The sequence below is a fragment of the Streptomyces sp. NBC_01476 genome, from assembly GCF_036227265.1.
GTDB lineage: Bacteria > Actinomycetota > Actinomycetes > Streptomycetales > Streptomycetaceae > Actinacidiphila.
This window is the reverse complement of record NZ_CP109446.1, coordinates 6786657-7709402: the sequence shown is the minus strand read 5'-3', so window position 1 is coordinate 7709402 and position 922746 is coordinate 6786657. Positions and strand designations below refer to the sequence as shown.

The 922746-nt window shown below is 71.3% G+C and carries 701 protein-coding genes, 2 tRNA genes, 39 pseudogenes and 1 riboswitch (2 of these 743 running past the window's edge); of the genes and pseudogenes, 374 read left to right on the top strand and 368 right to left on the bottom strand.

Annotated features, from left to right (window positions below; translation table 11 throughout):
- The 4 genes from OG552_RS33405 to OG552_RS33390 all read right to left on the bottom strand — a co-directional run.
- A protein-coding gene (locus OG552_RS33405; protein WP_329139419.1) for an alpha-mannosidase crosses the window boundary here: on the bottom strand, positions 1-2831 show its 5' portion. 238 nt of this gene lie to the left of the window's left edge; only the first 2831 of its 3069 coding nucleotides appear in the window; it begins with the start codon at positions 2829-2831; its stop codon lies off the left edge, out of view.
- Between the two features lie 166 nt (positions 2832-2997).
- The gene (locus OG552_RS33400; RefSeq protein WP_329141333.1) at positions 2998-3996 is read right to left on the bottom strand and encodes a LacI family DNA-binding transcriptional regulator; all 999 of its coding nucleotides are present in this window, start codon (positions 3994-3996) and stop codon (positions 2998-3000) included.
- 74 nt (positions 3997-4070) lie between these two features.
- Entirely contained in the window at positions 4071-4988 is a 918-nt protein-coding gene (locus tag OG552_RS33395; RefSeq protein WP_329139417.1) for an ROK family protein, read from the bottom strand.
- Positions 4985-6709 (bottom strand): class I mannose-6-phosphate isomerase, encoded by a 1725-nt coding sequence (locus OG552_RS33390; protein WP_329139416.1) that lies wholly within the window; start codon positions 6707-6709, stop codon positions 4985-4987. Before OG552_RS33390 ends, OG552_RS33395 begins: the two co-directional genes overlap by 4 nt.
- 294 nt (positions 6710-7003) lie before the next feature.
- Between OG552_RS33390 and OG552_RS33385 the strand changes: the two genes are divergently transcribed.
- Genes OG552_RS33385 through OG552_RS33365 form a run of 5 tightly spaced genes read left to right on the top strand, consistent with a single transcriptional unit; the run spans position 7004 to position 14578 of the window.
- Positions 7004-8341 carry an ABC transporter substrate-binding protein gene (locus OG552_RS33385; protein ID WP_329139413.1) on the top strand — a complete coding sequence of 446 codons (1338 nt, stop codon included), beginning with the start codon at positions 7004-7006 and terminating at the stop codon, positions 8339-8341.
- Entirely contained in the window at positions 8338-9291 is a 954-nt protein-coding gene (locus OG552_RS33380) for a carbohydrate ABC transporter permease (RefSeq protein WP_329139412.1), read from the top strand. Before OG552_RS33385 ends, OG552_RS33380 begins: the two co-directional genes overlap by 4 nt.
- Position 9292: 1 nt before the next feature.
- Complete coding sequence (locus tag OG552_RS33375) at positions 9293-10102, top strand: carbohydrate ABC transporter permease (RefSeq protein WP_329139410.1); 810 nt, start codon at positions 9293-9295, stop codon at positions 10100-10102.
- Between the two features lie 14 nt (positions 10103-10116).
- Positions 10117-11322 (top strand): glycoside hydrolase family 76 protein, encoded by a 1206-nt coding sequence (locus OG552_RS33370; protein ID WP_329139408.1) that lies wholly within the window; start codon positions 10117-10119, stop codon positions 11320-11322.
- 55 nt (positions 11323-11377) lie between these two features.
- On the top strand, positions 11378-14578 hold the full coding sequence (locus OG552_RS33365) for an alpha-mannosidase (protein ID WP_329139406.1): 3201 nt from the start codon (positions 11378-11380) through the stop codon (positions 14576-14578).
- A gap of 2 nt (positions 14579-14580) precedes the next feature.
- Here OG552_RS33365 and OG552_RS33360 read toward each other — a convergent pair whose 3' ends face one another.
- From OG552_RS33360 to OG552_RS33350, 3 genes and pseudogenes are all read right to left on the bottom strand, one after another.
- The gene (locus tag OG552_RS33360; RefSeq protein ID WP_329139404.1) at positions 14581-15813 is read right to left on the bottom strand and encodes a hypothetical protein; all 1233 of its coding nucleotides are present in this window, start codon (positions 15811-15813) and stop codon (positions 14581-14583) included.
- A 156-nt stretch (positions 15814-15969) separates the two neighbouring features.
- Complete coding sequence (locus tag OG552_RS33355) at positions 15970-19941, bottom strand: GH92 family glycosyl hydrolase (RefSeq protein WP_329139401.1); 3972 nt, start codon at positions 19939-19941, stop codon at positions 15970-15972.
- Positions 19942-20958: 1017 nt separating this feature from the next.
- A pseudogene (locus tag OG552_RS33350) lies at positions 20959-23301 on the bottom strand (GH92 family glycosyl hydrolase); the annotation flags it as partial.
- 290 nt (positions 23302-23591) lie between these two features.
- Here OG552_RS33350 and OG552_RS33345 point away from each other — a divergent pair.
- A complete protein-coding gene (locus tag OG552_RS33345; RefSeq protein WP_329139399.1) occupies positions 23592-26276 on the top strand; it encodes a family 78 glycoside hydrolase catalytic domain in 2685 nt (894 codons plus the stop codon).
- Between the two features lie 93 nt (positions 26277-26369).
- Here OG552_RS33345 and OG552_RS33340 read toward each other — a convergent pair whose 3' ends face one another.
- Together OG552_RS33340 and OG552_RS33335 are read right to left on the bottom strand one after the other, a co-directional pair.
- A complete protein-coding gene (locus tag OG552_RS33340; protein ID WP_443071100.1) occupies positions 26370-29729 on the bottom strand; it encodes a GH92 family glycosyl hydrolase in 3360 nt (1119 codons plus the stop codon).
- Positions 29730-30739: 1010 nt separating this feature from the next.
- Positions 30740-31198, bottom strand: a complete 459-nt coding sequence (locus tag OG552_RS33335) for an ATP-binding protein (protein ID WP_329139397.1) — start codon at positions 31196-31198, stop codon at positions 30740-30742.
- 173 nt (positions 31199-31371) lie between these two features.
- Here OG552_RS33335 and OG552_RS33330 point away from each other — a divergent pair, with 173 nt between their 5' ends.
- The 4 genes from OG552_RS33330 to OG552_RS33310 all read left to right on the top strand — a co-directional run bounded on the left by OG552_RS33330 (position 31372) and on the right by OG552_RS33310 (position 35042).
- Complete coding sequence (locus OG552_RS33330; protein WP_329139394.1) at positions 31372-31785, top strand: hypothetical protein; 414 nt, start codon at positions 31372-31374, stop codon at positions 31783-31785.
- Positions 31786-31907: 122 nt separating this feature from the next.
- Complete coding sequence (locus OG552_RS33325) at positions 31908-32618, top strand: hypothetical protein (RefSeq protein WP_329139392.1); 711 nt, start codon at positions 31908-31910, stop codon at positions 32616-32618.
- Positions 32615-33187 carry a GNAT family N-acetyltransferase gene (locus OG552_RS33320; protein WP_329139390.1) on the top strand — a complete coding sequence of 191 codons (573 nt, stop codon included), beginning with the start codon at positions 32615-32617 and terminating at the stop codon, positions 33185-33187. The genes OG552_RS33325 and OG552_RS33320 overlap by 4 nt, the downstream gene beginning before the upstream one ends.
- A 358-nt stretch (positions 33188-33545) precedes the next feature.
- The gene (locus OG552_RS33310) at positions 33546-35042 is read left to right on the top strand and encodes a carboxyl transferase domain-containing protein (protein ID WP_329139388.1); all 1497 of its coding nucleotides are present in this window, start codon (positions 33546-33548) and stop codon (positions 35040-35042) included.
- Between the two features lie 117 nt (positions 35043-35159).
- Here the strand turns inward: OG552_RS33310 and OG552_RS33305 are convergent, their stop codons facing one another.
- Positions 35160-35681 (bottom strand): hypothetical protein, encoded by a 522-nt coding sequence (locus tag OG552_RS33305; RefSeq protein WP_329141329.1) that lies wholly within the window; start codon positions 35679-35681, stop codon positions 35160-35162.
- Positions 35682-35705: 24 nt separating this feature from the next.
- Positions 35706-36302: a hypothetical protein gene (locus OG552_RS33300; protein ID WP_329139386.1), complete on the bottom strand. Its 597-nt coding sequence runs from the start codon at positions 36300-36302 to the stop codon at positions 35706-35708.
- Positions 36303-36411: 109 nt separating this feature from the next.
- Between OG552_RS33300 and OG552_RS33295 the strand changes: the two genes are divergently transcribed.
- Positions 36412-37383, top strand: coding sequence for an aldo/keto reductase (locus OG552_RS33295; RefSeq protein ID WP_329139384.1), 972 nt, complete (start codon positions 36412-36414; stop codon positions 37381-37383).
- A gap of 87 nt (positions 37384-37470) precedes the next feature.
- On the opposite strand, the gene OG552_RS33290 is transcribed toward OG552_RS33295, so the two are convergent.
- From OG552_RS33290 to OG552_RS33265, 6 genes are all read right to left on the bottom strand, one after another.
- Entirely contained in the window at positions 37471-40605 is a 3135-nt protein-coding gene (locus OG552_RS33290) for a GH92 family glycosyl hydrolase (RefSeq protein WP_329139382.1), read from the bottom strand.
- 272 nt (positions 40606-40877) lie between these two features.
- Positions 40878-45038: a beta-galactosidase gene (locus tag OG552_RS33285; RefSeq protein WP_329139380.1), complete on the bottom strand. Its 4161-nt coding sequence runs from the start codon at positions 45036-45038 to the stop codon at positions 40878-40880.
- A 487-nt stretch (positions 45039-45525) separates the two neighbouring features.
- The gene (locus tag OG552_RS33280) at positions 45526-46548 is read right to left on the bottom strand and encodes an aldo/keto reductase (protein ID WP_329139378.1); all 1023 of its coding nucleotides are present in this window, start codon (positions 46546-46548) and stop codon (positions 45526-45528) included.
- A gap of 123 nt (positions 46549-46671) precedes the next feature.
- Positions 46672-47721 carry an AraC family transcriptional regulator gene (locus OG552_RS33275; RefSeq protein ID WP_329139376.1) on the bottom strand — a complete coding sequence of 350 codons (1050 nt, stop codon included), beginning with the start codon at positions 47719-47721 and terminating at the stop codon, positions 46672-46674.
- A 73-nt stretch (positions 47722-47794) separates the two neighbouring features.
- Positions 47795-49036, bottom strand: coding sequence for an alginate lyase family protein (locus OG552_RS33270; protein WP_329139374.1), 1242 nt, complete (start codon positions 49034-49036; stop codon positions 47795-47797).
- Positions 49037-49231: 195 nt separating this feature from the next.
- On the bottom strand, positions 49232-53302 hold the full coding sequence (locus OG552_RS33265; RefSeq protein ID WP_329139372.1) for a discoidin domain-containing protein: 4071 nt from the start codon (positions 53300-53302) through the stop codon (positions 49232-49234).
- A gap of 285 nt (positions 53303-53587) precedes the next feature.
- On the opposite strand from OG552_RS33265, the gene OG552_RS33260 reads away from it, so the two are divergent.
- From OG552_RS33260 to OG552_RS33250, 3 genes are all read left to right on the top strand, one after another.
- On the top strand, positions 53588-54748 hold the full coding sequence (locus OG552_RS33260) for a hypothetical protein (protein WP_329139370.1): 1161 nt from the start codon (positions 53588-53590) through the stop codon (positions 54746-54748).
- A 153-nt stretch (positions 54749-54901) separates the two neighbouring features.
- The gene (locus tag OG552_RS33255) at positions 54902-55423 is read left to right on the top strand and encodes a hypothetical protein (protein ID WP_329139369.1); all 522 of its coding nucleotides are present in this window, start codon (positions 54902-54904) and stop codon (positions 55421-55423) included.
- A 605-nt stretch (positions 55424-56028) separates the two neighbouring features.
- Complete coding sequence (locus OG552_RS33250; RefSeq protein WP_443071223.1) at positions 56029-56859, top strand: hypothetical protein; 831 nt, start codon at positions 56029-56031, stop codon at positions 56857-56859.
- A 51-nt stretch (positions 56860-56910) separates the two neighbouring features.
- Here OG552_RS33250 and OG552_RS33245 read toward each other — a convergent pair whose 3' ends face one another.
- The 4 genes from OG552_RS33245 to OG552_RS33230 all read right to left on the bottom strand — a co-directional run bounded on the left by OG552_RS33245 (position 56911) and on the right by OG552_RS33230 (position 65601).
- Positions 56911-60165 (bottom strand): hypothetical protein, encoded by a 3255-nt coding sequence (locus OG552_RS33245; RefSeq protein ID WP_329139365.1) that lies wholly within the window; start codon positions 60163-60165, stop codon positions 56911-56913.
- 362 nt (positions 60166-60527) lie between these two features.
- Positions 60528-63476 (bottom strand): hypothetical protein, encoded by a 2949-nt coding sequence (locus OG552_RS33240; RefSeq protein ID WP_329139363.1) that lies wholly within the window; start codon positions 63474-63476, stop codon positions 60528-60530.
- Positions 63476-63670: a hypothetical protein gene (locus OG552_RS33235; RefSeq protein WP_329139361.1), complete on the bottom strand. Its 195-nt coding sequence runs from the start codon at positions 63668-63670 to the stop codon at positions 63476-63478. Before OG552_RS33235 ends, OG552_RS33240 begins: the two co-directional genes overlap by 1 nt.
- Entirely contained in the window at positions 63667-65601 is a 1935-nt protein-coding gene (locus tag OG552_RS33230; protein ID WP_329139359.1) for an amidase, read from the bottom strand. The genes OG552_RS33235 and OG552_RS33230 overlap by 4 nt, the downstream gene beginning before the upstream one ends.
- 559 nt (positions 65602-66160) lie before the next feature.
- Here OG552_RS33230 and rpmG point away from each other — a divergent pair.
- The gene (gene rpmG / locus OG552_RS33225) at positions 66161-66325 is read left to right on the top strand and encodes a 50S ribosomal protein L33 (RefSeq protein WP_329139357.1); all 165 of its coding nucleotides are present in this window, start codon (positions 66161-66163) and stop codon (positions 66323-66325) included.
- 62 nt (positions 66326-66387) lie between these two features.
- Positions 66388-66639 carry a type B 50S ribosomal protein L31 gene (locus tag OG552_RS33220; protein WP_329139355.1) on the top strand — a complete coding sequence of 84 codons (252 nt, stop codon included), beginning with the start codon at positions 66388-66390 and terminating at the stop codon, positions 66637-66639.
- Positions 66640-66825: 186 nt separating this feature from the next.
- On the opposite strand, the gene OG552_RS33215 is transcribed toward OG552_RS33220, so the two are convergent.
- Complete coding sequence (locus OG552_RS33215) at positions 66826-67617, bottom strand: SDR family oxidoreductase (RefSeq protein ID WP_329139354.1); 792 nt, start codon at positions 67615-67617, stop codon at positions 66826-66828.
- Between the two features lie 128 nt (positions 67618-67745).
- Between OG552_RS33215 and OG552_RS33210 the strand changes: the two genes are divergently transcribed.
- From OG552_RS33210 to OG552_RS33180, 7 genes are all read left to right on the top strand, one after another.
- Positions 67746-68321, top strand: a complete 576-nt coding sequence (locus tag OG552_RS33210; protein ID WP_329139352.1) for a TetR/AcrR family transcriptional regulator — start codon at positions 67746-67748, stop codon at positions 68319-68321.
- A 93-nt stretch (positions 68322-68414) separates the two neighbouring features.
- Positions 68415-70259 (top strand): response regulator, encoded by a 1845-nt coding sequence (locus OG552_RS33205; protein ID WP_329139350.1) that lies wholly within the window; start codon positions 68415-68417, stop codon positions 70257-70259.
- Positions 70260-70391: 132 nt separating this feature from the next.
- Entirely contained in the window at positions 70392-71252 is an 861-nt protein-coding gene (locus OG552_RS33200) for a class II fructose-bisphosphate aldolase (RefSeq protein WP_329139348.1), read from the top strand.
- A 5-nt stretch (positions 71253-71257) separates the two neighbouring features.
- A complete protein-coding gene (locus OG552_RS33195; protein WP_329139346.1) occupies positions 71258-72052 on the top strand; it encodes an HAD-IA family hydrolase in 795 nt (264 codons plus the stop codon).
- 22 nt (positions 72053-72074) lie between these two features.
- Positions 72075-72737, top strand: coding sequence for a dihydroxyacetone kinase subunit DhaL (dhaL, locus tag OG552_RS33190; RefSeq protein WP_329139343.1), 663 nt, complete (start codon positions 72075-72077; stop codon positions 72735-72737).
- A 24-nt stretch (positions 72738-72761) separates the two neighbouring features.
- Positions 72762-73757 carry a dihydroxyacetone kinase subunit DhaK gene (dhaK, locus tag OG552_RS33185; RefSeq protein ID WP_329139341.1) on the top strand — a complete coding sequence of 332 codons (996 nt, stop codon included), beginning with the start codon at positions 72762-72764 and terminating at the stop codon, positions 73755-73757.
- Positions 73758-73865: 108 nt separating this feature from the next.
- Positions 73866-74882: an aldo/keto reductase gene (locus OG552_RS33180; RefSeq protein ID WP_329139340.1), complete on the top strand. Its 1017-nt coding sequence runs from the start codon at positions 73866-73868 to the stop codon at positions 74880-74882.
- A 230-nt stretch (positions 74883-75112) separates the two neighbouring features.
- On the opposite strand, the gene OG552_RS33175 is transcribed toward OG552_RS33180, so the two are convergent.
- On the bottom strand, positions 75113-75838 hold the full coding sequence (locus tag OG552_RS33175; protein WP_329139338.1) for a TetR/AcrR family transcriptional regulator: 726 nt from the start codon (positions 75836-75838) through the stop codon (positions 75113-75115).
- Between the two features lie 62 nt (positions 75839-75900).
- On the opposite strand from OG552_RS33175, the gene OG552_RS33170 reads away from it, so the two are divergent.
- The 7 genes from OG552_RS33170 to OG552_RS33140 all read left to right on the top strand — a co-directional run bounded on the left by OG552_RS33170 (position 75901) and on the right by OG552_RS33140 (position 86609).
- Positions 75901-76809: an oxidoreductase gene (locus OG552_RS33170; RefSeq protein ID WP_329139336.1), complete on the top strand. Its 909-nt coding sequence runs from the start codon at positions 75901-75903 to the stop codon at positions 76807-76809.
- Positions 76810-76910: 101 nt separating this feature from the next.
- Entirely contained in the window at positions 76911-77099 is a 189-nt protein-coding gene (locus OG552_RS33165) for a hypothetical protein (protein WP_329139334.1), read from the top strand.
- Positions 77100-77461: 362 nt separating this feature from the next.
- Complete coding sequence (locus OG552_RS33160; protein ID WP_329139332.1) at positions 77462-77959, top strand: universal stress protein; 498 nt, start codon at positions 77462-77464, stop codon at positions 77957-77959.
- Positions 77960-78078: 119 nt separating this feature from the next.
- Positions 78079-80511 carry a phosphoketolase family protein gene (locus OG552_RS33155; protein WP_329139330.1) on the top strand — a complete coding sequence of 811 codons (2433 nt, stop codon included), beginning with the start codon at positions 78079-78081 and terminating at the stop codon, positions 80509-80511.
- A gap of 428 nt (positions 80512-80939) precedes the next feature.
- Entirely contained in the window at positions 80940-82007 is a 1068-nt protein-coding gene (locus OG552_RS33150; protein WP_329141327.1) for a fatty acid desaturase family protein, read from the top strand.
- A 202-nt stretch (positions 82008-82209) separates the two neighbouring features.
- Complete coding sequence (locus OG552_RS33145; RefSeq protein WP_329139328.1) at positions 82210-84630, top strand: glycosyl hydrolase family 95 catalytic domain-containing protein; 2421 nt, start codon at positions 82210-82212, stop codon at positions 84628-84630.
- A 344-nt stretch (positions 84631-84974) separates the two neighbouring features.
- The gene (locus tag OG552_RS33140; protein WP_329139326.1) at positions 84975-86609 is read left to right on the top strand and encodes an ABC-F family ATP-binding cassette domain-containing protein; all 1635 of its coding nucleotides are present in this window, start codon (positions 84975-84977) and stop codon (positions 86607-86609) included.
- 128 nt (positions 86610-86737) lie between these two features.
- Here OG552_RS33140 and OG552_RS33135 read toward each other — a convergent pair whose 3' ends face one another.
- Positions 86738-88231, bottom strand: a complete 1494-nt coding sequence (locus OG552_RS33135) for an alkaline phosphatase family protein (protein ID WP_329139324.1) — start codon at positions 88229-88231, stop codon at positions 86738-86740.
- A 384-nt stretch (positions 88232-88615) separates the two neighbouring features.
- On the opposite strand from OG552_RS33135, the gene OG552_RS33130 reads away from it, so the two are divergent.
- Positions 88616-89008 carry a DUF6221 family protein gene (locus tag OG552_RS33130; RefSeq protein ID WP_329139322.1) on the top strand — a complete coding sequence of 131 codons (393 nt, stop codon included), beginning with the start codon at positions 88616-88618 and terminating at the stop codon, positions 89006-89008.
- A 118-nt stretch (positions 89009-89126) separates the two neighbouring features.
- On the top strand, positions 89127-89612 hold the full coding sequence (locus OG552_RS33125; protein WP_329139320.1) for a PGPGW domain-containing protein: 486 nt from the start codon (positions 89127-89129) through the stop codon (positions 89610-89612).
- Positions 89613-89867: 255 nt separating this feature from the next.
- Here OG552_RS33125 and OG552_RS33120 read toward each other — a convergent pair.
- From OG552_RS33120 to OG552_RS33090, 7 genes and pseudogenes are all read right to left on the bottom strand, one after another.
- A pseudogene (locus tag OG552_RS33120) lies at positions 89868-90137 on the bottom strand (DUF402 domain-containing protein); the annotation flags it as partial.
- A gap of 273 nt (positions 90138-90410) precedes the next feature.
- A pseudogene (locus tag OG552_RS36560) lies at positions 90411-90831 on the bottom strand (IS982 family transposase); the annotation flags it as partial.
- Positions 90832-90996: 165 nt separating this feature from the next.
- On the bottom strand, positions 90997-91491 hold the full coding sequence (locus OG552_RS33110; RefSeq protein ID WP_329139316.1) for a hypothetical protein: 495 nt from the start codon (positions 91489-91491) through the stop codon (positions 90997-90999).
- 724 nt (positions 91492-92215) lie between these two features.
- Positions 92216-92770 carry a hypothetical protein gene (locus OG552_RS33105; RefSeq protein ID WP_329139314.1) on the bottom strand — a complete coding sequence of 185 codons (555 nt, stop codon included), beginning with the start codon at positions 92768-92770 and terminating at the stop codon, positions 92216-92218.
- A gap of 29 nt (positions 92771-92799) precedes the next feature.
- A tRNA-Ala gene (locus tag OG552_RS33100) sits at positions 92800-92870 on the bottom strand.
- Between the two features lie 12 nt (positions 92871-92882).
- Positions 92883-92955: transfer RNA gene (locus OG552_RS33095), tRNA-Gly, on the bottom strand.
- A gap of 76 nt (positions 92956-93031) precedes the next feature.
- Entirely contained in the window at positions 93032-94195 is a 1164-nt protein-coding gene (locus OG552_RS33090; RefSeq protein ID WP_329139312.1) for a TetR/AcrR family transcriptional regulator, read from the bottom strand.
- A 177-nt stretch (positions 94196-94372) separates the two neighbouring features.
- Here OG552_RS33090 and clpX point away from each other — a divergent pair, with 177 nt between their 5' ends.
- Complete coding sequence (gene clpX, locus OG552_RS33085) at positions 94373-95647, top strand: ATP-dependent Clp protease ATP-binding subunit ClpX (protein WP_329139309.1); 1275 nt, start codon at positions 94373-94375, stop codon at positions 95645-95647.
- Between the two features lie 12 nt (positions 95648-95659).
- On the opposite strand, the gene OG552_RS33080 is transcribed toward clpX, so the two are convergent.
- Positions 95660-95851: a DUF6381 family protein gene (locus tag OG552_RS33080; protein WP_329139307.1), complete on the bottom strand. Its 192-nt coding sequence runs from the start codon at positions 95849-95851 to the stop codon at positions 95660-95662.
- A 243-nt stretch (positions 95852-96094) separates the two neighbouring features.
- Between OG552_RS33080 and OG552_RS33075 the strand changes: the two genes are divergently transcribed.
- Positions 96095-96889 carry an SDR family NAD(P)-dependent oxidoreductase gene (locus OG552_RS33075; RefSeq protein WP_329141325.1) on the top strand — a complete coding sequence of 265 codons (795 nt, stop codon included), beginning with the start codon at positions 96095-96097 and terminating at the stop codon, positions 96887-96889.
- A 62-nt stretch (positions 96890-96951) separates the two neighbouring features.
- Here the strand turns inward: OG552_RS33075 and OG552_RS33070 are convergent, their stop codons facing one another.
- The 3 genes and pseudogenes from OG552_RS33070 to OG552_RS36555 form a co-directional block, all read right to left on the bottom strand.
- A complete protein-coding gene (locus tag OG552_RS33070) occupies positions 96952-97830 on the bottom strand; it encodes a DNA-3-methyladenine glycosylase family protein (RefSeq protein WP_329139305.1) in 879 nt (292 codons plus the stop codon).
- Positions 97831-98142: 312 nt separating this feature from the next.
- Positions 98143-100374: pseudogene (locus tag OG552_RS33065) on the bottom strand (family 78 glycoside hydrolase catalytic domain); the annotation flags it as partial.
- A gap of 579 nt (positions 100375-100953) precedes the next feature.
- Positions 100954-101355: pseudogene (locus tag OG552_RS36555) on the bottom strand (glycoside hydrolase family 78 protein); the annotation flags it as partial.
- Positions 101356-101877: 522 nt separating this feature from the next.
- Between OG552_RS36555 and OG552_RS33060 the strand changes: the two are divergent.
- Positions 101878-104268, top strand: coding sequence for a carbohydrate-binding protein (locus tag OG552_RS33060; protein WP_329139301.1), 2391 nt, complete (start codon positions 101878-101880; stop codon positions 104266-104268).
- Between the two features lie 106 nt (positions 104269-104374).
- Here the strand turns inward: OG552_RS33060 and OG552_RS33055 are convergent, their stop codons facing one another.
- On the bottom strand, positions 104375-105715 hold the full coding sequence (locus tag OG552_RS33055) for a M1 family metallopeptidase (RefSeq protein ID WP_329141323.1): 1341 nt from the start codon (positions 105713-105715) through the stop codon (positions 104375-104377).
- A gap of 143 nt (positions 105716-105858) precedes the next feature.
- On the bottom strand, positions 105859-106869 hold the full coding sequence (locus OG552_RS33050; protein ID WP_329139299.1) for an N-acetylmuramoyl-L-alanine amidase: 1011 nt from the start codon (positions 106867-106869) through the stop codon (positions 105859-105861).
- Positions 106870-107154: 285 nt separating this feature from the next.
- Between OG552_RS33050 and OG552_RS33045 the strand changes: the two genes are divergently transcribed.
- Positions 107155-108021 carry an LLM class F420-dependent oxidoreductase gene (locus OG552_RS33045; RefSeq protein ID WP_329139297.1) on the top strand — a complete coding sequence of 289 codons (867 nt, stop codon included), beginning with the start codon at positions 107155-107157 and terminating at the stop codon, positions 108019-108021.
- 195 nt (positions 108022-108216) lie between these two features.
- A complete protein-coding gene (locus OG552_RS33040; RefSeq protein ID WP_329139295.1) occupies positions 108217-109116 on the top strand; it encodes a bifunctional helix-turn-helix transcriptional regulator/GNAT family N-acetyltransferase in 900 nt (299 codons plus the stop codon).
- A 26-nt stretch (positions 109117-109142) separates the two neighbouring features.
- On the opposite strand, the gene OG552_RS33035 is transcribed toward OG552_RS33040, so the two are convergent.
- On the bottom strand, positions 109143-109718 hold the full coding sequence (locus tag OG552_RS33035; protein ID WP_329139293.1) for a hypothetical protein: 576 nt from the start codon (positions 109716-109718) through the stop codon (positions 109143-109145).
- A gap of 143 nt (positions 109719-109861) precedes the next feature.
- The gene (locus OG552_RS33030) at positions 109862-110644 is read right to left on the bottom strand and encodes a D-Ala-D-Ala carboxypeptidase family metallohydrolase (protein ID WP_329139291.1); all 783 of its coding nucleotides are present in this window, start codon (positions 110642-110644) and stop codon (positions 109862-109864) included.
- A gap of 204 nt (positions 110645-110848) precedes the next feature.
- Here OG552_RS33030 and OG552_RS33025 point away from each other — a divergent pair, with 204 nt between their 5' ends.
- Entirely contained in the window at positions 110849-112444 is a 1596-nt protein-coding gene (locus OG552_RS33025) for a purple acid phosphatase family protein (RefSeq protein ID WP_329139289.1), read from the top strand.
- Positions 112445-112512: 68 nt separating this feature from the next.
- Here the strand turns inward: OG552_RS33025 and OG552_RS33020 are convergent, their stop codons facing one another.
- Positions 112513-113349, bottom strand: coding sequence for a glycoside hydrolase domain-containing protein (locus OG552_RS33020; protein ID WP_329139287.1), 837 nt, complete (start codon positions 113347-113349; stop codon positions 112513-112515).
- A gap of 353 nt (positions 113350-113702) precedes the next feature.
- Positions 113703-114119: a hypothetical protein gene (locus OG552_RS33015; protein WP_329139285.1), complete on the bottom strand. Its 417-nt coding sequence runs from the start codon at positions 114117-114119 to the stop codon at positions 113703-113705.
- A 279-nt stretch (positions 114120-114398) separates the two neighbouring features.
- On the opposite strand from OG552_RS33015, the gene OG552_RS33010 reads away from it, so the two are divergent.
- Positions 114399-115421: an alcohol dehydrogenase gene (locus OG552_RS33010; RefSeq protein ID WP_329139283.1), complete on the top strand. Its 1023-nt coding sequence runs from the start codon at positions 114399-114401 to the stop codon at positions 115419-115421.
- Between the two features lie 232 nt (positions 115422-115653).
- Positions 115654-116637 carry an SCO2400 family protein gene (locus OG552_RS33005; protein WP_329139281.1) on the top strand — a complete coding sequence of 328 codons (984 nt, stop codon included), beginning with the start codon at positions 115654-115656 and terminating at the stop codon, positions 116635-116637.
- 76 nt (positions 116638-116713) lie between these two features.
- Here OG552_RS33005 and OG552_RS33000 read toward each other — a convergent pair whose 3' ends face one another.
- The 3 genes from OG552_RS33000 to uvrA all read right to left on the bottom strand — a co-directional run bounded on the left by OG552_RS33000 (position 116714) and on the right by uvrA (position 121473).
- The gene (locus tag OG552_RS33000) at positions 116714-117616 is read right to left on the bottom strand and encodes an alpha/beta fold hydrolase (RefSeq protein WP_329139279.1); all 903 of its coding nucleotides are present in this window, start codon (positions 117614-117616) and stop codon (positions 116714-116716) included.
- A 186-nt stretch (positions 117617-117802) separates the two neighbouring features.
- Complete coding sequence (locus tag OG552_RS32995) at positions 117803-118756, bottom strand: RNA polymerase sigma factor (RefSeq protein WP_329139277.1); 954 nt, start codon at positions 118754-118756, stop codon at positions 117803-117805.
- 248 nt (positions 118757-119004) lie between these two features.
- Positions 119005-121473 carry an excinuclease ABC subunit UvrA gene (gene uvrA, locus OG552_RS32990; protein ID WP_329139275.1) on the bottom strand — a complete coding sequence of 823 codons (2469 nt, stop codon included), beginning with the start codon at positions 121471-121473 and terminating at the stop codon, positions 119005-119007.
- Between the two features lie 230 nt (positions 121474-121703).
- On the opposite strand from uvrA, the gene OG552_RS32985 reads away from it, so the two are divergent.
- A complete protein-coding gene (locus OG552_RS32985; RefSeq protein ID WP_329139273.1) occupies positions 121704-122087 on the top strand; it encodes a VOC family protein in 384 nt (127 codons plus the stop codon).
- A gap of 48 nt (positions 122088-122135) precedes the next feature.
- Here OG552_RS32985 and OG552_RS32980 read toward each other — a convergent pair whose 3' ends face one another.
- Positions 122136-122834 (bottom strand): helix-turn-helix transcriptional regulator, encoded by a 699-nt coding sequence (locus OG552_RS32980; RefSeq protein WP_329139271.1) that lies wholly within the window; start codon positions 122832-122834, stop codon positions 122136-122138.
- A 328-nt stretch (positions 122835-123162) separates the two neighbouring features.
- On the opposite strand from OG552_RS32980, the gene OG552_RS32975 reads away from it, so the two are divergent.
- The 6 genes from OG552_RS32975 to OG552_RS32950 all read left to right on the top strand — a co-directional run bounded on the left by OG552_RS32975 (position 123163) and on the right by OG552_RS32950 (position 129245).
- Positions 123163-123357 (top strand): hypothetical protein, encoded by a 195-nt coding sequence (locus OG552_RS32975; protein ID WP_329139269.1) that lies wholly within the window; start codon positions 123163-123165, stop codon positions 123355-123357.
- A gap of 2 nt (positions 123358-123359) precedes the next feature.
- The gene (locus OG552_RS32970; protein ID WP_329139268.1) at positions 123360-123719 is read left to right on the top strand and encodes an ArsR/SmtB family transcription factor; all 360 of its coding nucleotides are present in this window, start codon (positions 123360-123362) and stop codon (positions 123717-123719) included.
- Positions 123716-125446, top strand: coding sequence for a SulP family inorganic anion transporter (locus tag OG552_RS32965; RefSeq protein ID WP_329139266.1), 1731 nt, complete (start codon positions 123716-123718; stop codon positions 125444-125446). Before OG552_RS32970 ends, OG552_RS32965 begins: the two co-directional genes overlap by 4 nt.
- A 183-nt stretch (positions 125447-125629) precedes the next feature.
- On the top strand, positions 125630-126481 hold the full coding sequence (locus tag OG552_RS32960; protein WP_329139264.1) for an oxidoreductase: 852 nt from the start codon (positions 125630-125632) through the stop codon (positions 126479-126481).
- A gap of 44 nt (positions 126482-126525) precedes the next feature.
- Positions 126526-127155, top strand: a complete 630-nt coding sequence (locus tag OG552_RS32955) for a TetR/AcrR family transcriptional regulator (protein WP_329139262.1) — start codon at positions 126526-126528, stop codon at positions 127153-127155.
- 674 nt (positions 127156-127829) lie between these two features.
- Positions 127830-129245, top strand: coding sequence for a transcriptional regulator (locus OG552_RS32950; protein ID WP_329139260.1), 1416 nt, complete (start codon positions 127830-127832; stop codon positions 129243-129245).
- Between the two features lie 102 nt (positions 129246-129347).
- Here OG552_RS32950 and OG552_RS32945 read toward each other — a convergent pair whose 3' ends face one another.
- Genes OG552_RS32945 through OG552_RS32930 form a run of 4 tightly spaced genes read right to left on the bottom strand, consistent with a single transcriptional unit; the run spans position 129348 to position 140645 of the window.
- Positions 129348-130916 (bottom strand): acyl-CoA carboxylase subunit beta, encoded by a 1569-nt coding sequence (locus OG552_RS32945; protein ID WP_329139258.1) that lies wholly within the window; start codon positions 130914-130916, stop codon positions 129348-129350.
- The gene (locus OG552_RS32940) at positions 130913-131977 is read right to left on the bottom strand and encodes an alpha/beta hydrolase (RefSeq protein ID WP_329139256.1); all 1065 of its coding nucleotides are present in this window, start codon (positions 131975-131977) and stop codon (positions 130913-130915) included. The genes OG552_RS32945 and OG552_RS32940 overlap by 4 nt, the downstream gene beginning before the upstream one ends.
- Before the next feature lie 38 nt (positions 131978-132015).
- On the bottom strand, positions 132016-138855 hold the full coding sequence (locus OG552_RS32935) for an SDR family NAD(P)-dependent oxidoreductase (RefSeq protein ID WP_329139254.1): 6840 nt from the start codon (positions 138853-138855) through the stop codon (positions 132016-132018).
- Complete coding sequence (locus OG552_RS32930; RefSeq protein WP_329139252.1) at positions 138852-140645, bottom strand: fatty acyl-AMP ligase; 1794 nt, start codon at positions 140643-140645, stop codon at positions 138852-138854. Before OG552_RS32930 ends, OG552_RS32935 begins: the two co-directional genes overlap by 4 nt.
- Before the next feature lie 670 nt (positions 140646-141315).
- Between OG552_RS32930 and OG552_RS32925 the strand changes: the two genes are divergently transcribed.
- The 3 genes from OG552_RS32925 (at position 141316) to OG552_RS32915 (ending at position 143615) form a co-directional block, all read left to right on the top strand.
- Positions 141316-141978 (top strand): hypothetical protein, encoded by a 663-nt coding sequence (locus tag OG552_RS32925; RefSeq protein WP_329139250.1) that lies wholly within the window; start codon positions 141316-141318, stop codon positions 141976-141978.
- Positions 141979-142584: 606 nt separating this feature from the next.
- Positions 142585-142836, top strand: coding sequence for a hypothetical protein (locus OG552_RS32920; RefSeq protein ID WP_329139248.1), 252 nt, complete (start codon positions 142585-142587; stop codon positions 142834-142836).
- Between the two features lie 101 nt (positions 142837-142937).
- Positions 142938-143615, top strand: coding sequence for a DUF2637 domain-containing protein (locus OG552_RS32915; RefSeq protein WP_329139246.1), 678 nt, complete (start codon positions 142938-142940; stop codon positions 143613-143615).
- Positions 143616-143778: 163 nt separating this feature from the next.
- On the opposite strand, the gene OG552_RS32910 is transcribed toward OG552_RS32915, so the two are convergent.
- On the bottom strand, positions 143779-144018 hold the full coding sequence (locus OG552_RS32910; RefSeq protein WP_329139244.1) for a hypothetical protein: 240 nt from the start codon (positions 144016-144018) through the stop codon (positions 143779-143781).
- A 126-nt stretch (positions 144019-144144) separates the two neighbouring features.
- Between OG552_RS32910 and OG552_RS32905 the strand changes: the two genes are divergently transcribed.
- The 3 genes from OG552_RS32905 to OG552_RS32895 all read left to right on the top strand — a co-directional run bounded on the left by OG552_RS32905 (position 144145) and on the right by OG552_RS32895 (position 146842).
- Positions 144145-144399, top strand: a complete 255-nt coding sequence (locus OG552_RS32905; protein WP_329139242.1) for a hypothetical protein — start codon at positions 144145-144147, stop codon at positions 144397-144399.
- Positions 144396-145220 (top strand): LLM class F420-dependent oxidoreductase, encoded by an 825-nt coding sequence (locus tag OG552_RS32900; protein ID WP_329139240.1) that lies wholly within the window; start codon positions 144396-144398, stop codon positions 145218-145220. The genes OG552_RS32905 and OG552_RS32900 overlap by 4 nt, the downstream gene beginning before the upstream one ends.
- Positions 145221-145666: 446 nt before the next feature.
- On the top strand, positions 145667-146842 hold the full coding sequence (locus OG552_RS32895; RefSeq protein ID WP_329139238.1) for a type III polyketide synthase: 1176 nt from the start codon (positions 145667-145669) through the stop codon (positions 146840-146842).
- A 97-nt stretch (positions 146843-146939) separates the two neighbouring features.
- Here OG552_RS32895 and OG552_RS32890 read toward each other — a convergent pair whose 3' ends face one another.
- Positions 146940-149120 (bottom strand): ATP-binding SpoIIE family protein phosphatase, encoded by a 2181-nt coding sequence (locus OG552_RS32890; RefSeq protein WP_329139236.1) that lies wholly within the window; start codon positions 149118-149120, stop codon positions 146940-146942.
- A gap of 348 nt (positions 149121-149468) precedes the next feature.
- Positions 149469-149581, top strand: a riboswitch (SAM riboswitch).
- Between the two features lie 30 nt (positions 149582-149611).
- Between OG552_RS32890 and OG552_RS32885 the strand changes: the two genes are divergently transcribed.
- The 3 genes from OG552_RS32885 to OG552_RS32875 all read left to right on the top strand — a co-directional run bounded on the left by OG552_RS32885 (position 149612) and on the right by OG552_RS32875 (position 151664).
- Positions 149612-149740 carry a putative leader peptide gene (locus OG552_RS32885; RefSeq protein ID WP_329139234.1) on the top strand — a complete coding sequence of 43 codons (129 nt, stop codon included), beginning with the start codon at positions 149612-149614 and terminating at the stop codon, positions 149738-149740.
- A gap of 269 nt (positions 149741-150009) precedes the next feature.
- Positions 150010-151107 carry an LLM class flavin-dependent oxidoreductase gene (locus tag OG552_RS32880; RefSeq protein ID WP_329139232.1) on the top strand — a complete coding sequence of 366 codons (1098 nt, stop codon included), beginning with the start codon at positions 150010-150012 and terminating at the stop codon, positions 151105-151107.
- Positions 151104-151664 (top strand): GNAT family N-acetyltransferase, encoded by a 561-nt coding sequence (locus OG552_RS32875; RefSeq protein WP_329139231.1) that lies wholly within the window; start codon positions 151104-151106, stop codon positions 151662-151664. Before OG552_RS32880 ends, OG552_RS32875 begins: the two co-directional genes overlap by 4 nt.
- Positions 151665-151687: 23 nt before the next feature.
- Here OG552_RS32875 and OG552_RS32870 read toward each other — a convergent pair whose 3' ends face one another.
- Positions 151688-152479 (bottom strand): SDR family oxidoreductase, encoded by a 792-nt coding sequence (locus tag OG552_RS32870; protein ID WP_329139229.1) that lies wholly within the window; start codon positions 152477-152479, stop codon positions 151688-151690.
- A gap of 194 nt (positions 152480-152673) precedes the next feature.
- Between OG552_RS32870 and OG552_RS32865 the strand changes: the two genes are divergently transcribed.
- Positions 152674-153552 (top strand): helix-turn-helix transcriptional regulator, encoded by an 879-nt coding sequence (locus tag OG552_RS32865; protein WP_329139227.1) that lies wholly within the window; start codon positions 152674-152676, stop codon positions 153550-153552.
- A 311-nt stretch (positions 153553-153863) separates the two neighbouring features.
- Complete coding sequence (locus OG552_RS32860) at positions 153864-156656, top strand: serine/threonine-protein kinase (protein WP_329139225.1); 2793 nt, start codon at positions 153864-153866, stop codon at positions 156654-156656.
- Between the two features lie 74 nt (positions 156657-156730).
- Here OG552_RS32860 and OG552_RS32855 read toward each other — a convergent pair whose 3' ends face one another.
- The gene (locus OG552_RS32855; protein ID WP_329139223.1) at positions 156731-157765 is read right to left on the bottom strand and encodes a cytochrome d ubiquinol oxidase subunit II; all 1035 of its coding nucleotides are present in this window, start codon (positions 157763-157765) and stop codon (positions 156731-156733) included.
- Positions 157765-159111 carry a cytochrome ubiquinol oxidase subunit I gene (locus tag OG552_RS32850; protein ID WP_443071222.1) on the bottom strand — a complete coding sequence of 449 codons (1347 nt, stop codon included), beginning with the start codon at positions 159109-159111 and terminating at the stop codon, positions 157765-157767. Before OG552_RS32850 ends, OG552_RS32855 begins: the two co-directional genes overlap by 1 nt.
- Positions 159112-159463: 352 nt before the next feature.
- Between OG552_RS32850 and OG552_RS32845 the strand changes: the two genes are divergently transcribed.
- Entirely contained in the window at positions 159464-161767 is a 2304-nt protein-coding gene (locus tag OG552_RS32845) for an FdhF/YdeP family oxidoreductase (protein WP_329139220.1), read from the top strand.
- A 130-nt stretch (positions 161768-161897) separates the two neighbouring features.
- A complete protein-coding gene (locus tag OG552_RS32840; protein ID WP_329139219.1) occupies positions 161898-162689 on the top strand; it encodes a hypothetical protein in 792 nt (263 codons plus the stop codon).
- Between the two features lie 37 nt (positions 162690-162726).
- On the opposite strand, the gene OG552_RS32835 is transcribed toward OG552_RS32840, so the two are convergent.
- The 3 genes from OG552_RS32835 to OG552_RS36550 all read right to left on the bottom strand — a co-directional run bounded on the left by OG552_RS32835 (position 162727) and on the right by OG552_RS36550 (position 165800).
- A complete protein-coding gene (locus tag OG552_RS32835; RefSeq protein ID WP_329139218.1) occupies positions 162727-163875 on the bottom strand; it encodes an LLM class flavin-dependent oxidoreductase in 1149 nt (382 codons plus the stop codon).
- 198 nt (positions 163876-164073) lie between these two features.
- On the bottom strand, positions 164074-165261 hold the full coding sequence (locus OG552_RS32830; protein WP_329139216.1) for an SfnB family sulfur acquisition oxidoreductase: 1188 nt from the start codon (positions 165259-165261) through the stop codon (positions 164074-164076).
- Positions 165262-165716: 455 nt separating this feature from the next.
- Entirely contained in the window at positions 165717-165800 is an 84-nt protein-coding gene (locus tag OG552_RS36550; protein WP_443071221.1) for a putative leader peptide, read from the bottom strand.
- A 148-nt stretch (positions 165801-165948) separates the two neighbouring features.
- Between OG552_RS36550 and OG552_RS32825 the strand changes: the two genes are divergently transcribed.
- The gene (locus tag OG552_RS32825; protein ID WP_329139214.1) at positions 165949-166896 is read left to right on the top strand and encodes a LysR family transcriptional regulator; all 948 of its coding nucleotides are present in this window, start codon (positions 165949-165951) and stop codon (positions 166894-166896) included.
- 130 nt (positions 166897-167026) lie between these two features.
- On the opposite strand, the gene OG552_RS32820 is transcribed toward OG552_RS32825, so the two are convergent.
- Both OG552_RS32820 and OG552_RS32815 read right to left on the bottom strand, forming a co-directional pair.
- Entirely contained in the window at positions 167027-167524 is a 498-nt protein-coding gene (locus OG552_RS32820; protein WP_329139212.1) for a DUF1990 family protein, read from the bottom strand.
- 121 nt (positions 167525-167645) lie between these two features.
- Positions 167646-168257: a hypothetical protein gene (locus OG552_RS32815; protein ID WP_329139210.1), complete on the bottom strand. Its 612-nt coding sequence runs from the start codon at positions 168255-168257 to the stop codon at positions 167646-167648.
- Between the two features lie 335 nt (positions 168258-168592).
- Here OG552_RS32815 and OG552_RS32810 point away from each other — a divergent pair, with 335 nt between their 5' ends.
- From OG552_RS32810 to OG552_RS32785, 6 genes are all read left to right on the top strand, one after another.
- Positions 168593-169255 (top strand): pyridoxamine 5'-phosphate oxidase family protein, encoded by a 663-nt coding sequence (locus OG552_RS32810; protein ID WP_329139208.1) that lies wholly within the window; start codon positions 168593-168595, stop codon positions 169253-169255.
- Positions 169256-169323: 68 nt separating this feature from the next.
- A complete protein-coding gene (locus tag OG552_RS32805) occupies positions 169324-171693 on the top strand; it encodes a glycoside hydrolase family 65 protein (protein WP_329139206.1) in 2370 nt (789 codons plus the stop codon).
- A gap of 336 nt (positions 171694-172029) precedes the next feature.
- Complete coding sequence (locus OG552_RS32800) at positions 172030-173838, top strand: peptide ABC transporter substrate-binding protein (protein ID WP_329139204.1); 1809 nt, start codon at positions 172030-172032, stop codon at positions 173836-173838.
- Positions 173839-173848: 10 nt separating this feature from the next.
- Entirely contained in the window at positions 173849-174802 is a 954-nt protein-coding gene (locus OG552_RS32795) for an ABC transporter permease (protein ID WP_329139202.1), read from the top strand.
- On the top strand, positions 174789-175817 hold the full coding sequence (locus tag OG552_RS32790) for an ABC transporter permease subunit (protein ID WP_329139200.1): 1029 nt from the start codon (positions 174789-174791) through the stop codon (positions 175815-175817). The genes OG552_RS32795 and OG552_RS32790 overlap by 14 nt, the downstream gene beginning before the upstream one ends.
- A gap of 74 nt (positions 175818-175891) precedes the next feature.
- Positions 175892-177937: an ABC transporter ATP-binding protein gene (locus OG552_RS32785; protein ID WP_329139198.1), complete on the top strand. Its 2046-nt coding sequence runs from the start codon at positions 175892-175894 to the stop codon at positions 177935-177937.
- Here OG552_RS32785 and OG552_RS32780 read toward each other — a convergent pair.
- Entirely contained in the window at positions 177924-179222 is a 1299-nt protein-coding gene (locus tag OG552_RS32780; RefSeq protein ID WP_329139196.1) for an ATP-binding protein, read from the bottom strand. The genes OG552_RS32785 and OG552_RS32780 overlap by 14 nt on opposite strands.
- 273 nt (positions 179223-179495) lie before the next feature.
- On the opposite strand from OG552_RS32780, the gene tmpA reads away from it, so the two are divergent.
- A complete protein-coding gene (tmpA, locus tag OG552_RS32775; protein ID WP_329139195.1) occupies positions 179496-181160 on the top strand; it encodes a 2-trimethylaminoethylphosphonate dioxygenase in 1665 nt (554 codons plus the stop codon).
- Between the two features lie 65 nt (positions 181161-181225).
- Here tmpA and OG552_RS32770 read toward each other — a convergent pair whose 3' ends face one another.
- Positions 181226-181996, bottom strand: coding sequence for a GntR family transcriptional regulator (locus OG552_RS32770; RefSeq protein WP_329139193.1), 771 nt, complete (start codon positions 181994-181996; stop codon positions 181226-181228).
- 269 nt (positions 181997-182265) lie between these two features.
- On the opposite strand from OG552_RS32770, the gene OG552_RS32765 reads away from it, so the two are divergent.
- From OG552_RS32765 to OG552_RS32730, 8 genes are all read left to right on the top strand, one after another.
- The gene (locus tag OG552_RS32765) at positions 182266-183420 is read left to right on the top strand and encodes an ABC transporter substrate-binding protein (protein WP_329139191.1); all 1155 of its coding nucleotides are present in this window, start codon (positions 182266-182268) and stop codon (positions 183418-183420) included.
- A gap of 8 nt (positions 183421-183428) precedes the next feature.
- On the top strand, positions 183429-184385 hold the full coding sequence (locus tag OG552_RS32760; RefSeq protein ID WP_329139189.1) for an ABC transporter permease: 957 nt from the start codon (positions 183429-183431) through the stop codon (positions 184383-184385).
- Positions 184373-185296 carry an ABC transporter permease gene (locus OG552_RS32755; RefSeq protein WP_329139187.1) on the top strand — a complete coding sequence of 308 codons (924 nt, stop codon included), beginning with the start codon at positions 184373-184375 and terminating at the stop codon, positions 185294-185296. Before OG552_RS32760 ends, OG552_RS32755 begins: the two co-directional genes overlap by 13 nt.
- 17 nt (positions 185297-185313) lie before the next feature.
- Positions 185314-186384 carry an ABC transporter ATP-binding protein gene (locus OG552_RS32750; protein WP_329141321.1) on the top strand — a complete coding sequence of 357 codons (1071 nt, stop codon included), beginning with the start codon at positions 185314-185316 and terminating at the stop codon, positions 186382-186384.
- 146 nt (positions 186385-186530) lie between these two features.
- Entirely contained in the window at positions 186531-187217 is a 687-nt protein-coding gene (locus OG552_RS32745; protein WP_329139184.1) for an HAD family hydrolase, read from the top strand.
- Between the two features lie 25 nt (positions 187218-187242).
- On the top strand, positions 187243-187563 hold the full coding sequence (locus OG552_RS32740) for a DMT family transporter (protein WP_329139183.1): 321 nt from the start codon (positions 187243-187245) through the stop codon (positions 187561-187563).
- A 278-nt stretch (positions 187564-187841) separates the two neighbouring features.
- The gene (locus OG552_RS32735; protein ID WP_329139181.1) at positions 187842-189593 is read left to right on the top strand and encodes an endonuclease/exonuclease/phosphatase family protein; all 1752 of its coding nucleotides are present in this window, start codon (positions 187842-187844) and stop codon (positions 189591-189593) included.
- A 30-nt stretch (positions 189594-189623) separates the two neighbouring features.
- A complete protein-coding gene (locus OG552_RS32730) occupies positions 189624-191603 on the top strand; it encodes a phosphocholine-specific phospholipase C (RefSeq protein WP_329139179.1) in 1980 nt (659 codons plus the stop codon).
- Positions 191604-191658: 55 nt separating this feature from the next.
- On the opposite strand, the gene OG552_RS32725 is transcribed toward OG552_RS32730, so the two are convergent.
- Positions 191659-192510, bottom strand: coding sequence for an SDR family oxidoreductase (locus OG552_RS32725; protein ID WP_329139177.1), 852 nt, complete (start codon positions 192508-192510; stop codon positions 191659-191661).
- Positions 192511-192612: 102 nt separating this feature from the next.
- On the opposite strand from OG552_RS32725, the gene OG552_RS32720 reads away from it, so the two are divergent.
- Complete coding sequence (locus OG552_RS32720) at positions 192613-193188, top strand: TetR/AcrR family transcriptional regulator (protein WP_329139175.1); 576 nt, start codon at positions 192613-192615, stop codon at positions 193186-193188.
- A 344-nt stretch (positions 193189-193532) separates the two neighbouring features.
- Positions 193533-194150 carry a superoxide dismutase gene (locus tag OG552_RS32715; protein ID WP_329139173.1) on the top strand — a complete coding sequence of 206 codons (618 nt, stop codon included), beginning with the start codon at positions 193533-193535 and terminating at the stop codon, positions 194148-194150.
- A gap of 111 nt (positions 194151-194261) precedes the next feature.
- Here OG552_RS32715 and OG552_RS32710 read toward each other — a convergent pair.
- Positions 194262-194792, bottom strand: a pseudogene (locus OG552_RS32710) (GTP-binding protein); the annotation flags it as partial.
- 257 nt (positions 194793-195049) lie between these two features.
- Positions 195050-195559, bottom strand: coding sequence for a winged helix-turn-helix transcriptional regulator (locus tag OG552_RS32705; RefSeq protein ID WP_329139171.1), 510 nt, complete (start codon positions 195557-195559; stop codon positions 195050-195052).
- A gap of 107 nt (positions 195560-195666) precedes the next feature.
- Between OG552_RS32705 and OG552_RS32700 the strand changes: the two genes are divergently transcribed.
- Together OG552_RS32700 and OG552_RS32695 are read left to right on the top strand one after the other, a co-directional pair.
- Positions 195667-196452 (top strand): SDR family oxidoreductase, encoded by a 786-nt coding sequence (locus tag OG552_RS32700; protein WP_329139170.1) that lies wholly within the window; start codon positions 195667-195669, stop codon positions 196450-196452.
- Positions 196453-196630: 178 nt separating this feature from the next.
- Positions 196631-197824 (top strand): PP2C family protein-serine/threonine phosphatase, encoded by a 1194-nt coding sequence (locus tag OG552_RS32695; RefSeq protein ID WP_329139168.1) that lies wholly within the window; start codon positions 196631-196633, stop codon positions 197822-197824.
- A gap of 205 nt (positions 197825-198029) precedes the next feature.
- On the opposite strand, the gene OG552_RS32690 is transcribed toward OG552_RS32695, so the two are convergent.
- From OG552_RS32690 to OG552_RS32670, 5 genes are all read right to left on the bottom strand, one after another.
- The gene (locus OG552_RS32690) at positions 198030-198497 is read right to left on the bottom strand and encodes a lamin tail domain-containing protein (RefSeq protein ID WP_329139166.1); all 468 of its coding nucleotides are present in this window, start codon (positions 198495-198497) and stop codon (positions 198030-198032) included.
- 146 nt (positions 198498-198643) lie between these two features.
- Positions 198644-198907, bottom strand: a complete 264-nt coding sequence (locus OG552_RS32685) for a hypothetical protein (RefSeq protein WP_329139164.1) — start codon at positions 198905-198907, stop codon at positions 198644-198646.
- Positions 198908-199211: 304 nt separating this feature from the next.
- A complete protein-coding gene (locus OG552_RS32680; protein WP_329139163.1) occupies positions 199212-199598 on the bottom strand; it encodes a hypothetical protein in 387 nt (128 codons plus the stop codon).
- Between the two features lie 116 nt (positions 199599-199714).
- Entirely contained in the window at positions 199715-200521 is an 807-nt protein-coding gene (locus tag OG552_RS32675) for an SDR family NAD(P)-dependent oxidoreductase (protein WP_329139161.1), read from the bottom strand.
- A 74-nt stretch (positions 200522-200595) separates the two neighbouring features.
- Positions 200596-201615: an oxidoreductase gene (locus OG552_RS32670; RefSeq protein WP_329139159.1), complete on the bottom strand. Its 1020-nt coding sequence runs from the start codon at positions 201613-201615 to the stop codon at positions 200596-200598.
- Positions 201616-201648: 33 nt separating this feature from the next.
- Here OG552_RS32670 and OG552_RS32665 point away from each other — a divergent pair, with 33 nt between their 5' ends.
- Positions 201649-202290 carry a TetR/AcrR family transcriptional regulator gene (locus tag OG552_RS32665; RefSeq protein WP_329139157.1) on the top strand — a complete coding sequence of 214 codons (642 nt, stop codon included), beginning with the start codon at positions 201649-201651 and terminating at the stop codon, positions 202288-202290.
- 73 nt (positions 202291-202363) lie between these two features.
- On the opposite strand, the gene OG552_RS32660 is transcribed toward OG552_RS32665, so the two are convergent.
- Positions 202364-202999, bottom strand: coding sequence for a TetR/AcrR family transcriptional regulator (locus OG552_RS32660; RefSeq protein WP_329139155.1), 636 nt, complete (start codon positions 202997-202999; stop codon positions 202364-202366).
- A gap of 158 nt (positions 203000-203157) precedes the next feature.
- Between OG552_RS32660 and hpnH the strand changes: the two genes are divergently transcribed.
- The gene (gene hpnH / locus OG552_RS32655) at positions 203158-204162 is read left to right on the top strand and encodes an adenosyl-hopene transferase HpnH (protein ID WP_329139152.1); all 1005 of its coding nucleotides are present in this window, start codon (positions 203158-203160) and stop codon (positions 204160-204162) included.
- Between the two features lie 244 nt (positions 204163-204406).
- On the opposite strand, the gene OG552_RS32650 is transcribed toward hpnH, so the two are convergent.
- Positions 204407-205066, bottom strand: a complete 660-nt coding sequence (locus tag OG552_RS32650) for a response regulator transcription factor (RefSeq protein ID WP_329139150.1) — start codon at positions 205064-205066, stop codon at positions 204407-204409.
- Positions 205067-205109: 43 nt separating this feature from the next.
- Between OG552_RS32650 and OG552_RS32645 the strand changes: the two are divergent.
- Positions 205110-205535, top strand: a pseudogene (locus OG552_RS32645) (cation:proton antiporter domain-containing protein); the annotation flags it as partial.
- A gap of 76 nt (positions 205536-205611) precedes the next feature.
- Here OG552_RS32645 and OG552_RS32640 read toward each other — a convergent pair.
- Both OG552_RS32640 and OG552_RS32635 read right to left on the bottom strand, forming a co-directional pair.
- Positions 205612-207504 carry an arabinofuranosidase catalytic domain-containing protein gene (locus OG552_RS32640; RefSeq protein WP_329139146.1) on the bottom strand — a complete coding sequence of 631 codons (1893 nt, stop codon included), beginning with the start codon at positions 207502-207504 and terminating at the stop codon, positions 205612-205614.
- Between the two features lie 244 nt (positions 207505-207748).
- Entirely contained in the window at positions 207749-208414 is a 666-nt protein-coding gene (locus tag OG552_RS32635; RefSeq protein WP_329139143.1) for an LPXTG cell wall anchor domain-containing protein, read from the bottom strand.
- Between OG552_RS32635 and OG552_RS32630 the strand changes: the two genes are divergently transcribed.
- A complete protein-coding gene (locus OG552_RS32630) occupies positions 208395-208748 on the top strand; it encodes a hypothetical protein (protein ID WP_329139141.1) in 354 nt (117 codons plus the stop codon). The genes OG552_RS32635 and OG552_RS32630 overlap by 20 nt on opposite strands.
- A 192-nt stretch (positions 208749-208940) precedes the next feature.
- Here OG552_RS32630 and OG552_RS32625 read toward each other — a convergent pair whose 3' ends face one another.
- Complete coding sequence (locus OG552_RS32625; protein ID WP_329139139.1) at positions 208941-212393, bottom strand: AAWKG family protein; 3453 nt, start codon at positions 212391-212393, stop codon at positions 208941-208943.
- An 804-nt stretch (positions 212394-213197) separates the two neighbouring features.
- Here OG552_RS32625 and OG552_RS32620 point away from each other — a divergent pair.
- Both OG552_RS32620 and OG552_RS32615 read left to right on the top strand, forming a co-directional pair.
- On the top strand, positions 213198-213923 hold the full coding sequence (locus OG552_RS32620) for a GNAT family N-acetyltransferase (protein ID WP_329139137.1): 726 nt from the start codon (positions 213198-213200) through the stop codon (positions 213921-213923).
- The gene (locus OG552_RS32615; RefSeq protein WP_329139135.1) at positions 213920-214756 is read left to right on the top strand and encodes a lysophospholipid acyltransferase family protein; all 837 of its coding nucleotides are present in this window, start codon (positions 213920-213922) and stop codon (positions 214754-214756) included. The genes OG552_RS32620 and OG552_RS32615 overlap by 4 nt, the downstream gene beginning before the upstream one ends.
- Positions 214757-214802: 46 nt before the next feature.
- Here the strand turns inward: OG552_RS32615 and OG552_RS32610 are convergent, their stop codons facing one another.
- Positions 214803-216074, bottom strand: a complete 1272-nt coding sequence (locus OG552_RS32610; protein ID WP_329139133.1) for a PP2C family protein-serine/threonine phosphatase — start codon at positions 216072-216074, stop codon at positions 214803-214805.
- A 303-nt stretch (positions 216075-216377) separates the two neighbouring features.
- Here OG552_RS32610 and OG552_RS32605 point away from each other — a divergent pair, with 303 nt between their 5' ends.
- Together OG552_RS32605 and OG552_RS32600 are read left to right on the top strand one after the other, a co-directional pair.
- Positions 216378-216851 (top strand): MarR family winged helix-turn-helix transcriptional regulator, encoded by a 474-nt coding sequence (locus OG552_RS32605; RefSeq protein WP_329139130.1) that lies wholly within the window; start codon positions 216378-216380, stop codon positions 216849-216851.
- Positions 216852-216881: 30 nt separating this feature from the next.
- Positions 216882-218309: an MFS transporter gene (locus OG552_RS32600; RefSeq protein WP_329139128.1), complete on the top strand. Its 1428-nt coding sequence runs from the start codon at positions 216882-216884 to the stop codon at positions 218307-218309.
- A 58-nt stretch (positions 218310-218367) separates the two neighbouring features.
- Here the strand turns inward: OG552_RS32600 and OG552_RS32595 are convergent, their stop codons facing one another.
- The gene (locus tag OG552_RS32595) at positions 218368-220053 is read right to left on the bottom strand and encodes a beta-1,3-glucanase family protein (RefSeq protein WP_329139126.1); all 1686 of its coding nucleotides are present in this window, start codon (positions 220051-220053) and stop codon (positions 218368-218370) included.
- 445 nt (positions 220054-220498) lie between these two features.
- On the opposite strand from OG552_RS32595, the pseudogene OG552_RS32590 reads away from it, so the two are divergent.
- Positions 220499-220987, top strand: a pseudogene (locus OG552_RS32590) (NAD(P)-dependent oxidoreductase); the annotation flags it as partial.
- A complete protein-coding gene (locus OG552_RS32585; RefSeq protein WP_329141319.1) occupies positions 220961-221401 on the top strand; it encodes an NAD-binding protein in 441 nt (146 codons plus the stop codon). The pseudogene OG552_RS32590 and the gene OG552_RS32585, both read left to right, overlap by 27 nt.
- 46 nt (positions 221402-221447) lie before the next feature.
- On the opposite strand, the gene OG552_RS32580 is transcribed toward OG552_RS32585, so the two are convergent.
- The 5 genes from OG552_RS32580 to OG552_RS32560 all read right to left on the bottom strand — a co-directional run bounded on the left by OG552_RS32580 (position 221448) and on the right by OG552_RS32560 (position 227064).
- On the bottom strand, positions 221448-221795 hold the full coding sequence (locus tag OG552_RS32580; protein ID WP_329139124.1) for a VOC family protein: 348 nt from the start codon (positions 221793-221795) through the stop codon (positions 221448-221450).
- Positions 221796-221891: 96 nt separating this feature from the next.
- Positions 221892-222311, bottom strand: a complete 420-nt coding sequence (locus tag OG552_RS32575; protein ID WP_443071220.1) for a DUF742 domain-containing protein — start codon at positions 222309-222311, stop codon at positions 221892-221894.
- On the bottom strand, positions 222308-222730 hold the full coding sequence (locus OG552_RS32570; RefSeq protein WP_329139120.1) for a roadblock/LC7 domain-containing protein: 423 nt from the start codon (positions 222728-222730) through the stop codon (positions 222308-222310). The genes OG552_RS32575 and OG552_RS32570 overlap by 4 nt, the downstream gene beginning before the upstream one ends.
- Positions 222731-222797: 67 nt before the next feature.
- The gene (locus OG552_RS32565; RefSeq protein WP_329139118.1) at positions 222798-225563 is read right to left on the bottom strand and encodes a sensor histidine kinase; all 2766 of its coding nucleotides are present in this window, start codon (positions 225561-225563) and stop codon (positions 222798-222800) included.
- A 361-nt stretch (positions 225564-225924) separates the two neighbouring features.
- The gene (locus tag OG552_RS32560; protein WP_329139116.1) at positions 225925-227064 is read right to left on the bottom strand and encodes a transposase domain-containing protein; all 1140 of its coding nucleotides are present in this window, start codon (positions 227062-227064) and stop codon (positions 225925-225927) included.
- 452 nt (positions 227065-227516) lie between these two features.
- Here OG552_RS32560 and OG552_RS32555 point away from each other — a divergent pair, with 452 nt between their 5' ends.
- The 4 genes from OG552_RS32555 (at position 227517) to OG552_RS32540 (ending at position 232842) form a co-directional block, all read left to right on the top strand.
- Positions 227517-228299 carry an ABC transporter ATP-binding protein gene (locus OG552_RS32555; RefSeq protein ID WP_329139114.1) on the top strand — a complete coding sequence of 261 codons (783 nt, stop codon included), beginning with the start codon at positions 227517-227519 and terminating at the stop codon, positions 228297-228299.
- A 75-nt stretch (positions 228300-228374) separates the two neighbouring features.
- Complete coding sequence (locus tag OG552_RS32550) at positions 228375-229307, top strand: ABC transporter permease (protein ID WP_329139112.1); 933 nt, start codon at positions 228375-228377, stop codon at positions 229305-229307.
- Between the two features lie 109 nt (positions 229308-229416).
- Positions 229417-230472 carry an ABC transporter substrate-binding protein gene (locus tag OG552_RS32545; protein WP_329139109.1) on the top strand — a complete coding sequence of 352 codons (1056 nt, stop codon included), beginning with the start codon at positions 229417-229419 and terminating at the stop codon, positions 230470-230472.
- Between the two features lie 261 nt (positions 230473-230733).
- On the top strand, positions 230734-232842 hold the full coding sequence (locus OG552_RS32540; protein ID WP_329139107.1) for a glycoside hydrolase family 31 protein: 2109 nt from the start codon (positions 230734-230736) through the stop codon (positions 232840-232842).
- A 71-nt stretch (positions 232843-232913) separates the two neighbouring features.
- On the opposite strand, the gene OG552_RS32535 is transcribed toward OG552_RS32540, so the two are convergent.
- A complete protein-coding gene (locus OG552_RS32535; RefSeq protein WP_329139105.1) occupies positions 232914-234053 on the bottom strand; it encodes a serine hydrolase domain-containing protein in 1140 nt (379 codons plus the stop codon).
- A 124-nt stretch (positions 234054-234177) separates the two neighbouring features.
- Between OG552_RS32535 and OG552_RS32530 the strand changes: the two genes are divergently transcribed.
- The 3 genes from OG552_RS32530 (at position 234178) to OG552_RS32520 (ending at position 239807) form a co-directional block, all read left to right on the top strand.
- Complete coding sequence (locus OG552_RS32530) at positions 234178-234558, top strand: MerR family transcriptional regulator (protein WP_329139103.1); 381 nt, start codon at positions 234178-234180, stop codon at positions 234556-234558.
- Between the two features lie 117 nt (positions 234559-234675).
- Entirely contained in the window at positions 234676-236259 is a 1584-nt protein-coding gene (locus tag OG552_RS32525; RefSeq protein ID WP_443071096.1) for an FMN-binding glutamate synthase family protein, read from the top strand.
- Between the two features lie 263 nt (positions 236260-236522).
- Positions 236523-239807, top strand: a complete 3285-nt coding sequence (locus OG552_RS32520) for a TIM-barrel domain-containing protein (protein WP_329139099.1) — start codon at positions 236523-236525, stop codon at positions 239805-239807.
- 72 nt (positions 239808-239879) lie between these two features.
- Here the strand turns inward: OG552_RS32520 and OG552_RS32515 are convergent, their stop codons facing one another.
- The 4 genes from OG552_RS32515 to OG552_RS32500 form a co-directional block, all read right to left on the bottom strand.
- Positions 239880-240881, bottom strand: a complete 1002-nt coding sequence (locus OG552_RS32515) for a hypothetical protein (RefSeq protein WP_329139096.1) — start codon at positions 240879-240881, stop codon at positions 239880-239882.
- 42 nt (positions 240882-240923) lie between these two features.
- Entirely contained in the window at positions 240924-241829 is a 906-nt protein-coding gene (locus tag OG552_RS32510; RefSeq protein ID WP_329139094.1) for an SRPBCC family protein, read from the bottom strand.
- A gap of 6 nt (positions 241830-241835) precedes the next feature.
- Entirely contained in the window at positions 241836-242534 is a 699-nt protein-coding gene (locus tag OG552_RS32505) for a hypothetical protein (protein WP_329139092.1), read from the bottom strand.
- A 160-nt stretch (positions 242535-242694) separates the two neighbouring features.
- Positions 242695-244710: a tetratricopeptide repeat protein gene (locus OG552_RS32500; RefSeq protein WP_329139090.1), complete on the bottom strand. Its 2016-nt coding sequence runs from the start codon at positions 244708-244710 to the stop codon at positions 242695-242697.
- 212 nt (positions 244711-244922) lie between these two features.
- Between OG552_RS32500 and OG552_RS32495 the strand changes: the two genes are divergently transcribed.
- Entirely contained in the window at positions 244923-245051 is a 129-nt protein-coding gene (locus OG552_RS32495; RefSeq protein WP_329139088.1) for an LPFR motif small protein, read from the top strand.
- Positions 245052-245192: 141 nt separating this feature from the next.
- Here OG552_RS32495 and OG552_RS32490 read toward each other — a convergent pair whose 3' ends face one another.
- Complete coding sequence (locus OG552_RS32490) at positions 245193-245894, bottom strand: GntR family transcriptional regulator (protein WP_329139086.1); 702 nt, start codon at positions 245892-245894, stop codon at positions 245193-245195.
- Positions 245895-246108: 214 nt separating this feature from the next.
- Here OG552_RS32490 and OG552_RS32485 point away from each other — a divergent pair, with 214 nt between their 5' ends.
- Positions 246109-247260: a thiolase family protein gene (locus OG552_RS32485; protein WP_329139084.1), complete on the top strand. Its 1152-nt coding sequence runs from the start codon at positions 246109-246111 to the stop codon at positions 247258-247260.
- On the top strand, positions 247257-247664 hold the full coding sequence (locus OG552_RS32480; protein ID WP_329139082.1) for a Zn-ribbon domain-containing OB-fold protein: 408 nt from the start codon (positions 247257-247259) through the stop codon (positions 247662-247664). The genes OG552_RS32485 and OG552_RS32480 overlap by 4 nt, the downstream gene beginning before the upstream one ends.
- Before the next feature lie 59 nt (positions 247665-247723).
- Here the strand turns inward: OG552_RS32480 and OG552_RS32475 are convergent, their stop codons facing one another.
- From OG552_RS32475 to OG552_RS32360, 24 genes are all read right to left on the bottom strand, one after another.
- Complete coding sequence (locus OG552_RS32475) at positions 247724-248524, bottom strand: GntR family transcriptional regulator (RefSeq protein WP_329139080.1); 801 nt, start codon at positions 248522-248524, stop codon at positions 247724-247726.
- A 293-nt stretch (positions 248525-248817) separates the two neighbouring features.
- Positions 248818-249537 (bottom strand): ABC transporter ATP-binding protein, encoded by a 720-nt coding sequence (locus tag OG552_RS32470; protein WP_329139078.1) that lies wholly within the window; start codon positions 249535-249537, stop codon positions 248818-248820.
- The gene (locus OG552_RS32465; protein WP_329139076.1) at positions 249534-251390 is read right to left on the bottom strand and encodes a branched-chain amino acid ABC transporter ATP-binding protein/permease; all 1857 of its coding nucleotides are present in this window, start codon (positions 251388-251390) and stop codon (positions 249534-249536) included. The genes OG552_RS32470 and OG552_RS32465 overlap by 4 nt, the downstream gene beginning before the upstream one ends.
- 43 nt (positions 251391-251433) lie before the next feature.
- Positions 251434-252306, bottom strand: coding sequence for a branched-chain amino acid ABC transporter permease (locus OG552_RS32460; protein ID WP_329139074.1), 873 nt, complete (start codon positions 252304-252306; stop codon positions 251434-251436).
- A 90-nt stretch (positions 252307-252396) separates the two neighbouring features.
- Positions 252397-253626 (bottom strand): ABC transporter substrate-binding protein, encoded by a 1230-nt coding sequence (locus OG552_RS32455; RefSeq protein WP_329139072.1) that lies wholly within the window; start codon positions 253624-253626, stop codon positions 252397-252399.
- A gap of 150 nt (positions 253627-253776) precedes the next feature.
- Complete coding sequence (locus OG552_RS32450) at positions 253777-255021, bottom strand: PrpF domain-containing protein (RefSeq protein ID WP_329139070.1); 1245 nt, start codon at positions 255019-255021, stop codon at positions 253777-253779.
- 6 nt (positions 255022-255027) lie between these two features.
- Positions 255028-257424 (bottom strand): CaiB/BaiF CoA-transferase family protein, encoded by a 2397-nt coding sequence (locus OG552_RS32445; RefSeq protein ID WP_329139068.1) that lies wholly within the window; start codon positions 257422-257424, stop codon positions 255028-255030.
- Entirely contained in the window at positions 257421-258221 is an 801-nt protein-coding gene (locus tag OG552_RS32440; protein WP_329139066.1) for an enoyl-CoA hydratase/isomerase family protein, read from the bottom strand. The genes OG552_RS32445 and OG552_RS32440 overlap by 4 nt, the downstream gene beginning before the upstream one ends.
- Positions 258221-258994: a carboxymuconolactone decarboxylase family protein gene (locus tag OG552_RS32435; protein WP_329139064.1), complete on the bottom strand. Its 774-nt coding sequence runs from the start codon at positions 258992-258994 to the stop codon at positions 258221-258223. The genes OG552_RS32440 and OG552_RS32435 overlap by 1 nt, the downstream gene beginning before the upstream one ends.
- A 28-nt stretch (positions 258995-259022) precedes the next feature.
- On the bottom strand, positions 259023-259949 hold the full coding sequence (locus OG552_RS32430) for an NAD(P)-dependent oxidoreductase (protein ID WP_329139062.1): 927 nt from the start codon (positions 259947-259949) through the stop codon (positions 259023-259025).
- Positions 259942-260340, bottom strand: a complete 399-nt coding sequence (locus tag OG552_RS32425) for a carboxymuconolactone decarboxylase family protein (protein WP_329139060.1) — start codon at positions 260338-260340, stop codon at positions 259942-259944. Before OG552_RS32425 ends, OG552_RS32430 begins: the two co-directional genes overlap by 8 nt.
- Before the next feature lie 10 nt (positions 260341-260350).
- Positions 260351-260737: a cupin domain-containing protein gene (locus tag OG552_RS32420; RefSeq protein WP_329141317.1), complete on the bottom strand. Its 387-nt coding sequence runs from the start codon at positions 260735-260737 to the stop codon at positions 260351-260353.
- 5 nt (positions 260738-260742) lie between these two features.
- Positions 260743-261660: an NAD(P)-dependent oxidoreductase gene (locus tag OG552_RS32415; RefSeq protein WP_329139058.1), complete on the bottom strand. Its 918-nt coding sequence runs from the start codon at positions 261658-261660 to the stop codon at positions 260743-260745.
- Positions 261657-262526 (bottom strand): SDR family NAD(P)-dependent oxidoreductase, encoded by an 870-nt coding sequence (locus tag OG552_RS32410; protein ID WP_329139056.1) that lies wholly within the window; start codon positions 262524-262526, stop codon positions 261657-261659. Before OG552_RS32410 ends, OG552_RS32415 begins: the two co-directional genes overlap by 4 nt.
- Positions 262523-263326, bottom strand: coding sequence for an N-acyl homoserine lactonase family protein (locus tag OG552_RS32405; RefSeq protein ID WP_329139054.1), 804 nt, complete (start codon positions 263324-263326; stop codon positions 262523-262525). The genes OG552_RS32410 and OG552_RS32405 overlap by 4 nt, the downstream gene beginning before the upstream one ends.
- Before the next feature lie 471 nt (positions 263327-263797).
- A complete protein-coding gene (locus OG552_RS32400) occupies positions 263798-264403 on the bottom strand; it encodes a chloramphenicol phosphotransferase CPT family protein (RefSeq protein WP_329139052.1) in 606 nt (201 codons plus the stop codon).
- A 50-nt stretch (positions 264404-264453) separates the two neighbouring features.
- Positions 264454-264990 carry an RBBP9/YdeN family alpha/beta hydrolase gene (locus tag OG552_RS32395; RefSeq protein WP_329139050.1) on the bottom strand — a complete coding sequence of 179 codons (537 nt, stop codon included), beginning with the start codon at positions 264988-264990 and terminating at the stop codon, positions 264454-264456.
- 145 nt (positions 264991-265135) lie between these two features.
- On the bottom strand, positions 265136-266635 hold the full coding sequence (locus OG552_RS32390) for a CoA-acylating methylmalonate-semialdehyde dehydrogenase (RefSeq protein ID WP_329139048.1): 1500 nt from the start codon (positions 266633-266635) through the stop codon (positions 265136-265138).
- Positions 266628-268610 (bottom strand): 3D-(3,5/4)-trihydroxycyclohexane-1,2-dione acylhydrolase (decyclizing), encoded by a 1983-nt coding sequence (gene iolD / locus OG552_RS32385; RefSeq protein WP_329139046.1) that lies wholly within the window; start codon positions 268608-268610, stop codon positions 266628-266630. Before iolD ends, OG552_RS32390 begins: the two co-directional genes overlap by 8 nt.
- Positions 268607-269539 carry a 5-deoxy-glucuronate isomerase gene (gene iolB, locus OG552_RS32380; protein ID WP_329139044.1) on the bottom strand — a complete coding sequence of 311 codons (933 nt, stop codon included), beginning with the start codon at positions 269537-269539 and terminating at the stop codon, positions 268607-268609. The genes iolD and iolB overlap by 4 nt, the downstream gene beginning before the upstream one ends.
- Positions 269540-269545: 6 nt before the next feature.
- On the bottom strand, positions 269546-270424 hold the full coding sequence (locus OG552_RS32375) for a Cgl0159 family (beta/alpha)8-fold protein (RefSeq protein WP_329139042.1): 879 nt from the start codon (positions 270422-270424) through the stop codon (positions 269546-269548).
- On the bottom strand, positions 270424-271395 hold the full coding sequence (gene iolC / locus OG552_RS32370) for a 5-dehydro-2-deoxygluconokinase (protein WP_329139040.1): 972 nt from the start codon (positions 271393-271395) through the stop codon (positions 270424-270426). Before iolC ends, OG552_RS32375 begins: the two co-directional genes overlap by 1 nt.
- A 2-nt stretch (positions 271396-271397) precedes the next feature.
- On the bottom strand, positions 271398-272318 hold the full coding sequence (locus tag OG552_RS32365) for a TIM barrel protein (protein WP_329139038.1): 921 nt from the start codon (positions 272316-272318) through the stop codon (positions 271398-271400).
- Between the two features lie 305 nt (positions 272319-272623).
- Positions 272624-273415, bottom strand: coding sequence for a GntR family transcriptional regulator (locus OG552_RS32360; protein WP_443071095.1), 792 nt, complete (start codon positions 273413-273415; stop codon positions 272624-272626).
- Positions 273416-273528: 113 nt separating this feature from the next.
- Between OG552_RS32360 and OG552_RS32355 the strand changes: the two genes are divergently transcribed.
- Complete coding sequence (locus OG552_RS32355; RefSeq protein ID WP_329139033.1) at positions 273529-274524, top strand: Gfo/Idh/MocA family protein; 996 nt, start codon at positions 273529-273531, stop codon at positions 274522-274524.
- Between the two features lie 182 nt (positions 274525-274706).
- Here the strand turns inward: OG552_RS32355 and OG552_RS32350 are convergent, their stop codons facing one another.
- The 7 genes from OG552_RS32350 to OG552_RS32320 form a co-directional block, all read right to left on the bottom strand.
- On the bottom strand, positions 274707-277748 hold the full coding sequence (locus OG552_RS32350; RefSeq protein WP_329139031.1) for a glycoside hydrolase family 2 TIM barrel-domain containing protein: 3042 nt from the start codon (positions 277746-277748) through the stop codon (positions 274707-274709).
- A 106-nt stretch (positions 277749-277854) separates the two neighbouring features.
- The gene (locus OG552_RS32345) at positions 277855-280593 is read right to left on the bottom strand and encodes a glycosyl hydrolase-related protein (RefSeq protein WP_329139029.1); all 2739 of its coding nucleotides are present in this window, start codon (positions 280591-280593) and stop codon (positions 277855-277857) included.
- A 91-nt stretch (positions 280594-280684) separates the two neighbouring features.
- Complete coding sequence (locus OG552_RS32340; RefSeq protein WP_329141315.1) at positions 280685-281491, bottom strand: carbohydrate ABC transporter permease; 807 nt, start codon at positions 281489-281491, stop codon at positions 280685-280687.
- A 62-nt stretch (positions 281492-281553) separates the two neighbouring features.
- On the bottom strand, positions 281554-282504 hold the full coding sequence (locus OG552_RS32335) for a carbohydrate ABC transporter permease (protein ID WP_329139028.1): 951 nt from the start codon (positions 282502-282504) through the stop codon (positions 281554-281556).
- A gap of 7 nt (positions 282505-282511) precedes the next feature.
- Positions 282512-283846 carry an ABC transporter substrate-binding protein gene (locus OG552_RS32330; RefSeq protein WP_329139025.1) on the bottom strand — a complete coding sequence of 445 codons (1335 nt, stop codon included), beginning with the start codon at positions 283844-283846 and terminating at the stop codon, positions 282512-282514.
- Positions 283847-284110: 264 nt separating this feature from the next.
- The gene (locus OG552_RS32325; protein WP_329139023.1) at positions 284111-285115 is read right to left on the bottom strand and encodes a LacI family DNA-binding transcriptional regulator; all 1005 of its coding nucleotides are present in this window, start codon (positions 285113-285115) and stop codon (positions 284111-284113) included.
- Positions 285116-285810: 695 nt separating this feature from the next.
- Positions 285811-286437, bottom strand: coding sequence for a TetR/AcrR family transcriptional regulator (locus OG552_RS32320; RefSeq protein ID WP_329139021.1), 627 nt, complete (start codon positions 286435-286437; stop codon positions 285811-285813).
- Between the two features lie 83 nt (positions 286438-286520).
- On the opposite strand from OG552_RS32320, the gene OG552_RS32315 reads away from it, so the two are divergent.
- Entirely contained in the window at positions 286521-287462 is a 942-nt protein-coding gene (locus OG552_RS32315) for an aldo/keto reductase (protein ID WP_329139018.1), read from the top strand.
- A gap of 65 nt (positions 287463-287527) precedes the next feature.
- On the opposite strand, the gene OG552_RS32310 is transcribed toward OG552_RS32315, so the two are convergent.
- Entirely contained in the window at positions 287528-288946 is a 1419-nt protein-coding gene (locus OG552_RS32310; protein WP_329139016.1) for an ATP-binding SpoIIE family protein phosphatase, read from the bottom strand.
- A gap of 381 nt (positions 288947-289327) precedes the next feature.
- Here OG552_RS32310 and OG552_RS32305 point away from each other — a divergent pair, with 381 nt between their 5' ends.
- From OG552_RS32305 to OG552_RS32295, 3 genes are all read left to right on the top strand, one after another.
- Positions 289328-289903, top strand: a complete 576-nt coding sequence (locus OG552_RS32305) for a PadR family transcriptional regulator (protein WP_329139014.1) — start codon at positions 289328-289330, stop codon at positions 289901-289903.
- A gap of 75 nt (positions 289904-289978) precedes the next feature.
- Entirely contained in the window at positions 289979-291136 is a 1158-nt protein-coding gene (locus OG552_RS32300) for an epoxide hydrolase family protein (RefSeq protein ID WP_329139012.1), read from the top strand.
- A 60-nt stretch (positions 291137-291196) separates the two neighbouring features.
- On the top strand, positions 291197-291598 hold the full coding sequence (locus tag OG552_RS32295) for a TIGR03618 family F420-dependent PPOX class oxidoreductase (protein ID WP_329139010.1): 402 nt from the start codon (positions 291197-291199) through the stop codon (positions 291596-291598).
- Positions 291599-291749: 151 nt separating this feature from the next.
- Here the strand turns inward: OG552_RS32295 and OG552_RS32290 are convergent, their stop codons facing one another.
- Positions 291750-292013 carry an SDR family NAD(P)-dependent oxidoreductase gene (locus OG552_RS32290; protein ID WP_329141312.1) on the bottom strand — a complete coding sequence of 88 codons (264 nt, stop codon included), beginning with the start codon at positions 292011-292013 and terminating at the stop codon, positions 291750-291752.
- A 10-nt stretch (positions 292014-292023) separates the two neighbouring features.
- Between OG552_RS32290 and OG552_RS32285 the strand changes: the two genes are divergently transcribed.
- Complete coding sequence (locus OG552_RS32285; protein WP_329141410.1) at positions 292024-292260, top strand: hypothetical protein; 237 nt, start codon at positions 292024-292026, stop codon at positions 292258-292260.
- Between the two features lie 90 nt (positions 292261-292350).
- Here the strand turns inward: OG552_RS32285 and OG552_RS32280 are convergent, their stop codons facing one another.
- Complete coding sequence (locus tag OG552_RS32280) at positions 292351-293388, bottom strand: HEAT repeat domain-containing protein (RefSeq protein ID WP_329139009.1); 1038 nt, start codon at positions 293386-293388, stop codon at positions 292351-292353.
- Between the two features lie 229 nt (positions 293389-293617).
- On the opposite strand from OG552_RS32280, the gene OG552_RS32275 reads away from it, so the two are divergent.
- The gene (locus tag OG552_RS32275) at positions 293618-294238 is read left to right on the top strand and encodes an L-threonylcarbamoyladenylate synthase (RefSeq protein ID WP_329139007.1); all 621 of its coding nucleotides are present in this window, start codon (positions 293618-293620) and stop codon (positions 294236-294238) included.
- 165 nt (positions 294239-294403) lie between these two features.
- On the opposite strand, the gene OG552_RS32270 is transcribed toward OG552_RS32275, so the two are convergent.
- The 3 genes from OG552_RS32270 to OG552_RS32260 all read right to left on the bottom strand — a co-directional run bounded on the left by OG552_RS32270 (position 294404) and on the right by OG552_RS32260 (position 296195).
- Positions 294404-294877: a carboxymuconolactone decarboxylase family protein gene (locus OG552_RS32270; RefSeq protein WP_329139006.1), complete on the bottom strand. Its 474-nt coding sequence runs from the start codon at positions 294875-294877 to the stop codon at positions 294404-294406.
- 144 nt (positions 294878-295021) lie between these two features.
- Positions 295022-295492: a hypothetical protein gene (locus OG552_RS32265; RefSeq protein ID WP_329139004.1), complete on the bottom strand. Its 471-nt coding sequence runs from the start codon at positions 295490-295492 to the stop codon at positions 295022-295024.
- A 127-nt stretch (positions 295493-295619) separates the two neighbouring features.
- Complete coding sequence (locus OG552_RS32260; protein ID WP_329139002.1) at positions 295620-296195, bottom strand: TetR/AcrR family transcriptional regulator; 576 nt, start codon at positions 296193-296195, stop codon at positions 295620-295622.
- Positions 296196-296974: 779 nt separating this feature from the next.
- On the opposite strand from OG552_RS32260, the gene OG552_RS32255 reads away from it, so the two are divergent.
- A complete protein-coding gene (locus tag OG552_RS32255; RefSeq protein WP_329139000.1) occupies positions 296975-297796 on the top strand; it encodes an alpha/beta fold hydrolase in 822 nt (273 codons plus the stop codon).
- Between the two features lie 290 nt (positions 297797-298086).
- On the top strand, positions 298087-299586 hold the full coding sequence (locus OG552_RS32250) for a glutamate synthase subunit beta (RefSeq protein ID WP_329138998.1): 1500 nt from the start codon (positions 298087-298089) through the stop codon (positions 299584-299586).
- Positions 299587-299634: 48 nt separating this feature from the next.
- Here OG552_RS32250 and OG552_RS32245 read toward each other — a convergent pair whose 3' ends face one another.
- Positions 299635-300765: a peptidoglycan recognition protein family protein gene (locus OG552_RS32245; protein ID WP_329138995.1), complete on the bottom strand. Its 1131-nt coding sequence runs from the start codon at positions 300763-300765 to the stop codon at positions 299635-299637.
- A 258-nt stretch (positions 300766-301023) separates the two neighbouring features.
- Between OG552_RS32245 and OG552_RS32240 the strand changes: the two genes are divergently transcribed.
- On the top strand, positions 301024-302811 hold the full coding sequence (locus OG552_RS32240; protein ID WP_329138994.1) for a serine hydrolase: 1788 nt from the start codon (positions 301024-301026) through the stop codon (positions 302809-302811).
- A gap of 62 nt (positions 302812-302873) precedes the next feature.
- Positions 302874-303770 carry a MurR/RpiR family transcriptional regulator gene (locus tag OG552_RS32235; protein ID WP_329138992.1) on the top strand — a complete coding sequence of 299 codons (897 nt, stop codon included), beginning with the start codon at positions 302874-302876 and terminating at the stop codon, positions 303768-303770.
- Between the two features lie 45 nt (positions 303771-303815).
- Here OG552_RS32235 and OG552_RS32230 read toward each other — a convergent pair whose 3' ends face one another.
- The 7 genes and pseudogenes from OG552_RS32230 to OG552_RS32200 all read right to left on the bottom strand — a co-directional run bounded on the left by OG552_RS32230 (position 303816) and on the right by OG552_RS32200 (position 315090).
- Positions 303816-305252, bottom strand: a complete 1437-nt coding sequence (locus OG552_RS32230) for a nucleobase:cation symporter-2 family protein (protein ID WP_329138991.1) — start codon at positions 305250-305252, stop codon at positions 303816-303818.
- Positions 305253-305460: 208 nt separating this feature from the next.
- Positions 305461-308250: a molybdopterin-dependent oxidoreductase gene (locus tag OG552_RS32225; protein ID WP_329138989.1), complete on the bottom strand. Its 2790-nt coding sequence runs from the start codon at positions 308248-308250 to the stop codon at positions 305461-305463.
- Complete coding sequence (locus OG552_RS32220; protein WP_329138986.1) at positions 308247-309071, bottom strand: FAD binding domain-containing protein; 825 nt, start codon at positions 309069-309071, stop codon at positions 308247-308249. Before OG552_RS32220 ends, OG552_RS32225 begins: the two co-directional genes overlap by 4 nt.
- Positions 309072-309354: 283 nt before the next feature.
- Positions 309355-309498, bottom strand: a pseudogene (locus OG552_RS32215) (MerR family transcriptional regulator); the annotation flags it as partial.
- Positions 309499-309610: 112 nt separating this feature from the next.
- Positions 309611-310570, bottom strand: a complete 960-nt coding sequence (locus tag OG552_RS32210; protein ID WP_329138984.1) for an STM4015 family protein — start codon at positions 310568-310570, stop codon at positions 309611-309613.
- Positions 310571-310740: 170 nt separating this feature from the next.
- Positions 310741-313386: a S8 family peptidase gene (locus OG552_RS32205; protein WP_329138982.1), complete on the bottom strand. Its 2646-nt coding sequence runs from the start codon at positions 313384-313386 to the stop codon at positions 310741-310743.
- A gap of 399 nt (positions 313387-313785) precedes the next feature.
- Positions 313786-315090 (bottom strand): DUF6924 domain-containing protein, encoded by a 1305-nt coding sequence (locus tag OG552_RS32200; RefSeq protein ID WP_329138980.1) that lies wholly within the window; start codon positions 315088-315090, stop codon positions 313786-313788.
- A 152-nt stretch (positions 315091-315242) separates the two neighbouring features.
- Here OG552_RS32200 and OG552_RS32195 point away from each other — a divergent pair, with 152 nt between their 5' ends.
- Positions 315243-316085 (top strand): class I SAM-dependent methyltransferase, encoded by an 843-nt coding sequence (locus OG552_RS32195; protein ID WP_329138978.1) that lies wholly within the window; start codon positions 315243-315245, stop codon positions 316083-316085.
- A gap of 62 nt (positions 316086-316147) precedes the next feature.
- Here OG552_RS32195 and OG552_RS32190 read toward each other — a convergent pair whose 3' ends face one another.
- Positions 316148-317305 carry an aromatic ring-hydroxylating dioxygenase subunit alpha gene (locus OG552_RS32190; RefSeq protein WP_329138976.1) on the bottom strand — a complete coding sequence of 386 codons (1158 nt, stop codon included), beginning with the start codon at positions 317303-317305 and terminating at the stop codon, positions 316148-316150.
- A gap of 413 nt (positions 317306-317718) precedes the next feature.
- On the opposite strand from OG552_RS32190, the pseudogene OG552_RS32185 reads away from it, so the two are divergent.
- A pseudogene (locus OG552_RS32185) lies at positions 317719-317850 on the top strand (DUF899 domain-containing protein); the annotation flags it as partial.
- A gap of 39 nt (positions 317851-317889) precedes the next feature.
- Here the strand turns inward: OG552_RS32185 and OG552_RS32180 are convergent.
- Positions 317890-318834 (bottom strand): alpha/beta hydrolase family protein, encoded by a 945-nt coding sequence (locus OG552_RS32180; RefSeq protein WP_329138974.1) that lies wholly within the window; start codon positions 318832-318834, stop codon positions 317890-317892.
- A 203-nt stretch (positions 318835-319037) separates the two neighbouring features.
- Between OG552_RS32180 and OG552_RS32175 the strand changes: the two genes are divergently transcribed.
- Positions 319038-319628 (top strand): TetR/AcrR family transcriptional regulator, encoded by a 591-nt coding sequence (locus OG552_RS32175; RefSeq protein WP_329138972.1) that lies wholly within the window; start codon positions 319038-319040, stop codon positions 319626-319628.
- A gap of 30 nt (positions 319629-319658) precedes the next feature.
- Here the strand turns inward: OG552_RS32175 and OG552_RS32170 are convergent, their stop codons facing one another.
- The 3 genes from OG552_RS32170 to OG552_RS32160 all read right to left on the bottom strand — a co-directional run bounded on the left by OG552_RS32170 (position 319659) and on the right by OG552_RS32160 (position 326551).
- Positions 319659-322577 (bottom strand): SpoIIE family protein phosphatase, encoded by a 2919-nt coding sequence (locus tag OG552_RS32170; RefSeq protein WP_329138970.1) that lies wholly within the window; start codon positions 322575-322577, stop codon positions 319659-319661.
- Between the two features lie 250 nt (positions 322578-322827).
- Positions 322828-325248 carry a glycoside hydrolase family 32 protein gene (locus OG552_RS32165; protein ID WP_329138968.1) on the bottom strand — a complete coding sequence of 807 codons (2421 nt, stop codon included), beginning with the start codon at positions 325246-325248 and terminating at the stop codon, positions 322828-322830.
- 136 nt (positions 325249-325384) lie between these two features.
- Positions 325385-326551 carry a carbohydrate kinase family protein gene (locus OG552_RS32160; protein WP_443071219.1) on the bottom strand — a complete coding sequence of 389 codons (1167 nt, stop codon included), beginning with the start codon at positions 326549-326551 and terminating at the stop codon, positions 325385-325387.
- A 302-nt stretch (positions 326552-326853) separates the two neighbouring features.
- Here OG552_RS32160 and OG552_RS32155 point away from each other — a divergent pair, with 302 nt between their 5' ends.
- From OG552_RS32155 to OG552_RS32130, 6 genes are all read left to right on the top strand, one after another.
- Complete coding sequence (locus tag OG552_RS32155; RefSeq protein WP_329138966.1) at positions 326854-327882, top strand: sugar ABC transporter substrate-binding protein; 1029 nt, start codon at positions 326854-326856, stop codon at positions 327880-327882.
- A 44-nt stretch (positions 327883-327926) separates the two neighbouring features.
- Positions 327927-328922, top strand: a complete 996-nt coding sequence (locus OG552_RS32150; protein ID WP_329138964.1) for an ABC transporter permease — start codon at positions 327927-327929, stop codon at positions 328920-328922.
- Between the two features lie 143 nt (positions 328923-329065).
- Positions 329066-329902 carry an ATP-binding cassette domain-containing protein gene (locus OG552_RS32145; RefSeq protein ID WP_329141307.1) on the top strand — a complete coding sequence of 279 codons (837 nt, stop codon included), beginning with the start codon at positions 329066-329068 and terminating at the stop codon, positions 329900-329902.
- A 77-nt stretch (positions 329903-329979) separates the two neighbouring features.
- Positions 329980-331020: a LacI family DNA-binding transcriptional regulator gene (locus tag OG552_RS32140; RefSeq protein WP_329138962.1), complete on the top strand. Its 1041-nt coding sequence runs from the start codon at positions 329980-329982 to the stop codon at positions 331018-331020.
- An 876-nt stretch (positions 331021-331896) separates the two neighbouring features.
- Positions 331897-332325, top strand: coding sequence for a hypothetical protein (locus OG552_RS32135; RefSeq protein ID WP_329138961.1), 429 nt, complete (start codon positions 331897-331899; stop codon positions 332323-332325).
- A gap of 63 nt (positions 332326-332388) precedes the next feature.
- A complete protein-coding gene (locus tag OG552_RS32130) occupies positions 332389-333729 on the top strand; it encodes a VanZ family protein (protein ID WP_329138959.1) in 1341 nt (446 codons plus the stop codon).
- Between the two features lie 110 nt (positions 333730-333839).
- Here OG552_RS32130 and OG552_RS32125 read toward each other — a convergent pair whose 3' ends face one another.
- Both OG552_RS32125 and OG552_RS32120 read right to left on the bottom strand, forming a co-directional pair.
- On the bottom strand, positions 333840-334889 hold the full coding sequence (locus OG552_RS32125) for a S66 family peptidase (RefSeq protein ID WP_443071218.1): 1050 nt from the start codon (positions 334887-334889) through the stop codon (positions 333840-333842).
- Positions 334787-335398, bottom strand: a complete 612-nt coding sequence (locus tag OG552_RS32120; protein ID WP_329141305.1) for a TetR/AcrR family transcriptional regulator — start codon at positions 335396-335398, stop codon at positions 334787-334789. The genes OG552_RS32125 and OG552_RS32120 overlap by 103 nt, the downstream gene beginning before the upstream one ends.
- A 162-nt stretch (positions 335399-335560) precedes the next feature.
- Here OG552_RS32120 and OG552_RS32115 point away from each other — a divergent pair, with 162 nt between their 5' ends.
- Complete coding sequence (locus OG552_RS32115) at positions 335561-336589, top strand: aldo/keto reductase (protein WP_329138957.1); 1029 nt, start codon at positions 335561-335563, stop codon at positions 336587-336589.
- 101 nt (positions 336590-336690) lie between these two features.
- Here OG552_RS32115 and OG552_RS32110 read toward each other — a convergent pair whose 3' ends face one another.
- Positions 336691-337572 carry a LysR family transcriptional regulator gene (locus OG552_RS32110; RefSeq protein ID WP_329138955.1) on the bottom strand — a complete coding sequence of 294 codons (882 nt, stop codon included), beginning with the start codon at positions 337570-337572 and terminating at the stop codon, positions 336691-336693.
- 33 nt (positions 337573-337605) lie between these two features.
- Here OG552_RS32110 and OG552_RS32105 point away from each other — a divergent pair, with 33 nt between their 5' ends.
- Entirely contained in the window at positions 337606-337959 is a 354-nt protein-coding gene (locus tag OG552_RS32105; RefSeq protein WP_329138953.1) for a hypothetical protein, read from the top strand.
- 36 nt (positions 337960-337995) lie between these two features.
- Here OG552_RS32105 and OG552_RS32100 read toward each other — a convergent pair whose 3' ends face one another.
- The 3 genes from OG552_RS32100 to OG552_RS32090 all read right to left on the bottom strand — a co-directional run bounded on the left by OG552_RS32100 (position 337996) and on the right by OG552_RS32090 (position 340108).
- Complete coding sequence (locus OG552_RS32100; protein ID WP_329138951.1) at positions 337996-338367, bottom strand: fluoride efflux transporter FluC; 372 nt, start codon at positions 338365-338367, stop codon at positions 337996-337998.
- Positions 338364-338861: a fluoride efflux transporter CrcB gene (crcB, locus tag OG552_RS32095; RefSeq protein ID WP_329138949.1), complete on the bottom strand. Its 498-nt coding sequence runs from the start codon at positions 338859-338861 to the stop codon at positions 338364-338366. Before crcB ends, OG552_RS32100 begins: the two co-directional genes overlap by 4 nt.
- A gap of 320 nt (positions 338862-339181) precedes the next feature.
- A complete protein-coding gene (locus tag OG552_RS32090) occupies positions 339182-340108 on the bottom strand; it encodes a TIGR03620 family F420-dependent LLM class oxidoreductase (protein WP_329138947.1) in 927 nt (308 codons plus the stop codon).
- A gap of 411 nt (positions 340109-340519) precedes the next feature.
- Between OG552_RS32090 and OG552_RS32085 the strand changes: the two genes are divergently transcribed.
- The 3 genes from OG552_RS32085 to OG552_RS32075 all read left to right on the top strand — a co-directional run bounded on the left by OG552_RS32085 (position 340520) and on the right by OG552_RS32075 (position 343448).
- Positions 340520-342337 (top strand): ABC transporter ATP-binding protein, encoded by a 1818-nt coding sequence (locus OG552_RS32085; protein WP_329138944.1) that lies wholly within the window; start codon positions 340520-340522, stop codon positions 342335-342337.
- Positions 342338-342395: 58 nt separating this feature from the next.
- Positions 342396-342641 (top strand): hypothetical protein, encoded by a 246-nt coding sequence (locus tag OG552_RS32080; RefSeq protein WP_329138942.1) that lies wholly within the window; start codon positions 342396-342398, stop codon positions 342639-342641.
- Between the two features lie 261 nt (positions 342642-342902).
- Positions 342903-343448, top strand: coding sequence for a cysteine hydrolase family protein (locus tag OG552_RS32075; protein WP_329138940.1), 546 nt, complete (start codon positions 342903-342905; stop codon positions 343446-343448).
- A gap of 48 nt (positions 343449-343496) precedes the next feature.
- Here the strand turns inward: OG552_RS32075 and OG552_RS32070 are convergent, their stop codons facing one another.
- Complete coding sequence (locus OG552_RS32070; RefSeq protein ID WP_329138938.1) at positions 343497-344453, bottom strand: helix-turn-helix transcriptional regulator; 957 nt, start codon at positions 344451-344453, stop codon at positions 343497-343499.
- Positions 344454-344526: 73 nt separating this feature from the next.
- On the opposite strand from OG552_RS32070, the gene OG552_RS32065 reads away from it, so the two are divergent.
- The 3 genes from OG552_RS32065 (at position 344527) to OG552_RS32055 (ending at position 346684) form a co-directional block, all read left to right on the top strand.
- The gene (locus tag OG552_RS32065; RefSeq protein ID WP_329138936.1) at positions 344527-345300 is read left to right on the top strand and encodes an SDR family oxidoreductase; all 774 of its coding nucleotides are present in this window, start codon (positions 344527-344529) and stop codon (positions 345298-345300) included.
- Positions 345301-345414: 114 nt separating this feature from the next.
- Positions 345415-346443 (top strand): SDR family NAD(P)-dependent oxidoreductase, encoded by a 1029-nt coding sequence (locus OG552_RS32060; RefSeq protein WP_329138934.1) that lies wholly within the window; start codon positions 345415-345417, stop codon positions 346441-346443.
- A 94-nt stretch (positions 346444-346537) separates the two neighbouring features.
- Positions 346538-346684, top strand: a complete 147-nt coding sequence (locus tag OG552_RS32055) for a hypothetical protein (protein ID WP_329138932.1) — start codon at positions 346538-346540, stop codon at positions 346682-346684.
- A 184-nt stretch (positions 346685-346868) separates the two neighbouring features.
- On the opposite strand, the gene OG552_RS32050 is transcribed toward OG552_RS32055, so the two are convergent.
- Entirely contained in the window at positions 346869-348557 is a 1689-nt protein-coding gene (locus tag OG552_RS32050; RefSeq protein WP_329138931.1) for a phosphodiester glycosidase family protein, read from the bottom strand.
- A 311-nt stretch (positions 348558-348868) separates the two neighbouring features.
- Between OG552_RS32050 and OG552_RS32045 the strand changes: the two genes are divergently transcribed.
- Entirely contained in the window at positions 348869-349498 is a 630-nt protein-coding gene (locus tag OG552_RS32045) for a TetR/AcrR family transcriptional regulator (RefSeq protein ID WP_329138929.1), read from the top strand.
- A 161-nt stretch (positions 349499-349659) separates the two neighbouring features.
- On the opposite strand, the gene OG552_RS32040 is transcribed toward OG552_RS32045, so the two are convergent.
- Positions 349660-350361 carry a 2-phosphosulfolactate phosphatase gene (locus OG552_RS32040; RefSeq protein ID WP_329138927.1) on the bottom strand — a complete coding sequence of 234 codons (702 nt, stop codon included), beginning with the start codon at positions 350359-350361 and terminating at the stop codon, positions 349660-349662.
- Between the two features lie 383 nt (positions 350362-350744).
- Between OG552_RS32040 and OG552_RS32035 the strand changes: the two genes are divergently transcribed.
- From OG552_RS32035 to OG552_RS32000, 8 genes are read left to right on the top strand one after another with little or no spacing between them, the layout of a single operon-like run.
- Positions 350745-351095, top strand: a complete 351-nt coding sequence (locus OG552_RS32035; protein WP_329138925.1) for an NADH-quinone oxidoreductase subunit A — start codon at positions 350745-350747, stop codon at positions 351093-351095.
- Entirely contained in the window at positions 351086-352444 is a 1359-nt protein-coding gene (locus OG552_RS32030) for a hypothetical protein (protein WP_329138923.1), read from the top strand. Before OG552_RS32035 ends, OG552_RS32030 begins: the two co-directional genes overlap by 10 nt.
- Positions 352437-353366 (top strand): NADH-quinone oxidoreductase subunit H, encoded by a 930-nt coding sequence (locus OG552_RS32025; protein ID WP_329138921.1) that lies wholly within the window; start codon positions 352437-352439, stop codon positions 353364-353366. Before OG552_RS32030 ends, OG552_RS32025 begins: the two co-directional genes overlap by 8 nt.
- Before the next feature lie 11 nt (positions 353367-353377).
- The gene (locus OG552_RS32020) at positions 353378-353938 is read left to right on the top strand and encodes an NADH-quinone oxidoreductase subunit J (protein WP_329138919.1); all 561 of its coding nucleotides are present in this window, start codon (positions 353378-353380) and stop codon (positions 353936-353938) included.
- A complete protein-coding gene (locus OG552_RS32015) occupies positions 353935-354240 on the top strand; it encodes an NADH-quinone oxidoreductase subunit NuoK (protein ID WP_329138917.1) in 306 nt (101 codons plus the stop codon). Before OG552_RS32020 ends, OG552_RS32015 begins: the two co-directional genes overlap by 4 nt.
- Entirely contained in the window at positions 354237-356135 is a 1899-nt protein-coding gene (locus OG552_RS32010; protein ID WP_329138915.1) for an NADH-quinone oxidoreductase subunit 5 family protein, read from the top strand. Before OG552_RS32015 ends, OG552_RS32010 begins: the two co-directional genes overlap by 4 nt.
- 6 nt (positions 356136-356141) lie before the next feature.
- Positions 356142-357644, top strand: coding sequence for a complex I subunit 4 family protein (locus tag OG552_RS32005; protein ID WP_329138913.1), 1503 nt, complete (start codon positions 356142-356144; stop codon positions 357642-357644).
- Positions 357641-359071 (top strand): NADH-quinone oxidoreductase subunit N, encoded by a 1431-nt coding sequence (locus OG552_RS32000; protein ID WP_329138911.1) that lies wholly within the window; start codon positions 357641-357643, stop codon positions 359069-359071. The genes OG552_RS32005 and OG552_RS32000 overlap by 4 nt, the downstream gene beginning before the upstream one ends.
- Before the next feature lie 153 nt (positions 359072-359224).
- Here OG552_RS32000 and OG552_RS31995 read toward each other — a convergent pair whose 3' ends face one another.
- The 5 genes from OG552_RS31995 to OG552_RS31975 form a co-directional block, all read right to left on the bottom strand.
- Positions 359225-360136, bottom strand: coding sequence for a universal stress protein (locus OG552_RS31995; RefSeq protein WP_329138909.1), 912 nt, complete (start codon positions 360134-360136; stop codon positions 359225-359227).
- 149 nt (positions 360137-360285) lie between these two features.
- Positions 360286-360984, bottom strand: coding sequence for a response regulator transcription factor (locus OG552_RS31990; protein ID WP_329138907.1), 699 nt, complete (start codon positions 360982-360984; stop codon positions 360286-360288).
- Positions 360985-361153: 169 nt separating this feature from the next.
- Positions 361154-361621: a Crp/Fnr family transcriptional regulator gene (locus OG552_RS31985; protein WP_329138905.1), complete on the bottom strand. Its 468-nt coding sequence runs from the start codon at positions 361619-361621 to the stop codon at positions 361154-361156.
- Between the two features lie 20 nt (positions 361622-361641).
- Positions 361642-362355, bottom strand: coding sequence for a CBS domain-containing protein (locus tag OG552_RS31980; protein ID WP_329138903.1), 714 nt, complete (start codon positions 362353-362355; stop codon positions 361642-361644).
- Positions 362356-362385: 30 nt separating this feature from the next.
- Complete coding sequence (locus OG552_RS31975; RefSeq protein ID WP_329138901.1) at positions 362386-365094, bottom strand: bifunctional acetate--CoA ligase family protein/GNAT family N-acetyltransferase; 2709 nt, start codon at positions 365092-365094, stop codon at positions 362386-362388.
- 193 nt (positions 365095-365287) lie between these two features.
- On the opposite strand from OG552_RS31975, the gene OG552_RS31970 reads away from it, so the two are divergent.
- On the top strand, positions 365288-365932 hold the full coding sequence (locus OG552_RS31970) for a hypothetical protein (RefSeq protein ID WP_329138899.1): 645 nt from the start codon (positions 365288-365290) through the stop codon (positions 365930-365932).
- Positions 365933-366039: 107 nt separating this feature from the next.
- A complete protein-coding gene (gene gap, locus OG552_RS31965; RefSeq protein WP_329138897.1) occupies positions 366040-367059 on the top strand; it encodes a type I glyceraldehyde-3-phosphate dehydrogenase in 1020 nt (339 codons plus the stop codon).
- A 72-nt stretch (positions 367060-367131) separates the two neighbouring features.
- On the opposite strand, the gene OG552_RS31960 is transcribed toward gap, so the two are convergent.
- The 6 genes from OG552_RS31960 to OG552_RS31935 all read right to left on the bottom strand — a co-directional run bounded on the left by OG552_RS31960 (position 367132) and on the right by OG552_RS31935 (position 371877).
- Positions 367132-367968, bottom strand: a complete 837-nt coding sequence (locus tag OG552_RS31960; RefSeq protein WP_329138895.1) for a universal stress protein — start codon at positions 367966-367968, stop codon at positions 367132-367134.
- Between the two features lie 54 nt (positions 367969-368022).
- Entirely contained in the window at positions 368023-368643 is a 621-nt protein-coding gene (locus OG552_RS31955; RefSeq protein WP_329138893.1) for a CBS domain-containing protein, read from the bottom strand.
- Between the two features lie 89 nt (positions 368644-368732).
- Positions 368733-369248, bottom strand: coding sequence for a flavodoxin domain-containing protein (locus OG552_RS31950; RefSeq protein WP_329138891.1), 516 nt, complete (start codon positions 369246-369248; stop codon positions 368733-368735).
- Between the two features lie 74 nt (positions 369249-369322).
- Positions 369323-370009, bottom strand: a complete 687-nt coding sequence (locus tag OG552_RS31945; protein WP_329138889.1) for a CBS domain-containing protein — start codon at positions 370007-370009, stop codon at positions 369323-369325.
- Between the two features lie 99 nt (positions 370010-370108).
- Positions 370109-370771, bottom strand: coding sequence for a helix-turn-helix domain-containing protein (locus OG552_RS31940; RefSeq protein WP_329138887.1), 663 nt, complete (start codon positions 370769-370771; stop codon positions 370109-370111).
- A 5-nt stretch (positions 370772-370776) separates the two neighbouring features.
- A complete protein-coding gene (locus tag OG552_RS31935) occupies positions 370777-371877 on the bottom strand; it encodes a zinc-dependent alcohol dehydrogenase family protein (protein WP_329138885.1) in 1101 nt (366 codons plus the stop codon).
- Positions 371878-372218: 341 nt separating this feature from the next.
- Between OG552_RS31935 and OG552_RS31930 the strand changes: the two genes are divergently transcribed.
- On the top strand, positions 372219-373082 hold the full coding sequence (locus tag OG552_RS31930) for a universal stress protein (protein ID WP_329138883.1): 864 nt from the start codon (positions 372219-372221) through the stop codon (positions 373080-373082).
- 68 nt (positions 373083-373150) lie between these two features.
- On the opposite strand, the gene OG552_RS31925 is transcribed toward OG552_RS31930, so the two are convergent.
- Complete coding sequence (locus OG552_RS31925) at positions 373151-373912, bottom strand: enoyl-CoA hydratase/isomerase family protein (protein ID WP_329138881.1); 762 nt, start codon at positions 373910-373912, stop codon at positions 373151-373153.
- Positions 373913-374073: 161 nt separating this feature from the next.
- Here OG552_RS31925 and OG552_RS31920 point away from each other — a divergent pair, with 161 nt between their 5' ends.
- The 10 genes from OG552_RS31920 to OG552_RS31875 all read left to right on the top strand — a co-directional run bounded on the left by OG552_RS31920 (position 374074) and on the right by OG552_RS31875 (position 389252).
- Positions 374074-374973, top strand: a complete 900-nt coding sequence (locus OG552_RS31920) for a LysR family transcriptional regulator (RefSeq protein WP_329138880.1) — start codon at positions 374074-374076, stop codon at positions 374971-374973.
- A gap of 373 nt (positions 374974-375346) precedes the next feature.
- Positions 375347-376525 carry a heme/hemin ABC transporter substrate-binding protein gene (locus OG552_RS31915; protein WP_329138878.1) on the top strand — a complete coding sequence of 393 codons (1179 nt, stop codon included), beginning with the start codon at positions 375347-375349 and terminating at the stop codon, positions 376523-376525.
- On the top strand, positions 376522-377652 hold the full coding sequence (locus OG552_RS31910; protein ID WP_329138876.1) for a FecCD family ABC transporter permease: 1131 nt from the start codon (positions 376522-376524) through the stop codon (positions 377650-377652). The genes OG552_RS31915 and OG552_RS31910 overlap by 4 nt, the downstream gene beginning before the upstream one ends.
- Entirely contained in the window at positions 377649-378596 is a 948-nt protein-coding gene (locus OG552_RS31905) for a heme ABC transporter ATP-binding protein (protein ID WP_329138874.1), read from the top strand. The genes OG552_RS31910 and OG552_RS31905 overlap by 4 nt, the downstream gene beginning before the upstream one ends.
- A gap of 84 nt (positions 378597-378680) precedes the next feature.
- A complete protein-coding gene (locus OG552_RS31900) occupies positions 378681-379586 on the top strand; it encodes a hypothetical protein (RefSeq protein ID WP_329138872.1) in 906 nt (301 codons plus the stop codon).
- A gap of 38 nt (positions 379587-379624) precedes the next feature.
- Positions 379625-381517 (top strand): HtaA domain-containing protein, encoded by a 1893-nt coding sequence (locus OG552_RS31895; RefSeq protein ID WP_329138870.1) that lies wholly within the window; start codon positions 379625-379627, stop codon positions 381515-381517.
- Positions 381518-381655: 138 nt separating this feature from the next.
- Positions 381656-383509, top strand: coding sequence for a hypothetical protein (locus OG552_RS31890; RefSeq protein WP_329138868.1), 1854 nt, complete (start codon positions 381656-381658; stop codon positions 383507-383509).
- A 119-nt stretch (positions 383510-383628) separates the two neighbouring features.
- Positions 383629-384732: a WxL protein peptidoglycan domain-containing protein gene (locus tag OG552_RS31885; protein ID WP_329138866.1), complete on the top strand. Its 1104-nt coding sequence runs from the start codon at positions 383629-383631 to the stop codon at positions 384730-384732.
- Positions 384733-384987: 255 nt separating this feature from the next.
- Positions 384988-387984 carry a hypothetical protein gene (locus OG552_RS31880; RefSeq protein WP_329138864.1) on the top strand — a complete coding sequence of 999 codons (2997 nt, stop codon included), beginning with the start codon at positions 384988-384990 and terminating at the stop codon, positions 387982-387984.
- Positions 387985-388130: 146 nt separating this feature from the next.
- Positions 388131-389252 (top strand): WxL protein peptidoglycan domain-containing protein, encoded by a 1122-nt coding sequence (locus OG552_RS31875; protein ID WP_329138861.1) that lies wholly within the window; start codon positions 388131-388133, stop codon positions 389250-389252.
- Positions 389253-389262: 10 nt separating this feature from the next.
- Here OG552_RS31875 and OG552_RS31870 read toward each other — a convergent pair whose 3' ends face one another.
- The 3 genes from OG552_RS31870 to OG552_RS31860 all read right to left on the bottom strand — a co-directional run bounded on the left by OG552_RS31870 (position 389263) and on the right by OG552_RS31860 (position 391359).
- Positions 389263-390180: an aminoglycoside phosphotransferase family protein gene (locus OG552_RS31870; RefSeq protein WP_329138859.1), complete on the bottom strand. Its 918-nt coding sequence runs from the start codon at positions 390178-390180 to the stop codon at positions 389263-389265.
- Positions 390181-390221: 41 nt separating this feature from the next.
- The gene (locus tag OG552_RS31865; RefSeq protein WP_329138857.1) at positions 390222-390926 is read right to left on the bottom strand and encodes a DUF2470 domain-containing protein; all 705 of its coding nucleotides are present in this window, start codon (positions 390924-390926) and stop codon (positions 390222-390224) included.
- A gap of 91 nt (positions 390927-391017) precedes the next feature.
- On the bottom strand, positions 391018-391359 hold the full coding sequence (locus OG552_RS31860) for a hypothetical protein (protein ID WP_329138855.1): 342 nt from the start codon (positions 391357-391359) through the stop codon (positions 391018-391020).
- A 240-nt stretch (positions 391360-391599) separates the two neighbouring features.
- On the opposite strand from OG552_RS31860, the gene OG552_RS31855 reads away from it, so the two are divergent.
- Positions 391600-391986: a nuclear transport factor 2 family protein gene (locus tag OG552_RS31855; RefSeq protein WP_329138853.1), complete on the top strand. Its 387-nt coding sequence runs from the start codon at positions 391600-391602 to the stop codon at positions 391984-391986.
- A 547-nt stretch (positions 391987-392533) separates the two neighbouring features.
- Here OG552_RS31855 and OG552_RS31850 read toward each other — a convergent pair.
- A complete protein-coding gene (locus tag OG552_RS31850; RefSeq protein WP_329138851.1) occupies positions 392534-393478 on the bottom strand; it encodes a WD40 repeat domain-containing protein in 945 nt (314 codons plus the stop codon).
- A gap of 178 nt (positions 393479-393656) precedes the next feature.
- On the opposite strand from OG552_RS31850, the gene OG552_RS31845 reads away from it, so the two are divergent.
- Together OG552_RS31845 and OG552_RS31840 are read left to right on the top strand one after the other, a co-directional pair.
- Positions 393657-394535 (top strand): GNAT family N-acetyltransferase, encoded by an 879-nt coding sequence (locus OG552_RS31845; protein ID WP_329138849.1) that lies wholly within the window; start codon positions 393657-393659, stop codon positions 394533-394535.
- A 170-nt stretch (positions 394536-394705) separates the two neighbouring features.
- Positions 394706-395425, top strand: coding sequence for a DinB family protein (locus OG552_RS31840; protein WP_329138847.1), 720 nt, complete (start codon positions 394706-394708; stop codon positions 395423-395425).
- 335 nt (positions 395426-395760) lie between these two features.
- On the opposite strand, the gene OG552_RS31835 is transcribed toward OG552_RS31840, so the two are convergent.
- Entirely contained in the window at positions 395761-396690 is a 930-nt protein-coding gene (locus tag OG552_RS31835) for an alpha/beta hydrolase (RefSeq protein WP_443071093.1), read from the bottom strand.
- A gap of 186 nt (positions 396691-396876) precedes the next feature.
- On the opposite strand from OG552_RS31835, the gene OG552_RS31830 reads away from it, so the two are divergent.
- Positions 396877-397773, top strand: coding sequence for a helix-turn-helix transcriptional regulator (locus tag OG552_RS31830; RefSeq protein ID WP_329138845.1), 897 nt, complete (start codon positions 396877-396879; stop codon positions 397771-397773).
- Between the two features lie 23 nt (positions 397774-397796).
- Here the strand turns inward: OG552_RS31830 and OG552_RS31825 are convergent, their stop codons facing one another.
- From OG552_RS31825 to OG552_RS31810, 4 genes and pseudogenes are all read right to left on the bottom strand, one after another.
- Entirely contained in the window at positions 397797-398210 is a 414-nt protein-coding gene (locus OG552_RS31825; RefSeq protein ID WP_329138843.1) for a MarR family winged helix-turn-helix transcriptional regulator, read from the bottom strand.
- Between the two features lie 56 nt (positions 398211-398266).
- Positions 398267-398998, bottom strand: a complete 732-nt coding sequence (locus OG552_RS31820; RefSeq protein ID WP_329138841.1) for an SDR family NAD(P)-dependent oxidoreductase — start codon at positions 398996-398998, stop codon at positions 398267-398269.
- A 243-nt stretch (positions 398999-399241) separates the two neighbouring features.
- Entirely contained in the window at positions 399242-400285 is a 1044-nt protein-coding gene (locus tag OG552_RS31815) for an NAD(P)-dependent alcohol dehydrogenase (RefSeq protein WP_329138839.1), read from the bottom strand.
- 226 nt (positions 400286-400511) lie between these two features.
- Positions 400512-401419, bottom strand: a pseudogene (locus OG552_RS31810) (helix-turn-helix transcriptional regulator).
- Positions 401420-401770: 351 nt separating this feature from the next.
- Here OG552_RS31810 and OG552_RS31805 point away from each other — a divergent pair.
- Positions 401771-402703, top strand: coding sequence for an aminoglycoside phosphotransferase family protein (locus tag OG552_RS31805; protein WP_329138837.1), 933 nt, complete (start codon positions 401771-401773; stop codon positions 402701-402703).
- 164 nt (positions 402704-402867) lie between these two features.
- Here the strand turns inward: OG552_RS31805 and OG552_RS31800 are convergent, their stop codons facing one another.
- A complete protein-coding gene (locus OG552_RS31800; RefSeq protein ID WP_329138835.1) occupies positions 402868-403770 on the bottom strand; it encodes an aldo/keto reductase in 903 nt (300 codons plus the stop codon).
- Positions 403771-403859: 89 nt separating this feature from the next.
- Here OG552_RS31800 and OG552_RS31795 point away from each other — a divergent pair, with 89 nt between their 5' ends.
- From OG552_RS31795 to OG552_RS31780, 4 genes are all read left to right on the top strand, one after another.
- Positions 403860-404561: a TetR/AcrR family transcriptional regulator gene (locus OG552_RS31795; protein WP_329138833.1), complete on the top strand. Its 702-nt coding sequence runs from the start codon at positions 403860-403862 to the stop codon at positions 404559-404561.
- A 280-nt stretch (positions 404562-404841) separates the two neighbouring features.
- Positions 404842-405249, top strand: coding sequence for a hypothetical protein (locus OG552_RS31790; RefSeq protein WP_329138831.1), 408 nt, complete (start codon positions 404842-404844; stop codon positions 405247-405249).
- Between the two features lie 89 nt (positions 405250-405338).
- Complete coding sequence (locus OG552_RS31785) at positions 405339-405920, top strand: RNA polymerase sigma factor (protein WP_329138829.1); 582 nt, start codon at positions 405339-405341, stop codon at positions 405918-405920.
- 3 nt (positions 405921-405923) lie between these two features.
- The gene (locus OG552_RS31780) at positions 405924-406802 is read left to right on the top strand and encodes a hypothetical protein (protein ID WP_329138827.1); all 879 of its coding nucleotides are present in this window, start codon (positions 405924-405926) and stop codon (positions 406800-406802) included.
- Positions 406803-406899: 97 nt separating this feature from the next.
- Here OG552_RS31780 and OG552_RS31775 read toward each other — a convergent pair whose 3' ends face one another.
- The gene (locus OG552_RS31775) at positions 406900-408099 is read right to left on the bottom strand and encodes a S53 family peptidase (RefSeq protein WP_329138825.1); all 1200 of its coding nucleotides are present in this window, start codon (positions 408097-408099) and stop codon (positions 406900-406902) included.
- A 489-nt stretch (positions 408100-408588) separates the two neighbouring features.
- Positions 408589-408870, bottom strand: coding sequence for a hypothetical protein (locus OG552_RS31770; RefSeq protein ID WP_329138822.1), 282 nt, complete (start codon positions 408868-408870; stop codon positions 408589-408591).
- 900 nt (positions 408871-409770) lie between these two features.
- Here OG552_RS31770 and OG552_RS31765 point away from each other — a divergent pair.
- The 5 genes from OG552_RS31765 to OG552_RS31745 all read left to right on the top strand — a co-directional run bounded on the left by OG552_RS31765 (position 409771) and on the right by OG552_RS31745 (position 415987).
- Positions 409771-413337, top strand: a complete 3567-nt coding sequence (locus OG552_RS31765) for a ricin-type beta-trefoil lectin domain protein (protein ID WP_329138820.1) — start codon at positions 409771-409773, stop codon at positions 413335-413337.
- A 35-nt stretch (positions 413338-413372) separates the two neighbouring features.
- Entirely contained in the window at positions 413373-414821 is a 1449-nt protein-coding gene (locus tag OG552_RS31760) for a glycoside hydrolase family 76 protein (protein WP_443071092.1), read from the top strand.
- 232 nt (positions 414822-415053) lie between these two features.
- Positions 415054-415185, top strand: coding sequence for a hypothetical protein (locus OG552_RS31755; protein WP_329138818.1), 132 nt, complete (start codon positions 415054-415056; stop codon positions 415183-415185).
- 119 nt (positions 415186-415304) lie between these two features.
- The gene (locus OG552_RS31750; RefSeq protein ID WP_329138816.1) at positions 415305-415592 is read left to right on the top strand and encodes a hypothetical protein; all 288 of its coding nucleotides are present in this window, start codon (positions 415305-415307) and stop codon (positions 415590-415592) included.
- On the top strand, positions 415589-415987 hold the full coding sequence (locus OG552_RS31745) for a PIN domain-containing protein (RefSeq protein ID WP_329138814.1): 399 nt from the start codon (positions 415589-415591) through the stop codon (positions 415985-415987). The genes OG552_RS31750 and OG552_RS31745 overlap by 4 nt, the downstream gene beginning before the upstream one ends.
- A gap of 424 nt (positions 415988-416411) precedes the next feature.
- Here OG552_RS31745 and OG552_RS31740 read toward each other — a convergent pair whose 3' ends face one another.
- Positions 416412-417731 carry an MFS transporter gene (locus tag OG552_RS31740; protein WP_329138812.1) on the bottom strand — a complete coding sequence of 440 codons (1320 nt, stop codon included), beginning with the start codon at positions 417729-417731 and terminating at the stop codon, positions 416412-416414.
- Between the two features lie 113 nt (positions 417732-417844).
- On the opposite strand from OG552_RS31740, the gene OG552_RS31735 reads away from it, so the two are divergent.
- On the top strand, positions 417845-418762 hold the full coding sequence (locus tag OG552_RS31735; protein ID WP_329138811.1) for a LysR family transcriptional regulator: 918 nt from the start codon (positions 417845-417847) through the stop codon (positions 418760-418762).
- 43 nt (positions 418763-418805) lie between these two features.
- Here the strand turns inward: OG552_RS31735 and OG552_RS31730 are convergent, their stop codons facing one another.
- The gene (locus tag OG552_RS31730) at positions 418806-419783 is read right to left on the bottom strand and encodes a YihY/virulence factor BrkB family protein (protein ID WP_329138809.1); all 978 of its coding nucleotides are present in this window, start codon (positions 419781-419783) and stop codon (positions 418806-418808) included.
- Positions 419784-420237: 454 nt separating this feature from the next.
- Positions 420238-420450, bottom strand: coding sequence for a hypothetical protein (locus tag OG552_RS31725; protein WP_329138807.1), 213 nt, complete (start codon positions 420448-420450; stop codon positions 420238-420240).
- Between the two features lie 491 nt (positions 420451-420941).
- Between OG552_RS31725 and OG552_RS31720 the strand changes: the two genes are divergently transcribed.
- The gene (locus OG552_RS31720; RefSeq protein ID WP_329138804.1) at positions 420942-421256 is read left to right on the top strand and encodes a hypothetical protein; all 315 of its coding nucleotides are present in this window, start codon (positions 420942-420944) and stop codon (positions 421254-421256) included.
- 79 nt (positions 421257-421335) lie between these two features.
- Here OG552_RS31720 and OG552_RS31715 read toward each other — a convergent pair whose 3' ends face one another.
- A complete protein-coding gene (locus OG552_RS31715) occupies positions 421336-422355 on the bottom strand; it encodes a LacI family DNA-binding transcriptional regulator (protein ID WP_329141299.1) in 1020 nt (339 codons plus the stop codon).
- 274 nt (positions 422356-422629) lie between these two features.
- On the opposite strand from OG552_RS31715, the gene OG552_RS31710 reads away from it, so the two are divergent.
- The 5 genes from OG552_RS31710 to OG552_RS31690 all read left to right on the top strand — a co-directional run bounded on the left by OG552_RS31710 (position 422630) and on the right by OG552_RS31690 (position 429278).
- Entirely contained in the window at positions 422630-423553 is a 924-nt protein-coding gene (locus OG552_RS31710) for a carbohydrate ABC transporter permease (RefSeq protein WP_329138803.1), read from the top strand.
- A gap of 3 nt (positions 423554-423556) precedes the next feature.
- Positions 423557-424507, top strand: a complete 951-nt coding sequence (locus OG552_RS31705) for a carbohydrate ABC transporter permease (RefSeq protein WP_329138801.1) — start codon at positions 423557-423559, stop codon at positions 424505-424507.
- Positions 424508-424621: 114 nt separating this feature from the next.
- Entirely contained in the window at positions 424622-425971 is a 1350-nt protein-coding gene (locus OG552_RS31700; RefSeq protein ID WP_329138799.1) for an ABC transporter substrate-binding protein, read from the top strand.
- A 368-nt stretch (positions 425972-426339) separates the two neighbouring features.
- Positions 426340-427329: a LacI family DNA-binding transcriptional regulator gene (locus tag OG552_RS31695; protein WP_329141297.1), complete on the top strand. Its 990-nt coding sequence runs from the start codon at positions 426340-426342 to the stop codon at positions 427327-427329.
- Positions 427330-427511: 182 nt separating this feature from the next.
- Complete coding sequence (locus OG552_RS31690; RefSeq protein WP_329138798.1) at positions 427512-429278, top strand: glycoside hydrolase family 35 protein; 1767 nt, start codon at positions 427512-427514, stop codon at positions 429276-429278.
- Positions 429279-429304: 26 nt separating this feature from the next.
- Here the strand turns inward: OG552_RS31690 and OG552_RS31685 are convergent, their stop codons facing one another.
- Positions 429305-429862 (bottom strand): ABC transporter permease, encoded by a 558-nt coding sequence (locus OG552_RS31685; protein ID WP_329138796.1) that lies wholly within the window; start codon positions 429860-429862, stop codon positions 429305-429307.
- A 205-nt stretch (positions 429863-430067) separates the two neighbouring features.
- Positions 430068-430685 (bottom strand): DUF308 domain-containing protein, encoded by a 618-nt coding sequence (locus OG552_RS31680; protein WP_329138794.1) that lies wholly within the window; start codon positions 430683-430685, stop codon positions 430068-430070.
- 176 nt (positions 430686-430861) lie between these two features.
- Between OG552_RS31680 and OG552_RS31675 the strand changes: the two genes are divergently transcribed.
- Entirely contained in the window at positions 430862-432046 is a 1185-nt protein-coding gene (locus tag OG552_RS31675) for a sensor histidine kinase (RefSeq protein ID WP_329138792.1), read from the top strand.
- Positions 432043-432702 carry a response regulator transcription factor gene (locus tag OG552_RS31670; protein ID WP_329138791.1) on the top strand — a complete coding sequence of 220 codons (660 nt, stop codon included), beginning with the start codon at positions 432043-432045 and terminating at the stop codon, positions 432700-432702. The genes OG552_RS31675 and OG552_RS31670 overlap by 4 nt, the downstream gene beginning before the upstream one ends.
- A gap of 211 nt (positions 432703-432913) precedes the next feature.
- Here the strand turns inward: OG552_RS31670 and OG552_RS31665 are convergent, their stop codons facing one another.
- Positions 432914-433609, bottom strand: a complete 696-nt coding sequence (locus tag OG552_RS31665; RefSeq protein ID WP_329138790.1) for a type 1 glutamine amidotransferase domain-containing protein — start codon at positions 433607-433609, stop codon at positions 432914-432916.
- A 156-nt stretch (positions 433610-433765) separates the two neighbouring features.
- On the opposite strand from OG552_RS31665, the gene OG552_RS31660 reads away from it, so the two are divergent.
- From OG552_RS31660 to OG552_RS31650, 3 genes are all read left to right on the top strand, one after another.
- The gene (locus OG552_RS31660; protein WP_329138788.1) at positions 433766-434116 is read left to right on the top strand and encodes a winged helix-turn-helix transcriptional regulator; all 351 of its coding nucleotides are present in this window, start codon (positions 433766-433768) and stop codon (positions 434114-434116) included.
- Between the two features lie 35 nt (positions 434117-434151).
- Entirely contained in the window at positions 434152-434592 is a 441-nt protein-coding gene (locus OG552_RS31655; protein WP_329138785.1) for a TIGR03618 family F420-dependent PPOX class oxidoreductase, read from the top strand.
- Between the two features lie 311 nt (positions 434593-434903).
- Positions 434904-435659: an SDR family oxidoreductase gene (locus tag OG552_RS31650; protein ID WP_329138783.1), complete on the top strand. Its 756-nt coding sequence runs from the start codon at positions 434904-434906 to the stop codon at positions 435657-435659.
- A gap of 128 nt (positions 435660-435787) precedes the next feature.
- On the opposite strand, the gene OG552_RS31645 is transcribed toward OG552_RS31650, so the two are convergent.
- Positions 435788-438559, bottom strand: a complete 2772-nt coding sequence (locus OG552_RS31645; protein ID WP_443071091.1) for a SpoIIE family protein phosphatase — start codon at positions 438557-438559, stop codon at positions 435788-435790.
- 566 nt (positions 438560-439125) lie between these two features.
- On the opposite strand from OG552_RS31645, the gene OG552_RS31640 reads away from it, so the two are divergent.
- From OG552_RS31640 to OG552_RS31625, 4 genes are all read left to right on the top strand, one after another.
- Positions 439126-439479: a sortase-dependent protein gene (locus OG552_RS31640; protein WP_329138779.1), complete on the top strand. Its 354-nt coding sequence runs from the start codon at positions 439126-439128 to the stop codon at positions 439477-439479.
- On the top strand, positions 439476-440126 hold the full coding sequence (locus OG552_RS31635) for a class F sortase (protein ID WP_329138777.1): 651 nt from the start codon (positions 439476-439478) through the stop codon (positions 440124-440126). Before OG552_RS31640 ends, OG552_RS31635 begins: the two co-directional genes overlap by 4 nt.
- A gap of 84 nt (positions 440127-440210) precedes the next feature.
- A complete protein-coding gene (locus tag OG552_RS31630) occupies positions 440211-440699 on the top strand; it encodes an RNA polymerase sigma factor (RefSeq protein ID WP_329138775.1) in 489 nt (162 codons plus the stop codon).
- Complete coding sequence (locus tag OG552_RS31625; RefSeq protein WP_329138773.1) at positions 440683-441186, top strand: hypothetical protein; 504 nt, start codon at positions 440683-440685, stop codon at positions 441184-441186. The genes OG552_RS31630 and OG552_RS31625 overlap by 17 nt, the downstream gene beginning before the upstream one ends.
- Positions 441187-441225: 39 nt before the next feature.
- Here OG552_RS31625 and OG552_RS31620 read toward each other — a convergent pair whose 3' ends face one another.
- From OG552_RS31620 to OG552_RS31610, 3 genes are read right to left on the bottom strand one after another with little or no spacing between them, the layout of a single operon-like run.
- A complete protein-coding gene (locus tag OG552_RS31620) occupies positions 441226-441945 on the bottom strand; it encodes an FAD:protein FMN transferase (RefSeq protein ID WP_329141295.1) in 720 nt (239 codons plus the stop codon).
- Positions 441946-441979: 34 nt separating this feature from the next.
- On the bottom strand, positions 441980-442462 hold the full coding sequence (locus OG552_RS31615) for an FMN-binding protein (RefSeq protein WP_329138771.1): 483 nt from the start codon (positions 442460-442462) through the stop codon (positions 441980-441982).
- A gap of 7 nt (positions 442463-442469) precedes the next feature.
- Positions 442470-443834, bottom strand: a complete 1365-nt coding sequence (locus OG552_RS31610; protein WP_329138769.1) for a ferredoxin reductase family protein — start codon at positions 443832-443834, stop codon at positions 442470-442472.
- Positions 443835-443983: 149 nt separating this feature from the next.
- Between OG552_RS31610 and OG552_RS31605 the strand changes: the two genes are divergently transcribed.
- Positions 443984-444727, top strand: a complete 744-nt coding sequence (locus OG552_RS31605; protein ID WP_329138767.1) for a response regulator transcription factor — start codon at positions 443984-443986, stop codon at positions 444725-444727.
- Positions 444724-446166, top strand: coding sequence for a sensor histidine kinase (locus tag OG552_RS31600; protein WP_329138765.1), 1443 nt, complete (start codon positions 444724-444726; stop codon positions 446164-446166). Before OG552_RS31605 ends, OG552_RS31600 begins: the two co-directional genes overlap by 4 nt.
- A 31-nt stretch (positions 446167-446197) precedes the next feature.
- Here OG552_RS31600 and OG552_RS31595 read toward each other — a convergent pair whose 3' ends face one another.
- From OG552_RS31595 to OG552_RS31575, 5 genes are all read right to left on the bottom strand, one after another.
- Positions 446198-446728: a DUF2231 domain-containing protein gene (locus OG552_RS31595; protein ID WP_329138763.1), complete on the bottom strand. Its 531-nt coding sequence runs from the start codon at positions 446726-446728 to the stop codon at positions 446198-446200.
- 213 nt (positions 446729-446941) lie between these two features.
- A complete protein-coding gene (locus OG552_RS31590; RefSeq protein WP_443071089.1) occupies positions 446942-448918 on the bottom strand; it encodes a LamG-like jellyroll fold domain-containing protein in 1977 nt (658 codons plus the stop codon).
- A gap of 302 nt (positions 448919-449220) precedes the next feature.
- Positions 449221-453876: a caspase, EACC1-associated type gene (locus OG552_RS31585; RefSeq protein WP_329138758.1), complete on the bottom strand. Its 4656-nt coding sequence runs from the start codon at positions 453874-453876 to the stop codon at positions 449221-449223.
- Positions 453876-454259: an effector-associated constant component EACC1 gene (locus OG552_RS31580; protein WP_329138756.1), complete on the bottom strand. Its 384-nt coding sequence runs from the start codon at positions 454257-454259 to the stop codon at positions 453876-453878. The genes OG552_RS31585 and OG552_RS31580 overlap by 1 nt, the downstream gene beginning before the upstream one ends.
- A gap of 129 nt (positions 454260-454388) precedes the next feature.
- A complete protein-coding gene (locus tag OG552_RS31575; protein WP_329138754.1) occupies positions 454389-455006 on the bottom strand; it encodes a TOPRIM nucleotidyl transferase/hydrolase domain-containing protein in 618 nt (205 codons plus the stop codon).
- Positions 455007-455499: 493 nt separating this feature from the next.
- On the opposite strand from OG552_RS31575, the gene OG552_RS31570 reads away from it, so the two are divergent.
- From OG552_RS31570 to OG552_RS31540, 7 genes are all read left to right on the top strand, one after another.
- Positions 455500-456219 (top strand): GntR family transcriptional regulator, encoded by a 720-nt coding sequence (locus tag OG552_RS31570; protein WP_329138752.1) that lies wholly within the window; start codon positions 455500-455502, stop codon positions 456217-456219.
- Between the two features lie 66 nt (positions 456220-456285).
- Positions 456286-457401 carry an ABC transporter substrate-binding protein gene (locus tag OG552_RS31565; RefSeq protein WP_329138750.1) on the top strand — a complete coding sequence of 372 codons (1116 nt, stop codon included), beginning with the start codon at positions 456286-456288 and terminating at the stop codon, positions 457399-457401.
- A gap of 53 nt (positions 457402-457454) precedes the next feature.
- Positions 457455-459131, top strand: a complete 1677-nt coding sequence (locus OG552_RS31560) for an ABC transporter permease (protein WP_329138748.1) — start codon at positions 457455-457457, stop codon at positions 459129-459131.
- Positions 459124-460245 carry an ABC transporter ATP-binding protein gene (locus OG552_RS31555; RefSeq protein WP_329138746.1) on the top strand — a complete coding sequence of 374 codons (1122 nt, stop codon included), beginning with the start codon at positions 459124-459126 and terminating at the stop codon, positions 460243-460245. Before OG552_RS31560 ends, OG552_RS31555 begins: the two co-directional genes overlap by 8 nt.
- Positions 460229-461623 (top strand): acyclic terpene utilization AtuA family protein, encoded by a 1395-nt coding sequence (locus tag OG552_RS31550; protein ID WP_329138744.1) that lies wholly within the window; start codon positions 460229-460231, stop codon positions 461621-461623. The genes OG552_RS31555 and OG552_RS31550 overlap by 17 nt, the downstream gene beginning before the upstream one ends.
- Positions 461616-461996 (top strand): DUF4387 domain-containing protein, encoded by a 381-nt coding sequence (locus tag OG552_RS31545; RefSeq protein WP_329138743.1) that lies wholly within the window; start codon positions 461616-461618, stop codon positions 461994-461996. Before OG552_RS31550 ends, OG552_RS31545 begins: the two co-directional genes overlap by 8 nt.
- Complete coding sequence (locus OG552_RS31540) at positions 461989-462738, top strand: RraA family protein (protein ID WP_329138741.1); 750 nt, start codon at positions 461989-461991, stop codon at positions 462736-462738. The genes OG552_RS31545 and OG552_RS31540 overlap by 8 nt, the downstream gene beginning before the upstream one ends.
- A 34-nt stretch (positions 462739-462772) precedes the next feature.
- Here OG552_RS31540 and OG552_RS31535 read toward each other — a convergent pair whose 3' ends face one another.
- A complete protein-coding gene (locus OG552_RS31535) occupies positions 462773-463690 on the bottom strand; it encodes a UTP--glucose-1-phosphate uridylyltransferase (RefSeq protein WP_329138739.1) in 918 nt (305 codons plus the stop codon).
- Positions 463691-464127: 437 nt separating this feature from the next.
- On the opposite strand from OG552_RS31535, the gene OG552_RS31530 reads away from it, so the two are divergent.
- Positions 464128-464676, top strand: a complete 549-nt coding sequence (locus OG552_RS31530; RefSeq protein WP_329138737.1) for a DUF1062 domain-containing protein — start codon at positions 464128-464130, stop codon at positions 464674-464676.
- Positions 464677-464780: 104 nt separating this feature from the next.
- On the opposite strand, the gene OG552_RS31525 is transcribed toward OG552_RS31530, so the two are convergent.
- On the bottom strand, positions 464781-465155 hold the full coding sequence (locus tag OG552_RS31525; RefSeq protein ID WP_329138734.1) for a winged helix-turn-helix transcriptional regulator: 375 nt from the start codon (positions 465153-465155) through the stop codon (positions 464781-464783).
- Positions 465156-465400: 245 nt separating this feature from the next.
- On the opposite strand from OG552_RS31525, the gene OG552_RS31520 reads away from it, so the two are divergent.
- Both OG552_RS31520 and OG552_RS31515 read left to right on the top strand, forming a co-directional pair.
- Positions 465401-465556 carry a hypothetical protein gene (locus OG552_RS31520; RefSeq protein WP_329138733.1) on the top strand — a complete coding sequence of 52 codons (156 nt, stop codon included), beginning with the start codon at positions 465401-465403 and terminating at the stop codon, positions 465554-465556.
- Positions 465557-465639: 83 nt separating this feature from the next.
- Positions 465640-466380 (top strand): alpha/beta hydrolase, encoded by a 741-nt coding sequence (locus OG552_RS31515; protein ID WP_329138731.1) that lies wholly within the window; start codon positions 465640-465642, stop codon positions 466378-466380.
- Between the two features lie 11 nt (positions 466381-466391).
- On the opposite strand, the gene OG552_RS31510 is transcribed toward OG552_RS31515, so the two are convergent.
- From OG552_RS31510 to OG552_RS31495, 4 genes are all read right to left on the bottom strand, one after another.
- The gene (locus OG552_RS31510; RefSeq protein WP_329138730.1) at positions 466392-467297 is read right to left on the bottom strand and encodes an LLM class F420-dependent oxidoreductase; all 906 of its coding nucleotides are present in this window, start codon (positions 467295-467297) and stop codon (positions 466392-466394) included.
- A gap of 196 nt (positions 467298-467493) precedes the next feature.
- Positions 467494-468516 carry an AraC family transcriptional regulator gene (locus OG552_RS31505; RefSeq protein WP_329138729.1) on the bottom strand — a complete coding sequence of 341 codons (1023 nt, stop codon included), beginning with the start codon at positions 468514-468516 and terminating at the stop codon, positions 467494-467496.
- 97 nt (positions 468517-468613) lie between these two features.
- Positions 468614-469024: an SDR family NAD(P)-dependent oxidoreductase gene (locus OG552_RS31500; protein WP_329138728.1), complete on the bottom strand. Its 411-nt coding sequence runs from the start codon at positions 469022-469024 to the stop codon at positions 468614-468616.
- Positions 469025-469257: 233 nt separating this feature from the next.
- Positions 469258-470121 carry an SDR family oxidoreductase gene (locus tag OG552_RS31495; protein ID WP_329138726.1) on the bottom strand — a complete coding sequence of 288 codons (864 nt, stop codon included), beginning with the start codon at positions 470119-470121 and terminating at the stop codon, positions 469258-469260.
- Positions 470122-470200: 79 nt separating this feature from the next.
- On the opposite strand from OG552_RS31495, the gene OG552_RS31490 reads away from it, so the two are divergent.
- Positions 470201-470665: a MerR family transcriptional regulator gene (locus tag OG552_RS31490; protein ID WP_329138724.1), complete on the top strand. Its 465-nt coding sequence runs from the start codon at positions 470201-470203 to the stop codon at positions 470663-470665.
- A 134-nt stretch (positions 470666-470799) separates the two neighbouring features.
- On the opposite strand, the gene ku is transcribed toward OG552_RS31490, so the two are convergent.
- The 5 genes from ku to OG552_RS31465 all read right to left on the bottom strand — a co-directional run bounded on the left by ku (position 470800) and on the right by OG552_RS31465 (position 475746).
- A complete protein-coding gene (gene ku / locus OG552_RS31485; protein WP_329138722.1) occupies positions 470800-471714 on the bottom strand; it encodes a non-homologous end joining protein Ku in 915 nt (304 codons plus the stop codon).
- A 91-nt stretch (positions 471715-471805) separates the two neighbouring features.
- Positions 471806-472180: a fluoride efflux transporter FluC gene (locus tag OG552_RS31480; RefSeq protein WP_329138720.1), complete on the bottom strand. Its 375-nt coding sequence runs from the start codon at positions 472178-472180 to the stop codon at positions 471806-471808.
- Positions 472177-472695: a FluC/FEX family fluoride channel gene (locus tag OG552_RS31475; RefSeq protein WP_329138717.1), complete on the bottom strand. Its 519-nt coding sequence runs from the start codon at positions 472693-472695 to the stop codon at positions 472177-472179. The genes OG552_RS31480 and OG552_RS31475 overlap by 4 nt, the downstream gene beginning before the upstream one ends.
- A 239-nt stretch (positions 472696-472934) precedes the next feature.
- Positions 472935-473165: a hypothetical protein gene (locus OG552_RS31470; RefSeq protein ID WP_329138716.1), complete on the bottom strand. Its 231-nt coding sequence runs from the start codon at positions 473163-473165 to the stop codon at positions 472935-472937.
- A gap of 1024 nt (positions 473166-474189) precedes the next feature.
- Complete coding sequence (locus OG552_RS31465) at positions 474190-475746, bottom strand: glycosyltransferase family 39 protein (protein WP_329138714.1); 1557 nt, start codon at positions 475744-475746, stop codon at positions 474190-474192.
- Positions 475747-476425: 679 nt separating this feature from the next.
- Here OG552_RS31465 and OG552_RS31460 point away from each other — a divergent pair.
- The 4 genes and pseudogenes from OG552_RS31460 to OG552_RS31445 all read left to right on the top strand — a co-directional run bounded on the left by OG552_RS31460 (position 476426) and on the right by OG552_RS31445 (position 479962).
- Positions 476426-476827, top strand: a complete 402-nt coding sequence (locus tag OG552_RS31460; protein ID WP_329141293.1) for a GntR family transcriptional regulator — start codon at positions 476426-476428, stop codon at positions 476825-476827.
- Between the two features lie 13 nt (positions 476828-476840).
- Positions 476841-477818 (top strand): annotated as a pseudogene (locus OG552_RS31455) (ATP-binding cassette domain-containing protein); the annotation flags it as partial.
- Positions 477819-478048: 230 nt separating this feature from the next.
- Positions 478049-479134 carry a cell wall protein gene (locus OG552_RS31450; protein WP_329138712.1) on the top strand — a complete coding sequence of 362 codons (1086 nt, stop codon included), beginning with the start codon at positions 478049-478051 and terminating at the stop codon, positions 479132-479134.
- A 273-nt stretch (positions 479135-479407) separates the two neighbouring features.
- Positions 479408-479962, top strand: a complete 555-nt coding sequence (locus tag OG552_RS31445; protein ID WP_329138711.1) for a hypothetical protein — start codon at positions 479408-479410, stop codon at positions 479960-479962.
- Positions 479963-480095: 133 nt separating this feature from the next.
- Here OG552_RS31445 and OG552_RS31440 read toward each other — a convergent pair whose 3' ends face one another.
- The 4 genes from OG552_RS31440 to OG552_RS31425 all read right to left on the bottom strand — a co-directional run bounded on the left by OG552_RS31440 (position 480096) and on the right by OG552_RS31425 (position 483236).
- Positions 480096-480554 (bottom strand): hypothetical protein, encoded by a 459-nt coding sequence (locus tag OG552_RS31440; protein WP_329138709.1) that lies wholly within the window; start codon positions 480552-480554, stop codon positions 480096-480098.
- A 250-nt stretch (positions 480555-480804) separates the two neighbouring features.
- Positions 480805-481392, bottom strand: a complete 588-nt coding sequence (locus OG552_RS31435; RefSeq protein WP_329138707.1) for a DinB family protein — start codon at positions 481390-481392, stop codon at positions 480805-480807.
- 162 nt (positions 481393-481554) lie between these two features.
- A complete protein-coding gene (locus OG552_RS31430) occupies positions 481555-482319 on the bottom strand; it encodes an alpha/beta hydrolase (protein ID WP_329138705.1) in 765 nt (254 codons plus the stop codon).
- Positions 482320-482549: 230 nt separating this feature from the next.
- Positions 482550-483236 (bottom strand): TetR/AcrR family transcriptional regulator, encoded by a 687-nt coding sequence (locus OG552_RS31425; protein ID WP_329138703.1) that lies wholly within the window; start codon positions 483234-483236, stop codon positions 482550-482552.
- A 141-nt stretch (positions 483237-483377) separates the two neighbouring features.
- Here OG552_RS31425 and OG552_RS31420 point away from each other — a divergent pair, with 141 nt between their 5' ends.
- Positions 483378-484511 (top strand): FAD-dependent oxidoreductase, encoded by a 1134-nt coding sequence (locus OG552_RS31420; RefSeq protein ID WP_329138701.1) that lies wholly within the window; start codon positions 483378-483380, stop codon positions 484509-484511.
- Between the two features lie 48 nt (positions 484512-484559).
- Here OG552_RS31420 and OG552_RS31415 read toward each other — a convergent pair whose 3' ends face one another.
- From OG552_RS31415 to OG552_RS31395, 5 genes are all read right to left on the bottom strand, one after another.
- The gene (locus OG552_RS31415) at positions 484560-485171 is read right to left on the bottom strand and encodes a TetR/AcrR family transcriptional regulator (protein WP_329138699.1); all 612 of its coding nucleotides are present in this window, start codon (positions 485169-485171) and stop codon (positions 484560-484562) included.
- A 72-nt stretch (positions 485172-485243) separates the two neighbouring features.
- Positions 485244-485489 carry a hypothetical protein gene (locus OG552_RS31410; protein WP_329138697.1) on the bottom strand — a complete coding sequence of 82 codons (246 nt, stop codon included), beginning with the start codon at positions 485487-485489 and terminating at the stop codon, positions 485244-485246.
- Positions 485473-485724, bottom strand: coding sequence for a DUF6400 family protein (locus tag OG552_RS31405; RefSeq protein WP_329138695.1), 252 nt, complete (start codon positions 485722-485724; stop codon positions 485473-485475). The genes OG552_RS31410 and OG552_RS31405 overlap by 17 nt, the downstream gene beginning before the upstream one ends.
- Positions 485725-485941: 217 nt before the next feature.
- Positions 485942-487033, bottom strand: a complete 1092-nt coding sequence (locus tag OG552_RS31400) for a PP2C family protein-serine/threonine phosphatase (RefSeq protein WP_329138693.1) — start codon at positions 487031-487033, stop codon at positions 485942-485944.
- 238 nt (positions 487034-487271) lie between these two features.
- A complete protein-coding gene (locus tag OG552_RS31395; RefSeq protein ID WP_329138691.1) occupies positions 487272-487805 on the bottom strand; it encodes a hypothetical protein in 534 nt (177 codons plus the stop codon).
- Here OG552_RS31395 and OG552_RS31390 point away from each other — a divergent pair.
- Positions 487804-488979: an epoxide hydrolase family protein gene (locus tag OG552_RS31390; protein WP_329138689.1), complete on the top strand. Its 1176-nt coding sequence runs from the start codon at positions 487804-487806 to the stop codon at positions 488977-488979. The genes OG552_RS31395 and OG552_RS31390 overlap by 2 nt on opposite strands.
- Before the next feature lie 107 nt (positions 488980-489086).
- On the opposite strand, the gene OG552_RS31385 is transcribed toward OG552_RS31390, so the two are convergent.
- On the bottom strand, positions 489087-489434 hold the full coding sequence (locus tag OG552_RS31385) for a hypothetical protein (protein ID WP_329138687.1): 348 nt from the start codon (positions 489432-489434) through the stop codon (positions 489087-489089).
- Between OG552_RS31385 and OG552_RS31380 the strand changes: the two genes are divergently transcribed.
- Positions 489435-489563, top strand: coding sequence for a hypothetical protein (locus OG552_RS31380; RefSeq protein WP_329138685.1), 129 nt, complete (start codon positions 489435-489437; stop codon positions 489561-489563).
- A gap of 299 nt (positions 489564-489862) precedes the next feature.
- On the opposite strand, the gene OG552_RS31375 is transcribed toward OG552_RS31380, so the two are convergent.
- The gene (locus OG552_RS31375) at positions 489863-490237 is read right to left on the bottom strand and encodes a PH domain-containing protein (RefSeq protein ID WP_329138683.1); all 375 of its coding nucleotides are present in this window, start codon (positions 490235-490237) and stop codon (positions 489863-489865) included.
- Between the two features lie 671 nt (positions 490238-490908).
- On the opposite strand from OG552_RS31375, the gene OG552_RS31370 reads away from it, so the two are divergent.
- A complete protein-coding gene (locus tag OG552_RS31370) occupies positions 490909-491049 on the top strand; it encodes a hypothetical protein (protein ID WP_329138681.1) in 141 nt (46 codons plus the stop codon).
- 175 nt (positions 491050-491224) lie between these two features.
- Here the strand turns inward: OG552_RS31370 and OG552_RS31365 are convergent, their stop codons facing one another.
- Positions 491225-491575 (bottom strand): VOC family protein, encoded by a 351-nt coding sequence (locus OG552_RS31365; RefSeq protein WP_329138679.1) that lies wholly within the window; start codon positions 491573-491575, stop codon positions 491225-491227.
- A gap of 876 nt (positions 491576-492451) precedes the next feature.
- On the opposite strand from OG552_RS31365, the gene OG552_RS31360 reads away from it, so the two are divergent.
- Both OG552_RS31360 and OG552_RS31355 read left to right on the top strand, forming a co-directional pair.
- Positions 492452-493588 carry a DUF1996 domain-containing protein gene (locus tag OG552_RS31360; protein WP_443071086.1) on the top strand — a complete coding sequence of 379 codons (1137 nt, stop codon included), beginning with the start codon at positions 492452-492454 and terminating at the stop codon, positions 493586-493588.
- A gap of 137 nt (positions 493589-493725) precedes the next feature.
- A complete protein-coding gene (locus OG552_RS31355; RefSeq protein WP_329138677.1) occupies positions 493726-495483 on the top strand; it encodes a discoidin domain-containing protein in 1758 nt (585 codons plus the stop codon).
- 254 nt (positions 495484-495737) lie between these two features.
- On the opposite strand, the gene OG552_RS31350 is transcribed toward OG552_RS31355, so the two are convergent.
- A complete protein-coding gene (locus OG552_RS31350; RefSeq protein WP_329138675.1) occupies positions 495738-496586 on the bottom strand; it encodes a helix-turn-helix transcriptional regulator in 849 nt (282 codons plus the stop codon).
- A 223-nt stretch (positions 496587-496809) separates the two neighbouring features.
- On the opposite strand from OG552_RS31350, the gene OG552_RS31345 reads away from it, so the two are divergent.
- The 4 genes from OG552_RS31345 (at position 496810) to OG552_RS31330 (ending at position 499846) form a co-directional block, all read left to right on the top strand.
- Positions 496810-497823 (top strand): ATP-binding cassette domain-containing protein, encoded by a 1014-nt coding sequence (locus OG552_RS31345; protein WP_443071216.1) that lies wholly within the window; start codon positions 496810-496812, stop codon positions 497821-497823.
- Positions 497820-498683, top strand: coding sequence for an ABC transporter permease (locus OG552_RS31340; protein WP_329138671.1), 864 nt, complete (start codon positions 497820-497822; stop codon positions 498681-498683). Before OG552_RS31345 ends, OG552_RS31340 begins: the two co-directional genes overlap by 4 nt.
- A 43-nt stretch (positions 498684-498726) precedes the next feature.
- Entirely contained in the window at positions 498727-499461 is a 735-nt protein-coding gene (locus tag OG552_RS31335) for a siderophore-interacting protein (protein WP_329138669.1), read from the top strand.
- Positions 499462-499549: 88 nt separating this feature from the next.
- Positions 499550-499846 carry a hypothetical protein gene (locus OG552_RS31330; RefSeq protein ID WP_329138666.1) on the top strand — a complete coding sequence of 99 codons (297 nt, stop codon included), beginning with the start codon at positions 499550-499552 and terminating at the stop codon, positions 499844-499846.
- Between the two features lie 9 nt (positions 499847-499855).
- Here the strand turns inward: OG552_RS31330 and OG552_RS31325 are convergent, their stop codons facing one another.
- Complete coding sequence (locus tag OG552_RS31325; protein WP_329138665.1) at positions 499856-500605, bottom strand: SDR family NAD(P)-dependent oxidoreductase; 750 nt, start codon at positions 500603-500605, stop codon at positions 499856-499858.
- 167 nt (positions 500606-500772) lie between these two features.
- On the opposite strand from OG552_RS31325, the gene OG552_RS31320 reads away from it, so the two are divergent.
- Positions 500773-501243: a MarR family winged helix-turn-helix transcriptional regulator gene (locus tag OG552_RS31320; RefSeq protein WP_329138663.1), complete on the top strand. Its 471-nt coding sequence runs from the start codon at positions 500773-500775 to the stop codon at positions 501241-501243.
- A gap of 102 nt (positions 501244-501345) precedes the next feature.
- On the opposite strand, the gene OG552_RS31315 is transcribed toward OG552_RS31320, so the two are convergent.
- A complete protein-coding gene (locus OG552_RS31315) occupies positions 501346-502368 on the bottom strand; it encodes an aldo/keto reductase (RefSeq protein ID WP_329138661.1) in 1023 nt (340 codons plus the stop codon).
- A gap of 237 nt (positions 502369-502605) precedes the next feature.
- Between OG552_RS31315 and OG552_RS31310 the strand changes: the two genes are divergently transcribed.
- The 4 genes from OG552_RS31310 (at position 502606) to OG552_RS31295 (ending at position 507184) form a co-directional block, all read left to right on the top strand.
- Complete coding sequence (locus OG552_RS31310; protein WP_329138659.1) at positions 502606-503448, top strand: helix-turn-helix transcriptional regulator; 843 nt, start codon at positions 502606-502608, stop codon at positions 503446-503448.
- A gap of 79 nt (positions 503449-503527) precedes the next feature.
- Positions 503528-505411: an RHS repeat-associated core domain-containing protein gene (locus OG552_RS31305; RefSeq protein WP_329138657.1), complete on the top strand. Its 1884-nt coding sequence runs from the start codon at positions 503528-503530 to the stop codon at positions 505409-505411.
- Positions 505412-505425: 14 nt separating this feature from the next.
- Positions 505426-505893, top strand: a complete 468-nt coding sequence (locus OG552_RS31300) for a hypothetical protein (protein WP_329138655.1) — start codon at positions 505426-505428, stop codon at positions 505891-505893.
- Between the two features lie 259 nt (positions 505894-506152).
- Complete coding sequence (locus OG552_RS31295; RefSeq protein WP_329138653.1) at positions 506153-507184, top strand: DUF4331 family protein; 1032 nt, start codon at positions 506153-506155, stop codon at positions 507182-507184.
- Positions 507185-507227: 43 nt separating this feature from the next.
- On the opposite strand, the gene OG552_RS31290 is transcribed toward OG552_RS31295, so the two are convergent.
- Positions 507228-507572 (bottom strand): zinc-binding dehydrogenase, encoded by a 345-nt coding sequence (locus tag OG552_RS31290; protein ID WP_329138652.1) that lies wholly within the window; start codon positions 507570-507572, stop codon positions 507228-507230.
- Positions 507573-507915: 343 nt separating this feature from the next.
- Positions 507916-508968, bottom strand: a complete 1053-nt coding sequence (locus tag OG552_RS31285) for an NAD(P)-dependent alcohol dehydrogenase (protein WP_329138650.1) — start codon at positions 508966-508968, stop codon at positions 507916-507918.
- A 98-nt stretch (positions 508969-509066) separates the two neighbouring features.
- Between OG552_RS31285 and OG552_RS31280 the strand changes: the two genes are divergently transcribed.
- The gene (locus tag OG552_RS31280; RefSeq protein WP_329138648.1) at positions 509067-509645 is read left to right on the top strand and encodes a TetR/AcrR family transcriptional regulator; all 579 of its coding nucleotides are present in this window, start codon (positions 509067-509069) and stop codon (positions 509643-509645) included.
- Between the two features lie 368 nt (positions 509646-510013).
- A complete protein-coding gene (locus tag OG552_RS31275) occupies positions 510014-510367 on the top strand; it encodes a histone-like nucleoid-structuring protein Lsr2 (protein ID WP_329138646.1) in 354 nt (117 codons plus the stop codon).
- Positions 510368-510553: 186 nt separating this feature from the next.
- Here the strand turns inward: OG552_RS31275 and OG552_RS31270 are convergent, their stop codons facing one another.
- The 6 genes from OG552_RS31270 to OG552_RS31245 all read right to left on the bottom strand — a co-directional run bounded on the left by OG552_RS31270 (position 510554) and on the right by OG552_RS31245 (position 524450).
- Positions 510554-511342 (bottom strand): alpha/beta fold hydrolase, encoded by a 789-nt coding sequence (locus tag OG552_RS31270; protein ID WP_329138644.1) that lies wholly within the window; start codon positions 511340-511342, stop codon positions 510554-510556.
- A gap of 72 nt (positions 511343-511414) precedes the next feature.
- A complete protein-coding gene (locus tag OG552_RS31265; protein ID WP_329138642.1) occupies positions 511415-513862 on the bottom strand; it encodes an AAA family ATPase in 2448 nt (815 codons plus the stop codon).
- A gap of 215 nt (positions 513863-514077) precedes the next feature.
- A complete protein-coding gene (locus OG552_RS31260) occupies positions 514078-514404 on the bottom strand; it encodes a hypothetical protein (RefSeq protein WP_329138640.1) in 327 nt (108 codons plus the stop codon).
- Between the two features lie 175 nt (positions 514405-514579).
- The gene (locus OG552_RS31255) at positions 514580-521581 is read right to left on the bottom strand and encodes a glycoside hydrolase domain-containing protein (RefSeq protein ID WP_443071083.1); all 7002 of its coding nucleotides are present in this window, start codon (positions 521579-521581) and stop codon (positions 514580-514582) included.
- A 420-nt stretch (positions 521582-522001) separates the two neighbouring features.
- Positions 522002-523456 carry a lamin tail domain-containing protein gene (locus OG552_RS31250; RefSeq protein ID WP_329138636.1) on the bottom strand — a complete coding sequence of 485 codons (1455 nt, stop codon included), beginning with the start codon at positions 523454-523456 and terminating at the stop codon, positions 522002-522004.
- A gap of 427 nt (positions 523457-523883) precedes the next feature.
- Positions 523884-524450, bottom strand: a complete 567-nt coding sequence (locus tag OG552_RS31245) for a TetR/AcrR family transcriptional regulator (protein WP_329138634.1) — start codon at positions 524448-524450, stop codon at positions 523884-523886.
- Between the two features lie 88 nt (positions 524451-524538).
- Between OG552_RS31245 and OG552_RS31240 the strand changes: the two genes are divergently transcribed.
- The 3 genes and pseudogenes from OG552_RS31240 to OG552_RS31230 all read left to right on the top strand — a co-directional run.
- Positions 524539-525462: an NADP-dependent oxidoreductase gene (locus tag OG552_RS31240; RefSeq protein ID WP_329138632.1), complete on the top strand. Its 924-nt coding sequence runs from the start codon at positions 524539-524541 to the stop codon at positions 525460-525462.
- Between the two features lie 39 nt (positions 525463-525501).
- A complete protein-coding gene (locus OG552_RS31235; protein ID WP_329138631.1) occupies positions 525502-525735 on the top strand; it encodes a transposase domain-containing protein in 234 nt (77 codons plus the stop codon).
- A 189-nt stretch (positions 525736-525924) separates the two neighbouring features.
- A pseudogene (locus tag OG552_RS31230) lies at positions 525925-526353 on the top strand (transposase); the annotation flags it as partial.
- Positions 526354-526411: 58 nt separating this feature from the next.
- Here the strand turns inward: OG552_RS31230 and OG552_RS31225 are convergent.
- The 5 genes and pseudogenes from OG552_RS31225 to OG552_RS31205 form a co-directional block, all read right to left on the bottom strand.
- Positions 526412-526710, bottom strand: a pseudogene (locus tag OG552_RS31225) (site-specific integrase); the annotation flags it as partial.
- Positions 526710-526895: a helix-turn-helix domain-containing protein gene (locus OG552_RS31220; protein WP_329138629.1), complete on the bottom strand. Its 186-nt coding sequence runs from the start codon at positions 526893-526895 to the stop codon at positions 526710-526712. The pseudogene OG552_RS31225 and the gene OG552_RS31220, both read right to left, overlap by 1 nt.
- Positions 526888-528273 carry a replication initiator gene (locus tag OG552_RS31215; RefSeq protein ID WP_329138627.1) on the bottom strand — a complete coding sequence of 462 codons (1386 nt, stop codon included), beginning with the start codon at positions 528271-528273 and terminating at the stop codon, positions 526888-526890. The genes OG552_RS31220 and OG552_RS31215 overlap by 8 nt, the downstream gene beginning before the upstream one ends.
- A 167-nt stretch (positions 528274-528440) precedes the next feature.
- Positions 528441-529802, bottom strand: a complete 1362-nt coding sequence (locus tag OG552_RS31210; RefSeq protein WP_329138625.1) for an FtsK/SpoIIIE domain-containing protein — start codon at positions 529800-529802, stop codon at positions 528441-528443.
- Positions 529802-530182 carry an SCO3933 family regulatory protein gene (locus OG552_RS31205; protein WP_329138623.1) on the bottom strand — a complete coding sequence of 127 codons (381 nt, stop codon included), beginning with the start codon at positions 530180-530182 and terminating at the stop codon, positions 529802-529804. Before OG552_RS31205 ends, OG552_RS31210 begins: the two co-directional genes overlap by 1 nt.
- Positions 530183-530323: 141 nt before the next feature.
- On the opposite strand from OG552_RS31205, the gene OG552_RS31200 reads away from it, so the two are divergent.
- The 6 genes and pseudogenes from OG552_RS31200 to OG552_RS36545 all read left to right on the top strand — a co-directional run bounded on the left by OG552_RS31200 (position 530324) and on the right by OG552_RS36545 (position 534730).
- Positions 530324-530983: a GntR family transcriptional regulator gene (locus tag OG552_RS31200; protein WP_329138620.1), complete on the top strand. Its 660-nt coding sequence runs from the start codon at positions 530324-530326 to the stop codon at positions 530981-530983.
- Between the two features lie 830 nt (positions 530984-531813).
- Positions 531814-532197 (top strand): type II toxin-antitoxin system RelE/ParE family toxin, encoded by a 384-nt coding sequence (locus OG552_RS31195; RefSeq protein ID WP_329138618.1) that lies wholly within the window; start codon positions 531814-531816, stop codon positions 532195-532197.
- Positions 532194-532532, top strand: coding sequence for a helix-turn-helix domain-containing protein (locus OG552_RS31190; RefSeq protein WP_329138616.1), 339 nt, complete (start codon positions 532194-532196; stop codon positions 532530-532532). Before OG552_RS31195 ends, OG552_RS31190 begins: the two co-directional genes overlap by 4 nt.
- Positions 532533-532567: 35 nt before the next feature.
- Positions 532568-532783 (top strand): annotated as a pseudogene (locus tag OG552_RS31185) (helix-turn-helix domain-containing protein); the annotation flags it as partial.
- A gap of 534 nt (positions 532784-533317) precedes the next feature.
- Entirely contained in the window at positions 533318-533707 is a 390-nt protein-coding gene (locus OG552_RS31180) for a hypothetical protein (RefSeq protein WP_329138614.1), read from the top strand.
- A pseudogene (locus OG552_RS36545) lies at positions 533679-534730 on the top strand (IS630 family transposase). The gene OG552_RS31180 and the pseudogene OG552_RS36545 overlap by 29 nt, the downstream one beginning before the upstream one ends.
- On the opposite strand, the gene OG552_RS31165 reads toward OG552_RS36545, so the two are convergent.
- Positions 534657-535217, bottom strand: a complete 561-nt coding sequence (locus OG552_RS31165; protein WP_329138609.1) for a hypothetical protein — start codon at positions 535215-535217, stop codon at positions 534657-534659. The pseudogene OG552_RS36545 and the gene OG552_RS31165 overlap by 74 nt on opposite strands.
- Before the next feature lie 296 nt (positions 535218-535513).
- On the opposite strand from OG552_RS31165, the gene OG552_RS31160 reads away from it, so the two are divergent.
- Both OG552_RS31160 and OG552_RS31155 read left to right on the top strand, forming a co-directional pair.
- Positions 535514-535807 carry a hypothetical protein gene (locus OG552_RS31160; protein ID WP_329138606.1) on the top strand — a complete coding sequence of 98 codons (294 nt, stop codon included), beginning with the start codon at positions 535514-535516 and terminating at the stop codon, positions 535805-535807.
- A gap of 95 nt (positions 535808-535902) precedes the next feature.
- Positions 535903-536856 (top strand): aldo/keto reductase, encoded by a 954-nt coding sequence (locus OG552_RS31155; RefSeq protein ID WP_329138604.1) that lies wholly within the window; start codon positions 535903-535905, stop codon positions 536854-536856.
- Positions 536857-536910: 54 nt separating this feature from the next.
- On the opposite strand, the gene OG552_RS31150 is transcribed toward OG552_RS31155, so the two are convergent.
- The gene (locus OG552_RS31150) at positions 536911-537405 is read right to left on the bottom strand and encodes a hypothetical protein (protein WP_329138602.1); all 495 of its coding nucleotides are present in this window, start codon (positions 537403-537405) and stop codon (positions 536911-536913) included.
- A gap of 424 nt (positions 537406-537829) precedes the next feature.
- Here OG552_RS31150 and OG552_RS31145 point away from each other — a divergent pair, with 424 nt between their 5' ends.
- The 5 genes from OG552_RS31145 to amaP all read left to right on the top strand — a co-directional run bounded on the left by OG552_RS31145 (position 537830) and on the right by amaP (position 540282).
- Positions 537830-538324 carry an Asp23/Gls24 family envelope stress response protein gene (locus tag OG552_RS31145; RefSeq protein ID WP_329138601.1) on the top strand — a complete coding sequence of 165 codons (495 nt, stop codon included), beginning with the start codon at positions 537830-537832 and terminating at the stop codon, positions 538322-538324.
- Between the two features lie 81 nt (positions 538325-538405).
- A complete protein-coding gene (locus OG552_RS31140) occupies positions 538406-538612 on the top strand; it encodes a hypothetical protein (protein WP_329138599.1) in 207 nt (68 codons plus the stop codon).
- The gene (locus OG552_RS31135; RefSeq protein WP_329138597.1) at positions 538612-538983 is read left to right on the top strand and encodes an Asp23/Gls24 family envelope stress response protein; all 372 of its coding nucleotides are present in this window, start codon (positions 538612-538614) and stop codon (positions 538981-538983) included. Before OG552_RS31140 ends, OG552_RS31135 begins: the two co-directional genes overlap by 1 nt.
- Positions 538980-539666 carry a DUF6286 domain-containing protein gene (locus OG552_RS31130; protein ID WP_329138596.1) on the top strand — a complete coding sequence of 229 codons (687 nt, stop codon included), beginning with the start codon at positions 538980-538982 and terminating at the stop codon, positions 539664-539666. Before OG552_RS31135 ends, OG552_RS31130 begins: the two co-directional genes overlap by 4 nt.
- A 16-nt stretch (positions 539667-539682) precedes the next feature.
- Positions 539683-540282: an alkaline shock response membrane anchor protein AmaP gene (gene amaP / locus OG552_RS31125; RefSeq protein WP_329138594.1), complete on the top strand. Its 600-nt coding sequence runs from the start codon at positions 539683-539685 to the stop codon at positions 540280-540282.
- 162 nt (positions 540283-540444) lie between these two features.
- Here amaP and OG552_RS31120 read toward each other — a convergent pair whose 3' ends face one another.
- From OG552_RS31120 to OG552_RS31105, 4 genes are all read right to left on the bottom strand, one after another.
- Entirely contained in the window at positions 540445-540798 is a 354-nt protein-coding gene (locus OG552_RS31120) for an ArsR/SmtB family transcription factor (RefSeq protein ID WP_329138591.1), read from the bottom strand.
- Between the two features lie 218 nt (positions 540799-541016).
- The gene (locus OG552_RS31115) at positions 541017-541862 is read right to left on the bottom strand and encodes an NAD(P)H-binding protein (RefSeq protein WP_329138589.1); all 846 of its coding nucleotides are present in this window, start codon (positions 541860-541862) and stop codon (positions 541017-541019) included.
- 452 nt (positions 541863-542314) lie between these two features.
- Complete coding sequence (locus OG552_RS31110) at positions 542315-542698, bottom strand: RidA family protein (RefSeq protein WP_329138587.1); 384 nt, start codon at positions 542696-542698, stop codon at positions 542315-542317.
- Positions 542699-542942: 244 nt separating this feature from the next.
- Positions 542943-543692: an SDR family NAD(P)-dependent oxidoreductase gene (locus tag OG552_RS31105; protein ID WP_329138585.1), complete on the bottom strand. Its 750-nt coding sequence runs from the start codon at positions 543690-543692 to the stop codon at positions 542943-542945.
- Between the two features lie 211 nt (positions 543693-543903).
- Between OG552_RS31105 and OG552_RS31100 the strand changes: the two genes are divergently transcribed.
- Positions 543904-544413: a MarR family winged helix-turn-helix transcriptional regulator gene (locus tag OG552_RS31100; protein WP_329138583.1), complete on the top strand. Its 510-nt coding sequence runs from the start codon at positions 543904-543906 to the stop codon at positions 544411-544413.
- A gap of 193 nt (positions 544414-544606) precedes the next feature.
- Here the strand turns inward: OG552_RS31100 and OG552_RS31095 are convergent, their stop codons facing one another.
- The gene (locus OG552_RS31095; protein WP_329138582.1) at positions 544607-544798 is read right to left on the bottom strand and encodes a hypothetical protein; all 192 of its coding nucleotides are present in this window, start codon (positions 544796-544798) and stop codon (positions 544607-544609) included.
- A 169-nt stretch (positions 544799-544967) separates the two neighbouring features.
- Between OG552_RS31095 and OG552_RS31090 the strand changes: the two genes are divergently transcribed.
- The 3 genes from OG552_RS31090 to OG552_RS31080 are packed head-to-tail and all read left to right on the top strand — an operon-like array spanning position 544968 to position 547821.
- Positions 544968-545408 (top strand): MarR family winged helix-turn-helix transcriptional regulator, encoded by a 441-nt coding sequence (locus tag OG552_RS31090; RefSeq protein ID WP_329138580.1) that lies wholly within the window; start codon positions 544968-544970, stop codon positions 545406-545408.
- Between the two features lie 29 nt (positions 545409-545437).
- A complete protein-coding gene (locus tag OG552_RS31085; protein ID WP_329138578.1) occupies positions 545438-547189 on the top strand; it encodes an MFS transporter in 1752 nt (583 codons plus the stop codon).
- Positions 547190-547248: 59 nt separating this feature from the next.
- Positions 547249-547821 (top strand): YbhB/YbcL family Raf kinase inhibitor-like protein, encoded by a 573-nt coding sequence (locus tag OG552_RS31080; RefSeq protein WP_329138577.1) that lies wholly within the window; start codon positions 547249-547251, stop codon positions 547819-547821.
- A gap of 60 nt (positions 547822-547881) precedes the next feature.
- On the opposite strand, the gene OG552_RS31075 is transcribed toward OG552_RS31080, so the two are convergent.
- From OG552_RS31075 to OG552_RS31065, 3 genes are read right to left on the bottom strand one after another with little or no spacing between them, the layout of a single operon-like run.
- Positions 547882-548589: a siderophore-interacting protein gene (locus tag OG552_RS31075; RefSeq protein ID WP_329138574.1), complete on the bottom strand. Its 708-nt coding sequence runs from the start codon at positions 548587-548589 to the stop codon at positions 547882-547884.
- Positions 548586-550094: an MFS transporter gene (locus OG552_RS31070; protein WP_329138572.1), complete on the bottom strand. Its 1509-nt coding sequence runs from the start codon at positions 550092-550094 to the stop codon at positions 548586-548588. Before OG552_RS31070 ends, OG552_RS31075 begins: the two co-directional genes overlap by 4 nt.
- Positions 550091-550996 (bottom strand): SDR family oxidoreductase, encoded by a 906-nt coding sequence (locus tag OG552_RS31065; protein ID WP_329138569.1) that lies wholly within the window; start codon positions 550994-550996, stop codon positions 550091-550093. The genes OG552_RS31070 and OG552_RS31065 overlap by 4 nt, the downstream gene beginning before the upstream one ends.
- Before the next feature lie 228 nt (positions 550997-551224).
- Here OG552_RS31065 and OG552_RS31060 point away from each other — a divergent pair, with 228 nt between their 5' ends.
- On the top strand, positions 551225-551800 hold the full coding sequence (locus OG552_RS31060; protein ID WP_329138567.1) for a TetR/AcrR family transcriptional regulator: 576 nt from the start codon (positions 551225-551227) through the stop codon (positions 551798-551800).
- Positions 551801-551920: 120 nt separating this feature from the next.
- Here the strand turns inward: OG552_RS31060 and OG552_RS31055 are convergent, their stop codons facing one another.
- From OG552_RS31055 to OG552_RS31045, 3 genes are all read right to left on the bottom strand, one after another.
- Entirely contained in the window at positions 551921-552943 is a 1023-nt protein-coding gene (locus OG552_RS31055; RefSeq protein WP_329138566.1) for an LLM class flavin-dependent oxidoreductase, read from the bottom strand.
- A 189-nt stretch (positions 552944-553132) separates the two neighbouring features.
- Positions 553133-553729: a TetR/AcrR family transcriptional regulator gene (locus OG552_RS31050; protein ID WP_329138565.1), complete on the bottom strand. Its 597-nt coding sequence runs from the start codon at positions 553727-553729 to the stop codon at positions 553133-553135.
- Complete coding sequence (locus tag OG552_RS31045; RefSeq protein ID WP_329138563.1) at positions 553722-554558, bottom strand: alpha/beta fold hydrolase; 837 nt, start codon at positions 554556-554558, stop codon at positions 553722-553724. The genes OG552_RS31050 and OG552_RS31045 overlap by 8 nt, the downstream gene beginning before the upstream one ends.
- A 477-nt stretch (positions 554559-555035) precedes the next feature.
- On the opposite strand from OG552_RS31045, the gene OG552_RS31040 reads away from it, so the two are divergent.
- Positions 555036-555392 carry a DoxX family protein gene (locus OG552_RS31040; RefSeq protein WP_329138561.1) on the top strand — a complete coding sequence of 119 codons (357 nt, stop codon included), beginning with the start codon at positions 555036-555038 and terminating at the stop codon, positions 555390-555392.
- Between the two features lie 123 nt (positions 555393-555515).
- Here OG552_RS31040 and OG552_RS31035 read toward each other — a convergent pair whose 3' ends face one another.
- A complete protein-coding gene (locus tag OG552_RS31035; protein WP_329138559.1) occupies positions 555516-556220 on the bottom strand; it encodes an LAETG motif-containing sortase-dependent surface protein in 705 nt (234 codons plus the stop codon).
- Positions 556221-556533: 313 nt separating this feature from the next.
- Between OG552_RS31035 and secY the strand changes: the two genes are divergently transcribed.
- Complete coding sequence (gene secY / locus OG552_RS31030; protein ID WP_329138557.1) at positions 556534-557844, top strand: preprotein translocase subunit SecY; 1311 nt, start codon at positions 556534-556536, stop codon at positions 557842-557844.
- Between the two features lie 506 nt (positions 557845-558350).
- Positions 558351-559364: a DUF4331 family protein gene (locus tag OG552_RS31025; protein ID WP_329138554.1), complete on the top strand. Its 1014-nt coding sequence runs from the start codon at positions 558351-558353 to the stop codon at positions 559362-559364.
- A gap of 38 nt (positions 559365-559402) precedes the next feature.
- On the opposite strand, the gene OG552_RS31020 is transcribed toward OG552_RS31025, so the two are convergent.
- Both OG552_RS31020 and OG552_RS31015 read right to left on the bottom strand, forming a co-directional pair.
- Positions 559403-560227: an MIP/aquaporin family protein gene (locus tag OG552_RS31020; RefSeq protein WP_329138552.1), complete on the bottom strand. Its 825-nt coding sequence runs from the start codon at positions 560225-560227 to the stop codon at positions 559403-559405.
- A 259-nt stretch (positions 560228-560486) separates the two neighbouring features.
- On the bottom strand, positions 560487-561404 hold the full coding sequence (locus OG552_RS31015) for a LysR family transcriptional regulator (protein WP_329138550.1): 918 nt from the start codon (positions 561402-561404) through the stop codon (positions 560487-560489).
- Between the two features lie 532 nt (positions 561405-561936).
- On the opposite strand from OG552_RS31015, the gene OG552_RS31010 reads away from it, so the two are divergent.
- Complete coding sequence (locus OG552_RS31010; RefSeq protein ID WP_329138548.1) at positions 561937-562500, top strand: hypothetical protein; 564 nt, start codon at positions 561937-561939, stop codon at positions 562498-562500.
- 127 nt (positions 562501-562627) lie between these two features.
- Here OG552_RS31010 and OG552_RS31005 read toward each other — a convergent pair whose 3' ends face one another.
- Complete coding sequence (locus tag OG552_RS31005) at positions 562628-564463, bottom strand: adenylyl cyclase (RefSeq protein ID WP_329138546.1); 1836 nt, start codon at positions 564461-564463, stop codon at positions 562628-562630.
- 652 nt (positions 564464-565115) lie between these two features.
- Between OG552_RS31005 and OG552_RS31000 the strand changes: the two genes are divergently transcribed.
- Positions 565116-565601 carry an alpha/beta fold hydrolase gene (locus OG552_RS31000; protein ID WP_329138544.1) on the top strand — a complete coding sequence of 162 codons (486 nt, stop codon included), beginning with the start codon at positions 565116-565118 and terminating at the stop codon, positions 565599-565601.
- A 165-nt stretch (positions 565602-565766) separates the two neighbouring features.
- On the opposite strand, the gene OG552_RS30995 is transcribed toward OG552_RS31000, so the two are convergent.
- Positions 565767-566318, bottom strand: a complete 552-nt coding sequence (locus OG552_RS30995; protein ID WP_329138542.1) for a GNAT family N-acetyltransferase — start codon at positions 566316-566318, stop codon at positions 565767-565769.
- Positions 566319-566740: 422 nt separating this feature from the next.
- Complete coding sequence (locus OG552_RS30990; RefSeq protein ID WP_329138540.1) at positions 566741-567616, bottom strand: helix-turn-helix transcriptional regulator; 876 nt, start codon at positions 567614-567616, stop codon at positions 566741-566743.
- 130 nt (positions 567617-567746) lie between these two features.
- Here OG552_RS30990 and OG552_RS30985 point away from each other — a divergent pair, with 130 nt between their 5' ends.
- On the top strand, positions 567747-568685 hold the full coding sequence (locus OG552_RS30985; RefSeq protein ID WP_329138538.1) for an oxidoreductase: 939 nt from the start codon (positions 567747-567749) through the stop codon (positions 568683-568685).
- Positions 568686-568760: 75 nt separating this feature from the next.
- On the opposite strand, the gene OG552_RS30980 is transcribed toward OG552_RS30985, so the two are convergent.
- A complete protein-coding gene (locus OG552_RS30980; RefSeq protein ID WP_329138536.1) occupies positions 568761-569618 on the bottom strand; it encodes a helix-turn-helix domain-containing protein in 858 nt (285 codons plus the stop codon).
- Positions 569619-569838: 220 nt separating this feature from the next.
- Between OG552_RS30980 and OG552_RS30975 the strand changes: the two genes are divergently transcribed.
- On the top strand, positions 569839-570600 hold the full coding sequence (locus OG552_RS30975) for an SDR family oxidoreductase (RefSeq protein ID WP_329138534.1): 762 nt from the start codon (positions 569839-569841) through the stop codon (positions 570598-570600).
- Between the two features lie 68 nt (positions 570601-570668).
- The gene (locus OG552_RS30970) at positions 570669-571631 is read left to right on the top strand and encodes an acyltransferase domain-containing protein (protein WP_329138532.1); all 963 of its coding nucleotides are present in this window, start codon (positions 570669-570671) and stop codon (positions 571629-571631) included.
- 18 nt (positions 571632-571649) lie between these two features.
- On the opposite strand, the gene OG552_RS30965 is transcribed toward OG552_RS30970, so the two are convergent.
- Positions 571650-572018 (bottom strand): VOC family protein, encoded by a 369-nt coding sequence (locus OG552_RS30965; RefSeq protein ID WP_329138530.1) that lies wholly within the window; start codon positions 572016-572018, stop codon positions 571650-571652.
- 63 nt (positions 572019-572081) lie between these two features.
- On the opposite strand from OG552_RS30965, the gene OG552_RS30960 reads away from it, so the two are divergent.
- Positions 572082-572540, top strand: a complete 459-nt coding sequence (locus OG552_RS30960; protein ID WP_329138528.1) for a MarR family winged helix-turn-helix transcriptional regulator — start codon at positions 572082-572084, stop codon at positions 572538-572540.
- A gap of 348 nt (positions 572541-572888) precedes the next feature.
- Here OG552_RS30960 and OG552_RS30955 read toward each other — a convergent pair whose 3' ends face one another.
- From OG552_RS30955 to OG552_RS30935, 5 genes are read right to left on the bottom strand one after another with little or no spacing between them, the layout of a single operon-like run.
- On the bottom strand, positions 572889-574328 hold the full coding sequence (locus tag OG552_RS30955; protein WP_329138526.1) for an aldehyde dehydrogenase family protein: 1440 nt from the start codon (positions 574326-574328) through the stop codon (positions 572889-572891).
- 11 nt (positions 574329-574339) lie between these two features.
- The gene (locus OG552_RS30950; protein WP_329138524.1) at positions 574340-575509 is read right to left on the bottom strand and encodes an NAD(P)-dependent alcohol dehydrogenase; all 1170 of its coding nucleotides are present in this window, start codon (positions 575507-575509) and stop codon (positions 574340-574342) included.
- The gene (locus tag OG552_RS30945) at positions 575506-576411 is read right to left on the bottom strand and encodes a dioxygenase family protein (RefSeq protein ID WP_329138522.1); all 906 of its coding nucleotides are present in this window, start codon (positions 576409-576411) and stop codon (positions 575506-575508) included. Before OG552_RS30945 ends, OG552_RS30950 begins: the two co-directional genes overlap by 4 nt.
- The gene (locus tag OG552_RS30940) at positions 576408-577499 is read right to left on the bottom strand and encodes a maleylacetate reductase (protein WP_329138520.1); all 1092 of its coding nucleotides are present in this window, start codon (positions 577497-577499) and stop codon (positions 576408-576410) included. The genes OG552_RS30945 and OG552_RS30940 overlap by 4 nt, the downstream gene beginning before the upstream one ends.
- A gap of 16 nt (positions 577500-577515) precedes the next feature.
- Positions 577516-578148 (bottom strand): nuclear transport factor 2 family protein, encoded by a 633-nt coding sequence (locus OG552_RS30935; RefSeq protein ID WP_329138518.1) that lies wholly within the window; start codon positions 578146-578148, stop codon positions 577516-577518.
- A 159-nt stretch (positions 578149-578307) separates the two neighbouring features.
- On the opposite strand from OG552_RS30935, the gene OG552_RS30930 reads away from it, so the two are divergent.
- Positions 578308-579117, top strand: coding sequence for an IclR family transcriptional regulator (locus OG552_RS30930; RefSeq protein ID WP_329138516.1), 810 nt, complete (start codon positions 578308-578310; stop codon positions 579115-579117).
- 42 nt (positions 579118-579159) lie between these two features.
- Here OG552_RS30930 and OG552_RS30925 read toward each other — a convergent pair whose 3' ends face one another.
- From OG552_RS30925 to OG552_RS30905, 5 genes are read right to left on the bottom strand one after another with little or no spacing between them, the layout of a single operon-like run.
- Positions 579160-580179, bottom strand: a complete 1020-nt coding sequence (locus OG552_RS30925; protein ID WP_329138514.1) for an alcohol dehydrogenase catalytic domain-containing protein — start codon at positions 580177-580179, stop codon at positions 579160-579162.
- A complete protein-coding gene (locus OG552_RS30920; RefSeq protein WP_329138512.1) occupies positions 580176-581612 on the bottom strand; it encodes an amidohydrolase family protein in 1437 nt (478 codons plus the stop codon). The genes OG552_RS30925 and OG552_RS30920 overlap by 4 nt, the downstream gene beginning before the upstream one ends.
- Entirely contained in the window at positions 581612-582625 is a 1014-nt protein-coding gene (locus OG552_RS30915; RefSeq protein WP_329138511.1) for an ABC transporter permease, read from the bottom strand. Before OG552_RS30915 ends, OG552_RS30920 begins: the two co-directional genes overlap by 1 nt.
- Positions 582622-585174, bottom strand: a complete 2553-nt coding sequence (locus tag OG552_RS30910) for an ATP-binding cassette domain-containing protein (RefSeq protein ID WP_329138508.1) — start codon at positions 585172-585174, stop codon at positions 582622-582624. The genes OG552_RS30915 and OG552_RS30910 overlap by 4 nt, the downstream gene beginning before the upstream one ends.
- Positions 585171-586349, bottom strand: coding sequence for a substrate-binding domain-containing protein (locus tag OG552_RS30905; RefSeq protein ID WP_329138506.1), 1179 nt, complete (start codon positions 586347-586349; stop codon positions 585171-585173). The genes OG552_RS30910 and OG552_RS30905 overlap by 4 nt, the downstream gene beginning before the upstream one ends.
- A 364-nt stretch (positions 586350-586713) precedes the next feature.
- Between OG552_RS30905 and OG552_RS30900 the strand changes: the two genes are divergently transcribed.
- Positions 586714-587100, top strand: a complete 387-nt coding sequence (locus OG552_RS30900) for a nuclear transport factor 2 family protein (protein WP_329138504.1) — start codon at positions 586714-586716, stop codon at positions 587098-587100.
- 330 nt (positions 587101-587430) lie between these two features.
- Here the strand turns inward: OG552_RS30900 and OG552_RS30895 are convergent, their stop codons facing one another.
- Positions 587431-588021, bottom strand: coding sequence for an NADPH-dependent FMN reductase (locus OG552_RS30895; protein WP_329138501.1), 591 nt, complete (start codon positions 588019-588021; stop codon positions 587431-587433).
- Between the two features lie 134 nt (positions 588022-588155).
- On the opposite strand from OG552_RS30895, the gene OG552_RS30890 reads away from it, so the two are divergent.
- The gene (locus OG552_RS30890) at positions 588156-588554 is read left to right on the top strand and encodes a winged helix-turn-helix transcriptional regulator (protein WP_329138499.1); all 399 of its coding nucleotides are present in this window, start codon (positions 588156-588158) and stop codon (positions 588552-588554) included.
- Positions 588555-588653: 99 nt separating this feature from the next.
- Here OG552_RS30890 and OG552_RS30885 read toward each other — a convergent pair whose 3' ends face one another.
- Together OG552_RS30885 and OG552_RS30880 are read right to left on the bottom strand one after the other, a co-directional pair.
- Entirely contained in the window at positions 588654-589340 is a 687-nt protein-coding gene (locus tag OG552_RS30885; protein ID WP_329138498.1) for an SDR family NAD(P)-dependent oxidoreductase, read from the bottom strand.
- Between the two features lie 109 nt (positions 589341-589449).
- Positions 589450-589707: an ester cyclase gene (locus OG552_RS30880; protein WP_329138495.1), complete on the bottom strand. Its 258-nt coding sequence runs from the start codon at positions 589705-589707 to the stop codon at positions 589450-589452.
- A gap of 157 nt (positions 589708-589864) precedes the next feature.
- On the opposite strand from OG552_RS30880, the gene OG552_RS30875 reads away from it, so the two are divergent.
- The gene (locus tag OG552_RS30875; RefSeq protein WP_329138494.1) at positions 589865-590137 is read left to right on the top strand and encodes a GlsB/YeaQ/YmgE family stress response membrane protein; all 273 of its coding nucleotides are present in this window, start codon (positions 589865-589867) and stop codon (positions 590135-590137) included.
- A gap of 74 nt (positions 590138-590211) precedes the next feature.
- Here OG552_RS30875 and OG552_RS30870 read toward each other — a convergent pair whose 3' ends face one another.
- The 4 genes from OG552_RS30870 to OG552_RS30855 all read right to left on the bottom strand — a co-directional run bounded on the left by OG552_RS30870 (position 590212) and on the right by OG552_RS30855 (position 595570).
- Positions 590212-592494 carry a catalase gene (locus tag OG552_RS30870; protein WP_329138492.1) on the bottom strand — a complete coding sequence of 761 codons (2283 nt, stop codon included), beginning with the start codon at positions 592492-592494 and terminating at the stop codon, positions 590212-590214.
- 326 nt (positions 592495-592820) lie between these two features.
- Positions 592821-592988 (bottom strand): DUF5670 family protein, encoded by a 168-nt coding sequence (locus OG552_RS30865; protein WP_329138490.1) that lies wholly within the window; start codon positions 592986-592988, stop codon positions 592821-592823.
- Positions 592989-593171: 183 nt separating this feature from the next.
- Positions 593172-595397 (bottom strand): transketolase, encoded by a 2226-nt coding sequence (gene tkt, locus OG552_RS30860; protein ID WP_329138488.1) that lies wholly within the window; start codon positions 595395-595397, stop codon positions 593172-593174.
- Positions 595398-595432: 35 nt separating this feature from the next.
- On the bottom strand, positions 595433-595570 hold the full coding sequence (locus OG552_RS30855; protein ID WP_329138486.1) for a hypothetical protein: 138 nt from the start codon (positions 595568-595570) through the stop codon (positions 595433-595435).
- A gap of 506 nt (positions 595571-596076) precedes the next feature.
- Between OG552_RS30855 and OG552_RS30850 the strand changes: the two genes are divergently transcribed.
- Positions 596077-596208, top strand: a complete 132-nt coding sequence (locus tag OG552_RS30850) for a hypothetical protein (RefSeq protein WP_329138485.1) — start codon at positions 596077-596079, stop codon at positions 596206-596208.
- Between the two features lie 292 nt (positions 596209-596500).
- Complete coding sequence (locus tag OG552_RS30845; protein WP_329138483.1) at positions 596501-596701, top strand: hypothetical protein; 201 nt, start codon at positions 596501-596503, stop codon at positions 596699-596701.
- Positions 596702-596819: 118 nt separating this feature from the next.
- On the opposite strand, the gene OG552_RS30840 is transcribed toward OG552_RS30845, so the two are convergent.
- Complete coding sequence (locus OG552_RS30840) at positions 596820-597431, bottom strand: TetR/AcrR family transcriptional regulator C-terminal domain-containing protein (RefSeq protein WP_329138481.1); 612 nt, start codon at positions 597429-597431, stop codon at positions 596820-596822.
- Positions 597432-597669: 238 nt separating this feature from the next.
- Here OG552_RS30840 and OG552_RS30835 point away from each other — a divergent pair, with 238 nt between their 5' ends.
- Positions 597670-599046 carry an FAD-dependent monooxygenase gene (locus OG552_RS30835; protein ID WP_329138479.1) on the top strand — a complete coding sequence of 459 codons (1377 nt, stop codon included), beginning with the start codon at positions 597670-597672 and terminating at the stop codon, positions 599044-599046.
- Between the two features lie 30 nt (positions 599047-599076).
- On the opposite strand, the gene OG552_RS30830 is transcribed toward OG552_RS30835, so the two are convergent.
- The gene (locus OG552_RS30830; RefSeq protein ID WP_329138477.1) at positions 599077-599448 is read right to left on the bottom strand and encodes a hypothetical protein; all 372 of its coding nucleotides are present in this window, start codon (positions 599446-599448) and stop codon (positions 599077-599079) included.
- 126 nt (positions 599449-599574) lie between these two features.
- Here OG552_RS30830 and OG552_RS30825 point away from each other — a divergent pair, with 126 nt between their 5' ends.
- The gene (locus OG552_RS30825; RefSeq protein WP_329141408.1) at positions 599575-600288 is read left to right on the top strand and encodes a hypothetical protein; all 714 of its coding nucleotides are present in this window, start codon (positions 599575-599577) and stop codon (positions 600286-600288) included.
- A 186-nt stretch (positions 600289-600474) separates the two neighbouring features.
- On the opposite strand, the pseudogene OG552_RS30820 reads toward OG552_RS30825, so the two are convergent.
- The 7 genes and pseudogenes from OG552_RS30820 to OG552_RS30795 form a co-directional block, all read right to left on the bottom strand.
- Positions 600475-600627 (bottom strand): annotated as a pseudogene (locus OG552_RS30820) (NF041680 family putative transposase); the annotation flags it as partial.
- Between the two features lie 382 nt (positions 600628-601009).
- The gene (locus OG552_RS30815; protein ID WP_329138475.1) at positions 601010-601324 is read right to left on the bottom strand and encodes a hypothetical protein; all 315 of its coding nucleotides are present in this window, start codon (positions 601322-601324) and stop codon (positions 601010-601012) included.
- Positions 601325-601932: 608 nt separating this feature from the next.
- A pseudogene (locus OG552_RS30810) lies at positions 601933-602217 on the bottom strand (thiamine pyrophosphate-binding protein); the annotation flags it as partial.
- A 263-nt stretch (positions 602218-602480) separates the two neighbouring features.
- Positions 602481-602774, bottom strand: coding sequence for a TetR-like C-terminal domain-containing protein (locus OG552_RS30805; RefSeq protein WP_329138474.1), 294 nt, complete (start codon positions 602772-602774; stop codon positions 602481-602483).
- 152 nt (positions 602775-602926) lie between these two features.
- A pseudogene (locus tag OG552_RS36540) lies at positions 602927-603028 on the bottom strand (TetR family transcriptional regulator); the annotation flags it as partial.
- Between the two features lie 87 nt (positions 603029-603115).
- Positions 603116-603331 (bottom strand): hypothetical protein, encoded by a 216-nt coding sequence (locus tag OG552_RS30800; RefSeq protein WP_443071080.1) that lies wholly within the window; start codon positions 603329-603331, stop codon positions 603116-603118.
- 241 nt (positions 603332-603572) lie between these two features.
- Positions 603573-604172, bottom strand: coding sequence for a TetR/AcrR family transcriptional regulator (locus OG552_RS30795; protein ID WP_329138472.1), 600 nt, complete (start codon positions 604170-604172; stop codon positions 603573-603575).
- Between the two features lie 103 nt (positions 604173-604275).
- Here OG552_RS30795 and OG552_RS30790 point away from each other — a divergent pair, with 103 nt between their 5' ends.
- Positions 604276-605022: an SDR family NAD(P)-dependent oxidoreductase gene (locus OG552_RS30790; RefSeq protein WP_329138470.1), complete on the top strand. Its 747-nt coding sequence runs from the start codon at positions 604276-604278 to the stop codon at positions 605020-605022.
- Positions 605023-605090: 68 nt separating this feature from the next.
- On the top strand, positions 605091-605462 hold the full coding sequence (locus OG552_RS30785) for a DUF6896 domain-containing protein (RefSeq protein WP_329138468.1): 372 nt from the start codon (positions 605091-605093) through the stop codon (positions 605460-605462).
- Positions 605463-605491: 29 nt separating this feature from the next.
- Here OG552_RS30785 and OG552_RS30780 read toward each other — a convergent pair whose 3' ends face one another.
- On the bottom strand, positions 605492-606871 hold the full coding sequence (locus tag OG552_RS30780; protein ID WP_329138466.1) for an MDR family MFS transporter: 1380 nt from the start codon (positions 606869-606871) through the stop codon (positions 605492-605494).
- A 260-nt stretch (positions 606872-607131) separates the two neighbouring features.
- Here OG552_RS30780 and OG552_RS30775 point away from each other — a divergent pair, with 260 nt between their 5' ends.
- On the top strand, positions 607132-607896 hold the full coding sequence (locus OG552_RS30775; RefSeq protein ID WP_329138464.1) for a helix-turn-helix transcriptional regulator: 765 nt from the start codon (positions 607132-607134) through the stop codon (positions 607894-607896).
- Positions 607897-608018: 122 nt separating this feature from the next.
- Positions 608019-608342 carry a hypothetical protein gene (locus tag OG552_RS30770; protein WP_329138463.1) on the top strand — a complete coding sequence of 108 codons (324 nt, stop codon included), beginning with the start codon at positions 608019-608021 and terminating at the stop codon, positions 608340-608342.
- A 16-nt stretch (positions 608343-608358) separates the two neighbouring features.
- On the opposite strand, the gene OG552_RS30765 is transcribed toward OG552_RS30770, so the two are convergent.
- Positions 608359-609291 carry a helix-turn-helix domain-containing protein gene (locus OG552_RS30765; protein WP_329138461.1) on the bottom strand — a complete coding sequence of 311 codons (933 nt, stop codon included), beginning with the start codon at positions 609289-609291 and terminating at the stop codon, positions 608359-608361.
- 179 nt (positions 609292-609470) lie between these two features.
- Here OG552_RS30765 and OG552_RS30760 point away from each other — a divergent pair, with 179 nt between their 5' ends.
- The gene (locus tag OG552_RS30760) at positions 609471-610508 is read left to right on the top strand and encodes a zinc-binding dehydrogenase (RefSeq protein ID WP_329138459.1); all 1038 of its coding nucleotides are present in this window, start codon (positions 609471-609473) and stop codon (positions 610506-610508) included.
- Between the two features lie 133 nt (positions 610509-610641).
- Here the strand turns inward: OG552_RS30760 and OG552_RS30755 are convergent, their stop codons facing one another.
- The 7 genes from OG552_RS30755 to OG552_RS30725 all read right to left on the bottom strand — a co-directional run bounded on the left by OG552_RS30755 (position 610642) and on the right by OG552_RS30725 (position 618635).
- Entirely contained in the window at positions 610642-612318 is a 1677-nt protein-coding gene (locus OG552_RS30755; RefSeq protein WP_329138457.1) for a radical SAM protein, read from the bottom strand.
- Positions 612319-612356: 38 nt separating this feature from the next.
- Complete coding sequence (locus OG552_RS30750; protein WP_329138455.1) at positions 612357-613832, bottom strand: MFS transporter; 1476 nt, start codon at positions 613830-613832, stop codon at positions 612357-612359.
- The gene (locus tag OG552_RS30745; protein WP_329138453.1) at positions 613829-614563 is read right to left on the bottom strand and encodes a TIGR04283 family arsenosugar biosynthesis glycosyltransferase; all 735 of its coding nucleotides are present in this window, start codon (positions 614561-614563) and stop codon (positions 613829-613831) included. The genes OG552_RS30750 and OG552_RS30745 overlap by 4 nt, the downstream gene beginning before the upstream one ends.
- Entirely contained in the window at positions 614560-614898 is a 339-nt protein-coding gene (locus tag OG552_RS30740) for a hypothetical protein (RefSeq protein ID WP_329138451.1), read from the bottom strand. The genes OG552_RS30745 and OG552_RS30740 overlap by 4 nt, the downstream gene beginning before the upstream one ends.
- Positions 614895-615683 (bottom strand): MTAP family purine nucleoside phosphorylase, encoded by a 789-nt coding sequence (locus OG552_RS30735; RefSeq protein WP_329138449.1) that lies wholly within the window; start codon positions 615681-615683, stop codon positions 614895-614897. Before OG552_RS30735 ends, OG552_RS30740 begins: the two co-directional genes overlap by 4 nt.
- A gap of 3 nt (positions 615684-615686) precedes the next feature.
- Positions 615687-617111 carry a radical SAM domain-containing protein gene (locus tag OG552_RS30730; protein ID WP_329138447.1) on the bottom strand — a complete coding sequence of 475 codons (1425 nt, stop codon included), beginning with the start codon at positions 617109-617111 and terminating at the stop codon, positions 615687-615689.
- Between the two features lie 102 nt (positions 617112-617213).
- Complete coding sequence (locus OG552_RS30725) at positions 617214-618635, bottom strand: dihydrolipoyl dehydrogenase family protein (RefSeq protein ID WP_329138444.1); 1422 nt, start codon at positions 618633-618635, stop codon at positions 617214-617216.
- Positions 618636-618982: 347 nt separating this feature from the next.
- Between OG552_RS30725 and OG552_RS30720 the strand changes: the two genes are divergently transcribed.
- The 3 genes from OG552_RS30720 (at position 618983) to OG552_RS30710 (ending at position 622450) form a co-directional block, all read left to right on the top strand.
- Positions 618983-619243: a hypothetical protein gene (locus OG552_RS30720; protein WP_329138442.1), complete on the top strand. Its 261-nt coding sequence runs from the start codon at positions 618983-618985 to the stop codon at positions 619241-619243.
- Positions 619240-619740 (top strand): class I SAM-dependent methyltransferase, encoded by a 501-nt coding sequence (locus OG552_RS30715; RefSeq protein WP_329138440.1) that lies wholly within the window; start codon positions 619240-619242, stop codon positions 619738-619740. The genes OG552_RS30720 and OG552_RS30715 overlap by 4 nt, the downstream gene beginning before the upstream one ends.
- Positions 619741-620689: 949 nt before the next feature.
- The gene (locus OG552_RS30710; RefSeq protein ID WP_329138438.1) at positions 620690-622450 is read left to right on the top strand and encodes an IPT/TIG domain-containing protein; all 1761 of its coding nucleotides are present in this window, start codon (positions 620690-620692) and stop codon (positions 622448-622450) included.
- A 403-nt stretch (positions 622451-622853) separates the two neighbouring features.
- Here OG552_RS30710 and OG552_RS30705 read toward each other — a convergent pair whose 3' ends face one another.
- Both OG552_RS30705 and OG552_RS30700 read right to left on the bottom strand, forming a co-directional pair.
- Positions 622854-623675 (bottom strand): class I SAM-dependent methyltransferase, encoded by an 822-nt coding sequence (locus tag OG552_RS30705; RefSeq protein WP_329138436.1) that lies wholly within the window; start codon positions 623673-623675, stop codon positions 622854-622856.
- Positions 623676-624080: 405 nt separating this feature from the next.
- Positions 624081-624659 carry a TetR/AcrR family transcriptional regulator gene (locus OG552_RS30700; RefSeq protein WP_329138434.1) on the bottom strand — a complete coding sequence of 193 codons (579 nt, stop codon included), beginning with the start codon at positions 624657-624659 and terminating at the stop codon, positions 624081-624083.
- Positions 624660-624932: 273 nt separating this feature from the next.
- Between OG552_RS30700 and OG552_RS30695 the strand changes: the two genes are divergently transcribed.
- Positions 624933-626327: an MFS transporter gene (locus tag OG552_RS30695; protein WP_329141289.1), complete on the top strand. Its 1395-nt coding sequence runs from the start codon at positions 624933-624935 to the stop codon at positions 626325-626327.
- Positions 626328-626503: 176 nt separating this feature from the next.
- Here OG552_RS30695 and OG552_RS30690 read toward each other — a convergent pair whose 3' ends face one another.
- From OG552_RS30690 to dnaK, 9 genes are all read right to left on the bottom strand, one after another.
- On the bottom strand, positions 626504-626953 hold the full coding sequence (locus OG552_RS30690; protein ID WP_329138432.1) for a DUF1931 family protein: 450 nt from the start codon (positions 626951-626953) through the stop codon (positions 626504-626506).
- A gap of 61 nt (positions 626954-627014) precedes the next feature.
- Complete coding sequence (locus tag OG552_RS30685) at positions 627015-628745, bottom strand: FAD-dependent oxidoreductase (RefSeq protein ID WP_329138430.1); 1731 nt, start codon at positions 628743-628745, stop codon at positions 627015-627017.
- Between the two features lie 84 nt (positions 628746-628829).
- Positions 628830-629102, bottom strand: a complete 273-nt coding sequence (locus OG552_RS30680; RefSeq protein WP_329138428.1) for a UBP-type zinc finger domain-containing protein — start codon at positions 629100-629102, stop codon at positions 628830-628832.
- Positions 629099-629632, bottom strand: a complete 534-nt coding sequence (trxA, locus tag OG552_RS30675) for a thioredoxin (RefSeq protein ID WP_329138426.1) — start codon at positions 629630-629632, stop codon at positions 629099-629101. The genes OG552_RS30680 and trxA overlap by 4 nt, the downstream gene beginning before the upstream one ends.
- On the bottom strand, positions 629632-632256 hold the full coding sequence (gene clpB / locus OG552_RS30670) for an ATP-dependent chaperone ClpB (protein ID WP_329138424.1): 2625 nt from the start codon (positions 632254-632256) through the stop codon (positions 629632-629634). Before clpB ends, trxA begins: the two co-directional genes overlap by 1 nt.
- Positions 632247-632525 carry a chaperone modulator CbpM gene (locus tag OG552_RS30665; RefSeq protein WP_443071079.1) on the bottom strand — a complete coding sequence of 93 codons (279 nt, stop codon included), beginning with the start codon at positions 632523-632525 and terminating at the stop codon, positions 632247-632249. Before OG552_RS30665 ends, clpB begins: the two co-directional genes overlap by 10 nt.
- 104 nt (positions 632526-632629) lie before the next feature.
- A complete protein-coding gene (locus OG552_RS30660) occupies positions 632630-633607 on the bottom strand; it encodes a DnaJ C-terminal domain-containing protein (protein ID WP_329138422.1) in 978 nt (325 codons plus the stop codon).
- Positions 633608-633614: 7 nt separating this feature from the next.
- Entirely contained in the window at positions 633615-634193 is a 579-nt protein-coding gene (locus tag OG552_RS30655) for a nucleotide exchange factor GrpE (RefSeq protein ID WP_329138420.1), read from the bottom strand.
- 9 nt (positions 634194-634202) lie between these two features.
- The gene (gene dnaK / locus OG552_RS30650) at positions 634203-636113 is read right to left on the bottom strand and encodes a molecular chaperone DnaK (protein ID WP_329138418.1); all 1911 of its coding nucleotides are present in this window, start codon (positions 636111-636113) and stop codon (positions 634203-634205) included.
- Between the two features lie 249 nt (positions 636114-636362).
- Between dnaK and OG552_RS30645 the strand changes: the two genes are divergently transcribed.
- Positions 636363-638231, top strand: a complete 1869-nt coding sequence (locus OG552_RS30645; protein WP_329138416.1) for a PucR family transcriptional regulator — start codon at positions 636363-636365, stop codon at positions 638229-638231.
- A 53-nt stretch (positions 638232-638284) separates the two neighbouring features.
- On the opposite strand, the gene OG552_RS30640 is transcribed toward OG552_RS30645, so the two are convergent.
- Positions 638285-638719 (bottom strand): DUF2267 domain-containing protein, encoded by a 435-nt coding sequence (locus OG552_RS30640; RefSeq protein WP_329138415.1) that lies wholly within the window; start codon positions 638717-638719, stop codon positions 638285-638287.
- Positions 638720-638814: 95 nt separating this feature from the next.
- Positions 638815-640674 (bottom strand): MFS transporter, encoded by a 1860-nt coding sequence (locus OG552_RS30635; protein WP_329138413.1) that lies wholly within the window; start codon positions 640672-640674, stop codon positions 638815-638817.
- Positions 640675-640770: 96 nt separating this feature from the next.
- On the opposite strand from OG552_RS30635, the gene OG552_RS30630 reads away from it, so the two are divergent.
- Both OG552_RS30630 and glsA read left to right on the top strand, forming a co-directional pair.
- A complete protein-coding gene (locus OG552_RS30630) occupies positions 640771-641076 on the top strand; it encodes a hypothetical protein (protein WP_329138411.1) in 306 nt (101 codons plus the stop codon).
- Positions 641077-641189: 113 nt separating this feature from the next.
- Complete coding sequence (glsA, locus tag OG552_RS30625) at positions 641190-642242, top strand: glutaminase A (protein ID WP_329138409.1); 1053 nt, start codon at positions 641190-641192, stop codon at positions 642240-642242.
- On the opposite strand, the gene OG552_RS36535 is transcribed toward glsA, so the two are convergent.
- From OG552_RS36535 to OG552_RS30610, 3 genes are all read right to left on the bottom strand, one after another.
- A complete protein-coding gene (locus OG552_RS36535) occupies positions 642178-642546 on the bottom strand; it encodes an NAD(P)-binding domain-containing protein (RefSeq protein ID WP_443071078.1) in 369 nt (122 codons plus the stop codon). The genes glsA and OG552_RS36535 overlap by 65 nt on opposite strands.
- 33 nt (positions 642547-642579) lie before the next feature.
- Complete coding sequence (locus tag OG552_RS30615; protein ID WP_329138407.1) at positions 642580-643515, bottom strand: SDR family oxidoreductase; 936 nt, start codon at positions 643513-643515, stop codon at positions 642580-642582.
- Between the two features lie 91 nt (positions 643516-643606).
- Positions 643607-644230: an NADPH-dependent F420 reductase gene (locus OG552_RS30610; protein ID WP_329138405.1), complete on the bottom strand. Its 624-nt coding sequence runs from the start codon at positions 644228-644230 to the stop codon at positions 643607-643609.
- A gap of 280 nt (positions 644231-644510) precedes the next feature.
- Between OG552_RS30610 and OG552_RS30605 the strand changes: the two genes are divergently transcribed.
- A complete protein-coding gene (locus tag OG552_RS30605; RefSeq protein WP_329138403.1) occupies positions 644511-645395 on the top strand; it encodes a glutamate ligase domain-containing protein in 885 nt (294 codons plus the stop codon).
- Between the two features lie 108 nt (positions 645396-645503).
- On the opposite strand, the pseudogene OG552_RS30600 reads toward OG552_RS30605, so the two are convergent.
- Positions 645504-645923: pseudogene (locus OG552_RS30600) on the bottom strand (aldehyde dehydrogenase family protein); the annotation flags it as partial.
- A gap of 233 nt (positions 645924-646156) precedes the next feature.
- Between OG552_RS30600 and OG552_RS30595 the strand changes: the two are divergent.
- Together OG552_RS30595 and OG552_RS30590 are read left to right on the top strand one after the other, a co-directional pair.
- The gene (locus tag OG552_RS30595; protein ID WP_329138401.1) at positions 646157-647041 is read left to right on the top strand and encodes a universal stress protein; all 885 of its coding nucleotides are present in this window, start codon (positions 646157-646159) and stop codon (positions 647039-647041) included.
- 53 nt (positions 647042-647094) lie between these two features.
- Positions 647095-647925 carry a universal stress protein gene (locus tag OG552_RS30590; RefSeq protein WP_329138399.1) on the top strand — a complete coding sequence of 277 codons (831 nt, stop codon included), beginning with the start codon at positions 647095-647097 and terminating at the stop codon, positions 647923-647925.
- 126 nt (positions 647926-648051) lie between these two features.
- Here OG552_RS30590 and OG552_RS30585 read toward each other — a convergent pair whose 3' ends face one another.
- From OG552_RS30585 to OG552_RS30570, 4 genes are all read right to left on the bottom strand, one after another.
- Positions 648052-648816, bottom strand: coding sequence for an IS5 family transposase (locus OG552_RS30585; protein ID WP_443071215.1), 765 nt, complete (start codon positions 648814-648816; stop codon positions 648052-648054).
- Positions 648817-648919: 103 nt separating this feature from the next.
- Positions 648920-687340 carry a lonely Cys domain-containing protein gene (locus OG552_RS30580; RefSeq protein ID WP_329138395.1) on the bottom strand — a complete coding sequence of 12807 codons (38421 nt, stop codon included), beginning with the start codon at positions 687338-687340 and terminating at the stop codon, positions 648920-648922.
- 14 nt (positions 687341-687354) lie between these two features.
- Positions 687355-687801 carry a WXG100 family type VII secretion target gene (locus OG552_RS30575; protein ID WP_329138393.1) on the bottom strand — a complete coding sequence of 149 codons (447 nt, stop codon included), beginning with the start codon at positions 687799-687801 and terminating at the stop codon, positions 687355-687357.
- Between the two features lie 6 nt (positions 687802-687807).
- On the bottom strand, positions 687808-689424 hold the full coding sequence (locus OG552_RS30570; protein WP_329138391.1) for a WXG100 family type VII secretion target: 1617 nt from the start codon (positions 689422-689424) through the stop codon (positions 687808-687810).
- Positions 689425-689610: 186 nt separating this feature from the next.
- On the opposite strand from OG552_RS30570, the gene OG552_RS30565 reads away from it, so the two are divergent.
- On the top strand, positions 689611-690279 hold the full coding sequence (locus OG552_RS30565) for a hypothetical protein (protein ID WP_329138389.1): 669 nt from the start codon (positions 689611-689613) through the stop codon (positions 690277-690279).
- An 84-nt stretch (positions 690280-690363) separates the two neighbouring features.
- Here the strand turns inward: OG552_RS30565 and OG552_RS30560 are convergent, their stop codons facing one another.
- On the bottom strand, positions 690364-693069 hold the full coding sequence (locus tag OG552_RS30560) for a right-handed parallel beta-helix repeat-containing protein (RefSeq protein ID WP_329138387.1): 2706 nt from the start codon (positions 693067-693069) through the stop codon (positions 690364-690366).
- A complete protein-coding gene (locus OG552_RS30555) occupies positions 693066-693866 on the bottom strand; it encodes a hypothetical protein (RefSeq protein ID WP_329138385.1) in 801 nt (266 codons plus the stop codon). The genes OG552_RS30560 and OG552_RS30555 overlap by 4 nt, the downstream gene beginning before the upstream one ends.
- 230 nt (positions 693867-694096) lie before the next feature.
- Between OG552_RS30555 and OG552_RS30550 the strand changes: the two genes are divergently transcribed.
- Positions 694097-694765 carry a response regulator transcription factor gene (locus OG552_RS30550; RefSeq protein ID WP_329138383.1) on the top strand — a complete coding sequence of 223 codons (669 nt, stop codon included), beginning with the start codon at positions 694097-694099 and terminating at the stop codon, positions 694763-694765.
- Between the two features lie 22 nt (positions 694766-694787).
- On the opposite strand, the gene OG552_RS30545 is transcribed toward OG552_RS30550, so the two are convergent.
- From OG552_RS30545 to OG552_RS30535, 3 genes are read right to left on the bottom strand one after another with little or no spacing between them, the layout of a single operon-like run.
- Positions 694788-696182, bottom strand: a complete 1395-nt coding sequence (locus tag OG552_RS30545; protein ID WP_329138381.1) for an EsaB/YukD family protein — start codon at positions 696180-696182, stop codon at positions 694788-694790.
- 24 nt (positions 696183-696206) lie between these two features.
- Positions 696207-696524: a WXG100 family type VII secretion target gene (locus OG552_RS30540; protein ID WP_329138379.1), complete on the bottom strand. Its 318-nt coding sequence runs from the start codon at positions 696522-696524 to the stop codon at positions 696207-696209.
- A gap of 40 nt (positions 696525-696564) precedes the next feature.
- Positions 696565-696921, bottom strand: a complete 357-nt coding sequence (locus OG552_RS30535; RefSeq protein WP_329138377.1) for a WXG100 family type VII secretion target — start codon at positions 696919-696921, stop codon at positions 696565-696567.
- A 372-nt stretch (positions 696922-697293) separates the two neighbouring features.
- On the opposite strand from OG552_RS30535, the gene OG552_RS30530 reads away from it, so the two are divergent.
- Together OG552_RS30530 and OG552_RS30525 are read left to right on the top strand one after the other, a co-directional pair.
- Complete coding sequence (locus OG552_RS30530; RefSeq protein WP_329138375.1) at positions 697294-697926, top strand: sigma-70 family RNA polymerase sigma factor; 633 nt, start codon at positions 697294-697296, stop codon at positions 697924-697926.
- 105 nt (positions 697927-698031) lie between these two features.
- On the top strand, positions 698032-700947 hold the full coding sequence (locus tag OG552_RS30525) for a helix-turn-helix transcriptional regulator (protein WP_329138373.1): 2916 nt from the start codon (positions 698032-698034) through the stop codon (positions 700945-700947).
- A gap of 40 nt (positions 700948-700987) precedes the next feature.
- Here OG552_RS30525 and eccCa (OG552_RS30520) read toward each other — a convergent pair whose 3' ends face one another.
- Positions 700988-704983: a type VII secretion protein EccCa gene (eccCa, locus tag OG552_RS30520; RefSeq protein WP_329138371.1), complete on the bottom strand. Its 3996-nt coding sequence runs from the start codon at positions 704981-704983 to the stop codon at positions 700988-700990.
- A gap of 129 nt (positions 704984-705112) precedes the next feature.
- Positions 705113-705517 (bottom strand): YbaB/EbfC family nucleoid-associated protein, encoded by a 405-nt coding sequence (locus OG552_RS30515; RefSeq protein WP_329138369.1) that lies wholly within the window; start codon positions 705515-705517, stop codon positions 705113-705115.
- 282 nt (positions 705518-705799) lie between these two features.
- Between OG552_RS30515 and OG552_RS30510 the strand changes: the two genes are divergently transcribed.
- Positions 705800-707992 (top strand): hypothetical protein, encoded by a 2193-nt coding sequence (locus OG552_RS30510; RefSeq protein WP_329138367.1) that lies wholly within the window; start codon positions 705800-705802, stop codon positions 707990-707992.
- Positions 707993-708080: 88 nt separating this feature from the next.
- Here OG552_RS30510 and OG552_RS30505 read toward each other — a convergent pair whose 3' ends face one another.
- From OG552_RS30505 to OG552_RS30485, 5 genes are all read right to left on the bottom strand, one after another.
- Positions 708081-708953 carry a LamG domain-containing protein gene (locus OG552_RS30505; protein ID WP_329138365.1) on the bottom strand — a complete coding sequence of 291 codons (873 nt, stop codon included), beginning with the start codon at positions 708951-708953 and terminating at the stop codon, positions 708081-708083.
- Positions 708954-709247: 294 nt separating this feature from the next.
- Positions 709248-712046, bottom strand: coding sequence for a hypothetical protein (locus OG552_RS30500; RefSeq protein WP_329138363.1), 2799 nt, complete (start codon positions 712044-712046; stop codon positions 709248-709250).
- 429 nt (positions 712047-712475) lie between these two features.
- A complete protein-coding gene (locus OG552_RS30495; RefSeq protein WP_329138361.1) occupies positions 712476-713747 on the bottom strand; it encodes a nucleotide disphospho-sugar-binding domain-containing protein in 1272 nt (423 codons plus the stop codon).
- Between the two features lie 263 nt (positions 713748-714010).
- A complete protein-coding gene (locus tag OG552_RS30490) occupies positions 714011-715309 on the bottom strand; it encodes a hypothetical protein (RefSeq protein ID WP_329138359.1) in 1299 nt (432 codons plus the stop codon).
- 291 nt (positions 715310-715600) lie between these two features.
- Positions 715601-716512 carry a LysM peptidoglycan-binding domain-containing protein gene (locus OG552_RS30485; RefSeq protein ID WP_329138357.1) on the bottom strand — a complete coding sequence of 304 codons (912 nt, stop codon included), beginning with the start codon at positions 716510-716512 and terminating at the stop codon, positions 715601-715603.
- 722 nt (positions 716513-717234) lie between these two features.
- Between OG552_RS30485 and OG552_RS36530 the strand changes: the two genes are divergently transcribed.
- Positions 717235-717420 (top strand): sigma factor, encoded by a 186-nt coding sequence (locus OG552_RS36530; RefSeq protein WP_443071077.1) that lies wholly within the window; start codon positions 717235-717237, stop codon positions 717418-717420.
- Positions 717421-717453: 33 nt separating this feature from the next.
- On the opposite strand, the gene OG552_RS30480 is transcribed toward OG552_RS36530, so the two are convergent.
- Both OG552_RS30480 and OG552_RS30475 read right to left on the bottom strand, forming a co-directional pair.
- On the bottom strand, positions 717454-720294 hold the full coding sequence (locus OG552_RS30480) for an ATP-binding protein (protein WP_329138355.1): 2841 nt from the start codon (positions 720292-720294) through the stop codon (positions 717454-717456).
- 352 nt (positions 720295-720646) lie between these two features.
- On the bottom strand, positions 720647-721303 hold the full coding sequence (locus OG552_RS30475; RefSeq protein WP_329138353.1) for a hypothetical protein: 657 nt from the start codon (positions 721301-721303) through the stop codon (positions 720647-720649).
- Positions 721304-722047: 744 nt separating this feature from the next.
- Between OG552_RS30475 and OG552_RS30470 the strand changes: the two genes are divergently transcribed.
- From OG552_RS30470 to OG552_RS30455, 4 genes are all read left to right on the top strand, one after another.
- Complete coding sequence (locus tag OG552_RS30470; protein WP_329138351.1) at positions 722048-722914, top strand: DUF4132 domain-containing protein; 867 nt, start codon at positions 722048-722050, stop codon at positions 722912-722914.
- Positions 722911-726717: a DNA-binding protein gene (locus tag OG552_RS30465; RefSeq protein ID WP_329138350.1), complete on the top strand. Its 3807-nt coding sequence runs from the start codon at positions 722911-722913 to the stop codon at positions 726715-726717. The genes OG552_RS30470 and OG552_RS30465 overlap by 4 nt, the downstream gene beginning before the upstream one ends.
- A 168-nt stretch (positions 726718-726885) precedes the next feature.
- Entirely contained in the window at positions 726886-727146 is a 261-nt protein-coding gene (locus tag OG552_RS30460) for a hypothetical protein (protein WP_329138348.1), read from the top strand.
- A 333-nt stretch (positions 727147-727479) separates the two neighbouring features.
- On the top strand, positions 727480-729186 hold the full coding sequence (locus OG552_RS30455; protein ID WP_329138346.1) for a protein kinase domain-containing protein: 1707 nt from the start codon (positions 727480-727482) through the stop codon (positions 729184-729186).
- Between the two features lie 434 nt (positions 729187-729620).
- Here the strand turns inward: OG552_RS30455 and OG552_RS30450 are convergent, their stop codons facing one another.
- Both OG552_RS30450 and OG552_RS30445 read right to left on the bottom strand, forming a co-directional pair.
- Positions 729621-732335 carry an alpha-L-rhamnosidase-related protein gene (locus tag OG552_RS30450; protein ID WP_329138344.1) on the bottom strand — a complete coding sequence of 905 codons (2715 nt, stop codon included), beginning with the start codon at positions 732333-732335 and terminating at the stop codon, positions 729621-729623.
- A gap of 349 nt (positions 732336-732684) precedes the next feature.
- Complete coding sequence (locus OG552_RS30445; protein WP_329138342.1) at positions 732685-733659, bottom strand: EcsC family protein; 975 nt, start codon at positions 733657-733659, stop codon at positions 732685-732687.
- Between the two features lie 281 nt (positions 733660-733940).
- On the opposite strand from OG552_RS30445, the gene OG552_RS30440 reads away from it, so the two are divergent.
- Positions 733941-735161, top strand: coding sequence for an IS110 family transposase (locus OG552_RS30440; RefSeq protein WP_329138340.1), 1221 nt, complete (start codon positions 733941-733943; stop codon positions 735159-735161).
- 246 nt (positions 735162-735407) lie between these two features.
- Here OG552_RS30440 and OG552_RS30435 read toward each other — a convergent pair whose 3' ends face one another.
- The 3 genes and pseudogenes from OG552_RS30435 to OG552_RS30425 form a co-directional block, all read right to left on the bottom strand.
- Positions 735408-737063: a hypothetical protein gene (locus OG552_RS30435; RefSeq protein ID WP_329138338.1), complete on the bottom strand. Its 1656-nt coding sequence runs from the start codon at positions 737061-737063 to the stop codon at positions 735408-735410.
- Positions 737064-737097: 34 nt separating this feature from the next.
- Positions 737098-737754 carry a hypothetical protein gene (locus OG552_RS30430; RefSeq protein ID WP_329138336.1) on the bottom strand — a complete coding sequence of 219 codons (657 nt, stop codon included), beginning with the start codon at positions 737752-737754 and terminating at the stop codon, positions 737098-737100.
- 29 nt (positions 737755-737783) lie between these two features.
- A pseudogene (locus tag OG552_RS30425) lies at positions 737784-738017 on the bottom strand (helix-turn-helix domain-containing protein); the annotation flags it as partial.
- A 117-nt stretch (positions 738018-738134) separates the two neighbouring features.
- Here OG552_RS30425 and OG552_RS30420 point away from each other — a divergent pair.
- Positions 738135-739175 (top strand): annotated as a pseudogene (locus OG552_RS30420) (tyrosine-type recombinase/integrase); the annotation flags it as partial.
- A 153-nt stretch (positions 739176-739328) separates the two neighbouring features.
- Here the strand turns inward: OG552_RS30420 and OG552_RS30415 are convergent.
- The 3 genes from OG552_RS30415 to OG552_RS30405 all read right to left on the bottom strand — a co-directional run bounded on the left by OG552_RS30415 (position 739329) and on the right by OG552_RS30405 (position 741488).
- Positions 739329-739658: a hypothetical protein gene (locus OG552_RS30415; protein ID WP_329138334.1), complete on the bottom strand. Its 330-nt coding sequence runs from the start codon at positions 739656-739658 to the stop codon at positions 739329-739331.
- Positions 739659-740295: 637 nt separating this feature from the next.
- Positions 740296-740766 carry an NUDIX domain-containing protein gene (locus tag OG552_RS30410; protein ID WP_329138332.1) on the bottom strand — a complete coding sequence of 157 codons (471 nt, stop codon included), beginning with the start codon at positions 740764-740766 and terminating at the stop codon, positions 740296-740298.
- Between the two features lie 2 nt (positions 740767-740768).
- Positions 740769-741488, bottom strand: a complete 720-nt coding sequence (locus OG552_RS30405; protein ID WP_329138329.1) for an XRE family transcriptional regulator — start codon at positions 741486-741488, stop codon at positions 740769-740771.
- 282 nt (positions 741489-741770) lie between these two features.
- Here OG552_RS30405 and OG552_RS30400 point away from each other — a divergent pair, with 282 nt between their 5' ends.
- Complete coding sequence (locus OG552_RS30400; protein WP_443071214.1) at positions 741771-742013, top strand: hypothetical protein; 243 nt, start codon at positions 741771-741773, stop codon at positions 742011-742013.
- Positions 742001-742246, top strand: coding sequence for a DUF7848 domain-containing protein (locus OG552_RS30395; RefSeq protein ID WP_329138327.1), 246 nt, complete (start codon positions 742001-742003; stop codon positions 742244-742246). The genes OG552_RS30400 and OG552_RS30395 overlap by 13 nt, the downstream gene beginning before the upstream one ends.
- 748 nt (positions 742247-742994) lie before the next feature.
- Here the strand turns inward: OG552_RS30395 and OG552_RS30390 are convergent.
- The 3 genes from OG552_RS30390 to OG552_RS30380 all read right to left on the bottom strand — a co-directional run bounded on the left by OG552_RS30390 (position 742995) and on the right by OG552_RS30380 (position 744873).
- Positions 742995-743501 (bottom strand): hypothetical protein, encoded by a 507-nt coding sequence (locus OG552_RS30390; protein WP_329138326.1) that lies wholly within the window; start codon positions 743499-743501, stop codon positions 742995-742997.
- Positions 743498-743761, bottom strand: a complete 264-nt coding sequence (locus OG552_RS30385; protein ID WP_329138324.1) for a hypothetical protein — start codon at positions 743759-743761, stop codon at positions 743498-743500. Before OG552_RS30385 ends, OG552_RS30390 begins: the two co-directional genes overlap by 4 nt.
- A 722-nt stretch (positions 743762-744483) precedes the next feature.
- The gene (locus tag OG552_RS30380) at positions 744484-744873 is read right to left on the bottom strand and encodes a GntR family transcriptional regulator (protein ID WP_329141285.1); all 390 of its coding nucleotides are present in this window, start codon (positions 744871-744873) and stop codon (positions 744484-744486) included.
- Between the two features lie 367 nt (positions 744874-745240).
- Here OG552_RS30380 and OG552_RS30375 point away from each other — a divergent pair, with 367 nt between their 5' ends.
- From OG552_RS30375 to OG552_RS30365, 3 genes are read left to right on the top strand one after another with little or no spacing between them, the layout of a single operon-like run.
- Positions 745241-746878: a replication initiator gene (locus OG552_RS30375; RefSeq protein ID WP_329138322.1), complete on the top strand. Its 1638-nt coding sequence runs from the start codon at positions 745241-745243 to the stop codon at positions 746876-746878.
- Entirely contained in the window at positions 746875-747063 is a 189-nt protein-coding gene (locus OG552_RS30370; protein WP_329138321.1) for a helix-turn-helix domain-containing protein, read from the top strand. Before OG552_RS30375 ends, OG552_RS30370 begins: the two co-directional genes overlap by 4 nt.
- Complete coding sequence (locus tag OG552_RS30365; protein WP_329138319.1) at positions 747063-748370, top strand: tyrosine-type recombinase/integrase; 1308 nt, start codon at positions 747063-747065, stop codon at positions 748368-748370. Before OG552_RS30370 ends, OG552_RS30365 begins: the two co-directional genes overlap by 1 nt.
- Before the next feature lie 97 nt (positions 748371-748467).
- Here the strand turns inward: OG552_RS30365 and OG552_RS30360 are convergent, their stop codons facing one another.
- From OG552_RS30360 to OG552_RS30350, 3 genes are all read right to left on the bottom strand, one after another.
- Positions 748468-748767, bottom strand: coding sequence for an immunity protein TriTu family protein (locus OG552_RS30360; protein WP_329138317.1), 300 nt, complete (start codon positions 748765-748767; stop codon positions 748468-748470).
- An 8-nt stretch (positions 748768-748775) separates the two neighbouring features.
- Positions 748776-755708 (bottom strand): TreTu family toxin, encoded by a 6933-nt coding sequence (locus OG552_RS30355; RefSeq protein ID WP_329138315.1) that lies wholly within the window; start codon positions 755706-755708, stop codon positions 748776-748778.
- A gap of 145 nt (positions 755709-755853) precedes the next feature.
- The gene (locus tag OG552_RS30350) at positions 755854-760026 is read right to left on the bottom strand and encodes a LamG-like jellyroll fold domain-containing protein (protein WP_329138313.1); all 4173 of its coding nucleotides are present in this window, start codon (positions 760024-760026) and stop codon (positions 755854-755856) included.
- Positions 760027-760822: 796 nt separating this feature from the next.
- Between OG552_RS30350 and OG552_RS30345 the strand changes: the two genes are divergently transcribed.
- Positions 760823-761320, top strand: coding sequence for a GNAT family N-acetyltransferase (locus tag OG552_RS30345; RefSeq protein WP_329138311.1), 498 nt, complete (start codon positions 760823-760825; stop codon positions 761318-761320).
- Between the two features lie 4 nt (positions 761321-761324).
- Here the strand turns inward: OG552_RS30345 and OG552_RS30340 are convergent.
- Positions 761325-761865 (bottom strand): annotated as a pseudogene (locus tag OG552_RS30340) (transposase).
- 107 nt (positions 761866-761972) lie between these two features.
- Between OG552_RS30340 and OG552_RS30335 the strand changes: the two are divergent.
- From OG552_RS30335 to OG552_RS30320, 4 genes are all read left to right on the top strand, one after another.
- Entirely contained in the window at positions 761973-762470 is a 498-nt protein-coding gene (locus OG552_RS30335) for a hypothetical protein (RefSeq protein WP_329138310.1), read from the top strand.
- Between the two features lie 38 nt (positions 762471-762508).
- Positions 762509-762817 (top strand): transposase, encoded by a 309-nt coding sequence (locus tag OG552_RS30330; RefSeq protein ID WP_329128445.1) that lies wholly within the window; start codon positions 762509-762511, stop codon positions 762815-762817.
- Positions 762814-763734 (top strand): IS3 family transposase, encoded by a 921-nt coding sequence (locus tag OG552_RS30325; protein WP_329128447.1) that lies wholly within the window; start codon positions 762814-762816, stop codon positions 763732-763734. Before OG552_RS30330 ends, OG552_RS30325 begins: the two co-directional genes overlap by 4 nt.
- 101 nt (positions 763735-763835) lie before the next feature.
- On the top strand, positions 763836-764039 hold the full coding sequence (locus OG552_RS30320) for a hypothetical protein (protein WP_329141407.1): 204 nt from the start codon (positions 763836-763838) through the stop codon (positions 764037-764039).
- On the opposite strand, the pseudogene OG552_RS30315 reads toward OG552_RS30320, so the two are convergent.
- A pseudogene (locus tag OG552_RS30315) lies at positions 763938-765139 on the bottom strand (transposase). The gene OG552_RS30320 and the pseudogene OG552_RS30315 overlap by 102 nt on opposite strands.
- Before the next feature lie 235 nt (positions 765140-765374).
- On the opposite strand from OG552_RS30315, the gene OG552_RS30310 reads away from it, so the two are divergent.
- The 11 genes and pseudogenes from OG552_RS30310 (at position 765375) to OG552_RS30260 (ending at position 774316) form a co-directional block, all read left to right on the top strand.
- Entirely contained in the window at positions 765375-766136 is a 762-nt protein-coding gene (locus OG552_RS30310; RefSeq protein WP_329138307.1) for a GntR family transcriptional regulator, read from the top strand.
- A 158-nt stretch (positions 766137-766294) separates the two neighbouring features.
- Positions 766295-767542 carry an ABC transporter substrate-binding protein gene (locus tag OG552_RS30305; protein ID WP_329138305.1) on the top strand — a complete coding sequence of 416 codons (1248 nt, stop codon included), beginning with the start codon at positions 766295-766297 and terminating at the stop codon, positions 767540-767542.
- Between the two features lie 77 nt (positions 767543-767619).
- Positions 767620-768438, top strand: coding sequence for a carbohydrate ABC transporter permease (locus OG552_RS30300; protein ID WP_329138303.1), 819 nt, complete (start codon positions 767620-767622; stop codon positions 768436-768438).
- On the top strand, positions 768435-769313 hold the full coding sequence (locus OG552_RS30295; RefSeq protein WP_329138301.1) for a carbohydrate ABC transporter permease: 879 nt from the start codon (positions 768435-768437) through the stop codon (positions 769311-769313). Before OG552_RS30300 ends, OG552_RS30295 begins: the two co-directional genes overlap by 4 nt.
- A gap of 68 nt (positions 769314-769381) precedes the next feature.
- Positions 769382-770587: a mandelate racemase/muconate lactonizing enzyme family protein gene (locus OG552_RS30290; protein ID WP_329138299.1), complete on the top strand. Its 1206-nt coding sequence runs from the start codon at positions 769382-769384 to the stop codon at positions 770585-770587.
- A 3-nt stretch (positions 770588-770590) separates the two neighbouring features.
- On the top strand, positions 770591-771571 hold the full coding sequence (locus OG552_RS30285; RefSeq protein WP_329138297.1) for an aldo/keto reductase: 981 nt from the start codon (positions 770591-770593) through the stop codon (positions 771569-771571).
- Positions 771572-771624: 53 nt separating this feature from the next.
- Positions 771625-772656, top strand: coding sequence for a Gfo/Idh/MocA family protein (locus OG552_RS30280; protein ID WP_329138295.1), 1032 nt, complete (start codon positions 771625-771627; stop codon positions 772654-772656).
- 92 nt (positions 772657-772748) lie between these two features.
- Positions 772749-773132 (top strand): hypothetical protein, encoded by a 384-nt coding sequence (locus OG552_RS30275; protein ID WP_329138293.1) that lies wholly within the window; start codon positions 772749-772751, stop codon positions 773130-773132.
- Positions 773132-773266 carry a hypothetical protein gene (locus OG552_RS30270; protein WP_329138291.1) on the top strand — a complete coding sequence of 45 codons (135 nt, stop codon included), beginning with the start codon at positions 773132-773134 and terminating at the stop codon, positions 773264-773266. The genes OG552_RS30275 and OG552_RS30270 overlap by 1 nt, the downstream gene beginning before the upstream one ends.
- 42 nt (positions 773267-773308) lie before the next feature.
- A pseudogene (locus tag OG552_RS30265) lies at positions 773309-773607 on the top strand (FdhF/YdeP family oxidoreductase); the annotation flags it as partial.
- A gap of 172 nt (positions 773608-773779) precedes the next feature.
- Entirely contained in the window at positions 773780-774316 is a 537-nt protein-coding gene (locus OG552_RS30260) for a hypothetical protein (protein WP_329138289.1), read from the top strand.
- On the opposite strand, the gene OG552_RS30255 is transcribed toward OG552_RS30260, so the two are convergent.
- Positions 774273-774647, bottom strand: coding sequence for a transposase (locus OG552_RS30255; RefSeq protein ID WP_329138287.1), 375 nt, complete (start codon positions 774645-774647; stop codon positions 774273-774275). The two genes, OG552_RS30260 and OG552_RS30255, sit on opposite strands and share 44 nt — an antisense overlap.
- Between OG552_RS30255 and OG552_RS30250 the strand changes: the two genes are divergently transcribed.
- The 3 genes from OG552_RS30250 to OG552_RS30240 all read left to right on the top strand — a co-directional run bounded on the left by OG552_RS30250 (position 774646) and on the right by OG552_RS30240 (position 775622).
- Positions 774646-775080: a TniB family NTP-binding protein gene (locus tag OG552_RS30250; protein ID WP_329138285.1), complete on the top strand. Its 435-nt coding sequence runs from the start codon at positions 774646-774648 to the stop codon at positions 775078-775080. The genes OG552_RS30255 and OG552_RS30250 overlap by 2 nt on opposite strands.
- A complete protein-coding gene (locus OG552_RS30245) occupies positions 775044-775262 on the top strand; it encodes a hypothetical protein (RefSeq protein ID WP_329141404.1) in 219 nt (72 codons plus the stop codon). Before OG552_RS30250 ends, OG552_RS30245 begins: the two co-directional genes overlap by 37 nt.
- Positions 775263-775346: 84 nt before the next feature.
- Positions 775347-775622, top strand: coding sequence for a hypothetical protein (locus tag OG552_RS30240; RefSeq protein WP_329138283.1), 276 nt, complete (start codon positions 775347-775349; stop codon positions 775620-775622).
- On the opposite strand, the gene OG552_RS30235 is transcribed toward OG552_RS30240, so the two are convergent.
- Positions 775595-775864, bottom strand: a complete 270-nt coding sequence (locus OG552_RS30235) for a hypothetical protein (RefSeq protein WP_329141402.1) — start codon at positions 775862-775864, stop codon at positions 775595-775597. The genes OG552_RS30240 and OG552_RS30235 overlap by 28 nt on opposite strands.
- Here OG552_RS30235 and OG552_RS30230 point away from each other — a divergent pair.
- Positions 775789-776355, top strand: a complete 567-nt coding sequence (locus OG552_RS30230; protein ID WP_329141283.1) for a TniQ family protein — start codon at positions 775789-775791, stop codon at positions 776353-776355. The two genes, OG552_RS30235 and OG552_RS30230, sit on opposite strands and share 76 nt — an antisense overlap.
- A gap of 129 nt (positions 776356-776484) precedes the next feature.
- Here the strand turns inward: OG552_RS30230 and OG552_RS30225 are convergent, their stop codons facing one another.
- Positions 776485-778101 (bottom strand): GMC family oxidoreductase, encoded by a 1617-nt coding sequence (locus OG552_RS30225; RefSeq protein ID WP_329138280.1) that lies wholly within the window; start codon positions 778099-778101, stop codon positions 776485-776487.
- A 564-nt stretch (positions 778102-778665) separates the two neighbouring features.
- On the opposite strand from OG552_RS30225, the pseudogene OG552_RS30220 reads away from it, so the two are divergent.
- From OG552_RS30220 to OG552_RS30210, 3 pseudogenes are all read left to right on the top strand, one after another.
- A pseudogene (locus tag OG552_RS30220) lies at positions 778666-778839 on the top strand (TRIC cation channel family protein); the annotation flags it as partial.
- A 109-nt stretch (positions 778840-778948) separates the two neighbouring features.
- Positions 778949-779074 (top strand): annotated as a pseudogene (locus tag OG552_RS30215) (TRIC cation channel family protein); the annotation flags it as partial.
- A gap of 267 nt (positions 779075-779341) precedes the next feature.
- Positions 779342-780147 (top strand): annotated as a pseudogene (locus OG552_RS30210) (amidohydrolase); the annotation flags it as partial.
- A 234-nt stretch (positions 780148-780381) separates the two neighbouring features.
- On the opposite strand, the gene OG552_RS30205 reads toward OG552_RS30210, so the two are convergent.
- The 3 genes from OG552_RS30205 to OG552_RS30195 all read right to left on the bottom strand — a co-directional run bounded on the left by OG552_RS30205 (position 780382) and on the right by OG552_RS30195 (position 782164).
- Positions 780382-780747, bottom strand: coding sequence for a nuclear transport factor 2 family protein (locus OG552_RS30205; protein ID WP_329138278.1), 366 nt, complete (start codon positions 780745-780747; stop codon positions 780382-780384).
- 5 nt (positions 780748-780752) lie between these two features.
- Positions 780753-781469, bottom strand: a complete 717-nt coding sequence (locus tag OG552_RS30200; RefSeq protein ID WP_329138276.1) for an alpha/beta hydrolase — start codon at positions 781467-781469, stop codon at positions 780753-780755.
- A 65-nt stretch (positions 781470-781534) separates the two neighbouring features.
- A complete protein-coding gene (locus OG552_RS30195; RefSeq protein WP_329138275.1) occupies positions 781535-782164 on the bottom strand; it encodes an NADPH-dependent F420 reductase in 630 nt (209 codons plus the stop codon).
- Between the two features lie 88 nt (positions 782165-782252).
- On the opposite strand from OG552_RS30195, the gene OG552_RS30190 reads away from it, so the two are divergent.
- Positions 782253-782711, top strand: a complete 459-nt coding sequence (locus OG552_RS30190) for a MarR family winged helix-turn-helix transcriptional regulator (RefSeq protein WP_329138274.1) — start codon at positions 782253-782255, stop codon at positions 782709-782711.
- A 24-nt stretch (positions 782712-782735) separates the two neighbouring features.
- On the opposite strand, the gene OG552_RS30185 is transcribed toward OG552_RS30190, so the two are convergent.
- A complete protein-coding gene (locus OG552_RS30185; RefSeq protein ID WP_329138273.1) occupies positions 782736-783092 on the bottom strand; it encodes a PaaX family transcriptional regulator C-terminal domain-containing protein in 357 nt (118 codons plus the stop codon).
- 211 nt (positions 783093-783303) lie between these two features.
- Here OG552_RS30185 and OG552_RS36525 point away from each other — a divergent pair.
- Positions 783304-783618: pseudogene (locus OG552_RS36525) on the top strand (carboxypeptidase-like regulatory domain-containing protein); the annotation flags it as partial.
- A 111-nt stretch (positions 783619-783729) separates the two neighbouring features.
- Here OG552_RS36525 and OG552_RS30180 read toward each other — a convergent pair.
- Positions 783730-784710, bottom strand: coding sequence for an NADPH:quinone reductase (locus OG552_RS30180; RefSeq protein ID WP_329138271.1), 981 nt, complete (start codon positions 784708-784710; stop codon positions 783730-783732).
- Positions 784707-785159 (bottom strand): annotated as a pseudogene (locus tag OG552_RS30175) (PadR family transcriptional regulator); the annotation flags it as partial. The gene OG552_RS30180 and the pseudogene OG552_RS30175, both read right to left, overlap by 4 nt.
- 41 nt (positions 785160-785200) lie before the next feature.
- On the opposite strand from OG552_RS30175, the pseudogene OG552_RS36520 reads away from it, so the two are divergent.
- From OG552_RS36520 to OG552_RS30165, 3 genes and pseudogenes are all read left to right on the top strand, one after another.
- Positions 785201-785707 (top strand): annotated as a pseudogene (locus OG552_RS36520) (MFS transporter); the annotation flags it as partial.
- Between the two features lie 68 nt (positions 785708-785775).
- Positions 785776-786132 (top strand): hypothetical protein, encoded by a 357-nt coding sequence (locus tag OG552_RS30170; RefSeq protein WP_329138267.1) that lies wholly within the window; start codon positions 785776-785778, stop codon positions 786130-786132.
- Between the two features lie 459 nt (positions 786133-786591).
- Complete coding sequence (locus tag OG552_RS30165; protein ID WP_329138265.1) at positions 786592-787098, top strand: hypothetical protein; 507 nt, start codon at positions 786592-786594, stop codon at positions 787096-787098.
- A gap of 171 nt (positions 787099-787269) precedes the next feature.
- Here OG552_RS30165 and OG552_RS30160 read toward each other — a convergent pair whose 3' ends face one another.
- Positions 787270-788592: a HAMP domain-containing sensor histidine kinase gene (locus OG552_RS30160; RefSeq protein WP_329138264.1), complete on the bottom strand. Its 1323-nt coding sequence runs from the start codon at positions 788590-788592 to the stop codon at positions 787270-787272.
- Positions 788593-788633: 41 nt separating this feature from the next.
- Positions 788634-789326 (bottom strand): response regulator transcription factor, encoded by a 693-nt coding sequence (locus tag OG552_RS30155; RefSeq protein ID WP_329138262.1) that lies wholly within the window; start codon positions 789324-789326, stop codon positions 788634-788636.
- Positions 789327-789625: 299 nt separating this feature from the next.
- On the opposite strand from OG552_RS30155, the gene OG552_RS30150 reads away from it, so the two are divergent.
- The 3 genes and pseudogenes from OG552_RS30150 to OG552_RS30140 all read left to right on the top strand — a co-directional run.
- Entirely contained in the window at positions 789626-791029 is a 1404-nt protein-coding gene (locus OG552_RS30150; RefSeq protein WP_329138260.1) for a ferredoxin reductase family protein, read from the top strand.
- 39 nt (positions 791030-791068) lie between these two features.
- Complete coding sequence (locus OG552_RS30145) at positions 791069-791296, top strand: hypothetical protein (protein WP_329138258.1); 228 nt, start codon at positions 791069-791071, stop codon at positions 791294-791296.
- Positions 791297-791357: 61 nt separating this feature from the next.
- Positions 791358-791681: pseudogene (locus OG552_RS30140) on the top strand (DUF6884 domain-containing protein); the annotation flags it as partial.
- 20 nt (positions 791682-791701) lie between these two features.
- Here OG552_RS30140 and OG552_RS30135 read toward each other — a convergent pair.
- On the bottom strand, positions 791702-793063 hold the full coding sequence (locus OG552_RS30135; RefSeq protein WP_329141281.1) for an IS110 family transposase: 1362 nt from the start codon (positions 793061-793063) through the stop codon (positions 791702-791704).
- Positions 793064-793214: 151 nt separating this feature from the next.
- Here OG552_RS30135 and OG552_RS30130 point away from each other — a divergent pair, with 151 nt between their 5' ends.
- Positions 793215-793592: a helix-turn-helix domain-containing protein gene (locus OG552_RS30130; RefSeq protein WP_329138256.1), complete on the top strand. Its 378-nt coding sequence runs from the start codon at positions 793215-793217 to the stop codon at positions 793590-793592.
- Between the two features lie 464 nt (positions 793593-794056).
- On the opposite strand, the gene OG552_RS30125 is transcribed toward OG552_RS30130, so the two are convergent.
- Complete coding sequence (locus OG552_RS30125) at positions 794057-794434, bottom strand: transposase (RefSeq protein WP_329141279.1); 378 nt, start codon at positions 794432-794434, stop codon at positions 794057-794059.
- Positions 794435-794596: 162 nt separating this feature from the next.
- Entirely contained in the window at positions 794597-795259 is a 663-nt protein-coding gene (locus tag OG552_RS30120; protein WP_329138254.1) for a TetR/AcrR family transcriptional regulator, read from the bottom strand.
- Positions 795260-795355: 96 nt separating this feature from the next.
- Between OG552_RS30120 and OG552_RS30115 the strand changes: the two genes are divergently transcribed.
- From OG552_RS30115 to OG552_RS30105, 3 genes are all read left to right on the top strand, one after another.
- Positions 795356-796198: an NmrA family NAD(P)-binding protein gene (locus tag OG552_RS30115; RefSeq protein WP_329138252.1), complete on the top strand. Its 843-nt coding sequence runs from the start codon at positions 795356-795358 to the stop codon at positions 796196-796198.
- Positions 796199-796230: 32 nt separating this feature from the next.
- The gene (locus tag OG552_RS30110; protein WP_329138250.1) at positions 796231-796959 is read left to right on the top strand and encodes an SDR family NAD(P)-dependent oxidoreductase; all 729 of its coding nucleotides are present in this window, start codon (positions 796231-796233) and stop codon (positions 796957-796959) included.
- 363 nt (positions 796960-797322) lie between these two features.
- Positions 797323-798528: an IS256 family transposase gene (locus tag OG552_RS30105; RefSeq protein ID WP_329141277.1), complete on the top strand. Its 1206-nt coding sequence runs from the start codon at positions 797323-797325 to the stop codon at positions 798526-798528.
- 44 nt (positions 798529-798572) lie between these two features.
- On the opposite strand, the gene OG552_RS30100 is transcribed toward OG552_RS30105, so the two are convergent.
- From OG552_RS30100 to OG552_RS30080, 5 genes are all read right to left on the bottom strand, one after another.
- A complete protein-coding gene (locus OG552_RS30100) occupies positions 798573-799064 on the bottom strand; it encodes a hypothetical protein (protein WP_329138248.1) in 492 nt (163 codons plus the stop codon).
- Positions 799061-802564: an SGNH/GDSL hydrolase family protein gene (locus OG552_RS30095; RefSeq protein ID WP_329138246.1), complete on the bottom strand. Its 3504-nt coding sequence runs from the start codon at positions 802562-802564 to the stop codon at positions 799061-799063. The genes OG552_RS30100 and OG552_RS30095 overlap by 4 nt, the downstream gene beginning before the upstream one ends.
- Positions 802561-803115 (bottom strand): hypothetical protein, encoded by a 555-nt coding sequence (locus tag OG552_RS30090; protein WP_329138244.1) that lies wholly within the window; start codon positions 803113-803115, stop codon positions 802561-802563. Before OG552_RS30090 ends, OG552_RS30095 begins: the two co-directional genes overlap by 4 nt.
- 510 nt (positions 803116-803625) lie before the next feature.
- Positions 803626-804531 (bottom strand): ISAs1 family transposase, encoded by a 906-nt coding sequence (locus OG552_RS30085; RefSeq protein ID WP_329138242.1) that lies wholly within the window; start codon positions 804529-804531, stop codon positions 803626-803628.
- 73 nt (positions 804532-804604) lie between these two features.
- Positions 804605-804844 (bottom strand): transposase family protein, encoded by a 240-nt coding sequence (locus OG552_RS30080; RefSeq protein ID WP_329138240.1) that lies wholly within the window; start codon positions 804842-804844, stop codon positions 804605-804607.
- A 128-nt stretch (positions 804845-804972) separates the two neighbouring features.
- On the opposite strand from OG552_RS30080, the gene OG552_RS30075 reads away from it, so the two are divergent.
- The 3 genes from OG552_RS30075 (at position 804973) to OG552_RS30065 (ending at position 808121) form a co-directional block, all read left to right on the top strand.
- Positions 804973-806210, top strand: a protein-coding gene (locus OG552_RS30075; protein ID WP_443071213.1) for an IS3 family transposase whose coding sequence is annotated in 2 segments (ribosomal slippage) — positions 804973-805303 and positions 805303-806210 — 1239 coding nt in all. Because the reading frame shifts where the segments join, the coding sequence is not laid out codon by codon here.
- Positions 806211-806500: 290 nt separating this feature from the next.
- Positions 806501-806785 carry a helix-turn-helix transcriptional regulator gene (locus OG552_RS30070; RefSeq protein WP_329138237.1) on the top strand — a complete coding sequence of 95 codons (285 nt, stop codon included), beginning with the start codon at positions 806501-806503 and terminating at the stop codon, positions 806783-806785.
- Between the two features lie 139 nt (positions 806786-806924).
- Positions 806925-808121, top strand: a complete 1197-nt coding sequence (locus tag OG552_RS30065; RefSeq protein ID WP_329138235.1) for a site-specific integrase — start codon at positions 806925-806927, stop codon at positions 808119-808121.
- Between the two features lie 421 nt (positions 808122-808542).
- On the opposite strand, the gene OG552_RS30060 is transcribed toward OG552_RS30065, so the two are convergent.
- From OG552_RS30060 to OG552_RS30050, 3 genes are all read right to left on the bottom strand, one after another.
- Positions 808543-808683 (bottom strand): hypothetical protein, encoded by a 141-nt coding sequence (locus tag OG552_RS30060; protein ID WP_329138233.1) that lies wholly within the window; start codon positions 808681-808683, stop codon positions 808543-808545.
- 68 nt (positions 808684-808751) lie between these two features.
- Positions 808752-809072 (bottom strand): HIT domain-containing protein, encoded by a 321-nt coding sequence (locus tag OG552_RS30055; RefSeq protein WP_329141273.1) that lies wholly within the window; start codon positions 809070-809072, stop codon positions 808752-808754.
- Positions 809073-809175: 103 nt separating this feature from the next.
- A complete protein-coding gene (locus OG552_RS30050) occupies positions 809176-809463 on the bottom strand; it encodes a hypothetical protein (protein WP_329138232.1) in 288 nt (95 codons plus the stop codon).
- A 91-nt stretch (positions 809464-809554) separates the two neighbouring features.
- Here OG552_RS30050 and OG552_RS30045 point away from each other — a divergent pair, with 91 nt between their 5' ends.
- The 9 genes from OG552_RS30045 (at position 809555) to OG552_RS30005 (ending at position 817281) form a co-directional block, all read left to right on the top strand.
- Complete coding sequence (locus OG552_RS30045) at positions 809555-810211, top strand: helix-turn-helix domain-containing protein (protein ID WP_329138230.1); 657 nt, start codon at positions 809555-809557, stop codon at positions 810209-810211.
- Between the two features lie 98 nt (positions 810212-810309).
- On the top strand, positions 810310-810906 hold the full coding sequence (locus tag OG552_RS30040) for a hypothetical protein (protein ID WP_329138228.1): 597 nt from the start codon (positions 810310-810312) through the stop codon (positions 810904-810906).
- Positions 810907-811476: 570 nt separating this feature from the next.
- A complete protein-coding gene (locus OG552_RS36515) occupies positions 811477-811818 on the top strand; it encodes a tyrosine-type recombinase/integrase (RefSeq protein WP_443071075.1) in 342 nt (113 codons plus the stop codon).
- A gap of 55 nt (positions 811819-811873) precedes the next feature.
- A complete protein-coding gene (locus OG552_RS30030) occupies positions 811874-812044 on the top strand; it encodes a hypothetical protein (protein ID WP_329138227.1) in 171 nt (56 codons plus the stop codon).
- Positions 812045-812229: 185 nt separating this feature from the next.
- A complete protein-coding gene (locus OG552_RS30025) occupies positions 812230-813108 on the top strand; it encodes a TauD/TfdA family dioxygenase (RefSeq protein ID WP_329138225.1) in 879 nt (292 codons plus the stop codon).
- 321 nt (positions 813109-813429) lie between these two features.
- Entirely contained in the window at positions 813430-814557 is a 1128-nt protein-coding gene (locus tag OG552_RS30020; protein ID WP_329138223.1) for a HesA/MoeB/ThiF family protein, read from the top strand.
- Between the two features lie 942 nt (positions 814558-815499).
- The gene (locus OG552_RS30015) at positions 815500-816327 is read left to right on the top strand and encodes an alpha/beta fold hydrolase (protein ID WP_329138222.1); all 828 of its coding nucleotides are present in this window, start codon (positions 815500-815502) and stop codon (positions 816325-816327) included.
- The gene (locus tag OG552_RS30010; protein ID WP_329138220.1) at positions 816320-816916 is read left to right on the top strand and encodes a TetR/AcrR family transcriptional regulator; all 597 of its coding nucleotides are present in this window, start codon (positions 816320-816322) and stop codon (positions 816914-816916) included. The genes OG552_RS30015 and OG552_RS30010 overlap by 8 nt, the downstream gene beginning before the upstream one ends.
- Positions 816913-817281 (top strand): hypothetical protein, encoded by a 369-nt coding sequence (locus tag OG552_RS30005; protein ID WP_329138218.1) that lies wholly within the window; start codon positions 816913-816915, stop codon positions 817279-817281. The genes OG552_RS30010 and OG552_RS30005 overlap by 4 nt, the downstream gene beginning before the upstream one ends.
- A gap of 537 nt (positions 817282-817818) precedes the next feature.
- Here the strand turns inward: OG552_RS30005 and OG552_RS30000 are convergent.
- Positions 817819-817884 (bottom strand): annotated as a pseudogene (locus tag OG552_RS30000) (hypothetical protein); the annotation flags it as partial.
- Between the two features lie 534 nt (positions 817885-818418).
- On the opposite strand from OG552_RS30000, the pseudogene OG552_RS29995 reads away from it, so the two are divergent.
- From OG552_RS29995 to OG552_RS29950, 9 genes and pseudogenes are all read left to right on the top strand, one after another.
- Positions 818419-818775, top strand: a pseudogene (locus OG552_RS29995) (PadR family transcriptional regulator); the annotation flags it as partial.
- Between the two features lie 141 nt (positions 818776-818916).
- Positions 818917-820398: an ATP-binding cassette domain-containing protein gene (locus tag OG552_RS29990; RefSeq protein ID WP_329138216.1), complete on the top strand. Its 1482-nt coding sequence runs from the start codon at positions 818917-818919 to the stop codon at positions 820396-820398.
- 200 nt (positions 820399-820598) lie between these two features.
- The gene (locus OG552_RS29985) at positions 820599-821108 is read left to right on the top strand and encodes a GNAT family N-acetyltransferase (RefSeq protein WP_329138214.1); all 510 of its coding nucleotides are present in this window, start codon (positions 820599-820601) and stop codon (positions 821106-821108) included.
- 196 nt (positions 821109-821304) lie between these two features.
- Complete coding sequence (locus OG552_RS29980) at positions 821305-821907, top strand: helix-turn-helix transcriptional regulator (protein WP_329138212.1); 603 nt, start codon at positions 821305-821307, stop codon at positions 821905-821907.
- Between the two features lie 222 nt (positions 821908-822129).
- Positions 822130-824961: an AfsR/SARP family transcriptional regulator gene (locus OG552_RS29975; protein ID WP_329138211.1), complete on the top strand. Its 2832-nt coding sequence runs from the start codon at positions 822130-822132 to the stop codon at positions 824959-824961.
- A gap of 458 nt (positions 824962-825419) precedes the next feature.
- A complete protein-coding gene (locus OG552_RS29970; protein ID WP_329138209.1) occupies positions 825420-825719 on the top strand; it encodes a transposase in 300 nt (99 codons plus the stop codon).
- Positions 825716-826663, top strand: a complete 948-nt coding sequence (locus OG552_RS36510; RefSeq protein WP_443071074.1) for an IS3 family transposase — start codon at positions 825716-825718, stop codon at positions 826661-826663. The genes OG552_RS29970 and OG552_RS36510 overlap by 4 nt, the downstream gene beginning before the upstream one ends.
- A 336-nt stretch (positions 826664-826999) precedes the next feature.
- Positions 827000-828592: a glycoside hydrolase family 13 protein gene (locus OG552_RS29955; RefSeq protein ID WP_329141266.1), complete on the top strand. Its 1593-nt coding sequence runs from the start codon at positions 827000-827002 to the stop codon at positions 828590-828592.
- A 126-nt stretch (positions 828593-828718) separates the two neighbouring features.
- Positions 828719-828967 (top strand): annotated as a pseudogene (locus tag OG552_RS29950) (carbohydrate ABC transporter permease); the annotation flags it as partial.
- Between the two features lie 74 nt (positions 828968-829041).
- On the opposite strand, the gene OG552_RS29945 reads toward OG552_RS29950, so the two are convergent.
- Positions 829042-839670: a WXG100-like domain-containing protein gene (locus tag OG552_RS29945; protein WP_329138208.1), complete on the bottom strand. Its 10629-nt coding sequence runs from the start codon at positions 839668-839670 to the stop codon at positions 829042-829044.
- A gap of 1081 nt (positions 839671-840751) precedes the next feature.
- On the opposite strand from OG552_RS29945, the gene OG552_RS29940 reads away from it, so the two are divergent.
- The 4 genes from OG552_RS29940 to OG552_RS29925 all read left to right on the top strand — a co-directional run bounded on the left by OG552_RS29940 (position 840752) and on the right by OG552_RS29925 (position 844593).
- Complete coding sequence (locus OG552_RS29940) at positions 840752-841636, top strand: reverse transcriptase domain-containing protein (protein WP_329138206.1); 885 nt, start codon at positions 840752-840754, stop codon at positions 841634-841636.
- 105 nt (positions 841637-841741) lie between these two features.
- Positions 841742-842473, top strand: coding sequence for an HNH endonuclease (locus OG552_RS29935; RefSeq protein ID WP_329141264.1), 732 nt, complete (start codon positions 841742-841744; stop codon positions 842471-842473).
- Positions 842474-842914: 441 nt separating this feature from the next.
- A complete protein-coding gene (locus OG552_RS29930) occupies positions 842915-843094 on the top strand; it encodes a hypothetical protein (protein WP_329138203.1) in 180 nt (59 codons plus the stop codon).
- A gap of 122 nt (positions 843095-843216) precedes the next feature.
- Positions 843217-844593, top strand: coding sequence for an IS1380 family transposase (locus OG552_RS29925; protein WP_329138201.1), 1377 nt, complete (start codon positions 843217-843219; stop codon positions 844591-844593).
- Between the two features lie 163 nt (positions 844594-844756).
- On the opposite strand, the pseudogene OG552_RS29920 reads toward OG552_RS29925, so the two are convergent.
- Positions 844757-845404, bottom strand: a pseudogene (locus OG552_RS29920) (IS256 family transposase); the annotation flags it as partial.
- Here OG552_RS29920 and OG552_RS29915 point away from each other — a divergent pair.
- From OG552_RS29915 to OG552_RS29860, 12 genes are all read left to right on the top strand, one after another.
- Positions 845339-845668, top strand: coding sequence for a LysR substrate-binding domain-containing protein (locus tag OG552_RS29915; protein ID WP_329141262.1), 330 nt, complete (start codon positions 845339-845341; stop codon positions 845666-845668). The pseudogene OG552_RS29920 and the gene OG552_RS29915 overlap by 66 nt on opposite strands.
- A gap of 551 nt (positions 845669-846219) precedes the next feature.
- On the top strand, positions 846220-847137 hold the full coding sequence (locus OG552_RS29910) for a LuxR C-terminal-related transcriptional regulator (RefSeq protein ID WP_329138199.1): 918 nt from the start codon (positions 846220-846222) through the stop codon (positions 847135-847137).
- Positions 847138-847279: 142 nt separating this feature from the next.
- Positions 847280-851251 (top strand): type VII secretion protein EccCa, encoded by a 3972-nt coding sequence (gene eccCa / locus OG552_RS29905; RefSeq protein WP_329138197.1) that lies wholly within the window; start codon positions 847280-847282, stop codon positions 851249-851251.
- Between the two features lie 129 nt (positions 851252-851380).
- On the top strand, positions 851381-852769 hold the full coding sequence (gene eccD / locus OG552_RS29900; protein ID WP_329138196.1) for a type VII secretion integral membrane protein EccD: 1389 nt from the start codon (positions 851381-851383) through the stop codon (positions 852767-852769).
- Positions 852770-852784: 15 nt separating this feature from the next.
- Complete coding sequence (eccB, locus tag OG552_RS29895) at positions 852785-854356, top strand: type VII secretion protein EccB (protein WP_329138194.1); 1572 nt, start codon at positions 852785-852787, stop codon at positions 854354-854356.
- Complete coding sequence (locus OG552_RS29890) at positions 854353-857574, top strand: hypothetical protein (protein ID WP_329138192.1); 3222 nt, start codon at positions 854353-854355, stop codon at positions 857572-857574. Before eccB ends, OG552_RS29890 begins: the two co-directional genes overlap by 4 nt.
- A complete protein-coding gene (locus tag OG552_RS29885) occupies positions 857571-860873 on the top strand; it encodes a right-handed parallel beta-helix repeat-containing protein (protein WP_329138190.1) in 3303 nt (1100 codons plus the stop codon). The genes OG552_RS29890 and OG552_RS29885 overlap by 4 nt, the downstream gene beginning before the upstream one ends.
- Before the next feature lie 185 nt (positions 860874-861058).
- Positions 861059-861397: a WXG100 family type VII secretion target gene (locus tag OG552_RS29880; RefSeq protein WP_329138188.1), complete on the top strand. Its 339-nt coding sequence runs from the start codon at positions 861059-861061 to the stop codon at positions 861395-861397.
- Positions 861398-861514: 117 nt separating this feature from the next.
- Positions 861515-861805, top strand: a complete 291-nt coding sequence (locus OG552_RS29875) for a WXG100 family type VII secretion target (protein ID WP_329138186.1) — start codon at positions 861515-861517, stop codon at positions 861803-861805.
- A 135-nt stretch (positions 861806-861940) separates the two neighbouring features.
- Positions 861941-862366 (top strand): hypothetical protein, encoded by a 426-nt coding sequence (locus OG552_RS29870; RefSeq protein ID WP_329138184.1) that lies wholly within the window; start codon positions 861941-861943, stop codon positions 862364-862366.
- A gap of 78 nt (positions 862367-862444) precedes the next feature.
- On the top strand, positions 862445-865252 hold the full coding sequence (locus OG552_RS29865) for a hypothetical protein (RefSeq protein WP_329138182.1): 2808 nt from the start codon (positions 862445-862447) through the stop codon (positions 865250-865252).
- A gap of 207 nt (positions 865253-865459) precedes the next feature.
- Complete coding sequence (locus tag OG552_RS29860; protein WP_329138181.1) at positions 865460-865888, top strand: YbaB/EbfC family nucleoid-associated protein; 429 nt, start codon at positions 865460-865462, stop codon at positions 865886-865888.
- A 116-nt stretch (positions 865889-866004) separates the two neighbouring features.
- On the opposite strand, the gene OG552_RS29855 is transcribed toward OG552_RS29860, so the two are convergent.
- From OG552_RS29855 to OG552_RS29845, 3 genes are all read right to left on the bottom strand, one after another.
- On the bottom strand, positions 866005-867108 hold the full coding sequence (locus OG552_RS29855; RefSeq protein WP_329138179.1) for an FAD-dependent monooxygenase: 1104 nt from the start codon (positions 867106-867108) through the stop codon (positions 866005-866007).
- 113 nt (positions 867109-867221) lie between these two features.
- Positions 867222-868940 carry a hypothetical protein gene (locus tag OG552_RS29850; RefSeq protein ID WP_329138177.1) on the bottom strand — a complete coding sequence of 573 codons (1719 nt, stop codon included), beginning with the start codon at positions 868938-868940 and terminating at the stop codon, positions 867222-867224.
- 95 nt (positions 868941-869035) lie between these two features.
- Positions 869036-871063: a hypothetical protein gene (locus tag OG552_RS29845; RefSeq protein WP_329138175.1), complete on the bottom strand. Its 2028-nt coding sequence runs from the start codon at positions 871061-871063 to the stop codon at positions 869036-869038.
- Positions 871064-871593: 530 nt separating this feature from the next.
- On the opposite strand from OG552_RS29845, the gene OG552_RS29840 reads away from it, so the two are divergent.
- Together OG552_RS29840 and OG552_RS29835 are read left to right on the top strand one after the other, a co-directional pair.
- Positions 871594-871953 carry a hypothetical protein gene (locus tag OG552_RS29840; protein WP_329138173.1) on the top strand — a complete coding sequence of 120 codons (360 nt, stop codon included), beginning with the start codon at positions 871594-871596 and terminating at the stop codon, positions 871951-871953.
- Positions 871954-871982: 29 nt separating this feature from the next.
- Complete coding sequence (locus OG552_RS29835; protein ID WP_329138172.1) at positions 871983-894998, top strand: WXG100-like domain-containing protein; 23016 nt, start codon at positions 871983-871985, stop codon at positions 894996-894998.
- A 141-nt stretch (positions 894999-895139) separates the two neighbouring features.
- Here OG552_RS29835 and OG552_RS29830 read toward each other — a convergent pair whose 3' ends face one another.
- The gene (locus tag OG552_RS29830) at positions 895140-895529 is read right to left on the bottom strand and encodes a GMC oxidoreductase (RefSeq protein WP_329138170.1); all 390 of its coding nucleotides are present in this window, start codon (positions 895527-895529) and stop codon (positions 895140-895142) included.
- Positions 895530-895628: 99 nt separating this feature from the next.
- Positions 895629-895898, bottom strand: coding sequence for a hypothetical protein (locus tag OG552_RS29825; protein ID WP_329138168.1), 270 nt, complete (start codon positions 895896-895898; stop codon positions 895629-895631).
- Between the two features lie 214 nt (positions 895899-896112).
- Between OG552_RS29825 and OG552_RS29820 the strand changes: the two genes are divergently transcribed.
- The 4 genes and pseudogenes from OG552_RS29820 (at position 896113) to OG552_RS29800 (ending at position 899452) form a co-directional block, all read left to right on the top strand.
- Positions 896113-896457 carry a DUF317 domain-containing protein gene (locus OG552_RS29820; RefSeq protein WP_329138166.1) on the top strand — a complete coding sequence of 115 codons (345 nt, stop codon included), beginning with the start codon at positions 896113-896115 and terminating at the stop codon, positions 896455-896457.
- Positions 896458-896694: 237 nt separating this feature from the next.
- A pseudogene (locus tag OG552_RS29815) lies at positions 896695-896868 on the top strand (pentapeptide repeat-containing protein); the annotation flags it as partial.
- Between the two features lie 481 nt (positions 896869-897349).
- Positions 897350-898804 (top strand): annotated as a pseudogene (locus OG552_RS29805) (ISL3 family transposase); the annotation flags it as partial.
- A gap of 114 nt (positions 898805-898918) precedes the next feature.
- Positions 898919-899452 (top strand): hypothetical protein, encoded by a 534-nt coding sequence (locus OG552_RS29800; RefSeq protein ID WP_329138140.1) that lies wholly within the window; start codon positions 898919-898921, stop codon positions 899450-899452.
- Here OG552_RS29800 and OG552_RS29795 read toward each other — a convergent pair.
- The 5 genes and pseudogenes from OG552_RS29795 to OG552_RS29775 form a co-directional block, all read right to left on the bottom strand.
- Positions 899409-900200 (bottom strand): IS5 family transposase, encoded by a 792-nt coding sequence (locus OG552_RS29795; RefSeq protein ID WP_329138138.1) that lies wholly within the window; start codon positions 900198-900200, stop codon positions 899409-899411. The genes OG552_RS29800 and OG552_RS29795 overlap by 44 nt on opposite strands.
- Positions 900201-900609: 409 nt before the next feature.
- Positions 900610-900699, bottom strand: a pseudogene (locus tag OG552_RS29790) (DUF5655 domain-containing protein); the annotation flags it as partial.
- Between the two features lie 238 nt (positions 900700-900937).
- Positions 900938-901360, bottom strand: a complete 423-nt coding sequence (locus OG552_RS29785; protein ID WP_329138165.1) for a hypothetical protein — start codon at positions 901358-901360, stop codon at positions 900938-900940.
- A 107-nt stretch (positions 901361-901467) separates the two neighbouring features.
- Positions 901468-907950, bottom strand: coding sequence for an RHS repeat-associated core domain-containing protein (locus tag OG552_RS29780; RefSeq protein ID WP_329138164.1), 6483 nt, complete (start codon positions 907948-907950; stop codon positions 901468-901470).
- A 538-nt stretch (positions 907951-908488) separates the two neighbouring features.
- A protein-coding gene (locus OG552_RS29775; protein WP_329138163.1) for an IS3 family transposase occupies positions 908489-909681 on the bottom strand; the annotation gives its coding sequence in 2 pieces (ribosomal slippage) (positions 908489-909417 and positions 909417-909681; 1194 coding nt in all).
- A gap of 481 nt (positions 909682-910162) precedes the next feature.
- Here OG552_RS29775 and OG552_RS29770 point away from each other — a divergent pair.
- The 11 genes from OG552_RS29770 to OG552_RS29720 all read left to right on the top strand — a co-directional run bounded on the left by OG552_RS29770 (position 910163) and on the right by OG552_RS29720 (position 921388).
- Positions 910163-910288 (top strand): hypothetical protein, encoded by a 126-nt coding sequence (locus OG552_RS29770; protein WP_329138162.1) that lies wholly within the window; start codon positions 910163-910165, stop codon positions 910286-910288.
- Positions 910289-911056: 768 nt separating this feature from the next.
- On the top strand, positions 911057-912463 hold the full coding sequence (locus OG552_RS29765; RefSeq protein ID WP_329138159.1) for a helix-turn-helix domain-containing protein: 1407 nt from the start codon (positions 911057-911059) through the stop codon (positions 912461-912463).
- Positions 912463-913188 carry an HAD family hydrolase gene (locus tag OG552_RS29760; RefSeq protein WP_329141260.1) on the top strand — a complete coding sequence of 242 codons (726 nt, stop codon included), beginning with the start codon at positions 912463-912465 and terminating at the stop codon, positions 913186-913188. Before OG552_RS29765 ends, OG552_RS29760 begins: the two co-directional genes overlap by 1 nt.
- A gap of 765 nt (positions 913189-913953) precedes the next feature.
- Positions 913954-914331 carry a tetratricopeptide repeat protein gene (locus OG552_RS29755; protein ID WP_329138157.1) on the top strand — a complete coding sequence of 126 codons (378 nt, stop codon included), beginning with the start codon at positions 913954-913956 and terminating at the stop codon, positions 914329-914331.
- Between the two features lie 164 nt (positions 914332-914495).
- Positions 914496-915299, top strand: coding sequence for a hypothetical protein (locus OG552_RS29750; protein WP_329138155.1), 804 nt, complete (start codon positions 914496-914498; stop codon positions 915297-915299).
- A gap of 54 nt (positions 915300-915353) precedes the next feature.
- The gene (locus tag OG552_RS29745; RefSeq protein ID WP_329138153.1) at positions 915354-916328 is read left to right on the top strand and encodes a glycosyltransferase; all 975 of its coding nucleotides are present in this window, start codon (positions 915354-915356) and stop codon (positions 916326-916328) included.
- Position 916329: 1 nt separating this feature from the next.
- Complete coding sequence (locus OG552_RS29740; RefSeq protein WP_329141258.1) at positions 916330-917943, top strand: carbamoyltransferase family protein; 1614 nt, start codon at positions 916330-916332, stop codon at positions 917941-917943.
- The gene (locus OG552_RS29735) at positions 917936-920077 is read left to right on the top strand and encodes a phosphotransferase (RefSeq protein WP_329138150.1); all 2142 of its coding nucleotides are present in this window, start codon (positions 917936-917938) and stop codon (positions 920075-920077) included. Before OG552_RS29740 ends, OG552_RS29735 begins: the two co-directional genes overlap by 8 nt.
- Positions 920074-920703, top strand: coding sequence for a hypothetical protein (locus OG552_RS29730; RefSeq protein WP_329138148.1), 630 nt, complete (start codon positions 920074-920076; stop codon positions 920701-920703). Before OG552_RS29735 ends, OG552_RS29730 begins: the two co-directional genes overlap by 4 nt.
- Positions 920700-921095 carry a hypothetical protein gene (locus tag OG552_RS29725; RefSeq protein ID WP_329138146.1) on the top strand — a complete coding sequence of 132 codons (396 nt, stop codon included), beginning with the start codon at positions 920700-920702 and terminating at the stop codon, positions 921093-921095. The genes OG552_RS29730 and OG552_RS29725 overlap by 4 nt, the downstream gene beginning before the upstream one ends.
- Positions 921092-921388 (top strand): PTS glucose/sucrose transporter subunit IIB, encoded by a 297-nt coding sequence (locus tag OG552_RS29720; protein ID WP_329138144.1) that lies wholly within the window; start codon positions 921092-921094, stop codon positions 921386-921388. Before OG552_RS29725 ends, OG552_RS29720 begins: the two co-directional genes overlap by 4 nt.
- Before the next feature lie 29 nt (positions 921389-921417).
- Here the strand turns inward: OG552_RS29720 and OG552_RS29715 are convergent, their stop codons facing one another.
- A complete protein-coding gene (locus tag OG552_RS29715; RefSeq protein ID WP_329138142.1) occupies positions 921418-922350 on the bottom strand; it encodes a phosphotransferase in 933 nt (310 codons plus the stop codon).
- Positions 922351-922680: 330 nt separating this feature from the next.
- On the opposite strand from OG552_RS29715, the gene OG552_RS29710 reads away from it, so the two are divergent.
- Positions 922681-922746: the 5' end (the start) of a hypothetical protein gene (locus OG552_RS29710; RefSeq protein ID WP_329138140.1), read on the top strand. The gene runs 468 nt beyond the window's last position; 66 of the gene's 534 nt are visible here — the first part of the coding sequence; it begins with the start codon at positions 922681-922683; its stop codon lies beyond the right edge, outside the window.

The window sequence follows — 922746 nt, the reverse complement described above, 5'->3', positions numbered from 1 at the left end:
TCGGCGAGTTTGACCGCGCTGATCACCACGCCGGGCCGGTCCACCTCGACCAGGGGCACGACGGTGCCGGTGCCTTCGGTGCGGCGCGCGGGCAGATGGATGCGGTAGCCCTCGCGGACAGCGTCGGCGATGGTCGCGCCGGGGAGCAGCGCGTAGCCGAAGCGGTGCACGCCCTGGTCGGTTTCCGGGTCCGGGTAGCGGGGCGCGCGCAGCAGCGACAGCCGCACCGTGGTGGTGCCGCCGTGGTCGCTGTCGCGGGCGGGCCGGCTGACGTCGTGGCCGTAGGTGGAGTCGGTGACCAGGGCGACGCCCCAGCCGGGTTCCGCCAGGTGCAGGAAGCGGTGGTTGCACGCCTCGAAGCGGGCCGCGTCCCAGCTGGTGTTGGTGTGGGTCGGCCGGTAGACGTGGCCGAACTGCGTCTCGGCGGCGTACCGGTCGGCGTGCACATCCAGCGGGAAAGCCACCTTCAGGAACTTCTCCGTCTCGTGCCAGTCCACCTCGGTCTCGATGTCGAGGCCCCGCCGGCCGGCGGCGAGGGTGAGCACCTGCACCGCGTGCGACCGGCCGAAGGACCGCTCCACGCGCACGGACGCGGTCCGCGGTCCTTCGCCGGTCAGCTCGACGCTGTCCGCGGCGGTCAGGTCCGTGACGGTGTTGCGGTAGTAGGCGTCCACGTCCCAGGCGTCCCACATGGCGGGGAAGTCGGGGTGGAGCTGGAGCAGGTTGGCCGGCCGGCCCGGGGCGAGGGTTTCCCGGTCGGCGGCGAGATCGCGGACCGAGACCACCAGCCCGTGGGCGTCGATCTCCACCCGGAGCAGGCCGTTGTCGAGGATGTGGCCGCCGCCGGGGCGCGGGGCCGCGGTGACGGTGCCTTCCGCGTCGCCGCCGGCCGCCGGTCCGGCGCCGCCGGCCGGCACACCGGACCTTGCGTGCGGCGCCGCGTTGAAGACCAGGGTGCCGCTTTCCTCCCCCGACGCGGCTGCGGCCAGGGCGCGTTGGGCGGCCTCGATGAGAGCCAGCAGTTCCTCGGCGACGGCGGCGTAGGTGCGGCGGGCCTCGCGGTGGACCCAGGCGATGGACGAACCGGGCAGGATGTCGTGGAACTGGTGCAGCAGCACCGTCTTCCAGATCCGGTCCAACCGCTCGTACGGGTAGGGCAGTCCGGCGCGTACGGCGGCGGTGGCCGACCAGAGTTCGGCCTCGCGCAGCAGGTGCTCGCTGCGGCGGTTGCCCTGCTTGGTGCCGGCCTGGCTGGTGAGCGTGCCCCGGTGCAGTTCCAGGTACAGCTCCCCCACCCACACGGGCGGTTCGGGGTACTCGGCGCGGGCCTTGGCGAAGAAGCCGGCCGGGGACTCCCAGGTCACCCGGGCCGACCCCTCCAGGTCGCGCAGCCGGGCCGCTTTGGCCACCATCTCGCGGGTGGTGCCGCCCCCGCCGTCGCCGAGCCCGGTCGGTGCCAGCGACCGGCCGGCGGTCCCCTTCTCCCGGAAGTTCCGTGCCGCATGGGCGACTTCACGGCCGTGCAGGGTGGCGTTGTAGGTGTCCACCGGCGGGAAGTGGGTGAAGACCCGGCTGCCGTCGATGCCTTCCCAGCTGAAGGTGTGGTGCGGGAAGGAGTTGGTGCGGCTCCAGGAGATCTTCTGGGTCAGCAGCGAACTGGAACCTGCCGCCCGGATGATCTGCGGCAGTCCCGCGGCGAAGCCGAAGGTGTCCGGCAGCCACACCTCGTCGTTGTCGATGCCGAACTCGTCGAGGAAGAAGCGCTTGCCGTGCACGAACTGGCGGGCCATCGCCTCCGACCCGGGCATGTTGGTGTCCGACTCCACCCACATTCCGCCGGTGGGCACGAACCGGCCCTCGGCGACGGCCTCTTTGACCCGGGCGTAGACCTCGGGCCGGTGCTCCTTGATCCAGGCGTACTGCTGGGCCTGGGACATGGTGTAGACGAAGTCCGGTTCGTCGGCGAGCAGCGCGGTCATGTTGGCGGTGGTCCGTGCCACCTTCCGTACCGTCTCGCGCAGCGGCCACAGCCACGCCGAGTCGATGTGCGCGTGGCCCACCGCGCTGATCCGGTGAGCGGAGGCGTGGGCCGGGGAAGCCAGGACGCCGGTCAGCTGCTGCCGGGCGGCGCCGGCCGTGCCGTTCACGTCCTGCAGGTCGACGGCGTCCAGGGCGCGTTCGACGGCCCGCAGGATGTCCCAGCGGCGGGCAGAGTCCGCGGGCAGTTCCGGCATCAGCTCGCCGAGCACTTCGAGGTCCTGCACCAGCTCCCAGACCGTACGGTCGAAGACCGCCAGGTCCAGCCGGCCCAGGACGTACTGGGGCGCGCGGCCTGCCGTCTCCTTGTCGCCCAGCAGGGTCGGGACGAACGGCGGGTCGTCCAGCAGGATCGGGTTGGCTGCGGCCTCGATGTGCAGCAGCACCTCCTCGCCGCCGGCGACCGGGTCGCCGATCCGCACCCACTGGTTGCGCGGGTTGACTCCCTTGACCGGGCTGCCGTCCGCCCGGTGGACGAGACCTTCGCACTGGAAACCGGGGGTGTCCCGGTCGAACCCGAGGTCGAGCAGCGCCTCCACGGTCCGGCCCGCCCAGGCGGCGGGCACGGTGCCGGTGACGGTCAGCCAGCTGGTCCCCCAGGGCGGTCCCCACGGTGTGCCCGGCTCGATCGCCGTGCGGGGCGCGGCGATGCCGTCCGCGACCGGGACCGGCTCGTCCGGCGCGTTCCAGATCCCGGCGGTCAGCGGCACCCGGTCCGGGTACACCGCGGGCCTGATCCGCTCGTTCAGGACGCGGGTGAGCCGGGACTCGATGAGGTGACGGTCGTCGTGCATGTACGGGCTCCGGGCTCTGTCGATGCGCGTCGGGCGGGATGGGCGGGATGGGCAGGATGAACGGACTGGGCAGGACGGGCGGACGGGGCGGGCTCGGCGGGCTCGGTGAACTGGGCGGGCTCGGTGAACTGGGCGGGCTCGGCGGGCCGCTGACGGAACGGGCTGGTCACACCGGCGCCGGCCCCTGGTCCGCGCCGTGCGTGATGATCGAGGTGCGGACGACCACCCGGCGGGGCGGCAGCGCCCCGGTTGCGGGGTTGGCCAGCCGCTCCCCCAGCAGCTGGGCGGCGCGGCGGCCGATCTCGTCCGGGTCGTAATCGACCACCAGGACCGGGACGCTGAGCACGTCGGCGAGGTCGAAGTCGTCGAAGCCGGCGAGTGTCGCCCGCGTGTCGTGGTGCCGCAGCGCGCGGTAGGCGCCCAGCGTGTTGCGGTTGTTGGTGCAGAAGACCGCGGTGGGCGGCTGCGGCAGCGCGAGCAGCTCGGCCGCGGCGGTCTCGGCCGAGGTCAGATCCTCCTGGCCGCGTTTGACCAGGCTGTCGTCCGGGTCGAGGCCGGCCTCGTGCAGGGCGGCGCAGTAGCCCCGGTAGCGCTCGGAACCGGTGTAGACGGAAGGGGGGTTGCCGAGGAAACCGATTCTGCGGTGGCCGGCGGCGAGCAGCCGGCTGGTCGCGGTGTAGGCGCCGCCGAAGTCGTCGACCAGTACGCAGTCCGCTTCGTAGCCGGCGGGCGGCCGGGCCACCGTGACCACCGGCAGGCCGGTGGGCAGTTCCTCGGCGAGATACGCCTGGTCGGCGCCGGCCGGGACGAGGATCAGACCGTCGACCCGGCGGGCGGAGAAGTCGCGGACCGCGGCGCGCTCGCGGGCCGCGTCACCCGCCGTGTTGGTGATCATCACCCGCAGGCCGTCCTCGGCGACGGCCGCTTCGATACCGAGCGCGAGGCGGGCATAGAAGGGGTTGGCGAGGTTGGTGACGATCAGTCCGATGGTGCCGGTGCCCTGGCCGTGCCGGAAGTTGCGGGCCAGCGCGTTGGGCCGGTAGCCGAGCTGCCGGACCGCGGCCTCGACCCGGGCGCGCTTGTCCGCCGACACGCCGGTGTCCCCGCGCAGTACCCGTGACACGGTCATCGCGCTGACCTGGGCCAGCGTGGCGACCTGCTTCATCGTCGGTGGTGCGGTGGTGAGCGGCGCGCCGGCCACGGTGGCCTCCCTCAGGGCTCGTTGACTAGAGGATAGGGTCATCGCTCCTCCTGACCTGGCCCGGTGGCCGCGTACCAGGCCGCGCCGATCAGACCGGCCTCCTGCGGGCGCCGCGCGAGCACTGGCGGCGGGACGTCGGCGGTGAGCCCCTGGGTGAAGGGCGGTCCGATCAGGTCCCAGGAGCCGGTCATGGATCCGCCGACGACGAGCGCGCCGGCTTCGAAGCGGCGCAGCCAGGGGGCGAGGGTCCGACCCAGCAGACCGAAGGCGTCCGCCAGCACGCGGCCGGCCGCCGCGTCGCCGGTCCTGGCCGCGCCGGCGATCTCGCGTACGTCCAGCCGCCGCCCCGACGCCCGTTGGTAGCCGGCGATCAGCGCGCGCCGCGACACGCTGTCCTCCAGCGGGCCGCCGTCGCAGGTCAGCAGGTCGGCGCGGCCTTCCGGCGGTACGGTCGGGCCGCTGGTCACCGCGACGCCGCCGCGCAGGAAGGCGGAGCCGACGCCGGTCCCGAGGGTGATGCCGACGACCCGGGCGTGTCCGCGCCCGGCGCCCTCGGTCCACTCGCCGCGGACGAACGCCTCGGCGTCGTTGACGAAGGCGACACCCGTACAGCCGGGGAGCCCCGAGCGCAGCAGGGCGCCGAGGTCCAGGCCGTCGAGCGCGTCGAACTTGCCGACACCGTGGTAGCGGGCGATGCCCCGGGCGTAGTCGAAGGGGCCGGGCAGTGCGACGCCCCAGCGGGCCGGCCAGCCCGGCTGCAGCGACCGGCCGGCCCGCAGCAGGGCGGCGGTGACGGCGTCGGCGGTGCCGCCGCCGTCGAGGGGTTCACGGTGCGGTGCGGCCACCTCGGCCGGTCCTGACCCGATGCGGACCAGCGCCGCCGTGACATGGGTGCCGCCGATCTCCAGCACCGGGACCGCCCCGGGCCGCACCGCCTCCGCGCGCACCCCGCTCACTTCACGAACGCCTTGACGACCCGGCTCTCCCCCGTGCCGAGCCCGGTCACGGTGTACCCGCCGGCCGCGGCCGGGATCACCAGCGTCTCGGCGTATCCCAGGCGGTGTTCCGCACCGGCCTCGGTCCGTACCAGCACGCCGTCCCCCTCGACCACGTTGAGCACGTGGAACCGCCCGTCGGTGGTGTCCGGCGCGGCGGCCCCGGCCCGGACGGTCAGCCGGTGGACCACGAAGAACATCTCCGGCAGCTGCCCGAGCAGTTCCTCGCTCCAGCCGTCGTCCTTGCGGAGCGTCCGGGGCGACTGTACGAGATCGCGGACGACGGCGTCGCCGGTGCGGTGGGTGTCGAGGTTGCGGAAGGCGTGCTCCACGTGGACCGCGCGCTGCCGGTCCTGGGCGTCGCGGCGCAGCCAGTCGTAGAACCGCAGCGAGTAGAGGTACGGGGTGGCGCTGACCTCCAGGACGACATTGCCGGCGCCGCTGCCGTGCGGGGTGCCGCCGGGGATGAGGAAGAGCTGGTGCGCGGTGGCGGGGAAGGTCTGCACGAAGCGCTCGATCGGGAAGGCGGTGCCGGCGTGGTCCGCGTCGTGGGCGCTGCGGTGGAAGTCGGCCACGTCGGCGTCGCCGCGCAGGCCGAGGAAGACGGTGTTCTCCTCGCTGCCGACCATCAGGTAGTACGTCTCGTGCTGGGTGTACGGCCAGCCGAAGACGTCCTTCATGTAGTCCGGTTGCGGATGGCAGTGGACCGACAGATTGCCGCCGTTCACGGTGTCGAGGTAGTCGAAGCGGATCGGGAAGGAGGTGCCGAACATCTCGTGCACCCGCTCGCCCAGCACGAGTTCGGGGTGGAGGGCGACCAGCAGCTGGAACGGCAGCTCGACCTGGGCGGAGTCCGGGGAGCCGGGGCTGCCGATCAGGATGCCGGACTCGGGGGCGATCAGCTCGTAGCCCAGCGCGGTGTTCGGGCCCTCGGGGTTGAAGCCGAGTTCGCGGCGGGCCCACTGGCCGCCCCACGGTGTGGTGTTGAAGGTCGGCCGGCTGCGGAAGGGGCGGCGGGCGAGGTGCGCGGCGGTGGCACGCAGGGTCTCCCCGTCGAGTGACGCCGGGGCGGCCGGGTCCTGCAGGTCGAACCAGCGGTCGATCCGGCCGGCCAGGGCGTCGCGGTGACGGTCGAGTACCGGCCAGTCGATGTAGAAGAGCCGCCGGGTGCCTGCCGTACCGTCGGCCGGGCGCTGCCCGAGGTTGGTAACGGTACCTGCCGCGACCGCCGCTTCGGCGTACCGCTTGGGCAGATCCGCGTACCAGAGCACGTCGTGCGCGACCAGCGCGGCGCCCGGGCCGTACACGACGGTCAGCCGCTCCCCGGCGGCCGGCGGCGTCGGCACCGCCGGCAGCGAAGCGAAGAAGTCGGCGAGCGACGCCTGCGACAGCGCGGCGAAGTGCGGGTCACCGGCGAGCGCCCCGCCCTCGGTGCGCGCCTCGATCTCCGCCCATGACGCCAGGTGGGAGCGCATGTCCACCAGCCGGATGCCCGGTCGCGCCGCCGACAGCCCGGCGGACACCCCCTCCCAGTCCAGCGCCCAGGGGCCGTCCACGGCCAACACGCGGACCTGCTCAGGCAGTTCGGCCAGGGCCTCGGCCCAGCCGCACCGGACCGGCGCTCCGACCGCGTCGTAGCGCGGGTTGCGCTGGTAGGGCAGGCCACTGCCGTCGTGGTGCACGGGGACACCTTTCGTCGTTCTCGTCGTTTGCCGTCGTTGCCGTCGTTGCCGTCGTTCGGGAGAGCCGTATCCCGGCCCCGTTCGGCGGCCCATCGCCACTATTCGGTATCGATACCATAGCGCGCCACCAGGAGATGTCCATCGAAGCCCCAGCCAAAGTGCCGCCACCCCTGGCATTTTCTGGTTTCCGGCAGATGAACCCTTGCCACCCACTGTTGTTACCGTTACCTTCAAGGCGACCGCGCACCGGGCAGTCGTTTTCAGCCAGGGCGCACACGACGGAAGGACAGGTCGATGCAACCTGGCCGCGCTGATCACGGGGCGACGCCCGCCGGCTCGACGATCCCCGCAGACGGTCCCACCCGCCGCCGGCTGCTCGCCGGTCTCGGCGGTCTCACGGCCGCCGCGGCACTGGCCGGCTGCGCCCGCGGGAGTTCCACCACGAGCGTGCCCGGCGCGGTGAACCTCTACAACGACAACGCCACCTGGTCGGACGGGTACGAGAAGGCCGGAGCGGTGCTCAAGCGGCTGTGCGGTTTCGACCTGCGCCCGCTGTCGAACGCCTCCACCACCTCGTACCAGGAGGTCGTCCAGACCTCGGTGCAGACCAGCCGCGCCGCCGACGTCGTCAAGTGGGCGTCCGGCTATCCGCTCTACTCGCTGGCCCGCTCCGGCGGGCTCACCGAACTCGGCGCGGTGTGGAACGACGCGGTGGGGCGCGGCTGGGTCTCCCCCGAGCTGAAGCAGGCGGTCACCTTCGACGGCGGGGTCTACGGCATTCCGCTCTACCAGTCGTCGTACGTCTTCTTCTACGCCAAGCCGGTGTTCACCAAGTACGGGCTGCGCGAACCGGCCACCTGGGCGGAGTTCACGCACAACGCCGAGGTGCTGAAGAAGAACGGTGTGACACCGTTCCTCGCCACCCAGAACGGCGTCTGGCCGGCCTTCGAGTGGTTCGAGGAACTGGTCAGCAAGCTGGACCCGGACTTCTACACCCGGCTGGTGAGCGGACAGGCCAAGTACACCGACGACACCGCGACCGAGGCGATGACCATCTGGCGGGACTTCTACGCCAAGGGCTGGATGACCGCGCCCGACTTCGACGGCGCGGACGGCCCCGCCCGGATGAAGGCCGGCAAGCTGGCGATGTTCCTGCACGGCAGCTGGGAGTCGGCGGCCATCGCCGCGGCCGGCCTGAAGCCCGGCGTCGACTACGGCGCCTTCATCATGCCGACCGTGCACGCCGGCACCAAGCCGTCGGTGATCGCCGAGTCGGGCGTCTTCGCGGTGCCGAAGCGGGCCGCGAACCACGACGGCGGTATCGCGGCCGTCTCCACCTGGCTCGACCCGCGGGTGCAGCGGGTGTGGTCGGACTTCCTCCAGGACAGTTCGGCCAACCCGGCCGTACCGGCCGCCAATCCGGTGATCGAAGCCGTGCAGCAGGACATCAGGCGCAACCGGCGGACGCTGCTGACCCGCTACAACGAGGCCAGCCCGCCCAACCTCATGCAGGGGAACATCCTCGACCTGGGAAATTTCATGATCCATCCCACCGCGATCCGCTCCACGCTCAGCTCGATGCAAAAGCGCGCGGACAAGGAGTGGGACATCTGGCGGAAGGGCGGCTCATGAGTGTGACCACCGATTCGGTCCGGGGCCGGCGCGGCCTGCCGTCCGGCGCCCGGGGGACGCCACCGGCCGCCCGGCGGCGGGCCGGGGCGCAGTGGCGGGAGCGGGTGATGGCGGGCGGCTTCCTGCTGCCGGCCGCGATCATGGTCGCGGCCGTGCTGCTGGCGCCCTTCTGCTACACGCTCTACCGCAGCTTCTTCAGCGACTACACGCACTCCACCTTCAACGGCCTCGCCAACTACGGCGACTTCTTCACCGACCCCAACCTGCTGCGGTCCCTGGAGAACACGCTGATGTGGGTGGGCGGCGCGATCGTGCTGCCGACCGGGATGGGCCTGCTGATCGCGATGCTCACCAACGCCACCCGGTGGAGCCGCGCGGCCCGGCTCGCGGTGACCATCCCGTACGCGATCTCCGGCTCGGCGGTCGCGGTGGTGTGGAACTTCATGCTCACCAGTGACGGGGCGGTGAACGGCGCGCTCAAGGGCCTGCATCTGGGCGGACTCACCGGCAACTGGCTGCTCAACTGGCCGGGGAACACCATCGTGATGATCATCGCCAGCTCCTGGCAGGCCACCGGCGTCGCGGTGATCCTCTTCATGGTCGGACTGCAGGGCATCCCGCCGGACACCCTGGAGGCCGCCGCGCTGGACGGCGCCGGCCCCTGGGCGCGGTTCCGCTACATCGTCCTCCCGCAGCTGCGGCCGGTGTCGATCATCGTCATCGGGATGAGCCTGGTGAACGGCCTCAAGGCGTTCGACCTGATCTTCGTCCTCACCCAGGGCGGGCCGGGCCGGGCCACCGAGACGCTGGCGGTGTCCATGTACCAGGAGACGTTCCTCTTCCTGCGGCCGGGCGCGGGCGCCGCCATCGCGGTACTGCTGACGATCATCGTGCTGCTGGCGTCCTGGACGTATCTGCGCCGCCAGCTGCCGACCCAGGGCAAGGTGTGACATGAGCAGAGTCGTCCGGAACAGCGTGGTCGTCCTGGTGGCACTGCTGTGGTTCGTGCCCACCTATCTCCTGATCGTCAACGGGCTCACCTCGGTGGGCAGTTACTCGGGCAGTCCGCGCTGGTACCCCAACAGCTTCGGTCTGTTCGCCAACATCAAGGCGGCCTGGAAACTGGCGGATCTCGGTCCTGCCATGGCCAACAGCCTCTACTACTCGGTGGTCAGCTCGGCCGGCGCGGTGCTGCTGGCGTCCCTCGCCGCCTTCGCCGCCGCGATCATGCCGGTCCGGCGCCGCGCGCTGTGGTTCTGGCTGATCTACGCCGGCACCCTGCTGCCGCTCCAGGTCTTCCTGCGGCCGCTCTTCCTCGCCTACGCCAACACCGGCCTGTACGACACCCAGATCGGCCTGGTGATCATCTACATCGCGATCGCCATCCCGTTCGCCTTCTTCGTACTGCGGAACTTCGCCGCCACCTTGCCGTCCGAGGTGATCGAGGCGGCCCGGCTGGACGGCGCTTCGTGGTGGCGGCTGTTCTGGAGCATCTACGTGCCGCTGTCGAAGTCCGCGATGGCCGCCGCCTTCGTCTTCCAGTTCGTCGCGGTCTGGAACGACCTGCTCTTCGGCATCACGCTGGCCACCAGCCGCAACATCCGGCCGATCATGGCCGCGCTCGCCGATCTGCAGGGCAACTACTCCAACGTGGGTCCGCCGGTGGTGCTGGCCGGCGCGCTGGTGGTCTCGCTGCCCACGGTGGTCGTCTTCTTCCTCGCCCAGCGGTTCTTCGTCTCCAGCCTCAAACTCAACGTCTGACAGGGAGTCCTGCCATGGGAACAGCCCGCGCCACCCGCCGCGCCGGCCTGCTGCTGACCGCGCTGGCCACCGCCGCGGCCGGCCTGCTCGCGGCTCCCGCCGCCCAGGCCGCCGGCGCCCGCCCGGCCGACTGGGCGGCCCGCGCCGGGGCGAGCTACCAAGCGCTCCAGCGCGACCTCTACCTCGGCGCCGCCGGCCACGACCTGTACCGCGAGTCCGTCCCCGCCGCCGCGGGCGGCAACCCGTACTCCTACCTGTGGGAGTTCCGCGAGGCCACCCAGGCCACCGTCTACCTGCAGAACATCCCGCACAACGCCCGCCGGTACCGGGCCGACGTGGCCGACCGGTTCGCCGCGCTCTCCCAGTACGCCTCGACCGATCCCGCCCACCCCGGCTACGACTCCTACCTGCCGGCGCCGCTGGGCACCGGCGGTGACCTCTTCTTCGACGACAACGCGGTGGCCGGTCTGTCCTTCCTCACCCAGTACCGGGCCGCCGGTGACCGGACGATGCTGGCCAGGGCCCGCGCCGCCTTCGCCACCGACACCCGGGCCTGGGACGACGACCCCGCCAAGGCGTGCCCCGGCGGCATGCACTGGGTGGAGAGCGGCGCCAACACCATCCGGGCCGCGAACGTCACCGGTCTGTTCGCCCAACTGTCCGCCGGGCTCTACCAGATCACCCGGCAGCCGGCGTATCTCGGCTGGGCGCAGCGGGCGTACGACTGGAACCGCGACTGCCTGCGGCAGTCGGCCGGCCTCTACCAGAACGACCGGGACGACAACGGCAGCGTCAACACCACCTTGTGGACGTACAACTCGGGCGCGATGATCGGCACCGCAACCGAGCTGTACCGCGCCACCGGGGACCGCCGGTATCTCGACCAGGCCGTCGAGGACGCCAATGGAGCGCTGGCGTACTGGACCGCGGACGACCGCCTGTACAACCAGCCGGCCGTCTTCAACTCCTTCCTCTTCCAGGACCTGCTGCTGCTGGACTCCCAGCACCACGACCCGCGCTACCGCGCGGTGTTCAGCGCCTACGCGGAGCGGCTGTGGGCCGACAACCGCGACCCGGCCACCGGTCTCTTCCGCTTCCAGGCGAGCAACGGGGGCGCGCCCGACCCCACCCAGCCGGTCGGGACGCTCAACCAGGCCGCCGCCGTCCAGCTCTTCTCGCTGCTGGCGTGGGACCCCGAGGACTACGACCGCACCAGCTGAGCCGGCCCACCCCCGCCCGCAAAAAGCCCCGCCACGCAAGGAAACACGTATTCCGATGAGCGACCGCCACACCCGCCCCTCCTGGTGGGACTCCTCCCTCGCCCGCGACGCGCTGCGCGAGCGCGCCGTCACCGGCGTCCACCGGCACGGCGCGACCACCGTCCGGGTCTCCTTGGAGCCGCTGCTGCGGCGGACCCCCTCGGGCGGGCTGACCCAGTCGGTGCGCGTGGACGTCGAGCCTGCCCCGGCCCGGCAGGTCGGCTCCGCGGTGCTGCGGATGTCCGGCGGCGCGCCGATCGACTGCGAGGTGACCGACGGCCCCGCCGGTTCGGTACGGGTGCTCGTACCGGCGGTCGAGGAGGAGGTCAGCGCCGATCTCGACCTCCCGGACCTCGCGCTGCCGGAGCCGCTGCCGCTGCTGCTGCGCCCGCAGCGGCACTGGACGGTGCACCTGGTGCAGCACGCGCACCTGGACATCGGGTACACCGACCCGCAGGGCACCGTACTGGCCGAGGGACGCGCGGCGCTGGACACCGTCCTTGAGCTGATCCGGGCCACCGACGACTGGCCGGAGGCGGCGCGCTACCGCTGGTCGGTGGAGGGCCTTTCGACCTTCACCGACTGGACCGCGCACCGGCCGCCCAGCCAGGTCGCCGAGTTCGTCCGGCGGGTCCACGAGGGCCGGATCGAGCTGACCGCGCTGCCGTTCAACCTGCACAGCGAGACCTGCTCGGTGGACGAACTGCACGAACTCCTGCGGGACGCGGTCGCCGTCCGGGAGCGCTACGGCGTGCCGCTGACCACGGCCATGCAGACCGACGTGCCCGGCCAGGTCGTCGGCCTGCAGGACGTGCTGGCCGGGCACGGTGTGCGGCAGCTGTCGGTGGCGCACAACTGGGCCGGGCGGGCGGCACCGCACCTGGTCGGCGGAGCGCGGCTGCCGCGGCTGTTCCGCTGGCGCACCGCCGACGGCGGGTCGGTGCTGGTCTGGCGGACCGACACCCCGCACGGGCTGGCGTACATGGAGGGCTCGATCATCGGCTTCGACGAGTCGCACGCGGCCGTCGACGACCTCTTCCCGGCCTATCTGACCGCTCTCGCCGAGCACGCGGTGCCGCACCAGGGCAGGGGCATACCCGGTTATCCGGTCCTCGACGCCGCGTACGAGGCCGACCCCTACCCGTGGGACGTCCTGCACCTGCGGGTGCTGGGGACCTTCGCCGACAACGGACCGCCGCGTCTGGTCGCGGCCGAGACCGTACGCCGGTGGAACGAGACCTGGGCCTATCCGCAGCTGCGGCTCTCCCGGCACGAGGACTTCTTCACCGACGCCGAAGCGCGCGTCGGCGACCGGCTGGAGACCTTCGAGGGTGACTGGTCGGACTGGTGGGTGGACGGCGTCGGCGCGGGCGCCGCGCCGCTGGCGATGAACCGCACCGCCCAGTCCGCGCTCACCGACGCCCAGACCCTGGACGTACTCGCCGACCTGCGGGGCGCCGAGGGCGGGGCCGCCGGTGGCGGGGAGACCGGCGGCGTCTACCGCGCGGTGTCCCTCTTCAACGAGCACACCTGGGGGGCCGGCGACCCGTGGACGTACGGCTGCCGCGGCCACGGGTCGGGTGAGCAGCAGTGGCACTGGAAGTACGGGCAGGCGGTCCGCGCGCACGACGGGGCGCTCGCGCTGCTGGAGCGGGCCGCGCACCGGCTGGGTACGGCGCTGCCGCAGGCGCCCGGCGCGCGGGCGAGTTTCCATGTCGTCAACACCCGCAGCCGGGCGCGGACCGACGTCGTACGGTTCTTCCTGCCCGAGAGTGTGCTGCCGCTGGACGTCCCGGCGCGGGTGCTGGACGGCTGCACAGGCCGCGCGCTGCCGGTGACCGGCGAGCCGCAGACCAACCCGCTGCACCGGGCGGCCGGCCGCTTCCTGCACGTCACGGTCGCGGACGTGCCGCCGCTCGGCACCGTACGGCTGGATGTCTTCGCCGCGCAGGCCGCGCGGACAGCGCGGACCACGGGCGCGGCGGACACCGTGGATGCCGTGGACACCATGGATGCCGTGGACACCATGGTTGCGGTGGACCCGGCGCACGGGCCGGCCGGCCGGGGAGACCCGGTGCTGGAGAACGAGTTCCTGGCGGTGCGGGTCGACCTGCGCGGCAATCGCGTCGCGTCCATCGTGGACAAGTCCACCGGCACCGAACTCGTCGCCGCCGACGCGGTGTTCGGCTTCAACGGCTATGTCTACGACCGGTACGCGACGGCCGGCGGCTTCAACCACCAGTCGAGCAAGACGGTGGCCGACGACTCCATGCACCTGCTGGCCGGCCGCGAAGTGGCCCCGGCCGCGGTGCTGGTGGAGCGGACCTCGTCGGCGGTGGCCGAGACGCTGGTCTACGAGTGTGTGCCGCCCGGCGGCGCCAAGCTGCGCACCACGCTCACTCTGCCGCACGGCGTCGCCCGCCTCGACATCGCCAACCATCTCGCCAAACCGGCCACCATGACGAAGGAGAGCGCCTTCTTCGCCTTCCCCTTCGCGCTGCCCGATCCGGTGGTCAGGACGGAGGCGAGCGGCGGGGTGGTGGGCACCGGCCTGCCGCTGGTCCCCGGCTCGGCCCGGCACATGCGGGCGATCCGCCGCTGGGCCACCCTGACCGGCGGCGGGGTGTCCCTGGGCTGGGCCACCCACGACGCGCCGCTGGTCCAGCACGGCAACATCGCGATCCCGTACGTGCCTTACCCGCCGTCGGTGCCCGGCCAGGAGCCAGGCACCCTCTACTCCTGGGTGCACAACAACATCTGGGACACCAACTTCCCGAGCCGGCAGGCTTTCGAGCAGACGTTCCGCTACAGCGTGGCCGTCCGCCGGGACGGTGATCCGGTGGAATCCGCGGCGCTCGGCATGCGGGCGGCCGAGCCCGGCCACCCGCTGCACGCGGTGCGGGCGTACGGCACGCCGGACGCGTCCGCGGCGCCCGGTGGTGCGCCCGTGACCTCGCTGGTGACCGTGGACCGCCCGGACGTACGGGTGGTGGGGCTGGTGGCCGCGGAGCCGGGTGCGTTCCTGATCCGGCTGCAGTCCTTCGCCGACGAGCCGGTGGCCGCCGGGCTGCGGCTGGACGTGCCCTGCGCCGCCACGCTGCGCTGCTCCTTCCTGGGCGAGAACGGTGTCGCTCTCGCACCGGAGCCGGACGGCACCCTGCGGATGCCGCTGGCCGCGCGCGGGACGGCGGCGCTGCTGGTGCGAACGGTCGGCTGAGCTCAGCTGAGCGTGGACCCGGAGACGGCCGGCTTGCCCGAGCCGAGGAAGAAGATCCCGGGGTAGCCCGCGGTGGAGAAGCCGTGGCTGGGGTTGGCGCGCAGCGTCGAGGAGGCGATGCTCAGGGTGCCGGTGCGGTCGTTGCTGACGTAGAACAGGGCGCCGCCGCCTTCCTTCGCGTCGTTGTGGGAGATGTCGGATCCCTCGACGCGCACCGTGTACCGGTTGCCGTCGGTGTAGATCGCGCCGCCGCTGCCGCCGCCGGGAGTTCCGCCGCGGGCCGGGTTGGCGCCGCTGCCCACGGCGGAGTTGCCGGTCATGACGGTGTTGAGGACCACCCAGGAGACGCCGATGCTGCTGAGCGCCCCGCCGTTGGAGCAGCTGCCGCCGGTGAAGGTGCTGTCGGTGATGTACACCGGCAGGCCGTGGTACTGGTCGAGCACCCGGATCGCGGCGCCGCCGAGGTCGGGGCCGGTCGGATCGCAACGGTTGCCGGTGAAGCGGGTGTTGACCGCTTTGAACCGGCCGCCGCGCACCAGGACGGCGCCGCCACCGCCCCCTTCCGCGGTGTTCCCGGTGGAGTTGCCGTCGGCGAAGGTGAGGTTCTGGACGGTGAGTTCAGGCTCGGCCTGGTCCTGGCAGTGCGAGGTGGTCCAGCCCTGGGCCTGGTCGCAGGTGTCCATGGAGAGGATCCGCCGTGTGCCGCCGCCGCTCAGCGTGACCTTCCCGCCGCCGTCCAGCACGATCCGCGGGACGGCGTTGCGGACCTTGGCGGTCGCGGTCATGGTGATGACCACCGGCGCGGGGCCGCAGTCGAAGGTGATCACCCCGCCGGCCGCGACCGCGGCGACCACGGCCGCCGACGTACAGCCCGACGGGGTGCCGTCGCCCACCGTGCGGGCCGGGTGCGAGGTGTCCGCCGCCCGTGCCTCGGCGGGTACGGTCGCACCGCCCCGCGGGTTTCCGGCGGCGAGCGGGACGCCGGCGGCGGTCTTCGGCGGGTGCGGGCGGGACGTGGCCCCGGGCCGCGGCTTGCTGATGGGCTTGCCGATGCTGGGCGGGGTGGTGGTCGAAGCCGGACGGGGGCCGGACGGCGCCGCCGTCGCTGTGGGCGCCGTGCGGGACGGCGCCGGGCCGGACGCGTCCGCGGGTCCCTGGGATCCGGCGCAGCCCGCCAGCACGGCGCCGGCCAGCAGGCAGCCGACAACGGACCGCACCGCTCGCATGGTTGGCATCGCCCGATGCTAGGCCATGTCCGGCACCCGGCGCCGTCCGCCCGGGGGCGGGCGAGCTCCGCGGGGGCACAGCGAAGGGGGCGCGGCCGGCTGCCGCGCCCCCTTCCGTCCCTGCCGGTGAGTCACTGCCGCGGGCGGGTCACTGCCGCGGGTGGTTCAGTGCTGCGGGTGCCCGCTTCCCTGGGCCAGCAGTTCCACCTCGGCGAGCGTGGTGGCCGTCGTGCCGCCGGCCGTCACCACCAGGCGGTAGCCCGTGTAGCCACCGGGGTGCGCGATCTCGAAGGGGCGGGTCTGCAGCCGGCTGCTGAAGGTCTCGCCGCTCCGGGAGTCGAGCGTCTTCCAGTGCGTTCCGTCGCTGGTGCCCTCCAGGCGCCAGCTGCTGGGGTCCTGGCCCTCGGTGGCCCCGGAGGTCAGGGTGTAGAAGGTGGCCCGCTGCCCGGCCGGCTTCTTGGCGCCGGCGCCGGTGAAGGCGTACGTCACCGTCGGGGTGGCGGTCGGGAAGGTGACGGCGGTCTTCGAGGTGTTGTCGAAGAGCGCGGTGACATCGGTGCCGTCGGCCGCGGTCGCGGTGCCGAGGCCCGGTCCCGTGGTGTCGGCGAGCGGCTGCGGTGTGCTGCCGGCCGGGGTCAGGGACGTGGGCAGCGCGTCCTTGCCGGTGCCCCACTTCGACGGCTTGGCGCCCATGGTGAAGTCGAGCCGCGCACCGGCCGAGAGCTGACTCTGCGTCAGGTACGCCTTGTCGTACTTCTTGCCGTTGACCTTCAGCGACTGCACATAGATGTTGCTGCCGCTGTTGTCCGGTGCGTTGACGACGATGCTCCTGCCGTTGTCCAGGTGGATGGTGGCCTTGGTGAAGAGCGGGGAGCCGATCACGTAGTTCTCGCTGCCGACCTGGAGCGGGTAGAAGCCCAGCGCGCTGAAGATCTGCCAGGTAGAGGTGGCGCCGTTGTCCTCGTCACCCGGGTAGCCCTGGCCGATCGAGCTGCCGGTGAACAGCCGCCGCTGGATCTCCCGGACGGCCGCCTGGGTCTTGGCCGGGTCACCCGCGTAGTCGTACATGTACGGGATGCCGAACGACGGCTGGTTGCTCAGGCCGAGTTCGCCCATCCGGACGTCCCGGGCCTCCAGCATCTCGTGGATGGTGCCGCCGTAGCCGCCCGCGTCGCCGTCGGCGGTCTCCTGGGTGGCGAAGAAGGTGTCGAGCTTCTTCTCCAGGTTCTGCTTGCCGCCGTAGATCGCGGCGAGTCCCGCCGGGTCCTGCGGCACGGTGAAGGCGTAGTTCCAGGCATTGGTCTCGGTGTACTCGTTGCCCCAGTTCTGGGGGTCGTACTGGGCGTCCGGGACACGCCAGGAGCCGTCGGCGTTGCGGCCCTCGAAGAAGCCCACGTTCTGGTTGAAGATCGTGGTGTAGTTCTGGGCCCGGCCCAGGAAGTACGCCGACTCCTCCTGGTACCGCTGCCGGTCGGCCTTGGCGGTCTTCGGGTCCTTGGCGAGCTTGGCCGCCATGGTGCCGATGCCGTAGTCGTTGATGTAGCCGTCGAGCGACCAGGAGACGCTGCCGTCGACCGAGGTGTTGGTGTAGCCGTTGAAGACCGAGGTGTCCAGGCCCTTGCGGCCGACGCCGGAGGCGGTCGGGAAGACGGTCGCGTTCTTCACCGCGGCGTCGTAGGCCGCCTTGACGTCGAAGTCGGTGACGCCCTTGGCGAAGGCGTCGGCGAAGGCCACGTCGGAACTGGTGCCGGTCATCAGGTCGGCGTAGCCGGGTGAGGACCAGCGGGCGGTCCAGCCGCCGTCCTTGTACTGCTGGACGAAGCCGTTCGCGAGTTCGCCGGCGGTCCGCGACTCCAGCAGGGAGTACGCCGGCCACTCGGTGCGGTAGCTGTCCCAGAAGCCGTTGTTGACGTAGACCTTGCCGTCCACCACCTGGGCGCCGGTCTCGGTGGGCGAGCTCGGGCCCTGCTTGGAGAACGAGCTGGCGTACCGGTAGACCGGGTGCTGGGCGGTACCGGTGTTCTCCGAGGCGGAGTTGGGGTACAGGTTCATCCGGTACAGGTTCGAGTAGAGCGTGGTCAGCTGGTCGTCACTGGCGCCCTGCACCTCGACCTTGCCGAGGCGGCTGTTCCACTGCTGCGCCGCGCGGTGCTGCACGGTGGCGAACGAGGTGCCGGCCGGGATCTCCAGGTCCAGGTTCTTCTTCGCCTGGGCGGCGCTGATGAACGAGGTGGCGATGCGCATGGTCACCACCTTGCTGCCGGAGGTGTCGAACCGCGCGTAGCCGGTGACGTTGTCGCGGCCCTGGCCGGTGGTCTTGGCCGCGGTGGCGGGCGCCCGGTCGAACTCGGCGTGCACGAACATCCGGCTGGCGCCGGTGGACAGGCCGCTGCGGTGCTCCGACCAGCCGTCGAGGGTGCCGGCGGCGGCGTCGAAGGTGAGACCGCCGTTGTTGTCGATGTTGTCGAAGAGCAGGTCGCCGCTGTCGCCGGTGAAGGTGAAGCGGAACTCCGCGGCGTGGTCGGTGGGCGCCATCTCGGCCTTGATGCCGTTGGTGAAGGTGACGCCGTAGTAGTCGGGCCTGGCGGTCTCGTCGGCGTGCTCGAAGGGCAGCGCCCTGGCGGTGCGGTTGAGGTCCGGGGTCCCGGTGCCCCCGGACGGCATCACCTGGAAGAGGTCGCGATCCCCCATCCAGGGACTCGGCTCGTGGCTGATGCCGAGCGCCTGCAGGGTGGGCAGGTTGTCGGCGTTGTTCTGCGCCGCGTAGGCGTACTCCCAGGAGTCGGAGCCCGCGTCGGTGACCGGGGTGAAGAAGTTGAAGCCGTTCGGCACCGCGGTCAGCGGCAGGTTGTTGCCGCGGGAGAAGGAGCCGGAGGAGTTGGTGCCGCGCCGGGTGTCGACGTGGTCGACGTAGCTCGCCGCGGTGTCACGGGCCGGGGCGTCGCCGATGGTGATGTCGTCGATCCAGCCCTTGAACTGGGTCGCCGCACCCTGGGCGGCGGTGCCGGCCGGGTTGTCGTAGCCGAGCAGGATCCGGTCGATGGTCCGGCCCGCGGCCACCTTGCCGAGGTCGGCGGACACCGCGTTCCACTGCGAGGCGTAGAGGATCTTGGCCTTGCCCTGGCCCTGCGGGGTGAGCGCGACACCGTTCTGGTCCTGCGCGGGCCGCCGCAGTCCGCTGAGGTAACTGCCGTCGGTGAAGTGGAGGTCGACCGAGGCGTACGTGCTGGGGTAGGTCAGGTCGCCGCCGGTCAGCTCGGGGAAGATGTCGTACGACAGCCGGGTGTCGCGCCCGACCTTGATGTGCGTGTCGTAGAGCTTGTTGTACGCGTGCACCGACCCGTTCCGGGTGTGCGTTCCGGAGTACTCCAGTGCCTTGAGGCCGGTGAAGCCGACGCCCGGCTTGACGTTCGGGCCCGACGAGGGGCCGGCGCCGACGGTGGTGGTCATCCCCGCGACCGGCGCCGGGGCCGGCGAGCCGTCGGAGAGGATCAGGTCGGCCAGCTGCACGATGGTGCCACCGTGGTTGAGCGTGACGTTCAGCCGGTAGTAGCGGTACGCGCCGGGGGTGGCCACGTCGTAGACGTTGGACTTGAAGCGGCCTGCGAAGTCCTGTGCGGTGCGGGTGTCGACGGTGGTCCAGCCGGAGCCGTCCTCGGAGCCCTGGAGCTCGAAGTTCTCCGGGTCGCGCTCCGGGGAGTCGTTGGCCGCCGTGATGGCGTACTTCTTGACCGTGACGTCAGCGCTCAGCTGGTACTGCAGCCAGCCGGTGGGCGCGAAGGTCAGCCACTTGGTGTTCGGGTCCTCGTCGGCGGCCTTCGGCGCGGTCTCGTCCGGCGGGTTGTCGGAACTCGCGGTGACCGCGGTGACCGTGTCCTTGACGCTGCCCGGCAGGACCGGCAGGGTGCCCGCGGTCACTCCGGAGACCCACGGCTTGCCCCCGCGGGTCTCGGCGGTGCTGTCCGCGGGCTGTGCCTGACCCGGCTCGAACGAGGTCGTGAAGGCGGGGGCAGGGGCGCCGCCCGCGTGGCCGGTCGCGGCTTGCGCGAAGGCCGACGCGGGTACGGTCAGGGCCACTGATACCGCCGCCGCGACCAGGGATCTGGTGAGCGTTCTGCGGGCTCGGCCACTTCTCATGCGGTACTGCCTTTCTGGTCGCGGCTCCGGGTGGTGAGGCGTCCCGCCCGCCTTCGGCAGGAGGGCGGGACGCCCGTCGGTGGGTACGCCGGCTGCGTCGTCGGGTCAGGCGTTGCGGCCGCTCATCGCGTACAGCGCGAGCCGGGTCTCGTCGGGCAGGGTGAGCGAGACCGCGGTCCTGCCGCTGTCCAGGGGGACGGTGAGGTGCCAGAGGCTCACCGCCACGCCGTCGGGCACGCCCTGCCGGTCGTAGCGGCTGTCGGCGCGGACCGCGGTGTCCTCGCCGAGCCGCGGTGCGCCCGCCGCCCAGTCGGTGGCGGCAAGGGTGACCGGGGCGCTGCCGCCGTCGGCGTAGTGGACCGTGGCGGTGGCGGTGATGTCACCGTTGTGGGCGGCGAGCAGCACGTCGAGCGCGGAGTACGCGCGGGGCACCAGGGGCACCGTCTGCCCGTGGGCGGTGGCGAAGTTGGCCGCGCTGCCGGTGGTGTCGGGAAAGTCGTACGCCCGCCCGCCGAGCAGACCGGGGCCGGGCGCGGGCAGTTCCTCGGCCGGGTAGCTCGTCCCGGTGCCGTCGAAGTCGCCCCCGGTGGCGCCCGCCGCGCTCACCCCGTCCACGTCGTACTGCGCGGAGAGGTCCTGCGGGCAGAAGCCACTGGTCCCGGTGCAGGTGGAGGTGGTAACGGCGACCTGCACGGTCCGGGTCACGGCCGGCCCGCCGGCCTGCGCCACCTTGACGGTGAGCGGATAGCTGCCGTCGGGTGTGCCGGCCGGGGCGCTGAGGTGGACCGGCAGCACCCGGGTGGCGGGCACGGTGCCGGAGTCGAGCCGGAAGCTGCTGCGCGCCGGGTCTGCGGTGAGCGGCGCGGGCGCCGTGACGGTCAGCGTGCCGGAGACCTCGCCCGGTCCGGTGAGGACGGCGGACACGTCCACGTCGGTGGCCTTGCCGCCCGCGAGCACCCCGGGATCGGCCGGGGTGAGGGCCGCCGCGGTGTGCCGCCGGGTGTCGGGCACGTGGTCGAGCGCGGGCGGGGCGGCCGAGGCCGCGGTCCCCCAACGGGACGGCTGGGCGCCGACGGTGAGGGCGAGGTCCTTGCCGGCCCTGATGTCCTCGGTGGTGAGGTAGGTGGTGCGCAGCGCCTTGCCGCCGAGCCGCGCGGACTGGATGTAGCGGTCGGTGTCGCTGCTGCCGGGGGCGGTGACCGCCAGCCGGCCGTGCGGGTAGTACCGCTTGTCCAGGGTCAGGTCGACCCGGTCGAAGAGCGGTGTGGACACGCCCCACTGGTCGGTGCCGGGGGACATCGGGTAGATGCCGATGGCGGAGAGCACCTGCCAGGCGGACATGGTGCCGAGATCGTCGTTGCCGGTGACGCCGTTGGGCGCGTTGGTGAAGAGCGTCAGCGCGGCATGCACCACATCGGTGGTCTTCCACGGCTGGCCGGTGGAGAGGTAGGTGTACGGGGCGCTGAGGTCGGGTTCGTTCTGCGGGTTGTACTTGTCCTGGTTGTAGTACGAGTAGGGGCCGTTGACCCACACGTCACGGGCCGTCCCCGCCGGGTCCTGGAGCAGCTGGTCGTAGGCGAAGAAGGAGTCGAGCCGGGCGTTGGCGGCGGCGCTGCCGCCGATCAGGCCGACAAGACCCGGCAGGTCCTGCGGGACCAGCCACATGTACTGCCACGACGTGCCCTCGTGGAAGCCGGTACTGGCGGCCGGGTCGGTGGGTCCGACGAACATCCCGTCGTTGTCGCGGGCCCGGAAGAAGCCGGTGGAGGGGTCGAGGATGCTGCGGTAGTTCTGGCCGCGGGTCAGGTAAGCGCGGGCGTCGGAGGTGTGGCCGAGGTCCTTCGCCATCCCGCCGAGGGCGGCGTCGGCGAGCGCGTACTCCAGGGTCGCGGACGGGCCGTGCTGGAAGTCGTTGTCCCCTGGCTTGCCCGGCCGGGCCGGGTCGTAGGGCACATAGCCGTTCGCCAGGTACTCCTGGTCGGCCTGCCGGCCCGCGGCCGGCGAGGACGCCGGCGGGACAGTGTCGGCGTGCTTCTTCAGCGCCCGGTACGCCTCCTCCTCGTGGCCCTTGAGCAGGCCCTGGCGGTAGGCGTCGACGAGGAAGGGCGTGACCGGATCACCGGTCATGATGTTCGTCTCGACGGTGGCGTACCCCCAGCGCGGCAGCTGTCCGCTCTCGTCGGCGACCCGCAGCAGCGACAGGGCCATGTCGCGGGACTCACGCGGCGCCAGCAGCGACAGGAGTTGCTGCTGGGTGCGGTAGGTGTCCCACAGCGACCAGTTCTGGTAGTACGTGATCCCGTTCGCCGGGTGGACCTTCCCGTCCCAGCCGGTGTAGCGGCCGTCGACGTCGCCGCCGAGGTTGGGGGCGAGGAAGGAGCGGTAGAGCGAGGAGTAGAAGGTGCGCTGCTGCTCGTCGGTGCCGCCGCGCACCCTGATCTGTCCCAGCCGGTCCTGCCACAGCTTCGTGGCCGCCGCCCTGGTGCTGTCGAAGGTGCCGCGGCCCTCGGCTGCGAGGTTCTTCGCGGCGCCGTCGGCGCCCACCCAGGACAGGGCGGTGACAGCCGTGACGTCGTGGTCCTGCGTGGTGTCGAAGCGGACGTAGGCGCCGCCGAGCCCGGTGGAGGTGCTGGTGCGCCGGCCGGCCGTCACGGCGCCGCCGTTCCAGGTCCCGTAGGAGGCGAACGGACGGTCGAACCGGGTCTCGGTGTAGAGCGTGTACGGGGTGGTGTCCTGGCAGAAGCCGCTGCCGGTGATGGCGGTCAGCACGGTGCGGTCGTCCAGGACGGTGACGGTGCTGCTGGTGACCTTGTGCAGCGCCTGGCCGCTGTCGAGCAGCACATTGGCCTTGTCGGTGGCCGGGAAGGTGTACCGCTGCCAGCCGGTGCGGGCGGTGGCGGTCAGCTCCGCGGTGACGCCGGTGCCCAGCCGGACCCGGTAGAAACCGGGCGACGCGGTCTCGTCGGCATGGGTGAAGGGCGCCGCGTAGACCGCGTTGTCGGTGGCGGTGATGTCACCGGTCGTGGGCAGCACGGGCAGGTCGCCGCCGAGCCCGCAGCCCACGCCGGACAGGTGCACGGAGCTGAAGCCGCGGATGTGGTCCTGGTCGTAGTCGTAGCCGGTGTTGTGCCCGGTGTCGGGCGAGAGCTGCACCATGCCGAACGGCACCGCGGCACCGGGGTAGGTGTTGCCGTCGTTCTCGGTGCCGATGAACGGATTCACCAGATGGGTCAGGTCACCGGCCGCGGTTCCGCCGTGGGCCGGTGCCGCCTGGGCGGGCAGCGCGCCCGCTCCCGCCGCGACGAGCGCCACGGCCAGGGCGACCGCGGCCCCGTGCAGGCGCCGCATCCTTGAGGCCATTGCATCCTCCCCCGCTTGACAACGTTGTCAGCCAGTTGTGCACCCCTGCGCCCCCAGAGACTGAAGGTGCAGGACATGCCAAAGATGAGGGGAATCTTGGCAACGAAGGGCACGCACGTCAAGCATCCGGTGAACTGACGGTCCGTCACCCCGGCCCCGCCCGGGGGTCACTGATCGATTCAAACCGCGCTTCACCTGCCGAGCACATCCGGGATTCACCGCGTACGGTCCCTGGACGGAGCCTGGGGCTCCTTGTAGCCTCAAGCCGCAAAACGATATTGAATCGTTTCATGCCCACTCTCCATCGGGAGCCGCAGATGTCCAGCAACACCGCGGGGGAAGAGTCCCCCGTCCCCGGACCGCAGCGCCGCGCCGTCATCAGAGCCGGACTCGGCGGAGCCGCCGTCGCCGCCACCGGCATCACCCTCGGCGCCGCGGGGCCGGCCGTGGCGGCCGGCCCGTCGGCGGCGGCCGGAACCGCGGGACCGCCGGCGTCCCGCCACGCCGGCGGCAACTGGCAGCAATACGTACAGGGTCCGTCCAGCCGCACCGTGCGGCCCACCGGGGTGCACAGCGTCACCGGGCAGGTGACCCGCGCCGACGCGCTGCTGAAACCCGGTGGCCGGACCACCGTGCTCAAGCGCCCGCAGCCGCCCACACCGCCGAGCTGGCCGGCCGGCACGACCGCCGCCGCGTCCTCGTCGCACGCGCCGAACAACGGCAACGACGGCAGGCCCCGCACCTATGACGCGTCCAACGCGATCGACGGCGATCCGGACACCTTCTGGAACGACGACACGATCGCCGCGTACCCGGACACGCTGACCGTGACCACCACCGCTCCGCTCTCGCTGCCCGGCATCACCGTGCAGTCCAACGGGGACGGTTTTCCGGTGGACTTCACCGTGGAGACCTGGGACGGCAGCGCCTGGCAGCCCGCCGCTGCCGTCACCGGCAACACCACCGCCCGGCGGGCGGTGCCCTTCGCCGCGGCCGTCTCCACCACGCAGGTGCGGATCACGGTCACCGCCGACCAGAACACCCCCTCGGGCGAGTTCACCCGGATCAACGAGGTCTACCCGGGCGTGCTGCCGGCCGACGACGTGCCCCGGGTCGTGGTGGACTTCGGCAAGGTCGTGGTGGGTTACCCGCACATCCGCTTCGCCTCGGCCTCCGGCAACAGCCCCGGCGTGCGGCTGGCGTTCTCCGAGACGCTGGAATTCCTCACCGAGCGCAGCGACTTCACCCGCTCCGACCAGTCCGGGGTGCCCGCCCAGGGCACCGACCAGTACGCGGTGCCGGCCCGCGGCGCCGACTGGCAGGACGTCAAGGGATACCAGAGCGGCACCAAGGTCTACGCCGACGGCCTGCACGGCTTCCGCTATCTGCAGATCAGCCTGGACGCGCTGGCGGCCGACGCGCCGGCCGCACAGCCGTGGGGCGAGGTGGCCATCGACGCGGTGTGGCTGGACTTCACCGCCTACCTGGGCACTCCGGGTTCCTACCGCGGCTGGTTCCTGAGCTCCGACGACGACCTCAACCGCTACTGGTACGGCGCCGCTTACACCAACGAACTGGTCACCGACACCTTCCGCCCCGACGACATCGACCCGCGGGGCGCCGACTCACCGACCCTGGACGGCAAGCTGGTGCTCCAGGACGGCGCCAAGCGCGACCGCGACCCGTACGTCGGCGACCTCGCGGTGTCCGCCCGCACCCTCTACCTCACCCACGACGACGCGTCGGCCGCCGCCCGCAACGTGCTCGCCGACCTGGCCGACCACCAGCGCGCCGACGGCTGGATCCCGCCGGCCTCGATCAACGGCTACACCCTGCCGCTCTTCGACTACCCGCTGTGGTGGGTGACGTGCAGCTGGGACTACGTGCTCTACTCCGGCGACCGCGGCTACGCGAGCCGGTACTACCCGCAGCTGACCAAGGTGCTCGACACCTGGTACCCGTCGGTGACCGACGCGGACGGGCTGCTCAGCAAGGGCCTCAACGGCACCGGTGGGTACGGCGACTACGCCTTCCTGGACCGCACCGGCCGGATCACGTACTACAACGCCAACTATGTGCAGGCCCTCAACGACGCGGCGAGCCTGGCCCGTTACCTCGGGCACAGCGCGGACGCCGACCGCTGGGCGGCGCGGGCCGGCACGGTCGCGGACGCGGTCAACGCGCATCTGTGGGACGCCGGCGCGGGCGCCTATCTGGACTCCTCGACCGGCGCGGTCCGGCACGCGCAGGACGGCAACTCCATCGCCATCACCGCGGGGGTCGCCGACCCGGCAAGGGCCGCCTCGGCCCTCGCCCACCTGGACGCCACCACGGTGCTGCCGTACGGCAACGCCTTCATGGACAACGACACCATCTTCGGCGGCGCCTCGCAGCGGGTCTACGCCTTCACCTCCTACCCGGAGCTGCTGGCGCGGTTCCGCACCGGCCGGGCGGACTCCGCGCTCGACCAGATCCGGCGCACGTACGGCTGGATGGACCGCAACGACCCGGGGACGACGAACTGGGAGGGCATCGGCCCGGACGGCTCCGCCTACGAGGGCTCGTACACGAGCATGGCGCACGGCTGGTCCACCGGTGTACTGCCCGCGCTGACCAACGAGTTGCTCGGCATCCGGCCGACCGCCCCCGGCTTCGCCGCCTGGGAGGTGCGCCCGCACCCGGGGTCCGTCGCCTGGGCACGCGGCCAGGTGCCGACCCCGCACGGCCCGCTCAGCGCGGACTGGGAGCACACCGCGAAGGGGACCTTCACCCTCACCGTACGGGCCCCGCACGGCACCCGCGGCACCGTGGCGGTCCCGACCGACGGCCGCGGTGTCAGTGTGTACGTCGACCGGCGGCTCGCCTGGAGCGGCCGGAAGGCGACGGCGTACGGCGCCGCGGAGATTTCGGGTTACATCGTGCTCAGCGGCCTCGGCGCCGGCAGTCACACGGTGACCGTGCGGCCTGCCCGCTGACCGGCCGGCCTGCGGGCGGCAGGGCCCGGCGGCGCCCCCGGACCGGTTCGGTCCGGGGGCGCCGCCGGCGTTTCCGCCTCGTGAGCGGTCGCGTCAGGCGGTGGCGATGCCGAAGAGGTGCATGTCACCGCCGGTCGTGGTGGCCGGCAACGTCACCGTCGCCAGCTGCTTGCCGGCCTGCAGGGCGATCGGCACGGTGGCGAAGACATCGGTGCCGACCGGGTCGGTGGTGCCGCCGAGCACATCGCGGTAGGCGGTGTGCACGGCCACCACGTTGCCGAACGACGGCTGGCTTCCGCCGCCGCCCAGGGTCCAGTCACTGAAGCCGATCTGGGCCTGCTGGGTGGTCCCGTCGGTGTAGGTGAGGGTCACCGTGCCGCTGCTGTCGCCGAAGGCGGCACTGCCCAGCAGGCTGAGCTGCGTGTCGCCCGCGGAGGTCGCGGAGACGTCGAGGACCTGGTCGCCGCCGCCGACCACGATGTTGTCCGGCGCGCCGGGCTCCACATCGGGCCAGGTGAAGTCGAAGCCGGCCGCGGAGACCGTGGCGCCCGGCGTGACGCCGGCGTCGGCAAGCGCCTTGGCGGAGTAACTCCAGCCGCCGCCGTCGAAGTTGGCGGTCGGATTCTGGTCGTCGGGGGACGTGCCCGCGTTGTTGACGTACCAGGTGACGCTGCCCTGCACGCCGACGGTCACCGAGAGCCAGGTCTTCGGCACGGTCACGGTGCTGCCGTGCCGGCCGCCGGAGGAGGTGGTCAAGGTCAGCGGGACGGAGTAGACGCCCGCTTTGGTGTCGGCTCCGACCACGACCGAGAGCTTCGCGGTGGTGGCGCCGGCCTTGGGGATGGTGACGTCGCCGTGCGCGGGCTTCAGGGTGATGCCGGCCGGCGGGGCGGCGGTCCAGTGGACGCCGACCTTCTTGTCCTGCAGCGTGGAGAGCTTGATGGTGGTGTCCGCCGAACTGCCCGGCTCGACCTTGACCCGGGCGGGGTCGGTGGCGGCGAAGAACGGTGCCTCACCGTCGCGGAAGGACGGCGGCGCGTTCTTCGGCGAGCTGCCCCAGGAGGTGTTCGGGGTGCTGCCCAGGGTGTAGTCCAGGGTGCCGCCGCGGGTAACGAAGGACGCCGGGACCCAGGGCTGCCCGGAGCTGCGGCCGTTGGTCCGCAGGCTCTGCACGTAGATGTTCTGGGCCGATGCCCGGGGGGCGTTGACCGTGATGGTCTTCCCGAGCCCGGTGTGGACCACCGCGTGCGGGAAGAGCGGCGCGGTGAGCACCAGGTCCGCGCGGCTGGGAACCTGCGGGTACATCCCGAGCGCGGAGAAGACGTACCAGGACGACATGGTGCCGGCGTCGTCGTTGCCGGGGATGCCGCCGGGGGTGTTGGTCCACAGACCGTCCACCTCGGCGCGGACCGTCTCCTGGGTCTTGTACGGAGCGCCCAGGTAGTCGTAGAGGTAGGGCGCGTTGATGTCGGGCTCGTTGGTGGGGTCGTAGCGCGTCTGGTCGGCGGCGGAGAAGTCGAAGCTGCCGTCGGGTGCGCGGAAGAAGGCGTCGAGCCGGGCGATGGCCGCCTTGTTCCCGCCCATGGCCTGGGCCAGGCCGGCCACGTCGGAGTAGACCATCCAGGTGTAGCGGGCGCTGCTGCCCTCGACGAAGCCGTTGCCGGTGCTGGGGCTGAAGGTCGTACCGGCCCACGAGCCGTCGGAGTTGCGGTCGCGCATGTAGCCGCCCTGCGCGGTGGCGTTGGGGTCGAAGACGTTGGTCCAGTTGCCGCTGCGGTCGGCGAACGTCTGCTGGGTCTTCTGGTCGCCGAGCCGGCCGGCCAGTTCGGACAGGCCGAAGTCGGCCGCCGCGTCCTCCAGCGTCTCGGCGGCGCCGCCCCAGCAGTGGCAGTTGTCGGACGGCACGTAGCCGAGCGACAGGTACTTGTCCAGGGCCGGTCGCTGGCCGACGCATTCGACGTTGCAGCCGGCGCTGTCGTTGTCGTTGGCGGTGGGTACGGTGGCGGCCTTCACCAGCGAGGCGAGCGCGCCCTTGACGTCGAAGTCCCGTCCGCCGAAGGCGTAGATGCCGGCCAGCGCCGCGTCCGAGGGATCGCCGGACATGATGCTGGTCTTGCCGTTCTCCAGCAGCCAGCGGTCCCACTCACCGCCGCGCTGCTGGGCGTAGTTGAAGAGGGACTGGGCGTAGTCGCTGCCGGTCTTCGGCTGCAGCAGGGTGAGCAGCTGCACCTGCGCGCGGTACTGGTCCCAGCCGGAGAAGGTGCCGTACTGGGCGTGCTGGCCGCGGGCGAGCGAGTGTGTCTTGCGGTCACCGCCGAGATACTGGCCGTTGACGTCGCTGGTGAGGGTCGGCTCCAGCATCGAGTGGTAGAGCGCGGTGTAGAAGGTGCTCTGCTGGTCGGCGGAGCCGCCGGAGACCTGGATCTTGCCAAGGGCGGTGTTCCACGCGGCGGTTGCCTGGGCCCGGGTCGTGGCGAAGCTCTTGCTCGGCGGGTTCTCCGCGCGCAGGTTGGCCTCGGCGTTCTGCGGACTCACGTACGAGATGGCGACCTTGGCCTGCACCTGGTGGGTGCCGGGCGAGAAGGTCACATAGGCGCCGGAGCCCTTGCCCGCGGTGGCGTTGCCGCTGGAGTTGTAGCCAGTGCCGCCGGTGGCGGAGGTGGCGCCGGGGTTCAGCGTGCTGTCGGTCCAGGTGCCGGTCTTGGCGAAGGCCTGGTCGAAGTGGGCGGTGAAGTAAAGGGTGTAGACGTCGTGGCGGTTGTTGGCGCTCTGCGGGCCGCAGAAGTTGCCCGCGCTCACCGAGCCGGTGACCGTCCGGGTGGCGGCGTCCACGGCGACCGTGGCGGCGGCGCTGCCGCTCTCGGAGTTCGAGGTACGGAAGAGCATGCTGGCCGGCTGGTCGGCCGGGAAGCCGAACTCGCCGGTGCCGGTGCGGGCGGTGCTGGTCAGTTCGGCGCTGGCGCCGCTGTCCAGGGCGACCTTGTAATAGCCCGCCTGGGCCGTCTCGTTGGCGTGCGAGAAGGTGCTGGCGTACTTCGCGTCCTTGGTGTCGGCGCTGGGCGAGGAGTCGACGTCGCCCACGTACGGCATGATCGGGATGTCGCCGTTGGCGCCGGAACAGCCCACGCCGTTGAGGTGGGTGAGGCTGAAGCCGCGGATCCTGGTGGCGTCGTAACGGTAGCCGCCGGGCGCGGGGTTGGAGAACTGATTGCCCGTCGAGGTCTGCGGGCTCCAGGAGAGCATGCCGAAGGGCACGACCGTGCCGGGGTAGGTGTTACCGGCGTTGGAGGACCCGATCAGCGGATTGACGTACGACGCGGGGGCGCCGGACGTACTGTGCGCCGGCGCCGCGGTGGCGGGGCCGGCGCCGATTCCCATGCCGAGCACGGCGGTCGCCGCGGCGGCCAGCGCGGCGACGACGGTTCTGCGTTTCCCGCGACCGGGGTTCGTCATCCGGTACGAGGATCTGTTGTGCACCATTCCTGCCCTTCGGGAGTACGGAAGGAGACCGGCTGGGCCGGCGGCGCAACCACCACCGACAACGTTGTCAGAAATCCAGCAAGTGATGTTCCTCCTGGGGCCGGAGGGGTGTCAAGGGCCGGGCGGCGCCCCTGACGGGGGGTCACCGGGCGGCGGGGGTGGCCGGGCACCGGGCCGAGGCGGGGACGTACCGGGCCGCCGGCGCGCCCACCGGCCACCGGCGGAACCCGCCGGACCGAGGCACCGACCCACCGACGCGAACGCGAAGCCACCGGATCGAGGAACCGACCCACCGGCGGGACCGACCAGGAGGTAGGAGCAGCAGCGGCGCCTGCTGGACCGCGGGAGCACCGGCCGCCGGGCCGAGGCGGGGACGCGCCGACGCGGAACGCGAGGCCGCCGGCAGAACCGACCGGATCGGCGAACCGACGCATCGGCGAGACCGACCGGGAGGCAGGAGCGGCAGCGACCCCTGCCGGACCGCGGGAGCACCGGCCACCGGGCCGAGGCAGGGACGTACCGGACCACCAGCGCGCCCACCGGGCACCGGGCACCGGGCCGAGGCGCGCACACGCCGGGCCACAGATCCACCGGTAGGCCCGCCACTGCCGAGGCAACCCGCCGCCAGGAACCGGCCCACCAGGCTGGCGGAGGTGGGCAGTTCACCCGACCGGGCCTCCTGTACGGCGGCCCCACGCCGGGCACCACGTTCTCCTTCGAACCTGTCCACGTGAGAGCTCGGGGCACAGAAACCCGCCCCACGCCCGGGGGCGGGGCGGGCGGCTACCGGAGTTACCAATCCCTGCGTTCAGTGCGGCGGGTGATGATGCGGAGCTGCTGCGGCTCCCGCGCGATCCACTCGCCCGGCCCCCTCACCTGGCGCAGCAGGTGCGTTCCGTCGCTGTTGACGTCGCTGACGACCGCGTCCTGTCCGGTGAGGGGGTCGTGGACGAGGTCACCGACTCACGGCCCGGTGCGTTTCCTCACGCGGATGTCTTCCCCTTCAGCTCGCCCCAGACCTGTTTCCCCCAAGGCCGGGTCTCAGCTCCCCACCGCTCGGTCAGGGCATTGATCAGCGCGAGGCCACGACCACGCTCGTCTGTGACGCTGCTGCTCTGCATGGTCGGGAAGGTACGGGACCGGTCGGTGACAGCCACACGGATGAGGTCCGGGTCGGGACGGGTGATCGACACGCGCATCAGAGGGCTCTTGGTGTGCTGGGCCGCGTTCGCGACGAGTTCCGTCACAACGAGCGCCGTGTCATCGGCGAGGTCGTCCAGGCCCCAGGCGCCGGCAACCTCCCGGACGAACCGGCGGACGGGGGCGGCGTTCTCGATGCTGCACGGCATCGTCACCGAATAGCCTGGAGCACCCGTCGCGTTGGGAATCGTCCGGACGGCCATCAAGACCTCGATCGGCTCGGGAGATTTGTCAGGGGGCATGGCGCATCCTCGAAGCGGCCGGGCAAATGGGGGTCGACAGGGCGACCACGCATCAGTCAACGACCCACCGGTGGGGAGGAGGAGGACAAAGGCACCGGGCGTGGAATGCGGGCAACCGGAAATTTTCTGACGCGTCGGTACTACCTGCGGAGGCGTCTCGCTACGTTGAGTCAATGGAGGAGAACCAAGACCTCATCCGTGCGATGGTCCGCGCCGGGTTCACCCAGGCGGAACTTGCCGATGCCCTGAACAACCGTCTCCGCAGTCAGGGCTATGAGGGGACGGTCAGCGACCGTACGGTGCGGCACTGGCTCGCCGGAAAGACCCGATGGCCACACTCTCGGCAGAGGGAGGCGTTAGAGGCGGTGTTCAGTTGCCCTATCACTGACATGGGGTTCACACCCCGTAGTGCCCGAGAGGTCCCTGTGCTTCGCCGGAACTTCATCAACGCCTCAACCGGAGTAGCCCTGGCTGCTGCCACCTCGACTCCCGGGACCGAACGACGCATCGGGAGCAGTGACGTGGAACGGCTCCTCGCAAAGTTTGCCACGGTCATTGCGAGCGATCACCGCTACGGGGGCGGCTGACCATCGAGACGCAGGCCTCAGCGCTCGCGGGCGAGGCCCTGTCGTTGCAGTCGCGGGGGTCAGCAAGTCAGCGAGTGCGGGGAGCGCTGTACGGGTGCGCAGCTCTGTTCACGTCCTCGGCGATGTGGGCGGCGATCGACGGACGCCGGTTCGACAGTGCGCAGCGGCACTTCGACCGAGCGTCGAGTCTCGCGGTGATGTCGGGAAACCAGGCGATCCAGTTCCGGATCTGGTCCCACGCGGGAAGTCTGTACCGGCATCTCGGTCGCCCCACGGATGCCCTGGCGGCGAACGATGTGGCCCGGGGACTGCCCATCGCCCGGCGTGACCCGATGTTCGCGTCCCTCGGGCACGCGCGGCATGCTGCGATCCACGGCCTGACGGGTAACGTGCGGGCGGTCCGGCAGACCATCACGGCCGCGCAGGACGCGTTACTGAGGGCCGATCCGGGCATGGACCGCCCTGTGTGGTTCACCGCGTTTTATGATCAGGCGGAGTTGGAGAACCTCGCCCTGGCGGCACACCTCGCGTTGGGCAGCTACGCGGATGCCGAAGCACACGCACACCGCTCTTTGGCGCTGCTGCGGCCGGAGATGCACCGTACGAGGGCGATCACCACGGCGCGTCTGGCCCGCGCGCAACTCGGGCAGGGTGATCTCGAACCGGCCGTCACCACCGCGATGTCGATCCCCTCGGAATCCACGGCCAACCACCCGCGCATCACCGGGATGCTCGACGACTTCGGTACGACGATGCAGGTAATGGCCCCGCGCAGCCCGCTCGTTCAGACCTGGAACCAGTTCGCCCACGACTCTCGGAAGGATCCGCAGTGACTCACCCTGACATCGAACTGCGCCATGCCACGAACATCGAAGACGTGTGGAGTGTGCTGATCGAGGTCTATGCCGAGGTCCGGGCCGATCAGCTTCACATGCCGCACTACTCGGTGGAGCGGTTCGCGGAGCGCCTGTCCCGACATGGATCGGAACCCGGTTGGGAGGCCGTCGTCGGGTTCGACGGTGACGAACCCGTGGGGTACGCGTACGTCAACACGCTCCTCCCGGACGACCGGTGGTGGCAGCGGATGACGACTCCTGTCCCGGAAGGGTGCACGGACACCCCGACGGTGGCGTTGAAGGAGATCATGTTGCGCGTGCCGTGGCGGGGCACCGGCACGGCTCGGCGGATCCATGACGAACTGCTCGCCGGGCGGCCCGAACGGCAGGTCAGTCTTCTCGTGAACCCGTTGGCCGGCGGTGGCAAGGTGAAGGCGCTCTACGAGGGCTGGGGTTACGAGACGATCAGTTCGCAGCAGCCCTCTCTTGATGGCCCGGTGCTGACGGCGATGCTCCGTGCGGTCCGGGAGACAGCCTCGATGGATCAACTGATCGTCTCAGAATGAGCTCATTCCGCCTCGGCTCGTCGCGCGGTTACCGAGCGGGGGGGGAGCGCCTCCCCGGAGGGACGGCGTGCAGCAGCGGTATGAGGTGGGAGGTGGGTGACGTCGTGCTGGTCGCCGCCGGTCACCGAAACGGCGAGCGGTGTGCCGTGCCGGTCAACGGTCACATGGTGTCTGGCCCCGGGGCGGGGGCCGGGTGGGCGGTTCGTGGGGGTGACCTGCGGGGCGGGGACGCGTTGGAGCGCGGGTGGCGGGGTACGGAGGGAGGGGCCGCGGCGGGCCCGGGGCCCCGGGGCTGCGGCAGCGGCAGGGCACGCACGGGTCCCGGCGGAGAACCGTAGTCGACCGGCAGGAGATCGTGATGGCAGGACCCCGTCCGCGGCCCGGTGCGGTGGAGTTGATCGCGACCGTGCTGGATGACGGCTCGTTCCGCAGGTGGGACACCCCGCCGGACCGGGCGGGTGCCGAGGACGGCTACGCCCGGCAGTTGGCGGACGCCGCAGCCCGGGCCGGTACCGACGAGTCGGTGATCACCGGTGAGGGCCGGGTCCGTGGCCGGCGGGTCGCCGTCGCCGTCTGCGAGTTCCGGTTCCTGGGCGGCTCGATCGGCCGTGCCTCCGCGGCCCGGCTGACCGCCGCCATCGAGCGGGCGACCCGCGAGCGCCTCCCGATGCTGGCCGCGCCCGCCTCGGGCGGCACCCGGATGCAGGAGGGCACCGCGGCGTTCGTGCGGATGGTGACGGTCTGCGGCGCCGTCATCCGGCACAAGGCGGCCGGTTTGCCGTACCTCGTCTATCTGCGGCACCCCACCACCGGCGGAGTCCTGGCCTCATGGGGTTCGCTCGGCCATCTCACCATCGCCGAGCCCGGGGCGCTGCTCGGCTTCCTGGGGCCGCGGGTCTACGAGGCGCTGGGCGGCGAGCTGTTCCCCGAGGGCGTCCAGACCGCCGAGAACCTGTACGCACACGGCCTGATCGACGGTGTGGTGGCGCCGCGGCGGCTCCCCGAGGTCGTCGACCGCGCGCTCACCATCCTCACCGCGGGGCCCCCGGCCCCCTCCCCGGAACCCGTCTTCGAGGTCCCCGCACCGGTCGACGCCTGGGAGTCCGTCCTGCGTACCCGCTCGGCCGGCCGCCCCGGGGTACAGGCGTTCCTGGAGTACGCCGCCACCGATGTGATGCCGCTCAACGGCACCGGCGAGGGCGAGTCGGATCCCGGGGTGACGCTGGCGCTGGCCCGCTTCGAGGACGCGTCCTGCATCGTGCTCGGCCAGGACCGGCGGGGCCGGGGCGAGCGGCATCCGCTGGGCCCCGGCTCGCTGCGGGTGGCCCGGCGCGGTATGCAACTGGCCGGGCAGTTGCAGATGCCGCTGGTGAATGTGATCGACACCCCGGGCGGTGAACTGTCGGTCGCCGCCGAGGAGGGCGGTCTCGCCGCCGAGATCGCGCGCTGCCTGGCCGACCTGATGGCGCTGGACGCGCCCTCGGTCAGCATCCTGCTCGGCCAGGGCTCCGGCGGCGCGGCGCTGTCGCTGCTGCCGGCGAACCGGGTGATCGCCGCCCAGCACGCGTGGCTCTCCCCGCTGCCGCCGGAGGGGGCCTCGGCGATCGTGTACCGGACCACCGCGCGGGCCGACGAGATGGCGCGCCGTCAGGGCGTACGGGCGAGTGATCTGCTGGCCGCGGGCATCGTCGACCGGATCGTCCCGGAGCGGCCGGACGCGGCGGAGGAACCGGAGGAGTTCTGCCGCCGCCTCGGCCTGGTGCTGCGGCACGAACTCGGCCGGCTGGCGGCGCACCCGGGGTCCTACCGCTCGCAGCGGCTGGGCCGCTACGACCTGCTGACCGCGGGGATGTGATCGCGCGTCACCCTGACGGCACATCACGGTGACGGGGTTCCGGTCGCCACCCTGGCGGCGCGTCACCGTCACGGCCCCCGCCGCGCCCCACCGCCCAGAACGTCACCGCGCCGGCGCCTACCGCGCCGCCGCCCCGAGTTCCGCGGCCCACCCCCGCAGCGTCCGGAAGTCCTCGGTCCGCAGGCCGACCGCCGGGTGGATCCGGTGGAGCAGTGCGGGGCCTTGGTGGTGGCCTGCGACGTACGCGCGGTCCGGGGGGCCGATCTCGTCGTCCACCCAGGAGAAGGGGCGCCCGGCGGCGTAGTGGACGAGGTCACGGGTCTTGAAGTACATCCCGTCGTTCTGGTAGCCGACCGGTCCTGCCCAGCGTACGTACGGGAGCGGGGGCAGACCGATCTGCGGGGCGATCCACTCGTTGGCCTGGGCGCCCCAGGTGGTGGCCCACACCAGATCGAAGGGCAGCGCGGTGAGGGCGGCGCCGTGATCCGGGTTGAGCCACACCCGCAGGGGTTCGAGCCGGGGGTCGTCCCAGCCGGCCGGCCGCATCCGGTGGGCCACGTAACCGGCCGGCCCGCTCTCCGCTTGGGCCTCGAAGGGGTTCAGTGGGCCGTCCACGTCCAGGAAGAGCAGCGGTCGCACGGGCACGGTTCGTCCTCGGCAGAGTTAGTGGGCCATCGGGTGGGGTCGGTGGAGGCGGTGGCGTCGGTGGAGTCGGTGGAGTCCGTTGTGCCGCCCGTGGAGGCGGCGATCCGCCGCGCTCCGGAGCCGACGGCCCGGGTGCTTCCTGTGCGGGTGGTGCGGCGTGCAGCGCCCAGCTTTCCACGTGGGACCGGTGACCGGCAGCCCCGGCCAGGTCCACGGTGACACGGTCTCGGTGAGCTGGTCGGGCACGAGGTTGGCGCCCGCGTCGACGAAGAGGGTGTCGCCGGCCCTGATCCCGCTGCTGCCCGCCACCGGGAGGGCCGTGGTGCCGGCCGGCACCACGGTGGCCACGGCCGCGCCCTGCGCCTGGGCGTGGTGCAGGCCCGCGGTCAGGGTGAGGCCGGTGCCCTGGTCGACGGCGGTCGCCCCGGCGAGGTGGGCGCGGCCGAGCGCCTTGGTGAGGGTGATTCCGGTGCCGCCCGTGCCCGCGGTGCCGACGGCTGCCACGGTGCCGGTCTCCTGGCTCGGCCCGGTGCCGACGGTTAAGGTGTCGCCGACCGCCCAGCCGGTGACGCTCGCGACCTTGATGGTGGGCTCGGGACCCTCACGGACGCCCACTCGGGTGACCTCCCCGGGCCGGTCGCCACGGCGGTCGCCGGCCGGACTACCGTGATCACGCGGACGCCCACGGACGGACGTCCGCGCCGCTCACCGCAGGGAGCCACCCGTGCCAGGACGACCGCACCCCGCCCCCGCCGACCGCAGGATCGGGCTCGGTCTGGCCGCCGTCGGCCGGCCCGGCTACATCACGCTGGGCCGCGACCGCGACCTGCCGCCCGGCCGCGGGGTGGACGCGATGCGACGGCGGGTGCACGACCTGCTCGACGACGCCTACGCCCACGGCGTCCGCCACTTCGACGCGGCCCGCTCCTACGGCCGCTCCGAGGAATTCCTCGCCGAGTGGCTGGCCGCCGACGGCGACCGCGGCGGGGTGATCGTCTCCAGCAAGTGGGGCTACACCTACACCGGTGACTGGCGGGTCGACGCCGAGGTGCACGAGGTGAAGGACCACTCCGTCGCCGCGTACGACCGTCAGCTCGCCGAGACCCGGCAGCTGCTCGGCGACCATCTCGACATCTACCAGGTGCACTCGGTGACCCCGGAGAGCCCGGCGCTCACCGACGAGGTGCTGCACCGCCGGCTGGCCGCGCTGGCCGCCGAGGGCGTGACCGTCGGGCTCTCGGCGAGCGGACCCGCGCAGGGCGAGGCGATCCGTGCCGCGCTGGCCGTCACGGTGGACGGCGAACCCCTCTTCCGCAGCGTCCAGGCGACCTGGAACCCGCTGGAGCCGTCGGCCGGCACGGCGCTGGCCGAGGCGTACGACGCCGGCTGCGCGATCATCGTCAAGGAGGGTGTGGCCAACGGGCGTCTGGCACAGCCCGATCAGGACCTGGAGCGGGCACTGGCCCCGATCGCCGAGTCCACCGGGGCGTCCTACGACGCCATCGCGCTGGCCGCCGCCCTGCACCAGCCGTGGCCTGCCACCGTACTGTCCGGCGCGGCGACCACCGAGCAGCTCACCTCGAACCTGCGGGCCGCCACCGTCACCCTGACCCCCGGCGATCTCGACGCGCTGGCCGGGCTGGCCGAGCCGCCCGCGCAGTACTGGGCCCACCGCTCCCGGCTGCCCTGGACCTGAGCCGGGCCGCGGCCGCGGCAGGCCCGCGTGGAACGCCGGCCGCCGGGGTCCGTGCGGGACTCCCGGCGGCCGGCGGGCCGGGGTCGGTCAGTTGTCGTCGGGGCAGAGGTGCAGGGCCAGGACGTTGTCACCGGTGACGGAGACGTGCACCCGGCCGATGGTGCCGGTGTCGCCGTTGTTGGCGAGCCGGAAGTCGGTGCCGGCGTTCTCACCGTTGTGGAAGGCCGCGTCGTCCACCGTGAAGGTGGCCGTCTTCCAGGTGTCGGTGCCGGTCTTGGCGACCGACGGGGACTGCTTGTAGGCGCCGCTGGTGGAGTCGTACTGCATGCTCCAGCTGCCGGTGCCGTGGTCGTAGTAGTCGATGGTCACGGTCGCCCGGTAGTCGCCGCCGGGCACGATGGTGTTGTCGACGTCGAAGTACTCGTACGGCGAGCCGTCCGTGGTGGAGCGGCCGGAGCGGCCGCCGGCGGTGACCACCGCGGTGTGGCCGTCGCCGTTGTCCCGCAGCCGCAGCCCGCACTCGGTGTCGGTGGCGCCCAGCGTGTCGCAGGCGGTGGCGGCGCCGTCGGCGGCCGGTACGGTCACCACGACCGCGCCGCCGGGCAGCGTACGGCCGTCCGCGGCGCGGAAGGTGACCTTGACCGGGTGGTAGCCGGACGCGGTGCCGTCCGCGACCCGCACCGTGACCGGTGCGGTGGCGGTGGCCGCGCGGGAGAGGTCGAGCGTGCCGGACGACGGGGTCACCGTCACACCGGCCACGTCGGAGGCCGCCGTCCAGCGGACCTTCCCGGCGTGCCCGGCGAGAGTGGACGCGCCCACCGTGGCCGGCAGGCTGCTGCCGCCGGGGAGCACCTGGGTGCCGGTGGGGGTGAGGTAGCCGACCGCGGGCACCTCACCGGAGCGGTAGGACGGGGGCGCCGCGCCGGCGCCGGTGGCCCAGTGGGTGTCGGGGCGGGTGGAAAGGCTGAAGTCCAGCGCCCCGCCGCGGGTGGCGAAGGAGGCCGGCAGCGCGGTGGACTCGTACGGGCGGCCGTCCAGGCGCAGTCCGGTGACGTAGGGCGCGTCGCCGGCGGCGCGCGGGGCGTCGATGGTGATCGTGCGGCCGGTGCCGAGGCTGATCACGGCCCGCTTGAACAGGGGGCTGTTGAGCGCGAGCACCGGGGTGCCGGGGGTGGCCGGCATCATGCCGAGCGCGGCCCACACGTACTCCGAGGAGAGCGCGCCGTTGTCGTCGTTGCCGGGCAGGCCGTCCGGCGCGGTGGTGAACAGTTCCGTCTCGAAGCGGCGGGTGACCTCCTGGGTCTTCCACGGCTGACCCGCGTAGTCGTACGCCCACGGGGCCGTGGTGTCGATCTCGTTGCCGGCCCAGTCGTAGGGGGCGTTGCCGCCCGCGTTGAGTTGGCTGAAGAAGTCGTCCAGCCGCTGGGCGGCCTTCTCCTTGCCGCCCAGCGCGGCGATCAGGCCGGCCATGTCCTGCTGGACCGACCAGTTGTACTGGGCCGCGTTGCCCTCGTCGTAGCCGTCCTGGCCGAACGCCCCGGCCGGCGGGGTCTGGAAGCCGGGTCCTGCCGGGAAGGCGCCGTTGTCGTCGCGCGGGCGCAGGTAGCCGGTGCTCGGGTCGTAGATGTTCTGCCAGTTGTTGCCGCGCTCGGCGTACTCGGCCTCGGTCCTGTGGTCGCCGACGGAAGCGGCGAGCCGGGAGATGGCGAAGTCGTCGGTGGACCACTCCAGGGTCTCCGAGGCGCCCTGCAGGCCGTGGTCACCCTGGGAGGTGGCGTTGTTGGGCGCGTAACCGAGGCGGACGTAGTCCTCGACGCCGGGCCGCTCGGTCCAGCCCCAGCCGACGCTCTGCGACCGGGTGGCGCCCTTCTTCATGATGGGCAGCGCCGCGCGGACGTCCACGCCGGTCGCGCCATAGGCGACGTACTGGGCGAAGAGCGGTACGCCGTTGTCACCGTTCATCACATTGCCGGTCATGTTCTGCGAGGGCCACTTCGGCCACCAGCCGCCCTGCTGCTGGGCGTCGCGCAGCAGCGAGTTGGCCATGTCACCGGCCTTCTGCGGATAGATCATGGTCTGCAGCGGTGCCAGCGAGCGGTAGATGTCCCAGTCGGAGAAGGTCGCGTACTGGGTGTGTCCTGCGGGCACCGTGTGGATCACGTTGTCGAAGCCGATGTAGCGGCCGTCCACGTCGTTGAAGACGCTCGGCGACTGGAAGGAGCGGTACAGCGAGGTGTAGAAGGTGGTGAGTTCGGTGTCCGTGCCACCGCCGACACCGACCCTGCGCAGCACGTCGCGCCATGCGTCGCGGGTCTGCCGCTGTACGTGGCCGACGTTCCAGCCCGGGATCTCGGCGGCCAGGTTCCTGGCCGCGCCGCCGGTACTGACGTACGACATGCCGACCTTGGCGGTGACCGTGGTCCGCGCGGAGGTGTCGAAGGTCAGGTAGGCGCCCGAGCCGGCGCCGGTGGCGGCGGACGAGCCGGGGGTGACGGCGCCGCCCTGCCAGGTGCCGTGGGCGGTGAACGGCCGGTCGAAGGTGATGTCGAAGTACATCGTGTACTGGCTGTTGTTGCAGAGCCCGTGCGGGGTGGTGGTGCCGGCGAGTTCGTGGTCGTTGACGACGTGCACCTCGGCGGCCAGGTCACCGCCGAGGCTGGTGCCCGACTTCACCAGCACCTGCGCCTGGCTGCCGGCCGGGTACCGGAAGGAGGCGATCCCGGTCCTGGCGGTGGCGCCGAGGTCCACCTGCACCCCGGAGTCGGCCAGCTTCACGTCGTACGAGCCGGGCGCGGCCTGCTCGTCGTCGTGCGAGAAGTGTTCGGTGCGCCCGGCCGGGTCGGTCCCGACGGCGCCGGTGACCGGCAGGATCGGGATGTCGCCGAAGGACGAGCAGCCGCCGGAGAAGTGGTCGAGGCTGAAGCCCTTGATGGCGTCGTCACCGTAGGAGTAACCGGTGGGGCCGGACGCGGTGTCGGGGCTGAACTGCATCATGCCGAACGGCGCGGTGACCCCGGGGAAGGTGTTCTCCCAGTCCACGCCTTTCTGGGTGCCGATGAAGGGGTCGACGTACCCGGTCGGATCCGCCACCAGCGCGGTCCGGCCGCCGGGGCCGTGGTCCGGTGCGGCGCCGGCCGCCGCGGGGGTCACCATCACCGCCCCTGCGGCCAGCACCGTGGCCAGGACGCCGAATCTGCTCCATCTGCCGCTGTGTCGCAACACCTTGGACCTTTCCTCTCGCCGCGGACCCGGTCCGTCCCGACCGTGGGCGCGCGGTGTCAATTAAGTCCGCTGACATCGTTGTCAGTTCCGCGGTGGGCAGTCTTGTCCGCGGGGCAGGAGCACGTCAATAGATCGGACGTTTGCGGCTCCGGTCGGTGGACGGAAAAGCCCGGCCCGCGGCGAAACCACCGCCGCGGGCCGGGCCGTTGTCCGGGCCGTCGTCCAGGCCGTCGTCCAGGCCGTCGTCCAGGCCGTCCGCCGGGACGCGAGGATCAGGGCGTGCCGCAGGTCAGGGTCGGGTTCACCCAGTCGCCGTGGTCGTTCCCATTGCCGTCGCCGCCGTCGCCGACGACCAGGTCGAGCACCTGTCCCCCGGTCACGGGTACGTCGATGACGGCCGGCTGTGACTTTCCGTTGAGGGTGGGTGTGGTGGTGAGCACCGTGCCGTCGAGTGCGACGGAGAAGGTCACGGTGCCCGGGTCGCCGTTGTCGACGCCGACCGTGGCGGTGAACCTGCTGCACTGCGCGCCCAGGTAGATCTGCACGTCGCTGGGCGAGTTGGTGCCCAGCCCCTTGGCGTAGACGGTGCCGCCGAGCTTGAGCGGAGTGCCGTCGTTCGGCGAGGTGTTGCCGACACTCTGGTCGCGCTCGACGGGTCCCCATCCGTTGGTCGAGGAGAGGAACGGCAGATCACTGACCTGATCGGTTCCGGCGGCCGGCGGCGCGGGAATGGTGCCGGTCACCCGTTCGTCGGAGGCGGTGGCGGAGCGGTGGTCCTGGGTGAACTTCGCCGTCGCGGTGAGGGTGTTCACCTGCGCGAGGGTGGCCGGTGCGGTGACCGACCAGCTGTAGGTCGCCGACCTGCCGCCGCGGATCTCCCGGACCACGGGCGGGGTGGAGTGCGGACTGACGGTCCAGCCGGCCGGTGCCTTCAGTGCCGCGGTGACGTTCTGGGCGGTGGGCCCGCCCTGCGGTACGGCGACCGTCGCGGTGGCGGTGAACCGCTGCCCGGCGGCGACAGAACCGGGCACCTTCAGGTTGAGCGAGGACTTCGGGGCGGCCGGCATCGCGTACCGGAGACGGTCGTAGCCCGGGCTGCGGTTCTGGCCGACGGTGAGCGACGAGGCGTAGCTGCCGTAGTCGGTCAGCGCGACCTGGCCGAGTCCGCCGGTGCTGCCGTCGAGGTTCCACACCGCGATGGCGATGGTGTTCTTGCCGTGCGGGTCGAGGATGCCGTTCGGCACCGGGAAACTGTGCTGCGGGCCGAGGTAGTTGACGTAGTTGCCCATGTCCCAGCCGTTGACGTAGATCTCGGCGCGGTACTTGCGGGACGGGTCGTCGGTGATGGTGAGGCCGAGCGAGGTGTCCTGCCCCTTGGGCAGTCTCAGGCTGACGTCGGTGGTGTACCAGGAGACGCCGGGGGTGGTGTCGGTGGCCGGCAGCTTGACGTTCTGCCATCCCTTGGTGGGGTAGCCAGGCAGCATGTAGCCGGCCCGTTCGCCGTACAGGCCACCGGTGTTGAGCGGTCCGCGCACGGTGTCGACGGGCTGCTCGCCGCCGCGGGCGCCCTGCAGCCGCCAGGTGATCGAGGTGAGCGGGTTGCCGACGAGGGTGGCACTGGTCAGCCCGCGGGCCGCCTTGTTGCCGTTGGACTCGTTGTAGTCCTCCTCGTGGCCCATGTTCACGGTGAGCACCGAGACGATGTTGTCCGCGCCGTTCTTGAGGGTGCCGGGCGGGAAGGTGTAGGTCTTCGCTCCGTCGGCGGTGGCGCTGCCGAGGAAGGTGCCGTTGAGCCAGACCGAGGAGGCCGCTGCGCCGCCGCCGCTCTGCGCGGAGACGGTGATGCCGGTCTCCTTGCCGGTGCCGGTGAACCTGCCCCGGTACCAGGTGCTTCCGGTGTGGAAGCCGTAGTCGTCGGCGAAGAGCACCGGAAGGGTGCCGGGTGTGGTGGTGCTGTTGGTGGTGGTCTTGTCGGCCACCTGCCAGCCCGAGTCGTCGAAGCCGGGCTGTGCCTCCGGGGACTCCTCGGTGTGCTTCCAGTCGGTCAGCGCGGGAAGGGAGATGGCCGCCGCGGTGGCGATGGACCCGGTACGGCTGCCGGTCGGCGTCGGCTTGGTGCGGACGCTTGAGCCGTTCCAGCTGACGGAGGTGGCGCCGCTGAACACCTCGATCGCGGAGTCGGTACCGTTGTCGCCGGTCAGCTCCAGGGAGCGGCCGTGGCTCTGTGCGCCGCGCAGCAGATGGGTGCCGCGCACGATCACCGGGCCGGCCGATGTGTCGGCCCGCCAGAAGGTCTTGGCGGTGTCGGTGTCGGCGAGCAGCAGCAGGAGCGGGTGAGCGCCGCCGCTGATCTGGACCCGGGTCAGGCCGGTGTGGCTGTAGTTGAGCCGCAGGTCGCCGGTGGCCGGGTCCCAGGTGGAGGCGACCGTGCCGCCGGTGGTGGTGACGGTGGGACGGGTCTTGTAGTTCAGGACGGTCTCGCCGTCGGAGCCGTGGTCGCCGTAGAGCACCGCGACGTCGCGGCCGGCGATGGTGGCGTTGGTCATGATCTCCGAGGTGGAGTACTGCAGTTGGTTGCCGCCGAGGTTGTAGTCGGCGACGATGATCTTGGAGCTGCGGCCGTTCAGCGTGATGCCGGTGCCGGGCTGCTGCGGGACGGTGTAGACCGGCGCGGTCGAGGGGGAGCCGGTGGCGATGTCGATCGCGTCGATGGTGACGAAGGTGCCGGCCGAGGCGGCGGCCTTGGTGCCGGTCGCCACGATCTTCAGCGTGTGCGGTCCTGCGGCGAGCCCGCTCGCCTGATAGGCCACGTACTGGTTCTGCTTGGTGGCGCTGTAGAGGTCGACGGTCTTGACCTTGGCGCCGTCGAGGTAGACGTCGGCGGTGCCGTGGTTGCCGTCGAGGTTGCTGATCCACTTCACACCGGTGCCGGTGAAGTCGACGCTCGCGCTGTCACCGGCGGCGTCGGAGAAGGACTCGGTGTGCTGGTAGTCCCCGCCGGTGTAGTTCTGCTCCGCCCCGACGTGCGACCAGGTGCCGGTGTAGGTGACCGCCGGGTCCGGGTCGTCGTAGGTGTAACCGGGGTGGGCGCCGAGGTCGATCGTCAGATGGGCGCTGTCGGTGCTCGTCGCGGTGGAGTCGCTGTGCCGCAGGACGTGGAACTGCGTTCCGGTGTCGGGGTTGCGGCGTGCGGTGTCGACGATCTTCGGGTTGTCGGTGGCCACCGTCGGCAGCGCGTCGGTCTTGGTGAGCGGGGCGACCGCCTGGGTGAAGTAGCCGATCAGCTTGTCCTGGTCGTACTTCGGGTCCAGCTGCCGGGTCTCCCGGATCGCGGCGCCGTAGTCGTACGAGGTGTAGTTCTCCGGCATGCCGAGCCAGCCCCAGTTGGTGCCGCCGTAGGTCATGTAGAAGCTCTGCGAGGTCGCGCCGACCGCGATGTTCTGCTTGTAGAAGACGTCGGCGAACTGGTCGTTGATCAGCTGCGCGCACTTGTCGTAGCCGGGACCACCCCAGGGGTCGAAGGCGCCGCCCTGGAACTCGGCGGTGGCCAGCGGCTTTCCGGCGACATGGTCGTAGCTGATGTCCGGCACGCCGTTCCACTTCGCGGGGTTGCTGCAGTTGAAGCCCTGCGGGTAGGAGTCGGCGGCGTCCACGTCCAGGGCCCCGTCACCGGAGTTGAAGGTGCCGTTGTTGTTGCCGACCAGCGGCACCGTGATGCCGTCGGCGGTGGCCCGGTCCTCCAGGTGCCGCATGTACGCGCGGCCGGCCGCGTCGCCGTTGTAGTACTCGTTCTCGACCTGGTACTCGATCACCGAGCCGGTGCCGTTGGTGAGCTGGTGGCGGGCGATGATGCGGTCGATCTGCCGCTGCCACTCGTCGCTGTACTTCAGGTACTCCGGGTCGCCGGTACGGGTGTTGCCCGCCTTGGTGGAGAGCCAGCCGGGGAAGCCGCCGCCGTCCACCTCGGCGTTGATGTACGGGCCGGGGCGGGCGATCACGTAGATGCCGAGCCGGTCGGCCATGTCCAGCAGCTTGTCCACGTCCCGCACACCGGTGAAGTCGTATACCCCGGGCGCCGGCGAGTGGTAGCCCCAGTCGAAGTAGAGCGAGACCGCGTTGAAGCCGGCCGCCTTCATCTTCTGCAGGACGTCGAGCCACAGGTCCTGGCTGGGCAGCCGGTAGTAGTGGAACTCCCCGGACCACAGATAGGTACGCTTCCCGTCGACCTTGAAGGAGTAGCCGTCGTAGGTGACCGAGTGCGCCGCCGGCTGGTGCGCGCCGCTCTGCCGGGCGGCCGTACCGCTCACCGCCGTCGGAGGTGCCGCCCCCGCGGCGGACCCGATGCCGGTGCCCAGTCCGATGGCCAGGGCGAGGGTGACGCCGGCAGCCAGGCAGCGCTGGAGCATCCAGCGGCCGGTGCGGTGAAGAGCCATTCCTGCCTCCACGTCAGGTGCGGGAGAGATCGTGAACACTGCTGTCGCTCATGAACAGCCAGGAACCACCAGGCGAGCTGTGGTTATATGTTCGAAACAGTGGCTTAGCGTCCGGAAGTGTCGCAGCTCGCCCGGGGCGGCGCAACGGTTCGAACAGAACCCGGCGCAACTCCCGCTCCGCGGCCCGGAGCGGACCGGAGCGGTGGACGGGCCCGCACCGGCAGCCGGGGGGCGGCGGTCCGCCCCACCGCGGACATCTGGGCCTTCGGCATCGTCGCCCGTCAGGTGCTCACCGGCGGGCTTCACCCCTTTCCCGGAGCGGACGCGGGCCCGCGCGCCGGCCGCTCGGGCGTAAGCCCGCGGCAGCGAGCCGCCGCGGGTGGGACTCTCCCTGGCCTGACCAGTCGTGGCAGCCGTACTGAGGGAGGGCCGGCCGGCGCTCCTGACGGATGACAGGGTGCGGGCGGCCGGCGGGGGCGGGAGGGTGTCAGCCCTGGAGCGGGAGGCGGTTGCTGGGCGCGCTCTGCACATAGCCGGGGTAGGAGGGAGGCAGGGCGCCGGCCTCGTCGAGCTCCCTGAGGTCCTCCGCGGTGAGCTCCAGGTCGGCGGCGGCCAGCGTCTCGGTGAGCTGCCCCGGGCGGCGGGCGCCGACGATCGCGCTGGTGACACCGGGCTGGGCGAGCACCCAGGCGATGGCCACCCGGGGGACGCCCACGCCGTGCCGTTCGGCGACCGCACGCAGCGCGTCGACGATGTCGTAGGCGCGGTCCGGGTCGACCGGCGGGTTGTTCGCCTGGGCGCGGCGGGACTGCTCGTCGCTGCTGCCGTCGCGGTCGAACTTGCCGGTGAGGAAACCGCCGGCCAGCGGGCTGTAGACGAGCGTGGCCAGCTTGCGGTCGACCGCCAGCGGCAGGATCTCCCGCTCGATGTCGCGGCCGGCCAGCGAGTAGTAGACCTGCTGGGACACGAAGCGGCTCAGCCCGCCGAGGTCGGAGGCGCCGAGGTACTTCGCCATCTGCCAGGCCGCCAGGTTGGACGCGCCGATGTAGCGGATCTTGCCCTGCCGGACCGCGTCGTCGAGGGCGCCGAGCGTCTCCTCGACCGGGGTCAGCGGGTCGAAGCTGTGGATCTGGTACAGGTCGATGTGGTCGGTGCGCAGCCGCCGCAGGCTGTCCTCCAGCGCCTGGGTGACCCACAGCCGGGAGAGCCCGACCTGGTTGGGTCCCTTGCCCATCCGGACGAAGAGCTTGGTGGCCAGGACCACGTCCCGGCGGCGCGGCCCGAGCACCCGGCCGAGGATCTCCTCGCACTCGCCGCCGGCGTACATGTCGGCGGTGTCCACCAGGTTGACGCCGCCGTCGAGGGCGATGCCCACGATCTCGTCGGCGGCTTTCTCGTCCAGGCCGCCGATGACGTTCCACGGGGGCGTGCCGGCCCCGCCGAACGTCATCGTGCCCAGCGCGATCCGCGAGACGAAGGCACCGGTGGCGCCGAGCTGGTCGTACTGCATGTTCTGCCTTCCTTCGTACCGGGCCCGGAAGGTGCGCCGGGCCACGGCGGACGGCCGGCCGGCCGTCGTACCGCTGCTGTCGACGCTACGGCCGGGCCGCACGGCCCGGCCATGATCGTCCGTCTACGGAACTTGCGGCATCGTCTGGGGCGGGTGGGGCGGGTCGAGCGGCGGATGCGGCAGGAAGGACGCGGAGTGGCCGCCGGCCCTGCGCAGCGGGGGCGCCGCCGCCAGCGGATCGGCGCGGTAGCGGCCGGGCGACACCCCGGTGATCCGCTTGAAGGCCGCACTGAACGCCGCCTCCGAGGAGTAGCCCCACTCGGTGGCCACCGACGCCACCGTGCGGTCGCCGGCCAGCAGCTCGCGGCCGGCCGTCAGCACCCGCCAGCGCTGCAGGTACTCCAGCGGCGGCAGCCCGACCAGCTGCTTGAACCGGGCGGCGAAGCCGGCCCGGGACATCCCGACCGCGCCGCCGAGCGCGGCGACCGTCCAGCGGTGCTCCGGGGCGCGGTGCATCAGCAGCAGGGCGGCGCCGACCTGCCCGTCGGCCAGGGCGCCCAGCCAGCCGCGCAGCGGTGTTCCCTCCGGGTCCTGCTCGACCAGGGCGCGCATCGCCTGGATGAAGAGCATCTCGGTGAGCCGTCCGATCATCACCGGGGTGCCGAGCCGGGTCGCGTCCACCTCGTCGAGGCAGAGCCGCAGCAGCGGCTGGATGGCCCGGGCCGGGCCGGTGCCGGCCCGGATCGCGGTGACCGGCGGCAGTCCGTCGAGCAGCCGGGCCACGGTGGCGTCCAGGAAGTGGACGCTGCCGCCGATGACCAGGGTGCGCTCCTGCCCGGTGGCCGCCCCGGCCTCGTCCAGCCGGACGATCCGGGTCGTGGAGGCGCCGAAGACCTGGTCCCCGTCGGCCATCGGGACGCCCGGCTCGTCGCTGGACATCTCGAAGTGGTCCTGTGCGGCGAGCAGGAAGCAGTCGCCGGCTGCCAGCCGTACGGTGGGGCCGCCGTCCGCGCCCAGCCGGGCGGAGCCACTGAGCAGGGCGCCGATCTTGATGTGCTCGTGCACGCCGAACCGCAGCGCCCAGGGGCCGGCCGCGTCGAGCCCGGACAGGGATCCGGTGCGGACGCTCAGCGCCGCGAACACGTCCGACAGCGGGTCCAGCACTCGTTCCATACGCCGACACGTTAATCGGGTGCGCGGACCGGGGCGAAACACGACGCCCCGGTCCGCGGGTGGCCTGCCCCGGTCAGTTCGGGTTCTGGGCGTTGGTGAGGGTCTCCCAGGCCACGAAGAGGTTGTTCGACCCGGCGGGCCGCTGCTGCTCGGTGAGCGCCTGGGTGTTGGTCATGGCGACGCCGTGCAGCGTGTTGAGGTAGTTGAAGCCGACCTCGGTGATGGGCCCGAGGCCGCGTTTGACGGTGCCGCCGCACACGCTGGACGGCACGGTCGCGCCGAGTTCGTACTTGGACTGGAAGCCCAGCGCCTGCCGCAGCCGCTCACCGACCTGGGGGTAGAGGTCCTGGCCCTGGATGCGGGCGGTCTCCAGGACGTGCGAGATGGACGAGATGCCGTAACCGGTGTGGGTGAAGTCCCGGCAGGTCTCCTGGGTGATGCCGGTGGTGAAGGTGCTCGCTCCGAACCAGAAGCTGACGATCTGGTCGCGGGTGGTGAGGTGCTGGCTGGGCACGGTCTTGGGCAGCGCGCCGTCGGACGACAGGTAGACGAAGGCCGGCACGCGCTCCAGGTAGTGCCCGATGGCGGTGTCGTAGCTGGCGTGGTCGTCGAGGAAGACGGAGATGCTGACCGCCGCCTCCAGCATCGTCAGGTCCCAGTTGCCGGTGCGGTTCGAGCCGTTGACGACCAGCGGCAGGTAGACGGTGCGCAGCATGGTGGCGAACCGGCCGCTGTTGGCCCAGTTGCCGTGCACGGTCTTGATGATCTCGGCGGCCTTGGGCCACGAGGAGCCGGCCCAGCCGGTCTGCAGCGGCGCGTTGTCGTTGGTGTGGTTCTGGATCGTGGCGGACCAGGCGTCCATCAGCTGGATCGACTTCTGGGCGTAGCGGTCGTCACGGTTGATGTACCAGGCCAGCGCGTCGGTGTACGCCGCTATGGCGTCCTCCCGCTCGTCGGTGCACCCGTAGTTGGGGTTGGAGGTGGGCCCGCACTCGACGGTGGCGCGCGGTTTGGGGGTACGGGACAAGGAGGCGTACGAGCTGGCCATCATCTGGTCGTACGCGGCCTTCCACGGCTGCGCTGCCGCCTGGACCTTGCTGCGGACGAAGTCGAGCTGGGCGGTGTTGAGGTTCACCCCGGGGTGGGTGAAGACGGCGGGTGAGGGGGCGACGGCGGCGGCCGCGGCGGCTTTGACGGGCGCGGGTGCGGGCGCCGGGGCGGGACTGGCGGAGGCGGGCGCCATCAGTACCGCGGCCACCACACCGCCCAGCGCGGCGGAGAGTCCGAGGACCCTCGGGATGATTCCGAAATGCATGGGGGGATTGCCTTCCGGTCGGCGATCTCCACACCGCGATTCATGTCCATGAACGTCGGACGCGGTTGTGAAGCCTTGACCGAGGACCGTAAGGTCAATGCAGTGGACACGTCAAGGTCCGGACCAAGTCCCCGCGCGCGGGCAGCAGAAGGCGCCGGCCCCTCCAGCAGGACCGGCGCCGTTTCTGGGGGGCGGTCAGCCCCGTGCCACGGTACGCGGCACGTTGTACCCCTCGACCCGCAGGGCGGGCCGGCCCGAACGCAGCGCGCCGGTGGGCCAGGAGAGCGTGACGGACCGGGACTCGCCCGGCAGCAGCCAGAGGTAGTTGTCGCCGTACAGCGTCGGCAGCACCCTCTCGCCGCTGCGCTCGTCCAGCAGCGACAGCCGGACCATCGCCGCGACCGCCGAGCCCCGGTTGGTGACCGTTGCCGTCAGAGCGCTGCGCTCACCCGACCGGGTCACCCGGCCGGCGGAGGCCGCGACCTTCACCTGCCTGGCCTTGTTGAGCGCCTTCATGGCCGCCGTGTCGCGGTAGCGCCAGTAGGTGTTCTCCGACAGGACATGTCCCCGGCTGTCGGCCAGGCTCAGCCGCAGCAGGTGGAAGTCCGGCAGGCCGTTCGTCCAGCCGGCGGTGAACGCCTGCGTGGTGTCCGAGGAGGCGACGTCGAGCTTCTGCTGCCGGGTGGCGCCGAGCTGCTTGCCGTTCAGGTCGTACGCCCGCGCGGTCACGGTGACGCCCCGAAGCGCCTGCGGGGTGTGGTTGACCGCGATGACCTGCCAGTTGTCCGGGTCGGCCTGGACGTGCACGGCCTCGCACGCCTTGCGGGCCCCGTAATAGGTGCCGTTGACGTCGAAGTCGTAGTCGTACGTCTGCCAGACCGTGCTGTGCCACGCCGGGTGGGACATCCACAGCATCAGACCGCTGGCGTCGTCCCAGAGGTTGGCGTTCCACGCCTCGAACATCGCCCGGGTGTTCTCGTAGTTGACGAACTGCGCCTTGCGGGCGAAGTCGTCGAGCCCGGTGGCGCTGTCCAGCCGGGCCTCGATGGCGGCCTGGTAGTTCTGCGGCGCCTGATTCCCCCTGGTGCTCCAGTCGTGGTAGTACCAGGCCCCGCCGACCGGCCACTCCGGTTCGTCGCCGACGAGGTTGCGCATGCTCTCGGCGGTCGAGACCACCGGCATGCCGATCTCGGTGTGGAAGCCGAAGCTGCCGCTGCCGAAGGTGGTCGGGTCGTAGTAACGGGACGGCTCGACCCAGCCGTACGGGCCACCGCCGGTGATGATGCCGCCGGCCGAGTTGTTCTGGTAGAGGATGCCGGGGGCCTGCGACTGCACGGCGGTGCGCATGCCGTTGTCGATGGCGGCCGGCGGATTGCCCTCGTTGGCGCCGCACCAGACCACGACGCTCGGGTGGATGCGGTAGCGCAGCACGGTGTCCGCGGCGATGTCGTTGTACGCCTGGTGGTCCGGCGGGTCCATGCCCCACGCGTTGGGGAAGTCGTTCCACACCAGCAGACCGTGCTCGTCGCACTTGGCGAAGAACTCCTCACGGTTGCTGGAGGCCACCCAGTTGCGGATCATCGTGAAGTTCATGTCGCGGTGCATCCGCACCGCCGCGTCCATCCGCTCCAGCGGCATCCGGCGCAGCAGTTCGTCCCAGCCCCAGTTGCCGCCGCGGGCGAAGACCCGCACGCCGTTGACGCTGATCTTCAGCGGGACCGGCGTGTTGTCGACGCTCTTCACGTCGGTCCAGCTCTTCCCGTCGTCGGAGACCTGGATGGTGTACGTCTTCGGGAACGCCGCCTCCCACACGATGACGACCCGGTCGAAGGTCTGGGCGGAGCCCAGGTCGACCTGGATCCACTGGTTGTCCAGGTACTCCGAGGACCAGCGCGAGCCCGGGTTGCCGTCGGTGGCGTTCTTCGCCGGGTTCGACGGGTCCTCGGTGGAGGCGCTGACCGTCTTGTGCAGCGCCAGGTCGGTGCTGGGCAAGGAGCTGTCGATCACCGCGAGGCTCCACAGCGAGTTACCCCAACTGGTCGCCCGGGCGCCGCCGTTGATCCGCACATAGCGCGCGGTCCGGGCGGTGAAGTCCTCGGTCTGCAAGCTGGCGTCGCCGCTGTTGAAGGGCAGCGGGACCGCGGTGTTGTCGACCGCCTTCGCATCGGTCCAGGCCGAACCGTCGGCCGAGACCTGGACGATGTACGTCTGCGCGTACGCCTGCTCCCAGGTGAGGTCGACCCGGTCGAAGGAGACCGGCGCGCCCAGGTCCACCTGGATGTACTGGTCGTCGTCGAAGGACGAGGACCACCGGGTGTCCGGGTTGCCGTCGGTGGCGTTCTCCGGCCCGTGGTCGGACTCGTCGGTGGAAGAGGCGGTCGCCGTCTTGTGCAGAGCCAGGTCGGTGTCGGGCGCCGAGCTGTCGAAGACCGACAGGGTCCACAGCGAGGACCCCCACCCGGTCGCCCTGGTGAGGCACTTGATCCGCACGTACTGCGCCTGCCGCGCGCCCAGGTCCACCGACTGGGTGTACGCGTCGCTGCCGCTGGTGAACGGCAGCGGGGTGTCGTACTCGTAGCCGAACTGGCGGATGCCGAACCGGGTTTCGCGCCGGTCGCTCTGCCGTCCGTCCACCGTGGCGGTCAGCGTCAGGTCGTGCAGGTCCGGGCTGCCGTAGCCGTTGGGCCACCACAGCCTGGGGTTGCGGAGCTTGAGCTTGGTGTACGCGTCCGGGGCGAAGGTCACCTCGACGCTGGTGCCGGCCGGCACGGTGACGGTCTGCGAGACCTGCACCGCGTCGAAGGCGGCGGAGACGGTGACCTTGTGGTCGGCGGTGTCCGCGTTGCGCACCGGCACCACGATGGTCAGCTCGGCGCTGCTGGTGTCCGGCAGCTTCGGGAGGCTGGTGTCCACCCGGGGGTCGCCGATCACCGCGTGGCCGGTGGAGCGCAGCCGCACGTGGTTCCAGATGCCGGAGACGCGGTCGCGCACCGCGGGCATCCAGTCCCAGCCGGAAGCGGCAAGGTACGTGGGCGAGTTGAGGTTCATGATGTTGGCGCCGGCGTCGACGAACGACAGGCCCTCGGGGCCCTTGTCGCCGGGGGTGCCGGGGATCGGCATCGGGGTGATCTTCACCGCGAGCGCCTGCTCGCCGCCGGTCAGCAGCTTGGTGATGTCGTGCGCGGAGCGGGCGAAGGGGTAGGTCAGACCGCCGACCTGCTGACCGTTGAGCCAGATGTCGGCCTGGTGGTTGACCCCGTCGAACTCCAGCCAGATGTGGCGGCCGGAACCGGTGGCGAGGCCGTGCGGCAGGCGGAAGTCCCGCTTGTACCACCAGGAGTGGCGCGACAGCGCCTCCGGTATGTGCAGGTTGTTCATTCCGGTGACCGGGTCGGGCAGCTTGCCCTGGTCCACCAGTGAGGTCAGTACGGTGCCGGGGACGGTCGCGGGGAGCCAGCCGCTGGTGTCCACGGTGGGCTTGGACAGGTCGGCGCCCTCGCCGCCCGCCCAGTCGTCCATGGTCAGCGTCCAGCCGGACTCCAGCGGCACGGTGCCGTCGGCGGCGGTCTTGAGGTCCGGGGCGGTGTGGTGGTGCGTGCCCCAGTCGGTCCAGCCGGTGGCGTCCGGGCGGTGGCCGCGGGCGGTGCCGTAGACCTCGAAGCCGTTGAGGCCCAGCGGGTTGGTGTTCGACCGCTTGCGGACGGTCAGCCGGACCCAGCGGGCGGTGACCGGCTTGTCGAGCGTGATGTCGACGACGCCGCCGGTGCCTGAGGTGGTCCGGTACACGCTGGTCCAGGAGCGCTGGTCGCGGGAGGTCTCGACGACGAAGTCCACCGCGCAGCTGGAGAGGATCTCCTTGCCGGTGGTGCTGTCCCAGGGGTTGCCGCTGGTGGAGGGGACGAAGGGCGGGTCGTTGACGGTGGCTTCGAAGGTGAGGCGGACGGAGTCGACCTCGCAGTCGGCCTGCAGGTCGACCGAGATCCACTGCGGGTCGCCGGCGGCGGCCCGCCACCCGGAGCCCTTCACCCCGACCGAGCCGAGCTTGTCCACGGCGAACTCACCGGGGGTGGCCGCGTAGTCCGTGGAGGAGACCTGGATCGGCCGGTACGCGGCCAGCTCGCCGGGTGAAGTCGGCTTGCCCGGCCCTTTCTTGGGCTCGGCCGCGAAGCTGCTCCCCGGGAGCGCGACCCCCAGCCCGAAGCCGGCGAGCAGGGTCGAACCGGTGGCGACGACCGTTCGACGTGAGGGGTGAGACTGTTTTGGCATGTGCGTGGGTCCAATCCCAGGTGGGCGGCTCAACGGAGCGCGCGGGCCGGCTCGGGTCCGCATGACAACGTTGCCATAGGCTGTAATCCCGGCAGGCTTCTGTCAAGACCTGACGCGGATGTCCGTTTCTGATCGCGGGGGTTGGACACGGCGGGAGGGGGCCGGGTGGGCCGTCCGAGTGAGAACGCTCCGCGCAGGCGTCGGCGTCCGGCCGCAGTGGGATCTATCTGACCCGCGCCCCACTGTCCCCTGTCCCCTGTCCCCCTGCGATGGGAGCCCCGCCGTATGTCCCGTTTCACCGCAACGCTCAGCGCGTCGCTCGCCGCGGCAGTCGTCGCGGCCGTACCCGCCGCGGTTCTCGCGCCCGGCGCGGGAGCCACGGCGTACGTGCTGCAGAAGGTCACCGCCGACGACCTCGGGCCGTCCGGCCCCTGGCTGCGGCTGCAGGACGACCCGGGGAACGCGGGCCGGCCGCCGGGCGTCCAGGAGGTCGCGCCCTTCGCGGACCCGGTCAGGTTCAACGGGAGCCTGCACCTCGCGGTGGCCCCCGCCGCCCAGGCCCAGCAGGCGCAGGCCGCGCACTACTTCAACCGCAGGATCCCGCTGAGCTCCATCGCGGCCGGCTCGCCGTCGTACGACGTGTACGTGCGCGGCTGGACGTCCACCCCCGCGGCGATCCCCTACGGTGCGAGCCTGCAGCTCCCGCTCTTCTGCCAGGGTGCCTTCACCACGCTCAGCTTCCAGCCGCAGCTGGCGACGGACAGTCAGGGACGTACCGGCGCGGTGGCCGACACCTGGCGGCACTTCGTGGCCGGCGGCTCCTCGCAGTGGTCCACCTCGAACGCGGTCGCGTCGTTCGGCGCCGGGACCGACCACGCGCTGAGCGATTACGTGGCCGCCTGCGACGCGGCGGACGACGGCGTGATCGGTGTGATCGCCAACGCCGGGCGGCTCGGCGACGCCGGCCAGAGCGTGGACACGTATGTCGACAACCTCGCGGTGAACGGCACGGTCTACGAGTTCGGGGTGGGCAAGGACGCCCAGGGGACGATCGTCGTGGCCGGCGGGGCGAACGGCAAGACCGCGGCCGCCCCGCGCAGCGGCTACGTCACCTTCGCCAGTCCGCGTGGCGGCCCGGCCTACGCCTCGGTCGGCACCCGGCTGGTGTTCTCCCGGCCGGGCGGTCTCGCGGTGCGCGACCTCACGGTGACCGCGAACGGCAAGCCCGTCACGTTGACCGCCGGCTCCGGCGGCACGCTCTCCGCGGTGGTGACGCCGTCCGCCACCACGGACCTCGGCCCGAACGCCACCTATCGCACGCCGTTCACCGTCGCGTTCAAGAGCGCCTCGGCGAAGGCCGTCGCCCTGACCGCCACACTGCTCGCCCAGGGGTACCAGCCCCTCCAGCCGACCAGCATCCACGCGGACACCCAACTGCACCCATAACCCCCCGCCCCGGGGCCCCGCCGCCCCGCCCGGGGTCGCGGTGAAGCGGGGGGCGGGGGCGACCCGGCGGGGAGGGGTGGGGTTACGGGGAGATGGGGGGTGTATGGGGTTACATCGTGCCGGAGTGAAGCGTTCGGTACGAAAGGCGGCGCGGTGTCCCATATTGCCGGCGATCAATGGGTTCCCCAGCGGCGGGAAGAGCCGCTGCAGCGGCTGCTGTTCGGCGGGGTGTACGGCACCGTGCTCGCCAGCGCGCTGGCCGCAGCGCTCGACCAGGACGGCAGTGGGCCCTCCAACCCGGGCTACGACGCCCTGTGGGTGCTGGTGGCGTCCCTCGCGGGTGCCGCGTCGCACGGCTACGCGCACGCCATCGCCCACCGCACGGCAGGCGAGCAACGGGTCACCGCGAGGACCGTCAGGTCGGTGCTGACCGAGTGGCCGCTGGTCGCCGCCGCCGTACCCACCCTGGCGGCCCTGCTCGGCGCGGCGGCCGGCTGGTGGAGCGAGGTCGGCGGCATCAACGTCGCGCTGGGGATCAACACGGCGGCCCTCTTCGGATGGGGCCTGTGGGCGGCCCGGGTGGCGGGCCTCGCCTGGCCCGCGGCCTGCCGGGTCGGCTCCATGGACGTCCTGCTGGGGTTGTTCATCGTGGCCGCGAACATCCTGAGCCATTGAGCGCGCGGCGCGGTCCCCCGGCCCCCGGGCGAGCGGGGGGCCGCGACGCGATCTGCTGCCGTGCCCCGCCACGCGGTTCGCGACCCGGCGGTGGGCGGGTAGTCCGACGGCCGCCGGGCGGGAACAGGCCCTCGGCGGACGGCCCGTAAGTCCCGCACCGGCCCGCACCCGTCTCCCCGCCTGCCTCCCGCCATGCCTGGCCGCACCGGCCGCACCGGCCGCACCGACCCGGGCCAGGAGAGCCGGCCGGATCGCGCAGGCCCGCCGGGCTACGGGCCGCCAAGACCAGGGCGAACCGGGAGAGCCGGACGGGCCAAGCGGCCTGGGCAGGCCGGGCCAGAGGGCCAGCCGGATCACGCGGGCCGGCCGGACCGGGCGAGCCGGGGAGCGCCAGGCGGGCTGACCGAGCCGGAGAGCCTGCCGGCCCGGCGGCGGGCCGGCAGGGCCAGGGTAGTGAACCCCTCAGTGTTCAGGACGAGTTGGCCGCGGCCCCATGGTGAGGGTGATGACCGCGGGGCTAGGGTGCTTGCTGCCCTGGCCGCCGCCCGTGACGGGCGGCGGTCCTCTCACGCCTCCGGAGGGTCCCGTTGACCGCGTCATCCGCACTGCGCCGCCGCACCGCCGCTCTGCTGTTTGCCGTAACCGCGCTCGCCGCGGCGGGCACCGCCACCGCGCACGCCGACTCCCCCGGCGGCTGGACCAGGTCCGGCAGCTCGACGATCAGCTCACTGACCGGCGGCGAGGGCATCGCCACCCGCGCCGACGGCTCGACGCTGACCCGCGGCCTCGCCTCGATCCCGCTGGGCCTGCGCTTCGCCGGCTGGAACCACGTCGGCGACCCCGACATCGCAGCCGGTTACGTCTTCGACGACTACCAGGGCGGCGACGACGCGACCTCGAAGATGTTCGAGGTCACCACGCCCGGCGGGACCTCGTACGACTACGTCCACCCGCTGGACAGCGGCGAACTGCTCAACAACTCCTTCGCCGCGGTCTCCCCCGACGCCCAGTGGCTGGTGGCCGGCGAGTGGGGGACCATGAACCGGCTCCAGGTCTTCCCCGCGCCGCTCACCAACCCCAGCACCTCGCCGACCGGCGGCACCCTCGCCCAGGCGGGCCAGATCACGCTCAGCCAGAGCGTCACCGACATCCAGGGCTGCGACTTCGTCTCCGCCACCCGTCTGGTCTGCGCGTCCGACGACGACGCCAAGGACGTACTGCAGGTCGATCTGCCGCATGCTCTCGACGGCACCCCCGTCACCGGCCAGGTCAGCACGCTCTTCCAGGTGCCGCGCTCCAGCATCTGCTCGGGCACCTACGAGACCGAGGGCATCGACTACGACCCGGCCGCGAAGATCCTGCGGGTGGAGATCGTCCCGCCGAGCGTCTGCGCGGTGACCACCACGGTCTACTCCTACCGTCCGACCACCGGCTGACCGCGGCCGGTCGCACCGGTCACCGACCACGCCAGTCACCGGCCACACCGGTCACAGGTCGCGCGAGCGCCTCAACCCCGTGCTCAGGGCCGCTTCCGCCACATCCGGGTCCGGGTGGCCGAGCAGGACGTCGAGTACGGCGGGCCAGGGGTCGGCCCACGCCGTCCGCGGGCCCGCCGTCCCGGTCAGCCAATGAGCGATGAGGCCCGCCGCGGTCGTGGGGACGGCGGCCAGCGCACCGGCCACCGTGGCGAAGGCGGCCGGCAGGTGCTGTCCGCCGGCCACCTGGGGGCCCTGCCTCAGGTCCAGGCGGTGGGGACGGTCCGCCACCAGCGTGAGGCAGCGGTGCCACCGGTCCATCGAGCCGTCGCCGCGGACGAGCGCGGTGGCTGCCGCCTGGAAGGCCACGCGGGCGGCGGCTGCTCGCAGACCGGCGGCCTCCAGTGCGCCGGCGAGGACATCGTCCGCGCCCGGATCGCGGTCCGCCGTCCTCCGGCCGAGCCGCAGGAGCACCAGCGTCGGGTCGCCCTGCTCGCCGCGGGCCTGGGTGACGACCGCGGCGAGCGCGGTGCGGAATGCGTCCCGCGCGGTGCCGGGGAGGTCCTTGGCCATCAGGAGTTCGGCCGCGCCGGCCCGGACCAGGACCGGGCGTGCCGGGTCGGCGAGAGCGGCGGACAGTGCACGGGCGTGCCCGGCGCGGGTGTCGGCGCCCAGTTGCCCGAAGGCGCGGCAGGCCGCCATGGCCTGGTCGGCGGGTGCGCCACGGATCAGTCCGGCGAGGAAGGCGGCGTACGGCGGACGGGCGGCGGCGGGCAGCCTGTCCTGGCCTGCGGCGACGGCGTCCAGTACGGCCCTGTGCCGGAGCCCGCCGGTGAGCCGCGCTGCGACGTCCGGCTCCGCCACGTGGGCGAGCAACGGCCGGGCCAGCGCCGCCAGTACGTCGTGATGCTGCCCTGGCGCGTCCCACCCGGCGAGCAGCGCGCGACGGGCTTTGTCCCCGCCCGTCGCGTCGAGGGCGCGCACCGCCTCCTTCCGTGTGCCGACCGGGCCGCCGGTGTCCGCAAGCAGCGTCCCGAGCACCTTGACGGCCGCCGGTCCGTCGATGGCGCCCAGTGTCCGTCTGATCCCGGCCATCGCGGCCCGGCTCCGTACGCCTCCCGCGGCGGCGTACGGCAGCAGCACCCGCAGCGCTTCCTCCGTCGGCAGCACCCCGGGCTCGGCCAGCGCGGTGAGCGCCGCGGCGGCCACCGGCTGCGGCGCCCCGGTGCCCGGCCCCTCCCCCGCCAGTGACCGCAGTGCCGCCGGGTCGCGCAGCGCCGCCGCCGCGGTCGAGCGTTCCCGCAGCGGTGCGTCCTCGGCGGCGGCGATGACGGCCAACCGGTCGTCGAACGCCGTGCGTTGGGCGGGCAGCCAGCGGCCCCGGACCCAGGCGGTGAGCGGCGGCGTCCAGTTCGGCGGTACGCAGGGACCGGTGAGGGCACCGAGCAGGTCGGTGCGGCGGGTGACGACGGTGCGCAGCAGCGGCTCACCGGTGATCAAGGTTGGGCGGGCGGCGAGGAGTTCCCCGCAGCGGGCCTCGCGGGTGCGGGGGTCGCGCAGGAGGACGGCGGCGGCACGTCCGGCAAGCCGGTGGTCGCCGCCGGCGACGGTACGGGAGAGGAGTTCTTCCAGGCCGGGCAGCGACGCGGCGCGCACGGCGAGGAGTTCGGCCAGCGCGACCACCCGGTGCGGCCGAAGGCCGGCTGGTTCGGCGGCGGACCACAGGGCCGACGCCGTCGCGGGCCCGATCGGCAGGGGAGGCCGGCCGCCCCTGCGGCGTGGGTCGTTGGCGCATTCGGCGAGCAACAGGGCCACCGCCCGGCCGCGTTCAATGTCGCCGCGGGCAGCCGCGTTCAGCGCTGTGCGGCGCAGCCAGAGTTCAGCCGCGGCCAGGGTGGCGGCGGTGGAGTCGTGGGACTGGACGGCCGTCATCGCGGCGTCCCGCAGGACGCCGAGCGGGACCGCCGGGAGCAGCCGGGCCGGGGTGTGGCCGGCCTCGCGCAGGGCGGCCTCGCGGACCATCACCTGGTCGTGCCATGCCCGTTCGCAGGAGATGAGCACGCTGCCGTACCCGGCCGGGTCGCCGTGCAACTGGGCGCAGGCGATCAACTGCGGCCATGCGTTGGCCCGTTCGTGCACCAGGCCGGAGTCCGTCCCGGTGCGCAGCATCTCCTCGGCTTCGGGCAGGGGCAGCAGGGCGGCCGTCCGCCCGCGCCGGGAGTTCCGGAGCGAGCCCGGCAACCGGCGGAGCAGGGCGGCGCGGTCGGCGGCTTCCAGCGCGGCGACGGCGTGCGTCCGGCCGATCGGAACATGCTCGTCCGGTCCCAGCCGCTCGGTGACGATCCGCAGCCGCTCCGGCGCGGGCAGCAGGAGCAGCAGCGGTTCGGGTGCGGTGATCGGCCGGCCTCTCCTGCCCGTGGCAGGGGCGGTGCAGGCCGAGGCGAGCAGGGCGAGGTCCGGCGCGGGCAGCGCGCGCAGCCGCCGACGCACACGCCGCGGCAACGGCCGTACGCCCAGCGGAAGTTCGGCCTTCGCGGCACGCCGTACCGCGGCCAGCAGCTCCGCGGGGCGGCGCAGCAGGGCGAGTGTCGCCTCCTCGGTGAGCACCCAGGGCGCCCTTTCGGCCAGCACGGTCGCGGCGCGCGGATCACGCCGGGCCAGTACGGTCACCTGCCGCTCGCGGCCCGCCGACGCGCGGAACCGGTCCCATCCGTGGACGGATTCCAGGCAGCCGGCGAGGTAGTCGGCGAGCGGGCCCGGTGCGGTGCGGGCCAGCGGGCCCAGCGCCCCGGGCTGGGCGCCGTCGGCGCAGGCCGGCAGCCAGTTGGCCACCACCGCGTCGGAGCAGGCCGGGAGGAGCCGCAGCGCCTCGGCGGCGCCGTACCGCTCGTATGTCAACGGCAGCAGCCTGTCGGCGAGCGCCCGCCGGCGGGACCGCCGCAGCACGCGGTGGAGGTCCCGCCGCAGACCGGACACCGGTCCCAGGGCGAGCGCGGCGAGCGGTTCGTCGGGGACCGGCAGCCGGATCGCGGCGGCCAGCGCGGGGCGCCGCAGCAGCGGATCAGTGAGGGCGTCGGTCACCGCGGCGAGGTCGCGGCGGACGACGGCCAGGAACAGGGCGGTCCGGCGGTCGTCCGGGTCCCCGGCGTCGAGCCGGGCCCGAAGCGTCCGGTAACCGTCGGTGTCCAGGGCGCGGGCGTGCTCGGCGAGCGCGCGCATGCGGGCCGGGAACGGAAGGTCGTGCGGGAACGGAAAGGCAGCGGTCAAAGCTGCGGCTTCTTCTCTTTCGGCGGAGCGGCCGGCACGGAGTGCCGGCCTTCTTCCGGGCAACGTCCCGGGCGTCCTGGCGGAACGCACCGGCGGTGCGGGGGTTTCGGCTGCCGCCACGGGGGCGGGCTGGTTTCGGGGTGCGTCCGCTCCGGACGCTCGACGGTGGCTCATCGCGGTCAGCAGATGGTCGCGAGGCCGTCCTTCCGGTTCATCACGCGGGTGATCGTCCCAGCGCGCGGCCGGCCCGCGCAACCGCGTTTCCCGCCCGGGACCGTGGCCGCGGCCGGCAAAGGGCCCCCGCGGGTGCGTACCCGCGGGGGCCCTTCCCAGGTGAGGTCAGGTCAGGTCACTGGCCCTGCTCAGTGCCCTCCTCTGCCGTGGGGACGCTCGACCTTCAAGCCCGCCGTCGCCGTGCGGCCGGACCCGGCGCCCACCGCGGTGAGCGTGGTGGCGCCGTACGGCTGGCCGGCCGGGATCACGGCGTCGAAGCGCACCTCGCCGTGGGCGCTCGCCACGGCGGTACCCAGCGGCAGCGAGCCCAGGGTGAAGGCGACGCTCTCACCGCTGCGGTAGCCCGAGGCGCTGACCGGGACGGTCTCGCCGGGGGTGGGGCCGGCGTCGTGGACGCTCAGCCGGCCGGGGTGGGAGAGCGCCTGGTGTTCGGCGCAGACGTCACCCTGGACGCCGACCGGGGGCGCCGGGGTCACGGTTCCGGTGGTGCCGTCGTCCTCGCGGACGGTGACGGTACCGAAGTCGCCGCTGCCCAGCACCGCGTCGGTGGAGTCCGACACGCCGATCTTGTAGGAGGTGGTCGCGGTGGCACCTGGCAGGGTGTCACCGGTCAGCGGGATGCTCACCGCCCGGCAGGTCGCTCCCCGGGGGAAGGTGACCTGCTGCATGGCCAGTCCGACCTTGCCGGTCGCCGAGCCGATCACCGTCAGGTACGCGGTCACGGTCGTGCCGCTCGGCCGCGAGAGGTAGACCGCGACCTTCCCGGTGCCGGGCCCGGAGCCCTCCTCCACCGCGGTGGAGGCCACGTTGACCGTCGGCCGCGGGTGCACCTGCGGCGTGCCCAGGCTCTTGCTGTCGAAGCCCAGGTCGGAGAGGTACTCACCGCCCGTCGCCGTACCGTCCGCGCCGATGGCCGGGGTGAAGGTGACCTTGGCGAGACGGCTGAGGTCGAGGTGGGCCTTCTTGAGCGTGGCGGTCGGCACGTGCACCTGCTGGAGCACGATCTTGCCGAGGTTGGTGGAGGTGCTGGCCGGCATCCGGCTGACGCCCCAGGTGTTGAGGTCGGACACCGGGCTGCTCCAGGTGTGCCCGGAGCTGTCGGACACGCTCAGTGTCATGTCGGTGCCGGTGGCGACGCTCTCGTCCGGCGACATGTCGACGGTCATCTCGTCGTACCGCGACACATTGCGCTGGGCGGGCGGGACGGTGACGGTCACGCCGCCGCCGGTACCGGTCCAGGTGAGATGGGTCATCGGGTTGAGCGGGACGTTCGGCGCGAAGGAGGCGGGTGTCCAGTACGGCACCTGCTGGTTGGTGAGGGTGCTGCCCGGGTTGGTGCAGACCGGCAGCACCTCGGGAACCGTCCGCCCGTACTTGCTGGCGCAGACCGTCGCGGTCACCGCGCCGCTCGCCTTCACCAGCGGGGAGACTTCCTTGAAGGTGGTGATGTCGGTGCGCTCGGACGCGGGCTGCTGGGCGACGGTGCGTACGTCGGCGTAGCCGGCGACGGACGGCGGCTCCTGGCCGGAACCGTCGAACATGCCCTGGAAGCGGGTCTGTCCGCCGAGGGTGGCCTCGAAGAAGCCGGAGATGTACGCGGAGCCGACCTGGTACTCCTGGGCCGCGGTGAGCCGGATGTTCTGGCCGGACGCCTGGGCGGCGGCGCTGGTGCCGCAGACCGGGTCGTCGGCCTTCGACCAGTCGTCGGAGGCGCCCGGGTAGGGCGGTGTCCACGAGGAGTTGTAGAAGTCGTGGTCGGTGCCCATGACCCAGATGTCGGAGCGCTGCACGTCGTCGGAGAAGGTTCCGTCGCGCGAGTCGGCGTAGAAGTGCTGCCCCTGCTGGTCGGACACGTCACCGTCGCAGTACGGCAGCAGCGTGGTGGTCACGACGTCGGGCAGGGTGGGGCGGGTGAAGTCGATCGGGGCGAGCGCGAAGACCGACTTGATGTCCCACGGGTGCGCCAGGCCCTCGTTGAGGGTGCCGGTGGTGACGACGCCCTCGCCGCCGCGGGAGTGGCCCATCAGCCCGATGCGGCTGAAGTCCATGGTGCCCTTGAGGTCACGCGCGCGGAGCGTGCCGTCCGGGTAGGTGGTCCGGCCGGCCGCCAGCGCCTGGTCGAGGGTGCGGTCCTGGCCGGTGGCGGCGTCGTGGTACGTGACCTGGTGGCCGCTGTTCACCGACTTGAGCATGGTGAGGGTGTCGAGGACCAGCTGGCCGCGGGAGATGGCGCCGTCGTCCGGGGAGAGCTGGTTGTCGTTGGCGTTGATCGCGTTGGCGGAGATCGACACCACCGTGTAACCGGCCGCCGCCAGCGCCTCGCCGGCGCCGTCGTAGCCCGCGTAGCTGAGGATCGGGGAGGTGCCGGCCGGGCAGGGCCAGCCGCTGGCACCCTTGAGGGTGGTGGTGTTGTAGCAGGAGCTGTGCCGGCCGTGCAGGAAGATCACCAGCGGGTGCTCGCCGTGGCCGGCCGGCAGATAGACGCGGCCTTCGAGTTCGCCGCGGATGCCGCCGATGTCGGCCAGCGGGATCGACTGGGCGCCGAAGTCGTAGTCGGCGATGGTGTAGTGGCCGGTGCCGATGGTGGTCGGGTCGGCGGGGGCCGGCGCCGGGCCGCCCGGCTTCTTCGAGGTGTCCGGGGCGACCGACCGCTGCTGGGCCTTGGGCAGCGCGGACGGCAGTGTGGTCGGGCCGGTCGTGAGGTCGTCGCCGCCGCTGGACCACTGCCAGCTGATGGACTTGGCGGTGGCCACCGACGGGTCGGTGGTGGTCACCGTGAGGGTCTGGCCGTCGGCCGACTCGGCGGCCGGGCCCAGCGCCGCGCCGTCCGCCAGCAGGACCGGCATGTCGTCCTTGACGGGCAGTGCGGTGCCCAGGTCGAGCGAGACCAGATAGCCGCCCGCGGCCCGGGTCACCGTCCAGTCGGCGCCCGAGTCGACCACGGCGGTGCTCGGGTCGGGTGCCGCGGCGGCGGCCGGCAAGGTGGCGGCGGCCGTGGACGCCCCGAGGACGAGGAGTCCGGCGGCCACCGCGGTGAGCGGGCGCCGCAGCGTCCGCACCCGTATGTGTCTGTTCACTACTGCTTGCTCCCGCTCTCATGCGTGCGGCCGGCCGGGCCGGCGTCCGGGTCGTCGTCCGGATAGGGGTAGAAGGCGGTGCCGAGTTTGGGCAGCCAGCCGACGGTGGCCAGCGGCTCGGTGCCGTCGCCGGGGTGCTGCGGCGGGAGTCCGGCGTTGATCACCGGGCCCCAGCCGACGGTGAGGAAGCTCATCGCAGGGCCTCCTCGGCGATCAGCGGGTCGTTGGAGAGCTCCGGCGGGGTGGGCGGTTCGGCGACCAGCACCCGGGGCGCGATCTTCGGGGTGGTGGCGGCGACCGGGTCCGGCGGGGCCGCGTTGTGGTACTCGGGGTAGGCGGCCTGGTAGTCGATGGCGGCCTGGACGATGACCGGTTCGCTGAACCGCGGTCCCCAGAACTGGGCCGCGATCGGCAGCCCGAGGGTGCTGTCGTAGCCGATCGGGAAGGAAACCATCGGCCAGGTCAGGGCGTTGGGCAGCTGGTAGTAGGCGCGGTAGACCGGGAAGCCGGAGCCGGTGCGCAGGCCGATCTGCGCGCCCAGCGACAGCACGAGCATGAAGTCGACGCCCGCGGCGTCCAGCGCGGCCTGGTAGTTGGCCTGCAGGGTGCGGCGGCGGTGCTCGCCCTCGACCCGTACGGAGGCGGGGACCGCGCCGCCGAAGCGGGTGGCGGACTCGAAGGAGGCGGTGGCCTCGCCGGGGGCCTTCCGGCCGTACTGGGCCAGCAGGGCCGCGGCCTGGTCGGCGGGGCGGGTGGCGGCGAAGTCCTTCACCGCGTCCCAGTAGCGGATCTCGTACCGGTTGGGGCTGAGCACCGCGGAGGACGGCGAGACCGGGGAGCCGTCGACGGTGGCCAGCACGTCGGTGCTGTTGAAGTAGGGGTCGTTGGCCGGCACGGTGACGTCCAGGCCGGGGAACTCCTTCACCTTCGCGCCGAGCGCGGTGAGTTGCTGCTTGAGCCGGTTGAAGGCGGCGAGGTGGTCGGCGTCGTAGGTGTCCTGGGGCTTGGTGCCCGTCTGGACACCGCGGCTGGTGCGCATCCAGTCCGACAGCGGGATCCCGATGGTGGTGCCGGCCAGCGGCTTGCGGCCCGTGCGGGCGGTGAGCGGCATGGCGGGGAACGGGTCGGGGGCGGCGAGGGTCAGCGGGTCGTTGGCGGGGTCCGGGCCGTGGATGACCGACATGATCAAGGACGCGTCGCGTACCGAGCGGGCGATCGGACCGAGGACGTCGTATCCCGGGGAGAGCGGCATCAGTCCGGCCACCGAGTTGGTGCCCAGCGACGGCTTGATGCCGCTGGCGCCGTTGGCGGCCGACGGCATCATGATGGATCCGCCGGTCTCCTCGCCGATGCAGGCCGCCGCCAGCCGGGCGACCGGCGCGACACCGGAGCCCTGGCTGGAGCCGCCGGGGACGTACGCCTTGTTCCAGGCGTTGCCGGCGAAGGTGCCGGTGATGGAGCCGGAGAAGGCCGAGGCGATGGTGTGGCCGAGGATCACCGCGCCGGCCTCCCGCAGCCGGGCGACGACGGTGGCGTCCCGCAGGGCCGCGTTTCCGTCGAAGGCGTGGCTGCCGTCCTTCGCCTCCAGGCCCTTGACGGCGACCGAGTCCTTGATGCCGAACGGGATGCCGAGCAGCGGCGGCAGGTCCTCGTGCGAGTGCCGGGACCGGGCGAACTTCTGGTCGGCGGCTGCCGCCTGGGCCAGTGCCCCCGCCCGGTCGATCCGGACGAAGGCGTTGTAGAGGCCGTTGTCGCCGTAGGTCTCGAAGGGGCCGTTGAAGCGGTCGATACGGTCCAGGTACGCCTTGGTGACCTGGACCGCCGTGACCACCCGGGCCCGCATCAGCGCGGCGAGTTCGACCACTTCGTAGTCGACCAGCCGGTGCCGCTTCTTGATGCTGTTGACCGAGGGAAGAGCGCGCTCGAAGGCGGCGCTCGCCGACGCGGGAGAGTCCGCGGCGGCCGGCGACACGGCGGCGGCCGAGACGGCGGCCGCACCGGTCACGGCGGCGGCGCCGCCGAGTACGGCGCGGCGGCTGAGGCCGTGGCGGTTTCCCGGCGCGGCCGGGGCGGCCGACGGGTCGGCGACGGTGGGAGGCTGGGACGTGACACGTTCTGCTGGCATGTGCAGCTTTCCTGTCTTCGTTGGCGCATGGCGAAGGGAAAGAAGGGTGAACGTGGGGGGACGGCGGCTCCGTTGGGAGACTTTAGGGCGTCGCGAAGAGCCGGGGGAAGACCGTTTTGCGGGGGTCGGCGGACGCCCACGGGATTGTTTCCGCGGCGTTCCGGAAAGGTGAATTCCGGCGCCTTGGCAATGCCGCACGAATCCGGCGCAATCGACCGCCGGGGGCCCTCGGCACCCTTGGTGAGCTGCCGCTAAAGAGGTATTTGAAACCAAAACTAAACACATTGCGGGACCGTTCGCGGCGTTCATTTAACGCGGCGGAAGGCAGCGCGGACCGTCTTTGCGCAAAGCGCCGGAAAGCCTTTCTGGCACCCGCGGGGCGCACCCGCCGGGAGTCTGTGCGTGGGCTGTGGGCGGGACGCGGACAGGCTGGGGGCCGCCGGTGCGAGCGGGCCGCGGGCACGGGAATGCGGAGGGAGGGGGTGGCGTTGACAGAGACAGACCGAAAATGACAACCGTTCCACCCGGTGGGTGGGACCGCACGGAAGGGGCAGCGCCCATGGCCCGCAGCGAACTGCGACCGATCATCAAGCTGCGCTCCACGGCGGGGACGGGTTACACGTACGTCACCCGCAAGAGCCGCCGCAACGACCCCGACCGGCTGCAGCTGACCAAGTTCGACCCGGTCGCCGGCCGGCACGTGCTCTTCCGCGAAGAGCGCTGACCCGGGCGCAGACCCGGACCGCACCAGCACAGCACCGCTGTAGTACAGAGAGAGGGTTCACCGTGAAGCACGGCATCCACCCCGATTACCGCCCCGTCGTCTTCCGTGACAAGACCGCAGGGCTGACCTTCCTCACCCGCTCGACCGCCACCGGCGACAGCACGGTGGTGTGGGAGGACGGGGCCACGTACCCGGTCGTGGACGTCGAGATCTCATCGGCGAGCCACCCGTTCTACACCGGCTCCGCCCGCGTCGTGGACACCGCAGGACGCGTCGAGCGCTTCAACCAGCGCTACGGCCGCCGCGCCGCCTGACGCCCGCACGACACAGGCGCCCGCCGCCGACCACCAGGTCGGCGGCGGGCGCCGTGCTGCAAGCCGGGCTGTGACGCGGCGGGATCGGTCCGGGATCGGTCACCGGGCGACTGCCTCCGGGGCCGGGCGGACGTCCGTCCCGGCCCGCCGTTCGACCGCCGTTCGACCACGTTGCCGCGGGCGCGTCTACGCCTGTGCGGTGGGCCTGACCACGATCTCGTTCACGTCGATGTCCGCGGGCTGCTCGATCGCGTAGGCGACCGCGCGGGCCAGCGCGTCCGGGGAGATGGCGAGCGTCTTCATGGCGCGGGCCATCTCCGCCCGCACCCCGGGATCCGGCATGGAGTCGGTGAAGTTCGTCCGGGTGAAGCCGGGCGAGACGATCGTCACCCGCAGCTTGTCGCCCGCCTCCTGCCGCAGCCCCTCGGAGAGGGTGCGCACGGCGGTCTTGGTGGCCGCGTACACCGACTGGTTGGGCACCGTGCGGTAGGCCGCGGTGGAGGCGATGTTGACGAACTGCCCGGAGCCCTGCGCCCGGAAGACCGGCAGCGCGGCGGCGATCCCGTACAGCACGCCCTTGAGGTTGATGTCGATCATCGCCTCCCAGTCGTCCACCCGCAGGTCGTCCAGCGGGGAGATCGGCCCGATACCGGCGTTGCTCACCAGGACGTCCAGCCGGCCGAACCGGCTCTCCGCGAGCGCGACCAGCCGGTCCACGTCCGCCCGGCGCCGTACGTCGGTCGGGACGTGCGCGACCTCGGCGCCGCTCTTGGCGATCCGGGCGGCCACCGCCTCCAGGCGGTCGGGGCCGCGCGCACCGAGGACGAGTTTCGCGCCGCGCTCGGCGAGCAGCAGCGCGGTCGCCTCGCCGATGCCGCCGCTCGCGCCGGTGATGGCAACGACCTTGCCCTCGATGTCCCCGGTCTCCTTGACGCCGCCGGGTCCTTCGATTCCGCCGACGTTCCCGTTCTCTGACATGACCTGGAGCCTCTCGTCGCGTACCGTCTAACTGGACGGGTGTCCGGTACGTCTTCCACGCTACCGGACACATGTCCGCTAAGCAACGGCGGCCGGCTTCTGTGCCCGGCCGGAAAAAGGGAGGGAAGATGCCGGGACCAGCACGGTCTTCGATGCGCTCCGACGCCGAGCAGAACCGGGCGCGCATCCTGGAGGTCGCCCGCACCGCACTGACCGAGTCCGGCGACGCCTCGATGCAGTCGATCGCCAAGCGGGCCGGCGTCGGCCAGGGCACGCTCTACCGGCACTTCCCGACCCGCGAGGCGCTGCTGCTCACCGTCTACCGGCAGGACGTCCAGGAACTCGTCGCCACCGCTCCGGCACTGCTCGCGGCGCACCGGCCGTTCGACGCGCTGCGTCTGTGGTTCGACCGGCTCGCGTCGTACGGGCGGATCAAGCACGGCCTCGCGGACGCGCTGCAGGCCGCGACCAGGGCCGAGCTGGCCGGCGAACACTACGGGCCGGTGATCGGCGCCCTCACCCTGCTGCTCGACGCCTGCAAGCGGACCGGCGGCATGCGCCCGGACGTCGACGCCGACGAGGTGCTGGAGCTGGTCGGCTTCCTGTGGCGGACCGATCCGCGTCCTGACCGGGAGACGCGCGCGCAGCACATGCTGACCCTGGTGATCGACGGCATGCGCAGCCGCCCGGACAGCGGGCACTGACCAGGCCGGGCGGCGGCCCGGTACGCCGCTGACCGGAGCGCATCCGGCAGCCCGAAGTTATGCTGAAAAACATGCGGACCTGGTGGTCGTGCCATGGGTGAGGGACGTGCCTCCCGCGACAGGGCGGCCCGGCCGCAGAGCGGTGCGGGCAGCCGGGACAGCGCCGCCGCGGGCTGGCGGGCAGACCCGGACGCGCAGGTCGACGCGCTGAGCGGGGCCGTCGAGGACCTCGCAGGACAGTTCGCACTGCAGCCTCTGCTGCACCGCATCCTGCGCCGGGCGGTGAGCCTGCTGGGCGGCGGGGCCGGCTCGATCAGCACCGTGGACGAGAAGGCCGGGACCTACCGCAAAGAGGCCGACCTCGGCGTCGGCTGCCAGGAGGGAAGGGTCTTCCCGCTCGGCGAGGGTGCCACCGGAGCGGTGGTGGCGGCCCGGGGACCGCGGGTCTTCGACAGTTACGCCGACGTGCCCGGCGGCCATGTGGACCCCGCCGACCGCGAACGCCTGCACGCCACCGTCGCCGTACCGATCGAATGGCACGACGAGATCATCGGCGTGTGTGTCGTCTTCAGCACCGACCCCGCCACCCGCTTCGACAAGGGCGACGTCGAACTGCTGCACGTCTTCGCCCGGCACGCCGCCATCGCCATCGCCAACGCCCGCCTGCACCAGGAGGCCGAGGAGCGCGCCCGGCGGCTGGCGGTCAGCGCCGAGCGGGAGCGGGTGGTGCGCGACGTCCACGACACGGTGGCCCGCGCGCTCGGCTCGATCCTGCGCCATCTCGACGTGGACGGCCCGGCCGCCGCCCCGGCCGACCGCCTCGACGCGGCCCGCGCGGTGGCCCGCACCGCCCTGGCCGACACCCGGCGGACCGTGCTGGGCCTCGGCCCCTCCCTGCTGGAGCTGCACTCCCTGGACGACGCCATCGCGGTCGAGCTGGCCTGGGCGCACTCCACGGCGGGCCTGCGCACCGACCTGGTGGTCACCGGGGAACGCCCCCGGCTGGACGCGGAGGTCGGCGCGCACGCGCTGCGCCTGGTGCAGGAGACGCTGACCAATGTGGTCGTGCACGCCCACGCGGAACTCGTCAGGGTCGGCGTGATGTACGGGGACGACGAGGTCACGGTGGTCGTGGAGGACGACGGCCGCGGTTTCGACCCGGCGGACACCGCGGTACGCCGCGGCGGCCTGGGACTGACCGGCATCGTGGAGCGCGCCCATCAGCTCGGGGCGGATCTGCGGATCGAGTCCACCCCGGGCTGGGGCACCCGCATCCGGGCGCGTATCCCCTACCGCGCCGGCCACAGCCGCGAGCCCGCCGCGATGACGCCCTGGCGGGTCCTGGTGGTCGACCGGCGGCCGGTGGTACGGGCCGGTCTCGTCCGGCTGCTGGCCCAGGCCGGACCGGAGATCGAGGTGGTGGGCGAGGTCGCGGAGGCCCGCAGGACCGTCGAGGCGGTACGGGCGCTGGAGCCCGATGTGGTGCTGCTCGACCTGCGGATGCCGGGGCTCGACGGCGCCCGGCTGACCTCGTACGTCCGCTCCGCCAGCCCTGGCACCGCGGTGCTGATGCTGACCGACGACCTCGGCGACGAACTGCTCAAGGAAGCCGTGCACGCGGGTGCCCGCGGCTGCGTCGGCACCGATCTGGACGGTCCGGGGCTCGCCCGCGCCGTGCTCGCCGCGACCCGCAGGGACGCGCTGCTCACCGAACGTATCCTGCGCGGTTTCGCCGACCGCGACCGTCCGCCGCCCGATCCGCTCACCGACCGTGAGCGCGAGGTCCGCGCGCTGGTGGAGCGCGGGCTGCCGGACAAGCGGATCGCCGCCCTGCTGGCCATCTCCGTCAAGACCGTCGAGAAGCACGTCGGGGCGGTGCTGCGGAAGACCGGCGCCCCCAACCGCACCGTGCTGGCCCACCGCGCCGCCGGCCGCTGAGCACTCGCTGATTCCTGATCCGCCGGGGGTGGGGGAATTCCCACCCGGTGATGGGGGGAACCCCCGCTGACCGGGGGCGCCGCGCCGCCTAGCGTGGAATACGCCAGGGGGAACCCGAGCCCGGGAGTCGATGTGTCTGTCGTACCGCTGACCGGCATCCTGTCCGACGCCTACAAAGAACGCTACGGCGTACCCGCGATCAACATCGTCAACGACCTCACCCTGGAGGCGGTTCTCGCCGCCGCCGTGGAGAACTCGTCGCCACTGATCGTCCAGACCTCCGTGAAGACGGTCAAATCGATCGGCTACGACGTCCTCTACGCGATGTGGCAGTCGATGACGGCCGGCATCGAGGTGCCGGTGACCTTGCACCTGGACCACTGTCCGGAACGCGAGGTCATCACCGAATGCCTTCGCCACGGCTGGAACTCGGTGCTCTTCGACGCCTCGCAGCTGCCCGTCGAGGAGAACATGCGGCAGACCGTCGAGGTCGTCGCCGAGGCCCGGCGGTACGGCGCCCACGTCGAGGGCGAGATCGAGTCCATCACCGGCGTGGAGGACGGGATCGGCAGCGACAAGGCGGCCCAGCAGCAGAGCCTCGAAGTGGCGCTGGAATTCCTGCGGACCACCGGGGTGGATGTCTTCGCACCCGCCATCGGCAATGCGCATGGCAGCTACAAGCAGGCTCCCGTACTCGACGCGGAACGCGTCTCGGCGATTGTCGCGGCCTATCCGATACCGATCGCGCTGCACGGTGGCAGCGGTCTTTCCGACGAGCAGTTCCGCGACCTCATTTCCCGTGGGTGCGCGAAAGTCAATATCTCCACCGCGCTCAAAGAGACCTTCATGAAGTCGAACCTGGCGTTCCTGGAGACCGCCGCCCAGAAGCAGAAGTGGGATCCGCCGTCGCTTTTCACGGCGGTCCGCGGGGACGTCATGGAACTGGCGGGTTCGCTCATGCGGCTCTTCGGCAGCGCCGGCCGGGTGGGGTGACCGCGATGCCCGCTCTTGTCTTCGACTGCGACGGTGTCCTCGCCGACACCGAGCGCTACGGCCACCTGCCCGCCTTCAACCAGACCTTCGAGGAGTTCGGCCTGCCGGCCCACTGGAGTGACGCGGAGTACGCGGAGAAGGTCAAGGTCGGCGGCGGCAAGGAGCGCATGAAGACGCTCCTGACGCCGGAGTTCATCGCCAAGGCCGGACTGCCCAGCGACCAGGACGCGCTGAACACCGAGGTCGGCCGCTGGCACCGGCGCAAGACCGAGATCTACACCGGGATCATCGTCGGCGGCACCATTCCGCCGCGGCCCGGTGTACGGCGGATCGCCGAGGACGCCCGCACCGCGGGCTGGTCGCTCGCGGTCGCCTCCACCTCGGCGGAGCCTTCGGTGCGGGCCGTCCTGGAGCTGGCGATGGGCAGCGAACTCAGCTCGCGCTTCTCGGTGTTCGCCGGGGACGTCGTCCCCCGCAAGAAGCCCGCCCCGGACATCTACACGCACGCCGTCCACCAGCTGGGCGCGGACGCCGCCGATGTGATGGTGATCGAGGACAGCCGCAACGGCATGCTCGCCGCCCTGGCGGCCGGCCTGAGCTGCCTGGTGACCACGAGCGCCTACACCGGCGACGAGGACTTCACCGGTGCCGCACTGGTGGTGAACACACTCGGCGAACCGGAGCCCGACCCCGTCGTGACCGAGGTGCTCGCCGACCCGCTCGGCGTGCGACCGGGCCCGTACCTCACCCTCGGCGACCTCGGATTCCTGCTCACGGCCGCGACACCGCAGGCCGGTTGACGCCGCGACGGCAAGGAGAGTCATGTCAGAGCCATCGACACCATCCACCGACCTCGAATTCGTCGTGCGGACCATCGCCCGGACCGCGGTCGACAACGAACGGGAGTTCAGCGACCTGGACGCGGTCGTCGGCGACGGCGACTTCGGCTACTCGCTCGCCCGGGGCTTCGAGATCGTGCTCGCCGACTGGGAGAGCTTCGACCGCTCGACACCCTCGGCCTTCCTGAAGAAGGTCGCCCTGGTCATCTCACAGAGAGTGGGCGGCACTTCGGGACCACTGTGGGGTACGGCCTTCCTGCGGGCGGCGAGCGCGGTGAGCGCCAGGACCGAACTGGACGGGCTGACCGGCCAGGACGCCGTCGCCATGCTGCGCGCCGCCGCCGAGGGCATCAAGGTCCGCGGCAAGTCGGACCTGGGCGACAAGACACTGCTGGACGCGCTGATCCCGATGACCGACGCGTTGGAGAAGGAACTGGACGGCGGCGGCCGGGACGGCGCCGCCGGACTCGCGCGGACCACCGCGTCGGCGGCCAGAGCCGCCGCCGACGCCACCACCCCGATGCAGGCCATGCGGGGCCGGCCGAGCTACACCGGTGAGCGCAGCATCGGCTCACCGGACGCGGGCGCGGTCGCCGTCGCGGTGATGGCCGAACGCGTCGCCGACGAATGGGCCGCACGGGCCTGACGTGCCGACACAGGGAGTGACACCATGAAGAAGTTCGTCAACGACCCGAAAAACTACGTTCCGGAGATGCTGCAGGGGCTGGCGCTCGCCAACCCGGACACGCTGCGCTACGTACCGGAGTACAACCTGATCATGCGGGCCGACGCCCCCAACGACAACAAGATCTCGATCATCCAGGGATCGGGCTCCGGCCATGAGCCGGCCCACGTCATGACCGTCGGCAAGGGCATGCTCGACGCGGCTTGTCCTGGTGACGTCTTCTCCGCGCCGCCCACCGACTACGTACTGGAGACGATCAAGCGGGTCGCGTCCCCCAAGGGCGTGCTGCTGCTGGTGAACAACTACACCGGTGACCGGATGGCGTTCGAGATGGCACAGGAGTTCTCGGAGGCCGAGGGGACGAAGATCCGTACGCTCTTCATCGACGACGACGTGTCCGTGCAGGACTCGACGTACACCGTCGGCCGCCGCGGAGTGGCGGGCAACTTCTTCGTGATGAAGGCGGTCGGCGCCGCCGCCGAACGCGGCGCGGAACTCGACGAGGCGGTCCGGATCGGCGAGAAGGTCAACTCGGTCACCCGCACCATGGGGATGGCCCTCACCGCGTGCACGCCCCCCGCCAAGGGCTCCCCGCTCTTCGAACTGCCCGCGGACGAGGTCGAGATGGGCGTCGGCATCCACGGCGAGCCGGGCCGGCGCCGGGAGAAGCTGCAGAACGCCGACGCGATCGTCAAGGAACTCGTCGACGCCGTCGTCGAGGACCTGCCGTACACCTCGGGCGACAAGGTCGCCCTCATGGTCAACGGCCTGGGCGGCACACCGGTCAGTGAGCTGTACCTGGTCTACGGGATCGCGCACCGGCTGCTGGCCGACCGCGGTATCACCGTCGGCCGCAGCTACGTCGGCGAGTACTGCACCTCGCTCGACATGGCGGGTGCGTCCATCACGCTGGTGCGCCTCGACGACGAGATCACCGGACTGCTTGAGGACCCGGCGGAGACCGCGATCCGCGTCTTCTGACCGGGTGAGGGGGCCCACTGGGCCCCCTTTCGGTCCTCCGGCGCGGGCACCCGCGGTGGTTGGCTGGTCGGTGCGGGACCGATCGACCACGACAGCGGAGAACACTTCATGAAACGCAGAATCCTCGGCGGAACGGGCATGTCGGTGAGCGAGTTCGCGCTCGGCACGATGATGCTCGGCTCCATGGGCAACACCGACCACGACGAGTCGGTGGGCATGATCCACGCGGCGCTGGACGCGGGCATCAACTTCGTGGACACCGCCGACGTCTATTCCGGCGGTGAGTCGGAGGTGATCGTCGGCAAGGCGCTGAAGGGCCGGCGTGACGACGTCGTGCTGGCGACGAAGTTCTCGATGCCGATGGGTGCCGACGAGAACCAGCGGGGCGGCTCCCGGAAATGGATCATGCGGGCGGTGGAGGGCAGCCTCCAGCGGCTCGGCACCGACTACATCGACCTTTACCAGATGCACCGGTGGGACCCGCTGACCGACCCCGACGAGACGCTGTCCGCGCTCTCCGACCTGGTCCGGGCCGGCAAGGTGCGGGCGATCGGCTCGTCGCTCTTCCACCCGGAGCAGATCGTCGAGACGCAGTGGGTCGCCGAGCGGCGGGGCCACCAGCGCTTCCGCTCCGAGCAGCCGCCGTACAACATCCTGCTGCGCGGGATCGAGGGATCGCTGCTGCCGACCGCCCGGCGGTACGGCATGGGGGTGCTGACCTTCGGCCCGCTGGGTTCCGGCTGGCTCTCCGGCCGGGCCGATCCGACCGCCGGCCACCGCAACGCCGGCGCGGGCACCCGGCTCTTCGACCAGTCGGACCCGGCGAACCGTGCGAAGGCGGAGGCGGTACGGGAGCTGGGCAAGCTGGCGGACGACGCGGGGGTGAAACTCACCCATCTGTCGCTGGCTTTCGTGCTGACGCACCCGGCGATCACCTCGGTGCTGATCGGGCCGCGGACCCCCGGGCAGCTCACCGATCTGCTGGCCGGCGCGGAGGTCGAACTCAGTGAGGAGGTACTCGACCGGATCGACGAGATCGTGCCTCCGGGCGTCGATGTGAACACCAACGACATCATGTTCGTGCCGTCCGCACTCGGCGACAAGCGCAGCCGCCGGATCCGCTAGGCGCCGCCCTGGGTCAGGCCGGTTCCGCGCGGACGGACGCCTCCGGCGGTGCCGGAATCGGGCCGGGCCCGGCCGGGGCGGGACCCGCCGGGATCGGGCGGGGATGGGGCGGGACCTGACGGAATCGGCCCGGCCGGACCCCGCCGGAATCGGCCCGGCCGGACCCCGCCGGAATCGGCCCGGCCGGACCCCGCCGGAATCGGCCGGGACCCGGCGGAATCGGGCGGGGATCACGCGTCCGCCCGGCCGGCCCGTGGCCGCAGGCCCTCGACGAGGGTGCGGACCGCCCCGGAGACCAGCCGGGTGACATCACGGTCGCCGGTGATGCCGGTGGTGATCACCGTGGCCAGCCCCTGGAGCAGCGCGAGCACCGCCATGGCGACGCGGTCGGGGTCGTCCGCGACGACCTCACCGCTCGCCCTGGCCTCGGCGATCAGCCGCATGGGGGCCGCGAAGGCCCGGTTGTTCGCCTCGCGCAGTTCCCCGGCGCCGGGCCGGTCCTTGATGGTGTGCATCAGCCGCAGCAGCTCCGTGTGCCGGATCGCGAAGCTCACATACGCCTGGGCGAAGGTCTCCAGGCGGTCCGCGAAGGACCGGCCCGGCCCCGCCGTCTCCGCGTCCGCGGTCTCCCTTCCGGCCGTGCCCTCCCCGGCCGTCACCGCGTCCGTCATCACCGCGTCCGTCATCACCGCGTCCGTCATCGCCGCGTCCGTCATCGCCGCGTCCAGCTCGCCGCGGAGCCGTTCGAAGCCCTCCGCGGCCAAGGCGTCCAGCAGCGCTTGGCGGTCGGCGAAGTGCCGTCTCGGCGCGCCATGGCTGACACCGGCCGCGCGGGCGAGTTCCCGCAGCGACAGACCGTCCTGTCCGCTCTCGTCCAGCATCCGTTCGGCGTGGGCCAGCAGCTCCGCACGGAGATTCCCATGGTGGTAGGGCCGGTCGGCGGCGGAGGGCGTCATGGCCCGAAGGGTATCCAATGTTGTCGTTGACTACAATGTAGTCGGCGTCTACTTTGGGAGGCATGGACACCACCTTCGCTCTCCCGGCCCTCGCCCCCGGCGCCCAGTCCGGCCGTACCGTGGTCGTTACCGGCGCCAACAGCGGCCTCGGGCTGGTCACCGCCCGTACCTTCGCCGCGGCCGGCGCCCATGTCGTCCTCGCCGTCCGCGACCACGACCGGGGACAGCGGGCGGCACAGACGCTGCCGGGCTCCGTCGAGGTGCGCGAACTCGATCTCGCCGACCTGGCCTCGGTCCGCCGCTTCGCCGACGGCTGGGGCCGGCGCATCGACATCCTGATCAACAACGCCGGGGTCGCCAACGTCCCGCAGCGCCGTACCGCTGACGGCTTCGAACTCCAGATGGGCACCAACCACCTGGGCCACTTCGCGCTCACCAACGCACTGCTGCCGCACCTCACCGACCGCGTCGTCACCGTCGCCTCCAACGCCCACAAGGCGGCGGCGCTCGACCTGGACGACCTCAACTGGCAGCGCAGGCCGTACCGCCGAGGCGCCGCCTACGCCCAGTCCAAGCTGGCCAATCTCCTGTTCACCCTGGAACTGCAGCGCCGGCTGACCGAGGCAGACTCCCCGGTGCGCGCGCTGGCCGCCCATCCGGGCGCCGCCAGCACCGACCTCAACCGCCACCTGGGCCCGGTCATGTCCGCGGTCGCCGCCACCGTGGGACGGTTCGTCACGCAGTCCGAGGAGGCGGGGGCCGAGCCGACGCTGTGGGCGGCCACCGCGGAACTGCCCGGCGGCAGCTACGCCGGACCCGACGGGCGCGGGGAGCAGCGCGGCCACCCGACCCTGGTCGGCCGTACGCCGGCCGCGAGCGACCCCGCTCTCGCGCGCGACCTGTGGCGGGTCAGCGAGAACCTCACCGGCGCCGTCTGGCGCCCGCCCCACCGGACCGGCACCGCCGGCTGAGAGCCGGCGGCGCGGCGGCGCGGTGCTCGCCGCGAGGCCGCGCAAGAGGGCCTGGGCTGGGCGTATATCGGCTGCTTAGTAGCGGCCCATAGGTTCGGCGAATGTTCCCGACCCCGTCGGCCGACGGCGCCTGCCGCTCCGCGGCCGACATCAACCGTATGATCCGGCGCCTGTCGGCGGGCCGCGCCAGGTGGACGCCTGAGGCGCTGGGCGAGCTGGCGCGGCTGCGCGAGCAGTGGCGGGCCGCGGTCGACCGCGAGTCTGCCCCGCCCGGCGGGGACCCCCGCTGACGCCCTTCCCCGGTCCGTGTCCCCTCGGTCCCCTCGCGCCGCCCGCCCGCTGCGCGCCCCGCCGGACAACCACCGGGCACCTCCGGGGAATTCACCGCCCCCCGCCCCTGGTCGGACCGCACGGCCCAGAACCGGGGGCCCGGGCGGCGGTTGACGCCGGGCAGGGCGGCAAGCCGCACCATGAGGGGAGCCCGCCGGCACGCCGGGGCTATGTCCCCCGGGGAACCCGCTGACCACAGCAGCTCGGCCGGGCCCTTTGCCCTTGCGGTGACGACCGTCCGGGCCACGACCGAAGGCCCTTCGGCCCTGGCCGCCCGCGTGACCGCAGCGCCATCCTGAAGATATGCCGACTGGAGGACGCCATGTCCGAGAACACCGCTGAGCGACCGATCATCGTGGGAGTGAACGGATCACCCGCCTCCCTCGCGGCCCTGCACTGGGCCGCGACGCAGGCACAGCTGCTGCACGTGCCGGTGGTCACCGTCCAGACCTGGGAGCCTTCGGTCCGGCTGCGGGCCCCGTACGCGACCGAGGCGCCCCGCCGTACGCCCGCCGAGGACCGGGTCCAGGCGCAGCAGCGGCTGCGCCGTGCGGTGACCGAGGTCCGCGTGGCGCACCCGGACGCCGATGTACGGGCCGAACTGGTCGAGGGCGCGCCCGTGGTCGTGCTGCTGCGGTACGCCCGCCGGGCCCGGCTGCTGGCGCTGGGGCACGGCCTTCACGACAACGGCCTGCCCACCGAACTGGGCCCGGTCGCCCGTGACTGCCTGCGGGAGGCACGGTGCCCGGTGGTCACCATCCCGCCGGCCGCGGACCGCGAACCGCACGACGGGCCGCCCCGCCCGGGCGCCCAACCCTAGGGGCCCACCCGGCCCGCGCCCGCCCTGAACAGGCCCGGGCGCACACCGTCATTCCTCCCCCGGTACGCCGGGCCACCGCCGCACCCGGCCGACGGGGCGGCAGAAGCGGAGCACGCACGATGCCGACGAGTACCACGCCGCCAAGCGCAGGGCCGGACGCCGGGGCGGTGTACACCGCGACCGACCGCGAGCTGGACCTGCGATGGTGGGCGGCGGCGAACTACCTGACGGTCACCCAGATCTACCTCCGGTCCAACCCCCTGCTGCGCCGGCCGCTGACCGTCGAGGACATCAAGCCGCGGCTGCTCGGGCACTGGGGCACCAGCCCCGGCCTGTCGATGATCTACACGCTGCTGAACCGGCTCATCCGCACCACCGGTACGGACTGCCTGTACGTCACCGGCCCCGGCCACGGCGGTCCGGCCCTGGTGGCGAACGCGTATCTGGAGGGCACCTACAGCGAGGTCTACCCGCGCGTCGCGCCGGACCTGGACGGACTGACCGCGCTGGTACGGCAGTTCTCCACCCCGGGCGGCATTCCCAGCCACGTCAGCGTGCAGACCCCGGGCAGCATCCACGAGGGCGGTGAGCTGGGTTACGCGCTGGCACACGCCGCGGGCGCCGCCTTCGACCACCCCGAGCTGCTGGTCGCCTGTGTCGTCGGTGACGGCGAGGCCGAGACCGGGCCGCTGGCCGCGTCCTGGAAGATCCCCGCGTTCCTCAACGCGCGGCGGGACGGCGCGGTCCTGCCGATCCTCCATCTGAACGGCTACAAGATCTCCGGGCCCACGGTGCTCGGCCGGTCCGACGACGCCGATGTCGTCGGACTGCTCGCCGCCCAGGGCTGGGACCCGGTCGTGGTGGCCGGCGACGACCCGGCGGCCGTCTTCACCGCCCTGCACAGCGCGCTGACCGCCGCCCACGCCCGGATCCGCGCCATCCAGCAGGAGGCCCGCGGCGGCGCCGGCGGCGAGGAGTTCCGCCCGGTGCGCTGGCCGGCCGTCATCCTGCGTACCCCGAAGGGCTGGACCGGGCCCGGCGTGGTGGACGGGGTACAGATCGAGGGCACGTTCCGTTCCCACCAGGTCCCCCTCGCCCAGGTCCGGGAGAACCCCGCCCATCTGCGCCTCCTGGAGGAGTGGCTGCGCTCCTACCACCCGGAGACGCTCTTCGACGCCGACGGCCGGCTCGTCCCGGAGCTGGCGGCGCTGGCGCCGGACGGCGACAAGCGCATGGCGGCCACCCCGTACGCCAACGGGGGCCGGCTGCTGCGCGATCTGCCGCTGCCGGACCTGGAGCGGTACGCCCTGGCCGTCGACAAGCCGGGAGCGGTGGAGTACGAGAACACCCGGCCGCTGGGCGAACTGCTGCGGGACGTCTACGCCGCGACCATCCAGGAGTCGGACGGCGGCGGCACCTTCCGGCTGTTCAGCCCCGACGAGACGGCGAGCAACCGGCTCGCCGCGGTCTTCGACGTGACCGACCGCTGCCTGCAGGCCCCCGTCCTGCCCACCGACGACCATCTGTCGCCCGAGGGCCGGGTCATGGAAGTGCTCTCCGAGCACCTGTGCGAGGGCTGGCTTGAGGGCTATCTGCTCTCCGGCCGGCACGGGATGTTCGCCACCTACGAGGCGTTCGCGATGGTCTCCGCCTCGATGCTGATCCAGCACACCAAGTGGCTCCAGCACGCCGCCGAGCTGCCGTGGCGCGCGTCCGTGGCGTCGCTGAACGTGCTGCTCACCTCGACCTGCTGGCGCAACGACCACAACGGCTTCTCGCACCAGGGCCCGGGGCTGATCGACACCGCGATCCCGCTCGCGCCCTCGGTGGTACGGATCTGGCTGCCGCCGGACGCCAACACCACGCTCTCCATCGCCGACCACTGCCTGCGCAGCCGCGACCACGTCAACCTGATCGTGGTCGACAAGCAGCCGCACCTGCAGTACCTGAGCCGGGAGGAGGCGGACGCGCACTGCGCCGCGGGGGCGTCGGTCTGGGAGTGGGCCGGCACCGAGACGGACGACGCCGGTGAGGGCACCGGACCCGACGTGGTGCTCGCCGCGGCCGGGGACGTACCCACCCTGGAGACCCTGGCCGCCGCCGCCCTGCTCCGCGAGCGCGCCCCCGGCCTGCGGGTCCGGGTGGTGAACGTGGTCGACCTGATGGCGCTGCTGCCCGCCGCGGACCACCCGCACGGGTTCACCGACGAGAAGTTCGGCGAGCTCTTCACCGACAGCACCGACGTGGTCTTCGCCTTCCACGGCTACCCCAGGGCGGTGCACGAGCTGCTGCACGGCAGGACCGACCCCGGCCGGTTCCACGTCCGCGGCTTCAACGAGCAGGGCACCACCACGACACCCTTCGACATGGTCGTGCTCAACGGGATGAGCCGCTACCACCTGGTGCTGGAGGCGCTGCGCCGCTCCCGCCGGGTCCCGGAGGGCGCCGCCGGCCTCGCCGAGTACTGCCACGCCATGCTCGCCCGCCACCACGACTACATCCGTGCACACTTCGAGGACATGCCCGAGGTCGCGGGGTGGACCTGGTCCTGACACCGGGTCACCGCCCGCCCGGTACGCGCGTACCGGGCGGGCGGTCTGTACGAGCCGGACGGCCGGCGTTACTTTTGTACCAAGCCGTCCCAGACCCCGTCGGCGCTCCGCCCGAATCCCGGACCCGGTCCGGGTGCCCCTTCGGGCCCATCAAGCGCCCTCCGCCCCCTTCGCACCGCGGTAGCGGACCAGGAGCGTCTCCCGTGACACCACGGGCCCGCCCCGGGCGCGGCTACCCGATCCGACGTCTGCCGGTCACCGTGCCGCGTGCCCCTTGGGGCACCTCGCGGGGACGCTGCCGGGCGCGGGTCAGACGAGGACGCGGAACGGTGAGCACCACCGACGGAGAACACCCCCAGGCGACGACAGGCCGGGCAGAGGTCCTCGACCGCGGCCCGGTGACAGGGAAGCTGGAGCTGTCGAAGGTACTGCCGGCCGGGCCCGCCGCCCCGCCGCGCACCCGTGCCGCGGCCGGGCCGCACGGCGCCGGCAGCGACTTCGCCGAACTGTCCAGGAGAATCGCCCAGGCCGGCCTGCTGCGCCGCAGGCCCGGCTACTACACGGTGCGCATCACCGCTGTCGCGGTGCTCTTCGGCGCGGTCTGGACCGGGTTCGCCCTGCTCGGCGGCTCCCGCTGGCAGCTGCTGACCGCGGCCGTCCTGGGTCTGCTGTACGCGCAGATCGCCCTGGTCGCCCATGATGTGGCGCACCGTCAGGTCTTCCGGCTGCGGCGCGCCAGCGAACTGGCCGGCCGGCTGGCGGGCAACCTGTGCATCGGTATGAGCTACGGCTGGTGGCAGGACAAGCACACCCGCCACCACGCGAACCCCAACCATGAGGACCTGGATCCCGATGTGGCGCCGGACATCCTGGTCTGGTCCACCGGGCAGGCCCGCTCGGCCCGCGGACTGGCGAAGTGGGTCGGTGCCCGGCAGGCGTACCTCTTCTTCCCGCTGCTCACCCTGGAGGGCTTCAACCTGCATGTCTCCAGCGTTCGTTCGCTGTTCCGCCGGTCGAGCAGGCAGCGCGGCCTGGAAGCCGGGATGCTGGGCGCGCACACCGTCGTCTACGGGGCCGCGCTGCTGGTGGTCCTCTCACCGCTGCAGGCGCTGGCGTTCCTCGCGGTGCACCAGGCGGTGTTCGGTGTCTATCTGGGCTGCACCTTCGCGCCCAACCACAAAGGCATGCCGACACTGGCCGGCGACGACGAGCGGCCCGACTTCCTGCGGCGGCAGGTGCTCACCTCCCGCAACGTCCGCGGGAACTGGCTGCTCGACCTGGCGCTCGGCGGCCTCAATCACCAGATCGAGCACCACCTCTTCCCGAGCATGCCGACCCCGCATCTGCGCAAGGCCCGCCCCATCGTCAGGGACTACTGCGCCCAACTCGGCGTCGTCTACACCGAGACGGGCCTGACCGCCTCCTACCGCCAGGCCCTGCGGCATCTCCACCAGGCGGGCGCGCCGCTGCGCAGGCCCGCGGTGACCAGCCGGTAGGCCGCCCCACCCCGCGCCGCCCCTGCCTTCTGCGCCGGCGCACGGCCACGGTCCCGCGGACCCTCCGAGGGCGCCACACATCGGATGTTCTCGGCGATCGGGCGTGCACAGCTCTTGAATCAGTTAATTATGAGTTTTATGTTTCTCCTGCGCTTCAGGCCAGTAACCCGCACGGTCCGGACCCAGCAGGAGGAACAGCCCTATGACGTCTCGCCAGCCCTCCCCCGCCCAGCCTCACAGTCGTCGGAGCTTTCTCGCCCTCGCCGGAACAGGCACCCTGCTCGCGCTCGGCGGGACCCCGGCGTTCGCGGCCACCACCGCGGAGCCGGACCGGCCGGCCGCCGATCCCTCCGCCGGCGAGGCCGAGGCACTGCGGCTCTGGTACCCGGCGCCGGCCGCGCCGGACCGGATGATCCAGCAGGCGCTGCCGGCCGGCAACGGCCGGCTGGGCGCACTGGTGGGCGGCGACCCGGCACAGGAGACGCTCTTCGTCACCGACAGTTCCCTGTGGACCGGCGGGCTGAACACCGTACTCGACGCGGACGGCCAGTTCCCCTACGAGCGGGTCGAGTTCGGCTCGCTCACCCAACTCGTCCACCTGTCCGTGGAGATACCCGAGCACACCCTGGAGTCCGCCTCGGCGTACCGGCGGTGGCTCGACCTGAGCAACGGCGTGGTCGGCGCCTCGTACGTCCGGTCCGGCGTGACGTACCGGCGCGAGGTGTACGCCAGCCACCCGGACGACGTCGTGGTGGTCCACTTCTCCCAGAGCGGCGCGGGCACCTACACCGGCCGGATCGCCCTGGCGGGCACCCACGGGGAGACCGTCTCCGCGGCCGCCTCCGACACCACCTTGTCCATCGGGGCCGCCTTCGACAACGCGCTGCAGTACGGCGCCGCGGTCACCGCCGTCAGCCGTACCGGCACCGTACGGGTGACGGACGGCTCGGTGGAGTTCAGCGACTGCGCCGATCTGACGGTGGTGCTCAGCGGCGGGACGAACTACGCGCCCGACGCGTCCCGCGGCTACCGCGATCCGTCGGTCGAACCGCGGTCGCTGGCCCGGCGGAAGGTGCGGGCCGCCGTACGGCACGCACCGGACGTACTGCGGAACACCCATGTGGCCGACTACCGGCGGCTCTTCGACGCCCAGTCCGTGTCGTTCGGCACGTCGAGCCCGCAGCAGCGCCGGCTGGACACCTGGAGCAGGCTGCAGGCACGGGCCGCTGAAGGCGCCTCCCCCGACCCGGAGCTGGAGGCGTCGTATCTGCAGTTCGGCCGCTACCTGATGATCTGCGGCTCGCGGGACGGACTGCCGATGGGCCTGCAGGGCCCGTGGCTGGACGGCAACGACCCGGACTGGATGGGTGATTACCACACCGACATCAATGTCCAGATGAACTACTGGATGTCCGACCGGGCCGGACTGCCGGGCTGCTTCGACGCCTTCACCGACTACTGTCTGGCGCAGCTGCCCTCCTGGTCCGAGGCCACCCGGGAACTCTTCAACGACCCCCGCAACCGGTTCCGCAACTCCTCGGGAAAGGTGGCCGGCTGGGCGGTCGCCTTCTCCACCAACATCCACGGCGGCTCCGGCTGGTGGTGGCACCCCGCGGCCAACGCCTGGCTGGCCAACACGCTCTACTCCCACTACGAGTACACGCAGGACCGGCGCCTGCTGGCCCGTATCTACCCGCTGCTCAAGGGCGCCTGCGAGTTCTGGCAGGCGCGGCTGGTCACCACGACGGTGACTGACCCGGTGAGTGGGAAGAGCCGCGAGGTGCTGGTGGACGACAAGGACTGGTCGCCGGAGCAGGGGCCGCAGGACGCGCTCGGCAACACCTACTCGCAGGAGCTGGTCTGGGCCCTGTTCGGCAACTTCGCCGCCGCCGGCGAGGTGCTCGGCAAGGACGCCGGCTACCGGCGGACCATCGCCGCGCTGCGCGAGCGGCTCTACCTCCCGCAGGTCAGCCCGACCACCGGTTGGCTGGAGGAGTGGATGTCGCCGGACAACCTGGGCGAGACCGAGCACCGCCATCTCTCCCCGCTGATCGGCCTCTTCCCCGGCGACCGGATCCGCCCGGGCCACTCCCCCGCGGACATCCTGACCGGCGCGCGCAATCTGCTGGTGGCCCGTGGCATGGACAGCTACGGCTGGGCCAACGCCTGGCGCGCCCTGTGCTGGGCCCGGCTGAAGGACGGCGAGACCGCGTACCGCCTGATCACCACCAATCTCCGCCCGTCCACCGACAACACCAATGGCACGGCGGTCAATTTCTTCGACATCTACCAGGTCGAGGAGAACCGCAGCATCTTCCAGATCGACGCCAACTTCGGCACCCCGACCGCGATGGTGGAGACACTGGTCTACTCGCGCCCCGGTCACATCGAACTCCTGCCGGCCCTCCCCTCGGCCTGGGCCGCCTCCGGCCATATCAGCGGGGTCGGCGCCCGCGGCGGCTTCGTCGTCGACCTGACCTGGCAGCAGGGGCGGGTGGTGAGCGCGGTGCTGCGCAGCGTGGGCGGGCGTACGACGACGGTGACGGCGAGCGGCGTCACCCGTACCGTCCGCCTGTCGCCCGGCGGCTCCGTCACCCTGCACGGAGCCCGCCTGGCCGGCTGATCCCGGGCGGGCGGACCCCCGGTCCGCCCGCCCCGCTCCTGCGGGGAAACCGCAGCTCACGGCGGTGATGTCCGAGCTGGAGCCGGCCGCCCCCGGCGAATTCCGGCGACAGTCCGCGCTGTCGCCGGTAAACTGGGGAGCTGCGAGTGATCGGAAACAAGGTCGGAAACAAGGGAGACCAGCCGTGGCGGGTGACGACGATATCTCCGGGTGAGCCCGGAAGGTGACCGGCCACCGGCAGGCGCGCGGCAGCGCAGCCGCCATGGCCGTCCTCGTCGTTCCCTGACCCCCGTTCTCCCGCTGGGCGGCTCCGGCGCGCCCGCACGCACCCCCAGGGCTCTCGCATGTCCGACACCTTCATCATCTGCTCGAATCTCTCCTTCTCCTGGCCGGACGACACCCCGGTCTTCCAGGACCTGTCCTTCACCGTGGGCGGCGGCCGCACCGGCCTGGTCGCACCGAACGGAGCCGGCAAGAGCACTCTGCTCAAGCTGATCGCCGGTGAGTACCCGCCGGCCGCCGGCAGCGTCTCCGTCCGGGGAGTCCTCGGCTACCTGCCGCAGAGCCTGCCGCTCACCGGCGACCTGACCGTGGCCGAGGTGCTGGGGATCGCCGCGGTGATCAGGGCACTGGACGCGGTCGAGTCCGGCGACACCGGCGAGGAGCACTTCACCGCCATCGGCGACGACTGGGACATCGAGGAGCGCACCCGCGCCCAGCTGGACCGGCTCGGCCTGGTCGACATCTCCCTCGACCGGCCGCTGCACACCCTCAGCGGCGGGCAGGCCGTCTCGCTGGGACTGGCCGCGCAACTGCTGAAGCGGCCCGACGTGCTGCTGCTCGACGAGCCCACCAACAACCTCGACCTGGACGCGCGCCACCAGCTCTACGCCGTGCTGGAGGAGTGGAACGGCTGCCTCCTGCTGGTCAGCCACGACCGTGAGCTGCTGGACCGGATGGACCGCATCACCGAACTCGAACGGGGCGAGGTCCGCTCCTACGGCGGGAACTTCACCGCGTACCAGGAAGCGGTGCGGGCCGAGCGGCAGGTCGCCGAGAAGAACGTCCGCACCGCCGAGCAGGAGGTGAAGCGGGAGAAACGGGAACTGCAACAGGCCAGGGAACGGGCGGCCCGGCGAGCGGGAAACGCGTCGCGGAACCTCAAGAGCGCCGGCCTGCCGAAGATCTTCGCCGGGACGATGAAGCGCAACGCCCAGGAGTCGGCCGGCAGGTCCGACGGGACGCACGCGGCCCGGCTCGGTGACGCCAGGGCCCGGCTCGACGAGGCGGGCCGGGCGGTGCGCGACGAGGAGCGGATCGCGCTGGAACTGCCCCGCACCAACGTCCCGGCCGGCCGTACGGTCTTCCTCGGCGAGCGGATGCGGATCGGCTACGGGGAGCGGGAGCTGTTCGCGGGCGAGGGCGCCGACCTGACGATCCGCGGACCGGAGCGGATCGCGCTGACCGGCCCCAACGGCGCCGGAAAGTCCACCTTGCCGCGGCTGATCGCCGGTGAACTGACGCCCGCGGCCGGCGGCACGAAGCGCGCCGACGGCCGGGTCGCCCATCTGTCGCAGCGGCTGGACCTGCTGGATGCCGACCGTACGGTGGCGGAGAATCTCGCCACGTCCGCGCCCGGGATGGCTGCGGCGGAGCGGATGAATCTGCTGGCCCGCTTCCTCTTCCGCGGCTCCCGGGTCCATCTCCCGGTCGGTGCGCTCTCCGGCGGTGAGCGGCTGCGCGCCACGCTGGCCTGTGTGCTCTTCGCCGAACCGGCCCCGCAACTGCTCCTGCTGGACGAGCCGACCAACAATCTCGACCTGGTCAGCGTCGGCCGGTTGGAGAGCGCGCTCAACACCTACGAAGGGGCGTTCGTGGTGGTCGGCCACGACGAACGGTTCCTGGCGGTGATCCGGGTGACCCGCCGGCTCCGGCTCGCGGCGGGCCGGCTGCTGGAAACGGGCGAGCCGGTCCGGTAGGCGGGGGCTCCCCCAGGGGTCGAGGTGGGCCACGCCCGCCACCGACCCGCGCCCGCGCACCTCCCTCCGCCGGGGGGACGGAACCTTTCCGGAGGGAGGCCGCGCACGGTGGCGGTGTCCGCGGGGTGTTACGAGATGTGCGGGCGGCTGCCCGGCTCCTGACGCGGCATCCGCTGGTTCGAGGTGGGCGCGGCCGGCTTGGGCAGCTGGCTCACCTCGTACTGCGCCAGGCTGTACTGGCCGTTGGTGTCCGGCAGCGCCGGGGCCTTCCTGGTCCGGTCGCCGAAGCGGAACGCGGAGGTCAGGTCGCCGACGGTACGGCGGCGCCACTGGCTGATGTTGGTCTCCTTCACCCCGGTGACCGCCTCCAGGAAGCGGAGCTGCGAGGTGTGGTCGGCCACCTCGGAGCTCACCCAGCCGCCGACGGTCCACGGGGAGACGATGATGCAGGGCACCCGGAAGCCCAGGCCGACCGGCAGTCCGTTGCCGGCCACGCCGGTGACCGACGTCTTGGTGACGAACTCGTCGGCGGTGCCGGCTTTCGGGGTGGGCGGCAGCACATGGTCGAACATGCCGTCGTTCTCGTCGTAGGAGAGGATGAACGCGGTCTTGGCCCACACCTCGGGGTTGGCCGCGATCGCGTCGACGATGCCGGAGACGAACGTGGCCCCGGCGGCGGGCAGGTTGGCCGGGTGCTCGTCGAAGCCGCCCGGGGGGAAGATCCAGCTGACGGTCGGCAGCTGGTCGTTCATCGCGTCGTACTGGAACTGCCCGATGGGGGTGGGCTGGACGGTCCGCTGGTAGAGCTCCTGGTCCGGGGTGAGCGCCAGGTACTGCTTCATGTGGTGGATCTGGTCGACCCCGGTGCCGTCGGGCTGCTGGTGGTAGAACTTGAAGCTGACCCCGGCCTCCAGCAGCCGCTCCGGGTAGGTCTTCCAGGAGTAGGTGCCGTTGGGCGCCCCGTTGTCCAGACAGGGGCCGCCCGCCAGGCCGTTGGGGTCGACGGTGCCGCTCATCCACATGTAGCGGTTCGGGTGCGTGGGACCCATCACGCTGCAGTGGTAGCGGTCCAGCACGGTGAAGTTCTCGGCCAGCGCGAACTGGAACGGAATGTCGTCGCGGGTGTAGTAGCCCATCGTGTACGGGCCGTTGGCGCCGTCCGCGGCACGGTGCGCGGGCAGCCAGCTGTCCATCGTGCCGTTGTTCCACGCCTGGTGCTGCACCGACCAGGCGTGGCTGGTGGAGGGGATGGCCTGCGCCGAGGTGCTCTTGCTGTCCAGGTGGAACGGGAGCAGGTAGCCGTCCGGGCTCACCCCGTCGGGCTGCTTGAAGACCGGGTCCCCGTTGGGCAGCCGCATCGCCTTCGGGTCGCTGAAGCCGCGGACGCCGGACAGGGTGCCGAAGTAGTGGTCGAAGGAGCGGTTCTCCTGCATCAGCAGGACGACGTGCTTGATGTCACTGAGCTTCCCGCCGTGCGTGGCGCCGGCGGCGACCGCCTTGCGGATGTTGGAGGGCAGTGCCATGTCCACGGCCGCGATGGCGCCGACGGTGGCGGCCGATCCGAGAAGTCTGCGACGGGTCAGAGCGGAGCCCGAGTCCTGCGCTTCCGGAGTGTCAGTCATGACAGGTCCTCTCACTGGGTGGCACGTCGAATCGGGGCTCCACCAGAATCAGCGCGCCCGGTGCAGGACCCGCCTTTCGCCGAGTGGCCAGGGTCTGAAATTCCGCTGAAGACATAGCTGTACCGGCCAATAACACCCTTGAGGAAAACGGGAGTTGGGCCGTTCATCGCCCACCGGCCATGTGCCGGCGCGGATTCTCGCGTGAATACCGCTATCGCCGCTGAAAAACCGATGTCCCGCCCCGCACGGTGCATTTCCGCCCCGCCGCTCCTGCACCGCAATAGGGCCGCGAATCGGCATTTGTACGGCTGCCACCGGACCGTGGCGGCCACGCGTTCGAGCCATGGGGGGGTGATCACCGCGTCCGGTGGAAACACTGGAGTAATGGACGACCTGGTGGTGTTCCTCCGCGCACGCCTGGACGAAGAGGACCGGCTGGCCGCCGCCTGTGTGACCGCGGACGGCAGCTGGCAGGCCCGCGACGGCGATCTGGTGACCGACGACGGGACCCGGTTCAGCCTCGGGGAGGCGCTCGCCGGGCATGTGGCCCGGCACGACCCGGCGCAGACGATCCGCGGTGTCGCCGCGCGGCGCAGCCTGCTGGTGCTGCGCGAGTCGATCCAGCTGCGGATGGACCAGGCGGCGGCCGGCGACGACGGCGCGGCGTACTCCCTCGCCCGGGCCGAACTGCGCGTGGTGCACTTCGCGTTGCGCCTCGACGCGGCCACGTACAGTGCCCACCCGGACTACCGCCGCGGGTGGGCTCCCGGCCGCTGAGCGCGCCGGCCGGCGGCGGTTCCGCCCAGGTCACACGGTGCCGGGGTCACTCGTCCTGGTGTCACTCGTTCCGGTGTCGCGGCCTCCCGGCGGGCGGATCCGCGGCTACGGTGAGCCGATGAGCGGAGCACGGCGGTCCGGAAGCGGGGAACCCCAACCGGACGAGGAGTCCGAGAAGCAGACGGACGTACCCGAACTGGTGCGGCTGCACCCGGCGAAGCGGGTTCTCCTGGGTGCGGCGGGCGGCTTGCTGGTGCTGATCGGCGTGGCGCTGCTGGTGCTGCCCGGGCCTGGCCTCCTGCTGGTGCTGGCCGGACTCATCCTGCTCTCCCGCGCGATCCCCGCGGTGGCCCGCTACGTCGAGCCGGTCCGCGAGCGCGCCCTGCAGGGCGCGGAGGCCGGCGTGGCCTCACCCTGGCGGATCGCCGGCACGGCCCTGGCCGGCCTCGGCCTCATCGCGGCCGGCGTCATCTGCGGCCTGCGCGCGCTCTCCTGGCTCCCGTTCACCGGCTGGAGCACGGGTTCGAGCCTCATCCTCTCCGGCCTCATCATCTTCGCCCTCCTCATCTGGAGCTACCGCCGCGTCCACAGCCGCCACCCCTGACCCAACCACCCCGCCTTCCCAGCCCCCGGGCAACTCCGGCACCGGCCAGAGCGGGTCCCAGCGCCAGTCCCGCAGCCCGGCACCGTCCGCGAACGGACCCTCCCGGTTCTCGATCATCCCCAGCACCTGTCCCCGCGCTTCCTCGACGCCACGGTGATCGGACTCCCCCACCACCCCAAGGCGCCGCCCGTGGGCGTACTCGTCCTCGTCCTTCCACTCCCACCGTGCCAGGTCCGGTGCGACCACCAGGTCGAGCAGCAGGTCGAAGGTGTCAAACCCGCTCGCCGTGCGGCGCAGCGGACGCTGGAAGTTGACGTACCAGCGGTTCAGCCCGCAGTCACCGGCGAGGTCGTAGAAGGCGTTGACGCTGAAGTACGTCCCCGGCGGATTCCAGAGCAGCAGCACGGCGCTCTCCCACCGCCATGGGGCGAGCCGCCACCCGCCCGCCGCGAGGGAGCCCACCGCCCGCTCGCGAGGCGCGGCGTCCCCGGAGACCCGCGACGCGATCCAGTCGGTGGGAGCCATGCCCTCCGCCCCCGGACAACACGCGACCACGAGCGCTTCCGCCGTATCGCGCACCACCCGGAGCGCCTGCGCGCTCCACACCCGGCTGCCGAAGACGTCCCTGCGGACAGCGGTCACCTCCGCCTCGAAGAACAACCCCCCACCCCCGTCCGGCGCCCGTGCACCGCCGGTGTCAGGTTCCCACGACACACAGGCCGCAGCCCAGAGGTCGGCCGCCGCGGCGTCATGGGTCACCAGCCGATCGATTCCAAGGTGTTCAGTGGTCGTCGTTGGTCAGTGCGCGCATGACATGACCGGCCGGCCGGTGAGGTCGTTGTGCCAGATGACGGCGATGAGGGCGAGCATCCGCTGCGGGACGCGGACGGCCACGCCCCCGGGCGTGGGGCCGCGGTGCCGTTCGAGGTCGAGCTGACCCTTGAAGGTCTCGTTGACCCACAAGGTGTTGCTCGATCTCGCAGCCGAAGTAGTTCTTGTCCCCGATCAGTGTCCGGCCAGGACGCTCGCCTATGAGCTGCGGCTCGACGGCAACCAGATTCACCGGCGTCTCGCGTTCGTCGGCCTTGGCCCCGGTCAGCACGAAGGCCACAGGCAAACCCCGCAGGGTGCACACCAGGTGCAGCCGCAGCCCCACCGGCATGGAATCCACGACCCATACGTCATCGGTCCACAGCGTGGCGTCGACCGTGAGGAGCTGCGGCGAAACGCCCACCGTTGACCGCTACGGGCTGTGCTGCGGCGAGTCCTTCGGCACGTCATCGGTCTTCACGTTGAGTGCGGTCGCGAGGGTGCCCAAGTCGTCCGTCACAAAATGACTTTGGATGCCCCCGCGCCGTCTGTGCGGCCGAACCGGGAGACCCGATCACTCTCCTGAGCCGGCGACCGCACTCGGATTGATCGTGTCGAAGTAGACCCAGTCCGCACCCAGGTCGAAGTAGAACGCACCGGAATACGTCTCGCCCGTCACCTGCCCGTCGAAGGACCCGCTCCGGACCCACCTGGCGTTCTCGGGCATGAAACGCATGAGTTCTGCCGGCAGTCGGCTCGGCATCGCGGGCTGAAAACCGAGCTGCGATGCCCCCACAATGGAGGCGACGGCACCCGCTCTCAACTGGGCGAATCCCACCACACGAACATCAGTGGGACCCGGAACCCTGGAACCGGTACCCAGTACGACGCCAAGCCAATGTGCGTCGGAGAGCGGGCCGAGCGTGACGAACCGACGTTCAAGCGGCTCGGTGTCCGTACGGACTTCCTTGCTGTCTGTGCTTTTCGCAGTCGACGTACACCCCGCAAGTACCGTCGCCAAGCCCAGCGCGAGCGCGCCCCGACGTCGCAGACCCGCCAAGCCGACCATGAACGCCCTCCCCCGCAGCCAAAGCCCTGATCGTAGCGGTCCTCACAAAGCCGCTACCCCTTGGAATCGATCACCAGGGCGCCGGTCAGTGGGTGCCGGCGAAGGGCGCGGTCTGCGAGGAATCCTTCGACCGCGGTCACGCCTGCCCCCCGCCCAGGATGTCGACGCCGCGCACCGTGCAAGCGCGGCGTGGAGGGGGCGGATCTCGCGGGCGCTGGGGGCAAGGGGGCTCGTACGCTGTGGCGGTGACGGAGATGAGCCTCGATGTGCTGCTGGCGGCGGCCGAGCCGGACGACGCGCGGCGGGTGCGGGCGCGGCTGGGGATCGGGGAGCGCGCGGAGGACGCCGGGCCGCCCCCGCTGTGGAGCACGGTCCGGTGGATGGTAGGGGCCGAACCGCCCGCCTCCGCGGTGCTGTGGATGCTGGAGAGCGACCGTCCGGAGATCAACGAGATCGTCTTCCTGGCCTCCCGGGCGAGTACGACGCTGCGCCGGGACATCCGGCTCGGCCTGCCGTTCGGCGATCCGGCCGCCGGGCCGCTGCCGGTGTCCGCGCAGGTCCGTGCCGCCGCGGCACCGGCGCTGCGGGACCTCGGGCCGGCCGAGGTGGTCGGCGAACTGCGGCGGGTGACCACCATGCGGCAGGGCAGGGCGGCGGCCGCCCTGGTCCAGCGCGCGCACTGGGACGTGGTCGACGCCGCCGACCGGGGGCGTCCGCTGCCCGGCTACGCGCGCTGGGCACTGGCCATCCGGGTCGACTGCCCGCCGTACGTGCGGGACCGGCTGGGGATCGGCCAGCCGTCCTTCGCCCACCGGATGCGGCAGGCCGGGATCGTCGCGGAGCCGGGGGCGTACCTGCGCGAGTGGGGACCGGCGCGGACGGTGCTGCGGGTACTCGACGGCGGCCGGTGGGCCTTCCCCACCCGGTTCCCCGAAGCCGAGGCGGCGCTGCGGCCGCTGGTCCGCGACGGGCTCGGCGGGGACACCGAAGGGGCCGCGGGCGCGGTGGCCGCCGGCGGAGGTGCCAGCGGGGCGTCCTCACGCCGGTCCGGGTGGCCGGTCGCGGTGCCGGCCAGCACGGCGGCCGTGGCGTCGGCGCGTTCCTGCCCGCGGGCCCGTTTGCGCCGCTGCCGCCCGTCCCGGACGAAGGACGCGGCGACCTGCTCGGCCCGCAGGCGGACCGGGTCGTCGGCGGGCAGGGCGCGGAGCCGGCCGGCCGTACGGTGGAAGGCGGCCAGTTCCTCGTCCGTGATCCGCGCCTCGACGGGTGTTTCCCCCACCGCTCCCCCATCTCCCCCGCGTACCGCTGTGGCCCCGGCCGGAGTCGAACCGGCGTATCCGTCTTGCCAAGACGCGCGTCTGCCGCTGCGCTACGGGACCTGGAACTGCCTGCCCGGGCGGCCGGATTCGAACCGGCGTCCCACCTCTTGGCAAGAGGTTGCGTCTGCCGCTGCGCTACGTCCAGGCATTGCCGGTCATCGTACGGGGCGGTGGCCGGTACGGTGCGCCCGGGCCGCCCTCCGCGCGCGGCCGGTGAGGGGTCAGCGGCGCGCCCCGCGTGACACGCCGGTGTCCACCGAGGCGACCGCGTGGCAGGCTCCCCGCCCGTCCGCGCGGGCCACGATCCGGCCGCCCATGACGCGGATCGCGGTCTCCGTCGTGTCACCGGAGACCGTTATCCCCGCCGCCGCGGCGACCGCGCCGGACTCGTCGTGGACGACCGCGAGCCGGGGCCAGGCGGCGGGCGGGAACGCCACGCGGAGACAGCCGCAGAGGTCGGCGAGGATCAGGCGGGCCAGCGGGCCTGTCTCGCGCGGGTCGCCGCCGGCCAGGACGAGCGTGACCGTACTGCCGGGCGGCGCGGCCCGTACCGCCTCTTCGGCCGCGGCCGGCCGGTGCGGGCCCAGGAAGGCGACCACCCCGTCGTCGCCGAGCGGCGCCGGCCGCAGGCGTACCGCGTCGGTGCGGGCGGGCGGCGACCAGGGCGCGTCGTCGGGGACGGCCGGCGGGACCGCCTGCGGCGGTGCCCACCAGTCGTTCAGCCGCAGCCCGGCCAGCTTCTCCCCCAGGCCGACGAGGTCGAAGGGCTCGGCGAACCCGGGTGCGGCAAGGGCCAGTTGGCTCGCGCCGTGCAGCGTGGTCAGCAGGGTCCCGGCCAGCCGGACCAGGCGGGCCGGCGGGGCGCCGGGGACCACCGCGGGCGGGTCCAGGTTCTCAAGGGCGAGCGCGACCAGCAGCGCGTTGAGCTTCATCAGCTGGGCGAAGGCGAGCCGCAGCCCTTCGTCGGCGAGGAGTTCGGGCATCAGGTCCCGGTCGAGCCGGGCGGGCGGACCGCCACCTTCGCCGCCGGCCTCGTCACCACCTTCGCCGCCGCCCTCGTCACCACCTTCGCCGCCGGCCGGCAGCCGCGCCACCCACGCCTGGGCCAGCGCCCCCATCGCCTCGGCGGCGGACCGGCCGGCCGGGGCCGCGGGGCGGTTCCCCGCGGGCGCGGCGTCCTCGGCGAGGTCGGCGAGCACGGTGAGGTAAAGAGCGCGCTTGCCGGGGAAGTTGGAGTAGACCGCGCCCCGGGTGAGGCCGGCCCGCCCGGCTATGGCGTCGATCTTCGCGGCTCTGAAGCCCCGTTCGGCGAACTCGGCCCGGGCGGCGGCCAGTACGGCGCCACGGGTGCGCCGCTGGGTCTCCGACCTGCTCGTGCGGACCACAGCCTCGCGCCTCTTCCGTCCCGGTGCCGCCAACAGCCGTGCCCCACGGAGTTCCGCTGCGGTCCGCTGCGGCGTGCTGCGAACCCCCGCCGCGTACCTCCGTGTTCCGCGTACGTCCCAGGCAACTTACCGTAGCCTCGGGATGACGGGATCATCCGGATGAACAGAGCGAGGGCCATGGCACGCACCGGCGAGGACAGTCACCTGCTCACGTGCTCCTTCTGCGCCAAGACCCAGAAACAGGTCCGCAAGCTCATCGCGGGGCCCCTCGGCCTGTACATCTGCGACGAATGCGTCGAGCTCTGCAACGAGTTGATCGAGGAGGAGCTGGGCGGTCCCGACGGCACACCGCTGGAGGAGCTGCCGAAGCCGGCCGAGATCCACCGGTTCCTCGACCAGTACGTGATCGGGCAGGAGGCGGCGAAACGCTCGCTCGCGGTGGCGGTCCACAACCACTACAAGCGGGTCCGGGCGGCCGGCCGCGAGGACGACCCGGTGGAGGTCGCCAAGTCCAATGTGCTGCTGCTCGGCCCCACCGGCTGCGGCAAGACGTATCTCGCCCAGACGCTGGCCAGGATGCTGAAGGTGCCGTTCGCGATCGTGGACGCGACCGCGCTCACCGAGGCCGGATACGTCGGCGAGGACGTCGAGAACATCCTGCTGAAGCTGCTCCAGGCCGCCGACCACGACGTGCGGCGGGCGGAGCGGGGCATCGTCTACATCGACGAGATCGACAAGATCTCCCGCAAGAGCGAGAACCCCTCCATCACCCGGGACGTCTCCGGCGAGGGTGTGCAGCAGGCACTGCTGAAGATCCTGGAGGGCACGACCGCGTCCGTGCCACCGCAGGGCGGGCGGAAGCACCCGCACCAGGAGTTCATCCGGATCGACACGACGAACATCCTCTTCATCGTGGCCGGCGCCTTCGCCGGTCTGGAGCGGATCGTCGGCGACCGGACCGGCAGCGGCGGCATGGGCTTCGGGGCGGAGGTCCAGGCCAGGAACGCGGCTCCGCGGGGCGATGTCTTCGCGCAGGTCATGCCGGCCGACCTGATCACCTACGGGCTCATCCCGGAGTTCATCGGCCGGCTGCCGGTGCTCGCCCGGGTCACCGCCCTTGACGAGGCGGCGCTGCTGAGCACGCTCACCGAGCCGCGCAACGCGCTGGCCAAGCAGTATCAGCGGCTCTTCGCGCTGGACGGTGTCGAACTCGACTTCACCCCGGGGGCGCTCGCGGCCATCGTGGACAGCACGGTGCTCCGCGGGACGGGCGCGCGGGGGCTGCGGGCGATCGTGGAGCACGTGCTGCGGCCGATCATGTACGACATCCCCGACCGTACCGACGTGACGCGCGTGGTCGTCGACGAGGACACGGTCCGCGAGAACCTGAGCCCGATGCTCGTCACCCCGCAGCGGCCGGCCTACGAACCGCGTCAGGACAGGACCGCCTGAGCCGCGGGGCTCCTACTCGGTCGGATAGATGTCGCCTGCGGCCATCATGCTTTCCTGCTCGCAGTCGAACTCCAGCCGCCGGACCTCCTGCTGGAGCCGCCTGCGCTCCTCGGGGTCACCGGCCCGTTCGGCATCGGCCTCCACCTGCATGGCCTTCTCCCGCATCCGCTGGATGCGGCGGTGCGATTCGTCTGTCTCACTCATCATCGGACCTCGCTCCGTGCACAGAGAGCACTCCCTTCCAGCGAACCAGGCCCGGGACACCTCTGCCACCCGGGCGCCCCGGGCGTCGCACCGCGCGTCCGGCCGGCTGCGCCGCGTGCGCGGACGGCGTCACCCGTACGCCCCGGCGGAGCGGCCCCGGGGAAAAGGAGCCTCGCGCATAACGTGGGTCGCCGTGGGCATGTGGTTGACCCGCGGGACTTCCCAGCAGAAGGGTGTGTGGCAGTGCGAATCGACCTCTCCGGAAAGACCGCCCTGGTCACGGGTTCGTCGCAAGGCATCGGGCTGGCCATCGCCGAGGGCCTGGCCGCGGCCGGCGCACGCGTGGTCCTCACCGGACGCGACGCGGGGCGGCTCGACGAAGCGGCGGCCCGGGTCCGTACCGCCGGTCCCGGCACCGAGCCAGTGACGGTGGCAGCCGACATCACCTCCGACGAGGGCACCGCCCGGCTTGTCGCGGCCGTCCCCGACGCGGACATCCTGATCAACAACCTCGGCGTCTTCGGTGCCCGCCCGGCGCTGGAGATCTCCGACGACGAGTGGCGGCGCTACTTCGAGACGAACGTGCTGACCGCGGTCCGGCTGACCCGCCACTATCTGCCCGGTATGACCGGCCGGGGCTGGGGACGTGTGCAGTACATCGCCAGCGACTCCGCGGTCAGCATCCCGGTGGAGATGATCCACTACGGGATGACCAAGACCGCGCTGCTCGCCGTGGGCCGCGGTTTCGCCAAGGCGGCGGCCGGCACCGGGGTGACCGTCAACTCCGTCATCGCCGGCCCGACCCACACCGGCGGAGTCGAGGACTTCATCCGCCAGCTGGTGCCGGCCGGCCTGCCGTGGGACGAGGCGCAGCGCACGTTCATGCGGGAGCACCGGCCGCAGTCGCTGCTGCAACGCCTCATCGAACCCGAGGAGATCGCCGCCATGGTGGTCTACCTCAGCTCCCCCCAGGCATCCGCCACCACCGGCGGCGCCGTCCGGGTCGACGGCGGTTACGTGGACGCGATCCTGCCCTAGGTGCGGTGGCCGCCGCCCCGGCCGCCCTCGGTGGCGGACCGGGCGGGCGCCCCGCGCACCGGCTACGGCGGCGGCGCGGTGGCGGCGGAGCGCAGCAGGAAGGCGACCCACGACCGCAGGGGCCGCCAGGCGCCGGCGATGGTGGCGTACGTGTCGGGGCTCGCGTCGGACGGCAGCCGGTAGGCGGCGCGCATCCGCTCCAGCAGGCGGGGCTCGGTGGTGACGAAGACATCGGGCGCGGCGGCGCCCCGCACCAGGATCAGGCCGGCCGAGAAAGGTCCGACGCCGGGCAGTTCCTGGAGCCGGTCGAGGGCATCGGCGGCCGGCAGATCACGGAGGGTTTCCGCGTCGAGCAGCCCGTCGAGCGCGGCCCGCGCGATGCCCTGGATCCAGTCGAACTTCACCGGGTTCACCGAGGGCAGGGAGGGCGCCGCGAGCACCGCCTCCGGAGAGGGGAAAGCGGCCTGTTCGATGCCGCCGAGGACCACGCGCGGTCCGGTCCTTTCGGCGATGCGCTGTTTCACCACGCCCGCGCTGCGCATGGACGTGCGCTGGCAGAGCACCGCCCAGCAGGCGGCCTCCCAGGTGCTCCAGAAGTGCACCGGCCGGAGCCCGGGGGCTTCCCGGAGCCGTTCGGCGACCACCGGGTCGCGATCGGCGATGCCGGCCAGCGGGCTGCCGTCGACGTCCACCGCCAGGATGCGGGCCACGTCGTCGCGCAACGCTTGGGTGACGGGCTCTGACGCCTCGATGCGCAGCCGCCGGCCGCGGGCGGTCACCAGCACGGCGGTCGGGGTCCAGTCGGGCGGCGCGCAGTAGGTGAACCGCAGACCGTTCGCGTCGTCTCCCGGGTGACCGGCCGGCCACGCGTCGAGGAACGCCCGCGACTGGTCCAGGTCGAAGGCGCCGCGTACCGTCAGCTCGGCGTGCCGGGCCTTCATCGCGGCGCCCGCCCGCCGTCGGGACGGCCGGCGGCGCGGCGCGCGGTTGCCGTACTCATGGGGGACCTCCAGCCTTCGGCCACCGATGGTATCCAGGCCGGCTCCCGCCGGTGCGCACGCCGCCCGGCGAGGGCCACGCCCGGCTCCCGGTCCGGTCGGAAAGCCCGGCCGGAAGGTTCCGCGCCCACTCCCCGGTCCGGCCGGATGGCCCCGCGCCCAGCCCCCGGTCTGGCCCGAAGGCCCCGCCGGAAGGGCCCGCCGGAAGGCGGGTCTTCCGGTGCGGCGCCGGGAGCCGGGCGTGGCGCGGGTACCTCAGCGGTGACCGGTGACGGTGAACTCCCAGTGGCCGGACCCGACGGTGAAGACGCTCTCGTCGCCGCCGCCGTGCTGCCGCCGGGCGCCGGACGTGGCGCGGACGTCCACGTGACGCAGCCCGGCGTGCGGCACGTGGACGGTCGCGCTGCTGCCGACCGGGACGGTCACGTCGAGGGTGAAGCGGCTCCCGGTGTTCGTCCAGGAGGTGGCGACCGTGCCGCGCACGGTCGCGATGGACGCCGCCACGTGGTGCAGGCCCGGCGGGATCCGCGGGTCGACGGTCATCGTGCGGTAGCCGGGGCCGGTCGGCTGGATGCCGCCCAGCTGGGTGGAGAAGGAGGCGTTGATGCCGGCGAACATGGCGTGGTCGTGGGTCTCCATGCTGGACGCGTACGTCCACTCCTCCCAGGAGCTCGTCGCCCCCTGGCCGATCTCGTAGCCGAAGCCCGGGTAACTCCGGCTGTCGAGGACCTTCATCGCCACGTCGATCCGGCCGATGCCGGCGAGCGCGTCCATCAGATAGCGGGTGCCGAAGATCCCGGTGTCGAGGTGGCCGCCGTCCTTGATGAGGATGGTGTCGACGAGCTGGGCGCCGACCTTGGCGACGTCCCGCGCGGGGACCATGCCGAAGGCGAGCGGCAGCACGCTCGTCACCTGGCGGCCGTCACCGTAGGTGTCGCCGGCCGCGTTGCGGAACTCGGAGGTGAACGCCTGCTTGATGGCGTCGGCGAGCCGGCGGAAGTGCGCCGCGTCGTCGCGGTGGCCGAGTGCGGCCGCGGCCTTGGCGACGTCCACCGCCTGAAGGTACGACAGCGCGGTGTTCACCAGTGAGACCTCGCTGGTGCAGTTGCCGGCGTTCGGGCCGCCCAGGCCCCCGTTGGCGTTGGCGCTGCGATCGGGCGGGCACCAGTCGCCGAAGCCGCGGTCGGCGGGCCAGATGTGTCCGGGCACGTCGGTGGCGTTGGTGTCGACGAACTTCTTCATCAACGGGTACGCGGCGGCCAGGGTGGCACGGTCGCCGTACTGCTCGTACAGGGTCCAGGCGAGGGAGATCTGGTCGCCGCCCATGTCGGGCTGCTGGGCGTTGCCCGCGTCGTTGGGCAGTGCGGTGCCGGGCGGCATGTCCTGGAGGTAGTTGGCGTAGAAGCGGTCCATGCCGAACTCCCGGATGGACGCGTCGTGGTACGCCTGCACGTCCATGCCGGGCGGGGTCCGCTCGTCGCGGACGGGGTTGTCGGTGGGGACGCTCATCGAGTTGTTCAGCATGCTCCACCGGTTGTTCTGCCAGATCCGGTCGAGCAGCGGGTCGGAGGAGGAGAACGTGGCCGTGGACGTCACATCGGCGTGCACCACCCGGGCGTCGAGGCTCGTGAGGTCCGGGGTGCCCGGGAAGCCGGTGACCTCGACGTACCGGAACCCGTGGTAGGTGAACCGGGGTTCGTAGGTCTCGGTGCCGCGGGTGCCGGCCAGGGTGTAGTTGTCGGTGGCCGCCGCGGAGCGGTTGGTGGTGGTGTCGAGCATGCCGTCGGCGCCGGTCTCCTCGGCGGTCCGCATCCGTACGGTCGTGCCTGCCGGGCCTTTGACACGCAGGCGCTCCCAGCCGGCGATGTTCTGGCCGAAGTCGTAGACGTAGACGCCCGGCTCCGGCCTGGTGAGCTTCACCGGCGCGAGGGTGCCGGTGACCCGGACCGGCGGCTGGGTGGCGGCCGTCAGGGACTCTGCCGGGGCCTGCACGGTGCGCACCGGCTGCCAGCCCGCCGCGTCGAAGCCGGGTGTGTCCCAACCGGGCTGTGCCAGCAGGGCGTTGTAGGACTCACCGGCGTAGATCCCGTTGCTGGTGATCGGACCGGACGACCAACTCCATGTGTTGTCAGTGGTGATGGTCTGCCGGCGGCCGTCGGTGTAGGTGACGTCGAGCAGCATCACGGCCTGCTGCGGGCCGGTCCAGCGGAAGCCGTACGGGCTGAACCCCTCGTCGTAGCCGTTCCCGAGCCACAGTCCGACGGTGTTGGCGCCGCGCCTGAGGTCCTTGGTGACGTCGTAGGTCGTGTAGAGGTCGCGCTGGTCGTACGGGGTGTCGGCCGGGGCCAGCACCTGGTCGCCGACCTTGGCTCCGTTGAGGTGCAACTCGTAGAAGCCCAGGCCGAATACGTAGGCGCGGGCGCCGGCGATCTTCTTGCCGTCGAGGGAGAAGGTGCGGCGCAGCATCGGTGCGTCGGGCTCCGGGTCGAGCAGTGTCGGGTCGCCCCGCGGTTCGAGCCGGCCGTCGGTGACCGCGGCGCCGGGGAAGAGCGGATCGGGCGAGGTGCTGAAGTCGTCGGTGAAGAGCGTGGTGCCGTCGAGGCCGTGGACGGTGATGTTGTCGTACAGGGCGTCCTCGGCGACGCCGTTGGTCACCGAGCTGCGGAAGCCCAGGGTGCCCTGGGTGAAGGTGGTGTCGGTGCGGTCGTCGACCTGGGTGCCGTCGATCGAGGTGGTGATCCGGCTGCCGTCGGCGGTGATGGTGAGGTGGTGCGGGGCGTTGGCGTTCGCGGTGGTCAGCACCGGGTCGAGGTCCACCTCACCGAGGGTGGTGAACCGGCCGCCGGACTGGACGTGCGGGCGCAGCAGCACCTTTCCGGGGGTCTGGGCGGCGTTGATCTGCCACATGTAGTAGTCCTGCGCGTCCTTGACCCGGAACAGGACGCTCGCCGCGCCGCTCTTGATGGTGAAGTCCGTGTCGAGGGTGAAGTCCGACCAGGAGTCGGTGCTGCCGGTGTCGGGGCTGATCCACTGGGCGCCCTGCCAGTCCGCCGCGTTCAGCAGGCCGGTCTCCCAAGTCCCGGCCGGGCTCCACCGGGAGGCGCGGCCGTGCGCGTCCCAGACCCGCACGGTCCAGTAGTAGGCGCGCGCCGAGGTCAACTGCGGCCCGCCGTACGGCACGGCGACCGAGTCGGAGGCGCGGACCCGGCCGCTGTCCCAGATGTCGGCGTCCCGGGTGTTCAGCCGCTGCGGGCTGCTCGCGACCAGGATGCGGTACGCGGTCTGCCGGTCACCGCGGACCGGGGAGTGCATCTGCCAGCCGAGGCTGGGCCGGGTGTCGTCGGTCCCGAGCGGGCTCGCCGTGCCGTCCACGGTCAGGTGCCCGGCCGAGATGCCGCCGGACGAGGCGAGAGCGGCTCCCTGGCCGCCGGGCGACGCCCCGAGGGACACCGCGGCGGCGAGAACCATGACAGTGGTCCAACGGGTCGATTTCCAGCGCCAACGACCGAACACCGGGCCCCCATCCGGCCGCAGCAGCGCCGCTACGGCGAATTAGAACGATTCAATCATCAAGAGCGTTGGCAATATACGAGAGCGGCCCGCCGGGGTCAATGGATCGGACGAATCCGTGCCTTCGGTCGTACGCCTCGCCACTCGTTCCTTGAAACGATGCATCCACCCCGTCACGCTCACCGGCGCCGAAGCGGCGCCGGCGGGCCGCCAAGGGAATTGCCGGGCGCGAAAGCGGAACAATACGGGTGGCAGGTGCGGCGGGACAGCCGGGCTGCCTTGACGGTGGATAAGCGGAACTCTAGAGTTCTGGCTGGCCGCATGGAATGCGAACCCCCCACTTTCATCCGATCGGGACATTTTCCACAACGGATGACATTCCATTTCGTGACCGCCGCGACAGTACCCCGCCGCGCTGCCGAGCCTGCGGATGATGACGCGTAATCGTGGCGACCGCGAATCATCCAGAAAGGTACGCAGTTGACAGTCATAGCGAGGAACCCGCGCCGGCGCCGCACCGGCGCGGCGGTCGCGACCCTCTTTGTCGCCTCCGCCTTCGCGCTGGTCGGGGTACGGATGGCGGACGGCGCCACCCTGCCGGCCACTGCGCCCAAGGCGGCCCCACGGGCCGCCGCCGCCGACAGCGCCGGGGCCACCACCCCCTTCACCAGCTATGAAGGCGAGGCCGGCACCCTCGGCGGTGGCGCGCAGAGCGTGTCGCTGACCTCGGCGCCGACGACCCAGTACGCCAGCGCCGCCCTGGAGGCGTCCGGCCACGCCTACGCGCACCTGGCCGGCACCGGGCAGTCCGTGCAGTGGACGAACAATACCGGCGGACCGGTCAGCGCCATCAACCTGCGGGCCAGCATTCCGGACTCCGCGTCCGGCGGCGGAAACACCGCCACTCTCGACCTTTACGTCAACGGCGTACTGCGCCAGCCGCTGAATCTGAACTCGAAGCAGAGCTGGCTCTACGAGGGCAACAACAATTACAACGGAAACGACCAGAATCCGGCCGACGGCGACGGCCGCGACTTCTTCGACGAGTCGCGCGCGTTCATCACCGGAGCCCCGGTCGCGCCCGGCAGCACGATCTCCCTCAAAAAGGACGCCGGCAATGGCGCCGCGTTCTACGACATCGATTCCATCGACGTGGAGAACCCGCCGGCCCCGCTCCCCCAGCCCGCCAACTCGATCTCCATCACCAGCTGCGGCGCGGTGGCCGACAACACCCCGACCAACGGCGCCGCGGACAGCCAGTCCGCCGACAGCACCGGGGCGATCCAGAACTGCATCAACCAGGCGCAGTCCCAGGGCAGGATCCTGTGGATCCCGCAGGGCACCTTCTACCTGAAGGGCACCAACGGGCTGCAGGCGAGCGGCATCACCATCGCCGGCGCCGGACCCTGGTACAGCACCGTCTACCGGTCGGTGCCACTGCCCAACAACGTCGGCCTCGGCGCGGTCTTCTCCCTCACCTCGTGCACGGTGGAGAACTTCCACATCGACTCCAACGCGACCAGCCGCGCCACCGTCGACGGCGCGGGCGGGGCCATGGACACCACCGGCACCAACTGGGTGGCCGACAACATCTGGAGCCAGCACGTCGAGTCGGGCTTCTGGGCGTCGGGCAGCGGAGGGACGGTCAAGAACAGCCGGCTGACCGCGATCTGGGCGGACGGGATCAACCTCAACAACGTCTCGCTGAACGGCACCACCGGCACCAGCCTGACCGCGACCAACAACTTCGTCCGCGGCACCGGCGACGACGCGATGGCGATCAACTCCGTCGCCTACAACGACTTCGGCAACGGCAAGATCTACTACACCGCGATGTCCGGGGTGACGCTGACGCACAACAGCCTCATCGCTCCCTGGGGCGGCAAGGGCATCGGCGTTTACGGCGGCAGCGGGCACGTCGTGCAGGACAACTACATCAGCGACACGGCACGGTACATCGGGCTGGGCGCCGGCCGGTTCGGCGTGAACGGCAGCGATCTGCTCGGCGCGACCATCTCCGGCAACACGGTCCTGCGGTCCGGCGGCAACGCCTACAGCCAGGGGCAGCCGGCCCTGCAGATCGGCAATGGCGGAGACGGGCAGAACGTCGGCACGGTCAGCGATGTCAGCGTGACCGGCAATACGGTGGGCAGCGCGGTGTACGACGCGGTGGGTTTCTCGACGTCCACCGGCACGAAGCTGCAGAACAACACGATCACTTCGCCGTGGCGGAACGGCATCGTGATCTCACCGCCGTTCTACCCGGCGCCGACCGGCTCGGCGACCATCACCGGCAACAGTGTCACCGGGCTGCGGGCCGGGGCCTCGGCGTTCACCGACAACTCCGCCGGCTTCACCGCGACCACGAGCGGGAACAGCTGGCAGAACGCCTCGGGCGAGGCGCCGTACCAGGGGGTGGCGGCCGCGGTGCCGGGCACCGTCCAGGCCGAGAACTACGACACCGGCGGCCCGGGCGTCGCCTACTCGGTGGCCTCCACCAACGGCAGCGGCAACGGTTACCGCCCCGACGGCATCGACCTCGAAACGACCTCGGACTCCGGCGGCGGCTACGACCTCGGCTGGACCGGCGGCGCCCAGTGGTTCCGTTACACGGTCAACGTGGCGGCCGCGGGCTCGTACACGGTGAGTTTCCGCGTCGCGGCCCCCGCCGCCGCTCCGGACGCGTTCCACCTCGCGGACAGCAGCGGACGGAATCTGACCGGCGCGGTCAACCTCCCGGCGACCGGCGACTTCCAGAGCTGGACCGATGTCACCGCCACCGTGACCCTCCCGGCAGGACCCCAGGTCCTCACCCTCGCCGAGGACAACGGCGGCTGGAACGTCAACCGCCTCACCTTCACGGCGAGGTAGCCCGGCGCTCGTCCACGGTGGCGGTCACCCCCTGCGAGCAGGCGGGGGTGACCGCCACCGTCGTCCGCGGGCCGCCCCGCGCTGACGCTGCCGCCCGGTAACCGGGTTACGGCTGGGCGGGCTTGCCCGCGGTCCAGAGCCAGGTGTGGAAGAGGGACCCGAGGTTCCTGCCGGAGACCTTCTCGCTCAGCGCGATGAACTGGGCGGTGGTGCCGTTGCCGTAACGGTGGGCGCGGGCCCAGGACTTGAGGATGGTGAAGAAATGTGCGTCGCCGACCGCGGTGCGCAGTTCCTGCAGCGTCATCGCGCCCCGGGTGTAGACGGGTGAGGCGAAGATGTTCGCGCCCTCGCCGGGGTCGGCGGTGGGAAAGGCCCAGAGGCTGCTGGTGGCCGGGCGGGCGTAGTAGCCGTCGAACCGGGCCTGGGCGCTCTGCCCGCCGTGCTGCTCGTCCCAGAGCCACTCGGCGTAGGTGGCGAAGCCCTCGTTGAGCCAGATGTCCTGCCAGCTGGTCAGGCTCACCGAGTCGCCGTACCACTGGTGTGCCATTTCGTGGACGACGGTGCCGACGCCGGGCGCCCGGTCGTAGACCGGCCTGGTCTGGGTCTCCAGGGCGTAGCCGACGTCGGGGGCGTGGTCGACGATCGCCCCTGCCGCCGAGAAGGGGTAGGGACCGAAGGTCCTGGTCTCCCAGTCGAGGATCGCCGGAAGCTGCGCCAGCGCGGGAGCGGCGTCCGCCGCCTCGCGCGGGTCCACCGCGTTGTAGACCGGGATGCCCGAGGCGGTGGTGTACCGCTGGACGTCGAACTTCCCGATCGTCGCGGTCGCGAGGTAGGCGGCCATGGGCTGGGGCTGGTTCCAGCGGAAGGTGGTCTTTCCGCCTTTGCTGCGCTGCGAGGTCAGTACACCGTTGGCGACCGCGGTGTACCCGGTCGGCACGGTGATCCGGAACGCGTACGAGGCTTTGTCCAGCGGGTGGTTGTCGCCGGGGAACCACGACATCGCGCCCTGGGGTTCGCCCGCGACGAAGGCACCGTCGTCGGTGGCGATCCAGCCGTCCGGGGAGCCGTCGGGGTCGGTGACCTGCTGCGGCACCCCGCCGTAGGAGACCTCGACCCGGAAGCTCGCTCCTGCCCGCAGCGTCTCGCGGGGCGTGACGACGAGTTCCTGGCCGTCCCGCGTCCAGCGGGCCGTTCTGCCGTCGACCGTGACGCGGTGCACGGTCAGGCCGGACAGGTCCAGGTCGAAGGTCTTCAGGCGCTGCGTGGCCCGGGCGGTGATCTCCGCGGTGCCGTCGAGCCGCCGGGTCGCGGGGTCGTAGGAGAGGTCCAGGTCGTAATGCCGGGTGGTGTAACCGCCGTTCCCGGCGAGGGGGAAGTACGGATCGCCCTGGCCCGGCGCCCCGCGGCCTCCGGCGACCGCCGCCACGGCGGTGCCCTCGGTCGTCAGCGTGACGGCGGTGACCGCGAGCAGCGCCACCGCGGTCCCGAGGAATCCGGAGCGGAATCCGCGGCGCGGGCGGGCTGGGGGAACACCGGAACGGTCAGCGAGCACATGCACTCCTGGGACGAGGCGATGAATCCGAAAGGTGATCACACAAATCGCCCACACCCTAGGCCGCACCCACCCCACCGGCAAGACTGCCCCGCACACGCCACACCGGCGGTCCCCTCCACCGGGGCAGGTGACCACCGGCCGGGCCCGTCGGACGTGGCGCTGACGGTCCCGGTCCGCGCACTGACCGACGGCGCGGTCGGGAAGGTGGGACGCGCGGTGGCGGCGATGTCGGTGACCGCCGCGGACAGCGTGGTCTTGCCGGTGACGTGGGTCGCGCGGACCTGGATGTGGTGGGTGCCGCCGGCCAGCGTGACGGTGGCGCTGGTGCCGGTGGTGTGGGTGACCGCCTTGCCGTCCACGAGGAGGTCGTAGCCGGAGATGAGGGCGGCCGGGGTGGTGGCGGTCCAGCTGACGGTGGCGGAGGTGCCGGTGACGTACGAGGAGACCGGCTTCTGCGAGCCGTAGGGCCCCGCGACGCCGGTGATCGCGAGCCCGGTCACCGGTCCTGCCGCGTAGGAGCGGATGGCGGGCAGCGCGTTGTACAGCTGGTTTCCGGGGCAGTCCGTGGCGAAGCCGTTGCGGTGCCCGGAGACGGTACTGAGCGTGTAGGTCTTGTTGAGGGTGAAGCCGTGCGAGTCCGCGGCACCCTCCACCAGGGCGGCCGAACCGGTGGGACTCGCGCCGCTCATGCCGAGCTTCCATGCCGCCAGGCGCGCGATGGCGCCCTTCATGGCCGCCGTGGGGGCGGCGCCCTTGAAGGTGCTCGCGGTGGCGTCACCACCCGACAGGTCGGTGTACGTCCCGACCGCGGCGATCCCCAGGCTGTCGGTGTTGAAGCCGTAGGTCTGGGCGCCGACGACGGGCAGGTTCATGCCGCCGAAACGGCCTTCGAAGACGGTGCCGCACTTGTCGACCAGGAAGTTGTAGCCGATGTCACGCCAGCCCTGGTGCAGGTGCTCGGCGTAGATGCTGCGCACGATGGCGGGCGACTGGTCGCAGGTGTAGCTGTTGGTGGTGTCGGTGTGGTGGACGAAGACCACCTTCACGGAGGTGCCGTACAGCGGGTAGCCGGACTCGCGGGCGCCCTCGTCGGGTGAGGGTGGGCAGTTGGGACGGCCACGGGCTGGTCGTCGGTGACGGCGACCCGGACGGGGAAGAGGGCGACGCGCTCGCGCTGTCGGGGGGAGTGTCCGTGGCGGTGGGGGTGCCGTCCGGGAACGACGGGTCCGCGCTGGGCGCACGAGGGCCCGTCTGCGCGGCCGGCCGAAGCTTGCACAGGTTCACGCAAGCGACCTACATTCGTGAGAGCGAACTTTCATAAAGGAGCGATCATGGAAATCGGCCTGCACATCGCGGACTTCACCTATCCGAACGGTCCCGGCGCCCTTGCCGACGACCTCACGCGGATAGTGGTGGCCGCCGAGGACGCCGGGTTCGCGCGGGTCAGCGTCATGGACCACGTCTGGCAGATCGGTGTGGTGGGACCGCCCGAGCACGAGATGCTGGAGGCGTACACCACGCTCGGTTACCTCGCGGCCCGCACCTCCCGCGTTCAGCTGCTCGCGTGGGTGACGGCGGTCAGCTACCGGCAGCCGGGGATGCTCGCGAAGCTGGTGAGCACCCTCGACGTGCTCTCCAAGGGCCGTGCGTGGCTGGGCATCGGCGCCGCCTGGAACGGCGAGGAGGCCGCCGGACTGGGGCTGCCGTTCCCGGATACGGCCGAGCGGTTCGAGCGGCTGGAGGAGACGCTGCAGATCTGCCGGCAGATGTGGAGCGACGACGAGAGCCCGTACGAGGGCCGCCACTACCGGCTCGGGCGCACGCTCAACTCCCCGCAGCCGATCCGGCGCCCGCCGATCCTGATCGGCGGCGGCGGGGAGAAGAAGACGCTGCGCCTGGTCGCCCGTTACGCCCAGGCGTGCAACCTCTTCGCCGGCCCTGACCTCGAACGCAAGCTCGACGTCCTGCGCGCGCACTGTGCGGCCGAGGGGCGCGACTACGACGACATCGAGAAGACCGTCATGCTCTCCCTCGACACCGGCGAGAAGGGCGAGAAGACCGACGAGCTGCTGGCGCAGCTCGAAGGGCTCGCCGCGCTCGGCTTCACCGAGGCGCACGGCCGTGTGCCGCGGGTCTGGGAGCCGGACCGGCTCGCGCTGATCGGCCGCGAGATCGTACCGGCCGCCGCCGGCTTCTAGGACCAAGGGCCCGGCGGGCGGGGGGACTTGGGCGGCCCTGGAGACCGCAGGCGCCCACCCGCCCGGCCCGGGGACCCGGGACAGCCTGGGCCCGGCGACCGCGGACCGCCCGCGCCCACCGGGCCCGCCCCGCCCTCCTCCGACCCGCGCAGGCCCGGCTGGCACCGCACACCGTTACCTGACTAGAGTCAGACAATGGACGCTGCGCAGGTCGACCAGGTACGGCGGTTCAACCGCACCGTGACGGAGCGCGTGGGGGTGCTCCACGACCGCTATCTGGGCCGCGACCGGCCCGTCGGTGCGGCCAGGCTGCTCTGGGAGATCGGGGAACAGGGCCTGGACGTACGGCAGTTGCGGGAGCGCCTCGGACTCGATTCCGGGTACGTCAGCCGGTTGCTGCGCACCCTGGAGGCCGACGGCCTGGTGACGGTGGAGCCGCAGCCCCTGGACCGGCGGGTGCGGACCGTCCGGCTCACCGCGGCCGGCCGGGCGGAGCGGACCGCGCTCGACGGCCGCAGCGACGAGCTGGCCGGCTCCCTGCTGGCGCCGCTCAACACCGCCCAGCGCGAGCGGCTGGTCGCCGCGATGGCCGAGGTCGACCGGTTGCTCACCGCCGCGACCGTCACGCTGGAGGCCGTCGACCCGGGCCACCCCGACGCCGAACACTGCCTGCGGGCCTACTTCGCCGAGTTGCGGGAGCGCTTCGAGAGCGGCTTCGATCCGGCGCGGAGCCTGCTGCCGGACGCGGGTGAACTTCGCCCGCCGCGCGGCCTGTTCCTGGTCGCCCGGCTGCACGGCGAGCCAGCCGGGTGCGCCGGCCTGAAGCTGCCGCCCGGCGCTCCGGCCGAGATCAAACGCATGTGGGTCGCACCGCACGCCCGCCGGCTCGGCCTCGGCCGCCGGTTCCTGGCCGAACTGGAGGCACGGGCCGCCCGGCACGGCAGCGACGTCCTGCGGCTGGACACCAACAAGGCGCTCAGTGCGGCGATCGGCCTGTACCACTCCTGCGGCTTCCAGGAGGTCGCCCCCTTCAACGACGAGCCCTACGCCCACCACTGGTTCGAAAAGCGGATCGCCCCGGCGCCGTCCCGGTGAGGACGGCGCCGGAGCGCCCGACGGGGTCAGTGTCCGGGAAAGTGGGCGGTGAGCAGGGAGCCGGCCTCGGCCGGGCTCATGCCGAGGGCCTTTCCTGCGGCTTCCCAGGACACCTCGTCGGCCTCGGCGTTCCGGGCGGCGGCACGGCCGGCGCGCCTGGTGGCGCGCTCCAGTACGGCGACGGCCTTCAGCGCGGCCAGCGGTGCGTCGTCGGCGAGGGCGGTCAGCTGCTCGTCCACCTGCGCGAGCAGGCCCTCGAGTCCGCCGGGCAGGGGAACCGATCGTGCCTCGACGTCCCCGAGATGGTCCTTCCAGTCGGCGCGTGGCCCGGAGGTGTCCGCGTCGCCTGGTCCGTCGGCCACCAGTTCCCAGTCGATGAGGTAGGTGCGGGTACCGCGCCATCCGCACGAGCAGGCGCCCCGCAGCCGGGTCGCCCGCCGGGTTCCGAGCGTGCCGTCATAGACCCACCAGTCGGTGGTTGACGGCACATGGCCGCCGCTTCCGATGTCGAAATAGGCCGGCTCGGGCTCACTGCCGTCCGCGAGCAACGCCGCCGCCCTGCCCTCGTGGGACATCCCGAACTCCCCGGTCTGCCACCCCATGTGCTCCTCCGTCCACGTCGCCGATCGCGCTCCGACGGACGTGTCCCTACCCATCCGGAGCCATCGGCAGTGTCCCCCGGCAGCGGCCCGCACCGCACGCGCCGCACCGCACGCACGTCCCTGTGGCGCACCCGCGGCCGGCTTCAGACGGTACCGTCCTCCCACCACCAGGTCTGCGCCCCGTACGCGTACTCGACCCGGCTGTCCATGTGCTGCCAGGAGTGGGCGTAGGACTCCAGGCCGGAGAAGCCGCTGCGTTCGCCGATCTGGTAGAGCGTCTTGGTGGCCACCCCGGAGATCACGATGTCGGCCGCGATGCCGTACTGGTGCTGGGAGTTCGTCGCGTAGCCGTAGATGCTGGTGTTGTACGCGACGCTGCGGAAGCCGGAGTTGATGGTGACGGGGTGGTTGCCGGCCTTCTTGCGGACCGCCTCCAGCTTGTACATCAGCCGGCGCACGTTCTCCTTGACGGTGGCCGAGCCGACCTTGCCGCCGGACAGGCCCGACCCGTCGTGGCTGTAGAACTCGGAGAAGTCGAAGTGCACGGTCGAACCGTCGCTGTCCTCCAGGGAGTTGAGCACCGAGAAGGTCTGCGGCCCGGCGACCGCGTCCACGCCGAGCCCGTACGCGGACTGGAAGCGCCTGACGGCAGCGGCCGTTCCCGGCCCGAAGTCGCCGTCAACGGCCACATGGGTGTGCGCCGCGGAGTCCGCGGCCCAGCCGGCCACCCGGATCTGGAGTTCGGTCACCGCGGCGCCGGTGGAACCCTGCTGGAGCACGCTGGGCCAGCCGTACGCGGCGGCCGACTGCGCCGTCACGACGCCGGCGGCGGCCAGCCCGGCGGCGGTGACCGCGCCGGCGCCGAGGCGCAGCAGGGTGCGGCGGTCGAGGGAGGAATCGGGGTGTGCGGGGGTCGCGTCGCTCACGGGTGCTCCTGAGAGGGGTCGGAGGCCTACGTCCGGACCGTGCCTCCCCATTCTTGACGCGGACCGGTCATCCCATGCATCGCGCGTAGATGAACTTTGGGCCCGCCTCGGCGCCACCCGGACGGCCGAAGCAGGGTCCGCCGGTCATCGCCCGTTCACCCGTACGACGAGCCACGGTCGCCGGATGCTGTCACATTTCGCGCCATGGACACTCCCTACACGGGTATCGACGCCAGGCTCGCCGAGAAGATGAGCATGGCGGAGCAGCACGAGTATCTCCGGTCCAAGGTGACCCGCCGCCGCATGGTCTTCGGCGGGATCGCCACCGCCGGCACGGTCGCCGCGTCCGGGCTGCTCAGCGGGGTCGCGCAGGCGCAGACGCCCGGCCCGTCGCTGCTGACGCGGCCGGCCACCGGGCACCACGTGGACGGCGCGCTGGTCGCTCCGTTCGGCCGCCACCTCCAGTTCGGCGCCGACCCGAAGACGCAGTTCACCATCTCCTGGCAGGTCCCGCTGGCGGTCCGCAAGCCGTTCGTACGGATCGGCCTGCAGCCCTGGTCACTCAGCCACAAGATCGAGGCCGAGGTCCGGGACCTGCACACCCCGCAGTTGCTCAACAGCAGTCTGCCGCCCGTCGACCAGTACTACCTGCACGCGCGGCTCGGGGGCCTGCGTCCGGGCACCACGTACTACTACGGCGTGGGCCACGAGGGCTTCGACCCGGCGCAGGCCGCGGCCTTCGCCACCGTCGGCTCGTTCACCACCGCGCCCGCGCACAGCGAGCGCTTCACCTTCACCGCCTTCGGCGACCAGGGCGTCAGCTACCACGCCCTGGCCAACGACTCCCTGATCCTGGCGCAGAACCCGGCCTTCCACCTGCACGCCGGTGACATCTGCTACGCCGACCCGGACGGCTCCGGCCAGCAGAGCGACGCGGCCGACTACGACGCGCGCACCTGGGACTCCTTCCTGGCGCAGACCGAGTCGGTGTCGGCACGGGTGCCGTGGATGGTCACCACCGGCAACCACGACATGGAGGCGTGGTACTCGCCGAACGGCTACGGCGGCCAGGAGGCCCGCTGGTCGCTGCCCCGCACCGGCCACGACCCGAAGAACCAGCCGGGCGCGTACTCCTTCGTCTACGGCAACACCGCGGTGATCGCGCTGGACGCCAACGACGTGTCGTACGAGATCCCGGCCAACTACGGGATCACCGGCGGCAAGCAGACCGCGTGGCTCGACCGCACGCTGGCCGGCTACCGCAAGCAGCGCGGCATCGACTTCCTGGTGGTGTTCTTCCACCACTGCGCGTACTCCACCACCAACTCGCACGCCTCCGACGGCGGTGTGCAGGCCCAGTGGGTGCCGATCTTCGAGAAGCACCAGGTGGACCTGGTGATCAACGGTCACAACCACGTCTACGAGCGGACCGACGCGATCCGCAAGGGCGTGGTGTCGCACCAGGTGCCGATCGGGGACACCACCCGGCCCGCGACCGACGGCACGGTCTACATCACCGCGGGCGGCGCCGGCCGCAGCCTGTACGACTTCCCGGCGCCCGACACCTACGAGGGCAACGAGCACCGGGTCGACACGGTGACGACATGGCACTCGGCCCAGGGCGGCGGCAAGGTGGTGGACTCCGTGCACTGGTCGCGGGTCCGCTACACCGGCTATTCGTTCATCTCGATCGACGTCGATCCGGCGAAGCCGGGGCGCGAGTCGACGCTGACGGTCTCCGCGATCGCCGAGACGGGCAAGCGCATCGACCACTTCACGGTCGCACGGCGGGCAAGCTGAGGGCCCGCGCCGCCCGGTAGCAGGCACCACCGCTGGGGCGGCCCCGGACCCCGGGGCCGCCCTGGCGGCTACTTCGCGACGACCGCGACCGGCGCGTCCCAGGTGCTGCGGTCCACGGTCAGCGTGACACCGCCGTGTGTCTCCTTGCTGTTGACCAGGTACTGGTGACCCCGGCGGTGTCCGGTCCACAGCGTGGACGCGTACGGGAAGTCACTGGTGGTCGTATAGACCTGGTCGTAGAGCGCGTACCACAGGGCGTCGGGCAGGTCCGTGCGGTCCTTCGCGGTGGCGACCGGGGTCGCGCTGGTGCTCTTGAAGCCGTAGAACCCGGCCCAGTAGTTCTTGGCGTGCACGGCCTTGTCCCAGGCGCGGATGTAGGTCAGCACCGCATTGACGCAGGACGTGTCGGAGACGTTGTACGACTCCATGTCCAGGTAGACCGCGCTGCCTGCCTTCATCCCGAGCGCGGTCGCCTTCGCCACCGCGTCCGCGCCGTCTGTCGCGCCCAGCGAGGCGGCGCTCGCCGGCGTGATCTTCTCCGGGTTCCGGCTGGTCTGGCACGGCGGCTGCGCGCCCACGTACAGCGGGATCAGTTTCCAGCCGGCCGCGCTCACCGACTTCACCCACGACGCCGTCAGCTGCGGCTGCGCGCAGCCGCGGTTCTTGCCACCGATGTAGACGGCTCCTGCCCCGTAGAAGTTCGTCGCCTTCCATGTCTTCATGGCCGACAGCGACGGTGCCGTGCAGGTGTCGAAAGCCCGCCCTGAGTACACCGTCGGCGCGGGCCGCGCCGACCCCGACGACGTCGCGGCCTGCGCGGTCAGCGCGCCGCCCACCAGCAGGGCCGCTCCGGCGACCGACCACGCGACATACCGCCCCCGCCTGGACATCCGATGACTGGACATCTCCACCCCCAACGCAAAAGAAATGACTTCCTGGACACGGCGCGACGCCGGCCGCACGGCACGCGACCGCGAGGCGGGAGCACACCGTGCCGCCGGGGACGGCACCGCAGTGGGAAAGGTGTTCCGCCCGCCGGTACGGCGAGATGTCCCTGACCTCCGTCACAGCACCGGGTGGTCACCTTCCGCGGGCACACTACCGGTTCGCGCGGGGGCCTCCGGCACGTCCCGCCGGTCGGGGGCCGCCGCCCGGTGCCGGCGCACGCCGAGGCGGCCCTGCCGGGAGCGTGATGCTCCCGGCAGGGCCGCCCGGGGTGCGCGGATCGTACGTGATCCGGTGGGACTTCGGTGGAGCGTTACGCGGCCTTGGCGGCCGGCAGCACCGCGGTGGTCTCGGTGGCGCCGGCGGGCCGGATCTCGAGTTCGTGGACGACCCGCTCCGTGCTCAACTCATGGGCGGTGAGGTCGGCGAGAGCCACGAGGGCCAGCAGAAGGGCGTCGGCGAGGACCAGCCAGTGCAGCGTGGCCCCGGAGAAGACCAGGGCGGCCACCAGGGACCAGAGGCCGATCAGGGAGAGCGCCGAGTTGCCGAGCCGCCTGCTGTCGCTGCGGGCGAGGACTGCGGCGGCGCCCGCCACGACCGTCACCGCGGTGGAGACGGCGAAGCTGAGCCAGCCGGCCGTCGCGTTGCTGAACGTCATCGCCGACACGACCAGGAAACCGCCGGCCAGCACGGCCGTGGTGTCGAGCGCGTAGCGAGGGCTGAGAGCCATGGGTGAAGCACCTCCTCGGTACCGTGTTACGCGGCACCGCTGTGGAAACCAAGGAAGTGAGTCGTTGCCAGAGTGTGTCTCCACAACCGGGCGGCTCGCTTGCCTGCGATTCATTTGTCGCGAGGCGTCTTCTTCAACCCCGCCCCGGCGCCCGGCATTCCCGCGTCCCGCACCCGGTCCGGCTCTCCGCTCCCCCGCCCCGCTCGGCGCGCGCGATCCGGCCGGAGCTGGTCTGCTGGACGGGGGGCCGTCGCCGTGCCACTACCGGGAGAGAACGAGATGAGCACCTACCGAGTCGCCCAGGTCACCGCCGCCGGCGGGAGGTTCGAGGTCACCGAGCGTGAAGTGCCGCGGCCCGGCCCCGGCCACGTACGGATCGCTGTGGACGCCTGCGGGGTCTGTCACAGCGACGCGCTCTTCGTGAACGCCGGCGCGCCGGGCGTACGGTTCCCGCTCGTCCCCGGCCATGAGATCGCCGGGCGGATCGAGGAGGTCGGCGAGGGAACGTACAGCGGCTGGCGGGTGGGCGACCGGGTGGTGGTGGGCTGGTTCGGCGGCAGCTGCGGGCACTGCACGCCCTGCCGGCAGGGCGACTTCATCATGTGCGAGAACCTGAAGGTCCCCGGATGGGCGTACGACGGCGGTTACGCCGAGACGGTGATCGCGCCGGCCGACGCCCTGGCGCGGATCCCCGACGCCCTCGCGGCGCCCGACGCGGGGCCGCTGGCCTGCGCCGGGGTGACCGCGTACAACGGGCTGCGGCACAGTTCCGCCCGGCCGGGCGACCTGGTCGCCGTACTCGGCATCGGCGGCCTCGGCCATCTGGGGGTGATGTACGCGGCTGCGATGGGCTTCGAGACCGTGGCCATCGCCCGCGGCGCCGGCAAGGCCGACCTCGCCAAGCAGCTCGGCGCACACCACTATGTCGACAGCACCGCGGACACCTCCGTGGCGGACGCGCTGAAGGCGCTCGGGGGCGCCAGGGTCGTGCTGGGCACCGCCGCCAACGCCGCCGCCACCGCGGCCACCGTCGAAGGCATGACCCCGCGCGGCGAGTTGGTGATCATCGGCGCGGACACCGAACCGCTGGGGATCAGCCCGAGCCAGCTGCTCATGAGCGGCAAGATCATCCGTGGCCACCCGTCCGGTACGGCGCAGGACGTGCAGGACACCCTGGCGTTCAGCGCGCTGCAGGGGATCCGCCCGATGGTCGAGACCATGCCGCTGGACCAGGCCGACGAGGCGTACCAGCGGATGCTCTCCGGCGCCGCCCGCTTCCGGATGGTGCTCACCACCCACTGACGCGGGCGCGGCGGGGCGGAACACGGCCCGGGCGCGCGGCAGGTGTACGGCGCATGGTCGACCGGTTCGTGAGCTGCGTCACGGGCCGGCGACCAGGCTTTTCAAAAACCTCACAACTCGCTTGCAACCTCTGCCGTTTCGACTGCTACTTTCAGGCCGCTGCCCCTTCGCGGGGGACGTGGACATGCCAGCGGCCTCCCTGGGCTGCGAAGCCAGCACAGAAAGACCGCGAATGGACTACTGCTACACGTGCCGACGGACCCTCAACGGGGCGCTGGTGTGCCCAGGGTGCGGTGCCTGCGCCCCTGACGTCGACCTGCTCCCGGCCGCGCCCGGTGCGCGCGCCGACGCCACGTACCCGGCAGGGCACTACCTGCCCACCGGGCCGGGCGGGTTCACGGCCGCGGGCAGCGCGGGGCACGCCCTCGCCGGCCACGGCGCTCCGGCCGCGCTCGCCCCGTACCTGCCGGCGCCGGACGTCCCCGCTGGATTCGCCCCGGCCGCCGCGCCTGTGGCCGGCGAGGATCTGCCGGAGTCCGAGCTCGGCACCACGTCCATCGCCCCCACCCTGCACCGCGGCCGGGCCGCCCGGCGCCGTCAGCTGGAGCGGTGGAAGAAGAACCGGCGCCGCGCGGGCGTGGCCACCGCCTTCGCGCTGTTCGGCGGCGGCGTGACAGTGGCGTCGATGCAGTCCCACGGTTCCGGCAGGGGCGGTACGGCCGCCGCTTCGCCGTACGACACGGTGACGCCCGTGACACTGCGGATCGACACCTCGGCGGGAGACCCGTCCGTCCTGTCCCAGCAGGGCGCGCACACCCCCGGGAAGCACGCCGCCGCCGTGCCGCAGCAGCGCGCCGGAACGCCGTCCCTCCCGTCGGCGCAGGCCACACACCCGGTCACCGACAACGGCGGCACGGTGCCCATCTCCGCCGGCGGCCCCTCGTCCGTGCACACCACCCGCACCCAGCCCGCGCCGTCCACCACGACGGCGGCGGCCACCGGAAACCAGGACGCGAGCACGGGCAGCAGCGCGGGAACGGACCCCGGCAGCACGGACTCCGGCACGGACACGAGCGCCGGCGGTACGGACACAGGCGGTTCCACCACCGCGAACCCGGCGGCCGGCTCCCCCACCACCCCGCCCGCGACGACCTCGCCGACCACGACGCCGGCGCCCCACCAGGGTGTGTGCATCCTGGTCCTCTGCATCGGCTGACCGCCCGGCCGGCCGTGCGCGCCTCCCCGCGACGGGCGTTCCGTCGCGGGGACGCGTGCGGCCGGGCGGCGGCTGATCAGGCCGTGGCCGCCACGAGGCGGGCGACGGCCGCGGCGAAGAGCTCCGGCTCTTCGAGATGGCCGAAGTGCCCGCTGTCTTCGAGGATCACCAGCTCGGATCCGGGGATCAGTTTGTTCAGCTCCTGCGACCAGCGCACACCGCAGATGACGTCGTACCGGCCGACGATCACCAGCGTGGGCACGTCGAGGTCCCCCAGGGTTCCCCGGTCGTCGATGACCTCCGGCGTCAGGTCCTCGTCGAGGCCGGAGATGAAGGTGCCGCGCACCGCCGCCCTGAAAGGCGCCAGTTCCGCCTCGTGGCCCCAGTAGTCGGCGAAGTAGGCGGGCAGGAGACCGCGCGCCGCGTTGGTGACGCCCTCGTCGGTGGAGATACCGGACAGGGACTGGAACGCGCCCATGACCGCGGGCAGTTCGGGGTTGCCGGCGTTCCTCCGGGCGAACTCCTCCAGGTTGCGGACGGCTTCGGCGATGTGCTCGGGGCCGGTCACCGGCGCGCTGTCGTACAGGACGACGCCGGCGAGACGGCCGGGGTGGCGCAGGGCGAAGTGCTGCGCCACGAAGCCGCCGTGGGAGTGGCCGATGAGGTACACCGCGGGCACGCCGAGGTGGTCGAGGAGCCCGTCGAGGAACTGCGTGTACCGGGTGCGGGTGTACCCGTGGGGATGGCTCGCCAGGCGGCCGGAACCGCCGGTGCCGACCGGCTCCGGGTAGACGACGGTCATGTTCTTCTCCACGGACGGCATCCGCAGGTACTCCCAGAACATGCCGGGGCCGCCGGAGTGCGCCACACAGACCGGCCCGGTGCCGTGGACGTGGTAACGCAGGGTGATGCCGTCTGTCTCCACGGTGTGCGTGCCGGGTGCCAGCGGGTCGGCGGCGCCGGTGGCGTGGATGCCCATGGGGAACTCCTGTCGGACGGGTGTCGGTGGACACCCACAGGACGCGGAGGGGCAAGGGAAGTTCGATCCCTTCCGTGTGACGGTCGCCACACCGGCGGGGCGGGGCCTCCGGCGGGGCGGCAAGTCTCATGAAGTCAGGGAGGGACCCGGGCGGCAGGTCTCAGGCGGGGACCCGGGCGGCAGGTCTCAGACGGGAATTAGGGCCGGTGTCCGCGGTGCCGTCGGGGGGCGCGGATGGAACAGCCGCACCTGATGCACCCGGCCCTGCTCCAGCGTCATCAGCCAGGTCACGGCCGGCGGGCAGTGGTCGGGGGCGTCCGGCGGGTTGATGATGTCCATCTCCCAGATCGCCAGGTCCCGGCCGGCGACCACGTGGTTCAGGCGCTGGCGGACGCCTGCCGCGAGATCGTTCTCCATGCCCCTGATGAGCAGGTCCCGGCCGCCGACCGGGGCGCAGCCGTTCAGCAGCGTCACCCCGGGCGACCAGCGCTCGGTCACGAGTCCGGCGAAGTCGCCGCGTTCGGCGGCTGCCAGGGTCTCCCCGGCCTCCTTGCCACTGGCGGCCACCCGCCGCGCGGCGTCGCCGTGGGCCGTGTCCGCGGTCGCCCTCAGCGCGTCCGCCAGCTTGGCCCGCGCCTGGCTGAGCCGGCTGCGGACGGTGCCCACCGGCACGCCGGTGAGCTTCGCCAGCGCCTCGTACGACGTCGCGGTCGTGCTGAAGTGGCGCAGTACGAGCGTCATGCGCAGTGCCGGGGAGAGCTCCTCGATCGCGCGCCAGATCCAGTCCCGCAGCGCGTGGCGCTCCAGCGCCTGCTCGGGTATCGCCCCGGTGGACGGCAGCAGCAGGTCGTCGAAGGGCTCGGTGGGGGCGGCGGACCGCAGCCGGGTCCGGCAGGCGTTGCGGACGACCATGCGCAGCCACGGCCCCACCGCCGCCGGATCACGGACTCCGCCGATGCGCCGCAGGGCGACCAGGGCCGCGTCCTGGACGGCGTCCTCCGCGTCCGGTCCGTGTCCCAGCAGACTCAGCGCCACCGCCCGCATCCCCGCCCGGTGCCGCTCCAGCAGCAACCCCAGCGCGCCGATGTCGCCGGACTGCGCAGCGCGCGTGAGCTCGGCATCCGTGAGCTGTGTGCTCATCAAGGGCTTCCACCTCCTGCGACCTGGGAACGTTCGCCGTGGCCGCAATGATCCCACCCGGGCGCCACGGCCGTGACCGAGCGCCACCACCACCGCCGCCGGTCCGCCGATGTCGCCGGCCATGCCGCCGCCCATGCCGCCGCCCATGCCGCCGCACACGCAACGGCCGCTCGCGCGGCGTCGGTCGCGCCCCCGTACCGCCCGGGGCCGGCGCGCTCCCCCGTTCCCCGTTCAGGGCCGGTGCCTGCTCAGGGCCGCGCCAGCCGGACCGCGAGGTAGGGCGCGGTGGCGCTGCCCCCGGCCCTGGCGACAATGGCGGGCGGACCGGTGGCGACCACCCGGCCGCCCGCGTCGCCGCCGCCCGGACCGAGGTCGATGACCCAGTCCGCGGTGGCGATCGTGTCCAGGTCGTGCTCGACCAGGACGACGGTGTTGCCCGCGTCGACGAGCCGGTGCAACTGCCGCAGCAGCAGTGCGATGTCCGCGGGGTGCAGCCCGGCGGTCGGCTCGTCGAGGAGGTAGAGCGCGTGACCGCGGCGGGCCCGCTGCAGTTCGGTGGCCAGCTTGATGCGCTGCGCCTCACCGCCGCTGAGTTCCGTCGCGGGCCGGCCGAGCCGCAGGTATCCCAGGCCCACCTCCCGGAGTGTCTCCAGGCTCCGGGAAGCGGCCGGGACGTCGGCTAGGAAGGTCGCCGCCTCGTCCACGGACATCGCCAGCACGTCCGCGATGTTCTTGCCGCGGTGGGTCACCTCAAGGGTCTCGGCGTTGTACCGGGCGCCGTCGCAGGTCGGGCAGGGCGCGTACGTCCCGGGCAGGAAGAGCAGCTCGACCTCGACGAACCCCTCCCCCTGGCAGGTCTCGCAGCGCCCTTCCGGGACGTTGAAGGAGAACCGCCCGGCCGTGTAGCCGCGGGCCTTCGCCTCCTCGGTCGCCGCGAACAGCTTGCGCACCGCGTCGAACATCCCGGTGTACGTGGCCAGGTTGGACCGTGGCGTGCGGCCGATCGGCCGCTGGTCGACCCGTACCAGCCGGTCGAAGGACTCAAGACCCGACACCTGGGCCACCTCGACGTCGAGTTCCGCCTCGTCGGGTTCCTCCGCCGCCAGGCCGAGGTGGCGGCGCACGACCTCGGCGAGCACCTGGGTGACCAGCGTCGACTTTCCGGACCCGGACACCCCGGTCACCGCCGTCAGCACGCCGAGCGGTACCTCGACGGACACCTCACGCAGGTTGTGCCGGGTGACTCCGCTCAGGCGCAGCGACTCCCGCGGGGTGCGGAGTTGGTGGCCGAGCGGCTCGGCCCGGCCGAAGAGGTAGCGGCCGGTGGCCGACTCCACGACGTCTTCGAGGCCCGCCACCGGGCCGCTGTACAGCACCTGTCCGCCGCCCTCGCCCGCCCCGGGGCCGATGTCGACCACCCAGTCCGCCCGGCGTACGACGTCCAGGTCGTGTTCCACGACGAAGAGCGAGTTGCCGGACTCCTTCAGGCGGTCCAGCACGTCAAGCAGCGGTTCCGCGTCGGCCGGATGCAGGCCGGCGGACGGCTCGTCGAGCACGTAGACGACCCCGAAGAGGCCGGAGCGCAGCTGGGTGGCGATCCGCAGCCGCTGGGCCTCACCGGGCGAGAGCGTGGTGGAAAGGCGCCCGAGGCTGAGGTATCCCAGGCCGAGGCCGAGCAGCACCTCGACGCGCGCGACCACGTCGGCGCAGATCCGGACCGCCGCTTCGGTGGTCTCGCCGGACCGGGCGGTGGCTGTGGTGGCCGCGCCTCCGGGCAGCTCGGCGAAGGGTCGCAGCAGGGCCACGACCTCGGTGAGCGGCAGCGCGTTGAGCTCGGCGATGGAGTGTCCTGCGAAGGTCACCGCGAGCGCCTCGGGCCGCAGGCCGCTGCCGTGACAGACCGGGCAGGGCACGCTCCGCACGAAGCGCAGCGCCCGCTCGCGCATGCGGTCGCTCCGGGAGTCGGCGAGGACGTGCATGACGTGCTTGCGGGCGCTCCAGAACGTGCCGTAGTAGCCGTAGTCGACACGGTCGCGCTCGGGTTCGATGAGGACGGAGGGTTGTTCGTCGGTGTAGAGCAGCCAGTCGCGGTCCTTCTTCCTGAGCCTGCGCCACGGCCGGTCGATGTCGATCCCCAGACCGCTGACGACACTGCGCAGGTTGACGCCCTGCCAGGCGCCGGGCCAGGCCGCGATCGCGCCTTCCCGGATGCTCAGTGACGGGTCGGGTACGAGCAGGTCCTCGGCGACGTCGTGCACGACACCCAGTCCGTGGCACCGCGGGCAGGCGCCGGCCGCGGTGTTGGGCGAGAACGCCTCGGCCTCCAGCCGGGGGGCTCGCGGCGGGTAGCTGCCGGCCCGCGAGTAGAGCATCCGCACGAGGTTGGAGAGCGTGGTGATGGTCCCGACCGTCGAGCGCGAGCTGGGTGCCCCGCGGCGCTGCTGCAGGGCCACCGCCGGCGGCAGCCCGGTGATCTCCTCCACGTGCGGTGCGCCGACCTGCTGCAGCAGGCGGCGGGCGTAGGGCGCGACGGACTCGAAGTACCGGCGCTGGGCCTCGGCGTAGAGGGTGCCGAAGGCGAGCGAGGACTTGCCGGAACCGGAGACCCCGGTGAAGACGACCAGCGCGTCCCGCGGCACGTCGACGTCGACGTTCCGCAGATTGTTCTCGGTGGCGCCCCGGACGTGCACGAAACGGTCGGTCGCGTCGTTTTCCACGCCTTGTCCTTACCTCATGACGCGAGACCACTCCCGCGCACTGCCGCCGCCCGGCTGATGATCACTCCAATGACCAGGGGTTCCGGCACGCGCACCGCGGGGGGACGGTCCTGCCGGTGCCCGGGGGGGAAGGCCGCCGATCGCGCGTGAACACCGACAGGGGGCTGTCGCCGCCACCCCCGAGGGTGGGTCGTACCGGGAGACGCCCGGCGCACTACGAGAGGGACGACATGCCTGGATTCAACGGCATCGGCTGGTTCGAGATCGGCACCGACGACCCGGACGCCGCGGAGCGGTTCTACGGCGAGGTGTTCGGCTGGACGGTCGCGCACGACGACACCAAGAGCACGGACCCGGCGTACCGGATCCTCACCACGGGCGACCCCGAGGGGCTGCGCGGCGGACTCTTCGCGACGAAGGGCCAGCTCCCCGGCTACGCCGTCTTCACCGTGCTGGTCGAGGATGTCGAGGCCACGTGCCGGCGGGTCGAGGAGGCGGGCGGCCGGGTGCAGCGCGCCGCGCAGGTCAATCCGGTCGGGGTGACCTTCGCGCACCTGCTCGACCCGGCCGGGAACCACTTCGCGGTGTTCCGGCCGCCGTTCGTCCGGCCCTGATCCGCCCGCCGGGGCCGGGCGGTCGGATGCGCCCGGCCCGGGCGGCGGTCAGATCAGGCTGAGCCGGCGGACGGTCCCGTACGGGATGTCGAGGTCCTCGGTGCGCAGCGAACGGATCTCGGGCACCTCGGCGGTGGCCGAGACCGAGGTGATCCGGTCGGTGCGGAAGGCGCGCACGGCGCCGCGCAGCCGGCACCAGCCCACCAGATACCAGTGCGTCGCGGTGCCGACGTAGCCCAGCGGCTCGATCTCGCGCAGGGTGGCCGCGCCCGCGCGGTCGCCGTACCCGATGCGCAGGACGCGCCGGGTGGACAGGGCGTCGGCCACGATGCGCGGCACCGGCGGTGCGGCGCCGGGGTCGCCGAGGAGATGGATACGGCCGGCCAGGTCATGGGCCGCGGCGGCGTCGTCACCCTGCATCGCCGCCACCAGCTTGCGCAGCGCCGCGCCCGCGGTCACCTGGAACGGTGTGCCCCGCAGGCTCCGCAGCGCCAGCGCCATCGCGACGGCCTCCCCCGGCGTCAGATTGACCGGGGGCAGCGTGCGTGCCTTGTCGAGGCAGTAGCCGCCGGTGCGGCCGGTCTCGGCGTAGACCGGCACCCCCGACTGCTGCAACGCGCTGATGTCCCGTTCGACCGTGCGCACGCTGACCTCGAAGCGCCCGGCCAGCCAGCGGGCACTGCGCGGGCGGGGCGCGACGGCCCGCAGCTCCTCGACCAGGGCGTAGAGACGGTCGGTACGGTTCATGCCCGCCACGTTAGGCGCGGGGTACGACAACGGGCGGCGGACGAACCGCCTCGTTCCGCGACGCCGGCGTGCCCCGCCGTCCGGGGGGGTGGGCGACGGGGCACTAGGGGGGTAAGGGCAGCATCGCACCAGAACCGCCGGCGGGTGGTCGGAATGCGCCAGTTCGGGCCCTGGACGCCGTGGCGACCGAATCCGGCCGCCAGGGCACGGGCGAGCCGTGGTGGCAGACGCGGGCACGAATTGAAGATTTCTTCACTTGATGACATGGTGTCTGCCGTGCCCACCGGTTCCCCCCGGCGCGCACCCGGCCACTGCTGAGGGAGACGGGTTGGACGAGTCCGCCGTGCAGGTCATCGCCCGCGTCGAGGCGGCGCGGACCGCTCTGAGGGAGGCCGCCGCCGCCCGGGACCCGGTCGCGGTCCGGGTGGCGCTGGACGAATTGGAGGAGTCGCTGCGGCTGGCCCGCGCGAACGGGGTGCGGGTCCCCCCGGCCGGGGCGGCCGACGAACGGACAGGGAGTTGAGGATGGCGCCGGTTCCGCTGTACCAGGCCAAGGCGGAGTTCTTCAGAATGCTCGGGCATCCCGTGCGGATCCGGGTGCTGGAACTGCTGCAGGACGGCCCGATGCCGGTGCGCGACCTGCTGGCGAACATCGAGGTGGAGCGCTCCAACCTCTCCCAGCAACTCGCGGTGCTGCGGCGCTCCGGAATCGTCACCTCGTCCCGCGAGGCCGACACGGTCGTCTACGCGCTCGCCGGCGGCGATGTGGCGGAACTGATGCGGGCGGCCCGGCGGATCCTCACGGAACTGCTGGCCGGGCAGCAGGACCTGCTCGCGGAGCTGCGTGACGCCGACGCCGAAGCCACCGGGGGCCGGGTCGCATGAGGGCCGTCAGGCAAGCAGCCGCCGTGATCGGCGAGCGGGTCCGCGGGGTGCTGCCGAACCGCCGGATCCTGACCTCGATGGGCCGCTCCCCGCGCAGTGACCTCATCGCGGGGCTGACGGTGGCCATCGTCGCACTGCCGCTGGCCCTCGGCTTCGGGATCTCCTCCGGCGCGGGGGCGGAGGCCGGACTGGTCACCGCGGTCGTCGCCGGCGCGATCGCCGCCGTCTTCGGCGGCTCCAACCTCCAGGTCACCGGCCCGACCGGGGCGATGACCGTGGTACTCGTGCCGATCGTCCACCAGTACGGCATCCACGGTGTCATGACGGTGGGACTGCTCGCGGGCGCGCTCCTGGTCCTGCTCTCCCTGGCGCGGGCCGGACGGGCGATGGCGTATGTGCCGGTGCCGGTGGTGGAGGGCTTCACCCTCGGTATCGCCGCCGTGATCGGCCTCCAGCAGGTGCCCGCCGCGCTCGGCGTGACGTCCCCCTCGGGGGACAATCCGGCCGTCGTCGCGGCCAAGGCGGTGGGCGACTTCGCCGCCCATCCGCACGGGACCGCGATCGCGGTGGCGGCGGGCGTCGTCCTGGTGATGCTGCTGGGCACGCGCCTGCGGCCCGGGGTGCCGTTCTCCCTGGTGGCAGTGGTGCTGGCGACGGTGGTCTGCTGGGCCGGCGGGGTCGATGCGGCCACCATCGGCCATCTGCCCGCCGGTATCCCCGCGCCCTCGACGTCCTTCTTCCAGGCCGGCCACGTCCCGGCTCTGCTGCCCTCCGCGCTCGCGGTGGCGGTACTGGCGGCCCTGGAGTCGCTGATGTCGGCCTCGGCGGCCGACGCGATGAATGTCTCGGAGCGGCACGACAGCGACCGGGAGCTGTTCGGACAGGGCCTGGCGAATCTGGCCGTCCCGCTCTTCGGCGGTGTCGCCGCCACCGGCGCGATCGCCCGTACCGCCGTCAACGTCCGTACCGGCGCGGTCTCCCGGCTGGCGGCCCTGGTGCACGCCGGTGTCCTGGCGGTCATCGTCTTCGCCGCCGCGCCGCTGGTCGCCGGCATCCCGCTGGCCGCGCTCGCCGGGGTGCTGATCGCGACCGCGATCCGGATGGTCGAGGTCGGTTCCCTGCGCGCGCTGGCCCGCTCGGGCCGGGGCGAGGGCCTGGTGATGCTGCTGACCGCCGCCGCCACCTTGGCGTTCAACCTCGTCACCGCGGTCGTCGCCGGGCTGCTCCTGGCCGGTCTGCTGGCGCTGCGCCAGGTCGCGCGCGCCGCCCGGCTCGAACAGGTCCCCCTGCACGCGGACCTGCCCCCGGCGGACCACCACGAGGAGGAACGGGCGCTGCTGGACGAGCACATCGTGGCCTACCGCATCGACGGGCCGCTGTTGTTCGCCGCCGCACACCGGTTCCTGCTGGAACTCACCGAGACCAGCGAGGTCAAGGTCGTCATCCTGCGGATGTCACGTGTCAGCGCGATCGACGCCAGTGGTGCCCGCGTCCTCGGTGACGCCATCGGCAGGCTGGAACGCCGGGGCGCGCTGGTCCTGCTCTCCGGGATCCGCCCCGAGCACCAGCGTCCACTGGACGCCCTGGGCACCTTGAACGCACTGCGCGCCCAGGGCCGGGTCTTCCCCAGCACCCCGCAGGCCATCGCGTACGCCCACGCCCACCTGCACGGCTCCGGTGTGCTTCCCGACCCACCGCACGGCGCGCCCCTGGAGGCGGCGCACTGACCGCCGGGCCGGGGCGCTGACCGCCGGGCCGTGACACCGACCGCCGGGCCGGCACAGGGAGCGGAGCGCCGTCACCACGTCGGCTTTAGTTTGCGCAGTGGCGAGAAAAATCGACACGGCGTAGATTAGGAAGCCGGGGCCGGCACCACGGCCGGTGCCCGGAGCGTGAGTGAGGCGAGTTCGATGAAGACGTTCCTGATCACCGGAGTGAGCAGCGGCCTGGGACGGGCCTTCGCCCAGGGGGCCCTCGACGCCGGTCACACCGTGGTCGGCACCGTCCGCAGGCAGGCCGACCTGGCACCGTTCGAGGCGCTCGCGCCCGGGCGGGCGCACGCCCGCCCGCTGGACGTGACCGACGACGAAGCGGTGTCCTCCGTGGTCAAGGAGGTGGAATCCACCGTCGGTCCGATCGACGTGCTGATCGCCAACGCCGGTTACGGCCTGGAGGGCACCTTCGAGGAGACACCGCTGTCGGAAGTCCGCGCCCAGTTCGCGACCAATGTCTTCGGCGCCGCCGCCACCATCCAGGCGGTCCTGCCCGGTATGCGCGAGCGCCGCCGCGGCCACATCCTGGCGGTGACCTCCATGGGGGGTCTGATGGCGGTGCCCGGCATGTCGGCCTACTGCGGCAGCAAGTTCGCCCTGGAGGGCCTGCTCGAAAGCCTCGGCAAGGAGGTGGCCGCCTTCGGTGTCCATGTGACGGCGATCGAGCCGGGGTCCTTCCGCACCGACTGGGCGGGACGCTCCATGACCCGGTCCGCCCGTTCCATCAGTGACTACGACGCCTTGTTCGGGCCCATCCGCGAGGCCCGGCTCAAGGCCAGCGGCAATCAGCTCGGCAACCCCGAGAAGGCCGCTGCCGCCGTCCTGCGGATTCTCGACGTGCCCGAGCCGCCGGCCCACCTGGTCCTCGGCTCCGACGCGCTGCGCCTGATCGCCGCGGGCCGCCAGGCGGTGGATGCCGACATCCGGGAGTGGGAAACTCTCTCCCGCACCACCGACTTCCCCGACGGACACCAGATCGGCGCCAACTGACTGTTCGGCGCCGCCGCCGCTGATGCGCAGAAAGGGTGGGAGCAATGGGAACACCGGCCAGGCCGGCGAGGCGGCGCTCGACGGCCCCGCGCAAGGGGGACCTGCGGGAGCAGGCCATCCTGGACACCACCGAAGTGCTGCTGGGCCGGCTGGGCTTCGAGGCCATGACCATGGCGGACATCGCCGAGGCGGCCGGTCTGTCGCGCGGCGCGCTGTACTTCTACTTCGGCTCCAAGCACGAGGTGCTGACGGCGCTCGTGGCACGCACGGTGGAGGCCCTGCGGCAGAAGTCACGCGCCGCGGCCGCCGATCCGGCCACTCCCCGCGAGGCCATCGAGACGGTGATGCGCCGGACGGAAGCGCTCTGGCTCGACCACGGGCTCGTCATGCGGGCGGCCATCGACCTGTCCTCGTCCGTCCCGGAGGTCGATGCCCTGTGGACCGGGACGGCGGAGATCTTCATCAGTGCCATCGCCGACATCCTGGAACGGGCCGGCGTCCCTTCCGACGACGGCCCGGAGTCGGCCCCGGCGATGGCACAGGCCATCTGCTGGATGATCGAGCGCACTTTCTACCGGGCGTCGAGCGTCTCCGCCCAGGAACTCGAACGGGCCGGCGCCACCTGCCAGTTGATCTGGCTGCGCGCCGCCCGACTCGGCCACCTCGACCAGTGAGCCGGCGCGGCGGGGGCCCTGTCCCCCCCGCCGGGCCGGAGGCCGGTCGGACCCGCCGCGCCACCGAGTCGTTCCGCGCCGCGCCGCACCGCACCGGCCTCGCACACCGGGGAAGTCGATCGATCGGCAATTCGCTTTGCTAACCCATGGCCACCGCTTGAATACTCAGGGCAATGTCCCTAAACTGCTCGGCGGCGTTCATTCCATTTCAGCACAGCCCTTGCAACGAAAAGGAATTCCCTCCGTGAGGTTGCCCGCCCACGGAGGCGCCAAACCGGGTCCGCCCCGCGCCGTGAGTGTGTCCAGCTCCCGCGTACAAGGCGATGCCCTCTGACGACGCAGGCACCTGTGGATTGGTGAAGCCCACACCGCACACCCGGGAATTCCACCGAACAACCTTAGCCCTGGGGGGAGTCCACGCCGACGTTGACACGCCGGAAAGCAACGGACCCGATGGTTCCGCCGACCGCGAAGGGCACAGCCTTGCCGCCGTGCACCGACCGGTCCCCTTCTCACGCCGGCTGATCCACCAGAAGAGAAGAGCACGACCAGGCCGACCCATCTTCTTTTCTCTGAAATATGCCAGACGCATATCCTGGACGCCTTCGATCGCATCTCCACAGCGCACCCTAACGATTTCCTATTGTCATCACATGATTGCGAGGGAGCCGAAATTGGCTGCTCGGTCACTGGTAACGCGACAACCCAATGAGCGCCTGCAGATGCTCATCAACGAGGCGGGCTGCTCGAACGTCGGGTTGGCGCGGCGGGTCAATATGGAAGGCACCAACCGCGGACTCGACCTGCGGTACGACAAGACGTCGGTGAGCCGCTGGCTTCGGGGCCAGCAGCCGCGGGGCCTGACACCGGTGATCATCGCCGAGGTACTGAGCCAGAAACTCCGGCGCGCTGTGTCCATCGACGAGATCGGTATGACGAACAACCGGGAGCGGGAGACGTCGGGGACCGGCCTCACCTTCGCCCCGGCGCTCTCCGACGCCATCGACGAGGTGACGAAACTGTGGCGCAGCGATGCCAACCGGCGCAATCTGCACTCGGGTTCGCGGCTCGGGATCAGCACCCTGCTGGAACCCAGCCGCGACTGGCTCATCACCGAACCTGATGCCGGCGCCGAGCACAGCGGGGGGAGCCGGGTGGAACCCGCGGACATCGATCTGCTGAGCCGGGCCACCGAGCGCATCGCCGAACTGGACCACCGCTTCGGCAGCGGCCATGTCCGCCCGATCGCCGTGCACTACCTGGACAGCGTCGTCTCCGTTCTGCTCGAAGGCTCTTACGAGGGGGAGATCGGTTCCCAACTGTGCACCACAGCCGCCCGGTTGACGGAGCTGACCGGCTATATGGCAGTGGACGACGGGAAGACCGGCCTCGCCCAGCGCTACTACATCCAGGCGCTGCGCCTGGCTCAGGCGGCCGGTGACCGCGCTTTCGGCGGCTATGTGCTGGCCGCGGGGATGAGCCATCTGGCGGCGTCGCTCGGTTATCCGCGGGAGGTCACCCAACTCGCCCGCGCCGCACGGGAAGGAACCCGCGGCCAGGCCGGCCTCAGGACCCAGGCTTGCCTGTACGCGGCGGAGGCACGCGGATACGCGCTGGTCGGAGATGAACGGGCGTGCACGGTCGCCATGGGCAAGGCGACCGACGCCCTTGAACGGGCCGATCCCGACGGAGAACCCGACTGGATCACGCACTTCGACCGGGCGTATCTCGCCGACGAACTGGCGCACTGCTGCCTCGACCTGCACCAGCCGAAGTCCGCACTCCGCCATGCGCAGGAGGCGCTCGCCGGGCACCCCGAGCACCGGGTCCGCCGGCGGGCGATCGACTTGATGGTGCTGGCCACCGCCCAGATCGAGATCCGGGATGTCGACGAGGCGTGCGACACGGCGGGGCAGGCACTGCATCTGCTGGCCCGTCTGCGGTCGAAACTCGGGATCAGATATCTGAGCGACTTCCGGTCACGGCTGCGGCCGTTCGGGCGGGAGCCGTCGGTCCGCGACTTCGAGGCGCGGCTGCACGACGACGCCGGCCGCGCTGTCATCTGCCGCTCCGAGGACCAGCCGGCCTGAGCACCAACAGGCCCCGGACGGCCGCGGCACGGGGGTCCGCGGCACGGGCGGCCGGTGCGCCGGCCGCCCCCATCGCCGGGCGTTCCGCGCCCGGCGTTCCTGTCACAGCGGGATGTTCCCGTGCTTGCGCGGCATCCTGGTGACCCGCTTGGAGCGCAGCATCCGCAGGGCGTTCGCGATGTGCAGCCGGGTCTCCCGCGGCCGGATCACGGCGTCGATGTAGCCGTGCTCGGCGGCGACATACGGGTTGCAGAGGGCGTGTTCGTACTCCGTCCGCAGCTTCTCCCGCTCCGCGACCGGGTCCGCCGCGTGCCGCAGGGTGTCCCTGTGCAGCACGGTGACCGCGCTTTCGCTGCCCATGACGGCGATCTCCGCCGTGGGCCAGGCGAGATTGACATCGGTGCCCAGATGCTTGGACCCCATCACCCCGTAACCGCCCCCGTACGCCTTGCGCGTGACGACCGTGACCATCGGGACGGTGGCTTCGGCGTAGGCGTAGATCAGTTTGGCGCCGCGCCGGATGATGCCGGCCCGCTCCTGGTCGACGCCCGGCAGGAAGCCGGGTACGTCCACGAACGTCAGCACGGGGATGTGGAAGGCGTCGCACGTACGGATGAACCGGGCCGCCTTCTCACTGGCGTCGATGTCCAGCGCGCCGGCCGCGTACAGCGGCTGGTTGGCCACGACGCCCACGCTGCTGCCCTCGATCCGGCCGAAGCCGCAGATGATGTTGGGCGCGAACAGCGGCTGTACGTCGAGCAGTTCACCGTCGTCGAGGACGGCGGTCACCACGCCGCGCATGTCGTAGGGCTGCCGGGGGTCGTCGGGGATGACGCCGTCCAGGGCGGGCTCCACCGCCTGGGCTCCGTAGAGGCCGTCGGGGTAGGAGGGCGGGTCCTCCATGTTGTTCGAGGGCAGATAACCCAGCAGCGCCCGGGCGTAGTCGAAGGCGTCCTCCTCGCTGTGCGCCAGGTAGTGCGCGGCGCCGGAGACCGTGTTGTGGCCCTCCGCCCCGCCCAGTTCCTCCTGGCTCACCGACTGGCCGGTGATCACCCGCAGGACCTCGGGACCGGTGACGAACATGTGGGAGATGCCGTCGACCATGACGACGAAGTCGGTGATGGCGGGGGCGTAGACCGCGCCGCCGGCGCAGGGGCCCATCATCAGCGAGATCTGCGGGATGACGCCGGACGCCTGCACATGGCGCCGGACGATCTCCGCGTACAGGGCGAGCGATTCCACGCCCTCCTGGATGCGCGCGCCACCCGAGTCGTTCAGGCCCACCACGGGGCAGCCGGTGCGCAGCGCGAGGTCCATCACCTTGACGATCTTCTGCCCGTACATCTCGCCGAGGCTGCCGCCGAAGACCGTGAAGTCCTGGGCGAAGACGAAGACCCGCCGCTTGTCCACGGTGCCGTATCCGGTGATCACCCCGTCACCGAGCGGGCGGCGTTCCTGCATCCCGAAGTCGTGGCAGCGGTGGCGGACCATGGCGTCCAGTTCCACGAACGAGTCGGCGTCCAGGAACGCGGTGACGCGCTCCCGGGCGGTCAGCTTCCCCTTGGCGTGCTGCCGGTCGAAGGCTCCGGCGGTGAAGGGCGCGATCAGCGCCTCCTGCCGCCGTTCGAACTCCATCAGCCGCTCGCCCGTGGTCCACCACGGCACGCTCATGAGCGCCCTCGCAGCGCGCTGAGCACCGAGGGCCAGGCAAGGTGCAGCTCCCGCTGCCAGTTGGGCCAGGTGTGCGTCCCCGACAGGTGGAGGTCGACGGTCACGTCCACCCCCGCCGCGCGCAGCGCCTGGGCGAACTTCTGGGTGGGCACGTAGGTCGGTGCCTCCAGCAGCCCTGCCTCCGGCGGGGAGTCCACATCCAGCGGCCCCGGCATTCCGGTCGCGGCGGAGAGATAGACCTGGACGCCGCGGAACCGGTTCAGCAGCTGGGCCGGGTTGTGTGCCTCCCAGTTGTCCCGGTTCTTCTTCGGGTCGCCCCACAGCAGGAGCGGGTTCACTCCTTCGCGCAGACAGGTGAGAGTGATCCCGGCCCGCAGGCCCGGGTCGTCGAGGTCGACGACGCCGCTGAAGGAGCCGGCGAAGACGTACTCCCCGGGATGCCGGGCGGCGTAGTCCAGGGCGCCGAGTCCCCCCTCGGACAGGCCGATCACGGCGCGCCGGTCACCGGCCCCGAACGCGTCACTCATGAGCTGCGGCAGTTCCTCGGTGTGGAAGGTCTCCCACTGCGGACCGCCGGCACGGCCGTCGTTCCACCAGTTGGTGTAGAAACCGGCGCGTCCGCCGTCCGGCGTGACGACGAGGGCGTCCGTGGTCGCGGCGAGTTGCTCGATGTCGGTCTCCCGCGTCCAGGAGGTGTAGTTGTCGCTGGCCCCCTGGAGCAGGTACACCGTCGGGTAGGTGCGTCCCGAGTGCGGGGACCAGCCCGCAGGAGTGATCACCCGCACCGGCATCGTCGCCCCCATGGCCGGGGAGCGGATACCGAGATCGACGATGCGGGGGCCCAGTTGGGCGACTCCCGCGATGTACGCTCCGTCGGCGGCGCGGGCCCCGCTGACCGCCGGTCCCAGGCCCGCTGTTCCGCTGCTCGCGACCGCCCCGGGAGCCGAGGCCGCCAGCAGGCCCAGGAGAGCCGATGCCGCGCCGATGCCGCGGCCGATCGCGCGGCTCTTGCCGTGGCGCAGCCGGATACGTCGTTGGAGGGGTGTCCTTGGGGATGCCACGGTGTCTTCCTTGTGTCGGATGCGGTGTGCTCGCGAGGTCAGCCGTCGTTCACAGCGGTACGGAGGTGGCGGGCGATGACGTCCACGTGCGGGGGGTCGATGAGCGAGAGGTGGTCGCCCGGCACCGGCACCACTTCCAGCCGGGGACACAGCGGTGCCCAGCCGAGGTCGGCGTCGTCCCGCAGATAGCGGGGGTCGATGGCGGTGGTGAGCACCTGGGCCAGTTGCGCGCGGTAGAGCACCACGGGGTCCGGGTACGGGCGGGGCCGGTAGCGTTCCCCGATGCGGGCGTCGACGTACGAGGTGCGCTGGTGTTCCAGCACTCCCGGGCTCATGTCCAGCCCGGCGGCGACATGACGCATCAGCGTGTCGATCTGCTCCTGCTCGCCCATGCGTGCCATCTCCGCGTACGGCAGCCGCAGTTGCCGGCCGTAGGCGGTCTGCACGTACTCCGCGAAGCGGGCGAACCGCTCGATCAGCAGGTCCTCCGGCGGCGGACCGGGCAGCGCGGCGGGGAGGATCGTGTCGATCAGCCCGAGGTAGCCGACGGTCTCGCCGCGTTCCCGCAGCCGGCAGGCGGTCTCGTACGCCAGGCAGCCGCCGAAGGACCAGCCGAGCAGGTGGTACGGGCCTTCGGCCTGCACCTTGCGGATGACCGTGAGGTAGTGCTCGGCCTTCTCCTCCACCGTGCCCAGCGACTCCATCCGGTCGAGCCCGAGGACCGGCCGGCCGGGCGGCAGCAGACCCGCCAGCGGCTGGTAGACGCTGGTGGACCCGCCCGCGGGGTGGAAGACGAAGAGGGGGGGCCGGTCGGCCCGCAGGCCGGGGTCGCGCAGCACCCGCGGGGCCGAGCCGTCCGTCCCGCCCTCCAGCACCGGCCGGACGAGGTCGGCGACAGCCGAGACCGTCGGGTGCCGCCTGATCTGCTCCACGGTGGGCGAGGAGCGGTGGCCGCCGAGCCGCTCGCGGATGCCCGCCGCGAACGCGGTGGACAGCTCGGCGTTCTCCCGTACCTCGGGAAGTTCGGCGCGGACACCGTCCGGGTCCTGCCCCGACAGCTTGGCCCAGACCCCCGCCACCAGGCGTTCGGCGGCGTCCCTGGGCTGCACCGTCACCGGGACCGCAGGGGCCGGCCGGCCCGGGTCGTCCACGGGGGCCGCCGCGTCGTCCGGCGGGGCGGGCCGGTCCGCGGTCACGGTGTCGTGTGCCGCCGTGGTGCCGTCCACCGTGCCGTCCACCGGGGCCCGCTCGTCCGCCGGGTCCGAAGCGTCCGCCGGGGCCGCGCTGTCCGGGTCGAGCGCCGACAGCAGCGCGGCCACCACCTCGTCCAGGCTGCCGCCACGCAGCAGCAGGGTCTCCGGCAGCGTGATCCCGAAGTCCTGGGTGACGGCGTTGCGGATGCGTACGGCCATGAGCGAGTCAAGGCCGAGTTCGGTGAGCGGCGCCGAGGGGTCGATCTCCTGCTCGGCGAACCCCATCACCGCGGCCATCCGCGACGCGAGCCGCTGCCGTACCGCCGCCGGGTCCGACGACGCGGCCCCGCCCGGCCCGGGAGCGCCCCCGCCGGTCTCCTGCCGCTGGTCGTCCAGAAGACCGGCGAAGAAGGGGACCAGTTCGATGCCCGGGAACGCTCCGGCGACCCGCCGCGGGTCGAGCCGGACCACACCGGTGCAGGTCCGGCCGCCCGCGATGATCAGCTGGAGGGCGTCGAGCCCGTCGTCGAGGGTGATGGGGTCGAGTGCCAGCAGAGCGGTGTCCGGGGCGCCCCCGACCCCGCTCCACGGGCCCCAGGCGATGGACTGCCCGGCCGCGCCCCGAGCGCGCCGCCGGTGTACGAGGGAGTCGAGCCAGGCGTTGGCCGCGGCATAGGCGGCCTGTCCCGGGGAGCCGAGCAGGGCGGCGGCGGAGCTGAACACCAGCCACCAGTCGGGATCGTGGCCGGCCGTGGCCTCGTCCAGCAGACGGCCGCCGTCGACCTTGGGCCGGAACACCTGGTCCAGGTCCTGCGCGGTGAGTCCGTCGACGAGGCCGTCGCGCAGCACACCCGCGGCGTGGGCGACCCCGGCCAGCGTGTGCCCGCGCCGCAGCGCGGCGGCGACCAGGCGGTCGGCGGTGCCGGGTTCGGCGATGTCGCCGAGCACGACGTCGACCTCGGTGCCCAGCGCCCGTACGTGATCCAGCACCGCTTCCGCTTGCCCGTTCGGCGGGCGGCGTCCGTTCAGCACCAGGCGGCCCGCGCCGTGCTCGGCGAGCCGGCGTGCGGTGGCCAGGCCGAGGCCGCCGAGCCCGCCGGTGACGATGTACGCGCCGTCGGCGCGGGCGAACGGCACGTCCGCACTTCCCGCACCGGGGTCCACCCGGGACAGCCGTGCGGTGCGCCGCGTGCCCGCCCGCCAGGCGACGTGGTCGGCGCCGTCGTTGCCGAGCAGTTCACTGACGAGGTCGTCCGCCGCACCCGGTGACGGGTCGACATCGATCAGGCAGGGCCGCAGTTCCGGGTGTTCCAGGGCGAGCACCCGCAGCAGCCCGCGCAGCGCGCCCCCGTCGGGGTCGCCCTCCTCCTCGGCGCTGACCGGTGCGGCGCCTTCGGTGACCAGGAACAGCCGCGGGGAGCCGCTGTACCCGCCGGTCTTCGCGGCAGCGGTCAGCCGCTGCACCACGTCGGCTGCGGAGAGGATCTGCTCACGGGCGCCGAGCCGGCCCGCCGGTCCCGCGCACAGCACCACGGCCGCGGTCTGCGCCGCGTCGCCGAGGTTCGCCCGCCAGGCGGCCACCACCTGACCGCGGGTCTGCGAGTCGCCGCGGGCGGTGGAGACCCGGGCACCCGCCCGGGTCAGCGCGTCGTGCAGGGCGGTGGCGACACCGGTGCCGCTGCCCTGATCCGCCGGTGTCCCGGGCGCCTGGGCGGTGGCGGAAGGAGGCGGGCTCTGCGGTGTCGGCGGGGTCAGCAGCAGCCAGTCCGTCGGGGCGTCCTTCCGGCGCGCGGGACGCGGTCCTTGCTCCCAGACGGTGTCGTACGCCTGGTCGCCCAGCGGCAGCGGGAGCTCCCGCGCCTGGGGGACCCGCAGGACCACACCGTCGGCTTCGAGCAGGACGGCCCCGTCCGCGTTCTCCAGCCGGACCGACCAGCTCGGCGTCTCTCCTGCCGGTGCGGTGTCCGGCCGCACCCGGCAGCGCCCGGCGGGCCCGGCGGGCCGGCGGGCCCGCAGCACGCCGACGGTCACCGGCATGGCGCCGGCGGGGACGCCCGGGGCCGTGGACCGGTCGCCACGGGTTTCTCCGGCGTCTCGGGTGTCTCCGGTGTCTCCGGTGCTGCCGGTTTCCAGGCTCCGGGCCGCCACCTCCGGTGCGCGCAGGCAGGCGTCGAGCAGCGCGGGAGGGAACCGCCAGGGGGTGGACACGCCGTCCGGCTGGAGCGACGGGGGTACGGGGACGGTGATGCCGTCGCCGAGCGGCCCGGCGGGCTCCTCCCGGGCCCCCCTGCGGCGGACCTCGACGGTGGCGTCGGCCCGGCGCGTCCAGGTGCCGGCGGCCGACCGGGTATGGATGCCGGCCGTCACCCGGCCGGGGCCGGCCGGATCCAGCTGGGTGATCACCGGCGTGGAGCCGGCCAGTGGGAGCAGCCGGTTCAGTGTGAGGTCGCGGACGACGATGTCCTCGACCGGTGCGCCGAAGAGCTCGGCCGCCGCGGAGAGCACCAGTTCGGCGCAGACGGCCAGCGGCAGCACGGGTACGCCGTCCACGCGCTGGTCCACCTGGCACCAGCCGTCGGTGCCCACGTCGCCCTGCCAGAGCACGCGGCCCGTACCGGGGATGCCGACCCGGGTGCCCAGCAGCGGGTGTCCCACGCGGGTGGTGCGGGCACGGGGTTTGCTCTCCACCCAGTGCCGGGTGTGCCGCCACACCGGGGCGGGCAGCGATGTCCTGCCACCGGCCGGCCACAGCAGGTCGGGGCGCCGCTGGGCGCCGGCGAGGTGCAGTGCGGCGAGCGTGGTCCGCAGCGCGATCGGCTCGTCGCTGTCGCGCAGCAGGGTGGGCAGCACGTGGAACGTGCCGTCCACGATTTTGTCGAGGGTCTCGCGGGTGGGCAGGGCGGCGACCGGATGCGGTGAGATCTCCAGGAAGCTGCGGTGGCCGTCCTCGGCGGCGGCTGCCACGGCCTGCCGGAAGCGCACCGGACGGCGGGCGTTGGCACACCAGTAGTCGGCGTCGGCCCGCGGCGGGTGGCGCGGGTCGTCGTGCACCGTTCCGTACCAGGTGGTCCGTGCTTCCCGGGAGACGATGCCGGCGAGCGCGGACCGCAGGTCGGGGAGCACCGCGTCCACCGCCTCGGAGTGCCCGGCGCCGCCGACGTCCAGCATCCGGGCCGGGAGCTGCTGGGCGGTCAGTTCCGCGACCAGCCCTTCGACGGCTCCGAGGGGGCCGGCCACGGTGCAGCGCAGCGGGGAGGCGTCCACCGCGATACCGACGTCGCGGTGGCGTCCCAGCACCTCGTCCCGGTCCGCCAGGCCCATCTCCACCGCTGCCATCGCCCCGGCCCGCCGCGCGTCGACCGCGCCGAGGAGGGCCGAGCGGCGCAGTACGACGCGGAGCCCGTCGACGGGTCCGAGCGCTCCGGCCACCACCGCGGCGGCGACCTCGCCCACGGAGTGTCCGATGACGGCCGCGGGCTCGACGCCGTGGGCCCGCCAGGTCGCGGCGAGGGCGAGCTGGAGTCCGAAGAGCACCGGCTGGACCTGGGCGACGGCGGTCAGCGGCACCCCGTGGGAGAGCAGCCGGCTGAGGGGGCTGCCGGTCTCGTCGGCGAAGAGGGGGTCGAGTTCGTGGACCGCTGCGGCGAAGGTGCTGTCCTCGTGGAGGAGCGTGCGGCCCATGCCCGCCCACTGGCTGCCATGGCCGGAGAAGACGAACACCGGTCCCGCGCCGGGCGGTTCGGCCGTCTCGGGGGTCGCCAGCGGACCCACCACCCCCTTCGCCGCCCGGCGCAGTCCCAGCGCCCGCAGCCCGGCGACCAGGTCCGCCCGGTCCCTCCCGACCACCGCGGCGGACATCGCGCCGTACCGGCTGCTGCCGAGGGTGAACGCGATGTCCGCCAGGGGCACCTGCGAACCGACCGGGCCGGTGAGCCAGTCGGCGTACCCGCCGGCGGTGTCCGCCAGCCGCTCCGCCGAGCGCTCGGAGAGCACCAGGATCTGCGGTACGGGTGTGCCGCGTACCGACGACAGCGCGGGCGCGGTGTCCGCTTCCGGTGCCTCCGGTGGCGCCGGCCGCGTCCACTGTTCGAGGACGGCGTGGGCGTTGGTGCCGCCGAAGCCGAACGCCGAGACGCCGGCCCGTACCGGCCGCCCGTCGCGGTCCGGCCAGGAAACCGCCGTGTCCACCACACGCAGCCGGCCGCCGGCGAAGTCGATGTGCGGGTTCGGGGTCGTGAAGTGCAAGGTGGCGGGGATCCGCCCGTGGTGGAGGGAGAGCACGGTCTTGATCAGGCCGGTGATCCCGGCGGCGCCCTCCAGGTGGCCGAGGTTGCTCTTCACCGAGCCGATCAGCAGCGGCCGGTCGGCGGGGCGGTCCGCGGCCAGTACCGCGCTCAGCGCTCCCGCCTCGATCGGATCGCCGAGCAGGGTGCCGGTGCCGTGCGTCTCCACGTAGTCCAGTTCGCCCGGCGCGGTCCGCGCGTCCTGGAGTGCGGACCGCAGCAGTTCCTGCTGGGCGACGGGGTTCGGCGCCACCATCCCGGCCGAGCGGCCGTCGGAGTTCACCGCGGTGCCGCTGATCACGGCGAGCACCGGGTGGCCTTCCCGCACCGCGTCCGCGAGCCGCTTCAGCACCACGACGCCGCAGCCCTCGCCCCGGACGATGCCCCCGGCGGCGGCGTCGAACGGCTTGCACCTGCCGTCGGGGGCCAGCACGCCCGCCTCGCCGAAGCTCGCGGTGAGCATGGGCGAGAGCAGCACGTTGACGCCGGCCACCAGCGCCGTGTCGCACTCCGCCGACCGCAGGCCGCGGACCGCCTGATGGAGTGCCACCAGGGAAGAGGAGCAGGCGGTGTCGACGGTGAGGCTCGGACCGCGCAGGTCGAAGGCGTACGACATCCGGTTCGCCGCGATGCTCCCGGCCGATCCGGTGGCGGTCCACTCGGTGACCGAGCCCAGGTCGGCGGTGGTGAGGAATCCGTACTCCAGCGAGCTCAGGCCGACGTACACCCCGGTCCTGGTGCCCCGCAGGGTGGGTGCGGGCATGCCGGCGTGCTGGAGGGCTTCCCAGGCCACCTCCAGCAGCAACCGCTGCTGCGGGTCCATCAGTTGTGCCTCACGTGGCGTGATGCCGAAGAACTGGGCGTCGAACGCCGCCACGTCGTCCAGGAAGGCTCCCCGGCGGACGGCCTCGGGAAGGGCGGCGGCCGCCTCGACCGTGTCGGCGCCCCAGGTCTCCCAGCGCTCCGCCGGCACCTCGCCGATCGCGTCGCCACCGCGGAGCAGGAAGTCCCAGAAGGCGTCGGGACCGTTGACGCCGCCGGGCAGCCGGCAGCCGACGCCGACCACCGCGACGAGTCCCGGGTCGTCGGTGGGCGCGCCGACCGCGCTGTCCTGCGACGGCTCGGGGACACCTTCGGCGAGCCGCTGCACGAGCGCGGTCAGGCTGGGGGTCTCCCAGAGCAGCGTGGGCGGCAACTGGCTGCCCAGCGCCTCTTCGAGTTCACCGGCGATACCGACCGCGTCGCGCGAGGAGAGTCCGTAGTCGGTCAGCGGGCGGTCCGCCTCGATGTCCTCGGGGGGCATCCCGCACGCCTCCGCCACCAGGCGGCGTACCAGCGCCTGGATCCCGGACGCTCCCCGCGGAGCGTCCGGGTCCTGGGGGCGGCCGTCCGGCGCTGTCATTCCTCGCCTCCGGCCTCGGTCAGGTCGAACTGGGCCCGTCCTGGCCAGTCCCCGGCGAGGTAGCGGGTCCGGCAGGCGCCGCGTGCGACCTTGCCGCTGCTGGTGCGCGGCACGGTGCCGGGGGGCGCCAGCACGAAGTCGTGCAGGGTCGCGCCGTGTCCTGCCGCGATGGCCCGGCGGACCGCGCGGACGATCTCCTCGCGCGCCGGCTCGGGGTCGTCGATCCGGCTGGAGTGCTCCGCGACGACGACGAGACGCTCTCCGCTGCCGACCGTCAGGGAGAACGCCGCCACGTGGTTGGTGCGGATGAACGCGTGCGCTTCCTGGACGGTCGTCTCGATGTCCTGCGGGTAGTGGTTGACGCCGTCGATGATGACCAGGTCCTTGATGCGGCCGGTGACGTAGAGGCAGCCGTCGTACAGGGCGCCGAGGTCTCCGGTGCGCAGCCAGTGGCCGGCGTCCCTGCCGTCGGCCGGGGCGTCGGCCAGTTCGGCGCGGAAGGTGTCCACACTGCGGACCGGGCTGCGCCAGTAGCCGCGGGCCACGTTGGGGCCGCGGACCCAGATCTCCCCCACCGTGCCTTCCGGCAGGGCGTACCCGCCGTCGGGGTCCGCGATGGTGATCTCCTGGCCGACCGGTTCCCCGCAGGAGACGAGTTCTGTGCCGCTGCCGTCCGCCGCGCCCGGATCCGGGTGCAGCTTGCCCTTTTTGAACGACTCCCGGTCGAAGACGGTGACTTCCGGTGCCCGGCGGGCCCGCGAGGTGGAGACGAACACGGTGGCCTCGGCCAACCCGTACGAGGGACGCATGGTCTGGGGACGCAGACCGCAGGGCGCGAACGCCTGCTCGAAGCGGCTGAGGGTGGCGGCCCTGATCGGCTCGCTGCCGTTGATCATCACCGATACGCCGTGCAGCGCGAGATCGGTCCGGGCGGCTTCGGCCACCCGCCGCACGCAGTAGTCGTACGCGAAATTGGGGGCCGCGGTGACCGCGCCGGGATACTCGCCGAGCAACTCCAGCCAGCGCACTGGGTGCTGGATGAAGGCAGCGGGGTCCATGAGCACCGAGTGCACGGCACGCACGACCGGAATGGCGACCGCGAGGACGAGCCCCATGTCGTGGAAGAGCGGGAGCCACGACACCACATGGTTCTCTTCGCGGTCGACACCGAAAGCCTCCACGGACTGCCGCACATTGGCGACGACATTCGCGTGGGTGATTTCGACCCCGGTGGGTGTCCTGGTGGATCCGGAAGTGTATTGGAGATAGGCGCAATCGCTCGGATGCGCCGCGAAGTATTCGTAGCCGTCGGTCTCTCCCGGCGGGTCCTCGCCCGTCTGCGCGGCGTCGACCGCGATGATCCGGTCGGCGCCCGGCAGTCTGCGGGCGGAGCAGAACTCCAGCACCCCGGGCTTCGCCTCGGTCGTGGTGAGGAGGCAGACCGGTGCGGCGTCGACGAGCGCGGAGATGAGCCGTTGGTCATGGCCGGGCAGGTGCGGCGGGAAGAGCGGCACCGCCACGGCTCCGGCGCGCAGTGCCCCCAGGAAACCGACCACGTACGCGGGCCCCTGCGGGGCGACCACCGCCACCCGCTCGCCGGTGCACCCGGCCAGCTGGAGTGTCCTGGCCACGGCGTCCACCCTGCGACCGAGTTCGGCCCATGTCAGCGAGGTGCGGTGGCCCGCCGGATCGGCTGCGAAGTCGACAAAGGTGAAGGCGGGGCTGTCCGGATGTTCTCGCACGGCGCGCGCCAGGTGGCTGATCAAGGTGTCCTCGACGGCTTTCGGCATCCACGCCGTTCTTCGGCCGATGCGGGATACGGGAGCGGTCCCTTTCCATGGGTGAACGGTCATAGTCGCAACTCCGCACTGTGTTACTTCCCCGGCCCGGAAGCAAGCTCCGGGCCGGATGGGCGACGAAAAAGGAGGACGCCGTATTTTCCGCGCCGGAGAATGGCGATCCGGAGTTACCGGAGGCACGCCGAAGACTTCGCCGCGTACGCAGCGCCGGCGCCGGAAAAGTCGATCGCGCCCCGGGAACATAACAGGCCGGGGGCCCAAGAATCCATTCTGCGCGTTTTTCAGCCGCAGTTCAGGGAGCACCGGGGGGTCATGGCGTCGTCACAAAGAGGTGGTACATCCTAGCCCAAAGATTTTCGCTCCCCCCTTCAAGGCTAATACGACTAATTATCCCCACCTTGATTTTCCGTCCCCCTCGATGATTTGCTGTCCACATCCAAACCGGCGGGCCGCCCACCTCTCCCGGAGGAGTTACGACCAGGTGGTCCGTCCCCCGGCCGCATGGCCGACGGGAAGGTTTTCCAGCCACCGACGTCGTTGGGCAAGCTCCTCCACGGAGGGACATGGATCCACCAGTCGGTGTCAATCCAGGCATCGACTGGTGCGGCCCGCAAAGGCCAAAGGGAGTATTCACATGCGCGCTCCGCGCAGAATCTCAGCCATGCTCGGCACCGCGGCAGCTGTCGCGGGACTGTCCCTCGTCCCGACGACCGCGCACGCCGTCCAGCTCGTGGGGTGCAGCGAGAACGCACTCGTCGCCGCGGTCAACGCGGCGAACACCATCGGCGGCGACGATCTGGTGCTCTCCCCGTTCTGCACCTACACGCTCACATCGGCGCACGGCACCGGTGCCAACGGCCCGTCGGGGCTGCCGGTCATCACCACTCCGATCACCCTCAGCGGAGTCGGCACCGAGATCGTCCGCGCTCCTGGTGCGCCCGCCTTCCGCATCATCGAGGTCGACGGAGCCGCGAGTGTTCCCGCGGCCGGCGGTGCGCTCACCCTGACCGCGGTGACCCTCCGGGGCGGTCAGACGCCGGCCGGCGGCTCGGGCGGCGGCATCGCCAACTTCGGCGGGACCGTGTCGCTCAACTCCAGCACCCTGCGCGAGAACACCGCCGACACCGGTGGCGGTCTCTCCAACACCGCCGGCGCGGTCACCCTGGTGGGCAGCACCGTGGTCGGCAACACCGCGGTCACCCCCGGCGGCGGTGGCGGCATCCGGGACAACTCCGGCACGGTGACCCTGCTGGGCTCGCTGGTGCGGGGCAACTCCCCCGACAACTGCTCCCCGGTGGGAAGTGTGCCCTTCTGCGGCATCTGACCATCGCCCACCGGCTCCGTACGCACTGTCCGGAACCCACACCGACGGCACAGGAGGTATCCCATGATCGACTGTCCCCAACCGGGCCCGGCCAAGGGGAGGTTCCGCGTGACGGTCCTGCGCACCGACCTCGTCGGACCCAGTGCGGTGCGCTTCGGAGCCAGGCCGGCCGTCGCGGCGACGGCGGCCCCACCAACGGCCGGCGGCGTCCCTCCGCCGGTTCGGGGAAGGTGCCGACCACCGCCATGAGTGCGCCCTTCGGCGCGCACTCGGCGGCGCCGACGGTGGTCACCGACAGCCGGGCTGCACGGTCCCGGCCGAGCCGCCGGTCCGACGGACATGACGTCCTCGGTCCGGCGGGCTCCTGTCGACAGGTACCCGGCCCGTGGGCGCTCTGCCCACGGGCCGCCCCCAGAGCTGGGGGATGCGAGAGATCCCCCTGACACGGGCTCCGGCCGCGAGACCTCCCACGCGGCCGGAGCCCGCTCATCGCGTCCGGACCCTTTATCTCAAGCGCGGGCAAAAACGACGGACGGCACACCGCAAACGGCTCCAATTCACCCGAACGGCCGACCCCAGAAAGGGTCTGGCAGTCGTTATCGACACATGAATGAATTCTGTGCGACGGCGGTGCCGAAACCCTCCTCCGAGTCGGCCGGATACTGGCTCGGCGGATGGATTTTCATCCCGGCCTCCCTCGGGTCCGCCGCAGCCCCGCACCACGCGTACCTGGAACGCGACGGCGAGCGGATCCCCGTTCCGCACTGTTCACTGGATCTGGCACAGTTCGCAGAAGCCATGAAACGTATCGAGACGAAATTTTCCCAGCACTACGGCGAGCGCGGGACGCCCGTGTGACGGAACACCCCAGTCTCTGACGACGCTCGCCCACGGCCGGTCCGGACCGTCATCCCCGACCACCCACCGGCCTTCATTCCAGTGAAGGACACCCGTCTCGTATGCAAGAGACCTATCCCGACCAGATTATCGAGAACTTCGACACGACCCAGCCGTCCTTCTTCGACGAATGGCGCGACCTTGAGGTCACCGACCAGCACGAAGGTCTCACCGACCATTTCCGTACCGTAGGTCGGCACTGGACGTCGGATATCAGCGAGGACCGGCCGTTCCGGCGGCACCGGCACCGGCACCGGAAGGTGCAGCCGAAGGTGGTCCGGAAGGTCCCCCCGAAGCCCGAGCGGCGCCGGGCGAGCCGCGAGGAGAAGCTGAGCTTCGCCATGGGGGCGGCCACGCTCGTCATCATGGCGGTGGTCTGTGCGCTCGGCGGGAGGGTGACCCACGATCCGCTGCGAAGGCTGGCCGGGGCGGACGCACCCCGCCAGTTGGCGGACTGGTGGCCGCTCCTGGTCTACGGGCCGTGGACGGTTGCCTCCTTGTCCATCCTGCGGGCCGCTCTCCACCAGCGCCGCGCCCCGCACTCCTGGTGCGTGGTACTGATGTTCTCCATGTTCGCGATGGCGTTCTGCATCGACCAGGCGCCCCGCACGATCACCGGCGCGACCGTGGCAAGCCTTCCCACCATCGCGACGGTCTCCTGCTTCCACCAGCTGGTCCGCCAGATCACCCTCACCCGGCCGCCGCGGCGCGGTGGCGCCGGCCGTCGCGGCCCACTGTGAGCTCCCTGTGAGCGCACGGTGAGTCCGAGGTGTCTCCCCGGTCCGATGACGTCTTCCCCCTCGGCCTCGAAGGGGACTCGAAAAGGAACTCGCCCGGCCGATCGGCCGACCGGCACGATCGCCGCCGCCAGGACATCGCGCAGCGGCGTCGGCGGTCGGCCGATCAGCCGGGCGAGCTCCGGTTCGACCCGGCTGAACCCGCCCTGCCGGTCAGCGCGGGGGTCACGCCGTCGAAGGTCTCCTCGGCGAGGGTGATCGCGGCCGCCTCGGCCAGGTCGGCGTGGGCGGTCCAGGAGACCGGTCCGTCCTGCGGCGGGGCGAGTTCGCCCGTCTCCAGGGCGGCGCCCACCAGCATCACCGCTAGGGACGCGTGGAAGCCGTTGCGCAGCCAGGTGTACGCCATGCCGGCGTGGAGATCCTCCGCACATCCGCCGCATCGCCGAGGCCGGCCGGCTGCGCGTCGGGCGAGGAACGCGCTGGCGACCTGGTCCGGGCCGCAGGGTCTGGCACCAGCGTTACCCTGATCGGCATGCCCGAGGACCGCCGTGACCTGACGCTCTCGGTCCTCGCCCGTGAGGCGGTCATCGCCGCGATCACCACGGACACCCCGGCCGCGGCGGCTCCCGGACCGGTCGGCGCCGCGGTCGCGCTGGGCGCCGTCCTGCCGCGGACCACCGCCCTGAGCGGCCGGGAGCGGGCCTCATGGAGGAGTGGCTCGACCGCATCATCACCCGGACCGGGCACCCGGCACCCGGCGGGCAGCAGCGACGAAGGAGCCGTATGAAGTTCGGGATCTCCACCTTCATCACCGATCTGAGCATCCGGCCCGCCCCGCTCGGGCGGGCTCTCGAAGAGCGCGGATTCGACTCCGTGTTCATCGCGGAGCACAGCCACATCCCGGCCGCGCGCCAGTCGCCCTATCCCAGCGGCGGCGAACTGCCGGACAGGTACTACCGCACCCTGGATCCCTTCGTGGCGCTGACCGCGGTCGCCACGGTCACCGAGCGGCTGCTGGTGGGCACCGGCGTCGCCCTGATCTCGCAGCGCGACCCGATCCACACCGCGAAGGAGGTCGCCTCACTCGACCTGATCTCCGGGGGGCGGGCCCTCTTCGGTGTCGGTGTGGGCTGGAACCGGGAGGAGATGGCGAACCACGGCACCGACTTCACCACCAGGGGCCGGCTGGTCAACGAGCGGCTGCGGGCGATCACCGCGTTGTGGACCGAGGAGAAGGCCGAGTTCCACGGCGAGTTCGTCGACTTCGACCCCGTCTACGCCTGGCCCAAGCCGGTGCGCAAACCGCACCCGCCGATCTTCGTCGGCGGCGGCAGGCGCGCCTTTCCCCGGGTCGCCGAGTTCGGCGACGCCTGGCTCGCCAACTCCGTGCCGCCCGAGGCGCTGGGACCGCAGATCGAGGAGCTACGGGCCGTGGCGGGCCGGGACATCCCGGTGACGGTCTTCGCCGCGCCCGCCGAGCCCGGCGCGATCGAGGGCTACGCGGCACTCGGCGTCGAGCGTGTACTGCTCTACCTGCCGTCCGACCCCGAGCAGGAGGCGCTGGCGCATCTCGACCGGTTCGCCGGGATCGCGGCCCGCTTCCGCTGAGGCCCGGCCCGCCGGCGTCCGGGCCTTCCGGTGTCCTACGGCCCCCGTGGGGCGGTCGCCGGACCGTATGCACGGGGGGGACGGCCCCCTCCCGGGCGGGTTCGTGGTGATTCTCGTCACCGGCCGGACCGGGCGGCCGGAGATCCACCGGGCCGGCCCGGTCGCCGGTGACGTTCGCCGGGCCGGGCCGGCGCGACCGCCGCCGAATCGCCCCGAACCGGAACAGACCCAGGTCATCGCGGGCACGGCACCGCGACACCGTACGAAGGCACAGCCGGCCGGCAGTCCATGACCGGTCGGCGGGGCAGGGAATCGCCGCGCCGCCGCGGGCGGCGCCCGGCGCGAATCGGAGGGCGCCTCCGAAAATCCGTCCCGGACAATCGAGGCATACAGCATTCCGCTGCCTCACATCGGCCAAACCATGGCCGATCACCCTGGAGGGGCCTGTGCCTGCCTATGTCTTCCCCCCGGCCGTGGTGGCCGGGGAGCACGCCGTGGACACCGTCGACATCCTCGCGGAGGTGAAGGCCCGCCATCCGCAGGCGCCTTGGCTCTCCCGGATCGACGGAATCGCCGCCTCCACCGGGATCACGACCCGCCGGTGGATGCGCAGCCTGGAGGAGGCGGCCGCCCCGGCCGTCTCGGGTCTCCGGGTGCCGGACGAGCCCCTCGCCCGCGACGCGCTGGCCGCCGACGGGTTCGCCGACGGCGACGTCGACCGGATCGTGGCCGCGCTGGACGCCATCCCGGCGCCCCGCACGATCGAGGAGCGCAACGCACCCGCGTGGGAGGCGGTGCAGGAGTACGGCGAGCGGGCGGCCCGTCAGGCCCTGGCCACGGCCGGTCTGGAGCCGGCCGATGTGGACTGCCTGATCACCAGCCACTCCACCACCCCCGCCCTGCCCGGTCTGGACGTGGCCCTCGCCAACCGGCTGCCGCTGCGGGGCGACGTGCTGCTGCTTCCGGCGAGCCAGTGGGCCTGTATCGCCGGCACCCGCTCGCTGGCGCTGGCCGCCGATCTGGTGGCCGCCGACCCGGGCCGGAAGGTGCTGGTGGTCATATCGGAGGCGCTGAGCACCACCTACCAGTCGGGCGACCACACCCTGGAGTCCCTGATCACCCGGCTGCTCTTCGCGGACACCGCGGTCGCCGCGGTGGTGACGGGCAGCCCGGCGGACGGAGCGTGCCTGCGGCTGGACGCCGCCTGGCACCACACCCTGCCGGACACCATGGGCCTGCACCGGCTGGAGACCCGCCACGACGGCGTGCACTTCCTGATGGACCGGTCCGGGCCGCGGGCCGTGCAGCGCACCGTCCTGGCGATGTGGGAGTGGCTGCGCGGCCGGCACTCCGACCTGGGCTGGCACCCCGATCTGCTGCTGGCGCACCCCGGAGGGACCCGGGTGCTGGAGTACATGCAGCAGACCATGCCCGAGGGCTGGCCCGCCGGACTGCTGGAGCACAGCTGGGACAGCTACGGCACGGGCAACCGCGGCGGCGCCGCCGTGTTCGACATCCTGGAGCGCGCCCACCGCTCCGGCCAGAAGCCCGGTGCCCGCACCGTCCTGTACGCGGCGGCGCCCGGCCTGACCGCGACCGCCCTGGAAGGGGAGTGGCTGTAAGCTCCGCGAACCCCGGCTAGCCTGCGCCGTGGCTGTGTCTTGCACGCGTCCTGCCCGCCTCCTGCCTCGCCCGGCGTGCTTCGCCGCCGGCGCCCCGTCAGGCGGTCAGCTCGGCCCAGACGGTCTTCCCGCCGTCGTCGTTCCAGCGGACCCCCCACCGGTCGGCGACCGCGTGCACGACGAGCAGACCGCGTCCGTGCTCGTCCAGCGGATCGGCCCGGTGCTGCCACGGCCGGCCGTTGCCGGGATCGCTGACCTCGCACACGACGCTGCGGCTGCCGGTGCGGATCAGCCGCAGGGTGATCTCCCCCGCGCCGTGGCGCAGGGCATTGGTGACCAGTTCGCCCACCACGAGCGTGGCGTCGTAGGTCCGCTCGTGCAGCCCCCAGCGCCGCAGCCGGACGGCCGCGAGCGACCGTGCGCGGGGGACGATCCGTGGGTCGCCCACCGGCAGGGACACCGTGGCGACGTCCCCGCGGGGCCTGCCGACCATGCGCGCGATCATCAGCGTCACGTCGTCGCGCAGCCCGTGCCGGTGCGGGTCCAGTGCGCCGACCGTACGGGAGACCGCCTCCTTGAGGTCGTCGCCGGGGCGTATGCGTGCCAGCGCCCGCGACAGCGTGCCGATGCCCTCCTCGATCGACGCCGAGGTGCTCTCGACCAGCCCGTCGGTGTAGAGCGCCACCAGTGATCCGGGCTCCGCACCGAACTCCGTGGTCTCGAAGGGCTCATCGGAGACGAACGCGGTGCCGAGCCCCGGGTGGGCGCGCGGGGTGATGATCTCCACCCGGCCGCCGGGGTGCACGAGAACCGGGGGCAGGTGGCCGGCGCTGCTCATGGTGCAGCGGTTCTCCACGGGGTCGTAGCAGACGATGCAGCAGGTGCTGTTCAGCGCGCTGTAGCCGGCCGCGAGCCCCGTCTCGGAGTCGTCCAGGAGGGTCACCGTCTCGTCCAGCCGGGCCAGGACCTCGTCCGGCGGCAGGCCGGCCGACAGATGGGCCCGCGCTTCCATGCTGAGCTGGCCCATGGCCGCCGCCGCGCCGAGGCCGTGTCCGACGACGTCGCCGACCACCAGGGCGGTACGCCCGCCGGGCAGCGGAAAGCTGGAAACCCAGTCGCCGCCCACCCCCGCGCTGTCGGGGGTGGTGGGCTCGTAGGCGCTGGCGATCTCGATCGTGCTGGTCGGCGACGGCGGCAGCAGCCGTTGCTGGAGCGCGATGACCTGGGCGTGCTCGCGCTCGTGCCGGCGGGCGTTGTCGACGTGCCCGGCCGTTCTGGAGACCAGTTCCTGCATGTCGATCAGGTCTTCGCCGAAAGGCCCCAGCGGCCCGTCCGGGCGCCGCCACACCTCCGCGACGCCCAGCACGATCGGGGCCTCCCCGTCCGGCCCCTCCACGATCAGCGGAACGCCGGCCATGCACAGCGGCCCCTCCATGGGCACCAGGGCCCTCAGCAGCCTGGGGTCCCCGCCCAGCGCCCGCTCGATCGCGGCCCGGTCCGGCAGTACGACGGTGCCCTGGACGTCGTGGGCCTCCGTGTCCTGACCCAGGAACACGCGGGCCCGCTGGGGAAGGTCCTCGCCCGGTGTGAGGAAGCCGTCGGGCCAGGACCGCTCGGGGGCGAGGGCGGCGCGCCGCAGCCGGGTACGGTCCTCGACCTGCTCCCCCGTCCAGACGTTGTAGTCGAGCGAGACCGCCACGACGTCGCCCCAGGGCAGCAGCGAGGCGGCCAGCGCCCGGGCGGTCTCCCCGACGTCGAGGGTGGTGCCGATGGACGAGGCGGCGGCGTAGAGGTGGAAGCGCCGGGCCATGTCGATGAACGAGATGGTCAGGCCGTCGTCCGGCGGCGGGGACGGCAGAATGCTCAGCGAGACGATCAGTTCAGAGCCGTCCGGCTTGGGGATCCGCTGGACACGGGCCACATGGGGGTCGCGGGTCTCCACCACGCGCCGCAGCCGGCGGGTGACCGCCGGCACGTCGCTCGGCGGGAGCAGGTCCACGAAGGGTTCTCCCGGGACGGCGGTCAACCCGTCGAAGCACCGCGGGCCCAGATTGGAACTGACGATCCGCAGGTCGCGGTCGACCGTGATCGCGCCCAGGATCTGCTCCTTGTCCTTGGGCTCGACCGGCTTCTCCCCATCGCTGTGGCCGCTGTTCGCGGGGCGGCACGGCTGTGCACGTGACTGTGTGCCGGGCCTCGGGGTCAGACCCGCGAGCGCCTGGCTGACCACGTTCAAGTCGAGATCGGGGGTGTCGCCCGGCGGAAGGTAAGAGTCCATACGGTGCTCATTCGATCAGTGCCACAGGTCGCGCCGTCCGGCCGGTCCGAACCTGGGCAAGAATCACCCTAAAGCGGATAACAACAATCAAAACGGTATATCACACACACATCCGAGTCGACCGGGATCGGCGGAGTCCGGGGCCCTCAAAGAAGCTCGTTCAGCGAGCTTTGTGCGAGCCCTCTCCCGGAGCGCGCGAACGCGACCGCGCAGAACCGCGGCCCCCCGGTCCGGTGGATCCGTCAGGGGCCCGCGGACGCGGCCGGCGCTCGCTCCCTCGTACGGCGGCGGCTTCCGGCGCCCCGGAGGGCATTGCCCGGAAGCCGCCGAGGGGTTAGCGTGATCCACGGTTATGAGCGTCAGCACCAAGCCCTGGCTCGCTGACCGGCAACCCTCCGCCGCGGTGGGGTGCTCCAGGTGACGACCCGACAGGACAGCGAACTGTCCTGTAAGCGCGAGGCCCACGGGCCGGATGAGTGCGAGGTGATCACGTGCGGGTACGACCCTGCGACAGCGTGTGCCGCCCGTACGGGTCCTTCGAACTGCGCGTCGCGCGGCGCCATGTCGATCTGCTCCGGGTGAGCAGCGCGCTGTGTCCCCGGGTGCGCCCGGTCCGCTGAGACCGGTCCTCCGCCCCCCGTTTCGCCCCTCCCCCGCCGTATCCGCCGCACCGTCGCCATGACGGCCCGGCCGTGCGCCCCTCCTCCCTGTAGGCAGCCCACCGCCGCCGCGAGATCCCTCCTGATCTCCGACCCGAGCGGACCCCTGCGGTCCCGCTCCGGCGGGCCCGGTTCTGCCCTGTGACGCCCTGCCCGCGACCGGCGAAAGGGGACCGAGACCCCCACGAGCGCCCCCGACGCCACCACCCACCGCACCGAAAGGCCCCATCATGCCCATCGAATTCCTCGGGATCGCCGCCACCAACGACGGCTCCGAGACCAACCCGCGCAGCGGGGCGTCCTTCGACAAGGAGTACACGCTCAAGCTCGCCCGTGCCCATGAGGACCACGGCTGGGACCGGGTGCTGTTCGCCTACAGGTCGGGTTCGCCCGAACCCGGCACCGCCGCCGCGTACATCGCCGCGAACACCGCCCGGCTGCAGATCCTGCTGGCGCACCGGCCGAACGTCTCGTACCCGACCTTCGCGGCGAAGGAGTTCGCCACCCTCGACCAGATCAGCGAGGGCCGGCTCGCCGTCCACTTCATCACCGGCGGCAACGACCACGAACAGCAGCGCGAGGGCGACTTCCTCACCAAGGACGAGCGCTACGGCCGCACCCGCGAGTACATCGAGATCGTCAAGCGGGTGTGGACCGAGCACGAGGCCTTCGACCACGAGGGCGAGCACTACCGTTTCAACGACTTCGTCTCCGACGTCTTCCCGGTGCGGCAGCCCCACCCGGACGTCTCCTTCGGCGGCTCCTCCCCCGCCGCCTACGCGGCGGGCGGCGCCGTGGCCGACATCTACGCGCTGTGGGGCGAACCGCTGGCCGAGACCGCCCAGCAGATCGACGCCGTGAAGGCGGCGGCGCTCGCCGCCGGACGCGCCACCCCGCCACGTATCCAGGCGGCTTTCCGGCCGATCATCGCTCCTACCGAGGAACTGGCCTGGGAGAAGGCGCACCGCACGGTCGCCGCCATCCAGGAGCGCCGGGCGTCCGGGGCGTGGACGCGCCGCGGCGGCGACCAGCCGCAGAACTCCGGCTCGCAGCGGCTGATCGCGATCGCGGAGCAGGGCGAGCGCTTCGACCGTGCGCTGTGGACCCCCACCGCCGCCGCGACCGGCGGAGCGGGCAACTCCAACGCCCTGGTCGGCACCCCGGAGACGGTGGCACAGGCCCTGCTGGACTACTACGACATCGGCGTGGACATCATCTCCGCCCGCGGCTACGACCTGCTGGGGGACGCCATCGACTTCGGCCGCCATGTCATCCCGCTGGTCCGTGCGGAGGTCGCCAAGCGTGACGCGGAGGGGACCGGCCGGTGACCACCACCACACCGCGTTACGAGGTACGGACGGCGACGCTCACCGATCCGCTCACCCAGCCGCTGCTGCGGGAACTGGAGCACGAGTACAGCACCCGCTACCCCTCGCTCGGCGGCGCTGGACGGGAACTGGCGCGCTACCCTGCACAGGAGTTCGAACCGGAGCACGGCGGGCTGCTGCTCCTGCTGCTGCGGGACGGCGAACCGGTGGCCGGCGGGGCCTACCGCCGCTACGACGAACAGACCGCCGAGCTCAAAAGGATCTGGACGCACAGCGGCCACCGCCGCGAGGGGCTGGCCCGGCGGGTCGTCGCGGAGCTGGAGCGGGCCGCCACCGCGGCCGGCTACCAGCGAGTCTATCTCACCACCGGACCGCGCCAGCCGGAGGCCAGGGGGCTCTATCTGACGACCGGTTACACAGCGCTCTTCGACCTCACCGCCGACCCGGAGTCCCTGGGCGGGCCGCTGCCCTTCGCCAAACGGCTGGTGGGCGACGAGCCGCTGCGGGGGACGGAGTTCCGGCCGACCCCGCGGGTCGACTTCGGGCGCGCGCCCTGAGCGGGGCGCGCGCCGCGCGAGCGTCAGCCGGTCTGCCCGGTGGGCATGATGGTGACCTGCTGGAGGTTGACCCGGGGCGGCAGGGCGGCGATGAAGCCGATGGTCCTGGCGATGTCCTGCGGGGTGAGCCAGTCCACCGTCTCCTTCGACCCGTCGAGCCATTCCAGGGCGCCGGCGTCGGTGACGTGGCTCTGCAGTTCGGTGCCGACGATGCCCGGCTCGATCGCCGCGACCCGGACGTTCTTCGGTCCCAGCTCGGTCCGCAGGTGGCGGGAGAGGTGGGTCACGTACGCCTTGGTGCCGGAGTAGACCGCGAAGTTGGGAAAGATGTTCTGCGCGGCGATCGAGGAGGTGTTGATCAGGTCGGCCACACCGCGCTCGCCGGCGCTCGTGACCAGCTGCGGCACGAACGCGCCGATCACGTTCATCAGCCCGGTGATGTTCAGGTCGATCTGGTGCTGCCACTGGTCGGTGCGCAGCTCCTCGACCGGCGCCGGGAGCATGACGCCCGCGTTGTTGAACAGCAGGTCAGCGCCGCCGAGTTCGGCTGCCACCCGGTCGGCGGCGGCCCGCACGGCCGCGGTGTCGGTGACGTCGGCGGAGATCGCCAGCGCCCTGCCGCCGTTCTTCTCGATGCGGGCGACCAGGTCGGCCAGCCGGTCGGCGCGCCGGGCCAGGACGACGACCGTGGCGCCGAGTGACGCCAGATGCTCGGCGGACGCCTCACCGATGCCGCTGGAGGCTCCGGTGACGACGGCGATCCGGCCGTCGAGGGGGTTGGCGGAGGGGGCTGAAGGGGCGGAGGAAGTGGTCATGGGGATTCACCTTCCGGAAGGGAAAGCCGAGGGGGAGCTTGCGCCGGGGCGGCGGCGGGAGCCGCTCGTCCCTCATCCAGCACACCACCGCCCCGCACCCGTTTGGGGCGGCCGGACCTGCCCTGATGAGGCAGGTACCGCCAGGGCCACCCAGCGGGCACGCGCCACCGGCGGGCCCGGGTGAGACTAGGGGTATGGACCGCCGCAGTGAGACCGCCGACTTCCTGCGTACCCGCCGTGCCCGGATCACCCCGGAGCAGGCGGGTCTGCCCAGCGACGGGCGGCCCCGGCGGGTCCCGGGGCTGCGCCGGGAGGAGGCCGCCCGGCTGGCCGGGGTGAGCACGGAGTACTACACCCGCCTGGAGCAGGGCCGTGCCTCCAACCCCTCGCCGGAGGTCCTCGCCTCGCTCGCCGAGGCCCTGCGGCTGGACGCCACCGAACGCGAACACCTGGGCGATCTTCTCTCCCGGCCGGCCGCCGGCAGCCGGACCCCGGCGAGCCCCCAGCGGGTGCGGCCCGGCCTCTACCTGACGCTGCAGGCCCTCGACCACCGCCCGGCCTTCATCCTCGGCAGGCGCACCGACGTCCTGGCCTCCAACCACCTGGCCCGCGCGGTCCTCACCGACTTCGACGCCCTGCCGGTGCCCCAGCGCAACCTCGCCCGCTACTACCTCCTGGACCCCAAGGCCCGCGAACGCACCGGGGACTGGGAGCGCCTCGCCGCGGAGACCGTCGCCATACTGCGCCTGGAAGCAGGCCGTTACCCCCATGACCGGCGGCTCGCTGACCTGGTGGGTGAACTGACGCTGCGTTCGCCCGAGTTCACCACGTGGTGGAACGACCACCGGGTGCTGCGGCGCAGCCACGGCGCCAAGGTCTACCACCACCCGCTCGTCGGCGACCTGCACTTCGCCTACGAGTCCTTCCAACTCCCCGGCGACCCCGATCAGACCCTCTGCCTCTACAACGCAGAACCCGGCTCCCCCACCGCTTACTCCCTCCAGATCCTGGCCGGATGGAATGCCCCGCAGACCCCTGCGGCGGCCCTTCGGGGGCCCCACCAGGAAGGTTGAGCCCCGGGCAGGTCTGGAGCGCGGGCCCGGTGACGGGCAACTGCCGTTCAGGGGCGCCCCGATACCCCGGATCGGCTCGGTCACCAGTACCCTCTTGATCCTCACGGCTCCTCCTCTCCGGCCCCTGGGTGTTTCCCGGGCCCTGCCCGCGTCTTCGGCGCTCAGCCCTCTTGGGGGGAAGGTCCAGCGGATGCCGTGGGGCCCCGGCAGATCGGCCCGGCTGCCGGCGGAACCCGAGAGAACAGAACCGGGCGTCGAGGGGCTACGAACAGCGGCTTCTCCACAAGGGGCAGCGCGAGGGGCGGGATCAGGTGGACGACCACGACGGCACGGGCATACCCGGCGAGGACAACGCGACGGCCGCGGAGGGCCGGCCGGCCGGGCAGCAGCGCCCCGCGAAGCCGCGGGAGACCGCGGCCCAGTCTCCTGCGGAGGGCGGCCCGGCGGCCGACCCCCGGCCGACGACGGCGAAGGCGGCCCAGCGGTCCCCGGGCCGGCCGGGCACGCGAGCACGGAAGGCCGCGTCGGCACAGGACCCGACCGGGGCCGCCGAGTTGACGGCCGCCGAGGAGGCAGCCGCCACGCCGGCGGCGCCCAAGGAGCAAAAGCCCGCGGCGCGAGCAACCACGAAGCGGAAGACCACCGCGGCCAAACCCGCGACCACCTCCGCACACCCCGCCCCGGCGGCAGCCAAGCCTGAGCAGGCAGCGACACCGGCTGCCGCCGCGGTCAGCAACGCCACGCAGGTGCCGGCACCCGCCGGCGAACAGGCCGACGCCGCCGCAGCGAGCAGCGCGGCGCCGACTACCGCCGCAGGCAGCACGGCGGGACACACCCCGACAGCAACGGACGGACAAGCACCCGCGGCTGCGGCAGGCGGCAAAGCCGGAAAATCCGCTGCACCCACCGGCGGACAAGCACAGGCCGCAGCGACCGCAGGCCCGCGGGCCGCGAAGGCCGGCGAAGCGGCGCCGGCAGGCGGCGAAGCCACGCAGGGCCCGGCAGCCGACGGCGGGGAGGCGGGCGCTCCCGCAGCGGGTAACGGGACCGCGCAAGCCGCGGAACCGACTGCCCCCGCAGGCAGCAACGCCGGGCAGGCCCCGGCACCCGCCGACGGACAACCTGCCGCGGCAGCGAACGGCGAAACCGCACAGGCCGCAGCAACGACGGCCGCGAAGGCCGGCGGGGCTGGGCAGGTGCCGGCGGGCGCTGTCGCGCAAGCTGCTGCCGGGCCGGGGCGGAAGGGGGCGGGGGCCAGGAAGGCGGCTCCGGCGGCCGGGGGCGTGAAGGGGCGGAAGACCTCCGCGGTGGCGGCGAAGAAGGCGACGCCGGCGAAGGCCGCCGTCAAGGGGCGGAAGGCCGTCGCCCCGGCTCAGAAAGCCGTCGCCCCGGTGGGCGGCCCGTGGCAGGTCCCTGGCTACCGGCATGAGCGGGAAGTCGGCGCGGGTGCGTCCGGCCGGGTGGTGCGGGCGCGGCACGAGGAGAGCGGCACCGTCGTCGCGATCACGTACCTGTGGGCGGCGCTGCGCGAAGACCCGGCGTTCCGTGCGGCGTTCCGCGGCGAGGCCGAGTCGCTCACCGGCGTGGACTCGCCGTATGTCGCCCGGTTCCACGGTTACGTCGAGGACGGCCCGCACGCCGCGGTCGTGACGGAGCTGGTCGACGGGATCGGCCTCAACACCCTGCTGCGGGAGCGGGGCGCGACCGACCCCGTGTCCGCCCTCGCCGTACTGAAGGGATCGCTGCTCGGGCTCGCCGCCGCGCACGAGGCAGGTGTCGTCCACCGCGCCTACAAGCCGGCGAACGTCCTGGTCACCACCGAAGGCACCGTCAAGCTCGTCGACTTCGGCCTGACGGCACGCGGCGCGCAGGACGCGGCGCCCGCAGTGGACACCGCCCCGGACCTCTACGCGGCAGCGGCCACCTTCTACGAGTGCCTCACCGCCGAGGAGTTCGCGGTCCGCCCCGCCGAGGCGCAGGCACAGGCACAGGCACCGGCACCGGTTCCCGATGAGCGCGTCCCGGAGCCCGTACGGCCGCTGCTCGCCCGGGGGTTGGCCGAGGACCCGGCCGAACGCCCGCAGAGCGCGGCCGAGTTCGCCGCCGAGCTGGAGGCGGTGGCCGTCGCCGCCTACGGCGAGGACTGGGAGGAGCACGGACGGCTCCAACTCGCCGCGCTGGTCGCCCAGTTGTCGCAGCTGCTGCCGTCCGGCGCCGGCGACGCCGCGGACACGGCGCCCGCCGCATCCCCCGCCCCCGCCGCGCCGGCCGCCCTCCCCGCAGCGGCCACGGCACTCCCCGCCGCTGCCCCGGGCACCGGCGCCCCCGGTACTCCGCCGCGCCCTCCCGCTGGAAAGGCACCCGCCGGCGGCCCCGGCGCCGGCAAACCCCGGTTCGGGCGGCGCGCCAAGATCCTTGCCATCACCGCGGCAGCCGTGATCGTCGCGGGCGCCCTGGCCGTCACCGCCGTGGCGACCGGCAACGAGGACGACGCCGACGCCTCCGCGCAGCCCACCGCGGCACCGTCCACCTCGCTGAGTTCGGCCCCCGCTCCCACCACCGCCTCGCCCTCGGCGGCGGCCACCACGGCCTCCCCGACGGCCAGCCCCTCGGTGTCGCCCACGGCCACCCCGACCGTGGCAGGCGGCGCGCCCACCGTGACCGCCACGCCCACCGGGAGCACACCGGCCACCCCCACCGGGAAACCGGGCACGAGCCTCACCGCCGTACCGACCACCCCTTCGGCCGGTCCCACGAAGACCACCGGGTCGGCGCCCGGGCCGCACGTCTCGTCCGTCGCCGTCACCGGCTTCCAGTGCTCCACCGGCAACCGCACCGCGACCGCCACGGTGTTCGTGCAGTACGACGGCGCCGCGGCCGGGACGCTCCACCTCACCTGGTGGCGCAGCGCCAACGGCAAGCCGCAGGGGGCGGTGAAGATGGCCCCGCAGACCGCGACGTTCCCGAAGGGGGCGACGAGCTACACCTTCACCGACAAGCTCACCTACGCGGCCGACCAGAAGCACCCGTACGTCGGTCTGACCGTCTCCACCGACCCGGGCGCGGACTCCGGCAACGGTTCCTACGGGGTCGGCTGCCACTGACACGGTCGTCCCTCCGCCCGCGCACCGTCGCGGCCCGCCCCCGTCCGAGCGGCAGTCCGCCCGGGCGGGGGCGTTCAGTGGGCGCCGCCCGCCTCCGGGCTCGGTGAGGAGTCGAGGCGGCTGCGGTCGAAGAGACCGAAGAGCAGGATGAGCGAGGGCAGGATCAAGGCGCCGGCCGCGATCGCGACGGCGATGAGCACCCAGAGCGTCGGCCGCGGCGAGGCCGCCTCGTCGAGGGTGAGGTGCGTGCCCAGCAGAAACGGGTACTGGGCCACACCCCAGCCGCAGACGACCGCGGCGACGGCCGCCGCGGCGGTGGCGCGCAGCCCGCGGACCGCACGCGTCGCCGTTCCGGTCACCAGCAGGAAGACGCCCGCGACGCCGCACAGCCCGGCGATGATCAGCAGCGGCAGCCCGCGGTGGCTGAGCCGGTGGAAGAGCCTGGCGGCGTCGGAGTGCAGGACGAAGATGCCGCCGACGGTGACCGCCCCCGTGACGCCGGCCGCGAGCAGCGCGCGGTCGCGGTAGTACAGGCGCATGTCCTCCTCGCCTGTCCTGCGGGCGGCGTCGGTGAGGTAGACCGCGGCGAGGTAGGAGCAGACCAGGACGGCGAGCACGCCGCCGAGCACCGACGTCGGGTTGTTCCAGCTGGTGATCGCGTTGCCGTTGCCGCGGGAGGGGACCCGGCCGGAGGCGATGGCGCCGGCGACCGTGCCGAAGCAGTACGGCGTGACGACCGATGACACTGCGAACGCCGCACCGTACAGCCGCTGTTCGGGGGTGCGCAGGGAGACCTTGCGGAAGGCGAAGCCACTGCCGCGGACGACGATGCCGAGCGCGGCCAGGCCCAGCGGTACGTAGAGGGTGGTGGTGATGGCGGCGAAGGCCCGGGGGAAGCCGGTCCACAAGAAGACCAGGCAGTAGATCAGCCAGGTGTGGTTGGCCTCCCACAGCGGGCCGATCGAGACGTCGATGAGGTGCCGGGGCCGGCGGCCCCGTTCGGCGCCGCCGGCGGTCAGGTCCCACAGGCCGGCACCGAAGTCGGCGCCGCCGAGAACGGCGTAGGCGATCACCCCGGCGAACATCAGCGCCGCAATGACGTCCGTCATCAGGTCCGTCCCTCCGGGGTCCGTGGCTGGTCAGAGGGTTCGCGCGGGCCGTAGGGCACCCCGACCGTCTCGTCGCCCGACTCCCGCCACCTGCGCTGCATGCTCCGCAGCACCAGGAGGGCGGCGACGGCGACGGCGGCGTAGATGGCGAGGGCCGCGCTGAAGAACGGCCACAGATTCCCCTGGGTGGTCACCGCGTCGCGGGTCAGCAGCAGGCCCACCACGGTCCACGGCTGCCGGCCGACCTCGGTGACCACCCAGCCGCTCTCCAGGCTGACCACCGAGACCACGCCGCTGACGGCCGCGCAGCGCAGGAACCAGCGGTTGGCGGGCACTTCGCGGCGCCGCCAGTACAGCCACGCGAACCACAGGGCGAGGCCGAGCAGCAGGAAGGCGGTGCCGACCATGACGTCGAAGGCGAGGTGGACCACGCTGACCACGGCGTCGTCGGGCCGTTCGGCGGCCGGGATGGCGTTGAGTCCGCTGATCCGGGTGGACGGCCGGAAACCGGCCAGCAGGGAGGCGCCGTCGGGGATCCCGAGGCCGTAGCGCACCCTGCCGTCCAGGAGGATGCCGCCGAGGGTCTCCTGCACGTGGGTGTCGGTGCGCGGCAGCAGTTCGATGGCGGCGAACTTGCGCGGCTCCTTGTCGAAGACCCGCCGGGCGATGAGGTCACCGACGAAGATCTGCACCGGGATGGCGACCGCGGCGACGGAGAACCCGATGAGGAAGCCGGTGCGGTGGTAGCCGTCGCGGCGCTTGCGCAGCAGTCCGGCGGCGTAGACCCCGGCGACGGTGAAGCCGGCCACGATGTACGCGGCGAGCAGCATGTGGGCGGTCTCGTACCAGAAGGCCCCGTTGAAGAAGACCTCGGCGGGCCGCACCGCGACCACCTTGCCGTCCCGGAGGGTGATTCCGCCGGGCTGGTTCATCCAGCTGTTGGCGGCCACCACCGAGGCGGCGCCGCCGATGCCGGAGAGCGACACCGGGACCCCGGACCAGAAGTGCGCCCACGGCGGGAGCCGGTCCCAGCCGTAGATGTAGATCGAGACGAAGATCGCTTCGAGGAAGAAGAACAGGCCCTCGATGGCGAAGGGGAAGCCGAAGGCCGGGCCGTAGGTGCCCATCAGGCGCGGCCAGAGGATGCCGAGTTCGAAGGTGAGGACGGTGCCGGAGACGGCGCCGACCGCGAAGAGCACGGCGGCGACCTTGGACCAGCGGCGGGCCAGCAGCAGTGCGGTCCGGTCGCCGTGGCGCAGCCCCCGGTAGTTGGCGATCAGCATCAGTGTGGTCAGCGCGACGCCGAACGGCACCAGCACGATGTGGAAGCCGAGGGTGAAGGCCATCTGTTCGCGGGCCGGCAGGAGCTGCGAGGGGTCACCCGCGGCGGCCACCGGTTGGGCGGTGCGGATGAGCTGGTCCAGGAGGAGACGGGGCACACCCGCATCCTCCCGGCGGGACGGGGCGCGAACGGGGGACGTGGGCCCGGAGCGGTCGTACCTTCACCCGACCGGTCCAATCCGGTGGGGACGGCGGGGGCGGCGGGGCCGGCCGTGCACGGGGGGCGGGGGCCGCGGACAGGGCGCCGCGGACACGCGCCTCGCCGCGGCGGGCGCGCGGGACAGGCCGGAACCGGCCACCTGGCATGATGCGAAAGATCCGAAAGATCGTGATCAACCGTGAGCGAACGGCGGTGTGATGGACAAGAAACCGGTCCAGAAGAAGTACGGTCATCCGGCGGCGGGGTGGGGTGCCGCGCGCAGCGTCACCGAGGTCCTGGTGCGTGAGCGTGCCTTCGCGGACGGTCCTCGGGCCATTTTCAAGATGAACCATGAGAACGGCGGCTTCGACTGCCCCGGTTGCGCCTGGCCCGACGACACCAAGGGCCTGCGGCTCGACATCTGCGAGAACGGCATCAAGCATGTCACCTGGGAGATGACGCCGAAACGGGCCGGGCGGGAGTTCTTCGCCGCGCACACCGTCTCGGAGCTGGCGGACTGGTCGGACTTCGACCTGGAGGACCAGGGGCGGCTCACCGAGCCGCTGGCGTACGACGAGGCGTCCGACCGTTATCTGCCGATCACCTGGCAGGACGCGTTCGACCTGGTGGGCGGAACGCTGCGCGGTCTCGACAGCCCGGACGAGGCGGCCTTCTACACCTCCGGGCGGCTCGGCAACGAGGCGACGTTCCTCTATCAGCTGATGGCCCGTGAGTTCGGGACGAACAACCTGCCGGACTGTTCCAACATGTGCCACGAGGCATCGGGGCGGGCGCTGCAGGCCGCTCTCGGCACCGGGAAGGGCACCGCGGACCTCGCCGACTGGGAGAGTGCGGACGCCCTGTTCATCATGGGTGTCAACGCCGCCTCCAACGCGCCGCGGATGCTCACCGCGCTCGCCGACGCGTACCGCCGCGGCGCGCAGGTCGTGCACATCAACCCGCTGATCGAGGCAGCCGCGACGCGCACGATCGTGCCGCACGAGATCGCCGACATGGCACGGTTCAAGTCCACCCCGACGAGCACCCTCGACCTCCAGGTGCGGATCGGCGGGGACATGGCACTGCTGCGGGGGATCGCCAAGGCGGTGCTGGAGGAGTCAAGGACTGATCCCAGGGCACTGGACCGGGAGTTCATCGAGCGGCACACCTCCGGGTTCGAGGAGTACGCGAAGGTGTGCCAGGACACCCCGTGGGAGGAACTGGAGCGGCAGTCGGCCCTCACCCGGGCGGAGATCCTCAAGGCGGCGGAGGTCTACTCCCGCTCCGACCGGACGCTGATCAGCTGGTGCCTGGGGGTGAGCCAGCACGAGCACGGCGTGGACACCGTCCGGGAGATCGTCAACCTCTTGCTGCTGCGCGGCAATCTGGGCCGGGAAGGGGCAGGACCGTCCCCGGTGCGGGGGCACAGCAATGTGCAGGGCAACCGCACCTGCGGGATCGACCACCGGCCCACGGGTGAGTTTCTCGACCGGCTGGACGAGGTGTGCGGGATCACCGCCCCGCGGCACAACGGCCGTGACACGGTGGCCACGGTGCAGGGCATGCACGACGGGACGGTGAAGGTCTTCGTCGGTATGGGCGGCAACTTCGCGATGGCGGCACCCGACACCCCGTACACCGCCGAAGGGCTGCGCCGCTGCGAACTGACCGTGCACGTCAGCACCAAGCTCAACCGCAGCCATCTGGTCCACGGCCGCAAAGCGCTGATCCTGCCGTGCCTCGGCCGGACCGAGAAGGACCACCAGCGCCACGGGGTGCAGTCGACCTCCGTCGAGGACTCGATGAGCATGGTGCACCTGTCGGTCGGGATGCGGCGCCCGGCGTCGCCGCATCTGCTCTCCGAGCCGGTGATCATCGCGGGCATGGCGCGGGCGACCCTGCCGGAGAGCACCACACCGTGGGAGCACTACGTCGAGGACTACGACCGTATCCGCGACACCATGTCCCAAGTCCTCGACGGCTTCGAGGACTTCAACCGCCGTGTGCGGCTTCCGCTGGGTTTCCGCATCAAGCAGCCCGCCCGTGAACTGGTCTTCCTCACCCCGTCGGGGAAGGCGGAGTTCTCCGCGGCCCCGCTGCCGGACGTCGTGCCGGACGGCGACACCCTGGTCCTGCAGACGATGCGTTCGCACGACCAGTGGAACACCACCATCTACTCGGACAACGACCGCTACCGGGGTATCGAGAACCTCCGCACCCTGGTGTTCCTCAACCCCGACGACATGCGCGCCAGGCACCTGCGGCAGGGCGACGCCGTCGACATCACCAGCACCGCCAAGGACGGCTCCACCCGCGTGCTGAAGGGGTACACGGCGCTTCCCTACGACATCCCGCGCGGCTGCGCCGCCGGCTACATGCCGGAGATGAACGTCCTCATCGCCGCGGGGGACTACAGCCTGCAGAGCGACCAGCCGCTGATGAAGAGCGTCCGGGTGGTGATCGCACCGTCCGCCGGGGCGCAGGGAGCGCCCGGCGCCCCGGTGGCGGCGGGCACCGCCTGAGGAAGGGCAGCACCGGCGGGTCCGCCGCGGACAGCGGACCCGCTGGTGCCTCGGGGCCCGCCCGGGGCACCGCACAGGCGCGGTCACTACACTGCCGCCACCGTTCGCACGATGATCACAAGGTGGACCAGTGACCCGCTTTCCCGTACGCCGAGTTCTGCTCGCGCCGGCTCTCGTACTGACCATCGGCGCGACCGCGGCGTGCGGGGGCTCGCACCCCGCGGCGAAAGCGTCCGCCGCGCGGACGGTCACGGCCGCGCCCGCGCCCTCGAGTACTTCCGGCACTTCCGGCACGGCCTCGGCCACGCCGTCCGCGACGGGCCCGGCGCCGCTGACCGAGGCCCAGCTCACGCTCATCGCCACCGCCATCACCCAGGCCGGCGCCCCCGGGCTCAAGGAAGACACCTCGGACCAGAGCACCGGGGTGAACGACGAGAAGCAGAAGGCCGGTTCGGGCGGTGCGGCCTGCGAGACCTTCCTCAACGCCCTCCAGGCGTACTCGGGGACCTACGGCTCCTCCGCCGAGGTGGACCGCGGCTACGACGCCACCACCACGAACGGCCAGGAGCTCGTCCTCCTCTCCCTCGTCAGCCACACCTCCGCCGCCGCGGCGCGGCGCACGGTCGACGACGTCCGGAAGTCCGCGAAGGACTGCCCGCATCTCACCGCGGACCTGGGCGGCGAGACGGGACGGATGAATCTGGCCCCGCTCTCCCGGCCGGCCATGGGTGACGGCTCCGCCGTCGTCAGGATCGGCATGACCCAGGGCAGCACCAAGGAACTGATCACTACGGCGACCGCACAGGTCGGTTCGACCACCGTGAACGTCTTCGACATCTCGGGGAGCAGTTACGACTACGGGGCGGCCGAGCAGGTGACCAAGGAGGCGGTGACCCTGCTGCGGAACGAGTACCCCCAGTAGAAACCGCGGAGCCGCGGGAACGGGACCGGCGGCGGGGTCACCGCACCCCGGAGGCGAAGGGGATCCCCGCCGGGGCCGGCGGGCCGGCGACCGGGTGCGACCACAGACCCGCGCGGGCCAGCAGCGGCAGCACCCCCTCGCCGAACCAGTACGCCTCCTCCAGATGCGGGTGGCCGGACATCACGAACTCGTCGATGCCCAGGCGGTGGTACTCGGTGATGCGCTCGGCGACCTCGGTGTGGCTGCCGACCAGCGCGGTGCCGGCGCCGCCGCGGACCAGGCCGATTCCGGCCCACAGGTTCGGCGAGACCTCCAGGCGGTCGGCGCGGCCGCCGTGCAGCGCGAGCATCCGGCGCTGCCCCTCGGACTCGCTGCGGGCAAGGCCGTCCTGGACCGCCTCGACCGCCTCCGGCGAGAAGCCGTCGAGCAGTCGGCGGGCCTCTGCCCACGCCTGCTCCGCGGTGTCCCGGGTGATGACGTGCAGCCGGATGCCGAAGCGGACGGTACGGCCTTCCCTGCCGGCGAGTTCGCGGATCCAGGCGATCTTCTCCGCGACCTGTGCGGGCGGCTCGCCCCAGGTCAGGTAGACGTCACTGTGCCGGGCCGCGACGCCGCCCGCCGCCGGGGAGGACCCGCCGAAGTAGACCGGCGGCACCGGGTCCGGCACTCTCTCCAGCCGCGCGCCCTCCACCCGGAGGTGCTCGCCGGTCAGTGAGACCGACTCGCCTCGCCACAGGGCGCGGACCACGGTGAGGAACTCGTCGGTTCTGGCGTACCGGGCGTCCTTGCCGAGGAAGTCGCCGTACGCGCGCTGCTCGTGGCTCTCGCCGCCGGTGACCACATTGAGCAGCAGCCGGCCGGGCGCGTGCCGCTGGAAGGTCGCCGCCATCTGGGCGGCGAGGGTGGGCGAGACGAAGCCCGGGCGGAAGGCGACCAGGAACTTCAGCCGCTCGGTCAGGCCGGCCAGCATGGCGGTGGTGAGCCAGGCGTCCTCGCACCAGGCACCGGTCGGAGTGAGGGCACCCACGAATCCCAACTGCTCGGCGGCACGGCCGATCTGGGCGAGATAGCCGAGGTCCGCCGGACGCTGCCCGCCCGCGGCGCCCGCGGGCAGGCCGTGGCCGCCGCCGACGACATGGCGGCTGTCGCCGTAGGTGGGCAGGAACCAGTGGAAGGTGAGGCTCAAGGAACTCTCCAGACTCTCCGGCGGCGGGCGGGACGCGGTACGGGTGCGGGCGGGCGACACGGTGCGGGTGCGGTACGGGTGCGCGCGAGCGGGGTGCGGGCGACAGGGTGCGGGCGGGCGACGGGGACCTGGCGAGGCGACGGGCGCGGGCGGGGTGACGGGGTGCGGCGCACCCGCGCGGGGACGTACGAGGCCGCCTCAGAGGAGGCCGTGGCGCGGGGGGCGGGTGCCGCTGAGCACATAGCGGCCGATGTGCTGGATCTTCCAGCGCGCCGGGTCGTGCAGGGTGTGTGTCCGCGCGTCACGCCAGAAGCGGTTGAGGTTCAGGCTGTCCAGCGCCGAGCGGGTGCCGGCCAGCTCGAAGAGCGCGCTGCTGATCTCGACCGCGGCCGTCGCCGCCTGGACCTTGGCGGCCGCCACCGCGATGGACGCCTCGGCGGCGCTGTCGTCGGTCAGGTCGGCCGTGGCGGTGTCGACCGCCTCCGCCGCCGCGGCGAGCAGCGCGTCGGCGGCACGGGCGCAGAGCGCGAGTTCGCCGAACCGCTGGACCAGCAGCGGGTCCTCGGCTGCGGTCTCGAAGCCGCTCTCGAACCAGGGCCTGCTCTTGGTGCGGACGAACTCGGCGGCCTCCCGCAGCGCCGCCGACGCGATTCCGGCATCGATCGCGGCGTGCAGCAACTGGGCCACGGCGCCGTGCAGTTGGGGACCGGTGAAAGTGAGGTGGTGGGGCACGATCCGGTCGGCCGGCACCGCCACGCCGACCAGCCGCACGGTGCCGCTCGCGGTGGTGCGCTGGCCCATGCCGTCCCAGTCGTCCACCACGGTGACACCGGGGGCGCCGGCCTCGACGTAGGCGACATGCAGTTTGTCGTCGGCCGCCCGGGCCAGCACCGGGATCCAGTCGGCGAAGAGCGCTCCGGTGGAGTAGTGCTTCTCGCCGGTGAGCAGGTAGGAACCGTCGGGGCGGGGCTCCAGCCGGGTCCTGATGTCCTGGACGTGCTTGGTGCCCGCCTCGGACTGGGCGTTGCCGAACCGCCGGCCGGCGAGCACCTCGGCGAAGAAGAACTTCCGCTGCTCCGCGCTGCCTTGGCGGCGCAGCACATTGACGTACACGAAGTGGTTCTGCGGGATCTGGGACAGGCTCGCGTCCCCGGTGGCCAGCAGCCGGAAGACCTCAGCCAGGGTCCGGGCGGACACCTCCGCGCCGCCGTGGCCGCGCGGCACGGTGATGCCGAGCAGGCCGGACGCCGAGAGCCGGTCGAGTTCGGCGCGGGGCAGCAGCCGGCCGGCGTCGCGCTCGGCGGCCCCGGTGCGGAACTCCTCGGCGAACCGGGCGGCGACGGCGAGCGCCTCCGCGTCGTCGGCGATCACATGGGCGGATTTCATGCGGCAGCAGCCACCTTGGGGGCGGGGACGGTGGACAGGACGGGCGGGAAACGGCCGGCGCACCCGGCCGGCGCCGCCGAAGCGCCGGCGACAGCGCCCTCGGCCGGTGCGAACAGCCGTGCGGCAGCCGGCAGTTCCGGTCGCCCGGCGGCGGCTCCGAAGAGAGCCCCGGTGTGCGGCGCACGGACACCGGAAGGCGGCACGCGGTGGGCGTGTCCGGCGAACCGCCCGCCGGGACGGCACGGCGGACGGGCGGTGCGTGCATCGGGGGACGGAACGCCGGAAAGACAGCGGAGGATGGCCATGCGCATCACCTCGGGAAGCGCGGAATCGGCAGCGCGCGGAGAAATCCTGCGGGGCACACCGATAGCGCCGCCGGCCACCGGGAAGGAATTCCGCGGCAAGGCGTCAATTCCCCCGCGGGACAGGAGAAGGCGGCGTGCGGGAGCCGGTTTTCAGCCCGCCGGATGACACAGCGCGGAAGAGACGCGCACGAGATCGACGTGACGCCGAGAGGTCAGTTCCCACAGATCCCGCATCGGTTCGTCACCGCCCTCGGCAATACGTCGGCATTTCCTTCGGACCACTGGCTCAGCAGCGTACCCGCCCCCCGTGTCCGGGTACATTCGGTATCCGCGACCCGGTGATAGGGTTTCCCTCTCACCGGGAGGGAGAGGCGTACCGGCCATGCGCATCGAGCAGTTGGAGTACATCGAGGCGGTGACCCGGCTCGGCTCGCTGCGCCGGGCCGCCGAGGCGCTGCACCTCTCCCAGCCCGCACTGAGCGAAACCGTGCGCAACCTCGAACGCGAACTCGGCGTGGACCTGCTGGACCGCCGCCGCTCGGGGGCCAGGATCAGCACGCCGGGGCGGGAGTTGCTGCCGCACATCATCGGTGTCCTCGACGCGGTCGACAAACTGCGCCGGGCCGCCGACGACCAGCACCACACCAGCCGGATGATCCGCCTCGGTACGGTCAACGCGGCCACCGTTCCGCTGCTCATCCCGACCGTCCGGGACTTCCGTGCCGCCCACCCCGAGACGCAGATCGAAGTGGTCGGCGCCCAGCAGGACGAGATCCACCGCGGCCTGCTCGACGGGAGCTACGACCTCGGGCTGGTCAACTATCTGCAGGGCGACGACAAGCCGCCCGGGCTGCACTCCACCGAGCTGCTGCGCGGCCGGCCGGTGGCCTGTGTCCGCGCCGACAGCCCGCTCGCCGCCAAGGACCGGATCGGCGTCGCCGACCTGCTCGCCGCGCCGCTCATCGTCATGCGGGCCGGCTATGTGATGCACCGCTATGTGCACCGGTTGCTGGAGGGACGCAGCCCGCGCTTCTCCTACTCCACCGACGGCGCCGAGATGGGCAAACTGATGGTCGCCGAGGGCCTGGGCGCCACCGTGCTGCCCGATTTCAGCGTCCGGGACGACCCGCTGGAGCGCAGCGGTCTGATCACGTACCGCCCGATCGAAGGCGACGAAACCGAGGTGCTGCTGGTGATCCAGCGGCCCCTTTCCGGTTCGGTACCGGCGGCGACCCGGGCCCTGCACGCGATGCTGATGGCCACGGCCGAGGCGGACGACGGCGCGATCACCGGAAAACCCACGGACAAGCCCGTACCGCAAGCCAACTGACGCCAGATCAGGGTCGCGCGGGAATTCCCCCGGTCAACGTCCTCGCTCCTGCGACGCCCGCCGGTCCCTCCCGCTCCCCCGTCCCGGGACCGCCGGTGACCCGCTGGTCCGGGTCGACGAGGCCACGCGGCTACGCGGGGCGGGTCAGGCGCCGCAGGGCCCTTGCGTACTGGTGGGCGATGGCCCGCTGCGCCGAGCGCCCGCACGGGCCGGCCGCCCGCAGATACCAGGTGGCCGGCCGGCTGAAGGCGAGGACCGTGAAGCCGGCGGAGCCGTCCGGGTCGCGCCGCAGGACGAACGCCTCTTCACCGCACTCCGGGTGCCCCGGGAGCGTGCCGTACGCGAATCCGGTCCGGTTCTTCTCCTCGACCGTCCACACCACCTGGCATGGCGCCGTGACCGGCCCCATCCGCAGGAGCACCCGCACGCCGGGCGCGGCTTCCGGGACCTCCGCCGGCACGCGGAGAAACGGGGTGGCGCGATGCATCCGCCAGGTGAAGAGCGCCTCGACGGCACGCTCGTAGGTGCCCGCGCCCAACGGGACGCGCACCCGGAGCGCGTGGAATCCGGGCGGCGGTGCCTGGCCCGTCGCTGTCATACCCACGGTCGGGTAGGTGACCTCATTCATCCGCGCAACGCTAGCGCCGCCCGGACCCGGGCGGCGTGAACAGCACAGCGGGGCACCGCCGGTGTGGCGGTGCCCTGGGGGGTGCGGTGCCCTGGGGTGCGGGGTGGCTTGGGGGTGGGGGTCAGAGGAGCCAGCGGGTGCGGTGGACGAAGGGGATCTTGGCCCAGATGCGGCCGAGGCCCCAGGTGTTTCCGGCGTAGACGACCGCGAGGAGGATCATGACGAGGGCGTAGAGGAAGTGGTAGTCGACCAGGGGGTTGGAGGAGCCGCTGGGGTCGCCGTTGGACAGGTGCTGGGCGAGCGGCCATTCGGCGGCCCACATCATGGCCATGAGGATGGTGCCGCCGATGGCGGTGATGCGCAGGGCGACGCCGGTGATCAGGGCGATGCCGAGGCCGAGGAGGGCGAGCATGAACATCCAGTCGGTCCAGGTCTGGCCGGCGATGGTGTGGAAGAAGGACTGCAGGGGGCCGGCGGAGACGTTGGAGAGGAAGCCCTTGGTGGGGGAGCCGCCGTCGATCCAGCCCTTGCCGGTGGCGGTGGCGTAGTGCCAGCCGAAGAGCTTGTCGAGGAAGGCCCACAGGAAGATGAAGCCGGTGGCGATCCGGACGACGGCGGCGGCCTTGGCGGCTATGGGGGTCATGACGGCACCGTGGCGGGGGGCGGTCTGCGCGGCCTGGACGTCGGTGACCTGCATGCTCGGGTGGAGACGGTCTTCCTGGTGGACGGCCACGGCGGGCTCCTCGGTCGGTGGTGGTGTGTTCGTTCGGTGACACCATCACTGTCCCGCCCGGGGGGTGGTGGCCGCTGGGGGCCGACGTCCCGACCCCGGGGGGCCGAACGGCCCTGCGTTCCCACCCCACTTGGAAGCACACTGCACCTATGGCCACCGAACCCGGACGCCCACCACCGCCCCCCGTACCCGCAGCGGCTCGCGCCGGCCCGGTACGCGGGCGGTCCGGGCGCCACGACCAGGGGCACCGGAACGGGCCCGGCTCGCCTGGCGGCCCTCCGCCACCTGCGGAAGGCTGGGGAGCGGAGCACCCAGGACAGCAAGGAGGCCACGGCATGAACGACCACGCGCCGCAGCGGTCCGATCCTGCCACCGTCATCCGGCGGGTGCGGGAACGCCGCAAGCAGCTGGGGATGAGCGAGAACGCCCTGGCCACCGAAGCGGGCATGGCACCCCCCTACCTGCGGCGCCTGCTGGAATCCGACACCGACTTCGACCCTGGTGGCCTCGTCCGCGTCGCCGCCGCGCTCGGGCTGACCTACGAAGAGCTGCTCCGGGGGCGCAGCGACCCGCCGCCCGGTCAGACCGGGGCGGCGCCCCGGCCCGTCCTCATCCGGCTGGCCGAATCCGAGTGCTGGGACCGGCTGGGCGCCCACGGTGTGGGCCGGGTCGCGATCCCCGTCCGCCCGGGGCCCGCCGTGCTCCCGGTCAATTACGCGGTGGACGCCGGCACGATCGTCTACCGCACGGCCGCCCAGGGGGCGGCGGCCCCCGACACCGGCACCGCGGTGTCCTTCCAGGTGGACCGGATCGACGACCGGCTGAGCCAGGGGTGGAGCGTGCTCGTCACCGGGACGGCCGAGCGGATCAGCGACCCGGACACCGCAGGGCGCCTGGCCGCGGAACACGACGTCGAGCCCTGGGCGGGCGGCGACCGGCCGCTGTGGATGCGGATCCGGCCGGACGGCATCACGGGACGCCGCATCGGCACCATGTGAACCGGGCCGGCGGCCCGGCAGGCGGCCCCCGCGACGAGGAACGTCCCCCGGAGGGAGTGGCGTCCACCATGCCGGAGTGGACATGGACCTACGAGGGCTACGACCCGGAGCAGGAACCGCTGCGGGAGGCGCTGTGCACGCTCGGCAACGGGTACGTCGCCACCAGGGGCGCGGCGCCCGAGTGTGCGGCCGGACCTGTGCACTACCCGGGTACGTACGTGGCGGGCTGCTACAACCGGCTGACCTCGGTGGTGGGCGGTCGTACCGTCGAGAACGAGGACATCGTCAACCTGCCCGACTGGCTCCGGCTCCGGTTCCGCGCCGCCGGTGGCACGTGGTTCACCCCGGACGACGGGTCGGTGGTGCGGTACCGCCAGTCGCTCGATCTGCGGCACGGCACCCTCACCCGACGGATGCGGCTGCGGGACAGCGCGGGCCGGGAGCTGACCGTCACCCAGCAGCGGCTGGTGCACATGGGCGACCCCCATCTGGCGGCGCTGCGGACCGAGTTCACCGCGGAGGGCTGGTCGGGTGAACTGGACGTCGAGTCGGCGCTGGACGGGGACGTCACCAACAGCGGGGTGGCCCGCTACCGGGACCTCAACGGCCACCACCTCGCCGGCTGGGCCACTGGTGAGGCCGGTCCGGACACCGTGTGGCTGAGCTGCCGCACCTCCGCGTCCGGCATCCGCGTCGCCCTGGCCGCCCGCACACGCGCCGTGGAGGGCACGTCCGCGGCCATCCGGTCCCGGATCGGGGACCGGGTCGCCGCGCACCGCCTCACCGTGCCGGTCGAGGACGGGCGGACGGCCGTGATCGAGAAGACGGTGGCGCTGCACACCTCCCGCGACCCGGCGATCAGCGACCCGCTGCACGCCGCACTGGACCGGGTGGGGCGCGCGCCGGACTTCGGCGAGCTGCTGGCCTCGCACGGCGCCGCCTGGGAGCGGTTGTGGGCGAGCGCGGAGCTGGAAGTGCCGAACGAGGCGGGGCACGTCCTGCGGTTCCACCTCTTCCACGTGCTCCAGACGCTCTCCCCGCACACGACGGGTCTGGATGTCGGGGTGCCGGCCCGTGGGCTGCACGGTGAGGCGTACCGGGGGCATGTGTTCTGGGACGAGCTGTTCGTGCTGCCCTACCTCAACCTGCACCTGCCGGACGTGGCCAGGGCACTGCTCGACTACCGGTACCGTCGGCTGGAGGCCGCGTGCTGCGCCGCGGCCGGCGCCGGCCGGAGAGGGGCGATGTATCCCTGGCAGAGCGGCAGCGACGGGCGGGAGGAGACCCAGCGGCTGCATCTCAATCCGCGCTCGGGCCGCTGGCTGCCGGACCACTCCCACCTGCAGCACCATGTCGGCTCCGCGGTCGCGTACAACGTGTGGCAGTACGCGCAGGCGACCGGCGACCTGGAGTTCCTCTACACCTCGGGCGCCGAGATGCTGCTGCAGGTCGCCCGCTTCTGGGCGGACAGCGCGGTCTGGGACGGTGCCCGCGGCCGTTACCGGATCAGGGGTGTCATGGGTCCCGACGAGTACCACGACGCCTACCCCGGGGCCGCGACGCCCGGGCTGGACGACAACGCGTACACCAACGTGATGGCGTCCTGGGTGCTGGCCAGGGCACTGGCGGTGGTACGTGCGCTGCCCCGCCCGCACCGCCGGCAGCTCTTCGACCGGATCGGATTCGACCCGGCGGAACCCGAGCGGTGGGAGGACGTCTCCCGCCGGCTGCTGGTGCCCTTCCACGAGGGCGTCATCAGCCAGTTCGAGGGGTACGGGCGGCTCGCCGAGCTCGACTGGGCCGGGTACCGCGAACGCTACGGGGACATCCGCCGGCTGGACCGGATCCTGGAGGCAGAGGGCGACACCGTCAACCGCTACCAGGCGTCCAAGCAGGCCGATGTGCTGATGCTCGGTTACCTCTTCTCCCCCACCGAACTGGCCGCGCTCTTCTCGCACCTCGGTTACCACCTCGACGACGACCTGTGGCGCACCACGATCGACTACTACCTGCGGCGCACCAGCCACGGATCGACCCTCAGCGGGCTCGTCCACGGCTGGGTGCTGACCCGGTCGCGGCGGGCCGACGCGTGGCGTTACGTCCAGGAGGCGCTGGCCGGTGACGTGACGGACGTGCAGGGCGGTACGACGGCCGAGGGCATCCACCTGGGGGCCATGGCCGGCACGCTCGATCTCGTGCAGCGCGGGCTGACGGGTCTGGAGACGCGCGAGGACGCGCTGTGGTTCGACCCCGCGCCTCTCCCCGAGCTCTCCTCGTACGGTTTCGTCCTCCGCTACCGCCACCACTGGGGCATCCGCGTCACGGTCCGCCCCGACTGCCTGCGCATCGACGTACCCGCCTCCGAACGCGCCCCGATCCGCGTCATGCTCGCCAACCGTCCCGTCGACATCGCCCCGGGCACCTCCTGGACGTCCTGACCACCGGCCACTCACCGCCCGCCACCCGCCACAACGCCCCGGCACGGCGGTCGTGACATGTTCCCGTCGTACTCCCGCAACAACCGGCGGCCATGCTGGTGTTGATCACACAAACGCACGTGCCGGGCGATTGTCAGAGACAGTGGCCGGCCCCCGCATCGGATCGCTGGGGCCGGGGTAGATCCGTGAGGCTTGGGTAGTTCCTTGTGGCGGATCATTGTCGTGCACCTGACATCCATATGTGTGCGGTTATGCGCGATTTCGGTCGCGGTGGCGGGAAGACCGGGGAGGGCGAGGACACGCATGCGCGTGATACGGGCAACAAGAGGTGCCGCCGTGGCGATCGCGCTGGCGATGGCCGCTGTGGCGTGCACCAGCGGCGGCGGCAGCCACGAGAAGATCTCCGACGGCGGGAGCGCCTCCGCGTCCCACGGCCCGGCGAAGAAGGGCGGGACGGTCACCGTCGCCGCGGTGGCCGCGACCCCCGACTTCATCTTCCCCCTGGCCCCGGCGACCAACTCCAACGGCTACAACGTCAACCTCACCGAGGGACTGTGGCCGTTCCTGGTGTACGCCGGCGACGGTGCCAAGTCGGAGGTGAACAAGGAGAAGAGCCTGTTCACCTCCATCGACTACTCCAACGGCGACCAGCGGGTCACCATCCACCTGAAGAACTGGAACTGGTCGGACGGCAAGCCGGTCACCAGCCGGGACTTCACCTTCGTCCACAACCTGCTCAAGGCGAACGCCACGAACTGGCAGGCGCACCTGCCGGGACTCTTCCCCGAGGACGTCGCGAAGGTGTCCACCCCCGACGCCCACACGGTGGTGCTCGACCTCACCCAGGCGTACAACCCGGACTTCTACACCGACGACGTCCTCAGCACCATCCCGCTGCTCCCCCAGCACGCCTGGGACAAGACCTCCACCGCCGGTGCGGTCGGCGACTACGACACAACCGCCGCCGGCGCGAAGGCCGTTTACTCCTTCCTGCAGCAACAAGGCGCCAAGATCAGCACCTTCGCCACCAACCCGCTGTGGCAGGTGGTGGACGGCCCGTGGAAGCTCTCCGAGTTCCGCAGCAACGGCTACTACAGCTACGTGCCCAACCGGGCGTACTCCGGCACCGCGAAGCCGGCCATCGACAAGCTCGTCGAGGCTCCGTTCACCACCGACACCCCCGAGCTCAACGCCCTGCGCTCAGGCAGCTCGCTCGATGTGGCCGGGCTGCCGCTGAACGACATCAAGCAGGCGGAGGCGCTGCGGTCCAGCGGGTACTCGATCGCCTCCGTGCCGATCCCCGGCGTCGCCGAGATCGTGCCGAACCTGTACAACTCCACGGTCGGACCGCTGCTGCGCCAGCTCTACATCCGGCAGGCCCTGGAGTACCTGATCAACCGCCCGCAGATCGTCTCCAAGGTCTACAACGGGTACGCGGACCCGGGCAACGGGCCGGTGCCGGTCAAGGCCGCGGGGAACTGGGCCACCCCGCTGGAGAAGGCGGGCGGCCCCTACCCGTACTCCCCCGACAAGGCGAAGTCCCTTCTGCAGACGCACGGGTGGAACGTCACGCCGGGCGGCACCACGACCTGCCGGAGTCCCGGCAGCGGGCCCTCGCAGTGCGGCGCGGGGATCAAGGCCGGTCAGGCGCTGACCTTCCAGCTGATCTACTCCTCCGGCCGGGCCACCACCGACGAGCAGAACGCCGCCATCAAGTCCTCCGAGGCCCAGGCGGGCATCACCATCAATCTGAAGTCGGAGCCGTTCAACACGCTGGTCAGCACGATGGGTACGTGCACCGCGGCGTCCCACCCGGCGGCCGGTTGCGGCTGGCAGCTGGCGAGCTTCGGCTACGAGCCGTACCCGCTCTATCCCAACGGCGCCGGATTCTTCGACACCGGCGGCTCCGGGAACCTCGGAGGTTACTCCGACCCGACCATGGACCGGCTGATCAAGGCCACCGAATACGGCTCCTCCACCGAGACGTTCGCCGCCTACGAGGACTACGCGGCCCGCCAACTGCCCTGGCTCTGGGTGCCGTTGCGCAGCAGCATCCTGGTCTACCGGACAAAGCTGCAGGGCGTCGTACCGCTCAACCCGTTCTCCGGGGGGCTCAACTTCGAGGACTGGTACTACACCTCATGACGAGCACGCTGTGAGGGCCTACCTCCTTCGCCGCACGGGTCAGGCGATCGTGGTGGTGATCGGCGTCATGATCGTGACGTTCGCGCTGATCCACCTCGAACCGGGCAGCGCCGCCCGCGCCACGCTCGGCATCAAGGCCAACCCCGAGCGGATCGCGGTCTTCAACGCCGCCAACGGCCTCAACCGGCCGTTGGCGGCGCAGTTCGCGACCTTCGTCAAGCAGGCCGCCGAGGGGAACTTCGGCACGTCGTACTCACTCCACCAGCCGGTGTCCACACTGATCGGCCAGCGGCTGCCGCGCGACGCGGTGCTGCTCGGGCTCTCGCTCGTGGTCGCCCTTGCCGTCGCCCTGCCGATGGGCATCTACCAGGCGGTGCGGCGGGACCGCGCCGCGGACCATGTCCTCACCGTCATCTCCTTCGTGCTCTATTCGATGCCGGACTTCTTCTTCGCGCTGCTGCTCGTCGCGCTCTTCTCGGTGCAGCTGCACCTGCTGCCCTCGCAGGCGCCGCAGGCCGAGTCCGTCGGCGGCATCCTCGCCGACCCGCGGGCCCTGGTACTGCCGGTGGTGACGCTCTCCCTGGTCAGCGTGGCGGGCTTCAGCCGGTACATGCGGTCCTCGGCCATCACCACCCTCGCCCAGGACTACGTCCTGGTGGCCAGGTCCAAGGGGCTGCCCGGGCGGCTGGTCCTGCGCCGGCACGTGCTGCGCAACTCGCTGCTGCCGGTCATCACGGTGCTCGGGCTGGCGGCACCGGGCATCGTCACCGGCGCGGTGATCGCCGAGTCGGTCTTCAACTACCCAGGTATGGGGCTGCTGTTCTACCAGGCCGCCACCAGCAAGGACTATCCGGTGCTGCTCGGTTCGACCCTGGTGGTCGGCGTGGCCACCGTCGTCGGCAGCCTGCTCGCCGACATCGCCTACAGTCTCCTCGACCCACGGATCCGCTATGACCGCGCATGACCCGGGGCCGGTCACAGCCGGCCCCCCGGAACCGCCGGACGGCGCCGGGCAGTCCGGACCGCCCGCGGAACCCGAGCTGCCCGGGAAGCCCACGGAACCCGAGCCGCCCGGACAGTCCGGCGCCCCTGCCCCCGGCCGGCCGCCGGAAGCCGGCCGGCTGACCGCCGCAAGCGGCTCCGGGCGGCTGCTGGCCGCCGCTTTCGTCCGCAACCGGCGGGCCCTGGTCGGGATGGGCATCGTCGCGGTGATCGCCGTGTTCTGCTTCATCGGTCCGCTGCTGTACCGGACCGACCAGGTCACCGTCCATCTGGATCTCGCCGAACTGCCGCCCGGCGGCGGCCGTCCGCTCGGCACCGACGCCTCCGGCTACGACGTACTGGGACGGCTGATGACGGGCGGGCGGTCCTCCCTCGAACTCGGTTTCGCGGTGGCCGCCGCGACCACCGTCATCGGCACCCTCTACGGCGCCTTCGCCGGCTACGTCGGCGGCCTCGTCGACGCGGTCATGATGCGGGCCGTCGACACCTTCCTCGCCATCCCCGGGCTGGTGCTGCTGCTGATCGTGGTCAGCATGTTCACGCCCTCCCTCTGGCTGATCGTGGTGCTGCTCTCGCTGCTGTCCTGGCTCGCGGCGGCCCGCCTGGTCAGGGGCGAGGTCCTCACCCTGCGGACCCGGGAGTACGTCCAGGCGGCGCGGATGATGGGCGGGACCGGCCGGCGTGTGGTGCTGCGCCACCTCGTCCCGAACGCGGCCGGCGTCATCATCGTCAGCGCCACCTTCACCATCTCCGACGCGATCCTCACCCTGTCCACGCTGAGCTTCCTCGGACTCGGGCTGCCGCCCCCGCACGCCGACTGGGGCACCATGCTCTCCAAGGGCCTCGACTACCTGTACGACGGCTACTGGTGGCTGGTGTACCCGCCCGCGGTGATCCTGATCATCACCGTCGTGGCGTTCAACCTGATCGGTGACGCCGTCCATGACGCGCTGGACGTCCGTCTGCAACGCCCGTGACCGCCGGGACCTCCGCGGCCGCCGCCCGTACCCGGGCCGGCGGCCGCGGCGCCGGCGACGAATCGAGGAGCGGTATGCCTCCCCTGCTTGAGGTACGCGATCTCACCACCCACATCAGAACCAGCCGCGGCACCGTACGGGCGGTGGAGAACGTGTCCTTCACACTGGCGGCCGGTGAGACGCTGGGCCTGGTCGGCGAGTCCGGCTGCGGCAAGTCCATGACCGGCCTGTCCCTCATGGGGCTCCTGCCGCCCGGCGGCGCCCTGGTCGACGGCTCCTCGGTGCTGCTGGACGGGCGCGAGCTGGTGGGGCTCCCCGAGCGCGAACTGCGGCAGGTGCGCGGCAACGACATCGCGATGGTCTTCCAGGACCCGATGACCTCGCTCGACCCCACCAGGACCATCGGCCACCAGGTCGCAGAACCCGTCCTGCTGCACCGCGGATGCACCCGGGCGGAGGCGGCGGAACGGGCCGCCGAGATCCTCGGCCTGGTCGGCCTGCCCCACCCCCGCGAACGCCTCAAGGACTACCCGCACCAGCTCTCCGGCGGCCTGCGGCAGCGGGTGCTGATCGCCATGGCACTCGTCAACGAACCCCGGGTACTGATCGCCGACGAGCCCACCACCGCCCTCGACGTCACCATCCAGGCGCAGATCCTCGCCCTGCTGGACGGCCTGCGGGAGCGGCTCGGCATGGCGATGATCCTCATCACCCACGACATGGGTGTCACCGCGGGCCACGCCGACCGCGTCAACGTCATGTACGCGGGCCGCATCGCCGAGAGCGCCGCCACCGGCCACCTCTTCGCCGGCATGCGGCACCCGTACACCCAGAGCCTGCTGGCCTCCGTGCCCCGGCTCACCCAGGACCCCGCGCGGCAGCTGCCCACCATCCCGGGGCTGCCACCGGACCTCCTCGACCCGCCCGCCGGCTGCCGCTTCGCCGACCGCTGCTCGTACGCGACCGAGCGGTGCCGCGCCGAAGAGCCGCCGCTCACCGGCCCCGGCGAGCACCGGTACGCCTGCTGGCATCCGACCGGCGGCCCGCTGCCGGCCAGTGCCACCGCGGTGGTGCCGCGGCCCGCCGCCCCCGCGGCGCCGGCGGCGAGCGGGCCGCTGCTCGAAGCGCGCGCCCTGGTGAGGGAGTTCCCGGTACGCGGTGGCCGGTTGCCGGGCCGCGCCAAGCGGGTCGTGCACGCGGTCTCCGAGGTCTCCTTCACACTCGGCCACGGTGAGACCTTCGGCCTGGTCGGTGAGTCGGGGTGCGGCAAGACCACCCTCGGCCGGCTGCTGGTCGGCCTGGACCGCCCGGACTCCGGGACGGTCAGCCTGGACGGCACCGACCTCGGCGGTCTGCGCGGCGGTGAACTGCGCCGGCGCCGCCGCGACCTGCAGATGGTCTTCCAGGACCCCTTCTCCTCCCTCGACCCCCGGATGCGGGTCGGCAGCATCCTGCGCGAACCGCTCCAGATCCAGGGCATCGGCACCGCCCGCGAGCAGAAAGCCCGTGTCGCCGAACTGCTGGCCGAAGTCGGCCTGCCCGAGCGGGGCCTTGAGCTCTTCCCGCACGAGTTCTCCGGCGGCCAGCGCCAGCGGGTCGGCCTCGCCCGCGCCCTCGCCCTCACCCCGAAACTGATCGTCGCCGACGAGCCGGTCTCCGCGCTGGACGTCTCGGTACGGGCCCAGGTGCTCAATCTGATGAAGCGGCTGCAGGCGGCGCACCGCCTGTCGTACGTCGTCATCTCGCACGACCTCGCGGTGGTCCGCTATCTCGCCGACCGGATCGGGGTGATGTACCTGGGGCAGCTGGTCGAGGTCGGCAGCGCCGACGACATCCACCTGCGGGCCGCGCACCCCTACACCAGTGGCCTGCTGAAGGCCGTGCCCGTCCCGGACCCCGCGACGGAGCGGGCCAAGGAAGGCACCGGCGTCCGCGGCGAGCTGCCCAGCCCGGCCGCCCCGCCCTCGGGCTGCCGCTTCCGTACCCGCTGCCCCCTGGCCCGCGACCGCTGCGCCGAAGAGGCCCCCGCCCTGCGCGCCTTCGGCCCCGGCCACACCGCCGCCTGCCACTTCCCGCTGCGGCAGCCCCTGCCGGACCCGTTGCCCGTCACATGCGGGTGAACCGGTCGATGTCCTCGTGGAACTCGGTGAGGGCCTGAGCGGTGAGCGTGGGGCGCGTGTCGGTGATCGCGGCGAGATAGTCGTCGGTGTGGGGCGGGGTGCCCTGATGGGTGGTGACCTCGCGTTCGAAGGCGGTGTGGGCGCCCTTGCGGGCGGCGAACTCGATGTCGGCGGGGGTGAACATCTCGCTGGCCGCGACGAGGCGGTGGAGTTCGACGTCGTCGGCGGCCTGGCCGAGGTAGCGCTGCCAGATCGCGGCGCGGGCCACCGGGTCGGGGGGACCGACGGGGATGACGTAGTCGAAGCGGCCGGGGCGCAGGAAGGCGGGGTCCAGGGAGCGTACGGAGTTGGTGGCGCAGATCAGCAGCCGGTCCTCGTGGTCGCGGAAGCCGGGGATGAGCTTGAGGAGTTCGTTGGTGACACCGTGGCCGGGGTCGACGGCCAGGCCGGAGCGGACACCGGCGATCTCCTCGACCTCGTCGATGAAGAGCACGACGGTCTCCAGCTCGGCCAGATCGGCGAATGTGTCCCGCAGCGCGCCGGCCATGCTGGCAGCGTCGCCGGCCGCGAGCCGGGAGGGGAAGAGCTCCACGAACGGCCAGTCGAGCCGGGAGGCGACGGCCTTGGCGAAGCTGGTCTTGCCGGTGCCCGGCGGCCCGAAGAGGATCACCGCCTTCGGCGGCCTCACTCCGTAACGGTCGGCCAGCGCCGGCTCGGCGAGCGGCAGGACGATCCGCCGTTCGATGGCCTCCTTCTCCCGCTCCATGCCCGCGAGCGCCCCCCACAGGCCCTGGGGTTCCACCCGCCCGCCGAGCTCCGCGAGCAGTCCCGCGTCGCTCGCGCCGAGATGCTCGACCTTCTCGTAGAAGTTCAGCCCGGTGCGGGTCCGGTAGCCGGAGTGCTCCAGTGCGGCGGCGCCGGTGGCCTCCGGGGCGAGCAGCGCGCCGATCCTGCGGACACCCTGCGGACGCAGCCGCCGCTCCAGCTCGGCGATGAGCGCGCTGCCGATCCCGCGGTTGTGCCACATCGGGGCGAGGGCGACCAGGGTGATCCAGGCCCGCTCGCCCTGGGCCTGCGCCACCGCCATGCCCACCAGTTCGTCGCCGACCACGGCGACCACCGCGACCACGGCCCGTTCCGCGGACTCCCCGGTGCGGGCGGCGGCCATGACCTCCGAGAGGGCGAAGACCGGCGGCGAGGCGTCCGCCGGCCGGTCCTGGTCCCAGATCTGGATGGCACGGTCGAGATCGTCACCGTGGAAGTCCCGCAGTCGCCACGTCGGCATCGTCGTCACCTCGCCGGCATCGTCGTCACCGCGTCGCAGATCGCCACCGGAGCCGCCGTTCCTCATTGTGCGTGAGGATCGCCGCCCCGGCGACCGGAGCCCGGGCGGCGGGCCGGGCGCGGCTGGCCGGGGGTCCTGGGGGAAGCCGCCGGCGGCTCGCCCGTCTTCGCCTCCGCGTCACCTGGCGCTCGCCTTCTCCTCACCGACGGCGCTCAAAGTTGGCTGTACAACTTGCGGCACCTTGCACCACCCCGCACCACGAAGGAGAACGTCATGACGGCACAACCAGGGACCGAATCCCCCGACAGCACCCTGTCCGCGCGGGTCGCGGCGCTGCCGGCGGCCTGGCTGCGCGACAACTGCCCGTGCCCGCAGTGCCGGGACCCGCGGTCCGGCCAGAAGCTCTTTCAGATCACCGACCTGCCGTACGGGCTGTCCGTCACGGCGGTGACGGAGCTGAGCGGTCCCGCCGAGCCGACGGTGGAGGTGCGGTGGGAGCCCGACGGACACCGGTCGCCCTTCCCGGTGGCCTGGCTCGACGCCCACCGGCCCGCGGACCGCGTTGTCACCGGGGACGGCCGCACCGAGACGGACAAGGAGCTGTGGCGCGCGGCGGACCTGGCCGGGCGGCTGCCGGAGGCGGACTGGGCCGGCTATGTCGCCGCACCCGCCGAGCGGGCCCGGGTGCTCGAAGCCGTCCAGCGGCTCGGCTTCGCACTGCTGCGGAACGTACCCCGGCGCGACGGGCAGGTGCTGGCGGTCGCCGAGACCTTCGGCTTCGTCCGGGAGACCAACTACGGCAGGCTCTTCGACGTCCGGGTGGAGCCCGACCCCAACAACCTCGCCTTCACCTCCGCCCGGATCACCCCGCACACGGACAACCCGTACCGCGACCCGGTCCCCACCCTGCAGTTGCTGCACTGCCTGGAGAACACCGCGGCCGGCGGGGACTCCGGGCTCGTCGACGGCTTCGCCGCGGCGGCGCTGCTGCGGACCGAGGACCCGGAGGCGTTCGCGGTCCTGACCCGTACGCCTGTCCCCTTCGTCTTCCGCGACGGCCGCACCGCCTTGCGCGCGGACCGCCCGCTGATCGGCCTGGACCCGCGCGGGCGGATACGCGAGGTCCGCTTCAACAACCGGTCGACCGGCACTCTGCGGCTCCCCGCGGCGGAGCTGGACGCGTTCTACGCCGCCTACCGCGGCTTCGCCGAACTCCTGGTCAGGCCGGGGCTGCGGCTGGACTTCCGGCTCACCCCGGGCGACTGCCTGATCTTCGACAACACCCGGCTGCTGCACGCGCGTACCGCCTTCGAGCAGGCGGGAGGCCGGCACCTGCAGGGCGCGTACGCCGACCTGGACGGGCTGGCGAGCACCCTCGCCGTCCTGCGGCGGGCGGACACCCTCGACCCGCTGGCCGAGCTGTTCGACGGGCCAGGCTCGGCGGAGTACCTCGGCGAGGACGTCACCATGGCCGAGCACATGCTGCAGGCCGGCGCGCTGGCCGAGGCGGCGGGCGCCGCGCCGCACCTGGTGGCCGCCGCGCTCCTGCACGACGTCGGCCACTTCCGCGGACCCGTGACGGGCGCGGAACTCATGGCCGGCACCGACAACCGGCACAGCCACACGGGTGCGGACCTGCTGGCGCGCTGGTTCGGCCCGGAGGTCACCGAGCCCGTACGGCTGCACGTCGCCGCGAAGCGCTACCTCTGCGCGGTCGAGCCCGGCTACCGGGCGGGGCTGTCCGCCGCCTCCGAGCACACCCTCCAGGTGCAGGGCGGTCCGATGACCGGAGAGGAGGCGGCGGCCTTCGCCCGGCTGCCGCACGCCGCCGACGCCGTCGCAGTCCGCCGCTGGGACGAGCGGGCGAAGGAACCGCACGCCGGCCCGGTGGACTTCGCGCACTTCCTGCCGCTGCTCGGCTCGCTGCTGCCCGGGTAGGCGCCTCCGCCGGGACGTGCGCCGCGCCGTGCCCCCGGGCGCGGCGCCCTCTGCGGGAAGCGCGCTCAGGGCGTGCGGCGGTGGCGGCGCGAGAGCGCGGATCCGGCGATGGAGTTGTGGACGGTGAACGCGACCGTGCCGGGGAGGTAGCGGTCCTCCGACCACTCGACAGGCGCGCCGACCGGGTCGGTGGAGCGGCGGCGTTCGCGCAGCAGTGCCTCACCCGTTCGGCACTCCAGCAGACGGGCGTCGTCGGCGTCCGCCAGCACCAGGTCGATGGTGTGGTCGGCATCGGCGAAGACGACGCCCCGCTCCTGGAGCGGCTCGGTGTGCGAGACCGCGTCCGCGGGTATCGCGGCCACCAACTCCCCCACCCACACCGGGTAGACGCTCCGCTCCACCATCACCGGCCGGCCGGACAGCGTCCGTACCCGCAGTACGGCGACGACCTGCGCGCCGGGGTCCAGGCGCAGCTGCTCGCTCTCCCGCGCGTCGGCGGCGCGCCGCTCCAGCCGCTCCACCCGGCCCCCCGGCTCCTCGCCGACCGAGCGGGCCCAGCTGGTGAAGCTCACCAGCTCGGAGAAGCTCTGCACGCGGGTCGTGCCGAGCACCACCCGCCGGGTGCCGCGCCGGGAGGTGACCAGGCCGTCGGCCCGCAGGGCGGCGAGCGCCTGGCGGATGGTGCCGCGGGAGACCCCGTACCGCTCGGCCAGCGCGCTCTCCGCGGGAAGTTTGCCGCCCGACCCGTAGTCACCGGCCGCTATGGCCTCACGGAGGTCGGCCGCGACCTTGCGGTAGAGCGTGCCCTTCGCCGGCTCCGCGCTGTCACCCTGCAACGTCCCTCCTCGGTCACCGCACTCCGGTCGCGCGTTCTCCGCCCCGCCGGACCCTATCTGCTCTCTGTCACCAGGCGTCTCCGCCGGCCGGCCGGCCGCCGCCGGGGTCGTCGACATTCCGCCACCATCCCCCTGAAGTCGCCGGATTGTTCATCCGCCGGACACCGGCGTCGGGCGTACTGGTGAAAGTTGTACAGCCAACCCGGCGTTTTGTCGCCGGTCATCTGACAGTGCGCCGCTCGCACGTCGCTTCTCCAGGAGGAATCCCCGTGACAGTCCACCGTGTCCGCGCCGCCGCTGTGGCCGCCGGGCTCACCGTCGCCGCGCTCGCCCTGACCGGCTGCGGCTCCTCCTCCGGCAGCTCGTCGTCCGCCGCCGGCGGCGGCAAGAACGCGGCGACGGCCACCTCCGCCGCGGACTTCGGCGGGATGACCGCGCTGGTCGCCGCCGCCAAGAAGGAGGGAACGCTCAACGCCATCGCGCTTCCCCCGGACTGGGCCAACTACGGCGCCATCATCAGCGCCTTCGAGAAGAAGTACGGGATCAAGGTCGCCGACGAGAACCCCGACGGCGCCAGCCAGGACGAGATCACCGCGATCACCTCCCGCAAGGGACAAAACCGCGCCCCCGACGTGGTCGACCTGGGCAACTCCTTCGCGCTCAGCGCCGCCTCGCAGGGCATCCTGGCCCCTTACAAGGTCGCCACCTGGGACGACATCCCGGCCGCCCAGAAGGACCCGAACGGCCTGCGCTACGACGACTACGGCGGCTATGTCTCCATCGGCTGCGACGCCAAGGCCGTCAAGGAGTGCCCCACCACCTTCGCCGACCTGCTCAAGCCGCAGTACAAGGGCCAGGTCGCGATGAACGGCGACCCGACCAAGTCGGGTTCGGCGTTCGGCGGCGTCTACGCGGCGGCGCTGGCCAACGGCGGTTCGCTGGACAACATCCAGCCCGGCCTGGACTTCTTCCACAAGCTGAAGGCGAACGGCAACTTCAACCCGGTGGAGTCCACCCCGGCGACCGTCGAAAAGGGCGAGACGCCGATCAGCATCGACTGGGACTACCTCAACGCCGGCTACGCCAAGGAGTTCGCGGCCAAGGGCCTGAACTGGAAGGTCGCCGTGCCCGCCGACGGCCAGTACGCGCAGTACTACAGCCAGGCGATCAACAAGTACGCCCCGCACCCGGCCGCCGCCCGGCTGTGGGAGGAGTTCCTCTACAGCGCCGAGGGCCAGAACCTGTGGCTGCAGGGCTTCTCCCGTCCGGCCGAGCTGCCGGCCATGACGCAGAAGGGCACCGTGGACCAGGCGGCCGCCGCGAAGCTCCCGGCGGTCTCCGGCGCACCGCAGTTCCCGACCTCCGCCCAGGTCGACGCGGCCCAGAAGGCCGTGCTCGCCGGCTGGGCCAAGGCCGTGAGCTGACCGGCACCATGACCACGGCTCGCGCCGCGACGCCGTCCCCCGCCGCCGGCCCCTCTTCGCAGGAGGCCGGCGGCGGCGGGACCGCTTCCGCCCCCACTTCGCGCAAGGACAGCCTCCGCCGCCGGCCGCGCGCCGCCGGATGGCTCGCCGTCCTGCCCCTGATCGTCTTCGTCCTCGTGGTCTTCGGCCTGCCGGCCTTCGCGATCGTCACCAACGCCTTCAAGACCTCGGGGGGCACGCCCGGCGGCCGGCACTGGACCACCGGCAACCTCAGCCAGTCGGTGCACGGCGCCTACCTCACCGCACTGTGGGGCAGCGTCAAACTCTCCGCGCTCACCGCGGCGCTCGGTGTGCTGCTCGGACTGCCGCTCGCCCACGCCGTGGTGACCTCCCGCTTCCGGGCCCTGCGCGAAGGGGTACTGGCCGCTTCCGGCGTGCTGGCCAACTTCGGCGGGGTGCCGCTCGCGTTCGCCTTCGTCGCCACCCTCGGCAACTCCGGCGAGCTGACCCGCGCGCTGGACCTCGGCAAGCACGGCTGGAGCCTGTACTCCTTCACCGGCCTGACGATCGTCTACCTGTACTTCCTCGTGCCGCTGATGGTGCTCACCATCACGCCGGCGCTGGACGGCCTGCGGGTCCAGTGGCGCGAGGCGGCGCAGAACAACGGCGCGACCACCCGCCAGTACTGGCTGCACGTCGCGCTGCCCATCCTGGCTCCCTCGCTGCTGGGCGGCTTCGTCCTGCTCTTCGGGAGCGCGTTCGCCGCCTACGCCACCGCGGCGGCCATCGTCGGCAGCTCCGTACCGCTGATCACCCTGCAGATCGCCAACGCGCTGTCCGGCAACGTCCTTGCCGGACAGGGCAATGTGGCCCTGGCGCTGAGCCTGGACATGATCGTGATCGCGGGCGTGGTAATGGCCCTCTACATTCCCCTTCAGCGCAGGAGCGCACGATGGCTGCACTGACCCCGCCCGCCCCCACCGCCGTGCGGCCGGCTCCGGAACCCGCCGGACGCCGCCGCCGTCCGCGGGTGTGGCGCGGGGTCGTCGGGCTGATCGCGGCGCTGTACTTCCTCGGCCCGATGGTCTTCTCGGTGATCTTCACGGTGGACGTGCCGGGCGAGGGGCTCACCGCGAGTTCCTACAGCGGCATCTTCGGCGCCGAGGGTTTCTGGAGCAGCCTCCGGCTGACCCTCGAACTCGCCGCCGCGACCACGGCGGTGACACTGCTGCTGCTCGTGCCCGCGCTCATCGCGGTGCGCCTGACCGCCCCCCGGCTGCGGGTCCTGGTGGAGGTGCTCTGCTCGCTGCCCCTGGTGGTGCCCGCGGTGGCACTGACCGCGGGCATCAGTTCGGTGCTCCAGTGGGGTCCTGACGACTTCGCGGACACCCCGCTCTTCCAGACCTTCAACGCGATCCAGAACCCCGGCTTCCCGGTGATCCTGCTGCTCGCCTACGTCCTGATGGCGCTGCCGCTGGCGTACCGGACGCTGGACGCGGGGATGCGCGCCCTCGACCTCCCGACCCTGGTGGAGGCGGCCCGCAACTGCGGTGCCAACTGGCCGCGGACCGTTCTCCAGGTCGTGCTGCCGAATCTGCGCGGCGCCCTGCTGAACACCGGATTCATCACGCTGGCGCTGGTGCTCGGCGAGTACACCGTCGCGTCCATCCTCGGGTACCAGCCGTTCGCGGTGTGGATCGTCACCATCGGCGGCAGCAACGCACAGCTGTCGGTGTCCGTGTCGGTGCTCAGCCTCGTCCTCACCTGGGTCCTGCTGCTGGTGCTCGCCGCCGCCGGACGCGGGCGCTCGTCCCGCGCCCCGCGCAGGAGCCCCGGGAGCGCCGCCCCCGACCACACCGTCCTGGAGAACTCGTGACCGCCACCACCACAGGAATGTTCGCGTCCGTCCGCGGGACCGGCGGTGCCACCGTGGAATTCCGCGGGCTGCACCGCACGTTCGGCCCCACGGTGGCGCTGGACGGCCTGGACCTGACCGCGCACCCGGGTGAACTGCTGGCGCTGCTGGGGCCGTCCGGCTGCGGCAAGACCACCGCGCTGCGGATGCTGGCCGGCTTCGAGCACCCGGACGCCGGCGAAGTGCTGCTGGACGGCAAGGACATCACCGGCGTGCCCGCTCATCGGCGTGACGCCGGGATGGTGTTCCAGTCCTACAGCCTCTTCCCGCACCTGACCGCTGCCGAGAACGTCGCCTTCGGCATGCGGATGCGCGGCACCGGAAAGGCCGAACGGCTGAGTCTGGCCGGGGAGTTGCTCGACCTGGTGGGCCTGGCCCGGCTCGCCGACCGGTTCCCGCACCAGATGTCCGGCGGCCAGCAGCAACGCGTCGCGCTGGCCCGGGCGTTGGCGCTGCGGCCCCGGGTGCTGCTGCTGGACGAACCGCTGTCCGCACTCGACGCCAAGGTCCGCCTCGCGCTGCGCGAGGAGATCCGCCGGCTCCAGCAGGACCTGGGGATCACCACCTTGTTCGTGACCCACGACCAGGAGGAGGCCCTGTCGATGGCCGACCGGGTGGCCGTGCTGCGCGCCGGGCGGCTGGAACAGGTCGCGGTTCCCGCGGAGTTGTACGCGCGGCCCGCCACGGCGTTCGTCGCCGAGTTCGTCGGCACGATGAGCCGCATCCCCGCGGCCCGGGCCGCCGACGGCCGGCAGGTCGAGGTGCTGGGCGTCCGGCTGCCGGTGGAGGGCGAACTGCCCGCCGGCGGCGAACTGGACGCCCTGGTACGGCCGGAGGCGGTGCGGATCGCCGCCGACCCGCACGGCGGCGCCACAGTGGTGGCCGCCTCCTTCCTCGGCGCGATCACCCGGATCACGGTGCGCCTCACGGACGGCACCGAGGTCAAGGCCGACCTGCCGACCGAGACGGCGGCGGCCCTGGCGCTGGGCTCCGCGGCCACCCTGACGCTGCCCGAACGCCCCGTTCTGGTGGACCGCAGGGCCGTCTGACCCCTTTCCCTGCCGTGGCGCCCGGGTGCGTACCGTGACGTACGCGCTCCGGCGCCCGGCCCGGCATGCGCACCGGCCGGTACCGACCCGAATCGGTACCGACCCGAGTGCGGCCCCGTCCAGCTCCCCATCGAGGAAGGGCATTCGTGCACTCCCGTACCACCCCTGCCCGTCCTGTCCGTCCTGCCGCCGTCCTGTTCGACATGGACGGCACGCTCGTCGACACCGAACATCTGTGGTGGCGGGCCGTCACCGAGGTCGCGGACCGGCTCGGACACCGGCTGACCGACACCGACCTGCCGGAGGTGCTCGGCCGGCCGGTCGCGCACACCGCGGGCCATCTGCACCGGATCACCGGTGAGGCGGCGCCCGAGGACCGGATCGCCCGGGAACTCGACGACGCCTTCGCGGCACGTGTGGCCGGCGACGTGACTCCGCGGCCCGGCGCGCTGCGGCTGCTGGCCGAACTCCAGGACGCCGCGGTGCCCGCCGCCCTGGTCACCGCGTCCCCGCGGCGGATCGTCGACCTGGTGCTGCTGACGCTGGGGGCGGACTGGTTCGCGCTCACCGTGGCGGCCGAGGACACCGTCCGCACCAAGCCCGATCCGGCGCCTTACCGCACCGCGGCGGCCCGGCTCGGTGTCCCGCCGGAGGCCTGTGTCGCGGTGGAGGACAGCCCGCCCGGCCTCGCCTCGGCGCGGGCGGCCGGCTGCCAGGTGGTCGCGGTCCCGTCCACCGTGCCGATCGCCGCGGAGCCCGGTGTCGTGGTGGTCGGCAGCCTGGAGGCGGTCGATCTGGCGCTGCTGTCCACACTCGTCGCCGCCCGGGTCTGAGCCCGATCACCTTTCCGGAGTCACCGTGCCCTACCTGCTTCTCGGCCTCGCCATCGTCTCCGAGATCTGCGCCACCAGCTGTCTGAAGCTCACCGAGGGATACACCCGGCTGTTGCCCACGATCGGCGTGGCGATCGGCTACGTGCTGTCGTTCGTGCTGCTCGGACTGGCGCTCAAGCACATACCGGTGTCCATCGCGTACGCCATCTGGTCGGGGGTGGGTACCGCGGCGGTCGCCGCCATCGGGGCGGCCGCCTTCGGCGAGTCGCTGGGGTGGCACCAGTGGGCGGGCATCGCCCTGGTCATCGTCGGTGTCGTGGTCCTGAACATCCACAGCGCGCACTGACCGCGTCACCGCGTAACCCGGCGCGGCCTCGGCTCTTGCCCGGCACGAACCTGTCGGCCACCGCCCGGCCGCCCGCCATGTCCCGTTCACGGGCCATTCCCGAGCGAACCGCTTACTGGGCTGAGTTGTACAGCCAACTTGCCCCACCTCACCGCGGCAGCGTCCACCCCTGCCGCCGACACCCGGCGCCGGGCCCCACGGGAGCCCCGTCACCCAGCCCACTGATCCGGTCCCGGCCGCCCGCGCGCCCGGACCGGGCGGAGAGGATTCGTGCACCCATGCCACCCCTTCCCACCGTGGCGTCCTCGAGCAGCACCCTCACCCTCGCCTCACCGGCCGCCCCGCACGTGGGCGACAAACTGACGTTCAGCTGGACCACCGACACCCCCAACGCCAAGAACTGGATCGGCCTGTACGGCCCCGCCACCTCGCCGGGCAGCGGCTCCTCCTGGGTGTGGTCGTACGTCACGGCGGCGGCGTCGGGCAGCACCACCGTCAACACCTCGGCCCTGGCGGGCGGTCCGTACACCGCCTACCTGCTGTACGACGACGGCAATCAGATCCTCGCCCAGGCCGGCCCGATCACCTTCACCGAGTCCGGCGACAGCCTCGTCATCACCTCGCCGGCCGCCCCGCACGAGGGCGACAAGCTGACCTTCAGCTGGACCACGGCCTCCCCCAACGCCAAGAACTGGGTGGGCATCTACGACGGTGACCGGCAGCCCGGCAACGGCGCCTCCACCGTCTGGGCGTACTCCGCCGGCGGCTCCGGCACCCTCACCCTGGACACCTCCGGCCTGACCGGCGGCCCGTACACCGCCTACCTGCTCTACGACGACCTGTACCCGGTCCTCGCCAGGACCGCGCCCTTCAGCTTCACGCCCGTCGTGGCCCCGCACGAGGCCGTGGACGCCGTCACCGTGCCGGTCACCGCCGGCGACACGGTCGAAGTCCCGCTGGGGAACCTGTGGATCAGGCCGGACGGCAACCGGCCCGGCAGCCCGGCCTACCGGCGCCTGTCCGGCGACTCCTGGCTGTCGGTCACCGCCGACGGCACCGTCACCGGCACCGCGCCCGGCCGGGCGCCCAGGACGCCGGGCCGGATCGTGGTCGGCGTGCAGGACAGCGCGGTGGGCACCGACACCGTCACCGTCGAGGTGCCGGTGCGCTCCGCCAAGGACGAGCTCACCTTCAAGATCGCCTCCTTGAACCTCTGGGACGCCGGAACGCATGTCGAGGGCCCGCTGGAGAAGCAGGCGCGGGTGGTGCTCACCCAGGGCCTCGACATCGTCGCGCTGCAGGAGACCGGCGGCACCGCCGCCCGGACCCTCGGACAGGCACTGGGCTGGCACGCCTACCAGAGCGCCGGGAGCCTCGGCATCGTCAGCCGCTATCCGCTGAGCGACGTCACCGGCCCGACGGCGTCCCTGCCCGCGGCTTCCGCCACCGTACGGCTGCCGGGCGGCCACACCGTACGGCTGTGGGTGGCGCAGCTGGACGAGACCGGCTACGGGCCGTACGCGGTGGCCGCCGGCCTGAACGCGGCCCGCCTGGTGGCGGCGGAGAAGCAGACCGTCCGCTTCCAGCAGGCCCAGAAGCTGGCCGCCGCGATGCGGACCCACCTCAACTCCTCCACCCCGGTGGTGCTCGCGGCCGGCCTCGCCTCCCCCTCGCACCTCGACTGGACCTCCCGCACCGCTGCCGCCCACGGCGGCATCGGGGCCGTGGCCTGGCCGGTCACCGAGACCCTGCAGAAGGCCGGGCTCACCGACGCCTTCCGGGAGGCCAACCCCAACCCGGTCAAGGCCCCCGGCATCACCTGGTCACCGGTCCGCCCGGCGCACGACGGCGGCGGCGCCGAGCCCCAGGACCGCATCGACCAGATCCAGTACGCCGGCCGGCTGAAGGTCCTCCAGGCCCACAGCCTCACCACCGGCTGGCCGAAGCCGGTGCCCGGCACCGGCGCCAACGGCTGGCCCTCCGACCACGCCGCGGCAGTCGTCACCTTCGCCCTGCGCACCGCCCGCTGACTCCGCACGACCGCAAAGGACTCGCATCCCATGACCCCGATCAGCCGCCGTACCTTCGTCGGCACCGCAGCGGCGGCCGGAGCGACCGCCGCCATCGGACTGCCCGGCACGACCGGCACCGCCGAGGCCGCGACCCGCCACCACGGCAGCGTCGACGACGTGCAGCACGTCGTCGTCCTGATGCAGGAGAACCGGAGCTTCGACCACTACCTGGGCACCCTGAACGGCGTCCGCGGCTTCGGCGACAAGCAGGGCGTGGTCTTCCCCAACGGCAACCCGGTCTTCCGGCAGCCCGACGCCGGGCGCGCCGAGGGCTACTCCCTTCCGTTCAGGTTCGACACCGCCACGTTCAAGGCGCAGGACTTCGGCGGCCTCGACCACGGCTGGGACTCGGGCCACCAGGCGGTCAACAACGGCGCCCAGAACCAGTGGGTCGCCGCCAAGGGCCGTTACACCATGGGGTACTTCACCCGAGAGGACATCCCCTTCCAGTACGCCATGGCCGATGCCTTCACCGTCTGCGACCACTACTGCACCTCGCTCAACGGCCCCACCGATCCCAACCGCCTCTATCTGTGGACCGGCACCCCGGGTCCCGGCGTCGACGGCACCACCGGTCCCTTCACCGACAACTCGATCGTCACCGAGAACCCGGTGGGCGACTGGACGACCTATGCCGAACGGCTCCAGAAGGCGGGCGTGAGCTGGCGCGTCTACCACAACCCGAACGGCTCGGACGATGAGAACGGCGACTACGACGACAACGCGCTGTCGTACTTCGAGCAGTTCGCCAACGCGCCGAAGGACTCGCCGCTGTTCGTCAACGCGATGACCAAGTACGACCTGACGGCCTTCGACGCGGACTGCAGGAACAACACGCTGCCGACGGTCTCCTGGCTGGTGGCTCCCTTCAACTACTGCGAGCACCCGAGTGCCGGGCCCGACTGGGGTGCCTGGTGGGTCAACCGGGCACTGCGCTCGCTGATGTCCCGTCCCGAGGTCTGGAAGAGCACCGTCTTCCTCGTGATGTACGACGAGAACGACGGCTTCTTCGACCATGTCGTCCCGCCGTACGCGGAGGCCGGCACCAAGGACGAGTTCGTGGACGGCAAGCCGATCGGGCTGGGCAGCCGGGTGCCCATGTGGGTCTGCTCGCCGTGGTCGCGCGGCGGCTGGGTCAACTCCCAGGTGTTCGACCACACCTCGGTGCTGCGCTTCCTGGAGGTCGTCACCGGCGTCCACGAGCCCAACATCTCGCAGTGGCGCCGTACGGTCTGCGGTGACCTCACCACCTGCTTCGACTTCACCCGCCCCGACTACAGCATCCCCAGGCTACCGGACACCGACGAGCTCAAGGCGAGGGCGACCGCGCAGCACTCGCTGCCCGCGGTGCAGGCGCCCGCCGACGGCCGGCAGGTGATGCCCGTCCAGGAGCCCGGGGACCGGCCGCACCGCGACCTGCCCTACCGCCCGTGGGCGGACGTCTCGGTGGACCGGCGCACCGGCAAGGTGACCTGCACCCTGGCCAACGAGGGTTCCGTGGGCTACGTCTTCACCGTGCTGCCCAACATCCTGCGCCCCTTCAGCGGAACGCCGTTCCTGGTCACGCCGGGTGCCTCGCGCACGTATGTGTGGGACACCACCACGACCGACGGCCGTTACGACTTCTCGGTGTACGGCGCCGACGGCTTCGTGACGCGTTGCGCCGGCACGGTGGTGCCCGACGGCCAGACCGATGTGGCGCTCCCCTCGGTCACCGCCAGACTCGACGCCAGGCACCCGCAGGACGCATCGATCGACCTCAGACTCGCCAACGACGGTGACACCGAGGTCGCCTTCACCCTCTCCGCCAACGACTTCGGTACCGACACCCGCACGATTCGCGTCAAGCCCCGCTCCCGCACCACGGCCACCTGGCACACCGACCGCGGCCGGTACGACTTCACCGTCACCGCGGCCACCGGCACCCGCTTCGCCCAGCGCTATGCCGGCACCGTCCACCCCTCCTGACCCGCCTCAGGGGCGGGCCCCGACCAAGGGCTCGCCCCGGCTGAGGGGACCGGGGTCAGTCGGCGAAGGCGACGGATGCCGCGAGGTCCCGCTGGGATTCGAGTGCGGTGAGACGTTCGGTGAGTGCGGTGTGGACGGCCCCGTAGGTGTCGGAGCCGAGAGTGAGCCGCAGGGGCGGGACCGGAACGCGGGTGGTGTCGTAGATGGCGGCGGCGAGCCGGGCCGGGTCGCCGGTGAGGGAACTGTCGTCCGTGGCCTCCAGCGAGCGCCGCGTCTGTCCGACGGCGTTGTCGCGGTAGGGGGCCGTTTCTGTGGTGTAGCGCAGGGCGGAGAGGAAGCCGGTGCGAGTGCCGCCCGGTTCCACCAGCGTCAGGTGGACGTTGAAGTCGGCGACTTCGCGGCTGACGCTCTCGGTGAAGCCTTCCAGCCCCCACTTGCCCGCGTGATAGGCGCTGTGGGTGGGGATGCCGACCTGGCCGCCCATGCTGGAGATCTGGATGATCCGGCCGCCGCCCTGCTCCCGCATCGGTTTCAGGAAGGCGCGGGTGATCAGCATCGGAGCGAGCAGAAGGACCTCGATCTGGTCGCGGATCTGCTCGACCGTCATCTCCTCGGCGGCGCCCACGACCGCGTACCCGGCGTTGTTGACCACGATGTCCACCGGACCTGAGCGCAGCGTCCTGCCGACCACCCGGTCGATGTCGCCCGGCCGGGTCACGTCGAGGGTCTCGACGGCCAGCCGTTCGCCGTACCTCTCGCGGAGGTCGTCCAGTGCCGCGGGCCGGCGGACCGTGGCGGTGACGCGGTCGCCCTGCCGGAGGGCGTGCCCGGTGATGTGGCGGCCCAGGCCGCCGGAGGCGCCGGTGACGAACCAGTGGCGTACGGCCTTGTCGGCGGGAGTGGGCATGGGAAGCTCCTGGCGTAGAGTATTAACGGAATGCGTTCCGCTTACCAGTTAAGCGGAACGCATTCCGGAATGCAATCGGAGACCGGCCCCGGAGGAACCCGCATGCCCACCACCCCCCGCCGGACCAGGAGCGACGCGCGGCAGAACCGGGAACGGCTGCTGGAGGTCGCCGCACAGGTCTTCGCCGAGCAGGGGCTGGACACCGCGCCGGCCGCCATCGCCAAGCAGGCGGGCGTCGGGGTCGGCACGCTCTACCGGCACTTCCCCACCCGGGAGGCCCTCATCGACGCCGCCTACCAGCGGCGGCTCACCCTCGTCTGCGAGAAGGCGACCGACCTCCTCCCGGGACGCTCGGCCGCCGAGGCCACCCGGGCGTGGATGACGGACTTCCTCCACTACGCCACGGCCAAGAGCGGGATGTCCGAGGCGCTCAACGCGGTCATCGCCTCCGGAGTCGACCCCTACGCCGACAGCCACGCACTTCTCACCGGCGCCGTCGGCACCCTGCTCCGGGCCGGTGCCCAGGACGGCACCCTGCGCACCGACGTCACCTCCGACGACGTCCTCCTCCTGATGGGCGGCATCGCCTACTCCGTACGCCACGGCACCAAGGAGCAGGCCGGCCGGCTCGTCGACCTCCTCATGGACGCCCTGACCAAGGACCAAACCGCGAACTGAGCGACCCCCACACCGTCACGCGGATTCCCCGGCGAACGACCCGCCGCGCACGGCAGACCCGGCCATCGCACCGCCGTCACCCCCACGGCCGCACCCCGCGGCCCGGCGACGCGTGTGACAGCGGGCCGCGGGCCACCCTGGAACCGCCGGCGGGTGACGGAGCCGACCGGCCGGCCGGTTGCCGGGTGAAAGACGATCAGCGAGGAAGGACCTTCCGAAGCTGTCGGGCCGACTCCGTCGACACCATGCTGCTGCATCCATCATGCTGTTGCAAGTTATTCGCAATAGTGGCCTAAGGTGGGCGGCGGCACGTTGACGACCACTGGGGAAAGGGGCCGTGCCCGATGGGTACCTACGCTCTGCCGGACCTGCCGTACGACTACTCCGCCCTCGCACCGGCGATCACCGGCGAGATCCTGGAACTGCACCACGCCAAGCACCACGCCGCGTACGTGAAGGGCGCCAACGACTCGCTGGAGCAGATCGCGGAGGTCCGCGACAAGGACGCGATCACCCCGACCGGCCTGGTCGGTCTGGAGAAGACCTTCGCGTTCAACCTGTCGGGCCACGTACTGCACTCGATCTTCTGGCAGAACCTCTCCCCCGACGGCGGTGACCGCCCCGACGGCACGCTGGCCACCGCGATCGAGGAGCACCTCGGCGGCTTCGAGGCGTTCAAGAAGCAGCTCACCGTGGCCACATCCAGCGTCCAGGGCTCCGGCTGGGGTGTGCTGGCCTGGGAGCCGCTGGGCAGGCGGCTGATCGTCGAGCAGGTCTACGACCACCACGGCAACGTCGGCCAGGGCACCACCCCGCTGCTGGTCTTCGACGCCTGGGAGCACGCGTACTACCTGCAGTACAAGAACGTCCGCCCCGACTACGTCACCAAACTCTGGGACCTCGTCAACTGGGCGGACGTCCAGGCCCGTTACACCGCCGCGACCGCCGCCGTGGCCGGGTGAGCGAGCGGCGTCACGGCGGCGGGCCGGGCCGGAGGCCGGAGAACGGCTTCCGGCCCGTTCGCTCCGCCACGGAGCCGACCGGCGCACCGGCGGGCCTGCCGGCCGGCCGGATCAGGAAACCTGGTCGAGCAGTTCGTCGAAGGCCGCCGGAAGCTGCCGCCAGGCACGGGGCCCGCCGGCGTGTTCGGCATCGGTGAGCAGGCACGAGTCCAGGAGTTCGGTGAGCCCGTCCCGGTCGAGGCCGGGTGGGGTGAAGACCAAGTGCTGGCGGCGGTCGCCGCGTTCGGGGTCCCGGTCCAGCGCCGCCGCGGCCCTGCGGGTGCCGCTTTCCCGGTCCCATGCCGCGTCGGGAAGCGAGGCCAGCCAGCGTCCGGCGGCCTCGACGCACAAGGCGCCGCCCGCGGCCTCCCAGGACAGCAGCACATCGGGGCGGTCGGCGAGCCAGAAACGACCGCGGCTCCGCGCCGCCGCACACACCACGTCCTCCAGCGCGTCGAAGAGCCGCTCCGGGTGGAACGGGCGCCGGCGCCGCCAGACGAGGGTCGACACCCCCGCTCCGTCCGCGTCGTGCGGCAGGCGCGCCGAGGCGGGGTGCTGAGCCGCGGCGGCAGCGGCGACATCGAAACCGGCGAACGCCTCCGTCACGAGCGCGGGCGTGCCGGCCACCACCTGACGGTGGCGGGTGCTGCGCACGTCGCACATCGTGTCCACGCACCGGGATGCCCGCGAGGTCGAGTACTCACTGGTCGACGAACACGTGGCGCACATCGTCCTGGACGCCATCCGCCACTCCGCCGAGTAACCCGGCACCGCGGGCACCGCGGATATCGCGTTCTTTGCCCGCACACCCCTGGCCCACGCACCCTCCGCCCGCACACCCGGTGGCGGCTCGGCGGCGCCTACCGCTGCGGGCCGTCCCCTTCGGCAGCCGGGCGGTAGCGCTCGCGCATCGCCGGGCTCGCCGCCGGTCCCGCGGTGAACACATAGGCGTCGCTGTCGTCGAGTCGGCGGCCGGTCTTCGCGTCGACCACCACGGGTTCGACCTCTTCCCCGCTGCCGGCGTCGACGAGGATCATGCTGCGCTGCTCGGGCGTGAGACGGGAGTTGCCCCAGGCGGCCAGGGCGACGATCACCGGACGCAGGGAACGGCCCAGCTCGGTGAGGACGTACTCGTGGCGGACCGGGTTGGTTCGGTACGGGCGGCGCTCCAGGAGCCCGTCCTCGACCAGCGTCTTCAGACGTGTGGTCAGCATGCTGGAGGAGATGCCGAGGCTCTGCTGGAACTGGTCGAAGCGCGTATAGCCGTCGAAGGCGTCATGGAGCAGGAGCAGCGTCCACCACTCGCCGACGTGCTGCACGGTCGTGGACAGCGGGCACTCCCGGTCCTCCAGTCTGATCCGGCTCGCCACGGTGGCACTCCCCCTGGTTACTGCTAAAGTGAAAGTTACTTACTCCTATTTTAGCACTGACTATGGGGGCGGCGTCCGGCGTGCCCGCATCCCGGAACGGAACCATCATGAGCACCTTCCCCAGCGACTCCCTCGACGGCCGGCGCGCCCTGGTCACCGGCGGTTCCAAGGGCGCGGGCGCGGCCATCGCCCGCCGGCTGGCCGCGGCCGGGGCCACCGTGCTGGTGACGGCCCGCAAGCAACCGGACGACGTGGCCCCCGAAGGCTTCATCGCCGCCGATCTCGCCACCCCCGACGGGGCGGCCACCGTGGTCGCCGAAGCACACAGCCGCCTCGGCGGGGTGGACATCCTGGTCAACAACCTCGGCGGCTCCGAAGCACCCTCGGGCGGTTTCGCCGCGCTGGACGAGGACGACTGGAGCCGGGAACTGAGCACGAACCTGCTGGCCGCCGTCCGGCTGGACCGCGGCCTGCTGCCCGGCATGATCAAGGCGGGCAAGGGGGCCATCGTGCACGTCTCCTCGATCCAGCGCCGCATGCCCCTGTGGAACGGGACGCTCGCGTACGCCGCCGCCAAGGCCGCGCTGACCACGTACAGCAAGGGACTGGCCAACGAGGTCGCGCCGCACGGGGTGCGGGTCAACACCGTCTCGCCCGGCTTCGTGCAGACCACCTCCGCCGACGCCCTCGTCGCGCGGATCGCCGAGGAGGCCGGCATCACCGAGGAAGCGGCGCTGGACAAACTCATGGCCTCCCTCGGCGGCATCCCGCTGGGCCGCCCCAACCGGCCCGAGGAAGTCGGGGAACTGGTCGCCTTCCTCGTCTCCGACCGCGCTTCGTCCATCGTCGGCGCCGAGCATGTCATCGACGGCGGCACCACCCCCACCGTCTGAATCCCCGCACCGCGACGACCACCCGGGCCGGGCGGCCCGTGGGGACCGACCACCCCTCGGGCCGCCCGGCCCACCCCTCGGACCCCCCGGACCCCTCGGACCGGCACACGGACCGACGCTGCGGACATATCGGCCATTCCGACGAGAAGTGCAGGCCGGAGGGCGGTAGGTTGTTCGTATGGAATCGAGCGGCGCCGAGGGGCCGCCGCCCAGCCAGCGGCTGCTCAGGTCCCGGGCATGCCTGCTCGTGGCGGCGTTGCTGGGGATTGCCACTCTGCTGGCCGTTGACCTGGCAGGCGGTTCCGACATCCGGATCGGCGGGCTGATGGTCGCGGTGCCCGCGCTGTCGGCGGTTTTCCTGTGGCCCACCGGTGTCCTCGTGGTCTCCCTCGTCTCCATCGGCGGCATCGTGCTGACCTCGGCGGAGAACCGCACCCTCGACACCGCGAACTTCCCCGTCATCCTGGTCACCGGCGTCCTGGTCGGCGTCGCGTCGGTCACCGCCGCGGTCCTGCGCCGGCGGCGCGAACACCAGCTCGCGCAGGTCCGCAAGGTCGCCGCCGTCACCCAGCGCGCCCTGCTGCGGCCGCTGCCGCAGCGGCTCGGGCGGGTCACCATCTCCTCCATGTACCTCGCGGCCGACGAGGAGGCGGCGATCGGGGGTGACCTGTACGCGGCGGCGGTCACCGACCGGGACGCCACCCGGGTGCTCGTCGGCGACGTCCAGGGCAAGGGTCTGGCCGCGGTCGAAGTCACCGGGCTGATGCTCAGCGCCTTCCGCCGCGCGGTACGCGCCCGTATCCCGCTGGCCGCCCTGCCCGGCTTCCTCGACACGAACCTGCGCCAGGATCTGGTGGACATCGCGGAGGACGGCGATCCGGACTGCGCCTGGGACAAGAACGCGGAGCCCGGTCCGCGGCCGGCCGGCGACGACGGGCCGCCACCGCTCGAAGCCCACTTCCTGGAGCGGTTCGTGACCGCCGTGGTGATCGACATCGCCTCGGACGGCAGCACCGTGGAGGTCGTCAACTCCGGCCACCCACCGCCGCTGCTCATCCACGGCAGGGCCGTGCGAGCGCTCCTGCCCGACCGGCCCGAGCTGCCGCTGGGCCTGGGCGACCTCACCGGGCAGACGCAGCACGTCGACACCTACGGTCTCGACATCGGCGACATCATCCTGCTCTACACCGACGGCGTGATCGAGGCCCGCGACGCCAGGGGCACCTTCTACCCGCTCACCGAGCGGCTGGCCCGCTGGGCGCCGGACGGCCCCCAGTCGCTCCTCGAAACCATCAAGACCGACCTGTTCAGCTTCGTCGACACCCGCCTGGCCGACGACGTGGCCATGGTCGCCGTCCAGCGCGTCAGCTGACCCCCGCACACCGACGGGTTCGGCCGGCCCACGGGGAGCTGCGGCGCCGCGAGGATCCGGGCGGCCCACGGCGACCGGCGGCGACCGACCGCGACCGGCGGGAACCGAACGTCGACCGACGTCGACCGACGGAAAACGCCCGGCCGGGAGTCCCCGGCCGGGCGCCCGCGGCGACTGCTCGCCGCGGAGGTGTCACCGCGTGGTGTCAGCGGCGTCCGCCGCCGTGGCGGCGCCCCCAGGACTCACTGTCGACGACGCGGCCCCGCTGGTCGCGCAGGGTCGCGGTGTCCGTGTTGTCCCAGACGTGGACGCGCCGGTTCTGGTACACGTCATGGGCGGTGTCGCGGCCGGCCCCGGTGTGGACGCGTACCGACTGGCGCCCGCCCAGGCGCAGTTCGAAGGTGTACCTGGCGCCGTCGGCGTCCCTCAGCGTCCAGCCGCGCAGATTGACCGCGCTGCGGCTGGTGTTGGTGACGGTGACCCACTCCCCGTTCAGCGAACGGTTCGTGCGGTTGTCGGCACCGGGACTGTCGTACTGGACCTTGCCCAGCACCACGCTCGGGCGGGGCAGGTGACGGCGGTGGTCGGCGGCGGATGCCGGCATGGCTGCGGCGGCGACCAGGGCACCGGAGACCAGGACTCCGGCGGTCAGACGGGCGGCAATACGGGACACGAGGTTCCCCCATCATCTAGAGGCGGTTCCCGGCGAAGTGCCGAGGACGCAACTCTCTCCGACCCGCGCGCACATAGCGGGACCGACCCGACCTACGTTACGAAATCAGGACATACTCCTTGATGTCGGTTGGTGTTCCGCGGATGTCAGGCCGCCAGGAAATCCGCTGCGCGCCGGCCCCAACGACGCAGGTCATCAGTGGTCCTGGCGGTCTCGGCGACCGAGTCGGGGATGAGGGAGACCAGTTCGGCCGCCGTTGACAGGGGGTGTGCCGGGTCGTCGGCCCAGGGCAGGATCAGCACCGGCAGGCGCAGCCGGGCGATGAGTTGGCGGGCCGGCATGTCCGAGGAGCCCGCCCCGCGCAGCACCGCCGGCACCAGTGCTTCGTCCACGTCGACCGGCAGCGGCATGCCGGCCGCATCCTGGTGTGCGGGGCGGGACGGGCGCCGCACGCAGCAGCGCCTCCAGCGCCGCCGCACCGCGCTCCTCGACCAGGTCGGCCATCGACGCGTAGAGCGTGCCCTGGGGCGCCCTGGTCTCCCAGGCCGTGCCCGGGGCGGTCAGCACGAGCCGCTCGAAGCGGTCGGGAGCCAGTACGGCGGCGTGCAGCAGTGTCGCGGTGCCCAGCGACATGCCGATCCCGGCGACCATCGGGTAGCGGCGCGCCGCCCGCAGCCGCGGGGAGGGGACCGCCTCAGGTCGCGTACGGCTCCGTCACTGCCGGCCGCGCCTGAGGCGGTCCGTCCATCGGGGGCGTTCGTCCTCCCGCGGCGGGGACGGCGGACGCTCCTGGGTGCCCGCGCCGTCGGTGGGCGGGTGCAGGCCCTCCACGGTGTAGCGGGTCGTGGCGATCTGCTCCACGATCTGCTCGTCGGTGAAGTCCTCCGACCCCTCGACGTGCGGCACGAAACCGACGAGGACCCCGTCGCTGACGATCTCCGCCTCAAGGCCCGCGGTCCCGGCCAGGTCCCAGCGGGCTTCGAGCTTGCTGTCGAGGACCACGCGGATCCCGCATTCGTACACGCCTGTCCGGTCCAGATGCGCCATGACGTCGCGAGCCTGTAGCTGCGAGACCAGACGGCCGGCTCGATCCGCGTCCACCTGGAGCCCCTTTCACCAGCGGGTCCTCACGCGCGGGGCACGTCCCGCGGCCCGCGCGTCCTGGTTTCCAGGCTACTGCGGCCCCCCGGCGGCGGGCGGGACATGCGCGCCGGCCGTCATGCCTGGTCGGTCGGGCGGACGACCATTTCGTTGACGGCGCGGCGGCGCGGGCTGGTGGCGATGTACGCGACCGCGTCGGCGATGTCCTCGGGGTGCAGCTTCTCCACGCCGGCGAACATGGTGGCGGACTGCTCCTGGGCGTGCTGCTGCTGATGGCCGAAGAGCCCGGTGTCGACGGCGCCGGGCTCCACGACCGAGAAGCGCACATTGCTGCGGGTGTACTCCTGCCGCCACGACTCGGTCGCGGCCGTCACACCGAACTTGGTGGCGTTGTAGATCGCCACGGTCGGCGCCGCCGCCCGCCCGGCCACCGAGCTGATGTTGACCACGTCGCTGACCTGCCGGTCGCTGGTCTTGGCGGCGTCGAGAAGGTGCGGAAGGGCCGCCTTGGTCATGTACATCAGGCCCTTCAGATTGACGTCCACCATCGCGTCCCACTCGCGCAGCTCGGCCTGGAGTGTGTCGCCGTTGAGCATCACACCGGCGGCGTTCACGAGGATGTCGAGACGTCCGAACTCGCTGACGGCCGTCTCGACCGCGCGCGCCGCCGCGTCGGCGTCGGCGATGTCCAGCGCCGCGGTGACGGCCCGGCCGCCCTGGGCGGAGATCGCGTCGGCGACCTCGCCGATCTTGTCCTCGCGCCGGGCCACGAGCACCACGGCGGCACCCTCCTCCGCCAGCCGCAGCGCGGTGGCGCGGCCGATGCCGCTGCTGGCGCCCGTGACCACGGCGGTCGTTCCGTGCAGTCGTCCCTGTGATGCCGCCATCGGATGGCCCTTCTCCTGGTACGCACCGAAGCTCATGTACCGGTGCACTTACTTTAATGTAAGAAGCCACTCGCATTTGGTCAAACCAGGACTCCGGTCGCCGCGGCGGGCTACCGGGGGAAGCGGACGCCGGTCAGCTCTTCGGACAGAGCCCACAAGCGCTGCTGGGCACCGGTGTCGTGGGACTCGTCGTTCGAGCGGACGGCCTTGGGGTGGCCCTTGCTCTCCAGGAATCCGCCGGGCCCGTAGTACTGGCCCCCCGCCACCGCCGGGTCCGTCGCCGCACGCAGCAGCGGCCACGCGCCCTGCTCAGGACTCTGCATCAGCAACGGGCGGACCGCGAGGGCGAACACGGCGCGCCCCACCGGGCCTCGGGACGCCGTCGCGGCGCGCGAGCCCCCGGTGTCCGCCCCGCCGGGGTGGGCGGCGACCGCGATGGTCTCCGCCCGGCCGGCGAGCCTGCGCTGGAGTTCATAGGTGAACATCAGATTGGCCCGCTTGGAGTGCGCGTAGGCGGCGGTGGAGTCGTACGGGCGAGCGGTCCAGTCGACGTCGTCCAGATCCATGGGGCCACCTTGGCGGTGCCCGGCGCTGCTGACCGTGACGACACGGGAGCCGGGCACATCGAGCATCCGGTCGAGCAGCAGGCCGGTGAGGGCGAAGTGCCCCAGGTGGTTGGTGCCGAAGTGGAGTTCGAAGCCGTCCTGGGTCGTCCGCCGCGGGGCCTGCATCACGCCGGCGTTGTTGATCAGCAGATCGATCCTGGGGCAGCTCCCGCGCAGTTCGCCGGCGGCGGTCCGTACCGAGTCAAGCGAGCTCAGGTCGAGGCGCTGGACGCGCACCGCGGCGTCCGGCGTGGCGGCGGCGATCCCGGCCGCGGCCCGCTCGCCCTTGTCCGGGTCGCGCACCGCGAGGACGACGGACGCGCCGTGCAGGGCGAGCGCCTTGGCGGTCTCGAAGCCGATCCCGGTATTGGCTCCGGTGATCACGGCGGTACGGCCGCGCTGGTCGGGTACGTCGCGGGCGGTCCACCGCGTCGGATCGGGTCGGGGCACGGGATCTCCCTCAAGGTCGGCGACCTCGGCGGTCTGACGGCCGCCGAGCATGGTGAAGGCCATGGTGAATGCCATTCACCTGAGGTGAATAGTGTTAACCTCAGCGGCGTGACAGTCAACCGACGCCCCACCGGCAAGCACCACGGCGACCTGCGCAACGCGCTGGAGCAGGCCGCTCTCGCCCTGGTGGCGGAGCGGGGCCCGCACGGCTTCACCCTGGCCGAGGCATGCCGCAGGGCGGGGGTGAGCGTGTCCGCGCCCTACAAGCACTTCGCCGACCGCGATGCCCTGTTGGCCTCGCTGGCGCTGAAGGGGTACGAGGAGCAGCAGCGGCGCTACCGGGCCGCGACGGCCACCAGCACCGACCCCGCCGAGCAGTTGGCCGCGTACGCGGCGGCCTATGTGCGCTTCGCCGCGCAGGAGCGCGCGCTGTTCGACATCACCTTCCTGGCCGGCCTCGACAAGGGCCGCCATGAGGAACTGGCCCGGGCGGGCGCCGCCCTGCACGACCAGTTGCTGCCGGTGGCCCGCGCCGTCGTCCCCGACCGGGAGGCAGCCCTCGACCTGCTGATCCGGATCTCCGCCGCCGCGCACGGGCTGTCCCTGTTCCTGCAGCAGAACATGCTGCCTCGCGGCCGGGACACCCTGGCGGCTGTCGAGGACCAGGCCGCCCGTACCGCGTACGCCCTCATCGACCAGCAGACACAGACCTCAGGGCGCCGCCGCGCCGGCCCGGGACGGCAGCGGTGAACGGGGCGCCTCCCCTGCCGGCGAGGGCGGACACGCCGGTGCGGCCGTCTTCGGCGGGAACGGCCCGGGCGGGTCAGCGGGAGGGTCGTTCGAGGCCGGCCAGGATGCGGTCCAGGGCGCGGCCGGTGTCCTCGCGGGCGCGGGTCTGGTCCTCGGCGCGCGCGATGTAGAGACTCGCCTCGGAGATGAGCGCGGCCAGCATGCGGGTGAGCGGCTGGACCGCGAGTTCGTCGATGCTTCCCTGGCGCATCGCCTCGGTGAGCACGTCGGCCAGCAGGACATAGCCGTGCTGGTCGACGAGCGAGTCCCACACACTGTGGCCGAGCACCGCGGGGCCCTCGATCAGCACGATCCGCTGGAAGGAGGGGTCCGCGCAGGCGTCCAGGAAGGACTGGAAGCCCAGCCGGAGCGTGGTCCACGCGTCGTACTCGGGGTGCGCCCCGGCGCGGGCGGTCTCCTGCTCGATGAGGCGCTGGGCCATGTCCCGGGCGGAACGCTCCATCACCGCCCGGAAGAGATCGGCCTTGTCGCTGAAGTGGTGGTAGAGCGCGCCACGGGTCACCCGGGCGGCGGCCACGATGTCCTCGGTGCCGGTGGCCGCGTAGCCCCGCGCGGCGAAAAGCTCGCGCCCTGCCTCGACGAGCGCCTCGCGCGTATCGGCCATGTGGTCCGCTTTTCTGCGCCCCCGGGTGGGCTCGACTCGCTCCATACCTGCATCATCCCGCATACAGCCTGTATGTTGGATGCAGCGTGTATGCCGATGAGTACGACGCCCGGGATGCGGACCTCCGCGCCGCCGGACGCCCGCGAGCGGCAGCCGGACACGCAGGGGCCGGACCCCTGCGCCGAAAGACGGAGCAGTCGACCATGGCACTTCCGCTCAACCTGACCGTCAAGATCGGCAGCTATCTCCTGAAGCAGAAGCTGCGCGGACGCAAGAAGTTCCCCCTCATCGTGGAGATCGAACCGCTGTTCGCCTGCAATCTGGCGTGCAACGGCTGCGGCAAGATCCAGCACCCGGCCAGCGTCCTCAAGCAGCGCATGCCGGTCGACCAGGTGATCGGCGCGGTGGAGGAGTGCGGCGCCCCGATGGTCTCGCTGGCCGGCGGCGAGCCGCTGATGCACCCGCAGATCCACGTGATGACCGAACAGCTGCTCAAGCGGGGCAAGTTCGTCGTGCTGTGCACCAACGCGGTGCTGCTCCCCAAGCACCTCCACAAGTTCACCCCGCACCGCAACTTCGCCTGGATGGTGCACATCGACGGCCTGCGGGAGCGGCACGACGAGTCGGTGAGCAAGGAAGGCGTCTTTGACCAGGCAGTGGAGGCGATCCGGCAGGCCAAGGCGGCCGGTTTCACCGTCTACACCAACTCCACGTTCTTCAACAACGACAGCCCGCAGGACGTCATCGACGTGCTGGACTACCTCAACGACGACCTCAAGGTCGACATGCTGCAGATCTCCCCCGGTTACGCCTACGAGAAAGCGCCCGACCAGGAGCGCTTCCTCGGCGTCGAGCAGACCCGGCAGCTGTTCCGCAAGGCGTTCTCCGAGGGCCGCCGCAAGAAGTGGCGCTTCAACCACTCCGAGCTCTACCTGGACTTCCTTGAGGGCCGCGCCGACTTCGAGTGCACCCCCTGGGGCATCCCGTCGTACTCGCTCTCCGGCTGGCAGCGCCCCTGCTACCTGATGGCCGACGGTTACGCCGGCACGTACCAGGAACTCCTCGACACCACGGACTGGGACAAGTACGGCCGCGGCAAGGACCCCCGGTGCGACAACTGCATGGCACACTGCGGTTACGAGCCGACCGCCGTCCTCGCCACCATCGGCTCGCTCAAGCAGTCCCTGCGGGCGGTCGCGAGCCGCTGACCCGCAAGGCGCCGCGAGGGGCCGGACGCCCGGACCAGGTGGCTGGCCCGCAAGGCGCCGCGAGGCGGCCGCGGAGCACAGCCCGTCAGGGCGTCCCGGCCGCCCGCTCGTTGGCACGGTCGATCTCGGCCATGTGCTGCTCGGCCTCCTGGGCCCGTTCCTCTCGGCCTGACACCCGGGAGCACGACGAGACGGCGACCGGCCCCCGCGTCCGCCGACGCCCACCCGGAGCCGGCGTCCCGCCCTACGGTTCGATCAGCCCGACGCGGATCGCGTAACGGGTCAGCTCCAGCCGGTCCTTCATCCCCAGCTTCTCCAGCAGGTTGGCCCGGTGCCGCTCCACCGTCTTGACGCTGATGACCAGCAGGCCGGCGATCTCCTGCGAGGTGTGTCCCTCGGCCACCAGCTTGAGGATCTCCTCCTCACGGTCGGTGATGGCCTTGGCGGGGGGCGCGTCGCCCTCGCGGGCCCGGTCCAGGTCATGACGGATGAGCGCGTTGACAGCGCCGGGGTAGAGGAAGGGTTCGCCGCGCACCGTGGCACGGCAGGCCTCGACGAGGTCACGGTCGGCGACGGACTTCAGGACATAGCCGGAGGCGCCGGCGGCAAGGGCCTCGAAGAAGTACTGCTCGTTGTCGTACATGGTGAGCATGAGGATCCGCACTCCGGGCTGGACACGGGCCAGCTCACGGGCGGCCTGCAGCCCGGTCAGGCGGGGCATGGCGATGTCGAGGACGGCGAGGTCCGGATGGTGCTCGCGGGCCGCTTCGACGGCTTCGGCGCCGTCGCCCGCTTCGGCGACGACGGTGAGGTCCGGTTCGCTGTCGAGGATGAGGCGCACCCCGCGGCGGACCAGCTGGTGGTCGTCGGCGAGCAGGATGCGGGTCGGTGCCGCCTCGGTCATGTCAGTGACTCCGTGGGTGGGTGGGCACGGTCAGCCGCACTTCGCCGCCGCGCTGACCGTCGTCATGAACGTGGCCGCGGGGCTGCTCGTCGCGCGCCTGTACGGGTACGGACCGCGTTTCGCCGCGGAGATGGCCACCACGCTGCTCGCCCGGGGCGAGTTCGCGCTGATCCTGGCGGCCATGGCCACCGGCGCCGGGCTCGACGACCGTCTCGCGCCGTTCATCGCCGGCTACGTCCTCGTGCTCGCCGTCCTCGGCCCCGTGGCCGCCGGGCGTGCGGACCTGCCGGCCCGCGCGCTGCGGGCCGTGGGGGCGTGGCTGCCCAGCGCCCGCGCGCCGGCCGGCACCGCACCCGGCGACCGGGGCCGCGATGACCGGGCGGACCAGCCGGCACAGGCGGACCAAGCGGACCAGCCGGGGCGGCGCGACCGGGCCACGGTTTCCGGGTCGTCACGCAGTCCGCGCTGACCGTCTCCGCCGGCCGGGCGCGACGAGGGGGCGCGGGGAGGGATCCCCGCGCCCCCTTGCGGTGCGGCCGGGTGGGTCAGTTGAGGGTGAACTTCTGGGCCGCGGAGCCGTTGCAGTCGTAGATCTGCAGGCGGGTCCCGTTGGCCGTCGCACCGTTCGGCGCGTCCAGGCACCGGCCCGACTGCGGATTACGCAGCGAACCGTCCGCCTGCTGGGTCCACACCTGGCCACCGACACCGTTGCAGTCCCACAACTCGACCTGCGTACCGTTCGCCGTACCGTTGCCGTTGATGTCCAGGCAGCGGCCGAGCGTCTTCAGCGACCCGTCGGTCTGGTGGTACCAGTGCTGGTCGAGCGCGTAGTTCTGACAGTCCCACACCTGCACGGCCGTGCCGTTGACTCCGGTGTCGTCGGCGGCGACGTCGACGCACTTGCCGCCGGGGGCGGCGACCGGGCCGCCGGCGTTCACCGAGAACTTCTGGGCCGCGGAGCCGTTGCAGTCGTAGATCTGCAGGCGGGTCCCGTTGCCGGTCGCGCCGCTCGGTGAGTCCAGGCAGCGGCCCGACTGCGGATTACGCAGCGAACCGTCCGCCTGCTGGATCCAGACCTGCCCACCGACACCGTTGCAGTCCCACAACTCGACCTGCGTACCGTTCGCCGTACCGTTGCCGTTGATGTCCAGGCACCGCCCGATCGTGCTCAGCGAGCCGTTGGCGTTGTGCGTCCAGTGCTGGTCCTCGGCGTAGGACTGGCAGTTCCACAACTGCACGCCGGCGCCGTTGACTCCGGTGTCGTCGGCGGCGACGTCGACACATTGGCCGCCCGGGCCGGTGATCGTCCCCTGCGGGCCGTTGGGGACGTTCGTCTGGCCGGAGTAGCCGACCGAGACGACGTTCGCCTGGACCGCGTTCTCGGCGGCGTCGGTCGGATAGCCGGCGACCATCACGCCCTCGAAGAAGGTGCCCATGTTCCAGTTGCTGTTGTCGCCGCCGGTGCCCAGGATGATGCCGCCTTCCTGATGCATCGGCTTGTAGCCGCCGCGTGTCGGCAGGGAGCCGTTCCACCAGGTCGTCAGCCCGCCGGATTGGGAGTTGCCGCCCTTCAAGGCGTACGTCGTCTGCCCGTTGTTCTTCAGCACGGCGGTGACGAACGGGCTGTTGTTGCCGGTGTTCGCGGTGTTGGAGCCGTTGTCGCCCTGGAACATGCCGTTCTCCAGGTCGGCCTCGATCCAGGGGCCCGACCCGGTGCACGGTGCGAAGTAGCACGTGGTGGCGATGCTGACGGCGTCCATGTGGCCGTTGCCGGTGTCGGCGGGGGTGCTCTCGGCGTTGCCGTAGTCGAAGCAGCAGGCGGAGCCGACATGGGTGCCGCTGGCCACCATGTAGGCGCCCTCGGGCGCCCCGTTGACCGCGACGCCGGACGCCGCGCCGTTGGACCGGTAGCCGACACCCGGCGAGATCCAGATGCCGTACACCTTGTGGCCGCCGGCCGTCACCGAGATCTCACTGGCGTCCGCACCGCGGTCGGCGCCCATGCCGGCGGTGCCCGCCGGGCCGGGGTTGAGGTCGTTGTGCCGCGAGGTCTGGTCGTAGACTTTGTTGATACGGCAGGTGGTGGTCGCACAGAACGCGTCCTGCTGGGCGGCGTTGGCATAGCCGCCCGCGGTCAGCACCCCGATGTTGGTGCTGGCGCCGTCCGATGCCCGGGTGACCTGGTAGAGGGGGCCGTCGTAGGCGGAGAAGAGGGCGCGGGTAGTGCTGTGCGCGGCGACGCAGGGGGTGCCGGCGGCGCCGTAGATGTCGCAGGGCAGCGAACCGGCGGCTTGCGAGACACCGGGAAGAGCGATCAGGGCGCTGAGGACGACCGCGAGGGCCGCCACGGCTCCCAGCAGGGCTTTCCGGAGCCGGAGGACCGGTCGCACCGGGCCGCCCGGCACGGATCTTGTGGCGGCTGGACTCTTTTCGCGCATGGTGTGCTCCTGGGTGGGGGGAATGGAGCTCTCACTCGTCTTTGCCGGCGGCCGAGTTCACGCCGTCTCGACGGCTCGCTGGGAAAGTACGCGCACTGATTGATTGGGTCAATATTTGTTGCTTTGATTTCTCTCCCACACCGCCGGACTGTCCGAATCTGTGTGGTTCCGGCGGAGCGTGGGCACCTGGGTGCCGCCCCCGCGGACGCGGACCGGGGCGGTCGGGCCCCGGTCCGCGTCCGGCTCAGGCAGCTCCGGTACCGCTCCTGCGGCGCCGCACCAGGACCATCGCGCCCGCCCCTCCCAGGACGGCCGCGCCACCGGCGGCGGCGAGCACCGGCACCGCGCCCGACGAACCCGTCTCGGCGAGCGTTCCGGTGGCCGGAGCGGCCGGCGTGCCGCCCGGCGAACCGCCGGCGGTGGCGGACGGAGCGGGCGTGCCGCCCGGGCCGGAGCCGCCGCCGCTCTCACCGGGTGCGAGCACCTCGAACGAGGCATCGGTGGTGGTGCCGTCGGTGCAGTGCTTCTCCGGGTCCACATACGTGCCGCCGCCGACCGCGTAGCTGTTGCCGGGTGTGGCCTTGGCGTCGACCCGCAGACGGAACCTCAGGCCGGCGGACTCATGGGCCTGCAGATCGGTGTAGCCGTAGATGATGCCGGTTTCCCGGTACTCGTCCTTCCCCTCGTCCTTCAGGGAGAGCCATGTGCCGCGGCCCGCGTCCCAGAACTCCAGATAGGCGTGCTCGAACAGGTCCCCGTTCTCACTGGCTTCGCCGTTGCTGACGGTGACCGTCGCCTCGACCGCACCCACCGCCGTACTCGTGGTGTCGGTCACGTTCAGCGTGAAGGGGTACCAGCCGCCGCCCGCCTCGACCTTGGCGGGCAGCCCCTTGAAGCTGAAGCGGATCATCGAGAAGGGCCCGTTGCGGCAGGGGGTCGGCGACGCGCCGGCCGACGCGCTCGGCGAACCGGAGGCGGACGCCGAGGCGGAGGACGAGGCGGAGGACGACGGCGACGCGGAGCCCGAAGGGGCCGCACTCGTGGTGGTGGCAGAAGGAGAAACCGACGCGGCGGGAGACGTCGACGACCCGCCGTCCGCGTGGGCGGCGGTCGCGGTCAGTAACGCTGCCGGGACGAGCGCGGCGGTCGCGGCGGCTGCCGACATGGTGCGGCGAAGCTTCATGGGCGAGGTTCCTCGTGGGTGTGAGAAGGCGTCAGTAGTGCGTAGGGACACATGTGTGTGACACCTGTGACGAGGGCAGCGTTGTAGGCGGTCCGGAGATTTCTGCTTCCATCGAGGACGTGCCCGGCCGGGCAGTCCGGACGACGCCCTCACCCGCGGCGCCGGTACCGGCCGGGACCGGAACCCGGCCGACCCGGCGGCATCGAGCGGCCGTCGGCCGCTCTCCCTTCCGGGGGGAGCGGCCCGCTCGGGTTCAGCGGCCGATGGAGGAGGGGAGTCCTTCTTCGCCGGTGCCCCAGACGTCTTCGTGACTGTCGGACCAGTCGGTGCTCTGGGTGGTGGGGCGGTGGGGGCCGGTGCGGCGGCCCTGGCCGGTGGTCGGGGTCCGGCTGGGCAGTTCCTGAGGGTCTTCTTCCTCTTCCTCGAAGTCCTCGAACACATCCTCCGGCGGGGGCTGCTGCTGATACCCGCCACCATGGATGAACGCCCCGTCGGAGTCGTTCTCCTGATATGTCTCCCGGACCCGCTCCCCGCCCTGCTGACCCCCCTGCTGCCCCATCCGGGACATTCCCATCATCATCATCATCGGCGACATCATCGCGCTCAGCCCCGCGTCACCCGCCGCCGACGGCACCGCAGCGACCCCGCCCAGACCCTGCAACTCCCCGCCCAGACCCGCGGCAGCCGCCGTCGCCGGACTCGGCACCGCCTGGAACTGCCCCCCCGGCCCGGAAATCGTGCTGCTCCCATCAGGGAACCTCGTCGTGGTGAACCCGTTCCCATCCGTCGTCGCCGACGCACCCGACGGGAAATGCGTCGTCATCGTCCCGTCACCGTTGTGCAGATCCAAACCCCCCGAACTCCCGCCGAACGACGACGAGGTCGCCGGGACATGCACCCCCGACAGCCCACTGCCGCCCCCGACCGTCACCGGCGGCTGATCCCCGCCCAGACCGTCCAGACCCCCCAGCCCGCCCAGACCCGTCCCCGTCCCCGTGGCATTGGTGGCGGTCACCGTCCCGTCCGGGTTGACCGTCACCGAACTCCCGTCCGGATAATGCGTCGTGATCCCCCCGTTGTCCCCGATCGTGGTCGTCGACCCGTCCGGGTTGGCCAGCGACTGCCCGTCCCCCAGATGCGTCGTCACCGTGTGCCCGTCCGGCGTCGTCGTCGTCACCGTCCCGTCCGGACTCAGCGACGTACTGCTCCCGTCGGGGAAGTCCGACGTCAGACTCCCGTCGGCGTTCTGCGTCATCGTCGTCCCGTCCGGCGCCGTCAGATGCGTGATCCCGTCCGTCCCGGTGTTCTCCACCACCCCGTTGGGGAAATGCGTCGTACTCGACCCGTCCGGGAAGTCCGTCGTCAGACTCCCGTCCCCGTGCTGCGTGACCGTACTGCCATCCGGGAAATGCGTCCCGATGTCCCCGTTGTCACCGATCGTGGTCGTCGACCCGTCCGGGTTCGTCAGCGACTGCCCGTCCCCCAGATGACTGGTCAACGACGTCCCGTCACCGTGCTGGGTCACCACCGTCCCGTCCGGATCCACCGTGGTGGAACTCCCGTCCGGGAAATGCGTGGTGACACTCCCGTCACCGTTCTGCGTGACCGTGCTGCCATCCGGCGCGGTCACCTGCGTCGACCCGTCCGCCCCGGTCGTCTCCACCGTCCCGTTGGGGAAATGCGTACTGCTCGACCCGTCCGCGCCCGTCGTCGTCAGACTCCCGTCACCATGCTGCGTGACCGTACTGCCGTCCGGGAAACGCGTCGAGATGTCCCCGTTCTGCCCGATCGTCGTCGTCGACCCGTCCGGATTCGTCAGCGACTGACCCGTCCCCAGCTGACTCGTCAGCGACGTCCCGTCACCATGCTCGGTCACCACCGTCCCGTCCGGATGCACCGTCGTCGAACTCCCGTCCGGGAACGTCGTCGTGACACTCCCGTCCCCGTTCTGCGTAGTGACACTCCCGTCCGCGTTCCGCACCCCCGTCGGACCCGGACCCGAACTCGTGAACACCGGCGCCGACCCACCCGGCACCAGACCATTCGGCGTCAACCACGTCCCATCCCCCGTCTGCGTCGAGATCGGACCCCCACCATCCACACCCGACGGACCACCCAAACCGTTCAGGTTGTTGCCGAAACCGTTGAGGCCGCTGTTGATGTTGTCGCCCAGGCCGTTGAGGTTGTCCCCGAGCCCGTTGAGACCGCTGTTGAAGTTGTCGCCGAAGCCGTTCAGGCCGCTGTTGATGTTGTCGCCGAGGCCATTGAGGTTGTCGCCCAGCCCGTTGAGGCCGCTGTTGATGTCGTCGCCGAAGCCCTTGAAGTTGTCACCGAAACCGTTCAGGCCGCTGTTGATGTTGTCGCCGAGACCGTTGAGGTTGTCCCCCAGGCCGTTCAGGTTGTCGCCCAGGCCATTGAGGTTGTCCCCGAGCCCGTTGATGTTGTTGCCCAGGTTGTTGAGGTTGTTGTTCAGGTCCTCCTGGGCCTTGTCGGCCTTCTCCTGCGCGAGCTCCTGCTTCTCCTCCTGGAGTTCCTCGGAGAGCGAGGTGGTGCTGGAGTCCTCGAAAGCGAACGTCGTGTCCCAGTTGGGGTCCAGCACCCGGCTCCACGACTGCTGGAGGTTGGTCACCGTGGTACGGGCGGGCGTGTCGAGATTCGTCTCGATGTTGGTCTGCCACCGCTTCACCGCCTCGTTGGCAGCCGCCGACCACGTACTGGTGTCATGGAGATTGCCCCAGGTGGTCGCGTCCTGGTAGGCGCTCGTCGTGGTCCACTTCTCCGCGCGATTGGCGTGGCCGCCGTGCGTGCTCTGCGGCATGCGGCTGCCGGTCCACTGCATCCGGACGTTCGGTGCGTTGACCGTGGCGACCCAGTTGGTGATCTCCCGCATGACCTGCGCCAGGACCTCGCGGGTGTCACCGTTGACGGCGTCCGAGGTGGTGCTGCCGTCCGGGTGGGTCACCGGAATGGGCGTGGCGGTCTGGTTGAGGAACTTCGTCAGGTGGTCGTTCAGGTCGACCAGCGCCTTGTGCAGGTCGACCTGGGCGCCCATGACCGAGTCGCCGTGTTTGGTGCTCGACTGGTAAGCGGGCTGCTCCACGGAGGTGTTGGCCGGGGCGAACCCCGGCGGGACCAGCTCGGAGCGGTAGTTGTCGTACTTGTCGTGCAGGTCGTTGATCAAGTGCCAGAAGACGCCCGCCGCCTGGCCCCTCCACGCCGCGTTCTCGTCACCCAGACTCTCAGCCCACTGCTTGAGCGTCTCCGTGTGATGGGTGAAGAACGTCCCCGCGTTGTCGAACGCCTTCGCCAGCAAGGTGAACGACCGCAGGTCCACCCCGTTCTCAGGACTCGGCGCACCACCGTAGTCGGAGGTCGCGTTCGCCGTGCGGAAGGGCTCGTTGACCAGATCGGCCAGCGCGGCGGCGCTGCGCTGCCAGTACTGCCTGCCGTCGGTCTGGTCCTTGAAGGTGACGGTCGCCTGGTACATCCGCAGGTCGTCGTTCCGGCCCGAGAAGAACTGGATGTCGAACCCCATGCCGTCGCCGTGCTCGGCGCTCTGCGCGTGCAGGCTGAGGTCGAGCTCCTTGATCTCGACGTCCATCCACGGGATACCGCCGGCGCCCTTGCTGCCCTCGATCGCCGACCGCTCGGTGAGCGTGAAGCCGGTCATCAGGTTGATGATGTGTTCCCAGTTGTCTGCGGCCATGGCGGGCGCCCTCCGGTGGTGCGCTCAGGGAGTGCAGTAGGCGGGGATCGGACCGGGTCGAGTGGGGGGGGTGAGGGGCGGAAGAGTCGGCCGGTCCGGCTGGGGCGGGCGCGCTCCCAGTGCCGGACCGTGGAGGGTCGGTGACAGTCGTAGTGCAATCGCGCGCCAGCGTAAGTCCGCTGTCAACGCGTGTGCAAGCAAACAAATATGACGGCGTATCAGGATCTTGTGAATACGGATGCGCCGGCCGGAGCGGGAATACCGCCAGGACATTTCCACGACATGAGAACCACCCGTACTCGACCTTTCGGGAGGGCGGCCGGCGGGGCGGCGCCCGCCCGGCCGTTCCCGCACCGTCGGCCCGGATCCGTACCGCGTTCACCGGCCGGGATGCCGGGGCCGGCGCCTTCCGGGCCTGGGCCGGGGCGTGTTCGGTGCCGCCGCAGCGGGGCGTCGCGTCGTATACGAATTCCCGGCCACCGCCACCGCCTCTGCCGTGTCGCGGAGGACCAGGCGGTACGGGGACCCGCCGGCGCCGGCCCTGACCCGGCGCGGGGTACCTTCGGCGGGACGGCGCACGGGGCGGTGATCGCCTGGGGGGCACGCGGGTTTCGGCTGCTCGGCGTCGGGGGCACCTGAGCGGGCGCGTTTCGACGGCCGACGCCCTTTCTGCGTTCATCGGACGGACAGCGGGCGGGCACCGGACCCGGGCATGAATAGGCGCGCGTCCCCACTCGATTGCGCCGGCAATGCCGGCTCCGATGATCGGAATCCGTCATTTCTGCCCTCAGAACAGCCTCCGCCGTGCCGACCCGCTCCTACGTCACCTCCATCGCCGCCACTCAGGAAGAGATCCGCGCGGCACAGCGGCTGCGCTACAAGATCTTCGCCGAGGAGAAAGGCGCCGTGCTGCGCACACCGCTCCCCGGGCACGACATCGACGCGTTCGACGAGCTGGTCGACCATCTGATCGTCACCGAGCGCACCACCGGGGACGTCGTCGGCACCTACCGGCTGCTGCCGCCCGGCCGCTCCGCCCGCCTCTACTCCGACGGCGAGTTCGACCTCGGCGCGCTGCACGGGCTGCGGGACTCCCTGGTCGAGACCGGCCGGGCCTGTGTGCACCCCGACCACCGGGACGGGACCGTCATCAACCTCATGTGGTCAGGTCTGGCCCGCTACGTACTGCTCTCCGGGCACCGTTACCTCGCCGGCTGCGCCTCGGTGCCGCTGGCCGACGGCGGCCAGAGCGCGGCCGACACCTGGCTGCTGGGCACCACGAAGTACGCCTGCCCGCCCGAGCTGCGTGTCCGGCCGCTCGACCCCTGGACGCCGCCGCGGCAGCTCACCCCCCGGCCGGACGCCGCCTCGCTGCCGCCGCTGCTCCGCGGCTATCTGCGGGTCGGCGCCTGGATATGCGGGGCGCCCGCGCACGACCGGGACTTCGGGGACGCGGACTTCCTCGTCCTGCTGGACCTGGAGCGGATGAACGAGCGGTACCGGCGGTACTTCCTCGGCGCGGAACAGTGACCGCGAGCGCCTGGGCGGCGGTCTCGCCCTGTACGCCGGCCTGCGTCACCGAAGGCCCGCCGGGGGCCGGACGGGCGCTGACGCTGCGGCGGTACGCGGCCTTCGCCGCGACCCTCGCCGGGGCCGCGGCGGCCGGGAAACGGCTCGGGGAGGGCGCGGAACTGCAGGCGCGGGCCCGTTCTCTGATGGCCGACCTCGGTGTCGGCCTGTCGGGCGCGGAGGACGGGCTCGCGGTGCCCGGCACCAGGACCGGCACGCTCATCGTGGCCAACCACATCTCATGGCTGGACGTACTCGCCCTGCTGGCGACGCAGCCCGCCACGCTGCTCGCCAAGCGGGAGGTGGGGCAGTGGCCGGTGGTGGGCACGCTCGTACGCCGCGCCGGCACGCGGTTCATCGACCGCGAGGGCCTGCGGGGGCTGCCGGAGACGGTACGGGAACTGGGGGCGCTGCTGCGCTCGGGAGAGTCGGTGATCGTCTTTCCCGAGGGCACGACCTGGTGCTCGGTGCCGGGAGGCCCGTTCCGCCGGGCCACCTTCCAGGCGGCCATCGACGCGGACGCCCCGGTCCGGCCGGTCACGGTCACCTACCTCCGGCACGAAGTGCCCACCACGCTCCCGGCGTTCGTCGGCGAAGGCACCTTCGCGGCCTCCTTCCGCCGGGTCGCCGGCACCCGTGGCCTCTCCGTCCGGATCACCGCGCACGCCCCCTTGCGTCCGGCGGGCCACGACCGCCGCTCGCTGGCGGCTCTGGCCCAGGCCGCGGTGGGTCAGCAGGGGGACGGGGCCCTCCACGGGTGCCTCCACGGGGCACTCCCGGCCGGCACCGGATGAGGACAGGGCACCGGCGGGCCGTGCCGGTGACCGGGCACCGTGGCGCTCACAACCGCGTCACCAGCAGCGAGATGTCGTCCTGCTGACCGGCCGGCTGGGTCATGGCCCGCAGCAGGCCGTCGGCGAGTCCGCCCGGTGGCAGTGTGCGCAGCGCCCGTACGGCGCCGGCGAGCCTGGACAGCCCGGCGTCGATGTCCTCCTCGCGCCGCTCGACGAGGCCGTCGGTGTACATCACCAGGGTGTCGCCGTCGCGGAAGTCGGTGGTGGCCTGCGGGCGCGGTACGTGCTCCATCCGCACTCCCAGCGGCGGATCGGTGGCCTGGTCGAGCCACTCGTGGGTGCCGTCCGCGTGCATCAGGAGCGCCGGCGGGTGGCCGGCACTGCTGTACGTCAGCAGCCGGCTGGCCGGGAAGAGCTGGCAGGCGAACGTGGTGGTGGACACCGCCCCGTCCATGGAGCGCGCGTACAGGCCGAGCGTTTCCAGGGCGCCGCTGGGACCGTCGGCGACACGGATCGCCGCGCTGAGCGCGCTGCGGAGCATGCCCATGACGCTGGCGGCGTCGACCCCGTGGCCCACGACGTCGCCGACCGTCAGTGCCAGCCGCCCCTCGGACAGGTCCACCACGTCGTACCAGTCTCCGCAGGCGTTCATCCCCTTCAGTGCCGGCCGGTAACGCACCGCGATCTCGGGGTGTCCCGCGAGGTCCGGGGTGGCGAGCATGACCCGCTGGAGGGTGAGCGCCACGTCGTGGGTGCGCACGGTGGTCTCCTGCAACTGGGTGTTGGCCCGCTGGATCTCCTGTGCCCAGCTGAAGAGTTCGGCGCTCGGCGCCTCGGCCTCGGTCTCCGCCGGGTCCGCCCGGTCCGCCCGGTCCGTCGCGTTCCCCCTTCGCCGGGACCGGACGTACTCGGTGACGTCGTCGATCCGGTGGATGATCAGATCCACCTCTCCGCCCGCACCGGTCAGCGGCTGGTTCACCACGTTCCACCAGCGCGGCTCGAAGCGGCCGTCCGGCCGGGGGATCGCGAACCGGTTCACCAGCAGCATGCTGGTCCGCCCGGAGGCCATGACCGCCTCCAGTGACCGGCGCTGCACTTCGGCGTCGTGCGCGGCCGTGTCGCCCGGCTCGGGCGGGAAGGCGTCGAAGAAGCCGCGGCCGGTCAGCTCGGCCGCCGAGCGGCCGGTGGTCTCGGTGTAGGCGTCGGTGACGGCCACGATGGTCAGGTCCCGGTCGAGGACCACGCAGGCCGCAGGCACCGCCGCGAACAGCGCGGCGTAGTCCAGCCGCGGGCCCGCTGTCTCGTCCCCTGCCGCCACCGCACCTCCGCGCCGTTTCCCATGCTCTGCCGCCTGCCGGACCGCCCGGGTGCGGGCCGCGGCGCACGCCGTGCCCCGCACGCCAGTCAAACCCGCCGACAGGGCCCTGGGGCGCCGCCACACACACCACTCGCCCGGTCAGCGCAACCATGGCGTGCTGCGGCCCGCAGCCGGGACGGGGTCGCCGATGTCCCGGACCGACCGCGGGACCGCCCACGGCACCGCCCGCAGGACCGCCCGCATCGGCATCCCATTGGAAGGCTGGGTTTGCAAACCCACCCTTGGAAGGCTAGCCTTCCAAGTGTGAGTGAGACGAAGAAGGCCGGTGCCAAGAAATCCGCGGACGGCACAACCGCGGTCCGCGAGACCGCGACCCGGCTGCGGATCAGCATCGGGGCGCTCAGACGGCGTACCCACGAGGCCGCGACCGAGGGCGACCTGACCGGGCCGGAGCTGACGGCGCTGTCGCGGCTGGACCGGTCGGGTCCTGCCACCACGGCGGGGCTGGCCCGGCGCGAGCAGATCACCCCGCAGGCGATGGGCGCCACCATCGCCGCCCTGGAACAGCGCGGCCTGGTCACGCGTACGCCGGACCCCACCGACGGCCGCCGCTCGATCCTCACGCTCACCCCGGCCGGCCGTACCGCGATCACTCAGGGCCGCAGCGCCATCGTGGACAAGATCGCCGACGCGCTGGCCGAGTCGTTCACCCCCGAGGAGATCGCGATCCTCGACGCCGCCGCGCCGCTGATCGAGCGTCTCTCCGAGCGGCTCTGACCACCTGTTGCCTGCTGCCTGGAGTATGTGATGCCTGCCGCCGGATCGCCGGCCCGTCCCGCGCGGGCGCCCGCGGACACCGCACCGTGGGGCGATCGTCCGTTCCCGTGGAAATTCACCGCCCCGCTCTTCATCGGCTCGGCGCTCAACCCGGTCAACAGTTCGCTGATCGCGACCGCCCTGGTGCCCATCGCCCATGGGCTGCACGTGCCGATCGGGCAGACCGCGGCGCTGGTCACCGCGCTGTATCTGGCCAGTGCCATCGCCCAGCCCACCGCAGGCAAGGCCGCCGAAGTGTTCGGGCCGCGCCGGGTGTTCCTGGTCGGGATCGTGCTCGTCGCCGCCGGCGGCCTCGTCGGCGGCTTCGCCCAGAACCTGATCACGCTGCTGCTCAGCCGCGTGCTCATCGGCCTGGGGACGTCATGTGCCTATCCGACCGCCATGCTGATCATCCGGACCCGCGCGGGCGCGGCCGGCCTGGACCGGCCACCGGGCGGGGTGCTCGGCGGACTGCAGATCGCCGGCATCGCCACCGCCTCCCTCGGCCTGCCGGTCGGCGGTGTCCTGGTCGGCGCGCTGGGCTGGCGCTCGGTCTTCTTCGTCAATGTGCCCGTGGCACTGGTCGGCCTGGCCGCGACGCTGGCCTGGGTCTCGCCCGACGGCCCGCTCGACCGCTCCCGGTCCCCCCGCGAGATCGCCTCCCGCCTCGACCTGCCCGGCATCGGCGGGTTCGCCGCCGCGATGATCGCGCTGCTGCTCTTCCTCTTCGACCTGCCCGCCACCCACTGGTATCTGCTGATCGTCTCGGTCGCGCTGTGGCTGGCGCTGGTCACCTGGGAACTCCGGGCCCGCACACCGTTCCTCGACATCCGTCTGCTGATCTCGAACCGCGCCCTGACCAGTACCTACGTGCGCTACGGGCTCGTGCTCCTGTGCGTGTACGTCGTGCTCTACGGCATCACCCAGTGGGTCGAGACCGTACGCGGCCTGTCCGAGACCGCCGCCGGACTGCTGCTGCTGCCGATGACCCTGGTCTCCGGCCTGGTCATCGCCCCGATCTCCCGGCGCAATCTCATCCGCGCGCCGGCCGTCGTCGCCGCCTTTGCCTGCCTGGTCGCCTCGGCCGGCGTCCTGCTGCTCAGCGCCTCGGCGTGGATCGGCTGGATCATCCTCATCACCGTCGTCTTCGGCGTCGCGATGGGCGCCGCCGGCGCCGGCAACCAGACCGCCGTCTACGCCCAGGCCCCTGCCGACCAACTCGGCACCGCCTCCGGGCTGTTGCGCACCTTCGGCTATGTCGGGTCCATCGCCTCCTCGGCCATCACCGGGATCGTCTTCCACACCCACGTCACCGACAACGGAGTCCACCTCATCGGGTGGATCATGGTCGGCGTCAGTGTCGCGCTGGTCGCGATGACCCTCGTGGACCGCACCCTGCGGACCGCACCCGGTCAGTGAGCACAGCGGGGGCGGGACGGGGAACGCGCTTGGTGTTCCCCGCCCCGCCAGCCGGCCGTCAGTGCGTGAAGGTGAACCAGTTGACGTTGACGAAGTCGGAGGTGCTGCCGGCGAAGACCAGGTAGAGGTCGTGCACTCCGGTGGCCGACGCGGTGATGTTGGCGGGCACGCTCTGCCAGTTCTGCCAGCCGCCGTTGTTCCCGAAGTCGATCTCGGCGATCTTCGGACCCGAGGTGCTGTCCAGGCGCACCTGGATCGCCCCGCTGACACCGCTCGCGGCGCCCGAGGCCAGGCGGGCGACGAACTGCCCGGGCGAGGCCGGCCCGAAGTCGACTCCGCTGTACTTCAGCCAGTCGCCGTTGGAGAGGTAGCCCACGTCCTGGCCGCCCCCGGAGTCCGTGCAGCTCTCCGTCTGGCTGCCGCTCTGCGCGCTGAACGCCTCGGCCTGGATGGTGCCGTAGGCGCCGGTCCCGCCACCGCCGGGCGGTGGCGTGGTGCCGGTGCCCGTACCGGCCCCCGCGCCCAGCGAGATGGTCCACGAGGTCGGGGCGCCGTCCTGGAGGTGTCCGTCCACGGGGGCGGCGCCGGTGGGGCCGACGTCGTCGTACGGGAAGGCGTATCCGATGGTGGCGTACTGGTGGACGAGCCGGGCGTAGTGGTTGGTCGTCGCGCCCTGGTAGTACTGCGAGGGTGTGACGCCGTTCGGCTGGGAGGAGCCGCCGCTGACCAGGAGCGAGCTGCGGTTGAGCGCGGCGGCCAGCCGTGCCGCGACCGCTCCGCGCGCGTCACCGCCGGAGTTGTAGAGCGGTCCGCTCGCGCAGCCGAAGATGTCGACCGCGCTGGGCTTGGTGAACGGGACGCCGTTGGTGTTGAGGCCGGCGAAGGTCAGCACGCCGCCGGAGACCGTGCCGGAGTAGGAACCGATACTGCCCTGCCCGTCGACCGTCAGCGTGTGGGTCTGGTAGTAGCTCCAGACCTGGTCCAGGTAGGAGTTCCAGTAGGAGCCGAAGTCGGTCGGCGAGTGGGCGGGCGCCAGGATCCGCAGTGCGGCCCCTGAGGAGTCGGTGGCCACCAGCTGGTCCCAGGGGGCGCCGTCGGCGGTGTGCTGCGCCCTGAGGCCCGAGGCGATGGAGCCGAGTGCCCCGTTCGGCAGCGGGCTCACCGACTGCGCGCCGGCGCTGCCGGTGGAGGCCATGGACACCGGCAGGGCGACCATGTCGACGTAGCTGATGTTCGCGTACAGGTTGGCGCTGTTGTACGTGAACTCGCAGAAGGTCCAGTTGGTCAGCCAGTTGGGGTCGGAACTGGTGAACCCGGGCTGGACCAGGCCCGGTACGCCGCCGCTGCCGCCGGGCGGGTTCACGAAGAACTGGATCTTCTTGCCGACGGAGAACCAGACCCGCCCGCCGATGACGTAGTCCTGGAGGGTGAAGGTGGTGGGCGCGGAGCCGGAGGCGCCGAGCGGGATCGCGTAGTCGGCGGTCGGGGTGAGGACCGACGAGGGGCTGGGCAGCCGCTGGAAGTGCCCGTCGGTGCGGACGAATCCGGGCCAGCCGGAGCTGTCGGAGCCGCTGATGTACGCGTAGACCGTGCCGCTGCCGGAGTTGTTCTGCAGGGAGATGGGGAGTGAGGCGGTCGCGGCCGACGCCCGGGAGGTGAGGGCGGGGGACCACAGCGGCGAGGTGCCCGCGGCGGTCAGGCCGGCGGTGGCGGCCGCGGCGATGAAGGTACGTCTGGAAACCATGTACTCCTCCTGAGGAGGCGAGGGGCGGTGCGGTGACAGTGGTGCGCCGCGCCGTCCCGGGGTGGGGGGAACATGACCGGGGAACGGTCGCCGTTCCAGGGGGTGTCCGGCTCGGTGAGCCGCACCTCACCCGGCGTTCCGGCGGCCAGGGGGAACCACGGGCCGCCCGGTCGGCCCGGTGTTGAGATCTGATCGCTAGTGATTGAACCCGTGGACATGCCAGGCCGTCAAGGGATGAGAGAGCGCTCTCAGGCTGAATTGAGGCGGCGGGCGGAAGGCGGGGCGGGCGGCGGGACGTCCGGCCTTCGGCACGGGGCGCCGGCGCTCTCCATGCCGTCCGCCGTCCGCCGGGTGCCGGGCCACCGGTCCCGCGTGTCCGCGACGGGACTGCGGCGACCGCAGCAGGACGAGGCCGCCGGGCACCGGTCGTTCCCGGCGCCGACACCGGGACGGTTACGATCCGGGCATGCTGCGGATCGGATTGATAGGCGCTGGACGCATGGGAGCCCCCATAGGCGCGAACCTCGCCCGTGCCGGCCACCGGGTGACCGTCTTCGACCGCCGCCCCGCGTGCGAGGCGGCCGTCCGGGCGGCGGGAGCCGAGTGGCGGGATTCCGCTCCCGGGGCCGCCGCGGACGCGGACGTACTCCTCACGGTCCTGCCCGGTCCGCGGGAGGTCGAGGCCGTGATGACCGACGCCGTCTTCGGCGCGCTCGCGCCGGAGGCGACCTGGATCGATCTGAGCAGCAACACCCCTGCCGCGGCGGCACCGGTCCGGCAGCGGGCCGGACAGCACGGGATCGGGGTCCTGGAAGCCCCCATCGGCGGCGGCCCGGCGGACGCGGCCGCGGGCGGGCTGCGACTGTTCGCCGGGGGCGACGCCGCGCTGCTTGACCGCCACCGCGGGCTGCTGTCGGCCGTCGCCGACCGGATCACCCACGTCGGAGGGCACGGCGCGGGCTACACCGCCAAACTGCTGGTCAATCTCCTCTGGTTCGGCCAGGCCGCGGCCACCGCGGAGGCGCTGCTGCTCGGCGTCAGGGCCGGTATCGATCTCGGGGTCCTCACCGAGACCCTGGCCGACAGTCCCGCGTCGAGCCGGTTCATCCGCCGTGACCTCCCCTCGCTGTTCGCCGGTGACTATCTCGCCTCCTTCGGCCTCGACCACATCCACGACCAGCTCAGCGCGGTCGGCGCGATGGCCGACGACCTCGGCACCCCGCACTCCGTGGCCGACGCGGTCCGTCTCCTGCACCACCAGGCCCTGTCCCGCTTCGGCCCGGCCGACGGCGAACTCCTGGCCGTGGCCCTCCTTGAGGAGCAGGCAGGCATCACCCTGCGCACCTGAGCCACCAGCACACCCGCCGCCCGTGCGGGAACCGTTGGTGCCCCGGTCAGCCCGACGCCGACTCGATGTACTCGAAGACGGAGCCGTCGGGATGGCCGGCGATCAGGCGGTTCCCGTTGGGCCCCGGGCAGGGGCCGTCGATGATCCGGCCGCCGGCACGTTCGAGGGCGGCGAGGACGGGAGCGAGTTCCCGGACGACAACGGTCGCGACTCTGTCCCGATACGCCGCGGTGTTGCCGCTGAGCAGGAGGAACGGTCCGACCCTGGCGAGGCGCACATCGCGGAACGCGAAGCGGTCGGCCTGCTTCACCCCGGCCAGCTCCTGGTACAGGGGGATCGCGGCTTCGAGATCTTCCACGAAGACGCGGGCGACGACTGCGGTGATGTTGGACATGCTCAGCGCAACAGCGGGCCGCCAGCGGGTGTGCCGGCGGCCCGTGTGGTGGCCTCCTCATGCGTCTCGCGCGGCGGTCCGCGGACGGACCGGCCGCTACAGGCCGCGCAGCCCGGTGAGCACCCTCTCCAGCAAGGTGACGTCGGGCCGGCCGCCGGAGTGGCCCGGCTGCTGGACGTTGACGAAACCGCCCTCGGCCAGGTCCCCCACTAAGACGCGGGTGACACCGAGCGGCATGTTCAGCAGGGCGGAGATCTCGGCCACCGACTTCAGCTCCATGCACAGGCGGCAGATCGCGCGCTGCTCGGGGAAGAGCCGCACTCCGTTCTCCCAGGCCCGCATGGTCGTGCTGACCAGCGCTTCGAGCGCGAAGTCGGAGCGGGCCGCGGTACGTCCGCCGGTGACCGCGTACGGACGTACAAAGGGCGACGAACTGCGCCTGTGGTGGTCTCCACTCACGGAATGCACATCCTTTCGCGTGTGATCCGGACAGCCCTTGGCGCCGGGTGGGTTCAGCCGGCGAGCGCGTTCTGGAGCTCGGCGCGCACGGCAGGGGTGAGTACGTCGCCGGTCCGCTCGACCAGCAACGTCATCTCGTAACCGACGACTTTCATATCGCAGGTAGGCGCGGCGAGCACCGCCAGGACGGAACCGTCGCTGATCGATGTCAGGAAGAGAAACCCGTTCAGCATGTCCACCACGGTCTGGGTCACCGTCCCGGCTTCGAACAAGGTGGCCGCCCCCTGCGTCAGGCTCGCCAGGCCCGACGCCATCGCCGCGAGCTGGTCGCCCCGGTCCTTGGGCAGGGCGGCCGAGGCGAGGAGCTGGACACCGTCGGAGGAGACGACCACCGCGTGAGCCACTCCCGGTACCTGCTTCACGAAGTTGGCGATGAGCCAGTTCAGATTCTGCGCTGCGTTGCTCAGATCGCTCACGGCTTCTCCCTATGCTGCTGACGACGCCGTCCGAGGGCGCTCCGGGTCCGGGGGGACGACGGTCCGCTCATCGGCCATCCGATCCACCCCGTAACGGACCATGCCCGTCACGCTCGGTCCCGTCTTTTCCTTGCCTGACGCCCTGGTGAAAATTCGACAGCCGGTCCCGCATCGCCTGCGCCGGGCGCGGCGCCGTCGGTGCTCCGTTCGGCTGCGCCGTCCCGCTCTGCGGCGGCGCACCGGGGACGAGGCGGCCGAACGGCACGCGTTGCGGCAGCCCCTGGGACGGACCGCCGGCCGCCGGCTCGGCCGCGGCGGCCCGCCGGCCGTCGTCGGACCGGGCCCACGACGTGGACGGTGCGGACGGTGCGGACGGTGCGGAAGGGGCCTGGTAGCCGGGCCCGGCCTGCCCCGGCAGCGGCTGGGCGCCGGAGTGCCGCCCGCCGTGCTCCGGCTGTCCGCGGTCGGCGGGATCCGACCACTGCGACCTCGTCGACTCGAAGATCGGTAACCGGTCCGACCCGCGCTCGTCCTGCTCAGGACCGGGGTAGGCGTGCCTGACGGATCCTGAGGTGCCCTCGGGAAGCGGCACCGCACCGTTCGCGCCCGCGGGCTCGGGGTGTTCCTCGAGCTGCTGGTCGACGAACCAGGAGAACTCGTCGCCCGGGGCGCCGGGTTCCGGCTCGTCCTTGAACCAGGGGAAGTCGTTGCCGGGCGGGGCGGTGTGGCGTCCGGCCGGGCTGCCGTCGAACCGCCGGTCACCCCCCGCGGCCACCGCGGGGGCCCCTGCGGCGGCGCCGTAGGAACTGTCGAACCGCGGTTCGCCGACCGGCTGCGCCGGGATTCCGGCGCTGAGGGCCCCCTGGTCGTAGGCGTCAGGACCTGGCCGCATGGCCGTCCGGTCGAAGGCCTCCGCGGCACTGTCGATGTCGCTCACCGGCACCAGCAGGGACGGCGGAATCCGTACCAGGGCGTTGAGGCCGACCGCCGCCGAGCTGGTCAGCCGCACCTGGATGCGGTACTTGGCCGCCAGCCTGCCGACGACGAACAGTCCCATACGGCGGGAGATCGCGACGTCGACGACCGGCGGTTCGGCGAGCCGGCGGTTGATCCGGTCGAGCTCCTCGGGCCGGATGCCGATACCGGCGTCCGCGATGTCCAGGACGATGTCCCCGGCCGCGAGCATCCTGGCGCCGATCAGCACCCGGGTCTCCGGGCCGGAGAACGCGGTGGCGTTCTCGATGAGTTCGGCCACGAGGTGGACGACGTCCGTGGCGGCATGGCCGGCCACCGCCACCTCGGGCATCTCGTACAGCACGACGCGCTCGTACTGTTCGACCTCGGCGGTGGCGGCACGGACCAGGTCGAGCAGCGACACCGGCTGGTTCCAGCGGCGTCCCTGCTCCTCGCCGGCCAGCACCAGGAGGTTCTCGTTGTTGCGGCGCATGCGCGTCGCGAGGTGGTCGAGCTGGAAGAGACTGGCGAGCTGACTCGGGTTCTGCTCGCTGTTCTCCAGGTCGTCGATCAGCTGCAGCTGGCGCAGTACGAGGCTCTCACTGCGCCGCGACAGGTTGGTGAAGATCGCGTTGACGTTGCTGCGCATCCGCGCCTGCTCGGTGGCGAGCCGGACCGCTTCGAAGTGCACCCGGTCGAAGGCGCGCGCCACCTGGCCGACCTCGTCCTGTGTCTGCAGCTCGATCGGCTGGACGTGCGTGGCCTCGTCCGTGGGCTCCTCGTCGCGGAGCCGGCGGACGATCTCCGGCAGCCGGTTGTCCGCGATGTCCAGGGCGGAGCCGCGCAGTTGGCGCAGCGGCCGGACGATGGACCTGGCGAGGACCATGGCACCGAGGAAGGACAGCACGACCACCGCGACGATGATGCCGAGGTTCTCGTACAACTGCGTGCGCCCGGCGGACACCAGGTGCGAGGCGCGCTGGGACATGTCCTGGACGACGCGCTGCTTGACGGTCTGGACCGCCTTGAGCTTGTCCGTGAGCTGATCGAAGGCGGTGGTCGCGCTCACCCGCAGGCTGCTGAGCGGGATGCCCTCCTGCGCCGCGGCGGAGACCGCCTGGACGGTGCCGTCGGCCGCGCCGACCGCGTCGCCGCTGACCGTCGACTGGTAGAGGTTGAGGATCGACGTCGGGGCGTTGTTGGCAAGGGTGTTGTTGGCGGTCGTGAACTGCGCCTGTGCCTGTTCGATGCCTTCCTTCTGCTCCAGCGTGAAGTCCCCGCGGTTCAGCACGTCGACGAGGTAGCCGCGTTCGCTCGACGTCTGCTCCTCGATCTGCTCGACAGAGGCCAGGGTGCTGACCAGGCTGCCGAGGGTGTGATCGGAACTGACCGCGGCGAGCTGGTCGCTGAAGTCCAGCAGGCCGTCGATGATCGTGGTGTACGCGCTGAAGGTCGGGGTGCCGACGCCGAGCCGCTGTACGGCGGCGCGCAGCGGCCCGATGTCGCCGAGCCGGGCCTGCGCGCGCAAGCCGAGCTGCTGGGTCGCGTACGGCAGGGCGTTGACACTGTCCCGGTACTGGCGCAGGCTGTCGCCGAATGCCCCGATGTCCGCGGTGGTGGTCCGCTGGGCCGCCACCAGCCGCGGGTCCTTGGCGGTGCCGGATCCGGCGAGGGCGACCTCGGTGAGGTCACGCTCGTCGTCAAGTGCGCTGACCAGACTGGAGATTCGCTGGGCGACCAGCGTCTGGCCGTGAATGTGGCCCTCGGACTGGAGATTGCCGACTTCCGACACCACCCGTACGCCGATGAGCGGGATGATCGCGACCAGCGGGACCAGAACAAGGAGCAGCATGCGGCTGCGCAGCCGCCAGTCGCTCAAGTGACGCTTAACGTGCGGCCGTCCAAGATTTCTTATGCGGGCGTTCCATCCCCGAGCCGGGACAGCACCAGATCTCCGCGCGCCCGTCACGATATGGCCAGGCTGCGACGTATCAAGCGGTCCCCGCTCGTCAACGGATAACCGGCTCCGCGAGACCGCTGGTCTTCCATTCACCAACCCTTAACCCTCATAACGTCGTTGCCGGAAGGCCGACGCCTGGTCATTCCGGTGCATCACAACGAGCACTCGAATCCATCACGTACCGAGTCATGGGCACTGCGCTTCCGCGCCCTCGTCGTGGACCGCATTCCAGCACACGCATGCCACGGGAGCAAAGGGGGCCGCTACTGACTTAGCGCAGTCAGCCGTTCTGCCACACCGCGCGTTGGCGTTCTTCCGCCGAAACCGGCCCCTGGACATCCGAATGGATCGGGGATACCAGGTGCCCTACCACATGGTAAGTGCAGAGCAGCGCGTAGATTTCCTGCTGGACGAGTTCGGGGCTTTTCGACCGTAATACCACCCGCGGTCCGGCGATCTGCCCGATGAACTGGCGGACGCCGGTCCTGCACTCCTGCGCCCGTTCGTAGCGGGCCATGATCTCGTCCGCCGTCACCGCGTCGTCGTCGAGGAACGACGTGACCAGCCATGATCCCTGCGCGTCCGGTTCGCCCGGCAGGCCCTTGCGCAGGGCGGGCGCACCGTAGGGCACCACCCGGACGGTGCTCTCGCGCTCCGGGCCGCCTGCCGGGCCTGCCGCCACCAGCTTCGACAGGTACGAGCCGTCGGGCAGCACCCGCACCGCCGGCAGCGGGAAGCGCAGGTGTCCGCCGACCCGCCAGAGCTGGTGGGCGCCGCGCTCGGTCAGTGCGTTCCACAGCGCCGGCGTCATCGATTCCTCGTCGCCCACCACCAGGGTCCCCGCGCCGAGCAGATCGGGCGGCCACTCGGCGAGCAGGCTCTCCGCCCCCTGCTCCCTGCCGGGAGTGATGGCCGCGGCCGCGACCACGCGGGGCCGGCAGTCGGTGAGCAGGGCCAGCCAGACGTCCAGGCTGTGGCCTTTGCGCTGGGGTGCCCCGAACGCCACCCGGTTCGCGGGGGTGTCGGGCGCCTCCATGACCAGGCTCTCGAAGGCGAACACCCGCCGGGTGTCCGACGCGGGGCCTGCCGCCCGGCCGGCCTCGGCCGCGTCGTGCTCCGCCGACGCGGCCACATGACCGCAGAGCGCCTTGAGGGGTTCGACGCCCAGGCGCTTGCGGGCCCGGGCGATGGCCGCGGCACTGGCCAGGTCGCCGACGCTGCCGACGCTCTGGAACATCTCGGGCAGTCCGCTGGTCACCTTGGCCAGGATCTCCTCGTAGGAGGAGGCGCCGAACAGCCACATGGCGAGGGCGAAGTACATCATGAGCCGCGCCGGAAGCAGCCGCCTGCGGCGCTCTCTCCGCTCGGTCTTGTCCACCAGCTGGTCCATCAGCTCGGGCCGGAACTCCTGCACGAGCATGCGCAGAGCGAGGCGATCAGGGAGGTGACTTTGAGCTGGTATGCCGGTATACGGGATTTCCATCGCTGCAAATTACCGCACCGAACACACTGCGTCTAACCCTCGTAGACGATCCGTGGAACCGCGCCCTTTGCGAGATTTCTCCAGACAACGCACACACTCCGGCCACACGCTCTCCCCCCACGACATGCTAAAGCTGGAGGTCAACGAGACGCGGCGGATGAACCACCCGCCGTGACCGTCATATCGGATACCTGACACCGCTATCCGTTCACCTCGTCAGGCACCGGGTCCCGTGCGCCCGGTGCTTAAGTCAGTAGACCCGTGTTCGACGAGGTTGTTGTCGTGCGCCGAGTTCTGGCAGCCTCCATCGCGTGACAAGCGAATCCCAGCGTGGACACATCAATGGGTCGGTCACATCACCGCAGTCGGCGACACCGCCGCCTATCGTGATGCGCGATGTGACCAAATGCTTCAATACACCTCAAGGCGGCAATCACGATGTCCTGCGGGACATCAATTTCTCGGTCCAGTCCGGGGAGTTCACCGCGGTCGTCGGTCCGACCGGCTGCGGGAAGTCGACCACGCTCTCGTTGATCAGCGGGATGGAACGGCCCGACACCGGCGAGGTCCTCATCGACGGCGTGCCGGTGGAAGGCATCGGGGAGAACGTCGGCTTCGTCTTCCAGACGGACGCGGTGTTTCCCTGGAAGACCGTGCTCGGCAACGTCGCGGCCGGTCCGCGCTTCCGTGGCGCGTCGCGCAAGGAGGCACACGCCGAGGCCGCCGACTGGATCCGCCGGGTCGGTCTGGCCGGCTTCGAGAAGTACCACCCGCACCAGCTCTCCGGTGGCATGCGCAAGCGGGTCGCGCTCGCCCAGACGATGATCAACCGGCCGCGGGTGCTCCTGATGGACGAGCCGTTCTCCGGTCTGGACGTGCAGACCCGGCAGATCATGTCCGACGAGCTTCTCTCCCTGTGGGAGCTGACCCGGCCTTCGGTCGTGTTCGTCACCCATGACCTGGAGGAGGCTATCTCGCTCGCCGACAAGGTTGTCGTGATGACCGCGGGGCCGGCCACCGTCAAGGAGGAGTTCGCGATCGATCTCCCCCGGCCCCGGAATCCGCGCGAGATCCGGCACACTCCCGAATTCGTCAAACTCCACGAGCGGATCTGGGAGTCCCTGCGCGACGAGGTGCAGGTCGCCTACCACCGCACCGTGACCGCGGCCTGACCCCGGCACACAACGCCAGGGGCTCCGCGCGGCCCTGGCAGATCCCACCCTCCCGCCCGGAAGAGGCATGAGCGCATGAACGTGCACGGCCCCCGATCGAGTACCGGTACGGCGGACGCGAGTACCGACGTCTCTGATCCGGTACGCACTTCCCCGACGCCGCCGGAGCGCCCGGCGCCCTCGGCCCAGGCAGCACAGGCCCGCAGGCTGCGGCTCCGGCGTCGCGTACTGGTCAATCTCACCAGGATCATCGTCCTTGCCGTGTTCATCGGTCTGTGGCAGGTACTCGCCTCGACCGGGGCCATCGACAAGTTCTACTCCGGCGAACCGTCCGGCGTCTGCTCGAAGTTGTGGTCCTGGATGCAGCACGGCACCTCCCAGGGTTCGCTGGCGGACCAGGTGTGGGTGACCCTCCAGGAAACGCTGATGGGCTTCGGGATCGGGGTGATCCTCGGCGTCATCTTCGGTGTCCTGCTCGGCCGGCTGCGCTTCCTGGCGGACGTCTTCGCCCCCTACATCAAGACGCTGAACTCCATACCGCGCATCCTGCTCGGCTCGGTGTTCGCCATCTGGTTCGGCCTGGGCATCAGCTCCAAGGTCACGCTGGCTGCGGTACTGGTCTTCTTCGGCGTGTTCTTCAACGCGTTCCAGGGCGCCCGCGAAGTGGACCGCAACCTCCTCGCCAACGCCCGCATCCTCGGCGCCGGCAACACCAAGGTGACCCTGCAGGTGGTCGTCCCGTCCGCACTCAGCTGGATCACGACCAGCCTGCACGTCGCCTTCGGTTTCGCCGTCACCGGCGCGATCGTCGGTGAACTGCTCGGCGCACAGCAGGGCCTCGGACTGCTCATCTTCCAGGCCCAGGCCAACTTCGACCCCAACGGTGTCTACGCGGGCCTGGTCATCACCGCCGCGTTCGCGCTGGCCGCCGAGGGGCTGATCACGCTCCTGGAGCGGCGCCTGCTGCGGTGGCAGCCGCGCCCGCAGAGGTCCGGCACCGGGGCCTGATCCCCGTGCACGCACACCACGCACACCAAAACCCTCCAACGACACGCGGAGCACGGCGAGGCCGAAGACGGCCGGCGGCGCGCCCGCTCCTGAGAAGAAGGCATGGCTCATGCGGAACAAGAAGATCGTTCTCATCACCGCGTCGGCGTTCCTGGCCACCGGACTGACGGCCTGCTCGGACGGCAAGTCGGTCAGCGACGCGGCGAGTGCCGGTTCCCTGCCGACGGTCACCATCGCACTGTCCAACCAGGCGAACCAGAGTTATCTGCCGCTGATCCTGGCGGACCGGATGGGCTTCTTCAAGAAGCAGGGACTGAACGTCAAGATCGACAACCTGCAGGGGACGCCCCAGGTCTCCAACGCCCTGCTCGCCGGCCAGGTCCAGGGCATGATCGGCTTCTTCGACCACAACCTCGACCTGCAGGCCAAGGGCAAGGACACCCAGGCGGTCGTCCAGCTGCTGCAGGCGCCCGGCATGGTCGAGATGACCCGCACGAACGAGCCTGAGCTCAAGTCGCCCGCCGATCTGGAGAACAAGACCGTCGGTGTGACCTCGCTGGGGTCGGCCAGCTCCAACATCGGGTCGTACCTGGCGGTCCACAACAACATCCCGCTGTCCAAGACTCACCTGGTGGCCGTTGCCGCCGGAGCCACCTTCGTCGCGGCCTTCCAGCACAACCGGATAGACGCCGGTGTCACGACCGAGCCGACCATCTCCACCATGCTCGCCAAGCACCTCGGGACGATCGTCGCCGACATGCGTACCGCGGCCGGCACCAAGGCCGCGCTCGGCGGGCCCTACCCGGGAACCGCGCTGACCGTCCAGACCTCGTGGGCGAACAGCCACAAGGAGACCGTGCAGAAGATGGTCAACGGGATCTACACGGCGCTCCAGTGGATCGTGTCGCACTCCGCCGCGCAGATCACCGCCGAGGTCCCGGCCGACTTCTACTCCGGCAGCGGCAAGGCGCAGTACACCCAGGCGCTGGCGAACGAGATGGGCATGTACAACCCGACCGGCCAGATGCCGACCGATGCGCCGCAGACCGTCCTGCGGGTGCTGACGGCCATCGACCCGGCCATCAAGGGTCACAAGATCGACCTGTCGAAGACGTACACCGACGAGTACGTCCAGCACGCGGCGCAGGAGGCCGCCTCCTCCTGACCGGCGGTGCGGTGTGAAGGGGTGCCCGGGTTGCCCGGGCACCCCTTCTTGTCGTGGTCGGGCAAGGGCCGGCCGCCGGCCGGTCGTCAGCCGCCGGCCGGCTGCCTCCCGGTCGTGAGTCCGGGAAAAAAATGATTGCTGATGCTCGTTACGTTCACTTTTCAAGCTCTTGCGCGCATCAACCGGACTGGCTAGCCTCACAGCGCAGCTACCGCACCATCACGCAGGCACCCGCAGCAAGCACCGCGTAGGAGGAGCACCATGGCTGATCCGACAGCGATGCCCCGAAGGCGCTTCCTCGTCGCCGGCGGAGCGGCCGGCGTCTCCGCCGCCCTGCTGACGACCGGACAGGCCGGTGCCTGGAGCGGGACCGGCGGCGGTCCCCCGGCGCACACGCGCTTCCAGGACACCGGAAACACCGTCACGCTGACCGTGTCGCCCACCGCGACCAGCCCCGGGTACACGGTGGCCGTCAGCAAGGCACCCTTCCTGATCACCACGCGGCGGGACGGCCGGACCGTGCTGCAGACCACGGCCGGGGCGGACGATGCCTCCGGCCCCGCGGTCTTCCGCACCGCCTCGGGGTCCTCGGCCGCGGCCACCTCGGTACTCCGTGCCACGTGGCACGACGGCGTGCTCGACCTGACGCTGGCGACGACCCTGCCCGGCAGCACCGTGGCCTTCCGGATCACCCCGGCCGCCGGCCGTTACCGGCAGACCTGGTCGGTTCAGGGCCCGACGGCGGCGGCACAGGTGACGGGCAACTATCTGGTCGCCTCGGCCGGCCACTGGTACGGCCAGGGCGAAGCGGTGACCGCGAGCGGCGGCCCGTACGAGGAACAGCCCTGGCCACTGGACTCCGGCACGGTCCGGGACACCACGATGGCGCCCGCCGAGTACCTGATCACCGAGCCGTTCTGGTTCACCGAGCGGGGCACCGGGCTGTGGGTCGACACCGAAGACGTCATGGATGTGTCGATGAACGATGTGCGGCAGGGTGTCTTCGGCTGCACCCTCACCCAGAGCTCCGCCATGGACTCCACCGTCTTCGTCGAACGCACCGCGAGGGACGTCTACGAGGACTACATCGCGATCACCGGCACGCCGGCCGCCAGCGACGCGACCGGCACCCAGTACGCCGAGCCGCTGTGGAACTCGTGGGCGCAGTTCTACACCGACGTCTCGCAGGACTCGCTGCTGGCCTGGGCGAAGGGCCTGCACGATGCCGGAGTGCCGGGCCACACCGTGCAGTTGGACGACGGCTGGATGAGCCACTACGGCGACTTCACCTTCAACAGCAAGTTCCCGGCGCCGAAGGCGATGTCCGACGAGATCCACGCGATGGGGTACGACTTCGGGATCTGGGTCACCTTGTGGATCAACACCGACGCGGACAACTTCGCCCATGCCGCCGAGCACGGGTACCTCCTGCGCTCGCAGACCGACCCCGGCCAACCGGGCCTGGTCACCTGGTGGAACGGCACCGCCGGCATCGTCGACCTGGCCAACCCCGACGCCCGCGCCTGGTACGTCGGGAATCTGCGGAGTGTGCAACAGACCTACGGGGTCGACGGATTCAAGTTCGACACCCGCTTCTTCGACGAGACCTGCGCACCGTACCCGGGCTACACCGCGCTCGACTACATCGCGCTCGGCGCGCAACTGTGCGACCAGTTCGATCTCCAGGGTGCCGGCGTGCGCATCCACTGGACCGGCTCCCAGAAGTACGGTTTCGTCACCCGGCAGGTCGACAAGGGAACCAGCTGGGGCTCGCTGCGGGCGGCCGTGGCGCAGAGCCTCGCGATCAGCACGGTCGGCTACCCGTTCGTCGAGACGGACATGATCGGCGGTTCGCTCAGCCAGACCCCGCCCGCCAAGGAGGTTCTGGTGCGGTGGGCGCAGGCGGCCTCGCTGATGCCGCTGATGTACTCCTCCACCTCACCGCTCGGAGTGTCCAACGCCGCCGGAAGCCGGCCGTACGACCAGGAGACGGTGGACCTGTACACCGCCGCCGTCACCACCCACCAGCGCCTGGCCCCCTACATCGGGGCGCAGGTCCGGCGGGCGGTGCGCACCGGGGAACCGATCATGAAGCCGCTCTTCTTCAACCACCCGGAGGACAGGGCCACTTACACCATCGACGACCAGTGGCTGCTGGGCGACTCACTGCTCGCCGCTCCGGTCCTCGGCGATCAGAAACGGCGGAACATCCACCTCCCGCCCGGCCGTTGGTTCGACGTCCGGCACAAGAGGACCATCCGCGGGCCGGCCGACCTGACGGGTTACGCGGCGGATCTCCACCAGGCCCCGGTGTTCGTCCTGCTCGGCACACCTGACTCCGGGCCGCTGATCAGCGCGCTGTCGCGCTGAGGACCGCGGGCGGACGGGCCGCCGGGCCTGCGGGCTCCGGCGGCCCGTCCGCCCGCGTCGTGCCCGGGCACCTACCGGAGGCAGTCGTAGACGGCCGCGACATACGCCGCGCTGCGCTCGGAACCGAGGATGCCGGGGGCCATCTTGTTCATCATGTAGGAGATGGTCATGCGCCGGTCGAGGTCCATGATGATCATCGAACCGCCCCAGCCGCCCCAGAAGCAGATCCGCCCGTCCGGTATCCACGGCAGGGTGTCCCTCCGGGGCAGGGCGTAGCCGATGCCCCAGCGCAGGGGCAGTCCGTTGACGAGGTCGGTGCCGTCCGCCTGCACGTCGAAGATGAGGTCGATCGTCTTCTGCCCGAGCAGGCGGATGCCGTCCACCTCGCCGCCGCGGGCCGGCACGGACAGGATGCGGGCCACCGAGCGGGCGTTGCCGTGGCCGTTGGCCGCGCCGAGGTCGGCGGCCCGCCAGGCGGCGGTGTTGGCCGTCTCCGCGGTGAGGGCAGGTCCGGTCAGGGTCTTGTAGGCGGGGCTGTCCTGTCCGGCTGCCTCCAGGTCGAACGGCATCGGCGGCGGCGGGACCACGTCGGCGATCCGGTTGGTGTCCTGCCCGTCCGCCCCGATCCGGAAGTCCGCGCCCAGCGGGCCGGCGATGTCCTCGGCGACGAACCGCTTCAACGATTTTCCGCTGACGCGGTGGACGAGTTCGCCGACCAGGTGCCCGTAGCTGAGCAGGTGGTAGCCCGACGCCGTGCCCGGTTGCCACCAGGGGGCCTGCGCGGCGAGCCGGGCGGCGGCCCGCCGGGTGTCGTAGAGGTCCTCGATCACCGCGGGCTGATCGAGGCCCGAGACACCGGAAGTGTGCGAGAGCAGGTGGCGCACCTCGATGTCCTGCTTGCCGTTGGCGGCGAACTCGGGCCAGTAGCGTGCGACCGGTGCGTAGACGTCCAGGTCACCGCGGTCCACCAGCATCAGGGCGGCGAGGCTGGTCACGGTCTTCGTCGTCGACCACACGTTGGTGATGGTGTGCTCGTCCCAGGGGACGGTTCTGGCGGTGTCCCGGAACCCGCCCCACAGGTCGAGCACGTGGTCGCCGTCGATGTCGACGACCAGCGAGGCTCCGAGTTCCTCGCCGGAGTCGAGGTTGCGCTGCAACGCGGCGCGCACCGCGTCGAAACGGGGTGCGGAGGTGCCGTTGAGATCGGTCACTGCTGTCTTCTCTCCCTGTGGCCGTGGTGCCGGGCGATGGCCAGTCTCAAACCCTCACACGTATGTGAGGGTCAAACTCCGCAGGTCAGCGCGGTCACCACCGCGGATGCCGTACGTTGGAGGGGTGCGGATCGGAGAACTGGCGGAGCGCACCGGCGCGTCCCGGCGCCTGCTGCGCTACTACGAGGAACAGCAGCTGATCGCGTCCGGCCGCTCACCCAACGGCTACCGCGAGTACGACGAGTCGGTCGTGGGGCGGGTGATGCAGGTCAGGGGGCTGCTCGACGCCGGGCTGCCCACCCGGGTCATCCAGCAGATCCTGCCGTGCCTGGACACGCCCCAGGACAGCATCCGCTTCTCGGGGGTGACGCCCGAGACGGTCGCCGTCCTGGAGGGCGAACTCAGCCGGATGTCCGAGCGCATCCGGTTCCTGACCCGTAACAGGAACGCGATCGCCGACTACCTCGACGCGCTGCGCTCCGCGCGCCAGGCCGGCGGCGGGTGATTCCGCCGGGTTTCCCCGGCGCGGGGCCGGGCCGTTCCCGTTCCCGTTCCCGTTCCTTGGGAAGCTCTTGGGGCGCCTGCCAGGCGTGGAGCGCCGACGGCGGGTAACTCGCCCAGGGTGATACGCATCGGGTTGGTCGTTCTGACGGTGGTGGCGGCGCTGGCGGCGGTGGGGGGCGCCGGGTGGTTCTCCGCGTGGTGGTGGTTCGCCGCCATACCGCTCCTGCTGCTCGCCCTGCTCGGCGTCCGGGACCTGGCGCAGCGCAAGCACTCGGTGCTGCGCAACTACCCCGTCGTCGGGCACGCCCGGTTCCTTCTGGAGCGGATCAGGCCGGAACTGCAGCAGTACTTCGTCGAGCGGAACTTCGACGGCCGCCCCTTCGACCGGGACGTCCGCAGCATCGTCTACGAACGCGCGAAGGGCACCGACGCCGAGGAGCCGTACGGCACCGAGCGGGACGTCTACCTGCCGGGCCACGAGTTCCTGGTCCCTTCGATGGCGCCGAGCCCGGTGCCGCAGACCCCGCCGCGGGTACGTATCGGCGGCCCCGACTGCACCCGCCCGTACGACATGGCGCTCTTCAACGTGTCGGCGATGAGTTTCGGTTCGCTGTCTTCGAACGCGATCCTCGCGCTCAACCGGGGTGCGGCGGCCGGTGGCTTCGCCCATGACACCGGTGAGGGCGGACTGTCGGAGTACCACCTGCGCTCCGGCGGTGACCTGGTCTGGGAGATCGGTACCGGTTACTTCGGGTGCCGCACCTCGCAAGGGGCCTTCGACGCCGGGGAGTTCGCCGACAAGGCGGCGCACGACCACGTCAAGTGCGTGTCCCTCAAGCTGTCGCAGGGCGCCAAGCCCGGGATCGGCGGGGTGCTGCCGGGCGCCAAGGTCAACGCGGAGATCGCCCGGGTACGGGACGTGCCGCAGGGGCGGACCGTCGTCTCGCCCCCGTACCACCAGGCGTTCTCCACGCCCCGTGAGCTGGTCCGTTTCATCGCCCGGATGCGGGAGCTGTCCGGCGGCAAGCCCACCGGGTTCAAGCTCTGCCCCGGCTCGCGGCAGCAGTTCCTGGCGGTGTGCAAGGCGATGCTCGACGAGGGCACCGCGCCCGACTTCATCATCGTGGACGGTGCGGAGGGCGGCACCGGCGCCGCCCCGCTGGAGTTCGCCGACAACATCGGCACCCCGCTGACCGAGGGACTGCTCACCGTGCACAACGCCCTCGTCGGCGCGGGGCTGCGCGGGCGGATCAGGGTGGGGGCGAGCGGCAAGATCGCCACCGGCGCGGATCTGGTCAAACGGCTGGTGCAGGGCGCGGACTACGGCAACGCGGCGCGGGCGATGATGTTCGCCGTCGGATGCATCCAGGCGCAGCGCTGCCACACCAACACCTGCCCCACCGGCGTCACCACCCAGGACCCGCGGCGCGCCCGCGCCCTGCACGTCGGCGACAAGTCCGAGCGGGTCCGCCGCCTGCAGGAGGCGACGGTGGCCAGCGCCCTGCAGATCATGGCGTCGATGGGCGTCACCGACCCGGCGGATCTGCGGCCGCACATGCTGCAGCGCCGCCTGGACCCGCACACGGTGCGCTCCTACGCCGAGTTGTACGAGTGGCTGTCTCCCGGCCAGTTGCTCGCCGAGCCGCCCGCCTCCTGGGCAGCGGACTGGGAAGCCGCCGACCCCGACCGTTTCACCGTCTGAGCCGGACCGTTTGCCCGTGTCATCACGGGTGCCCCGAGGGGGTGTTGGGGCCGCGTGCGGCCCTGGCACGGTCCCCGCGTGTGATCTTCGACGTTGTGCGTCGCCTTTGTGGACGCTGAGCAGCAGACGTGCTGTCATGCCAGGTGCGTGATTTACAACGATGGAAGAGCCGCAGGGCCCCGGCGGACAGCCACCTGTCCCCCGGGGCCACGGCCGTGACGGCGCGGACGAGCCGCCCGGCCGACGTGAGAACGGAGTTGCACATGAGACCCGCAGCAGTGAGGCGACGACCACGGTCCCTGCGACGGCAGATAGGGCTCTTCGCCGTCCTCGGCATCGCCGCCGCCACCACGGTGGCCGGCACCGGCCCCGCGTCGGCCGGCGGCCCGCAGCACCACCGGATCCCGACCGTGTCTTCCGGCGACGCCCGCTTCGAGATCCTCTCGCCGACGCTGATCCGCACCGAGTACGCGGGCGACGGCAGGTTCACCGACGACCCGACGTTCAACGCCATCGGCCGTGACGGCTTCAGCCCGGCCGCCTACACCGCCAGAACGTCCGGCGGCTGGCTCACCGTCAAGACCAGCGGGATGACGCTGCGGTACCGCGTCGGCTCGGGGCAGTTCGACGCGCGGAACCTCTCCGTGCAGCTCACGGCCGGCGGCACACCCGTGACCGCCACCCCGTGGCAGCACCTCAGCTGCCCGCCCGGAGCGCTGTGCGAGGCCGAGACCCTGCAGAACAACGGGCTCTCCGTGGCGTCCGACCACACCGGCTACACCGGGACCGGGTTCGCCGCGGGATTCGCCGGCACCGGCAGCTCGGCGTCGACCGACATCGATGTCAGCACCGCGGGCGCCTACCAGTTCGACATCCGGTACGCCAACTCCGTGGGCGGTGACGGCCAGAACGTCACCCGTACCCTGACCCTGTCCGTGGACGGCGGCGCACAGCAGAAGGTGAGCTTGCCGGCCACCGCGAACTGGGACAGCTGGAGCCTGGCCACCGCGGCCGTCCAACTCGGCGCCGGGCACCACACGATCGCCCTGACCAGGACCGCGTCCGACTCCGGCAACGTCAACATCGACAGCGTCGCCCTCGTCCACCCGGGCGACGCCTACCCGCCCGTCTCCACCACCGCGATCGCCGACTGCCGGTTCGGCGTGAGCTGCGAGGCCGAAGCAGGGCGCGTCGGCGGTACGGCGGTCAGCGCCACCGACCACAAGGGATACGCGGGCAACGGCTTCGTCGGCGAACTCAACCAGGGGTCGAGCCTGACCACGCACGTGGTCGGCGTACCCGCCGACGGCACCTACACCCTCCGGGTCCGCTACGCCAACGGCCTGGGTGGCGACGGCCTCCACCAGACCCGCACCGCCACCGTTTCCGCGGGCGGAGCCACCGGCACCCTGTCCTTCCCCGCGACCAACGACTGGGACACCTGGCAGACCGCCTCGCTGCCCATCACCCTGAAGGCCGGCGACGACGACGTCACCCTCAACTGCCCCGAGGCGGCGAGCTGTCACATCAACGCCGACACCGTCTCGGTGGCGGCACCCACCGCGGCCGCACCGCCGCCGCACGTGGCGCTCGGCGGATACCGTCGCGGCCTCGACGGCGTCACCGGCAACGGCGCCGCCCCCGTGACCACCCCCGGGCTGCTCAACGAGGACGGCTGGTACCTGCTCGACGACACCCCGTCGGCGCTGTACGACACCGCCACGAAGAAGGTCACCCAGCGCCCCGGTCACCGTGGCGCGCCGTACCAGGACGGCTACGTCTTCGGTTACGGGCACGACTACAAGCAGGGGCTCGGCGACCTGGCCACCCTCACCGGGCCGCCCGCGCTGCTGCCGCCGTGGGCCTACGGCGTCTGGTACTCGGAGTACATCGACCGCACCGCGGCGGACTACGAGAACACGATCCTGCCGGCCTTCCGGTCAGAACACGTCCCGCTGGACGTGCTGGTGACGGACACGGACTTCAAGGCGGTGAACGACTGGAGCGGCTGGGAGATGGACCCCGCCAAGTTCCCCGACCCGAAGGGCTTCTTCGACTGGTCCGCCGCCCAGGGACTGCACAACACGCTGAACGTCCACCCCAGCATCCTCGCCTCGGATCCGCAGTTCGCCCAGGCCCAGGCCACGGCCAAGGGGAAGCTGACGAAGGGCGGTTGCGCCGCGGGCGCCGGCGTCCAGGACAACTGCTACACCTTCGACTTCGGCGACCCCGACCAGCTCAAGGCGTACATGGACCTGCACCGGACCATGGACCAGCAGGGGAACGACTTCTGGTGGCTGGACTGGTGCTGCGACGCGTCGCTCTCGTCGATGCCGGGGGTGACCCCGGACGCGTGGATCAACCAGCAGTACGCCACCGCCACCGGCAAGGCCCTTGGACGCGGCTTCGTCCTCTCGCGGGCCTACGGCTCGCTGCAGGCCGGCGGCTACAGCGGCCAGCAGGGACTGCCCACCGGCCCGTGGGCGGACAAGCGCACCACCGTCCACTTCACCGGTGACACCTCTTCCACCTGGGGGACGCTGAAGCTCGAAGTCGGCTACACACCAGGGGAGTCGGCCGCGACCGGGATGGCCGCCATCACGCACGACATCGGCGGTCACAACGACACCACGGGGCTGAAGGGCTCGGAGACCTACACCTCCGGCGGGCAGACCCGGTCGACGTACAAACTGCCGGACGACCTGTACGCCCGCTGGGTGCAGTTCGGCGCCTTCCAGCCCATCGACCGGCTGCACAGCAACCACAGCGACCGGCTGCCCTGGCAGTACGGCACCGCGGCGCGGCAGTCGGCGGACACGTTCCTCAACCTCCGCGAGGACCTGGTGCCGTACACCTACACGCTCGCCGAAGAGGCGAACCGCACCGGTGTGCCGATCGTCCGCCCCACGTATCTGGAGTATCCCGACCAGGAGCAGGCGTACGCGACCGCCGGCAGCGAGTACTTCTACGGCTCCGACGTCCTGGTCGCCCCCGTCACCACCCCCGGTACGTCCGCCACGACCTCGGTCTGGTTCCCGCCCGGCCGGTGGACCGACTACTTCACCGGAAAGACCTACGCCGGCGGCACCACCCAGGACATCACCACCGGCCTGGACGCGATGCCGGTGTTCATCAAGGCCGGCGGCATCATGCCCACCCGCACGCACGACGTACCGGCGGCGGACCAGAGCCCGCTGACGGACGTCACGCTGAGCATCGCGGCCGGCGCCTCGGGCTCCACCAGCCTCTACGAGGACGACGGGACCACCTCGGGCCCCGGCCGGAGCGCCACCACCCAGATCCGGTACAAGGAGTCCGGCGGGCGCCACACGGTGTCGATCAGCCCCGCGGAGGGATCCTTCCGCGGGCAGGTGAAGAACCGCCGCTGGACTCTGTCGATCATGGGAGCGAGCGCGCCGACCCACGTCACCGCCACCGGCGTGCACGTGTCGAAGAAGGACTACCGCTGGGACGCCGGCACCGGGGTCCTGACCGTCAGTCTGCCGCAGCACACCGTCCACGGACCGATCACGGTCACCTACCAGTAGGGCGCACCGGGGCCTGACCGGCTCCCCGGCACGCTCGGCCGCTCAGGACGGTCATTGACCGCTCAGGACCGCTCAGGACCGTTCGGCGTCCTGACGGCTCGCGTCGCTCTCCGCCCGCTCCCGGCGTTTGGGGGCGTGGCGGCGGGCGGCGGCGGTACGGCGGGCGGAACCCGGCGCGCGCCTGGTCTCCTTCTTCCCCTTCGCCGTACTCGGCCTGGGCCTGGGCCGCTTCTCCGCCCGGGCCGGGGCCGGGCCGGCTGTCTCCTCGGCCTGTCCGCCGGCGCCTTCGACGGCTTCCCCGGCGTCCGCGTCCGGGGCGGTGTTCTCGGCGGCGTCGCCGGCGCCGGTGCTTTCGGCCGCCTTCCCGGCGTCCTGGGCCGCCCCTTCGGCGGTCTTGCCGGCTGCCTGCGCCGTGCCTTCGGCCGTCTTCCCGGCGCTCCGGGCGGTTCCTTCGGCGGTCTCGCCGGCGGTCCTGGCCGTGCCCTCGACCACACCTCCGGCTCCCTCCACGGCGTGGTCGGCGATCTCTCCGGCGTCCTCGCCGAGGTTCTCCGCGGCCGATCCAGCGCCCTTGCCGACATCCTGGACCGCGTCGCCGGCGCCCGCGCCGACGTCCTGGACCGCGCCCCCCGCGCCCTTGCCGACGTCCTGGACCGCCCTGCCCGCACCGGAGGCCACGTCGTCCACCGCTTCCCCGGTGCCACGGCCCAACTCGCGGACCGCTTCGCCGGAACCGGAACCCACCTCCTCGACCGCCGATCCGAGCGGACGGGTGATCTGCTCAAGGATCTGCGGGTTGTTGTCGATCGTCCGCAGGACGGAGTCGAGGATTTCGGCGACCTTGTCGAGGCGGACCTTGAGCAGGGCCTGCGCCTCGACGCCCGTGATGTCCACCTTGACCCTGCCGAGGACGACGTCGACGCCGACATTGAGTTTCACCAGGTCGAGCACCTCGGCCTGGAGCGACACCCGCGCCCGCAGATCCTCGACCTCAAGGTCGATCTCTTCGATGTGGAGGTTCGGTACGTCCAGGTAGACGTCCGGCTCCGCGTACGGTTCGACTTCGCGGTCCATGCTCAGCCCCTCAATATCAGGTGCGTGCGGTGGTGCCTTCGGCTATTCCTCGTCCTGGTCTTCCGCGTCGTCCTCGCCCTCGTCGTCTTCATCGTCTTCCTCGTCGTCTTCCTCGTCGGCCTCTTCCTCCGCCATCGCGTCCTCATGGGTGCGGACGATCTCGCCGCCGCGGATCTCACCCCGCCAGCCTTCTGCTTCCTCGTCCGCGAAGGTGACATAGCGCTGGAAATTCTTGAAGTCCAGCCGGACCCGCCGGCCCTGGGCCCGCCAGATGTTGCCGGTCTTCTCCACGATCCCGGACGGGTAATAGACCAGGACCAGGATGATCCGCGTGAGGGTGGGGGTGATCTCGTGGAAGCTCACCGCGCCCTGGGTGGTCCCCTGCGCACCCTCGGACGTCCACACGATGCGGTCGTCCGGCACCTGCTCCTGGATGCTCGCCTTCCACTTACGGGTCGAGGGTCCGATCTTCACGGTCCACTCGCTGGTCGCCTCTTCACCCCGTTCGGCTTCCTGCACGCCCTTGGTGAACCCGCTGAAACTCTCGTACTCCGTCCAGTGGTCGTAGGCGGTGCGCAGCGGCACCCCGACGTCGATCATCTCGACGATGTTCGTCGCCTTGGTGTCGGCCGACCGGTCCCCGTCCGACGACCCGCCGCCGCCGGGCAGCGCGTCCTTGACCTTGTCCTTGACCGCGCCCTTGACGTCGTCCGCCTTCTCGCCGGCGACCGCCTTCACCGGGTTCTCCCCGTGCAGCACGCGGGCGCCGATCTTGGGAATGCTCCCGCCGTCGTCCCCGTCACCGGCGAGCCGTTCGGTCGCCTCGGTCAGTCTGCTGCCGGCCTTGCGCGCCATGTGCTTCGCCCGCGCGCCGAGATACTGACCGATCTCCTGTTTCAGCAGCGCCATGGGGGTCGGCTCTGCCGCAGTCTTCTCATCTGTCGCCATTACGGGTCACCTCTCCCGTCCGGGCCGCGAGGCCGACTTCCTGGTGGGCTCGCCCTTCTTCGCCGCGGGTCGCCCGGCGGATGAGGTCTTCCCGGCCGGGCCTTTCCCGCTCGCCGTCTTCTTCGCCGGGACCGCCTGCTTTCCGGGCACGCTCCGCTTCTTCGGAGCGGCGGCTTCCCCGGGCGGGGTCTTCTTCGCCGCCGTGCGCTTGGCCGCCGGCCGCGGTGTGCGGGACGCGCTCTCGCGGCGGCGGGCGCGTCGCAGTCCTGCGGTGTTCCCGTCCGGTCCGTGAGCCTGCTCCGGGGTGGACTCGCCGGCCGCGTCGGTCTCGTCGGCCGCGCCTTCCGCGCCTTCCGCTGACGCCTCGTCCCCGCCGTCCCCGTCCTCTGCCTTGTCCCCCGTGTCGTCCTGCTCACCGGAGAGGGCCAGCGTGTGTTCGCGGAGAGCCTCGGTGAGCGCGGTGATCCGCCGGTTCGCCACCCCCGAGACGGCCGTACGGGCCGCCTGGGCGATCCCGCCGCTCTTCTCGTCGTCCGCGGCGCCGCCGGTCCTGCGCAGCCCCGCGGCCAGCAGATCCCTCGGGCTGAGCCCGCTGCCGAGCAGGACCGCCGCCGCGGTCAGGGCCAGCCGGCCCTTCCTGGTGCGGCCGAGCACGTAACCGCCGGCCACCGCTGCGGCCAGTCCGGTGCTGTTCGGTTCACCCATTCCTGTCCGCCTTCTCATGTCACGAGCGAGCGCCTTCCGGGCAGCCTGCGGACCGCGCTGGTCGAATCGTCGTTCGACACTCCCAGCCCTCGTTATCAGTCTCGTCGCCTCCGGCGGAACCGCATCCCGGGCAGCGCCGATCAAGGCCCGCTGAGGTCCCTCACGGGCGGAAGCGGGCCAGCTCCCGCTCGGTGCGCACGGTCCAGGGGTGGTCCGCGCCGAGGTACCGGATGCGGTCCTCCAGGATCTGCTGGAGCAGGCGGGCGGCGTGCGGGCGGTCCCCGCCGTCACCGACGAAGCAGGCGTAGGCGTTGCGGCTGCCGAGGGTGGCGGGATGGTCGTCGCCGAGGACGCGGGTGCGGTCCAGTACGAGGATTTCCAGCAGGTCGGCGGCTTCTGCCGCGTGGCCTGCGGCGCCCAGGGCGCGGGCGTGGCCGCTGCGGGCGGCCAAGGTGTGCGGATGGTCGGCGCCCAGCAACCGGGTGCGGTCGGCGAGGACGGCTTCGAACTCCGCAAGCGCCGGGCCGATCCGGCCGGACTCGCCGAGCAGCAGGGCCAGGTTGTTGCGGCTGTTCAAGGTGTGCGAGTGATCCGCGCCCAGGACCCGAGTCCGGTCGGCGATGACACCGCGCAGCAGCTCGACGGCTTCGGCCGGGTGACCGGCCATGCCGACGTAGCGGGCATAGGCGTTGCGGTTCTCCAGCGTCTCGCGGGCGTCCGGGCCCAGCTCGCCGGTCGACTCGGCCACCAGCTCCCCGTACAGGCCGGCCGCACGTCCGGGGTCGCCGGCCTCGCCGACGCAGGTCGCGTACCACTGCCGGGCAAGCCGGCCGCGGTCCACACCCGCCTTCTCGAAGGCCGCCATCGCGTGCGCGAGATCGCCGCGCTGATAGGCGGTGGCACCGATGTCCTGCGCGTCGACGGCGTCGGCGTGCTCGATGAGGATCTCCCAGACCTCGCCCGGAATGCGCGGCGGCGGAACCTGCTCGTCCAGCGTGTGGTGGAGGTAGTCGAAGGCCAGATAGCGGCGGCCGTCACGGGGCAGCAGCAGGCTGGACGTGGCGTGCAGCGGCTCGGTGGCCCAGTCCAGCGCCTCGGCCCAGGGCTCCGGGCGTAACGCCATGCCGCCGCGGCGCTCCAGGTGGACGGCGTGCATCCGGCGCAGTACGTCCTCGGGGAGCGGCCGGTGGTAGCCGGCGCGGCGGGCGTCGGCGGCTGCCGCGACCAGGGCGGCGGCGCGCGGGTGGGTGCCGGTCGACCAGGCGTTGTGCCACTCGTCCAGCAGCTGCGGCGCGGCGGCCAGGTACTCGGCCACCCCGCGCAGCCCCGATCCGGCGCCGTTGACCGCGGCCTTGATCCGGGGATCCTCGGCGCGGCGCCGGGCCCTGGCGAGCTCGGCGGCGCTCCACGTCCGGTCGACCCGGACGGTGGCGGCCAGGCGGATCACCTCGCGCCCGCTGCGCAGCACATCGCGGCCCGGTTCGTTGTCCGCCTCGGTCCTGGCCCCGAACCGGCTGTGCTGCTGGGCGCTCATGGTCGCCAGCACCACCACCCGCGAGCCCTCGGCGTCCAGCATCCGCCGCACCTGGCCCGCCGTCAGCCCGCCGGCGCCGAGGTAGACGTCGAGTTCGTCGAGCCACACCACGGCCCGTGGCAGCCGTACGACGAAGTCGACCAGCCGCACCATCGACTCCCGGCTGTCCGGGACGACCAGGTGGTACTTCGGAAAGTGCTGCCGCATCACCTCGTAGGCGAGCCTCGATTTGCCGGCCGTCGACTCGCCGACCAGCAGCACGAAGCCCTCCCCCGCGCTGAGCGCCGCCTCCACCTGCGGCATCACATCACGGTCGATGAACGCCGGCACCCGCCCGAAGCCCGTCCCGCCGTGCCCGTTCGGCGCCGCCGGGTGCACCCCGAGCCAGATCGGGTCGTCCGCGTCGGCCACCGTCGGCACGCGGCCCCGGCGGGAGAACCGCAGCAGCCCCGGCAGCGCCTGCTGCCGTGCCGCCACCCGCTCCAGCGCGTCACCGCCCGAGGAGGCCGCGGCCCCGGCGGCCCCGCCGACCGCGGTCCCCGGCGGCCCGAGCAGCAGGGTCAGGACGGGCCGTGCCACCGCCGCCACCAGCCGCATCACCCTCGCACCGGCTGCCATGAGCCGCCCCGCCCTGCGCGCCATGCCACCACCCCCGTCATTTCTGTTCCCTCCCGGGCGGTCGCTCTACCCCGGCGGACTCCGGACCACGCCTCCCGGTGCGGGCATACGGCGATCGCGCAGGCCGGCGCGCTCATGCATTCCGCGCGCGGGGGCAGACGAGGGATGAAGGACATGCGCGGCGGGCGGAAGACGAAGGTCGGGCCCGCCGGATCCGGCGACGAGAGGAAAATCCCATGCTCACCGCAATCGCGGACGTGCTCGGCAAGATCGGCAGCGCCATCGCCACCGTTGTCACCCTGCCCTTCCGCGCCCTGGCCCGGCTCTTCGGCGGGGCATCGAGCAGCGCCCACGGTCACCACTGACCTGGGGGAATGACGCGGCGGGCCGAAGCCGCCGCCGCGGGGGCCGTCAGCCCGTGGGAGACCGGCGACGCGACGGCGCCGGCTGCGATCCCGTCTTCGCCCGGCGCGGAACGGGTCAGTGGGGTCCGTCAGCGGGATGGATCAGCGAGGCGCATCGGTCGCGGCCTCGGACTCCGCCATACGGGCGAGACCGATCCGTGCCGCGGTACGGATGTGCGCCGCGCTGGCCTCGGCTGCCGCGTCCGCGTCCCGCGCCTCGATCGCGCACACGATGGCCTGGAGCTCTTCGAGGGTCTGCCGGGCCCGGCCGGGCAGGGAGAGCGAGGTCTGCCGCAGCAGCCGTACCCGGCTCTGCAGGCCGGTGAGCGTCCGGGTGAGCACCGGGCTGGCCGCACCCTCCAGCAGGATCTCGTAGAACGCGTCCTTCGCGCGCAGCAGCCCCAGCGTGCCGTCCACCGCCTCGGGTATCGCGGCGAGGTCGTCGTACGCCTGCCGCAGCCGCCGCACCTGCTCGTCGCTGGCCCGTTCGACGAAGTGCCGCGCGGCGAGCATTTCGAGGGCCACCCGCATCTCGTAGATGTCCTCGGCCTCCGCCACCGTCAGTACGGTCACGATCGCGCCGCGCTGCGGGACGGTGGTCACCAGCCCCTCGGACTCCAGCCGGACGACGACCTCGCGCACGGTCGCCCGCGAGACGCCGAGTTTCTCCATGAGTTCGCGCTCGATCAGCCGCTGGCCGGGCCGCAGCCGGAGGTCGAGGATCTCCTGGCGGAGGATGTCGAGCACCTGGTTGCGCAGGGGCGCCGCCACGCGGCCGATCGCCACCGGGGACCAGCCGCTCACTGCGGGTTCCGCGGATCCTGCTGACTGCGCCGTGCGTGGATCGTCCGTGCTCATCCGATGCACCCCCGTGGCCTGTGGTGTGGAGCGCGCGCCGGTCACCGAGTTCTGACAGGCAGTCAGCCGGCCGAACGGATTCTAGCCCAGGCATGGTGCCGGCGGGGCTCTTCTCGATAGTATCGTCTGACAGTCGGACGAACTGACACAGGGAGCGGGCGTGAGTACAGGGATCGGGCCGCCACCCGGCATCGCCATCATTGGCGCGGGGGCCACGGAGCAGGGGGAGATTCCGGATGAATCACCCGAAGTGATCGCGGTACGGGCCTCGGTGGCCGCGCTGCGTGACGCCGGGATCGACAAGTCGGCCATCGACGGGCTGATCACCTGCAAGGCTCCGCTCACCACCCACGGCACCGACGAGGGCATGGGCCCGCTGCTCGGCATCAACCCCGACTACAGCACCACGCTGGACTACGGGATGGCCGGCTTCTCGCTGCACCTCGCCGCGATGGCCATCCAGGCCGGGCTGGCGAGCACGGTGCTGCTCACGTACGGGACGAACGCCCGCAGCGCGAAGATCGGGTTCAGCCGGCCGATCGGCGGCTCCGCGGAGTGGGCGGCGCTCGCCGGCTTCCTGCACGTCGCCGGCCCGGCCGCGATGGCCGCCCGGCGCCACATGCACCTCTACGGCACCACCGAGGAGCAGTTGGGCTGGGTGAGCGTCGCGCAGCGCGAGTGGGCGGCACTCAATCCGCGCGCGGTCTTCCGCACCCCGATGACGATCGACGACTACCTGGCGCAGCCGTACGTGGTGGAGCCGCTGCGGCGGGCCGACCTCACCGTCATCTCCGACGGCGGCGCGGCCTTCGTGGTCACCAGCAGCGAACGCGCCGCCGATCTGCACGACAAGCCGGTGCACCTGCTGGGTATGGCGCAGCGGTCGGCGATCCGCAACGAGCAGAACGAGGACAAGCTGATGCGGCCGTGGCTGGGCGGCATCGCCGACCAGGTGTACCGCAACGCGGGGCTCGGACCGGACGACATCGACCTGGCGTACCTGCAGGACGGGACGTCGGTGTGGGTGCTGCAGATGCTGGAGTGGTACGGCTTCTGCGGTGTCGGGGAGGCCGGCCCGTTCCTCGCGGAGGGCCACACCCGGCCGGGCGGACGGCTGCCGGTCAACACGCACGGCGGCCAGCTGTCGGAGAGCTACACCCACAACTGGATGCACCTGTACGAGGCGGTGGCCCAGCTGCGCGGAGCGGCCGGCGACCGCCAGGTCCCGGCGGCTGAAGTCGCCCTGCACGCCCAGACGCACGACTTCTGGAAGGGCGCCGCCACCATCCTCTCCACCCGGAGTGCGGCATGAGCACAGTCGAGAAGCCCCTGCCCGATCTGTCCGACCCGGTGACCGCGCCGTTCTGGGCGGCGACACGCGAGGGACGACTCACTGTCCCGCGCAGCACCGTCTGCGGCTACCGCCTGTGGCCGCCGGAGGCGGTCTGCCCGGAGTGCCTGCAGCCGGGGTTCGCCTGGGAGGAGGTCGAACCGGCCGGGACGCTGTGGAGTTACGCGACCTACCACCGCGCGCTCGACCCGGCGTTCGCCGGCGACCTGCCGTACGTGGTCGGTCTCGTCGAGCTCTCCTGCGGGCTGAAGATGTACGGCATCATGCGCGGCGACCCGGGCGACATGGCCATCGGCCGTGCGGTCACCGCGGTGTTCGAGCCGGTGAACGACGACGTCACCTTCGTCCGCTGGCAGCTGGTGTGAAAGCCGTGGGGCCCGTCTCCCTGTGGACGGGCCCCACGGCGTGCTGCCGAACGTGTCGCTCACCGGGCCGGCGAAGCACCCGCTTCCGGGGCCGGCTCGGCGTCCGGCTGGGGCTGCGCGTCCGGCTGGGGCTGCGCGTCCGGCTCGGTCTCGGCCAGCCGGCTCAGCGCGCTCACCGAGGCGTTGCGCACATGCGCGGTCGCCGCCGCGGCCACCGCGTCGAGGTCGCGCTGCTCGATCGCCTCGACCAGCCGGCGGATCTCCTCAAGCGACGCCTCCGGGCGTCCCGGGACGGCCAGTGAGGTGACCCGCAGCAGCCGGATCCGCCCCTGCATGCTCTGCAGCGTCTGGGCCAGCACCGGGCTGCGGGACCCCTCGAAGACGATCTGGTAGAAGTCGTCCTTGGCCCGCAGCCGGCTCTGCGTCTCGGAACCGGACGCGGTGATCTCCTCGATCCGCTCCAGCGCGCGGCGCAGCTGGCCGATCTCCTCATCGGTCGCCCGCCGCACGAAGCGCTGCATCACGAGGACTTCCAGCGGCACCCGCATCTCGTAGATGTCCTCGGCCTCGACGGGCGAGAGCACCGCGACGATCGCGCCGTGCTGCGGCTGGATCGTCACCAGCCCCTCGGCGACGAGACGGGAGAGCACCTCGCGGATGGTGGGGCGTGAGACGCCCAACTGCTCGATCAGCTCCCGTTCGATGAGACGCTGGCCGGGCTTGAGGTGGAAGTCGAGGATGCCCTGCCGGATCACGTCGAGGACCTGTTCGCGGATCGGGGCGGCGACGCGGCCGATCCGGGCACGGGCGAAGGGTGCCCCGGCCGTGCTGCCGCCCGCCGTTGTGTTGTCCGAACCCACGGTGTGTCCTCCTACAGGTGGCCTTGCCGGCCGGTTGCTCGTCGTCCCGGAGCGCCGGTGCCCGCTCCGGCGGGCGGGTGCCGGGGGCGCCGCGCCGCGAATATTGTCAGACAATGGACCGGGGCGCCCACCCAGCATAGGGCCTGCCCGGCCGGTCCCCGTCACACGTCGGCACCGGATCGTCACACCCGCTGCCCGCCGCCGGAGGTGCGCAGCCGCGCGGTGCGGCGCGTCCGCGGACCGCCGGGGAACCCCGACGGCCCGCCGCCGCACCCCCGTTCGGCATGCGGCGGTCACTCGAAGTACGCCGACGCGATGTTACTGGTGTCGTCCCACAGCCGGACCCGCCCGCCGCCCAGCAGGTACACCCGGTCGCAGTGTTCGTGCAGCATCCGGCTGTTCTGGTCCACGACCAGGACGCCGATGCCGTGCGCGCGCCCGAGTTCCGCCAGTGCCTCGATCGCGGTCAGCAGCGCGCGCGGCGACAGCCCGAGACTCATCTCGTCCACCAGCAGCACCCGCGGCTTGCCGATCAGCCCGCGGAAGAGCGCCACCATCTGCTGCTCACCACCGCTGAGCCGGCCGGCCTTCTGGTCGCGGAGCCGGACGACGACGGGGAACGCCTCCTCCAGCGCGCCCCGCAGCGTCTGCGCGGCGGGCACCTTGCGTACCAGCCCGAGCCGGATGTTCTCCTCGACCGTCAGATCGGCGAAGATGCCCCGGCCTTCGGGGACATGGGCGACGCCGGCCCGGGCGACCGATTCCGGCCGCGACGGCAGCCGTACGCCGTCCAGTTCGATGACGCCACCGCTGCGCGCGACGAGGCCCGAGATCGAGCGCAGCGTGGTGGTCTTGCCCGCGCCGTTGCGGCCGGCCAGGCCGACGATCTCCCCGGGCGCGACGGTGAGCGACAGTCCGTCGATCACCCGCGCGCCCGAGAAGCGCACGTGCAGGTCGTCGATGCGCAGACCCGTGCCGGGCGTCCCGGCGGCCCGTTCCTTCAGCGTCTTCATGACTTTCTCCCGGCTCCGACGAACACCTCGACGACCTGGTCGTCGGCCAGCACCTCGGCGGCCGTGCCCGTGGTGAGGACCCGGCCGAAGTCCAGGACGGTGCAGCCGTCGGCGATCCTCCGGACGAACCCCACGTGATGGGCGATCACCAGGACGGTCACCCCGGCCCGCCGTACGCCCTCGATGGCGTTCGCGACCGCGTCGATCTCCTCCTCGCCGAGCCCCGCCGTCGGCTCGTCGAGCAGCAGCAGCTTCGGCTTGTTGGCCAGGGCGCGGGCGATGTCGATGTGCTTCTGCTCGCCCATCGTCAGCTCGCCCGCGTGGACGCCCCAGCGGTGCCGGGGGAATTCCAGCAACTCCAGTGCCTCGACGGCACGTTCGTGGGCCAGCCGGTCACGGCGCCGGGTGACGGGCAGGCCGGCGAGTTCGAGGGCGACCGAGCCGTTGTGCGTCGCGTAGGCACCCACCTCGACGTTCTGCAGGACGGTGAGGTCCGCGACCAGCGACGGGTGCTGGAAGGTCCGGGAGATGCCGCGGCCCCGCCGGACGGACACCGGCAGCGCCGTCAGGTCGTCGCCGTCGAGGGTCACATGACCCATCGCCGGCTGGATGCCGCTGATGCAGTTGAGCAGCGTCGTCTTCCCTGCGCCGTTGGGGCCGATGATCGCGTGGACCTCGCCCCGGCCGACCCGCAGGCCCACATCGTCCAGTGCCCGCACACCGCCGAAGTCGACGCCGATGCCCTCAAGGGTGAGCAGTGGCGTGCCGGCCGGCGTCTTGGCCACCTCACCGGTGGGTTTCCCGTTGAGCGGCGCCGTCACGGTCCGCTCCGCGGCAGGCTGCGGGACGGCCGCAGGCTCCGCCGCGCCGCCGGCCGTGGCCGGCGTCCGGCGCACCAGAGCGCGCAACTGCCGCGCACCCTGCTCGACCAGGTCGTACAGACCGCGGTTGAAGAGCACGACGACCACGAGCACCACGAGGGAGAAGATCAGCTGGGACGCGGACGCCGAGGTGGACGCCAGGCCGTTGACCATGCTGAAGAAGAAGATCGCGCCGAGGATCGGCCCCACGATGCTGCCGGTGCCGCCGACCGCGACGATCGCGAAGAGTTCGATGGACTGGCTGATGCCGAACGTGTCGGGGGAAAGGTAGCCGACGTCAAGCGCCAGCAGGCATCCGCCGAGCCCGGCGACGGCGCCGGCGATGGCCTGCGCGCGCACCTTCTCGCGGAACACCCGCACCCCGAGGACGGCGGCGACGACCTCGTTCTCCTTCACCACCCGGGCCGCCATGCCGGCGCGGACCTTGGTGTAGCGCAGGCAGAGGGCGACGCTGAGCGCGAGGCCGATCCACACCGTGTAGTAGAGCCAGTCGCCTTCGGACAGGCTGTGGGACCCGATCGTCACGGGCAGTACGGTCAGGCCGTTGGAGCCGCCGGTCCAGTGCGCGAGCCGGGAGCCGCTGAGCAGGTCGACCGCCACCGCGCCGAGGAAGAACGTCCCCACGGCCGAGCCGAAGAACCGCAGCCGGACGAAGAGCGAGCCGATGACCGCGGCGACCAGCGCCGCGGCGACGACCCCGGCGATGATCGCCGGCACCCATGGCCAGTGCGCGTGGATGCGCACCGAGGACATGACGTACGCCCCGATGGCGAAGTACACGAACTGGCCGAACGAGAACTGGCCGGAGTAGCCGGTCAGCACGTCGAGGCCGACCGCGCCGACCGCGTAGATCATGGCGAGGACAAGGATGCCCTGCTCACTGACACCACGGACCACCAGCGGTGCCAGTGCCAGCAGCAGCAGGAGCGTCAGCGCCGGCAACCCGACTCTGTCCCTGGCGCGCGTCAACATGGGTGAACTCCTCGGCCGTGGTGATGTTTACGGGTGGGCGCGCTCACAGCCGCCTCACCTGGGCGACGCCGAACAGTCCGTTCGGGCGGATCGCGAGAGTGAGCAGCATGATCGCCAGCGCACTTGCCAGCGTCAGGTCACTGCCCAGGTAGGTGGACACCAGGTCGGTGACCACGCCGATGATGATGCCGCCGACGAACGTGCCGCCGAGGCTGGTGAAGCCGCCGACGACCGCGGCCGCGAAGGCGAACAGCAGGATCGGGTTCATCATCTGCGAGAAGAGCAGTTGCTTCGGCGCCAGGAGCAGGCCGATCAGCAGGGCCAGGCAGCCCGCGAGCATGTAGGCGATCGTCGACAGGCGCTGTGCGCGGACGCCCAGCAGCCGTGCGGTCTCGGGGCGCTGTGCGACCGCGAGGAATTGGAGGCCGGTGCGGGTGTAGCGGAACATCGCCACGAACCCGGTGACGATCACCAGCACGATCCCGACCGTGATCAGGTCGGACCACCGCAGCAGCACGCCTCCGACCTTCGTGCCCCCGGTCGGCAGCAGCGCCGGGAAGTGGTAGGGCTGGTCGCGTCCGAAGAAGACGTCCGCCATCGCGGCCAGCGCCAGGAAGAGGGCGACGGTGCGCACCAGCGTGTTGGCCTGGGTGCCGCCGAAGGGCCGCAGCACCACCTGGTAGATGAGCACTCCGAACACGGCGCTGCACACCAGGCCGATGCCCGCCGCGGTCCAGAGCCCGACGCCGTCCTTCCACAGTTCGTAGACGATGAACGTCTCGAACATGCCGATGTTGCCGACCGCGAAATTGGCCACCCCTGTCGTCTTGTAGAGGAAGACCAGGATGAAAGCCAGCATTCCGATGAGCAGCCCGAAGGCGATGCCGCTCACGATGACCGATATTGCAAGTCCCATGTCGTTCTCCTGATCCGCCGGGGAGCGGCCGTCCCGGAGCCGGGTGGCACCGGGACGGCCGCGCCGCCGCGCGTCATTGCCGACGGTCCGTCAGCCGCCGATCGAGCCGGCCTGGTAGAAGGCGCCGTCCTTCACGCCGAAGATGTAGAGGCTGGAGACCCCGACATGGTTGGTCGCCGAGAAGGAGACCGGCGGGTAGATCTCGGATGCCTTCACATCGGACATGCTCTCCATCGCCGCCACGACGCTCTTGCTCGTGATCGGCTTCTGGGCCGAGCGCAGGACCTTCTCCACCACCTGGGCGGTGCCGCACCCGCGCAGGGTGACGCTCTCGACCTTGATGTTCGCCGCCTTGAGCACCGACGTGCACTGGGTGCTGCCGGCACTGGCCGGGGCGATCGTGTCCGAGGTGACCAGCAGCTTCGGCTGCAGGGCCTTGGAGACACCGTTGAGGAAGGTCTGCTGGGAGACCGCGCTGCTGCCGACCAGGTACTTGTTCGGCGAGAACCCGTTGTCGGTCATCGCCTGGGTCAGCCGGGCGGCGTCCTGCGGGATCTGGTCGAGCACGACGTAGTCGGGGTGCTTCTGCTTGATCTTCAGCACGTAGGGCGAGAAGTCCGCGGTGCCGGGCGGCGCCGCGTAGGCTCCGACGAAGGTGCCGCCGGCCTTCTTGACCGCGTCCTGGACCTCCTTGGCGGTGGTGGGCGAGTCCGGCGTGACGGTGCTCATCAGAGCGACGGTGCCGGTGCCCTGGTGCTGGAACACCCACGGGATCTCGTCGACCAGCTGACTGCCGTAGGTCGGCATCAGGTTGAAGTACATCGGGTTCAGCGGCTTCAGCAGCGTGGTGGAGGCGCCGAACACGTACATGAAGGGGATCTTGGCCGCGTTGAGCAGCGGCAGCTGGGCCGGCGGCTGGAGGCTGCCGCACTGGCCGGTGACCGCGACGACCTTCTCACTGATGAACGCCTTGGTGTTGGTCACCGAGCGGGCGGCGTCGTAGCCGTCGTCGCGGTTGTCCACTTGGAGCTTGCGGCCGTCGATGCCGCCGGTGGCGTTGACGTGCTTGAACCATGCGAGCATCGCCTGGTTCATCGGCGTGCAGCTCGACCCGACCGCGCCGCTGAGCGGGACGGAGATGCCGAGCTTGATGTCGCCGCTCGACGAGCCGGCCGAGCTCGATCCCGAACCGCCGCAGGCGGCCAGGACCAGGGCCCCGGCGGCGACCATGGCGGCGAACGCGCCCCGGCGCGTGCTGCCCTGTCTGCTGATGCTTCTGGCGAGTCGAGGCACGACCCGTCCGATGTGGCGTCTTGCCATCACCAACTCCTCGTGGACTACGCGTCCCATCGATGCCCATTGGAAGGATGAAGAGAGATTGTCTGACAGGCTGACAATTTGAAGTGTGCCGACTGTAGCCCCCGGATCGGGGGACGGCAATAGGTCTGACATGGTGCGATTGCCCGACGATCAGTCGCCGGGGAGCACGGGGGCCGGCACTGCCGACCTCGTGCGGTCGGACGCGGGGATGACCGCACTCAGCCGGTCGATCTCCGCCTTCCGCACGAACACCTCGCCGCGCATGATCGGCCGTACCGTGCGGGCGATCCGCACGGCGTCCACCACGCAGGAGCCGTCCGCTTCGTGCGTGGCCGCCTCGATGACCGAGGTGCCCGAGGGGTGTGCGATCAGCACACTCCCGGGCCTGCGCCCCGGGTAAAGCCCGTGCACGACCGTCCCCTCGGTGACGGCCGCCACCGCGGTGCAGCAGCTCGCCGTCCCCGGGAACGCCTCGTGCAGGGTGTCGCGCATCGGCTGGATCCCGGCGAACCGCACGGCGAAGTCGTAGTCGCCGGCCGCGAGGGTCCCGCCGCCGAAGAGCTCGAAGTCCCGTGCGGCGGTGAACGCCACCGGCCACGGCGTCGTCTTGGCGTGGTCCACGCCCAGCAGATCCTGGGCGGCCCGGCGCACCTCGTGGAACCGTTCGGCGACCTGTGGACCCTCGGCGGGCATCTCGAACCCGGTGAGCCCGACGTCCTCGGCGCGGAAGAACACACACATGTTCGCCAGGTCCAGGATCGAGCAGGTCACCTCCCCCACCCCGGGCACCTTGATCACGTCGGTGCGCCGGCCGGTCGGGAAGAGGCCACCGCCGAGCGAGGCCCCGATCGCCCGGGAGAAGTCCGTGGTCACCGGGGCGCCTGCCCCGGTCACCCCGGCCATTTCGAAGTCGCCTGCGACCAGCGGGCTGCCGTCAGGCCCGGTCGGTACGTCCACGGTCAGCAGCATGCGGGTGTTCGTCTGGTAGACCCGCACACTGGTCCGGCCGGGCACGGCAGGCACCAGCCCGGCCAGGATCGCGAACGTGCCCACGCTGGGCGTGAGATTGCCGCAGTTGAAGTCCCAGTAGACCCGTTCCTCGCCGATGCCGATCTGCGCGAACGTGTAGTCCACGTCGGCGTCGTCACGCTCGCTCGCCTCGACGATGCAGCATTTGCTCGTCGTCGGCATCGCGCCGCCGATCCCGTCGATCTGCCGGGCGTCGCGCGCCCCGAACATGTCGATCAGGTACGGACCCCACAGGGAGTGGTCCGCCGGCAGGTCACGTGCCCGCAGGAAGACCCCCTTGCTGGTGCCGCCGCGGATCACCATCGCGGGGACGGACTCCATCTCCGCGGCCATCAGTCCGGTCGGAGGACTCACCGAGTCAGCCACCGGTCCTCACCTCTTCTCCGTCAGTTTTCCGTCAGTCGGTTGCCCGGCAGGTTCGGCCGGCCGGGCACAGTGCACAGCGCCGGCGTCCTCAAGACGCCGCAGTTCGCCGGGTGTCAGACCGGCGACGCCGGTCAGCACCTCGTAGGTGTGTTCGCCGATCGCCGGCGCCACCGGCCGTACGACCGGCGCGTAGCGCGCGAAGACCATCGGGGACCCCTTCACCGGCGGCCCGTCCCCGGCGAGCGTCACGCCGCGTTCGGCGAACCGCGCGGTCGACGCCCGGTCGCCGGCGGTGAGCACGGGCACCGCCGGCACACCCGCCGCGTGCAGCGCGGCCACCGCCTCGTCCCGGCCCAGCGCGCCGGTGGCGGCGCCGATCAGCGCGTGTGCCTCGGCGCCGTCCCACCACGCGGCCTCACGGCCGGCGAGGTCCGGGCGGCCCAGCCAGCCGGCCAGCGCAGCGCGGTGGTCGTCGGTCGTGCACACCACCGCCACCCAGGTGTCGGCCCCGGCGGCCGGGAAGGTGTCGCGGGGCGCCGCGCCGGGCCGCCGGTTGCCGGTGACCTCCGCGTCGTGCCCGTTGACGACGTAGTCGGCGACCTCCGCGGACAGCGTCCAGCTGACCGCCTCCCGCTGCGACAGGTCGAGTTCGAGGCCGCCCACCCCTTGCTGGACGCAGTACGCGACAGCCGCCGCACCCACCAGGGAGACCAACTGGTCCGGGTAGTTCACCTCGTAGGACGACCAGGTGGGGCCGCGGTCCGGGTAACCGGTCACCGAGGCGAGCCCGGAGAGCAGGTCGAGCGTCGAACCGAACGAGCGGTTGCCGGCCTCCGGGCCGTGCTGGCCCTGGCTCGACAGCGACAGGCACACCAGCGCGGGGTTCTCCGCCCGCAGGGTCGCCGCGTCGATGCCGAGCCGCCGTGTCACCCCCACCCGGAAGTTCTCCACGACGATGTGGGCGTGGCGGGCCAGCCGGCGTACGAGATCACGCCCGGCGGCGGTCTTCAGGTCGATGGCGACGTCCAGCTTCCCGATGTTGTTCGACGGGAAGTACGGCGAGGTCGGTGGTGTCCCGGCGGCCCGCAGCTCGTCCTCGGTCAGCTTCCAGGTGCGGAAGGTGTCCGGCCGGTCGGTCCACTCCACTTTGAGGATCGTCGCGCCGTGGTCGGCCAGCAGCCGGGTCACCGCCGCACCGGCCGTGATGGTCCCGAAGTCCAGGACCACCACGCCCTCCAGTGGCGGGCGGCCGGCGGCCGGCGGCGGGGGGGCCGGCGCCGCGCGCGGCAGCCATGCCGCCTGCGCGCCGGGCTCCTCGGCCGGTGGCTCCCCCGCGTCCCAGCCGAGGCCCGCACCGTGCAGCGGCCCGCCGATCACGGGCACCCGGCCGGCGCGGGCGTCCGGCCCGTCCACCAGGAAGCCGCGGCCGGCCAGTTGCTCCGCATGCGCCAGGTCGGACATCCGGGCCACCCAGCCGAACGGCAGTCCCAGCTCCTGGGCCCGCGCGTAGATCTCCTGCGCGGGCAGCGACGCGGCCCACCGCTCGATGACCGGCCACCAGCGCTCCGGATGGCGCGTGCGCACCGCCTCCTCGGCCAGGTCCGGGGCGCGCAGCGCCGGGTCGCCGATCAGCTCGACCACCGCGGGCCAGTGCCGCGGCAGGAAGATGAACCCGACCCAGCCGTCCGCCGCCCGGACCAGCCGCCAGTCGCCCTGGTCGCGCACCGCGCGGCCCGGGGCGACGCCGGTCATCGACCAGTTGACGTCGCTCTTCCAGTCCATGTACGCGGCCACGTCGCACATCGCGACCTCGACCAGGTCGCCGCCCTGCCCGTGGTCCCGGCGCACCAGCGCCAGCATCGCGCCGAGGAAGCCGGTCACCGCGGCGCAGTACGCCGACTGCTCGCCGCCGAGGCTCAGCGGCGGCCGGCCGGCCTCACCGATCATCGTCGCCAGGCCGCCGTAGCTCTCGGCGAGCAGGCTGTCGGCGGGCAGTTCGCTGTACTCACTGCCGGGGCCGAAGCCGGTGATCCGCACCACGACCAGGTCCGGCCATGTCTCCAGCAGGTGCTCGGGGTCAAGACCCAGCGACCTGGCCCGGTCCGGGGTGGTGTCCAGCACCAGGACGTCCGCTTCGCCGATCAGGTCCCGGGCGCCGGGGAGCAGCCGTCCGTCGGCGCCGACCGCGGCCACGCCGCGCTTGCCGGAGTGGACCGCCACGAACGCCAGGGACACCCCGTCGGCGTTGTACGGCGGCCGGTGCCGCAGCGGGTCGCCGGGCGTCACCGCGCCGCGCACCACATCGTGGCCGAGGCCGGCGAAGAGCCGTCCGCACACCCCGCCGGCGACGCTCTCGCTCAGCTCCAGCACCCGCAACGGGCGCGGAGGCGCCGCCGGCGTCACTGGTCGGCCCCCTGCCCCGGGTGGCGGACGCCGCCGAGGAACCCGTCGAGCGCGTCGACGTGCGACTGCGTGCGGGAGTGGATCTCGGCGTTGACGTACGCGCCGAACTCCAGCGCGGCCCGCCACTCGCTGATCTGCATCGGGATCTGCCAGAGCGCCTTCTTCGACCACTCCAGCGCCACCGGGTCGAACTGCGCGACGCGGTCGGCGAGTTCGGTGGTGCGCTGGTCGAGTTCCGCGGCCGGCACGGCGAGGTTGGCCAGGCCCCAGTCGACGGCGGTGCGGCCGTCGATCCGGTCCGCGGTGAGCACCATCCATGCGGCGCGCTTGGCCGACAGCCGCAGCTGCACGGCCGGGCCGGCCAGCCCCGGGTAGAAACCGAAGCCGATCTCCGGGGTGCCGATCCGGGCGTCCTCGGTCACCACGGCCAGGTCACAGGTGCTGATGAGCGTCGCGCCGCCGCCGAGGGCGTAGCCGGCCACCGAGGCGATGACAATGGCGGGGTGGTGGCGGATGTCCTCCTGGACCATCCGCCAGCTGTGGTTGAGCTCGTCCTCGTCGGCCTGGCTCTTCGTCGCGAGCTGCGAGAGGTCCATGCCGGCGCAGAATGTGCCGCCGGCGCCGGTCAGGACGACCACGCTGGCGTCGCGGCACTCCGCGAGGGCGTCCCGCAGGGCCTGGCGGGCCTCGCGGTCCAGGGCGTTGCGCTTGTGCGGCCGGTTGAGGGTGATCCGGCGGACCCGCTCGGACACCCGGGTGACGACCACCGGGCTCTCGGTGCCGGGCGTCGCCGCCATCACTCGGCCCCGCCGTCCTGCGCGGCCGCGCGCACCTCTTCCTCCAGGATCGGCGCCGCGGTGGTGACCGCGTGGATCCCGAGGACCGCGGCGATCTCCATCACCTCCAGGATCTCCTGGGGTGTGGCGCCGTAGCCGATGGCGTTCTCGATGTGCGCCTTGAGGCCGATGGTGTAGAGGTGTGTGGCCGCGGTGTCGAAGGCGATGTAGACGAGTTCCTTGACCTTCGGCTCCAGCGTGCCGCCGCGCCACGGCACGGAGGAGAACTCGGTGTAGGCGGCGAAGAGTTCGGGATCGAGTTCGAGGATCTCGTCCCAGAACGGGTTCCAGTAGCCGCGGTTGGCGGCGAACTCGGCCTTGATCTCCTCCTGCCGCGAGGTCAGCGGCTCGGGCGCGGTGCGCAGGCCCTTCTCCTCCAGCACCTGCACGAGGATCGGCACACCGATGTTCATGGCGTGGATGCCGAGCGTCGCGCACAGCTCCAGCACTTCCATGATCTGGGCCGGCGGCACACCGAGTTTCAGCGCCGCCCGCACGTGCTGCCGCACACCGGGCAGGTACATGTGCGTCGCGTTCGCGTCGACGGCTATGTAGATCAGTTCCTTCACCTGGGGCGTCAGGTGGTTCTGCCGCCACGGCACGGCGGAGAAGTCGAGGTAGGCGAGGAGGAATTCGGGGTCGAGCCGCAGGATCGCGTCCCAGCTCGGTCCCCACGCCCCGCGTACCTCGATGAACCGCGCCTTGATCTCTTCCTGACGAGCGGTGAGTGTCATGTTGTGCCTTTTCGGATACGAGGGGTGGTCAGACGCCGGCGGGCGGCTCGGCGCGCTTGCGCAGCCAGCGGGCGATCTCGGTGTGGTCGGCGTCGGCGGGCAGCTCCTCGGCGGCCCGGGCCCACAGCGCGAGGGCGTCGGCGCCCAGCCGGCTGGGCATGCCCACCTGCTCGGCCAGACCCACCGCGATCCGCATGTCCTTGAGCATCAGCCGCAGCCCGAAGCCGGAGTCGTACGTCCCGGGCAGTACGAAGCGGGGCCACTTGTTCTCGGTGGAACCGCTGCGCCCGCTGGACGCGTTGACGATCTCCAGTACCTGGGCCGGGTCGAGGCCGAACCGCTCCCCGGCGAGGATCGCCTCGCTGGTGACCAGCAGGTGGGTGGCCGACATCAGGTTGTTGAGCGCCTTCACCGCGTGGCCGCTGCCGACACCACCGGAGCGGTAGATCCGGCCGAACCGTTCCAGCAGTGGCTGGACACGCCGCACGTCGGCGTCCTCGCCGCCGACCATCACCGCCAGTTCCCCGGTGACCGCCCGTGCGACACCGCCGGACACCGGGGCGTCGATCATCACGACCCCGCGGGCGGCGAGCCGTTCGGCCAGGGCGCGGGTACGGGCCGGCTCGGAGGAGCTCATGTCGATGACGGTCACGCCGGGTTCCAGCGCGGCGGCCACCGCCGGGTCGTCCAGTACCGATTCCACGATGCCGGAGTCGGGCAGCATCAAGATGACCGCCGTGGCCCCGGCGACCGCGGCCGGCGCGGAGTCCGCCACCGCGCCGCCGGCGGCGGCGAACGCCTTCCGGGCCGCGGGCCCGACGTCGAACCCGACGGTCCGGATGCCGGCCCCGACCAGGCGGGTCGCCATCGGCAGGCCCATCTTGCCGAGACCGACGAACGTCACCGCGCCGGGTGTCTCACTCGTAGCTGTCTCACTCGTGTCTGTCTCACTCATGGTCGTCGAGCTCCCGCAGCACCTTCTCGGCGACCCGGAAGGACTCCAGCGCCGCCGGCACACCGACGTAGATCGCGGTCTGCAGCAGCACCTCCTGGATCTCGGCGACCGAGGCACCGTTGGTGCGCGCGCCGCGGACGTGGGCGGCCAGTTCGTGCGACCGGTTCAGCGCCGTCAGCATCCCGAGGTTGAGCAGACTGCGGGTCTTGCGGTCGAGCGCCTCGCGGCCCCACACCACGCCCCAGCAGTACTCGGTGACGAGTTCCTGCATGGGGCGGGCGAAGTCGCTCACCTGGCCGAGGGACCGATCGACGTGTTCGGCGCCGAGCACCGCCCGGCGCAGGTCCAGCCCGCGCTCGTAGGTGTCGGCATGTGTCTGGTCTGTCGTCATCGGGGAGTCCTCACTGGTGACGGGAGCCGGCACGCACTGTGCCGGCGACTTCCTCGGCCCACACCGTGGTGCCGAGCGAGATGGCGAGATGGACGAGGTACGAGCCCGGCCCGGCGCCGTGCCAGTGCCGCTCGCCCGGCGGCACCCACACCACGTCACCCGGGCGCAGCTGCTCCACCGGGCCGTCGGCGCTGCGGATCAGCCCCGAGCCGGCCAGGACGTGCAGGATCTGGCCGTGCTCGTGGTGGTGCCAGAAGGTCCGGGCGCCGGGGGCGAAGAAGACCGTGTTGATCGTCACGCCGTCGGTGGCGGGCAGGACCGGGTCGGCCCACACCTGACCGGAGAAGGTGTCGGACTTGGCGGCCGAGTCGGGCTGCTCCACGGAGCGGCCGGGCATGATGATCACGTCTGCCCCCCTTCGGAGTACAGCCGCACACCGCCGGACACATCGCCGATCGCGTCCACCACGGTGTTGCTGATGCGGTCGGCGTAACCGAGTCCGGCGGCGAGCCCGAAGCTGGCCAGCGGTCCGCTCGCGTTGACGGCGGCGACACCGAGACCGGCCGCGAGGTCGGTGTAGAGGGTGACGTCCTTCATCATCAGCGCGTTGGTGAGGCCGCCTTCCAGGTAGTCGCCCGTGATGATCCTGGGGAAACGGTTCAGCGTCGCGAAGTTGACGCCCGAGCTGGCGTTGAGGACGTCGAGCAGCACGGCGAGGTCCAGGCCGGCCTTCTTGCCGGCCACCATCACCTCCGCGGTGGACGCGAGCGCCACCGCGTTGAGGAAGTTGTTCAGGACCTTGGCGGTGTGTCCCGCGCCGCTGGCGCCGCACGGGAAGATCCGCTCCGAGAAGGTGTCGAGCACCGGACGGACCCGCTCCAGCGCCTCGGCGTCACCGCCCACCATCAGCGTCAGCGTGCCCTTGTCGGCGGCGGCCGCGCCGCCGGAGATGCCCGCGTCGAGGTAGGTCGCGCCCTTGGCGGCGAACGCTGCCGCGAGAGCGCGGGTCGACTCCGGTGACGCCGTGCTGAGGTCGACGACCACCTGTCCGGGGCGGGCGTGCGCGAGCACACCGTCCCCGCCGGCCCCGTCGGTCCCGCCCACGACCTTCTCGATGACCTTGCTGTCGGGCAGCGACAACAGGACGGTCTCGCACGCGCCGGCCACCTCGCCGGCGCTGCTCGCGGGCCGGGCGCCGATCTCGGCGGCCAGGCCCTCCCGCACGTCGAAGCCGAGGACGTCCCGGCCGCTCCCGACGAGCCGTTTCACCATCCGCCCGCCCATGTTGCCCAGGCCGATGAATCCGATCTGTCCGCTCATCCGATCTCTCCGTCCGTGCCGGACGGCACCGCGGTGCCGTACAGCGCCTCGTCAAGTTCCTCAGTGGGCCACGCCCCGGCGCCGCCCGAGGGGCGGACGGTGTTGACGACGCTCGCGCCGCCGTCCACCGACACCACCTGGCCGGTCATGTACGCGGCGTCGTCGCTGAGCAGGAACGCCGCCACCGCGGCGATGTCGGCCGGGGTCCCGGCCCGGCGCAGCGGGGTGGTGGATGCCCGCCGCTCCATGTCGTTCTTGCCGCCGACCGCACCGGCCGCCGCGGCGAACAGGTCGGTCGGGACGATGCCCGGCGCGACCGCGTTCACCCGGACCCCGAGCGGGCCGCCGTACAGTGCCGCGCCGCGCAGCAGCCCGAGCGTGGCGTGCTTGGACGTCTGGTACGCGAGCAGATCGGCGCTGCCGGTCAGGCTCGCGATCGAGGCGGTGAGCACGATCGCGCCGCCGCCGCCCTGGGCGTGGAACCGCCGGAACGCGGCCCGCAGCCCGAGGAACTGGCCGCGTACGTTCACCGCCTGCACCCGGTCGAACTCCTCGACCGTCAGCTCGGGCAGCCGGGCGAAGGTGCCGAAGACACCGGCGTTGAGGTGGTAGAGGTCCACCCGTCCGAACGCCTCCACCGCCGCCGCGTCCCAGCGTTCGGTCGCGTCCTCGGCGGCGACGTCGGCGGCGACCGCGATGGCCTGGCCGGGCAGTTCACCGGCCACGCGCCGCGCCGCGTCGGCGTCGATGTCGACGACGACCACGCGGGCGCCCTCCTGCGACAGCCGCAGTGCGCTGCCCCGGCCGAGGCCGTTGCCGGCGCCGGTGACGACGGCGACCCGGCCCTCGAAGCGTCCGCCGCTCATATCCGCGCCCTGCCGATCACGGCGGTCGCGTCACCGAGCGGGCCGCCGTCGCGCCCGAAGCGGTCGAGCGTGGCCGGGTCGTGGCCGCTGACCACGTGGGCGGCGTCGCCGCCGGCGGCCATGGCCTCGATCGTGTCGAAGCCGGCGTACATGCCGACGAGATCGGCGACCGAGACGAACGGCATCGCCTTCTCACCCTCTTCGTAGTAGTGGAGCGCGTCCGAGGCGAGCAGCACCGGCCCGTCGGCGGTCGCGACCCGGACGACGGACTGGCCCGGTGTGTGGCCGCCGACGCGGATGACCTCGATCCCGTCCGCGACGGTGATGCGGTCGTCGAAGAGCACCGCCCGGCCGCCGTCCACCACGCCCTTGAGCTCGGCCAGTTCGGCGTCCTCGACGGAGTGGTGGAACTGCACCCGGCGGCTGTGCGGCCCCGCCCAGAACTCGACCTCGGCCCGCGCCACGACGACCTGGGAGCGGTCGAAGTGGTCGAGGTTGCCGATGTGGTCGTAGTGGGCGTGCGTCACGATCACCGTCGGTGCGTCCGCCGCGTCCACGCCGAGCGCCCTGAACGCCTCGACCGGCTCGATGAGGGTCGTCCGTCCGCGGTTCGCGCCGCCGGCCCGGCTGAAGCCGGTGTCGACGACAAACGTGTGGCGGTCGTTGCGTACGACCCAGAAGAAGTAGTCCATGGCGATGGGTGCGTCCGGCTCGCCGTAGAGCGAGTAGTTGAGGAACACCTCGCTCCGGACGGTGTGCCGCGTCCCGTAACGGACGACGACGACTTCGTACGCGCTCATGAGCGCTCCCGCTTGCCCATGAGCACCGACGAGATGGCACGACGTAGTGTCATATCGCCCCCTTTGGCTTCGATTCCCGCAATCGATCGCCTGACTATATGACTGTCAGACAATTCTGCCAAGAGTCCTGGGAGCGGCTCCTCGACCAGGACCTCCGGGGGTGCCGCCGGAGCGACCGGCGGCGGCCCGCGCGAGGGCCGCCGACGTCGGACGCGACCGCCCGCCCCTCAGCGCATCCGGCCTGGTCACCACCCCTGCGCGACCCGAACGGACGGCGCCGCCCCGGGGTCCGACCGGACGGCGGGGCGGACGCCACGGCAGGCGAAATGGGGCCAATGGGACGCCCTGTGCGTACGGGACAGGGCGTACGCAGGAAGCACCGAGTGGCCGGGGAAGCGAATGCCCCTGCTCACCGTCCGCCGACGGCCGCCCCCCGCCCCGTCCGGCCGGGCCGGACGATCCCAGCCGCCGCTAGCGTTCCCCGGCGGCGTCCAGCCGGACGTCCGCCGGCGACTGCCCGCCGACGGACGGACACCGCAGGAGCAGCCGGCTGAAAGCGGTCGGCCTGGGGCGGTGCGGGAGGAACTCCTTGATCCGCAGGGCACAGTCGCGCGGGCTCGCCGTGCCGGTGTCGCATTCCAGGTCGTAGTCGCCGTGGCTGTGCACCTGTTGGTACTGGGACATGGCGAGACCCGGCGGGCGGTCGCCCCTGGCCCGCTCGCGGCGGACCAGTTCGTCCGGCGGGCAGTGGACGCCGACGAACAGGACGTCCTCGGGCCGCAGCACCGCCAGGCAGTCGGGCAGCCGCCACGGTTCGCTCAGCACGTGGTCGACCACCAGGTCGTTCCCCACGTCGGCCATGGCCGCGATCGAGCGGTGGAAGCCGATCCTGGTCCGCCGCAGTGCGGCGTCGAGTTCCTCCTCCCCGAGCTCCCGCTTGCTGCGCATCGCGTTGAAGCTGTCCACCGCGAGGTGGAAGAGGACGGTGTCGTCGACGACCTCCAGCAGCTCCCGCGCGATGCTCGACTTCCCCGAGCTGGACGTGCCGTTGAGGAAGATGATCCGGCCGGGTCTCATGGCGGTATGGTCACACGGAGCCGCCGCGGCCCCGGGACGTGGCCTGGCGCTTAGTGGATGAGCCTGTCGAGCAGGGGAAAGGTCTCGTACGGCTGACCGTAGTCGCCGAAGTGGCCGTCGTCGCGGATGATCTGGGTGCCGCCGAGCCGCTCGAACATCGCGCGGCCCTGTTTGTCGTCGCAGCCGTAGGGGTCCTGCCGGGAGTTGATGAAGTACAGGTCGCCGGCGTGCGCCGTGATCGCCGCCCAGTCGTAGTCGGGCTGCAGGACCGGTTCTTCCCCGGTGTTGGGCCGGGTCGAGTAACCGGCCACGAGGACGGCCTGGGACACCGTCGTGCCGATGTGTTCCAGCACCGCGAGGAGCAGCGCGGCACCACCCGAGTGCCCCACCAGCACGGTGTTCTCGTCGATGGCGTGGTTGGCCAGCACCTTCGGCAGGAACGTGGCGATGGGTTCGGCATTGAGACCGGGGTAGTGCGGGATCTCCACGGTGTAGCCGCGCTCGGTCAGCCGCCGCCCCAGCCACGGATACCAGGCGACCCCGGGGTTCGCGCCGGTTCCGTGGAAGATGATGGCGTTGCGCCGCACAGGACTGTTCCTCCCCCGGCCCGGTCCGCGGTGAGCCTCTTCCCCGCCGTCGTCCGGAGCCCGGCTGCCCATGTCTACCCACCGGGGCCGGATCTGTCCACCGCCCGGTGCGCCGGGCCCCGGCGGCGGGGCCCGGCGAGGGCGGTCAGTCGTTCTGCGGGAATCCCAGGTTGATGCCGCCGTGGCTCGGGTCGAGCCAGCGGGAGGTGACGACCTTGCCGCGGGTGAAGAAGTGCACCCCTTCGGTCCCGTGGGCGTGGCTGTCGCCGAAGAGGCTGTTCTTCCAGCCGCCGAAGGAGAAGTACGACACGGGTACGGGGATCGGCACGTTGATGCCGATCATGCCGACCTCCACCTCGTGCTGGAAGCGCCGGGCGGCTCCCCCGTCGTTGGTGAAGATGGCCGTGCCGTTGCCGTACGGGTTGGCGTTGATGACGTCCACGCCGTCCGCGTAGGACGCCACGCGGACCACCGACAGCACCGGCCCGAAGATCTCGTCCGTGTAGACGGACATGTCCCGGCCGACGTTGTCGAAGAGGGTCGGCGCCAGGAAGAACCCGTCGCCGTCGGCGTCGAACTCCCCCTTCGTACCGTCGACGACGAGCGTGGCCCCGTCCTTGACCCCGGCGTCGATGTAGGAGGCGACCTTGTCGCGGTGCTGCCGGGTGACGAGCGGGCCCATGTCGCAGGCGCGGGTGCCGTCCCCGGTACGCAGCCGGGACATCCGGTCGGTGATCCTGGCGATGAGGTCGTCGGCGACGGGCTCGACGGCGAGGAGTACCGAGATCGCCATGCAGCGCTCACCGGCCGAGCCGAAGCCCGCGTTGACGGCCGCGTCGGCGGCGAGGTCGAGGTCGGCGTCGGGGAGCACCAGCATGTGGTTCTTCGCCCCGCCGAGCGCCTGGACCCGCTTGCCGTGCGCGGTGCCCGTCTCGTAGACGTACCGGGCGATGGGGGTGGACCCGACGAAGGAGACCGCTTTGACGTCCCCGTGGGTGAGGAGCGCGTCCACGGCTTCCTTGTCGCCGTTGACGACCTGCAGCACCCCGTCGGGCAGCCCGGCCTCCTGCCACAGGGCCGCGATGGCGAGCGCGGCGCTGGGGTCCTTCTCGCTCGGCTTGAGCACCACCGCGTTGCCGCAGGCGATCGCGAGGGGGACGAACCACATCGGGACCATCGCGGGGAAGTTGAACGGCGAGATGACCGCGACGACCCCGAGGCTCTGGCGGATCGAGTAGACGTCGATCGCGGTGGAGGCGTTCTCGGCGAAACCGCCCTTGAGCAGGTGCGGGATTCCGCAGGCGAACTCGGCGACTTCGAGACCGCGGGTGACCTCCCCCACCGCGTCGGAGAGCACCTTGCCGTGCTCTGCCGTGATGAGGGCCGCGACCTCCTCCTTGCGCGCGTTGAGCAGTTCACGGAAGGCGAAGAGCACCTGCGTCCGCTTGGCGAGGGACACATCGCGCCACTGCCGCCAGGCCGCCCCGGCCGAGGTGACCGCGGCACCGACCAGGTCGGCGGAGGCGAGGTCGACCGTCCCGGTCTGTTCTCCGGTGGCCGGGTTGAAGACCGGCCCCGTACGGCCCGCGGTGCCTTCCCAGGCGCGGCCGTCGATGAAGTGGGTGATGCGCCGAGGCTCACTCACGGCTGGCTCCTTCGGTGGTGCGGTCAGGTTCTTGCGTGGGCGGCGCCGGGGTGAGGAGCGGCCGTTGGGTCTCCTTGTGGCGGACGTAGTCCTGGTGGGCGGCCCGCGTCGAGTCGAGGGTGGACACGGCGCTGACCGGGACGTCCCACCAGCTGTCGCTGTCCGGCGCGGACACCAGCGGGTCGGTCTCGACGTGGATGACGACGGGGCCGCCGTCGGCCGGCCATGCCTTCGCCTCGGCGATCGCGGCTTCGAGTCCGGAGCGCGAGTGCACCTCGATCACATGGGCGCCCAGGCTGCGGGCGTTGGCCGCGAGGTCGGTCGGCAGACGGGGACCGTCGAGGCGGCCGTCGGCGGAGCGGTAGCGGTACTGCGTGCCGAAGCGCTGCGAACCGAGGGACTCCGACAGCGACCCGATGGAGTGGAAGCCGTTGTTCTGCACGAGGACGACGATGACCTTGACCCGCTCCTGGACCGCGGTGGCGAGTTCGGTCGGCATCATGAGGTAACCGCCGTCGCCGACCATCGCGAAGACGTCCCGGGTGCTGTCGGCGAGCCGGACGCCGATCGCGGCGGGGATCTCGTAGCCCATGCAGGAGTAGCCGTATTCGACGTGGTACGCCTTGCGGTCCCGGACGCGCCACAGTTTGTGGAGGTCGCCGGGCATCGATCCCGCCGCGCACAGGACCACGTCGCGGGGGTCGGAGTGTTCGTTGACGCAGCCCAGCACGGTGCTCTGGGTCAGCACCCCCGGCGCCAGACGGCTCGTCACCGCCTCGTCCGGGTGGTAGGCCGCCTCGACGGTCGCGTCCCAGGAGGTCCGGAGAGCGGCCTGCTCCTGCTCGTAGGAACCGGGCACGCGGTGCCCTTCGATGGCGGCGGCAAGGGCCGTGAGGGCTTCCCGGCCGTCCGCAACGACCGACAGGCCCGCCTGCTTGCCCGCGTCGAAGGCGGCGACGTTGATGTTCACGAACCGCACACCGGGGTGCTGGAAGGCGGTACGGGAAGCGGTGGTGAAGTCGCTCCACCGCGTGCCGACACCGATGACGACATCGGCGTCCCGGGCGAGGGCGTTGGCGGCGGTGGTGCCGGTCGAGCCGACCGCGCCCATCAGCCGCGGGTGGCCGTGCGGCAGCGATCCCTTGCCTGCCTGGGTCTCGCCGACGGGGATGCCCGTCGCTTCGGCGAACGCGCGCAGGCTCTCCTCGGCGCCGGAGTAGTGGACCCCGCCGCCGGCCACGATCAGCGGCCGCCGGGCGGTGCGCAGGACCTCCGCCGCCGCGGCGATCCGCGCGGTCTCGGCCGGCGGGCGGGCGATGTGCCAGGTCCGCTGGGCGAACAACTCGGCCGGCCAGTCGTGCGCTTCGGCCTGGACGTCCTGTGGCAGGGCGATCGTCACCGCGCCGGTTTCGGCCGGGTCGGTGAGCACCCGCATCGCGCCGAGCAGCGCCGACGGCAACTGCTCGGGCCTGGTGATCCGGTCGAAGAACCGGGACAGCGGCCGGAAGGCGTCATTGACGCTGATGTCGGCGGCGTGGGGCAGCTCCAGTTCCTGGAGTACCGGCGCGCCCACCCGGGTCGCGAAGGTGTCGGACGGCAGCAGCAGCACCGGGATCCGGTTGATCGTCGCCAGGGCCGCGCCGGTCAGCATGTTCGTCGAGCCGGGGCCGATGGAGGCGGTGCAGGCCCATGCTTCGAGGCGGTCCTGCTGCCGCGCGTAGGCGACCGACGTGTGCACCATGGCCTGTTCGTTGCGGGCCAGGATGTACGGCAGCGGCGACCCGCCGCCGGAGTCCTGTTCCATCTGGAGCAGTGCCTGACCGATACCCGCGACGTTCCCGTGGCCGAAGATCCCGAAGACGCCGGCGAAGAACCGCCGGCGTACCCCGTCGCGTTCCGACCACTGGGCGGCGAGGAAGCGGGTCGTCGCCTGGGCCACCGTCAGCCGCACCGTCGCGGTCTGCTCCGTGCTCATACCGTCTCTCCTGAAGCTGGGCCGGACAGCGGAAGCCGCCCGTCGAACGGCTGGTCCCGCCAGGTGTCGCGGACCCACGCGTGGGCGGGGTCGTCGCAGATGAGCCAGGCCCGCTCGGGCCCGGGACCCGCCATGACATTGAGGTAGTAGAGGTGGGCGTCCGGCGCGGCCATCGACGGTCCGTGCCAGCCGTGGGGCACGAGGACGACGTCACCGGTACGCACCTCGGCGAGCACGTCGATCGGCCGGTCGTCACCGGAGGCGTAGACCCGCTGGTAGCCGACCGGGTCGGTGCCGCGCGGGTCGGCCGACCGGGTCTCGAAGTAGTAGATCTCCTCCAGGGCGGTCTCCTCGCCCGGGCGCTCGGCGTCGTGCTTGTGGGGCGGCCACGAACTCCAGTTGCCCGCAGGGGTGATGACCTCGCAGGCGATGATCGCGTCGGCGTCGAGCACCTCGGGGGTGCCGAAGTTGCGCACCTCGCGGGAGGCGGTGCCCGAGCCCCTGAGCTCGACGGGCACCTCCTCTGCGGGGAGGTGGCGGAACGCGCGACCGCCGCCGGTGCCGTCCGGGACCAGCGCGCCGGCCAGCGCGACCCGGGCAGGACCGGCCGCCGGCCGTACGGTGATCCGCGAACGGGCCGGTACGTAGGCGACGTCGGTGGGCCCGGCGAAGACGCCGGGCCGGCCGGCGAGGGTGGCCTCGTGGGTGGTGCCGTCGGGGGTCTCTGCGGTGACGTGCACGCTCCCGGACAGCGGCACGACGACGTGTTCCCAGTCGCCGCCGTCCAGGGCGCGGACGTCCGGTCCGGTCAGGGTCGCCACGCGCAGGCTGGTGTGGTGCCAGCCCTGGCGGGCGTCGGTGACGGCGAGGTCCCAGCCGTCGCCGGCCGCCGTGCCGAGGGGGAGGATCCACCGGGTGTCATCGTTCATGTGCGTTCACCTGCCACCGCCATGGGTGAGTCCGGCCGCGATGTCGACGGCCGCGCCGACATCGCCGTCAGGTGGGTAGAGGAGGGCGCGTCCGACGACGAGGCCGCGTACCTGCGGGATCCGCAGTGCGGCTTCCCAGGAGGCGTAGGTGTCGCGCGGATCGCCCTGGGGGTCGCCGCCCAGCAGGAGGGTGGGCAGCGTGGTCGCGTCCAGCACCCGGTCCAGTTCGTCGACCACCGGCAGCTTGAGCCAGGTGTAGGCACTGGTCACGCCGAGGCCGCTGGCTATGTGGATGGACTTGATGACGCTGTCGGGGTCGAGGAGGTTGCGGGAGCGACCGTCCTCACGCACCGAAAGGAAGGGTTCGATCATCGCCATGAGGCCGTGTTCGGCCAGGCCCGTGACCGCGGTCGCGGTGGCTTCGAGGGTCGCCACCGTGCCGGTCTCGCCGAGGCAGATCCGGGTGAGGGTCTTGCCTCCGTCGAGTCCCTGCGCGGCAATCGCCTGCGGGGTGTAGGCCGTGAACCGGTCGTCGAACTCGAAGGCGGCGCCCTGGAGTCCGCCGCGGTTCATCGAACCGATCGCGACCTTGTCCTCCAGCACCCCCATCAGGAGCAGGTCGTCGAGCAGGTCGGGGGTGCTGAGCACACCGTCGACCCCGGGCCGGGACAGCGCTGTCGCGAGCCGGTCCAGGAGATCGGTGCGGCTGGCCATGGCCCGGCCGTCACCGCGGACGCCCAGCGAGCCGCGGGCCGGGTGGTCGGCGGCGACGATGAGCAGCCGGCCGTCGGCGCCGAGGAGCGGGCGCCGGGCACGCTTCTGCCACGACCGCCCGATGCGCTCGGGCTCGCGGGCCCGGATCTCGGTCAGCTGTGCGGCATCCATCATGCCGTCCTTTCGGATGTGCGTGCCCGGGAGGCGAGAGCGGCCTCCACCTCGGCGGTGGTGGGCATGGCGGTGGAGCATTCGAGGCGGGAGGCCACGATGGCGCCGGCGACATTGGCGAACTCGATGACGCGGCGCAACTCCCAGCCGCTGAGCAGGCCGTGCACGAGCGCGCCGCCGAAGGCATCGCCGGCGCCGAGGCCGTTGACGACCTCGACCGGGAACGGCGCCACTTCGACGCGCTCGTCGCGGGTGGCGGCGAGGACGCCTCGGGGGCCCTGTTTGACGACGGCCAGTTCGAGGCCGCGGTCGAGAAGGGCGTCGGCGGCACGCTGCGGATCGCTCTCGCCGACGGCCACTTCGCACTCCTCGCGGTTGCCGACGGCGACGGTGACGTGGTCGAGCGCCCGGCCGACCTGCTCCCTGGCCTCTTCGGGGCGGGACCAGAACATCGGCCGGTAGTCGAGGTCCAGGACCGTGACGCTGCGCCGGCCGCGGGCCTGCCAGGCAGCGAAGTGGGCCGACCGGCTGGGTTCCGCGGACAGCCCGGTGACGGTCGCCCAGAAGACGGCCGAGTCGCGGATGTCGTCCAGCGGCAGGCTGCCGGGGTCGATCAGCAGATCGGGGGCGGTGCCGTACCGGTAGAAGTAGAGCGGGAAGTCGTCGGGCGGGAAGACCTCGCAGAAGGTCACCGGGGTGGGCGGTCCGTCCGGTGCTGCGATGGGGGTGACATACACCGGGTCGACTCCGAGCCGGGCGGTCTCCGCCTGCACGTAGTGGCCGAAGGGGTCGTTGCCGACGCGGGTGATCAGGGCGGCGTGGCGGCCGTGGCGGGCCGCGGCGACGGCAACGTTGGTCGCGCTGCCGCCGAGGAACTTCTGGAACGTCCGCACGTCTTCCAGGCCGACGCCGTGGTCGAGCGGGTAGAGGTCGACTCCGGTGCGCCCGAGGGTGACGAGGTCGTGAGCCACCGTCACTCCCCTGCCGGGCCGGGGGTGGGCCCGGGGGCACCGGTGAGAGACAGCAGGTAGGCGACACAGGCGCGTACGTCGTCCAGGGGGTCGGCGCCGCCGGGCTCGCCGGGTGCCGCGTGGAGGATGGTGTCCTGCTCCAGCACGTACCAGCCGGTGTAGCCGCTCTCCTCCAGCAGGCGGACGATCTCGGCGATGTCGACGTCCCCGGCGCCGAGGGGGGTGTACATGCCGTCGGCGACAGCCGCGGTGTAGGTGATCTCCCCGGCACGCACCCGCTGGGCGAGGGCGAGCCGGACGTCCTTGAGGTGCACATGGGCGATGCGGCCGGGCCAGCGCGCCGCGACCGCGACCGGGTCGCCGCCGCCGATGAGCAGATGTCCGGTGTCCAGGCAGAGCCCGATGCCGGAGCCCTCCAGCACGCGCCGGGTCTCCTCCCCGGTCTCGATCATCGTGCCGACGTGGGGGTGCAGGGTGGCGGTGAGGCCGGCCGCGGAGGCCGCGGCGGAGATCCGGTCGAGGTTGGCGAGCAGGTGGTTCCAGCCCGCCTCGTCGAGCGCCGGGCGCGCGTCGTAGCCGTCGGTCCCGGTGGCGGCGGCGACGACCACGGTGCCGGCGTCGGCGGCCAGCAGTCCGGTGATCGCCGCCTCGACCTCGGGCAGCGGGTCGTGGCCGGGGTCGTGCAGCACGACGGGCACGAACTGGCCCACCGCGCGCAGGCCGTACGCCGCGAGGGTCGCGGCCTTGTCCGCGGGGGCGTCGGGCAGGAAGCCCTCCGGGCCGAACTCGGTCGCGCTGAGGCCGACCTCGCTCATCTGCCGTAGCACCAGGTCGGGTTGGAGCTGATGGCCCCAGCCGGGCACCTCGCACACTCCCCACGAGATCGGCGCGCCGGCGATGCGCTCGGCGAGGAGGGCGGTCATGACCGGCCTCCCGTCGTCCGGCCGTGACCGGTGCCCGGCCCGGCACCGCTGCTGCCGCCGCCGGGCGCGCCGCCCGGTGCGGTGTCCGCCGGTACGTGGGGAGGCGCGGTTCGGAGCTCCTCCAGCCGTCCGGCGCCGGCCAACCTGATCCGCATACCGCGCCCCTCTTCTCGCTTCTCACGCATGTCACACGCCGGGCGGGTATGCCTGGCGGGTGTGTACCGAGCCTGCCGCCATCGGCGACAGCCTGTCAATAGTTTGTCCTGACATTCGGACTTCCTCGCCATCGGCACGGACCTCGGCGGTCAGTGGGCGGCGACCGTCATTTCGAACGAGTACCGCGAGGCCCGGTACACGTGCGAGCCGTACTCGACGGGCCGGCCGGATTCGTCGTGTGCGGTGCGGACCATGGTCAGCAGGGTGGCGCCGCGGGCCTCGTTGAGGAGTTTGGCCTCCGCGGCGGTGGCCCGGCGGGCGCCGATGGTCTGTTCCGCGGTGCTCAGGGCTATGCCGGAGCGGCGCAGGAGTTGGTACAGGCCGGCCCCGCACAGCGCGTCAGGGGTCAGCTCGACCAGGTCCGCCGGCAGGTGGTTGTGCATGATGGCGATCGGCTCGCCGTCGGCCAGGCGGAGGCGTTCGACCGCCACCACGGCGGAGCCCTCCTCCACCCGGAGCGCGGCGGCGACCTGCCCGCCGGCCTGGATCGTCGCGATGGACAGCACCTCGGTGCTCGGGTGGCGGCGGTCGCGCTCCAGGTCCTCGTACAGGCTGGTGAAGTCGAGCTGGCGGCGGATGCGGTTGGTCACCACCCGGGTGCCGACGCCGCGTTTGCGGGCCAGCAGCCCCTTGTCGACCAGGTGCTGCATGGCCTGACGCATCGTCGGACGGGAGAGTCCGAACTGGTCGGCCATCATGATCTCGTTGCTCAGCAGGGTTCCGGGCGGCAGTACCCCGGTCTCGATGAGGGTCTGCAACTGCTGGGCGAACTGGAAGTACAGCGGCACCGGACTGCTGCGGTCGATGGTGATCTGCTGCGCGAGTGACTCCACGTCCACCCCTCCTGGAGACTCCTGCCGACGGACGCCAGTATGACTCATCACACACTATGCTCTGTACGTCCATATGTCATAACAAACTCTTGCCTTGTCATCTGCCGAAGAGTAGAAAGCAGGTGGCCGTTCCAGGCCCCCCGCACGAAAGGCACCCGCACATGCGCATCGGACTCATCGGCACGGGCCGCATCGGCGCGTTCCACGCCGCCACCCTCGCCGACCTGCCGGCCGTGACCGGCATGGTGGTGCACGACGCCGACGAACGCTCCGCCCGCTCCGTGGCCGAGCAGACCGGGGCGGAGTACGCCGGCGACCTGGACGGGCTGCTCGGTGCCGGCCTGGACGGTGTCGTGATCGCGGCGCCCACGAGTTTCCACGCCGAACTCATCCTGGCCGGCCGGAAGGCCGGCCTGCCGACGTTCTGCGAGAAGCCGGTGGCCGGCACCCTGGAGGAGACCGACGCGGTCCTCGCCGCCCTCGAAGAGGCGCCCGTCCCGCTGCAGATAGGGTTCCAGCGCCGTTTCGACGCCGGCTACCAGGAGGTGCGCGCGGCGATCACCGACGGCCGCCTCGGCTGGACGCACACCCTGCGGGCCGTCACGGCCGACCCGACCCCGCCGCACCCCGGCTACATCCCGGCGTCCGGCGGCATCTTCCGCGACTGCTCCGTGCACGACTACGACATCATCCGCTGGGTCACCGGCCGGGAGGTCACCGAGGTCTACGCGACCGGCGCCAACCGCGGCGAGGACTTCTTCGCCGCCGCCGGCGACGTGGACACGGCCATCACCCTGCTCACCCTGGACGACGGCACGCTGGCCAGCTGCACGGCCACCCGGTACAACGGCGCCGGCTACGACGTACGCCTGGAGGCCTGCGGCTCGAAGGGAACGCTGGCCGCGGGCCTCACCGACCAGGCGCCGCTGACCTCGGCCGAGGGCGCCTCCTGGCCGACCGGCACACCGTACGGCGGCTTCATGGAACGCTTCCAGGACGCCTACCGCGCCGAACTCACCGCGTTCACCGAGGTGGTGGCCGGACTGCGGCCCAGCCCCTGCACCGGCCAGGACGCCCGGGCCGCGCTGGCCGTCGCCGAGGCCGCCACCCGCTCCCGCACCGAGGGCCGGCCGGTCCGTGTCACGCCCGGGGGCTGACCGGCACGGGCCGGGGCGGACACCGGGCACGCGACCGCGGCGGGAGGCATGCGCCGCGGTCGCGTGCCGTTCTGATGGGCCGCCGGCGGGACGGCCCGTGGGCCCGGACGCGTTCCGCCCGCCCCGCGCCGTACCGCACGGGGTGCCGTGCGGCGCGGGGGTACGGAACCGTCCGGGCCGCCTCATCCGCCGGCCGCCGCGATACGGAGCCTGATGGTGCGGGCTTCGGGGCGCAGCGCGAACTCCGGCCACACGTCCGGCCCGCAGGCCCGGGAGCCGAGTCCGTGCTGGGCAGCGTCGACGAAGAGGTGACTCGTCGTCGACTCCGGCAGCTCGAAGGGGTGACCCGCGCGGGCGATCTGCTGCGGGGTGTGCCGGCTGAGGGTGAACCCGGGGCGGCGTCCGCGCGTGTCCGGCAGGGCCACCACGCGCAGCACCACGGACCCGGCGCTCGTCAGCGTCAACTGCCGCAGCTGGGAGCGGTGTCCGGTCTCCTGCGGGCGCGCGTACGCGACGCCGAGATCGCCGACGGTGGAGGAGAAGCGGCCGGTACGTGCCGCCCGCAGACTGTCGGGGTAGGACTCCAGCGGGCCGAGGCCGAACCAGTCGGCGCCGTCCACGGCGGCCGTGCCGTCCGGCAGATCGAAACGTATCCCGATCCGCGGCCACACCGTGGGCCAGCCGCTCGACGGCGCTGCCTCCACCCGCAGTTCCAGCTCGTCACCCTCCAGCGACCAGACCGACTCCACGGTCACCCACCGGGCGGAGTCCGCCGCGGAGACCTTGTCGACCGTGCGCAGGGCGTCCGCGGTCCGCTCCACGCTCAGGCGCCGGGTGGTCAGCCGGTCGAGTCCGTCACGGCGCCACAGTGCGGCGTTGGAGACACCAGCGATGCTCGCGTCGCTCTCCTCAACCTCTCCTGAGGTGCCTTCGTCGTTGTCGGTCGGGGCCCGGAAGAGTTCCAGCCGCGGACCTGCGACCGGCCGTCCTGCCAGGCGCGTGAGGGAGCCGCCGGTGAACTCGGCGACGCCGAGCGTCAGCGTCCCCTCGCTTGGCCGCCAGCCGGTCCTGGGCCGGACGGCGGGCACCGGACGGGGCGCCGAACGGTCCAGCTGGGCGGTCGCGATCACATGTCCGGCGTCCGCCCAGGCAGTTCCGGCTGCCAGGACCGCGTCGACGGTGAGCCAGGTCTCCGCGTCCCGCGCCACCGGAACCGGCGGCAGCGGCACGCGCGCGGACCCGCCGGCCACGACGGCGGGGACCTCCAGGTCCCCGGCAGCCACCTGCCGCCCGTCATGTTCGACGCGCCAGCGAAAGCGCAAGAAGGAGGTGTCGGCGGTGTGGCACAGGTTGGTGATCACCACGCTGCCGCCATCGCTGTCGCCGTCGCGGTCGCCGTCGCGGTCGCTGCCGCCGTCGCGGTCGAAGGTGAAGCGGACCGGCTGCACCACCGACTTGAACTCGTACAGGCTCGGCGTCGGGACGTCGTCGCTGAGCAGCATGCCGTCCATCACGAAGTTGCCGTCGTGCACGACCTCGCCGAAGTCACCGCCGAACGCGTAGTACGGCGTGCCGTCCGGGGTGGTCGTCGCGATGCCGTGGTCGCGCCACTCCCAGACGAAGCCGCCGTGCAGCCGCGGATGGCGGTGCACCAGCTCCTCGTACTGGTCCAGCGCACCGGGTCCGTTGCCCATCGCGTGGGCGTACTCGCACAGCAGGAACGGCTTGGTGCGCTGCCGGGCGCCCTGCGCGGGAGTGCAGTTCAGCAGCGGCGCACGGGAGCCGTCGGTGCCGATCTGCTCGGTCTCCCGCACCGAGGCGTACATGCGCGAGTAGATGTCGGCGTAGTCACCGGGGTGGTCGCCCTCGTAGTGCACGGGCCGGCCGGTGTCACGGGCGTGGACCCACGCCGCCATCGCGGCGAGGTTGCTGCCGGTGCCCGCTTCGTTGCCGAGCGACCAGATCACCACGCTGGGGTGGTTCTTGTCCCGTTCGACGGTGCGCCGGATACGGTCGAGGTACGCCTCGCGCCACGCGGGGTCGTCGCTCGGGTTGCCCGCCCAGCCCACCTTGTCGAAGCCGTGCGTCTCCAGATCGCATTCGAGGACGACCCAGAAGCCGAGTTCGTCGGCGAGGTCGAGCAGCCGGGGGTGCGGCGGATAGTGGCTGGTGCGGATGGCGTTGACGTTGAACCGCTTCATACGGGCCAGGTCTTCGCGGGCGTGCTCCTCGTCGAAGACGCGGCCCCGCACGGGGTGGGCCTCGTGCCGGTTCATCCCGTGGAAGACGACACGGCGGCCGTTGACCAGGAACCGGTCGCCGCGGATCTCGACGGTACGGAAACCGACCCGCAGGGCGATGGTCTCCGCGGCCGTCGAGACGGTGGCGTCGTAGAGGCGGGGCTGCTCGGCCGACCAGGGCTCCACCGCGCCGACCGCGAACGCGGTCACGTCGGCGGGGCTCTCCCAGACCTGCTCGATGCCGAGTTCCGGCAGGCGGAGGGTGACCGGGAAGGCCGCGGGACCTGCGGTCACCTCCGGCTCGATCCGCCCCTGCCCGTCGTCGAAGCCGGTCCGCAGCCAGACGTCCTCGATGCCTGCGGCGGGCCGCGCGATCACGGTCACGTCGCGGAAGATGCCCGGCAGCCACCACTGGTCCTGGTCCTCGACATAGCTGGCCGCGGACCACTGGTGGACGCGTACCGCGATGACGTTGTCGCCCGGCCGGACGGACGAGGTCACGTCGAATTCGTGGGCGAGCCGGCTGCCACTGGCGCTGCCGATCTCAACGCCGTTCACCCACAGCCGGAAGAGCGACTCGACACCGTCGAACCGCAGCACCACCCGCTCGGCCGCCGACCACGCGGCGGGCAGCTCGAAGTGGCGGCGGTAGTCGCCGGTGGGGTTCTCGTCCGGGACGTGGGGCGGGTCGATCGGGAACGGGAACTGCACGTTGGTGTAGATCGGCCGGCCGTAGGCTCCGTCCCCCTGGAGTACCCAGTGCGAGGGCACGGGGATGCTGTCCCAGCCGTCGTCGTCGAATCCTTCGGCCGAGAAGTCCTCCGGCGCGGACGCGGTGGGCGACAGCCGGAAGCGCCACGGTCCGTTCAGCGACAGGCGGGGCGCGTCGGAGTGCAGCCACGAGCGCGCGGGACGCAGGGCGCCGCGCCCTGGGGCGGTGTCGGCGACGTACCCGGACGCGGGGGCGGTTCGGGGGGAGGACACGGGGTTCACAACTCTTTCTCGAGGGCGGTAAGGCTCTGCGGCGGCGCCAGCCGGCCGGTGCGGACACGCGTCCGGCTGGGGTGCCCTTGCGTACGGTTCCGGCGCTCTACCGGACCACGACGGTGCGGATCTCCCAGGGGCCGAGGGCGAGTTCGAGTCCGTCCGCGGCCGGCGTGGTGGACAGTGGCCTGCCGAGCAGATCGACGGTGGTGGCCTCGGTGAACGGGCCGGTCAGGCGGGCGGTCGCGCCGGTGCCGCTCATCGCGACCAGCCGGATCTCGGTGCCGGCCGCGCCGTCCTCGGCGGTGACCCGGCGGACGGCCGACACGAAGACGTCCGCACCGTCCACCTGTACGCCGGTGGCGTCGGGGGGCAGTTGGCCGCCGGCGGGGGCGGTGCCGCGGGCGACCAGCACGTCGTTGCGGAAGAGTTCGGCGAGCGCGACCGCGTTCGCCCCCTGCCAGCCGGTCGCCGAGGGCAGGACGGCGAACCTGTTCTCGACGCGCATGCCGAGATCCTGCGCGCCGGGTGCGGGGATCTCGGTCGCGGCGGGCTCGTCACGGAACGGGTGGATGTTGACGCTGATGGAGCCGATGGCGCGCAGCAGGGTGATGGCCACCTCGGAGCCGTCGCTGACGAGTTCGTACTCGGTGGCGTGGTCGAGCAGGACGGTGGCGGCGCCGGCCGAGACGAAGGAGCTCGCCGGGAAGGTCGGGATCGGGTATTCGCCCCAGCCGCCCTCGGCGGTGAGCCCGCGCTCGGTGACGGCGAACTGCCCCGCGGCGGCGGACCCGGCGGCCGGCTCGGGCAGCGGCACATGGAAGCGCAGCCGGTGGTCGGCGGACCGGTTCAGGAACGAGGTGGAGACCCGTACGAACGGCTCGCCCGCCCGGACCTCCACCAGGGTCTCCACCGGGGTCGGTACGGTCTCGCCGCTGCGCACGTCGCGGTCGCCGGAGAGCGCGGCGGGCCACGGGTAGACGCGGGTGATCCGGGTCCTTGACCGCAGCGGGCCGTTCTCCAGGACGTCGACCGTGACGCCGGCCGGCTCGGAGACGAGCACGTCCTTGGCCGGCGGGCCGTAGTTGTAGCTGTCACCGCGGTCGCCGCCGTCGACGAGTCGGCCCACGCCGAGCAGCACGGAACCGTCCGCGCCGGTCACCGCCAGGGTGCCGTCGGCGGCGACCGCGACGTGGACCAGGCCGTTGGACAGGGTGCGGCCGGTCGCCGTGGCGGGCACGAACGACGCCGGCGGCGCGGGCGTGCCGTCGGCGGGTCCGACCCGGAAGCCCGTGAGCCCGGTGGCCGGGACGTGCACCGGTACCAGCGCGGTCGCGCGGGCCTCCTCCAGCGTCAGCACCCGCCACTCCCCCGGGTGCGCGGCGGCTGCCTCGGCGACCTTCGCGCGCAGGATCAGCAGGTCGAACGGTCCGCCGGCCGGCACCTCGGCGAGGTGGAAGACCAGCGATCCGGGGGTGAGTTCGTAACGGTCGATCAGCCGGCCGAAGAGTTCGCGGCGGTGGATGCGGCGCAGCACCCGTTCCAGCTGCGAGGCGTCCATCCGCTCGTCGCTGAGCACGGTCGGGGCCTTGGATATCAGCTGCACGGGCTGGGTCGAGCCGTCGGCGGCGGTGGCCACCAGCACGCTCCCCTCCGGCGGGGCGACGACATCCACCTCGACCGCGGCCGTGCGGGCGAACGGCAGCGGATTGGCCACCAGGTAGCCGTCGTTCGGCACCCGGGCGGCGGCCTCGGCGAGGGCCGCGTCCCGTACCGCCCGTGCGGTCTGCGCTGCCTCGGCGAGCCGCGCTTCGACCTGGTCGCAGGTCTCGTCGGTGCCGGAGCCGACGACCGAGTCATGCGCCGTCGACTCGATGATCTTGTGCCAGGCGAGCGAGAGGAACGGCGAGTCGTCCCGCCGGGACCACAGGGCGTTCATCCGCTCGGCGTGGTCGATGGTGCGCTCGGCCACGGCCATCCGCTGCTTGAGCCCGAGCCGTACGGAGAGCACTCCCGGGAGGATGTTGCCGCGTACGTGGCTGCGCAGTTCACCGGTGACGACGGCGGTGACCTCGTCGCGCGCATGGCCGCGGATGTACTCCTCCAGCGTCGCGACGGTGATGGCGCGTTCGTCGCCCGACGCCTTCCGCAGCCAGGAGGTGAGCTGCGGGTCGGGCGCGTTGTGGTCGGTGCCGGCCATCGCGAGCACCGGGTCGCTGCCCCAGCGGTCGGCCGTCATCTCCGCGTACTCCCCCAATGCCCGGCCGATCTGGTCGGGCACCAGCAGGACGTCGAGGCCGTTGTCGTAGCCGTCGAAGAGGAACTCGGTGCGCACCTCGGAGCCGTCCGGCGCACGCCAGCGGAAGGCATGGCCCGCGACGGAGCCGGGGACGCCGCGCCACAGCGCCGCGTGCTCGAATCCGGCCCGCGCCAGGATCTGCGGCATCTGCGCGACGTGGCCGAACATGTCCGGCAGATAGCCGACGGCCATCGACCCGCCGAGCTCTGCCGCCGCCTCCCACCCCATCCGCAGGTTGCGCACGATGGTCTCACCGGAGCAGAGGAACTCGTCCAGCAGGATCAGCCACGGCCCGATGGCGAGCTGCCCGCGGGCGACCAGGGCGACGACCCGGTCGCGGTTCTCCGGCCGCATCTCCAGATAGTCCTCGACCGCCGCCATCTGCCCGTCGACGGTGAACCGGAACTCCGGGTTCGCCTCTGCCGTCTCCAGCACGGTGTCGAGAGCGGTGACAAGCCGGTGCCGGAACACCTGGAAAGGCTCGTACCACTCCCGGTCCCAGTGGAAATGGGGCACGAAAACGGCGGAGCCGGCGGATTTCTGCATGGGTCAGCGACCTTCTGTCGGCGGGTGGCATAGGGGGCGGGAGGGCAGGTGGGCGGGGGTGCCGGGGCTACGGGGCGCCGGGGCTACGGCGTCACTTCAGCGAGCCGGAGGCGAGCCCGGTGCGCCAGAACCGCTGCAGCAGGATGAAGACGATGATCACGGGCACGATCGAGACCAGCGAGCCGGTGATCACCGATTCCTGCAGCAGCGGGGCCCGGGCGGTCTGGCCGTTCCACTCGTAGAGCCCGAGCGTGACCGGGAAGAGCGACTCCTTCTGCAGCATCACCATGGGCAGGAAGAAGTTGTTCCAGATCGCGACGAACTGGAAGAGGAAGATGGTCACCAGTGACGGCGCCATCAGCCGCGACGACACCGAGAAGAAGGTACGGAACTCGCCGGCGCCGTCCAGCCGGGCCGACTCCAGGAGTTCCTCGGGGACGGCCGCGGCGGCGAAGATCCGGGCCAGGTAGACGCCGAACGGGCTGACGATGCTCGGCAGGAATACCGCGAAGTAGGTGTTGACGAGCCCGGTCGCCGAGAAGAGCAGGAACAGCGGGAGCGCCAGCGCCGTGGTGGGCACCAGGACCCCGCCGAGGACCACGGAGAAGAGGAACTCGCGGCCCTTGAACCTGAACTTGGCGAGCGCGTAGCCGCACAGCGCGGAGATCAAGGTGCCCACCGCCGCGCCGAGCACCGCGTAAATGACGCTGTTCAGGGCCCACTTCAGGAAGATGCCGTCGTTGCGGGTGAACAGGGTGTGCAGATTGCTGAAGAGGTTGAAGTGCGAGAACGCCAGCCCGTTGGTGGCGGCCAGGTCGCCCTGCGGTTTCGTCGCCGCGACGATCAGGAAGTAGACCGGCAGCAGGAAGTAGATCGTCAGCAGCAGCATCAGCGCCATGACCGCCGTACGGCTGACACGGCTCTCACGTATGGCGGGCTTGTTGCTCACCGTCAGGTTGCTCACAGTCCGGCCCTCTTCGAGGTCAGTCGCATGAACCCGAAGCTCAGGACGAAGGTGATGAGGGCGATGACCACGGAGATCGCCGCTGCCTGCTGGTAGTTGTTCCCGGAGGCCACCGCGTACGCGAGCATGTTCGGGGTGAACGTGCTGGAGATGTTCGAGGAGATCTGGCGCAGTACGGCCGGCTCGGCGTAGAGCTGGAGCGTGCCGATGATCGAGAAGACCGTGGTGAGGACGATCGACGGAGCGATGATCGGGACCTTGATCTGCCACGCGATCGCCCAGTTGCCGGCGCCGTCGAGCTTGGCTGCCTCGTAGATCTCCTGCGGGATCGACTGCAGCGCCGAGTACATGATCAGCATGTTGTAGCCGGTCCACAGCCAGGTGGAGACGTTCGCCGCGGACCAGAGCACGGCGCCAGGGCCGAGGAAGTCGGGGTGCAGCCCGATCCCCTGAAGCAGGTCAACCACCGGGCTGAGCTGCGGGGAGTAGAGGTACGACCACATGATCGCGGCGATGACACCCGGCACGGCGTAGGGCATGAACGCCGAGATGCGGAAGAACGCCTTGATCTTCAGCAGCGGGGTGTCGAGCAGCAGCGCCATGATCAGCGCCACGAAGAGCATGACCGGCACCTGCACGATGCCGAAGAGCCCGATGCGCTCGATGCTGGACCAGAACTCGGAGTTCTGGAAAACCTGCCCGTACTGCTCGAAGCCGCCCCAGGTCGTGTAGGAGGTGCCGTACTGGCCGCCGCTGCGGCGCACGACCCGGAAGCTCTGCCAGATCGCGTAGCCGACCGGCACCAGGTAGAAGAGCACGAACGGGAGGAAGAACGGGGTCAGGAACGCGACGATGGTGCCCGCCCGGGGCCCGCCGCCGCCTGGACGGCGGCGGCGGGACTCTCGGGGCGCCGCCACCCGCGCCACGCGGGTTTCGGTGTCAGTCATGCTGCGATCACTTGCCTGCCTCGGCCGGGATCGCGAGATCCTTCATCGACTTCAGCGCCGTCGCCTGGGCGGTGGAGAGCGCGTCGCTGAGCGTGCCGTCACCGGCTGCCGCCTTGGCCATCGCGTCCTGCAGGCTCAGGTTCACCGTCTTCTGGGTGGGGCCCCAGGAGAAGCTCGTGTCGATGTTCTTGGACGACTCGGCGAAGACGTCGAAGATCTTCTCGTTGTTGTAGTACGGCACGCCCTGCGAGAGCGCGGGCAGCTGGGTGCCGGCGGTGGCCGCCGAGTAGAGGCCGCCCAGCTTGTTCTCCAGCGCGAGGGCCTGCGGGTCGGTGTTCAGCCAGGTGTTGAACTTGACCGACTCGTAGAGGTTCTTGCTGCCCTTCATGAACGCGACGGTGGACCCGCCCCAGTCACCGGAGGCGGCGCTGCTGCCCCACGTCGGCATCGGGACGATCGACCACTTGCCGGCCTGGCTGGGCAGGTTGTCGCGGAACATGCTGTAGCCCCAGGCCGCGCCGACGTAGCTGGCGATCTGGTTCTTCTGGTACGCCGCGTACATCTGGGTCGAGCCGTTGGCGAGGTCGGTGCGGACGAGCTTGTCGTCGATCAGCTTCTGCCAGTAGTCGGCGACCTGCTTGCTCTGGTCGGACTCGATGCTGACGTGCCACTTGTCGCCGGAGTACGAGTACATCTCGGCGCTGTTCTGCCAGAGCAGGCCGTTGAACCACTCGGCGTTGTTCGGGTCGAAGAACGTCATGGTGAGCTTGGGGTCCGCGGTGTGCAGCTTCTGCGCGTCCGCCGCGTACTCGTCCCAGGTGGTGGGGACCGTGAGGCCGTGCTGCTTGAAGAGGTCGCTGCGCACGTAGAGGGCCATCGGGCCGGTGTCCTGCGGGAAGGCGAACACGCCGGTGCCGCCGAAGCTGGTCTGGGACCAGGTCCACGGCACGAACTTCGACTTGGCGGCGGTGGCCGCGGAACAGGCCGAGGCGTCCACGAAGGCGTTCTGGGTGCGCAGGTTGGGCAGTTCGTCGTAGCCGACCTGGGCGAGGTCCGGGGCCTTGCCCGCCTTGAGGGCGTTGCTGATCGTGCCGTACTGGTCGTTGGAGATGTTCTTTATCTGAACCTGGATGTCCGGGTTCTGCTTGTTCCACACGTCGACGACCTTGTCCATGCCCGGAACGGTGTTCCAGTACTGGAGGGTGACCTTGCCCTTCGCGGGCTCGCAGGACGCAGCCGAGGAGCTGCCCGAGTGGTCGGACGACGAGCACCCGGCGAGCACGAGGATGCTTGCTGCCGCGGCGGCGGCAGCGAGGCGGACGCGCGAGGCGGTGTTTCTCATGGTTTCCTTCCAGAGCGTCCAGCTCCAGTGCTGGACGGGTCGACGTTGACACCTCAAGGCAGGATGCCTTCTGGTTGGAATGCCCTTGTATGGGCACCTGCGCAACGGCGTCGGACCAAGCCCCGAACACCGTGGCGGGAGTGGCACATCCCGTTCCCGTGAGCGCTCCCGTGAACGTTCACGGAAGCTCGTGAATTTTTCGGAAGTTTGCGCTGCCGCACGGTCGAATGTCAAGACATACGGGTCAATCAGAAGTCCGGCAGGTTAAGCGGACCCGCCCAGCCGCAGCTCCGCCCGGACCACCAGATCGTCCGGTTCCAGCGGATCGACGCCGGTCAGCAGCCGTCCGACCTGGTCGATGGCGAGTACGCCGAGCCTGCGGGTGTCGAGCGCGACGCTGGAGAGCGGGGGTTCGACCAGCGCGCCGAGCTGCAGACCGTCGAAGCCGATCACCGCGAGGTCGCCCGGTACGCTCCTGCCGAGCCGGCGGGCCTCACGCAGCGCGCCGATCGCGACGATGTCGTTGAAGGTGAAGATCGCGGTGACGTCCGGATGGGCGGCGAGCAGGGCCCGCAGACCGGCTCCGCCGCCGTCGGCCGACTGGGCCGCGCCGGCCACCAGGCCGGCGTCGACGCCGTGCGCCGCCGCGGCGGCGGTGAACCAGTCGCGCCGCATGCTCGGCTCGGCGCGGCCGGCGTGGTCGAGCATGCCGATCCGGGTGTGGCCCTGCCCGACGAGGTACGCGACCGCCGCGTGGACACCGGCCTCGCCGTCGATCCGGATCGAGCTGAACCGCGCCATGCGGTGCTCGCGGCCGATGAGCACGAGGGGCATGCCGCGGGTGTACTGGTCGAGCTCGTCCTCGGAGCAGCTGAAGTAGCCGACGACGGCGTCCACCTGGGAGCCGACCACCTGGAGGGTGCCGATCTCCTCCGCGGCCCGGTCCGCGGTGTCGTATACGACCACGTGCCAGCCGCGGGCCCGCGCCGCCTCCAGGGCCGAGGCGGCGACCTCGGTGAAGAACGGGTTGAGCAGGTCGGGGATCACCAGCCCGATGGTGGTGGTGTCCTGCCGGACCAGACCGCGGGCGAACCGGCTCGGCCGGTAGCCGAGCTCGCGGGCGGCGTCGAGCACGCGCTGCTTGGTGGAGACCTCGATCTCGTCCTTGCCGTTCAGCGCCCGCGACACGGTCTGCCGGGACACCCCGGCGGACCGGGCGACGTCATGGATCGTGACTCTCCGGGGCTCCGCCCCCGCCGCAGACACCATCGCGCACCTCCCACTGCTCCCGAAGCGCCGACGCACCCCGCAGGCCCCGAGTATGCCCGACCCCCCAACCGGCCCCACCGCGTGGACGGGGGGGTGCGCTTCCCGGAGACCGGCGGGACGGGGGCGGGGGCCGGTGCCCCGGCCAGGGACCACGCGACCGGCGGGCGGGCAGCGACCGCGGCGCCGTAAGCCGGCCGGTAGCAATGGGTCCCGGGGGCGGAGGCACCTTGCCCGCGCGACGGGCAGGGGCCGGCAACCTGGCAAGCGACTTCTCTGCCGTCCGGCGGGCGACGCCTGCGCAGCCGCACACCGGCCGGACTGCCCCGGCGCGGGTCCGCGCCGCCTCCGGCAGAAGGCTCTGCACCGGAGCCGGCGACTGCGCGGCGTCCGGCGGCAGGCGACCGCGGCGCCGCAAGCCGCCGTATGCCCCTGGCCCGCCGCGGGTCCGTGCCGCCTCCGGTGGGAGACTCCGCTCAGTAGTACCGCTTCCGTGCCCCGACCTCCTGCGGCCAAACCAACTCGACGCCGCCAGCGGCCAGCTGGCGTTCGAAGGCGGTCAACCGGTCGAGTTGCGGGCAGATCTGACGGTGGGTCAGGCGGCGGTGAACCACCGCCGGACGAAGGAACCCGCAACTCCGCTCAGCTGCGGGCCGGTTGGACCTCGCGGTGCGGGCCGCCGGGCCGAGCCCGGGTTCCTACTCCTCCCGGCCGGCCGCCGGACGCAGCGCGTCGACGACGAGGTCGAGGAGCCGGCGGGTCCGTTCCGGGGTGTCGCTGGCCGCCGTGGAGAGGAAGACGCCGAGCAGCATCGCGGTGACGTCCTCGGGGTCGACGTCCGCGCGCAGCGAACCCGACCGCGCTCCCGCCGCGACGATCGTGGTGATCGCGGCGGTGACGCGCTCCCGCGTGGTCGGTGTCGCCATGCTCCCTGATGCCCAGCCGGCCCGGAGGGTGTCGATCATGCCGCGCTTGGTCTCGACGAACGCCGCGTAGCGGTCCATCCACGCGCGCAGCGCGGCGTCGGGCGGGAGTTCGGCGAGCAGGGCGGGGGCGCTCGTGGCGACGTCGTCGAGTTCGGCGGCGTAGACCGCCTCGACGAGCGCCTCGCGGGTGGGGAAGTGGCGGTAGAGCGTGCCGATGCCGACGCCGGCGTCGCGGGCGATGGATTCGAGCGCCACCCGGTCGTCGGCAGCCGTGAAGGCGGCGCGTGCGGCGGCGAGCAGCTTCTCGCGGTTGCGCCGCACATCGGCGCGGGCCGGCCGGTCGGCACCGGTGGGCGGGCCGGCCGGGACGCCGGGGGTCGCGGGTTCGGTCGGATTCAAAACGGAGGCACCTCCGTTGGTGCTACAGTCGGAATACGGAGGTTACTCCGCATTCTCTGTCGTCGCACGAGGACGGGATCTCCATGCCCCTCACCGGTACCTCTTCCCACGAGCCCACGCCCACCGGCGCCCCGCGCCCCGGAGGCCCCGGCCTGCTCGCCGGCCGCACCGTCTCCCGTATCGGCTACGGGGCGATGCAGCTGCGTGCCGAAGACGGCCGCGCCGCGGCCGTCGCCCTCCTGCGGCGCGTGGTCGAGTCCGGCATCGACCACATCGACACGGCCCAGTTCTACGGCGACGGGTTCGTCAACGGCGTCATCCGCGAGGCGATCCGCCCGGAGGACGGTGTCCTCGTCGTCAGCAAGGTCGGTGCCACCCCCGACCCGGACGGGCCGGTGCACCTGCGTCTCGCGCAGCGGCCGGAGGAACTGCGGGCGAGCGTCGAGGACAACCTCATCAGCCTCGGTCTCGACTCGATCCCGCTGGTGAACCTGCGCCGCACGGACTCCGGGCCCGGGCTGCGGGCCGAGGGCGACCAGCTGGTCGATCTCGACGACCAGCTCGCGGTCATGGTCGCGCTCCGCGACGAGGGCAAGATCGGCGCGATCGGGCTGAGCAGCGTGAGCCCGGACATCCTGCGCCGGGCGATCCCGGCGGGCATCGCCTGCGTGCAGAACTCCTACAGCCTGGTGAGGCGCGACGACGAGGAGATGCTCGACCTCTGCGCCGCCGAGAACATCGCCTGGGTGCCGTACTTCCCGCTCGGCAGCGGGCTGCCCGGCCTGCCGAAGGTGACCGACGAGCCGGCCGTCCTGGCCGCCGCGCGGTCCCTGGGCTGCACGCCCGCGCAGGTCGGCCTGGCCTGGCTGCTCCACCGCGCCCCGAACGTCCTCCTCATTCCCGGCACCGCGAACGCCGAGCACCTGCGGGCGAATATCGCCGCGGGGGCGATCGCGCTCGACAAGGCGACGCTCGCCGCGCTGGACAGCGTCCCGACCCGCACGGGAGACATCGAGCTCGGCTGACCGCCGCGCGCTCACCACCCGCGCGGCCCGTGGCCCGCGGGTGTCTCCTCCGTCCGGGGCGGGCATCAGGACCCGAGGTACGTCGCCGCCCAGATGGTCTTGCCGCTCCGCGTGTACCGCGTGCCCCAGCGGTCCATGAGCTGGGCGACCAGATACAGGCCGCGCCCGCCCTCGTCCATCGGGTCGGCACGCACGAGGTGCGGCGCGGTGTGGCTGGTGTCGGAGACCTCGCAGATCAGTGACGTGTCCCGGATCAGCCGTACGCCGACCGGTCCCGAAGCGTGCTGGACGGCGTTGGCGACCAGTTCGCAGACCACCATCTCCAAGGCGAAGCCGTGCTCGTCCAGCCCCCACGCGGTGAGCTGTCCGGTCACCGCCTCGCGCGCCGCGGGCACTTCCTCCAGCGCGGCGGCGAACTCCCAGCTCCGCACGTTCCGGGGGTCGAGCACCCTGGTCCTGGCAAGCAGCAGCGCGATGTCGTCCTCACCCGTTCCGGGGAGGCTGTGGAGCACGCGATCGCAGATCTCCTGGAGCGGTCCGCCGCCGGGGCTGATCACCGCCGCCAGTTCGCGCATCGCCTCGTCCGCCTCGCGGTGCCGCAGTCCCAGCAGGCCGTCGGTGTAGAGCGTGATCAGCGAGCCCTCGGGGAGGTCGAGCGAGGTGACGTCGAAGGGCGCGTCACCGAAACCCAGGGGCGGGTTCGCAGAAAGCTCCGGCACGGACACCTGGCCGCCGGGCAGCACGATGATCGGCGGTGCGTGCCCGGCGCTGGTGAGGTCGCACCGCCGTGAGACCGGGTCGTACACCAGGTAGAGGCAGCTGGCGACCAGTTCGGCCTGCTCGCGGTCGTGGCTCATCCGCTGCACCAGGTCGTCCACGCCGGCGAGCACCTCGTCCGGGTCCAGGTCGAGATCGGCCAGGGTGTGCACGGCGGTACGCAGCCGGCCCATGGTCGCCGCCGCCTCAGGGCCGTGGCCGACCACGTCCCCCATCACCAGCGCGACGCGGGCGCCGGACAGCGGGATCACGTCGAACCAGTCACCGCCCAGACCGGCCGCCGACTCCGCCGGCACGTACCGGTGCTCCACCCCGACCGCGCTGTTGTCCGGGAAGTGCCGGGGCAGCAGGCTCCGCTGGAGGAGCAGGGCGGTGCCGCGGACCCGGCGCAACTCCTCCTCCCGGAGCCGCACATGACTGAGCAGCACGCTGAGCACGCACACCACGACGACCAGCACGAGCTTGAACACCCAGGTGATGTTGCCGTCCTCTTCCAGCGGGAGCCGCAGCACCACGAACACGACCACGGTCAGCACGCCGGTCACAGCCGTCGTCCGGACGTCGTACAGCGCGGCCGCCAGCAAAGGCGCCGCGATCACCAGCATGTCGTAGTGCACGCCAGGACTGATCAGCCCGAGGGACACCCCTGTCGCCACCAGGAGGATCACCGGCCACGCGCGGTTCAGCATCCCGTGACGAGCCGTCATCCGGCGGTCCCGGGCGGACTCCCCGGACGTACGACAGGTACCGGCTGCATGACGATCCCGCTCCTGGCGTGCGCTCCGTGAAAAACGACCTCTTTGTCTCCCGGCACGGTACGTCCCCACCCCCCGCGCCACGCACTCCGACACGTCCCCTGCCCGGGGAGCCGCTTGTGCAGCCGACCGCAGCGATGCGAGTACGCGGCGACGGCGTTCTTGCGGAGACACCTGTTCCGGTGCACCGAGCAGCGCGTTCAGCTCTCCATGAGGTCGGCGACGAGCGGGCGGAAGGTGTGCTCCAGAGCGTCCCGCGCCAGAGGAATCGCCAGACCGGTCCCCCTCTTCCTGAAATTTGCCACGCGCGAGTACTCATGCAAGAGTACTCGCATGTCATCCATCAGGTTGTTCATCCTCGACACGTTCGCGAGGAACGGCGAGATGCACGGACACAAGGTCCGCCTCCAGGCAGAGCAGGAGCATCTGCACCTGTGGACGGACGTGTCGGTTGGCAGCCTGTACCAGGCGATCAAACGGCTGCTGTCCGAAGGGCTGCTCGCTGAGGTACGAGTCGAGCGGGAGGGCAATCTGCCCGAGCGTCAGGTGTACGGCATCACCGACGAAGGGCGGCGGCGGCTACGAGAGCTCCAGTCCCAGGGGCTCAGCCACGTGTGGATGAAGCCGGACCCCTTCGACCTGGCCCTCACACGCCTGGACCCCGAGAAGCTGGACGATCTTCACGCTGTGATTGCTTCGCGGCTGGACGAGCTCTCCTCCATGCTGTCCACTACCGAGGCGCTGAACGCGCAGGCCATCGACGGCGGCTACCTGACGGTGAGCGAGTCCCTCGCGGTCAGCCACGGCGCGCACCGGCTGCGCGCCGAAGTCGCCTGGCTCCAGGAAGTCCTGAACGCGGTGCCCGCCATCGTCGCCGACGAGCGGACCCGCCTGCCCGGCAACCCCTGATCGCCGGGCACCACCCCAGCACGTACCACCCCGCAAACCGCACGACCAATGTGCGGAGCATAGGGAGCACGCACCATGCCGGAACTGATAGAGCCCTTCACGCTGTCCATTCCCGACGAGCAGCTGACCGATCTGGGCGAACGCCTCTCCCGCACACGGTGGCCCGACGCCGAAACCGTGCCCGACACGAGCCAGGGTCCCCAACTGGCCAAGGTTCGCGCCCTGCACGACTACTGGCTCCACACCTACGACTGGCGGCGCTGCGAGAAAACCCTCAACGGCTTCGGCCAGTCCCGCACCACGATCGACGGCCTGGGAATCCACTTCCTCCACGTGCGCTCGCCTGAACCGGACGCCCTCCCGTTGATCATGACCCACGGATGGCCCAGCTCGGTCCTCGACTTCCGCAAAGTCATCGGCCCGCTGACCGACCCCGCGGCCCACGGCGGCGATCCGCGCGACGCTTTCCACCTCGTGGTGCCGTCGCTGCCGGGATGCGGATTCTCCGACCGGCCGGCCGCACCCGGCTGGGGATTTCCCCGGATCGCCGACGCCTGGATCACCCTGATGGACCGGCTCGGGTACCAGCGGTGGGGTGCACAGGGCGGCGATCTCGGCTGCGCGGTCACCGACGAGATCGGTCGCGCGGCCCCGGACGGCTGCGTCGGACTGCACCTCAACTTCGCGATGTTCCCGCCCACACCTGAGGAGATCAAGGACGCCACCGCGCAGGAACAGGCCATGCTCGACAGCGCCGGCTGGTTCTGGGAGAACCTGTCGGGCTACGCCAGACAACAGGCGACCCGTCCGCAGACCATCGGCTACTCTCTCGCGGACTCCCCCGTCGGACTGGCCGCCTGGATCTACGCGATGTACCAGGACACCTGCGGCACACCAGGAGACGCGGAGGCGTCATTCACCCTGGACGAACTCCTCGACACCGTCATGCTGTACTGGCTTCCCGGCACCGGTGCGTCCTCCGCCCGAACGTACTGGGAAATGGCCCGGGCGTCCCGCCCCTCCGCGCCGACCCCCGCCGAACCCGTCACCGTGCCCGCCGGGTTCAGCATGTTCCCCGCGGAGCACGTGCGAAAGTCCAGGCGCTGGATCGAGCGCCGCTACAGCAACGTGATCCACTTCAGTGAGCCCGCCGCGGGAGGCCACTTCGCGGCCCTGGAGCAGCCGAAACGCTTCACCGATGACGTCCGGGCGACTTTCCGCTCGGTGCGCTGAGCGCGGATGCCTGCGCCGCGGCCTCCCTCAACCGACCTCCTCGCAGAAGGGCACGATCTCATGGCGGCTCTGCCGACCGAACTCCTCGAACTGCTGCGGAGGCCGAGTCCCTGCTTCATCGCCACGACGATGCCCGACGGCTCGCCCCAGCTCACGCAGACCTGGGTGGACACCGACAGCGAAAACATCCTCATCAACACCGTCGAGGGCTACCGCAAGGCGAAGAACGTACAACGTGACCCGCGCGTCGCTCTGAGTATCGCCGACCCTGACGACACCACCCGCTACTTCGGGATAAAGGGGCACGTGATCGCCGCCACCACCGACGGTGCCGCCGAGAACATCGAACGCCTCTCCCAGAAGTACACCGGTCGGCCCTACACCTCCTACGGCGGCCCGGGACAGACTCGGATCCTGCTGACCATCGCCGTCGACACCATCATTCACGCCCCCGCGCACTGAGGGCTTGTCAGTATGCGGGCGCCGACGGCGGCGTCCGCTCGCCGTGGCTGCGGTGGTCGGTGCCACGACCTGGAAGCAGCCTGCCGGGCAGAGGACGACGGATCACCGACCCGGCCAAGGATCCGAGACGAGCCGCTAGACGACGGGGAGTTCACCGCCGTCGACTGTCAGGCTCACTCCGGTGACCCACTGGGCCCGGTCCGGCCTCGCGCAGCGCCGGCAGCAGCGCGTTGTTGACCCGCACGGCGGACAGGTAGTTGAGGTCGAGTGCGTCGATCCATTCCTCATCGGGGATGGACGAGATGCCCTTGATGTGGGCGCGTGCCGCCGCCGCGTTGTTGACCACGATGTCGACGCCGCCGAGTGCGTCGAGCGCCGCCGCGGTGAATGCCCGCACGCCCGCGAGCGTGCCGATGTCGCCCTGAATGAAGGTGGCGGCCTTCGGCGTCTCGTCGGAGGCGTTACGCGCCGTGGTGACGACGGTCGAGCAGGCGCAGCGCGCCGGGCACCTGGATCCGGCCGCCGACGCCGAGGTTCTCGGCGGACTGATCCTCACCACGCATCGCGGGCTCGAAGCGCTCGCCAAGGCAGGGGTCGACGCGAAGACCAGGAACCGCATCGCCGACGCCGCGATCGACAGCATCGCCCTGCCGGTTTCCTGACCCAGGAACAGGCGGTCCCCGTCCGCGGCGCGGCACCCCTTGGCGCTCGGTCCACCTGTATGGGAGCGGCTCTCTGTGCTTCCCGCCGCGTCAGCCGGTGTGTCCCGGGTTCGGCGGCAGATCGGACGCGACGAATTCGGCAGCACGCGCGGGTTCGCCGTCCGCGCGGTTCAGCAGCGCCTCGACGTCATAACCCGCCGAACCGCAGGCGAGGCCGAGCTTCAGGCCGTGATCGAAGCGCTCCATGAAGACGCAGGCGTCCAGATCGGGGCGCAGCCGGTGGAGCGCGCCGACCAGGTCCCACGCCGAGGCGTCCAGCTGGGCTCGTCGCAGCGGGTCGCAGGCGTTCACGGCCTCGGTCGCCTCGATGACGTCGGGCCCGTACCCCCGCAGGGCCGGCAGCAGTTCGGGCACGCCCATGATCCGCGCCGCAGGGAAGGTGAGGGCGTGCGCGCCCTCGGGGTTGTCGAGCAGTCCCGCCAGCAGGGGGGCCACACCCAGGTCGTGTCGCCGGGCCAGTCCGTGGATGCCCTCCTCGCGGGCGTCCGGATGCTCGTCGGCCGTCCGCTCCCAGAGCGCCGCCCGGATCGCCGGGCTGTCGGCCTCGGACTGGAAGCCCAGCGTGAAGGTCGCCCAGTTGCGGACCTCCGGGTCCTGGTCGCGGGTCAGCGTGATGAGTGCGCGGATGTCCGGCCCGGCCGGCAGGCCGGTGGCGACACCCGCGAGGGAGCCGGCCACCTGCCGGCGGACCGCGGCTTCCTGATGTCCGGCGAGGGTGACGAGCACGGCGACGGCACGATGGTCGTAGGTCATCTCGACCGCACGAACCAGGGATCCCAGAACGCGACCCTCGTCCTCTCGCTCTGCCAGCGCGACCAGCGCGGTCGCCGCCTCCCCACGGATCGCCTCGTTCCGGTTGCTCGCGTGACCCAGCAGGTCACAGCCGGCCTCCCGCTCGACCGGATCACTCGAAGCGATCAGCTCCAGGCCGAGCGGCAGCGACCCCGATCCGTCAGCCGCGGCCCGCCACAACAGGGTCCCGTACTCGTCCCAGTCGTCCGTCTCCCGGGCAACGCGCGCCGCGGCCAGGGCCGCTCCGACCAGCTCCGCCACCCCGCGCGCGTCCATCCGCGCAGTCTGACGCACGAAGCGCGTCCACACACCGGAGTTGTCGCCGGCCCCGCTCGTACCGACCGCCGATCCGTCACCTGTTCCCGAACCTTGCCGACCGAGGATTCCCGCCACGACGGCCGGCCTTCCGGCCCGCTCATCCCCACAACGCACAGACCCCCAGCACGCGAAAGGCCCCGCTGACGTCCAACGAGGACTCACGCAAGATCGCGGCTAGGCTGGCGCGATGGCCCGATACTTCGACGTGCATCCCGAAAATCCCCAGCCACGGATCATCAGCGCGGTGGCCGACAGCATCCGGTCCGGCGGCCTTGTCGCGTACCCGACGGACTCCTGTTACGCGCTGGGCTGCCGGCTGGGCAACCGCGAGGGCATCGGCCGTATCCGGTCGATCCGCGATCTCGACGACCGGCACCACTTCACCCTGATGTGCCAGAACTTCGCGCAGCTGGGGCAGTTCGTGCAGATCGACAACGACGTGTTCCGGGCGATCAAGGCCGCGACGCCGGGGAGTTACACCTTCATCCTGCCCGCGACCAGGGAGGTGCCGCGTCAGTTGCTGCACCCCAAGAAGAAGACGGTCGGCGTCCGTATCCCGGACCATGTGGTGACCCAGGCGCTGCTCGCCGAGCTCGGCGAACCGCTGGTCTCCAGCACGCTGTTGCTGCCCGACGAGGGCGAGCCGATGACGCAGGGCTGGGAGATCAAGGAGCGGCTGGACCATGTGGTGGACGCGGTGGTCGACTCGGGCGACTGCGGTACCGAGCCCACCACCGTCATCGACTTCTCCGACGGCGCGAGCGACATCCTCCGCCGTGGAGCGGGCGACCCCGCGCGGTTCGAATAGGCCGCGTGACCGGACCGCGACGCGGCGAGCCCGGGCCGGGCCGGCCCTGGGACCGGGCGTTCTGCCGGGCGGGCCGGAGCGACGTCCCGGGCATCGGCGAGCGGCGCCCGGAACGTCTGCCGCCGACGGGCGGCGGCACCGGCGCCCCCGGCCGGGCGCTCCCGGTTATCCGAGCCGGCCGGGCTCGTAGTCCCCTGCGGGCTGCTGGATGATGACGTTCCCCCGGTTGAAGGCGTTGATGAGGGCGATACTGCACACCAGGGCGGCGAGCTGGTCCTCGTCGTAGTACTTGGCGGCGTTCGCCCATGCCTCGTCGGTGACACCACCGGCCGCGTCGGCGATGCGCGTGCCCTGCTCGGTCAGTTCCAGGGCGGCGCGCTCGGCCTCGGTGAAGACCGTGGCCTCCCGCCAGGCCGCGACCAGGTTCAGACGCACCGAGGTCTCCCCGGCGTGGGCGGCGTCCTTGGTGTGCATGTCGGTGCAGAAACCGCAGCCGTTGATCTGGCTGGCGCGGAGCTTCACCAGCTCCTGCGTCGCGGCCGGCAGCGTCGACCCCGCGAGCTCCCTGCTCGCGGCGACCATGTGCTTCGCGAATTTGCCCGCGACCGGGTTGGCGAAGAGATTCATACGGGCTTCCATGGCGTACTCCTTGCCGTTGCTGGCGGATACACCGGTATGACGCGACAGCCCCCCGCGCTGTGACACCCACGACGGTGACCCGCGTCTTCCAGCACCGGTCGGCAGTCCACCGCCGCCGGCCGACGACGCTGGTCGCGGGCGGCGTCAGATGTGCGCCATGACCTGGCGTACCGGGTGCCCGAGGGCGTCCGCAAGCGCGGTCAGTTCGTCGCTGGTGAACCAGAGCCGACCGGGGTTCCAGACAGCGATCTCGAAGCGGGCGAAACCGCACGGCCAGTCGTACTCCAACGCGTCCAGGGATGTCTCGGCGCCACAGCACGGGACTTGGGCCGCCAGACTGGAGAAGCCGTCTTCGCAGCGGTAGTCGAGAAGGTCCCGCCACCATTCGGTGTCGATCTCCGCGCCGCACTGCGGACAGCCGATCCGTTCCAGGTTCGAACCGCAGTCCACGACGGCGACCGTGTCGTGCCAGGTGACGTCGGTGTCGACATCCACGCCGGAGGGCGCGTCAGGGTCCACGAAGGTCACGACAAGGTCCCGGGCGCGGCCCGCGGCCTCCCGGCCGGGCTGCCACCACGGGTCGGTCGGGATGACGGACAGGACGTTGTCGCTCACGGGTCTCGCTCAATCCTCGGGCAGGTGCTGCTGTTGTGCCGGTGCGATGCTTCTGTGTCGTGGCGCTGCGATGCCTCTGACGCCCGCGGAGTCGCTCCGCCCGCTGACAGGGGCCGACCGGGTCCGGTCAGCCGGCGAGGACCATGTCGACGACGCTGGTCAGACTGTCGCTCGCGGCCTGCGGGTCGTCCAGGTAGCCGCCGGCCATCGCCCCGTCGCGGAAGCTCACGAGCAGTTGCGTGGCGCGGTCGGGTTCGGGGTGGCCGGACGCCGCCACGAGGTTGTGGATCGTCTGCCGGAACCAGTCACGGTGTGCCCGGATCGCCTGGCGGACCGGGTGATCGCTGTCCGGGTACTCGGCCGCCGCGTTGATGAACGGGCACCCCCGGAACCCGGTGCCGCACACCTCGTCGGCGATGCCACGCATCAGCAGGGCCAGCATCTCGCGGGGTTTCAGGGGAAGTTTGAACGCCTCCGCGACCACGGAGCGAATCTGCTCGTCGCGCCTTTGGATGTAGGCGACGACCAGGTCCTGCTTGGCGGGGAAGTGCCGGTAGAACGTCGCCCGGGTCACTCCGGCCTCGGCGATGACGCGATCGATCCCGACGGTGTGGATGCCCTCCTTGTAGAAGAGGCGTGAGGCCGTGGTCAGCAGACGCTCACGTGCGGCTGAAGGACGGGCGGACACCTGGGACGCGGACATGCGATCAGTATACGGAACGGTCGGTCCACCGGCCAGCCCGAGACGATCTCCGGTCCGGGAGCGCTCGTGCGCCTCGCTCCCCCTCCCGGGCCGCCGGTCGACACCTTCGCGCAGTGCGCGATCCCTGATCCGGACTGGCGAATCGAACCCCGGCCGAACGCTGCGGGCGGTGCGGTGGAGACGCCGGACGGACCGACGCGGCCGACGGCTGACGAAACCTCCGCGCCTGCGCATCAGTCGGTAGGACGTCCGTTCTGTCTATCCGTCCCGTAATGGGCGCGCCGAACGGGGAAGCCCGACGGCAGACCGCTTCCGGCGGTGAGCAGTCGCGGGTCGCAAGCGACTTTTCGCAGGTGAAGTGCACTTCACTCGGCCCACTTACGGCCCGATCGGACCTCCCGCTTACCCAGAAGCTGGGAGAACGATCGGTCTCTCTCTGGTTGACGGCAGCAGCCAGGAAAGCCTAATGTCGTCAGCGATAGAACGATCTGTCTCCCATACGACGTTCCGGGGATTCCTGTGACCTCTTCCGCGGCCGGCGATACGCCCGGCGCATCCGCCGCCGGCGCCGCCGACACCGTCCTGCTCATCCATGGCCGGCTGGGAGGAGGTCGCGGACTTCGCCCTCACCTGGGCGGCCACCCATGCCACGCACCGCAGCGCCTGACCCGGCGGGGAGCGGCGCGAGGTCCGCCGGGCCTGCGCCGCGTACGACAAACACCCGCAGCTCACGATCCCCGATCACGAATCACGAATCACGACCAGCCAAGGGACACACCATGAACATTCGCCGCAGCAGGATCCTGCTCGCCGCCGGAGCGGCATCGCTCGCCCTGGGGCTCGGCGTGCCGGCGCTGGCCTCCGCCACGCCGTCCCACACGTCCGCTCAGCCCAAGCCCACCATCGTTCTCGAACACGGTGCGTGGTCGGACGGCTCAAGCTGGAGCGGCGTGGTGAAGCGCCTCCAGGCCGAGGGCTACCCCGTGATGGCGCCCGCCGACCCGCTGCGCGGGGTGGCGGACGACTCCGCCTACCTCGCGAGCGTGCTGGCGGGCGTGAAGGGACCAGTCGTCCTGGTCGGCCACTCCTACGGCGGCACGGTCATCACGCAGGCGGCGGCCGGAAACCCCAACGTCAAGGCGCTGGTGTACGTGGCCGCCTTCGCTCCGGACACCGGCGAGACGGTCGCCGCCCTGAACGCGAAGAACCCCGGCAGTCACATCACCCAGGACGCGCTCAACCCCGTGCCGTACACGCAGTCCGGCGGCAGCGGCGTCGATCTGTACATCAAGCCGGCTGACTTCGCCGACATCTTCGCGGGCGGGCTGCCGTCCTCCACCACCGCCGAACTCGCCGCGACCCAGCGGCCGATCGACGCCAACGCCCTCAACGAGCCGGTCACGGCTGCGGCTTGGAAGACCATTCCCTCCTGGTACCTGGTCGCCGAGAACGACCACGCCATCTCCCCGGCCACGGAGCGGTTCATGGCCCGGCGTGCCCACGCGCACACCGTCGAGGTGCGCTCCCCGCACGCGGCCCAGATCGCCCAGCCGGGGGCGGTGGCGAGTCTGATCCGCCAGGCCGCCCGCGCCACGGGCTGACCCGCGGCGCGGACCGGACGGCGGGCCGCGACGCCCTCCGGCGTCACGGGGGCGGGCCCGGGGACTCCAGCCCCGGACCCGCCCCCGGGCCCGCTGCCCAACGCATCCGGCAGAGGCAGGCCCCACCCCCGCCCGGCACCCGGCCGCCCGTCTCCCGGGCCCCCCGGCCCCCCGCCCGGACTGCGGAGGGTCGCCGGATTGGGTCGGGGAATCATGCAAAATCCGCACAAAGCAGTCGTAGGCTGGTGAGAACGCCATGCGGCTCCGCGAGTGCGCGATGGAGGCGGCGCATGACCGATATCTACGGCTTCATGAAGTACCCCCGCCGGCCGGTTCCGGCCCGCCCCGTCGAGGAACGGCTGGGCGACTGGGACGAGGTCTACGCCGGGCAGGCGCTGCTCCCGCTCGTCTCCGAGCAGGCCGCGCGCTGCATGGACTGCGGGATACCGTTCTGCCACAACGGCTGCCCGCTGGGGAACCTCATCCCGGAGTGGAACGTGTACGCGGCCCACGGCGACTGGCAGGCCGCGGCCGAGCGGCTGCACGCGACGAACAACTTCCCCGAGTTCACCGGACGCCTGTGCCCGGCGCCGTGCGAGGACGCCTGTGTGCTGGCCATCAACACCGACCCGGTGACGATCAAGAACGTCGAGCAGGCGATCGCCGACCAGATCTGGGAGCGCGGGTACGCCGAGCCGCAGCCGCCGGAGCGGCTCAGCGAGAAGAGCGTCGCCGTCGTCGGCTCGGGGCCCGCGGGTCTCGCCGCGGCGCAGCAGCTCACCCGCAGTGGTCACACCGTCGCCGTCTACGAGCGTGCCGACCGCGTCGGCGGACTGCTGCGCTACGGCATCCCGGCGTTCAAGATGGACAAGGGACAGCTGGACCGCCGGATCGAGCAGATGGAGGCGGAGGGCACCACCTTCCGTACCGGCGTGGACGTCGGCGGTGATCTCGACGCCACCGAGCTCACCAAGCGGCACGACGCGGTGGTGATCGCCGTCGGGGCCAGGGAGCAGCGGGAGCTGCCCGTCCCCGGCAGCGGCCTGTCCGGCATCCACCAGGCGGTGGAGTACCTGACCCTCGCCAACCGCGTCGTGGAGGGCGACTACGCCACCTCCCCGCTCACCGCCGAGGGCAAGCACGTGGTGATCGTGGGCGGCGGGGACACCGGCTCTGACTGCCTGGGCACCGTCCTGCGGCAGGGCGCGGCCTCCGTGGTGCAGCTGGACATCAACCCGGAGCCGGACGAGGGCCGGGCGGACACCGACCCCTGGCCGACGTATCCGAAGATCTACCGGATCTCACACGCCCATGAGGAGGCCAGGGGCCGGGCCGGCACCGATCCGAGGGTCTTCTCCGCCGCCACCCTCCGTTTCGAAGGGAGCGCGGACGGGCGGGTACGCGCCCTGCACCTGACGGACGTGGAGCCCGGGGCGAGGCGCCCCCGGCCGGGTACCGAGCGGGTGATTCCGGCCGAACTGGCGCTGCTCGCCCTCGGGTTCTCCGGTCCGGAACGGAGCACCGGCCTGATGGAGCAGCTCGGGCTGACGCTGGACGGCCACGGGAACTTCGCCCGTGACGCCGGCTTCGCGGCGGAGACCGCCCGCCGGACGGTCCCCGCCGGGACGGACGGGATCTTTGTCGCGGGCGACGCCGGCCGCGGCCAGTCCCTGGTGGTGTGGGCCATCGCGGAGGGGCGGTCCGCCGCGGCAGCCGCCGACCGCTATCTGACCGGCTCCACCGCCCTCCCCGCCCCCATCACGCCTGACGACAGCCCCTTCACCGTATGACACCACCGGCGGTACGACGCCACCGGCCGCCACCGGCCGCCACCGGGATCAGCGGCAGTACGCCTCGCGTACCGATCCCCCGACGACGGCGCACCACGTACTCAGGTCCACCTTGCCGTCCGGGGTGAGGCCGTGCAGCCGCTGCATGTCCTGCACGGCCTTCTTGGTGGCGTGGTCGAAGGTGCCGGTCACCGCGACCTCGGAGTGGCCCTTGCGGGCCAGCATGAACTGCAGCGCGCTGACGGGCAGTCCGGTGGCGTTCTTGTCGAGCGCGGGGGCGAGCGCCTCCCAGGTGGCGCTGTCGAAGGTGGCGTCCGGGGTGACCGGGATGCCGTTGCGCGTCTGGAGGTCGGCGACCAGGGGATTCATGTCGGTGCCGAAGACGCCGTCGGTCGCGAGGTCGTATCCGGCGTTGTTGAGCAGGTACTGGGCCACCTCCACCACGGGACCGTCGACGAAGCGCCAGATGTCCGGCCAGCGGCGGGCCGGGATGTCGGCGCGCGGAGTGCCCATCGCGGCCAGCACCCGTGAGCGCACCACCGGGAACTGCGCGTAGAAGGCGATGCCGGGGCAGTCGGTGGTGTAGAAGTCCCAGTGCCCGAAGATGTCCCAGGCTTTCAGGCCGAACTTCCCGCACACCGCGACGCACAGCTCCACCAGCGAATCGAGCAGGGCCCGCGGCGGGGTCTCGGTGATGTACGTGCCCTCGTTCTCGATGCCGATGGCGTTGCCGTTCTCGCCGGGACAGTGCGCGGCGACCACCTGGTGCTCCCCCGCGTCCAGGGTCTCCAGGCTCCGGTGCCGCCCCTCCAGCACGTATCCGCCCCGGCTGACGGTGAAATGCTGGCCGGTGTCCGCCCAGCCGTTGGTGTCCATGTGCAGGTTCTGGCAGTCCTTGGCGAGCTGCACGGCGTGGTCGCGCGAGTAGTCGGTGACGTTCGGGAACGCCATGTGATGCAGGATGACCTTGTTGGTGGTGTTGCCGGTGATCGCGATCGTGCCGGCCGGCGGCCTGGCACCCCAGCTGTCGCAGTCGATGATCCAGGGGAATTCCGGTGACGGCGCCGCGTCGGCGGGGCCGGCGAAGGCCAGTTCGGTGCCGACGACCGCCGCGACCGCCGTGCCCAGGCCGGCTCTGAACAAGGTGCGGCGGTCGACCTCGTGCTCGTGGATGGCCATGCACACTCCGGGGGAAGGCGGCAGCCGCTTCTGGCTGCCGGTGGCCCCCGGAGGATATGCACCCGGCTGACGTGGTGCCAGATGGTCCTCACGATGGAGACGGGGCTCAGGATCCTTCACGACGTTGGTGGTTGACGCCGCCCGGGGATGGTCAGTAACTTTCCAACTTGGCCTGGCAAGTCGTCAGATTCTTTCCGACCGCCCCGACAGCTTCCGTCGCAGCACCTTCTCCCGACCGCCCCATCGGACGAGGTTTTCATGCGCACCCCCGCACTCACGGCAGCCGCCGCGCTGCTCGCCTCCCTCTCCCTCGTAGTCGCCGGCAGCGCCACCGCGGCCCCGGCTCCGGCCCCGCACCACGGCGGCAGTGGCCGGTTCGACCAGCCGTACTCCGGCTTCGCCCCGGCGACCACCGTGCTGCACCCCGGCACCCCGCGCGGTGCGGGGCTCGACGCCGCCCCGATCGCCGCGTTCGAAGCGCAGATGGCGCACTGGGAGGACCCCACCGCCGGCGCGGACTACCTCTTCCCGGGAGCCACCACGCTGATGGCCCACGACGGTGTCGTGGTCGAACGCGGCGCGGGCGGTTACGCGGTGAAGTACGCCGATGCCACCAGTGAACTGCCGCAGGACCAGTGGGTCCCGGCCAGGACCGACACGATCTACGACCTGGCCTCGCTGTCGAAGCTGTTCACCTCGATCGTGGCGATGCAGCAGCTCGAAGCCGGCCGGATCGCCCTGGACACCCCGGTGGCGCACTACCTGCCCGAGTTCGCCACCCATGGCAAGGGCGCCATCACCATCGAGCAACTCCTCACCCACACCTCGGGTTTCGACGCCGACCCGGTCCCCTCGCTGTGGGCGGGCTACCCCGACCTCGCCTCCCGTGAGAAGGCGATTCTCGACGCCAAGCCGATCAATGCGCCGGGCACCACGTACCTCTACTCCGACCTGAACATGCTGAGCCTGCAGCTGGTCCTGCAGAAGGTGACCGGCACACCGCTCGACACCCTGGTGCGGGACGGCGTCACCAAGCCGCTGCGCCTCACCGACACCGGCTACAACCCGCCCGCCGCCGAACAGCCGCGCATCGCCGCGACCGAGTACCAGACCAGCCCGCCGCGCGGCATGGTCCGGGGCCAGGTGCACGACGAGAACGCCTGGGCCATGGGCGGCGTCGCCGGCCACGCGGGTGTCTTCTCCACCGTCGACGACCTCGCCGTACTCGCCCAGACGATCCTCAACGGCGGTACGTACAAGGGGCGTCGCATCCTCAGCGGGCAGAGCGTCACGCTGATGGAGCAGAACTTCAACCAGGCGTTCCCCGGCGACTCGCACGGGCTCGGCTTCGAGCTGGACCAGATCTGGTACATGGGCGGCCTGTCGGGCCCGCAGACCCTCGGGCACACCGGCTTCACCGGGACCTCGCTGGTGATCGATCCGCAGTCGCGCTCCTTCGCCATCCTGCTCAGCAACCGGGTGCACCCCAGCCGCAGCACCCCGTCCACGAACCCGCCCCGGCGGGCGATCGGCGAGGCGCTCGCCCAGGCGATGCCGGTCGGGGCGCCCGGGGGCGGCCCGCTGTGGTACTCCGGCCAGGGCGGCGGCACCACCAGCACCCTCACCAGCGGGCCGCTGCCGGCCGGCGCGCCGCTCGACGTCGGCTTCTCGGCGTTCGTCAACACCGAGTCGACCGACCGGCTCTTCGTCGAGGACTCCACCGACGGCGGGGTGAGCTGGCAGCCGCTGCCGCTCCAGGTGACCGGGACCGGGGCGCCGGCCGGCAGTCCGACGTCACTGTCGGGGCAGTCCGTCCGGGCCTGGTGGCGGGTGCGCGCCGAGGTCCCGCCGACGGCCGCGACCGTACAACTGCGCTGGCGCTACACCACCGACCCGGTCTACGAAGGCCGTGGCGTCGACCTGGCACACCTGTCGGTGACTTCGGGCGGCCACAGCCTGCTGCCGGCGGCCGGCCTCGCCGCGGCCGGCGCCTGGCAGCAGGTGCGCCCGGACGGACCACGGCACCAGCACCCGGCCGCACGCTGACCGAAGGGGCTCGCCCCGGGGCCGTGTTGACCCCGGCGATCACGGTGGGTACGTTTCCCTCCGTGGCAGTCGCCGGTTTCGACAACGAGTCCCGCGAGGCGAGCCCCCTGGTGCGTATCCGGTCGCTGCTGCCGGACCTCGCGCCCGCCGAGCAGCGCGTCGCCGCCGCGGTCCTGGCCAACCCCGCACTCGTCGCGCGCAGCAACATCACCGAACTCGCCGAAGCGGCTGCCACCAGCGAGACCACGGTCATCCGCTTCTGCAAGACGATCGGGCTCCGCGGCTACCCCGAACTGCGGATCGCGCTGGCCGCCGACGCGGCCCGCGCCGAGGCACGCGACGACCGGCACCTCGGCGGCGACATCACACCGAGCGACGATCTCGCCGAGGTCGTCGGCAAGGTCGCCTTCGCCGACGCCCGGGCGGTCGAGGAGACCGCGCGGCAGCTGGATGTCGGGACGCTGCGCAAGGTGGTGGCGGCAGTGGCGGCAGCGGGACGCGTCGACATCTACGGCGTCGGCGCCAACGCCTTCGTCGCCGCCGACCTCCAGCAGAAGCTGCACCGCATCGGACGGGTCAGCTTCGCCTGGAGCGACACCCACATCATGCTCACCTCGGCCGCCGTGCTCAGCCCGGGCGACGTCGCCATCGGCCTCTCGCACACCGGCGCCACCGCGGACACCGTCGAGGCGCTGCGGGTGGCCCGCGGCCACGGTGCGACAACGGTGGCGCTGACCAGCTTCCCCCGCTCGCCGATCCACCAGGTCAGCGACCACCTGCTCACCACGGTGGCCCCCGAGACCACCTTCCGGTCCGGCGCGACCGCCAGCAGGATCGCCCAACTCACCGTCATCGACTGCCTGTTTGTAGGAGTCGCGCAACTCCACCTGGACAGCGCCCGCAAGGCGCTCCGGGCGACGTACGAGGCGGTGGGGGATCACCGCCTCCCGGAGCCGTGAGCCCGCCACCGCTCGCGGGTGGCGCCCTTCTCCCCTTCCGGCGGGTCACTCCGACGGAGTCATGACCTCATGGGTCAGGCCGCTCCGCCGTGGCTCGGGGGCGCCCTTGGCGCTGCCGGGCCGCGGCCGGGTGAGGCCGGTGGTGTGGTTGAAGAGCAGGTTCAGCACGAAGGCGACCAGCGTCGCGCTGGTGATGGCGCTGCCGCCGACCACCTGCGTCCAGGTGGGGAAGGCGTGGTAGACGCTGGGTGCGACCACGGGGACCATGCCGACGCCGATGGCCACCGCCACGATCATCAGGTTGTCGGTGCCCTGGAACTCCACCTTCCGCAGTGTGTTCACACCCACCGCCGTGACGGTGCCGAACATCACCAGCGCCGCCGCCCCGATCACCGGACCGGGCAGGGAGGCGACCACCTCGCCGAGGCGCGGGATCAGCCCGAGCACCACCAGCAACCCGCCGGCGACCGCCGTCACATACCGGCTGCGCACCTTCGTCATGCCGACGAGACCGACGTTCTGGGCGAAGACGGTGTCGAGGAAGCCGTTCATGATGCCGCCGAGGATGCCGGAGACGCCGTCGGCGGCCAGACCCCGGGCGAGGTCGCCCGGTGCGACCGGGTGGCCGGTCATCTCCCCGACGGCCAGCATGTCGGCGGTCGACTCGGTGAAGGTCACCAGCATCACGACGCACATCGACACGACCGCGGCCACCGGGAAGTGCGGCGACCCGAAGTGGAAGGGCGCGGTGATGCCGAACCAGTCGGCGCCCCCTACCGAGGAGAAGTCGGTCAGCCCCATCGGTACGGCGATGAGGGTGCCCACCACCAGGCCGATCAGGACGCCGATCTGGGCGACGAAGCCGCGGGTGAAGCGGGTGATGAGCACGATCAGCAGGACGATGCCGCCGGCCAGCGCGAGGTGCGAGGGCCTGGCGTAGTCCTTGGCGCCGGCGTCGTTCCCGGCGATCAGGCCGGTGGCCACGCCGATCAGCGACAGCCCGATGACGGTGATCACGGACCCGCTGACCAGCGGCGGGAAGAAGCGCGCCGCCCGCGCGAACGGCACCGCCACGATCAGCCCGAAGACCCCCGCGGCGATCATCGAGCCGTAGACGGCCTGCATCCCGTACTGGCCGGCGATCAGGATCATCGGTGTCACGGCGGTGAAGGTGGCGCCGGCCACCACCGGCAGCCGTACGCCGAGCAACCGGGCGATGCCGAGCGACTGCAGCAGCGTGATCAGCCCGGCCACCAGCAGGTCGGCGTTGATCAGCAGCCCGATGGTGGAGATGTCGAGGTGGGCGGCGGCGCCGAAGACCAGGGGGACGGTGACGCAGCCGGTGTACATCACCAGTACGTGCTGGAGACCGAGGAATCCGAGCCGGGCCGGCGCCAACGGCCGCTCGGCGCGGGGCAGTTCGCTGCCTGTCGCGGGTGTTCCTGCCGCCGGTGGTCCGGACGGTTCCGAGGTGCCGGTCATGGTTGCTGCCTCCTGAGCGAGGGAGGGGGCCGCGCCGCGAGCGGGCGGCACGCTTCAACGTTCTGTTGAGGCAACTGTCGGGTGAAGCGGTTTCACCGTCATTTCGGGCGCTCTACGGGGCAGTTGCGTCCCCCGCGGGCGCCGTACCGGTGGACCGCCGGCTCGCGGTCCGGAACCGCTTGAGAACGATCCGCCCCGGTGCTCCGTGCTAGGACCCGCCCTGTTGGTCGAGGGCGAGCCAGACGCGGTCGCGGGTGAGGGGCAGTTCGGTGAAGCGGATGCCGGTGGCGGCGCGCAGGGCGTTGGCCAGCGCGGGCGCCACCGGGTTGAAGGGGCTCTCGCTCATCGACTTGGCGCCCAGCGGGCCGATGGCGTCCAAGGTCCGCATGAAGTGCACCTCGGTGCGCGGCACATCGGCGAAGGCGGGCAGCCGGTACTGGCGGAAGGCGGCGGTGGTGACCGCTCCGCTGCCGTCGAGGCGCACCTGCTCGAAGAGCGTCGCGCCGAGCGCCTGCGCGACGCCGCCTTCCACCTGGCCGCGGCACTGCATCGGGTTCATCACCTGGCCCGCGTCCGCGGCGTGCACGCTGCGCAGGATACGGAGTTCGCCGGTCCCGGGGTCCACGGCGACCCGGAACCACTGCGCGTTGAAGGCCACCGACCGGGGCGTCCCGCCGAAGTGCCCGTCCGCGGCCAGTTCGCGGCCCGCCGCACGGGCCGCCGCGTGCAGTTCCTTCAGCGTGAGCTGCCGCCCGCCCGGCGCCACCACCGCCTCCTTCGTCAGCAGGCACGCCGCCCGGTCCACGCCCATGTGCCCGGCGGCGAACCGCAGGATCGACTCGGCGAGGGCCTGGCAGGCACGCAAGGACGCCTTGCCCGCCACCATGACGCCGGTGGAGGCGAACGCGCCGGTGTCGTGCCGTACCACGTCGGTGTCCGACTGGCGGATGGTGATGCGCTCCGCGGTGGTGCCCAGTTCCCCGGCCGCGATCTGACTGTGCACGGTGGTGGTGCCGTTGCCGAACTCGGCGGTGCCGACGGCGAGATCGTAGGTGCCGTCGGGAAGCAGGGTGACCCGGGCGTCCGCGATGTGGCCGCCGGGCGGCCCGGTGGCGATCATCGCCAGTGCGGCGCCCTCTCCGACCAGCCACCCTTCGGGCGCGTCGCCGGCCGGCTCGGCGCGCGCGGTACGGACGATCTCCAGGCACTGGTCGAGGCCGTAGCTGGCGATGTGCAGGTCCTCCTCTTCACCGCCCGGGGTGATCATGGGCTCGCCGGGGCCGATGATGTTCCGCTCCCGCAGGACGAGCGGGTCGAGGCCGAGCCTGTGTGCGAGTTCGTCGAGTGCGGACTCCATGGCGAACATGACCTGGCCGAGGCCGTAGCCGCGGAAGGCCCCGGCGGGCACGGTGTGGGTGTAGACGGCGTAGCCGTCGGCCTTCTTGTTCGGACAGCGGTAGACCGACAGGGACTCCCCGCAGGCGTGGAACATGACAGCCGGCCCGTGGTTCCCGTACGCGCCGGTGTTGGACACCGCCCGCAGTTCCATCGCGGTGAGGACGCCGTCGCTGCGTGCCCCGAGCTTCACCCGGACGGTGAACGGGTGCCGGGTGGTGGCGCCGTAGAACTGCTCGGCGCGCGTGTACTCCAGCTTCACCGGGCGCCGCAGCCGCAGGACGGCGAAGGCGACGATGTCCTCCACCAGCATCTCCTGCTTGCCGCCGAAGCCGCCGCCGACCCGGCCTGCCACGACCCGCACCCGCTCCTCGGGCAGGTCGAACAGCGCACACAGCGCACGCCGGGTGAGGAACGGGGTCTGCGTGCTGGAGCGCACGGTCAGGCGCTCCCCGCCGTCCTCGCCCTCCTCGAACCAGGCCACCGCCCCGTGCGTCTCCAGGCTGGCGTGCTGCACCCGCTGGGTGCGGAAGGTCTCCTCGTAGACGGCGTCGGCCGCGGCGAACCCGGCCGCCACATCGCCGATTTCACCGTGTACCTCGCCTGCGACGTTGTCCTGCGGGCGGGCGATCCTCGCCGCGGCGGCGTCCTTGGCGTGCACGACCGGTGCGCCAGGGCGCATGGCCTCCTCCGGGTCGAGCACGGCCGGGCGCACGTCGTAGGTCACCGCGATCCTGCGGCACCCCTCCTCGGCCGCGGCCTCGCTGTCGGCGACGACGGCCGCCACCCGCTGCCCGACGTGGCGCACGGTGTCGTCCAGCAGCCGCGTGTCGTCCGGGTCGTCCTCCGCGTGCTCGTGCCGGGCCGTGGAGTAGAGCCGGGCGGGTGCGTCGTGGTGGGTGAACACCGCCTGGACGCCCGGCACTTGCAGCGCGGCGGTGGTGTCGATTGCGGTGATCCTGGCGTGGGCGTGCGGGGAGCGCAGCAGCTTCATGTGGAGCAGGCCGGGCACGTCGATGTCGAAGGTGTAGCGGGCGGTGCCGGTGACGACCTTGGGGCCGGCCGGGGCGGGCAGATTGCGGCCGACGGCCTCACCGGCGCCGGGCGTCTCCACGTGCTTGATCCCGCGCAGCGCGTCCTCGATCGCCCGGTAGCCGGTGCAGCGGCACAGGTTGCCCTTCAACGCCCTTGGCAAGTCGTCGAGTTGATCCGCGTCGAGGGCGGTCGCGGTCATCAGGAAGCCCGCGGTGCAGAATCCGCACTGGAAGCCCTGGGCGTCGAGGAACTGCTGCTGGACCGGGTGGAGTTCGCCGTTCTTGGCCAGTCCTTCGACGGTGGTGACGCTGCGGCCCTCGGCGCGTACCGCCGGATAGAGGCAGCTGTGGACGGGCTCGCCGTCCACATGCACCGTGCATGCCCCGCAGTCCCCCGCGTCGCAGCCCTTCTTCACCCCGAACCAGCCGCGCTCACGCAGATAGGTGCGCAGGCACTGGCCGGGGCGCGGCTGCGCGTCGAACCGCCGCTCGTTGACGTGGATCCCGAAGCCGGTGCGTCCGGCCCGCGGGTTCTCGGCGGCAGGGGGTCGGGGTTCCTCGGAGGTCATCGCGCACCGTCCCCGGCAAGCTCGCAGCGGATCTCCTCGGCCAGGCGCAACGTCATGTGGCGGCGCCAGGACGGGAGTCCGTGGATGTCGTCGTACCAGTGGCGCTCCCCGACGGCCGTCCCGATCGCCTCCCGCAGTGCGGGCGCGGCCGGTGGCACCGGGAACGTCAGCCGGAACGGCCGTACGGTCGCCGCGGTGATCGTCACCGCCAGCGAGCCGTCGAGCGGGTCGGCCGTACCGATCACCAGCACCCCCGAGCGGCCGAGACTGTACAGCGATGCCTGCCGGAACGCCGTGCGCGACGCGAGGGCGCGGGCGGGCAGCGTCACCGAACGCAGCAGTTCCCCTTCGGCCAGGTCCTTGGCTCCGGCGCCGGTCACGAAGTCCGCGACCGGCACGGCGCGTTCCGAGCCGTCCTGGGCCACCAGCAGGCAGCGGCCGTCCAGTGCGGCCGTGAGCGAGATCATCGGCCCGGCGGGCAGAGCGTTGCACAGATTCCCGCCGACGGTGGCCATGTTCCAGATCTTGAACGAGGCCAGGAAGGCGCGGCAGCACTGCTCGATCAGCGGCGCCGCCTGCGCGTCCAGTGTCTTGCCGAACCGGGACAGCTGGGCGATCGTGCAGGTCGCCGCGATCTCCAGTGACCCGTCCGGCAGCCGCCGCAGCGGGTCCCATCCCATCCGGCTCAGATCGCGCAGCCGCCGCAGGTGCGGCTGCGGCTCGGAGAACAGATAGGTGCCGCCGCCCAGCCACGCGTCGCCCGGCCGCCACGGCACCCGGTCGCGGCCGTCACACACCTCCAGCACGGTGTTGAGGTCCATGCCGTTCCCCGCTCTCAGCCCCATCGGTCCCCGGATCGGTCCCGGGCCCCTGCCTCGGTCAGTGAAGCAAGCCGGCCGCTCCGCGCACCACTGGAGAAGGAGACGGAAAACCACGGCCGGCGAAGCGGATGCCTGGAGGATCAACCAAGAGGGTCATCGTCTCATTTCGCCTGCATTTACGACGCATGAACTCGCCCCCGCCTGGCGCATGCGAGCACCCGACACACCCGCCCGTCGGCCACCCGGGAAGCGGTCCGGCGCTGCCGGGTTCGCGGGGGGACGTTCAGGCTGCGAGGAGGCGCAGACCCAGGTCTGCTGTGTCGAGGAGGGCGAGGTCGCGGTTGCGGGCGGCCCATCGGCCGGAGGAGAGGTCGTCGCGGAGTCCGTTCACCGCCCGTTGCTCGGCCTCGGGGCCGACCCGACTGTGCGGCATGACGCCACGTGAGGGTCAAGCGCCCGGTTCCTGGTGGTGCGGAGCGGCTGCCCCCCGTGCGGGCAGCACGGTCCCTCCCCTGTCGCGCCGCCTCCGCCAGGCGGTGTCACTCCGAGACGGAGGTGAAGCGGTGGCTTCTCCCGTCGGACTCCCACGGTTCGCAGGGGTCGGAGAGGTCGACCTTCACGCCCGCGGGTTCCAGCGTTTCGCGGACCCGCTGCACCACGGCCTCGGAGACGAAGTGGTGGTGCAGATCGAGCCGGTCGAGATGGATGAGCGGCTGACCGGTCAGCAGGGCCGCCGCGCCGTCGTCGGTGAGCACGCCGAGCGACAGGTCCAGGGACGTCACCTGCGCGACGACGGGCGCGGAGGCCACCGCGGCGGCTATCTCGTCCTGGATCTCGCTGTTGCGCAGGGCCAGGTGACGCAGCGCGGGGAACCGTCCGCCGGCCAGGATCGGCGCGAGGTCGTCCACGGTGGCGTCACCGCCGTACGACTCCACGCCGAGCCACAGCTCCAGGTGCTCCAGCGCCGGCAGCTCGCTCGCCGCGACCCCGCGCACCACCTGCGCCGGGAGGCCGCCGGTCTGGAAGACCAGCGTGCGCAGTCCCTCGTGCCGCACAGGCGGGAACCGCAGACCCGTTCCGCCCCGCACCCCGAACTCGCGCAACCCGGGAAACGCGGTGAGCAACGGGGTGACGTCGGACTGCTCGATCCAGGAGATCTCCGCCTCCTCCATCTCCAGATCGCCGATGAACACCGCCTGCAGCCCGGTCAACCGGTCCCGGGCGGCGACCAGTTGCTCCACCACGTCGCCCGAGTCGTTGTCGTACACCTCGCCCCACGGGCCGATGATCAAAGCCCGTACCCCGGTGAGATCGACCACGGCTGCGAAGCGTTCCCAGCATCCGGCGAAGTCGGGGTCGGAGGTATCCCCGTACGGGTCCAGCGCCAGCCGCCAGGCCACCGTGTCCGGCGCGGGCAGTTCCGGCATCGCCTCCCCCGGGGCGGGGAACTCGAAGGCGGGCAGGCCGTGCAGTTCCTTCAGGTGCTCAATATCGGTCATGGCACTGTTCTCCCGACGCGGTGGACCGGCGGCCCGAGTGGCACCAGTTCTACCAACAGCCGCTGACAGCGGCAGGCGCCGGACCCGGCCAACTGGCCGCGAGCCGGGGAGAGTTGACGGTGCCCGGGAAGCCGAGGCATCCCGGGCACCAGGTCGGACCGGCCGGTCGGCTACTGGTCGTATCCGGCCACGCCGTGGACCAGCTGGGTGAACTCCTTCCCACTGGTCGTCAGGTTGAGTTCCACGTCGATCTCCCACCGGCCCGGCGCCGGGTTCGGTGCCACCAGGTGCGCCGCGGCGGTCGTGGTGCCCGACGCGTCGGTGACCGGGGCCGCCGCCACCTGCTGCACGACCGTGCCGTTCGGGTCGAGCAGCCAGAACGTCATCGGGTTGTCCGCGCTCGCGTCCGGCGTCGTGAAGCTGAGGTTCAGACTCTGCTTGCCGGCCGGCACGTCCAGGTTGTACGTGCTGATCTGGCCGACCTGACGCCCGACAGTGCTTGTGATCATCGTGTCGAACGCGCCGCCCCGTGAGGGGATCAGCGTCCGGCGGGCGACCGGCACGGAGGTCCGGGCACCGTTGTCCGCGGTGAACTGGACCGATTCCGGGTGGTCACCGGGCGCGGCCGGCATGAGCACCCGCAACGGCACCGTCGCACTGGAGTGGGCCCTGATCCGTACCTGGTGCGCCGCCGGGGCGGTCACATAGTGCTGACCGGTGGTCCGGAAGGAGATGTCGCCGGTGAACGTGCCCGGCACGTTCGGCGGTTCCTGCAGGTGGGCGCGGCCGTTGGCCCACAGGATCTTGGCCGTCCACGTGCCCGGCACCGGCGCGGTGACCTCCACGTGCTGGATGTCGGACACGGTGCCCAGCCGTCCCGCCCTGGTGGGCGGCGTGCCGTAGTCGTACGAGATCTGGGTCAGGCTGCCCTTGGGGTCGATCAGGGTGAAGGACAGGATGGTCGAGTTGGCGGGGTCCGGGATGAGCATGTCGGCGTCGAGCCGGTCCAGGCCCTTGGGCACGGTGAAGGTGATCGGTGCGGCCGCCCGGGCGCCCTGCGCCGGGACCGGCAGGCTCGGGTCGGGAGCGCTGACCGGCTCGGTGACGGTCCTGCCGATCTGGGCCGCCTGTCCCAGCGAGCGGTAGACGGCGTTCACCTTGGTGTCTTTACGGCTGGTGTTGAAGAGCGTCACCGACTGGGTGCTCTGTCCCGCGCGGTCGGTGATGTCCAGCTGCGTCGGCGAGCCGACCACCAGGCCTGCGGTGTCGGACGGCTTGCCCTTGCCGTGCTGGGAGAGCGTGGTGCCGGGCTCCTGCTGGGCGGCCCTGACCGCGGCGGCGACATCGAGCAGGCCGGCGCCCTGCTGGTCGGCGGGCGCGCCGATGTCGTTCGCGGTGCTGGTCAGGATCGCCTTGACCAGGGCGGGCGTCGGCTTGGTGCCGTGGTGCGTGTCGGCGTACGCCTGGATGACGTCGGCCGCGGCACCGGCCACGATCGGGCAGGACTGGCTCGTGCCGCCGAAGGCCTCGGTCCGGGTGTTCGCCGGGCAGTCGCTGCCGTTCGGGTTGCACGCGGCCTCGCCGCCGTATCCGGGGGCGACCAGGTCGACGACCCGGTTGTTGGGCGCCGTGCCGCCGGAGGAGAGCGGGGTGATGTTGTTGTTGGTCCAGCGGGTGTAGCCGGTGGCCTGGGCGTTGATGCGCAGCGTGTTCGTCGCGCCGACGGCGATGGCCAGCGGGTCGGTGGCGGGCGAGGAGACGGTGCCCGAGACGCCGCTGTCACCGGAGGAGACGACCACGGTCACGCCGGCCGCGATGGCCGCGTCGTTGGCGGCGTAGAAGACCGCGTAGCGGCCGGGCCGGGGGGTGTAGCCGTAGGACTCGGAGATGATGTCCGCGTGCTCGGTCACGACAGCGTTGTCGATGCCGGCGACGACCTCCGACTCGGACTGCTGCACCGCGCCGTCGGAGCCGCTCGGCGGGGTGTCGATCACCGAGCTGTCGACCAGCGAGGCGTCAGGTGCGACGCCCTTGATGGTGAATGTGCAGCCCTGGGGCAGGCCGGAGAACGGGAGTTCCTGGGAGTAGTCGTAGACGACGGTGCCCTGTCCGGCGATCGACGAGGCGTCACCGTAGAACTCGCCGTCGCTGTGGTCCGCGGTCGGGTCCGGCGCGTCCAGGACGACCGGTGTGCCGTTCTTGCGGATGAAGTTCGGGTTGCCCGCCAGATCGTTGATGCCCTCGTTGGCGACGATCACGCCCTTGCCGGTCGCGATGTCATTGCCCTCCGGGCCGGCCTTCGGGTCGTCCGACGAGGCGCGTACCACCGACAGCGCCTCGGGCTCGGTGAAGGGTTTGTCCGGGCGGGCCGGGCACAGGGCCGGGTTCAGCTTCGCCGGCTTCGTGTGCGGCACGCTCGACCCGGGTGCGACGGTGATCGTCTCGTCGGGGAGGATCTCGGCGACGGCCGGGTTGCCGCGCAGCCGGCGGACCTCCGCGGCCGACAGGTGGGCGGCGACCGCGTTGACGCTGACCAGCTGGCGTACGTCGCTGCCGCCGCCCGCCTTGATGTCCGACACGATCGACCGCTGGTCGGACCGGGTGGCCGAGGTACGGGCGGCGCCCTGGGCCTTCAGCTTGAGGTCGGCGTGCTGGTCGGCCAGTACCACGATGACCGGGCCGCCCGCGTCGGCGCCGTAGGCCGCGGGAGCCAGCGGCTCGGGAGAAGCGGCGGACGCGCCGCCGGTTCCGGCCAGGGCGAGCGATATGCCCGCGGTGAACGCTGTCGCCAGCGTGGCCAGTCGAACTCGATTCACTGAACCCTGCTTTCGTCCTGGCGGATCACCGCGGTGGCGTCGGCGGGGCGGCCGGGACCCCTGCCGGAGGAACAGCACGTAGGGCCATGGGAATTGCGTATGCCGGTTATGTCAGTAATGACATCTCCCAGGTGGAGGGCCGTATGGAGGGATAACCGTGCGGGCAGCACTCAGTGAGCGCCGCATGTAGTGTGCACGCCAATCCAAGAGGCTGGGAACAGCAACCGGCCGTCCTTAAACGGACCTTTAATCACCGGCGGGGATTACGGCGATCTTGCGCCGTTTTGGTATCCGCGGGGGGCGACGGGGGTTGGTATCCGCGGGGGGCGACGGGGGCGATGGGCGACCCCCGCCGCCGCTCCCCGGGGGCCGCGCCCGCCGGCCACGGCGAAGGGCCCGTCAGGAGAGCATGGGACGTACGACTCCGTCCTCGTCCGCCGAGTCCGCGAAGTCCTCCCAGTCCATGTTGGCGATCGACAGGTTGTTCTCGACCTCCTGCACCGCAGGCGGCGACGCGCGGAAGGTCCGGCCACGGTGCTCGTCGTCCAGGTCGAGGTCGACGACCATCACATGGTGCTCGGAGGACGCCATGGTGGTCCCGTCCGCGATGAGCAGCAGCTCCCACGGCTCGTCCGCCGGCACCAGCTGGACGAGTTGCGCCGCGGTCAGCCCGTCGAACGCGGCGTCGTCAACGGGCTCCACGTTCGCGGAGAAGACGTCGTCGCCCGACAGGTGGCGCGGCGCGGTCACCTGAAGGCATGTCACGGCCCACGCGTCGTCGTCGGAGAAGTCGGTGCGCACCAGCGGCACCAGCGGGACCGACGGCAGTCGCGGTGTACCGGCCGGCGCCGCGGGAGCGGGGTCGGCGCGCTTCGCCCGGGGGCGGGAGCGGGAGCCGTTCGAGGACGCGGCGAACCCGGGGCTGTCGCGTTTGCGCCCGTTGCGCCACATCACCTCGCCGTCGGCGTCCAGCATCTCCAGGTCGCCGCTGTCACGGACGACCAACTGCCGGGGGTGAAAGGGGAACCGGGGGGTCGTGAGGCTGTCCCAGGCTCTCCGTGCGCCGTCCGCGAAGAGCAGGAAGAGGCCGTCCTCGGCCAGCGCCAGCCGGGTTCCGAACGGGTCGGGGCAGAGCGCCGGGACCTGGTAGAACCAGCTGGTCACCAGGCCGTCAGGTCCGTACATGAAGGTGCCGCCGTACTGCCGGCCGTGCACCAGGACGTACGCGCCGTTCGGCGACGTCAGACTCTGGTCGGCCAGGCTCTGCCCGACCAGCATGCGGTCGCCGCGCGCCACGGAGAACGGCGACGGCTCGGGCCGGGCGACGGCCGTGCCGGTGCGCCACACGACCCGGCCGGCACCGTCCAGCAGGACGACATCGCCGTCGTCGCAGACCTCCAGCACTTCCGCACCGCTGCCGGCCGTGCCGGTGGACCACAGCGGCGTGCCGTCCTCGTCGTGCGCCACGAGGTCGCCGTCCGGTCGCAGGGTGACGTCGCTGACGCCGGTCCCGGTCTTCTTCCGCCCCCGGTCCGCGGGGCTGAACGCGCTCGACCACCACAGTGGCTCGCGGTCGCGGTTGCGCAGCAGTATCAGATCGTCGAATCCGTCATGGTTGAGCGTGAAGGCGTCGTTGAGCGAGGTCAGCGACTGCCGCCGCAGACTCTGCCCGGCCCCTAGCCGATGCCCGCCGGCGATGTTCATGATGTGATCCGGGTCCCTCGTTGTCGGATGGTGTTCCGGGACGCCAACGGAGTATGCCAACGCCCACTCGCCCGGCCGGCACCACCCCGGTTTCCCCGTGGGAGGATGGCCGGCCGCGGGGTGCGGACGGTGGCGGTTTCTCAGGGGGTGCGATGACGGGCGCGGGGCGGCACGACCTCAGCCGGGTCTTCAACGAGGTGCCGGAGCTCTACGACCGGGTCCGGCCGGGCTATCCCGATGAGTTGTTCGCGGATCTCGTCAGCCTCGCCGGCCTCGGTGAAGGAGCGCCGGTGCTCGAAGTGGGGTGCGGTACCGGCCAGGCGACGCGTTCGCTGGCCGCGCTCGGGTACGCGGTGACCGCCGTCGAACCGGGCGCGGAGCTGGCCGCGCTCGCCCGCCGGCGGCTGGCCGCCTTCGGCAACGTCGCCGTCGAGACGTCGACCTTCGAGGAGTGGGACGACCGGGGTGCGCGCTTCGACGCCCTGGTGGCCGCGTCGTCATGGCACTGGATCGATCCGTCGACCGGCCCGCGCCGAGCGCATGACGTGCTCCGTCCCGGCGGCTGGATGGCGGTGCTCAGCAACATCGTTGTGCGCCGGCCGGGCGAGCCGGAGGTGTACGCGGGGACCGCCGATCTCCACGAGCGGTTCTCCCCCGGGAACCCCGGCTGGGGGCATCCGCCCCTCGAAGACGAGGTGCGCGCGGCCAACGAGGGCCGGGGACTGGAGGGTTGGGGCCTGGAGGACTGGGGGCAGGCAGGCGACCCCAGCGGCCTGTTCGGGCCGGCGACCGCGCGCTGTCACCCGACCGTCCAGTGGTTCGACGGCGAAGGCTTCGCCGATCTGCTCCGCTCGACGTCGCTGTACCGCGCGCTCGACCGCGAGATCCGCGAGCCCCTGCTCGACGCGATCGCCGAGCGTATCCGCACGCGGATGGGGGACCGGGTGGCGCGGCGTTACCTGAGTGTCCTGCGGATCGGGCAGCGCGCCAGCTGAGTCCCGGGGGCGGCTGGCAGGCAGGCTCACCGCGGCAACCCCCAGCCGCTCCGACGGGGGTCCTAGCCGCAGACGTCCGGCCGGTGGCCGCACGCGGCGGGCTGCGGGCCGAGAGGGACACCGTTGGACCGCAGCACCTGGCGGACGTCCAGGATCAGCGGGAAGATCTCGTGATTGCGGTCCTCGCCCTGCTCGTCCCAGGCCCGCTGCTCCGCCTCGACGGCCATCCGGTCCTCGGCGAACACCCGCTCGGTGAAGCGCCGCAGGAGCGGCCAGGCCAGCTGCAGCACCCCCGGCATCCGCGGCTTCTCGATCATGAGCAGGCCGTACGCGTGACAGGTGCGCTGCTCGGCGTCCTCGGGGACGTACGCCACCCACAGCCGGAAGGCCGGACGCTCGGCGTTCTCCGGGACCAGGTCGAGAGTCTGGTACGGGTACTCGGTGCGGATGGTCATCACGTCCGCGGAGTCGCCGCCGATACCCTCGGCGGCCAGCAGCGCGGCGCCGCGGTTGCGCTTGCCACCGGTGTGGGTGAAGAGGTAACGGGCCTCCACCGACCGCGCGTCGGTCCGGTGCCCCAGCAGTTCCGGGTGGAGCTTGCCGACCACACCGCGGTGCAGGAACTGGTGGTTCATGTCGAGCAGGTTCTCGTGCATGAACGAGTAGTGGCAGCGCACCGTCCGGGAGAACGTCATCGTCCTGTGCGTCGGCGAGCCGTGCTCGGGCAGTTCGGGCAGCGGGGTGCGGGCCGCCTTCTCCGGGTCGCCAGGGAAGACGAACACCAGCCCGTAGGCTTCGCGGACGGGATAACCCCGCACCCCGCGCGGCGGCCGTCCGTCGCCCTTGGACAGGTACGGGATCTGCGAGATCCGGCCGTCGCCGCGGTACGCCCATGCGTGGTAGCAGCAGCGCAGCACATCGCCCTCGACCACGCCCATGCTCAGCGGCACCTGACGGTGGGCGCAGCGGTCCTCCAGCGCGTGGACGGGGCCGCTCCGCCCCCGGTACAGCGCGATCCGCTCCCCCGCGAACGCGGTCGCGAGCACCTTCCCGCGCCGTACGCCTCCCGAGACGGCCACCGGGTACCAGAAGTCCGGGTTCGCCCCGACGCGCCGCAGATCGGCCAGGCCGGCGGGCTCCGGGTCGCGGTGGCCGGCGGGCCGGTCGCCCACGGCACGGGCAGTGACGGTCGCAGCCCCCTCGGAGCCGGTCTCGGTCATTACCTCTCCCTCGTACGTAGGACACCGGAGCGAACCTGTCGCGCCCGGCTTCACGGGCCCGCCGGTACGGCGCACGGTCCGGCAGTTGCCATCCTGGCCGCGGCCGGGCGCCCCCGCCCGGCTCAGCCGTCCGGACGGGTGAGCGGCGATACCACCGGTGCCCTGCCGGGACCCCGGGTCAGCGGCGGCCGGCCGGCCGACCGCGTACACGGACCGGCTGCGGGAACCGGGTTCCCGGGGTGCGATGAGTTCCGGCCGCGGCAGGAGTCTGGTCCGGTGAGCGTCCCCGGACCCCGTACGACGCTGTCCGCAGCGAGACACCCGGAGGACACCATGACGAGCACGTCAGGCACCGCGAGCGGCGACCTTCCCGGCAAGCCGTCCGCGAAGGCCACCCGTCCGCGGTCGGCCAGGCCTGCTGGTACTGGCGCTCGGACGCCGACGTCGTCGCCACCTGGGGCCCGACCAGCCGCCCCGTACCGCAGTGGACCCGGCCCGGCGCGACCCCCGTGGAGACCCCCGGCCGGCGCGGCCACCACCACTGACACACCGTCCGGGAGTCCAGGCGCGTGCCGTCCGCGGGGTCACCTGGATTCGATCCGGCCCAGGGGGGCGGAGCTCTGCGACAGGCGCTTGCGCGCCGCCTGCCAGCTGGAGTCCTCGATGCCGAGTGCGTGGCGGAGGTAGGCCCAGGTGACCCGCTGGATCAGGGCGACCCGTCCGGGGTCCTCGTCCGTCGTCTCCCTGGCCTCGTAGCCGGGGATGCCGCCGAGCGAGTGTTCCGCCCCGAAGACCGTGAGCAGGCTCTTGCCGCCGGGGCTCAGGGCGTACGGGTCGGCGAGCCAGTCCGGTCCACGAACGGTCAGCGGGGAGTCGTCCCGGTCCCCCGCGACCACGAGGGCCGGCGTCGTCATGTCCGCGAAGCTCGGGTTCATGAACGGGTAGTGCTCGGCTGCGAACGGTGTCAGGTCGGCTCCGCCGCGGCCGGCCGTGGCGAGCAGCACCCCCGCTCCGACCCGCGCGTCGGACAGGTCCTCTGCCGTCCCGCTCTCCGGATCGAGGACCCGCAGGCCCAGCAGGTTTCCGGCCGTCTGGCCGCCGAAGGAGTGGCCGGCCGCGGCGATGCGGCTCCGGTCCAGGCGCCCGGCGAGGCCGGGAACGGCGGCCTCCAGGAGGTCGAGCCGGTCGAGCACGCGCTTCATGTCCTCGACGCGGACACGCCAGATCCGTGGGGTGCGGGGATCGTCCGGAGCAAGGCCCACCGTCCTCGAGTCGAGATGGGTGGGCTGGATCACCACGAAGCCGTGCGCGGCCCAGAAGTCGGCCAGGGGTCCGTAGCCGTCCATCGACGAGCCGAAGCCGTGCGAGAACACGATGACCGGCAGATCGTGCCCGGTGGCCGGCGCGGAGACTTTCACCAGCAGGTCCTCGCCGCGGCCTGGCGCGGGGAGCGCAATCGGCTTCACCGAGACGACGGGAGCGCCGGCGCTCAGGGCGGGCTCGCCGGCCGCCGGATCCGGTTCGGTCATGGAAGGGTCTTCCTTTCCGTTGTCTCACGGATCGAGTGGGCGGTTTCGACGCGGCGCGCTCCGTCCTGCGGCAAGCGCGGTGGGCGTGCGCGGTTTGGCCGCCGGCGCCCGGTCTGCCATCATGAAAAAACGGGACACTGTCCCGATTGACGATACGGGACGATGTCCCGTTTAGCAAAGTCGGCAGCGAGAGGACAGGTGCGGTGACCGACAGCGACCGGAACACGGGACGTGCCGCCCGGCCCAAGCGGGCGGACGCACGGCGCAACGAGGAGACCCTGCTCGGCGCGGCTGCCGCGGTCTTCGTCACCTCGGGCGTGGAAGCGCCGATTCGTGACATCGCGGCCAAGGCCGGCGTCGGCACGGCGACGATCTACCGCCACTTCCCGACGCGGGCGGATCTCATCGTCGCCGTCTACCGGCACCAGGTCGAAGCCCTCGCAGAAGCCGGCCCCGCCCTGCTGGCGAGCGGCGATACGCCGCACGCCGCACTGGGACGCTGGATCGACCTCTTCGTCGACTTCCTGGTCACCAAACTCGGCCTGGCCGCCGTACTGCAGTCCGACGACCCCTGCTTCGACCCGCTGCACTCCTACTTCCTCGACCGGCTCCTGCCCGTGTGCACCCAACTCCTCGACGCCGCGGCCGGTTCGGGCGAGATCCGCTCCGACATCGATGCCCACGAACTCATGCGCGGCGTCGCGAGCCTGTGCGCGGGCGCCGGCAGCGACCCCCGCTACGACTCACGCCGGCTCGTCGGCCTCCTCGTCGCAGGGCTCCGCCGGCCGAACTGACCCCGGCCGGCCCCGGCCCCGGTCGCGGGATCACTCAGGTCCCGTACGCGTCTGCTCGGTCCAGATGCACTTGCCCGTGGGGGTGTAGCGAGCGCCCCAGCGGTGGGCGAGCGTGGCGACCAGCTGGAGTCCTCGTCCGCCTTCGTCGGTTTCTGAGGCGTGCCGGATCTGCGGTGTCGTCAGGCTGCCGTCGTACACCTCGGACACCAGCGCCTTGCCGCGCAGCAGCCGCAGTCTGGCGGGGCCCTTGGCGTGGCGGATGACGTTGCCGACCAGTTCGCTGACGAGGAGTTCCGTGGTCATCGCCAGGTCGTCCATGTGCCACGCGGACAGCTGGTCCCGCACGTGGTCACGCGCTTCCTTGGCGGCGATGGCGTCATCGGGAAGCGTCCAGTCGGCGATGTCGTCGGCGGCAAGGGCGTGGGTACGGGCGACGAGCACGGCCGCGTCGTCCCCTGTCCGTTCGCCCTGCGGCGGCACGGACCCGGTGAGGGTACGGCACAGGCGTGCCAGCTGCTCGACCTCGGACAGAGCGGTCCGGGTTCCGGGAGCGGGCAGTTTCTCGGCGAGCGTCCGCGCGAGATGGGCCGTCCCCGCGTCGATGTCCCTGGCGGCCGACTCGACCAGGCCGTCCGTGTAGAGCACGATCGTGCTCTCGCCGGTCAGCACCACGTCGGTGGTGGCGAACGGCGGCGTGGCCACGCCGAGCGGCGCGTCCGGGTCGTGGTCGACGATGCCGACGCCGCCGTCGGGCTGGGCGATGACGGGCGGCGGATGCCCGGCGCTGGCGAAGGACAGGCCGCGGGTGGTGGGGTCGTAAATGGCGTACAGGCAGGTGGCGTAGAAGGTGTCGCCGAGTTCGATGACGAGGCTGTTGACCCGGGCGAGGAGTTCGTCCGGCGGGATCTCCAGGTCGGCCAGCGTCCGCACCGCGGTGCGCAGCCGGCCCATGGTGACGGCCTCCGACAGTCCGTGGCCCATGACGTCGCCGATGACGAGAGCCACGCGTTCCGACGACAGGGGGATGACGTCGTACCAGTCGCCGCCCACCTCGATGCCTTCGCCGGCCGGGAGGTAGCGGGCGGCCGCGGTGACGGCGGGCAGTTCGGGAAGTGCCCCCGGGAGCATGCCGTACTGGAGTTCCTGGGACCGGCGGTGCTCGGCATCATAAAGCCTGGCGCGCTCGAATGCCTGGGCGACCAGCCCGCTGAAGGTGACGAGCAGCGAGCGTTCGTCCTCGGTGAGTTCACGTGGTTCGTCGAAGGCGAGGACGCATACGCCGACGGCCCGCCCGAGGGCGATCAGCGGGACGAACGCCCAGGCCTGCTTCCCTCCTTCCGCCCGCACCTCCGCGAGCCGCGGGTAAAGCCCGACGTACTCCTCGGCCGAGGCGATGAACTTCGGCGAGTGGTCGCGCAGCGCCTGCGCGGCGGGGGGAAAGTCGTCGAGGGGGGTCCCGTCCATCCGGTCGACGAACGAGGGAACGTAGCCGACGGCACCGACCGACCGCAGGCTGTCGCCTTCGACCGCGTCCAGCATCAGTCCGGAAGCCCGGAACAGCGGCAGCACCCGGTCCGCCACCGCGTTGAGCACATCGCGGGTGGTGACCGCCCGGCCGAGGGCAGTGGTCAAGTCGGAGACGTGCGCGGCGCGTTCGGCTTCCATCCGGGCGACACGGGCTTCCTCGGCCCGCCTTGCCCGCTCGTCGGTGACATCGGTGAAGTAGATCGTCAGGCCGCCGGGCACGGGCAGCACACGCATGTGGTACCAGCGCTGGTTCGCCGGCGCCTGTACGTCGAAGCCGACCGGCCCGTCGCCGGTGGCCTCCTGGCTCTCCGCCAAACCGAAAGCGTCGATGTCGGGCACCGCCTCGGACAGGGCGCGGCCGAGCAGCCGGTGGGTGGCGCCGAACAGCCGTTCCGCTTCCGCGTTGCAGTAGAGGATGCGCCACTCGTCGTCCACCGCGAGGAAGCCGTCGCTCATGTGCCGCAGCGCACGGCCCACGGCGTCGCGTTCCATCCGCGTCTCGGTGCTCTCCCACAGCGTGCCGGCCATCCGCTGGGGTTCGCCCTGGTCGTCGTAGGTGACAAACCCACGAGCCTCGATCCACACCAGATTTCCGTCCGGCCGGCGGATCCGGTACTCGACGCTGTAAGCGCTGTGTTCGGCGATGGACCGCTCGATCTCGGCGACGACCGCGGCCGCGTCGTCCGGGTGGATGAGGTCCAGCCAGGTCTGGATCCGGTCGTCGTAGCCCTCCCGGGTCATACCTCCCACGTGGAGCGCGACATCGTCCGCGAGGAGCCGGCCGGTGCTGATCTCCCACTCCCACGAGCCGACACCTGTCGGCCGTACCGCCTCCTGCTCCTGCGAGCCGGTCGGCACCTGCCACCAGCCCGGCCGGAGAAACAGCATCGGCCGGGTGTTCAGCAGGCGGCCGGCGACGGCGTCGGTGAGCGCCACCAGGAAGTCACGCTGCTCAGGGGTCGGCCCGCTCGCGCTCATCATCAGGACCGTGAGCGCGCCGATGGTCCCGTCCGGGCCGTTCAGCGGTACGGCGACGAAGCCCGCGCCCTGCGGAAAGCCGTGTCCGGGCACGGTCGCCAGGCCACCGGACAGCCCGCACTCCGTGGCGGGCTGCCACTGCAGGGTCCCCTCGCGCACGGCTCTCGCCGGGCAGGCGTCGTCCTTCCACTCGATCGCCGCCCAGGGTTCCGCGACCTCCCGCGGGAGACCGGAAGCGGCGGCGAGCCGGAGCGTACGGTCGAACGGACGGGACCGGTGTGCCATACCGCCCAGACCGGACAGGCCCGCGACAGCCTGCTGCACCGCGAAGGACAGCAGTTCCACGTCGCTGAGGTCGTGGTTCAGGGCATCGAAGAGCTTCAACCGTTCACTGGCCTGGACGGCTTGGTCGAGGACCGACACGTGTGCGACCGGATCATCCACGGCCTCTCCACCGGCGAACTCGGCGGCCCCTCCGCCCTTGCCTGGCGGAGCTGTCGGGCATGTTTCGCCGCTGTTACCAGCATATAGCAAAAGGAATTTTTACCACATTTTACAAAGGCTCGAAAACAGGCTCTGGCCTGCGAGGACCGGCTCCACGAACCGGTCCTCGCAGGGAAACACGGACAGCTCTCGCAAAGCGACGCAGCGCGGTGAGCTGCCTGCGGTCAGCCGATCCGCCGGAGCCCGCCGGTCAGCTCAGGGTGAGGTTCTGCGCGACCGTGCCGGCCGCGAAGGTGTTCACCCCGAACAGACCGCTGGTGTAGGCGCTGTCGGTGGCGTCGATGACGGGATCGGCTCCGTCGCCGAACCACACCCTGATACGGGACCCGTCGGTCCGCACCTTCAGGTGGTAGGTGCGGCCCTCCACGATCGGAGTGCTGTGGACGGCGATGTCCCGGCCCGGCCGCCAGAGCTTCACCACGCCGCTGGTGTCGATGTTCGCGGTGTAGCCGGCGCCCGAGGAGTCGGCCCGGAAGGTCAGCCCGGTCGCGGTGCCGTTGGTCACCGACAGATCCCCTTCGTAGGTGAAGTCGGTGCCCGTCCGGTCGCTCAGATAGAACCCGTCCTGTGCCGAACTGCCGTGCAGGCCCGCCGGAGTGACCGTCCACGCGCCGCCGTGCGATGTCCACTGCCCGGCGGCGAAGGCGGTGAAGCCGGCCGGTCCGGTGTTCAGATTCTGCACGGTGGAGGTGCCGTTGAAGGTGTTCACGCCGAACAGGCCACTGGCGTAGGTGCTGTCGGTGGCGTCGATGACGGGATCGGCTCCGTTGTCGAACCAGACCCTGATACGGGACCCGTCGGTCCGCACCTGCAGATGGTGGGCGACTCCCTTGCTGACGGGGGTGCTGTACACGGCGATGTCCTTGCCGGGGCGCCACAGTTTGACCACGCCGGCGGCGTCGATGGTCGCCGTGTAGCCGGCGCCCGCGGCGTTCGCCCGGAAGGTCAGACCACCCGCCTGCGCGGTGCCCAGCGTGATGTCACCCTGGTAGACGGCGTCGGTCGCGCTGCTCGCGCTCAGATAGAAGCCGTCCCCGCTGGTGGCCGCCTGCTTGCCGCCCGCGACATCGCTCCAGGTGCCGCCGGAGGCGTGCCAGGGCCCCTTCAGATTGCTGTTGAGGGTGGACTGGGCGGTGCCCCAACTGCTGTTGAGCCGGGTGAAGGTGGCGCTGTCGAGCTTGACCTTGCCGCCGGTCGCGAAGAGCCGGATGCCCTGGCTGTCGGCGGCGGAGTCGAAGTTGACGTTGTCCGAGAGCGAGTAGAGGCCGCCGTCCGCGTAGATCTCCAACTGGCCCCGGTCCACCAGGAGCTGGAGGGTGACCTTGCCGTTCCTCGGTGCGAGCGGCTTGCCGTAGAGGGTCTGCGCGGCGGTGTCGTAGACCACGCTGCGGTCAGCGGTGCCGTCGGAGCGCGCGTGCAGGTCGAAGCCGAACCGCGCGGCGGTGGCGCCCTTCACGTCGAACTGGGCGGTGATCTCGTAGGTGTCCGCCTTGACGTCGGCGAAGAGGTTGCCACCCTTGCGCGCGTCGATGGTCTGGTTCTTCCAGGTGCGGCTGTCCGAGGCGAGCGAGGAGAGCTCGGCGACCGGGGTACGGGTGACACGCGGCCCGTCGGGTGTGGTCACCAGGCTGAGGGTCGCCGGGAAGGTCGCGTTGCCGGTCCAGGTGCTGCCCTGGTTGCCGCCTTCCCAGGCCATCTGCACGGTGCGGCCGCCGGGGGTGTTGGTGAAGGTCTCGGCGGCGTAGAAGCTGCCGCCGGCGTACGTGGTGCCCAGGTTCATCTGCTGCGGCTGGGTCCAGTCGGTGCGGAAGGTGGTGCCGTCGAAGGTGCCGACCGCGTACTGGCTGGAGGCCGAAGTGAGCACCCACCGCTGCCGGTCGGCGTGCCCGTCCAGCGGCAGCGGGTACATGTCGGGGCACTCGAAGAGCCAGGGCGCCTGGAAGCGGCTGGCGAACGTCCAGTCGAGCAGGTTCGGCGAGGTGTAGATGCTGACCCCGTTCCCGCCCTCGTCGGACCAGACGACCATCGCCCACCGGTGCCGGGCGGCGTCCCAGAACACCTTGGGGTCGCGGCTGTTCACACCGCTGGGCACGGTGACCACCTTGCGGCCCTTGTCGTACGCCTGGAAGGTCTGCCCGTTGTCGTTGCTGTAATAGACGCTGACGCCATTGGTGTTGGAGAAGACCACGATCGGGTCGAGCGAACCGGTCTTCAGGCCCGCGGTGTTGTCCTTGTCGACCACGCCGCCGCCGGACCAGAGGTCGCCCGGGTGGACGCCGGGTTCCATCGCGATCGGCTTCTGCGTCCAGTGCACCAGGTCGGGGCTGGTGGCATGGCCCCAGTGCATGGTGTCCCAGGTCAGGCCGTGCGGGTTGTGCTGGTAGAAGAAGTGGTACAGCCCGTTGGCGTACACCAGCCCGTTCGGGTCGTTCATCCATCCCTGCTGCGAGCTGAAGTGGAACTGGCCCCTGAACGGCTCGCTGTAGGTGGTCGGCTGGTACGGGAACTCGGGGTAGTCCCACGCGGTGCCGGCCACCGCGGGCGTGCTCGGCAGGAAAGCAGCCAGGCCCGCGACCAGGGCGATGAGCAGCACGCAGACTCTTCGACGCATGTGATGAACCCTCTCCGGATGCCGTCAGATTGATGTCATCGTTGACACATGTCATCGCTGACATCCGATCGATGACCGATGATGAGCCCGTGCCGTGACCCCGTCAACACTCAGGACGGGATCGGGGAACGGGAGTTCAGCGCTCCGCGGGCACGCCGGGGCCGCCGCGCGCCTTCTCGACCTGATCTGCCCAGGGCGGGTTGGGACCGGCGACCGCGCAGGTCAGCGCGGCCACCCGGACCGCGTACGCGCAGGCCGCAGCGACTCCGGCGAGGTCCAGCCCGCCGAGCCGGCCGCCGAGCAGTCCGTGCGCGCCGAGGTGGTGCAGCAGCCCGGCGGTGAAGGAGTCCCCGGCCCCGACCGTGTCGACCACCGCGACCGGCACCCCGGGCACCGTCACCCGGCGGCCGTCCAGCGAGGCCAGTGCGCCGTGCGCGCCCCGTGTGACCACCACCAGCCGGGCGCCCGCGGCGTGGAAGCCGTCGCACGCGGCCTCCGGCGGCAGCCCGGGGGCGATCGCGCCGAGGTCGTCCTCGCTCAGCCGCAGGATGTCGGCGACCGCGCACCAGCCGGGCAGCCGCTGCCGGTAGAGCGCCGGATCCACCAGCGCGGGACGGATGTTGGGGTCGATGCTGACCGTGGCGTGCGGACGCACCGCGGTGAGCAGTTCCTCCACCAGCACACCGCCCGGGTCGCGGACCAGTGCGAGCGAACCGGTGTGCACGCACACCGAGTCGCGCAGGCCGGCCGGGTCCAGTTCGGCCCGCGTCCACTGCCAGTCCGCGGTGCCCTGGGCGTGGAAGGAGTACGTGGCCTGGCCGTCGGCGCCGATGTCGGCCACCGCGAGCGTGCTGGGTTCGGCAGCGGTGGCCGCGGCCGACAGATCCACGCCCGAGGCGAGCAGGTGGGCGCGGAAGTGCCGTCCGAAGACGTCACCGGACAGCCGGGCCAGCATCCGGGTCGGCGTGCCCAACCGGGCAAGCCCCACAGCGGTGTTGGCGGGCCCGCCACCGGGCAGGACCCGCAGCCGCAGGGCCTGGGTGGCGGCGCCGGGGCGGGCGGCCGAGGCCGCCGTGCCGGGGTGGGTGGCGGCGCCTGACCTGCCGGCCTGAGCATCCGCGCCAGGCACGAGGGCCGGGTCGTCCGTGCCGGGGGCGGCAGCGTGAGCATCCGTGCCGGGCCCGAGGACCGGGCCATCCGCGCCAGGCCCGGGGCCCGGGTCGACCGTGCCGGGATCCGCCTCCTCGGTGAAGACATCGGCGACGCACTCTCCCAGGACGGTGACCCGGCGCGGCGGCTGCATGACGGTTCGTTCCTCCAGGTGGGACGTGGGGTCGGCGGTCCTGGCCGGGGCGCCGGCCGAGCGGCGCCACCCGGCGGCGGCCCGCCATGTTGCCAACTCGTGATGACCGAGGGGCATTGACGTTGCCGGAGCGGGAGTCCATCATCCTCCGCAAGCGGTGTCAACGATGACATGTGTCAACGATGGCATTGCCCGGGCGGGCCTGCCCGTCCCCTGTCACCACCGCACACCGCCGGCGTGCCGCGTCCCCACCGCGTACGCCGAACCGCTCACTCCACCCGCGTTCTCGTAGGGAGTTCCGCATGTCCCGCAGACCTCGTCCGGCCCTTCCGCGTCCGGTTCTCGCCGTCGGCGCACTCGGCCTTGCCCTGTCCCTGGCGGCATGCGGTTCCGGTTCCGGGTCCGGGTCCGGCAGCGGCTCGTCGTCCGGGGGCAAGGTCAAGGTCGGCCTGATCACCAAGACCGACACCAACCCGTACTTCGTCAAGATGAAGCAGGGCGCCGAGCAGGCGGCCAAGACCGAGGGCATCCAACTGTCCACCGCGGCAGGCAAGTTCGACGGTGACAACGCCAGCCAGGTCACCGCGCTCGAGAACATGGTCGCGGCCGGGGTCAAGGGTGTGCTGATCACCCCCAACGACTCCAAGGCGATCGTCCCGGCGATCCAGAAGGCGCGCGCCAAGGGCGTACTGGTGATCGCGCTGGACACGCCCCCCGAACCGCAGAGCGCCGTGGACGCCCTCTTCGCCACCGACAACGAGAAGGCGGGCGAGCTGATCGGCGCGTACGCCAAGGCGGCGATGGCCGGCAAGCAGGCGAAGATCGCCACGCTGGACCTCGCGCCCGGTGTCTCGGTCGGCGTGCAGCGGCACGACGGCTTCATCAAGGGATTCGGCGTCACCGACTCCGACCCCTCGGTCGTCTGCTCGCAGGACACCGGCGGCGACCAGGCCAAGGGCCAGACCGCGATGGAGACCTGCCTGCAGAAGGCGCCGGACATCAACCTGGTCTACGCCATCAACGAGCCTGCCGCGCTGGGCGCGTTCACCGCGATCAAAGCGAAGGGCCGGCAGAACGACGTCATGATCGTCGCCATCGACGGCGGCTGCACCGGCGTCAAGGCGGTCAAGGACGGCAGCATCGCGGCCACCGCCCAGCAGTACCCGCTGAAGATGGCCGCCGACGGTGTGAAGGCCGTGGCCGCCTTCGCCAAGAGCGGCCAGAAGGCGAGTGGTTACACCGACACCGGTGTCAACCTCATCACCGACAAACCGCAGTCCGGCATCGACGCCAAGGACAGCGCCTTCGGCCTGCAGAACTGCTGGGGCTGAGCGCGCGCACCACCCGTCACCCCGCACCTCCGGCAAGGAAGCCCATGACTGCCTCCACCACGCTCTACGCCCGGGCGAAGGAGCCGACCGCGCTGCGCCGGCTGCTCACGGCGCCCGCCGCGGGGCCGTTCGCGGCCCTGGTCCTCGCCTGTGTCTTCTTCTCCTCGGCCACCGACCAGTTCCTCTCCGGCGGGAACTTCTCGCTGATCCTCCAGCAGGTCATGGTGGTCGGCACCCTCGCCATCGGCCAGACGCTGATCATCCTCACCGCCGGTATCGACCTGTCCTGCGGCGCCGTCATGGCCTTCGGCGGCATCCTGATGGCCAGGCTCGCCGCCGAGGGCTCGCTGCCGCCGCTGCTCGCCATCACGACCGGCATCGTGGTCTGCGGAGGGTTCGGTCTGGTCAACGGCCTGCTGGTGCGGCTGGTGCCGCTGCCGCCGTTCATCGTCACCCTGGGCATGCTCAACGTCGCCTTCGCGCTGACGCACATCTACTCCGACGAGCAGACCGTCACCGGGCTGCCGGGCCCGCTCACCGCGCTCGGCAAGACCTTCCCGCTGGGCAGGACGGATGTCACCTACGGTTCGCTGCTCACCGTCGCGCTCTTCCTCGTCTTCGCCTACGCGCTCAACGGCACCGCCTGGGGCCGCCATGTGTACGCGCTCGGCAACAGCGCGGAGAGCGCCCGGCTCAGCGGTATCCGGGTCTCCCGGCTCACCGTCGGGATCTACGCGGTGGCCGGCCTGGTCTACGGCGTGGCGGCGCTGCTGCTGGTGTCGCGGACCGGTGTCGGCGACCCGCAGGCCGGGCAGACCGAGAACCTGGACAGCATCACCGCGGTGGTGCTCGGCGGCACCAGCCTCTTCGGCGGCCGGGGCACGGTGCTCGGCACGTTCGTCGGTGTGCTCATCGTCGGTGTCTTCCGCAACGGCCTGCAGCTGATGGGTGTCTCCTCCGTGTACCAGACGCTGGTCACCGGAGTCCTGGTGATCCTCGCCGTCACCGTCGACCAGCTCTCCCGGAGGGGGTCGCGATGACCGAGCCTGTGGGCAAGGACGTGACGGCACCCGAGAAAGTGACGGCGCCCGGGGAGACGGCCACGAAGCAGGAGGCGGCCGAACCACAGAAGGCGGTCGCACCGCAGAAGGCGGCCGTGCCCGGGGAGAGGCCGCCGGCCGCCGTGACCACCGGGTCCGTGCCCGAGCCGGTGCTGTCGGCGCGGGGACTGGTCAAACGCTACGGGCATGTCGTCGCGATCGACGGCGCCGACTTCGACCTGCTGCCCGGCGAGGTGCTGGCCGTCATCGGCGACAACGGCGCGGGCAAGACCAGCCTGATCAAGGCGCTGACCGGCGCGCTGGTGCCGGACGCGGGAGAGATCATCCTGAACGGCGAGCCGATCAGGTTCGCCGGCCCGCAGGACGCCCGGCAGCACGGCATCGAGACGGTGTACCAGGATCTGGCCGTCGCCGCCTCGATGGACATCGCCTCCAACATGTTCCTCGGCCGCGAGATCCGCCGGGCCGGCGTGCTCGGCACGGTGTTCCGCATGCTCGACAAGAAGGCGATGCGGCGCGAGTCCGCCGAGCACATGGCCGCCCTGAAGATCGGGCTCGGCTCGCTGTCCCAGCCGGTGGAGACGCTCTCCGGCGGTCAGCGCCAGGCCGTGGCGGTGGCCCGCGCCGCCGCCTGGGCCCGCAGTGTCGTGGTGATGGACGAGCCGACCGCGGCCCTCGGCGTCAAGGAGTCAGCGCAGGTGCTCGATCTGATCCGCCGGATCCGGGACCGCGGTGTGCCGGTGATCCTGATCAGCCACAACATGCCGCATGTCTTCGAGATCGCCGACCGTATCCATGTCCACCGGCTCGGCCGGCGCGAGGCGCTGATCAGGCCGTCCGACTACGGCATGGCGGAAGTCGTGGCCATCATGACCGGTGCGCTCAGCGTGCGGCCGGACGGAGGTACGGTCGTGGCGGACAGCGACGCGGCCTCGGCAGCCGGGGTGCGGCAGAGCTGATCCGCGGAAACCGAAGTCCGCGGGGCCCGGCCGCACTGCGGCCGGGCCCCGTCAGCGCCCACAGAAGAAGGTGGTTCATGGCAGCGGCCCGCCGCCCGACCCTGGCCGATGTCGCCCGCGAGGTGGGGGTCAGCGCCAAGACCGTCTCCCGGGTGCTCAACGAGGACGGGCCCAGTTCCCCCGAGACCCGGCAGCGGGTGCTGGCGGCCGTGGCCAAGCTCGGCTTCCAGCCCAACCTGATGGCCAGGAGTATCCGGGTCGGCGGACCCGACACGACGGTCGGGCTGGTCGTACCCGACCTCGGCAACCCCTTCTTCGGCGCGGTCGCGGGCGGCATCGAGGACGCCGTGCACAGCCGCGGCCTGACCCTGCTGATGGGTTCGTCCGACGACGACCCGGAGCGTGAACACGCCCTGACCCGTACGTTCCTGGCCCGGCGGGTCAGCGTGCTCATGGTGGTGCCCTCGGTCGGCGCCGACCACTCCCAGCTCAAGGCGCCCCGCGCCGCCGGGATGCCGGTCATCTTCCTTGACCGGCCGGGCAACGGCCTGACCACCGACACGGTGGTGAGTTCCAACCGGTCCGGTACGCAGGGCGGTGTGGCCCATCTGATCGCCCGCGGCCACCGCAGGATCGGCTTCATCGGTGACCTGCCGACCCGGCTGTGGACCCGCAGGGAACGTCTGGCGGGGTACCGCGAGGCGCTGGCCGCCGCCGGCCTGCCCTACGACCGGGCGCTGGTGGCCAACGCGCACGACCCGTCCGGCGCCGCCGAGGAGACGACCCGGCTGCTGTCCCTTTCCGACCCGCCGACGGCGCTGCTGTCCGGCAACAACGTGATGACCATCGGTGTGGTGGCCGAGGTCGCCCGCAGCCGCCGCAAGGACGTCGCGGTGGTCGCCTTCGACGACGTGCCGATGGCGGAGATCCTGGAGCCCGCGCTCACCGTCGTCGCCCAGAACCCGGTGGCGATGGGCGAGTTGGCGGGCACGACGGCAGTCGAGCGCCTGGCGGGCGACCGCTCACGGGCCCGTACGATCACGGTGGAGACCCGGCTGATCCCCCGCGGCTCCGGCGAACTCCCCGCCCCGACCAACCCGAACCACCACCGACGATGACCCACCGGCGACGGTCTTCCGACCGCGTCCACACGCGCCGCATGGTGGCGTTGTCGATCAGGCGCGACGTCATAGCCGCGCGCACTGATGCATGATCGACGGGTGGACCACCAGCCGTGAACCGGCCATGCGGAACTGACCGGCGAAGCTCCCGGCGTTCCCATGGCCGCTGGAGATCGGTGGCCAGCCGTCGACCGTAGTTGGGTGTGAGCAGTGATGCCACGCCGGCCCGGGCTCACCGCCCACTGGCTGCCAGTCGACTTTCGGCCGGGATCACGGTGCCCTCGACAAACCGGAGTCCGGCGCTCTGCGAAGCCAGGCGGCGGGGCAGTTCACTACGGGGTAAAACCGGTCGATGACGGCGGCCACCACGGTGCCGAAGCGCTGCGCTGCGGTGATCGTCCACGCACCGGGATCCCTACGTATCCAGCTGACCGAAAACGAACCCACCGCCGTACTTCGGCGGCCCGTCGACCACCTCTGCGTGGTCTTCGGGCACGGTTCCTATGAGCGCACGAACCACCCTTCAAGAGTCCGGCCACCTTGTCGCAAAGACAAGCGAAATGGCCTTGTACCGCAGAGGCTCTCGATCGATATATCCCCTTTGGGGAGATTTATTTGCCATGCTCAACGAGTCTCGAAAATCCATGATTATCCAGCCGTCGGCCATGGCGGAAACTCACCGCCGCAGCCATTGATGGCGGAAAGTAAACGGTCGACTGCGGGACGTAGAAGAACTTGTTGCCCAACACACTGTTGTTACGTAGGATCACTTCCGTGGCGGTCCCGGTGGCCGCCTAAGGGTGGGGGCACTCGTGGATACTTATTGCGCGTTACCTCATCTCTTGCAACTCTTCAGAAAAGAGAGGTAGGAGCATGGACCTGGGTAAGAGTGCAATCTCTCGCGTCGCCGCGATCGCTTGTGTGACGATGGTGGCGCTTGGCTCCGGAGCCGCTTCCGAGGCGGCGTCGGCTTCTCCGCAGATCGGTGGAACAACCGGCTGCCCCAGCAGCGGCTACATCGAGCACTACTTTACCTGCACGTCGCTTTCCAACGGTGTGCTTCAGCACTACAAGTACACCAACGACATCGCGGAAACGGCATACTACAAGACAGGCGGGTCCGCCACCAGCGCTGCGGTCGGGTACGGAAAGGGATCCTCTTCCGTGTACGCTGGCGCAAAGACCATCAGTTCTGGTCAGAGCGTGGACGCAAGTTGGTCCGGCGTCGCCTACTGCACGTCGACGGTGGGCCTCCTGAAGGCTTCCTCCGGCCTATACCAGACCCCTCCGGCCACTTGCTGACCCGATGAAGTCGGGGTGTGCCGCCGATGCGGGCGGCACACCCCCTGAATGAATGGGCACCACGTGTTTTCCGCAGCATTACGCGGCCAGTCCTGGTTTCTCTTCTCCGCTCTCGTCGGCGCGCTGCTGCTGGCGTGCGCGGCATTTTCGATTGCGCGCCGTCGGGGAGTCCGGCCGTGGGAGTTCGCTGGGCTCACCGCCCTCGTCGCCGCCGAGGTGTCCGTCACCCTGCTCCTGCCGAACGGCGGCTATACGACCCGTACCTGCGTTGTCAACCGCGACGTCTTCGAACCCCTACTCACGGAGCAAGGGCTTCTCAACCTGTTGATGTTCCTTCCGATTGGCATAGCCGGCGTACTCGCTACGCGGTCGGTACTGCCAACCGTCGCGGGCTGCGCGGCCCTCTCCATGGGCACGGAACTGGCCCAGGCCGCAGTTCCCGGAATCGGACGAAATTGCGACAGCAGCGACTTCACCATGAATGTCGCCGGCGCCGCCGTGGGCGCTGCCATCGCATGGGCGATATTGAACAAGCCTGGTTCCGCAGTGCCCCTCGAGCGGCATTGGCGCCCAACCGCATACAGTTTTACCGCTGTCGCTGTTGCCGCTGCGATCATAGGAATCACTGCCGTTCAGTTCATTTCCATGGACTCCACGAGCATCCAATTTGCCAGCGGCAGCCAGAAATCCGCTGCGCAGGAGGCAATGCACGCGTCTTTCGGGGATCGATATGCGATCACCAAGGTTCAGTTCCAACCACCCGTCGGCGGAGGAAGCGACCGCGGAACGATTGGGATGATCCTTGATGGCGGAAAAGCAAACGCGGCACTGACGTGGCCCGACAATCAGGTACTGACAGTTTCATTCGAGAACTCGGACAGGACAACGAGCGAGAGTTTTCCGGTCGACGGCGCAGGAAAACCTCCCACAACGGGTGCCGAGGCACTCGCCATTGCTACGAAGTATGCGCACCAATACCACCCCGAGGCTCTGCAGGGATCGCGGAGCACAGTGGCCCCCGTCGATCCGGATGCAAAACTGGGGTGGATGGTGAGCTGGCGGCGGCTGAACACGGCAGGCGTCCTCATGCCCATGAGGCTCGACGTCGAGATCAATCGCGCAGGTAGAATCTCGCAGTTGGTCAGCGCTGATATCGGCGATCCGACCGGCCTTCCGCCCGTCAAAATCACGAAGTCCCAGGCGGTCAGGAGAGCTCGGGAATCCATCGGAAAATTGCTGCACGACGGCCAGAATTTAAAGGTGGCAGAGGTTTCCCTGCGCGCTGACGACCGCACAAGTGCGTGGCGTACGGAGTACGTTGTCTCTTATGTGGAGCCCGACGGAACTCAAGTCCAGTCGATCAGCTACGTTGATGCGACAACCGGATCGACTGTTTCGGAGTAGCCGTTAGCAGGATGACGGCGTCGCCGTGCTCGCGGCATTGGGAGGCGCCGAGCGGGGCGGAGAGCGCCGGCTGCTCCCGAGGCGAGCGGGTTGGTCGCGGGGGTTTGCGTTCAGTACGTGACGCGGATCCGGTGGGAAAGGCCGTCCACGCGGATCCGGCCGCCGACGGGGATCACGAGTTGCGGGTCGGTGTGGCCCAGGTCGACGTCGAAGACGGCCATCGTGTCGGGGGCGTACTCGTGGAGGGCCCGCAGGACGGCCTCCCGCTGCCGGCGGCGGAAGGCCGCCTTGTCCTGGGTGGCGAGCCGCTTCTCGAACGACCAGCTCTTCGCACGGCCCATCAGCAGCGCCGGGAACTGCCGCAGCAGCCCGCGTTCGCCCATGTTCCGCAGGATCCGGTAGACCTCCTGCGCGCTCGGCATCTCCTCCGAGGTCTCCAGGAAAAGGACGTCGCCGGCGTAGGTGTCGGGTGGTTCTACTTCGCGGTCCGCCATCAGCAGCCAGGAGATGATCTCCAGATTGCCGCCCCAGCCGGCGCCTTCGACCACCCGGTCGGCGTTGTGCCAGCTCCAGCCGTCGGCGGGTTCCGCTGCGGGTTCGGAGGCGAAGGTGTGCGAGTCCTGCCAGGGGCGGTTGACGTCTCCGGAGGTGCTCGCGGGGGTGAGTTCGTACGTGTCCGAGGTGAACATCGCCGCCCGGAGTGAGGCCGCGGTCAGTGGGTTCATCGCGCCGGGGCGCCCGAGTTCGACCATCACGGAGCCGCCGTGGTAACTGACGATGCCCAGGTTCCGCAGGAAGAGCAGCAGGTTCGTGTTGTCGCTGTAGCCGAAGAACGGTTTCGGGTTGGCGCGGAGAAGCTCGCGGTCGAGGTGCGGGAGGACGGTGATCTGGTCGTCGCCACCGACACTGGCGATGACCGCCTTGATGCCGGGGTCGGCGAAGGCCGCGTGGATGTCGGCGGCCCGCTCCTCGGGCGCCGCGTTCGGACCGCCACGCGGTGACCGCTGAGCCGTGCGCGGTGCCGGCCGGCGGGAATCCGGCGTGTCCGCGCGCGAGTTCAGGAGCCGGGCCGGCCCGCGGCGCCGTAGTACAGGCCGTCGATGAGCAGGGTGACCATGCGGCGGCTGTAGACGACCCCCTCGTCCGCCACGGGCAGGCAGAGATTGGCGACGGCGAGCAGAAGGTCCTTGGGGGTGACGTCGGAGCGGATCTCGCCGCTCGCCGAGGCGGCGTCGAGCAGGGCGCCGAGGGTGGGCCCGAGCCGCCCCATGAAGTAGCCGGGCAGGGCGTCGAACGCCGGATCGCCCGAGTGAAGTGCCGCGGCGAGTCCTCGTTTGGTCGCGACGAACTCGGTGTAACGGTGGAGCCACTTGGTGAGCGCGACGCCCGGCTCATGCGCGGCGGCCAGCGCCGGGCCCGCGTCCGCGCAGGCGTCCACCTCGCGCTGGAACACGGCTTTCACCAGGTCCGAGCGCTGCGGGAAGTGCCGGTACAGCGTGCCGACCCCGACGCCGGCCAGGTCGGCTATCTCCTTCGCGGGCGCGTCCACGCCCGACGTGACGAAGACGGCCTTCGCCGCTTCGAGCAGGGAGTCGATGTTGCGCTGTGCGTCGGCCCGCAGCCGGCGCGGCGCGCGTTCGGGCGTGCCCGGACCTGCGGGGCCGGTCATGCCTGCGCCGGTCGGCGCCGCGTTCTCCGTCACGACACTCCTTCGCTTGCTTTTCCGGAAAGCCGTTCCGTATAGTTCCGGAAAGGCGTTCCGCTTAACCTCAGGTTACGGCATCGGCGGAGCGCCCACCACGCCCCCGGCCACCACGGCAGGAGAAACCGTATGCACTACCGCACCCTCGGCCGCACCGGCATCAAGGTCAGTCCCTACGCGCTCGGCGCGATGATGTTCGGCGCCCTGGGCAACCCCGACCACGACGAGTCGGTCCGCATCATCCACAGAGCACTGGACGCGGGGATCAACTTCGTCGACACCGCCGACGCGTACTCCCGCGGCGAGTCGGAGGAGATCGTCGGCAAGGCGCTCAAGGGACGTCGCGACGACATCGTCCTCGCGACCAAACTGCATCTCCCGATGGGTGACGACCCCAATCAGCGGGGCAACTCCAGGCGCTGGATCATGACCGCGGTCGAGAACTCGCTGCGCCGCCTGCAGACCGACCACATCGACCTCTACCAGATCCACCGGCCGGACCCCGACACCGACATCGAGGACACGCTTTCGGCGCTCTCGGACCTGATCCACAGCGGCAAGGTCCGGGTGATCGGGTCGTCCACGATGCCCGCCTCCGACATCGTGGAGGCCCAGTGGGTGGCGGAGCGGCGTGGTCTGGAACGGTTCCGCACCGAACAACCGACCTTCTCGATCCTCAACCGCGGTATCGAATCCGAGGTGCTGCCCGTCGCCCAGCGCTACGGAATGGGCACGCTGGTGTGGAGCCCGCTGGCGAAGGGGATGCTCACCGGACGCATCCGCAAGGGGCAGCAGACCGACCTCCGCCGTGCCGCCGTCTTCCAGTCCTTCGGCGACGAGCGCCGGCTCGATGCCATCGAGCAGATCATTCCGCTCGCCGAAGAGGCCGGTCTGCGGATGACGCACCTCGCGATGGCGTTCGCCATCGCCCATCCCGGGGTGACCAGCGCGATCATCGGGCCGCGCACGATGGAGCAGCTCGACGACCTGCTCGCCGGCGTCGACGTCACCCTCACCGACGAGATCCTCGACCGGATCGACGCGATCGTCCCGCCCGGCACGGACGTCGGCGCACCCGACAGCTCCGCCTACCTGCCGCCGGCGCTCCAGCACCCGGCCCTCCGCCGCCGGCCGGCCACGGAACGCGCCGCCGCCTGAGTCACGGCCCCGCAACCCGCGTTCCCCCACCCCGTCCCGGCACAGCCCGCGTTCGCGCAATCCGCCTCCCCTCAGCCCGCGTCCGCTCAGCCCGGGTCCGCTCAGCCCGCGTCCTGCCGCGGGGCCCCCAAGCCGGCCGCCACTGCGACCGCCGCCTCGACGAACGAGGCGACGAGTGGCCGGCGGTCGAGCTCCGACCAGGCGACGACCAGGCGGCTGGGCGCCGCGCCGGTCACCGGGACGTACACCAGCCCGGGGTGGACGGGCTCGACGAGCGAGCGCGGGAGCACCGCGATGATCCGGCCGAGCATGATGAGCTGGACCATCTGCGCGCCGTCCGCGATCTCCGGCCCGCTGCCGTCGTCGGGCACTCCCGTCCAGCGCACGCCTTTCCAGCGCGCCAGCGTCTCGTGCTCGAGGTCGGCCAGCCGCACCTCGGTCCGTGCGGCCAGCCGGTGGCCGCGGGGCAGGAGCGCGACGCGCCCTTCGACGAACAGCGTCTCGGACGCGAGCCCGGTGAGGTCGTCGAACGGCGCGTACAGCAGCGCCACGTCGGCCCTGCCGTCGCGCACGTGGTCGGCGCGGTCGGTGGCACCGCCGAAGAGGATGTCCACCCGGCGTGCGTCGGGCCGGGCGGCGTACTCCGCGAGGATCCCGGAGAGCAGATGGGCGTCTCCGCCCGGCTTGATCACCAGCCGCAGGTGAGCCTGGGCATCACCGGCCCGGCGCGCGGCCTGGGCCGCGGCGCTGACCGCGTTGAGCGCGTGGCGGCCGTGGTGCAGCAGCGCCTCCCCGGCCGGGGTGAGCGCGACATGCCGGCTCGACCGGCTGAGCAGCTGCACACCCAGCCGCGCCTCGATCCGCCGGATCGCTTTCGACAGTGCGGGCTGCGCGATCGACAGACGGACCGCGGCACGGCCGAAGTGCAGCTCCTCGGCGACCGCCACGAAGTACTCGAGCTCGCGCGCCTCCAGATCAATCATGCCTGCAGGTTATCGCTGAAGATCCGACCGGTCTTGGACTTCACCGCCGGGCGGCGGTTCGATGGACCCATGATCAGCCACACGATGATTGTCTCGTTCGATCCATCCATCCCCGACGCCGACCTCGATCAGTATCTGAAAGACATGGAAAGTCTGATGACGGGCTCGGGGCGCATCCAGGAGTTCGCGGCACAGCGCCACATCCGCGTGCCGGGGGACGACCACGCTCCCCTCTTCGTCGCCAGCGCGGTCGTGCGGTTCGGTCTCGCCGACCTCGACGCGCTCAACGCGGCGTTCAGCACGCCCGGACTTGAGGAGTTCATCCAGCGCTGGCAGTCCCGGTACCCGTACAAGGTCGTCTGGGCGCATCACGAACCGCTGTCGTAGGGGCCCTGATGGGCAGCCGCGGCGGAGAGGAAATCCTCAGGCCGTCGCGTACGTGCCGAGAGCCAGTCCGAAGGAGGCGGCTCCGAGGGCCACCATGATCGACACCGCGACGTCCGCCACGGCGTAGAACCTGAAGCCGTCCTCGAACAGCCGCAGGGCGGTGTACGAGAAGGTCGAGTACGTCGACAGCGCTCCGCACAGTCCGACCCCCAGACCTTCGAGCAGTGCGCCGGGGGCACCGCCGAGGACGAGCCCGGTGACCAGGCCCAGCACCAGACTGGCCAGGGCGTTGACCGCCAGCGTCCCCCAGGGGAACACCGTCTTCCACGCGCCCTGCACCTGCTTGTCGATCAGGTAGCGCATGGGTGCCCCCAGCGCCGCGCCCAGCGCGACCCACAGAGCGTTCACCGGGCGCGGCGGGCGCTGCGGAGCGCGACGATACGGCGTGTGGTGAGCGCCCCAGTGCTCACGGCGGCCAACGCCCCTGCCATGGTGCCCAGGATGTTGACAAGCGCCGGGCCCGGGTGCCCGGTGGCGATCAGACGCTGACTGTCCACGGCGTACGTGGAGAAGGTCGTGAAGCCGCCCAGCACGCCCGTCGCGAGGAACGGCCTCACCAAGCGGTTGACCGTGCGCATATCGCTGACGACGACCAGGAGAACACCGATCAGGAAACAGCCGGTCAGATTCACCCCGAAGGTCGTGTACGGAAAACGGCCGGCCGGATCGGACCAGAGACGGGAGGCGAGATAACGGGCCTCGGCGCCGATTACCCCGCCGGCGGCGACCACGGCGATCACATCGGCGCCACGCGCCCGCCAGCGGTGCTCGTTGGCGGCGAGCGCGTCGAAGTCGCAGTTCATCGGCTCTTTTTTATGGTGCGGCAGACTGTCCGACGCCATCGAAGACCCCTCATCCACCCATGAATCGACCGGTACCGGAAATCCCCGGGGAGCAGTGCACCCGCAGAGGATAGATGTTCTGCGGGGAATTGACCGATCGCCACTCCAGCCCCGGGCTTTTCGTGTTCCGGCGATCCGGCGATCCGGCGGTGTGCCGGGGAATGGGTGCGGAACTCCGTCAGCCGTGCGCTGACGCGGGCCCGTGGATTCTTGAGCGGCCGGCGGGCCGCCACGGCGTCAGCGGCCGGCGGCCTGCCGCGTCGCCCGGAGCCCGCCGTACTCAATGCTGGCCAATACCGGCCAATGCCAGTCAGCGCCGGTCAGCGCCGGTCAATGCTGGTCAACGCCGGGGCGAGCCACTCCAGTTGGTCCACCCCCACCGAGAACGCGGTGCCGATCTGCGGCAGCAGCGTCACGTGGTCCGCGCCTGCCGCCAGGTGTTCGCGTACCCTGTCCGCGATTGCGGCCGGATCGCCGTGGGCGATGACCGCGTCCACCAGCCGGTCACCCACCTCGGTGATCTCCCGCTCGGAGTAGCCCAGTTGGGCCAGGGCGGCGGCGTACGACGGGCGGTCGAGGGCCTCCGCCATCCGCTGCCGCGCCACGGCCCTCGCCCGGTCCCGGTCGTCGTCCGGGACCACCGACAGTCCGATGACGAGCAGCTTGTCCGGGCCGAGTGTCCGCCGCGCCCGCACGGTGAACTCGGGAGGCTGCACCGCGGGCAGCGCTCCGTCGGCGATCTCGCCGGCCAGCGCGAGCATCTTCGGTCCGTTCGCGGCGATGATCCGCGGATAGGGGACGTCGGGCGCGGGCGGCTGGGTCGGGGCGGCCATCCGGTTCAGGTAGGCGCGCAGGGTGGCCAGCGGGGTACCGAATTCCAGGCCCACGCTCGCCGCCTGCTGCGGGTATCCGACGCCCATGCCGAGCACGAACCGGCCGGGATACGCCTGGGCCAGCACGGCCGCGGCGCCGTGCATGGTCGGGGGTTGCCGGGCCCAGATGTTGGCGACGCCGGTGCCGAACACCATCCGGTCCGTGGCTGCCAGGAGGACGGCCAGCTGGACGAGGGCGTCCTTGCCGCCGATGACCTCGTTGGTCCAGACGGCGCGGTAGCCGGCGCGTTCCAGCCGGTCGACGGCCTTGCGCTGCGCGTCGATGGACAGGGCGGTGGTGAACGAGACCGGCAAGGTCACCCCGACCGGCCCCAGCGCCCGGCGGGCCGCGTCGATCACGGTGGTGGTCCCCATGGAGATGCTCCTCGGACGGTTCTGGCGGCTGAGAACGTTGCCGTCGCGGAGGATCCGGCCGGCCCGGGACGGCTTTCGACGGCCGCTGTCCCGTGCGTCACACTCTGCGAGCGCCGAGCGGCCCAGGTCCAGTGAATCTTTCGCACGACGCATCCCGCTTCCGGCAACACCCCAGCTCACAAGCGCGAAGAGAAAACGCTTGGACGGTGCGGGCGCCGTCACGGGACACTGCGTCTCCCGGCCCGCCCGTGCAACGGATGGGGCGTCACGAGTTCGGCGGGGCTCACCCGCGGCGCCCCGGCCGGACGACAAGGGGAGGACCGGAGCGCGGGCACTCAGAAGCAGGCTCCGCGGGGCCGGTGAGGCAGCGGCTTCGCGGATTCCCGCACGACCACGCAGGGTTGGGATGGGATGGGATCGCCTGAATCGCGCAAGGATTCACCGGACAGGGGTTCGGTGTTCCTGGCACTGCGGTACTACACAGGAGAGTTGACCCGGTTACGGTGGCTGACGGTGCCGGGCATGCTGCTCCCGGCGCTGGGCAACATCGGGATCAACTACATCGCGCCGCTCGTCATCGCCAAGCTCGTCGGCCGTATCGCAGGCGACGCCGGCCTCGCCATCGGCTCGACGCTGCCCTACGTCCTCGGCTTCGCCGGTGTCCTGCTGCTCGCGGAGACCCTGTGGCGGCTCGGCCTGCACTGCCTGAACCGCCTGGACGCCCTGGGGATCGAGCAGCTGTACGTGATCGGCATGGACGAGCTGTTCGCCAAGGACGCCGCCTTCTTCCACGACAACTTCGCCGGGTCGCTGACCAAGCGGGTGCTGAGTTTCGCCTCCCGCTTCGAGGAGTTCGTCGACACGCTGACGTTCTCGGTCGTGGGCAGCCTCGTGCCGCTGGTGTTCGGTTCTGTGGTGCTGTGGCGCTACCAACCGCTCCTGGTCGTCGGGCTGGTAGGGATGATCGCGCTGACGGGGCTGGTGGTGACACCGTTGATCCGCCGCCGTCAGGCGCTCGTCGGGCGCCGTGAGGAGGCCATCGCCCGGGTGTCGGGTCACGTCGCGGACAGCCTGATGAACATCGACACGGTCAGGGCGTTCGCCGCCGAGGAGCGCGAGGCGGCCGAACACCGGTCGCGTGTCGCGGAATCGCGCCGGCTCACGCTGCGGTCATGGGATTACGGCAACCTGCGCATCGACACGCTGGTCGCGCCGCTGTCCGTGCTCACCAACGCGCTGGGTCTGCTGCTCGCGGTCGCGCTGGGCGGGAGCCGGCACAGTGTGGAGGAGGTCGTGGTCGCCTTCACGTACTACAGCAACGCGACGCGGGTCATGTTCGAGTTCAACCAGATCTACCGCCGGCTGGAGAGCTCGATGACCGAGGCCGCGCAGTTCACCGAACTGCTGCGGACGCCGCCGACCGTGGTCGATCCGCCGTCGCCGGAGCCGCTGCGGTCCCGGGGCGCCGACGTCCGCTTCGAGCAGGTGGTCTTCGCCCACGCGGGCGCGGAACCGCTCTTCGAAGGTCTCGACCTGGCCGTGCCCAGCGGCGGGAAGGTCGGTTTCGTCGGCCGGTCCGGCGGCGGCAAGACCACGCTCATCCGGCTGCTGCTGCGGATCACGGACGTCGACGCGGGCCGCATCCTGATCGGGGGCCAGGACATCAGCAGGCTGCGCCAGGCCGACCTGCGCAGCCTGATCGCCTATGTGCCGCAGGACCCGGCGATGTTCCACCGCACGCTGCGGGAGAACATCGCGTTCGCCCGGCCGGATGCCACCCCCGCCGAGATCCGCCGCGCGGCCGAGGTCGCCCATGTCACGGAGTTCGCCGACGCACTGCCGGACGGCTTCGACACCATGGTGGGCGAACGCGGTGTCAAGCTCTCCGGCGGACAGCGCCAGCGCGTCGCCTTGGCCAGAGCGGTCCTGCGTGACGCGCCGATCCTGCTGCTGGACGAGGCGACCAGCGCGCTGGACTCCGAGAGCGAACTCCTCGTCCAGGAGGCGCTGTGGCGGCTGATGGAGGGACGGACCGCGCTGGTGGTGGCGCACCGGCTGAGCACGGTCGCCACCATGGACCGGCTCGTCGTCCTCGACCGCGGGCGGATCCTCGAACAGGGCACGCACCAGGAACTGCTCACCTCGGACGGCGCCTACGCGAAACTGTGGCAGCACCAGTCGGGCGGCTTCCTCGACGACACCGCGGGCACCGAGAGCCCCGTGCGGTAGGGGGGTTTGGCCCAGGATGACCGGGGAAGGCGGACCAAGGACTTTGGAGATGATATGAGTGGAACTGTTCGATGGTGAGCTGCCCGGCCCGGCCACAGCGGAAGTCCCGATAGTCGGCTACCCGCACCTCCCGAAAATCGCGATCGAGAGTTCCCTGCGGGACCTGGGTCCTGACGAGGTGGAGAGCGTTCTCCGGTACGAGAGCAGGCACCGGGCCCGGACCCCGGTCATCCGGCTGCTGACCGCGCGGCTGCGGCGGTTCCGCGACGGCGACGGCGCCGCCGCGCCGGCCACGGAGGGCTAGAACCACTGCCGCGCCCCGCGGCCCGGTTTCCGGGCGGGTGCGGCATACGGACCACGTGCAGGCCCCGGCGCTGGAAGCCCTGGCGCCGGCCGAGGCCCTGATCGGCGACGCGGTCCGCGCCGGCCACAAGTCAGCGCCCAGCGCGCCGACGCCGACGACAGCGCCTTCGCCGGCCGGCTGGTGGCCGCCCTCCTGGACCTCACCCGGCAGCCCGGCCCCGCCCGACATGTCCCCGCGCCCCGGCGGGGGGAGGATGTCGGTATGGGCAGTGATCACACCTCCGCACTCGTCGTCATCGACATGATCAACACCTACGACCACCCCGACGCGGAGCCGCTGGTCGCGTCGGTACGCCAGGCGCTGCCCGCCGTCCGGACCGCGATCGACACCGCACGCAGGAGCGGTACCGACGTGATCTACGTCAACGACAACTTCGGCCGCTGGCGCTCCCACCACGACGAGCTGGTGGAGACGGCACTGCGGGGACAGTACGCGGACCTGGTGAAGCCGGTGCTGCCGGACGAGGATTCCCTGTTCGTCGTCAAGGCCCGCCACTCGATCTTCTTCCAGACACCGCTGGAGTATCTGCTCCAGCAGAACGGCATCCGGCACATCGTGCTCTGCGGTCAGGTGACGGAGCAGTGCGTGCTCTACTCCGCGCTGGACGCCCACATCCGCCACCTGGAGCTGACCGTGCTCCAGGACGCCGTGGCCCACATCCACCAGGACCTGGCGGACGCGGCGCTGCGGATGATGGAGCGGAACATGGGCGCCCGGCTGCAGCACGCAGCCGACCTGAAGTTCTGAGCCCGGTCCGTTCCCCGCGGCCGCTCTTGCGGCCCGGCGGTCCCCGGATCACCGGGAGCGGTGGCCCGCGGAGCCGGTCAGCCGGGCGGTGGCGGGGCCGCTGCCGTGGCGGGAACGGTACGCGCGCGGGGATTCCCCGACCTCGCGGCGGAAAGCGGTACTGAAGGCGCCGGCCGTCGAGTAGCCGAGCTGGAGGGCGAGTTCGTCGATGTGCGCGTCGCTCTGCCGCAGCGCGCGCCGGGCGACGTACATCCGCCAGCCGGTCAGGTAGGACAGCGGCGGTTTCCCGACCAGGGCGGTGAACCGCTCGGCGAAGGCGGTGCGTGACATGGCCGAGCGGTGGGCGAGCTCTTCGAGGCGCCAGGCCCGCCCGGGGTCGTCGTGCATCGCGCGCAGCGCCGGGCGGATGCCGTCGTCCAGGAGGCCGCGTGCCCACCCGACGGGCACGGACTCGCCGTCCTCGACCATGGCGCGCAGCACTTCGAGGATGACCAGGCGCGCGTGCAGCCTGCTCGCCGGCTCCGAGGCCACGCGCTCCGCCATGGCCTCGTCGACGAGATGGTGCAAGGTGCCGGCCAGTCTGGCGGTGTCACGGCCGGCCGGAAGGTGCAGCAGAGCACCGCCGAGGCCCGCGACCAGCGCGTCGGTCCCGTCGGCCAGGTCGATGTGACCGCCGACCACGACGACGTCCTCACCGCACCCGGCATGGTAAAACGCCTGGCCAGGCGGGTGGACGAAGGACCTCTGCAGTCCGCCGCCGTCCCGTGCGTCCTCGACCAGCACCGACCCGCAGCCGTTCATGACCACGACATCCCCGGCACCGGCCACCACGGACTCGCCGCGGTCGTCCGCGGAGACCCGGGCGCTTCCGCGGGCGACGGCGAGCAGCTTCAGCCGCACCGTCGGGTGGAACCGGGTGCGCCACCTGCCGCCCGCGGTGAAGCCGGCGGAGATCACCCCGTTGACTTCCAGCAGGTCGAACACCGTTCCCAGGTCATCCCTCATATTCGTACTATCGCACCGGTTTCCCGGACGGGCACGGAAGCCGCCGGGCCCCGGCCCCGGCGACGATCTCCGTATGACCAGCTCAGAACAGCCCGCCCCCGCGACGGACCGCCGCGTCGTGATCGTCACCGGCGGATCGCGCGGGATCGGCCGCCGGATCGCGGAGCGGTTCGCGGCGGCGGGACACACCGTCGCCATCGCGTACCGCTCGAACACCGGCACGGCCGAACACCTGGTGGAGGACATCGTCAGCCGTGGCGGTGACGCCATCGCCGTACAGACCGACGTGGCCGACGCCGACAGCGTCGCCTCGCTCTTCCGGACCACCCGGCAGCGCCTCGGCCAGGTGGACGTCGTCGTGCACGCCGCCGCGGTGCTGGCGACCGCCTCCGTCACGGAACTGACCGTCGCGGACATGCGTGCCGCCGTGGAGACCAACCTGCTCGGCACGATGTTCGTGGGACAGCAGGCCGCACGGCACCTGCGCGACGGCGGCGCGATCGTCAACATCTCCAGTGCCATCACCAGGAACCTGCCGCCGCAGTACGCCGCCTATGCCGCCTCCAAGGCCGGCGTGGAGGCGTTCACCGTCGTGCTGGCCCGTGAACTCGGTGCGCGCGGCATCACCGTCAACGCCGTCGCCCCCGGCCCCACCGTGACCGACATGTTCGAGGCCGACCTGCGGCGTGCCCCTGACCCGCAGGCCGCGCGAGCCGCCATCCAGGCGCTCTCCCCGCTGGACCGCGTCGGCGTCCCCGACGACATCGCCGACGTGGTCCTGGCCGTGGCGCTCGATCTGCGATGGATCGACGGGCAGATCGTCCACACCTCCGGCGGCGTCGTCTGACCTCTCCCCCGGGCCGCACCAGGAACCCGCGACCGCGTCGCCCTCGCGGAGGCGGCCCGGGGAGTGACGGCCGACCGTGGAAATCTCACCTCTGTGGAAGCGAGTGCACAACCCATGACCAGCCTGCAGCACCCCATCGGCTCCGGCTTCAGCGCCGCGAACACCGCCCTTGACATCATTCACGGCATTCACGGCATCGACGGCACTGACGGCACTGACGGCATCGACCTGAGCGGCCGCACCGCCGTGGTGACCGGTGGCCACTCCGGTATCGGCCTGGAGACCACCCGGGCACTCAGCGCGGCGGGAGCCACGGTCGTCGTTCCGGTGCGCTGTCCGGACAAGGCCCGCGCCCGGCTCGCCGGGATCGACCGGGTCGAGATCGCCCACCTGGACCTGATCGACCCGGTGAGCGTCGACAGGTTCGCCGACGACCTGCTCGCCGCGAAACGCCCGGTGCACATCCTGGTGAACAGCGCCGGCATCATGCGGGTGCCGCTGACCCGCGACGCCCGCGGGTACGAGGCCCACTTCGCCACCAACCACCTCGGCCACTTCCAGCTCGCGGTACGGCTGTGGCCGGCCCTGCGACGGGCCCAGGGTGCCCGTGTCGTCGCCGTGTCGGCCTGGGCGCACCGGCTCTCCCCCGTGCACCTGGACGATCCGAACTTCGACCGTCGCCCGTACGACGAGTGGATGGGCTACGCGCAGTCCAAGACGGCCAACATCCTCTTCGCGCTCGATCTGGACCGGCGCGGTGAACCCGACGGCATCCGGGGTTTCTCCCTGCATCCCGGATCGATCATCACCACCGACCTCTCACCGTGGGCCACCGACACCGACCGGCGGGCGATGAACCTCATCGACGACCGCGGCGAGCCGATCATCGACCCGGAACGCGGCGCCAAGACAGCCGAGCAGGGCGCCTCGACCAGCGTCTGGTGCGCCACCAGCCCGCAGCTCGACGGCTACGGCGGTGTCTACTGCGAGAACAACGACATCTCCCCCCTGGCCGCCGACGACGACACCGTCGAGGGCCGCACCAGCTGGCCGGTAGGTGTCGCGCCCCACGCCATCGACCCGGGCACGGCGGCAGACCTGTGGGACCTCAGCGAACGGCTCACCGGGGCGAGGCCCGCCTGAGGGCACGTCGTTCACCCCCTGCGCGGAGGGCGGCGGAAAGCCCTGGGGCCGGATCGGGGCGCCCACCGCGTGCGCCGGCTTCCCCCGTGACCCGGTGAACGTGCCCCGGGAGTTCGCGGAACGGTTCTGCACCGTACGGGACTGGCAGGAGTCTCCGGCCGGCGGCCATTTCGCGGCGTGCGGACGCCAGCGGGACTACGTACGCGGCATCCGCTCGGCGGTGTCGCTCGCCGCAGGCTGAGCGGGGAGGTGCGCGCGGCCCCTGCGGGGGCGTTCCGGCTCTCCGGTCTGCCGGCACGACGTCGGGTTCCGGGACGCCGCCGCGGGGCCTCCGGGACGGGGCGGGCCACGCGGATGTCCCGTCCCGGCCCGCCGGACCCGGGGCCGCGGGCCGGGAGCACCGGCGGGCGACCCCGGGGGGAGCGTCAGCGGGTGCGGCGCTGCGGCAGGATCTGGAGGGTGTCACCGACGGGACGCTCACCGGTGGCGTCCGACGTCGCGTTGACGAGACTGCCGTTCACCGCCATCGCGGTCGAGCCGCCGCCGTCCAGGTTGAGGGCCTGGACCGCGCCGAGGGAACGCATGAACTCGGCGCCCTCCTGGAGGGTGTAGCCCTCGCTGCCGCCGGTGAGGCGGCCGTCGACGGTGACCAGGAGGAGACGGCCGGCGGCGTCGACGCCGGCCATGGTGCGCGGCTGACGGGTGTTGGCCCAGGCGTATCCGAACGAGAGGTCCCGGGGGTCGACCGTGCCCTCGGCCGCCGCGTCGATGCTGACGCGCCCGCTCTTCACCAGCGTGGGCGCGGCGCTGACGATGCTGTCACCGCGGCCGAGCGGGACGGGTCGGCCGGCGGTGTCGCGTACGGACTCGCTGACCTGGACGCGCTGCCCGGGCGTGGCGTGCGAGGTCAGCCAGGCCGCCGCGGTGCCGATGCCCTGCAGGACCGTATCGCCGGCCGGGACCCGGCCCCCGCGCGCGCCGTTGGAGACGACACGGCCTGCCGCGTCGAGCACCGCCTGGGTGCCGGCGCCGGTGGGCAGGTCCGCACCGAAGGCGGGCGTGAACCGCACCAGGTCGTCGGTGGTGTGGCAGGTGACGTCCTGCCAGGGCAGCGGACTCGGCGTCAGGCCGGGGCGTCCGCAGTCCCGTACGGTGCCGGGGACCCGGTTGACGCCCTGCACGGCGTAGCTCGACGCGCCCGCGTGGGCGGTGACCGTGGACGTCAGGTCCGCCACCCGGACGTGCCGCCCGCCGTCGTCGATGACCAGGGCGGCGCGGGAACCCGCGGCCATCGACTCCAGTTGCCCGTCGTACGCGGCGATGCCGGACTGGGTGCCCTGGACGCCGTCGGAGTCGGAGGTGACGAAGAACCCGGCGTTGACGCCGACGAGGGAGCCGAGCTTGGCGGCCACCGACGACGTGGTCTCGCGCTGGGCGATGTTGCCGTCGTGGGTGCCTTCGACGGTGCCGGTGAACTTCCGCGGGTCGATGACGGCGACGTGGATGTTCTCCACGTCCGCGGTCTGGCCGGCTTCGTAACCGGTCCACTCGGCGACCGCGTGGAACCCGGCCGCGGCGACGGTGGCCGCGGCGGCCTGCGCCTCGGCCTGGCTCGCGTACGTTCCCACGCGTACCCGCAGGCCCATCGTGCCGTGCGGGGTGTCGGTGTAGCCCGGCCACCGTACGGTCTCCGTGCGCGGCTGGAAGCCGGCGGCCTGCAACTGCGCGGCGGTGGCGGTGGCCCAGGACCGCGGGCCCACCTCGGCCCAGGTCGCGGCGCCGGTGAGCCGGCTGGTCGCCGGGGCCTGCACGGTGACGGTCCAGGCCGGGGTGGCGGCGGCGTTACGGATGGTGCCCGTGCGCACCTGGACGCCGGGGGCCACGTTCTGCGTCGTCCACCGCGCCGTCACCGGTCCGTGCGCGGCGGACATGGCGGACGTGGCGGGCGCCGCGGCAGCGGCGGTCGTGGCCTGCGCGGCGGCCGTCCCGGAGAGCGCGAACGGCGCGACTGCGGCCAGCACGGCGGCGGCGGTCCACACGGTCCGCATGCGTACGTCGCGGCGGCGCGGTACGGCGCCCGGTCCGGAGGGCGCGGGGCGCTTCTTCTCGTTCATGGATCCTCACGGCTGCTTCAGGGGGTGACCGGCCAGGTGCTCACGCCCGGGGGGCGAGAGGTATCAAGGACGATCAGAACCCCTGCTCGGAGACGTGGCCCGGCTGCCACAGGTGAAGATCACGCGAAAAACTGACCAACTGCCGGGCGGACGATCGGATTACCACCCCGAACCGACCGCCGGCTCCTCCTTTCCTTGCGGCGCAAAGGGGCGGCGCGGCGCGGCGCGCACCGACGGAAGCGGGGCCGGAGGTGGCGCCCCGCGGAAAGTCGATGTAAGCTACCTCTTACATTGAGTCAGGAGGCGATCCCGTGCCGAAGCGCAGCACGTATCACCACGGCGACCTCAAGGCCGTCCTGGTCGCCACGGCACTGGAGGTCATCGCGGAGCAGGGCATCCCGGCGCTTACGGTGGCCGAGGTCGCCCGGCGGGCCGAGGTCAGCAGCGCCGCTCCCTACCGTCATTTCGCCAGCCGGCAGGCCCTGCTGATCGCGTGCGCCATCGCGGCGGCACGCCAGCTGACCAGGGAACTCCACCAGGCCCAAGCGGCCGTCACCGGCCCCGACGGGACCGCCGACCCGGTCGAGTCCGCTTCCGCGGCGGCAGCCGCCTACGCTCGCTTCGCCGCGGAACACGGCTCGGGCTTCGACTTGATCTTCGCCGACGAACTGCAGGGCGCGGACAGCCAGGACCTGCTGGACGCCGGACGAGGCGTCATGGACGCGATGCTGCCCGCCGCACTGCAGATCACCGGCGGGGACGGCAAAAGTGCGCTCAACCTGCTGGAACGGCAGATCGCCGGGGCACAGGGCTACGCCACGCTCCTCCGCACCGGCTTCCTCCGGCGACGGCACGCCACCGTCGACGACATCGCCGCCCACGCGGCCGCCATCGCGCGCAGCCTCTCCCACGACGCCCAGCGCGCGACGCCCGACGCCTGACCCCCACCGCCCGCGCCCCGCGCGACAACCCGCGCGCCCACCCGGCAACGGGCCCGCCGCCAAGGCCCGCTCCCGCCCGCGGCCCGGAGAATCGCCCTGGCGCGGAGCCTGACAGGCACAACCGGGCGCTCTCGCACGGTGAAGTATCCGCCCGCCGGCGGTCAGGCCGGGTGCCCGGTGGTCGGCGAAGGCATCGCGTGGGGGCGGAGGACCATGAGCGGGCCTTCCGGGGTCGCCACCATGGCAAAGGGGAACCGGTCGAGTTCGAGACAGAGTGCGACGTCGTCCGGATGGGCTCCCTGGCGCACCCCCTCCGTCAGTTCGGCGGCGGCGCGCGACGCGGCGGCGCGGCGGAGGAACGGGGCAGGGTCCGTCCCGGCTCCGGTGGCCCGCCGGGCGATGTACTGAGCACACGCCAGGTCTTCGTCGGCCTGGCCATGGTCGCCGGTAACCACGAAGGTGATGTCATCGCTCCCGTGCGTCCGCAAAAGCCGAGCCGTTGCCTCCGCCACCACGAAGCCGGCGCACAGCACCAGCGGCGCCTCCTTGACGGCAAGGGCGCCGACCGTCCCGGCCGTGGTCTTCTGCACCACGGTCCGTCCGCCGAGGTCAACGGACCGCAGCAGGCCCGGGGAGTTGACGGCGTCGAACCCGGGTGCGGGCGGGCCGTCCTTGAGCGCCACCCAATCCGGGTGGCGCGCCTTGAGCGCCAGGGCTTCGTCCAGCGACTCGGCAAGAACGATCTTTTCCGCCCCTTGCGCAAAGGCCCAGGCGGCCACGGTGAAAGCCCGCATGACGTCCACCACGACCGCCACGGAAGGTGCTTCGGCCAGATCAGCGGTGCCAAGGAAACGAGCGTCCATTCCGATCATGCTCGCGCATGCCCCAACCGAAGCGCCCGGAGAGTGGTACGCGTCACGCAGACCGTCTCGCAATGCGACGTCCCGGCTTCGGGCGTGTGGGCGCGGGCGGCGGAGGACTGGCGCGCCTCCCCCACGGCATACCGGTTCAAAGGGAGCATCTTGGCGTGGTCCGAAGAAGACGCGTCCGCCGGGGCGAAAGGCTCGGCGGTTCCCGGGGCGGCAAAGCGACAAAGCGGTAAAGCGCCCCGCGCGGTGGTCAAGTCCGAAGGAAGAGGAGCGGTACGGGTGTTGTGGGGCGACGGCACGGCGCACGGCAGGCCGGCAGACGGCGGGGCCCGGTTCCGGCGGCGCCGGGACCACCGGCGTGACGCCTGGCGCAGCCGGTGAGCGGGTTCACCGCGGCCCTGTCGTTGCTCGGCGTGGCGCTGCTCGCGGTGGGCGGGGTCTACGGCGCTGCCCGGTGGCTCCGGGTGACGTCGGACCCGCTGGTCGCCCAGCCGTTCGGTTCCGGTTTTGAGCCGAGCGAGCACGCGGTGAGCCGCTTCCATCCGCGCTGGTACACCGTCACGATGTTCTTCCTGGCCTTCGACATGGAGATGGTCTTCATGTACCCGTGGACACGGGTCATCTCCGCCATGGGGCCCAGCGCGGTGATCGAGATGTTCACCTTCCTCACGGTGCTGCTTGCCGGTGTCGCCCACGCCTGGCGGGAAGGTGCGCTGCGATGGACCTGAGGGCTGTGCTGCTGCGCGCGACCGCGGCCCGGCCGCGCGTACTGCTGCTCACGATGCCGGGCGCGACCGCGGTACGGCTGGCGGCCGAACGGGAGCTGCGGCGACGGGATCTGCCCGAGGCCCGTACCCCGGCGGAGGCGAACGTCCTGTTCGTCGCGGGCGCCGTCGGCCCGTCGTTGGAGCCCGCGGTCGACCGGTTGTGGCGGGACATGCCCGCTCCCCGGGTCCGGGCGCACGCGCGGACGGCGGACGAGGTCGCCGCGGCGGTCGCGGCGTCCCGCGTGTCACTGGCCACGCCACTGCCCCGGCCCGGCATCGAGGGCCATGGCGAGGGCACCCACCACCACGGCGGGGGCCACGGTGACGGGACGGGGATGCCGGCCGGCCCGGCGATGGCCGAACGGGGCCCGGACCGCGACGGCCTGGCCCTGGACAGAGTCCACCTCTCCTTCGGTCCTTTCCTTCCCGACTGGCCCGCCGGTCTGACGATGCGTCTCACTCTCCAGGGCGACGTGATCCAGCGGGCCGACCTCGCGGAGTCCCTGTGGGGGGCCACCGCGGCCGTCTCCCCGTACTGGACCGAGCCGTGGACGCGGGCCGCGGCGGGCGAAGAGGTGCTGCTGGGCGAAGCCGCCCGCCGCAGGGCCGCCGCCCATCTGGACAGTCTGGGCCGGTTCCTGGCGGTGGCGGGCTGGCCCGGGCAGGCCACCGCGGCGCGCCGGCTGCGCGACGACCTGGTGGCGGGGGCGGAAGCCGCCGCCGTCCGGCCGCGGGCCGAGCGGTTCGCCCGGCGGACCGGCCGGTCCCGCACCCTGTACTGGCTGACCCGCGGCATGGGAGAACTCTCCCGGGCGGAAGCGGAGGCCGCCGGCGTGAGCGGTCCTGCGGCCCGCGCGGACGGCGACGTGCCCGCCCGCTACCGGGAGTGGCTCACCGCTGTGGTCGACGACGTAGCCCGGCTTGACGACCGGACCCGGCTGAACGACCGGCGCCCGCTCGGCGACCGGCGCCGACTGTACGACCACAGCCGGCCGAACGATCAGGACAGGCGGGACGACCGGGACAGGCGGAACGACCGGAACCGGCGGGCCGATCAGGACAGGCCGGACGATCACAGCCGGCCGTCCGATCAACGCCGGCCGGACGATCGAAGCCCGCACGACCCTGCCGCCCCCCACGGCCCCCGCGGCCGGCTCGACGGGCCGCGCCCGCCGTCCGCCGCCCTCGCGGCCGTGCTCCCGCGCCTGCTGGCGGGAGCCGAAGTGGCGGCGGCCCGCCTCATCGTCGCCAGCCTCGACCCGGACCCGGACGAACTCGCGGCTCAACTCCCGGCGGCGGCCCGTGGTTGACGCCGCTCCCTGGTGGTCGCTGTTCGTCGCCCCGGCCCTGCTGCCGGCTCTCGCGGTGTTCGCGGTGGCCGCCGACGCGTTGCTGATCGCACGGGAGGCGGGCCGGCCGGCCGGCGTGGTCACGGCGGGGCGCCGGCTGCTGGAGGTGCCGCGGCTGCTGGTGGCGCAGCCGCGGCGTACGCCGTCCTCGGACACGTTGCTGCGGCGGGCAGGCGTGGTGACCGTACCGGTGGCCGCGGTGCTGGCGGTCCTGGTCGTCCCGTTCGGGCGGCGCACCGTCGGTGACCTCTCGGTGGGCGTGGTGTGGTTCAACGCGATGGAGGTCCTGACCTGGGCGGGGCTGTGGATGTCCGGGTGGGGGCAGAACGCGGCCTTCTCCCTGATCGGCGGCTACCGGTATCTCGCTCAGGGCCTCGCGTACGAGCTGCCGTTGATGTTCGCGCTGATCTCGGCGGCGACCGGAGCGCAGTCGTTGCGGGTGGGCGGTGTGGTCGCCGCCCAGCACGGCTTGTGGTTCGCGGTCTGGATGCCGTTCGCCTTCGCGGTCTTTCTGACGAGCGTGTCGGCGTTCAGTTTCCTCGGCCCGTTCTCCTACCCGGCGGGCCGTGACATCGCCGGCGGGGTACTGGGAGACACCAGCGGCGCCGACCGCCTGCTCCTGCAGGCGGGCCGGTGGCTGTGGCTGGCGGCCGGCGCGGCCATGGCGGTGCCGCTGTTCCTGGGCGGCGGTGCGGGGCCCGGGCCGGCCCCCTGGGCGTGGTCGCTGCTCAAGACCCTGGCCGTACTGGTGGCGCTGGTGTGCATACAGCGGCGGTTTCCGATGGTCCGTGCCGACCGGTACGTGGAGTTCGCCTGGGTCGTCCTCGTCCCGCTGGCCGTCCTCCAGGCTCTGGTGCCGGCGTTGGTCGTACTCAACCGGTAGGAGAACGGTCCGTGTCCGCTGTGCTGTTCGGGGTGCTTGCCGTCCTCGCCCTGGTGGCCGCCCTGCTGGTGTTCTCCGTCGGTTCGATGGCGCGCGCGACGTTCGCGCTGCTGGCGTCGCTGGTCTGTGCCGGCGGCGAGGTGGTGGTGCTGGGGCTGCCTTATCTGGGCCTGGTCACCGTGCTGATGATGGTGATGGAGATGGTCGTCATGGCGGTGTTCATGGTCGCCTACATGATGGATCCGGCCGGCCTGACGCAGATGTCGATGGTCCACAACAAGCGGGGCTCGCTTGTCATCAGTGCCGGGGTCTTCGTCGCGCTGGCCGCCGGCATCCTGCTGGTGCGGTGGCCGGAGCGGACCGGCACCCGGCCCGCGGACACGACGTTCCAGCTGGGTGAGTCGCTGATGGGCGGCCAGATGCTGACGATGATCACGCTCGGGTTCGTCCTGCTGGCCACGATGGTGGGGGCCACCGTACTGGCCACGCGACGGGGGCGGTACGACCGGTTCGGCGACGACCTCGATCAGCGTCCGGCGCGCGACCCGGTGGGCGGAGGGGTGGGCCGGTGATCCTGGAGCTGTTCCTGCTGCTGGCGGCCGGGCTCTTCTCGATCGGCCTGTTCGGGGCGCTGTCCCAGCAGTCGATCGTCATGATCATGATGGGGATCGAGCTGATGATCGGCGGCATCGTCGTCGGCGCCGCCGCCTTCTGGCACTTTCTCGCCCCCGCCACGGGAAGCGGGCAGGTGGTCGTCGTCGCGGCGCTGGTCGCGATGGCGGTGGAGATGGCGATCGGCTTCGCCGTCACGACCGCGATCTTCCGTGCCCGGCAGGTGGACATGGCCGACGCGGCCCAGGACCTCAAGGGATGAGCGCCCTGCTGTGGCTCTTGACCGCCGTACCGCTCGGCGCCGGGGCGGGGCTCGCTCTTGCGGGCCGGCGCGCCGACGGCGCCGCTTCCTGGGCCGGTGTCGCCGCCGCGGTCGTCACGCTGGGTCTGGCCGTCGGCGCGGCGGTCGCCCGGCCCGCCGTGAGCGCACCGCTGTTCGCCGGGGTCAGGGCCGGGCTGCGGGTGGACGGGCTGTCCGCCGTCATGGTGATCACGGTCGCCGCGGTGACCGCCTGTGTGCTGCTCTTCTCGGCCGGCGAGTTCGAAGAGAGCGCGGACCGCGGCCGGTTCTTCGGGCTGATGCTGCTGTTCGCCGGCGCGATGCTGGTCACGGTCACCGCGACCACGCTGGCGCTGCTGCTGATGGCCTGGGAGGTGATGGGGGCCACCAGTTGGGCTCTGATCGGTTTCCGGTGGCGGCAGGAGCACCGGGTGCGGGCCGCGGACGCCGCCTTCCTCACCACCAGGACCGCCGACCTCGGCCTGTATCTGGCGGCCGGCGCCGCGGTGGCGGGCGGCGCGGGTTCCCTGCGACTCGACAGGCTGGCGGACCCCGGTACGCCGTGGCTCCACGTGGTGACGGCCGGCGTGGTGCTGGCCGCCGCCGGCAAGTCGGCCCAACTCCCCTTCTCCTTCTGGCTGTCGCGGGCCATGCAGGGACCCAGCCCGGTCTCCGCGCTCCTCCACTCGGCCACCATGGTCGCCGCCGGGGCGTATCTGCTGCTGCGGCTCCATCCGCTGCTGGCCGCGACCGGCTGGGCCGGGCCGCTGGTCGCCTGGACCGGGGCCGCCACCGCGCTGGCACTGGGTGTGGTCGCGGTCGCGCAGCCCGATCTCAAGCAACTGCTGGCGGCTTCCACCTGCGCCCAGGTCGGATTCATCGTGCTCGCGGCAGGCAGCGGCGGTGTGGCGGCCGGAACGGCCCAACTCGTCGCGCACGCGGCGACCAAGGCCGGGCTGTTCCTCGCCGCGGGCGCCTGGCTGAGCGCACTGGGCACCAAGCGGCTCACCGCGCTGCGCAGCGCCGCGCGTGCGTACCCGGTAGTGGGAATCGCGTTCACCCTCGGGGCGCTGACGCTCGCCGGCTTGCCGCCGCTGTCCCTGTGGGCGACCAAGGACGAGACCCTGGCCGCCGCTCACCACGAGGATGCCGCCCTGTACGCGGTCGGCCTCGCGGCTGCCGCGGTCTCGGCCGGCTACAGCGTCAAGGCCCTCTGGTACGTGCTGCGCCCGCTGCCGGAGGACGCCGAGGACGCCGGAGGCGCCGGGGACGCCGGGGCCCGCTACGACACCGAAGAGACCGGCACCCGGAAGGTCGCCCCCGCGATGCGCCCGCCGCTGCTCCTGCTCGCCTTCGCCGCGGCCACGCTCGGCGTGCTGGCGCTGCCGGGTGTCTCCGCCGCGCTGGCGGACACGGTCGGGGCGTCCGGCGAAGCCGGCCCGCGTCCCTGGCAGTTCGGCCTGTCCGCCGGGGTCGCCCTGGGGGCCGGGGCGCTCGCGTGGTGGTGGGGAGGCCGCCTCGTACCGGTCCCCGGCGTCCTGCGGGAATGGGCGGCAGGATGGCTCCACCTCGAACGGGCCGCGCACGCCCTGGTCGTACGCCCGGTGCTCGGCCTGGCCCGGGCGGTGGCCGCCTTCGACGACCGGATCGTGGACGGGGCGGTGCGGATGACCGCCCGCGGCGGCCTCGCGGCGGCGCGGACCGCCGCCCGGCTCGACGACGACGGCATCGACGCCCTGGTGCGCGCGACCGCCGCGGGCGCGCGCCGGCTCGGCAGGTGGGCGCGCCGCCCGCAGACCGGGCTGCTGCACCAGTACTACACCCAGGCCGCGGTCAGCTTCGCGGTGTTGACCCTGATCGCCTTGTTGGTGAGGTAACCGCCCGTGCTGACCGTCATCACCTTCCTGCCGCTGCTCGTCTGCGCCGTGCTGCTGGGGCTGCGTGCCCTGCCCGACCGGGTCTACCGGTGGACCTGGGTGGGCGCCGCCGCGGCCGACCTCGCGCTGGTCGTCGCGGTGTGGGCGGGTTTCGACACCGGCGGCGGGACGCAGTACCAGGAGCGGGCGCGCTGGATTCCCGGCGCCGGCGTCGGTTACCACGTCGGGGTGGACGGACTGTCCCTGCCGCTGGTGGCGCTGACGTGCGTGCTGTTCCTCGCCGTCGCCGTCTACGCGCTGCGCGAGACCCGCCGGGTGCGTGCCTACGTGTGCCTGTTCCTGTTCCTGCAGACGGTCTGCGTGGGGCTGTTCGTCGCGCTCGACCTGATCTTGTTCTTCGTCTTCTTCGACCTGGCGATCGCGGGCATGTTCTTCGTCATCGCGGGCTGGGGCAATGGTGCGGCGGCGCGGGCGGCGGCGCTGAAGTTCTTCCTCTGCACCTTCACCGGGTCGCTGGCGCTGCTGCTGGGCTTCATCGGCCTGTACCTGGCCGCCTCGCCGCACACCTTCGACATCGTCGAGCTGACCCGTACCGCTCCTCTGGCGGGCCGCGGCGCCTACGCGGCCCTGGTCCTGCTGGCGGTCGGCGTCGGTCTCGCGGTCAAGACCCCGACCGTGCCGTTCCACACCTGGCTGCCTCCGGCGCACAGCGAAGCGCCCGCGACCGGCTCCGCCGTCCTCGCCGGGGTGCTGCTGAAGATGGGCACCTACGGATTCCTGCGGATCGCGATGCCGATGCTGCCCGGCAGCTGGCGGCATTACGCCCTGGTCTTCATCGTCGTCGGAGCCGTGTCGGTGGTCTACGGCGCCCTGGTCGCCCTGGCGCAGACGGACTTCAAACGCATGATCGCCTACACCAGCGTCAACCACATGGGTTATGTGATCCTGGCCGTCGGCGCCGCCGGGGTGCTCGCGGGGACCGACACCCAGGCCCGGTCCCTGGCGGTGACCGGCGCGGTCACCCAGATGGTCAGTCACGGGCTGCTCACCGGGGCGCTCTTCCTGCTCTCCGGTGTGCTCCACGACCGCGGCGGCACGTACGCCATCGGCGCCTACTCGGGGCTCGCCGGGCCCTCACCGCGGTTCGCCGCCCTCACCGCGGTGGCCGCTTTCGGCAGCCTCGGCATCCCGGGCCTGTCCGGCTTCACCGCCGAGTTCCAGATCTTCACCGGCAGCCTCGCCTCCCAGGCCACCGCCACCGGCATCGCCCTGACCGGAATCCTGCTCACCGCGGCCCTGTTCCTGCGTGCTCTGCGCCAGATGTTCCTCGGCCCCGAGCGGCTGCCGGCGTCCACCGGTGCCGGCGGCTTCGGCGATCTGGCCGCCGCCGAGTCGTCCGCGATCGTCCCGCTGCTGTTCCTGGCCCTGGTCATCGGGGTGCTCCCCCGCTTCCTGCTGGATGTCGTCGAACCCGCGAGCCGCACCGTGGTGGGACTGGTCGCCCGGTGAACCAGAATCTGGCCGCCCTGCTCCCCGAGATCGCGCTGGTGGCCGCGGCGGTGATCGGCCTGGTCGCCGGAGCGTGGCTGCCCCGCCGCCGCCAGAGGGCGGTCGGGGTGCTGGCCGCGGTGGCCTGCGTGACCGGGCTGGTCTGCACGGCGGTGACCATGGCCACCGGCCGGCAGCAGACGGTGTTCAGCGGCACCTTCGCGGTGGACGCCGCCACCGGAATGGGGCGCCTGACGGTGCTCGGCGCTCTCCTGCTGGTGCTGATGATGTCGGTGGAGACCGTACGCCGGCACAAACGTGAGACCGAGTACTACGTACTGCTGCTGCTCTCCGCGGCGGGCACACTCGCCATGATCGGCGCCAACGACCTGCTGATGGCCTTCGCGGGCTACCTGCTGGCGAGCATCCCGGCCTACGCGCTGGCCGGCTTCGCCAAGGACGCGGCGAGCACCGAAGCGGCCCTGAAGTACTACCTGGTGGGCGCCTTACTGGGCGCCGTGATGCTGGCGGGGACCGCGGTACTGTACGGGGCGGGCCACGCCACCGGCTACGCAGGACTGCGCACGGCCCTGCCGGGCGCCTCCTACGGCCTGGTCGCCGTCGGTTTCGTCGCCGTCCTGGCCGGGCTGCTGTTCAAGATCGGCGGCGTGCCGGCGCACTTCTGGGTCCCCGACGTCACCGACGGCGTGCCGGCCCCGGTCGCCGGGTACGTCACCACGCTGCCGAAGGCCGGCGGACTGATCGCGGCGTACCGTCTCCTCCACCAGGCCCTGTCCGGCACCGACGTCAACTGGCCGCTGCTGCTTGCCGTTCTCGCCGCCGCCTCCATGACCCTCGGCAACCTCGCCGCGTTCTTCCAGACCTCCGTCAAGCGGCTGCTCGCCTACTCCACCGTCAGCCAGGCCGGCTATCTGCTGATGGCCCTGGCCGTCGCCACCCGGAGCGGCCTCGCCCAGCGGGGCCTGCTCTTCTATCTGGCGGCCTACGCGCTCACCAACCTCGGTGTCTTCGCGGTCGTCACCGAACTGCCGCACGCCCGGGCCCTGCAGGACTACCGCGGCCTGGGCCGCCGGCGCCCCGGTCTCGCGGCCGTCCTGGTCATCTGTCTCCTCGGCCTGGTCGGGACCCCGCCCACGGGGGTCTTCCTCGGCAAACTCGAGGTCTTCAGCGCCGCCGTCGACGGCGGCCGCACCTGGCTCGCGGTCCTCGCCGTCGTCAACACCGTCGCGTCCCTCTTCTACTACCTGCGCTGGCTCGGGCCGGTCTTCCGGACCGACCCCGACGACGGCCTCGCCGCTGACGCCCAAGCGGTCCTGGGCCGCTGGGCCGCCGCGGCCGCCTACACCGCGGGCGCGGGCTCCCTCGCCCTCGGGATCGCCGGCGGCGCCCTCCTCCCGCTCACCACGGGAGCTCTGCTGCTGCGCTGACGGCGTGTGCGGTCTTCCGGCGTACGTTCGTGGTCGGCGGCAGCACGGGACGTCACCGGCGTCCGCCATGGCGCGAGCGCCCCTCCGCCTGAGAAGCGCGGGCAAGCCGGTCACCGGGCAGGCCAGCCCTCGCGCGCGGGGCAGCGCGCCGGCTCAGTCGTGCGGGACGACGGCGACGGCCGCCGCAGAACGGTGCATCAGCGCGTGGGTGACCGGGCCGAGGAACGGGCCGGTACCCGCGTCGCGCATGCGGCGGCCGACAACGACCAGAGAGGCGTTGGCGGCTGCCTCGACCAGATGGTGCGCGGGCGGGCCGATGACGGCCTCGGCGACGACCGCGACGTCCGGATACTTCTCCCGCCAGGGACTCAGCGCGGTCGCGAGGGCGTCGTCCTCCTCCGCCTTCACCTCATCGGTCAGCTCAGGCGCCATGGCCAACGCGGAGTAGCCCACGGAGGCCGGAGGGTTCCAGCCGTGCACGACACGCAGCGGTGCCACCCGGCCGGCGGCGGCTTCGAAAGCGAACCGGAGCACGGTCTCGTCGGGCCTGGCGAGGTCAAGACCCAGCACCACGTCTCGGTACCGGGAGCGGGTGGACCGGCTTCCCGTGAGGTCCGGCAGATGCTCGTCCGCTTCCGCCTGGCCTGCGCGCACCAGAACCACCGGCCGCACCGCGTTGGCGACGACCGTGTGCGCCACCGAGCCGACCAGGAATCCGGCGACGGGGCTCAGCCTCCGCGAACCCAGGACGAGCAGCCCGCCCTCTTCCGCCGCGGAGAGCAGCGCGGTCGCCGGCTGCTGCGAGATCTGGTCGGCCTCCACATGGAGATCCGGGTAGCGGCGGTGCAGACCGGCCCTGGCATCACGCGGAATCCGCTCCTCCTGATCCCGCCGCGGGTCAGGGTCGGCACGTGGCACATGAGCGGTGTACCCGGCGCGCTCCCATGTGCCGGCGTGGATCAGACGCAGCGGCAGTCCCTGGCGCAGCGCCTCACGGGCGGCCCAGTCGGCCGCGGCGAGACTTTCCGGGGAACCGTCCAGGCCGGCGATGATGATGCGGGTCATGACCCGACCTCCTCGTTCGCTCTTCCTCCATTTCAGCCTGGCCGCCTCGGGCACGCCGCTGGAGGGGCCAAAGGTCCTTCCGTGCGGCCGACCGGCCCACCGATCGCACCGGTTCGGCGGAACGCCGGCGCCGGGTCCTGGCCGCCGCGTCAGCGGCGGGGGTTGCCGGTGTCCGGGTTGCCGCTGTTGGTGGCTATGACGGCGGCCTGGACGCGCCGCTCCACGCCGAGTTTGGCCAGCAGCCGGGAGACGTTGTTCTTGACCGTCTTCTCGGCGAGGAAGAGCTGCTTGCCGATCTGGCGGTTGGTGAGGCCCTCGCCGATCAGGCCGAGGATCTCGCGCTCGCGGGGAGAGAGCGCGGCCAGCGCCTCCTGCTCGGGATCGGCCCCGGGCCGCTCCGCACGCAGGGTGCTCATCAGGCGCGCGGTGGTGGCCGGGTCGAGCAGCGACTGGCCGGCGGCCACGGTACGGACCGCCGAGACCAGGTCGGAGCCCCTGATCTGCTTCAGTACGTAGCCGGCCGCGCCGGCCATGATCGCGTCGAGCAGCGCGTCGTCGTCGTCGAACGAGGTGAGCATCAGGCAGGCCAGCGCCGGCATGGCGGAGCGCAGTTCACGGCAGACCGCGATGCCGTTGCCGTCGGGGAGGCGTACGTCAAGGACCGCGACGTCGGGCCGCAGCGCCGGTCCGCGGGCCAGGGCGTGACCGGCGGACTCGGCCTCGCCCACGACCTCGATGTCGGGTTCGGCGTCCAGAAGGTCGTGGACGCCCCGCCGTACGACCTCGTGGTCGTCGACAAGGAAGACCCGGATCGGGGAGTCTGCCGAGAATCGCCTTGTCTCGTCCATGTGCGGACCTTCATCTGTCGTCTGCCGGCCCGATGCCGCCTTGGATCTCCGATCATCGCTCAGCGGGCCTCCCGGCACCAGGGTGGAACGGGTGGAACGGACCGTTGGGCAGCCCGTCCCACCGCTCGGACCCCCGTGCGTCAGGCCGCGGACGGTCCTGGACCGCCGGTCATGGCGAGTGCTTCCCCGCGACGGACGGTCCGTACAGGTCCAGCAGCCGGATCCGGGCGCTCTGCAGACGGTGGGCGATGATCGCGGCGACCCGGCGGGCCAGCGCCTCGCCGAACTCCAGGTCGGCGTGGCCCAGCGCGCGCACCACGGTGGCGTCGAACAGCAGGGCGCGTACGTCGCTCTGCGCCTCGGCTCCCAGGTGCCAGGTGTACGGCGGGAAGAGCCAGGAGCAGCCGAGCAGGTCACCGGGGCCGAGCGTCTCCACCACGGCCGGCCGGCGGCCGGGGACGGGTACGTCCAAGGTCACCGAGCCGGTGCGGACGATCCAGAAGCGGTCAGCGTTCTCCCCTTCCTCGAAGATCCTGGTGCCCGCCGGGAAGGACACGTCCTGACCGAGGTCGAGCAGGCGTTCACGGCCCGGCCCCGGCAGGCCGGCGAAGAGGTTGGTGGGTGCGGCGGTTCTCATGATGGCCTCCTTCGGATCCTTCAGAGTCTGTGGAGCCACCTGTCGGCGACACCGTGCGTCGTCGACTGGGCGGCCCGCAGGTGGGAGTCGTCGAAGCGGCTGGTGAGGCGGTTGTCGACGGCGACGACACCGTCGATCCTGGCGGTCGCGTGCCCGGCGATGGCCACATCGCTCTCCCGCTCCAGCCTGCCTTCCAGGGTGACCACACCGTCGGTGACCTTCACCCCGGCTTCGAGCGGGGTGAGCCACAGGGTGCGGACGAAGACGTCCCGGATGACGTCCTCACGGATGTCGGCGTCGGGGCGGAGGAACACCTGCAGTACGTCGCGCCTGGTGACGATGCCGACCAGCCGTTCCTCCTCGTCGAGGACCGGCAGCCGCTCGACCCGGTGCTCGGCCATGGTGCGGGCCGAGGCGGCGATCGACTCGTCGGCGTGCACGGTCACCGGCGGCGCGGACATGAGCCGGCCGGCGGTCAGGGCCTCGGTCCCCGGCGCGGTGGTGCGGAAGGCCGGCGGCCACCGGTGGTGGGGGCTCCCCTCGCCGTCCTGGGCCTGGCGGGCGATCAGGTCGGACGCGGAGACGACGCCGACCACTTTCTCGTCGTCGTCCACGACGGGGACTCCGCTGATGCGGTGCTGCGCCAGGAGAGCCGCCACCTTCTTGAACGGAGTCGTCTCCCGGACCCGGACGACGTCGCTGGTCATGACGTTTCCGACCTTGCGGTGCTTCATGGTGCGCTCCTGTGGGTGCGGGTCGGCTGCTCAGCGCAGGCGGCGGAGGTAGGGGTCACGGGGTTGTCGTGGCAGTACACGGATGCGGACGTCCACCGCCGTCACGCCGTCGTGACGTGCGACGACGGGATCCAGGTCGACCTCGGCGAGCTGCGGCAGATCGCAGGCCATGGCCGACAGGTGCGCCAGCAGGCGTTCCAGGCCGTAGAGGTCGGCGGGCCCGCCGGCCTGGTAGCCGAAGAGCAGCGGCGCACACCGCGGTGAGGTGATCAGGTCCCGCAGATCCGCCCGGTCGAGGGGAGCCAGGCGGGCGGCGCGGTCGCCGAGCAGGTCGGTCGCCGCACCGCCGAGACCGAACAGGACCAGAGGCCCGAAGACGTCGTCCTGCGTGACTCCGGCGACGAGTTCGGTGCCGCGCGGTGCCATCGGCTGGACGACCACACCTGTCATGACGTCGCGGAACCGTGCGGCGAGGTCGCGGTAGGCGGCGCGGACGGCGTCGTCTCCGTCCAGGTCGAGGAGTACGGCTCCCTGGTCGCTCTTGTGCCGCAGACCCGGCCAGTACGCCTTGAGGGCCGCCCGTCCGGCGCCGCCGGTGAGGTCGTGTGCCGCTTCGACCGCCTGGTTCTCGTTCTCCGCGAAGGCGGTGGGGAGTTGGGGGATCCGGTAGTGGGCGAGCAGTTCCGTGCAGCGCACCGGGTCGAGCCAGCCGCCGGCCGGGTGCTCGCCGAGAAAGTGCTCGACGACTGCCCGGGCTCCGGCCGGGTCGGCGTCCGCCGTGTCGGCCGGGGCACCCGCGGGCCGTGCCAGCCAGTGGGCCCGGCCCGCGGCGTGCGCGAGGGCCTGTGCGGCGGAGCGGGGGTCGGCGTAGGCCGGGACCGTACTGCCCTGCCTGCCGTGCAGCAGGCGGACCTGTTCGGCCTGGTCGAGGAGTACGGCGGCGACGGTGCGCGGCCGGCGGTCCGGATCGGTGTTGATCAGCGCCTGCAGCGGATTGTCGCCGGTGGCCGCGGCCAGGGCGGTGGGCGCGAGGACGACGATCACCGCGTCCACCGCCCCGTGGGCGCTGAGCCGGTCCACGCAGTCGCTCAGCGCCCTCTCCCCCACCGCGGCAGTCGCGTCCACCGGATTGTCCGGCACGGAGCCGGGCGGCAGGATGTCCAGCAGTTCGGCGACCAGTTCACGCGGCAGATCCGGGACGGTCAGTCCCGCTTCCCCGCAGGCGCCTGCGGCCAGCGCCGCCGCACCGCCGGCGTTCGAGACGATGGCGACGCGGGCGCCGGCGGGCAGCGGCTGGGCGTGCAACAGGGCGGCGGTGTCGACGAGTTCGCCGATCGTGCCGGTGGCGATGATGCCTGCCTGGGTGAACAGCGCCTGCCGGCTCATCGTGGGAGTCGCGGCGGAGCCGGGGGACACGGCAGAGCCCGCGGAGCCCGTGGACCCCGTGACGGCGGACCGGCCGGCGTCGACGGTCAGCACCGGGATCCGCCGGGCGACCCGCCGTGCGGTCCGGGCGAAGGCCCGCGGGTTGCCGAAGGACTCCAGGTGGAGCAGCGCCATCGTGGTGCGGCCGTCGCGCTCCCACCAGTGCAGGAGGTCGTTGCCGCTGACATCGTGTTTGTCCCCGAGTGACACGAAGTCGGAGACGCCGATGCCGAGCCGGGTCAGCGCGCCGAGCAGCGCGGTGCCGACACCGCCGGACTGCACGGCGACCCCCGCGGTGCCCGGGAGCGGCCGGTGCGGCGCGAATGTGGCGTCCAGCCGTACGGCCTCGTCCGTCACGGCGATCCCGAGGCAGTCGGGGCCGACCATGCGCATGCCGTAGTGCCGGCAGGCGCTCTTCAGCCTGACGGCCTGGACGGTGTCGAGTCCCGCGGACAGGACCACCAGCGCCCCGACGCCGGCCGCACCGCACTGTTCTGCGGTCTCGGGCACGAGGGCCGCGGGCACGGCGAGGACCGCCAGGTCCGGCGGATGGGGCAGGTCCGTGATCGACGGGTGGCAGAGCGCGCCGAGGATCGCCTGGACGTGCGGATTGACCGCGTACACCTGCCCGGTGAAGCCCCCGTCGTGGATCTTCCGCAGGACGGTGTGGCCCACCGACGTCGGTGAGGTCGCGGCGCTGATGACGGCGACCGACCGCGGGCGCAGCAGGGGACGCAGGCTGGCGCGGTCGGCGGTGCCGGTGCGGCGGTCGACGGCCGACAGGTAGGGCTCGCCCTCGGTGAGCGCGATGGTGCAGCGCACCTCGCCGTCCTCCTGCTTCTGTTCGACCGCCATGCCGAGGTCGGTGATCAGCTGCCGCAGGTGCTGGTCGGTGGTGAGGATGCCGCCGGCGAAGGCGCGTATGCCCGCGGTGCGGGCCGCGTCGGCGAGGTGCTCCAGCAGCAGGGTGCCGACCCCGCGGTGCCGGAAGCCGCCGGTCACGGCGAGGGAGAGCTCGGCGGTGTCCGGGGTCCCGGCGGTGTCGTACTCGGCCACGCCGACCAGCCGCTCACCGTGCAGGGCCACCAGGGCCTGGTGCGCGGGAGCGGTCCGGCCGAAGAGCCGCTCGGCGGCCCGTATCCCGGCGGCGCGGTTCGCCTGCGACAGGCGCGACTGCGGGGGCTCGGCGGACGTCTCCTCGTACAGTCTCAGGACGCTGCCGGTGTCCCCGGCCCGCACCGGCCGGATGCGTACGGTCGTGCCGTCGGTGAGCAGGGCGTGTACCCCGGTCTCCTGGACGTGGGTCTGCGTCATGGTGGGTCCCCTTCCGCGATCTTCCGCCTCCCACGATCCGGCGGTACGCGGTCTCCCGGGCAGAGCTGTCCGGGACCCTCCAGCCGGGCCGTTCGGCCCTCGGACACGGGCCCTGGGCCTCCAGCGCCACCACCCCCCACCACGGGACAGTCATCCCGTAGCCGGACACCACCCCACCGACCAGGGAGCCACCATGACCCTCCACAACCACATCCGCCTCCACACCGGATTCCACCTCCCCATCCGCACCAAGACCCCCACCACCCCCGACACCGACACCGACACCGACACCGCCAGCACCACAGCCGCCACCACCCACGCCACCGCAGCCGCCAGGTCCCTCGCCGTCCTCCGCATCGCCACCGGCTTCATCTTCCTGTGGGCCTTCCTCGACAAGCTCTTCGGCTGGCACTACGCCACCGCCACCGGCAAAGGCTGGACCGACGGCGGCTCCCCCACCAAGGGCTTCCTCTCCAACGTCTCCGCCGGCCCCCTCCAGTCCTTCTTCCACACCATCGCCGGCCAGACCTGGACCGACTGGACCTTCATGCTCGCCCTCCTCGGCCTCGGCATCGCCCTCACCACCGGCATCGCCCTGCGCATCACCGCCATCGGCGGCACCATCCTCATGGCCATGATGTGGGCCGCCGAATGGCCCCCCGCCCAGCACCTCACCAACGGCGACCCCAGCGGCTCCTCCAACCCCCTGGTCGACTACCACTTCCTCTACGCCCTCGCGATGATCGCCTTCGCCCTCACCGCCGCCGGCACCACCTGGGGCCTCGCCCGCACCTGGGCCCGCCTCCCCCTCATCCGCACCACCCCCTGGCTCCAGTGACCACCCCCGGGGCCACACCACAGGGCGCCCCGCACGCGGCGGCGCCCTGATCCCTGTCAGATCCCTCATCCCGACCGCCGGTCCTCCGGCGAAAGGAAGCGACAGACATGACTGTTCGTGCAGGCATCAACGGCTTCGGCCGGATCGGGCGCGGCTACCTGCGTGCGCTCCTGGCCCGTGAGACCTCAGGGAACGCGCCCGGGGTCGAGGTGGTCGCCGTCAACGACATCGCCCCGGTCGCGACCCTCGCCCACCTGCTGGAGTACGACTCCACCTACGGCCGGCTCCAGGCGCCCGTCACCCACGACGACCACGGCTTCACCGTGGCCGGTCACCGCGTCGCGGTGACCGCCCACCGCGACCCCGCCGCCCTGTCCTGGTCCGACCACGGTGTCGACATCGTCATCGAATCCACCGGCCGGCTGCGTACCCGCGACCAGGCCGCCGCGCACCTCAAGGCAGGCGCCGCCAAGGTGCTGCTCTCCGCGCCGGGCAAGGATGTGGACGCCACGCTGGTGATGGGCGTCAATCACACGGAGTACGACCCGGCCCGGCACGACATCGTCTCCAACGCGTCGTGCACGACGAACTGTGTGGCCCCGATGGTCAAGGTCCTGCAGGACAGCTTCGGGATCGAAAGCGGCCTGATGACGACCGTCCACGGCTACACCAACGACCAGTCCCTGCTGGACGGCCCGCACAAGGACCTGCGCCGCGCCCGGTCGGCCGCGCTGAGCATCATCCCCACCAGCACCGGCGCGGCCCGCGCCGTCGGCCTGGTGCTGCCGGAGCTCGCCGGAACGCTGGACGGCATCGCCGTACGGGTACCGGTCGAGGACGGCTCCCTCACCGATCTGACGGTCCTGCTGGACCGGGAGACCACAGTCGACGAGGTGAACGCCGCCTTCGCGGCGGCCGCCGGGGGCGAGCTGGCCGGCATCCTGCGGGTGAGCACCGCGCCGATCGTCTCGCGCGACGTGATCGGCGATCCGGCGTCGTGTGTCTTCGACGCCCCGCTGACCCAGGTGCACGGCCGGCTGGTCAAGGTCTTCGGCTGGTACGACAACGAGTGGGGTTACAGCAACCGGCTGCTCGATCTGACCGGCTACGTCGGCTCCCGCCTGTGACGCCGGGGTGCGCGTCCGGCAACAGGAGGTCCGCCCCGAATCGGGGCGGACCTCCTGTGCGAGGGCCGGCCGTCAGTGCCGCGGGGCCAGCAGCAGCGGGCACGCGCTGTGGTGGGCTACGGCGTGGGCGACCGAGCCGAGTCCCGAGCTGTGCCGTGGTCCGCGGCCGACGACCAGGAGTCCGGCGTCGGCGGAAGCGCGTACCAGCGCGTCGGCCGGACCGAGCAGACGGACATCGGGCAGGACGGCGACCCCGGGGTACTTCTCCCGCCAGCCGCGCAGTGCGTCGTCCAGCAGCAGCGCCTCCGCGTCCTCCCACTCCGCCCGGTCCTCCTCGACCGCGGTCAGCAGGGCGTCCTCGTAGGCGGGCGGCAGGTGCCAGGCGTGCATCGCGCGCAGCCGCACCTCCCGCAGCCGGGCCGCGTCGAAGGCCGCGCCCAGGGCCTTTCCGTCGGGGTTCCTGGCATCGACGCCGACCACCACCTCGGGCACCCGCGCCGCGGCGAGGACCGGCACGGGAACGAGCACCACGGAGCAGGGAGCGCCGCTCGCCACGCCCAGCGCCACCGCCCCCACCCGCAGCCCGGCGAACCCGCCCGCGCCCCGCGTTCCCAGCACCAGCACCTCGGCGCCGTGCCCGATCTCGTTCAGCACCTGCGCGGGCTCCCCGGGGATCTCCCGCGTCACCACGTCAAGGCCGGGGTGGTCCCGTACGACGCCGTCGAGCGTGATCTCCGTGACGTGCCGGCGCTTCCCGCTGGGGACGCTCGCCGTCCCGAGCGGCACCGCGGGCACCACGGTGACGATCCGCAGCGCCAGCTCCCGCGTCACCGCTTCGGCGGCTGCCCACCGCACGGCTGCGACGCTCGCTCCCGAACCGTCGAACCCGACCACCGCATACCGTGTCATCGCGTCTCGCCTCCAGGCGTCGTCCCACGATGTCCGCCACCGCGGGCTCTGCTCTCACGGTCGTCCTCCGCCGCCCCCGCCACCACGGGTCGAACGGCCCCCGCGGCCGGCTGACCCGCCTGCGTCCGCTCCCCCGCCCGGCGGGCCGCCACGGCCCGTGACGCCCGGCTGTCCGTTCTCCGGCACCGGGGGTCCGTTCTCCGGCACCGGGGGTCCGTTCTCCGGCACCGGGGGTCCGTCCGCGGGCAGGAAGACCTTCAGCAGGTCACGGCGGCTGACGCTGCCCCGCAGGATTCCTTCGGCGTCGGTCACCGGCAGCCGCCTGATCCGGCGCCGGGCCATCGCCCGGGCCGCCTCGGCGAGCGTCGTCCCGGCGTGCACGCACACCGCAGGGGCGGTCATCAGCTGTTCCGCGGTGGCCGCGGTCCTGGCGGGAGCCGGCGCGCCGCGGAGCGGGCCGTTCCCGCCCGGGTCACCGCCGCCCAGCTCCTCCTCGGTCAGCAGGTCGTCCTCGGCGACCACGCCGACGACCCGGCCGTCGCCCGTCAGTACGGGAAGGGAGCCGACGCGCCAGCGCAGCATCGTCCCGACGATCTCCTCGAAGCCGGCGTCGCGGCCCACTGCGACGGCGCCGTGTGTCATGACGTCGCCGACGGTACGCGGGGAGTCGGTCATGGTTCCCTCCTGTTCGGCGTGGTGCTCCCGGGCGCCGTGCTCCCGGGCGCCGTGCCGCCGGTTCCGGCCGGCCGGCGCCCGGGTGCGGCTCAGATCAGCTCGTGCCGGCCCGCGGCGACGTCGTCGCCCACTTTCAGCGCCCAGGTACGGATCTGCTCGCGGTCGCGGAAGTCGCCGCCCTTGTTCTTGGCGAGGATCTGCCGGGCGACGAAGCCGTGGGCGCCGTCGGTCAGCCGGCCGCCGAAGGTCATGTGATCGGCGGCGTCCACCCGTTCTGCGGCCCTCGTGGCGGTCCGGACGGGGGAAACGGTGCGCTCGGCCGCGGAGGCATCGAGCGGACCGCTGCTGAACAGCCAGACCGGCATCTCCAGCAGGGCCTTGCGGTGGCGGCGGGTGAACCGGATCGCGTCACGCAGCCAGCGGCCGGCGTACAGGCCCGAGCCGAGGATCACGGCGTCGTATCCGCCGAGGTCGCCGACCTCGGCGGCCGGGCGTACATCGGCCTGGATGTCCTGACCTGCGAGAGACTCGCCGATCCACTGGGCGATCTGTGCCGTGGACCCGTTCTTCGACGCGTACGCGACAAGAACACGTGGCCCTGTCATGCCCATCACCTCTTCGGTGCTCGGTCCTGGCCGGCGCCCGCGGCTGCGGGCCGGCGCGGTCATGGGGTGAGCGGCTACCGGCGGGCGGCCCGCTCGGGGGAGGGCGCCGCGTCGGCGGTGCGGTAGTCCAGGTCCTCGGTGACATCCACGACACCGTCGACCCCCTCGCAGAGCCGTTTCGCCATCGGGATCAGGCTGCGGCGTTCGACCGTGCCGTGCAGGGTCACCCGGCCGTCGGCGACCTCGACATCGACCTCGGTGGGCGATATCCGCAGCGTACGGTCCAGCACATCGCCGGCGATCTCCTCGCGGATCGCGTGGTCCTTGCGGAGGAAGAGCCGCAGCAGGTCCGCCCGGCTGACGATGCCGACCAGGGTGCCGATTCCGTCCACCACCGGGAGCCGCTTGACGTGGTGTTCCTCCATCACGCGGGCCGCCTCGACAACCGTCCAGTCGGGGTGCGCGACGACCGCGGGGCTGGTCATCAGCCCGGCGGCGTCGGTGGCGGTGGCCCGTGCGCGGGTGCGCTCCGAGGGCCGTGCGGCGGCGAGCAGTCCCTCGGGGTCGGGGTGTGCGGACTCCTTGCGCATCAGGTCGGCCTCGGAGACCACGCCGAGCGGCCGGTCGTCCGCGTCGACGACAGGGACCGCGCTGATGTCGTAATCGCTCAGAATGCCGGCGATGTCCTTGTATCCCGTCTCCGGGCGGACCCGGACGACCGACGTCGTCATCAGGTCGCTCACGTTCCGGTGCTGCCTCATGGTGTCTCGCCTTCCAGTGGCTTTCTTTCCCGTTCCTTCGTATGCGGCCTTCGTATGCGGCTTCCGTATCCGGCTTCCGTACGCGGCCTGCGGGCCCGGTCAGCGGGTGGTGATGCGGCGCCCGCTGACACGTGCCGGTTCGAGCCGTATCCACTCGTCACGCTCTCCCCCGGCCCAGGGGGTCGTGTACGCCCGGGCCGTCAGGTGCCGTACGGTCTCGGGGTCGGTGACCCGGGCGGCTGGGCCGGTGACGAGAACGCTCCAGCCCCGGCTCAGCGCATCGTCGATCCGGTCGACCTCGAAGGCGGTCTCGTGCCCCGCCGCCAGCGACGGGGCGCTGCCGGGCGCCGTCCTGAAGACGACCGCGCCGTCCACCACGTCGTAGTTGACCGGCACGATCGCCGGACCCTCCGGCGTACGGACCCCGATCCTGCCGACACCGTGGTCCGCCATCAGCGCACGGCACTCGGCCGCGTCCAGTTCGGTGAAGCGCGGGTTCCGGGCGGCCCGGCCGGTGCCGGGGGGCAGCCCGGTGTCGCCGCCCCGCAGATGCGACAGCGTCGTGTCGAGGGCGTCGGCCATACGCAGCAGGAACTCAGCCCCGGGCGAGGCTCCCGGCTGCTCCTCCACGTACTCCAGGTAGCCCGGGTCGACACCGGCCCGTTCTGCGGCCTGCGTCCGGGTCAGCGAGAGCTGCTCGCGCCGTTGCGCCAGCCGCCGTCCGACGTCGCCCTGCGCGGATGCGCTCGAAGCCTGAGTCACGGGGGCTACCTCTCGTCGGGCCTTTCGGCGCCGGGGATCGTCTCGTCCCGGACGCTCACGGTGTCGTGCGCCGGTTCGCCGAGTACGACCTTGAGCGCGCCGGTGTCGGCCGCCCGGGCGAAGATGTCGTACGCCTCGTCCATCCGGTCGAGTTCGAAGGTGTGGGTGACCAGGGAGGACGCGGGGAGCCTGCCGTCGATGAGCATCCGCAGCAGGGTCGGGGTGGAGGAGGTGTCGACCAGTCCGGTGCGGATGGTGACGTTCTTCGCCCACAGGTCTTCCAGGTGCAAGGTGACCGGCGCGCCGTGCACGCCGACGTTGGCGAGGTGGCCGCCGGGGCGCACCATGCGGGTGCACAGCTCGAAGCTCTCCGGCACCCCGACCGCCTCGATGGTGACGTCCGCGCCCAGCCCGCCGGTGAGGTCGGCGACCAGTTGCGCGCTCTCCTCGACCGTGGCGACGGCGTCCGCGCCGAGCTCTTTCGCGGCGTCCAGCCGGGTGGGCGAGAGGTCGACGGCGATGATCCGCTCCGGCGAGTACAGCTTCGCGGTGGCGATCGCGGCCAGTCCGACCGGACCTGCCCCGACCACGGCCACCGTGTCCCCGGGCCGTACCTCACCGTTGAGTACGCCCACTTCGTAGGCGGTGGGGAAGATGTCGGCGAGCAGCACCGCGTCCTTGGCGTTCACCGAGGCCGGCAGCGCATGGAGTGACAGGTCGGCGAAGGGTACGCGCACGTACTCGGCCTGTGTTCCGTCGATGGTGTGGCCGAGGATCCAGCCGCCACCGCCACGGCACTGTCCGTAGGCGCCTTCCCGGCAGAAGCGGCACCGGCCGCACGCGCTGATGCAGGAGACCAGCACCCGGTCGCCCGGCTGGAAGTCGTGGACCTCGCTGCCGGTTTCGATGACCTCGCCGACGGCCTCGTGGCCGAGGATCGTGCCGGGCCGCACCTCGGGCACGTCCCCTTTGAGGATGTGCAGGTCGGTGCCGCAGATGGTGACCGCCTCGACGCGGATGATCGCGTCCGCGGGGTCCTTGATGCCGGGGTCGGGGGCGTCCTGCCAGGCGGATCGGCCCGGACCGTCGAAGACGAGTGCTTTCATGGTGCCAACTCCTCGTGTTCTTCTGGGACGTGGTGTTCTTCGTGGTCCGCTCCGCGGGGCCACTTCTGCACGTGCGGCGGCAGTCACCCGGACGCCGGTTCCGTCCCTCTCTGTCCAGCCTGCGCCCGGGTCCCGACGCCCGCCAGGGCCGACCGGTCCCTCTGTCGGGGCCGTGTGCCGTATCGCCGTACGACCGGCCGGCGGCATCACGGCAGGGCCCAACGGCACCTGCCATGGACTGACCGGCCCTGGCCGTCCCCAGGGATGACCTGGGATAATCGGCTCTAATAGGTCGCTTTCCCAACGAATGGGTGAAATCAACGTCTCAGGAGGTACCGAAGATGGCGAACCCCGTGCTGGTCGGAGTGGACGGCTCCGCTGAGAGCTTTGCGGCCGCGCGGTGGGCCGGTGAGGAGGCGGCGCTGCGGCACCTGCCGGTCGAGCTGCTCAATGTCTGGCAGGCGCCGATCAGCAATGTGCAGTTCTCACCGGCACCGGAGGGGCTGCGCTTCTGGGAGGAGAACCAGGTGCGGGAGGCCGGCAAAGAGCTCGCCGAACGTCACCAGGGGCTGGACATCACCGTGCGGCAGGTCGCCGGCACGCCGATGAACGTCCTGGTCGAGGCGGCGGCCACCGCGGAGATGGTGGTGCTCGGCTCGCGGGGCCTCGGCGAGATGTACGGATTCTTCCAGGGCTCGGTGGGCCTGCATGTGGCGGCGCGCTCCGAGCGGCCGGTGGTGGCGGTCCGCGCGGAGGGCGCGGCGCGGGAAACGGGCCGCAGGGAGGTCGTCGTCGGTCTCGACCTGGGCCGCCCCGACGACCCGCCGCTCGCCTTCGCCTTCGCGTCCGCGGCGGCCCGGGGCGCCACCGTGCGCGCCCTCCACGTCTGGGACCGGCACCGGGAGTACGGCTACGCCGCGCCGCCGCCAGGACCCCAGCTGGCGCGCGAGCTGCGGATCGAGCAGGTGGAGGGGCTGGCCGCGATGCTCGCGCCGTGGCGTGCCCGCTTCCCCGGCGTCGAGGTGAAGGAGACCGTCGTCGACGGACCGGTGGCGCAGCGCCTGATCGAGGCGGCCGACGGCACGGTCCTGCTGGTCGTCGGCCGCCGCAGGCGGCCCGCCCCCGCCGTCATCCGCATCGGCCCGGTCACCCACGCGGCCCTTCATCACGCCGTCTGCCCGGTCGCCATCGTCCCGCACGACTGAGACGGGCCGGCCGGGCGCGGTCCGCCGCCCCGCCGGCGGTCCCCGCGTCCCGCACCGCGGGAATCGGGTCAGCCCTGGTGGGCGAGGTCCGCGGCGGTGAGGCCCTCCAGGGCCATGCCGAGCTGGGTGCCCTCGGCGATCCGCCGGCTGATGCGCTGACGGAGTGTCACCGCGAGGTAGCGGGTGAGCAGTTGCGGCTTCGCGGCCAGCGTCTCGGCGAGTTCGCGGGCGCGCAGGAGGACCTTGTCCTGGGCGACGACCTCGGCCACGGCGCCCCAGCGTTCGGCCTGCTCGGCGGTGAAGGAACCGTGGGTCATGGTCAGGTAGCGGGCCCGGTTGAGGCCGAGGGCCTCCTCCCACACGATGTGGATGCCGTCGCCGGGGACGATCCCGAAAGTCAGGTGGGGGAAGTCGGAGAAGACGGTGGTGTCGGAGACGATGACGATGTCGGAGATCAGGGCATACTCGCTGTGGATGGTGGCCGGCCCGTTCACGGCGGCCACGATCGGCATCTCCAGGTCGGCCAGGCGCTGCATGACGCGGCGGCCTTCGGAAATGGTGCGGTCCCACTCAGCGGGCCTGGTGATGTCGCCGAGGCTGGCGCCGTCGATGTCCGTCATGAACCGGTCGCCGGTTCCGGTCAGGACCAGCACGCGGTTGCCGCGGTCCTCACCGATCTCGTACAGGGCGCGGGGGAAGTCGGTGTGCAGCCGGCCGGTGAAGGTCGCCGGGCCGTCGCCGGTGTGGAAACGCACCGTGAGGACTCCGGAGGGCGTCCGCTCCATCGCCAGGTTCTCGAACGCGGTGAAGTACGCGGGCTGGGTGTTCATGTGAAGGACTCCTCGAAACGATCGGGTGGTGCTCTCTCACCAGGGAACTCTCCGATGCCCTGAACCCCAAGGCCCCGGCAAGACAGCGGGCCGAGGGGCGCCATAAGCGGATCCTCTGGCAGTGCGTGGCCCCGGGGCCTGCGGCGTGGTGCGATGGGGTCATGGAGATGCGGGAGATGCGGGCGTTCATCGCGGTGGTCGAAGAGGGCGGGCTGTCCGCCGCCGCCCGCCGCCTGCACATCAGCCAGCCGGCGCTCTCCCAGACCGTCGGCGGGCTGGAGCGCCAGCTCGGCGTGAAGCTCCTGGTCCGCAGCAGCACCGGCGTACGGCCGACGGACGCCGGGGCGACACTGCTCGGCGAGGCCCGTGCCCTGGTCGCCCGCCACGACCAGGCGGTACGCGCCATGGCCCGTCACGCGGCGGCGGGCGGCGGGGTGCTGCGGCTCGGCATCCCGCTGGAGCTGCCCACCGAGGTGCTCACCACCGCGCTGGCCCGCCTGGCCGAGGCCGACCCCGGCACCCGGGTGCAGGCGCGCCACTTGTCGACCTCCAGCCAGCTGGCCGCGCTCCAGCAGGGCGAACTCGATGTGGGACTGCTGCGGGAGCGTCCGCCCGGGCAGGACTTCGACGCGCTGCTGGTGGTCAGGGAGGCGCTGGGCGTCCTGCTGGCCAGGGAGCGGGCGGCGGAACTCGTGGGCCCCGAGGGCATCGCGCTGGACGCGCTCGCCGGTCTGGAGTGGCTGGGCTTCCCCCGCGCGGGCAGCCCCGCCTGGTACGACGAGCTGACGGCGATCCTGCGCAGCCACGGTCTGGATCTCGGCCCCGACGCGCCCGAAGGGCAGGCGCTGATCGCCGAGGTGAAGCTCGCGGCCGTCAGCGCGGGGCAGGCCTTCGCGCTGGCACCCCCGCACTGGTCGCAGTCCATCCCCGACAGCGTGGTGTGGTCGCCGCTCACCGGCCACCCGCTGGTGCGCCGCACCTGGGCGGTATGGCCGGCCACCTCCCGGCGCCGCGACGTCGGTGCCCTGATCTCCGCGTTCGACCAGCCGCCGCTGGACTGAACGAAAGCCACCGGGCGCGCCCGCGCCGCCTTCGGGTCGGTGCGGGAAGTCACCCGCGGGGCGCTTTCCCGCCGCCTGCCGCAGCGCCGCCGAACTCTCTTGCGGGGAAGCCGAGTTGCCGTTCCGCGTCCGCGACCGGGTCTCCGAACACCGGGTGCGGTCGGCCCCGGAGCACGGCCCCGCCGCGCTCCCTTCGGCACGTCCCCGCAGGCAGCGCGCCCGGGCAAGACCCCACCGGCCGGCTGCGAAATGTGCGGCAGGGGTTTGCATTCAGAGAAAGTAAGGCTAGCCTTACCTAAGTTCAATTCAGCGATCTTGCTGTGGGCCGTCAGGGGAGCGTCGGTCCGGCACGGCCGGGGAGTGTGGGGGCATCATGGGCGCGGTTCGGCCTGGCATCATCCGAAAGTGGCGGCTGCGGCCGCCTCCGCGCCGCGTCGCCGCCGTCACCGCGGCCCTGGTGCTCGCCGCCGCGGCCACCGCCTGCGGCGGCGGAGGCTCCGCGCCGACCGCGGCGGGCGGCTCGGTCACCGCGACGCGCAATCCGGTCCTTCCGTGGTCGCAGCTGAAGCCGCTGGCCGATCCGAGGACGTACCAAGGGCCCACGACGGCGACGGTGGCCGACGCCGACATCACCCCGGTCACCACGGCCCCGCATCCGGTGCTGCCGGCCTCCGTCACCGACAACCAGGGCACCAAGGTGACCGTCCGCAGCGTCGACCGCATCCTCGCCCTCGACCTGTACGGCACGCTGTCGGCAACGGTCTACGGACTGGGCCTGGGCGGCGAGTTGGTGGGCCGCGACCAGTCCACCGGATTCCCGGAGGCGGCGAAGCTGCCCGTGGTCACCGGCAGCACGCATCAGCTCAACGCCGAGGCCATCCTCAAACTGCACCCCACCGTGCTCATCACCGACAGCACGCTCGGCCCCTGGGACGTGGTCCTGCAGATGCGGTCGGCCGGCATCCCGGTGGTCGTCGTCGACGCCAAGCGCGGGATCGCCACCGTGCGGCCCCTGGTGGACCAGGTGGCCGCGGCCCTCGGCGTACGGGCCGAGGGCAAGCTGCTCGGCGACCGGCTGGACACCCAGATCGCGGCCGAGAAAGCGCAGATCGCGAAGGTGGTCCCGGCCGAGCCCGCGCGGCGGCTCCGCGTGGAGTTCCTCTACGTCCGCGGCCAGGCCGGTGTGTACTACATCTTCGGCCAGGGCTCCGGCGCCGACTCGCTGATCGACGCGGTCGGCGGGGTGGACGTGGCGACCCGGGCCGGGATCAAGGGCTTCAGCCCGCTCAACGCGGAGGCGCTGGCGAAGACCAGACCCGACGTCATCATCATGATGACGCTGGGCCTGCAGTCGGTCGGCGGGGTGGACGGAGCGCTGAAGCTCCCGGGCGTCGCCCAGACACCGGCCGGCAGACAGCGCCGCATCGTGGACATGAGCGACTACCAGGTGCTGTCCTTCGGCCCATTGACCGCGCCCGTGCTCGACGGGCTGGCCAGGGCGCTGTACGCGCCTGGCCAGGACCCCGCCACCGTCCCGGCGGGTGCCAGGTGAGCGCCCTGGTCAAGGCACCGGACGGATCGGGAACCGGCCCCGCCCGGCCCGCCCCGGACGGTACGCAGGCCGCCCCCGGCGGCAGCCGGCGGGCCCGGGTCACCCTGCTCTTCGCCGGCCTCACCGTCGCTCTCGTGGTGGTCTCACTCGCCTCGGCGGCGCTCGGTCAGTACGGCATCGGCTTCGGGGACGTGGCCGCCTCCGTACTGCACCGCCTGTCCGGGCCGCTGCACCTCGGGCATCCGGTCCGCGACCACTTCGCCGAGGAGACGCTGTGGCAGGTGCGGATGCCACGGGTGGTGATGTCCCTGCTGGTGGGCGCCGGGCTGGCGTGCGCGGGCGCGCTGATGCAGGGGGTGTTCGGCAATCCGCTGGCCGACCCCGGGGTCATCGGGGTGTCGTCGGGCGCCGCGATCGGCGCGGCCGTCGTCATCGTCGGCGGGTTCTCGGTGTTCGGCGAGTTCACCGTGCCTGTCGCGGCTTTCGTCACCGGGCTGGCGGCGACGCTGCTCGTCTACTTCCTGTCCCGGTCGTCCGGCCGCACCGAGGTGGTCACGCTGGTGCTCACCGGGATCGCGGTCAACGCGGTCACCGGCGCCGGACTGGCCTTCTGCACCTACTTCGGTGACCAGACCGCCCGGGACCAGATCGTCTTCTGGCAGCTCGGCAGCCTCAACGGCAGCCGCTGGGGTTACGTCGGCACCGTGGCGCCGTTCGTCGCGGTCGGTGTGCTGGGCGCGCTGCTGCTGGCCCGGCGGCTGGACCTGCTCGCCCTCGGCGACCGGGCCGCGCGCCATGTCGGTGTGGACGTCGAGCGGTTGCGGCTGACCTCGATCGTGCTGGTCGCGGTGATGGTCGCCGCGGCGGTCGCGTTCAGCGGGGTGATCGGCTTCGTCGGCCTGGTCGTACCGCACCTGATCAGGATGACGGTCGGGCCGGGACACCGGGTGCTCGTCCCGGCGTGCGTGCTGGGCGGAGCGGTGCTGCTGGCCGCCGCGGACCTGGTGGCCCGTACCGCGGTGGCCTACGCCGACCTGCCGATCGGCATGCTCACCGCGTCCGTCGGCGGGCCGTTCTTCTTCTGGCTGCTGCGGCGGACCAGATCCCGGCAGGGGGGATGGGCATGACCGGCACGGGCGCAGGCGCGGGCACAGGGACGGGCGCGGGCACAGGCACGAACGCGGGCACGGGTACGGCCCCGCGGCGGGCGGGCGGCGCGCTGGTCCGGCTGCTGCGCGGCCGTACGCAGCTGCCGCCCGCGCCCGAGCCCGGTTCGGCGGCACTGACCGCGGACGGCATCGGATTGCGCACCAGCGGGCGGTGGCTGCTGCGCGGGGTTGACCTGCGGCTGGTGGCCGGCCGCGTGCTGGCCGTCATCGGCCCCAACGGGGCCGGGAAGTCGACGCTGCTGTCCCTGCTGGCCGGTGACGTGCCGCCGAGCGAAGGCGTGATCACGCTCGGCGGACTCGATGTCCGGCACGCCCATCCGGTGGACCTCGCCAGGCGCCGTGCGGTGCTGCCCCAACGGCCCACGCTCTCCTTCCCGTTCACCGCGGCGGAGGTCGTGGCCATGGGCCGCGCCCCCTGGGCCGGCACCGAACGGGAGGACGAGGACGAGGCCGCCGTCGCCGAGGCGATCGGTGCCACCGACCTCCTGCGCCTCGCCGACCGCCACTACCCCACGCTCTCCGGCGGTGAGCAGGCCGGCACGTCCTTCGCCCGGGTCCTCGCCCAGCGTGCCGGTGTCCTGCTGCTTGACGAGCCCACCGCGGCCCTCGACCTGCGCCACCAGGAGCAGTTGATGCGGCTGGCCGCCGCGCAGGCGGCAACCGGCAAGGCGGTGCTGGTGGTTCTCCACGACATCCAGCTGGCCGCCGCCTACGCCGACGAGATCGCTGTCCTCGCCGACGGCCGGCTCGTCGCCACCGGCTCCCCCTCGGACATCCTCACCGAAGCCCTGCTGGAACGGGTCTACGGCCTTGCCGTGGACGTCATCCGGCACCCCGCACACGGCGGCCTGATCGTCGTGCCGCGCCGCGCCGGGCGCACCGCGCGGCACCGACAACCCTGAGCGGCATCCGCCCAGCGGTCGGGAGACGCACCCACGGACACCTCGGAACAGCTCGTGAACACCCCTGAACAGTAAGGACATGCCATGAATCGCACGCACGACCGCATACGGTGGCGGTGGCCGGCGGCGACCGCCACGGTGGTGGCCGCGGTCGCCGCCGGCCTCGGGGTGGCACAGCCCGCGCTGGCCGCGGGCGCCCGGGTGGTGGTCGGTCCGGCGACGGCGGACCCCGACTACGCCACCACGCTCAGCGTCTCCGGCACCGGATTCCAGTCCGTCAAGGGCGGCTTCGGCGGCATCTACGTGCTCTTCGGGACCGTCGACGGGAAGTGGCGGCCCAGCCAGGGCGGGGCCAGCGGCACCGACTACGTGTATGTGCCGGACGCGCAGACCAAGAAGAACAACGGGTTCCAGAAGTTCGTGTCCTTCATCGACGGCAGCACCCTGGCCGAGGCCAACGGGGGTGTGATCGGAGCCGACGGCAGCTGGCACACCACCCTCGTCGTCCCCGGGGCGAAGTTCTCCGCCACCGGCACCGGGGGAAAGACCCGGCAGGTCGACTGCACACGCGAGCAGTGCGGCGTGATCACCATAGGCGCGCACGGTGTGGTCAGTCCGCGGAACGAGACCTTCACGCCTGTCACCTTCGCTGTGCCCCGGCAGCAGAAGCCGGCGGCGTCGGCCACCAAGCCGCCGGTGAAAACGACGACGAAGGCCGCCACCACGGCCCCGGCGGCCCCCGTCACCACGCCGCCCACCACCACTCCCCCGCCCGCGCCGAGCAGCGCCGCCGCACCGCCGGCCCCGAGCGGCGGCCCGGCTTCCGGCACGCCCGCCCCCTCCACCACCCCGGTCGCCACCACCCTGCACACGTCATCGGGTGACGGGCTGCGCGTCGCCGGGATCGCCGCGGCCGCCGTCGTGGTCGCCGGCGGCGGGGCCGTACTCGTCAGGCGGCGCCGCAAGCGCCGTACGCCCGCGGGTAGTTGACCCGCCCGCCCGGCCCGGAAAGCGAAGAGGAGCACGCCATGCCGGCACGACCGACCACCACTCCACGCCACCGACCGGTGGCCTCCCTGCTGGCCCGCCCAGTGACCACCGCACTGTCCGCGCTCGTTCTCGTCGCGGGACTCGCCGTCGGCCTCGTCGTCCACGCCCCGCCCGCGGCGGCGGCCACCGCGACGGTGGACGACGCCACCTTGACCTGGTCACTCGACAGCACCGCCAACTCCGGTGCGTACTTCGGGGGTTGCAACTTCCTGTCGGCGGGCGCGGCCGGCGACACGGGCGCGAGCAAGCCGTGGACGGCGACCACACCGTCACCCGGCTACGCCACGCACACCGGCAACGTCACCGTCGAGAAGCCGAACGCCGCCGGCACCTACGCCGAACCCACCTGGGCCACCAAGTGCCAGAGCCCGAGCGGGAGTCCGGTGACGACCACGACCAGTACGCAGACGCGGGTCCGGATCGCGGGCGGCACGGGGTCCATCGACCCCGCGGCGAACACCGCCACCGTCCAGTGGACCGGCTCCTTCACCTCCGCCTTCTACGGCGGAATGGTCTACTGGACCGCCACCGACCCCAAACTCACCGTCAACTCCGACGGCACCGGAAAAGTCACCGCCACCCTCAGCGGCTACGGCGCCGACATGACCGACCCCTCCAAGTGGGCACCCCTGCCCGCCACCCCCGTGACACTGGCCGACCTCACCGGAGTGACGGTCACCGACACCGGCTTCACCGTCGATCCGGCGTACCGGGGAGTGGCGGTGACACTGCCGAGCGGTTCGTCACCGCAGTACACGTCCGGATCCGACTGGGGCTCCTGGCCGCAATCCTTCGTCGACTTCCAGGCACTCACCGGCGAAAGCTCCTACTGGTACAGCTCCAACCTCAACGACACCGACAAGGTCGCCCAACCGATCTCCGTCGCGTACTCCGTCACGCCCCCCACCGGCACCGGTTCTCCGACCACCGCGCCCACCGGCTCCGGGACACCCACGACCACTCCCCCCACCACGGGCGGACCGTCCACGAGTCCAGCCCCGACCACGTCCGTCACCCCCACCACCCCGACCACGACACCGACGGCCGGCTGCACGCTCGCCGACGGAGTCAAGGGCGGCAGCCTGGTCTGGGGCTTCAAGAAGAGCTTCCGTTCGTATGTGATCTCCGGCGGCGGCGCCAACCACATCACCGCGAGCGACGGTGCCCAGGTGACCGGCCAGGACCTCGCGCTGGCGGGCAAGCCGGCCAGCGGCACCTTCCTGTGGCCGTTCGCGTCCAGCCCGTCCTACGTCAGCGCGTCCGACTTCACCGTTCACTACGGCGGCACGGTCGAGTTCAGCTATCCCGCGCACTTCTTCGACATCACCATCGCCGACCCCGAACTCGTGGTGAAGGGCGCCGGCGGCACCCTGTACGCCGATGTGACCCTGACCATGACGGAGCCGGGCAAGGCCGCTAAGACCGACGCACGCCAGGATGTCGCCCTCGCCTCGCTGGACCTCGCCGGTTCCTCGCCGGTCAGCGGCGCGGACGGCATCACGCGCGTCCTGCACACCGCGATCCAGGACACCAGCGCCTTCACCTTCGACGGCACCGCCTTCTACCAGAAGGGCCAGGCGCTGGACGACGCCACGGTGCTGCTCTCGGGCTGCACGGGCACGCAGCCGCCGGGCGGCGACACCGGAGCGGGCACCGCCGGCGGCACGTCCGGCAGCGCCGGAGGCGCGTCCGGCTCCGGCGGCGACACGGGCGACGGCGGGCTGATCCCGACCGTGCAGTACCGCCCCGGCTCGCTCGCCGCCACCGGCCTGGGCATCGGTGTGCCGCTCACCGCCTCGGTCCTGGCGCTGCTCGGCGGCACCGTGCTCGTAGCGAGTGTCCGCGTACGCGTCCGGCGGCAGCGGGGCTGACCCCGCCGCCCACGGACCGGCACCGGCCCCCGGGCCGGGTGCCGGAAAGACGGTGGGGGCCAGGCCGGCACGCCCGGCCCCCACCTGGTGGCACCACCCGGTGCCACCTCGGGTTCCCTCGGAAGGAAAGAACCGCAGATGTATGGAACCACCGCGCGCCGAAGGCGCGCGACCGGACCCGCCAGATCGGGCACCGCCCGACGGCGGACCCTGGCAGGACTCACCGTCGCCGCGCTCGCGGCGGCCGGCGGCCTCGGACTGACCGGTACCGCCAACGCGGCCGGCGCGTCCGCCACCACCGCCACCACCGTCTCCGACGCGACCTTCAGCTGGGGCCTGGACAACACAGCCAACGCCGGTGCGTACTTCGGGGGTTGCAACTTCCTGTCGGCGGGCGCGGCCGGCGACACCGGGGCAAGCGCTCCGTGGACGGCGACCACGCCCTCACCCGGCTATGCCACGCACGCCGGCAACGTCACCGTGGAGAAGCCCAACACCGCGGGCGTCTACGCCGAACCCACCTGGGCCACCAAGTGCCAGGGCCCTGACGGCAGTCCGGTGAGCACGTCGACGAACACCGGGACCCGGGTGAAGATCGCGGGCGGCACGGGTTCCGTCGACGCCGCGGCGAACACCGCCACTGTCCAGTGGACCGGCTCCTTCACCTCCGCCTTCTACGGCGGAATGGTCTACTGGACCGCCACCGACCCGAAGCTCACCGTCAACTCCGACGGCACCGGCAAGGTCACCGCCACCCTCAGCGGCTACGGCGCCGACATGACCGACCCCACCAAGTGGGCACCCCTGCCCGCCACCCCGGTCACCCTCGCCGACCTCACCGGAGTGACGGTCACCGACACCGGCTTCACCGTCAACCCCTCCTACCGCGGTGTCTCGGTCACCCTGCCCGCCGGCGCCTCACCCCAGTACACGTCCGGCTCCGACTGGGGCTCCTGGCCCCAATCCTTCGTCGACTTCCAGGCACTCACCGGCGAAAGCTCCTACTGGTACAGCTCCAACCTCAACGACACCGACAAGGTCGCCCAACCGATCTCGGTCAGCTGGTCGGCTGCTCCCAGCACCCCGGTGTACCACCCCGAGCTGAGTGTGTCGCCGACCGCGAACCTCAAGGACGGTGACACCGTCACCGTCTCCGGAACGGGTTACGACACCACCACGCCCAACGCGCACGGCACCGGCAACGCGGGCGCGTACGTGGAGCTGGGCTGGATCCAGCAGGCGGGCTGGCAGCCCTCCCAGGGCTTCCCGGCCGCCACCCGCTCCAACGTGGGCGCCATCTGGGTGCACAGCACGCCGACGGCCGGCGCCGCCAACGAGGCGCTCCTGAACGACGACGGCAGCTTCCAGGTCACGCTGACCATCGACGCCGCCGCGCTCGACGCCAAGAAGCTCGACGGCGGCACTCCCGCGGTGTTCACCGTGGGCGCCGGCGGCGGTGTCAACGCGGGCGCCGAGGCCGCGGCCCCGATCAGCCTCGCCGACGCCGGCACCCCGGCGCCCGGCGACGACCAGCAGACCATCACCGCCACCCTGCCCGCGCACAGCGGGTCGTTCAGCTGGACCATCGACGGCACCGACCGGGCCGTGACACTGGCCGACGCCGTGGACAAGGGTGCCTACCTGGAGGCCACCGGCAGCCTGCTCCCGGTCACCGTGACCGACACCCGCACCGGCGGTCCTGCCTGGTCGGTCGCCGGCCAGATCGGTGACTTCACCGGCGGTCTGTCCGGCAAGTACCTGGGCTGGACGCCGAACGTCACGACGCCGGGCGCCGGGGCCACCCCCGGTGCGGCCGTCGCGCCGGGCCTCACCGCCGGCAACGGTCTGACCGACGCCGCCACCCTCGCCTCGGCCGGGGACAGCCACGCCACGGGCAGCGCCACTGTCGGCGCCGGGCTCGACCTCCAGGTTCCGGCCGGTACTCCGGGCGGCACCTACACGGCGACGCTCACGCTGACCGCGCTGAGCTGAGCCACCGGTTCACCGGCAGGGTGCCCCGGACCGGACACCGCGTCCGGCCCGGGGCACCTGTCCGCCCCGCTGTCGGAGGCACCCAGGCAGGCACCCAGGCACGTAAAGGAACCCCCGCCATGCACTTCTCCACCGCACCCGCGCTCCGCCGGACGGCCGTCGCCGTACTGGCCGCCACGCTGTGGCTCTGGGCACCGGCCGCCGGCGCCCACGCCGTGCCCGGCGTCGCCCCGGCACCGGCGAAACCCGCCACCGCGCCGGGCGTTACGTGGAGCGTGACGCCCGCCGACAACAAACTGGGCACCGGCCGCCCGCACTTCACGTACACCCTGCCGCAGGGAACCCGCATCACGGACGCGGTCGACATCGCCAACCGCGGCGACCGGCCGATCACCCTGCGGGTCTACGCCAGCGACGCGTTCACCACCCCCACCGGGGGCCTCGACCTGCTGCCGGCCGGCCGCGGACCGACCGACGTCGGGTCCTGGATCGCACCGCGGACGAGCACCCTCACCCTGGCCCCGCAGCAGTCGCGCACCGTGTCCTTCACGGTCACCGTGCCCTCCGGCGCCACGCCCGGCGACCACACCGGCGGCATCGTCACCTCCCTGGTCACCAGCGGCACCGGGGACGGCGTCACACTCGACCGCAGGCTGGGCTCCCGGGTCTACCTGCGCGTCCCCGGGGTCCTCACCCCGAGCCTGCGGGTCTCGTCGGTGCACGCGCGCTACGACGGCACCGCGAACCCGGTCGGCATCGGCAGAACACACCTCACCTACACGGTCACCAACAACGGCAACATACGGCTGACGGCCCGTCAACAGGTGCGGATCAGCGGCCTGTTCGGCGCGCTCAGCGGCAGTACGGCCCTTCCCGACCTGCCCGAACTGCTGCCGGGCGACGCGCTGACCCGTACCGCCGTGGTCGGTGGGGTGTGGCCCGCGGGACCACTGCAGGCCACCGTCTCACTGCGCCCGCTGCCCGCCACCGACGGATCCGGACAGGCGCAGCCGCAGCCGACGACGCTGCCGGTGACGGCCTCCGGCCACACGACGGTGTGGGCCTGGCCGTGGGCGCTGCTGGCCGTGGCGGCCGTCCTCGCGGTGGTGGTCCGGGGCCAGGTGTGGCTGCGCCGGCGCCACCGGCGCAAGGTCGCCGCGGCGATCGGCGAAGCGGTCGGCGAGGCACTCACCGGGAGCCGGCCGCCGGCCACCAAAGGCTGAACTCCCTTCTGACGCGGGGCCCCCGGACCGCCCCGTGAGGTCTTCCGGAAGCGGGTGGCCCGACGCTCCGTCGGCATGTCTCGCGCGACATACTTAGGTTAGGCTAACCTAAGTATGTCGCGCGGGTTCCTGACCCGCCCACCGGCACACACACGTCACCGCGACGGCGACCGGACGGCCGCACCAGCCGTGCGCCCGCCCCACCCGGTTGTCCTCCGCGGTACCCACTCCCTCTCGAACGAGCGGAATCCCATCGTGCGTTCACGTCTTCTCACGGCCCTGTTCGTCTGCGCGTTCGCGGCAACGGCCGCCGGCGCCGCGGCGTCTTCCCCTCCACCCGAAAGACCCCGGGCCGCACCGGCGGCCGGCCTGGCACCCGTCGCGTTCCACACCTCCGACCGGCCACCGGGCCCGGTCAGCCGTACGGCCACGTCCGACCCGGCGTTCGCCGCGCAGCCCCGGCCGCAGACGGTCCAGGACGGCGGGTCGGTCACCTTCTCCGCCGACTTCCCCGGCGCCAAGCTCTACACCTGGTACCGCACGGACGCCAAGGGCAGCGTCCCGATCGCCGGCAGCAACACCGCCGACTACACTTTCACCGCCAACTACGCCGACAGCGGCGCGACATACTCCGTCAATGTCTTCGACGCCGGCTTCGCCCAGCACCGCTCGGACGAAGCCCTGCTCACCGTCACACCAGTGGCGGCGGCGGTGGCCGAGCCACCCCATGACACCTCGGTGCAGGCGTACCAGAGCGCGCGGTTCACCGTCACCGCCAGTGGCACCGCCCCCATCACGTACCAATGGCAGCGGCAGGCCCCGGACAGCACAGCCTGGTCGGACGTCGCAGGGGCGACCGGCCCGGACTACGCCTTCAAGGCGGTCCCGGGCGACGACGGCGCCCACGTACGCGTCCGCCTCGACAACGGACACGGCCCCGCCACGGCCTCGGCGCCCGCCCGGCTCACCGTCATCTCCGGCGGCGGAACCCTCGCCCCCGTCGCCGACGCGAGCCTGGAGTGGGGCGTCAACAACATCTACCAGGGCGGCAACCCGGCCAACTCCGGCTGCAACTTCTTCTCGGCCGGCACCCAGCAGGCTTTCGCGGCCGAGCAGGGCGACGTCCGGATCGTCCACCGGGCCGCCGACGGCTCCGCGCAGAGCGTCTCGGACGCGACCAAGTGCATCCCGGCATCCGGATCGGAGCTCAACCAGCGGGTGCTCTTCACCCATGGCACCGGACAGGCCAACTCCACCACGGGCGAGGCCACGGTCCACTGGACCGGCGCCTTCACCGCGAACGCCTACTCCGGCCTGGTCACCTGGTACTTGAAGGACCCGACCCTGACCATCGCCACCGACGGCACCGGAACGCTCACCGCGACCAGCGGCGGTGTCGGCTCCAGCCGGGACGACCCGGGCCAGTCGCAGGACGTACCCCCGCGCTCCGTCACCGTCGCCACCTTCTCCCAGGTGCGCCTGGACACCACGGCAGGGCCGGGCGGCGGCGCGCAGATCTCGCCCGAGTTCGCCGGCGTCGACTACTTCCCGCTCACCGACGGGGTCCGCTCCGCCACCTCGGCGATCCCGGACCCGGTCAAGGCGGCCGAGCCCGGCTGGGGTTCCTGGCCGCAGTCCTTCGTCGACTTCCAGTACGAGACGGGGCTGTCCAGCTACTGGCACACCAGCGGCCTGAGCGCCGACCCGGACAAGCCGCCCCTGGACCTCTCCGTACGCTTCGACTCGGCTCCCGACGTGCGGAACCTCCCCGTCATCCTCAGCAACCCCTCGACCACCGCCGAAGCCCCGTACGTCGAAGGCGGTGACCTCACCGTCACGGCCGACATCGACGGCGACGCCGATCTGCGGTGGGAAAGGTCGGGTTCCCCGAACGGACCGTGGACCGCAATCGACGGCGCGACGAGTGAGACCCTGACCATCCCGGCCGTCGAACCGTCGTGGAACAACACCTACGTACGGATCGTGGCGGAGAACAGCGACGGGCAGGCTGTCTCCACGGCGCTGCGGCTCACCACCGCGCCGTACGCGGAACCCCGGTTCTCCACCCCGCCCGGCGACGTCCTGGCGATCCAGGGCACCCGGGTGGTCGTCCCGTTCAAGGTCACCGGCAACCCGGCCATCGACCCGGACCGGGTCACCCTCGAACGCAGTGATGACGGCGGAGCCCACTGGGCGCCCTGGACCGGCGCCGTCTACTCCCAGCCCGTCGTCGGGGGCGACCAGCAGTTCGTGATCCCCGCCATGCCGCTGGACGCGAACGGGGCGTCGGTGCGGATCGTGGCGGCCAACGTCGAGGGAACCGCCTCGACGTCCGCGCCCGTGCAGGTGAGCGTCTTCCGCGCGACCGGAAAGCCCCAGCTCGTCGCCGTCCCCGGCGGACCGGTGGATCCGGACACGGCCACCCGCCTCACGGTGCTCGGCGCCGGCTTCGACGTACCCGACTGGGAAAGCGCCACCCTCACCTACTCACTCGACGTCGGCCTGTTCGACGCCGGGGTCTGGCAGCCCGGCAGGACCGGGAACCGCGACTGGATCGCGACCTCACCCGACAGCAGCAGCGGACAGCTGTACTACGACTCCATGCAGCGCAGCGGGGGCGCGTTCTCGATACCGCTCACCGTGCCGGCCGGGAAGCTCAGCGCGGGACACAGCTACGGAATCGGCGCCTTCCTGCGGCGTACCGACACCGCCACCTGGCAGGACACCTTCGACAACCGCTCGCTCGACGCCTGGCAGCCGCTGACCGTGGCGTCGCCGCCGACGCCCTCGTCCGATGAGCAGACGGTCACGGTGACGGTACCGGAGCAGGTGGGCGGGTTCACCTGGACGATCGACGCCGACAGCCACGCGGTGACGCTCTCCGACGCGGTGGACAAGGGTGCCTATCTCGAATCCACCGGTGACCTGAAGCCCGTCACCGTGACCGACACCCGTACCGGCGGCCCCACTTGGTCGCTCTCCGGCCAGACCGGTGACTTCACCGCCGGCCTCTCCGGCAGGTATCTGGGCTGGACCCCGTCGGTGACCACCCCCGGCGCGGGCGCCACGCCGGGCACCGCCGTCACCCCCGGCGACGGCGCCGGGCTGACCGCCTCCGCGACGCTCGGCTCCGCCCCGGCGGGCCACCCCAAGGGCACCGGATCCCTCGGCGCCACGCTCGACCTCCACCTGCCCGCCACCACCTCACCCGGTACGTACACCACCACCCTGACCCTCACCGCCCTCACCTGAACCCACCCGGACGACCCGGCGTGCCCCCGCACCGATCGCGGGGGCACGCCGGCCCTTCGGCCCTGCCGGCGACAAGGCGCCGCGGGCCGCGCACTCGGCGCCCTCGGCGAACTCGGCCGCCGTACCAGGACCACGGAGAGCACCACATGACCAGGAGATCCGCCGTGCCGCTCGTCCCGCGCAAGGTTCTCGCCACCGTACTGATGACCTTGGCGGCCTGCGGACACCTGCTGCTGCCGGCTGCCACCAGCGCCGCGGCGGCGCCCGGGACCCCCGCCTCCGCACCCGCGCCCGCCCGGCAAGGAGACCAGGTCACCTGGGGGGCTGCGCCGGCCGACACACCCCTCGGCAAGGGGCGCCCCCACTTCACCTACGACCTCGCCCCGGGCGCCCGGATCACGGACGCGATCGCCGTGGTGAACCGCAGCGACACGACCATCCGGCTCCGGGTGTACGCCAGCGACGCCTTCACCACCGCCGCCGGCGGCATCGACCTGCTGGCGGCCGAGAAGAAGCCCACCGACGTGGGCTCCTGGATCACCATGAAGACGGCCACCATCACGCTGGCGAGCCAGAAATCAGCGGTGGTGCCCTTCACCCTCACCGTGCCCGCCAACGCCACCCCCGGCGACCACTCCGGTGGTGTGGTGACCTCCCTGGTCACCAAGAGCGCGGGAAAGACAGTGCAGTTGGACCGGCGCCTCGGCTCCCGCCTCTACCTCCGCGTCAGCGGGCCGCTCGCCCCCGCCCTCACCGTCGGCGAGGTCCACGCCACTTACCACGGGACCGCGAACCCGGCCGCCGGCGGCAGCGCGGATGTCAGCTACACCGTCACCAACACCGGCAACGTCCGGCTGAAAGCCCATCAGCGGATCAGGATCAAGGGCCTCTTCGGGCTCCTGAGCCAGACCGCCACCGTCGCCGACCTGCCCGAAATCCTGCCCGGCGGCTCCCTGACCCGTACCGCCACCGTGACCGGCGTCTGGCCCGCCGTCCGGCTGGACGCCCAGGTGATCCTGCAGCCGGTCGCCTCGCAGGACCAGCCGCCGATCAGCGTCGCCCCGACCACCGCGGGCCGTACGGTGTGGGCCTGGCCGTGGGGACAGCTGGCCCTGCTGGCGGCCGTCGCCGCCGCTGTGTACGGATACCTGCGGCTGCGCAGACGGCGCCGGACGAAAGTCCGGCAGGCCATCTCCGATGCCGTCGCCAAGGCGCTCCAGGACACCGACGCGCACCCGGCGACCGGCTCCGCGGAACGAACGCGGTGACGTCCGGGGGTCAGCGGCGGACCTGTGCGGTGAGGCGTCGCAGCGCGGCATGCCCGGGCGGGCCCCAGGTGGGCTTGCCGCCGGGGCGTCCGTGGACGCCGGCGTCCCCGATGAGGATGCCGGCCAGGGCGCGCATCAGTGCCCAGCCCCGGGCGCGGCGCAGGGTCGCGGCGTCCGGGCTCGGCCGGTACGCCTGGTGGAAGCGGTCAGCCGCGCCGTCCGGCAGCAGGTTCCACGGGGCGGCCAGGTCGCAGGCCGGATCGCCGGCGCAGAGTTCACCGAAGTCGATCACGCCGGAGAAGGTGCCGTCCGTGGTCAGGACGTTGGCCGGATGCAGGTCGCCGTGGAGCCAGAGCGCCGGGCCCGCCCAGACCGGCGCGGCGGCGGCGTCCTCCCACACCGCGCGGACGGCGTCCGGGTCGGGGATCAGTCCCAGTTCGGTGGCCGAGGCCAGCCCTTGGGCGAACTGTTCGGCGTGGCCGGCCAGCGGCCCCCCGCGGCCACCGCCGGCGGGTGCGCCGTCGGGAGCGGGACGGTGAAGGGCCGTCAGGAACAGTGCCAACGTGTCGGCCGCCTCCAGGGTGCGCGTGGCCGGGGCGCGGTCGGCGGGCGTGCCCGGCACCCAGGTGGTGACGATCCAGGGCCGCGGAAACAGCGCGGAGGGTTCACCGAGGCGCTGCGGGACGGGAACCGGCAGCGGTAGGTGCGGGGCGAGGGAGGGCAGCCAGGCGTGCTCCTTGCGCAGCAGCGTGTCCGCGGACCGTGTCGCCCACGGCAGCCGGACGGCGAGGTCGTCACCGAGCCGCCACATCTGGTTGTCCCAGCCGCGCGCGCCGAGCCGCACCGGGCGATCGGCCAGGTCGGGGTGCTGGTCGCGCAGCAGCTCCTGGACCAGTTCCGCTGTGATCCCTGTCTCGGTGGAGGTCATGGGGAGCAACGGTAGCGGTACGAAAACGCCCGCCGGCGCGGTCAGGTCAGCAGGCGGTTGTGGTGGGAGCAGCGGCGCGCCGCCGCGAGGAGCGCCTGGATCTGCGGGCCGGCCTGGTCGATGTGGGTCACGGGCGTCGCGAACGGCAGCCGGACGTCGTGGTGACCGCTCGGGTATTCGAGGCGGACGGTGATGCCGTAGCGGTCCATCGCGACCGGGAGGGCGCGCAGCACGCTCCTGTCCGGCTGCGGGCGGACAAGGCGCAGCAGCAGGGGGACGAGTTCGCGGTGGCTGTCCATGAGATGGGTCAGCATGCCCGCCTCACTGGTCGCAATCGGGTCCAGGTCCGTGGCCCGCAGCGCGTCCAGCGTCACGACCGCGCGTCCCTCGGGGTCTTCGAGGACCGCCTGGCCGAACTCCAGGCACGTGCTCTGCGCGGACCCGGCGTCGTACGCGGCGGCCATCACTCCGGTCAGGGTGAGACGCGCACGCAGCCGGTCGCGTACGGGTGTGGGAGCGATATCGGTGAACTCCAGCCGCACCGGGGTCCATCCGGCGGTCCGGGCGCGGGTCGCCCCGGACGGCTCGTGCAGGTGGATCGGGCTCATCGCCCCCGACCCGTCGAGGCGGCGCACCTCGCTGCGCACGCCGTCGCTCACCACCGCCATCGAATGGGCCGCGGCCAGGATGGACCGTACGCGCTCGGCGGCGGTCGGCTGGATGACGCGGGCACGGAAAGATCGCATCGAAGTTCTCCAGGGGAACGAGCGGAGCGCCACGGTTACTTAGGTATGCCTAACCTAACCTATGGGGAGGGCCGCGCGCCGCCCGTCCGGCTCATTTCACGTGAGGGGGCCGGTCCGGATCGAGGGCGGGCGCCGGCCCCAGCCGGAACTCGCAGATCTCCATTCCGGCGAAGGAGGCCTGGTCACGGTCGAGTTGGAGCCAGACCCGGGGTTCTTCCCCGTCATCGAGATGGATCCAGGCGTTTTCGGCCCGGCCTTCGGGAGCCGTGCGCAGATAACCGCAGTACGGCCCGCACCCGCACCAGCCGTGGAACCGCAGCCGCTCCACGCTCCGCGCCAGGCCCGGCTCCCCCTCGGCGACCAACGCGGTGCCCAGGAAGGAGACCAGCGCGGGATAGACATCCGCAAGCAGCGGCCGCTCAAGCTCGGTCACCCGATCAGGCTACCGGCACGCAGCGCGACCGCGGGGAGGACCACAACCCGGCCCGTGCCGAGGTGCGGCGAGCGCGCGGTCCGCCCCGGGGCGTTCTCGCTGCGGACACCCACATTGGCCCTGGTCAGCGCGACCGCGAGTCTGTCGGCCGCCAACACCGGCGTTAGCCTGGAGTCGGTGAGGCCGGGACGCCTTTTCAAGGTATCTCGTCCGACATCCCCCGTGATCGGAGGGAACGTCATGGGAGACCAGGAGACTCGCGCGGCGCTGGACCGGCACTGGGCAGCGTCTGCCGCCGGGGACCAGGACGCCGAGCACGAGATTTATCACGACGACGCCATCACCGACTATCCCCAGTCGGGTGAGCGCATCCACGGCCGCCGCGATCTGCAGGCGCTGCGCTCACACCACCCGGCGAAGCTCACCTTCACCGTCCGCCGGATTCTCGGCAGCGGGGACCTGTGGATCACCGAATACGTGATGGACTACGACGGGCAACCGACGTATGTCGTCAGCGTGATGGAGTTCCGCGACGGCAAAGTCGCCCTCGAAACCCAGTACTTCGCCGATCCGTTCGCCCCGCCCGCCTGGCGCGCCACATGGGTGAACGCGATGCCCTCCTCCTGACCCGGCACCAACCCGGCCGCACCCGCGGCCGGTTCGGACCCGCCGGACTCCCGCGCCGGGAACAGCGTCGACCGCATGCCGTTACGCGTAGTCCGACCGGAGTCCGCCCCACGCGGGCCCCTCCCTCTCCTACCAGGACCTGCCGCCCGCCAGACCGCCGCCTGTTCCGGCCGCTCGGGCTGCATCCCGACCCCGACATCGACGCACAGGCGGCGGCAGCGCTCGTCGGCGTGCCCCCTGAGCAGGCCCCGCGACGCACCGGAGGCCCTGTACACCGACCACCTTCTGGAGGAGGTGGCCCCGCGCCGGTACCGGTTGCACGACCTCCTCCGCGAGTTCGCCGCGAACCTCTGCTTCGCCCATGACCCGGCGGACGACCGGGACCTCGCGCTTGAGCGGCTCCCGGCCTACTACCAGCACACCGTGGAGACGGCAGAAGAGATCATCTCAGCCCATCGTCCCGGGACCACGCTGCTCCCGGACGCCGGACGCGCGCTGGCCTGGCTGCGCTTGCGCGTCCGGTTCCGGTTCCCGTCGAAGGTGCGGCTCAGTCAGCAGGGACGGTCAGCCGGTACAGGTGCATCTCGCCCGTGCGGGCACCGCCGGTGGCGAGCAGGAGGGAGCCGTCGGGGCAGGTCAGGGCGGAGGGGTTGACTCCCGGGAACGGTGTGCCGGCGGGGGCGCCGCTGATGATGTCGCGGACCTCTGTCGGCCCTCCGACGGTGGAAATGAAGAGCATGCCCGTATCGCCCAGGCACCCTGCGGCGATCCCCACCGCATCGGGACCCAACTCGGGCGGCCCTCCGACCTGCTCGCCCGTGATGGCGTCCCAGCGTGACAGGGTGCCGTTCATGTCGAGGGACGCGAGCAGGGAGCGGTTGCCGGGCATGGCCAGGGAGACAAGTCGCATGGTGTACTCCCCTGCGCCGTGGATCGGCGCACCGACCGGCTCGCTGGTGGCCGCGTCCCAACGGCGGATGACACCGGCTTCGTTCTCCGCCGCGATCAGCACGGTGCCGTCCGGCAGCGTCATCGACGTGACGGCTTTGACCGGGCGGTCGTCATTGGCCGGCAGCGGCCCCAGCCGCTCGGCCGTGGCTGCGTCCCAGCAGTGCACCAGCCCCTCGCACTGCGCGGCACCCGCGATGAAGGCGCGCCCATCGGGCAGGACACCGCACGTGACATCCCAGATGGTGTCGACGTCCCCCATCTCCTCGTCCGGCACGGCCGTACCAGTCGCCGCGTCGACTCGCTCCACCCCCAGATCGGTCGCCACCGCCACGAGGGGACCGCGCCGCGGCGGACACGCCACCGCCACCTCCGACACGGGGCCGGCCCCGGTGAACCGCCACAACAACCGGCCCGTCGCAGGGTCCCAGCGGTGCACGTCGCAGCCGGCCCCGGTGGACAACAGCACCGCTCCCCCACGCCCGTCCCGCCCCAGAGCCGGCACCAGAAGTGCCCCCGGGTCCGGTTCACCCCTGAACGTCATCACCCTGGTCATCCGCAGCGACCGCACCATCCCGTCCTTTCACCTGCCCACGGCCGGGGACCCTCCCGAAGTTGCGCACCCCGCCCCCGCGGCTCGCTCGGTGATCAGGTTGAGTTCCGGTTCGGCTGCCTGTCGGCGGTCGTGCCCCCGAGGGCGAGTGCGTGAGGAATCATGAAGCATGCGCCCGGACGGCTGGCACCTTACGCAGGACCTCGACAACTTTCTCGGTCGGACCGAAGGCTTTCTGAACTCGCGCCCGTCCCTCCACACCATGCCGTTGACGGTAATCGAGGGCCTGCGGACGCGCGGGGCGAACGCGTTCGGCTCCGAAGCTCCCGTCTTCGGCCGACTGGAGCAAGGGGGCGAGGTCAGCGCCATCTTTTACCGCACCCCGCCCGGCCGCCTGGGCCTTACCCCCGTGACCCGCGAGCAGGCCGGCATGCTCGCCGCTCGCCTGGCCGACCTCGGCCATACGCTCCCCGGCGTCAGCGGAGAGGACGACAGCGCCAGCGCATTCGCCGAGGCGTGGCAGCGGCACACCGGCGCGGTTCCGACGCTCCGGCAGCGGCTCCGCCTGTACCGCCTTGGCACGCTCCCCCCACCAGAGCCACTCCCCGAGGGCCGAGGCCGAGTCGCAGGCGAGCAGGACCGTGGGCAACTCATCCGCTGGTGCGGCGAGTTCGTTGCCGCTGTCGGAGAAATCCGCTCCGTGGATGCCGACTCCTGGTCCTACACCCGCTTCGCCGACAAACGCTTCACGTTCTGGGAGACCCAGGACGGCACCCCCGTCTCCATGGCGGGGATGACCTCGATGGTCGCCGGCCAGATCCGGGTGGACCCCGTTTACACCCCGGCTCACCTCCGGGGTCACGGCTACGCGGGCGCGGTGACGGTCCACGTGAGCAGAGCCGCGCTGACCGCAGGAGCCACAGAGGTCGTACTGTTCGCGGACCCTGCCAACCCGACAAGTAACAGCCTCTACCAACGAATCGGTTACGTCCCGGTCACTGACTTCGCCGTGTACGACTTCTCGTGGGCCGCGCCGGAAGTCACCTGAAAACCCGGGCGGGTTCCGAGGCGGGCGGAGCGGACGTATCGCTGTTTGGTGGACCTCGACGACGGCACCTCGCACGGCTGCGGGGCGGAAAAATCGGTCGCGGTTCCGGGTGGGGAGCCGTTAGCTTCCGTCTGGGCGTGGTGAGGTACGCGACGGCGAAGGGGCCCGGCATGGAGACGCAGGGTGTGCGGACCGGACGGCTGGGGTTGCTGCTCGATCAGTTCGACCAGGCCCGGGAGATGGCTCAGGTGCGGCTGACGGGGCTCGGTGACGAGGAGTACGCGTGGGAGCCAGTGGCCGGTTGCTGGTCGGTCCGGCGCAGGGGCGAGGCGGTCACCCCCAGGGCGTACGGGCCGGGCGAGTGGGTGCTCGACCTGGGTGCCCCGGACATCCCGGCGAACGAGTACGCCGAGGTCGCCCGGCAGGTCGCCGGCGGCATGACGGTCGCCAAGATCGCCGACGACTGGAACGTGAGCGTCGAGCGGGTCGAGCAGGTCCTCGCCCACACCGGGGAGCCGGAGCCCGACCCGACGTCGGTCACCACGATCGCGTGGCGGCTGGAGCACCTGCACTCGTGCTTCGCGGGCCAGTGGGAGTGGACCTTCGGCGAACGCCGGCAGGAACCAAGGCTGCTGGTCGACTTCACCCCCTCCGCCGCCTTGGCGCTCGAACGGTTCTGGGCGCTGATCGACCGCTGGCGCGAGAGCGTCGCCGCGGTCACCGACGAGCAGCTCGACACGGTCGGTTTCTCGCAGTACCCGTACGGCTCCGATCCCGACGACCCGTACGTCGCCGTCCTGGCGGGGACCAACCTCGAATTCATCCACCACATGGCAGAGATCGCACTGCTCCGCGACCTGTGGAGGACCCGCTTCACCGCGAAGGGGTAGTCCCGGCCGCGCGACCGTCCCCTGGCGTTCCGAGCGGTTTCCACCATCGAGTGCGAGTTCCCCGGTTGCCCCAACAGGGCGGCAAAGCCCCGGGCGACCGGGGAGCGGAGCCGGTCACTCGGGCCGGCGCCGAGCGGACCGGAATCGGCTCGAAGGCATCTGCGCCGGGGTCCTCCTCAACCGCACGCTGCTGGGCCACACCGTCCTCAACGGCCCCGACGTGGAGCGCCTGATCCCCCATCTCCACGCGGCCCTCGACGCGGTGGCCGACGCCCCGGCGGGGGAAGACGACGACGCGTAGACCCCGGCCTGGGCCGCGCGCGCGGAAAGCCGTCTCAGCCCACCCGGGCGGGCTCGCCGAGGCCGCTGCGGAAGAAGGCCGTCAGCTCAGCCACCGCGGGGGTCACGTAGGCGTCCTTGTCGTAGAGGTCGACGTGGCTCGCACCCTCGATCCAGTGGAGGCTCTTGGGTTCCCGGGCGTTCGCGAACGCCTCCGTGGTCATGTGGGAGGTGACCGCCTCGGTTCCGACGATCATGAGCAGCGGGCGCGGTGCGATCAGGCCCGCGAACCGGAACGGGTCGAAGGTCACGATGCGGTCGACGCTGTTCCAGGTGAAGGAGTCCGCCGAGCGCGGGTGCCGGGCGCGGTTGGTGCGGTAGTACTCCCAGCCCTCGAAGGCGTGCCGGCCGAGCGCCCTGGCCTCCTCCTCCGTGTCCGGGAAGACCGGGAACTCCCCGGCGCCCGCACCGCGGGCCTCCGCGGTGCGGGCGGCGGCTGCCGCGTCGAGCATCGCCTGGACGACCGCGGGGTCCTGGGTGCCGTCGGCGCCCTCGCGGAACTGCCGGCCGATGTCGGCGGCACTCACCGTGCCGACGGCCTTGATCCGGTGGTCACCGGCGGCGGCCGGAACGACGTACCCACCGGAGGCGCAGATCCCGAGAGCCCCGATACGGTCCGGGTCGGCCTCGGCGCGCACGCTCAGGAAGGAGACAGCGGCCTTGATGTCCTCGACACGCTGAGCGGGGTCCTCCAGGCCGCGCGGGGTGCCTTCACTCCCGCCCTGATGGGCGGCGTCGAAAGCCAGCGTGACGAAACCCGCACGGGCCAGACGTTCGGCGTACAGGCCGGCCGCCTGCTCCTTCACGCCGCTCGCCGGGTGGCCGACGACGACAGCCGGGCGCGGGCCCTGCTTCCCGTCCTCAGGGGTGTAGAGGTGGCCAGCGAGCTTCAGGCCGGCGCTGTCGAACGTGACGTCTGTCCTCATGATGATCTTCTCCGCACCTGTCACAACGGGGAGAACGCGGCACCCACGGGAGACGCGGACCCCGGCGGCCGGTTGTCCGCCGCCTCCTCCCACGGTCACTCCGTGCGCAGGCCGGTGCCAGGGAGGGTGCTGCCTATGCGGACCAGTACCAGGCACCCGACCGCGCTCCGGCGGACACTGGGAACCATGGAGCACCACACCGGGGCGGTCGGCGGCAACGAACTGGGCGAGTTCCTGCGCGCACGCCGCGCCGCCCTCGACCCGCGCCGCGCGGGCCTGCCGGACGACGGCCGGCTACGCCGGGTACCGGGGCTGCGCCGCGAGGAGCTGGCCCAGCTCGCGCACGTCAGCACCGACTACATCGTGCGTCTGGAGCAGGGCCGCACCCACCGTGTGTCCCGCCCGGTCCTCGACGCGCTCGCCGACGCGCTGGAGCTCGCGGCCGACGAACGGACGTATCTGTTCACGCTCGCCGAGGTCGCGCGGCCCGCACCCAGGCGACGGCAGGCGGCCGAGCAGCAGGTCGGCCCGGAACTGCGGCAGTTGCTGGCCGGCATGGCGGAGGTGCCCGCGATGCTGATGAACCGCCGGATGGACGTGCTGGCCTGGAACGCGGCAGCGGTCGCGCTGCTCGGGGACTTCGGCGCGCTGCCCGCGCGCGAGCGCAATGTGATCCGGATGACCTTCCTCGACAGCGCGTACCGGGCGCTGTTCGCGGACTGGCCGCGCGTGGCACGGGAGTGCGTAGCCGTACTGCGGATGGAAGCGGGTCTCCACCCCGAGGATCCGGCACTGGCCGCGCTGGTGGGCGAACTCAGCCTGCGGGACCCGGACTTCCGCGTGTGGTGGGGAGACCACCAGGTCCGCGGCCCGCGCCTGCTCACCAAGGCCTACCGCCACCCGGTGGCGGGCACCCTCACCCTCGACGTCCACCAGTTGTCCGTCGACACCCACCAGGACCAGTTCCTGGCCGCCTACACCGCCCCTCCCGGCTCCCCCTCCGAGGACGCCCTGCGCTTCCTCCTCCAGTGGTCAGGCCCCACCACGGACCGGGCCGGCCGGACCCCGGACATCGATCACTGACGCCGTGGCCGGGGCGGCCACCACTACTCCGGGGGCTGGGGTCCGGCCGCGTCGGCGTCCGCGTCGAGGAGACGGGTGAGGAGTCCGGCGAGCTGTCCGAGGTCGTCGGCCGTGAGGCTTCCCATCGCCGGGGGCGGGCGCAGCAGGATCGCGTCGGCGTTCGCGATGGCCTGGTGGCCGGCGGCCGTGAGCGTGACCAGCTTGCGGCGCCTGTCGTCGGGGTGCGGGCGGCGTTCAACGAGGCCGTGGGCTTCCAGCTTGTCGACGATCAAGGTGGCGTAGGGGGCGTCGACGCCGTTGGCCTCGGCGAGTTGGCGGAGAGTCGCCGGTCCGTGGCGGAGCTGGAAGAGGATCTTCCCCCGGCCGCCGCCGAGACGGAATCCGAGCGCTTCGGCGAGTTCGCCATGGCGGTGGTGCGCCTCGACGAAGCGGTACATCAGGGCCCACGCCTGTTGGCCGGAATCGGCTGGGCGTCGCGAGGAGTCTCCCGCGTTCACCAGGCCACGGTCCGGCCGAGGTAGTCGACGTAGTGCAGGCCCGGGCTCTCCCGGAGGGCGTCGAGTGTCTTGACGACGTTCGGGATGCTCTCGTCGATGGTGAGGTGGGCGCCCGCGCCGCCCATGTCAGTCTGCACCCAGCCGGGCGCCATGAGGACCAGGGAACGGCGTTCGCCGTCGTGCCGGGCCGCGTAACTGCGCATGAACGTGTTGAGCGCGGCCTTGCTGCCGCGGTACACCTCGTGGCCGCCGCGCTCGTTGTTGGCCACGCTGCCCTGGCCCGAGGACATCACCGCGATGGTGCCGTCGGGTTCGACGCGGTCCTGGAGCGCCTCGACGACACGCAGTGGGCTCAGCGCGTTGGTGACCATGACCCGGACGAACTCGTCGGTCGAGGTTTCCGCCACCGTGCCCTCGGGCTGGTTCGTCACGCCGGCGTTCACGAAGAGCAGGTCGAACATCCGGTCCGCCAGCCGATCGTGCAGCGCCGCGATCTGCGCGGGCTCGGTGATGTCGACGGTTTCGATCTCGATCTGCCCGGCGCGGGAGTCGGCGAGGTCGTGCAGCGGGGTCCGGCCCGAGCCGCGCACGGTGGCCACGACCTGCCGGCCGTCCTGCGCCCACTCCCGGGCCAGTGCGAGGCCCAGACCGCGGGACGCGCCGATCAGCAGCACGCGGCCGGTTGAGGCCGGCGGTGAACCGGCGGGAAGAGAATGAGTTGTAGACATATTAAATATTGTGCGAGGTATAACTAAATCCGTCAAGCCGCGGGACGCCGTGGTCGGGCGGGGTCGGGGAGTGGTCGGGCGGGGAACGGCCGCCGATCGCGGGGGCGGGCGGCGTGCGGGGGCGGGCAGCGTGCGGGGGCGGGCAGCGTGCGGGGGCGGGCGGCGTGCAAGGGCCCCGCGGCCGTCCTACGGGCAGACCCCCGCACGGTCGCTGCGGACCAGGTGCGGGGGTCTGCCCAAGGGTCAGGCCATGGTGGCGACGTCGATGACGAAGCGATAGCGCACGTCCGAGGAGAGCACCCGCTCGTACGCGTCGTTGATGGCGTCCGCGGCTATCAGCTCGGTCTCGGGGGCGATGCCGTGCTCGGCGCAGAAGTCCAGCATCTCCTGTGTCTCCTGGATGCTGCCGATGCCGGATCCGGCGAAGGAGCGCCGGTTGCCGAAGAGCGTGAAGACCCGGACGGGCAGCGGCTGCGGCGGGGCGCCGACGTTCACGAGGGTGCCGTCCAGCGCGAGCAGCGACAGATACGCGTCGAGGTCGATGACCGCGCTGACGGTGTTGATGATCAGATCGAAGGAGTTGGCGAGGTCGTCGAAGGTGGCGGGGTCACTGGTGGCGAAGTAGTGGTCGGCGCCGAGCTTGAGCCCGTCCTCCCGCTTGCGCAGGCTCTGGGAGAGCACGGTGACTTCCGCACCCATCGCATGGGCGATCTTGACGGCCATGTGGCCGAGGCCGCCGAGTCCGATCACGGCGACCTTCTTGCCGGGGCCGGCGTTCCAGTGGGCCAGGGGCGAGTACGTGGTGATGCCGGCACACAGCAGCGGCGCGGCGGCCTCGAAGGGGATGGCGTGCGGGACCTTCAGCACGAAGTCCTCGACCACCACGACATGGGTGGAGTAACCGCCCTGGGTGATGGTCCCGTCGCGGTCGACCGAGGCGTAGGTCCCGGTGTTGCCCTTCAGACAGTACTGCTCCTGCCCGGCGCGGCAATTGGCGCACTCGCGGCAGGAGTTGACCATGCAGCCGACCCCGACCCGGTCCCCGACGCCGTGCCGCGTCACCTCGGAGCCGGTCTCGGTGACGGTTCCGACGATCTCGTGCCCGACGACCTGCGGATAGGTGATCGGGCCCCATTCGCCGCGGACGGTGTGGATGTCGGAGTGGCAGATGCCGGCGTAGCTGATCTGGATCAGGACGTCCTTGGGGCCGAGGTCGCGCCGCTGGATCGTGGTGGGGACGAGCGGTTCTGTGGCGGACGGTGCGGCATAGGCGTTGACGGTAAGCAAGGCTCTCCAGTCGGTGATGCGGTCTGAATCGGTCGGAAAAACTCAAGGGGCGGCCCAACGGGCCGGGGCGGCTGGCGGGCCGGTTTACGCGGGGGAGCCGGTGCTCCGGCTGGTCCGGATGAGCCAGGTGGAGATGGCGGTAGAACCTTCCTGAGGGTGCGGCCGGCGCCGGGGGCGAAGGCCACCGCAGTACGGGGACGGGGGATGGATCCGCGGGAGGGGAGGGTCAGCCGCGGCCCGGCTGGGAGCGGTCGGCGGCGGGCTGCTGCTCCGCCTGCGGGGTGAGCAGGTCGAGCAGCACCATCGCGTCGTGGTCGGGGAGCCGGGCTCCGCGTAGTACGCGACGAGGCGGTGGCCGGGGCTCCCGTCCAGCTGCATCGACTGGTATCCGAGGGTCATGTCGCCGACCTCGGGGTGATGGAACGACTTCGTGCCTGAACGGTGCCCCCGGACGTCGTAGCGCTCCCACATGCGGGCGAAGTCCGGGCTCTTGAGCAGCAGCTCACCGACGAGCTGGGCCAGGTCGGGGGCGTCGGGATCGGTGCCGGCGAGCGCCCGCAGCCGGGCGACGCAGCCGCGGACCTGGTTGTTCCAGTCCCCGAAGACATCTCGGGCGGCGGGGTGGAGGAAGAGGAACCGGGCGAGATTGCGCTGCCGGAGCGGCCAGCTCTCGATTCCCGCGTACAGGCGCAGTCCGCCGGGGTTGGCGGCGAGGATGTCGAAGGCGCGGCTGACGACGTACGCCGGGGTGGGCCGCAGGCTCTCCAGCAGCAGTTTGACGCCGGGCCGCAGGGCGCGGCTGGGGGCGGTGGGCGGTTCGGGGGCGTGCCGGGCGGCCCGCTGGGCGAGCTGCCGCAGGTGCTCGTGCTCTTCTGCCTCCAGCAGGAGGGCGCGGGCGAGGGAATCGACGACGGCCGGGCTGGGACGGGTCTCCCGGCCGCGTTCCAGGCGGGTGTAGTAGTCGATGCTCACACCCGCGAGGGTGGCGAGTTCCTCGCGGCGCAGCCCAGGTGTCCGGCGCAGTCCAGGGCCGGTGGTGAGACCGACCTGGTCGGGGGTGACCTCGCTGCGGCGGGCCCGCAGGAACCGCCCCAGCTCGGTGCCACCGCTGCCGCTGTGCTGCTCACTGGTCATTCTCCCAGTGTCACAAACCCCCTGATCTGGGCGGGAGACGTTTGGGGGGCCCTGTCACGCCCTGGAACGCCGCGGCCCGGCAGCACCCGCCGTGGCAGCGGAGGCTTCCGGTGAGGACGGTCGGCGGCCGAGGACAACACCGGACGCGGCCGGCCGGGCGGTGGCCGCGGGGTGCGCGTGGTGCACCGGCTGCGGGTTGCGCGGGCCTCGGGGTGCGGGCCGCCGGCCCGGTCCGGCCCCGTCCGGGGTGGGTCAGACCGCGCCCCCGGTCGCGGCCACGCTCCGGCCCGCCAGCAGGCGCAGCGCGTCCGCTTCGTGGCGGTGCGGTGGGGCGGGTCGTAGGGTGCCCGGATGATCGAGGTACCGGAGGGATTCGCCCGGAGCACGGTTGAGCGCGAAGGGGAGCCAGGAGCGGTGTGGCTCGCCGAACTGCCGGGGATTGTCGAGGAGTTGCTGGCGCGTTGGGGGTGCGTGCCGGACGGGGAGGTGATGCACGGGGGCGTCGGGGTCATCGTCCCGGTACGGCAGGAGGGTGAGCGGGCCGCGGTCCTGAAGGTGTCGTTCCCGCACCCGGGCAACGTCCACGAGCCGGACGCCTTCGCGGCGTGGGACGGGCGTGGGGCCGTGCTGCTGCACGAACGGGACGACGGGCGGTTCGCGATGCTGCTGGAACGGGCCAGGACGTCGACCCTAACGGAGGTCGAGGACGGCGACGAGGTGGTGACGGTCGCCGGCCGGATCAGCCGCAGGCTGGCCGTCCCCGCGCCGGCCGGCCTGCCCCGGCTGCGGGCACAGGCTGACGCCTGGGAGGAGCAACTGCTCAGGGATGCCGACGAGTTGACGCACACCCTGTCGCGCCGGGCGGTGGACGCCGCCGTGGCGACGGTCCGCGAGCTCGGCCGGGTCCAGCCGGACACCCTCGTCCACGGCGACCTCCACGCCGGAAACATCCTGCGTGCCGACCGCGAACCTTGGCTGGCCGTCGACCCCAAGGGCTGCGCCGGAGATCCCGCGTACGACGGCGGCACACTGCTCAAGTCCCGCGCGCTGACGCTCCTCGCAGCGGACGACCTGCGCAAGGCCGCCCGCCGCGCGCTGGACGTCTTCACCGAGGCCGCCGAACTCGACCGCGAACGGACCCGGCGCTGGGCGCAGTTCCACGCCGTGCAGGCCGCGTTCTGGGGCCGGCGCCACGGATTCCGTATCGCCCGCAGCGGACCGCGGCTTGACTGGCTCACCGAGTTCGCCGACCGGCTGGCGGACCTGCTCACCGAACGGCCGTAGCCGCCGGCCCCACCGGCTCCGCCGGCCGTATCCACCGGCCGGCGGAGCACGCGGACGCCCGGCCTCGGGAGCTTCGCGGCGGGCACGGGACGGGACATCCGGCAGCGCGTCGGCCGAAGTCCCGCCGTGGGGCGCGGCGTTGGAACCTCCCAGGGGCCGGTGGCTCAGCGGTGGGTCTGCGCCGCGGACCGTAGCGCGTCGAGCGTGGACTGGTGCGGCTGGTCGATGGCGGCCTTCGACTCGTCGACGAGGCCGGTCAGGCGGGCCACTTCGGAGTCGGTCAGGTTCTCGGCGACCTCGGCCGCACCGACGTTGGCGCGCAGGTGGTCGGGGTTCGCCGTGCCGGGGATGACGACCATGGCCGGGGAACGGCGCAGCAGCCAGGCCAGCGCGACCTGGGCAGGTGTCGCGCCGAGGCGCTCCGCGGGGCCGGTCAGCTCGTCGTAGCCGGTGAGCCGCCCGGAGGCCAGCGGGAAGTAGGGCACGAACATGATGCCCTGCGCCTCGCAGTCGGCGAGGACCTGGACGCCACTGCGGTCGAGCAGGTTGAAGCGGTTCTGCACGGCCGCGATCGGCGTCATCTTCTGTGCGCGGGCCAGCATCTCCGGCGAGGCGCCCGACAGTCCGATGCGGCGGACGAGCCCCTGGTCGCGCAGCTCGACGAGCGCGCCGAGCGAATCCTCCAGCGGCACGTCGCTCTGCGGGACCGGGGTGTCGCCCCCGAGCCGCAGGTACGTCAGCTCGCTCGCCTCCGTACCCAGGTCGGCCAGCGCCTCATGGACCTGCCGGCGGACCGTGTCCGGGTGGTCGGTGATGATCCATGACCTGTCCGGGCCACGTCCGGCGCCGACCTTGTTGCCGACGATCACTCCTTCGGGGAAGGGCCGCAGCGCCTCCCCGATCAGCCGGTTCACCGTACGCGGGCCGTACGCGTTCGCGGTGTCGAAGAACGTGACTCCCAGCTCGACCGCCAGCCGCAGCACCCGCCGCGCCGACTCGGGGTCGTCCGGCGGCCCCCACACGTTCGGTCCGGCGAGCTGCATGGCGCCGTATCCGACTCGATTCACTGGCTTCTCCCTCGGCGTATCGATGCCACGCCGATCCGCGTAGCACTGCAACGTCTCAGTGATACGCCGAATGCCGTAGCATTGCAACCGTGGACGACGCGAAGACCCGGACCCGGCAGCAGGTCCTTGAGGTGGCGGCCGGCATCCTCGAACGGGAGGGCGCCCAGGCGGTCTCCACCCGTGCGGTCGCCGCGGCGGCCGGCATCCGGGCCGCCTCCCTGTACCAGCTCTTCGGCGACAAGGACGGCCTCCTCGCGGCCCTGGCCGTCCACGCCTTCGACATCTACCTGGCCGAGAAGCACACGCTGGCGCCCACCGACGACCCGGTCGACGACATGCGGCGCGGCTGGGACATCCACGTCGAATTCGGGCTGCAGCACCCCGCCCTCTACCTGCTGATGTACGGCACCGACCGCCCCGGCCGCCGCCCGCCCGCCGCCGACGAGGCCCACGCCCTGCTGCTGAGGTTCCTCGACCGCACCGCAGCCGCCGGCCGCCTCCGGGTCCCGGCCACCCTCGCCGCCGGCCTCTGCCTGGCGGCTGTCACCGGCGTCACCCTGTCGCTGATCGGCGCTCCCGCCGAGGAGCGTGACCCGGAGATCTCCGCGAGGATGCGTGACACCCTCATCGACTCCCTCGTCACCGACCCGCCCCCCGCCGCGGACTCCGGCCTCGCCACCCGGGCCCTCGCCCTCGACGCCGCCCTCACCACCGCCGACGGTGCCGCCCTCCCGCTCCGCCCGACCGAAACCGCCCTGCTCCACGACTGGCTCCACCGGCTCGCCCGCTGACCCGACCGTCCGGCAGGGCGTCCAGTCCACGGGACCGGCGGGCGGCGTGCGGCGCGGCTGGTTCGCCCACGTTCACCTGCTGCCGGACGACCCGGACGTACGGGAGCCGCAGGGACTCCACCCGAGCGGCCGTCCCGTCGGTGGAGCCGTCTGCGGCCGGCCGTCTCGTCCACTGCGGCCGGAGCGGTGTAACGCTTTCCCGCCCTGCTGCGCCTCTCCAGTGAGCCGTGCGGTCCGTACGGCCGATACCGATGCGCGGAGGGGTCAGATGGAGCAAGGCGTGGCCAGTCAACCGGTGCCCCTGCTCGGCCCTCGCCTGGCCGCGGATGTCGTCGCGATGGCGCGGGAAGGGGCCATGATCCGGCTCGACTACACGCAGGCGAGCCTCAGTCTGGTCGACCGCGTCATCGAGACGCTCCGGCGCGAAGAGCCGCCCCTGGAGGCGGTGACGCCGGTCATCCTGCGTTTCGGCGCTTATACCGGCGAGGTGCTGGTGCGCACGGCGGGCGCGGTCTGGGTGGACTTCGACACGGATCAGCGCGGTACATTCGGGCAGCCGTTCGGGATCCGCGCGCCTGACGGGCGCGTCTGGAATCCACTCGGGAAGGCGTTGAAGCGGTACCAGAACGGGCCGGAGGACAGTCTGCGTCTGTTCTGCCTCGCGGTGACCGGGCAGTCCCGCCAGTGAACCCCCGCCGGATCGCGGGCATCTCGGGCCCTGCGATCCGGCGGGACCACGCGGCGCCCGTAAGGTTCGGCGAGCACGAAGAGGACGTAGTGGGCAAGGCGGTTCGCCGGAGCGAGCGCATCGACGACGGGGATCTGGGCGAGGCTGTCGCACGGGCCCGCCAGGGGGACGAGGCCGCTTTCGCGGTGGTCTTCCGGGCAGTCCAGCCCATGCTCGCCGGCTACCTGCGGGGCCTTGTCGGCGACGACGCGGACGACATCGCCTCGGAGACCTGGCACGACATCGTCCGGGACCTGCGCGCGTTCCGCGGTGACGGCATGTCCTTCCGCGGCTGGGCCGCGACGATCGCCCGTCACCGCGCGCTGGACCATCTGCGCCGGACCAAGGTCAGGCCGCAGACGACCGAACTTCACGAGGACACCACCAGACAGGTCCTCGTACGGGACTCGGAGAGCCTGGCGCTGGAGAACCTGTCCACCGAGCGGGCGGTGGCCCTGATCGCCTCGTTGCCACGGGACCAGGCCGAAGCCGTGCTGCTGCGCGTGGTGCTCGGGCTCAACGCGCCCACCGCGGCGAAAGTGCTGGGCAAACGGCCCGGCGCGGTGCGGACCGCCGCTCACCGCGGACTGAAACGCCTGTCGGAGCGCCTCAGCGGCGCCGGGGAGAAGTGACGGATGAACCACAGCGACGCACACGACGACTGGCTCGACGCGGACCTCGCCGAGCGCCTGCTCGACGGGCAGGACATCTCCGGAGCCGATGACCGGGCCGCCGACCTCGCCCGGGTGCTGGGGGCGGCCCGACCCGGGCCGGACGACCTGCCACCGCGGTCGTCCCTGGTCGAAGCCTTCCATGCCTTCCAGGCCGCGCGGGACGGGCGGACCGGGCGGACCGGGCGGACCGGGCGGACCGGGCGGACCGGGCGGGAAATCCGCTGGTGGACCCGGAGATCCCGGGCGGCCAAGGCAGCCCTCTGCGGCGCCGCCGCGACCGTCCTGCTCACCGGCGTGGCCGTCGCGGCGCAGGGCGGGACGCTCCCCCACCTTTTCCCGGGCGGCAGCGGTCCGGCGCCCGCGCCGTCGTCCTCCACCCCGGCGGGCACGTCGGGGCCGGCGCGGACACCGCCTGGCGGTCCGGTGACGGGACCGGCCACCGGCAGGCCCGCCCCGCCCACCGGCCTGCCTCCGGCGCACCCGGCCACCCCGTCCACGGTCCCGCGCGCGACGGATCCGAGAGGGCTGTGCGAGGCGTACCTCAAGGCGGCGGGCAACGGACACGCGCCGGACGGCGCCGGCCAGGACCGTCTGGAACAGCTGGGACAGATCGCGGGCGGCAGGGAGAAGGCCGGCGCCTACTGCGCCCGGCTGTTCAGCGCGGCGGCCGGCCGCACGAAGTCCCCGAACGCCCCGGCACCGCCCACTCGCCCGGCCGGCCCGGCAGGCCCCTCCACCCCCTCCACCCCGTCCACCGCGACCCGACGCTCCCCGCGCACTCCCCCGGCCAGGCCGGTCCGGCCCGCCGGGCCGGTCACACCCGGCCCCCGGCACCGCTGAACGTCCGCCACGGACACCGGGGCCGGAGGGGACATCCCCCCTCCGGCCCCGCCCCCGTTGCGTCAGTTACCGCGGAGCAGCCTCACCGGCACGCGGCTCAGAAGGCGCCCGTCCCGTTCGGTGTGCCGAGGCCGGTGGGTCCGTCCCATCCGGTCCGTGCGGTGCACCACTGGGTGGTGGGGCAGCTGCCATTGCTGCCCGAGGTCACGTCCCACAGCGAACCGGCGTGGGCGTACGGGTAGTTGTTGTCGATCGAGCCGGTGTTGCCGGCCAGTGCGTAGACCGAGGCGATGACCGGGGAGGACACGCTGGTGCCGCCGAACACCATCCAGCCGACGTAACCCTGGTACGCGGTGCTGTCGTACACGGCCACGCCGGTCGCGGGGTTGGCGACCGCGGAGACATCCGCCTCCGCCCGCTTGGCGCATCCGGTGCCGAAGGAGGATGCCCCGGCCAGCGCGGTGTTGTAGGAGGAGCAGCCGCTGCCCGCGCCGCTCCACGCTGTCTCCGCCCAACCCCGTGCGGTGGAGGCGGTGTTCAGCGTGGTGCCGCCGACCGCGGTGACGTAGTGCGAGGAGGCGGGGTAGCTCGCGCCGTACCCGTTGTCACCTGAACTGGCGGTGACGGCGATGCCCGGGTGGTTGTAGTACGAGCCGTAGTTGGTGTCCGAGGCGTCGGAACCGCCGTAACTGTTGCTGATCGCCACCACTCCGGCGGTCGCCGCGGCGCGGTTCACCGCGGTCCCGAGGTTGGCGAAGGAGGACGAGGTGGCCTCGACCAGCAGGATGTGGCAGTTGGGACAGACCGCGGAGACCATGTCGAGGTCGAGTGATATCTCCTGGGCCCAGCCGCCGTCTTTACGGGGGTAGTTGGTACCGCCGTTCTGGTCGGTCTTCTTGAAGCACCCATTGGCGGTGGTGCAGGCCGGGAGCCCGAACTGGCTGCGGTAGACGGCCAGATCGGCTTCCGCCGTCGGGTCGTCGTACGCGTCGACGATCGCGACGGTACGGCCCGCGCCGGCCGTGGCGGAGGGCAGGTTGTACGCCGCCTGGAGGCTGGAGGGACCGTAGCCGGACGGGGTGGCGTCCGGCGTGACCGGTTTGGCCGCGGGGGACACGACGTCCGTCCGGAGAATCGCCTTGCAGGAGGCGAAGCCGGCTTTGGGGGTGGAGCAGGAGTGTGCGGTCGCCTGGGCGGGCGCCGCGGCGTGCGAGGCTCCCGCCGGGCCGAGCACCGTGAGCGGGATCGCCGCCAGTGCCGCGACACCCGGACCGAGAAGCCGTGCGCGCAGTTGCATATGACTCTCCTTCATGAGTTGAGCGCGAATTGCCGGCCCCGGCGGCCGGACGCCACGCCCGGGGGACGCGGACGGCCCGGCCGCCGCAGCAAGGGAGCACGACGAAGGGCACGAGGCGTCAGAAATGTCAGGCTCATGACATCTCCAACTTCCGGCGCGAGCGGCCCCGGAAAGACCCGGGGTGCCCTTCGGCACTGCGTTCTCGCGCCGCGCGACAGCACGCCTCTCTCCCCTCCGTGGGTGGACGCGTGCAGTGTGGGGCTCAGGTGGCTCCTGCGCAAGCAGCGGGACGGAAGGGGTGAATCACCACGAGGCCACCCATGCGAAGGCCCTCGATGGAGGGGGAAGCCGGCCATGTCCCCGCCCTGCGCCGTCACCAGGCGATCGTCAACTGACCGACGGTGCGCACTTTCCCGCCTCGGCGAACCGGCGCGGTGGCCCTCCCCGGAAGGCGGGGCCGCGGGCCGGCGCGCTGCTCCGGGCGGCAGGTCAGGCGCGCAGCGCCAGGTAGTCCAGCTCGATGTCCGCGTACGCCGCCGGGCCGGTCCCCGTCGCGGGCGACAGCACCGTGAAGGTGACGGTGTGCGTGGCGCCCCGCCCGAAGTCGTGGCTGCCGCAGCTGAGTTCGGCGTAGCCGGTGCCGTCGGCGAGTGCGGTGGAGAAGGCCGGGCCCGGGCGGTCGGAACGGATCGCCCCGCCGACCCCGGACCCACCGACCTCGGACCCACCGACCTGATCCCGCCGCCGGTCCCTCCCGTGGTCGGGTCGCACGACCGACCCGCTGATCTGCCCCGCCCGGGGCCCCGCCCGGCCAAAGGCCGCCAACTTCGGGCTCGCCGGCCGGAACCCACACCGGGAGTCGGGCGAACCCACCCGTCGGCCTGCCCCCGCCGCACGCCACGGGCCACCCGTCCGGTCCCTTCTCGGCGGGGGCCGCACGAAGCGCGGTCCGCTTGCTGGGCGGCGAACACGGCGGTGGGCAAGGGACGTTGGGCGCGATCGTCCACGACGTGCCCCGCGCGCCTGGCGCCTGGCACCTGGCACCTGGCACCTGGCACCAAGCGATGACCGCGTCGGCGCGCCGTTCGGCCGATGTGTCCGGCGGCGCACCCGGTTCCGCCCGCTCACTTGACGTGAACGCGTCCAACCTCGACACTCCATCTGCCGACGGAGAGCGCTCTCACCCCCCCTGTCGGCCGGACCCTGCCTCCCTTTCGCCCCCCACGTACCGAAGAAGGGACCCCGCAGCCGATGCGCAGATTCCCGCGAGCGCGCCACCGCCACGCCACGCCTCCCGCCCTGCCCCTCGGCGCCCGCGGGCGCCCCGCCGAGCCCGCCGGGCAGACCCCGGCGCCCCGTGCCGGCCGGCCCGACCGGCCTCGCCACACCGACCGGCCTCACCACACCGCCCAGCCACCCCTCGGCCGCCGCCCCCGGCTCCGCCCCGAGCGGCGTCCCGCTCCGCAGCGGACCGGCCAGGACCTCCCGGTCCTCGGCCCCTTCGGCTGAACGCGGGGCCGTCAGGCCGACCGCACGACCGGCCCCTCCCCGTCCCCGGGCGGGCCGCCCCGCCCCGCTCCACCGCGCACCCCACCCGCGCCCGCCCCCGCGGCCACCTCCCCCCGCCCCCCTCACTGCGCAGACAACGTTGTCAGCTCGCCAGGAGGTCCCATGCTCCCCCACTTCGCCCGCGCACCGCGCCCCCGGCGCCGCCGGCCCCTGCTCGCCGCCGGCGGCTGCCTCGCCCTGCTGTCCGCCTTCCTCGTCACCGGCGCGGCCGGCGCCGCCGCCGCACCCACCTCCGCGTCCGCACCCACAACCGCACCCGCCGCCACACCCACCGCCGTCACCGACGGCAGCGCCCGCTTCGAGGTGCTCACCCCGACGCTGGTCCGGCTGGAGTACGCCGGGGACGGCGCCTTCCAGGACGGCGCCACCTTCACCGCCGTCAACCGCTCCTTCACACCGCCGCCGTACACCACGGACGTGACGTCCGACGGCTACCGGGAGATCAAGACCAGTGCGCTCACCCTGCGCTGGAAGGAGGGCAGCGGGCCCTTCACCTCGGACAACACGACGGTCACCCTCACCTCGACCGGTGTGCAGGGCAAGCCCGCGTTCCCCTCCTACTGCGCGCTCGGCACCGCCTGCGAGGGCGAGAACGCCCTGTTCACCGGCCGCGCCGCGGTCAATTACGACCACAGCGGCTACACCGGCTCCGGTTTCGTCGCCGGTTACGAGGCCACGGGAAGCGGCATCACCCAGGACGTCTCCCAGGTGCCGTCCAGCGGCGCCTACCGTCTCCAGGTCCGCTACTCCAACGCGGTGGGCAGCACCGGGACGCTCTCCACCCGGGTCAACGGCGCGGCCGGCCCCAAGCTGACGCTGCCCGGCACCTCCTCCTGGGACACCTGGAGCACCGCCTCCGCGACCGTCCAGCTCGCCGCGGGCACCGACACGCTCGACCTGGTGCAGAACGCCGACGACACCGGCCGTGTCAACATCGACAGCATCGCCGTGACCCCGGTGGCCACCACCGCCTATCCGGCCGCCCGCACCGACCTCACCACCACCGGCTACGGCGCCGGACCCACCGACACCCTCGGCGGGTGGTCGCGCAGCCTGGACAACCCGAGAACCGTGCCCGTACCCGAGCACCCCGGCATCCTGAACCGGCACGGCTGGTATCTGCTCGACGACACCCGCACCCCGCTGCTGAGCGCAGGACACACCGTCACCGATCGTCCGTCGCACGCCCGTCAGCCGTACCAGGACGGCTATCTCCTCGGCTACGGCCAGGACTACAAACAGGGCCTCACCGACCTCAACTCCCTTGCCGGCGGCACCGATCTGCTGCCGCAGTCCGCCTACGGCGTCTGGTACTCGCGCTATTACGCCTACTCCACCGCCGACTACGAGAACTCGCTGCTGCCGGCCTTCCGCAGCAGCGACACCCCGATCGACTGGCTGGTGGTGGACACCGACTGGAAGTCGCCCACCCAGTGGAACGGCTGGAACTGGAACTCCGCGCTCTTCCCCGACCCGCAGGCGTTCCTCAACTGGACGAAGCAGCAGGGGCTTTCGGTCTCGATGAACATCCACCCGAGCATCAACGGCGACGACCCGAAATTCCCGGCCGCCAACAGCCAGGCCGGGGGGCTCACCGTGGACAGCGGGAACACCTACCGCTTCGACTGGTCCAAGCCGTCCCAGCTCGCCGCCTATCTCGGCCTGCACCAGCCCTTCGAGCAGCAGGGTGTCCGCGAATGGTGGCTCGACTACTGCGGCGGGTGCGGCGGTTCGACCGCGAGCGACCCGCATGTGGCGCCGGACAACCTGATCAACCAGGCGTACGCGGACGAGGCGGCGGCCAGGGGCCTGCGCGGCTTCTCCTTCGCCCGGATCGGCGGCTCGGAACAGGGCGGCGACGACAGCAACTACGCCCTCGGCCCGTGGTCGGAGCGGCGCACCACCCTGCAGTTCACCGGCGACACCCCCGCCACCTGGGACATGCTCCGCTTCGAGGTGCGCTTCACCGCCGACGAGGCCGCGGCCGGCCTGTCCAATGTCAGCCATGACATCGGCAGCTTCCACGGCGGCCACCTGGCGGACGACCTGTACGTGCGCTGGCTCCAGTTCGGCGCCTTCCAGCCCGTCGACCGGCTGCACTCCGACCACGGCGACCGGCTGCCGTGGAACTACACCGGCGCCGCCACGACCGCGGCCGAGCAGGCGCTGCGGCTGCGCGAGTCCCTCGTCCCGTACACGTACACCCTGGCCCGGCAGGCGAACACCACCGGTGTGCCGATCGTCCGCCCGATGTATCTCGACTATCCCGCCCAGGAGGCGGCCTACCAGGCGCCGGGCCAGTACCTGTACGGCGACGACGTGCTCGTGGCGCCGATCACCACTCCCGACGACGCGGCGGGCAACGGCTCGGCGTCGGTGTGGGTGCCGCCCGGCAGCTGGACCGACTACTTCACCGGCCGCACCTACACCGGCCCGGCGACGGTGACGATCACCGACCCGCTCGGGCAGTTCCCGGTGCTCATCAGGGGCGGCGGCATCCTCACCACGCGCACCGACTACACCGACAACACGAGCAAGCCGCTGACCGCGCTCACCGTCAACGTGGCCGCGGGGGCGAACGGTTCGTTCTCGCTGTACTCCGACGCCGGGGAGGGAGCTGCTTACGCCTCCGGGCAGTCCGCGACCTCGCCGCTGTCCTGGAACGAGGCCGCCCGTACGCTCACCATCGGTGCGCAGAGCGGTAGTTGGCCCGGCGCGCCGGCCTCGCGCTCGTACACCCTGCGCCTGTCGAACTCCGCGGCGCCGACGGCCGTCGTGGTCGACGGCGTGCAGGTGCCCGAGACCGACTGGTCGTGGAACGCCAACCGCCGTACGGTCACCGTCACCACCGCGGCTCTGCCGGTGGCGGCTGCCCACACCATCGCCCTCACCGGCAGCGCGACCGCCAACCCGTCCTCCGGTGAGGTCATCGGCGCCGGCGGGCACTGCCTCGACGTGCGCGGCGGCGCGACCGCGGACGGGACGCCGATGCAGTTGTGGGACTGCGATCACACCGCGGCCCAGCAGTTCACCCTCCAGGACGGCAACTCCCTGCGCACGCTGGGGAAGTGCGTGACCGCCTCGGGCGGCACCGGCAACGGGACGCCGGTCGCCCTGGCCGCCTGCGCGGGTTCCGCCGCGCAGCAGTGGACCCACCGCACCGACGGCAGTCTGCTCAACACGGCCTCGGGCCGCTGCCTGGACGTGCCCGACGGCACCGTGACGCCCGGCGTGGTCCAACTCCAGCTCTACGACTGCAACGGCAGTGCCGCCCAGAGCTGGAAGCTGCCGCCCGGCCCGCTCACCGGCCCGGGCGGGCTCTGCGCCGACGTCGTCGACGGCTCGCCCGCGTCGGCGACCGCGGTCCAGTTGTGGTCGTGCAACGGCACGGACGCGCAGCGCTGGTCGGCTCCCGGCGACCGTTCGCTGCGCACCTTCGGCAAGTGCCTGGACACCGCGGGCGGCGGCACCGGCAACGGGACGCCCGTCCAGCTGTGGGACTGCAACGGCACCGGGGCACAGCTGTGGACCGGCCGCAGCGACGGGACGCTGCTCAATCCGCAGTCCGGCCGCTGCCTGGACGACAGCGGCAACCACCAGCAGCCCGGGGACGCGCTCCAGCTCTACGACTGCAACGGCACCGCCGCCCAGGTCTTCCGCCTGGGCTGAGCTCCGCCACACCCCCCTCTCCGAGGAGTCACCCTGTGAAAGTGTTCAGGACCTTCCTGGCCGCCGTCGTCGCCCTGACCGCGGCGACGGCGACCGCGGCGACCGCGCAGGCCGCTGTGGCCCCCGGCGCCGCAGCCGCCTCGATCTGCAACGCGTACTGCGACACCCGCGACCCCGCGCTCAGTCCCGGTGACCGCACGCCGGTCAGCAGCACCTTGTTCTCCCGCACGTTCACCCTGCACTTCGACGACGCCGACGCGATGGGGTGGGCCTCGGTGACCGGCGGCAGCGCCGGTGACGAGGTCTGGCTCGACCGGTCCTTCGACGGCGGCCGGACCTGGTCGTCAGGCAGCAAACTCGGCGACACCACGATCCCCGCGGGTTCCACCGGCTGGCGGACGCTGATGTACAACGTCGACGACTGGAACGCCCTCGGCGTCGGGGCGTTGCGCGCCTGCGGCAAGGCCGGCGACCGGCCCGACATCACCTGCACCGCGTGGGCGCGGACCACCTGGAACGCCGCCGACCGGCGGCGTGCCGCGGCCACCGCGCTGATGATGTCCTTCGACCGCTCCACCAAGCTCTTCGGCGGCAAGGGCTGGTGGACCGGCGCGAACGCGCTCACCGCGATCATCGACAACATCCGCGACACCGGCATGCCCAGTTACACCTACGCGGTCAGCCAGACGTACGACGCGAACCTCGGTGCCCAGGGCGGCAACTTCACCAACGACTATCTGGACGACACCGGTTGGTGGGGGCTGGCCTGGGTCGACGCCTATGACCTGACCGGCGACAGCCGCTACCTCAACACCGCCCGCGCCGACGCCGACCACATGCAGGCGTACTGGGACGGCACGTGCGGTGGCGGGGTGTGGTGGAACCAGAGCCGCGGCTACAAGAACGCCATCACCAACGAGCTGTTCCTCCAGCTCAACGCGGCGCTGCACAACCGGATCGGCGGGGACACCGTCTATCTGGGCCGCGCGCAGAGCGAGTGGAACTGGTTCCGCGGCAGCGGCATGATCAACGGCGGCAACCTGATCAACGACGGCCTGACCAGTGGGTGCGCCAACAACGGCCAGCAGACCTGGACGTACAACCAGGGCGTGGTGCTCGGCGGGCTCACCGAGCTCTACCGGGCGACCGGCGACGCGGGCCTGCTGACCACCGCCCGCACCCTCGCGGGTGCCTCCACGGTGGCGCTCTCCTCCGGCGGTGTGCTGCGCGAGCCCGGCGAGGGCGACAGTTGCACCGGCGACGGCCCCAGCTTCAAGGGCGCCTACGTCCGGGGGCTCGGCAGGCTCAACACCCAGCTCTCCGACCACCCTTACGCCGCGACCCTGACCACCTGGGCGAACTCCGCCTACGCCCACGACCGCAACGCCCTCGACCAGTACGGCCCGCACTGGGCCGGCGGCGCCGGGAGCAGCGACTACGGCTGCCAGCAGAGCGTGCTCGACCTCCTCAACGCCGCCGACTGACACCCCGCCCCGGCCGGGCGGGAGTCCCCCTGCCCCACCCCGGCCGGCCACGACCTCCCCGGGATGCCGGGACGCCATCCCCGGCGTCCCGGCATCCCTGGGCCGCTCTTCGCACCGGCCCGCCGTCCACGGGAGGGACAAGGCCCTCACGCCGCCGCGAACAGGCGAGATCGCCACCGAGGCGACCGGGTCCGCGCACGGCCTGGATGACGGCACGTGGCTCGCCCGGCTCGTGCAACGGGGCATCGCGGAGGACGAGGTCGGAGAGTGGCTGAAGTGGGTCGTCCACCACTATGACGCTCTGGTGCTGTTCTTCGAGGCCGCAGCTCGTGACGGCGACGCGATGATGGTCTGGCTGGACTGACCTGCCCGGGCGTCGCGTCCCGGGCAGCACGCCGGCGTCCGGGGCCGGTGGGCTTCTGCGCCCGACGGCCCGTTCGCCCATGATGGCGAATGTGTTGCACAGACGGTATGGTCGGCGGTATGGCAACCAAGAAATACACCGTGACCTTGCCAGAGGAACTGGCCGAGGAGATCCGCTCCGAGGTCGGTCCCGGCGGCTTCAGCCGCTACGTCACCAAGGCCGTGGAGCGCCAGCGCGAGCGGGAGCGGTTGCACGGAGCCGTGGACTGGTGGGAGTCCGAATACGGGCCGGTCACGGCGGAGGAGTTGGCCGAGGCGGAGGCCGAACGCAGGGAGATCGAGCGGGCGCACGCGGAGCGTGAGGAACGGGCGCGCAAGTCGGCCAACCCACCTGGAGCTGCCGCGTGAGCGACGGGCAGGTCTATTTGCTCGACAGTGAGGGCCTGTCCCAGTGGGTACGCGGCGACCGCCGCATGGGCCTGCGCCTCAAGGACGCCGACCGTTCGGACATCCCGGTGGTGACCACGTCGATGACACTCGTCGAGGCCTACCATGCCAAGCTGCACCGGCCTGTGTGGCGACGGGCGCTGTCGCGGCTGCGCGTCGAACCGATCACCGAGCAGATCGCCAATGCCGCAATCGACCTCCTTCAGGATGCCGGGCTTCACGGCCATAAATACGCGATCGACGCTGCTCTGGCCGCAGTGGCCCTACGGCAGCCCGGCCGGGTCACGATCTTCACCTCTGACGAGGACGACATGCGGAAGCTCTGCGGCGACCGCGTCGTCCTCGTCAAGCTCTGACGCGGACCTCCCGGGTTCGTGCTCGCGTCAGGGGTGACAAAGCAGGTCAGGCCGTTGATTCTCGGGGAGCCATAGGGGAGCCGAACGGCTCCCCTAGACCCAGCGACACCGCACCAGGCCCACCCAGGCCAACCCGCTGAAAGCGAGCCCGGTTCGACGGCATTCGCGTCGAAGCTCGCCTGGCCCCACCTCGTCCGCCGCGGTGGGGACGTGATCATCCACGTCGCCTCGGAGGCCGGCCTGACAACCAGGCGGCGCGGGACGCGATCCGGCCGGGCGTCCTGCATCACCGGCGCCAACTACCCGGTGGGACTGCGGGGCGACAGCTTGGTAACCCTCAACAGCCCCCCCGCCGGCAGGTGGTTCGCGGGTGTGACGGCACAAGAGCGCGGGCGCCCCGCTCCTACGCGGCGCCCGCCGCGGGTCACGCCTTGCTCGCGGTCCGGCGGGCCGTGCGGGCGAGGAGCGCGGCCGCGGTCATGACGACGAGGAGGGCGCCGGTGAACCAGAGCATCGCCGTGGTGGCCGGGACGGACCGGGTCGCGATACCGAGGCCGATGGCCGGGACGATCAACCCGAGGTAGGAGATCAGGAACAGCCCGGCCAGGGCGGAGCCGCGCTGCGCCGGGGCCGCGGCGCGGACGACCGTGCCGACCGCCGACTTGAAGAGCACACCCGCACCCGCGCCGGCCAGCGCGCCGCCGATCAGGAACGCGGCCAGGTCGGACTCCCGCATACCCATGGCCAGGACGACCACCCCTGCGGCTTCGCCGAGGAGCCCGGTGGCCAGGCGCGTCCCGGCGGTCATCCGGCTGGTCGCGGACTGGGCGAGCGCGGCGGCGCCGAAGACCAGGAACACGGTGACGCCGGCGAGCAGGCGGCTCGGGTGGTGCAGGGTGCCCCCCACGAAAGCCGGGGCGAGAGAGGTGAAGAGACCGAAGACCGCGAAGGCGCTGAACCCGCTGACGACGGCGGCGAGGTAGCCGGCGCGGTCGCCGGAGGGAGCAGAGACGGTCTGCGGCCGCCAGGCGGGACGCTGGGGCAGTTCGGCGACAGTCTCGGGTGCGGCGGCAACGGCGGCGATACCGAGCAGCAGCAGGATCGCGAAGACCGCGTACGGGGTGCGGAGCGGTTCGGTGACGAACTGGGCGAGGAAGCCGGCCACCAGGGGGCCGACCCCGAGACCGCCGATGTTCGCGGCCGTCGAGACCACCTCGAAGCGGCCGTGTCCGGCACCGGGCCGGCTGCCGGAGTGCAGTTCGTGCAGGTGGGCCGTCGCCGTGGCGGTGATCATGCCGACGCCCAGGCCGGTCACGAACCGCGCCACGATCAGGCCGGGCAGCGCGGGCCAGACCAGGAACAGCACGGCGGCGACGGCTTCGAGGGCCAGCGCCGGTAGCAGGACGCGCTTGCGGCCGACCCCGTCGGAGATGTGGCCCGCCAGCATCAGGCTCACGACGACGCCGACCGCGTAGACAGCGAAGACGACGGTGATCATGAAGGTGGAGAAGCCGTCACGGTGCTGGTAGAGCGGGTAGAGCGGGGTCGGGACGGTCGAGAAGGCCATCGCGGTCAGGAAGGTGGCGGCGATGAGCCAGAAGCCGATGGTGTGCCGGCGGGAGCCGCGGGCGGGGGGTGCGTTCCGCGCCGCGGCGGACCTGGGCTGCGCCGTGCCGGTCGCGGTGCCCGTCGTGGTGCCCGTCGTGGTGCCGGTCTTCGCGTCTGTCGTCGTCTCTGTCGTCATGTCGGTCCTCCGTGGTCGTCGCGTCCACGGTGCTCCGCCCGATCCATCATGTCCAACAATTGTTCGTGCTCGGATCAAGCACCATCCGTGATGGATGTGAGACGGTTGCGGGCATGGAGCTGAGGCAGCTGGAGTACTTCGTGGCCGTGGCCGAAGAACTCAACTTCACCCGGGCCGCCGAGCGCCTGCACGTGGTGCAGTCCGGGGTGTCCGCGACCTTGAAGGCGCTCGAAAGGGAACTCGGTGTCCCGCTGCTCGACCGCAGCTCACGGCGGGTGGCGCTGACCGACGCCGGGGCCGCGCTCCTGCCCAAGGCCCGGGCCGCGCTCGACGCCGTGGAGGACGCCCGCGACGCCGTCGGCGAGGTGGCCGGCGGCCTGCGGGGCACGCTGCGGATCGGCACGCTGACGTCGATCGCGGTGATCGACCTGCCGGCCCTTCTCGGGCGGTACCACCGCCTGCACCCGAGGGTGGCCCTGCGGCTGACGGCTGCCCCGTCCGGTTCGGGCGGGCTGGCCGCCGCACTGGCGGAAGGCGCGCTCGACCTCGCGTTCGTCTCCCTGCCGGGGCAGCCGCCGGCCGGAGTGCGCCTGCGGGAACTGGCCTCCGCCCCGATGGACCTGGTGGTGCCGGCCGGGCACCGGCTCGCCGAACGGACGTCGGTGGCACTGACGGAGCTGGCCGGGGAGTGGTTCGTGGATTTCCCGGCGGGCTACGGCAATCGCACCGTCACCGACCGCGCGTTCGCCGCGGCCGGGCTGGACCGGCAAGTGGCCATCGAGATCACCGACATCGCCACCGCAGCGGCCTTCGTCCGGCAGGGACTGGGCATCGCGCTGCTGCCGCGGTTCATCGTCCCCCGGCGCGACGACGTACGGCAGTTGACGGTGACCGGCGCGGATCTGCGCTGGCCCCTGTCACTGGCGGTGTCGCGGAACCGGCGGCTCGGCGCCGCGGCGCAGGCCCTGGTGGCGATGGCCACCGGCGCTGCCGCAGTGGACCCGGCACCGCCGGAGACGCCGAATCGCTGAGCCTACGGCGCGCCCGGGCGGGCCCTGTGACCTGAGACCTCGTTCACAGCTTGCGGGTGTCGCGGGGCTCGGCGTACGGCTCCTCGTCCGCCGGGTGGCCGGTCTCGATGGCGCGGCCCCGTTCGAGTTCCGCGTTGAACTCCAGGCCCAGCAGGATGGCGGTGTTGGAGAGCCACAGCCACATCAGGAAGATGATCACCGCGGCGAGGCTGCCGTAGGTCCGGTTGTAGCTGGAGAAGTGCCCGACGTAGAGGGCGAAGAGCGCGGAGATGACGATCCAGATGAGTACGGCGACGAAGCTGCCCGGGGTCACCCAGCTGAAGCCGCGTCTGACGTTGGGTGCGGCCCAGTAGAGAAGCGCGATGACCAGGGCGAACAGGATCACCAGCACCGGCCATTTGGCGTAGTTCCACACGGTCACGCCGGTGTGCCCGATGCCGAGCAGTTGCCCGGTCCGGTCGGCGAGCGTGCCGGTGAACACCACGCCGACGGCGATGGCGGCCAGCAGCAGTACCACGGCGACGGTGACACCCAGCCGGACCGGCAGGGTCTTCCAGACCGGTCGCCCCTCGCCGATGTCGTACACGGCGTTCGAGGCACGCATGAAAGCCGCGATGTAGCCGGAGGCCGACCACAGGGCGAGCAGAATTCCGAGGACCAGCGCGCTGACGGCCTGGCCCTGATTCCGCTCCAGTTGCTTGAGCGCGTTGGTGATGACGTCGCGGGCGGCGCCGGGCGCGAGTGGGGCCAGGTTGTCGATCAGCGGCTGGATGCTGGAACTCCCCAGCAGTCCCAGGATCGAGACCAGGGCGAGCAGTGCGGGAAAGATCGCCAGCACTCCGTAGTAGGTCAGGCCGGCCGCCCAGTCCGACAGGTTGTCAGCCTTGAACTCCTTGACGGTACGTCCGATGGCGGCGCGCCATGTCCGCCCGGCAAGACCGGTCGGCGCCTCGGCGGGTCGCTCCGATGCGGGTCCTTCGGCCGGAGCGGTGCGGTCGCCCGGTACCCAGCGCTGTGCCACGGCCACCGTCCCTGTCGTCAGTGCGGCCCGCGTCCGCCGGAGGCCGGCCGCCTGGCGGGTCCTGAACTCCGGCACGCACCCGGAAGCGCTTCCGTGACGCGGGCGGCCATCGTCTCCCCGAAGCCGCGCCTCTCCCCGGCGACCCGCTGAGCCGGCGGGCGCACTCCCCCGGTTGCCACGAGACGGGACAACCGCGCCGTCACACCTGCGGCCCACGCCGGCGCCGCTCAGGCACCCGCGATCCTGGGCTTTCCAGCGTGCGCATTACCGCAGCCGCTGCCGGCCGACGCCCTGGCAGCTCGGCTTCGCCCTCCTGCTCCGCCGCGCAGGGGGTCGTCGACCGGATGGTCCCGACGCAGGCCCCCACCTGGACGAACTCCGCGAGTGCGGCGGGCAGCGCCCTCTCCGCAGCCGCGGTCGGCCGGCTCGTCGAGTCGACGCCCCGGGCGGTCTCTCAGTTCCCGCCGGACTGAAGGTCGGGCGCGTCCGGGTCGGTGGACTTCTGCGGCATGATCGAGGTGTCGGACTCCTCGTCCGCGGTCCCCGCGGCGCGGCGCGCCGGGCCGGCGGACGGCTTGTCGGACCCGGTGTCCCGCGACCCCTTCGCGCCCCGCTCCTCCTGCGGTTCTTCCCTGATTTCGTCATCCTTGCGCGACGCTCTGGCCATGGGGTCCACTCCTACGGAAGATGGGTTCTTGTCGATTGCCGGGCGGGGTCCGCCTCAGGACCGGCCCAGCGCACACGGCGTCCGGGCGCACATCCGTCACACCCCGTCATGCTCCCTCCCGCAAAGAGAGTCCGCATCCGGAGATACGCTGACCGGAATTACGGAAATCCCGACTCCCGGGGTATCCGCCACGGAGCCATTCCGCGACGGATATCCGGTCCCTTCCGCAGCCGGCGGTCTTCAGCGTCTCCGCCCTGCCGTCCATTCGTCCCGAGGCCGTCCGCACCGTGAAGAAAAAAGGCGTCGCACCCGATCCGGCCACCTTTCGATGCACCCTGGCCTTCGCAGCACCCTTGCGGAGCAAGCGATTTGACAGCCGGAACCACCCGTATTTCGCTGGAAGGAGAGGCGAGAAGACGGCCGTGGCGCCTGCGAGAATCTTCAGTCGCCTGAAGCGTCTGCGCCCATCCGGATGAGCGAAGGAGAAGGGCATGAAGAACGAGCGACCCGACAGCATCGACACCGAGGGAAAAGCCGTTCCGCCCTACGAGGGCCGTCGCCAAGCCGCATCCGCAAGTGGCCGCGAGGAGATGCCGGCCCGGGGCGGAGCGAAAACCGGCGGGGCGACGGGACCCGTCGAAGACGAGGAGATGAAGGCGGCCGATCCGGAGTCGACTCCCGGTGGGGCCACGGAGTCGCCCGCGGACGAGAAGACCGCCCGCCGGAGGAAGCGGTCCCGCTCCGATGACGAAGGCACCGGCCCGGCCCACCAGCGCGGAGCCCCCCGCGCCGAGGACCAGTCCTGACCGGGTCCGGATCCTGACCCGGTCCGGCGAGGCACGAGGCACGACGCACGAGGCACAAAAGGGAAAGGCCCGCGCCTCGTCAGCCACCCGCCGGCGGCGCCGTGCTGGCCCGTAGCGTGAGCCTGGTCGGCACCAGCACCGTGCCCGGCTCCGGCGCCTGCTCGGCGATCTGCCGCAGCACGCCCTCGACGCAGCGGCGGCCGACCTCGGCGAAGTCCTGGTGGACGGTGGTCAGCGGCGGTACGAAGGAGGCCGCCTCGGGGATGTCGTCGAAGCCGACCACGCTGACGTCGTGCGGCACCCGGCGCCCGCGTTCGTGCAGGGCGCGCAGCAGTCCCAGCGCCATCTGGTCGTTGGCGGCGAATACCGCGGTGCACGCGGGGTCTTCGGCCAGCCCCAGCCCCGCCCGGTAGCCGGACTCGGCCGTCCAGTCGCCGCGGACCGGCGGCGGGGCGGTGCGGCCGGCCGCCTCCAGCGCATCACGCCAGGCCCGCTCCCGGCGCTGCGCGGCGAAGGAGTCCTCGGGTCCGGCGAGGTGCCGGACGGTGGCGTGGCCGAGGTCGAGCAGGTGACGTACCGCCAGGTGGGCACCGCCGACCTGGTCGGTGTCGACCACGCTGTAGTGGTCGCCGGCGTCGGAGTCGACGACCACGACCTGCACGTGCGGCGGCAGCGAGATCGTAGCGGCGTCCAGCAGGTGCACCTCCATGATCACGATGATCCCGTCGACGGCGAGTTCACCGAGCCGGGTGAAGGCACCACGTACCCCGGTCTGGGTCGGCACGGCCACCGGCTGGAGGGTGATCGCGTAGCCCTGCTGTGCCGCGCTGGCGGCGATCGCTTCCAGCGTGCGGACGTTGCCGGTGGTGGACAGGGTGAACAAGATGACGCCCAGCGTGCGGAACTCGCCGCGCTTGAGCGCCCGCGCGGCACTGTTCGGCCGGTAGCCGAGCTGCTTCATCGCGGCCAGCACCCGCTCGCGGGTGCCGGCGACCACCCCCGGGTGCCCGTTGGAGACGCGGGAGACGGTCTGCGACGAGACGCCGGCGAGCTGGGCGACGTCGGCCATGGAGGCGCCCCGCCGCCTGCGCCGGGCCATCGCGCCCTCGGCCGGCGCGGGCGCCGAACCGACCGCTGGGCCCTGCACTGCTTCCTCCACGCCCCGCCCCTCTCGCCCCCACGTCCGGCGGCCAGCTGGAACCTGGGCACAACCCTTGACGCCCACCGACCTGCAATGTAAGCATCACGTTAATCAATGTTTGCGTAAACGTCCATGGCGGCCACACTCCTCGGGATCGCCATGGTTGCGTAATCATCACCCTCGTCGCCCGAACCGCGGCGAAGGTCGGAACAGCGACGTCAGGGGATCGGTCATGGCTGTCATCTCGCCCCCGTCAGCGGCGGGTCGCGCCGCTCCGCCCCGAAGGCGCGGCAGCGGGCGGCGATGGATCGGCTGGGGCTTCGTGGGGCCCTTCCTGATCGTCTTCGCGCTGGTCTTCCTCGCGCCGATCGCGTACTCGGTCTATCTGAGCCTGTACCGGGACCAGTTGATCGGCGGCAACCACTTCGTCGGCTTCGACAACTACCAGCAGGCGTTCCAGGACCACGAGTTCTGGTCCGGTACCGGCCGGGTGGGCCTGTTCCTGGTGGTCCAGGTGCCGATCATGCTGGGCATCGCGCTGCTGGTGGCGCTGGCGCTGGACAGCGGGCGGCTGTACGGCCGGGACTTCTTCCGCATCTCGATCTTCCTGCCCTACGCGGTGCCCGCGGTGGTGGCCACCTTGATGTGGGGCTTCATGTACGGCAAGCAGTTCGGCCTGGTCGCCAACATCGACGACCACTTCAACGTCACCCTGCCCGACCCGCTCTCCCCGCACCTGGTGCTCGCCAGCATCGGCAACATCGTCACCTGGGAGTTCGTCGGCTACAACATGCTGATCTTCTACGCGGCGCTGCGGGTGATCCCGCAGTCGCTCTACGAGGCCGCGGAGATCGACGGCGCGGGACAGTGGCGGATCATCGCGGCGATCAAGATCCCGGCGATCCGCGGTGCGCTGGTCATCGCCACGATCTTCTCGATCATCGGCAGCTTCCAGCTCTTCAACGAGCCCAGCATCCTCAAGTCGCTGGCGCCCAACGCCATTACGACCTACTTCACCCCGAACCTCTACACCTACTCGCTCTCCTTCGCCGGCCAGCAGCACAACTACGCAGCGACGGTCGCGATCGTCATGGGGGTCGTCACGATGATCGTCGCCTACGTCGTCCAGTTGCGCGGCATGCGCAAGGAGGTCTGAGCCGTGGCCACCAATGTCACCGACGGCGCGCACACCCGGCCGCCCCGGCTCAGGACCCGCCCCGCGCCCCGCACCCGGCGCCCGGCGCGCCGCCGCCGCACCGCCGCCGGCCGGCCGCGTCGCAGCGTCCTGCTGACCGTACTGACCGGCATCGTGGTGCTCTACACCCTGGTGCCGCTGGCCTGGCTCTTCATCAACGCGTGCAAGACGCAGCCCCATCTGCTGGACTCCTTCGGCCTGTGGTTCAGCGGCCACTTCGCGCTGTGGGACAACATCAGGGAGACCTTCACCTACAACGACCACATCTTCGTGCGCTGGTTGCTGAACACACTGCTGTACGTGGTGGTGGGCGCCGGCGGGGCGACCCTCCTGGCGGTGCTGGGCGGCTACGGGCTGGCGAAGTTCGACTTCGCCGGCAAGCGCGCGGTCTTCGCGGTGGTCATCGGCGCGGTCGCCGTCCCCGGCGCGGCACTCGCGGTGCCGACGTTCCTGATGTTCAGCAAGATGGGCCTGACCGACACCCCATGGGCGGTGATCATCCCCTCGCTGATCTCGCCGTTCGGCCTGTACTTGATGTGGGTCTTCGCGACCGAGGCCATCCCCGTCGAACTGCTGGAAGCGGCCCGGGTGGACGGCTCCGGGGAGCTGCGCACCTTCTTCCGGATCAGCCTGCCCCTGCTGGCGCCCGGCATCGTCACGGTGCTGCTCTTCACGATGGTGGCGACCTGGAACAACTACTTCCTGCCACTGATCATGATCAAGAACCCGGACTGGTACCCGCTCACCCTCGGGATCAACTCCTGGAACGCCCAGGCCCGCACCGTCGGCGGTGAGCCGGTCTTCAACCTGGTGATCACCGGGTCGCTGCTGACCATCGTGCCGCTGATCGCGGCCTTCCTGCTGCTCCAGCGCTACTGGCAGTCGGGGCTCGCCGCCGGCAGCGTCAAGGAGTGATCACCGGCGCCGTCCGGCGCCGCCACGTCCCCCCGCTGGTCCTCTCCCCGGCACACGTTTGTGCCGCGGCAGGGCCGGCTCCGCAGAACATCACGTACAACGGAGTGGAATGAGATGACGAACACAGTGGTTCGCCGTTGGGCGCAGGGTGTCGCGGTGCTCGCCACCGCCGCCCTCGGGCTGACGGCATGCGGCTCTTCCGGGGGTTCCGACTCCGGCTCGGGCAGCAAGACGTCCGGTGCGAACGCGGTCCAGTCGGCGCTGGCCAAGGGCGGCGACATCACGGTGTGGGCGTGGGAGCCGACCCTCAAGCAGGTTGTCGCCGACTTCCAGACCAAGTACCCCAAGGTCCATGTGAAGTTGATCAACGCCGGTACCGGCAACGACCAGTACACCGCGCTGCAGAACGCCGTACAGGCCGGCAAGGGTGTGCCGGACGTGGCGCAGATCGAGTACTACGCGCTGGGCCAGTTCGCCCTCGGCAAGTCGGTCGCGGACCTCAGCCCGTACGGTGCCAAGAGCCTGGCCAAGACCTACTCGCCCGGTCCGTGGAACTCGGTGAACGTCAACGGCGGTGTCTACGGGCTGCCGATGGACTCCGGCCCGATGGCGCTGTTCTACAACAAGAAGGTCTTCGACAAGTACAAGATCCCGGTGCCCACCACCTGGGACCAGTATCTGGACGACGCCCGCAAGCTGCACCAGGCCGATCCGAAGGCGTACATCACCAGCGACACCGGGGACGCCGGCATGACCACCAGCCTGATATGGCAGGCCGGCGGCAAGCCCTACACGGTCGACGGCACGAAGGTCTCGGTCGACTTCGGCAGCGACCAGGGCACCGCCGCTTACACCAAGGTCTGGCAGCAACTGGTCTCCGGGCACCTGCTGTCCCCCGTGACCGGCTGGACCGACCAGTGGTACAAGGGCCTGGCCGACGGCACCATCGCCACGCTGACCACCGGCGCTTGGATGCCGGCCAACTTCACCTCGGGGGTGGCCGCCGCCTCCGGTGACTGGCGGGTCGCCCCGCTGCCGCAGTGGCAGGCCGGCGCGCAGGCCAGCGCCGAGAACGGCGGCAGTTCGCTCGCGGTGATGCAGGCGAGCAAGAACAAGGAACTCGCGTACGCCTTCCTGCAGTACGCCGACCAGGGCGCCGGTGTGCAGACCCGCATCAAGGGCGGCGCCTTCCCGGCGACGACCGCGGACCTGAACTCCCCCGCGTTCCTGAACACCGCGTTCCCGTACTTCGGCGGCCAGCAGGCCAACAAGATCTTCTCGCAGTCCGCCAAGAACGTGCTGCGCGGCTGGTCCTACCTGCCCTTCCAGGTCTACGCCAACTCGATCTTCAACGACACCGTCGGCAAGGCGTACGTCTCCGCCACAACCCTGACCAGCGGTCTCAAATCCTGGCAGGACGCCTCGGTGAAGTACGGCAAGCAGCAGGGCTTCAGCGTCAGTTGACGCCCCGCACGGGCGGGTGGTGGGGGCCCCGGAAGAACGGCCGGGCCCCCGCCGCTCCCCGGTACGTGGCCGGCGCTTCCCCCGGACCGGGTGGGTCAGCAGAGGCACTACCGGCCCACCCGGGGAATCGGGCTGGTGGCAGCGCACCACAGCCACCATGGTTACGTAAACATATGTCTCCGGCGGAGCCGCCGCAAGACGGCCGCAGAGCCTAGACTTCTGGTGACCAGTGGCCGGGCACACGGCCGACACCCGTGGCAGTGAGGTGCGCGACTCCGGTGGAGAACATTGCAGATGCCGGCCGGGACGACGACGGAGCGCGTCCTGAGGGTGCGGGCGCTCCCGGACGGCGCAGGCGCGGCGCGTCGATGGCGGATGTGGCACAACTGGCGGGGGTGTCCGCGCAGACGGTCTCCCGCGTGTCGAACGGCTTTCCCGGGGTGGTGGAGTCGACCCGGCAGCAGGTGCTCGCCGCGATGAAGGAACTGGGCTACCGCCCCAACAGCGCGGCCCGCGCGCTGAAGCGCGGTGAATTCCGCACGCTCGGCGTGATCCTCTTCAACATGTCGACCACCGGCAACATGCGCACGCTGGAGGCGGTCGCCCTGTCGGCCGCCCAGGAGGGCTACGCCACCACGCTGATGCCGGTGACCGTCCCGTCGCAGGACGAGGTGCGTGGCGCCTTCACCCGGCTCGGTGAACTCGCCGTCGACGGTGTCGTACTCCTCATGGAGGTGCACCTGCTCGACGCAGCGATGGTGTCGCTGCCGCCGAACGCCCAGGTGGTCGTGGTCGATTCCAACGCCGGAGACCGCTACTGCGTGGTCGACACCGACCAGGCCGGGGGCGCCAGGGCCGCGGTGCGGCACCTGCTCGACCTCGGCCACGAGACCGTCTGGCACGTCGCCGGGCCCGAAGGCTCGTTCTCCGCCGAGCGGCGGGTGGACACCTGGCGCTCGGTGCTCACCGAGGCCGGGTGCGAGGTGCCCGAACCGCTGCGCGGCGACTGGTCGGCGGAGTCCGGCTACCTGGCCGGCCGGCAGATCGCCGCCGACCGCTCCTGCACCGCGGTCTTCGTCGCCAACGACCAGATGGCCCTGGGGGTGCTGCGCGCCCTGCACGACGGCGGGCGCAGGGTCCCGGAGGACGTCAGCGTGGTCGGCTTCGACGACATCCCCGAGGCCGCCTCCTTCATCCCGCCGCTCACCACGGTCCACCAGGACTTCCCGGAAGTCGGGCGGCGCTGCGTGGAAGGGGTGCTGCGGCAGATCCGCAATGACACCGCGGAGAAGGGCACCACTCTCGTTCCGACCCGGCTGGTGACCCGCGCCAGCACCGCGCCCCGCGCCGGTCGCTGACCGCCCCGGCGGCTCCCGGCCGGGGTCCGCCGCCGGGGAAGCCGCCGAGGCCGGCCGGCGCCCATCGGCTCTTCCGCTCCAGCGTCTTGACACTTCAGAAACCCCTAGTCAGACTCACAGTGACAGATGGTTGCGCAAACATCGATCTTGCGTTCCGGCCTGACGTAGAGGACCACCACTCCATGCCCGCTTTGCGTATCGACCAAGCCGGCTTCCGTCTCGACGGAGAGCCGTTCCGCATCATCTCCGGCGGTCTGCACTACTTCCGTGTGCATCCCGGCCAGTGGCGGGACCGGCTGCGCAAGGCCCGGCTGCTGGGCCTGAACACGGTGGACACCTACATCCCGTGGAACCTCCACCAGCCGCGGCCGGACCGCTGGCGGTGGGACGGCGCACTCGACCTGACCGCCTTCATCGAGCTGGCGCGGGACGAGGGCCTGCACGTCCTGCTGCGGCCCGGCCCGTACATCTGCGCCGAGTGGGAGGGCGGCGGGCTGCCGTCCTGGCTGCTCGCCGAGCCCGGCATCCAGCTGCGCAGCACCGACCCGCGCTATCTGGCCGCGGCCGACGGCTACTTCGACGAGCTGGTGCCCCGCGTACTGCCGTATCTGGGTACGCGGGGCGGGCCGGTGCTTGCGGTGCAGGTGGAGAACGAGTTCGGGGCCTACAACCAGGGTGCCACCGACGACGGCGCCGCCCACCTCGCCCATCTGCACGCGGCGCTGCGCGAACGCGGCGTGGACGTACCGCTGTTCACCTGCGACCAGCCAACGGACCTCGCCCGGGGCAGCATCCCCGGCGTACTGAGCACCGTGAACTTCGGCAGCGGCGCGGCCCGGAACCTGGCCGCGCTGCGCGAGCACCAGCCCGAAGGGCCTCTGATGTGCGCCGAGTTCTGGAACGGCTGGTTCGACCGCTGGGGCGGTGTGCACGTGGTCCGTCCCGCGGCCGACGCCGCCGCCGAGCTGGACACGATGCTGGCGGCGGGCGCGAGCGTCAACCTCTACATGTTCCACGGCGGCACCAACTTCGGCTTCACCAACGGCGCCAACGACAAACACACCTACCGGCCCACCGTGACCTCCTACGACTACGACGCGCCGCTGGACGAAGCAGGCGACCCCACCGCGAAGTTCGCCGCCTTCCGCGAAGTCATAGCCCGGTACGAACCGGTGCCGGACGACCCGCTGCCCGAACCGTCGAAGAAGCTCAACCTGCTGGGCGTCGAACTGACCGAGCGGGCACCGCTGTTCGACGGCCTCGACGTCCTGGGCGCCGCCGTGGCGGACGAGCGGCCACTGACCATGGAGGAACTGGGCCAGGACTTCGGCTTCGTGCTCTACCAGGCGCGGCTCGACACCCCCGGCCCGGCGCTGCTGCACGCACCCGGTGTGCGCGACCGCGCCCAGGTCTTCCTCGGCGGCCAGCCGGTCGGCGTGCTGGAGCGGGAGAACCACGAGCACACCCTCACCTTCACCGTGCCGGCCGGCGGCGCCGACCTCACCGTGCTGGTGGAGAACCAGGGCCGGGTCAACTACGGTCAGGGCATCCACGACCGCAAGGGCCTGGTCGGACCGGTCACCGTCAACGGCTCCCCGCTGAACGGCGGCTGGCGCAGCCGCCCGCTGCCGCTCGACGACCTCGGGGGCCTGCGCTACCTCCCGGCCGCCGGCCCCGGCGTGGGCCCCGCTTTCCACCGCGGCACCTTCGAGGTGACCGAACCCGCCGACACCTACCTGGACCTGTCCGGCTGGACCAAGGGCTGCGCCTGGGTCAACGGCTTCGCGCTGGGCCGCTACTGGTCCCGCGGCCCGCAGCAACGCCTCTACGTGCCAGGACCTGTGCTCCGCCAGGGCGGCAACGACGTCGTCGTACTCGAACTGCACGCGACCGCCCGCACCACGGTCGACCTGCGCGACGCCCCTGCCCTCGGCCCCACGGAGGAGTGACCCGCGCGGACGGCCGGTGTGCCGGCTCAAGCGCGGCGGGCGACGCTTCTGGCGCGCAGCCGGTCCGCGGTGATGGCCAGGCCGAGGACGCAACCGAGCACGATGTTGGTGTAGTTGGAGTTGATCTGCAGGGTGGTCAGGCCGTTGTTGATCAGTTCGAGCAGGACGGTGCCCGCCACGATGCCGACGATGCGGCCCTGCCCGCCGACCAGGCTCACCCCGCCGATGACGGCCGCGGCGATCGCGGACAGCTCCCAGCCGACACCGACACCGCTGGCCGAGCCGACACCCATCCGGCCGAGCACCATGATCCCGGCGAACGCCGACAGCAGCGAGCTGACGACGTACATCGACACGATCCGCCGGTCACCGCGGATACCGGCCGGCCGGGCCGCCTCCGCGTTGCCGCCGACCGCGTACACCTGACGGCCCGCGTAGGTGCGTTCCAGGAAGAACCAGGCGGCGATCGCGACGATCACGAAGAGGATCAGCGGCAGCGGGATCTGCGCCACGTACGTCTGGCCGACGTCGCCGAAGAAGCCGCCGATGCCGGTGATCGCACCCTCGGGATCAGCACCGTCCACCGGCCAGGCGTATGGCCCAACGACACCTACCGCATCCAGAACATCAACGGCAGCGGAACCTCCATCTCCCTGTCCACCATCAACGCATCCGGCCGCGACCGCCTCCGCCACGTCCTGGGGACTCTGACTCACCGCGGGCACCCGACGGGCTCGGCCGTCGGGTGCCCGCGGGTGTGTCTGAGTCCTCCCGCACCACGGACCGCGGTCAGTGGCCGCGTCGGCCGCGCACGCTCAGGGCGACGGCGGAGACGAGGAACCAGAAGGCACCGAAGGCCGAGTATCCGGCGATGGTGGAGAGCCCGCTCGTCGCCGAGTCGGACGTGGCGGCGAAGGACGCACCGGCGACGACGGACAGCCCGCCGCTGATGATCATGGGCCACTGGGCGCCGACGGTGCGCCGGCGCCGGATCGCCACGACAAGCTGGATCGCTCCGGACAGCAGGGCCCAGATGCCGAACACAAGGAGGGCCTTGCCGATGGTGGAGAAGACGGCGGCGACCATCCCGATGGTGGCGGCCAGGCCGAGAACGGTGTTGACGGCGGAGACACGGTCCGCCGAACCGGTGCCGGTACCGGTGCCGACACCGGTCCCGGCCATACGGCGTTCGAGGAGCGTGGCGACGCTGTCCCACAGGGGGTAGATGACGAGCAGTACTGCCGCGATCACCGTGGGTGTGTCCGGCGAGTCGAGCGAGCCGGAGGTCGTGACGACGAGTGCCACCCAGATCAGGGAGAAGACGACGCGGATCAGGTAGAGCGATCGGAGCCCGGAGGGCGTCGTCGTGGTCGCGGTCGTGGTCGAAGTTATGGTGGTCTGAGTCATGGGGTGTCCCTGCGTGATGGTGTGAGGCGGTTGCCCCGCTGAGGAGTCTCGGGCTCCCCGGGCAGGACCGCGTACTTCGAACGAAGTAGTTCTCCGGCCTTCGCCGGTCGACGAGGGTTCGCCGTCTACACCATTCGAAGTACACGCCCGCGGCACGGGCGAACGAGAATCAGGTCATGGTCAGCGCACAGAACGATCAGGACGGGCCGGCGGCGCCCCTGTGGGTCCGCCGCCCCGAGGTGCTGCACCGCGTCGCCTACGCGGTGGCCGCGCTGGTGTTCGCCGGCCAGATCGTGGCCGTGACAGTGCGGGGATCGGACTGGCCGACGGTCCTGTCCGTACTGCTCGCCGGTGGCGGTGTCGCCCTGTCCTGGTGGAAGCCGTGGGCAGGGCTGGTCGTGACGAGCGGGGCGTCCTTCGCCGTCACCGCGGTGGGCCAGGACCCCCTGTCGGTGTGGATGATGGCGGTGCTCGTGCTGTTCTCGGTCACCTTGAGAGGAAAGCGAGCGCTTGCCGGAACCGTGGTCGTGGCGGCGGCCCTCCTGGGAGCGTTCATGACCGTAGGGGGGTTCCGTGGTGGCGCGGTCGTGGGCGCCGCCGCCCTCTTCTCGGCCATCGCGGGAGGTGCGACCGGGGGCGCGCTCCGCATCCACCGGGACCACTGGTGGATTCTGGAGGAACGGGCCGAGAGCGCCATCGCCACCCGCGAGATCGAAGCCACCCGGCGCGTGACCGAAGAACGGCTCCGCATCGCCCGGGACCTCCATGACGTCATCGGCCACCAGGTCGCGATGCTGAGCCTGCATCTCGGCGCTGCCGAGATCGGACTTCCCGAGGGCTCAGAATCGTCCCGGCAGGCCCTCGTCTCCGCCAGGTCCAGCGCCCGCACCGTCGTCGTCGAGACGCAACGGATCCTCGCGCTGCTGCGCCGCGAGGACGACATCTCCGACGACGAGGCGCTCCGGCCGGTCCCGGCGCTGAGCGGCCTGGAAGGACTCGTCGCCTCGTTCGAGAGCATCGGCCTCGACGTCCGGCCCTCCATCGACATCCCCACGGTTTTCGTGGAGCCCAGCGTCGGCGTGACGGTCTACCGGGTCGTCCAGGAAGCACTGACGAATGCCTACCGGCATGGAGAGGGGAAAGCGACGGTGGAGGTGCGCGAGCGCGACGGCAGGATCTGCGTCACCGTGGAGAATCCCGTCGGTCGTGCGCTGCGCGGCTCCGGCCCGGGCAGCGGACTCGGACTCGTGGGGATGCGCGAACGCGTCGAGTCCTCCAGCGGGCGGCTGACGATCGACCGCGACGGCGGGCGATTCCGGGTCCGTGCGGAGTTCAGCCCTCTGGGAGCCGTCCTGCGATGACGCGCATTCTGATCGTCGACGACCAGGACGACGTGCGGGCCGGCATCCGGGCGATGCTTCTGCTCGACCCGGGCCTCATCGTCGCGGGTGATCTCTCCGACGGACTCCAGGCCGTCCCCTTCCTCCGGGCCCACCCCGTCGACCTGGTCCTGATGGACATCCGGATGCCCGGCATCGACGGGGTCGAAGCCACCCGCCGGATCCGCGAGGAGCACCCGCCCGAGAAGCTGCGGGTGATCGTGCTGACCACGTTCGACCACGACGACATCGTTCTCGCCGCCCTGCGCGCGGGCGCCAACGGTTTCCTGAGCAAGACCGTGAGCCCCGCTGAACTCGTCGCCGGGATCGCCGAGGTCATGGGCGGTGGTGGTGCGCTGTCCGCCGCCGCGACGGCCGCGCTCATCGGTCACATGACCGACAGTCCGCCGCCGGTGATCGACCAGGAGCTGCTGCGGCGCTTCGACGCTCTGACGCCCCGGGAGCGGGACGTGATCGTGCTCGTTGCGAGCGGTCTCGGCAACGACGAGATCGCGGCCCAGTTGCACGTCTCGCCGTTCACCGTGAAGACCCACGCCGTGCGGGCCATGACGAAGGTCGGCGCACGTGATCGAGCGCAACTGGTCTCGTTCACCTTCCGGGCCGGCCTCTATCCCTGAGCCTGCCGGGCAGGCGCCTATTGGTGGACCAGCGGCAGAAGGCCGCGGTCCACGGCTGGAACACCAGGTCGCGCCGCAGCGCAAGTGTCGTCCACGGTCGCCGAGTTCGTGCCGCCGGCCTGCCAACTCGGGCCGGCCGCGCTCGTACGACGCGGCAGGGAGCGTCGCGGGGGCGGGCCCGCCGGGCCGTCGAAGCCGGGCGGGCGGTTCCTCACGCGAGGATCTTCAGCAACCGCTCCCCCAGGACCGCCGCCGAGTGGGGGTTCTGCCCGGTGACGAGGTTGCGGTCCTCCACCATGTAGGGCTCCCAGACCGGGCCGCGGCTGAAGTCGACGCCGACCTTCTCCTTGAGGTCCGTCTCCAGCAGCCAGGTCGCCCGGGAGGCAAGCCCGACGCCTTCCTCTTCCTCATTGGTGAAGCCGGTGACCTTGTAGCCCTTGAAGGGCGACACACCGTGGATCCTGGTGGCGAGCATCGCGGACGGGGCGTGGCACACGATCGCCAGCGGGTTGCCCGAGGCGAGCTGCTCGGTCAGCAGCCGGCCGACGTCGGCGTCGAACGCCAGGTCCGCCATCGGTCCGTGGCCACCGGGGAGATACACCCCGTCGTAGTCCTCCAGGCGGACGTCCGACAGCTGGAGCGGGCGCCGCATCACCTCCGCGTCACGGATGACGGCCTCCAGTTCGAGGGCGGCGTCCTCACCGCCCGCCATCGAGGGGCGCAGGCTCATCATGTCGACGTTGGGGACCACGCCGCCCGGCGTCGCGACCACGACCTCGTGACCAGCGTCCGTGAGCATTTTGTACGGGTTCGCAAACTCTTCGGCCCAGTAACCGGTCGCGTACCTGGTGCCGTCCTTGAGCACCCAGTACGTCGCTCCGCTCACTATGAAAAGGATCTTCGCCATCACGCGTTCGCCTCCTTGTCGCCGCCCGCCTGTTTGGTGGGCTTTGACCACTTTCAAGCGTAGACAGGCGTTCGACCGGGTGCACACGTTCGGCCTTCTCGCGCGACGGACCGTCCGTACGATGTGCCAACGCGTCGCCTCGCTTACCATGGCTGCGTGAGTCAGGACAGCGAACCCACCAATCCGGGAGCCCCCCGGGTCTGCTCCATCGCCGACGCGCTCGGTGTCGTCGGCGAGCGCTGGACCCTGCTCGTCCTGCGCGAGCTGGGCTTCGGCGTGCACCGGTTCAACGACATCCAGACCAACACCGGCGCCCCCCGCGAGACCCTCGCGCTGCGCCTGCGCAAACTTGAGGACGCCGGCCTCATCGAGCGCCGCCAGTACTCGGAGCACCCGCCCCGCGACGAGTACCTTCTCACCGCCGCGGGCAAGGAGATCGCCCCCGTCCTCACCGCGCTGCGGCAGTGGGGCGAACGCCACGCCACCCCGCAGCTGCGTATCTCCTGAACAAGCCGCTCGACCGGATCAGGCTGGAGCCCGGAATGGCAACGCTGAACGACTTCGCGGATCTCGCCCGCTCGCAGCAGGGCCTCGGTGTGGTGTCGACCTTGCGCGCCGACCTGAGCATCCAGTCGTCCGTGGTCAATCTCGCGGTCATGGGCCATCCCGTCGCGGGTGCGGACATCGTGGCGTTCGTGACCTACGGCAAGGTCAAGCTGGCCAATCTCAGGGTCCGCCCCCGGCTCGCCGTTGCCGTGCGATCCGGCTGGAAGTGGGCGACAGTTGAAGGAGCGGCCGAGCTCATCGGACCGGACGACCCGCATCGGGCATTCGACGCGGAGCGCGTTCGGCTGCTCCTCCGCGAGATCTTCGTCGCGGCGGGCGGCACGCATGACAACTGGGACGCGTACGACAGGACCATGGCCGCGGACCGCCGCGCCGCCGTGCTGGTGCGGCCGGATCGCGTCTACGGCAACGCCTGACCGCGACGCGCGGGAGCGAGGCCGGCCCGCGTGGTGAGCGCGGATGTGTCGTGGCGCCGGCCCGACGCACGCGGAGTGGCCGGTTGGGGTTCGCGCGGCATTGGCATCGGCCTGGGTGCTCTTGAGCGCCCGCCGGCGATCACGAGCGGGTCGGTGACGACGTAGCAGCGGGGCACCCCCGGGACCAGTCGATTCGCTTTTCCGACTCACCGTGCTAGCTTGAGAGCCGCTGCCAGTTCGGGAAACGAACTTATGGCCAGGCGGCGCTCGCACCCGGTGAGCCCCCTCAGTGAACAAGGAGCTGGAAACCCATGTCCTCGATCCTGATCACCGGCGCGTCCAAGGGTGTCGGCCGGGCCACCGCCGTCGAACTGGCCAAGCGCGGTCACCGCGTCGTCGCCACCGCCCGCGACCCGCGCGCCCTGGACGGCCTTGATGTGGCCGAGCGGCTGCGTCTCGACGTCACCGACCAGGCGAGTGTCGACGCCGCCGTCGCGCAGGCGGGCGAGATCGACACCCTCGTCTCCAACGCCGGCGTCATCTTCAGCGGCGCCGTCGAGGCGAGCCCCACCGCGGAGATCGAGCGCCTCTACGCGCAGAACACCGTCGGCGCGATCCGCGTCACCCAGGCCGTCCTGCCGCACATGCGCCGGCGCGGCAAAGGCCGCCTGCTCTACGTCTCCAGCGCGTCCGGCCGGGTCGTACAGCCGGGCACCGCCGCCTACACGGCCTCGAAGTGGGCCCTCGAAGCCTTCGGGGAGACCCTGGCGATCGAACTCGCCGGCTTCGGCATCGACGTCACCCTCGCCGAGCCGGGTCCGATCAGCTCCGGCGCGCTGGACGACATGACCGCCTACACCCTGCCCGACGACCCGTACGCGGCCCTGTTCGCGGGGCGGAGCATCCCTGCGGACCTGATGAGCAGCCCGGAGGAGGTCGCCGCGGCTCTGGCGGACCTCGTGGAACTGCCCGTGGTTCCGCTGCGCGTACCGATCGGGCCCGTCGCAGAACAGGTCATCGCCGCGCGGAACAGCGCCCCGTACGACAAACCCTTCATCCGGGCCTGACCGATGGGTTTGCCGGGTCGCGGCGCCGGCGTGCGAGATGGATGGTGATGTCGGCGGCGATCTCGACCGTCCCGGGCAGGACCCGCTCCGCCCGGGCCCGAGGCGCTCCTGGGTGGCCGCCCGTGGGGCTACGAGTCGGCCTCGGCCTCCTCCTGCGGGGGGCGGAAGTCATGGGGAAGGGGCTGCTCGGACCAGATGACCTTGCCCTCGGAGGTGTAGCGGGTGCCCCAGCGGTCGGCTACCTGGTCGACCAGGAACAGACCGCGGCCGCCCTCGTCCGTGCTGGTCGCGTAGCGCAGGTGCGGGGAGGTGCTGCTGCCGTCGGAGACCTCGCAGATCAGCTGCCGGTCGAGCAGCAGCCGCACCCCGATGGGCGCGGTGGCGTACCGGATGGCGTTGGTGACCAGCTCGCTGAGGATCAGCTCGGTCATGAAGCTGGTCTCCTCCAGGTTCCAGGCGGCCAGCCGGTCGGCGACCGCGGCGCGTACGGCGCCCACCGCCGCCGGATCGGGCGGCACCTCCCAGCTGCAGACCTGGTCCGACGGCAGCATCCGCGTCCGCGCGACAAGGAGGGCGATGTCGTCGCCGGGGTGTTCCGGCAGTATCGCGTCGAGTACCGCGGCGCAGGTCTGCTCGGGGTCGCCGGCCACCCCGTGCAGCGCGGCCCGCAGCAGTCCCAGCCCCTCGTCGATGTCCCGGCTGCGGTCCTCCACCAGGCCGTCGGTGTAGAGCACCAGCGTGCTGCCCTCGGGCACGTCCACCTCGGTCGTCACGTACACGGAGCCGCCGGCCCCCAGCGGCGGCCCTGCCTCCAGTTCGAGGAACTCCACCTCGCCGTCGGGGTGTACGAGCACCGGCGGCAGGTGGCCGGCCCGCGCGATGCTGCAGCGCCGGCCCACCGGATCGTAGATCGCGTACAGGCAGGTCGCGCCGATCACCGCGTCCGGGTAGCCCTCGGTGTCCTCGCTGCGGTCGATACGGTCCGCCAGCTCGTCGAGGCGGCCCAGGATCTCGTCCGGCGGCAGGTCCATGGAGGAGAAGTTGTGCACGGCGGTACGCAGCCGGCCCATGGTGGCCGCCGCGTGCAGACCGTGCCCGACGACATCGCCGACCACCAGCGCCACCCGCGCGCCCGGCAGCGGGATCACGTCGAACCAGTCCCCGCCGACGCTCTCCCGCGCGGGGAGGTAGCGGTAGGCGACCTCCAGCGCGTTCTGCTCGGGCAGGCTGCCCGGCAGCAGGCTGCGCTGCAAGGTGACGGCCATCGCGTGCTCGCGGGTGTAGCGGCGGGCGTTGTCGATGCTCAGCGCGGCCCGGCTGGCGAGTTCCTCGGCGAGCGCCAGGTCTTCCTCCTCGAACGGCTCCGCAGTCTGCGAGCGCCAGAAGGTCGCCACTCCCAGGACCACTCCCCTGGCCTGCAGCGGGGCGCTGATCAGGGAGTGAATGCCGTAGTCGACCACCCGCCCGGCCCGCTCGGGGTCCTGCTCCGACCAGCCGGCGGCGTCGCTCAAATCGCTCTCCCACACGGCGAGGCCGGCGGCCAGGCTCCTCATCTGCGGGCCCTGCGCGTGCAGGTGCACCGTGTCGCCGGTGCCGAACAGCGGCGGGTCGGGCTGGACGCCGGAGATGGCCACGCGGCGCAGCACCCGCTCGGTGCCCACCGGCTCCTCGCCGCGCAGGATGCCCTCGACCAGGTCGACGGTGGCGAACTCGGCGAAGCTCGGCACGGCCGCTTCGGCGATCTCTTCCGCGGTGCGGGTCACGTCGAGCGTGGTGCCGACGCCGAGGCTCGCGTCGTAGAGCACCTTGAGGCGCCCCTGGGCCGCCTGGGCCTTGCCGGAGATCCGCTGGAGTTCGGTGGAGTCACGCAGGGTCACCACGCAGCCGCGCGGGCCGCCGTACCGTTCGATGAGCCGCTGGTTCACCGCGAGCACCCGGTTTCCGACCGGCAGCACCTCGTCGTCGGCCTCCCGGCCGGAGGCCAGCAGCTCGGCGATGTCCGGCGGGAGGCCCAGGTCGTGGATGTCGCGGCCCTCCACCTCCGGCGGCAGGTCCAGCAGCCGCCGGGCCTCGTCGTTGGCCAGGACGAGCGAGCGGTTCCGGTCGAGGATGAGCACGCCTTCGCGTGCGGCGTGCAGTACGGCGTCGTGGTGCTCGTACATGCGGGTGATCTCGGCCGGCCCCATGCCGTGGGTCTGCCGGAGCAGCCGCCGGCTCAGCAGCGCCGTGCCGCCGGTGGAGAGCACCACCGCGGCGCCGGTCACGAGCAGCAGCAACGGCATCTGCCGGTTGGCCGACGCGGTGATGCTGCTGATCCGGACTCCTGCACCCACCGCGCCGAGGATCCTGCCGTCCGTGTCCCGGATCGGGACGTCCGCCCGCACCCGGGGGCCGAGGTCGCCGACATCCTTGCTCTGAACGGTCTCTCCGGCCAGCAGCGGTGCCATGTTCACCGGGCTGCGTTTGCCGATGAGCGCCGGAGTGGACGCGGTGTAGCGGATGCCCTCCCGGTTGACGACGCCGATGTAGTCCACGCCCGCCTCGCCGGCCGCCTGCTGGGCCAGGGGCTGCAGTGCCGCCGTGGGGTCGCGGGACTTCATCGCCGCGGCGATCCCCGGGGCGTGCGCGAACCCCTGGGCGACGGCGAGCGAGCGGTGTTCCGCGTCGCGGGTGTTCGCGTGCTCGACGGTGAGGACGAGGATGCCGAGGGCGCCGGCCGCCAGCAGCAGGACGATGACCAGCTGGAGGATGAACAGCTTCCCGACCACGCTGCGGGGGCTCAGCAGCGCCCGAAGGCCCTCACCCCGCCGCCGCGGCCGACCGCGCCGGCGCGTGACCGGGGCCGGGGCCGGGGCCTCCGGCGGAGGCGACGGTCCAGGTCGGCGGGGGAAATTCGGCATATCTCCTATTTACGCTCAGCCGCTCGGTCGCGGCGACCGGCCTGTCGCCCACCATGATCGCGTGCGTAGAGCCCGCAGGCGCATACCGACCGTCCTCAGCGCGGCGCCAACCGCCGGCCGCGCCGGGGCGCCCGCGCGGAGGACCGGTGGCGCCGTGTCCCGCGCCAGTGAGCACCCGCGCGCCATGCCGGTGGACTCTGCGTCGCGCCGTTGGACGCCGTGCTCCGTGCCGGTGGGCGCCCGCGCACCACGCCAGCGGACGCTGTGCACCGTGCAGGTGGACGCCCGCGCACCCCGCCGCGGGACGCCCGCGCACCGTGCCTGCGGACGCCGTTCACCATCTCGGTGGCACGCCCGCGCACCGTGCGCGGGCGTGCCACCGGGGAGCTGCCGGGGAGTGGGGCGGTGGCGGACGCTTCGTTCCCGCGCTCCGGGCAGCGCACCGCGGCTTCGGGGGCTTTGCTTGCTCTTTACAATTCGTTCTGCCGCTCCCTCGTCTCTCCTGTCGATCCACAACCCAGCCCGCCGGGCAAGAGCGCGGGCGGGTCGACGAGAGAGAGCGAAACATGCGCCGAACCATCCTCAGCGTCACGGCACTCGCGTGCACCGCCGTGCTCGCGGGCGCCGTGCCCGCGTTCGCCGACGGGACGACCCCGACCCCGGTGCCGAGCGCCGCCCCGACGCGGCTGGCGACCCCGACCCCGGCGCCGACGCGTGCACCGGCCCAGGCGCCGGCACCGACCGCGGTTCCCGGTGGGGTCGCCGTCGTGCCGAAGGGAGCGCCCGACACCGGTGTGGCGCCCACGGCGACGCGGTCCGGAGCCGACGGCGGACTGATCGGCGGGGGCGCCGCCGCCCTCGTGGCCGCCGGGGGCGCGGCGGTCCTGCTCGTACGTCGCCGGCGGTCGGCCGGGGCATGATCCCGTCCGTCAGGCGCGCGCCGGCCGCCGTGGCGGTGGCCTTGCTGCTCGTGAGCTGCGGCGCCCACCAGGCGGGCCGGGCCGACGGGGCGGACCCGGCGGGCCGGAGCGGCCGGACCACGACCGCCCCCGCCCGGACCGCGACGACCCCGTCCTCGCGGCCGTCCGCGAACACGGCACGTCCGCTGGCGCGTTCCGTCCCGGTCGGCCTGCGGATCCCGGCCATCGGGGTCGACACCCCGGTCATACGACTGGGGCTGGCCCCGGACGGCAGCGTGCAGGTCCCCCCGGTCACCGCACACGACCGGGCGGGCTGGTACCGGTACTCGCCGACACCCGGCCAGACCGGTCCTTCGGTGATCCTCGCCCATGTCACGGTCGGCGCCTACGGGGACGGGGTCTTCCGTCACCTGGCGGAGCTGCGCCGGGGCGACCGGATCGTGGCCCGCCTGGCGAACGGCACGGCGGCGGTGTTCACCGTCACCACGGTTCGGACGGTCGCCAAGGCCGCCTTCCCGACGGACGCGGTCTACGGGGAGGTGGACCGTCCGGAGCTGCGGCTCATCACCTGCGGCGGCCCCCGTACCGGTGACGGCTACCTCGACAACGTGATCGTCTTCGCCGCGCTGACGCCGGCGAGCCCCTGACCCGCGCCACAGGATCCCGGGCCGGCGGACGCACACCGGCGGCCCGGATCCTTCCCCACCCGCGCATCGCAACCATGGAGAGCGTTGAAACGGTCCCGTGAGAAGGCGGCCTCCGAGCTCTTCGCCGCCGTCTATCCGCGCCTCGCCGGCTGGTGCCGCCGTCTCGTCGACGACGAGACGGCCCACGAGATCGCCTCGGAGGCGTTCACCCGGCTGTGGGCCCGCTGGACAGCCGTGGCGGAGCCCCAGGGATTCCTCTACGTCACCGCGGCCAACCTCGTCCGGGACCACTGGCGCAAGCTGGAGCGCGAACGGAGAACGGTCCACCGGGTCACCGCGGAAACCGCCGTCCGCCCGCAGACCGAGCAGCCCGACCCGTCGGTCCGCATGCTCGTGCAGTCGCTGCCGGAACGGCTGCGCGTCCCGATCCTGCTGCACTACTACGCCGACATGCCGATCCGCGAGGTGTCCCTGCTGACCGGGCGCAAGGAAGGCACCGTCATGTCGGACCTGCACACCGCCCGCGAGCTGCTCCGCGCCCATCTGAGGAGAAGTCTTGATCACACACGCTGAAGACGGTCCGGACTTCACATCCGACGACCCGCTGGCCGTCATCCTGCGGCCCACCCCCGAGTACTTCGGCCCGCCCCCCGGCACGTACCGGTCGATCCGCCGCAGATCCGCCCGGCGCCGGCTGCTGCGTACCGCGGCCGGGGTCGGCCTGACGTGTGCCGTCGCCGCCCTGATCGCGCTGCCGCTCCGCCTGACGTCCCCTCAGGATCCCGCGGCCCCGGCGACTCCGGCCGCCCCGCTCGCCCCGCCGCCCGTAACGGCCCCTTCGGCACCTTCGGCCACTCCGACGTCCTCCGGGCCGCCCCAGCGTCCCCGGCCCACCCGGGCAGTCCCGTCCCAGATCCCTGGGGCCCCGGCCGGCCCGGCCGTCGCCACCCCGACCCCGACGCGCACGCCGCCGCCGACCTCCACGGTCCAGTCCCCCCTCGCACCGTCATCCCTGCGGAACGCGCCCCGCCCCACACCCGACGACAGCCACCAGCCCTAGAAGTACGAGCCGGCCCGCGTGTACGCGCCTCCCCGCGGATCACCGCTCCGCTGCCTGCCCCTGCCGGAGCCCGCCGGTGCTCCACGAGGTGCCGTCGGCCGCGATGGCGAGGGAACGCGTGCCGGGCAGGGACTCCAGCCAGGTGCGGGCCCGGTCGCCCATGGCGTAGCCGGCGGTGGCGTACGTGTCGGCGTCGGTCAGGCCGCGGCAGATCACGGTGAGGGAGGCCAGTGCGGCGGCCGGAGGCCGGCCGGTGCGGGGGTCGAGGATGTGGCAGCCGCGTTCGGCGGGACCCGAGGTGGCGACGGCCAGTTCTCCGTCGGCGTGCACCACGGTCACCAGTCCGCCCCGGCGCAGCGGATCGCTCACGCCGATGCGCCACGGCCCGCCGTGCACCTGGATGTCGCCGCCGCCGTTGACGCACACCGCCTCGGGACCGGCCGCGGAGACCATCGCGGCCGCCCGCTGCACCGCCCACCCCTTGACCAGCCCGGTGGGGTCGAAGCCGCCCGCGTACCCGGCGCTGAACCAGCCGCCGCTGCGGCGCTCGGCGGCTTCGCAGAGGCGGAGTACCTCCCCCACCTCCGGTGAGCACGCGGACAGCGCCAGGGTCCCGGCCGCCAGCCGGCTGATCTGGCTCCCGGGCCGGTAGGTCGAGAAGACCTCGTCCACGTGGTGCAGCCAGGCGGCCGCGGCGTCCAGGGCGGCGGCGGTGCGCGGGGCGGCACCGCGCACATCGAAGGAGAAGACCGTGCCCATGGTGTGCTCGACCCGGCGCAGCCGGGGGCCGGTGTCAGCCACCGGCCTTGTCCAGGGCGCTCTGCAGGGACTGGATGTAGCCCTCGCTGGTGTAGGTCGCCCCGGAGACGGTGTCGATCCGCGCGCTCTGCGCGGACAGCGCCTCCTGCGTGAGCTGGGGCACGGCGAAGCCGGTGATCTCCTGGTCGCGGGGGCTGCCGTCCGGTACCTGGACGGCGGACACGGCGGTGATCCTGCTGCCCTGCAGGGTGACGCGGAGCCGTACGGGTCCGTAGCGGGTCTGGACGGTGTCGCCCTCCACGGTGCGGGTCCCCGTCGCGCCGCCGGCGGCCGGGGAGGTCGCCGGGGAGGTCGCGGAGGCGGACGGGGCGGGCGGGGGGGCCGCCGGGCGGGCGGCGGCGCTGTCCGCGCCTCCCGTCGTGTGCGGCTTGAGGCTGAGCAGGAGCAGCACGCCGGTGACGGTCGTCAGGGTGCTGAGCAGGACTCGGCGCAGCGGGCGGCCGGAAAGACTGTTCACGGGCGTCTCACAGTTCGAACGACTCGTGGTGGATGTGGCGGCCCGGCACGCCCGCGGAGCGCAGCGCCTCGTAGGACGCCCGTGCCATGCCGGGCGGTCCGCACAGGTAGACGTCGTGCCGGGCGACGTCCGGTACGGCGGCGCGCAGGAGGTCCGCGGTGAGCCGTGGGCCGCGGCCGTCGGCCTGGTTGAGCAGGTAGTGGAGGCGGGCACCGCGGGAGCGGGCTATCGACTCCAGTTCGCCGCGCAGCGCCAGGTCGTCCGGGGTGCGGGCCCGGTAGATCATCGTGAGGTCGCCCGGCTGCGCCGGCAGGGACTCGAACAGGGCGCGCAACGGCGTCACACCGACCCCGCCCGCGAGCAGCAGCACCTTCTGGCGGGTCCGGCGGTCGGCGGTCAGGGCGCCGTACGGTCCCTCGGCCCAGATCCGGGTGCCGGGCCGCAGCCGGGCCAGCGCCGCGCTGTGGCCGCCCACCGCCTTGACGGTGATGCGCAGCAGGTCGGGCCGCGGCGCGGTGGACAGCGAGTACGGGCTCGCCGTCCACCACAGCCCGGGGGCCAGGAAGCGCCACCGCAGGAACTGGCCGGAGCGGGCCGCCAGTTCCGGCAGTCGCTCACCGCGCACGATCACCGACACCACCTCGGGCGTCTCCTGGACCACCTGCGCCACCCGGAAGCGGTGCCGCAGGTTCAGCCGCAGCGGCGCCGTGACCCGGTACCACAGCACCGCTGCCGCCGCCGCCCCGTAGAGCGCGTACCAGAAGCCGCGTGCCAGTGGGTGGGCGGCGAAGTCCGCGCCGAGGGCGAGCTGGTGCCAGAAGGCGAGGAACACCGCCAGGTAGGTGAGCAGGTGCAGGTAGTACCAGGTCTCGTAGCGGACCTTGCGGCGTACCGCCCGCGCGGAGACGGCTCCGACGGCGAGCAGCAGCAGCCCGCCGATCGTGCCCTTGAGCATCTCGGGGTAGGTCAGGACGACGGTCGAGGCTTCGCCGGCCACGCCGGTACGGGCCTGCACCGCGTAACCCCACAGGATCAGCGTGACGTGCGCGATCAGCAGGCACACCGTGTAGCGGCCGAGTGCGGCGTGCCAGCGGGCCACCCGGTCACTGCCCACCCCCCGTTCCAGGACCGGGATCCGCGCCATCAGGCCGACCAGCAGCGCGCAGCCGTAGCCGCTGAGCAGGCCGGCGATCCGGCCGGCGCCGATGAGCCAGTCCGCGGTGCCGACCACGGCGCCGGTGTCCTGCCACCACAGCGCCAGGACCACGGCCGCCCCTGCCCAGCAGACAAAGAGCACCAGTGCGGCCGGGGAGCGCGCTCCGGTGGGTACCACCGCGTGCCGTGCCTGGCGCGGGCCGTATGTGGTGGTCATCGGACATCCTTTCCTTCGTCCTGCACGGCCACTGTGCGGGTGGAACCTCTCAACCAGCTCTGAGTCGGTGGTTCCGCGGAAGGCTCACAGCCGATTCAGAGGAACCTCAGCGCCGCGCCACCCCGTGGCTGAGAGATGCTGGAGTGACCATGGACACCGCACCGCGCGCTCAGCCCGCGCCCCTGACCCGGCCGGACGGCTCCCCGGTCCGGGTCCTCGTGGTCGACGACGAGCCCGATCTGACGGAGGTGCTCGCCGGGGTGCTGCGCTACGAGGGCTGGCAGGTGCGCACCGCGGGCGATGTCTCCTCCGCGCTCGCCCAGGCGCGGGACTTCGAGCCGGACGCGGTGGTCCTCGACATCATGCTGCCCGACGGTAACGGGCTGGCGGCGCTGCGCGGCCTGCGCGCGGCCCGGCCCGATGTGTGCGTGCTCTTCCTCACCGCACGGGACTCGGTGGAGGACCGGATCGCGGGCATCACGGCCGGCGGGGACGACTACGTCACCAAGCCGTTCAGCCTGGAGGAGGTGCTCGCCCGGCTGCGCGGCCTGCTGCGCCGGGCCGGGATGACACGGGCGCGGGGCGACACGGCGCTGCTCGTGGTCGGTGATCTCACGGTCGACGAGGACGCGCGGGAGGTCAGCCGCGGCGGGGAGGCGATCGACCTGTCACCGACGGAGTTCGAACTCCTCCGGTACCTCATGCGCAACCCGCGCCGGGTGCTGAGCAAGGCGCAGATCCTGGAGCAGGTGTGGTCCTACGACTTCGGCGGCCAGGCCCATGTGGTGGAGCTCTACATCAGCTATCTGCGCCGGAAGATCGACGCCGGCCGGGAGCCGATGATCCACACCGTGCGGGGGGCCGGCTACGTACTGAAGGCCGTGCCGCGGTGAGGCGGCTGCTGCCGCACACGCTGCGGGCCCGGCTCACCTGCGGCCTGGTGGTGCTGCTCGCGCTGAGCTGCGCCGCGGTGGGCATCGCGGCCGTCATCACGCTGCGCTCCTTCCTCACCGAGCGGCTGGACCAGCAGCTCACCCAGGCCGGCGGCACCTTCCCGGCCAGCCTGGAACACCGCGGGCCCGGGGAACCCGACGCGGACAACGACCATGTGGACACCCGCCGCCAGGTACCCGGCACGTTCGGCGCCCGGCTGCTGCGGGGGGAGGTCACGGCGGCCGGCGTCGTGCGGTCGGGAGCGGACACCTCCGTGACGCTGACGGCCGCCGACAAGGCGGCCATCGCCGCGGTCCCCGTCGACGGGCACAGCCACAAACTGGAGCTGTCGGCCCTGGACGACTACCGGGTGAAGGCGGTCGCCGGGGACGACGGGGACGTGCTGGTGACCGGGCTGCCGCTCAGCGGCGTGGAGGGCGCGGTGACCCGGCTGATCGCCGTGGAGGGCGCCGTCTTCGGCGGCGCGCTGCTGGTCGCGGGGGCGGCGGGGGCGTTCTGGGTGAGGTGGTCGCTCCGGCCGCTGCGCCGGGTCGCGGCCACCGCGGCCTCGGTGACCGCGCTCCCGCTGGCCAGCGGCGAGGTGGCACTGCCCGACAGGGTCCCGGACACCGACCCGCGGACCGAGGTCGGCCAGGTCGGCATCGCCCTCAACCGGATGCTGGGCCACGTGGAGAGCGCGCTGGGCAAGCGGCACTCCAGCGAGGAACGGCTGCGCCGCTTCGCCGCCGACGCCAGCCACGAACTGCGCACCCCCGTCGCGTCCATCCGCGGCCACGCCGAACTGGCCAGGCTCCACCCGGACCCGGTGCCGTCCGGGGTGTCGCGCGCGCTGGAGCGGATCGCGGCCGAGTCGGCGCGGATGGGCGGCATGGTCGACGACCTGCTGCTGCTCGCCCGCCTCGACGCCGGCCGGCCGCTGGCCCGCGAGCCGGTCGACCTCACCCGGCTGGTCCTGGACGCGGTCGACGACGCACGCGCCGCGGGTCCCGGCCACCGCTGGGTCCTCGATCTGCCGGAAGCCCCGATCACGATGACGGGGGACCCGCTGCGACTGCAGCAGATCACCGGGAACCTGCTGGCGAACGCCCGCGTGCACACCCCGCCCGGCACCCGTGTCACCGTACGGCTCCGGCAGGACGGGGCAGTCGTCCGGCTCGTGGTCGGGGATGACGGCCCCGGCATCCCAAAGGACATCCTCCCCACCGTCTTCGAGCGCTTCGCCCGCGCCGACCACACCCGGCCGGGGCCCGGGAAACACGGCGCCGGCCTGGGCCTCGCGATCGTCACCGCGGTGGCCACCGCCCACGGCGGCACCGCCGAGGTGCGCAGCCGCCCTGGGGGCACCGTGTTCACCGTCACCCTGCCGCGCGCCACCTGACGTACCGTCATGTCCGCGCCGGCGGACGCGGTCAGCGGCGCCCGCCGCTCGCGGACTTGTCGTAGGTGCCGTGCCAGGCCGCCTTCGCGCCGGACTCACCGATGCGGTAGACATCCACCACGGCGCCGGCGGAGACGACGACGGCCACGACCACGGCCGTCGTGCGCAGCACGGTCGGCGAGCTCCACCAGCCGCGGCCGGCCGGGGATCCGTCTGCCGCCGTCGCGGACCGCACCGGACGACGGCCCAGCCACCAGACCGCGAGCGTCATCAGGAACAGACCGATCGCCCAGGGCAGCAGACCGTCGCCCAGCTCCGTGTGCTTGCGCACCAGCGGGTCGTCGCCGACCCGGGACTCCAGCCACTCCCCGGCGTGGGTGGTGACGGGGACCAGGCCCAGTGTCACCAGCCCCAGCAGTGGAAGCACCAGCCCCAGGCGCCGGGCGTACCGGGGCTGGACCGCGCAGACCACCGCGGCCAGGGCCGTCAGCGGCACCAGCACCACCACGAAGTGCACGAAGAGGATGTGCGCCGGCAGACCGTCGATGTGCGTAAGGCTCATGGGCGTTGCTCCAGGGAAGAAGGCGTGCGCAGCGTGCCCGCGGACAGTCGCCCGTAGCCGCTCGCAAGGAGATCGCAGCCTTCCACGCCAACTTCTCAGCTTCTTCTGAGACATCCGAGACAGCGGGACACCGCCGGCGTGCACCGCCGCCCTGGCACGCGCGTCTCCCGCCTCCGGCGGCCGGGCCGGGGGCGGGAGACGGGAGGGACCGTGTTACTTGGCGGTCAGGAACTCGCCCTTGGACAGCGGACGGTTCACGATGCGGATGTCACCGACGTTGCCGTGGAAGATGACATCGATGGCGCCCGCGTACTCGTGGCCGCCCACCAGCCACGGCAGCCCCAGCGAAGTGAGGCCGACCGAGAGCCGGTTCGGGTTGTCGACGACCGGTGCGCCTTCGACGTACAGCTTCGTGTAGCGGCCGTCGTTGACCACCGCCAGGTGCCACCACTTGAGCTCCACCATGCCGTGACCCCAGTTGGTCGTCGGGTAGGTGTCGTTCAGCGGGTAGTGGTTGAACTGCGCCTCGCGGCCGTTGTTCGTGACGGCGAACTGGGCCAGCGGCTCGTTCACGTCGGTGTTCTTGCCGTGCTTGCCCGCTGCCCCGGCCGAGCCCCGCCGGCTGAGAATCGACGCGTTGCCGTTGTTGCCGGCGTCCCAGTCCAGCGGCAGCATCACGAACGTCTCGATCGTGTACCCGCTCCTGAACGTCTCGGTGTTCAGCGGGGCCTTCGTCTTGGTGGTCAGATACGTGCCGTGGACCGGGTTCCTGCCGCCGGCGAACTTCAGGCTGGCGTGCCCGGGCTGGTCGGGGTGGTGGTCGTCGGACCAGGTCAGCGCGTCGGCGGCGGTGCCCGGCACGGTCACCACCGTCAGGTCGTTGCCCTTGCCGGACAGGTCGCGGATCGTCTGGCCCGCGCTGAGCGAGGTGCCGGGCGCGCCCTGACCGTCGAAGCGCCAGTACGCCAGCGTGCCCTTCACCAGTTCCTTGCCGGCCGGCCGGGCGGGCCTGACCGGAACCGGGATGAAGCCGGAGAAGCGCTGCTCGAAGTCGATCGGGATCGAGAAGTTGTCGACCGGGCCGGTGATCCGGGCGTGTTCCGCGGCCAGTTCGTTGCGGGACTCGGGCTCCTGGGCCAGGATCCACGGGTTGATGGTCTCGACGTCGATGGTGTTGCGGACCAGGTCGAAGTGGTAGAGCCGGATCATGCCGCCACCGCCGAAGTACCGGTTCTGGTAGTTCGTGATGTGCAGGTGCACGTCGTTGCCGGCCGCGTTCTTCTTGGTCGTACGCCCGGGCGGCCAGTAGTGGCCGTTGAGGGTCAGGAAGACCTGGTCGTTGTCGTTGATCAGTTTGTCCCAGACCGTCTGCCCGTAACCGGAGAGCACGGCGTTGTCCTCCGGGTCGCCGGACTCGTACGGGAAAACGTTGTCATCGTACGGCGAGGCGACGATGTCGTGCGAAGTGAGGATCACCGGCATCTTCGGGTGGGACTTGATGACCTGGTCGGCCCATGCGAAGCCCTGGTCGGTGGTCCGCCAGTCCAGGGCCAGCACCAGCCATGAGCGGCCGGCGGCCTGGAAGATGTGCGCGGTGTTGTAGCCGGTGGGGTCCGCTCCGGCGAACGTCTTCGCGTGCTTGAACCGCTGCGGGCCCATGGTCTGCAGATACGGGGTGTCGCCGCGACTGTCGTCGCCGGTCACGTCGTGGTTGCCGGCCAGCACGCTGTACGCGGCACCGTGCGAGTCCAGCAGCGCGAACGCCTTGTCGACCTGCTGGAACGACGACGCGTCGGCGTCCTGCGTCAGGTCACCGAGGTGCGCCATGAACACGATGTTGTCGGTGCCGCCCCCGCTGTTGTCGATGATGTAGCGGAACGACTCCTCCTGCGGCGTCCGGTTGACGCTGTCCTGGCTGCCCCAGTAGAGGAACTGGGTGTCCGGCATGACCGCGAGGGTGAACTGGAGGGCGGTGGGATCCGGGCTCCACCTGCCGGTTCCGCCGCTCTTGGCGGCGTCCGCGGCGCCGGTGGCGGCGGTCTCCGCGGCGAACGCGGGCGTCCCGCCGAGCGCGGATGCGCCGACTCCCGCCGCTGCCGCTCCCGCACCGGCCAGCGCCGTGTTCCGCAGGAAACCTCGCCGACTCTGCCCGGTCGGCTCTTGTGACGCGTGGTCACCGTTCATGGACATAAGGGTTCTTCCCGGGTCGACAGTTCAAACAGCAGCGACGCTACCCAGGGGCGGCGCGAGCCGGGCAGACATGAGATGACAAACGGAGATCAAGCGTCTGTCCACGACTGAAAGCGCAGGTCACATCATGTCCGGCAGCCGATGTCCTGATGAGCGGACGACAACGGCGAGGAGTCGAGGTGTGAACTCCCGCCACTCGGCCCCCGCCGGCCCCGCGGCAGGACCCGGCCCTGAACGTGCCCGGCCGGCACGTCGCCGGTCGGCCGCCGAGCAGTCGCCGAGCCTGCCGCCGGTCGGTCGCGTCAGTCGCCGCACGGCTCCCGGTAGGCGTGGATCCGGCCCACCACCTGCTCCCAGCGGGCCCGGCTGATCGGGTGCGGGCCGAGGGAGCAGAGATAGCGGTACGCGTCCGCGGCCTTGTAGTCGGTGAGCTCGATCCCGCTTCCACCGCCGGGCAGGATGGTTTTCGTCATGGCGAGCGTGCGGCCGTCGGGGCTGAACTCCCCCGCCTGCGCGTACGCGTCCGGCAGTGTGCCCGCGTCCGACGGATGCCGCGGGTTCCCGACGTCCCACAGGTGGGCCTGCCCGCCGAAGGCCGGCTGCCCGGCCAGCGTCCTGAGGTCGGGGCTGATCGAGAAACCCGCCATCTTGCCGTCGCCGGTGACCACTCCGACGCGCTGGGGGTGTGCGGCGGAGTCACCGACGTCCCACAAGGTGATGCTGGAGTCGTTGGCGGTCGCCACCGCCAGCGTGTCCTCGCCGACGAATCCCGCGCTCTGCACCTTCGCCGAGATCCCGCCGGAGGCGATGCCCTTCGGGTGCCGGGGATCCTTCAGGTTCCACATCGTCAGCGGACCTTCGGAGTCCCACATCGCCAGCAGACGCGATCCGTCGTCGTACGCCAGGCCGCCGATGTACGCCGGCTGTTGGAAGGTGTCCAGCCGCCGGGGCGTGGCGACGGCGCCGGCACTCCACAGGCTCGCCCCCGCGTCGTCCCAGACCAGCATCGTCGTGTCGTTGAGGAAGTGTGCGTGGACCTCGGAGCTCTGGTCCTCGCTCCGTACGGAGATCTCGCCGTGCGGCCGGGGCCGGCTCGGGTCGCTGATGTCGAAGACGGACACCGCCGGACGGCCGGCGGTGCCCACCGCGAGCATCCGGCCGTCGTTGGAGACGGTCACGGAGCCGGCCGCCGCGAGTTCCGACAGGTGCCGGGAGCCGCGGGGGTCGCGCATGTCCCACAGGGCGATCCTGGTCCGGCTCCCGTCCTGGGTGATCAGCGTTCTTCCGTCACCGATGAAGTTGGCGTTGCGCCACTGCCGGGGGAACGTGTGGGCGCTCGCCGGACGATGGGGGTCCGTGACGTCCCAGACCCGCACCCTCCCCTGGGGATCGGACCCCGCCGAGACGGCGAGCAGCCGCCCGTCGGCGCTGAACCCGCTGCCCGGCACGTCCGAGCCGGCGGCAGCGAGGAACCCCGGCAGGACGGGCGCGCTCGCCGAACTCCACAGGCCCACCGAGCCCTTCTCACCGCCACCGGTGAAGGTCGAGCCGTCGGGGCTGTAGGCGACCGCGTAGACGGGCAGCGCGGTGGGGAAACTGGTGAAGACGTCGATGCGCCGGATGTCCGGGGGGCCGGCGTCGCCCGCTTCCTCCCACTGCTCGACCGACCCGGTGGTGTCCGCGGCGAGGAACACCTTGCCGTCCGGTTCGAAGGAGATCGACAGGACGGAGCCCGCGCCGTCCGCCGAGAACTGCTGCACCTGCCGGACGGTGGGCCGGCCGGTCCTGGTGGTGTCCCACACCGCCATCGCCCCCTGCGCTCCGCCCGCCGCGAGCAGGGTGCCCTGCGGGTTGAACGCCAGGCTCTCGACGGAGTCGGCCGTGACGGTGGCAGCCGGGCTCCCGGCGGCCCGGCCGTGACCGTCGATGTCCCACAGAGTGACCTTGGCGGTGCCCCGGCCTGCACCGGTCGCCGCGGCGCCGACGGCGAGCGTCCTGCCCCGGGGCGCGAAGGCGACGGCGCGTACGTCCGCCGGGCCCGCCGTCAGGTCCGGGAGCGGCGCCGGCCGGCCGGCGGAGACCGTGTCCCACAGGTGGACGGCTCCGTGCGCGTCCGCCACGGCGAGTACCGAGCCGTCCGGGCTGAAGGCGATGTGCGGCGGGTTGATCGCGGGGCTTGTCCGGTGCGCCGTGGCGACGGGACCTGCGGGGTCGGTCACGTCCCACAGGGTCAGCGAGTGCTCCGTCTGCACGGCGAGCGTCCTTCCGCCGGGCCGGTAGGCGACCGCCGCGGTCCCGTCGGTGCGGATGACGCCGCGGGCGACCGGCCGACGGGGGTCGGAGACGTCCCACAGCCGTACGGTCCGGTCCCTGGCGGAGGCGGCGAGGACGCGGCCGTCGCCGCTGTAGGCCACGTTGAAGACCCGGTCGGTGGGTCCGGTGAGGGTGACCGGAGCGGCGGTCACGTACGAGTGCAGGACGCCGGCGCCGGCTTCGGCGGTGGGTGAGATGCCGTAGGCGGCCAGGCTCAGTCCGAGGGCCGTCGCGGGGTCGCCGTCCCGCAGGGAGTCGGCGAGCAGCGCGAGCTGGCGGGACGCGATGGTGTCCGCCCGGTCGGCCGCCAGCCGGCTCTGCCGCACCGCGATCAGACCGCTGAGCAGCGCGGCCACCAGTACGCCGACGCCGATCACGACCGATGCCCGGCGCAGCCGGTGACCGCGCACGCTCCGCGCCAGGAAGGACTTTTCCGCGGGGGTCAGCGCCGCGCGGTGGCCGGCGTCCGCGAACCGCTCGCGAGCCGTGGCCAGCCGCGGGCCGCCGTACAGGACCGTACGGTCGTGGGTGCGGTGCCACTCGCGTGCCGCGTCGGTGAGCTGACGGTGGATCAGCAGCCCGCGGCGGTCCTCGTCGATCCAGGCCCGCAGCCGCGGCCACGAGCGCAGCAGGGCCTCGTGTGCGATCTGGGCGGTGCGGTCGTCGACCGTGATCAGCCGGGCGCCGGCCAGCGCGTCCAGAGCCGCCGCGACGTGTGCCGCCTCGGCCTCGGGGCGGGCCGCGGTGAGTTCGGCCAGGTCGACCCGCCGCCGGGTGTCCTCGAAGTCCTCGCTGACGTGCACCATGCGCAGGAGCAGCTGCCGGGCGGCCTTGCGGGCGCCAGGGGTGAGCCCGTCGTGGACGAGGTCGGCCTGCCGGGTGACGGCGTGCCACACCCCGCCGCTCGCCTCATACCCCTGGATGAGCAGATCACGGCCGTCGCGGTGCACCCATGTCTGCTCCAGGGCGTACGAGAGCAGGGGGAGGAAACCGGACTCGGTGGGCTCGGGCCGGTCCGCACCGATCCGCAGGTCGCGCAGCACGAGGCCGCTCAGGCCCTCCTCCAGCCGGTAGCCGGCCACCGCCGCGGGCCGCTCGATGGCGTCCCGCAGTTCGCCGGGGGTCATCGGCACCACCGGGACCTGGAACTCCCGGAAGGTCGGGGCCAGTTGCGGATAGGCCAGGCAGTCGCTGTAGAAGTCGGCGCGGACGGCGATCACGACCATCGCCGCCGCGGGCCGGGATCCGTCCGGTCCGCCGACCGAGCACAGCGCCTCGACGAAGGCGCGGCGCTCGGCCTCGTCGGCGCACTGGGTGAACAGCTCCTCGAACTGGTCCACCACGACCAGGAGTCGGCCGTCCGCTGTGCCGGTTCCGGCGTCGGTCCCGTCTTTCCGGGTGTCGGTCCCGTCTTTCCGGGCGTCCGTCCCCGCGTCCTTCCGGGTGAGTGCCTGCCGGACCAGCGCGGAGAGGTGTCCCGGGTCCTCGCGCAGCCGTGCGGCGAGCACCTCCTCGGGCACCCCGGTGTCCTGGGTGAACCGCCCGGCCAGTGTGGCCAGGGGGTGTTCGCCGGGGACCAGCGACAGGTGCGGCCAGGTCTCCGAGCCGGTGACCCGGAGTTCGCCGCGCCGGATCGCCGGCAGCAGACCGGCGTGCAGCAGGGAGGACTTGCCGGCCCCCGACGGTCCCACGACCGCGACCGGGCCGCCGTTGTCGGACCACTCCGACATCTTCCGCAGCACCTCACCGACCAGTTGCTCACGGCCGAAGAAGTACGCCGCGTCGTCAGCGGTGAAAGAGCGCAAACCCCGGTAGGGGCAGGGCGGTTCGGGGCCTTCGTGGTCCGTCCCCGGCGGCCGGTCCGGTACGCGCGCCGGGCCGGCCGCGGGGTTGCCGGCCAGCACCAGCTCACCGGCGCGGTCGCTGAGATGCCGGTGCGGCTCGGGCAGGCCCCGGGCCGGCAGTACGCGCCGCAGATGCCGGTACGCGTCCTCGACCGTCAGATCGGGCAGCCCCGTGCGGTCGCCGTCGTGCAGCAGGGCGAGCAGTTCTCCGGTGAACGCCGTGTACCGCGCCCCGGCCGGCGCCAGGGCCTGCTCGTCGGCGGACGCGGAGGTCAGCACGTAGGTCCCGCCGAAAGAGGCGAGTTCGAAGGCATGGGTCGCCGCGGTGCCGAACGCGCCGCGGGCGCGCCCGGCGAAGCAGCAGTCGAGTACGACGACCACCGAGCGGGCCCGGCATTCGCTGAGGGTGTCGCGCACGGCCTGGTACGACAGCGCGTTGTACGTCAGGCCGGTCACCGGGTCGCTGGTCGCCCGCGTCGCCAGATACAGCTCGTTGCCGGGGCTGACCAGGCCGTGGCCGACGTAGTACAGGAGCAGGACGTCGGTCGCCTCGGCGGCCACCTCCGTCAGCGCGGTACCCAGGGCGCGCGGGTCCTCGGGATCGGTGAGGGTACGAAGATGCTCCGCCCGCAGACCGCACCGTTCCACCAGGGTCCGGCCCAGCTCACGTACGGTCTCCCCGGCAGCCGGGACGTCGGGCAGCAGCGAACCGGGGATGTGGCGGCCCGAACCCACGATCAGGGCGCGGGAGCCGGTGGAACTCAGCGCGGTCGGCCGGTGCGGTGGACCGGGCGGAGCCATCAGCCGTCGGTCCCTTCGTCGACGGGACCGAGTTCCCGCACCAACTCCCGGACCGTCTCCCGCAGTTCCTGCGCCGTCTGCGGCTTCACCAGATCCGCGCTGATCTCCACCGTCGAACCGTCGGCCCTGACGAACTTCACCTCGATCCGGCCCGTCCGCCGCCTCAGCCAGGTGACCGCGACCGTCGCGAAGGCCGTGGCGGCCCCGCCGTTGCCGAGGGCGATCGCCAGGGCGTCAAGCCCGGTCCCGAGCGTGCCCTCGCCGGACGGTACGGCCACCAGGCGTACCCGTCCGCGCAGTGATTCCTCCGCGACAAGCCACTCCCGCAACGACCGCAGCTCGTCCGCGACATGCTCACCCGCAACTTCCACCCGTACTTCCACACGGACATCGTGGCAGCAATTCCCTTACCCCGGCAGGCACTTGACCGGGCTTCCGCCGCACCGGCCGGGTGGGGAGCGGTCGTTGGGAGTGCGGGCGACCGCGCTGCGGCTCGCAGGTCGCCGACCCGGTCAGAGGGCGGCGAGCAGGCCGGCGAGGGGGGCGGGTACGCGGTCGGGGTCGAGTGCTTCGGCCAGGACGCGGCCGTAGCGGATCTTGCGGCCTTTCTTCGTGCCGAAGAAGCGCCGCAACTGCTGCTGTGAGGTGCGGCCCCGCTGCGCGGGCTGGCGCAGGAAGGTCCGCAGGGCGCGCAGGTCCCCCTCCGCCCGGACGAGTTCCTCCACCCTCCTCACACCCAGCGCGCGGATGAGTTCGTCCTCCAGGTCCGCGGCGCAGACGAAGAACCCCTGCCGCGCCGCACCGGCCCGCTCCAAGCCGCGGGTGCAGTAGCCGTACTCCGCCTCGTCGCACAGTCCGGTCAGGCGCAGGCCCAGGCCGGGTGGCCCGAGGAGGCGGGTGAAGCGTCCGACGCTCATCGCACCGCCCATCGGCAGGACACAGACTCCTTCTGCCGCCAGGTCCCGGCCGCGGCGCGCGGCAAGCGCGTCCACGGCCGCGACGTCGCTCGGCCCTTCGAGCAGGACGGCCGCCCGCACGGGCAGCCGCGCGGCCAACTCCCCCGCGGGTCCGCCGGGACCACCGGCCGCCCACGCGATGACCGCCTCCCGGAACGCCCCCATGTCCGCCATGGGAGGAGTCTGAGCGTCTTCCGCCCACCACGACAGCGATTTTCCCCGGGCGGCGGTCAGAGGGTGGGCAGCCGGGTCAGGCACATACGGTTCAGGCGGCCGGCGTCGCCCGCGCCTCGTTCGTTCGTCGTGGCGCCCCATCGACGGCGCGGCCGGGCAGCCGGGCGGGCGGAACTTGAGCGATCACCGGACTCCTCGCCGAACCGGGCACCGGCGGGCGCCTCGCAGACCGCGCCGAGCACTACGTACTGGCGCCGGCGGCCGGACTCCGGTCCGAGAAGTAGAAGAGCTGCCCCTTGCCGAGCGGCTGTGCCGCGGCGTGTCCCCGCCACAGAAGCAAGCCGTGCCTGCGTTCCCAGTGGACGGCGTGCGCGGCGTTGAACATCGGCGGCGGCGAAGGCGGCCAAGACGGCGAAGGCGTCCGGGACACCGGGCCGGACCCCGCCCGCACGGTCCGTTGACAGGCTTGCTATAGCGAATAGTATGTCCGGCCATGGGAACGCTTCCGCACCTCTCCTCCCCCGCGACCCTCGGCGACCAGGCCTACACCGCCATCCGCAGTGCGATCATCTCCGGTGCCCTGCAGCGGGGCGAACGCGTCACCGAACGGGGGCTGGCCGAGTCCATGGCCATCAGCCCGACCCCGGTGCGCGAGGCCCTGCGGAGGCTGGAGCAGGACCGGCTCGTGGAGCGGCTCGGTCCGCGCGAGGTGCGGATCGCCAAGTTCGACGAGAACGAACTGCGCGAGGTCACCCTCATCGAGGACGCCCTGCGCGCGCTCTCCGCGCGGCTCGCCGCGGAGAAGGCGACCGAAGAGCAACTCGGCGAGATGCGCCGGCTGCTCGACCACGCGGACACCGTGCGGGAGAAAGGGGCGGGCCTCGAACCCGGAAGCGCCGATGAGCGGGAACTGGCCGTCGCCATCCTCGATGACATGCGCCGCTTCCACGGCCTGGTGGACCGCGCGAGCGCCAACCCGACCCTGATCCAGATGCTGCACATGGTGGACGCCTTCGGCGCGGACGAACGGCGGCGCAGCGTCCTGGCCGAGGTCGGCGGCGACCGGCGCGGCGCGGCCGAGACCCGCTACGAACAGCACCGCGCCATCTTCGACGCGATCGTCGCCCGGGACGGCGACCTCGCGGAGGATCTGATGCGTTCCCACAGCCGGACGTCCAACAGGTCCCGCGTCACGGCGCGGTTCAGCGGCTGATCCAGAGCCCCCCGAGACGGATCTTCACGCGGCCGTCGATGCTATTGCAAATAGTGGAGGACAATGATGACCTCAACCACCAAGGCCCTGGTCCTGGGCGCCATATGCGCCCTCGGCCTGACCGCGTGCGGCAGTTCGTCCCCGGGACCGGCGTCCCAGGAGCCGGCCACCGCCGTCGACGTCGGTGCGGCCTCGGCCGTGACCCCTCCGGACGCCGCGACCCTCGCCGCCGCCAGGAAAGAGGGGTCGCTCCTGCTCTACACCAACGCCGACAACCAGCTCATGAAGCCGGTCACAGCGGCCTTCGAGGCGAAGTACCCGGGCATCCGGCTGCGGGTGCTGGACATGAACGACACCCAGATCTTCCAGCGGTACGCCACCGAGACGGCGACCGGCACCCGCTCGGCCGACGTGGTGATGACCACCGACGCCGTCGGAATGCTGGACTTCGTGAAGAAGGGCAACGTCGCCGACTACACCGATCCCAACGTGGCCAACCTGCCGGCGTACGCGCGACTCGCGCCCGGCGTGGTGGCGATGTCCGAGGACCCGGTGGTGGCCGCGTTCAACACCGCGCTGGTGCCGGAGGACCGGCAGCCCAAGGACATGGCCTCGCTGGCGCGGTTCGCCCGGTCGGCCAAGGGCAAGGTCGCCACCACCGACATCGGCAACCCGACCGAGTTCGGGGCGGTCGCCGGCTACCTGGGGGTGCACGGCGAAGAGGGCTGGAAGAACATCGAGGCCCTGGGCCCGGCCTCGGGCGTCGAGTCCGGCACCGGCAACCTGATGCAGAAGCTCGCCCAGGGCCAGTACGAGGCGACCTACTTCGTCGGCGGCACGGTCCGCGCCCTCATCACCGGTGACGCCGCCAAGGTCCTCAACTACAGCTACCTCACCGACGGCACCCCCCTCGTGCCGCGCGCCGTCGCGGTCACCAAGGGCGCGAAGTCACCCGCGGCGGCAAGGGTCTTCGTGAACTTCGTCCTGTCCGTGGAGGGCCAGGAAGCCGCCTGCAAAGGCGGGTTCACCCCCTACCGGGCGGGCGTGAAGTGCGCCTACGGGCTGCCCGCCATCCAGCAGGCGGTGGGGGCCGGGAATGTGATCGTCGGCGGCTACCCGGCCGATCTGTCCGAACAGCAGCCCACCATCGTCGCGCGCTGGAAGAAGGCGTTCGGCCGGTGACGCTCACCTTGTCCCGGCCGCGGCGCGGGAGCCCCGGAATCCGGCGACCGCTGGTGCCCACCACAGCCCGCCACTACCTGATCTGGGCCGCCGCCCTGCTGCTGATCGTCGGACCGGTCGTCCCCGTCGCCGTCGCGTCGCTGTGGTCGACCCCGCTCTACGAGCACGGCGGCCATCCGACCCTGCACAACTTCCGCTCGCTCTTCGCCGACGGCGACTGGTGGACCGCGGTCGCCAACAGCGTGCTGTTCGCCGTGCTCAACACGGTGGGCTCGGTCGTCCTCGGGGTGGTGTCCGCCGTCCTGTTCACCCGTACCGACCTGCCGGGCCGCAGGGTGCTGACGACGGTCCTGCTCATGCCGCTGATGCTGCCGGGAATCGTGCTGATCCTCGGCTGGGCGCAGATGTGGAGCCCGTCGGGGTTCGCCTCGTCGTGGCTGGAGGTGCACACCTTCCTGTCCATGCCGGTCGGCCTCTACAGCATCCCGGGCATGGCGCTGGTCGGTACGACCGTGGCGGCGCCGGTGGTGTTCCTGCTGTGCCGCGGCACCCTGACGGCGGTGGATCCGGCACTGGAGGACGCCGCCCGCACCTCGGGGGCCGGGCCGCTGCGTGCCCTGGTCTCGGTGAGCCTTCCCCTGCTGCGGCCCGCGGTGACCAACGCCGCGCTGCTGGTCTTCACCCTCTCCCTCGAAGTGCTGGGCCTGCCCCTGATCCTGGGCTTCTCCAGCAAGATCGACCTGATCTCCACCTACCTGTACGACAACTGGGTCAATGTCTCCCCCTCCCGGCAGGGCCTGGTGTCGGCGGGCGCGATCTGCCTGCTGGCCGCGGTGTCGGGACTGCTGTTCCTGCGCAACCGGCTGGTCGGCGACACCGCCAGGTTCACCACGACCACCGGCAAGCCCACCGCGGCACGGGCGGTCCGGATCGGCCCGGTGCGCTGGGCGCTCAGCGGCGTACTCGGCCTGGTCCTCGCGGTGTTCGTGATCGTGCCGCTGGTGGGGGTGGTGCTCACCGCGTTCACCACCATCCTGTCGCCGTTCGTGTCGCCGTGGTCGGTGCTGACCACCGCGAACTTCTCCGACGTCTTCGGCAATCCGCTCTACACCAAGTCCCTCACCGACAGCCTTCTCATCGCCGGGGTGGGAGGGGCGCTCACCACTCTCGTCATCGCGCTGCTGTCGGTGGTGGCACACCGCTCGGACTTCCGTTTCCGCGGCTCGCTGCAACAGGGGATGCTCTGGCCGCGGATGATGCCCGGGCTGATCACCGGTATGGCGTTCTTCTGGAGCTTCGCGCTCCTGGACCGGTCGGGCACGCTGCGCGCCAGCCTGTGGGGTCTGGGCCTGGCGGTGGCGGTACGGAGCCTGGCCTTCGGCTACAGCGCCTTCTATCCGGCGCTCGCCGGCATCGGCCGCGATCTGGACCACGCGGCCCGCACCTCGGGGGCGTCCTGGTGGCGGGCGATGCGGACCGTCGTCCTGCGGCTGGTGGCCCCGGCGATGGCCGCCTCGTTCGTCCTGCTCTTCGTCGCCATGCTCAACGACGCCGAGCCGGCCGTCTTCCTGGTCACCGACAAGACCCCGGTCCTCGGACTCACCATGCTGCAGCTGGCAGCGACAAGCACCGGCGGCACCGTCGCCGCGTTGGGAGTGATCCAGATGGTCATCACCCTGGTCGTCCTCGGGGCCGGCCGCGCCCTGGTGGGGGTGCGTCCTCGTGCCTAGCCTCCACCTGACGGGAGTCGGCAAGCGCTTCGCGGGCCACACCGCCCTGCACGACCTGACCCTCACCGTGCAGGACGGTGAGATCTTCACCCTGCTGGGCCCGAGCGGCTGCGGCAAGTCCACCACGCTGTGGTCCATAGCCGGCCTGCACCGGCCCGACTCCGGCACGATCTCCTTCGGCGACCGCGTCGTCTACGACCACGGCCGGGTCGACGTCGAGCCCGAGCACCGCAACTGCGGCGTGGTCTTCCAGTCGTACGCGATCTGGCCGCACATGTCGGTGCGCGACAACGTCGCCTACCCGCTCAAGATCCGCAAGGTCGACAGGCGGGAACGGGCCCGCCGGGTCGAGGAAGTGCTCGACCTGGTCGAACTCGGCAGGCACGCGTCGCGGTATCCGCACGAACTCTCCGGCGGGCAGCAGCAGCGCGTCGCGCTGGCCCGGGCGCTCGCCCACCCGCCGGACATGCTGCTGCTGGACGAGCCGTTCTCCAACCTCGACGCCAAGCTCCGCGACCGCTCCCGCCAGTGGCTGAAGACCCTTCAGGAGCAGGTCGGCGTCACCACCGTCTTCGTCACGCACGACCAGGACGAGGCGCTGTCGGTCAGTGACCGGATCCTGGTCATGGACCAGGGCCGGGTCCGGCAGATCGGCACCCCCGCCGAGGTGTACGAGGAGCCCGCGGACCTGTTCGTCGCCGGCTTCGTCGGGACCGCCAACATCCTCCCGGCCACTGTCGTCGAGGCGGACGGCACCTGCGCGGTGGTGCGGCTCGACGGCGTGGCCGGACCGGACGGCGTGCTGAAGGTGCCGCACCGATCACGCGAGTTGGGCCCGGTGAGCATCTGCGTCCGCCCGGAGAACGTCGAGATCCGCAGGGCCGAAGCGGCAGACGGTACGGAGCCGGGCGCCATCACCGTGCCGGTCGAGAGCAGCTCCTATCTCGGTGACCACTACCGCTACGGCGTCACCGTCGGCGGCTCCCCGCTGACGGTGAGCACCACCCGCCGGGTCGGCACCGGCACCCTCACCGTCCGCTTCCCACCGGAAGACGTACGGATCTACCACCCCGAACCCCGACCCGAGGAGACCACCCATGCCCTCGTCCACTGATGCTGCCGCCGAGCGCTGCGGCATCCTGGTGCCCTCTGGGATGCTGGGTGCCGGATTCGACCCGGCGACGGTCGCCCGCGGCCTGACCCTCGGGCCCGACGTGATCGCCGTCGACGGCGGTTCGACCGACTCCGGCCCGTACTACCTGGGCACCGGCACCGCGAAGACCACCGCTGCCGCGGTCGCCCGTGATCTGCGCATCCTGCTGCGGGCCGCGGCCGAGGCCGGTATCCCGCTCGTGGTGGGCTCCTGCGGCACCAGCGGCACGGACTCCGGCGTCGACTGGGTCGCCGGCATCGTGCGGGAGGTCATGGCGGAGGAGGGCCTGGATCTGCGGATCGCCACGGTCTACAGCGAGCAGGAGGCGTCCTTCCTCAAGGAGCAGCTCGACGCCGGCCGTATCCACCCGCTGCCGCCGGCCGGGCCGCTGACGGCTTCCACCCTGGAGGACTGCGCCCACATCGTCGGCATGATGGGGCACGAGCCGTTCGCCGAGGCCATCGCGGCCGGCGCCCAGGTGGTCCTGGCCGGGCGCGCCACGGACACCGCCGTCGCGGCGGCCGTGCCGTTGATGCGGGGCATGCCGGCCGGGCCGACCTGGCACGCGGCGAAGATCGTCGAGTGCGGCGGGCAGTGCACCACCAACCCCAGGACCGGCGGGGTGTTCGCCACCATCGACCACGGCGGTTTCACCATCGAGCCGCTCGACCCCGACACCGCGTGCACCCCCATCTCCGTTGCCGCGCACATGCTCTACGAGACCGTCGACCCGTACCGGATGCGCGAGCCGGCCGGCACTCTCGACGTCTCGGACGCCACCTACGAAGCCCTCGACGAGCGCCGGGTCCGGGTGGAGGGTTCGCGCTTCGAGCCGGCCGCGCAGCACACCATCAAGCTGGAAGGTGCCCGGGTCACCGGCTACGAGACGGTCTCCTTCACCGGTGTCCGTGACCCCTACATCGCGGCGAACATCGACCGCTGGGCCGAACTGCTCCGGACGGTCCTCGTCGAGCGGGTGGCGCAGACCCTCGGCCTCACCGAGGACGACTACGCCTTCGACATCCGCCTCTACGGCCACAACGCCATCCTGGAGAATCTCGACCCCGACGGGCGGCCGCCGCGTGAGGTCGGTGTGATGCTCGTCGTCAACGCCTCGGACCAGCGCACCGCGACCGCGGTGGCCAAGGTCGCCAATCCGCTGATGCTGCACCTGCCGCTGCCGGAGATGGCGTATCTGCCGAGCTTCGCCTTCCCCGCCTCGCCCGCCGAGACCGAGCGGGGCGCCGCGTACGCCTTCACGCTCAATCACGTCGTCGACGTGGATTCCCCCACCGGCCTGTTCCGCACCGCTCACGACTGGACGGCGACCCGTGCCTGACACCGCCACCGAAGCCCCCGTACTCGCCGACTACGCGATCGAGGTCCGCTCGAAGAACGCCGGCCCCTTCTGGGTGACCATGGAGCTCTTCATGCGGGACGCCGCCGGGTACGCCATCGCCGCCGACGAGGAGTTGGTCAACGAGGCGCTGATCTCAGAGCTGTACGCCGTGCCCGCAGAGACGGTGCGGATCTTCCGCCTCCCGGCGCTCAACGTCGTCAAGATCTCCTTCCCGCGCCCCGTCAGCCAGGCGGGCCTGCGCGACCGGGACGTCCACGCGGGGCAGCACCATGTGCCGCTCGCCTGCGTACGGGTGCCGGCCCGTCACCTGCCCGCCGGCGCCAAGGACGACGAAGGAGACGGTCGTGCCTGAGCCCGCCGCCGCGCCCGGGCGGACCGTGCAGGACGGGAGCGGTCCCGCGGTCGGGGCCGCGCAACTCGCCGCGCTGCGCGCGCTGGACACCCCGACCGTCTGCAACGCCCTCGACCTGGTCGACCCCGCGTTCGGCCTGCACGCCGTCACCTCCCGGCCGCTGCGCTGCGTCTACCCCCACCTGCCCCCCATGGTGGGCTTCGCCAGGACCGCGACGATCCGCGCGGCCACACCGCCCCGGGACCGGGCCGCGACCGCGGAGCTGCGCGTCGCCTACTACGAGTACGTCGCGCGCGGCCCCGGTCCGACGGTCGTGGTGATGGAGGACCTCGACGGCGAACTGGCCGGCAGCGGCTGCATGTGGGGTGAGGTGAACACCACGATCCACCAGCGGCTCGGGAGCCTGGGCGTGGTCACCAACGGTTCGGTGCGCGACGTGCCGGACAACGCCGAGGGTTTCCAGCTGCTGGCCGGCGGGGTGGTTCCCTCCCGCGCCCACACCCATGTCGTCTCCTTCGGCGAGCCGGTCACGGTGCACGGTATGGCCGTCCGGCACGGCGACCTGGTCCACGCCGACCAGCACGGTGCCGTGGTGGTCCCGGCCTCCCTCGTCGACGAGGTCGTGGCGGCGGCGGGCACGGTGACCCGCCGCGAGCAGGCGCTTCTGGCGTCCGTACGGAAGGACGGCTTCACCGTCTCCGTCCTGCGGGAGGCCATGCGCGCGTCGTCCGAGCTCCATTGACGGCGCCGGCCCGCGCGCCGCTGCGGGCCCGCCGTCAGGTCGCGCCGGACAGGTCGGTGCCCGCGTCGAGGTCGCGGGCGAGCCGGCGCAGCGGCGGACCGTATTCGGGATGGGCCAGGGCGGAGGCGAACTGGGCGATCAGGTAGGCCGCGGGGTTGCCGGTGTCGTACCAGCGGCCCTGGATGACCTGTCCGTACACCGCGCGGTCGGCCGCATAGGCGTTGATCGCGTCGGTCAGATAGATCTCACCGGTGCGGTGCTCGTACCACCGTCTGGTCTGCTCACGGAGCTCGTCGACGATGCCAGGGGTGACGACGTAGCCGCCGATCGCGGCGTAGGCCGACGGCGCGTCCTCGGGCTTGGGCTTTTCGACCAGGCCGGTGATCCGCAGCAGACCGTCGTCCAGGTCCTCCTTGACCACGGGCACGCCGTACCGGTGCGTCTCCGCCGGCTCCACCGGCATGAGGGCCAGCACCGGGCAACCGGTCGCCTCGTATGCGCTGATGAGCTGCTGGGCGCGAGGCACCTCGGCGACGAAGACGTCGTCGGGCCAGAGCACGAGCATCGGCTCGTCACCGACGTTCCGCGCCGCGTTCAGGACCGGGGTGCCGTTGCCGTACGGGCCCTGCTGGTCGAGGTAGGTGATGTGGCCCTCGCGGGCCAGGTCCGCGACCTCCTCCACCGCCTCCGCGTACCCGTTCTTCCCGTCCGCGCGCAGCCGATCGACCAGAGCGGGGTTGGGGCGGAAGTGATCCTGGATCAGGGACTTCCCGCCGGACACGACGATGGTGATGTCCGTGATGCCGGACGTCACCAGTTCACGGACGGTGTGCTCGATCACCGGCATGTCGCCGACCGGCAGCATCTCTTTCGGGATGGCCTTGGTCAGGGGCAGGAGGCGGGAGCCGAGTCCGGCGGCGGGGATCACGGCCCTGCGGATCGTCGGGGGCATCAGGTCTCTCTCGGTCGGCCGGGTGACCGTGCCGGCCGGCACGGCGGCCTTCGACGCTACCAACGCCGCCGGCGGATCACCGGCCGGGCGCGTCGGGGCGGAGAGTCCTGGCGATCACGGACACGGTCGGATGCTCGACGAAGAACGCCTCGTCCGGGCGCCCCGTCACGGAACCGGAACCAGAACCGGAAGCGGCACCGGAGCCGGCACCGGCCCCCTCTGTGCTCCGACGGACGGGACCTCGCGGTGAGGCGGCCCGAAAACCGGTGGAACCGCGGCGCCGTGCGCAACTACCGTGCTGCCGGACCGAGTCGCCCAGTCAAGGACGCACCGTTGTACACCCTGTGAGACCCCCCGAGTGCTGATTCGTAGCGCGTCGCGCATGTGCGCCGCGCTCCTTTTTGCTGCGGACTTCTCACTGAAACCGGTGTACTTCTGTGCTCGATATCTGGGTGGTCATGCCCACCTGCCTGCCGCTCGTCCGCCGCCGCTGCCACGCGTGCGCGTCCGAGCGCTTCAAGGCGAGCGGCAAATTCCGCGTCAACGCGAACCACAAACTCATCGACGCGTGGCTCCTCGTGCTCTGCACCGCCTGCGGGGAAACCGCGAAGCTCACGGTCCTGGAGCGGGAGAACGTGCGCTCCGTACGACCCGGGCTGCTGGACCGGCTGCACGCCAACGACCCCGGTCTGACAGCCGAGTTGCTCCAGGATCCGCTGGTCCTGCACCGTCATCGCATCGCCCTCGACTGGGACGGCGCCTGGCGCCTCGACACCGGCGGATGGGAGCACCTGGACCGCGAGGTGATCGATGTCCTGGTCCGCTTCACGGCACGGATCCCGGTCCGGCCGGTGCGGCTGATCGCCGAAGGCTGCCGCCTCTCGCGGGCCGAGACCGAGAGACTGATCACGGCGGGCACGCTCGTTTCAGCGGTCCGGCTGAGCGGCAAACTCCCCGGCGACTTCACCTTCACGCTCAAGCGCTGAGCCCTCCCCGGGGCCAGGGGGCCTGTCCGGCGACACCCGCAGGACAGGCCCTGCGCGGGGCTGAACACGGGGCCGGAGCACGGGGCCGGAGCACGGGGCCGATGTCAGCCGGCGGCCGCGTCCCCTTCCGCCGCTTCCTGGAAGCTGACAATGGCCTCGCCGTACGACTTCGCCCATTCCGAGAGGACGGCGATGGGTTCGACGAGTGTCCGGCCGAGGTCGGTCAGGCTGTACTCGACGCGCGGGGGCGTCTCGGCGTACGCGCGCCGGTCGACGAGGCCGTAGCCCTGGAGGCGGCGCAGCGTCTGGGTGAGGACCTTGCGCGAGATGCCGCCGACGAGGTCGACGAGTTCGCCGTGCCGGCACGGCTTACGACTGAGTGCGAACACCACGACGACGGCCCACTTGTCGGTCATGATCTCGATCGCCAGCCGAGCGGGGCAGTCGGCGAGGAAGACGTCTCCCGCCGAGTTGGTCATGGGCCAAAGGTTACCAGAAGGTACCTATTGGCTCAGTAACGTCTCTCTCATGCGGCCGACGGTCGCACGAAAACACAAAGACCCCGGCGAGGACGACTGCCAGAGACAGCGGAATGACGGAATTCCCTCTGCGGGACGCCCGGACGCGGGTGTTTCGGCGACCGCACGGACGGACCGATGCGCAGGCCCGCCCTGCCCCTTCCGCGCACCATCCATCTGAACAGCCGCGAGTTGTCATGCCACCAATGCCACCCATTTCCGTACCCGACCAGATCAGCGCGGACACCGGCACCGCGAAACGCAAAAGCGGCGCCGCCGCGTCCACAAGCGCCGCGTTCCCCGATATCCGCAACACCTGCACATCCGCAGGACACATCAATACGCGGGCCGCGTTCTCCTGATCGAGCTCGGGGTCTTTCGCCCCCGAGGTCCCACCGGTATCGCGCCAACCACCTGATGGTCAGCCATCGAAAGGAAACATGTCATGAGTACGCCCAGCACGACGACCTACGTTCTCGTCCACGGCGCCTGGCACAGCGGCCAGGTCTGGGACCGGGTGGTCCCGCTGCTGGCCCGGGCCGGTCATCGTGTGTTCGCGCCGTCGCTCACCGCCCACGGCGAGAAGGCGCATCTGCTCAGCCCTGAGGTGGGGCTCGACACGCACGTCGCCGATATCGTCGGTCTCCTCGTCGGGGAAGATCTCACCGATGTCGTCCTTGTCGGGCACAGTTACGCCGGGATGGTCACCTCATCGGTGGCCCACCGGGTTCCGGAGCGGATCGCCGAGCTGGTCCACATCGACGCGATGGTCCCGGCCGACGGTGAGAGCGCGATCGACGTCATGCCCGTGACGCAGTCCATGATCGACCTCGCGGCGGGCTCCGAAGCTCCCTGGCGTATCCCGCCCCTGCCCGAAATGCCGCCGCCGATGGGTCTGTTCGGGGTCACCGACCCGGCGGACATCGCCTGGCTGCGCACGATGGTGTCGGACGAGTCGGTGCGCTGCTTCCAGCAGCCGGCCCGGCTGGGCAACCCGGCGGCGGACGCGATCCCCCGCACGCACATCCACTGTGTCGGCAGTGAGCCGGAGGGCTTGATCCGGCGCCCTGTCCCCGCGACCCAGCCCAACGGCGCCCCGTCGCAGGTGTGGGAGTTGCGGAGCGGCCATGACTGCATGATCACCGTGCCGGCCGAACTCGCCGCTCTCCTGCTGAAGTTCGGCTGATCCCCCCGGCGTCATCCACCCACCAGTGCCGGCGCCGGCTCCCGCCAGGGCTCGGTGGGCAGTCCGAAGGGTGACTCCATCAGGACCTGGACGCAGACGTGGTCGGCCCCGGCCGCGTGGTGCTCGCGGACCCGCCGCAGGATCGCCGCTTCGTCGCCCCAGGCGATCAGCGCCTCGGCCAGCCGGTCGGAGCCGCCGCGTACCAGATCCGTCTCGTCGAAGCCGCCTCGCAGCCAGTTGTTGCGGTAGTTCGGCAGGCCCGTGTAGATGTCCAGGTGGGCGTGGGCCCGGCGCAGCGCCGTCTCCCGGTCCGTAGTGAGCACGGCGCCCATCTCCACGGCCACGATCTTGTCGGGTCCCAACGCGGCCCGCGCCAGGGCGGTCTGATCCGGTGTCACCAGGTAGGGGTGGCTGCCGTCCGCCAGTTCGCGGCTCACCTCCAGCATCCGGGGGCCGAGGGCGGCGATCACGACGGGCGGGCGCGGTTCGGCGGACTCCGCGGCGTAGAAGGTCGCTCCGGCCATCGCCGTGAGGTACTCCCGCATGGCGGACACCGGCCGGGTGTAGCTGCCCCCGCGCACCCGCTCGACCAGTGGCCGGTGGCTGACACCGAGCCCGAGTACGAACCGCCCGTCGTAGGTCGCGGACAGCGTGCGTGAGGCGGCGTTGGCGGCGACCGGGTCACGTGCCCAAATGGTGGCGATGCCGGTCGCCACCCGCATCCGCCGGGTCGCCGCGAGCAGCAGCCCGGCCTGGGTGAACGCCTCCCGGCCGTAGGCCTCGCCGAACCACAGCGTGCCCCAGCCCTGCGCCTCCAACTCGGCTGCCGCCTGCCCGGCCACCGCCGGGGTCACCGCGTTCAGGCTCTCCGTCCAGATCCCGACGGGCCCCAGCCCGGCCTCTTCAGCCGTCGTCACGCCGCGCTCTCCCGACTCGGTGCCGGTGTCCCTGGCGTTGGCTTCTCCCCGGAGGCGCCGTACGGGCGCTGTGCGTTCGGTTCCGGGGCGCCGACCGCGCCGTGCATCTGTGCTTGGGCCATGACCGGACAGTACGAGCCGATCCGGCCCGGCCGCCATGACCGTAGCGCTCAGGATCATTGACCCGGGCGGTCGCTCAGCCGCCGGGCCGGTAGGAGCGGGGCGGAGAGCCGGTCCAGCGCTTGAAGGCGCGGTGGAAGGCGCTGGGCTGGGAGAAGCCAAGACGCTGCGACAGGTCGGCGAGGGAAACGGTGCCTTCGGCGAGTGCCGCGATGGCCTCGTCACGGCGCAGTTGGTCACGGATCCGCTGGAAGGAGGTGCCCTCTGCCGCCAGCCGGCGGCGCAGGGTCTGCGCGCTCACCGCCAGCCGGGCGGCCACGTCCTGTGCGTCGGGCATCCGGTCCGGCAGCGACTGCCCGAGCAGTTGGCGGACGCGGGCGGCGGCGGTGCGGCCGTGGTTGAGCCGGGCCAGCACGTCACCGGGTGCGCGGCGCAGGAAGTCGCGGACGCCGGCTTCGTCCTGGAGCACCGGCTGCGCGAGGACCGCGCGGTCGAAGACGAGGGCGGTGGCCGGGGCCCGGAAGACGCACCGCGTGCCGTAGAGCAGGTCGTACTCCCGTACATGGCCGGGCGCCGGATGGCTGAACTCCACGCGGGTCAGGTCGATCCTCCGGCGGAGCAGCCAGCCCGCGAAGCGGTGCACAACGGCGGTGGCGGACTCGGCGAGGTAGTGATCGGGGTCGTGGAAGCCGGTGAGATCGAGGACCACGCGCGCGTCGTCGGCTGTTTCCTCCAGCCGGAACCGGGGCCCATCGGGGAAGAGCCGGTAGAAGGCGCCGGCGCGGTTCAGCGCGGACCGCAGGTCGGGCGTGTGCACCACGGTGTGGCACATCATCGCGAAGGTGCCGACCTTCAGGGGCCGCGGTCCGAGACCCTGCAGCTCGTCGTCGAGCGCGTACCAGACCTCCCGGGTGAGCCGGGCGAACTGCGCGGGCGACACCCGGGCGAGCGGCACCTCCAGCAGCGCCGGCGGGATGGCCGCGCGGGTGAGGAGTTCCGCGGTGTCCAGGCCCTGCCGCTCGGCGCCCCGCAGTGCCGCCCGGACATAGTGGACGGCGACGGAGCGGGTCGGCGTGCCGTGCGCGGAGACTCTCGCCATGCCCGCCGAGCGTACGGGACCCGGCCGGCCCCGGAGGCCGACGGCCGCACGCCACGGTCCCGGTCCCGCTGAGGGTCGCGAGGGCGGGCGCACCCACCTACCGGGCGACATACGGCCGGCCGCGGAGGTAGGTGAACCACGATGCCGCGGAGAGCACGTTGATCATGCCGCCTCCGCCGTTGCGGCCGAGGACCGGCGCGAAGGCGCGGATCATCGACAGGGTGCCGAAGAGGTTGGTCTCGATCTCGGTGCGGATCGCCCGCAGGTCACCGGTGACGAGGTCCTGCGCGAGCGCGACGCCGGCGTTGTTGACCAGCAGCGTCACATCCGGTGCCTGCGCGGCGGCCACGGCCACCGAGGTGCCGTCGGTGATGTCCAGAAGGAGGGGCTGCGTGCCGGGGACGGAGAGCCGCCCGGCGTCGCGAACGGCCGCGTACACCTTGGACGCTCCCCGTTCCAGCAGGGCGCGGGCGAACTCCTTGCCGATGCCTCTGTTCGCCCCCGTCACCAAAGCGACGGATTGCTCGATTTTCCTGCAGACCTCCGTTGTGCCACCGAACGGTGGAACCGAGGGCAACTCTTCCAAGCGCCCCCGCGGGGGGCCAGATCCGTCGTGATCAGATCATTGGCCGTCTGTGTCACGCGCCGGCCCGGGGCAGCCGCACCCCTGCGCGGGGGGTGCGGCCGGCCCCTGGCCGGCGCTTGCGGCACTGACGGCACGGACGGCACTGACGGCTCGGGTCAGGCGGCCCCGTCCGTCACGACGGAGAAGGCGACGTCGCGATGCGCGTCGTGTTCGGCGAGCCGGGCAGCGAGCGATGCCCGCACGTCGTCATAGGTGTCGGACCCGAGCGGAAGACGCAGCGGTGTCGCGCCGGAGTCGACGAGGTCGATCATCGCCTTCGCGATCTTCCGCGGGTCGTTGGGGAGGGCGAAGTCACCGCTGGCGAGCGCGCGCCGCACATCCCCCGCGGGCGTCTTGTCGTACTCCGGCATGACCGGCGCGCTGTCGAGGGCGCTGCCGAATCCGGTCGGCGTCGCGCCGGGCTCGACGATGGTCAGGCCGATGCCGAACGGGGCGATCTCACGGGCCACGGTCTCGCAGAAGCCTTCGATCCCCCACTTCGAGGCGTGGTAGAAGCTGAAGTTCGGGTAGGTCGTCTGGCCGCCCGCGGTCGAGACCTGCAGGACGCGTCCGTGCCCCTGGGCCCGCAGCCGCGGCAGCGCGGCGCGGATGACGTGGATCGAGCCGAGCAGATTGGTGTCGATCACCCGTTGGATCTGCTCGTCGGTGGCCTCCTCGACGGAGGCGAAGACGCCGTAGCCGGCGTTGTTCACGACCACGTCGATCGTGCCGAGCGCGTCGAAGGCGTCGGTCACGACGCGGTGCACCTGCGCGGGGTCGGTGACGTCCAGTCGGGCGACCCAGAGGCGGTCGCCGTGCTCGGCGCGCAGATCGTCCAGCGCCTCGGGCCGGCGCAGGGTCGCGGCGACGCGGTCGCCCCGGCCCAGCAGGTGCTCGGTGAGCATGCGGCCGAAGCCGGAAGAGGTGCCGGTGATGAACCAGGTGGTGGGCATGGTGTCCCTTTCGTCGGTGTCCGTCATCGACGCTATGAGTTCAAGTCGACTCGAAGTCAAACCCGTATACTGGCCGGTATGGCTGCCGCGGAGACCACCTTGAGTATTGGCGGTCAGCGCCCTGACCGGCCTGACCACGCACACCCTTCGCTTCTACGAGCAGGAGGGGCTGTTCTTCGCACCCGTGCGGCGCAATGCGGCCGGGCGGCGCGTGTTCACCCCGGAGGAGGTGGAGTGGCTGAAGGTGTGCACGAAGCTGCGCTCGTCGGGGATGCCGTTGCCGGAGATCCGCCGCTACGCGCAGCTGGTGCTGGCCGGCGCCGGAAACGAGGCCGAGCGCCTGGAGGTCCTGCGCCGGCATGAGGCGAAGGTGCAGCAGCAGGTCGCCGACCTGCAGGAGGCGCTCGGCATCATCCACGCGAAGGTCGAGATCTACGCCCGGCACCTCACGGCCGGGACGGCCGACCAGCTGTGGCGCAACGGACCCGAGTGCGAGGTGGTTCCCGACGGCGCCGAGGCGCCGCTGTTCTCGTCCGCCGGCGCCGCACAGGACGGGCCGGACGCCGGGTAAGCGCCTGTCCGACGCGGCAGCACGAACCCGTGCGGTGACGCTGTACGGGGGCGGCACGGGGGGCACCGGAGCACTCCGCGCTGTCGTCACGCCTCCGGGTTGCGCGCGCCTCTCAACCGAGAGCGGGCGCCGGGTCAGCCGGCCCGTTTTCTCGTGGTCTTCTTCGCCGCGGTCTTCTTGCCGGCCGTTTTCTTGGCGGAGGTCTTCTTCGCCGTCTTCTTGGCGGGTTTGCGGTCAGCCATGCGGTGCACGGCCGCTTCTTCGCCCCGGTCGGCCCTGGCCTTGTCCGTCGCCGCCTGCAGCGCGGCCATCAGATCGGTGACCTCCTCCGCGCCCTCGCCTTCCGGCCGGGCCGGCTTCGGCGGAGCCTTGTCCTCAGCCTTGGCCAGAACGAGAGCCCGGACGGCTTCGGCGTATTCGTCGTGCATCTCCTGCATGTCGACGTCGCCGACAGCCCCGATGTAGTCGAGCGCGGCCTGCAACTCCTCGTCGGACAGGTCGACCTGGCCGGTGGGCACGGCGTCACCGGCCGGCCGGAGTTCGTCGGGCCACCGCAGCCGGTGCACCACGAGGACATCGCCCTGCGGATGGATGAGGCCGAGAGCCTCACCTGACCCCCGCAGCGCGTACTTGCCCACGGCGGCCTTCCCGGCCCGGGCCAGGGCCTCCCGCATCAGGACGTACGGCTTGTCGGCGCCCGGCGCGGCGGGGGCCAGGAAGTACGGCTGGTCGAACATCTCCGCCGGTACGTCGGCCATCTCCAGGAACCCGCTGATCTCGATCGTCTTGGCCGTCGGCAGCGGCAGGTCGTCCAGTTCCTCGTCCGCGATCGGAACGAGCGTCCCGTCCGGGGCCTCGTACGCACGGCCGATGTCCTCCGGCTGCAGCCGGGCGCCGTCCTCCTCGCAGACCTTGCGGTACTTCACCCGGCCGTGGTCCTCACGGTGGATCTGCCGGAACGCCACCTTGTGGGAGTGGGTGGCCGGCTCCATCCGGATGGGGATGCTGACCAGCCCGAACGTCAGGGTTCCACTCCAGATCGGCGGCACCGGCCATCCCTTCCCGTAAGCCCCCCGATCACCGTAGGACGCCCCCTCCCCCACCGCAGGCCGGACGCGTCACCAGGGCGACTGGCCGCCGTCAGCCGAAGACCGCCTGGGCGAGTCCGGCGCCGACGTAGGCGGTGCCCAGACCGGCGACGATGCTGACGCCGGCATTGGCGAAAGCGAAGTAGCGCGAGCCGGTCTCGGCCAGGCGCAGGCTCTCGAAGGAGAACGTCGAGTACGTGCTCAGGGTCGCGCACAGGCCGGGCCCGATCAGATGCTGCAGCGCCTGGGGCACCGTGGTCGCGGTGGCGGCGCCGGTGAGAAAGCCGAGGCCGGCGCAGGCGGCGATGTTGACGGTGAACGTGCCCCAGGGGAAGACGGTGTCGTGGCGGGCCTGGACGGCCCTGTCGGTGAGATAGCGCAAGGGGGCACCGACGACGGCGCCGGTCAGAACCATCAGCCAGTTCACGCGCCGCTCCCTTCGCCGGTGCCGCGCGGCAGGGCGATCAGCCGGGTGAGGGTCGCGGTGACCCAGATCGCCAGCATGGCCGCGGCGAGGGTGGCCGCGAGATAGAGCAGGGCGGTGCCGGGGTGGTGGCCGTCGAGGAGCTTCTTGGTGTCGAGGGTGGCGGTGGAGAAGGTGGTGAAGCCGCCGAGGATGCCGGTGCCGAGGAACGGGCGGGTCAGCGGGTGGGCGGTGAAGCGTTCGGTGATGAGGACCATGAGGATGCCCATGGCCGCGCAGCCGGTGACATTGATCCAGAACGTCGTCCAGGGGAACGTGCCCGCCCCGGTGGGCCAGATGAGGGTGGCGCCGTAGCGGGCGGCGGCCCCGATGACGCCGCCGGCCGCGATGACGGCGATGATCTCGCCCTGCTCGCGGAGCCGGCTGCGGCCCGGCGCGGGCGGCCACGGATCGACCGCGGTGTCGGGGTCGGTGGGTTCTGCGTCCCATCCGGCGTGCGGGGGCTCGTCGAAGGCCATGCGTCAGGCTCCTACCTGATCGTCCGGGACCGCGCGCAGGCGCGCGGAAAGGTCAGGCAGGGACCGTTGTCGGCGACGGCGCCGCGGTTGGGTACGGCGGGCCCCACCGCCGTGCGGCCACCTGTGCGGGTGCCGCGGTCTCCAGGGTAACCAGCCGTCCCGCAGGCCCGGCGACCGGGCCCGCCCGCGAAGGGCGAGCGTCAAGCGGCGAACGGCGAGCGCCACGGCAGCTGGACCGCTCAGGACAGGCGGACGGCGTAGCCCTTCAAGCCGCCCCCGACCAGCTCCGCAGACGTGTCGATCCACTCCGCCGGCGCGGCCCTGCGCTCGGCCTCCGGGCGGCTGCCGACGGCGCGCCGGGCCTCCTGGGAGGTGAGCAGGCGCAGCAGAGAGATGAGCTGGGCCGCGACGAGCCGGGCCAAGGGGTCGGAGGGGCCGGCGCCGGTCTCGGCCGCGAGCAAGGTCGACATCCCGGAGTACTGATCCCGGCCCGGGAGGCGTCGGCGGCTGGGAAATCGGTGGAACCGTACTCCTGTGTGCCGGTACGGTGCTTCCGCCCGCCGTCACCCTGTCAAGGACGTGCCGTTGTACACCGAGTGAGACTCCCCGAGCGCTGATCCGTCGCGCGCCGCACATGTGCGCCGCGCCCCTTTTCGCTGCGGTCTTCTCACGGGAACCGGTGTGCCTCTGTGTCCACAAACCGGGTGGCCCTGCCCACCTGCCCGCCGATCGTTCTCCGCCGTTGCCAAGGCTGCGCCTTCGGGCGCTTCCCGGTGAACGGCGCGTTCCGTCTCAACGTGAACCACGAACCCCTCGACGCCCGGTCCCTCGCGCTGTGCGCCGGGTGCGGCGGCCCGGCAGCCGCACCGCTCCAGGAGCTGGCCGTACGGCGCCGCGAGGCAGGCGGCCCGGGGCGGGCCGGGCGGCCTGCCTGGCAGTCCCCGTACGGTCCGCCGCCGCACCGGGCGCACCGCGGCCGGTGGGCTCCCGTGCCCACGCCGGCCAGGTCCCGGTCCGCTCTGCGGCGCGGGCATCTGTGCGGCCGGTGCGACTGACCGGCCGAAGGTTCCGGCTTGTCCGAGCCGAGGTCAGCAGCCCGCCCCCTCCCCGAGGGGAATCCCGGGTCGCCCTTTCGCCCCCCGGGGCCTGTCCGGCAGCAACCGAGCCGCCGGACAGGCCCCGGCGGGCGTACGTCCCGCTCCGGATCCCCAGCCCGTGACGCACGGGCGCGACGGCCCTTCCGGCATCAGTGGGGGCATGAGCGTCGTGCGGCGGGGCTCGCAGTACCGGCTCCGGGCGGTCACTCCGGTCTCCGCACAGCCGGGTCGTCCGTCCGGGGCGCACCGCGCATCGACGCCGATGATCCGAGCGGATGCCCGGCCGGCCACCGCGGCGACGGCGCGAAGACGGGGGGTTGATCCGCGGCGTCGGCCGGCCCGCCGCAGCAGAGCCGAGCCGAGCCGAGCCGGGGCGGCGCCTGGTCGGCGGGCGGGATCAGCAGCGGTCACGCCGGTAGAACCGCACCCCCCGCACCACCGCGATCTCGTGATAGCCGCGGGTCAGCAGGCCCTTGAGGACCGGGTAGTCGGCCAGAGCGTAGAGGGTGCCGGCGGACTCGTCGACGACGAGGCACGGAGGGGTGGCCGCCCACGCGTGGCGGAGCGATCGCCAAGCGCCGGGGACCGCGTAAGCCGCGCCGACACGGTGCGGGTCGCCGTTGCCGCTGAAGTTGCTGAGCAGGCCCGCGGTCAGGAAGCGGCCGGCCGGCCGCCGCCCGGCCAGCCAGTAGACCTCCGGGTGCATCCCCCACAGGAAAACGCGCTGCCCCGGCGTGCTGTGCGCGTCGACCGCCGCGGCTACCGCCAGGGACGTGTCCATCTGCGGGGGCCGGCTGTGCAGGGCGCCCGCCGTCCAGCCTCCTGCCACCGCCAGCGCGCACCCGGAGGCCACCGCCGCCACCCGGGCGCGCCCGGCGCGGTGGACCGCCCACCGCGGCCCGCGGCGCCCGGTGGCCGTGCCACGGCCGGCCGCGTCCACCGCCCGGAGTGCCAACAGCACGGCGGGCGGGACGAGTTGGAGGAAGTAATGGCCGTAGAAGTGGTATCCGACGGTGACGCCGGCGGCTGACGCGAGCAGCCACAGCCCGACCGTACGGCCGGCGTCAGGTCCGGCGGGGGCAGTGCCCTGTCGCCAACCGGGTACGGGCCAGGGCCCGTTCGCCCTCCCGCGTATCCGGCGCCGCAGAGCCGGCCAGGACCGCGGCGCCGCGACGACCACGACGACCACGAACGGCGCGAACGCGGTGAGGAGGAGGAGCAGGTTGCCGGAGGCGTGCGCGAACACCGCCGCGGCGCCCGGCGGTGAACCCGCGTACGACCCGGAGGAGAGGAACACCCAGAAGACGAACGGCCGTACGCCCACCGCGAGGGCGCAGACCGCCAGCGGCGCCGTCACGCCCGCCGCCAGGGCCGCGCCCGCGCGCAGCCGGTGGCGGCCGGTGAGCACCTGCACGGCCAGCGGCAGCAACGGTGCGAAGCCGACCTGCTTGGTCAGCGCGGCGACCGCCACCGCCAGCCCGGCGGCGAGGTACCGGCGCCGGACCCCGTAGTGGATCGCCAGCGCGGTGGCCGGGAGCATGAAGATCTCGAACGTCGCCGCCATGGCGTCCGGCGCGGGCAGCGCTGTCGTCGCCGCCACGGTGAGCACCCCGGCCGGCAGCGCCGCCCAGCCGCCGATCATGCGGGCCGCGAGCCGGGCGGTCACCACCGCGGTCAGCGCGAGCGCCACCACCGCGAGCAGGCGTACCAGCCACAGCGCGTCCGGCCCGGCGATCGCCACGCACCCCTCGTACAGCCAGGGGACCAGCGGCGGTTTGCGGTCCACCGCGTCCCCGTACATCCGCGCGCCGTGCCGGAGCACGACCGCCTCCGTGGCGAGATAGCCCTCGTCCGGACTCCAGAACGGCCGCCGGAAGGAGGGCGCGCGCACCGCGAAGGAGAGCACGAGCAGCAGCACCGCCTGGACCACGGGCCGCCGGGTCGAAGCCGCCACGACGCGACGGCCGGCACGGCGGTACGGGCGGAGCAGGGCAGGGACGGCGACCCAGCGAGGCGGCGCGGAGACGGGGACCCCGACCGAGCCGGGCGGCGCGGAGACGGAAACCCCGACCAGGGCAGGCGGCACGGGCACAGGAACCCCGACCGAGCCAGGCTGCACGGGCACGGCGACACCGACCGGGCCAGGCGGCGCGGCAACCGCCGCCGCGCGCCAGGCAGTCGGGGCCTCAGCGGTACGTCCGGCCGGCAGGCCCGCACCCGCGCCCTCGCCCACCCGGTACGGACCGCGAACCGGTCCACCGGTCCGCCCGCCCGTTCGTGCTGCGCGCCGGGCCGCCTCACCCACCTCCGTCGACACTCGCTCGCTCCTTTCCGGCCCCGTGACCGCACGGCCGTGCGACCCGTCTCGTCACCTACGGTCACGGGTCCCGACCTCCCGCCAGGCAGCCCGGTCCACTAATTGACTAGGGGAGTGAGTGTCAGACGAGTCCGGCGCACTTGTCAAACACCTGGCGGAAGTCCCAGTTCACCAGGTATGGATGAGCCCTCCCGCGAGGACGACCGGCCGCCGCGGGACCGCGGCCGATGCGAAGAGCCGGCCCCAAGGGGGGCGGGAGCCGTGGCGACGGCGCGGCCTTGGTCCACCTGTTCCCTAGTGGTATGGTGCGCCGGTGGTGACCTTCCGTATCGAACGCCGCAGCGGCGTCGCCGCGTACCAGCAGATCGTCCAGCAGACCAAACAGGCGCTCCGGCTGGGCCAGTTGACGCCGGGGGACAAGCTGCCCTCGGCGGCCGAGGTGGTGGCCGCGACGGCGATCAACCCGAACACCGTGCTCAAGGCGTACCGCGAGCTGGAGAACGAGGGCCTGGTCGAGGCCCGGCAGGGCGTCGGGACCTTCGTGCGCAGGTCGCTCGCACAGCCCGGCGCCGCCGCCGACTCCCCCTTGCGCGAGAGCCTGGGCACCTGGATGACCGCGGCCCGCGGCGCCGGGCTCGACCGCGAGGATGTCGCCGCGCTGGTGTCGGCCGCGCTGGACGACGCGTTCCCACGCGGTGCCGAGGCCCGGGTGCGGTAGTGAGCGAGGCCCCATGACCGACCACCCCGCCTTCGCCGCCGTGCCCGGCGGCCCGGAGACGGCCGCGCTGGAAGCCCGCCACCTGGGCATACGCGACCGGTCCGGCTGGGCGCTGCGCCACTGCGACTTCCGGGTCCCGCTCGGCCGGATCGCCGGCCTGGTCGGGCCGAACGGTGACGGCAAGAGCTCGCTGCTCGCGATCGCCGCCGGGCTGCTCGCGCCCGCCGAGGGAGGCATGCGGGTCCTCGGCCGGCGGCCGGGCTCGCGCGAGGTTCTGCCCCGCGTCGGCGTACTGCTCCAGAACCGTCCGCTGCATCCGGCGTTCACGGTCGCCGAGACGCTGCGGCTGGGGCGCGAACTGAACCCCCGGTGGGACCGGGCGACCGCGCGAGCGCTGGTGGCCGACGCCGATGTGCCGCTGACCGCCCGGGTCGGCCGCCTCTCGGGTGGCCAGCGCACCTGTCTCGCCCTGGCCCTCGTCCTCGGCAAGCGCCCCGACCTGCTCCTGCTCGACGAGCCGACGGCCGACCTGGACCCCTTGCGGCGGCACGCCATGATGGCCGCTCTGATGACCACGGCCGCCGAGCACGGCACCACCGTGGTGATGTCCTCGCACGTCCTGGCCGAACTCGACCTGGTCTGCGACTACGTGCTGCTGCTCGCGCACGGCCGGATGCTGATGGCCGACGACGTCGAGTTCGTCCAGGCCGCCCATACCCGGGTCACCCGCACCCTCGCCGACGCACCCCGCGATCTGCCCGGCCGAGCCGCCGCCGGGCGGCCCGCGCCCATCGCCGCGCTCCCACCCGATCTGCGCGGCCACACAGTGGTCGAGGCCCGCACCACCGGCCGTCAGCTCACCGCGCTGCTCCAGCTGCCGACGTCCCTCGACGGGGCCGAGAGTGCCGAACCGCCCACGCTGGAGGACGTCCTCCTCGCCTACCTGCGCAACCCCCACGCCCCGCCCCTCCTCGCGCCCGCCGACGAACCACCCGACGAACCACCCGACGAACCACCCGGCATCCTCCCCGGCATCCTCCCCGGCGGCCTCTCCGGCGAGCGGCCCGCCGGGCGCACCGGCACCGAAGGCACCGAAGGGACAGCCGGGACAGCCGGACCTGCCGCCGGCGGTTCGGCTCCCAGATGGCGCCGGAACCACCGCCCCGGCCCGGGAAGCGGCAGCCGATGGCGCCGGCCCGGCCGCGGCGGAAGGCCCGCCGTATGAGCACCCTCGGCCGCTACGTCGCCTGGACCCCGAGCGGGCACCGCCCCGCCTGGCTGCCCTTCACGCTGCCCCTGCCGCTCCCCCGGCCGGCCGGCGCACTCTGGCTGGCCTGGCGCCGGCACCGCGCGGCCTACCGGACGGTCGCCGTCCTCGCTGTCCTCGGCGCGCTGTGGGCGGTGTGGGAGCACCATCAGCTCGTCGCCGGTATCCACGATCAGGTCAGGACCTGCCGCCGGATACCCGAGGCCTGCCCCCAGGACCCCAACGGCATCAGTTCGGCCTCGCACGAGTGGGGCACCGCCCTCCTGCTCCTCCGTCAGGCGTCATCGGTGCTGCGCCTCCTGCCGGTCGTGGTCGGCGCCCTGGTCGGCGCGCCCTTGTTCGCGCAGGACATGGAGAGCGGCACCAGCCGGCTGGCCTGGACCCAGTCGGTGGGCCGCCGCGAGTGGGCGGCGGCCAAACTCGCCACCGCCACGGCCGTGACGGCCTTCGCCGCCATTGTGTTCACCGTGCCGGTCTCCTGGTGGTGGTACACCAGTTGGCGCGGGCACCACGCCGGCGGCCTGAACGGCTACGCGTGGCGCACCACCGCCTTCTGGGACGGCTGGCCGTTCTCCTCGTACGCCGGTCCTGTCGGGGTCGCCCACCTGCTCCTCGCCCTCCTGACGGGGGCGGCCACCGGGCTGCTGCTGCGCCGCACGCTGGCCGCCGTGGCGGTCGCCGCCGCCGCGAGCGAGGGCCTGCAGCTCGCGCTCGACCTGCTGCGCCCGCACCTCCTGACCGCGCACATCCAGCGGAGCGCCGGCCTTCACTTCCGCCGTGCACCGCTGGACAGCTGGTATCTGGGCGGCGGGTACGTCCGGGCGGACGGCAGCCTCACCGACACCTACCCATCGTGCCCCTCCCGGATGGACTCGGCGACCTGTCTTCGGACGAACGGCATCGTGGGCCAGTACAGCCGCAGCTTCCACATCGGCCAACTGCCCCTGATGCAGCTCATCGAGACCGGCATCTGCCTGGCGGCCGCGGCGGCCCTGGCCGGCTTCTGCCTCTGGTACGTCCCCCGGATCGCGGTCCGCTGAGACCTCGGGGCCGCTCGCCGGCGGCCCACCGCAGCCGGTCGACGGGGGCGGACAGTGCCGTGCACCGGATTCAAGCAGCGGCAAATGTGACGTAAAGGGCCGGGCGGAGCAACCGAAGTCGACTCGTTTCCCTGGCGTATCCAGGTGTCCCGACAGGGCCCATTGAACCCATGCGATTCATGTCGGTCCAACTACTCACGGTGCAAGGCCGCGTGCCGCTACTCTCAGCCCAAAATGTTCGTCGAGCGCCGCCAACAGGGGAGACAAGACACCATGACGCACGATGTGCCGCCGCCGCCCGACCAGCCGGCTCCACTGCCCAACGCCAATGGCACGTCGAGGAGTTCCTTCGACCCGGCATCGGTCGACCGCCTCGACTGGACCATTCTCGGTATCGGGTTCATCGTGTTCATCTTCTCGTTCTTCAGCTACTACTCCTGGGATTTCGGCCGCGGATACGGCATCAGCCTGGGCAGCGTGAGCTGGAGCGCCTGGCATTTCGATCACGGGCTCTTCATCGCCTGGTTCGCGATGGCCGTCACGGTGGTCGGCGCTGTCGTGCTCGCCATCAGCCTCTTCGCTCCCACGGTCACCCTGCCCGCGCCGGCCCGGGTGCTGACCTTCCTGGCTTTCGCCGTCGGCTTCGTGCTCTACCTCATCGCGATCTTCGCCCACTCCGACTTCGGCCCGGCCGGCGGCCACGGCTTCAGCTTCTGGGTCAGTCTGATCCTCAGCGGCGTGGGCGCGGTGGTCGCGCTCATGCGGGCCCAGCAGACCGGCACCGCACTGCCCGGACGGCTCAACGACCTCCCGCGCATCGGTAAGTAGCGCACGCAGGACGGCACTCGCGTCAGGAACCGGGCCGCGGCCTCACCATCACGGTGGAGGCGGCGGCCCGGTTGTGTGTACGGCCTCTGCGTACGGCCTCTGCGTACGGCTTCTGCGTACGGCCCCGGACGCCTTACCCGGCCACGACCAGCGTCCGCGGGGCGACGGATTTCATGCGCATGCGCAGCCAGGCGAGTTGGGCACGGGTCTCGGACGCGCAGTCGTCGACGACCCGGAGCAGACCGCGGTCCCGTACGGCGTGTCCGGCCTGGCCGATGAGCTCCCAGGTGATGTCGACGAGGGTCGCCAGCTGGTAGAGGTCCTGCAGGTCACGCAGCAACCCGGCCGGGCCGGTCCGCGCCGCGGTCAGCCCCTGGGCGTGCGGGCGTTCCGGTACGGGTTCGCGTGGAGCCTCGGACCGCTCCCGCAGGGGTGCCAGCGCCCCGGCGTGCTCGGCGCACTGACCGCAGAAGCGAGCAGTGGTCCAGCGCACGTCGGCGTCGGCCGCGTGACCGTCGGAGACCAGCCGGTAGCTGCGCCCGAGGGTCTCTTCCGCGGTCCGCAGAAAGTCCAGGTAGGTGATGAGGTGCATGAAGGTCCTTGTTTCCGTGTCATGCCGTCGAGTGGACGCACCCGGTCGGCCCGCGCCTGCCACGGGCTGCCCGCGGCAGGCGGTGTGACCGACAGTCACCGCGCTCCGGCCAACCGGCCGGTGGAACGCCGCGCGGCGCACCACCGGCCCGGCTCCTGAGGGGCTGGGAAGCTGCACGCAGAAGAATCATGCACCCTATGTCGTGCTATTGCGCCGTATACGCGGCTTGGGAGCGCGTCACGTCACAACCTCACGGCGCCGGCTCCGCCTCTTTGGCCGCCTGCTCCACTCGGCTGCGGTACTCCTCCCACCAGGCCGGGTCGCCGGGCGCCACATTGTCGTGGCCGGGCCGCTGTCCCGTGGCCCCATCGATGAGTTCACGGACGATGTCGGCGTGCCCGGCGTGCCGCTGGGTCTCGGCGATCATGTGGACGAGGATCCGGTGGAGTGACAGTTCGGACCGCTGACCCCACGGCACCCGGCCGACGGCGTCGAGGGGAAGCGACGCGATCGTCACATCCGCGTGGGCACACACCCGACGGTAGTCGCCGACGATCCGCTCACGCGTCTCGCCGGCGGTCGCCCACAGGTCGGTGTTCGGTTCGGCGGCTCCCGCGATCCACAGCGGCGGCGCCTCGACCGGCCGCCCGAACGTCTCGCCGAAATACGCCGCTTCGGCGCCGGTCAGATGCTTGACCAGCCCCAGCAGGTTGGTGCCCGTCGCGGTCACCGGCCGGCGGATGTCGTACTCCGGCAGACCTTCCAGCTTCCACACCAGCGCGTCACGGGCATCTTGCAAGTAGAGACGGAGATCCGCCTTCGCATCCGATTCGGTCATCGGACCAGTGTCCCGTTGCGGCGATCACCGTCCACCGCATTTCCTGCCGGCACGACAGCCACGGCCCCACCGCCGCCAACGGCCTGTCCCACCGCCGGCGACGGCCGGCCCCGCCGCGGTGACGGCGCCCGGCCGGGAAGCCGGACGCCGTCACCGCGTACCTCAGACCGCCGAGGCGACCGTCCGGCCGAAGTGCCGGGCGAAGAACCGGACCGCGCTGTCGGCCTCGAACCGGGGCAGCTCCTTGTGCCTGCCCGCGTTGGCGTGCAGCGTCTTCTCCTTCGAGGCGAAGGCGTCGAAGAGCGCGAGACCGGCCGCGCGCGGGATGTGCTCGTCGTCCCACTGCAGGTCGAACTCGATCGGGATGGTGATCTGCTGCGCCTTCCCGGCCAGGGCATCGGGCCAGTGCTGACCGAAGACCGCGGCCGTGATCCTGGGTTCGACCGCCACCAGCGGCACTCCGATCGCGGTTCCCATGTTGATACCGAAGTAGCCGACCGGCCCGTCGGCGCCGATCTCGGGCACTTCCTGGAGGGCGTCCAGGGTCGCCCGCCATTCGGGCACGGCCAGTTCCGCCAGGTGCGCGTTGTAGCGGACCACGACCGGGCCTTCCGGCTCGCCCGCCGACCTCGCCCGGTACAGCGCGGCGATCTCCCGCTCGTCGTGCGCCGAGCGGGGCCGGTCGCCGTGACCGGGGGCGTCGATGACGGCGACGTGGAAGCCGCAGCCGGTCACGAGGCGGTGGGCCCGGCCCGCCATGGCCGGTGCCTTCTTGTGCGTGCCGCCGCCGTGGCCCATCAGCACCAGGGGCGCGTGATCGGCACCGGAGGCCGGTGACCAGAGGACGCCGGGGATCTCGCCCACGGTGAAGTCGCGTTCGGCCACGCCGTTCGACGACGACTCGGTGGTGAAGCGCAGAGAGCGCACAGGTGTTGCCTTTCGGGAGTGCCTTGTTGTCGAGGCGCTCCCGGCGACACCTACGTCAATCGCCCGGCCGTGACGGGAAGGGGGAGCACCCATGTCGTACAGCGTTCATGGGTCTCACCTCCTCGGGCGGCGTCACGATCGACCGCAAGCTACCAGCCCGGTCACCGTCGCTCCAGCCCTTTTCGGGGCGGCGCCGCAGGGTCCCCGGGCCGTGCGGCCACCGCGCCGGGTCAGTCGGCCTGCGACGAGTGCCGGGCGATGATTCCGGTGAGGACGAGGTCGATGCCGGCCAGGAACTCCGCCCGGTCGTCGTGATCGCGCAGTTGCCCTGCGACGTTCCGGGTGAACGGGTAGTCGTCGGGGTCGAGGTTCGCCCACGCGGCAGCGGCGGCGTTCAGGAACGCGGTGCGGTCCGTGTCCGGGTGGTGCCCGCGGGCGTTGGCCGCGTTCTGTCCGCCCACTCCGAGGATGTAGTTCAGCAGCGCGGACGTGGCGGTGAACTGGGCGGCGTGCGGCACTCCGAGTGCTTGGACCTGGCGTCCGAGGAGCTCGAAGACCCGCAGCATCGGTGACGTCGACGGGGCGCCGGCGAGTTGCGTGCCGATCCACGGGTGGGCGTCGATCGCGTCGAACACACCGAGTGCGAGGACGCGGATCGCTTCCTGCGGCGTCGTACCGGCGGTGGCGGCGGTCATGGTGCCGGCGAGACAGGCGTCGGTGGCGGCGCTGAGGAGTTCGTCCTTGCCCGTGACATGCCAGTAGATCGCGCCGGGGCCGGTGGCGAGGCGCTCGGCAAGCGCCCGGAAGGTGAGTCCGCCCTCGCCCGCGGTGTCGAGGAGCGCGATCGCGGCCTCGACGATGCGCTCCCGGGAGAGCGGTTCCCCGCGTCGCTCCGGACGACGCGTCCTGGTTGCCATGCGGACATCCTGGCACAGCCCTGGAACCCCGTTCCAGCTTGACAACTCTGGAACGGCGTTCCAGGCTGGGGTGTGGAACGTCGTTCCAGAGAATTCCTGCCGCGTGTCAGCCCGGCAGGCGCGCCCCGGAAGGAACCACCCATGACCACTGACGTCACGATCATCGGCGCCGGACTCGGAGGGCTGACCCTCGCCCGCGTCCTGCACGTCCACGGCATCCCGGCGACCGTCTACGAGGCGGAGCCGTCGCCGAGCGCCCGCACGCAGGGCGGCATGCTGGACATCCACGAGCACAACGGGCAGCCCGCACTCCGGGCGGCCGGCCTGACGGACGCGTTCCGCGGCCTCGTCCTGGAGGGCCACCAGGCGTCACGGATCCTCGACCCGCACGGAACCGTCCTGCTGGACGAAGCCGACGACGGCACCGGTGGGCGCCCCGAGGTGCTGCGCGGGGAGCTGCGGCAGATCCTGCTCGACTCCCTGCCCGCCGGCACCGTCCGGTGGGGCCACCGGGTCAGCGGTGTCCGTGCCCTCGGCGACAGCCGCCACGAGGTGGCCTTCGCCGACGGCACCACTGTCGTCACGAGCCTGCTGGTCGGCGCGGACGGCGCCTGGTCACGGGTCCGGCCGGCGCTCTCCGACGCCACACCCGCGTACGTCGGCACGTCGTTCGTCGAGACCTACCTGTTCGACGGTGACACCCGGCACCCGGCGTGCGCGAAGGCGGTGGGCGGCGGCGGGCTCTCCGCGCTCGCGCCGGGGAAGGGCATCATGGCCCACCGGGAGAACGGCGGGATCCTCCACACCTATGTGGCGCTCACCAAGCCGCGGGAGTGGTTCGCCGCAATCGATTTCACCGATCCGGCCGCGGCCACCGCGCGGATCGCGGCGGAGTTCGACGGCTGGGCGCCGGAGCTCACCGCGCTGATCACCGAGGGCGAGACCGCACCGGTCCTGCGCACCCTCAACACGCTGCCGGCCGAGCACAGGTGGGACCGCGTACCGGGGGTGACCCTGCTCGGTGACGCCGCCCACCTCATGCCCCCGTCCGGCGAAGGCGCCAACCTGGCCATGTTCGACGGCGCCGCACTCGGCACGGCCATCGCCGCGCACCCCGAGGACGTCGAAGCCGCGCTCACCGCGTACGAGCAGGCCCTGTTCCCGCGCAGCGCCGCGGCCGCCGCCGAAGCCGCCCAGATCCACGATCTGTGCTTCGGCGACAGCGCGCCCTACGGCCTGATCAGCATGTTCGCCGGACACGACCAGCCCCGGTGAGCGCCCGGCGGGGGTTCGGCCCGCCACGCGCCTGGACCCGGGTGTGTCTCAGGAAGCGGCCGGCGCGGGCTGTTCTGCGGGGAGCGGAAGCCCCTGGGCGGTCAGCAGTGCGCGCGCCGTCACGTACACACTGTCCGGGATGGGCCGGGCACGTACGGACGTGTACGACATCGCGCCGTCGAAGAGGATGGCCAGCTGTTCGGCGAGCAGTACGGGGTCGGTGGCACCGGCGGCTTCGGCGTGGGCGGCGAACCACTCCTGCAAGCGGTCCTTGTAGGCGACCGCGGCGGAACGCAGCGGGTGCGTCGCGTCACGGATCTCGGCGCTCGCGTTGAGCACCGGGCAGCCCCCGAACCCGGGGTCCAGCGACGCGCGCTGTGACGCGGTGAACACCCGCAGGATGCTCTCCACCGGCGAAAGACCGGCGTCCGCGGGCGGGATCAGGTCGTTCAGGAACCTGTCCGTGGCCACCGGCAGGTACGCGGCGATGAGGTCGTCCTTGCTGGCGAAGCGCTGGTACAGGCTGCGCTTCGAGACCCCCGCCACTTCCGCGATCAGGTCCACGCCTGTCGTGTTGATTCCTCTGGCCGCGAAGAGCTCGCACGCGGCGTCGAGCACCCGGTCGCGGACCTTGTCCTGAGGTGCTGCGTAGGTCGGCATGCGGACCACGGTAGCCCGAAGGCGCGCCCAGCGGAAACAGATCTGTGTACGGCCCGCCCGCGGCGCGGTGGGTCAGGCGCAGGGGGTGCTGCCGTCGGGGCGGCCGGCCTCGGGACGGGTGTCGAGCGACCACAGGTGCGTGCATCGCGGGCACTGAAGGTGGACGACCGGCCCCGCGTTGGAGAGCAGATAGCGCCAGTGCTCGCCGCAGTTGCGGCGGTCGGCGCAGGTCGCGCAGTGGCGGGCGTCGTCACAGACGGGGCAGGCCACCCAGGCGCGGCGGGAGAAGTCCGCCTGCGGGTCAATGGGCAGCCGCACGGCCCGGCTCCTCCCCCGGCAGGACACCGGCCGCGACCAGCATGTCGTAAACGCGCTGCTGCTCGGCGTCCAGGCCGGAGTAGAGGAGGGCATAAGCCTCGTCCTCGCCCCGGAGGGCGGCCACCGGGTCCCAGTCGGGCCCGAGCGCGGCTACCACCTCGGCCCGTCGCCTGCCTTCCTCGAAGGTCAGGTCGATCGTGAAGGGAGTGAGGTCGCTGGCGTTGTCCTGGTTCATGGCGAGACTTCCGACGTACGGGGGGTACTCCACCATCTGTACCAGGCATTCAGGACGGCAGGGAAGGGTCACCTAAGTCGCCCCGGAACACCCCCGGAGAAACGGTCTCCCCGGCGGCCCGGCACGGCAGTCCCGTATCGGCCGACAGGGGTGGGCCGTTGCCGGCACGACGCCCCCGACCGCGCACACCGTCCGGCTCACCGCACTGTGACGCAGTTCATGACCCGCACCCTGTTGCCCCCTGCTGGACGGACCGGGTCCTGCCCGGTGCGGCCCCCGGTCCGGCGGCCGGCTCGCGCTCCACGGCGACCAGGGCCGCGTCGTCCCCCAGGGCGCCGCCGGTATGGGCGAGCAGGTCCTCGCGCAGACGCGCCACGAGCCGATCGGGCGCGGCTCCGTCCGCGAAGGCGGCGACCCGCGCGGTGAAGGGGTAGAAGCCGCCGGCCGCGTCGCGGGCCTCGGTGGCGCCGTCGGTATGGAGCAGGAGCATGTCGCCCGGCTCGAAACGGAACGTGTCCGGGCCCATTTCTCCTTCGTGCGGCAGGCACAGGCCCATGGGCGGCGAGTAGTGGTGGGGCGAGAGCAGCGTCACGCGGCCGGCGTGCAGGCGCAGCGGCGGCGGGTGCCCGCTGTTGACGACGTGCACCACCGGTTCACCGTCGGGGATGTCGACCAGCACCGTGGTGATGAACGACTCGTCCGCGTCGGCCCCGACCCTGGCGGGCTGTTCCAGGCTCCAGCAGACCGTCGCCTCCAGGTCGTCCTGCAGCGCCGCCAGGGTCAGTTCACGGTGAGCGGCGCTGCGGAAGGCGCTCAGCAGCAGGCCCGCGTCGTCCACGGCCATCAGCCCTTTGCCGCGGACGTCCCCGATGAGCAGCCGGGTCCCGTTGCGGGTGCGGACGGCCGCGTAGAGATCGCCGCCGATCCGCGCGTGGTCCGCGGCCGCCTGGTAGGCGACGGCGACCCGCAGCGGACCCATGCGCTCCGGCAGCGGCTGGAGTACGACCTGCTGCGCCGCCTCGGCCACCGACCGCACCTGCCGCAGCTCGGCCATCTGCCGCTCGCGCAGCCAGGAGAAGACCACGATGAAGACGGAGATGATCACCAAGCCCGCGATCTGGGTCTCGTGGTTGGCGTTGAAGACGCTGTTGCGCACGACGGAGATCGTCACCAGCGCCAGGACCGCCACGCCCGAGACCACCGCGGTGAGCCGGGGCCCTCCGAAGGACGCGGTGAGTGCCGGGGCCACCACGAGCAGCGGCCCGAGGTGGATGTCCTGGGGTGAGAGCACGTCGGCGATCGTGATCATCACGATGAGCGTAAGAGGTACCAGCACCAGGACCCGGTTCGACCGCCAGGACCAGCCCGCACCGTGCCGACGCGTCGGGAGCATAGTTCTTCAATACACCGATTTGTCCCACCGGGCACGTCGGTCCGGGCACACCGGTCCGGGCACACCGGTCCGGCCGGTTCGCCACCGGGGTTCACGGGGGGCGAGGCGGGAGCCGCCGCCTCCCTGTCCTTCGGGGGTGTGCGTTCTCTGCGGCCTAGCGATCGGCGGGCGCCGCGGCCGGCGGGGCAGTGGCGAGCAGGGCCCGGGTCTCGGCGACGATCCGGCCGGCGAAGGCAGGGTCGCGCACCTGGGCGGAGCCGGCCATCGGCTTGCCGTTCTCGTCGAAGTACTCCCCCGTCACATCCGAGGAGTCGGTGAAGATCTCGGTGATCACCCGGGCAGCACGCTTCGGGGTGCTCCAGTACTTGATGAAGGGCGCCAGCGGCGAGGCAACGTACTTCCCCAGGAAACGGGCGGCGGCGTTCGCGTCGCGGCCGAGGCCGGCGCCCGGGTTGAAGCCGGGTTCGACCGCGTTGAAGCGGAGCCTCGGGATCTCACGGGCGAACTCCAGCACGGTGGCCAGGTTGCACTGCTTCGAGGTGGCGTAGGCGTCGTAGCTGCTTCGGGACGAGCCGCCGGGCTGCCATCCGCCGGGCCACGTCCGCCGCGCCACGTCCGCCGCGCCACGTCCGCCGGGCGGGCGGATACCGAGCCGCGGTCGGGTCGGGCGGCTTAGCATGCGTGCCATGCCGGACGTACCGCCCCGCCTGGAACCGTTCACCGCACGGACCGAGCCCGCCGCGCTCGATGACCTGCGGGCGCGGCTGCGCGCGACCCGCTGGCCGGACGCGCCCGAGGAGGCCGGGTGGTCGCTCGGGACCGACGTCACCTACCTTCGTGAGCTGGTCGCCTACTGGGCGGACGGGTTCGACTGGCCGGCGCAGGAGGCAGCGCTCGCCCAGCTGCCCCGCTTCCGCGTCCGGCTCGGCGGCCTGGGGATCCACTACGTGCACGCCCGGGCCGTCGCGCCCACCGGTCCGGTCCTGCCGCTGGTCCTCACGCACGGCTGGCCCGACTCGTTCTGGCGCTACTCCAAGGTGGTCCCGCTCCTCACCGATCCCGGCGCGCACGGCGCCGACCCGGCCGACGCGTTCGACGTGGTCGTGCCCGACGTGCCGGGCTACGGGTACTCCGACCGGCCCGCCGGCCCACCGCTCGACTCCGTCGCCGTCGCCGGCCTGTGGGCCGAACTCATGGGCGTCCTCGGCTACCCGCGGTTCGGCGCGGCGGGCGGGGACATCGGCAGCCACGTGAGCCGTTACCTCGCGCTCGACCACCCCGACCGGGTGGTGGCCGTCCACCGCATGGACGCGGGCCTGCCCGTCTTCACCGGTGACCCGGCCGATCTCACCCCCGAGGAACTCGCCTGGTTCGACGACGTCGCGGCCTGGGGCGCGAGCGAGGGCGCCTACGGTGCCATGCACCGTACGAAGCCCCAGACCGCCGCGGTCGGGCTCACCGATTCGCCGGCCGGGCTCGCCGCGTGGATCGTCGAGAAGCTCCGGGCATGGAGCGACTGCGACGGCGACCTCGAACGGAGCTTCACAAAGGACGAGATCCTCACGAACGTCACGATCTCCTGGCTCACCGGGACGATCGGCTCGTCGATGCGCATGTACCACGCGAACGCCGCGATCCCGCCCCACCAACTCGCCCGCCGGGTCGAAGTGCCGTCCGGGTTCTCGCTCTTCCGCGGCGATGTCGTCCGCCCGCCACGGGCCTGGCTCGAACGGTCGGCGAACGTCGTACGCCTGACCGAACCCGCGCGCGGCGGCCACTTCGCCCCGTTCGAGGAGCCCGAACTCTACGCGGAGGAACTGCGCGCCTTCTTCCGCCCCTACCGGACGGCGGCGACGGGTTGAGGGGGGCCGCCGTACGGCGGTACGAGCGCGCGTACAGGCAGCGCAACACCGTCTGACGGTGCGTCAACCAACTCAGGCAGCGGCGGTCGGCCTGCTCAGCAACCGGTTCAGGCGCGCAGGGTCTCTCCTTGCGGGTCGTAGCAGACGAGCCCGCGATCACGAGCGAGGGAAGCCGCGTACTCGGAGACCTCCTCCGCCCTGCCGTAGGACATGAGCAGATAGACGACCGGGCCCGAGGCCTCATTGATGACCGGCGGCGAGGCCCATGGGCTGCCGTGCACGTCGTCCGGATACCGCTCGACAAGTGCGTCGACGTACGCCGCGATGCCGGGGGTGAGCTCGACCACGGGTTCCTCGGAATCGACGTAACGCTCGTAAAGCTCGTCATAGACCACGCCGGCTTCGGCGTCGTCGCTCGGCCTCTTGCCGTCCCACACCATAAGGTCATACCTCACGTGCGCATGATCGCAGGTGCCGGCCCGCTCAACGGTGACGTGGTCATAGGTGGGCACCAGGGTGCCGTCCACGCAGGGCCGCGGGGCGAGCGCGGGACCGAGGCGGTCGACGATCTGGTCGACCGTTGACCTCCAAATGCCCAATGGGACAGGCAAATTGACGCACCGTCATATTCCGGGAGGCGGCGGCGCGCGGAGGGCTACGCGGGTTGGAGCGCTTCCAGCTCCTCCCGACAGTCGGAAAATGGCGCGTCCAGGTCCGCCGGACCACCTACTGGGCACTCTGCCAGGGCCGGCTGGTCGACCTCGCAGCCGAAGCCGGGTTGGTCGACCCCGGCTGGCGGATGTCGCAGGAGACAGGATTCGTCCAGCCACTGCTCGTGGCCCGCACCCGGAATACCGACCGGCGACCGTCGATGCCGGCCTTGTCAGACGTGCGGTCGCAATGTCGGATCCGCGATCATGGCGTCGATTTCCGCGGCGATCCGTTCCGAGGCAAAGGGCCCTGCGAAACGGATGGTGATCATCACCTCTGTTTGGCTCCCGATGATGACCAAGCTGCCGCCCCTCTCAGCTACTACGCTGTGCAGAGATTCCCATGGGAGGGTTCCGGTTCTGCCCCAAAGCCGGACGCGCAGGCCCTGCGGGACGGCCGTGATCCGCCAACGGAGGCTACGGACATTGGCCGCTCCCCAAGGCAGGAAGGCAAGGGCGTAGAGCGGGTCGCGCCACCACGAGGGATCGCTGACGACCGCGACGGTGAGACAGCCCACGAGGAAGAGATTCAGCAGCCCGATGCTCACAAGCATTCCCTTGCCGGCCCGCCACTGGGTCGGCAACCCACTCCCATCGCCAGCCATCGCCGCCGCAGTCCGGTCCACGGTCCCCCCTCATGATCACTCCGTCACCGATGGGTCAGGCCGCGCCACCGCGCACGCCACAACCCCGGCGGAGTCAGGGCGCCCAACCCCAGGAGAAGTGCGGGGAAACCATGTGGATCCACGCCGGTCCACCTTCGGTGACAAACAGTCAAGGTTCAGCGGCACCGGACAGCGATGTCGTTGGCTCCTGCAAAGAGGATGAGGTGTGTCGCGCCGGCGACGCAAGCACGTCACAGTCGAATCGGGCCGGAATCGATGCCCCGAAGCCGCTGTTGCGGAGGCGGTCGCCGCTGATGCCCTGATGGGCGACGGTCACGGGGCGAGTCGGTCAGCGAACCTGGCGAGGCTCAGCGGTCACGGACCGGTCGACAGCCCCCGTGCCTGTCCGCTGCGCAAGGGCGTCCTCACCGAGCTCGCTCACGCCCTGCAGGAAACACTGGCGTCCCGGAGCCGGGCGGCACTCGCCTCAAGGCCGCTACTGGCCTGCCGCCCGCCGGCCCGGCCGGTACGGCGACGCTGGCGGAACCGGTTCGGGCGAACGGACCCTCAGCCGTCCGTTCGGCGGTGAACGTCCCGCCCAGCTACTGGAGCAGGTGAACCCCGTCGGCCCGGCGTCGTACGTCAGGGAGCGGATCGACGCGTTCCGCGAGTCCGGAGTGACCAATATCCAGGTGGCCCCGGCCGGCAACGACCCAGCGGGGCTCGCGCGCAAGCTCAAGGAGTGGATGGCCTGACGTCCACCAGGCGTACGGGTGTGCCGCTGCCGGAGTCGGCATCCCGGGTGCGGGCTTACGTGACGTGGGCAGGCGGTTCAACCGGGCGCCCGTGCCGGTCCGCTGCCCGGCGGGGTGAGTGCCACAGCCGGCCGTTCGGGTCGGCCGGCTGTGGGAGCGGGTGGTGCGGTGGTGTTCAGCGGGCGATCAGGTCGAACTCGTTGCCCTCGGGGTCGGCGAGGGTGGCGTAGCGGATACCGGCGTTCACCTCGTTGAGCTTGGTGGCGCCCAGGGCGGTCAGCCGGGCCAGCTCGACGTCGAAGTCCCCCGTGGCCAGGTCGAAGTGCACGCGGTTCTTGACCGTCTTGTCCTCGGGAACCTGGCGGAAGCCGATGCGGGACCCTGGGACGGCCGGGTCGGAGGCGACAAAGGCCGCGGTCTCGTCCGCGCCCTCGTCGACGGTCCGGCCGAGGGCCTCGGCCCAGAAAGTGGCGGCCGCTTTGGCGTCACGGGCGTCGAAGGTGACGGCGAACACGAAGATGGACATGAGAGCCTGCTTTCTTCTCGGTCTCTGCGGTACGGACTGCGGGTCGGCGACCCGGTTGTCGGGAGGCCGGCGCCGGAGCCGGCCGGCTTTGCGGAGCGGACAGGAACACGATCACACCGCGGCGCTCTTCGGTCCCCGCCCCGCGCCGGGGACCGGGAGATGCCGCACCGGGAAGACGGTCCCGCGGGCGGGCCCCGGGCCGACGTCCTGGGCCGGGACCCCGCGCCTACCGGACACTCCTGCAGGCCGCCAAGTGCGGGCCGGCCGAGCCGGACGGCGAGCGGGCACTGCTCAACACCTACCTCCGGGTGTTCACCCCCGCGCAAGCGGCGTAGTCGGAGGTCTCACGCGGGAGCCGGCGTAGTCAGAGGACTTACGCCGGGGTCGGCGCGACCCCAAGAACCCGCGCCGGCAGGCGTATTCGTGCATCAGGGTCCCGTTCCGCGTCCGACGGGACGCCGCCGAAGGGAGACGCGGGCGTTCCCGCTCCGTTCCGGGCCCGCCTCCGCCAGCCGCCCACCACCGACCACCGACCGCCACCACCAACCGCCGGGCCACCGGGCCACCGGGCCGCCGACCGCCACCACCACCACCAACCACCGGGCCACCGGACCAACCGGGCCGCCCACCCACCCCCGGTGTTTCTTCACCAAATCCCCATGCCCCGCATCGCACCCCAGCTCGCAGCGCCGCCGCGCCCCCGCTCACCGCGATGATCGTGGTCCGCCGCACCCGCAACCGTTGACACTCCCGTCACACGGGCGCAATATGCGCCTGGGAGAGCGCTCTCCCAGCCCCTCCAGCCTCTCACCCTCTCCCTGTCACACCCGACCCTTCCCCCTCTCCCCCCACGCACGCTTCGCAGAAGGAGGTCCCATGGCACACAAACGGGGAAAGATCCCCGGGCTGCTCGTCGCCCTGGCGCTCGTCACCGGTGGGGGTGGCGCGCTGCTGACCGCCAACGCCTCGGCGAGCACGCCGGGTTCGGACACGGCGGCATCGACCGCCGGCCGGACAGCGGCCCACCCCGCCTCGCACGGGCAGGACACGTCGATGTCGTCGATGTCCATGGCCGCCGCGGCCCCGCACGCGTCCGGCGACGACCCCGACGGGGACGGCTATATCTACGCCAACCCGCCGGTCACCGGCGTCACCCCGTCCACCTACGACCCGCCGCACGCGTACTTCCACGAGTTCCAGGCCAAGTGCGCGCCCGACCACACCGCGCCGGACGACCCGATCGTCTTCGCGGGCCAGCCCGGCGCCTCGCACGACCACACCTTCATGGGCAATGTCAGCACCAACGCGAACTCCACCACCGCCTCCCTGGAAGCGGCGAGCGGCACCGCGTGCCTGGCCCCCGGCGACAAGTCCGCGTACTGGATGCCGAGTCTGTACAACGGTACGCAGAAGATCCTGCCCGTCGGCCCGCAGACGATCTACTACAAGTCGGGCGTCAACGACTACACCAGCGTGCGCCCCTTCCCCAAGGGCCTGCGCTTCGTGGTCGGCAACCCCATGCAGAGCGAGGACGAGTTCAAGAACCTCAAGGGCACCGTCGAGGGGTGGGAGTGCGGCACCAGTTACAAGAACTTCGACTTCCCCGCGAGTTGCCCGAACACCCCTGACACGCAGCTCAACCTCCGCCTCCAGGCTCCGAGTTGCTGGGACGGTATCCACCTCGACACGCCGGATCACAAGAGCCACATGGCCTATCCGGTGGCGAGCGGGGCGAATCAGAACGTCTGCCCGGCCGACCACCCCGTGGCCCTGCCGATGATCGAGTTCAAGATGGCGTGGCCGGTCAACGGCGACATGTCGCAGGTGCACTTGTCCAGCGGCGCCGGCTTCTCCTTCCACTACGACTTCTTCGCCGACTGGGACAACGCTACCCAGGCCGCGATGGTCACCCACTGCGTCAACGGCGGCCTCCAGTGCGACGACCACGGCTACGACCAGTCGCAGCCGGGCAAGGGCGCGGTGCTCGACAGCAACTACCAGCTGATCCACTGAACCGGGCGGCGCGCTCTCCCGGGCGGGTTCCTTCCGCCCCCTCGGGAGAGCGCTCTCCCCGCATCGCCCCTGACCCCTGCCCCCTGATCCCGCCCGGTCGCCCAGATCCCCTTTCCATCCCCCCACGGGAGAACCCCATGCACTCCTCCGTCCTGTCCGCCGCCCGCCGCGCCGCCGTCCCGGTGACCGCCGCCGCGCTGCTCGCAGCCGGACTCGTGGCCGCCCAGGCCCCCGCCGCCCACGCCGCGGGCAGCGTCGTCAAAGTGACCGGCTCGCAGGGCAACTGGCAACTCACCGTCGACGGCTCCGCCTGGCAGGTCAAGGGTCTGACCTGGGGGCCCTCTCCGAACGACGCCGCCACGGACCTGCCCGACCTGGCCCGGGCGGGTGTCAACACGGTCCGCACCTGGGGCACCGACGCCACCAGCGCGCCGCTCTTCGACGCCGCCGCGGCCAACGGCATGAAGGTCATCGCCGGCTTCTGGCTCCAGCCCGGCGGCGGCCCCGGCTCCGGCGGCTGCGTCGACTACCTCACCGACGACGCGTACAAGAACAGCATGCTCACCGAGTTCCCCAAGTGGGTGGACACCTACAAGGACAACCCCGGCGTGCTGATGTGGGACGTCGGCAACGAGTCCGTGCTCGGCCTGCAGAACTGCTACAGCGGCGACAAGCTGGAGCAGGAGCGCGACGCGTACACCTCCTTCGTCAACCAGATCGCGCAGAAGATCCACTCCGTCGACCCGAACCATCCGGTGACGTCGACCGACGCGTGGACCGGCGCCTGGCCGTACTACAAGAAGAACGCGCCCGACCTGGACCTGTACGCGGTCAACTCCTACAAGGACGTGTGCAACGTCAAGTCGGCCTGGGAGTCAGGCGGTTACACCAAGCCGTACATCATCACCGAGGGCGGCCCGGCCGGTTCCTGGGAGGTGCCGAACGACGCGAACGGCGTTCCCGACGAGCCCACCGACCAGCAGAAGGCGGACGGTTACACCAGCGCCTGGAACTGCGTCACCGGCCACCAGGGCGTCTCGCTCGGCGCCACCCTCTTCCACTACGGCAACGAGAGCGACTTCGGCGGCATCTGGTTCAACCTGGTGCCCGAGGGCCTCAAGCGGCCGTCGTACTACGCGGTCAAGCGCGCCTACGGCGGCAGCACCGCGGGTGACAACCTGCCCCCGAACGTCGGCGACATGACGGTGAGCGGCGCGACCGACGGCGTTCCCGCGGGCGGCGACGTGACGATCAGCACCAGGACGACCGACCCGGAGAACGACCCGATCACGTACCAGGTCCTCTACAGCAGCCTCTACATCGACAACAACGGCGCGCTCACCCCGGCCGCTTCCACCAGCCACGGGGACGGCACGCTGACCGTCAAGGCGCCCGACAAGATCGGGGTCTGGAAGGTGTACGTCAAGGCGACCGACGGCCACGGCAACGTCGGCTACGGCTCCAAGTCCCTGCGCGTGGTGGCCCCGAAGCCGGCCGGCACCAACGTCGCGCTCGGCAGGCCCGCGACCGCGTCCTCGTACCAGAGCGACCCGACCGGCGGCTGCCCGTGCACCGCGGCGGACGCGGTGGACGGGCAGCTCACCACCCGCTGGTCCAGCGACTGGAGCGACCCGCAGTGGCTGCAGGTGGACCTCGGCGCGTCGACCGCGATCCACCACGTCCAGCTCGTCTGGGAGACGGCCTACGCGAAGGCGTACGACATCCAGGTCTCCGACGACGGCCAGAACTGGCGGACGGCCACCTCGGTGACCGACGGCAACGGCAACGCGGACGACCTCGACGTCAATGCCACCGGCCGCTACGTGCGGGTGCTGGGCAGCCAGCGCGGCACCGGATACGGGTATTCGCTCTACGAGTTCGGCGTCTACGCCTGATCGCGCCGCCCGCCCCGCCCGCTGGGCCCCGACTGCCCCCTCGGTCCGGTGACGGAGTGCGGCACCATCGTGGCTGATCGCGCAGTTCCCCGCGCCCCTGGGGGGCACCCTCGTGCCGAATCGCACCCCCCAGCCCCCCGCAGCCGCGAGGAACTGCGCGAGCGACGCACCACGGGCCGGCGGTCCGGGCGCGACACCAACCACCCCACCCGGCCGGTGACGGAGAGGCTCGACGTCGCGCAGAGGGCGGCCGCTCATGGCGGCGGCTCGTGGATGTACGTGCCCGGGGTCTGGCCGGTCGCGCGGCGGAAGGCGTTGATGAACGCGCTGGTCTTGCGGTAGCCGACGGCACGGGCCACGGCGTCCACCGTCGCGCCGTTGGAGAGGAGTTGGACGGCGGCGCGGATGCGCACCTGGGTACGCCAGCGGGCGAAGCTGAGCCCGGTCTCGCTGAGGAAGAGCCGCGACAGGGTCCGGACTCCGGCGTGCACATGATCGGCCCAGGCGCCGAGTTCGCGCTGGTCCGCGGGGTCGGCGATGAGACGTTCCGCGATGGCCCGCACCCGCGGGTCGGCCGGCATCGACACCTGGATGTCGTGCGTGGGCAGCGGGGTGAGCAGCTCGAACATGAGCGCCTCGGCGTGCGGCCGGCTCCGGTCCTGCGGCCCGGTCCGGTGCAGGTGCGCGATGAGTTCGAGCAGCAGTGGCCCGACCGGGACACCGGTGGGCCGGGTCCAGGTGATCGGACAGCGGTCGGGGGCGAAGGTGATGACGGACCCCTCGCCCTCGCGCAGCGCGGCCACCGCGTGCTCGGCCCCGCCGGGGATCCACAGCCCGTAGCCGGGCGGGATCAGCCAGTCGCGCGCGGCGGTGCTGACCGTCAAGGTCGCCGTCGAGGTCCACAGCAGCATGGGCTCGGCGTGGGAGTGCGCCGTCTCGTACTGCTCGTACGACTCGTCCTCGCCACGGTCGATGCTCAGGATCGGCGACCTCGCCGGCGGCGTGCTCAGTGCCGGCGGGGTCGGCCGCGCGGGCGGCGCGGTGGGCAGCGCGGTGGGCAGCGCGGTGGGCAGCGCTGCCGGCACATGGTCCGGGCTGCTCATGGTGGTGGCCCCGCTCTCCGCTGTCGCTGTCGCTGTCGCGGACGGACCCTCCGCAAGGGTTGGCCGTTGCGGGGTATTCATCGGCCGCCACGCGCACACCAGCCAGCCTAGCGTTGGGCGTGCCCGACCGCGTGGTGACGGCCCGGAGGTGCCCGGCACGGCCACCCGCCCGCCACGCCGACCCGAGCCGCACAGATGAGGGAGACAACCCGTGACGGAGTTGATGATCGAGGCCGAGGGCCTCGTGAAGCGATACGGCGACGCCGAGGCGGTGTCCGGGGTGAGTCTGCGGGTGCCGGCCGGGACGGTGCTGGGGGTGCTGGGGCCGAACGGGGCAGGCAAGACCACCACGGTCCGGATGCTGACCACGCTCACCCGGCCGGATGCCGGGTGGGCGCGGGTGGCCGGGCACGACGTGGTGCGTGACCCCCGGGCGGTGCAGGCCGTGATCGGGGTCACCGCACAGGACGCGACGGTCGACACGATGCTGACGGGTCGTCAGAATCTGGTGATGATCGGCCGGTTGAGCGGGCTGCGCAGGGGCGACTCCCGGCGGCTGGCCGGGGCTCTGCTGGAGCGCTTCGAACTGACCGACGCCGGGGACCGGGTGGTGAAGGGGTACTCGGGCGGGATGCGGCGCCGCCTGGACCTGGCGGCCGGCCTGGTGACCCGGCCGCCGGTGCTGTTCCTGGACGAGCCGACCACCGGTCTTGACCCGGGCAGCCGGGTCCGGATGTGGAGCGTGATCCGCGGGCTCATCGCGGACGGCGCCACCGTACTGCTGACGACCCAGTACCTCGAAGAGGCCGACGAGCTCGCCGACCGGATCGTCGTCATCGACCACGGCCGGGTGATCGCCGCGGGCAGCGCGGCCGAACTCAAGGCCAGGACCGGCGGCGCCCAGCTGCGGGTGACTCTCACGACCGCCCATCCGGAGGCCGCCGGCGCACTGCGCCGGTTCGCGGCCGGGGCGGTGGCGGTGAGCCAGGACGGGCGGCACCTGCGGGCCCCGGTGAGCAGCGGTCCGGGACTGGCCGGCGCGGTGGTGCGGGCCCTGGACGAGGCCGGGATCAGCGTCGACGACGTCGAGGTCCGCCCGCCCTCGCTCGACGACGTGTTCTTCGCCCTGACCGGCCGTCCGGCCGACGGGCAGCCCACCACAAGCGATCCCGGTCCCGGCCCCCGACCGGGTGGGGAAGGGCAGTCCGGCACAAAGACCCAGGAGGCACGGGCATGAGCACCACCACCCTGACCAGGGCGACGCCGCCGACCCTGCCGACCGCGGTGGCGCGGACCCACGGCGGCTTGCGCAAACTCTCCGACATCGCCGTACTCTCGATGCGGAATCTGATCCACATCTCCCGGGAGCCGTTCCAGCTCTCCGACGTCACCATCCAACCGGTGCTGTTCACTTTGATGTTCATCTACGTCTTCGGTGCCGGGGTCGTACTGCCCGGCGGCGCCGGCTACAAGGACTTCGCCATCCCCGGCCTGCTCGTCTTCAACCAGGTCACCGCCACCGTCGGCACCGGCGTCGGGCTCAGCTCGGACGTCAACACCGGGATCGTCGACCGGTTCCGGACCCTGCCGATGTGGCGGCCGGGGGTGCTGGTGGCCCGCTCGGTCACCGACCTGCTGACCGCACTGCTCGGCGCCGGTATCGTCACCGCCACCGGCTTCGCCATCGGCTGGTCGCCCGACAACGGGGCCGGCAAGGCGATCGCCGCGTTCGCCCTCGTCCTGCTCTTCGGCTACGCGGTCTCCTGGGGGTGCGCGTGCCTGGGGCTGGCCAGCAGGGGCGTCGAAACCGCCCAGGCACTCGGCCTGCTGGTCCTGTTCCCCGTCCTGTTCATGTCCAACGCCCTGGTGCCCACCCAGCGCATGACGCCCTGGCTGCGCGACGTCACCACCTGGAATCCGGTCAGCGCGGTCACCGCGGCCGCCCGCGAACTGCTCGGCAACCCGAACCCCTCGGCCTCGATCCACTCCTGGCCCATGCAACACCCCATCCACGCCACGCTGTTCTGGTCCATCGGGCTCCTGCTCGTCTTCGTCCCCACGGCCACCGTCCTCTACCGGCGCCGCGCCGCGGACTGACCCCGAACACCCCCTGCCGAACCACCCGATGAGGAGACGACTCGTGAAACGCCGCTTGCTGGACCGTCTGCTGCTGCCTGCCCGCGTCCACACCGTCGAGCAGCGGGCGCCGCGGCTGCGTCACATCACCCTGACCGGGCCGGCGCTGGCCGGGCTCGCCTGGCAGCCCGGCCAGCACGTACGCCTCCAGGTCAGTGCGGCACCCGGAGCCGTCGACTGGCTGATCGGCACGCTGCGCACCTACAGCGTGTGGGACTACGACGGTGAGAACCTTGAGCTGATCGTGTACGACCACGGCGACAGCAGCGGACCGGGAGCCGAGTGGGCCCGCACCGCCCGGAGCGGCGACGAGCTGCGGCTGCTCAAGCCCGAGGGCGACTTCACCACCGCCCCTGCCGATTACCACCTGTTCGCCGGCGAGGAAACCGCCCAGGTCGCGTACGGCGCCATGCTGCGGGCGCTGCCCGCCGGCGCCCGGGTCTTCGGCCGCCTGGAGGTCGACAGCCCCGACGAACGCCTCGACCTCGGCCAGGACCGGAACCAGGACTGGGACCTGGCCTGGAGCTACCGCCGGGGCCGGCCGGCCGACTCCGCGCTGACCCTCGTCGACGCCGTCCGCGCCCTCGACCTGCCCGCCGATCCCGGCATCGCCTATCTGGCCGGCGAGGCCAGAACGATCCAGCTCGTCCGCCGCCACCTCGTCGAGGACCGCCACTGGCCGCGGCGCAGCGTCCGCACCAAACCCTTCTGGACCCCGGGCAAGAAGGGCCTCGACTGACCGTCTCCGCCGCCACACCGCCCATGTCACCAACTGCTCCCCCCGGCGCGGTTGCCGTCCCCGGGGGTGTGTGCGGAGGATCGTCGTCATGAGCGATGCGGAGCACACCGGCAGCCGACACCACGGACATGTACAGGACGTCGTCGAGCGGGTCGGCGAACTGCACGACCGCGCCGTGCGCCAGCGCGAGGAGAAGGAGCCGGCCGAGGCGGTCGGCTACGACGTCGACGCCGATCTCGGAGGGAGCAACTGCGCGCGGTCGTCGGCGCACTCTCGACGCGCTCGCGCAGGTTCTCGGCGCGGACGGCTGCCGAAGGGGCCCCGAGAAGTCAAGGGACCCCCGGAAGTCGGGGACCGCGCCCAGGACTTGAGGGGTCCGGGGTGAGTCTGACGCCTACTGCGGGAGGCCCCGGTAATCCGCCGGGCCGGCGATCTGTCCGCCGTCGCCTGCCACTTCACTGCCGGTGACGAAGCGGGAGTCGTCGCCCGCGAAGAAGAGCACGATGGCGGCGATGTCGTCCGGTTCGCCGACACGTCCCAGGGCGATGTTGCCGGTTTCAAAGGTGACACCGTTGGTCATCGGGGTGTTGATCTGGCCCGGGTGCACCGCGTTCACGCGGATCCCGTACGCGCCCAGCTCCAGGGCGGCGGTCTTGGTCAACCCGCGAACCGCCCACTTGGAGACCACGTACCCGGACATCCTCGGCACTCCTTGGAGCGCACCGACGGAGCCGATGTTGACGATGGAGCCGCCGCCGGCCCGCTTCATCGCCGGGACGACGGCCTGTATGCCGTTGAAGACACCGATCAGATTCACGTCCAGGGTGCGTTGCAGCCGTGCGAGATCCCACTGCTCCAGGGGAGCCGGATCCGCGATGCCCGCGTTGTTGACCAGGATGTCCACGGAGCCGAAGCGTTCTTCGGTGCGCCGGACGACGTCCGCCCACTCCTGCGGCGACCGTACGTCGAGCCGTTCGACGGCCGCTTTCTCCCCGAGTGCGGTGGCGAGGGACCGCGCCGCCTCGACGTTCACGTCCGCGATGACCACGTCGGCGCCCTCGGCGGCGAGCCGCCGGACCGTGGCAGCCCCCATGCCCATCGCACCGCCGGTGACCACCGCTGTCTTCTTGTCCACTCGCCCCATGGCACTTGCACCTTTCTTCCCGGACGATCACTCGGATTTGGGGTGACACATCACCCTACAAGGATGATGCGTCACCCTCAGACGGCTCGTCAAGGCCAACATGACTGGGCTACTCGGCGGCCGACGCCGCAATCATCGGGTGACGCGTCATCCTGTAGCCTTGCAGCGTGACCGAGTCCGAGCAGTTGAATGAGCGCGAGCGGCGCGCGTGGTACGGCTTTCTCACGATGCAGGAGGACCTCCGCCGCCACATGAACCGGCAGCTGCTCCGGGATTCGGGTCTCTCGCTGGCGGACTTCGCCGTACTGAGCAGCCTCTCCCTGCAGCCGGAAGGTTCCCTGCGGGTGTTCGAGCTGCGCGAACTCCTCCGCTGGGAGAAGACCCGCCTCACCCACCAGCTCTCCCGGATGATCGCGCGGGGACTGGTCGAACGGCGCCCCTGCGCGGAGGACAGCCGCGGCAATCACGTGGCGCTCACCGAGGAGGGCCGGGAGGCGATCGACAAGGCCGTCCCGCTGCACGTGAACCACGTGCGCCGCGTCTTCCTCGATGTGATCAGCCCCCGGCAGCTCGACGCGCTGGCGGCCCTGTCGGAAGCCGTACTGGAGAACCTGGCGGAGGACGAGTCCGGCGGCTGACCGGCCCCCGCGGACCCGCCCGCGGCGGTTGCCCGGCATCCGCCGCCGGCAACCCCGTTGCGTCGACCCGGCAACGGCCCGGACGGCCCCCGGGTCACCGCGTCAGCCGGCGCTGCGTTCGCCGGCCGGCCGGCGGCGGAGGCCCGGCTGCTGGAGAGCCGGCGGCACATACGCCTGGTCGAGTGTGCCGACGTCGGTGCCCGGCGGGACGATCTCGTCGATCCGGTCGAGGATGTCGTCGGTGAGCGCCAGGTCGGCGCCGGCGAGCAGGTCGTCGAGGTGGCTCATCGTACGCGGCCCGACGATCGCGCTGGTCACGCCGGGATGAGCGATGGTGAACGCCATCGCGAGGTGGGTCAGCGGCACCCCCACCTCCTCGGCGAGCGCGATGAACCGCTCGACGGTGTCCAGCCGGCGCTCGTCATTGAGGTGCTGGAAGAAGCCGGCGCGGCGCAGTTCGTTCTCCCGGCCCGCGCGGACCCGCCCGGTGAGCAGCCCCTGTCCGAGCGGGCCCCACACCAGCGTGCCCAGCCCGTAACGCTCGGCGACCGGCAGCACCTCGCGTTCGATACCGCGGCTGAGCAGCGAGTACGGCGGCTGCTCGGTGTGGAAACGCGCCAGCCCGCGCCGCTCGGCGACCCACCGGGCCTCGACGATGTCGGACGCCGGCACCCCGGAGGTCCCGATCGCGCGGACCTTTCCGCTGTGGATCAGGTCGGAGAGCACCGAGAGCGTCTCCTCGATGTCCGTGTCGGGGTTGGGCCGGTGGATCTGGTAGAGGTCGATGTGGTCGGTCCGCAGCCGGCGCAGCGAGTTCTCCACCGCGGTCGTGATCCAGCGCCGCGACGCGCCCTGTTGATTGGGGTCGTCACCGAGCGGGCGGCTCACTTTGGTCGCGAGGACGACATGGTCACGTCGGCCCTTGAGCGCCTTGCCGACCACCTCTTCGGAGTCGCCGTAGACGTCAGCGGTGTCGACGAGGTTGATGCCGGCGTCCAGCGCCTTGTGGATGATCCGGGCCGAGTCGTCGGGGTCGGGGTTGCCGACGGACGTGGCGAACATCAAGGCGCCGAGGGCGTAGGGGCTGACCTTGATACCGGTCCGGCCGAGCGTGCGGTACTGCATGGGTGATCTTCCTTTCTCTGCACACGGTGGGAACAGCGCGCGATGATGCGCCGGCGGGCGGGGGCCGCGGGCCTTACAGCTGCCGTGTGCGGCACCGGTGTGTCTCTCGCCGCTCCTGCGCGGCGCCGCCGGTCCGGTCTCCAGCCTGCGGCGATGCGGGCACCGGCGGGAGAGACGTCCTTATCCGGGGACGCGCCGTCCCTGGCTGCCGCCGGCGTCCGGGGGCATGGTGGGGGTGTGGACAGAACCGAACTGGCCGACTTCCTGCGGCACTGCCGTAGCCGGCTCGCTCCCAGCGACGTGGGCCTGTCGCAGGGCCCGCGACGCCGCACCCCGGGGCTGCGCCGTGAAGAGGTGGCGCAGCTGGCAGGCATGTCCACCGACCACTACACGCGGCTGGAGCAGGCCAGGGGCTCACGCCCGTCCCGGCAGATGCTCGCCGCGGTCGCCCGCGCGCTGCGGCTGACCGGCGACGAACGGGACCACCTCTTCCACCTGGCCGGCGAGGAGCCGCCGCGCAACCGGCCGACCTCCGAGCACGTCCGCCCCGGCCTGCTGCTCGTCCTCGACCGGCTGACGGACACTCCCGCCCGGGTGCTGAACGACCGGGGCGACATCCTCGCGCAGAACGCCATGGACAGGGCGCTCCACGGTGACGCGTCCACCCGCCCCGAGGCGGAGCGCAACGTCGTCTGGCGCTACTTCACCGACCCCGCCGCGCGGGAACTCTTTCCCGCCGAGGACCGAGACCGTGCCGCGCGCACCGCGGTGGCGGATCTGCGTGCCGCACTCGGCCGCCGCCCGGACGACGCGCGGCTTGCGGGGCTCGTACGCCGGCTGCGTGCCCGCAGCGAGGAGTTCTCCGCGCTGTGGGACACCCACGAGGTCGCGGTACGCCGCGGCGACACCAAGCGCTTCCTGCACCCGGTCGTCGGCCTGCTGGAGCTGGACTGCGAGGTACTGCTGAACCCGGAGCACGACCAGCGACTGGTCGTCTACACCGCGCGTCCGGACAGCAGGTCCTACGAGCGGCTGGAACTGCTCCGCGTGGTCGGCCTCCAGGACCTGACGAGCGGCTGACCGGCGGCTGACCGGCGTCGCGCCGGGCCGCGGACGGCGAAGGAGGCACCGGCCGGCTGCTGACGTGGGGGAACCTCTCGTGCCATGCCACGCGTCCTCGGGCGTGGTGGTTCGCGGCGACCCGGCGGGCCGTCAGATCGAGCGGGCGAACGGCACCGGGCAGATGATCGGGCTGACCCGTGACGCGGCGCGCCGCGTCGTGGAATCGCGCACGGGCGACGGCGCGGTCACCTCACTGCGGTACGACGCGGCCGGGCGGCTCGTGAGCGCCGTGAACCCGGGCAGCGAGGTCGGTTATGCCTACGACGCGGTGGGCCGGGTCGTCGCGGAGACGGTCGACGGCCGCGCGGTCACCAGCGCGTACGACCCGCTGGGCCGGCGGGTGCGGCGGGTCACACCCAGCGGCGCCACCTCGCACTGGTCGTACGACTCCGCGGGCCTGCCCACCTCGCTCGTCACCGGGGGCGGTGAGCTGACCTTCGCGCACGACGCGGCCGGCCGCGAGACGGCGCGTGGCCTCGGCGGAGCCGCCACCCTGGCACAGTCCTGGGACGCGGGCCACCGCCTGGTCGAACAGCTCATCCGGTCACGGACGGCGGGCGACACCGGCCCCGGCGACGCAACCGTACGGCAGTCCCGTTCCTACGCCTACCGCGCGGACGGCCACCTGACCGGTATCGACGAACTGCTGGGCGGCGCCCGCCGGTTCGACCTCGACCGCGCGGGCCGCGTCACGGGTCTGTCGGCCGCGGCCTGGACCGAGTCCTACGCGTACGACGACCTCGGCAACCTCACCGCTGCCACCCATCCGGCCCCCGGCGGGCAGGACGCGCAGGGCCCGGTGGAGCACACCGGGACGATGGTCACCTCGGCGGGCCGCACCGCGTACGCGTACGACGGCCAGGGGCGGGTGGTCCGCATGATCCGGCGGACGCTGTCCGGGCTGCGCAGGATCTGGACCTACGCCTGGGACGCCGAGGACCGGCTCACCGAGGTCGCCACCCCGGACAAGGGCATATGGCGGTACCGCTATGACGCGCTCGGCCGGCGCACCGCCAAGTCCCGGCTGGGCGAGGACGGGACGGTCACCGAGGAGATCCTGTTCACCTGGGACTGCGCCAACCTCGCGGAGCAGCGGGCGGTCCGCGACGGTGTGGTGGAGACCGACACCTGGGACTGGGAGCCGGGCACCCACCGGGCGGCCGCCCAGGTGCGCCGGCGGTGGCACACCGACGACCCCGACGAGATCGACCGGCGGTTCTACGCGATCGTCACCGACCTGGCCGGCACCCCCAGTGAACTCGTCGGCGAGGACGGCACCATCGCCTGGCGGGCCGCGACCAGTGTGTGGGGCAGTCCGCTGGCCGGCGGCAACGACGGCCTGTGCCCGCTGGCCTTCCCCGGCCAGTACCGCGACCCGGAGACGGGGCTGCACTACAACCTCGCCCGCTACTACACCCCGGACACCGCGAGTTTCCTCTCCCCCGACCCGCTCGGCCTGGTCCCCGCCCCCAACCACCACGCGTACGTCGACAACCCCTTCCGCTGGAGCGACCCGCTCGGCCTGGAAGGCGACGGCAGCCAACCGGTCCGCGTCTACGACGACTCGGAGTACGGCAAGCACGGTGCGAGCAGCGGTTCGTCGGCCAAGGGCGAGGTCAGCCGTGCGCCGTCCAACGGCCAGGCCGCACTGGACAGGTCCATCGACCTGGACCCGGACAACCCGAACGTCACCCGTCGGCTGGGCGTCGACCATGAGAACGGCGAGATCGTGGTGCTGGACCGGCACCGGGCGATCACCGACAAGGACGGCAATATCATCAAGGAGATCTACCACGGCCATGTGCAGGGCTCGTACCCGTCCAAGAGCGTCACGCAGGGCGACCTGACCAAGCTGAAGAAGGCGGGCATGATCGACAACATCAAGAAGCAGCGGGTGCTCCCGCCGCCGTGCGACGGCTGACAGCGAGGTACGGTATGGCGCCCGAATACGACTGGGAGAGCGGCGAGGGCCTGTCGCACATGGACGACCCCGCCGCCGTGGACGCCGCGTTCGAGCGCGGTGAGCGTCACCTCGGCACGGCGGTGATCGGCCTCACCTTCACCCGCCCGCTGTCGGAGGCGTCACCACGGATCGTCAGGGCGATGCGGCTTCCTGATCGCGACCAGCGGCAGTTCGCGTTCACCGCGGCGGGTGTCGCGGCCCGGCTCCATGGCGAGTTGACGCCGGAGCTGTACGCGGCGCTGCGTGCCGAGGGCCCCGGCGGCTTCGCCGAGAACGCGATCGACGACACGCTCACGTTCGTCCCTTTCCGGAAACTGCCCCTGTGGTTCAAGTGGCGGTGGCTGCTGACCGGGGTGCGGGACACCCTGCAGGGCTGGTGGCTCAGGTCCGCGGATGCGGCCGGGGACCTCTACCGAGCCCTGCGCCGACGCCGTTCCTGACCACGGTGGCCGGTCGGCGCCGCCGGCGGAGGGGCCGGCCGGCCGCGAGGCCGGTGGACCTCGGCGGTCCTCGCACGCACCGGCCAGGCTCGCCACCCGTGCGCGGAGGCCGGGCGGAGACACCCGGGAGCCGTGGGTGCCGCTGCGGCGGCGGGGCCGCGGGGGGCGCCTGGCCCGGTTTCGTCGCGGTGCGTCCGTGGAACGGCGCGGTTAGCCTGAGGGAAAGGGCGTGCCTCCGCGGAGTGTCTGGAGTCGTCACATGTCCCACCACCTCGATTCGCCCGCGGCCAGGGCCGACGCCCGGCTGAACATCTCCGACGTGTACGTGTTCCGGGGCGACCGCGGCACCGTTCTGGTGATGAACGTCTGCTCCGACTCCGCGGGTCCGGACGCGCCGAAGGGGTTCCACCCCGAGGCCCGGTACGAGTTCAAGATCGACAGCACCGGCGACGCCGTCGAGAACCTTTCCTACCGCCTCAGCTTCGGGGAAGTGGCTCCCGATGGGTCGCAGGCGGTCGAACTGCGCCGGCTCGTCGGACCCCAGGCGGCCGACGACGCGGCGGAGGGTACCGTCCTGCTGGCCGGCCGGACCGGGCGCACGCTCAGCACCGACGGGGGCACGCGGGTGTGGACCGGACGGGCCGGCGACCCGTTCTGGATGAACCCGGGCGTGGTCGAGGCGGTCGGCCGGGCCTTCCAGCACGCCACCGATGTCGAGCTGCCGGCGCCGGATTCCGCTGAGGTCACAAGCCTGTTCGCCGGAATGAAAGTGTGGTCGATCGTCCTGGAGGTGCCGGACGCCGATCTGCTGCTCTTCACGCGCCGCCGGGACATCGGCGTATGGGGCGTGACGGCGCTGGCCACCGATGCCGGCGGATGGCACCGCGTCAACCGGTGCGGGCTCCCGATGGTGTCACCGATCTTCGCCCAGTTCGACGACGCACTGGCAGAGCGGCTGAATCAGACCGAACCCGCTGACGACATCGACACCTTCGGCGAGGAGATCACCGACCGCGTCGCCGCGGTCGTCGGTGCCCGGGGCAGCACGTCGGATCCCCACGCGTACGGCCAGGGGGTCGCCGAGCGCATTCTCCCGGACGTCCTTCCTTACACGATCGGCACTCCCGCGGTTTTCGGCTTCGCCGAGTTCAACGGCCGCGCGCTCACCGACAACGCCGGTGAGGTCATGTTCTCCCTCGCCACCGACAGCGCTCTGAGCCTCGGGCTCGGCAAGGACGCCGTCGATGCGCCGCCGACCCCGTTCTTCCCCTACCTCGCGCCCGCCGCCTGACCGCCTGGTCCGGGGCTCACGGCGCTCACAGTCCTCTTGGTGCTCACGGCGTGAGGACAATGCGGCCGTCGACCGCGCGGCTCTCCATCCGCTCGTGCGCGGTCACCACGTCCTCCAGCGGAAGTACGTCGACCTCGGTCTCGGCCAGGCCGTCGGCGACCGCCCTCAGTGCGGCTTCAGCCGCGGGGCGGAGCTGGTCCATGTGGGCCGGAAGGTAGGAGCCCGCCGAGAATCCGGAGACCGTGACACGGCGCAGCCAGAGCTGGTTGCTGTCGATGAGGTTGCCCCAGTCGCCACCGGCGTTGCCGACCAGCAGGAGACGGCCGGACGGTGCCAGCAGATCCAGGCTCTGGGTACGTACCGCCCCGCCCACGGGGGACGCGGCCACTTGGGCGGCGGACGCAATCCTGGACGCGCCATGGAAGGGGATTCCGGGAACACCACGGCTCTACCGGATCTTCTCTGCGAAAAGCGGCGGATCGGGCAGCCATCATGGGGACGACGGGCTCCTCCATGCATCCGCCAACGACGTCAGATCCCGGCTGCGGCGCCAGGCGCGCGCAGCCGACCGCTCAGCCCGACTGAGGGCGTCCGCCGGCGGCGGGAACCTGGCCGCGGAGCGGCGGGCTCGGCATGACCGGTCCGGTGGGAAGCCGGCGGGCGCGGCGGATCAGCGGGCGATGAGCGGTCGGGGCGGCGGCGACGGGCTCGGCGGGAAGGACCCGCTGTCGTCAGGAGGCGGGCTGGTCGAGGTCGGACAGGTCCAGTACGAAGCGGTAGCGGACATCGCCGCGCGCCAGGCGGGTGAGGGCCTCCTGGACGCGGGCCGAGGCAACCACCTCGACATCCGCGCTGATGGCGTGCTCGGCGCAGAATTCCAGCATCCGCGCGGTCTGCGACCGGCCGCCGGTGCCCGATGAGGTCAGCTTCTTGCGGCCCTGGACCAGGTCCAGGAGCGCCACCGTGGTCGGGAGCGGGTAGCCGAGCACGGCCAGCGTGCCGTCCAGGGCCGCCATGCGCAGCAGCGGCGAGAGGTCGTGCGGGGCCGGGACGGTGTCCAGGATGAGGTCGAAGCGGCCACGCGCCTGCTGCGTCCGGCTCTCGTCGGTCGTCAGCAGTGTGTCCGCGGCCCCGAGCTTGCGGGCGTCGTCGGACTTGCCCGGGGTACGGCTGAGCACGGTGACTTCGGCGCCGAGCGCCGCGGCCAGTTTCACCCCCAAATGGCCCAGGCCGCCGAGGCCGGCCACCGCGACGCGGCTGCCCGGTCCGATCCCGGCCGCGCGCAACGGCTCCCACATGGTGATGCCGGCGCACATCAGCGGGGCGGCGGCGGCCGGGTCGAGCCCTTCGGGCAGCGGGTAGGCGAACTTCTCCCGCAGCACGTACTCGCGGCTGTAGCCGCCCTTCGTCGTACTGCCGTCGATCCGGTCGGTACCGCCGTAGGTGGTGGTCGGGCGTTCGTAGCAGAAGTTCTCCTGGCCCACCTCGCACATCGGGCAGACGCCGCAGGAGTCGACGACGGTGCCGACCGCGACCCGGTCCCCCGGGGTGAAGCCGTTCGCCGCGGCGCCCACGGCGGTGACCGTGCCGGTGAACTCGTGGCCGGGGACCACCGCACTTTCGCCGAGCACACCCTGGATCCGGTGCAGGTCGCTGTGGCAGACGCCGCAGAAGTCGACGCGCACCGCGATGTCGTCGTCGCGCAGGTCCCGGCGCTCGATCGTGACCCGCTCCAGTGCGGTCGAGCCGTCGGTGGTGCTCTGCCAGCCAGTGGTCGTACGCATGAACCCTCCAAGACAGACAAACTTTTCGGTCTGTTTTCGAGCCTAGACCTCTCCGGACGAAAAGAAAACCGACGGTTCTGTCTGTTAAAATCGGCCGCATGCCCGAACTGCCGACCACGCCGCGCGGTGCCGCCACCAGTCGGCGCATCCTCGACGCCGCCGCCGAGGAGTTCGCGCAGCACGGCATCGCCGGGGCCCGCATCGAGCGCATCATCGCCGCGGCGCGCACCAACAAAGCGCAGGTCTACGGCTACTTCGGCAACAAGGAGGGCCTCTTCGACGCGGTCGTCGCCGACTGCGTCGAGCGGAGCACCGACGACCTCCCCTTCGACGCCGACGACCTCCCCGGCTGGGCGGTGCGGGTGTACGACCAGAACCTGCGCCGGCCCGGGCTGGTCCGGCTCATCGCCTGGATCCGGCTGGAGCAGCGCCCGACCGGTCCGTGGTTCGACAGCTCCCGGCACGAGCCCAAGCTCACCGCCATCGCCCAGGCGCAGGAGGCGGGCCGCCTGCGCCCCGGCGACCCCTTCGACCTGCTCACCCTGGTGATCGCCATGGCGAGCGCCTGGTCACCGGCCAGCAGCGTCTACACCGCGACCGCCGACGAGCCGCCCGCCGAGCACGACCGCCGCCGGGCCCTGCTCCGCGACTGCGTCGCGCGCGCGGTGGCGCCCTGATCCGCGCCGACCGGCGTAGGCAGGGCCCAGGCGATCATCCCCGACCGGGCGTCCAGCGAACTCTTCGACGTCGGCGGCGGGTCGCTGGTACGCCGCGGTGCCCACCTCGACCGGCACTGGCGCACCATCCGCTCGATCGCGGCCCACAATCCGAAGACCCTCAAGGCGGTCGCGGTGGGCCGCTACGAACTCAACGGAACGCCGCTGCCCAACCAGGGTTTCTTCTGACCCGGCGCCAGCAGCGAAACCGGCGGCTCCCTCCGATGGCACCCGGCGCGGCAAACGGTGCGCCGGGAAGGGGCCGCGGCCGCGCCAAAGAAGCGGAGTAGCCGGGCTTCTCCGCTTGGCAGTTGGGCTATTATCCGGTCATGGCACAGAAAGTAGTCACCCTCTATACCGACGACCTCACGGGTGAAGAATCCACTGAGATCGCCACGTACACCATCCTTGTCAACGGCGCGGGCGTCGAGCTGGATCTCACCCCCGACAGCCACGACAAGTTGATGGAAGCGCTCGGCCCGTTCCTGCAGGCCGACGGCGCCCGGAGGGTCCGGTCAACAGGCACCGGGCGCCCCCGGGCAGCGCGTGGATCCGACCGCGGCGCGGCCCAGGACAGGGACACGGCCGCCATACGGGCATGGGCCAAGAGCAATGGGCTCGAAGTGAACGACCGCGGCCGTGTCCCCGCCCCGGTGATCGACGCTTATGAGAAGGCCCACTGAGGCGGTAACCGCCGGCCTCGCGACGGCTCCCCGGTAATGCCACTACTGGTCCGTGTACATAGCGGACTGTCGGGAATTTGATGATGTGCGGCTCCCCCGCCGGCGCCGCACTCATAACCGTCACCCCGATCGCGCGGCACTCCCGATTCACGGCGCGGCGTGCGTAAAGCGTGGTGCGGAAGGCTGTCAGCCGGTGAGGATCCTGGCGAGTTCGGCCGGACGGGCCACGTGCGGGAAGTGGCCGCCGCCGGCGAGGACGGTGACGGTGACGTCCGGCAGCCGCGACTCCAGCCACTCCTGGTACGCGGGCGGCACGTCCCCGCCCGCGATGTGGTGGTAGCCGGTGCCCCGCGCCCGGATGGTGTCCAGCTCGCGCGCCCGCCGCTCGCCCAGTTCCTCCGCGGGGGTGTCCAGCAGTTCGCTCCAGTAACCGAGCAGCAGGTCCTGCCGGGGTTCGGTGGCGGTGCGGACCAGTTCCCTTGCTTCCGGTGCGAGCAGGTCGATCCGCATGCCGGTGAGCAGCGAGTCCCAGACCGCTTCCCAGCCGGGGCCGCGCAGTTCGGCTTCGGCCGAGCGCAGCATCTGTGCGAAGGGGCCGGCCAGCAGCGGCTGGTCCACGTTGACGACGGCGGCGGCCGGGTACGTGCCGGCGTAGGTCGTGGCCAGGGCGCCGCCGAGAGAGTGTCCCACCAGGACTGGCGCGCCGAGGCCGGCCTCGCTCACCGCCCGGTGGATCACCGCCGCGACCTCGGCAGAGCGGTACGAGGGCAACCGCGGCGAGTTGCCGTGCCCAGGCAGGTCGAAGGAGACCACCCGGCGGCCGGGATCGAGGACCGCCAACTCCGCCAGCAACGGCTCCCACTGGCGACGGTCGTAGGACAGGCCGTGCAGCAGGACCAGCGGCGGCCGGCTGTCGTCCGTGCCGTAGCTGTCGGCGGCGAGTGCGCCGTAGTGGCGGCGCTGTGCGATCCGCATGTCGTCTCCAGGGTTCCGGGGCTTTACCCAGGAGGCGTAACTCCTCCCGGCACAAGCTGTACGTGGCGCGGGTCACACCCGCCAGCGGGTGGGGCCACCGGGTGCCGGCTGGTAGCGGAGGTACCGGCCGGTGCGCAGCGACGCGCGCAGGTGCGCCCCCGCCAGCGGGGCGGCCGCTTCGATCCGCCGGACGGCGGTCCCCAGGGCCCGGGTGGCATTGACCCGGGCCCGTTCGGCCTCGCCGGACGGCATGCGCGGGCGGCCACCGAGTCCGCTGGCCCGGCGCAGCTCGGTCACGAGGGCGTTCCGCTCCCGCTGGACGGCCGCCGCCTGCTCCACGTCACCGTCACGGTCGGCCGCGTCGAGCAGGTCGTCGAGCCGGCTGAGCCGGCGCCGGTAGGAGCTGCGGGCGGTGTCGTCGAGCAGCGGGTCGCCCCCGGAGGCCCGCAGTCCTGACCCGCCTGCCACCAGGTCGAGAGCGGCGATCTCCTGCCCGGGCGCGGCCAGGAGCGTCCGCAGGTATCCCATTCCGCGTCCGGCCGGCAGCCGGACCTTCTCCGGCCCGGCGTCGAGCTGCCAGCCGGCCTCGTCCTGGGCCAGCCGCCATTCGCCGGCCGGCAGAGCCGGCTCGTCGGGGAGCCCGGTCATGCCGAGCCGCCGCGCTGTCGAGCGGGCCCGTTCGAGGTCCTCCTCGGCGCGGGCCTTGTCCTGGCCGGTGTTCCGGGCGGTGAGCGCGCGGGCCCGTGCGGCCAGGGTGTGCGTCAGCCAGGGCAGGGCGCCGATCCGCTGGTCCAGGGCGGCGGCGCGGTCCAGGCGGGTCACCGCGTCGTCGAGGCTGCCCAGGCGGGTGGCCAGCAGGCCCAGGTAGTGGTCGACCGGTCCGGTGACGGTGTTGGCGCCGCCCCACACGACCAGTTGGCCGCTGTAGGGCAGCAGCGCGTCGTAGAGGGCCTGGGCGCTCTCCGGCTCGCCGAACCGTGACGCGACCACCGCCAGGTCTGCCGCCGCGCCCAGCCAGCGCGGCCCGGAGCCGGCCAGGACGACCGGCAGGAGGCGCTCCAGCTCAAGGCCGGCCTCGACGCCGCGGGCGCACTCCGCCAGGGCCCGGGCGGCTGTCGCCTCGAAGAAGTGACCGGGCATCCGCCGGGCGAGCGCCTGCCAGGGCGCCAGCACCGATGCCCAGTCGCCGCGCAGCGTCGCGATGCTGCCGTGGAGGCCGCCGACCAGGCGGTCGGTGTCGGCCAGACCGGCCTGCCGGCCACGGAGGGCGACCACGTCCGCCAGGGCCGCCGCCACGTCGAACCGGCCGCGGACCGCCGCCAGCATGGACTGCCGGGCCGGTACCACCGCCGCCGCCTCGGCATCACCGGACAGCTCGCCCGCGCGGGCGTAAGCCGTCAGCGCGGCTTCTGCCGCCCGCAGATCGCCCAGCTCCACCAGGGCGGTGAAGCGCCAGAACAGACCGCGCCGTTCGGTGACGGCATCGCCGGCCGGCCGCGCCAGCGCCACGATCTCGGACGCTGTGGCCAGCCGCTCGTGGGCGGCGGCCGGGTCCCACAGCGCGTGCAGCCGGGAGTCGAGGACCTCGGCGATCAGGCCGGGGCTGCCGCTCGTCCGGGCCAGGGCCAGTGCCTCGTCGGCGAGGTCGCGGCGGCGGTCGCCCGCCGACGGATCGCCCAGCAGCTCGCGGGCCAGCCGGGCCAGCACCCTGGCCCGGGTCGCCGGCGGCAGCGGGCGTTCGGCGGCGGCCTCCAGCAGCCGGACGAGGCCGGCGTCGATGTCGAGGAACGCGGCCCGCGAGCGGGCGGTGAGGGCGAGGTGGACGAAGGGGTCCTCGTCGGCGTCAAGGGCGGCCAGGTCGCGGGACAGGGCGATGGCGGCGCCGGGCAGGCCGGCCGAGGCGAGCCACACCGCGTGGACCGCGTCAGCGGACAGCCCCGGTGTCAGCTCGGCGAGTTCGGATGTCCTCAGTCCGCGCAGGCGCAGCTCGTGCGGCAGTCCGAGGGAGTCGGCGGCGGTGGCGAGCAACGCGGTCTGCCCGGTCCCGAGGTGCGGTACGAGCCGGGCCAGGAATGCCGTGGCGCTTTCGCCTTCCCTGTCGATGTCATCGAGCAGCAGCAGGCGCGGGCCACCGGCCGCTGCCGCCCGGGCGACCCGGTCGACGTCCTCTGGGTCGGGATCCCGGGTCCTGGCGGCGGGCGGCGCCTGCGGCCCTGCGGTGAAGCCGTCGTGGGCACCGGCCGGGACAGGGTTCCGGTCGGTGCCGGTACGGGGTCCGCCCGGCCCGGCGCCGGCGGTCAGGAGCCGGTCCCACAGGGGTGAACCGTCCGCGCCGGTCCCGGTGGGCCGGACCACCGCGATGCCGCGGGCCCGGGCCGACCGCGCTGCCGCCTCCGCGAGGGCCGACCTGCCGGCTCCCGGCGGCCCGGTGACGACCAGATACCCGCCTGCCCCGGCCACCGCCCGGTCGAGCAACCGCTCCACCGCGGCCAGCTCCGCACCGCGTCCGATCAGGTTCACCCGCCGATCGTAACCATCGTGCGTCACGTCGCCCGAAAGATCCTCCGTGGCCCGGACGCGGGTATCTCGTCACCGGCAGGCGCACCGGGTGCGTCCGGCCGCGGGGGGCACTACCAGCCGGACACCTTCGTGCCTGCGTCCGCGGGAACCACGGACCGCCGGCCGGACCGGTCGGACCCCGTCGGCCCCCGTCGGACCGGCCTGACCGGAAGACATCACGGCGCCTGCCACACCGCCCCCGCCTGCGCGCACAGACGCCGCACACCCCGGCGCGCCGCCCGGTCCGCCGTCCGCCGGGCGTTGAACCGCATCGGCCCGTCCAGTTCCCCGCGGGTGATCCCGCCCGGCCCGACGGAGAGCCAGTCCTCCCGCTCGACCATCGCGTCATACCCCACGGTGTATGCCTCGCTGCGGAGTTCCTCGTCCGTGCAGGGCCCCAGCGCGAGGTCGAGCACGCGCCCGTCGCGCCACCCGCGCCACCCGACGGAGCGGACCTCCCGCTCCTCCGCCAGGGCCGAGCCGACGTCCCCGGACAGGCACACACGAGCGGCCGGGCCGAGGTTTTTGACACGGCCAGGGAGCAGCGCGACGGAAAGGTGCCGTGACGCCGACGGCCCCTCCGGGTGAACCGCTGTGGTTCACCCGGAGGGGCCGGCCGGCGGCGTGCGCCGCCAGGGGATCAGACCGCCTCCTCCGGAGGCCGGGCTGACCCTGCGGTCACCTCGTGCCCTGTGCCCCGGGGATCCACTTGGGCTGCGTCCACCCCGTCACCGGCGGCCGGATTCCGGCGAAGTCGGTGGAGCCCGCTCCGTTGCCCAGGTCGCCCAGGTTGCCGACAGTGCCGCCGTGGCCCCACGTGCCGGAAGGCGGCCACAGGACGAATCCTCCGTCACCGCCGGCCGGGACCGGACGGTGGCCGCGGTCCGTGGGCTGGAACCCGACCGTGTAGGTCCGGGTGACCGAACCGTTGGACGAGGTCACCGTGATGGTGCGGGTGGTGAGGCGGGACCCGTTCGACGACAGGACCGAGCTGCCGTCGGTGACCTTCACCCGCGCGCCGGACTGGGCCGGCACGGCGGAGACAGCCGGGATCTTCGAGCCCTTCGGCCAGTCGACGACGTACGTGGCGACGTCCGGGTCGAACCCGTCGATCGCGACGCCCCCCACCGTGACCGCGCGGGCGTCGGCGACGCTCGCCCGGGTGGCGTCGGAGTAGTTCGTCACCGTCACCGACCCGTTCCCGTTGACGACCACGTGCGCCGCCATCGCCGCCGCGAGGTTGATCCGCTCCCAGCTCGCCCCACCGTCAGCGGTGAGGTCGAGCGGGTAGCCGGAGTCGGTCGCGGTCTGCTGGAGGACCTGCGTGCGCTGCTCGGTGGTGAGGTCCGGGAAGGCCGTGATCAGCAGGGCCGCCGCGTCGGACGGCGTCTTCAGGCTCTGCCCGGCCTTCCCCACCTGGGAGAACCCGTAGGTCAGGCGCTGGGTGTACAGGTCGACGTCCTGCGCCGTGCTCAACCCGCTGTAGGAGTCGCCCTCGCAGGCCGCGAGCGTGTTGCCGTAGCCCTGCTTCTCGCACTGCGCGAGCAGCACGTTCTCGGCCTCGGTGTGGGCCTGCAGCAGCAGTTTCCCGAAGTCGGGGTCCGCCCACCGGTGCGCCACGGTGGCCTGTCCGGTGATGCGGCCGCCCATGACGTCGAGCGGGTAGTGGAACCCCAGGACGATCCGGTTGTTCCCGTACTCCGAGGTGCGCGCGAGGATCGACGGCGCCAGCTCCGGCAGGAGCGTGGCCAGGATGGTCCCGGCTTCGTAGCCGCCGTAGGTGTGGCCGCTCGGGTACGAGCCGCTGGTGGCGAGGCTGCTGTACGAGCCGTCCTGCGACTCGTAGATGTCGCCGCCGTCGCCGGCGAATCCGAGCCGTACGTACGGGCGCAGGTAGCCGTAGTGGTCCTTCGCCGCGTCATGGGTGTCGAGGCCCTGCGTGACGCGGGAGAACAGTGCGCTGGTCTTCGGCAGTTGGCCGCCGTTCAGGGCGTCGAGGTAGATCTGGCCGAGCCGGGACCCGAGGCCGTCGGCCATCGTGACGGTGGCGCTGTTGGTCGCGTCGACCTCGGCCCGGTCCACCTCCTTCTGGGTCGCCGCGTTGTTGATGCGTACGGCGGTCTCGTCGTTCTCCGCGGTGAGCGAAGTGCCGTGGGGCACCGTGGAGTTGGCGCCGAGGATGTCGGAGTGGAGGTCGCCGATACCGCTGAGCAGGTCGTTGAAGTAGCCGGTGGTCGGCCAGGTGTCCGAGGAGTAAGCCGCGTTCAGCGTGTCGGCCGGGAAGGGCGACGGCTCGTACCCTGGGTCGGAGGCGTCGTCCGCCGGGGCGGTCGTGGCGGAGTCGTCCGAGGTTCCGGCCAGGGTGACCGCGGTGACGGTGGCCGTGTGCGCCGCGGCCTTCCCCGCGGTCGTGAGCAGCGCGGTGCCGGTCGTGGCGGGGACGTGCGCGGTGGTTCCGTCGTCGAGGGCCACGGTGTAGCCGATGACCGGGAAGCCGCCGTCGCCGGCCGGCCGCCAGGTCACCCGGACCTGCTTGCCGTGGGTGATCACACCCGTGAGGGCCGGCTTCTGCGGCTTGCCGCCGCCGGTCACCACGGGCGCCGTCGCGGCGCTGGGGCGCGAGGTGCCGATGGCGTTCACCGCCCGGACGCGCGCGGTGTACGACCTGCCGGCGGGCAGCCGGGTGAACGCCGTGCTCCGGCTGTCCGGGTCGTGGATCACGGCCTGGTGGCCGTCATCGAGGGTGATCTCGTAGCCGGTGACCGGCGAGCCGCCGGTGTCCTCGGGTGCGGACCAGGTGACGGTCACGCTCGTGCCGGAGGACGCCGCCGACACCGCGTCAGGTGCGGCCGGCACCGTCTTGGGCTTCGTGGTGAGCGCGGACATGGCGTGATCGAGGGCCTTGTACCGTGCGGTGAGGGTCTCGTCCGTCGCCGTGTCGTCCGCGACCGCGGTCTTCGCCGCGGTGAGTGCCGCGGTGAACGCCTTCCACGACGCGTCCGTGTAGCGGGTGTTGTCGAGCGCCGACGCGGTGGTGACCAGGTCCTCCAGCCTCAGCCTCGGAAGGGGGATCAGCTGCTCGGCGGCGAGGGTGAGGCTGCGGGTCTGGGTGTCGACTTCGGGCTGGGTCGCGTCGTCGGCGGCCACGAGGTCACGTGCGGCGGCGAGTTCGCGCTGGTACACGCCGAAGTCGATCGGGTCGTAGCGCTCCGCGTCACCGGAGAGCCCCGCGTACTGCGCGATCGCCTTGCTCAGCGCCGACTTGTCCGTGACGGCGGGTGTGTCGACGTGGCTGAAGGTGATCCGGCCCAGGTTCGCGACGTACGGGTGCGAGGAGTCCGGGGTCGTGATCAGCCGCAGGTGGACGGCGTGCGTGCCGGTGACCGCCTTGGGCAGCGTCAGGCTCGTCGTCCCTCCTGACGACCACGCGGCTCCGGTGACCGGCAGCGGCGCGGTCGCGTACGGCGTGCCGGGGTCGGCCGCGTCGAAGGAGTCCAGGTAGAGCTGGACGGCGGAACCGGTGCCGCAGCGGGCGGAGTTGTTGACGTAGGTGATCGTCATGGTGCTCTTCGGGGCGTGGCCGAAGTCGATGTCCCCGTAGTCGAGCCAGGCTCCGTTGTACGTACCGCCGAGGTCGGTGGTGGAGCCCGAGCCGGTCCAGCCGACCGGCTCGCTCTTGAGCCCGCCGCCGCTGTTCGTCCTGAACGCGGTGGCGTCGAATGCCGCGGGGGCGTCGGCGGTCTGGGTCAGGGTCAGGGAGTAGACGTTGCCCACGTAGGGCTGGGCGGCCGTCTGGGTGCTGGAGACGAAGTCCGCGTACATGTCCTGGGCGCCGGTGAAGACGCTCGGGTCGAGCTGCACGGTCGCGGTGGCGATGGTTCCCCAGCCGGATCCGGTGTAGTCGAGAGGGATGTCGGCGCTCTTCGGACCGTCCTTCGAGCCGAGGTGCAGTTCGATGTGCGAGTCCGACGCCGCCCGCGACTGGGGCTTGTCATAGCTGACGGTGACGGTGTCGGCTCCGTCGCGCAGGTCGGTGTTCTGCCATGCGGCCCACGCGCCGTCCGTCACGTTCTCGAAGATGCCGTTCGCGAGGTTGAGCGGGAGCGAACCGCCGCCGGTCGTGGTGCTGTTCGCCGCGGTCAGCGTGGCGAGCGTGGTCGAGGGGGACGAGGTGACCTCGTTCGGCGAGAACTGGTACCAGTCGAAGTTCGACACCCACTGCTGGCCGGACGGGGCGTGGAAGACGAACGTCGCACCCGAGGCGCTCAGCAGGGCGTCCGGGTCGGTGACGGCCGCCTGGACCGTGGTGTAGTACTGCCAGCCGCCGGTTCCGGGGAGCTGGACGGTGGCGACGACGGGGCCGTCGGCGGCGCCGGCGTGGATGTCGACGCTGCTCGGTGCGGCGTTCGCCGGCTGCGCGTTCGCGTAGCGGACCGAGATGCTCCGCGGGGCGACCCCGCCGAAGTCCAGCTTGGTGTACCGCTCCCACGCACCCTCGGTGACGCCGCCGAGGTCGCCGTCCGAGTAGTACGCCTCGCTCACCAGGCTGGGGCCCTCCTTCTGGTCGGGGGCCTCGGCCTGCAGGACCGCGTAGCCGCCCTCGTCGATGGTGAGCGCGTCGATGGCGGACCGCAGCGCGTCGTCCGCGGCCATGATCGTGCCGGTCCCGGAGGTGGTGTCCGCGAGGACGGTCCGCGCGCGTTCGAGCGCCGACCGGAACAGAGTCCACGAGCCGTCGGAGTAGTTGCCGCTGCGTACCAGGGACGCCTGGTCGACGAGGGCGCCGAGGGCCTTGCGGTGCACCGCGGCGGCGGAGATGACGAGCGGGTCGGTCGCGGATACCCCGGTGCCGGTTGCCGTCGAGGCCCGCACCCCGTGGGCGAAGGCGGCGTCGCGGAAGGTCATGCCGAAGCGTGCGTCGACCGTCGCGGTGCCGGTGAGCGAGAGCGTCGCCGTACGCGAACCGGTGACGCGGAGGTCAGCGGTGACACCCGCGGGCAGGCCGGTCGTGCTCGCCGCCCCGGTCTTGGTGAGGCTGGTTCCCTTGCGGGCGGCGAACGACGCCGGCCCGGACAGGGTGAGCTGCACACTGCCGTGGACGGTGCCGTCCGCTGCGGTGGCGACGGTGCCCGGGCGGGCGGAGACGACGGTGTCGCCCTTGCCCGTTCCCGTGCCGCCGTCACCCGGGTCGCCCGAGTCGGTGTCCAGCGAGTACGCGGCCTGGGTGCGGGCGCCCCACTGCGAGGGCTTGGAGCCCATGGTGAAGTCCAGGGTTCCGCCGGAGATGATCTGCGAGTAGTCGAGCCAGGTGTTGGTGAACCGCGAGCCGTTGAGGGTCGCGCTCTGCACGTAGTAGTTGCTCGGCGACACGCCGTCGGCCTTCACCGTGAAGCGGCTGCCGTTCGGGTACGTGATCGTCGTGGAGTCGAAGAACGGGCTGCCGATCTGGAACTGGCTGGAGCCTGCGGTCACCGGGAACAGGCCGAGGGCCGCGCCGACGAACATGGTCGACATGGTGCCGGCGTCGTTGTCCATGGTCGGCAGGAAGCCGTTCGGCGAGAGCTTGTAGACCTGGGTGTCGATCGGCGGGGTGAACTCGCCGCCGGAGCTGGGGGCTTCGTTGGTGGAGCCCGTCGCGATGTAGCGGTTCCAGGTCGTGCCGGTGTAGATGGCGCGCACCCACTTCTGCGTCAGGCTCGGCTCGCCGACGTAGTTGAAGAGGTACGGGGCCTGCAGGTCGATCTCGTTGGCGTTGGAGTGCAGCATGGTCGAGCCGTCGTCGGCGCTGGAGTCCACGCCGAACATGTGCTCGACCGCGGCCTTGCCTGCCTTCGCGCCGCCCATGGCATTGATCAGGCCGCCCATGTCGTAGGCGTCGTACCAGTTGTACTGCCAGAGCGTGCCCTGGTAGAGGCCGGCCGTCTCGAACTTCTCGTAGTCGGCGCTCTGCCAGTCGCCGCCGGAGGCGCGCGGGGTGAGCAGACCGACCTTGGTGCCGTCTGCCGCGGTCCAGACGCCGGACTTCACCAGGTTGTCGATCGCCATCGTGGACTGGGTGCGCAGCTTCTTCGCGTCCGCGTCCTTGCCGAGCGCGCCGGCGATGATGGACAGCGCCCACTGGTCGTAGCCGCGCTGGACGGTCGTACCGGGGTCACCCGCGACGTACCCCAGCCGCAGCTGCGTCCCGGTGTAGTAGCCGGCGTACGACATCAGCGCCGGGTAGGCCTCGTCGAGCCGGTCGAAGTTCTTGTAGCCCTTCGACAGCGCGTCGGCGATCACCACGGCCGAGCGCTCCCAGCGTACGGTCGGCACCGAGTGGGTGAGGCTGCCGAGGCTCTTGCCCGAGGTGTTCGCGTCGGCGAAGAGTTCGACGAGCGACTGCACCATGTCCCGGTAGGTGGACGGGTCGATGTAGGCCTCGACGGAGTACTTGCGGAAGTCGTCCCAGGTGGACCAGCCGTCGTAATAGGTGAAGCCGTTCGTCTTGTGCACCGCTCCGTCGGCGCCGCGGTACGTACCGCTGGTGCTGGTGGCGTTCACCGGCAGCGCGTACATGCGGTACAGGTGCGTGTAGAACTCCTTGGTGAGCGTCGACCCGGGGTCGGACTTCGCCGAGGCGCGCACGTCGACGGCGCCGAGCGCGCTGTTCCAGGCCGCGTTCGTCTGCGCGCGCGCCTGGTCGAAGGTGAGGTGGCCCACCTCGTTGCGCTGGTCGGTCGCGGCCTGTTCCGCGCTGATCGGTGAGAGCGTGATACGCAGTTCGATGTCGTGCCCGGCGGACGGGTCGAACCCGAGGACGGCGCCGGTGTCGGAACCGTCCTGCGCGGTCGCGTCGCTCAGCTTGCCGTCGTTGCCCCAGCTCTTCAGGGAGGTCACCGGGACGTTCGTGGTGGCGTCGTAGTACAGCTGGTACGAGGCGCCGTTGAACGACCCCGCGATGAGCCCGGTGATCGAGGTGGTCCCGTCGGGGAGCGTCGTCGCCTTCATGGTCGCGCGGGTGCGGCTGGTGTAGTTGTTCGCGAGGTCGAGGACGAGTTCGGGGTCAGAGCCGGCGGGGAAGCTGTACCGTTCGAGCGCCGTGCGCGTCGTCGCCGTCATCTCGGCGTCAACGGTCCCGGAGTCCTGCGTCACCGCCGAACCGGTCCCGGAGAGGGCGCCGAGCCCCACCTGGTAGTAACCGGGCGTCGCGGTCTCGTCGTCGTGGCTGTACGGGTGCGCGTACGTGCTCGGGGCGGGGCGCCCGTCGTACCGTACGGAGGTCGGGACGACCAGCAGGTCGCCGCCGCCTCCCGAGCCGCCGACGCCGTCGAGGTCCGTGGCGGTGAACCCGGCGATGTGGTCCTCGTTGTAGTCGTACCCGGAGTGGTTGCGGCCCGGCGTGGTCATCGGGTTGACCTTGGCGAGGCTGTGGGGCGCCTCGGCGCCCGGCAGGTCGTTGCCGTCGTCGCCGGCCGTCGACACGAACGGGTCAACGAGTTTGGTGTAGTTCGTGCCGCCGGGGGTTCCCGTGGAGGTGTTGGCGACGGGTGCCGCCGCGGCCGCGCCGCCGGCCGCCAGCGCGGCGAAGCCGAGGGCTCCGGCGAGCAGTGCGGCAACCGCGGCCCGCACCGGCCGGCCAGGCCGACGGGCGGTCCGAGGAAGATTCACGCGGGACAAGGGGGCATGGGATCTTATTGGCACGTAACCTCTCCAGCATCGCGATACGCACGCACGGTCCAGCCTTTGCGGGAGACAACGTTGTCAGCCCTCATGCCCGGCGCGCAACCCTCAGGCAACACGGCAGTGGACACGCGGGATCGCACCCGCCGCGTTCACGACCGTGCGTCATTAGACACGGGGAAGGCGCACAACGGGCAAACAGAATTCGTACAGTTTGCGCGCGGCCGGGCCAGCGCCTGCCGGCGGAGCTGGTCGGACGCGGTCTGCGGGGCGGGGTGCGGGCGGGGTGCGGCGCGGCGCGGCGGGGAGCGGGCGCGGATGGCGAAGTGGGCGCCGGGGCGGCGGTACGGGTGAAGGCCGTGGTCCTGGTGGACCGCGGCCTTCACCGGTGCTCTTGGCGCCGAGCGGGGCAGTTGACGGCCGCCGCCCCCTGCGCCGGTGTCAGGGCGTGCAGTTCAGGGTGCCGGCGCGCAGTGCGTGGTTGCCGTCGTCGGCGTCGTCGGACCAGATGACCGGCTTGTGGCCGGCGGTGCAGGCGGACTGGGGCGCGATGGCGAAGCCCTCGTTGTTGTAGTCGGGCATCCCCGAGGGACGGTCGTAGACCGCGGTGGGGGCGAACCGGCCCTGGGCGTTGATGTCCAGGACCGTGGTCTGACCCTGGCAGGTGTCGTCGCACACCGCCCAGAGGTGGCCGGTGGCCGGCTCGAACTCCAGGTCCATCACGGCGGGGAAGCCGCTGGTGACGGTGGCGATCCGGGTGTATCCGCCGCCGGACAGGTTGAGGGCGTAGGCGTAGACGGTGCCGTTGTCCTCAAGGCCGGCGAAGTACAGGCCGCTGCCGTGGCCGGGATAGGCGGCCGGATCGTAGACGCCGCCGGTGTGCTCGTCACGGAAGCCGTGCGCGGTCAGGAACGAGTCGGGAACCCACGAGATGCCTTCGAGCCCGGAGTTGGCGGGGACGGAGGGCAGGTCGGAGGTGAGGTTCCACGTCGCGGTGGCGTTCAGCGAGGAAGCGGTGGAGGAGGCGTCGTACCGCAGGATCTCCGGCAGGCTCTTGCCGTCGTTGTCGTTGTCGCGTTCGGTGGAGACGAACACCCCGTCAGGAGTGACGACGACGCCTTCCGCGTCCGGGTCACCGCTGCCGCCCGCGTAGTGCAGGGACTTCCCCGAGGACCAGCCGGCGGCCGGATCGGGGCGCCACGTGGAGCCGTTGGGCACCAGGCGGTAGAGCTTGCCCGGCCCGTTGTCCACCGCCCAGAGCACGCCGGGGCCTTCGAAGGACAACCCGCTGAGGTTCTCCCCGAAGACCTTCGAGCCGTCGGCGACGGTGACCGCCGAGCCCCCGGGCCAGGCCCCGTGCGACGGCTGACCGCCACCGCCGCCTCCGCCGCCGGTGGTGCCGCAGGCGTTGGCCGCGCCCTTGGTCGGAGCGAGGGTAGTGGTGAACGCACCCGTACCGTCCGGGCAACGCCCGTAGGTGGTCGAGGCGTGGTCACTCCAGGAGTACGAGTCCACCAGGTCCTTGTCCGCGTCGAACAACCGCGCCGAGTCCTCGCTCCCCAGCCCGAACGACGGATCGACATCCAGCGCCAGGAACGCTCCCGGGGCGATCGAGGTCTTCTTCGGGATCTTGTACGAGTGGTCGTCGTCATTGTCCTTGACGATCCACGCGGAGACGTCGACCGCGGCGGTCCCGGTGTTGACGAGTTCGACCCAGTCACCCGGGCTGCCGCCGTTCGACTCGACCTCGTTGATCCGCACGGTGGACTGTGCTCGCGGCTGCGCCTGTGCCTGCGCCTGTGCCTGCGCGGATGCCGGGGCACCGGACAGGCCGAGGGCGAGGAACGTCAGGGCGACGGCGGTGATGGGGACGTGTCTACGCCAGTGCGTACGCAAGGTGGCCGGTCCTCTTTTCGGGGAGTCGGGCAGACGAGGAGCGCACTCACGCTCCCGGCGAAGCTTCCGCCACACCGGGAACCACCGGCTGAACACCCCGCGAACACTGCGGGTCCGCCCCGAACGGACTCGCCGCCCGGGCATCCGACCCCCACGCGAAACAACAGCGTCGAGCTTCTCCCGTCCCGGGTGCGCCAAGTGCCTCTGCGACCACCAGCGCCGTCCGCCGGAGGCAGCGATGACGGTCCGCCCCCAAGCGTCGATGAACCGGACGGGCCCGCAGCCGGGTCCAGTACCGGCGCGACAGGAGGCGGCAGCTTCTCACCCGATAGACCGGTACTTCTGGACCACGGGAAGACGAAGCCCATCGGCGACAAGGTCGAAGCGGCCGATCCCGACCCCGGCAAGCACAACAGCCCTCACAGCGTCACGCAGGGATGTCCGTGGCGACGGCGAGCAGGTCCGCCGTGCTGGTCGATAGGACCTGGGTGAAATCGGCTTGCTCGTCGGCCATGCACCGTTCGGCGGTCAGCCGGAGCACGGCGATGCCGACGTCGGTGGCCAGGCGTGCAGTCTGCGGGTTGCAGCCGCGGTGCACCAGAGCGGCGGCGAGGGCCTCGGACAGCGACGCCAGCTTGACCAGCTCGCGTTCCTTCAGTGGCGGATTGGCCTCGATGACCGCCGACCGCTCCCGCAGGAACTCGCGCGGACGGAACACCTTCGGCGCGGTGGCGAACGCGGCCAGCAGCGTCGGGAGCGCGCCGGTGTCGGCGGGAGCGGCTTCGATCGCGGAGACGAGCTGCTCTTCGAGGTCCTCGCCGCCGCCGAACAGCACCTCACGTTTGTCGGCGAACCATCGGTAGAACGACCGCTCGGTGAGGTTCGCGCGCTGCGCGATCTGCGCGACCGTCGTGCGGTCGTAACCCTGCTCGGTGAACAGGTCCAGCGCGGCTCGTTCGAGCCGACCGCGAGCGTTGCCTTCCCACCGTGCCATCCTGCGAGCATAGCGACTGCAGATGCTGTCGTCACTCTGCTAGCGTGAATGACGACAGCATCTGCTGTCATCATCTTGAGGAGCCTTCATGCGCACCCTTCGCTTCCACGAGCACGGAGCACCGCTCGACGTTCTGCGGCTCGAGGACGCCGAACCTCCCACCCCCAGACCCGGGCAGATTCGCGTCGCTGTCCAGGCGTGCGGGCTGAACCCGGCGGACTGGGCGCTGTGCGGCGGACTCTTCACTGGCGACCTGCCACGCGGTATAGGACTTGAAGTGTCCGGCACGGTCGACGCGGCCGGTGACGGGGTGACTGGCGTCGAGATCGGTGACCCGGTGTTCGGCCCGGCGCCCTTCACAGGACCGACCGCCGGCGCGTCCGAGCAGGCTCTCCTCGACCTCTGGTTCCCGCGCCCGCCAGGGCTCGACCCGGTCGACGCCGCCGCGTTGCCGATGGCGGTCGAGACGGCCTACCGAGGTGTGGACGCCCTCGGCGTCCGCGCCGGCACCACCGTGCTGGTACACGGCGCCGGCTCCACCGTCGGGTACGCCGCAGTGCAGATCGCAGTTCAGCGCGGGGCACGGGTCATTGCCACCGCCGGCGAGACGTACGCCAAGGCCCTGCGCGCCGTCGGCGCCGCAGTCACCGGTTACGGCGACGGCATGGCCGAGCGAGTGAGGGAACTCGCGGGCGGACCGGTCGACCTCGCCCTCGACGCGGCACCGGTCAGCAATGCGTTGCCGGGCCTCGTGCGTACGGTCAAGGCGTCCGCACACGTTCTGACCCTCAGCGACTTCGCCGCAGCCGCTGAACTGGGCGTGCGTTTCAGCGGGCCCGGCGGCGAGGGCACCGTGCGCAACGACGTGCTCGGCGCATACGCGCAGCTGGCATCTGCGGGTCGCTTCTCGGTACCAGTGGCCCGCGCGTTCCCGTTGGAGGACTGGCGCACGGCCGCGGAGCTGAGCCAGTCGGGACAGGCCCGCGGCAAGCTCGTCCTACAGATCGGCTAGAACCGTGTCGACCAAGATCACTGTCTGGCGGGAGCTCCGTTGGGTGCCCAGTCTGTTATCTCTCGTCAGGTTGTCGTTGCTGCGGGGGCTTTCGCGCCCGGCCATCTGGGCGAGCTGACGCGCCTTGTCCCCTTCGAGATGGTCGACGAGGCGTTGACGCAGACGGGCAAAGTGCAGGAACGGGTACGGGATCTGCCGTCCCGGGTGATGGTGTATCTCCTGCTGGCCGGGTGCCTGTTCCCTGGACTGGGATGGCGGCAGGTGTGGCAGTGACTGACGGCGGGCCTGGAAGGGCTGACGGTCGCGGACCCGACGGGCGGTGCGTTGGCGCAGGCCCGCAGGCGGGTGGGGGCCGAGCCGCTGCGCTGGCTATTCGACCTGCTGCGCGGCCCGGCCCCCGGGATCGGCACCGCCGGCGTGTGGTGGCGCGGGCTGCTGGTCTGCGCGATCGACGGCACGACCATGGCGGTGCCCGACAGCCGGGCGAACCTGGCCGAGTTCACCAAGCACCGCTGCAACAACGGTGGTTCGGGATATCCGGCGTTGCGGCTGCTGGTACTGGTGTCCTGCGGCACTCGCACGGTCATCGACGCGGTGTTCGGACCGACCACTGACGGCGAGACGACGTACGCGCCGCGTCTGCTCCGCAGTCTGCACGAGGGCATGATCGTGTTGCTGGACCGGAACTTCGCCGCCCGGACATTGGTGAACGCCATGGCCAAGACCGGCGCGCACGTGCTGGTCCGAGTGAAGAACGGCCGCCGACTGCCCGTGCTGGCCCGCTGTGGTGACGGCTCCTACCTGTCGGCGATCGGTGACGTCCCCGTGCGTGTCATCGATTGCGAGATCACCATCACCACGGCCGCAGGCCGCCGCACCGGCCTCTACCGGCTCGTTACTACCCTGACCGACCACAAGACCCATCCCGCCGCCGAACTGATCACGCTCAGCGGGCGTGGGTGGTGGCGCGCAGGCGGTGGACGGCGATGTGTCGAGCCAGTAGGTGAGGAACTGGGCGACGGTGGTGTCGCTGATGCGGGTGGGCAGGCCGCGGTTGCTGACGGCGACAGGTTCGGTGAGTTTGTCGGCGGCTTCCTTGTGGGTGGTGTCGTAGACACGGATGCGTTTGCGGGTGCCGCCGGCGGCGAGGACGTATCCGGCGGCTTCCCAGCGGCCGTCTTTTCGTTGGTAGACGGTTCCGTCGCCGTTGGCGCGGGTCCAGCGGGAGGCGGGGGTCGGGGTGGTCATCAGGCGGCTTCCTGTTCGAGGTGGTGGTGGATGTAGGTGGTGAGGGCGTGGGTGGGGATGCGGCGGGCGCGGCCGATGGTGATGGAGGCGAGTTGCCGGGTGCGGATGAGGTCGTAGACGGTGGAGCAGATGATCTTGAAGCGGGCCATGACCTCGGGGACGGTGAGGAGTTCGTCGTCAGCCATGGGTGGCCGCCGGTGCCCGAGGTCCGGGCGGGGGTGTCAGGGCGCTGGCGAGGCGGGCGAGTTCGGGGGTGGGGCCGATGCCGGAGAAGGCCCAGTGGGCGAGGGTCAGCGTTGACTCCTGCTCCGGCACGGTGGTCGGGGCTCCGGTCTGGGTGTGTTGGTAGTCGGCGCGGGCTTGTCGGAGTTCGGCGAGGGTGGTGGAGTACTGGCGGGTCTTGGTGGAGAAGTGGCCCCGGAAGCCGAGCATGTGTGCCCAGGACCGGAGCTTGAGGTCTGCGAGGTCGCGGCGTGCGCCGAGTTCCCAGGCGGTGCGGATCATGCGTTCGGCGTGCGGGGGTATGTCGAATGCGTGGAGTTCGCCGATCAGGCGGAGCCGTCGGTCGAGGGTGCCGGTGGCGCCTTCGGCTCCCTTGGTGGCGTATTTGGCGATGGAGGCGGCCACGGCCCGCTCGGTGACCGGGGTACCACCGGTGAAGTCGCCGCTGCGGATGGGACGCACGTCGAGCTGCGTACCGAAGGCGAAGGACCAGGTGCCGCCGTCCATTTCCGGTCCGGCCACGCGGGTGCGGGTGGCGGCGGTTTGGATGGCGTCGCCGAGGAGTTCTGTGGTGGCCCAGGCGGGCGGGGGTGTCGCGCTGCCGTCGGGTCCGTCGAGGCGGATGACGGCGTGGAAGTGGACCAGGCCGCGCCGCTGGTACTCGGCGACTTTGGCGTAGGAGATTTTCGCGGCCGAGGAAAGGCTGCGCTGGGTGAGCCCGGCCGCGCGGGCGATGGCGCGGCGCAGGTGAAGCATGAAGCGGGACCACAGGGCCGGGGCGTGGGCGTTCCCCAGCACTGCGCCGCGGTAGTCGTAGCGGTCGGGGTCCAGCGGCGAGCCGAGCAGCGGATCGCCCTCGCTGTGGGTGCGTCCGCAGCGGCACCGCCGATCCCGCTTCGTCTCACCGCTGGGGCGGTTGTGGACGGGGCCGAAGGAGGGGGCGGTGAAGGTAGCGAAGACGCGGGGGTGGGTGGTGATGGTGGTGGGGACGGTTTTGCCGCCGCGTAGTCCAGCGGCGATGAGTTGGTAGGTGTCGTGGCGGTAGATCTCGGCGCAGGACGGGCAGCCGGTGGTGCGGCGGTTGCCGCAGCAGACCAGGAGGCAGCCGGCGGGCATCTCGCGGGAGTCGAGGTGGCGCAGGATCAGCCCGGTGGCGGTGTCGACCTTGGTGCGGTAGCCGTCCAGGCGTATCGGCCGGGCGCATCCGCCGAGCGTCGTCAACAGGCGCACGAGTACGGGTAGTTGTCCGCCGACGGCGAGCTTTTCCAGGTCGCCGGGCGCGAAGATGACAGGCAGTGACTGGGGCAGAGATTCGAGCTCGGGCTGGGGGTTGGTGGGCATGGGGGCATGGCCTCTCGGCGGACGGCACGCGCGGGGCCGTCAAGGGGTGGGTGAGGGTCCCCGGCAGGGGCAGGACCGGGTGGTGGTGCCCCTGCCGGGGGTGGGGCTGTTGGTGCGGGGCGCATCCCGCCGGGATCTGCTCACCGGGGGTGTACGGAGCGGGGGCATCAGCCGGTGGCCTTGCCGGGAACCGCGCTGACTGTGCCGATGGCGCTGCTGGGGAGGTTGCGGATTTGGCGGCCTGCGTGGCAGAGGGTTTCGCTGATCTGCCAGCAGGCTTCGGTGGGCAGGTGGGCCGACCGCATCCGTACCAGGGTGCGCATGGCGCCGATCGCGGCGATGGCGACACCGGCGGGGAGTTCGCGGTCGGCTGCGGTGACTTCCAGGTCGCGGCCGTCGGGGAAGAGGTGGAGGAAGTCCTCGACGGTGTCGACGCGGTGGCAGATGCGTGCGGAGAGGTTGGTGCGCATCGCGGTGGACAGCACGTCGGCGGAGGGTTTCTGGGTGATCAGCCACAGCCGCACCCCGAATTTGGCGCCCTGGCTGGCGATGGCGAGCAGTTCGGCCTCGAACCGTTCACGGGCCTTGCGGTCGGTGTGGCGGGTGTAGTTGGCGACCTCGTCGATGACGACCAGCAGCAGGGGCAGGTCATTGCTGAAGGCGGTGATCCGGTCGGTGCGCGCGGACCAGAACAGTGCCTCGCGCCTGCGCATCTCCGCCCGCACCCCGGCCAGGACCTCGGTGGCCTCGTCGGGATGGGTGGCCGAGCAGACCCGGTGGGCGGTGCGCCACCAGGGTGCGGCGGCGGCGAGGTTGGGATCGATCACCACCAGGCGGACATCGCGCGTCAGCGACGCGGACGCCAGGAGGGTGTTGACGGTGATCGACTTCCCGGAACGGGTCACGCCGGCGATGAGGCCGTGCGCCCCGGCGGCGAGGTTGACCCGAATCGGGGTGCCGTCCTCGTCCCAACCGAGCAGCACATCATCACCGGAGGTGAGCGTGCCGGGGGTGAGGGCGGGGGTGCCGTCGTGGTGGAGCAGGGGTGAGGGGATGGGGGCGTCGAGGGGTTCGCGGCGGAATCCCCGGGCGGTGATGGTTCCGGGGCGGGGCTGGGTGACCTTGACCCGTTGCATGCCCCAGCCGTTGCGGAGGTCGTCGGCTGCGTCCTGCCAGGCTTCCAGTCCGACGCGGGGCAGTGCGGTGGCGGTGACGGTGACGCCGAAGGTGTCAGCGCGGGTGGTGATGCGCGGGATACGGACCTTCGCCGGTGCCGGGGTTCCGTCCGACCGGAGTTGCTGGAGTTGGGTCGGGGTGGGGTCCTTGACGGCGAGTTCGGCCATGGGGGCGAGCCTGCGCCAGGTGCGGCGGATACGGCGGGCCTGCCGGAGGCTGACGCGGGTCTCGGTGTCGGCCCGCAGCCAGCGGACGCCCGTGAACAGCATCCGCCCGGCGATGAGAGCTACCAGGGGTATGAGGAGCCACCACATCACGGCCGCCGAGCTCAGGAAGGCGTGGAGGGTTGTCATCAGGCGGCCTTCGCGGTGAGTGCGGTGGCGCGGAACGCGATGCCGTGGCGCATCTGCCCGTTGAAGGTGTTCTCCCAGGCGGAGGCGGTCAGGGCGGTGAACGTGATGGTGGCGCCGGGCTTGATGCCCTTGGTGATGCCGGTCTCCGGGACGGTGACCTGGAGCATTTCGGCGCGGCCGTCGAGGACGACCATGACGTCGGCGACGACGAGCGGTGCGCCGGTGTCCTTGTCGGTGGCGAAGTCCTCACCTTGGGGCGCAGGGTGCCGAGCATGGCGTGCATGGCGGTGGTGTCGATCGGGAGGGAACGCATGGGTGGACTCCTGGTGGGAGGGGGTTGGTGTGCCCGCCGGGGTGGTCGGGTTCAGGAACAGCAGCACACCCAATCCGCCCCCATCCGACCCCATCCCTATCTCATCGGTTCCCACCCCATCCACGACGCCGGTACCCTGACCGGATCGGCCCCGGGACCCCGGAGCCTGGAACCCGTGAGAGCGATCGAGAGAGTGTGGAGGTGGAGCGTGTCGCAGCCCGACGGCACCCTGCTGAACTACGAGCGCATCGCCGAAGATCTCAGAGGGCAGATTCGCGCCAAGGCGCTGCCTCCGGGGGCGCCGCTGCCCTCGCAGAGCCAGCTCATGAAGCAGTACGGCGCCTCCAGCCTCACCGTGCAGAAAGCCATGTCCCTGCTCCGCGAGGAGGGCTGGGCCGTCTCCCGCCCCGGCAAGGGAGCCTTCGTCTCCCAGAAGAAGGACACCGAGGACGCCTTCCGCACGGTGGCCACCGCACTGGAACAGCAGATCCGCACCGGCACCCTCGCCCCCGGCGGCCTCCTCCCGTCCCGCGAAACCCTCGCCGAACAGTTCGGCACCTCGCTCACCGTGATCGACACGGCCCTGACGCTGCTGGCCCAGCAGCAGTGGCTCACCCCGGACGAGACCGGCCGCAGCCTGGACATCCACGTCCAGCGCGCCGACCACCCGAAGATGACCGCCCTGCTCACCCAGCCCACACCTCCCCAGGGAGATGCCGGCGGCGACGCTGCCACACGGTCACGCGTCGAGGCCCTGGAAGGCGCGCTCACCGGCGCCCTGGAACAGATCGCGGAACTCCGCGAGCGCGTCGAGACCCTCGAAGCCAGCAGCAGGACCAGGAAGGCCCCCGGCCGCAAGACCAGCTGAACACCCCGCACCGGCCGGTGAACAGCGTGTCAGGGTCCACGACCTGCAATCCGGCGGTTGTCGGCATCATCCCGGCGCGGCAGGGCCGGTGATCTTCCGCTGGGGCAGTGCCGTGTGCCTGCCCACAGTCAGCATGCTCGGCAGTCAGCGGCGTAAGACAAGGCGGTTCGAAGTTCCGTCGGGCGCAGCGGTAATGGGGTTGCGTCCAAAGTTTCTCTACGAGATCAAGGCGGCCCCCGCCCGTCTGAGCTGGCCGAACATCGCCGACCGACCCACCGTCGGGCGAGCAGCCGATGCCCGTTCCGAGCGTCGGCGAGCGACCGGACCCAGGCGCAAGCTGGGCCCAACCTGCCTCCACCAGAGGCAAGTTGAGGGCGTAGAGCCCCGGTGCTTCGCACAGCGAGTTGTCGCTTACGACCGTCCTTCGGCCGGATCGCAGGCACAGGGCCGACCAGGGGGCCGGCCCTTCACGTCCGTCGCTGGGCGCACCGAGGGCGGTGGCTGGCGTTGCCTCCGGCGGGGAGCGGAGTTCCCGGCCGGCCCGCCGTGGTCCAGCCTCTCCCGCCCCCCCCGGCCCCCGCGCCGCCAGATTGGGCGACGCACCAGCCCGGCCGCACGCTGCCTCTCCCACTCGGGCCCGATCCTGCCGAAAGAAGTCGGCCCTGCGCCGCCTCGGCCGATTGCTGCTGGTTTACGGCCGCGCCGTGGCATCAGGACGATGGGGGGATATGGGGGTGGGCGACGCTGGAGTGGCTGCGGTTGTGGCGACGGCACACGACCTGGGCTACGAAGTCGCGCTCTCGCACCCCGTGCCATATATCATCCGCGGTATGGATAGCGGGCGGTACTCGATCGAGATCGAGCCGGAGGTGCGGCTGTGGCTGGAGAACATTCCCGCCCATCACTACAAGCAGGCTGAACGCGTCGCCGACCTGCTTGTCGAGCAGCGCACCACGCTCGACGAACCGCACTCCCGCCACCTGGGCGGCAAGCTCCGCGAGCTGCGCTTCCGCCTCGGTGATGTTCACCAGCGCATCACCTACTGGCTCGCACCCGACCGTCGCGTCGTGCTGCTCACCGTGTTCCGCAAGACCAAGATGCGCGAGCAGGCCGAAGTGGAGCTCGCGCACGCCGCTCAACGGCTGTGCGAAGCCGAGCACCAGGCAGCCGCCGAACACGACCTCTACAGCCGCGACCTGAAGGAGAACCGATGAACCACAGCGAATGGAGGACCCGCCGCCATCGACAACTGATCGGCGAACACCTCGACGCCGACCCCGAGTACGACCGCGTCTACGAAGAAGCCAGACTGGCCATGACGCTGGGTAAGGCCGTCTACGACCGGCGCAAGCAACTCGGGCTGAGCGAGGCCGACCTGGCCGAGCGCCTGCATGCCACCACCGACGAGATCGAAGGCATCGAGACCGCCACCGAACTGCCACCCATCGCCGTCATCATGCGCCTGGCCCGAGCCCTGGACCTCACCGTCGACGTGCACCTCGCCCCTGGGGATGAGCCCACCGTCACCATCGTCACCCCAGCCGCCTGAACCCGGGAGGAGCCATGCATGACGCCCCCACAGCACTCGCCCGCGAGCTGGGCCGACTCGTCCACGACCGGCGCACCCGGCTCGGGCTGTCCCAGGCCGAGCTGGCTGAGCGGTGCGGGATGAAACAGCCGCAGATCTCCCGCTTCGAAGCCGGCGGAACGGTGCCCACCCTTCCGATGTTGCGCCGTCTGGCCCGTGCCCTTGGCGCCGACTTGACCATCAGTCTCACTCCGCACGACGAAGCCGCTTGACGTAGATCTCAAATCCCGAGAATCCCCCGAGTGGTCTAGACCGTTGACGGCAGTAGCGGCGGCAACACCGGCGGACTTCAGTGCACATGCACGGACGTGGAACGGCTGTCAAATCGAGGCCTGACCAGCGAAGTTGCAGCTGACGGCGACCCCGCCTGCACACGTACTATGTACTGGCGGGGGCCACGCCGATCCTGGTGCATAACACCCCGGGCGGCGGCCAGCCGGTCGTCCCGAACATCGTCCAGGAGCGGATTGCACAGATTCTGGCCGGCGGGGTGCAGCCCCGTCCGAACGGTGATGGCACTGGCCCCGACCGTTTCGAAGTGCGGGGAGGCCAGAACCCCACCAGAACCCCACCCCCGGCGCGCTCGCGCGGAAGTGGGGACCGTCCGCCCCGGGAGCCGACGACAGCGCGCTGATCTACGACCTCGGAGACGGCACGAACAGGTACCGGATCTTGGTGAATCGCTATGGTGACGTCGGTTGGGTGGACAACCACAACTACAACAACATCAGGGTATTCAAGCCGAATTGCTGACGTCGCTTGGCACGCACGGGCCGGCCGCCGACCGCGGCCGGCCCCCGGAAGGGGAGAACGAGTTGGCGCGGATCACCGAGGACCAGATCACCCGGCTCGTCACCTTCGTGCACGCCAGAATCCCCGACGAGCAGACGCTCACACGGGACGAGGCCCGCCGGGCGGCCGCGCTCCGCCTGGTCACCGACCGGCAGATCGCGGCCCTCCGGCACTACCGGCACTCAGTTCCTGACGCCCGCGCGCGGGCCGAGGTCCACGCGACCGCCTCGTGGAACCTCCTGGTCTCCCTCGCGCACCTCTGGCACGACCACCCGGACTTCCCGGCCGAAGCGGCAGTGGAAACGTTCGAATTCGATGCCACAGACCCGCTGCGCCCGGCGTGACCACCAAGCGCGCTCGCAGGTCGCGCGCCGCTGGCCGTCCGAGCTGACTGCGGCTCCCGCCGGTGCGTTCCGTCGAGGGTCGCGCCGTTTGCTGATCAGTGTACGGTCGGTCGAGCGGTGGCGCCGGGCCTGGCGCAAGAGCGGAGAAGCGGGAGTCCTGTCGAAGGAGTCGCCGGGAAGACCTCGGCTCAGTGAAGCCCAGATCGCCAAGCTGGAGTGAGAGTTGGAGCGTGGTCCACTGGCTCACGGCTGGGCGGACCGGCGGTGGACCCTGGCACGGATCAAGAAGCTGATCGGCCGGCTCCTCCACGTCTCCTGCACGGTCGAGGGCACCTGGCGGCTGCTGAAGCGGCACGGCTGGAGCTGGCAGCAGCCCGCCCGGCGGGCGATCGAGCGCGACGACGACGCGGTCGAGGTGGGGAGGAAGGAGATCTGGCCGCGGGTAGGAGCACCGCGGCGGGGCGCGGGGGTGGGTTGTCTTCGATGACGAGGCCGGGCAGTCGATGACTCCGCCGCGTGCCAGGACCTGGGGCCGGATCGGCCGGATCCCGGTCGTGAGGGTGAGGGGCCGCGGCTCGGGGCGGGTGTCGACGGCGGGCATGGCCTGCTACAAGCCAGGTGAGCGGTCCAGGCTGGTCTACGCGATCCGCGAGTATCACGGCCGCAGGGACGAGCCGAAGGGCTTCGGCCGGCGCGACTTCCGCGACCTGATCGTCCGCGCACGTATCCAGCTCGGCGGCCCGATCCTGCTCGTCTGGGACAACCTCCGCCTGCACCTCACCGCAGGCACGAAAGCCTTCATCGACGCGAACGCCGAGTGGCTCACGGTGTTCCACCTGCCCACCTGACCTCAACCCGCAGGAGGGCATCTGGTCGCTGGTCAAACGCGAGATCGGCAACCTCGCCGCTGCGGATCTTACTGAGATCACCCGAGCCCTGAAGCGTCGACTCAAGAGGATCCAGTACCGTTCGGAACTCGTCGACGGTTGCCTCGCAACCACCGGCCTGACTCTGGATGACTGACGTGACCCCTCCCTGACAGTCTCGACTGAGACACCCGGTCTGCCGGGTCAGTCTGGATGGGCGAGACAGGAGATCCCTTCAGCATGGCCAGCACCACCCCGATACCCGCCGCCGGTGACGAGCCGGCGGCGAAGCCGAAGCGGCGGACGTTTTCCGCGGAGTACAAGCTGCGGATCGTTGCCGAGTACGACGCCGCCCCGGCCGGGGAGAAGGGCGCGATTTTGGGGATCTGGACGACGCGACGCGAAGCCACATCGATGCCAAGCCGACCGAACAGGCCGCTGGTCCCAAAGACGACCAACCCGCTCTCACCGCCCCCGTCCAGCAGCGTCGCCTCGGCCAGCGGCTGGTACTCATAACCGATCATCCCTGCCGGGACGCCAACTTCCCGCAGATCGGCGGCGATCTCGTCGGGCACTCCTCGGGAACAGCCGATACGGGCCACTGCGTACTTGGGCAACGGCAACGACGGGAAGTCTCGGATCACCCGAACATCATCCTCGCGCTCCGGCCACACCGGAAAGGCGCGCGCCAGCTGGGACTCCTGTCACCCCCCGGCGGACCCGACATCACTCATTCAATTTCAGTAGTGAAGGCAACGTCAGAGGACGGTGCTGCACCAAGTGGTGGTTCGTCGCCGTCCTCGGGTGGGTCCGTGGGCTGGGCAGGGGTGCGGAGGGCGTTGCCGAGGAGGCCGATGGCGTCGCACTGGAGGCGGAGGCGTACGTGGGGGTGGACCGTCGCGGTCACGCCCATGTTGGGGCGTGGCCCAGGAGTTCCGTGATGACGACGAGTTGGACGCCCGTTACCGCGTCGGCGACCGGGTCGGCGTCGGCGGTCCGGGGGGAGGTCGCCCCGAACATCGCGCACGCGCCCGGTGCCGAGGTCACCGCGCCGGGGCGGAGCACCACCAAGGAGGACGACGCCCTGCGACTGGGCGCCGACCACTTCCGCGCCACCCGTGGCGGCACCGTCGTCACCGAGTTGGCCGACTCCTTCGACCACCGAACATCGTCACCACCGCCTGCCCCGGGCTGGAGCGCGGTGATGTCCGTTACCGTTTCGTCATCGACATGAGCACCCTCGCACGGAGTCGACGCCGGACCCGCGGCGGAGAAGTCCCCACCGGGGCATGGCCAGGAAGACCGGAAACGAGAAGGAGCACGTCCGCGATGAGAAGGACCACGCTGGGCACCCTTGAGGTGTCCGCCCAGGGCCTGGGCTGCATGGGTATGAGCGAGTACTACGGGCCGACCGACTGGGACACCTCGATCGAGACCATCCACCGCGCGGTCGAGCTCGGCGTGTCCCTGCTCGACACCGCCGACCAGTACGGTGCCGGCCACAACGAGGTGCTGGTCGGCCGGGCCGTCCACGACCGCCGCGACCAGGTCGAGATCGCCACGAAGTTCGGTATCGACCGCAGCGCCGGCGACGACGCCCGCCTCCTGCGCGGGGACGCGCCTTACGTCAAGCGCTCGTGCGAGGCGTCACTGCTCCGGCTCGGGGTCGAGGTGATCGACCTCTACTACCTGCACCGGCCTCCGCAGAACGCCGAGATCGAGGAGACCGTGGGCGCGATGGCCGAACTCGTGAAGGAGGGCAAGGTCCGGCACCTCGGCCTCTCCGAGGTGGACGGCGATCTGCTGCGCCGCGCCCATGCCGTCCACCCGATCACGGCGGTGCAGAGCGAGTACTCGCTGTGGACCCGCGACGTCGAGGCGGTGGCCCCCGTGATGGCCGAACTGGGCGTCGGTCTGGTGGCGTACTCGCCGCTCGGCCGCGGCTTCCTCACCGGCACCGTCGACCGGGCCGGCCTGGACGGCTCCGACTTCCGCAGCCGCAACGCGCGGTTCCAGGCCGACGCCAACCAGGCCATCGCCGACACCGTCCGCCAGGTCGCCGAGCGCATCGGTGCGGCACCCGCCCAGGTCGCCCTGGCCTGGGTGTACGCCCAGGCCGACCGGCTCGGCGTGCCGATCGTGCCCATCCCCGGCACGAAGCGGACCCGCTGGCTGGAGCAGAACGTCGCCTCGCTGGACGTCACGCTCGACGACGCCGCGCTCGCGCAACTTCAGCCGCTGGCCGACCAGGTGGCGGGCGAGCGGTACGGCGTCAGCCGCTGACAGCACGGGCTTCCGGCACTCGGCGAAGCGGTTCGCCTCACGGCCCGCCGGACCTCACTCCGGCGCGTCGGAGGCGAAGACCGTCGACGCCGCTTCGAGCCGCAGCCGCTCCAGCGTGTCGATCTGCGCTCGCGCCCGGTCCAGCAGACCCCTCAACCGGGTTTCGTCCAGCTCGTCCTTCCCGGTGGCCACCGCGAGCAGGGTGCGCCAGATCAGCGTCTTGCCCTCGACTCCCAGCCGCAGCGTCTCCAGCTCGATGAACGTGCTCAGTCCGGAGCGCCGGTACAGGACGCCGTTGGGTTTCAGGCGGCCGAGCCGCTCGGCCGCCCAGCCGCCGACGATCTTGTAGCGGCGGGCGGGCACGCCGAGCGCGTCCATGATGTCGAGCAGGGTCTGCCGGTCCTGGGCGATCTCCCGCCCGATGCGTTCCAGGTCGGCGGCGCGTACCGAGCCGCGGTGCTGGTGGGCGATCCGCCGGGCGATCCCCACGCCGAAGGTGGCACCGGCGAGATGGTCGTTCAGATAGATCCCGAGCTTGTCGGCACGCATCGTGAGTCCTTCCTCGACGCTCCACGGTGCCCCCCTCGCGGAGGCGGCCGGCGCGTCATGCTCCGCACCGCGCCAGCAAACCCCGGGAGAACGCGCGCGGCGGGCCGAAATGCCGCCGGGTGCCCCGAACAGCGCAAAATCCGGGCCGGCGACGGCCCTCGTCGTACGCGTGAAGCCCCCGGGCGGCGCAACCAGCCACCGCACGGGGCACCGCACCACACCGCATCGCACGGCACCACACCGCGCCCCCCACAAAACCGCACCCCCACCACACCGCACCCCACCTCGCCCGTCCCGGCCACCCGGCCACCCGGCCACCCGTTCGGCCGAACACCCGCACCCAGTGGCGGTATCCCCACGGCGCCCCCGGGCACCTCGACCTAGCGTGGAATCCGGAGCAGCCCAGACGAAGGGACGACTCGCCATGACCGACGCGCAGCGAGGCACACAGGAAGCGGGCGACACCTCGCCTCCCCGCGAGGCAAGGACGCTGGAGAAGAGCGACTCCGGGCGGAAGGCGCTCGGCGCCCCGGCCTCCCGCGGCCGCACCACCATCGCCGACGGCGTGGTGGAGAAGATCGCCGGCATGGCCGCCCGGGACGTGGTGGGCGTGCACGCCATGGGCACCGGCATGTCCCGCACCTTCGGCGCGGTCCGCGACCGGGTGCCCGGCGGCAGGACCTCGGTGTCCCGCGGCGTCAAGGCCGAGGTCGGCGAGGTACAGACCGCGCTCGACCTGGACATCGTCGTCGACTACGGCGTCTCGATCGTCGAGGTCGCCCGCGTGGTGCGGGAGAACGTCATCACCGCGGTCGAGCGGATGACCGGCCTCGAAGTGGTCGAAGTCAACATCGCCGTCGGCGACGTGAAGCTCCCCGACGAGGAGGACGATGACGACGGTGAGCAGCGTGTCCAGTAGCGGGGGGACCGGCGCCCTGCCAGCCGCCCCATGGACCGTGCCGTCCGCCGAAGGACGCGCCGAGGCCACGGGGAGCACCGGATGAGCATCGCGGTGACGGGCCTAATCTACGGAATGACGTGCGCGTTCGCCGGATACTTCGGCGGGTTCGGGGCGTTCGTGCTGGTGGCGGTGCTCGGCGCGATCGGTTACATCGTCGGCAGGTTCGCCGACGGCGACCTCGATCCGGGCGACTTCTTCCGCTCGCGGGACGGGGACCGCGGCCGTGACCGTGACCGGTTGCGCTGATGGCCGCACCCGTTCCGGCTCAACTGCCGCCCGCCGAACGGGGGTCGGTGCGGATCGCCGACCGGGTGATCGCCAAGATCGCCTCCCAGGCGGCCGGTGAGGTCCTCGCCGGCGCGCCCGGCGCCGACCTGGTACCCCGCGCGGCAACCGCGCACGCCTCGGTGTCGGTGCGCAAGAACACCGCCCGGCTGCGCCTCACCCTGGAGCTCGGCTACCCCGCCGACCTCGGTGCGGTGAGCGCGTCGGTACGCCGCCATGTCGCGGTCCGCGTCGAGGCGTTGACGGGCATGGCGGTCCCCGAGGTAGCCGTCGAGATCGAGCGGCTGCACTCCGCGACCGCCCGCCGCAAAGACGAGGGGAGGGTCCAGTGAGCCACATCGAGCCTCCTGCGGACTCCGCGCCGGACGGCGAGCCCACCCGTGAACCGCCCACCGCGGTCGGTGTCCGCGAGCCCTTCCCGGAACCCGACGGAAGCCGGCGGTACGCGGGGCCGGAAGAGGAACCCGGGGCGGCCAAACGGTTCTGGTCCGGGCGCCGGGTGCCCTCGGCGATCACCGCCGCCCTGGCCTCCGCCCTTGCCGTGCTGTTCCTCCAGGACGTGGTGTCCGTGCGCGCCGACAACACGGCGCAGCACTGGCGCCGGGCACTCGCTCATCAGCTGGCCACCCGGCATCTGGACGACACCTGGGTCATCCTCGGCGCCTCGGTGTGCGCCGCGCTCGGGCTGTGGCTCCTGGTGCTGGCCGTCACCCCCGGTGAGCGCGCGGTGCTGCCGATGGCACGCCGCGGACCGTCGGGCGTCCGCGCCGGGCTCGACCGGCACGCCGCCGAACTGGTCCTGCGCGACCGGGCGATGGAGGTGCCCGGCGTCCGCTCGGTCAAGGTGGCGGTCGGCCGCCGCCACATCAGGGCCCACGCCGCCTCGCACTTCCGCGAACTGTCCGACGTACGGCAGGACGTGAGCAGCACCCTCGGGCAGGCGGTCCGTCAGCTCGGCCTCGCCAAGCCACCGCGTCTCCGGGTGCGGGTCCGGCGTGCCGAGAAAAGTGTGTGAGGAGAGGAGAAGCCCCATGCGGCGCACCACGGTCAACCGGATCCTGCTCGCTCTCATTGGCCTGGTGCTGCTCGCGCTGGGCGTCGCGGTGCTGATCGGCAGCCTCGACCTGCAGCGGCACTGGGACTTCACGCTGCCCTCCTCGTGGCCGTTCGACGGGCCCAAGGACGTGCTGCTCAGCGACCATGACCGGACCCGCTACCGTTCGGACGACTGGTGGTGGCCGGTGGTCATCGCGGCGCTCGCGGTGATCTTCGTGATCGGCCTGTGGTGGCTGCTGGCCCAGGCCCGCACCCGGCGGCTGCGCCAGCTGCGGATCGACAGCGGCGACGGCCAGGGCGCACTGGTCCGCGGCCGGGCCCTGGAAAGCGTGCTCAGCGCGGAGTCCGAGGCCTACGAGGGCGTGGAATGGGCCGGCGCGGCACTCGTCGCCCGGCACGGCACACCCCAGGCCCGCCTCGTACTGGGCCTGGCCCCCCACGCCACCCCGGTCGACGTCGTGGCCGGCCTGGACGCGGCAGTACTCGCCCACGCCCGCTCCTCGGCCCGCCTCGACGAACTCCCCACCGAAGCAAGGCTGCGGGCCGTCCGCCACCGCGCCCGCCGAGTCAGCTGACCGAGCCCTCTCCGCACCCGGGCGGACCGCTTCCGGGGCGCGGCCGAGACCGGATCCGGCTGGGCCTGCCCGGCGGCCGTGGCGCACCTGCCGACCCTGAGGACTCCCTACGTGGCCGGCGGGTGGCCAGGTGTCCGCCGGCGCCGGAAAGCGCGAGAGACGCTAGTTGACGGCCCCGGCGTCTTCCGGAGTGGCGACGGTCTGCCGGCTGCCGAGCGCGACGAGGTCGAGCAGTCCGGGGAACCGTGCGTCGACATCCGCCCGGCGCAGCATCACCTCGGCGCGATTCCCGTAGTCGAACTGCGTGATCAGCCCGGCCTCGCGGAGGACCTTGAAGTGATGTGTCATGGACGACCTCGGCACACCGACGCCGAAGCTCGAACACTTGCGGCGGGCACCGACCGGCTCGCGGAGCAGCTCCTCGACGATCGAGCGCCGGAGCGGGTCGGCGAGAGCGGCGAACAGTGCCCCCAGCGCGAGCTGCTCCACAGCCGGCTGCTCCTTGGCTTCGGTCACCGCGATGCCTTCCCCTCCGCACCCTGAGCGAGATCCCGGCGGTCCGACCCTCCCGGCATCCGGCACGCACCGGACCCGAGGCGGTCGTAAACCGCCAGGTTACACCGTGCCGCTGTCCGTTCTCCGGGCGACTGCCCTGGTGAGACCGGAGGAGACCGGCCTCCGGTTCGTACCCCGGCCCGGCCGGCCCGCCGGCCCGACGACCCGGTTGGCCGTCTTCAGCCGAACAGCTCGTCGGGCATCTCCTCGATGCCCTTCGGCGGGCGGCCGAGCAGCTGCCCGAGCAGGGGGTCGACCACTTCGCCCTCACCGTTCGCCAGCCCTTCGTAGAAGGGGTGCCGGCCGGCGAACCGGAGGTTCACGGTACGGCCGGTCCTCGCCTCCACCACGCGGGCGATCTCGCTGATCCTGGTGGCCTTCGGCCCGGTCAGCCGGAGTGTCTGCCCGAGGTGGTTCCGGTAGTCGGCCAGGACAGCAGCGTTGCCCTCGCCGAGTTCGTCCAGTGCGGTCCAGGCGATGGCGATGTCCTGGGGAACAACCCATTCGGCCGGTCGCGGGTCCCCCTGCCTGACCGTCCGGGGGTCGAAGCCGACGTAGTGCCCCCAGGCTTCGGCGTAGATCCCCTGCCGCACGATGACGTGGTCGATCCCGCTCTGCGCCAGGTAGCGCATGGTGTGGATGTGGCCCTGCTGGATACCGATCACACTGTCCAGCCCGGTCTCGCCACCCAGCATCATGCTCGAGTAGATCACCGTGTCGACCCCCACGGCCCGGGCCGTCTCGATCGCGTTCTTGTGGAACTGGACGCGCTGAACACCGGGGTCGGGGTGGGACATGAGAAACAGGACGTCGGCGCCGCTGAAGGCCGACTTCATCGATGCGGGGTCCGTGTAACTCCCCCGTCGGATCTCGACTCCGTGCCGGCGCGCGACGGGCGGGACGCGAGCGGGGTTCGAGGACGAGATGACGAGATCGGTGGGCGGGATCAGTCCTTTCTCCAGAACGCTGCGCAGTATCCGGGACCCCAGGCGGCCTGTTGTGCCGGTCAGCACGTAGCGAGTCATTTTTCGTGATCCTCCGACCGAGGTAGGGATGACGGCGACGGAGCCCAGGGCTCCGCGAACGCGATCGACCGCTCCGTGGACCGCCTGCCCGGCGGGCCGCAGCCGCGCGGAGCGGCGGGAAGGTTCGATGCGATTCGTAAGTAAAGCTACTCGGGCGGCAGGTTCGAATCAAGTCGTAAGTGCGCAGTCCTGCGGATCGGCCACGGCGGCAGGGTCCGCTGCCACCCCAGCGATGACGGCGACCGCGACGACGAGCGGCGCCAACCGGGTTGCCGTCCGCACGCCGAGATGGTTCACACCGGTCGGCGCCGACCTGCCCGCACGTCCGGGCCGCAGGCAGGAGCCGACGGTCGCCACAAGGCCGTGGCAGCCGCCCGCGCCGGTACCGGCAGGGTGCCGACCGTCGTCCTGACGAGCTACACCGGCGAGGACTCAGGAAAGGGGCCGGGCGGTCACGGCCGCAGCACGGCCACCATGTCGATCTCGACGAGTTTGTGGTCGAGCGTCGAGCCCACGGTGGTCCGTACCGGATAGGGACGGGGCAGCGTCCGTTCGTAGACGGCGTTGTATGCCGCGTAGTCGCGGTGCAGGTCGGCGAGGTGTGCCGTCACCTTGACGACGTCGGCGAACGTCAGACCGCGGACCGCGAGCAGCGCGCTGAGGTTGCGCAGCACCTGCTGCGTCTGCTCGGCGATGGTGTCACCGACGACCTCCCCGGTGCCGGGGTCGTGCGGTCCGGTGCCCGCGGTGTAGAGAAACCCGTTGGCGACGACGGCTTGCGCGTACGCTCCCCCCGGCGCGGGGGCGTCGCTGCTGCGGATCTCTTCCCTGGTCATGGCTTCCTTTCGAGGACGGGGCGATCCTCGGGGAGCTGGGGTGACGGTCCCGCCGTCGGGCGGCGGTCCCGTTGTAGCAGGTGGAAGGGGTGTTACGGGCGCCGACATGCTGCCCATGGGCCCGCCCGGGTGAACCGGCCCGCCCGCGATCCGCACAGGGCCCCGGCCTGATGCGGCGCCTCAGGGCCGGCCCGATTCAGCACCTCAGGATGGGAACGCACCGCCGTACCACCCATCCCGCCGCTCAGCCGGGCAGGGAGCTGCGCTCGCCACCGGTGGCCGAGATGACCGTGCCGTTGATGTAGCTGCTGGCCGGGCCGGCCAGGAACAGTACGATCTCGGCGATCTCCTCGGGCTCGCCGACCCGGCCGCGTACGTTGGCCTGCCCGAGCATCTCGACGTTCTCCCCCAGCATCGCGGTGGTGCCCGCGGTGCGGACCGGTCCGGGTGAGACGCCGTTGATCCGCACACCCTGGGTCCCGAACTCGGTCGCCCAGGAGCGGGTCAGCGCCTCGATACCCGCCTTGGACGCGCCGTAGGCACCCCCGACCGGCGCCGGGGACGTCGCCGCGCTGGAGGTGATGTTGATGATGGAGCCGTGTCCGCGCGCGGCCATCGCCGGGGCCAGCGCGCCGACGAGGAGGAACGGGGCGCGGGTGTTGACGGCGAACTGCCGGTCGAAGCTGTCCGTGTCGGTGTCCGGGGTGCTGGTGAACTCGTAGATACCCGCGTTGTTCACCAGGATCTCGACCTCGCCGGCCTCTGCTGCGAGCCGGGCGACTTCCTTGGCATCGGTGAGGTCTGCTGCGACGAACCGGGCGCGGCCACCGTGTGCGGTGATCTCCTCCACCAGCCGGGCGCCCCGGTCGAGATCCCGTCCGTGCGCGACGACCTCGGCGCCGCGGGCGGCGAGACCCAAGGCCACGGCGCGGCCGATGCCCGCTGTCGCACCTGTCACAAGTGCGGTGCCGGTCAGTGTGGTGGCGGAGTTCATCGCTCGTACTCACTTCCTGGGGACGCTCATGGGACGCCGTGGGCCGAGTGCCCATGCGTGGTTCTGGCATCGGTTCCGCCGCATGTCCTCCGCGGCGGGGTCCGGCTCGCTCCCCATCCACTCTGCGCGCTAGATGTTCTGTCGTCAAGACGATCTGTAGGACAGTCCATCTGCGTTGCCATTCATAGAGCCGGCCGCTTACATTGGGTGGATGAGCCCCACACCACCTGGACCAGGTCAGACGGGGGCGTCGGCCGAGGCCGCCGCCGGCACGGGTCTGGAATCGGATCTGGGGTGGGCCATCAGGCTGGTCTCCGGCGCCTTCCGCAAGGTCGCCACCAGCTCGGTCACCGATCTGCCCGGCGGCCCGCGCGGCTACCTCGTGCTGGTGGCGGTCGCCGCCGGACAGCCCCGCTCACAGCTGGCACTCGCCCAGCAACTCGCCCTGGACCGTACCGTCATGACGTATCTGATCGACGACCTGGAATCCAACGGTCTGGTCACCCGCCGGCCCGACCCGGCCGACCGCCGCGCCCGCCAGGTCCTCATCACCGCGGCAGGCACCACCGCCCTCGCGCAAGCCCGCCGACGCCTCGGTGAGGCGGAAGCGCGACTGCTGACAGACCTCGACCCGGCAGAGGCGCGCCAACTGCGCGCCCTGCTCGAACGAGTCGCCCAGACGGCCCGGCGCGAGGCGATCACCCCGGACGACGACTGCTGACGTCACCGCCTGCGTGAACCGGAGCGACGCCCGCCGCCGCACGCGTGCTCGCGCTCCGGTATCCGGCGCTACGTGGCTGGGTCGTCGAGCACCTTCACCCCCGGCACATCCGGGTCGGCCCCGCTCCCCCGGCCGTCCCGTCAGTTCCCGCGATCGGCCGCAGCGTACGCCGCCGACGCGGACCGGGGGCCGGTCACACCGCGGGCGGATGGGAAAGGGCGGCCTTGGCCCGCGGGGTGGCCTCGTCGGTGAGCACCTCGGGTGCGTCGCTCTCCACGGCCGCGAGGGCCCGCTCGACGACGTCGGAGGCGTCGGACTTGGGTGCGCCGGTGAACGCGGCGAGGGCGGTCCGACCGTGCGTCAACGCGCCGCGGAGGACACGCATCGGGGAGACCCTCCCCGGCGGCGTCGTCTCCGTCCCCGGACGCCACTCATTCGAGCACAGACCCGCATTCACCATCATTCTTCGCATAACGGTTCGAGGCCCTTCCCGAAGCGCGGCCGGCACCGGCGCCGAAGAACCATAAGGCAGGTTGATAAGGTAGCCTTAGCATATGGACGATCATCTGGATCCCGGCACGATCGCCGCTTCCCTGCTCGTAGGTGTCGGTGCGCTGCTGCGCCGCGTACGGCAGGTGCCCACCGACGGCGGACTCACGATGCCCGAGCGGACCGCCCTGTCGCACCTGGCCCGCTCGGGTCCCACCACCTCCTCGGCGCTGGCCCGGGAGGTGCAGATCACCGCGCAGGCCATGGGAGCGACGCTCAGCACGCTGCGGGACCGCGGCCTGGTCGAACGCCGCCCGGACCCGGACGACGGCAGGCGCGTGGTGCTGACGGTGTCCGACGCCGGTCAGCAGGCGCTGAAGGACAAGCGCAACGCGCGGACCGAACTCATCGCCCAGGCCCTGACCGGTGGCGCGTTCACCCCGGCGGAGCTGGAGCAGCTCGCGGCGGCCGGCCCGCTGCTGGAGCGACTGGCCCAGAACATCTGACGCCGACAAAAGCACGAGGAAGCACACCGATGACAGATCCTCCCGCAACGCGCGCCCCGCGCCGCTCGCCCGCCGACCGGTACAAGTGGACGGCGCTGACGAATACGACCGCCGCGGTCTTCATGTCCGCGCTGGACGGCTCCATCGTGCTGATCGCCCTGCCGGCGATCTTCCGTGGGGTGCACCTGGACCCGCTGGCCCCGGGCAACATCGCCTATCTGCTGTGGATGATCATGGGGTACCGGCTGGTCCAGGCCGTCCTGGTGGTCACCGTGGGCCGGCTGGGCGACATGTACGGCCGGGTCCGTATCTACAACTCCGGGTTCGCGGTCTTCACCTTCGCCTCGGTCCTGCTCTCCTTCGATCCCTTCGACGGCGGCCACGGAGCGATGTGGCTGATCGCCTGGCGCGTGGTGCAGGCCATCGGCGGCTCGATGCTGACCGCCAACTCGGCCGCGATCCTGACCGACGCCTTCCCCAAGGAGCAGCGTGGCTTCGCCCTGGGGATCAATCAGGTCGCCGGGCTGGCGGGGATGTTCATCGGCCTGGTCGCCGGCGGCCTGCTCGCCGCCTGGGACTGGCGGGCGGTGTTCTGGGTCAACGTGCCGGTCGGCGTCTTCTTCACGCTGTGGGCCTACCGCACCCTGCGTGAGACCGGTAAACGCGGCGGCGGCCGGATCGACTGGTGGGGCAACATCACCTTCGCGATGGGGCTGAGCGCGGTCCTGATCGCGGTCACCTTCGGCCTGCAGCCCTACGGTGGCCACACCATGGGCTGGACCAACCCGCTGGTCGACGCGCTGATCACCGGCGGCCTCGTTCTGCTGGCAGCGTTCGTCGCCATCGAGAACCGCGTCAGCTCGCCGATGATCCAGCTGAGTCTCTTCCGTCTGCGGGCCTTCACCTTCGGCAACCTGGCGGGCCTGGCCATCTCGATCGGCCGCGGCGGCATGCAGTTCGTGCTGATCATCTGGCTGCAGGGCATCTGGCTGCCGCTGCACGGCTACGACTACAGCGACACACCGCTGTGGGCGGGCATCTTCATGCTGCCGCTGACCGCCGGATTCCTCGCCGCGGGGCCCGTGTCGGGGTATCTGTCCGACCGGATCGGCTCGCGGGGGCTGGCCACCGGCGGCGCGGTGCTCTTCGGCGCCAGCTTCCTGGGCCTGATGATCCTGCCGATCAATTTCAGTTACTGGATATTCGCGCTGCTGATCGCGCTCAACGGGATCGCCAGCGGCATGTTCGCCTCCCCCAACTCCTCCTCCATCATGGGCAGCGTGCCGGGCCACCTGCGTGGGGTCGCCTCCGGCATGCGGGCCACCTTCCAGAATTCGGGCACCGCGGTCTCCATCGGCGTGTTCTTCTCCCTGATGATCGCCGGACTGGCCCGCAGCCTCCCGCACACCCTCGCCGGCGGCCTGCAACAGCAGGGCGTGCCGGCGCACGTCGCCACCCAGGTCGGCAGCCTGCCCCCGGTCTCGTCCCTGTTCGCCGCACAACTCGGCGTCAACCCGATCCAGCACCTGCTCCAGCCCACCGGCACCCTGACGCACCTCACCGCGGCACAGCGACAGACCCTGACCGGACACGAGTTCTTCCCGTCCCTGATCGCCGGCCCCTTCCACTCCGGTCTGGTCATCGTGTTCGCCTTCGGCGCCACCCTCGCCTTCCTCGCCGCGATCGCCTCCCTGCTGCGCGGCGCCAACCCCACCGTCAAACCCGCGCCAGGCCCGCAGGAGGCGGCCACCGCTGCCCATCTCGCGCGACCGGACAGGTGAACCGGCGGCTACAACGGCCCCCCGACCCGGGCAGCCAGCCCTCACCCACAGGAGAACACATGACCGTACTCGGACGACTGCTGAAGAACCGCAGGGCGGGAGAAACCCACATGGCGTGGAACCTGCCCAACCTGCGAGGCCCCGAACTGCTCACCCTCACCAGCCGGAACTTCCGCGACGGCGACACCCTGCCGCTGGAGCACGGCGCGAAGAACATCGGCGGTGACGACCTCTCCCCCCACCTTGCCTGGACCCCGCCGCCGCCCGGCACGGCCCAACTCCTCCTGGTCGTCGAGGACATCGACGTCCCCCTGACCAAGCCCGCCGTCCACTGCCTCGCCCTGATCGATCCGGCCGCCGACCACCTCGGCCCCGGCGCCCTCAACGGGCGGCAGCCCGCCACGGGCGTACGGATACTGCGGTCCACCATCGGTCGCGGCTATCACGGTCCCGCCCCGGTCAAGGGCCATGGGCCGCACCGCTACACCTTCCAGCTGTTCGCTCTGGCGACCCCCGTGGACACCGCCCCCGGCTCAACGCCCCTGGACCGGGCACGGCCCCGCGCCCTGCTGCCCGCCATCACCGCCCCGGTCCTCGACCGCGGCCGGCTGACCGGCGTCTACGAACGCTGACGTACGGCGCCGCGACCGGTCGAAGGCAGGCGCCGCGTCGTCGGTCGTGGTCGGAAAGGGCTACTCCATGCCGGTCTTTCCGGGTGTCCAGAACGGTTTGGTGATGATGTCGCTCCGCTGCCAGCCGCGCGTGCGGACGAGATGGTCACGGACGAGCTGGATGGTGCGCGCCTCACCGGCGAGGTAGGCGGTGCCGGGGGTGTCCGGGAGGTCGAGTGCCGCGAGGGCGTCGACCAGCCGGGTCGAGTTCGCGGCGGGCCGTCCGTACCGGTGGATCCAGGTCACCTCACGCGGGATGCCGAGCTGCTCTGCCGGGGCGTCGACCTCGATGAGGGCGTACGCCGGTGCACCGTCGTCGAGTCCGCGGATCATCGCGCCGAAGGCCACGGAGGCGGTCTCGTCGCCGACGAAGAGGTGGTAGCCGCTGGGGCGGCAGACGAAGGTGCCCTGCGGTTTCGTCAGGCGCACCTGGTCGCCGGGCCGGACGGTACGGACCCACCGGGCGCCGGGTCCCTCGCCGTGGTCGACGACGCGCAGGTCGAGCCGGCTCCCGTGGTGGGCCCACACGGAGTACGTGCGCAGCGCTCCGACGAGCCGGTCGACGACGCGGTTGTCCGCGCCGACCTGTATCCGGACCTGCTGACCGGGTATCACCTCCCATCGGGCGATGTCCTCGCCGCTCAGGGTGAGGGCGCGGATCCGGCCGGCGTCGGGGCCGGTGCCGGCGACCGTCGCCGTGCTGAGCAGGGGGTCGAGCAGTCGTCTCATCGCGCGTTCGCTTTCTCGGGAGCGGTGGGGACTGCAACGGGGCCGGTCGCGCGGCGGGCCGCCCAGGTCATCTCGGCGATGATGAGCACGCCGACGACGAGGACGAGCACCGCGACGATCCTCAGGGCGCTCGCCGCGCCGGAGGTGTACGCCGCGATCACGGCGTCGTGCCGGCCGGGCGCCGCGGCGAGCGCTTCGGCGACGGTGCGCGGAGTCCGCCCGGCGCTCACCACGCCGGGCGCGTCCTGGCTGAGGTGGTGCACGAAGCGCGAGGTCAGCAGTGTGCCGATGACCGCGACGCCGAGGGCGCTGCCGAACTCGCGCGTGGTGGACTGGAGGCCGCCGGCGACACCGGCCCGCTCACGAGGGAGCGCGGCCGAGATCGCCGCGGTCAGCGTCGGAAGCGACAAGGTGGCGCCCACGCCGACGACGACCAGCCAGCAGGCGTAGACGGGATAACCCTGATGCAGGGCCGTGGCCAGCCCGTAGATTCCGACGCCGATTGTCAGGAACGCCAGACCGATGACGAACCGTTCTCCGGCCCGCCGCACGAGACTCGGCACGTAGCGCGCGCCGGCGACGAGCGGCACGGTCATCGGCAGGACACCGAGGCCGGCTTGGAGGACGGTGAACCCACGGCCGTACTGCATCAGCGAGGCGTTGAGGTAGAAGAAGCCGAACATGCCGAAGAACACGATGAGCATGCCGAGGCTCGCAGCGCGCAGGGCAGGGATCTTGAAGAGCCTGGGGTCCAGCAGCGGGTGCCGCACCCGCAGTTCTGTGATGACCCAGGTGGCGAAGAGAACGACCGCGGCGCCGAAGGCACCGATCACGGTGGCGCTGGTCCAGCCGTGCTCGGGTCCCTGTGTGATGCCGAGGAGCAGCGCCAGTGTGGCAAGGGTGAGGAGCGCCGCCGCGGGGAGATCCAGGCTGCGGTCGTGCCGTGAACTGCGGGGTGTGCCCACAGCCACCCAGATCGCGCAGCCGGCCGCTATCGGGGCGACGGCGGCGAACAGCCACCGCCAGGAGCCCGCGGTCAGGATCGCCCCGCCACCGACATTGCCGATCACCCCGCCGATGCCCGACATCGCCGCCCAGATCGCGATGGCGTGCTGACGGCGGGCCGGTTCTGTGGCGTGGATCAGCACGGCGAGCGCGTTGGGCAGGACACAGGCGGCCCCGATGCCGGTGACGGCGCGCCCGACCAGCATCACCGGCACGTCGTTGGCGACCGCCGAGACGACCGCGCCGAGGGCGAAGATCACCAGACCGGAGAGCAGAACGCCTTTGCGGCCGATCCGGTCCCCCAGCGCCCCGGCGGGGATCACCAGGCAGGCGAAGAGGATGACGTACGCGTCGACGATCCACAGCAGTTGCGAGGCGGTCGGGTGCATGGAGCTGGCGGCGAGCTTCGGGACCGCGAGGTTGATCGAGGCGACGAATCCGACGACGAGCACCGTGCAGAGGGAGACGCAGGCCAGTACCCGCCCCGGGTGGCCGGTCACTCGTCCGCGCCGGAGGTGTAAGCACCGCCGAGGATGTCCTCGGCCAGCGTCGGGCCGGTGGGCTCCCAGCCGAGGGTGGAGCGGGTGAGTTCGCTGGAGCCGGTCATGGTGAGCCCGAAGAAGTGGCCGACGAAGCCGAAGTGTTCGTCGGCCCGCTCCGGGGCGATCGAGGTGACCGGGATGCCCAGGACCTGGCCGATGGCCTCGGCGATGACGTGCGTGGGGACGAACTCCTCCGCCACGGCGTGCAGTCGCGTCCCCGGTGACGCCTTCTCAAGGCCGAGGACGATCAGCCGGGCGGTGTCGGAGCGGTGCACGGCCGACCAGGCATGGCTGCCGTCGCCGACGTAGCCCGAGACACCCTGCTTGCGAGCGGCGGCGACGAGGAAGTTCACGAACCCCCAGTCGCCGTGCCCGTGGACCGACGGCGCGAAGCGGGTCACGATCGTGCGCACCCCGCGGTCGACGTAGTCAAGCGCCAGGTTCTCGCTGCCGCCGCGGTCCGCGCCGGGGCCCACCGCGGGGGAGGCGTCGGTCTCGACGACCGAGCGGCCCTCGACCAGGCCGGAGAGGCCGTTGGCGATCGAGAACGGCTTGCCGGTGCCTTCCAGTACCTCAAGCATCGCCTCGACCGCGGCCCGCTCGGCCCGGTCGGACTCCTCGGGGTTGCCCCAGTCGTGCTTGTTGGCCAGATGCACCACCGCATCCGCCTGCGAGGCGCCACGGCGCAGCGAGTCGAGGTCGTCCAGATCACCCCGCAGCGCCGTGGCCCCCTTGGTCCGCAGAGCGTCCGCGGACTTCTCCGCACGGGCGAGGCCGATGACCTCGTGTCCCCCGGACAGCAGTTCGTCGACGGTGGCGGCACCGATCCATCCCGTCGCACCAGTAACGAAGACGCGCATGTGTGTTTCTCCTTGGTGCCCGTCAGGGCAAGCCGGGTTGTTTCACGGCGCCGTCGGGCCGGCATGAGCCGATCACCCCATTACGAGACACCGTGCTCCGCAACCGTAACAAAAGCGGTGCACGGTGTCCAGTAAGTGTCGGCGCGCGACACCCGGGCGGCGCACCGGCGGAAAGGGGAACGACAAACATACGAGACGCGGTGTCCAGATATGTGTACAATCGGCCCGATGGACGCACAGCACGGTCGGGTCGGCAGACCGCGGAGCGAAGCCGCCCGGGCGGCCGTTCTCTACGCGGTCGATGATCTCCTCGTCGAGGAGGGCTACGCGGCGATGACCCTCAAGGGCATCGCGGAACGGGCCGGAGTCTCCCGGCAGACGATCTACCGCTGGTGGTCGACGAAGGCCGAGATCCTCTTCGAGGCCTCCTGGACCGATGCCGCGGAGGAACTCGCCGTTCCTCCGGGCGGCACGCCGCTGGCCGAGATCACCTCGTACCTGGACGCGCTCGTCCGCTTCCTGGTCCACTCCCCGGCGGGCGCCGCCTACCGCGCCCTGCTGGGTGAGGCCCAGCACGATACCGACGTGGCCCGGCTGCTCGCCTCGAAAGACGTCCTCGGCGACAGCGCGAAGGCGGTCGTGGAGCGCGCGATCGGCACGGACACGCTGCCGGTCCCCCTCGACCAGGCCACCGCACTGCTGGTCGCTCCGACCTTCTTCTGGATCCTCAGCGGACGGGACCCCGGCCTGCTCGACGTATCGCAACTGGCCCGCCGGTTCCTCACCGACATGAGCGATCGCTGACCGCGGCGAAGACCGGACACCAAAGCCGGCCCAGCGGCCTCGTCGGAGACCGCTGGGCCGGCTTTCGTGTCCGGCCGGTCCGCGCGCGGATGCGGCTGGACGCACCGCGCGGGTGAACGCTCAGCGCCAGCCGAGCTCCGGTGCCACGTGGGTGAGGATGCTCTCCAGCACATGGACGTTGTAGTCCACCCCGAGCTGGTTGGGGATGGTCAGCAGCAGGGTGTCGGCGGCCTGGATGGCCTCGTCCTCCTGGAGCTGCTTCACCAGCGCGTCGGGCTCGGCGGCGTACGAGCGTCCGAAGATCGCCCTGGTCGTGTCGTCGATCATGCCGACCTGGTCCCGCGAATCGCGCTCCCGGCCGAAGTAGGCCCGGTCCAGGTCGTCGGTGAGGGCGAAGATGCTCCGGCTGACCGACACCCGCGGCTGGCGCGTGTGGCCTGCCGCCCGGTACGCCTCGCGGTACGCCTCGATCTGCTTGCGCTGCTGGACGTGCAGCGGCTCGCCCGTCTCGTCGTCCTTCAGCGTGGAACTCTGCAGGTTCATCCCCAGCTCCGCCGCCCAGACAGCGGTCGCGTTCGAGCCCGAGCCCCACCAGATCCGGTCGCGCAACCCCTCGGAGTGCGGCTCGACACGCAGCAGCCCCGGCGGGTTGGCGAACATCGGCCGCGGGCTCGGCTGCGCGAACCCCTCCCCGTCGAGCACCTTCAGGAACGCTTCGGTGTGCCGGCGCGCCATGTCCGCGTCACTCTCGCCCTCCGCCGGGGCGTAGCCGAAGTAGCGCCAGCCGTCGATCACCTGCTCCGGTGACCCGCGGCTGATGCCGAGCTGCAGCCTGCCGCCGGAGATGAGGTCGGCGGCGCCTGCGGTCTCGGCCATGTACAGCGGGTTCTCGTAGCGCATGTCGATCACGCCGGTGCCGATCTCGATCCTCGACGTCCGCGCGCCGATGGCCGAGAGCAGCGGGAACGGGCTGCCCGCCTGCCGCGCGAAGTGGTGCACGCGGAAGTACGCGCCGTCCACGCCGATCTCCTCGGCGGCGACCGCAAGGTCGATGGACTGGTGCAGGAAGTCGGCGGCGGTCCGGGTCGCGGAGTGCTCACTCGGCGACCAGTGACCGAACGAGAGGAATCCAATCTTCTTCACTTTGTGCAGAGCGCACGGCGGCTCCGTTTGATTCCCCACGTCAACAGCCCTGTGGCACCCTCACCGCCCCGGCCGTCATCGGCGCCCTGGCGGGGGCGGGGGCGGGGGCGAGGCGGGCGTCCTGCCGGCGTGGCGCCCCGGCGACGACGCCCGCCGCTGAGAGAGCCTTCCGGTGGGGTGACACCGTCGTCATGGCTGCGTCCCGCGGCCGGATCCGGAGACGTCGTTCCAGCTCGACAGGGCCACCTTCACGGCCTGGACGAGACGGTCGAAGCTGCGGTCGATGCCGGCGGGGAGGGCGAAGGCGCCGCTGGTCTCCAGGGAGAGGAATCCGTGCAGGGCGGCCCGGAAGGCCCGGATGGCGTCGATGGCGTCGTCACCGTCGAGGCCGTAGCCGTCCATCACCGCCACCAGCACCTGGATGGCCCGGGCGCTGACCGCTTCGTCGTCGGCGTCGCCGGGGACCGGGGGCCGCTGGGCGGCCTGGTAGCGGCCCGGATGGTCCATCGCCCAGGCGCGGTAGGCGTGCGCCACCGCGACCAGCGCGTCGTCACGGGCCCGGCCGATGGCGGCCCGGCCCAGCACGTCGGCGAGTTCACCCTTCGCCAGCACGGTGACGCGCTGCTGGAGTGCGCCGAGACTGTCGATGTGCTTGTACAGCGACGGCTGGCGCACCCCCAGACGGCCCGCGAGTGCCGCCAGGGTGAGCTGGTTCAGCCCCACCTCGTCGGCCATCTCCGCCGCCTCGGCGACCACCCGGTCCGTGTTGAGCCCGGCCCTAGGCACGGGCGGTGCCGGAGGGAAGGAAGGCGAGCATGAGCGAAACCACCTCGTCGGGGAATTGGTCGTGCGGGTAGTGCCCGGCACCCTCGATCATCTCAAGGCGACCGAGGCCGGACGGCAGGGCCTCGACGATCCCCGAACCCTCGGCGTGCGGGTCGGCCCAGTCGGGGTCGAGCGTGCCCATCACGATCAGGACCGGGCAGCGGACCTGGCCGAGCCGCGTACCGGCGTCGGCCGGGGAGCTGCGGACCATGCCCCGCATGGCCTTCATCCGGCCCGGCTCGCGCAGCAGGGAGTCGATGCGGCCGAGCCGATTGTCCCAGTCGGCGGGCCGCACACCGGGGTAGGCCACGTCGAGGTACGAGCGCCACAGCCGTACGCTGCCGAACACCCCCGCGCCGGCCAGCCGCAGCATGCCCTGCCGGACGCGCCTGACCCGCAGGACGCCGAGGCCGACCGACTGCTTGCGGGTGAAGGGTGCCAGCTCGACAACCCCGCTGATCAGCGAGGGCTCCTGTGCCGCGGCGATGGTCGCGGCCCCGCCGGAGATCGAGTTGCCGACCAGCACCGCCGGGCCGCCCAGGTGCCGGATCACCGCGAGCAGGTCACCTGCCACGGCCCGCTGGCTCCAGTCCGCCCAGCCCACGCTCGACTCGCCACAGCCGCGCAGATCCACCGCGGCGACCCGGTAACCCGCCGCCACCAGCGGCGGAATCACGGCGCGGTAAGCGGCACGGCTGTCGCCCAGACCGTGCGCGAGAACGATCAGCGGGCCGGACCCGGCCACCTCGTAAGCGATGGTGCCGCCGTCGACGGCGAGCGACTCGGTCATGACATCCTCCAGGTCTGGTTAATTCCTCTAGCCAAAAAGCTATGGGCAATAGCCAAACCTGTCAAGGGCCGCCCTCTTCCGCGGCGCGGACCGGAAAGGGACGACTGCGCGATGGGAGGGGCGGACCGTTCGACCGGCTCGGAAAGGCCGGTCCTCCGGCCGGAGGACCCGGCTCAGCGCCGGGGCGCCTATAGGGCTCGCCCGCGCACGCAGGAAGGCAGGCAGGCAGCAGGCAGGGCAGGTGGGCAGGCGCAGGGGGCGAACTCGGGCGGGGCCGTACGCAACCCCCGGCCGACCCGGGCGTACGAGGCGACCGCATCCCCGCCTCCGGCCGCACGGTGTCGGTTCGGGACCACCGGGCGGTCCGGCCGCCGGCCCGGTGTCACAGATCGGGCCGCCGTTTTGTCATGCGGGAGAGCCGTCTGCCGCCACGGAGGCGCCCAGCACACACCATCCCCGTACGGAAACGGAGAAATCGTGTTCGCCGCCTACGTCACGGTCACCATCATCGGCGCGGTCCTCAACGGCGCCGCCGCTGTCACCTACCTGATCGGCCACGAATACCCCAAGACCCAGGCGGACATGAAGGGCGTGCCCCGGAAGTGGGTGCCGGTGCTGGGCATGCTGCTCGCGGCGGGCACCGTGGGGCTTGCGGCCGGGCTCGCCGTGCCGCTCCTGGGCACCCTCGCCGCTTCCGGCCTCGTCCTGTACTTCATCGGCGCGATCGCCGCCCACCTGCGGGTGGGCTCCCGGGACATCGTGGGCGGGCTCGTGTTCCTCTCCACCGCGGTGGCCGTCCTGGCCCTGGGCCTGGCCCACCACGGGCCCTCGTGACCCGGCCGGGCCCGGCACGGTCGTCGTCACCGCCCGCCGGCCGTCACCCCCGGCGGGCGGAACCGGGCCCCCGCGCGAGTCGGGCGTACGGCAGCCGGAGGAGCAAGGGAGCCGGGGCGGACGTCAGTGGCGGGCCGAGGTGCGACGGCGCACCGCGATCAGCGTGCCGCAACCCCCGGCGATGACCACGGCGGCCGCACCCGCGATGAGCCCGGTGTCGCTGCCGCCGCCGGTCTCGGCGAGGCCGGACCCGCCGGACGCCGCCACGGGTGAGACAGCGGCGGCCGGGCCGGTGGACGGCGCGTCCAGCGGGACGGAGGGGGTGGCGGACGAGGAGGAGGAACCGCCGGCCCCCGCGCTCGTGGAGGCGCTCGCCGACGGACCGGCCGACGTGGGCACCACGCACGGGGTGTCGTCGGAGATCGGCAGCGTGCTCGTCAGTGCGTCGCTGAGGTCGCCGGCCGTGACCCGGACGTTCCACTGGTAGCCCGGCTTCCAGTCCACCAGGAGCCTGACGGTCGTGCCCGCGGCGGTGGGGTGGGTGACGTGCGCGGTGGCCAGATCCCCGCCGCTGTCGTAACCGCTGGCCAGCCGGATCCGTACGCTGATGTCCGCGGGGGTCCCGGAAGCGTCCTTGTCCGTGACGGTGATGGCCGCCTTCGCGGCGCCGGTGCCGGTGTCGCAGACCGCCCTTGGGGCGACGACGAAGTCCCCGATGGCCGGGCCGGCCGCCGCGCGGGCGTCCGCGCCGGCCGCGAAGGCGGTACCGCCGACCATCATGACCGTGGCAGCCGCGCCCGCCGCTGCCACGCCGTACCTGGCGAACATGAGTCTCCCCCACCGGAATGCTGAACGGCCGGACCCCCCGGACGAAGCGGCCCATCATCGAGGCCCCGGTGAAACCCTGTCAACTCGGCGCCCCGGAGCCTGACCCGTGCCGCGGCCCGGGAGTTTTCGGCCGCGGCACGCCGATTCGGAATTGCTTCTGCGGTCGTCATCATTCGGTAAGATCAAATTCCTGGAACGTGCCCTCCGCGCTGAATACGCTCGGGGAGCGCATCCACGTCAGCGGCCGGCCACCGGTCTTCGGCGAACAACCGCGGCGTCGCGGTTTCTCAGACGTGGGGGCGAAGGAGGCACCGTGCTCACCGCGTTCGCCCGGGCGTTCAGGACGCCCGACTTGCGGAAGAAGCTGCTCTTCACGCTCGGCATCATCGTCCTGTACCGCATCGGGGCGCACGTCCCGATTCCCGGCGTGGATTACCAGAACGTCCAGACGTGCGTCGACCTGGCACGGTCCGGGAACAGCAGCCTGTTCGGCCTGCTGAACCTTTTCAGTGGCGGCGCACTGCTGCAGATCACGATCTTCGCGCTGGGCATTCTGCCGTACATCACGGCCAGCATCATCCTTCAGCTGCTGACCGTGGTCATCCCGCGGCTGGAGGCGCTGAAGAAGGAGGGTCAGGCCGGCACCTCGAAGATCACCCAGTACACCCGTTATCTGACCGTCGCCCTCGCGATCCTGCAGGGCACCGGCCTGGTGGCGACCGTCCGCAGCGGCACCTTGTTCAGCACCTGCCCGGTGGGCTCCCAGATCGTGCCGGACCACGCGGTCTTCATCACGGCCACGATGGTGATCACGCTGGCCGCGGGCACCACCTGCGTGATGTGGCTGGGCGAGCTGATCACCGACCGCGGCATCGGGAACGGCATGTCGATGCTGGTGTTCATCTCCGTCGCCGCCAGTTTTCCGGGGGCGCTCTGGTCGATCAAGCAGAGCGGCACCCTGGCCGACGGCTGGGTGAACCTCGGCAGTGTCGTCCTGATCGGGTTCGTCATGGTGGGGCTTGTCGTCTTCGTGGAACAGGCCCAGCGCCGCATTCCGGTGCAGTACGCGAAGCGGGTGATCGGGCGGAAGTCGTACGGCGGCGCCTCCACGTACATTCCGCTGAAAGTCAACCAGGCGGGTGTCATCCCGGTCATCTTCGCCTCGTCGCTGCTGTACATCCCGGCGCTCATCGCCCAGTTCTCCAGTTCCACCTCCGGCTGGAAGACCTGGATCGAACGCAATTTCGTCAAGGGCGACCATCCTTACTATGTGGCGGCCTATTTCCTGCTGATCGTGTTCTTCGCCTTCTTCTACGTATCGATCTCGTTCAACGCCGAGGACGTCGCGGACAACATGAAGAAGTACGGCGGGTTCATCCCCGGCATCCGGGCCGGCCGGCCCACCGCGGAGTACCTGAGCCATGTGCTCAACCGGATCACCTGGCCGGGCTCGCTGTACCTGGGCCTGATCGCGCTCGCGCCGACTGTCGCGCTGGCGAGTTACAGCGGTTCCAACCAGCTGAGCGGGACCAGCATCCTGATCATCGTCGGCGTCGGGCTGGAAACGGTGAAGCAGCTGGAGAGCCAGCTCCAGCAGCACAACTACGAGGGCTTCCTGCGCTGAGCCCCCCGCTGGTGCCCCGGCTTGACCCGGTGACGCGGGCGGCGGACGACGCGTCCGAAGCCAGAGGGGGCAGCCAGCGCAATCCGCTCACCGGCGCCGGCCAGCCGTCGACCGACGGGGCCGCACTCTGCGCGGTGCGCACCGGGCACATCTCGGCGACCCTGGGCGCCCACCGTGTGGCCTCGCCGATCCGTACGACGTCGCGGCGCTCGCCCCGATCACCGACCAGGTCGCCGGGGACGTCGAGGCCCGCGCGGCGGGCTGCGCCGACCAGCAGGGACCCCTCATGGTCGGCGAAGCAGAGCACGGCCGTACCGCTGCACGTCGCCGACACATCCCTCCGCCGTGCATCCGGCGTTCCTGACTCCTTCCGTGATTCACTGTCCGAATCATGTGCGATGGTCCCTTTCGGTATGGGCGGGTCGCCCGCGTTTCCCCCGGTCTCACATCCCTTGACGCCGTCTCCGCCTGGCGATCGGCCCGTCACCGGCGAAAGGAAATCCAGGATGTCGAACCACTTCACCGGTCTCAGCCTTGGCGCACCGCTCGGGGACCAAAGGCTCGACCTCTGTGACCTCTACGCGTTTCAGGCCCCGGCCGACCCCGCGCGGACCGTGCTCATCCTCAACGCGAACCCGAACGCCGACGCTCTGCACCCGGACGCCATCTACCGTCTCAACATCGACAACGACGGTGACGGTCTCACCGAGATCGCGATCAGTTACGTCTTCTCGCCACCGCAGGACGGCCGTCAGACCTTCAGTGTCTTCATCGCGCGTGGCGATGAGGCCCGCTCGCCCGAAGCCGTCGGCGAGAAGGTCGTCACGGACGCCGAGGTCTCGTTCGGCACCATGGCGAAACGCGTCGACTCCGGCCCCTACACCTTCTTCGCCGGCAGTCGCAGCGACGCCTTCTTCTTCGACTTCGACGGGGTCCAGAAGCTCTTCGACACCAGCGGCGGCCGGAACTTCACCGCGCCTCACCTCGGTGGCAGGTCACCGTGGACCGGCGTGGACTCGAACACGGAGGCCAACGTCTTCTCGACGGTCGTGGAACTGCCGACGAGTGAACTCGGGGCCGACCCCGGGATTCGCGTCTGGGGCCGGTGCAGTCTCCGGGAGGACGGCCGGCTCCTCCATGTCGACCGCGCGGGCCACCCTTCCGTCAGCAGCTTCTTCAATACCGACGAGACGAAGGAGGAGTACAACGCCGGCGAGCCGGTGAACGATCGTGAGCGGTGGACCGATCAGTTCGTCCACCTCATGGGGCACACCGGAAACTACACACGGGAAGAGGCGCTCGCGGCGATCGACGCCGACGCCGTCCTGCCCGACATGCTGGTCTTCGACCCCGCGAAGCCGGCCCGGTATCCGAACGGCCGCGTCTTCACCGACGACGTCATCAACCACCGCCTCGCGTTTCTCTCGAAAGGCGACATCCCTCCCACCGGGCTCACGCCCCACACCGACTTTCTGGACGCGTTTCCGTACCTCGGCAACCCGCACCCCAAGACCGCGTAGGGCGCTGCGCACAGGTATGCGGCACCCTGTCGTTCGCGTCAGGCGCTTCCGCGCCCGGCACGGTCCGCGGGCGGCGCGTTGTCGTGCCGGCCCGCGCCGGCGAGTTTGTAGGTCAGCGGCCGGTGGGTGTTGAAGCGCCGGATGAGCAGATGATGGACCGAGGCGCCCAGGACCGCGCCCAGGATCGGCGCCACGAGATAGATCCACAGGTAGCGGGTCCTGCCGGAGAGTACGGCGGGGCCGAACTGCCGGGCCGGGTTGGCCGATCCGCCGCTGAGCGGGCCGAGGAAGGCGATGATCAGGCCCACGGCGATGCCGAGGGCCCAGGGGAGCACCGCGGCGTGCTTCGGGTTGGCCAGGAAGAAGCCGACGAGCAGCACCACGCCGATCAGGCAGCCCGTTTCGCTGAGGAAGACGGCGGCCTGTCGCCAGGAGGGGGCCGGACGCACCGCCGAGTAGTCCACCACGGCGACCTGATGGCCCCACACCCAGCGCGCGAGGGCCGTTCCGGCAACGGATCCGGCGAGTTGGGCCATGACGTACGGCAGGACGCTCCGGCCGGGGAAGACGTCCATCAGCCACAGCGCGACGGTCACGGCGGGGTTCATGTGCGCACCACTCCTGCGGCCCGGCGGGGAGAAGATCAGCGCGGTCAGAGTGGCGCCGGCGACAATCCCGACGACGCCGAGGGCTGTGTCCAGGTCGGAGATGGCGAGCGGGGAGGACGGTGCGAGCAACCCGCGGACGGCCGTGACCACCACGAAGAGCAGCACCGTGGTCAGCGCGAACTCGTCGACCGCACGCGTCAGGGGCAGCGGCTCCAGGGGATAGCCCTCCCCCGCACCTGCCACGGTCACCGCCATGACTCCACCGTCCGCCGGCCTCCCGGGCACGCGCTTACGCCGCCGGCGGCCCGGCCATCGCCACTCATCGCCCCACTCCTTGCGCCACAACCGCCGTCGCCCGGCCCACACCGCGATGAGCCCGCGCGCGTAGCCGCCCCATCGTCGCCCAGGGACGCATGCGCCTACGCCATTGACCACAGCTCCAATCGGGTACTCCCGCACGCCACCAGGCGTTCCGGCCGGCCCGTTCCGGTCCCCCGCGGCGCCGGTGGGGTTGTCAGGAGGTGCGCGGGGACGGTGCCGTCCAGGTCTCGTCGGAGGCCAGCTCGTCCCACACGGCCATGAACGCGCCGAGGGGTGAGGGCAGCGGCCGGTCCTGCCAGACCATGATCTTCTCGTAGACGATCGGCGGGTCCAGCCGCAGGGGGACGACCCCGGCGGCGCTGATGACGGCCGGGTCGGAGCCGGCGGAGAGCGCCACCCCGATACCGGCTTCGGCGAGCGCCACCTGGAGCGGAACGTCGTTGGTGGAGAAGGCCGGACGCAGTTCCCTGCCGGAGCGTCCGAAGGCGCGGCGGATGATCGCCTGCAGCCCGCTGCTCTCGTCGTAGGTGATCAGGCGCTCGTCGACGACCTGCGCGAGGTCGAGGAGTCCTTCGCCGGCCGCCTGCGTGTCCCGGCCGACCAGGGCCATGATCTCGTCGGCGAGGATCACCTTGCTGAGCAGACCGTGCGGGAGGTCGTCCAGGGGCCGGGCGGTGATGGCCGCGTCCAGCTGGCCCTGGGCGACCTGGGCGAGCAGCGGGGCGGTGGTGCCGGACTGCAGCCGCACGCGGACGGCCGGGTGCCGGTCGTGGAACTGCCGCAGCACTCCGGGGAGCGGGCTCCATTCGACGCCCTCCACCGTACCGAGGTTGAGCGCTCCGGCAATCGCCCGCGAGCGGTTGGCGAAGGCTTCGCCCGCGTCCCTGGCGGATGCCAGGCACGCGCGGGCGTACGGGAGCAGGGTGTGTCCGCCGTCGGAGAGGGACACGGTGCGGCGGTCGCGGTCGAAGAGCGGTTCCCCGACCTCCTTCTCCAGGCCGGAGATGTGGTGCGAAACGGTGGGCTGCGAAACTCGGCAGCGTTCGGCGGCTCTCGTGAACGAGTTCTCCTCCGCGACGGCAACGAAGATTTCGAGCGAGCGTAGTTCCACAGGAAGGTACCGTATTTCTGCTATCGGCTTCGTCTATGTCTGCCAGTGGGATTCTCTATCCACTCGCCGACGTACGGATCACGCAATCGCCGCTGAAGGGATCGGCGGGGCGATCGGTATGCCACCGGTGATTGTAGTGCGCGGGCGGGCACCCGCCGGCCCGGCACTCGCGGGCGGCCGGCATTCCGAACTCTCATCAAGGAAATCAATCAGAGTCATGGGAATTGCGCATGGAATCGGCCGCGCTCCCGAACCCCCGGAAATCCGGCGGCCGGAAATCACATCACGGACCCCCGTCGAGCGGATCCATCTCTGCGGACCGCGATGATCCGTAGTATCGTGAACGAAGAATACGGAGGCCCCCGCAGGGGAGTATTTCGTACGGGGGCGACGGGCGGGCACGCCTCCCACCACACACGGTTCCATTTCGTTCACAATCGCTCAGCCCGCATTGACCGCCCGCAGGTGCTCGGATTACCGGTGCCGTGTCGGCCGGCACGTGAGCGTATCTCCTTGAATGAGGGAAGAGACTATGACACAGACCGTTGAGAACACCGTTCTGACCGACAAGGTCCTCTCCGACTCGGTCGTGACCGCGACGATCCACGCACCGCTCGACGCCGTCGACATCGGCGACTGGCTGCTCAACCTGCCCGACAAGGAGTACCAGCGCTGTGCGCCGCCCGACCACAAGGCGGCCGGCTACACGACGACCGACGACGGCAAGCCGATGTCGATCAACGTCGAGATGATCGGCACCGGCCTGGTCGTCCAGCACTACGTCGGCGAGATCATCAGCAAGCAGCACTGCCACATGGTGTCGATCTCGGACGTCTACACCCCGCATGGGTGGACCACCGTCCAGGTCACCTGGGACCTGAGCGTCAAGGACAACGGCGATGGCACGCTGACCTACACCAATCACGTCACCAGCAAGCCGACCGCCGAGAACATGGCGTTCAACGAGAAGTACGGCATCTCCTTCGAAGAGGCGGCGAAGGCACGGCAGGAAGCTTCGGGCGACCACTGCCGGCGCGAGACGCCACTGTTCGCCGCCAGCATCGAGCGGCACGCCCTCGCCAGGGCGAAGAAGTAACCCGGAACCGTCTCGGGCGGGAGAGCCCCAGGAGCGGCCGGCGGTCAGCCGACCGGGGCGGGGCCCGGCGCCGCGGGCGACCCCTTCGAGGGGCCTCCCGCGGCGATCGGTGGCGCGAGGAGGAGCGTCAGACGACGCTCTTGCCGTTGCTGTACGCCTTCATGTTGTACGTCCCGAAGCCGTTCTGGACCGGGTCGCCCGCGTTGTTGATGCAGTGCAGGATGCCGCCGCCGCCCGCGCCGTTGAGGCAGACGGTCATCAGGTCGGTGAAGACGACACCGGGGGTGTCGGGGACCTCGTAGGCGCGCTCGGTGTAGATGTCCGCGGTGAGGTTGAAGAAGCAGTAACTGCCAAGACCCCAGGCGTGGTGCTCCCTGACCCGGTCGGCGACCTTGTAGGCCGCGTAGCCCTTGGTGGAGCCGTGCACCCAGGCGCTCTGGGTGGGCACGTCGTACGGGTGCTCGTTCTGGAAGAAGTACGTGCGGCCGTGGTCGCCGTTCCACAGCACTTCGTACTTCTGGTAGTGCTCCACGAACAGTCCGTACGTGGTGACGTGGTCGCCGTTCACCACGATGCCGGTGTCGGCGGGGTTGACCGCCCAGCCGACCGTGTCGTCCAGGCCGTGGTCGGCGCGCCACAGCCACAGGTGGTCGCAGAAGACGTCGTTGCTGTCGATCTGCACGCTGATGCCCGCGCCGCCGGCGATGGCGCCGCCGATCCGGGCGAAGACGTCGAAGAGCGCGGTGGGGTCGGCGTCGTGGCGGCGCCTGCTGCGGCCCGAACCGACCCGCAGCAGCACCGGAGTATGCGCCGAGGCCGCCTCGACGAGTACGCCGGCGACGGTGACGCCGCTGACGTCGGCGACCTCGATCAGCGTGTTGCCGTGCGTCGAGCGCAGCGTCGTGTAGCCCAGGCCCAGCACGACGGTGCCGGGGCGGCTGACCCGGATCGTCGAGGACAGGTTGTAGATGCCGGGCGTGAACAGCAGGTGCTGGCCGCGGTCCAGCGCGCGGTTGATCTCGGCGGCGGAGTCGCCGGGCCTGGCCACGAAGAAGCGCGACAGCGCGATGGTGTGGCCCGCGGCCCGCCCGTGCTCCCAGGTGGTGCCGGTGGAGTTACGGCGCAGCGCGGGTACGAAGACCTGGTAGGCGCCGTGCCGGTCCACGGTGAGGAACGGCTTCTCGCGGACGACCGGGGTGCGGTCGACGGTCGTGTACGGCGGCGTCGGGAAGGACTGGGCGGGGGCGCCCTTGACGCCGACGAAGACCATGTTCCAGTTGGAGCCGGTCCAGCTGCCGAAGGTGTCGTTGCGGGACAGCCACTGCTGCTGTGAGCCGGATTCGACGTAGCCGTCGACCACGCTGTCGGCCAGGAAGCCGCCGCTGGACCACTGGTTGCCGGGCGGGCTCGGCCACAGCGTGATGTTGCCCTTGATGTGGACCCGGCGCATCGGGCCTGCCTGGGCGACGGCCCAGCGGTTGAGGCCGTCCGGCGGCACGATGGTCAGGTTCTCCGCGGCGCGCCAGAAGTCCTGCGTGCCGTTGCCGTCGAGCCACTGGGCGTCGACCGTGACATGACCGTTGATCACCACGTCGCCGGGGGCGGCGCCCAGGCCGAGGACGTGGGTGTAGAAGCCGACGTTGATGTCGACGTTGTAGGTGCCCGGGCGGAACGCCAGGGCGAAGCGCTCGCTGCCGAACTGGTTGGACTCCTGGACGGCGAACACGGCGTCGACCTTGGCCTGGATCGCGGCGTCGCCCATGGAGGGGTCGAAGACCAGGACGTTCGGGCCGAGATCCGCGGCGCCATGGTGGCCGTAATCGTTTCCGTGCCCGTGCGACGACGAGGCGGACGCGGACGACGACGCGAAGGCAGAGCCGGCGGAGATGCCGCCGGCCAGCGGCACCGCAGCGGCGACGGCAGCGCCGCGCAGCACGGTACGGCGAGTGGGAATGACAGACACAGCTCTCCCTGACGTGGTGGACGAGACGGCCGCGGCTGGTCCCTCAGCCGCTAGAGAGCGCTCTCAGGCAGGCAGTGAATCACCGCGGGTATGCAGCGTCAATAAGCGTGCAGGGATGGGAGTTCCGGGAGCCGGTGGACGGGGGCGCGATCGGTGGGGGCGGCCCGGCCGGCGGGCGGGCGGGCGGCCCGGCCGACGGGCACGGGGGCGCCGGTCCGGGCGGCGGGCGCGGGGGCGGTCCGGCGGGCGGGCACGGCAGCGGTCCGGCGGGAGGGCACGGCAGCGGTCCGGCCGGCGTGATCGCCGGCGCCGGTCCGGGCGGCGGGAACGGTGGCGGCGGCAGTCCGGCCGGCCGGGCGGCCGGAACTGAGTACGATCCGCGGGTGGTCCAGTACCCGGTTCGTAGCCCGTGGCGACTCGTCGTCCTCAGCATCTGCGCCGTCGTGGCCGCCGCGACGCTCGGCCGGTATGCCACCGAGTCCGTGCGCCCGCACTGCGGCGTCGTCGTCCTCAGCGGCAGGTACACCGCTCTTGGCGCGCTCAACTCGCCGGACGGCAACCGGAATCGGGCGGACAGTGAGCTTACGGACCGTGCCTATCGGCAGGCAGTCGCCTCAGGGCGGTGCGATCCCCCGCATGCCCGCTGGCACGCATGGCTCAGCTGACCCTCCGGAAGGGCCGTCCTGTGCCCGGTCCAAGGCGGTCAGGCTTCACTGGCGAACGGTCGAGGTCCGCTCCCCCCAAGCCACGTGTCGGGGCCGGGGCGATCGAGCGGTGGGCGGCGCAGCGCTACGTGCCCGGCGCCGCGTCGGTGCCGGCCGTGGTGCGGTCGGCGGTCGAGGGGTGCTCCAGGGTGGCGAGGAAGTCGTGGAAGGCCCGGTCTGTGCGGGTGGTGTCGCCCGTGGCGTCGAGGTCCATGAGGAGGCCACAGATGACGGCGAGGACGAGCGTCGCCAACTCCGGGCGGCCGATGCTGGTGCTCTCGACGTACCTCGTCTGCGCCCAGGACCGCGCCAGCCCGGCGCGGCTGCAGCGGGAGTTCGCCCGCCGGGCCGGCAGTGTCGTCGAACTCGACGCCGGCCACCACCCGTTCCTGTCCCGGCCCGGCGCGGTCCGTGACCTGCTGCTGGACCTGTGACGGCAGCCGCAGGCGGGACGCGCCGCCACGTCGGGCCGGGCCGATCGGCGATCGGACGACCAGGTGTCGTCCTGACCGCCCGTACCGACACCGCCGAGGGAGCGGTACGGCCATCCGCCGACGACCGATCGGTGGTCTCCGGGATCCGCGCTGTGGAGCAGGAGCTCAACCGGACGGCGTGGCCGAGGACCGCACGCCGAACCACTGCTCGGCGTCGTACGCCTCGAACCGCTCCAGCTCGGTGAACCCGAGCTTCGCCGCGAGCCGCATCGAGCGGGCGTTGGCGGTCTGGGTGTAGAGCACCACCGGCTCACCGGGCAGCGCGCCGGCGAACCAGTCGAGCGCCGCCGCGCATGCCTCGGTGGCGTACCCGTATCCCCACGCCTCCGGCAGGAACAGGTAACCGAGTTCGGTCTCCCCGGCCTCCCGGCGGTGGTTGCTGCCTGGCTGCTCAGGGGCGTGCGGGTCGAGCTGGACCGTGCCGATCATCTCGCCGTCGAGCTCGACCACGAAGAAGCCGGGGCGGGCCCCGGGCACCTCGGGCACCGTACGTTCGAGTTCAGCACGCGGTCGCGGACCACCGAGGTAAGTGCCCACCTCCGGCGAGGCGTTCAGCTCGATGACCACCGCACGGTCCCGTGCCTCGGCTTCCCGGAGCAGGAGCCGCTCGGTCCTGATCGGGGCAGGTGGCCAGGCGAGGGGTCGTACGTCGGTCATGCCGGGCAACCTATCGCACGCCCACCGCGCAGGACCCGCGGACGGCGCGTTCGAACTGCTCGCCGGCGGGGGCGCGTTCAGCGCCGGCCGGCTCATCCTGGAGCCCGGAGCCGGCGGGGGCCCGCACCACCACCGCAAGCTCTCCCACGAGCTCTTCCGCCTCGGCGGCACTCCGACCTCAGGGGGGAAAGGGCAGGCTGGTCGTCACACCGTCCGGCCTGGCGCATGCCTTCGGGGCGGCGGAGGGTGAGGTGGCTGGCCGACGTGGTCGTCGTCCTCAGCCCGGGTGTCGAACGATTCGGCTGCTTCGAGCAGTTGGCCGCCATCGGCCGCGGCGAGGCGGAATGCGCGACGCTTCTCCCCGAGCAGGACCGCTACGACGTACACGTCGTGGACCTCCCCGACCGGCGGTCCACAGCTTCTCAGAGGGTGTGCCCGCCGGTGCGCGCCGAGCGGGTCGCGTGCAAGGACGCCAGGAGCTGCAGCCGGTCCGCGTCGGCGCTGCCCGGCTCGGCGGTGAAGACCAGCATCACCGGGCCGGGGTTGCCGGGCAGCGGATAGGTGTCCCAGTCCAGCGTGATGTCCCCGGCCTCGGGGGCCCGGAAGGTCTTTGTGCCGCTCACCGACGCCCGCACGTCGTGCCGGGCCCACAGCCGCCGGAACTCGGCGCTGCGGATGCTCAGCTCACCGACGATCGCGGTGGCGCGCGGGTGCGTGGGGTCGGTGGCGACCGCGGCCCGCATCATGCCGATGTAGCCCAGGGCCTGCCGCTCCCAGTCCGGACAGCTCCGCTCACCGGTCAGCGTGTCGTCGAACATCAGCAGGAGCATGTTGAGCCGGTCGGGCGAGTAGGTCCCCGGGCCGCCGAGCAGCGCTTCCGCCATCGGGTTCCAGGCGAGCAGGTCGAGGTGGCGGCCGAGCACGACCGCCGGGGTGTCCAGCACCCGCAGCAGCCGCCGTGTGCTCTCCGGCACCCTTTCCGGACCGTCATCCACCCGGGCGGGCACGGGCCGGCGGGCGGCGCGGGCCAGGGTGAACAGGTGCCGGCGTTCCTCGTCGTCGAGGCAGAGCGCACCGGCGAGCGCGTCCAGGACGTCGTCGGACGGGTGGACCTCCCGGCCCTGCTCCATCCGCTGGTAGTAGTCGGTGCTCAGCCCGGCCAGCAGGGCCAGTTCCTCGCGCCGCAGCCCGGTGACCTTGCGCCGGCCGCCCGGCTCCAGGCCGACGTCGTGCGGACGCAGCCTGCCACGCCGGGCGCGCAGGAAGTCTCCGAGCTCACGGGCGTACGGATGGGGCATGCCGTAAGTGTGCCGCGCCGCTCGGCACCCACGGTAGGTCCCGCAGACCTAGGGAACCGAGAACGACCGAACCGGCTCGCACTGCCTCTAGCGTCGTCGTCCACCGCGCCGACACCCCCAGGAGCAGCAGATGACCGGATGGACCGCCGACCGCATCCCCGACCAGCACGGCCGGATCGCCGTGGTGACCGGCGCGAACTCGGGCCTCGGCCTGGTCACCGCGACGGAGCTGGCCCGCCACGGCGCCCATGTCGTGCTCGCCGTCCGCGACACCGCTGCCGGCGAGGAGGCCGCCCGCAGTATCCGCGGCGCCGTCGAGGAGGCCGCCCACCGTATCGGGGGCGTCGTCGAGGTGCGCGAGCTGGACCTGGCCTCGCTCGATTCGGTACGCGCGTTCGCCGCGCGGCTCGCCGCCGAGCACCCGGCGATCGACCTGCTGGTCAACAACGCCGGGCTGGTGCTGCTCGGCCCGCGCCGCACCTCCGCCGACGGCTTCGAGCTGCATCTCGGCACCAATATGCTGGGCCACTTCGCGCTGACCGGCCTGCTGCTCGGCAATCTGGCCGCGGCTCCGGAATCCCGGGTGGTCGGTCTCAGCTCGATCACCCACAAGAACGCGCACCTCGACTTCGACGACCTGATGTTCGAGCGTGACTACCGGGCCGCTCCCGCCTATGGCCGGTCCAAGCTCGCCACCACGGTCTTCGGCGTCGAACTGGACCGCCGCCTGCGCGCCGCCGGATCGCCGGTCGTCAGCGTGCTGGCCCACCCCGGTCTCACCCGCACCAACCTGACGCCGCGTGCCTGGGAGCACCGGGGCCGGCTCGGACGGTTGATCGCGTCGCTCGGCCTGCTGGTGACCCAGTCGGTGCGGCAGGGCGCGCTGCCGCAGTTGCGCGCCGCGACCGAGCCCGGTGTACGGGGTGGCCAGTTCTTCGGGCCGTCCGGGCTGTGGGAGACGCGCGGTCAGGTCACCGAGGCCCGGCTCAGCCGGGAGGCGGCCGACCCTGCGGTCGGCAAGCGGCTCTGGGCGGCGGCCGAGGAACTGACCGGCGTCAGCTACCTCTGACGGCTGCCCTGACGGCTCCCTCCGACGGCTCTCTCTGCCGGCTCCTTCCGACGGTTACGTCCGACGCCGTCGGACCTATCGGTCACCGGCCGAGCTGCGGCGGTCCGTCCGGGTGGGTGCCGCCTGGGCCATGGAGGCGAGGAGGCGTAGTTTCTCGTCGCTCTCGCTGCCCTGATCGGCGTAGTAGAGGACCAGGAGCACGTCGTCCACCGGGAGCTTGTCCCGGTGCAGGCGCAGCTCGCCGACGACGGGATGGTTCACGGTGGTGGTGCCGCCTTCGAGGCCGCGCACATCGTGGCGCGCCCAGAGGGTCCGGAACCGCTCGCTCGACAGGGCGAGCTCACCCACGAGCTCCACGAACCGCGCGTTGTCGACGTCGTCACCGATGGACTGTCGGAAAGCGGCGATGAATCCCTCCGTGGAGCGCGCCCAGTCCTGCTGGAAGACCTGCTCCTCAGGGTCGAGGAGCAGTGAGCGGAGACGGTTGTACCCGGGCTGGAGGCGCGGCGAGAGCGCGACCGCGAGCGGGTTCGACGCGAGTACGTCGAACGCGCGCCCTTCCACGAACGCGGGAACCTGCACGCTCGCCAGGAGCTGATGCAACCGTGCGGGCACGCGTTCGGGCTTCCGGCGTCGCGGTCGCCTCGGGCGTGAGGCGGTCAGGCCGAGAAGATATTCCTGTTCGAGCTCGTCGAGGTGCAGGACCCGCGCGAGCGATTCGAGGACCTGCGGTGAGGGGTTCTTGTCACGACCGCGCTCCAGCCGCAGGTAGTAGTCGGCGCTGATGCCCGCGAGCATGGCGACTTCTTCGCGGCGAAGCCCGGGAACGCGGCGATTCGTACCCGCCGGAAGCCCCGCCTGCTCCGGAGAGACCAGTGCCCGCCGGGCACGGAGGTAACCGCCGAGCTGGTTGGCGCGGTCGTCGTCGCTCATGTTCCGCATCGTAGTTCAGGGTCCCCCCGGCAAAGGGGGCCCTGACAGGACCACGGAAGACGGGGGTACTGCCTGCCGCCCGGGAACAGATCGACACTGAAGGTGTGTCGCCCCGGCGAAGCCGGACACACCGCGCGGCGAAGCCCCGGCCGGTCAACCGCACCGTCATCGCATGCGCCCGCCAGTTTGCCGCTGGCGGCGCCCTGAGCAGGAGCAGTCAATGGACATCACCAACCGCACCGTCTTCATCGCCGGCGCCACCTCGGGAATCGGTCTCGAACTCGCCCGGCGCTTCGCCGCGGCCGGCAGCGCCGTGATCGTCGGCGGACGCCGAACCGACCTGCTGGACCGGCTCGCGGCTGAGGGGTTCGCCACCGTTCCGATCGACGTGACCGACCAGGAGAGCGTCGGCCGTGCCCGGGACACGATCCTGCGCGGCCACCCGGGCCTTGACACGATCGTGACGATGTCGGGGGTCGGGATCCCCGAGGATCTGCGCGATCCCGCGCACTTCAGCGCCGCGCAGGAGACGGTCGACACCAACCTCCTGGGCACCATCCGGGTCATCGACGCCTTCACCCCGCACCTGATCGAGCGCGGCGCCGGCACCGTCGTCACGGTCACCTCGGGCATCGGGTTCCTGCCGTTCCCGCTCATGCCGACCTACGCCGCGTCGAAGGCCGCCGTGCACGCGTACTCCGAGGCGTTGCGCGCGCAGCTGGAGGGCACCGGTGTCGAGGTGTCCGAACTCGTCCCGCCGGCCGTCGCCACCACGCCGGAACAGGCACGGCTCAACCCGCGCGCGCTCAAACTGGACGAGTTCGTCACCGAGGCGATGGACCTGCTCCAGGCCGACCCCACTCCGCGCGAAATCCTCGTCAAGGGCGTACTGATGCACCGGTGGGCCGAACGCGACGGCACCTACGACGAGTTGGTCGCCCAGCGGTCGCAGGCACTCGCGATGCTCCCGAGCCGTCAGTAGCACGGCGTCCGCGGGGTGGGGGGCGGACGCCGGGAGCGGCGGCCTCACCGGCCGGTAGATTGGCCCGCGTGGATCTGGACGACATCGCCGCCCGGCTCGGCGTACCGGTCGAGGACGTCAACCGCGTGCACCGGCTCGCCGGCGACAGCCCGTCGGCTCCGCTGCCCGCCAAGGCCGACGCGCCCGCGATCCTCGCCCGGCTCGCGGTGCCGCCGGACGACGTCGCCGAGATCATGGCGGGCTGGCCGGACCCCGGCTCGGCGTTGTGGACTCCGGAACTGCGCTGGTTGCTCGACCGTTCGATCGCCCTGGTCCGCGCCGATCTCGGGGGCCACGGCTGGCTGTCCCCCGGTCCGGAGCTGCCGCGCGAGCGGGGCCCCGCCTGGCGCCACCTCTACGTGTACGGCTACCTGGCCCTGGTCGGTGTCGTCATCGACTACCACCGCGACCACGGCATCGCCGACGCCGTATCTTGGGCGACTCTCGCGGACCTGGGCCGCAACCTCGCGGTCGACCGGCGCATGCACGGCCAGGGCCGGCCGGTCATGCAGAGCTGGCTGACGCTGCATACCCGAGGCAGTGTCTACGAGTTGGGCCGGCTGCAGTACCAGCGCGGCGACAGCACCATCGACCTGCACGTCCCCGAGGCGGGACCTATCACCCCGCAGTTGGTCGCGGCGTCGCTCGAGGAGGCCCGCGCCTTCTTCCCGCGCCACTTTCCGGACGAGCGCTACACGGCGTTCTCCTGCGGCTCGTGGCTGCTCGACCCGCAACTGCTGGAGTACCTGCCCGAGAACTCCAACATCGCCCGGTTCCAGCGGAGGTTCGCACTGGACCCCTACGAGGAGCCGGAAGGACTGGACGCCGATGTCGAGGTCCTGCGCTTCGTCTTCCGCACCCTCACCACACCACTCGACCAACTGCCGCGCCGCACCGTCCTCCAGCGCGCGGTCGTCGACCACCTGAAGGCGGACCGCCACTGGCACTGGCGCCGCGGCCGCTTCCCCCTTCAGCGGACCGCTGACCGCTGACGGCTGACGTTCGGTTTGTCAGGTGCGGTCGTGGAGGGTGACCTGGTAGCCGTCGGGGTCGGCGAAGGTGAATGTCCGGCCGAAGGGGCCGTCGATCGGTGCGGAGACGATGGTGTGACCGTCGGCGACGAGGGCGTCGTGGATGGCCTGGACGTCGGTGGCGTGGAGCCAGATCGCGGCGCCGATGCCGGGTTGGGCAGCGGATGCGAGATCGGTGCCGGGAACGACGTCGCGCAGTGCGAACGCGATCGGCTTCGTCTCGAAGACGACGGCGTGCGGAGGTCCGGCCTGCGAGCGGACGAGGCCGAGGTACTGCTCGTAGAACGCCTGCGAAGCGTCGAGGTCGCGCGCCTGGAGCGAGATGAAGTCGGGGCCGGTGACGGGCATGATGATGCTCCTTCTCTCCGTGTCAGATTCCTGACACAGACCACTGTATGTCAGACTTCTGACATGAGTCAAAAAGGTGCCGGCGTCGACCTGGACAAATCACTGGGCTACCTGCTGAAAGAGGCTTCGAGCGCCTTGCGCGCAGCCATGGAGGAGGTGCTGCGGCCACTCGGGATGAGCGTGACGCACTACTCCTGCCTCGAACTGCTGGCCCAGCGGCCGGGCCTGTCGAACTCCGAGCTCGCGCGTGGCGCGTTCGTGACACGGCAGTCGATGAACGTGCTGCTCCAGGCCCTGGAACGGGACGGCTACGTGACCAGGCCCGCGGAGGCGCCCGTCGGGAAGGTCCTTCCCGCGCGGCTCACGCCCCGCGGCCGGCAGAGCCTGGAGAAGGCGACCGTGGCGGTCCGGTCCGTCGAGGTCAGAATGCTGGCCGGCCTGAACGAGACCGAGCAGTCACACGCGTTCCGGATCCTGCAGAGCATGATCCGTTCCCTGCGCGACGGCAACGACGCTGCCTAGCTCGTTCCCCGGCGCCCGTCCCACCGCGCCCGGCCAGGAGCGCAGCCGAACCCGGCCCGGCGGCCGGCCGGCCGGTGGAGCTCGCGCGACGAGCGGCGGGTCACAGGCATGAGCCCCGGTCTTCGCTGTCACCGATGATGTCGAAGAATCGTCCGGCGCGGGACGCGGCCACTGTGCGGTCAGAGAGCACGAGCCTTGTCGGTCGCCCACCACCGCACTCCGGCCTGACGACCCGACGTCTCGCACCCGGCCCACCCGGCGCCCCGGACGAGCGCATGCGCGGGCCTGGAACGCGGCCCCGGCCGGGGCCCGGGTGATGACCCGCCCGCGGGCCGGGCCGTTCTCCCGTCAGTGACCGGAGCCGAAGGCGATGTGCTTGTACTCCAGGAACTCCTCCAGGGCGGCGACGCCGTTGAGGCGGCCGGTACCGCTCTGCTTGTAGCCGCCCTCCTCGAACTCGTCGTGGACCAGCGCCCAGTTGTTGACCCAGACGGTGCCGGACTCAAGCCGTTTGGCGACCCGCAGCGAACGGTCGACATCGCGTGTCCATATGCTCGCCGACAACCCGTACTCGCTGTCGTTGGCCAGTTCGACCGCTTCGTCCTCGTTCTCGAACACCTGCAGCGTCAGCACCGGACCGAAGGTCTCCTGCTGGATGACGGCCGCGGACTGATCGGTGACCTCCAGCAGCACCGGCCGGTAGAACGCGCCGCCGGCCAGCTCCGTGTCGTCCGGGCTGCCGCCGCGCACGAGGACCTTCGCCCCGTCGGCGATGGCCTTCTCGACCACCGCGTCCACCCGCGCCACGTTCGCCTTGTCGATCAACGGACCCATCTCGCTCCTCGGATCGGACGCGGGCCCGACACGGACACCGGCAAGGCGCGATGTCATGGCCGTGCGCACCTCGTCGGCGATCGAGCGGTGGACCAGCAGCCGTGAGCCGGCCATGCAGAACTGGCCGGCGAAGGTCGTGATCGCCTTGCTGAGTACGGGGGTCGCCGCGTCCAGGTCGGCGTCCTCGAAGAGGATCATCGGGGTCTTGCCGCCGAGTTCCAGGCCGAACCGCTTCAGGTGCGCGGCACCGGCAGCCGAGATGGCGCGTCCGGTCGCGGTACTGCCGGTGAAGCTGATGACCGGCACGTGGGGCGATTCGACCAGGACCGCGCCGCCGACGCGGTCGGTGTTGACCGCGTTGATCACGCCGTCCGGCAGCCCGTCCGAGGCCGCCATCACCTCGAAGAAGAGCGAGTTGACCATCGCGGTCTCGTCCGGGAACTTCAGCACCGCGGTGGTCCCGGCGGCCAGCGCCGGGCCGAGGGACCGTACGGCCAGGATGACCGGTGAGTTGAAGGGGACGATGATCCCGGCGACCCCGACCGGCTCGCGCAGGACCAGCGACGTACGGCCGTGCCCCATGTCGGCCGCGCGGCCCTGCGAGGTGAGCGCCATCGCCGCCCACCAGCGGAGTTTGGAGGGCACCATGCTGATCTCGAACGTCGCCTCCGGGACGATCTTGCCGTTGTTCAGGGCGAGGAGTTCGATCAGCTCGTCGCTGCGCCGCTCGACCTGGTCGGCCATCGCGTTGAGGACCCGGGCGCGCAGCCTCGCGTCGTGTCTCCAGTCCGACTCGGCGAACGCGCGCAGCGCCGCGTCGATCGCGGCCTGGGTGTGGCCGCGGTCGGCGAAGGCGAACGTGCCGATCTGCTCGCCGGTCGCCGGGTCGAAGCTGGGCCGCCGGTCGTCGGTGTCGACCCATTTCCCGCCGATGTAGTTGAGTGCGTGTGCCACGGTGTGCTCCTTCATCGCGCGGGTGCAGGGTCGCTTGCGGGGTCGCTTGCGGGGTCGCTTGCGGTGCCGATGCGCAGCACCGGCTTGACGGCAATGCCTTCGGACATGTCCTTGACCGCGATGTTGATGTCCGCGAAGTCGTAAGGGGTGACGATGCGCTCCAGCGGCAGCCGGCCGGCCCGGTGAAGTCCGATGAGGCGCGGGATGAACTCGTGGGGCACGGCGTCGCCCTGGATCACGCCGCGCAAACGGCGGCCGTTGAGCAGGGTGTTGGTGTCGAGCGTGACCCTGGTCCCCGCCGCTGCGGCGCCGACGACGGCGACCGTGCCGGTCATGTCGACGGCGCGCAGCGCGTCCGCCAGGACGGCGGGCAGCCCGGTGGTCTCGACGATGTGCCGCAGCCGGCCGCCGGTGCGGGCCGACAGCTCGCCGGCCAGGTCGATGCCGGCCGGATCGACGGCCTCGGTGGCGCCGAGTTCGAGGGCCAGTGCGCGCCGGGCCGGGTTGACGTCGACCGCGATGATCCGGGCGGCACCGACGGCGGCCGCGGCCATCACCGAGGAGAGCCCCACACCACCGGCCCCGAGTACGGCCACGCGGTCGCCGGCGGTCACGGCGAGCGTGTTCAGCACCGCGCCGGCACCGGTCTGCACCCCGCAGGCCAGCGGTGCCAGCAGTTCCAGCGGGAGGTCGGCCGGTACTCTGACCGCGCTGCGGGCGGGGACGACGGCGTGGGTGGCGAACGCGGACTGCTGGAAGATGTGCCCGTTCACGCGCTCGCCGCCGGCGCGGGTGAGGGCCGAGGTGCCGTCCAGCCGCTGCCCGCCGAACGACAGCTCGAACCCGTGCACGCAGTAAGGGAGTTCGGCGCGCAGGCAGTGCCGGCACGCGCCGCAGGACGGATAGGACACCACGACGTGGTCACCGGGGGCCAGTGCGGTCACGGCGGTTCCGACCGCCTCGATGACGCCGGCGCCCTCGTGCCCGGCCACCACCGGCAGCCGGATCGGGTACTCCTGGTCGCGGATGTGCAGATCGGTGCGGCAGACGCCGGCGGCGACGACGCGCAGCAGCACCTCGTCGGGGCGCGGCGGCGCGAGTTGGAGCTGCTCGATGACGAACGGCCCGCCGCGTTCGCTGATCACTGCCGCGCTGACCGGCAGTCCTCCGGTGCCGCTCACCGGGTCCGCGCCAGCACGAGGTCGAAACTCGCCTCGTGCCAGGGGCCGTCGAGGACGCGTCCGTCGGGGGCCGTGCCGGGCGGGTGCTCCACGAAGTCGACGACCAGGCTCGGTTTGACCGCGAACACCGCGTCGTCGGTCAGGTGCGGGCTGCCGGCGACGAAGATGTGCGTGATGAGTGTCCGGCAGCCGGGTGCCTTCACCATGAAGTGGATGTGCGCCGGCCGCATCGGCGAGCGGTTGGCGGCGTCCAGCAGTTGCCCGACCGGCCCGTCGTACGGGATCGGGTAGGGCGCCGGCAGCACCGACCAGAACCGGTAGGCGCCGCCGTCCCCGGAGAAGAGATGGCCGCGGGCCTGCATCCGGTCCCCGCCGTACTGAACGTCGTAGAAGCCCTCGTCGTCGGCTTCCCAGAGCTCGACGCGGGCCCCGCTGATCGGCGCGCCGGTGTCGTCGAGCACACGGCCGGAGACGTAGCAGGGGCGGCCGGAGACGCCTTCCGCGATGTCGCCGCCGAGTTCGATGCGCGGGCTGCCCTCGACGAAGAAGGGCCCGAAGACCGTGGACTCGGTCGCGGCTTGCGAGGACGCGGCATTGATGCCCACGGTCTGCATCGACAGGCCCAGTACGTCCGAGAGCAGGATGAACTCCTGCCGCTTGTCCGTGCACGTCTGCCCGGTGGCGGTGAGGAACGCGATGGCCGCCTCCCACTCCGGCTGGGTGAGCCGGACATCGCGCGCGAACGCGTGCAGGTGCCGCACCAGGCTCGACATCAGCTCGGTGAAGCGTTCGGTCCTGGCGTGGGCGAAGCTGGCGACGACCTCGTCGGTGACGGCCTGCTCCAGCGCTGCCCGGCGCGCCGGGCCGGCGGTCCGCTCCGCGCCGGACTCGGGCCCGGTCACCGGGCACCCACCTCGCCGTGGAACGCCGCGGTCAGCAGCGCGGCGATGTCGTCCGCCCCGACGGGGCGGGGGTTGTCGACCGGCAGCCTGGCGGTGACGAGTTCGATGGCCCGGGGCAGGTCGGCGCGGGCCAGTCCGATCTCGGCGAGCGACCGCGGGGCGTGGCAGCGCCGGTACAGATCCCGCAGGCCGGTGACCGGGTCGTCGGCGCCGAGCGCTGGCGCGAGCCTGGCCATGGCGGCAGGGACCGCGGGGGCGTTGAACGCGAGGACGTGCGGCAGCACCACGGCGTGCGTCTGGGCGTGGGGCAGGTCGAATCCGCCGCCGAGCGCGTGGCAGATCCTGTGGTGCAGGCCGGATCCGGCCGATGCGAAGGCGGCGCCTGCCAGGTAGGCGCCGTACAGCAGTGCGTCGGCCGCCGGGCGCCCGGCCGCCGCCGCGGACAGCCCGGCCGCCAGTGACCGGGCACCGTCCAGCGCCATCGACTCCACCAGTGGTGCCGCGGACGTCCACAGCGACTCCAGGCAGTGCGCCATGGCGTTCAGCGCCGAGGCCACCGCCAGGGCGGCGGGCAGCGTCTCGACGAGTTCCGGGTCGTACACGACGACACGCGGCAGCACGGCCAGGTCGCGTCCGGTGTTCTTGACCGTGCCGGTGGTCATGCCCCAGACCGGTGTCATCTCGGAGCCGGCATAGGTGGTCGGCACCGCGACGACGGGCAGGTGCTGGGTCAGCGCGACGATTTTCGCCGTGCCGGTGGTCGAGCCGCCGCCCACGCTGAGCAGGGCGTCGGCCTTCACCCGCCGCGCGGCCTCACGGGCGTGCTCGGCGACCTCCCGCGGTACGTGCGGCCGCACCTGGTCGTAGTGGACGACGACCCGTCCGGCGAACGGGACGACGAGTTCGGCTGCCAGTTCCCTCTGGCCAGGGCCGACGATCAGCATCACCCGCTCGACGCCCAGCCTCTCGATCTCCGCTGCCAGTCGCTCCCGCGCCGCGCGCCGCGCGAAGACCACGCGTCCGGGCAGTGCGTCGTAGGCGAAATCACGCACGGTCGACTCCACGCTCGGCGAACTCACCTTCGTCACCTCCTGCTCCTCCTCGCTACTGCGGCCGGCCCGGTGACGCGGCGCCCGCCAGCCAGGCGGCTCCTTCGGCGTAGAGCCGTTGGACGGCCTCACCGGTCAGCCCGGGCAGCCCGTCCTTGACCTCGAAGCCGGCCTCACGCTGCAGGTAGGCGAGATGACGGTAGCCCTCGGGGTAGCGGGCGAGCCGCGCGGCGTCCAGTTCGACGCGGGCGGCCGGGTCCACCGGGTCGAGCCGGTCCTTCTCGTAGATCGGCTGGCGCCGCACCAGCTTCCACTGGCCGGCGTCGCGCGCGAAGAAGTCGTAGAAGCGCCCGGTGCAGACGGCGTCGACGAGTACGCCGTGCACGGTGTCGCGCTGGCTGATCGTCATCTTGGTCTGTCCGATCGCCCGGTCGCCGGCCACGTCGACGGACGTCCCGCCGAGGAAGTGCAGGATGCGGGTGCCCGCCTCGAAGCCCGTCTGGGTCACCGCGATGAAGTCGGCGGCGCTGCCCTGGAACCAAGTCGCGGCCATGTAGCCGTCCGGGTGCCACACCGTCGCGAACCGGTCCCAGTCCCCCGCGTCGCGCCACACCGCCCAATTCTCGATCACGGCGCGGACGGCGGCGGCGTCATCGGTGAGAACCGTGCCGGGCTGAGTGGACACCATGTTTTCCTCTTTCAACGTCAGGGATGGACCCCGCCGACGGCGGGGCCGGGTCCTACCGGGAGCCTATGCACACGCTCGCTCAGGCAAAAGGCTTCTCTGCCACTGAGTGGCAAACTGTGATTGGCGCTGATGCCGTTGACGGCTATGACCATGCGGCGGATGGAGATACGGTTGCCGGTGAGCGGCAAACCTGATGGTTCGACGGGACGGGAGGCCCCGATGGCGGGCAACAGCAATACGCCTGGCGCGACCGTGGTCCAGCGGGTGCTGCAGGTGCTGGACTGCTTCGATCCCACGCACACCGAACTCACCTTGAGCGAGATCGCCACCGCGTCGGGGCTGCCCATCTCCACCGCGCGCAGGATCATCGCCCAGCTCGCGGAGTGGGGCGCCCTGGAGCGCCTGGTCGACAACCGGTACCGCGTCGGTATGCGGTTGTGGAACATCGGCATTCTCGCGCCGCAGCAGCGCAACATCCGCGAGGCGGCGCTGCCTTCGCTCTACGACCTGTACACGGCCACCAATGAGACGGTGCAGCTCGTGGTGCCGCAGGGCCTGCAGGCGCTGTGCATCGACAAGGTGTTCGGCCCCAAGTCGGCGCCGACGGCGACCGAGGTCGGCGGGAAGCTGCCGTTGTACGCGACGGCCGTCGGCAAGTGCATCCTGGCGCACTCCCAGCAGCAGTTGCTGCAGGACGTCGTCGCGGCCGGTCTGGAACGGCGCACCCCGTACACCGTCACCCAGCCCGCCCGGCTCGTCGCCGAGCTGAAGCAGGCACGCCGGGACGGCGTCGCCTATTCGCGGGAGGAGATGACCCTCGGAGCGGTGTCGGTGGCGGCGCCGATCCTGGGCATGGGCGGCATCCTGCGCGGAGCGGTCGGCATCGTGGCGCGCTCCACGACCCGCGTGGGCAGCCTCGCGCCGGCGGTGAAGACGGCCGCGCTGACGATCGCCCGGCTCAGCGGCTGACGTCCCCTGCGGGTGGTCGCGGACAACCGTCATCGCGTGCCCCTAACTCCCGCTCGGGTGGACAACCAGGCGCCCGACGCTTTCGCCCGCGGCCAGTTCCTCGAAGAAGCGGGGGACGTCGTCCATACCGCCGGCCTTGGCGATCAGCGGGCGGACCTCGCCGCGCTCCACGGCCGCGACCGCCTCTGCGGCATCCGCACGGGCACCCCCTCGTGAGCCCAGTACGGTGAGTTCGGCCAGGGCCAGCTTCATCGAGTCGGCGGCCACGTCGGAGCCGGGCTTGTAGCCGCAGCACACCACCGCCCCGCCGGGCCGTACCACCCGCACCGCGGTGGTGAAGCCGGCCGGCGCGCCCGATGCCTCCAGCGCCGCGTCGACGCCGCCGGCGGACCAGTCGAGGATCTCCTCCGCGCTGTCCGGACCGACGGCCAGTTCCGCGCCGAGTTCCAGCGCCGACGCGCGCCGGGCCTGGCTGAGGTCGACCACCGCGACGTGGGCGCCGAGCGCGACCGCGATCTGTACCGCGTGCAGCCCCAGCCCGCCCGCCCCGACGACGGCCAGCCGTTCGCCCGGCTTGAGGCCGGCCCGCACCCGCACCGCCCGCCACGGCGTCAGCACCGCGTCCATCGTCACGGCCGCGGCGTCGAAGCCCAGGTCCGGCCCGAAGCGTACGACGTCGACGGGGCGCGCGGTGACGTACTCGGCCAGTCCCCCGTCCCGTTCGAAGCCGATCCGCCGCGCGGTCGGGCACAGGTTGGTCTGCCCGCGCAGGCACCAGGCGCACTGGTTGCACGGCTGGAAGGTGTAGAGCGCCACCCGCTCGCCCCCGGCCCAGCCCGCCGGGCCGCTGACGACCTCACCGGACACCTCGTGGCCCTGGATCAGCGGCGTCCGCAGTCCGGGTATGGCACCGCTGTTCACCTTGAGGTCCGAGCCGCACAGGCCGACCGAGCGCACCTTGATCAGCAGCTCGTCCGGCGCCGCGGTGGGCACCGGCACCTCCCGCGGTTCGGGCGGTTGTCCGAAGACCGCCGTCACCGCCGCACGCATCGTGCCGCTCATGCCTGACTCCGTTCTGTCGCGCCATCGTTGTCCCCGCTCGGTGCGCGCACCGTGCCCGGCAGCCAGTCGCCGCCGAGCTGGGCGTCGGGGATCCGGTCACCCGCCTGGGCACTGCGCAGGAGGTGGTCACGGGTCTCCTCGGCGAGCTTCCCCACACGCTCCGCGTCCACCGTCGTCAGCACGCCGCCGCGCTTCACGACCCGGCCCGCCACCAGCACGGTGTCCACCAGACCGGCGTGGGCCGAGTACACGACCGCACCGGCCGGGTGGTTCAGCGGCCGCATCCCGAGGGCGTCGGTACGGATGAGGATGATGTCGGCGTCCTTGCCCACGGTGATGCTGCCGACACGGTCACCAAGACCGACCGCGCGGGCGCCCTGGAGGGTCGCGAACTCGATGACGTCGCGGCAGCCGAGCTTGAGCGACTGCTGCTCTCCCGGGTTGGGTTCGGCCGCGTTGTCCAGCGCCCGCTGGATGCTGATGGTGGTCTTCATCGCCCCGAACATGCTGCCGCCGTTGGAGGTGCAGACGTCGATCGACAGGCTCGGCCGGATGCCGACGGCGAGCAGCCGTCCGGTCGCCGGCCAGCCGTGCCCCATCTGGGTCTCGATGTCGGCCGAGACGCTCGCGCTGCCGCCGGTGTCGGCGATCATCCGGAGTTCGTCGTCGGCGAGGGTGTTGCAGTGGACGTACGTGACGTCCTCGGCGAGCAGTCCGTGCTCGTTCATCCAGGCGACCGGGCGGGTCTTGCCCCATTCGCCGTCGCCGACGTGGACGGTGACCGGCGCTCCGACCTCGCGGACCAGCTCCCAGTCCCGCAGGGTCACCTCGTGGCTGGCGAACTGCGGTCCGCGGGCGGCGAAGGCCAGGGTGACGAGTTGGCCGGCGCTGCTGAAGTACTGATCGCGGATCCGCAGGATGTCGCGGTCGTGGTCCACCGCGCTCGGCATCTGCCACCGCGACGCGCCGCACGCGTGCGCGAAGACCGCCCGGCCGCCCGTTTCGAACAGGGCGCTGATGGCGGCGTCGCTGTGCTCGGGGGTCTCGACGCTGTGCGACCAGTCCAGCAGCGTGGTGATCCCGGAGTCCAGTGCCTCGGCCGCGCCGAGCAGGTTGCCCGCGTAGGTGTCCTCCGGCCGGAAGTAGGTGCTGAAGCCGCGGTGCATGCCGGCGGAGTACTGACCGAGTGTCCAGTCCGAGCCGATGTTGCGCAGCGGCGCCTGCCAGGTGTGCCGGTGGGTGTCGACGAAGCCGGGCATGACGATCATGCCGTGGGCGTCGATCACTTCGGCGTCGAGCGGCCCCAGGTCGGGGGCGACCGCGGCGATCCGGCCGTCTTCGACGAGGATGTCGCCGACGGTGAGGTCGCCGAGTTCCGGGTCGACGGTGATGATCGTCCCGCCCTTGAGCAGGATCCGGTGGGAGTCAGGCACTAGCGGGGTGTCCCTTCCATGACGGGTGTCGGCGGCTCGACGCGCTGCGTCCGGGTCCGGTGCCACGCGAGGCGCAGCATCGGAGCGAGCATGGCGACGGCGATGATCGCGCCCTCGACGAGGTATTGGACCGACGGCGTCGTGCTCGTCCCGAGCACGACCTGTTCCAACTGCGTGAGGAACAGCGCCCCGGCCGCGGTGGAGAGAATGACGTTGCCCCGGCGTCCGACGGACATGCCGCCCAGCACGACCGCGGCCACCGTCGACAGCAGGTAGTCCGACCCTACGCTCAGGCCGGGGGTCTGGAGGAAGCCGGCGAGGAAGATGCCGGTGGTCGCGTAACAGACACTGGCGGCGACAAAGGTCCAGCTGAGGTAGCTGCGGACGCGGATTCCGGCGACGCGGGCGGCCGCCGGGCTCTGAGCGGTGAGCAGGAAGCGCCGGCCGAGGACCGTACGCCCGCTGACGAACGCGCCGATCACCACCAGGACGACGGCGACGATCGCGATGTGGGACACCCCGGCGACCGTGCCCAGCGAGAAGCGGCTGAGCCCGGGCGGAGCCTGTTCCGTCGCTACGCCATGGGTGAGGTAGAGGGCGGCACCGAGGTAGACCGAGTTCATCCCGAGGCTGGCCACCAGCGCCGTCAGCCGCAGCACCGTCACGGCCAGCGCCAGCACGATGCCGCCGGCCACGCACGCGAGACAGGCCAGCGCGATGGCGACGGGCAGGCGGGCGTCCTCGCCCCTGGCGTAGTGGGTGACGACCATCGCGGCGAGCGTCACGGCCCCCGGCACGGACAGGTCCAGGCCGCGCTGCTGCATGACCATGCTCTGGCCGGCCGAGGAGATCGCCAGCAGTGCGGCGAAGGGGATCATCGAACGCAGCGCTCCCGAGCTGAGGCTGCCGCCGGCGATCAGCGGACTGACGGCGAACATCAGCACGGTCACCGGCCAGATCGGGCTGATCCGGCCGGCGAGCCGGCCGAGTTCACGCGGTGTCGGGGCGCTCATGACCACTCCCCCGCGTCGGCGCCGGTGCCGCGGACCTTGGTGTACAGCCCGGCGCCCGCGACGATCATCAGTCCGGGCAGGATCTGCTGCCAGGCCGGCTGGACACCGAGGAACGGAATGGACGCCACGAACAGTTCCAGCAGGAGCGCGCCGAGAACGGTCCCCACCAGCGAGGCGCGGCCGCCGTAGATGCTCGCGCCGCCCAGGACCACCGCGCTGATGCTGAGCAGCAGGTAGTTCTGTCCGATGGTGGCGTCGCCGATGCCGACGACCGCGTACAGGAAGACGCCGGCGACGGCGGCCAGCACGCCGGAGGCCACGTACGCGCCGACCAGGGTGCCCCGCACGTTGATCCCGAGGCGGTGCGCCCGGACCGGATCGGAGCCGACCGCGCGGAGCTTCATGCCGCCGACCGTGCGGCGCAGCACCAGTTCGCCGAGCACCACGACCACGACGCACACGATCGTGACAAGCGGGACCGGGCCCTGCAGCCAGGACAGGTGGGCGCTGATCCGGCCGTCGACGTTGCCGGCCGGAGTCGACCGGATCAGGTACGCGACGCCCTGCCCGAGGATGAAGGTGATCAGTGTGGCCAGCACCGGGGCGAACCGCGCGTAGACGATCAGCCCGGCGTTCACCAGTCCGACGGCGGCTCCCAGCAGCAGGCACACCGCGACGCCGGCGCTGAAGGAACCCCAGGACTGGCCGGTGTGGGCGTAGTACGACAGCGCGGTCGCCGACACGGACATGACCGAGCCGACCGAGAGGTCGATCCCGCCCACGGTGATCGCGATCAGCTGCGCCAGCGCACCGATGATCAGCGGGTTCAGCAGCAGCAGGGACGCCGAGACGCTGCGGCTGGAGAGGAACAGCGCGTTGTGCTGGTAGACGTAACCGCTGAAGGCGACGCACAGCAGCGCCAGCAGCACGCCGGGAAGATAGTCGCCGCCGAGGAACCGGGCACGTGCGCCCCTGCCGCGGGCGCGGGTGGCGGCCGCGGTGCCCTCGACGGTCGCGCGCAGCGCGGTGCCGGTGATCGCCTCCTCGGTGACCTCGTCGCCGGTCAGCGTGCGCACCGCGCGCCCGCGGGAGAACACCACGACGCGGTCGCACAGCCCTTGCAGTTCCAGCGCGTCGGACGACATCACGACGACCGTCTTGCCCTGGGCGACCAGTTCGCGCATCGTGCGGTAGATCTCCAGCCGGGCGCCGACGTCCACGCCACGTGTCGGCTCGGCGGCCAGCAGCACGTCGCCGCCCATGCTCAGGGCCCGGCCGAGCAGGATCTTCTGCTGGTTGCCGCCCGACAAGGTGGCCGCGGCCTGCTCGGTGGAGGACGCCTTCGCGCCGACCGCGCGGAGCTGCTCGGCGGCGTACGCGCGTTCCGACCCGCCGCGCAGCACACCGAGCCGGGACATGCTCGGCAGCACCAGCGGTGTGAGGTTCTCCCGCAACGACAGCGACAGGAACAGCCCGTCGGCGTGCCGGTCGGCCGGCAGGTGCGCGATGCCGGAGCGGGCGGCGCGCAGCGGCGAGGAGAGGTCAAGCGCCTTTCCCCGCAGGCGCACCGCGCCCCTGGCCGACTGGAGGCCGGCCAGCGCACGGACCACGTCCTGCTGGCCGTTGCCGTCGATCCCGGCCAGGCCGACGATCTCGCCACGGAAGGCGGTCAGGCTGATGTTCTCCGCCCGTCCGCTGGACAGGCCGTCGATCTCCAGGACCGGGCTGCCGGTGTCGATGTCGTCGGCCTTGGGCGGGAAGGCGCTGCCGATGTCGCGTCCGACCACGAGTTGCAGGATCTCGTGCTCGCTGATGTCCGCGGCCTCGAAGGTTCCGCGTGTCCGGCCGTCGCGCAGGACGGTCAGCCGGTCGGAGATCCGTTTGACGTCCGCGAGCCGGTGCGAGATGTACACCACGGCGGTGCCCTGCGCGGTGGCCGAGCGGATGTAGGCGAAGAGTGTCTCGGTCTCCTGCGCGGTCAGCGATTCGGTCGGCTCGTCCAGGACGAGCACGGTCGCCCGCGACGCGGCGGCCTTGCTGATCTCGACCAGCTGCCGTTCCGCCGGCGAGAGGCCGTCCACCCGGGTACGCGGATGGACGTCGCACGCGGTGGCACGCAGTTGCTCGCGGACCCACTCGCCCCTGCCCCGCAGCGAGGGGCGCCGCGCGGTGGACACCCCGATGAGCAGGTTCTCCTCGACGGTGAGATCGGCCGTCACGCTGGCGTGCTGGTAGACGATGGACAGGCCGAGGGCAAGGGCTTCGCGCGGGGAGCCGCCCTTGAGCGGTGTGCCGCCGACCGCGATCGTGCCCTCGTCCGCGCTCTCCGCGCCGCAGGCGATCGCCATCAGCGTCGACTTGCCGGCGCCGTTCTCGCCCACGATGGCGTGCACCTCGCCCGGCCGTACACGGAACGAGACGTTCTTCAGCGCGACCACACCGGGATAGCGCTTGACCACGCCGGACATCTCCAGCGCGAGCGGCGACGGCTCGGCCGCGTCTTCCGGGCGGCGGCCGGGCGCTGTCCGTGCGCCGTTGTCGGCGGTCACGACGCCTGCCCGTACGTGGCCAGGTCGGACGGGCTGAGACGGCTGTCGAGGAAGGTGTCCTGCGACGAGCCGGAGTCGCAGGCGGGCGCCTTGCCGGCCGTCGAGTCCTCCAGAAGGGGCAGCGCGTAGATCGACGGCTCACCGGAAGCGGTGCCCTCGGCAGCGGCGATCGCCTTGCGGGCGGCGACCCGTCCGAGCCAGTTCCGCGATGAGATGGTCGCCATCTCGAACTTGGGGTTGGCGGGCTTGAGTTGCCGGTAGGCGCAGCCGAGCTGGTTCACCTCGAGGCCGGTGAAGGGCACGAGCGGGCGTCCGGCGGCGGTGAACGCCCGCAGTGCGCCGGCGGTGCCCTGTCCGTCGTCGGTGATGACACCGTCGATGGTCGGGTACTTCGACAGCAGCGAGGCCATCGCCTTCTGCGCCTGGGCGGGATCCCAGTTGCCGACGGCCCAGTCCTTGCTCCCGGTGAGGAGCTTGATGCCCGGGTAGCCCGACAGCACCGAGTTGATGCCGTTCAGTTCCCTGGTGGAGACCGGGTTGCCGGCCGGCCCGGCGAGGTAGACGACATTGCCCTTGCCCTTCAGGGTCTTGGCCATCCACTGCGCCCAGAGCTTGCCGTTGTTCGTCGGGTCCCAGTCGACATAGGTGACGAAGTCGGTGCCCGGCGTGCCGCCCGCGTCCGCGGCCCATGGGACGACCTTGGTCCCGGCGCGTGTGGCCGCCTGGATGGCCGGCAACTCGGACTGGCCGAAGTCGGGAATGACGACCAGGGCGTCGACGCCCTTGGCGGTCATGGCGTTGATCTGGGAGAGCGAGGACTGCAGGTCGCCCTGGCCGATCGACACGTCCTGCTTGACGTTGGGGCACTTGGCCGCCTCCGAACGCACCGCGGCCATCGAGGACTGCGACCAGCCGTTGGTACCGAAACCGTCCTGGATGCCCAGGGTGATCGGCTTGGTGCCGCAGAACGCCGTGTCGGAGGTGACCCCGGAGCCGGCGATCACCGACCGCGCGGCCACGGTCGCCGGCTGCTGCGAGGACCCGGCGGCCGGATTCCCCGGTTCGGTCGCCCCGGGGCCGGCCGAACCGCAGGCACTGAGCAGCAGGGCGCCGCCGGCGACCGACAGCGCCGAGACACAGCGCCGGTGGCGGCTCCATGAGAGTGTGCCGAGCACGCTAACTCCGATCGTTGAAAGGATCCGATGGACTGTCGCCCACGGCAGGACGCCTGTGCGGCAAGAACGCCGCCGGCGCGTCGAGCGCGCATCCCCCTGCGCCATCGGCCGCAGTGTCCGGACGATGACGTCCGCCTTACGACTCGATGGCGATAGTTACGTTCTCGAAATCCGCTGTCAACGAGATGTTGCCGCTCAGTGAACGTCTGCGGGCCCTGGCGTGGAGAAGTACTCAAATCCCCGGAGCAGTGGTCTGCGGCAGTGCCGCTGAGCGGCAAGATCCGCTTGACTTGGACACACGCCGGTAACAGCCTGGGGAAACCCGGCGCGACGCCGGGGACACCATGGCCGGAAGGGACCACGCATGAGTGCGAGCGCCGACGAACAGATCATTCGCGCGCTGGAGGACGAGCGCTATCAGGCGATGCTGGACGGCGACCTTCCCGCGCTGGAGCGGCTGTGCGCCGGCGAACTCGTCTACACCCACTCCAACGCCGAGCGCGACACCAAGGAGTCGTACCTCGACAAGGTGAAGGAGGGCGTGTTCGTCTACCACTGGATCGAGCACCCGATCGAGCAGTTGACGGTCATCGGCGACTGCGCCGTCGTGGCCGGCCAGATGCGCGCGCACGTCACCAACCGCGGTGAGGAGAGGCAGCTCGACAATGCCTGTCTGGCGGTGTGGGCGCGCACGGACGCCGGCTGGCGGTTCGTCGCCTACCAGCCGACCGTCAATCCGAAGGCGGCGTAACCGTTCTCACGGCGCTCGGTGCGGCGGCCGGGACGTGTCGCCAAGCTGTCGCCCGGCCCGGGCGCGGGGCTTCCGCCCTCATCGCGGAGAGGTCGTCCGCCGGCCGCGCCAGCGTGCCCATCTCCCCGGGGGACCGGAGTCCGGGGCGCCCCCGCTTCGACCGGGGCGCAGGCGGCCCACCGTCCTTCGACCGCGGGGCCCCGCGAGCAGCGCGACGCCGGCGAGGGGTGCGGGGCCCGGCTCAGGCGATGGCGCGGTACCGCCTGCGGCAGACCGCGGCCGTCCACCCGGCGCCGGGCTCCGCCTCGCCGGCGTCTTCTTCCGGTCCGCCTAGGCGGTGGCGCGGGCTTCCCGCAGGATCGAGGACCACCAGACGAGGTCGTCGAACATGGCGTCGGCCGACGGCTTGATGGCCGCCTCGATCTCGCTGATCGGCGCGTTTCCACCGAAGGGGTGGACCTTGAACAGGTCACTGCCGCCGATGTGCACCCCGAACTTCGAGGGCACCATCTGAAGCTCGACCCCGATACCGCGCAGGTGCTCGACGGCGCGGGCGCCGCCGGTGCTCCCGTAACCGAACGCCGAGAACGGCTTGCGGACCCACTCGACGTAAGCCTGGTCGAGCGCGTTCTTCAGCGCTCCGGTGATGGAATGGTTGTACTCGGCGACGACGAAGATGTAGCCGTCGTAAGGACGGATCGCTTCCTGCCAGGCGAGGGCCTTCGGGTCGACCGTGGGCGCGTGCAGGTTGGACGACGCCTCGGCGAAGAACGGCAGATCGAAGTCGCGCAGGTCGATGCGGTCGAGGGTGAAGTCGTCACGCGTGGCAGCCTGCTCGATCAGCCAGTCGGCGGGCTTGTCCGCGAAGCGCTGCGGACGGGTCGAGCCGATGATGAGGGCCAGGCGGGGCGGAGTGCTCACTAGTCTTCCTTAAGTATCGGTAAGCCAGTAGGTTTACTGAGGTAAGCACTCTTTCCTGGCGGGCCGCCGTCTGGCAAGAGGGCACCCGGCAGCCACTAGGTCACCCGTACGTAACCACCCGATCGGAGAACGCGATGGTCGACAGCCGGAGCTGCGCGCGTAACCAGGAGGGCCCGGAGGCCTGCAGCACGATCTCCGACATGCTGGCCCGGATCGGCGACAAGTGGTCGCTGCTGATCGTCTCGACCCTGGGCGACGGGCCGCTGCGGTTCAACGAGCTGCGGCGGCGTATCGCCGATATCAGCCAGAAGATGCTCTCCTCGACGCTGAAGGTGCTGGAGCGCGACGGAATGGTCGAGCGGACCGTGCTCCCGAGCGTCCCGCCGCAGGTGGAGTACGCGCTCACCGACCTCGGCCGCGAACTCCTCCAGCCGGCGAGCGCGCTGGCCGCGTGGACCGCCGCGAACACGCCGCGGATCCTGGCCGCGCGCGCCCGGTACGACTCCCGGACCCAGCCCCCGGCCACCGGCTGAGCCGCCGGGCGGGAACGGCCGGGGGCAGCCTCACCGGACTGCCGCCGACCCGGACTGCCCGCGACCGAACCGTCCCCGGCCGGTCCGGAAGTGCCCCGGTCACCAGGGCAGTTCCCCGTTCTCGTCCTGGAAGGTTCCGGTCGGACCGTCCGCGGCGAGCGTGGCGAAACGCACCACGACTTCGGCGCTCTCCTGCGGCGGCCTTCCGATTCCGAATGCGGCCGTCAGGTCGGTCGCGGTGGTGCCGGGCTCGACGGCGTTGAACTTGATACCCGGCTGGGACTTGGCGTACTGGACCGTGAGCATGGTCGCCGCGGCCTTGGACGCGGAGTAGAGCGCCAGCGGCAGGCCGAACTCCGGGCGGTCCGGATTGGTCACCGCCCAGAACGACCCGGCGCTGCTCGACACGGTGACCACGGTCGGGTTCGAGGACTTCCGCAGCAGGGGAAGCGCCGCCTCCGTGACGCGCACGACTCCCACCGCATTGGTGTCGAAGACCCGCAGGGCCGTGGGACCGTCGGCGGCTGTGTCTCCCGGGATGCCCGCGTTGTTCACCAGGACGTCGAGCCGGCCCTCGGCGGCGTCGATCGTCGCCAGCGCGCCGCTCACCGATGCGTCGTCGGTCACGTCGAGCGGCACGCATCGTGCGCCGAGCGCCGCCGCGGCCTTCTCGCCTCGTTCGACGTCACGAGCGCCGACGTAGACAACGTGGCCCAACGCCAGCAGCTGTCTGGCCGTCTCGAAGCCGATGCCCTTGTTGGCCCCGGTGATCAGTGTGATGGTCATGCGGTTCCTCGCGAGGTATGCGGCCCGGGCGGGCCGGGGGTGGCGTTCGGGCTGTTCTTCGCGTCGCCGGCGCCGGTCCCGGCGGTCAGCGGGTCAGCGGGTCAGCCGGTCAACTGCCGGCGAAGTTCACCGGCGTCAGCCGCGCGGCCAGACGGTCACTGTCGAAGAGCAGTTCCTTGAGCTCCCAGTGGAGGTCCGGAACCGCGTCCACGTCCTGCTGCTGCACCGCGATGAGGTCGTCCCGGGTGGCCGGCTCACCGTTCAGGGTGGTCCGGTCGCTGATGAACTCGTCCATGCCGTCGAACGCATGGGCGTCGAGCGCCTCGATGTAGCGCAGGTAGAACGCGCGCAGATCACTGTCGGACATGAGGTGACCCTTCTGTGGGGCCCGCCCAGGGTGAAAGCCCGCCAACAACCCATGCACCTCAACGATGTTCTTGCGGACGAGGCAAGGTTTGAGTCGGCCGAGGCGGTCAAGACGCTTGAAGACAGAACTTCATGACAGGTACAGGAGGAGTCGCGCCATGGGTGTCGTCGCTTGGATCATCATCGGGCTGCTGGCCGGGCTCATCGCCAAGGCCCTCATGCCGGGCAAGGACCCGGGCGGCATCATCATCACCGCCCTGATCGGCATCGCCGGCGGCCTGCTGGGCGGCTGGCTCGGCAAGGTCATCTTCGGCGTCGACTCGATCGACGGGTTCTTCGACCTGTCCACCTGGATCGCCGCCATAGTCGGCTCCATGATCCTGCTGGCCCTCTACCGGGTCTTCACCGGCCGCACCCGAGCCCACGCCTGACCCCGGCCCCTTCCCACCTGCTGACGGCCACCGCCCGACAAGGGGCGGTGGCCGTCAGCACGCTGAGGCAGGGGTCAGACGGTCGGGGTGAAGCGGTCCCAGACGCGGTGCCGGGCCAGCAGCGTGGTGACGGTCTCCAGCGCCGCTTCCGCCGTGTCCGCGATCACCACACCCGGGGCGTCAGGGGCGATACCGGCTGCCTCCAGAGCCTCGGCCCCGTCGGCCCAGGTTCCCAGGGCCTTGCCGTGGCGGTACGCCTCGCCGAGCATGAGCAGCACCCGCGGATCGACGCCGGTGCCGACTGCGACATCGTCGTCGGCCTTGGCGTCGCGGGCCCCGTAGGCGTCGGCTCCGGGGGCGGGCGTTCCGGCGATCAGGAGTGCGTCGAACTCGGTGGACCGCGCGGTGGCGAAGGTGCGCTGGACGGTGACGGGTTCGCCGTCGGCGTCGAGGGTGCCGCCGGCTGGTGCGATCACCAAGGGGACCATCCCCGCGTCCAGGACCGCCTGCCGCACCGCTCGTACGCCGGTCAGGTCCTGGTCGCCCGCGGTGATGACACCGATGACCCGGCCGTCCAGCGGCCAGGTGCCGCCGAGCTGCGACAGGGCGGGGCTGGGCGCCGGCTCGGCCAGGGCCACGGTCGGCGCGGGCGCGGGCAGGCCCAGGCCCGCGGCGACCTGAGCGCACAGGTCCGGATCGATGTTGGCCAGTACGAGCAGGGCCCGCTCCTTGATCACCTTCTCCCAGCACTTGCTCAGCTCGAAGGTGTACGCGGCCACGATGTGTTCGCGCTCGGTCGGCGTCATGCTCACCCAGAACAGCCTCGCCTGGCTGAAGTGGTCGTCGAAGGACGCCGCCACGTCGCGGACCTTGCGGGCCGCGGGCACCTCCACCGGGACCTCGATGTACGCACCCGTGTCCGCGCCGGCCAGGAACGGGCAGCCGCCGTCGAGGGAGTTGGGGTGGTACGGCGCCACTCCGGCGTGCACGGCGCTCTGGTGCATGCCGTCGCGCAGCATGTCGTTGACGGGCGCGTGGGTGCGGTTGATGGGCAGCTGGCCGAAGTTGGGGCCGCCGAGGCGGCTGATCTGGGTGTCCAGGTACGAGAACAGCCGGCCCTGCAGCAGCGGGTCGTTGGTGACGTCGATACCGGGCACGAGATGGCCGACGTGGAAGGCGACCTGCTCGGTCTCGGCGAAGTAGTTCGACGGGTTCGCGTTCAGCGTCATCAGGCCGACCGGCTGGACCGGCGCGAGCTCCTCCGGCACGATCTTCGTCGGGTCCAGCAGGTCGATGCCCTCGAACATCTGGTCGTCGGTGTCCGGGAAGGTCTGCACACCCAGTTCCCACTGCGGGTACGCGCCCGCCTCGATCGCGTCGGCGAGATCGCGACGGTGGAAGTCGGGGTCCATGCCCGCGGTGATCTGCGCCTCCTCCCAGACCAGGGAGTGCACGCCGAGCCGCGGCTTCCAGTGGAACTTCACCAGCGTGGTGTCCCCGTCGGCGTTGACCAGCCGGAAGGTGTGGATGCCGAAGCCCTCCATCGTCCGGTAGGAACGCGGGATGCCGCGGTCGGACATGTTCCACAGCGTGTGGTGTGTCGCCTCGGTGTGCAGGGTGACGAAGTCCCAGAACGTGTCGTGCGCGCTCTGCGCCTGCGGGATCTCCCGGTCCGGATGCGGCTTCCCGGCGTGGATGACGTCCGGGAACTTGATCGCGTCCTGGATGAAGAAGACCGGGATGTTGTTGCCGACCAGGTCGAAGACGCCTTCCGAGGTGTAGAACTTCGTGGCGAAGCCCCGGGTGTCGCGGACGGTGTCGGCGGAGCCGCGCGAGCCCAGGACGGTGGAGAACCGTACGAACACCGGCGTCTCGACGTCCTTGGCCAGGAACGCGGCCTTGCTGATGCCGGCGGCGGCGCCGTAGCCCCGGAAGACACCGTGGGCCGCCGCACCGCGGGCGTGCACCACCCGCTCCGGAATGCGCTCGTGGTCGAAGTGGGTGATCTTCTCGCGCAGGTGGTGGTCCTGGAGCAGGACCGGTCCCCGCGGCCCGGCCTTCAGGGAGTGGTCGGTGTCGTACAGCCTCGCGCCCTGCGCGGTGGTGAGCCGGTCCCCGCCCTGCGCGACCTCCTTCTGCGGCACCCCGGTGGGCTGCCCGGTCGGGCTGTACGTGTCCGGCCCGCGCTGATCGTGCTTGGGCGGCAGCGGGCCGGCCGGCTCGGCCGGCTCCTCCAGCGCCGGGGGGACCGCGCCCGGCGCACCGGGGATCTCATTGCCCGGCTCGACGACCTCACGGACCTTCTCGGCCACCTTGTCGGCGGCAGACGTCACGGGGTTCTTCTTCTTGGCGCTCACAGGGTTCCGATCATTGAGAGAGGTGCGGCTCATCGCGGGAGAGGGCAAGGGACGCTGTCCGTCACGGGAACAGGCCACGAGCGGTCCGCGGGAGGCGGGTACCCGCTTCGCGGATCACAACGCCCCGCCGCACCTGAGCGGAGGCGGAAGTCACCCGGACGGTCGGTCCCCACTCGCCCGTCCGGCGGCCGGGACCGCACGCTGCCGGGGCCCTGCGCGGTCGCCGCCGGCGTCATCCCCCCGTGGGGAGGTTTCCGGGTACGACAGCGGGCGCCGCCCACCCCGCGAGGGTGGGCGGCGCCCGCCGTACAGCCTGTGTGCCGGTGCTACCAGCGGTACCAGCGGCGCCGGCCGCCGGAGTGTGTGCCGCGCAGGACAAAACCCAGCAGCCACAGAACGATTACCACGACCGCGATCCACCACAGAAGGTGGAGCGCGAAACCCGCACCGAAAAGAATCAGCGCGAGCAGAAGAACAATGAGCAGCGGTCCCATGATGTATCAGCCTCCGAGAATCCGTCTGCCCCCGAGGCAAACACTCATGCGGAATTCCGCCGGCGAGTGTCCGGGCGGTTCGGAAAGCCTTCCGATCCTCCGACGGGCCCCGGCTCAGAAAGGCGCCGGGGTGACCGCCGGAATCGCCCTGCGGAAGATTGCGATGCGAGCGGCACGGAGTTGTCAGGGCCGGTCGCCGGTGCCTCCGCCGGCCGGGGCCGAGGTCTGCTGGTGACCGCCGGGGCGCGGCGCCCGGGTGGTGTCATGGATGCTGTCGCGGGCGGCTGCGGCGACCGCTTCCGGCGTGATGCCGAATTCGGTGTACAGGCGCTGGTAGTCGGCGGAGGCCCCGTAGTGCTCCAGGCTGACGATGCGTCCGGCGTCGCCGACCACCTCGCGCCAGCCCTGTCCCACCGCGGCCTCGACGCTGACCCTGGCCCGTACGGCCGGCGGCAGGACCTGGTCCTGGTAGGCCGGGGGCTGGGCGGCGAACCACTCCCGGCAGGGCATCGACACCACACGGACCGCGAGGCCGTCGGCCGCCAGCAGGTCACGGGCGTCCAGGGCGATCTGGACCTCGGAGCCGGTCGCGATGAGGATGACGTCGGGTGCGGCGCCGCCGGCCGCGTCGGCGAGGACGTATCCGCCGCGGGACGCTTCTCGCGCGGGGGCGTACTGTCCGCCGTCGCGGTCCAGGACCGGCAGGTTCTGCCGGCTCAGGATCAGTCCTGCGGGCCGGTCGTTGTGTTCGAGGATGGTCCGCCAGCACGCGGTGGTCTCGTTCGCGTCGGCAGGGCGCACCACGTCGAGGCCGGGGATGGCGCGCAGTGCGGCGAGGTGCTCGACGGGCTGGTGGGTGGGGCCGTCCTCGCCCAGACCGATGGAGTCGTGGGTCCATACGTAGGTGGCGGGGAGCTTCATCAGCGCGGCCAGGCGTACGGCGGGACGCATGTAGTCGGAGAAGGTCAGGAAGGTGCCACCGTAGGGACGGGTCAGGCTCTGCAGGGCGATGCCGTTGAGGACCGCCCCCATGGCGTGCTCGCGGATCCCGAAGTGCAGGGTGCGCCCGTAGGGGCCGCCCTTCCAGTCCTTGGTCTGACGGTCGGACGGCAGGAAAGACGGTTCCCCGTCCATGGTCGTGTTGTTGCTGCCGGCCAGGTCGGCCGATCCGCCCCACAGCTCCGGCAGGACCGGAGCGAGCGCGCCGAGGATCTCGCCGGACGCGGCGCGGGTGGCCATGCCCTTGGGATCGGCGGGAAAGACCGGCAGGGCCCGCGTCCAGCCGTCGGGCAGTCGTTGCGCCTGAAGGCGGTCCAGCAGCTCAGCCCGCTCCGGGTGTGCCGCGCGCCAGGTCCGGAACTTCTCGTCCCACTGCGCATGGGCCGCCCGGCCGCGGTCGGCGGCCTCCCGGGTACGGGCCAGGACCTCGTCCTCGACGGTGAAGTCCTGAGCCGGATCGAAGCCCAGCAGCTCTTTCGTGGCGGCGATCTCGTCGGCGCCCAGGGCCGAGCCGTGCGCCTTGCCGGTGTTCTGCTTGGTGGGAGCGGGCCAGCCGATCAGCGTGCGCAGCATGATCAGCGAGGGACGGCCGGTCTCCTCCCTGGCGGCGCGGGTCGCGGCCAGCAGGGCGTCGACGTCTTCGACGTAGCTGCCGGTGCTCGTCCAGTCGACGGTCTGCACGTGCCAGCCGTACGCGGCGAAGCGGGCGGGGACGTCCTCGCTGAAGGAGACGTCGGTGTCGTCCTCGATCGAGATGTGGTTGGAGTCGTAGAAGACGATGAGATCGCCGAGTTCCTGATGCCCGGCCAGGGAGGCCGCCTCGGCGGTGACGCCTTCCATCAGGTCGCCGTCGGAAGCGACGACGTAGACGTGGTGGTCGAAGGGGCTGGTGCCCGGATCGGCGTCGGGGTCGAGCAGCCCGCGTTCGCGCCGGGCCGCCATCGCCATGCCGACCGCGGCGGCCAGGCCCTGGCCCAGCGGCCCCGTCGTGATCTCCACACCGCGGGTGTGCCGGTGCTCGGGGTGTCCGGGGGTGGCGGAACCCCACGTCCGCAGCGCCTGCAGATCCGTCAGTTCCAGTCCGTAGCCGGTCAGATAGAGCTGGATGTACAGCGTCAGGCTTGAGTGTCCGCAGGAGAGGACGAAGCGGTCCCGTCCCAGCCACTGGTCGTCGTTGGGGTCGTGCCGCATGACGTTCTGGAACAGCAGGTGGGCCAGCGGGGCCAGGCTCATCGCGGTACCGGGGTGACCGTTGCCGACCTTCTGTACCGCGTCGGCCGCGAGCAGCCGTACGGTGTCCACGGCCCGCACGTCGACCGCGTCCCAGCCGGCCCGTTCCGCTGTCGGCGGCGCCACGGACCTGACCGGCCGGCCCGACTGACCCGACTGACCCGATTGCTCACTTGCCACGTCACTGCTCCTTCGGAAACGGTGGGATGAAGCCGTCATGTGCGGGCGCTGGGGACCTTCAGCGGGTCACGGGGCGCATCGGGCCTGGCAGCGGTGTCGGCGGCCTTCTCGAACTCCTTGAGGAGCTGCTCGACCGTCTTGTGGTCGTCCCTGAGCAGCACGATCGCGTCCATGAGGCTCACCTCCGCGGGGTCCGGCACGTCCGCAGGTACCCGGGGCGCCTGCGCTGTGGAACGCCGACGGGTGATCGGCTTCCGCGTGCCGCCTACCCTCCGCAGGCCGGCCGACCCGCCTGAACCGCACCCTTTCATCACTTCCAGCCGCGCCCGGTCAGCGGCTCGCGGGAGGGCCGGAGCGGCCGGCCGGTGGCCGCGGCCCCCGGGCGTCCGAGGCGCGCGTCCGAGGACCGCGTGCGTCCGCAGACCGCGTGCGCAAGGGGCCGCGTGCGCAAGGGGCCGCGTGCGCGCGGCATCAGCCGTTCAGGATCGCCTTGGCGACGTCATCGGGGTGGGTGAGCATGCCCTCATGGGTGCCAGCCCCACAGGGCAACGCACCTACCTGGGCCGGCGGCGCCTGCTCGCGTGCCATCACGGCGATTACGCGGGTGCGTAGCCGGCGGTCCATCTGGTCGTTCGCGTTGCGCGGATGCCACGCCATTCCGGTGCCGGCGGCAGGCAGGGTGAGCGGGATCGGAAATGTGGTCAGCGTCAGCGCTTCGGCGGCCCGGCTGCCCGGCTGCCCGGCGGCCCGGCGGCCCGGCGGCCCGGCGGCCCGGCAGCCCAGCGCGGCCGGCCGCAGCCGCGGCGCCTGACTGGCTCCGCGGTCCGTTCTCCGGCCGCCGCGGCACTACGGTCTCGGCCACCTTCCCGAGCCGCCGCGCCCTGCCGCGCTGCCCGCTCTCAACGGCCCGTATGACCTGCCCGCACTCGTCACCGCGGGCGGGCTGGGTGCTGCGCACGCCCATCTCCGCGACGGCTTCGAGCAGTTCATGCCCAGGGCGTTCGGGACGGACAAGGACGCCCGGCCGGAACGCGAGCCCGGCCCACTTCGACCCGGCGTCCATCGCCGGGCGTATCCGCGCGGGCAGAGCGCCCGCTCTGGTCGTGCTGGACCAGAGCGCCGAGGACCACCTCGTACCGATGCGCCGGCACGAGCGGCTGACCGCCACCCTGGCCGGGGTGGCCGGGCTGCGGATCGTCCGGGGACGGCGGCTCACCGGCAACCACGCGGCCCCGTGGGAGGACGGCATCACGATCCACCGGAACCTCCTCCGCACCCTTCGGCTCCTGCGGGAAGGCCGGTGAGCGCGGGCCCGGCCGTTCCGTGTGGGCGCCGGCCCGGCCGTTCCGTGCTCAACCGGTCCCCGGCGGGCCGAGGAGTCCGGCGCCGTGGTCGCCGTGTTGCCCAGCGGGCCGGGTACGGTCAGTCGGCGGCGGTGAGTTCGTGGCGGATGCCGTTGAGGAAGAGCCGCAGACCGTAGGCGAACCGCTCCTGCGGGTCGGCGTCGAAGGCCGAGCGGGCGACGTCGTCGGCGAGTTCCGCGAAGGCTTCCATCTTCTCCGGCCATGAGCCGCCCTCGACCAGCTCGGCGCGCGCCTGTTCTTCGATGGTGTGGCCGATCACGTACTGGCTGACCGCCGCGACGGCCCACGCCGCCTGCCGGGGCGGCAGCCCCGCTTCGCGGAGCAGGGCGGCGGAGGTGTTGCCGAACAGGATGGTGTGGGGCTCGGCCGTGTACGCGCCGGCCACGACCCGGGCGCCGTCGCGGTGGAGCAGCAGCGCGTCCCGCAGCCGGCCGGCCAGGATCATGCCCCGCTCGTCCCAGGGCCCGGGTTCCAGGTGGAGGTCGGCCGACTCCAGGATGCGGTCGGCCATGGCGTCCAACAGGGCCTGCTTGCTGGGGAAATGCCGGTAGAGGGCGCCGGCACGCACCCCCAGCGCCTCCCCGAGCCTGCGCATGGTCAGCCCGTCAAGGCCCGTGTCGTCCAGGAGCGCGAGCGCGCCGTCGACCACGTTCACCTTCCGTAGCAGCATTCCGCTCGCTTCCCGCCTTCGTATGCGGCCCGGCCGGTGCCGCGCCTCGTCCGTGACTGATGCTCCGGGGGTCGGTTGACACCCGGCTGTGCCCATCCTAACGTGAACAACGTTCACGGTGAACAACGTTCACACAGGGCGCGGCGCATCCCCGTGCCGGCAGCAGACGTCCCGGCACCGCACGCCCGCGGACTGCCGTACGCGAGCCCGGTGGACGCACTGTCAGAAGGGACACACTGTGCGAGTTCTCATCACGGGAGGCGGGCCCACCGGCCTGACCCTGGCGATCGACCTCGTCCGGCGCGGCGTGGACGTACGCGTCATCGACAAGGCCGACACCTTCTTCCAGGGCTCACGCGGGGACACGATCCAGCCCCGCACCATGGAAGTCCTGGACGACCTGGGGGTGGTGGACGCCGTGCTCGACGCGGGCTCCCTGCCCCCCGCCTTCCGCGTCCACCTCGATGGCCGCGCGGTCGGCGAACGCCGGATGACCGAACTGCGGGAGCCGCGGCCCGACCGCCCGTACCCCAACCCCTGGACGCTCGGCCAGTCGCAGCTCGAAGGCATACTCCGCACCCGGCTCGCCGAGCTCGGGGCACGGGTGGAACGGGGGACGGAACTGGTCGGCCTGGAGCAGGACGAGCACGCGGTGACCGCGTACTTCGGTACGGGCGGGACCGAGCGGTTCGACTACCTGGTCGGGGCCGACGGCGGCGCCAGCACCGTGCGCAAGGCGATCAGGGTCGCCTTCCCCGGCACCACCGACGAGGACTTCCGGGTCGTGATCGGCGACGTGTACGCCCCGGGCCTCGACCCGGCTGTCGGCCACTGGTTCGCCGGCGCCGCCGTCCCCATGACCGGGGTGGCGATGACCCCGCTGCCCGGCACCGGCATGTTCCAGCTCAACACCGTGGTCGGCAGGGACGACGACGCCTCCCTGGCCACCATGCAGGCCGCCCTGGACGGCTTCTCCGCCGGGGTGCGCCTGACCGGTTGCCACTGGTCCACGGTGTGGCGCCCGAACGTCAGGCTCGCCGAACAGTTCCGGGACCGGCGCGTCTTCCTGGCCGGTGACGCCGCGCACGTCCATCCGCCGACCGGCGGCCAGGGGATGAACACCGGCATCCAGGACGCCTACAACCTCGGCTGGAAGCTGGCGGCACAGACCTCGCTGGACAGTTACGAGACCGAGCGCAGGGCGGTGGCGGCCGCCGTCCTCAAGACGAGTGACGATCTGCTGCGGCGGTACGCGGCCGGCCACGCCGAGGCCCACCAGCGCGGCGAGGAGCACTTCGGCTTCCACATCACCTACCGCACCCAGGCCGCCTCTGGGACCCTGACCACCGGCGACCGCGCCCCTGACGCGCCGGTCCAGGACCCCAGCGGCAAACCGATCCGCCTGTTCGACCTCTTCCGCGGCCCGCACGCGACCCGGCTCGTCTTCGGCGCGCCCGCACCGGACACCGACCACTCCTACGCCGTCCTGCGCCCCGGCGACGACCCGGCCGACTGCCCGCGGTACGTGGTCGACACCGAAGGACACGCTTTCGCGGCGTACGCGGCGTCGGCCGACGACCACGTCCTCGTCCGCCCCGACGGCTACCTCGCCTGAAAGTCGCCACCGCCCGACCCGGCGGCCGGCTTACTGGGAAACGGCGCCGGGCCGGACCGGCGCGGAATGGGTGCCCCACTGGGGGTAGTCGGCGTTCTCGCCCTTGATCTTGGCCTCGATCACCTCGACCCCGGCGGCAGCGTCGGTGCGGTCGTAGGTGACGATGTCGGGCCGCTCGCCGCCGGGCAGGGACATCTCCCACTGCACATCGGGACTGATCAGCCGCTGACTCGGGCTCTCCAGGTGGTCGCTGAGGTACTTGACGGCCCGGGCCTGGCCGATCGCCTCGACGTCGGCCTCGCAGGTCCTGCGGGTGTACGTCTGCGCGGGCGCGGGGCCTGCAGGTAACCCGGGACCGTCTGCGGGTAGCGGCGGGTCTTGTACAGGACGCCGTTGATGCACCGCGGCGGTTCCTGGCGGGCCCCCGCGGCCCAGCTCGTATCGTTCGTGCCTGTCGCGGCATACGGTTCCCGACGGCAACGCGAAGGGCAGGCGCGCGGTGGGGGGTTCGGGGCCGATGGATCAGCCGTGGGAGCTGTCGGCGGACCGGTTGCGGACGCGGCGCGTCGAACGGGCCGGGCTGCTGCTGCTCGCGGCCCCGGCGCGGACGGCGAGGACGTGTACGCCGCCTTCTCCCCGGACGGCCGGGCGCTTGCCGTCCTGTCGGCCGCCGAAGTCCGGGCGCCCGACGACGAGATCGTGGCGGACCGGCTGATCGTCGGCGTCATCGACCTCGCCACCGGCGACCGGCGGCGCCTGTGGTCGGGTCCGGGCCTGGCGCCCGCGGAACGAACGATCAGCTGGTCCCCGGACGGCCGCTTCCTGGTCGCCGCCCACGCCGACCTGGACGAGCAGCCCGCCGTCACCGTCCTCGACGCGGCCGACGGGCACGTGGTCAACGAGTTCGCGGAGCGGGACATCCTCGCCTGCCCCCAGGGGGCCTGGTTCAGCGACCGGGAGCTGGTCATGTTCCCCGAGTACGTCGACTACGACGCGACCCCGCTGCTGCCGACCCTGGTGGTCGACGTCGTCACCGGGGAGGTCCGCCGCCTCGACGGGGCCGGGGACCTCCCCTACGGCTGCTGGGGCGTGGCCGACGGGCGGATGATCGGGTCCTTCTCCCCCCACACCGTAGGCACGGCGGCATTCGACGGGAGCTATGCGCGCGTTCTGCTTACTTTTCCGCAGTCGGCCCAGGTCCGGGTCATCGACATCGCCCCGGGGGCGGCGCCCCCGCGGTGACCGCGTGCCGTCGGTGAGGGGGCCCATGGCTCGGTGGCCCGACGCCGGAGCTGTCGCCGGACGCCGACGAGAACTGCACCCTCGCAGCGGCCCGACTCCGCGCAGGAGGGACACCGAGAGCGACCCGGATCCGACCGGCCGTCCGGACGCGACCGCCGAACCGTAGAAGTGAGCCGCATCCAGTTCGTCCACGGCCGGCACGACCCCGCCGTCGGCGGCCTTCGGCAGCGGCAGACAGGCCGGCGTGCGGCGCAGCCTGACCGGCTCCAACCAGCCCCGGTCCAGCGCGGCACACAAGGCACCGTGCCCGCGCCGGTGCTCGACGACCAGCGACAGCTCGCGGCCGTTCTCTCGTGCTTCGTTACTCGACATCTCGAAGCGCGGAGAACCGCCGTGTCAGCTGTACCCTGAAGAACCGCAGATCAGCAGGTCGGGCAACCCCCGACGCCAAACGCCGAGCTGAGGTCTCGCCGCGAATGCCATTGAGCGCCGGCCGATCGTCGCCAATCTGTTGCAAGCTCAGGCGGGATCGCCCTCGGACACAAGCTGTTTCACAGCACGCTGTCAAATCACCACCGTACCGGCCAGGGTGTCGAACGAACTCTGGTGGTAGGGCCGCTCCTTGAGCAAGTCTCCGAGACGGACCAGGACGACGCAAACGTTCACCACAGTACGTGCCCCGCCTCCACGCTTGTTCACGCCGAAGGGATGGACCGGGCATTCATGGTTCCAGGTCAATAGCCCCTTGCTTGGCCGCCAGAACGGCAGTGAAATAGCGCCCGTCTTCGTCGTCCTCATTTTCGGGAACAACCGATCGCGAAAGCACAATTCCAAGCCGCGGAGCTACCACCCTAAAACAAAATTCGTCCATACGAAGAACGTCGAGCCCGGAAAGGAATCGAATTACCTCCTCAGCTGGAGTCCCAAGAAGGTCAACCTCTTGAAGGCGAAGGACGAAGCCATCCGGCGTACCGGATCCTGACACTTGAACTGCCTGCACAATCGAATCGCGATCAAACCGAACCTTAACGCTCATGCGAAAGGAGTAGTGTGCGGTTCCACGAGGGCGACTCTGGTAGGCCGCCGGCTCCCTTAGTCCATCAATGGATCTAAACACTTGCTCCAGATCTGGTTCTGCGATCCCTAGCACAAACGGCCCCACCCGCTCACCGGGGATAATTTCAAGATCAATCAAGAGAACGCGCCCTTTGCCAATAGTTCCAGGTTCATGAATCGGATGACTCGACGGTCGATGCCACATTGCCGCAGTGCGTGAGCCGAACGCGACCGTGTGGCCGGCGGCCACCGACTGCTTTCGGAGCCGAGAAACCCCAGAGCTTCCCTCCATCGGGGCACTGACCTCGCTGGTCGATTGCGCAGGCGGGCCGCACCACCGTGTCGACTGGCGCACTCGCAGGGCCGCCCATAATCTGAAGCGAGGACGCCTCGACGCAGCGGATTGGTGGACCACCATGAAGTGCCTGGACTGTACCCTCGCGAATCCCATCGGGACGACCACTCTTGTTCCTCCGGACGCCGTTGCGGCATGCGCGCACTGCGGCGCCGGCGTTTGCGGACACCACGCTCACATCACCCCGGACGCCGTCGCCGGAGCATCGGCAAGTGCGCCCAAAGCCCGTCGGGTCACGTGCGACGTGTGCAACCCGGCTGAGACCGCGGCGGCCACAAGTACGTAGCTTTTCGTGCAACCGCGCCCGGTCGGCCGACCGCTTGCAGGCGGGTGGACGCGGGCCTGCCCGTCATCCGTGCGTAGCCGTCCGCGGCGCCGGTGGCCACCCCCTCGGACGAACCCAGCACCGGCCGGATGCCGGATGCCTGGTCCAGTGCGCTGACGAAATGCACTCTCGACGTGCCCGGATTGGCGTAGCACACCCCGACGCCCGAGGCCGTCAGGGTCCAGGCGGTGCTCTCGGCGCCGTTATGACAGGAACGTCGTCAGCGCTCTGAGCAAGGGAAGTGGTCTGCTAAGCGATTGCGGCGGCGTCCGTAGGCCGATCCGCAGAGTCGACGGGGAGCCCTGCCCTGCGTCAGCCGCGTCCGCGCCTGGCGCCGAGGCAGGCCCCCGCTTCATCAGCTCGAACTCGTCCGGCCGTTCCGTCCCCTCCTCAAGGCGGCCCACGCCCAGGCCGGGACACGCCCCAACGCGCAGTCTCCCTCCGCCGGTCACCGGCTCACAACTCGCCCCCCGGCGGTGTGCGGAGCAGGTGCGCCAGGTCAGCCACGAGGTGGGACAAGGTGCGCTCATCGTCCAGCCAGGGAACCGAGAGCAGGTTGGCTCGCAGGCCGGCGTATCCGTGCAGGGCCGACCAGACCACGAGAGCGTCGGCGAACGGATCGGTGCTGTCGGACAGGCCGGCTTCGACGCACGCCTTGATGCCGTCGACCAGATTGTGAATCCCCTGCTCAAAGGGTTTCGGCGTGCGCAGCCCTGGCTCGGGGTTGGGTCCGAGGGCAGTGGTGAACAAGAGAGCGTGTACAGCTGCGGTGATTCGGTCGCGTAGGCGAGGTAGGCGCGGCAGCCCGCGATGAGCGCTTCGACCGGGTCCGGCTCCTTGGCCATGGCCTGGTTGGTGCTGTCCGCCATCTCGGTGAAGGCCCGGTCGGCGAGGGCGTCGAGGATCTCGTCGCGGTCCGCGAAGTGGCTGTGGATCGACGTGGTGGCGATGCCTACGTCACGGGCGACGGCGCGCAGTGTGATCGCTTCAGGCCCGCCGGCCACCAGCAGATGTGCGACCGGTTCGGACTGCGTGAGGAGGACAACACGGATGTCCCGTCACCGGTCACGGTCTAGGGTGTTCCGCTCGGATCATCGGGCGGACCGGACGAAGATGCCCGCGAAGTGGAGTCCGGCGAGGTGGACGGTCGCGGTCCTGTCGTAGCGGGTGGCGATGCCGCGCCACTTCTCCAGCTTTTTGATACGGCGTCCGACGGTGTTGCTCTGTTCGTACGCCTCGTCGGGCCAGGACCACACCGGGCCGGGTACGTAGCCGTCCCGGGAGTGAACACGCAGGCGGGCCGTCACCGCTGGGAAGGCCGGGCGTCACCGGCCTTCCCAGCGTTCAGGACGAGGCGGTGGTTCCCGCCGGCCGCGAGGTGGATCTCCGCCGCGGCCCAGGCGGTCGGCAGTCCCGCACCCTCCGTAGCCAATCCCAGCATCCGGATCACCAACGCTCCGTACAGCCTGGTCCACCCCGGGCCCAAGGTTGGAAAGGGCTCAAGTGCGCAGAGGGCCCAATGAAAACGGTCCGTTCGCGCCTGGCGGTTCAGTCGCCTGTGTGGTCCGGAAGGAGTTGAGCCGCGAGTGATCGTGCAGTCGCGGTGAGTGTGGCCGCGTCCAACCCGGTCCGGCTCATGAACACGAGCCCTTGTTGCGCGGCCAGGAGGGCCCGCGCCAGTGCGATCGGATCCGTTCCGGCCGGCAGGTCGCCCTCACGTTGGGCGCGGGCGACGCAGTCGCCGATCAGCGCGGTGGACGTCTCGTAGGTGCGGTGCGCGTGCGCGAGGACTTCCGGATCGGCGTTGCCGAGTTCGCAGGTGCTGTTGGCCATCAGGCAGCCACGCCGCGCGCCGGCGCCGGTCGCGTCGTCGATCGGTGCCTCAAGGAGCATGCGCAGTGCGTCCAGGGCCCGCGGGGCCTCGGCCAGGGCTTCCCGGAGATAGCCATGGCTGTCGTCGGTGTAGCTGTGCAGCGCCCGGAGGAAAAGCTGACGTTTGTCGCCGAACGCCGCGTACAGGCTGCCTTTGCCCAGCCCGGTGACCCTCATCAGGTCTTCCAGCGAGGTCGCGGCGTAACCGGCGTCCCAGAACTGATCCCGGACGGCGTTCAGCACCTGCTTCTCGTCGAACGATCGCGGACGTGCCATGCCGACAGAATACGGATTCTTGACCGCGCGGTCCACCATCCCTATGGTGGACCGCGCGGTCAAGAACTCCGTGGCACGTTGCACCCAGAGAAGTGGAAAGCACATGGGAAAGCTCGACAACAAGGTGGCGATCGTGACCGGGGGGTCGCGTGGGATCGGAGCAGCGTCGGCGCTGGCGCTGGCTGACGAAGGAGCCGACGTCGCGATCAGCTACTCGTCCTCGGCCGATCAGGCCAAGGCCGTGGTCGCCGCCCTGGAGGCAAAGGGCGTGCGCGCGGCGGCCTTCCAGGCAGACCAGTCGGACGCGGCACAGGCAGCCGGCCTGATCCACCGCGTGGTCCAGCAGCTGGGAAAGCTGGACATCCTGGTCAACAACGCGGGCGTCACCGTCGCCGGCCCGATCGACAGCCCGCTCGCCGACGAGTCCGCCTTCGACCGCCAGCTCGCCATCAACTACACCAGCGTGGTGGCGGCGATCCGGGCGGCGTTCCCGCTGCTGCCCGATGGCGGGCGAATCATCAGTATCAGTTCGGGCGTGGGAACCCGGGTGGGCTTCCCCGGGATGACCGACTACGCCGGCGCCAAGTCGGCCCTTGAGGGCTACAGCCGGGGCGCGGCCCGCGATCTGGCCCACCGGGGCATCACGGTCAACATCATCCAGTCCGGATTCGTCGACACCGAGATGAACCCCGCCGACGGCCCGGCCGCACCCGCGTTCCTTCCGACAACGGCGATGGGGCGGTACGGCAGGCCGGAGGAGATCGCCGCAGGCGTCGCCTTCCTCGCCAGTCCGCAGGCCTCCTACGTCACCGGCGCGGTACTGAGGATCGACGGCGGATACGGCGCATAGCCCAACCACCCAAGCGGCCCCGTGGAACAATCGCCGTTGTGGGACGAGTTGGGGCTGCACGAGACCTCGTGCTCGCTTACGTCCACGCTCTGAACGCGATTGACGAGGCCGTGCGGGCGGCGATCCCCTCGCTGGAGCGACTGGCAGATGTCCTCGGCCTGGTCCGTTCGCGCCGGATCAGCCGGAGTGGTCACATCGGCCCCTACACCTGCACGGTTCATGGGGCAGGGTGCCGCTTCGTGAGCGACGACGGCACTGAGGTCGATGTGGACTTCGCAGCCGACGAGAGCGAAGTTTTCGACCTCTGGCGCCTGCGCCGGTACGGGCTGAGCCTGCCGGAGCCCCTTGACGTCACGGATCAGGACCTGCGGTCCGCAGTGCGGTCCCTTCACCCGCTTTTGGACGAGGTGCGGCCGGGGTGGTTCAGCGTAAACAACTGACGCGAGTGTGTCCTTGCCCCGCGGTCGGTTCACTTCCTCGGCCACCCATCCACCGGCGGAGGTACGGGGACGGTGGCGGCGATCGTGATCGCGAGCACCCACAGGAACGTGGTCCCGAATCCGCCCGCCTGCCCGGCGGGCGTGGGGTGGTGGCGGAGCTGGTCGTCGAGGATGACGGTCAGCACGGCGGCGCCGATCGCGCCGCCAACGCGTTGGAGGACGTTGAGTTGCGGGGTGGCGTCGGGGATCTTGTCCGGCGGCAGGGCACGGTACGCGGCGGTCATCACCGGGATGATCGACAGCCCGAACCCGACGCCCCGGATGACCATGACGACGCACAGCACGGTATAGGGAGTGGTGGCGGTCAGGAACACGAAGGGGACGGTCGAGACCGCCAGGACGGCGGCGCCCGTGAAGGCGGTGATCCCGGCGCCGTAGCGGTCGGTGAACGGCGCCGCGAGCAGTGCGCCGAGCCCGGTCGGTGCGAGCAGCAGCCCGGCGAGGATCACGTCCTCGCCGCGGACGGTCTGGAAGTACAGCGGCATGAGGATCATCCCGCCGAAATTCGCGGCGCCGAGAGCGAACGTGGCGACCGACGCGGCGGTGAACGTCCGGCCGGCGTACAGCCTGAGGTCGAGCAGCGGCCGCTTCGCCCGCAGGGCGTGGACGACGAAGCCGACCAGGGCGGCCAGTCCGACCGGGAGGGCGACGGCGGCAGCCGTGTCCAGCCCAGCAGCGGCGCTGAGCTCCGCCAGGCCGTACGTGATGCCCACGATCCCGGCGGAGGCCAGGATCAGGCCGGCCACGTCCAGCCGTCCCGCATCGCCTCCCTTCGGAAGGGGCAGGAGCCGCAGAGCGAGCACGACACCGGCGACGCCGAACGGGACATTGAGCCAGAAGACTACCCGCCAGTCGATGCCTTGGATGAGCAGACCGCCGATGGCGGGTCCGAGCGTCGGGGCGAGCACGATCGGCACCGCGATCAGGCTCATCACCCGCCCCATCTGCGCCTTGGTGGACTGCGCGGTCCAGATCATCGTGCCGACCGGCATGATCGCCCCGCCGCCGACGCCTTGCAGCGCCCGGGAGGCGATCAGCATCCCCACGCTCTGCGAGCACGCGCACAGCACCGACCCGACGGTGAACAGCACCAGCGCGGCGACATACAGCCGGGCGGCGCCGAACCGGCGGGCCGCCCAGCCGGTCACGGGGATGACCGCCGCGAGCGCGAGGAGGTAGGCGGTCACCACCCACTGCACCGCGTCCAGTCCGGCGTGCAGGTCGACCGAGAGGGTGTGCAGGGCCACGTTGACGATGGTCGAGTCCAGAAACGACAGAGACGCGCCGATCATCACCACCCCCACCGATCGGCGCAGGGCGGGCGAGAACGGCTCGGTGGAGACGGTCATGCCCGCACCGTCCTCGCCGCGCACACCACATCGTGCCCGGCCACCGCTTCTGCCGGTCCGTACCGCTTCACCAGGCCCTCGGCCTGGCTCATCACGTCGTGCATCAGCCACCCACTCCTCAACTCGGTGATGCCCAAGTTAGGCTGGCTGCTGTGCACGCAGAGGCCAATCGATACCCCAAACCGGCCAACCTGGCGGGGTGGACCGCGAGCGATTCGCCGGAGCAGTCCCGGACAGCGGACAGCACGGACTCGGCACGCGTGGAAGCGACTTCGGCGACGGCGGGCCCGGCCGCCTCGCCCATCCTGTGCATTGACCGCGACACCGCCCAGGACCACGAACTGCTGCATCTGCACGCGCACCCCGAACCGATGCTCACGTGGAGTTCGACCGCGACGCTGATGGGTACCGTCGCCCGTCGTGACTGGCTGATCCCGCCCGGCTACGGGCTCTGGGTGCCCGGCGGCATCGAGCACGCCGGCGCCGTGCTGCACGCGGGCGAAATGCTGACCATCACCTTCGCCGCCGACCGCTGCCCCATCACCTGGACCGGGCCCACCTGCTTCACCGTCGGGTCACTGCTGGGCGAGATCATCACCCACTTGCATCGCATCGCTCCCGACGACCACAGCCGTCCGGCCGCCGAAGCGCTCATGTTCGAGTTGCTCACCCCGCTGCCCGCGCACCACATCCACGTCGCGATGCCCGCCGACTCCCGAGCCCGCGCGATCGCAGAACAGCTCATCGCCCACCCGGACGACCAGCGCGATCTCGCGGCCTGGGCCGATCACGTCCATGCCGGTGTGCGCACCCTGTCTCGGCTGTTCCGCGCCGAGACCGGGCTCAACTTCGCCACCTGGCGCGCCCACGTCCGTATCCGCGCCGCCATCCCGATGCTGGCCGGCGGCGTATCGGTCAACGCCACCGCCCGAGCGGTCGGCTACCGCAAACCCAGCGCGTTCATCGCCGCGTTCCGCCGGGTCACCGGCCAGACTCCGGGCACCTACCTGCCCCACCTGCGGTAGACCGGTCGCGGTGGGAACGCCGGGCCGTCACGTCGGGCGGCGTGCGAATGGCGCTGGTGTCGCCCGGTGTTGCTTCTTGAAAGCGCCGATGAAGTGGCTGCTGTCGGTGAAATGCCAGACTGGTGGGCCTGACCGCGTGGCAGGCACTGTTCGAGCACGCCGAGCCGACCGTGGGCCAGCGCGTGCTGATCAACGGCGCGGGCGGCGCGGGCGGCGGCTGCGCCGTGCAGCCGGCCAAGCAGGCCGGCGCCTTCGTGATCGCCACGGCCGGTCCGCGCGGCGGCCGGCGCGTCACGGCCGCGGGTGCGGACGAGGTCATCGACCACACGACCGCCGATGCCGTCGCGGCGGTGAGCCGGCCGGTCGACGTGGTGCTCAACCTCGCGCCGGTCGAACCGGCAGCTCGGGGCACTGTCGCCCATGGCTGCCCTTTCGTCGGCGCGTAGGACCGGAAACTGCCAGCTAGGAGCGGAGGGAGCCGGGGTCCTTGGTCTGGTGCGGCGCCGGGGCGGCCCAGCTGGCGAGGAGCTTGAATTTCTGTTCCTCGGCGGAGCCGGGCGCGGCGGTGCACACGCAGACGTGCACCACCGTCTGGACGGAGACGGACAGCTCCATCGCGTGGTAAGCCAGGCAGAGCCGGCCGACGTCGGGGTGCCGGAAGATCTTCTCGCCGCGTTTGTGGATGAGGATGTTGTACGTGGCCCATCGGGTACGGAACTCGGGGCTGAGGGTGGTCAGTTCACCGACAAGATCCTGCATCGCCCTCTCGTGCGGGTTGCGGCCGGCTTCGGCGCGCAACAACGCCACCAGGACGTCCGCGGTGACGTTCCAGTCACCGTAGAAGTCCCGCGCTCCGGGGTCGAGGAAGTGGTACCGCGCCAGATTCGCGTGCCCCCGCTCACGGGTGGTGCTGCTCTCGAAGACCGGTGCGTGCAGGGCCCGTCCCAGCGGGTTGACCGCCAGAATGTCGTGGCGCTTGTTGGCCACCATCGCGGCGGACAGCGTCATGCTCTCCAGCATCCACTGGATGTTCGGCGGCAGTTGCGGCGTCGGCTCCTCGGCGCGGGTGCGGTCGGCGGGCCGGGACGCGCGGGCCAGGTCGAACAGGTAGATCCGCTCCTCGTCGTCGAGTTGCAGTGTCCGGGCGACGGCTTCGAGGACATCCTCGGACACCCCGGTGATGTGGCCCTTCTCCAGACGCACGTACCACTCGGTGCTGACCCCCGCGAGGACGGCGACCTCCTCACGTCGCAGACCGGGGACGCGTCGCACGCCGGACACCGGCAGCCCAGCCTGTTCCGGGGTGATACGGGCACGGCGGCTGACCAGGAAGTCACGGACATCGGCACGATTCCCGGACCGGTCGGCGGGGCTGTTCTGAGGGTTGCTGGTCACGCCCACCACGGTACGCGGGCCGTCCCGGCGAAGAGAGGTTGTGTTTCTCCCCCCTATAAGCCGGACCTGTCACGCCGGTGAGAAGGGTTCTTGTATGGATCGCGGCCCGTGCAGCGGACCGGGCCGCGGACCCCGGGTACCGATCCACCCGGAATCGCCCTTCCAAGGAGCAACCCATCATGCGTGCAACCCTGCTGTACGGCGCCGGCGACGTGCGGGTCGAGGACGTCCCCGATTCCGTCCTGGCGGAGCCCACCGACGCCCTGGTCCGGATCACGGCCTCCTGCATCTGCGGCAGCGACCTGTGGCCCTACGGCACCAGGTCCGCGGACGACGGCCCGGCCCGGATGGGGCACGAGTTCATCGGCATCGTGGAGGACACCGGCTCCGAGGTCACCACGGTGAAGAAGGGTGACCTGGTCGTCGCCCCGTGGTGCATCAGCGACGGCACGTGCACCTTCTGCCGGGAGGGGCTCCACACCTCCTGTGTCCGCGGTGGCATGTGGGGCTACGGTCCTTTCGAGGGCGGCCAGGCCGAGGCGGTCCGGGTGCCCCTCGCCGACGGCACGCTGGTGAAGCTGCCCGTCGCGGCCGATTCGGCGCTGATGCCGTCCCTGCTCACGCTCTCCGACGTGTTCGGCACCGGCTACCACGCCGCGGTGGCCGGTGGCGTCACCGCCGGCTCCAGCGTCACGGTCGTCGGGGACGGGGCGGTCGGCCTGCTGGCGGTGCTGTCCGCCAAGCGGCTCGGCGCGGACCGGATCGTCCTTATGGGCCGGCACAAGGCACGTACCGACCTCGGCCGCGAATTCGGCGCCACCGACGTGATCTCCGAGCGCGGCCAGGAAGGCGTCGAACTGCTGCGCCGGCTCACCGGCGGACAGGGGACGCATGTCGTGGTGGAGGCTGTCGGCAGCCGCGCCGCCTACGACCAGGCCATCGGCGCCGTACGCCGGGGCGGCACCATCAGCCGGGTCGGTGTCCCGCAGTACGAGGAGGCCCCGATCGGCATGGGCAGTCTGTTCGTGGGCAACATCCGCCTCGCCGGCGGAGCCGCCCCCACCCGCGCCTACATCAGCGAACTCATGCCCGACATCCTCGACGGAAGGATCCAGCCCGGGAAGGTCTTCGACGTCAGCACAGACCTCCCCGGCGTCCCCGCCGGCTACCAGCAGATGGCCGACCGCAAGAGCCTCAAGGTCCTCGTCCGGCCCTGACCGCCGTCGAAGCGCCCGGCACCCGGGAACCGGCCATCGGCTCCCCGGCGAGTACACCGCGTTCACGCCGCCAGGTGATGCCGGCGCGGATCCGCGACGTGCGGTGGCATCCGGAACTCCGGGGTGACGGTGGTCAGATGGCGCAGTGGACGGGGCGGGGCAGGCTGCCGTCGGTGAGGCGGGCGGTGAAGAACCGTTCGGTGATCAGTTCCTTTCCGGCCTCCAAGGAGGTCGCGGCGGGGGCGAGGTGGAGGTCGGGGCTGGTGGCCTTGTCGGCGCCGGCGGGGTGCCAGTGCAGGCCGTCGGCGGTGACCGTCAGTTCGGGGATGCTGGAGTCGGCGCCGATGTCGACGCCGGTGCGGGAGAAGCCGCGGCGCAGCAGGGGGCGTACGGCGAAGTGGCCGGCGGGCAGCCCGAGTCCGGTCAGGAGGCGGGCGACGGCGGGGATCTCGGCGGTGTTCTCGGGGGTTTCGGTGAGGGCGACGCGTGGTGGCAGGCCGAGGTCGGTCAGGTGGCGGATGCCGTCCAGGGTGCGCTGCCAGGAGCCGGGGCCCCGGTGCAGGTCATGGGTGGCGGCGGTGGCGCCGTCCAGGGACGTCTGGACGGTGAGTTCGCGCCCCGCCAGTCCGGCGAGGCCGTCGGCTCGGTGACCGCGCAGCAGCATGGCGTTGGTCATGACGACGGTGGGCAGGCGGGCGACGGCGTGGTCGAGCAGGTCGATGATGTCCGGGTGGAGGAAGGGTTCACCGCCGGTGACGTACAGCTCGGTGAAACCGGCGTCCACCGCCTCGTCGACCAGAGCGCGCAGGGTGGCAGCGGGCAGGGTGCGCGCGGCGGCCCTGGGCGAGGAGGCGACGGCGCAGTAGTCGCAGGCCAGATTGCAGTGGAAGTTGGTGTAGAGCCACAGTCGGGACGGGAAGTAGGGCGTGCCGAACAGGGGCACGACCGGCCGTTCCCCTGCCAGGGTCCCGGCCGGGGCGGGTCCCCAGCCGTCGCCGGCGGGCGTGAAGGCCGTGGGGAGGGTGGAGCGGTAGAGGTGGTAGCGGCCCCGGGCGCGCTCGCGGGGCGGCAGGATCTCCAGGCAGGTGGTCCACCAGCCGGTCTCGATGGTCTCGGCGAAGATCTCGGGCAGTCCGGCGGCGCGCATCGAGGCGGCTTGGGCCCGCCAGTCGTAGGCCAGCGGGATGAGTTCGGCGCTCGCCCGGCCGTCGACCAGGTCGAGGAGCGCGTACCAGACCTCGCGGCGGCCGTCGTTGGCGGGCTTGCCGAGGACACCGACGTTGACGGTGAGGGTTCGGCCGGTGCGGCGCTGCCAGGGCAGTCCGCTGTGGGTGCACAGTACGACGTCGGCGCCGGAGGCTTCGGCGCGCAGGCGGTGCTCTTCCTCGGGCAGGGATGCCCACCAGAAGTCGTTGAGGGCCAGGGGTGAGCCGTGCACCATGTGCACGTCGCAGCCCGCGATGGTCTCGCGGCGCTGGGTGGGCAGTTCGCCCATCCAGGCGGCGAAGTCGCGGTTGGCGGCGGCCAGGGTGTGGTCGTAGATGATCTGGGCGTACTCGTTGTCGGCCGGGTCGCGGTAGCCGCACCCGCAGTCGGTGTCGCCACGGGCGATGGCCACGTCGTAGTTGCCCGCGACGCATTCGACGCCGTTCGCGGTCAGGATGGGCCACAGGGCGTTGATGTCTGCGCCGAAGCCGCCGAGGTCGCCGAGGCAGAACAGCCGGCGGGCGCCGCGGGCGCGGGCGTCGTCGGCGAATGCCTGGAGGGCGTAGGGGTTGGCGTAGGGGCCTCCGCATACCGCGATGCGCATGTGCTGGGGTCTCCGTGTGCTCCGGGGCAGGGGGTGGTTCAGGCGGGGTTGGGGACGGTGGCCGCCTCCAGGGGCCGGGTCGCGGCGTCGATGCCGCCGCGCAGCCTGAATATGACGATGGCGGCGACCCCTGCCAGCCAGCAGGCGACGACCAGCGAGTAGGAGGCGGTGGCGCCGATGCGGGTGGCCAGATCGGGCAGGGACAGCGTGCCCACAATGGCGCCGATCCGTCCGGCAGCCACGCAGAAACCCACTCCGGCGGCACGCAGATGGGTGGGGAACAGTTCGGTGAAGGTCGGGTACGCCGAGGTCCAGGCGGCCGTGGCGAAGCCGCTGGCGACGATGAAGGCGAGCGTCACCCACCAGGCGCTGCCGGTCGTGGTGGCCCAGGCCAGCAGCCCGACGCCGGCGGCGGCGAGGGTGTAGGAGACGGCCACCGTCCGGTGGCGTCCGAGCCGGTCGAGGACGAGCGACATCGCCAGACCTCCGGCGAGTGCCCCGATGTTGCCGACGATGAAGAAGAACGGCACCTGGGCGTGCCCGATCGCCACCTGCTTCAGGACGACCACCGACAGCAGGGCGAAGATGCCGTAGTAGCCGAACGCCTCGGACAGGTCCAGCACCGCGCCGAGCGCGAGCCGACCGCGGTGGTGGCGGGTGAGTTCACCGAGTGCCTGCCGCGGGCTCAGGGCCGTGCCGGGTGCGGTGCCCGCCGTGGGAGCCTGCGCCGCGTTCGCCGTGCCGGGTGCGGCGCCTGCCGTGGGAACCTGCGCCGCGTTCGCTGTCCCGGGTGCCCGTCCTGAGTGGGCCTCCATGCGGGCGACGATCGCCTCTGCTTCCGCGTAGCGTGCCTGAGAGGCGAGCCAGCGCGGCGATTCGGGGATGCGGCGGCGGAAGAACAGTACGACCAGGGCGAGCAGGCCGCCGCCGGCGAACAGGTAGCGCCAGGAGACGTCGTCGTTCAGGGCCAAGGTGTTCAGCAGAAGGTAGGCGAGCAGCCCGGCCAGCACGGCCCCGGCCGCCCAGAAGTTCATCACGACGGCGCCGGCCTTGCCGCGGACGCGGGCGGGCATCAGCTCGGCGATGGCCGCGTTGACGATGGCGTACTCGGCGCCGACGCCGAGGGCGGCCAGGAAACGCAGGACGTAGACGACGCCGAGCGCGGGACTGCCCGCGGTCAGGACGGTGAAAGCCGCGTACCAGAGCAGTGTGAGCACGAACAGGCGGCGCCGCCCGTACCGGTCGGCGAGGTAGCCGCCGGCCAGGGCGCCGATGAGGATGCCGGTGAGCCAGACCGCGAGGACGGCGTCCTGGGCGAAGACCGAGGCGCCGAAGTGCGCGCCCATGGGTCCGACGGCGCTGCCGAACAGTTGAACTTCGAAGGAGTCGAAGAGCCAGCCGGCGCCGAGGGCCAGCAGGATCGTGGTGTGAAGGCCGTTCCAGCGGAGTGTGTCCAGCCGGGCGGCGAGGTCGGCGCCTCTGCGGCCCGGGGAGCGGGGGTCGTCGGTCGTCACCTGTGCGCATCCCGCTGGGCGCCGGGATGCTTGCCCGGCCGCTGCCACAGCCGGGGTCCTGCGGCGTAGCGGGCGCGGATGCGTTCGGGGTCGACGCCTGCGAAGTAGAGCAGTTTCAAGTACTGCATGAAGACAATCATGCGCCAGGTTCCGTGCGCGACCAGGCGGCGCGCGGAGGCCGTGGAGGTCGCGGGCAGCAGGCGCAGGTCGCCGCGGCGGTGGAGTCTGCGGGACATCTCCAGGTCCTCCATCAGCGCGATGTCGGGGAAGCCGCCGAGTTCGTCGAAGACGCCGCGGCGGATGAACATGGCCTGGTCCCCGAAGATGTGGTGCAGGCGCCGGGCGCGGGCGTTGGAGGTCCATGCCAGATAGGTCAGGGCCGGGGTGCGCCGGTCGAAACGGATCGTCAGGCCGCCGCCCACGACGCGGGGATCGGCGAGGCAGTCCCTGATCTGGGCCAGGGCCGCCGGGGCGACGACGGTGTCGGCGTGGACGAACCACAGGACATCGCCGGTGGCACGCCGGGCGCCTTCGTTCATCTGCCGGGCCCGGCCGGGGAGTGTGCGCAGCACGGTCGCGTACCGCCGGGCCAGCGTGACGGTGGCGTCGGCGGAACCCCCGTCGACGACGATCACCTCGCAGTCCGGGAAGTCGTCGCGCAGCCGCCGCAGCGTGTCTTCGACGGTCGACTCCTCGTTCAGTACGGGAACGACGATCGACACCCGGCTCATACGTACCCCCGCTGCCCGTTCGCCCGCGGCGCGGCGGCGGTCGCCGGCGGTGGTCCTGGTTCTCCTGGTTCGGCAAGGAACGCGGCTGCGTCCATCGCTGTGTCCAAGTCCCCTGGTTTCCGCAGGGGTTCGACGGACAGTCCCCTTTCGCGGGCCTGCACCACGTCGTGCGGCTCCGGTACGGTGCGGGCGGCGGTCAGGGTGGGCGCGCCGGTTGCGATGACCCGCACAGGTCCCGCGCCGGCGGCGAGCACCGTACGGGTGGCGGCCACCGTCCGCTGCCCGAGGTGCGTGCCGCGCTGACCCAGCGGGACGGAAGGGACTCCTGCGGTCATGAAGCGAACCGGTGGACGAAGCCTGCGGCCGTCACCTCGTCCAGGCCCGGCAGGGCGTGCGTGACGAGGTCGGCGAAGATCTCCTTGCTCGCCGCCATCCGGGCCAGCAGCGCCTCGACCGGCTCGGGCTCGGGCGCGACACCGTTCGCGTGGTCCGTGACGTAGCCGACCAGGGCCAGCGGCAGTTCCGCCTCCCCTGCCAGCACCACCTCCGGGCCCGCGGTCTGGCTGACGGCGGTGACGCCCGCCGCGGCCAGGGCCGCGATCTCGGCCCTGGAGTTGAAGCGCGGTCCGTCCACGTGTCCGTACACCCCGCCGGACACGACCGGGACGCCGGTACGGGTGGCGGCGTCGAGCAGGGCCTGGCGCAGCGGCTCGCTGAAGGGGCGGTCGAAGATCCAGTGGCCGCGGCCGGCCGCGCCGGGGGTGTCGTACCAGGTGCACGGTGCGCCGTCGGGCAGCCGGTTGGCGGGGAAGTACAGGTCGTCGAAGACCACCAGCGAGCCGGGCCGCACAGAGGCGGTGACGGCGCCGCAGACGGTCAGCGACACCACGGCCCGGACTTCGCAGGCCAGCAGCGCCGCGAGGTTGGCCTTGTGGTCGACCTGGTGCGACAGTCGGTGATGGCCCGCGCCGTGCCGCGGCAACTGCACCACCTGTACGTCCTTCAGGCGGCCTTCGGTGACGGTGACCTCGCCGTGATCGGTGACCACCTGACGGGCCGCGGCTTCCTGGAGGTGGGGCCAGTCGTAGTTTCCCGAGCCGGTGATGACGCCGATGCGCATGGACTACTGCTCCTTGGTGGCGGGGCGGTTGACCGGGGTGCGTACCTCGATGACCGGCAGCAGGGTACGCAGCGCCGCGTTCTCGGCGGGGTCGAGGACGGAGTGCTGGACGCATGCCGGGACCAGGGTGCCGTTTTCCGGGTGCGCCATGGTGTAGTGACAGGCCGCGAGCCGTTCCTGGGTCTCGCGCAGCCTCGGGTCGTCGCTCGTCTCGCCGCGCTGCGTCAACTGCCACGCGGGGGCGACGTCCTTGGCGTCCATGAACTGGTGCATCACAAACGTCACCGACCGCACCCGGAAGCGGTTGCGGACCAGCCGGGTGACGCCCACCCGGCGTACCGTACGGGCCAGCCAGCCCAACGCGGCCGGCACGATGCCGGGGTGGCGGACGATCACCCGCAGCAGTCGGCCTGCCAGCAGGGCGGGCGGGGTACCGGTGAAGATGACTTTCCCGAAGTGGCGGAAGAACCCGTCGCGTACGGCCAGGTCGTGCGGGTCGTCGCCGTCGAGGAACGGGAACCACCGGTCGCCCGCGTAGAAGCCGTAAGCCGTGCGGTTGCAGCGCACATCGCCGTTGTGGAACACGTTGTAGTCCAGTCGCGTGCCGGCGCCGCGTTCGATCTCCGCCCATACCGCGTCCGGGGTCGCCTCCCGGTAGTCCTCCTTCCAGCGGCGCTCGTCACCGAGGAACGCCGCGGGCTGGAAGGAGAACAGGCCGTAGCCCAGGGCGCGGCTGTCCCGGACGACCTGCGCGATCTCGTCGAGATTGCCGGGGGTGACGGTCATGTTGTGCGCGAGGAAGGAGCGTACGCCGTGCTCGGCGCGCAGCCGGGCGAACATCTCGGCGAACCGCCGGCGGTACGGGGTCAACTCCGCTTCGCTGGCGGGGCGTTCGATGCCGCGCCGGCCGTACATGAACTTGTCGAAGTGCGCGGCGAACGACAGCCGTCCGAAGCGGGGTGTGCCGTCGTCGCCCAGTGCGAGGCGTTCGAGGTAGTCGTAGTCGAAGTCGCCGTGGGTGAAACTCATGGGTTCGCGGCCGTGCGCGCGCATGATCTCCAGGGCGGCGGCGTGGTCGTCGGGCGGCAGCAGACTCACCTCGCCGCCGATGAGCTGCGCGTGCCCGCGCGGGCCGCGCAGCCGGCGCAGAAGTCCCATCTGGGCGGCGACGTGCTCGCGGGTGTGCGCGCCGTCGACGCGCACCTGGTTGGCGTCGCGGGAGTGGTAGCAGGGGGTGCACTTCAGGTTGCACCGGGGGAAGACGCCGTGGGTGCCCTCGCAGCTGAGGCCGTGACGGCCGATGATCTGGGCCGGTGTTCTGACCGCCTCGGGCAGTTCGGCCCAGCGGGTTTCCATGGCCGCGGCGAACTCGGGGTCGTAGGGACGGGTGGCGTGTTCCAGGGCGCGCAGTGCCGCCGCGATTCCCATCAGTGCCTCTCCTGCTCTTCACGTAGGGCGGTTGTGGATCGAACGAGACGGGCTGGTCCTGCGCCATCGCGGTGAAGAGCGCGCCCGGGACGGGCCGCAGGATCATCGCCGTACCGCTCTGCGAAGCCGCAGCAGGGCTCCGGTGGCCCGGTCGGCGCGGGTCAGCCGGTCGTACACCTCACCGAGCGCGGCGTGCCAGGGGCCGTCGGTGTAGGCCGGATACGGGTGCACGGTCTCCGCGTACTGCGACGCCGTCCAGCCCAGCCGTACCGCCGCCGCCAGATGCGCGATGGTCTCTCCGGCCCGCGGCGAGACCACCGTCGCGCCGACGATCCTGCCGCGCGGGCCGAGCACGAGGGAGGTGAACCCTTCGGTGCGGCCGTCGGCGACGGCCCGGTCCACCCGGTCGTCGCCCAGGTGGCGGACCCGCGCCCGCCCGCCATGGCGTTCACGGGCCTGCTCGGCGCTCAGCCCCACCCGGGCGACCTCGGGATCGGTGAACGTCACCCACGGGACCGCCCCGTAGTCGATGGGCTGCCGCACCCCCAGCAGGGCGTCCACGGCAGCGGCCCCGCCCTGCACCCCGCCCAGATGGGTGAACGCGGAACGGCCGGTGACGTCCCCGGCGGCGTAGATCCGCGGGTTGGTGCTGCGCAGCCGGTCATCGACCCGGACCTCGCCACGCCCGGTCAGCTCCACCCCGGCCGCCTCCACACCCAGCCCGGCGGTGCGGGCGCGCCGGCCGGTCACGGCGAGCAGCACGTCGTAGGGCAGGGGATCGCCCGGTCCGTGCACCGTGCGATCGGCGACCTTCTCCGCACGGAAGCTGGTCAGCACCCGGACGCCCTCGGCCTCCAGCCGCTCCTGGACGAGTTGTGAAGCGGCGGGTTCCTCGCGCGGCAGCAGCCGGTCCAGGGCCTCCACCAGCGTCACCTTCGAGCCGAGGCGGGCGAAGGCCTGGCCCAGTTCGCAGCCGATCGCCCCGCCGCCCAGCACCACCAACCGCCCCGGCAAGGCGTCCAGGCCCCACACGGTGTCGCTGGTCAGCGGCTGCGCCTCGGCCAGCCCCGGCACGGGCACCAACACCGGGGCCGACCCGGTGGCGATCACCGCGTACCGGAAGGAGACCTCCCTTGCCGCGCCGGCCGACCCGATCGTGAGTGCGCGCGCTCCGGTGAACACGGCCTGACCGCGGGCGACCTCGACGCCGAGCGGGGCAAGCGATGCGGCGGAGTCGTGCGGCTCGATGACCGCGATCGCCTGCCGGACGTGCCGCATGGCCGCCGCGAGGTCGGCGGGACCTGATGCGGCAGCGAGCCCGTAAGCCCCCACGCGGCGGGCGGAGTGCACCTCGGCCGCCACGTGCAGCAGTGCCTTGCTGGGCACACATCCGGTCCACAGGCAGTCCCCGCCGAGCCGGTCCCGCTCGACGAGCAGCGTGCGTGCGCCCAGGCGGGCCGCAGTGCGGGCGGCCGTCAGTCCCGCGCTGCCGCCGCCGATGACCACCAGGTCGTATGCGCTCATCGTGCGAGTTCTCCGGTTCTCGGACACTGGCCGACACATTCGTAACGGGACGGCGGACGCTGTGGGGCCGCCACAGCGGTTCTGCCTTTCCCTCTCGCGCCCATCTTCTGCAGATCGTCGCCGCGCCGCCTTCTCAGCGGGTCCGGCGTGTCGCCGCACGGAAGGTCCCGGGACCCAGAAGGGTTCCCGACGGGCCCGCGGACCGCGGGTACGCGGGGCTGCGGGGCTGCGGGGCTGCGGGCTGGTCGCCCGTCAGAACGCCGCACGGCGCACGGGCGCACGGAGACACGGAGGCACGGCGCACCGGTAGGGAACGGCCCAACGGCGCATCGGTAAGGAGCAGCTCAATGGACGAACGGGACTGGCGCCGCTACCTCAGCGCTTATCACGACACGCGCTCCGGCATCACCGAGCGCCTCTTCCAGCAGGCCGACTCCTCCCCGTACACCTGGCTGGCCGAAGCACTGCGCACCGAAGCCGGCACCGTGCTCGACCTGGCCTGCGGCTCGGCGCCGACCCGCGCGGTGCTCCCGCACGAGGGCTGGATCGGCGTCGATTCCTCGGCCGGGGAGCTCGCCGAGGCCGCACGCCTCGGCCGCGGCCCTTGATCCGGGCGAGTGCGGACGCCCTACCGGTCGCTTCGGAGTCTGTCGGGGCCGTTTGCGCCGCGATGTGTCTGCCGGTCCTGACCCCACTGCCCCAGGTACTGGACGAGATCCGGCGCGTCCTGCGGCCCGGCGGAACGCTGGCGGCACTCGTGCCCTGTCAGTCGGGGCTCTCCGCGGCGGGTCTGCTCGGTTGGGCCCGGGTGATGACCAGTCTGCGTACCGTCCGCCAACCGTGGCCCAACCCGCGGGCCCGCGACGGGCTCGCGCCCCTGCTGCGCCGGTCCGGCTTCCTTGTACGGTCCGACGAGCGGCGCGTCTTCATCCTCGCGGTGGACTCGGCCGACGCCGCATCCCTACTGGTCGACGCTCTCTATCTGCCGAACCTCACCGAACGACGCGCGGAAACCGCCAAGAGGGCCCTCACCCGCTGGGCGCGCCCCGGCCGCCGGCTGGAGTTGCCGCTGCGCCGCGTCGTGGCCGCGATCCGAGCGGTCTGACAAGGACGCGGGAGCGACACTCATCCGCCACCCGCGGCGTACGGTCCTGCGGCGGCCCCATCTCCCGGCGGGCCCTCCGGCCGCGTACGCCGCTGGGCAGAGCGGTGCTCTACGGGGTCCGCGACATCGCCGCGAACACCGGCTGGGTCAACGGGGCACCGACCAGGCCACCGTCCCGCTCGCGGCCGAGCCGATCCGCCGCTGGTGGAACAGCGCGGCACAGGCCGCCTGCCCGACAGCCGCCCGGCTGCCGGCAGATCGGGAGTTCGGCCACCCCGGGCACCCGCACCCGCACCGCCTTCGCCGACCGGACCCTGGACCGTGACGGCTCGGTGGCCCTGGGCACCGGCACCATCTCCCGCCCCCGGTGGGTTCAAGCGGCGCGGGGTCCGGGTCCGCGCTGATCCTGGGGCGCGTCGTGCCGTCAGGGGTACGCCGGATGCGCCGCCGTGTCGAGCGCTCCACCGTTCGGGTGAACCCGAGTCAAGGCTATTGTCGATCGTTTCACTCTCATGGGTTAGTAGTCACATCTCTTCAGGCGAGCCGCTCATTCTCGCCGGTGGATTGCCGGTCGGCTTGCCCGCTCACCGGCCTGGACGTCAGGCCAGGCGGCGGTGGCGCTCACGGCGCCGCAACGGACTCTCTCCCACCAGATGACTTCGCAATCGCCAGTGGCGGTCCAGGCCCGCGTCTGCCGAGTTCCTGGCAACCCGCCCTCATGACCGCCCGGCAGGGCGGCGAACAACCCCGCTGAGCCCGCCTGCGGGATGACACCCCGACGCCCCCGCCGGCCCTTGCACAAGCCGGTTCCGGCCCGGGAAAAGGCATTCTCCGCCCTGCCGGCGAACCGTAATCCGTCCGTTCCGGTTCCGCTCCATACGTTCGGCCCACCGTTTCAACGCGTTCGGCTCATCGTTCTCGCTCACCTCACCCGCTCAAGGAGACAGTCATGCCCACGAAGTCCAAGCAGGAATCCGGTGGCACCCCCAAAAGCGCCCCCGCCCCCGCCGGCACCGCCACCGCACCCGCGGAAAAAGTCGCGCTTCCGGCTCCGTCCATCCACGCCCTCTCGGCAAGTCTCGTCGCCCCGGCCCCGCAGGTGATCGCCACACTCCCGGCGGGGACCAGACCGCTGGGACTGGCGACCAGCCCCCTCGGTCCACCGCTCGCCTTCGCGGCCAGCCAAGCCTCGGGCACCGTCAGCATCCTCGACACCGGAACGCTCACCATCTCCACCCCCGCGGCTCCGCTGACCGCCCCCGCTGGGGTCTCGCTCACCCCGGACAACGTGTACCTCTACGTGGCCAACAGCGGTGGCAACAGCGTCAGTGTGGTGCAGCGGAACCTCTTCGCGGTCACCAACACCATCGGGGTGGGCAAGAGCCCCTTCGGTATCCAGGTCGGCCCCGACGGCCTGTTCGCCTACGTCGCCAACCAGGACTCGAACACCGTCAGCGTCATCAGCACCGTCACCCGCGCCGTCGTCGCGACCATCCCGGTCGGGCTCAAGCCCACCTGGGTCGTGACTGCCCCCAACGACCTGGAGGTCTATGTCACCAACCAGGGCGGCAGCTCCGTCAGCGTGATCAGCACGGTCACCAACACGGTCGTGGCGACCGTCCCCGGCTTGTCGGCCCCCTACGGCGCGGCGATCACCACCGACAGCAAGTACCTGTACGTGGCCAACAGCACCGCCAACACCGTCAGCGTGATCAGCACCGCCACCCGGACGATCACCGCCACCATCCCGGTGGGCACCGCACCGTGGGGCGTGACGGTCACCCCGGACAACAGCCACGTCTACGTCGCGAACAACGGCTCCGACAACGTCAGCTACATCGACACCACCACGAACACGGTGAGCAACACCATCAGCGTCGGCCATCAGCCGACCGGGGTAGGGGTCGCCGCCAGTGGACTGACCGCCTACGTGTCCAACAGCGGCGCCAACACCGTCACCGTCCTCGCACTCATCAACATGATCAGCCCAGCAGCCGGGCCGGAAGCCGGCGGCAACATCGTGACCATCACCGGCACCAATCTGAACGGCACCACGGCGGTGAGGTTCGGCCAGGTACCCGGCACCATCATGGCGAACACACCCGCTCAGATCCTCGTGGTCGCCCCGCCCGGCGTCGGCGTCGCCCAGCTCACCGTCACCACCCCGGGAGGCACGAGCAACCCCAAACCGTACGTCTACTCGCCCGGCGGCACACTGGAAAGCCTCAGCCCCGACGCCGGCCCGACCCCCGGCCGGAACATCATCAACATCCACGGCAACAAGCTCGGCACCGCCACCCAGGTACGGTTCGGCCCAACACCCGCCGTGCCCACCGTCGTCAGCGACCAGCTCATCACCGTCACCGTCCCGCCCGCGGCCGCCCCCGGCCTGGTCCCCGTCACCGTCACGACAGCCGGCGGCGCCACCCCCGGAACCATCACCTACGCGTACATCGATCCGCCCTTCCTCAGCACCCTGAGCCCCAGCACCGGACCGGTCGCCGGCGGAAACGTCATCAACCTCTACGGTCTGAACCTGTCGACCACGGACTCGGTGACGTTCAACGGCGTACTCGTCCAGTACAGCGTCCAGTCCGACACCGTCCTGACCGTCGTCGTCCCCCCCAACCCGGCCGCCGGAACAGCCGCCGTCACCGTCAGGACCGCCTCCGGCACCACCACACTCCCCGCCGTCTACACCTACGCCTGACCCTTGCCGGACGCGTCTTGGCCGACGGTGTGAAGGACCACCGCCGAACGCGCCGCGGCTGCGACAGGACCAGTCCGTCATAGCGTCGTGCCCTCAACGGCTCCGGAGCCGTTGAGGGCACGACGCTATGACGGACTGGTTTGTGAAGAAGCCCGGGAATCCGTGAACGGAATCCCCGCCGCCTTCCAAACCCTCCGGGCCGAAGTCGACGACCTCAGAACGGCCAACAAACGGCTACGCCAGCACAACGACGAACTGTCCGAACGAAACGAGATCTACGCCCAAGTCATCCACGCTCCCGAAGACCTGGCCCTCTCATCGAGCGTCCGACTACTTCCCGACGGCGGCGCGGGAGGCTTCCGGGCCGCCTGCTCGCCCGGTGACCGCTACGGTCCCCCGGCGATCACCCATGAACTGGCTTACGGACCAACTCATAAGCGAAGCTCACCGTTTCGGTGAGCCGGCCGTCAACCGTGTGACCGCTCAGTTCGGTGGTGAGGTCGGCATCGAACTCGGCGGCGTGGCTTGCGAGCACCGAGGGCGGCAGGAAGGACGTCGACCGAATGTGCCCGGCGAGCTCACCAATCGCCCACTGGTACTCGACAGCGAACTCGTGACGTCCGGCAGGCTCGAACCCGGCCCGGGACAAAACCGCGTGGTCGGGGTCCCGCTTCCTTGCCTGGTCCCAGCCGGGCGGAACGCGGCCGGACGCCCCGAGATCGTTCTGCCATCTGCGCAGCAGGCGGTCGAGCGCCCGCTGCCAGTCGTGGGTGCCCGCCCACGGGCTGGTGGACCAGCACAGCGCGAGACAGCCACCGGGCTTCAGCCAGGTGTGAGCGCGCTCGGCAACCAGGGGGCGGCGGAGCCGGTGGAAGGCATTGCCGATGACGATCAGTTCGAAGCTCTCCGGCTCGGCACGCAATTCCTCCGCGCCGGCAGTGACCGTCCGGATCTGGGCCGCACCGGCGTCGGTCGCCTTGGCACGGACCACCTCGGTCATGCCGGGTTCGGCGTCCACAGCCCATACGTCGGCGAACCAACCGCGCAGCGGAAAGGCGAGCTGGCCGGTGCCGCATGCCAGGTCGAGCAAGCGTCCGCGCCCCGAGGGGGCTGTCCGGCGCGCGAGGTCGGCGATCATCACGTCGGGATAGGGCAGCCGGAACCTGTCGTAGTAACCGGCGGTGCCCCGATACAGATCGGGCTCGAACCTCACCTCGCCGGCCATACGACCACCATCGCACAGGGCGGCCTCACCTCGCAGGGCAGATCGATGTCCCACCGCACGCCCGCAAGGGCTGCCAGCACGCACAGTCCCACCTGCACGAGCCGGATGCAACAACCCCGAACAGCTGACAGAGGCGCCGGAGTGCGGTCCACCACGACGCGACTGCGGCAAGTCCAGCCCGGCCGGCCTTCACCGCTTCCTCAACGCCCGCCTCCTCCACGGCTCGTGGCCAGGCCGGCCACCAACAGCGTGGTCCCGCGCCGGGTCCGCGGGATGGCCAGGCGGAATCTGCTTGCTTCCTGTGGCTGGCTCGTGAGGCGTACGCCGGTCCGGCTGCGTCACGTGCGGCATAGAGGAGAACACCGTGGTCACGGCGAACCCCGGTAGGCCCGGCAGCCGGCGTGCTCAGGCGGGGAACTGGCTGCTGCGCCGCAGGCCGTCGAAGGCGATCTGGAGCATCCTGTCGCGCTGCTCGGCGCCGGCGAAGTTGACGGTGGCGTAGGCCATGACGAAGCGCATGACGTCGTCGATGTCGACGTCGGTGCGCATGAGCCCTGCTGTCTGGGCGCGTTCCAGCAGCGGCCCGCCGGCCTCGAACAGGGCCTGGATGCAGCTGCGGTAGACCGGGGAGTCGTGGTCGAGGCTGGTGGCGACGGCGCGCTTGGTCGCGACGTAGTCGACAAAGCGGTGCAGCCATTCGGTGATGGCCTTCCAGGGTTCTTGGCCGTCCAGGCTCTGGGCCGCACGGCACACCGCCTCGACCTCGGTGAGGTAGACGTTCTCCAGCAAGGACTCCCGGGTGGGGAAGTTGCGGTAAAGCGTGGCGATCCCGACCCCCACCCGGCGCGCGATCTCGTCGAGGGGGGCATCGGCCCCGTACTCGGTGAAGACCACACGGGCCGCCGCGAGCAGGCGGTCGTAATTGCGGGCCGCGTCGGCGCGGTGCGGCCGCGGTGCACGCAGGGCGCTGAGGTCGACGGGCATGGCCGGTCTCCCCTCCAGTTGAAACGGAGTGACGTTATCGGTAAAGTAATAATCGAGCTCCGGATATTCGGAGTCGTCTTCTCAGTATAGGCGTGCAGCGGCGGCCTGGTCCGGCCCTGGCGCCGCAAGGGATGGTTTCCGTTGTCTGCCTCGCATCCGGCGTCCTCGACGCCTTCCGCTGCTACCCCCGCCACCTCTGCCTCCTCTGCCTCCTCTGCCTCCTCTGCCTCCGGTGTTGCCGCCACTGCCGCCGCCGGGAGGCCCGCTCCCGGGCTGCCCGGGAGAGAACACCCGCGGACGTCCGCCCGGGCGGTCTTCGTACTGCTGGCGGCCGGCGCCGGGGCCTTCGCGATGCTGCAGTCGCTGATCAGCCCGGTGCTGCCGACGATCCAGCAGGATCTGCACACCACACAGACCGGAGTGTCGTGGGTGCTGATCGCCTGGCTGCTGTCGGCCTCGGTGGCCACGCCGATCCTCGGACGGCTCGCCGACATGATGGGCAAGGACAAGGCGCTGCTGGTGGTGCTGGCCGCGATCGCCGCGGGCAGCCTCGTCTCGGCGCTGGCCCCGAACATCGGCGTGATGGTCGCCGGGCGGGTGATCCAGGGGCTCGGCGGCGCGATCTATCCGATCGCGTTCGGCATCCTGCGCGACGAGTACCCGCCCGAGCGCGTCCCGTCCGCGGTGGGAGCGATGTCCAGCGTCATCGCGGTCGGCGGCGGAATCGGCACCGTGCTCGCCGGGCCGATCACCCACGCCCTCGGGTGGCGGTGGCTGTTCTGGATCCCGATGGTCGCGGTACTCGTCATCGGCGTGCTGTGCCGGCGGTCCGTGCCGGCGTCCCCGGTCCGGACCGGCGGACGCGTCAACTGGACGTCCGCCACCTTGCTGTCGGTATGGCTGCTGGCCCTGCTGCTGCCGGTCAGCGAGGGGCAGGAGTGGGGCTGGGGCTCACCTGTCACGGTCGCGCTCCTCGCCGTTGCCGCAGCCTCCTTCGCCGCCTGGGTACGGCGGGAGTCCCGCTCGGCGAACCCGGTGGTCGACATGGCGATGATGCGGCGGCCCGCCGTGTGGACCACCAACGCCGTGGCCCTCCTCTTCGGCGCCGGCATGTTCGCCACCCTCACGTTCCTGCCCCAGTTCATCGAAACCCCCTCGTCCGCCGGGTACGGATTCGGGGTGTCGGTGACGGTCGCCGGGCTGGTGATCCTCCCGATGCTGGTCGCCATGGGGATCGGCGGGATGATCAGTGGCCGGGCCCGCCACGTGGTCTCCTTCAAGGCGCAACTGGCCTGGGGTTCGGCCCTGTTGAGTGTCGGTTGCCTGGGCTTCGCCTTCGTCCATGACGCGGTGTGGCAGATCGCGCTCGCCGGCACGGTCTTCGGCCTGGGACTCGGGCTGGCCTACTCGGCGATGACGAGTGTCGTGGTCCATGCCGTCCCGGCCGACCAGACGAGTGTCGCGACCGGCATGAACGCCAACATCCGCAACATCGGTGGGGCGGTGGGTACCGCGGTGGTCACCGCTGTCGTGACCGGCAGCGTGCGCGCCGACGGCCTGCCCTCCGCCGCCGGCTACACGACGGGGTTCGCCGTACTCGCCGCCGCCGCCGCGGTCGCCGTCCTGCTGTCCCTCCTCGTCCCCGGCACCCGCCGCACCCAAAGCTGATAAAGCTGACCGGTCACCCGGAAGACGCGCCCCACCGCACCTGCGGTAAAGAAACTCACCCAACCTGAGACGACGTCCGCGTGGTTGCGCCGACGGAACCGGGGGCAACGCGTCTGCCGGCCGACCCGGCGCCGCATGGTCGGCCCCGGGCCGAATCGCTCCGCAGGACGTGCCCCTCAGATCAGCAGGTCGAAGAGTTCGAATGCCTCGTCCCACTGGTCCGTGGAGGGGCGGCGGGTGTCGCGGGCGATGGTTTTGAGGGCGCGCGCGAGGGCGACGCTGAGGCCGCCGGCCAGGTCGGGCAGCCGCTGCTGGGTGTCCTCTGCGGCGTCCATGCCGAGGGCGGGACGGGCGGCGAGCTGGTCGAGCAGCGGGCGCAGTTCGATGCCCTCCTCCAGCTTCTTGAAAGCGTGGACGCTCTCTTGCAGACCTTTGGTGACCGGGAGGTCCTGCGGCTCGATGATGTCCCGGTCGTTGGCCTTGGCATCGGCCGCGCCGATGAGGAAGAGGTCGTAGAGCTTGGCGTCCACGAAGTCGTTGTAGCGCTTGAGGTCGTTCTTGTTGACATCGAGGCCGGCGGCTGCGCGGAAGAAGCGCTCGAACTTGGGAACTCCCATGACGGGCATGTCATTTCTCCTTTTCACGGCGGTGGATGGGCTGAAGCGGGCTGGCTGGGGTCAGCCGAGGTCATCGGATGCCGGACGGTCCCACGTCCCCGAGGTGCTCGTGCGCCAGGCGGACGGCCATGGCACCCTCGCCGACCGCGGAGGCCACCCGCTTGACCGAACCACTGCGGACGTCGCCGATGGCGAAGACCCCCGGCAGTCCGGTCTCAAGGGCAAGCGGGGCGCGGGCGAGTGGCTTCCAGAGTTCCGCCGGCGCCGCCACGTCCTGCCCGGTCGGAAGGAAGCCGCGCGGGTCCAGGGGGACGGCGTCGGCGAGCCAGGATGTGCCGGGGCGCGCACCGATGAAGACGAACAGGGCACGGACGGTCAGCACCTCCTGCCCGCGGGTGCGGTTGTCCTCGACGACGACCGACTCGACCCTGTCCTCGCCGGTGACCTCCCGGACCTCGGTGTGCAGCCGGACGCGGATCCGGGGATGCCGCTCGATCCGGTCGATCAGGTAGCGGGACATGCTGTGGCCGAGGTCGCCGCCGCGGACCAGCAGATGGACGGCGGGCGACTCACGCGCCATGAACAGAGCCGCCTGGCCGGCGGAGTTGCCACCGCCGACGACGGCCACCGGGTCAAAGCGGCAGGTCTGTGCCTCCCAGAGAGTGGCGGCGTAGTGGACACCGAGTCCCTCGAACCGCTCGACGCCGGGGGCGGTCAGCCGCCGGTAGCGGGCGCCGGTGGCCACCACCACGCTGTTGGCTCCGACCGTGCCGCCGTCGGCAACCTCCACCACGTTGACCCCGTCACGCTGTTCGAGGCCGGCGGCCTCGGCGGGGACGACGATCCGGGCGCCGAATCGGTTGGCCTGCACCACGGCGCGTTCGGCGAGTTCCATGCCGGAGATCCCGGCGGGGAAGCCGAGGTAGTTCTCGATCCGGGGGGACGTGCCGGCCTGGCCGCCGGTCGCCACCGCGTCCATGACCACGGTGGAGAGTCCCTCGGAGGCGCCGTACACCGCGGCGGCCAGGCCCCCGGGTCCCGCGCCGATCACCACAAGGTCGCAGACGACCCTCGCGACGGTCCCGGTCCGCAGCCCGATCAGCTCGGCGAGTTCGACGTTGGAGGGATTGCGCAGCACCCGGTAGTCGTGCCAGACGACGACCGGGGTCTCCTCCGGAGCGACACCAAGACGCATCAGCAACGCCTCGGCCTCGGTGTCCTTCTCCAGATCGGCCCAGCGGTGCGGGAGGCGGTTGCGGGCGGCGAACTCCAGCAGCCGCCGGGTGTCGGGAGAGAAGGCGGAGCCGATGATACGGAAGCCCGTGCCCGCGCCGGCCAGCATCGTACGGCGCAGCAGGTAGGCCCGCAGGATCACGTCGCCGAGCGCGGGTTCGCGGCTGAGCAGGTCGCGCAGGGCGGCCGGCCCCACCGCCAGCACCTCGCCGGGTGTTCTCACCACCGCGCTGAGGAAGGCGCGCTGGCCCTCCAGTACGCCGAGTTCGCCGAGGAAGCTGTGCGGACCATGCAGCTGGACGACGTGCTCCTTGTCGCCGTGGTCCTCGACCACGGCCACCGTGCCGCTGAGGACGACAAAGAACTCCCCGCTGGGTTCGCCCGCTCGGAAGAGCTGCTCCCCCTCGCGGACGGGCCGTACCTGTCCGCACGATCTCAGAATCGCGATCTGGTCGTCCGTCAGCCGCGGATAGGCGCCGTAGACATCGGCTGTCGTCGGCACCGTGGGCACGGGCTCCCCGGCGGAGTTCGGCACGTCGGCGATGTGCGGGGACTTCGCGGCGGTCATGGTTCACTCCCTTCGGCGAGAAACAGCGGCGGAAGCACCCGCGGATGCGGGGCACTGGACGATGCACCGGGCGGGCCGCCGGGTTCAGACCATCGCCTCGTGCACGAAACACCACCGCCAGTCCTCGCCCGGCTCGAACGAGCGCACGATCGGGTGCCCGTCGGCCGCCGCGTGACCACGGGCGTGCCGCATCGGCGAGGAGTCGCAGCAGCCGACGTGGCCGCAGGTCAGGCAGAGGCGCAGGTGGACCCACGCGGTCCCCTCGCGCAGGCAGTCCTCGCAGCCCTGCGGTGTCCTGGGCACCACGGGCCGGACCATGGACAGGTGCGGGTCGGGAAGATCAGGAAGAACGGTCATCGCGGCCTCCCGGAGGCGGGATCGGCTGGTCCGTGGGACGCCGACAGCGACTCGTCCACCCACTGGCGCAGCGCGTTCGCGGGCGCGGCGCCGGTCTGGCGGGCGATGGGCCTGCCGTGGTCGAGAACCAGCAGAGTGGGTACGGCTTGGACCTCGAACCGCCGTGCCAGGGACGGGGACTTGTCGATGTCGACCTTCACGAGCTTGATCCGGCCTGCCAGGTCCCTGGCGACCTGTTCGAGGGCGGGGCTCACCATGCGGCAGGGGCCGCACCAGGTGGCCCAGAGGTCGACCAGCACGGGCAGGCTCGCCTCCTCGGCGACCTGGCCGAAGTCGGCGTCGCCCGCTTCGGCGATCCACGGCAGCGGGGCCCGGCAGTTTCCGCAGCGCGGGCTGCCCTCCGCCGCGGCGGGTACGCGGTTCGTCCGGCCGCAGTTGGTGCAGGCGACCGTCCGCACCGAGTTCCCGGCGCGGTCGGTAGTGCCGCCACTGCCGGCGCTGCCGGCGCGGCCTTCTGGAGAAGTACTCATCACGGCTCCTGCGGCTCGTCCTGGAGGGTGACGGTCAGTTCGCCGCCCACGGCGTCGACCAGGATGGTCACGCCTTCGCGTGCCTCGCCGCTGAGCAGCGCGCGGCCGATCCTGGTCTCGACCTCGTGCGAGATGAAGCGGCGCAGCGGCCTGGCTCCGTAGACCGGGTCGTATCCCTCGGCGGCGATCAGATGCCGGGCCGGCTCGGTGAGGACGAGCGTGATGCGCTGCTCGGCGAGGCGGTCGCGCAGCTCGGCGAGGAGCAGATCGACGATGCGCTCGATCTGCGCGATGCCGAGCGGGTGGAAGAGGACGATGTCGTCGACACGGTTGAGGAACTCGGGGCGGAAATGGCCGTTGAGCTCGGTCATCACCAGCGCCCGCGCCTCGGGCTTGATCTCGCCGGCCTGGGTGGCGTCCTGGAGCAGGTACTGCGACCCGAGGTTGGAGGTCATGATGATCACGGTGTTGCGGAAGTCGACGGTACGTCCCTGGGCGTCGGTGATCCTGCCGTCGTCCAGCACCTGGAGCAGCGTGTTGAAGACGTCGGCGTGCGCCTTCTCGATCTCGTCGAACAGGACGACGGAGTACGGCTTGCGGCGCACCGCCTCGGTGAGCTGGCCGCCTTCCTCGTAGCCTACGTATCCGGGCGGCGCGCCGACGAGGCGGCTGACGGTGTGGCGTTCCTGGTACTCGCTCATGTCGAGGCGGATCATGTTGCTCTCGCTGTCGAACAGCGCTGCGGCCAGCGTCTTGGCCAGCTCGGTCTTTCCGACGCCGGTCGGGCCGAGGAAGATGAACGAGCCGATCGGCCGGCGCGGGTCGCGTACTCCGGAGCGGGCCCGTATGACCGCGTCGGCGACGAGCTGGACGGCCTCGTCCTGGCCCACGACCCGCTCGCGCAGGATCTCGTCCAGCTTGAGCAGCTTCTGCCGTTCGCCCTCCTGAAGGCGGGTGACGGGGATGCCGGTCCACGCGGAGACGATCTCGGCGATCTCCTCGGCGGTCACCACCTCGCGCAGCAGCCGGCTCTCGCCCTGCTTACTGGCGAGCTGTTCTTCCTCGGCGGCCAGCCGGCGTTCCAGTTCGCTGACGGTTCCGTAGCGCAGCTGGGCGGCCCGGTTGAGGTCGTAGGCGCGTTCGGCCTGCTCGGCCTCCTGCCGGGCGCGTTCCAGTTCCTGGCGCAGTTCCTGGACCCTGCGGATGGCCTGGCGTTCGGCCTCCCACTGGGCATGTTTGGCGTCCACCTCACCGCGCAGGTCGGCCAGTTCACGCCGCAGGTCCTCCAGGCGGGCGCGGCTGGCCGGGTCGGTCTCCTGGTCCAGCGCGGCCTCCTCGATCTCCAGGCGGGTTGCCCGGCGGGTGAGTTCGTCGAGTTCGGCGGGCATGGAGTCGATCTCGGTCCGCAGCCGCGCACAGGCCTCGTCGACCAGGTCGATGGCCTTGTCCGGGAGGAAGCGGTCGCTGATGTAGCGGTGGCTGAGGGTGGCGGCGGCGACCAGGGCGTTGTCCTGGATCTTCACGCCGTGGAAGATCTCCAGTCGCTCGCGGATGCCGCGCAGGATGGAGATGGCGTCCTCGACGGTCGGCTCGTCCACCTGGACGGTCTGGAAGCGGCGCTCCAGGGCGGCGTCGGACTCGATGTGTTTGCGGTACTCGTCCAGCGTGGTGGCGCCGATCATGTGCAGCTCGCCGCGAGCCAGCATCGGCTTGAGCATGTTGCCCGCGTCCATCGCACCCTCGGCGGCGCCGGCCCCGACGACGGTGTGCAGCTCGTCCACGAACAGCAGGATGCGGCCCTCGGCGCCCTTGACCTCCGACAGAACGGCCTTGAGGCGCTCCTCGAACTCGCCGCGGTACTTCGCCCCGGCCACCAGCGACCCCATGTCGAGCGAGAACACCGTCTTGTCCCGCAGCCCCTCGGGCACGTCGCCGCGTACGATCCGCTGGGCCAGGCCCTCGACGATGGCGGTCTTGCCGACGCCCGGTTCGCCGATCAGGACCGGGTTGTTCTTGCTCTTGCGGCTGAGGATCTGGATCACCCGGCGGATCTCGGCGTCCCGGCCGATCACCGGGTCGAGGCGGCCGGTGCGGGCCTCGACGACGAGGTCGCGACCGTACTTCTCCAGGGCCTCGTACGCCTCCTCCGGATTGGCGGAGGTGACCCGCTGATTCCCGCGCACCGTGGTGAGGGCGGCAAGGAAGGAGTCCTTGGTGACGCCCTGTTCGCCGAGCCGCCGGCCGGCCGCGGTGGCCGAACCCTCGTCCACCAGTGCCAGTACCAGGTGCTCGGTGGAGACGTACTCGTCCTTGAGCCGCTTGGCCTCCTGCTCGGCGGTGTCGAGCAGCCGGGCCAGCCGCTGGGTCACCATCACCTGGCCGGGGGCCGCGCCCGGACCGGTCGTGCGGGGGCGTTTGGCGAGATCGGCCTCGACTGCGGCCCGCAGGGCGGCCGGGTCGGCGCCGGCGTCGGCCAGCAGACGGGTGGTCAGGCCATCCTGCTGATCGAGCAGGGAAAGCAGCAGGTGCTCCCCGTCGACCTCGGTCTGGCCCATCCGCACCGCGACGCTCTGCGCCTCCTGCAGCGCTTCCTGGGACTTCTGGGTGAGGCGGTTCATGTCCATGGTGTGGGCTCCTTGGCGGCTCGTTCGCTGTGCCGCAGTACGGTTTCCAGGCGTTCGATACGGTCGAGCAGGTCCAGGACGACGCCGATGGCCGCGTAGTTGAGGCACAGTCCGTCCCGCAGCCGCTGCACCCGGGCGATGGCCGACGGCGCGCTCGGCCGGAACCACAGCCGGCCCCGGGCGTCACGCTCGGCGTCCACCAGCCCGAGGGCCACGAAGCGGCTGACGAGTTCGGGCGGCAGTCCGCTCCGGCTGGCCACTTTGGCCATGGGGAGCTGATAGGGGCTGGGACCGGTCCGGTGGACGCGCACCAGCGGATAGGCAGCCCTCGTGGGCTGTCCGGCGCCTTGGGCGGGAGAACGGTGTTGGGCTCTCATGTCTGCTTCCTCGGGTCGAAGGAGGAGACGGCGGCCAGTTCCTCGAACAGCTCACGCTCGCGCGGGCTGGGCGAGGGTGGCACCATCACCTGGATTTCGGCGTAGAGGTGACCGGGGGAACCTTTGGGGTGTGGCATCCCCTCGCCGCGCAGCCGCAGCCGGCGGCCGGTGGAGGTGCCGGGCGGCACATGCACCTTGACCGTCCCGCCCGGACCGGAGAGCGGCACGGTCGCCCCCAGCGCGGCCTCCCAGGCGGTGACCGGCAGATCGACGTGGATGTCGCGCCCAATGAGCCGGTAGCGGGGGTGGGGGGCGATACGGACCACCAGATAGAGGTCCCCGGCGGCGCCGGGGCCGCGGCCCCGGCCGCCCTCCCCCGCGAGCCGGATGCGCTGCCCGTCGACGACGCCGGCCGGAATGGTGACGTCGTAGCTGCGTTCCCCGCCGGGCCCGCCGAGGGTGATCTTCCGCCGGCCGCCGCGGTACGCCTCCTCCACGCTGAGCGTGAGTTCGGCCTCTTGGTCCGCGCCGGGGATCGGGCCGCCCCGCCCTGCGCCTCCGGCCCGGCCGCCGAACATGCCTCCGAAGAGATCCTCGAAATCCACCCCGGAGGTGTCGAAGCCGGTGTCCGTCCAGGTCCGGGCGCCTGCCCGGTCGGCGCCCCGGGCGCCTCCGAAGGGACTGCCGCGGTACGCGCCCGCTCCGCCGCCGAAGCCCTGGCCGGCCGCGACCCGCTCGTCGTAGTCCTCCGGAATCTGCCGGAAGTCGGGGCCGAAGCGGTCGTAGCGGGACCGGGTGTCGGGGTCGGACAGCACGCTGTATGCCTCATTGATCTGCTTGAAGCGCTCCTCGGCGGACGGGTCGCGGTTGACGTCCGGGTGGTAGCGGCGGGCCAGGGTACGGAACGCCTGCTGGATCTCGGCGGCGTCTGCGGTGCGGGGAACGCCCAGCACCTCGTAGTAGTCGTCTGCCATGGCGGCCTCACTCCTGCTTGCGGCTGACCGCTACCGCGGCCGGCCGCAGCTGGTGACCGGGTTCGCCGTAGCCGGGCCGCAGCACCTGGACGACGGTGCCCGAAGGTGTGTCAGGTTCGTCCACCACGGACACCACCTCGTGCCGCTCGGGGTGGAAGGGGACGCCGGTCTCCTCGTAGCGGGGATAGCCGAGGTTTCGCAGCACCTCGACGGCCTGGTCGCGTACCGCCCGGACTCCGCTGACGATCGCACCGGGGTCGTCGGCGCCCGCGTGGGCGAGGGCCAGTTCGAGGTTGTCGACGACCGGGAGGAACGCCGCGGCCACCCTGGCCCGCTCGGCCTCCCGTTCCCGGGGAAGTTCACGGGCGTAGCGCTTACGGAGATTGTCCAGGTCGGCGAGGGCCCGCCGCCACCGGTCCTCCAGTTCCTCCACCTCGGGGCTGCGGCGGGCGGGTGCCTCGTCCTGCGCCCCGGCTCCGGGTGCCTGCGGGGTCGTCTGCGCTGCGGGTGTCCGCTCGGGCGGCGTCTGCTCGGGCTCGGGCGGGGAGCGGTCCTCGGCGGGACGCGTCTGTTCCTGATCCGACATGGCGCCGCCTCAGCTCTTGTCGAAATCGGCGTCGATGACGTCGTCGCCGCCGTTCGGGGAGCCGCCCTCGGGCCCCTGGCCGGGCGCCGCGCCGGGCTGGGCTTCACCCCCGGCCCCGCCCGGTCCTGCGGCGTGGGTGGCCAGCGCCGCGTAGATCTGCTGGAGTTCGGAGGTCAGGCTCCGGGAACGATCCGCCGGCGCCTCCTCCTTGACGGCGGTACGCGCCTCGTCGATGAGCAGTTGGGCGCGGGCGCGCTCATGCTCCGGTGCGGCGTCGCCGAGGTCATCCAGCCGGCGCTCCACCTGGTAAGCGGCGGCGTCGAGCTCGTTGCGGGCGTCGATGGCCTCGCGCAGGGCCAGGTCGCTGGTGCGGTTGCTCTCGGCCTCGTTGATCATCCGCTCGACCTCGGACGGGTCGAGGTTGGAGCCCTCGCTGATGGTGATCGACTGCTCGGCGCCGGTGTCGCGGTCCTTGGCGCTGACCTTGAGGATGCCGTTGGCGTCGATGTCGAAAGTGACGTCGATCTGGGTCTCCCCGCGCCGGGCCGGCCGCAGGTTCTCCAGCCGGAAGCGGCCCAGCACCCTGTTGTCGGCTGCCAGTTCGCGTTCGCCCTGGAGCACGACGATGTCCACGGCCGGCTGGTTGTCCTCGGCTGTGGAGAAGGTCTCGGACCGGCGGGCGGGGATGGTGGTGTTCCGCTCGATGATCTTGGTCATCACGCCGCCGGCCGTCTCGACGCCCAGCGACAGCGGGGTGACGTCCAGCAGCAGGACGTCCTTGACCTCGCCCTTGAGCACGCCGGCCTGGATCGCGGCGCCCAGCGCCACCACCTCGTCCGGGTTGACGCTCATGTTCGGGTCCTTGCCGCCGGTCATCCGGCGGACCAGGTTCTGCACGGCCGGGATGCGGGTCGAGCCACCGACGAGGATGACCTCGTCGATGTCGTTGTCGGTGACCTTGGCGTCGCTCATCGCCGTCCTGACCGGTTCGAGACAGCGCTCCACCAGGTCCGAGGTGATCTGCTCGAAGGTGGAGCGGCGGACCGTCTCGGTGAGATGCTTCGGCCCGGAGGCGTCCGCCGTGATGAACGGCAGGCTCACCTGGGTCTGGCTGACCGAACTCAGCTCGGTCTTCGCCTTCTCGGCCGCCTCGAACAGGCGCTGCAACGCCTGCGGGTCCTTGCGCAGGTCGATGCCCTCGGCCTTCTGGAAACCGTCCGCCAAGTGGTCCACCAGCCGGCGGTCGAAGTCGTCGCCGCCCAGGTGGGAGTCGCCCGCCGTGGCGCGCACCTCCACCACGCCGTCGCCGACGTCCAGCAGGCTGACGTCGAAGGTGCCGCCGCCGAGGTCGAAGACCATGACCGTCTCGTGGCCCTTCTTGTCCAGCCCGTAGGCCAGCGCCGCGGCGGTCGGCTCGTTGATGATCCGCAGGACTTCCAGGCCGGCGATCTTCCCGGCGTCCTTGGTGGCCTGGCGCTGAGCGTCGTTGAAGTACGCCGGTACGGTGATGACCGCCTCGGTCACCTTCTCGCCGAGCGACTTCCCGGCGTCGTCGGCCAGCTTGCGCAGCACCTGCGCGCTGATCTCCTCCGGCGCGTACTGCTTGCCGTTCACCTCGAAGCGGGCCACCCCGCCGGGTCCCTCGACCACGTCGAACGAGACCGCCTTGGCCTCGTCGGAGATCTCGTCGTAGCGACGTCCGATGAACCGCTTGGCGGAGGTGATGGTGCCTTTGGGGTTGAGGATCGACTGCCGGCGCGCGAGCTGCCCGACCAGCCGCTCGCCGTCATCGGAAAAAGCGACCACCGACGGGGTGGTCCTGGCGCCCTCGCTGTTCGGGACCACGGAGGGCTCACCACCTTCCCAGACCGCGATGACCGAGTTGGTGGTACCGAGGTCGATGCCTACTGCCTTCGCCATGTGAATCTCCTCCGTCGCGACGCGGAACCGGTCTGCGGGCTGCCGGGCATACCGAACCGGCGCGCACCACACCCGTGTACGAGCCTGGCGCGGGGAGCCGGGCGCTTCTTCGCCCCGGCAGGACCAATCCGCGACGCCGTTCCGGCCCGCGAGGACGGGGACGCGGCACGGCTCGCAGGTGAGACCCCGTGCCGAGCGGCGTAGCGTGAAAAAGGGGGAAGCCGCTGTCGAGCCGCGAATGGACCTGCGATGGACGCTGTTCCCTTTCCGACCGCCGGGCCCCGCCACCCCATCCCGCAGCCGGGGGCCGCACGGCACGCACTGCTACGGCTGGTGACGGTCATGCTCGACGGCGAGGACGAGCGCGAGGTGCTGTGGGGAGGCATGGCGGCGATCGCCGCCACCGGCCCTTTCACCGCAGAAGCGGCCTACACCGTGCACGACGGTCTGGCGCGGCGCTGCCCACCGCGCCGGGTGGCCGCCTCCGCCGGCGCCCGGCCGAGGAGCGCGGCGGCCGGGAAACCGGCGGCGGACCCCACCGGCGAGGCCCCGGCTGAAGCGGCCGTCGCCGACGCGGTGGCCGCCGACCGGCTCGACCGGCGGATCGACGCCCTGGACGGCCGCAGCCGGCACCTGCACGAGCCGGGCACGCCGTGGGCACGAGCCATCGCGCTGCGCTACCGGGACCAGTGCCTCGGCTATCTCGTCGTCCGGTCCCTGACCACGCCCTCGGCCGAGGAGACCGCCCTGACCGATCTGCTCGCACAGCAGACCGGGAACGCCCTCGCGCGCCTCACCGGGCATCGGGGCTCGCCGGCCCGCGTCGAGCCGGCGAGCACGCCGGGGACCGGGGACCTGCCAGGGACGGGGAACCTACGGGGGACCGGGGGCGCCTCACCCACCGCAGGACCCGGCGCGACCGTCTCCGCCCTGGCCTCGCGGCTCGCCGCCCAGGACGCGCTCTCCCGTGCCGCCGCCTCCGGCCGGGGCGAGCAGGGAATCCTGCAGGCCCTGCACGACCACACGGGACTCGCGGCCCTCACCGAGGACCGCTTCGGCAACACGCGGGCCTGGGCCGGTCCCCGCCGGGACGAACCCCGGACAGGACCCGGCAGTGGACCGCGCCCGGGACCGGAAAGCCGGCGCCGGGACACCCTGATGCACCGCGCGCGGTGCCGCCCCGGCGCCGTCCGGGACCGGGACCGGCTGGTCGTCCCCATCGAGATGGCCGGCGATCCGCTCGGCGCCGTGGCGCTGTTCGATCCGGACCGCCGGGCGGCGGACACGGACACCTCGGCGCTCGAACAGGCCGCACTGGTGCTGGCCCCCCTGCTCTCCCACGAGCGCAGACTGGCCGAGCTGGAGCCGCAACTGCGCCGCGAGCTGGTCGACCGGCTCATCTCCGGTGAGGTCGCCGATGACGTCTTCACCCAGGCAGCGGTCCTCGGCCACGACCTGCACCGGCAGCACAGGGTCGCCGTCATGGAATGGCCCGGGACGGCCCATGGGGCAGCCCTCGGCGACGCGGTGGCACGGGCGGCCGGGCGGCTGCGCCGGGACGTGCTCGTCGGCTCCCGCGGCGCGGCCACGGTCGTCCTGGTGGCCGGTGAGGACCGGCGTGATCCGGGAGACGAGCTGTACCGGGCCGTCTCGGACGAACTCGGCACCCGGGCCGGCGCGATCGGGGTCGGCGGCCACTGCGACGACCTCACCGATCTGCCGCACTCCTACGACGAGGCCGTCCGTGCCCTCACCGTCCGCCGCCACTCCCAGGACCAGTACGGCAGCACCAGCTTCGAGGAGCTGGGCCTGTACCGCATGATGGGCACCGGCGACGGCGAACGGGAGGCCGACCGCTTCGTCCGTGAGTGGCTGGGCCGACTGCTGGACTACGACGCCCGCCACCACACCGAGCTGGTGATGACCCTCTCGCGCTACCTGGAGAGCGGCGGCAGCTACGACACAACCTCCGAGACGCTGCTCATCCACCGCAGCACCGTCCGCTACCGCCTCCAGCGCATCCGCGAGATCACCGGCCATGACCTCAGCGACGTCGAGACCCGCCTCAACCTGCACATCGCCACCCGCATCCGCAACGTGCTCGACCCACCCCGCTGAGTCGCGGCCGATCCAGGGCCGGAACGCCTGGCTGTCCCGTTCGCCGCGGGCCGTCAGGGCTGCGGAAAGATGGCGGCCAGTGAACCGGGGAAAACGGCCTTCAGGTCATCCCACTCTCCGCTGCTGACGTACTGCTGCAGTGCCTTGAGGACCGTGCGTGCCAGTTGCTCGGTGTCGCCTTCGATCGCATAGGGGAAGTTCTCCCGGACGCGGGCGAAGAATTCGTCCCTGCTCAACTTCAGCGGTGTTTCGGAGGGCTTCCACCCGTCGTAGTAGATGCCCCGCAGCAGCGTCGGAAGCTGGGCGCCGAATTGGGCGTTCTCCTCGACCGTCAAGCGGTCCCGAAACGGGTGCAGCACCGCTCGCAGGGCGGCGTAAGACTGCTTCCGGCGATCCTTGGGCCACCCGTAGGCGTGCTCGATCTCCTTGAGGACGTGATTCGCCTTGTCCACCATCACGTCGAACGAGGAGAAACCTGTGTCAACCATCGTGAGTTCCTTTCCCTGTCTTGGGGTGAGCCGGGCCTGTAGTCCCGGTCCGGGGGAATGTCGCCGCCCGTTCCACAGGCCGCTTGACGATGCGATCAGGAATCGCTCCCGCGCTCCGGTGGGGAGTACGCATCGGCGGAGGTCCGCTGCGCCCGGGACTCGAAGACCGCTTCGCCGAGGGCTCTGCGGAAACGGCCGGGGCCCCAGCTCTTGCCTTTCACCAGCTTTTCGAGTGCGGCTCGGCCCATCGTCCCGTTCGCGCGGAGCGCGTCCGACAGCTCTTCGATCTCCCGGTCCTCGGCCTCGTCCGCCATCGCGGCCGTACGGCTGTTCTGCCCTCCGGTGCCGACCAGCCCCGGGGAGTAGAAGGAACTGCCGACACCGGGGGCGTAGCGGCGGCCACCGGCGCGTTCCCGTCGGCTCTGCCGGACCTTGCGTTCCGCGATCCGGGTGCCGCGCGCGCTGAGATCCGGCTGCGGGGCGGGTGCGCGTCCTTCGGACTCGGCCTCGGCCTCTTCGGCGGTGAGCGGGCGGGCGATGTTCTCCAGCGACTGCTGCTCCGCGCGCACGCCGAAGAACATCTCCGCCAGACCGCCCAGCAGCATGGCGCCCGCGCCGATCAGGAAGCCGACGGCGACGAGGTTCCTGCTTCCGCTGTCGATGAACTGGCCGAAGAGCAGCGGACCTGTGATACCGCCGACGGCCGTCCCCACCGCGAAGAACAGAGCGATGCACAGCGCCCGGCTCTCCATCGGGAAGACCTCGCTGACCGTCAGGTACGCGGAGCTGGCTCCCGCCGAGGCGATGAAGAAGGTCACCAGGACGAGGGCGAAGAAGGACCAGTCGGTCAGGTTGTTGTTCATCAGCAGCGCCGCGAGGACGGCGGTGACGATCGCCGACCCGAAGTAGGTCGCCATGATCATGGGCTTCCGCCCGACCGTGTCGAAGAGCCGGCCGAGCAGCAGCGGTCCGAGGAAGTTGCTGACCGCGAAGATCACCATGAAATAGGGCACCTGGCCCGAGTCCACGCCGAAGAAGCCGCTGAGGATGGTGCCGAGATTGAAGGTCACCGCGTTGTACAGGAAGGCCTGGCCCACGAAGAGGGCCAGGCCAAGCAGCGCCCGCCGGGGGTAGCGCTGGGCGGCTCCCCGGGCGATCTCCCGGAACGGGATCACGCGCCGCTGCCGCACCGTGATGGTCTGCTGCGGCGGCGGCAGCTCCTGCTGCGTCTCGGCCCGCACCTCGTTCTCGATCCGGTCCACGATCCGCTCGGCTTCCTGTTCCCGGCCGTGGATGAAGAGCCATCGGGGGCTCTCGGGGACATGGCGGCGCACGATCATGATGCCCACTCCCAGGATCCCGCCGATCCCGAAAGCGATCCGCCAGCCGATGTGCAGACTGACCCAGGAGGTGTTGAGCAGGATGAGTGACCCCAGGCTCCCGAGCGCGGCTCCCACCCAGTAGCTGCCGTTGATCGTCAGGTCGATCTGACCCCGGTTCCGCGCGGGGATGAGTTCGTCGATGGCCGAGTTGATCGCCGCGTATTCGCCGCCGATACCGGCGCCGGTGAAGAACCGGACCAGGAAGAAATACCAGGGTGCGAAAGCGACGGCGGTGGCGAGCGTGGCCACGATGTAGAGCCCCAGTGTGACGATGAACAGTTTCTTGCGGCCGAACCGGTCGGTGAGCTGCCCGAAGAACAAAGCACCCACGCACGCACCGGCAACGTAGATACCGGCCGCGGTACCGATGTCGGCGGAGGACATATGGATCCCACTGCCCTCTTGGGTCATCCGGGAGGCCACCGATCCGACGATGGTCACCTCAAGGCCGTCGAGAATCCAGACGGTGCCCAGGCCGATGACGATCCGCCAGTGGAAGCGCGACCATGGCAGCCGGTCGAGGCGGGCTGGGATGTCCGTGCGAATGGTGCGCAGCGTTGCGGTCTCGCTCACAGGTGTCGCCTCAGCTCTCTTTTCGGAATAGTCCATTCGGGCGATCCGGCGGCGCCCAAGAGCCGGGAACGGTTCATTCCGCGTATGGTCTGCGGAATGCTGCGCTGCCGCCTGCTCGACCACCGTTACCGCTTCTCCCACGAGGGCCGCACCCTGCTCTGGAGCTGCCTGCGGGAGTGCGGTGCGTCCGGGGACAAGCGGTATCCGACCGCCGAGGCGGCGGAGCGGTATGCCCGGGCTTTCGACCGCCGGGACATCGATTCCCTCGGTCGACACGCTCCGCTGTTCGGACTTTACCCGCTGCGACTGTGGCGGGCCTGGCGTGACCGGCGGCGCACCCGCTCGGTGCGGCTCACCGGCGGGGCGGCTGCGACTCGATCACCGGAATCGTCGCGTCGCTGAGCGCCCCGGCCCGCTTCCGACCCGCGCCGGTGGATCCTTTGCGGCACTATGTGGCAAATGCTCTCTCATGCAGGGACAGAGCTGCGGGGATCCGTGAGAGGAAGCCACCGTTCATGGGCGACGTAATCCACGATCCTGGCGACTCGGCCGGGCCCGTCCATGAGGCGGCGGCTGTCTCCACCGGCAGCCTGCCCGGTGCGGAAGCGGTGGATGCCGCGCTGGCCGCGGCCTACGCACGGTTCCGGGACGACACCTCGGGACGCGTGGCGGACTACATTCCCGCTCTGGCCGAAACCGATCCGAGCCTGTTCGGACTCAGTGTCGCCGACGGGCACGGAAGCGTTCGCGAGGCCGGCGACGCCGGGCATCCGTTCTCCATCCAGTCCATCTCCAAGGCATTCGTGTTCGCCCTGGTGGACCAGGCCCTCGGGCGCGAGTCGGTCCGGCAGCGGGTGGGGGTCAACAACACCGGCCTGCCGTTCAACTCCATCCTGGCCATCGAGCTCAATCACGGCAGCCCGATGAATCCGATGGTCAACGCCGGCGCACTCGCCACCACGAGCCTGGTCCCGGGAGCGGACGCCGCCGAGCGCTGGGACTTCGTCCACCGCGGACTGTCCCGGTTCGCCGGCCGTGAACTCGACCTGGACATGCGGGTGTACGCGTCGGAGGCGGCCTCCAACCAGCGCAACGAGTCGATCGCCCGGCTGCTCGACAGTTACGGGCGCCTCGGCTGGGATCCGATCGAGACCACGGATGTCTACACCAAGCAGTGCTCCCTCTCGGTGACCACCCGCGACCTGGCCGTCATGGGGGCCACCCTCGCCGCCGGCGGGGTCAATCCCCTCACCGGCGACCAGGTCGTCGACGCCGCGGTGTGCCGCGACACGCTGGCCGCGCTGGCCTCCTCCGGCCTGTACGAGCGCAGCGGCGACTGGCTCTACGAGATCGGCATGCCGGGCAAGAGCGGGGTGTCCGGCGGCATCCTGACCGTCGCTCCCGGCAAGGGCGGGCTGGCCGTGTTCTCCCCCGGTCTGGACCCGGCCGGCAACAGCGTCCGCGGACAACGGGCGACCCACTACCTGTCCGGCGCGCTGGGCCTCAACCTCTTCGCTTCCGCCCCGCAGCTGAGCTCCGAGGCACCCACCTACCAGCTCGACCTTTGATCCGGCGCCGTGGCCGGGGTGGCGACTGCCGGCCTTTCATCGGCGGCCGCGTCACTGACGGATCCCGCGGACTCCCTGTCCACGCACCCAGCCGGTCCGGAACACTCCCGCTCGTCGCGGCGGACGCCCGCGGCCCCAGTTCCGCGAGCGCGTCCGCGAGCGATTCGGGACCGCGTGAGTTGCTGAGCACGATCTGGTGCCGGGCCTCGATGGCGAGCCGCGCGACGGTACTGCCGATGTGTCCGCTTCCGATGAATCCCACCGTCTTCCCGGCGTCCCTCCGGAAGCGCCGGACCCTGGCCATGTGCCGGACTCGTTGCGGTCCGGGTCCCTGCCGTCAGCCGGCGGGGAAGTACTGGCCGTTGTCCAGATCGGCGAGCAGGCCGGGCTGAGCGGGTTCCCAGCCGAGGTCCCGGCGGGTGATGAGGTTGGACGCCGGATAGCTCTGCGTGACGATGTTCGCGAGGAACCCGAAGTATCCCGGCACCATCAGTTCGTCTACGGGAACGCTCACGGCGGGCAGGCCCAGGCGGCCGGCGATGGCCTCGGCGATCTCGCGGAGCGGGATGCCCCCGTCCCCAACCGCGTGCCAGTATCTGCCGGCCGGGCCCTTCTCCAGCGCCAGGCGGAACAAAGTGGCGGCATCGCGGGCGTGCACGGCGTTCCACAGGTTCGAGCCGTCTCCGGGGTAGCCGGCGAAGCCCTTCTCCCTCGCGAGCGCGATCAGCGTGGGGAGGAAGCCGGCACGATCGGTCGTGCTGTGCGCGATGTTGGCGATCCGCACGACCGACGACCGCACTCCCCGCTCAGCGAGGCCGACGATGGCGGTTTCCACGACATTGCGGACCCGCAGGGTGCCCTTGTGCTCGTCGCCGACGGGAAGGGCCGGGTCCTCCTCGGTGGCCGGCCGGCCCAGCTGCCCGGACGAGCCTATGCTCCCCGCCGCGACCAGCGGCTTTCCGGTGCCCGCGAGCGCTTCGCCGTACGCGAGCATGACCGGGAGTTCCGCGGCGGACACGGCGTCCATCCCGCCGAACGGAAGCAGGTCCTGCCGGTGCGCGACGTGGATGACGCCGTCGGAATCCGCGGCCGCCTCCATGAGCCCTTCGAGGTCCTGGAGGTCGCCGCGGCGCACCTTGGCGCCGAGCGCGGACACCGCCGCCGCGGCTGTGTCCGACCGGGCCAGGCCGGTGACCTCGTGCCCGGCGGCGATGAGTTCAGGGATGATGTACGAACCGAAATGGCCGGTCCCGCCAGTGACGAACACGCGCATGCCACTGCTCCTGTGAGTGATGGGGCCGAAGAAATGGTGGTGGTGGGACCTCCGCCCGTGGGAGGGGCGAGGCGGGCGGGCGCGGGTGCGCTCAGCTGAGAAGGTCGACGCCGAGGGCGATGTTGAAGCCCGCGCCGTGGCCGGCGAGGCCCATCATCAGCAGACCCGCCCCTTCCAGCCAGTGCGCCATCTCCAGGCTGCCGACATCCAGCGGGCGCAGCCCGAGGCTCTCGATGAACGCTGACACGCTCGCCTTGGCCCGCGCGTCGTCGCCGGCGAAGAACACGTCCAGCGGGGGGCCCAGGACCAGAACGTGGGCGAAGACGGTGTTGAACGCCTTCACGACGTGCGCGCTCGCCGGGACGGCCTTGGCGATCTCCTGCGCGCCGGAAGAACCCTCAGGGGTGACCAGCTCGGTGGAGTCGGCGGCGGTGAAGGTGTTGGAGATGTCGATGACGACCTTGCCGGCCAGCGCGTCCCCGTACTGAGCGACGACGGGCACGGCACTGGCGTAGGGGACAGCGAGGATCACGATGTCGCCGGCCGGGGCGGCACCGAATGTTCCGGCCGTGGCGCCGCCGCCGAGCTCGCGAGCCAGATCGGCGGCCTTCGCGGGATCACGGCCGATGACCTCGACGGTGTTGCCGGCTTTGACCCCGAGGGTGCCGAGGGCGCGGGCGTAGGTCCCGAGGCCGAGGATGCTGATACTGCTCATGATGTGTACCTGGCTTCTGTGGGTTTGGGGAACGGGCCTCGACGGCGCGCGATACGACGCGGCCACAAGGACAATCCTGGGAGTGTCGACGGTGAGGTCTCAGCCCACGGTGCTGACGGTTGGGGCTCGCGCTCGAAAATGAAGGACAGGCCTCAGCTCAGAGGCCTCCGAAGTGTTCGAAAAGTCAACCTGTCCACAGGAGGACCAGGCCGCGCATGCGACCTACGCTCTCGACTGGGCACGCAATCCCGAACGGACTCTCGCGACACCGGGGTCCTGGGTGACGTTCTCCACCCTACGCGCCATCAACCGCTGTGCCCAGGGCACCGGAAACTCCAGGGCTCGTCCGTCTGATCTGAAGGCCGAACTCCTCAACGCTGCCCACCGATGGCAACTGCTCGCCGAGGCCGGTCACCTGCCGGCCGAACCGTCCTGCGCCGAACCGCTTCAGCACGCCGCCGGTGCACAGCGCCTCTCCCGCGACGTCAGGAGCGAACCTGCCATCACCCTCGGCACGCTGCGCCGCATCGTCGGTGCGCACGGCGTCAGCCGGGTGGCCTTCCTCCTGACGCCTTCCGGCCGCCGGCCGGCACTGGAGATCAACACGGTGCCGGGCCTGTCCGGGCACGGCAACCTCGCCACCATGACCGCCGCAGCGACCGCACTCGCCGCGGGCGTGCCGTTCACCACCGTCCTGGCCGGGCTGGAAGCGGCCGAAATCGTCTCCGGCGACCGGATGCAGGTCATCACCCGCGGCGACGGCGTGACCGTCATCAACGACACCTTCAACGCCTCCCCCGAGGCGATGCTCGCCGCGATCGAAGCGCTGGAGGACATCAGCGGCGGTGTCCGCCGACGGGTCGCTGTCATCGGCGAGATGGCCGAACTCGGCGACCAGGCCGGCACCTGGCACACCACAGTGGCCGGCCGCCTCACCGCCGGCGGCATCGACCACCTGATCACCGTCGGCGGGAAACACGCCCTCACGCTGGCCGAGACGGCCCGCGAAGCCGGCATCACCGCGGAGCACACCGAGACCGGGGAGTCCGTGGCCGAGCAGACCAACAAGGTGCTGCAGCCGGACGACGTACTCCTGATCAAAGGCTCCAACGCCCTGGGCCTCGGTGCGGTCGCGCGACAACTGACCACGATGACAACCGCCTGACCACTCCCACACCCGAGTCTGACACCTGACCCCGTGCCGGGACGCGGGCCGGCACCGGGCCCAGCCTGGTGAACAGCCCGCGCCCCAGCCGCCGGTGGCCTCCCCCAGCAACCCGCCGGAGCCGACGAGCACCGAGAGCACGCCCTCGGGAAGCCCGGCGTCCACGAAGCACTCGGCGAGCGCCAGCGCGGTCAGCGGTGTCGAGGTGGCCGGCTTGAGGACGACCGCGTTGCCCGCCGCGAGCGCGGGCGCCAGTTTGTGCAGCACGAGCAGCGCGGGGTAGTTGAACGGCGTGATGGCCACCACGACACCACACGGCTGGCGCAGCGTGAAGCCCAGCTTGTCCTGCCCGGTGCCGCGGTTGGCGTCCAGCGGCAGGGTCTCACCGTAGAGCCGGGTACCCTCGAAGGCCGCGAGCCGGATCAGGTCCCCGGATCGTGACGCCTCACCCGTGGCCTCGGTGATGGTCTGTCCCGGCCCCGCCGATGCCTGCCATCGGCTTCCGATGAGTAGTTCCGCCGGCGGCATCGCCTTCTCCCTCCAGAAACCGTCAAGGCTGGTCCGAAGGGCTGATCGGCCAGGACCAGGCCGTCGCGGGCTTCGTCTCCACCTCCACGATCCGGTGGGGCGGGCGTGGACGGCTGGGGTCATCCGGGCCTGGCTCCGGGCCGATTGGCCCCACGACGCGGCGCGGCGCTCACCGCAGCATGAAGGAGGGGGCTGTCCAGGCTCCCGGGCAGCCCCCTCAACAGCGAAAGGCGGTGGGGACGTTGAAGCTTCCCCTGGTGGTCGGTGTCGACGGATCGGAGTCCGGTCTGGAGGCCGTGGACTGGGCGGTGGCCGAAGCGGCGCGGCACGAGGTGCCGTTGCACCTGCTCCACGCGTACCTCTGGGAGAGGTACGAAGGCACCCTCCCGGGACGTGCCGCCGACCATGGATCCGCACGGCTCCGGGCCGAGCACATCGTGGCCGGCGCGGCGGAACGGGCCCGGCGGGGCAACCCGGGTATCGAGGTCACCACCGAGGTAGTGGCCCAGGAGCCCGCGGCAGCGCTGCTCATGGCGGGTCGCAACGCCTTCGCCCTGGTGACCGGTCACCGCGGCCGGGGCGAGCTGGCCGGTGCGCTTCTCGGCTCGGTCGGGCTGACGGTGGCGGCACGGGCGCACTGCCCGGTCGTCGTCGTCCGCGGAGCGCGGCCCGCCGCTCCGGACGCCTTCCGCCGGGTGGCGTTCGGTGTCGGCGACGCGAAGGACGGCTCGGCCGCCGCCGAATTCGCCTTCCGCGAGGCCGAGGTACGGCACAGCGCCCTGCACGCCGTGCGTGCCTGGCGCTGCCCCGCGTTCGACCTGCCCGACATGCCCGTGCTCCAGGGCCGGGTACCCGAGCCCCATCTGCGCGCCGCCGAGGAGAAGCTGTACGAGGCCCTGCGCGCGTCGTCCGACAGCCATCCCCGTGTCGCCGTGCGCCGCGACCCGTTCGAGGGTTCGGCCCGCGAGGCTCTGCTGACCGCGGCGGCCGACGCGGACCTGCTCGTGGTCGGCGCCCGGCACCGCAACGGCCCCTTCGGCATGCAACTCGGCCCCGCCAACCAGGCGGTCCTCCACCACGCACCGTGCCCGGTGGTGGTCGTACCCGAACCCGCCTGAGTCCTGGGGCCCGGCGTTCGGACAGGGCACAGCTCAAGGACTGGAGAAGCGAAATGACGGTACGTCAGCATGTGGTCGTGGGCGTGGACGGCTCGATCACCGCCTTCCGCGCACTGGACCGTGCCGTCCAGGAGGCAGCGCTGCGCGGCGCCGCGCTGGAAATCGTGTACGCCGTGCCCGACATCGACGACGCCGGGCCCGTGCCGGCCTCCGCCGTGGCACGGGCACGTCGGCGCTGCCCTGGCCTTGAGGTCGGCGCCGTACCGGTCGCCGGTGACGCGGTCGACGCCCTGACCGCCCGCGGCCGCGACGCCGTACTCACCGTCGTGGGCAGCCGTGACCCGGGCGGCCTGACGAGACTGCCGGCCGGATCGGTGGGTCTGCGGCTGGCCGCACATTCCCGTGGTCCCCTGCTCGTGGTCCGGGGGCAGCGGGCACCGGGGCCCCGCGGAGTGCTCCTCGGCGTCGGGAGCGACGCGGACGCCGAGGCGGCGGCCTACGCCTTCGAGGAGGCGGCCCGCCGCTCCGCCCCGCTGCGGATCCTGCACACCTGGACCTACCGGCATCCCCTGACCACCGAACGCGTACGGGACGACTACGCGCGGCACGCGGAGGCCGAACAGGCCCTCCCCGGCCGGGTGGTGGCCCTGCTGCGCGAGCGGTATCCGCGTATCGCCGTGGAGACCCGTACTCTGCGCACCGGCCCGGCCCACGCACTCCTGCAGGCGACTGCTTCCGCCGATGTCGTGGTGGTCGCCGCGCATCGCCATCGGGGCCTGCCCACCCCCCGGTTGGGCCCGGTCACTCATGCGCTGCTGCACCATTCGCACTGTCCGGTGGTCGTCGTCCCCTGCCCCGGACCCAGCACCCGCACGAGCCGGTGACGATGTGCCGGCGGTCCCGGCCGGGCGGATCCGCCCGGCCGGGACCGCTGTTCAGTCACGGAGCGGACCGGTTCACCTTGATCGTGTGCGCCCCGGTCTTCGACTCGGCGACGGGGACGCGGACGGTCAGGATCCCGTCCCCGTATTCGGCCGTGGCTCGTAGCTTTCGGGAGACTTGTCGTGGCGGGTGGCCAGGCCGCGCCAGGTCTTGATTTTCTGGAGGCTGCGTTCGACGGTGTTGCGCTGTTTGTAGCGCTCAATGTCATAGGTGACAGGCCGTCCGCCGGTTGAGCCCTTCTTCTTGCGGTTGGCCTGCTGGTCGGTCTTTTCCGGGATGACCGCGGTGATGCGGCGCCGGCGTAAGCAGGCCCGGTTGCCCTTGGAGGAGTAGGCCTTGTCCGCTGCGACGCCGTCGCGCTGCGGCCCGGTCCGGGTCCGGCGTGTCTGTGCCACCCGTGTCCGCACCGGTCGTCGGCGGATCACCCGCAGCACCGGCGGTTGCTGCGGGAGCGGAACCCCTTTTTCCTCGGTCAGGGCCTGTTCCAGGGCGTCCAGGGTTTCCCCGGCCACTGCCAGGCCTGCCGATTCGTGATGCGCCCGCACGATCGTGGAGTCCACGCTGACCAGTTCCAGGCCGACCTGCCCCCGCGCGGCCGCCTCGGCGATCAACGCGTCCATCAGGTCCTGGAACACCCCGGCCCTGGCCCAGCCGCTGAACCGGGAGTAGATGGTGGACCAGGGCCCGTACCGGTCCGGGACATCACGCCACCCACTGCCGGTACGGAACCGCCACAGCACCCCGTTGAACTGGTCCCGCACCCGCCGCGGCAACGGCCCGGTAGCCGCCACCGGCAAAAACGGCTCGATCAGAGCCCATTCGGCATCCGTCACATCAAAACGCGCCACCACCGAGTTCTACCAGCCACCGGCAACAGACCACCGGGCCTCTCGAAGATCCAAACCTCGAACAGGCTCTACAGGACCGCTACGACAACTACTCGACGACAGGCGCGCTCTTGATCGCGGAGTCCTCCGACCCGGTGACCAGCGTGCCGAGGTTCAGCACGTCCTGGACTGCCAGCCGACGCTCCTCCCCGAAAGACGTGCTGAGGATGTCTTCGAGGAGGGAGTGCAGCAGGCCGTGTGCGTGCTCCAGTCGCCTACCGGCGATGTCCGCGGCCTCCGGCGTCTCCCCTCGCGCCACGAGTACGAGGTTGATCCGGTGCCCTCCCGCGCCGTGGTGCGATCGCAGCCTGACGGCGAGCGACTCCGCGTAGGAGCAGAGCTCCCGGTGGGCTTGCTCACTCAGCTTGGCCTCGCCAGGACCGAAGGTCAGCACGAAGGGATCGAGCCGGTAATCTTCCTCCTCCGCGCCTTGGCCGGCCACGATCGCGACGGTGTCAGCCACCGCGGTATGCGGCGCGGGAGCAGGCGTGAGCGGGACTTCGCGCTCGGCCGGGACGACCGGACCCGGGGTCCCCTGCGGGGCGGTGCTCACCGTGGCGGTTCCCGCGCTCCTCGGCGCGGCGTCGAGACTGGCAGCAGGCAGACCGGAACCGGCCCTTGGGCGTGTCACGGACGGCCGCTCCGGCAAGGACGGCGCGACGGTTGTGGCGTTCGCGGGTGCCTCGACGACCGGGTGCGGGAGTGGGGGCGGGAGCGGGGGCGACACCACGATCCAGGCGTCGGCCGGGATGGTGGCGGCGCCTGCGTCGTCGAGGATCTCCGCGGTCGAGCCGTCGCGCGCCAGGACGGCGACGTTGGGCAGACGCAGTACGTCTCCGGGGAGCATCTCGACCGTTTCGTCGCCCTCGGAGGCACGGGCCGGAATGTACACCGGCTGTCCCAACTCGGCGGCCAGGTCGCAGGCCCACGCGACCAATCCGCTGGGCGTGTCCTCGACCGGACGGGCGACAACCAGCCGTGTCCCGGGAATCCACTCCAGATAGGGCAGGACGGCGGCGAACTCCGTGGTACCCAGATGACGGCTGCCGCCGAATCCGAAGGCGTGCGGCTGATACTGCCCCGCGCGCCGGCCGAGTTCGACCATCACGATGAACGTGTCGCCGTCGCCGAACGCCTCCCGCATCCGCGACGCCATCGCGTCCTCGGCCGGCTCGCCCCGCGCGGCGAGCGCGTCGCTCCTGCGGAACACCGCCCCGCCGGGCGTCCGCCGCACGAACACACTGCCCAGATCGTGCAGCGCGTCGAGCCCGTCGACCTGGGTCGGGTCCAGCAGTCCCGCGGCTTCGTCGTGTGCCGACCGTGCGCCGCGTCCGCCGTACCACGGGGTGATGGAGAGCAGGGCCAGGGCCTGGTTCCGGTTCTCGGGCCGGGAGAAGATCCGGTCGAGCAGCCCGCGCGCGCCCGCCGTGTCCTCCGGGGTCTCGGGGCCGAACACCGTAACCGCTCCCGGGCCGCTCCCACCGTGCAGGACCGGCTGTTCCGCGGACGCGTGAGCGCCGACCGCCTGGTAGGCCGGGGGCTCCCACGACGTGTCGTGGCTGCTGCGCCACGCGTCGTGCACCAGTCCCAGCGCGAGGTTGACCCTCGCCTGGATCTCCGCCTCGTCCAGACTCCCGTCCCACAGCCGGAACTCCGCGTAGTCGTCCGGCGTACCCGACACGTGCTCGAAGCTCAGCGCCTCATCACGGACTCCACTGGGCGTGTCCCACACCCCCTTGTACGCACTGGGCTGCCCTCCGAACGGCCTGCCGAACTTCAGGCCCCGGTGGACTCCCGCGGTCGGATTCGTGCCCCACCGGAACAGCTCGTCCTGGTGAGCGCTGAACAGGGCCCGCAACACCTCGTACGGCCGCACGTCGTCACGGAACTCACCGGTGCTGACGCTGACATGTCCGCCGGTGCGCGGCGTGACCATCGCCCCGTGCTTACGGAGGATGCCCACGGCTGTGCGCAGGTCCGACCAGGTCTTCGCCGTGTCCCGCATCACGGGGGACACCAACTCCGCCCCGCCGTCCCGCACCGACGGGTCCCTCTCCAGGAACCAACTGGTGTAGCCCCTCTCCCGCGCGCTGTGATAGCCGCCGATCTCCCGCTGCTCGGTCAGGCCGGCCTCATGCATCGCGGTGACGATCTTCTGGAACACCTCGGCCCGCTGCGTGCCGGTGAGTCGGGACGGCAGCTCGAACTCGATCTCGACGCCGAACCTCAGGCCGCCCCGCTGCGGATCGGCCAGGCCCCCTGTCGCGTCCTGCGTCAGGTACGGCACCGCGGGCTCGCCACGCGACACCCGGTCCGCCGTCTGCCGGGCCACGCTCTCCAGGACCTCGGGCCCGGTCGTCGCGACGCTCGCCGCCACCGGCGGATCGACGTCATCGGCCGGCCCCTGCGTCTCGTCAACGGCCGTGCCCCGCGCGGGAGCCGGTGCGGAGTTCGTGGCCGCGGCCGAACCGTGCGGGACCGTGGCCGAGCCGTCGGCCGGCCTGGGCAGCACGTCCACAGGGAAGGTGCCTTGCCAGCCCAGGCCCGCCGGTGGCACCGGCCGGCCGGGCGGTACGGTGTCCAGCGTGCTGATCGCGGTGGTCCCGTCGGCCATCCACTCGGAGCGTGCGCGTCCGTCGTAGGTCCAAACCGACCGGCCTGTCTCCCGGGCCATCGCGACCCGAAGCTCCGCTGCCGGCCGGTCCAGGCCGGTGAGCACGACCGGTTGCTCCAGGTCCGTGCGGAGGAACAGAGGATCGTGTGATGCCAGTACGGCGATCTCTTCACCGGACACCGTCCGCCGGACGCCGTCTCCGAAGTCCCCGGTGACAAACCCGGGACGCGGTGAGCCGTTCAGGTTCAGGAAGAGCTGTCCTTCGGCGCTCCGCATCCACGGTGCCCGGTACAGGCCGGTGACCTCGGAGTCGCCGTCGACCGCTGCCTGGGCGCGGCCCTCGACAAAGCTGGTGTTCAACGAGAGGGATTGCCGAAGGCTCTCGTAGTCCCGGCCGATCGGGCGGTGATCATCCTCGTCGAGGATGAGTGTCCTGTTCTCGTCGTAGGCGCCCAGCGTCTGCAGGTGGAAGGCCGCCAGTTGCAGTTCGGGGCGGTCACGGAGGTCGCGCCCCGCAGCGGCGGCCTGGAACGCCACCTTCATCAGATCGCGGCGGAGCCCCTCGGTGGACGGGTGGCTGTCCGGCAGGTGCAGGACCCGCTTGGCGACGGACGCCGGGTCGAGGCCGCTCGCAAGCCACTCGGCGGCCTTGACGGTCGCCCAGAACATGTCGGAGCGCTGGTCCGCATCCACTTCGGGGGTGGAGTCGGTCGCGGGCAGGCGCAGGACCTCGGCTGTGTACGAGCCGAATCCGTCCTGTCCCGCTGTGTTGTGCAGCCGTTGCGCCGTGTCCCGCAGGATGCCGAGCCCGGGGTGATCGGTGAGCCGGGTCAGGCCGTGTGGCCGAGTCGCCTCCTCGGCCGCCCAGACCAGTACGCGCCGGTAATCCGCCGGGCCCGGAGCGTCCTCGGCATCCGGCCGTTCCCGCTCCGCGCGCGCCGCGCGCTCCAGCAGGTTCAAGTGGAAGGGGCCGAAGGGGGCCAGCAGCGGGTCGGCCCGCCGCATCCGTTCCAGCGCGCCGATGCCTGCCAGCAGCTCGTGGTAGTCGTCCTCGTGGTCGATGGCGTGCCCGAGGACCAGTCGCAGCGCATACACCAGCCGCCGGCTGGTCTCGCGCACTTCCTCCGTGGCCGGTCCGTTCCCGTCGTGCAGGCCCGCCGCACGAGCCCGCTCATCGAGTTCCTCGGGCAACGGCTCCGGCTCGAAGACGACCACTGTCGCAGGTCCGCCGCCGTGGACGTCGGTAACGACGAAATAGAAAGGTGTCAGCGCCCCGCTGCTGTCGGGCAGCACAGAGGTCCCCACCCGTCGCGTGAACGCGCGGACCTTCACCCGGTGCACGTTGGCGTCCGTCTGACCGTACGGACGGTTTCCCGGCCGCAGCACATCGGCGATGAAGGGTGACGGGGCTCCCCTGTGCTGGTCCAGATCCGTGGCAGGTCCTGCGAACGAGGCGCTCCAGCAGACGACATCATCGAGCCAGGCGTCCTCGTGACTCTCGCGCAGGTCCTGCCAGCTCTGCCGGCGTGCGAGCCATTCCGCGTGCTTCTCACTCGGCATCTCTTCGGTTCGGCCGGATTCCAGCGGGACGATCAGGCGCCCTGGGAGGCCGTGGCCCGCGTAGTGGTACGCCGCGTCGGCAGGACCGACGGGCGGAAGGTCCAGCTCCGGACCGTATTCCTGTGTGGCGGGGTTGAGCGACCTGTATGTGGTCATCTCGCCGAAGCGGGCGTAATGATCATTTCGGGCGCCGGACATATCGCCGACGGACATCGCCGCGCGACCGGCCGGACTCCCCTGGCCGTCCGCGAGGGGGTGGCTGACGATCCGCCGGTCCTGTTCCGACGGGCTCTCGACGGGCCGACCCGCCGGGCGCGGGCCGCTGCCGAGCCACATGCCGCGCATCTGTCCCGGGGTGTCGATCAGGGCGATGCTGTGCCGGCCGGAGTCGGGTTCCGCGGCCACCTCCAGGAAACCGCTGGTGGAGTAGACGACCCGGCCGAAGCGGTGGGCAACGTAGCGCGGCAGTTCCATGTAGCCGCTGCCCGAAAGGCTCGTGAGCAGCAGAATCGGCAGGTCCTGCGGTATCTCGGCCAGGGCCGGGTCCAGCGTCAACAATTCGACGAAGACCTCGGTCCGCACGGCGAGGGAGGTGTCGGCATTGCCCCGAACCATGACATGGTCCGGGCGGCCGGCGCCGATGACCGCGTAGGGCCGGTGACTCCCGAACTGGGACGGCCAGGGGGCGGGACCCATGAGTCGCTCACCCTTACTGCCGTCCGCGTTCATGTGCTGGACGCCGGCCTCGGCCAGATTCAGCTCGGAGATCTCTTCCGGGAGCCAGTTCCATCCGTACGCCGTGCCGTCATCCGTGGTGAGAGCGAACTCGTCGGCGAAGACACCCACGTTCTTCACCAGGTGGATCGCCTGCAGCCTCGCCGGGGTGACCGGTCCTGCCGTATTTCCGGCGGCCGGATCCATCGCCAGTGCGAACAACGCCGCGTACTCGCCCCCGGAAACCGGAGCGGCCGGATCCCGGCCGAGTATCACCGCACGGACCAACGGCTCCAGGTCCATCGGGTCAGTGCCCAGCGCCGGGTCTGCCGCCCGCACCGCGTCCAACCGCGCCGCCGCGGTGGACAGAGCGTGATAGTCCGGGCTCCACACCACGGCAGGGCCGAACGCCCGCACCAACAGCGCACGCACATCCTCAGGCGACGGAGCCGCCGCGTCGGGGCCGGCCTGCGCCGGGGCCGCGGACTGCACGCCGGTACCACCGGTCGGCCATGACGGGGTGCCGTAGTACGGAATCCGGTACGCCTCCACCTGCGGGCCGGCCAACGTCGCGTACAAACCGTCCGGGCCCGCCGACAGCGTGAACCGCGGGGCGGAACCCAGCAACGCGGTCACCCTGTCAAGGTTGGCCACCCGGCCGACCCAGCCGCTGTCCCCCCGCAAGAAGGCACCCGTCTCCAACTGGACGAAATCACCGCCGAACCTCGTCCAGCCACCCGGCCCGTAGGTCTCCGTCCCACCCCGACCTCCGGAAATCCGGATCGCACCTGCCTCGCTGGCCTCGTAACGGAACGGCACCGAACGGGAATCAGCCGCCCGTACCACCGGGAACCACGACCCGGCGTTGCCACCCGCGGGCACCTCATCCAACGGCACCTCGACAAGATCATCGTCGTTACGAGGCTCCGCCGACAGCGTCACCGCGCGACCCAACGCCCACTGCTCCGCTGCGGGGTCGAGTCCGTGGTCCGGTGAGCCTCCGGGCAGGCCCACACGACCATCGAGCACCAGACGGGACGCGGGGAGTTCCACACCCATGGCGGTCAGCGCGGACTCGTTGGCGTAGAACCACACGTGGCCGTCCGGCTCACTCGGCAGCGGCTGGTGCCGGCTGGCCGCCGGCACGCCGGCCCGGTAGCTGGGAGTGGCGGCGGTGGGCACGGTGGCCCGGGCCAGGTAGAACCCGGTCGGCGGGGTCGTGCTGCCGTCCGCGGGTGCCGGCTGTTCGGTGGCCTCACCGGGGCGGTGGCTGCTGCGGGTGCCGTCAACCGTGAGGTGCGACAGCGCCTGCGTCACCGAGTCCGGGAGCAGACCGGCCGAGTTGGGCGCCCCCGAGAACGTCTTCAGGCCCCCGGCGAGGTCGGTCGTGTTGGCGCCCCTGGTGGAGCGGTTGGTCCGGGTGCTCGTGCCGGAGATCGTGGTGGTGCCGTCGAGGGCAAACACCTTCAGGTCGCTCAGGTCCATCATGACGGTGGCCCCGCTCAGCGTCCTGCCGTGCAGGGTGATGTGGTGCCCGTCCTCCCCGAGGGCGAGGGTGAAGGTGTGCGCCAGATGGATGGCGTCGGCATGGTGCAGCAGCGGCTCCGCGCGGTGCGCGCTGACCATCGGCCGGCCGGAGCGCTCGGGATCGGCGTCCAGGAGGAGACCGTCGAAGTAGCCGTGCAGGCGCGGCGCCCGGAAGGGCCGCACCAGTACCTGTGCGTCCGGCGGGAATCCGGATGTGGTGCTCCGGCTCCACTGGGTGCGTACGGACAGCGGCTGTTCGGCGATCGGCCCGGTCGTACCGTTGGCGGCCTTGTACTCGTCCATCGGGACCGTCAGCCGCACCGCGTCGGTGAGAGTGCGGGGTTCGGAGGTCCAGGTGGTGCCTTCCGCCGCGCTCTGGCCGAGTGCCTGGGAGATCTTCCCCCGCACCCCGCGGTGGGGCCACGAGTGCACCTGCAACTGGGCGGTGACCTTGTGGACGAAGCGCTGCGCGCCGCCGGACTGGTCGACGACGGTCGTCTCCCGGCCGGCGAGGTCGTGCTGCCGCCCCCTGGTGTGCGTGGCTGTCACGGCCGCCGACGGGTCCAGGGGCACCTGCTGGCTGACCTGACCGACGATGAAGTCGCCGACCGTGCCGAGGCCGGACAGGGCCGGCGCCGCGTCGGCCGACGCCCCGGCGGTCAGCGTGTCGGCCGTCGCGGTACGCGCCCCCGAACCTGTCGTGTACGTCGTACGGGTGGCGTGGTCGTGCAGCGTGTAGTCGTGCCGGCCCGCCTCGAGGGTGAGTTTCAGTACGACCAGTTGTTCCCACGTCACCCCGTGGCGGTCCTCGCGCGCCCGGGTGAACAGCGGCAGCCCGCCGTTGAGGGCCTGGCTGAGCATCTGCGGCACCCCGCCCGAGGCCGCCCGGCTGAACATCTCGCGTTCCAGCCGCTGGTGCATGTCGACGAAGGGCTCGTTCCGCGCAGCGTCCGTGTGCTCCCCGCGCCACTCCGTCAGCGCCCCGTGCAGGGCGTTGACCAGCGTGGTCAACGCTCCCGGCCCGTTCAGGTCGGGCGTACCGATCCCGTGCCCGGCGTCGGCCGGCGGCTGCCACAGCGGTAGGGGTGCGGCCCTCCTGATGCCGGGTACGGCGGGGCGCACGGTCCGGTGGACGCGGTGGTAGCGGGTCTGGTCGTCGGGGTGGAGCTTGGCGATCTGCTCGGCGGACAGGACACCCAGGGACGGCAGTTCACCGGCCGGTATCCAGACCTGGACCGCGTCGGGGACGTCCTTGGCCCTTCCGTGCGGTGCGCCGGTCGCCCCGTGCTGCCCGGTGAACGGGCCGGACCACACGTCGTGGGCCTGGGCCTGCAGGACGTGGGTGGTGTCGAACGTGACCAGATAGCCGCGGTCGGTGAACCGGGTCTCGGTCTGCGTCTGCACCGAGTCGTCGGTGGAGTTCTGGTGCGTGTGCTGGAAAGCGGCCTGGGCCTTGCCGGTGAAGGCGGTCGAGAACTGCCCGGCCGCCAGCTTGTACGAGGTCTTTCCGGTCGCCTCGACACCCTTGGAGCGCTGGTCCGAGGAGAGCGCCGTGGTGGTGACCAGCTCCGTGGTGCTGAAGCCCCGTGCCTCGTCCCGGGCGAGGATGCGCGGGTTCTGCAGGAGCTCGCCCAGGCCCACCTGCCCGTAGACATCCCGGCCACCGGTCAGGCCGCCGTCGTTGTGGCTCTCCAGCGACAACCGGTCCGTCCCGGCGCGCGGGTTCGTCGTCGCGATGAAACTGGCCAGCCGGGCGTCCCGGCTGGTCCACAGGCCCAGGATCATTGGTCCGGGCAGGCCCTGCCGGTCCTCGCCCAGTCCTGCCGGGCGCGCGCCCAGCAGGCCCCGCGCGGCCGGCCGCATCAGCCGGTTCCGCCAGCCGGCGGACTCGGGTGCCGCGTCCAGCATCCGCGCCGCTGCCAGCCGCAGTGCCCCGATCGGTTTCATGACCTCGAGGTCCGCCAACGCCGGCAGGGCGATGCCCTTACGTGTCAGGTCGTCCGGCCGCAGCGGGCGCCAGCCCGTCTCCGCCATGGTCGAGGCGATGTGGTCGGTGAAGTACTCGGCGGTGTCGGACGGTCCGGGCGCGACGATCCGTGCCAGGTACGGACGGGTGGAGTTCTCCCGCAGCTCCGTCCACTCGCCGCCCTCGGGCTGGGCCTGGGCCTGGGCCTGGGACGACTCTGCGACCCGCACCTGGACCGTGACGGGGTAGACCACCGTCTCGGGGTCCGTGGTCCCCTGCCACTGCCGCTCCTGCCCCGCTTCGAGGGCGACCCCGTCGGTGTGGTCGGCGGTCGCCGACAATGTCAGGCCCGCGGAGGTGTCCAGCGGCCCCGGCAGACCGGAGAAGGTCACGCCCAGGCTCGCGGAGTGGCCATGACCGCGGGTCTCCCGGTGCCCGGCCATGGTGGCCGTCCCCTCGCCCAGGCGGCGTCCCTTGATCGGCCCGGCGTAGCGGCCCCTGCTGCGGTCGATGGTTCCGCGCAGGTAGAGATGGGGTCCACCGCTGGACGGGGTGAACGCGACGGCCTCGTCGCCGCTCAGCAGCCCGGAGACGTTCCGGCGCAGGAACGCCTTCAGTTCGTTGGCGGCGCGCGCCTCGTCGCGTGTTCCGGCCACGGGCATCAGGTTCAGCGCCTGTACGGCGATGTCCTGCAGCGCGGCCTCCTCCACCTCGTAGCGCGCACGGGAGTTGTCCGGGAACGTGGAGATGTCGAGACCCGCGGGCTCCTGCCCGGGGCTGCTCGGCGTCGTCGAAGAGGTCGTCGAGGAAGAGCTGAACCACAGTGTGGCGCCCCCGGAGACGTGCCGCGTCCCGCCCGGGGCCGACACCACGTACGCCAGCGGCGCCTCGTAGTGGTCGAAGTCCCCGTTGTACAGGTCGGACAACTGCTTGCGCTGCTGGAGGATGTCCTGGTCGACCTCCTCGCGGTAGAGCGTGCCCTTCAGCTCCACCGAGATGGTCGGCAGCGCCAGATCGGTCAACGGGTCGGCGGTCTCCGCGGCGACCGAGCCGCCCCGGTTGTGCCGGTGACCGCTGCGCACCGACTCCGACCGCTCGTCGGTCCGGGTGTACTCCACGCTGCGCCTGCCGCGGTCGACGAAGTCGCCGCGCAGTCCCGCTCCACCGGGCGCCGCGCCCTGGGGCGGAGCCAGCGCCACCACGACCTCGCCCGGACTGTGCCGGAACGCGAACGTGGCCCGCGCCGGCTCACTGAGCATCCCCCGAGCCTCGTGCAGCTGAGGCTGCCGCAACCCCGCCACCCAGGCGTCGAACCGCTGCCCCTCAGCGTCCGAGGCGAACGGCCCGGCCTGCTCGGTCACCATGTCGCGTATGCCGGTCAGACCGTGGAAGAAGGCGTACCGGAGGTTCTCCACGACCCGCTGTGTGGCCCGGTACGCCGCAGCCCGTTCCCGGTCCCGCGTGCCCGCCGACAGCTGCGGGAAGCCGAGCGCGAGACCGGCGTGGTCACGGGCACCGGCGTCAGGCCGCGCCCACGACAGGTCCATCGGTACGGTCACCGGGACCGCCCGCCCGCCCGCGGCCAACTCGAACGTCACCGCGTGCGGGCCGACGTCCGACGTCACTCCCGACTCGGTGGCCGTCACCTTCCCCTTGCCACTGCTGCGGCCGACCGCCGAGTTCTCCCTGGTGTCCCCCGCCACACCGCCTGACAGGGTCACCCCGGGCTGCACCGGCACCTTCAGCAGCGACAGCGGATTGGCCGCCGTACGTTTCGCCGTGTCCGCCGACTCCACCGGTGCGGTGGACACCTCGCCGCCCCGCGCCCGCGCGCCGTCCGACACGGTGCCCGCCGTCAACGGGTCGATGCCGGTCACCTTGATGGCCACCCGCCGGCCGGCCACCTGCCGGACGTCGCCGTCCAGGAGCGCGCCGAAAGTGTCCTTCAGGCTCTCGTCGGAGATCGCGTCGTTCACTCCGTCCGACCGTCCGAGCAGGCTCGACAGCGCCGTCCGGAGGGCGGCACCGTCCGGCGTCGCGGCCACGACGGGGTGCTCCCGCCGGGCGCGACCCAGCCAGCCCTCCAGCTCCGGCGCGACCTGACCCCCCACACCCGCGGCAGTCGCCCCCACCCGCACCAGAGCCTGCCCCAGGAAGCTGCCGAAGCCCTCCTGCGGCGACGCGGAGTCCCGCGAGCGTACGGACCTGGACCTGGACCTCGACCAGGCAGCGCGCGCGCCCGGTACGGACAGCAGCTCGTCGGCCGGTCCCGGGGTGGGATCGGCCGCGGAGCGGTCGATCGGGGCCCGCGGATCCCTGCGCGATCCGCCGGCCTCACCGGCGCCGCGGTGAGCCGGCTTCCCGCTCCGTCCGGACCTGCTCCTCGGCCCGGCACCGAGCAGCCGCGGCCCGGGCGACGGGGGCTCCGGGAACTGTTCCCACTCACTGACGCCGACGGCACGCAAGCCCTCGTCAGCCACCTGAAGGCGGTCGGCCGCAGCGTCCATACGCTCCTGCAGGTGCCCCAGCCGGTCGGGAACACCGGAGCCACCGGCAACAGCGCCCCCGGCCTGCTCCACCTCCAGGGCATCGTTGTATTCGATGCGTGCCTGCTCCAGTGCGGCGGCAGCCGCCGCGCTCTCCTCGAGCGCCTGCTGCAACAGGTTCTGGCCTTGGTCGTAGCCCCACGCGGGCCAGTCGGCCGACTGCTCGGCCGACTCGGCCCCATCCGCATTCGCAGCCGCGGGCTCCGAGTCGATATCCATGGCATCCATGGCGTCCCCACCGCCATGGATCGCCAGGAACGTGTCAAAATCGAAATCATTCATCACATCGGCAGCGTCAACAGCCGCCGGTGACGCGGGCGCCGAGGGGAAGCCACCAGGCATGCTCCCCACCTGCGGACGGATCGGCCGCCACCCCGCCCTCACACCGTAGATGTCCTCGACCATCCCCACAGGCTGAGCACCCGAAGGCCGAACGGCTCCCTGGTGCGAGTCCCCGCGCACCTTCACCGGACCGTCCGTGATCCAGACCGTCACGCCCAGAGCGTCAGCGATCAACTGGACCCGCGGCTCCGCCTCTTCGCCCAGATCCGACACCAGCAACACCACATCCGCGCCCGCAGGCCGATCCGGATCCAGCCTCAACAACTCCGCCCCAGCAGACCAGGGAAGCGGGAAGGGCTTCGCCGTTCCCGCCCACCCGTTCCACCACTGCACCTGATCGCCGTCGGTCTCGAACAGCACCGGATACGCATCCGCCGCCCACGGCGCGGGCCTCTCCGAACCCGGCACGGCCCGCGCCGCTTCGTTCACGGACTGGAGACGGGTCATGTCCAGCTCCCACCGCCGCAAACGGGTCGCGTTGCGCCCCACCCTCTTGTTGTGAATCCACGTCAAACGGCTTCCGGTACCCAGGAACTCCTGCTGCCGGTAATACGCCTTCAGATCCGGCACGCTCCCCGCCCGGCCGTCCCTGATCGCCCCGGCCACCAACTTGAGCAGCGCCTTCAGCAAGACCGGGGAGCCCTCACCCGCATGCATCACGTCACGGGCAGCCGCTTGCAGCTCCTCACCATCGCCACTCCCGACCAGCCGCTCCCAATGAAGACCCGCAGCCGCCACGGACTCGTACGACTCACCCTCCGGCAGATTCTTCCGCTGAGCGAAGACCTCACGCACAGACCTGTCCCACCGCGCCTCGGCGCTGCCGACAGCCGGCGTCACCGCACGAGCCTGCGGCACCACCACCGCACCCGCCGACGGCGGCACCACCACACCCGGCGACGGTGGCAACACCACCGCACTGGCAACCGGACGCATCACCACCGGGCCCGCACCCTCGCCCGGACGGATCGGCCGCCACCCCGCCACCCGCCGGTTGGCATCCACGACCATGCCCACAGGCTGGGGACCCGCTACGTCGTACTCCCCGCGCACCTTCACCGGGCCGTCCGTGATCCAGACCGTCACGCCCAGAGCGTCAGCGATCAACTGGACCCGCGGCTCCGCCTCTTGGCCCAGACCCGACACCAGCAGCACCACCTCCGCACGCGCCGGCCGATCCGGATCCTGTTCCAACAGCGCCGCCACAGCGGGCCAGGCAAGCGTGGAGGGCTTCGCCCTGTCCTTGAACCCGTTCCACCACTTCACCTGATCGCCGTCGGTCTCGAACAGCACCGGATACGCACCCTCCGCCCACGGCGCGGGCGTCTCCGAACCCGGCACGGCCCGCCCTATCTCGTGCACGGACTGGAGACGGGTCATGTCCAGCTCCCACCGCCGCGAACGGGTCGCATTGCGCCCCGCCGTCGCGTTGTGCCCCCACGCCAAACGGCTCCCGGCTCCCAGGAAGTCCGGCTGCCGCTCGCGAGGGGGCACCGGCCGCTTGCGGGGCACCGGCCGCAGGACGGGCTTCGGCACGTACTCCTCGATCTGCAACTCAGCAGGTCCTGGGCGCTCTGCCGGGTTCGGGGCCTGCGCCTGGGCGGGCTCCGGCACAGGCTCCCCGGACTGCGATCCAGCAGGTCCTGGGCGCTCTGCCGTGCGACGGGGCACCAGGTTCGTGTACTGCCGTACCAGCTCGTCTCCGTCCGGCGGCGACTGCACCACGCCTGACTGCGGATCGACTGCCCGGAACCCTGCCATCACCCCTTCGTGTCCCACAACCAGGCCCACAGGCTGAGGACCCGAAGGCCAAGCTTGTTCCTGGTGCAACTCCCCGCGTATCTTCACCGGGCCGTCCGTGATCCAGACCCTCACCCCCAGCGTGTTGGCGATCAACTGGGCCCGGGAATCGAACCCTTCGCCCAGGCCCGGCACCAGCAGCACCACCTCCGCACCCGCCGGCCGATCGGGGTCCTGCTTCAACAACTGCGCCAGAGCAGGCCAGGAAAGCTGGAAGGGCTTCGCCTTGTCCTTCGACCCGTTCCACCACTGCACCTGATCGCCGTCGACGTCGAACAGCACCGGATACGCACGCACAGCCCACGGCGCGTCCACCACCGAACCCGGCGCGGTCTGCCCGCCTCCGTCCACGGGACGGATACGGGTCATGTCCAGCTCCCACCGCGGGAACCGGGTCGCATTGCGGCCCACCCTCGTGTTTTGCGTCCACGTCAGGCGGCTTCCGGCGCCCAGGAGCTGGTGCTGCAGGTGATACACCTTCAGGTCCAGCAGGCTCCCCGCCCGGCCGTCCCTGATCGCCCCGGCCACTGACCTGAGCAGCACCCGCATCGGAACCCGGACATCCTTGCCCAGATGCAGCAGCTCGCGGGCAGCCGCCTGCAACTCCTCACGATCATCACTCCCGACCAGCCCCTCCCAATGGAGGCCGGCAGCCGCCAGAGGCCCGTGCGACTCCCCCTCCTTCAGATCCTTGCGGGGGAGAAGCGCCCGCACAGTCTTGTCCCACCGGGCCTCGGGGCTATCAGCAGCCGGCGCCACCGGCTGTACCGCGCCCACCTGCGCCTGCGGGAGGATCGGACCAGCCTGCGCCCGCGGGGGCACCGTCACCGGCCCGAAGCTCGCGTACTGCGGCACCAGCGCGTCGGCGAACCGGTCCAGGCCCAGCTGGACCCCGAGTCCGTCGGCCGCTTTCTGGAGCAGCAACGGCAACGCTTCAGCCAACGGCAGAGCTTCCCCGATCCGCCGCATCTGATCCGTCAGCACATCCCACGTCAGCAGCGACCGGTCACCGTCAGCGATCCGACGCCGGTCCAACGCCGCGAAACCATGCAGCAACGCCTCGAACGCCGCATAGTCGTCCTCCAGATACGGCCCGAACACCAGCCGCACCGCCCGCACCCACCGCGCCACCCGCTCAGGCTCGGCAGGACGACCGTCATCACCGGCCACCATCCCGCCCAGCCACTGCAGCTCGTCGGCATCCGGCTCAGGCCGGAACCCCACGAACCCCACATCCGGCTGATCCACGTCAGCGACCCAGAGCATCAACCGCGCCGGCTTCCACCGCGAGGCGGGCACCGACTTCAGCCGGTCGGCGTCACCGGCCGACCACACCCACCGCCCCCAACCGTCCGCCAACCGCTGCCCCGGAAGCCCCAGCTCCAACGGATCCGCCACACCCCGAACCGCGACATCAGCCCCGGCCACCATCACCGGCACATCTGCCGGATGAGCATCCAGCAACGGACCACCGAAATACCCGGCAACCGCGTCGTAATCGAACCGCAGCGCACTGCCGTCAACCAGCGTCAGCTCCGCCGACTCCCCATCACCACCAAAACCAGCAAAGACCACCCCGCCCTCACCGAACGGCAGATCACGCAGCACCCCCTCACTGGAACCACGCCCGGCAGCCCCGTACTTCTCATAGCTGAACTGCCGTACCCCGTCCGCCAGGAACCCGTAGTCCGCCTCAGGCTCCGACTCCTCCGCCGGCGGCAACGAGAACCGGCCCACAAACCTCTTCCCGTCACGGCTCGGATACGTCGCCGTACGGATCCGCCCCACGCCCACGGACCTACCGTCCAGCGCCCTCAGCACCCGCTCCTCAGCACCGGCATCCGCACCCGCACCGACCGGTTCAGGCAGCGTCAACGCCCACAACGCCAAGGGATACGCCCCCAACAACGCCGGTCCGACCTTTCCGGCCTCGATAGACGGGGTGAGTACCTGGCCGCTGGTGGAGAACACCCCCTTGCGCAGGATGTTCGCCACCGTCTTCGGCCCCTGGGCGCCCGACAGCCCCGCACCGCTCACCAGCAGCAGCACGTCGTCGTCAGGACCCAGCAACCCGTCGTACGCGAGGACGCCCGCGAACTCCTCCCAGGACACCCACACCTCCCCCGGATCGCTGTCCCGGGTGATCGGCGCCGCAGTCAGCTTGACGAGCCCGTCGGACCGCAGCTCCGCCGCCACCGGGAAGACCGACTCCGGACGCCACGGCGCCCGCCCGCCGTACACCTTGGGCCCCACCACGTGACCGCGCGCATTCACGGTGCGCTGCGCGGTCAGGTCGAGTTCGAACCGACTGCGGTGGAGACCGGTCCAGTTACGGCCCCTGCCAGGGCGCTTGGGAGGACCCATCGCAGTGTGGTTGCCCAGCACGCCAAGAACGTCGACCAGGTGATGCACCTTCAGATCCAGCAGGCTCCCCGCCCGGCCCTTCTCCATTGCACCCGCCACGAACCTCAACAGCACCCGCGCCGAGACCGGGGAATCCTCACCCAGATGCAGCACCTCACGGGCAGCCGCCTGCAAATCCTCACGATCATCACTCCCGACCAGCCCCTCCCAACGCACACCCGCAGCCGTCAAAGACTCGACCGGCTCCCCCGCCTGCAGATGCCCGCCCCTGAAAGCCCCCCGCAGAGCCTCGGCCCTCCACCGCGCCCGAGCGTCATCAGCATCAGCGGCCGACGGTCCGGCAGACCCGGCCTGTCCCGCCCCGGACGCACCAGCACCGGAGGAACCGCGCGCCGGTGCACCACCGGGCAACCGCGGCACGGACGACTCGGACTCCGGGAACCGGTCCTGCTCGCGGACCCCGAGGTCACGCAAGGTCTGCTCAGCCCCCTGAAGGCGGCTGAGCGCAGCGTTCTCGCGGTCCTGCAGATACCCCAGCCGGTCGGGAACATTGGAGCCACCGGCGACAGCACCACCGGCCTGCTCCACCTCCACGGCATTGCGGTACTCGATACTCGCCTGGTTCAGTGCGGCGGCAGCCGCCGCACTCTCCTCAAGCGCCCGCTGCAACAGGACCGGATCCGCGCCGTGGCCCCGCGCAGGGCGGTCGGCCACCTGCCCCGCCGACTCCGCCGCACCCGTGCCCGTACCCGTCGGCTCGAAGTCCAGGTCCATGGCGTACTCATCGGGATCATTCGCCAAGAACCTATCAAAATCGAAATCATCCAGCACATCAGCATCGACAGCCGCCGAGCTCACCCGCGGATGGATCGGCCGCCACCGCGTCGCCAGTGCATCACCACGAGCGACCATGCCCACAGGCTGAGCACCCGGTCCCGGTACGTGTGTGGTCCCGAGCACCTTCACTGTGCCGCCCGTGATCCAGACCGTCACACCCAGGGCATCAGCGATCAACTGGACCCGCGGCTCCGCCTCTTCGCCCAGATCCGACACCAGCAACACCACATCCGCACCCGCCGGCCGAACCGGATCCAGCACCAACAACTCCGCCACAGCAGGCCAGGAAAGCGTGGAGGACTTCGCCCTGTTCGTAAACCCGTTCCACCACTTCACCTGCTCGCCGTCGACGTCGAACAGCACCGGATACGCACCCTCCGCCCACGGCGCGGGCCTCTCCGAAAGCGGCACGGCCCGCGCCGCTCCGTCCACGAGCCGGGTACGGGTCATGTCCAGCTCCCACCGCCGGAACCGGGTCGCGTTGCGCCCCACCCTCGTGTTCTGGTTCCCCGTCAGATCGCTCCCGGCACCCAGGTATTTCTGCTGCAGGTGATACGCCTTCAGATCCGGGACGCTCCCCGCCCGGCCGTCCCTGATCGCCCCGGCCACCAACCTGAGGAACACCCGCAGCGGGACCGGGGAAACATCACCATCTTCCGCGTGCATCACCTCACGGGCAGCCGCCTGCAACTCCCCGGGGTCATCAGTCCCAACCAGCCCCTCCCAGTGAACACCCAGAGCCACCATGGACTCGAACGACTCCCCCGCCTTCAGATCCCTGCGCCTGAAGGTCTCACGCACAGACCCGTTCCACCGCGCCTCAGCGCTACCGGCAGCCGGCGCCATCACACGCGCCAACGGCCGGATCACACCACCGCCCGCACCCGCGCCCGGACGGATCGCCCGCCACCCCGCCATCACCCCATCGCGACTCACAGTCATGCCCACGGGCTGAGGACCGGAAACTCGCCCGCTCGTGTACGACCCCCCGCGTACCCTCACCGGGCCGTCGGTGATCCACACCGTCACGCCCAGTGCGTCAGCGATCAATTGGACGCGAGAATCCATCTCCTCACCCAGACCCGGCACCAGCAGCACCACATCCGCACCTCCCCGCCGATCCGGATCCTGCCTCAACACCTCCGCCAAGGCAGGCCAGGAAATCGGGGAGAGCGTCACCGTCAACTTGTCGATCCCGCTCCCGCTCCACCACCGCACCTGATCGCCGTCGGTGTCGAACACCACCGGATACGCACCCGCCGCCCACGGCGCGTCCACCGAATCCGCCACGGGTCGGAGCAGGCCGTCCATGGCCTGAATGCGGGTCATGTCCAGCTCCCGCCGCTGCAAACGGGTCGCGTTGCGCCCCACTGTCGCGTTCGGCAGCCACGCCATACGGCTCCCGGCACCCAGGAGTTCGTGCTGCAGGTGATACGCCTTCAGTTCCGGCAGGCTCCCCGCCTGGCCCTCCCTGATCGCCCCGGCCACCAACCTGAGCAACACCCTCACCGAAACCGGGAAATCCGCGCCCGCGTGCAGCACCTCACGGGTAGCCGCACGCAAGTCCGCCGGATCATTGCTCCCGACCAACTCCTCCCAGTGAACACCCGCAGCCGCCAAAGACTCGAACGACTCCCCCGCCCTCAGGTCCTCGCCCGCGAAAGCCCCACGCACAAGGTCATCCCACCGCGCCTGAGCGTCATCGACTTCATCGGCCTCATCGGCCTCATCGGCGTCGTCAGCAGCGTCCCCGTCCTGCTCCACCTCCATGGCGCCGTCGTACGCGAAGCCCATCGGGTTCAGTGCGGCGGCAGCCGCCGCATCCTCCTCGAGCGCGTGCTGCAGCAGGACCTGGTTCTCGTCGTAGTCCCACCCGCCCCAGTCGCCCGCTTGCTCAGCCTGCGCGGCCTCCTCGGCCTCCTCGGTCTCCTCGGCCTGCTCAGCCTCCTCGGCCTCCTCCTCGGCCTCCTCCTCGGCCTCCTCCTCGGCCTCCTCGGCTTGCCCGGCCTGGTCAGCCTCCTCAGCCGCGCCCATATCCGCAGCACCTGTGCCCGCAGCCACCGGCTCCACGTCCACGTCCACGTCCACGTCCATGGCGTGCTCATCGGGATATTGCGCGAAGAAGGCATCAAAATCGAAATCATCCTCCGCGGCAGCGTCAGCTTCGTCAGCCACCGGCTCCAGGTCCACGTCCATGGCGAACCCAGCGTCGTCATCCGCGGCGGGCTGCTCGAAATCGAGGTCACCCGCCGCAGCAACGGCAGCGTCTTCGTCAACCGCCGGGGACACGACCGCCGGGGACACGACCGCCGGGGAGGCGGCCACCGGGGAGGCGGCCACCGGTGGCACGAGCACCGGGAGGAAGTCATCAAGCGTGGTCCCCGCCCGCACGGCGTCGAACGCACCCGACAGCAACTCGAGCACCTGATCAGGACGAGCCTGCGGACGGACCCGGTCCGCCCCCGCGTAGAACGCGTCCACCAGATCGGTCAAACGCGCCCAGGTCAGCAGCTCCGCCTCACCGTTCTCCCAGCGCATCCGGTCCAACGCCTCAAAACCACTCAGCGACCGCAGAAGATCATCACGGTCGTTCTCGAGGTCGGGCCCGAACACCAGCCGCACCGCACGTACCCACCGCAGCACCCGCTCGGCAGGCAGGTTCATGTGCGGACCGAACGCCTGATGCATCAGCATCGTCAATTCCGCAGGCGTCGGCTCCGGCCGGAACGACACCACGTGTTCATCCGGGCTGCGGACATCGGTCACACCAAGCTGAACGCGCGCCGGGCGACCGCCCTCGGCCGCCGTGGCGCCCGCGAAGGCCATCACACCCGACCCCGACACCACCTCCCGCCGCCACACATTCGCCAGCACCTGCCCCGGACGCACCCCTTCCAGCAGATCCCTGGCCGGAGACCCCGCCACCCCATTACCGACCACCAGCACCGGCACGTCGAGGCCAAGAGACCGCACCCGCCCGTCCCGCTGGTAATAAGCGGCAACCTCCGCCCAGTCCGCCGCCAGCACCGACCCGTCGGACAATGCCAGCTCACCGTGCTCGACCGCACCGCCCAGTTCGACCACGAACACCTCGGGAGACCTCAGCCCCACTTCCCGGGTCTCGCTCTCCTCCGCCGCGACCACACCGTCCACCGGCCCCGGCTGATCGACAAACCGCGCATACGTGAAGTGCCGCACCCCTGACAGACCCCGGTAGTGATTCACGCCCTCCGGCCAATAGCCCACCGGACGCGACGACAATCCCACTACACGCCCATCCCGGTCCCTGTGCGCCACCTGCCACACGTCGGCGTCCGACACCCGCCCGCCCGCCAACGACCGCACCGCACCCGCCGGTGGACGCACCGCACCCCGACGTACCGCACCCCGACGTACCGCACCCGCCTGCGGACGGATCGCCCGGAACCCCGCCACCAGACCGTTGGCATCCTCGACCATTCCCACAGGCTGCGGACCCACTCCGCCGCTCTCCCCGCGCAGCCTCACCGGGCCGTCCGTGATCCAGACCGTCACCCCCAGGGCGTCAGCGATCAACTGGACCCGCGGCTCCGCCTCTTGATCCAGACCCGGCACCAGCAACACCACATCCGCACCCGCCGGCCGATCCGGATCCAGCCTCAACAACTGCGCAACAGCAGGCCAGGAAAGCGGGAAGAGCGTCGCCGCTCCACCCCACCCGTACAACCACTGCACCTGATCGCCGTCAACGTCGAAGAACACCGGATACGAACCCGCCGGCCACGGCGCGGGCCTCTCCGAACCCGGCACGGCGTGCCCCGACTCGTTCACGCCCCGAATGACGGCCATGTCCAGCTCCCACCGCCGCGTACGGGTCGCGTTGCGCCCCAGCGTCGTGCTGCCGACCGTCCACGCCAGACGACTCCCGATACCCAGAGCCTGGGGCCGCAGGTAATGCACCTCCAGATCCAGCAGGCTCCCCGCCCGGCCCTCCTCGATCGCCCCGGCCACCAACCTGAGCAAAGCCTGCATCGGGACCGGGGCATCCTCGCCCAGATGCATCACCTCACGGGCAGCCGTTTCCAACTCCTCACGATCGTCACTCCCGACCAGCGCCTCCCAGCGAACCCCCGCGGCCACCAAGGACTCGAACTTCCCGTCGCCCAGATCCACTTGCCCGAAGGCATCCCGCAGAGCCTCGGTCCACCGCGCCTCGGCACCCTCGCCCGCACGCGGCTGCGGACGGATCGGCCGCCACCCCGCCGGCACCCCGTTGGCATCCACGACCATGCCCACGGGCTGAGCACCCTGTGCGGGAAACGCCCCACGTACCTTCAGCGGGCCGTCCGTGATCCAGACCGTCACGCCCAGAGCGTCAGCGAGCAACTGGACCCGCGGCTCTGCCTTTTCGCCCAGACCTGGCACCAGCAGCACCACATCCGCACCCGCCGGCCGATCGGGGTCCTGCCTCAACAGATCCGCCAGAGCGGGCCAGGAAAGCGGGAAGAGCTTCGCCGCTCCCCCCCACCCGTTCCACCACTGCACCTGATCGCCGTCGGCCTCGAACAGCACCGGATACGCATCCGCCGCCCACGGCGCGGGCCTCTCCGAACCCGGCACGGCCCGCGCCGCTTCGTTCACGGACTGGAGACGGGTCATGTCCAGCTCCCACCGCCGCAAACGGGTCGCGTTGCGCCCCACCCTCGTGTTGTGAATCCACGTCAAACGGCTCCCGATACCCAGAAGCTGTTGCTGCTCGCGAGGGGGCGCCGGCCGCTGGGCGGACCCCGGCACGTGCTCCTCGACCTGCAACTCAGCAGGTCCTGGGCGCTCTGCCGGGCGGCGGACCACCGGGTTCGCGTACTGCCGTACCAGCTCGTCGCCATTCGGCGGCGACTGCACCACGCCCGGCTGCGGATCGACTGCCCGGAACCCTGCCATCACCTCATCGTGTTCCACTTCCATGCCCACGGGCTGAGGACCCGAAAGCCGAGCGTGTTCCCGGTACGATGTCCCGCGTACATTCACCGGGCCGTCCGTGATCCAGATCCTCACGCCCAGCGTGTTGGCGATCAACTGGGCCCGGGAATCCGCCTCTTCGCCCAGGCCCGGCACCAGCAGCACCACATCCGCACCCGCCGGCCGATCGGGGTCCTGCTTCAACAACTGCGCCAGAGCAGACCAGGAAAGCGGGAAGAGCGTCGCCACTCCCCCCCACCCGAGCGACCACTTCACTTGATCGCCGTCGACGTCGAACAGCACCGGATACGCACCCGCCGCCCACGGCGCGTCCACCGCGGGGCCCGACCGGGGACGCCCCGCTCCGTCCACGGGACGGATACGGGTCATGTCCAGCTCCCACCGCAGCAACCAGGTCGCGTTGCGCCCCACCCTCGTGTTTTGCGTCCACGTCAGGCGGCTTCCGGCGCCCAGGAGCTGGTGCTGCAGGTGATACACCTTCAGGTCCAGCAGGCTCCCCGCCCGGCCGTCCCTGATCCCCCCGGCCACCGACCTGAGCAGCGCCCGCATCGGAACCCGGGCATCCTTGCCCAGATGCAGCAGCTCGCGGGCAGCCGCTTGCAAAGTCTCAGGATCATCGCTCCCGACCAGCCCCTCCCAGTGAGCACCCGCAGCCGCCAAAGACTCGTACGACTCCCCGACCTGCAGTTCCTTGCGGGGGAGAAGCGCCCGCACAGCCTTGTCCCACCGGGCCTTGACGCTGTCAGCTGCCGGCGCCACCGCACCCGCCACCGGCCGCACCGCGGCCACCCGCGCCCGCGGACGGATCGGCCGGGGCGCGGCCACCGCTCCGTTGCTCGCGTACTGCGGCGCCAGTGCGTCGGCGAACCGGTCCAGGCCCAGCTGGACCCCGAGTCCGTCGGCCGCTTTCTGGAGCAGCAACGGCAACGCCTCGGCGAACGGCAGAGCTTCCCCGATCCGCCGCATCTGATCCGTCAGCACATCCCACGTCAGCAGCGACCGGTCACCGTCAGCGATCCGACGCCGGTCCAACGCCGCGAAACCACGCAGCAACGCCTCGAACGCAAGGTCGTCGTCCTCCAGATACGGCCCGAACACCAGCCGCGCCGCCCGCACCCACCGCAGCACCCGCTCAGGCTCGGCAGGACCCTCACCACCGGCCACCAACCCGCCCCACCACTCCAACCCCACCTCGTCGGGCTCAGGCCGGAACCCCACAAACCCCACATCCGGCTGATCCACATCAGCGACCCCCAGCAACAACCGCGCCGGCTTCCCCCCCGCCGCGGGCACCACCTTCAGCCGGCCGGCATCACCGGCCGACCACACCCACCGCCCCCAACCGTCCGCCAACCGCTGCCCCGGAAGCCCCAGCTCCAACGGATCCGCCACACCCCGAACCGCGACATCCGCACCCACCACCACCACCGGCACATCCGCCGCATGAACATCCAGCAACGGACCACCGAAATACCCGGCAACCCCGTCGTAATCGAACCGCAGCGCACTGCCGTCAACCAGCGTCAGCTCCGCCGACTCCCCATCACCACCAAAACCAGCGAAGACCACCCCGTCCTCACCGAACGGCAGATCACGCAACACCCCCTCGCCGGCAGTACGCCCGCCACGCCCGGTAGCCCCGTACTTCTCATAGCTGAACTGCCGTACCCCGTCCGCCAGGAAACGGAAGTCCGACTCGGACTGCGACTCCTCCGCCGGCGGCAGCGAGAAACGGCCCACCAACTTCTCACCGTCACGGCTCGGATACGTCGCCGTACGGATCCGCCCCTCACCCACGGACGTGCCGTTCAGCGCCCTCAGCACCCGCTCCTCCGAGCCGGCACCGACCGGTTCGGGCGACGTCAACGCCCACAACGCCAACGGATACCCCTCCACCAACGCCGGTCCGACCTTCCCGGCCGCGGTAGACGGGGTGAGTACCTGGCCGTTGGTGGACCACACCCCCCTGCCCAGGATGTTCGCCACCGTCTTCGGCCCCTGGGCCCCCGACAGCCCCGCACCGCTCACCATCAGCAACACGTCGTCACCATCACGCAGCGACCGGTCACGCTGGAGAACCCCCGCGAACTCCTCCCAGGAAACCCACACCTCACCCGGATCATCGGTCCTGGTGATCGGCGCCATGGTCAGCTTGACGAGCCCGTCAGACCGCACCTCCGCCGCCACCGGGAAGACCGACTCCGGACGCCACGGCGCCCGCCCGCCGTACACCTTGGGCCCCACCACGTGACCGCTCGCATTCACGGTGCGCTGCGCGGTCAGGTCGAGATCGAACCGCCTGCGCGGGAGACCGGTCCAGTTACGGCCCCCGCCAGGGCGCGCGAGAGGACCCATCGCAGTGTGGTCGCCGTGCACACCCAGAACATCGACCAGGTGATGCACCTTCAGATCCAGCAGGCTCCCTGCCCGGAGCTCCCTGATCGCACCCGCCACGAACCTGAGCAGCACCCGCATCAGGACCGGGGAATCCTCACCCAGATGCAGCACCTCACGGGCAGCCGCCTGCAAATCCTCACGATCATCACTCCCGACCAACCCCTCCCAACGCACACCCGCAGCCGTCAGAGATTCGAACGACTCCCCAGCCCTCAGATCCCCGCGCTTGAAAGCCCCCCGCACAGCGCTTTCCCACCGCGCCTGAACACCCTCAGCCACAGCCGAAGACGCCCCTTCACCGGGCGCCCCGCCGCCCAGTCGCGGCAGGTTGTCCAGCGACACCCCGGCCAGCCGAAGCGTGACGTACTCGACCTGGTTCGTCATCAGGCGCGGCATCGAGCCTTGCAGATGCGTCGACAACTCCTGGAGCAGCCGCGCCACTTCTGCCGCGCTCACCGGGTGGCCGTTCCACCTCGGGTGCCGCTGCCAAGCACGGTTCACCGCGGGCGCCAGATCCGGATCCCAGCCCGGTCCCTCGCCCTCCCGCACCTGCTCTTCGGCAGAAGCCGGACCGGCCGACTGGATGACGTCCGTCACGGTGGAAGCGGTCCCCTGGCGGCTGAGGACGTTGGCCGGCGTCGCGGCAGGGCCGTAGAACGGGATCCGGTACGCCTCCGCGGCCTGGTGCCCGTCCTGCGGCACGGCGTACAGACCCCTCTCCGGATCCGCCGACAGCGTGTACACCGGCGCGGACCCCAGAACCCGCGCGACCTGATCCAGATTGTCGACCGACCCGACCCAGCCGTCGACGCCCCGCAACAACCCGCCCGTACCCAACTGGACGAAGTCCGTGCCCCAGCGCACCCAGCCCGTCGACGGATGCTCCGTGCCGTCCGGAAGCCTGACCGAACCCCCGTTGCTCACCTCGTACAACGGCCGGGAACCCGACGCACCCGGGCCCCACACGCCAAACCACCGCTGCTCCGCGGCGCGCTTGCCCTCGACCGCCGGCACCTCACCCACGGGCACCGTCGCGAGAACACCCGCACCAGGCCCCGACAGCGTCACCGCACTGCCCAGCACCCCCGGCGACAACGGCGCACCACCGGGCAGACCACCGGGCACCGCCCGGGCCCCACCGGGCACAGCCCGGGCCGGACGACTCGGGACGGCGAACTCACGCGGATCGGTGACCCCTATGGTCACCTGCCCCGGTGAGCGGGACTCGTTGGGGTCCGGCGTGCGCGTGTCGTAGCCGACCTGGATCATGAACGACGCCGGAGTGACCGCGCCCTCCGTCACGCCCGGCTGGCGCTCGGCCAGAATCCGCCCCAGCTCGTCCACCAGTTGGGCATGCAGGTCCTCCGTGAATGCCCTGATCTCGGCCTCGGCGGCGGCCCGCGCCTGCCGCGTCGCCGACGACGCATGGGACATGATCGCCCGGACCGACCTGTTCCGCCGATGAGTACTGCCTTCGACGTTGACCAGACCGGTCACGGTGATCCCCGGCAGCGGAACACCCTCCCGCGCGTTCCACATACCGACCTTGGCCACGGACTCGGCCAGCTGCTTGACCAACCTCGTGTTGAGCTGCTCGTTGTCCGCCCCGAAAGAGAAGATCCCCGGCTTCTTGGGAAGGCTGTGGCCCACCTTCACCGGAACCGTCAACGGGTTGTACTGCGCCGCCATCTCGGGCGAGAGGAGCTTGGCATGGACGTCGTGCACCGTCTCACCGGGGCGTTGCGCGTACATCGAGAAGTGCCAGGCGTTCTTCCCCAGAAGCCCGACGTTGAGCTTCCGGATCTTCGTCGTGACGGCACGCATGGCGGCCTTCTCCGACCTCACAGCCGCCGCGTGCTCCTCGGTGCCGGGCTCCAGCCCGGGCCGTGAAAGCGCCGACTTGGCCTGGCGCGCCACCTGCAGTGCCTTCCCCAGTTCGGCGACCTGCTGGGCCTGGGGAGCGCCGAGCCGCTTCTTCGCCTCCTTTTCCAGCGCCTCCTGCTCCTGCCGGGAAAGTGCCGGATTGGCCTGGCGCGCCCTCTGCACCTCCGCCGACGCCTCGGCCGTGATCTCCGCGAGCCGGGCCTGAACATGCGACTCCAGTGCCGTCAGACGCGGCTCCGACAGCAGGAGCAGATTCAACTCCGCGGCATCCGAGACCAGTTGGTCCTGCTCCGCCTTCCGCGAATGGTTCTCCAGCGTCATCTGGCTCCGGCCGTCCTCACTCTCGAGGACCACCGTTGCGTAGTGGAGGGCGCGCCGGCCGGGGCGTTGCTGCTCCTGAGGCTTGGCGTAGTTGACGGGATCCCCGTTGACGGTGCTGATCGTCTGGACGAGATACGCGTCACCGATCTCGGCCTTGGCGTACTCGTTCACCCCGGCCAGGAACGCCGCCTCCGACAGCAGGTCACGACGCGGATTGTCCGGCACATCGAGCGCCAGGGCGCTGCCGTACTCCTTTCCTGGCTTCGACAGACCGAGCATGCCGCCATGGATATCGGCCTTGGCCACCTGCGCCGCGGCCCATGTCGGACCCACCTCCGACAGCGGAATCGTGCCGTCCGCGACCTGCGCCAGCGCCCCGGCGAGCTGATGCATGCCGGTGACCTCAAACTGGTCCCCTCCGAACACCGGGGTGACGGCAGGCCGCCTGCCGCCCTCGTCGGGGAACACCACGTGTGTAGCGGGGGACCGGCCGGCCAGCCAACTGGCCAGCTCGCGGCTGTCGTCGGACTCGGGCCTGTTGCCGACGTCGGTGATGGTGAAGTGCGGGACCACCTGGAACAGGGGCGCGCTGGAGCCCGTGCCATGGCCGAGGACGAGCGACACATTCTCGTCGGCTGTCAGACGGACGGTGTTGCCGCCCGCCAGGAGCTTGGCGTTCGCCTTCTCGATGGCCCGCTTCGTCGCGTAGACCTGCTGGGTTCCACCGTTCGCCTGGATCGCGATCGTACGGTCGTCGGAGACCCGCAGTTCGGGCCGCTCCTCGCCGAAGGTGGAGCGCAGCTCCAGCTTCGGCAGGAACAGTCCCTCCCCACGGTCGCCCCCCTCACGATGGATCACCATGTCGTACTCCGGGCTTACCGACGTGAACAGCGGCGCCCGCTGCGCACGGAGGTCCAGAACGACGTAGTCCCTGGTCAGCTCCGGGCGCGCCCGCCGGTCGGCGAACGGATCGTCGTACTCCGGGGGGTACTCCGCAAGCTCCGGCTCCGCTACGGGTTCCTGGGGTGAAGGCTGCTCAGAATAGAGCGGCAGACCTTCGTCCCCGAAGATGAGCCGATCCACCAGCCGACGGATGACGGCCTCATTGACCGCAATCGGGTCCGCGTCCGGCCCGTACCGGTGTGCGAACCAATCTCGTATTTCGTCCGCCTGGGCCCCGTCGGCTTCGTTCCCGGCGCCGCCCGAAGCCACCGGGCGGGCCTCCGCAGCAGCCGCAGCACTCGCGGCCGACGGGCCGGCCGACGACGGACCCGCCGCGGACGGCTCCGGCTGCGAACCTTCCGATCCACTGTCGCCGTACCGCTCCATCGTCAGGTACTGGTCGAGCACCGATCCATTGCTGCCGTCCGCTGCCTCGCTGTCCGAGACAGGCGCCTCCTCCGGCAGCGCCTCGCTGCCCGCACTGCCTGCCTCGCTGTACTCGCTGTACTCGCTGTACTCGCTGTCGGAGTACTCGGGCAGGTGCACGTCCTGAACGGTGCGGATCCGACCCGAAGGCCGCGCTTGCTGTGCCTGGGCCCCGCTGCGTACGACGGCATTCGTTTCGCCGTCCGACGACTCACCGTCCGACGACTCGGCATCCAATGCCGCCAGGTCGGCGAGGCTGGGCGCCCCGCCGCGCATCCTGACCGGGCTCGGCGACTCACCGTCCGACGACTCACCACTTGACGACTCGGCGTCCGACGACTCGGCGTCCGACGACTCGGCGTCGGCGTCCGACGACCCCGCGGCATACTTCTCGAGCAGCTCGTCGTATGCCGTCTGGACCGTTTCCCTGTCCGCCTCGGTCGGATCGTCAAGGCGAACCGCTTCCGGGTACAAGGCGGCTACGCGTGACACCAGAGTCTCGTGGTACTCCTTCGCCTCCTCTGCCGTGACATGCCGCTTACCGTAGGAGCGCACTTCCAGCGGAATCACCGGGATGATCCGGTGATCATTCGTATCGAATCCTCGGAACGCGTTCATGCCGAACAGTTCGTCCATGCGGACCTGTCGGGGATATCCGGAGAGGAGCCCTGCGCCAAGGAAGTCTTCGAGAGTCCTGTTCCTGTCACCTGGCTTTTTGGCCAGCTTCACATCCCCCAAGGTAAATTCATCCGGGTCGGCACCTTCATGACGCGCAGCAAAATTCTCTGCAAAATCAGGAATCTGAGCGAGGAACATCTCGATGATGATTTCGTTGATCATTCGCCCGTCAGCGCGCAGATATTCTTTCGCCTTGTCCGGGAGGCTCGAGAGAAGCAGCCCGGGATCAAGCCGCGACAAGACAGCAGCATGGGATTTCTCCAGGTGCCCAAAAGCTTCGGCAGTTATTTTCGCAGCAATGTGCTGGTAGAGCAGAGTCGCGTGGCCGCGCAACTGCTGCACGGCCAGGTCCGGGAACCCTTCGACCAGATTCTCCGCGCTCCTGAGGTCATCGGCGACAACCCCGGCAACATTCCAACTGATGAAGCGGGCCGCGATTTTGTCGCCAAAGGTCAAGGCATCAAGCAGATGGGAGCGCGTGGCGGTTCCAGAAGTGTCATAGTCACGCCACGTGTTGGCGGCGACGTGCTTCAAGAACGGATGCATGACGGCCAGCGGCACGCCGATATTGTGATGGACGTGAGATCCAGGGTTGTCCCCGATCGGTCGAGGCCCGATCAGAGCACCCTTGCCCAATTCTGTGATCGTCCATCCATCCTCTTCCCTCAGTACTTCCTCGAGCGGAATGTGCGGACTGCTTCCGGCAGCACCCTTAATCTTTTCGAGCGCGCTCTCGAATTTGGCGTGCAAAAGATACGTGGCGGAACCAGTGGTATCACGGTGCTCGCCCGGAAGGTTTGCCATCAGGCCCGGTATGAACTCCGGAATCACCATCTCCACCGAGGCTTCCGGCTCCCCGCCCGCAGCTATCGCATCTTCTTCGTTCCGGTAGTACTCGCCATTGGGACCGAGATAGAATTCCTTTACTTCGATGACCACCTCGGCACCGTCCGGGCCCTTGGCCAGCGGTCGCCCATGCGGAATCTCGGTGCCTGCGAGCTTCATGGGGAAGGTGTATTCCGATTCGAAGCTGCTTCCCCTGCCGTCCAGCTTGAGCGGCTTCGCCTCCTCACCGAGCACGTCGTTGATGTGGGCCTGGGCGATGACCGCACCGATGCGCTTGGTCGGATCCCGCCACGGCATGATGTGGCCGCTCTTGAGCAGGTCGTCGTACAGCTTCTGCTGCCGCTTCGGCGACACGCGTTCGCCCTTCCACCCCTGTGTCTTCAGCTCCCCGGCCACGAAAGCAGCGAGGTCGGCCTCCTCCTGCTGCGAGAGCTTCGGGGGCTTCGGGCGCTTCGGGGAGGGCGCGGGGCGAGGTGTCGCGGGGGCCGGGGTCGGGGCCGCGGCCGGGCCGCCTTCGTACCCCGCGATCCCAGGGGCGGCCTCAGGGCCGAAGCTCCACACGATGGGGGTGTCAGGAGGCGTCGGTGGGGGGGTCAGCTCCGCTCCGTGCATGGCGAGCGAGCCCTCAAGGCTGGGACTCAGCAGGAAGTCCCTCTTACCCGGCTGGGCCTGTATCCAGCCCGTACCGGGCTCGGTGTGCAGGGTCAACATGCCCTGCCCGGTGGCTTGCGGCACACCGGCGATGACGTCGCTGTCGGAGACCTGCACCGCGTCGGCGTACGGGCCGATCACCTTCGCGTCGGGCGAGCCCAGTGCTTCCGCGACCTGCCCGGCGAACGATCCCAGCCCGGCCCACAGGCCGCTGCGGCCCGCCTGCCCGGCCATCAGCACCACAGGCACGGGAGACTGCGGGCTCCATTCCGTGAACCGACGGATCCAGTTCGCGACGGAGTCCGCCCTGCGCCACTGACCGTCCAGGTAGAAGCGGTTGTCGCTGACGCGGTACATGCCGGGGACCAGGACGGCGCCCTCAGCCCCGGGCACCTGACCCGAGGCGACGTTCCCGGACGGGAACTCGTCGAGCCGCGGGAACCGCGGGCCGGGCGGGAGCCCGACGGGGGTGTCGTCGCCGGTGGAGGTCCCTGTGGTCCCGGGAGCGCCGGTGGCCGCCATACCGGCGACCGCCGGAGTACCGATGACCGCGGGGATGCCGGTGGCCGCAGGGGTACCGGCGGTCGCGGGGATGCCGGTTGCCGCGGGTGTACCGGCCGGCTCGACGTCGTCCGGTCGCCCGGAGCCGGGTCGGCCCGGCCCGTTGACAGCCGTGGAGCCGCTCGTACCGTCGTCGCCCGGGGAGGGCGGAGTGCCATCGGCCGCTACCGGCGAGGTCGTCGTCTCGGTCGTCGATCCGGTCGTCGACCCCTCGTTGTTCTGCTGGAGCCGCGCCCCCTCGGGCCGGCCCCCGCCGGAGGAACCGTCGCCCGTCCGGGCCGGTGTCCCGGTCGGATCGGCCGTGACCGTCTCCGTGGCCGAGCCTTCGGACTGCGCGCGCTGCGCCAGCCCTCCGACCGACCCCAGCGGGACGGAGCCGTTGCCCGAACGGCCCGGTCCGGACGAAGTCCCGGTGTCCGCCGCCGCATCGGCCGCGTCGGTCACATCGGCCAGCGTCACGACGCGGCCAACCCCGGTGGGGGGTACCGCCACCGAGGGCTTCGTCCGCGTGCTCTGGTCGGCGGCCGTACCCTCCCGCGGCTCCTCCACGACCCCGGCGTCCGAGACGTTCCCTGCCGCCGCCGCGTCCCACTTCCTGGCCCAGACATCGGCCACGTTCTTCTGAACGTCGGACCTCGCGGGCGGCACCGTACCGTCGACCACGACAGCGGCATCCGTGGGCCGCGCGGTCGCCTGGGGCGCGGTCTCGGCCCGCTCGGCGGCGGCCAGTTTCGTCTCCGCCCGGTTCAGCGCCGCATGCGCCTGCGCCGCCGCACCCGTGGTGCGTTCGACAGCCTGTTCCGCCGCCCGCGCCGCGGCCGAGGCGGTCCGCGCCGCCTGCCCTGCCGCCCTCGTCCGGGCGGCCGACTGCTTCGCCACGTCCTGCAGAGCCGCGGCCTTCTCCTGCGCGGCCTGGGCCGCCTCGACCGCCCGCGGGTCACCGGCCCGGTCGGCTTCCCTGTGCTGCGCGTCGGCCGCCGCCTGGGCGTCCCGGGCCGCCGTTGTCTTCGCGTTCGCGTCGATCGCCGCCTGATCCGCCGTGGACCGCGCGCTGTCGGACGCGATGCGGGTGCTCGCCGCGTCGGCGACCGCCTGATGCTGGGCCCGCCCCGCCTCCACCGCGGCCTGCTCCGCGGACTTCAGGTCGACGCGCGCCTGACGGAGCGCCTCACTTTCGGTGGCCGCCTGCGCCGATCGTGTATCGGCGTTCGCCTCGTACCGGTCCGCGACTGCGGAGAGCTGATGATCCGACAGATTCGGCCGACCCGTGGCGGTCCTCGGCCCCCAGCCCTCGCCGCCCACGGTGCGAGAGGCAGCAGCGGCGTCGGCTTCCGCCATCTCGGCCGCTCTCACGGCGTTCGCGGCCTTGGCCTCGTTCTCGGCCTTGTTCTGAATCGTCTGCGCCTTCGCCGTGGTCGCGGTCGAGGTCTGGAACGCCCGCTGATCGGCGGCGGCCTTCGCCGCCACGTCCTTCTCGGCGGTGGCCACGGCGGACTCGGCGTTCTTGACGCGTTGGATCGCGGCGGCGACCTTCGGCGATTTCGCCGCTGCCGCAGCCTCGGTCTCCGCCCGGCTCTTGGCCGCGTCGGTGATCGCCTTGTCCATGGCCTCGGCGACCACCTGCCGGTCGACGGTCTCCGCCGCCTTGCCGCCGACCCGTTGACCCGTACTGGACCGGCCCGTAAGGACATTGGCGTTGACGTCCGACGCCTTCACCTCCACGCCGTCCAGCCGGTGGCCCGCGCTCGGCGCGGCCTGCTCGGTCTTGGCACCGCTGTCCGGGGCCGCGGCCTTTGCGCCGTCGATCCGCCGGCCGCCCTCGCCGAAGTTGGTCTTGTCCCCGGGCTTCGCGCCCCCGGCGGCCGGCTCCGTCTTGCCGCCCCCGGTGCTCACGCCGTCGATCCGGTGGCCCTCGCCCTGGAAATTCTCCGCGGCACCCGTAGTGCTCTTGTCCGGCTGCTCGGTACGGGTCACGGTCGAGGAACCCTGTGCGGTACGTGCCTGCGTGCTTCCCCGACCGTCGGCGGAACCCGACCCCGAACCGCCCGAGTGATCGGTACCAGGTGTCTCCGGGTCCTTCGTGAGATCGGCCAGAGTCACGACGGGCTTCGCGCGGTTGCCCGTGTTCAGCGTCGCCTGCGGCCCGGTGTCCGCGGCGGCTTGCGGGTTCCTGGCCTCCGTCTCGGCCCGGACGGCCCCGGCCAGCTTCGCGTCCGCCGCCGCCAGGACGGTCTTGGCCTCCCTGACCTTGTCCAGCGCGTCCTTCGCGGCCTCTGCACTGGTCTTTGCCAGCGCGTCGGCCGACTTCGCCTCATCCGCGGCGAGCTGCACCTTCTGGTGCGCGTCCTTCGCGGCCTCGGCCGCGGCGGTCGCCCTGCTGTCGGCTTCCCGCGCCGCCGCCTTCGCGGCGTCGTCCTGCGCCCTGCCCGCGAAGTGGACCTGGGACTTCGCGGTGGCGTCCGCCCGGGCGGCGTCGGCGGCGCGGCCCAGCGCCGCGGCTTCGGTGACCGCGTTCTCATGGGCCAGGCGCGCGCTGTCCGCCTTCGCCTGCGCGGCCGTCGCCTCCCGGAACGCCCCCCGCTCGACCGCCTGCCGCACTGTCACGTCGTCCAGAGCGTCCGACTTCGCCTTCTCCGCGCCACTCACCGCGTCGGCGGCGGACGCCACCTCGGGCGACCGCGCGGCCTGCTCGGCGTGGGCCTTGCTGATCTCGTTGTAGTCCTTCTGCAGCTGGTTCAGCTTTTTCTCCGGGAGCGGGCGACTGGCGCTCGTGGCCGGCTTGTCCTCTGCCACGAGCCCGGCGCTCTTGGCCCTGGCGGCGTCCTCGGCCCGCCCGGCCGCCGCGAGCGTCGTGTCCGCCCGCGCCGACGCGACCTTCGCATTCCGGAGATCCCGCAGCGCGTCGCCGAACGAACTCTCCGCGGCCTTGGCCGTCTTCCCGGCGTCCGTGGCGGCCTTCTCCGCCGCGGTCGCCGCCTTCCCGGCCTCCGCCGCCACGGCCTTCGAGGCATCCGCCTTCACCTGGGCGGCCTGCGCCGCCTCCTGGGCCTTCGCGGCCTCCTCGGTCCTCGGACCCACCTGCGGACCGGGCCGCTGGGTGTCGGCCCTCCTCGCGTCGGCCTCCGCCTGATCCCGCTCGGCGGTCTTCGCCGCGGCCCCATGCTGCTCGGCCGCCTGTTCCTGCTTGACCCGCGCGGTCTCCGCCTGCGCGCGGGCCGCGGTCGCCGCCGTCTGCGTCTGCCGTACGACCGATTCCTGCCGCCCGACCTCCGTCTCGGCCTTCACCGCGGCGTCGGTCGCCCCGCGCGTGACCTTCGCCGCCTCCGCCACCTCGGGCGACGCGGCCTCTTGGGCCGCCCGTTCGTCGGCTACCGCCTTGAGCGCGTCGGCGTGCTGCCTCCCCATGTACGCATGGGTCTCCGGCGACATCGTCCTCGGGTGCGCGACGGGCTTGGCACCGGTCGAGGTCAGAGCATCGGCTTCTGCCTGAGCCGCCGTCAGTTTCTGGTCCGCCGCGGCCAGGGCGTCCTTGGCCTCGGAGACCGCGCGCGGCGCGTCCTTGGCGACCGCTTGTGCGGCCTTGGCGGCCTCGTCGGCCTGTTTCGCCGTCGCGGCGGCCGACGCCGTCTTCTCCTGGGCCGCCTTCACCGCGGCGTCCGAAGCCGCCGCCTTCGTCTCCGCCGCCTGCTGTGCGTTGCGTGCGGCGGTCTCCGCCGGGTCGCCCAGCGCGTGCACGTCGCCTTTCGCTACGGCGTCCGCCCGGTCGGCCTTGGCGGTCGCCACCGCGTCGCTCCCGGCCTTCGCCGCCTGCTCGTGTGCGAGGCGCGCGACGTCCGCCTTCGCCTGCGCGGCCTTCGCGTCCCAGAACGCCTGCCGCTCGATCGCCTGCTTCTCCGACAGGTTCCGCACCCCGTCGGCCCGGGCACTGGCGGCGTCGCTCACCGCCTTCGCGGCGGCCGTTGTCCCGGGGGACTTCTCCGCGTGGTTCGCGGTGTCACGGGTGTCGGTGTACTGCTTCTGAACGGCCTCGCGCTGCGCGTCCGACAGCGGCCCGCTGCGGCCGGGCTCGGCCGGGGCGGCCGTGTCGGCCGTGTCGGCCGCCGCGAGCTTCGCCTCCGCCTGCGCCAGCGTGTCCCTCGCGTCCCGGACATCGGCCAGCGCGGCCCGCTGGTCCGCCTCAGCGGCTTTCGCCACGCCGTCGGCCGCCTTCGCCACCTCACCCGACGCCTGGGCCTTCTCGTGGGCCGCCTTCGCCGCGGCCTGCGACGCCTCCGCCTTCGCTCCGGCCGCGTTCGCCGCGTCCTTGGCGGCGGCGTCCTCCGCCGCACCCAGCGCATGCGTGCCGGCCGCCTTCGCGGCCGTGGCACGGTCCGCCGCGGCGGTCATCTCGGCCTTCTGCGCCGCCGCCAGATCCGCGTTGTGCGCTGCCTCCGCGTTACCGGCCTTCGCCCGCGCGACCGCCGCGTCCGTCATCGCCTGGCGCGCGGTGTTCCGGCTGTCAGCCAGCTCATCGGCCGCCCGGACCACCTGCGCCGCAGGCGTGTCCTGTGCGGTGTTGCGTGTCTGGCGGGCATGGTCGGCCCGCTGCTGGAGCGTGACCCGCTGCTGCTCGGACAGCACCGCGTGGTCGCCGTCGCCGCCCCTGCCCGCCGTCCCGGGGCCGCCGTCGGCGTCCGACCGCGCCACCACCTGCTCCGCGTGTTCGGCCCGCATCAGCTTCGCCTCCGCCTGGGCCAACGTGTGCCTGGCCTGGGTCACGTCGCCCCTGGCCTTCGCCGCGACCAGCGCGGCGGCCTTCGCGTCCGACTCGGCCTTCCGTGCCGTCTCGCCCGCCGATCGGGCCTGCTGCTGAGCCGCCTTCTCGGCCTCCGCCGAAGCGTCCGCCTTCGCCCGCGTGTCCTGCGCCGCCTTGTTGGCGGCTGCGTTCTCCGCTGTGCCCGCCCGGTGTTCGGCCGACTTCGCTGCGGCGTCGGCCCGAGCGTCATCGGCCGCCTTCACGGCGGCGCCCACGGCCGTCGCGGCGCCGTCGTGCGCCGCCCGTGCGTTGTCCGCCGCTGTCTGTGCGCGTGCCGCCTCCGAGGCGGTGGTGCGCTCGACGGCGGCCTTCGCCACCACCTGGTCCGCGGCCGTCTTCACCTCGGCCTTGGCGGCCTGTACGGCTTGCGCCGCGGACGCGGCCTCGGAGGACTTTCCGTTCGTCGCCACAGAATGGGCGGCGTCGTCCCGGGCGATCTTCACCCGATGCTCCGCGGCGGATGCCGCCGAGTCTCTGTTGTGGGTGTCGTCGGGCACGTTCCTGTGGGCGCCGTCGGGCACGTTCGCGTCGCGACCCCCGGGCCTGTCCCCGGCCGCGACACGGGCGCTCTCGTCCGTCAGATTCCGCTGGGCCGCGGACAGTTCGACGTGCTTCTGCGCCAGGTCGGCCCTGGCCTGGCCGAGGTCGGCCCTGGTCTGCTGGGCGGCCGCCTCCGCCGCCTTCGGGTCCGGCGCCTGGGGCTGTCCGGTCTTGTCCCCGGGCCTCGCCTGCGGCTGGTCCGGGTCCTTCGACCCGGGGTTCGCGGCGTCCGTCCTCGACGTCACCGAGTGGGAGACGGGCACCGGCCGGGTAGCGGCGTCGTGCGGCGCGCTGTCGGAGCCGGGCGTGAGCGGCCGGGACGGATCCACCGGGCTCGTTCCGGCGTCCGGCCGGGCCGTGGGATCGGTATTGCGGGCGCCGCCGGAGGAATGTACGTCGGAGCCCGGGTGACCGGACAGGTCCGCGCCATGCGCGGTACCGGCCGTATCGGCAGCCGTACCAGCGGACGTGGACGTCGGCCCACGCCCGTCCGTCGGCCTCACGACCGCGTCCGGCGCCACCTCGGAGCCGACCGGGTGGTCACCACGCGAAGCGGACGCCACGTCGGGACCGGTGACACGGGACGTCGTCGCACCGTGCGCGGAACCGGACACATCCGCGGGCGCGGACTCGTGCTGCTCCGCGGGCCTCGCCCCCGTCACACCATCCGGCACAGCGTGTACGTCTGCCGGCCTCGCCCCGCCCGTGCCACCCGGCACGGCGTGCTGCTCCGCGGGCCTCGAACCGCCGACGCCCTCCGGCACGACGTGTACGTCTGCCGGCCTCGAACCGGCGGTCACGTCCGGCACGGCGTGCTGCTCCGCGGGCCTCGAACCGCCGACGCCCTCCGGCACGGCGCGTACGTCCGCGGGCCTCGAACCGGCGGTCACGTCCGGCACGGCGTGCTGCTCCGCGGGCCTCGACCCGGCGGTCCCGTCAAGGACGGGGCGTTGCGAGGCGGGCGACGAGGTGGTCGGCGACGACGAGTGCATGACCGACGCGTTCGGATCCGCGATGGGCGCGGTTGTCGCCGGACGCGTGCTCGCACCCGTGGGGTCGGCGACGACCGGATGGTCCCCCGCCGTACTGCTGCCCGCACGCGCACCGGAGTCGCCGAGCGACGGCCTCGTGTCCGCGCCGGACAGGACCGTATGCGCGCCACCGACGTCACTCGGCGTCACAGGCGCCGCCGAAGAGACCTCCCTCGGCGCTGCGTTCCCCGGGTCGACAGTCGTCGGCGGCGTGCCGGAGTGAACCTCCGGCGCACCTTGACCGACCGTCACGTCGTGCGGTGCGGCGCTGGACGGCGACGGGTCCACGGAGCCGGGGGTCACGGTGTGCGGCGCCGCCGCCGGAGCAGAGGTCACCGGCGCGGCGGTGCCGTTGTCGGCGGGCCTGACATTGAGGTTGGCTCCGGGGCCGTTGATGACGCTGCCGCCGTCGCCGTGCGCCGGAGACGACAGGTCCGCCCTCGGAGCATCCCCAGCGGTGAACGCCCGGCCGCCGGCCGGCTGGCTCCCGCCATCCGTCGTGCCGGGCGGAGCCGCCTGCACGGGCCTCGCCGTTGTGCCGACTCCCGGCGCCCCCGTCTCAGCGGCGTGTCCGGTGACGGGAGCGGACCGGACCGGCTGTGCGGGTCCGTGTGCCGGATCGACGGGCGCACCCAACGGTGCCGACGTCTGAGGTGTGCTCTCAACGGGCCGCGCGTCAAGGTTGGCGCCGCCGTGAGCCCGACCCGACGACGTGCCTGCCGACTGCGGGTCCGCAGCCTCCGGCCGCACACCGCCGACCTCGGTCACCGGGGCACTGGACCTGCCCGTCACCTGCGGATCAACAGGAACCGCCCGCGCGTTACCCGGCTCCACCACCGGAGGATTCGACCGCGTCGTCACCTGCGGGTCCGTGGGCGTCCGCCGTGCGGTGCCGACCTCGCCCACGGGGGCGCTGGACCTGGTCGTCACCTGCGGGTTGGTGGTCTCCGGCCGCGGGGTGCCGACCTCGGTGACCGGGGTACCGGGCCTGCCCGTCACCTGGGGTTCGACCGTCGGTCCGCCGCGGCCGGTGTTCGTCGACAGACTCGACACGGAAGACGCCGAACTCATGTCGCCGGACCGGCTCGTGACGGGGGAGACGGGGCCCGAGTCCGTGACGTTGAGGTTGTTGTGGGTGACGTTCGCGGTGGTGAGGTTGTTCTTGCCCAGCGGGGCGACCTGCGCGGTCTCGGGCGTGATCGCGCCCGGGATCCTGCCACCGGGACGAGCGGCGCTGGAAACGCTTGAGTTGGTCGGGATATCGACCTTCGGAGCACCGACCGTCGGGACGTTGAGGCCGTTCACATCAGGGCCGCCACGGCCGGCCCCGCTCACGATGTCGGCCCCGGTCTTGATGCCCTTGACAGCGAGCAAGGTGAGCGGCGCGAGCACGGCGCCCATGGCGAGGAATTCCCCCCAGCCCTCCTTTGTCGTCGGCACAGGACTGAAGTGCTTCCAGTCGGTCGGCAGGCCCGCCCCGGCATTGCCGGCCGCCAGGCTGGCGGCACTGATCCAGGTGATGTCGGCTCCAGCCCGGACGATACCCCCCGCGATGCCCGCCATCGTCACGGCCCAGTCGGGAAGCGTTTCCGCCACGGCGGAAACCCCGCTGCCGATAAGGGTGGCCGCCTCGGTGACGAAATTGGCCACCTCGGAAACCGCGGCACCGACCGCGCCTCCGATCTCGATGAGCAGGGCGGCAATTCTCGCGATCGCAGCGACGATGGCACCGATCAGCGGACCGATGAAAGCGGCGAGAACACTGAGAACGAATCCGACGATCGTCGCGATGAAACTGGCGAGTTGCTGCTTGGCCTGGGTCGCCTCCTGCGCGTTGCGCAGCAGGGCGAAGTAATTGATGGCCTCCCCGGTGTCCCAGAACTGCACAACGACCTTGATGACCTGTCCACCGACCCCGTAGTCACCCAGGGGATCCGACCCGTTCGACTGATTCTCGAACGCAGCCGACATCGCCTGCGCGGCCGAGCCCGACCATGCTCCGTTGATCAGGCTGAACTGTGCGCGAGTCATCCCGAGCAACTGCTCGTCGAGCAGGTCGCCAAAGGCGATCAGGGAATTACCCAGTTCGATGACGGCGTTCGGATCCCAGTGGACGTCATCGTGACTGGAGGGCGCATTGGGGTCATTGGACGTGTGGTCGTTGGACATGTCTCAGCGCAGCCTCAGAATATCTCGTTGACCGTGGTCGTGTGATAGTTCGGGATGGGTGTTCCCCTGGCCTCGTCGATCTGGTTGCCGCCGCCGCTCGACGAATTCAGCAGACCCTTTTCGAACGAGTTGAACATGTCGGCGATACCGGCCTCGACGTGACTGTAGTTCGAGGCGGCTTGAGCGACTCCGCCGGCCAGGATGTTCAAGGCTCCGGTGCTCGGGTCGGCCTGAGTGCCGTAAAGCTTGGTCTGAACAGCATCCCAGCGCTGCTGGTAGTCGGTCGCCGTGCCGGCCGAGTCACCGGTCCACGCGAGTTTGAGGGCGTTCAGTGAATTGATGATGTCGGTCAGCGCATTGAGGATGTCGTGGCTCGCCGTGTCGAGGGTGTGCCTGCAGGTGTCCAAGGCATACGGATCCACCCTGATCACAGCCGAATCCCAGTTGGCGGGAAGTGCCATGGCGTATCAACTCCCGGTGGAGTTCTTGGTATTGGCGTGTTCTGCCTGTACGTAGTTGTCGTAGCTCATTTTCATACGGTTGATCACGTCCCTGAGGAGACCTCGGGTGGACGCCATCGCGTCATTGGCTTTTTTGGACGCGTCCGCGAAAGAGTCTCCTGCGGGTGACGACCACGACGCCTCGATCGCTGCGTACTGTCCGGTGATCGCTTGGCAGTAACCATTGACGTCTTCGGCCCTCCGCGAGACCAGCCCCATGGCGTCGGAGAGAGCCTGTAGGTCGATGCGCCACGAGTCGGCGGTCATGATGGTCTGCCCGTTGGGCAGCAGATACGAACCGTCGGGCTGCTTGGTGACGGGGGTGATGCCGTTGTCATCGATGGAGTAGGTTCCGCCGCTGTTCGCGGTGAAGATGCCGGTCGCGGGGTCCGTGCTGCCGTTCAGCACCGTGCCGTTCGCCAGGACGACGGTGGAACCGTCGGCGGTGACGAAGTCACCGCCGTCCTGGTGTCCGTAGAGCACCGTGCCGTCGGGGAGCGTGTGGGTCGAACCACCGGGGATGAATTGGCCGCTCGGGCTGGTGATCCCCTTCTCCGTCTTACCGGACGAATCGATGTACGTCTTCCCGTCGGACGACAGCCACCCGTCCTTGGTGTCACTCCCCCACACCTGCTGACCGTCGACGTCCCGCTGATACTCAAACGCACCATCAGGAGTCGTCCGCCCGTACTCCACCACACCCGACGGCAGAACCAACATCGTCCCGTCCTCCGACAGGAACGACCCGTCCTTCCCCACACTCCCGTACACCTGCCGGCCATCGACCGTCCGTACCGCGCCATTGGGCAGGAACAAACCATCCGGCGCCGTCAGGCCATGCTGAACCTCACCCGTGGACCCGTCGACATACGTCTTCCCGTCGGACGACAGCCACCCGTCCTTGGTGTCACTCCCCCACACCTGCTGACCATCAACAGTCCGCTGATACTCGAACGCACCATCAGGAGTCGTCCGCCCATGCTCCACCACACCCGACGGCAGAACCGTGAGCGTCCCGTCCTCCGAACGGAACGACCCGTCCTTCCCCACACTCCCGTACACCTGCCGGCCATCGACCGTCCGCACTTCACCATTGGGCAGGAACAAACCATCCGGCGCCGTCAGGCCATGCTGAACCTCACCCGTGGACCCGTCGACATACGTCTTCCCGTCGGACGACAGCCACCCGTCCTTGGTGTCACTCCCCCACACCTGCTGACCATCAACAGTCCGCTGATACTCGAACGCACCATCAGGAGTCGTCCGCCCATGCTCCACCACACCCGACGGCAGAACCGTGAGCGTCCCGTCCTCGGAACGGAACGACCCGTCCGACAGCACACTCCCGTACACCTGCTGACCATCGACCGTCCGCACCACACCATTCGGCAGGAACGAACCATCCGGCGCCGTCAAACCGTGCTCCACCACACCCGCCGGCGACACATACGTCCTGCCGTCGTCCGAGACGAACCCACCGTCCGTCGTCGCATGCCCCGACAGCGGCCGGCCGTCGACCACCCGCTGCTCCGAACCATTACCCTGCGACCCCTGTTGGGCCCCGGCGTTCTCCGGCGTCGTCACTGGCTCACCCCAATCGTCGCCCAGCTCACCACGGTAGGGAGCGACGAACCCCGTCGGCAGATCCCAGTTCCGGGCGCCAGTCCCAGTCCAGGAAGATGGACATCGACGGACGGCCGGCGGGCACGACAGGATCTGAGCTGAGAAACTCTGTCGGCTCTGAGACGTCCACCGAGAGCGAGGGATCCGATGGTCGATCCGATCAAGTCGAAACACCAGGCCGAGCCGTGGCAGCCCAACGTCGACCCGTCCTCCAAGGGCAAGAAGGACCAGCAGACCGCCGCCAACGATTACGACGCGATCTACGGGGGCTCGCCGACCAAGATCAAGGACGACGGGTCCAAGACCGACAACGGCACGGTCGTCGCCATGCCTGACCTGACCGACGCCTACAGCACGGCGCCCGACTTCGTGCCGAGCCAGTCCCCCAACTCGTCGGGCACCCCCTCGGACGGACTGCCCGGTGGCTCGTTCTCCATCGACCTCGGGGCGTTGAGGACGGCGGAGCAGGCGTGCATGACCGCGACGCAGACGTCCACCCATGGCTACGAGGCCGTGCTGAAGACCGTCCGGAGCGCGATCAACAATCCCAACCTCTTCGGGCAGAACGTCGGGCACTGGGAAACGAAGCACGGAAAGGCCGCCGCTGAGACCGGCACCGACCACCCCATATGGCACCTCAACGAGCTCGACTCCGAGGCCAAAGCCTTCGGTGACGCCATCAACCCCCAGCTGTCCAAGCTGATGGTGGCCGGTGCGGGCGCGATCGAGGTCATGGGTGCGTTCACCGCGCTGCTCAACAACGCCGGGCAGATGTACACCTACACCGACTCCAACTCGGTGTTCCCCGGGTCGTAGCGTGGCCCGCGCGGTGCCGCCTGCCCCGGATTCCCGGCGCAGGCGGCGTTGTTGTCTCTCCCGGTTGTCTCTCCCGCTGTCCCCTCACTTCACCGGCGGCAGGTCCTCCGGGAGCAGGGTCACCAGGTCCTCGGTCGTCGGCGCGATGAGGTCGACCACCCGCTGGGCGTGCCTCTCGGTCATCCGCTGGAAGGTCTGCCGGGCGGTACGGCCGTTGCCGAACCGGTCGTCGCGCACCAGCGAGGCGAAGTAGTCGAGCAGCGCGACCAGGGTGTCCTCGGGCAGCTCGTACTCGTGCTGCCGCGCGTTCCACTCGACGATCTGGGACAGCTCCTCGCCGTCGTAGTCGTCGAAGACCAGGGTCCGGGTGAACCGTGACGCCAGGCCCGGGTTGGCGTCGACGAAACCCTCCATCTCGTCGGGGTACCCGGCGACGATGACCACCACGTCGTCGCGGTAGTCCTCCATCAGTTTGACCAGGGTGGAGATGGCCTCCTTCCCGTAGTCGGCGCTCTGGCCGCCGGGGGTGAGCGCGTACGCCTCGTCGATGAACAGCACCCCGCCCAGCGCGCGCCGGAAAATGGCGGTGGTCTTGGGCGCGGTGTGCCCGACGTACTCACCGACCAGGGAGCCGCGGTCCGCCTCCACCAGGTGCCCCCGGGAGAGCAGCCCCACCGCGGCGAGGATACGGCCGTAGAGCCGGGCGACGGTGGTCTTGCCGGTGCCGCTGTTGCCCGCGAAGACCAGGTGCCGACTGAGCGGCGGCGCGGCGAGCCCGGCCTCGGTCCGCTGCCGGACCATCTGCATCACCTTGACCATGGTGCTGACGTCGGTCTTGACGCCCTCCAGACCGACCAGGCCATGCAACTCGTCCAGCACCTCGGTGAGGCTCTCGGCCGAGTCCGACGCGGTCTGCCCGGCACCCGCTGCCGTCGCCGGCACACCGGGAGCGGGACCTCCCGGCCCCGGAGCTCCCGCCACGGCTCCCCACGGTACGGACACGGCGGTGGCGTCCTCGGGCAGGGTGGGCACCTTCACGTCCTGGCTCCGACAGGATTCGACGGTCGCCGCCGCGTCCTCCTCCATCTTCAGGTCCTCGTCCATGTCGTGGAAGAAGCAGCCGCGCAGCAAGGGCGCGGCCTCGCTGCCCACGTATACGGCGGGGTAGCCGGTCGCGCCGATGTCGCAGTTCTCGAAGCGCCCGGCGCCGCTCGCGGCGACGTACAGGCCGTTCTTCGCGGTACGGGCGATGGCGACACCGCGGACCCGTGGGGCGGCGTCGGCCTGCACCACCAGGCCGGTGCCCTTGGTGTCGGTGATGGAGCAGTCGGTGAGCCACGCCGCGGCACTCTCCCGGATGAAGACGCCGGTCGCGCCCGTATCGCTGATCCGGGTGTCCGTGACGATTCCGGCGGCGGCGATGTCCAGGCCCACTCCGGTGCAGGAGGTGATGTCGCAGTCGTCGATCAGCGGGCGGTGGTCCGTGCTCAGCCTGACGCCGGTCGCCACTTTGGAGATGATGCAGTTCCGTGCCGCCAGGTCGCCTCCGTCGACCGAGATGCCACAGAGCGCGGCGTCGCCGATCTCGACACCCGTCAGGGTCATCAACGCGTCCCCGGTGATGTGCAGTCCGTGTTCGGGGGTGCCCCGGACCTGGCTGTCGCGGAGCGTCACCCGGCTGGTGCCGCCGGCGTGGACGGCCGTGTAGGTGGCGTCGGTGACCGCGCAGCCGACAAGGGTCAGCTCCGCGGCGTCCGACACGTAGACGCCGTTGGCTCCCGAGCGCGCGAACCCGCCCGCGCGGACGTCGACCCGCGCCTCGCCGCGCGCCGCGAGTCCGGAGCCGGCCGTGTCGGTGGTGGTGGTGTCCTCCAGCCGCATCCGGCTCGACTCACCGGCGACGATCCCGGCGGCCTTGATGTCGCTGACCCGGCAGCCGACGAAGGAGGTGACGGCCCGTCCGGTGACGTGCACCCCGTCCTGTGCCGTGCGGGCGATCTCGCAGCCGCGCAGCGAGACCCCGAACTCCCCTCCGGCCGACGGGCCTTCGTCCGCGGTCTGCTCGGCGACGGTCCCGTTGACCACCTCGGATCCGGCGGTTCCGGTGACGAGCACCCCGCCGGCCGCGCTGTCGCTGATGTGGCAGCCGCGCAGCAGGGGACGGGCGCTGCCGTCCACCGCGACGGCCGTCACACCTGTGTGGGTGACGGCGCAGTTGTCGAAGGTGCCGCGGGCCGAGCCGGTGACGCGGATGCCGTGGCCCCCGGTCCGCGTGACCGTCACCCGGTTCAGCGACGGCGCGGCGCCGTGGTCCACCAGGATTCCCACGGCGTCCACGTCGGCGATGGTCGTGCTCTCGACGACCGACCGGCTGTCGCCAGCGAGGTAGAGGCCGATCTGGCCGGTGTGGTGGAGTTCGCAGTCCCGGATGACGGGCGTCGCGGTCCCGCTGACCTGTACGCCGCCACCGGTGATCTCACAGTCGACGATCAGTACCGAACCGGCGGTGACCGAGACGGCCGGTTCGCCGCCGCTGCCCTCGAGTACCAGACCCCGCACCGTGCCGCCCGCGCCGTGCACGGCGAGCGCGGGTCCGCGTACGCCGACGACGCGCACCGAGGAGGCACCCTTCTCAGCGACCAGCGTCACATCCCGGTCCAGGACGACGCACTCCGTGTAGGTGCCCGCCTGGATGGACACCACAGCGCCCGGTTCCGCCTCACGCACGGCCGCGGTGATCGTCCGGTACGTCCCCCAGCCGCGGGCGGCCACCCGCATCCCGGCCGTCATGTGGACAGACAGGTGAGCCGGATCTGGGCGGCGGCGACGTGGGCGTCCGCGTTCTTGGAACCGTGCTTGGAGCCCGCGTCGACCATCTTCACCGTGACCTTGCCGGTCGCGACGGTGAAGGGGGTTCCCTCGTTCCACCGGCCCTGTTTGGACACCTGGTTGACCAGATATCCGCCCAACGAGTCCATCTTCGCGCCGTACGAGTAGTCGGTCCCGTAGTAGTAGAAGTAGGCGGGGTCGCCTCCGACGGACGAGCGCGCCGAGTTTTCAGGCACATAAGTGGACAGCCGGCAAGAGGCGTGGCTGAACGTGGCACTGAAGTCGAACTTCCACAGCGCCAGGCGGCTGTCGTTGTAGCCGGTCCCCTGACCCGAGACCGGGATGGAGATGTACCCGCCGGAACATCCGTCGCCCAGGTAACCGCCCTGGGACGAGGTGGTCCAGCCCGTCGTACCGTCGCCGTTGGTTCCCGTGTAGTACCCGTACACCGCGAAGCTGCTGGTGCCGTCGGCAGCGTTGGTACAGCTCGGGCCCGCGATGGTGGACCACTTCTGCCCCGACGGCGGGACCAGGGGGCCGGTCGTCGGCGTAGGGCTGGGTGTGATGGGCGCGAGGGCGCTCGGTTGCGCCGCCGCGCCACCGCCGAGGGCGCCGTTCGCGAACGCGCCGAGGGCCGTGGCCAGGAATACGGCGATGCCGATGACCAGCATGCGTCGTCCCGCCCGGCCCTGCGGGTCGTCGGGCCGCACGGCGTCGGCGAATGCGGAGTGGAATCCGCGCCAGTCCTCGTCGATCATGCGGGGGTAACGCTCCTTGTCGGTATCGGGTGGGAATCGCGCGGACCGCCGGCCGGCCGCCGCCGGCGAGAGCGCTCAAGGGCGATCGGGCCGCCAGGGCCTGTCGTGGCCGGAGGCCGGTGAGGTCTGAGTGAACCAGCGGGCGTCCGGCACCGTAAGCGGATTGAGGCCATCAGGAACACCTGGGCCCGTCCCCACGACCGATTTTCGGCAGGAGCGCGATGCACCGCATGACGGAGATTGCCATCGTTGAACATCACAGTCTGGTCCGCCGGGGTCTGCAGAGCCTGATCGTGGCGAATCGACAGGTCAACCTCGCCACGGTCACACAGGAGCCCACGCAACTGGACCCCGGCGGCGAGCACTTCGACGCGATCCTCTACGGGCCGTCCCCGCAGGCCGAGGACACCCTCGCCGAGTCGATCGGCCTTCTCGCGAAAAGCGGCCGGGTGCTGATCATCGCGGACTTCTGGGACCGGCAGACGGTGACCGAGGCCGTACGCGCCGGTGCCTTCGGCTGTGTGACCCGGCAGTCCGACGACGAGGAGATGCTGCGAGCGGTCGATACGGTGACCCGCGGCGGCCTCTACCTCTCGCCCGGTCTGGCCACACGCCTCCACGTCGAGCTGCGCGAACCCACGGACGCGCCGCCCGCCCTCGCCCGCCGCGAGATAGAGACGCTGCGCCGGCTCGCGGAGGGCTTGACGCACGGTCAGATCGCCCGCCGGATGGGCCTGACCGAGGCCACGGTCAATACCTACGTCAAGCGGATCCGCAACAAGTTGAACGTCGGGAACAAGGCGGACCTCACCCGGAAGGCCATTGAGCTGGGCCTGCTCAGGGAAGGACTTCGGCTGGAGAGCGCCCGGGACCACTCGCATGTCCCGCCCGCCACGTAGGAGTCCGGTCACTTTTCGCGCCTTATACGTGGTGGCCGAGTTGGACGAAGTGGCCGAAGGCACCGAAGAGGGCCACGACCAGAGTGACGCCGGCCCCGCCCAGTACCGAACCCGCCGGGGTCAGCCACCGCGGGCGCGCCATGGAGGGCAGCCCCGGGCGGCGCATCAGGCGCCGGAACCCGTAGATCAGCAGGGCAGCGGCGATCACAAAGGCACTGGTCGGCGCGACCCACCCGCCCCAGCCGAGACGGTCAGGTCCAAGGATCACCAGGGTGAACAGACCGGCCGCACTCGCGAACGCGACCGGCACGACTTCGGCCGCCAGTTGGCCCGCCCCCGCGCGCAGCAGCAGCCCGAGCCCGAGGCAGCCGACCGCCGCGCCGGCGTACCAGGACGGCGCAGCCGCCAGCGCCACCAGCGCGAGCGCGAGCACCGCGCAGAGTGCGCCGTTCCACACGATCAGCAGACGGGTGGCGTGCCGTACCGCCGCCTCCACCAGGCCATCCGGCTCGACCGGTGCCCGCATCTCAGCACGCCGGTGGGCGAAGGCCACCAACCCGCTCACGGTCCTCGGCACGATCGTCAGCAGCCAGAAGGCCACCACCGCGACAACACCGGCCGACTCGGTCAGGTCCGCCCGCAGCAGTCCCAGTCCGATGCCGAGCACCGCGGCGACCAGCGCCGCCAGCGACACGCCGCTCGTGGCCACCCCGGGAGCGGCGACCATCGCGAGCAGCGCGCCGACCAGCGAACCGGTGGTGAGAGCCGCCGCCGTCAGTCCCGCCTCGGTCACAGACCCGTGCCCGCCGCCCGATTGACCGCCGTCGTAGCCGGTCGCCGGCATCCACGCGGCGATCGCCAGAACCGGCACCGCACACAGTGCGATCGCGGTACGCAACCGAGCCGGGATGGGCCATCCCCGCTCCCCCGCCACCCAGGCCAGGGCGGGCAGCACCAGGCCGACCGCCAGTCCGGCGTCGGCGAGGACGCCGGCGCTGAGCTGGAGCAGTACCGCGAGCACCAGCAGGGTGGCGACAAGCCAGGCCAGCCCGGAGAGCAGCACGGTGACCGTCCGGGTACGGTCGTTCCAGGGGGTGTCGAGAGCCTCTGCGGTGACCTCGGCGACCCGCTCTCCGACGTCGTGCACGACCGGATCGGCGTACTCGTCCGCGATGACGTCACGCAGGTAGAAGACCTGGCCGTCGACAATTCCCAGCTCGGCCAGCGACCACTCGGGGGCGATCGGCCCACCGACGAGGGTGGCCAGGGTCCACGCCGACGGCATGACGTCCGAATCGTTCTGCTCGCACATGCGGGCCAGAGTGTGGACGTAGGTCATGATCGGAGCGCCGGCGGGTACGGTCAGGTCAACCTGCCGACGCTCGCCCACCACCGTGATGCGGCATTTCTCGTCCACTGTGACGGGTTCCTCAGATCCGGGTCAGGAGCCTGTACGCCAGGTCTTGACGTTCGACCACTCGGCCTCGGAGTAGTTGTTCCAGTTGACGTTCATCGCACGGGCGATCTCGCCCAGTACGCCGTAGGGGCCGAACAGCCCCTCGGCGGCGTAGTTCCACTCTTCCTGCAGGCCCCCGTAGTAGCCGGCGGCCGGACCGGTCCAGGTCGCCTGGAGTGGTTCGAGCAGGCCGATGAGTTTGTTCAGTTCGTCGGCGATGCCCTGGGAGGCGTTGTTGATCCATTGGCCGGCACCCTCAAGGTCTGCCTGCACCATAAGGCTCGCGCCATCGATGTTCGTCATGAGTGCTCCTTGTCGCTGGGGGGTTGCCAGGGGTGGCGGGTCAGGTCAGGGACGCCGGCCCCACCCGCGCGCGCTCGCCCAGCGAGTTCTGGATGCTGGTGATCGAGTTGACGTTGGCCTGCTCGGACTCGGTGTAGTTCACGTAGTTACCGTTCAGCCCGCTGGCGATGTCGGTCAGCGCGTCGTGCAGCATCTTGGAGAGGATGTCGTACTCCGCCATCATCTGCTGGAAGGTGTTGGCGGCGACCCCCTGCCACATGGCCTCCATGTTGACGACGTAGGACTTGAGCGCCGCCAGCCTTTGCTGCACGTCTGCCGCGGTCGATGTGCACGACGCGGCGGCGGTCGACACCTGCTCCGGTGTTACCTGGTAACCCGTCGATGGCCCTGCCACCATAGCGATCAACCCTTCCTGTGAGGCGACCTGATCTACGCTCCTTCATCATTTCCGCGATCCACCACGTGCGCCCAGTCCCCCGTTCAGATGTCCCCTGGGTCAGCCTGATTCCGGTATCCGCCTCATTCCGGGTGTCCGCCCCTGGACGCCGCCAACCGGTTCGCGTCCTGGGAGAACCACATCGGTGTGACGCCCGTAGACCTGGCTGTGGGGCCGGGGTCGATCGACCGCCTCCGCCGGCTCACTGAGGTCTTGACCGTGGGGCCGGGCTCCATCGGCACGTACATCTCAGTGACCTCACGGATGTCTCGGCGCCCCCGATGTCGCAGGATCGGTAGGGGATCCAGCGAAGGACAAAAAGGGGACCGGACCATGACGGCAACAGCGATCGACACACCTGCCCCCATACCGTCCATGCCGTCCCGCTCGCCGCGCACCGAACAGCGGATGCGCGAGCTCTACGAGGTCAACGCGGCCCCGGTGTTCCGTACTCTGCTCCGCTGGACCCGCGGCGACCGGCAGGCCGCGGAGGATCTCGTGCAGGAGACCATGCTGCGCGCCTGGAAGAACCTCGATGTGCTGCACGACGACGGCCCGGAGGCGGCCCGCCCGTGGCTGCTGACCGTCTCGCGGCGGCTGGCCATCGACTCGCACCGTGCCACCTCCGCCCGCCCCACCGAGGTCGAGGACGATGCGCTGGAGGACATGGCCTTGACTGCGGATCCGTTCGAGAAGGTCCTCGACCGCCAGGTCCTGCGTGACGCGTTGGCGTGCCTGTCCGCCATGCACCGGGAAGTCCTGACGCACGTCTACATCCTGCACCAGTCGGTGCGGCAGGCGGCCGAGGCACTCGGCATACCGGAAGGCACCGTGAAGTCACGCACACACAAGGCCGTGCGTGCGCTGCGCGACGCGTTGGGCGATTTTCATTCCGACGGTGTGCCGACCACGGGCGGTGGTCCCGGGAGGGATCGTTCCGGCGCGGTCCACGTGACCCCGGCGTAAGCAACGGCACGCTCATACGGCGGCGCGGCACGCACCTCCCTGTCTGTTGCCTGTTTGGGGGCTACACGTGCCATTTGGTTACCTTGTGGTCGGTAGGATCTGGCCATGGTTGACGTGCCGGTTGTGGTTGGGCGTGCCGCGGAGTTGAAGGTGTTGCGTCGGCTGGTGGCGGATGTCGCCGGTGGGCGCGGCGGGGTGGTGCTGGTCGAGGGCGAGCCCGGGATCGGGAAGTCGGCGCTGCTGGCGGCGGGACTGGTGGGCGCGGAGGCTGCAGGGTGCCAGGTGGTGAGCGGTGCCTGTGACGAACTGGGACAGCGCTTCCCGCTGTCGGTGATGATGCGCACCCTTGGGGTGCATGAGGAGTCGGCCGATCCGCGGCGGGCGGCGGTCGCCGCGGCACTTTCCCGTCCGGCGGTGGTGCCCGAGTGGAGCGTACGGATGGTCGCCGGCAACCCGGTGACGGCCGCCGTCGAGCAACTCCTGGGTCTGGTGGACCGGCTGACCACGGACGGCCCGCTGGTGCTGGTGGTCGAGGACCTCCACTGGGCCGACGACGCGACATTACTGCTGTGGCGGCGGCTGTGCCGGACCGCACTGCAGGCACCACTGCTCCTGGTCGGGTCCCTGCGCCCGGTGCCGCGCCGTGCCGAGGTCGACGCACTGCGTGGCGACGCGCAGGCCGCCAACGCCGTGCTGCTCCCGCTCGGCGGACTGCCCGGCGCGGACGTCTCGGCCATGACGGCGGAACTCACCGGAGGCGCTCCCGGACCGCGGCTGACCGAGCGGCTCACCTCGGCGGCAGGCAACCCCTTGTACGTACGGGAACTGGTGGACGCGCTGGCGCGGGCCGAGGCCGTGCGGGTGACCAGGGGCACGGCAGAGCTGGCGGACGACCGCGACACCCCTGGGACGGCGGTGTCCCTGGCGGCCGTGATCGCCGACCGGTTGGACTTCCTGCCGGTGCGGGTCCGCGAGGTATTACGTACGGCCGCGCTGCTGGGCCACGACTTCTCGGTGACCAACCTCGCATCGATTGTCGGCCGCCCGGTGATCGAGCTGGTCAGTTTGCTGGAGGAGGCCGTCACCGCGGGCGTACTGGAGTCGAAGGGAGCGCGGCTGCGGTTCCGGCATGAGCTGTTGCGGCGTTCGCTGTACGAGACGACACCCGCGGCCCTGCGGGTGGCGCTCCAGCAGCAGGCCGCCCAGGTACTGATGGCCGCGGGAGTCTCGGTGGAGCGGGTCGCCACGCTGGTGCTGGCGGCGCTGGACGGCGCCGACGGCTGGGAACTGGACTGGATCGCCGCCAACACCGCCGACCTCACCTACCGGGCCCCCGCGATTGTGGCCGAACTCCTCGAACACGCCCTGAGCCGCATCGGCGAGGACGACCCGCGGCACGCGGGCCTCGAAGACCAACTCGCGACGGTGGCACTCGCGTTGGGTAGGTGGGAGCAGGCCGAACAGATCTCCCGGGCCATCCTGGCCCGCAGCAGCGACCCCGCCCGCACCGGCCAGGCCCTCTGGGTCCTCGGCCGCAGCCTCCAACGCGTCGGCCGGCCCGACGACGCCCTCGAAGAACTCACATCCGCCGCCGGTACTCCACGCACCACGGCGTTGTGGCAGGCACGGCACGACGCGCTGAGATCAAGCTTCCTGATCTCGCTGTCACGGCTCAGCGAGGCCGAAAGGGTCGCTGAGCAGGCTTTCGACACGGGGGAGAAGAACGCCGATCCCATGGCGATGGCCTACGCCCTGCAGATACAGACGGTGACGCGGGTCTACGAGAACGGTCACGCGGGTGGTCTCCCCTATCTCGACCGTGCGCTCGCCATCGTGGGCGGTGCCCCGGAGCTGGCTGATCTGCGGCTGCAACTGCTCGGCAACCGCTTCGTCATGCTTGAGGAGTTGGACCGCTTCGCCGAGGCGGCGGTCGGGGCTCGGGAGTCGATTGCCCAGGCCGAACGGCTCGGCACTCCGCGGCTGGGCACCCTCCGGGTGCAGGCCGGAGCACTGGCGTACGTGATGGGCCGCTGGGACGACGCCCTGACGGAATTCGAACTGGCCGCCGACGTGCCCGCAGGTGTCGGGATGGGCATCAACCGGCTGGCCCATCTGGTCCTGATCGCCGGTCACCGCGCCGAGTGGGGCGCAGCCGCCCAGCACCTGGACGAGCTCGCCCACTGGGACACCGGGCATGACCTGTCGGGCGTCTCCACCATCGTCTTGTGGGCCCGCTCCCTGGAGGCCGAGCGATCCGGACCAGTGCACCGCGGTGTGGAGACTCTCGCACCGAGCCTGGCCGAGGCACCGGACGAGCGGCTGCTCAACCGGTACTACGTTCTCCCCGTCCTCACCAGATTGGCCCTGGCGGCCGATGACCGGCCGACCGCCCGGGCCGCCGCTGATGCCGCCAGGCGGGACGCCGAGTACAAACCGGCACCACGGCGTCAGGCCGCCGCCGGTGCCGCCAGGCGGGACGCCGAGTACAAACCCGCGCCACAGCTTCAGGCGGCCGCCGACTGGTGCCGCGGTCTGCTGGACAACGACCCGGCGGCGCTGCTCACCGCCGCGGCGTACTACCGCGACGTCGGCCGCCAACCGCAGCTGGGCAATGCGCTGGAGGACGCCGCCGTGGTGCAGGCCGTCGTCGGCGACCCCGCGGACGCCCGAACCACCCTGAACGAGGCACTCGAGGTCTACGCCGCCCTCGGCGCGACCTGGACCGCGCGGCGCGCCACCGCCCGGCTACGGCAGCTCGGCATACGCCCCGGCGTCCGCGGCACCCGACGCCGCCCCAAAACCGGCTGGCCGGCACTCACCGACACCGAACTGCGCGTCGCCGAACTCCTCGCACAGGGCCACTCCAACCCCGACATCGCCGCACAGCTCATCCTGTCCCGCCGCACCGTCGAGACCCACGTCTCCCACATCCTCACCAAACTACGCGTCCGCTCCCGCCACGACATCACGCCACCCACGCTCCCTGTGCCTGAGCCCCTGGACAGGCGCGCGCTTCATTGACGGCGGCCACGGCTGACGACGTCCACCACGGCACCCCCGCTCACTCGTCGAGCGCGACCTGGATCAGTGCGGACGGCGCTTGCCGGCTGACCAGGACACCCCGGCCCGGTGGGCGCTGGGACGCCCGCTCGTCACCGAGGATCGCCCCCTCGCGGTGGTCCCCGGAGAGGACGAGGCCGGCCGCGCCCAGCTCACGAATACGGTTCAGCAGCTGTTCCGACATCTGGCTGCGCATGGAGCCGGCGACCCGCCGGGCCACCACGAAGTGGAGCCCGATCTCCCGGGCCTGCGGCACGAAGTCCACCAGCGCCGCCAGCGGTGACTGGCGGCCGTTGCCCACCAGGTCGTAGTCGTCCACCACGACGTAGAACTCCGGGCCGGTCCACCAACTGCGCTCGCGCAACTGTTCCGTCGTCACGTCGGGCGGCGGAAGCCGCTCCGTGAGCTTGGCGGCCACCTGGCCCATGTAGACCTCCGCCGCCTGGGAGTCGCCCGCGTAGAGACCGAGGTGGTCCTCGGGCACCACGCCGAGCAGCGACCGCCGGTAGTCGACGACGATCATCCGTGCCTCCCACGCCGAGTGGCGTGCCACGAGACCCTTCATCCAGGTGCGCAGGAACGAGGACTTGCCCGAGCCGGAGTCACCGAAGACCAGGAAGTGCGGATCCACGCCGGTCAGGTCCAGGTGAACGGGTGCGAGGTCCTTCTCGCCGATGCCGATCGGTACGCCGGGCGGCGCCACGTCGCCCGCCGGCATCTCCAGTTCGGTGACGGACAGCCGCGCGGGCAGCATCCGTATCGGTGGCGCGGTCGGCCCGGACCAGGACGCGGTGAGCTTGCCGAGCGCCTCGTCCTGGGCGTCGGCGAGGCCGTCGGCGCTGTCCTTGCCGTCCAGCCGGGGCAGCGCCAGCTGGAACTGGATTCCCGGCGGCGCCATGCCGCGCCCCGACACGACGGAGACGAAGGCCTTGGCCATTCTGCGGTTGATCTCGGAATCCGCCGGGTCGTTGAGCCGCAGCTCCAGCCGGGCCGAGATGGTGTCACGCAGCGCCGTACGGATGTCGCCCCACCGGTTGGCGGTGAGCACCAGGTGCACGCCGACACCCAGACCGCGGTTGGCGATGTCCAGCACGGAGACGTCGATGCCCTCCATCTCCGTCCGGACCGCGCCCCAGTTGTCGATCAACAAGAACACGTCCGCGGACCGTACGCCGGGGGGCAGCTTGTCGCGGGAACGCAGCCTGCGGAACTCGGCGACCGAGTCGACGCCCAACTGGCGGAAAAGCCGCTCGCGTTCGGTGATGAGTTGCAGCATCTCGGCCAGGGCGCGCCGCGCCCGGTTCGTATCGTGCCGGCCCGCCACACCGCTGACGTGCGGGGCGCGCTCGAACGGCTGCAACGAGCCGCCGCCGAAGTCGACGCAGAGGAACTGCGCCTCGGCGGGAGTGTGGGTGAGCATCGTGGAGAGCATGAGCGTCCGCAGGAAGGTGCTCTTGCCCGACTGCGGGGCGCCGACCAGGGCCAGGTGGCCGGCTTTGGCGAAGTCCGGTACCAGCGGTTGCTGAAGCTGCTGGAGGGGAATGTCCAGGACGCCCACAGGAGCGCACAGTTCTCCCTTGCGCGGCCACCACGCGGCCATCATGCCGCGGTCCGGCCCGACACTGATCGGTCCGGTCAGATCGTCCAGCGGCAACGCGGTCGGCAGCGGCGGCAGCCACACCTGGTGGGCCGCCTGGCCGGAGGAGCCCAGCCGCGCCACGATGAGCTGCATCTCGGTCGGCCCGCTGATCATCGGACGCGTGCGCTCCTGCCGATCCTCGGGGACGGCGTCCGGGTCCGGCGCCACCCGCAGGCCGAAGAGGGCGGGCTCGGTGAGCACCGGTCCGGCGGCAGCGGCCCGCTCCGCCTCCGACGCGTACACTCCGGAGACATGGGCGACCCGGAACCGTTCCAGCACGGTGTCGGTCACCTTGAGATAGGCCGAACCGGGGATCGGGGGCAACTGGTAGGCGTCGGGGGTGCCGATCACGACCCGGGACTCGGCGGCGGAGAAGGTGCGCAGACAGATGCGGTAGGACAGGTTCGACTCCAGGCCGCGCAGCCGTCCCTCCTCCAGCCGCTGCGTGGCGAGCAGCAGATGCATGCCCAGGCTTCGGCCGACCCGGCCGATCTGGACGAAGAGTTCGATGAAGTCGGGTCGGGTGGACAGCAGTTCACCGAACTCGTCCACGATGATCAGCAGGTACGGCAACGGTTCCAGCGGGCGCCCGTCGGTGCCCTTCGCACCAGCCGCGCGGCGCAGTTGGTACTCCCGTACGTTGTCGACGTTGCCTGCGTCGCGCAGCATCTTCTGCCGCCGCTGCTGCTCGCCGGCCAAGGCGTCCTTGACCCGGTCGACCAGTGCGAGGTCGTCCACAAGGTTGGTGATCAGGCCCGCCACGTGCGGCAGTTCGGTCACTCCGGCGAAGGTGGCGCCGCCCTTGAAGTCGACCAGGACCAGACTGAGCAGGTCGGGTGAATGGGTCATCGTCAGGCCGGTGACCAGGGTGCGCAGCAGCTCGCTCTTACCGGAGCCGGTGGCGCCGACGATCAGGCCGTGCGGTCCCATGCCGCCCTGCGCGGACTCCTTGAGGTCCAGCACCAGCGGCTGCCCGCTGCCGTCGAAGCCGATCGGCATGCGGAGGACCTCTTCGTCCTCCTCCGCGACCCACAGGCGCTCCGGGTCGAAGGTCTCCAGTTCGGTGACGCCGAGCATGCTGGGCAGTGACATGGTCTGGGCGAGGATCTCCTCGCCCTCGACCGAGAGCCGCAACGGCGCGAGCGCTCGCGCGATGGCCTCGCACAACTGCGGTTCCGGCCATTCCGCGACCGCGTCGGTGACCGGTGAGCGCGGTTCCGCCCGGCGCCCCTCAAGGGTGACCGCACCGTTCGACGTGACGCGGATCCGCACGTCGGCCCGGGACGGCTCGTCGTTCTCCTTGTCCACCAGGCAGATCACGGTGATCGCGCTGCTCGGGCCGGCTGTCGCGAGCAGTTGGGCGGCCAGCGGTGAGCGTGCCCAGGCGGCACGCGGGACGTAGTGGTCGAGCACGACAACCAGCCGGCGTCGGGTGTCCGGCGTTTCACGGTCCAGCAGGCTCCGGCGGGGCGCCTGGGCGGATTCCTCCAGTGTCTTCTCCAGGTGGTCGGCGATTCCGTCGAAGTCCTCGGCGACCAGGGCCACCACGTCCGCCGCGTCCGGTTCGTGGGTGTGCGGCAGCCACTTGGCCCAGTTCCAGTCCTCGCCGCCGGTGGCGACGGCCACGCCGACGTCGTCCGGGGCGTGCAGCACCGCGACCTGGCAGATCATCGCCCGGACGACGCCACGCGCCACGTCCGACGGGCCCAGCACGCTGACTACGCCGACCTTCGCCAGGTCCACCACCGCGGGCTGGCTGCCGACAGTGGACATGGTCTTGATCAACCGGTCCGCGGCCTCCTTGGCCCGCGGGTCGTACTCCATCGTCGGGTCGTTGCGGGTGGCCAGCCGGATGGGGGTCGACAACTGCGCGGTCCCGACTCCCACGCACACCCGCAGGAAGTCCGGGTCGGTGATACGGCGCTCCCACACCCGCCGGCGCTGGGTCGCGATCCCCCACAGCCGGTACGGCGAGGGGAACGCCCAGGCTGCGACCGTGCGCTGGTTCTCCGCCACCTGGCGGGCGACCTTCCGCACCTCGACGAGGTGGTCCAGGTAGAGGTCCCTCGCGCGCACCTTCTGCTTGCGCACCTGGCCGCGCATCTGCATCCGGATACCGACCGTGAGGCCGATCGACATCACCACGAAGGCGATGCCGACCAGGATCAGCATCTTCTTGCCGCCCGACATCAGGTACGCGGCCATGCTGATGCTCGACATCAGCGGCATGAGCAGGATCAGCCAGCTTGAGCCGCCGTCCCTGCCGACGGGCTGTGGCGGTGCCGAGAGCACCACCGGCTCAGTGGGCAGCGGCGGCGGGACGACCCTGGCGGGTCGATGGAAGACGATCCGGGACATGAAAATCTCTTCGTCTGTCGCATGGGTGACGCCGGGCGCCGGGCCTTTGTCACGATAGGAATTCCTGCACGGCGTCCGACAGACCCTGGTTCCTGCCGCCGGTTCGTCCCCTTTCGAAGACGCGGTGGGTCAGTGTTCCTGCCCCGGCGCCCTGCGGCGGGCGGGGAACCTGGGCGCGACGGTACCTCCGGGACGCCTGCTCCCTTCCAGCCCCGCGAGCACCCCGTTCAGGTTGTCCACCACGGACGCCATGCGTTCGTTCCGCTGCACGCTGAGCTCTTGGAACGCGCCGTCGACCGCCGTCATGATCAGGTCGACGAGAGTCTCCGGGTCGTCGGGGTCGATCACCGAAGGGTCGATGGTGAGTCCGACAAGCCGTCCCTCGGCCGAGAGCGTGGCCGCGACCAGACCTTCCCGGCCGTAGCCAGTGGCCTCCATGTACTGCAGATCGTCCTGCACGGCGGCCATCCCGCTCTCCGCCTGCTGGGCGTGTCGGGCGAGCGCGCCGAAGTCGAAGTCGTCATTGTCCGGCATAACGTCCAGTCACCTGCCATTTGCCATTCTGAACTGCCCGGGTGCCCGGACTTTCCGAGTGCCCGAGGCTACGAGCGGGCGCGTCGCCCTCGACAGCCCCCAGTTCCGGTTACCGGGGGCCCTCATTCGGGGACGATGACGGGTTCCGCCCGCCGTGCGAACCGATCCGCGACACCGCCCGTAAGGATGAAGGGGGTGCTCTACGCGCTCCCGGCCCCTCGAATCTCGGACAGCCCCGCAGCCCTGGGCTCGGAAGTCCTACAACTCTGGGAAAGGAGCGCCATGGTGGAGAACTCCAGCGACCGGTCCGTCCACCAGCGCGACGGCTCCGGGAAGAGGCAGCCCTTGGCGCGGTGGGGTACGGCCTTGTCCCGCTGGGCCGAGCGGGACGGAAAGGACCAGACCGGTGCGGCGGCCGACCCGGGCAGGCCTGTCCTGGTGGACGAATACGGCGGACTGGTGCTGCTGCGTTCGACGCCGACCGCGTCCCCCTCGCCCTCCGACGCCGCCGCGCTCGCCCGCGTCCTGGCGGTGGCCGAACCCGGCGACGAGGTCGCCACCGTGGTGGTCGGCGTGGACGGCTCCGTGACGCCCACGCTGTGGACCCGGCTGGCTGAACTGCTCGACACGCTGCAGCGGAAGGGCGCGGCGACCGTTCGTCTCGTGCTGTCCGGCGCGGGTGCGGGCACCCCTGAGCACCCCGCGCTCGCCCAGCGGATAGCGGACGCCTGGGACATCCGGGTGCTCGCCCCCGAGGGAGCCGCACTGGTCGTGCCGGGCGGGACGCTGTTCGTCGTGGACGGCACCGAATCGTCCACCGGCTGGCAACTGTTCCAGCGCGGAGCCGAACCGCTGCCGCTGGGGCAACGCAGCCCGGCGCCCTTCTGGCAGACGGCGGTCGCCGGGCTGCCCTCCCACACCGCATCGGGGTCCGTGATCGAGCAGATACCGGCCGGCCTGCTGGTCCGCCCGCCCCGGTCGGCCGCACCGCGACCCGAAGACCTCTGCTACCTGGTGCCCGTCGACCCGGACCAGCTGACCGTGCTCGTCGGTGCCCCCGGCCCCGGCGGTGACGCCGATGTCCCCGCCGACGACCTCGCCGACCTGCTGACCGCGTTGCCGACGGCGGTGCGTACGCAACTGCGCTTCGCCCCCGGCAACCACCGGGACCTGCTGCCCGCCGTGCAGAAGGTCGCCGACAGCCTCGGCATCGAGGTGGAACTGCTGACCGGACCGCCCCGGGCCCCCGGCAGCGCCGGGATCCCCGAGGGAGTCCGGGGTGCGCGGCCGGTACTCGTCGACACAGAGGGCTCACCGACCTGGCGGCCCTTCGTGGAGGCCGTCGTCTGCCATCCCGCGGCCCCCGGCCGGACGTCGCCGCGCCTGTTGCGCCGGCGTGCCCCCCTGGTCGGTCCCGATACCGGCGGCGCGGAGGAACAGGGAGTCATCCCCCTTTCGGACACCTGGCAGGTCACCCTGACGCGGGCCGGGCTCGCCATCGGACCGGCGGGACAGGCACGACCGCTCGCCGGCCGCCTGGTGGCCGCCGACCAGATGGCCATCGAGATCAACGTGCCGGGCAAGCCGTTGGACGAGTCGTTCTACCTTGCCCTGTCCCAACTGCTGATGGATGTCGACCCTGACGTACAACCCTTCGTCACCCTGCACGTCCTGTCGCGGAGTGCCGCTGAGGACCGCCGGCTTCGGCGCCTGGCGATACGCCACGAGGTCCGGATGATGTGGCCGCCCGGACCGGAGACACCTCCGGGCAAGGCCGCGGGGCCGGAGAGCACCGGTACGCGCGCCTCCGGAACACGGGCCGCCGGCAGCGCCGAATTCCGTGAGCCCATCAACCGCATCGTGGCGGCCTCGAACGACGGACGTTACGACGACGCGTCATCCCTGGCCCTCACCCTGGAGCAGCAGGTCTTCAGCCGGCACGGCGAGGCGTCGGCGGCGTTCCTGGAGGTGCGCCAGATCCGCGCGCATATCGCGCGGCTTGCCAGTCAGGAATCGCTCGCCACCGTGCTCTACCTGGATGTGGCGCTCAAGATGCTGGCGGCCCGAGGCCCGGAAGATCCCGAGACCGAACAAGCGGCCTCGAACGCCGACGCCTGCTGGCGGGCGGTGCGCGACGACGCGGAGGCCCTGCGCATCGGGCCGTCCATCATCAGCCTGCGCGGCAATGTCCCGGGCGCCGGCGGTCACCACCTGCGCGCCGCGGAGAACTACCTCGCCCGGCTCAAGGCTCGCCTGCCCGCACCGGCGTCCGAGCTGCCCTCGGAGCCCAAGGGCCCCAAGGGGCAGGCACCGCGTTCCGCTCCAGCCGCGGAACGTTCCCGGCCGCCGGCGGCCCCCGTGCCACCGGCCGCCGTGCCACCGGCTTCGAAGGCCACGCGGATCCCCATCACGCCGGCCACGCCCACCCGTGCCCCTGCACCGCGTCCGGGGTTCGTGAACGAACAGCCGTGGTGAAGAACCAACGGACATGGCCACAGGATGCCGACAACGCCGAACAACGAAAAGTCCGCTCCCGCGTCGAGCACCCTTCTGCAGCACCCTTTCAGAGCGCGCGGACCTGGGAGTCGGTAAGGGCGCGGTTGAAGACCTCGACATCATTGACGGCACCCGGGAACCAGTCCATGGGACCACCGTTCCACTGGCCGCGGCCGATGACCAGGTCGCCCGTCGTGGAGGTCAGCTTGGGTAGCGCCGTGATCCCCTCGACCTCTCCGTTGACGACGAGCCGCAGTTGCTTGGCGTATGTGCTGACCACTCCGACCAGGTGGACCCAGGTATTCAGCGGCGGCGGACCGGACGACAGCGCCCGGCCCCCGGGCACCGCGAACGCCCAGCGCTGATCCTGTGACGAATACTGCAGGTAGAAACCGCTGTCGGTGGTGCCATCCTGGCTGACAGCCGTGGCGAAGCCCGTGTTCTTGGTGAGATAGACCCAGGCCGACACAGTGAAGTCGCCCGCGGTGTTGAGCACCGATCCCGCGGTGGTGGCCTCGCTGTTCGTGCCGTTGAAGACGGCGCAACCGCCGTGGCCCGTCCCCTTCGTGACATGGGAACTGGTAAGGGCGTGAGCACCGTCCGTGGTGTCTGCCGTGAGCGAGCTTCCGCCCGCGCCGAGCCGCCAGGATCCGACCGGAGACGGTCCTTGGGGCTTGGGCTTCGGCTTCGGCTTCGCGATGGCCGGCGACGGTGCACCCTTGCCGGGCGCGGGTTTGGGCTTGTGAGTCGCCGTCGGCGGGTGTGTGGAGGCTATGCCCGTCACCGGGGTCAGCGGTCGGGCGACAGTCGCCTTGGGGGCGGGCGCGGGTGCGATCGTCGACGGCTCGTGGCTCGGGGTGGGACCGGCCGCCGTCGACTTCCCTCCCGAGTTGACGGTCGAGATCAATACCGCGAGGAGCACCACAACCACCACGAGCACACCCGCGATCACCGCCGCCGACCGCGTACGTATCGGCCACCTGCCCGGCTCATGATCCGGACGAGGCTCACCTGTCGTGTCCGGGGGGCCGGCAGACAGCACAATCGTCTGGTCCACTTCGGGCGGGGACCACCGTGGGCTCCGCCGCAGGGACCCGCGCTCCGTACGGGCGCCGCCTTGCTCCGTGCGGGTGCCGCCCTCCACCCTCGACTCATCCGAATGTTCGCTTTCCACCCGCAGTGCCTCCTCGCTCTGTCTTCCTCGTCACGTGTGTTTACTCGTGTTCACGGATATCTACGGCCCGTTCCCGATGGGACCCGCACAACGTTCCAGCCAACCGCCCTTGCCTGTCTGGGACGAACGGCCCTTGAGTGCCTCGTCCAGCGCGGCGAGCGCGGTGCGATCCGTGTCGTCGAGTTCATCGGGCTCCTCCAGCCGAACGCCGGTGGCATGCGCCGGGGAGGCCGGAAGTTCTCTCAGCAGGACGACCGGCGCGGCCCCGCCGAGGCGAACGCCCAGCACCCGAAAGGGCGTCCCCAGGGGGAACACCAGCTCCTCGCCGCCCCCACCGTCGATCTCACCCTCGCCGTCGGCAGGGAGCACCTGCCGTACGCGCCGCCCGGTCACCGACCAGACCGCGTAACGCGGTCCGAGCGGCACGGCGGTTTCTCTCGCCGCCAGCACACCGCTCACGGGAGCCCTGTCGCAGAGCACGGAACCGGGCAGGAGGCCCACGTCGTCCATAACGGCGCCCGCGCCCCGGAGAACTGCCCCGCGGTACGTCGGCATCCTCCGCAGTCCTGACAAGAGGCAAGCCGCGTACGGCTGCAGACGGGCGTCCCCCGTCCGCAGCGCGTGGGTGAGGGCGCGGTGGCCCAACGGGCCCTCGGCTTCGGCCAGATACATCCGGAGGGCGGTCACGTCCGCCCGGGCGGCGTCGTGTTCCTCATCGGGCAGTCCGGTCAGACGGGTGAGCGCTTGCGCGACAGCGGGAGCGTGCCGCTCCCACACCGGCCCGGCCAGCATGCGCAGAGCGCTCCGCTCACCGTCGCTGCTGCGGTGGCCGGCGCGGAGCGGGCGGGAGGACGCCGGAGGGCGGCCCGGGGCCGTCTCCAGGCCGCCGGGCGCGGAATGGGGACGCGGTCGATCATGGGGGGAGGCGGCGGCCCACTCATCCTGCTCAGCGGCGGCGGCCGTACGGCCACGGCTCATATACTCCCAGGCCGCGTCGAGGTCGGGACCCGGCTCCTGTCCGCCCTCGGAGAGGCCGGACGGGAGTTCCTTACTCCTGGCCCCTCCTCGGCGTCCCCGGCTGAGGTGCTCCCAGGCCGCGTCGAGGTCCGCTACGGGCAGGAAGCCCGGCGGCGGATCCGATGGGCCCTCGGCATCTGCGTCCGGACGTTGGGCCGTCCGCTCTGCCGGCAACCGGGTGACCGGCGGCGCCGGCACCGGGCGAGGTCCGTGCGCGACCGCGGGTGTTCGCGCGGGGGTGCCGTCCGAGGCGGTCGACCGCCGGGGCACAGGCGACCGGCCGGGCACCGGGGGCTTCACGGCACGCCCGGTGGCGGGCACCCCGGCAGGGGGCCGGGGCACGGGACCGGGCTGAGGAGTCTGCCCAGGCCGGTCTGTCAGTACGGGCCGGGGCGTCGGCCGAGGCCCGGGAGCCGGTCCGGGCCCGGGGGGCGGCACCGTGCGCGGTCCGCTCGGGGTTGCTGCGTAACGGATGGTGCGCAGGCCGTGCCGGGCGGCCAGCCCACGGAGCCCACTGCCGCCGTCCGAGCAGGTGCCGTGCACATACAGGGTGGCGCACGCGCGCAATCCCGGGTCGAGCGCGACAAGGAGCTGGGAGAGCACGGGCCACAGCGAATCATCCAACTGCACGCCGGGGACACCGACCTCGATGGCAGGGCCCTCGGCACTCACCTCCCGCGCCCTGTGCGGAAGCGGAACGGCATCGCGCGCGCTCACCCACAGCCCCGCCCGGGTCACGGCGACCTGCCACCGCTCGTCGAGCCGGACCACGCCGTCCTCCAGGCGGCCCGGTCCCGGCACCGGCGGTGACCACCGCAGCAAACGCGGGGAGGGGGCATGCTCGGCGCCCAGCGACGGACGGCACACCACGGCGTCCACGAAGGGCAGCCAACTGGGCGTGCCGTCCCGCCCGATCAGCGCGGACCGGGTGATGTGGGCGTTCTGGCGACCGGCGGCGACGAGCGGCAGTCCCGTACTCACCTCCACTTCGGCGCCCAACTGGTCAGCAACGCCCTGTCCCAGCCGCAGCAGATCCTGCAGACCACCAGGGGCCAGCTGGACACCTGACCGCACCGACTCGGGCATGGCCGCCAGCACACTGACGACCTCCGCCACGGACACGTCCTCGCCACCGGCCACACCGACCACGATGGTCGGCCGCCGGGGATCCATCGGTACCGAGTAATACAGATCGCCGGGCCTCGGCGCCCTGGCTTCCGCCGGCCGCACGATCAGCCCCGCGGGAAGCTGCTCCACTACGCAACCGCCGGCGGTGCTCGTCGGCACATCGCTGAGGGCCCCCTGCCAGGGCGGCACCGGCGAACGCGGCCCCAGCACCGCCGGTTTCGCCCTCGGAAAAAAACGCCGCCAGCCGTCCCGGCTTCCTGACGCGATGGGGATGAAGAGCGAGCCGCCCGGCACCATCATGACAGTGCCGACCGGTGCGTCCACGGTGACACCCCAGCTGTCGGCGATACGGCGCGCCAACGCCGGGCGCTCCGGGTACTCCCGGCCGGCCTCCGCCATAACCAGCCGCACCGCAGTGGTGCCTGACGCGCAGAGCCGGTCCAGCACTTCGCTCAACCGCGGCCAGAAGGCGGTCACCGCCATCGTCGGCGCGGCGGCGACCAACGTCACGACACCCTCGCCCGACGGCATGTCCCGGCCCAGGCTGCCGATGTCAGCGGGTGTGAACGTGTCGTCCAGCGACGACCACAGCAGCCACAGGCCATGGTGTTCCTCCGCCAGCACCGGCACATCGACGGAACCCGTGCGCGTCGAACGGGCAGGCCCGCCGTCCGCCGAGGAAGGCAGCCCGCCCCGCCAGGTCCACAGCGCCATCCGCTACCCCCTCGCCGGCCGGCCGCCGACTCCACCCACCGACACAGTACTTTTGACCCCTTCCAGGCACGGTCATGAGAGCCCGTCCACTCAACAAGTGCTACGTGGGCCGGCGGTGCCTGGTTCACTCCAGTGCCGTTTCACTCGCCGTACGCCGCCGGCCGCTGAAGCTCGCGGATCCGGAGCGTGAGAAGTCCCCCGAGTCACACCGCAGGCTGTGACGCCAACGCGCCGAAGCCAAGGCGGGCAGCGTCCGGGAAGAGGCCGGCCCTTTCCGGCCCTTTCCTGCCCTTTCCGGCCGATCGCGGCGGCGGTGCCCGTTCTCCCTACCCGTCCCTGACCGTGGCTTACAGCCGCAAACCCCACCGGGGTCTCCGACGACCGGTCGGACGAGGGCGAGTTCGTCAGGTTGGGAACGGGCGAAGCCGCTCAGCCGAGGGTGAGGCGTTCGATCTCGACGAGTGCGTCGTATGCGGCGTACACCTGCGCGAGCCGCTCGACGTTCTCGCGTATCTCGGTGGCCTTGAGGAGCCTCTCGGTGTCGGCGGCCACGGCTTCGGGAGTGGGAGTGGCGGTGTGCATGTCGATGCCGAGGCCGTGGTGGGCGACCCGTGCGGCGTTCGCCGGCTTGTCCTCGGTGAGGCCGGCGGCCAGCACCGGCACACCTGCGGCGAGCGCCTGGTGAATGCCGCCGGCGCCGCCGTTGGTGATGTACACATCGGCCTTCGGCAGCAGTACGTCGAAGGGGATGTACTCGGCGAGACGGGCGTTGGCCGGCAGAGGGATGGACAGCGCGTCGACCTCGCGGCCCAGGGTGGCCACGACGGTGACGTCGAGGTCGGCCAGACCGGTCAGGGCCGGCTCGATGAGCTGGGTGAGGTCCCGGTTGGCCAGGGTTCCCTGGGTCACCACGACGACGGGGCGTGAGCCGTCCAGATCGGACCACCAGGCCGGCGGCTGCCACTCCGCAGGGCGCTGCGGAGTCAGGCTGCCGACCAGGTGCAACGAGTCGGGGGCGTCGCTTCGTTCGTATTCGAACCCGGGCACGGTCAGAGCGGCGGTCACGTCGGGGACGGTGATGATTCCGTCGACGAACGCCGGGAACGTCCCCCTCGCGCCCATGGAACGCAGGAGTTCGTTCAGCCGGTCCTGGACCGGTTGCATCTCGCTCGCGAATCCGGCGATGGCGGCGCGGTTGGCCGCCTTCTGATCCTCGCCCGGGCCGACCGGCACGGGCCCGAAGAAGGTTGTGTCCTCGCTGCTGACGGCCAGCGGTACCACCGACACCGCGACCCAGCGGCGCGGCCGGTGGCCGGATGCGCCCATCGCGGTCGGCACGGCTCCGAGGAACAGGGCGTTGGAGATCAGGTACTGGTCGGGGTCCGCTTCAAGGAGTTCCTGCAGGGCCGCATGCTGGTGCGGCATGGGGTTGACGAAGAGGTTGACCCAGTCGAAGTTGAGCTGTTCGGGGCCAGGGGTGAGGCGCGCGCGTTCGGGGATGTCCCCGATCAGCCGGTCGTCGAAGTCCGCGATACCGGTCAGCGGGGTGAAGGCGAGCCCTACGCTCTCGACGGCGTCGCGGAAGCGGCTACCGGTGAGCACGGTGATCTGATGACCGCGCTGGGCGAGTCCCCGGGCGAGCTCCAGCAAGGGGGCCAGCTCGCCGGTATTAGGGGGTGACGCCACGATGATCTTTGACATGGAACCTTCCGTGGATCGGCAGTTTCATACGACCTCACAGGGGAATACGCGGTGCCCGTTCCGCTGGTTCACCGATCGGGCAGACACGTGCTCTTCGTGTCCGGTCCAGGGAGTAGGAGGGCTCTGGGCGTTGCCCCCGGATGCTCAGTGACCGGATCGTCCCATTCGTCGTCGCGGTCACCAGCCACAACGGGGGCTCGGCGTACGAGGCCGTCACGCCGTCAGCGCGGTGTTCACGACCGTAGGGCTCCCGCACAGACCGCTCACGCCGCGGTGACACCGCGGGTGAGTGAGCGCGCCCGGGGCATATAACGCCGCCAAACCAGCGCAGCGGGCCGTACCCTGCCGTCCTGGCCCCCCAGCGCCTGAACGATCGACTCAGTGGTCGCGGCAAGCAGCCGGACATTCAGCCGGTCGGCGAGGACCTGGGCCAGGCAGTGGCTTTCCCCCACGTCGGCCGAGCGCATCACCACCCTGACCCCCCGGAGCAGTTGATGGCCGAACCCGTCCAGCGTGGTGAACACCCGGTCACGATCACCGCTGTGCAGGGCGTCGCCATCGGCCAACAGCGTGACACCTCCGCGTTCGGGCGGGAGGGCGCCTGCCAGCGCTTCCAGGCCGGAGCTCCACGAGCCGCGCAGGTGGACACCGGAGGGGGCCTGTGCGGCCTGAACTCCCTGGGGCAGGGCGGCGATCCGCTGACGGAGCTGCGGTCCCCAGCCCGGTGACGGGGACAACGGACCGTGCGGCAACGGGTCCCGATCGGATGTGAACCGGACCCAGTGCCCCAGCGCGCCCCCCTCGTGGGCGGCCATGAGATCGTGGCCGTTCGGATGCAGGGTGATTCCCGCCGCTGGCGCCACCACCGGTGCGTCCAGCAAGGCCGCGAGTTCCCGCAGTGGCACCGAGGACTCCCGGGCACCGGCATAGGGCCAGACGAGCTGCACGTGACGGGTGGCCGCCAAGGGCAGCGCGTCCAGCAGTTCACGGCACGCGGCCATCAGCAGCGGGTCGAACCCGTTGCCCTGAACCACCACCCGCAGCCGCTCGCTGTCGGCGGGGACCTCCGCGGCGAACCGTGCGAAGCCGGAGTCGATCGGGCCCAGCGGCCGGAGCGCGAAACCCGCCGGAATCCTGCCTGCCACCGCCGCACTGCGCATCCCGAACGCGCTGTGCCCGACCAGTCCGGCCTCCCAGCCCGGCTGAGGGTAAATGGCGCCGCAAGGCTGCGGCAGGTCCCCTGAACGTGTCCGGTACCACTGCCAGAAGCCCTCTGGGCCTGCGGCACCCGCCGCGCAGACGCCGGCGATGCCACCGCGGAAGCGCAGCCCCGCCGGGGCTGCCACCAGGTCGAGCCGGTGGTCGCGGGCCAGGCTGCGGCCGGCCTCGGGTGTGACGAAAGGGAGGAAGATCCGCACCGCGCGCGGACCGTCTCCCGGCAGCCCAGCCAGTACATGTGAGATCGCGTCGAAGATCCCCGGGTTCGGCTCGGCCGCGCCGACCACCAGGCCGAGGCGGGCGGGGTCGGCGGGGATCCGCACCACCACCTCGGCCTCGCGCACCGAGGGACGTCCACGGAACAGCCAGAGGCCGGCTGGGATCGGCCGTATCTGCCACGGGGCTGCCGGGGCGGGCAGACCGGCCCGGACGGACCCGTCCCACCATGCCGAGGGTATGAGCGCGCCGCCGGGAACCCCCGAGATCCAATCGCCCTCGGGAACATGTACTCCGGCCGCACCGTCGTCGCGGAGCGAATTCCCAACATCGGGCAGCCATTTGAAGCGTGTGGTCATCGTCTGCTCTTTCCCGACGCCGGAACCGTCCGGACTCCTCGCCGTCACAGTGCGGCGGGTTCAGTACCAGTTGTGGTCCTGCCAGAAGCTCCAGGCATCGCACGGACTGCCGTAGCGTTGATCCATATAGCGCAAGGCCCACCTGACCTGGATGGTCGCGCTGTCGCGCCAGGCGGAGCCGGCCGAGGCCATTTTCTTTCCCGGCAGCGCCTGGGCCAGTCCGTAGGCCCCGGACTGGGGGTTGACCGCATGGACGTTCCAACCGCTCTCATGGGAGATGATCTCCGAGAAGCAGCCGAACTGGCCGCTGGGGACGATGGAGCGGGCGATCACGCGAGCGCTCTTACCGGTCGTGGTGGTCTTCCGGGCTGGTGAGACCTGGTGCTTGGCTCGGGTGTGCGGCTTTTTGCCCTCCGTCTTGGCCCTGCTCTTGGCTTTGCTCTTGGCCCTGCCGCCGGCCTTCGTGGTTTCGGCCTTGCTCTCACGACTGGTCAGGCCCGAGTGCGTGACGCGGACGGGCTTGTGTCTCGCGGGCATCCGGAGCAGCCAGCCCACGCTGATGTCGTGAGGACGGGTCAGCTTCCCGCCGTCCGTCTGCAGCACCCCCTTGTTCAGCTGGAAGATCTCCGGGTATCTGCTGCTGTCACCGAGCTGGGACTGTGCGATCCCCGACAGGGTGTCATGTGGACGCACCCGGTACAGCTTCAGCGGTTCGTCAGCCCCCTGCTCCCGCGCCGCGGGTTTGTTGCTCCGGATACGCTCCGCCGTGGCCCGCAGTGCGGCCTGCGTGGCCTCGTGAACCTTGGTCGGGCCGTCCGAGGGCGCTCCAGCGGCTGGGTCACCGGATTCGTCCGTGTCGGCGTGGGCCACGACCGGAGCGGACAGGCCCACGGCGGTCGTGCCGACGACCAGCAAGCCGAGCGTCGCGGTTCTGAACCATCCAGCGGCTCGCAGTTCGGTGTCCGATGCCATACGAGGATTCCTCTCTTCTCTTCCCCCATACGGTCCCGACGATCGTGTGCCGGTGCGGGCAGATCGCTGACCTACCGTCAATGTGTGACCGGAGGAGTGGGTCATAACTGACTACGGAACACGCTGCGGCTCGGTTCACGTGTTCGGCATCCCTGCCATCCGACGGGGGCCCATCGTGACGTGCGGTAGGGCGCGGCACCGTTGTCCGGCTGCCCCCGAGTGGGCCTCCGGGCGTTCCCCCTTGATGCCCTACTCCTCTTCTTCGACAGGTGCCCCGCCGCTCTCCGCACGGGACGCTGGTCGATGACCGGGACGGCACCGCTGCACCCTTCAGCCGCACCCCACGGCCGTGAACCGAACACCGTTGCTCAGCGTATAGAAGGTGAGGCCCCCGGCCGTCGTCCCCCCCGCCGGCCGGGGGCCTCCCCGCCGTTCGCACCGACGCTTCCCGTTCTCGTAGAGGGGACACGCCGCTGAGACAGTCACGGCGGTCAGGACTGCCGAACGGGACCAGCGCCGATCATCAGAAGCCGGTGCGGGCAAGGGGCCCGCCCTCGCGGTGCCCGATCTGCACCCGGCCGATGCGGCGCTGAACCTGCCGCCCCGGCTGCGCGGCCTGCGGGGAGTGCTCCCACCGCCCGCCGGTGCAGCGCTGACGAAGGGTGAGCGCGTCACCGCAAGGGGAACGTGACACCCCGCGTAACACCGGCCCAAACCACCCGATGAGGGGAAAATCGCAGATCAAGACCGTAGACGGCGGAGACCGGCAGGCCGTCGAGGGCCTGGTGCAGGAGACCATGCTGCGCGCCTGGAGGAACCTCCACGTGTTGCACGACGACCCGAAGGCAGCACACCCGTGGCCGCTGACCGTCGCCCGAGAGAGAACCGGATGGCTACTGCCGCCGTAACCAATGGTGTGCGGGGGTTGTCCCCTGCCGGGTTCAGACGAGGGTATGGGTGGGGTTGGTGATGTCGCGGCGGGAGTGGACGCGGAGTTTGGTGAGGATGTGGGAGACGTGGGTTTCGACGGTGCGGCGGGACAGGGTCAGCCGCGCGGCGATGTCGGGGTTGGAGTGGCCCTGTGCGACGAGTTCGGCGACGCGCAGTTCGGTGTCGGTGAGTGCCGACCAGCCGGTTTCGGGGCGGCGGCTGCCGCGGCCACCGGGGCGTATGCCGAACTGCCGCAGCCGGGCGGTGGCGCGCCGCGCGGTCCAGGTCGCGCCGAGCCCGGCGTAGGTGTCCAGGGCCTTGGCCAAGGTGGTGCGGGCAGCGGCTGCGTCGCCGACGGCGGCCTGTACGACGGCGGCATCCTCCAGTGCGGTGCCGAGTTGTGGCCGGCGGCCGGCGGTGCGGTAGCGGGCGGCGGCGGCGAGTACAGCCGCCGGGTCGTTGTGCAGCAGGCCGCGGCACCAGTCGGCAGCCGCCACTTGCTGGAGTGCCGGCAGATGCTCGGCGTCGTGCCGGGCCGCCTCGACAGCGGCTCGGGCGGTCGACGTATCGTCGGCGGCCAGCGCCAGCCGGACCAGGACAGGCAGAACGGCACAGCGATTGCGCAGACGTTGGTTCTCCGGCCCAGGGTCCAGGCTCGGCGCGAGCGTCTCGACGCCGCTCTGTGGCGTCCCGGACCGCTCGGCGTGGAGAACCTGGGCCAACAAGACATAGACGGAGACGCCCAACGGGTCACCCAGGATGTCCCACTCCGGCAGCGCGGCCAGGTGTTGGGCGGCTTCGCGCCAGTTGTCGCGATGACCGGTGATCAACACCAGGTGCGCACGTCGGGCAACACCCAACGGGGAGCCGGCCGGAATATCGGCGGCCAGTTCGAGTTCCGCCAGAGCGTCGTCCCAGCGGCCCATGACATAAGCCAATACACCGGCCTGCACCCGGAGGTCGTCGAGTCGGTGACTGCCGAGCCGCTCAGCCTGGGCGATCGACTCCCGGGCTCCGGCCGACGCCTCTGTGAAGCGGCCCAACTCCTCCAATAGGGTGAAGCGATTGCCGAGCATCAGCAGGCGCAGATCCGCCAACTCCGGGGCGCTGCCCGTGGCTGCGAGCGCCCGGTCGAGGTAGTCGCCGCCAGCGGCGTACTCTGAGGCGACATTGCGCTCTATCGACAGCGTATGCAGGGCATGAGCCATCGCCGTGGCATCCGGCAGGCTCTCCCCGGCGGCGAGCGCCTGTTCGGCGGTCCGCCGCGCCTCGTCCAGCCGCGACAGCGCCAGCAGGGAAGTCGATCGCAGCGCGTCGTGACGCGCCCACCACAGAGGGGTGACCCGCGGTCCGTCGGCGACAGCCTCCAGCTCCTCAAGCACGTCCTGGTGCCGACCGAGGCGTTGCAGGGTGCGGCCCAGGAGCCAGAGGGCCTCGCCGGTCCGGTCGGGGTCGGTGGTGCGGGCGAGGATGGTCCGGGAGATGTGCTCGGCTTGTTCCCAGCGGCCCAGCAGGAAGGCGACTCTGGCGAGATGGTCTTCCAGGCCGGCATGCCTGGGCTCGTCCTCGCCGACTTGACTGAGGGCGTGTTCGAGGAGTTCGGCGACGACCGCGGGGGCTCGGTAGATCAGGTGTGCGGTGTTGGCGGCGATCCAGTCCAGCTCCCAGCCGTCAGATCCGTCCAGCGCCGCCAGTACCAGAATCGCGACCCGCTCCACCGAAGACCCGGCTGCGATCAGCGTCTGAGCCACATGCGGAAGCAGCGCCGCCCGCAAAGCCCTGGGTATCGCTTCGTACAGGGCCTGTTGCAGCAGGCCGTGCCGGAACCGCAGACGCGCTCCCTCCGATTCCAGTACGCCCGCGGCGACTGCCTCCTCCAGCACACCCACCAGGGCCATCACTGGGCGGTCCACGATCGCGGCCACGTCGGCCACCGAGAAATCAGGACCCAGCAGCGCCGCCGTCCGCAGCAGCTCCTGGGCCCCCGCCGACAGGAAATCCAACCTGTCCGCGATCACCTCTGCCAGTGACACCGCCACGCCAGAGGCATCATGGTCGTCGGCCGGCTCCGCCACTCCGTCCGTCACCCGCACGGCCCCGGCCCGCACCAGTGCGTCCACCAGTTCCCGCACGTACAACGGATTGCCCCCCGCCGATGTGAGCCGTCGGGTCAGCTCCGGTCCGGGAATGCCCCCGGTCAGTTCCGCTGCCATTGCCGAGACGCCTGCGCCGGACAGTCCGCCGAGAGAGATCAAGATCCCATGGGCTGCTTGTACGTCGCGTCGCGCTGCGTCGACTTCGGTCCGGCGGGGCACCGGGCGGCTGGATCCGACCAGGAGCAGTGGTGACTGCAGTGCGGTCCGGCACAGCCGCCGCCACAGCAGTAGTGTCGCGTCGTCGGCCCAGTGGAGGTCCTCCACCACCAGCACCAGCGGGCCCTCCGCGGTCAGCCGGTCCACCAGACCAAGGAGTTGCTCGACCGCGGCCATCACCGGATCACCCGCGACCATCTGCACACTCCACCCGGGCACTTCCGCCGGACGTGACAGCGCCGCGGCGACCGCCGCCCGCCGCGGATCGGCCGACTCCTCCTGAACACCGAGCGTGCGCATCATCACCGACAGCGGGAAGCGCTGCCCCCACTCGTCGCAGGCCCCAAGCAGCACCTGGCACCCCGCCGCCTCCGCGCCCGCCAGTCCCGCCGTCACCAGTGCCGACTTCCCGATCCCCGGCTCCCCCTCGACCAGCACCATCCCGCCCCGCCCACCCGCGGCGTCGGCCACGGCCCGACGCAGCACCACCAACTCCGCGGCACGCTCGACAAAACCACCCGCAACCGGTACCTGAACCATGCCCGAACCCTACGGCTACCCATCCGCCGGCCCACGCCAACTGCCTCCGGAACCGCACGATGAATTCCGAGGTGACCCTTCCCTGTCGCAGCAGGCATCGCTGGTCGAGTCGGTCACCGTCTCGGTCTCGCCGGCCCCGAGGTTTGGTCCTGGTCCTGTGTCGTAGATCCAGTTCACCGTCCACGTAGGCGGCCTGGTCCGGGCCGGGCGGCACGAGGGGCCCGCGGACGCATGATCGCGGCGATCATCTCCTCGGCGAGGCGATGCGAAGCGGATCGGCCCGATCGACGGTGTCCTGGTTGATACGCCCTGCGCGGATCCGCGAAACGCAAGAGGCGCCGGATGCGGGGGCTTACGGGTGGTACTTCTCCTCGACCGTCTCGGCGCTGCCGGACTTGGAGTTCATGGTGACACGGACGGTCACGCTGCCGGTCCTCGCAGCCGTCTCCAGCTCGGCCAGGGTGCACTTCGAGGTGCCATAGCCGTCGCCGCCCATAGACACGCTGCCGGGGTCGTCGGAGCAGATCGCGGCCGCGCCAAGGACCTGCGTGGCGTTGGTGATCGAGAATTCCTGGCCGGTGCCGCCGTCCTGGGGCTTGACGATCAGCTTGCCGGGCACGAGGTAGTCCAGCCTGCCGACGACCGTGCGCTGGTCACCCGCGTTGGCGACGCCGTTCCCCGCGGAGGCGGACACCGGCGGGCAGTAACCGGTCTGATCGCCGATGGTGTTGATTTCGGCGTTGGACCTCGAATCTCCCGCATAGTCGATCTGGTCGGTGCAGCTCACCCCGGCCTTCTTGGGAGTGCCCGACGGCGTGGTGTGGGCGGAGCCTTGGCTGCTCTTGGCCGTGGGTTGGGTGCCGGTCTGCGCGGAACTCGCGGGGACGGACGAACCGGTGGAGGTTCCGGTGGCGGAGGTCGCGTCGTCGGGTCCACACGCTGTCAGCGCCAGCCCCGCGGCGACGAGCACGGCAGTCGACAAACTCCAACGGGCAGTCCTGGTACGCATGGTGTCCCTCTTTCGTTTCCGAGCGGTGTCGCCCCGGTGGCAACGAATTCCGGCCCGGCCCGCGGACGGTAGTAACCACCGGCGCCAGCAGCGACTTTGGCATGGACAACAGTCCAAGTCAGCGCCCGTTACGACGCCGTGGCATAACGCCGTACACATCACGACAATCGACACCGGAGCATTGCCAACACCTGCGAATACCCTTCTGAAGGGTGTCGCAGAACACCGTGTACGGGCGTGGTGACCGGACGACTCAGTCGAAACACGCTTCCGCCAGTTCCCGGACGCGGTCGGTGTCCCGCCCTTGGTGGCAGGGGTGAAGACTGCTGCGATCAAGCCGCGGGCGCCTGTCTCGCACAGGGTCATCAGCATCAAGCGGGGGTAGCCGCCCGGACCGTACCGGTGGGCGACGCGACCGAGCCAGGACCCCGGTTCCGCCCGTGGTCGGGGACCGACAGGCTCCCGCGTCCGTCGAAGGCGACCGCCCGCCAGCGGCGATGGCGCACCCCGGGAGTGGAGGGCCGGGCCAGCGGGCCGGACAGCACCTCGAAGAGCCGTTGCCATGAGGTACCCGCGCAGAAGACGACCCTGCCGTCTCCCGCGCACGTCCTGCGCAGACCGGCAGGGGCCAAGGACAGCGATCGTCGGTGGCTCGCGCTAGCCTCTCGTCACATCGTCACAGGGAGACCGGGACGCGCCCGCTCGACTCTGCAGATTCTTCAATGGTGTGAGGAATGGGGACCGGTGGGTTGGCTGTCGGCGGGTGACGGGTACGAAGTCGCCCTGGTGGAAGGCCGGGTGGCCGCGAGGGCCACTTCGGGGCGAGCGGCCGGGCGGCAGTTGACGTCGATGCCGAAGGCGGTGCGGGAGCATCCCGAGGCGGTACGGCTGCGCCGGTTCGCGCAGTGGCTGGACCGGCACGCCGCCGCATGCGTGGCGAGGGTGGACACCTGGATGGTGTCCTCGCTGCCGGTGCCGACCGGGCTGCTGGCCCGGGTGTGGCCGGACGAGGCATGGCGAACGGCGCTGCGTGACCTGGTAGTGGTCGGGGACGACCCCGACGAGGTGGGCTTTCTGCGGGATGCGACGGACGCCGGTGCGTTACGGGTGGTGCGTCCGGACGGCGAGACGGTCCGGCTGTCACCGCGTACGGTCACGCTGCCCCATCCGGTGCTCCTGCCCGGTCTGGCGGATCTGCGGGAGTTCGCGGTGGAGCTGGGGGTGACGCAGCGGGTGGAGCAGATCTACCGGGAGACCTGGTCGAAGCCGGACAGCGCGTCGCAGTGGGCCACCTCGGTGGGGCAGTTCGCGGGCGGGACGTACGATTCGCGCCCCGGGCTGGCCGCGCGGGCGGCCTCGCTGGGCTACCGGGTGTCGGGGGCGTACGCGACCTGTCGGATACGGGACTGCGGGCTGAGCGTCGAGGCGGTGGTGTGGATCGGCGAGCCGCACCGGGACGGGGAAGCCGAGACCGGCGGTCTCGGCTGGAGAGACGGGGACGGCCGTGCGCTGCCGCCGGCCGAGGTCGGTCCGGTGGCCTGGTCCGAGGGGATGCGCATGGCCGCGGCACTGTACGCCGGCCGCAAGGCCGGGGAAGGCATGGGCGCATGAGCGGCACGCGGCAGACCGGGCGGACGGAGGCAGCCGAACTGCTGGCAGCCGGGGCGGTACTGCCGCCGGACCCGGACGGCGCCGGTGAGCAGGCGGTTCCGCTCACCGCACGTGCCTACCGGCATCAAGGACTTGACGGCCGGGTGGTGGTGCGGCTGGTCGCGGCCGAACTGGGCGCGGCGGAGGATGTGGCGGCCGGATTCCTCGGCCTGGAGCCGGACGGCGAGGCGGCCGAAGTCGGTCTCGGCCTTCGCCAGTCGCTCGGCTTCCCGGAATGGGTGCTGGCGCACCACCCGGCGGACGGCCACCACGCGCTGGACGTCCTGCCGGAACTGGACCGCGTGGCGCGGCAGGCGGAGTCCAAGCCGAAGGCCGCGCTCGACGCCTATGTCCGGCTCGCCGGGCAACTGGCCGCCTCCGTACCGCACTTCCTGCCGACCTTCTACGAACAGGCCGGCCGGGTCTTCCTCGGCGCGGGCAACGCGGCATACGCGGCTCAGATGTTCGCCCGAGCGCGTAAGTCCGAAGCGGAGAACGGCCTGACGGTCGACGAGGACCGGCTCGACGCGGTGTTCCTCGAATTCGCACTGGCCGGAGCACTGCCGGTGAAGGTGCTGTCCTCGTACGCGAAGGAGCTGGCCGCGCGGGTGCCGGCGGCGGAGGCGTTCCGCAGGTTCCGGCGGCTGAGCCTGCGTCGTACGGCGGGCGGGTTGCCGCCGTCCGCGCGGATGACCGGCGATCTGCGGAAGCTGGCGAAGGCGACGGGCGCGGACCCGGCGGCACAGGAGCAGGCGTATCTGGCCGAACTCCTGGCGCTGCCCGCCACGTTGCGGGCGGGCGCGAGCTGGTGGAAGGCCCACCTTCCGGCGCTGGTCGCATTGGCCCGGCGGGAGCCCGCGCTGCGCCCGAGGCTGCTGGAGCTGATGCCTTCGGGTGAGGAACAGGAACTGCCGGCGCAGTGGCTGGAGCTGCTGGAGAAGTCCGGTGCCGCCGCCGGGCTTTGGGACACCGCGCTGCCGGAGCGGGAGCGCCCCGCCGACGGTGCCGTGGGCTGGCTCGGGCGATTCCTGGCATTCCGTGACCCCGGCCGGTTGCGAGATGGCCGGCTGCCGCAGCTGTATCCGCTGGTGGAGCGGATGGCGGCGGCGCTGCGCGCCGAACTCGCCACGACCGGCGGCAGGATGCCGGTCCCGGCCGGTGACGTGGACCTGCTGGATCTGCTGCTGTCGCTGGACATACCGGTGGCCGATCCCCCGGGGGGCCTCCTCCTCCACCTTGCGCACTGGGGCGAGGGCGAGAGCGAGGGCCGGCGCGATCTGGTCGCGCTGGCGGCGGATGCCCGCTTCCCTCCCGTCGTCCGATACGGCGCCGACGGCTACAGCCAGGACACCCTGCGCCAACTGGCGGCGGCGCCCGGCGGACGGCCGATGCTGGCGGACTGGGTGCGCGAGGTCGCCGGCCGGACGGCCGCCGCGGACCTGCCGCAACTGCCGCACAGCCTGCGGGTGTTGTCCCGGCTGCCGGGCGAAGCGCTGGCGGTGGCCGAGGCCGGGGTGCGCGCTGCCGTGGGCACCGACCTCGCCGCGGTCCTGGTGCGTACCCTTCGTGCCGGGCTCCTCGACGAGCTGGGCTGGCCCGCGTGGGAGGACGCGGCCGCGGCTCTCGTACCGGCGCGGGACATCAGAAACCTGGTGGTCGCCGACGCCTGGCCGTATCTGATCGCCTCGGGCCCCTCGCAGGTCCGGGTGCTCGGCGCCGAGGGCACCGTGCTCACTCACGACCTGCGGATACCGGAGGACGACTGCCAGGGCGACCCGGGCTGCCACTACGTGAACGGCGAACTGCTCGTCTACTGGCGCTCCCGGGCGGCGAACGGCGCGCTGCGCGGCTACTGGCACCGTTCCGCCGACCGCCTGCGGCCCATGGAAGGTGGCGCCCCCCGGGGCACTCGGGTCAACCGGCTCGGCGATCTCGGCGGCCCCACCCTCCCGCTGCCCGGCGGCGGCCGGACCACCGGCAGCGGTGCGGTGCGCCGGGGCGATTCCACCGTGCCCGGGGAAAGGCCGCTGAGCAGCGACGGGACCTCCTTCTGGGTGGGGGACAGCGACAGCCGGGACGGTGCGATCGCCACGTGGTACGCGTACGACACCGCCAAGGCCTGGAGCGGTCGCCAGGACTTGCCCGGCTTCCTCGCCGACGCGACCCGCGACGCCCCGGCGGGAAGCTCCTTCACGTCCGGCTGGGTCCTGCCGGCGCCCGTGGACGGCGCCGGCGGCGAGGGACTGCTCGGCTGGCGGGTCGTGGAGCTGCCCGACGGCTCGCTGCGCGGCGAGGACCCGGCCGGGAACACGGTCACCGTACCGGCCGGGTCCGAGCCGCCGAGGCACGCGCTGGTTTTCCCCGGCGCCGCCGGTCGGCCGCTCGCGGTCGTCCGGGCAGCGGGCTCCGGCGTGGTCTGCCTGGTCGACCAGGACGGGGTCGGCACGGCCGTGGCCAGGACGGACAACTCCCCCGGGACGTTCGCGGCGGGCACCCTGGTGCTGCCGCCGCTACGCTATTGGCACTTCCTGCGGCCCCGCGACCCGCAAGGCTCCGAGGCGCTGCGCCGGATCGACCGGGAAACGGCGGCGGCGCTGCTGGCGGCCGCCGCCGGAGAAGAGAACGCCGCGGCGGACGGGGACGAGCTGCCCGCCCGGATCCGTGCGCTGCTGCCGGAGGTCGGCAATGACGCGCTGGTGACCGGTATTGCCGCCGTGGTGCGCTTCGCCGCGGCGCAACGGGCCGCGCTGGACTCGGTGGCCGAGCGACTCGACCGGCAACCGGCCCCAGCGCAGCCGGACATGGGGCCGGTCGAGTCGGCCGGGCCGCTCGGGCCCGAGGACGACGCACTTCGTGACGCGCTCAACGGCCTGGGCACGGACTTGGTGCTCTCCAACTACAGCCGTGACGCGCGCAGTGGCTTCCGCCAGTTGCGGTCGGTGGGTCACGCGCTGCGGGACACCTCCCAGCCGGACCCCGCCATCCGCACCCACCTCGACGGAACGGACCTGCCGCCCAGCAACCTCGACTGGGCGCGCCTGGCCGACACCTGCGCGGCCGTAGCGCTCCGGGCGGCGGCGGCCTGCACCGAAGCGGAGCACCGCGACACCCTGAGCGAACTCCTCGGCGAATTCGACGCGTTGGGCGTAGCGGCCATCGGCGACCCCGCCCGCTGGCGCCGATTCCAGCTCGCCCTGGACGCCGAGCTGCCCCGGCGGCCCGACGGCACACCGCGGTGGGCCGGGCTTCTCCGCCTTACCGGCGGGGGCTTCCTCGCCATCACGCGCCTGTACGGTGCGCAGGGGTTCACGGCGCTGTTCCACGACCCGGCCGGGCGTTTCGAGGTCCCGGCGCCTTATGTCGTGGAGTCCTCGTCGCCGGTCGGCGAGGCGCGGGAGGCCGGCTGGCTCGCGGCCTTCCGCACCGAGCTGGCCGCACGCGGCCCGGCACCCTGGTTCCCTGCGGCGGCCGAGGAGTTCGCCCGGCTCAGCGGTGTCACGCCCACCCTGGCCCGACTGGTCGTCGCCGGTCTGCCGCAAGTGGACACGTACGAGCGGAACTTCCTCTCCCCCGGGGCCCGTAAGACGCTCGGCGTGAAAGCGGCCGACGCCGCCGTGGCCAAGGAGGAGCTGAGCGACCTGGACCCGGAGGTCCGGCGGGCCGTCGTGGCGGCGCTGCTGCCCGCCGAACCGGCAAGGCTGTGGACCGACGGTCCCGACGTGGCCCGGGCGGCGGAGGTGTGGAACAGCACGGTGGGCCGATGAGCCGCCGTCCCCGAAGAACTGCTCACGGAGACCGTGCGCAGCGTGCAGACGACCCGGGAGCCCGGCCAGGCCCTGCCCGCACTGCTCGACCCGGCCGCCGAACCGCAGTTGACCCGCGACCTGGCCTGAGAGGTCCGCCACCGTGTCATCCAGGTCGACGAACTCGCCGTGGGTTTCACCGTCCACACCCTGGTCGCCGCCGTCACCCTGTCCGCCTGGCTCGCCCACCGGCTTCCGGGACACACCGGCGGCACATGGTGGCCGCGGCACCCGGCGCGGTCGGTGGCTCTTCCTGCCGGGCGGTTGGGTGGACCCGCGGTACTCGGAGCGATCGTGCCCGCCGAACCCGCCACCGACCTCTACCGCAGTACCTGGCAGCGCGTCCGGGAAGGCGGCGCCCCGCGCTTCGAGGACCTCAAAGTCCGCTGACGCCACTGGACACGGCGGCTTTCGCGGGTACGGCACCGGGCTCCCCGGCGCCGTACCCGAAGCACGCGGCCGACCGCCCCGTTTCCCGTAGTGCCGGGATATACAGGGGAGTTCGAGCTCGCTGGCGACGGAACAGGACGTGGTCGCCCTGTGGCAGACTGATCGTGGTCATGATGGGCGCGGCGATCTTCACGGATCTGCTGGGACGCCCATGGTGTGCCAGGTAGCGGACCGGCCAAGAGGACCGTGACCGCGAAGACCGCGCCGGCCGGAATTCCGCGTGCCGAGAGTGCTCGGGGCAACCGCCGGAGCGGACGGCATGGGGAGGGGTTTGTGGGAGCGCTGGAGCCGGAGGACCCGCGTTCCGTGGGGGCGTACCAGATCCTGGAGCGCCTGGGCTCAGGTGGTATGGGCCGGGTGTTTCTCGGACGTTCGCCGGGTGGTCGGCAGGTGGCGGTCAAGGTGGTGCACGCCGAGCTGGTCCGCGAGCAGGAGTTCCGTTCCCGGTTCCGCCGGGAGGTCCAGGCGGCGCGTCTGGTCAGCGGCGCGTTCACCGCCCCGGTGATCGACGCCGATCCTGACGCGACCCAGCCGTGGCTGGTGACCAGCTACATCGCCGGGCCGTCACTTCAGCAGGCGGTCGACGGCGGGGGCCCGCTGCCTCCTGCGACGGTGCTGGTCCTGGCGGCCGGGCTGGCCGAGGCCCTGCTGTCGATCCACAACGCGGGCCTGGTCCACCGCGACCTCAAACCCTCCAACGTGCTCCTTGCCGAGGACGGTCCGAGGGTCATCGATTTCGGGATCGCCCGCACCCTTGAGGCCGGCTCACTCACCAGGACCGGGCTGTTGGTCGGCTCCCCGGGTTTCATGGCGCCCGAACAGGTCGACGACGGGGAGATCACGGCGGCCACCGACGTCTTCGCCCTGGGCGCGGTCCTGGCCTACGCGGCGACCGGCAGCAATCCCTTCGGCCGGGGAACCCCGCCTGCCCTGCTCTACCGGGTGGTCCACGCCGAGCCGGACATCCAAGCCGTCACCGATCCCGGCGTGCGCGCCCTTGTCGCCGACTGCCTGGCCAAGGCTCCCGGCGCACGACCCACCCCGCGCGAGATCCTCTCCTGGGTGGGTATGGGCACGGGCGGAGCCCCGATGGCCCCGACCGCATCCCCCGGCCGGCTGCCGACCACTCACCGCGCCCGGCCCTCCGCCGCCCGCGGCCACGAACCCGGCGCACCTACCGCCCTCGCCGCAACCGTCTCCCGGGAGACTCCCGCCCATCCGGACACACAGCTGGACACACCGCGCCCGCAGACACCGGACAAGGCTCCCCGCACCGGTCACACCCGCCGCACCCTGCTGATGTCGGGACTCGCCACGGTCGCCGCGGCAGGCGCCGCCACGGGTCTCCTCCTCACCCGGTCCTCGGACTCGGCGCCGAGACCGGTCGGCGCATGGCCGCTCGACGAGAGCTCCGGCTCACTGGCGGCGGATACCACCGGCAAGCACAACGGCACCGCCACCGGTGTGCGGTGGCGGGCGGGCAACGGCGGCGCCGCCGTGTTCGACGGAGTGATCAGCCGGATCGCCACCCGGACCCAGGTACTCCGCACGGGCCCCGGCCACAGCTTCACCGTCGCGGCATGGGTCTGGCTGCCCGCCGTACCCGGCCACTTCTGCACCGCCGTCAGCCAGTACGCCACCAGATACAGCAGCTTCTACCTGCAGTACTCCGGCGACGACAACCGCTGGGCCTTCTCCATCCCCGGCGTCCGCGCACTGTCGCACGCCATTCCCACCACAAAAACCTGGACCCACCTGGCTGGCGTATGCGACGCGACCAGCAGCCAGATACGCCTCTACGTCAACGGAATCCAGCAGGGCGCCCCGCACCACACCCCCCTGATCACCTCCACCGGACCCCTCTTCATCGGTTGCGGCACCTCCAACGGCCAACCCGCCGACTTCTTCCCCGGTGCCATCAAAAACGTCCAAGCCTTCGACCGCGTCCTCTCCCCGGCCCAGATCAAAGCCCTGCCCTGATCCACCAGTACGGCACGCCACCCCTCGGGGGGCTCCCCTGCACGGCAGCTCGGCTTCCTGGTGGGGACTTGTAAGACGTTCTCGGCGCGGCCCCGGTTGAGGTAGCGGACGGGCAGGTTGGCACTGCCGGTGCAGCCCAGTCGCCCTGGACGTCTTTGACAGACTGACCGGCTCCGTCGTGCTGTGCACCGGTGCCACGATCGGCGAGAAGGACGGCTGGCGCGAGCGCGCCGCACCGGTACGGGCCTCAGGCGAGCGGTTGTCCGAGTCGGCGAGGCACTGGCCGCCTTCGCTGTCCGTGAAAGGCGCCCTGCGGTCCGGATTCCGGTGCTCGCGGCCGGCGGCAGCCACAACGTGCCGACGCCGGCCGCGCTGCCGCAGGCTGACGCCGCCCCGATCCCGGGGCGGGCGGTTCGCCGAGCTCGACAGCGTACCTAGTGCGACGGGCCGTTGTTCGACGCAGCGGTGACGGTGTGGCTGCCAGGCCGGCTGACGGTGAGGTAGACGTAGCCGGATGCGGCATGCGCAGCGGTGATCCCGGAGCCCGCGGTGAAGGCTCCGTGCCGCCACACCACCTTGCCATCGACAGTGACGACCGTGTCGCCCGCGCCGTAGGTCGGGACCGCGATCGTGCCACGGGTGCCGTGCGGGGCGGTGACGGTGACGGTGAACCGTCCGGCCACGCTCTGCTGGGTCCACCGGACGTCGATGTCACCGTGCGGGGTGGGCACGCGTCCTTGCGACCAGGTGAGGTCTCCGGGGTGGGGCTGGATGCTCCATGTCGCGTAGCCGGCGGTCGTCGGTCGGACTCCCAGAACGTAGGCGGACAGCGCGGAGGTGGGTGCGGTGGACCATCCGTGGGCCAGGCTTGCGCCCGAGCCGAGGCCGGGTGTGCCGTCGCTGCTTGCGATGTTCTCCCACATGGTCCCGGTCTGGTCGGGCCCCGGAGCGATCATATGGCCCCACTCGGTGTGCAGCAGCGCCTGTGCGTTCGCGGTGTCGTCGTTGGCCAGTCGCGCCTGCAGTTCGAATCCGCTGATGAAGGGGCTGATCAGGTCGCGGTATCCGGTGTCTTTGGAGTACGGCAGCGGGCCGTAGGGGGTGGTCCACAGGTCCGTCTTGAGTTTGGCCAGAATCGTCCGGGACTGCGACGGTGAGGCCACCCCGTACAGGACGGCGGTGGCGTTGGCGTCCTGGGCCGTGCCTGTGGTCCGGGTGTCGCTGATCTTGTACAGGCCGGTGCCGGCGTCGTAGAGGCGGGCGTTGATGCGGTCCTTGAGCGCCGCAGCGTCCGTGGTGTACTGCGCGGCCGCCGACGGCTGGCCCGCGGCCGTGGCCAGGGCTGCGGCGTCCAGGAGTGTCTTGTAGTACAGGACGTTGTAGGCGGAAACCTCGCCTCCCTTGTCGCCGTCGTAGAAGTCCCAGTCGGCGCCGTCGACACCGGCCTGCGTGGTGAACAGGCCGTTGGAGTCGACTTGGGTCGCGTTCCAGGCCAGCTCGCGCTGGACGACCGGCCACTCCTGGTCGACGAAGGCCCTGTCACCGGTGTAGAGGTAGTAACTCGCCAGTGCCGTGACGAAGTACATGGAGTACGAGGCCGAATAGACCGTGGTGGTACCGGGGATGGGCGAGCCGATGTGCACCACGGCCGCTGGTGCAAGGGCTCCGGGCACGAAGCCGCTGGAGAGCTGGCGACTGCCCAGGACGTTGAGGGACTGCTTGATGTACTCGGGTTTGTCCACCGAGTAGAAGTCGGTCAGGCCTTCTGTGTTGATGTCCCCGGACCAGATCGCGCGGTCGCGCCGGGCGCCGTCGAGCACGGACGGCAGCACGTTGGAGCCGGGCGGGGTGAAGCGTGCGATGGCCGAGTCCACGCTCAGGTCGTCCTTGAAGAGCGTCGTGCCCGAACTGCTGACGACCTTCAGGTCTTTGAACGCGGCTTCCTCGCCGTCGAACTCGCGGAAGCCGACCGTCCCGGTCGGGTGGGCGACAGCGTCCGAGGGCAGTGCCGTGGTGTCGACGGTTGTGATCTTCGTGCCGTCCAGCGAGACCGTGATGCCGGCGCCGAACACTGTGGTGGCCACGGTGTGCCACGTGCCGGCGTCCATGGGGGTCGGCAGGGGCACGGAGCCGAGGCTGGTGTAAGCGCCGGCGTGCACGTCGAACTCCTGCAAGGTGTTCGGGGTGCCGGTCGCGTCGGCGCTGTCGTTGAGGATGAACAGGTAGCTGTCCTGGGCGCTCTGCCCACGGACGAACCACCCTGCCTGGTTGCGCAGGATCTTCGTGCGGAAGGTGCTCGTGTAGTCGCTCCAGGCGGACCCCTGGTTCAGGATCCCGGCACCGTCGTTGATCTTCGATCCCACGGCGTCGAGCGCCCCGTCCTTCACCTCCCAGCTCCCGGGCAGAGAGTGGGCCGGCGTCAGGTTGGTCTGGAGGGTGTACGCGCCGTCGTACCAGATCTTGTTCAGCTCCTCGGAGCTGGAGGTGAAGTACCCCTGGTAGCCGTCGGCCTGAGTGCGGTCGGCGATGTAGTGGATGCCCGCCGCCCGCAACGTCAGGCTGCCGGGTGCGGACAGCGTGATCTGCTCGTACCGCTCGCCTCCCTGCACGAACCGGTTGGTGATCGTGCCGGTGGCCGAGACCTGATAGGAGTCGGTTCGGGAGCCGTCACCGTCGCCCCAGGGAGCTGAGCCGTCACCGGAGGGGTCCATGTACTGCAACCCTTCGCTGTAGGCCGCTTTGAGGGTCGGCGATCCGGCCTTGGCGGAGACTGTGAAGTACGGGATGCCGCCGACTTCCTGGCCGTAGTCGAGCAGGATCGTGGGGGTGGCGCCGCCGTCGGCGAACGTCAGTGTCGCGGCGCCGGAGCCGCCGCACAGCAGGTTGCGGGCGCCCGTGACGTTGCCCGACGTGCTCACCACAGCGACCGGGCAGACGTCGGACCGTGACGGGGTTTCCACATAGCGGCGCCAGTCGGCCGCGGAGAGCGGGGAGGCACCTGCAGGGGCTGCTTGCGCGGCGATGGCGGTCGCGGCCGACAGTGCCGTGGGCTGCGCCAGCAACGCAACGACGAACGCAAGACCCAGCGTGACTGCCGCACCTGGCGCCCTGCGCCCGCGGAGCCTCCGGCTCGGGGGATGACTGCTCATGTGTTGCTCCGAGGGTGTGAATTGCCCCAGATCAGTGCCCCTGCGCGCCGGAACGACGCGTGGCGCAGTGACAGCGGACCAAAGCCCAGCAGATGACCATCCGCCGAGATTTAAACGTTTCAATGCGCTCTTACAGCAGGCAAGCTATGCGGCGGGGTGCGGAGAGGTCAACCCCCGTACCCGGCCACTCTCATCTGGCCCCCGGGGCGACCGCGCGCACCGAGGGCGGACGCGACGGTGCGCCTCGCGTGGTGCGTTACCGCACACCCGTCGGCCCAACTGCGGGTGCTGACGGCCTTTGACGGGACAGCCTGCCTGCGGGCACACCCAGGTCCCAGCAGGCCCTTCTCTATGGGGTGTCGGTCTGGGGGTCGTCGTCGCGGTCAGTGGTCGCCGGTGCGGCCGACAGCGGCAGCCCGTACTTCTCACACAGGAACCGGGTCTGGCAGTACCGCTGGGCGTCGGCGGCCACTCTGCCGAGGACCACGGAGTTCATGCTGGCACCGATGATGATGCTCACGAACGGGACGGCCTTGGCGACGTCTTCAACTGGCACTCTGGAGCCGGCCGGCCCCAACTGCTGCATCAACTTCTCGAGGTTGGCCAGGAGGCGGTGATCCTGGCGAAGCTTGTTCGACCACTTCACGCGTCCTTTGACCGCGTCCGCAGCGCGGGCGGTCTCCCTCAGCGGCTTGACCTTAGCCGCCTGTTCCACGAAGGACCGCTGCACCAGGCGCTGAATGAAGATCTGCTCATAGGGGTCTTTGGCGTCGTAGCCGTAGGAGTACGCGATGCGCGCGGCGATCGACGTGCTCAGTACCTGGATGACGAGGATGTCCGCTGTCATCGCGACCAAGGTTCCGGCGACGGGGATCCCAGCCAGCATGCCTACGGCGCCGCCTTCGACCGCGCCGAAGGTCCGCCACTTGAGCGTGTTGCGGGACAGCAGCCGGTCACAGACTTTGAGGTCCTGCTGCCGCAAATCGGTAAAACTGGTCAGCTCGAAACCTTGCTTGCGGGCGAGCTTCTCGACGCTTCTCGGGTCGTTGAGCTCCATGGCCGCGTCGTTGGCCAGTTCGAGCAGCGCTGTCGCACCCCCGAGCGCCGCGGGCATGGCCGTGCCGGCTACCGCTTCGCCCGCACGACGTATCGGATCCTTGACCGCGTCGGGCACCTCGTGGGCAACCCGGCTCGCGGTAGTTCCCGCGGCCTCACCGGCACGAGCGAGCGCGGTGCTCGCCCAGTTCGGCAGGCCGCGGCGGTTGTTGCGGCGCCGCCAGTGCTCGTTGAGCGTGTGCCACACCTGCTCCTCGTAGGCGCTCATCGAAACTGCACCAGGGACGAGTGGGCCGGTGTAAGTGCTCATTAGAGGACCATCCCTTCTGCAGTCCTCATCGGTAGGATTGTGACCTCTCGGTCCCGGTGGGTGCACGGCCATGGGTGCGAGCCGTTCGACGGCCGCGATGAGTTCCGCCGGCCCCACCGGACCGAGGCCGTCTGATCGGCTTCAGGGACACGCCCCGCAGAGGGCCGATTAATGAGCTCCCGGCAGACGACCTCACCCCCGAGCAGGTGCTCTGCGCAGGACACAGGAGTACTGCTTTCGTGTTCATCGGATGGGACTGGGCTACCGAAACCCATGACGTGACGGTCATGGACGACACCGGAAAACGCGTCGACCGATGGGAGTTCGCCCACACCGAGGAGGGGTTCGCCAAGACCCTGGCCAGGCTGGCCAAACACGGTGCCCCCGCCGATCCGCCAGTGGCGATCGAGACCACACGAGGCCTCGCGGTCGACCGGCTGCTGGCCGCCGGCCACCCGATCGTGCCGGTGCACCCGAACGCCTTCCACGCCATGCGAGCCCGCTGGGGCGCCTCCAAGGCCAAGACCGACGCCGGCGACAGCATGAAGCTCGCCGACTACCTGCGCACCGATGGCCACCTGCTGCCCCGGCTGGAGCCCACCGAGCGGGCAACCCTGGATCTCCAGGCACTCACCCGGACCCGCGCTGATCACGTCGAGGCCAAGGTCGCTGCCGTCAACCAGCTCGCTGCGCTGCTCGATGAGCACTGGCCCGGTGGCAAGGCCGTCTTCGCGAACCTCGACAGCGACGTCGCCATGGCCTTCCTGGAGCGATACCCGACCCCGGCCTGCGCCGCCAAGCTCACCGCCGGACGCCTCGAAGCCTGGTGCAAGCGCCGCGGCTACTCCGGCAAGAAGCCCGGCAGCGTCCTCATCGAGCGCCTGCGCTCCGCCCCGAAGACGGCCTCCCGCCTCGGGGAGGCGGTCGTCGAAGAACTCGTCCGCGTCCAAGTCCAGCTGGTGCAGGGCACCCGTGCGACCATCCGCACCCTGGACAAGGCCATCGCTGAGGCCGTCGAAACCCACCCCTACGCGCCGCTGTTGGCGACGATGCCACGCATCGGGAAGATCAACCTCGGCCAGATCATCGCAGAGGTCGGCCCGCTCCTGGAGCGGGCCCAGTCCTGCGAACAGCTCATCGTGGAAACCGGAGTTGTCCCCATCACCCGCGCCTCCGGCAAGTCCCGCGCCGTCGCCTTCCGCTTCGCAACCAACCGAAGGGCCCGCCTGGCTCTGACCCAGTTCGCCGACAACAGTCGCCACGGGCGCGATTGGGCGGCGAAGATCTACAACGATGCCCGAGGCCGTCAGAAGCGGCACCCCCACGCGACCTGGATCCTTGCCCGCGCCTGGCTGCGAGTGATGTGGGCCTGCTGGCGCGATGGCTCCTGCTACGACCCAGCCATCCACGAGGCGAACAACAAGATCAAACCTGCCGCCAACACGCTCTCGGCGGCATAGAGGTTGACTCAGGAAACTCATTGAGGTTCTCCACTCAGCCAGTGATCGCTGGGTCCACGATGCCTCACCAGCCGACCGACGCGTGGGTGAAGCCGCAGAGCGGGGGCGAAGTCCGAAGCCAACCGCGCAGGCGGCCCTCGGGCGGCAGCAGCCGGACGACGACCCGCCGTGTTCGGCCGCGTCCGCGGGGAGCCACCAGTCAGCCAGCCCCGCGCCACGAAAGCGTCGCGGGGCGGAGGGCACCTGCTACTGCGGCTTGTCGAGGTAGTCCCGGGCTGAATTCAGCGTCCCGGCGACGTAGCCGTCGTGCGGCAAGTCCAGCCCCACGTACTGGCCCTCCTCGTCCAGGCTGCCGTCCGGCTGGTAGAGGCGCACGATCGGCGTGGGAAGCTCATTGGGATCCAGCGGCGGATCCCACCCGACGACCCGGCCCAGGTAGGACCGGTCATCGTCCCGGGCCGCGTAGTACAGCAGGTAGTGCGCCGGGTCCACGTGGAAGGGTGCGGCGCGGTGCTGTCCCGGCCCGCCGGTCTGCGGATGCGGCCACTCCCCGGTAGTGGATGCCGCCCGCCACGCCTGTTCGACGTCATCGGCGGTCCGGCCGATCCACCACCGCTCGGTCACCTCACCCAGCGACACGTACTCGGGCTCGCCCTCCGCCCCGCCGGCGCCGACGAAACGCACGACTGGCTCGACGGCAGAGGTACTGATGGGATGTAGGTACCGGTAGAAGGCCACGACGCGCCCCACCCGCAGGTGGCCGCCCCTGTCCTCGCCGTAGAAGAAGCGGCCGTGCCGGTAGTAGGTGTCGGTGATGTCCTCGTAGACCGGCCAGTGCTCGAAACGGGGATTCCGGTAGTGCATCGTGATCTCCCTGTGGTCGCCGCAAAACACCACAGGGTACTGCCCGGAGGCACAACTACCCTCATTGCGCCGGGAGTTCGCCGCTACCCCCGGCCGCGCGGGCTCACGGACGCGGGTTGCACCCGTCGCACGCGGTGGTGTCGTCGCAGGAGAGCAGGACGCGCGCCACCCTCGGATCCGGCAGGGCGTGGGTAGCCGCAGCGCCTTCGCGCCGACCGCCCGGCAGTTGGCCACGTGCAGCACCATTCGGAGCTGTTCGCCGGCCCCCGAGGGCACGGGCTCAAGGACGTACTCGGGCTCAGCCGGCGGCCGGCGCCCACGGCACCGCGCCGGAGTTCTCCCCGTCCACTCGGGTGACCGCTTCCGCAGGGATCCGGACGGTGGCCTGCCCCCACCACCGGCCGTGGACTCCCTGCCGCATGCCGTGCAGCCGGCCGGGTACTGGATCCCGCCAGGGAGGGCGGACCCGCTATCCGCACGAAAGCCGACCCGCGGGCTACTGCGGTCAGGGGTTGCGGAAGCCTCGCCCGGCGCGCGGGCAGAGTCGGTATCGAACGCGGTGAACCAGTCCGCAGGAGCGAGATTGACCATGCCCAGCGCCTGATTGGCCTCGTTGCCGCTGTCCTCGATGCCGTCCAGGCTCTGGTCGAACAGCATGAGCACGTCACCGTCCTGGAACAGCTCCTCGGAGGCGGCTTCCCAGTCGAAATCGCGCCGGTCCTCGGGCAGACCGGCCACGGTTTCGGCGACCAGCCGGGGCCGGTTGCGGGTCAGCGCCTGGACACGGGCGATGTCCAAGTGCAGCGCCATCTCTTCCCCGGTACAACGCGGCACGACCTCGGACCCGCCGGTGAGGTCGGCCGCCAGGTCGTCGAAGGCACGGGCCATCTGCCGCCGCCAGGGTCCGTCCTGGTTCAGGGTCACCCGCGGCAGGGAGCCGAACACCCCGGCCGCACCAGGGTCCAGCGGCTGTCCGCCCAGCGCCGCCACCTCCCGCCACGCCTCGTTCGACAGGTCCTCCAGCGCGCGGCGCAGCACCGCTGCTGTCCGGGCCGTGAGCACCGGGTAGTCCTCATCGTCTTCCGGATCGCGGCCGGGGCCCTCGTCGTTCTCGTCCCAGAAGTCGGCGCCTGCATCGGAGATGCGCGCGCAGGCGCTCGCGTACCTGCTCCGCTGCCTCTTCCGGGGCGGCCATGGAGGTGTCGATGATCTGCAGCTCGTCGGAGAAGTATGCGGCGCTGAGCAGTTCGGCCGCCTGCGCCAGCACCTCCTGGCAGCGTGTCACGTCCGGTTCGTCGGCGCGGGGGAAGACCACGGCGTAGTAGTTGTCCGCCAGCCGGTCGATGATGCTGGCGACCACGCCGGCCACCAGCATCGGATCATCCCAGGGTTCGGCCGGCTCAACCAGCTCCACCACCAGAATGCTGCTGGCCATCTCCACGAAATTCTCGAACGCGGCGCTGAACGACCCGTCGGGGTTCAGTAGCTGCCCGGCCGCCACTTCCGGGAACGCCTGCTCATCGGACAGCCGCTCGCGCAGGTTGCCGCTCTTCCAGTACAGGCCGCGGGTCGCCCGAAGAGTCCCCACAGGCCGGCCGCCGGCCGAGAGCCGGACCTGCCAGGTCTGCACGCCCCGCTCGGCCGGATCCAGGAACTGGTGGACGTGGGTGAACTCCGGCATCAACTGCGTCGGGTCGGCCTGCGCGGCGGCGGCTTGCTGGTCGTTCATCGGCGCCTACAACTTCCTGCACACGGGGACCGGAGACCGATCAGCCTAGGTGTAGTGCCCTGTGAGGTTGGGGACGCGGGTGGCGGGTGGTTGGCCATCCCCGCCCGGCCGTGCCGGCGGTAGCGGCTCGCCCACCGGTGGGCGGTGGTGGGCGAGACCTGGAAACGCTCGGCAGCACGCCGCAGCGGCCAGCCGTCGTCCACGACGCAGCGCGCCAGACGCAGACGGCCGGTCTCGGTCAGAGGTGCATTACGGTGTGGCATGAGGGCCTTTCGAGCCGGTCGGACGTCGCAATCCACACCGAACCCGGAAGGCCCTCACCCATTCAAGATCCCCAGACAGTGATCATCACCACTGTCCACAACCTCCCAAGACAGAACAACTACCTCACCTACTGGCTCGGCAGCGTCGCCGTCCACCGGCTCCGCGAGAACACCCACACCCGCTACGCCGCCTGCGTCCGCCTCCACCTCATCCCCGGCCTCGGCCTCGGCCTCGGCACCAAGAAGATCGCCCGCCTCACGGCCAAGGACGTCCGCACCTTCCTCGACCGGCTCCGCACAGCCTGCCAGTGCTGCACCCAGGGCCTGGACACCAAACGGAAGAGCTGCTGCGCCATCGGCGAGTGCTGCCAGAAGCAGCTGTCCGCTCTGACCGTGGCCTACGTGCACTCAGTGCTCAAATCGGCACTGGAACACGCCGTCCGCGAAGACGAACTGCGCCGAAACGTCGCCCGAAACGTCAAGACCACCACGCACCGGCCCAGGCGCTTCCGTCCGCTCACTGCGGCGGAGACCCGCCAGTTCCTCGACACGGCCCGCGCCGACCGGCTCCACGCGCTGTACGAGCTCGCCCTGCGCACCGGCCTCCGCAAAGGCGAACTCCTCGGCCTCCGCTGGGAAGATCTCGACCTCACCACCGGAACAGCCAGCATCCGGCGCTCACTCCAGCGCACCCGCACCGGCGGACTCACCCATCTCCCCACCAAAACCCGGGCGTCTGAGCGCCGTGTCGCGCTCCCGGCTGAATGCACCCACTCCCTCGGGAAGCACCAGGAACGATAGGACAAGGAGCGAGAGACAGCAGGACCGGACTGGAGCGACAGCGGCCTCGCCTTCACCACGCCCACCGGACGGCCTCTCGACCCTGCCAACCTCACCCGCCGCTTCCGCACTTTCCTCAACCGGGCCGGACTCCGACGCATCCACTCCCACGACCTCCGCCACTCGACCGCGACCCTGCTCCTGGAACAAGGCGTCGACCTCGTCGTGATCAAGGAACTCCTCGGCCACGCCCACATCGGCGTCACCGCCGGCGTCTATGCCCACGTACGACTCCGACTCCAACGCCAAGCCATCAACAACCTCGCCGACGCCCTCACCAAGGACACCACCCCGGACAGCACTGACCCCACGCAATAGCAGAGCTCGCTCGCCGGGACGCCGACGGCCCCGCGAGGTACCTCGCGGGGCCGTCGGCGTCCGGCTGCGTTGCCGTCAGCATTGCCGTCAAACGCTCCTGAAGCCCCACCCGAACACCTCGCGTGGGATCTCAGGAAGGCCACCGGGGTGGTTCTACTCAACGAACTCCGGGGAGAGCCAGAACGAGATCAATTCCGTACCGTTCAGGCCAAGACGAACGTCATCGGCGATCTCTACCAGCTTCTCAGGAATCCGCTGATCCCGTACGACTCGAACCAATCCCGAACTCTCATCAAACAGAACATGCCAGTTTGATCGAGCGATCGCTACGGAGATACCCGCCTCAAGCGGAGGGTCGTCCAGTTCCACTGTCACGCTGCCACTCGCGGAGATTGGCAGTTTCAGTTCCGCCCGCTGCCACGATTCCTTCGGCAAGTAACCCCACACATAGAGGGCACGACCGCTATCCACCGCAACCTCCAATTGAAGAGTGTCAGCGACGAGACTCGTTCGGCCCCCGCCACCTTCTAGCCGAGCCAGGTCATCAAGGCTCCGCGGCTGGAAGGTGAACCCTCGATCCGACTCAGAGTAGCGAAGCGTGCCCGCCAGTGGGTTCGCTGTTTCAGTGCTAAATTGGTGCGCCATTTCTACCTGACGAAGTTGAAGTGGAGGATTGTGTTGGTGTTGGTGTCGACAACCAATTCCCAGGTGCCGGATTTTCCATTCATGGCACCTGGAGTGTCCCACCTAACTGCCCCGGCAGCCTCTCGCGGGTCCAGCTTCGGCGCGCTTCCTTCCATGATTTCGCGGACGACCTGTGTGGAACGCATGTACGGCCGCGTCACTCTGCTGCCCTTGGTGACGTCATCGAAGTGATTCGCCACCGTCCGAGTCATCTTCAGATCATCTGCATTGATCTTAGATGCCAGCGCAGCTGGGTCACACGGCCCAGAATTGTGGACCAGTACCGGCGTGGCCCCCGCCAGTACATAGTACGTGTGCTACGCGGTGCCCCTCGACCTGCTTTTTCGCAGGTCAAGCGAGGTTTGTTGGTCCGGTGAGGTGCGTGGGTGTCCGTGGTTGTGCGGGGTTGTTGCCGTCGCTACTGCCGTCAGACGGTTCAGCCCAGGTACGGCTTCTCGCGCTGTTCCAGGAAGTGCTGGAGCCTGAGTCGTTGGGTGTGGTGCATCGGCAAGTGCTCGATCTCGTCCGGCGGCACGAACCGGAGTTCGGTGGACTCGTCGGAGATTGCCAGTTGGCCGCCGGTGATGCGGGCGGTGAAGCAGACGTTGAACTGGCGGCGGACCTCGCCGTCGGTGTAGGCGATGATGTGTTTCGGGTCGGTGTAGGTGCCGACCAGGCCGGTGATCTCGACGTCGAGGCCGGTCTCTTCTTTGACTTCGCGGACGGCCGTGCCTGGCAGGGAGTCGGTGAGGTCCATTCCGCCTCCGGGCAGGGCCCACAGGTCGTTGTCGCGGCGGCGCTGGAGGAGGATGCGCCCGTGGTCGTCGGTGACGACGGCGGACGCGGCGACGACCATGCTGTTCGGCTTGGGCGCGTTCGGCTCGTCGTAGTACTCGGTGCGGGCCACGGTCAGCCTTCCTCTCGTACGGGGGTTGCCGTCGTCCACACCGCGTCGAAGCTCTCGGCGTAGGTGTCGAACATGCCGCTCTCCTCGTTTCGGCGAAGATGCCATACGGGGGCGGCGTACGCGTTGACGCCCCAGACATGGGCGTTGACGAGTTGCTGGTCGTCGGCGCGGTAGAGGGAGTTGTAGAGCGTGGTTGCGTGGGTGCGGACTTCGATGCCGGGGGTGCCGGCGAGCGGCCTGTAGTGCATGAGCGCGAGGCGGCAGCGGGATTCGATGCCGTGGCCGAACCGCTCCTCCTGGCCGCGGGCTTGGACGTTGTCGCTGTCGGGGTTCCCGATTGCGATGCGGACGGTGCAGCCTTCGGCGGCGCGTTCGGTGAGGAGTTCGTTCAGCCGCGGGTACGCCTCGTGGAGGAAGACGGCCGCGTAGACGAGGATGTCGATCCGTTCCCGGGCCTGGGCCATCAGGTCGGTGAACGTCGAGACGGGGATGTCGGCCCGCTGCTCGTAGAGCGCCACCAGTTCGGGGCTGATGGCGCGGGCGGGGCGGGCCTGGCGGAGCGCCGGCCAGAGTGCGTGCACGTCTTCTCCCAGGGCCTTGGCCGCCTGGAGGGCGGTGGCACGACGTGGGACGCGCCCGAGGTTCACCCAGCGCTCGACCGACTTGGGGTCGACCTCGACCTGCTGGGCGAGGGTCGCGTACGTCCAGCCTTCCGCTGCCATGACGGCTCGTAGTCTCTCGTTCGGCACGAATCTCCCCCTTCGTCGCAGGACGGCACCAGGGACGTTCTACACGGTGCGGGACGTCCCGAAGTGGGGTTTGGTGGAGGTTCCTTCGTCCCGGTGACCGGCGTGAGGATCGGTGTCGACCCTGCGGCGCCAACAGGCCCAGGGGCACGCATCAACTCCGCTGAGGAGCGTCACCGTGCGAAAGAGCGCCACCCCATGGGTTCCCGCCCTGCGACTGGACGCCCGGTCGCGGACCGTCTCGCCGGGGTGGTCACGATGACGGCCCGCAACCCTGAGGCTGACGGGCACACCGTCTCGCCCGATGCCGGCGCCCTGGTGGTCGACCGGCGGAGCGGCAAGGTGGGCGTGGTGATGGGGCATGTGGGGCCGTACGTGCAGCTTCGGCCGCCGCGCGGTGGCCGGGAGTGGGACGTGCCGCCCGAGGACGTACGTACGCCGACTCCGACGGAGGAGCTGAGCGCGAAGGTGGCCGTGGCCAACCGGAGGTGGGGCCGGTGACCCCTCGCTCGGTCCTGCGCTACGAGACCTGGACGCTCCAGCCCGACCGCGAGCCGGACGCGGAGCCGGTCCTGTACGCGATGCAGTGCGCCGTGGACGGAGAGACCTCACCGACGAGCGAGGACTTCGCCGAACCGCAGGACTGGGTGCTGCGGCACTGCGGTCAGAACCCGTCCCACCACACCTACCGGGAGATCATCACCCGCCCCTGGCGGACCTGGCGCCAGACGTGACCTACCTCGCTCGCCCAGGCGCCGCAACCGCACCGCGCTGACCCACCCGACTCCCGTCCCTGCCGGGCGCAGCCGATCAAGACTCCCCCGCACTCGTCAGCCCCGGCAGGGACGGGCCCTCACGTGCGTGCCATGGCTGTGGGGGTTCTGGCCTCTGCCACAGAAAGTCGGCCACGACGGCGGGCGCGCCGACCGACCACCCACCACGTGTGTCTCGCTCAACCCCGCACCGGCATCAGCCCAGTTATCTCCATCGTCACGGCCCCCAGCCAGGCAGCAAGCATGGGCGTCCGGGACGGCGCGAGCCCACCGGGCCCTTCTCAGGTGCCCGCCCGGCCTGCTGAGCGATCGGACGAGGGGGCTTCCGGCTGGGATCCGGCCTACGCCCCTGGGCTCTGCGCGCCGAGTGGTCGGCGGCCGTCGCCAGCGGGGCGGCAGACAGGAGCGGGCGGCGGTCACCGACCGCCGGCGCGCGGCGGCCCGCGTCAGCGGGACGCCCTTGAACCAGTAAAGAAACTCTGAACAACTCGCTTCGCTGCCCCAAACCATGGGAGCCTTGGCCACGCCATCCGCCAGGGGCAGACGACACGACAACCCCCACGACCCGTAGCGTCGAGGTCCTGTCCGCTGACGTTGCCGTCAGTTACTGCCGTCACGGGCGGCAGACGCTCCGCTGCAAATCATTTCAGAGCACCTGCCGCCAAGTCACGTTTATCGGCTATTCGCCACGTACGGAATATGGATTATTTCAATTTCCCCCACTTGAGTCAATTACAGCCATGGCTTCGTAATTGAATCGCTCCAGATTCGCGTAGGATTCCGGAAATCCTCCGCGTCTGGTCGCGAACTTCACAGTGGCGCCGTGCGTGAGATAGTCGTCATCCACCCCGACGGATACGATCGCTACGAGCAATTCGGACGCCTGCAATCCCCAGGCAACCTTCAGTGCAGCACCTGCGAATGCACGCGCGCGCGCGACCGCAGCACGAAGAAAAAGATCGCGTCCCTTCGGGAGGTCGTCACAGGAGATGCTTACGTCATTCACTTCAAGCTCGTGCTGGGCAATCTCTTCCGCTCGCCAGTCGCTACGCCATCCTGCCCCGTCACCGTAGCAGCCCACGAGCAGCAGGGATCCGGCCGGGCCGGTTCGCCATCCACTTTCTACCAGATCCTGCAATTCACCAGGCAGAATTTCCGGGTCGCCCATCTCGGAGATTGGCCGCCACAGCGGTAGCATCAAGGAATTCTTGCTCATGGGGCATCCATTCCGAAAAACTTGTATGCCTTGTCGATCGCACTCTGTGGAACCTTTTTGGCCACCCGCGATGGAAGGAAGTCACCGGACTCCGTCTGCCATTTTCCACTCGCGGGGTCAAAGTAATACTTCGCCGGATCTGCGCCGCGACCCATAAATTGCAGATGGATACCTGCGCCCGGCTTTCCGCGGTTCTGATTTTCGATGTCGACCCGGAATGAGCGGTCGTTGGCGGTGTAAACAGTTTTACTGTTGATCACTGGCGCATCCGCAGCGGTGGTTATGGAACAGGTTCCAGGCGGCGTGTTGTGAACCAAAACCGGCGTGTCACCTGCGAGTACATAGTACGTGTGGCACGTGCGCCCGCTCTACCTGCGTTTTCGCAGGTCAAGCGATATTCAGCGGTTCGCCGAAGTGCGGGTTCGGCCGTGGTTGTCCGTGGTTGTTGCCGTCACTACTGCCGTCAAGGGTCTAGACCAATCGGGCAGGCCGGTCGCCTCTCGGCGGCTCGGCGGTCGATTGCCGGGGCGGCCCTCGGTCGGCGTGCGGCGAGGCTCGTACGTCGGCCAGCCCTGTAGCGCGGAGGCAGGGCGGGGGGGGGTGGTCGACGGCAGGCGGTCGGGAACTTCGCTCCCCGCCGGAGGCGTCGCCGGCCACCGCCCTCGGTGCGCCCAGCGACGGACATGAAGGGCCGGCCCCCTGGCTGGCCCTGTGCCTGCGATCCGGCCGAAGGACGGTCGTAGGCGACAACTTGCTCCGCCAGGAGCAAGGAGTCCTTACGCCACCACTTGCTGCCCGAGGGCATCGGTCGGGCCCACCCCCTCGGCGCGGGCCCGGTCTCCGCCGACACCCGCCGCAGGCATCCGCGGCCTGCCTGACGACGGGTCGGTCGGCGACGCTCGGCCACCTCCGGCGGCGGGGCCCGCCTTGAACCTCGTAGAGAAAATCTGAACGCACACCCCGGACCGCCCAGGTCGGCGGGTCAGCGGCCCTGCTTGCCGCCACCCGCTTCCAGGGCCGCAACACGGGTGCGAAGGCCGGCAAGCTCCTCGACGGCGTCGGCCAGCGCCTGCTCCAGCGCCTCGACGCGAGCAGCAGTCGCCCCAACGGGTGCGGACTCCCCGTCCGGGCTGCCGGGGGCTTCGCCGTCGTCGGCGTCGTCGTGGTGGGCGACAAACGCGCCCTTGCCGGGCCGGGAGACCGCCCAGCCTTCCTGCTTCAGCATGACCATGGCCTTCTGCACGGTCAGGCTCGACGCCCCGAACTCCCGCATCAACGCAGCCTGCGTCGGCAGTGCCTCCCCCGGCTTCAGCCCGCCGGAGCGGATCTGCTCCCGCAGGGTCTCGGCGATGACCTCGAACGTCAACGGCACTCCGCCGCCCGCCGGCCTACGCCCCCGACGCGTCGTCATCACGCCTGCCACCCCTGCTTTCCGCGCCCACTACCAGCACATTCCGGTCCGACCAAACCGCACAACCGCCGCCACACTACCCGCGTCCCGCCACCCACAGAAAGGAATGAGGAGGGATGCACTTGAATGCGTCCGTGAACCGATGTTAACTTCACGCACCCGCCGGTGATCACCACCGCGCCCCCGCCGACCAGGTACCGCCTGCCCCGGCCACCGCGCCCAACTACGAGGCGCCCCCGTCCCTTGTGAGCCGACCACTTCGGCCTACCTGCGCACCCCGCTGCGGCCCCGCCCCACGCTCCGCCTCCAGCCGAAAGGCCATTCCCGCATGCCCGCACAGCTCCAACTCCCGGACTCCGCAACCACTCCCACTCCCACGTGCCCGTCGTCGGCGTTCACCACAACGACCGGCCCGGCGGATGTCGCTGCCTCGGCGTCGGCCGGCCGATCGGCCCTGGAACGCCGCGCCAGGCTCACCGCCAAGCTGGCCAAACTCGCCGCCACCGGCCACCTCGCACCCCTGGCACGACAGATCACCACCCTCGGCGGCTGCGCCCGCCCGATCCGCCTCACGGGGCACCGCGCCAGCGTCGACAGCGCGACGGGCGAGGTCCTCGACCACCTCGACTCCCGTCAACTCCCAGCCGGTGAGCTGCTGGTCCGCTGCGGCAACCGCCGCGTCACCCGCTGCCCCGCCTGCTCCACCGTCTACCGCTACGACACCTACCAGCTCATAGCCGCCGGACTCCGCGGCGGCAAGACCGTCCCCACCAGCGTGGCAGCGCACCCGCGCGTGTTCGCCACCCTGACCGCACCCGGCTTCGGACCCGTCCACAACCGGCCTGACACCGGCCGCTGCAACTGCGGCCGCATCCACCTGGATGACGACCCGTTCCTCGGGACGCCACTCGACCCTGAGCGCTATGACTACGCGGGCGCGGTGCTCTGGAACGCGCACGCCCCCGCCCTGTGGGCCCGCTTCACCACCCACCTGCGACGCGAGATCGCCAAGGCGGCAGGGCTGACGCAGCGGGCATTGCGCGAGCACGCGACGCTGTCCTACGCGAAGGTCGCCGAGTACCAGAAGCGCGGCCAAGTCCACTTCCACGCCGTCATCCGCCTCGACGGACCAACCGGACCCGCAAGCGAACCGCCGGCCTGGGCGACCACCGGGCTCCTCGACCACGCCGTCCGCGCCGCCGCCACACGCACTCGCGTCCGGCACGCAGGGCAGCCGCCCCAGCCCGTCGAGAACGCGCCCGGCTCTCGGGAAATCGGTCGGGCCGGGCGGTCAGTGTTCCGGTTTGGTCGGCAGATCGACGTCCGCGCGATCCGCGGCACGGACTTCACCGGCGACGGCCCGGTCACCGAGCGGCACGTGGCCGCCTACATCGCCAAGTACGCCACCAAGGGTGCCGAGACCACCACCGGAACCCTCGACCGCCGCCTGCGGCTCCTGGCCGAACTCGCCACCCACGACATCACCGACCACGCCCGCCGCATGATCCACACCGCCTGGCGCCTCGGCGCCCAGGACCAGCATGTTCACCTCCGCCTGCGGCAGTGGGCCCACATGCTCGGCTTTCGAGGCCACTTTTCCACCCGCACCCGCCGATACTCCACCACCCTGGCGCACCTCCGCGCCGAACGGGCCGCCTGGCAAACTGACCGGCTTGGCCACGCGGGCGACGACCGGGCCGGTCACTCCACTGGCCTGACCTCCGGTCACCGCCAGGTCGCCGGTCAGCACGGCAGCTCGGACACCACGCTGGTCATCTCGCACTGGCACTACGCCGGCACCGGCCTGCTACCCGAACTCGCCCACCTCTCCGAACTCCTCGCGGCGAGGCAACAGACCCGAACCGAGTCCTTGCACCGGCTTCGGCAGCCGGAGTACCCCGGTGACCGCGCCGGTCACTCAGCCGGTCAGCTGACCGGTCCTGTCCGGGCGGGAGCTGTCGCGTGACCACAAGCATCGAACTCCTCACCGTGCCCGAGGTCATGGCCCGGCTCAAGATCGGCCGCTCCGCCGTCTACGACCTCCTGCGCACCCGGGAGCTTCCCTCCCTCACCCTCGGCCGAGCTCGCCGCATCCCCGCCCGCGCCCTGGACCACCTCATCATCACCCGCCTCGAACAGGAAGCCGCCTGATGACCACGCCTCGCGACACCCCCGCCTCACGCCGTGTGCGCGCCAACGGAGACGGCACCGTCTACCAGCGCAAAGACGGACGCTGGGAAGCCGCCGGATACGTCCTCGCCCCCGGCAACACCCGCAAACGCGTCCACGTCTACGGCACCACCCGCAAGGACGCGCTCGCCAAGCTCACCGAGAAGATCGCCACCAGCAACAGGGGCATCCCCGCCCCCTCGGCGCAGGGCAGCGTCGGCGCGTTCCTCACCTACTGGCTGGAGACCGTCGCCGTCCACCGGCTCCGCGAGAACACCCACACCCGCTACACCGCTGTCGTCCGCCTCTACGTCATCCCGGGCCTGGGCAATAAGAAGCTCGCCAAGCTCACCGCAAAGGACGTCCGCACCTGGCTCGACCACCTCCGCACCACCTGCCAGTGCTGCACACGCGGCCTCGACACCGCCCGCGACCAGCCCCAGTGCTGCGCCGTCGGCAAGTGCTGCTCCAAGCGGCTCTCGCCGCTGACCCTGACCTACGTCCACTCCGTCCTCAAGTCCGCCCTGGAACACGCCGTGCGCGAAGAGGAGATCCCCCGAAACGTCGCCCGCAACGTCCGCATGGGTGCCCCACGCCCCCGCCGGTTCGAACCCCTCACCGCCGAGGAGGCCCGCGCGTTCCTCACCGCCACGAACGGCCACCGGCTGAGCGCGCTATTCGAGCTCGCCCTGCGCACCGGACTACGCAAGGGCGAACTCCTCGGCCTGCGCTGGGAAGACCTCGACCTGGCCGGCGCAACAGCCAGCATCCGACGCACCCTCCAGCGCACCAACTCCGGCGGCCTGACCGCCCTCCCGACCAAGACCGAGAGCTCGGAGCGGCGGATCGCACTGCCGACCGAGTGCCTGCGCTCCCTCGAACAGCACCGCGAACGGCAGCGTCAGGAACGTGCGGCGGCGGGGACGGGCTGGAAGGCGAGCGGCTACGTCTTCACCCGGCCCGACGGCTCCCCGATCGAGGGAGCCACCCTCACCCGGCACTTCAACACCCTGCTCCGCCGAGCCGCCCTGCGACGCATCAGGTTCCACGATCTCCGACACTCAGCGGCCACCTTCCTGCTCGAACAAGGCGTCGAACTTGTCGTCATCAAGGAGCTGTTGGGCCATGCCCACATCGGAGTGACCGCGACGGTGTACGCCCACGTCCGACTCCGCCTCCAACGCAATGCCATCGACCTCCTCGGCAACGCCCTCCGCAACCCCACCCAGCCCAGCACCCGGCCCGAAGACAGCGACGAACCACCCGTTTGTGCAGCACCCGTCCGCTGACGTTGCCGTCAACTACTGCCGTCAGACAGCCCAGAGGCCCCACCGGATACGAATCCGGTGAGGCCTCTGGGCTGTCTCTCAAGAATCGATAAATATTCTAAAGAGCTACGTTCGCTACCCAATCAAAAACGGCAGTCAAAGCCGATTCCAATTCGGAGGCGGTCTGAATATCTCGATGCTCCGGGCGAACTTCACCAGTCCCAATTGAAGCGAAACTGATTTCCGCCTCACCCGTCTCCCAGAGAATTATCTCCCCAATCCGTTCCGGCCCTTCCAAAACCCATTGGATGGACTGCTTGACTCGGTCTTCTGGAGATGAATTCACCTCCAGAAGTAGGCCATTCTGGCGAATTACATCAGACTGTGCATCGATCCACTCGCGCGCGTCCTGCAGCATGGATGGACCTACGAGCATCCTGGACTACCTCCAAGTTGAATATTCTTTGCAGCGGGCAACTCCGGCGCAGGAAGGCCCTTACGCGCAGCCAGTCGAGCGTCGAGGGAACCCGGCCCGGAGAGCTTGTAGTCCCCCGGGCGCCCGCCAGGTGAAAGCTGCGATTGCGGCACATCGAACTCCACGTAGACGGACCCTGGCCTCGCGGAAATATAGGCATCCTTGCTCGCAGGATACACAACAAAGGTCCTGTCGCCAGCGCCCGGTTGTACCATTCCCGTGGCCATCATCTTTTGATATTCATCAGTCGACATCCAGCGCCCAACCGTGACCAAGCCGTCGTCTCCGCCAGAATTGTGCACCAATACTGGCGTGCTGCCCGCGAGTACATAGTACGTGTGAAGGCCGTCGACGGTGAGGTTGTACATGTCCTCTGAGGGGCTGAGGACGCGGTGGATCGAGAAGATGAATACGTGCTGGTCGGTCGCCGTGTTGAGGGTGTGGCCCGGAGTCAGGGTGCCGGCCGAGGTCCAGGTGCGGGTGGTGTCATCCCAGAAGGGGTGGTTGGCGGTGGTGTGGACGGTGTAGGTGGAGCCGTCGGCGGCACGGATGGTCACGTCGACCAGATCGGCGTCGCGGTTGATGTGAGTGGCCGCGACTCTGCGGCCCCCGCGGTGCTTGCCGTCACCGGGATCAGCGGCCTCCACCTTGTCGCCGTTTTCGATGGCGTCGATGGGTTTGGTCGTGCCGTCCTCCAGCAGGACCGGTGTTTCACCGGTGAAGCTGCACGGCCCGCCCTTTTTGAGGCCCTCGCGGGCGAGGATGATGTCTTGGACCGACCCCCACAGCTCGAGGCTGAGCTGGTAGCCCGCGGCGTCGTGCTGGCAATCAGGCAAGTGGTCGACGCAGTACGTCGCAGCGATCTTCTTCGCCTTTGCGACGTTTGCCTTTGATCCGTCGTGACTCTGGAGGAAGTCATAGGCCTTTTTGCAGCCCAGGAGCCCGAAGCAGAGATTGCCGACACCGTTGATGGTGGGTTCCCAGTAGGGGCCGGTGGTGTTGAGGCCGGTGTATCCGGACCACCAGCTCATGAGCTGACCGTCCGCATTCGAGCTCGGCGTCATCTGTTTGATCCACGCCTGGATCTGCTGCTCCGGCGTCGGCTGTGGCGGAGGCGGCGGGGTCGCGGTGCCGGTATTCGGGTTGTAGCCGACCTGTTGCTGCACCTCCGGCGTGCAGTACTTCAGGTCGTATTGGCAGGAGTTGGGCTTGGAACCGACCTCGGTGCCGGCCGGATCGGAGAACCTCGACGGGTTGTTGTCGGCGTAGACGTAGCCGTTGAGGGACTGCGGGTCGCCGGCATTGAGCAGGGGGTCGACGCTGATGAACCGGCCGGTGTCCGGGTCGTATTCACGTGCGCCGAGATGCGTCAGCCCGGTGGCGTCCTCGGTCCCGCCGACGAAGCCCTTGTCGCCCGGCCAGGCGGTCGGCGCCGTCCCGCGTACTTGCCCGAACGGCGTTGTGCGCCGCTGCCGCATGCTCAACGTTGCCGCGTCGATGGCCAGTTGGCCTGTCCCCTGGTGGTCGGGGACGACGAACGACACCTTGCCGTCGTCGGCATGGACCGCCGCTGAGCCGCCGCCGAGGTCGATGTAGCGGGTGACGGTCGACTTGACGGCGCCCTTGGCAAGGGTGATCTCGGCACCGCCGAGGTACAGCGTGGTATGGGTCGGGGTGCGCTGAATCAGCCGACTGCCGTCCGGGTCGTACAGATACGATGTGGTGCCGCTGGCGTCCTTGATGGACGCCAGGTGCCCCTCGACGTCCCACTGCATCGTCTGACTGTCGCCGCCAACATCACGGATGGTGGTGTTGCCCGCGTCATCGTACGTGTAGACGTCCTGGCCGGTGCCGCCGTTGGGGCCGGTGGTGTCGACCTGGGTGAGGCTGTGCGGCCGCGACTGCGAGGCGCCGGGATAGGTGTACGCCTTGGCGACATCCAGGTTGGTGTTGCCGGTCGCGTCGTGATCCTTCTCGGTGGCCCGGCTTCCGTCGGGGTTGTAGGTGTACGACTGCCAGTACGGTGCCGGGCCACCGAGCAGGGAGGCAGAGGGAGCCGTTGCGCACCCGGCGGCGCCCTGCGCCCAGGCCTCGGTCAGCCGCTGCAACGTGTCATAGCGGAAGCACTGGTTGTCGGTACCGTCCCGTGAGGTGTCCGCCATCGACAGGACGTTGCCGACCTGGTCGTAGCCGTAGGTCGTGAACCGGTCGACACCGGGCACGTTCTCCCGGTCCACCCGCGAGGTGGACAGCCGCTGGGTGCCCCACTCATAGGTGTCGGTCAGCCATGTCTTGTCGCCGCCGACGCCGAGTTCGTACTGCAGGGGCCTGCCGGTGTTGCTGTAGATGACGTTCTTCAGGTAGGAGGTGTCACCGGTGACGGAAACGGGACGGTGCAGAGTGTCGTAGCTGATGACGACTCCCTCGGCCGGCAGCGAGCCTTCGGCCGGGAAACCGGTGCTCTGCACGGTGCCATCGGAGTTGTACCGGGTGTTCTGCTGGTAACTGCCCTGCAGCGCGCCCTCGTCGGCCGGGATGACGGTCGTCGACCGGGTGACCCGGTAGAGCGCGTCGTACGCGTTGACCGTCGTCGTGTACTGCTTGGTCCCGTCGTAGCGCGTGGACGAGCTCGGCTCGCCCTTCGCGCCGGCGACCCCGTCGTACGTCCAACTCGCCAGTTTCGGACCGGTGAGGGAGCCGGAATGCTCCTCGGTCCGGCGGCCCAGGTCGTCGTAGGCGTACGCCAGCGTCTGTGTGAGCGCATCCGTCGTCCTGACCAGTTGGTCTCGATCGTCGTACAGGGAGCTGCTGGTGCCCGTGTCGGGATCCACCGCCTTGACCTTCCGGCCGAGTTGGTCGTAGCTGTACGACCAAACGGCGCCGTCCGGACCGGTCAGCGTCGCGGGATCGCCGGTGGGCGTGTAGGTGTACTTCGTCTTGTACGGGGTGCCGATCGGCTGGGTGGTGGGGTACTGCCACAACTCTGTTGTCTGGCCCCGGGCGTCGGTGAGCGTCGTTGTGGTGGTACCGCCGGTCGGTGGGACGACGGTGGTGCGGTCGCCGCTGTACGTCGTGGTCGTTGTGTCCAGTACCGGCCCGCCGTCGCCATTGCCCGCCACGTGCTTGAGCTGGGTCTCCCGGCCGAGCCCGTCGTAGGTGTGCCACGCCTGGGTCTCTACCGACAGCGCGTCATCGAGCCCCACCAGGGTCCCGGACACTGCCCGTGTCACGTAGTACGGGGCGAACTCCTTGGTGACCAGCCCACGTCCGTCGTAGAAGGTGTCAGCGATCACGCTGCCGCCGCTGGGACCTGGCCCCTGAACCTGCCGCGGCCGCAGGAACCCGTCGTAGATCGTGTACGCGGTGTCCTGGCTGCCGTCGTTGTTCACCGTCTTCGTGGCGACCGCGACCGGTACTCCGTCGGTGACCGTGTACACGTACTGGTAGTTCGGGGTCAGGCTGTGATTGGTGGCCCGGTCCGGCAACCAGGTCCTCAGCACCCGGCCCAGTGCGTCGTACACGTAGTCCGTGTGGCGACCATTGGTGTCCGTGACGACGGTCGGTGCCCCTCGCAGAGGGTCGACCGTCGTGGTGGTGGTCTCCGCACTGCTCGGCGTGGCCTTCACCGCCGGCGGGCTGGTGACCGTCATCGATGTCGGAGAACCAGTGGCGGGAGTGTAGACAGTGGTCGAGGTGAGGCCGTCGGTACGGGACGTTCGCGCCGGAGTACCGGTGTTGGTTGCCCTTACATCAGCCGTCAGGTCGGTGACGGTGAGCTTCCGGGCGTAACCATCGAAGGTGGCACCCGACTCCAAGTACGTGCCTGTGGTGCCGTCGTGCGACTTCAGCGTCGCAGTGAAGCTGGCATCGCCCTTGGTCGGAGCGGCAGTGTAGTCAGAGCCGTCGTACGCGGTGCGGGTGTCGGAGATCACCTGCGTCTTCCGGTCCGGCTCAGCATCGCAGTTGACTGCGACGGTCTCCACCCGCGACGGCAGGGTCAGCAGATTCTCTTCGGTGTTGTCCGCATATGTGGTCCGTACGCAGTGGTCGTCACCGGCGATGTCGCTCTGACCCAGGTCATTGGTCTGTGTAATCCGGCCGGCCACCGTGTCCAGGGAGTTCTTGGTCGTGGTCTGCCGCCACTTGGTGCCCGCGCCGTCGTCCAGCGAGGTGTACGAGTCACTGCGGTCGGTGCCCGCGAGATTGGCAGTGACCGTACCCCAGCTGTGCGTCTCGCTGGCGCTCTGGTGAAACCAGCCGTGACTGACAGTCTTGACGAGGATGTGGCCGCCCGGTCCTGAGTACGACTCGGTGCGGTACTCGAACCCAGGCAGGGCTTCCCAGTCGGTGAGTTGAGCACCCTCGCCGTTGTCGAGGGTGACGGTCCTGCTCCCACCCGAGGAATTGAGCCGGTCGCCGTTCATGCCGCGCAGAAAATAGTGATCCGCCTGCGACTTCATGGACGCAGTGTCACCGGTCTCGACCCGGACGTGCCGGTAACCGCGCCACTGGGACCAGGTCTTGTACTTCTCCTTGGTCAGACCGTCGTCGTCCGCGTAGTGCCACGCTGCCCCGTCCAGGTAGTCGTACCTGGTGATCATGTCGGGTGAGGCGTTGGTGCGGTCGGTCTGGGTGACTGAGTCGACCACGTACTTGTTGAACCACTGCAGCGACGGATCGGTGTCACCCGAGGCCACGGTGTACTGCGGGAAGCAGCGAGTGGTGTTCGTCTCCGGCGTAGGCAGGTTGTTCCAGTCGCATTCCGCCGGTTTGTAGTTGACGTCGATCTGCCCGCCGGACTCGTCGATGATCGTGTGCAGGCGGTCCTTGATGAACGGCGCGGTGCCGTCACCCTCCTTGTCCAGCCGGTTGGCGTCCTGCTCGTACAGCAACTGCACCTTGGGGAGCGTGATGTTGGGGGTGGCGGACTTGCCCGTGTGCTGAATCGAGTCCAGCAGCAGCTGATAATCGATGTCCGCCATGCCCCACTTCTGGGCAAGCGCCCAGGAATCGACATCAGTGTAGGCACCGGAGGAGTTCAGCAGCTGTGTGGTGACGGAGGTCAGCCGCTTGCGGGTCCAGAAGGTCGGCGAGTACGTCGCGTTGCAGTCCTTGCCGGCGTCGCAGTTCTGGTCCCAGGGCGTGTCGTACCAGTAGAAGGAGTTGGTCCCGATGGTGTCCGCGGCACACGTCACCCCTGTGACCGGCAGGCACCGCTCCGAGGAGGTGAAGTCCACCTTCGCCAGCGGCTTGGCGGAGTAGACGCTGCTGCTGCGCAGCCCGTACTCGATCCGGTCCAGGGTGCCGCCCCGCGTGTACGGGGTGTCGTCCGTAGCCTTCAGGTCACGGCCGTAGGAGTTGGTCTCCTTGTCGTAGTAGTAGGCGATCGCGTCGCCGTGGGTGTCGACCACGTAGTCGAGGTTCCAGCGGTACGCCTGCTGGCACCACGACGCCGCAAACGTGGACGCATGGCAGGGCTCGTCCGCGTTGTTGCCGAAGACCGGCACCGTCCACGTCGAGTCCGTGACCTCGTTACCCGCGGTCCAGCCCGGCAGCTTGTTGTAGCCGAAGTAGTACTGCGTACCGTCGGTCGTGGTGACCCTCCAGTACTCCTGGTCGTTGTCGCCGTTGTCCCGCACGTCGGTGGAGGAGCCGGTGAGCTTCTCGACCCGGGTCCCGTCGTCCTGCTTCAACTTCCACGTGTTGGACCCGGCCGGGACCAACTGACCGCCGTGACCGCTCATGCTGAGCGTCGCGTTGTCATACGCCCAGCACTGGTCGCCCGGCTTGACGCCGTTCGCATCCGCGACGGCACCATCGTCTCCACACGGTTTGTAACTGCGCTCGATATAACCCGGCCACAGGTCGAAACCGTCACCGACCCACGACGCCTGGTTGTTGCTGTTCGACGTACGGCCGTCGATCTGCCCCGAATCGTAGGCAAGCCCCACCTGGGGCTCCAGCCCGCCCGGCACCGACGGCACCGGAATGTTGTACGTCCAGGCAAACGAGCCGGAGTTGAGTTTTGTCTGCCAGGTCGCGGACGGAGAGAGCGAGGTGGCCTTGAAGTCCCCGCCGTCACCGGAAGTCCCCGCAGTTACGGCGAGAACGGTCGCCTGGGGCGAAGCGCGGCTGGCGAGAGAGGAGCCAGTTGCCGTGGAATTGGTTGCCGCAGGGGTGGCGGCGGGCACCGGCACGGCGTCCGCTGTCAGTGTCTGGTGCGCCGCATCATTCACTGCCGCAACCGGCGTCTGGGTACGACACGAGGCGACATCCGGCGTCGTCAGCGCACACGCCGGGAGCCGCACGAGGTGCAGGCGGGCACCGTAATTACCGCCGAATCCCTGCGCGTACTTCCCGTAGTCCACCTCAATGCCGACAGTGCCCGCCTCCGCCTTGGCGTCAGCACGCCGGGCGGTGAACAGCATGCCGTCCACACCCGCCTTCTGCGCGGCCGCACGGCTCTCGACGGTCACCTGCGCGGAAGACGGCGCGGGAGCCTGGGACGACGTGGCCGATGCGGAGTGGGGTGCGCGCAGGGCCACCGGGAGGCCGGCCAGCGCGGTATGGCCCACGGCTTTGCCCGCGGCGGCCTTCGGCATCACACCCGACGCCGAACCCGCCACCGGCCACGCCGCCGCAGGGTCGTGTGCGGGCCCCTTGGCGAGGGTGTCCGACCGCCGCGGCGTCCCCTTCACCGGGTGGACTGCGAGCGGCTTGTCGGGCTCCACCACCTGGGGCCGGCCGGTGGACGGATCCACCGCCACTGCCGCGGATGTCTGCAGGAGCGAGCCGACGAGCACCGCCGACACCGCGAGCGCCAGCCGGCGCACCAGCTGTTTCCGCAGCCGACGCCGCGGCGGACTTGCCATCACCAGGTTCATCGACTCCGGGCTCCTCAGCGCAGAGAGGGCATCAGCGCGCTGACACGCGGCCGACGCAGGGATGTCACAGCGGATAGTGGTCAGTTCCGATCGGGGCACTTCGACAGGCGGGGCGGGAGCCGGGCTCTTTCCGGGCCGGATTCGGTCATGAGCCGCTGGGGACCGTGGTGGGTTTGCCAGAGAGTCCCAATGCCAGCTGCTGCACCTGTGCTTGGGTAAGGACGCCTTGGAAGGCCCAGACGTCGTCGATGGAGCCGGACCAGTACTCACCCCAGGTGCCGCCGGTCTTGGCCCGGCCGATCTGGAGCGACTTGGTCGCGTTGAAACCGATCGCGTTCGACGCCCACGAGACGGTGTCGGTACAGGACGGGTCGTCCGAGGTGCCGTCGCCGTCGCTGTCGGGGCATACGGACTGCTGAAGTTCCCCGTTGACATAGAGCCGCATCTGCCCGGCAAATGCGTCGTAGGTCAGCGCCACCGGGGTCCAGCTGCCGGCACCGGTGTCGGAAAGTGCGTTGTCTGCCGTGAGGTTGGTCAGGAGTTGTGGGTCAGTGCTGTCGACGTTGGGCATCTTGATCTGCCAGTGTCCTGGGGCCGTCGGGCCCGCGGCAGGGACGTACTGGATGGTGAAGGCGCTGTTCACATTGCCCTCTTGGCTGATGAGCGCCAGCGGTTGTGGCGGGTCGCCGCTCGTGCCGTCGTCGTAGGGCATCTGTGCCCAGGCGGTGACGGTGAAGCTGTGGCTGGTGTCGATCGGCACGCTGCCGGTGGCCGCGTAGTCGTCCACGCCGTCGAGGTTGAGGGCGTTGCTGTCGACCCAGCCGGTGTCGATCTTGGCACCGTTGTACAGGGTCGCGGGCCGGTTGCCGGGGGACGCGTCGGGCGACGTGGCCGGGGTGCCGCTTGCCGACTCGAACTGCCAACGGCCCTTGACCACTGGATTCTGCTTGAACAGGTTAGTGATCTCGTCCGTGGACAGCGCCCGGTCGTAGAGCTGGAAGTCGTCCAGGTCGCCCTTGAAGCGGTTGGACATGCCCGAGGGGTAGTTGGAGGCGCCCAGGGTGAGCACGCCGGTGGCCAGCCAGGGGGTGGTGAAGGGTGCTGTCGCCACCTGGACACCGTCGACGTAGAGGTGCATGTCGGCGGTGTCGATGTCGTAGACGGAGACCACATGGGTCCACTGGCCCAGATGTGCGGCCGCGCAGGTGGGCTGTCCGGCCGGGCAAGCCTGCTGCTGGGCGCGGGCCAGCGGGGAGTCGGCGGTGTCCGACGTGGCCCGCTGGAACACCCAGCCGGTCGGGTTGTGATAGATCTCGAAGCCGCGGTTGGCCACGCCGGCCTGGTGGACCGCGACGGCGGTGCGGTCCTCGTTCGCCGCCCGGGCCCAGAAGGACACCGAGAAGCTCTGGAAGGTGTCGAGGATCGGCTGACTGTTCTGGGCGTAGTCGTCCGCACCGTCGAAGTTCAGCGCGGTCTTGTCGACTCCGTCACCGCCGAGGACCGGCCCGCCGTGCAGGGCAGCGGTGACCGGCTGAGCCCGTCCCACCACCGTGGTGGCGTTGTCGGCGTCGTCGAACGACCAGATCAGCTTGGCCGGCCGTCCCACCGTCGTAATCGCCTGATGACCGGCCAGCAGCGTCACCTCGGCGTCCGTCAACTGGTAGTCGTAGAGTTCGGCGTCGTTCAGGTCTCCGGAGAAAAAGCCGCTCAGGACGCCGTTCTGCGCCGATGCCCCGATCAGGGTCCGGCCACGCGCATCCCAGGGACTGGTGTAGGGCGTGGTCGCGGCAAGCGTCCCGTTGATGTAGAGCCTGAGTGCACCGGCGGTGTTGTCGAACACACCCGCCACATGAGTCCAGGTTCCCAGCCGGCCCGTCCTGCAAGAGGTGTCCCCTGCCGGGCAGGCCGGCTGGGCCGCGGTGACGAAGCCCTGGCCCGCGGAGTTGTCGGAGGTGAACCGGGCGAACACCCAGCCGTGGTTGGCCGGCGAGTAGTAGAGCTGGTAGCCGCTGGTGTACTGACCCGACTCCGACAGTGCCGTCACCGGCAGCGCCGGCTCGGTGGCCGGCAGCTTCGCCCACACCGACACCGAGAAGCTCTTGCCGGTATTGGTCACCGGGGAATCGGTGGCGGCGTAACCGTCCGTCCCGTTGAGATGCAGCCGGCGGTCGGAGCCGCCGCTTTCGTCTGCGACGGTCGCCGCGCCGCCGTGCAGGTCGGCGTTCCACGCACCGCCGCTGCCGCTGACCGCCGTCGACCCGGCCGGCTCGTTCAGGTCCAGTGACAGCCGGTCGGGCTGGCCGGCTCGCACCCGGAACTGGTAGGTGCTGATCTGGCTGCCGTTGCCCGCCGCGTCGAAGGCCTGCGCAGTGACGAAGTTGACGCCCGACTTCGTCGGCATCATCTTGATGTTCACCGCGCCGCCCGCGGTGGTGGTCACGGTGTGGGCGCTGGTCGGGTCGCCGTTGATGCCGTACCAGTACTTCACAACGTCCGTGGCGGCCGAGTCGACCGTGAACGTCCCGTAGCGTCCGACACCGTCCGTCCACGGGTCGTTCGGGTTCTCGGGATCCGACCGCGGGTACTGCCCGGACACCACGCCGGGGCCGTCCGGCACCGACGTGTCGTAGATGGTGGCGCAGGTCACCGCGGAACCGTCGTAGGACCACGGCGAGTACTGGGCACCGTCGTAGGAACGGGCGTACCAGCCGATCATCTTGTTCTTCGGAGTGCTGGACGGCATGGTGACGCTGAAATCCGAACCTGACGCCTTGGCCGGCTGGAACGCCGTACTCCACCGCATGACGTTGCCTTTGCCGTCACCGGTGTCCCACGATGCGCCGAACTGCACACGCACCGTGTCGCCGTCGGGATCCGTGACGTTGTTCGCGATCAGCTTCGGCAGGATCCGGACCCGCTTGGGATTGCTCGCGCTGACACAGGAACCGCCCGGGTCCATGGTCAGCTGCGACATCGCGATCTGCCTCGGCGGCCGGTTGTACTCCACCCGCAGAAAAGCATCGTCGGAGAACCTCTTCCAGCTGTATGCGTCGCTCTCGTTCGTCGCCTTCAGACCGAAGGTCGTCGACGACCAGCTGTTCGCCGAAGCCTGCTGCACCGCCCGCAGCACCGAGAACTCGATATCCCCCGCCGCGCAACCGGTGTAGCCATGGGCGGTGTTCACCGTCTGCAGCTTGTCGATCCAGAAACCCGAGGCCAGTTGCGAGTTCCAGGTGGTGGACGAGGAGATGCCCTTCGTCCGCCACACCTCCACATTGCGCGCGTCGCAGCTGTATGAGTGCGTCTCGTGCGCCACGAACTCCGCCGACAAGATGGACTTGCCCGCGAACGCGGACGTCGGCACCTGGTAGAGCAGCCGCTTGAGGTCTTCGGGCGCGCAGCGGCTGTCACCAGCGCAGTAGCCGACCCCCGCGTCGGAATCACCGTTGAACTTCCACTGCGGCGATGAGGCCCAGTACCGGGACACCATCGTCCAGCTGCTCGCCTTCGGCGAGGAGAACTGCGGATCGATGTAGACCGGATACTGTGCAGTCCCCAGCAACTCCTGATCCGGCGTCAGCATCAGCTCACCGCCCCCGGGCGCCACCGACAGGTCAACCGGAGCCACCCGGCCGGAATCACCCGGCCCGTCAGCCGGGGCGGCTGCCGGAGCCACCGCAGTACGCGCCCCCGTTGCCGGGGAAGGTTCACCCGCCGCTGTACTGGAGTCCCACATCAACGGCTGAGGCGCCTCGAAGACCGTGCCGCCCGCGCCCCGGTCGACCGCCCGCAGCCCGCCGTCGGGGGTCTCACCGACCGACAGACCGTCAGAGCCCACGGCGAGGTGTACCTCCGCGAGCTGCGGATTCGCCGCCGCCTGCGCGCTCTTCACGACCAGTACTTCCGACACGCCATCCACGTCGGCGCGGACCTGGAGGTCCACATCCGGCAGCACATCCGGATACGTCGCGGTGTCACCGTCGAGCACCGGCACCGGCAGCGCACCCGGCCACTTCAGGCTCAGCGTCCGCCCCGCCTGCCGCAGCGTGATCAGCGGCTGCGTACCACCACCACCGGAGAAACCCATCGCCACCGACGTGACCTTCGGACCGACCGACCCGTCCGAACGTGCCTCCAAGTCGGTGTCCACCGGCTTCCACTGCCCATCCACCCGGGCCCGCACCGGCCGCAGATGCTCCACCACCTGCAAATGCCCCGCCGGCGTCGCGTACGTCTCGCTCGACTCACCGCGCAGCGACATCACCTCGACGTTCGAGCCATCCCGAGCAGCCTCGGCAATCGCCTCGTCCTCCGTCACCGCACCGGAAGAATCCACCGAAGACACCGACTGCGGATGCGGAGCGCCGGCCACCGTCCCGGACGGAGCCGCTATCGCGGCCGGCGCCGATACACCCAGCCCCACGAGCACCACAAGTCCCGCCAATGACCCCACAATCCGCATGACGGCAGTCCGCCGCCCCGATCCCCACCCCTGCACAGTCCCCCCTCAGGACGTACACAGAAAAATCCGCGGCTCGCAGTCAACGCCTCAGGTAGGTGCAGGATCCAGAGGCTCGCATGCGGCCTTATGGAGCGCAAACCATAGAAAGCGGATGGCTTCATCAGGTGATGTGCGTCACAAGGATGTTCAAACATGAAGTCAAGGCGAACCACGGCCCACGTCAAGCCATTGCAAACCGGCGGACGGCATTCCGCAAGACATCGAGCGGACCCAGAAATGCATTCAATTTATATCAATGAGATCAAAGGCCAAAATAAACTCCATGTTCTGCTCATCTGACGAAACGGGATGTTTCCACGTTCAGCTGTCCTCGCACAGCCGAACTGCCGTTGCCCGCCCGGCAATCTCCTGGACCCGCCATTCCCCACCCCGGTCACAACAGCCTTCAGGTTGTGCGACCTTTGTCTCCGTTCACAGCCGCGGGCAGCTCGGCAGCCTGGCAGCCGCGTGGTCGGATACGTCGAAAGAGGGTGGGGACCATGGGTGGCAAGGCATCGCGGACATTCGCGGCGGTTGGTGTACCGGGGCGTGTTGCGAAAGTGGATCAAGGGGCCCATTCGGTGTCTGGTACGGGTCGTGTGATGCTGGCGCAATGACTGATCAACGCGAGGTTGTCGTCGTCCGCTGGCCAGGTCAGGGCCCTTCCGTGGATCGGTTGGCCGGGTTGCTGGCGGCTTACCATCTGCGGACGGAGGCAGAGAAGGGCGAGGCGGTCGTCGATGTGGACGGGTTGCCGGACCGCTACCGGGCGGAAATCTTGGACCCGTGGGCCGCGTTTGCTGACGATGTCGTGCTGATCGCTCTGAGTGGCGTCACAGCCGTGGGCTGCCTGGTGGTGACCGCCCCAGTAGGCGGCCGGTCAGAGCTCAAGAGGCTCTGGACAGACCCGGCATTCCGGAGCCGGGGCATCGCGTCCGGCCTGGTCAGCGCCGCGCTTGCGCATTCCGCGGAAAGCGGCGTCAGCACGGTACGGCTGTCGGTATGGAAGTGGCGGGCAGGTGCCATGGCCCTGTACGAGCGGTTCGGTTTCACCGTCGCTGAATCGTGGGAGGAACGGGATCAACTGGTGTGCATGGAGCGTGCCGTGTGAGGGGTCACAGCCACTCGTTGATGGCTGCGACCAGCACGGTTGCCTCGTATCGGACGGCGGGCTTGTCGTATCTCGTAGCCACAGCCCGGTGACGCTTGAGGCGATTGATCCCGCACTCCACCGCGTGGCGCTCCTTGTAGTCGGCCTTGTCGAACTTCGGCGGCCGACCGCCGCGCGAGCCACGCTTCTTACGGTTGCGGACCTGGTCGGCCTTCTCCGGGATCGTGCAGCGGATGCCACGCCGGCGCAGGCCACGCTGGCGTCCCAGGTGATCAGGCCCTTCGCGTCGGCCTCGGCCTGCAGCTGTACAAAGATCTGCTTCCAGGTGCCGTCCCGCTGCCAGCGCCGGAACAGGTCGTAGGCCCGGTCCCACGGCCCGTACCGCTCCGGCACGTCGCCCACGGCGCACCGGCCCTGGTCCGCCACCGTATGCCGTCGATCAGCTGCCGCCGCGTCCACGTCTGCGGACGGCCCGGCTTCTCGCCCGTCGGCAACAACGGCTCCAGCCGGGCCCACTGGCCGCTCGTCAGATCTCCACGCCCCACGAAACGTGATCACCCACGGCCTTGATCCACTTTCGCAACACGCCCTGGTGGTGGTGGGGACGGTCGGCGCATGCGGAGCGGAGGGCCCCCGCGACGGCAAGGAGCAGGTGGCTCCTACAACGAAGGTCCCGGCGAGGGTGCTCGGACAGCGGGAACTGGAGCAGGCGGGGATAGGGGCGGCGGACCTGAAAGGGTTCACCTTCAACTTCCTGGCCGGGAAGGGCCTCCCGTCCGGGGTGAAGGACGTCAGCCAACGGCCCCGGCCCGTCCCGGCGCCGTGCCGGCCGCTCTATGACATGACCCAGTACATCAGCGGCTACCAGCCGGTCGCACGGGTCATCGAGGAAGCCCGCTCCCCCACAGACGGACAACCCGCCACCACAATTGCCCTGGCCTCGTACAAGGAAACCGAAGCCCCCAAAACCATCGCCGACCTGCAGAACGCGGTGCGCTCGTGCACCACGTTCACCACGTCCGACTACGGCACCAGATACATCTACACAGACATCAAGACACAGCCGGCCCCGCACCTCGGCGACCAGGCGATCTCCTACGTCATGACACAGAACCTTCCTGAGGTTCCCCCGAGATGCGGGGAAGGGTGACAGCAGGTCAGATGGGTCTCATGAGAGGAGCCCTGACGATGCCTGCCCCGAGGAAGTACCCGCTGGAGTTGCGTGAGCGTGCGGTGCGGATGTACCGGGCGGCCGAGCCGAAGCCGGTGATCCGCCGCATGGCCGAGGATCTCGGTGTCCACCACGAGGCCCTGCGCAACTGGATCCGCCAGGCCGAGGCCGACGCCGGCGAACGGGAGGACGTGTTGACCACTGCCGAGCGCGAGGAGTTGGCCGCCCTGCGCAGGGAGAATGCCCAGCTCAAGCGGGCGAACGAGGTCCTGCGGACAGCCTCGGCTTTTTTCGCGGCCCAGCTCGACCCGACCCGGCCCAGGTGACCGCGCTCCTCGATGAGCACGCGCACCTGGGGGTCGAGCCCGTACTCCGGGAACTGCACATCCCCTCGTCCACCTATTACCGCTGGCGCCAGGCAGAAAAGGAGCCGTGTGAACGGCGCCGTCAGGACACGGAGCTGACCGGCCGGATCCGGCAGGTCCATGAGGAATCCGGCGGGGTCTACGGCTCGCCCCGTGTCCATGCCGTCTTGAAGCGCGGTGGAGTGCACGTCGGCCGCAAACGGGTCGAGCGCCTCATGCGCGAGGCCGGTCTCGTCGGCATCAGCCCCCGCCGCGGCAAGGGGTTCACCCGCCGCGATCCGGACGCCGATCTCGCCCCTGACCTCGTGCAACGCGACTTCACCGCGCCCGCGCCGAACCGGTTGTGGGTCACCGACCTCACCATGATCTCCACCGGGGAGGGGCCTTTGTGGCTGTCGGCGATCCGCGACGTGTTCTCCCGCCGCGTCGTGGCATGGGAGACCTCCGCCCGCGCGGACGCGGACCTGGTCCTGTCCTCGTTGGAGTATGCCCTGGCCAGCCGTGAGGTCGCCCCGGGCGAACTGGTCCACCATGCCGATCACGGCTGTCAATATACGAGTATCAAGCTGACGACGCGGCTGGTCAGAGCGGGTATCCGGGCGTCCATGGGCTCCGTCGGGGACTCCTTCGACAACGCCCTGGCGGAGAACCTGTGGATGATCATTAAGACCGAGTGCATCCGCGGCCGCGTCTTCGCGACCAGGGCCGAAGCCAATCTGGCGCTCTTCGAGTACATCGACGGCTTCTACAACCCCCGACGCATCCAAAAACGCCTCGGCTACCTCAGCCCGATCGAGTTCGAGGAGAAGCGCTACGCCGACCAGGCAGCGGCCGAACCGGTGAACCTGAAACCACGTCAACCCGCCCTGACCAGCTAGTCAGCCACTCCCGCACAGCGGGGGAACCTCATCCCGCAGACGACGAAGGACCAGCCGCGGCAACCCAGTTCGCCTACACCGTCATCCGATACGGAACGACCGTGGCCACCTTCTTCTCCATGCCGCCCCAACCCGACGCCCCTGCGCGCCTACCCCAGCAGGGCATCACAGCGCAGATCAACAAACTGGCCCGAGCTTGTTGTTTAACCTCGCTGCTGTTTCAGGCGGACGTGTTCGGTGAGGGTTTCGACGCGCTTCACCGTTTTCCCGAGCTCGTGGCGTGGTGCTGGCCTGCGGTTTTGTGAGCCTGGTGGACGTCCTGGGCCGGGCCTGGAGGGTTGGGGCACGCCAGCGGGACGGGTGGTCTTCGCGCGGATGTGCCGGAACCCTCGGCGGACGCGTGCGGGGGTGAGCCGGCGTGGTTCGGCCGGTCGTTCCCACCGGTGCGTGAGGACCACAGCCAGACCGGCTTCGCATCGCGGTCCCCGGGCAGGTGCTCGACCTTCAGGCGGATCAACGTGCCATGAATCAGGGGGAGTTAACCGCAGTGGTCGAGCCATGGGCCGCGTGCCTGCAGGCGGGGGTGCATCCGGTCCCAGGAGATGGCTTCGGCCGTGCCGTAGCGGGTGGTGTCCCGAGCGGTGGTCTGGTCGGGGGTGTGCCAGGAGTCGGGTTTGGAGAAGGTGAGGACACCGCCATGCTTGCGGGGCTGCCCGCCGCGCGGAGTGGAGCGGCGGGGGCCGGCATCGCGGAGCATGACTCGGTCCGAGCGCAGTCGGCCGACGAGCTCGACGGGCAGATCGGTCAGGACGTAGGCGAGCCGGGCAACGTCGTAGCCGGCGTCCATCACGATGAGGATGTCCGGGTGACCGGGCTTCCACCGGCCGGCTCGCAGCAGGCGGGTGACGACGTCGCGGAGCTGGGCGGCGGTCACCGCGGTGGCGTCGTCGGCCGGCCCCAGGCGAACCGCGTCCAGCAGGGCAGTCCACGAGGTGCGTCCTGTTTCCAGGGCGGCGACGAAGGAGTACGGCCAGCCGGGAACGAACTGGTCGGCGCTGCGGCCGCGGCCGTAGACGTGGCAGAACAGCAGGTCCGGGCTGGTCGGCGCGTCGTGCCGCAGCCAGTTGCTCACATCGACGGCGAGGACGATCCGACCGTCAGCGCCCTGCGGCAGCGGCGTGGAAGCCAGGAGCCTGCGCAGGCGGCGCGGCTCCAGCCAGCCGTGATTGACCGCGTCGTACATCGCGCCGTGCCCGCGCCGGTGCTCGGCCGTGAGCGTGATCTCGGCCAGCGACGTCACCGGACCGTCGGCGCACAACACCGCGTCGGCCAGCTCGAACAGCGCATCCGCACGCTTGTAGAGGCAGTCGTAGAACTGGACACGAAAGTGGGACAGCACGTCCAGCGCAGCATCAGCGGGACCTGCAGGAGCCAGACTCTTCACAGCGGCCGTCCTTCACGCGACGTTGCTCAACACCTCGAAGCGTGAAGAACGGCCGTCCTGCTGTCTCCGGAAGCTCCGGAAGAAGCCAAGATCAGCGGGTCAGGTGACCCGGCGAGGTCAAACAACAAGCTCAGGCCCCTGGATTCGCCAGGGTCATCCGGGGCTGACGACGTGACGGGACGGTTATCGTTGTGCCGTGCACCCTGCCCGTGGCATCGACCGTGATTCCGCCGTCCCCTTCTACCACCAGCTCAAGCAGCTGATCGTCAAGGACATCGCGGCGCGTGGACTCGAACCGGGCGACCGCCTGCCCGGTGACTTCCAACTGTGTGAGCGCTACGGCGTGTCCCGGACCGTGGTGCGCCAGGCACTGCAAGGTCTCGAACGCGAGGGCGCGGTCGTCCGGGAGAAGGGCCGGGGCACGTTCGTCGCCGACCGTAAGTCGTCCGAGGGTTTCGGTCACGCGATGATCGGGCTGTTCGAGGAAGACGTCCGCGGCCGTAACGGTGAACAGACGATCGCGGTACGGCGGCTGGAGACGGTGCCGGCCAACGCGGCGGTCGCCGCCGACCTGCGGGTGCCTTTGGGGGCGGACATCGTCGAGGTCGAGCGGCTGCGCATGGTGAACGGTGAGCCGTGGGCACTGACCGTCACCCAACTGCCGCTGTTCGTCGGGAAGTTCTTGCTCGGCGAGGATCTGTCGGACGTCTCGCTCTATGGCCTGCTGGAACGCAAGTACGGCGTGCGGTTCGCCACCGGGCGGCGGTCGATCGAGGCGAGTCCGGCGACCGAGGCGATGGCGGAGGCGCTCGGTATCCGTCCGGGCGCTGCGCTGCTCGTCCTGCGGACCCTGGCGTTCGATGAGGACGGCGTACCGCTGGAACGATTCGCGGGGTTCCATCGGGGCGATCTGAGTCGATTCATGGTTGATGTCCACCGTCAGGACTCGACAGACTAGTCGCGCCGGCCACCTGCCTCACGAGCCGACCGGCCGGTCACGTCGTTGTTGCCCGCAGGTTTCCCACGGTTGACATCCTGTACGTACAGGATGACACTTCTCGAACTGGCGGGCGCCCCATTTCCCCAGCCCTCGGTCCTTGAGCAACGGAGCAGAGGATGTCCCTTCGTCCACGCACAGCCACCCTGATGGGGGTGGTGGTCGCGATCGTGCTTGCGTTCGCGGCAGTCGTCGTCCAGAGCGTGTCCAGCGGCTCGAAGAGTTCGGCCGACGCGGTGACATGGTGGGTGCCCGACTGGGACTGGGACGGTGCCACGGCCCTGGTGAAGACATTCGAGAGCGAGAATCCGTCGCTGCACGTCGACATGGTCAGAACCACCGGCGACACGGTCGCCAACCGGGTGTCGGTGGCGCTGGACGCAGGCAATCCACCCGACGTGATCACCGAGTCGGTCGCACGCACGAAGACATACATGGACAAGGGCCAACTGTCCGACCTGACTGATCTGTACGGCCCCGACATGCCGAAGTCGGACTTTTCGCCCGGACTGGTCGACACGCTCTCCGCCGGCGGCAGGACCTATGCCGTGCCCTACCGCTGGGCGACGAACGCGCTGATCTACAACCGAGACCTCTTCGCCAAGGCCGGCATCGCACACCCGCCCACCACCTGGGCCGAGTTCGCCGCCGACGCGAAGAAGCTGACCACATCGACGGTCGCCGGGACGGCATGGCCGATGCAGGGTGACCCGAGCGATCTCACCCTGCGCTTCCTCGACTTCGCTCTCCAGAACGGGACGACCATCGACAAGGGCACGCCCAAGTTCACTGAGGCGTCCGTCCAGCAGGCGCTGGAGCAGATCGGCACGTCCATCACCGACGGCTACGCCACGAAAAGCTCCTTCGAGCTGGACAACACCGGCATCCGTGACCTCTTCCTCCAGGGGCGGATTGCGATGTATCTGGGCGGTGTCTTCGACGCTGATACCGCGGTGGACCAGAAGTTCCCCGTCGGCACCGCCCTGGCTCCCGGGCCGAACGGTCCGGGCGTGCAGGAGGGCACCGGCTGGACGTATCTGGTGCCCAAGGAGGCCAGTAACGCTGACGGCGCGAAGAAGCTCGTCTCGTTCCTCGGACGCCCGGCGAACATGGCCGCCCTCACGCTGACGTTCCCGGCCCGGCTGAGCGCGATGCGCGACGCCAAATTCCAGACACCTATCCGCAAGGCGTACGGCGAGCAACTCACCAAGCACTCGCTGGCGGCACCGAATGACCCGCGGTGGACCACGATGATTCCCTTTGTGCACGACATGGTCCAGGCGGTCGCGCTCGGCTCCAAGCCCCCCCAGGCGGGGGCGGATTCGATCCTTTCGCAGGCCCGCAAAAGCCTCGGGGGTGGCCAGTGACCAGCGCCGGAGCAGTTCGCGGACGCGGTGGCCCGAGGGTGGGCGTCACCAGGTCCGGCGCGGGGGCGAGGCGCGGGATGGGCCTGATGTTCCCGGCCGCCGCGATCATGGTGCTGCTGACGGTCGTCCCGGTCGTCGCCGTCTTCGACCGGGCGCTGAGCCACCCCGGGTCGTTCAGCCGCCTCTTCGACACACCCGCCTTCGGCCGGACCATGCTCAACACGCTGCTGTGGACGCTGGTCTCGGTCGTCGGTGCGCTGATCGTCGGCTACGCGGCCGCGCTGCTTCTGCGCTCGCCGTTTCTGCGCCTGACCGGTACCTGGCGCGGCCTGTTCATGATCCCGTGGATCATCCCGGGCGTCGTCGGAGCGACGGTCTGGCGGTGGAGCCTCTCCAGCGACTACGGCCTGGTCAACCACTGGCTGCTCCAGGCAGGCATTATCGACACACCGATCGCCTGGCTGTCCAACCCGGACATCGTCCTCTACGCCGTCGCGCTGATCCAGATCTGGACGACCGCGCCCTTCGTCATGATCATGGTCTCGGCGGCGCTGACCGGAATCCCTGCTGTGCAGTACGAGGCCGCCCGGCTCGACGGCGCTTCGGCCTGGCAGACGCTTCGCTATGTCGTCCTGCCGGCGATCAGTTCCACCACCTGGATCGCCGTGCTCACGCTCGCCACCTGGGCCCTGAACTCGTTCACCATCATCTGGGTGACCACCAGCGGCGGCCCGGCCGGTGCCTCCCGGATTCTGCCGATCCTGCTGTACGAAGCCTTCCAGCGCGGTGACCAGTCGCTGGTCTCCGCGATCGCGGTCCTGCAACTGGCGATCTGCGCCGTCTTCGTCTCGGTCTACGCCCGGGCCATGCGGTCCGACCTCAAGGAGATGTCATGAGAGGGAATGTCATGAGCCGTCCCCTTGCCGCCCGGCGTCCCCCTGCCCCGCGACGCCTGGTGCTCGCGGTTCTCACCTGGGCCGGACTGGCGGTCCTGCTGGTCTGGACACTCTGGCCGGTCGTTCTGATGGCCTTCACCTCGTTCAAACCCGGCAACGAGATCTTCGCGATTCCTCCCAGACTCACGCCGAAACACTGGACGTTCGGCAATTACAGGAACGTCTTCACCTCGTCGTCGATGCCGCACGCACTGGTGAATTCGATCGTGGTCGGCTTCTTCGTCGCGGTGGCGACCCTCATTTTCTCCTTCAGCGCGGGATACGCGCTCGCCCGGTTCAAATTCCGCGGCGCGCGATCCGTTGCCCTGTTCATCCTCGTCGGGCAGCTCGTGCCACTGACCGTGCTGCTCCTGCCGCTGTACAAGATCGTCAATGGCATGGGTCTGCTGGACACGACGATCGGGCTGGCATTCGTCCACCTGACCATCACCGTGCCCCTGGTCACCTGGATGATCCGCAATCAGATCGCCGCGATTCCAGTGGAGGTGGAGGAGGCCGCACTGGTCGACGGCTGTACCCGGCTCGACGTGATCAGTTACGTGACGCTTCCGATCGCCGCGCCGGGCCTCACCGCCGCCGGCATGTTCGCCTTTCTGCAGTCCTGGCACGAGTTCCTGTTCGCGTCTGTGTTCACCACCTCGGATTCCGCCCGGACCGCGCCGGTGGCACTGACGGATTTCGCTACTGAATACCACGTCGACTGGGGCTCCACGATGGCCGCCTCGGTGGTGCTGACCATTCCCGTGGTCATTGTCTTCATCGCGCTGCAGCGGTATTTCGTCGGCGGGCTCACCAGCGGCGCGGTCAAGGGCTGACGGCGGCTCCGCCGCCAGTACGAACCAGTCCGCCTTATTCGCCGCCCTATACGAGGAACACGGAAAACATGAAGATCCTGGACGTTCGATGCGCCGTGATCGGGGAGAGCCCGATCGTCCGCGTCGTCACCGACGAGGGCATCGACGGCTTCGGCGAGATCGAGCACTCCAAGCCCGAGATCCACACGTTGATCGGCATCTACTCGGACCTGCTCGTCGGGCAGGACCCGACCAACGTCGAGCGGTGCATGCTCCGGATCCGCCGGTTCGGCGGGTTCAAGCCCTGGGGCACCCTGGTCTCCGCCATCGAGATCGCTCTGTGGGACGTGGCCGGAAAAGCGGCCGGACTGCCTGTGCACAAGCTGCTGGGCGGCAGGGTGCGCGACCGCGTCCGGGTCTACAACGGCGGCGTGCGCCCCCGCCTTCGCGGCCACGAACCCGAGGACTACGCGGCGTCGATGGCGGTCATGGCGAGCGCGCCCGAGGGTTTCACCCTCTTCAAGGAGGGAGTCGGCTTCCACGGCTTCATGGCGCCCAACGTGCCGGGCTTCTTCTACGGCGACCTGCGCGAAGGCCCCAAGCACCCGAACCGCGGCGTGCTGACCGAGAAGGGGATCGCGCACATCATCGCGTGCGTCCAGGCGATGAAGGATGTGCTCGGCCAGGACCAGGGCCTGGCACTGGACATGGGGCCGGGGTTCACCGTCCCGGACGCCATCACCGTGCTGCGGGCGCTGGAGCCGCTGCACATCGTATGGGCGGAGGACCTGCTCAGCGGGGACGGCCTGCCCTGGACCGACGCCGGGCAGTACCGCGAGGTCACCAGCGCCACCACCGTACGGACGCACACGGGCGAGCAGATATACCTGCGCAACAACTACAAGGAGCTGATCTCGTCCCAGGCGGTGCGGGTCATCGGCCCCGACCCCGGCGACATCGGCGGCATCGCCGAATTGAAGTGGGTCGCGGAATACGCCGACCTGCACGGCATCCAGATCGCCCCGCACGGTGTCAGCAGCGGACTGTTCGGGCTGGCTGCCCTCGTGCAGGTGTGCGCGACGCTGCCGGACAACTTCATCGCCTTCGAATATCCAGTGCCGACGCACAACTGGTGGTACTCGATCGTGCACGGGCTCCCCGACCCGATCGTGGCGGACGGATTCATCACCGTCGGTACGGCCCCGGGGCTCGGCATCGAATTCGACCGTGAGGCCGCGCTGGCACACATGAGCCCCGCCGACCAAGGATTCTTCGACTGGTTCCCGAGGAGCTGACCCATGACGAATATCCCTCAGCACAGCATTCCCGACGCCGGCATCTCGACCCGTCCACTGGGCACAACGGGCCTGCGCATCACGCCCTTGACCATCGGCGGAGCGCCGCTCGCCCCCATGCCGGGCACCTTCCGCGACGTACCGGAGGAGACGGGTGTCGCCACCGCGTTGGCGGCATTGAGCGGACCGGTACGGGCTCTCGACACCTCGGCCGCCTACGGCGCGGGGGAGTCCGAGCGACGCATCGGCACGGCGATCCGACGCCTCGGTGGACTGCCCGACGACTTCGTTCTGTCCACCAAGATCGTCCGTGATCTCAACTCCGGTGTCTTCGACGGAGCACAGGCCCGGCGTTCGATCACGGAAAGCCTGGAGCGCTTGGGGCTCGACAAGGTCCCGCTCCTCTACCTGCACGACCCGGAGAAGAACGACTTCGACCAGATCATGGCGCCGGGCGGACCCGTAGAGGTGCTGCGAGAACTCCGCGAGCGCGGCGTCGCCCGGTCGATCGGGGTCGCGGGCGGCGACCTCGCGACGATCGAACGGTTCGTACGGACCGGCTACTTCGACGTGCTGCTCACCCACAACCGGTGGACCCTGGTCAATCGCTCCGCCGGGCCGCTCATCGATCTGGCCGTATCGATGAACCTCGGCGTCGTCAACGCCGCGGTCTTCGGCGGCCAGATCCTGGCGACCGGCGTCGGCGGCTCGCGGCGCTACGCCTACCGCGAGGCGTCGCCCGAACTGCTCGCCGCCATCGGCGCCATCGAAGAAGCATGCCGGGACCACGGTGTGCCGCTCGCCGCGGCCGCGGTGCGGTTCTCCACCCGCGACCCGAGGATCGCCAGCACCGTCATCGGTACCTCGCGCCCCGAACGCATCGAGGAGACGCTCGCGCTCGACGCGACCGCCGTGCCCGACGCGCTCTGGACCGATGTGGACGCCATCGCCGCGCGCGTCGATCCCACCCACCTGCCGGCCTGAGACCGGCTCGCTTCGCCCCTCAACCGTGACCTCAACCTTGATGAGGAGCCCCCATGTCCGATCCGATCCGCGTCCTGCTCTTCGGCTACGGTCTGGCAGGTCAGGTGTTCCACGGCCCGCTGCTCGCCACCAGCCCGGCCTACACCGTCCAGGCGATCGTGACCTCCGATCCGGCACGAGCCGCCGCCGCTCGCGCGGATCATCCGGACGCCCGGGTGGTGGCCGATGCCGACACCGCTTTCGCAGCGGCCGAGGACTACGACCTCGCGGTGGTCGCCACGCCCAACGAAACGCATGCCGAGCTGGCCAGGCGTGCTCTGAAGGCCGGTCTGCACGTGGTCGTGGACAAACCGCTCGCGCTCACCGCGCACGACGCGGAAGAACTGACCGATGCCGCCGACGCCGCGGGCCGGACCCTGTCGGTCTTCCAGAACCGGCGCTGGGACGGCGACTTCCTCACCCTCCGCGACGTCATCGCCTCCGGCGACCTCGGCGACGTCTTCGTCTTCGAGTCGGCCTTCGAGTGGTGGAAGCCCGAGGTCACCGACGGCCGCAAGGACCGTACGCCGGTGTCGGACGGCGGTGGAATCCTCTTCGACCTGGCGCCGCACCTCGTGGACCAGGCACTCCTGCTCTTCGGGCCGGTCGAGTCCGTGCACGCAGAAGTGGACGCCCGGCGCCCGGGCGCCGTGAACGACGACGACGTGCTTGTGTCCCTGCGGCACACCAACGGCGTACGCAGCCGGCTGTGGATGAGTTCGCTGGCGGCCCAGGAGCACCCGCGCTTCCAGGCGCGCGGCACCCACGGCTCGTACCGGAGCTTCGGTCTCGACCCGCAGGAAGCACAGCTCCAAGCCGGGCTGCGTCCCGGTGATGCCGACTTCGGCATCAAGCCCTCCGAGCTCTGGGGCGAGATCAGCGACGGCAACGCCCGCCGCCCTGTGCCCACCGAAGCCGGCTCGTACGAGACGTACTACGCCGAGCTGGCCACGGCCTTGCACGCGGGCACCCGGCCGCCCGTCGACCCGCGCGACAGCATCGCGGTGCTGAAGATCATCGAAGCGGCGTGGCAGGGAGACAGATGACCTTTCGCTCCGGCGCCGTGCGTTTTGGCACGGGCGCGCGGGCGGTTGTCCTGGTCGTCGGTGACCGGTTCGGCCCAGGCGCCATATCGCTGATGAGCTTGGTGACGCGGTCGGCCGCCCCCTACCGGTTCACCATCGCCGGCCCGGACGGCAAGCCGGTCACCGCGTTCGCGGCCGACCAGACCAAACGGTTGCACTTCTACGCGATCCGCTCGGATCTGAACGGCTTCCAGCACATCCACCCGGTCATGGCCAAGGAGGGCGTCTGGGCCGCTCACCCGGCCGGACTCGCGCCGGGCTCCTGGCGGATGTTCGCCACCTTCACCCCCGCCACCGGGCCGGGCAAGGGCACGGCGTTCGTCCTCTCCCGCACCGTCACCGTCACCGTCCCCGGCAGCGCCGCGACGATCCCGCTGCCTGCCGCATCGTCCGCCACGACCGTCGGCGGCTACACCGTCACCGTCAAGGGCGCCTGATGGCCGGGGACCACGGCGGCCCGGACCTGTCCTTCCACGCCGAGCTGCCGAAGCCGGGGAACTGGCGGCTGTTCCTGCAGTTCCAGACCGCCGGGACCCTGCACGCCGCCGTACTGACCGTGAACGTGGGCTGACACGCGCGACGACTGTGCCGGCTGCCGTGCCGCGACCGCACCCGCCACGGCGCCCAGATCGTGCACATCAACCCGCTCGTCGAGGCGGCCGCCACCCACACCATCATCTGGACCTGTTCAAGTCGACGCGGACCAGCACCCTGAGTCTGCAGCCCCGCATTGGCGGTGACATGGCGCTGCTGCGCGGCATCGCCAAGGCGATCCTGGAGCAGTCCGCGTCCGATCCCAAGGCCTTGGACCGGGAGTTCATCGACCGCCGGACCGCGGGCTTCGACGACTACCGGGCGGCCTGCGAGGCGACGGCCTCGCACGCGCTCAGCCCCCTTGAGGGGCATAGGCGTGCGGGCTGAGAGCAGCAATGGGGGGATCCGCAGAGCCACCGCGGTCGGAGTTGGCAGTAAGCCGCTGTTGTCGTTCCGAACTTGAAGGCTGTGTTTTCGCTGGTCAGGCATAGTGTCGGTGGTTCGGTGGGAGGTGTGGCCTGTCGGGTTGCCGCTCGCTGGGGAGGCCGGGATGCCGTCGGATGTCGGACTGCTGGGACAGCACGAGCTCGCTGCTCGCCGTCGCGTTGACGGGCTGCGGGAGGAGGCCGACCGGATCCAGGCCAAGCCGGCCGCGGCCGAGCTGGAATGGCAGGAGTGGACGATCGCCCGCAGGCGCGTCGATACGGTGCCGGCACCAGACAGCGCCGGCATCATCGGCACGGAGACCACCCCGGAGACGCTGAGCGAGCACGTGCCGTCGGTGCCGGCAGCTGCGGTGAAGCGGAGATCGCAGGTCCCGGTGTGGCGTGAGGGCTGTGGCTGGTCGGTGCTGTCGGTGGACTACCAGCGCATCGTGCGGCTCCTCGCGGACCGGTCCCGGCTCCATCAGGGGCCGCTGACCTGCCAGGAGATGGCCGCAATGTTCGGGATGGACGTGGTGCCGGCGCGGGTGGAGGCGTTGCGGTCGAAGGCGAAACACCTGGTCGCGCGGGGCTGGCTGGCCGAGCCCGGTTCCGGACGGTTCACGCTTGCCGCGAGTGTGGCTGGGCCGGGCGGCGGGTCATGAGCAGAATCATCGACCAGGAGACCATCGCCTCGGCGCTGGTGATGCGGCGTTCGTAGTCGCGGGCCAGCCGGCGGGTGCGCATCAGCCACGCGTTCGCGCGCTCCACGATCCACCGCCTGGACAGCACCACGAACCCCTTCTGACCGTTGCTGCGCTGGACGACCTGCAGGACGAGTGCGAGCGCGGCCAGGCAGTGCTCGACGAGGCTGCCGGTGTAGCCGCCGTCGGCCCAGACCAACTCCTGCCGGTGATGCGCTTCAGCCACCCGCTGGAGCAGAACCTGGGCGGCGGTGCGGTCGCCGACGTCCGCGGCGGTGACCATCACGCCCATGAGCCGCGCGGTGGACCGGCTGTTGTCGGCGCGGATCCGGCAGAATGCGTTCAAGGCTCGCCCGGCGACCCGGGCCGGGGTGATCGTGTCCGGCGGCGGATACCGGGGCAGGACCGAGACCGTGTGCGAGATCGCCGCCGCCTTTGAGGACTCCTGGCGCGAGCTGCACCGGACGAACCCCGAGACGATTCCCGGCACCCGGGATGCCTGGGTGCCGGTCGCCTACGTCCAGACACCGGTCACCGCGAAACCCAAGAGCGCCTGCAAGGCGATCCTCGACTTCCACGGTGCCCCGACGAAACGGATGGATCTTCCTGAGCTGGTCGCCCAAGTCGCTGCCTCGCTGACCGATGACGGCACGAAGGTGCTGATCCTCGACGACATCACCCGGCTGAGATGCACCGCGCCGACGACCAGGACACCCTGGACTTGATCCGCGCGTTCATGAGCATGCACGTCACCCTCGTCCTGGTCGGCGTCGACATCCCCAGCTCCGGCCTCATGGACGAAGGCCACCCTGCCGCCCAAAGGCGAGGTCGTCGGCCGGTCAACGGATGGGAGCCGACCCGGACCGAACGCCGCTTTGACCTTGTTGAACTCGACCGGTTCCGCTAGGACACCGCCGAGCAGACCACAGCCTGGACCTCCCACTTCGCCGGCGTCGAGAACCACCTGCGGCTGCTCAAAGCCCGACCGGGCATGCTCACCGACGGCACGATGCCCGAGTACCTCTACGCCCGGACCAACGGTGTCGTCGGCCTGCTGGAGCGGCTAATAGAAGACGGCTGCACCGAGGCGATCACCAGCGGCACCGAGCGGCTGACCGGGCCTCTCCTCGACAGCCTCTCGCTCACCCTTGCCGACGCCGCCGGCCGCGATGCCCACGCTGGCGAGATCCCCGCCGTCCCCGCTCGGACGCGCCGCCGACGCAACGGCGCGTCCGACGATCACGGCCCCACCCCGGCCACCGCATGACCACTGCACTGCCCCGGAGCATCGACCCGGCGGCGGGCGAACCGCTGCCCGGCTACCTCTTGCGCCTTGCCCACCGGCTCGCCGTCCCGCCACTGGATCTCGGTCACCTCTGCGGCCTCACCACGGGCCCGGTCTTCCCTGCCCGCCACATGGTCCGCCTCGATGGCTGCCCGGCCCAACAGATTGCCGCCGTCTGCCGCCTGGACCCCGCCGAAGTCAACGCTCTCACCCTCGCTGGGCAAGCGCCCGGCTGTACGCCACTGCGCGTCGACCACCTGGGCGGCATCAGAGCCCCGTCACCATGGCCAACGACCGCTGGGTGCTCACTGCCTTCAGCCGCTACTGCCCCGACTGCCTGAGCGACACCACCCACGTGCCTGGCGGCCCTGTCTGGCAGGGCTCCTGGCGGCTCCCGCACACCTTTCTCTGCGAGCGGCACAACCGACTTCTGGTTTGGCAGTGCCCCGCCTGCCGCGCGCCGGCGTTCTCCAACGGCTACCGCTCCGACGGACGATGGCGACCCACGCAGCTCATCCCCGCCCCAGGCCAGCGTTTGCGCCCCGCCCTCTACCTCAACATTCCCCTGGGCTCGCTGCGGTCCTCGACCGTCACCATCCGCGCCTGGCAGAAGGAAGGGGGCAACGCCGAGGCGTACCAGAGTGCCCTGCGGCTCGTCGCCGATCGAGTCATCGCCACAGCCCAAGGCAGTCGGAGTGGCGTTCCGGCCAGGTGACACCACCCGCTGAGCTTTGCCACCCAGATCCCGCTGCCTTCCCGGGAAGACTGTTGCCCGGTGCCTTGAGGGCGGGCGATGGGCGTTCCGCCGGATGCGGTGTGCCTGACGGCTGACCGCGTGGGGCGTTCAGCCGTTATTGCGGATGAGCTCCGCCATCCGCTCGCCGATCATGACGCTGGGGGCGATGGTGTGACCGCTGATGAGGGAGGGGATGACGGAGGCGTCTGCCACACGGAGGCCCGTGACGCCGCGGACGCGAAGCTGGGGGTCTACCACGGTGAGTGGGTCCGAGAGGTCACCCATGCGTGCGGTCCCGACCAGGTGATATGTGGTGTACATGCTCTTCAGGATGGCCTCGTGGAACTCCGAGTCGGGTGCACCGATGGCGGGGTAAACCTTCTCGGTGTACGGCGCGAGGGACTTCGACTGGGTGATTTTCTGGGCACGGCGCATCGCGTCGATCATGTCCGGGAGGTCGTCGGGGTGGCTGAGGTAGCGAGGGTCGATGATCGGCTTGTCGTGGGGGTTCGTGGATGCGAGGCGCAGTGTGCCGCGGCTCTTGGGGTGCAGCAGTACTGCCCAGATCTTGTAGCCGCTGCGCTGGTCGACCTCGGCGGACCCGGCGGTCGGGCCCGCGACGGGGCTGTCGGATGAGATGTCGGGGTTGTAGTCGAGGAGCAGCTCGTAGTCGGGGAACGCGGCGTCCGCTGTCCGGGAGACGAATCCGACGCCGTTCTGCGAGAAGAATGCCGCCGGCCCACTGCGGTCCAACCGCCACTGGGTGAAAGCTTCGTCGGAGGTAGGCTCCCCCTGGTACGAGCCACCGATGCCCTGCGGGGCGGCTGCCACGACAGGCGTGGTCGGGTGGTCGTGCAGGTTCTCACCCACGCCGGGCAGGTCGGCGACGACGTTGATGCCGTGCTCGCGCAGGTGCGTGGCCGGGCCCACGCCGGACAACATCAACAGCTGCGGGGTGTTGATGACACCGGCGCAGAGAATCACCTCGCGCTCCGCCTCGACGGTGTGCTCCGAGTTGCCCTGCTCGTAGACGACCCCGGAGGCCCGGTTTCCCTCGAACACCACCCTGGTGACCGCAGCCTCGGTGATGACGCGCAGGTTCGGCCGTGCACGCACCTCCTCCGTGAGATAGGCATCGGCGGGGGTACGGCGCACGCGCGCCTTGAAAATGCTCTGGTACCGGTCGGCGACATAGGGCGAGGCTCCGTCGGCATCTCCGCGCGGCCCGTAGCCGGCCTCGGTGAACGCGAACAGCAAAGAGTCCGCCAGAGAGGTCGGGGAGGGAAGATCGGAAAGCGTCATGGGGCCGCCTGAGCCGCGCCACTGGGAAGGACCGCGGTCAGTGTCCTCGATGCGCAAGTACGTACGCAGGGCCTCGGCCCCGTCCCAGCCCTCAGCGCCCTCCTGAGCCCAGCGGTCGTAGTCGCCGATGGCTCCGCGGAGCCACGCGCCGATGTTGAGGATGCACGAGCCGCCGACGGCTTTCCCTCGCGGGTGGACGATCGAGCGGCCACCGATGCCTGGCTGGGCCGTGGTCTCATACTGCCAGTCGGCGTCGCTGCCCATCAGTTTGGTGAAGGCGCCCTGGGTGCGACTGGCCTCGTAGGTGTTCTCCTTGCCCGCCTCAAGCAGGACAACCTCCACCGCGGGATCCTCGCTCAGCCGCGCAGCAACGACGGGGCCGGCGGTTCCCGCGCCGACGATGACGTAATGGGGTCGAGACATCAAGGCCACTCCTTGCTGAGGGGGACAACTTTTTTCGCACCGTCGCGTGACGTGGCCTGGGCGTGGACGGCCGGGGCCGCAGCCTGGTCGGACAGCTCGTTGGGCACGGACCGGCCTGCGGAAGTCCGGCCGGTCGGGTCAGATCAGCCCCTCAGAGGATGCGTGCGTCTCGCAGCGCGTCTCTCCTCGTCAGTGCCACGCCTACCCGAGATTGGGGCCGGAGGCACAGATCCACTGTGGGTCCGCATCATGTTGATCGCATCCGAGCGGAGCCACCTGCGCTTGCCAGTGAATGATGCGCAACGCAACCAACCGTGCGGCGCCGGGCGCAGCTGCGCCGCTCGTACCCCAGTTGCCGCAGGGCGACACCACGGTGATCCTGGTTTCACGGGGCTGCTCCTCATCCACCCGACAGCGATGCCGGCCCCTCCCAGCCCAACAAGTGGGACTCAGGGCCGAACCCGCACATTCTCAGGAAAACTGGGAAAACCGCTCAGGGACACACCCACAGGCGGAAGGGTCGACGGCATGGGCTAATGGCTGTCGCCGGACGAGGTCAACGCGGTGACCGGCTGGCTCGATCTGGCCGGTGTCGTCATCTGCGGTGTACTCGGCGGTGTCGTGGCCCGGCGTGAAGGGCTGGACCTCTTCGGCTATCTCGTCGTGGGCACAGTCTCCGGACTGGGTGGCGGACTGATCCGCGACACACTCCTCCTCCAGCACGGCACCCCCGTGGCCCTCACGGACGCTGCCTATCTGCCCACCGCTTTCGCGGGCGCCCTGCTCGCCTTCGTCATCTCGGTGACCCAGGACCAGTGGGCCAGCTTTCACCGTCCTGGACGCCGGTGTGATCGGCTTCTGGTCCGTGGCCGGCGCCCAGAAGACGCTGGCTGCCGGACTCGGCTGGCTACCCGCCGTCCTGCTGGGAACCATCACCGCGGTACGCGATCTGCTGCTACGGCGTGTGCCGGAAGTCTTCGGAGGCAACGGCCTGTACGCCACCGTGGCCGTCGCCGTCTCCAGCGTCTACGTGCAGGGTGCGAATCTCGGCCGCTCCACGCTCGGCATCATCTGCGGCATCCTCCTGGCCCTGGCCTTCCGGCTCCTCGCCCACCGACGGGGCCGGCAGCTGCCGCAAGGGCTCTCGGTGGAACAACAAACCATCCTGACAGCCACACACACCAGGCCCTCCTGGGCAATTCTCCCCGGCCGTCAGCGCCCGCAGGAAAGGAAGAAAATCATGTCAGTTCCGACCGACCGAGTCCTCGCCGGACTCCCCGGTATCCGTCAGGCCGCCGAAGACTTATACAAGGACCTGCACGCTCACCCCGAACTCGGCAACCACGGGCAGCGCACCGCCTCACGGGTCGCGGACCTCCTGCGCACGTGGGGCTACGACGTCACCGACAGCATCGGCACCACCGGCGTCGCGGGCATCCTGACCAACGCGACGGCCCGACCGTACTCCTGCGCGCGGACATGGACGCGCTGCCCGTCCGCGAGGCAACGGGATTGCCCTACGCGTCGACCGCCACCGTGACCGGGGACGACGGACAGGAACAGCCCGTCATGCACGCCTCCGGCCACGATGTCCACGTCACCTGCGTGCTGGGCTTCGCACAGCTCATGGCCACGGCCAAGAACGCCTGGCAAGGCACCCTCATCGCACTGTTCCAGCCCTCGGAGGAAAAGGGCGACGGCGCGCAGGCCACGGTGGACGGCGGACTCAGCGACATCGTCCCCAAGCCGGACGTCGTCCTCGCCCAGCACGTCCTAGTCCACCCGGCAGGCTACGTCGGAGTGAAACAGGGATCCTTCCTGTCGGCCGCCGACAGCCTCCGCATCACCTCGTACGGGCGCGGAGCCCACGGTTCCATGCCGCAGGCCGCCGTGGACCCCGTCGTCATGGCGGCAATGTGCGTGGTACGGCTCCAGACCATCGGCTCGCGCGAAATCGCCGCCACCACGCCCGCCGTGCTCACCGTCGGCGGCATCAAGGCCGGCACGGACCCCAACATCATTCCCGACAGTGCCGTCGCCGCCCTGGCCTGGCTCGGCAACGAGAGCGACTGAAACTGGCGCACCGGCTGGCGACCGTGAGATGGGCCCGCCGCCCTGCGCCATCAGGGCCTGGCTTTCCAACGGTAGCGGCGAGGCTGCCGACCAGGGAGGTCTGCGTCAGGGATCGGCGTGCTGAGCGCGCGGTCCTTCCGTCGGCCCAGTTCATGCTGCATTCGGACAGTGCTGCTCTTTCGGCTGCCGCGAGGCGGGCTTGACCGGCTAGTTCTTCGCGGACAGCTCGTAGCGCACCGTCTGGGCGTGGATGAGTCCGTCGCGGATGACGAAGGTGTCGACTCCGTGCGCTGCTTGGTTGATCGCGGAGTCGGCCTTCCATTCGAGGAAGAGGATGTCGCCGCCGAACAGGGTGGTGTCCATCGTCCAGTCGGCCTTCGGGAGGTCTGTGAACAGTTGGGTGAAGTTGGCACGGGCGCCCTCCTTGCCGTGTTTCACGCCGGACGGGGTGATGATCACCGCGTCGTCGGCGAAGTTGGCGACGAGCCCGTCCAGGTCCTCGGCCATGAGAGCCGCACCGTGGCTGGCGTAGACCTCTTCGGAGGTACGGACGCGTGCTGTCTCGTCTGTCATGTGGATCACTTCGCTTTCTGTTCTTGTTGTGCCGGTGGCAGAAGGTCCGGATGAAGGACGCTGCTGGTGTCAGAGTTGGGCGGGGTGCCACGGCCAACCGGATGGGCCGCCTGTGCGTCGAGCCAGTCCGCGAGGGCGATAAGGGCGTCGGGGGCAATGCCGTGGCCGACGGCATCGCGCCGTGCGGTGGTCGTTGCCCCGGACTGGGCGGTCAGGTAGTGCCAGGTGCGGTCGAGGAGTTCGCGGGGGATGACGCGGTCGTGTTCGCCTTGCGCGACGAAGACCGGCAGACCGGCCAGGTGTGCGGCGTCCGTCGGCACTCCCGCGTCGAAGGGCAGGGTGCCGTAGAGGATGGCGGCACCGGCGTACCTGGCGGGGTCGTCCAGCAGGAGGCCGCCGGCGAACGCGGCGCCTCCGCTGAACCCGATCAGCACCACCGGCCGTCCGGGCGGAGCAACGGTGTCGAGCCACTGCCGGAACCAGTCCATGGTGGCGCGCAGCGACTGTGGCACCGGGCGCCCGATGCCACGGTTGGCGAACCAGGCGTAGCCGCCGCTCTCGGCGATCGGAGCCCGTACGGCCGCGTACGAGAGCGAATCGGGCAGGGCACCCGCCAGACCAATGATGTCGCCTTCGTGCGAACCGCGACCATGCAGCAGCACGACCAGAGGTCCGTCGGACCCGCCCCGGGTCACCACCACGGGGGCGGCGAACGCGGTCATGCGCTGCTTCCCGCGTTGAAGAGGAGGCCGGGTATCGGGGTGGTGCTGTTCATGGTCCGCTTCCTTCAGGAGGTCGGGCCGAGCAGCGCCCAGCCGGTCTGCCAGGCCCAGCCGTTGCCGGCGTTGAGCGAGATGTTGAGGAAGGCCATCTCCTCGAGTGCGCGGGCCATCCGCAACCCGCCGGCGTCGACGGGCCGGAAGCCCAGCGAGGTGAGGAGCCCGGCTACGGCGTTCTTGCCCCCGGTGTCGTCACCGGCGTAGAAGCCGGTGAGACGCAGGTCCCCTTCGACGGGAGTTCCGAGACGGCCGGCCAAGATCGTGTTGAAGGCTTTGACCACCGGCACGCCCGGGAGGAAGCGCTGCAGGCTCTGGGCCGCGGCGGTCTCTTCGATGTTGAGATCGGTGTAGGTGTCGTTCAGCGGGTTGCTGGCGTCGACGACGATTTTCCCTGCGAGTGCGGGAGCGAGCTCGCGGGCGACGCCGACGACGGCGTTTCCGGGCACGGCGAAAACGACGAGTTCGGCGTCGGCGACGGCGGCGGCGTTGTCTGCTGCTGCGTTCGCGCCGGTCGCGCCCGCGACCTGCGATGCCTTCTCCGCGGTGGTCGCGCTGATCGAGACGGTGTGCCCGGCCCGGACGGCGGCGGTGCTGAGGGCGGAGCCGACGTTCCCGGCTCCGATGATCGCGATGCGCATGACTTCCCACCTCGATAGTTGACGTGTCAGATATTGCAACCGTAGCAAATTTATCTGACTGGTCAGGCTTTCGCCGTACGATGAGACCATGTCCTCCTCCTCTTCGATTGACGACCCGCTGATCACCACGTTCGGCCGCCTGCTGGAAGCATCCAGCAAGCTCGAGCGCCGGCTGGGCGGGGTCCTGCAGGCAGAGACCGGGCTGCCTCACGTGTGGTTCGAGGTGCTCGTCCGCCTGGCCCGCTCCGAGGGAGGCCGGTTGACGATGGGCGCCCTGGCCGAGGACATCGCCCTCACGAGCGGGGGCATCACCCGGCTGATCAACCGAATAGGTGCGGCCGGCTACGTCGAGCGCCGCCCGTGCCCCGCCGACCGGCGTGTGACCCACGCCGTCATCACCGGCCAGGGCCGCGACGTCCTGGCACGGGCCGCGTCGGTCCACGCGGGCAACCTGCGGGCGGTGTTCGCCGGTTTCGACGGACCGGAGCTGACAGCCCTGGACGCGCTCCTGGACCGGCTGCGCGAGGCCGCGTCACTGCCCGACTGAAACGGGAGCCGACCGCCCGCGGTGTCAGGCGTTGGCGATGAAATCGTCGGCGAAGGCGTGGGCCGGCTCGCGGGACAGGTCAAGGGATTCGAGGAACATCGCGCGCGCGGCGCCGCCGTGCCGGCCCGCCGGCAGCAGTTCGGAGGGCATGTCGGGGTCCGCGAAGACGATCGGGCGGAAGTCGTGGATCAGGGAGACGCGCTCAGTGAGCGCCGCCTGCCTCACGGTGTCACCGGCGCGCAGGGCGTCGAGGGCCCGGGCGTGCGCGGCAAGGAGGGCTTCGTAGTCACGGTCGAGGGCGGCCAGGTCCCAGGCGCGGGCGGCGATGCTCCGGTCGGCCGCCGACCCGCCGGCGTCGGAAGGGAAGACGTCCAGCGCCATCGGCCGTCCCATGGAGAAGGGGCGCGGCCGTAGATCCGGTCGCGGCGCTCGTTGAGCAGCTCCCAACCGGCGTTGGTGAGGGAGTAGACGGTCTCCCTGGCCTCTTCCCCGCCGTCGGCATGGTCCTGTTCATCGTGCTGTCCATTCCCACCAGCGGCGGCCCCGCGCCCACGCCCTGCTGCCGGTCGTCTTCCAGTACGTGCACGCCGTCATGCCGCTCGGGGACGACCCGGCCCTGCACTTCCCCGACCCCGCCGCGCTCCCTGCACACGGTCACCACTTCGGGGAACGGGAACCGGACCTCGTCGGCACCGTGTACTTCGCCGGCCGCGGTTCGGTCCCTCACGCGGCGGTCATCGTCATCGACGGCCACGGGCGCCGGCTCGTGAGGACCGCGACCGACGAACACGGCCACTACGCGATAGCCGGCCTGCCCGAAGGACACCTCAGCGTCCTCGCGACGGCAGCCGGGCACGCCCCCGCGGTCAAGCGGAGACACCTGCGTCCCGGAACGGTGGTCCGGGCCGACTTCACTCTGCTCGCGCACCCGGTGCCCTCGGCACCCGTCATCCCCCGTACGGAGCACCAGTCCTCCCCGGGCCCCGGCCGCAGCGGGGGCCCGGTCTGCTGCGGACGGTCAGTCGGGGAGGTGGACCAGTACTCGTCCCCGGCTTCCGGCGTCAACCCGGTCGTGGGCGTCGGCGATCGCGCGCAATGGGTAGCGGTCGCCGACGTCGACGGTGAGCGCACCCACCGATGCAGCCGAGGTCAGGTCTCGGGCGGCCTGCCGCTTCGCCCCGGCCGGGAAGTCGTCACTCCCCAGGAGCCGCAGGGTGACGTTGTTGAACAGCATCGGCCAGAACGGGATCTCGGTGCGGTCGGCACGGGTGGCGTAGGCGGCCACGACGGCACCGACCGCGGTCACCGCGTTGTCGAGGTCGGCGTTGTCGGACAGGGAGACCTCGATGACGCGGTCGACTCCTTGCGGCGCGTGCGCGCGGATCGCCCCGGCCGGATCGGCGGTGTCCAGGGCGACGGCGTGGGCGACGACGGCCGGGTCGATCAGGGCAAGGTCGGCGGTGCGGCGGACCGTGGCCAGGACGGTGGCACCGGCCCAGCGGGCGAGCTGCGCGGCCATGGAACCGACGCCGCCCAGCACCCCGTGCACCAGCACCAGACTGCCGTCGACCGGCCCATCGGCGAACAACGCGCGGTGCGCGGTGATCCCCGGGATGCCCAGGCTCGCGCCGGACTCGTCGCCGACATGGTCCGGAAGCCGGACGGCCAGGTCCGCCGGGACCACGGTGTACTGCGCGGCCGTTCCGAACGGGCGGTAGGACTGGGCCCCGTAGACCCACACCCGCTCCCCGACACGGCGCGCGTCGACCCCGGCGCCAACCATGTCGATCACACCGGCCGCATCACTGTGCGGCACTACCCTCGGATACGGCATCGACGAGCCGAGCCAGCCGAGCCGCTTCTTGGTGTCCCCCGGGTTAACGCCCGACACCCGCACACGCACGCGCACCTCCCCGGGGCCGGGACGCGGATCGGGCAGCTCACCGACCCGCAGCACATTCCCTGCCGCACCCTGCTCGTCGTACCACGACGCGATCACTTCGGCCTCCGTGCTGTCGAGTGTTCTTCGAGTGTGGAGCCGGCCGCACCGCTCGGCGCGTCGTCGCCGAGGACATCCCGCAGCCAGGCCCTCTCTGCGCGGCTGGTGGCTCGGGCCGTGAGCATCATGCCCCGACGGTAGGGATCCTCGACTTCCGCCACCCGCAACGGGCGGTCGCCCTCGTAGAAGAAGCTCGCCGGCTGCTCCAGGACCTCCAGACGCCGGCGCAGGACCGCGTGCTGGTCGGCGACGGGCGGCAGCCGGGAGAGGAACGCCAGGATCGCCAGGAAGCGCGTGAAATCGGTGATCTCGTGATCGGCGGGCTCCCGCAGCCGGCCCAGCATCTGCGCGCGCCCGGCCTCGGTCAGGCTCAGTACGTAGCGGGCCGAGCCGGCGTCCGGTGCGGGGTGCCGCTCCAGCAGTCCGGCCTTGGAGAGCCGGTTGATCGCCCGACAGACCCGTAGGCGTGGCGCCGCTGCCGCGGTCGTCGATGGCCGTTGCGGCCTTCTCGACCGTGGTCGAGCGGTACGACTTTACGCTCTACCTGTTCATGACTGCCGTGATGTCCCGGGTCTTCTTCGGCACAGGCCCCTCCTCCGTCCTCACCACGCTCGCCGTGTTCGCACTGGCCTACGTGATGCGTCCGCTCGGTGCACTGGCCTTCGCGCACCTGGGCGACCGCTTCGGACGGCGCAGGGTCATGCTCGCCTCGATGGCCTGGATGACCGCGGCGATGCCGGCCACCGCCCTTCTGCCCACCCGCGACCAGATAGGCCCGACAGCCGGAGCACTGCTGCTGCTCCTGCGATGCGTCATGGGCTTCTCCGTGGGCGGCGAATACACAGGCGTCATGACCTACCTGGTGGAAGGAGCACCGCCCGCCCGCCGCGGCCTGGTGGCCTCCCTCGCCTCCGCCGCGAGCGAGATCGGCGCACTGCTCGCCGTCGGCGCGGCCGCCGTGACCACAACGTCGATGAGCCGGCCCGCACTCGACACCTGGGGCTGGCGATCCCGTTCCTCTTCGGCGCCCTGCTCGCCGCCGACACCCTGGCCGCACGCGCGAGGATGCGCGAGTCCCCCGCCTTCGAACAGATCCGACGGGTCGGCGCCCCGCTCTCCAGCCCGCTGCGCCGGACACTGCGGCTCCACCGCCCGGACCTCTACCGGACGTTCGCCATCTCCGCCCTGGGCTCCATCACGTACTGCGTCGGCATCACCTACGTACCGACCTACCTCACCACGACCGGTGGCGTCAGCGAAGGAGACGCCCTGTGGATGTCCACCATCGCCTCGGCCGCGGTCATCACCATCACACCCCTGGCCGGAATGCCGGCCGACCGCGTCGGACGACGCCCCGTCCTTTGGCACCTCCCCGAGACAGCACCCAACCGGCAAGCGGACCGCGTACTGCACCGCCCCTGACGCCGGGCGCGTTCCGGATCGCACACGCACCCACCGACGCCATCCGCCCAGAACCCCCAACCGGGCCACCCGAACCAGCGCTCGGCTCAGCACCCAGCGGACCGCACCAAGCCGGATCGCCCTCGGGCGCCGATTCCACCGAAGCCCAGAACTGAGCACAGGAGCTGGCGAACGGCGCCAACCTCGGTGCTCAGTCACACGTGGTGCGGCGATACGGCCGCCCGCGACCACCCCAACGTCTCGGCCGCTGTCCGAGGCCCCATGCGCATCGCCTGGCCTACCGGGCCGGGCGCGGCACGGGACCGGCATCTCCAGCCGATGGTGCGATGGAGCCCGGCGGACGCGATGACCACCCGCCGACTGCCCTGCGTCCAAGCCCAGGCGCGTAATAACACGGAAAATACCGTCAGGAAAAACGCCTTTCGTGGTGAAGATGGACGGTGAACCGCAGTTCGGCTGTTGGCTGACCGGCTCGCCGGCCTCCTCGTCAACGCCAGTGATGCCTTCGAACGCTTCGTGATCGTCCTGGTCTGCGTCCACGCCCTGAACGGCACCGACATCCGCCGCCTGCTCCCGTCCGACCTCGATTTGTCCCGTGAGCGGCTCTTCGTGCGTCGATCAGGTCGACGACACATCGTCTACTTCGACGGGGTTACCTACCGGGTCATCTCTGAGTGGACCCAGGAGCGGCATCGCCACTGGCCGATGTCCTCCAATCCCCACCTGCTGATCAACCGCTGGACGGCAGTCGATCCGACGGCCGCCATCACCTCCTCCGCCCTGCACAAGACGTTCAAGGGCACGGGGGTGAGCATGCAGACCGCGCGACAGGACCGCATCCTGCACGAGGCTTTCGAGTCCAAAGACCCCCTGCACCTCATCCGTCTGTTCGGAATCAGCGACACCACCGCCCTGCGTTACATCAGCGCCGCTCATCCGGAGCGGACAGCAAAGCTTCCGCGTTGACTCTCGATCTTGGACGGCCCAGCCGAAGGCTTCTGGAGCGCCGAGCGGGCGGCGGGGCTTGGCTCGGGCTGCGGGCCTGCGTGTTGTCCCGGCTGGTGTTTTGTCACGGGGTGAGCTAGCGGAGGTGAGTACTGCACCGCCTTGGCGATCCCGGAGGTGCGCCCGTGCCGGTCACAGGTTCCACGCCGTCTCCTGCCTGGCGAGGGGGATGCTGAGGGTGGCCTGGAGTCCCCCCTCGGGGGCCTGGCCGAGGTGGAGGGTCCCGTGGTGGAGACGGGCCTGCTGGTCCACGAGAGCCAGGCCGAGGCCGGAGCCGGGTGAGCGGGTGTTCAGTCCTCTTGTGAAGCGTTCCTTCATGGCTTGGCGCTGCTCGGGTGGGATGCCGGGGCCGTCGTCGGTGACGGTGACGGTGGCGAGGCCGCGGTCGAGGGTGAGGTGTGTGTGGACGGTGCCGCAGGGACGGCCGTGGAGGGCGGCGTTGTCGAGGAGGTTGTCCAGGGCCAGGCGCAGGCCGGTGGACCAGCCTTGGACGAGGGCGTGCGGGGGCGCGTCGAGGCGGTAGTCGGTGCCGGGGTGGCGGTGCCGGGCGTGGGAGGCAGCTTGGGCGAGGAGTTCGGCGAGGTCGATGGGCGTGGGGTCGGGTAGGGCGTGGGCGTCTCCGCGGGCGAGGGCCTGCAGGCCGGTCAGGAGGCTGGTGATGCGGTGGTGCTCGTTGGCCATGGCCTCCAGTGCCTGGGCGCGGCGCTCGGCGGGCAGGCTGGGGTTGCGTTGCAGGATCTCGATGGTCATTCCGAGGGCGGTCAGCGGTGTGCGCAGTTCGTGGCCGGCGTCGGCGGTGAAGCGGCGGGTGGACTCCGTGCTGGTGTGGAGCTGGTCGAGCATGTCGGCCAGGGCCTGGGAGAGGTCGGCGACTTCCCGGGGGCGGTCGATCACCGGAAGGTACTGGTCGAAGCCGGTGGAGCGGATGGTCGTGGCGCCGGCGCGCAGGCGCTGGAGGGGTTGGAGGATCAGGTGGGTGATCCACCAGACGCCCCCGGCGGTGAGCAGGGCGGCCGTGAGGGAGACGACGGCGACCAGGGAGGTGTTGTCGGCCAGGCGCTGCTGGACCGCCTCAATGTTCTGGAGGACTTCGAGACGGTCCCCGCTGGTGTTCAGCGGCTGGGTCAGCGAGCGCCAGGTCTGGCCGCCGGTGGTGAGGGTGGCGTAACCGTCATGGGAGGGAAGGGGCAGGGGCGGGGCGGGAGTCTCACCCCGCTGGGCGATCACGTGTTCGCCGAAGATGATGCGGACCAGGGACTGGCTGCCGGCCAGCAGGCCCCCGTAGTCGTCGCCTCCGGGGTGGTCGCCCTGGTCGAGGAGCTTGTCGGCGTCCTGGTGGACCTTCAGGGCGCGTGAGGCGAGCTGCCGATCGATGTCGGCGTGGTCGCGGTGGTCGATACGGGTGACAATGACCAGTCCGGCCAGTGCGACAACGGCAGTCACCAGCACGGTCACGGCCACGGTGATCTGAGCGCGCAGACTGCGCGGGACGAGTTTCACGGGCCGGGCCGCAGGACGAAGCCGATGCCGCGGACGGTCTGCACGACGCGGGGGCCGCCGTCGGCTTCGAGTTTCTTGCGCAGGTAGCCGATGAAGACATCTACGACATTGGTGTCGACGTCCCAGGTGTAACCCCAGACACGCTCCAGGAGCTGGGCGCGGGACAGGACCAGTCCGGGGTGCTCGGCCAGGGCGAGCAGCAGGTCAAACTCCCGCGTGGTCAGTCCCAACTCGCGGCCGGCACGGAAGGCCAGGCGCCGGGCGGGCTCGATCGACAGATCCGCAAGGACCAGGGGCCGCTGCGCGGCTGAGGCGTGCAGGCGCACCATGGCGTGCAGGCGGGCGGCGAGTTCGGCAACGGAGAACGGCTTGACGACGTAGTCGTCCGCACCAGCGGCCAGACCGGCGACACGGTCGTCGATCTCGTCACGCGCGGAGAGCATGCACACCGGCACGGTCCTGCCCTGGGCGCGAAGGGTGCGGACGACATCCACGCCGGACATCCCGGGCATCACCACGTCCAGGACGATCACCGACGGCAACCGGTCGGCGACCTCCTCCAAGGCGGTGGACCCGTCGCCGGCCAGCCGCACGGTGAACCCTTCAAGACCGAGCCCCAGCTCAAGTGCCTGCCGCACTCCACGGTCGTCGTCGACCACGAGCGCTTCCGGCGCGCGCCCCGCTGCCATGCACTCACCTGCTCCACCGGTCCTGGGCGCCCCGCAGCTCGGGGGCGCCATGGATCACCAGCATGGGCAGACAACGACAAAACTTCCTAAGAAACACGCCCGCGCCCCAGCCGCCCATGGCACCTGCGGGCAGCCGTCAGTGCAGGCCAACCCGAATTCTCCCCTCTCCCGGACCGCAGCAGTTCAGGGTGGGTGGCCGTTTTCTTACTCCCCCCACAAAGACCGCGGCCACGGTGAACACCGCTGGCCTCCTCCAAGGGGGCGCACCGTCCGGTACCGCCGTGAGGAAGCCCCCTGCGATGACCCAGTCCACCCCGCTCGCCCCAGGGCACCGCAAACCGCCGCCGCCGCGCCCACCGCTGGTCACCTCGGCCGACGTCCTCGGCGCGCTCGCGATCCTGTCCGCTGTCGCCGTCATCGCCTTGTGGGTGATGAACCAGGGCGGCCCCGCCAGTCTGACCACCCTCGACCGGGCCATGGGCTCCCTCGGCCTGCTCACCGGCCTGCTCGCCTCCGACCTGATGATCCTCCAGGTCGTGCTGCTGGCCCGTATCCCCTGGTTGGAGAACGCCTGGGGCCACGACCTGCTCACCCGACGCCACCGCTGGATCGGCTTCGCCTCGTTCTGGCTGATGATCGCCCACGTCATCCTCTTCGCCCTCGAACGCGTCTCCCGCCAGCCCCAGACCGCCCTCGACGCCCTCACCCGCGTGTTCATCACCGACTCGTGGATGGTGTTCGCCACCGTCGGCACGCTGCTGCTGATCCTGGTCGTCGTCACCTCGCTGCGCGCCGCACGGCGAAAGCTGCGCTACGAGTCCTGGCACCTGCTGCACCTGTACTCCTACGCCGGCATCGCCGCGACCTTCCCGCACACCCTCGGCGACGGCGCCGACTTCCACCAGGAATGGACCCGCCTCTACTGGTGGGCGCTGTACGGATTCGCCTTCGCCGTCACCGTGCTGTACCGCCTGGCCTGGCCCGCCTGGCGCTCCCTCTACCACCGCATGCGCGTGGAATCCGCCGTCGCCGAGGCCCCGGGTGTCGTCACGGTCACTGTTGCCGGGCACCGCCTGGACAAGATGAAGACCGCCTCTGGCCAGTTCTTCATCTGGCGCTTCCTCGACGGCCCCGGCTGGAGCCGCGGCAACCCTTACACCCTGTCCGCGGCCCCCACAAGCGAACGACTCCGCGTGACCATCAAAGCCGCCGGCGACGGCAGCGAACGCGCCGCCCGCCTCACCCCCGGCACCCGCGTCCTGATCGAGGGCCCCTACGGCACCTTCACCGCCCGCCAGCGCACACAGCCCCGCATGCTCCTCATCGGCGCCGGCATCGGCATCACGCCTCTGCGCGCGCTCTTGGAGGACAGCCCCTACGAACCCGGCGAAGCGACCCTCCTCTACCGCTACAGCCACGACCAGCACGCCGTCCTCGCCAACGAACTGCGCGACCTGGCCGCCCGCCGCGGCATCGAGCTGATCTTCCTGCCCGGACCTCGCCGCGCCGACAACTCCTGGCAGTCAGCCGACCTCAACCACCCCGCCGACGACGCCCAAGCCCTCACCGCGCTCGTCCCCGACGTCGCCCGCTGCGACATCTACGCCTGCGGCCCACCCCACTGGCTCACCGCAGTCCGCAAAGCCGCCCGCCGCGCCGGCGCGCACCGCAACCACTTCTACACCGAAGAGTTCGGCTGGTAACCCCACCAGCCCCCGACCCACTACTCCTCAGGAGCCCTCATGCGACGCATCGCCTTGTGGATCACCGCCACCATAGCCATAGCCGCCCTCATGTTCGCCTACCAGCTCAACCAGTCCGGAGCCACCGGCAAGGGAGGCGAAGACGACAACCACAACCAACCCAACCCCACCGCCCCCGCCAGCCCAGGCCAGAACACCAAGCCCGGCGACACCCGCCCCGGCAGCACCAACGACCAACACACCGGAAAACCAGGCGAGAACAAGTAGCACGCACCCCGAACCCGCACGCCAGGCTCACACCCTCACCGCCAGACGTGCGGGTTCCCGGCTGCCTCTAGTACAGAAATCCACGAACCAGTGCGCTTCCGCCTGCGGTTCCGCCAAGGCCAAGCCGTCCTGGGAGAAATTCGGGTACCGGGACGTCATCCCCGCCGGAAAGCTCTACACCGGCCCGTACCACCGCTCGCTACGGCGCGCCGCCGACGCCCCGACCGACCAGACCCTGATCCACATCCTGTCAGCACGGCACGGCCTGGTCCCCCTGAGCCGTCCCCTGTTCCGCTACGACACCCGGCTCAGCGACCAGGACGCCATCACCCCGGAGCGGATGGCCCGCCACACCGCCGCACTCGACCTGGACGACGCCCACGTCATCTTCCTCGGCGGCCAGAACTACGCCTCTCTCCTCAAACAGTCCGTCCCCCACGCCCTGACACCACTCACCTGCGGCCTGGGCGACCGACGAGCCCAGTGCCACGCCGTCAGCCGCTCCGCCAACCTCGCCGCCGCCTGGTGGGCCATCGCAGCCCGGCAAGCAGACCACGAGGCCGGACGTTTGCCGAAGAACGAACCGATGCCAGCCCCTGGACCGGCTGTTCTCGGGCGTGCTTGGCACGCCGGAGAACAGTGGGCGACGGGGCCGTCAACTCCCGGTCGGGCCGGTCGGTCAGCCCCGCCGGCGCGGCGAGCAAGCCAGGTCCCGGGAGACCTCGGTGCAGCGGCGGGCGCCCCCTGGTAAAGAGCGTCGCGCAGCTCGGAGTTGACCGCCCGGCGCATGGAGACCCGGGCCGCCGTACCCGGGGCCCAGGTGACGGGGACCACGCCGGCGTACGCGCACAGAGCCCGGGCGTCGGCGAAGCGGTGCGGGTGGTCGCCGGTCTCGCCGAGCAGGCGGCTTCCCAGGAGGTCGCCGATCCCGGGGAACGAGGTAATGATCTTGTGGGAGGGGTGGGCGGAGAAGGCTTCCGCGGCCTGCCGGGCCATGTCGTCGGCGCGGGAGCACGCGTGGTCGAGATCGGCGAGCAGCCCACGGGCCTCGGCCGCCCGCGCCTCCTCCACCGCCGGGTGCGTACGCAGAGCGGGCCGGCGGAAGTGCAAATGGAGACGCTCGACCTCGTCCTCGACGGTGCGCCACCGGCCTCCGGTGCGCAGCGCCTGGGCGAACTGGACCGGGCTCAGCGCGGCGGCGGCGCGCGGCGAGGGAGCGGCGGCCAGGACGGCGCGGGCCTGGGGGTGGCGCAGGCCGGCCTTGGGCCAGGCGGTGGTGGCCGCCGGGTAGTAGGTGACCAGAGCCGCGCGCAGCTGGTGGAGGGCTTCCACCCGTCTGCGGGCGGCGTCGGTCTGCGCACGGGCCAGGACCTGGACGGCGCGCGCCGCTGCTGAACTCACACGCCGGGGCGCGAAGTTTCCGGTGCGGAACATGCCGGCCAGGAGATAGGCGTCCGTGTGGTCTGCCTTGGTGTCGCCACCGGCACTGCCGGCCTTGCGGGCCCTGGCGGCGAGCGTGGCGTCCACGTGGATCACGGTCAGGCCGTGGTCGGTCAGGTTCTGGGCGAACAGGATGCCGACGTCCTCGATCGCGGTGGGGATGGAGCGCCAGCGGGTGCGGTTGAACGAGCGGAGGAACGACGCGTAGTCCCCCACCGGATCGGCGCTCTGGGCGTACACGATGCGCCGGTGGCCGAGCCGGGTACCATCACGCCGGATGACCGCGCAGTCCACCCAGCGGTCCGCCCAGTCGACCCCGGCGAACATCGTCGCCACCCCCGCCCCCTTCGCACACCGGGACAGGCCGGACGGAACATGCCCCCGGACGGTCAGCTCCCGCCACCTGGTGGTAAATAAACGTACCACTAGTGGGGTGGCTGTCGGCCTCCCCATGCGGACCGAGAGAATGAGGTGACCGATGACAGTCCTGCTGATAGCGCCGGGATGGGACGACGAGGAAGTGCGCAACCCCGACGGACCACCGTCGTCTCACATCGCCTCCGGCGTGTGGCCCAACGCGCGCCTGGCCGGTGACGCCCCGCCCGGCGCCTTCATTGCCCAGGCTTTGGCGCGCGAGCTGCTGAAGGTGATGGACGAACGCGGTCTGAGCGCGCGGGCGGTCGCAGAGCTGGTCGGCAGTACCCACCCCACCATCGGACGCATCCTGGACGGCAGCGGGGTCACGGACGTGCGCACCGTCTTCCTCCTCGAAGTCGCCCTCGGCACCCCGCTGTGGCCCGCGGACCTCCACCGCGACTTCCGCCTCGACGTTCAAAGCCCCAGGGCCGACGCGTAGCCGCCTGAACAGCACTCCCCAAATCTGCGCGTCCCGCCTCCCCTGCCCAGCCGCTGTAAGTCGGGCGATCCACAACTCCGCTGCCAGCCAAACGACTTGAGGTAGTGAACGGCCACTCGCGTCGTCGGGCGCGACCTTGTCAGCTGGACTGGTTAACCGGTGGCTGTTCGCTCGAAATCTCATTGCCGCTTGACAGCGCCGCAGCAACGGGCACACTCGCTCTGCGTCGGCCCGGAACGAGCCGACGCCACCCGGGTCGGTCTGCCGACCGCCGCCCGGCGAAGTCCTGCGTACCGCACCGCGGCCTGCGGGCCGGCCGTTCGCACCCGGGCTGAAGCGCCGACGATGATGCGCTGGGCGCCCAACAGAACGCTGCCCTCGCCGAAGCGCCACCGGTCGGGATCGAGCGTGACGTCGGAGTAGATCACCGCCAGCCGCTCGACGTCGGTAGCGTGGCCGAGAGCTCATTGCCGTGTCCATGGATCTCCGGCGGTGCCGTCCTCGCCGCGTGCCCGGTCTCCGAGCGCGATCTTCAGCGCCTCGATTGCCAGCCCTGCCCAGCCCGGTGGCTCGCTCGCTTCGAGCTCTGCCACCCTCGCCTCCAGCTGCCGGATCCGCTCGTCCGGAGCGTCGGACGGCACCGCCGCCCCCGGCTGGACGGTCGGCTTTGCAGCCGTGGCGGTGACGCCGCGGCGTTCGCGGTCCCGCAGCACCCACGCACGCAGGGTGGCCCGGTTGACGCCCAGATCAGCGGCGATGCTCTTGTAGGTCGCCCCGGGTGTGGACTCGTACAGGGCCACGGCATCGGCCTTGAACTCGTCCGAGTAGTCCTTCATCGCCATCGGCGGTCTTCTCGCTTCCTCCGGATCAAGCAGATCCAGTATCAGCGTGTCCACCAGTCAGGGGGAGGTCCCGACACTCACTGCGGTGGTGTATCGGACCGGGCTGCTCGGCCCAGGCGTGGGAACAAGCTTCTCGCACGCAACGGTGGAACGGCGTTCGGATCAGTGCAGGGTGGCGGGCTCGGTGTGTGACGGGTTCTTGCCTCGCGGTGCGGCTGGTCCGCTGGAGGCGAGGGCGATGAGGGTGTCGAGCGCGGTTTCCAGGGCACGGGGGTCGCGGTGGACCTGTGCGAGGAGCAGCCCGCCTTGGAGTACGGCGAGGAGGGTGACAGCGAGGTCGTCCGGGTCGATCTCGCTGTCGAGGTGCCCGGCGGCGTGAAGGGTTCGCAGGTCGTCGCCAATGGCGGCGGACCACTGGTCGAATCCGGCGGCGATCAGGGCGCGGGCCTCGGGGTCGACCTCGGCGAGTTGGCCGCCGAGCGATCCGAGAGGGCAGCCTGCCTTGGCTTGTGTGCTCTTCGCCTGGGTGACCACCATGTCCCGCCAGCCTGCGAGTCCTTCGATGCTGCCGAGGTCGGCCTGTCGCTGGTTGCCCAGGATGGTGTCGGCCTGGTGGTCGATGACCGCCTGGACGAGTGCGTCCTTGTCGGCGAAGTAGTGGGAGAGCTGTGATCCGCTGACCTCTGCCGCCGCCCGCACGTCGTCGAGTGTGGTGCTGGCGACGCCCCGTTCGTGGGTCAGCCGGGCGGCAGCGTCCACAATCCGGGCCCGGGTGCGCGCTCCCTTGGCGGTCAGCTTCGGCCGGTTGCGCGTATCAGTGCTCATGAGGCCGATGCTAGCACTTTCTGGGTTTGACAACCCAGTCTGGATGGCAAAGTGTGGGTGCTGTAACCCAGTTTTGATGAGCGGAAAGAGGGCCCCATGATCCTTGTCGCCACGGCCGGGAAGGTCGGCTCCGAAGCGGTGCGCCTACTCACGCAGCAGCGGATGCCGGTCCGGGTGCTGGTCCGGGACCCGGCGAAGGCGAAGGCGCTGGCGGATGCGGGTGCGCACGTCGTGGTCGGCGACCTGGAGGTGCCGGGGAGCATCGATGCGGCGATGGCGGGAGTGACAGCGGTGGTGCTGGTCAGCCCCGCCGTGCCCGCGCAGGAACTGAACGTCGTCGCCAGCGCCGCGCGGGCCGGGGTCGGGCACATCGTCAAGGCGAGCAGCAAGGCCTCGCCCGACTCGCCGATCGCCCGGCGGCGCGGGCAGAGCGAGATCGAGGCAGGGCTGGCCGCCAGCGGGGTGCCCCACACCCTGCTGCGTTCGAACGCCTACATGCAGAACGTCCTTGCATTGGCGCCCGCGATCGCCAAGACCAGCGGCTTCGGCTCCGCGGCCGGCAAGGGACGTACAGGCATGGTCGACACCCGGGACGTGGCGGCGGTGGCCGCCACGATCGCCGCCACGCCCGCTGGGCACGCCGGCAAGACCTACTGGCTCACCGGCCCGCAGGCGATCTCCAATGACGAGGTAGCCGCCGTGCTCTCCAGGCTGCTGGGCCGGACCATCACCTACCGGGAATTGAGCTTCGAGGAGAACAAGGACGCGATGATCCGCGCCGGGGTCCCCGAGCAGATCGCCCACATGAACGCCCAGGCGTTCAGCATGATCGCGGAGGGCGACGCCGACTGGGCCACCCAGGACGTGCCGACCCTGCTGGGCCGCCCGGCGCGCTCGTTCGAGCAGTTCGCCGCCGACTACGCCGCCTCGTTCGCGTAGACAGCACACCGAGAGAAGAAGGAAACAGGACCATGACACTTCAGGGAAAGACCGCGCTCGTGACGGGCGGCACCTCGGGCATCGGCCGCGCCGTGGCAATGAAGATGGCACGCCGCGGCGCCCACGTGATCCTGACCGGTCGCGACAAGCGACGCGGTGACGAGGTCATCGCCGAGATCGACGCACAGGGTGGCAAGGCCCGGTTCATCGCCGCCGATCTCGCGAACTTCGACGACGTGCGGCGCCTGGCTGAGGCCGCGGCGGATGTCGACGTGCTCGTGAACAACGCCGGCGTCTTCCCGGGCGGCCCCACCGAGCAGACTACGGAGGAGGACTTCGACCTGGTCTTCGACGTCAACGTCAAGGCACCGTTCTACCTGACCGCGGCAATCGCGCCGAGGATGGCCGCCCGGGGCGGCGGTGCGATCATCAGCATCTCGACGATGGCGGCGACCGTCGGCATGAGTGGCTTGGCCGCCTACGGAGCCTCCAAGGCAGCGATCGAGGCCCTGACCAAGTCCTGGACTGCCGAGTACGGCCCGCAGGGCGTACGGGTCAACGTCGTTGCCCCGGGGCCGACTCGCACCCCGGCGAGCACCGCGATGGGTGAGATGTTCGACGCTCTGGCCGCGACCGTGCCAGCACGGCGAGGGGCGGATCCCGACGAGATCGCCGCGGCCGTCTGCTTCCTCGCCTCCGACGAGGCCAGCTTCATCTACGGAGCTGTTCTGCCCGCTGATGGAGGCCGCGTCGCGGTCTGACCGCCGCTTACGCGCGAACATAGTGATAGGTACAGCCGATGGCGGTGTCGAATCCGTTTGCGATCTCGCTGGCACGATCGACAAGTTCGTCACGGCCTACGACGAGCACGACACCAAGCCCTACCGGTGGACCTACGGTGGCACCCCACTCAAACCCACATACCCCCGCAGGATCAACGCGGCGCTGCGCTAGGGCCTGTTCTTGGTTGTGATCATCTTCCGGTTTTGGCCCTGGGGGGAGTGTCTAATCAACGGCGGATCTGCTGATCATGGGAGAGACGCCAAGTGAGTGAGACGATGATCGAGCACGAGTCCGTCGGGGAGCCGGTCGGTGTGGCCACGTCGGACGAGCAGTTGATCGCGATGCTGGTCGACCGGGCCCGGAGCGAGGGCCTGCAACTGACCGGTGAGGGCGGGCTGTTGCAGCAGCTGACCAAGCGGGTGCTGGAGTCCGCCCTGGAGGGCGAGATCACCGATCACCTCGGCTACGGCAAGCACGATTTCGAGGGCCGCAACAGCGGCAACAGCCGCAACGGCACCCGGGCGAAGACCGTGCTGACCGATGTCGGGCCGGTCGAGGTGAAGGTGCCGAGGGACGTGGCCGGCACCTTCGAGCCGCAAATCGTCAGGAAGCGGCAGCGGCGCCTGACGGGTGTGGATGAGATGGTGCTGTCGCTGTCCGCGAAGGGCCTCACCCACGGGGAGATCTCCGCGCACCTGGCCGAGGTCTACGGCGCCGAGGTCTCCAAACAGACGATCTCCACGATCACCGACCAGGTGATGGAGGGCATGACCGAATGGCAGAACCGGCCGCTGGACCGCGTCTACCCGGTCCTGTTCGTGGACGCCATCAACGTGAAGATCAGGGACGGGAAGGTCGCGAACCGGCCCGTTTACGTGGTCATGGCTGTCACGGCCGAGGGCACCCGGGACATCCTCGGGATCTGGGCCGGCGACGGGGGCGAGGGAGCGAAGTACTGGCTGCAGGTGTTCACCGAGCTGAAGAACCGCGGCCTGGACGACGTGCTGATGCTCGTCTGCGACGGCCTCAAGGGCCTGCCCGACGCGGTCGAGACGGTCTGGCCTCGAACAATTGTGCAGACCTGCATCGTTCACCTCCTGCGCAACAGCTTCCGCTACGCGGCCCGCCAGGACTGGGACAAGATCGCCAAGGCGCTCAAGCCCGTCTACACCGCCTCGAACGAGAGCGCGGCAGCGGAGCGCTTCGGAGAGTTCCAGGACGCCTGGGGCAGGAAGTACCCGGCGATCGTCCAGCTGTGGGAAAACGCCTGGGCCGAATTCGTGCCCTTCCTCTCCTCCGACGTCGAGACCCGCACCGTCATCTGCTCGACCAACGCCATCGAGTCCGTCAACGCGCGGATACGCAAGGCCGTCCGGGCCCGCGGGCACTTCCCCAACGAGGCCGCCGCCCTCAAGTGCGTCTACATGGCACTGATGAGCCTCGACCCGACCGGCAAGGGCCGCAAGAAGTGGACCATGCGCTGGAAGGCACCACTCAACGCCTTCCAGATCGCTTTCGAGGGCCGGCTCACCCCGGCCAACAACTGAACCCTCAACAACCAAGATCAGCCGCTAAATTGACACACCCCCGGTCACCGTGCAAACCCGCCGACGCCGGTGGTGGTGGTGAGGGGCCGCGGGTGCACGGGGCAGCCGCCGGAGTAGTTGGTCTCCACGGCCTGCCCGGTGAGCACGAGGAAGTACACGCACACGTAGCGGCGGAGTGTGATGCCGGTCCCCGGGGGCTCCTCGGTGTAGGGAAAGGCCACCGTCAGGCTGCCCGAGTCGTCCTCCAGACTCAGCTGGGTCAGTACGCCGCCGTCTGCGACGGCCGATCGGGCCTCCGGTTCGGACAGGGTTCCGTCGGCGTCGGCCTGCGCCAGGGCGTGCGCTGTCTGCTCGGCCGCCTTTACGGCCGATCGCGTCTCGGGGCTGTGGGGCTTGGGGTCGTGCGGCGAGAGGCCCCTGAGCATGGTGTACAGAATCCATGTCCCGATGAACAGCAGCACAAGGAAGAGGCCGACGGCCCACACGACCGGCCACCGGTTGTGGCCGGGCGTGCGGGCGGGCCGCTTTTTAATCATCCTCCAGTATATCCAAGGGTGTTGGCCAACTCCTCGTCGACCAACTCCGCGTAGCCGGTGGTTCCCGACACGTTGGGGTGGAAGGACTCCCGACTCACACAGGTGTCGAACACCCATGCGCACGTGGCGTTGGGGTCGCCGGCGTGGAAGTCGCCCTCGCTGTTGGGCCCGATGCTGACTCCCTTGATCCAGGAGTCGCTGTCGCAGACCTCGTGGTCGGTGAACCACGAGTACGGATCGATTTGGTCGACCTTCGTGTCGTTGATCTTGAAAATCGTGTCCTGGTCCCCCGCGGCGAAGTAGAACGCCAGGTCGGTCAGGGTCTGCGGGTCGCTGCCCACGGCGCCGCCGGCAGCGTCGCAGGTACTGCCCGTACTGATCGGGGCCGGGTAGCCGACCAGTACGATCTGGGCGTTGGGTGCCCTGTCCCTGATCTCCTTGAGCGTTTCGAGGATGTTTTTCTCGGCGTCGTCGATGAGCTTGTCGTACTTGGCCGTGAAGGCGTCGCCGCCGCAGCTGAGCGGACTGCCGGCGCAGTCCGAGATCGCGTCGCTGAAAGCGTTCTGGTCGTTGCCTCCGATGGTCAACGTCACCAGTGTCGTGTCGCCGTCGAGTACGCCGGAGTCCATCTGATTCATCTCGTGGAACTGCCCGTCGACGGGGTTATTCGTGCGGTCGTCCCAGTCGACCGGGTACGAGCCGTAGGTGCCCGGCGTCGTCAGTTCGCCTTGCGTCTGGACGTTCCAGTTCTTGGCGCCGGAGCAGGCGACGAAGCCGAGTTCCGCGCTGGTGCTCCAGGCGTCGCTGAGCGAGCCCAGCGTGGCGGTCTCGCCCGGTAGCACGAGCTTGCGGGGCCAGGCGTCCTTGCTGCGCGCGCAGGCATTCCAGGTGCTGGTGCCATGGTCCTGGTCGGTCTCCGGAAAGTAGTTGCCCGCACCCTCACCGGAGGAGTAGGAGTCGCCGAGAGCCGCAACGATGTGCTTCGGCTTTCCCGGCAGCGGTTGGAACGCGACCGCGTCCCAGGCGACGTCGTCGTCCGCGGTTCCGTCATCGGTCGCGTTACTGAGGTCCACCTTCGGGGTTCCGGAGAACCGGTAGACGCCGAGGGAGAGCCATGCGTTGGACTGCCGGTGCTGGTTGATGTAGCGGTCGTAGCCGCCGCTCTGCCCTGCGATTCCGTAGATCTTGTAGTGCGCCTGTTGGGTCTGGGCGCCGGTGTCGGGCACGTGCACCATGACCCGGGCCCATTGGTTGAGGCTCTGGTTGAGCGTCCACGTGCCATCGACGGTCATCCTTCCCCCGTCACCGCCGAGGTGCGCGTCATTGCGGGTGTGCGCGTACCAGTAGTGGCCTTGGTAGCCGCCGCCTATCTGGCTCAGGTCGCCTTTGGCCTCGTACTGGTCGGAACTGTCGGGGTAGAAGGTGAACTGGAAGGTTCCGGAGGAGGCGGCGTTGCCGCAGGTCTGGCTCCAGGTGGGTGTTCCGTCGGGCACGGAGTGGACGACCATGGCGCCCGCGGGGGCTGCCGCGCAGTCGGGTTCGCCGTACTGGAGGCGGTAGCCGCGGCCCGGTTCGGCGCGCAGCGTGACGTACTTGATGCTCTCGTGGCCGCAGGTGTCGGCGCAGTTGGTCTTCCAGACGGTGTTCTGCTCGTGCCACCAGTGGAGTTGGTCGCAGCCCTCGATGTGGTCGGTCTCGCACGGGGGCGGGTCGGAGACCTCGCAGTCGTTGCTGGTGTTGCAGAAGGTGTCCAGCGGCGGCTTGATCTCGCTGCGTTCCGCGGGGGTGAGCCACCAGGAGGGCTGGAAGCCTGCGGAGGAGAAGCCGCTGTCGCCGGGCCAGTCCTGCCGTCCTGAGGTGGCGTAGGAGTGGCCGGTGTCGATGGACCAGGCGGCCCAGCCCATCACCTTCTCCTCGTAGGGCCAGTCCTGCGGGTGGGCGGCGTCGTGGTTGGCGCCCGGGTCGAGGCTGGTGTCCATGAACGCCTGCCGGCCCGCCGGGTAGATGGGGTTGGCGGGGTTGTTGTACCACCCCAGCCCCCACGGGCCGTCGGGTCCGCCGGGGCCGGAGCCGGGCGGGTTATAGCCGAGGTTGTAGTTCCACACGGCGGTGAACCAGTTCTCCGGCTTGGAGGCGTCGTCGTTGTTGACGGTGACGGTCTGGCCGGCGGTGTGCACCTCGTTCCACTTGTCGGCGAGGATCTGCAGTGATGCGGCCACGTTGACGGTGTAGTCCAGCGCGACGGCTTTCTGCAGGGCGGGCGACAGGCTGGTCTCGCCGGTCTTCTCGTGACCTGCCAGGCGCATGCCGTCGGTGACCTGGCCGACGCCGTAGCCGCAGTCGGAGTTCTCCCAGTCGATCTTCCAGTAGTCGGAGGATGTGGTGCCTTTGTGGCCGTAGAAGCCGGCCACTGACGCCAGGGGATTGCCCATCTGGCCGGGTATCGCGCCGGATTCGGCCTGCCACAGATTGGACTCCTGGGCCAGGATGCCCAGTTCGACCTGTGCGGGGATGCTTCCGCCGCCGGTCAGGGCCGGCTTGGCGAACAGGGCCTGCGGGCTGATGGTGCCCAGTCCGGCCTGGGAGCGCCAGCCGCCCTGGGAGACCCATGCCGAGGTCAGGTCACCGCGGACGGCCATGTCCACCGCCCACTCGACCTGGTTCGGTGTGGGTTGCAGCGCCTGGGCGTTGACGTCGTTGCGCGGCACGGAGCACCAGCGGTCGGTGTCCACCGGGTCGTGGTCCGCGGTGGTCGCGGCGGCTTTGGCGGTTGCGCCGCCAGACGCCTTCGACATGCCGGCGAGCGCCGGGGAGGGGGCCGTGCCGTTCGCGTCCGCCGGCGCTCCGGACCGCGCGGCGGGCGCGGCGGATCGCGCGGCGGGCGCGCCGCCGGACCAGGGGGCGACGGTCTGGGTGACCTTGCTGCCCGTGGGTGTGGCCGTGGACGTGACCGCGAGCGGGCCGTCGGAGGCTGCGGTGGGGGCCGGCTGCGGCTCGGTGCCGGGCACGGCTCGCCCCGCCCCCGCGATCCTCGTCAGGCCGGTCTGCACGGCGGGCGACAGAACCGGGTCGACAGCCAGGCGGCCGCGAGTGGAGACCTCCGCGTCGGGCGAGACGTCCAGCGGCTTGATGCGACTGGTTGTGAAGCCCTTGCCATGGCTGGCTCTCCCGGCGAGGTAGACGGTGCTGTCCGTGCCCTGGCGGAGGTTCATCGCGGTGATCTTGCCGCTGGCGACGGTGGTCTTCTTGCCGTGTGCGTAAGTCTGCACGTTGGCGTCGGTGTCGCCTGTGCGGTCGATGTAGTCGACCGTGCCGTCGCCGGTCACGCGGATGCCGTACGGGGCGTGCTTCGTGGCGGTGAGTCTGATCGTCCGGCCGTTGCGGTCGACGGTGACGAGCTGGTTCCCCGAGGCTGCGATCACACCGTCCTTGGTGGGCACGGCAGAGGTGATCTCGCCCTTCGCGGTGGTGTCCGCGAGGGTTGTGCCCTTGGTGTTCACCGTGACCAGGCGTGTCTGCGAGTCGCGGAGCGCGGTGAAGACGGCGCTGTGCGTGGCCGGGCTGCATGTGGGGTCGAAATAGGCCAGGGACGCGGTGAAGGGCAGCTTGTGACGCGGCCGTCATCGAGGTTCACGATCGCGGTGAGCGCGCCGCCCATCATGAGGTCCTGCTTGTTGGTGAAGGTGCGGGGGGCGTAGGCGACGGCCGCGTGGTGGTCGTCCATGACGCAGCTGTTGCCGATCCAGGTGTCGGCCGGGAGCTGGGGCTCGGTCAGCACCGCGGCGGTTCTCCAGGCGTAGCCGGTCGTGCTGTCGGCGATCAGGAGGTGGAGTCCGTCGCTGTCAGCAGCTGTGGTCACGGCCCGGTCGGGGGAGGTCTTCCAGCCCTTCCCAAGAACCTTGTCACGGTCCTTCAGCGGGACCGCGGCCGATGGTGTGGTGGCCTGCTTCTGCTTCTCCGGCGTGCCGGCGGCCTGCTTCTGCGCCGGGTTCGCGGCCGGTTGCGATGTCGCCGCCTGTGCGGCGTTGACGGTGAAGGCGGAAGCGACCAACGCGGTTGCCGCAGCGAAGACGACAGCGGATGATCGTCGGCTCTGCCTCTTCCGTGGCTGTTGTCTCATGGCGTACTGGTTTGTCCCTTCAAGGGTGACACTCTCCCGATTGGGCGAGGGCAGGGACGCGCTCTGGGTGGTGGCGTCGGCGAAGGTCGGGGTGCCGGAGTCGCCTGTGTCGGCACAGATAGGGGTGAAGCCCCGCAGCGCGACATGGTCAACAGAGGTGGAGGGTGGATTCCGGCCACAAGAACCTAATCCCGCCACCCCCTCGTGGAATACGATGTTGTCCGCTCCCTGCGTTCAACCATGCGCACCCCAGAGGCGGAGTAATCTCCTCCGCCTGGTTTTCTACGCGATGGCCCCATGCTTTACCGTCAATTGACCTGGCTGCCAGTCCGGAAGTAATGCCGAGCAGTTGGTTGCGATGCTCGTGGACCGGGCCCGGTCGGAGGGCCTGCAGCGGGTCTGTACCAGGGCTTCGTCGTTCTCGCGATCGGCCGGGAATGATCACGTGAGTCCGAGAGTCGCCAGCGGCCGGGCCATGTCGCGTCCGTGATCGCGCAGGCCCTCGGCGATGTTGTCCCGCCCCGTCAGGCGGAGTGCGCCGATGGCCAGGTTCCTCAGCGAGGCCATCGCCCGTGGTGCGCCGCCTGTCCTTACTCGTGAGGTGTCCTCCTCGAACGTCACGTCCCTGACGTAGTGCTCACGATTCTCGATTGCCCAGTGCCCGCGTATGCGTTTGGCCAGGTCAGCGGTGGTTGCCTGGTGAACGGCGAGGCTGGTGAGTGCGCAGACCCGTTCGAGAGAGACCTTCCCGGTGCGTACCGTGCGCCGTCGGCGGACGATCTGCAGCGCTTGGCCGGCGTGCGGGAACGGCAGCCCCGGCACGGTCACGGTCTTCAGGCCGCGGATCTCGTCGCGGCCGTGGGCCGCGGTGCGGGTGCGGTCCATCAGCGGCACGTCCTTCCAGGGCAGGTCTTTCACCAGCGCGTGGAGGTTCGGGTGGTTGCCCTTGAGTACGGCGATGCAGTGCGCGTCTTTCTCCTCGACCAGGAACTTTGCGTGGTCGGTCCGGGTCAGCAGCGCGTCGAAGGTCACTACCGCACCGGTCAGGTCCAGCGGGGCCAGCAGTGGCCGGAACGCGGTGATCTCGTTGCTCTTGGCACCGACCTCGCGCTGAGCCAGGACGACGCCGTCGCCGCGCAGCGCGGACAGCAGGTGGACGCGACGGCCGTCGGCGCGGACCGCGCCGCGCAGGGATTTGCCGTCCACCGCGACCGCTGCCCGAACCGGCTGGGACGGCGAGTGGCTGTCCCGGCCGCCGGCGTTGGCGGCGGCCGCACGAGCGGTGAGCCAGCCGCCGATCGCCGCGTCGAGCGCGTCGCCGTCGATGCGCTGCAGTACCCGGCGCACCGACGCCTCGCTGGGCGCCCGGTAGGGCCGGTCCGGATCGCGCAGTGTGGCCCCGCAGTGGAGAAGAAGCTGGTCAGAGGCATCGGCGGCCCACTCGGCGAATCGCGGTGAGGGACTTCGCTCCGGCCAGGACCGCGCAGGCGGCCAGGGCCAGGACGTACGACAACCGGTGACGCCGGCCCCGCAGGCAGCGCGGGTCGGGCAAGTGACCCAGCCGGTCCAGCAGGTCGGGCAGTTCCCCGGCGGCGGCCGGGCCGGAACCGGCAAGTTGGGCCAGCCCGGCGGGAATGAGCGATGATGACGCGGCAGGCACGGTCTTCCGCTGTGGTGATCAGGGAACTCGACACTCCATGATCACCGGGAGCCGTGGGGACCTCCCCCTGACTGGTGGACACGCTGATACTGGATCTGCTTGATCCGGAGGAAGCGAGAAGACCGCCGATGGCGATGAAGGACTACTCGGACGAGTTCAAGGCCGATGCCGTGGCCCTGTACGAGTCCACACCCGGGGCGACCTACAAGAGCATCGCCGCTGATCTGGGCGTCAACCGGGCCACCCTGCGTGCGTGGGTGCTGCGGGACCGCGAACGCCGCGGCGTCACCGCCACGGCTGCAAAGCCGACCGTCCAGCCGGGGGCGGCGGTGCCGTCCGACGCTCCGGACGAGCGGATCCGGCAGCTGGAGGCGAGGGTGGCAGAGCTCGAAGCGAGCGAGCGGAAGCTGGCGACCGAGCGGGACATACTCCGCAAGGCGGCCAGGTATTTCGCCGGGGAGACGAACTGGTGATGAGCCGCTTCCAGTTCGTTGACGACCACCGGGACACCTACGAGGTGAAGCAGCTCTGCGAGGTCCTGGGCCTGAACCGGTCCAGCTACTACAAGTGGGTCGCCGGCCGACAGGCGAGGGCGGCCAGGCAGCGCGAGGACCGGCTCCTGGCCGAGCGGATCCGTGAGGTCCACGGCGAGTCCAACAGCGCCTACGGTTCCCCACGGGTGACCGCCGAGCTCCGGGAGAAGGGCCTTCGGGTCAACGAGAAGCGCGTCGCCCGCGTGATGCGGATGTTCTCCATCACCGGTATCCGCCTGCGCAGACGCGTCCGCACCACGATCTCGGACCCGGCAGCCTCACAGGTCCCGGACCTGTTCAAGCGCGACTTCACCGCCACCGAGCCGGGGCGCAAATACATGGGCGACATCACCTATCTCCCCCTGGAGAACGGAAAGTTCCTCTATCTCGCGACCGTGCTGGACTGCTTCAGCCGCAAGGTCGTCGGCTGGTCCATCGCCAGCCACATGCGCACCGATCTGGTCGCCGACGCACTGCGGATGGCTGCCCACACCCGGGGCAGCCCCGACGGGGCGGTGTTCCACTCCGACCACGGGGCCCAGTACATCTCCCGGGCCTTCGCCGGCCTCTGCACCGAACTCGGGGTCACCCGGTCGATGGGCGCGGTCGGCACCAGCGCCGACAATGCGGCCTGCGAAAGCTTCCACGCATCTCTGAAACGCGAGACCCTCCAGGGCACCCACGACTTCGGCGACGCCCCCACCTGCCGCAGAACCGTCTTCGCCTGGCTCACCCGCTACAACACCCGCCGCCGGCACTCCGCCAACGGCCACCTCAGCCCCAACGCATACGAACACCGACACCACACCGCTACACTCACGCTCGCCGCGTGACCATTGACCGCGTATCCACCTTCACGGGGGAAGGCCCCAGTCTTCGTGGACCTGGAGCAGCCTTGGGGGGTTGCTCTCGCTTGGGCCGAGCCGACTGATGCCTAGCACGGGGGCATCCGGGTTCCCCTGCGTGCTCGGTCGATAGCACGGAAAGTGCCATCAGAAAAAACGCGTTTTGTGATGACGATGGGTAGTGACCCGCCGGTCGGCCAGCAGGTGTTCGCCCGCCGAACTACCTGCCAGCTGATTGGGCGTTGTGTCCTGCCCTGTTCATCAGCCCAAGGAAGTGCATGCACCCCAGCTCCGAAGCATCGGCGTCTCCCGCCGGTGCCGCCCCACCTCACGGCGAATCCCCCGCCGCCCTGCGGACCTCGCACCTTTGGACTACGGAGGAAATCGCCCAGCTGCTGCGGGTCGATCCGTCCACGGTGCGACGGTGGCGGGCCGAACAGCCGCCGCAGGGACCGCCATTCATCCGCCTGTCCGGACGCGTGGTCCTCTACGACACCCACGACCTGCACGACTGGCTGGACGAACGCCGCACCACACCCGGCCATGGGCAGAAGGCGGCCTGATTGCCCTACCAGCACCAACTTCCCATAGCGGTGCCGCTGTCCGACGACATCGAGTACCGCCCCCGCCCGCTACCTGCCCTGCAAGGCGCGCGTGCGCTGGGTCGACCCCGGCACCAAACGCCGACGTTCCCTTTCGCAGATGCAGCCCACCCCGGACGCAGCCCGGGAATGGATCGACACCGTGCGGGCTTCGGCTGCACGCGGCATCGGCCCGGCAACGTCCAACCAGACCCTCGCCGAATACGGCAACGCCCATATGCAACTGGCGCGGCGCGGCCTGGAGCCCAAGACCACCGGCCCCTACCTGGCCGGCTGGCGGCTCCGCGTGATCCCCGCGCTCGGGCACCTGCCGGTGACCATGGTCACCAACGGCGCCGTCGACCGCACCGTCTACGCCTGGATCGCCGACGGTGAAGGCCGCTCCACTGTCAAGAACAGCCTCGCCATCCTCGTGCGGGTCATGGAGCAGGCCCTCCGCGATGGTTTGATCACCGTCAACCCCGCCCGGGTCAAGGGATGGCAGCGCCAGTACCAGCTCGCCGAGGACGAGCTCGACAACCCCCGCGCCCTCGCACTGCGCGACTGGAACGCCCTGGAGCAGCTCGCCGCGGCTCTGGTCGCCCGCTCCCATGAGCAGTACACGGGCTGGGGAGACGTCGTGACCTTCGCCGCCTGCACCGCCGCCCGCATCGGTGAAGTGTCCGGGGCACGGGTGAGGGACATCGACCGGCGCAACTGGATCTGGACCGTCCGCCGCCAGACCACCCCCTCCCCGGGAGGGCTCGCCGACAAGAACACCAAGGGCAAGGTCGCCCGCCGCGTCCCGCTCATCGAGGAAATCCGCCCGATGATCGCCCGGCGCCTGCTCATGGTCGGCGATAACCCCGACGCCCGCCTGTTCACCGGCCCCCGTGGCGGACGCATCACCACCGCCGTCCTGCGCGACGCCACCCACTGGGACGAGCTCGTCCGCGCCCTCGGCTACAAACACCTGCGCCGACACGACCTGCGCCACACCGGCCTCACATGGCTGGCCGACGCTGGAGTCCCCTGCACGTCCTGCGGAAGATCGCCGGACACAGCTCCCTGCAGACCACCCAGCGCTACCTCCACCCCGACCTGCAGAGCGTCGTCCGTGCCGGACGGGACCTCAGCACCCACCTCACCGGGGTCCGTACACCTCCCCCGCCACCGCCGGCCCTGTCCGCAACCCTCCGGCGGTTGTAGGAAATGCACAATCCACATCTCGGGGGCAGTGATCTTGGTCCCCAGTAAAACGACCGCTGACCTGCGGCTTTTCTTGAGTAACCGTCCCCACGTGGTCCCCAGGTACTGACGCGTCATCAGACGGGCATCATTCCCAGAAACGAGAAGAGGCCCGCTGAGCTGGCCACATGCCAGTCAGCGGGCCTCTCTGCACCGTCGGGACGACAGGATTTGAACCTGCGACCCCTTGACCCCCAGTCGCGAAGACCAAGGAGAATTTCCCGCCATTCGCCACGAATCACCCGCGCGTTACGTGTAGTTATGCGTCTATCCCTCACCAACGCGCACCGCGTGTGGTCCCCGGTTGGTCCCTGGCGACCTAAGCCAGTACATGCGCGAGAAGCGTGCTCTTGACTGCGCCTCGCCTCGCGGCATCTGACAATCGGACATCGACGCCGCTTTCCACTGGTCCACCCTCCCGCAATCCACTACCCATCGCCCACCAGGCAGCCGCTACGCACCCAGCAGCACAACGACCTGCGCGTCGTCGGTCAGCATTCGGCGCTGGACCGGCTGTTCCGCCTCGGCGTCGACGCGGTCCTGCGCATCTTCCCCAGCTTCGCCGCCGAGCCCGCCATCCTGCCGAAGGCGTTCCGCAGCCGCAGCGCCGTCGCCGACGGCACCGTGATCAATGACGGCCAGCTCCTCATCGACTCGCTGGCGCCGACATCACGCTCGAATACGAATGAGAACTCGACTACTACGCCGCCCCGGTTGAAGCCGAGAGCTGGATGAAATCCTGGAGGCGGAGAAGCAGAAGAAGAGCGGCGGGATCGCCGACTGTGCGGCGACCCGCCGGACCGCTGCCATCACCTTGGCGAGCAGTTCCTCGCCCCCCTTTTCCGAGGTCGACCAGAGAGGGTGTGTGCGCCTTCGGGACCACCACAACGTGCACCGGATGCGCAGGGCTGGTGTGCTCGAACGCGAGGACGTCCTCGGTCTCCGCCACCACCCTGACCGGCGTAAACCCCGCGATGGCCTGGTGACAGTAGAAGTCCGAAGTATCCGAAGCAGGGGCCATAGCAGCAGCGGTCACAGTAAGTAGTCCCCTGCATCGGACAGTGATCTCGCTGCCGCCCTACCGCCCCTCGCCCCGCAGAACTCGGCAGCGGCAGACCCACACGTCAAGCACAGAGGCCATGCTGCTTCCCCTCATCCTCGACCCGACTGACATCCAGCGGCTGACGCTTCAGCCCGAGCAGCTTGAGGAGGTCGGCCGTCACCACCCGATAGGCGTTCCCCAGGCGGACCACCCGTACCGGGTAGCGCCCCTGCCTGGCAAGCGCGTAACCGGTTGACCGTCCGATCATGAGAGCCCGGTTGGCGGTGTCAAGGTCGATCGCTGCTGGCAGGCCGAGAAGCTCTGCCTCGGTCAGTCCTTGCGCCTCTCCGGACGAGTTGAGTGCCTTCATGATGACCTCCTGGCGCTTGCTGGTGCCCTATGCACGGAGAAGGTGTATCACAGAGTTGCGGATGCACTTTTCTCCACCATAGAGTGCAGATATGACAGCAGATCGATGGCCAACGGCGTTCACCGCACGTGTAGTCCGGGCGATGCGCGAGGCCCGGCAAGCTGCGGGCCTCACCATGGGCGACCTCGCCCAGGGCTGCGCCGACCGCGGGTACCCCGAGATCAAAGAGCAGACCATCAAGAACCTGGAGGCCGGACGCCGGGCCGGCATCACGATCGTCGACCTCGTCGTCTTGGCCGACGTCCTCGGCGTCCCGCCGGTCGCCCTCCTCTTCCCTCTCGGTACCGACGCCACCGTCGAGGTCCTGCCGGGCCGGGAGGTCTCCACCTGGGATGCCCTCGCCTGGTTCACCGGCGAAACCCCCACCGACCAGCCGGCCCCGCAGGGCACCGCCCGCGACCTGCTCGACCTCTTCCGCAGCCACAGCGACCTCGTCGCCGCCGCCACCGCCTCCAACGCCCTGGCCCGGGAGCGTCGGCGCGAGGCCAGCACCACCCTTGACCGCAACCGCAGAGCCACCCTCCTGGAACGCGCAGCCGGTTACGAGGAACACGCCTTCGAAGACTGCCAGGACCTACGCACCTTCCGCACCCGGATGCGCGAGCGGGACCTCGTACCCCCAGCCCTCCCCGCCGACCTCGCGTTCGTCGACGGCCCCGACACCACCAGCACGGAGGCCAGCAAGTGAAAAGGGGCACTACTGTCCGTCGGTGCGCCTGCCGCAACCCAGCCAGCGACAAGCCGTACGGGACGGCCTGCCCGAACGCGTCCAACTCCCAGCACGGCATGTGGTATGCCGTCCAGGAGCTTGTCCCGCGTCAGGACAGCACCAGCCGCCGCTTCCGGCGGGGCGGATTCGCCACCGCGACAGACGCCAAAACCGAGCTGTCCAAGGTCGCGGCGCTCATGGCGATCCCGGAGGAGGACAACCCGGCCGGTCAGCTCGCGATCAGCGATCTCCTCGAAGCCTGCGCGGCGGCCAAGGAACCGCTGCCGGACTACGACGAGACCTTGCGCCGCTTCAAGACCGGCCAGACCCTCAACTCCAAGACCACTGTGGGGGACTGGCCCGACACCTGGCTGGACGAGCGCAAGCGTCTTCGCGTCACCGGTCTCAAGCGCTACGCCTACGACGTCCGCGTCCACCTCAAGCCCCACCTGGGCAGCATCCGGCTGGACAAGCTCATGGTCCACCACCTGAACACGATGTTCGACGCGATCAACGAGCGCAACATCGAGATCCAGGAACAGAACACCAGCGCAAGGCGGTCCAGGCCGAACTCAACGCCACCCCGAACAAGAGCGCCGAGAACCGGGCCCGCCGGACATCGCTGCGGGCCCAGCTCGACGCGATGCCGCCATTCCGCCGGATCACCGGCCTGAACACCCGGCCGCACATCAAGGCCACGCCCCGAGCCGCGCTGAACGTGGCCATCGCCCAGCAGGTGATGTCCCCCTTCAACCCCGCCGAGCACATCGAAATCCTGCCCGGCACGAAGCCGAAGGCCATCATCTGGACCGACGAGCGCATCGCCCGCTGGCAGGCGACCGGCGTCCGCCCTTCGCCCGTCATGGTCTGGAGCCCGCAGCAGACGGGGCAGTTCCTCGACTTCGTCGCCGGAGACCGCCTCTACCCGCTGTGGCGGCTGATCTCATTCCGGGGAACCCGGCGCGGCGAGTCCTGCGGCGTCCGCTGGGAGGACCTGTCGGCCGCCGACCGACCAGTCCCTGGCAATCACCACCCAACTCGTCCAGGACGGCTGGGAGATCTACGAAGGCGCCCCCAAGACCGACTCCGGCACCCGTCTCATCGCCCTGGACGACGAAACCTTCGCCGTCCTCCAAGCCCACAGGCTCCGCCAGGAGCGCGAACGCGAACAGTGGGGCGAGGGCTGGCAGGACACCGGGCGGATATTCACCCAGGAGGACGGCTCCCTGCTCCACCCGGGCAAGGTGAGCGACCTCTTCGAACGCCTCGCCGCCGCCGGCCTGCCGCCGATCCGACTGCACGACCTGCGCCACGTCTCCGCCACCCTCATGCTCGCGGCCGGGGTGGACATCAAGGTCGTCAGCGAGACCCTCGGCCACTCCGACACCCGCATCACCCGCGACATCTACCAGGCGGTCTTGGACGACCTCGCCCACGACGCCGCCGAGATGGTCGTCCAACTCGTCCCCCGCACACGCTCTCACCTCACCGCCGTGCCGGACAACGAGTCACCGGACGCGTCCCGCGCCCTGCCGAGGCTGCAACCCCCGAAGCACCCTTCGGCCAAGGAAGAGGACTCCGCCTGAGAACGGGGACTCGTCGCTGCACACCGCCTACCCCTTCCTGCCGCTGCCGCGCAGCATGCTGCTGACGGCCGGCTCACGTCCGGCCAGCCCCCGGTACCAGCAACTGAGCCTGGTGACCGGCGAGACGGCGCACCAGATGCTGCTCGGCAGGCGGGACATCGACGCGGGAGTGCACCGCCTCGCGGCGGATCTGCGGGATGTGCTGTCGCCCACCACGCATGCCTGAAGGCGGACCATCCCGGAACGCCGCGCGCGGCTACGTTTGCCCCCTCGTACAGACAACAAGCGCGACCGGGCAGTCCCCGGTGCCAGTGTTTGACCCCGGAGGGCTGGCGACATGAGCCTTGGCTCAGCCGACTCGCCAGCAGGCGGGAAAGCTGTGGACCGACGTACCACGGAGGAGTGAGCGCGATGCTGGAGGCAGGAAGCCTCGACGAGCCGGCCGCCGGCTCGGCCGGACTGCCCAACCTCGCCTTCCCGGACACCTGGGCGGAGCGGCTGGCCGGATGGCACTTCGACGACGCGGACGCCCTGGTGGCCGCCGCACGCGATGGCAGGCACCAGGCGGAGGATCTGCTCGGCGCCGACGAACTGCCCGCCGGCCAGCGTTTCCTGGAGCGATTGCGGGACGCGCTCGCACGGAACCGGGCTGCTCTGGTGACCTATCCGACGCTCCTCTCGGTCAAGACGGCGGCATTCCTTGTCGGCCAGTTGCTCGGAGGGTTCGCCGAACGGTCCGTTCCACCGCTGCGTGAGCCGGTGATTTTCAACCGTGACGCGCGAGCCGCCGCGCAGTGGCACACCGATGGCGTGGTGTGGCGGCAGCCTGCCCCCTGGGCCGTGCTCGGCCAGGTCCGGCCCATGCCGGACGCAACCGACCTGCCGACCACCATCCTGGACCTCGCGCACGTCGTGGCGGACTGGGCCGACGATCCACAGCACTTGGAGGTCCTGCGGCGCACGAGAGTCGAGTGGCGAACGATACCGGTCGTCGGCGCTGGGCGGATCCCTCCGTTGTCGGCCCCGGTCCTCGACGAGCACGGTGTCCGCTGGCACGCAACGCTCCGGCAGCACGAACTGGCCTCCGCGGAGCCGGACTCCTTCGCCCGTGCCTGCCAGGCGTTCCGACGAGCGCTGGACGCCAGTTCCGGCAAGCGCGACATCGTGGTCGGCCCCGGCACCCTACTGGTCTGGGACAACCGCCGCGTGGTCCACCACGGCCCAGCCGTGCCGGACGACTCGCCGCGGACAATGATCGTCCTGTCGGCGGGCGGCGGGATCTGCGACTAGGGCGGGACCTTTTCGAAGCTGGTGCACGCGAGGGGAGACCGTCGTTCGCACCGCCACCCACCAGCGATCCCCGGGAGAGGAGGTGAACACATGAAGATCACGATACGCAGGCTGGCCGACGACGAGACGGCGGGCGCCACCGCGCTCGGGACCCTGTCGGACTACTGATCTCCTGAGCAGACACGGTATGACGACCGTGCTGTGTCGGCTCACGCACGCTGACGGAGCAGGCGCCGCCGTGTCGGGAACGCTCTCGGAGTTCTCATCCCCGCGGTCCGATGCGTGCCTGCGCCTGCCGGACCTCGATCCCAAGGAGCTGGCATGCATCGGCCGCGACTCAAGTCCATTTACACCCCTGTACCCGCCGGTGGCGGGCGCATCCGGTTCGGCGGCGGCCTCGGCATCGCGTCCGAGATACAGGACGACGACGCCGACCACGTGTGGCGCCTGCTCTGGTTGCTGGACGGCTCCCGCACGGTGGAGCAGCTCGCGGCGGCCATGCCCGACGTCCCGCCCGGGGACGTGGCGGCTGCCGTCGCCACGCTCCAGGCCGGGGGACTCCTGGAGGACGCGGCGCGGGACGGCGATACGCACGACCTCACCCCCGCCGAACTCGGGCGGTACCGTCGCAGTCTGGACTTCTACGGGTTCTTCAACCACCCGACGGCCACCTCGTTCGACTTCCAGGCGAGGCTCAAGCACAGTCGGGTGGTGGTACTGGGCCTGGGAGGCCTCGGCAGCCAGGTCGCCATGTCGCTGGCCGCGACCGGGGTGGGACATCTGGTCGTGGTCGACCACGACCAGGTCGAACTGTCCAATCTCAATCGCCAACTGCTCTACACCGACGCCGACATCGGCCGTTCCAAGGTGCTCGCCGGCGCCGAACGGCTGCAGTTGATGAACCCGCACATCGAGGTCACCCCCTGGGAGACGGCCGTAGCCGGGGTCGCCGACGCCGAGAGGTGCCTGGGCGCCGGCGACGTGCTGATCTGTGCGGCCGACCGGCCGCGCATACGGCTCTTCGAATGGCTGAACGAAGCGGCCCTTACCCGGCGCAAGCCCTGGCTGCGCAGTTCGAGCGAGGGCCTGACCGTCTCGTTCTCGTTGCACGTGCCGGGCCGGACCGGCTGCTTCGCGTGCGCGGAGACCGAGGCCTGCCGGACCCTGCCGGGGTACGAGGAGGTCAGCGCCTACGTGCGCGACGATGTCGCCGATCGCACGGTGAACCCGTGCACGGCAGGCGTCGCGGGGACCGCGGCGAACATCGCCGCACTTGAAGTGGTGCGGCTTCTCACCGGTGCCGCGGATCCGGTCAGTCTTGGGCGGACTGTCGTGGTCGATCTGCGGGAGCTGCGTACATTCCGTCGTCCGATGCCCAAGCTCGCGGACTGCGCATCCTGTTCCCCCGCGGCAGACCGGTCGCAGATCCCCTCCGCACCCCCTGCGTGAGCCGGCCCCGGGGGCGCGTCGAGTCCGCGGCGCGGGCACGACCGGCGAAGGCCGGCACCGGCTCTGGCACTCCAGCAGGGCGACGGCGAGGTCGGCGAGGGTCCCGGGGCGTGGTACCGCGTCGATCTCGGTACCTCGCTCCGTCTGCTGCGAGGAACTCGATCGTGCCGAGCTGCGAGTCGGGGAGAGATCGGCATAAATTGGTGTGCACGGCGGATGCACTGAAGTTCGACTGGCCCTGCGGCCTCGCACACTTCGAGATCGCCGTGGGAACCCCGAGCGGACCTGGTTCAGCGACGAAAGAACTCAGCACTTCAGCCAACGAGCTCGGACGCCCCGTCAAGCACGTCAGGGCTCACCTCTGGCGATCTGGACAGGGGCCTTGCCCCAAGGCCAGGTAGTTAACGTATTCGTGCTGGTGGCAGGGGGCGACGCCGTTCACTTACGGCTGCGGGCGGTTCGTCAAGGCTGGAGGCAGCAGAGCTGCTGTAGAAGAGGGATGTCACTCCAAGACATCCTCGCCACAGGACCCGCTGCCGCCGGACGATGGCGGGGACTGAAGGTCGTCGCGGTCGACGGCACCCTGCTGCCGGTCCTGGACTGCCCGGCTAATCTCGCAGTGTTCACCCGGCAGCGGATCGGCCGCGGGATCTCCGGCTACCCACAGCTGCGGCTGGCCGCGCTGGTGGCCTGTTGGACCAGGTCGGCGATCGGGGCCGCGTTCGGCCCGGCCACCACCGGTGAGATGGCCCACCGTCGACGGAAGCTGCCTCGTGGCACGGTCGCCGTGCGGCTATGCGATGCCGTACCGCACTCCGCCCACCCGCGGCGCCGGAGGTTCCCGCCCCACCGAGCTTGCCATGGACCCTCGTGCACCGACCTTGACCACTCTGGCTAATCAGAGTAGCTTGATGGTTATCAACGTTAGCTACGGAGGTCGGCATGACTGAATTCCTGCACGTGGAAGGCGGCGCCCTCGCCTACGAGGTGACCGGCTCCGGGCCGCTGATGGTGCTTGCACACGGGATCGGCCAGAGCCGCGACGCCTATCGGTTCATGGTCCCGGAGCTGGCGGCCGCCGGTTACCAGGTCGCGGCCGTGGACCTGCGCGGCAGCGGCGAGTCGACCGCGACGTGGCCGTCCTACACCCGCACCGACATCGCCGGCGATCTGATCGCACTGATCGAACACCTCGGCGGTCCCGCAGTGCTGGTCGGCCACTCCATCTCCGGCGGTGCTGCGACGATCGCCGCTGCCAAAGCGCCAGCGCTCGTGAGCGCCGTCGTCGAACTGGCGCCGTTCACCCGCAAGGTGGAGTACTCGCTAAGCGCTCTAGGCGTGTCCCGCTACCGCAGGGGCGCGGCGGCGATCTCGGCCGTCGCAATGCGCGGCAACCACAAGCAGTGGCGGAAGTACTTGGAGATCGCGACCCCGGAACCGCGCCCGGCGGACTGGGCCGCGAGCCTGGAGCGCACCGACGCGATGCTGCACGAGCCGGGCCGGATGAAGGCCCTGCAGAAGCAGATGAACAGCGCCGCCGACGCCGGTGCCCAACTCGGCAACGTGCACTGCCCGGTCCTGGTCGTCATGGGCACCCTCGATCCCGATTGGGGTGACCCGAAAACCGAGGGCGAGGCCATCGTGGCCGCGCTGCCGGAAGGCGTTGGCCGGCTCGAGATGCTCCTGGGGGCAGGCCACTACCCGCATGTCCAGTTCCCGTCGGAAGTGGTCGGCCTGGTGCACTCGTTCCTGGAGACGGCCCGTGCCTAGGGCCGGACTCGACCGGGCCGCAGTCATCGCGGCCGCGTCGGAACTCGCAGACGAGGTCGGCTTCGCCGACCTGACCATGGGCCTGCTGGCCGAGCGGGTCGGCGTGCGGGCACCGTCGCTGTACAAGCACGTCGATTCGCTGGACGCCCTCCAGCGGGGCGTCGGCCTGCAGGCCGTCCGCGACATCGGCGCCGTCCTGACCAGGGTCGCCGTCGGCCGGTCCGGTCCGGACGCGGTCCGCGCGATCGCCGAGGCATACCGGAAGTGGGCCCTCGGTCACCCCGGCCGGTACGCCGCCAGTGTCCGCGCCCCGCGCCCCGAAGACGAGGAATACCAGGCCGTGGCCCACGAATCGGTGCAGATCCTGTTCGACGTGGTCGCGGGCTTCGGGCTGACCGATGAGCGCGCCATCGACGCAGTCCGAGCCCTTCGCACCGTCATCCACGGCTACGTCGGCCTCGAAAGCAACGGCGCCTTCCAGGTGGAGCGCGACCCCGCCGACAGCTACCGGTTCGTCGTCGACACGCTCATCAACGGCATGCGGGCCGAGGCCGCCACCGCGCCGCCCCATGCCGGAGAGGGATCATGACACAGTCAACCGACTCCCCGAACCGCACCAACGCCGCCTCCGGGCTGCGGTTCCTGACCGAATTGATCGGCTGGACGGCCACTCCGTGGGCGCTGCACCGGATCGACTGGGTGGTCGCGACCGCTGCACTGATCCTGCTGATCGGGCTTCCGGCCGTCATCGGGACACCCGGCGATCGCCCCTTCGACCCACCTGTAGCGGTCCCCGGCACGGCGATGCTCATGCTCGTGCTCCTCGAAGTGGCCGCAGCAGCGGTGGCGCCGTGGTTCGCGTGGCCCACGTGGGCAGCGGTCGTCACAACGGCAATGGCCGCGACGTCGGTCGTGCTCGAACAGCCGCGCTGGCGCTGGCTGTTGCGCCACTAGGACCCGTCGGCCCGCACCGGCGGCAGCCCGCCGAAGGTCAGCACCTGCCGCTGCACCTGTCGCGACGTCAGGTAGTCGATGAGCAATCGGGCGGGCACTGACGCCGTGACGCGGAGACGACCGCGAGACAGGACCCTCCCAGCACGCCCCGCCCGGGGCCGTGGGCCGGGGCACCAGCACCACTCCCACGCGGCTGGCCACCGCCGAGCCCGCCACCACCAGCTTCCGGTAGACGTCGGGCAAGTTGCGCGGGAAGAGCAGCTTGCCCGACTGGAAGGCGAGACGGGACTCCTCCTCCTGGTACTCCAGCGTCGCCTGGGGAATCCAGCCCTCCCGCAGTCCGCTCGCGAGGAAGGAGAACCCGGCGCGGGCTGGCGCGCCGTCCACGGCCACCCGGCCTCCGGGAACAGCAGATCGCCCCCGGCCGAGCGCACGGCCTCCAGGGCGTTGACGGTCAGCCCCTCGTACGGCCAGAACTGGCCGGCGTAGGCGTCCAGGCCGTGGGCGGGCGCGACCTCGCGCGCCAGGGCCCCTCAGCTCCGCCCACGTAGAGGGGGGCCGCGCGCCGGCCTCGGCGAGGACGTCGGCGCGGTAGTACAGCATGGCCGCGTTGGTCACGTACGGAACCGCGTACAGCCACCCCGCGTAGCGCCCGGTCGCCGGCACTGGAGCCAGGAACGAGTCGCGGGAGAACTCCGCGGTGGGCAGGGCGGCCACCCAGCCCCGGTCCCGCGAACTCGGCGGTCCACACCACGTCGATGTTGACCAGGTCGAAGCGGCATTCGGCGTCCTGCAGCTCTTCCACCATCTGTGCGTGCACCTCGTCCGCGGCGGACGGCAGCTGCACCAGGGTCACAGGTTCAGCGGGCCGGGAGGCATTCCGGTCGGCCAGCACCCTGACCAGATAGCCGGTGGTGTCCTGCCCGGTCGCCAGGGTCACCGGGCCGGTACCGTATGGGTCCCCGGGCAGCCGGGGCGTCCTGCCGAGCGAGACGGCGGTGCCGCCGCCGACCAGGGCCAGCGCCGTGGCTGCGAGGCCGCGCGGGGGGCGGTGCGTCGGCCAACGCCACCGGAGGCGTCCGCGCCGCCGTCCGGGTTCCTGACCGTCCACCGGCCATGGCGCGAACCTAGCCGCTCGGCCTGGTCAGCAGCGTGGAAGTGGCGCAGACCGGCCGCCCCGACAAACGCGTCTACCAGATCGCCGAGGCCGGGACGGCCGCGCTGGCCCGCTGGATCACCTCACCGACCGAGGGCTCCCGGGTACGCGACGAGTTCTTCATGAAGCTCGTCCTGGCTCCCGGCACCGCGCTTGCCGACCGCACCGCCCTGATCAACTACCACCGCCGCCACTGCCTGACCGTGATGCGCGGCCTGAGCCGGCTGGCCGCTCAGAACCGCGACAATCCGGTGTCGCAACTGCTCATCGAGGGCGCGGTTCTGCACCTTCAGGCAGACCTCGACTGGTTGGAGCGGTGTCAGCGGGAGCTGACCTGATGACATAGCCGCATCGGACCGTTTGAACACGAATGACGGGGGCGCGCGACGGTGGACGGAGCGGATGTACCCATACTGCGGGGCGTCGAGCTGGTGAAGTCCCAACACAACGGCAAATTTGAGATACCGACGGTGAGCGGGGTGACGCTCACCGTGGCACGCGGCGACTTCCTGGCCCTCACCGGTCCCTCCGGTGCGGGCAAGTCCACCCTGCTGCACCTGCTCGGCGGCCTGCACCGCCCGGACTCCGGCCGGCTCCATGTCGCCGGACGCCGCATGGACCTCGCCCGGGAGGCCTGTTGGGCCGTGGGGCGCTGCCGCCGCTTCGGCATCGTGTTCCAGACGGGCAACCTGCTGGGCTACTTCACCGTCGCGGGCAACGTCGAACTGTCGGCGATCCTGACCGCGCCCGGCGCCGTTGCGGTGCCGCTGCGCGTCGTGGGCATCGCCGACGCCCGGGACCAGGTCAGCTACGAACGGGCGGGGTACGGCCTCGGCTGGGTCGGCCCGGCCCCCTCGACCACGTGCAGCCCGTCGCCCTCGACCGCGGCAGTACCGTGGGTCCCGCCTCTCCGACCAGGCGACCGTCGACTACGCGGCCCAGCGGGCAGTCGCCGACATCGGCAGCGGCCGGGTGGCACGCCTGGCCACACGGAAGGAGGCCAGGGACTCACAGCAGCAGGGCGCCCGCCTCGCGGGACTGCTGCTGTGAGCCTGAGCGGGCTCGGCGCACTCCTGGGCGCCTCGTTGGCCGTAGCAGGCGCGGCCGGCGCCCGGACCCGCGCCCGGCAGGGTGACATGGCCCTGCTGAAGGCGCTGGGCTTCGCCAGGTCGCAGATCGTGGCGATGTTCCTCCTGGAGCACCTGCTGCTGGCCGGCGGTGGATCAGTGCTCGGCGCGCTGTGCGCCGCGCTGTCGGCGCCCGCCTTCTGCCCGTCCGCGGTCGCGGGCGTGCTGGACCCGGGAGTCACCACCGCGGTCACGGCGGCCGCGATCGCCGTCATCAGCCTGGCCGCGGCGCTGCCCTCCTACCGTGCTGGCCGTAGCGCCGCGGTGCCACCGGCGGCGGACGCCGACACCGACACCGAGCCACCAGCCAGACTGCTGTGGTCGCTGCGGCGCCTGCCGGCCGCCGCCGTCCTCGGCCTCACCGGAGTGCTGCGTCGGCCCAGGACGGCCTCGCCGACGCCGGGGGCCTACAGGTGGTCCGCGATCGGACTGCTCGCGCTGCTCGCGGTCATCCTCACCACGGAGCTGCTCAGCGTGACGGGCACGATGGTGCGTGAACGCCGGTCCCAACTGGGGGTGTTTGCGGACGATCGGAAAGACGCCGCGCCAGGTGGTCTCGGTGCTGATGGTGCAGAGCACGGCCGTCGCCCGCGGGGGCGTTGCTCTGGGGCTGTCGGCCGGGCTGCCGTCGGCCTCCCTGCTCATCAACGCGGAGGGCCGCAACGAGGGCGTCGGCTGGGGCATCGGGCGCCTGCCCGAGACGTGGACCCTGACAGTGCTCGCGCTCGTGGTGGCACTCGGCATGTGCCTCTGCCTGCTTCCCACCACCCGCCTCGTGCGAACGATGCTGCCGTCCCACCACTGATCTGCCCCGCTGATCCGCCCGGCCGCTGATCCCCGCCGGCCGCTCCGCCCCGGCCGCAGGCCGACCGGCACTCGGCGCCCGATCAAACAAGGGGGCCTCTCCTGCGGGCACGACTGCTCAACCCCGCGCTTTGTCGTACCTGATCCATATCCATCGACCTGAGAACGAACTGGCCCACTGAGGGGGAGAATTGCCGCCGGTACCCATCGCATCGTCGCCGCGCACGCTGGTGGACTTCGAGTTGTCGGGCAGCCCGACGTATACGCGGATCGCCGTCATCGGCGACTTTGCCGACGTCAATGACATGCACGACCGGTGCAGCCCGGATTCGCGAGCTGCGCGTTACCTGGCAGGTGTGCCGAAGCTGACCGGCACGATGTGGTCGCACCTCGTCGACCGGCGCTGGGGCACCACGTGGGTCAGCCGTCAGCACGGGCGCGTGCTGGCGGTCGCCCACCTGATGCAGAGCCTCGGACCGGGCGGCGAGCATGATCCCACCGTCCTCGAACTCGCCGTCCTCGTCAGGGATGATGTGCAGGGTCAGGGATTGGGCACGGCCCTCGCCCGCTTCGCCTACGCGGAGGCCAGGAGCAGGAGGGGGCGGGCGATAGTGGCTTCGATGGCCTCGACGAACTCGAGGGCGGCATCCATTCTCCGTGGCCTCGGCGCCGACTCATGGAAGGCCGCCGGTCTCGTCACCCACGTCGAAATCAGTCTCGCGCCCGGAGACGGCAAGTAAACCGTCAAACGCCCTCCCTAGGCTCCCCGCAGACAGGGAGAAAGGCATCCGCATGCTCGTCCAAGCCACTCATGCATTCGCGCCGACCGTGCCGCCGGCACCGGCCCCCCCTCGCATGCCGACCGTGCAGCCGTACGCCCCACAGGCCGGTGGCGCGCCACGGCAGGAGGACGTCCCCGCTCCCCGCGTAGTGCATGTGGCAGTGCGCACCGACGACCCGATCACCACCGAGAGCGTGGCCGCGTACCTGGGAAACTGTGCGCTCCCGGTCAAGCCCGCTCCCCCGCACCTCCCCGAACAGGCGGACGTCCTCCTGATCATGGTGGGAGAAGTCACCTCGGAGACAATGGACTGGATGCGCACGGCACGGGAACAGCGCGGGCACGGTGCACGGGTCGTGCTGGTGGCCTCCTCACTCACCGAGAGTCAACTGGTGCGGGCGGTCAGCTACGGGCTGACCAGCTTCCTGCACCGCCGCACTTCGACCATGGCGCAGGTGCTGCAGGCGGTCGTCAACAGCCGGAACGGCCGGGCCGAACTGCCGCAGAGCCTGATCGCCTCGCTGGTCGAGCTCCTGCACTCCACCCGCGACAGCGCATTGTCCTCGAACGGGCTCAGCCAGCGCGAGGTCGACGTGGTGCGCCACCTCGCGGAAGGTCTCGACACCCTGGAGATCGCCGCCCGGCTCAACTACTCGGAGCGCACGATCAAGGCCATCATCCACAGCGCCATCAACCGACTCGGGCTGCGCAACCGCGCCCATGTGGTGGCATACGCCCTCCGCAAGGGCCTGGTCTGAGCAAGCCGGGCGGCGCCGAGCACCGTCGACACCCGAGGACCGGCGCCCGAGACGGGCGGCGTCGTGGAAAAGCGCGGGTTCACCGCTGGTTCCGCATCCGGCAGGCGGATACAGCCGGGAGTGCAACCACGTTACGCCCGGCGCGGCCGCCCTGCGTGCCGGCGTCTCAGGCACTGCACCTTCGGGCACTGCCGCAGCGGAATTCGGGTACCCTCTGGCCGCATGCTGCGCATTCGTGTCCTGGGTCCGCTGCAAGCTGACCGCGATGGAGCGCATATCAGCCTGGGCCAGCCACGCCAACGGGCAGTGCTGGGTGTGCTGCTCGCGGCGCGCGGAAACTTGGTCCCCGCGGAGCGGATCGCGGACAGCGTCTGGCGCGGCGTGCTCCCGGACAAGGCCACGGTGTCGCTGCAGACATATGTGTCCCGGCTACGGGGGGCGCTGGAGCCGGGGCGTGCGCCGCGCAGCCCCGCCCAGATTCTGGTCAGCGTGCCTCCCGGATACGCCTTGCGCCTGCCGCAGGAAGCCGTGGACGCCTGGCGTTTCGAGGGCTTGGTCGCGCGGGCACGCGATGTCGCACCGGCACAGGCGCGCGAGTTGCTCCACGAGGCACTCAGCTCTTGGTCCGGTCCTGCCTTCGCGGAGCACGCGGACGAGGAGTGGGCGCAGGCGGAGATCGCCCAGCTACGACAACTGCGCTCCGAAGCGAGTGAGATGGCGATAGCGGCAGACCTGTTCACAGGGCGCGCGTCGGCGGCCGTGGCAGCCGCGGAAGCACGGGCGCGTGAGGAACCACTCCGGGAGGAGGGGTGGCGTCTGCTGATCCTGGCGCACACCGCCACGGGCAACCACGCGCAGGCGCTGACGGCGCTGAACAGCGCGGAAGCGGTGCTGCGAGAGGAACTGGGGGTACGCCCCGGCCCGTCCCTCTCTCTCGTCGCGCGCGAGTTGCGGGCCGGCAACGCCGCCGCCCTTCTGCCCCGCGAAGCCATATCCGTGTCGCCGAAGGCCGGCGCCGAGGACACGCGGGGCGCCGAGGCCGAGGTCGTCACATCCTTGCCCTCGGAACTTCTGACGCCACCGCGACGCCCGCCCCTTTTTGTGGGACGTGAGCCAGAGATGCACGCGCTCACGATCCTGCTGGAAAGGACGGACGGGGTCTCTCCCACCACGGTCACCATTCACGGGCCCGCCGGGGCGGGCAAGACCGCGCTCGCCGTCCACGTCTCCGAACGACTGCGCGGGAGTTTCCCCGACGGAGTCGTCTTCCTCGACCTCGCGGGTACCGCGGACCCGCCGCTGTCGACCGGCGCCGCCGTCCTGGCACTGCTGAGCAGCATGGGCGTGAGCGACAGTGCCCTCCTTCGCGAGGACGCCCGCGCCCGCATCCGCCGCTACCACGAAATGGCTGACAGCGATCGTCGCCTGATCATCCTCGACAATGCCGCGGGCGAGGCCCAGGTCCGCGCCCTCTTGCCATACGCGGGAACAACAGCGGTGATCGTCACGGCCCAGCGTCCCCTCAGCGGACTCAGAACCTCACGGATATCCCTGGGGCCTTTGGAGCGCAGCGAGTCGGTTGCCATGCTGGCCTCCCTGGTGGGCGCGCACGAGAGCACCAACAGCCGCGACACGGCCACCGTCGCCGGGCTCTGCAATGATCACCCCCTCGCCCTGTCCATAGCCGCGAACTGGCTCAATGCCAGGGCGGGCTGGGGAATGGCGAACCTCGTCGAGCGCCTGCGCGACGAGGACCGGCGCATCGGCGCACTCAGGGCAGGGGATCTGGCGCTGGGTCCGGCCTTCTCCCTCTCCTATCGGCGACTCACCCCGGAGGCCGCCGCCGCCCTCCGGGCGCTGGGCAGCATGGCCGCGTTCGACTTCGGACCCGCTCTGCTCGCCGCGTGCCTGGGCATCCCCCAGACCGAGGCATTCGACCTGCTGGACGAACTCATGGACGCGGGCTGGCTGCGCACATCGCAGCCGGGGCGGTACCGGCTGTACGACCTCCTGCGCCTGTTCGCCCGCCAGCGCCTGACGGCGGAGGACGGCGCCGACGCCATGGCCGGGCTGCAGGACCGAATGGACACTTGGCTGCTGGCACAGGTCAAGAGCGCCGGCCGCTGCTTCGAGCCCGGCAACGGCCCCGACCCGCTCCTGCCGCCCGACCAACCCGCCGCGAGCCTCAGCAATGCCAGTGCCTGGCTGCGCACGGAGGCAGGCCACTGGCTGGAGGCCTTCCGCCGCACTGCGGCGCAGGGGCGTTTCCAGGCGGTCATAGACACCGCTGACTCACTCCACTGGTTCTCCGACAGCTGGATGCTGTGGGGACATTGGACGGAGATATTCGCCACCGCAGAGGCTGCCGCGCAAGCGTCGGGTGACCGGCTTGCGGAGGCCACGCACCGCAACTACCACGCGTGGGCTCTCATCACCATCGAATTCGACCCCGCCCGCGGCCTGGAGGAAGCACAGCGAGCGCTGCAGATCGGCAGGAGCTGCGGCAGCGTCGTTCAGCAGGCGTGGTCGCATTTCTACATCGCGTGGGCGCTGTGGAGGCTTGAGCACTTCCTCGAGTCGACCGAGTCGAGCGCTGCAGCCATGGCTCTCTTCCGCGAGGCGGACGAGCCCAACGGTTTTCTGTCTGCGTCACAGATCTACGGGTCAGTCATCCTTGACCTCGGCCGCACCGAGGACGCGCGCGCGGCAGCGGAGGAAGGCGTGCGGATGGTCAGCGGCCCTTCCGCCGATCCGCGTATCCCGGAGAACATACGCGTGTTCGCACTGGACTGGTACATCGGCGAGCTGGCCCGGGTCGCGCTGGTGGAGGGCAACTGGGAGGAGGCTGAAAGCCACCTGCGGGCATCGCTTCGCGGCCCCACCGCCACCGATCAGCCGAGGCTGGCCGCACTGGCCTACAGCCGGCTGGCCTACGTGCTCACCAAACTGGGACGGCCCGACGAAGCGGAGGCGGAGAGGATTCTGTACCGCCGCCACAGTGAACACGCGCGAGACGATCCGTTCCTGGAAAAACTGAAAGCCGCGAATTCCTGAGCCGGAATCAGTCCGTCCCGCGGAAACCGCGCCGGCTCGCGCATGTACGGCGTATTTCCTGTCGATGCCGCCGGGGTGCGCCGTCGCCGTCTCCTGCTCCTGTTCTGGACCCTCTTCCTACGTGTTAGGTAGCTGCCTGCGGCCCGCACGAGGGGGAAGTCAGCCCGTTTCGACAGAACATCCTGCCCGTTGGGGCACCTTGTCCGACATCCCGGCGCAACGCGTTGACACGCATCGCGCGTCCATAGATAACGTGTATGTAAGACGGCAGTCAGCGGGCACCGGAGGCCCGCCTGACTCACCCGTCAGCCCCTCGTCCCTTTGCCTGATCCTTCGTCCCTTTCTCTGTTCCAGTCCCGAGTCCTTCGTTCCTCATACCTCATTGGACGGTGAAGCTTCCCCTTGATCGTGGACACCTGGAGACTGGGACCTTGAGGTTCCAGAGGAAGTAGCACCAGGTGGGAAGCAAGTACACGAAGCGGTACACCGAGGAGTTCAAACGGGACGCGATCGCGCTCGTCGATTCCTCGGGCAGGACGGTCACTGCCGTCGCCCGGGAACTCGGCACCAGCTCCGAGTCTCTGCGCGGCTGGTACCGCAAGGCCAAGGCAGACCGGGGCGAGGGACGGGACGGCGAGCTGACCGGCGCCGAGCGTGAGGAGCTCAGGCGGCTGCGGCGGGAGAACCACGAACAGCAGCAGACGATCGAGATCCTGAAAAAAGCGACCGCCTTCTTCGTGAAGGAGAGCGACCGGTGAGCGAGCTGTACCGGTTCATCCATGCGGAGAAGGCGAACCATCCGATCACGCTGCTGTGCCAAGTGCTGCACGTGGCCCGCTCCTCCTACTACGCCTGGCGCGAGGGCGAGGCCGCCCGCTACAGGCGTCGGGCCGCCGACGACGCCCTCGCGCACGAGATCACCGTGCTGCACATCGCCTCACGCCGTACCTACGGCGTCCCGCGTATCCATGCCGAACTGCGCCGGCTGGGGCGGCGGGTGAACCGCAAGCGCATCGCCCGTGTGATGCGCGAGCGCAACATCCGCGGCGTGACGCGGCGCAAGCACCGCTCGCTGACCCGGCCGGACAAGAAGGCGAGGCCGGCGCCGGACCTCATCGGCCGCGACTTCCACGCGGACATCCCCGGCACGAAGCTGGTCGGAGACATCACCTTCCTCCCGACGACCGAGGGCTGGCTCTACCTCGCCTGCTGGCTGGACCTGGCCACCCGCGAGGTCGTCGGCTATGCCATGGCCGGCCATCACCGCGCTGAACTCGTCGTGGATGCCCTCGACATGGCCCACGGCCGGGGCGGGCTGGAGCCTGGCTGCGTGATCCACAGCGATCGCGGCAGTGAGTACACCTCGGCCCAATTCCGGGACCGAAGGCGAGTTGGGACTACGGCAAAGCTGTGGCCGCACCGGATCATGCTTCGACAATGCCGCAGCGGAGAGTTTCTGGGCACTACTCAAGGAGGAGATCGGCACACGGACCTGGCCCGACCGGACCACCGCCCGCGCCGAGGTCTTCAACTTCATCGAGACCTTCTACAACCGCCGTCGCCTACGCAAGCACAAGACCTTCGGCTACCTCACCCCGACCGAGACCAGACAGCGGCATCAACACACCCTCGCGGCATAACCATCGAGTGTCCAAAATCACGGGGAAACTCACGTCGGGGTTCCCCCCTTCTTACGCGTTAGGTAGCCGCATGAGCCCCGCGCCGGGCCGCAGTGTGCCCGTTTCTACCAAAAGCGCAGGACGAAGACGCAATTCATCCGTCATCCGCAAGGCATCACCGTTGACATGCGTCGCTCGCCTATAGATAACGTGTATGTATAACGAGCAGTCAGCCGGGCTCCGGAGGCCCGGCTGACGCCCGCTTGTTCATCCCTGGTTCGTTCTTCTCATCCCGCATTGGACGGTGTTGGGTGTATGCACTACCCGTCACTCAGGAGCCCGGCTCCTGGACCGCGCCGACTCCTCTCGCACCGGCCGCCGCCGGTTCCACGGCGGAGCGCCCCTGGTGGCGGAGCGCGGTGGTGTACCAGGTCTACATCCGCAGCTTCCTGGACAGCACCGGTGACGGCATCGGTGACCTCGCCGGGGTCCGCGCCGGCCTGCCGTATCTGAGCCGGCTGGGTGTCGACGGCATCTGGCTCAGCCCGTTCTACCCCTCGCCCCAGCGCGACCACGGTTACGACGTCGCCGACTACCGCACTGTGGACCCGGTCTACGGCGACATGGCCGAGTTCGATCTGCTGGTCGCCGACGCCCACCAGCACGGCCTGCGGGTGGTGATCGACATCGTCCCCAACCACTGCTCCAGCGACCACCCGTGGTTCCGCGCCGCGGTGGCCGGGGGCCCCGGGAGCCCGTACCGCCGCCTCTTCCACTTCCGGGACGGCCGCGGCCCGGACGGCACGGAACCGCCCAACAACTGGCGGGCCATGTTCGGCGGCCCGGCGTGGAGCCGCGTCACCGAACCGGACGGCCGGCCCGGCCAGTGGTACCTGCACCTGTTCACGCCCGACCAGCCGGACCTCAACTGGCGCGACCCGCGGGTGGGGGCCGAGTTCGAAGACATCCTGCGGTTCTGGCTCGACCGGGACGTGGACGGCTTCCGGATCGACGTGGCGGCCGGCCTGTTCCGCCACCCCGGCCTGCCGGACTCCCCCGACCCGGAGGCCGACGAACGGGCCAGGGACTCGGTGAACCCGCTCGCCTGGAACCGCCCGGAGGTGCACAGCGTCTGGCGGCGCTGGCGGGCGATCTGCGAGGAGTACACCGCCCGCGACGGCCGGGAGCGGCTGCTGGTCGGCGAGGTCTCGGTGCCGACCGCCGCCGACCAGGCCCGGTACGTCCGGCCCGACGAACTCCACCAGGCGTTCTTCTTCCACCTCCTCGACGCCCCGTGGAGCACCGACGCCTTCCGCACCGCGATCACCGACGCGCTGCGGGACATCGCCGGCACCGGCTCCACCGTGACCTGGGTGCTCAACAACCACGACCAGGTGCGTACGGTCACCCGCTACGGCGGCGAGACCCCGGTACTGGGCACCGCCAGAGCCCGGGCCGCCGCCCTGCTGATGCTCGCGCTGCCGGGAGCGGCGTACATCTACCAGGGCGAGGAACTGGGCCTGCCCGAGGTGCTCGACCTGCCCGACGACGTACTCACCGACCCGATCTTCCGCCGTACCGGCAGCCGCCGGTACGTACGGGACGGCTGCCGGGTGCCGCTGCCCTGGTCCGGACACGCCTCACCCTTCGGCTTCACCGCCGCCGGCGGCGCGGTCCGGCCATGGCTGCCGCAGCCGGAGTGGTTCGCCGGATACACCACCGACCGGGCCCAGCTGGACACGACATCGTTCTGGCACCTCTACCGGGACGCGCTCGCCCTGCGGGCCCGGCTGCCCCAGCTGAAGGACGAACGGCTGCGCTGGCTGAACAGCGCCCCACAGGTGCTGGCGTTCGTCCGCGGCGACAGCCTGGTCTGCGCGGTGAACTTCGGCGACACACCGCTGCCCGCACCCGCCTCCGGCGCACCACTGCTGGCGAGCAAGCCCTGCGCCGAAGGACTCCTGCCCGGCAACACCGCCGCCTGGTGGGTGCTGCCCAGCGAGATCAACTGACCGCATCCCCGTGACCGGCGCGCCGCGCGCCGGTCCCCCGCAGACGCGCGGGCCGCCGCCCCCTTACGGCGCCGCCTCCTCCCCCGCCGGGTGCCGTACTGCCCCCGGCGGCCCGCGCCCCTGGCCCCGGCGCTGGCGCGCCTGACCATCTTCCAGTTCCTGTGGATGTGGAACGACCTACTGGTCTCGCTGATCTTCGCCGACAGCAAGTCCCAGCCGCTGACGGTGGCCCTCGAGTCGCAGATGCGGCAGTTCGGCGCGAACATCGACGTGCTCGCGCCGGGCGCGTTCCTGTCTCCGATCGTGCCGCTGATCGTCTTCTTCGCCTTCCAGCGGCACTTCGTGGAGGGGGTGATGGCCGGCTCGGTGATGTGACCTGATCGCACCTGTGCCTTCCTGACGGCCGAGCCCGGCCCGCGACTTCCCCGCGGGTCGGGTCCCGGAAGGTCTCACTCGGACTGGGGCAGCGGGGGGACGGTGAGGTGCTCGCCGCCGAAGAGAGCGGCGGCCTCCTGCCACAGCAGGGTGGCCGCGGCGGCCCGGGACTCGGGGGTGTCCGCCAGCCGAAGGTCGCGGAGGGCGTCGGCGGAGGGCAGGGTACGGCCGGCGTGGAAGACCTCGTCGGAGTTGACCAGCCGAACCCGCCGCTCGGTCGCCGCCCAGGTCACGAACTCCCGTACGGCGGCCGGGATCTCGTCGGCCGCGTCACCACGCACCACCGCGTCGACGAATGGGCGCGGGATGTCCGTCCAGACCGCCACGTCACGGCCGGCCGCAGCCACGGCCGCGCGCAGCGCCTGGAGTCGCCCGCCCGAGGGCACATCACCGCTCGTTCCTCCAAACGCGGCCGTGTGCGCCAGCAGCGGCACCCGGCCCCCCTCCGTACTCACGCTGAACATCCCGGTCGGCACGTCGTCCGCCCACAGGTCGACCGCGGCCGTCCCCCCGCCCTCGGGCTTCGCGGCGGACATGTCCACCCGTTCCAGGAACACCACGGCCTGGTCCGCCGACAGGTCCGCGTAACCGCGTCCGTCGTCGGCCGTGGCGCGCAACTGGGCCGGTGCCGGGGGTGCCGGGCCCGGGTGCACTGCGGCCGCACGGGCGTAGGCCGAGGCGGGCGGCTTGGGGGCCTGCTCGGCCGAGACCGGGGCCGGCGCTGTGGTGCCCCGGTGTCCGGACCCGCTGCCGGACGGCACCTCGCCGTCTTTGTCCGTGAGAAAGCTGAACGGCGCCTTCGCGGACGACGGGGGCTGTTTGCCCGTGGTGAGGTCCCGCGGGAGGGGCGGGGCAGAGCCCAGAGCCGGGCGGGTCACGCGGGCGGCCGTCGAGTTGAGCGGCATCAGGCGGGTCGGGCCGGTGGCGAAAGCGTGCCTCAGCTGGGGCGGAAGCATGGTGGGCGGGACCGGCCGGGCGGTGTGGATCTCGCCGTCCGGGGCGATCCACTGGGGCGTTTCGGCGGCGCCGTGGGGGACATAGCGGACGTAGGAGTCCAGGTGGTGGGCGATGTCGCGGGCGAGGGCGCGGGGGTCCACGGCGGCGAAGGCCGCCTGCGCGGGGAGGGGGGCGCGGTCGGCGAGCGGGTTGTCGGGCCGCTGGGCGTGGTAGGACTGCACGGCGGCGGCGACCGCGCGGGTGGCCTCCCGCCACTGGGCGGCGCTGCCGGGCGCGGCGTCGGCGGGGAGCGCCGTCAGCGCAGCGGTGTAGATGCGCACCTCGTCGGGGGGCGGTGCGGCGGCATCGGCCAGGCGGACGGCGGCGTGGTCGTCGCCCAGTGTGTTGACGGCCCAGTACAGGACGGCACGGTGCCCTTCGAGGGCGAGCCGGTCGCCGTCCACGGTGAGCGCCAGGCCGCGCGGTATCCCGGCCGGGGTGTCCGCCACATGCCGGCGCACCAGGCGGCTGACGGCGAGGTCGGCCCGGGTGGCGTCGGCGCCGCGGGCCGTCGCGGCCTCCAGCAGCAGCGGGGCGAGGTCGAGGGGACGGGCCACGGCGGCGCCGCGCCAGCCTGCGTACTGCCGTGCGGTGTCGCGGTGGAGGTCGGTCAGTTGTGCGCGGACCTGGGTGACCGCGTCGCGCGACATCTCCACGTACATCTCGCCGTTGACCGGCTCGCTGGTGAACTCCCCCTCGGGAGTCGGCCTGGTGAAGACGTGGTGATGGAAGCCCTGGGCGTGCAGCCGCAATTGGAGCCGGATGCGGACGAGCTGGGTGTCGCCCTGCTGCTTGACGTGCTGCTCGCGGCGGTAGTTGTTGGTGCCAGCTGCGGCCAGGGACAGCGAGGTGAGGTGGTTGGCGCTGGTGGAGCCGGAACCGAAGTCGGCGGGGTGCTTGGTGAAGGGGCTGCCGGCGCTGCCGTTGGCCGACAGGTTGGGCTGCCAGCGGTCGGTGCTCGCCGAGGCGGTGGTGCCGCTCTGGTGCTTGTTGTAGCGGCCGGTGCCGGTGCCGTCGATGTCGGAGAGCACCTGCAGGTCGTAGGCGCTGCTCTGCAGGTACAGCCGCAGACCGTAGGAGGAGCGGCCGGGCAGGAAGAGGTGCTCGGCCAGCAGCACACGGTCGCGGGGACCCATCCGGCCCAGCACGTTGGCCAGGTGCGTGCGCGAGAGCAGCACCGGCAGGGAGGGGCTGCCGCGGTAGCGCTCGGCGTCGGCGCTGCCGCCGAATGCCTGGCGCAGCATGCGGCGGGCGGCGGGCAGCGCGTCGTCGACGACCACACCGGCCACGTAGGCGTCGCCGGGCAGGCCGGGGAGCCGCCGCAGGTCCCGCAGGGGGGCGGGCAGGTGGCTGTGGGACGGGCCGGCGATGGGGGCCGGCGGCTCAGCGAGGCCGGCCAGGGGGTCGGGCTGAGCGTGCGGGCGGGCTTCCACGATGCCGCGCGGCAGTTGCAGCCGGGTGGTGCCGCGGGCGCGGGCGATGCCCGGCTCGCCCAGGCCCCGGGCGGCCCGGAAGCCGCCGACGGCCAGCTCGTTGAGCGGACGGTGGGCCATGTCCAGGCGGACCGCGGTGGCGGTGAAGTGGTGCGGGACGTGCACCTCGTAGAGCCCGTTCCAGGAGTAGACCGTCCTCTGTTGGACGCCGGCCTCGCCGTGGTTGGTGCCGCGTTGGGTGTGGCTGAGGGAGGCCAGTGCCGCGCCGCCGCCACCGTCGGCGCGGGCAGCGCCGATCTTGCCCGCGGTGACGGACTGGGCGTCGTCGCGGGAGGTGCCGACGGAGGTGTTGGTGTAGTGGTGGCTGTAGTTCTCCAGGCCGGCGTCGGCCCGCTCGCCCACCACGGTGGCGCCGGGCAGCAGCCGGGCCCGCAGCGTCACCTTCACCACGTCGGCGAGGAACCAGCCGACCTGGTTGGTGAGGTAGAACTCGACGCCGTTGGCCGACAACAGGTCCTCGTAGACCGCGTCGTCACGGCCCCGGCCGAAGAGGCCGACAACGGTGTCGAGCGAGCCCTGCAGCCGTCCGATGTGGCGTCCCTGGGCGGTCCACAGCTCGGGACTGTGGGTGAGCAGGCCGGGCGCGGCGGCGTCGACGGCTCTGCGGAACAGGTCGGCGGTGGAGACGCCGTCCTTGTGATCGATGCTCAGTACGTTGCTGTGGCCGAGCAGGCTGCCGCCCTCATCCTGGCGGGTCAGATACTCCGGCAGCCGGAGCGCGGCCAGCGGGTTGCTCCGCGCATCGAGGGCCAGGTCCGGGAAGGCTGCGGCGAATTCGCTGCGGGTCTTGGCGTCCCACACCACGGCCTCGCCGGCCTGATGGCGCCGCTCCAGCTCGGCGGCGTACGGGCCGGCCGCGGCCTGGCCCTTTGAGGTCTGCTGCCAGCGGGCGAGGACGCCGGCCACGGTGTTGGGATGCAGCTTCAGCTCGCCCTCGGACCAGCGGTCCATGGCGTCGGTCAGCTGCCCGGAAGAGACCGGCAGGTCGCCGCTCGCGTAGTGGCCGAGCGCCTCGGGCTCGGGCAACAGGTACATCACCTCACGGCCGCGGACCTGGCGGCTGTCCGGGCGGTGGGTGGCCGGGGCGAGCTTGCCGTGCGCCTCACGCACGGTGTGGAGGGTGAAGTCGGCGTGCGAACGGTAGAGGTAGACATGGGAGAAGCTGAGCGCGATCAGCTCCTTGGCGCCGGCGACGCCGTGGCTCTGCGAGGCGTTGAACTGCCAGCGCCGGCTCGCGTCGGCGCCGCCGGAGGTGTTCACGGTACCGGCTGCGTTGGGCCCGCCGGCGGTGATGTCGGCCTGGATCCAGCTGACTCCGCGTGAGGTCGAGGTGCTGATGGTGGACTGCGCCAGCCACAGCTTGATGAGACCCTGCACGAAGTCCCTCCTGCTGGCGCCCACGAAGTCCGAGCGGCCGAGCGCCGCCCGCACGTCCACCGCGAGGTGCGTGTCGCGCAACAGGCCGTTGCTGAAGACCTGGTCGGTGGTCAGGGCGCCGAACGCGGCCTCCTTCAGGTGGGCACGAAGGGAAGCGGTCATGGAGTCGGCGACGCGGGCCGCCGGGCCCTGCGGGCCGTCCAGATCGGCACCCATCGCCTCGGAGAGCACCCGGCGGAAGCCTGTGGTGTCCAGGTGGTAGACGACCGCCCGGTCCAGCACCCGGGCAGGCGTGGTGTCCTTGGTGCCGGGCGCGTAGCCCTCTCCGCCGTCGCCGATCGGCAGCACGCGGGCGATCACCGGCTGGTCCACCACGTGCACCGGTTCCGGGTCGCGCCGCCCGGGGTTGACGTGGCCGGTCACCCCGCTGTGCTGGAAGCTGATCGTCGCGGTGTACGTGCTGGTGACCTTCACCCGCAGGAAGTCGCCGCCGCCGTACTCCAGCAGCTCCGGCCGATTGTTGAGGTAGAACACCGAGTCGGCGGCGGAGCGGCCGAAGTTGACACCGAAGCCCTCCGCGCCCCCGAGCAGCTGTCGGAAGAAGCCCTTGACCCGCAGCGCCGCCGAGACGCTGTGCCCGCCGGCGGCGGTGGCCGAGGCGCTGTCCATGCCCATCGCGAGGTTGACCAGGTGGTGGTCGGAGGCGGAGTCCAGGAACTCGGTCGGCTTGGTGCGGGTGGCGGTGATGGTGATGCGGGCGGCGTCCACGTCGAACTCCACCCCGGCGAAACCGCGCCTGCGGTGCAGCACCAGTGTCAGCCCGTCCTGGTGCATGCGGTCGTGGTGCACCGCCAGGCCGTCGACGAGGAACTTGCGCAGCAGGTCCTCGTTGTCGACCCGGCTGTCCAGACCCGAGCCGAGCCGCCACCAGGACCGCCCGCCAATGGGGTTGTCCTGCTGCGGCAGCAGGAAGCCGTGCCGGCTCAGTACTCCGGAGATCGCGTCGTAGAGGTCGCCAGCGGTCTGCTCGCGCAGCTCCACCAGGCCCATGCCGATGCCGGTGTAGCGGACCGGATCGGACAGGTGGGCCGGCAGCGGACGGGCCTGGCGCTGCTCGGCCGAGGGGGCGTCCTTGAGCACGGCGGCGTCGTACGGAACGGTGTCACCGACCACTGCGCCGGTGTCGCGCAGCGCGTCGCGGTCCACGGGGAAGCCGTGCCGGAACGCCTCGTGGCGGGGAACGCGGATCAGGGCCTCACCCCGCACCGGGTCGGTCCGCCGCGCTTCGTCCGCGCCGCCGCGGCGCAGCGCGATCTCCGCGTGGTGCCGGAAGCTGACCACGTAGGCGGAGGTGGGGCCGGTGAAGCGGGGCACCATCACCCACAGGCCGGTACGCATCGCGCCCACCGCCTCCGAGCTGCTCCAGGTGGTCGACAGGCTGAGGTTCACCCCGAGTCCGGCGTCCGGGTGGCGGAGGGGGCTGGGCAGCATGTCGAGTTCCGCCGTGATCGGGGTCAGGGTAGAGCTCTGCGCGAGGGTGTGGCCGCCGCCGATGCCGTCGATGGAGGTGCGCACGTTCTCCAGGTGCGCGGTGCTGCTCGTGGCGCCGACCACCTGCTCCTCGCCGGGCAGCAGCCGCTCGCTGTGCACGCGGACGGTCGCCACGGTCCGGCCGTAGCGGTCGTGCAGCCGGAAGGTGTAGCCGTGCCGGCTGTTGACGGCGTCGTCCAGGAAGGTCTGCAGGTTCCACAGCCGGTGCACCAGCTCGTCGCGGGTGCGCGGGTCGGCCGACAGCGGCAGCCCGCCGTCGGCCATCGCCCGGCCGATGCCGTCGAAGAGCGCGGGCAGACCGGTCAGGCCGGAGGCGAAGTACGTGCCGGGAATCCGATCGGTGCGCACATCCGGGCCGGTCGCCACGATCTGTTCCCCGGGGCGGTCGAGGTACGGCCGCGCCACCCACAGCAGCAGCGACTCGCCGTCCTGCTCGCGCACCCTGCGGGCCGGCGGCCACCCGGCGCCCTGGTCCACCGGTCGCAGCCGCAGCTGCCAGTTCGCCCGGTACGACAGCAGCCGCGGGCCGCGCTGGTCTCGGTTGTCCTCCACGTGGCCGCGCTCGGAGTCTGCGAGGTGAGTGCGGGAGCGGCTGGAGGCGTTCGCCGTACCGGAGACGCCCGCTCCGAGGTTGAGCAGGTGGGCAACGCCGGGCAGGCCGATGCCGTAGCCCATGGAGGTGCCGACCCGGGTGGCCGAGGTGCCGCCCGACTCGGTCTGTGTGTGGCCGCCGGTGGCGAAGGAGGAGTTCACGGTGGCGGTGGCGCGGTAGGGGCGCGGGTCGCCGTCCTTCGGCTGCGGGGCGTCGGTGTCCTCGAACATGCCGTCCCGGTCGGACGGCCCGCCCTCCCTTCCTCCCTCGCCCTCCTCGGCGATCGGCGACAGCCGGCGTCCGTCGACCGGGGCGGAGCCCTCGTACGGGCGCGGATCGCTGGGGTCGAGGCTGACCAGTGCCTCGACCGGACCGAGCGGCACCAGCAGACCCTCCGGCCGGTCGCCACGACTCGCCACCATGAAGGGGTAGTTGGACAGCAGCCGCTGCGGCAGGCGGTCCCACACCGCGTCGGGCACGGTGTGGCCCAGCTCCCCCGCCCACGCCCGCAGCCGCGCCACCACGGCCGGGATGTACGGCAGTCCGGCCCGCGGCACGCCGATCGGGCGCCGCCACCGCTCGGCCCGTCCCGGGTCGTCCAGCCCGCGGCGCCCCTCTCCGCCCCCGGCCCGCGCCGGGCCGAGGCCGCTGCGGACGGGGCGCTTGCCCTTGTTCGGGGGCTGCTTGGTGTCGGGCGTCTTGGACGTGTCCTTGCTGGGGAGGGCCTTGCTGAGCGGGTCATCGTGCCCGTTCACAGGCTTCCGGGTGTCGGCGGGCCGACTGGAGGTGGGGTCCTGTCCGTGCGAACGGCTCGTCCCGGCAGAGGGATTGGCCGAGGAACGGGAGAGGTCCGGGACATGGCGGGTGAGGAAGTCGTCGTCGGCGCCGAACAGTTCCGGAAAGCGCTGCCGGTTGGTGTGGAGGGCGGGTGGCGGAACCAGCGGTTCGGGCTCCGAAGGGGTGGTGGGGTGGTCGCCGTACAAGCGGTCCAGCAGGGGGTCGAGTTCGGCGGGGGCGAACAGCGGTGAGCCGTCGAGGTGGGCGAGGGCAAGGTCGGCGAAGTAGTGGTCGGCCGTCGGCGCCACCAGGTCGCGCCCGTCGGCGAGTTGAGCCCGCACATGGGCGAGGGCCACTCCGGCCCGGTCGCCCTCGTCGAGTCCGTGCGTGTACAGCGCCCGTGCCAACTCCCGGACGACGGCGGCCCGGCCGGGCCCGTCGCCGGCCAGGTCCGCGACGTCCAGCCGGACAACCCGGCCTCCCGGGTCGGTGGCCGTGCCGCCGTGGCCGACCTCGACCCGCACGCCCCGGTCCCACATCCGGAACCCCGCATCGAGATCGCCCACCACCTCGGCGACCTGCCGTACGGCGGCCTCGTACGGCGCGTCGTCCTGATCCGCGCCGAACCGGACCAGCGTCCGCGCCATCCGCAGGGCCGCGAAGTCCGGCAGGGGATGCAGGAGCGCGTCCTCGCTCGCCGAGGTGAAGGAGGGAATGTCCGCCGCGTGAGCCGGCCCGTGCGAGGGCCCGGCCGTGGCACCCTCCCCCTCCTGCGAGTCCGTTTCGGGATCCTTGGGTCCCCGCGAACCGCCGTGCAGGCCCAGCGGATTGCCGTGGTTGACGAGGGTGCCCGCGATCCAGTCGCCCACTGCACGCAGCGGCAGCCGCACGACATGGGCGGGCACCATGGCCAGCCGTGCTCTGACTGTCTCTTCGGAAACGGTACGGGGCTGGTTCAGCGCACGGAGAGCCCGGTTGACCTCGTGCCGTACCAGCCGCACGACGTCGTCCGCCGTCAGGCGTTCGTTCGGGGCGCGGGAATCGACGGCCTCGCGGGGTCCGTCCGCCGTCACCCTCGGGGGGCCGGTGACGCGGGGCGGCTGGGCGGGCCCGGCGTCGTGCGGCGCCCGGGGCGGGCCAGAGGGGCGGTGCTCCGCGCTCCCGATCGGCACCTGCGGGACTGCGGACGTGAGGGCGTCGTACAGGCGGGTGGTGAGAGTGGCGCGCTCGGCGGTCCAGGTGGCGATGGCGCGGTCGAGGATGTCCGCCGGCTTCGGGGTGTCGGGTCCCGGTTCAGCTGCGGAGAAGAGCCGGTCGAACAGCGCTATGACGTGGTCGGTGTGCTGCCGGACGACGCGCTCGACGGACTCGGTCGTGCTGTCCGGCTGTCGGCGGGCGAGGGCGCGCGCTTCGTGGGCGGCCTCGTCCGCGGCGGTGGTGCGGGCCACCGCGACGGCGGTGTAGTGCCGTGCCGCCGCGGGCGCGATGGCCGCCTCGGCAACGTACCGGGGGCTGGGCACGGGCGTGATGGAGGGGTCCTTCGACGCGGCGGCCCAGGTGTCGATGCGGGTGTGGGCGTCGCGGGCCAGCGCGAGTGAGACGGCGCGTTCGACACGGCTGTCGGCGCCGTGCCGGTCAAGGGCGAAGGTCCGGGTGAACCGGTCGCCCAGGTCCGGCAGGGCCTGCCGCCAGGATCCCCGGGCTGCCTCGCCGACCACGTCCACGGCGTCGCGTACGGCGGCCTCCTTCGCCAACTGCACCTCCACCTGCTGCGGCAGTGCGGAAATCCGGGCAGCAAGCCGCTCCTGCCAAGCCTGTTGGGCCGCGGAATCGGAGTGCTCCGAGGACTCCGCGGCTACGGCTGCTCCGCGGGCAGCCGGGCCTTGGGCATCGGTGGCGCGCTGCGGCTCGGGCCCCCGGATGTCACCGGTGGACGTGGCCGTACGGACTTCCGGGCCGGGCGTGCTCACGGTGTGCGGCAGGTCGTAGGCCGTGCCAGTCGTACGGAGCGATGACGCGGTGGGACGCGCGGGCTCGTTGTCGGCGTGGGGGGTTGGCGCTGTGTCTCTGCTGGTCGGGGCGGGATCCGTGGTGGGTTGTGCCGGCGCCTGGGATGAGGTGTGGAAGGTGGGGGGGCCGAAGATGTGGTGGTGGTCGGTGTGGGTTTGGTGGAGCCATTGCTGTCGGAGGTGGTTGCGGCCGGTGGGGGTGAGCTGGGTGGTGGTGCCGGTGGTGGGGCCGGCGGGGGGGACGTGCTGTTCGAAGGTGTGCAGGGCGGTGGTGTGGCGTATGTCGTCGTGTGCGGTGCGGTCCAGGAGGTGGCGGAGGGCGGGGGTGTTGTGTGCGGCGGTCTGGTCGATGGTGTGCAGTACGGTCTCGGGCGGGGTGTCCCAGGTGTGTTCGGGCAGGAGGGCGGTGGTGGTGCGGAGGCTGTGTTCGAGGGTGCGCCAGGCGGTTTCGTGGATGCGCTGGGCGGCGCCGGGCACGGTGCGGATGTGGGTGCGGGGGTCGGCGGCCCGCCCCGTCTCCGCGTTGTCCGCTTTCTGTGCGCCGGGGGTGTTTTCCGTGGTGTGGGGGGTGGTGGCCCAGGTGGTGTAAGCGGTGTCGAAGTGGTGTTCGGCGCGGGTGATGGCCTGTTCGATGGTGGCCTGGCGGTCCAGGCGGCGGTGGGTCCCGGCCGCTGAGGGCACGGGCGTGGCTGTGGCGGGGGTGGTGGTGAAGGCGTGGTCGTGGGCGCTGACGGCGCTGACCGCGCGGGCGCGTATCTCCTCGGGCAGGTCCGTGCGGGCCGCGGCCCACTGCCGGTAAACCCCCGCTCCGGCGCCGGCCTCCTCCCCCTCCCCAATACCGGCAGCCGTGCCGGCGGTGGTGGGTGTGGTGGTGTGCTGTTGCCACTGGCGGCGTGCCCAGGTTCCGTCGGTGACCTGTGCGGGATCCAGCGGCAGCCCGGCACCGGTGGTGCCGGTGCCGTCCGTGCCGGGCCAGTTCTTGGTGAAGTCGGGCATGGGGGGCAGGTCGAAGCGGGCGGGCGGCAGGTGTCCGCTGCCCTCGCCGTGGCCGCCCCTGCGGCCCCCGTACAGTCCCCCGATAGCACCCGAGGCGGCGGCCAGGCCGTCGGTGAGAGCATCGCCGAAGTCGCCGTTGACCGCGCCCATCGTGAGCGTCGTCGCGATCCCGGTGGCCGCACCCACCCCCAGCTGCCGGCCCAGGACACCACCGAACCCCGGCGGCAGGAACCTGGCCGCCTCGGTGAAGACCCCCGCGAACGCACCCCCGACCGCCCCGCCCTCCACGGCCTGCAGCGTGTTGTCCCAGCTCCACGACGTCCGGTCACCCTTAAGGAACTGGATGACCTGCACCGCGACATCCGTGCCGGCCATGAACGCCGTCCCCATCACCACATTACGGGCCAGGGACTGCAGGATCCTGACACACACCGTCCGCACCGCGGTGATGACCACCCCGTCCAGCTCCGGCAGCCCCAACGACGCCAGCTCCCACAGCATGTACGCCAGGAAAACCATCTGGATCAGCAGCGAGTACTTCGTGTACTCCAGCTGCACCCCCGCGTTCCGCGACAGATCCCCGATCCCCTGCACGGACTGCGCCACATTCGGCAGCACCGTCCGCATCTGCCGGGTGAACCCCGAGAACTGCTCCGCAACCGGCCCGCCCAGCGAATCCAGCACACCCGACGTCGCCGGATCGATCTCATCAGTCAGCCGGTCCAACTCCCGCGCCGACTGCACCCACGCCTGCGCCAGCAACTGCAGCTGATCCTCATTACCCTTCGGCCACGACTGACCCACCGCAAGCTTCGCCACCCAGTCCAACTCAGGCGGCAGATCAATACTCACAGCCGGCGTCCCCGACACGCGCGCACTGGGTGCCCCCTCCCGGCGGAGCCGCGCCGTCGCGGCCACTCCGGCGCCCCTCGGTGACTGCGGAACAAGACGCCAGCGTCAGGCAACACCCTCGTTAACAGGACGTCACCAAACCCCGAGCGCAAATGGCCCGTTTGCCTGCCGACTTTGCCCGTATGTCCACGACCGCCCCGGCGGCGCCTGTCGGCAGCGGGCGTCTCCCGGCAGGAGGAACCGCCCTCTGGCATGCACAAGGGGCCCTGCGCGCACCATGCGCAGGGCCTCGGATCGGCTGTGGGGCCTGTCCAGTAAACGGTGGCTTTGGTTGGTGGGTTGGTTAGCCTCGGGCTTTCAGTGCGACGTGAAGTCGCTGTCATGCAGTGGTAGTTGCAAGGAGAGGAGTCGACTGCCCCGGCCTGTGACCGATGGCCGGTCCCCAGCCTCGGGTGCGTCTGCGGTGACGCGGGGGTGCCAAGCCGAGGTGGTCAAGCTCAAGAGCACGATGGGCCATCATCACGCCACAAGCGAAGGGGAAGTCCGAGCGGGCGAGCGAAAGCGAACCCTTGTCCTTACGGGCCGACATGAGGAACACCGCGTCAATGGCAAAGCGGTCGGCGGTGGGAACTCCTTGCATTGAGAAGTGCGACACGACGCGAGCTGTATTGAAAGAGGCTCAAGGGAATCTCTGGTTTCCAGCGTAGGTCACCGTGGGAGTCGGCTTAGAGAGGGCGCCCTGTCCGAACGTAACTGTTGGCAGTGGAACACGGGAACCCCGTACGGGTCCGGCTGGTCAGCCGGTAAGCCGGAGGCAACGAAGGCAGAAATCCGGTGCGGGAACAGGATGTCCCAAGAAGCGAATGCCGCTGGGGCGAAAGCCCAGAGGAAAGCTCGGGCCCTGGGGATTCTCCTCCTCCGGGTATAACTCGGCGGATACCAGCTTTGTAGCTGGGCTCGAAAGAGCGCCGACGTGGGACAGGTAGGCCATGTAGAGCCAACGGGCAAAACCTTGCACCGAGGCGCAAGTTAGACAGGAGGAGGGGCGACAATGTCTTTGGTGTCGCGGTGTGCCCTCCCGATGAACGGACCCGAGGGCGACGCGGAATTCTGGGCCGGTATCGATTGGCGCTCAGAAGAAGCATCCGTAAAGCGGCTGCGCCAGAGGATCTACAGGGCCGCACGGAACGGCGACATGAAGCGGGTGCGCAACCTGCAAAAGCTCATGCTGCGATCCAGGGCGAACACCTTGACAAGTGTTCGCCGGGTGGCGCAGCAGAGCACCGGAAAGAAGACGGCGGGTATCGATGGGGTCGTTGCGCTGACTCCGAAGGACCGGGGCGCCCTGGCGAGGAAGACTCTCGCTCAACCGGATATCCCGGCAAAGCCCGTCAAGCGTGTGTACATCCCGAAGGCGAATGGGAAGACCCGGCCGTTGGGCATTCCTGTCATACGCGACCGCGCAAACCAGGCGAGAGTGAAGAATGCTCTCGAACCGGAATGGGAAGCTCGGTTCGACGGCCGAACCTACGGGTTCCGGCCAGGGCGGGGATGCGCTGACGCGATCGGGGCTATCTTCCAGATAGCCTGCCAGAAGACCGCAAAACGGCTGTGGGTTCTCGACGCGGACCTGTCGGCGGCCTTCGACCGCATCAGCCACAGTCACCTCATGGACTCCATCGGCCTGTTTCCGGGCCGGCGGCAGATCAGGGGATGGTTGCGCGCTGGGGTCATGGAGCAGGGCACCTACGCACACACGATAGAAGGCACGCCACAAGGCGGAGTCATCAGTCCTCTGTTGCTCAATGTGGCCCTGCATGGGATGGGGGGCGCGATTAACGCAAATGTTCCCGCCAGAGGAACAAGGCATGTTCCCCCCGCTCTTGTTCTGTACGCCGATGACTTCGTGGTGCTGTGCGCCTCGGAGTCGGAGGCGCATGATCTGCAAACGAAGTTAGCTGTCTGACTCCAGCCGAGAGGGCTTTCTTTCAACGAGGAGAAGACGCGTGTCGTCCATCTCGCTGATGGATTTGACTTCCTCGGATTCAACGTCAGGCGCTACGACCAGAAGCTGATCATCAAGCCGAGCAAGGATGCAGTACAACGGGTCAGGAAGAAGATAAGGACCATCATCCGACAACACCGGGGCGCACCCGCCGAACGCCTGGCTGGCGCCCTCGGACCTCTTATTCGAGGATGGTCCATCTACTATCGGCACGTTGTCTCGAAGGAAACCTTCAGGAAGCTGGACGACTTCACGCACCACGCCTTGAGAAGGTGGGCGATCTACTGCAATCGGCGGAAGACGCCTCGCTGGCTCCGGGAGCGGTATTGGGGGAAGTTCGACAAAAGTCGAGAGGACAGGTGGGTCTTCGGCTCCGAAGCCGGATACTTGCCCAAGTTCGCCTGGACCGGAATCGTCCGGCACGTGATAGTCAAGGGAGATTCCTCTCAGGACGACGCGGAACTGGACAGCTACTGGAGAAAACGAGCCCGAAAGCGGATGCCAGGAGTAGAATCCAAACGGATTCTTCTGCTGGCAGCCCGACAGAAGGGACTGTGCCCCAGATGCGGACAGGACCTGGTCGAAGGCGCGGGGTACGACCCTGATGACGTCAACGACTGGGCTCGCTGGTTCACGGCCTCATATCGGGGAATTCACGTGCACCATCTGCAATACCGCAGCCGGGGTGGAAGCGACCACCTCGACAATCTGGAAGTTGTACACACTCTGTGCCACCGGCAGCTGCACGCCGGTGACCGGAAGAATGGCACCGAACTGAGCGGCCATAGGCCCGCTTGAGCCGTGTGCGCTGGAAGGCGCAAGCACGGTTCTGAGGGGGCGGGGACGCAGCAATGCGTCCCCGCTACCCGACCGAGCGGACTTGTGCTGGTCGTGATCAGACGGGCGGAGAGTGCTGCTGAGCTGCAACGATGGGACTTGCCAGGGGTTCCGTCCGCTGCAAGGAAAGAAGCACTCTCCAGGTGAACGAGCACATCGGGCCGTACCCACCTGTCCGAGCCTTTGGCGGCGGTGGCGGCGTCTGGTAGGCGCCCGCAAAATGACTGGTCACGAGTGCGGTTTGTGCAAGACCCTGAGCGTATGCCTCGACGTCTCATGTTCGTGCACTTGAAGACTGGTTACAACACCGACCGCGGACCGTCGTGGATCGCGTGGGTGGACTTCTCGAAAACCTGGAGCACTGCGTACTTTCACGGGAGGACACTGCGCCGGGCAGGGGGGATGTTCGATGCGAACTTCTACGACGTGCAGACCAACGAGGAGTTCTGGGTCTCCGGGCCGAAGCGGGACCGCACCGACACCCGTTACGGTCCCTCCAACCCTGAAATCGAGCCGGAAGCCGTCGAGACCTATGACGCCTTCCTGGAGGGCGCCCCCCTGCCGGGACGGGAAAACGGCTGACCCCGCGCCCTTGCGAGCGGGCTTGTCCGGGTCTTGATCAGATAAGTAGAGAGTGCTTCTGACCTGCAACGATGGGACTTGTCGAGGGTCCTGTCAGCTGCAAGGAAGGAAGCACTCTCCAGGTGAACAAGCGTATCGGGTCGTACCCGCCTGTCCGTGTCCAGGGAGACGGTGGCGCGGTGGTCTCGCAGGCCGGTGGGGTGCTGCTGGCCGAGACAGTCCGCAAGACCGGGCTGGACACGGCGATATCGGCCGCGCTGGCGCCGTGGCGCAAGCTGCGGGCCGTGCACGATCCGGGCAAGGTCCTGCTGGACCTCGCTGTGGCGGTGGCACTGGGCGGGGACTGCCTGTCCGACGTGGCGATGGTGCGGGCCGAACCTGGCCTGTTCGGGCTGGTGGCATCCGATCCGACCGTCTCGCGGCTGGTTGACACTCTGGCCGGGGCGGGTCCTCGTGCACTGACCGCGATCCGTCGGACCAGGGCCGACGTCCGTGAACGGGTCTGGAAACTGGCCGGCGCAGACGCCCCCGACGCGGACGGGCAGGTCATCGTGGACATCGACGGGGTGCTCGTCCTGGCGCACTCCGACAAGCAGGACGCCACCGCGACATGGAAGAAGACCTTCGGGGATCATCCGCTGGTCGCGTTCGTCGACCACGGCCCGGCCGGGTCCGGGGAACCAGTCGCGGCCCTCCTGCGGCCGGGCAACGCCGGCAGCAACACCGCAGCCGACCACATCACCACCACCAAACTGGCCTTGGCCCAACTGCCCAGACAGCACCGGCGGGGCCGCTCGACCCTGATCCGCACCGACTCCGCGGGCAGCACCCACGAGTTCCTCAACTGGCTCACCGCACGCGGCCGGTGGCTGTCCTACTCGGTCGGGATGACCATCACCGACGCCATCCACCACGCCGTGCTGCAGGTCCCGGACTCGGCATGGACCCCGGCTGTCGAACCAGACGGCCAGGTTCGCGACGGCGGCTGGGTCGCCGAACTGGACGGTGACGTCCTCAAGGGCTGGCCCGCGGGAATGCGACTGATCGTCCGCAAGGAGCGACCGCACCCCGGCGCCCAGTTGCGGTTCACCGACGCCGACGGCATGCGGCTGACCTGCTTCGCGACGAACACGACCGGCACCGCGATCGCCGCACTCGAACTGCGGCATCGCCAGCGCGCCCGAGCCGAGGACCGCATCCGAGCCGCCCGCGCCACCGGCCTGCGCAACCTCCCCCTGCACCACACGGCGAGCAACCAGCTCTGGCTAGAGATCATCCAGCTCGCCCTGGACCTGCTGGCCTGGATGCCCATGCTCGCCCTGACCGGCACCGCCCGCCGCTGGGAACCGAAAAAGCTCCGCCTGCGACTGTTCTCCGCCGCCGCCCGCCTGGTCACCACCGGCCGCCAACGCATCCTCCGCCTCGCCCGCCACTGGCCCTGGACCCACGTGATCACCAGCGCCTTCACCCGGCTGCAAGCCCTACCGAACCCCGGCTGACCAGCAAAAGCGGCCCACCCCGACGAACACCCGAACGCCTCCGGACCTGTGGAACCCGGCGCCCATCCGGCACGACAGCCGGGCCCTCAGCCTGCCCACCACCACCCCGACAAGCCGAAACGGCCCACCGGGCAAACCGACGGACCGTCACGAAAGATTGAGGTTAGTGGCGGACGATGGAGAGCCGGCCGTCGAAGGCGATGTCGAAGGCTTGGAGGGCGTCCTTCCATCGCATGGTCCATCGCTTTCGGCCTGTCCCGGTGGGGTCAAGGCTCATGACAGCCATATAGACGCACTTCAACGCGGCTTGCTCGTTCGGGAAATGGCCGCGGGCCCGGACTGCCTTGCGGATACGGGAGTTGACGGACTCGATTGCGTTCGTCGTGCATACGATCCGGCGGATCGCGGGGTCGAACTGGAGGAAGGGCACGAACTCGGCCCAGGAGTTCTCCCAAAGGCGCACAATGGCTGGGTACTTATCGCCCCAGGCTTCCTGGAAGTCGAGGAAGCGGTCCTCGGCGGCCTTGGCCGTCGGCGCCGTGTAGACGGGCTTGAGCGCCTTGGAGATCTTGTCCCAGTCCTGGCGGGCCGCGTAACGGAACGACGCCCTCATCAGGTGAACGATGCAGGTTTGGGTGATCGCTTGGGGCCAGACGGTCCCTATCGCGTCGGGCAGGCCCTTGAGGCCGTCGCAGACGACCATGCACACGTCCTCGACGCCGCGGTTCCTCAGCTCCGTCAGAACCTGCAGCCAGTACTTCGCGCCCTCGCCGCCGTCCCCGACCCACAGGCCGAGGATGTCGCGGTGCCCTACGCGCTGGCCATGCAGGCGCTGGTGGCCTCCGGGCTCGGGGTGAGCCTGATGAGCGAACTGGTCCTCCACGCCCACGTGTTCCCAGATCTCGCCTGCCGACCACTGAGCAACTGGCCACTGCGCCGCACGTATCTGCTGCTGTGGCCGGACATGCTGCAGGTGGCGGCGGTGGCCGCCGCCGTGCGGGCGATCCGCGCCACCGCCCAGCAGGTAGCCGCCGCCGGTCCGGCGATCGGCCACGCGCCCCAGGACGGGGGTTGACAAGGAGTCACCAGTGGCGTTTTGTTGCGACGCAAGCAAAGGTACTTCCGGCCGATCCGCCCGCCTCGGGTGACGGCCCGGCGGCACCTCCGGCCGCTCGCGAACCGCTCTTCGCGGTGAGCGGCGGCCGTTTCGCACAGTGGGCGAACTCCGGCGCCCGCTGCGCACCCGGCTCGGCCGCCTGTTGCGGACCGGCGGACGGGGTCTGCCCGCCCGCTGCCCGTATACCGGCCCCGGACCGGACATCAGGACTGATCCACCGCTCCGCCGCAATGCGGCGGCGCGCGGGGAACGACACGGGCGTACAGGCGGCATTCCGCGGATTCCGCTTCGTACATCCGTAAACGTTCCACGGATCGGCCTCGTATGAACAACCATGTCGGTTTGCGCGCCCAGCACTACAGCGCTGGTAATTCTGCTGACATATTTGCCGACCAAAATCTTGTTCAGGAGCCAACGACCTACCCCACTGGTACCGGTCCCGCGTCGACTGACGCGCACCGGGCGTGGGCCGTTCGTATACCTCCCTGAACGCCGGAGAGGAGAGACGGATGGCAATCGCCAATCCGCGGGGTGCCGCCCCCGCCGCCCCCGTCACCGCACTTCAGCCCCCGCAGGCAACGGGCCGGCTCGCGTCGGCCGTGCTGCGCCGCCCGCCGCGGACCGCCGGCCAGGGCCGCCCCGCCGGGCGCGGCAGCCACCTGGCCGCCGCCGACCCCGCACCCTCGGAATCGGCCCGCCCCGAAGCCGCCCCGGGCCTCGCCGACCCCGAGAACCCCGAGGACACCGTCTCTTCCACCGCGTCCGCGCTGCCCGACTACAAGGCGCCCTCCGCCGAACCCGCCGCCGACGGCCCCGGCACCGTGCGGCTGGCCGTGCACACCGCCGACCCCATCACCCGGCTGGCCCTGGTGAGCTACATCCGCCAGTTCCCACACCTGGCGCTCACCCGCTGGGGCACGGCCGCCGACATCGTCGTCGCCGCCCTGGAGAACCCGGGCGCCGCCGCGATCGCCACCCTGCGCCGCCATCTGCCCGGCAACCCGCAGATGCTGCTGATCGTGGAGGGTGCCTGGACGGCCAACCTGCACACGGCGCTGGACGCCGGGGTGCGGGCGGTGATCTTCCGCAGCGACTTCACCTGGGACCGTTTCGGCGAGGCGCTGCGGCAGGTACAGGCCGGCCACGGGGATCTGCCGACGGAACTGCAGGGCCGGCTGATGGACCAGGTGCAGCAGACCCACCGCGAGGTGCTCGCGCCACGCGGCCTGACCCCCGGAGGGCTGACCCTGCGCGAGGCCGATGTGCTGCGCCTGGTCGCCGAGGGCTACGAACTGCAGGACATCGGCACCAAGCTGGGTTATTCCGAGCGCACGATCAAGAATGTGCTCTACGGGGTGATCAAACGGCACCGTTTGCGCAACCGTGCCCACGCCGTCGCCTACGCCATCAGGTGCGGCCTGATATGACGGCCGAACCCACCGCCGCGCCCGCCGCGGGCACGGTGCCCACCGTGTCCGCGACCGGTGCGGTTCCTGTGGTTGCCGCCGCTGCCCAGGCTTTCGCGGCACCGTTGCCGCACCAGGGGAACGAGCCGAAAGGACAGGCCCGTTGAGTACCACCGTGGTCCGGCGCGCACCGCGTGCGGAGGGCCCGCAGCTGCCCGAGGGACAGGTCGAGCTCGCCGAGCCGCCCTCCCTCGGCGAGCCGGCGCTGGCCGACGTCAGCTCCGCCCTGATGTACCTGCCGATGGGCCTGGGCACCGGCGCGATGATGCTGATGTTCTCCCAGGGCCGGCCGGGCCCGACGACGTACCTGATGTCGGGCATGATGGGCGCCTCGATGGCGAGCATGTCGCTCACCCAGCTGGGCCGCACCGGCGGCGAGCGGCGCCGCCGGATGCGCGCCGAACGGCGCGACTACCTGCGCTACCTCGCTCAGAAGCGGGACCAGGCGCGGCAGGCCGCCGACGAGCAGCGGGCCGCGCTGCTGTGGGACAACCCGCCGCCCGAGCGGTTGTGGACGCTGGCCTCGGGCAGCCGGCTGTGGGAGCGCAGGCCCAGCCACGACGACTTCGCCCGGGTCCGGATCGGCACCGGCACCCGGCGGGCCGCGCTGGAGTTCCTGCCGCCGCAGACCCGCCCGGTGGAGGACCTGGAGCCGCTGTCGGCGGTGTCGCTGCGCCGCTTCACCCGCGCCCACCAGCGGGTGCCGAACCTGCCGGTGCCGGTGGCGCTGCGCCGCTTCACCAGCGTGGAGTTCGCCGGTTCCGGCACCGCCGCGCTTGCCCTGATGCGCTCGGTGGTCGGCCAGCTGGCGGTGCTGCACGCTCCGGACGACCTGCGGATCGCCCTGCTGGGCGGGGAGTTGGGGGCGGCGGAGTGGGAGTGGCTGAAATGGCTGCCGCACAACGCGCACCCGCAGGAGTCGGACGCGGCCGGGCCGCTGCGGCTTGCCGCCGCCGACCACGACGAGCTGCTCGACCTGCTCGGCGCCGAGGTCCGCGACCGGCCGGACCACGACCCGGAGGCGCAGCCAAGCACCGCCGAGCCGTTCGTGGTGGTCGTCGCGCAGGACACCCGGCTGCCGGAGGGTTCGCGGCTGCTGGGCTCCGGCCTGCGCAACGTGGTGCTGCTGGACGCCACCGGTGTGCTGCCGGGCGGTGAGAAGGTGCTGCGGCTGACGATGCGCGACTGTGAGGCCGAGTACCCCTCCGGCGAGGGCACCGCCACCGTGGCCGCCGACTCCTTCAGCCGCGGCGCCGCCGAGACTCTGGCTCGCGCGCTCGCCCCGCAGCGCACCAGCGGCTCCATCGACCTGGTCGACCGCTCCCTGGACTCCGACTTCGAGCTGACCGCCCTGCTCGGCCTGCGCGACCCCTACACCTTCGACCTGGCCACCTCCTGGCGGCCGCGGCAGGCGCAGGCCGCCCGGCTGAAGGTGCCGCTCGGCGTCACCGAGGACGGCGAGGTGGTCGAGCTGGACCTGAAGGAGTCCGCGCAGGGCGGCATGGGCCCGCACGGCCTGCTCATCGGCGCCACCGGCTCCGGCAAGAGTGAGCTGCTGCGCACCCTGGTCACCGGCCTGGCCGCGACGCATTCCTCCGAGGTGCTCAACCTCGTGCTGATCGACTTCAAGGGGGGCGCCTCGTTCCTCAACATGGAACGCCTGCCGCACACCTCCGCGGTCATCACCAACCTCGCCGACGAGATCCACCTGGTGGACCGGATGCGCGACTCCATCAACGGCGAGATGGTCCGCCGCCAGGAGCTGCTGCGCTCGGCCGGCTACTCCTCGCTGTTCGACTACGAAAAGGCCCGCCTGTCGGGCGCCAGCGGCCTGACCCCGCTGCCCTCGCTGCTGATCATCGTCGACGAGTTCTCCGAACTGCTCGCCTCCAAACCGGAGTTCGTGGACCTGTTCGTGTCCATCGGACGGCTGGGCCGCAGCCTCGGGGTGCACCTGCTGCTCGCCTCGCAGCGGCTGGACGAGGGCCGCATCCACAAGGTCGAGGGCCACCTGTCGTACCGGATCGCGCTGCGCACCTTCTCCGCGATGGAGTCCCGCAGCGTCATCGGCGTCGCCAATGCCTACGAGCTGCCCTCGGCGCCGGGCAACGGCTACCTGAAGGTGGACACCACCAACCTGGTGCGCTTCAAGGCTGCCTACGTCTCCGGTCCCGCGCCCGCCCCGCCGGCTCCCGGCGAGCAGACGGCGGGGCTCGACCCGGTCGGCGAGATCGCGCTCTTCGGCCTGGGCCGGCTCGGCCCGTCGCGCCCGGCCGAGCAACCGCAGCCGGCCGCCGTGCCGGAGCCCGCCGACGGACCGCAGGAGCCCGGCACGGACGACGAGACCCTGCTGGAGCTGCTGGTACGCCGGCTGGAGGGCAGCGGGCCGCCGGCCCGCCAGGTGTGGCTGCCGCCGCTGAACGAATCCCCGAGCCTGGACGAGCTGCTGCCGGGCATCGTGCCCGACCCAATACACGGCATGAGCGCGGCCGGCCACCGCGGGGCGCCGCTGTCCCGGGTGCCGCTGGGCACGGTGGACCGCCCGTACGAGCAGGCCCGCGAGCTGCTGGTGGCCGACCTGTCCGGGCCGGACGGGCACCTGGGTCTGGTGGGTGCCCCGCAGACCGGCAAGTCCACGCTGCTGCGCACCCTGATGCTCTCCCTCGCCCTGACCTGCACCCCGCAAGAAGTGCAGTTCTACTGCCTGGACTTCGGGGGTGGCCTGGTCTCCACCGCGAGCCTGCCGCACGTCGGGTCGATCGCCGGGCGGCTGGACCGGGACCGGGTGCTGCGCACCATCGCCGAGATCGGCCAGCTGCTGGAGCGCCGAGAGCAGGACTTCGCCGCCCGCGGCCTGGAGTCCATGGCCGCCTACCGCGCTCAGCGCGCGGCCGGCACCGTGCAGGACCCGTATGGCGACGTGTTCCTGGTCGTCGACGGCTGGGCCACACTGCGCTCGGAGTACGAGGAGCTGGAGCCGGTCGTCCTCGACATCGCCGCCCGCGGGCTGGCGTTCGGCGTGCACGTAGTTGCCTCGGCGGTGCGCTGGTCGGAGATCCGGCCGCGGCTGCGCGACCTGCTGGGCACCAAGCTGGAGCTGCGGCTCGGCGACGCGATGGAGTCCGAGGTCGGCACCCGCACCGCGGCGACCGTGCCCCACCGGCCCGGCCGCGGCCTGGTCTCCTCCGGCCACCACTTCCTGTCCGCGCTGCCCCGCATCGATGGCTGGTCCGGCGCCGACGACCTGACCGCGGCCACCAAGTCCGCAGTGGCTGAGATCGACACCTTCTGGAACGGCCCGCGCGCTCCCGAGGTACGGCTGCTGCCAGCCCGGCTTCCCGCCGACCGGCTGCCCTCGCCGCCCGCCGACCTCCCCGACCTGCGGCTGTGCCTGGGCCTGGACGAGCAGCGGCTCGCCCCCACCTGGCACGACTTCGGCAGCACCCCGCACCTGACCGTCCTCGGCGACGGTGAGACCGGCAAGACCAACATGCTGCGGCTGGTCGTCCGCGGCATCCTCTCCCGCTACACCTCCGACGAGGCCCGCATCCTGGCCGCCGACCCGGGGCGCGGCCTGCTGCGGGAGATTCCCGAGGCGTACCGGGTCGGCTACGCGGTGGACGGCGACGGCCTGAGCCAGCTCGCCCAGTCCGCCGCCACCTCGGTGAGCAAGCGCCTGCCCGGACCGGATATCAGTCCTGAGCAACTGGCCCTGCGCGACTGGTGGCACGGCCCGCGGCTGTTCCTGCTCATCGACGACTACGATCTGTTCGGCGGCATGCCCGGGGCCCCCTCCCCCATGGCGCCGCTGGTACCGCTGCTGGCGCAGGGCCTGCACATCGGCCTGCACCTGGTGGTCGCGCGCAGCGCCTCGGGCGCCGGGCGGGCCATGATGGACCCGGTGCTGCGCCGGCTGTGGGAGCTGGGCAATCCGGCGCTGCTCTTCTCGTATCCGCGCGAGGAGGGCAAGTTCCTCGGCGAGGCCAAGCCGCGCACGCTGCCGCCGGGACGCGCCCAGCTCGTCACTCGCCGCTCGGTCGGCCTGGTTCACACCGGCATGGTGTCCCCCGCCTGACATTCCGCCGGAACCGTCAGCCCCCGACCAGCCCGCAAAGCCCCCCGCACCCCCTCCTGTCGTCGCCGCGGACCCGCCCCACCAGTGGGCCGCGGCGTACCGAGCCCCCCCCCCCCGCTGGAGCGTCCCTTGACGACATCAACGCCCCCACCACCGGCGCCGACCGCCGATGTCTGCCGCATCACCGTGGACGGCCCGGCCGGCCGTTCCGACCTGGCGGTGCCGGTGACCCTGCCGATCGCCGCGCTCCTGCCGGTACTGCTCCGGCACGCCGGCATGCCGGACGGCGAGGGCCGCACCTGGGTGCTCCAGCGGCTTGGCGAGGAACCCGTCGACCCCGACGGCACCCCGCAGACCCTCGGCCTGCGCCACGGCGACGTGCTGTGGCTGCGGGCCGCGGAAGAGGCGCTGCCCGCTCTGCACTTCGACGACGTCGCCGACGGCGTCGCCCACGTCGTCAGCGGCCGGCCGGGCCGCTGGAGCCCCACCGCCACCCGCGTCTTGGCCCTGGCCGGCGCGGGACTCGCGCTGCTGGTGCTCGCCGCCGGGCTGCTGGCCGCGGGACCCGGTGCGGCTGCGGCATCCGCGGCCGGCACCGCGGCCGTTCTGCTGGCCGCGGGCAGCGTGACCGCCCGCCGCCTCGGCACCCACCCCGCCTGCGCGCTCGTCGCCGCCGCCGGCGCGCTCGCTTTCGGCGTCCTGACCGGCCTGGTCACCCCGAGCGACTCCCACGGCGGCTTCCGTATCGGTACCGCCGCTGTGCTGCTCGCCGGCGCCTGGACGCTCCTGGTGGCCGGCGCGCTGCTGGCACTGCGCGCGGTGCCGCCCGCGCTGCCCGGCTCGGTGCTGCTGCTCGGCGTGGCCGCCGCGGGCGCCTGCGGGCTGGGCGCAGCCGGCTGCTCGGCCGGCCAGGCGGCCGCCATGACGGCCGGTGTGCTGTTCCTGCTCGGCCACCTCGGGCCGCGGACCGCGCTGCGCCTTGCCCGGCTGCGCGCCCCCCAGCTGCCGCACAACACCGACGAGTTGCAGCAGGACATCGATCCGCAGCCCGAGGAGCGGCTGCGGACACGGACCGCGGTGGCCAGCGTCCTGCTGGACACTCTCGCCCTCGCCTCGGCCGCCTTCTACCTCGCCACCTGGTGGCTGGTGGCCCACCGCGGCGACTGGACCGGCTGGGTACTGCCGCTGGTGTTCGGTACCGCGGTACTGCTCCGGGCCCGCGAACTGACCGGCGTCGTCCAGCGGGTGGCCACCGCCGTCGGCGGCGCGGCCGGTCCGGTGGCCGTCGCGCTGCTGACCGCCGCGCCGCACGGCACCGGGGTGCGCCTGGCGGTGCTCGCCGGCCTGCTGCTCACCGCCGCGGGCCTGCTGGTGGCCGCCGAACGGCTGCCGGGCGGCAGGCTGCTGCCGATCTGGGGCCACCTCGGCGACATCAGCGAGTGGGTCACCACCATCGCGCTGGTGCCACTGCTGTTCCAGGTGGTCCACACCTACAGCCACATCCGCGGCCTGGCCTAAGAGAGAGCGGCGCACGTGCAGACCCGACGCGATCATCTTCAGGCGTACCAGTTCGCCGTCGGCCGGATGGCCACCGCACTGGTCACCGGCGACCCCGGCCGCGGCACCGGACCCACCCGGCGTGGCACCCTCGGCACGTACTTCGGTGTGCTGCTGGTCGTCCTGCTCTGCGCCGGTTTCGGCGTCTATGGGCTGATCAAGCCGGTGCAGAAGGACACCTGGCGGCAGCCGGGCTCGATCATCGTGGAGAAGGAGACCGGCAACCGCTACCTGATGGTCGACGGCAGCCTGCGGCCGGTGCTCAACTATGCCTCCGCGCTGCTGCTCACCGGGTCCTCCGGCACGGTGCGCACCGTCTCGCGCGGCGTGCTGTCGGAGGTTCCGCACGGCGGCCCGGTCGGCATCCCTGACGCCCCGGACTCACTGCCCGCGGCCGGCGACGTGCTCTCCGGCGGCTGGGCGCGCTGCCTGCGGCCCGGTGGCCTGGGCGAGGTGCTGGACCTGGCGCCGGCGCACATGGCGAAGGTGCCCGCGGGCGCGCAGGCCGTGCTCACCTCCGGGCGCGGCACGCGCTATGTGCTCTACCAGAGCGTGAAGTACCCGGTGCCGGACAGCTCGGTGCTGATCGCGCTCGGCCTCGACGGCGGGGAGCAGCTGGCTGCCCCCGACAGCTGGCTGGCGCGCGTGCCCACCGGCCCGGCGCTGGCCGCGCCCACTGTCCCGCAGGCCGGCCGGGCCGCGGGCACGGTCGCGGGCGAGGCGGTGAGGGTGGGGCAGCTCTTCCGCACCCCGGCCGACGCGGGCGGCCACACCTACGTCATGCTCAGCGACGGCATCGCGCCCGTGACGGCCACACAGGCGGCATTGCTGGCCGCCCGGCCGGGCGCGGGTGCCGTGCGCACGGTGGACGCGACCGCGGTCGCCGCCTCCCCGGTCTCCCCGACCGGCCTGCCCGGCAGCGATCTGCCCAATCTGCTGCACGCCCCGCAGGCCCGCACCGGCGGGGCGGCCCTGTGCCTGCGTCAGATCCCCAGCGGCGCACAGCTCAGCATGCAGACCATCCTGGAGTACGGCACGGCCGGCACGACCACCCGGCGGGTGCTGGTCCCGCCGGGCCACGGCCTGCTCGTGCTCGACCAGGACCAGATCAGGGCCGGGAACCGCAACTCGCGGTCCTACCTGGTGGACGACCAGGGCATCCTCTACTCGCTCGGCGACACGGGCGCCGCCCCGGCGCTGCGCCTGAGCGGCCCGTCCACTGCGATGCCGGAGGACGTGATGGCGCTCCTGCGGCGAGGGCCGGTCCTGGACGCCGAAACGGCGGCGGCCGACGCCCCGGCGTCGTCCGCACCGGTCGCGGGCACGAACGGCACGGCGGCAACGCGGAGTTCGGTGATCCTCCCGGCGGTACCGGGGAAGGCGTCGCAGTCGTCGTACGGAGGAGATGTGCGCGGGGTCGTGGCGGCCGTGTACGCCGGTCCTCCCCGTGGACCCGCGACCGCGCCGCCGGGCGCCGGCGTGGAACCGGCGAACGGCCCGGCCCGCCACGGGACCGCGGACGACGGGAAGGGCGGGAAGCGCCGATGAGGATGCGTCTCGACAGCAGTGCCATGTCCGGTGCTCGGGCGGGGCTGCGGGTCCGGCCGCTGGGGCACGCCCTGCTGGTGCACCGCAAGGGCGATCCGGATCCGGAGGTGGTCGCCTTCACCCGGGCGCTGGCGCCGGACCCGCAGCACCAGTTGGTCGTTGTGGACCTGCCGCCGGGGGCCGACCGCCGGGAGTGGGAGGCTGTGCCCAAGGCACTGCCCGGAGGGCCGAACGGGGTGCGGATCGTCTTCAGCCGGGCGGTGCCGCCGCAGGTGCGCGCGTTCGGACAGGCCGCGGCCGACCGGCTGGGTTGTACGGTGCTGGCGCCCGATGGGGCGGTACGGACGGTGCCCGGCGGCGGCCTCTTCGTGCCGCACGACGCGGGCGCGGGATGGCTGCGGCACCGGCCGAAGCGCGCGGCGGCCTACGACTCGCGCCGTTTCCCGAAGCCGGCCTGGGAGTACGCGGTCGCGGACCGGCCGTGGAGCACGGCGGCGCACGCGGTGGTGGAGCCGACGGCGAGCGGCATCTGGCTGCGCGGGCACCCGGCGGATCCGGACGGGGGCAAGCCCTGGCTGGTGGACCGCGTCGCGGGGAGCGTCGATGTGCTGACCGCGGTGCTGGGCAGCCCCGGCGGCCCACCGGTGGAGCTGCCGGACGCGCTGCGGGTGTGGCACAGCGTGCTGCCCTCGGCGCGGCGCTGGGTGCGCTTCCTCCAACTGGGCCCGGTGACGCTGCCGGCCGGGGTCGACTCGCTGGGCCAGGGGCTGGCGGACGGCACAGGCGATCAGGTCGTCTTCTACACGGGGCTGCCCGCGCTGCCGCCGGTGGCCGGGCAGGCGCAGTACGTCGAGGTGCCGAACCACGACGGGACGGCCGCGTGGCGGCCGTTCGCGGGCGAGGTGGTGTACTTCCCGGCGGCGGGTGGCACTCCGCCGCCGCCGGCGCTGCTCGGCGTGCGGTCCCCGGTCACGGGGGCGGCCGAGGAGACCGGCCGGGTCTTCGCGTACGGCCATGGCACGGTGCTGGAGGTGGTGCAGAGCGGGCTGTGGCTGCGCCCGCCGGCCGAGCCGGCGGGCGGCGACGGGGTCCGCCGAGTGACGGCGGCGCCGGGCCGGGCGGTGATCCTGTACGACCGGAGCACACCGGCAACGGGCGATCTGCTGCGCGGTCTTGCCGAGGACATGCTCCGCCAGCTCGACCCGACGCTGCGCGACGCGTTCCGGGTGGCCCCTGCGGACGCGCCGGGCGTGGCGCTGGGCTGGAGCGACCCGCAGTGGTGGTCCCCGGCCCCGGCGGCGGTGCCGCCCCCGGCCCACGGCCACCTGGACGAAACGGGCATGCCGCGGGCGGGAGGCCGCACGCAGCCCACGCAGGTGCCGACGGATGCGGCCCGCCTGGCACCGGCGCAGCCGCCATACGTCCGCCTGGCCGAAGCGCAGGGTCCGCCCCCGGAGCATCCCGGGCCCGACCAGGCCGGACCCCCGCAGACGGACACCTCACCCACCTTGACCGCGAACGGTTCGGACCAGCCGGGTACTTCCGCCTCGGGCCCCGACCCCGGACCCCCGCACCCGACACCGGCCGGCCGCGCCGGGCCCCCGGCGCCCGTGCCCGCGCACACCCCTCCCCCGGCGGAGCCCTACGTCCGCCCGGCACCGCCCGACCACGACCCCCGGCACCCACCCGGGAAGACGCCCGTCCCCGCACCGGACTCCGCCCCGCCTCCCGCGCCACCGCAGGGGGCGGGGTCCGGCACGCCCGGCCCATCTCCGGCCCGGCTCCCCCGACTCACCGAGACGGCAGCCCCGTTCGAACCGCTCCCGGCCGCGAACCCGGCCGCACCCGCTGCACCCACGGCCCCCACCGCACCCGGAGCGGACAGGAGCGCCCCGACGGCCGGCCCGCAGCAACCGGCAGGCATCGACGCGCCCGCGGCCCCCGTACCACCCCGGATCCCGGGCGCCGCCACGGAACGAACCGCGGAAACCCCCACACCTACCACCACCGCGGCGGGAACGGCCCCATCTCCCCCGCCCGGAACCGCGGCACCCCGCACCGCCCCGGGAACCCCCGCGGCCGGCACCCCCGCTGCCCCGGCTCTCCCCATCGGCATACGCCTGGAGTCCCTGGACAGCCCCACCCCGACGGCACCGCCCGGAGGACAGCGCACCCCTCCCGCGGAAGCCGCGCCCTCCGCGCACCCCGGCCGGCCCGCGCAGGGAGCCCCGGCACTCCCGCAGGCCCAAGGGGACCCGCATCCCGCGGGATCCGGGGCGCACCATCCTGCCGGGGACACCGGCGTCCGCGTACAGCCCGTCCCCTCCGCTGGCGCCACCGCCGTGCCCTCCGGGCGCGGCCTGGACAAGGAGCGCGCCTGGCTGCGCAAGACCTTCAGCAACCAGTTCGGCGCCCTGGCCGGCTCCGTCTCACGGGTGATGTCGGAGTCCCCGGGACTCCGCTCGGGTTCGCGCGAGGAGGGCGCGGACACGCTCACGGACCTGGTCGCCGTGCGCCTCTACCTCGGCGGCGACCACGCGCAGGTGGACGCCGCCGTGCGCAGTGCGACCGCGGGACCGCACATACCCCTCGCCCGGTGCGTGGCCTCGGGCCTGCGGCGGCTTCCCTCGTACCGCGGCGCCGCCCTGCTGCACGCGCCGGCCACTCCCGCGGAACTGGGCTGGTACCGGGAGGGACGGGTCGCCACCGAGTGGACCTTCTGCAGCGCCTCGACCGTGCCGTACCGCGTGCCCGAGGACGACGTGCTGTTCCTGGTGTGGTCGATGACGGCCCGCCGGACGCGGCTGCTGGACCCCGGCCGCCCCGACCGCGTGGTCTTCGAGCCCGGCACCCGGTTCCGGGTGCTGCGGGCGGAGCCGGGTGCCCCCGCAGCCGTGCTGCTGCGGGAGCTGTCGGCGTCCGAGCCGGAGCAATCCGTACCTCCGACCGCGGACGGGGAGGGCACGGACGACGCCGACGCTCGGGCGCGCGGCGGCCCCGCCGCCCTGAACGCCCTGGCCCTGGCAGACCTGGAGAAGTCCTTCGCTGCCCTGCGCGGCGGCGGGAAGGCACCGGAGGGCGAGCCGCCGCCGCCAGGCGCCCCGCCGGGCCTGCTGCCCCCGCCGGCAAGGGCCCCCGCCCGGCCGGCCGCGTCGCCGGGCAGCACGTCGAGTGGAACGTCCAGCAGTACGTCGAACAGCAAGGGAGCACGCAGGTGACACGGCAGGTGCTGTATGTCGCGCCGGACCGTCAGGGCGCGTACCGGTCGATCGGCGCGGCGCTCGCCCACGCCCGGGAGGGCGCGCTGATCACCGTGGCGCCCGGCCGCTACACGGAGAACCTGCACATCACCACCCCGGTCACGGTGGCGGCGCAGGACAGCACACAGCCACCGGAGGTGCACGCGCAGTCGGGCAGCACCGTGGTGCTGGACGCGGAGGCGGTGCAGCTGTCGCAGCTGGTGCTCAGCGGTGCCGACCGGGAGGCGCCGGTGCTGGACGTGCGGCGGGGGCAGGCGGCCCTGGACGGCTGCCGGCTCGCCGGGGAGGCGTGGGCGGCGGTGCTGACCTGGCACGAAGGGGTGCTGGCGCTGCGGGACTGCGAGCTGACCAACGCGCGTGGCGCCGGCATCGTGGTGACCTCGGACCGGCCGAACGTGGTGGAACGCACCCGTGTGGTCGACGTGGGCTCCTCGGCGGTGGTGGTGGCCGAGGGCGGGCGGCTCGCGGTGCGCGGCTGCACCCTGGAGCGCGCGCAGGGCAACGGCGTGTGCGCCAACGGCCACAGCACAGTGGCGGTTGAGGACACCTCGATCGAGGGCTGCGGCAAGCCGGCGCTCGCGGTGGAGCAGCAGGCGTCGGCCGCGCTGCACGACGTGCGGGTCTCGGGCAGCGCCACCCTGGACGCGTATCTGACCAGCAGCGGCGAGACGGTGCTGGCCGGCTGCCGCTTCACCGGGGCGGGCCGCCAGGCCGTCCATGTGGGTGCGGGCGCCGAACCCCTGCTGCGGGACTGCACGGTGGAGAACGCGGGCGAGGTCGCCGTGCAGGTCGCCCCGGGCGCGCGGGCGCGGCTGCAGGAGTGCACGCTGTCGGGTGTGCCGGTGGGCGTGAGTGTGGACGCGGACGCCGAGGTGGAGTGCACGGGCCTGGTGGTGCGCGAGGCGGGGCAGGCGGCGGTGCGGGTGGACGGTGCCGGGCTGATGCGGGCCGACCGGCTGACCGTCGACGGTGGTGTGGGGCAGCGCGGCACCGGCGTGGTGGTGCGCAACGGCGGACGGCTCGAACTGCGCGACGCCGAGATCGCGGCCCACGCGGGGCTGGAGCTGGCGCAGGGGGCGCGGGCGGAGCTGGCGTCAGTGCGGGTGCGTACGGCCGGCGGTGCGGGCCTGTCGCTGGCGCAGGAGGCGCGGGCCGAGCTGTCGGGGTCGGCGGTGGCCGGCACGGTGGTGGTGGCGACAGACTCGCGGCTCGCGGCTCGCGAAACGGAGTTCGCAGGGGCGGACGGCGACGGGGTACGGCTGGTGTCGGGTGGGGAGTTCACCGCGACCGGCTGCCGGGTCACCGGGGCGCGCGGCCACGGGGTACACGTGACGGCTGGCTGCCGGGCGGAGTTGACCGCGTGCGCGGTGCGGGAGAACGGCGGGGACGGGGTGCACGCCCGTACCGACGAGCCTGTGGTGCTCAACGACTGCGACATCCGCGACAACGGCGGCCAGGCAGTGGGCGACCGCAACGCTCCAGCTGCCGCCCCCAGGGGCGCCGCCCGGTCGGGCGGCCGGGCTGCGGGCGGGGACGACCCGCCGGGCCCGGCGGAGGGCGCCCGGCCCGCAGGCCGGGCCCGCCTGGTCGGACCGCTGGCCGAACTGGAGGCGCTGGTCGGCCTGGAGAGCGTCAAGCGCGAGGTGACCGGCCTGATCAACCTCAACCAGATGACGCAGCGGCGCCAGGAGATGGGCCTGCCGATGCCGCCGATGAGCCGGCACCTGGTCTTCGCCGGCCCGCCCGGCACCGGCAAGACCACCGTGGCCCGGCTCTACGGCGCGGTTCTCGCCGAGCTGGGCATCCTCAGCCAGGGCCACATCGTGGAGGTGGCGCGGGCCGACCTGGTGGCGCAGATCATCGGCGGCACCGCGATCAAGACCACCGAAGTGGTCAACAAGGCACTCGGCGGCGTGCTGTTCATCGACGAGGCGTACACGCTGACCAACCAGTCCCGCGGCACCGGCCCGGACTTCGGGCAGGAGGCGGTCGAGACGCTGATGAAGCTGATGGAGGACCACCGCGACGAGATCGTGGTGATCGTCGCCGGGTACTCCAAGCAGATGGACCAGTTCCTGGCGTCCAACCCCGGCATGGCCTCACGCTTCACCCGCACCGTGGAGTTCCCCAACTACAGCCCGGACGAGCTGGTCACCATCGCCCGCGGCCTGTGCGCCAAGCACTACTACGAGCTGTCACCGACCGCGCTCGACGCGCTGGTGCGCTACTTCGAGGACGTGCCCAAGAGCGACACGTTCGGCAACGGGCGGGTGGCACGGCAGATCTTCGAGGAGATGATCAGCCGCCAGGCGTCCAGGCTGGCGGCCGAACCGCCGCAGAACGACAGCGAGTTGAGCATCCTGCAGGGCGAGGACGTGCCGGTGGTGGAGGAGCGCCGCCCCGACCGGCGGGAGGAGGGCGCGGGCTCCGGCGGTGGCAGCGCGGCCCTGCGCCGGCTGGCCGGTCTCACCGGGCAGCAGGCCGCCCGTGACGCGCTGGTGACCCGGCTGCGGCGGCTCGCGGCGGCTCGCGGCGCCGAGAAGCCGCCCATGCCGCGGGCGGCGAGCGTGGCCCTGGAGGGCGCGCCCGGCTCCGGCCGGGCGGCGCTCGCCGCCCTGTACGGGCGGGCACTGGCCGAGCAGGGCCTGGTGCCGCACGGCGCGGTGCTGCGGGTGCCGCTGTCGCAGGTGCCGGCGCGCTGGCCCGAGCAGCCTGCGGTGCGGCTCTCGGCGGCGGTCGCGGAAACCGAGGGGGGCGTGCTGCTGGTGGAGTTCGACCCGCCCTTCGGCAAGCGGCCGCAAGACGAGCAGGAGGCGGTGCTGGACGCGCTGACGGGCGCGGTGGGCGTGCCGGGCGCCCCGGTGCTGGCGCTCAGCGGCACCGCCGACATGCTGCCGGTGCTGCGCCGCCGCAGCCGCCTGGCCTCGGCGCTGGCGGAGTACGTACGGCTGCTGCCCTACACACCGGCGGAGCTGGTGGCGCTGGTCGACAGCCGGCTGGGCACGCACGGCTTCGCGCTGGCCGAGGACGGGGTGGTGGCACTCGCCGACGAATTCGCCGAACGGCCGCCCAACGGAGCGGTGTTCGGGGCACACCGGCTGGCGGACCTGATGGCCACGCGCTGCGAGGTCCGCGAGATCGGGGCGGAGGACCTGTACGCCATCGGGGCCGCCACCCCGCCGGCCGATCCGGTGCCTGAGCCGGCGGTGATGCGGCCGGAGCCGGGTACGGCGGAGCCGGTCCCCGCCGGGCCATGACCGCTGCGGCCCGTATGCCGGGTGTGAACCGGATCGGCGGCGGCACGGACAGGCAGACTTGCCAGACCGTTGGGCAGCGAGTCCACCGCCTGTTCCGGTCGGCGCCGCCCGCCGACCACCATGGACGATGACCAGCAAAGTGGGTGCCGCCGAGTAACGGGGCCCCAGCGAAGAGAGGAAGTGGTATGGCCTCCACCCAGGTCGATATCCAGGGAATGACCGCCGCCCAGGGCACCTTCCAGACCGCTCTGGACGAGACCACCGGCTCCTACGCCCAGATGGACGGCCAGATCATGGGCCTCCAGGCGAGCTGGCAGGGCGACGCGGCGAACATCTACCACCAGGCGATGCAGGAGTGGCTGAGCGACTTCGCAAAGGTCAACGCCGCCCTACAGCGCATGCTGGAGCAGCTGTCGACGAATACCGGCGTATACGGGAACGTGCACTCCGACACCCAGGATCAGGCCAACCGCATCGCCTCGACCATGGCCTCCGGCGGCGGCCTGCCCAACTTCCCGATCTGAGCCCGCCGCCCGGCAGTCCGTTCGCCCCCGTCCGCCTGCCCGGCAGACCCCGCCCGCCCCTCAGCCCGTCCCGGCGCCCCCCCACCAGGCGTCCCTATCCTCCAAGGAGCCAGCACCGTGGCCACATACAACGTCGACATGAACCAGGTCGAGTACATAGTCGGTGAGATGACCACCATCACCCAGCGGATCAACTCCACGCTGGAGGACCTGGACAACCAGTCCAAGGTCAACCTGAGCGAGTGGACCTCCGACGCCCAGGCCATCTACGCCGAGGTGAAGGCGCAGTGGGACGCGGCGGCCGCGGACATGACCGCGAAGTCGCAGATGGCCAGCAGCATGCTCGGCACCATCAACGCCTCCTACGGCGATGGCGAACGCCAGGGCATGAGCATCTGGGGGCGGTAGGCCGTGGCCAACGTCAATCAGGGGACCACTCAGCACAGTCCGCAGAGGGACCCGAACGCCTACACCGGCTCTACGCAGGTTTCCTCCACCCATGACCCCTACGTCGACACTTCGGGGACGTTCGTCCCCCCGAGGGTGCCCACGAGCGGCGGGCCGGGCGGCACCACGTCGGTCGACACCGACGCGCTCGACCTGTTCGCCACCAACATGGACGCGCTCGTCCAGCCGGTGCAGAACGCGGTGACGTATCTGCAGGGCAATGTGGACGTGCGGGCCGGCGCCTTTTACCACGGCAACACGATCCGCACCAACCTCAACGGGACCAACGCCGACGGCGGGCTGAAGAAGAGCGTGGGCTCGGTACTCGGCGATCTCGTACAGGGCATCACGGACATCGCCAGCGGTGTCCGCGCCCTCTCGGCGAAGTACAAGTCCATCGACGACGACTCCGTCGTCAAGGCCACCGACTTGCAGACCTACATGCAGTCGGCCCAGGGCGACTTCAACGCCCTGATCAAGGACGCCGGAGGTTCGAGCACGGCGTCCAGCGGGAGCAGCTGACCGGCGCCCCGGCGGGCCGGGGGCGGAGCAGCCCGTCCCCGGCCCGGCGGGCACGGGTTCCGACGGGCAAGGAGCGTCATGGCGAACGACAACAGGTACCAGGGTGACGGCTTCACCCAGGGCGACGACGGCGCCATCTTCGGCGACTCCGGCAGCGATCCGGGCTCGATCTCGGACTACGACACCTGGGACTGGAGGCAGATCATGGCTGCCGTCAACGGCATGTCCTCCGGTGTCGGCAGCGCGACCAACCTGGAGCACGCGGCCTCTGTCTCCTCGCCCGCCTCGCTGCTGAACGCGGCCCACGCGTTCGCCTACGCGCAGAACACTCTCACGATCATCGCCCAGTCCCTCAAGGACCAGGCGAACGCCCTTGCGGGCACCAACGGTCCCTGGCAGGGGGACGCGGCCGAGGCGTTCTTCGACATGATGAACACCTTCTCCAAGCAGGTGCAAGCGAACGCCGACGTGCTCTCCGGCGGCGCCACCGGCAGCCACTCGGTTTCGCAGCAGATCGCCAACAACTCGGCGAACCTGGCGCGTGCGCAGCAGCTGATCCACGACATCAACGTCTGGTACGCCGACCAGGCGGTGAGGATGGGCGTGACGCCCATGTCGGACGGGCTCATCCCGATCAGCCGGAAGCCGCAGCTGGTCGAGATGATGACTAATGACATGCGCAACGTGCTCAAAAGCCTGGCGGGCAACTACCAGGTGACGATCGACAGCATCAGGACGCCGACACCCGTCAACAGCCCGCTCACCGACACCCCGCCGCCCACGGATGTCCCGCCGCCCACCGACATGCCGTCCCCCACGGACACGCCGCCCACCGACATGCCCTCACCGGGCGACCTCAATACCGGCGGTCCGGACACGGGGACCCCGGCGCCCTTCGACGGCCCTACCTCGACGGACGGGCCCGGCACCGATCTGGCGGCGGACCCGGGCGGCTTTCCGGACGGTACCGACACTGGGGCCGGCACGGGGGACGTACCGTCCTTCGACCCGAATGCCATGGACGCAGCGCTCAACCCGGGCGACGGGGCGCTGGACAGCCCGAGCCCCTTCCCGGACGGCACCGACACCGGGCTGCCGGACGGCGCCGGGCCCCAGGACCTCGCCGCGGTGCCGCCCACGCCGTTCCCCAGCTCCACGAGCACCAACGGTGGCACGGACCTGCCCAGCAGCGGTCTGCCGACCGGTGACTCCGCATTCAACGAGAGCGGAATGCCGGAGGACTTCCCGGGCGACACGGGCCTGGGGGGCGCCGACGGACTGTCGGACGCGGGCCTGCCGGAGGGGACCGGTACACCGTCCGCGTTCCCCGGCGACCTGGGCCTGGAGTCAGGCGGCCCGTCGGCGGACCTGGCCCTGCCGGACACGGCGGACTCTCTCACCGGCTTCCCCGGCGCGACGGATCTGGCGACGGGCGAGCCCTCGTCGGGCATGCCCTACATGCCACCCGGCGGCATGGGCGCGCCCGGGGCCGGCCAGAACGCCGGCGCCGGCCAGCCCGACCCGAGTGATGCCTCCGGACTCCTCGACAACTCCGCCACGCCCTGGGCCGGCACCACCGACACCGGCACCGACGAACCCAACGTCTTCACCACCACCCCCACCGACACAGGCCTCGACCTCCCCACCACCACACCACAGACCTCCCCCGAAACCACCGACCTCGCCACCGGCGAACCCTCCACCGGCATGCCCTACATGCCACCCGGCGGCATGGGCGCGCCCGGGGCCGGCCAGAACGCCGGCGCCGGCCAGCCCGACCCGAGTGATGCCTCCGGACTCCTCGACAACTCCGCCACGCCCTGGGCCGGCACCACCGACACCGGCACCGACGAACCCAACGCCTTCACCACCACCCCCACCGACACAGGCCTCGACCTCCCCACCACACCGGACGGCTGGGAAGAGGAACGTCCGTCCGGGATCGAGGAGTTCGCCGTGCCGCCCGGCGAGGTCGCGACCGCCGGTCCCGGAGGCATGCCCTACATGCCACCCGGCGGCATGGGCGTACCCGGAACCGGCCAGAACGCCGCCGCCGACCAGCCCGACCCCAGCGACGCCTCGGGGCTGTTGGGGGGGAGTTCCGATCCGTGGGGCGCAGAGCCGGACTTCGCCGCGGCCGGACCGGTGCCGGAGGGCGCGGGCCAGGTCGCGTCCGGCGGCGCGCACCTGACCCCGCCGGCCGAGTACGCCGCGGGCTTCGCCTCCGGAACACCGGCCGAGAACGCGACGGGCGGGCCGGGCTTCCCGATACTGCCCGGTGCCGCGGCCGAAGGCGACGGCCTGGTCGGGCCGGGTTTCGGCGGCAGCCACCCCCGCGAGGCCGCGACGGCCGCCGAGGCCGCCCTGCTCGCGGAGGCCGCGCTCGCCCGCGGCCGCCGGCCGCAGAGCACCGGCGAACAGCAGCCCCTGGCAGAACCGCTGCCCCCCGTACCGGCCGGGGAGGAGACGGGCGACGACTTCTCCGCCTGGGACAGCGCCGAGGACTCCATCATCCCCATGTTGTGGGCGACAGCCGCAGCGGAGGACGAGGAGGGCGACGGCTCCCTGTCCCGCTACTCCAGCGAGGACGAGGAGACCTGGACCGGCGCCGCCGCCGAGACCGGCGACCCGCTGCCGCTGGCCACCTGGCAGCCCAACCGGCAGGGCACGGCGGGCACCGGCTCGGTCCGCATCGACGAACTCATCGCCTCCGGCGGCATGATGTGCGCGGACGTCCCGTACGACCCCGAACTGGAGGAGCAGCCGGAGGAGGACGAGGCCGAGGACAACGAGGAGACGCCTGCGACCCGCAGCGCCGCGGACCTGCTGATCCAGGAGCAGGCCGCGTGGGGGACAGTGGGCGACCCGGACGATGTCCTGTCCTGACCGTCCGGCCGGTGCCTCCCGTACGGGGCTGCCGGGCGCCTCCCGGCAGGCGGACAGGCAGAGTTACGAAGCCGACAGGCCGAACCCGGCGTCGCGGGTGGAATTAGCGCCTCGGCGGCCTGCTACTTGATCGGAGGGGTGCGGCCCGGCCGCACCCGGGCCCGGCCCCGGTACGGGGCGGGTGGCACGAGCGACGGAGGCGGCACGGTGGCGGGGTACGACCAGGAGATCGAGGAGTTGATGGCCGAGTACCGCAGACAGCGGGAGAAGGCCGACACAACCCGGCGGCGTATCAACGAGTCGGCGGGGACGGCCACAGCACCGCGCAAGACGGTCAAGGTGACGGTGACCGCACGCGGCGAAGTGACGGACATCGAGTTCCCCACGGCCGCCTTCCGCCGGATGACGCCGAAGGAGCTGGCCGACGTGCTGAAGGTCACCATCGCCGAGGCGCGGGCGAACGCCCTGGCCAAGGTGGACGAACATGTGACCTTCAGCCGGCTGCTGAAGGGCCTGCAGCCCTCCGCGCTGCTCACCGGCAGCGTCGAGCTCGCCGACCTCTTCCCGCCCGAGCCCGAGGGCGGGGAGTTCCCGGAAACCGGGCAGGCGGCGCCGGGCAGCCGCGACGAGCCCTGACGGCCCTCGCTGAGATCGCCTCGACCGCGACCGACATTGTGGCCGGGCGACCCGTCCGCCCCTGCCGCACGGCTCAGCCCGGCGGCCGGCTGCTCCACCGCGGACCGGAGGGCCGGCTACGGCAAAGGGTGCAGGGGGGCGTGATTGGCCTTGAAGAGTCGCTCTGCGGCCCGCCGGAGGGTGAGATTGCGCAACGGTGTGGGCAGGTTACGGGCCTTGTCCCGGCGGTGGTTCTGCGCCACCACCCAGGCGACCCGCTCGGCACGCCGGGCCTGGAAGGCGGCCAGCGCCGTGCCCGTGTCGGGTTCGGTTCCCAGGACCTCGCCGAGCACCTGCGCGTCCTCCAGGGCCATCGCACCGCCCTGGGCCATGCTTGGGGAGAAGGCGTGGGCGGCGTCACCGACCAGGACGGCGCGCTCCCGTGCCCAGACGGTGTTCTCACTCTCGTGCAGCGCGGCGAAGTACGCGTCCGCGCCCTGTTCCAGCAGCCGGGGCACCGGACCGCCGAAGTCGGCGAAGAGCCCGCGCCAGTCGCCGGCCGGTGCCGTGGGGACGGGACTGTTGATGTCGGCGTAGCAGTAGACGCGGCCGGCGCCGATCTGCACGGTCAGGAACGTACGGCCCTTGGTGCCCAGGCGGGCCGTCCAGTCGGTGATGCCCGGTATCGCGATGTCGTCCGCAATGAACCGCCAGCAGAGCTGGCCCAGGAAGCGGGGCTCCGGGCCGCCGAAGAGGGAGCGCCGCACGGCCGAGTTGACGCCGTCCGCGCCCACCACCAGGTCATAGCCGGCGGTGGCGCCGTCTGCGAAGGTCACGGTCCCGTCGCCGGCCACTGCGGTCACCTCCACGCCGTGGCGGACGGCGCTCCGGTCGACGGCCGCCCGCAGCACCTGGTGCAGATCGTCACGGGTGATCGCCAGGCACGGACCGACCTCGCCCCAGATCCGTCCCGCCTCGAACTCCGCGAGCGGCCGCCCGCGGTGGTCGTGCAGGCGCTGCCGGGCCACCGGCGCCGCCCGTTTGGCCACCTCGCCCCCCACCCCGAGACCCTGGAGGGCACGGACCGCGTTCGCCGGCAGGTAGAGGCCGGTGCCGAGGGCCCGTCCGTCACCGGCGCGGCGTTCGACGACGTCCACTGGGAATCCGCGGTCCAGCAGCGCCTTGGCCAGCGCCAGACCGGAGATTCCGGCCCCGACAATCAACACACGAAGCTTGTCCACAAGGGGTTCCTCACACGTGACGGGCAGCATGACGGCGCCGCCGGGCCAGCCGGCGGCGCGGAAGGACGGTCCTCCCGCTCCGAAGGGGAGCGGGAGGACGGGTGTGTGCGGTGTCAGTGAACCGTGTCCGCGGACCAGACGGTGTCGCCGCAGGTCGAGCTGATCACGACGTTCCCGTCGTTCTGCAGCACCATCCGGGCACCGTCGTTGCCGGCGCTGCCGGACGTCCACAGGGTGCTGCCGTCCCCGCTGTGGACGACGAGGTCGCCGTCGGACTGGAACACCGCGTAGTTGTCGCTCCCGGAGGTGCCCGCCGACCACAGCACCGAGCCGGTGGCCGGGTCGCCGATCTGGAGGTCACCGTCCTGGGTCATGGCGAGGCTGACGTGATCGGTGGAGACCGACTCCCCGCCGTACAGCTCCGAACCGGCGTCGACGACCCGGGCACCGTACTGCGGATCCGCGGGCTGCTCATCGGGCGCGGACTCAGAGGCTTCGGCGCCTTCCGGCTCGTCGGAGGCGGGCTGCGAGGCGTCGGTATCTGCCGGGGCGTCGGAACCGGGCTGGGCGCTGTCCGACGGCGCGTCGCTCGGCGGTGCCGCCGCGTCGTCGTCCGCCGACGGCTGGGACGCCGGCCCCGGTTCCGGCGCACTTGCGGTGCCGGTGGGCGGCTGGGTCCCGGGCCTGGCCGCAGCGTGTCTGGACGGCCCGGCCGCGGCGTGCGCCTGGGGCTTCGGCTCGGGCTTGGCCGCGGGTTTCACGGCCGCCCTCACCGTGGTCTGCGTCGCCGGCTCGACCGCGGGCCTTTCCGCCGCCCCGGTCTCGGTCGCCGTGCTGGGCGCGGACGTCTTCGCCGGTGTGGCCGTGTCCGTATGCGCGGACGGCGCGGGCTTGAGCAGCGACTGGGTCACCGGCTTGATCACCGGCCTGATCACCGGGAACGTCTTGGGCGTGGCCGGCGCCACGTCGGTCTTGGGAGCGGTGTCCGTCTTCGGCGCCACGGTCGCCGGGGCGGCGTCCTGTTCCGGGTCCGCCGGCGACAGGCTCGGCTGCGCGGCGGGCACGGGCAGGGTGCCGGGGACCACGGCGGTGAGGTTGTGCGGCGCCATCTCCAGGTCGCGGGGGGCGGGTTGCGGGAGCGTGCCCATTGCCGCGCCCTCGGGTGTGCCCTGCGGGCCGACCGGGGACGCACCCGTGGCCGGGGTCGCCGTGGTGGGCGCGGCCGCGGTGTGCGGCTTCCTGCCGGCCGGGACGTGCCGGCCGGTGTGCGGGGCGCCGGTCGAGGGGAACGTGCCCGCGGGCACGGTGCCGTCGGTCAGGTCGGTCCTGCCGTCCGCGGAGCCGTCGGGTGCGGCGTGCGAGGTGTGGCCGTCGGAGTCGGCGCCCAGAGTGGCCACTGGCACCGAACGGTCCATGCCCTCCAGATCGGTGGTCTCCTTGTCGCCCTTCTGGTGCAGCAGCGGCCCGGACACCAGGACGGCGCCGGCCACCGCGGCAGCGGCGACCAGCGGCCAGGGTCCGGTCCTGCTGCGGCCCGAACGGGCGGCCGCCCCCGGCTCGTCGAAGGTCCCGGGGTGCGGGCGGAAGCCCAGAGCGGCGATATCGGGCAGCGGGCGCAGGGCCGCCGCTTCGGCGCCGCCGGGCGCCTCCGCGGCCACCAGGCCGAGCGCGCCGGACGCCTCGGCCCGGCCGTGGGCGAGGGCTGCGGAGGCCGCCGCGCCGTCGAGGTCGCCGTCGTGCAGGGGCAGCGGCAGAGCCCGCCGGGTGCGCCGGGTCCGCAGCGTGCCGCCCGGGTCCGCGCGATCCGCGCCGGGCGGGTGAATGGGGGTCATGCTTTCTCCTCGTCTTTCGTCGGGCCGTGGTCCGCGCTCCGGCGGGGCACCCACGGCGGGATCGGCGCTCCGCCAGCAGCCGCGGTCCAGGCGGCCTAGGGGCTGTCCGGTGGCTCTCGGTCAGGCACATGACCCGTCGTGGTGCCGCCGCTCGCCGCGCCGGCCGCGAAGGCTGCGGCCGGCGTGGCGAGCGGCGGCACGACGGGCGGGGTGAAGGTCGGCGCGAGCGCGGCCGGCAGGTCCGCCACCAGCGCGCCCGCGATGCCCATCGGCTCCGCCGTACCCGGCTCCGCGACGGTCCCCGCCGCGGCTGGGAGCGCTCCCGGACCGCCGCTCCCGGCGGGCGCCCGCACGGGGGCGGTCACAGGATACGGCTCCGCGTCGCCGGCCGACCGCGCGCCGGAGCCGGCGGCCACGGTCACCGGACGCAGGCCGGCGGGCTGCCCGCCCGCGCCGGTACCGGTGTCCTGGTCCGACGCAGCGGCCACCGCCGCGGGCTGGGCCCCGGCCTCCCCTCCGGCGGGCCGCAGACCAGCCGGCAGGGGGCCCGGGGTGAAGACCGGCTCGAAGGTACGGCCGTGGGCCGAGCGGTACTCGGGCCCGGTGTCCTCCCCGAACGGCTCGGCGGAGCGGCTCTCGGAGGCGGCCTGCTCCTCGTACGCCTCCCCGGCTTCCTCCCGCGCGTGTGCCTGCGCGCGGCGCACCAGCGGCAGAACGTCGGCGAGCGGGGCGCCCGCCTCCTTCGGGGAACCGTCCTCGCCGGTGGTGCCGCGCCAGTCGCGGGGGGCGACGGCGAGGTCGTGGCGCATGGCGAGGCGGCGCAGGTCACGCAAGTCGTCGGCGGCACAGTCGCCGTGCAACTGGACGAAGGTGCGCTCGCGAACGTCGTCCTGAAGGGCGGTGAAGAGGCGGTCCAGCGCCTCCCAGACGGCCGGGTCGAAGGGCTCCCCGGGACTGCCGACGTCGAGCGCCATCAGCTCGCGGCTGACCGGGCGGGCCGCGATCTCCTCGGGCACGGCCGAGCCGTTGGGGCCGACCCACAGTCCGGCACGGGTGACGACGACCTCCCACCTCCGGTCGAGCATCATCGCGCCCGGCTCAAGTCCGGGCCGCAGGCCGCCGATGGGTGGCCGCCAGGCGCCCAGGCTCGGGGTGGTGTCGCCGCCGTCGGCAGGGGTGCAGGTGACAGCCTCGACATAGGGCCGCCAGGAGGGCTCGCCCTCCGTGTCAGTGAGCACCGTGCGGGGCGAACCGGCCGGAGCGGAGGGGGCGTCGAGCAGCAGCGGCAGGCCGGTGGCCACCCGTACGGGGATGCCGAGCAGGTCGGCCACGCCCTGGCCGGCCGGCAGCAGGTCAGCGCCGTCGCCGGGGGCGAGCCGCACACCGGCGCGGACGGCGCCGGGCAGGGCCGCGATCACCTCGGCGAGGGCGTCGGCGGGCACGGCCCCGGTCCGCGAGGAGCCGACGAGCACCAGCGGGCCCGCAGGGTCGGGCGGCACCGCGTACCGCAGCGCGTCGGCGCCCTCGGACGGCACGCCGACCGGCAGCACGAGCAGCCCGGCGGGGATCTGCTCGACCACGCACCCGGCGGTGGTGGGCGGCGCGGCCCGCTCGACGGCGGACTGCCACGGCGGTTCCGGCAGCCGCATGCCGGTGCGGTGAGGGGTGAGCCCGGGTGAGAAGTGCCACCAACCACCGGGGGCGCCGGGCAGATCGGGGGCGAAGAGGGTGCCGCCGGGGACGACGACGATCAGCCCGGCGGGCGCGAGCACGTCACAGGAAACCGCCTCGGCGAGCGCCTGGGCCAGCGCACCGCCGCCGGGTTCCGCGGCCCGCGCCATGACAAGGCGCACAATGCGGGCACCCTCCTTGCGAGCATTGGCGAGCTCGGGGGTCAGAGCGGCGTACAGCGCCTCGGGGACGCCGAAGCCGGCGCCGACCAGCACGGTGACCTGGTCGGCGGGGTGGCCACGGCGCAACTCGGCGGCGGCTCGGGCGAGATGCTCCGAGGGGGCGCTGCCGGTGTGCACGATCAGCACCCGGTCCTCGCCGCCGACGTGCAGGTGCGGACCGGAGCCGGGGCGAGCCGGGCGCGGGCGGGCGAGGCCGCTTCGCGCGCTCACCGCGGGCTCCGGCCGGAGCGGGTGGCCGAGGCCGCGTCGAGGGGGCACGTCGAGGTGGGGCGCGCCGGACGCAGAACCACAGGGCCCACGTGATCGGCCCGGCCGCCCCGGTCGGCAGGTGCAGCCGGGTCGGGTCTGCTGATCGCATGCGCCGCGCGAGTCGCGCACGCCGGGTTCACCCACGTCACCGTCACGCGCCGACAGTAACCGAGCAGATCGGGGCCGACACCAGGACCGAAGGGCCGTTCGGAGGCGCCACGCGGGCACGCACGGCACCGACGCCGCCTCCGAGCAGCGCAGTTGGGAGTGCCCGGGGGGCCGCGGGCAGGCGGAGGCGGCGGCCAGTTCGAGCCGGACGGGCAAGGTCGGGGGTACGGACAGGCGCACTTACGGGTCACGCGCGCAAGGGGGCGCTGGAACCAGGTATCTCTTGGGTGAGGTCATTCGCCATGTCCACATACACCTCGCCCCGAGCGGGCGGCAGGTTGCGCGGAGCCGGCCACGGCAGCGCCCGAAGAGAGGACCCCACTATGGCCGACAGCTTCTACGCGGACACCGACGGCATCGACAAGCACACCCCGTACATGCGCGAGGTGGCCAGTCGGCTGGAGGCGGTGCACAGCCTGCTGAAGGCCACGGAGAACGAGCTGTGGGGCTGCTGGGGGGAGGACAGGACCGGCGAGCAGTTCTACTCGCAGTACGGCTCCAGCTCCCAGCGCATCCATGAGGCCGTGCACGGTGCCAAGTTGATGTTCGACAGCACGTCGGACGGCATCGGCACGATGGCCAGGGGCCTGGAGAACATGGAAGACACGCACATCACGGCGGCCCGTCGGCTCACTGCCAGTACGACGGACACCGGCTCGACGGGGCACGGCACACACAAGTGAGTATTGATCTGCCGCCTGAGTTGGACTGGGTGGCGAAGCTTGCGGTGGGTCAGTCGTGGCCGAAGGGTAATGAGGATCAGCTGCAGTTGCTGGCGCAGGCGTGGGTGCAGTCGGCGCGGGAGTTGGACCGGCTGACTGATGAGATCGATCCGGCGACGTCGGGTGTGCTGGATTCGCTGGGCGGGCCGGTTGCGGAGCAGTTCTCGGGGTTCACCCGGCAGATGCGGACGGTGCTGCCGAATGTGGCGCAGTCCGTGCAGGGGATCGGGGATCTGTCGCGGAACGCGGGGGTGCAGCTGGAGTACACGAAGTACTCGCTGCTGATCCAGATGGTTTTCCTGGCGTACATGCTGTGGGAGCTGGCGTCGTTGGGGCTGCCGGAGCTGGACGGGGTGGTCATCACCGCGGTGCGGACGGTGTGTGTCAGGATCCTGCAGTCCCTGGCCCGTAATGTGGTGATGGGGACGGCGTTCATGGCCGGCACGGATGTCGCGGTGCAGGTCATCCAGTTCCTTAAGGGTGACCGGACGTCGTGGAGCTGGGACAACACGCTGCAGGCCGTGGAGGGCGGGGCGGTCGGGGGTGCGTTCGCGGGGGTCTTCACCGAGGCGGCCAGGTTCCTGCCGCCGGGGTTCGGTGGTGTCCTGGGCCGGCAGCTGGGGGTGGGTGCGGCCACCGGGATCGCGACGACGCTCACGATGGGCGCGGTCAACGGCGACTTCGGCGATGCTCTCACCGACGGCCTGGCCGCCGCCTCGGGTGCTATCGGGGGACTGTACGGGGGCCGCAGGGGCGGCCACGGCGAGGGCAGCGGACACCTGCCGCCCGCCCGCTTCGACCTGCCCCCCATGCCCGACTTCACCAAGAACTGGCCCGGCACGGACGGCACCGGCACCACCGGTGCCGGGCTGCCGCTGGATCCCGCACAGGTCACCGACGGAACCTGGGCACGCCGCCAGTGGCAACAGCACACCACCACACCCACCACCGCCGGCACGGCTGCCGGTATTGGGGAGGGGGAGGAGGCCGGCGCCGGAGCGGGGGTTTACCGGCAGTGGGCCGCGGCCCGCACGGACCTGCCCGAGGAGATACGCGCCCGCGCGGTCAGCGCCGTCAGCGCCCACGACCACGCCTTCACCACCACCCCCGCCACAGCCACGCCCGTGCCCTCAGCGGCCGGGACCCACCGCCGCCTGGACCGCCAGGCCACCATCGAACAGGCCATCACCCGCGCCGAACACCACTTCGACACCGCTTACACCACCTGGGCCACCACCCCCCACACCACGGAAAACACCCCCGGCGCACAGAAAGCGGACAACGCGGAGACGGGGCGGGCCGCCGACCCCCGCACCCACATCCGCACCGTGCCCGGCGCCGCCCAGCGCATCCACGAAACCGCCTGGCGCACCCTCGAACACAGCCTCCGCACCACCACCGCCCTCCTGCCCGAACACACCTGGGACACCCCGCCCGAGACCGTACTGCACACCATCGACCAGACCGCCGCACACAACACCCCCGCCCTCCGCCACCTCCTGGACCGCACCGCACACGACGACATACGCCACACCACCGCCCTGCACACCTTCGAACAGCACGTCCCCCCCGCCGGCCCCACCACCGGCACCACCACCCAGCTCACCCCCACCGGCCGCAACCACCTCCGACAGCAATGGCTCCACCAAACCCACACCGACCACCACCACATCTTCGGCCCCCCCACCGCACCGATCACCCTCCACAGCGCTGGGCCCGGCTCCGTACCGACGACGGAGCCCCGGCCCCAGGTGGCCACCGAGTCCGGCCCCGCCGCCGCGGCGAACGACCGGGGTACGGCCGTGCCGGACCGTACGGGGGAGCAGGCCCAGATGGCAGCCGGGCCCGCGCACGCGACAGCGGACGCGTCCCTGACCGACACGGCTGCCGCCACGCCCGTGCCGCAGGAGCACTCGGCGCGGGCCGGCGGGGATAACGGGCCGAAGACGCCCGACCCCGAGGCGGCGTGGCAGCAGCGCATCGCCGAGCGGACCGCGGCGCTGCCCGGCCTGATCCAGGTACAGCTCGCCAAGGAGACTGCCGTCCGGCACGCTGTGGACGGGGTCCACGAGGCCGCGCTCGGCTCGTGGCGGCAGGCCCTGCCGTCGCTCGGCGACGACTTCGCACGCACCTTCTCCCTCGACCTCCATGGCGCCGGGATCACTGTCGAGCGGGACGCCTCCCACGTGATGGCCGCCACCGCCCACCGCAGGATCGAGGAGGCCGCCACCGCCCCGGGCCGCGGGCACACGGCTGTGCACCGGGCCGCCGAGACCCACGGCTCGCTCGCCGTCGCCAGGCACCACACCGCCGTCGCCGTGGCCCGCTCCACCGCCGTCGACCAGGCGACCGAGGAGGCCCGCACGCTGGCCCGGCGTGCCCCGGGAGGTGACGCGGCCCACGTCCAGGCTGTCGTGGCAGCCCACCGCGAACGCGTCAGCACCCTCTTCGACTCGCTCTTCCGGCCCGACGACGGGCGGTTCGGCCCCGGCGCGGACCGCTCCGCCTTCGACACGGCCACCGCCACCTGGCACACCCGCAGGGCCGAGCTCTCCCAGGGCCTCCCAGCCGACCTCGCGGCCCGGCCCGCCGCTCCCGACCGCGACACCGCCCCCGGCCTGCCCGCAGAACCGGCGCCAACCGGTGAACGGCCGCGTCCGTACCGGGAGTCCGCGCCGCTGCCGCAGGCCCCGGCCCGTGCCCCCGAGCAGTCGAACGGCGCCTCCACGTCCGGATCGGACTCACAGCGCCCCCGTCCGGAGGCAGCCCGCACCGCACGTGTGCCCGAGGCAGTTGCCGAACACGCCGCGTTCGCAGACACCTCGGCGCCCGCCGAGGGCCGTACGCACGAGGCACCCGCCGAGTCCCGGCAGGACCCGCCGACCGCGAAGACCGCCACGGGCGGCTGGCGCACGGCCGATGACCGCAGGCTCGACTCGCTGCGCAACGACGTCAACCTCCGGCTGGCCAGCCTGGAGTGGCCGCACGGCGCGGTGGATCTTAAGACCGTACGCCGGCACGTCGCCGAACTCCCCCCCTCTGCTGACCGGTTGAACGAGCGGGCAGTGGCCTGGCACATCGCGGGCGCGATCGCCGAACCCGGCGGGCTGCGCCTGCCCGGCGGCACTCCACCGCCGGGTAAGGAGGAGCACAACGGCGAAAGCAGCCAGGCGGGTTCGTCCGCGGGCGGCCGGTCGCAGGGCCTCCTCGGCGACGACAGCCCGGCCGGCCTGCGAGACTCCCGCGCGGAAATGCCGCAACCCGCACCGCTGAGCCACGCGGTCGTCCAGTTCGGACAGGACCGGGACGGGGCGCAGGGCCTGACGCACATCGATCCGGTCTCCGAGCGGACGGCGGCGTGGCTGCAGGACCGGATCGCGGCCGCGATCGAGCGGGACGAGCCGCAGAACACGGCACTGCGGGCCATGCTCGCCGAGACCGTCACCCCGCGAGCCATGGCCTCGGAGTGGGCGCGGCTGCTGAGCGACCAGGGGCTGCCGGTGCGGGCGGAGTTCGGCGGCCGCACCTACCACGCGGCAGTGCGGCTACGGCTGTCGGACCCGCGGCGTGAGCCCTCCCCGATGGAGGAGATGCCGGACGGCCCGCCGCTGGCGATCCAGCGCTGGGCCTTCGGCGTGGGCGAGACGGGCACGGTGGACAGCATCGGCGACCTGCGGCCGGGCAATTTCACCCACGCCCACACCTGGCCGCTCGCCCACCGCGGCACTTTCCGCCGGGTGACGCTGAGCCCGACTGCGTCGCTGACCTACAACCAGGCCACCCGCACGGTGGCGACGGGCGCGACCGTGCAGCCGATGACGCTGCTGCGCAGCCTCGAGCGGTCGTGGGCGGTGTCGTACCAGGTGTCGGCACAGGTGCGGCTGACCGGCGGGCTGCAGGACACGCTGGCCCCGGCGCCCCTGCCCGAGGTGTGGTCGCCGGTGGCTGGCGACAGCTCGGAGCACCGGCTGACCACGTGGTTCCCCGCCCATCTCATGGAGGACCGGCCGGACTCCTCGACCGCGCTGTCCACGGCACCGGCCGACCGGCGCCCGGCCCCGTTGCGGACGCTGGTGGAGGACGTGCCGCTGTTCGCGGTGGAGACGGTGCCGCACGCGACCACGGTGCTGCACGAGGTGCACCAGGCGTTCGCGGCGCACCTTGCGGCGCTGTCGGAGGACTCCGCGGAGGAGCTGCACCGTTTCTTCAGCGAGGGCAACCTGCGCGGCAACCTGCCGCTGATGTACGGCGGCGGGCATTCCTCGCCGCCGTTGTACGACCGGAACGGCCGGGTGCTCGGCCACCTGTCGGTGCGGGCGCGGATGCTGGAGGAGGACCCCGCTCACGCCGTCGTGGGTCCGCCGAGCCGCAACTCCGAACTGGAGGTGTACGTCCTGCGCTCGCTGCGGGTATCGGGCAGCACCTCTGTGGCCAACTCGGCCTCCTTCGGCGGGCAGTTGTCGCTCGGGTTCGCCATCGGCACGCCCGACCCGCGCACCGGCAGCGAGCCCTTCGGCGGCACCATCACGCTGAACGGCTCGCTGCAGCACCAGGCCACCCACACCCTGTCCTCCGGTGGCAGCGCCCGCACCTCGCACTCGCTGCGCACCGACCGACCGCTGATGCGGGTGCAGGCCCGGATGGTGCTGGACGTCACGCTGATGCGGCCCGGAGCGGTGCCGGTACGACCCCCGGCCGACAGCCGGCTGGCCGGGCGGGCGGCGGACGACAGCGGCTACCCGGTGATCCTGCGGGTGCCGTCGGCGGCCTCGGTGTCGGGCGTGCCTGCCCAGCCGCGCCACCTCCCCGCGCCGATCCGGGACCTCACCGCACCGGGCGTGCTCACCACGCCGTTGCGGGTCCAGGGCGCCGACCCGCTGTTCGCACATGTCGAGCGGTTCCTGTCCGAGCACGGTTTCCTCCCGCCGCTCGGCGACGACGGGGCCTCGGCGGCGCCGCTCGCGGTCGGCAGCGGCTCGCGGCTGGTCGAGACCTCGCTGCACGCCCAGCGGCTGGCGAACCTGCGCCGTCTGGAGCAGACCCGCTCGCAGATCGGGCAGCGCGGGGCGCTGGACGAGATGCTGGACGGCGGCTACTCGGTGGAGTTCGAGCGGCCCACGGTGATGGGTGTGCAACGGGTGTCGGTGCGGCTGACCGTCACCCGCCGCTACTCGCAGGGCGAGGGCACTCCGGACGCGGGGGTGGTGCACACCGGGCACCTGAACGGGGTGCAGACGCTCAACTACACCGGCTCCACCATCACCGGCGACGAACAGCTTCGCCGCGCCCCGCTGCAGGCGAACGTCGGCCCGCAGTTCGGCGCCACGAACATCCTCAGCGACCCGCAGGGCGTCACTGGCGAGTACAGCTACACCTGGCAGCCGACGGACATGGTGACCACCGACTCCAGTTCCGGCAGCGGCCAAGAGTTCTACGCACTGAGCCGGTCCGAGGCGGACGCGGGCGTCCATCTGTTCACCGTGCCGGTCACCCACCACGTGCAGCTCTCCTGGAGCCACGGCCCGGTGCCGGAACCGCGGCACGAGAACGGCGAGGTGAGCCTCGCGGTCCCGGTGGACTGGACGCTGGACACCCCCGACCCGTCGCCGATCGCCGGCCGGCCGACGTTCCACGGCCCCGGGGAGCGGCTCGACCCGCCGCCGGCCGAGGCGGTGCGGGGCTACGAGGTGCACGACGACCCGGACGTGAACGCGCCGGCCTCGGGCCCGGAGGTGACCACGGCGGAAGACGGACAGGTCGTCCGGCACACCGGCGACGCGCCGAACCCCGCCCCGGCCGCGCCGGCCGAGCGCGAGCGGCATCTGCCGGAGACCGCGTTCGTCAACAGGATGCGCGGCGGCGCCGCGCTGCACGAGGCGGTGGACCGGATGCTGGGCGCGGTGGCCCGGGATCTGGAGGCCGCCGCGGCCGCGGAACTGCACGACCCCACCCACCGGATGCCCGGCGTCTTCCCCCGGGACGAGCCGCGGCCGGCCGCCCTGCCCACCGAAGGGCCCCAGGGCATCGAACTGCCCGAACAGGGCGGCGTCGTGCGGCAGGACGGCGACGCCGAGCAGCAGCAGGAACGGCAGGAACCCGCGGCCGGCGGGTGGGGCGGCGCGCTGTGGAACAGCGCGGGCCACCTCACGCTCGGCGCGGTGCGCTGGACCGCCCGCCAGGTCGGCGACGCGTGGCAGTGGACACGCCGCACGGCGGTCGGGGAGAACGCGCTGGCGCAGGAGAGCACCCCCCGGCAGGCACTGGACTTCTCCCTCTCGCCGCACCATCTGGTCGCCAACGCCCACCGGATCTTCGACGACTCCTACGTGGTGGAGAGCGCCGCCACCTCCGGAGTGCTGGCCGGCACCGACGTCACGGTGGAGGTCCGGGGCTTCCTGCACAACGTACGGCGGCTGCCATCGCCGGGCGTCATGGAGTACGAGCGCTGGATCCAGTCCATGGACGCCTCCGCGCACACGGTCAGCCGTACCTCCGGCCACACGGCCGGCCTCACGCTGAGCGGCAACTACGGCCCGGCCACCCGTTTCGTTCCCACCGGCCGCTATGCCTACCGCACCACCGACACCACCGCGACCACGGTCAACGACAACGCCTCGGCCTTCCGCGTCTCCAGCGAGAACGACGTCGTCCCGCACCGGTTCGAGGCCGACGTCCTGTACCGGGTGACCGTGCGCACGGGCCTGCGCAACCTGGTCACCGGCACGGCTGGGCCCGCCATGGCCGCCGCCAGCGGGTTGCCCGGGGCGGGGCGGTTGCTCGGGGCCGCCGCGGGGCTGACCACGGGCGAGCGTGAGATGGTGGTACGGGTGCCGGCCGGCGTGGAGTTCCTACTGTCCGCCAACGACCTGCTCAACCACCCGGAGTTCCGGCTCGACGGTGGCCCCGACGTACCCGACGCGCCGCCGCTCGACCGCAGACTGCCGCCCACCTTCGTGGCCAGCGGCGGCCAGATCGGCTTCGGCTCGGCGCTGGAGGTGCACCCGGCCGACGGGCGCTCGGCCCTGCAGAACACGATGCGCACGGCGATCGAGAGCATCGCGCCCGGCGCCACCCGACCCGGCCACGCGGCCTATCTGCCGGGCGTGCTGTCGCGGATCAACGAACACGGCTCGTCCCTGGGCATGCGCACCCTGCTGCACAGCTCCTCACCGGTCGCGTTCCGCTTCGTGCACCGCTCGTTCCTCGGCCCGCTGCTGGTGCGGGTCGAGGTGCGCGCGGTGCCGGCCGCCGACCTGACGGCCGCCCGCGGCCGGGCCGTCCCAGGTCTGCCCGGCCTGGACACGGTGCTCGGCCACTCCGATGGCCGGGGCTCCTCGCTGCCGGTGCCGGGCAGCACCCGCCAGGCCCGCACCCGCACCAGCGCGCACGAACTCGACGGCGGTCTGACCTACCAGAACGGCGGCCACCGCTACCGCGCTACGGCCAGCGGCACCCGACAGTCCGAGACGGTGCAGACCGCCACCGCGTCCGAGGAGCGGCGCGCCTGGCAGCAGTCGATGTTCGACAACAGCGAGTTCGCCCTGGACTACCGCTACGAAGTGGCGGTCACCGCGACCCCGATGGACGAGGCACTGATCGTGTCCGCACCCCGCGCGCTGTGGAGCGGGATGGGGTGGCTGGCCGACCGCACCGGTCTGGCCGGAGCGGCGGCGCAGGCGTACGGGGTCCTGCCGGAGACCGCCCGGCACGGCATCGAAGGTGCCTTGGGCCTCCTCCCCCGCCCGGCGATGTCGGCCCACGAGCAGGTGGACGCGCAGGTGGTGCTGCGCTTCAACGGCTCCGAGACGCCGCGCACCACGGACCCGGCCCCGGTGGACCCGCACCCCGGCGTCGTCGGACGCGTGCACCGCAACGACCCGACCCAGCCGGTGGCGCAGGCGGCCGGCGAGCTGCGGCTGGCCCTGGACGTACCGGACGACCTGCGGAACCTCCTGTCGGACGCCCCGTGGCAGCCTGAACGCCCCTTTCAGATCTATCACTTCGGCGGCCTGGACCAGCTCACGCGGGCGCTGCACAGCCTCGCCCCCGGGCTGGGCGCCCTCACCGCCGGCCATGGCACCACGATGTCCGACGAGGGCCGGCTGGTGCGGCTCACTCAGCTCGCCGCAGCCGGCGTACCCGTCCCCGTACACCCGGCTGGCCTCACCCCGCACGTCGGCCGCTCGGTGCCACACCAGGTGGAGGTGCACGTCACCTTCCACGCGCCGCGGATCGTCGCTCAGAGCAACGACGTCGGCATCGACCGGGTGCAGATCAGCACGCGCGGCTCGGCGGCGCAGACCGACGTCACGCACAGCCCGGCCCTCTCCTTCACCTACAGCGGCCCGGTGAACGCCGCCCAGACCGACCGGCTGGGCCCCGGTGTGCCGGTGGCCGGTGAGCGGACCGACCTGGGGCACACCCACGCCCAGTCTGCGCCGGTCCGCGAGATGCTGCGCTTCGGCACCCGTCTGGCCAACCGCGACCAGGGCACCCAGGGCGCTCTGGTCCAAGCAGTCGCCGTGGTCCACCTGCGCCGCGGTGACCAGGAGCGCTGGGTGACCGGCCCAGTCGTCCTGCGGGCCACCGAACTCCCGCCGCAGCCCACGCCCACCCCGGCGGACACGGACACGGGAGCGCCCGGCCGGTTCGGGCAGGACCTCGGAGAGGGCTTCGAGGAGGGGGCCGCCACCCGGTTCGAGAGTCCTCACATCGTCGAACTGACCGACGCCGACCGCTCGGACGAGGACATGCCCGCCCATGTCCTCACCTACGACGACCCGGCCAGCCGCGGGCGCGACCACGAGCGCCCGACCGACGAGGAGTTCACCGCCGCCGGGCTCACAGGCGACGAGACCGAGCACGATGTAGTCACGCACGTTCCGAGTCGTGCGGAACTCCCGCCCCGCCCGCGGTCCGCGGAGCCGGCCCCCCTCCCCGCGGTCCTGCGCCGCCCCGGCACCGTGGAGACGGCGTCCCTCCGCGATCGAGGTGCCGCCTCCCCCGGGCAGCAGGCCGCCGGCGAGCGCTTCGCCGGTCCCCACCAGGACGACACCGTCGGCGGGCACGCCCCGGCCCACCAGGACGACACGCCCGGACGTCCGCGGATCGAGCCCGAGGCGATCGGTGAGGAGCACCTCGGCGACGAGGTACGGGCGCTGCTCGGGCTGCCCGCCGTGATGGACCTGCAGGTGCGGATCGAGGACCTCGCGGGGCTCGCGCCCGAGCCGCGGGCGCTGGCACAGTTGGAAGCCGGCGCCCGGGTGACCGTGCGGGACCTGGGGCTCGGTGCTCCCGACCTGGCCCGGCTCGCACTGCGCCACCCGGAGTTGGAGCCCAGGCTGACACGACTGCTGAACGACCTGGCCGGCGGGCCGACCGCGGCACGCAACGAGGCGATGGCGGAGGCCCCGCCGCCGGTGGCGGTCGACATCTTCCAGCAGCATGTGGTGATGCCGTTCGTCATCGGCACCGACGACGCCACCCGCGCGGTCCGCGAGCCGTACGAGCAGGCGGTGGCGGACGTCGCCCGCGCCCTGCGCACCGGCGGCGAACAGGCCGCCCACGACGCCGCGGAACGCGCACTGCGACAGATCCCCGGCGCCGAACCCGCCAAGCACCGGCCGGGCATCATCGCCGGCGGCAAAAAGAAGAAGAACGGCAACCGCCCGCAACAACCCCACCAACCCGCCCCGCAAAACCAGACCACCCCGCCGACCCAGACCGCCGGCCCGAGCAACACCGCACAGCCGGCGGGCCAAGCGGTCCACCGCACCACCGACCTGCCGTCCGAAGTGGTCGCCGCGGTACGTCAGATCGTCACCGGCGGACTCACAAGCCGGCCGGCCCCCCATCAAGAAGCACTGATGAGCGATGTGCTCCGGGTGCTGGAGCGGGTCCCGGCTCCCGCGGACCTGCCGATGAGTGCCATCGTCGGCTCGGTCGACATAGCGCGGGCGATGGGCAGTGAACTGGCCGGGCACGTGCTCGCGCACCCCAGCGTGGTGTACGCGGTGGCACGGCAGCCGCAGCTGTACTCGATGCTCATCCACGCCCCGGTGAGCGCGGCGCTGGACGCGCACCCCGCGGTGCTGGGCCAGCTGACGGCTCTGCCGGGCTCCTGGTTCCAGGCACAGGGTCCAGCCTTCACACAGGTCCTCCTCAGGCCGGGCGTGCTGGACGGCCTCGAAGGTGACCCCGAGCTGCAGGAGCTCCTCTTCAACCGCTCGACGACCCTGCTGCGCAACCTCAACGGCGACCTCAACCTGGCCCGCCACGCACGGGACATCTCCTCGGATGTCACCACCCTCGTCGACCAGGTCCCAGAACTCGCCGCGGCCGTGCTCTCCCTGGGTGAGCAGGCACCGGAGGCGCTGTGGCAGCTGGGCGCGGAGTCCACGCTCACCTCGGCGCTGCTGAGCCGGTTCAGCCACTATGCCCACTATTCCATCGCATTCTTCCGCACGTTGCTGACCGACGACCGTGTCCGCACGGTCCTGCGGACCTTCCCCGAGCAGAACCAGGTGGCTCTGCTCAGCGAGCGCACACTCGCCGCGGTGGCCGCCGACCCCGAGGTACTGCGCGCGCTCGAGGACTCGCCGTCGCTGACCGACGTCCTGGAGATCACTCCGTCGATCACCGAGCGGCTGCTGGCGGACCGTGAGGCGATGGAGGCGGCCGTCGCCAATCCCAACGTGACGGTCGCACTCTCGTACCACTCCGATCGTTACGACGCGGTGCCCAATGAGGAGCTGGCGCAGGTGCTGGCCGCAGAGGCCGGTCCCGCCGAGGCACAGCAGGCCCAGCCGCTGGAATTGACCGAACGGGAACTCAACGGACCGGTGCCGGTACTGCTGCGACGCCTCACACAGGCGCTCCCGGCGATGCGCACGGCCGTCACCGGCCTGCCGCCCAACACAGCACGTCGGCTGCTGGAGAACGTGCGGATGCTGCGCCTGCTGGCCCGCAACCCACAAGCAGTCTCCATGCCGCACACCCTGCGGCAGTTGCTCACGCTCGCACCGGACCTGGCACTCCCCGAGGACGACACGGCCGCGCTGGCGATCGCGGTGGCCGCTGCCCGCCACTGGCATGTGCACTCCCTTTATCTCAGCACCGACGGCCGGGCGAGCCACCAGCTGGCGGTGAACCACCGTGCGGCCGTCGATCCGGATTTCCGGGAAGCGCTGCTGCGCTTCCCGGCGATCAGCGCCATCTCCTACGCCGACGTTCGCGCCCTGCAGATCGAGCTCCCGCTGACCACCCTGTCCCGCGACCCGTGGGTTGCCACCCTGCTGATCCGCTCGCCCGAGATGCAGGATTACCTGCGCGCACCGGACAACGCCCCGCGCCGGGCGATGCAGGCCGGCGGCGGACCGCTGAGCACGCTGCTGTACCGGCACACGGCGATGGCCCGCGAGCTGACGTCGGAGCAGTGGGAGCAGGTCACCCTCAACCTCACCGCCGCACCCGGGCTGCTGCCCGCCCTGACCTCTGTCTTCAGCACGCTGACCCCGGCCCACTGGACCCGGCTGCTCACCGACGACCGGCTGTTCCAACTGCTGGCCGAGCGCATGGAGACACCCACCGCGCGGACGATGGTGCAGGTGCCGAGTCTGCTGCGAGCGGCGGTGGCCCGGCCGGACTTCACCGACGCCTGGCAGGACCGGCCGGAGGAATTCGACGCCCTCGCCAGCGCCGTGCTGCGGCGGATACCGGGCCCGGAGCAAATGCCCGGTGCCACCCCCGCGGAGGCGCAGGACGCGGTCAGCTCGCTCGGGCGGGCCGTGGTCGCGACAGGTCACCAGATCATCACGCCGGACGGCTTCGTCCTGGACCCGGAACGCAGCGTGGTCGTCGCCCGCCTGCTGCCGCACCTGCGCGACGGCGACGCGCCCGAGACCGTACTACGGGCCCAGGCGGACGCCGACACACCACTGCCGGACGAGGTGATCGACCGCTACCGCGACCTGCTGACAGACGACACACTGCGCCAGACAGCGCTGCGCCGCCCGCACCTGGCCGAATACCTGCTCTTCGCCCCGGACCTGCTGGACCTGCTGCGCACCCGGCCCTCGATGCTCGAGCTGATCGAGCGCGACCCCGAGGTGCTGCCCCAACTGATGAAGGCGTCCCGACTGCCGGCGCTGCTCACCCACGACGACGCGGCCTACGGCATCTACCGCCGCGACCCGGAAGCGCGGGTGAACTTCAGGGGCGACTTCTTCGCGATCTACCACGACAACCCGGACTATGTGGTTGCTTTCGATCGGGCGTCCCACTGGCTCATGCAGGGCCCCTACACGCAGGTGGACGTCCTGGCGATGGGTAGTCCTGCCTTGTCCCGGGCGATCGCCGCCGATCCGGGTGTGCTTGGTGCGTTCCTCCACTCGCCGGATCTGACTCCGGCGCTGAGTGCGGCGGGTGAGCCGGTGATCCGGGCCATCACTGCGGCACCCGGACGCCTGGAAGGCGCGGCCGAGGACCCGGCCACGGTCACCGCACTCGCAGCGGTACCAGGACTGGCCGACGCCCTCGCCGAACGGCCCGACCTCGCCGCCAGCGCCGCCCAATGGCGCGAACTCACTGGTAACGGACCGCTGCTGAAGCGTCTGACCGCCCACCCGAACATAGCGGCCAGCGTGCTCACACCCGACGTACTGCCCGTCGCCATGACCGCACCCGCACTCGTCACCGCACTCGCACACACCCCGGCCGAGGTGCACAGGCAACTGACCGCACCCACAATCCTGCGCCTGATCACCCGACACCCCGGACTCGCCGACGACCTGGCCGACCAGAAACACGGCCACGCCCTGCGCGCCGCCCTCATCGGCCTGCGCGGCCTGCCCGCCCTCCTCACCGACCGCCCCGACCTCCTCACCACACTGCGCCAAAGGCCCGACCTCGTCAAAGCCATCCGCGCCAACCGCTCACTCATCGACGAAGCCACCGCACGCACCCCCGCATGGCACGTCGCCGAACGCCACCCCGAACTCGCCCCCCACCTCAACTCCCGCCTGCGCAACAACCTCCAGCACTACCCGGACGCAGCCCGCACCATCGCCCAGCACCCCACCCCACTCGACCCCACCCTCCTGCCCCGCACCCTGCGACGCCCCGGCATCCTCCCCCTCATAACCAACCACCCGGACATCGCCACAGCCCTCCTGTCCCAACCCGAACTACAACAACGTGCCCTGGAAGACCGGGACTTCGTCGCCACCGTGCAGCGCGCCGCAGCCGCAGGACCAGAACGGCTGACCACACTGCTGGCCGCCGGAGGCGACCACACACTGTGGGCACAAGCAACCGGACGCACGGCGCCGAGGCTCACCCCCGCAGCGCCCCCGGTGATCATGGAGCCGCCCACGTCCCCCGCACGGTCCGAGCAGCCGCAGCCCGTACCGGCGGTGGTTCCTGGGCTGCGGTCGGCGCTGCCGGCGGAGGTGGTGGACCTGCTCACCGGACCCCGCGGTGACGAGGTCGCCGAACGCATCGCCACCAACCCCGAACTGCTGCCACTGCTGACCGCACACCCCTCACTCGCCGAAGACATCACCCAGCACCCCGACCACCTCGACACCTACACCGCCCGCCCCTTCTTCGAAAACCACCTCCCCGACCCCGACCACATCCCCCTCACCAACGACCCCACCACCGAAGAACAGCTCCTCGGACACACCGCCTTCCAACGCCACTTCGACGCCTTCCTCGAATCCGTCGACATCGCCCCCGGCGACCACTACACCGCCATACGCACCGCAACCCTCCACACCTGGAACAACATCGCCAGCACCCTCCAGAACCGACTCGCCGAACGCCACACCGAACGCCACACCCGCCTCACCACCTTCCGCCCCGAATCCGCATCCACCTGGCAACTCTCCGGCCGCATACACTTCGCCGGCCGAGTCCAGGCCGAAGACTTCACCCCCCTCCAGCACGCAGTGCTCGACCGAGCCGCCACCTGGGGCGAAGGCATCCGCGAACCCCTCGGACAACGCCGCATCCACATGCCACTCCACGCCCACCTCGACAACGGCAGCGGCGGCGCCGCCTTCTTCCCCACCCTCGCCCACGACGGCCTCGTCGACCTCGTCGTCTACGCCCGCAGCACCGCCCGCTCCGACAACAACCAATACCGATGGACCGGCAGCAGCCGCTACACCTCCGGACCCCCCTCAGCCGAAGACATCGCCAACCACCCCCTCCTCACCCAATCCCACGACCTCATCAACCAAACCCGCAAAACAACAGGCGAAACGACCGGAGACAGGACCGCCGACGCCACGGCGGCTTCCTCCGGCAAGGGCAAGGGCCCGGTGCGACCGCGCCGCACACCTGCCGCGGAGCTCGACGGACTGGCGGCGGCCGACCGCGCCCAAGCCCTGGCCACCGCGACCCGGGGCTATCACGCCGCCCTCGACGCCGCCCGTACCCCCACCCCCGAAACGGCCACCCGCCTCCTCCGCGCCGGGCGGGAACTCCATCAGGAGGGTGCCGACCCCTTCGGCCAGGCGTGGGAAGCCCTCGCCGACGACGACCGCACCACCACCGAAGCACTGGTGCGCACCGCCCTGCCCGACCCCACCCACACCGATGCCTGGTCCGCGCCCGAATGGGGTGCGGTCGCCGTCGCCCACCGCACCGGCGGCGACACCCTCGCACGCGACATGGCCCAGCAGATCTCCGACGAAGGGGCGGAGGCGGTCGATATCTTCCAGCAGCATGTGGTGATGCCGTTCGTCATCGGCACCGACGACGCCACCCGCGCGGTCCGCGAGCCGTACGAGCAGGCGGTGGCGGACGTCGCCCGCGCCCTGCGCACCGGCGGCGAACAGGCCGCCCACGACGCCGCGGAACGCGCACTGCGACAGATCCCCGGCGCCGAACCCGCCAAGCACCGGCCGGGCATCATCGCCGCCGGCAAAAAGAAGAAGAACGGCAACCGCCCGCAACAACCCCACCAACCCGCCCCGCAAAACCAGACCACCCCGCCGACCCAGACCGCCGGCCCGAGCAACACCGCACAGCCGGCGGCTGCCGGCAGCTTCGGAGCCCGGCAGCAGCGTGGCAGTGTGCCGCCGCGGGAGCCGGCAGTGACCCACACCGAGGACACCGCGACCAGCCTGCCGCCCGCCGTGACCCTTGCGGTGCAGGAGGCCGTCACGACCGAACTCGCCAACTGGCCCGCCACACATCAAGAGGCGGTGCAGTACGCCGTGCACCAGCTACTGGAACGGGTACCGGCTCCGGCGGACCTGTCGATGAGCGCCATCGTCAGATCGGTCGACTGGGTATTGAGGGCAAGCAGTGAACTAGCGGAGCAGGTGCTGCCGTACCCCGACGTGGTGTACGCGACAGCGCGGCAGCCGCTGCTGTACACGATGCTCATGCACGCCCCGGCACTCGGCGCGGCGCTGAACGAGCACCATGGGGTGCTCAGCGACCTGATCGCCGTCCCGGTCGGCTGGCACCAGGCGCAGGACCAGACCACCGCGCAGATCCTGCTCCGGCCCGGCCTGCTGGAGAGGCTGGAAAGCGTACCGGAGCTGCGGGCTGCCGTCTTCCTCCGCTCAAGGACCCTGCTGCGCAACCTCGACGGCGACCTCGACCTGCTGGGCCAGGTGCGGGAGGTCTCCTATGACGTCATGTCTCTGGCCGACCGGGTCCCGGCGTTCGCCGAGGCTGCGATCTCGCTCGGCAAGAAAGCACCCGAGGCGCTGTGGGAGCTGGGCGCGGAGTCCACGCTCACCTCAGCGCTGATGAGCCGGCTGAACCGCCGTGCCCGCTTTTCCGCGGAATTCTTCCGCACGTTGCTGACCGACAGGCACCTCCGCCTGGTGTTGCGGACGTTCCCCGAGCAGAACCAGGTGGCTCTGCTCAGCGAGCGCACACTCGCCGCGGTGGCCGCCGACCCCGAGGTATTGCGCGCGCTCGAGGACTCGCCGTGGCTGACCGACGTCCTGGAGATCACTCCGTCGATCGCCGAGCGGCTGCTGGCGGACCGTGAGGCGATGGAGGCGGCCGTCGCCAATCCCAACGTGACGACCGCACTCTCGTACCACCCCGATCGTTACGACGCGGTGCCCAATGAGGAGCTGGCGCAGGTGCTGGCCGCGGAGACCGGTCCCGCCGAGGCACAGCAGGCCCAGCCGCTGGAATTGACCGAACGGGAACTCAACGGACCGGTGCCGGTACTGCTGCGACGCCTCACACAGGCGCTCCCGGCGATGCGCACGGCCGTCTCCGGCCTGCCGACGGACGCGGCACGCCGGCTGCTGGAGAACGTGCGGATGCTGCGCCTGCTGGCCCGCAACCCACAAGCGACCGGGTTGCCGCACGTCCTGCGGCAGTTGCTCGCCCTGTCACCGCGTCTGACGCTGCCCGAGAACGACACAGCCGCGCTGGCGATCGCGGTGGCCGCTGCCCGCCATGGGCACCTGAACACCCTTTACCTCAGCAACGATGGCCGGGCGAGCTACCACCCGATAGTGAACGAGCGCGCGGCAACCGATCCTGTCTTCCGCGACGCGCTACTGCGCTTCCCGGCGATCAGCGCCCTCGCCTACGCCGACGCACGGATGCTGCTTCACGACACTCCGCTGACCACTCTGGCCCGTGACCCGTGGGCTGTCTCCCTGCTGATTCGCGCGCCCGAGATGCGGCCGTACCTGGGTGAATCGGACACTCCCCCGTACCGCGCCATGGCGGCGAGCGGCGGGCTGCTGCGCGGGCTGCTGTACCGGCACACGGCGATGGCCCGCGAGCTGACGTCGGAGCAGTGGGAGCAGGTCACCCTCAACCTCACCGCTGCACCCGGGCTGCTGCCCGCCCTGACCTCTCTCTTCGGCTTGCTGACCCCGGCCCACTGGACCCGGCTGCTCACCGACGACCGGCTGTTCCAACTGCTGGCCGAGCGGATGGAGACACCCACCGTACGAGGGCTGCTGCGGGTGTCGACCGCGCTGCGGGCGGCGGTGGCCCGGCCGGACTTCACTGACGCCTGGCAGGACCGGCCGGAGGAATTCGACGCACTCGCCACCACCATGCTGCATCGTGCGCAGTCGCCCGACTCCAGTCCCGAGGAGAGGCAGGACGCGGCCAACGCCTTCGGGCGGGCCGTGGTCGCGACAGGTCCCGCGGTCATCACCCAGGACGGCTTCGTCCTGGACCCGGAACGCAGCGTGGTCGTCGCCCGCCTGCTGCCGCACCTGCGCGACGGCGACGCGCCCGAGACCGTACTACGGGCCCAGGCGGACGCCGACACACCACTGCCGGACGAGGTAATGGACCGCTACCGCGACCTGCTGACAGACGACACACTGCGCCAGACAGCGCTGCGCCGCCCGCACCTGGCCGAATACCTGCTCTTCGCCCCGGACCTGCTGGACCTGCTGCGCACCCGGCCCTCGATGCTCGAGCTGATCGAGCGCGACCCCGAGGTGCTGCGCCAAGTGCTCGATGTACCAGGCCTGTCCGCGCTCCTCGACCACGACGACGCGGCCTATGCCATCTACCGCCGGGACCAGGAAACGCGGCTGAATTTCGTCGAAAGTCATGTCGCCACCATCCGGCAGAATCCTGACTACCTGCTTGCCTTCGACCGGGCCATTTACCAGCTGATACAGCAGCAATACTCGGCCGCTGACGCCGTGGCGATGGGTAGTCCTGCCTTGTCCCGGGCGATCGCCGCCGATCCGGGTGTGCTTGGTGCGTTCCTCCACTCGCCGGATCTGACTCCGGCGCTGAGTGCGGCGGGTGAGCCGGTGATCCGGGCCATCACTGCGGCACCCGGACGCCTGGAAGGCGCGGCCGAGGACCCGGCCACGGTCACCGCACTCGCAGCGGTACCAGGACTGGCCGACGCCCTCGCCGAACGGCCCGACCTCGCCGCCAGCGCCGCCCAATGGCGCGAACTCACTGGTAACGGACCGCTGCTGAAGCGTCTGACCGCCCACCCGAACATAGCGGCCAGCGTGCTCACACCCGACGTACTGCCCGTCGCCATGACCGCACCCGCACTCGTCACCGCACTCGCACACACCCCGGCCGAGGTGCACAGGCAACTGACCGCACCCACAATCCTGCGCCTGATCACCCGACACCCCGGACTCGCCGACGACCTGGCCGACCAGAAACACGGCCACGCCCTGCGCGCCGCCCTCATCGGCCTGCGCGGCCTGCCCGCCCTCCTCACCGACCGCCCCGACCTCCTCACCACACTGCGCCAAAGGCCCGACCTCGTCAAAGCCATCCGCGCCAACCGCTCACTCATCGACGAAGCCACCGCACGCACCCCCGCATGGCACGTCGCCGAACGCCACCCCGAACTCGCCCCCCACCTCAACTCCCGCCTGCGCAACAACCTCCAGCACTACCCGGACGCAGCCCGCACCATCGCCCAGCACCCCACCCCACTCGACCCCACCCTCCTGCCCCGCACCCTGCGACGCCCCGGCATCCTCCCCCTCATAACCAACCACCCGGACATCGCCACAGCCCTCCTGTCCCAACCCGAACTACAACAACGTGCCCTGGAAGACCGGGACTTCGTCGCCACCGTGCAGCGCGCCGCAGCCGCAGGACCAGAACGGCTGACCACACTGCTGGCCGCCGGAGGCGACCACACACTGTGGGCACAAGCAACCGGACGCACGGCGCCCGAGACCGGGACGCAGGCACAGGCACAGGCACACGCACAGGCACAGGTGGCTGAGGGCTCGCGGGTGCGCGAGGAGCAACCGGACACAGCACCCTCGGTGCCACACCCGGCAGCCGCGCCCGTGGCGGTTTCGCAGCCGCGTCCCCTGCTGCCGGCGGAGGTGGTGGACCTGCTCACCGGACCCCGCGGTGACGAGGTCGCCGAACGCATCGCCACCAACCCCGAACTGCTGCCACTGCTGACCGCACACCCCTCACTCGCCGAAGACATCACCCAGCACCCCGACCACCTCGACACCTACACCGCCCGCCCCTTCTTCGAAAACCACCTCCCCGACCCCGACCACATCCCCCTCACCAACGACCCCACCACCGAAGAACAGCTCCTCGGACACACCGCCTTCCAACGCCACTTCGACGCCTTCCTCGAATCCGTCGACATCGCCCCCGGCGACCACTACACCGCCATACGCACCGCAACCCTCCACACCTGGAACAACATCGCCAGCACCCTCCAGAACCGACTCGCCGAACGCCACACCGAACGCCACACCCGCCTCACCACCTTCCGCCCCGAATCCGCATCCACCTGGCAACTCTCCGGCCGCATACACTTCGCCGGCCGAGTCCAGGCCGAAGACTTCACCCCCCTCCAGCACGCAGTGCTCGACCGAGCCGCCACCTGGGGCGAAGGCATCCGCGAACCCCTCGGACAACGCCGCATCCACATGCCACTCCACGCCCACCTCGACAACGGCAGCGGCGGCGCCGCCTTCTTCCCCACCCTCGCCCACGACGGCCTCGTCGACCTCGTCGTCTACGCCCGCAGCACCGCCCGCTCCGACAACAACCAATACCGATGGACCGGCAGCAGCCGCTACACCTCCGGACCCCCCTCAGCCGAAGACATCGCCAACCACCCCCTCCTCACCCAATCCCACGACCTCATCAACCAAACCCGCAAAACAACAGGCGAATCCGCAGTGGACGGCGATCGCGGCACCGGCAGGAGCAGCGGCAACAGGACCACCGACAAGCCCGCAAACAAGGGCAAGGGTGCGGTCCAGCCGCGCCGCACGGCCGCTGCCGATGCCGAGGAGCTGGCGGCGGCCGACCGCGCCCAAGCCCTGGCCGCCGCAACCCGCGACTACCGCAACGCCCTGGACGCGGCCCGTGCCGGCGCCCCCGACGAGGCCGCACCCCTCCTCCGCGCCGGGCACGCACTCCGTGAGGAGGGTGCCGACCCCTTCGGCCAGGCGTGGGAAGCCCTCGCCGACGACGACCGCACCACCACCGAAGCACTGGTGCGCACCGCCCTGCCCGACCCCACCCACACCGATGCCTGGTCCCCAACCGAGTGGGGCGCGGTCGCCGTCGCCCACCGCACCGGCGGCGACACCCTCGCACGCGACATGGCCCGGCAGGTCGCGGGCGAGACCGGCAACCAGGCTGATACGAGGAGCGGCGCCCGCGCGGGGTCCGGTCCTTCGGCGGGCCTGCTCAAAGCCGGCGGTCAGGACACCACCGCGCTCGCGGACCGCCCGTCCCCCGACAACCACGCCGGACCGTCCACCCGACCCGCGCCGGGCGTGACCCAACGAGCAACCCCCGCAAGGGAGTTCGCCGCCGCCGTCGCGGACATGCCCGCGTTGCGTGGGCTGCCCGCTGACCTGGTGGCTCGTGCCGTCGACATCTACGGGCAGCAGCGCGCACGGGAGTTCGCCATCGGCGACGAACCCGGCTCGGTGGAGCGGCAAGAGGCCGAGGCCTATTGGCGGGACGTGGCCGAAGTGGCCCGCACCGGCCAGGGCGTACTGCGCTCACTCGGCGGCCCGCGGCACACGGACCCCGAACTCGCGGCAGCGGCGGCCCGGCAGTCCATGCGGGACCTGGCTCGCGAGCTCGCCGAACGCCACTGGCGGACGGTCGGCGTGACCTCCGGTGACGAGCGGGACATGGTGCGCCACCGCGAACTGACCGCTGAATCGCCGCGCTTCCGCGACGAGCTGAAGACCTGGGTGGAATCCGCCCTGCGGTCGGCGGGCAGGAACCACGCGGCCTCGCACGAGGAGATCACCGCGACCTGGCAGCGTCTGCCGCGGGCCCAACGCCGACTGCCGCTCTCGCCACTGGCCCGTGCGATCGCCACCGCACTCGACGGCCGCGGCACGGCGCTGCGCGGCGGAGGCGGCGGTGTCGAGGCTGAGTTCACCGAGGTGCTCAGGCTCGCCCGGGGCAAGGGCACGCCGGGCAACAACGTGCGCAAGCCGATCGCGCGGGGCGACGGCTTCGAAGTGACGGTGGAGACCAAGGAGTTCTACCGCGGCTCCGACGGGCGGCTGTTCCGGCGTAAGGAGGACGCAGAAAAGCAGACCGGCAAGGTCCGCGAAGTCACCCTGGCCATTCCGGAGTTCGTCGCCGGTGTGCACAAGGTCCTGCCTTCGGAGGATCGCATCGATGACGGCCCGGCCTTCGTTGCCCTGCGCCGACTGGAGGAGCGGTTCGCCGTGCTCGGCCCGGAGCGGGAGTTCATTCCCGTGGAGGAAGCCTTCCCGGCCGAGGACGGCTGGGAGGTGACCGACCTCGGCCAGGGTGCCTGGATCGAGCGCCGGGTCATCGGCGACTGGCAGGGCGCCCACGTCCACTACACACTGGGTGTCCCCGTGCACGGCCTGCGCGAGTTCCTGGAGCACGTGCGTGACCACACCTGGCGCGACGAATCGCGCGGCTACCTCACCCGGGCGCATCTGACCGACGGCCTGTCCTTCGGCGACGAACTCGCCTCGCGCTACGCCGTCTGGCGCGAGCACCGCGACGGCGGCCTGGCCTCCTGGGCTCTGCCGGCCGAACAGGTGGCCGCTCTGCTCGCCGACGACCCAGTGGTGACCGCCCTTCGCGGCTACGGCGCCCTGCTCCACGACCAGGTGGCGGCCCTCGTCCACTTCTGGATCTACGAGGGCCTGAACAAGGTCAACGCGGCCGTGCTGTCCCGCAATTCGATGAGCGATGTGCTCGCCGCCCTGCCACAGGACGCGCGTGTCTTCCTCGCCGCGGACGCGCTGCCGGCGATGGCGGCCATGGAACGGCGCATCCGGGCCCGGCTGCCGGAATACGACCGGGAATACGCACGCTTCTACGACGAGACCGCGCCTGCCAGTCTGTTCGATCTCACCATAAGCGACGAGCAGGACCGCACCATCCGCGAATACACGTGGGCCGGCTTGGTGCAGGGCGGCAGCAGGCCGATGGCGCAGGACTACGCCTTCTCGATTCACGATCTGCCCGAGCTCGACACCGAGGACGGCAACGCCGCGCTGCCGCTGGTCGTCATTGAGGTCCGCTCCTACGGCGAGCGGCATGTGTCTGTGGACGAGACGGCCGGCTATTACGACCGCCTCAAGCAGACCGCCGCGGACGTCCACGCCAAGGCACAGCAGCCCGCGTCCGGCGAGGCCGGCTGGGCCGGCCTGCGGCAGTCGGCGGCTCCGGGCGCCGACCGCCCGGCCGCAGTCGCGGTCCAGCGCGCACTGCGGTCCGTGGCCGCGGCGGAGGAGGGTCGGACGGAACGCCTGATCGACCATGCCGACGCAACCGTGATCGCCGCTGCCCTCCCCCTGCTCGACGGTCCCCAGGACGCGCAGATCGACCGCTTGTCCCTGAGTACGGCGCTGGACAGCGTCCTCCAACGCCTCCGCTTGGCTATTATCTCCTACCACCGCGCCTCCCTCGACGTGGAGCGGGCCGAGGCGGCGATACGCGACCTGGCCGGAGCGGTCCTGAGGGTGAGCCGCCCCGTCCTGCCGATGGGCACGCGCACAACCACGGCGTCCTCCCAGCGCCGATCGCTGCTGGGAGGGCGGCGTCCCCTCGGGCCGATCAGCGAAGCCCAGTCGGCAGCCGTGCCGCCGCTCCACCGACGTGCCCCTGTGACCACCTCGCCGGCCCCGTCCGCGATGCTGCGGCACACGGTCGACAGCCTCCTGGCCGACCTGCGCTGGAGCGGCGGGCCCGTGGACGACGCTCTGGTGCACGCGGTGCAGGAGAGCCTCGGCGACGGCTGGCAGGGACGCCACCCCCACGCGGTCGGCGCCGAGATCGCCGCGCGGCTGAACGCAGTCCTCGGGCCGGTACCGCAGGCGCACGAGGGGATCGTCTCGCGGTACGAACTCCGCCGCGAGGTGCTCGCCGCGCTGTCCTCCTCGGGCCTCGGGACGCCCACGGTCACCGACGAGGCCCTGCGCGGCGCCCTGACCCGCCTCGGACCGACCGTCTGGACGCTGCCCGCCGCCGAGTTGGGCCGCCGTGTGGCCGCCGTCCTCTCCGCCGCCTCCCGCGTGTGAAGACGCCGGTCCGGGGCCGCCGGGCAGGAGGCCTTCGTGAGCGGGAGAGCGCCGTCGCGCAACGGCCGCCCGGCGCGGGGGCCCGCGGGGGTGGCGGTCCGAAGGCGGTCCGGGATCGTGTCCTCATCGACCGGCGGCGACTCACTTCCCGCTCAGCAGGAAGCCGGCGATCCGCTCGCCGATCACCACCGCGGGCATGGCGGTAGTCGCCCGCGGGATCACCGGCATGATCGCGCAGTCGCCGACGTAGCAGCCCTCGACGCCGTGCACCTGACCGTCGTTGCCGACGACGGCGGCCGGATCGCCGACCGGTCCCATCTTGCAGGTGCCGAACGGGTGCCAGTAGTTGTCCGGGTTCGCCTCGGCGTGGGCGACCAGGGCGTCGAGGGCGCCCACGCCGGGGCCGGGGTGGATCTTTGCGCCGACCAGCTCGCGCAACGCCCTGCAGGCGATCGGCCACATCATCGACGCCCACGAAGCGCCGCCTTCCTGCTCACCCGCCAGGTCATCACTGCGGCTCCGCTCGGACAACCCGCCGTGGGCACAGTGCTGCGGCTCGCTGCGGACATCGCCGACCAGAACGCGGCGGCCCGCGCCGCGCCACGTCCACTAAGGAGAGCTGAGGCTCAGTCAGTCGGTCGTGTCATCGCGGGGGATCTCCCCGAAGCGGGCGCCCACTGCGCGGGCCAGTTCCTCCAGCGTCATCTCCACGATGCGCCCGTCCGCGGCTCGGCGCTCCACCACCGTGTCCGCTGCCGGGTCCGCCTGGGCGGTGAGGTCCACCGACCACTGGCCGTCGGCGACCATCATGATGTCGCCGACCGTCCACGGCCGCCCGGCTGCTCGGATCTTGAGCTCCAGCCCGGCCCCGTCCCAGTGTCTGCCGCCCTGCTCCGCCATGCGCTACCCCTTCGGCTTCGTACGGCCGTGCGCCGCAACTCAGCTACGACAACCGGCCGCCGCGATCCATTCCCGACGGCCGGTCCTCGTGATCGGGTCCAGTTCGCCCACGGCAGACGCGATCCCTCCAGAAAGGACTACGCACTTCGGCACACCGCATGTCAACGTACGGGTGTCGGGAAAAACCGCGGGTCAACGAAGGGACCGCCCCGTTTTGAACACCGCCAGTGACCTGCTTGCCCTCTTCCGCTCCGTCGTCGCGCAACGCCCCTCCCTGGCCGGCGACGGCAGCGCGGAGTCGGTGTTCAGCCTGCTCAGCGAGCGCGGCTGGGCGCTGGTGGACACCCCGGAGGCCAACGTTCACTGCACCAGTCCGGACGGGCGGGTCTGCGTCGGCTGGCTGCCGGAGGACCCGGCCGCCTGGCGGCGCGGCATCGTCAGGACCGTCCGGGCCGCCCCCGCCGAAGCCGAGCCCTGGGTGCAGGAGTTCGGCCCGGACGTGCCGAGCCGGGCCGTCGCCGGACTCCTCGAAGCGCTGATTGGCCACGTCGACCGCTGACCCACCGGCGGTTCGGCCACCGGCCGGACCGCGCCTGCCCAACTGCCGCCGCGCGAAGGAGTCGCCCTTGTTCTCACACGCCACGCACCGGTTCTAAGGAAGGACTGAACAAAAAAGACATCATGCGCTGCCTCAAACGATTCGTCGCCCGCGAGTCTACCGCGCACTGACCACCACACCAACCGAACAAACCATTCAAACCGACCTCGCTCGAGCGGCTTGACAACCATAGGAGCATCCAGGCAACGGCTTGAAAAGAGCCTGCGCGTCGTCATCAACTCCGTCATTTTCCGCTCCTCCGGACAAGACCTCACCACCACCGGCACCTACACCGAAATGGCCGCTCGCCTCACTGAGCCCGTCCTCCTCGGACTTGCTGCTCTCGCCGTCCGCAGCCGCATCAAACGCTGACCCCCCGACCCGCGGGACACGGGACCGACACCCCCCGCCTCGACCAGAGCGGTAGTGCTGCGAGACCGCCGCACCGGGCCGTTGCGGGGAGCAATGCTCAAGACCCATGGATCAGCTCCGGGCGGGACGCGGAGGGCGTACCTACCCGAATGATCCTGTGATGGTCACCGAGTAGGCCCGCGTTGGCGCGCGGGTCGGGAAGGCACGCCCGTGCTCAGCGTAGTCACCGCCGACGGCACCACCGATTCCGGCTCCCTGATCGACGAGATCGTCCGCGAAGGCGCCCGCCGAGCGAATAAAACATTCTTCCCGCTGACGAGATCGTTGGTGGTGAGCACCCCGCGTCGAGCGCCTTGGTGGGCTCCTGATCCTCCTTCGGCCACAGCCGGGCCCGGATCACGCCGCCCAAGGGGGTGTGTCAATTTAACGGATCTGGCTCACTTTCCGTGGTGGCGGAGGGTGACCGGCATGATGCATGGCTGTGCTCAACATCAACTTCCTTGTCAGGACAGTCTTTTCCGGGCTGTCCCCGCTGGTTGTCGGGGATGTCGCAGACCGGGGCGGCGACATCGTGGTGCGGGCTCGCACGCCTGATCGGCCGGTGGCGTGTCCGGCGTGTGGTCTGCTGACAGCAAGGGTTCACGGCTACTACATGCGGCGCCTGGCCGACGTTCCGGTCGACGCGCGGCGCGTAGTACTGGAGGTCCGGGTGCGCCGTTTGCTCTGTGCGTCCCCGCAGTGCTCACGGCGGACGTTCCACGAGCAGTTGCCCGGTCTGCTGGAGCCTTACCAGCGGCGCACGCTGCGTCTGACCAGGCAGATCAGCGTTCTGGTCAAGGAGTTGGCCGGCAGAGCCGCGGTGCGGGTGCTGCCCGTGCTGGCTGCGGAGTTGTCGCGGCACACAGCACTGCGCATCCTGATGCGTGTCCCCTCACCGGCCCGGCAGGTGCCAAAGGTGGTGGGCGTGGACGACTTCGCCCTGCGCCGCCGCCATCGCTACGGCACGATCGTGATCGACGCACGCACCCGGGACCGCATCGAGGTGCTGCCCGATCGTGAGGCCACCACCTTGGAAGCCTGGCTGCGTCAATATCCGGGTATCCAGGTCGTGTGCCGCGACGGGTCGGCCGTCTATGCCGAGGCTATCCGTCGTGCGCTGCCCGATGCTGTGCAGGTCGCCGACCGCTGGCATCTGTGGCACAACCTGTGCGAAGCCGCCCTGAGCGAAGTCAAGGCACACAGCACCTGCTGGGCCACCGTGCTGAACGCGCCCCTCTACGACGGGCCCCGTGCCCAATCCACCCTCGAGCGCTGGCACCAGGTCCACGACCTGCTGGACAAGGGTGTGGGCCTGCTGGAATGCGCCCGTCGTCTGCAACTGGCACTGAACACCGTCAAGCGCTATGCCCGGGCTGACCAGCCCGAACGCATGCTCCGCGTCCCCAAGTACCGCTCCAGCCTCGTCGACCCCTACCGCGAACATCTCCGCCAACGCCGGGCCGAGGACCCCGGCGTCCCCGTCCTCCACCTCTTCGAAGAGATCAAGACCCTCGGCTTCACCGGCTGCCTCAACCTCCTGCACAAATACATCAACCAGGGCCGCGCGGACGCCGACCGCAGCCACATCTCCCCGCGCAGACTCGCCAGGATGCTCCTCACCCGGCCCGACGACCTGGCCGCCGGACATCGCGAACTCCTCGACCAGCTCACTGCCGCCTGCCGCGAGATGACCCGGCTGGCGTCCCATATCCGGGCCTTCACCCAGCTCCTGGTACCCGACCAACGAAATGCCCGCGCCCTTGAGGACTGGATCACCCAGGTCCGGACAGTGGAATTGCCCCACCTTCACGCCTTCACCCGGGGCCTGGACCGTGACCACGACGCCGTAATCGCCGCTCTTACCCTCCCTTACCACAACGGTGGCACCGAAGGCGTTAAGTAGTTGTTGTCGTTCCGAACTTGGTGGCGGCGTTTTCGCTGGTCAGGCATAGGTTTCGTGGTTTGGTGGGAGTTGTGGCCTGTCGGGTTGTCACTCGCTGGGGAGGCCTGGATGCCGTCGCTTGTAGGACTGCTGGAACAGCACGAGCTCGTTGCTCGCCGTCGTGTCGACGGGCTGCGGGAGGAGGCTGATCGGATCCAGGCCGAGCTGGCCGCGGCCGAGCAGGAATGGCAGGAGTGGATGGTCGCCCGTAGGCGGGTCGATGCGGTCCTGGCTCCCGGCGCCGGCACCGCCGGGACGGAGGTCTCCTCGGATCCGTCGGACGCGGAAATGCCGTCGCCGCCCGGGGATGCGATCAGGCCGAGGTCGCAGGTGCTGGTGTGGCGGGAGGGCCTTGCCCGGTCTGTGCTGTCGGTGGACTACCAGCGCATCGTGCAGGTGCTCGCGGACCGGTCCCGGCTCCATCAAGGGCCGCTGACCTGCCAGGAGATGGCCGCGGTGTTCGGGATGGACGTGGTCCCGGCGCGGGTGGAAGGTTTGCGGTCGAAGGCGAAACGCCTGGTCGCACGTGGCTGGCTGACCGAGCCGGGACCGGGCCGGTTCACGCTCGCGAAGGGTGTGGCCGGGCCAGGCGCCGGGTCATGAGCAGGGTCATCGACCAGCAGATCATCGCCTCGGCGCTGGTGGTGCGGCGTTCGTAGTCGCGTGCCAGCCGGCGGGTGCGCATCAGCCAGGCGTTGGTGCGCTCGACGATCCACCGCTTGGGCAGCACCACGAACCCCTTCCGGTCGTCGCTGCGTTTGACGATCTTCAGGACGAGAGCGAGTGCGGCCAGGCAGTGCTTGACGAGGCTGCCGGTGTAGCCGCCGTCGGCCCAGACCAGTTCCAGCCGGTGATGCGCATCGGCCACCCGCTGGAGCAGGACCTCGGCGGCGGTGCGGTCCCCGATGTCCGCGGCGGTAACCATCACGCCCAGCAGCAGGCCGAGCGTGTCCACCACGACGTGCCTTTTTCGGCCGTTGATCAGCTTGCCGCCGTCGAAGCCGCGGCTGTCCGATCCGACCACGGCATCGGCCTTGACCGACTGGGAGTCGATCACGGCGGCCGTCGGTTCCGCGTCCCGGCCCTCCCTCATCCGGACCCGGCCGCGAAGCCGGTCGTGGAACTCCCAGGCCAGGCCGTGGTCGCGCCAGCGGCGGAAGAACGCGTAGACGCGGTCCCAGGGAGGGAAATCGGCCGGCATCGCCCGCCACTTGATTCCGTTGTCGACCAGATAGCGGATCGCGTCCAGTATCGCCCGGTGGCAGTAGGCCTCCGGCTGCCCGCCCCGGCCCCGCAACCAGCCCGGCACCGGCAGCAGCGGCCGAACGGCAGCCCACTCCGCGTCCGTCATATCCGACGGATAACGCCGCTGCCGAGCTCCGTTGTCGGCCGCGTTTCCGAACTGGTGTGCCAGGCAGTCACACTCCGGGGCAACTGAACTGGACTGCCCGGCCGTCCACACGGAACACTCCAACACCGGGGCCTCCTGACGTTGCTCGGTGATTCGACACCAACGAGCTGTTCAGAAGGCCCCACCTCTATGCCGCGACGCCTCCACGATCACCCGGTCGGAAACCTCAGTTCGAGACACACCCCACACAGCCGGAACGACAACAGCGACTAACAACAAAACCAAGCTGATCAAGCGTCAAATGTACGGCCGGGCAGGCTTCCCGCTCCTCCGCCACCGCATCCTGCTGGGATGACGTAACCCTCCGCCACCACGGAAAGTGAGCCAGATCCGTTGATTAGACACTCCCTCCGCCGTGCACCGGGCCCGTGCTGTACTCGGACGCCAGGAAGCGCACACCCAGCAACGACGGCATGTTCGTCTCGACCAACCCCTGCAGATCCCACGGCCCCGGCGTAGTTGAACTTTGATGGGTTTTGGGTTATTCATCCGTGAGACGAGGGGGCGAGTTGCCAGGCGAGCGCGGCCTCTGATGATCTTTCAGGTTCCTACGCCAGAAGATCGTCTCAGGAGCCGCGCTCGTGCCCGCATCCTCCCTGATCACACCGGCGATGCCGTGGCGGCACCCCCCGGACTTGCGCCGGAAGGGTGCCGCAACGGCTCATTTCAACTCAAGGTCAGACGCTCCCGTGGCCGAGGGCCTGGGCAAGCACCTCGTCCCGTATCACCGAATCCTCGGCGACCCGGGCCGCGATCGCCTCGATGAGGCGACGGCGGTCCGCCTTTCCGACGAAGGTCAGCGTCGCCCGGACGCGGCCGGTCTTCCGCCGTCGGCATACCAGCAGCAGGTGCCAGCCCCGCGACTCGACCGACACGGTGCCGATCTCGTCCCACGCCACGTGCTGGGCCCAGCAGGCTCGGCGCACGGCGATCCCGTGCTCACCGACGACCACGCCGGTGAACCGCGCGACGAGGAAGGGGAGGACCAGCGAGCACAGTCCGAACACCTCCCAACCGATCCTCCCCATCACCACGTCACCGCCCATCACGATGTGCGGGACGACGAAGAACAACAGAATCGGGCTGACCACCAGCAGCATCCGGTACGGTGACGGCCCGACCGACAAACCGGACGCCGCCGAGGGGGACGCCTCCCTGCCATTTCGTCGCAATGCTGTTCCCTCGATCACAGTCGGATTCCGCATCGTTACTTGCCGCAGATCTTCTGCCAGACAGAAAGGGTCTTCGCGACTTTCACCCCTCGGATGATACGAAGCGCCTTCGCGGCCTTGCCGACTGCGGCGGTCCCCGCTATGTCGGCCCCCAGGTAGCGGTTCGAGGTTCCGCAGGAACCGCCTGAACGGCCCATACCGCAACTGTCCACGGAGATAAGTGCCTGCGACGCTATCATCACGCCGGCGGCGATTCCCGCGATGGGCCCGGTCACCACTCCGCACACCTCGCAGAACAGAGTGACGATACCCGCACCGATGGCGATGTCCGTCGCCCAGCTGTTGACCTGGTTGATGACATCGATGTGCTTGTGCACGGCCTTCTTGAAGCTGCCCCAGAGGGACATGCCGGTCGGATCGGCCGCGTTGAGCGGGTTGTCCGCGGCGTAGCCGTAGGCGCTGAGAGTGGATTCCACCTCGGGGTCGACAGTGAGGAACTGGGCCGTCGCCGGGTCGTAGTAGCGGGCCCGCAGGTACTCGAAGCCGGTCTCGGCGTCGGTGTACTGGCCGGCGTACTCCAGCGGGGTGACCGCCGTGCCGGTGTGCGAGGAGACGGTGCCGTACGCGGTGTAGGCGTAGGCGCCGGTGACCGCTCCGGTGGAGTCGGTCAGGGCGCGGGTGGAGCCGAGCTGGTCGTGGAAGTACCACTGGGTGGTGCTGTCCACCTGCTCGACCGGGATGTTGCCGGGCCCGTAGAGGTAGCTGGCCGTGCCGTCGGAGAGCAGGTTCGGCACGTCCGTCGAACCGTCGTAGGTGAAGGCGGTCGTGACCGAGCCGACGGTCTTGGACGTGCGCAGCCCGTCGCCGTTGTACGTGTAGCCGGCGGTGGCGGCGCCGGACAGGGCGGTCAGGCGGCCGGCCTGGTCGTAGGTGTAGGTGGTGGTGGCGGAGGACGTGACCTTGCTGGTCCGGTCGCCCTCGGTGTCGTGGCCGTAGGTGGTCGCGCCGGACGCCGGGCTCGCGCAGGTCGGGCTGGACAGCGCCGCCGTGGTGGACCAGCACAACTCGTCGGCGGCGTCGAAGACCTGGTTGGACGTCCCGACCTGGACCGGGTTGTCGGCCGCGTCGTAGGCGAAGCCGGTGACCGTGCTGCCGGCCGTGGTCGACTTCACCTGCTCGTTGTCCGTGTATTGGTAGGTCTGCGCGCTGCCGGGCACGCCGGTCGGCGTCTCGCCGCCGATCTGTCCGTCGCCGTCGCGAGTGTAGGTCAGCGAGGCGAGTGTGGTGCTGCTCTTGGTGAGGGTGTCGGAGGTCGGCTGGTCGGCGTCGTCGTAACCGGTGGTCGCCGTCGTGCCGTTGGGGTAGGTGGTCGTCTTCCAGTCGCTGTCGGCGTCGTACCCGAAGGACGTGGCCTTGGCGTTCCAGTCGGTCAGGCCGGACAGGCGGTTGGCCTTGTCGTAGGTCTGGATGACGTTCTGGCCGCTGCCCGGGTAGGTCAGCGTCGTCGCGTTGCCGTTGGCGTCGTAGCCGTAACTCACCGTCGCGCCCGCGCCGTTGGTGGCGGCGCTCAGCTCGCCGAAGACGTCGTACGTCCAGGTGCTGGTGCCGGTGCCGTCGGTCATCGAACTGCGGTGGCCCGCCGGGTCGTACTCGATCGAGGTGACGTCCGGGGTGGCCGGGTCGGAGTAGGTGATCGAGATCGGGTTGCCGGCCGGGTCGTAGGTGTAGGTGGTGGTGCGGTTCGACGGGTCGGTCGTCGTGGTGAGGTTCCCGGCCGCGTCGTACGCCCAACTGGTCTTGTGGGTGTCGGGATCCGTGCGGCCGGCCTCGCGGCCCTGCCCGTCGTAGGTGAACGTCGTGGCGTGGTTCGCCGCGTCGATCGTCTTCTGGACGGTGCCGTCGCCGTTGTAGACGGTCTGGGTCGTGGTGGTGTCCGGGCGCTGCACGCTGGTCTGCCGGTCGGCGGCGTCGTAGCCGTAGACCGTCTTCTTGCCGTTGCCATCAGTGGCGGAGAGCTGGTTGCCGTCGGCGTCGTAGGCGGCCAGCGTGGTGTGGCCGAGCGGGTCGGTGGTCTTGGTGGTGTCGCCCCACGCGTCGTGCGTGTAGGTGGTGCAGCCCTTGGCCGGCGGGGTGCAGCTGACCGTGGTGCCGGCGGCGGTGCCGATCGGGGAGACGGTGCTGGTCATCAGCCCGGTGCCCGAGTCGAAGCCGTAGAGCGTCTTGTCGCCCTGGGCGTCGGTGGTCGAGATCTTGTCACCGGCCGCGTCATAGGTCGCGGAGGTGGTGTTGCCGCGGGCGTCCACGACACGGTTGGCGTCGCCCGGGTGGGCGGTGTCGTCGTAGTAGACGTTCACGGTACGGGACGGCACAGCGCCGTCGTCGACCTGCTGGGTCGTGCTGGTGAGCAGGCCGTATCCGGTGCCGCCGGCCGCGATGTGGCCGGACTCGTCGTAGCCGTAGACGGTCTGGAGGCCGGAGGGGTCGACCTTCTGGATCAGGTTGTCGTTGTCGTCATAGAGGTAACTCGTGGTGAAGCCACGGGAGTCGCTCTCGGAGATCTTGTTGCCGTGGTCGTCGTAGGCGTAGGTCTGCAAGTTGCCGTTGGGGTCGCTGACGGAGGTCATACCGAGGGTGACCGGGTCGTAGGTGTAGGTCCAGGTGCCCGCGTCGGCGGTGCCGGCGCCCTTGGTCTCGGACGTCAGCAGGCCGTCGGCGTAGGTGTCGATGGTCTTGTGGCCGGCCGGGTCGGTGACCATCGTCTGACCGGCGACCAGGCCCGTGCCCGAGTCGGGGCCGTAGGTGAAGGTGGTGGTCTTGCCGTCCGGGTCGGTCTGCGTGAGGACGCGCTCCGAGGAGTCGTACGTCATCGACGTGACCGGGGTCGGGGTCGCGGTCGACCCGTACTCCAACGGCTTGCGCACCGACGTCATCAGGTGGTTGGCGTCGTAGGTGTAGACGGTGTGGTCGTCGTCCTGGAGCGACGGGGTGCGGGTCGTGCCCACCCCGTAGACGTCGGTGAGGTCGCCGGCCGCGCTGTAGCCGTAGGTCACCGTGCGGCCCGCGCCGTCGTGCAGACCGGTGATGTGCGAGCCGGTCCAGGTCAGCGTGTAGACCCGGCCGCCGGGGTCGGTGATCGTCGACAGGTGCCCGGAGCCGTCGTAGACGAGGTTCGTGGAGTACGCCGGGCTGGCCTTGCTGCCCACCAGGTCTGTCTCGGCGGTGAGCCGGCCGGTCGCGACATCGAAGGTGAAGATGTCCTTCGAGGTGCGCGTGAAGGTGTACGTGGAACCGGCCTTGGTCAGCGTCGCGTCATAGCGCGGCGCGCTGGGGGTGTAGGTCCCGGAGACGTCGTTGAACGTCACCTGGGAGCCGTCCTCCTGGGTGACCGTCACGTTGCCGGTCGTGCCGTCCGTGCTCGCGGACAGGTTGTAGGCGTACGTCCAGCCGTAGCCGAAGGGGCCGTTGACCGCCAGCGAGGCGTTCGGGCCGCTCGGGTCGGCGATGGACTCCGCGTAGGAGCGGGTGAAGTCCAGCGGCATCCCACGGCCCGGCGTCGACAGGTCGGTGTAGCTGTCGCCGAAGAAGCCCGTGCTGGTGTCCACCGGGTCACCCGCGGTACGCCGGGCGCAACCGCACTGGATGAACGCGGGGTTGGAGCCCTTGGGAGCGTCCTTGACTCCGGGCGGGCCGCCGATCGGGTGCCCCGGGCTGCCGCCCTCGGGGATGAACGCGATCGCGTCGTACGCCACGTCGTAGTCGGCGTAGTTGATGTTGCCCGAGCCGGAGATGTCGCTCTTGTTGGAGAGTTTGACGTTGCCGCCGTTCTCCATCGCGAACGTGCCGATGGTCACCCACTGCTCCGAGCCCCAGTCCTGGTTGACCCGGATCTTCCACGGCGCCACCCCGCCACCGGGGTTGATGTTGTACACGACGTTCGTCGCCGACGCCGCCGTGGACGGGAAGTGCAGCTTGATCTTGTAGTACTGAAGCTTCGGCAGACTCGGCGTCCACGTCCCCGTGTTGATCTCCGACGGAACGGAGCCGGTCTCGGTGTGCGTGAACAGCACGTGCCCGCCGAAGCCCACACCGAGCTGGTGGGTGTCGATCGCACCGACCGGGTTGCCCGAGGAGTCGGTGCCGTAGGACATCGAGAACGTCCCACCCTGCGACCAGTTCGACGACCCGCAGCCCACCAGGTTCAACGGCGGCTGCGACTGCGACTCGTCGACGATGATCGGTGACCCGGAGCCCTCGTCGTGCACGTGCGCGGTGTCCAGCGAGCAGGACGGCGGATGCGGATGCGGCTTCTGGATCGCCGGCTCGCTCGACCCGGCACCCACCGTGTAGGGGCTGGTGGCGCAGGTGGTGGAGCAGTCGGAGATGAAGGTGGCCGCACCCGACCACCAGCACTCGGAGTCCGACAGGGTGCACATCTTCGGGTTGGAGCCCGACGGGTCGCACTTGTCGCCCGCGACCGTGCAGAACGTGGTCGGCGCCGGGATCTGCAGCCAGGTCTTCCCGCCGTGGTAGGCAGGCGTGGTGTAGGCCGGGTCGGTGAAGCGCAGGATCGGCTGGCCTATCCAGCCCATGATCCGCTCCTGGTACGGCCAGTCCGCCGGATGCGAGGCGTCCGCGTAGGAGGTCTTCAGGTACGGCGCCCGCGTCGGCGGGTAGTCGGGATTGGCCGGGTTGTTCGACCAGCCCAGACCCCAGGTGCCGTCCGGACCCGTGCACGTCGGACCCGGCGTGCAGCCCGTGGTGTTGCCGAAGGCGGCCGTCGGCTGGATCCCCGAGTTGTACGCCCACGCCGCGAAATACCAGTTCTCCAGGTACTTCGGGTCACCGCCGTTGACCGTGATCCCGGCCGTGTACAGCTGGTTCCACGTCCGCTCCAGGATCTGCAGACCGGCCGCCAGGTTCTCCTGGTAGTCCACACCGATCTTCCACTGACCGTGCTGGGAGTAGGTGGTGTCACCCACCGACATCCCCGTGGTCACCTGGCCCAGACCGTAACCACAGTCCGCCTTCGAGTAGTCCATCGTCTGGATGGAACCGCCCGCGCCGTAGTAGTCGCCGACCAGTGCGCCACCCGGAATACCCGGCAGGGCGTGCCAGGACGCCTGACTGTAGTTCGACTCCTGCGCCACGATCGCCTCATAGATCGACCGCGGCACCGAATCGAAGGTGTCACTGGCGGGGTGACTCAGCGGCACCCGCGCGAAATCGTCATTCGGCGCGTACGCGACCAGACCCAGATTCGCGTAATTCGCGGGGCGCTGATAGGCGGTACCGCTCAGCAGGCCCTGCTCGGCCATCTCGATCGCCCACGACACCTGGTTGGCCGACGGCTGCATCACCTGACGGTTCTCCGCCAGCCGGTCGACCGCGCACTTCGGCGTCGTCTGCACCGCGGGGGACAGCACCTTCGAAGAGATGCCCGAGGGCGCCGACTTGGTGGTCAGCGGACTCTTGCCCTTCGGCGCGGCGGCCTGCGGGACCTTGCTCCGCGCCGTCACCGACGGCGCCACCGCGCCCGAGGCCGACACCGCACCCGGCAGCACCGTCACCGCGGACTTGGCGGCGACAGCGGCCTTACGCTTGAGCAGCGTGTGCTTCCTGGTGCCCAGCACCAGCGGCGCGTCGGCATTGGTCTTCGCACCGGCGCCGAACGCGGCCGCGCCGTCCAGGGACACGGCCTGGGCGCCGTTGGGCAGACCCGCCGTCGCGACGGACCGCACACCCGAGCTCTTGTTCACCGAGGTGGCGCCCACCGCGCTGGCGTGGCCTCCCCGCCCCTGCATCAACTGCAGCTTGGCGGCGGGCCCTTCACCGATCGTGCTGACCTTCCCGCCCCGCTCGCGCCGCAGCAGCGACGACTGCCGGCCGCCGGCGCGCTGGACCGCGAAGTCCACCCCGCCACCCGACTCCGGCCGCACGTCATACGCCACACCGCCGGCATCCGCCAGCTTGACCGGCGCGGCCTTCGAACCCTTCGCGGTGACCGGGATCCGCACCAGTGTGCCGCCCAGGGCGCCCACCGGCCCGGCGGCCGTCGGCACCACCGATGTCACCTGACCGGCCACACTCCCCGACGCCGTCACCTTCGCGGACTTCAGGTCCACCGAAAGGACCTGCGTGCGCTGCTCGTTGTCCCCCGGGTTCACGGTGAACTCCGCCGTGTCACCGATGCCGCAGCCCGGCGAGTGGTACTTCAGCTCCACCCCCGCTGCCACCGGCTTCACCGCACCGGTGCGCAGGTCCACCGTGTACGCGAACGCGCCATGGTCACGCGCCGCCGCCTGGTTGACCGCCATCGCCGGCAGCACCGCGACCGCCGCGAACCGGCCGTCGCCGGAGACACACTGGTAGCCCGTCCACGACGAGTCGTCGATGTCACCGGGCCGCACCACAGCGACCTCACGCCAGGTGAAACCGCTCGCCCCGGTCGCCACCGCCAGGTGGTAACCCGAGCCGTCGCCGTACCCGTTGAGCAGCACATCTCCCGACGGAGCAGACACTTTCGCGCTGCTCGACGCCGTGGCCGTGCTCGTGACCGGTCCGCGCGGCGCGGCCACCGCGGGCGGCATGCCCACTGCCATCACGGCGAGCGTCACCGCCCCCGCTGTCCCCACCACGGCTAACGCCGGCCAACGCAGATGTCGCCCCACAACCCCACCCCTCTACTTGTGGTCAAACCCGATGAAGCTTCGTGGCCGACCCCCGGACCCCAATAGGGGCGAGACGAGATCTTTTGCAGGTCTTGGCCCAGGCATGGCGAACCACTCGGGCCGCCCGCGAGTCACGTCACTCGGCGAAAGGGGACAAGCCGGGGCTCTTTCCGCCCCGTACAAGCCGCAAAAACGCACCGAACAGACAGTGGACCACCCATTCATGGGCCATCTACAGGTTTCAAACACGGAAAAAAAAGAAGTTGCGCCCGGCGGGCAACCCCTATACGGTCCGCTGCGGTCAATCCCGTGCCCAGGCGGGAGGCACGGCCCCGGCGTAGTTGAACTTTGAGCTGCCCCGAGTTTCGTAGAGTCCGGTGATCTTGTTTCAGGCGGACTGTGGGACTGGTTCCTGGCTTCGCCAGTAGTCCTGTTCGTACTCGGCGGGCGGCACGTAATCGAGTGCGGAGTGGAGCCGTTCTTCGTTGTACCAGGTGATCCACTGGAAGATCGCCCGTTCGACCTGCTCGACGTCCTTCCAGGGGCCCTGCATCTCGATCAGCTCGGCCTTGAACGTGCCGTTCAGGGCCTCGGCCATGGCGTTGTCGTACGAGTCGGCGACGGAGCCGACGGAGGCGGAGGCGCCGATGTCGGCGAGCCGGCCAGTGTACCGAATTGATAGATATTGCGAACCCCTGTCACTGTGATGGACGAGGCCGGAGTCCTTCTTGATCCTCCGCCGCCACAGGGCCATCTCCAGTGCTTCCAGCGGAAGTTCGGTCCGCATGTGGTTCGCGACCTGCCAGCCGACGATCATCCGGGAGTACACGTCCAGGACGAACGCCACGTACGCCCAGCCCGACCAGGTGCGGACATACGTCATGTCCGCGACCCAGAGCTGGTCCGGCCGGCTCGCGGTGAAGTCGCGGTCGACCAGGTCCGGCGGCCGGGGCGCCGAAGGCTCCGGGACTGTCGTGCGCCGCCGCCGGCCACGGATCACGCCCTCCAGGCCAAGCTCGGCCATCAGCCGCTCGACGGTGCAGCGGGCCACCTCGTGGCCCTTGCGCCGAAGGGCGCGGGTGATCCGACGGGCCCCATACGTGCCGCCCGACTCCGCGTGGACCTGCTCAATCAGCGGCATGAACTGCTCATCACGGAGCCGGCGGGCCGACTTCGGCCGCTTCTTGCGGGCGAAATACGTCGACGGCGACAGCTCAAGAACCCGGCAGACGGGATCGACCCCGAGACCTCTGTCACGCAGGTGGTCGATCACCTGCTCGGCCTCGTCCGGGGACGGTCGATCTCCTGGGCAAAAAACACCGAGGCTGCCTTGAGGATCTCATTCGCCCGCCTCAACTCGGCATTCTCCCGGCGGAGTTGCCTGAGCTCGTCGTGTTCGGCGCTGGTCAGCCGGTCATCGCGCTCACCACGATCGACCTCGGCCTGGCGGACCCAGCCGCGCAGGGCCTCCTTATGGATGCCCAGATCCTTCGCGACATGCGCGATCGGGCGGCCGGTCGCACGGACCTCACGGATCGCACGCTCACGGAGTTCATCGGGATATTTACGGGGTGCTGGCATGGTGCTGGTAGTTCTCCCTCGCCAGGATCGTAACCCCGGCATCAGGGACTCCACCAAACCCAGAGCAGCTCAACCTGTGGCACCGAGTGTGGAAGTGGCTCCGCCGACGCCACCGGCGCAGGAACTGGAGATGGATCGTCCGCACCTACGGCAACCCCCGCAACCGGTGGGGCTTCACCGCCGACGGCGTGGACTTGTTCAACCCCGCGAAGGTACCCATCCAGCGATACCGCTACCGGGGCAACACCATCCCCACCCCGTGGTCCGCGCGACCAGCCCAGGCCACCGCCTGAGGGACTCGTGGAGAGCCCGGTGCCGGGAAACTGGCACGCCGGGTTCGGGCGAGCGGCCAGGGGAAACGCCCGCCGGAAACGGCGGAACCGCGCCCCTGGCCGACTCGTACAACCAGCTCCACCACATACGCGACACCACCTACGCCGAGGACGCCTTCCGCGTCCGCACCGGCACAGCCCCACGAGCCATGGCCAGCCTCCGCCACCTCGCCATCGGAGCCCTCCGCCTCGCCGGACACACCGGCATCGCCGCCAGTCTCCGCCACCACGCACGCGACGCCACCCGCCCGCTCGCCACCCTCGGCATCACGTGATCAAACCGGACCAAGCAACTGAACGACACCGCCCTGTCCACTGTCCTGGCGCAGGTCACCTCTGAATTGGCCGCAAATGCGATCGAGCACGCTCCTGGTCACCGGGTGACGGTCATGCTCGCGGGCGCCCCGGTGACGATCCGGGTGTCGGTGATCGATGGCGGGCCGTAGCCGGCCGGTTGACGGCACGCCCGCGGTCTGAGAACGCGGAGCGCGGGCGGGGTCTGACCGTGGTCACTGCCCTCTGCACGCGCTGGGGCTGCGCGCCCGGGCCTGGCGGAGGTACTCGGGTATGGGCGGAGGTGCCCACCGTGCCGGGCACGGCAGGAGGGGTGCAGCAGTACCTGACGAGGCAGGCGTGACAGCCGCTGCGGCAGAGACCGGCTGGCGCTGGTACAGGCGTACGGGGCCGAGCAGGACCCATCGGTCGAGCCGGGCGTGCCTGGCTGCCCTCGGCCAGGTACGCGTCACGGCGGGGCCTCCCGGCTCCCAGCCTGGCTGCGTCGCCTACTTGGGGCCCTGACGTGAGCCTCGATTCCCGCACCACGTGATACCGAATGATGCGGGGACTATCAGGGCAGATCGAGGCTAAGGTGATTACGGCTTCGGGAGGGAACCCGGGGAACCGCACATCTCGCCCGGAGGAGGGAAGGGGTGCCTCGCCAAGCGCCACAGCGCTGCGATCGATGCGGCTGCTCCTTGAGTCAGTACAACCTGGATCCCCTATGCTTTTCCTGCGCCCGCTCGCAGCCCAGGCAAGCTCATTACATGCCGTTCGTCCCGGAATCCGTCTGGTCGGATGCGGAAGTCCAAAGTGCGCTTGGGAACTGGGACTTCGGCAGTGCCAGCCGCCTCATCAGACTCCGAAGCGGTCTCCGTCAGGAAGACATGGCCCAGATCACCGGGATAAGCCAGCCCTTCCTGTCCATGCTGGAGTCGGGTACCCGAAGGCTCACCAACATCGACAAGATCATCAAGTTTTTGACGGGACTTGGCGTACCGGCCGATCTGGCTGCCTTCCCTCTCCGCCATGGTCATGGCCCAGGCGAGCAGGCGCCCCAAGCCCCGTTCGCCGGCGACGCCGATCCAGGTCTCCCCTGGACCGCGGCCCGCTTGGTGGAAGCACTGGACAGCGCGGCAGGAGGCAGCGCGATGGACCGTCGGCGATTCCTCAGTGCAAGCGTCATCTCCCTCACCGCTTTCGTCAACGCCTGGGACACCGCCGAAGCGGAACCCCTGACCAGAGCAGCAGAGGGAAGTCAGCTCACCGGTGACCTGCTGGACGCCCTGCAGTCCACCACCGACAGTCTCCGAACCATGGACGCGAGTGACGGCAGCGGTACCCTCACTGCCCTCGGGGACAGCCATCTCCGGTTCCTCAAGCACCTCGTGGAGAAGACCTCGTACGACGAGGAGACGGGACGACGTCTCGCGGCGATCATCGCCGACACCGCCATGCAGACCGGATGGTTTGCCTTCGACTCCGGCGACCGGGACCGTCCACTCGGCTACCTGTACGCGTCCCTGCGCGCGGCGAAAGCCTCACAGGACGTACGGCTCGGCGCTGGTGCGCTGTCCTACATGGCGATCCACGGATACTCCACCGGTGCCCCGCACCATGCCGTGGCCGCAGCCCAGCGCGCCCGGGACAAGGTGAAGAACCTCGGCACGCCGGCCCTTGAAGCCATGCTCCTGATGCGGCAGGCCCGCGGGCACGCCAAACTCGGCGAGAGCCAGGCAGCCCTGACCGCACTCGGACGGGCAGCAGAACTGTGCGCCCAGGGCCGCTCCGAGCACGATCCGCACTGGCTGTACTGGGTCAACGAGGGCGAGATCCACGGTCAAACGGGCAGTTGCCATCTCGACCTCGGCGACCCGACAAGCGCCGCCGCCAGTTTCACCAAGGCTTGGCAGGCACTCAATCCGGCAGATCACCGGACCCGGGCTCTGTTCCTCTCGCGCGCCGCCACCGCACACGTCAAGCAAGGTGATGTCGAGGCCGGAGCCGCCACAGCGCACGAGGCCCTGGATCTGGCCGCGACAATCCAGTCGGCCAGGCTCGACAACCACGTCGCCTCCATGATCCACGGGCTCCATCAAGCCGCCGACAGCCCGTACGCTCGGGACGTAGTGGAGCGACACGCCGCCATGCCAACAACAGGGAGCCGAACGTGATCGCCGAGCCGCGGACCCTCGTCCTGTGGGACATCGACCGCACTCTGCTGTACGTCGGTGACATCGACAGGCAGGTCTACCGGGAGACCTTCGCCGAGATCGTCGGTCGTCCCGCGGAGCGCCTCCCGGCACGAGGTACCGGCGTGACCATGCCCCTGGCCATCCGCTCCCTCCTGGCGGACAACGCCGTACCGGAGACAGAGATCCCGCACCTGTTGCCACGGATGGTGGAACTCCTCCCCCGGCGCCTCGCCGCGCGCATGGAGGACCTGCGCCAGCAGGGTGTCCTCCTGCCCGGAGCCGTCTCCGCTCTCAAGGGCGTGCAGGCCCAACCGGGATGCGTACCGACGGTGGTCACGGGAAACCTCAAGCTCAACGCCCTTCTGAAGCTCAAGGCGTTCGATCTCACCGGGTTCCTGGACACAGAGATCGGGGGATACTCGTCCGACAGCGACCACCGCCCGAGTCTCGTAGCCGTTGCTCAGGCCCACGCCCAGGCCAAGTACGGCAGAAGCTTCTCCCGCTCCAACACGGTCATCATCGGTGACTCCCTCGAAGACGTCCGAACTGGTCTCGAAGGCGGGGCGCGCGTGATCGCGGTCGCGTCCGGCAAGATCCCAGCCGTGGATCTGGCAGCGGCCGGAGCCGACGTCGTCCTCGACAGCCTCGAAGACGTCCCGCGGCTCCTGCGCGCGATCACTAGAGTGACCGACTCCGGCCTCTGAGCGCACCCGCGCCGCCCACCACTGGTCGCAGCACGTCACGCACATGCCGTCGACGTCGGTGAACCCCAACTGCGCGCCAATGGCACGGCTTTCCTACCGCACGATCAGCTGCACTCCCGCAGGCCCGGTCTTCAGGACGTCCAAGGTCGGCTCAGCCCCGCGGCGGGGGCGTGGCCGGCGGGTTCGACTGCTGGGGTCCAGGACAGTTAAGAAACCTGGTGGCCGGCGGCGGCACCGCTAACCGCAGCAGCGCACCCACCTGCTCCCCGCAGCCTTCCGGGTCTCAGTCGACGAACCCAATGAGCGGGGTATTGGTAGGGCACCGGCGAGGTGTCCGCGGTGAGCACGTCCTCTTCCCGCAGCCCGGTTCAAACCGCCCGTGCAACTTCGCTGGCGTGAAAGTCCCGCTGTGCCACGAGGGCCTTGGACGAGCCCGCTGCTGCGTGCGAGGTTGATCGCCCTGCTGGGCGGCGCGCGGCGCGCTGGGGCGATGCCCTCTCGCCCTACACGGACAAGCGGAGTCGCTCCCTTCTGCCTGTCTTGAGAATCGACCCAATATCACTGGCGTTATATCACTTGGGAGATATGCGGTTCGCCCCGCGATCGGGAAAGATGCTCACCACACGCCTCGCGTTGTGCACTGGCACCGCCGAATAAATTTTAGGAGAGCACGGGAAAGGAGAGAGGTATGCCGACTCCCCGGCCCGCTAAGGACGATCACCAGGCCGAGACGTCACGTCTCATTGTCTGGCTGCCGCTGTCGTCGTGGCTGCAGAGCCCTCTGGCCTGATGGTTCCCCCGCCGTCTCACGAGGCTCTGACAGATCTGCAGCTTGGTCAAATCGCACTAGAGGCAGGCGACTGGAAGAATGCCTTGCAGCTGCTGCAAAGGGCGCGAGATCTGTTCGCCATCGAGGGATCGTCCCCTCTGGCGGCGCTTGCAAGTCATCAGGTAGCACGCACTCTCGCTCTTGCCGGCCGGACCGAGGAGGCACAGGCGCAAGCTGAGATTGCGATCGCTGCATTCGAGACCGCCGGAGACGGTAAGGAAGCGGAACGCAGTCGTTCTTTGGCCGCTGAGATCAAGAAACAGAAAGGTCCGCAGTCGGATTCCAGTTTGATTTCTGTGTGCGGAGCCGAGTAGTACGCCAGGGAACGCCCGTACAACGGCACGTGGTTCGGGGCCATCGTCTACGTGCGAGTCTGGCCCTGGGCCTTCCAGGTCCAGGCGATCCTCGACGGCCAGTCTCCGAAGCTGCGCCGCGTACGCAAGGCGGCGCTGGCTATGGCCCGCTGAAGGCCGTCGACGTGTGGAGTCGCGACGAGGATTTCCGGGTACGGCGGCTGGCAAGCGAGGCCACCCGGCCCCTGCTCCCCTGGGCCCCACGGATCGCGCTCCCCGCTGACGCGGGCCTGCCCGTCCTCGAGACCCTCTACAACGACCCGCACCTCTACGTCCGCACCTCCGTGGCCAACCACCTGGGGGACATCGCCGCCACCCAGCCCGACCTCGCGCTGGCCACCCTCCAGCGGTGGAAGGCCTCGGGCCTGGTCACCGGCGAGCAGTTCGCCTTCCTCGTCCGCAACGCCCTGAGCAACACGCTGAAGGAGGGCTGGCCGCCCGCCTCCGCCCTCCTCGGCTACGCCCACGACGCACCCATCTCCCTCACCCCGCTCGCCCTGGAACGCACCGAACTCCGCGCCGGCGACACCCTGAACTTCTCCCCAGTACGGCAGCAGCACTTGGTGCTTCCCGGCGTCCGTCCGGAGACGGTGGGGCCGGTGCGCGAGATCGTGCGCGCTGTGCTGCGGCTGTGGAAGCGCAGCGAACTTGGCTTCGTCGTGGAACTCGGAGTCACCGAGCTGCTCACAAATGTGTGGCGCCACACGCCGGGAGACTGTGAACTGCTGGTCCGCGAACTGGCGGACGGAGTCCTGGTCGCCGTCGTCACGGCACCCGCTGACGACGCTGAGGCCGGCCGGGGGCTGCTCCTGCTGTCCGCTCTGGTCGACGAACTGGACGTGCTGCCCCTGCCATGTGGCAAGCGCGTCTCGTTCCAGCTCAGCACCACCGCCGACACTGCACAGCACTGCCCCTGCCCGGCTGCCTGAGCTTGGGCTCCGGGGACTTTCCGCCAAAGCGGTCCGAACGTCGAGGAGGAACCGGTGACCAGTCCGTTATTCCCGGGCGGCGCTGCCCGCCCGGGGGCAAGCGTAGTGGTGGCAGTCCGCGGCAACACCGCCGCGTTGGAGGGCCTGGCGGCAGCGCTTGACGCGCAGGAGATCCCGGGCGGCATCGAACTGATCGTGGTGGACAACCATCCCACCCCGGTCCTGCGGCCGGGAGCCGGCCGTCTGGGGCCGATGGACTGCCGGATCGTCCACGAACCGCAGCCTGGGCTGTCCCGCGCCCGCAACACCGGCATCGGTCTGGCCCGCGGGGACATCGTCCTGATCACCGATCCCGACGCGCGACCCGAACCCGGCTGGGCAAGCGGGATGGTCCGGGCGCTGGAAGAGACCGGCGCGTACGCGGCGGGCGGCCGGGTCGTCCCCCGCTTCACCGGCAGCACCCCGGCCGCCGTTCCTCCCGAAGTGATGCAGTTGTTCGTGCCGCCGCTGTGGCCGCAGACGACCACCGGCCTGGCCGCGCCGTACTGGGTGGTCGGCTGCAACCTGGCGATGCGCCGGCGCCCGCGGCCGTGGTTCGACACGCGGCTCGGCGTCGCCGGGCTGCGTCATCTCAGCTGCGAGGAACTGGAGTTCACCGTCCGGGCGGAGCGGGACGGCCTGCGCGTGGTGGTGGTACCGGACGCCGTCGTGCACCGCGCGATCCACCCCGCCGACCTGAGAGCCCGCGCGGTAGCCGGGCGCGCCTGGTGGCACGGCGTCTCGATCGCCCGGCTGCTGGCGATCCACCCGGACGCCGGAATCCACGACAGCTACCGGCTCCGCGACGCAGTGACCTGGACACGGCTCCGCCACCAGGACGGCCGGCGGGCGGCGGTGACCGACGCACTGCGGATCGCGGGCCTGCACACCGAACGGATCCACCTGGCCTGGACCAGGTTACGCAGACCGACCGCGGCCCCCTCCGGGCTCGTGGTGGAGAAGAAGAAGGAGGGGATCGGACGTGGGTGACATGCCGATAGCAGTGGGACTGAACCTGGGGCACGACGGCGGATGCGCCGTCGTAGCCGGGGAGAAGGTGGTGGCCGTCGCCGAGGAGCGCCTGAACCGCACCCGCTACTCCGGCGGCTGGCAGGCCGCCCTGGCGTACTGCCTCCAGGCCGCCGAGATCGCCCTCGCCGACGTCGGCGTGGTGGTGTTCTCCGGGGTCGGCCCCCGGCTGGAGGAAAGCTTCACCGGCGGCCTGGACCTGTTCGGGCTGCCCGCGGCCCGGATCACGACAGTCGACCACCACCTGTCCCACGCCTACGGCGCGTTCTGCCTCTCCGGCCACGACGAGGCCCTGGTCGTGGTCGCCGACGGCTCGGGCAACGACCACCAGACCGAGAGCTACTTCCTTGCCGACCGCACCGCGATCACCCGGGTGGGCGGCAACCGTGAGGGCCGCGCGCGGGCGGGCGGGATCGGCGCCACGTACGAGGCGGTGACCAACTGGCTCGGCTTCGACGGGCAGGAGTCCGGCAAGACGATGGCGCTCGCCTCCTACGGCGACCCGAAGGCCATCGAGGTGCCGCTGTTCGACCTGTCCGGAACCCAGGTCGAGGGGCGACTGGCGCGCACCCACGACCGGGGCCTGGCCGAGTTCGCCGCCACCGCCGGCCTGGACCTCGGGGCACCCGGGTGGGACACCCCGCGGGCGAGGGAGCTGGCGGCGTGGGTGCAGGCCCAGACCGAGGACGTGCTGGCCGAGGTCGTCGCCCGCCTGATGGCAGAGCACCAGCGCACCGCGGTGTGCTTCGCGGGTGGGGTGGCGATGAACTGCGTCGCTAACGAGGTGGTCCGGCGCCGCACCGGCGCCCGGATGTTCGTGCCGCCGCCGGCCTCCGACCGCGGCCAGGCGCTGGGCAACGCGCTGTACGGCATCCACCACCTCACCGGCACGGTGCCCCGGCTTCCGCTGGCCGGCCGGGACGCTTTCGGCCGCACGTACACCGGCGAGGAGATCCGGCTCGCGCTGCGCCGGCACCCGCGCTCGGGTCTGGCCGAGCGGCATCCGCACCGTCGGTTCGGCTGGCGGCCCGAATCCGACCCTGCCACCGCGGCGGCCCAGATGCTCGCCGAGGGCCGGCTGGTGGGGTGGTTCGACGGCGGCAGCGAACTGGGCGCCCGCGCGCTCGGTTCGCGCAGCATCCTCGCCGACCCGCGCCACCAGGCCACCCGTGACGTGCTCAACACCCGTATCAAGCACCGCGAGTTCTTCCGTCCCTTCGCCCCCGCGGTGCCTGCCGAGCACGCTGGCCAGTGGTTCGACCTCGACGAGGACAGCCCCTACATGCTCTTCGCTCCCCAGGTGCGCAGCGAACGCCGGGACCAGCTCGGCGCGGTCACGCACGTCGACGGCACCGCCCGGGTGCAGACCGTCGACGCCGCCGTTCACCCGAGCTTCCACCGGCTCATCAGCCGCTTCGGGGAGCTGACCGGTGTGCCGGTGGTGCTGAACACCTCGTTCAACGACAGCGAACCGATCGTGGAGAGCCCCGCGCAGGCGGTGGCGACGTTCTGCCACACCGACCTGGACGCCCTGGTCTTCAGCGACGGCTTCGTGGCGGTGAAGAGCGATGACTGACCCCCGCACGTCCCGGCTGCGGGTGGTGGTGCTCTTCGACACGGCCGGCTTCCAGAGGTCCCTGCCGCTGACCGGGGCCGCCGCACGGACCCTGCACCTGAACCGGCGCCTGGCCGACGCCGGAGCCGACGTCACGCTGCTGCTGTGCGACCTCAACCCCCGCTCCGCACCCACCCGCCGCTGGCCGTTCGGCGTGCGCTACCTGCCGTATGCGGCCCTGTACGAGGACACCGCCCCGCTCACCGCCCAGGTGCGGGAGCTGGCCCCGGACGTGCTCGTGATGTCCAACACCCAGCTGACCGTCCGCTACGGCCGCGCCCTGGCGGACGCGGGCGGGGCGCGACTGGTGTACGAGATGCACGACGACGAGGCCGCCGTCGCCCGCACCATCGGCAGCGGCGAATGGGAAGTCCGCCAGGCCGCCGTGCTCCAGGCGACCGCCGTCGCCACAGCCGACGCGGTAGTCGCCTTCACCCGCCGCGACGCCGACCTGGCCACCGCCCTGCGGGGGCGGGCCGTGCACATCGTGCCGTGCGGAGTCGAGCCCGGCCCGCCCCCAGACCACGCTCGCGAGCGGCCCGGGACAGCGGCGTTTGTCGGCAACCTGTACTACGAGCCCAACGCGAGGGCCACCGCCTTCCTACGGGCCCGCCTCGCCCCGGTACTCGCCCCGGTCGGCGGATCAGTCGACGTCTACGGCCGGTACCCCGCCGCACTGCGGGCCCTGGGCACGGGCAGCGTGCTGCAGCTGCACGGCCCTGTGCCCGACCTGCGCGCCGCCCTGTCCACCGCACAGGTCGCCGTGGCCCCCTTGGACTCCGGCGGCGGGATGAAACTGAAGGTGCTCCAGTACCTTGCCGCCGGGCTGCCGGTCGTCGGAAGCCCGGAAGCGTTCGCCGGGCTGCCCGACCCGCGCGCCTTCGCGCTGGTCTCCACCGACCCGGCTATGGGGGACCTGCCCGACCTGGTCACCGCTCTGCGCAACGACGAAGGGCTGCGGCGGCGCCTGGGGGATGCCGGACGGAGCCTGGCGGAGTCCGAATTCTCCTGGGCCGCCGCCGCGGTGCTGGCCCTGCGCGCCTACCGCTCCACCGCCGGCCACGCGGGGCCGCCGGGCGGCGGGCCGGCGGCACGACCGGAGGTCCTGGCGATGGCGGACCGGCCACCATACTGGCTGCACGAATGGCGTACCCGACAGGAACCGAGGACGAGGATGGGCGAGAGCATGACACCGGCTAGCGACGGCGGGCAGCACCCGGTGCTGGCCCGGCTGGCCAGCGAGATCGACTGCGCGCGCCAGGCCGCCGAATCCGCCCTGGACACCCTCTTTGACCAGGCCGCCATCGTCGGCTACGGCGGCCGGTCCATGGTCTTCCTGTCCAAGACCGCCATCCTGAAGATCTACACCCACCGACCGGCCGAACGCGCCCAACGGGAGATCACCGGCCTGACCCTCGCTGCTACAGCCTCCGGCCTGCGCGTGCCCGAGGTCCTCGGCCACGACACCGTCGACGGAGCCCTGGCCTGGGTCAGCGCCACCCGCCTGGACGGCACCGCCCCCACCGACCCCTCCGACGAGCAGGCCACCGCGCTGCTCGGCACCGTCGCCGCCCGCCTGCACGCCCTCCCCGCCGGCGCACTCACCGGCCTGCCGGCCTTCCGCCGCAACATTCGCCCGCTGCCCGAGGACGCCCACCCCGTCCGTACCCGGCTGTCCGCCGTCCTGGCCAAGGCCGAACCGGTCCAAGTGGCTGCCTGCGTCACCGGATTCGTGCACGGCGACTACTCCGCCCGTAACCTCCTGCTCGCCCCCGGCCACGATCCCGGCGTGATCGACTTCGAAGGCTGCGGCACCGGCTGCGTGTACGAGGACCTCGCCAACCTCTACGTCCAGAACTGCCTCATCGACGGCCGCGACCCGCGCCTCGCCCTGGCCGCCTACCATGCCGAAAGCGCCCGCCTCGGCCGGACCAGCGAGGTCGACACCCGGCACCTGCTCTTCCACACCGCCCGGTACTTCCTCTGGGTCTTGCAATGGGCCACCGAGATCGACACCGCCCTGGCCGACCAGGTCACCGCGCTGGCCCCGAACGTCCTGGACGCCCTCGAAGCAGAGGGGACACCGCAGCTGTGATCGCGATCGACGGCATGCCGGGCGCCGGGAAGACCACCGCGCTGCACCGGCTCCAGGACGCGCTGCCCAACCAGGTGGTGGTTTTCCCCGAAGCCCAGCCCCCCGACGATCCCCGCCCGGACGCAGAGATCGCCCGGTACTTACTCACCGAAGCCCGGGACCGCCTCGACGCCGCCCGGCGCCTGCAACAGGCCCGGCCCGGTCTCCTCGTCGTCTCCGACCGGTGCCACATCGGGGTCCTGGCCTACCGCTACGCGCTCATGGCCACCGGAAAGGCCCCGCGCCAGGACTTCGACCACGCCCTGGAACTCAGCCACCGCCTCGGGCTCACCGCCCCCGATGCCCATGACCGCATCCTGATCCTGCTGGTCGACCCCGACGAATCCGTCACCCGCCGCGCCGCCGACGCCCACGACGACCGCTACCGCCTCTGGTTCGACCCCGGCTTCCTCACCGCCTACCACCACTTCCTCACCCACCTGAACACCTGGCTGCCCCAGGACACCCTCACCACCCACGACACCACCCACGCCAACGCCTGGACGACCCTGGTCGATGCTCTCCCGTTCCGCCTGGCCCGCCAGATCCAGCCGCACCGCGCGATGACCGGACCGGAGGCACCGTGACGCACGGACCCACCGCCGCGACCACACGCCGGCTGCTGGCCGCACTCGCCGCCGCCCCGGAAAGCTCAGACTGCCCGGCCGTTACCGCACTTCACGAGGCGACCGGGAACATCCGCGCTTTCCTCACCGCCGCCGACCAGGACGACATCCCGGCGATCCCCGCCGCGGTCCTGCACCAGTGGCGGTGCGACCTGGACCGCCACCACCAGGACCTGGAACACAACCACCCGCAGGCATGGGCGCGCTGGCGGGTGCCAGGCACCTGGCTCGACTCCCACCTACGGCTGCGGTCCCTGATCGCCCACGAAGTCGGCAAAGCCTACTGGGACGACATCCCCGACATCCGGTACGACGCCATCGACATCGAACGCTACCTATGGGGAGCCCGATGACCACCGCCCAGCCTGCCCCGCCGTATCCCGGTGACAAGTACCAGGCCACCGCAGCCGTCCTACGTGACCTGCTCGGCGGGTCCGGCAACATCACCGCCCTGGAGCACTGCGTCACCCGGCTCCGGCTCAGCCTCACCGAACGCTCCCTCGTCAACGACACCGCGCTGCGCGACCACCCCGCCGTCCTCGGCGTCCTGGAACGCGACACCTTCCAGATCATCGTCGGCCCCGCCGCCGTCGCGCCCCTCACTGCCGCCCTGCGCCACCTCCTCGGCCCCGACGCGGACTCCTGAGGAACCGTACGGGCCGTCTACCGCAAACGTCACCGCCAGCCCGTACGGTAGGCGGCCCACGCCAGCGCCGCCGCGGCCTCCCGCCTCTGATACGCGCGCAGTTCGGGCCGCGAGCGCCGACGCCGGGCCACCTCCCAGTGCCCGGCCACCGACACTGCCAACGACGTCACCGTCTGCTCAGCCACCATCCCCCACACGCCCAGCCCGGACAGGGCCTCCTCGGCCGAGGCCGGGCTGTGCCCGTCCATGATCAGATAAGGGACAAGCCAGACCATGTCAAACCACGCAGCCCCGCGGTAACCGCACGCCCAATCCACCACGACCACCGTCCCGCCACCGGCGACCACCATGTTGTCCGGCCGCAGATCCGCGTGCAGCAACGTGTCACCCCCAGCCGCCAGCAACCACCGAGTCTCCCACTCCACCAGCGACGGAAGATGCCGCACGCACCACGGGTCCAGATCGATGGGCGGACTGGCGGCCAACTGCCGCCAGCACTGCGAGACCCGCTCCAGCGCCTCGGCCACCGGCCGTGCCCCGGCAACCGGGCAGGGCGTCAACGCCCGGGACATCGACCCCACCGTGGCCAGCACCGCCAGCAGATCCGCAGAACCCGGCTGGAGGCCGGGATGACGGCCCGCAACATCGTCAAACAACAGAACGATCCATCCACCCGCCCTGAACCAGGACAACAGCCGCGGCGCAGGCACCTCGGTCGGCAGCACCGTCGCCACCGCGGCCTCCTGCTCATACATGGCCGCCAGAGGATGAACCTGCGGCACACCCTTCGCGAACGCCCGCCGGCCGTCGGCCAAGACCAGCCGGGACGCCAACCCACCAGTGAACCCTGCTTCCTGGGACACCACGCGCGACACCGGAGCCCCCAGCCGCCGCGCGATCGCGCCACGAACAACCGCCGGAAGATCCCGCCACGCCAACCTGGAAGCCGAACCGACCGTCATACCCCCCCGCCCTATCGACTAGGCATGCCGGCGACCTCCCCGCCGCGGCCGCCACCAGATCCCACTGCACCATGCGCTGGCCTGGCAACGCCCTACGGCCACCAGTAGCTCGTAATCCATTCGGCCACGAACGCGCTGGGCCCGGAAGCGCTGATCTTGTGTTCCATGTACTGCCAACGAGCGCGATTCCGTGGGGTGCCAAATGTCTTCCCTGCTCAGTAGTTGTTGTCGTTCCGAACTTGGTGGCGGCGTTTTCGCTGGTCAGGCATAGGTTTCGTGGTTTGGTGGGAGTTGTGGCCTGTCGGGTTGTCACTCGCTGGGGAGGCCTGGATGCCGTCGCTTGTAGGACTGCTGGAACAGCACGAGCTCGTTGCTCGCCGTCGTGTCGACGGGCTG

Coding starts and splice junctions, on each gene's coding strand:
- OG552_RS33400 (WP_329141333.1), bottom strand. CDS start 3,996: ATGAAGCAGGTCGCCACGCTGGCCCAGGTCAGCGCGATGACCGTGTCA.
- OG552_RS33385 (WP_329139413.1), top strand. CDS start 7,004: ATGCAACCTGGCCGCGCTGATCACGGGGCGACGCCCGCCGGCTCGACG.
- OG552_RS33380 (WP_329139412.1), top strand. CDS start 8,338: ATGAGTGTGACCACCGATTCGGTCCGGGGCCGGCGCGGCCTGCCGTCC.
- OG552_RS33375 (WP_329139410.1), top strand. CDS start 9,293: ATGAGCAGAGTCGTCCGGAACAGCGTGGTCGTCCTGGTGGCACTGCTG.
- OG552_RS33370 (WP_329139408.1), top strand. CDS start 10,117: ATGGGAACAGCCCGCGCCACCCGCCGCGCCGGCCTGCTGCTGACCGCG.
- OG552_RS33365 (WP_329139406.1), top strand. CDS start 11,378: ATGAGCGACCGCCACACCCGCCCCTCCTGGTGGGACTCCTCCCTCGCC.
- OG552_RS33360 (WP_329139404.1), bottom strand. CDS start 15,813: ATGCCAACCATGCGAGCGGTGCGGTCCGTTGTCGGCTGCCTGCTGGCC.
- OG552_RS33355 (WP_329139401.1), bottom strand. CDS start 19,941: ATGAGAAGTGGCCGAGCCCGCAGAACGCTCACCAGATCCCTGGTCGCG.
- OG552_RS33345 (WP_329139399.1), top strand. CDS start 23,592: ATGCCCACTCTCCATCGGGAGCCGCAGATGTCCAGCAACACCGCGGGG.
- OG552_RS33340 (WP_443071100.1), bottom strand. CDS start 29,729: ATGACGAACCCCGGTCGCGGGAAACGCAGAACCGTCGTCGCCGCGCTG.
- OG552_RS33335 (WP_329139397.1), bottom strand. CDS start 31,198: ATGCCCCCTGACAAATCTCCCGAGCCGATCGAGGTCTTGATGGCCGTC.
- OG552_RS33330 (WP_329139394.1), top strand. CDS start 31,372: ATGGAGGAGAACCAAGACCTCATCCGTGCGATGGTCCGCGCCGGGTTC.
- OG552_RS33325 (WP_329139392.1), top strand. CDS start 31,908: ATGTGGGCGGCGATCGACGGACGCCGGTTCGACAGTGCGCAGCGGCAC.
- OG552_RS33310 (WP_329139388.1), top strand. CDS start 33,546: ATGGCAGGACCCCGTCCGCGGCCCGGTGCGGTGGAGTTGATCGCGACC.
- OG552_RS33285 (WP_329139380.1), bottom strand. CDS start 45,038: ATGGCTCTTCACCGCACCGGCCGCTGGATGCTCCAGCGCTGCCTGGCT.
- OG552_RS33280 (WP_329139378.1), bottom strand. CDS start 46,548: ATGCAGTACGACCAGCTCGGCGCCACCGGTGCCTTCGTCTCGCGGATC.
- OG552_RS33275 (WP_329139376.1), bottom strand. CDS start 47,721: ATGGAACGAGTGCTGGACCCGCTGTCGGACGTGTTCGCGGCGCTGAGC.
- OG552_RS33270 (WP_329139374.1), bottom strand. CDS start 49,036: ATGCATTTCGGAATCATCCCGAGGGTCCTCGGACTCTCCGCCGCGCTG.
- OG552_RS33265 (WP_329139372.1), bottom strand. CDS start 53,302: ATGCCAAAACAGTCTCACCCCTCACGTCGAACGGTCGTCGCCACCGGT.
- OG552_RS33260 (WP_329139370.1), top strand. CDS start 53,588: ATGTCCCGTTTCACCGCAACGCTCAGCGCGTCGCTCGCCGCGGCAGTC.
- OG552_RS33235 (WP_329139361.1), bottom strand. CDS start 63,670: ATGAGCTTCCTCACCGTCGGCTGGGGCCCGGTGATCAACGCCGGACTC.
- OG552_RS33230 (WP_329139359.1), bottom strand. CDS start 65,601: ATGCCAGCAGAACGTGTCACGTCCCAGCCTCCCACCGTCGCCGACCCG.
- rpmG (WP_329139357.1), top strand. CDS start 66,161: ATGGCCCGCAGCGAACTGCGACCGATCATCAAGCTGCGCTCCACGGCG.
- OG552_RS33215 (WP_329139354.1), bottom strand. CDS start 67,617: ATGTCAGAGAACGGGAACGTCGGCGGAATCGAAGGACCCGGCGGCGTC.
- OG552_RS33210 (WP_329139352.1), top strand. CDS start 67,746: ATGCCGGGACCAGCACGGTCTTCGATGCGCTCCGACGCCGAGCAGAAC.
- OG552_RS33205 (WP_329139350.1), top strand. CDS start 68,415: ATGGGTGAGGGACGTGCCTCCCGCGACAGGGCGGCCCGGCCGCAGAGC.
- OG552_RS33195 (WP_329139346.1), top strand. CDS start 71,258: ATGCCCGCTCTTGTCTTCGACTGCGACGGTGTCCTCGCCGACACCGAG.
- dhaL (WP_329139343.1), top strand. CDS start 72,075: ATGTCAGAGCCATCGACACCATCCACCGACCTCGAATTCGTCGTGCGG.
- dhaK (WP_329139341.1), top strand. CDS start 72,762: ATGAAGAAGTTCGTCAACGACCCGAAAAACTACGTTCCGGAGATGCTG.
- OG552_RS33180 (WP_329139340.1), top strand. CDS start 73,866: ATGAAACGCAGAATCCTCGGCGGAACGGGCATGTCGGTGAGCGAGTTC.
- OG552_RS33175 (WP_329139338.1), bottom strand. CDS start 75,838: ATGACGCCCTCCGCCGCCGACCGGCCCTACCACCATGGGAATCTCCGT.
- OG552_RS33170 (WP_329139336.1), top strand. CDS start 75,901: ATGGACACCACCTTCGCTCTCCCGGCCCTCGCCCCCGGCGCCCAGTCC.
- OG552_RS33165 (WP_329139334.1), top strand. CDS start 76,911: ATGTTCCCGACCCCGTCGGCCGACGGCGCCTGCCGCTCCGCGGCCGAC.
- OG552_RS33160 (WP_329139332.1), top strand. CDS start 77,462: ATGTCCGAGAACACCGCTGAGCGACCGATCATCGTGGGAGTGAACGGA.
- OG552_RS33155 (WP_329139330.1), top strand. CDS start 78,079: ATGCCGACGAGTACCACGCCGCCAAGCGCAGGGCCGGACGCCGGGGCG.
- OG552_RS33145 (WP_329139328.1), top strand. CDS start 82,210: ATGACGTCTCGCCAGCCCTCCCCCGCCCAGCCTCACAGTCGTCGGAGC.
- OG552_RS33140 (WP_329139326.1), top strand. CDS start 84,975: ATGTCCGACACCTTCATCATCTGCTCGAATCTCTCCTTCTCCTGGCCG.
- OG552_RS33135 (WP_329139324.1), bottom strand. CDS start 88,231: ATGACTGACACTCCGGAAGCGCAGGACTCGGGCTCCGCTCTGACCCGT.
- OG552_RS33130 (WP_329139322.1), top strand. CDS start 88,616: ATGGACGACCTGGTGGTGTTCCTCCGCGCACGCCTGGACGAAGAGGAC.
- OG552_RS33125 (WP_329139320.1), top strand. CDS start 89,127: ATGAGCGGAGCACGGCGGTCCGGAAGCGGGGAACCCCAACCGGACGAG.
- OG552_RS33110 (WP_329139316.1), bottom strand. CDS start 91,491: ATGGTCGGCTTGGCGGGTCTGCGACGTCGGGGCGCGCTCGCGCTGGGC.
- clpX (WP_329139309.1), top strand. CDS start 94,373: ATGGCACGCACCGGCGAGGACAGTCACCTGCTCACGTGCTCCTTCTGC.
- OG552_RS33080 (WP_329139307.1), bottom strand. CDS start 95,851: ATGAGTGAGACAGACGAATCGCACCGCCGCATCCAGCGGATGCGGGAG.
- OG552_RS33070 (WP_329139305.1), bottom strand. CDS start 97,830: ATGAAGGCCCGGCACGCCGAGCTGACGGTACGCGGCGCCTTCGACCTG.
- OG552_RS33045 (WP_329139297.1), top strand. CDS start 107,155: ATGGAAATCGGCCTGCACATCGCGGACTTCACCTATCCGAACGGTCCC.
- OG552_RS33040 (WP_329139295.1), top strand. CDS start 108,217: ATGGACGCTGCGCAGGTCGACCAGGTACGGCGGTTCAACCGCACCGTG.
- OG552_RS33035 (WP_329139293.1), bottom strand. CDS start 109,718: ATGGGGTGGCAGACCGGGGAGTTCGGGATGTCCCACGAGGGCAGGGCG.
- OG552_RS33025 (WP_329139289.1), top strand. CDS start 110,849: ATGGACACTCCCTACACGGGTATCGACGCCAGGCTCGCCGAGAAGATG.
- OG552_RS33020 (WP_329139287.1), bottom strand. CDS start 113,349: ATGTCCAGTCATCGGATGTCCAGGCGGGGGCGGTATGTCGCGTGGTCG.
- OG552_RS33015 (WP_329139285.1), bottom strand. CDS start 114,119: ATGGCTCTCAGCCCTCGCTACGCGCTCGACACCACGGCCGTGCTGGCC.
- OG552_RS33010 (WP_329139283.1), top strand. CDS start 114,399: ATGAGCACCTACCGAGTCGCCCAGGTCACCGCCGCCGGCGGGAGGTTC.
- OG552_RS33005 (WP_329139281.1), top strand. CDS start 115,654: ATGGACTACTGCTACACGTGCCGACGGACCCTCAACGGGGCGCTGGTG.
- OG552_RS33000 (WP_329139279.1), bottom strand. CDS start 117,616: ATGGGCATCCACGCCACCGGCGCCGCCGACCCGCTGGCACCCGGCACG.
- OG552_RS32995 (WP_329139277.1), bottom strand. CDS start 118,756: ATGAGCACACAGCTCACGGATGCCGAGCTCACGCGCGCTGCGCAGTCC.
- OG552_RS32985 (WP_329139273.1), top strand. CDS start 121,704: ATGCCTGGATTCAACGGCATCGGCTGGTTCGAGATCGGCACCGACGAC.
- OG552_RS32980 (WP_329139271.1), bottom strand. CDS start 122,834: ATGAACCGTACCGACCGTCTCTACGCCCTGGTCGAGGAGCTGCGGGCC.
- OG552_RS32970 (WP_329139268.1), top strand. CDS start 123,360: ATGGCGCCGGTTCCGCTGTACCAGGCCAAGGCGGAGTTCTTCAGAATG.
- OG552_RS32965 (WP_329139266.1), top strand. CDS start 123,716: ATGAGGGCCGTCAGGCAAGCAGCCGCCGTGATCGGCGAGCGGGTCCGC.
- OG552_RS32960 (WP_329139264.1), top strand. CDS start 125,630: ATGAAGACGTTCCTGATCACCGGAGTGAGCAGCGGCCTGGGACGGGCC.
- OG552_RS32955 (WP_329139262.1), top strand. CDS start 126,526: ATGGGAACACCGGCCAGGCCGGCGAGGCGGCGCTCGACGGCCCCGCGC.
- OG552_RS32945 (WP_329139258.1), bottom strand. CDS start 130,916: ATGAGCGTGCCGTGGTGGACCACGGGCGAGCGGCTGATGGAGTTCGAA.
- OG552_RS32935 (WP_329139254.1), bottom strand. CDS start 138,855: ATGACAGCGCCGGACGGCCGCCCCCAGGACCCGGACGCTCCGCGGGGA.
- OG552_RS32930 (WP_329139252.1), bottom strand. CDS start 140,645: ATGCCGAAAGCCGTCGAGGACACCTTGATCAGCCACCTGGCGCGCGCC.
- OG552_RS32925 (WP_329139250.1), top strand. CDS start 141,316: ATGCTCGGCACCGCGGCAGCTGTCGCGGGACTGTCCCTCGTCCCGACG.
- OG552_RS32920 (WP_329139248.1), top strand. CDS start 142,585: ATGAATGAATTCTGTGCGACGGCGGTGCCGAAACCCTCCTCCGAGTCG.
- OG552_RS32915 (WP_329139246.1), top strand. CDS start 142,938: ATGCAAGAGACCTATCCCGACCAGATTATCGAGAACTTCGACACGACC.
- OG552_RS32910 (WP_329139244.1), bottom strand. CDS start 144,018: ATGGCGTACACCTGGCTGCGCAACGGCTTCCACGCGTCCCTAGCGGTG.
- OG552_RS32905 (WP_329139242.1), top strand. CDS start 144,145: ATGCCCGAGGACCGCCGTGACCTGACGCTCTCGGTCCTCGCCCGTGAG.
- OG552_RS32900 (WP_329139240.1), top strand. CDS start 144,396: ATGAAGTTCGGGATCTCCACCTTCATCACCGATCTGAGCATCCGGCCC.
- OG552_RS32890 (WP_329139236.1), bottom strand. CDS start 149,120: ATGGACTCTTACCTTCCGCCGGGCGACACCCCCGATCTCGACTTGAAC.
- OG552_RS32880 (WP_329139232.1), top strand. CDS start 150,010: ATGCCCATCGAATTCCTCGGGATCGCCGCCACCAACGACGGCTCCGAG.
- OG552_RS32870 (WP_329139229.1), bottom strand. CDS start 152,479: ATGACCACTTCCTCCGCCCCTTCAGCCCCCTCCGCCAACCCCCTCGAC.
- OG552_RS32865 (WP_329139227.1), top strand. CDS start 152,674: ATGGACCGCCGCAGTGAGACCGCCGACTTCCTGCGTACCCGCCGTGCC.
- OG552_RS32855 (WP_329139223.1), bottom strand. CDS start 157,765: ATGACGGACGTCATTGCGGCGCTGATGTTCGCCGGGGTGATCGCCTAC.
- OG552_RS32850 (WP_443071222.1), bottom strand. CDS start 159,111: ATGGCCTTCACCCTCGGCTTCCACATCGTGCTGGTGCCGTTCGGCGTC.
- OG552_RS32845 (WP_329139220.1), top strand. CDS start 159,464: ATGGACAAGAAACCGGTCCAGAAGAAGTACGGTCATCCGGCGGCGGGG.
- OG552_RS32830 (WP_329139216.1), bottom strand. CDS start 165,261: ATGAAATCCGCCCATGTGATCGCCGACGACGCGGAGGCGCTCGCCGTC.
- OG552_RS36550 (WP_443071221.1), bottom strand. CDS start 165,800: ATGCGGGATCTGTGGGAACTGACCTCTCGGCGTCACGTCGATCTCGTG.
- OG552_RS32825 (WP_329139214.1), top strand. CDS start 165,949: ATGCGCATCGAGCAGTTGGAGTACATCGAGGCGGTGACCCGGCTCGGC.
- OG552_RS32820 (WP_329139212.1), bottom strand. CDS start 167,524: ATGAATGAGGTCACCTACCCGACCGTGGGTATGACAGCGACGGGCCAG.
- OG552_RS32810 (WP_329139208.1), top strand. CDS start 168,593: ATGAACGACCACGCGCCGCAGCGGTCCGATCCTGCCACCGTCATCCGG.
- OG552_RS32805 (WP_329139206.1), top strand. CDS start 169,324: ATGCCGGAGTGGACATGGACCTACGAGGGCTACGACCCGGAGCAGGAA.
- OG552_RS32790 (WP_329139200.1), top strand. CDS start 174,789: ATGACCGCGCATGACCCGGGGCCGGTCACAGCCGGCCCCCCGGAACCG.
- OG552_RS32785 (WP_329139198.1), top strand. CDS start 175,892: ATGCCTCCCCTGCTTGAGGTACGCGATCTCACCACCCACATCAGAACC.
- OG552_RS32780 (WP_329139196.1), bottom strand. CDS start 179,222: ATGCCGACGTGGCGACTGCGGGACTTCCACGGTGACGATCTCGACCGT.
- tmpA (WP_329139195.1), top strand. CDS start 179,496: ATGACGGCACAACCAGGGACCGAATCCCCCGACAGCACCCTGTCCGCG.
- OG552_RS32760 (WP_329139189.1), top strand. CDS start 183,429: ATGACCACGGCTCGCGCCGCGACGCCGTCCCCCGCCGCCGGCCCCTCT.
- OG552_RS32755 (WP_329139187.1), top strand. CDS start 184,373: ATGGCTGCACTGACCCCGCCCGCCCCCACCGCCGTGCGGCCGGCTCCG.
- OG552_RS32750 (WP_329141321.1), top strand. CDS start 185,314: ATGTTCGCGTCCGTCCGCGGGACCGGCGGTGCCACCGTGGAATTCCGC.
- OG552_RS32735 (WP_329139181.1), top strand. CDS start 187,842: ATGCCACCCCTTCCCACCGTGGCGTCCTCGAGCAGCACCCTCACCCTC.
- OG552_RS32730 (WP_329139179.1), top strand. CDS start 189,624: ATGACCCCGATCAGCCGCCGTACCTTCGTCGGCACCGCAGCGGCGGCC.
- OG552_RS32725 (WP_329139177.1), bottom strand. CDS start 192,510: ATGCCCACTCCCGCCGACAAGGCCGTACGCCACTGGTTCGTCACCGGC.
- OG552_RS32720 (WP_329139175.1), top strand. CDS start 192,613: ATGCCCACCACCCCCCGCCGGACCAGGAGCGACGCGCGGCAGAACCGG.
- OG552_RS32715 (WP_329139173.1), top strand. CDS start 193,533: ATGGGTACCTACGCTCTGCCGGACCTGCCGTACGACTACTCCGCCCTC.
- OG552_RS32700 (WP_329139170.1), top strand. CDS start 195,667: ATGAGCACCTTCCCCAGCGACTCCCTCGACGGCCGGCGCGCCCTGGTC.
- OG552_RS32695 (WP_329139168.1), top strand. CDS start 196,631: ATGGAATCGAGCGGCGCCGAGGGGCCGCCGCCCAGCCAGCGGCTGCTC.
- OG552_RS32685 (WP_329139164.1), bottom strand. CDS start 198,907: ATGCCGCTGCCGGTCGACGTGGACGAAGCACTGGTGCCGGCGGTGCTG.
- OG552_RS32675 (WP_329139161.1), bottom strand. CDS start 200,521: ATGAGCTTCGGTGCGTACCAGGAGAAGGGCCATCCGATGGCGGCATCA.
- OG552_RS32670 (WP_329139159.1), bottom strand. CDS start 201,615: ATGGCATTCACCATGGCCTTCACCATGCTCGGCGGCCGTCAGACCGCC.
- OG552_RS32660 (WP_329139155.1), bottom strand. CDS start 202,999: ATGGAGCGAGTCGAGCCCACCCGGGGGCGCAGAAAAGCGGACCACATG.
- hpnH (WP_329139152.1), top strand. CDS start 203,158: ATGGCACTTCCGCTCAACCTGACCGTCAAGATCGGCAGCTATCTCCTG.
- OG552_RS32650 (WP_329139150.1), bottom strand. CDS start 205,066: ATGACCGAGGCGGCACCGACCCGCATCCTGCTCGCCGACGACCACCAG.
- OG552_RS32640 (WP_329139146.1), bottom strand. CDS start 207,504: ATGCGCGAAAAGAGTCCAGCCGCCACAAGATCCGTGCCGGGCGGCCCG.
- OG552_RS32635 (WP_329139143.1), bottom strand. CDS start 208,414: ATGATCCGCTTCAGCTTCAAGGGGCTGCCCGCCAAGGTCGAGGCGGGC.
- OG552_RS32625 (WP_329139139.1), bottom strand. CDS start 212,393: ATGGCCGCAGACAACTGGGAACACATCATCAACCTGATGACCGGCTTC.
- OG552_RS32600 (WP_329139128.1), top strand. CDS start 216,882: ATGCCTGCCGCCGGATCGCCGGCCCGTCCCGCGCGGGCGCCCGCGGAC.
- OG552_RS32595 (WP_329139126.1), bottom strand. CDS start 220,053: ATGGTTTCCAGACGTACCTTCATCGCCGCGGCCGCCACCGCCGGCCTG.
- OG552_RS32580 (WP_329139124.1), bottom strand. CDS start 221,795: ATGTCCAACATCACCGCAGTCGTCGCCCGCGTCTTCGTGGAAGATCTC.
- OG552_RS32560 (WP_329139116.1), bottom strand. CDS start 227,064: ATGCTCGTGCAGGAGTTCCGGCCCGAGCTGATGGACCAGCTGGTGGAC.
- OG552_RS32555 (WP_329139114.1), top strand. CDS start 227,517: ATGCGCGATGTGACCAAATGCTTCAATACACCTCAAGGCGGCAATCAC.
- OG552_RS32550 (WP_329139112.1), top strand. CDS start 228,375: ATGAACGTGCACGGCCCCCGATCGAGTACCGGTACGGCGGACGCGAGT.
- OG552_RS32545 (WP_329139109.1), top strand. CDS start 229,417: ATGCGGAACAAGAAGATCGTTCTCATCACCGCGTCGGCGTTCCTGGCC.
- OG552_RS32540 (WP_329139107.1), top strand. CDS start 230,734: ATGGCTGATCCGACAGCGATGCCCCGAAGGCGCTTCCTCGTCGCCGGC.
- OG552_RS32520 (WP_329139099.1), top strand. CDS start 236,523: ATGAGACCCGCAGCAGTGAGGCGACGACCACGGTCCCTGCGACGGCAG.
- OG552_RS32515 (WP_329139096.1), bottom strand. CDS start 240,881: ATGGACCGCGAAGTCGAACCGTACGCGGAGCCGGACGTCTACCTGGAC.
- OG552_RS32510 (WP_329139094.1), bottom strand. CDS start 241,829: ATGGCGACAGATGAGAAGACTGCGGCAGAGCCGACCCCCATGGCGCTG.
- OG552_RS32505 (WP_329139092.1), bottom strand. CDS start 242,534: ATGGGTGAACCGAACAGCACCGGACTGGCCGCAGCGGTGGCCGGCGGT.
- OG552_RS32500 (WP_329139090.1), bottom strand. CDS start 244,710: ATGGCGCGCAGGGCGGGGCGGCTCATGGCAGCCGGTGCGAGGGTGATG.
- OG552_RS32495 (WP_329139088.1), top strand. CDS start 244,923: ATGCTCACCGCAATCGCGGACGTGCTCGGCAAGATCGGCAGCGCCATC.
- OG552_RS32480 (WP_329139082.1), top strand. CDS start 247,257: ATGAGCACAGTCGAGAAGCCCCTGCCCGATCTGTCCGACCCGGTGACC.
- OG552_RS32470 (WP_329139078.1), bottom strand. CDS start 249,537: ATGAAGACGCTGAAGGAACGGGCCGCCGGGACGCCCGGCACGGGTCTG.
- OG552_RS32465 (WP_329139076.1), bottom strand. CDS start 251,390: ATGTTGACGCGCGCCAGGGACAGAGTCGGGTTGCCGGCGCTGACGCTC.
- OG552_RS32460 (WP_329139074.1), bottom strand. CDS start 252,306: ATGGGACTTGCAATATCGGTCATCGTGAGCGGCATCGCCTTCGGGCTG.
- OG552_RS32455 (WP_329139072.1), bottom strand. CDS start 253,626: ATGGCAAGACGCCACATCGGACGGGTCGTGCCTCGACTCGCCAGAAGC.
- OG552_RS32440 (WP_329139066.1), bottom strand. CDS start 258,221: ATGGCGGCGACGCCCGGCACCGAGAGCCCGGTGGTCGTCACCCGGGTG.
- OG552_RS32435 (WP_329139064.1), bottom strand. CDS start 258,994: ATGACACTCACCGCTCGTCAGGAAGAGATCAAGGCGCGGTTCATCGAG.
- OG552_RS32430 (WP_329139062.1), bottom strand. CDS start 259,949: ATGAGTGAGACAGACACGAGTGAGACAGCTACGAGTGAGACACCCGGC.
- OG552_RS32425 (WP_329139060.1), bottom strand. CDS start 260,340: ATGACGACAGACCAGACACATGCCGACACCTACGAGCGCGGGCTGGAC.
- OG552_RS32420 (WP_329141317.1), bottom strand. CDS start 260,737: ATGCCCGGCCGCTCCGTGGAGCAGCCCGACTCGGCCGCCAAGTCCGAC.
- OG552_RS32415 (WP_329139058.1), bottom strand. CDS start 261,660: ATGAGCGGACAGATCGGATTCATCGGCCTGGGCAACATGGGCGGGCGG.
- OG552_RS32410 (WP_329139056.1), bottom strand. CDS start 262,526: ATGAGCGGCGGACGCTTCGAGGGCCGGGTCGCCGTCGTCACCGGCGCC.
- OG552_RS32405 (WP_329139054.1), bottom strand. CDS start 263,326: ATGAGCGCGTACGAAGTCGTCGTCGTCCGTTACGGGACGCGGCACACC.
- OG552_RS32400 (WP_329139052.1), bottom strand. CDS start 264,403: ATGAGACCCGGCCGGATCATCTTCCTCAACGGCACGTCCAGCTCGGGG.
- iolD (WP_329139046.1), bottom strand. CDS start 268,610: ATGAGCACGGAGCAGACCGCGACGGTGCGGCTGACGGTGGCCCAGGCG.
- iolB (WP_329139044.1), bottom strand. CDS start 269,539: ATGAACGATGACACCCGGTGGATCCTCCCCCTCGGCACGGCGGCCGGC.
- OG552_RS32375 (WP_329139042.1), bottom strand. CDS start 270,424: ATGGATGCCGCACAGCTGACCGAGATCCGGGCCCGCGAGCCCGAGCGC.
- OG552_RS32365 (WP_329139038.1), bottom strand. CDS start 272,318: ATGACCGCCCTCCTCGCCGAGCGCATCGCCGGCGCGCCGATCTCGTGG.
- OG552_RS32360 (WP_443071095.1), bottom strand. CDS start 273,415: ATGAGTCATACTGGCGTCCGTCGGCAGGAGTCTCCAGGAGGGGTGGAC.
- OG552_RS32355 (WP_329139033.1), top strand. CDS start 273,529: ATGCGCATCGGACTCATCGGCACGGGCCGCATCGGCGCGTTCCACGCC.
- OG552_RS32345 (WP_329139029.1), bottom strand. CDS start 280,593: ATGCAGAAATCCGCCGGCTCCGCCGTTTTCGTGCCCCATTTCCACTGG.
- OG552_RS32340 (WP_329141315.1), bottom strand. CDS start 281,491: ATGGCGCTGATGCTGCTGCTGACGATCTACTTCCTGCTGCCGGTCTAC.
- OG552_RS32335 (WP_329139028.1), bottom strand. CDS start 282,504: ATGACTGACACCGAAACCCGCGTGGCGCGGGTGGCGGCGCCCCGAGAG.
- OG552_RS32330 (WP_329139025.1), bottom strand. CDS start 283,846: ATGAGAAACACCGCCTCGCGCGTCCGCCTCGCTGCCGCCGCCGCGGCA.
- OG552_RS32325 (WP_329139023.1), bottom strand. CDS start 285,115: ATGGTGTCTGCGGCGGGGGCGGAGCCCCGGAGAGTCACGATCCATGAC.
- OG552_RS32315 (WP_329139018.1), top strand. CDS start 286,521: ATGCCCCTCACCGGTACCTCTTCCCACGAGCCCACGCCCACCGGCGCC.
- OG552_RS32310 (WP_329139016.1), bottom strand. CDS start 288,946: ATGACGGCTCGTCACGGGATGCTGAACCGCGCGTGGCCGGTGATCCTC.
- OG552_RS32305 (WP_329139014.1), top strand. CDS start 289,328: ATGTCATCCATCAGGTTGTTCATCCTCGACACGTTCGCGAGGAACGGC.
- OG552_RS32300 (WP_329139012.1), top strand. CDS start 289,979: ATGCCGGAACTGATAGAGCCCTTCACGCTGTCCATTCCCGACGAGCAG.
- OG552_RS32295 (WP_329139010.1), top strand. CDS start 291,197: ATGGCGGCTCTGCCGACCGAACTCCTCGAACTGCTGCGGAGGCCGAGT.
- OG552_RS32285 (WP_329141410.1), top strand. CDS start 292,024: ATGAAGGTGGCGGCCTTCGGCGTCTCGTCGGAGGCGTTACGCGCCGTG.
- OG552_RS32280 (WP_329139009.1), bottom strand. CDS start 293,388: ATGGACGCGCGCGGGGTGGCGGAGCTGGTCGGAGCGGCCCTGGCCGCG.
- OG552_RS32275 (WP_329139007.1), top strand. CDS start 293,618: ATGGCCCGATACTTCGACGTGCATCCCGAAAATCCCCAGCCACGGATC.
- OG552_RS32270 (WP_329139006.1), bottom strand. CDS start 294,877: ATGGAAGCCCGTATGAATCTCTTCGCCAACCCGGTCGCGGGCAAATTC.
- OG552_RS32260 (WP_329139002.1), bottom strand. CDS start 296,195: ATGTCCGCGTCCCAGGTGTCCGCCCGTCCTTCAGCCGCACGTGAGCGT.
- OG552_RS32255 (WP_329139000.1), top strand. CDS start 296,975: ATGAACATTCGCCGCAGCAGGATCCTGCTCGCCGCCGGAGCGGCATCG.
- OG552_RS32250 (WP_329138998.1), top strand. CDS start 298,087: ATGACCGATATCTACGGCTTCATGAAGTACCCCCGCCGGCCGGTTCCG.
- OG552_RS32245 (WP_329138995.1), bottom strand. CDS start 300,765: ATGGCCATCCACGAGCACGAGGTCGACCGCCGCACCTTGTTCAGAGCC.
- OG552_RS32240 (WP_329138994.1), top strand. CDS start 301,024: ATGCGCACCCCCGCACTCACGGCAGCCGCCGCGCTGCTCGCCTCCCTC.
- OG552_RS32230 (WP_329138991.1), bottom strand. CDS start 305,252: ATGACCGGCACCTCGGAACCGTCCGGACCACCGGCGGCAGGAACACCC.
- OG552_RS32225 (WP_329138989.1), bottom strand. CDS start 308,250: ATGACCTCCGAGGAACCCCGACCCCCTGCCGCCGAGAACCCGCGGGCC.
- OG552_RS32220 (WP_329138986.1), bottom strand. CDS start 309,071: ATGGACCTCAACACCGTGCTGGAGGTGTGTGACGGCCGCGACCGGGTG.
- OG552_RS32210 (WP_329138984.1), bottom strand. CDS start 310,570: ATGACCGATATTGAGCACCTGAAGGAACTGCACGGCCTGCCCGCCTTC.
- OG552_RS32200 (WP_329138980.1), bottom strand. CDS start 315,090: ATGAACATCGCCGGCGGGCATCGGCTAGGGGCCGGGCAGAGTCTGCGG.
- OG552_RS32195 (WP_329138978.1), top strand. CDS start 315,243: ATGACGGGCGCGGGGCGGCACGACCTCAGCCGGGTCTTCAACGAGGTG.
- OG552_RS32190 (WP_329138976.1), bottom strand. CDS start 317,305: ATGACCGAGACCGGCTCCGAGGGGGCTGCGACCGTCACTGCCCGTGCC.
- OG552_RS32180 (WP_329138974.1), bottom strand. CDS start 318,834: ATGACCGAACCGGATCCGGCGGCCGGCGAGCCCGCCCTGAGCGCCGGC.
- OG552_RS32165 (WP_329138968.1), bottom strand. CDS start 325,248: ATGCGTCGAAGAGTCTGCGTGCTGCTCATCGCCCTGGTCGCGGGCCTG.
- OG552_RS32160 (WP_443071219.1), bottom strand. CDS start 326,551: ATGCAGCCGCCGCGCCGGGTCACCGTCCTGGGAGAGTGCGTCGCCGAT.
- OG552_RS32155 (WP_329138966.1), top strand. CDS start 326,854: ATGTCCCGCAGACCTCGTCCGGCCCTTCCGCGTCCGGTTCTCGCCGTC.
- OG552_RS32150 (WP_329138964.1), top strand. CDS start 327,927: ATGACTGCCTCCACCACGCTCTACGCCCGGGCGAAGGAGCCGACCGCG.
- OG552_RS32140 (WP_329138962.1), top strand. CDS start 329,980: ATGGCAGCGGCCCGCCGCCCGACCCTGGCCGATGTCGCCCGCGAGGTG.
- OG552_RS32135 (WP_329138961.1), top strand. CDS start 331,897: ATGGACCTGGGTAAGAGTGCAATCTCTCGCGTCGCCGCGATCGCTTGT.
- OG552_RS32120 (WP_329141305.1), bottom strand. CDS start 335,398: ATGACCGGCCCCGCAGGTCCGGGCACGCCCGAACGCGCGCCGCGCCGG.
- OG552_RS32115 (WP_329138957.1), top strand. CDS start 335,561: ATGCACTACCGCACCCTCGGCCGCACCGGCATCAAGGTCAGTCCCTAC.
- OG552_RS32110 (WP_329138955.1), bottom strand. CDS start 337,572: ATGATTGATCTGGAGGCGCGCGAGCTCGAGTACTTCGTGGCGGTCGCC.
- crcB (WP_329138949.1), bottom strand. CDS start 338,861: ATGGCGTCGGACAGTCTGCCGCACCATAAAAAAGAGCCGATGAACTGC.
- OG552_RS32090 (WP_329138947.1), bottom strand. CDS start 340,108: ATGGGGACCACCACCGTGATCGACGCGGCCCGCCGGGCGCTGGGGCCG.
- OG552_RS32085 (WP_329138944.1), top strand. CDS start 340,520: ATGGGATCGCCTGAATCGCGCAAGGATTCACCGGACAGGGGTTCGGTG.
- OG552_RS32075 (WP_329138940.1), top strand. CDS start 342,903: ATGGGCAGTGATCACACCTCCGCACTCGTCGTCATCGACATGATCAAC.
- OG552_RS32070 (WP_329138938.1), bottom strand. CDS start 344,453: ATGAGGGATGACCTGGGAACGGTGTTCGACCTGCTGGAAGTCAACGGG.
- OG552_RS32065 (WP_329138936.1), top strand. CDS start 344,527: ATGACCAGCTCAGAACAGCCCGCCCCCGCGACGGACCGCCGCGTCGTG.
- OG552_RS32060 (WP_329138934.1), top strand. CDS start 345,415: ATGACCAGCCTGCAGCACCCCATCGGCTCCGGCTTCAGCGCCGCGAAC.
- OG552_RS32050 (WP_329138931.1), bottom strand. CDS start 348,557: ATGAACGAGAAGAAGCGCCCCGCGCCCTCCGGACCGGGCGCCGTACCG.
- OG552_RS32040 (WP_329138927.1), bottom strand. CDS start 350,361: ATGGACGCTCGTTTCCTTGGCACCGCTGATCTGGCCGAAGCACCTTCC.
- OG552_RS32030 (WP_329138923.1), top strand. CDS start 351,086: ATGGACCTGAGGGCTGTGCTGCTGCGCGCGACCGCGGCCCGGCCGCGC.
- OG552_RS32010 (WP_329138915.1), top strand. CDS start 354,237: ATGAGCGCCCTGCTGTGGCTCTTGACCGCCGTACCGCTCGGCGCCGGG.
- OG552_RS31995 (WP_329138909.1), bottom strand. CDS start 360,136: ATGACCCGCATCATCATCGCCGGCCTGGACGGTTCCCCGGAAAGTCTC.
- OG552_RS31990 (WP_329138907.1), bottom strand. CDS start 360,984: ATGGACGAGACAAGGCGATTCTCGGCAGACTCCCCGATCCGGGTCTTC.
- OG552_RS31985 (WP_329138905.1), bottom strand. CDS start 361,621: ATGAGAACCGCCGCACCCACCAACCTCTTCGCCGGCCTGCCGGGGCCG.
- OG552_RS31980 (WP_329138903.1), bottom strand. CDS start 362,355: ATGAAGCACCGCAAGGTCGGAAACGTCATGACCAGCGACGTCGTCCGG.
- OG552_RS31975 (WP_329138901.1), bottom strand. CDS start 365,094: ATGACGCAGACCCACGTCCAGGAGACCGGGGTACACGCCCTGCTCACC.
- OG552_RS31970 (WP_329138899.1), top strand. CDS start 365,288: ATGACCCTCCACAACCACATCCGCCTCCACACCGGATTCCACCTCCCC.
- gap (WP_329138897.1), top strand. CDS start 366,040: ATGACTGTTCGTGCAGGCATCAACGGCTTCGGCCGGATCGGGCGCGGC.
- OG552_RS31960 (WP_329138895.1), bottom strand. CDS start 367,968: ATGACACGGTATGCGGTGGTCGGGTTCGACGGTTCGGGAGCGAGCGTC.
- OG552_RS31955 (WP_329138893.1), bottom strand. CDS start 368,643: ATGACCGACTCCCCGCGTACCGTCGGCGACGTCATGACACACGGCGCC.
- OG552_RS31950 (WP_329138891.1), bottom strand. CDS start 369,248: ATGACAGGGCCACGTGTTCTTGTCGCGTACGCGTCGAAGAACGGGTCC.
- OG552_RS31945 (WP_329138889.1), bottom strand. CDS start 370,009: ATGAGGCAGCACCGGAACGTGAGCGACCTGATGACGACGTCGGTCGTC.
- OG552_RS31935 (WP_329138885.1), bottom strand. CDS start 371,877: ATGAAAGCACTCGTCTTCGACGGTCCGGGCCGATCCGCCTGGCAGGAC.
- OG552_RS31930 (WP_329138883.1), top strand. CDS start 372,219: ATGGCGAACCCCGTGCTGGTCGGAGTGGACGGCTCCGCTGAGAGCTTT.
- OG552_RS31925 (WP_329138881.1), bottom strand. CDS start 373,912: ATGAACACCCAGCCCGCGTACTTCACCGCGTTCGAGAACCTGGCGATG.
- OG552_RS31920 (WP_329138880.1), top strand. CDS start 374,074: ATGGAGATGCGGGAGATGCGGGCGTTCATCGCGGTGGTCGAAGAGGGC.
- OG552_RS31915 (WP_329138878.1), top strand. CDS start 375,347: ATGGGCGCGGTTCGGCCTGGCATCATCCGAAAGTGGCGGCTGCGGCCG.
- OG552_RS31905 (WP_329138874.1), top strand. CDS start 377,649: ATGACCGGCACGGGCGCAGGCGCGGGCACAGGGACGGGCGCGGGCACA.
- OG552_RS31900 (WP_329138872.1), top strand. CDS start 378,681: ATGAATCGCACGCACGACCGCATACGGTGGCGGTGGCCGGCGGCGACC.
- OG552_RS31895 (WP_329138870.1), top strand. CDS start 379,625: ATGCCGGCACGACCGACCACCACTCCACGCCACCGACCGGTGGCCTCC.
- OG552_RS31890 (WP_329138868.1), top strand. CDS start 381,656: ATGTATGGAACCACCGCGCGCCGAAGGCGCGCGACCGGACCCGCCAGA.
- OG552_RS31885 (WP_329138866.1), top strand. CDS start 383,629: ATGCACTTCTCCACCGCACCCGCGCTCCGCCGGACGGCCGTCGCCGTA.
- OG552_RS31875 (WP_329138861.1), top strand. CDS start 388,131: ATGACCAGGAGATCCGCCGTGCCGCTCGTCCCGCGCAAGGTTCTCGCC.
- OG552_RS31870 (WP_329138859.1), bottom strand. CDS start 390,180: ATGACCTCCACCGAGACAGGGATCACAGCGGAACTGGTCCAGGAGCTG.
- OG552_RS31865 (WP_329138857.1), bottom strand. CDS start 390,926: ATGCGATCTTTCCGTGCCCGCGTCATCCAGCCGACCGCCGCCGAGCGC.
- OG552_RS31855 (WP_329138853.1), top strand. CDS start 391,600: ATGGGAGACCAGGAGACTCGCGCGGCGCTGGACCGGCACTGGGCAGCG.
- OG552_RS31850 (WP_329138851.1), bottom strand. CDS start 393,478: ATGACGTTCAGGGGTGAACCGGACCCGGGGGCACTTCTGGTGCCGGCT.
- OG552_RS31845 (WP_329138849.1), top strand. CDS start 393,657: ATGCGCCCGGACGGCTGGCACCTTACGCAGGACCTCGACAACTTTCTC.
- OG552_RS31840 (WP_329138847.1), top strand. CDS start 394,706: ATGGAGACGCAGGGTGTGCGGACCGGACGGCTGGGGTTGCTGCTCGAT.
- OG552_RS31835 (WP_443071093.1), bottom strand. CDS start 396,690: ATGAGGACAGACGTCACGTTCGACAGCGCCGGCCTGAAGCTCGCTGGC.
- OG552_RS31830 (WP_329138845.1), top strand. CDS start 396,877: ATGGAGCACCACACCGGGGCGGTCGGCGGCAACGAACTGGGCGAGTTC.
- OG552_RS31825 (WP_329138843.1), bottom strand. CDS start 398,210: ATGTACCGCTTCGTCGAGGCGCACCACCGCCATGGCGAACTCGCCGAA.
- OG552_RS31820 (WP_329138841.1), bottom strand. CDS start 398,998: ATGTCTACAACTCATTCTCTTCCCGCCGGTTCACCGCCGGCCTCAACC.
- OG552_RS31805 (WP_329138837.1), top strand. CDS start 401,771: ATGATCGAGGTACCGGAGGGATTCGCCCGGAGCACGGTTGAGCGCGAA.
- OG552_RS31780 (WP_329138827.1), top strand. CDS start 405,924: ATGAACCACAGCGACGCACACGACGACTGGCTCGACGCGGACCTCGCC.
- OG552_RS31775 (WP_329138825.1), bottom strand. CDS start 408,099: ATGCAACTGCGCGCACGGCTTCTCGGTCCGGGTGTCGCGGCACTGGCG.
- OG552_RS31765 (WP_329138820.1), top strand. CDS start 409,771: ATGCTCCCCCACTTCGCCCGCGCACCGCGCCCCCGGCGCCGCCGGCCC.
- OG552_RS31750 (WP_329138816.1), top strand. CDS start 415,305: ATGGCAACCAAGAAATACACCGTGACCTTGCCAGAGGAACTGGCCGAG.
- OG552_RS31740 (WP_329138812.1), bottom strand. CDS start 417,731: ATGACGACAGAGACGACGACAGACGCGAAGACCGGCACCACGACGGGC.
- OG552_RS31735 (WP_329138811.1), top strand. CDS start 417,845: ATGGAGCTGAGGCAGCTGGAGTACTTCGTGGCCGTGGCCGAAGAACTC.
- OG552_RS31725 (WP_329138807.1), bottom strand. CDS start 420,450: ATGGCCAGAGCGTCGCGCAAGGATGACGAAATCAGGGAAGAACCGCAG.
- OG552_RS31720 (WP_329138804.1), top strand. CDS start 420,942: ATGAAGAACGAGCGACCCGACAGCATCGACACCGAGGGAAAAGCCGTT.
- OG552_RS31715 (WP_329141299.1), bottom strand. CDS start 422,355: ATGGCCCGGCGCAGGCGGCGGGGCGCCTCCATGGCCGACGTCGCCCAG.
- OG552_RS31710 (WP_329138803.1), top strand. CDS start 422,630: ATGGCTGTCATCTCGCCCCCGTCAGCGGCGGGTCGCGCCGCTCCGCCC.
- OG552_RS31700 (WP_329138799.1), top strand. CDS start 424,622: ATGACGAACACAGTGGTTCGCCGTTGGGCGCAGGGTGTCGCGGTGCTC.
- OG552_RS31695 (WP_329141297.1), top strand. CDS start 426,340: ATGGCGGATGTGGCACAACTGGCGGGGGTGTCCGCGCAGACGGTCTCC.
- OG552_RS31690 (WP_329138798.1), top strand. CDS start 427,512: ATGCCCGCTTTGCGTATCGACCAAGCCGGCTTCCGTCTCGACGGAGAG.
- OG552_RS31680 (WP_329138794.1), bottom strand. CDS start 430,685: ATGACTCAGACCACCATAACTTCGACCACGACCGCGACCACGACGACG.
- OG552_RS31675 (WP_329138792.1), top strand. CDS start 430,862: ATGGTCAGCGCACAGAACGATCAGGACGGGCCGGCGGCGCCCCTGTGG.
- OG552_RS31670 (WP_329138791.1), top strand. CDS start 432,043: ATGACGCGCATTCTGATCGTCGACGACCAGGACGACGTGCGGGCCGGC.
- OG552_RS31665 (WP_329138790.1), bottom strand. CDS start 433,609: ATGGCGAAGATCCTTTTCATAGTGAGCGGAGCGACGTACTGGGTGCTC.
- OG552_RS31655 (WP_329138785.1), top strand. CDS start 434,152: ATGGCAACGCTGAACGACTTCGCGGATCTCGCCCGCTCGCAGCAGGGC.
- OG552_RS31650 (WP_329138783.1), top strand. CDS start 434,904: ATGTCCTCGATCCTGATCACCGGCGCGTCCAAGGGTGTCGGCCGGGCC.
- OG552_RS31645 (WP_443071091.1), bottom strand. CDS start 438,559: ATGCCGAATTTCCCCCGCCGACCTGGACCGTCGCCTCCGCCGGAGGCC.
- OG552_RS31640 (WP_329138779.1), top strand. CDS start 439,126: ATGCGCCGAACCATCCTCAGCGTCACGGCACTCGCGTGCACCGCCGTG.
- OG552_RS31635 (WP_329138777.1), top strand. CDS start 439,476: ATGATCCCGTCCGTCAGGCGCGCGCCGGCCGCCGTGGCGGTGGCCTTG.
- OG552_RS31620 (WP_329141295.1), bottom strand. CDS start 441,945: ATGGGCACGGTCTTCTCCTTCGATGTGCGCGGTGCCGCCCCGCGCACC.
- OG552_RS31610 (WP_329138769.1), bottom strand. CDS start 443,834: ATGACCACCACATACGGCCCGCGCCAGGCACGGCACGCGGTGGTACCC.
- OG552_RS31605 (WP_329138767.1), top strand. CDS start 443,984: ATGGACACCGCACCGCGCGCTCAGCCCGCGCCCCTGACCCGGCCGGAC.
- OG552_RS31595 (WP_329138763.1), bottom strand. CDS start 446,728: ATGAGCCTTACGCACATCGACGGTCTGCCGGCGCACATCCTCTTCGTG.
- OG552_RS31590 (WP_443071089.1), bottom strand. CDS start 448,918: ATGTCCATGAACGGTGACCACGCGTCACAAGAGCCGACCGGGCAGAGT.
- OG552_RS31585 (WP_329138758.1), bottom strand. CDS start 453,876: ATGGCTCCGCCCGGTCCACCGCACCGGCCGACCGCGCTGAGTTCCACC.
- OG552_RS31575 (WP_329138754.1), bottom strand. CDS start 455,006: ATGGCGGACATGGGGGCGTTCCGGGAGGCGGTCATCGCGTGGGCGGCC.
- OG552_RS31570 (WP_329138752.1), top strand. CDS start 455,500: ATGGGAACGCTTCCGCACCTCTCCTCCCCCGCGACCCTCGGCGACCAG.
- OG552_RS31565 (WP_329138750.1), top strand. CDS start 456,286: ATGACCTCAACCACCAAGGCCCTGGTCCTGGGCGCCATATGCGCCCTC.
- OG552_RS31550 (WP_329138744.1), top strand. CDS start 460,229: ATGCCCTCGTCCACTGATGCTGCCGCCGAGCGCTGCGGCATCCTGGTG.
- OG552_RS31535 (WP_329138739.1), bottom strand. CDS start 463,690: ATGCCCCCGACGATCCGCAGGGCCGTGATCCCCGCCGCCGGACTCGGC.
- OG552_RS31525 (WP_329138734.1), bottom strand. CDS start 465,155: ATGACCAACTCGGCGGGAGACGTCTTCCTCGCCGACTGCCCCGCTCGG.
- OG552_RS31520 (WP_329138733.1), top strand. CDS start 465,401: ATGCCACCCATTTCCGTACCCGACCAGATCAGCGCGGACACCGGCACC.
- OG552_RS31515 (WP_329138731.1), top strand. CDS start 465,640: ATGAGTACGCCCAGCACGACGACCTACGTTCTCGTCCACGGCGCCTGG.
- OG552_RS31505 (WP_329138729.1), bottom strand. CDS start 468,516: ATGGCGAGAGTCTCCGCGCACGGCACGCCGACCCGCTCCGTCGCCGTC.
- OG552_RS31495 (WP_329138726.1), bottom strand. CDS start 470,121: ATGACGGACACCGACGAAAGGGACACCATGCCCACCACCTGGTTCATC.
- OG552_RS31475 (WP_329138717.1), bottom strand. CDS start 472,695: ATGGCCTTCGACGAGCCCCCGCACGCCGGATGGGACGCAGAACCCACC.
- OG552_RS31470 (WP_329138716.1), bottom strand. CDS start 473,165: ATGTCGACCTTGCTCGCGGCCGAGACCGGCGCCGGCCCCTCCGACCCC.
- OG552_RS31450 (WP_329138712.1), top strand. CDS start 478,049: ATGAGCACCCTCGGCCGCTACGTCGCCTGGACCCCGAGCGGGCACCGC.
- OG552_RS31445 (WP_329138711.1), top strand. CDS start 479,408: ATGACGCACGATGTGCCGCCGCCGCCCGACCAGCCGGCTCCACTGCCC.
- OG552_RS31440 (WP_329138709.1), bottom strand. CDS start 480,554: ATGCACCTCATCACCTACCTGGACTTTCTGCGGACCGCGGAAGAGACC.
- OG552_RS31435 (WP_329138707.1), bottom strand. CDS start 481,392: ATGACCGAATCGGATGCGAAGGCGGATCTCCGTCTCTACTTGCAAGAT.
- OG552_RS31425 (WP_329138703.1), bottom strand. CDS start 483,236: ATGGCAACCAGGACGCGTCGTCCGGAGCGACGCGGGGAACCGCTCTCC.
- OG552_RS31420 (WP_329138701.1), top strand. CDS start 483,378: ATGACCACTGACGTCACGATCATCGGCGCCGGACTCGGAGGGCTGACC.
- OG552_RS31415 (WP_329138699.1), bottom strand. CDS start 485,171: ATGCCGACCTACGCAGCACCTCAGGACAAGGTCCGCGACCGGGTGCTC.
- OG552_RS31405 (WP_329138695.1), bottom strand. CDS start 485,724: ATGAACCAGGACAACGCCAGCGACCTCACTCCCTTCACGATCGACCTG.
- OG552_RS31400 (WP_329138693.1), bottom strand. CDS start 487,033: ATGATCACGATCGCCGACGTGCTCTCACCCCAGGACATCCACCTCGGG.
- OG552_RS31390 (WP_329138689.1), top strand. CDS start 487,804: ATGCCGGACGTACCGCCCCGCCTGGAACCGTTCACCGCACGGACCGAG.
- OG552_RS31395 (WP_329138691.1), bottom strand. CDS start 487,805: ATGGCACGCATGCTAAGCCGCCCGACCCGACCGCGGCTCGGTATCCGC.
- OG552_RS31365 (WP_329138679.1), bottom strand. CDS start 491,575: ATGTCCATCTTCGTGTTCGCCGTCACCTTCGACGCCCGTGACGCCAAA.
- OG552_RS31360 (WP_443071086.1), top strand. CDS start 492,452: ATGGCACACAAACGGGGAAAGATCCCCGGGCTGCTCGTCGCCCTGGCG.
- OG552_RS31355 (WP_329138677.1), top strand. CDS start 493,726: ATGCACTCCTCCGTCCTGTCCGCCGCCCGCCGCGCCGCCGTCCCGGTG.
- OG552_RS31350 (WP_329138675.1), bottom strand. CDS start 496,586: ATGAGCAGCCCGGACCATGTGCCGGCAGCGCTGCCCACCGCGCTGCCC.
- OG552_RS31345 (WP_443071216.1), top strand. CDS start 496,810: ATGATCGAGGCCGAGGGCCTCGTGAAGCGATACGGCGACGCCGAGGCG.
- OG552_RS31340 (WP_329138671.1), top strand. CDS start 497,820: ATGAGCACCACCACCCTGACCAGGGCGACGCCGCCGACCCTGCCGACC.
- OG552_RS31330 (WP_329138666.1), top strand. CDS start 499,550: ATGAGCGATGCGGAGCACACCGGCAGCCGACACCACGGACATGTACAG.
- OG552_RS31325 (WP_329138665.1), bottom strand. CDS start 500,605: ATGGGGCGAGTGGACAAGAAGACAGCGGTGGTCACCGGCGGTGCGATG.
- OG552_RS31315 (WP_329138661.1), bottom strand. CDS start 502,368: ATGCAGTACCGCACGCTCGGCCGGACCGGTATCAAGGTCAGCCCCTAC.
- OG552_RS31300 (WP_329138655.1), top strand. CDS start 505,426: ATGGCGCCCGAATACGACTGGGAGAGCGGCGAGGGCCTGTCGCACATG.
- OG552_RS31295 (WP_329138653.1), top strand. CDS start 506,153: ATGTCCCACCACCTCGATTCGCCCGCGGCCAGGGCCGACGCCCGGCTG.
- OG552_RS31285 (WP_329138650.1), bottom strand. CDS start 508,968: ATGCGTACGACCACTGGCTGGCAGAGCACCACCGACGGCTCGACCGCA.
- OG552_RS31280 (WP_329138648.1), top strand. CDS start 509,067: ATGCCCGAACTGCCGACCACGCCGCGCGGTGCCGCCACCAGTCGGCGC.
- OG552_RS31275 (WP_329138646.1), top strand. CDS start 510,014: ATGGCACAGAAAGTAGTCACCCTCTATACCGACGACCTCACGGGTGAA.
- OG552_RS31270 (WP_329138644.1), bottom strand. CDS start 511,342: ATGCGGATCGCACAGCGCCGCCACTACGGCGCACTCGCCGCCGACAGC.
- OG552_RS31245 (WP_329138634.1), bottom strand. CDS start 524,450: ATGGCACGGTGGGAAGGCAACGCTCGCGGTCGGCTCGAACGAGCCGCG.
- OG552_RS31240 (WP_329138632.1), top strand. CDS start 524,539: ATGCGCACCCTTCGCTTCCACGAGCACGGAGCACCGCTCGACGTTCTG.
- OG552_RS31220 (WP_329138629.1), bottom strand. CDS start 526,895: ATGGCTGACGACGAACTCCTCACCGTCCCCGAGGTCATGGCCCGCTTC.
- OG552_RS31215 (WP_329138627.1), bottom strand. CDS start 528,273: ATGCCCACCAACCCCCAGCCCGAGCTCGAATCTCTGCCCCAGTCACTG.
- OG552_RS31210 (WP_329138625.1), bottom strand. CDS start 529,802: ATGACAACCCTCCACGCCTTCCTGAGCTCGGCGGCCGTGATGTGGTGG.
- OG552_RS31195 (WP_329138618.1), top strand. CDS start 531,814: ATGGATAGCGGGCGGTACTCGATCGAGATCGAGCCGGAGGTGCGGCTG.
- OG552_RS31190 (WP_329138616.1), top strand. CDS start 532,194: ATGAACCACAGCGAATGGAGGACCCGCCGCCATCGACAACTGATCGGC.
- OG552_RS31160 (WP_329138606.1), top strand. CDS start 535,514: ATGACGACGAGTTGGACGCCCGTTACCGCGTCGGCGACCGGGTCGGCG.
- OG552_RS31155 (WP_329138604.1), top strand. CDS start 535,903: ATGAGAAGGACCACGCTGGGCACCCTTGAGGTGTCCGCCCAGGGCCTG.
- OG552_RS31150 (WP_329138602.1), bottom strand. CDS start 537,405: ATGCGTGCCGACAAGCTCGGGATCTATCTGAACGACCATCTCGCCGGT.
- OG552_RS31145 (WP_329138601.1), top strand. CDS start 537,830: ATGACCGACGCGCAGCGAGGCACACAGGAAGCGGGCGACACCTCGCCT.
- OG552_RS31140 (WP_329138599.1), top strand. CDS start 538,406: ATGAGCATCGCGGTGACGGGCCTAATCTACGGAATGACGTGCGCGTTC.
- OG552_RS31135 (WP_329138597.1), top strand. CDS start 538,612: ATGGCCGCACCCGTTCCGGCTCAACTGCCGCCCGCCGAACGGGGGTCG.
- amaP (WP_329138594.1), top strand. CDS start 539,683: ATGCGGCGCACCACGGTCAACCGGATCCTGCTCGCTCTCATTGGCCTG.
- OG552_RS31115 (WP_329138589.1), bottom strand. CDS start 541,862: ATGACTCGCTACGTGCTGACCGGCACAACAGGCCGCCTGGGGTCCCGG.
- OG552_RS31110 (WP_329138587.1), bottom strand. CDS start 542,698: ATGACCAGGGAAGAGATCCGCAGCAGCGACGCCCCCGCGCCGGGGGGA.
- OG552_RS31105 (WP_329138585.1), bottom strand. CDS start 543,692: ATGAACTCCGCCACCACACTGACCGGCACCGCACTTGTGACAGGTGCG.
- OG552_RS31100 (WP_329138583.1), top strand. CDS start 543,904: ATGAGCCCCACACCACCTGGACCAGGTCAGACGGGGGCGTCGGCCGAG.
- OG552_RS31095 (WP_329138582.1), bottom strand. CDS start 544,798: ATGCGTGTCCTCCGCGGCGCGTTGACGCACGGTCGGACCGCCCTCGCC.
- OG552_RS31090 (WP_329138580.1), top strand. CDS start 544,968: ATGGACGATCATCTGGATCCCGGCACGATCGCCGCTTCCCTGCTCGTA.
- OG552_RS31085 (WP_329138578.1), top strand. CDS start 545,438: ATGACAGATCCTCCCGCAACGCGCGCCCCGCGCCGCTCGCCCGCCGAC.
- OG552_RS31080 (WP_329138577.1), top strand. CDS start 547,249: ATGACCGTACTCGGACGACTGCTGAAGAACCGCAGGGCGGGAGAAACC.
- OG552_RS31075 (WP_329138574.1), bottom strand. CDS start 548,589: ATGAGACGACTGCTCGACCCCCTGCTCAGCACGGCGACGGTCGCCGGC.
- OG552_RS31065 (WP_329138569.1), bottom strand. CDS start 550,996: ATGCGCGTCTTCGTTACTGGTGCGACGGGATGGATCGGTGCCGCCACC.
- OG552_RS31060 (WP_329138567.1), top strand. CDS start 551,225: ATGGACGCACAGCACGGTCGGGTCGGCAGACCGCGGAGCGAAGCCGCC.
- OG552_RS31045 (WP_329138563.1), bottom strand. CDS start 554,558: ATGACCGAGTCGCTCGCCGTCGACGGCGGCACCATCGCTTACGAGGTG.
- OG552_RS31035 (WP_329138559.1), bottom strand. CDS start 556,220: ATGTTCGCCAGGTACGGCGTGGCAGCGGCGGGCGCGGCTGCCACGGTC.
- OG552_RS31025 (WP_329138554.1), top strand. CDS start 558,351: ATGTCGAACCACTTCACCGGTCTCAGCCTTGGCGCACCGCTCGGGGAC.
- OG552_RS31020 (WP_329138552.1), bottom strand. CDS start 560,227: ATGGCGGTGACCGTGGCAGGTGCGGGGGAGGGCTATCCCCTGGAGCCG.
- OG552_RS31010 (WP_329138548.1), top strand. CDS start 561,937: ATGACACAGACCGTTGAGAACACCGTTCTGACCGACAAGGTCCTCTCC.
- OG552_RS31000 (WP_329138544.1), top strand. CDS start 565,116: ATGGCTCAGCTGACCCTCCGGAAGGGCCGTCCTGTGCCCGGTCCAAGG.
- OG552_RS30995 (WP_329138542.1), bottom strand. CDS start 566,318: ATGACCGACGTACGACCCCTCGCCTGGCCACCTGCCCCGATCAGGACC.
- OG552_RS30990 (WP_329138540.1), bottom strand. CDS start 567,616: ATGCCCCATCCGTACGCCCGTGAGCTCGGAGACTTCCTGCGCGCCCGG.
- OG552_RS30985 (WP_329138538.1), top strand. CDS start 567,747: ATGACCGGATGGACCGCCGACCGCATCCCCGACCAGCACGGCCGGATC.
- OG552_RS30980 (WP_329138536.1), bottom strand. CDS start 569,618: ATGAGCGACGACGACCGCGCCAACCAGCTCGGCGGTTACCTCCGTGCC.
- OG552_RS30975 (WP_329138534.1), top strand. CDS start 569,839: ATGGACATCACCAACCGCACCGTCTTCATCGCCGGCGCCACCTCGGGA.
- OG552_RS30965 (WP_329138530.1), bottom strand. CDS start 572,018: ATGCCCGTCACCGGCCCCGACTTCATCTCGCTCCAGGCGCGCGACCTC.
- OG552_RS30960 (WP_329138528.1), top strand. CDS start 572,082: ATGAGTCAAAAAGGTGCCGGCGTCGACCTGGACAAATCACTGGGCTAC.
- OG552_RS30935 (WP_329138518.1), bottom strand. CDS start 578,148: ATGGTGTCCACTCAGCCCGGCACGGTTCTCACCGATGACGCCGCCGCC.
- OG552_RS30930 (WP_329138516.1), top strand. CDS start 578,308: ATGGAGATACGGTTGCCGGTGAGCGGCAAACCTGATGGTTCGACGGGA.
- OG552_RS30925 (WP_329138514.1), bottom strand. CDS start 580,179: ATGAGCGGCACGATGCGTGCGGCGGTGACGGCGGTCTTCGGACAACCG.
- OG552_RS30915 (WP_329138511.1), bottom strand. CDS start 582,625: ATGAGCGCCCCGACACCGCGTGAACTCGGCCGGCTCGCCGGCCGGATC.
- OG552_RS30900 (WP_329138504.1), top strand. CDS start 586,714: ATGAGTGCGAGCGCCGACGAACAGATCATTCGCGCGCTGGAGGACGAG.
- OG552_RS30890 (WP_329138499.1), top strand. CDS start 588,156: ATGGTCGACAGCCGGAGCTGCGCGCGTAACCAGGAGGGCCCGGAGGCC.
- OG552_RS30885 (WP_329138498.1), bottom strand. CDS start 589,340: ATGACCATCACACTGATCACCGGGGCCAACAAGGGCATCGGCTTCGAG.
- OG552_RS30880 (WP_329138495.1), bottom strand. CDS start 589,707: ATGTCCGACAGTGATCTGCGCGCGTTCTACCTGCGCTACATCGAGGCG.
- OG552_RS30875 (WP_329138494.1), top strand. CDS start 589,865: ATGGGTGTCGTCGCTTGGATCATCATCGGGCTGCTGGCCGGGCTCATC.
- OG552_RS30865 (WP_329138490.1), bottom strand. CDS start 592,988: ATGGGACCGCTGCTCATTGTTCTTCTGCTCGCGCTGATTCTTTTCGGT.
- OG552_RS30855 (WP_329138486.1), bottom strand. CDS start 595,570: ATGGACGCGATCGTGCTGCTCAGGGACGACCACAAGACGGTCGAGCAG.
- OG552_RS30840 (WP_329138481.1), bottom strand. CDS start 597,431: ATGCTGCTACGGAAGGTGAACGTGGTCGACGGCGCGCTCGCGCTCCTG.
- OG552_RS30815 (WP_329138475.1), bottom strand. CDS start 601,324: ATGAGCGTTAAGGTTCGGTTTGATCGCGATTCGATTGTGCAGGCAGTT.
- OG552_RS30795 (WP_329138472.1), bottom strand. CDS start 604,172: ATGGCACGTCCGCGATCGTTCGACGAGAAGCAGGTGCTGAACGCCGTC.
- OG552_RS30790 (WP_329138470.1), top strand. CDS start 604,276: ATGGGAAAGCTCGACAACAAGGTGGCGATCGTGACCGGGGGGTCGCGT.
- OG552_RS30780 (WP_329138466.1), bottom strand. CDS start 606,871: ATGACCGTCTCCACCGAGCCGTTCTCGCCCGCCCTGCGCCGATCGGTG.
- OG552_RS30760 (WP_329138459.1), top strand. CDS start 609,471: ATGCGTGCAACCCTGCTGTACGGCGCCGGCGACGTGCGGGTCGAGGAC.
- OG552_RS30755 (WP_329138457.1), bottom strand. CDS start 612,318: ATGCGCATCGCGGTATGCGGAGGCCCCTACGCCAACCCCTACGCCCTC.
- OG552_RS30745 (WP_329138453.1), bottom strand. CDS start 614,563: ATGAGCCGGGTGTCGATCGTCGTTCCCGTACTGAACGAGGAGTCGACC.
- OG552_RS30740 (WP_329138451.1), bottom strand. CDS start 614,898: ATGACCGCAGGAGTCCCTTCCGTCCCGCTGGGTCAGCGCGGCACGCAC.
- OG552_RS30735 (WP_329138449.1), bottom strand. CDS start 615,683: ATGCGCATCGGCGTCATCACCGGCTCGGGAAACTACGACTGGCCCCAC.
- OG552_RS30730 (WP_329138447.1), bottom strand. CDS start 617,111: ATGGGAATCGCGGCGGCACTGCGCGCCCTGGAACACGCCACCCGTCCC.
- OG552_RS30725 (WP_329138444.1), bottom strand. CDS start 618,635: ATGAGCGCATACGACCTGGTGGTCATCGGCGGCGGCAGCGCGGGACTG.
- OG552_RS30720 (WP_329138442.1), top strand. CDS start 618,983: ATGGACGAACGGGACTGGCGCCGCTACCTCAGCGCTTATCACGACACG.
- OG552_RS30710 (WP_329138438.1), top strand. CDS start 620,690: ATGCCCACGAAGTCCAAGCAGGAATCCGGTGGCACCCCCAAAAGCGCC.
- OG552_RS30705 (WP_329138436.1), bottom strand. CDS start 623,675: ATGGCCGGCGAGGTGAGGTTCGAGCCCGATCTGTATCGGGGCACCGCC.
- OG552_RS30700 (WP_329138434.1), bottom strand. CDS start 624,659: ATGCCCGTCGACCTCAGCGCCCTGCGTGCACCGCGGCCGCACCGCGCC.
- OG552_RS30690 (WP_329138432.1), bottom strand. CDS start 626,953: ATGCCCGTCATGGGAGTTCCCAAGTTCGAGCGCTTCTTCCGCGCAGCC.
- OG552_RS30685 (WP_329138430.1), bottom strand. CDS start 628,745: ATGACCGCCGCGAAGTCCCCGCACATCGCCGACGTGCCGAACTCCGCC.
- OG552_RS30680 (WP_329138428.1), bottom strand. CDS start 629,102: ATGACCGTTCTTCCTGATCTTCCCGACCCGCACCTGTCCATGGTCCGG.
- trxA (WP_329138426.1), bottom strand. CDS start 629,632: ATGAGTACTTCTCCAGAAGGCCGCGCCGGCAGCGCCGGCAGTGGCGGC.
- clpB (WP_329138424.1), bottom strand. CDS start 632,256: ATGGACATGAACCGCCTCACCCAGAAGTCCCAGGAAGCGCTGCAGGAG.
- OG552_RS30665 (WP_443071079.1), bottom strand. CDS start 632,525: ATGGCCAAAGTGGCCAGCCGGAGCGGACTGCCGCCCGAACTCGTCAGC.
- OG552_RS30660 (WP_329138422.1), bottom strand. CDS start 633,607: ATGGCAGACGACTACTACGAGGTGCTGGGCGTTCCCCGCACCGCAGAC.
- OG552_RS30655 (WP_329138420.1), bottom strand. CDS start 634,193: ATGTCGGATCAGGAACAGACGCGTCCCGCCGAGGACCGCTCCCCGCCC.
- dnaK (WP_329138418.1), bottom strand. CDS start 636,113: ATGGCGAAGGCAGTAGGCATCGACCTCGGTACCACCAACTCGGTCATC.
- OG552_RS30645 (WP_329138416.1), top strand. CDS start 636,363: ATGGACGCTGTTCCCTTTCCGACCGCCGGGCCCCGCCACCCCATCCCG.
- OG552_RS30640 (WP_329138415.1), bottom strand. CDS start 638,719: ATGGTTGACACAGGTTTCTCCTCGTTCGACGTGATGGTGGACAAGGCG.
- OG552_RS30630 (WP_329138411.1), top strand. CDS start 640,771: ATGCTGCGCTGCCGCCTGCTCGACCACCGTTACCGCTTCTCCCACGAG.
- glsA (WP_329138409.1), top strand. CDS start 641,190: ATGGGCGACGTAATCCACGATCCTGGCGACTCGGCCGGGCCCGTCCAT.
- OG552_RS36535 (WP_443071078.1), bottom strand. CDS start 642,546: ATGGCCAGGGTCCGGCGCTTCCGGAGGGACGCCGGGAAGACGGTGGGA.
- OG552_RS30615 (WP_329138407.1), bottom strand. CDS start 643,515: ATGCGCGTGTTCGTCACTGGCGGGACCGGCCATTTCGGTTCGTACATC.
- OG552_RS30610 (WP_329138405.1), bottom strand. CDS start 644,230: ATGAGCAGTATCAGCATCCTCGGCCTCGGGACCTACGCCCGCGCCCTC.
- OG552_RS30590 (WP_329138399.1), top strand. CDS start 647,095: ATGACGGTACGTCAGCATGTGGTCGTGGGCGTGGACGGCTCGATCACC.
- OG552_RS30580 (WP_329138395.1), bottom strand. CDS start 687,340: ATGTCCAACGACCACACGTCCAATGACCCCAATGCGCCCTCCAGTCAC.
- OG552_RS30575 (WP_329138393.1), bottom strand. CDS start 687,801: ATGGCACTTCCCGCCAACTGGGATTCGGCTGTGATCAGGGTGGATCCG.
- OG552_RS30565 (WP_329138389.1), top strand. CDS start 689,611: ATGGTCGATCCGATCAAGTCGAAACACCAGGCCGAGCCGTGGCAGCCC.
- OG552_RS30560 (WP_329138387.1), bottom strand. CDS start 693,069: ATGACGGCCGGGATGCGGGTGGCCGCCCGCGGCTGGGGGACGTACCGG.
- OG552_RS30555 (WP_329138385.1), bottom strand. CDS start 693,866: ATGATCGACGAGGACTGGCGCGGATTCCACTCCGCATTCGCCGACGCC.
- OG552_RS30550 (WP_329138383.1), top strand. CDS start 694,097: ATGACGGAGATTGCCATCGTTGAACATCACAGTCTGGTCCGCCGGGGT.
- OG552_RS30540 (WP_329138379.1), bottom strand. CDS start 696,524: ATGACGAACATCGATGGCGCGAGCCTTATGGTGCAGGCAGACCTTGAG.
- OG552_RS30535 (WP_329138377.1), bottom strand. CDS start 696,921: ATGGTGGCAGGGCCATCGACGGGTTACCAGGTAACACCGGAGCAGGTG.
- OG552_RS30530 (WP_329138375.1), top strand. CDS start 697,294: ATGACGGCAACAGCGATCGACACACCTGCCCCCATACCGTCCATGCCG.
- OG552_RS30525 (WP_329138373.1), top strand. CDS start 698,032: ATGGTTGACGTGCCGGTTGTGGTTGGGCGTGCCGCGGAGTTGAAGGTG.
- eccCa (WP_329138371.1), bottom strand. CDS start 704,983: ATGTCCCGGATCGTCTTCCATCGACCCGCCAGGGTCGTCCCGCCGCCG.
- OG552_RS30515 (WP_329138369.1), bottom strand. CDS start 705,517: ATGCCGGACAATGACGACTTCGACTTCGGCGCGCTCGCCCGACACGCC.
- OG552_RS30510 (WP_329138367.1), top strand. CDS start 705,800: ATGGTGGAGAACTCCAGCGACCGGTCCGTCCACCAGCGCGACGGCTCC.
- OG552_RS30500 (WP_329138363.1), bottom strand. CDS start 712,046: ATGGCGCTGTGGACCTGGCGGGGCGGGCTGCCTTCCTCGGCGGACGGC.
- OG552_RS30495 (WP_329138361.1), bottom strand. CDS start 713,747: ATGTCAAAGATCATCGTGGCGTCACCCCCTAATACCGGCGAGCTGGCC.
- OG552_RS30485 (WP_329138357.1), bottom strand. CDS start 716,512: ATGGCATCGGACACCGAACTGCGAGCCGCTGGATGGTTCAGAACCGCG.
- OG552_RS36530 (WP_443071077.1), top strand. CDS start 717,235: ATGAGGGGAAAATCGCAGATCAAGACCGTAGACGGCGGAGACCGGCAG.
- OG552_RS30480 (WP_329138355.1), bottom strand. CDS start 720,294: ATGGTTCAGGTACCGGTTGCGGGTGGTTTTGTCGAGCGTGCCGCGGAG.
- OG552_RS30475 (WP_329138353.1), bottom strand. CDS start 721,303: ATGCGTACCAGGACTGCCCGTTGGAGTTTGTCGACTGCCGTGCTCGTC.
- OG552_RS30465 (WP_329138350.1), top strand. CDS start 722,911: ATGAGCGGCACGCGGCAGACCGGGCGGACGGAGGCAGCCGAACTGCTG.
- OG552_RS30450 (WP_329138344.1), bottom strand. CDS start 732,335: ATGAGCAGTCATCCCCCGAGCCGGAGGCTCCGCGGGCGCAGGGCGCCA.
- OG552_RS30445 (WP_329138342.1), bottom strand. CDS start 733,659: ATGAGCGCCTACGAGGAGCAGGTGTGGCACACGCTCAACGAGCACTGG.
- OG552_RS30430 (WP_329138336.1), bottom strand. CDS start 737,754: ATGAACGACCAGCAAGCCGCCGCCGCGCAGGCCGACCCGACGCAGTTG.
- OG552_RS30405 (WP_329138329.1), bottom strand. CDS start 741,488: ATGGCAGCGGAAGGCTGGACGTACGCGACCCTCGCCCAGCAGGTCGAG.
- OG552_RS30400 (WP_443071214.1), top strand. CDS start 741,771: ATGACGGCCCGCAACCCTGAGGCTGACGGGCACACCGTCTCGCCCGAT.
- OG552_RS30390 (WP_329138326.1), bottom strand. CDS start 743,501: ATGAGCAAGAATTCCTTGATGCTACCGCTGTGGCGGCCAATCTCCGAG.
- OG552_RS30375 (WP_329138322.1), top strand. CDS start 745,241: ATGCCCGCACAGCTCCAACTCCCGGACTCCGCAACCACTCCCACTCCC.
- OG552_RS30365 (WP_329138319.1), top strand. CDS start 747,063: ATGACCACGCCTCGCGACACCCCCGCCTCACGCCGTGTGCGCGCCAAC.
- OG552_RS30360 (WP_329138317.1), bottom strand. CDS start 748,767: ATGCTGCAGGACGCGCGCGAGTGGATCGATGCACAGTCTGATGTAATT.
- OG552_RS30355 (WP_329138315.1), bottom strand. CDS start 755,708: ATGAACCTGGTGATGGCAAGTCCGCCGCGGCGTCGGCTGCGGAAACAG.
- OG552_RS30345 (WP_329138311.1), top strand. CDS start 760,823: ATGACTGATCAACGCGAGGTTGTCGTCGTCCGCTGGCCAGGTCAGGGC.
- OG552_RS30330 (WP_329128445.1), top strand. CDS start 762,509: ATGCCTGCCCCGAGGAAGTACCCGCTGGAGTTGCGTGAGCGTGCGGTG.
- OG552_RS30305 (WP_329138305.1), top strand. CDS start 766,295: ATGTCCCTTCGTCCACGCACAGCCACCCTGATGGGGGTGGTGGTCGCG.
- OG552_RS30300 (WP_329138303.1), top strand. CDS start 767,620: ATGGGCCTGATGTTCCCGGCCGCCGCGATCATGGTGCTGCTGACGGTC.
- OG552_RS30295 (WP_329138301.1), top strand. CDS start 768,435: ATGAGAGGGAATGTCATGAGCCGTCCCCTTGCCGCCCGGCGTCCCCCT.
- OG552_RS30290 (WP_329138299.1), top strand. CDS start 769,382: ATGAAGATCCTGGACGTTCGATGCGCCGTGATCGGGGAGAGCCCGATC.
- OG552_RS30285 (WP_329138297.1), top strand. CDS start 770,591: ATGACGAATATCCCTCAGCACAGCATTCCCGACGCCGGCATCTCGACC.
- OG552_RS30280 (WP_329138295.1), top strand. CDS start 771,625: ATGTCCGATCCGATCCGCGTCCTGCTCTTCGGCTACGGTCTGGCAGGT.
- OG552_RS30275 (WP_329138293.1), top strand. CDS start 772,749: ATGAGCTTGGTGACGCGGTCGGCCGCCCCCTACCGGTTCACCATCGCC.
- OG552_RS30270 (WP_329138291.1), top strand. CDS start 773,132: ATGGCCGGGGACCACGGCGGCCCGGACCTGTCCTTCCACGCCGAGCTG.
- OG552_RS30260 (WP_329138289.1), top strand. CDS start 773,780: ATGCCGTCGGATGTCGGACTGCTGGGACAGCACGAGCTCGCTGCTCGC.
- OG552_RS30250 (WP_329138285.1), top strand. CDS start 774,646: ATGAGCCGCGCGGTGGACCGGCTGTTGTCGGCGCGGATCCGGCAGAAT.
- OG552_RS30255 (WP_329138287.1), bottom strand. CDS start 774,647: ATGGGCGTGATGGTCACCGCCGCGGACGTCGGCGACCGCACCGCCGCC.
- OG552_RS30245 (WP_329141404.1), top strand. CDS start 775,044: ATGCACCGCGCCGACGACCAGGACACCCTGGACTTGATCCGCGCGTTC.
- OG552_RS30240 (WP_329138283.1), top strand. CDS start 775,347: ATGCTCACCGACGGCACGATGCCCGAGTACCTCTACGCCCGGACCAAC.
- OG552_RS30225 (WP_329138280.1), bottom strand. CDS start 778,101: ATGTCTCGACCCCATTACGTCATCGTCGGCGCGGGAACCGCCGGCCCC.
- OG552_RS30205 (WP_329138278.1), bottom strand. CDS start 780,747: ATGACAGACGAGACAGCACGCGTCCGTACCTCCGAAGAGGTCTACGCC.
- OG552_RS30200 (WP_329138276.1), bottom strand. CDS start 781,469: ATGACCGCGTTCGCCGCCCCCGTGGTGGTGACCCGGGGCGGGTCCGAC.
- OG552_RS30195 (WP_329138275.1), bottom strand. CDS start 782,164: ATGCGCATCGCGATCATCGGAGCCGGGAACGTCGGCTCCGCCCTCAGC.
- OG552_RS30190 (WP_329138274.1), top strand. CDS start 782,253: ATGTCCTCCTCCTCTTCGATTGACGACCCGCTGATCACCACGTTCGGC.
- OG552_RS30185 (WP_329138273.1), bottom strand. CDS start 783,092: ATGGCGCTGGACGTCTTCCCTTCCGACGCCGGCGGGTCGGCGGCCGAC.
- OG552_RS30170 (WP_329138267.1), top strand. CDS start 785,776: ATGCGCGAGTCCCCCGCCTTCGAACAGATCCGACGGGTCGGCGCCCCG.
- OG552_RS30155 (WP_329138262.1), bottom strand. CDS start 789,326: ATGGCAGCGGGGCGCGCGCCGGAAGCGCTCGTGGTCGACGACGACCGT.
- OG552_RS30150 (WP_329138260.1), top strand. CDS start 789,626: ATGACCCAGTCCACCCCGCTCGCCCCAGGGCACCGCAAACCGCCGCCG.
- OG552_RS30145 (WP_329138258.1), top strand. CDS start 791,069: ATGCGACGCATCGCCTTGTGGATCACCGCCACCATAGCCATAGCCGCC.
- OG552_RS30135 (WP_329141281.1), bottom strand. CDS start 793,063: ATGTTCGCCGGGGTCGACTGGGCGGACCGCTGGGTGGACTGCGCGGTC.
- OG552_RS30130 (WP_329138256.1), top strand. CDS start 793,215: ATGACAGTCCTGCTGATAGCGCCGGGATGGGACGACGAGGAAGTGCGC.
- OG552_RS30125 (WP_329141279.1), bottom strand. CDS start 794,434: ATGGCGATGAAGGACTACTCGGACGAGTTCAAGGCCGATGCCGTGGCC.
- OG552_RS30120 (WP_329138254.1), bottom strand. CDS start 795,259: ATGAGCACTGATACGCGCAACCGGCCGAAGCTGACCGCCAAGGGAGCG.
- OG552_RS30115 (WP_329138252.1), top strand. CDS start 795,356: ATGATCCTTGTCGCCACGGCCGGGAAGGTCGGCTCCGAAGCGGTGCGC.
- OG552_RS30110 (WP_329138250.1), top strand. CDS start 796,231: ATGACACTTCAGGGAAAGACCGCGCTCGTGACGGGCGGCACCTCGGGC.
- OG552_RS30105 (WP_329141277.1), top strand. CDS start 797,323: ATGCTGGTCGACCGGGCCCGGAGCGAGGGCCTGCAACTGACCGGTGAG.
- OG552_RS30100 (WP_329138248.1), bottom strand. CDS start 799,064: ATGATTAAAAAGCGGCCCGCCCGCACGCCCGGCCACAACCGGTGGCCG.
- OG552_RS30070 (WP_329138237.1), top strand. CDS start 806,501: ATGCACCCCAGCTCCGAAGCATCGGCGTCTCCCGCCGGTGCCGCCCCA.
- OG552_RS30065 (WP_329138235.1), top strand. CDS start 806,925: ATGCAGCCCACCCCGGACGCAGCCCGGGAATGGATCGACACCGTGCGG.
- OG552_RS30055 (WP_329141273.1), bottom strand. CDS start 809,072: ATGGCCCCTGCTTCGGATACTTCGGACTTCTACTGTCACCAGGCCATC.
- OG552_RS30050 (WP_329138232.1), bottom strand. CDS start 809,463: ATGAAGGCACTCAACTCGTCCGGAGAGGCGCAAGGACTGACCGAGGCA.
- OG552_RS30045 (WP_329138230.1), top strand. CDS start 809,555: ATGACAGCAGATCGATGGCCAACGGCGTTCACCGCACGTGTAGTCCGG.
- OG552_RS30040 (WP_329138228.1), top strand. CDS start 810,310: ATGTGGTATGCCGTCCAGGAGCTTGTCCCGCGTCAGGACAGCACCAGC.
- OG552_RS30030 (WP_329138227.1), top strand. CDS start 811,874: ATGCTGCTGACGGCCGGCTCACGTCCGGCCAGCCCCCGGTACCAGCAA.
- OG552_RS30025 (WP_329138225.1), top strand. CDS start 812,230: ATGCTGGAGGCAGGAAGCCTCGACGAGCCGGCCGCCGGCTCGGCCGGA.
- OG552_RS30020 (WP_329138223.1), top strand. CDS start 813,430: ATGCATCGGCCGCGACTCAAGTCCATTTACACCCCTGTACCCGCCGGT.
- OG552_RS30015 (WP_329138222.1), top strand. CDS start 815,500: ATGACTGAATTCCTGCACGTGGAAGGCGGCGCCCTCGCCTACGAGGTG.
- OG552_RS30005 (WP_329138218.1), top strand. CDS start 816,913: ATGACACAGTCAACCGACTCCCCGAACCGCACCAACGCCGCCTCCGGG.
- OG552_RS29975 (WP_329138211.1), top strand. CDS start 822,130: ATGCTGCGCATTCGTGTCCTGGGTCCGCTGCAAGCTGACCGCGATGGA.
- OG552_RS29940 (WP_329138206.1), top strand. CDS start 840,752: ATGAACGGACCCGAGGGCGACGCGGAATTCTGGGCCGGTATCGATTGG.
- OG552_RS29930 (WP_329138203.1), top strand. CDS start 842,915: ATGTTCGATGCGAACTTCTACGACGTGCAGACCAACGAGGAGTTCTGG.
- OG552_RS29910 (WP_329138199.1), top strand. CDS start 846,220: ATGGCAATCGCCAATCCGCGGGGTGCCGCCCCCGCCGCCCCCGTCACC.
- OG552_RS29890 (WP_329138192.1), top strand. CDS start 854,353: ATGAGGATGCGTCTCGACAGCAGTGCCATGTCCGGTGCTCGGGCGGGG.
- OG552_RS29880 (WP_329138188.1), top strand. CDS start 861,059: ATGGCCTCCACCCAGGTCGATATCCAGGGAATGACCGCCGCCCAGGGC.
- OG552_RS29865 (WP_329138182.1), top strand. CDS start 862,445: ATGGCGAACGACAACAGGTACCAGGGTGACGGCTTCACCCAGGGCGAC.
- OG552_RS29850 (WP_329138177.1), bottom strand. CDS start 868,940: ATGACCCCCATTCACCCGCCCGGCGCGGATCGCGCGGACCCGGGCGGC.
- OG552_RS29840 (WP_329138173.1), top strand. CDS start 871,594: ATGGCCGACAGCTTCTACGCGGACACCGACGGCATCGACAAGCACACC.
- OG552_RS29825 (WP_329138168.1), bottom strand. CDS start 895,898: ATGGCGGAGCAGGGCGGCAGACACTGGGACGGGGCCGGGCTGGAGCTC.
- OG552_RS29800 (WP_329138140.1), top strand. CDS start 898,919: ATGCCGTCGCTTGTAGGACTGCTGGAACAGCACGAGCTCGTTGCTCGC.
- OG552_RS29795 (WP_329138138.1), bottom strand. CDS start 900,200: ATGACGGACGCGGAGTGGGCTGCCGTTCGGCCGCTGCTGCCGGTGCCG.
- OG552_RS29785 (WP_329138165.1), bottom strand. CDS start 901,360: ATGCTGCTGGTGGTCAGCCCGATTCTGTTGTTCTTCGTCGTCCCGCAC.
- OG552_RS29770 (WP_329138162.1), top strand. CDS start 910,163: ATGGCCAGCCTCCGCCACCTCGCCATCGGAGCCCTCCGCCTCGCCGGA.
- OG552_RS29765 (WP_329138159.1), top strand. CDS start 911,057: ATGCCGTTCGTCCCGGAATCCGTCTGGTCGGATGCGGAAGTCCAAAGT.
- OG552_RS29740 (WP_329141258.1), top strand. CDS start 916,330: ATGCCGATAGCAGTGGGACTGAACCTGGGGCACGACGGCGGATGCGCC.
- OG552_RS29735 (WP_329138150.1), top strand. CDS start 917,936: ATGACTGACCCCCGCACGTCCCGGCTGCGGGTGGTGGTGCTCTTCGAC.
- OG552_RS29720 (WP_329138144.1), top strand. CDS start 921,092: ATGACCACCGCCCAGCCTGCCCCGCCGTATCCCGGTGACAAGTACCAG.
- OG552_RS29715 (WP_329138142.1), bottom strand. CDS start 922,350: ATGACGGTCGGTTCGGCTTCCAGGTTGGCGTGGCGGGATCTTCCGGCG.